Origin of the sequence: Rhodococcus sp. 21391, from assembly GCF_016772255.1 — a bacterium.
Taxonomy (GTDB): Bacteria; Actinomycetota; Actinomycetes; order Mycobacteriales; family Mycobacteriaceae; genus Rhodococcus_F; species Rhodococcus_F opacus.
Window position 1 is genome coordinate 3,210,051 of record NZ_CP063781.1, and the last position, 922,746, is coordinate 4,132,796.

814 protein-coding genes, 10 tRNA genes, 1 other RNA gene, 23 pseudogenes and 1 riboswitch (2 of these 849 running past the window's edge) are annotated in these 922,746 nt (G+C 67.5%); of the genes and pseudogenes, 302 read left to right on the plus strand and 546 right to left on the minus strand.

Annotation, left to right across the window (positions count from 1 at the left end):
- Together GO592_RS15025 and GO592_RS15030 are read left to right on the plus strand one after the other, a co-directional pair.
- Nucleotides 1–577: the 3' portion of an MFS transporter gene (locus GO592_RS15025; RefSeq protein ID WP_007297033.1), read on the plus strand. The gene continues 590 nt to the left of window position 1, outside the view; only the last 577 of its 1,167 coding nucleotides appear in the window; its start codon lies beyond the left edge, outside the window; it ends in the stop codon at nucleotides 575–577.
- 125 nt (nucleotides 578–702) lie between these two features.
- Nucleotides 703–840, plus strand: coding sequence for a hypothetical protein (locus GO592_RS15030; RefSeq protein WP_157234210.1), 138 nt, complete (start codon nucleotides 703–705; stop codon nucleotides 838–840).
- 53 nt (nucleotides 841–893) lie between these two features.
- Here the strand turns inward: GO592_RS15030 and GO592_RS15035 are convergent, their stop codons facing one another.
- The 11 genes from GO592_RS15035 to GO592_RS15085 form a co-directional block, all read right to left on the minus strand.
- Entirely contained in the window at nucleotides 894–2,021 is a 1,128-nt protein-coding gene (locus GO592_RS15035) for an acyl-CoA dehydrogenase family protein (RefSeq protein ID WP_007297034.1), read from the minus strand.
- A gap of 94 nt (nucleotides 2,022–2,115) precedes the next feature.
- Entirely contained in the window at nucleotides 2,116–3,960 is a 1,845-nt protein-coding gene (fadD11, locus tag GO592_RS15040) for a fatty acid--CoA ligase FadD11 (protein ID WP_007297035.1), read from the minus strand.
- A complete protein-coding gene (locus GO592_RS15045; RefSeq protein WP_007297036.1) occupies nucleotides 3,957–4,928 on the minus strand; it encodes an SDR family oxidoreductase in 972 nt (323 codons plus the stop codon). The genes fadD11 and GO592_RS15045 overlap by 4 nt, the downstream gene beginning before the upstream one ends.
- Nucleotides 4,928–6,412, minus strand: coding sequence for an aldehyde dehydrogenase family protein (locus tag GO592_RS15050; protein ID WP_007297037.1), 1,485 nt, complete (start codon nucleotides 6,410–6,412; stop codon nucleotides 4,928–4,930). The genes GO592_RS15045 and GO592_RS15050 overlap by 1 nt, the downstream gene beginning before the upstream one ends.
- On the minus strand, nucleotides 6,409–6,921 hold the full coding sequence (locus tag GO592_RS15055) for an SRPBCC family protein (RefSeq protein WP_007297038.1): 513 nt from the start codon (nucleotides 6,919–6,921) through the stop codon (nucleotides 6,409–6,411). Before GO592_RS15055 ends, GO592_RS15050 begins: the two co-directional genes overlap by 4 nt.
- A complete protein-coding gene (locus tag GO592_RS15060) occupies nucleotides 6,918–8,021 on the minus strand; it encodes a PDR/VanB family oxidoreductase (protein ID WP_039951073.1) in 1,104 nt (367 codons plus the stop codon). The genes GO592_RS15055 and GO592_RS15060 overlap by 4 nt, the downstream gene beginning before the upstream one ends.
- Nucleotides 8,018–8,950 carry a metal-dependent hydrolase gene (locus GO592_RS15065; protein ID WP_007297040.1) on the minus strand — a complete coding sequence of 311 codons (933 nt, stop codon included), beginning with the start codon at nucleotides 8,948–8,950 and terminating at the stop codon, nucleotides 8,018–8,020. Before GO592_RS15065 ends, GO592_RS15060 begins: the two co-directional genes overlap by 4 nt.
- Nucleotides 8,947–10,491: a flavin-containing monooxygenase gene (locus GO592_RS15070; RefSeq protein WP_007297041.1), complete on the minus strand. Its 1,545-nt coding sequence runs from the start codon at nucleotides 10,489–10,491 to the stop codon at nucleotides 8,947–8,949. Before GO592_RS15070 ends, GO592_RS15065 begins: the two co-directional genes overlap by 4 nt.
- A 139-nt stretch (nucleotides 10,492–10,630) precedes the next feature.
- Entirely contained in the window at nucleotides 10,631–10,798 is a 168-nt protein-coding gene (locus tag GO592_RS15075) for a hypothetical protein (RefSeq protein WP_237737229.1), read from the minus strand.
- Between the two features lie 292 nt (nucleotides 10,799–11,090).
- Complete coding sequence (locus tag GO592_RS15080; protein ID WP_007297042.1) at nucleotides 11,091–11,528, minus strand: carboxymuconolactone decarboxylase family protein; 438 nt, start codon at nucleotides 11,526–11,528, stop codon at nucleotides 11,091–11,093.
- 110 nt (nucleotides 11,529–11,638) lie between these two features.
- Nucleotides 11,639–12,277 carry an HD domain-containing protein gene (locus GO592_RS15085; protein ID WP_007297043.1) on the minus strand — a complete coding sequence of 213 codons (639 nt, stop codon included), beginning with the start codon at nucleotides 12,275–12,277 and terminating at the stop codon, nucleotides 11,639–11,641.
- 59 nt (nucleotides 12,278–12,336) lie between these two features.
- On the opposite strand from GO592_RS15085, the gene GO592_RS15090 reads away from it, so the two are divergent.
- The 5 genes from GO592_RS15090 (at nucleotide 12,337) to GO592_RS15110 (ending at nucleotide 18,326) form a co-directional block, all read left to right on the plus strand.
- A complete protein-coding gene (locus GO592_RS15090; RefSeq protein WP_007297044.1) occupies nucleotides 12,337–13,389 on the plus strand; it encodes a GlxA family transcriptional regulator in 1,053 nt (350 codons plus the stop codon).
- A gap of 608 nt (nucleotides 13,390–13,997) precedes the next feature.
- Complete coding sequence (gene mmsB, locus GO592_RS15095) at nucleotides 13,998–14,903, plus strand: 3-hydroxyisobutyrate dehydrogenase (RefSeq protein WP_007297045.1); 906 nt, start codon at nucleotides 13,998–14,000, stop codon at nucleotides 14,901–14,903.
- A gap of 68 nt (nucleotides 14,904–14,971) precedes the next feature.
- Entirely contained in the window at nucleotides 14,972–15,541 is a 570-nt protein-coding gene (locus GO592_RS15100; RefSeq protein WP_007297046.1) for an adenylate kinase, read from the plus strand.
- Between the two features lie 53 nt (nucleotides 15,542–15,594).
- On the plus strand, nucleotides 15,595–17,097 hold the full coding sequence (locus GO592_RS15105) for an aldehyde dehydrogenase family protein (protein ID WP_007297047.1): 1,503 nt from the start codon (nucleotides 15,595–15,597) through the stop codon (nucleotides 17,095–17,097).
- Between the two features lie 14 nt (nucleotides 17,098–17,111).
- Entirely contained in the window at nucleotides 17,112–18,326 is a 1,215-nt protein-coding gene (locus tag GO592_RS15110; RefSeq protein WP_007297048.1) for a CaiB/BaiF CoA transferase family protein, read from the plus strand.
- 83 nt (nucleotides 18,327–18,409) lie between these two features.
- Here the strand turns inward: GO592_RS15110 and GO592_RS15115 are convergent, their stop codons facing one another.
- Both GO592_RS15115 and GO592_RS15120 read right to left on the minus strand, forming a co-directional pair.
- A complete protein-coding gene (locus GO592_RS15115) occupies nucleotides 18,410–19,321 on the minus strand; it encodes a LysR family transcriptional regulator (RefSeq protein WP_005568041.1) in 912 nt (303 codons plus the stop codon).
- Complete coding sequence (locus GO592_RS15120) at nucleotides 19,318–19,836, minus strand: MarR family winged helix-turn-helix transcriptional regulator (protein WP_050998603.1); 519 nt, start codon at nucleotides 19,834–19,836, stop codon at nucleotides 19,318–19,320. The genes GO592_RS15115 and GO592_RS15120 overlap by 4 nt, the downstream gene beginning before the upstream one ends.
- Before the next feature lie 204 nt (nucleotides 19,837–20,040).
- Between GO592_RS15120 and GO592_RS15125 the strand changes: the two genes are divergently transcribed.
- The 5 genes from GO592_RS15125 to GO592_RS15145 all read left to right on the plus strand — a co-directional run bounded on the left by GO592_RS15125 (nucleotide 20,041) and on the right by GO592_RS15145 (nucleotide 25,655).
- Nucleotides 20,041–21,189: an isobutyryl-CoA dehydrogenase gene (locus tag GO592_RS15125; protein ID WP_202715102.1), complete on the plus strand. Its 1,149-nt coding sequence runs from the start codon at nucleotides 20,041–20,043 to the stop codon at nucleotides 21,187–21,189.
- Nucleotides 21,186–22,265 (plus strand): enoyl-CoA hydratase/isomerase family protein, encoded by a 1,080-nt coding sequence (locus tag GO592_RS15130; protein ID WP_172650594.1) that lies wholly within the window; start codon nucleotides 21,186–21,188, stop codon nucleotides 22,263–22,265. The genes GO592_RS15125 and GO592_RS15130 overlap by 4 nt, the downstream gene beginning before the upstream one ends.
- The gene (locus GO592_RS15135; RefSeq protein WP_007299017.1) at nucleotides 22,262–23,038 is read left to right on the plus strand and encodes an enoyl-CoA hydratase; all 777 of its coding nucleotides are present in this window, start codon (nucleotides 22,262–22,264) and stop codon (nucleotides 23,036–23,038) included. Before GO592_RS15130 ends, GO592_RS15135 begins: the two co-directional genes overlap by 4 nt.
- A 1,057-nt stretch (nucleotides 23,039–24,095) precedes the next feature.
- Nucleotides 24,096–25,013: an alpha/beta hydrolase fold domain-containing protein gene (locus tag GO592_RS15140; RefSeq protein WP_237720516.1), complete on the plus strand. Its 918-nt coding sequence runs from the start codon at nucleotides 24,096–24,098 to the stop codon at nucleotides 25,011–25,013.
- 444 nt (nucleotides 25,014–25,457) lie between these two features.
- A complete protein-coding gene (locus GO592_RS15145) occupies nucleotides 25,458–25,655 on the plus strand; it encodes a hypothetical protein (RefSeq protein WP_007299015.1) in 198 nt (65 codons plus the stop codon).
- Between the two features lie 107 nt (nucleotides 25,656–25,762).
- On the opposite strand, the gene GO592_RS15150 is transcribed toward GO592_RS15145, so the two are convergent.
- The 5 genes from GO592_RS15150 to GO592_RS15165 all read right to left on the minus strand — a co-directional run bounded on the left by GO592_RS15150 (nucleotide 25,763) and on the right by GO592_RS15165 (nucleotide 28,913).
- The gene (locus tag GO592_RS15150; RefSeq protein ID WP_007299014.1) at nucleotides 25,763–26,764 is read right to left on the minus strand and encodes a heme-dependent oxidative N-demethylase family protein; all 1,002 of its coding nucleotides are present in this window, start codon (nucleotides 26,762–26,764) and stop codon (nucleotides 25,763–25,765) included.
- Between the two features lie 59 nt (nucleotides 26,765–26,823).
- Nucleotides 26,824–27,321 (minus strand): dimethylamine monooxygenase subunit DmmA family protein, encoded by a 498-nt coding sequence (locus tag GO592_RS15155; protein WP_005564361.1) that lies wholly within the window; start codon nucleotides 27,319–27,321, stop codon nucleotides 26,824–26,826.
- 32 nt (nucleotides 27,322–27,353) lie between these two features.
- Complete coding sequence (locus GO592_RS15160) at nucleotides 27,354–28,334, minus strand: PDR/VanB family oxidoreductase (protein ID WP_007299013.1); 981 nt, start codon at nucleotides 28,332–28,334, stop codon at nucleotides 27,354–27,356.
- Nucleotides 28,331–28,453: a hypothetical protein gene (locus GO592_RS46540; protein ID WP_420228110.1), complete on the minus strand. Its 123-nt coding sequence runs from the start codon at nucleotides 28,451–28,453 to the stop codon at nucleotides 28,331–28,333. The genes GO592_RS15160 and GO592_RS46540 overlap by 4 nt, the downstream gene beginning before the upstream one ends.
- Nucleotides 28,454–28,517: 64 nt before the next feature.
- Nucleotides 28,518–28,913, minus strand: a complete 396-nt coding sequence (locus tag GO592_RS15165) for a cupin domain-containing protein (RefSeq protein ID WP_007299012.1) — start codon at nucleotides 28,911–28,913, stop codon at nucleotides 28,518–28,520.
- A 412-nt stretch (nucleotides 28,914–29,325) separates the two neighbouring features.
- On the opposite strand from GO592_RS15165, the gene GO592_RS15170 reads away from it, so the two are divergent.
- The gene (locus GO592_RS15170) at nucleotides 29,326–48,177 is read left to right on the plus strand and encodes a non-ribosomal peptide synthetase (protein ID WP_202715197.1); all 18,852 of its coding nucleotides are present in this window, start codon (nucleotides 29,326–29,328) and stop codon (nucleotides 48,175–48,177) included.
- Here the strand turns inward: GO592_RS15170 and GO592_RS15175 are convergent.
- The 3 genes from GO592_RS15175 to GO592_RS15185 form a co-directional block, all read right to left on the minus strand.
- Complete coding sequence (locus tag GO592_RS15175) at nucleotides 48,153–50,957, minus strand: non-ribosomal peptide synthetase (protein WP_007298723.1); 2,805 nt, start codon at nucleotides 50,955–50,957, stop codon at nucleotides 48,153–48,155. The two genes, GO592_RS15170 and GO592_RS15175, sit on opposite strands and share 25 nt — an antisense overlap.
- A gap of 105 nt (nucleotides 50,958–51,062) precedes the next feature.
- Nucleotides 51,063–51,893 carry an SDR family oxidoreductase gene (locus GO592_RS15180; RefSeq protein ID WP_005260922.1) on the minus strand — a complete coding sequence of 277 codons (831 nt, stop codon included), beginning with the start codon at nucleotides 51,891–51,893 and terminating at the stop codon, nucleotides 51,063–51,065.
- Nucleotides 51,890–52,600 carry a thioesterase II family protein gene (locus GO592_RS15185; RefSeq protein WP_007298722.1) on the minus strand — a complete coding sequence of 237 codons (711 nt, stop codon included), beginning with the start codon at nucleotides 52,598–52,600 and terminating at the stop codon, nucleotides 51,890–51,892. Before GO592_RS15185 ends, GO592_RS15180 begins: the two co-directional genes overlap by 4 nt.
- Before the next feature lie 327 nt (nucleotides 52,601–52,927).
- Between GO592_RS15185 and GO592_RS15190 the strand changes: the two genes are divergently transcribed.
- From GO592_RS15190 to GO592_RS15210, 6 genes are all read left to right on the plus strand, one after another.
- On the plus strand, nucleotides 52,928–53,683 hold the full coding sequence (locus GO592_RS15190) for an arsenate reductase/protein-tyrosine-phosphatase family protein (RefSeq protein WP_007298721.1): 756 nt from the start codon (nucleotides 52,928–52,930) through the stop codon (nucleotides 53,681–53,683).
- A 13-nt stretch (nucleotides 53,684–53,696) separates the two neighbouring features.
- Nucleotides 53,697–54,083, plus strand: a complete 387-nt coding sequence (locus tag GO592_RS15195) for a VOC family protein (protein ID WP_007298720.1) — start codon at nucleotides 53,697–53,699, stop codon at nucleotides 54,081–54,083.
- A gap of 226 nt (nucleotides 54,084–54,309) precedes the next feature.
- A complete protein-coding gene (locus GO592_RS15200) occupies nucleotides 54,310–54,546 on the plus strand; it encodes a YdeI/OmpD-associated family protein (RefSeq protein WP_007298718.1) in 237 nt (78 codons plus the stop codon).
- A 329-nt stretch (nucleotides 54,547–54,875) separates the two neighbouring features.
- Nucleotides 54,876–55,184, plus strand: coding sequence for a hypothetical protein (locus GO592_RS46545; RefSeq protein ID WP_005562484.1), 309 nt, complete (start codon nucleotides 54,876–54,878; stop codon nucleotides 55,182–55,184).
- Nucleotides 55,185–55,339: 155 nt separating this feature from the next.
- On the plus strand, nucleotides 55,340–56,713 hold the full coding sequence (locus tag GO592_RS15205; RefSeq protein WP_007298716.1) for a wax ester/triacylglycerol synthase family O-acyltransferase: 1,374 nt from the start codon (nucleotides 55,340–55,342) through the stop codon (nucleotides 56,711–56,713).
- A 197-nt stretch (nucleotides 56,714–56,910) separates the two neighbouring features.
- A complete protein-coding gene (locus GO592_RS15210; protein ID WP_007298715.1) occupies nucleotides 56,911–57,540 on the plus strand; it encodes an antibiotic biosynthesis monooxygenase in 630 nt (209 codons plus the stop codon).
- Nucleotides 57,541–57,741: 201 nt separating this feature from the next.
- Here the strand turns inward: GO592_RS15210 and GO592_RS45860 are convergent, their stop codons facing one another.
- Nucleotides 57,742–57,867, minus strand: coding sequence for a hypothetical protein (locus GO592_RS45860; protein WP_257237409.1), 126 nt, complete (start codon nucleotides 57,865–57,867; stop codon nucleotides 57,742–57,744).
- A 531-nt stretch (nucleotides 57,868–58,398) separates the two neighbouring features.
- Between GO592_RS45860 and GO592_RS15220 the strand changes: the two genes are divergently transcribed.
- Nucleotides 58,399–58,809 carry a PAS domain-containing protein gene (locus GO592_RS15220; RefSeq protein WP_007298713.1) on the plus strand — a complete coding sequence of 137 codons (411 nt, stop codon included), beginning with the start codon at nucleotides 58,399–58,401 and terminating at the stop codon, nucleotides 58,807–58,809.
- Between the two features lie 52 nt (nucleotides 58,810–58,861).
- On the opposite strand, the gene GO592_RS15225 is transcribed toward GO592_RS15220, so the two are convergent.
- Nucleotides 58,862–59,686: an alpha/beta hydrolase gene (locus tag GO592_RS15225; protein WP_237737230.1), complete on the minus strand. Its 825-nt coding sequence runs from the start codon at nucleotides 59,684–59,686 to the stop codon at nucleotides 58,862–58,864.
- 834 nt (nucleotides 59,687–60,520) lie between these two features.
- Here GO592_RS15225 and GO592_RS15230 point away from each other — a divergent pair.
- Nucleotides 60,521–61,174, plus strand: coding sequence for a ScbR family autoregulator-binding transcription factor (locus GO592_RS15230; RefSeq protein WP_039951945.1), 654 nt, complete (start codon nucleotides 60,521–60,523; stop codon nucleotides 61,172–61,174).
- 334 nt (nucleotides 61,175–61,508) lie between these two features.
- Here the strand turns inward: GO592_RS15230 and GO592_RS15235 are convergent, their stop codons facing one another.
- Together GO592_RS15235 and GO592_RS15240 are read right to left on the minus strand one after the other, a co-directional pair.
- On the minus strand, nucleotides 61,509–61,856 hold the full coding sequence (locus tag GO592_RS15235; protein ID WP_007298709.1) for a hypothetical protein: 348 nt from the start codon (nucleotides 61,854–61,856) through the stop codon (nucleotides 61,509–61,511).
- Nucleotides 61,857–62,899: 1,043 nt separating this feature from the next.
- Nucleotides 62,900–64,024 (minus strand): serine hydrolase domain-containing protein, encoded by a 1,125-nt coding sequence (locus tag GO592_RS15240; RefSeq protein ID WP_172650587.1) that lies wholly within the window; start codon nucleotides 64,022–64,024, stop codon nucleotides 62,900–62,902.
- 137 nt (nucleotides 64,025–64,161) lie between these two features.
- Here GO592_RS15240 and GO592_RS15245 point away from each other — a divergent pair, with 137 nt between their 5' ends.
- On the plus strand, nucleotides 64,162–65,898 hold the full coding sequence (locus GO592_RS15245) for an ABC transporter ATP-binding protein/permease (RefSeq protein ID WP_420228109.1): 1,737 nt from the start codon (nucleotides 64,162–64,164) through the stop codon (nucleotides 65,896–65,898).
- Between the two features lie 38 nt (nucleotides 65,899–65,936).
- Here GO592_RS15245 and GO592_RS15250 read toward each other — a convergent pair whose 3' ends face one another.
- Nucleotides 65,937–67,529: an HD domain-containing phosphohydrolase gene (locus tag GO592_RS15250; RefSeq protein WP_007298706.1), complete on the minus strand. Its 1,593-nt coding sequence runs from the start codon at nucleotides 67,527–67,529 to the stop codon at nucleotides 65,937–65,939.
- A gap of 451 nt (nucleotides 67,530–67,980) precedes the next feature.
- On the opposite strand from GO592_RS15250, the gene GO592_RS15255 reads away from it, so the two are divergent.
- From GO592_RS15255 to GO592_RS15270, 4 genes are all read left to right on the plus strand, one after another.
- The gene (locus tag GO592_RS15255; RefSeq protein ID WP_007298705.1) at nucleotides 67,981–69,066 is read left to right on the plus strand and encodes an NAD(P)H-dependent amine dehydrogenase family protein; all 1,086 of its coding nucleotides are present in this window, start codon (nucleotides 67,981–67,983) and stop codon (nucleotides 69,064–69,066) included.
- A gap of 79 nt (nucleotides 69,067–69,145) precedes the next feature.
- Nucleotides 69,146–69,502, plus strand: a complete 357-nt coding sequence (locus GO592_RS15260; RefSeq protein WP_007298704.1) for an ArsR/SmtB family transcription factor — start codon at nucleotides 69,146–69,148, stop codon at nucleotides 69,500–69,502.
- Entirely contained in the window at nucleotides 69,499–69,975 is a 477-nt protein-coding gene (locus GO592_RS15265; RefSeq protein WP_007298703.1) for an SRPBCC family protein, read from the plus strand. The genes GO592_RS15260 and GO592_RS15265 overlap by 4 nt, the downstream gene beginning before the upstream one ends.
- Nucleotides 69,976–70,004: 29 nt before the next feature.
- On the plus strand, nucleotides 70,005–70,316 hold the full coding sequence (locus GO592_RS15270) for a dihydrofolate reductase family protein (protein WP_007298702.1): 312 nt from the start codon (nucleotides 70,005–70,007) through the stop codon (nucleotides 70,314–70,316).
- 6 nt (nucleotides 70,317–70,322) lie between these two features.
- On the opposite strand, the gene GO592_RS15275 is transcribed toward GO592_RS15270, so the two are convergent.
- From GO592_RS15275 to GO592_RS15290, 4 genes are read right to left on the minus strand one after another with little or no spacing between them, the layout of a single operon-like run.
- A complete protein-coding gene (locus GO592_RS15275; RefSeq protein WP_007298701.1) occupies nucleotides 70,323–72,308 on the minus strand; it encodes a 5-oxoprolinase/urea amidolyase family protein in 1,986 nt (661 codons plus the stop codon).
- A complete protein-coding gene (locus tag GO592_RS15280; protein ID WP_007298700.1) occupies nucleotides 72,305–72,961 on the minus strand; it encodes an urea amidolyase associated protein UAAP2 in 657 nt (218 codons plus the stop codon). The genes GO592_RS15275 and GO592_RS15280 overlap by 4 nt, the downstream gene beginning before the upstream one ends.
- Nucleotides 72,958–73,803: an urea amidolyase associated protein UAAP1 gene (locus GO592_RS15285; RefSeq protein WP_039951940.1), complete on the minus strand. Its 846-nt coding sequence runs from the start codon at nucleotides 73,801–73,803 to the stop codon at nucleotides 72,958–72,960. The genes GO592_RS15280 and GO592_RS15285 overlap by 4 nt, the downstream gene beginning before the upstream one ends.
- Nucleotide 73,804: 1 nt before the next feature.
- Entirely contained in the window at nucleotides 73,805–75,349 is a 1,545-nt protein-coding gene (locus GO592_RS15290; RefSeq protein WP_007298698.1) for an amino acid permease, read from the minus strand.
- A gap of 221 nt (nucleotides 75,350–75,570) precedes the next feature.
- Between GO592_RS15290 and GO592_RS15295 the strand changes: the two genes are divergently transcribed.
- The 3 genes from GO592_RS15295 to GO592_RS15305 are packed head-to-tail and all read left to right on the plus strand — an operon-like array spanning nucleotide 75,571 to nucleotide 78,070.
- Nucleotides 75,571–76,278: a TetR/AcrR family transcriptional regulator gene (locus tag GO592_RS15295; protein ID WP_039951938.1), complete on the plus strand. Its 708-nt coding sequence runs from the start codon at nucleotides 75,571–75,573 to the stop codon at nucleotides 76,276–76,278.
- Nucleotides 76,279–76,337: 59 nt separating this feature from the next.
- The gene (locus GO592_RS15300; protein WP_005260896.1) at nucleotides 76,338–76,667 is read left to right on the plus strand and encodes a type VII secretion target; all 330 of its coding nucleotides are present in this window, start codon (nucleotides 76,338–76,340) and stop codon (nucleotides 76,665–76,667) included.
- Nucleotides 76,664–78,070 (plus strand): hypothetical protein, encoded by a 1,407-nt coding sequence (locus GO592_RS15305; RefSeq protein ID WP_202715198.1) that lies wholly within the window; start codon nucleotides 76,664–76,666, stop codon nucleotides 78,068–78,070. The genes GO592_RS15300 and GO592_RS15305 overlap by 4 nt, the downstream gene beginning before the upstream one ends.
- A gap of 4 nt (nucleotides 78,071–78,074) precedes the next feature.
- Here GO592_RS15305 and GO592_RS15310 read toward each other — a convergent pair whose 3' ends face one another.
- From GO592_RS15310 to GO592_RS15320, 3 genes are read right to left on the minus strand one after another with little or no spacing between them, the layout of a single operon-like run.
- Nucleotides 78,075–78,734, minus strand: coding sequence for a hypothetical protein (locus GO592_RS15310; RefSeq protein WP_007298695.1), 660 nt, complete (start codon nucleotides 78,732–78,734; stop codon nucleotides 78,075–78,077).
- Nucleotides 78,697–79,968: a histidine--tRNA ligase gene (gene hisS / locus GO592_RS15315; protein ID WP_005260893.1), complete on the minus strand. Its 1,272-nt coding sequence runs from the start codon at nucleotides 79,966–79,968 to the stop codon at nucleotides 78,697–78,699. The genes GO592_RS15310 and hisS overlap by 38 nt, the downstream gene beginning before the upstream one ends.
- Nucleotides 79,969–79,983: 15 nt before the next feature.
- A complete protein-coding gene (locus tag GO592_RS15320) occupies nucleotides 79,984–80,664 on the minus strand; it encodes an MBL fold metallo-hydrolase (RefSeq protein WP_007298694.1) in 681 nt (226 codons plus the stop codon).
- Nucleotides 80,665–80,845: 181 nt separating this feature from the next.
- Here GO592_RS15320 and GO592_RS15325 point away from each other — a divergent pair, with 181 nt between their 5' ends.
- Both GO592_RS15325 and GO592_RS15330 read left to right on the plus strand, forming a co-directional pair.
- A complete protein-coding gene (locus GO592_RS15325; RefSeq protein WP_007298693.1) occupies nucleotides 80,846–81,724 on the plus strand; it encodes a peptidylprolyl isomerase in 879 nt (292 codons plus the stop codon).
- A 21-nt stretch (nucleotides 81,725–81,745) separates the two neighbouring features.
- Nucleotides 81,746–82,540: a peptidylprolyl isomerase gene (locus tag GO592_RS15330; protein ID WP_005566973.1), complete on the plus strand. Its 795-nt coding sequence runs from the start codon at nucleotides 81,746–81,748 to the stop codon at nucleotides 82,538–82,540.
- Nucleotides 82,541–82,610: 70 nt separating this feature from the next.
- Here the strand turns inward: GO592_RS15330 and GO592_RS15335 are convergent, their stop codons facing one another.
- The 10 genes from GO592_RS15335 to GO592_RS15380 form a co-directional block, all read right to left on the minus strand.
- On the minus strand, nucleotides 82,611–84,986 hold the full coding sequence (locus GO592_RS15335) for a RelA/SpoT family protein (protein ID WP_005241006.1): 2,376 nt from the start codon (nucleotides 84,984–84,986) through the stop codon (nucleotides 82,611–82,613).
- A 103-nt stretch (nucleotides 84,987–85,089) separates the two neighbouring features.
- Nucleotides 85,090–85,623 (minus strand): adenine phosphoribosyltransferase, encoded by a 534-nt coding sequence (locus GO592_RS15340; RefSeq protein ID WP_007298692.1) that lies wholly within the window; start codon nucleotides 85,621–85,623, stop codon nucleotides 85,090–85,092.
- Entirely contained in the window at nucleotides 85,620–87,356 is a 1,737-nt protein-coding gene (locus tag GO592_RS15345) for an ABC transporter substrate-binding protein (protein ID WP_007298691.1), read from the minus strand. The genes GO592_RS15340 and GO592_RS15345 overlap by 4 nt, the downstream gene beginning before the upstream one ends.
- Before the next feature lies 1 nt (nucleotide 87,357).
- Nucleotides 87,358–88,590, minus strand: a complete 1,233-nt coding sequence (gene secF, locus GO592_RS15350; RefSeq protein WP_007298690.1) for a protein translocase subunit SecF — start codon at nucleotides 88,588–88,590, stop codon at nucleotides 87,358–87,360.
- Nucleotides 88,587–90,248 (minus strand): protein translocase subunit SecD, encoded by a 1,662-nt coding sequence (secD, locus tag GO592_RS15355; RefSeq protein ID WP_007298689.1) that lies wholly within the window; start codon nucleotides 90,246–90,248, stop codon nucleotides 88,587–88,589. Before secD ends, secF begins: the two co-directional genes overlap by 4 nt.
- Nucleotides 90,249–90,392: 144 nt before the next feature.
- Nucleotides 90,393–90,770 (minus strand): preprotein translocase subunit YajC, encoded by a 378-nt coding sequence (gene yajC / locus GO592_RS15360; protein ID WP_007298688.1) that lies wholly within the window; start codon nucleotides 90,768–90,770, stop codon nucleotides 90,393–90,395.
- 136 nt (nucleotides 90,771–90,906) lie between these two features.
- Nucleotides 90,907–92,004, minus strand: a complete 1,098-nt coding sequence (ruvB, locus tag GO592_RS15365) for a Holliday junction branch migration DNA helicase RuvB (protein ID WP_005260884.1) — start codon at nucleotides 92,002–92,004, stop codon at nucleotides 90,907–90,909.
- The gene (gene ruvA, locus GO592_RS15370) at nucleotides 92,001–92,603 is read right to left on the minus strand and encodes a Holliday junction branch migration protein RuvA (protein ID WP_007298687.1); all 603 of its coding nucleotides are present in this window, start codon (nucleotides 92,601–92,603) and stop codon (nucleotides 92,001–92,003) included. The genes ruvB and ruvA overlap by 4 nt, the downstream gene beginning before the upstream one ends.
- Entirely contained in the window at nucleotides 92,600–93,169 is a 570-nt protein-coding gene (gene ruvC / locus GO592_RS15375) for a crossover junction endodeoxyribonuclease RuvC (protein ID WP_039951927.1), read from the minus strand. The genes ruvA and ruvC overlap by 4 nt, the downstream gene beginning before the upstream one ends.
- A 130-nt stretch (nucleotides 93,170–93,299) precedes the next feature.
- Nucleotides 93,300–94,052 carry a YebC/PmpR family DNA-binding transcriptional regulator gene (locus GO592_RS15380; RefSeq protein ID WP_005260882.1) on the minus strand — a complete coding sequence of 251 codons (753 nt, stop codon included), beginning with the start codon at nucleotides 94,050–94,052 and terminating at the stop codon, nucleotides 93,300–93,302.
- Between the two features lie 144 nt (nucleotides 94,053–94,196).
- Here GO592_RS15380 and GO592_RS15385 point away from each other — a divergent pair, with 144 nt between their 5' ends.
- Together GO592_RS15385 and GO592_RS15390 are read left to right on the plus strand one after the other, a co-directional pair.
- Nucleotides 94,197–94,553 (plus strand): GntR family transcriptional regulator, encoded by a 357-nt coding sequence (locus GO592_RS15385; protein WP_005240987.1) that lies wholly within the window; start codon nucleotides 94,197–94,199, stop codon nucleotides 94,551–94,553.
- The gene (locus GO592_RS15390; RefSeq protein WP_007298685.1) at nucleotides 94,550–95,470 is read left to right on the plus strand and encodes a hypothetical protein; all 921 of its coding nucleotides are present in this window, start codon (nucleotides 94,550–94,552) and stop codon (nucleotides 95,468–95,470) included. Before GO592_RS15385 ends, GO592_RS15390 begins: the two co-directional genes overlap by 4 nt.
- On the opposite strand, the gene pdxT is transcribed toward GO592_RS15390, so the two are convergent.
- Together pdxT and tesB are read right to left on the minus strand one after the other, a co-directional pair.
- Nucleotides 95,467–96,075 carry a pyridoxal 5'-phosphate synthase glutaminase subunit PdxT gene (gene pdxT, locus GO592_RS15395; RefSeq protein WP_005240983.1) on the minus strand — a complete coding sequence of 203 codons (609 nt, stop codon included), beginning with the start codon at nucleotides 96,073–96,075 and terminating at the stop codon, nucleotides 95,467–95,469. The genes GO592_RS15390 and pdxT overlap by 4 nt on opposite strands.
- Complete coding sequence (gene tesB / locus GO592_RS15400) at nucleotides 96,072–96,926, minus strand: acyl-CoA thioesterase II (protein ID WP_005260880.1); 855 nt, start codon at nucleotides 96,924–96,926, stop codon at nucleotides 96,072–96,074. The genes pdxT and tesB overlap by 4 nt, the downstream gene beginning before the upstream one ends.
- A gap of 56 nt (nucleotides 96,927–96,982) precedes the next feature.
- On the opposite strand from tesB, the gene GO592_RS15405 reads away from it, so the two are divergent.
- Nucleotides 96,983–97,606 (plus strand): hypothetical protein, encoded by a 624-nt coding sequence (locus GO592_RS15405; RefSeq protein WP_039951924.1) that lies wholly within the window; start codon nucleotides 96,983–96,985, stop codon nucleotides 97,604–97,606.
- Between the two features lie 6 nt (nucleotides 97,607–97,612).
- On the opposite strand, the gene GO592_RS15410 is transcribed toward GO592_RS15405, so the two are convergent.
- The 11 genes from GO592_RS15410 to GO592_RS15460 all read right to left on the minus strand — a co-directional run bounded on the left by GO592_RS15410 (nucleotide 97,613) and on the right by GO592_RS15460 (nucleotide 108,143).
- Nucleotides 97,613–98,434: an acyl-CoA thioesterase gene (locus tag GO592_RS15410; RefSeq protein ID WP_007298683.1), complete on the minus strand. Its 822-nt coding sequence runs from the start codon at nucleotides 98,432–98,434 to the stop codon at nucleotides 97,613–97,615.
- A gap of 159 nt (nucleotides 98,435–98,593) precedes the next feature.
- Nucleotides 98,594–99,496 carry a pyridoxal 5'-phosphate synthase lyase subunit PdxS gene (gene pdxS, locus GO592_RS15415; protein WP_005565691.1) on the minus strand — a complete coding sequence of 301 codons (903 nt, stop codon included), beginning with the start codon at nucleotides 99,494–99,496 and terminating at the stop codon, nucleotides 98,594–98,596.
- A 150-nt stretch (nucleotides 99,497–99,646) separates the two neighbouring features.
- On the minus strand, nucleotides 99,647–100,669 hold the full coding sequence (locus GO592_RS15420) for an NUDIX hydrolase (RefSeq protein ID WP_005265459.1): 1,023 nt from the start codon (nucleotides 100,667–100,669) through the stop codon (nucleotides 99,647–99,649).
- The gene (locus GO592_RS15425) at nucleotides 100,666–101,793 is read right to left on the minus strand and encodes a glycosyltransferase family 4 protein (RefSeq protein ID WP_007296298.1); all 1,128 of its coding nucleotides are present in this window, start codon (nucleotides 101,791–101,793) and stop codon (nucleotides 100,666–100,668) included. Before GO592_RS15425 ends, GO592_RS15420 begins: the two co-directional genes overlap by 4 nt.
- Nucleotides 101,790–102,695: a phosphatidylinositol mannoside acyltransferase gene (locus GO592_RS15430; RefSeq protein ID WP_007296299.1), complete on the minus strand. Its 906-nt coding sequence runs from the start codon at nucleotides 102,693–102,695 to the stop codon at nucleotides 101,790–101,792. Before GO592_RS15430 ends, GO592_RS15425 begins: the two co-directional genes overlap by 4 nt.
- The gene (pgsA, locus tag GO592_RS15435) at nucleotides 102,692–103,357 is read right to left on the minus strand and encodes a phosphatidylinositol phosphate synthase (protein ID WP_005565703.1); all 666 of its coding nucleotides are present in this window, start codon (nucleotides 103,355–103,357) and stop codon (nucleotides 102,692–102,694) included. Before pgsA (GO592_RS15435) ends, GO592_RS15430 begins: the two co-directional genes overlap by 4 nt.
- A 79-nt stretch (nucleotides 103,358–103,436) precedes the next feature.
- Nucleotides 103,437–104,012 (minus strand): HIT family protein, encoded by a 576-nt coding sequence (locus GO592_RS15440; protein ID WP_005240964.1) that lies wholly within the window; start codon nucleotides 104,010–104,012, stop codon nucleotides 103,437–103,439.
- Between the two features lie 5 nt (nucleotides 104,013–104,017).
- The gene (gene thrS / locus GO592_RS15445) at nucleotides 104,018–106,075 is read right to left on the minus strand and encodes a threonine--tRNA ligase (RefSeq protein ID WP_005265466.1); all 2,058 of its coding nucleotides are present in this window, start codon (nucleotides 106,073–106,075) and stop codon (nucleotides 104,018–104,020) included.
- A 95-nt stretch (nucleotides 106,076–106,170) separates the two neighbouring features.
- Nucleotides 106,171–106,596 carry a TIGR02611 family protein gene (locus GO592_RS15450; protein WP_005265467.1) on the minus strand — a complete coding sequence of 142 codons (426 nt, stop codon included), beginning with the start codon at nucleotides 106,594–106,596 and terminating at the stop codon, nucleotides 106,171–106,173.
- A 106-nt stretch (nucleotides 106,597–106,702) separates the two neighbouring features.
- Nucleotides 106,703–107,908, minus strand: coding sequence for an RtcB family protein (locus GO592_RS15455; RefSeq protein WP_007296300.1), 1,206 nt, complete (start codon nucleotides 107,906–107,908; stop codon nucleotides 106,703–106,705).
- 163 nt (nucleotides 107,909–108,071) lie between these two features.
- A tRNA-Val gene (locus GO592_RS15460) sits at nucleotides 108,072–108,143 on the minus strand.
- 242 nt (nucleotides 108,144–108,385) lie between these two features.
- Between GO592_RS15460 and GO592_RS15465 the strand changes: the two genes are divergently transcribed.
- From GO592_RS15465 to GO592_RS15485, 5 genes are all read left to right on the plus strand, one after another.
- A tRNA-Gly gene (locus GO592_RS15465) sits at nucleotides 108,386–108,458 on the plus strand.
- A 24-nt stretch (nucleotides 108,459–108,482) separates the two neighbouring features.
- Nucleotides 108,483–108,553, plus strand: a tRNA-Cys gene (locus tag GO592_RS15470).
- 1 nt (nucleotide 108,554) lies between these two features.
- Nucleotides 108,555–108,626 (plus strand) — tRNA-Val (locus tag GO592_RS15475).
- 77 nt (nucleotides 108,627–108,703) lie between these two features.
- Nucleotides 108,704–108,776: transfer RNA gene (locus GO592_RS15480), tRNA-Gly, on the plus strand.
- Between the two features lie 16 nt (nucleotides 108,777–108,792).
- Nucleotides 108,793–108,867: transfer RNA gene (locus GO592_RS15485), tRNA-Val, on the plus strand.
- Nucleotides 108,868–108,939: 72 nt separating this feature from the next.
- Here GO592_RS15485 and GO592_RS15490 read toward each other — a convergent pair.
- A complete protein-coding gene (locus GO592_RS15490) occupies nucleotides 108,940–109,428 on the minus strand; it encodes an alpha-isopropylmalate synthase regulatory domain-containing protein (RefSeq protein WP_007296301.1) in 489 nt (162 codons plus the stop codon).
- A gap of 447 nt (nucleotides 109,429–109,875) precedes the next feature.
- Between GO592_RS15490 and GO592_RS15495 the strand changes: the two genes are divergently transcribed.
- The 3 genes from GO592_RS15495 to GO592_RS15505 are packed head-to-tail and all read left to right on the plus strand — an operon-like array spanning nucleotide 109,876 to nucleotide 112,080.
- Nucleotides 109,876–111,096 (plus strand): MFS transporter, encoded by a 1,221-nt coding sequence (locus GO592_RS15495; RefSeq protein WP_007296302.1) that lies wholly within the window; start codon nucleotides 109,876–109,878, stop codon nucleotides 111,094–111,096.
- A 22-nt stretch (nucleotides 111,097–111,118) separates the two neighbouring features.
- Nucleotides 111,119–111,553 carry a hypothetical protein gene (locus GO592_RS15500; RefSeq protein ID WP_007296303.1) on the plus strand — a complete coding sequence of 145 codons (435 nt, stop codon included), beginning with the start codon at nucleotides 111,119–111,121 and terminating at the stop codon, nucleotides 111,551–111,553.
- A complete protein-coding gene (locus tag GO592_RS15505) occupies nucleotides 111,550–112,080 on the plus strand; it encodes a GNAT family N-acetyltransferase (protein ID WP_005240947.1) in 531 nt (176 codons plus the stop codon). The genes GO592_RS15500 and GO592_RS15505 overlap by 4 nt, the downstream gene beginning before the upstream one ends.
- Before the next feature lie 9 nt (nucleotides 112,081–112,089).
- Here GO592_RS15505 and zapE read toward each other — a convergent pair whose 3' ends face one another.
- A complete protein-coding gene (zapE, locus tag GO592_RS15510) occupies nucleotides 112,090–113,106 on the minus strand; it encodes a cell division protein ZapE (protein ID WP_039950688.1) in 1,017 nt (338 codons plus the stop codon).
- Nucleotides 113,107–113,140: 34 nt separating this feature from the next.
- Here zapE and GO592_RS15515 point away from each other — a divergent pair, with 34 nt between their 5' ends.
- From GO592_RS15515 to msrB, 4 genes are read left to right on the plus strand one after another with little or no spacing between them, the layout of a single operon-like run.
- Entirely contained in the window at nucleotides 113,141–113,929 is a 789-nt protein-coding gene (locus tag GO592_RS15515; protein WP_037207100.1) for a pyrimidine reductase family protein, read from the plus strand.
- Nucleotides 113,930–113,952: 23 nt separating this feature from the next.
- Nucleotides 113,953–115,509: an alpha/beta fold hydrolase gene (locus GO592_RS15520; protein ID WP_039950735.1), complete on the plus strand. Its 1,557-nt coding sequence runs from the start codon at nucleotides 113,953–113,955 to the stop codon at nucleotides 115,507–115,509.
- A gap of 34 nt (nucleotides 115,510–115,543) precedes the next feature.
- Nucleotides 115,544–116,884: a glycosyltransferase family 87 protein gene (locus GO592_RS15525; protein ID WP_007296305.1), complete on the plus strand. Its 1,341-nt coding sequence runs from the start codon at nucleotides 115,544–115,546 to the stop codon at nucleotides 116,882–116,884.
- A gap of 58 nt (nucleotides 116,885–116,942) precedes the next feature.
- Nucleotides 116,943–117,380 (plus strand): peptide-methionine (R)-S-oxide reductase MsrB, encoded by a 438-nt coding sequence (msrB, locus tag GO592_RS15530; protein ID WP_007296306.1) that lies wholly within the window; start codon nucleotides 116,943–116,945, stop codon nucleotides 117,378–117,380.
- Here msrB and GO592_RS15535 read toward each other — a convergent pair.
- Genes GO592_RS15535 through hemE form a run of 4 tightly spaced genes read right to left on the minus strand, consistent with a single transcriptional unit; the run spans nucleotide 117,340 to nucleotide 122,829 of the window.
- Nucleotides 117,340–119,688, minus strand: coding sequence for a molybdopterin-dependent oxidoreductase (locus GO592_RS15535; protein WP_007296307.1), 2,349 nt, complete (start codon nucleotides 119,686–119,688; stop codon nucleotides 117,340–117,342). The genes msrB and GO592_RS15535 overlap by 41 nt on opposite strands.
- A 15-nt stretch (nucleotides 119,689–119,703) precedes the next feature.
- Complete coding sequence (gene hemQ / locus GO592_RS15540) at nucleotides 119,704–120,399, minus strand: hydrogen peroxide-dependent heme synthase (protein WP_005565724.1); 696 nt, start codon at nucleotides 120,397–120,399, stop codon at nucleotides 119,704–119,706.
- A gap of 4 nt (nucleotides 120,400–120,403) precedes the next feature.
- On the minus strand, nucleotides 120,404–121,765 hold the full coding sequence (locus GO592_RS15545; RefSeq protein ID WP_007296308.1) for a protoporphyrinogen oxidase: 1,362 nt from the start codon (nucleotides 121,763–121,765) through the stop codon (nucleotides 120,404–120,406).
- A complete protein-coding gene (gene hemE, locus GO592_RS15550; protein WP_007296309.1) occupies nucleotides 121,762–122,829 on the minus strand; it encodes a uroporphyrinogen decarboxylase in 1,068 nt (355 codons plus the stop codon). The genes GO592_RS15545 and hemE overlap by 4 nt, the downstream gene beginning before the upstream one ends.
- A 161-nt stretch (nucleotides 122,830–122,990) precedes the next feature.
- On the opposite strand from hemE, the gene GO592_RS15555 reads away from it, so the two are divergent.
- A complete protein-coding gene (locus GO592_RS15555) occupies nucleotides 122,991–123,584 on the plus strand; it encodes a DUF3000 domain-containing protein (protein WP_005263992.1) in 594 nt (197 codons plus the stop codon).
- Here the strand turns inward: GO592_RS15555 and GO592_RS15560 are convergent, their stop codons facing one another.
- Nucleotides 123,585–124,835, minus strand: coding sequence for an alpha/beta hydrolase (locus GO592_RS15560; RefSeq protein ID WP_007296310.1), 1,251 nt, complete (start codon nucleotides 124,833–124,835; stop codon nucleotides 123,585–123,587).
- A 165-nt stretch (nucleotides 124,836–125,000) separates the two neighbouring features.
- On the opposite strand from GO592_RS15560, the gene GO592_RS15565 reads away from it, so the two are divergent.
- The 4 genes from GO592_RS15565 (at nucleotide 125,001) to GO592_RS15580 (ending at nucleotide 131,201) form a co-directional block, all read left to right on the plus strand.
- Complete coding sequence (locus GO592_RS15565; RefSeq protein ID WP_007296311.1) at nucleotides 125,001–126,395, plus strand: WS/DGAT/MGAT family O-acyltransferase; 1,395 nt, start codon at nucleotides 125,001–125,003, stop codon at nucleotides 126,393–126,395.
- Nucleotides 126,396–126,444: 49 nt separating this feature from the next.
- Entirely contained in the window at nucleotides 126,445–127,734 is a 1,290-nt protein-coding gene (locus GO592_RS15570; protein ID WP_007296312.1) for a ribonuclease D, read from the plus strand.
- Between the two features lie 149 nt (nucleotides 127,735–127,883).
- Nucleotides 127,884–129,092: a thiolase family protein gene (locus GO592_RS15575; RefSeq protein ID WP_007296313.1), complete on the plus strand. Its 1,209-nt coding sequence runs from the start codon at nucleotides 127,884–127,886 to the stop codon at nucleotides 129,090–129,092.
- Nucleotides 129,093–131,201: a 3-hydroxyacyl-CoA dehydrogenase NAD-binding domain-containing protein gene (locus tag GO592_RS15580; RefSeq protein WP_007296314.1), complete on the plus strand. Its 2,109-nt coding sequence runs from the start codon at nucleotides 129,093–129,095 to the stop codon at nucleotides 131,199–131,201.
- Between the two features lie 51 nt (nucleotides 131,202–131,252).
- Here GO592_RS15580 and GO592_RS15585 read toward each other — a convergent pair whose 3' ends face one another.
- Genes GO592_RS15585 through GO592_RS15610 form a run of 6 tightly spaced genes read right to left on the minus strand, consistent with a single transcriptional unit; the run spans nucleotide 131,253 to nucleotide 138,050 of the window.
- Nucleotides 131,253–133,952 (minus strand): fumarate reductase/succinate dehydrogenase flavoprotein subunit, encoded by a 2,700-nt coding sequence (locus GO592_RS15585; protein ID WP_007296315.1) that lies wholly within the window; start codon nucleotides 133,950–133,952, stop codon nucleotides 131,253–131,255.
- A complete protein-coding gene (locus GO592_RS15590) occupies nucleotides 133,952–134,731 on the minus strand; it encodes an ABC transporter ATP-binding protein (RefSeq protein WP_007296316.1) in 780 nt (259 codons plus the stop codon). The genes GO592_RS15585 and GO592_RS15590 overlap by 1 nt, the downstream gene beginning before the upstream one ends.
- A complete protein-coding gene (locus tag GO592_RS15595; protein ID WP_007296317.1) occupies nucleotides 134,728–135,588 on the minus strand; it encodes an ABC transporter permease in 861 nt (286 codons plus the stop codon). Before GO592_RS15595 ends, GO592_RS15590 begins: the two co-directional genes overlap by 4 nt.
- A complete protein-coding gene (locus tag GO592_RS15600) occupies nucleotides 135,585–137,018 on the minus strand; it encodes an ABC transporter substrate-binding protein (protein WP_007296318.1) in 1,434 nt (477 codons plus the stop codon). The genes GO592_RS15595 and GO592_RS15600 overlap by 4 nt, the downstream gene beginning before the upstream one ends.
- A 16-nt stretch (nucleotides 137,019–137,034) precedes the next feature.
- Nucleotides 137,035–137,262 (minus strand): 4Fe-4S dicluster domain-containing protein, encoded by a 228-nt coding sequence (locus tag GO592_RS15605; protein ID WP_005240903.1) that lies wholly within the window; start codon nucleotides 137,260–137,262, stop codon nucleotides 137,035–137,037.
- Nucleotides 137,259–138,050: a GntR family transcriptional regulator gene (locus tag GO592_RS15610; protein WP_050998576.1), complete on the minus strand. Its 792-nt coding sequence runs from the start codon at nucleotides 138,048–138,050 to the stop codon at nucleotides 137,259–137,261. The genes GO592_RS15605 and GO592_RS15610 overlap by 4 nt, the downstream gene beginning before the upstream one ends.
- 282 nt (nucleotides 138,051–138,332) lie before the next feature.
- Between GO592_RS15610 and GO592_RS15615 the strand changes: the two genes are divergently transcribed.
- Entirely contained in the window at nucleotides 138,333–139,349 is a 1,017-nt protein-coding gene (locus tag GO592_RS15615; protein ID WP_007296320.1) for an iron-siderophore ABC transporter substrate-binding protein, read from the plus strand.
- Nucleotides 139,350–139,445: 96 nt separating this feature from the next.
- Nucleotides 139,446–140,843 (plus strand): sugar porter family MFS transporter, encoded by a 1,398-nt coding sequence (locus tag GO592_RS15620; protein ID WP_007296321.1) that lies wholly within the window; start codon nucleotides 139,446–139,448, stop codon nucleotides 140,841–140,843.
- Between the two features lie 69 nt (nucleotides 140,844–140,912).
- Here GO592_RS15620 and dxs read toward each other — a convergent pair whose 3' ends face one another.
- The gene (gene dxs, locus GO592_RS15625) at nucleotides 140,913–142,862 is read right to left on the minus strand and encodes a 1-deoxy-D-xylulose-5-phosphate synthase (RefSeq protein ID WP_039950694.1); all 1,950 of its coding nucleotides are present in this window, start codon (nucleotides 142,860–142,862) and stop codon (nucleotides 140,913–140,915) included.
- A gap of 250 nt (nucleotides 142,863–143,112) precedes the next feature.
- Here dxs and glsA point away from each other — a divergent pair, with 250 nt between their 5' ends.
- The 4 genes from glsA to GO592_RS15645 all read left to right on the plus strand — a co-directional run bounded on the left by glsA (nucleotide 143,113) and on the right by GO592_RS15645 (nucleotide 147,477).
- Entirely contained in the window at nucleotides 143,113–144,921 is a 1,809-nt protein-coding gene (gene glsA, locus GO592_RS15630) for a glutaminase A (protein WP_005573447.1), read from the plus strand.
- Between the two features lie 98 nt (nucleotides 144,922–145,019).
- Entirely contained in the window at nucleotides 145,020–145,979 is a 960-nt protein-coding gene (locus GO592_RS15635) for a daunorubicin resistance protein DrrA family ABC transporter ATP-binding protein (protein ID WP_007296323.1), read from the plus strand.
- The gene (locus tag GO592_RS15640) at nucleotides 145,979–146,818 is read left to right on the plus strand and encodes an ABC transporter permease (protein ID WP_007296324.1); all 840 of its coding nucleotides are present in this window, start codon (nucleotides 145,979–145,981) and stop codon (nucleotides 146,816–146,818) included. The genes GO592_RS15635 and GO592_RS15640 overlap by 1 nt, the downstream gene beginning before the upstream one ends.
- On the plus strand, nucleotides 146,815–147,477 hold the full coding sequence (locus tag GO592_RS15645) for an SIMPL domain-containing protein (RefSeq protein ID WP_007296325.1): 663 nt from the start codon (nucleotides 146,815–146,817) through the stop codon (nucleotides 147,475–147,477). The genes GO592_RS15640 and GO592_RS15645 overlap by 4 nt, the downstream gene beginning before the upstream one ends.
- Here the strand turns inward: GO592_RS15645 and GO592_RS15650 are convergent.
- From GO592_RS15650 to GO592_RS15660, 3 genes are all read right to left on the minus strand, one after another.
- Nucleotides 147,474–147,932, minus strand: a complete 459-nt coding sequence (locus tag GO592_RS15650) for a MarR family winged helix-turn-helix transcriptional regulator (protein WP_039950736.1) — start codon at nucleotides 147,930–147,932, stop codon at nucleotides 147,474–147,476. The two genes, GO592_RS15645 and GO592_RS15650, sit on opposite strands and share 4 nt — an antisense overlap.
- A 77-nt stretch (nucleotides 147,933–148,009) precedes the next feature.
- Nucleotides 148,010–149,278 carry a class I SAM-dependent RNA methyltransferase gene (locus tag GO592_RS15655; RefSeq protein WP_007296327.1) on the minus strand — a complete coding sequence of 423 codons (1,269 nt, stop codon included), beginning with the start codon at nucleotides 149,276–149,278 and terminating at the stop codon, nucleotides 148,010–148,012.
- Between the two features lie 13 nt (nucleotides 149,279–149,291).
- Nucleotides 149,292–151,286, minus strand: coding sequence for an APC family permease (locus GO592_RS15660; RefSeq protein ID WP_005263969.1), 1,995 nt, complete (start codon nucleotides 151,284–151,286; stop codon nucleotides 149,292–149,294).
- Between the two features lie 162 nt (nucleotides 151,287–151,448).
- On the opposite strand from GO592_RS15660, the gene GO592_RS15665 reads away from it, so the two are divergent.
- From GO592_RS15665 to GO592_RS15675, 3 genes are read left to right on the plus strand one after another with little or no spacing between them, the layout of a single operon-like run.
- The gene (locus GO592_RS15665; RefSeq protein ID WP_005263967.1) at nucleotides 151,449–152,114 is read left to right on the plus strand and encodes a potassium channel family protein; all 666 of its coding nucleotides are present in this window, start codon (nucleotides 151,449–151,451) and stop codon (nucleotides 152,112–152,114) included.
- Between the two features lie 48 nt (nucleotides 152,115–152,162).
- Entirely contained in the window at nucleotides 152,163–152,822 is a 660-nt protein-coding gene (locus GO592_RS15670) for a potassium channel family protein (RefSeq protein ID WP_005240868.1), read from the plus strand.
- A 35-nt stretch (nucleotides 152,823–152,857) separates the two neighbouring features.
- Nucleotides 152,858–153,157, plus strand: a complete 300-nt coding sequence (locus tag GO592_RS15675; protein WP_007296328.1) for a GNAT family N-acetyltransferase — start codon at nucleotides 152,858–152,860, stop codon at nucleotides 153,155–153,157.
- Between the two features lie 69 nt (nucleotides 153,158–153,226).
- Here the strand turns inward: GO592_RS15675 and GO592_RS15680 are convergent, their stop codons facing one another.
- Both GO592_RS15680 and GO592_RS15685 read right to left on the minus strand, forming a co-directional pair.
- Nucleotides 153,227–153,907: a DUF3159 domain-containing protein gene (locus GO592_RS15680; protein ID WP_007296329.1), complete on the minus strand. Its 681-nt coding sequence runs from the start codon at nucleotides 153,905–153,907 to the stop codon at nucleotides 153,227–153,229.
- Nucleotides 153,908–153,935: 28 nt separating this feature from the next.
- Nucleotides 153,936–154,313 (minus strand): OB-fold nucleic acid binding domain-containing protein, encoded by a 378-nt coding sequence (locus tag GO592_RS15685; protein WP_005240856.1) that lies wholly within the window; start codon nucleotides 154,311–154,313, stop codon nucleotides 153,936–153,938.
- Nucleotides 154,314–154,449: 136 nt separating this feature from the next.
- Here GO592_RS15685 and GO592_RS15690 point away from each other — a divergent pair, with 136 nt between their 5' ends.
- Nucleotides 154,450–155,163 (plus strand): alpha/beta fold hydrolase, encoded by a 714-nt coding sequence (locus tag GO592_RS15690; protein WP_007296330.1) that lies wholly within the window; start codon nucleotides 154,450–154,452, stop codon nucleotides 155,161–155,163.
- Nucleotides 155,164–155,186: 23 nt separating this feature from the next.
- Here GO592_RS15690 and GO592_RS15695 read toward each other — a convergent pair whose 3' ends face one another.
- Nucleotides 155,187–156,041 (minus strand): DUF3710 domain-containing protein, encoded by an 855-nt coding sequence (locus GO592_RS15695; protein ID WP_007296331.1) that lies wholly within the window; start codon nucleotides 156,039–156,041, stop codon nucleotides 155,187–155,189.
- A gap of 2 nt (nucleotides 156,042–156,043) precedes the next feature.
- Complete coding sequence (dut, locus tag GO592_RS15700; protein WP_007296332.1) at nucleotides 156,044–156,565, minus strand: dUTP diphosphatase; 522 nt, start codon at nucleotides 156,563–156,565, stop codon at nucleotides 156,044–156,046.
- Between the two features lie 86 nt (nucleotides 156,566–156,651).
- Between dut and GO592_RS15705 the strand changes: the two genes are divergently transcribed.
- Nucleotides 156,652–157,122, plus strand: a complete 471-nt coding sequence (locus tag GO592_RS15705; protein WP_005240851.1) for a DUF3093 domain-containing protein — start codon at nucleotides 156,652–156,654, stop codon at nucleotides 157,120–157,122.
- 45 nt (nucleotides 157,123–157,167) lie between these two features.
- Here GO592_RS15705 and GO592_RS15710 read toward each other — a convergent pair whose 3' ends face one another.
- The gene (locus GO592_RS15710; protein ID WP_005240850.1) at nucleotides 157,168–157,470 is read right to left on the minus strand and encodes a DUF4193 domain-containing protein; all 303 of its coding nucleotides are present in this window, start codon (nucleotides 157,468–157,470) and stop codon (nucleotides 157,168–157,170) included.
- Nucleotides 157,471–157,948: 478 nt separating this feature from the next.
- Between GO592_RS15710 and cei the strand changes: the two genes are divergently transcribed.
- Nucleotides 157,949–158,638: an envelope integrity protein Cei gene (cei, locus tag GO592_RS15715; protein ID WP_005240849.1), complete on the plus strand. Its 690-nt coding sequence runs from the start codon at nucleotides 157,949–157,951 to the stop codon at nucleotides 158,636–158,638.
- A gap of 7 nt (nucleotides 158,639–158,645) precedes the next feature.
- Here cei and GO592_RS15720 read toward each other — a convergent pair whose 3' ends face one another.
- Nucleotides 158,646–159,548 carry an inositol monophosphatase family protein gene (locus tag GO592_RS15720; RefSeq protein ID WP_050998577.1) on the minus strand — a complete coding sequence of 301 codons (903 nt, stop codon included), beginning with the start codon at nucleotides 159,546–159,548 and terminating at the stop codon, nucleotides 158,646–158,648.
- Between the two features lie 156 nt (nucleotides 159,549–159,704).
- Between GO592_RS15720 and ppgK the strand changes: the two genes are divergently transcribed.
- Nucleotides 159,705–160,457 (plus strand): polyphosphate--glucose phosphotransferase, encoded by a 753-nt coding sequence (gene ppgK, locus GO592_RS15725; protein ID WP_007296333.1) that lies wholly within the window; start codon nucleotides 159,705–159,707, stop codon nucleotides 160,455–160,457.
- A gap of 121 nt (nucleotides 160,458–160,578) precedes the next feature.
- A complete protein-coding gene (locus GO592_RS15730; protein ID WP_007296334.1) occupies nucleotides 160,579–161,952 on the plus strand; it encodes an RNA polymerase sigma factor in 1,374 nt (457 codons plus the stop codon).
- A gap of 62 nt (nucleotides 161,953–162,014) precedes the next feature.
- Here the strand turns inward: GO592_RS15730 and GO592_RS15735 are convergent, their stop codons facing one another.
- The 3 genes from GO592_RS15735 to GO592_RS15745 are packed head-to-tail and all read right to left on the minus strand — an operon-like array spanning nucleotide 162,015 to nucleotide 164,078.
- Nucleotides 162,015–163,187: a cation:proton antiporter gene (locus GO592_RS15735; protein WP_005261095.1), complete on the minus strand. Its 1,173-nt coding sequence runs from the start codon at nucleotides 163,185–163,187 to the stop codon at nucleotides 162,015–162,017.
- A 7-nt stretch (nucleotides 163,188–163,194) separates the two neighbouring features.
- The gene (locus GO592_RS15740) at nucleotides 163,195–163,677 is read right to left on the minus strand and encodes a cation:proton antiporter regulatory subunit (RefSeq protein ID WP_039950701.1); all 483 of its coding nucleotides are present in this window, start codon (nucleotides 163,675–163,677) and stop codon (nucleotides 163,195–163,197) included.
- A gap of 47 nt (nucleotides 163,678–163,724) precedes the next feature.
- Nucleotides 163,725–164,078 carry a DUF952 domain-containing protein gene (locus GO592_RS15745; RefSeq protein ID WP_005261097.1) on the minus strand — a complete coding sequence of 118 codons (354 nt, stop codon included), beginning with the start codon at nucleotides 164,076–164,078 and terminating at the stop codon, nucleotides 163,725–163,727.
- 260 nt (nucleotides 164,079–164,338) lie between these two features.
- Between GO592_RS15745 and GO592_RS44455 the strand changes: the two genes are divergently transcribed.
- On the plus strand, nucleotides 164,339–164,533 hold the full coding sequence (locus GO592_RS44455) for a DUF7455 domain-containing protein (protein WP_005240831.1): 195 nt from the start codon (nucleotides 164,339–164,341) through the stop codon (nucleotides 164,531–164,533).
- A 108-nt stretch (nucleotides 164,534–164,641) separates the two neighbouring features.
- Here the strand turns inward: GO592_RS44455 and GO592_RS15750 are convergent, their stop codons facing one another.
- Nucleotides 164,642–166,390 (minus strand): DEAD/DEAH box helicase, encoded by a 1,749-nt coding sequence (locus GO592_RS15750; RefSeq protein WP_007296336.1) that lies wholly within the window; start codon nucleotides 166,388–166,390, stop codon nucleotides 164,642–164,644.
- A 255-nt stretch (nucleotides 166,391–166,645) separates the two neighbouring features.
- Here GO592_RS15750 and GO592_RS15755 point away from each other — a divergent pair, with 255 nt between their 5' ends.
- Complete coding sequence (locus GO592_RS15755; RefSeq protein WP_039950704.1) at nucleotides 166,646–167,818, plus strand: YihY/virulence factor BrkB family protein; 1,173 nt, start codon at nucleotides 166,646–166,648, stop codon at nucleotides 167,816–167,818.
- Here GO592_RS15755 and GO592_RS15760 read toward each other — a convergent pair.
- Complete coding sequence (locus GO592_RS15760; protein WP_005240826.1) at nucleotides 167,791–168,027, minus strand: DUF3039 domain-containing protein; 237 nt, start codon at nucleotides 168,025–168,027, stop codon at nucleotides 167,791–167,793. The two genes, GO592_RS15755 and GO592_RS15760, sit on opposite strands and share 28 nt — an antisense overlap.
- 76 nt (nucleotides 168,028–168,103) lie before the next feature.
- Between GO592_RS15760 and GO592_RS15765 the strand changes: the two genes are divergently transcribed.
- From GO592_RS15765 to GO592_RS15775, 3 genes are all read left to right on the plus strand, one after another.
- Nucleotides 168,104–168,463: a DUF3099 domain-containing protein gene (locus GO592_RS15765; protein ID WP_005261100.1), complete on the plus strand. Its 360-nt coding sequence runs from the start codon at nucleotides 168,104–168,106 to the stop codon at nucleotides 168,461–168,463.
- 30 nt (nucleotides 168,464–168,493) lie between these two features.
- Nucleotides 168,494–169,972, plus strand: a complete 1,479-nt coding sequence (locus GO592_RS15770) for a DUF7782 domain-containing protein (RefSeq protein WP_007296338.1) — start codon at nucleotides 168,494–168,496, stop codon at nucleotides 169,970–169,972.
- Between the two features lie 166 nt (nucleotides 169,973–170,138).
- On the plus strand, nucleotides 170,139–171,110 hold the full coding sequence (locus GO592_RS15775) for a sigma-70 family RNA polymerase sigma factor (RefSeq protein ID WP_005261102.1): 972 nt from the start codon (nucleotides 170,139–170,141) through the stop codon (nucleotides 171,108–171,110).
- A gap of 85 nt (nucleotides 171,111–171,195) precedes the next feature.
- On the opposite strand, the gene GO592_RS15780 is transcribed toward GO592_RS15775, so the two are convergent.
- Nucleotides 171,196–173,958 carry a bifunctional acetate--CoA ligase family protein/GNAT family N-acetyltransferase gene (locus GO592_RS15780; RefSeq protein ID WP_007296339.1) on the minus strand — a complete coding sequence of 921 codons (2,763 nt, stop codon included), beginning with the start codon at nucleotides 173,956–173,958 and terminating at the stop codon, nucleotides 171,196–171,198.
- Nucleotides 173,951–175,222, minus strand: coding sequence for an acetoin utilization protein AcuC (locus tag GO592_RS15785; RefSeq protein WP_005261104.1), 1,272 nt, complete (start codon nucleotides 175,220–175,222; stop codon nucleotides 173,951–173,953). Before GO592_RS15785 ends, GO592_RS15780 begins: the two co-directional genes overlap by 8 nt.
- Before the next feature lie 134 nt (nucleotides 175,223–175,356).
- Here GO592_RS15785 and GO592_RS15790 point away from each other — a divergent pair, with 134 nt between their 5' ends.
- Nucleotides 175,357–176,049 carry a metal-dependent transcriptional regulator gene (locus tag GO592_RS15790; protein ID WP_005240804.1) on the plus strand — a complete coding sequence of 231 codons (693 nt, stop codon included), beginning with the start codon at nucleotides 175,357–175,359 and terminating at the stop codon, nucleotides 176,047–176,049.
- Between the two features lie 3 nt (nucleotides 176,050–176,052).
- Nucleotides 176,053–177,045, plus strand: coding sequence for a UDP-glucose 4-epimerase GalE (gene galE / locus GO592_RS15795; RefSeq protein WP_007296340.1), 993 nt, complete (start codon nucleotides 176,053–176,055; stop codon nucleotides 177,043–177,045).
- A 19-nt stretch (nucleotides 177,046–177,064) separates the two neighbouring features.
- On the opposite strand, the gene GO592_RS15800 is transcribed toward galE, so the two are convergent.
- The 3 genes from GO592_RS15800 to GO592_RS15810 all read right to left on the minus strand — a co-directional run bounded on the left by GO592_RS15800 (nucleotide 177,065) and on the right by GO592_RS15810 (nucleotide 179,797).
- Nucleotides 177,065–178,204 carry a DUF4192 domain-containing protein gene (locus GO592_RS15800; RefSeq protein ID WP_005261106.1) on the minus strand — a complete coding sequence of 380 codons (1,140 nt, stop codon included), beginning with the start codon at nucleotides 178,202–178,204 and terminating at the stop codon, nucleotides 177,065–177,067.
- 160 nt (nucleotides 178,205–178,364) lie between these two features.
- Complete coding sequence (locus GO592_RS15805) at nucleotides 178,365–179,030, minus strand: DUF5642 family protein (protein WP_005568504.1); 666 nt, start codon at nucleotides 179,028–179,030, stop codon at nucleotides 178,365–178,367.
- A 140-nt stretch (nucleotides 179,031–179,170) separates the two neighbouring features.
- The gene (locus tag GO592_RS15810) at nucleotides 179,171–179,797 is read right to left on the minus strand and encodes an MBL fold metallo-hydrolase (RefSeq protein WP_007296341.1); all 627 of its coding nucleotides are present in this window, start codon (nucleotides 179,795–179,797) and stop codon (nucleotides 179,171–179,173) included.
- A gap of 285 nt (nucleotides 179,798–180,082) precedes the next feature.
- On the opposite strand from GO592_RS15810, the gene GO592_RS15815 reads away from it, so the two are divergent.
- The 3 genes from GO592_RS15815 (at nucleotide 180,083) to GO592_RS15825 (ending at nucleotide 184,778) form a co-directional block, all read left to right on the plus strand.
- A complete protein-coding gene (locus GO592_RS15815) occupies nucleotides 180,083–181,051 on the plus strand; it encodes a proteasome assembly chaperone family protein (RefSeq protein WP_005568502.1) in 969 nt (322 codons plus the stop codon).
- Nucleotides 181,052–181,195: 144 nt separating this feature from the next.
- A complete protein-coding gene (locus GO592_RS15820) occupies nucleotides 181,196–182,233 on the plus strand; it encodes an alpha/beta fold hydrolase (protein ID WP_005240793.1) in 1,038 nt (345 codons plus the stop codon).
- Nucleotides 182,234–182,273: 40 nt separating this feature from the next.
- On the plus strand, nucleotides 182,274–184,778 hold the full coding sequence (locus GO592_RS15825) for a DEAD/DEAH box helicase (protein WP_007296342.1): 2,505 nt from the start codon (nucleotides 182,274–182,276) through the stop codon (nucleotides 184,776–184,778).
- A gap of 3 nt (nucleotides 184,779–184,781) precedes the next feature.
- On the opposite strand, the gene GO592_RS15830 is transcribed toward GO592_RS15825, so the two are convergent.
- Nucleotides 184,782–185,186 carry a DUF5997 family protein gene (locus tag GO592_RS15830; protein WP_005240786.1) on the minus strand — a complete coding sequence of 135 codons (405 nt, stop codon included), beginning with the start codon at nucleotides 185,184–185,186 and terminating at the stop codon, nucleotides 184,782–184,784.
- Nucleotides 185,187–185,244: 58 nt separating this feature from the next.
- Between GO592_RS15830 and GO592_RS15835 the strand changes: the two genes are divergently transcribed.
- Nucleotides 185,245–185,994 carry a LysR family substrate-binding domain-containing protein gene (locus GO592_RS15835; protein ID WP_007296343.1) on the plus strand — a complete coding sequence of 250 codons (750 nt, stop codon included), beginning with the start codon at nucleotides 185,245–185,247 and terminating at the stop codon, nucleotides 185,992–185,994.
- A gap of 9 nt (nucleotides 185,995–186,003) precedes the next feature.
- Here GO592_RS15835 and GO592_RS15840 read toward each other — a convergent pair whose 3' ends face one another.
- A complete protein-coding gene (locus GO592_RS15840) occupies nucleotides 186,004–186,927 on the minus strand; it encodes a hydrogen peroxide-inducible genes activator (RefSeq protein ID WP_007296344.1) in 924 nt (307 codons plus the stop codon).
- Nucleotides 186,928–187,037: 110 nt separating this feature from the next.
- Here GO592_RS15840 and GO592_RS15845 point away from each other — a divergent pair, with 110 nt between their 5' ends.
- Nucleotides 187,038–187,718: a PhzF family phenazine biosynthesis protein gene (locus tag GO592_RS15845; RefSeq protein WP_007296345.1), complete on the plus strand. Its 681-nt coding sequence runs from the start codon at nucleotides 187,038–187,040 to the stop codon at nucleotides 187,716–187,718.
- Here the strand turns inward: GO592_RS15845 and GO592_RS15850 are convergent.
- Nucleotides 187,704–188,420 (minus strand): hypothetical protein, encoded by a 717-nt coding sequence (locus GO592_RS15850; protein WP_007296346.1) that lies wholly within the window; start codon nucleotides 188,418–188,420, stop codon nucleotides 187,704–187,706. The two genes, GO592_RS15845 and GO592_RS15850, sit on opposite strands and share 15 nt — an antisense overlap.
- A 66-nt stretch (nucleotides 188,421–188,486) precedes the next feature.
- Between GO592_RS15850 and GO592_RS15855 the strand changes: the two genes are divergently transcribed.
- On the plus strand, nucleotides 188,487–188,741 hold the full coding sequence (locus tag GO592_RS15855; protein WP_007296347.1) for a hypothetical protein: 255 nt from the start codon (nucleotides 188,487–188,489) through the stop codon (nucleotides 188,739–188,741).
- Here the strand turns inward: GO592_RS15855 and GO592_RS15860 are convergent.
- The gene (locus tag GO592_RS15860) at nucleotides 188,705–189,937 is read right to left on the minus strand and encodes an aminotransferase family protein (protein ID WP_039950712.1); all 1,233 of its coding nucleotides are present in this window, start codon (nucleotides 189,935–189,937) and stop codon (nucleotides 188,705–188,707) included. The two genes, GO592_RS15855 and GO592_RS15860, sit on opposite strands and share 37 nt — an antisense overlap.
- Before the next feature lie 223 nt (nucleotides 189,938–190,160).
- On the opposite strand from GO592_RS15860, the gene GO592_RS15865 reads away from it, so the two are divergent.
- Nucleotides 190,161–191,297 carry a cation:proton antiporter gene (locus GO592_RS15865; RefSeq protein WP_039950741.1) on the plus strand — a complete coding sequence of 379 codons (1,137 nt, stop codon included), beginning with the start codon at nucleotides 190,161–190,163 and terminating at the stop codon, nucleotides 191,295–191,297.
- A gap of 52 nt (nucleotides 191,298–191,349) precedes the next feature.
- Here GO592_RS15865 and GO592_RS15870 read toward each other — a convergent pair whose 3' ends face one another.
- Nucleotides 191,350–192,714, minus strand: a complete 1,365-nt coding sequence (locus tag GO592_RS15870) for an MFS transporter (RefSeq protein WP_007296350.1) — start codon at nucleotides 192,712–192,714, stop codon at nucleotides 191,350–191,352.
- Between the two features lie 158 nt (nucleotides 192,715–192,872).
- Here GO592_RS15870 and GO592_RS15875 point away from each other — a divergent pair, with 158 nt between their 5' ends.
- Nucleotides 192,873–193,256 carry a VOC family protein gene (locus GO592_RS15875; RefSeq protein WP_007296351.1) on the plus strand — a complete coding sequence of 128 codons (384 nt, stop codon included), beginning with the start codon at nucleotides 192,873–192,875 and terminating at the stop codon, nucleotides 193,254–193,256.
- On the opposite strand, the gene GO592_RS15880 is transcribed toward GO592_RS15875, so the two are convergent.
- Together GO592_RS15880 and GO592_RS15885 are read right to left on the minus strand one after the other, a co-directional pair.
- Nucleotides 193,218–194,297, minus strand: coding sequence for an alpha/beta fold hydrolase (locus tag GO592_RS15880; RefSeq protein ID WP_039950742.1), 1,080 nt, complete (start codon nucleotides 194,295–194,297; stop codon nucleotides 193,218–193,220). The genes GO592_RS15875 and GO592_RS15880 overlap by 39 nt on opposite strands.
- Before the next feature lie 97 nt (nucleotides 194,298–194,394).
- Complete coding sequence (locus GO592_RS15885; RefSeq protein ID WP_007296353.1) at nucleotides 194,395–195,039, minus strand: Pr6Pr family membrane protein; 645 nt, start codon at nucleotides 195,037–195,039, stop codon at nucleotides 194,395–194,397.
- Between the two features lie 69 nt (nucleotides 195,040–195,108).
- Between GO592_RS15885 and hrpA the strand changes: the two genes are divergently transcribed.
- Nucleotides 195,109–198,996 (plus strand): ATP-dependent RNA helicase HrpA, encoded by a 3,888-nt coding sequence (hrpA, locus tag GO592_RS15890; RefSeq protein ID WP_007296354.1) that lies wholly within the window; start codon nucleotides 195,109–195,111, stop codon nucleotides 198,994–198,996.
- A 96-nt stretch (nucleotides 198,997–199,092) separates the two neighbouring features.
- Here the strand turns inward: hrpA and nrdR are convergent, their stop codons facing one another.
- Both nrdR and GO592_RS15900 read right to left on the minus strand, forming a co-directional pair.
- Complete coding sequence (gene nrdR, locus GO592_RS15895; protein ID WP_007296355.1) at nucleotides 199,093–199,557, minus strand: transcriptional regulator NrdR; 465 nt, start codon at nucleotides 199,555–199,557, stop codon at nucleotides 199,093–199,095.
- Between the two features lie 180 nt (nucleotides 199,558–199,737).
- Nucleotides 199,738–200,235, minus strand: coding sequence for a LysM peptidoglycan-binding domain-containing protein (locus GO592_RS15900; RefSeq protein WP_007296356.1), 498 nt, complete (start codon nucleotides 200,233–200,235; stop codon nucleotides 199,738–199,740).
- 276 nt (nucleotides 200,236–200,511) lie between these two features.
- On the opposite strand from GO592_RS15900, the gene lexA reads away from it, so the two are divergent.
- Nucleotides 200,512–201,243, plus strand: a complete 732-nt coding sequence (gene lexA, locus GO592_RS15905; RefSeq protein WP_005567360.1) for a transcriptional repressor LexA — start codon at nucleotides 200,512–200,514, stop codon at nucleotides 201,241–201,243.
- 79 nt (nucleotides 201,244–201,322) lie between these two features.
- On the opposite strand, the gene GO592_RS15910 is transcribed toward lexA, so the two are convergent.
- From GO592_RS15910 to ptsP, 3 genes are all read right to left on the minus strand, one after another.
- Nucleotides 201,323–202,465, minus strand: coding sequence for an acyl-CoA dehydrogenase family protein (locus tag GO592_RS15910; RefSeq protein ID WP_007296357.1), 1,143 nt, complete (start codon nucleotides 202,463–202,465; stop codon nucleotides 201,323–201,325).
- A gap of 111 nt (nucleotides 202,466–202,576) precedes the next feature.
- Nucleotides 202,577–203,818 carry a uracil-xanthine permease family protein gene (locus GO592_RS15915; protein WP_007296358.1) on the minus strand — a complete coding sequence of 414 codons (1,242 nt, stop codon included), beginning with the start codon at nucleotides 203,816–203,818 and terminating at the stop codon, nucleotides 202,577–202,579.
- Between the two features lie 156 nt (nucleotides 203,819–203,974).
- Nucleotides 203,975–205,645: a phosphoenolpyruvate--protein phosphotransferase gene (gene ptsP / locus GO592_RS15920; RefSeq protein WP_007296359.1), complete on the minus strand. Its 1,671-nt coding sequence runs from the start codon at nucleotides 205,643–205,645 to the stop codon at nucleotides 203,975–203,977.
- Between the two features lie 197 nt (nucleotides 205,646–205,842).
- Here ptsP and GO592_RS15925 point away from each other — a divergent pair, with 197 nt between their 5' ends.
- The 4 genes from GO592_RS15925 to GO592_RS15940 are packed head-to-tail and all read left to right on the plus strand — an operon-like array spanning nucleotide 205,843 to nucleotide 210,034.
- On the plus strand, nucleotides 205,843–206,610 hold the full coding sequence (locus GO592_RS15925; protein WP_007296360.1) for a DeoR/GlpR family DNA-binding transcription regulator: 768 nt from the start codon (nucleotides 205,843–205,845) through the stop codon (nucleotides 206,608–206,610).
- Complete coding sequence (pfkB, locus tag GO592_RS15930) at nucleotides 206,607–207,587, plus strand: 1-phosphofructokinase (protein WP_007296361.1); 981 nt, start codon at nucleotides 206,607–206,609, stop codon at nucleotides 207,585–207,587. Before GO592_RS15925 ends, pfkB begins: the two co-directional genes overlap by 4 nt.
- Nucleotides 207,588–207,603: 16 nt before the next feature.
- Entirely contained in the window at nucleotides 207,604–209,718 is a 2,115-nt protein-coding gene (locus GO592_RS15935) for a PTS fructose transporter subunit IIABC (protein ID WP_007296362.1), read from the plus strand.
- Nucleotides 209,719–209,776: 58 nt separating this feature from the next.
- Nucleotides 209,777–210,034 (plus strand): HPr family phosphocarrier protein, encoded by a 258-nt coding sequence (locus GO592_RS15940; RefSeq protein WP_005261132.1) that lies wholly within the window; start codon nucleotides 209,777–209,779, stop codon nucleotides 210,032–210,034.
- Between the two features lie 14 nt (nucleotides 210,035–210,048).
- Here the strand turns inward: GO592_RS15940 and GO592_RS15945 are convergent, their stop codons facing one another.
- The 7 genes from GO592_RS15945 to GO592_RS15980 all read right to left on the minus strand — a co-directional run bounded on the left by GO592_RS15945 (nucleotide 210,049) and on the right by GO592_RS15980 (nucleotide 217,595).
- Nucleotides 210,049–211,371: an alpha/beta hydrolase gene (locus GO592_RS15945; protein WP_007296363.1), complete on the minus strand. Its 1,323-nt coding sequence runs from the start codon at nucleotides 211,369–211,371 to the stop codon at nucleotides 210,049–210,051.
- A gap of 68 nt (nucleotides 211,372–211,439) precedes the next feature.
- The gene (locus GO592_RS15950) at nucleotides 211,440–212,555 is read right to left on the minus strand and encodes a hypothetical protein (RefSeq protein ID WP_007296364.1); all 1,116 of its coding nucleotides are present in this window, start codon (nucleotides 212,553–212,555) and stop codon (nucleotides 211,440–211,442) included.
- On the minus strand, nucleotides 212,548–214,002 hold the full coding sequence (gene hflX, locus GO592_RS15955; protein ID WP_005240762.1) for a GTPase HflX: 1,455 nt from the start codon (nucleotides 214,000–214,002) through the stop codon (nucleotides 212,548–212,550). Before hflX ends, GO592_RS15950 begins: the two co-directional genes overlap by 8 nt.
- A gap of 58 nt (nucleotides 214,003–214,060) precedes the next feature.
- Nucleotides 214,061–214,930: a diaminopimelate epimerase gene (gene dapF, locus GO592_RS15960; RefSeq protein WP_007296365.1), complete on the minus strand. Its 870-nt coding sequence runs from the start codon at nucleotides 214,928–214,930 to the stop codon at nucleotides 214,061–214,063.
- A gap of 180 nt (nucleotides 214,931–215,110) precedes the next feature.
- On the minus strand, nucleotides 215,111–215,959 hold the full coding sequence (locus GO592_RS15970) for a TrmH family RNA methyltransferase (protein WP_007296366.1): 849 nt from the start codon (nucleotides 215,957–215,959) through the stop codon (nucleotides 215,111–215,113).
- The gene (gene miaA / locus GO592_RS15975; protein ID WP_193385474.1) at nucleotides 215,956–216,882 is read right to left on the minus strand and encodes a tRNA (adenosine(37)-N6)-dimethylallyltransferase MiaA; all 927 of its coding nucleotides are present in this window, start codon (nucleotides 216,880–216,882) and stop codon (nucleotides 215,956–215,958) included. Before miaA ends, GO592_RS15970 begins: the two co-directional genes overlap by 4 nt.
- Nucleotides 216,879–217,595 (minus strand): class III extradiol dioxygenase subunit B-like domain-containing protein, encoded by a 717-nt coding sequence (locus tag GO592_RS15980; protein ID WP_007296368.1) that lies wholly within the window; start codon nucleotides 217,593–217,595, stop codon nucleotides 216,879–216,881. The genes miaA and GO592_RS15980 overlap by 4 nt, the downstream gene beginning before the upstream one ends.
- 202 nt (nucleotides 217,596–217,797) lie before the next feature.
- Between GO592_RS15980 and GO592_RS15985 the strand changes: the two genes are divergently transcribed.
- Nucleotides 217,798–219,183 (plus strand): DUF349 domain-containing protein, encoded by a 1,386-nt coding sequence (locus tag GO592_RS15985; protein WP_007296369.1) that lies wholly within the window; start codon nucleotides 217,798–217,800, stop codon nucleotides 219,181–219,183.
- Between the two features lie 6 nt (nucleotides 219,184–219,189).
- Here GO592_RS15985 and GO592_RS15990 read toward each other — a convergent pair whose 3' ends face one another.
- Together GO592_RS15990 and miaB are read right to left on the minus strand one after the other, a co-directional pair.
- Nucleotides 219,190–219,810, minus strand: coding sequence for an Rv2732c family membrane protein (locus tag GO592_RS15990; protein WP_005261140.1), 621 nt, complete (start codon nucleotides 219,808–219,810; stop codon nucleotides 219,190–219,192).
- A complete protein-coding gene (gene miaB, locus GO592_RS15995) occupies nucleotides 219,807–221,324 on the minus strand; it encodes a tRNA (N6-isopentenyl adenosine(37)-C2)-methylthiotransferase MiaB (RefSeq protein ID WP_007296370.1) in 1,518 nt (505 codons plus the stop codon). Before miaB ends, GO592_RS15990 begins: the two co-directional genes overlap by 4 nt.
- Before the next feature lie 210 nt (nucleotides 221,325–221,534).
- On the opposite strand from miaB, the gene GO592_RS16000 reads away from it, so the two are divergent.
- From GO592_RS16000 to GO592_RS16015, 4 genes are all read left to right on the plus strand, one after another.
- Nucleotides 221,535–222,263: an amino acid ABC transporter ATP-binding protein gene (locus GO592_RS16000; protein WP_005261142.1), complete on the plus strand. Its 729-nt coding sequence runs from the start codon at nucleotides 221,535–221,537 to the stop codon at nucleotides 222,261–222,263.
- A gap of 79 nt (nucleotides 222,264–222,342) precedes the next feature.
- Nucleotides 222,343–223,176 carry a glutamate ABC transporter substrate-binding protein gene (locus GO592_RS16005; RefSeq protein ID WP_007296371.1) on the plus strand — a complete coding sequence of 278 codons (834 nt, stop codon included), beginning with the start codon at nucleotides 222,343–222,345 and terminating at the stop codon, nucleotides 223,174–223,176.
- Between the two features lie 92 nt (nucleotides 223,177–223,268).
- Nucleotides 223,269–223,949, plus strand: a complete 681-nt coding sequence (locus GO592_RS16010) for an amino acid ABC transporter permease (RefSeq protein ID WP_005261143.1) — start codon at nucleotides 223,269–223,271, stop codon at nucleotides 223,947–223,949.
- Complete coding sequence (locus GO592_RS16015) at nucleotides 223,946–224,845, plus strand: amino acid ABC transporter permease (protein ID WP_005261144.1); 900 nt, start codon at nucleotides 223,946–223,948, stop codon at nucleotides 224,843–224,845. The genes GO592_RS16010 and GO592_RS16015 overlap by 4 nt, the downstream gene beginning before the upstream one ends.
- A 141-nt stretch (nucleotides 224,846–224,986) precedes the next feature.
- On the opposite strand, the gene recX is transcribed toward GO592_RS16015, so the two are convergent.
- The 13 genes from recX to pgsA (GO592_RS16080) form a co-directional block, all read right to left on the minus strand.
- Complete coding sequence (recX, locus tag GO592_RS16020; protein ID WP_039950719.1) at nucleotides 224,987–225,502, minus strand: recombination regulator RecX; 516 nt, start codon at nucleotides 225,500–225,502, stop codon at nucleotides 224,987–224,989.
- Nucleotides 225,503–225,511: 9 nt separating this feature from the next.
- Nucleotides 225,512–226,555 (minus strand): recombinase RecA, encoded by a 1,044-nt coding sequence (gene recA / locus GO592_RS16025; protein ID WP_005240749.1) that lies wholly within the window; start codon nucleotides 226,553–226,555, stop codon nucleotides 225,512–225,514.
- A gap of 145 nt (nucleotides 226,556–226,700) precedes the next feature.
- Complete coding sequence (locus GO592_RS16030; RefSeq protein WP_007296373.1) at nucleotides 226,701–226,895, minus strand: DUF3046 domain-containing protein; 195 nt, start codon at nucleotides 226,893–226,895, stop codon at nucleotides 226,701–226,703.
- Nucleotides 226,896–226,928: 33 nt separating this feature from the next.
- Nucleotides 226,929–228,077, minus strand: a complete 1,149-nt coding sequence (locus GO592_RS16035; RefSeq protein WP_039950722.1) for a glycosyltransferase — start codon at nucleotides 228,075–228,077, stop codon at nucleotides 226,929–226,931.
- Nucleotides 228,078–228,104: 27 nt separating this feature from the next.
- Nucleotides 228,105–229,649 carry a glycerol-3-phosphate dehydrogenase/oxidase gene (locus tag GO592_RS16040; RefSeq protein ID WP_007296375.1) on the minus strand — a complete coding sequence of 515 codons (1,545 nt, stop codon included), beginning with the start codon at nucleotides 229,647–229,649 and terminating at the stop codon, nucleotides 228,105–228,107.
- Nucleotides 229,646–230,278 (minus strand): TetR/AcrR family transcriptional regulator, encoded by a 633-nt coding sequence (locus tag GO592_RS16045; RefSeq protein ID WP_005563809.1) that lies wholly within the window; start codon nucleotides 230,276–230,278, stop codon nucleotides 229,646–229,648. The genes GO592_RS16040 and GO592_RS16045 overlap by 4 nt, the downstream gene beginning before the upstream one ends.
- A 271-nt stretch (nucleotides 230,279–230,549) precedes the next feature.
- On the minus strand, nucleotides 230,550–231,266 hold the full coding sequence (locus tag GO592_RS16050) for a PIG-L deacetylase family protein (protein WP_007296376.1): 717 nt from the start codon (nucleotides 231,264–231,266) through the stop codon (nucleotides 230,550–230,552).
- A gap of 16 nt (nucleotides 231,267–231,282) precedes the next feature.
- Nucleotides 231,283–231,459 carry a hypothetical protein gene (locus GO592_RS16055; RefSeq protein WP_007296377.1) on the minus strand — a complete coding sequence of 59 codons (177 nt, stop codon included), beginning with the start codon at nucleotides 231,457–231,459 and terminating at the stop codon, nucleotides 231,283–231,285.
- 191 nt (nucleotides 231,460–231,650) lie between these two features.
- Nucleotides 231,651–232,481 (minus strand): phage shock envelope stress response protein PspM, encoded by an 831-nt coding sequence (pspM, locus tag GO592_RS16060; protein ID WP_237720369.1) that lies wholly within the window; start codon nucleotides 232,479–232,481, stop codon nucleotides 231,651–231,653.
- A gap of 18 nt (nucleotides 232,482–232,499) precedes the next feature.
- Nucleotides 232,500–233,327, minus strand: a complete 828-nt coding sequence (locus GO592_RS16065; RefSeq protein WP_007296379.1) for a PspA/IM30 family protein — start codon at nucleotides 233,325–233,327, stop codon at nucleotides 232,500–232,502.
- 157 nt (nucleotides 233,328–233,484) lie between these two features.
- Nucleotides 233,485–233,871 carry a helix-turn-helix domain-containing protein gene (locus GO592_RS16070; RefSeq protein WP_007296380.1) on the minus strand — a complete coding sequence of 129 codons (387 nt, stop codon included), beginning with the start codon at nucleotides 233,869–233,871 and terminating at the stop codon, nucleotides 233,485–233,487.
- Nucleotides 233,872–233,942: 71 nt separating this feature from the next.
- Complete coding sequence (locus GO592_RS16075; protein ID WP_007296381.1) at nucleotides 233,943–234,443, minus strand: CinA family protein; 501 nt, start codon at nucleotides 234,441–234,443, stop codon at nucleotides 233,943–233,945.
- The gene (gene pgsA, locus GO592_RS16080; protein ID WP_007296382.1) at nucleotides 234,440–235,102 is read right to left on the minus strand and encodes a CDP-diacylglycerol--glycerol-3-phosphate 3-phosphatidyltransferase; all 663 of its coding nucleotides are present in this window, start codon (nucleotides 235,100–235,102) and stop codon (nucleotides 234,440–234,442) included. The genes GO592_RS16075 and pgsA (GO592_RS16080) overlap by 4 nt, the downstream gene beginning before the upstream one ends.
- Nucleotides 235,103–235,219: 117 nt before the next feature.
- On the opposite strand from pgsA (GO592_RS16080), the gene GO592_RS16085 reads away from it, so the two are divergent.
- A complete protein-coding gene (locus tag GO592_RS16085; RefSeq protein ID WP_005240737.1) occupies nucleotides 235,220–235,744 on the plus strand; it encodes an amino-acid N-acetyltransferase in 525 nt (174 codons plus the stop codon).
- A 73-nt stretch (nucleotides 235,745–235,817) separates the two neighbouring features.
- Nucleotides 235,818–236,102 (plus strand): YciI family protein, encoded by a 285-nt coding sequence (locus tag GO592_RS16090; RefSeq protein WP_005240736.1) that lies wholly within the window; start codon nucleotides 235,818–235,820, stop codon nucleotides 236,100–236,102.
- 43 nt (nucleotides 236,103–236,145) lie between these two features.
- On the opposite strand, the gene GO592_RS16095 is transcribed toward GO592_RS16090, so the two are convergent.
- The 6 genes from GO592_RS16095 to thyX all read right to left on the minus strand — a co-directional run bounded on the left by GO592_RS16095 (nucleotide 236,146) and on the right by thyX (nucleotide 244,400).
- Nucleotides 236,146–237,129, minus strand: a complete 984-nt coding sequence (locus tag GO592_RS16095) for a TerC family protein (RefSeq protein WP_007296384.1) — start codon at nucleotides 237,127–237,129, stop codon at nucleotides 236,146–236,148.
- A 209-nt stretch (nucleotides 237,130–237,338) separates the two neighbouring features.
- Nucleotides 237,339–239,963 (minus strand): DNA translocase FtsK, encoded by a 2,625-nt coding sequence (locus tag GO592_RS16100; RefSeq protein ID WP_082324885.1) that lies wholly within the window; start codon nucleotides 239,961–239,963, stop codon nucleotides 237,339–237,341.
- A gap of 80 nt (nucleotides 239,964–240,043) precedes the next feature.
- Nucleotides 240,044–240,667: a TIGR03085 family metal-binding protein gene (locus GO592_RS16105; protein WP_007296387.1), complete on the minus strand. Its 624-nt coding sequence runs from the start codon at nucleotides 240,665–240,667 to the stop codon at nucleotides 240,044–240,046.
- A gap of 25 nt (nucleotides 240,668–240,692) precedes the next feature.
- Nucleotides 240,693–242,699 (minus strand): ribonuclease J, encoded by a 2,007-nt coding sequence (locus tag GO592_RS16110; protein ID WP_039950730.1) that lies wholly within the window; start codon nucleotides 242,697–242,699, stop codon nucleotides 240,693–240,695.
- Nucleotides 242,696–243,604, minus strand: a complete 909-nt coding sequence (gene dapA / locus GO592_RS16115; RefSeq protein WP_005261164.1) for a 4-hydroxy-tetrahydrodipicolinate synthase — start codon at nucleotides 243,602–243,604, stop codon at nucleotides 242,696–242,698. The genes GO592_RS16110 and dapA overlap by 4 nt, the downstream gene beginning before the upstream one ends.
- Before the next feature lie 43 nt (nucleotides 243,605–243,647).
- Nucleotides 243,648–244,400, minus strand: coding sequence for an FAD-dependent thymidylate synthase (thyX, locus tag GO592_RS16120; protein ID WP_007296389.1), 753 nt, complete (start codon nucleotides 244,398–244,400; stop codon nucleotides 243,648–243,650).
- Nucleotides 244,401–244,812: 412 nt separating this feature from the next.
- On the opposite strand from thyX, the gene GO592_RS16125 reads away from it, so the two are divergent.
- Nucleotides 244,813–245,289, plus strand: coding sequence for a toxin-antitoxin system HicB family antitoxin (locus GO592_RS16125; protein ID WP_005261166.1), 477 nt, complete (start codon nucleotides 244,813–244,815; stop codon nucleotides 245,287–245,289).
- Nucleotides 245,290–245,391: 102 nt separating this feature from the next.
- Nucleotides 245,392–245,826, plus strand: a complete 435-nt coding sequence (locus GO592_RS16130) for an SRPBCC family protein (protein ID WP_005261167.1) — start codon at nucleotides 245,392–245,394, stop codon at nucleotides 245,824–245,826.
- A gap of 3 nt (nucleotides 245,827–245,829) precedes the next feature.
- On the opposite strand, the gene GO592_RS16135 is transcribed toward GO592_RS16130, so the two are convergent.
- The 5 genes from GO592_RS16135 to GO592_RS16155 form a co-directional block, all read right to left on the minus strand.
- Nucleotides 245,830–247,062, minus strand: a complete 1,233-nt coding sequence (locus GO592_RS16135; RefSeq protein WP_007296390.1) for a winged helix-turn-helix domain-containing protein — start codon at nucleotides 247,060–247,062, stop codon at nucleotides 245,830–245,832.
- 43 nt (nucleotides 247,063–247,105) lie between these two features.
- Nucleotides 247,106–247,564: a flavodoxin family protein gene (locus tag GO592_RS16140; RefSeq protein ID WP_005261169.1), complete on the minus strand. Its 459-nt coding sequence runs from the start codon at nucleotides 247,562–247,564 to the stop codon at nucleotides 247,106–247,108.
- 29 nt (nucleotides 247,565–247,593) lie between these two features.
- On the minus strand, nucleotides 247,594–248,073 hold the full coding sequence (locus GO592_RS16145; RefSeq protein ID WP_007296391.1) for a hypothetical protein: 480 nt from the start codon (nucleotides 248,071–248,073) through the stop codon (nucleotides 247,594–247,596).
- Nucleotides 248,070–248,828 carry a 4-hydroxy-tetrahydrodipicolinate reductase gene (dapB, locus tag GO592_RS16150; protein WP_005261171.1) on the minus strand — a complete coding sequence of 253 codons (759 nt, stop codon included), beginning with the start codon at nucleotides 248,826–248,828 and terminating at the stop codon, nucleotides 248,070–248,072. The genes GO592_RS16145 and dapB overlap by 4 nt, the downstream gene beginning before the upstream one ends.
- 103 nt (nucleotides 248,829–248,931) lie before the next feature.
- Nucleotides 248,932–249,549: a TIGR03086 family metal-binding protein gene (locus GO592_RS16155; RefSeq protein WP_007296392.1), complete on the minus strand. Its 618-nt coding sequence runs from the start codon at nucleotides 249,547–249,549 to the stop codon at nucleotides 248,932–248,934.
- Nucleotides 249,550–249,639: 90 nt separating this feature from the next.
- Here GO592_RS16155 and GO592_RS16160 point away from each other — a divergent pair, with 90 nt between their 5' ends.
- Entirely contained in the window at nucleotides 249,640–250,125 is a 486-nt protein-coding gene (locus GO592_RS16160) for a MarR family winged helix-turn-helix transcriptional regulator (RefSeq protein WP_005563883.1), read from the plus strand.
- Between the two features lie 22 nt (nucleotides 250,126–250,147).
- On the opposite strand, the gene GO592_RS16165 is transcribed toward GO592_RS16160, so the two are convergent.
- The 4 genes from GO592_RS16165 to GO592_RS16180 all read right to left on the minus strand — a co-directional run bounded on the left by GO592_RS16165 (nucleotide 250,148) and on the right by GO592_RS16180 (nucleotide 253,900).
- The gene (locus GO592_RS16165) at nucleotides 250,148–250,465 is read right to left on the minus strand and encodes a YdeI/OmpD-associated family protein (RefSeq protein WP_007296393.1); all 318 of its coding nucleotides are present in this window, start codon (nucleotides 250,463–250,465) and stop codon (nucleotides 250,148–250,150) included.
- Nucleotides 250,466–250,498: 33 nt separating this feature from the next.
- A complete protein-coding gene (locus GO592_RS16170; protein WP_007296394.1) occupies nucleotides 250,499–251,605 on the minus strand; it encodes an alcohol dehydrogenase catalytic domain-containing protein in 1,107 nt (368 codons plus the stop codon).
- Nucleotides 251,606–251,640: 35 nt separating this feature from the next.
- On the minus strand, nucleotides 251,641–252,987 hold the full coding sequence (locus GO592_RS16175) for a M16 family metallopeptidase (RefSeq protein ID WP_007296395.1): 1,347 nt from the start codon (nucleotides 252,985–252,987) through the stop codon (nucleotides 251,641–251,643).
- A gap of 229 nt (nucleotides 252,988–253,216) precedes the next feature.
- Nucleotides 253,217–253,900, minus strand: coding sequence for a HemK2/MTQ2 family protein methyltransferase (locus tag GO592_RS16180; protein ID WP_007296396.1), 684 nt, complete (start codon nucleotides 253,898–253,900; stop codon nucleotides 253,217–253,219).
- Nucleotides 253,901–254,056: 156 nt separating this feature from the next.
- On the opposite strand from GO592_RS16180, the gene GO592_RS16185 reads away from it, so the two are divergent.
- A complete protein-coding gene (locus GO592_RS16185; protein WP_007296397.1) occupies nucleotides 254,057–254,452 on the plus strand; it encodes an SRPBCC family protein in 396 nt (131 codons plus the stop codon).
- On the opposite strand, the gene GO592_RS16190 is transcribed toward GO592_RS16185, so the two are convergent.
- The 4 genes and pseudogenes from GO592_RS16190 to GO592_RS16205 form a co-directional block, all read right to left on the minus strand.
- On the minus strand, nucleotides 254,449–255,705 hold the full coding sequence (locus tag GO592_RS16190) for a serine hydrolase domain-containing protein (RefSeq protein WP_007296398.1): 1,257 nt from the start codon (nucleotides 255,703–255,705) through the stop codon (nucleotides 254,449–254,451). The genes GO592_RS16185 and GO592_RS16190 overlap by 4 nt on opposite strands.
- A 65-nt stretch (nucleotides 255,706–255,770) precedes the next feature.
- Nucleotides 255,771–256,328 carry a DinB family protein gene (locus GO592_RS16195; RefSeq protein WP_007296399.1) on the minus strand — a complete coding sequence of 186 codons (558 nt, stop codon included), beginning with the start codon at nucleotides 256,326–256,328 and terminating at the stop codon, nucleotides 255,771–255,773.
- Between the two features lie 50 nt (nucleotides 256,329–256,378).
- Complete coding sequence (locus tag GO592_RS44460; RefSeq protein WP_007296400.1) at nucleotides 256,379–256,723, minus strand: YdeI/OmpD-associated family protein; 345 nt, start codon at nucleotides 256,721–256,723, stop codon at nucleotides 256,379–256,381.
- A gap of 259 nt (nucleotides 256,724–256,982) precedes the next feature.
- Nucleotides 256,983–257,398 (minus strand): annotated as a pseudogene (locus GO592_RS16205) (VOC family protein).
- 90 nt (nucleotides 257,399–257,488) lie between these two features.
- Here GO592_RS16205 and GO592_RS16210 point away from each other — a divergent pair.
- Nucleotides 257,489–258,450: pseudogene (locus GO592_RS16210) on the plus strand (helix-turn-helix transcriptional regulator).
- Nucleotides 258,451–258,457: 7 nt separating this feature from the next.
- On the opposite strand, the gene GO592_RS16215 reads toward GO592_RS16210, so the two are convergent.
- The 3 genes from GO592_RS16215 to GO592_RS16225 form a co-directional block, all read right to left on the minus strand.
- Nucleotides 258,458–258,754 (minus strand): MTH1187 family thiamine-binding protein, encoded by a 297-nt coding sequence (locus GO592_RS16215; RefSeq protein ID WP_007296403.1) that lies wholly within the window; start codon nucleotides 258,752–258,754, stop codon nucleotides 258,458–258,460.
- A 753-nt stretch (nucleotides 258,755–259,507) separates the two neighbouring features.
- Complete coding sequence (locus tag GO592_RS16220) at nucleotides 259,508–260,701, minus strand: hemerythrin domain-containing protein (RefSeq protein ID WP_007296404.1); 1,194 nt, start codon at nucleotides 260,699–260,701, stop codon at nucleotides 259,508–259,510.
- 29 nt (nucleotides 260,702–260,730) lie between these two features.
- Nucleotides 260,731–261,390, minus strand: a complete 660-nt coding sequence (locus GO592_RS16225) for a TetR/AcrR family transcriptional regulator (protein WP_007296405.1) — start codon at nucleotides 261,388–261,390, stop codon at nucleotides 260,731–260,733.
- Nucleotides 261,391–261,516: 126 nt separating this feature from the next.
- On the opposite strand from GO592_RS16225, the gene GO592_RS16230 reads away from it, so the two are divergent.
- Together GO592_RS16230 and GO592_RS16235 are read left to right on the plus strand one after the other, a co-directional pair.
- A complete protein-coding gene (locus tag GO592_RS16230; RefSeq protein WP_193385475.1) occupies nucleotides 261,517–261,864 on the plus strand; it encodes a hypothetical protein in 348 nt (115 codons plus the stop codon).
- A 23-nt stretch (nucleotides 261,865–261,887) separates the two neighbouring features.
- Nucleotides 261,888–262,613, plus strand: a complete 726-nt coding sequence (locus GO592_RS16235) for a class I SAM-dependent methyltransferase (protein ID WP_007296407.1) — start codon at nucleotides 261,888–261,890, stop codon at nucleotides 262,611–262,613.
- On the opposite strand, the gene GO592_RS16240 is transcribed toward GO592_RS16235, so the two are convergent.
- Nucleotides 262,579–262,758: a hypothetical protein gene (locus tag GO592_RS16240; RefSeq protein WP_005261194.1), complete on the minus strand. Its 180-nt coding sequence runs from the start codon at nucleotides 262,756–262,758 to the stop codon at nucleotides 262,579–262,581. The genes GO592_RS16235 and GO592_RS16240 overlap by 35 nt on opposite strands.
- Nucleotides 262,759–264,020: 1,262 nt before the next feature.
- Between GO592_RS16240 and GO592_RS16245 the strand changes: the two are divergent.
- The 5 genes and pseudogenes from GO592_RS16245 to GO592_RS44470 all read left to right on the plus strand — a co-directional run.
- Nucleotides 264,021–264,770, plus strand: a pseudogene (locus GO592_RS16245) (anti-sigma-D factor RsdA); the annotation flags it as partial.
- A 7-nt stretch (nucleotides 264,771–264,777) separates the two neighbouring features.
- Complete coding sequence (locus GO592_RS16250) at nucleotides 264,778–264,960, plus strand: hypothetical protein (RefSeq protein ID WP_005264887.1); 183 nt, start codon at nucleotides 264,778–264,780, stop codon at nucleotides 264,958–264,960.
- Between the two features lie 1,032 nt (nucleotides 264,961–265,992).
- Nucleotides 265,993–268,875, plus strand: a complete 2,883-nt coding sequence (gene pabB, locus GO592_RS16255) for an aminodeoxychorismate synthase component I (RefSeq protein WP_039950734.1) — start codon at nucleotides 265,993–265,995, stop codon at nucleotides 268,873–268,875.
- Between the two features lies 1 nt (nucleotide 268,876).
- Nucleotides 268,877–280,693, plus strand: coding sequence for an amino acid adenylation domain-containing protein (locus GO592_RS16260; RefSeq protein WP_202715199.1), 11,817 nt, complete (start codon nucleotides 268,877–268,879; stop codon nucleotides 280,691–280,693).
- A 60-nt stretch (nucleotides 280,694–280,753) separates the two neighbouring features.
- Nucleotides 280,754–280,903: pseudogene (locus tag GO592_RS44470) on the plus strand (MCE family protein); the annotation flags it as partial.
- Nucleotides 280,904–281,029: 126 nt separating this feature from the next.
- Here GO592_RS44470 and GO592_RS16265 read toward each other — a convergent pair.
- Both GO592_RS16265 and GO592_RS16270 read right to left on the minus strand, forming a co-directional pair.
- On the minus strand, nucleotides 281,030–281,653 hold the full coding sequence (locus GO592_RS16265) for a maleylpyruvate isomerase family mycothiol-dependent enzyme (protein ID WP_007296960.1): 624 nt from the start codon (nucleotides 281,651–281,653) through the stop codon (nucleotides 281,030–281,032).
- 105 nt (nucleotides 281,654–281,758) lie between these two features.
- Complete coding sequence (locus GO592_RS16270) at nucleotides 281,759–282,214, minus strand: SRPBCC family protein (protein ID WP_005240690.1); 456 nt, start codon at nucleotides 282,212–282,214, stop codon at nucleotides 281,759–281,761.
- Nucleotides 282,215–282,429: 215 nt separating this feature from the next.
- On the opposite strand from GO592_RS16270, the gene GO592_RS16275 reads away from it, so the two are divergent.
- Nucleotides 282,430–283,230, plus strand: a complete 801-nt coding sequence (locus tag GO592_RS16275) for a class I SAM-dependent methyltransferase (RefSeq protein WP_007296958.1) — start codon at nucleotides 282,430–282,432, stop codon at nucleotides 283,228–283,230.
- A 290-nt stretch (nucleotides 283,231–283,520) separates the two neighbouring features.
- Here GO592_RS16275 and GO592_RS16280 read toward each other — a convergent pair whose 3' ends face one another.
- Nucleotides 283,521–284,822: an MFS transporter gene (locus tag GO592_RS16280; RefSeq protein WP_007296957.1), complete on the minus strand. Its 1,302-nt coding sequence runs from the start codon at nucleotides 284,820–284,822 to the stop codon at nucleotides 283,521–283,523.
- A gap of 11 nt (nucleotides 284,823–284,833) precedes the next feature.
- Here GO592_RS16280 and GO592_RS16285 point away from each other — a divergent pair, with 11 nt between their 5' ends.
- Nucleotides 284,834–285,748 (plus strand): LysR family transcriptional regulator, encoded by a 915-nt coding sequence (locus GO592_RS16285; RefSeq protein ID WP_007296956.1) that lies wholly within the window; start codon nucleotides 284,834–284,836, stop codon nucleotides 285,746–285,748.
- 22 nt (nucleotides 285,749–285,770) lie between these two features.
- Here the strand turns inward: GO592_RS16285 and GO592_RS46550 are convergent, their stop codons facing one another.
- A complete protein-coding gene (locus GO592_RS46550; RefSeq protein WP_193385477.1) occupies nucleotides 285,771–285,959 on the minus strand; it encodes a hypothetical protein in 189 nt (62 codons plus the stop codon).
- 390 nt (nucleotides 285,960–286,349) lie between these two features.
- Here GO592_RS46550 and GO592_RS16295 point away from each other — a divergent pair, with 390 nt between their 5' ends.
- Nucleotides 286,350–286,793, plus strand: coding sequence for a protein-tyrosine phosphatase family protein (locus GO592_RS16295; protein ID WP_007296954.1), 444 nt, complete (start codon nucleotides 286,350–286,352; stop codon nucleotides 286,791–286,793).
- Nucleotides 286,794–286,878: 85 nt separating this feature from the next.
- On the opposite strand, the gene GO592_RS16300 is transcribed toward GO592_RS16295, so the two are convergent.
- From GO592_RS16300 to GO592_RS16310, 3 genes are all read right to left on the minus strand, one after another.
- Nucleotides 286,879–289,152, minus strand: a complete 2,274-nt coding sequence (locus GO592_RS16300; RefSeq protein ID WP_007296953.1) for a polyribonucleotide nucleotidyltransferase — start codon at nucleotides 289,150–289,152, stop codon at nucleotides 286,879–286,881.
- Nucleotides 289,153–289,464: 312 nt separating this feature from the next.
- The gene (gene rpsO / locus GO592_RS16305) at nucleotides 289,465–289,734 is read right to left on the minus strand and encodes a 30S ribosomal protein S15 (RefSeq protein ID WP_005240682.1); all 270 of its coding nucleotides are present in this window, start codon (nucleotides 289,732–289,734) and stop codon (nucleotides 289,465–289,467) included.
- A gap of 110 nt (nucleotides 289,735–289,844) precedes the next feature.
- Entirely contained in the window at nucleotides 289,845–290,819 is a 975-nt protein-coding gene (locus GO592_RS16310) for a bifunctional riboflavin kinase/FAD synthetase (RefSeq protein WP_037205628.1), read from the minus strand.
- Between the two features lie 176 nt (nucleotides 290,820–290,995).
- Here GO592_RS16310 and GO592_RS16315 point away from each other — a divergent pair, with 176 nt between their 5' ends.
- Entirely contained in the window at nucleotides 290,996–291,709 is a 714-nt protein-coding gene (locus tag GO592_RS16315; protein ID WP_005261420.1) for a metal-dependent transcriptional regulator, read from the plus strand.
- Nucleotides 291,710–291,713: 4 nt separating this feature from the next.
- On the opposite strand, the gene truB is transcribed toward GO592_RS16315, so the two are convergent.
- The 11 genes from truB to rimP form a co-directional block, all read right to left on the minus strand.
- Nucleotides 291,714–292,631: a tRNA pseudouridine(55) synthase TruB gene (truB, locus tag GO592_RS16320; protein WP_007296951.1), complete on the minus strand. Its 918-nt coding sequence runs from the start codon at nucleotides 292,629–292,631 to the stop codon at nucleotides 291,714–291,716.
- 62 nt (nucleotides 292,632–292,693) lie between these two features.
- The gene (gene npt / locus GO592_RS16325) at nucleotides 292,694–293,377 is read right to left on the minus strand and encodes a 4'-phosphopantetheinyl transferase Npt (protein ID WP_007296950.1); all 684 of its coding nucleotides are present in this window, start codon (nucleotides 293,375–293,377) and stop codon (nucleotides 292,694–292,696) included.
- Entirely contained in the window at nucleotides 293,374–294,303 is a 930-nt protein-coding gene (locus GO592_RS16330; RefSeq protein WP_025432371.1) for a metallophosphoesterase family protein, read from the minus strand. The genes npt and GO592_RS16330 overlap by 4 nt, the downstream gene beginning before the upstream one ends.
- Before the next feature lies 1 nt (nucleotide 294,304).
- On the minus strand, nucleotides 294,305–295,693 hold the full coding sequence (locus GO592_RS16335) for an MATE family efflux transporter (protein WP_007296948.1): 1,389 nt from the start codon (nucleotides 295,691–295,693) through the stop codon (nucleotides 294,305–294,307).
- Nucleotides 295,694–295,705: 12 nt separating this feature from the next.
- On the minus strand, nucleotides 295,706–296,707 hold the full coding sequence (locus tag GO592_RS16340; RefSeq protein ID WP_005261415.1) for a DHH family phosphoesterase: 1,002 nt from the start codon (nucleotides 296,705–296,707) through the stop codon (nucleotides 295,706–295,708).
- An 11-nt stretch (nucleotides 296,708–296,718) separates the two neighbouring features.
- Entirely contained in the window at nucleotides 296,719–297,207 is a 489-nt protein-coding gene (gene rbfA / locus GO592_RS16345) for a 30S ribosome-binding factor RbfA (protein WP_005261414.1), read from the minus strand.
- Between the two features lie 114 nt (nucleotides 297,208–297,321).
- The gene (locus GO592_RS16350; RefSeq protein ID WP_005240674.1) at nucleotides 297,322–297,612 is read right to left on the minus strand and encodes a DUF503 domain-containing protein; all 291 of its coding nucleotides are present in this window, start codon (nucleotides 297,610–297,612) and stop codon (nucleotides 297,322–297,324) included.
- Nucleotides 297,613–297,713: 101 nt separating this feature from the next.
- Entirely contained in the window at nucleotides 297,714–300,662 is a 2,949-nt protein-coding gene (gene infB, locus GO592_RS16355) for a translation initiation factor IF-2 (RefSeq protein WP_082324901.1), read from the minus strand.
- 105 nt (nucleotides 300,663–300,767) lie between these two features.
- Nucleotides 300,768–301,121 (minus strand): YlxR family protein, encoded by a 354-nt coding sequence (locus GO592_RS16360; protein ID WP_005240671.1) that lies wholly within the window; start codon nucleotides 301,119–301,121, stop codon nucleotides 300,768–300,770.
- A gap of 44 nt (nucleotides 301,122–301,165) precedes the next feature.
- Nucleotides 301,166–302,197 carry a transcription termination factor NusA gene (gene nusA / locus GO592_RS16365; RefSeq protein WP_005240670.1) on the minus strand — a complete coding sequence of 344 codons (1,032 nt, stop codon included), beginning with the start codon at nucleotides 302,195–302,197 and terminating at the stop codon, nucleotides 301,166–301,168.
- Nucleotides 302,194–302,766 carry a ribosome maturation factor RimP gene (rimP, locus tag GO592_RS16370; RefSeq protein WP_005240669.1) on the minus strand — a complete coding sequence of 191 codons (573 nt, stop codon included), beginning with the start codon at nucleotides 302,764–302,766 and terminating at the stop codon, nucleotides 302,194–302,196. Before rimP ends, nusA begins: the two co-directional genes overlap by 4 nt.
- 197 nt (nucleotides 302,767–302,963) lie before the next feature.
- Between rimP and GO592_RS16375 the strand changes: the two genes are divergently transcribed.
- The 4 genes from GO592_RS16375 to GO592_RS16390 all read left to right on the plus strand — a co-directional run bounded on the left by GO592_RS16375 (nucleotide 302,964) and on the right by GO592_RS16390 (nucleotide 305,342).
- Nucleotides 302,964–303,491 (plus strand): hypothetical protein, encoded by a 528-nt coding sequence (locus GO592_RS16375; RefSeq protein WP_007296946.1) that lies wholly within the window; start codon nucleotides 302,964–302,966, stop codon nucleotides 303,489–303,491.
- On the plus strand, nucleotides 303,488–303,931 hold the full coding sequence (locus GO592_RS16380; protein WP_007296945.1) for a ferritin-like domain-containing protein: 444 nt from the start codon (nucleotides 303,488–303,490) through the stop codon (nucleotides 303,929–303,931). The genes GO592_RS16375 and GO592_RS16380 overlap by 4 nt, the downstream gene beginning before the upstream one ends.
- A 101-nt stretch (nucleotides 303,932–304,032) precedes the next feature.
- Nucleotides 304,033–304,518 carry a nuclear transport factor 2 family protein gene (locus tag GO592_RS16385; RefSeq protein WP_007296944.1) on the plus strand — a complete coding sequence of 162 codons (486 nt, stop codon included), beginning with the start codon at nucleotides 304,033–304,035 and terminating at the stop codon, nucleotides 304,516–304,518.
- The gene (locus GO592_RS16390; RefSeq protein WP_007296943.1) at nucleotides 304,515–305,342 is read left to right on the plus strand and encodes an SDR family NAD(P)-dependent oxidoreductase; all 828 of its coding nucleotides are present in this window, start codon (nucleotides 304,515–304,517) and stop codon (nucleotides 305,340–305,342) included. The genes GO592_RS16385 and GO592_RS16390 overlap by 4 nt, the downstream gene beginning before the upstream one ends.
- Before the next feature lie 118 nt (nucleotides 305,343–305,460).
- Here the strand turns inward: GO592_RS16390 and GO592_RS16395 are convergent, their stop codons facing one another.
- Both GO592_RS16395 and GO592_RS16400 read right to left on the minus strand, forming a co-directional pair.
- On the minus strand, nucleotides 305,461–306,093 hold the full coding sequence (locus GO592_RS16395; protein WP_007296942.1) for an ABC transporter permease subunit: 633 nt from the start codon (nucleotides 306,091–306,093) through the stop codon (nucleotides 305,461–305,463).
- Nucleotides 306,090–307,330: pseudogene (locus tag GO592_RS16400) on the minus strand (RNA-guided endonuclease InsQ/TnpB family protein). The gene GO592_RS16395 and the pseudogene GO592_RS16400 overlap by 4 nt, the downstream one beginning before the upstream one ends.
- Nucleotides 307,331–307,470: 140 nt before the next feature.
- On the opposite strand from GO592_RS16400, the gene GO592_RS16405 reads away from it, so the two are divergent.
- Nucleotides 307,471–307,668: a hypothetical protein gene (locus tag GO592_RS16405; protein WP_157234208.1), complete on the plus strand. Its 198-nt coding sequence runs from the start codon at nucleotides 307,471–307,473 to the stop codon at nucleotides 307,666–307,668.
- Between the two features lie 676 nt (nucleotides 307,669–308,344).
- Here GO592_RS16405 and GO592_RS16410 read toward each other — a convergent pair.
- Nucleotides 308,345–309,790 carry a DHA2 family efflux MFS transporter permease subunit gene (locus GO592_RS16410; protein ID WP_007296940.1) on the minus strand — a complete coding sequence of 482 codons (1,446 nt, stop codon included), beginning with the start codon at nucleotides 309,788–309,790 and terminating at the stop codon, nucleotides 308,345–308,347.
- Between the two features lie 102 nt (nucleotides 309,791–309,892).
- Between GO592_RS16410 and GO592_RS16415 the strand changes: the two genes are divergently transcribed.
- Both GO592_RS16415 and GO592_RS16420 read left to right on the plus strand, forming a co-directional pair.
- A complete protein-coding gene (locus tag GO592_RS16415) occupies nucleotides 309,893–310,519 on the plus strand; it encodes a TetR/AcrR family transcriptional regulator (RefSeq protein ID WP_007296939.1) in 627 nt (208 codons plus the stop codon).
- A gap of 30 nt (nucleotides 310,520–310,549) precedes the next feature.
- Nucleotides 310,550–311,197, plus strand: a complete 648-nt coding sequence (locus GO592_RS16420; protein ID WP_043943784.1) for an FHA domain-containing protein — start codon at nucleotides 310,550–310,552, stop codon at nucleotides 311,195–311,197.
- Here GO592_RS16420 and GO592_RS16425 read toward each other — a convergent pair whose 3' ends face one another.
- The 6 genes from GO592_RS16425 to GO592_RS16450 all read right to left on the minus strand — a co-directional run bounded on the left by GO592_RS16425 (nucleotide 311,198) and on the right by GO592_RS16450 (nucleotide 317,604).
- Nucleotides 311,198–312,160 (minus strand): alpha/beta fold hydrolase, encoded by a 963-nt coding sequence (locus GO592_RS16425; RefSeq protein WP_007296938.1) that lies wholly within the window; start codon nucleotides 312,158–312,160, stop codon nucleotides 311,198–311,200.
- A 217-nt stretch (nucleotides 312,161–312,377) separates the two neighbouring features.
- Nucleotides 312,378–312,836 carry an Hsp20/alpha crystallin family protein gene (locus GO592_RS16430; protein WP_005261399.1) on the minus strand — a complete coding sequence of 153 codons (459 nt, stop codon included), beginning with the start codon at nucleotides 312,834–312,836 and terminating at the stop codon, nucleotides 312,378–312,380.
- 267 nt (nucleotides 312,837–313,103) lie between these two features.
- A complete protein-coding gene (locus tag GO592_RS16435) occupies nucleotides 313,104–313,400 on the minus strand; it encodes a hypothetical protein (protein WP_007296937.1) in 297 nt (98 codons plus the stop codon).
- A gap of 121 nt (nucleotides 313,401–313,521) precedes the next feature.
- A complete protein-coding gene (locus GO592_RS16440) occupies nucleotides 313,522–313,923 on the minus strand; it encodes a hypothetical protein (protein ID WP_007296936.1) in 402 nt (133 codons plus the stop codon).
- Between the two features lie 136 nt (nucleotides 313,924–314,059).
- On the minus strand, nucleotides 314,060–315,790 hold the full coding sequence (locus GO592_RS16445; protein WP_007296935.1) for an acyl-CoA dehydrogenase family protein: 1,731 nt from the start codon (nucleotides 315,788–315,790) through the stop codon (nucleotides 314,060–314,062).
- Nucleotides 315,791–315,858: 68 nt separating this feature from the next.
- Nucleotides 315,859–317,604 carry a proline--tRNA ligase gene (locus GO592_RS16450; RefSeq protein ID WP_007296934.1) on the minus strand — a complete coding sequence of 582 codons (1,746 nt, stop codon included), beginning with the start codon at nucleotides 317,602–317,604 and terminating at the stop codon, nucleotides 315,859–315,861.
- Nucleotides 317,605–317,660: 56 nt separating this feature from the next.
- Between GO592_RS16450 and yaaA the strand changes: the two genes are divergently transcribed.
- Complete coding sequence (gene yaaA, locus GO592_RS16455; protein WP_005565339.1) at nucleotides 317,661–318,404, plus strand: peroxide stress protein YaaA; 744 nt, start codon at nucleotides 317,661–317,663, stop codon at nucleotides 318,402–318,404.
- Nucleotides 318,405–318,454: 50 nt separating this feature from the next.
- On the opposite strand, the gene GO592_RS16460 is transcribed toward yaaA, so the two are convergent.
- Genes GO592_RS16460 through GO592_RS16475 form a run of 4 tightly spaced genes read right to left on the minus strand, consistent with a single transcriptional unit; the run spans nucleotide 318,455 to nucleotide 321,924 of the window.
- Nucleotides 318,455–318,841, minus strand: a complete 387-nt coding sequence (locus tag GO592_RS16460) for a universal stress protein (protein WP_005240634.1) — start codon at nucleotides 318,839–318,841, stop codon at nucleotides 318,455–318,457.
- Entirely contained in the window at nucleotides 318,838–320,397 is a 1,560-nt protein-coding gene (locus tag GO592_RS16465; protein ID WP_005240632.1) for a tripartite tricarboxylate transporter permease, read from the minus strand. Before GO592_RS16465 ends, GO592_RS16460 begins: the two co-directional genes overlap by 4 nt.
- A gap of 1 nt (nucleotide 320,398) precedes the next feature.
- Complete coding sequence (locus tag GO592_RS16470) at nucleotides 320,399–320,938, minus strand: tripartite tricarboxylate transporter TctB family protein (protein ID WP_007296933.1); 540 nt, start codon at nucleotides 320,936–320,938, stop codon at nucleotides 320,399–320,401.
- Complete coding sequence (locus GO592_RS16475; RefSeq protein ID WP_007296932.1) at nucleotides 320,935–321,924, minus strand: Bug family tripartite tricarboxylate transporter substrate binding protein; 990 nt, start codon at nucleotides 321,922–321,924, stop codon at nucleotides 320,935–320,937. The genes GO592_RS16470 and GO592_RS16475 overlap by 4 nt, the downstream gene beginning before the upstream one ends.
- Before the next feature lie 67 nt (nucleotides 321,925–321,991).
- On the opposite strand from GO592_RS16475, the gene GO592_RS16480 reads away from it, so the two are divergent.
- Nucleotides 321,992–323,608, plus strand: a complete 1,617-nt coding sequence (locus tag GO592_RS16480) for a sensor histidine kinase (protein ID WP_050998595.1) — start codon at nucleotides 321,992–321,994, stop codon at nucleotides 323,606–323,608.
- 30 nt (nucleotides 323,609–323,638) lie between these two features.
- Entirely contained in the window at nucleotides 323,639–324,313 is a 675-nt protein-coding gene (locus tag GO592_RS16485) for a response regulator (protein ID WP_007296930.1), read from the plus strand.
- A 9-nt stretch (nucleotides 324,314–324,322) separates the two neighbouring features.
- On the opposite strand, the gene GO592_RS16490 is transcribed toward GO592_RS16485, so the two are convergent.
- The 10 genes from GO592_RS16490 to mqo form a co-directional block, all read right to left on the minus strand.
- Nucleotides 324,323–325,090, minus strand: coding sequence for a trypsin-like serine peptidase (locus GO592_RS16490; protein WP_007296929.1), 768 nt, complete (start codon nucleotides 325,088–325,090; stop codon nucleotides 324,323–324,325).
- Nucleotides 325,091–325,151: 61 nt separating this feature from the next.
- Nucleotides 325,152–325,523: a glyoxalase superfamily protein gene (locus GO592_RS16495; protein WP_005259260.1), complete on the minus strand. Its 372-nt coding sequence runs from the start codon at nucleotides 325,521–325,523 to the stop codon at nucleotides 325,152–325,154.
- Nucleotides 325,524–325,579: 56 nt separating this feature from the next.
- Nucleotides 325,580–327,013: an MFS transporter gene (locus tag GO592_RS16500; protein ID WP_050998602.1), complete on the minus strand. Its 1,434-nt coding sequence runs from the start codon at nucleotides 327,011–327,013 to the stop codon at nucleotides 325,580–325,582.
- A gap of 101 nt (nucleotides 327,014–327,114) precedes the next feature.
- Nucleotides 327,115–328,341, minus strand: coding sequence for a uroporphyrinogen-III C-methyltransferase (gene cobA / locus GO592_RS16505; RefSeq protein WP_007296927.1), 1,227 nt, complete (start codon nucleotides 328,339–328,341; stop codon nucleotides 327,115–327,117).
- 47 nt (nucleotides 328,342–328,388) lie between these two features.
- Nucleotides 328,389–328,769 carry a cobalamin biosynthesis protein gene (locus GO592_RS16510; RefSeq protein ID WP_007296926.1) on the minus strand — a complete coding sequence of 127 codons (381 nt, stop codon included), beginning with the start codon at nucleotides 328,767–328,769 and terminating at the stop codon, nucleotides 328,389–328,391.
- A complete protein-coding gene (locus tag GO592_RS16515; RefSeq protein WP_007296925.1) occupies nucleotides 328,762–330,162 on the minus strand; it encodes a cobyrinate a,c-diamide synthase in 1,401 nt (466 codons plus the stop codon). The genes GO592_RS16510 and GO592_RS16515 overlap by 8 nt, the downstream gene beginning before the upstream one ends.
- On the minus strand, nucleotides 330,156–330,770 hold the full coding sequence (gene cobO, locus GO592_RS16520) for a cob(I)yrinic acid a,c-diamide adenosyltransferase (protein ID WP_007296924.1): 615 nt from the start codon (nucleotides 330,768–330,770) through the stop codon (nucleotides 330,156–330,158). Before cobO ends, GO592_RS16515 begins: the two co-directional genes overlap by 7 nt.
- Before the next feature lie 36 nt (nucleotides 330,771–330,806).
- Complete coding sequence (locus tag GO592_RS16525) at nucleotides 330,807–332,720, minus strand: magnesium chelatase subunit D family protein (protein WP_039951033.1); 1,914 nt, start codon at nucleotides 332,718–332,720, stop codon at nucleotides 330,807–330,809.
- A 210-nt stretch (nucleotides 332,721–332,930) separates the two neighbouring features.
- Nucleotides 332,931–333,503: a GNAT family N-acetyltransferase gene (locus GO592_RS16530; protein WP_007296922.1), complete on the minus strand. Its 573-nt coding sequence runs from the start codon at nucleotides 333,501–333,503 to the stop codon at nucleotides 332,931–332,933.
- 64 nt (nucleotides 333,504–333,567) lie between these two features.
- Nucleotides 333,568–335,112, minus strand: a complete 1,545-nt coding sequence (mqo, locus tag GO592_RS16535) for a malate dehydrogenase (quinone) (protein WP_037204597.1) — start codon at nucleotides 335,110–335,112, stop codon at nucleotides 333,568–333,570.
- Nucleotides 335,113–335,233: 121 nt separating this feature from the next.
- Here mqo and GO592_RS16540 point away from each other — a divergent pair, with 121 nt between their 5' ends.
- From GO592_RS16540 to GO592_RS16550, 3 genes and pseudogenes are all read left to right on the plus strand, one after another.
- Complete coding sequence (locus GO592_RS16540) at nucleotides 335,234–336,244, plus strand: alpha/beta hydrolase (RefSeq protein WP_005259280.1); 1,011 nt, start codon at nucleotides 335,234–335,236, stop codon at nucleotides 336,242–336,244.
- A complete protein-coding gene (gene mtr / locus GO592_RS16545; protein ID WP_007296921.1) occupies nucleotides 336,241–337,626 on the plus strand; it encodes a mycothione reductase in 1,386 nt (461 codons plus the stop codon). The genes GO592_RS16540 and mtr overlap by 4 nt, the downstream gene beginning before the upstream one ends.
- Nucleotides 337,623–337,951: pseudogene (locus GO592_RS16550) on the plus strand (YnfA family protein). Before mtr ends, GO592_RS16550 begins: the two are co-directional and overlap by 4 nt.
- Before the next feature lie 30 nt (nucleotides 337,952–337,981).
- Here GO592_RS16550 and GO592_RS16555 read toward each other — a convergent pair.
- On the minus strand, nucleotides 337,982–338,548 hold the full coding sequence (locus tag GO592_RS16555) for an alpha/beta fold hydrolase (RefSeq protein ID WP_005259286.1): 567 nt from the start codon (nucleotides 338,546–338,548) through the stop codon (nucleotides 337,982–337,984).
- Nucleotides 338,549–338,651: 103 nt separating this feature from the next.
- Here GO592_RS16555 and GO592_RS16560 point away from each other — a divergent pair, with 103 nt between their 5' ends.
- From GO592_RS16560 to GO592_RS16570, 3 genes are read left to right on the plus strand one after another with little or no spacing between them, the layout of a single operon-like run.
- Nucleotides 338,652–339,014 carry a GntR family transcriptional regulator gene (locus GO592_RS16560; protein ID WP_005259287.1) on the plus strand — a complete coding sequence of 121 codons (363 nt, stop codon included), beginning with the start codon at nucleotides 338,652–338,654 and terminating at the stop codon, nucleotides 339,012–339,014.
- Complete coding sequence (locus GO592_RS16565; protein WP_007296919.1) at nucleotides 339,011–339,916, plus strand: ABC transporter ATP-binding protein; 906 nt, start codon at nucleotides 339,011–339,013, stop codon at nucleotides 339,914–339,916. Before GO592_RS16560 ends, GO592_RS16565 begins: the two co-directional genes overlap by 4 nt.
- On the plus strand, nucleotides 339,913–340,611 hold the full coding sequence (locus tag GO592_RS16570) for a hypothetical protein (RefSeq protein WP_007296918.1): 699 nt from the start codon (nucleotides 339,913–339,915) through the stop codon (nucleotides 340,609–340,611). Before GO592_RS16565 ends, GO592_RS16570 begins: the two co-directional genes overlap by 4 nt.
- On the opposite strand, the gene GO592_RS16575 is transcribed toward GO592_RS16570, so the two are convergent.
- The 4 genes from GO592_RS16575 to GO592_RS16590 form a co-directional block, all read right to left on the minus strand.
- Complete coding sequence (locus GO592_RS16575; protein WP_007296917.1) at nucleotides 340,608–342,146, minus strand: cobyric acid synthase; 1,539 nt, start codon at nucleotides 342,144–342,146, stop codon at nucleotides 340,608–340,610. The genes GO592_RS16570 and GO592_RS16575 overlap by 4 nt on opposite strands.
- Nucleotides 342,143–343,000, minus strand: coding sequence for a type I methionyl aminopeptidase (map, locus tag GO592_RS16580; RefSeq protein ID WP_005259297.1), 858 nt, complete (start codon nucleotides 342,998–343,000; stop codon nucleotides 342,143–342,145). Before map (GO592_RS16580) ends, GO592_RS16575 begins: the two co-directional genes overlap by 4 nt.
- 61 nt (nucleotides 343,001–343,061) lie before the next feature.
- Entirely contained in the window at nucleotides 343,062–343,769 is a 708-nt protein-coding gene (locus tag GO592_RS16585) for a GntR family transcriptional regulator (protein WP_007296916.1), read from the minus strand.
- The gene (locus GO592_RS16590) at nucleotides 343,766–344,167 is read right to left on the minus strand and encodes a hypothetical protein (protein ID WP_007296915.1); all 402 of its coding nucleotides are present in this window, start codon (nucleotides 344,165–344,167) and stop codon (nucleotides 343,766–343,768) included. Before GO592_RS16590 ends, GO592_RS16585 begins: the two co-directional genes overlap by 4 nt.
- 127 nt (nucleotides 344,168–344,294) lie before the next feature.
- On the opposite strand from GO592_RS16590, the gene GO592_RS16595 reads away from it, so the two are divergent.
- Genes GO592_RS16595 through GO592_RS16610 form a run of 4 tightly spaced genes read left to right on the plus strand, consistent with a single transcriptional unit; the run spans nucleotide 344,295 to nucleotide 348,166 of the window.
- Nucleotides 344,295–345,332 carry a 2-aminoethylphosphonate ABC transporter substrate-binding protein gene (locus tag GO592_RS16595; RefSeq protein WP_007296914.1) on the plus strand — a complete coding sequence of 346 codons (1,038 nt, stop codon included), beginning with the start codon at nucleotides 344,295–344,297 and terminating at the stop codon, nucleotides 345,330–345,332.
- Nucleotides 345,333–345,334: 2 nt separating this feature from the next.
- Nucleotides 345,335–346,504, plus strand: coding sequence for an ABC transporter ATP-binding protein (locus GO592_RS16600; protein ID WP_007296913.1), 1,170 nt, complete (start codon nucleotides 345,335–345,337; stop codon nucleotides 346,502–346,504).
- Nucleotides 346,501–347,406: a 2-aminoethylphosphonate ABC transporter permease subunit gene (locus GO592_RS16605; RefSeq protein ID WP_007296912.1), complete on the plus strand. Its 906-nt coding sequence runs from the start codon at nucleotides 346,501–346,503 to the stop codon at nucleotides 347,404–347,406. Before GO592_RS16600 ends, GO592_RS16605 begins: the two co-directional genes overlap by 4 nt.
- On the plus strand, nucleotides 347,381–348,166 hold the full coding sequence (locus GO592_RS16610) for an ABC transporter permease (protein ID WP_039951032.1): 786 nt from the start codon (nucleotides 347,381–347,383) through the stop codon (nucleotides 348,164–348,166). The genes GO592_RS16605 and GO592_RS16610 overlap by 26 nt, the downstream gene beginning before the upstream one ends.
- Nucleotides 348,167–348,226: 60 nt before the next feature.
- Here the strand turns inward: GO592_RS16610 and GO592_RS16615 are convergent, their stop codons facing one another.
- Complete coding sequence (locus GO592_RS16615) at nucleotides 348,227–349,849, minus strand: AMP-binding protein (RefSeq protein WP_007296910.1); 1,623 nt, start codon at nucleotides 349,847–349,849, stop codon at nucleotides 348,227–348,229.
- 109 nt (nucleotides 349,850–349,958) lie between these two features.
- Here GO592_RS16615 and GO592_RS16620 point away from each other — a divergent pair, with 109 nt between their 5' ends.
- Nucleotides 349,959–350,834 carry a helix-turn-helix transcriptional regulator gene (locus tag GO592_RS16620; RefSeq protein WP_007296909.1) on the plus strand — a complete coding sequence of 292 codons (876 nt, stop codon included), beginning with the start codon at nucleotides 349,959–349,961 and terminating at the stop codon, nucleotides 350,832–350,834.
- Between the two features lie 54 nt (nucleotides 350,835–350,888).
- Entirely contained in the window at nucleotides 350,889–352,310 is a 1,422-nt protein-coding gene (locus tag GO592_RS16625; RefSeq protein WP_007296908.1) for an APC family permease, read from the plus strand.
- A gap of 16 nt (nucleotides 352,311–352,326) precedes the next feature.
- On the opposite strand, the gene GO592_RS16630 is transcribed toward GO592_RS16625, so the two are convergent.
- The 8 genes from GO592_RS16630 to dxr form a co-directional block, all read right to left on the minus strand.
- Nucleotides 352,327–352,755 carry a GyrI-like domain-containing protein gene (locus tag GO592_RS16630; RefSeq protein ID WP_007296907.1) on the minus strand — a complete coding sequence of 143 codons (429 nt, stop codon included), beginning with the start codon at nucleotides 352,753–352,755 and terminating at the stop codon, nucleotides 352,327–352,329.
- On the minus strand, nucleotides 352,752–353,234 hold the full coding sequence (locus GO592_RS16635; RefSeq protein ID WP_005573725.1) for a GyrI-like domain-containing protein: 483 nt from the start codon (nucleotides 353,232–353,234) through the stop codon (nucleotides 352,752–352,754). The genes GO592_RS16630 and GO592_RS16635 overlap by 4 nt, the downstream gene beginning before the upstream one ends.
- A 1-nt stretch (nucleotide 353,235) precedes the next feature.
- Nucleotides 353,236–353,541 carry a hypothetical protein gene (locus tag GO592_RS16640; protein WP_007296906.1) on the minus strand — a complete coding sequence of 102 codons (306 nt, stop codon included), beginning with the start codon at nucleotides 353,539–353,541 and terminating at the stop codon, nucleotides 353,236–353,238.
- Between the two features lie 158 nt (nucleotides 353,542–353,699).
- Complete coding sequence (locus tag GO592_RS16645; RefSeq protein WP_172650528.1) at nucleotides 353,700–355,514, minus strand: penicillin-binding transpeptidase domain-containing protein; 1,815 nt, start codon at nucleotides 355,512–355,514, stop codon at nucleotides 353,700–353,702.
- A gap of 53 nt (nucleotides 355,515–355,567) precedes the next feature.
- Nucleotides 355,568–356,404, minus strand: a complete 837-nt coding sequence (locus tag GO592_RS16650) for a GNAT family N-acetyltransferase (RefSeq protein ID WP_005240559.1) — start codon at nucleotides 356,402–356,404, stop codon at nucleotides 355,568–355,570.
- A 94-nt stretch (nucleotides 356,405–356,498) separates the two neighbouring features.
- Nucleotides 356,499–357,656, minus strand: coding sequence for a flavodoxin-dependent (E)-4-hydroxy-3-methylbut-2-enyl-diphosphate synthase (gene ispG / locus GO592_RS16655; protein ID WP_005259330.1), 1,158 nt, complete (start codon nucleotides 357,654–357,656; stop codon nucleotides 356,499–356,501).
- A gap of 41 nt (nucleotides 357,657–357,697) precedes the next feature.
- On the minus strand, nucleotides 357,698–358,918 hold the full coding sequence (locus GO592_RS16660) for a M50 family metallopeptidase (RefSeq protein WP_007296904.1): 1,221 nt from the start codon (nucleotides 358,916–358,918) through the stop codon (nucleotides 357,698–357,700).
- A 6-nt stretch (nucleotides 358,919–358,924) separates the two neighbouring features.
- The gene (dxr, locus tag GO592_RS16665) at nucleotides 358,925–360,082 is read right to left on the minus strand and encodes a 1-deoxy-D-xylulose-5-phosphate reductoisomerase (protein ID WP_007296903.1); all 1,158 of its coding nucleotides are present in this window, start codon (nucleotides 360,080–360,082) and stop codon (nucleotides 358,925–358,927) included.
- A gap of 120 nt (nucleotides 360,083–360,202) precedes the next feature.
- On the opposite strand from dxr, the gene GO592_RS16670 reads away from it, so the two are divergent.
- Entirely contained in the window at nucleotides 360,203–360,472 is a 270-nt protein-coding gene (locus GO592_RS16670) for a DUF2631 domain-containing protein (protein ID WP_007296902.1), read from the plus strand.
- A 75-nt stretch (nucleotides 360,473–360,547) separates the two neighbouring features.
- Here GO592_RS16670 and rlmN read toward each other — a convergent pair whose 3' ends face one another.
- A complete protein-coding gene (gene rlmN / locus GO592_RS16675) occupies nucleotides 360,548–361,657 on the minus strand; it encodes a 23S rRNA (adenine(2503)-C(2))-methyltransferase RlmN (protein ID WP_005240549.1) in 1,110 nt (369 codons plus the stop codon).
- Between the two features lie 114 nt (nucleotides 361,658–361,771).
- On the opposite strand from rlmN, the gene GO592_RS16680 reads away from it, so the two are divergent.
- Both GO592_RS16680 and GO592_RS16685 read left to right on the plus strand, forming a co-directional pair.
- On the plus strand, nucleotides 361,772–362,185 hold the full coding sequence (locus GO592_RS16680) for a LapA family protein (protein ID WP_007296901.1): 414 nt from the start codon (nucleotides 361,772–361,774) through the stop codon (nucleotides 362,183–362,185).
- 83 nt (nucleotides 362,186–362,268) lie between these two features.
- Nucleotides 362,269–363,120 carry an HpcH/HpaI aldolase/citrate lyase family protein gene (locus tag GO592_RS16685; protein ID WP_007296900.1) on the plus strand — a complete coding sequence of 284 codons (852 nt, stop codon included), beginning with the start codon at nucleotides 362,269–362,271 and terminating at the stop codon, nucleotides 363,118–363,120.
- 10 nt (nucleotides 363,121–363,130) lie between these two features.
- On the opposite strand, the gene GO592_RS16690 is transcribed toward GO592_RS16685, so the two are convergent.
- The 6 genes from GO592_RS16690 to rpsB form a co-directional block, all read right to left on the minus strand.
- Complete coding sequence (locus tag GO592_RS16690) at nucleotides 363,131–363,832, minus strand: class I SAM-dependent methyltransferase (protein WP_007296899.1); 702 nt, start codon at nucleotides 363,830–363,832, stop codon at nucleotides 363,131–363,133.
- 10 nt (nucleotides 363,833–363,842) lie between these two features.
- The gene (locus GO592_RS16695) at nucleotides 363,843–364,769 is read right to left on the minus strand and encodes a phosphatidate cytidylyltransferase (RefSeq protein ID WP_007296898.1); all 927 of its coding nucleotides are present in this window, start codon (nucleotides 364,767–364,769) and stop codon (nucleotides 363,843–363,845) included.
- A gap of 28 nt (nucleotides 364,770–364,797) precedes the next feature.
- Complete coding sequence (gene frr / locus GO592_RS16700) at nucleotides 364,798–365,355, minus strand: ribosome recycling factor (RefSeq protein ID WP_005240537.1); 558 nt, start codon at nucleotides 365,353–365,355, stop codon at nucleotides 364,798–364,800.
- 81 nt (nucleotides 365,356–365,436) lie between these two features.
- The gene (gene pyrH / locus GO592_RS16705; RefSeq protein WP_005240535.1) at nucleotides 365,437–366,165 is read right to left on the minus strand and encodes a UMP kinase; all 729 of its coding nucleotides are present in this window, start codon (nucleotides 366,163–366,165) and stop codon (nucleotides 365,437–365,439) included.
- A gap of 174 nt (nucleotides 366,166–366,339) precedes the next feature.
- Nucleotides 366,340–367,167: a translation elongation factor Ts gene (tsf, locus tag GO592_RS16710; protein ID WP_005259342.1), complete on the minus strand. Its 828-nt coding sequence runs from the start codon at nucleotides 367,165–367,167 to the stop codon at nucleotides 366,340–366,342.
- A 112-nt stretch (nucleotides 367,168–367,279) separates the two neighbouring features.
- The gene (gene rpsB, locus GO592_RS16715; RefSeq protein WP_005259344.1) at nucleotides 367,280–368,164 is read right to left on the minus strand and encodes a 30S ribosomal protein S2; all 885 of its coding nucleotides are present in this window, start codon (nucleotides 368,162–368,164) and stop codon (nucleotides 367,280–367,282) included.
- 243 nt (nucleotides 368,165–368,407) lie between these two features.
- Here rpsB and GO592_RS16720 point away from each other — a divergent pair, with 243 nt between their 5' ends.
- Nucleotides 368,408–369,010 carry a M23 family metallopeptidase gene (locus GO592_RS16720; protein ID WP_007296897.1) on the plus strand — a complete coding sequence of 201 codons (603 nt, stop codon included), beginning with the start codon at nucleotides 368,408–368,410 and terminating at the stop codon, nucleotides 369,008–369,010.
- Here the strand turns inward: GO592_RS16720 and GO592_RS16725 are convergent.
- Together GO592_RS16725 and GO592_RS16730 are read right to left on the minus strand one after the other, a co-directional pair.
- Complete coding sequence (locus GO592_RS16725; RefSeq protein ID WP_007296896.1) at nucleotides 369,007–370,032, minus strand: MinD/ParA family ATP-binding protein; 1,026 nt, start codon at nucleotides 370,030–370,032, stop codon at nucleotides 369,007–369,009. The two genes, GO592_RS16720 and GO592_RS16725, sit on opposite strands and share 4 nt — an antisense overlap.
- Nucleotides 370,033–370,157: 125 nt before the next feature.
- Nucleotides 370,158–371,084, minus strand: coding sequence for a tyrosine recombinase XerC (locus tag GO592_RS16730; protein ID WP_037204602.1), 927 nt, complete (start codon nucleotides 371,082–371,084; stop codon nucleotides 370,158–370,160).
- Between the two features lie 85 nt (nucleotides 371,085–371,169).
- Between GO592_RS16730 and GO592_RS16735 the strand changes: the two genes are divergently transcribed.
- Entirely contained in the window at nucleotides 371,170–372,339 is a 1,170-nt protein-coding gene (locus GO592_RS16735) for a multidrug effflux MFS transporter (RefSeq protein WP_007296895.1), read from the plus strand.
- Nucleotides 372,340–372,357: 18 nt separating this feature from the next.
- Here GO592_RS16735 and GO592_RS16740 read toward each other — a convergent pair whose 3' ends face one another.
- The 8 genes from GO592_RS16740 to GO592_RS16770 form a co-directional block, all read right to left on the minus strand.
- Nucleotides 372,358–373,137, minus strand: coding sequence for a siderophore-interacting protein (locus GO592_RS16740; protein ID WP_007296894.1), 780 nt, complete (start codon nucleotides 373,135–373,137; stop codon nucleotides 372,358–372,360).
- A gap of 72 nt (nucleotides 373,138–373,209) precedes the next feature.
- On the minus strand, nucleotides 373,210–373,509 hold the full coding sequence (locus GO592_RS44475; protein WP_007296893.1) for a carboxyl transferase domain-containing protein: 300 nt from the start codon (nucleotides 373,507–373,509) through the stop codon (nucleotides 373,210–373,212).
- Nucleotides 373,467–374,006 (minus strand): carboxyl transferase domain-containing protein, encoded by a 540-nt coding sequence (locus GO592_RS44480; protein WP_237720387.1) that lies wholly within the window; start codon nucleotides 374,004–374,006, stop codon nucleotides 373,467–373,469. The genes GO592_RS44475 and GO592_RS44480 overlap by 43 nt, the downstream gene beginning before the upstream one ends.
- Before the next feature lie 264 nt (nucleotides 374,007–374,270).
- Complete coding sequence (gene dprA / locus GO592_RS16750) at nucleotides 374,271–375,365, minus strand: DNA-processing protein DprA (protein WP_007296891.1); 1,095 nt, start codon at nucleotides 375,363–375,365, stop codon at nucleotides 374,271–374,273.
- A gap of 56 nt (nucleotides 375,366–375,421) precedes the next feature.
- Nucleotides 375,422–376,930: a YifB family Mg chelatase-like AAA ATPase gene (locus tag GO592_RS16755; RefSeq protein WP_007296890.1), complete on the minus strand. Its 1,509-nt coding sequence runs from the start codon at nucleotides 376,928–376,930 to the stop codon at nucleotides 375,422–375,424.
- Entirely contained in the window at nucleotides 376,930–377,286 is a 357-nt protein-coding gene (locus GO592_RS16760; protein ID WP_005259362.1) for a YraN family protein, read from the minus strand. The genes GO592_RS16755 and GO592_RS16760 overlap by 1 nt, the downstream gene beginning before the upstream one ends.
- 209 nt (nucleotides 377,287–377,495) lie before the next feature.
- Entirely contained in the window at nucleotides 377,496–378,368 is an 873-nt protein-coding gene (locus GO592_RS16765; RefSeq protein WP_007296889.1) for an LLM class F420-dependent oxidoreductase, read from the minus strand.
- A 53-nt stretch (nucleotides 378,369–378,421) separates the two neighbouring features.
- Nucleotides 378,422–379,324 (minus strand): Lrp/AsnC family transcriptional regulator, encoded by a 903-nt coding sequence (locus GO592_RS16770; RefSeq protein ID WP_007296888.1) that lies wholly within the window; start codon nucleotides 379,322–379,324, stop codon nucleotides 378,422–378,424.
- 222 nt (nucleotides 379,325–379,546) lie between these two features.
- Between GO592_RS16770 and GO592_RS16775 the strand changes: the two genes are divergently transcribed.
- Both GO592_RS16775 and GO592_RS16780 read left to right on the plus strand, forming a co-directional pair.
- Nucleotides 379,547–381,265: an amidohydrolase gene (locus GO592_RS16775; protein WP_007296887.1), complete on the plus strand. Its 1,719-nt coding sequence runs from the start codon at nucleotides 379,547–379,549 to the stop codon at nucleotides 381,263–381,265.
- Entirely contained in the window at nucleotides 381,262–382,596 is a 1,335-nt protein-coding gene (locus GO592_RS16780; protein WP_007296886.1) for an MFS transporter, read from the plus strand. The genes GO592_RS16775 and GO592_RS16780 overlap by 4 nt, the downstream gene beginning before the upstream one ends.
- A 57-nt stretch (nucleotides 382,597–382,653) precedes the next feature.
- On the opposite strand, the gene GO592_RS16785 is transcribed toward GO592_RS16780, so the two are convergent.
- From GO592_RS16785 to GO592_RS16815, 7 genes are all read right to left on the minus strand, one after another.
- Nucleotides 382,654–383,697, minus strand: coding sequence for a patatin-like phospholipase family protein (locus tag GO592_RS16785; protein ID WP_005571198.1), 1,044 nt, complete (start codon nucleotides 383,695–383,697; stop codon nucleotides 382,654–382,656).
- A 33-nt stretch (nucleotides 383,698–383,730) separates the two neighbouring features.
- A complete protein-coding gene (locus tag GO592_RS16790) occupies nucleotides 383,731–384,048 on the minus strand; it encodes a DUF2469 domain-containing protein (protein ID WP_005240496.1) in 318 nt (105 codons plus the stop codon).
- Between the two features lie 37 nt (nucleotides 384,049–384,085).
- Nucleotides 384,086–384,766: a ribonuclease HII gene (locus GO592_RS16795; protein WP_082324899.1), complete on the minus strand. Its 681-nt coding sequence runs from the start codon at nucleotides 384,764–384,766 to the stop codon at nucleotides 384,086–384,088.
- Complete coding sequence (gene lepB / locus GO592_RS16800) at nucleotides 384,763–385,545, minus strand: signal peptidase I (protein ID WP_007296884.1); 783 nt, start codon at nucleotides 385,543–385,545, stop codon at nucleotides 384,763–384,765. Before lepB ends, GO592_RS16795 begins: the two co-directional genes overlap by 4 nt.
- A gap of 81 nt (nucleotides 385,546–385,626) precedes the next feature.
- A complete protein-coding gene (gene rplS / locus GO592_RS16805) occupies nucleotides 385,627–385,968 on the minus strand; it encodes a 50S ribosomal protein L19 (RefSeq protein ID WP_005240490.1) in 342 nt (113 codons plus the stop codon).
- A gap of 94 nt (nucleotides 385,969–386,062) precedes the next feature.
- On the minus strand, nucleotides 386,063–386,968 hold the full coding sequence (locus tag GO592_RS16810; protein ID WP_005571203.1) for a hypothetical protein: 906 nt from the start codon (nucleotides 386,966–386,968) through the stop codon (nucleotides 386,063–386,065).
- Nucleotides 386,969–387,042: 74 nt separating this feature from the next.
- A complete protein-coding gene (locus GO592_RS16815) occupies nucleotides 387,043–389,406 on the minus strand; it encodes a Tex family protein (protein WP_007296883.1) in 2,364 nt (787 codons plus the stop codon).
- Nucleotides 389,407–389,481: 75 nt separating this feature from the next.
- Here GO592_RS16815 and GO592_RS16820 point away from each other — a divergent pair, with 75 nt between their 5' ends.
- Nucleotides 389,482–390,519 (plus strand): serine hydrolase, encoded by a 1,038-nt coding sequence (locus GO592_RS16820; protein WP_007296882.1) that lies wholly within the window; start codon nucleotides 389,482–389,484, stop codon nucleotides 390,517–390,519.
- Nucleotides 390,520–390,544: 25 nt separating this feature from the next.
- Here the strand turns inward: GO592_RS16820 and trmD are convergent, their stop codons facing one another.
- The 14 genes from trmD to GO592_RS16890 form a co-directional block, all read right to left on the minus strand.
- Nucleotides 390,545–391,237 carry a tRNA (guanosine(37)-N1)-methyltransferase TrmD gene (gene trmD, locus GO592_RS16825; protein ID WP_005259386.1) on the minus strand — a complete coding sequence of 231 codons (693 nt, stop codon included), beginning with the start codon at nucleotides 391,235–391,237 and terminating at the stop codon, nucleotides 390,545–390,547.
- 10 nt (nucleotides 391,238–391,247) lie between these two features.
- A complete protein-coding gene (gene rimM / locus GO592_RS16830; protein ID WP_005564862.1) occupies nucleotides 391,248–391,799 on the minus strand; it encodes a ribosome maturation factor RimM in 552 nt (183 codons plus the stop codon).
- A gap of 13 nt (nucleotides 391,800–391,812) precedes the next feature.
- Nucleotides 391,813–392,055, minus strand: a complete 243-nt coding sequence (locus GO592_RS16835) for an RNA-binding protein (RefSeq protein ID WP_005240479.1) — start codon at nucleotides 392,053–392,055, stop codon at nucleotides 391,813–391,815.
- Nucleotides 392,052–392,513, minus strand: a complete 462-nt coding sequence (gene rpsP / locus GO592_RS16840) for a 30S ribosomal protein S16 (RefSeq protein WP_005240477.1) — start codon at nucleotides 392,511–392,513, stop codon at nucleotides 392,052–392,054. The genes GO592_RS16835 and rpsP overlap by 4 nt, the downstream gene beginning before the upstream one ends.
- A 179-nt stretch (nucleotides 392,514–392,692) precedes the next feature.
- Nucleotides 392,693–393,778 (minus strand): amidohydrolase family protein, encoded by a 1,086-nt coding sequence (locus GO592_RS16845; protein WP_007296881.1) that lies wholly within the window; start codon nucleotides 393,776–393,778, stop codon nucleotides 392,693–392,695.
- Nucleotides 393,779–393,781: 3 nt separating this feature from the next.
- On the minus strand, nucleotides 393,782–395,368 hold the full coding sequence (gene ffh / locus GO592_RS16850) for a signal recognition particle protein (protein ID WP_005564859.1): 1,587 nt from the start codon (nucleotides 395,366–395,368) through the stop codon (nucleotides 393,782–393,784).
- Nucleotides 395,369–395,444: 76 nt separating this feature from the next.
- Complete coding sequence (locus GO592_RS16855; RefSeq protein WP_007296880.1) at nucleotides 395,445–397,997, minus strand: [protein-PII] uridylyltransferase; 2,553 nt, start codon at nucleotides 397,995–397,997, stop codon at nucleotides 395,445–395,447.
- Nucleotides 397,987–398,325, minus strand: coding sequence for a P-II family nitrogen regulator (locus tag GO592_RS16860; protein ID WP_005240467.1), 339 nt, complete (start codon nucleotides 398,323–398,325; stop codon nucleotides 397,987–397,989). Before GO592_RS16860 ends, GO592_RS16855 begins: the two co-directional genes overlap by 11 nt.
- A 4-nt stretch (nucleotides 398,326–398,329) precedes the next feature.
- A complete protein-coding gene (locus GO592_RS16865; protein ID WP_210752954.1) occupies nucleotides 398,330–399,649 on the minus strand; it encodes an ammonium transporter in 1,320 nt (439 codons plus the stop codon).
- Nucleotides 399,650–399,908: 259 nt separating this feature from the next.
- The gene (gene ftsY / locus GO592_RS16870) at nucleotides 399,909–401,312 is read right to left on the minus strand and encodes a signal recognition particle-docking protein FtsY (RefSeq protein ID WP_007296879.1); all 1,404 of its coding nucleotides are present in this window, start codon (nucleotides 401,310–401,312) and stop codon (nucleotides 399,909–399,911) included.
- A gap of 66 nt (nucleotides 401,313–401,378) precedes the next feature.
- Nucleotides 401,379–404,984: a chromosome segregation protein SMC gene (gene smc, locus GO592_RS16875; RefSeq protein ID WP_007296878.1), complete on the minus strand. Its 3,606-nt coding sequence runs from the start codon at nucleotides 404,982–404,984 to the stop codon at nucleotides 401,379–401,381.
- A 22-nt stretch (nucleotides 404,985–405,006) separates the two neighbouring features.
- On the minus strand, nucleotides 405,007–405,276 hold the full coding sequence (locus tag GO592_RS16880) for an acylphosphatase (protein ID WP_272943272.1): 270 nt from the start codon (nucleotides 405,274–405,276) through the stop codon (nucleotides 405,007–405,009).
- A 5-nt stretch (nucleotides 405,277–405,281) separates the two neighbouring features.
- The gene (locus GO592_RS16885; protein ID WP_007296876.1) at nucleotides 405,282–406,211 is read right to left on the minus strand and encodes a hypothetical protein; all 930 of its coding nucleotides are present in this window, start codon (nucleotides 406,209–406,211) and stop codon (nucleotides 405,282–405,284) included.
- Nucleotides 406,211–406,651 carry an OsmC family protein gene (locus GO592_RS16890; RefSeq protein WP_007296875.1) on the minus strand — a complete coding sequence of 147 codons (441 nt, stop codon included), beginning with the start codon at nucleotides 406,649–406,651 and terminating at the stop codon, nucleotides 406,211–406,213. Before GO592_RS16890 ends, GO592_RS16885 begins: the two co-directional genes overlap by 1 nt.
- Nucleotides 406,652–406,798: 147 nt before the next feature.
- Here GO592_RS16890 and GO592_RS16895 point away from each other — a divergent pair, with 147 nt between their 5' ends.
- Nucleotides 406,799–407,503 carry a pyridoxamine 5'-phosphate oxidase family protein gene (locus tag GO592_RS16895; RefSeq protein WP_007296874.1) on the plus strand — a complete coding sequence of 235 codons (705 nt, stop codon included), beginning with the start codon at nucleotides 406,799–406,801 and terminating at the stop codon, nucleotides 407,501–407,503.
- On the opposite strand, the gene mutM is transcribed toward GO592_RS16895, so the two are convergent.
- The 11 genes and pseudogenes from mutM to GO592_RS46560 all read right to left on the minus strand — a co-directional run.
- The gene (gene mutM, locus GO592_RS16900; protein ID WP_007296873.1) at nucleotides 407,445–408,323 is read right to left on the minus strand and encodes a bifunctional DNA-formamidopyrimidine glycosylase/DNA-(apurinic or apyrimidinic site) lyase; all 879 of its coding nucleotides are present in this window, start codon (nucleotides 408,321–408,323) and stop codon (nucleotides 407,445–407,447) included. The two genes, GO592_RS16895 and mutM, sit on opposite strands and share 59 nt — an antisense overlap.
- Nucleotides 408,316–409,074, minus strand: a complete 759-nt coding sequence (gene rnc / locus GO592_RS16905; protein WP_007296872.1) for a ribonuclease III — start codon at nucleotides 409,072–409,074, stop codon at nucleotides 408,316–408,318. The genes mutM and rnc overlap by 8 nt, the downstream gene beginning before the upstream one ends.
- A gap of 19 nt (nucleotides 409,075–409,093) precedes the next feature.
- Nucleotides 409,094–409,276 carry a 50S ribosomal protein L32 gene (rpmF, locus tag GO592_RS16910; protein WP_005240446.1) on the minus strand — a complete coding sequence of 61 codons (183 nt, stop codon included), beginning with the start codon at nucleotides 409,274–409,276 and terminating at the stop codon, nucleotides 409,094–409,096.
- A gap of 2 nt (nucleotides 409,277–409,278) precedes the next feature.
- On the minus strand, nucleotides 409,279–409,839 hold the full coding sequence (locus tag GO592_RS16915) for a YceD family protein (protein ID WP_007296871.1): 561 nt from the start codon (nucleotides 409,837–409,839) through the stop codon (nucleotides 409,279–409,281).
- 158 nt (nucleotides 409,840–409,997) lie between these two features.
- Nucleotides 409,998–410,771, minus strand: a complete 774-nt coding sequence (locus tag GO592_RS16920; RefSeq protein ID WP_005566190.1) for a DivIVA domain-containing protein — start codon at nucleotides 410,769–410,771, stop codon at nucleotides 409,998–410,000.
- 108 nt (nucleotides 410,772–410,879) lie between these two features.
- Nucleotides 410,880–411,374 carry a pantetheine-phosphate adenylyltransferase gene (gene coaD / locus GO592_RS16925; RefSeq protein WP_005240440.1) on the minus strand — a complete coding sequence of 165 codons (495 nt, stop codon included), beginning with the start codon at nucleotides 411,372–411,374 and terminating at the stop codon, nucleotides 410,880–410,882.
- On the minus strand, nucleotides 411,371–411,937 hold the full coding sequence (gene rsmD / locus GO592_RS16930) for a 16S rRNA (guanine(966)-N(2))-methyltransferase RsmD (protein ID WP_007296870.1): 567 nt from the start codon (nucleotides 411,935–411,937) through the stop codon (nucleotides 411,371–411,373). The genes coaD and rsmD overlap by 4 nt, the downstream gene beginning before the upstream one ends.
- Nucleotides 411,934–415,338, minus strand: coding sequence for a pyruvate carboxylase (locus tag GO592_RS16935; RefSeq protein WP_007296869.1), 3,405 nt, complete (start codon nucleotides 415,336–415,338; stop codon nucleotides 411,934–411,936). The genes rsmD and GO592_RS16935 overlap by 4 nt, the downstream gene beginning before the upstream one ends.
- Nucleotides 415,339–415,493: 155 nt before the next feature.
- Nucleotides 415,494–417,752 carry an ATP-dependent DNA helicase RecG gene (recG, locus tag GO592_RS16940; protein WP_007296868.1) on the minus strand — a complete coding sequence of 753 codons (2,259 nt, stop codon included), beginning with the start codon at nucleotides 417,750–417,752 and terminating at the stop codon, nucleotides 415,494–415,496.
- Between the two features lie 8 nt (nucleotides 417,753–417,760).
- A complete protein-coding gene (locus GO592_RS46555) occupies nucleotides 417,761–418,549 on the minus strand; it encodes a hypothetical protein (RefSeq protein WP_443218438.1) in 789 nt (262 codons plus the stop codon).
- Nucleotides 418,542–419,456, minus strand: a pseudogene (locus GO592_RS46560) (DAK2 domain-containing protein); the annotation flags it as partial. The gene GO592_RS46555 and the pseudogene GO592_RS46560, both read right to left, overlap by 8 nt.
- A 236-nt stretch (nucleotides 419,457–419,692) precedes the next feature.
- On the opposite strand from GO592_RS46560, the gene rpmB reads away from it, so the two are divergent.
- Nucleotides 419,693–419,884 carry a 50S ribosomal protein L28 gene (gene rpmB, locus GO592_RS16950; protein WP_005240429.1) on the plus strand — a complete coding sequence of 64 codons (192 nt, stop codon included), beginning with the start codon at nucleotides 419,693–419,695 and terminating at the stop codon, nucleotides 419,882–419,884.
- A 148-nt stretch (nucleotides 419,885–420,032) separates the two neighbouring features.
- Nucleotides 420,033–420,821 carry an enoyl-CoA hydratase/isomerase family protein gene (locus GO592_RS16955; protein WP_007296866.1) on the plus strand — a complete coding sequence of 263 codons (789 nt, stop codon included), beginning with the start codon at nucleotides 420,033–420,035 and terminating at the stop codon, nucleotides 420,819–420,821.
- A 13-nt stretch (nucleotides 420,822–420,834) separates the two neighbouring features.
- Here the strand turns inward: GO592_RS16955 and GO592_RS16960 are convergent, their stop codons facing one another.
- Genes GO592_RS16960 through GO592_RS16970 form a run of 3 tightly spaced genes read right to left on the minus strand, consistent with a single transcriptional unit; the run spans nucleotide 420,835 to nucleotide 422,951 of the window.
- Nucleotides 420,835–421,512, minus strand: a complete 678-nt coding sequence (locus tag GO592_RS16960; RefSeq protein WP_085990368.1) for a uracil-DNA glycosylase — start codon at nucleotides 421,510–421,512, stop codon at nucleotides 420,835–420,837.
- Nucleotides 421,509–422,030, minus strand: coding sequence for a gamma carbonic anhydrase family protein (locus GO592_RS16965; protein WP_005561411.1), 522 nt, complete (start codon nucleotides 422,028–422,030; stop codon nucleotides 421,509–421,511). Before GO592_RS16965 ends, GO592_RS16960 begins: the two co-directional genes overlap by 4 nt.
- Before the next feature lie 9 nt (nucleotides 422,031–422,039).
- A complete protein-coding gene (locus GO592_RS16970) occupies nucleotides 422,040–422,951 on the minus strand; it encodes a thiamine-phosphate kinase (RefSeq protein ID WP_039951021.1) in 912 nt (303 codons plus the stop codon).
- Nucleotides 422,952–423,197: 246 nt separating this feature from the next.
- Here GO592_RS16970 and GO592_RS16975 point away from each other — a divergent pair, with 246 nt between their 5' ends.
- Both GO592_RS16975 and GO592_RS16980 read left to right on the plus strand, forming a co-directional pair.
- A complete protein-coding gene (locus tag GO592_RS16975; protein WP_005240420.1) occupies nucleotides 423,198–423,431 on the plus strand; it encodes an Lrp/AsnC ligand binding domain-containing protein in 234 nt (77 codons plus the stop codon).
- A 2-nt stretch (nucleotides 423,432–423,433) separates the two neighbouring features.
- Nucleotides 423,434–424,030 carry a DUF3515 domain-containing protein gene (locus GO592_RS16980; protein WP_007296863.1) on the plus strand — a complete coding sequence of 199 codons (597 nt, stop codon included), beginning with the start codon at nucleotides 423,434–423,436 and terminating at the stop codon, nucleotides 424,028–424,030.
- Nucleotides 424,031–424,049: 19 nt separating this feature from the next.
- On the opposite strand, the gene GO592_RS16985 is transcribed toward GO592_RS16980, so the two are convergent.
- From GO592_RS16985 to GO592_RS16995, 3 genes are all read right to left on the minus strand, one after another.
- Complete coding sequence (locus GO592_RS16985) at nucleotides 424,050–425,156, minus strand: D-alanine--D-alanine ligase family protein (RefSeq protein WP_039951018.1); 1,107 nt, start codon at nucleotides 425,154–425,156, stop codon at nucleotides 424,050–424,052.
- 92 nt (nucleotides 425,157–425,248) lie between these two features.
- Entirely contained in the window at nucleotides 425,249–426,373 is a 1,125-nt protein-coding gene (locus GO592_RS16990) for a cystathionine gamma-lyase (RefSeq protein ID WP_039951016.1), read from the minus strand.
- Nucleotides 426,374–426,377: 4 nt separating this feature from the next.
- The gene (locus GO592_RS16995) at nucleotides 426,378–427,376 is read right to left on the minus strand and encodes an NAD(P)H-dependent glycerol-3-phosphate dehydrogenase (protein WP_005561650.1); all 999 of its coding nucleotides are present in this window, start codon (nucleotides 427,374–427,376) and stop codon (nucleotides 426,378–426,380) included.
- Between the two features lie 149 nt (nucleotides 427,377–427,525).
- Here GO592_RS16995 and cofC point away from each other — a divergent pair, with 149 nt between their 5' ends.
- From cofC to GO592_RS17010, 3 genes are all read left to right on the plus strand, one after another.
- The gene (gene cofC / locus GO592_RS17000) at nucleotides 427,526–428,248 is read left to right on the plus strand and encodes a 2-phospho-L-lactate guanylyltransferase (protein ID WP_007296860.1); all 723 of its coding nucleotides are present in this window, start codon (nucleotides 427,526–427,528) and stop codon (nucleotides 428,246–428,248) included.
- 68 nt (nucleotides 428,249–428,316) lie between these two features.
- The gene (locus tag GO592_RS17005) at nucleotides 428,317–430,521 is read left to right on the plus strand and encodes an RNA degradosome polyphosphate kinase (RefSeq protein WP_007296859.1); all 2,205 of its coding nucleotides are present in this window, start codon (nucleotides 428,317–428,319) and stop codon (nucleotides 430,519–430,521) included.
- 34 nt (nucleotides 430,522–430,555) lie between these two features.
- A complete protein-coding gene (locus GO592_RS17010) occupies nucleotides 430,556–431,491 on the plus strand; it encodes an NUDIX hydrolase (protein WP_007296858.1) in 936 nt (311 codons plus the stop codon).
- A gap of 103 nt (nucleotides 431,492–431,594) precedes the next feature.
- Here the strand turns inward: GO592_RS17010 and GO592_RS17015 are convergent, their stop codons facing one another.
- The 3 genes from GO592_RS17015 to leuC form a co-directional block, all read right to left on the minus strand.
- Nucleotides 431,595–432,272, minus strand: a complete 678-nt coding sequence (locus GO592_RS17015; protein ID WP_007296857.1) for an HU family DNA-binding protein — start codon at nucleotides 432,270–432,272, stop codon at nucleotides 431,595–431,597.
- Between the two features lie 158 nt (nucleotides 432,273–432,430).
- Nucleotides 432,431–433,039, minus strand: a complete 609-nt coding sequence (leuD, locus tag GO592_RS17020; RefSeq protein WP_005240402.1) for a 3-isopropylmalate dehydratase small subunit — start codon at nucleotides 433,037–433,039, stop codon at nucleotides 432,431–432,433.
- Nucleotides 433,040–433,066: 27 nt separating this feature from the next.
- A complete protein-coding gene (leuC, locus tag GO592_RS17025; RefSeq protein WP_005264750.1) occupies nucleotides 433,067–434,488 on the minus strand; it encodes a 3-isopropylmalate dehydratase large subunit in 1,422 nt (473 codons plus the stop codon).
- Between the two features lie 138 nt (nucleotides 434,489–434,626).
- Between leuC and GO592_RS17030 the strand changes: the two genes are divergently transcribed.
- The 3 genes from GO592_RS17030 to GO592_RS17040 all read left to right on the plus strand — a co-directional run bounded on the left by GO592_RS17030 (nucleotide 434,627) and on the right by GO592_RS17040 (nucleotide 436,134).
- On the plus strand, nucleotides 434,627–435,328 hold the full coding sequence (locus GO592_RS17030; RefSeq protein ID WP_005240398.1) for an IclR family transcriptional regulator: 702 nt from the start codon (nucleotides 434,627–434,629) through the stop codon (nucleotides 435,326–435,328).
- Between the two features lie 38 nt (nucleotides 435,329–435,366).
- Nucleotides 435,367–435,885 (plus strand): pyridoxamine 5'-phosphate oxidase family protein, encoded by a 519-nt coding sequence (locus tag GO592_RS17035; RefSeq protein WP_005240396.1) that lies wholly within the window; start codon nucleotides 435,367–435,369, stop codon nucleotides 435,883–435,885.
- Between the two features lie 81 nt (nucleotides 435,886–435,966).
- On the plus strand, nucleotides 435,967–436,134 hold the full coding sequence (locus GO592_RS17040; protein WP_005240394.1) for a DUF5302 domain-containing protein: 168 nt from the start codon (nucleotides 435,967–435,969) through the stop codon (nucleotides 436,132–436,134).
- Between the two features lie 61 nt (nucleotides 436,135–436,195).
- Here GO592_RS17040 and GO592_RS17045 read toward each other — a convergent pair.
- From GO592_RS17045 to GO592_RS17060, 4 genes are all read right to left on the minus strand, one after another.
- Nucleotides 436,196–436,268, minus strand: a tRNA-Glu gene (locus GO592_RS17045).
- Between the two features lie 76 nt (nucleotides 436,269–436,344).
- Nucleotides 436,345–436,416 (minus strand) — tRNA-Gln (locus tag GO592_RS17050).
- Between the two features lie 142 nt (nucleotides 436,417–436,558).
- Nucleotides 436,559–438,034 (minus strand): glutamate--tRNA ligase, encoded by a 1,476-nt coding sequence (gene gltX / locus GO592_RS17055; RefSeq protein WP_007296856.1) that lies wholly within the window; start codon nucleotides 438,032–438,034, stop codon nucleotides 436,559–436,561.
- A gap of 73 nt (nucleotides 438,035–438,107) precedes the next feature.
- A complete protein-coding gene (locus GO592_RS17060; protein ID WP_007296855.1) occupies nucleotides 438,108–438,881 on the minus strand; it encodes a fumarylacetoacetate hydrolase family protein in 774 nt (257 codons plus the stop codon).
- A 115-nt stretch (nucleotides 438,882–438,996) separates the two neighbouring features.
- Between GO592_RS17060 and GO592_RS17065 the strand changes: the two genes are divergently transcribed.
- The gene (locus GO592_RS17065; RefSeq protein WP_007296854.1) at nucleotides 438,997–440,241 is read left to right on the plus strand and encodes an MFS transporter; all 1,245 of its coding nucleotides are present in this window, start codon (nucleotides 438,997–438,999) and stop codon (nucleotides 440,239–440,241) included.
- Here the strand turns inward: GO592_RS17065 and GO592_RS17070 are convergent.
- The 5 genes from GO592_RS17070 to GO592_RS17090 form a co-directional block, all read right to left on the minus strand.
- The gene (locus GO592_RS17070) at nucleotides 440,238–441,248 is read right to left on the minus strand and encodes a 3-isopropylmalate dehydrogenase (protein ID WP_007296853.1); all 1,011 of its coding nucleotides are present in this window, start codon (nucleotides 441,246–441,248) and stop codon (nucleotides 440,238–440,240) included. The genes GO592_RS17065 and GO592_RS17070 overlap by 4 nt on opposite strands.
- 71 nt (nucleotides 441,249–441,319) lie before the next feature.
- On the minus strand, nucleotides 441,320–442,915 hold the full coding sequence (gene serA / locus GO592_RS17075; protein WP_005240386.1) for a phosphoglycerate dehydrogenase: 1,596 nt from the start codon (nucleotides 442,913–442,915) through the stop codon (nucleotides 441,320–441,322).
- A gap of 224 nt (nucleotides 442,916–443,139) precedes the next feature.
- Nucleotides 443,140–444,141, minus strand: coding sequence for a ketol-acid reductoisomerase (gene ilvC / locus GO592_RS17080; RefSeq protein ID WP_172652251.1), 1,002 nt, complete (start codon nucleotides 444,139–444,141; stop codon nucleotides 443,140–443,142).
- A gap of 49 nt (nucleotides 444,142–444,190) precedes the next feature.
- A complete protein-coding gene (gene ilvN / locus GO592_RS17085; protein WP_005259476.1) occupies nucleotides 444,191–444,694 on the minus strand; it encodes an acetolactate synthase small subunit in 504 nt (167 codons plus the stop codon).
- Nucleotides 444,691–446,634, minus strand: a complete 1,944-nt coding sequence (locus tag GO592_RS17090; protein WP_007296851.1) for an acetolactate synthase large subunit — start codon at nucleotides 446,632–446,634, stop codon at nucleotides 444,691–444,693. The genes ilvN and GO592_RS17090 overlap by 4 nt, the downstream gene beginning before the upstream one ends.
- A gap of 267 nt (nucleotides 446,635–446,901) precedes the next feature.
- Between GO592_RS17090 and GO592_RS17095 the strand changes: the two genes are divergently transcribed.
- From GO592_RS17095 to GO592_RS17105, 3 genes are all read left to right on the plus strand, one after another.
- On the plus strand, nucleotides 446,902–447,399 hold the full coding sequence (locus GO592_RS17095; RefSeq protein WP_005259492.1) for a PH domain-containing protein: 498 nt from the start codon (nucleotides 446,902–446,904) through the stop codon (nucleotides 447,397–447,399).
- Nucleotides 447,400–447,451: 52 nt separating this feature from the next.
- Nucleotides 447,452–449,296: a dihydroxy-acid dehydratase gene (gene ilvD / locus GO592_RS17100; RefSeq protein WP_005259494.1), complete on the plus strand. Its 1,845-nt coding sequence runs from the start codon at nucleotides 447,452–447,454 to the stop codon at nucleotides 449,294–449,296.
- A 321-nt stretch (nucleotides 449,297–449,617) separates the two neighbouring features.
- Complete coding sequence (locus GO592_RS17105) at nucleotides 449,618–451,153, plus strand: amino acid permease (protein ID WP_005259496.1); 1,536 nt, start codon at nucleotides 449,618–449,620, stop codon at nucleotides 451,151–451,153.
- A gap of 69 nt (nucleotides 451,154–451,222) precedes the next feature.
- Here GO592_RS17105 and GO592_RS17110 read toward each other — a convergent pair whose 3' ends face one another.
- Entirely contained in the window at nucleotides 451,223–452,092 is an 870-nt protein-coding gene (locus GO592_RS17110) for a DoxX family protein (RefSeq protein ID WP_007296850.1), read from the minus strand.
- Nucleotides 452,093–452,190: 98 nt separating this feature from the next.
- Here GO592_RS17110 and GO592_RS17115 point away from each other — a divergent pair, with 98 nt between their 5' ends.
- Nucleotides 452,191–453,339, plus strand: a complete 1,149-nt coding sequence (locus GO592_RS17115; RefSeq protein ID WP_007296849.1) for a PQQ-dependent sugar dehydrogenase — start codon at nucleotides 452,191–452,193, stop codon at nucleotides 453,337–453,339.
- 76 nt (nucleotides 453,340–453,415) lie between these two features.
- Here the strand turns inward: GO592_RS17115 and gatB are convergent, their stop codons facing one another.
- The 4 genes from gatB to GO592_RS17135 form a co-directional block, all read right to left on the minus strand.
- Entirely contained in the window at nucleotides 453,416–454,927 is a 1,512-nt protein-coding gene (gene gatB, locus GO592_RS17120) for an Asp-tRNA(Asn)/Glu-tRNA(Gln) amidotransferase subunit GatB (RefSeq protein ID WP_005566378.1), read from the minus strand.
- Between the two features lie 42 nt (nucleotides 454,928–454,969).
- On the minus strand, nucleotides 454,970–456,001 hold the full coding sequence (locus tag GO592_RS17125) for an ATP-dependent 6-phosphofructokinase (RefSeq protein WP_005240365.1): 1,032 nt from the start codon (nucleotides 455,999–456,001) through the stop codon (nucleotides 454,970–454,972).
- Between the two features lie 96 nt (nucleotides 456,002–456,097).
- Entirely contained in the window at nucleotides 456,098–456,760 is a 663-nt protein-coding gene (locus GO592_RS17130; protein WP_005240363.1) for a response regulator, read from the minus strand.
- Nucleotides 456,761–456,769: 9 nt separating this feature from the next.
- Nucleotides 456,770–457,966 (minus strand): sensor histidine kinase, encoded by a 1,197-nt coding sequence (locus tag GO592_RS17135; protein WP_007296848.1) that lies wholly within the window; start codon nucleotides 457,964–457,966, stop codon nucleotides 456,770–456,772.
- 139 nt (nucleotides 457,967–458,105) lie between these two features.
- On the opposite strand from GO592_RS17135, the gene GO592_RS17140 reads away from it, so the two are divergent.
- Together GO592_RS17140 and GO592_RS17145 are read left to right on the plus strand one after the other, a co-directional pair.
- On the plus strand, nucleotides 458,106–458,747 hold the full coding sequence (locus tag GO592_RS17140; protein WP_050998594.1) for a hypothetical protein: 642 nt from the start codon (nucleotides 458,106–458,108) through the stop codon (nucleotides 458,745–458,747).
- Entirely contained in the window at nucleotides 458,744–460,195 is a 1,452-nt protein-coding gene (locus GO592_RS17145; protein WP_007296846.1) for an alpha/beta-hydrolase family protein, read from the plus strand. Before GO592_RS17140 ends, GO592_RS17145 begins: the two co-directional genes overlap by 4 nt.
- Here the strand turns inward: GO592_RS17145 and gatA are convergent.
- The 3 genes from gatA to GO592_RS17160 are packed head-to-tail and all read right to left on the minus strand — an operon-like array spanning nucleotide 460,192 to nucleotide 462,587.
- Complete coding sequence (gene gatA, locus GO592_RS17150; protein ID WP_005259511.1) at nucleotides 460,192–461,673, minus strand: Asp-tRNA(Asn)/Glu-tRNA(Gln) amidotransferase subunit GatA; 1,482 nt, start codon at nucleotides 461,671–461,673, stop codon at nucleotides 460,192–460,194. The two genes, GO592_RS17145 and gatA, sit on opposite strands and share 4 nt — an antisense overlap.
- Nucleotides 461,670–461,969: an Asp-tRNA(Asn)/Glu-tRNA(Gln) amidotransferase subunit GatC gene (gene gatC, locus GO592_RS17155; protein WP_005259514.1), complete on the minus strand. Its 300-nt coding sequence runs from the start codon at nucleotides 461,967–461,969 to the stop codon at nucleotides 461,670–461,672. The genes gatA and gatC overlap by 4 nt, the downstream gene beginning before the upstream one ends.
- 60 nt (nucleotides 461,970–462,029) lie before the next feature.
- A complete protein-coding gene (locus GO592_RS17160; RefSeq protein ID WP_039951009.1) occupies nucleotides 462,030–462,587 on the minus strand; it encodes an antibiotic biosynthesis monooxygenase in 558 nt (185 codons plus the stop codon).
- A 204-nt stretch (nucleotides 462,588–462,791) separates the two neighbouring features.
- On the opposite strand from GO592_RS17160, the gene GO592_RS17165 reads away from it, so the two are divergent.
- Nucleotides 462,792–463,442 carry an amino acid-binding protein gene (locus tag GO592_RS17165; RefSeq protein WP_025432327.1) on the plus strand — a complete coding sequence of 217 codons (651 nt, stop codon included), beginning with the start codon at nucleotides 462,792–462,794 and terminating at the stop codon, nucleotides 463,440–463,442.
- A gap of 37 nt (nucleotides 463,443–463,479) precedes the next feature.
- On the opposite strand, the gene GO592_RS17170 is transcribed toward GO592_RS17165, so the two are convergent.
- From GO592_RS17170 to GO592_RS17210, 9 genes are all read right to left on the minus strand, one after another.
- Nucleotides 463,480–463,968: a GNAT family N-acetyltransferase gene (locus GO592_RS17170; RefSeq protein ID WP_007296844.1), complete on the minus strand. Its 489-nt coding sequence runs from the start codon at nucleotides 463,966–463,968 to the stop codon at nucleotides 463,480–463,482.
- Nucleotides 463,969–464,025: 57 nt separating this feature from the next.
- A complete protein-coding gene (gene ligA, locus GO592_RS17175) occupies nucleotides 464,026–466,116 on the minus strand; it encodes an NAD-dependent DNA ligase LigA (protein WP_007296843.1) in 2,091 nt (696 codons plus the stop codon).
- 41 nt (nucleotides 466,117–466,157) lie between these two features.
- Nucleotides 466,158–467,180, minus strand: a complete 1,023-nt coding sequence (locus GO592_RS17180) for a methionine synthase (RefSeq protein WP_007296842.1) — start codon at nucleotides 467,178–467,180, stop codon at nucleotides 466,158–466,160.
- On the minus strand, nucleotides 467,177–468,271 hold the full coding sequence (mnmA, locus tag GO592_RS17185) for a tRNA 2-thiouridine(34) synthase MnmA (protein ID WP_007296841.1): 1,095 nt from the start codon (nucleotides 468,269–468,271) through the stop codon (nucleotides 467,177–467,179). The genes GO592_RS17180 and mnmA overlap by 4 nt, the downstream gene beginning before the upstream one ends.
- Nucleotides 468,271–469,491, minus strand: a complete 1,221-nt coding sequence (locus tag GO592_RS17190) for a cysteine desulfurase family protein (RefSeq protein ID WP_005566003.1) — start codon at nucleotides 469,489–469,491, stop codon at nucleotides 468,271–468,273. Before GO592_RS17190 ends, mnmA begins: the two co-directional genes overlap by 1 nt.
- 17 nt (nucleotides 469,492–469,508) lie before the next feature.
- Nucleotides 469,509–470,432, minus strand: a complete 924-nt coding sequence (locus GO592_RS17195) for a lysophospholipid acyltransferase family protein (protein ID WP_007296840.1) — start codon at nucleotides 470,430–470,432, stop codon at nucleotides 469,509–469,511.
- On the minus strand, nucleotides 470,429–471,262 hold the full coding sequence (locus tag GO592_RS17200) for a GNAT family N-acetyltransferase (RefSeq protein ID WP_007296839.1): 834 nt from the start codon (nucleotides 471,260–471,262) through the stop codon (nucleotides 470,429–470,431). Before GO592_RS17200 ends, GO592_RS17195 begins: the two co-directional genes overlap by 4 nt.
- Before the next feature lie 134 nt (nucleotides 471,263–471,396).
- Nucleotides 471,397–472,353: an electron transfer flavoprotein subunit alpha/FixB family protein gene (locus GO592_RS17205; RefSeq protein ID WP_005259533.1), complete on the minus strand. Its 957-nt coding sequence runs from the start codon at nucleotides 472,351–472,353 to the stop codon at nucleotides 471,397–471,399.
- 46 nt (nucleotides 472,354–472,399) lie between these two features.
- On the minus strand, nucleotides 472,400–473,200 hold the full coding sequence (locus tag GO592_RS17210; RefSeq protein ID WP_005259535.1) for an electron transfer flavoprotein subunit beta/FixA family protein: 801 nt from the start codon (nucleotides 473,198–473,200) through the stop codon (nucleotides 472,400–472,402).
- Between the two features lie 241 nt (nucleotides 473,201–473,441).
- Here GO592_RS17210 and GO592_RS17215 point away from each other — a divergent pair, with 241 nt between their 5' ends.
- Genes GO592_RS17215 through GO592_RS17225 form a run of 3 tightly spaced genes read left to right on the plus strand, consistent with a single transcriptional unit; the run spans nucleotide 473,442 to nucleotide 477,105 of the window.
- A complete protein-coding gene (locus tag GO592_RS17215; protein ID WP_005259537.1) occupies nucleotides 473,442–474,269 on the plus strand; it encodes a class I SAM-dependent methyltransferase in 828 nt (275 codons plus the stop codon).
- Nucleotides 474,266–475,864, plus strand: coding sequence for a 1,4-alpha-glucan branching protein domain-containing protein (locus GO592_RS17220; RefSeq protein ID WP_007296838.1), 1,599 nt, complete (start codon nucleotides 474,266–474,268; stop codon nucleotides 475,862–475,864). Before GO592_RS17215 ends, GO592_RS17220 begins: the two co-directional genes overlap by 4 nt.
- Entirely contained in the window at nucleotides 475,861–477,105 is a 1,245-nt protein-coding gene (locus tag GO592_RS17225; protein ID WP_007296837.1) for a glycosyltransferase family 4 protein, read from the plus strand. The genes GO592_RS17220 and GO592_RS17225 overlap by 4 nt, the downstream gene beginning before the upstream one ends.
- A gap of 8 nt (nucleotides 477,106–477,113) precedes the next feature.
- Here the strand turns inward: GO592_RS17225 and GO592_RS17230 are convergent, their stop codons facing one another.
- Both GO592_RS17230 and GO592_RS17235 read right to left on the minus strand, forming a co-directional pair.
- On the minus strand, nucleotides 477,114–477,371 hold the full coding sequence (locus tag GO592_RS17230; protein ID WP_007296836.1) for a DUF3253 domain-containing protein: 258 nt from the start codon (nucleotides 477,369–477,371) through the stop codon (nucleotides 477,114–477,116).
- Nucleotides 477,372–477,396: 25 nt separating this feature from the next.
- Entirely contained in the window at nucleotides 477,397–478,140 is a 744-nt protein-coding gene (locus GO592_RS17235) for an acyltransferase (RefSeq protein ID WP_005240319.1), read from the minus strand.
- 139 nt (nucleotides 478,141–478,279) lie between these two features.
- On the opposite strand from GO592_RS17235, the gene GO592_RS17240 reads away from it, so the two are divergent.
- Complete coding sequence (locus tag GO592_RS17240; RefSeq protein WP_007296835.1) at nucleotides 478,280–479,587, plus strand: outer membrane protein assembly factor BamB family protein; 1,308 nt, start codon at nucleotides 478,280–478,282, stop codon at nucleotides 479,585–479,587.
- Nucleotides 479,588–479,626: 39 nt separating this feature from the next.
- Here the strand turns inward: GO592_RS17240 and GO592_RS17245 are convergent, their stop codons facing one another.
- The 5 genes from GO592_RS17245 to GO592_RS17265 all read right to left on the minus strand — a co-directional run bounded on the left by GO592_RS17245 (nucleotide 479,627) and on the right by GO592_RS17265 (nucleotide 484,382).
- Nucleotides 479,627–480,784, minus strand: a complete 1,158-nt coding sequence (locus tag GO592_RS17245) for a THUMP-like domain-containing protein (RefSeq protein ID WP_007296834.1) — start codon at nucleotides 480,782–480,784, stop codon at nucleotides 479,627–479,629.
- A gap of 1 nt (nucleotide 480,785) precedes the next feature.
- A complete protein-coding gene (locus GO592_RS17250) occupies nucleotides 480,786–481,757 on the minus strand; it encodes a class I SAM-dependent methyltransferase (protein WP_007296833.1) in 972 nt (323 codons plus the stop codon).
- Nucleotides 481,758–481,812: 55 nt separating this feature from the next.
- Nucleotides 481,813–482,592, minus strand: coding sequence for an enoyl-CoA hydratase/isomerase family protein (locus GO592_RS17255; RefSeq protein ID WP_005566345.1), 780 nt, complete (start codon nucleotides 482,590–482,592; stop codon nucleotides 481,813–481,815).
- 57 nt (nucleotides 482,593–482,649) lie between these two features.
- Nucleotides 482,650–483,492, minus strand: a complete 843-nt coding sequence (locus GO592_RS17260; RefSeq protein WP_007296832.1) for an NUDIX hydrolase — start codon at nucleotides 483,490–483,492, stop codon at nucleotides 482,650–482,652.
- A 65-nt stretch (nucleotides 483,493–483,557) separates the two neighbouring features.
- The gene (locus tag GO592_RS17265; RefSeq protein ID WP_007296831.1) at nucleotides 483,558–484,382 is read right to left on the minus strand and encodes an ABC transporter ATP-binding protein; all 825 of its coding nucleotides are present in this window, start codon (nucleotides 484,380–484,382) and stop codon (nucleotides 483,558–483,560) included.
- Nucleotides 484,383–484,465: 83 nt separating this feature from the next.
- Between GO592_RS17265 and glgX the strand changes: the two are divergent.
- Nucleotides 484,466–486,433: pseudogene (gene glgX, locus GO592_RS17270) on the plus strand (glycogen debranching protein GlgX); the annotation flags it as partial.
- Between the two features lie 14 nt (nucleotides 486,434–486,447).
- Here glgX and yczE read toward each other — a convergent pair.
- The 4 genes from yczE to ctaD form a co-directional block, all read right to left on the minus strand.
- On the minus strand, nucleotides 486,448–487,149 hold the full coding sequence (gene yczE / locus GO592_RS46565) for a membrane protein YczE (RefSeq protein ID WP_007296829.1): 702 nt from the start codon (nucleotides 487,147–487,149) through the stop codon (nucleotides 486,448–486,450).
- Between the two features lie 82 nt (nucleotides 487,150–487,231).
- A complete protein-coding gene (locus tag GO592_RS17280; protein ID WP_005259562.1) occupies nucleotides 487,232–488,011 on the minus strand; it encodes an aminoacyl-tRNA hydrolase in 780 nt (259 codons plus the stop codon).
- Entirely contained in the window at nucleotides 488,008–489,228 is a 1,221-nt protein-coding gene (gene serB, locus GO592_RS17285; RefSeq protein WP_005240300.1) for a phosphoserine phosphatase SerB, read from the minus strand. The genes GO592_RS17280 and serB overlap by 4 nt, the downstream gene beginning before the upstream one ends.
- A gap of 104 nt (nucleotides 489,229–489,332) precedes the next feature.
- Complete coding sequence (gene ctaD, locus GO592_RS17290) at nucleotides 489,333–491,123, minus strand: aa3-type cytochrome oxidase subunit I (RefSeq protein WP_011598346.1); 1,791 nt, start codon at nucleotides 491,121–491,123, stop codon at nucleotides 489,333–489,335.
- A 301-nt stretch (nucleotides 491,124–491,424) separates the two neighbouring features.
- On the opposite strand from ctaD, the gene GO592_RS17295 reads away from it, so the two are divergent.
- Genes GO592_RS17295 through GO592_RS17305 form a run of 3 tightly spaced genes read left to right on the plus strand, consistent with a single transcriptional unit; the run spans nucleotide 491,425 to nucleotide 494,017 of the window.
- Nucleotides 491,425–492,432, plus strand: coding sequence for an ABC transporter substrate-binding protein (locus GO592_RS17295; protein ID WP_007296828.1), 1,008 nt, complete (start codon nucleotides 491,425–491,427; stop codon nucleotides 492,430–492,432).
- A gap of 35 nt (nucleotides 492,433–492,467) precedes the next feature.
- A complete protein-coding gene (locus tag GO592_RS17300) occupies nucleotides 492,468–493,535 on the plus strand; it encodes an iron-siderophore ABC transporter substrate-binding protein (protein ID WP_007296827.1) in 1,068 nt (355 codons plus the stop codon).
- Between the two features lie 8 nt (nucleotides 493,536–493,543).
- Nucleotides 493,544–494,017: an NUDIX hydrolase gene (locus tag GO592_RS17305; protein WP_007296826.1), complete on the plus strand. Its 474-nt coding sequence runs from the start codon at nucleotides 493,544–493,546 to the stop codon at nucleotides 494,015–494,017.
- A gap of 84 nt (nucleotides 494,018–494,101) precedes the next feature.
- Here GO592_RS17305 and nrdF read toward each other — a convergent pair whose 3' ends face one another.
- From nrdF to GO592_RS17325, 4 genes are all read right to left on the minus strand, one after another.
- Entirely contained in the window at nucleotides 494,102–495,067 is a 966-nt protein-coding gene (nrdF, locus tag GO592_RS17310) for a class 1b ribonucleoside-diphosphate reductase subunit beta (protein ID WP_005240291.1), read from the minus strand.
- A gap of 77 nt (nucleotides 495,068–495,144) precedes the next feature.
- A complete protein-coding gene (nrdE, locus tag GO592_RS17315; protein ID WP_039951003.1) occupies nucleotides 495,145–497,328 on the minus strand; it encodes a class 1b ribonucleoside-diphosphate reductase subunit alpha in 2,184 nt (727 codons plus the stop codon).
- Nucleotides 497,286–497,762: a class Ib ribonucleoside-diphosphate reductase assembly flavoprotein NrdI gene (nrdI, locus tag GO592_RS17320; RefSeq protein ID WP_007296824.1), complete on the minus strand. Its 477-nt coding sequence runs from the start codon at nucleotides 497,760–497,762 to the stop codon at nucleotides 497,286–497,288. The genes nrdE and nrdI overlap by 43 nt, the downstream gene beginning before the upstream one ends.
- A gap of 88 nt (nucleotides 497,763–497,850) precedes the next feature.
- The gene (locus GO592_RS17325) at nucleotides 497,851–498,084 is read right to left on the minus strand and encodes a redoxin NrdH (RefSeq protein ID WP_005240286.1); all 234 of its coding nucleotides are present in this window, start codon (nucleotides 498,082–498,084) and stop codon (nucleotides 497,851–497,853) included.
- A gap of 563 nt (nucleotides 498,085–498,647) precedes the next feature.
- Between GO592_RS17325 and GO592_RS17330 the strand changes: the two genes are divergently transcribed.
- Nucleotides 498,648–499,481 carry a siderophore-interacting protein gene (locus tag GO592_RS17330; RefSeq protein ID WP_007296823.1) on the plus strand — a complete coding sequence of 278 codons (834 nt, stop codon included), beginning with the start codon at nucleotides 498,648–498,650 and terminating at the stop codon, nucleotides 499,479–499,481.
- Nucleotides 499,482–499,511: 30 nt separating this feature from the next.
- Here the strand turns inward: GO592_RS17330 and GO592_RS17335 are convergent, their stop codons facing one another.
- A complete protein-coding gene (locus GO592_RS17335; protein WP_005240282.1) occupies nucleotides 499,512–500,075 on the minus strand; it encodes an NAD(P)H-dependent oxidoreductase in 564 nt (187 codons plus the stop codon).
- A 101-nt stretch (nucleotides 500,076–500,176) separates the two neighbouring features.
- On the opposite strand from GO592_RS17335, the gene GO592_RS17340 reads away from it, so the two are divergent.
- Together GO592_RS17340 and GO592_RS17345 are read left to right on the plus strand one after the other, a co-directional pair.
- Complete coding sequence (locus GO592_RS17340) at nucleotides 500,177–500,776, plus strand: TetR/AcrR family transcriptional regulator (protein ID WP_005240279.1); 600 nt, start codon at nucleotides 500,177–500,179, stop codon at nucleotides 500,774–500,776.
- A 34-nt stretch (nucleotides 500,777–500,810) separates the two neighbouring features.
- Nucleotides 500,811–501,581: an META domain-containing protein gene (locus GO592_RS17345; RefSeq protein ID WP_007296822.1), complete on the plus strand. Its 771-nt coding sequence runs from the start codon at nucleotides 500,811–500,813 to the stop codon at nucleotides 501,579–501,581.
- Here the strand turns inward: GO592_RS17345 and GO592_RS17350 are convergent.
- Complete coding sequence (locus GO592_RS17350; protein WP_007296821.1) at nucleotides 501,578–502,129, minus strand: nucleosidase; 552 nt, start codon at nucleotides 502,127–502,129, stop codon at nucleotides 501,578–501,580. The two genes, GO592_RS17345 and GO592_RS17350, sit on opposite strands and share 4 nt — an antisense overlap.
- A gap of 50 nt (nucleotides 502,130–502,179) precedes the next feature.
- On the opposite strand from GO592_RS17350, the gene nadE reads away from it, so the two are divergent.
- Together nadE and GO592_RS17360 are read left to right on the plus strand one after the other, a co-directional pair.
- Nucleotides 502,180–503,019, plus strand: coding sequence for an ammonia-dependent NAD(+) synthetase (gene nadE, locus GO592_RS17355; protein WP_005566362.1), 840 nt, complete (start codon nucleotides 502,180–502,182; stop codon nucleotides 503,017–503,019).
- A 4-nt stretch (nucleotides 503,020–503,023) separates the two neighbouring features.
- Complete coding sequence (locus GO592_RS17360; protein WP_007296820.1) at nucleotides 503,024–503,809, plus strand: SDR family oxidoreductase; 786 nt, start codon at nucleotides 503,024–503,026, stop codon at nucleotides 503,807–503,809.
- On the opposite strand, the gene GO592_RS17365 is transcribed toward GO592_RS17360, so the two are convergent.
- Both GO592_RS17365 and moaA read right to left on the minus strand, forming a co-directional pair.
- A complete protein-coding gene (locus GO592_RS17365) occupies nucleotides 503,806–504,063 on the minus strand; it encodes a MoaD/ThiS family protein (protein WP_005259586.1) in 258 nt (85 codons plus the stop codon). The genes GO592_RS17360 and GO592_RS17365 overlap by 4 nt on opposite strands.
- Nucleotides 504,056–505,111, minus strand: a complete 1,056-nt coding sequence (gene moaA / locus GO592_RS17370) for a GTP 3',8-cyclase MoaA (RefSeq protein WP_005259589.1) — start codon at nucleotides 505,109–505,111, stop codon at nucleotides 504,056–504,058. Before moaA ends, GO592_RS17365 begins: the two co-directional genes overlap by 8 nt.
- 122 nt (nucleotides 505,112–505,233) lie before the next feature.
- Between moaA and GO592_RS17375 the strand changes: the two genes are divergently transcribed.
- The 4 genes from GO592_RS17375 to GO592_RS17390 all read left to right on the plus strand — a co-directional run bounded on the left by GO592_RS17375 (nucleotide 505,234) and on the right by GO592_RS17390 (nucleotide 509,472).
- A complete protein-coding gene (locus GO592_RS17375; RefSeq protein ID WP_039951000.1) occupies nucleotides 505,234–506,418 on the plus strand; it encodes a molybdopterin molybdotransferase MoeA in 1,185 nt (394 codons plus the stop codon).
- Nucleotides 506,415–507,389: a bifunctional molybdenum cofactor biosynthesis protein MoaC/MoaB gene (gene moaCB / locus GO592_RS17380; RefSeq protein ID WP_005259593.1), complete on the plus strand. Its 975-nt coding sequence runs from the start codon at nucleotides 506,415–506,417 to the stop codon at nucleotides 507,387–507,389. Before GO592_RS17375 ends, moaCB begins: the two co-directional genes overlap by 4 nt.
- The gene (locus GO592_RS17385; RefSeq protein WP_007296818.1) at nucleotides 507,382–507,795 is read left to right on the plus strand and encodes a molybdenum cofactor biosynthesis protein MoaE; all 414 of its coding nucleotides are present in this window, start codon (nucleotides 507,382–507,384) and stop codon (nucleotides 507,793–507,795) included. The genes moaCB and GO592_RS17385 overlap by 8 nt, the downstream gene beginning before the upstream one ends.
- Before the next feature lie 252 nt (nucleotides 507,796–508,047).
- Nucleotides 508,048–509,472, plus strand: coding sequence for a DEAD/DEAH box helicase (locus GO592_RS17390; RefSeq protein ID WP_172650505.1), 1,425 nt, complete (start codon nucleotides 508,048–508,050; stop codon nucleotides 509,470–509,472).
- On the opposite strand, the gene bluB is transcribed toward GO592_RS17390, so the two are convergent.
- From bluB to GO592_RS17405, 3 genes are read right to left on the minus strand one after another with little or no spacing between them, the layout of a single operon-like run.
- On the minus strand, nucleotides 509,469–510,128 hold the full coding sequence (gene bluB, locus GO592_RS17395) for a 5,6-dimethylbenzimidazole synthase (protein WP_050998593.1): 660 nt from the start codon (nucleotides 510,126–510,128) through the stop codon (nucleotides 509,469–509,471). The two genes, GO592_RS17390 and bluB, sit on opposite strands and share 4 nt — an antisense overlap.
- A complete protein-coding gene (locus GO592_RS17400) occupies nucleotides 510,125–511,162 on the minus strand; it encodes a CobW family GTP-binding protein (RefSeq protein WP_007296815.1) in 1,038 nt (345 codons plus the stop codon). The genes bluB and GO592_RS17400 overlap by 4 nt, the downstream gene beginning before the upstream one ends.
- Before the next feature lie 45 nt (nucleotides 511,163–511,207).
- The gene (locus GO592_RS17405; protein WP_007296814.1) at nucleotides 511,208–512,056 is read right to left on the minus strand and encodes an alpha/beta fold hydrolase; all 849 of its coding nucleotides are present in this window, start codon (nucleotides 512,054–512,056) and stop codon (nucleotides 511,208–511,210) included.
- A 64-nt stretch (nucleotides 512,057–512,120) separates the two neighbouring features.
- Here GO592_RS17405 and GO592_RS17410 point away from each other — a divergent pair, with 64 nt between their 5' ends.
- The gene (locus GO592_RS17410) at nucleotides 512,121–512,645 is read left to right on the plus strand and encodes a MarR family winged helix-turn-helix transcriptional regulator (protein WP_007296813.1); all 525 of its coding nucleotides are present in this window, start codon (nucleotides 512,121–512,123) and stop codon (nucleotides 512,643–512,645) included.
- Here GO592_RS17410 and GO592_RS17415 read toward each other — a convergent pair.
- Nucleotides 512,585–513,070 (minus strand): acyltransferase, encoded by a 486-nt coding sequence (locus tag GO592_RS17415; protein WP_007296812.1) that lies wholly within the window; start codon nucleotides 513,068–513,070, stop codon nucleotides 512,585–512,587. The two genes, GO592_RS17410 and GO592_RS17415, sit on opposite strands and share 61 nt — an antisense overlap.
- Before the next feature lie 127 nt (nucleotides 513,071–513,197).
- On the opposite strand from GO592_RS17415, the gene GO592_RS17420 reads away from it, so the two are divergent.
- Nucleotides 513,198–513,599: a PAS domain S-box protein gene (locus tag GO592_RS17420; protein WP_039950998.1), complete on the plus strand. Its 402-nt coding sequence runs from the start codon at nucleotides 513,198–513,200 to the stop codon at nucleotides 513,597–513,599.
- A 281-nt stretch (nucleotides 513,600–513,880) separates the two neighbouring features.
- Here the strand turns inward: GO592_RS17420 and GO592_RS17425 are convergent, their stop codons facing one another.
- The 3 genes from GO592_RS17425 to GO592_RS17435 all read right to left on the minus strand — a co-directional run bounded on the left by GO592_RS17425 (nucleotide 513,881) and on the right by GO592_RS17435 (nucleotide 515,878).
- A complete protein-coding gene (locus GO592_RS17425) occupies nucleotides 513,881–514,090 on the minus strand; it encodes a hypothetical protein (RefSeq protein ID WP_011598322.1) in 210 nt (69 codons plus the stop codon).
- 283 nt (nucleotides 514,091–514,373) lie between these two features.
- Nucleotides 514,374–515,543, minus strand: coding sequence for a tyrosine-type recombinase/integrase (locus GO592_RS17430; RefSeq protein ID WP_007296809.1), 1,170 nt, complete (start codon nucleotides 515,541–515,543; stop codon nucleotides 514,374–514,376).
- A complete protein-coding gene (locus GO592_RS17435; protein ID WP_007296808.1) occupies nucleotides 515,540–515,878 on the minus strand; it encodes a helix-turn-helix domain-containing protein in 339 nt (112 codons plus the stop codon). Before GO592_RS17435 ends, GO592_RS17430 begins: the two co-directional genes overlap by 4 nt.
- Before the next feature lie 117 nt (nucleotides 515,879–515,995).
- On the opposite strand from GO592_RS17435, the gene GO592_RS17440 reads away from it, so the two are divergent.
- From GO592_RS17440 to GO592_RS17470, 7 genes are all read left to right on the plus strand, one after another.
- Nucleotides 515,996–516,238 carry a helix-turn-helix domain-containing protein gene (locus tag GO592_RS17440; protein ID WP_039950995.1) on the plus strand — a complete coding sequence of 81 codons (243 nt, stop codon included), beginning with the start codon at nucleotides 515,996–515,998 and terminating at the stop codon, nucleotides 516,236–516,238.
- Nucleotides 516,235–516,882 (plus strand): hypothetical protein, encoded by a 648-nt coding sequence (locus tag GO592_RS17445; protein ID WP_007296806.1) that lies wholly within the window; start codon nucleotides 516,235–516,237, stop codon nucleotides 516,880–516,882. The genes GO592_RS17440 and GO592_RS17445 overlap by 4 nt, the downstream gene beginning before the upstream one ends.
- 1,033 nt (nucleotides 516,883–517,915) lie before the next feature.
- Complete coding sequence (locus GO592_RS17450) at nucleotides 517,916–518,170, plus strand: hypothetical protein (protein ID WP_007296804.1); 255 nt, start codon at nucleotides 517,916–517,918, stop codon at nucleotides 518,168–518,170.
- A 592-nt stretch (nucleotides 518,171–518,762) separates the two neighbouring features.
- The gene (locus GO592_RS17455; protein ID WP_007296803.1) at nucleotides 518,763–519,023 is read left to right on the plus strand and encodes an excisionase family DNA-binding protein; all 261 of its coding nucleotides are present in this window, start codon (nucleotides 518,763–518,765) and stop codon (nucleotides 519,021–519,023) included.
- A complete protein-coding gene (locus GO592_RS17460; RefSeq protein WP_007296802.1) occupies nucleotides 519,020–519,247 on the plus strand; it encodes a hypothetical protein in 228 nt (75 codons plus the stop codon). Before GO592_RS17455 ends, GO592_RS17460 begins: the two co-directional genes overlap by 4 nt.
- A gap of 310 nt (nucleotides 519,248–519,557) precedes the next feature.
- Nucleotides 519,558–520,025, plus strand: a complete 468-nt coding sequence (locus GO592_RS17465) for a hypothetical protein (RefSeq protein ID WP_007296801.1) — start codon at nucleotides 519,558–519,560, stop codon at nucleotides 520,023–520,025.
- Between the two features lie 9 nt (nucleotides 520,026–520,034).
- A complete protein-coding gene (locus tag GO592_RS17470) occupies nucleotides 520,035–520,427 on the plus strand; it encodes a sigma-70 region 4 domain-containing protein (RefSeq protein ID WP_007296800.1) in 393 nt (130 codons plus the stop codon).
- Nucleotides 520,428–520,645: 218 nt separating this feature from the next.
- On the opposite strand, the gene GO592_RS17475 is transcribed toward GO592_RS17470, so the two are convergent.
- The 25 genes and pseudogenes from GO592_RS17475 to prfB all read right to left on the minus strand — a co-directional run bounded on the left by GO592_RS17475 (nucleotide 520,646) and on the right by prfB (nucleotide 545,940).
- Nucleotides 520,646–520,822 carry a hypothetical protein gene (locus tag GO592_RS17475; RefSeq protein ID WP_157234207.1) on the minus strand — a complete coding sequence of 59 codons (177 nt, stop codon included), beginning with the start codon at nucleotides 520,820–520,822 and terminating at the stop codon, nucleotides 520,646–520,648.
- 292 nt (nucleotides 520,823–521,114) lie between these two features.
- Nucleotides 521,115–521,711, minus strand: coding sequence for a hypothetical protein (locus GO592_RS17480; RefSeq protein WP_007296799.1), 597 nt, complete (start codon nucleotides 521,709–521,711; stop codon nucleotides 521,115–521,117).
- A 45-nt stretch (nucleotides 521,712–521,756) separates the two neighbouring features.
- Complete coding sequence (locus tag GO592_RS17485) at nucleotides 521,757–522,782, minus strand: hypothetical protein (RefSeq protein WP_007296798.1); 1,026 nt, start codon at nucleotides 522,780–522,782, stop codon at nucleotides 521,757–521,759.
- Between the two features lie 415 nt (nucleotides 522,783–523,197).
- Nucleotides 523,198–524,079, minus strand: a pseudogene (locus GO592_RS17490) (IS5 family transposase).
- A 100-nt stretch (nucleotides 524,080–524,179) separates the two neighbouring features.
- Nucleotides 524,180–524,887 carry a M48 family metallopeptidase gene (locus GO592_RS17495; RefSeq protein ID WP_007296795.1) on the minus strand — a complete coding sequence of 236 codons (708 nt, stop codon included), beginning with the start codon at nucleotides 524,885–524,887 and terminating at the stop codon, nucleotides 524,180–524,182.
- 3 nt (nucleotides 524,888–524,890) lie between these two features.
- Complete coding sequence (locus GO592_RS17500; RefSeq protein WP_039950992.1) at nucleotides 524,891–528,175, minus strand: type I restriction endonuclease subunit R; 3,285 nt, start codon at nucleotides 528,173–528,175, stop codon at nucleotides 524,891–524,893.
- A complete protein-coding gene (locus GO592_RS17505) occupies nucleotides 528,172–529,335 on the minus strand; it encodes a restriction endonuclease subunit S (protein WP_007296793.1) in 1,164 nt (387 codons plus the stop codon). The genes GO592_RS17500 and GO592_RS17505 overlap by 4 nt, the downstream gene beginning before the upstream one ends.
- Complete coding sequence (locus GO592_RS17510; RefSeq protein WP_007296792.1) at nucleotides 529,328–531,775, minus strand: type I restriction-modification system subunit M; 2,448 nt, start codon at nucleotides 531,773–531,775, stop codon at nucleotides 529,328–529,330. The genes GO592_RS17505 and GO592_RS17510 overlap by 8 nt, the downstream gene beginning before the upstream one ends.
- Before the next feature lie 1,353 nt (nucleotides 531,776–533,128).
- Nucleotides 533,129–533,590 (minus strand): NINE protein, encoded by a 462-nt coding sequence (locus GO592_RS17515; RefSeq protein WP_237720385.1) that lies wholly within the window; start codon nucleotides 533,588–533,590, stop codon nucleotides 533,129–533,131.
- Between the two features lie 273 nt (nucleotides 533,591–533,863).
- Complete coding sequence (locus tag GO592_RS45875; RefSeq protein ID WP_272943271.1) at nucleotides 533,864–533,998, minus strand: hypothetical protein; 135 nt, start codon at nucleotides 533,996–533,998, stop codon at nucleotides 533,864–533,866.
- Between the two features lie 560 nt (nucleotides 533,999–534,558).
- A tRNA-Ala gene (locus tag GO592_RS17520) sits at nucleotides 534,559–534,631 on the minus strand.
- Between the two features lie 162 nt (nucleotides 534,632–534,793).
- Entirely contained in the window at nucleotides 534,794–535,525 is a 732-nt protein-coding gene (locus GO592_RS17525) for a DsbA family protein (protein WP_007296789.1), read from the minus strand.
- 41 nt (nucleotides 535,526–535,566) lie between these two features.
- On the minus strand, nucleotides 535,567–536,055 hold the full coding sequence (locus GO592_RS17530) for a MauE/DoxX family redox-associated membrane protein (RefSeq protein ID WP_007296788.1): 489 nt from the start codon (nucleotides 536,053–536,055) through the stop codon (nucleotides 535,567–535,569).
- Nucleotides 536,056–536,081: 26 nt separating this feature from the next.
- Nucleotides 536,082–537,308 carry an MFS transporter gene (locus GO592_RS17535; RefSeq protein ID WP_005259609.1) on the minus strand — a complete coding sequence of 409 codons (1,227 nt, stop codon included), beginning with the start codon at nucleotides 537,306–537,308 and terminating at the stop codon, nucleotides 536,082–536,084.
- A gap of 60 nt (nucleotides 537,309–537,368) precedes the next feature.
- Nucleotides 537,369–539,000 (minus strand): phosphoglucomutase (alpha-D-glucose-1,6-bisphosphate-dependent), encoded by a 1,632-nt coding sequence (gene pgm, locus GO592_RS17540; RefSeq protein ID WP_007296787.1) that lies wholly within the window; start codon nucleotides 538,998–539,000, stop codon nucleotides 537,369–537,371.
- A gap of 74 nt (nucleotides 539,001–539,074) precedes the next feature.
- Nucleotides 539,075–539,419 carry a fluoride efflux transporter CrcB gene (gene crcB / locus GO592_RS17545; RefSeq protein WP_007296786.1) on the minus strand — a complete coding sequence of 115 codons (345 nt, stop codon included), beginning with the start codon at nucleotides 539,417–539,419 and terminating at the stop codon, nucleotides 539,075–539,077.
- A complete protein-coding gene (locus GO592_RS17550) occupies nucleotides 539,416–539,790 on the minus strand; it encodes a fluoride efflux transporter FluC (protein ID WP_039950989.1) in 375 nt (124 codons plus the stop codon). The genes crcB and GO592_RS17550 overlap by 4 nt, the downstream gene beginning before the upstream one ends.
- 86 nt (nucleotides 539,791–539,876) lie before the next feature.
- Nucleotides 539,877–540,248, minus strand: a transfer-messenger RNA (tmRNA) gene (ssrA, locus tag GO592_RS17555).
- 95 nt (nucleotides 540,249–540,343) lie between these two features.
- Nucleotides 540,344–541,198 carry a DMT family transporter gene (locus GO592_RS17560; protein WP_082324896.1) on the minus strand — a complete coding sequence of 285 codons (855 nt, stop codon included), beginning with the start codon at nucleotides 541,196–541,198 and terminating at the stop codon, nucleotides 540,344–540,346.
- Nucleotides 541,199–541,206: 8 nt separating this feature from the next.
- Nucleotides 541,207–541,680 (minus strand): SsrA-binding protein SmpB, encoded by a 474-nt coding sequence (gene smpB / locus GO592_RS17565; RefSeq protein ID WP_005240226.1) that lies wholly within the window; start codon nucleotides 541,678–541,680, stop codon nucleotides 541,207–541,209.
- A gap of 76 nt (nucleotides 541,681–541,756) precedes the next feature.
- Nucleotides 541,757–542,662 carry a permease-like cell division protein FtsX gene (gene ftsX, locus GO592_RS17570; protein WP_005240225.1) on the minus strand — a complete coding sequence of 302 codons (906 nt, stop codon included), beginning with the start codon at nucleotides 542,660–542,662 and terminating at the stop codon, nucleotides 541,757–541,759.
- 66 nt (nucleotides 542,663–542,728) lie between these two features.
- The gene (gene ftsE / locus GO592_RS17575) at nucleotides 542,729–543,418 is read right to left on the minus strand and encodes a cell division ATP-binding protein FtsE (protein WP_005240222.1); all 690 of its coding nucleotides are present in this window, start codon (nucleotides 543,416–543,418) and stop codon (nucleotides 542,729–542,731) included.
- A 55-nt stretch (nucleotides 543,419–543,473) separates the two neighbouring features.
- Nucleotides 543,474–543,935: a hypothetical protein gene (locus GO592_RS17580; RefSeq protein WP_005572214.1), complete on the minus strand. Its 462-nt coding sequence runs from the start codon at nucleotides 543,933–543,935 to the stop codon at nucleotides 543,474–543,476.
- The gene (locus GO592_RS17585; RefSeq protein WP_005240218.1) at nucleotides 543,932–544,828 is read right to left on the minus strand and encodes a mechanosensitive ion channel family protein; all 897 of its coding nucleotides are present in this window, start codon (nucleotides 544,826–544,828) and stop codon (nucleotides 543,932–543,934) included. The genes GO592_RS17580 and GO592_RS17585 overlap by 4 nt, the downstream gene beginning before the upstream one ends.
- 5 nt (nucleotides 544,829–544,833) lie before the next feature.
- Nucleotides 544,834–545,940, minus strand: a complete 1,107-nt coding sequence (gene prfB / locus GO592_RS17590; protein ID WP_005259617.1) for a peptide chain release factor 2 — start codon at nucleotides 545,938–545,940, stop codon at nucleotides 544,834–544,836.
- Nucleotides 545,941–546,106: 166 nt separating this feature from the next.
- On the opposite strand from prfB, the gene GO592_RS17595 reads away from it, so the two are divergent.
- From GO592_RS17595 to GO592_RS17615, 5 genes are all read left to right on the plus strand, one after another.
- A complete protein-coding gene (locus GO592_RS17595; RefSeq protein WP_007296783.1) occupies nucleotides 546,107–546,601 on the plus strand; it encodes a beta-class carbonic anhydrase in 495 nt (164 codons plus the stop codon).
- A 49-nt stretch (nucleotides 546,602–546,650) separates the two neighbouring features.
- The gene (gene hisN, locus GO592_RS17600; protein WP_005259619.1) at nucleotides 546,651–547,439 is read left to right on the plus strand and encodes a histidinol-phosphatase; all 789 of its coding nucleotides are present in this window, start codon (nucleotides 546,651–546,653) and stop codon (nucleotides 547,437–547,439) included.
- Between the two features lie 489 nt (nucleotides 547,440–547,928).
- Complete coding sequence (locus GO592_RS17605; RefSeq protein WP_007296782.1) at nucleotides 547,929–549,341, plus strand: acyl-CoA dehydrogenase family protein; 1,413 nt, start codon at nucleotides 547,929–547,931, stop codon at nucleotides 549,339–549,341.
- 29 nt (nucleotides 549,342–549,370) lie between these two features.
- Entirely contained in the window at nucleotides 549,371–550,576 is a 1,206-nt protein-coding gene (locus tag GO592_RS17610) for an acyl-CoA dehydrogenase family protein (RefSeq protein ID WP_005572206.1), read from the plus strand.
- A 164-nt stretch (nucleotides 550,577–550,740) separates the two neighbouring features.
- Nucleotides 550,741–552,375, plus strand: a complete 1,635-nt coding sequence (locus tag GO592_RS17615; RefSeq protein WP_007296781.1) for an acyl-CoA synthetase — start codon at nucleotides 550,741–550,743, stop codon at nucleotides 552,373–552,375.
- Here GO592_RS17615 and GO592_RS17620 read toward each other — a convergent pair.
- Nucleotides 552,362–552,781: pseudogene (locus GO592_RS17620) on the minus strand (nitrate ABC transporter substrate-binding protein); the annotation flags it as partial. The gene GO592_RS17615 and the pseudogene GO592_RS17620 overlap by 14 nt on opposite strands.
- Nucleotides 552,782–552,855: 74 nt before the next feature.
- On the opposite strand from GO592_RS17620, the pseudogene GO592_RS17625 reads away from it, so the two are divergent.
- From GO592_RS17625 to GO592_RS17635, 3 genes and pseudogenes are all read left to right on the plus strand, one after another.
- Nucleotides 552,856–553,493: pseudogene (locus tag GO592_RS17625) on the plus strand (ABC transporter permease).
- Nucleotides 553,494–553,516: 23 nt separating this feature from the next.
- Nucleotides 553,517–554,074 carry a 2-oxoglutarate and iron-dependent oxygenase domain-containing protein gene (locus GO592_RS46570; RefSeq protein ID WP_007296779.1) on the plus strand — a complete coding sequence of 186 codons (558 nt, stop codon included), beginning with the start codon at nucleotides 553,517–553,519 and terminating at the stop codon, nucleotides 554,072–554,074.
- Nucleotides 554,071–554,715 carry a GntR family transcriptional regulator gene (locus GO592_RS17635; RefSeq protein WP_007296778.1) on the plus strand — a complete coding sequence of 215 codons (645 nt, stop codon included), beginning with the start codon at nucleotides 554,071–554,073 and terminating at the stop codon, nucleotides 554,713–554,715. Before GO592_RS46570 ends, GO592_RS17635 begins: the two co-directional genes overlap by 4 nt.
- Before the next feature lie 72 nt (nucleotides 554,716–554,787).
- Here the strand turns inward: GO592_RS17635 and GO592_RS17640 are convergent.
- A tRNA-Met gene (locus GO592_RS17640) sits at nucleotides 554,788–554,864 on the minus strand.
- Nucleotides 554,865–555,307: 443 nt separating this feature from the next.
- Here GO592_RS17640 and GO592_RS17645 point away from each other — a divergent pair.
- Together GO592_RS17645 and GO592_RS17650 are read left to right on the plus strand one after the other, a co-directional pair.
- Nucleotides 555,308–555,637: pseudogene (locus tag GO592_RS17645) on the plus strand (transglycosylase family protein); the annotation flags it as partial.
- A gap of 475 nt (nucleotides 555,638–556,112) precedes the next feature.
- Entirely contained in the window at nucleotides 556,113–556,667 is a 555-nt protein-coding gene (locus tag GO592_RS17650; protein WP_005240188.1) for a transglycosylase family protein, read from the plus strand.
- A 77-nt stretch (nucleotides 556,668–556,744) separates the two neighbouring features.
- Here GO592_RS17650 and GO592_RS17655 read toward each other — a convergent pair whose 3' ends face one another.
- On the minus strand, nucleotides 556,745–559,723 hold the full coding sequence (locus GO592_RS17655) for a UPF0182 family protein (protein WP_202714882.1): 2,979 nt from the start codon (nucleotides 559,721–559,723) through the stop codon (nucleotides 556,745–556,747).
- Nucleotides 559,724–559,877: 154 nt separating this feature from the next.
- Between GO592_RS17655 and GO592_RS17660 the strand changes: the two genes are divergently transcribed.
- On the plus strand, nucleotides 559,878–560,489 hold the full coding sequence (locus tag GO592_RS17660; protein ID WP_005240184.1) for a PPA1309 family protein: 612 nt from the start codon (nucleotides 559,878–559,880) through the stop codon (nucleotides 560,487–560,489).
- Between the two features lie 4 nt (nucleotides 560,490–560,493).
- Here GO592_RS17660 and GO592_RS17665 read toward each other — a convergent pair whose 3' ends face one another.
- On the minus strand, nucleotides 560,494–561,516 hold the full coding sequence (locus GO592_RS17665) for a YlbL family protein (RefSeq protein WP_186301284.1): 1,023 nt from the start codon (nucleotides 561,514–561,516) through the stop codon (nucleotides 560,494–560,496).
- Nucleotides 561,517–561,629: 113 nt separating this feature from the next.
- Between GO592_RS17665 and GO592_RS17670 the strand changes: the two genes are divergently transcribed.
- From GO592_RS17670 to GO592_RS17680, 3 genes are all read left to right on the plus strand, one after another.
- Nucleotides 561,630–563,057, plus strand: coding sequence for a zinc-dependent metalloprotease (locus tag GO592_RS17670; RefSeq protein WP_202714883.1), 1,428 nt, complete (start codon nucleotides 561,630–561,632; stop codon nucleotides 563,055–563,057).
- 119 nt (nucleotides 563,058–563,176) lie between these two features.
- On the plus strand, nucleotides 563,177–564,070 hold the full coding sequence (locus GO592_RS17675) for a hypothetical protein (RefSeq protein ID WP_202714884.1): 894 nt from the start codon (nucleotides 563,177–563,179) through the stop codon (nucleotides 564,068–564,070).
- A complete protein-coding gene (locus GO592_RS17680) occupies nucleotides 564,067–565,422 on the plus strand; it encodes an ABC1 kinase family protein (protein WP_167121084.1) in 1,356 nt (451 codons plus the stop codon). The genes GO592_RS17675 and GO592_RS17680 overlap by 4 nt, the downstream gene beginning before the upstream one ends.
- An 86-nt stretch (nucleotides 565,423–565,508) precedes the next feature.
- Here GO592_RS17680 and GO592_RS17685 read toward each other — a convergent pair whose 3' ends face one another.
- Together GO592_RS17685 and GO592_RS17690 are read right to left on the minus strand one after the other, a co-directional pair.
- A complete protein-coding gene (locus tag GO592_RS17685) occupies nucleotides 565,509–565,850 on the minus strand; it encodes a WhiB family transcriptional regulator (protein WP_016883149.1) in 342 nt (113 codons plus the stop codon).
- A gap of 450 nt (nucleotides 565,851–566,300) precedes the next feature.
- Nucleotides 566,301–568,439 carry an ATP-dependent DNA helicase UvrD2 gene (locus tag GO592_RS17690; RefSeq protein ID WP_005564831.1) on the minus strand — a complete coding sequence of 713 codons (2,139 nt, stop codon included), beginning with the start codon at nucleotides 568,437–568,439 and terminating at the stop codon, nucleotides 566,301–566,303.
- A gap of 80 nt (nucleotides 568,440–568,519) precedes the next feature.
- Between GO592_RS17690 and GO592_RS17695 the strand changes: the two genes are divergently transcribed.
- On the plus strand, nucleotides 568,520–568,774 hold the full coding sequence (locus GO592_RS17695) for a mycoredoxin (RefSeq protein WP_037245224.1): 255 nt from the start codon (nucleotides 568,520–568,522) through the stop codon (nucleotides 568,772–568,774).
- Here GO592_RS17695 and nudC read toward each other — a convergent pair.
- Complete coding sequence (gene nudC, locus GO592_RS17700) at nucleotides 568,771–569,682, minus strand: NAD(+) diphosphatase (RefSeq protein ID WP_172650498.1); 912 nt, start codon at nucleotides 569,680–569,682, stop codon at nucleotides 568,771–568,773. The genes GO592_RS17695 and nudC overlap by 4 nt on opposite strands.
- A gap of 20 nt (nucleotides 569,683–569,702) precedes the next feature.
- On the minus strand, nucleotides 569,703–570,770 hold the full coding sequence (locus tag GO592_RS17705) for a potassium channel family protein (protein ID WP_005259666.1): 1,068 nt from the start codon (nucleotides 570,768–570,770) through the stop codon (nucleotides 569,703–569,705).
- 121 nt (nucleotides 570,771–570,891) lie between these two features.
- On the opposite strand from GO592_RS17705, the gene GO592_RS17710 reads away from it, so the two are divergent.
- Complete coding sequence (locus GO592_RS17710) at nucleotides 570,892–571,290, plus strand: DoxX family protein (RefSeq protein WP_144286182.1); 399 nt, start codon at nucleotides 570,892–570,894, stop codon at nucleotides 571,288–571,290.
- Here the strand turns inward: GO592_RS17710 and GO592_RS17715 are convergent.
- Nucleotides 571,256–574,603, minus strand: coding sequence for an ATP-dependent helicase (locus tag GO592_RS17715; protein ID WP_202714885.1), 3,348 nt, complete (start codon nucleotides 574,601–574,603; stop codon nucleotides 571,256–571,258). The two genes, GO592_RS17710 and GO592_RS17715, sit on opposite strands and share 35 nt — an antisense overlap.
- Nucleotides 574,600–577,896, minus strand: a complete 3,297-nt coding sequence (locus GO592_RS17720) for an ATP-dependent helicase (RefSeq protein WP_202714886.1) — start codon at nucleotides 577,894–577,896, stop codon at nucleotides 574,600–574,602. The genes GO592_RS17715 and GO592_RS17720 overlap by 4 nt, the downstream gene beginning before the upstream one ends.
- A gap of 56 nt (nucleotides 577,897–577,952) precedes the next feature.
- On the opposite strand from GO592_RS17720, the gene GO592_RS17725 reads away from it, so the two are divergent.
- Entirely contained in the window at nucleotides 577,953–578,738 is a 786-nt protein-coding gene (locus tag GO592_RS17725) for an alpha/beta fold hydrolase (protein WP_202714887.1), read from the plus strand.
- 10 nt (nucleotides 578,739–578,748) lie between these two features.
- Nucleotides 578,749–579,057, plus strand: coding sequence for an MGMT family protein (locus GO592_RS17730; RefSeq protein WP_202714888.1), 309 nt, complete (start codon nucleotides 578,749–578,751; stop codon nucleotides 579,055–579,057).
- 13 nt (nucleotides 579,058–579,070) lie between these two features.
- Here GO592_RS17730 and GO592_RS17735 read toward each other — a convergent pair whose 3' ends face one another.
- Both GO592_RS17735 and yczR read right to left on the minus strand, forming a co-directional pair.
- Nucleotides 579,071–580,336 (minus strand): lipase family protein, encoded by a 1,266-nt coding sequence (locus GO592_RS17735; protein WP_005564816.1) that lies wholly within the window; start codon nucleotides 580,334–580,336, stop codon nucleotides 579,071–579,073.
- A gap of 141 nt (nucleotides 580,337–580,477) precedes the next feature.
- A complete protein-coding gene (yczR, locus tag GO592_RS17740) occupies nucleotides 580,478–581,923 on the minus strand; it encodes a MocR-like transcription factor YczR (protein ID WP_202714889.1) in 1,446 nt (481 codons plus the stop codon).
- Nucleotides 581,924–581,984: 61 nt separating this feature from the next.
- On the opposite strand from yczR, the gene GO592_RS45880 reads away from it, so the two are divergent.
- Together GO592_RS45880 and GO592_RS17745 are read left to right on the plus strand one after the other, a co-directional pair.
- Nucleotides 581,985–582,110, plus strand: coding sequence for a hypothetical protein (locus GO592_RS45880; RefSeq protein ID WP_257226324.1), 126 nt, complete (start codon nucleotides 581,985–581,987; stop codon nucleotides 582,108–582,110).
- Between the two features lie 22 nt (nucleotides 582,111–582,132).
- Nucleotides 582,133–583,881 (plus strand): NTP transferase domain-containing protein, encoded by a 1,749-nt coding sequence (locus GO592_RS17745; protein WP_172650492.1) that lies wholly within the window; start codon nucleotides 582,133–582,135, stop codon nucleotides 583,879–583,881.
- Between the two features lie 4 nt (nucleotides 583,882–583,885).
- Here GO592_RS17745 and GO592_RS17750 read toward each other — a convergent pair whose 3' ends face one another.
- The 6 genes from GO592_RS17750 to GO592_RS17775 all read right to left on the minus strand — a co-directional run bounded on the left by GO592_RS17750 (nucleotide 583,886) and on the right by GO592_RS17775 (nucleotide 591,581).
- Nucleotides 583,886–584,590 (minus strand): sirohydrochlorin chelatase, encoded by a 705-nt coding sequence (locus tag GO592_RS17750; protein WP_172650491.1) that lies wholly within the window; start codon nucleotides 584,588–584,590, stop codon nucleotides 583,886–583,888.
- Nucleotides 584,587–585,744 (minus strand): uroporphyrinogen-III synthase, encoded by a 1,158-nt coding sequence (locus GO592_RS17755; RefSeq protein WP_172650490.1) that lies wholly within the window; start codon nucleotides 585,742–585,744, stop codon nucleotides 584,587–584,589. The genes GO592_RS17750 and GO592_RS17755 overlap by 4 nt, the downstream gene beginning before the upstream one ends.
- A complete protein-coding gene (nirD, locus tag GO592_RS17760) occupies nucleotides 585,741–586,142 on the minus strand; it encodes a nitrite reductase small subunit NirD (protein WP_202714890.1) in 402 nt (133 codons plus the stop codon). The genes GO592_RS17755 and nirD overlap by 4 nt, the downstream gene beginning before the upstream one ends.
- Nucleotides 586,143–586,223: 81 nt before the next feature.
- Complete coding sequence (gene nirB / locus GO592_RS17765; RefSeq protein ID WP_065490441.1) at nucleotides 586,224–588,734, minus strand: nitrite reductase large subunit NirB; 2,511 nt, start codon at nucleotides 588,732–588,734, stop codon at nucleotides 586,224–586,226.
- Nucleotides 588,735–588,786: 52 nt separating this feature from the next.
- Nucleotides 588,787–590,199 (minus strand): MFS transporter, encoded by a 1,413-nt coding sequence (locus GO592_RS17770; protein WP_005259694.1) that lies wholly within the window; start codon nucleotides 590,197–590,199, stop codon nucleotides 588,787–588,789.
- 131 nt (nucleotides 590,200–590,330) lie between these two features.
- On the minus strand, nucleotides 590,331–591,581 hold the full coding sequence (locus tag GO592_RS17775) for a CynX/NimT family MFS transporter (protein WP_120659291.1): 1,251 nt from the start codon (nucleotides 591,579–591,581) through the stop codon (nucleotides 590,331–590,333).
- 11 nt (nucleotides 591,582–591,592) lie between these two features.
- On the opposite strand from GO592_RS17775, the gene GO592_RS17780 reads away from it, so the two are divergent.
- Nucleotides 591,593–592,258 (plus strand): FadR/GntR family transcriptional regulator, encoded by a 666-nt coding sequence (locus GO592_RS17780; RefSeq protein WP_172650486.1) that lies wholly within the window; start codon nucleotides 591,593–591,595, stop codon nucleotides 592,256–592,258.
- On the opposite strand, the gene GO592_RS17785 is transcribed toward GO592_RS17780, so the two are convergent.
- From GO592_RS17785 to GO592_RS17795, 3 genes are all read right to left on the minus strand, one after another.
- Entirely contained in the window at nucleotides 592,255–593,109 is an 855-nt protein-coding gene (locus GO592_RS17785; RefSeq protein ID WP_005562508.1) for a TIGR02569 family protein, read from the minus strand. The two genes, GO592_RS17780 and GO592_RS17785, sit on opposite strands and share 4 nt — an antisense overlap.
- 82 nt (nucleotides 593,110–593,191) lie before the next feature.
- The gene (moeZ, locus tag GO592_RS17790; RefSeq protein WP_202715212.1) at nucleotides 593,192–594,376 is read right to left on the minus strand and encodes an adenylyltransferase/sulfurtransferase MoeZ; all 1,185 of its coding nucleotides are present in this window, start codon (nucleotides 594,374–594,376) and stop codon (nucleotides 593,192–593,194) included.
- 134 nt (nucleotides 594,377–594,510) lie between these two features.
- Complete coding sequence (locus GO592_RS17795) at nucleotides 594,511–595,650, minus strand: DUF3152 domain-containing protein (protein ID WP_202714891.1); 1,140 nt, start codon at nucleotides 595,648–595,650, stop codon at nucleotides 594,511–594,513.
- A 224-nt stretch (nucleotides 595,651–595,874) separates the two neighbouring features.
- Between GO592_RS17795 and GO592_RS17800 the strand changes: the two genes are divergently transcribed.
- Nucleotides 595,875–596,546 (plus strand): TetR/AcrR family transcriptional regulator, encoded by a 672-nt coding sequence (locus tag GO592_RS17800; RefSeq protein WP_005259707.1) that lies wholly within the window; start codon nucleotides 595,875–595,877, stop codon nucleotides 596,544–596,546.
- A gap of 57 nt (nucleotides 596,547–596,603) precedes the next feature.
- Here the strand turns inward: GO592_RS17800 and GO592_RS17805 are convergent, their stop codons facing one another.
- Nucleotides 596,604–596,834, minus strand: coding sequence for a DUF3107 domain-containing protein (locus GO592_RS17805; RefSeq protein ID WP_005259708.1), 231 nt, complete (start codon nucleotides 596,832–596,834; stop codon nucleotides 596,604–596,606).
- A gap of 112 nt (nucleotides 596,835–596,946) precedes the next feature.
- Nucleotides 596,947–597,627, minus strand: coding sequence for a ferritin-like fold-containing protein (locus tag GO592_RS17810; protein ID WP_172650484.1), 681 nt, complete (start codon nucleotides 597,625–597,627; stop codon nucleotides 596,947–596,949).
- 322 nt (nucleotides 597,628–597,949) lie between these two features.
- Between GO592_RS17810 and GO592_RS17815 the strand changes: the two genes are divergently transcribed.
- Nucleotides 597,950–599,584 (plus strand): DEAD/DEAH box helicase, encoded by a 1,635-nt coding sequence (locus GO592_RS17815; RefSeq protein WP_005259710.1) that lies wholly within the window; start codon nucleotides 597,950–597,952, stop codon nucleotides 599,582–599,584.
- A gap of 9 nt (nucleotides 599,585–599,593) precedes the next feature.
- Entirely contained in the window at nucleotides 599,594–600,808 is a 1,215-nt protein-coding gene (locus tag GO592_RS17820; protein WP_172650483.1) for an Rv3212 family protein, read from the plus strand.
- A gap of 9 nt (nucleotides 600,809–600,817) precedes the next feature.
- On the opposite strand, the gene GO592_RS17825 is transcribed toward GO592_RS17820, so the two are convergent.
- Both GO592_RS17825 and GO592_RS17830 read right to left on the minus strand, forming a co-directional pair.
- Complete coding sequence (locus tag GO592_RS17825) at nucleotides 600,818–601,231, minus strand: VOC family protein (protein ID WP_202714892.1); 414 nt, start codon at nucleotides 601,229–601,231, stop codon at nucleotides 600,818–600,820.
- A gap of 54 nt (nucleotides 601,232–601,285) precedes the next feature.
- Nucleotides 601,286–602,263: a GlxA family transcriptional regulator gene (locus GO592_RS17830; RefSeq protein WP_202714893.1), complete on the minus strand. Its 978-nt coding sequence runs from the start codon at nucleotides 602,261–602,263 to the stop codon at nucleotides 601,286–601,288.
- Nucleotides 602,264–602,361: 98 nt separating this feature from the next.
- On the opposite strand from GO592_RS17830, the gene GO592_RS17835 reads away from it, so the two are divergent.
- Both GO592_RS17835 and GO592_RS17840 read left to right on the plus strand, forming a co-directional pair.
- Entirely contained in the window at nucleotides 602,362–603,192 is an 831-nt protein-coding gene (locus GO592_RS17835; protein WP_202714894.1) for an NAD(P)H-dependent oxidoreductase, read from the plus strand.
- A gap of 8 nt (nucleotides 603,193–603,200) precedes the next feature.
- Nucleotides 603,201–604,031 (plus strand): SDR family oxidoreductase, encoded by an 831-nt coding sequence (locus GO592_RS17840; protein WP_005259719.1) that lies wholly within the window; start codon nucleotides 603,201–603,203, stop codon nucleotides 604,029–604,031.
- Here GO592_RS17840 and GO592_RS17845 read toward each other — a convergent pair.
- Complete coding sequence (locus tag GO592_RS17845; protein WP_005562521.1) at nucleotides 604,003–604,800, minus strand: ParA family protein; 798 nt, start codon at nucleotides 604,798–604,800, stop codon at nucleotides 604,003–604,005. The two genes, GO592_RS17840 and GO592_RS17845, sit on opposite strands and share 29 nt — an antisense overlap.
- A gap of 69 nt (nucleotides 604,801–604,869) precedes the next feature.
- On the opposite strand from GO592_RS17845, the gene GO592_RS17850 reads away from it, so the two are divergent.
- Together GO592_RS17850 and GO592_RS17855 are read left to right on the plus strand one after the other, a co-directional pair.
- Nucleotides 604,870–605,484 (plus strand): acid phosphatase, encoded by a 615-nt coding sequence (locus GO592_RS17850; RefSeq protein WP_005562524.1) that lies wholly within the window; start codon nucleotides 604,870–604,872, stop codon nucleotides 605,482–605,484.
- A complete protein-coding gene (locus tag GO592_RS17855) occupies nucleotides 605,481–605,960 on the plus strand; it encodes a GNAT family N-acetyltransferase (protein WP_172650479.1) in 480 nt (159 codons plus the stop codon). The genes GO592_RS17850 and GO592_RS17855 overlap by 4 nt, the downstream gene beginning before the upstream one ends.
- Here the strand turns inward: GO592_RS17855 and GO592_RS17860 are convergent.
- A complete protein-coding gene (locus GO592_RS17860) occupies nucleotides 605,957–606,394 on the minus strand; it encodes a hypothetical protein (protein ID WP_005259725.1) in 438 nt (145 codons plus the stop codon). The two genes, GO592_RS17855 and GO592_RS17860, sit on opposite strands and share 4 nt — an antisense overlap.
- Before the next feature lie 76 nt (nucleotides 606,395–606,470).
- Between GO592_RS17860 and GO592_RS17865 the strand changes: the two genes are divergently transcribed.
- On the plus strand, nucleotides 606,471–607,427 hold the full coding sequence (locus GO592_RS17865; protein ID WP_005259726.1) for a diacylglycerol/lipid kinase family protein: 957 nt from the start codon (nucleotides 606,471–606,473) through the stop codon (nucleotides 607,425–607,427).
- 239 nt (nucleotides 607,428–607,666) lie between these two features.
- Nucleotides 607,667–607,921: a WhiB family transcriptional regulator gene (locus GO592_RS17870; protein WP_005240099.1), complete on the plus strand. Its 255-nt coding sequence runs from the start codon at nucleotides 607,667–607,669 to the stop codon at nucleotides 607,919–607,921.
- A 60-nt stretch (nucleotides 607,922–607,981) separates the two neighbouring features.
- Here GO592_RS17870 and GO592_RS17875 read toward each other — a convergent pair whose 3' ends face one another.
- Together GO592_RS17875 and GO592_RS17880 are read right to left on the minus strand one after the other, a co-directional pair.
- A complete protein-coding gene (locus tag GO592_RS17875; protein WP_005259727.1) occupies nucleotides 607,982–609,484 on the minus strand; it encodes a sensor histidine kinase in 1,503 nt (500 codons plus the stop codon).
- A 17-nt stretch (nucleotides 609,485–609,501) separates the two neighbouring features.
- Nucleotides 609,502–609,717 carry a biotin/lipoyl-binding carrier protein gene (locus tag GO592_RS17880; protein WP_005240095.1) on the minus strand — a complete coding sequence of 72 codons (216 nt, stop codon included), beginning with the start codon at nucleotides 609,715–609,717 and terminating at the stop codon, nucleotides 609,502–609,504.
- A 94-nt stretch (nucleotides 609,718–609,811) separates the two neighbouring features.
- Between GO592_RS17880 and GO592_RS46575 the strand changes: the two genes are divergently transcribed.
- Nucleotides 609,812–609,886, plus strand: a complete 75-nt coding sequence (locus tag GO592_RS46575; protein ID WP_022597109.1) for a 50S ribosomal protein bL37 — start codon at nucleotides 609,812–609,814, stop codon at nucleotides 609,884–609,886.
- 70 nt (nucleotides 609,887–609,956) lie between these two features.
- On the opposite strand, the gene rsrA is transcribed toward GO592_RS46575, so the two are convergent.
- Both rsrA and GO592_RS17890 read right to left on the minus strand, forming a co-directional pair.
- A complete protein-coding gene (gene rsrA / locus GO592_RS17885) occupies nucleotides 609,957–610,238 on the minus strand; it encodes a mycothiol system anti-sigma-R factor (protein WP_005240092.1) in 282 nt (93 codons plus the stop codon).
- Nucleotides 610,235–610,894, minus strand: coding sequence for a sigma-70 family RNA polymerase sigma factor (locus tag GO592_RS17890; RefSeq protein WP_371737077.1), 660 nt, complete (start codon nucleotides 610,892–610,894; stop codon nucleotides 610,235–610,237). Before GO592_RS17890 ends, rsrA begins: the two co-directional genes overlap by 4 nt.
- A gap of 176 nt (nucleotides 610,895–611,070) precedes the next feature.
- On the opposite strand from GO592_RS17890, the gene ybaK reads away from it, so the two are divergent.
- On the plus strand, nucleotides 611,071–611,565 hold the full coding sequence (gene ybaK, locus GO592_RS17895) for a Cys-tRNA(Pro) deacylase (RefSeq protein WP_065490421.1): 495 nt from the start codon (nucleotides 611,071–611,073) through the stop codon (nucleotides 611,563–611,565).
- On the opposite strand, the gene GO592_RS17900 is transcribed toward ybaK, so the two are convergent.
- On the minus strand, nucleotides 611,552–612,310 hold the full coding sequence (locus GO592_RS17900; protein WP_202714895.1) for an SOS response-associated peptidase: 759 nt from the start codon (nucleotides 612,308–612,310) through the stop codon (nucleotides 611,552–611,554). The genes ybaK and GO592_RS17900 overlap by 14 nt on opposite strands.
- Before the next feature lie 78 nt (nucleotides 612,311–612,388).
- Here GO592_RS17900 and aroA point away from each other — a divergent pair, with 78 nt between their 5' ends.
- The gene (aroA, locus tag GO592_RS17905; protein ID WP_202714896.1) at nucleotides 612,389–613,705 is read left to right on the plus strand and encodes a 3-phosphoshikimate 1-carboxyvinyltransferase; all 1,317 of its coding nucleotides are present in this window, start codon (nucleotides 612,389–612,391) and stop codon (nucleotides 613,703–613,705) included.
- A complete protein-coding gene (gene rsgA, locus GO592_RS17910; protein WP_005259734.1) occupies nucleotides 613,651–614,691 on the plus strand; it encodes a ribosome small subunit-dependent GTPase A in 1,041 nt (346 codons plus the stop codon). The genes aroA and rsgA overlap by 55 nt, the downstream gene beginning before the upstream one ends.
- Before the next feature lie 29 nt (nucleotides 614,692–614,720).
- Here rsgA and GO592_RS17915 read toward each other — a convergent pair whose 3' ends face one another.
- The 6 genes from GO592_RS17915 to GO592_RS17940 form a co-directional block, all read right to left on the minus strand.
- A complete protein-coding gene (locus GO592_RS17915; RefSeq protein ID WP_005240079.1) occupies nucleotides 614,721–615,959 on the minus strand; it encodes a fatty acid desaturase family protein in 1,239 nt (412 codons plus the stop codon).
- 112 nt (nucleotides 615,960–616,071) lie between these two features.
- Complete coding sequence (locus GO592_RS17920; protein ID WP_202714897.1) at nucleotides 616,072–617,328, minus strand: fatty acid desaturase family protein; 1,257 nt, start codon at nucleotides 617,326–617,328, stop codon at nucleotides 616,072–616,074.
- Between the two features lie 62 nt (nucleotides 617,329–617,390).
- Entirely contained in the window at nucleotides 617,391–618,506 is a 1,116-nt protein-coding gene (locus GO592_RS17925) for a ferredoxin reductase (protein ID WP_172650477.1), read from the minus strand.
- Nucleotides 618,507–618,597: 91 nt separating this feature from the next.
- Complete coding sequence (locus tag GO592_RS17930) at nucleotides 618,598–619,110, minus strand: DUF6912 family protein (RefSeq protein ID WP_202714898.1); 513 nt, start codon at nucleotides 619,108–619,110, stop codon at nucleotides 618,598–618,600.
- A 30-nt stretch (nucleotides 619,111–619,140) separates the two neighbouring features.
- Nucleotides 619,141–620,565 (minus strand): WS/DGAT/MGAT family O-acyltransferase, encoded by a 1,425-nt coding sequence (locus tag GO592_RS17935; protein WP_005259739.1) that lies wholly within the window; start codon nucleotides 620,563–620,565, stop codon nucleotides 619,141–619,143.
- Nucleotides 620,559–620,996 carry an HAD-IA family hydrolase gene (locus GO592_RS17940; protein ID WP_037204691.1) on the minus strand — a complete coding sequence of 146 codons (438 nt, stop codon included), beginning with the start codon at nucleotides 620,994–620,996 and terminating at the stop codon, nucleotides 620,559–620,561. The genes GO592_RS17935 and GO592_RS17940 overlap by 7 nt, the downstream gene beginning before the upstream one ends.
- A 105-nt stretch (nucleotides 620,997–621,101) precedes the next feature.
- Between GO592_RS17940 and GO592_RS17945 the strand changes: the two genes are divergently transcribed.
- On the plus strand, nucleotides 621,102–621,626 hold the full coding sequence (locus GO592_RS17945) for an Rv3235 family protein (protein WP_005259741.1): 525 nt from the start codon (nucleotides 621,102–621,104) through the stop codon (nucleotides 621,624–621,626).
- Nucleotides 621,627–621,642: 16 nt separating this feature from the next.
- On the opposite strand, the gene secA is transcribed toward GO592_RS17945, so the two are convergent.
- The 15 genes from secA to GO592_RS18020 all read right to left on the minus strand — a co-directional run bounded on the left by secA (nucleotide 621,643) and on the right by GO592_RS18020 (nucleotide 640,343).
- Nucleotides 621,643–624,513 carry a preprotein translocase subunit SecA gene (secA, locus tag GO592_RS17950; protein ID WP_064080335.1) on the minus strand — a complete coding sequence of 957 codons (2,871 nt, stop codon included), beginning with the start codon at nucleotides 624,511–624,513 and terminating at the stop codon, nucleotides 621,643–621,645.
- A gap of 151 nt (nucleotides 624,514–624,664) precedes the next feature.
- Entirely contained in the window at nucleotides 624,665–625,342 is a 678-nt protein-coding gene (gene hpf, locus GO592_RS17955; protein WP_005259747.1) for a ribosome hibernation-promoting factor, HPF/YfiA family, read from the minus strand.
- A gap of 171 nt (nucleotides 625,343–625,513) precedes the next feature.
- Entirely contained in the window at nucleotides 625,514–626,212 is a 699-nt protein-coding gene (locus tag GO592_RS17960; protein WP_005259749.1) for a ComF family protein, read from the minus strand.
- Between the two features lie 31 nt (nucleotides 626,213–626,243).
- On the minus strand, nucleotides 626,244–628,037 hold the full coding sequence (lpqB, locus tag GO592_RS17965) for an MtrAB system accessory lipoprotein LpqB (RefSeq protein ID WP_005259751.1): 1,794 nt from the start codon (nucleotides 628,035–628,037) through the stop codon (nucleotides 626,244–626,246).
- On the minus strand, nucleotides 628,034–629,806 hold the full coding sequence (gene mtrB, locus GO592_RS17970) for an MtrAB system histidine kinase MtrB (RefSeq protein ID WP_172650475.1): 1,773 nt from the start codon (nucleotides 629,804–629,806) through the stop codon (nucleotides 628,034–628,036). The genes lpqB and mtrB overlap by 4 nt, the downstream gene beginning before the upstream one ends.
- Nucleotides 629,803–630,480, minus strand: coding sequence for an MtrAB system response regulator MtrA (gene mtrA / locus GO592_RS17975; protein ID WP_005240059.1), 678 nt, complete (start codon nucleotides 630,478–630,480; stop codon nucleotides 629,803–629,805). The genes mtrB and mtrA overlap by 4 nt, the downstream gene beginning before the upstream one ends.
- A gap of 45 nt (nucleotides 630,481–630,525) precedes the next feature.
- On the minus strand, nucleotides 630,526–631,209 hold the full coding sequence (locus tag GO592_RS17980; protein WP_172650474.1) for a dTMP kinase: 684 nt from the start codon (nucleotides 631,207–631,209) through the stop codon (nucleotides 630,526–630,528).
- A 56-nt stretch (nucleotides 631,210–631,265) separates the two neighbouring features.
- Nucleotides 631,266–632,750, minus strand: coding sequence for an adenosylhomocysteinase (gene ahcY / locus GO592_RS17985; RefSeq protein WP_172650473.1), 1,485 nt, complete (start codon nucleotides 632,748–632,750; stop codon nucleotides 631,266–631,268).
- A gap of 90 nt (nucleotides 632,751–632,840) precedes the next feature.
- Nucleotides 632,841–633,461, minus strand: a complete 621-nt coding sequence (locus GO592_RS17990; protein ID WP_202714899.1) for a TetR/AcrR family transcriptional regulator — start codon at nucleotides 633,459–633,461, stop codon at nucleotides 632,841–632,843.
- 84 nt (nucleotides 633,462–633,545) lie between these two features.
- Complete coding sequence (locus GO592_RS17995) at nucleotides 633,546–635,054, minus strand: amino acid permease (protein WP_144286161.1); 1,509 nt, start codon at nucleotides 635,052–635,054, stop codon at nucleotides 633,546–633,548.
- Between the two features lie 28 nt (nucleotides 635,055–635,082).
- The gene (locus GO592_RS18000; protein ID WP_172650471.1) at nucleotides 635,083–636,009 is read right to left on the minus strand and encodes a cation diffusion facilitator family transporter; all 927 of its coding nucleotides are present in this window, start codon (nucleotides 636,007–636,009) and stop codon (nucleotides 635,083–635,085) included.
- Nucleotides 636,010–636,087: 78 nt separating this feature from the next.
- Nucleotides 636,088–637,320, minus strand: a complete 1,233-nt coding sequence (manA, locus tag GO592_RS18005) for a mannose-6-phosphate isomerase, class I (protein ID WP_005240047.1) — start codon at nucleotides 637,318–637,320, stop codon at nucleotides 636,088–636,090.
- Nucleotides 637,320–638,399: a tobH protein gene (locus GO592_RS18010; RefSeq protein WP_172650470.1), complete on the minus strand. Its 1,080-nt coding sequence runs from the start codon at nucleotides 638,397–638,399 to the stop codon at nucleotides 637,320–637,322. Before GO592_RS18010 ends, manA begins: the two co-directional genes overlap by 1 nt.
- A gap of 77 nt (nucleotides 638,400–638,476) precedes the next feature.
- Nucleotides 638,477–639,844, minus strand: coding sequence for a phosphomannomutase/phosphoglucomutase (locus GO592_RS18015; RefSeq protein ID WP_202714900.1), 1,368 nt, complete (start codon nucleotides 639,842–639,844; stop codon nucleotides 638,477–638,479).
- A gap of 103 nt (nucleotides 639,845–639,947) precedes the next feature.
- Complete coding sequence (locus GO592_RS18020; RefSeq protein WP_005259770.1) at nucleotides 639,948–640,343, minus strand: DUF3499 domain-containing protein; 396 nt, start codon at nucleotides 640,341–640,343, stop codon at nucleotides 639,948–639,950.
- A gap of 80 nt (nucleotides 640,344–640,423) precedes the next feature.
- On the opposite strand from GO592_RS18020, the gene GO592_RS18025 reads away from it, so the two are divergent.
- Nucleotides 640,424–640,915: a metallopeptidase family protein gene (locus tag GO592_RS18025; protein WP_029539455.1), complete on the plus strand. Its 492-nt coding sequence runs from the start codon at nucleotides 640,424–640,426 to the stop codon at nucleotides 640,913–640,915.
- Between the two features lies 1 nt (nucleotide 640,916).
- Here GO592_RS18025 and GO592_RS18030 read toward each other — a convergent pair whose 3' ends face one another.
- Entirely contained in the window at nucleotides 640,917–641,177 is a 261-nt protein-coding gene (locus GO592_RS18030; RefSeq protein ID WP_166680705.1) for a WhiB family transcriptional regulator, read from the minus strand.
- A 467-nt stretch (nucleotides 641,178–641,644) separates the two neighbouring features.
- On the opposite strand from GO592_RS18030, the gene cofD reads away from it, so the two are divergent.
- The 4 genes and pseudogenes from cofD to GO592_RS18050 all read left to right on the plus strand — a co-directional run.
- Nucleotides 641,645–642,634: a 2-phospho-L-lactate transferase gene (gene cofD / locus GO592_RS18035; protein WP_202714901.1), complete on the plus strand. Its 990-nt coding sequence runs from the start codon at nucleotides 641,645–641,647 to the stop codon at nucleotides 642,632–642,634.
- Nucleotides 642,631–643,995 (plus strand): coenzyme F420-0:L-glutamate ligase, encoded by a 1,365-nt coding sequence (locus GO592_RS18040; protein WP_172650467.1) that lies wholly within the window; start codon nucleotides 642,631–642,633, stop codon nucleotides 643,993–643,995. Before cofD ends, GO592_RS18040 begins: the two co-directional genes overlap by 4 nt.
- A 10-nt stretch (nucleotides 643,996–644,005) precedes the next feature.
- On the plus strand, nucleotides 644,006–644,554 hold the full coding sequence (locus GO592_RS18045) for an NUDIX hydrolase (RefSeq protein ID WP_005240029.1): 549 nt from the start codon (nucleotides 644,006–644,008) through the stop codon (nucleotides 644,552–644,554).
- Between the two features lie 474 nt (nucleotides 644,555–645,028).
- Nucleotides 645,029–645,781, plus strand: a pseudogene (locus GO592_RS18050) (RNA-guided endonuclease InsQ/TnpB family protein); the annotation flags it as partial.
- Nucleotides 645,782–645,871: 90 nt separating this feature from the next.
- On the opposite strand, the gene GO592_RS18055 reads toward GO592_RS18050, so the two are convergent.
- The 3 genes from GO592_RS18055 to rfbD are packed head-to-tail and all read right to left on the minus strand — an operon-like array spanning nucleotide 645,872 to nucleotide 648,723.
- Complete coding sequence (locus tag GO592_RS18055) at nucleotides 645,872–646,951, minus strand: sugar phosphate nucleotidyltransferase (RefSeq protein WP_172650466.1); 1,080 nt, start codon at nucleotides 646,949–646,951, stop codon at nucleotides 645,872–645,874.
- The gene (locus GO592_RS18060; protein WP_172650465.1) at nucleotides 646,941–647,840 is read right to left on the minus strand and encodes a glycosyltransferase family 2 protein; all 900 of its coding nucleotides are present in this window, start codon (nucleotides 647,838–647,840) and stop codon (nucleotides 646,941–646,943) included. The genes GO592_RS18055 and GO592_RS18060 overlap by 11 nt, the downstream gene beginning before the upstream one ends.
- Before the next feature lie 34 nt (nucleotides 647,841–647,874).
- Entirely contained in the window at nucleotides 647,875–648,723 is an 849-nt protein-coding gene (rfbD, locus tag GO592_RS18065) for a dTDP-4-dehydrorhamnose reductase (protein WP_202714902.1), read from the minus strand.
- Nucleotides 648,724–648,791: 68 nt separating this feature from the next.
- Between rfbD and GO592_RS18070 the strand changes: the two genes are divergently transcribed.
- Nucleotides 648,792–650,321, plus strand: coding sequence for an LCP family protein (locus GO592_RS18070; RefSeq protein ID WP_443218430.1), 1,530 nt, complete (start codon nucleotides 648,792–648,794; stop codon nucleotides 650,319–650,321).
- A 23-nt stretch (nucleotides 650,322–650,344) separates the two neighbouring features.
- A complete protein-coding gene (locus GO592_RS18075) occupies nucleotides 650,345–651,064 on the plus strand; it encodes a TIGR03089 family protein (RefSeq protein WP_202714903.1) in 720 nt (239 codons plus the stop codon).
- Here the strand turns inward: GO592_RS18075 and GO592_RS18080 are convergent.
- Genes GO592_RS18080 through GO592_RS18090 form a run of 3 tightly spaced genes read right to left on the minus strand, consistent with a single transcriptional unit; the run spans nucleotide 651,049 to nucleotide 653,213 of the window.
- Entirely contained in the window at nucleotides 651,049–651,405 is a 357-nt protein-coding gene (locus GO592_RS18080) for a hypothetical protein (RefSeq protein ID WP_172652246.1), read from the minus strand. The genes GO592_RS18075 and GO592_RS18080 overlap by 16 nt on opposite strands.
- A gap of 37 nt (nucleotides 651,406–651,442) precedes the next feature.
- Nucleotides 651,443–651,970, minus strand: coding sequence for a 5-(carboxyamino)imidazole ribonucleotide mutase (purE, locus tag GO592_RS18085; protein WP_005563291.1), 528 nt, complete (start codon nucleotides 651,968–651,970; stop codon nucleotides 651,443–651,445).
- Entirely contained in the window at nucleotides 651,954–653,213 is a 1,260-nt protein-coding gene (locus tag GO592_RS18090) for a 5-(carboxyamino)imidazole ribonucleotide synthase (protein WP_202714904.1), read from the minus strand. Before GO592_RS18090 ends, purE begins: the two co-directional genes overlap by 17 nt.
- A 130-nt stretch (nucleotides 653,214–653,343) precedes the next feature.
- Between GO592_RS18090 and GO592_RS18095 the strand changes: the two genes are divergently transcribed.
- A complete protein-coding gene (locus tag GO592_RS18095; protein WP_037179117.1) occupies nucleotides 653,344–653,889 on the plus strand; it encodes a GtrA family protein in 546 nt (181 codons plus the stop codon).
- Between the two features lie 3 nt (nucleotides 653,890–653,892).
- On the opposite strand, the gene GO592_RS18100 is transcribed toward GO592_RS18095, so the two are convergent.
- From GO592_RS18100 to GO592_RS18120, 5 genes are read right to left on the minus strand one after another with little or no spacing between them, the layout of a single operon-like run.
- On the minus strand, nucleotides 653,893–655,227 hold the full coding sequence (locus GO592_RS18100; RefSeq protein WP_005264680.1) for a sensor histidine kinase: 1,335 nt from the start codon (nucleotides 655,225–655,227) through the stop codon (nucleotides 653,893–653,895).
- Nucleotides 655,228–655,235: 8 nt separating this feature from the next.
- On the minus strand, nucleotides 655,236–655,916 hold the full coding sequence (locus GO592_RS18105) for a response regulator transcription factor (protein ID WP_025432276.1): 681 nt from the start codon (nucleotides 655,914–655,916) through the stop codon (nucleotides 655,236–655,238).
- Nucleotides 655,917–655,955: 39 nt separating this feature from the next.
- Nucleotides 655,956–656,513, minus strand: coding sequence for a PH domain-containing protein (locus GO592_RS18110; RefSeq protein ID WP_005264682.1), 558 nt, complete (start codon nucleotides 656,511–656,513; stop codon nucleotides 655,956–655,958).
- Nucleotides 656,514–656,528: 15 nt separating this feature from the next.
- The gene (locus tag GO592_RS18115; RefSeq protein ID WP_005264683.1) at nucleotides 656,529–657,086 is read right to left on the minus strand and encodes an HdeD family acid-resistance protein; all 558 of its coding nucleotides are present in this window, start codon (nucleotides 657,084–657,086) and stop codon (nucleotides 656,529–656,531) included.
- Between the two features lie 16 nt (nucleotides 657,087–657,102).
- Nucleotides 657,103–657,951 (minus strand): biotin--[acetyl-CoA-carboxylase] ligase, encoded by an 849-nt coding sequence (locus GO592_RS18120; protein ID WP_202714905.1) that lies wholly within the window; start codon nucleotides 657,949–657,951, stop codon nucleotides 657,103–657,105.
- 116 nt (nucleotides 657,952–658,067) lie between these two features.
- On the opposite strand from GO592_RS18120, the gene GO592_RS18125 reads away from it, so the two are divergent.
- From GO592_RS18125 to GO592_RS18135, 3 genes are read left to right on the plus strand one after another with little or no spacing between them, the layout of a single operon-like run.
- Complete coding sequence (locus tag GO592_RS18125; RefSeq protein WP_172650460.1) at nucleotides 658,068–659,708, plus strand: acyl-CoA carboxylase subunit beta; 1,641 nt, start codon at nucleotides 658,068–658,070, stop codon at nucleotides 659,706–659,708.
- A complete protein-coding gene (locus GO592_RS18130) occupies nucleotides 659,705–660,067 on the plus strand; it encodes an acyl-CoA carboxylase subunit epsilon (RefSeq protein ID WP_054248581.1) in 363 nt (120 codons plus the stop codon). Before GO592_RS18125 ends, GO592_RS18130 begins: the two co-directional genes overlap by 4 nt.
- A gap of 10 nt (nucleotides 660,068–660,077) precedes the next feature.
- Entirely contained in the window at nucleotides 660,078–660,722 is a 645-nt protein-coding gene (locus tag GO592_RS18135) for a Maf family protein (protein ID WP_005265287.1), read from the plus strand.
- Here GO592_RS18135 and GO592_RS18140 read toward each other — a convergent pair.
- Nucleotides 660,705–662,423 carry an MFS transporter gene (locus tag GO592_RS18140; RefSeq protein WP_144286146.1) on the minus strand — a complete coding sequence of 573 codons (1,719 nt, stop codon included), beginning with the start codon at nucleotides 662,421–662,423 and terminating at the stop codon, nucleotides 660,705–660,707. The two genes, GO592_RS18135 and GO592_RS18140, sit on opposite strands and share 18 nt — an antisense overlap.
- 249 nt (nucleotides 662,424–662,672) lie before the next feature.
- On the opposite strand from GO592_RS18140, the gene GO592_RS18145 reads away from it, so the two are divergent.
- Both GO592_RS18145 and GO592_RS18150 read left to right on the plus strand, forming a co-directional pair.
- Nucleotides 662,673–664,190, plus strand: coding sequence for a condensation domain-containing protein (locus tag GO592_RS18145; protein ID WP_202714906.1), 1,518 nt, complete (start codon nucleotides 662,673–662,675; stop codon nucleotides 664,188–664,190).
- Nucleotides 664,190–665,632, plus strand: a complete 1,443-nt coding sequence (locus GO592_RS18150; RefSeq protein WP_172650457.1) for a condensation domain-containing protein — start codon at nucleotides 664,190–664,192, stop codon at nucleotides 665,630–665,632. Before GO592_RS18145 ends, GO592_RS18150 begins: the two co-directional genes overlap by 1 nt.
- Here GO592_RS18150 and GO592_RS18155 read toward each other — a convergent pair.
- Nucleotides 665,599–666,009, minus strand: a complete 411-nt coding sequence (locus GO592_RS18155; RefSeq protein WP_172650456.1) for a group III truncated hemoglobin — start codon at nucleotides 666,007–666,009, stop codon at nucleotides 665,599–665,601. The two genes, GO592_RS18150 and GO592_RS18155, sit on opposite strands and share 34 nt — an antisense overlap.
- Before the next feature lie 147 nt (nucleotides 666,010–666,156).
- Here GO592_RS18155 and GO592_RS18160 point away from each other — a divergent pair, with 147 nt between their 5' ends.
- From GO592_RS18160 to GO592_RS18190, 7 genes are all read left to right on the plus strand, one after another.
- The gene (locus tag GO592_RS18160; protein WP_005239980.1) at nucleotides 666,157–667,056 is read left to right on the plus strand and encodes a sulfurtransferase; all 900 of its coding nucleotides are present in this window, start codon (nucleotides 666,157–666,159) and stop codon (nucleotides 667,054–667,056) included.
- Complete coding sequence (locus tag GO592_RS18165; protein ID WP_005239978.1) at nucleotides 667,053–667,469, plus strand: SufE family protein; 417 nt, start codon at nucleotides 667,053–667,055, stop codon at nucleotides 667,467–667,469. The genes GO592_RS18160 and GO592_RS18165 overlap by 4 nt, the downstream gene beginning before the upstream one ends.
- Before the next feature lie 21 nt (nucleotides 667,470–667,490).
- Nucleotides 667,491–668,867 carry a condensation domain-containing protein gene (locus tag GO592_RS18170; protein ID WP_005563271.1) on the plus strand — a complete coding sequence of 459 codons (1,377 nt, stop codon included), beginning with the start codon at nucleotides 667,491–667,493 and terminating at the stop codon, nucleotides 668,865–668,867.
- A 131-nt stretch (nucleotides 668,868–668,998) separates the two neighbouring features.
- Entirely contained in the window at nucleotides 668,999–670,792 is a 1,794-nt protein-coding gene (locus GO592_RS18175) for an acetyl/propionyl/methylcrotonyl-CoA carboxylase subunit alpha (protein WP_172650454.1), read from the plus strand.
- A gap of 69 nt (nucleotides 670,793–670,861) precedes the next feature.
- A complete protein-coding gene (locus GO592_RS18180; protein WP_172650453.1) occupies nucleotides 670,862–671,272 on the plus strand; it encodes a DUF1707 SHOCT-like domain-containing protein in 411 nt (136 codons plus the stop codon).
- Nucleotide 671,273: 1 nt separating this feature from the next.
- On the plus strand, nucleotides 671,274–671,612 hold the full coding sequence (locus GO592_RS18185; protein ID WP_005563268.1) for a hypothetical protein: 339 nt from the start codon (nucleotides 671,274–671,276) through the stop codon (nucleotides 671,610–671,612).
- 2 nt (nucleotides 671,613–671,614) lie between these two features.
- A complete protein-coding gene (locus GO592_RS18190; RefSeq protein ID WP_172652244.1) occupies nucleotides 671,615–671,947 on the plus strand; it encodes a VanZ family protein in 333 nt (110 codons plus the stop codon).
- Here GO592_RS18190 and GO592_RS18195 read toward each other — a convergent pair.
- The 3 genes from GO592_RS18195 to GO592_RS18205 all read right to left on the minus strand — a co-directional run bounded on the left by GO592_RS18195 (nucleotide 671,911) and on the right by GO592_RS18205 (nucleotide 674,569).
- Nucleotides 671,911–672,699 carry a tyrosine-protein phosphatase gene (locus GO592_RS18195; RefSeq protein WP_172650452.1) on the minus strand — a complete coding sequence of 263 codons (789 nt, stop codon included), beginning with the start codon at nucleotides 672,697–672,699 and terminating at the stop codon, nucleotides 671,911–671,913. The two genes, GO592_RS18190 and GO592_RS18195, sit on opposite strands and share 37 nt — an antisense overlap.
- A complete protein-coding gene (gene lat / locus GO592_RS18200) occupies nucleotides 672,696–674,039 on the minus strand; it encodes an L-lysine 6-transaminase (RefSeq protein ID WP_054248898.1) in 1,344 nt (447 codons plus the stop codon). Before lat ends, GO592_RS18195 begins: the two co-directional genes overlap by 4 nt.
- Nucleotides 674,040–674,104: 65 nt before the next feature.
- Nucleotides 674,105–674,569, minus strand: a complete 465-nt coding sequence (locus tag GO592_RS18205) for an Lrp/AsnC family transcriptional regulator (protein ID WP_037208656.1) — start codon at nucleotides 674,567–674,569, stop codon at nucleotides 674,105–674,107.
- Nucleotides 674,570–674,599: 30 nt separating this feature from the next.
- On the opposite strand from GO592_RS18205, the gene GO592_RS18210 reads away from it, so the two are divergent.
- The 3 genes from GO592_RS18210 to GO592_RS18220 are packed head-to-tail and all read left to right on the plus strand — an operon-like array spanning nucleotide 674,600 to nucleotide 678,303.
- Entirely contained in the window at nucleotides 674,600–675,754 is a 1,155-nt protein-coding gene (locus tag GO592_RS18210; protein ID WP_172650450.1) for a 2-oxoadipate dioxygenase/decarboxylase family protein, read from the plus strand.
- Entirely contained in the window at nucleotides 675,751–677,268 is a 1,518-nt protein-coding gene (gene amaB / locus GO592_RS18215) for an L-piperidine-6-carboxylate dehydrogenase (protein WP_005265525.1), read from the plus strand. The genes GO592_RS18210 and amaB overlap by 4 nt, the downstream gene beginning before the upstream one ends.
- A gap of 30 nt (nucleotides 677,269–677,298) precedes the next feature.
- Nucleotides 677,299–678,303, plus strand: a complete 1,005-nt coding sequence (locus tag GO592_RS18220; protein WP_172650448.1) for an acyl-CoA dehydrogenase family protein — start codon at nucleotides 677,299–677,301, stop codon at nucleotides 678,301–678,303.
- Here the strand turns inward: GO592_RS18220 and GO592_RS18225 are convergent.
- Nucleotides 678,300–678,836, minus strand: a complete 537-nt coding sequence (locus GO592_RS18225; protein WP_202714907.1) for a LiaF domain-containing protein — start codon at nucleotides 678,834–678,836, stop codon at nucleotides 678,300–678,302. The two genes, GO592_RS18220 and GO592_RS18225, sit on opposite strands and share 4 nt — an antisense overlap.
- Before the next feature lie 74 nt (nucleotides 678,837–678,910).
- On the opposite strand from GO592_RS18225, the gene GO592_RS18230 reads away from it, so the two are divergent.
- Nucleotides 678,911–679,063: a hypothetical protein gene (locus GO592_RS18230; RefSeq protein ID WP_202714908.1), complete on the plus strand. Its 153-nt coding sequence runs from the start codon at nucleotides 678,911–678,913 to the stop codon at nucleotides 679,061–679,063.
- A gap of 14 nt (nucleotides 679,064–679,077) precedes the next feature.
- On the opposite strand, the gene GO592_RS18235 is transcribed toward GO592_RS18230, so the two are convergent.
- Nucleotides 679,078–680,415: an HNH endonuclease signature motif containing protein gene (locus GO592_RS18235; RefSeq protein WP_337952688.1), complete on the minus strand. Its 1,338-nt coding sequence runs from the start codon at nucleotides 680,413–680,415 to the stop codon at nucleotides 679,078–679,080.
- 187 nt (nucleotides 680,416–680,602) lie between these two features.
- On the opposite strand from GO592_RS18235, the gene GO592_RS18240 reads away from it, so the two are divergent.
- Both GO592_RS18240 and GO592_RS18245 read left to right on the plus strand, forming a co-directional pair.
- Complete coding sequence (locus tag GO592_RS18240; RefSeq protein ID WP_443218431.1) at nucleotides 680,603–685,153, plus strand: ATP-dependent helicase; 4,551 nt, start codon at nucleotides 680,603–680,605, stop codon at nucleotides 685,151–685,153.
- 1 nt (nucleotide 685,154) lies between these two features.
- Nucleotides 685,155–685,904 (plus strand): Fpg/Nei family DNA glycosylase, encoded by a 750-nt coding sequence (locus tag GO592_RS18245; RefSeq protein WP_172650445.1) that lies wholly within the window; start codon nucleotides 685,155–685,157, stop codon nucleotides 685,902–685,904.
- Here GO592_RS18245 and GO592_RS18250 read toward each other — a convergent pair.
- Together GO592_RS18250 and GO592_RS18255 are read right to left on the minus strand one after the other, a co-directional pair.
- The gene (locus GO592_RS18250; protein WP_172650444.1) at nucleotides 685,901–686,632 is read right to left on the minus strand and encodes a DUF1353 domain-containing protein; all 732 of its coding nucleotides are present in this window, start codon (nucleotides 686,630–686,632) and stop codon (nucleotides 685,901–685,903) included. The genes GO592_RS18245 and GO592_RS18250 overlap by 4 nt on opposite strands.
- A 7-nt stretch (nucleotides 686,633–686,639) precedes the next feature.
- Nucleotides 686,640–687,218, minus strand: a complete 579-nt coding sequence (locus GO592_RS18255; RefSeq protein WP_005573314.1) for a TetR/AcrR family transcriptional regulator — start codon at nucleotides 687,216–687,218, stop codon at nucleotides 686,640–686,642.
- 53 nt (nucleotides 687,219–687,271) lie between these two features.
- On the opposite strand from GO592_RS18255, the gene GO592_RS18260 reads away from it, so the two are divergent.
- Together GO592_RS18260 and GO592_RS18265 are read left to right on the plus strand one after the other, a co-directional pair.
- On the plus strand, nucleotides 687,272–688,231 hold the full coding sequence (locus tag GO592_RS18260) for an oxygenase MpaB family protein (RefSeq protein ID WP_202714911.1): 960 nt from the start codon (nucleotides 687,272–687,274) through the stop codon (nucleotides 688,229–688,231).
- A 184-nt stretch (nucleotides 688,232–688,415) separates the two neighbouring features.
- Entirely contained in the window at nucleotides 688,416–688,952 is a 537-nt protein-coding gene (locus GO592_RS18265) for a hypothetical protein (protein ID WP_172650442.1), read from the plus strand.
- On the opposite strand, the gene glpD is transcribed toward GO592_RS18265, so the two are convergent.
- On the minus strand, nucleotides 688,930–690,672 hold the full coding sequence (glpD, locus tag GO592_RS18270) for a glycerol-3-phosphate dehydrogenase (protein WP_005239930.1): 1,743 nt from the start codon (nucleotides 690,670–690,672) through the stop codon (nucleotides 688,930–688,932). The two genes, GO592_RS18265 and glpD, sit on opposite strands and share 23 nt — an antisense overlap.
- Nucleotides 690,673–690,722: 50 nt before the next feature.
- Here glpD and glpK point away from each other — a divergent pair, with 50 nt between their 5' ends.
- Nucleotides 690,723–692,216, plus strand: a complete 1,494-nt coding sequence (glpK, locus tag GO592_RS18275; protein ID WP_172650441.1) for a glycerol kinase GlpK — start codon at nucleotides 690,723–690,725, stop codon at nucleotides 692,214–692,216.
- Here glpK and GO592_RS18280 read toward each other — a convergent pair.
- Both GO592_RS18280 and GO592_RS18285 read right to left on the minus strand, forming a co-directional pair.
- On the minus strand, nucleotides 692,201–693,385 hold the full coding sequence (locus GO592_RS18280; RefSeq protein WP_202714912.1) for an aminotransferase-like domain-containing protein: 1,185 nt from the start codon (nucleotides 693,383–693,385) through the stop codon (nucleotides 692,201–692,203). The genes glpK and GO592_RS18280 overlap by 16 nt on opposite strands.
- A 169-nt stretch (nucleotides 693,386–693,554) precedes the next feature.
- Nucleotides 693,555–694,958, minus strand: a complete 1,404-nt coding sequence (locus GO592_RS18285) for an NAD(P)H-quinone dehydrogenase (protein WP_172650439.1) — start codon at nucleotides 694,956–694,958, stop codon at nucleotides 693,555–693,557.
- A 116-nt stretch (nucleotides 694,959–695,074) separates the two neighbouring features.
- Between GO592_RS18285 and GO592_RS18290 the strand changes: the two genes are divergently transcribed.
- Entirely contained in the window at nucleotides 695,075–695,536 is a 462-nt protein-coding gene (locus GO592_RS18290; protein WP_005256966.1) for a gamma-glutamylcyclotransferase, read from the plus strand.
- A gap of 19 nt (nucleotides 695,537–695,555) precedes the next feature.
- Here the strand turns inward: GO592_RS18290 and GO592_RS18295 are convergent, their stop codons facing one another.
- The 3 genes from GO592_RS18295 to GO592_RS18305 are packed head-to-tail and all read right to left on the minus strand — an operon-like array spanning nucleotide 695,556 to nucleotide 698,575.
- The gene (locus GO592_RS18295) at nucleotides 695,556–696,707 is read right to left on the minus strand and encodes a M20 family metallopeptidase (RefSeq protein WP_202714913.1); all 1,152 of its coding nucleotides are present in this window, start codon (nucleotides 696,705–696,707) and stop codon (nucleotides 695,556–695,558) included.
- Nucleotides 696,704–697,864: a M20 family metallopeptidase gene (locus GO592_RS18300; RefSeq protein ID WP_202714914.1), complete on the minus strand. Its 1,161-nt coding sequence runs from the start codon at nucleotides 697,862–697,864 to the stop codon at nucleotides 696,704–696,706. Before GO592_RS18300 ends, GO592_RS18295 begins: the two co-directional genes overlap by 4 nt.
- A gap of 12 nt (nucleotides 697,865–697,876) precedes the next feature.
- Nucleotides 697,877–698,575, minus strand: a complete 699-nt coding sequence (locus GO592_RS18305) for an enoyl-CoA hydratase-related protein (protein WP_202714915.1) — start codon at nucleotides 698,573–698,575, stop codon at nucleotides 697,877–697,879.
- A 20-nt stretch (nucleotides 698,576–698,595) separates the two neighbouring features.
- Here GO592_RS18305 and GO592_RS18310 point away from each other — a divergent pair, with 20 nt between their 5' ends.
- Nucleotides 698,596–699,378 (plus strand): purine-nucleoside phosphorylase, encoded by a 783-nt coding sequence (locus GO592_RS18310; RefSeq protein ID WP_172650436.1) that lies wholly within the window; start codon nucleotides 698,596–698,598, stop codon nucleotides 699,376–699,378.
- Nucleotides 699,375–700,964 carry a phospho-sugar mutase gene (locus tag GO592_RS18315; RefSeq protein ID WP_202714916.1) on the plus strand — a complete coding sequence of 530 codons (1,590 nt, stop codon included), beginning with the start codon at nucleotides 699,375–699,377 and terminating at the stop codon, nucleotides 700,962–700,964. Before GO592_RS18310 ends, GO592_RS18315 begins: the two co-directional genes overlap by 4 nt.
- Before the next feature lie 8 nt (nucleotides 700,965–700,972).
- Here the strand turns inward: GO592_RS18315 and upp are convergent, their stop codons facing one another.
- Nucleotides 700,973–701,596, minus strand: coding sequence for a uracil phosphoribosyltransferase (gene upp / locus GO592_RS18320; RefSeq protein ID WP_202714917.1), 624 nt, complete (start codon nucleotides 701,594–701,596; stop codon nucleotides 700,973–700,975).
- A 131-nt stretch (nucleotides 701,597–701,727) separates the two neighbouring features.
- Here upp and GO592_RS18325 point away from each other — a divergent pair, with 131 nt between their 5' ends.
- Genes GO592_RS18325 through GO592_RS18340 form a run of 4 tightly spaced genes read left to right on the plus strand, consistent with a single transcriptional unit; the run spans nucleotide 701,728 to nucleotide 703,899 of the window.
- Nucleotides 701,728–702,051, plus strand: coding sequence for a type VII secretion target (locus GO592_RS18325; RefSeq protein ID WP_172650433.1), 324 nt, complete (start codon nucleotides 701,728–701,730; stop codon nucleotides 702,049–702,051).
- Nucleotides 702,052–702,053: 2 nt separating this feature from the next.
- Nucleotides 702,054–703,244 (plus strand): C40 family peptidase, encoded by a 1,191-nt coding sequence (locus GO592_RS18330; protein ID WP_172650432.1) that lies wholly within the window; start codon nucleotides 702,054–702,056, stop codon nucleotides 703,242–703,244.
- An 8-nt stretch (nucleotides 703,245–703,252) separates the two neighbouring features.
- Nucleotides 703,253–703,597 carry a hypothetical protein gene (locus GO592_RS18335; protein ID WP_172650431.1) on the plus strand — a complete coding sequence of 115 codons (345 nt, stop codon included), beginning with the start codon at nucleotides 703,253–703,255 and terminating at the stop codon, nucleotides 703,595–703,597.
- Nucleotides 703,594–703,899 (plus strand): YbaB/EbfC family nucleoid-associated protein, encoded by a 306-nt coding sequence (locus GO592_RS18340; RefSeq protein WP_172650430.1) that lies wholly within the window; start codon nucleotides 703,594–703,596, stop codon nucleotides 703,897–703,899. Before GO592_RS18335 ends, GO592_RS18340 begins: the two co-directional genes overlap by 4 nt.
- A gap of 3 nt (nucleotides 703,900–703,902) precedes the next feature.
- On the opposite strand, the gene GO592_RS18345 is transcribed toward GO592_RS18340, so the two are convergent.
- Complete coding sequence (locus GO592_RS18345; protein ID WP_172650429.1) at nucleotides 703,903–704,049, minus strand: hypothetical protein; 147 nt, start codon at nucleotides 704,047–704,049, stop codon at nucleotides 703,903–703,905.
- A 296-nt stretch (nucleotides 704,050–704,345) separates the two neighbouring features.
- Between GO592_RS18345 and GO592_RS44490 the strand changes: the two are divergent.
- The 3 genes and pseudogenes from GO592_RS44490 to GO592_RS45885 form a co-directional block, all read left to right on the plus strand.
- Nucleotides 704,346–704,699: pseudogene (locus GO592_RS44490) on the plus strand (DUF4158 domain-containing protein); the annotation flags it as partial.
- A gap of 77 nt (nucleotides 704,700–704,776) precedes the next feature.
- The gene (locus GO592_RS18350) at nucleotides 704,777–707,392 is read left to right on the plus strand and encodes a Tn3 family transposase (protein ID WP_237737143.1); all 2,616 of its coding nucleotides are present in this window, start codon (nucleotides 704,777–704,779) and stop codon (nucleotides 707,390–707,392) included.
- 53 nt (nucleotides 707,393–707,445) lie between these two features.
- Nucleotides 707,446–707,577 carry a hypothetical protein gene (locus GO592_RS45885; RefSeq protein ID WP_257226303.1) on the plus strand — a complete coding sequence of 44 codons (132 nt, stop codon included), beginning with the start codon at nucleotides 707,446–707,448 and terminating at the stop codon, nucleotides 707,575–707,577.
- 528 nt (nucleotides 707,578–708,105) lie between these two features.
- Here GO592_RS45885 and GO592_RS18355 read toward each other — a convergent pair.
- From GO592_RS18355 to GO592_RS18370, 4 genes are all read right to left on the minus strand, one after another.
- On the minus strand, nucleotides 708,106–709,440 hold the full coding sequence (locus GO592_RS18355) for a PucR family transcriptional regulator (protein ID WP_172650428.1): 1,335 nt from the start codon (nucleotides 709,438–709,440) through the stop codon (nucleotides 708,106–708,108).
- Nucleotides 709,437–710,852 (minus strand): phytoene desaturase family protein, encoded by a 1,416-nt coding sequence (locus GO592_RS18360; RefSeq protein ID WP_054248039.1) that lies wholly within the window; start codon nucleotides 710,850–710,852, stop codon nucleotides 709,437–709,439. The genes GO592_RS18355 and GO592_RS18360 overlap by 4 nt, the downstream gene beginning before the upstream one ends.
- A gap of 4 nt (nucleotides 710,853–710,856) precedes the next feature.
- Nucleotides 710,857–712,668, minus strand: a complete 1,812-nt coding sequence (locus GO592_RS18365; protein WP_007296664.1) for a DUF3556 domain-containing protein — start codon at nucleotides 712,666–712,668, stop codon at nucleotides 710,857–710,859.
- Nucleotides 712,669–712,814: 146 nt separating this feature from the next.
- The gene (locus GO592_RS18370) at nucleotides 712,815–714,272 is read right to left on the minus strand and encodes a class I adenylate-forming enzyme family protein (protein ID WP_007296663.1); all 1,458 of its coding nucleotides are present in this window, start codon (nucleotides 714,270–714,272) and stop codon (nucleotides 712,815–712,817) included.
- Nucleotides 714,273–715,051: 779 nt separating this feature from the next.
- Here GO592_RS18370 and GO592_RS18375 point away from each other — a divergent pair.
- Nucleotides 715,052–715,606: a recombinase family protein gene (locus GO592_RS18375; protein ID WP_039950918.1), complete on the plus strand. Its 555-nt coding sequence runs from the start codon at nucleotides 715,052–715,054 to the stop codon at nucleotides 715,604–715,606.
- Between the two features lie 467 nt (nucleotides 715,607–716,073).
- Nucleotides 716,074–717,318, plus strand: coding sequence for a hypothetical protein (locus GO592_RS18380; RefSeq protein WP_007296661.1), 1,245 nt, complete (start codon nucleotides 716,074–716,076; stop codon nucleotides 717,316–717,318).
- 19 nt (nucleotides 717,319–717,337) lie between these two features.
- Here GO592_RS18380 and GO592_RS18385 read toward each other — a convergent pair whose 3' ends face one another.
- From GO592_RS18385 to GO592_RS18395, 3 genes are read right to left on the minus strand one after another with little or no spacing between them, the layout of a single operon-like run.
- Nucleotides 717,338–718,423, minus strand: coding sequence for an adenosine deaminase (locus GO592_RS18385; RefSeq protein ID WP_007296660.1), 1,086 nt, complete (start codon nucleotides 718,421–718,423; stop codon nucleotides 717,338–717,340).
- A gap of 9 nt (nucleotides 718,424–718,432) precedes the next feature.
- Nucleotides 718,433–719,728 (minus strand): thymidine phosphorylase, encoded by a 1,296-nt coding sequence (locus GO592_RS18390; RefSeq protein ID WP_007296659.1) that lies wholly within the window; start codon nucleotides 719,726–719,728, stop codon nucleotides 718,433–718,435.
- Nucleotides 719,721–720,125, minus strand: coding sequence for a cytidine deaminase (locus GO592_RS18395; protein WP_005239890.1), 405 nt, complete (start codon nucleotides 720,123–720,125; stop codon nucleotides 719,721–719,723). Before GO592_RS18395 ends, GO592_RS18390 begins: the two co-directional genes overlap by 8 nt.
- A gap of 255 nt (nucleotides 720,126–720,380) precedes the next feature.
- Here GO592_RS18395 and sdhC point away from each other — a divergent pair, with 255 nt between their 5' ends.
- The 6 genes from sdhC to GO592_RS18425 all read left to right on the plus strand — a co-directional run bounded on the left by sdhC (nucleotide 720,381) and on the right by GO592_RS18425 (nucleotide 726,326).
- Nucleotides 720,381–720,785 (plus strand): succinate dehydrogenase, cytochrome b556 subunit, encoded by a 405-nt coding sequence (gene sdhC, locus GO592_RS18400; RefSeq protein ID WP_005239889.1) that lies wholly within the window; start codon nucleotides 720,381–720,383, stop codon nucleotides 720,783–720,785.
- Nucleotide 720,786: 1 nt separating this feature from the next.
- Nucleotides 720,787–721,230: a succinate dehydrogenase hydrophobic membrane anchor subunit gene (locus GO592_RS18405; protein WP_005239887.1), complete on the plus strand. Its 444-nt coding sequence runs from the start codon at nucleotides 720,787–720,789 to the stop codon at nucleotides 721,228–721,230.
- 15 nt (nucleotides 721,231–721,245) lie between these two features.
- Nucleotides 721,246–722,997 (plus strand): succinate dehydrogenase flavoprotein subunit, encoded by a 1,752-nt coding sequence (gene sdhA, locus GO592_RS18410; protein ID WP_005256984.1) that lies wholly within the window; start codon nucleotides 721,246–721,248, stop codon nucleotides 722,995–722,997.
- A complete protein-coding gene (locus tag GO592_RS18415) occupies nucleotides 722,997–723,776 on the plus strand; it encodes a succinate dehydrogenase iron-sulfur subunit (protein WP_005256985.1) in 780 nt (259 codons plus the stop codon). Before sdhA ends, GO592_RS18415 begins: the two co-directional genes overlap by 1 nt.
- A 155-nt stretch (nucleotides 723,777–723,931) precedes the next feature.
- Complete coding sequence (locus GO592_RS18420; RefSeq protein WP_007296658.1) at nucleotides 723,932–724,927, plus strand: malate dehydrogenase; 996 nt, start codon at nucleotides 723,932–723,934, stop codon at nucleotides 724,925–724,927.
- Between the two features lie 118 nt (nucleotides 724,928–725,045).
- Nucleotides 725,046–726,326, plus strand: coding sequence for a D-alanyl-D-alanine carboxypeptidase family protein (locus GO592_RS18425; RefSeq protein WP_007296657.1), 1,281 nt, complete (start codon nucleotides 725,046–725,048; stop codon nucleotides 726,324–726,326).
- 18 nt (nucleotides 726,327–726,344) lie between these two features.
- Here GO592_RS18425 and yhjD read toward each other — a convergent pair whose 3' ends face one another.
- From yhjD to GO592_RS18450, 5 genes are all read right to left on the minus strand, one after another.
- On the minus strand, nucleotides 726,345–727,376 hold the full coding sequence (yhjD, locus tag GO592_RS18430; RefSeq protein WP_005564170.1) for an inner membrane protein YhjD: 1,032 nt from the start codon (nucleotides 727,374–727,376) through the stop codon (nucleotides 726,345–726,347).
- Nucleotides 727,373–728,407: a tryptophan--tRNA ligase gene (trpS, locus tag GO592_RS18435; protein ID WP_005256998.1), complete on the minus strand. Its 1,035-nt coding sequence runs from the start codon at nucleotides 728,405–728,407 to the stop codon at nucleotides 727,373–727,375. Before trpS ends, yhjD begins: the two co-directional genes overlap by 4 nt.
- A gap of 52 nt (nucleotides 728,408–728,459) precedes the next feature.
- Complete coding sequence (locus GO592_RS18440) at nucleotides 728,460–729,266, minus strand: exodeoxyribonuclease III (RefSeq protein WP_007296656.1); 807 nt, start codon at nucleotides 729,264–729,266, stop codon at nucleotides 728,460–728,462.
- 35 nt (nucleotides 729,267–729,301) lie between these two features.
- On the minus strand, nucleotides 729,302–730,525 hold the full coding sequence (locus GO592_RS18445; RefSeq protein WP_007296655.1) for an MFS transporter: 1,224 nt from the start codon (nucleotides 730,523–730,525) through the stop codon (nucleotides 729,302–729,304).
- Nucleotides 730,526–730,725: 200 nt separating this feature from the next.
- Nucleotides 730,726–731,949: an NADP-dependent isocitrate dehydrogenase gene (locus GO592_RS18450; RefSeq protein ID WP_005560536.1), complete on the minus strand. Its 1,224-nt coding sequence runs from the start codon at nucleotides 731,947–731,949 to the stop codon at nucleotides 730,726–730,728.
- A gap of 274 nt (nucleotides 731,950–732,223) precedes the next feature.
- Nucleotides 732,224–732,344, plus strand: a riboswitch (SAM riboswitch).
- A gap of 113 nt (nucleotides 732,345–732,457) precedes the next feature.
- On the opposite strand from GO592_RS18450, the gene GO592_RS18455 reads away from it, so the two are divergent.
- Complete coding sequence (locus tag GO592_RS18455) at nucleotides 732,458–733,741, plus strand: bifunctional o-acetylhomoserine/o-acetylserine sulfhydrylase (RefSeq protein ID WP_005257028.1); 1,284 nt, start codon at nucleotides 732,458–732,460, stop codon at nucleotides 733,739–733,741.
- Nucleotides 733,738–734,862 (plus strand): homoserine O-acetyltransferase MetX, encoded by a 1,125-nt coding sequence (metX, locus tag GO592_RS18460; protein ID WP_005560178.1) that lies wholly within the window; start codon nucleotides 733,738–733,740, stop codon nucleotides 734,860–734,862. The genes GO592_RS18455 and metX overlap by 4 nt, the downstream gene beginning before the upstream one ends.
- Nucleotides 734,863–734,893: 31 nt before the next feature.
- Here the strand turns inward: metX and GO592_RS18465 are convergent, their stop codons facing one another.
- From GO592_RS18465 to GO592_RS18475, 3 genes are read right to left on the minus strand one after another with little or no spacing between them, the layout of a single operon-like run.
- Entirely contained in the window at nucleotides 734,894–735,178 is a 285-nt protein-coding gene (locus tag GO592_RS18465) for a DUF3017 domain-containing protein (RefSeq protein ID WP_005239865.1), read from the minus strand.
- A gap of 1 nt (nucleotide 735,179) precedes the next feature.
- The gene (locus GO592_RS18470; RefSeq protein ID WP_007296654.1) at nucleotides 735,180–736,040 is read right to left on the minus strand and encodes a bifunctional methylenetetrahydrofolate dehydrogenase/methenyltetrahydrofolate cyclohydrolase; all 861 of its coding nucleotides are present in this window, start codon (nucleotides 736,038–736,040) and stop codon (nucleotides 735,180–735,182) included.
- Nucleotides 736,041–736,073: 33 nt separating this feature from the next.
- Nucleotides 736,074–736,679 carry a pentapeptide repeat-containing protein gene (locus tag GO592_RS18475; protein ID WP_007296653.1) on the minus strand — a complete coding sequence of 202 codons (606 nt, stop codon included), beginning with the start codon at nucleotides 736,677–736,679 and terminating at the stop codon, nucleotides 736,074–736,076.
- Nucleotides 736,680–736,722: 43 nt separating this feature from the next.
- Between GO592_RS18475 and GO592_RS18480 the strand changes: the two genes are divergently transcribed.
- Nucleotides 736,723–737,190, plus strand: coding sequence for a tRNA (cytidine(34)-2'-O)-methyltransferase (locus tag GO592_RS18480; RefSeq protein ID WP_005560181.1), 468 nt, complete (start codon nucleotides 736,723–736,725; stop codon nucleotides 737,188–737,190).
- Here GO592_RS18480 and GO592_RS18485 read toward each other — a convergent pair.
- A complete protein-coding gene (locus GO592_RS18485) occupies nucleotides 737,171–738,115 on the minus strand; it encodes a LysR family transcriptional regulator (protein ID WP_005560184.1) in 945 nt (314 codons plus the stop codon). The two genes, GO592_RS18480 and GO592_RS18485, sit on opposite strands and share 20 nt — an antisense overlap.
- Nucleotides 738,116–738,204: 89 nt before the next feature.
- On the opposite strand from GO592_RS18485, the gene GO592_RS18490 reads away from it, so the two are divergent.
- Complete coding sequence (locus tag GO592_RS18490) at nucleotides 738,205–739,254, plus strand: TDT family transporter (RefSeq protein ID WP_007296652.1); 1,050 nt, start codon at nucleotides 738,205–738,207, stop codon at nucleotides 739,252–739,254.
- Nucleotides 739,255–739,275: 21 nt separating this feature from the next.
- Here GO592_RS18490 and GO592_RS18495 read toward each other — a convergent pair whose 3' ends face one another.
- From GO592_RS18495 to GO592_RS18525, 7 genes are all read right to left on the minus strand, one after another.
- Entirely contained in the window at nucleotides 739,276–739,584 is a 309-nt protein-coding gene (locus GO592_RS18495; protein WP_007296651.1) for a rhodanese-like domain-containing protein, read from the minus strand.
- Nucleotides 739,581–740,474: a DUF4349 domain-containing protein gene (locus tag GO592_RS18500; RefSeq protein ID WP_037203749.1), complete on the minus strand. Its 894-nt coding sequence runs from the start codon at nucleotides 740,472–740,474 to the stop codon at nucleotides 739,581–739,583. The genes GO592_RS18495 and GO592_RS18500 overlap by 4 nt, the downstream gene beginning before the upstream one ends.
- Nucleotides 740,475–740,497: 23 nt before the next feature.
- The gene (locus GO592_RS18505) at nucleotides 740,498–743,752 is read right to left on the minus strand and encodes an error-prone DNA polymerase (protein ID WP_007296649.1); all 3,255 of its coding nucleotides are present in this window, start codon (nucleotides 743,750–743,752) and stop codon (nucleotides 740,498–740,500) included.
- 143 nt (nucleotides 743,753–743,895) lie between these two features.
- The gene (locus GO592_RS18510; protein ID WP_007296648.1) at nucleotides 743,896–744,639 is read right to left on the minus strand and encodes a (2Fe-2S)-binding protein; all 744 of its coding nucleotides are present in this window, start codon (nucleotides 744,637–744,639) and stop codon (nucleotides 743,896–743,898) included.
- Nucleotides 744,632–745,408 (minus strand): ABC transporter ATP-binding protein, encoded by a 777-nt coding sequence (locus GO592_RS18515; protein ID WP_007296647.1) that lies wholly within the window; start codon nucleotides 745,406–745,408, stop codon nucleotides 744,632–744,634. Before GO592_RS18515 ends, GO592_RS18510 begins: the two co-directional genes overlap by 8 nt.
- Entirely contained in the window at nucleotides 745,405–746,493 is a 1,089-nt protein-coding gene (locus tag GO592_RS18520; RefSeq protein WP_007296646.1) for a FecCD family ABC transporter permease, read from the minus strand. Before GO592_RS18520 ends, GO592_RS18515 begins: the two co-directional genes overlap by 4 nt.
- Nucleotides 746,490–747,485, minus strand: coding sequence for an ABC transporter substrate-binding protein (locus tag GO592_RS18525; RefSeq protein ID WP_007296645.1), 996 nt, complete (start codon nucleotides 747,483–747,485; stop codon nucleotides 746,490–746,492). The genes GO592_RS18520 and GO592_RS18525 overlap by 4 nt, the downstream gene beginning before the upstream one ends.
- A 329-nt stretch (nucleotides 747,486–747,814) precedes the next feature.
- On the opposite strand from GO592_RS18525, the gene GO592_RS18530 reads away from it, so the two are divergent.
- Both GO592_RS18530 and GO592_RS18535 read left to right on the plus strand, forming a co-directional pair.
- Complete coding sequence (locus GO592_RS18530) at nucleotides 747,815–749,935, plus strand: MMPL family transporter (RefSeq protein WP_007296644.1); 2,121 nt, start codon at nucleotides 747,815–747,817, stop codon at nucleotides 749,933–749,935.
- Between the two features lie 32 nt (nucleotides 749,936–749,967).
- Nucleotides 749,968–751,962 (plus strand): SDR family oxidoreductase, encoded by a 1,995-nt coding sequence (locus GO592_RS18535; protein ID WP_007296643.1) that lies wholly within the window; start codon nucleotides 749,968–749,970, stop codon nucleotides 751,960–751,962.
- Nucleotides 751,963–751,967: 5 nt separating this feature from the next.
- Here GO592_RS18535 and GO592_RS18540 read toward each other — a convergent pair whose 3' ends face one another.
- The 9 genes from GO592_RS18540 to GO592_RS18580 form a co-directional block, all read right to left on the minus strand.
- Nucleotides 751,968–752,846 (minus strand): sucrase ferredoxin, encoded by an 879-nt coding sequence (locus GO592_RS18540; RefSeq protein ID WP_007296642.1) that lies wholly within the window; start codon nucleotides 752,844–752,846, stop codon nucleotides 751,968–751,970.
- A 29-nt stretch (nucleotides 752,847–752,875) separates the two neighbouring features.
- The gene (locus GO592_RS18545) at nucleotides 752,876–753,454 is read right to left on the minus strand and encodes a YdeI/OmpD-associated family protein (protein WP_007296641.1); all 579 of its coding nucleotides are present in this window, start codon (nucleotides 753,452–753,454) and stop codon (nucleotides 752,876–752,878) included.
- A gap of 10 nt (nucleotides 753,455–753,464) precedes the next feature.
- Nucleotides 753,465–753,977, minus strand: a complete 513-nt coding sequence (locus GO592_RS18550; protein ID WP_007296640.1) for a hypothetical protein — start codon at nucleotides 753,975–753,977, stop codon at nucleotides 753,465–753,467.
- Between the two features lie 36 nt (nucleotides 753,978–754,013).
- Nucleotides 754,014–754,988: a R2-like ligand-binding oxidase gene (locus GO592_RS18555; RefSeq protein WP_005257095.1), complete on the minus strand. Its 975-nt coding sequence runs from the start codon at nucleotides 754,986–754,988 to the stop codon at nucleotides 754,014–754,016.
- A gap of 152 nt (nucleotides 754,989–755,140) precedes the next feature.
- Nucleotides 755,141–755,926: an alpha/beta fold hydrolase gene (locus tag GO592_RS18560; protein WP_005257096.1), complete on the minus strand. Its 786-nt coding sequence runs from the start codon at nucleotides 755,924–755,926 to the stop codon at nucleotides 755,141–755,143.
- Nucleotides 755,927–755,966: 40 nt separating this feature from the next.
- Nucleotides 755,967–756,350 (minus strand): VOC family protein, encoded by a 384-nt coding sequence (locus tag GO592_RS18565; protein ID WP_007296639.1) that lies wholly within the window; start codon nucleotides 756,348–756,350, stop codon nucleotides 755,967–755,969.
- Between the two features lie 217 nt (nucleotides 756,351–756,567).
- Entirely contained in the window at nucleotides 756,568–757,098 is a 531-nt protein-coding gene (locus GO592_RS18570) for a dihydrofolate reductase family protein (protein ID WP_007296637.1), read from the minus strand.
- Nucleotides 757,091–758,644, minus strand: a complete 1,554-nt coding sequence (locus GO592_RS18575; RefSeq protein ID WP_007296636.1) for a DNA polymerase Y family protein — start codon at nucleotides 758,642–758,644, stop codon at nucleotides 757,091–757,093. Before GO592_RS18575 ends, GO592_RS18570 begins: the two co-directional genes overlap by 8 nt.
- On the minus strand, nucleotides 758,641–759,480 hold the full coding sequence (locus GO592_RS18580) for a hypothetical protein (RefSeq protein ID WP_007296635.1): 840 nt from the start codon (nucleotides 759,478–759,480) through the stop codon (nucleotides 758,641–758,643). The genes GO592_RS18575 and GO592_RS18580 overlap by 4 nt, the downstream gene beginning before the upstream one ends.
- A gap of 211 nt (nucleotides 759,481–759,691) precedes the next feature.
- On the opposite strand from GO592_RS18580, the gene GO592_RS18585 reads away from it, so the two are divergent.
- Nucleotides 759,692–760,903, plus strand: a complete 1,212-nt coding sequence (locus tag GO592_RS18585; protein ID WP_005257120.1) for a serine/threonine-protein kinase — start codon at nucleotides 759,692–759,694, stop codon at nucleotides 760,901–760,903.
- A 12-nt stretch (nucleotides 760,904–760,915) separates the two neighbouring features.
- Here the strand turns inward: GO592_RS18585 and GO592_RS18590 are convergent, their stop codons facing one another.
- The 6 genes from GO592_RS18590 to GO592_RS18615 all read right to left on the minus strand — a co-directional run bounded on the left by GO592_RS18590 (nucleotide 760,916) and on the right by GO592_RS18615 (nucleotide 765,347).
- Nucleotides 760,916–761,575, minus strand: a complete 660-nt coding sequence (locus tag GO592_RS18590; protein ID WP_005257121.1) for a response regulator — start codon at nucleotides 761,573–761,575, stop codon at nucleotides 760,916–760,918.
- Between the two features lie 40 nt (nucleotides 761,576–761,615).
- Nucleotides 761,616–762,083, minus strand: coding sequence for an RDD family protein (locus tag GO592_RS18595; RefSeq protein ID WP_005570983.1), 468 nt, complete (start codon nucleotides 762,081–762,083; stop codon nucleotides 761,616–761,618).
- Nucleotides 762,084–762,135: 52 nt separating this feature from the next.
- Complete coding sequence (locus tag GO592_RS18600; protein WP_007296633.1) at nucleotides 762,136–762,993, minus strand: WXG100-like domain-containing protein; 858 nt, start codon at nucleotides 762,991–762,993, stop codon at nucleotides 762,136–762,138.
- A complete protein-coding gene (locus tag GO592_RS18605; protein ID WP_039950892.1) occupies nucleotides 762,993–763,307 on the minus strand; it encodes a WXG100 family type VII secretion target in 315 nt (104 codons plus the stop codon). Before GO592_RS18605 ends, GO592_RS18600 begins: the two co-directional genes overlap by 1 nt.
- Nucleotides 763,304–763,807: a YbaB/EbfC family nucleoid-associated protein gene (locus tag GO592_RS18610; RefSeq protein WP_007296631.1), complete on the minus strand. Its 504-nt coding sequence runs from the start codon at nucleotides 763,805–763,807 to the stop codon at nucleotides 763,304–763,306. The genes GO592_RS18605 and GO592_RS18610 overlap by 4 nt, the downstream gene beginning before the upstream one ends.
- Before the next feature lie 157 nt (nucleotides 763,808–763,964).
- On the minus strand, nucleotides 763,965–765,347 hold the full coding sequence (locus GO592_RS18615) for a PspC domain-containing protein (protein ID WP_420228093.1): 1,383 nt from the start codon (nucleotides 765,345–765,347) through the stop codon (nucleotides 763,965–763,967).
- A 68-nt stretch (nucleotides 765,348–765,415) separates the two neighbouring features.
- On the opposite strand from GO592_RS18615, the gene GO592_RS18620 reads away from it, so the two are divergent.
- Nucleotides 765,416–766,918, plus strand: coding sequence for a PspC domain-containing protein (locus GO592_RS18620; RefSeq protein WP_082324890.1), 1,503 nt, complete (start codon nucleotides 765,416–765,418; stop codon nucleotides 766,916–766,918).
- The gene (locus tag GO592_RS18625; RefSeq protein ID WP_007296628.1) at nucleotides 766,911–767,138 is read left to right on the plus strand and encodes a hypothetical protein; all 228 of its coding nucleotides are present in this window, start codon (nucleotides 766,911–766,913) and stop codon (nucleotides 767,136–767,138) included. The genes GO592_RS18620 and GO592_RS18625 overlap by 8 nt, the downstream gene beginning before the upstream one ends.
- Before the next feature lie 60 nt (nucleotides 767,139–767,198).
- On the opposite strand, the gene guaA is transcribed toward GO592_RS18625, so the two are convergent.
- The 4 genes from guaA to guaB all read right to left on the minus strand — a co-directional run bounded on the left by guaA (nucleotide 767,199) and on the right by guaB (nucleotide 773,484).
- Complete coding sequence (gene guaA, locus GO592_RS18630; RefSeq protein ID WP_005570997.1) at nucleotides 767,199–768,770, minus strand: glutamine-hydrolyzing GMP synthase; 1,572 nt, start codon at nucleotides 768,768–768,770, stop codon at nucleotides 767,199–767,201.
- A 64-nt stretch (nucleotides 768,771–768,834) separates the two neighbouring features.
- Nucleotides 768,835–770,577 (minus strand): GMC family oxidoreductase N-terminal domain-containing protein, encoded by a 1,743-nt coding sequence (locus GO592_RS18635; protein ID WP_005257140.1) that lies wholly within the window; start codon nucleotides 770,575–770,577, stop codon nucleotides 768,835–768,837.
- A gap of 210 nt (nucleotides 770,578–770,787) precedes the next feature.
- Complete coding sequence (locus GO592_RS18640) at nucleotides 770,788–771,927, minus strand: GuaB3 family IMP dehydrogenase-related protein (RefSeq protein WP_005257142.1); 1,140 nt, start codon at nucleotides 771,925–771,927, stop codon at nucleotides 770,788–770,790.
- 33 nt (nucleotides 771,928–771,960) lie between these two features.
- A complete protein-coding gene (guaB, locus tag GO592_RS18645) occupies nucleotides 771,961–773,484 on the minus strand; it encodes an IMP dehydrogenase (RefSeq protein WP_005570999.1) in 1,524 nt (507 codons plus the stop codon).
- 243 nt (nucleotides 773,485–773,727) lie between these two features.
- Between guaB and GO592_RS18650 the strand changes: the two genes are divergently transcribed.
- A complete protein-coding gene (locus tag GO592_RS18650; RefSeq protein WP_005239778.1) occupies nucleotides 773,728–774,132 on the plus strand; it encodes a DUF5319 domain-containing protein in 405 nt (134 codons plus the stop codon).
- 85 nt (nucleotides 774,133–774,217) lie between these two features.
- Here the strand turns inward: GO592_RS18650 and GO592_RS18655 are convergent, their stop codons facing one another.
- The 5 genes and pseudogenes from GO592_RS18655 to GO592_RS45890 all read right to left on the minus strand — a co-directional run.
- A complete protein-coding gene (locus GO592_RS18655; RefSeq protein ID WP_172650415.1) occupies nucleotides 774,218–775,222 on the minus strand; it encodes an anti-sigma-D factor RsdA in 1,005 nt (334 codons plus the stop codon).
- Nucleotides 775,206–775,784, minus strand: a complete 579-nt coding sequence (locus GO592_RS18660; protein ID WP_005239770.1) for a sigma-70 family RNA polymerase sigma factor — start codon at nucleotides 775,782–775,784, stop codon at nucleotides 775,206–775,208. The genes GO592_RS18655 and GO592_RS18660 overlap by 17 nt, the downstream gene beginning before the upstream one ends.
- Before the next feature lie 160 nt (nucleotides 775,785–775,944).
- Complete coding sequence (locus tag GO592_RS18665) at nucleotides 775,945–776,778, minus strand: hypothetical protein (protein WP_007301244.1); 834 nt, start codon at nucleotides 776,776–776,778, stop codon at nucleotides 775,945–775,947.
- Between the two features lie 34 nt (nucleotides 776,779–776,812).
- On the minus strand, nucleotides 776,813–777,484 hold the full coding sequence (locus tag GO592_RS18670) for a hypothetical protein (RefSeq protein WP_039953051.1): 672 nt from the start codon (nucleotides 777,482–777,484) through the stop codon (nucleotides 776,813–776,815).
- Nucleotides 777,485–777,580: 96 nt separating this feature from the next.
- A pseudogene (locus tag GO592_RS45890) lies at nucleotides 777,581–777,880 on the minus strand (MerR family transcriptional regulator); the annotation flags it as partial.
- Between the two features lie 197 nt (nucleotides 777,881–778,077).
- On the opposite strand from GO592_RS45890, the gene GO592_RS18675 reads away from it, so the two are divergent.
- From GO592_RS18675 to GO592_RS18685, 3 genes are all read left to right on the plus strand, one after another.
- Nucleotides 778,078–778,371 (plus strand): WhiB family transcriptional regulator, encoded by a 294-nt coding sequence (locus tag GO592_RS18675; protein WP_005239766.1) that lies wholly within the window; start codon nucleotides 778,078–778,080, stop codon nucleotides 778,369–778,371.
- 165 nt (nucleotides 778,372–778,536) lie between these two features.
- A complete protein-coding gene (locus GO592_RS18680) occupies nucleotides 778,537–779,169 on the plus strand; it encodes a sigma-70 family RNA polymerase sigma factor (protein WP_007301246.1) in 633 nt (210 codons plus the stop codon).
- 1 nt (nucleotide 779,170) lies between these two features.
- Complete coding sequence (locus tag GO592_RS18685) at nucleotides 779,171–779,890, plus strand: anti-sigma factor (RefSeq protein ID WP_007301247.1); 720 nt, start codon at nucleotides 779,171–779,173, stop codon at nucleotides 779,888–779,890.
- 86 nt (nucleotides 779,891–779,976) lie between these two features.
- Here GO592_RS18685 and groL read toward each other — a convergent pair whose 3' ends face one another.
- Together groL and groES are read right to left on the minus strand one after the other, a co-directional pair.
- Nucleotides 779,977–781,590, minus strand: coding sequence for a chaperonin GroEL (gene groL, locus GO592_RS18690; RefSeq protein WP_005253893.1), 1,614 nt, complete (start codon nucleotides 781,588–781,590; stop codon nucleotides 779,977–779,979).
- Nucleotides 781,591–781,682: 92 nt separating this feature from the next.
- Nucleotides 781,683–781,982 carry a co-chaperone GroES gene (gene groES / locus GO592_RS18695; RefSeq protein WP_003940763.1) on the minus strand — a complete coding sequence of 100 codons (300 nt, stop codon included), beginning with the start codon at nucleotides 781,980–781,982 and terminating at the stop codon, nucleotides 781,683–781,685.
- Nucleotides 781,983–782,211: 229 nt separating this feature from the next.
- Here groES and GO592_RS18700 point away from each other — a divergent pair, with 229 nt between their 5' ends.
- Nucleotides 782,212–783,930, plus strand: coding sequence for a TIGR03767 family metallophosphoesterase (locus GO592_RS18700; RefSeq protein ID WP_007301248.1), 1,719 nt, complete (start codon nucleotides 782,212–782,214; stop codon nucleotides 783,928–783,930).
- Here GO592_RS18700 and GO592_RS18705 read toward each other — a convergent pair.
- Nucleotides 783,927–784,463 (minus strand): potassium channel family protein, encoded by a 537-nt coding sequence (locus tag GO592_RS18705; protein WP_007301249.1) that lies wholly within the window; start codon nucleotides 784,461–784,463, stop codon nucleotides 783,927–783,929. The two genes, GO592_RS18700 and GO592_RS18705, sit on opposite strands and share 4 nt — an antisense overlap.
- A 207-nt stretch (nucleotides 784,464–784,670) precedes the next feature.
- On the opposite strand from GO592_RS18705, the gene GO592_RS18710 reads away from it, so the two are divergent.
- The gene (locus GO592_RS18710; protein WP_039953021.1) at nucleotides 784,671–786,275 is read left to right on the plus strand and encodes an Hsp70 family protein; all 1,605 of its coding nucleotides are present in this window, start codon (nucleotides 784,671–784,673) and stop codon (nucleotides 786,273–786,275) included.
- Here GO592_RS18710 and tsaD read toward each other — a convergent pair.
- The 7 genes from tsaD to GO592_RS18745 are packed head-to-tail and all read right to left on the minus strand — an operon-like array spanning nucleotide 786,268 to nucleotide 792,740.
- Nucleotides 786,268–787,305: a tRNA (adenosine(37)-N6)-threonylcarbamoyltransferase complex transferase subunit TsaD gene (gene tsaD / locus GO592_RS18715; RefSeq protein ID WP_007301251.1), complete on the minus strand. Its 1,038-nt coding sequence runs from the start codon at nucleotides 787,303–787,305 to the stop codon at nucleotides 786,268–786,270. The two genes, GO592_RS18710 and tsaD, sit on opposite strands and share 8 nt — an antisense overlap.
- Complete coding sequence (gene rimI, locus GO592_RS18720) at nucleotides 787,302–787,781, minus strand: ribosomal protein S18-alanine N-acetyltransferase (RefSeq protein ID WP_005566598.1); 480 nt, start codon at nucleotides 787,779–787,781, stop codon at nucleotides 787,302–787,304. Before rimI ends, tsaD begins: the two co-directional genes overlap by 4 nt.
- On the minus strand, nucleotides 787,778–788,437 hold the full coding sequence (tsaB, locus tag GO592_RS18725; RefSeq protein WP_007301252.1) for a tRNA (adenosine(37)-N6)-threonylcarbamoyltransferase complex dimerization subunit type 1 TsaB: 660 nt from the start codon (nucleotides 788,435–788,437) through the stop codon (nucleotides 787,778–787,780). The genes rimI and tsaB overlap by 4 nt, the downstream gene beginning before the upstream one ends.
- Nucleotides 788,438–788,486: 49 nt before the next feature.
- Nucleotides 788,487–788,975 carry a tRNA (adenosine(37)-N6)-threonylcarbamoyltransferase complex ATPase subunit type 1 TsaE gene (gene tsaE, locus GO592_RS18730; protein ID WP_005569292.1) on the minus strand — a complete coding sequence of 163 codons (489 nt, stop codon included), beginning with the start codon at nucleotides 788,973–788,975 and terminating at the stop codon, nucleotides 788,487–788,489.
- Entirely contained in the window at nucleotides 788,965–790,029 is a 1,065-nt protein-coding gene (locus GO592_RS18735) for an alpha/beta fold hydrolase (protein ID WP_005569290.1), read from the minus strand. Before GO592_RS18735 ends, tsaE begins: the two co-directional genes overlap by 11 nt.
- A gap of 3 nt (nucleotides 790,030–790,032) precedes the next feature.
- Nucleotides 790,033–791,238, minus strand: coding sequence for an alanine racemase (alr, locus tag GO592_RS18740; RefSeq protein ID WP_007301253.1), 1,206 nt, complete (start codon nucleotides 791,236–791,238; stop codon nucleotides 790,033–790,035).
- 17 nt (nucleotides 791,239–791,255) lie between these two features.
- A complete protein-coding gene (locus tag GO592_RS18745) occupies nucleotides 791,256–792,740 on the minus strand; it encodes a bifunctional ADP-dependent NAD(P)H-hydrate dehydratase/NAD(P)H-hydrate epimerase (protein WP_007301254.1) in 1,485 nt (494 codons plus the stop codon).
- Nucleotides 792,741–792,792: 52 nt separating this feature from the next.
- Between GO592_RS18745 and GO592_RS18750 the strand changes: the two genes are divergently transcribed.
- The gene (locus GO592_RS18750) at nucleotides 792,793–793,167 is read left to right on the plus strand and encodes a cupredoxin domain-containing protein (protein ID WP_005562368.1); all 375 of its coding nucleotides are present in this window, start codon (nucleotides 792,793–792,795) and stop codon (nucleotides 793,165–793,167) included.
- 33 nt (nucleotides 793,168–793,200) lie between these two features.
- Here GO592_RS18750 and glmS read toward each other — a convergent pair whose 3' ends face one another.
- A complete protein-coding gene (gene glmS / locus GO592_RS18755) occupies nucleotides 793,201–795,063 on the minus strand; it encodes a glutamine--fructose-6-phosphate transaminase (isomerizing) (protein ID WP_007301256.1) in 1,863 nt (620 codons plus the stop codon).
- 97 nt (nucleotides 795,064–795,160) lie between these two features.
- Here glmS and GO592_RS18760 point away from each other — a divergent pair, with 97 nt between their 5' ends.
- Nucleotides 795,161–795,997 (plus strand): dienelactone hydrolase family protein, encoded by an 837-nt coding sequence (locus GO592_RS18760; RefSeq protein WP_039953024.1) that lies wholly within the window; start codon nucleotides 795,161–795,163, stop codon nucleotides 795,995–795,997.
- A 9-nt stretch (nucleotides 795,998–796,006) separates the two neighbouring features.
- Here the strand turns inward: GO592_RS18760 and GO592_RS18765 are convergent, their stop codons facing one another.
- The 8 genes from GO592_RS18765 to ddaH form a co-directional block, all read right to left on the minus strand.
- Nucleotides 796,007–796,189: a hypothetical protein gene (locus GO592_RS18765; protein WP_007301258.1), complete on the minus strand. Its 183-nt coding sequence runs from the start codon at nucleotides 796,187–796,189 to the stop codon at nucleotides 796,007–796,009.
- Nucleotides 796,190–796,227: 38 nt separating this feature from the next.
- Nucleotides 796,228–798,342 (minus strand): hypothetical protein, encoded by a 2,115-nt coding sequence (locus tag GO592_RS18770; protein WP_172650405.1) that lies wholly within the window; start codon nucleotides 798,340–798,342, stop codon nucleotides 796,228–796,230.
- Nucleotides 798,336–798,644 (minus strand): hypothetical protein, encoded by a 309-nt coding sequence (locus tag GO592_RS18775; RefSeq protein ID WP_005253878.1) that lies wholly within the window; start codon nucleotides 798,642–798,644, stop codon nucleotides 798,336–798,338. The genes GO592_RS18770 and GO592_RS18775 overlap by 7 nt, the downstream gene beginning before the upstream one ends.
- Before the next feature lie 86 nt (nucleotides 798,645–798,730).
- Nucleotides 798,731–800,068 carry a phosphoglucosamine mutase gene (gene glmM / locus GO592_RS18780; RefSeq protein ID WP_007301260.1) on the minus strand — a complete coding sequence of 446 codons (1,338 nt, stop codon included), beginning with the start codon at nucleotides 800,066–800,068 and terminating at the stop codon, nucleotides 798,731–798,733.
- A gap of 137 nt (nucleotides 800,069–800,205) precedes the next feature.
- Entirely contained in the window at nucleotides 800,206–800,742 is a 537-nt protein-coding gene (gene rpsI / locus GO592_RS18785) for a 30S ribosomal protein S9 (RefSeq protein ID WP_005239729.1), read from the minus strand.
- Nucleotides 800,739–801,182: a 50S ribosomal protein L13 gene (rplM, locus tag GO592_RS18790; protein ID WP_005239728.1), complete on the minus strand. Its 444-nt coding sequence runs from the start codon at nucleotides 801,180–801,182 to the stop codon at nucleotides 800,739–800,741. Before rplM ends, rpsI begins: the two co-directional genes overlap by 4 nt.
- A gap of 168 nt (nucleotides 801,183–801,350) precedes the next feature.
- Complete coding sequence (rocD, locus tag GO592_RS44500) at nucleotides 801,351–802,577, minus strand: ornithine--oxo-acid transaminase (RefSeq protein ID WP_007301261.1); 1,227 nt, start codon at nucleotides 802,575–802,577, stop codon at nucleotides 801,351–801,353.
- Nucleotides 802,578–802,583: 6 nt separating this feature from the next.
- Nucleotides 802,584–803,501 carry a dimethylargininase gene (gene ddaH, locus GO592_RS44505; RefSeq protein WP_063709751.1) on the minus strand — a complete coding sequence of 306 codons (918 nt, stop codon included), beginning with the start codon at nucleotides 803,499–803,501 and terminating at the stop codon, nucleotides 802,584–802,586.
- Nucleotides 803,502–803,582: 81 nt separating this feature from the next.
- On the opposite strand from ddaH, the gene GO592_RS18800 reads away from it, so the two are divergent.
- Nucleotides 803,583–804,035 (plus strand): Lrp/AsnC family transcriptional regulator, encoded by a 453-nt coding sequence (locus GO592_RS18800; protein WP_005253874.1) that lies wholly within the window; start codon nucleotides 803,583–803,585, stop codon nucleotides 804,033–804,035.
- A gap of 78 nt (nucleotides 804,036–804,113) precedes the next feature.
- Here the strand turns inward: GO592_RS18800 and GO592_RS18805 are convergent, their stop codons facing one another.
- The 4 genes from GO592_RS18805 to GO592_RS18820 all read right to left on the minus strand — a co-directional run bounded on the left by GO592_RS18805 (nucleotide 804,114) and on the right by GO592_RS18820 (nucleotide 810,289).
- Nucleotides 804,114–804,401: a WXG100 family type VII secretion target gene (locus tag GO592_RS18805; RefSeq protein ID WP_039953027.1), complete on the minus strand. Its 288-nt coding sequence runs from the start codon at nucleotides 804,399–804,401 to the stop codon at nucleotides 804,114–804,116.
- A gap of 43 nt (nucleotides 804,402–804,444) precedes the next feature.
- Complete coding sequence (locus tag GO592_RS18810; protein ID WP_005253872.1) at nucleotides 804,445–804,762, minus strand: WXG100 family type VII secretion target; 318 nt, start codon at nucleotides 804,760–804,762, stop codon at nucleotides 804,445–804,447.
- A gap of 131 nt (nucleotides 804,763–804,893) precedes the next feature.
- Complete coding sequence (locus tag GO592_RS18815) at nucleotides 804,894–806,231, minus strand: type VII secretion-associated protein (protein ID WP_237720643.1); 1,338 nt, start codon at nucleotides 806,229–806,231, stop codon at nucleotides 804,894–804,896.
- A 56-nt stretch (nucleotides 806,232–806,287) separates the two neighbouring features.
- Nucleotides 806,288–810,289: a type VII secretion protein EccC gene (locus GO592_RS18820; protein ID WP_039953029.1), complete on the minus strand. Its 4,002-nt coding sequence runs from the start codon at nucleotides 810,287–810,289 to the stop codon at nucleotides 806,288–806,290.
- A gap of 283 nt (nucleotides 810,290–810,572) precedes the next feature.
- Between GO592_RS18820 and eccD the strand changes: the two genes are divergently transcribed.
- Nucleotides 810,573–812,045 carry a type VII secretion integral membrane protein EccD gene (gene eccD, locus GO592_RS18825; protein ID WP_007301267.1) on the plus strand — a complete coding sequence of 491 codons (1,473 nt, stop codon included), beginning with the start codon at nucleotides 810,573–810,575 and terminating at the stop codon, nucleotides 812,043–812,045.
- Nucleotides 812,042–813,433: a type VII secretion-associated serine protease mycosin gene (mycP, locus tag GO592_RS18830; RefSeq protein ID WP_007301268.1), complete on the plus strand. Its 1,392-nt coding sequence runs from the start codon at nucleotides 812,042–812,044 to the stop codon at nucleotides 813,431–813,433. Before eccD ends, mycP begins: the two co-directional genes overlap by 4 nt.
- 10 nt (nucleotides 813,434–813,443) lie before the next feature.
- Here the strand turns inward: mycP and eccB are convergent, their stop codons facing one another.
- Entirely contained in the window at nucleotides 813,444–814,922 is a 1,479-nt protein-coding gene (eccB, locus tag GO592_RS18835; protein WP_039953031.1) for a type VII secretion protein EccB, read from the minus strand.
- A gap of 112 nt (nucleotides 814,923–815,034) precedes the next feature.
- Between eccB and eccE the strand changes: the two genes are divergently transcribed.
- Nucleotides 815,035–816,684, plus strand: coding sequence for a type VII secretion protein EccE (gene eccE / locus GO592_RS18840; RefSeq protein ID WP_007301270.1), 1,650 nt, complete (start codon nucleotides 815,035–815,037; stop codon nucleotides 816,682–816,684).
- Here eccE and GO592_RS18845 read toward each other — a convergent pair.
- The 9 genes from GO592_RS18845 to infA all read right to left on the minus strand — a co-directional run bounded on the left by GO592_RS18845 (nucleotide 816,681) and on the right by infA (nucleotide 822,061).
- Nucleotides 816,681–817,247, minus strand: a complete 567-nt coding sequence (locus GO592_RS18845) for an NADPH-dependent FMN reductase (protein ID WP_007301271.1) — start codon at nucleotides 817,245–817,247, stop codon at nucleotides 816,681–816,683. The two genes, eccE and GO592_RS18845, sit on opposite strands and share 4 nt — an antisense overlap.
- Before the next feature lie 82 nt (nucleotides 817,248–817,329).
- The gene (gene truA / locus GO592_RS18850) at nucleotides 817,330–818,223 is read right to left on the minus strand and encodes a tRNA pseudouridine(38-40) synthase TruA (RefSeq protein WP_193385512.1); all 894 of its coding nucleotides are present in this window, start codon (nucleotides 818,221–818,223) and stop codon (nucleotides 817,330–817,332) included.
- Nucleotides 818,224–818,228: 5 nt separating this feature from the next.
- On the minus strand, nucleotides 818,229–818,798 hold the full coding sequence (gene rplQ, locus GO592_RS18855) for a 50S ribosomal protein L17 (protein WP_005239685.1): 570 nt from the start codon (nucleotides 818,796–818,798) through the stop codon (nucleotides 818,229–818,231).
- A 27-nt stretch (nucleotides 818,799–818,825) separates the two neighbouring features.
- Nucleotides 818,826–819,887 (minus strand): DNA-directed RNA polymerase subunit alpha, encoded by a 1,062-nt coding sequence (locus GO592_RS18860; RefSeq protein ID WP_005239684.1) that lies wholly within the window; start codon nucleotides 819,885–819,887, stop codon nucleotides 818,826–818,828.
- Between the two features lie 116 nt (nucleotides 819,888–820,003).
- Nucleotides 820,004–820,609: a 30S ribosomal protein S4 gene (gene rpsD, locus GO592_RS18865; RefSeq protein ID WP_005253863.1), complete on the minus strand. Its 606-nt coding sequence runs from the start codon at nucleotides 820,607–820,609 to the stop codon at nucleotides 820,004–820,006.
- A gap of 22 nt (nucleotides 820,610–820,631) precedes the next feature.
- On the minus strand, nucleotides 820,632–821,045 hold the full coding sequence (rpsK, locus tag GO592_RS18870; RefSeq protein WP_005239680.1) for a 30S ribosomal protein S11: 414 nt from the start codon (nucleotides 821,043–821,045) through the stop codon (nucleotides 820,632–820,634).
- Nucleotides 821,045–821,419: a 30S ribosomal protein S13 gene (gene rpsM, locus GO592_RS18875; protein ID WP_005239677.1), complete on the minus strand. Its 375-nt coding sequence runs from the start codon at nucleotides 821,417–821,419 to the stop codon at nucleotides 821,045–821,047. The genes rpsK and rpsM overlap by 1 nt, the downstream gene beginning before the upstream one ends.
- Before the next feature lie 220 nt (nucleotides 821,420–821,639).
- Nucleotides 821,640–821,753: a 50S ribosomal protein L36 gene (gene rpmJ / locus GO592_RS18880; protein WP_003938068.1), complete on the minus strand. Its 114-nt coding sequence runs from the start codon at nucleotides 821,751–821,753 to the stop codon at nucleotides 821,640–821,642.
- Nucleotides 821,754–821,839: 86 nt separating this feature from the next.
- Nucleotides 821,840–822,061: a translation initiation factor IF-1 gene (gene infA, locus GO592_RS18885; RefSeq protein WP_003418601.1), complete on the minus strand. Its 222-nt coding sequence runs from the start codon at nucleotides 822,059–822,061 to the stop codon at nucleotides 821,840–821,842.
- A 265-nt stretch (nucleotides 822,062–822,326) separates the two neighbouring features.
- On the opposite strand from infA, the gene dtd reads away from it, so the two are divergent.
- On the plus strand, nucleotides 822,327–822,764 hold the full coding sequence (dtd, locus tag GO592_RS18890) for a D-aminoacyl-tRNA deacylase (RefSeq protein ID WP_007301273.1): 438 nt from the start codon (nucleotides 822,327–822,329) through the stop codon (nucleotides 822,762–822,764).
- A gap of 21 nt (nucleotides 822,765–822,785) precedes the next feature.
- On the opposite strand, the gene map (GO592_RS18895) is transcribed toward dtd, so the two are convergent.
- The 24 genes from map (GO592_RS18895) to rpsJ form a co-directional block, all read right to left on the minus strand.
- The gene (map, locus tag GO592_RS18895; RefSeq protein ID WP_007301274.1) at nucleotides 822,786–823,583 is read right to left on the minus strand and encodes a type I methionyl aminopeptidase; all 798 of its coding nucleotides are present in this window, start codon (nucleotides 823,581–823,583) and stop codon (nucleotides 822,786–822,788) included.
- Nucleotides 823,583–824,128 (minus strand): adenylate kinase, encoded by a 546-nt coding sequence (locus GO592_RS18900; RefSeq protein ID WP_005253860.1) that lies wholly within the window; start codon nucleotides 824,126–824,128, stop codon nucleotides 823,583–823,585. The genes map (GO592_RS18895) and GO592_RS18900 overlap by 1 nt, the downstream gene beginning before the upstream one ends.
- Nucleotides 824,125–825,438, minus strand: a complete 1,314-nt coding sequence (gene secY / locus GO592_RS18905) for a preprotein translocase subunit SecY (protein ID WP_005239668.1) — start codon at nucleotides 825,436–825,438, stop codon at nucleotides 824,125–824,127. Before secY ends, GO592_RS18900 begins: the two co-directional genes overlap by 4 nt.
- A gap of 190 nt (nucleotides 825,439–825,628) precedes the next feature.
- Nucleotides 825,629–826,072, minus strand: a complete 444-nt coding sequence (gene rplO / locus GO592_RS18910) for a 50S ribosomal protein L15 (protein ID WP_005239667.1) — start codon at nucleotides 826,070–826,072, stop codon at nucleotides 825,629–825,631.
- Nucleotides 826,073–826,074: 2 nt separating this feature from the next.
- Nucleotides 826,075–826,254: a 50S ribosomal protein L30 gene (rpmD, locus tag GO592_RS18915; RefSeq protein WP_005253859.1), complete on the minus strand. Its 180-nt coding sequence runs from the start codon at nucleotides 826,252–826,254 to the stop codon at nucleotides 826,075–826,077.
- Nucleotides 826,254–826,910 carry a 30S ribosomal protein S5 gene (rpsE, locus tag GO592_RS18920; RefSeq protein ID WP_005253858.1) on the minus strand — a complete coding sequence of 219 codons (657 nt, stop codon included), beginning with the start codon at nucleotides 826,908–826,910 and terminating at the stop codon, nucleotides 826,254–826,256. The genes rpmD and rpsE overlap by 1 nt, the downstream gene beginning before the upstream one ends.
- 37 nt (nucleotides 826,911–826,947) lie before the next feature.
- Nucleotides 826,948–827,355, minus strand: a complete 408-nt coding sequence (gene rplR, locus GO592_RS18925) for a 50S ribosomal protein L18 (RefSeq protein ID WP_005239660.1) — start codon at nucleotides 827,353–827,355, stop codon at nucleotides 826,948–826,950.
- 1 nt (nucleotide 827,356) lies between these two features.
- Nucleotides 827,357–827,896: a 50S ribosomal protein L6 gene (rplF, locus tag GO592_RS18930; RefSeq protein ID WP_005239658.1), complete on the minus strand. Its 540-nt coding sequence runs from the start codon at nucleotides 827,894–827,896 to the stop codon at nucleotides 827,357–827,359.
- 14 nt (nucleotides 827,897–827,910) lie between these two features.
- A complete protein-coding gene (gene rpsH, locus GO592_RS18935; protein WP_005239657.1) occupies nucleotides 827,911–828,309 on the minus strand; it encodes a 30S ribosomal protein S8 in 399 nt (132 codons plus the stop codon).
- Nucleotides 828,310–828,462: 153 nt separating this feature from the next.
- Nucleotides 828,463–828,648: a type Z 30S ribosomal protein S14 gene (locus GO592_RS18940; protein ID WP_005239644.1), complete on the minus strand. Its 186-nt coding sequence runs from the start codon at nucleotides 828,646–828,648 to the stop codon at nucleotides 828,463–828,465.
- A gap of 4 nt (nucleotides 828,649–828,652) precedes the next feature.
- Entirely contained in the window at nucleotides 828,653–829,219 is a 567-nt protein-coding gene (gene rplE, locus GO592_RS18945) for a 50S ribosomal protein L5 (protein ID WP_005239642.1), read from the minus strand.
- A 1-nt stretch (nucleotide 829,220) separates the two neighbouring features.
- Entirely contained in the window at nucleotides 829,221–829,538 is a 318-nt protein-coding gene (gene rplX / locus GO592_RS18950; RefSeq protein ID WP_005239640.1) for a 50S ribosomal protein L24, read from the minus strand.
- Nucleotides 829,538–829,906: a 50S ribosomal protein L14 gene (gene rplN, locus GO592_RS18955; RefSeq protein ID WP_005239639.1), complete on the minus strand. Its 369-nt coding sequence runs from the start codon at nucleotides 829,904–829,906 to the stop codon at nucleotides 829,538–829,540. The genes rplX and rplN overlap by 1 nt, the downstream gene beginning before the upstream one ends.
- Nucleotides 829,907–830,076: 170 nt before the next feature.
- Nucleotides 830,077–830,358 (minus strand): 30S ribosomal protein S17, encoded by a 282-nt coding sequence (gene rpsQ, locus GO592_RS18960; RefSeq protein ID WP_005239638.1) that lies wholly within the window; start codon nucleotides 830,356–830,358, stop codon nucleotides 830,077–830,079.
- Entirely contained in the window at nucleotides 830,355–830,591 is a 237-nt protein-coding gene (rpmC, locus tag GO592_RS18965; protein ID WP_005239637.1) for a 50S ribosomal protein L29, read from the minus strand. Before rpmC ends, rpsQ begins: the two co-directional genes overlap by 4 nt.
- Entirely contained in the window at nucleotides 830,591–831,007 is a 417-nt protein-coding gene (rplP, locus tag GO592_RS18970; protein WP_005239636.1) for a 50S ribosomal protein L16, read from the minus strand. Before rplP ends, rpmC begins: the two co-directional genes overlap by 1 nt.
- Nucleotides 831,008–831,010: 3 nt before the next feature.
- A complete protein-coding gene (rpsC, locus tag GO592_RS18975; RefSeq protein ID WP_007301276.1) occupies nucleotides 831,011–831,817 on the minus strand; it encodes a 30S ribosomal protein S3 in 807 nt (268 codons plus the stop codon).
- Nucleotides 831,817–832,221 carry a 50S ribosomal protein L22 gene (gene rplV / locus GO592_RS18980; protein ID WP_005239634.1) on the minus strand — a complete coding sequence of 135 codons (405 nt, stop codon included), beginning with the start codon at nucleotides 832,219–832,221 and terminating at the stop codon, nucleotides 831,817–831,819. The genes rpsC and rplV overlap by 1 nt, the downstream gene beginning before the upstream one ends.
- A complete protein-coding gene (rpsS, locus tag GO592_RS18985; protein ID WP_003940820.1) occupies nucleotides 832,218–832,499 on the minus strand; it encodes a 30S ribosomal protein S19 in 282 nt (93 codons plus the stop codon). The genes rplV and rpsS overlap by 4 nt, the downstream gene beginning before the upstream one ends.
- Nucleotides 832,500–832,512: 13 nt before the next feature.
- A complete protein-coding gene (rplB, locus tag GO592_RS18990) occupies nucleotides 832,513–833,349 on the minus strand; it encodes a 50S ribosomal protein L2 (protein WP_005239633.1) in 837 nt (278 codons plus the stop codon).
- A gap of 40 nt (nucleotides 833,350–833,389) precedes the next feature.
- Entirely contained in the window at nucleotides 833,390–833,695 is a 306-nt protein-coding gene (gene rplW, locus GO592_RS18995) for a 50S ribosomal protein L23 (protein ID WP_005239632.1), read from the minus strand.
- The gene (gene rplD / locus GO592_RS19000) at nucleotides 833,692–834,381 is read right to left on the minus strand and encodes a 50S ribosomal protein L4 (RefSeq protein WP_007301277.1); all 690 of its coding nucleotides are present in this window, start codon (nucleotides 834,379–834,381) and stop codon (nucleotides 833,692–833,694) included. Before rplD ends, rplW begins: the two co-directional genes overlap by 4 nt.
- Complete coding sequence (gene rplC / locus GO592_RS19005; RefSeq protein ID WP_005239628.1) at nucleotides 834,378–835,034, minus strand: 50S ribosomal protein L3; 657 nt, start codon at nucleotides 835,032–835,034, stop codon at nucleotides 834,378–834,380. Before rplC ends, rplD begins: the two co-directional genes overlap by 4 nt.
- Nucleotides 835,035–835,054: 20 nt before the next feature.
- Nucleotides 835,055–835,360 carry a 30S ribosomal protein S10 gene (rpsJ, locus tag GO592_RS19010; protein WP_003938093.1) on the minus strand — a complete coding sequence of 102 codons (306 nt, stop codon included), beginning with the start codon at nucleotides 835,358–835,360 and terminating at the stop codon, nucleotides 835,055–835,057.
- Nucleotides 835,361–835,825: 465 nt separating this feature from the next.
- Between rpsJ and GO592_RS19015 the strand changes: the two genes are divergently transcribed.
- Nucleotides 835,826–836,302 (plus strand): hotdog fold domain-containing protein, encoded by a 477-nt coding sequence (locus tag GO592_RS19015; protein ID WP_007301278.1) that lies wholly within the window; start codon nucleotides 835,826–835,828, stop codon nucleotides 836,300–836,302.
- A gap of 146 nt (nucleotides 836,303–836,448) precedes the next feature.
- Here GO592_RS19015 and GO592_RS19020 read toward each other — a convergent pair whose 3' ends face one another.
- The gene (locus tag GO592_RS19020; protein WP_007301279.1) at nucleotides 836,449–836,676 is read right to left on the minus strand and encodes an MbtH family protein; all 228 of its coding nucleotides are present in this window, start codon (nucleotides 836,674–836,676) and stop codon (nucleotides 836,449–836,451) included.
- 248 nt (nucleotides 836,677–836,924) lie between these two features.
- Here GO592_RS19020 and GO592_RS19025 point away from each other — a divergent pair, with 248 nt between their 5' ends.
- The 4 genes from GO592_RS19025 to GO592_RS19040 all read left to right on the plus strand — a co-directional run bounded on the left by GO592_RS19025 (nucleotide 836,925) and on the right by GO592_RS19040 (nucleotide 840,660).
- Nucleotides 836,925–837,896, plus strand: coding sequence for an ATP-binding cassette domain-containing protein (locus GO592_RS19025; protein ID WP_039953043.1), 972 nt, complete (start codon nucleotides 836,925–836,927; stop codon nucleotides 837,894–837,896).
- Nucleotides 837,893–838,741 (plus strand): ABC transporter permease, encoded by an 849-nt coding sequence (locus tag GO592_RS19030; protein ID WP_039953045.1) that lies wholly within the window; start codon nucleotides 837,893–837,895, stop codon nucleotides 838,739–838,741. The genes GO592_RS19025 and GO592_RS19030 overlap by 4 nt, the downstream gene beginning before the upstream one ends.
- Nucleotides 838,738–839,598 (plus strand): ABC transporter permease, encoded by an 861-nt coding sequence (locus GO592_RS19035; protein ID WP_039953046.1) that lies wholly within the window; start codon nucleotides 838,738–838,740, stop codon nucleotides 839,596–839,598. The genes GO592_RS19030 and GO592_RS19035 overlap by 4 nt, the downstream gene beginning before the upstream one ends.
- A 147-nt stretch (nucleotides 839,599–839,745) precedes the next feature.
- On the plus strand, nucleotides 839,746–840,660 hold the full coding sequence (locus GO592_RS19040) for an esterase/lipase family protein (RefSeq protein ID WP_272943301.1): 915 nt from the start codon (nucleotides 839,746–839,748) through the stop codon (nucleotides 840,658–840,660).
- A gap of 64 nt (nucleotides 840,661–840,724) precedes the next feature.
- On the opposite strand, the gene GO592_RS19045 is transcribed toward GO592_RS19040, so the two are convergent.
- Nucleotides 840,725–841,621: a glycosyltransferase gene (locus GO592_RS19045; RefSeq protein ID WP_007301284.1), complete on the minus strand. Its 897-nt coding sequence runs from the start codon at nucleotides 841,619–841,621 to the stop codon at nucleotides 840,725–840,727.
- 607 nt (nucleotides 841,622–842,228) lie between these two features.
- Here GO592_RS19045 and GO592_RS44510 point away from each other — a divergent pair.
- The 3 genes from GO592_RS44510 to GO592_RS44520 all read left to right on the plus strand — a co-directional run bounded on the left by GO592_RS44510 (nucleotide 842,229) and on the right by GO592_RS44520 (nucleotide 843,269).
- Nucleotides 842,229–842,405 (plus strand): hypothetical protein, encoded by a 177-nt coding sequence (locus GO592_RS44510; RefSeq protein WP_237720648.1) that lies wholly within the window; start codon nucleotides 842,229–842,231, stop codon nucleotides 842,403–842,405.
- Nucleotides 842,406–842,447: 42 nt separating this feature from the next.
- On the plus strand, nucleotides 842,448–842,579 hold the full coding sequence (locus GO592_RS44515) for a hypothetical protein (protein WP_237720646.1): 132 nt from the start codon (nucleotides 842,448–842,450) through the stop codon (nucleotides 842,577–842,579).
- Nucleotides 842,580–842,840: 261 nt separating this feature from the next.
- Nucleotides 842,841–843,269: an integrase core domain-containing protein gene (locus GO592_RS44520; RefSeq protein WP_237720647.1), complete on the plus strand. Its 429-nt coding sequence runs from the start codon at nucleotides 842,841–842,843 to the stop codon at nucleotides 843,267–843,269.
- Nucleotides 843,270–843,384: 115 nt separating this feature from the next.
- On the opposite strand, the pseudogene GO592_RS19055 reads toward GO592_RS44520, so the two are convergent.
- From GO592_RS19055 to GO592_RS19080, 6 genes and pseudogenes are all read right to left on the minus strand, one after another.
- Nucleotides 843,385–843,606, minus strand: a pseudogene (locus GO592_RS19055) (transposase); the annotation flags it as partial.
- 546 nt (nucleotides 843,607–844,152) lie between these two features.
- Nucleotides 844,153–845,201, minus strand: a pseudogene (locus GO592_RS19060) (tyrosine-type recombinase/integrase); the annotation flags it as partial.
- 112 nt (nucleotides 845,202–845,313) lie between these two features.
- Nucleotides 845,314–846,424, minus strand: a pseudogene (locus GO592_RS19065) (IS256 family transposase); the annotation flags it as partial.
- 144 nt (nucleotides 846,425–846,568) lie between these two features.
- Entirely contained in the window at nucleotides 846,569–847,027 is a 459-nt protein-coding gene (locus GO592_RS19070) for a transposase (protein WP_237737144.1), read from the minus strand.
- Nucleotides 847,028–847,191: 164 nt separating this feature from the next.
- Nucleotides 847,192–847,275 (minus strand): annotated as a pseudogene (locus tag GO592_RS46580) (hypothetical protein); the annotation flags it as partial.
- Nucleotides 847,276–847,280: 5 nt separating this feature from the next.
- Nucleotides 847,281–847,601, minus strand: a complete 321-nt coding sequence (locus GO592_RS19080; protein WP_202714919.1) for a hypothetical protein — start codon at nucleotides 847,599–847,601, stop codon at nucleotides 847,281–847,283.
- A 328-nt stretch (nucleotides 847,602–847,929) separates the two neighbouring features.
- Between GO592_RS19080 and GO592_RS44525 the strand changes: the two are divergent.
- The 3 genes and pseudogenes from GO592_RS44525 to GO592_RS44535 all read left to right on the plus strand — a co-directional run.
- Nucleotides 847,930–848,259: pseudogene (locus tag GO592_RS44525) on the plus strand (IS110 family transposase); the annotation flags it as partial.
- Nucleotides 848,260–848,368: 109 nt separating this feature from the next.
- Entirely contained in the window at nucleotides 848,369–848,974 is a 606-nt protein-coding gene (locus GO592_RS44530; RefSeq protein WP_237720645.1) for a transposase, read from the plus strand.
- Nucleotides 848,967–849,179: a hypothetical protein gene (locus GO592_RS44535; protein ID WP_007301288.1), complete on the plus strand. Its 213-nt coding sequence runs from the start codon at nucleotides 848,967–848,969 to the stop codon at nucleotides 849,177–849,179. Before GO592_RS44530 ends, GO592_RS44535 begins: the two co-directional genes overlap by 8 nt.
- Nucleotides 849,180–849,233: 54 nt before the next feature.
- On the opposite strand, the gene GO592_RS19090 is transcribed toward GO592_RS44535, so the two are convergent.
- Entirely contained in the window at nucleotides 849,234–849,761 is a 528-nt protein-coding gene (locus tag GO592_RS19090) for an IS30 family transposase (RefSeq protein ID WP_007301289.1), read from the minus strand.
- A gap of 239 nt (nucleotides 849,762–850,000) precedes the next feature.
- On the opposite strand from GO592_RS19090, the gene GO592_RS19095 reads away from it, so the two are divergent.
- Nucleotides 850,001–850,546 carry a hypothetical protein gene (locus GO592_RS19095; protein WP_050998717.1) on the plus strand — a complete coding sequence of 182 codons (546 nt, stop codon included), beginning with the start codon at nucleotides 850,001–850,003 and terminating at the stop codon, nucleotides 850,544–850,546.
- 483 nt (nucleotides 850,547–851,029) lie between these two features.
- On the opposite strand, the gene GO592_RS19100 is transcribed toward GO592_RS19095, so the two are convergent.
- From GO592_RS19100 to GO592_RS19140, 9 genes and pseudogenes are all read right to left on the minus strand, one after another.
- Nucleotides 851,030–864,652, minus strand: a complete 13,623-nt coding sequence (locus tag GO592_RS19100) for a non-ribosomal peptide synthetase (RefSeq protein ID WP_202714920.1) — start codon at nucleotides 864,650–864,652, stop codon at nucleotides 851,030–851,032.
- 263 nt (nucleotides 864,653–864,915) lie between these two features.
- A pseudogene (locus tag GO592_RS19105) lies at nucleotides 864,916–881,391 on the minus strand (amino acid adenylation domain-containing protein); the annotation flags it as partial.
- Nucleotides 881,392–881,687: 296 nt separating this feature from the next.
- Entirely contained in the window at nucleotides 881,688–906,059 is a 24,372-nt protein-coding gene (locus tag GO592_RS19110) for a non-ribosomal peptide synthase/polyketide synthase (protein WP_337952676.1), read from the minus strand.
- Between the two features lie 1,177 nt (nucleotides 906,060–907,236).
- Complete coding sequence (locus GO592_RS19115; protein WP_202714923.1) at nucleotides 907,237–909,180, minus strand: acetoacetate--CoA ligase; 1,944 nt, start codon at nucleotides 909,178–909,180, stop codon at nucleotides 907,237–907,239.
- A 48-nt stretch (nucleotides 909,181–909,228) separates the two neighbouring features.
- Nucleotides 909,229–910,074: an HpcH/HpaI aldolase/citrate lyase family protein gene (locus GO592_RS19120; protein ID WP_172650381.1), complete on the minus strand. Its 846-nt coding sequence runs from the start codon at nucleotides 910,072–910,074 to the stop codon at nucleotides 909,229–909,231.
- Nucleotides 910,071–910,556 carry a MaoC family dehydratase gene (locus GO592_RS19125; protein WP_172650380.1) on the minus strand — a complete coding sequence of 162 codons (486 nt, stop codon included), beginning with the start codon at nucleotides 910,554–910,556 and terminating at the stop codon, nucleotides 910,071–910,073. Before GO592_RS19125 ends, GO592_RS19120 begins: the two co-directional genes overlap by 4 nt.
- Complete coding sequence (locus tag GO592_RS19130; RefSeq protein ID WP_144286037.1) at nucleotides 910,553–911,713, minus strand: acyl-CoA dehydrogenase family protein; 1,161 nt, start codon at nucleotides 911,711–911,713, stop codon at nucleotides 910,553–910,555. Before GO592_RS19130 ends, GO592_RS19125 begins: the two co-directional genes overlap by 4 nt.
- Nucleotides 911,710–913,719 (minus strand): acetyl/propionyl/methylcrotonyl-CoA carboxylase subunit alpha, encoded by a 2,010-nt coding sequence (locus GO592_RS19135; RefSeq protein ID WP_172652238.1) that lies wholly within the window; start codon nucleotides 913,717–913,719, stop codon nucleotides 911,710–911,712. Before GO592_RS19135 ends, GO592_RS19130 begins: the two co-directional genes overlap by 4 nt.
- Before the next feature lie 14 nt (nucleotides 913,720–913,733).
- Complete coding sequence (locus GO592_RS19140; protein WP_172650379.1) at nucleotides 913,734–915,323, minus strand: carboxyl transferase domain-containing protein; 1,590 nt, start codon at nucleotides 915,321–915,323, stop codon at nucleotides 913,734–913,736.
- A gap of 115 nt (nucleotides 915,324–915,438) precedes the next feature.
- Here GO592_RS19140 and GO592_RS19145 point away from each other — a divergent pair, with 115 nt between their 5' ends.
- On the plus strand, nucleotides 915,439–916,044 hold the full coding sequence (locus tag GO592_RS19145; protein WP_005253821.1) for an SACE_7040 family transcriptional regulator: 606 nt from the start codon (nucleotides 915,439–915,441) through the stop codon (nucleotides 916,042–916,044).
- A gap of 109 nt (nucleotides 916,045–916,153) precedes the next feature.
- Here the strand turns inward: GO592_RS19145 and GO592_RS19150 are convergent, their stop codons facing one another.
- From GO592_RS19150 to GO592_RS19160, 3 genes and pseudogenes are all read right to left on the minus strand, one after another.
- On the minus strand, nucleotides 916,154–916,423 hold the full coding sequence (locus GO592_RS19150; protein ID WP_172650378.1) for a GlsB/YeaQ/YmgE family stress response membrane protein: 270 nt from the start codon (nucleotides 916,421–916,423) through the stop codon (nucleotides 916,154–916,156).
- A gap of 148 nt (nucleotides 916,424–916,571) precedes the next feature.
- Nucleotides 916,572–917,199: pseudogene (locus tag GO592_RS19155) on the minus strand (response regulator).
- Nucleotides 917,196–918,398 (minus strand): annotated as a pseudogene (locus GO592_RS19160) (sensor histidine kinase). The pseudogenes GO592_RS19155 and GO592_RS19160 overlap by 4 nt, the downstream one beginning before the upstream one ends.
- Before the next feature lie 163 nt (nucleotides 918,399–918,561).
- On the opposite strand from GO592_RS19160, the gene GO592_RS19165 reads away from it, so the two are divergent.
- Complete coding sequence (locus GO592_RS19165; RefSeq protein WP_202714924.1) at nucleotides 918,562–919,146, plus strand: GlcG/HbpS family heme-binding protein; 585 nt, start codon at nucleotides 918,562–918,564, stop codon at nucleotides 919,144–919,146.
- A gap of 110 nt (nucleotides 919,147–919,256) precedes the next feature.
- Here GO592_RS19165 and GO592_RS19170 read toward each other — a convergent pair whose 3' ends face one another.
- The 3 genes from GO592_RS19170 to GO592_RS19180 all read right to left on the minus strand — a co-directional run.
- Nucleotides 919,257–920,894 (minus strand): AMP-binding protein, encoded by a 1,638-nt coding sequence (locus GO592_RS19170; protein WP_172650376.1) that lies wholly within the window; start codon nucleotides 920,892–920,894, stop codon nucleotides 919,257–919,259.
- A gap of 161 nt (nucleotides 920,895–921,055) precedes the next feature.
- Nucleotides 921,056–922,396 (minus strand): MFS transporter, encoded by a 1,341-nt coding sequence (locus tag GO592_RS19175; protein WP_443218432.1) that lies wholly within the window; start codon nucleotides 922,394–922,396, stop codon nucleotides 921,056–921,058.
- A gap of 120 nt (nucleotides 922,397–922,516) precedes the next feature.
- Nucleotides 922,517–922,746, minus strand: partial view of a hypothetical protein gene (locus GO592_RS19180; RefSeq protein ID WP_202714925.1) — the end only. The gene runs 316 nt beyond the window's last position; 230 of the gene's 546 nt are visible here — the last part of the coding sequence; its start codon lies beyond the right edge, outside the window; it ends in the stop codon at nucleotides 922,517–922,519.

Sequence of the window (922,746 nt, forward strand, 5' to 3'; positions counted from 1 at the left end):
TCCCGTACGCCAGTCGACGATGGCGATACTGTCCACCTCCGGCATGCGCCCCGCCGTCTTCAGCAGCCTGATCGTGCTGACCTCGATGGACCTGACCACCGCCTACCTGCCGGTCCTCGGGGAGCAGTACGGATTTTCCGTACTGACGGTCACCGCGATCCTGACAGCCCGCTCGATCGCCGCGATCGTTTCTCGTGTGTTCTTGACCAGCCTTCTACAATTGGCACCGCGCCGGTGGCTCCTGATCTCCGGCACATTGTGCTCGGCACTGCCAGTCGCCCTGATACCGGCTGTGCCTCAACCGATCATCGTCGGCATCCTCATGGCAGTTGCCGGCTTCTTCTGGGGCCTCGCACAGCCCCTCACCATGACCTGGGTTGCGGGACTGGTACCTCCCTCGAACCGTGCGTCGGCGCTCTCACTTCGCCTGACCGGCAATCGGCTCGGACAAGTCTTCATCCCGCTCACCGCAGGCGCAATCGCAGGCTCCACCGGGACCGACGCCGTCTTCGTGCTGACCGGTGGGCTCCTCGCCGGCGCAGCATTCTCGACATGGAGGGCTCTCACCCGCGAATAGCCACCGCCGGCAGCGGTAACGGTCCCGCTGATCCGGTATCGCACACCGTTCGATCCACATCTCCGCTGCGCACGGCACCTTCGACGAAGAGGGGTTCCCATGGACCCAGATGTTCGCGGCGCACTGTGCCGCCGCCGACCGGTCACGTCGGGCGGGCGGCCGACGTCGCGGAAGTTCTCACACTCCTCGGCGATCCCACAGTCACGATCGTGCCCGTCGTCGCCCCCGCCGAGGTGGGAAAGCCGCCGTCGCCGCCGCCGTGACCCAGGAACTGGTGGCATCGGCCACTACGCGAAGATGCTGAGCGGACTGCTTGCTACAGCGCTCTCGAGATCAATTCCTTCATGACCTCGTTGGATCCGGCGTAGATGCGCTGGATGCGGGCGTCGGCGTACATCTGGGCGATGGGGTATTCGAGGATGTAGCCGTATCCTCCGAACAGTTGTAGACAGCGGTCGATCACGGCGCACTGTTGATCTGTCAACCAGTACTTCGCCATCGCGGCGGTGGTGACGTCGAGTTCGCCGCGAAGGTGTTTGCCGATGCAGTCGTCGATAAAGGTGCGCGATACCCTTGCGAGGGAAGCGCATTCGGCAAGTTCGAAGCGCGTGTTCTGGAGATCGAACAGTGTCTTCCCGAACATTGTCCGCGATTTGGTGTACTCGATGGTGAGGGCTACCGCGCGTTCGATCGCGGCGACGGCAGCGACGCCGCAGATCAGTCTTTCCTGTGGTAGTTGCTGCATCAGCTGGACGAATCCGGCACCCTCGCGTTCTCCGAGCAGGTTGTCCACGGGGACGCGAAGACCGTCGAAGAACAGTTCAGTGGTGTCCTGCCCCTTCTGGCCCAGCTTGTCGAAGATCTGTCCGCGCGAGAATCCGGGAGTGTCGTCGTTCACCTCGGCGACGATGAGAGACACCCCCTTCGCCCCGAGCGTGGCATCGGTCTTGGCCGCGATGATGACGAGGTCACAGTTGCGACCGTTCGAGATGAAGGTCTTGGCGCCGGTGATGACATAGTCGCCCCCGTCGCGCACGGCCTTGGTAGTGATGTTTTGCAGATCTGAGCCGGTTCCCGGTTCGGTCATGGCGATGGCACCGACCCATTCACCGCTTGTGAGCTTGGGAAGCCATCGCGATTTCTGCTCGTGGCTTCCGTACGCGTTCAGGTAGTGCGGAACGATTCCCGAGTGCACACCGAGTTGCAACGAGTGGTCACCTGCCATCACCTGTTCGTGAAAGAGCACGGCATCGTGGGCGAAAGTTCCTCCCCCTCCACCGAACTCCGTAGGAATCGACATACCCGACAAGCCCAGCTTACCCAGGGTGCCGTAGACCTCCTTGTCCGGAAAGCCCTGTTCGGTGAACCGGCGTTGGTGGGGGGTGACCTCTTTGGCGAAGAAGTTGCGTGCGAGTTCGGCAACTGCGTCGAGCTCGTCGTCCATCCATGGGGATGCGCCGCTTTCCGTGGTGACAGTGGAAGAAGTCAAGGGTTCGTCTCCAAAGTTGTTGCGATTAAGTCACGATGGGTTAGCGATGTCAGGTCCCGACCGGGACCTCCGACGTCCGGTCGGCGGCGGGCTCATACACACCTTGGGCGAGGAGTTCGCGGTAGAGCAGCTCGATCTCCGATGCATACTTCTCGGCGATCGGTTTACGGCGCAGCTTCATCGTCAGGGTGAGTTCGTCACCGCCCGGCTCCCAGAAGGTGGGGAGGATCCGGAAGCGTTTGATCTGCTCCACGCGAGAGAGGCCGGTGTTGGCCATCGCGACCGCGGCGGCGATCATCGTGATCATGTCGCGGTCCGCTGCCAGGGAAGCGGCATCGACCCGGATGTCCTTCGCCGCGGCGAAATTAGCCGCGGCCTCGGGGTCGAGCGAGATCAGGGCCGTGTTGTACGGCCGCGCATCTCCGATAGTGGCCACGCCGCCGATGAGCGAGGAGGTGGCCTTGATTGCGTTCTCGATGGTGGCTGGGGACATATTCTTCCCCGAGGAGTTGATGATCAGTTCCTTCTTCCGATCGACGACGGTGAGGTATCCGTCCCGGTCGATGGACACCACGTCACCGGTGGCCAGCCATCCGTCGGCGTCGACGGCGTCGGCAGTTTTGGCAGGCTCTCCCCGGTACCCCTTCATGACGAGGGGACCACGAACGAAAAGCTCACCGTCGTTCGCGACCCGCATGTCCATGCCGGGCACGATCTTGCCGACCGTTCCCAGTTTGGCGGGATCGGCCGGGGCCGCACTGGCGATGCAGGTCAGTTCCGACATCCCCCAGATCTCGGAGATCTGCAGCCCGAGTCCCGCGAAGAACGCCAGCGTGTCGGCGGGTATCGGTGCCGCTCCTGACACGGCCCATCTGAGCTTGTCGAATCCGAGTTCGGCGCGCATCGGCGCCAACACCATCGATTCTGCCTTGACGAACTCGTGTTCCAGTTCTTCCGGTACGGGGAGACCTACCCGGAGCAACTCGATCCGGCGCGCGCCGACCTCGAGGCCCCACTGCAACGCGCGCCGTCGTGCGTCGTCCGGCTCGTTCGCCACCGCCCGTTCGACCGCGATTTTCAGCTTCTCCCAGACCCGCGGTACCGCGCCCCAGATGGTCGGCCGGCAGTCGGGAAGTGCGGCAGCGATCTGCCGTACGTCCGCGACCACGGTGACTTGCGTTCCGAACACCATCTGGAAGTACAGAGCCGTCATCCGATCGGCGATGTGTGCCGACGGCATGAAAGAGGTGATGCGGTCCCCGAACTCGATCGGGAGGATCCAGCACACCGCGCCGGCCTCGAACAGCAATGCGGCATGAGTCGACTCCACCCCTTTCGGGTTGCCGGTAGTGCCGGAGGTGTAGATCAGGGTTGCAACATCGTCGGGCCGCACCGAGCGCCACGCGGCGTCGAAGTCGAACTCCGGTGAGCCGAGAGCCTTCATCTGGTCCAAGGTGAGCGTCCCGGCCGGGGCAATTCCTGCCTCCGCATCGATCACGACGATCTGCTCCAGCAGTGCGCCGGATTCCCTGATTCGCTCCACGTACTGGGCCTCGCACACCACGACCTTGGCTTCGGCGTTGCCGAGAACGTATGCGATGGCAGATGGAGGAAGCGTGTTGTAGATCGAGAACGACGTCGCCCCGACGTGTAGCGCTCCGACGTCGACGGGGTAGAAGTCCACGCGATTGGCCATCATCAAGGCGACGGTGTCGCCGCGGCGGACTCCGAGTGCGGCGAATCCGGCCGCCACTTCGCGGACCTGGCTCGAGTATTGCCGCCAGGTCAACGTCTGTGAATCGCCGACCGTTCGCAGTGCGATGGCGTCCGGGTCGATGGCGGCGGTGCGTTGAAATGCTGCGCACAGGGTGTGGGGCGCTTCATCGATGGTCATGGCGTTCTCCTCGGTTCAGGACCGGCTGCTGTGGATCCACTCGGATATGTGGTGACGGGGCGTTCTTCGAGCTCGCGGATCAGTTGGTGGCATTCGGCATCGGCCGCCAGGTAACCGTCGGCGAGCACGTTCACCAGTCCTCGTCCCAGTGCCCACGGTTGCCATGCCGCCGGAGCGAGGGTGCGTCCGGCGCGGCGAGCGATGGCATCCGCGATCACAGTCGCGGCATCCTCCGGACTGATGCGGCGGCGCAGCGGACGAGGAAGACGCGCATCGAGCCTTCTGCCGATCTCGTCGTCGTCCAGCGTTGCCCGAGCCAGTTGTGTGTCGACCATCCCGAAGTACGCGACACCCGCGGAGGCGCCGTAGCCGGCGAGTTCGAGACGGAGTGCCCGGCCGAGTTGTTCGACGGCGGCCTTGCTGATCATGTAGGACGCACCACCGAGACCGGGTGCGAAGGCCGCCGCAGACGACACCACCACGATGTGGCCGTGTCGCGCAATCACTTCGTCGATCGCAGGATGGACGGTGTTGAAGACGCCTGTGAGGTTGATGTCGATCACGCGGTCGAAGCCCGCCGGATCTATCTGGCGGAGGGTGGACGGGGGCGGGGTCACTCCGGCGTTCGCGATCACCACATCGAGCCGCCCATACCGCTCGATCACCCGGTGTACGGCTGCATCCATGCCGCGACGGTCGCGGACGTCAGCGATCAGGGTGAGGACCCGCCGTCGTCCGAGCGCGAATTCGGCTGCCGTCAGCGCGGATTGGTTGACATCGATCAGCGCGACGGTCGCGCCGCGGGCATGCAGTGCTCGCGCCGATGCCAGTCCGATACCGTCGCCACCGCCGGTAATCAGGACCACCTTTCCGGCAACGTTGTACTCGGCGCCTCGACCTGGAAGTGGGAGTCCCAGGTCTCTCAGGGTGCGAGCGATCGTCGATCGGGTTCTGAACGTGGCCATCATCAATGCCTTCCGTGGAGCAGTCTGACGAGAACGCGCACCAGAGTGTCGATCCGCGGTGTGCGCCGAAACGTGGTGAGCGGAAGAATCGACGGGAATCGCTGCCTTGTCATCGCACGGGGAAACGTGAACTCCCTCAACCCGTCAGCGCCGTGGACCCGGCCGAATCCGGAATCACCGACACCACCCAGCGGCAGGCTGGGGACGGCGGCGTACATGACGTACGAATTGACCGACACTGCGCCGGTGCGGATTCTCGTCGCGATCTCCTCGCCGCGTCGGCGGGAGAAGATGCTCAGCCCCAATCCGTATCGGCTCGCATTGGTTCGGTCGACCGCGTCGTCCATATCCCGCACCCTGGTCACGGTCATGGTCGGCCCGAATGTCTCCTCGGTGACCGCGACACTGTCCTCCGGCACGTCCACCAGAATGGTCGGCTGCACGAGGTTGCCCTCGATGGCGTCCGACCCTCCGAGTACAGCGCGGCCACCCCTCCCGATCGCGTCGTCGATGTGGCGACGGATGACGTCGATGTGCGTGGGCATGGTGATGGGACCGATCTGGGCGTTCCCGCCGGAACCGGCCCGGATCGCGCGTGCACGAGTGACCACCCGATCGACGAACGCGTCGAATACCTTTTCGTGCACGTACACCCGCTCCACCCCGAGGCAGGTCTGACCGGCGTTGGAGAACCCACCCCACACGGCCGCGTCGGCTGCCGCGTCGAGGTCGCCGTCAGCATCGACGATCAAGGCGTCCTTTCCGCCGCACTCCATCAGAACCGGGGTGAGTGTCTCCGCGCACGCGGTCATCACCTGCTTTCCGGTCGCGGTGGAACCGGTGAACCCGATCTTGTCCACGCCCGATCGGCAGAGCGCGGCTCCGGTGGAGCCGTCACCCGTGACCACCTGTAGAACAGGGTGTTCCGGCACGACCTCGGACAATGTCTGGGCCAACCACACACCGACGCCCGGGGTGTACTCGCTGGGCTTGTAGACAACGGTGTTCCCGGCTGCGAGCGCGAAGGACAAAGAACCGAGCGGGGTGAAAATCGGGTAGTTCCACGGTCCGATCACCCCCACGACTCCGACGGGGAGATATTCGACGCTCGCCGATTGGTTGGCGGTGAGCAGGCTGGAGCGGACCGGGCGCCGACCCAGTACGCGGGCGGCGTTTTTTGCCGCCCACGCCAGGTGTTCCGAGGCCATCGCAATTTCGAGCATCGCGTCTGCGCGCGGCTTACCCATCTCGATGTGGGTGAGCTCCGCGAGTTCCGGTGCCCGACGGGCGATGATGCCCCGCCACGCGTCGAGTCGCCGGGCCCGTTCGTCGAATCCCAACGACCCCCACCAGCCGGCGACCTCGCGCGCTCGGCGCACCGCGTCGTCGATGTCGTCGGCCGACCCACGTGGGTGGGTTCCGACCAACCGCCCGGTCGCCGGACTGATCACATCGAACATGTCGGCCGCAGCCGTGGTGGTGATCATCGGCGGGTTCCCTTCGGTTCGTCGAGCGTCTTGTCGGCGAGCGCGCGCGCCCATCCCCGTGTCACCCGACGGAGGATTGGCAGGGACAGTACGAGGAATGGGGCGAACCCGGGCGTGGTGTCCATCGCAAAGGTCCAGGTGAGCCGGGTTCCGTCGGACGTCGGTTCCAGGGTGATGTCCTCGGCGAACCGGCGGAATCCGGGTCTGCTGGCGGACTCGGCGGTGAAGGTCATCCGTCTGCCCTCGTCCCAGCGGTAGAAGCGTTCCCTCAGCGCCGCGGCGCCGTGACCGAGCGTCACGGTTCTGGTGGTACCGACACCGAAGGGCCGGGACGACGTCCACTCGCTTGCCGTGATCAGCCGCGCCCACGACACCAGTGCGTCGTGTGCGGTCAACACACTCCACACGTGGTCGGTGTCCGTCGACACGTTCACGATGTGCACGAGCCGGAATCGGGCGGTCTGCAGGAACTCGTCGTCGGTGGCGGCGAGTGGGTACCAGCGCGTCACAGGTCGATCACCAGCGATCCACCGGCCGAGCGGGACAGACAGACCAGCATCGAATTCTCCCGTTCGTTGTGCGTCAGGATCTTGTCGCGGTGATCGACCTCGCCGGCCAGGACGCGCACGCGGCAGGTGCCGCAAAAGCCCTGCCGGCACGAGTAGGCGACACCCGGGACCTCCCGGCGGATCGCCGCGAGCGCGGTCTCGTCCGGCCCGACCGACACAGTCGTCCCTCGGCGGGCGAGTCGTATCTCGAACTCACGGCCACCGACCACCGGAAGTGGTGAGAAGCGTTCGGTGTGAAGCGATCCGGTCGGGTCGATCTCGGACATCAGCCGACGCGCGGTGGTCATCAACGGTGTCGGGCCGCACATGTAGACGGCGGCACCAGGGGAAGCCGTGGCGACGATGCCGGCGACATCAGGAGGACCGAATTCGTCGTCCGGCCGGATCTCGACCTGGCCACGGGGGTACCGGGCGAGTTCGTCGAGGAACGGCATGGTTTCTCGGGAGCGTCCGAGATAGACCAACCTCCATGGCAACTCACGGTCGTGGCATCTCTTCACCATCGGCAGGATCGGAGTGATTCCGATTCCGCCCGCGACGAACAGATACGATTCCGCGGCAACCAGTGGGAAGGCATTGCGAGGCCCCCGCACGGTGATCGGGGTCCCGGTCCGCACGGAGTCGTGGACCTCCCGCGAACCACCCAGGCCGGTGTCGATCCGACGCACCGCGATGCGGTAGGACGACAGATCGTCGGGGTCGCCGCACAGTGAGTACTGCCGTTGCTTTCCCGACGGGAGGATCAGGTCGAGGTGCGCGCCTGGGATCCAGGACGGGAGGTCGCGCCCGTCCGGCGACACCACTGTCAGGCTGACGACATCAGCCGCCTCGGTCCGCACCTCCGCAACAATCAGATTCATATCGAAGCCCCAGTGACGCACGGGCTTCGGCCTCGACAGCCACGGAGCAGCGCGACTGGCGGCGAACACGTGCCGGTACGTGACCGTCGCCCGCGCAGCCAGCCGGAGAACCCTGGAGGGTTCGAAGTCGGGCGTATCCGAGTCCGAGCCTGCGGAACTGTCCGACGTCGTCATTGTCATGAGTCGCTTTCTCGGTAGGAACGGTTGGCGGCAGGCGACTGTGCGAGGTAGCGCATCGCCACATCCATGTCACCGATCTGCGAGGGATGGAAGCTGGGACGGAGGTACGGCGGGATTTCCGTGATCAGGAATTTGATGTTGGGCACGAGCCCCCGCCTTGTTGCACGGATCAATTGCAGTGGCCAGAAGTGCCCCTTGTCCGCCGACGGATCGGTGCGGAAGAGGTAGTTCATCGATGTCAGGAACAGCAGGATGAGGGTAAGGCTGGCGATCAGTGCCGTTCGTACGCGGCGGGCATAGCTGCCGTCGACGTACATGTAGGCGTCGAAGGCGACGTTGCGGTGCTCGACCTCCTCGGCGCCGTGCCACCGGACCATGTCGAGCATCATCGGGTGCATGCCCGCCTTCTCCAGTGCGGGGTCCGTCAGCAGCCACTCCCCCACCACGGCGGTGTAGTGCTCCATGGCGGCGAACAAACCCAGCCGCTCACACAGCCAAGCCCGTTTCGCACGGCCGGACAGCCCTCGATCTCCCAGAATCCGGTCTACGAGCCAGTCCATCTTCTTCGACATCGGTTCGATGTCCATGCCCAGTTCCGCGAGGTGTTCACGGGCCCCCTTGTGCGACGCGGCGTGAGTCGCCTCCTGGCCGACGAACCCGACGACCTCCTCGTGGAGCCGCTCGTCCTCGATCAGTGGCAGCGCCTCGGCCAACGTCGCGGACATCGCGCGCTCGCCTTCGGGAAGTACCAAGTGCATGAAGTTGATGACATGCGTGGCCATCGGCTCGCCGGGAACATAGTGCAACGGCACTCCGTCCCAGGAGAACTCGACGTCACGAGCGGTGATCGCGTGCGCTTCGTCCGTGTATCGCCGCGCACCGACCGGATCGACCACAGGGTTTCGGCCTATCCGGGGAAACGACATCATCCTGCTGTCCTCACTGTCGATTTTGCCGAGGCTCCGACCCCGCTGAGGATGTATTGGTCGAGGTCCGCCCGCCGGGTCCGCGCGCGGAAGCGGCGGTTGAACCCCGGGTAGAAGGTGAAGTTGCGGCCCTCGCCGCTGAGGTAATAGCTGGTGCACCCACCGGTGTTCCACACCGAGGTCTGTAGCCTCTTGTCGACCTCGTCGACGAATGCCTGCTGAACCTCGGGGCGGACGTCGATACTCGCCGCCCCCTGCGCTTTCATTTCCTGCAGGCAACTGAGGATGTACGCAATCTGAGCTTCGATGGTCACCACCTGCGAGGTGTAGACGACGGAATTGGGGCCGAGCAACATGAAGAAGTTGGGGAATCCACTGATTGTGGTGCCGAGATAGGCTCGGGCATTGCCGTTCCACGCCTCGGCCAGGGTACGACCGTCGCGCCCTCGCACCACATCGAACGCGGGATTGTCGGTCAGCCGGAAGCCCGTTCCCATCACGATCGTGTCGACCTCGTGGAGAGCGCCGTCCTCGGTGACGATCCCGTTCGATCGCACTTCACGAATTCCGTCGGTGACCACGTCCACATTCGGCTGCGCGAGCGCCGGATAGAACGAGTTGGAAAACGTCGGTCGCTTACAACCGAACGCATAGGTGGGCGTGAGTTTTGTCCGCAGCTCCGCGTTGCGGACCTGGCGGCGCAGGTGGGCGCGGCCGAGCGCCGCCAGCCCTTTCAGCAGCGCCGGCTTGTACACGAAACCCGGAACCATCGCCTCTTGGACCAGATCGAGACCGGCCCGCGCCAGCCGCTGGGCAACAGGTACCCGCGCGAACAATCTCTGTGGCCATCCGGTCATCGGTTGGTCGGGGTGCGGAAGTATCCACGTCGGGGTCCGCTGGAACACCGTCATCGAACCGACGCTCGGCTGAATTCGGGGGATGATCTGCACCGCAGAGGCACCGGTTCCAATCACCGCGACCCTTTCCCCGGCGAGATCGTGCTCGTGGTCCCAGGCGGCGGAGTGAAAGACAGCGCCCTGGAAGCTCGCCAGTCCGGGAAGGTTCGGTACCGCCGGTTCACTGAACGGGCCCATCGCCCCGACCAGAATCCGCGCCTCCCAGTTTCCATGACTGGTGGTCACGTGCCACACCTGCGAGTCGTCTTCCCAGGTCGCGTCTTGCACGTCATGACCCATCCGCAGGTGCGGGACGACGCCGAAGTTCTCAGCGCAGGCGCGCAGATAGTCGTGGATCTCCTGCTGCAGCGGGTAGAGCCTGGTCCAGTTCGGGTTGGGAGCAAAAGAGAATGAATAGAGGATCGAGGGGATGTCGCATTGCGCTCCCGGGTAGGTATTGACCCGCCACGTTCCGCCGATGTCCTCCGCACGGTCGAGCACGACGAAGTCGTCGATGCCGGCTTGTTTCAGTCTGATCGCAGTTCCCAGCCCACCGAATCCCGCGCCGACGATGAGTACGTCGACCCTTTCGGGTGCCTGATCGACGTTGTCGACCGGAAGCTCCACCGGTATTGCAGACCTGACCATTCGGGCGCCCTCCTCGTTGATGCCGCGCATGCCGAAGACACTAGAACTGACATCAAACGCTGTCAACAGCGGTCGATGTCAACATTCACAAGACGCCGCACGCAGCCACACGATCTGATTCGGCACGTCGTCCGCGCCTTCACCGACTACATCGCACGATCGGCGTCGCGGAAAGAACATGTTCGTCGAGTCGCAGACCGTCCCGGAGCTCGCGCAGCGGGGCGAGCAACTCGTCAAGGAAGGCACGGCCCGTCGCGGCATCGCTCGGCAGGCCGAGCGGCGACGAAGCACGCGACAAGGTCACCACTCAACTCCACTCGACAGCGATCTTCGACGCTCTCTCCTTCCTTCGCCAGCACTGGCTCACCGGAAACTCTCGAATCTCCAAAAGCTCCGTCGTAGAGCATATTTCGTTGGTTATCGATCCCAGGTCGACCTCAACAGCGCGTCGGATCCAACCACAAATGGTTTCCCATCCGCTTTGGATGAGGGTGCGGCAGCGCTTTCGGTGGATTTCGTTCAGAGGGCGAGCTGGTCGTCGCAGGCCCTTCCGAGAGCCGGCCCTCGGCGACAGCGCCGAGGGCCGAGGGCCGAGAACTTTACGGCGCAACCGGGTAGTGACTGGTGATCGCGACCCGATTCCAGGCGTTCATCACGGTTGCCAGCCAGCTGATCGCGGACATCTGCTCATCTGTGAGGGAGCCGTCATCCCAGGTTCGCCCTTCCGGAACGGCGAGAGCGGTGACCTGTTCGGCGAGAGCGAGAGCCGCGCGCTCCTGGTCGCTGAAATACTGCGACTCCCACCACGCTGCGACGACGGCCAGTCGATCCGTCGTCTCTCCCTTGGCGAGGGCGTCGCGGGTGTGCAAGCGAAGGCAGAAGGCGCAGCCGTTGAGTTGGGAGACGCGGATCTTCACCAACTCCACCAGGAGCGGGTCCACTCCCGCCGTTTCCAGAGCAGCTTTCACTTCCGCGTCCAGCGTCGTCAGGCTCCGATAGACGGACGGGTGCTGCTTGCCGAGATTCACGCTGGTCATGACGTTCCTTACTGAGTAGGTTGTCGAATGGTTGTGGGTCCGGGCGCCCGCACCGATGGTGCTGAACGAGGTTGCCTGAAGATCGCGCGCTGTCTTCCGGTGCGTCCCGGTCATGCAGACCACGGCGACCCCGTGATGCGATCAACCATGCTCATGCTGCGGAAGCCGGGAACGAAGTGGTCCAGTACGTCGGCATTGACGGTGCCGTAGGTGGTGTCCGGCCGGTGGCTGAGCCCGTCGACGAAGGCACGCAGAAATTCGTTCTTGAAGTCACCCCGCGGATGGACAGCGGTGATCTCCTCGACCCGGTCCGGGTTCAGTCCGGCCAGACCCAGCCCGACTACATCGGTGAGGACGCCGAAGTGGGTGGCGGCGACTTCGTCCCCCATCCGGCCGGGGATCCCGGGTGTGGTGTGCAGCGCGATCGCCGTCCAGACCACCTCGGCGGCGGCAGCGGAGAAACCGCGGTCGAGCAGAAACTTGCGAGCATGATCGGCCCCATCGAGCTCGAACCGCTGCTCGACATTCGAGAAGGGCGTGAGCAGGCCAGTGTCGTGGAAGAGGGCAGCGAGGTAGAGCAGCTCAGGGTCTGGCTGCAGGCCGAGCTCGCGAGCCTGGAGTGTGCTGAAGAGGAACACGCGCCGAGAGTGATGGAAGATCAGGGGGCTCGTCGCATCCTGGACGAGGCGAGTGGCTTCGGCTGCCGCCTGTGTCTCGGGAATCTCTACTCCTGCGATGATCTCGGTCATGAGCCCTGCACTTTCAGGTTTCGATGTTGTAGAACAGACGATGTGTCCGTCCCTCTACGGTGCCGAACATCGAGCGTCCGGCGCCGCCTCGGTCCGGCCATGAATCACCCGAATTCGGACAGGCGGTGAGCGTGCGTACGAGCCCCCACCCGCATCGGGTCGCGGTCCTGGTCTACGACGGGGTGAAGCTGCTCGATGTCGCCGGCCCCGCCGAGGTGTTCGCGGAGGCGAATCGATGCGGCGCCGACTACCAGATCGTGTTGTTGTCGCCGACCGGTGCCGGTGTTGCGTCGTCTATCGGGATAAAGATCTCCGTCGACGGCGACGCAGGATCGGAGCCGGCACCCGACACCTTCCTCGTGGCCGGCGGCGACATCTACCCTCGAACCGCCATCTCCCGCGACCTCGTCGAGGCAACGGGCACGCTCGCAACGCGATCTGCTCGGGTCGGTTCCATCTGCACAGGCGCGTTCATCCTCGCGGCGGCCGGCCTCCTGGAGGGCAAACGCGCGACCACGCACTGGAAAGTCGCACACGAACTTGCCGCCCGGCACCCGACAACCCTCGTCGAACCCGACTCGATCTATGTTCGCGACGGCACCACGTACACGTCCGCGGGCGTGAGCGCCGGCATCGACCTGGCGCTGGCGCTGGTCGAGGAAGACCATGGCCCCGATCTGACGCGCGACGTCGCCCGACGCCTGGTGGTCTACTTGCAGCGCGCGGGCGGACAATCGCAGTTCTCTGCCCCACTCCAAGGCCCACCGCCGCGCACACCAGCCCTCCGCCGAATTGTGGATCTGGTGACGGCGGACCCCGCCGGGAAGCATTCGCTCGCCGAACTCGCCGGACACCTCAACGTGAGCCCTCGACACCTCACGCGACTCTTTCGAACCGAGCTGTCCACCACACCTGCCCGGTATGTCGAGCTGGTCCGATTCGACATGGCAAAGGCGCTGCTCGACCAGGGACACAACGCAACACAGGCAGCATCACTCGCCGGCTTCCCGAGCTACGAGAGCCTACGAAGAGTCTTCGTGCGGGAGCTGTCGATGTCACCGGCTGCCTACCAACGCCGCTTCGGCACCGCGCACCGCGCCGACGCGGGGTAGTCCGACCGGGGGTGTGCGATTGCCGTACCCGGTGATTCCTGTCGTTGTGCAACGCGCGAAGAGCCGGCGCCGATACACCGACCAGAGGTGAGGACCGTGGTCGAGCACATCGCCGCCCGGCAGGACGTACGCGAGTTCCGGCGGGCCCTGGACGAGCTGTTCGCGTTCCTGCTCGACAACGACGACCTACACGCCGGAATGGGACCGCGCCCGGCTTCACCGGCTGACTACCCAGGTACAGGAAGCGACCGCCACGCTGAGGCTGGGCGGGCTGCGAGTGGATTACCTCGGATTCGGGAGCGTGGAATTCTCCGTCGACCTCGGCCCACCGCCCAACGGTCCCAGGTGATCGCCCCCTTCCGACGAAGATGGCGGTTTCGGGTCTGCTGTCGGCGCGCGGTGATGCAATATTGCACAACCCCATTGCAGGTTAGGTGATTCCCCCGGCCTCCATACCCGGGCACACTTGTATTCGTCCCCGCCGGAAACTGCGCGAAGCGAAGAGATTCCCGGGGTCCATCCCATCGGCTCGTCCGAGTCGACGTCGCCTGCCGGCATCGACTCGGACCGCGCGTTGAACGTCGGTTACCACACCGCTAGGAGTACAGATGAGCAAGATCGCTTTCCTCGGCCTCGGAAACATGGGCTTGGGTATGGCCACGAATCTGGTGCGCAACGGCCACACAGTCATCGGATTCGACCCCTCCCCAGCGGCATCCGAGAAGGCGTCATCACACGGAATCGACTCTGCTGCATCTCCTGTCGATGCAGCGGAGCGTGCCGACGTGATCATCACCATGCTGCCCAGCGGCAAGCACGTGCTCGACGTCTACGCCGACCTGGTCCCGGCCACATCGCAGGGAACCCTCTTCCTCGACTGCTCGACGATCGATGTCGGCGACGCGCGAGCCGCCGCTGAACTGGCTGTCGGCGCCGGGCATCAGGCGGTGGACGCCCCGGTGTCCGGAGGCACGGTCGCCGCGGACGGCGGAACGCTCACCTTCATGGTCGGCGGCCCGGCCGAGGCGGTGGACCGAGCAAGCTCACTGCTCGACGCCATGGGGTCCCGTATCGTCCGATGCGGCGACTCCGGAGCAGGTCAGGCTGCGAAGATCTGCAACAACATGGTCCTGGGGATCTCCATGATCGCCGTCAGCGAAGCCTTCGCGCTTGGCGCAAAGCTGGGCCTGACCGACCAGGCACTGTTCGACGTCTCGTCGACCGCGTCCGGTCAGTGCTGGGCGTTGACCACGAACTGCCCGGTTCCCGGACCGGTACCGACCAGCCCCGCCAACCGCGACTATGCCGGCGGGTTCGCGAGTGCATTGATGCTCAAGGACCTCCGACTCGCGCAGTCCGCAGCGACGGACAACGGTGTCGAAACGACGCTCGGACGGCGCGCCACCGAACTCTACGAACAGTTCGTCGCCCAGGACGGCCCAGGCCGTGACTTCTCTGCGATCGTGACGGCAATCCGTGCCGGTGCATATGACGTGCAGGCACAACAGTCGTAGCCCCTCCCACGTAGACCTCGCCCCGTGCCGCGGGAGTGAGACGCTGCTCGATGTGAAAGGAATTCGTTGTGCGCATCATTCTGACAGGGCCGCCGGGAGCGGGCAAAGGTACACAGGGGCAGTCGCTTTCGACGGCGCTGCAGCTCCCCCACATCTCGACCGGCGATCTGTTCCGCAGCCACATCGCACAGAGCACGGAACTGGGGCGGACGGCGAAATCGTTCCTCGATGCCGGCGAACTGGTCCCGGACGAGGTCACCATCGGGATGGTCGCGGAGCGCCTCGCGGCCGACGACACGGCCACAGGATTCATTCTGGACGGCTTCCCCCGCACCGTGGTTCAGGCGATCGCCCTCGATGAGTTCCTTGGCCGACAGCTGAGCCAGATCGACGCCGTCCTGGACTTTTCGATAGCGGACGATGCAGTCGTCGAACGGATGCTGGCCCGTGGCCGCGCCGACGACACCGAGGACGTCATTCGTCGACGTCTGCGGGTCTATCACGACGAGACCCGACCGCTGCTCGACTACTACTCGCCGCTTCTGCTGGCCGTCGATGCGGAAGGTGAGGTCGACGAGGTCTACGCCCTCGCGATCGGCGCGCTGTCCGAGCGCGGAAGCGTCGCTCCGTCCATCTGAACGCTGTTCCCTGCACCCCAGCAGAGCCATCCGTATATCAAGGAGATTCCGACATGACCTCCACGCAAACCTCACTCGCTGAGCTCCATATTCCCGAGGCCCGCGACTACCCCATGTTCGTCGACGGGGCCTGGGTGGACGCCAGTTCCGGTCAGTGGAGTGAGGTGACCACCCCGATTCTTCGTGAGCACGTGATCGGCCGTGTCCCGTCCTCGGGCACCGAGGACGTCGATCGCGCGGTGCGTGCTGCGCAGAAAGCCTTCCCTCGGTGGCGGTCTCAGCATTTCACGGCGCGAGGCCGGATCCTGAGCCAGATCGCCGACGCCATCGACGCGCGCGCCGAGGAACTGGCCCGTCTCACCGCCCTCGACACCGGAAACGCGCTGCGCACCCAGGCACGCCCCGAGGTCGCCACCCTGGCGAACCTGTTCCGGTACTTCGCCGGTGTCGCCGGCGAGATCAAGGGCACGGTTCTGCCCGCCGGCGACGATCAGCTCCAGTATTCCCGCCAGGAGCCCCTCGGCGTCATCGGATGCATCCTGCCCTGGAACTCCCCGCTGATGATCGCCGGATTCAAGATCCCCGCCGCCCTCGTCGCGGGAAACACCGTCGTGGTCAAGGCGGCCGAGGCGGCTCCGCTGAGCGTGTTGCTGCTCGCCGAGATCTGCGCCGAACACCTGCCGGCCGGTGTGCTCAACGTCCTCACCGGATCCGGCAGGGTGGCCGGTGAAGCACTGGTCCAGCACCCGGACGTCGACAAGATCTCCTTCACCGGCTCGACCGAAGTGGGACGTCATGTTGCCCGTGAGGCCGGTGGCCGGTTGGCACACGTCTCCCTCGAACTCGGCGGCAAGAACCCCTCGATCGTATTCCCCGACGTGGACATCGACGACGACTTCATCAATCAACTGCTGCTCTCGACCCGGGTACACCGGCAGGGACAGAGCTGCACCGCCGGTTCCCGGTTGTTCCTGCACCAGGACGTCTACGACGAGGTCCTCGACCGGCTGGTGAACACCCTGGCCGGGCTGAAGGTCGGGAATCCGCTCGCCGAGTCCACGGACATGGGCGCCATCATCAACGAGACACAGTTCGCCTCCGTGTGCGGATTCCTCGACGACGGCCTGAGCTCGACCAAGGTTGCCACCGTCCTCGACGGCTCACCGGACAAGCTCGGCAACCCCGACGGCTACTACATGGGACCGACCGTGTTCTCCGGCGCCGACAACTCCTGGCGCCTGTCCCGTGAGGAAATCTTTGGGCCCGCGCTCGTCGCGATCCCCTGGAACGACCACTCCGACGTCATCCACATGGCCAACGACTCGCACTACGGTCTGGCCGCATACGTGTGGACACACAACCTCGATCTGGCGCTGTCCACCGCCCATGCCCTCGAAACCGGGTGGGTGCAGGTCAACCAGGGCGGCGGCCAGATGGTCGGCCAGTCGTACGGCGGATACAAGCAGAGTGGCCTCGGCCGCGAAGTGTCGCTCGAGGGCATGATCGCCGGATTCACCCAGACCAAGCAGGTCAACGTGCGCCTGCGCACACTCTGAGAAGGGAGCGCACCATGACTGTCGGACCCTTGGGCGACATCCTCGTGCTCGACCTCTCGCGGGCGCTGGCGGGGCCCATCGCCGCGATGATGCTCGGTGACCTCGGTGCCCGGGTGATCAAGGTCGAAGCCCCGGGCACCGGCGACGACTCCCGCACGTGGGGGCCGCCGTTCGTCGGGCCGGCCGACGACCCGCAGTCGTCGTACTTCATGTCGGCGAACCGGAACAAGGAATCGATCGTGCTCGACCTCAAATCCGAGCACGGCAAGGATGCACTCCGTCGCCTGATCCGGCGGGCGGACGTGCTGATCGAGAATCTGCGGCCGGGCGCGTTCGACCGGCTGGGCTTTCCGGCCGACGTCCTCGAAGAGCTCAACCCGCGGCTGATCACGTTGTCGATCACCGGCTTCGGGCACGACGGCCCGGAGGGATCCCGCGCCGGCTACGACCAGATCGCCCAGGGCGAGGCCGGGCTGATGTCGGTGACCGGTGACCCCGACGGGGAGCCGACGCGGATCGGAGTCCCGGTCGCCGACGTCCTCGCCGGTGTCCACGGCGCCACGGGAGTCTCGGCCGCACTGGCCTCGAGGGAAAAGACCGGCAAGGGCATGGTCGTCCGGACGTCCCTGTTGGCCGCCGCGATCAGCGCCCACACCTTCCAGGGCACCAAGTGGACGGTCGGTGAGCAGGTCGCGCAGCGGTCCGGTAACCACCACCCGCAGATCGCGCCGTACGGAAGCTTCCGCTGCGCGGACGGATACGTTCAGATCGCGGTCGGCAGCGAGGCGATCTGGGCGAAATTCGCCCCGGTGGCCGGGCTGTCAGCCAGGGATCCGCGGTTCGCCGTCAACCGGGACCGGGTCGCGGCGCGGGAGGCGTTGATCGCCGCGATCGAAGCCGATTTCGCCCGACGTCCTCGGGCTGACGTCCTCGCCGCGCTCGAGGCCGCGGGTGTTCCCGCCGGGTCGATCCGCACGATCGACGAGGTCTACGAGTGGCAGCAGACCCGCAGTCAGGGCCTGCTCCTCGAGGTCGAGCACCCTGTGGTGGGGCCGGTGCAGTTGCCGGGTCCGTCCCTGCGGATGGAAACGGCAGGCGGTGAGTCGCTGGTGCGGTCCGCGCATGTTGCCCCGCCGGTGCTCGGACAGCACACCGAACAGATTCTCGACTGGCTCGACTCGGTCGACGCCACCGATCCGCTCGATGCGATGGAGCCCGCGCAGGCGTGAACTCGGTGAGAGTCCGACTGGCACACCGGGGCGGTGTTGCAGGAGTCTGCCTCCTGCAACACCGCCCCGGGTGCGCCGGGAACCTACACAGTGGGGACCAGTTCGTCTCGCCGACTGCGCGCCTCTTCCTGAATCGCTTGCCGGACGGCCTGGACCGCCGGATTGGTGAGGCTTTCGCGGCGCGCGGCCAGGGAGAAGGCAAGGCGAACATCGACGGCCTCCGGCAAGATCCTGCGCAGATCGGTGTGCTGGTCCGCCATGAACGCCGGCAACAGCCCGATGCCACCGCCGGAACGCGTGGCAGCAACATGAGCGAAGATGTTGGTGGACATGAACTTTGCCGCGACACCGGGCAGATGCCGGCTCAGGTCGAGATCCCCGACCTGCAGCAAGGAGTCGACGAAGAAGACCAGCGGGTGCGCTGTCAGCTCGTCCAGGCTGCCGGGTTCACCGTGCTCGCGGAAGTATCCTTCGCTGCCGTACAACCCCAGCGAGTACTGGCAAACACGTTCGGAGACCAGCCGACTGGTGATCGGTGTGCCCACCGCGACAGCGAGGTCGAATCCTGATTGGTACAGATTCAGTTGCCTTGTATCCGTGATCAACTCGACGACAAGGTGCGGGTGACTCATCCGCAGCTTCGCCAATGCGGGAGCGACGAACAACGACCCGAATCCGTCCGGAGCGGTGATCCGGATGGTTCCCCGGAGTGGATTCTCACTGATACCGAGGACCACGTCGGCGGTTTCCTGAACGGCTTCCTCGATCAGTCGCGCCTTCTCCGCGATCGATCGGCCGACATCGGTCAGCTCCCATCCGTCGGCACTGCGCTGCAGCAGACGGACACCCAGGACCTTCTCCAGCGCACGCACACGCCTCGAGACGGTGGTGTGGTCGACGCCCAGGTCCAGCGCCGCGGATTGGCGGCGTCCGGTTCGCGCGACGGCGAGCAGGTACCGAAGGTCATCCGAGCGGATGTTGCGGACGTCGATCACGGCCGGCCTCCCGGTAGGTCGGCCGTGATGGTGTGGTGTCCGCCCCGTGCGGCGGTCGATGCACGCCGGGTTGCGGAGAGTAGCTGCTGCAGGTCCTCGTGGAGACGGCGCATGACCTTCGGGTCCGCGAGGGCGACGGCATCGAGGGCGCGCGTCGCCGAGGTTGCCACCTCGCGACCCTTGTCGGTGATCGTGACGAGGGTCGAACGGCGATCGGACCGATTGATCGTCCGAAAGGCCAATCCGGAACCTTCCAGTCCGTCGATCAACGTTCCGATGGTGGTGGGATGCCTGTCCAGAGCACGGACGATTCGCACCATGGGCAGTGGAGCGTGCGCGGCGACCATCATGGCCAAAACCTCGTAGCGGGCGAACGACAGTCCGAGTGGTCGCAACGTGGAGTTGAGGTGATGGGTGATCAGCTTCTGCGTCTGCAGTACGGCGGCGATCAGCGATGTATACGGCGGCACAGATTCGGCAGCCGGCACCGAATGGGGTGGTTGCGCAGTGGCCACCGGAAGCCTCCTAGTTGTCCGGAATGGGCATCGAATGAACGTCCTGAGTGTGTATTTCGCGAAACTCGCGTTCGGCGACGGGGCTGTGTCGGCACTTCCCGTGTCGAAGTGTTTCGGTTTGGAGTCGGTCACACCCATTGGCAATTTACCTGGATATCCAACTATAGTACTTCCAACTTCTCCGATCTGAAAGGGTCGATTCATATGTTCACCTTGACCGATGACGAGCGGGCGATCAGCGACACTGCCCGCGACTTCGCGGCCGAGCATCTCGCGCCGCATGCCGTGGAGTGGGATCAGGCCAAGCATTTCCCGGTGGATGTCCTGCGGAAGGCGGCGTCGCTGGGGATGGGTGGGATCTACATCCGCGAGGACGTGGGTGGATCCGAGCTGACTCGTGTCGACGCGGCCCGGATCTTCGAGCAGCTCGCGAAGGGGTGCCCGTCGATCGCCGCCTACATCTCCATCCACAACATGGTCACCTGGATGATCGACCGGTTCGGCACCGACGAGCAGCGGCGTGCGTGGGTGCCGGGGCTGTGTTCGATGGATCAGCTCGGCAGTTATTGCCTGACCGAGCCGGGTGCCGGTTCGGATGCGGCGGCGTTGAGCACGAGGGCGGTCCGGGACGGCGACGACTACGTGCTGACCGGGGTCAAGCAGTTCATCTCCGGTGCGGGCACCTCGGATGTGTACGTGGTGATGGCCCGCACCGGGGAGAGCGGGCCGCGGGGGATTTCGGCGTTCATCGTCCCGAAGGGGTCGCCGGGTCTGTCGTTCGGGCCGAACGAGGTGAAGATGGGCTGGAACGCCCAGCCCACCCGGCAGGTGATCTTCGAGGACGTGCGGGTGCCGGCGGCGAATCTGCTCGGGTCCGAGGGTGGTGGTTTCCGGATCGCGATGGCGGGCCTGAACGGTGGCCGGCTCAACATCGCGGCGTGCTCGGTGGGCGGCGCGCAGACCGCGCTGGAGCGGGCCGTCGCCTACCTGACGGACCGGAAGGCGTTCGGGTCGCCGCTGATCGACTCGCAGGCGCTGCAGTTCCAGCTCGCCGACATGCGCACCGAACTGGAGGCGGCCCGCACCCTGCTGTGGCGGGCGGCGGCGGCGCTCGAGGACGGCGCCCCCGATGTCGTCGAACTGTGTGCGATGGCGAAGCGGTTCGCCACCGACACCGGTTTCGAGGTCGCCAACCGGGCGCTGCAACTGCACGGTGGGTACGGCTATCTTGCCGAGTACGGAATCGAGAAGATCGTCCGCGACCTGCGGGTGCATCAGATCCTCGAGGGCAGCAACGAGATCATGCGGGTGGTCATCGCCCGCAGCGTCATCGGAAACAGAGGAGCGGCATGACCGACGCGGTACCCACGGAACCGGACGTTCTGATCGAGAAGCGGGGCGGGCTGGGCCGGATCGTGCTCAATCGGCCCCGGGCGATCAACGCCCTCAATCACGGCATGGTCCGGCAGATCGCGGCGGCCCTGGCCGAATGGTCCGGCGACGACACGGTCCGGGCGGTGGTGATCACCGGTGCCGGGGAGCGGGGCCTGTGCGCGGGCGGCGACATCGTGTCGATCTATCACGACGCGAAGGACGGGGGCACCGGTTCGCGGGAGTTCTGGCGCGAGGAGTACCTCCTCAACGCGGCCATCGCGCGCTACGGCAAGCCGTACGTGGCGATCATGGACGGCATCGTGATGGGCGGCGGGGTCGGGGTGTCGGCGCACGGCAGCGTGCGGATCGTCACCGAGCGGTCGATGATCGGGATGCCCGAGACCGGGATCGGGTTCGTCCCCGACGTCGGCGGCACCTACCTGCTCGCCCGCACCCCGGGCGAGTTGGGCACCCATATCGCCCTGACCACCGCCCGGCTCAGTGCCGGCGACGCGATCGCGTGCGGGTTCGCCGACCACTTCATTCCGTCGGAGAAGATCGAGCAGTTCATCGAGGCGTTGTCGACGACGTCCGTTCAGGAGGCGCTCGGCGCGTTCACCGAACCGGCACCGGCATCGGAGTTGCTGGGCCAGCAGGGCTGGATCGACGCCGCGTACTCCGCCGACAGTGTCGCCGACATCGTCGCCCGCCTGCGCGGCAGTGGGGTGCCCGAGGCTCAGAAGGCGGCCGAGCAGGTGCGCTCGAAGTCGCCGACCGCGTGCGCGGTCACCCTGCAATCGCTGCGCCGCGCCCGGCAGGCCGGCAGTCTCGAGGAAGTCCTCAACGACGAGTTCCGGGTGTCCGTCGCCTGCCTGAACTCGCCCGACCTCGTCGAGGGCATCCGGGCGCAGGTCGTGGACAAGGACCGCAACCCGCAATGGTCGCCCGCCACCATCGAGGAGGTCGACCCAGCGCAGGTCGACGCGTTCTTCGCACCACTCGGCGACCTCGAACTCGGGCTCACCCCACCCACCACCACCGGAGACAACCAGTGACCGACTACGACACCATCCTCCTCGACCGCAAAGGCCGGGTCGGGATCATCACCCTCAACCGCCCGAAAGCACTCAACGCGTTGAACACCCAGCTTCTACGCGAAATCGTCTCCGCCGTCGAAGAACTCGACTCCGACAGCGATGTCGGCGCCATCCTCGTCACCGGCTCCGACCGCGCGTTCGCCGCCGGCGCCGATATCAAGGAAATGCACACCAAGTCGTACATGGACGTCTACTTGGGGGACTTCTTTTCCATCGGCGACCGCATCGCCGCCGCACGCACACCCATCATCGCCGCAGTGGCGGGATACGCCCTCGGCGGCGGCTGCGAGTTGGCGATGATGTGCGACATCCTCCTCGCCGCCGATACCGCCAAGTTCGGTCAGCCCGAGATCAAACTCGGCGTCATCCCTGGCATCGGCGGCTCACAACGCCTCACCCGCGCCATCGGCAAGGCGAAGGCCATGGAACTGTGCCTGACCGGCCGCACCATGGACGCCGAGGAAGCCGAACGCGCCGGACTCGTGTCCCGCATCGTCCCTGCCGCCGACCTGTTCGACGAAGCACTGCAGACCGCCACCACCGTCGCCGAGATGTCACTGCCCGTCGCGATGATGGCGAAGGAAGCAGTCAACCGGGCATTCGAGACCACCCTCACCGAAGGGATCCGCTTCGAACGGCGGGTCTTCCACTCCACCTTCGCCACCGAGGACCAGAAGGAAGGCATGGCCGCATTCGTGGAGAAGCGCGCGCCGGAGTTCACACACCGCTAGACCCCGACGCTCGCCCCGCACCGGGCTCCGGTGCGGGGCGATGGTCGGAATGCCGGTGTCACACCAACCAGCTTCACCGAATTCGATCTAGTTCCGCCATCTCACCCTGGATCGGCCGATCGGATCACTTCGGCTGACCGACTTCGGCAGGGAGAACGTCTGCGAGGTGAATACCGTGGTATCCCCCACCAGGGCCGCTGGGCGTCTGGATATCGTCGTCGTCAGTGGCCGGCCCGCGCCGTCACCGCAGGATGAGTACCTGAACGAGATCAATCGCATCACCACCACGTCGCCGGACGGATCCACCGTCACCCGCGCGAACTACCCGCCAACGGCGGCAGCGCCTACTTCTCGATCACCCTCCCCTCCACCCAACAGGTCATCATCAGCACCACCCCCATCAGGGGTTCCACCGTCCCGGTGACGTTGGAGCAGATCGAATACCTGGCCACCGCACCCGAACTCGACCTGAGCTGAATTCGTCTGACTGATCGCGCGAGCCGCGGCCGGTCCAGGCGGGTTATAGCCAGGACGTCGTCCTCACGTCGTCGCGGCAGCACCAGATCGAGTTGGCCGCGAGGTTGTCGCCCGGCCCGCGTGGTCGACATGGATGTTCTGCGGTCACCCCGGCGCGGCGCGGCGCATCGACCTGATGGTCAGGGTTCTGGTCTGCGCTGGACCAGTGAACGACACCGCAAGCGTCGAGGCTCGAGCAAGGCTCACGACGGTGTCAGGGCGTATCGGGCGATCACGTCGGGCAACCAGTCGGGTTCGCCGAAGTGCAGACCGTAGCGCTCGGCAACTGCGGCGATCTAGGTGACATCTGCTCCACCGGCGGCGATCAGTTCGGACATTTCCAGGAAGCAATGTTCGAAGCCGTGACATGCACGATCGAGTTTTGCTGTGCAGCATGTGTCTCTGGACGAGTTCGAAACGCTCCCGGCATTCCTGCGTCGAGTGTGTCGTCGAACGCAACTCCGCCTAGTTGTAGCCGCATCGGGAACGCAATACGCGCCCGTCGCAGCAAACCAACCCGAATCCGTCAAACCCAGTCACAATGAGTGGCGTGAACATTCCCGACATCCGCCCCGCAATCGTCCACACGGGAGTACGGATACTGATGGGCCGCACCAAACTCCGCACCGCCGAGGACACACGCCGCGACGTCCACGCGACATCGTTGCGGCCGGCATCGTTCAACCCGCCACCATCTCCACTCTTGCCCGGGGTGCGGCTCTCCGCCGACCGCACGCGCGGGTTTCCCGTCTTCACCATCGAACCGGACAGCGGGCGATACGGAAAGACTGTGATCGACTTCCACGGTGGTGCCTATGTCCGCGAAATAGTGTCCTTCCACTGGCTGTTCGCGCGAACCATTACCGCTGCGGCATCGGTCCGGCTCCTGCTGCCGATCTACCCCCTAGCCCCGCACCGGACCGCCGCCCGCACCGTCGCCGATGCCGCCGACATCGTCGAATCGGCAATCTCCACCCAAGGCGCCGATAACGTTGCGGTGATCGGCGATTCCGCCGGAGGCGGAATCGCGCTCGCCGCGGCACAAGAACTCAAACGTAGGGGCGCACCACAGCCATCGCGGCTGATCCTTCTCTCCCCCTGGCTGGACGTCACCATGAGTGACCCCGCCCAAGCCACCATCGAGAAGCGCGACATCCTCCTCGCGCGCGGAGGACTGAAAGAAGCCGGCCGACTCTACGCCGGCGACCTCGAGGTTACCGACTGGCGCGTCAGCCCCCTCTTCGGCGACCTCACCGGCCTCGCGCCCATGAGCGTCTACACCGGTACCCACGACATCCTCGTCACCGACTCCCGCGCCCTCACTCAGCGAGCACGCGATGCCGGCGCTACCGTCGATTACACCGAGGAAATCGGGATGCAGCACGACTACGCCCTCTTCCCCCTGATCCGCCAAGCACGCACCGCCCGCGAAGACATCGCCCGCCTACTTCGGGCGTAGCCACCGGCGGCTACACGCTCCCCGATGGGTACGCGCTCAGCCGCAGACCGCCCGAGGCGCTATCGGTGGTGTTGGTGTTTGGTGTGCTCGGAGTTTCCGCGAACCTCGCCTTTCACGGTGCTCACCCAGGTTCTCGGCGCCGAAGCGGTGGAGTGCGCCGACCCGGTCTGGGTACGCGTCACAGCGAGGCCGAATCCGACGACTGACCGTTGGGCTCGGGGACTATCCTGGACAAACACCCACGTCGAGCGGTGCCTGCGAGGGACCGCCATCACCGTTCTCCTCGGTCAACAGTCGGCGGAGACGACCGCGGCCGCCTGCATCTGGGCCGGGGAATGGGTACACAGGATCCAAGGCCGAGGACGGCACCGGGCACTACTGCATGCCAATCGACTGCTCGTCAGCTGCCTTGCGGCCGCAGGCCGAAACGACGAAGCGAAACAGGTGCTGGCGTCGATCGCGGCGCAGTGCGCGGATCGCGACATGATCCGGTACCTCCTCGACGGAGGACCGTATGTCGTGTCGACCCTGCGCGGCCTCCGCGACGATCAACTGCACGGGCTGTGGCGGCCGGAGTGGGCGCCGGTCCCGAGCGCCTTTCTCGACGCGCTGTCAGCGACCAAGGGCCCGACCCTGATCTGAGGGCGCTGAGCCGCGACCTCACGGCGTCGAACTCCGCGGTGATATCGGGGATCACTGGCAGACGGTGCCGAATCGACGGACGCGGTGTTCCTGAGACCTCGGTTGTCTCAGGTGGAGGCGGAAGCCGACGACTGTGTCCGCAGCCAGCGGGCGGCGTGGTGGCGGTAACTGTCGATTCCTTTATATGTGGCGATGTCGGCGGGAAGTTCGGTGATGATGTCGGCGAGTTGCTCGGCCCACGCGGGGATGGTGGCGATGTCCGACAGTGGCGCCATGTAGGTGTGGATGTTGAAGACGAGTGCTCCGGTGAGGGGCAGGCGGATGAGGTGTTCGAGTTCGATGCGCAGTTGCACGCGTCCGTAGTCTCCGTCGGCGATGAGATTCGGAATGTCGTCTTCCCATTCGGGCCGGGTTTCGAGGCTGGTGTCGCGGTGCGGTGAGCCGACGGCGGAGAAGGTCCAGTTGGCGCGGCGGAAGATGCGGTCGGTGGTGAGATGACGCATGAACTGCTGCGCACGGCTGGTGATGCCGCCGCTGGTCAGCCCGGGTACGGGGCGGTGAATTTCGTTGAAGTTCATCCCGACGTCGAACTTGATCGACCAGTCGGCGGCGAAGGTGACGATGGCCGCGTCGAACCAGAGTTGGTCGTGGCGCTCGGTGAGCAGGAGGATGTCGTCAGGCACCTGGCAACCGATGAAGGTCAGCGGGTCCTCCGGCAGCGTGGCCAGATCACCCATTTCGAAGTGTTGGTCGATGTCGAGCAATGCGTTGCGCCAGTGGTGGTGGTTGCCCTGGCCGGTCAGCTGCATGGTCTCCGGGTAGGAGTCGGCCATCTGCCGCATGAGATAGAGCATGACGTCCCAACACGCAGGGATCATGTGCGGCAAAATCTGCACTCGCCCTGGATCTTTCGCCAGGATCTCCCGTTTGAGCTGCATCATCGGCACGTATTCGAGTCCGAGGTCGACGACGTGTCGGCCCCAACCCCCGGCGAGGGTGGGGGTATATCGGGGTGCAGGCTCGACATTGACCGCGTAGCGGAAGGTTTCGTCCCCTGCCGGGAAAGGCCAGGGCAAACAGGTCAGGTCGCTTGTGAGCAGTTCGGTCACGGTACTTCGCTCCAGAGTCGGGACGGAATGGAAGTGCAGGGGTGATCTCCAGTCGGTCGTCAGGCAACCGATGCCAGATACATCGCACGATGCGAGGAGGTGTGCGGGCGCACGAGGAGGTCGCGGGCGCAGCCCGAGCACTCGATGGTGTGGTCTGGGCGCGCGAGGGCCCGGGTGGCGGTGTCGCAGTGCGGGCAGAAAACGTTGATCACGTCCACGTGTGAGATGTGGATGAACAATTCGCACGGCAGAATTCCCGCGGCCCGCGCTACCGCAACGGCCCTCATCACCTCGGCCTCCGCCCCGGAAATCATGATGCGGACCCCGACTGTGCTGGCGTCGATCAGGTCCTCGACACCCGCACCGTCGGGCAGGCTGTACAACGCCACTGCCTGGTGGGCGGAGGCGAGATCCCGCGCCCACTTGTCGACCTTGGCGGTGGTGCCGGGGGCATCACCGATCGCGATCAGGAGGTACTGCCGGCCGGATAGGTCCATGCTGGCGGCGGTAACGCCGACCTGCGCGGTGTTGCTGTCGGAGTCGTCGATGCTTGTCATGACATTCCCTCTGGTGTCTGATGCCGCGGAGGTCATAGGTCCAGCTCCAGATCCGCGCCAACGGCCCGGGACACGCACGGCATCATCACGTCACCGGTGGACTTCTCCTCATCGGTGAGATAAAGGTCGCGGTGCTCGATCTGACCGCCGCGCACCGGGAGCTTGCATTCGCCGCACACGCCCTGCCGGCACAGATTCGGCACGTCGAAGCCGCTGTCCAGCAGCGCGTCGAGCAAGCTGGTGTCGGGTCCGACCGTCACGGCGGTACCGGTGCGACCCAGCGTCGCAGTGAAGGGTTCACCCCCGGCGGAGATGCCGGAGGAGAACGGCTCCGAGTGCACACGCTGGAGCGGCCAGCCCTGGGCGAGTGCAGCTTCGGTGACGGCGTCGATCATTGGCGTCGGCCCGCAGGTGTAGAGGTGGGTGCCGATCGGCTGGCGGGTCAAAGTTGGTGTCACGTGGTCCCAGAACTGTTCCGGGGTTTCCACCATCGTCAACCGGTCCCCGCACAGTTCCATCAGGTCGTCGACGTGTGCGCCGAAGCCGGAGCGGAAGGAATAGATCACCTCGAACGAGCGACGCCACTGCACCGCCGCACGCACGTGCGACAGAATGGGGGTGACCCCGATGCCGCCGGCGACGAGGACATGGTGGCGTGCGTTCGGAACCGGAGCGAACGCACTGCGCGGACGGGACGCGGTCACCTGGTCGCCGACGGCGAGGTTGTGCACCCATCGCGACCCGCCGGCACCGGCCCGGTCCAGTCGAACAGAGATCGAGTAGTGGTCCGGTTCGATCGCCGGGCCGGTCAGGGAGTAGGAATTGCGTGTCCCCGGCTTCCAGGTGACCGCGATGTGACTGCCCGGGGTGAAGGACGGCAACGCTCCGCCACCGACTGGCGCCAGGACGACCTGACAGATGTCCTCACACAGCATCGTGGTGTCGGCAACGACGACGGAAAGGTCGCTCCCTGCCCCGGCGCTGGTTGTCGCGGCCTCGACTACTTCGGTCACGTGAGGTCCTCCGAATCTGCTCGACAGCCAAGATAGGCATGGTGACGGCGGGAGAAGTGGTGGTAGACGGTCAGCGTTTCTCGGCAACCGCCACAACGGAATTCGCTGTCGATCACCATCGCGTTGTAGCGACGCGGTCGTCCAGCGACGCACGCTGGTTGTCATGCTCATTGCCATCGCTGATCACGGTGCGAAGGAGCGGTGACCGACGTAGAACGCCAACGCACCCTCAGGGGTGCTGAATCGGATCCGCGATCCCTTCGGGAAGAAAATCACATCCTTCGCCTTGGCGACCTCCTTCTGTCCGGTGTCGAGGTTCTCGAGAACGAACTCGCCCTCGAGCACAACCTTCATTTCGTCGTACTCGTAGAGGTAGTCAAGGGGATCGTCGGTGCGCCGGAGTTCGAAGTAGCCGGCCGACATCTCGGACCCGTCCGGGTTTGCGTAGACGTCATCGATGAAGCCTTCGGTGCCCGGGTATTCCGCAACCGGCATCTGCGGCAGAGACTTCCAGAAATCTGCGGTGACGCGGAACGGTGCGACGGTCTGTCCGATCGCACTCGAATCGGCAACGGTCATTGGGGTCCTCCTGGGGATGGGATTGCGCGATCGGTAGTCGATCACCATGTGATGAAACTGAAGATAATGCCAGGAAACCATGGCGTGGGTTACGTGCCCGTAAACGCGCGTGACAAGGAGGTTTAGTTGTAGGAAGCGCGCGCAAGTTCGCACGGGCCTATGCCAATTCGCCGATTGCGACTCGCGACCGTCGTCACCGTTTCCTGACCGTGACCGCCTACGCACGGGTCGATCGCGGGCACCGGGCGAGTCCCGAACGACGGCACACAGCGCGGCGGACGGGGCATCGCCGCAGGTGACAGCACATACTGGTAGTAACGGACCTGGTTGCGGCCGCGATATAGATCAGCTAAGCCGAAAACATCCGACCCCAGGGGCCATCTTCTTGATTGCCGTCGGGAGGTGTGAACAAGTGGATACCACGAACAGGAGCGACGCGACCGCTCGCAGTCGTCCCGATGCCTTCCCACTGACGTGCGCGCAGCGCGGAATCTGGCTGGCCCAGCGCCTCGCTCCCGACGTCCCGACGTGCATTGCGCAGTACGTCGAGGTGCACGGCGCCCTGGACCTCGCCGTCCTCGACGACGCGTCGGTGACCGCCGGCCGCGAGTTACAGTCGGCGTTCCTCCGGGTGTTCGAGATCGACGGGGAGCCGTTCCAGACCGTCGACCCGACCATCGACCTGTCGACCGGATTTGTCGACCTCGGTGGCGAGGACGATCCCACTGCGGCCGCTCACGCGTGGATGACGCGGGATTACACCGCGCCGCTCGATCCCACCCGGGACCAGCTGGCTACGTCGACGGTGTTACGAGTCGGTAACGATCACTACTTGTGGTACAGCAGAATTCACCATATCGCGTTGGACGGGTACGGGGCGATGACGCTCGTGAACCGGATCGCCGCGCTGTACACCGCCCGTATGGAGGCCCGGACGCCGGAACCCGCCGGTGCCGCAGATCTGCGCACCCTTCACCGCCTCGACGAGGCGTACCGGTCGTCGACGCGCTACGAGTCCGATCGCGCCTACTGGCGGGAGCACCTCACCGGCCGCCGTTCGAACTCGAGCCTGTCCCCGACGGTGGCACCCGCCGTCGCGGAAAGCATCCTCGAGACGGCCACCTTGTCTGCGTCCGCGACGGAGCGACTCGACAGTTCCGGCGAACGGCTCGGTGTGCCGCCGGCGACCGTCGTGATCGCCACCTTCGGCACGTATCTGGCCCGCATGACCGGACGGGACGACGTGCTCGTCGACCTCCCGGTGTCGGGCCGCACGACCGTGCTGCTGCAGCGATCGGGCGGGATGCTCGTCGGACTCGCTCCATTGCAGGTTTCCACCGCACCCGACGACACGGTGGCCACTCTCACCCGCCGGGTCCACCACGAAATTCTGGGCGCTCTCCGTCATCAGCGGTTCACCCTGGAGGATATCCGGCGCGATGCCGACGCGGCGGACTCGCTGTCCGGGCCGCTGGTCAACGTCATGCTCTTCCGCCCCCGGATCCTGTTCGGACCGCTCACCGGAGACTTTCACGTGGTCACCTCGGGGCCGGTGGAGGATCTGCTGGTCAATGTGTACCGCACCGCCGCTGCCGGGCGGATGGTCGTCGAGTTCCGCGGGAACCCCCACCGCTACTCCCGGGACGAACTGGCTCGTCACCATCGGTCCTTCGTGAGCCTCCTCGAGGAGTTCCTCGCGGCAGATCCCGGCGATCCCATGGCAGGGGTGCACGCGGAGACCGCACACGAAGGTTTGCGGAGTCGCAGGCGCACAGCAGATCTGGACTACTGGCGGACGATGCTCGCCGACCTTCCTCACGACACGCCTCTTGCCCGCGACTACACCCGCCGCGAAGGTACCGTCGACCGCCGGCGCGAGCACGTCGAGGCGCACGTGACCGCGGAACTGCATCACCGGATCGAGACCCTCGGACGGGACTGCCCGTTCGCCGCGTACACCGTCACGCATGCGGCGCTCGGGGCACTGCTCGCTCATCTCGGCGGGATCCGCGACGTCGTCCTCGGGACACCCGCGGGCTCAGGCGGATCGCCTCTGCTTCTGCGTATCCGGGTCGACGGCACCGAATCGTTCACCGAGCTCGTCGAGCGCGCGCGTACGGCCGAACTCGGCGCGTTCACACACGCCGACGTGACCTTCGACGAGGTCGCCGCGGCACTCGGGTTTCCAGCACCCTCCCGCGGCCGGCACCCGTTCCAGGTCGGGTTCGACGTGCAGACCATCGACCACTCGCGCGAGCCGGATGGGCGGTCCGACGAGGGCCCCGACCTCTGGGTCCACATCGTCGAACACCCCGATCGTGCCGGACTCGACCTCCGGCTGGCCTTCGCGCGGGAGTTCTTCGAGCCGTCGACTATCCAGGGATTCGCCGACCGTCTGGTCCGAGTGTTCGCCCAGGTCACGGCGCACCCCGACATCGCGGTCGCCGATCTCGACCTGCTGAGTTCCGCCGAACGGCGCCGGCTCGTGCCCGCGCGCGGTGATCCGGGAGTTCCGCCGCGCACGCTGCCGGACCTGCTGACGGACGCGGCACACCGTGACCCGGACGCGATCGCCGTCGTCGACGCTGCCGGCGGTGCCGACCGTACCGGCATCGCGTACCGTCGGCTGGACGACGACTCCACCCGGCTCGCCCGACTGCTCCTCTCCCGGGGCGCCGGCCCGGAAACCGTGGTCGCCCTGGCTCTCCCGAGATCCGCGGATTTCGTCCGCGCCGTGTGGGCGGTCGCGAAGTCGGGGGCCGCCTTCCTGCCCGTCGATCCCGGATACCCCGAAGCCCGCATCGCGCACCTGCTCACCGATTCCGCGGCGACTCTCGGGGTCACGGTCGGCCGCCACCGGGACGCCCTGCCCGGCGACGTCGAGTGGATCGAACTCGACGACCGCGACGTCGAGGGCGCTCTGTCCGACCGGATCACCACACCGGTCGGCGACGCCGACCGCCCCCGACCGCTGCGGTCGGACCATCCGGCCTATCTCATCTACACCTCGGGATCGACCGGCGCCCCCAAAGGGGTGGTCGTGACCCACCGCGGGATCGCGAATCTGATTGCCGCACAGAGTGAAGGATTCGACGTGCCGCCGACCGGGCGGGTGGCCCAGTTCGCGTCGCCGAGCTTCGACGCCTCCCTGTTCGAACTGCTCGCAGCTTTCGGATCCGGAGCGCGCGTGGTGATCGTCCCGCCCGAAGTGGTCGGGGGCGTGGAACTGGAGCGAGTACTCACCGAGCATCGGGTGACCCACGCCGTACTCACCCCGACCACCCTCGCCACGCTCGATCCCCTTGGCGTGCCGACCCTGTCGCATCTCACCGTCGCCGGCGAAGCCTGCCCGCCAGAAGTCGCGTCGACATGGGCGAGGGGGCGCCGCCTCCTCAACGCCTACGGGCCCACCGAGGCGACGATCATGTCGACCCTCAGCACACCGCTCGTGCCGGATGAGCCGGTCACCCTCGGTGCGCCGGTGTGCGGGTTCGAGGTCGTCGTGCTCGACGACCGGCTACACCCGGTTCCACCGGGCACCGTCGGCGAGCTGTACCTCGCCGGCCCAGGCCTTGCGCGCGGGTACCGAGACCGTGCCGGACTCGATGCCGTCCGTTTCGTGGCCGCCCCCTTCGGCTCACCGGGGACGCGAATGTACCGGACCGGCGATCTGGTGCGATGGCGCGGCCGGCACGAAGAGGACACACCCGCCGCCCTCGACCTCGTCTACGTCGGGCGCAGCGATTTCCAGGTAAAGGTCCGCGGGTTCCGCATCGAACTCGGGGAGATCGAGGCACTCCTGCGTGCCGATCCCAATGTGACGTACGCCGTCGCGACGGCCGCGACCGACCCGCACACGGGAGATGCCGCGGTGATCGCCTACATTCACCCGGCCGAGGGGTGGCGCGTCGATGCCGAGGAAGTGCGCCGTCGGCTGGCGCGCACGCTGCCCGCGCACATGCTCCCGGCCGCGGTCGTCGCCCTCGACGTCATTCCGCGTACCCCGAGCGGCAAGCTGGACCGTGCCGCGCTCCCCGCGCCGACGTTCGAACCGCGGAGCGGCACCGGCCACCGGCCGCGCACGCCGACGGAAGACACGGTGGCGTCGGTGTTCGAGACCGTGCTCGGTGTCACCGGCGTCGGTGTGGACGACGACTACGTCGATCTCGGCGGAGGTTCCCTGGCGGCGACCCGGGTGGTGGCACGGCTGAATTCCGCCCTGGGAACGTCGCTGGACGTCCGTGATCTCTTCGAGCATCCGACGGTCGCCGCACTCGCCGGTGTTGTCGACAGCCGACGCGGTGGCGGCTCCGGGCGGCCTCCACTCCGCCGGTTCCCGCGTCCCGCCAGGATTGCGCTCTCCCCGGCCCAGGAACGCATGTGGTTCGTCAACCAGTACGACCCACACTCCCCCGCCTACGACATTCCGCTGATCGTCCGGCTCACCGGGCACCTCGACGTCGTCGCCCTCGCCGCAGCGATCGGCGACGTCGTCGAACGGCACGAGTCGCTTCGCACGGTGTACCCGGCCTCGGACAACGGACCACATCAGGTGATCCTGCCCGCCGAGCGGGCGCTGCCCCGGGTCGAGATCGTGCACGTCGACGGTCCGTCCGACCTCGACGAGCACGTCGCCCGGGCCGCGGCCGCGCCGTTCGACGTCACCGTCGACGCGCCGCTGCGCGCGTCTCTGTTCGCGATGAGCGACACCGACCACGTACTGGCGCTGGTGATCCATCACATCGCGGCCGACGGTGCGTCGGCCGGTCCGCTGGCCCGTGACCTCTCCGCCGCCTATCGAGCCCGGGTCGGCGGACGCGCCCCGGCCTGGGAACCGCCGGCCGTGCAGTACGTCGACTACGCCTTGTGGCAACACGCCTTGCTGGGTCAGCCCACCGATCCCGACAGCCTCACGTCGCGGCAACTCGACTATTGGAGTGAGTCGCTCCGTGGATCGCCGCCCCTTGTCGCGCTGCCGACCGACCGTCCCCGCCCGCAGCGGCTGTCCCTGCACGGCGGCCGAGTGGAATTCCACCTGCCTCCGGACCTGCACGCCGGCATGCGGGCACTGTCCCGAACCTGCACATCGACACTCTTCATGACGTGTCACGCGGCGCTGGCCGTCGTGCTCGCCAGGCTCGCCGGCACCGACGATGTCAGCATCGGCACCCCTGTCGCGGGCCGCGGGGAGCCCGCACTCGACGACGTGGTGGGCATGTTCGTCAACACCCTCGTGCTGCGCACCCGCATCGATCCCGCGGCGGGCTTCGCGGACACCGTACGCACCGTGCGGGATGTCGACCTGGGCGCCTTCGCACACGCCGACTATCCGTTCGAGAAACTGGTGGACGCCCTCGAACCCGAACGCACGGACAGCCGTTCACCGTTGTTCCAGGTTCTCCTCGAGTTCCAGCACATCCTTCCGGCCGGACACGAGGCGCGTGAGCTCGACCTGCCCGGTCTGCACGTCTCGGCCGTCGCCTACGACCCGAAGATCTGTAAGTTCGACCTGCAGGTGTGGCTCAGTGAACGCGTCGATGACGACGGGGCGCCGCAGGGAATCGACGGCGGAATCGTGTACGCCACCGATCTGTTCGACGAAGCGACGGTGCGTGGAATTGCCGACCGACTCGTCCGCGTCCTGGGCGTCGTGACCACCGAGCCGGACGCCGTGGTCGGGAACATCGATCTGCTCTCCGACGGGGAACGCGACATCGCCCTCCGTTCGTGGGCCGCCCCGGACGAACCGGACCCCGGGACGACTCTGCCCGAGGAGTTTGCGCGTATGGCGGCCAGGAAACCGGACGCCGTCGCGCTGTCGTTCGCGGGTGACACGCTGTCGTACGGTGAGCTCGCCGAACGGGTGAATCGAATCGCCCGGCTTCTCGTCGAGCACGGAGTGGAACCGGAACGCCTCGTCGCCGTGGTGATGCCCCGCTCCGTGGACTACGTCGCCGTCACACTGGGCGTACTCGCGGCAGGAGGTGTATGCCTCCCGCTCGATCCCGGATGGGCGTCGCCCGCGCGACTCTCCCGGCTGATCACCGACGTCCATGCCGCCGTCCTCGTGACGACGTCCGCTCTGGCGGAACGGCTTCCCCACGGGCACTTGCGCACCCTCGTCCTCGACGCGCCGGGCACCGTCGCCGCCCTCGCAGGCAGGTCGGGTCTCCCGCTGACCGCCGTCGACGGTGGCGCCGGCCCCACCCCCGACGCGGCCGCGTACGTCCTGCTCACGCGCGGATCGACGACGCCGCCGAAACCGGTGTCGGTGAGTCACCGCGCAGTACTCTCCGCACTGGCGCGTCCCGCGCACGCCGTGACGACCGAGGATGTCTGGGCAATGGTCCCGGCCTTCACGGCCGGCGTCACCGTCCTGACTCCGTGGAGCGCATTCCTCCACGGAGGCCGGCTCGAGGTGGTCGACGACACCACCGCCTCGTCACCGGCCGCCCTCGCCGACCTGCTGTACCGGCGCGGCGTGACCATGCTCTCCCAGAGTCCGGCCGCGTACGAGTACCTTTCCCGCGCAGGGGAATCCGCGCCGGGGGCGGACGAACGTCGATCGGTCCTGCTCACCGGTGACCCCGTCGACGCCGCGGTCGTGGCTGCCCCCGGAGTCGTTGCCGTGTACGCGTCCGTCGAGACCGTATGGTTCGCCGTTGCCGGGGATCGTGCACCGGAATCCGGTGCCGACCGGATGGAGTACCGGCCCGGGCGGGGACGCAGATTCGCGGTTCTCGACGACCGCCTTCAGCCTGTCCCGCCCAACGTCGTCGGCGAGTTGTACGTCGGTGGCCCCGCACTGGCTCGTGGCTACCACGGCCGGGCCGCCGCGACGAGCACCCACTTCGTGGCGAGTCCCTTCGGCCCGCCCGGCGGACGCATGCTCCGCACCGGCGACGCCGCTCGCCTCACGCCGACCGGAAACCTGAACATTCTCTGGCGCCGCGACTTCCAGGCCGCACTGCGCGGCTACCGCATGCCGCTCGGCGACATCGATGCCGTCCTCACCGCGCATCCGCACGTTGCGAACGCAGTCACCGTCGACCACACCCCGCGCTCCGGAAAGCCCGCGCTCGTGTCGTATGTCGTGCCGGCCGACGGAGCCGCGCCGGCCATCTCCGACGTCCGCGTTCACGCCGCCATGATCCTGCCTCCGCCCTGGGTCCCGGGCACGGTCGTCGTCCTCGACCGGCTGCCCGTCACGGAGACCGGAAACGTCGACCTCGATGCCCTTCCCGTTCCCGAGGAACTGCGGCACTCGCCCGTCTACCGTGCCCCCGCCACTCCGGCCGAGGAGACGGTGTCGAGGGTGATCGGGCGAGTTCTCGGTGTCGGTGGCGTCGGTGTCGACGACAACTTCTTCGAACTGGGTGGCACGTCGCTCGACGCGGCGAAGGTGGTCGCCCGAATCGATTCGGCGTTCGGAACCCGGATCGGGATCCGCTCCCTGTTCGAGGCGCCCACGGTACGCGGACTGGCCGCCGTCCTCGACGCGAGCGATGTACACCCGGATCGACCTGCCCTGGGACCCCGGGTGCATACCGAACCTGCACCGGTGTCGTTCGCGCAGCAGCGGATGTGGTTCGTCAATCAGTTCGACGTGACGTCGGCCGTCTACAACGTTCCGATGGTGGTCCGGCTCACCGGACTCCTCGACGTCACCGCGCTGCGCGCTGCCCTTCTCGACGTTCTCGTCCGGCACGAACCGTTGCGAACCCTCTATCCCTTGACCGACACCGGACCGGTGCAGGTCGTCGTCCCCGCCGAGAGTGTTTCGGTCGATCTGGCGCCGTCCCCGGTGGCCGACGCAGCGCATGTCTCCGGCCTCGTCGAGGAGGCCGTCGCCGAGGGGTTCGACGTGACCGTCCGTCCGCCGGTTCGAGTCCGACTGTGGCAACTCGACGAAAGCCACCACGTCCTGGCTGTCGTCGTGCACCACATCGTCGCCGACGGGTCCTCGCTGGCTCCCCTGGCCCGCGACCTCTCCACCGCCTACACCGCGCGCCGCGCCGGCCGTGCACCCGCGTGGGACCCGTTGCCCGTGCAGTTCTCGGATTTCACGGTGTGGCAGCGGGAGATCCTCGGGTCCGTCACCAACCCGGCGTCCCGGGTGGCACGGCAACTCGACTTCTGGCGGACGGCGCTCGCGGATCTCCCCGAACGGTTGGAGTTGCCGCTGGATCGGCCGCGCCCCGCCACCGCATCGTACCGGGCCGCAGCGGTTCCGTTCGTTCTGCCCGCGACGACGCATCGCCGACTCGTCGACTTCGCCCGAGCCCACGACACGACGACATTCGTCGTCATCCACGCGGCCCTGGCCGTGTTGCTGTCCCGGCTCACCGCCACCACGGACGTCGTCGTCGGGTCGCCGACCGCCGGCCGCGGCGAACAGGAACTCGACCCCCTCGTCGGCATGTTCGTCGGCACACTCGTTCTGCGCACGACAATCGATCCCGCGGCCCCGTTCGGTGACGTCCTGGCGGCGGTGCGGGGAGCAGACCTGGCGGCGTTCGCGCACGCCGACATTCCGTTCGAAACCCTCGTGGACGAACTCCACCCACCGCGTTCGGCGGGGAGCCATCCGTTGTTCCAGGTGATGCTGACGTTCCAGAACATCGAGCCGCCACGCCTCGCACTGCCCGGCCTCGAGGTAGTTGTCGCGGACCTCGACCCCCGGGTGTCGCCGTTCGACCTGAATGTGGTGTTGCACGAACAACCGGCCGAGGACGATTCGGGGTCGGGGATGAGCGGGCAGATCGTCTATGCCACCGACCTGTTCGACGCCGACACGATCAGTGCATTCGCCGGCCGGCTCCTTCGGGTGATCACTGCGGGCCTGACCGACCCCGACGCCGTGGTCGGCGACATCGACATCCTCGACGACGCCGAGCGCGGGCTCGTCCTCGACCGCTGGAACGCCACGGCCCACGACCTTCCGGCGGCGACGATCGTGGACCTGTTCGAGGCACGGGTGGCGACGACACCCGACGCGCCTGCCGTCCGCTGTGAGGCTCGAACCCTCACCTACGCCGAACTCGATACCTGGTCGACCCGGCTGGCGCGCTCCTTCCTCGTCCGCGGGATCGGCGCCGAATCTGTCGTGGCCCTGGTGATCCCGCGCTCCTTCGAGATGCTCGCGGCGATGTATGCGGTGGTCAAGTCCGGTGCGGCGGTGCTCGCCCTCGATCCCGGCCACCCCGCCGACCGCATCGAATCGCTGATTCAATCCTCGTCGGCTGCTCTCGTCGTCACGACCGCCGACGCCGATCCACCCGTTCCGACCGGGGTTCCGGTGGCGCGGTTCGACGACATCGACCTCTCGGCCCGAGACACCGCACCGGTCACCGACGTGGACCGCGGCGCACCGCTGCGCCCCGACAACCTGGCCTACGTGGTCTACACGTCCGGCTCGACCGGCACGCCCAAAGGGGTGGCGGTATCCCACGCGGCGATCGCGAACCAGCTGGCCTGGTCGCAGGCACTGCTGCCACTGCGCGAGGGTGACCGGACGGTACAGAAGGCGCCGATCGCGTTCGACGTCGCCATCTGGGAGTGCTTCGCGGCTCTGTGCTCGGGAAGCGTCCTGGTTCTCCTGCCCCCGGAACGGCAGCTCGACCTCGACTACCTGTCCGGCCTCCTCGACGACATGCAGATCACGCTGGTGGAGTTCGTGCCCTCCCTGCTCGACGTGTTCGTCAACGATCACCGGCACGCCTTCCCCGGGTCGATGCGACGGGTCCTGACCGGGGGTGAGGCGATCACTGCACGGACGGCGAGCAGCGTGCTCGCGCAGGGCGTCCGTCTCGGCAACATGTACGGTCCCGCAGAGGCGGCCGTGACAGCGACGTACCAGGACATCGCGACCGACCACGCCGACACCACGGCGCCCATCGGGACGCCGGTGTGGAACACACAGGTCTACGTCGTCGACGATCGTCTGCACCCCGTCGTCCCCGGGGTGACCGGCGAAATGTACCTCGGCGGTGCCCAGTTGGCCCGGGGATATCTCGGCAGGCCCGCGCTCACCGCCGGCCGGTTCGTCGCGAATCCGTTCGGCGCCCCCGGCTCCCGCATGTACCGAACCGGAGACCTAGCCCGCTGGAACGCCGACGGGCGGCTGGAGTACCACGGCCGCACAGACTTCCAGGTACAGCTGCACGGCTACCGCGTCGAGCCAGGCGAGGTCGAGTCCGTCCTCCTACGTCACCCCGCGGTCGCGCAGGCCGTCGTCGTGCTGCGGGCCGATCGAAACGGCGCAGACCACCTCGTCGGATATGTCGTACCGGTCCCCGGCACCGAAGTGGCCGAGCAGGAACTGATCGACCACACAAGGTCCCTTCTCCCCTCGCACATGGTTCCGTCCGCAGTGATCCCCCTGTCCACGCTGCCGCTCACGTCCCACGGAAAGATCGACCGGAACGCGCTCCCGGCTCTCGACTTCACGACCCGCGCCGCGGAATTCCGCGCTGCCGGAACAGCTGTCGAGGACGCGCTGGTGTCGCTGGTCGGCGACGTGCTCGGCCTCGAGTCCGTAGGCGTCGACGACTCCTTCTTCGCACTCGGTGGCGACAGCATCATGGCCATCCAGTTGGTGGCTCGCGCGAAGACCGCCGGACTCGCACTCACTCCTCGGGATGTGTTCGAGCACAGGACGATCGCCCGGCTCGCGCGCGTGATCTCGACACGACCGGAGCCGAGGGCGGCCCTCCCCGAACTACCCGGCGGCGGGATCGGCTCCTTCCCGCTGCCACCGGCCGCGCGGTGGTTGCTCGAACGCGGCGGCAACCTCGACACGTACTGCCAAGCGGTTCTGCTCACCGCACCACCCGACCTGGACACCGACACCCTCACCGCCACCGTGCAGACGGTCCTCGACCACCACGACATGCTCCGAGCCCGCCTCCGGCGCGGCACAACGGACGAAGACACGGCGTTGGAGGTCCTGGCCGCCGACCAGGCTCCACGGGTCGAGTCGCTGATCCGCCGGGTCGCACTCGATGATGCGGCCGACCTGAGGGGCCGGGCCGAGGTCGAGTCCCGTGCTGCCGCAGCACGTTTGGATCCCGAGAACGGGATCATGCTCCAACTCGTCTGGCTCGACCCCCGCACCCAACCCGGACACCTCCTCATCACCATCCACCACCTCGCCACCGACGGCATCTCCTGGCGCATCCTCATCCCCGACCTCGCCACCGCCCACCACGCCCACACCACCGGCACCACCCCCACACTCCCACCCGTCACCACCACCGCACGCCGCTACGCCCACGCCCTCACCGACACCACCCCACACCGCGAACACGAACTCCCCCACTGGCGCAACATCCTCACCACCCCCGACCCCCCACTCGGCACCAGACCCCTCGACCCCACCCACGACACCGAAAACACCACCACACACACCACCATCGAACTCCCACCCCACACCACCCACACCCTCCTCACCACCCTCCCCACCACCTACCACTGCGGCATCGACGACGCCCTCCTCACCGCCCTCGCCCTCGCCATCACCACCTGGCGCCACCGCCACCACACCCCCACCCACACACTGCTCGTCAACATCGAAGGCCACGGCCGCACCGACCCCCTCATCCCCGGCGCCGACCTCACCCGAACAATCGGCTGGTTCACCACCATCCACCCAACCCTCCTCGACCTCACCGACATCGACCTCGACAACGCACTCACCGGCGGACCCGCCACCGGACACGCCCTCACCACCATCAAAGAACAACTCCACAACACCCCCGACCACGGCACCGGATACGGCCCCCTCCGCTACCTCAACCCCCACACCGCAACCCAACTCCGCAACCTCCCCCAACCCCAAACCACCCTCAACTACCTCGGCCGCTTCGACTACCCGCCGTCAGGTGCGGACGCGGGCTGGACGCCCGTGACGGATGTGGATCTCGGCCGACACCCCGACTCGGACCTTGCGGCTGCCGCGGTCCTGACGATCGATGCCGCGACGGTCGTCACGGAGGGCACTGCACGGCTGACGGCGACGTGGTCCTACGCCTCCGGTGTGCTCGCCGCGACCGATGTCGACGACCTCACCGAGCTGTGGACCGAGGCCCTCACCGCCCTCGCCGACCACATCAGCCGACCCGGCGCCGGCCGGCTCACCCCCAGCGACCTCGACCTCGTCCACCTCGACCGAACCACCCTCGACGCACTCCACCACCACTACCCCACCCTCACCGACGTCTGGCCCCTCACCCCCTTGCAGGCCGGTCTGCTGTTCCACGCCGAACTCGGCGGGCCCGCCGCCGACGCCTACGTCGTGCAATTCGTCCTCGACATCAGCGGACCCCTCGACCACGACCGCCTGCGCGACGCCGTGGCAGCCCTGCTCGGCCGTCACCCGAACCTGGGCGCGGCCTTCACCCACACGCCGGACGGCACACCGGTACAGGTCGTGACAACCACTGCTCTCGCCTGGGCGTACCACGACGTCACCACCGCACACCGTCCCGCCGCAGAGCTCGACGACATCCTCACCGCGGACCGCGCCGCGCCGTTCGACCCGGCCGAGCCTCCTCTCCTGCGATTCACCCTTGTCACGACCGGTCCCGACGACCACCACCTGGTGCTCACCAACCACCATCTGGTACTCGACGGCTGGTCCACCCCGCTACTGCTGCACGAACTCCTCCAGCTCTACGAGCACCACGCCGATCCCGATGCGCTTGCGCCGGTGCGGCCGTACCGTGATTTCCTCGAATGGCTGGGCACGCGCGATGTCTCGGCGTCCGTCGCCGCGTGGGATCGTGCGCTCGAGGGTGTCGAGGACGCGACGCGGCTCGCACCGGGTCTCGATCCTCACCGGGACGCGGGTCCCTGCGCGGAGCGCGTGGTGACACTGACGACCGCCCAGACGGATGCGTTGCGGACCGTGGCCCGCACCCACGACCTCACCCTCCACACCATCCTCGACACCGCCTGGGCCCTCGTCCTCGCCACCCACACCGGCACCACCGACATCACCTTCGGCACCACCGTCTCCGGACGCCCACCCCACATCCCCGGCATCGAAACCATGATCGGACTCTTCATCAACACCATCCCCGTCCGCATCACCCTCCACCCCACCGACACCCTCACCACCCTCCTCCACCACACCCACACCACCCACACACAACTCCTCGACCACCACCACCTCCCCCTCACCCACATCCCCAACCCCCACGCCACCACCTTCGACACCATCACCGTCCACGAGAACTACCCCCACCACACCACCACCCCACCCACCGACCTCACCATCACCACCACCTCCGCCACCGACGCCACCCACTACCCCCTCGCACTCGCCGCCACCACCACCGACACCACACTCCACCTGCGGTGCATCTACCAGCTGTCGGCATTCGATGCCGATAGCGTCGACGCGATCCTCGGGCAACTGGCACGTGTGCTCGTCGCCATGGGATCCGACGCGTCCCTGCCGATCGCCCGCCTGAACCTGCTGGACGCCGCGGAGCACCGAGCGGTGGTGCCGGCCCGGGGCGAGGCAGCCGACGAGCCGCGGACTCTGGGCGCGATCCTCGCGGACGCCGCTGAGCGCTCGCCCGACGCCATCGCCGTAGACGACGGGGCCCGCCGGCTGACGTACGCCGAGCTGCAGGCCCGCGCATTGATCCTTGCCGACCGCCTCGTCGAGACGGGCGTCGGTCCGGAAAGTGTGGTCGCCATCGCGATACCGCGGTCCCTCGAATCAGTCCTCGCCGTCTGGGCCGTCGCCGGAACCGGCGCCGCGTTCCTGCCCGTCGACCCGACGTATCCACAGATCCGCATCCAGCACATGCTCACCGATTCCGGAGTCCTCGTCGGCCTCACCACGAGCAGTCGTCGCGACGCGCTGCCGGACACCGTCACGTGGATCGACATCGAGGGCACGGATGCCGGCCGGACACCGCACACCGGTGACACGGGGGCTCGTCAGGCGCCCACGATCCGCCCCGACAATGCGGCGTACCTGATCTATACGTCCGGGTCCACCGGGGTTCCGAAAGGCGTGGTGGTCGGTCACCGTGGATTGAACTCTCTCGCAACCACGTTGCGCGGACGTACCGGGGTGACCGCAGCGTCCCGGGTGGCGCATTTCGCGTCTCCCAGCTTCGACGCGTCGGTACTCGAGTATCTGCTCACGTGGTCTGCGGGAGCCACGGCGGTGATCGTGCCCACCACGATCTACGGCGGGGATGAACTGCGTCGGCATCTCGCCGACAGCCGGGTGACCCATGCTTTCCTGACCCCCACGACTCTCGCCACCCTGGACCCCGGGGGCCTCGACGACCTCGAGTGCGTCGTGACCGGCGGGGAGAAGTGCACCCCCGACGTGATCCGCCGGTGGTCTCCGCACCGTCGACTCATCAACGCGTACGGACCGACGGAAAGTACCGTGGCGGCAGATATCTCGGACGATCCGGCCACCGACGGTGCGAATGTGATCGGCGGCCCGATCCACGGCGTCACCGAGGTCGTGCTCGACGCCCGGATGCAACCGGTCCCGATCCGGGCCCGGGGGGAGTTGTACATCGCGGGCGATGCGATCGCCCGCGGCTACCACGGCAAGCCCGCACTCACCGCCACCCGATTCGTGGCCGATCCGTTCGGCCCACCGGGCGGTCGCATGTATCGCAGCGGTGATGTCGTCCGCTGGAACACCGGGAGCGAGCGGTGTGCCGTCCTCGAATACCTGGGTCGCAGTGACTCGCAGGTGAAAGTGCGTGGGTACCGGATCGAACCCGGCGAGATCGACGCCGCGCTGTCCGGTCATCCGGCGGTCACGTTCAGCGTGACGCTCCCCTCGACGGGCGGCCCGGACACGAGCGGACAGGACGCGACACTGGTCTCCTACGTGACGACCACCGGCGCGACCGGACCCCGCGAACTCCGCGACTACCTGACGAGTCGGCTTCCCGCACAGCTCGTTCCGTCCGCGGTCGTCGAGATCGACGACATTCCGCGGACGCCGTCGGGAAAGCTCGACCGCGACGCGCTCCGCACCCTCCGATCCACCCCGCTTCCCGCGCAGCTTTCGGCGGCCACCCCACTCGAACAGACCGTCGCGGAAATCCTCGCCGCGTCACTCGACCTGTCGAGTCTGGGGGTGGACGACGACTTCTTCGCAGCAGGTGGAGACTCACTGACGGCGACCCGGGCAGTCGCCCGCGTGAACGCGACCCTGCACACGGACCTCGCCGTGCGCAGTCTGTTCGATGCCCCCACCCCGCGTGCTCTGGCGCGACTGCTCCTGGACGACACCGAATCGGAGCCGCGCCCCTCGCTGACCGCCGCCGCGAGGGAGCCGGAGTTCGCACCGTTGTCGCCCGCCCAGCAACGCATCTGGTTCCTCAACCAATACGACACCACCACCCCCACCTACAACATCCCCCTCACCCTCCACCTCACCGGACACCTCGACACCACTGCCCTCCACCACGCCCTCACCGACCTCATCCACCGCCACCAACCCCTCCACACCACCTACCCCCTCCACCACGGACACCCCACCCAACACATCCACCCCCACCCCACCACACCACCACTCACACCCACCCCCACCACCGAAACCCAACTCCCCCACCACATCAACGCAGACACCACCCACCCCTTCGACCTCACCACCGACACCCCCCTCCACACCCACCTCTACCAACTCGACACCACCCACCACACCCTCACCCTCGTCCTCCACCACATCGCCGCCGACGGCCACTCCCTCACCCCACTCACCCACGACCTCACCACCGCCTACACCGCCTACACCGCCCACCACCAACCACCCCACCCCACACCCCCACCCCTCACCTACACCGACTACACCCACTGGCAACACCAACTCCTCGGCACACCCGACCACCCCACCCCCACCACCCAAACCCAAACCACCTACTGGACCACCACACTCACCAACCTCCCCGACACCCTCCCCCTCCCCACCGACCGACCCCGACCCACCCACCGCACCCACCACGGGGACCGGGTCGCGTTCCGCATCGGACGGGACCTGCACCGGTCACTATCGACGCTCGCGCGGCAGAACAACTCGACGCTCTTCATGGCGATCCACGCGCTATTCGCTGTCCTCCTCGCCCGCCTCAGCGGCAGTTCCGACATCGTGATCGGCACCCCCGTCGCCGGCCGCCCCGATCCCCGGCTGGACCAACTCGTCGGCATGTTCGTCAACACACTCGTCCTGCGCACACCTGTCGACGGCTCCCGGTCGTTCACCGAGGTACTCGACCGCACCAGGGACGTCGACCTCGGTGCCTTCCTCCACGCCGACCTGCCTTTCGAGCGCGTCGTCGAGGCCGTGGACCCGCCGCGGTCGACCTCCCGCTCACCGCTGTTCCAGGTGTCCCTCGAATTCGAGAGCGTCCTACGACCCGAGATCACGCTGCCGGACCTGACCGTCACGGTCGCGGAGTACACGCCGCCCGTCGCCAAGGTCGATCTCGAACTGGTGGTCGCCGAGACGTTCGACGAGTCCGGTGCCCCGGACGGGATCGCCGCCGGATTCACCTACGCCACCGACATCTTCGACGCCGCGACCGTGCAGGGCTTCGCCGATCGTCTGACCCGTCTCGTCGCGGCGGTCGTCTCCGACCCCGACGACCCGGTCGGGGATCTGACGCTCGGCGACGAGGACGAGGACGCATCGGTCTCCGGACCGCCCGGCCTCCCGGCGCGGGTGTGGCCCGACCTGCTGGCCGGGGCGGCGGAGCGGCACTCCGACCGGGTGGCCGTGTGCGACGCCGGTCGCACGCTCACCTATCGCCAACTCGACGCCGACTCCGCGCAGTTCGCCCGGCTGCTCATCGCTCGGGGTGCCGCACCGGAAAGGTTCGTCGCCCTCGCATTGCCGCGATCCCTCGCGTGGGTCCGCGCCGTGTGGGCGGTCGCCCGCTCGGGTTCGGCGTCGGTACCCGTCGACCCGACGTATCCGCCCACCCGGATCACCCACATGCTCGACGACTGCGGAGCGGTACTCGGCGTCACCGTCGCCCGGTACCGCACACAGTTGCCGGACACGGTCGAGTGGCTGGTGCTCGACGATCCCGACCTCGAGACGCAGATGCGGCACCTTCCTGCCACCCCGGTGACCGACGTCGACCGCGCGGGTCCGCTGCACCCGGACAACCCCGCCTATCTGATCTACACGTCCGGATCGACCGGCACTCCGAAGGGGGTTGTGGTGTCGCATCGGGGTCTTTCGAACCTGTTCGAGCAAGAACGTCACCACCTGCAGGTCACCCCCGATGCGAGGGTCTCGCATCTCGCGTCCCCCAGTTTCGACGCGGCGCTGTTCGAGTTGACGATGGCGTTCTGCGCGGGGGCGCGGGTGGTGCTCGTCCCCCCGCTGACGTATGGCGGTGCGGCGCTGGCGGATATCCTGGCCGGCGAGCGGATCACCCACGCGTTCATCACCCCGACCGCGCTGGCATCGCTCGATCCGACGGGGCTCGACTCGCTGCAGGTCCTCACCGTCGCCGGTGAACCATGCCCGGCGGACCTGGTCCGGCGATGGGCGTCCGCCCGGCGCATGCTCGATGCGTACGGTCCCACCGAGACGACGATCTGGTCGCATGTCAGTGAACCGCTGGCACCGGCGGAACCTGTCACCATCGGGCGCCCCGTCCGCGGGTTCACCGCCGCCGTCCTCGACGCCCGGCTGCATCCCGTTCCCCCGGGCACCCCGGGTGAGCTGTACCTGGCAGGGCCCGGCCTGGCCCGCGGCTACCACGCCCGCCCGGCCACGACGGCGACCCATTTCGTCGCCTGCCCGTTCGCCGCCCCCGGGTCGCGAATGTACCGCACCGGTGACCTGGTACGCACCCGGCCTGACCTCACGCTCGAACACCTCGGGCGCACCGACTTCCAGATCAAGGTGCGCGGATTCCGGGTCGAGCCGGGCGAGGTCGATTCGATCCTCGCGGCGCGCGCGGACATCGGTTTCGCGGCCACCGCCGGGCGAACCGGACCAGACGGGGAAACGATACTCGTCACCTACGCCCGCGGTGCGACCGGCGCGGACGTCGACGCGAGTGCGGTGCGCACGGCGTTGTCCGCGCAGCTTCCGCCGTACCTGGTTCCCGCCGCGGTCGTCGTACTCGACGAGGTGCCGCTCACCCCGGCCGGCAAGCTCGACCGCTCGGCCCTCCCCGAACCCGAGTTCGGCTCCCGGCCCGAACGATTCCGGGCCCCGTCCACGGCAGTGGAGCGAGCCGTCGTCGAGGCTTTCGCGGAAGTCGTCGACACCGGCGAGGACCGCGCGATCGGAGTGGACGACGACTTCTTCACGCTCGGCGGCACGTCACTGTCCGCGGTCCGCGTCGCCGCGGACCTGCAGCGGCGACTCGGCCGGCCGGTGCCGCTTCCCGCCCTCTTCCTCGACCCCACTCCCGCAGGTCTGGCGGCCCGCCTCACGACCGAAGCGCTGCCTGCGTCGGTCGAGGACGCGCTCCGGGTTGTCGTGCCGCTGCGCCGTGGTGGTCGGCTCGCACCACTGTTCTGTGTCCATGCCGGAATGGGCCTGGCCTGGGCGTACACCGGCATGGTCCGCCATCTCTCACCGGACCGGCCCGTGTGGGGACTGCAACTGCCCTCCCTGGGCGGCGGTCCCGAGTACGACTCCATCGAGGAACTGGCACACCGATACCTCGACGAGGTCCGTACCGTCCAGCCGGCGGGACCGTATCATCTGCTCGGCTGGTCGCTCGGCGGGCTGATCGCGCATGCCATGGCCACCGAGCTGCAGGACCGGGGTGAGGAGGTCGGGTCCCTCGTGCTCCTGGACAGTTACCCTGGCGGCGCGACAGCCGATCCCGAAGCCTTGGACGCCGGCGACCTTCTGCGTGGTCTGGGAGTCGACGGCAGCCCCGACGAGGACGCCCGGTCTCTCACGTACGCGGACGTCGGCCGCCGTCTCGGCGAGTCCTACGGTCCCGCCGCGGCTCTGACGGCAGACCAGCTGCGGCGAATCGCCGAGGGATATGCCCGGTCGACCCGGCTGTCGACGAGATTCGCCCCGAGAGTCTTCCGCGGTGACGCGCTCCTGCTCACCGCAGCGGACAGTTCCCGCGCCGTCGGTGCGCCGTCCGTCAACGCCGGATTGGGCCACTCGATCACCGGCACCGTGCAGGACGAACGCGTCGATTGCGCACACAACGACATGATGCAACCGGGTCCGGCACGGGCGATCGGCGTACTCGTCGAAACCTACGTATCCGGTCGGGGCGGATAGAGCCGCGCGAGAGTGCCGCAGATTCCGCGAATGCTCGGATGCCGGTACAGCTCCCGCATTGGGACAGCCGGAAGGCCGAGCCGCCGCATCATGCCGTCGGCCTTGATCGCGCACAGCGAGTTACCTCCGAGCTCGAAGAGGTTGTCGTCCAGCGACACCGGGACCCCCAGCACCGACTCCCAGATGTCGGTGAGCGTCTGCGCCGTTCCCACCTCGGCGAGCGGGCCGTCCTGCGGTTCGACGGCAGTGTGCGACACGGACCGCGGGACCGGCGCGGGAAGCCTTGTCACGTCGAGTTTTCCGTTGAGGGTGAGCGGCAACGCGTCGACCACCGTGATCGTGCGGGGCACCATATGCTCGGGTAGGAATCGGGCGACGCGTTCCCGTATCGCCGCGACCGTCTCCGTCTCGGTCTCCGTCGCCGGCCCGGCCGCAACGACGTAGGCGTCGATCGCGATTCCGGCCGGGTCCTCCGGCCTCCCCGACGGCACCACGGCCGCTGCCGCGACGACGGGGTCGTCGAGTAGCACGGACCGCACCTCGCCGAGTTCTACACGGAATCCGCGAATCTGGACCTGGAAGTCCAGTCGACCGAGATGCTCGAGACGGCCGTCGTCACGGATCCTTCCGCGATCGCCCGTGCGATACCACCGGGCCCCGCCGGGTGCCGCGACGAAGCGGCCGGCCGTCAATCCGGGACGGTCGAGGTACCCCAGCGCGACACCGGCTCCGCCGACGTAGATCTCGCCGGCCACTCCGGGCGGCAGCGGATGACCGTTCTCGTCCGCGACCACCACCTCCCAGCCGGGTAGTGGAAGCCCCACCGTTGGTGTTCCGGTCAGGCCGTCGCGCCGTGTCACGGTGTGCGCGGTGACGTGCACGGTGGTTTCCGTCGTCCCGAACATGTTCACCAGCCGGCATCGCGATTCCGGATACCGATCGAGCCACGGCAGTACCACACGAGGATCGAGGGTCTCGCCGCCGAAGACGACCAGGCGGAGCGCGGACAGCGGCTCGAGATCCCGGTCGGCCGCGGCCAGGTGCACGAACGCCGACGGCGTCTGACTGAGGACCGTGACGTGTTCGTCGGCGAGCACCGTGTGGAACTCCACCGGGGACCGCGAGATCCAGTACGGCACGATCACGAGGCGGCCACCGGACGACAACGCGCCCCAGATCTCCCACACCGAGAAGTCGAAGGCGGGCGAATGGAACATCGACCAGGTGTCGCCGGGTGTCGGCGCGAATTCGGTTGCGGTGGACGCCATCAGTGCCGGAAGGGCGCGATGCGGAATCACCACGCCTTTCGGCCGGCCGGTCGACCCGGACGTGTAGACCACGTAGGCCGGGGCGCCGTCGCCGCCTACGGCCCAATCCACGTCACCCGGCACCGATGCCGACACCGACAGCTCCGCCGGCGTCACCACCGGTACGCCGTCCCACCCGCCTCCAATCTCGAGTTCGGTGACGACCAATCGGACATCGGCGTCACGCGCCGTGTACACGAGACGATCCGGAGGATGCCGCACATCCATCGGAACGAACGCCGCACCGCCGCGCAACACCGCAAGCATCATCACGACGAGATCGACCGACCGATCCAGGCAGATTCCGACCCGGTCTCCCGGCCCGACTCCGCGATCGTGAAGACCCCGTGCCGCCCAGATCGACTGTTCGTCGAGTGCACCGTAGGTCAGTGTGCGCCGGCCGTGGGTCACCGCGACCGCATCGGGACGCTCGTGCGCGTGCCGGGCGACGAGGTGCTCGATCCGCCCACCGGAGACAGGCGCTCGCACACCGGCACCCAGCGGCGCCACCGCCTCGCCGAACACACCACGTCGTCGGGGGGACGGGTCGCAAAGTCCGTTCACCACACGGACGACCCACTGCCCGAACCGCCTGGCGGTATCGGCGTCCACAGATGCGGGGTCGGCGTAGACCTCCAGGGTGGTGTGCCCGCCGGTCTCGACTATCGGCACGAGTGTCAGCGGGAACGGCGCCGACTGGCAGGGGAGGTACGTATGTCCGGGGTCACGCAGAACCGTCTCCAGCACACCGGTAGTCGCATTGCTCATCTCGTCGATCTCCGCGGAATACCGGGGCACTTCCTGTCGCCGTGCGCTTTCCACCTCGTCGATCAGCTCGGCGGGTGAACGGTTCCCGGAGGTGTCGAACGTCAGGTCGACCCAGTTCTCGAACCCGCCGAGCACTCGGGGTGGCCGCGTCCGGTCGCCCCGCCACACCGGGATCGTCACCGAGCGGAGGCCGTGGCATCTGCCGGTGACGACCGCGGCGGCGGCGGCCACCGTCGCTGTCACGTCCTCGCGGGCCCGGCTCAGCGGGTGAGTGGAATGCAATACTGCCGCCCTCCATCCACGCAGTGTCCGACCGTGCCGATGACGGCGAACGGGATTCGCGATCACCGTGTCGGCGCCGATCGCACCAACGAGCACGTCGCACAGGAGCGTGAGCGAGGCCGTGTCGAGATCACGCCGGTCGGCGACCACGACCAGATCGGCTACCTGGTCGGTGTACCGCACCAGGACTGCACGCACCACCGGACCGTCGACCGCGACGGGCCGCCGGCACTCGGCGACGAGCCGGCGCCGTGCCTCCTCCGAAGCCGAGACGGCGGGCACGTCCTCCACCCATAAACGAGTCGGCCGGGTCGCGGGCTCCCACCAGCGACGGGACGCCGTGTCCCACCGCGCCGCGAGAGTCTCCGACCGCACCCCGCTGGGCAGGCGCACCGTCATCGCATGGCCGAACGACGTGCGCACCGGCCCGGACCTCCCCCAACGGGATTGGTGCATAGAGCAATCCTAGTCGAGAAACGCGCGGCGACCGGAGCTTGTGCCTCCACCGCGAACGCGCGCGAGTCACCCTCAGCGTGCCGTGAAACCGCCGTCCACCGTCACCACGGCACCCGTGACTCCACGCGCATCGTCGGACGCGAGCCACCGCGCCGCTGCCGCGACCTCACCGGGTTCGACGAGCTTGTTGGTCGGCTGGGCCTGCACGAAGACCGACTCGTGCTCGTCGACGCCGACTCCCAGGGAGCGCGCGATCTCTGCGAGCATCCGCCCTTCGTACTCACTGCTGTCCCGCACCGATCCCGGGCACAGTGCATTCACCCGGACCCCGTTCGGCGCGTAGTCGAGGGCGACGGCCTTGGTGAGTCCGACGAGGCCGTGTTTGGCCGCGACGTACCCGGCGAAGTGGCGATACCCGACGAGCCCGGCCGTCGAGGCGACATTGACGATGCTTCCGCTTCGCTGGGTCACCATGATCCGGCCGACCGTCGCGATCGTCCGCCACGCCCCGGAGAGGTCGACGTCGAGCATCAGACGCCACTCCGATTCGGCGATGTCGTGCGCCACCTTCCCGGACGGTGCGGCGATGCCCGCATTGTTGAGCAGCACGTCGAGACGACCGAATCGTTCGTGGGCCACCTGCACCGCGGCCCTGATCTCCGTGAGCTCACGGACATCCACCGCCTGGGTCACCACCGTCGCACCGTGCTCGCGGCACAACTCGGCGGTGTAGTCGAGCTGACTCTGCGAACCGAGTGGGTACGGCACCCCGGGCAAGTTCCGGGTGATGTCGACGAGCATGAGATCAGCCCCGGCCGCTGCGAACTCGACGGCGCACGCACGGCCGATCCCCCGCGCCGCGCCGGTCACGAAGGCCGTCTTCCCGGCGAGGTCGGCGCTCACCGAGCGCCCTCGCCGAGTTGCGCGGCAAGCAGTCGTACCAGCGCGTGCGGGTGCTCGGCAAGATACATGTGCCCGCCGTCCACCTCGAGCACCGAAGTCCCGGCGGCCGTCGCCGTCGCCCACTCCGCCACCTGAGCGACACCGACGAGGTGATCGCTACGCCCGCGCAGAGCCGTGATCGGGACGTCCAGCGGCGGATGCGGTGGCGGCCGATAGTTTTCGTGCATCTCGACGTCGGCGCGGACGACGGGCAACAGCAGCTCCCGCAGTTCCGGGTTCGCCAGCGCGGGATGGGAGTACCCGGCCAGATCACCAACCTGGGCGAGGAACTCCGCATCCGCCAACGACGACGCCCGGATTTCCCGCACGGTCGCCGGTCCGGGCGATCCACTCACGAACAGGCGGGTCAACGCGACGCCCCCGTCGGCGGTCAGGCGGTGCGCCAGCTCGTAGGCCAGGACCGCACCCAAGCTGTGCCCGAACACAGCCACCCCGGCAGACTCCCGGACGACCGGCAGCACGCGCGGCGCGATGTCGTCGACGGCGGCATCGACCGTCGTGAGCAGGTCCTCACCGAAGCGTTCCTCACGGCCGGGGAGCTGCACCGGGAGGATGTCCAGCCCCCGTGGCGCATAACCCTGCCAATCGCGGAAGAAGGAGGCGCCCGCGCCCGCGTACGGCAGGCACACCAGTGTCGCAGGTACCATTGTCGCCTCCTTCCACGACGCCGAGGAAGACCGGTTACCTTCGACCCTAGGCCGCGGCTCCCTCCCGGTGTGGGGATTCGTGTGCACCCCCCCGGTGCTGCGTCGCGACTGTGGGACAATCCGAATTTCGGTAAATTATCTCTGGCGCACGAGTTCAGATGACGTTCGGCCCCAATGCCGCACTCCCCCATCATTTCGGAGCAGAGCGTTGCCCGTCGTCATGTGCGCAGCGAAGCACCTGGAGAACTGGTCGGACACTCTCCCGATCCAGCCCGGTCGGCAAATTGAATCAAACTGATTTGATACATCTGGTGTTACCCTCGTGAGGTGGTGCTGTTGCGTCAACCCGTCCCGTCATTCGTGCAGCTGGCCGCTCATCCGCTGCGGTGGCAGCTGTTGGCGGTGCTGTCCGGCAGCGACTACCGGGTCCGCGAGATGGTCACGCTGGTGGGTGAGTCGCAGAACCTGATCTCCTACCACCTGCGCCTGCTGCGCGACGGTGGGCTGGTGACGGCCACACGCAGCACCTTTGACGGCCGCGACAGCTATTACCACCTGGATCTGGATCGCTGCACCGAGATGCTGGCCGGTACCGGCACCGCACTACACCCGACACTCGGCCGGACCTCCACACCCCCGCCGTTCGACCCGAAGACACCCCTCGCCGTGCTGTTCGTGTGCAGCGGCAACAGTGCCCGCTCCGCGATCGCGGAAGCTCTGATGCGCGAGCACACCAGCGGCCGAGTCGACGCAATCAGCGCCGGCACCTGCCCCAAACCGGGCATGCATCCCAATACGGTTCGGGTGCTGCGAGAAGAGTTCGGGATCGACATCTCCGACCAGCATCCCCGCCACCTCGACACACTCGCCGACCGCCGGTTCCAAGCGGTAGTCACCCTGTGCGACAAGGCCCGCGAAGTCTGCCCGGAGTTCGGCGACGACACGCACTGGATCCACTGGAGCATCCCCGACCCGACCCAATGCGGCGCCGGCGAGGACACCTACCCGACCTTCCAGGCCACCGCAGCCGAGATCGACACCCGCATCCGGTACCTGCTTCCGACCCTCACCACCGAACCGTGAAAAGGAGTGCCCGATGACCCCACCCGACGAATACGCCAGCGTCCGCTACCTCGTCGACGACGTGCCCGCAGCCATCGACTTCTACACCAGCCACCTCGGCTTCACCCTGCACACCAACCCCGCCCCCGCCTTCGCCGACGTGATCCGCGGCCCCTTGCGACTACTGCTGTCCGGCCCAGCCAGTTCGGGTGCGCGCGCCACCCCCACCGACGTGACCGGGCCGGGCGGCAACCGTATCCACCTCGTCGTCAGCGACCTCGACGCCGAGATCACCCGACTGCGCGCTGCCGGTGTCGCCTTCCGTAGTGATGTGTTCAGCGGGCCGGGTGGTCGCCAGATCCTGCTCGCCGACCCCGCCGGCAATCTGATCGAACTGTTCCAGCCCACCGCCCATCGGTAGGCCTCCACACCATCGTCAACCGAATCGTCACGCACAACCGCTTCCAGAGGACAGCGCGTCACACGACCTGACATCCTTGCCCGACTCGGCGTCGATGCCTCTGCGGCGGGTCACCACGGCCGAGATCAGGCCGGATGCGACCACAACCTGCCCCAACATCAACGACGCCGGCAGTATCAACAACTCCCACCCCGTCGAACCATAGGCCTCGGTCCCGAGCGGCACGGTGCACAGAGTGCCGGCGGATCTACGAAAGGCGTTGGCCGACGACGGCCCGGCGCTGGCCGCGTGGAATGACATCACACCACTGGCACGCAATGAGTGGATCTGCTGGGTCGAGGATGCCAAGCTCGATGAAGCCAGAGCGCGTCGCATCAGAAGGACGCACACCGAACTGGCTGAAGGCAAGCGGCGCCCGTGCTGCTGGCCTGGATGCAGCCACCGGGAAAAGACCGGTAGGTAGAACCGTGATCGACCGTTTCCCGTGGTCGATCCCGTTGATCTGTCGCGGTGGAACGCCGATGCGTGTGGCGAGGCGGCTCTGTGTGACGCCGAGTGGCAATCTCCAGAACCACTATCGACTCGCCATCGCCGACATCACCCCGCTGACAGCATGACAAACGCTCGCACTGAATCCACGGCTCGCCGAAGTGGGAATGCCCTGCCCTCGGCGGTGTCTGCGGTTTGGCTGACAGGGCGAGCCGGGTCGGATACAACTGAGAGGGCATCGACAGTGACGCGGGCAGATCACCCTCGCGATGGGACCGGCAGACACCACATGCCCGGTGGCCGATGCGTTCAGCGAAGGAGCAAACGTTCGTGCTCGAGAACGAAATCCACCCAGTGGTCCGCATCCCGTCCCCGCCCGCCGATCCGCCGCCGATCCGACAAGCGACTCGCCCGGACCGGTCACCGACCGTTGCGACTGGCCAGTGCGGGGCCGTGCGGCGACCCCTGGCCGACGCCGATCCGGATCGACAACCAGTGGACACGGACCCGAGCACATCCTCGTCGATACCCGACGATCCGATCATCTGGCCCGACCCCAGCCCGCTCGCCGACTGGTGGGACCAGGTACTCGGCCGGCCCTCGACCACCTGAGAGCCCGCGGACCTACTCGAAGGTGTGGAATCCCGGCCGCCAAGTGTCGTCGTCTCTGCGGAAAGCACGGTCATCGCGGGTGCGGTGTGCTCTGCTGAGACCACACGGAAGCGGGGAGGTGCGGTGTGCGAGCTGGGGTCGGTGGACTGGTGCCGATGGGCCCGACCGAGGCGATGTTCGTGCTCTTCGAATCCCCATCGCACCCGATGCACGTGGCTACCCTGACCCTGTTCGATCCCCCACGCGGCACCGCACCCGGTGCCCACGCCGCCGAGATGGTCGAGCGCTTGCGCGCCCACGCCGAGGTGGCGGAATTGTTCCGCAAACGTCCCTCCCGTCCGCTGCACGGGTATCCGTGGTGGCGGCTCGAGAAGCACATCGATCTCGGATATCACGTGCGGCACACTGCCGTTCCCGGTGAGGGCACGATGGCCGAGCTGCTGTCGCTCGTCTCGCAGATGCATTCGATGCCGCTCGATCCCCAACACCCGATGTGGGAGATGCACGTCATCGAGGGCCTGACAGACGGGCGCACCGCGGTGTATACGAAGTTCCACCTGTCGCTGACCGACGGAGCCTCCGGGATGCGGCTGCTGCACCGCGCACTCACAGTCGAACCGGACCTCCAGAACTGCCCGGCGCCGTGGAGCCCGTCGGTCGCGGCCCCCACTCGCCATCCCTCCCGCGACCCCCGCGGGGTGCTGCGGTCCGGCCTGGTCACCACGCGGGAGCTGACGGCAACCGTCCCCACTCTGATCTGCGCCGGCTACCACGGCCTGACCGAAGAACACCTGACGTTGCCACTGCAGTCCCCGCCGACGATCTTCAACGCCCCGACCGGCCGCGCCCGCAAGGTCGCCGCCCGATCCTGGCCTCTGAACCAACTGCGCCGCCTCGCCGCCTGCACCGGTGCCCCATTGGATGTGGTCGTGTTGACGATGTGCGCGGGAGCCCTCCGCGCATATCTGCTCGAGCAGTACGCCCTCCCCGAGGCGCCGTTGACCGCGATGCTCCCCGTCCCGCTCGACCTCGGTGAGTCGCCCAGCATCGGGCCTGGCGGCAACCGAGGGATCGGCGCAATGGTGGTGTCCCTGGCCACCGACGAAGACGACCCACTCACCCGCCTGGCGCGGATCGCCGACTCCGTGGCCCATACCAGTGGCATTGTCGCCGCCCTGAGCCGAACCCAATTCCAACTGGTCAGTGCCCTGATGTTGAGTCCGATCATGCTCGACCCGGTCCGCCGGGTCCTCGACGACATCCCGCCGCCGTTCAACGTGATGATCTCCTACACCCCGGGACCGACCCGCCCGCGGTACTGGAACGGTGCCCATCTCGACGCCGTCTACCCGATCCCGACCCTCGCGCGCGGCCAGGCGTTGAGCATCACCCTCACCAGCCGGTCCGGGCAACTGCACGTCACGGTCGTCGGCGACCGCACCGCGGTCCCTCACCTGCATCGGATCATCGGTCACCTCGACACCGCCCTGACCGACCTCGACATCGCGGCCCGCACCGCCTCCCCCTGACACCAGGATCGTTCGCGGGGGCACGAATTCGTTTCAGGCTCAATCGCGACCTCATGTCAGGGGTCGGAACCGCACAGCTGCGGCGGATCCTCGCCGCCGACATCGGCCACCCCATTGCCTCCGACGGACAGGGGGAGCAGTGTGAAACACGGGGAAATGACCGGCGACGCCGCGTCGGCGCCGCCCAGACGAGAAGGGTGCCGATCGTGTTCGCACGCTCAACCACAATTCAAGCGCATCCGTCGTACATCGACGCCGGGATCAAGCACGTACGTGACACCGTGATGCCGGCGCTGGCGGACACCGAGGGCTGCCTCGGAATGTCCCTGCTGGTCGATCGCGACTCGGGCCGGTGCATCGCGACCAGTTCGTGGCGGGACGAGGAATCGCTACGCGCCAGCGAGGGACCGGTGCTGAAACTGCGTGACGACGCAGCCAAGGTCTTCCACGGCACCACGGAAGTGTCGCGGTGGGACATCGCTGTCATGCATCGCGACCACCATTCGGATCGCGGAGCCTGTTGCCGGGTCACGTGGATCAAGACCGAGCCGGCCCACATGGACCGCGCCGTCGACGTGTGGAAGATGGCCGCACTACCCAAGATGGAAGAACTCGACGGCTTCTGCAGCGCCAGCCTGATGCTCGACCACGCCGCGGGTCGCGGGGTGTCGTCGCTGACATTCGACAGCGCCGAGGCGATGGAACGCAATAGGGACCGCATCGACCGCATCCGGGACGAAGGAGTTCGCGAGGCGAACTCCGAGGTGCTCGATACTTGCGAGTTCGAGCTGGCCATCGCGCATCTGCACGTCCCCGAAATGGCGTGAAACTGTCGAACTGCCGAACTGTCGAGAAGGACAACCCCATCCTGTTCTTGCGGCTGCCGCACCGGTGGCCGTCATTCGAGACGGACACCGACGACGAGAAGCTTCAGGGCACAGGACGGGGCACGCGCGCCCTTACTGCCCGGTCGGTCCAGCGGATCGGCGACGGCTCGTACCGCCGCCGGTCCCCGACTGGGCACACAGCTAGAAGTCGACCCCGTGGCCCTCGAGCCACCGCGCGGGGGTGAACCACGGTGTATCGAGGTGGTACTCCTTGTCGAGGGCGTCCAAGATCGCATGCGCGTCAGCCCCGCGGTAGCTCTCGTACATTCGAACATGAAGTCCTGAACGCTTTTTCACTGCATCGAACAAAATGCCGTGACGGAACAGAACCGTCGAGGAAGGGCGCACCACGATGTTCCCGCCGCGGTGGGCCGCACCTCCGTCCACAACCTCCAGACACAACACCATGCGGGGATCTGTCGAGAGCACGACAAGCAGCAAGTCCATATCGTGAGGTTGCGTCACCCCGTGCCATGGCCTTTTCCCCTCCGTACCTCCGACTGCAACACAGTCGAGCGCCCGACGCCAGGGCCGACCTTCGACGATGTGCAACCGGCCACCGGACCTCAGCGGCGGAAGCGGACAATCCCCCGCCGACCCGGATGCGGAGGCATGCGTAGTTCCGTGTTCGGTCGTCATACTCCCGGCGTGCCCGTCGCCATCCGTCCCGAAACATCGGACTGCCCCCGCACACGCCGGATCCGCGAACGCCTCCACCGAGTCTCCCGTCCACCGCCCTCATCGCGTGCCTGCGGAGGGTCGGCGTAACAGGGAGGTTCTGCGCTCGATAGATCGAGTATGGACAGACGACGCCCGAATCCCGACACCACGCTGGGTTACCTCGAGCAGCTCCCCGTCCTCGTGCTTCTGGACAGGCTGCCGGTGCCGGTCCTGGCTGTGGCTCAGGACGGTCTCGTCATCTACATGAATCGGGCTTTCGAACACATGCTGGGGTATCCGCAGGGCGCGCTCCGCGAGTGTGTGATCGGAGACCTGGTCCACACGGTGTCTCCGCCTCGATCGGCCGTGACGGAACTGCACGAGTCGGCCGGCAAGATCGTCGCGCTCACGCATCGGGACGGTTCCACCGTGCGCGCCGCACTCAGTCGGTCAACGCTCGAGCGACACGACGACCCGGTCATGCTCGTCTGCTTCCAGGATGTGACCGAACAACTGTGGGGCGGCGGCAGCGCCCCGCACTTCGAGTGATGTGCCAGCGCCACGCTGTCGGCCGGCCCTCGAAGTCTTTACCCGAGATGTCTCACTGGCATTCGTACGGGCGTGGTGCGCATGACGTGGCGGGCGCGGATATTTCGCAATGCCACCATTCGTCGGCGCGATCGCGGTGAAGGGTACGTGCGGTGGTTGCCGTGCGGATGAAGTTGCCGATCTGCCGGATCGCATGGTCCGCCTCGGGAATGAGGTCGGCGGCCGCCTGAAATACATGGACCTGGCGGTCCCACACCTCGAGGGTGACCGGCACCCCGGCGGCCGCGAGGCGCTCGGCCATCAGCTCCGCATCCGGGTAGAGCATCTCGGTGGACCCGACCTGGATCAACACCGGCGGCAGGCCGGCCAGGATGCAGTCAACCGGCGAGATGCGCGGTTTACCGGTAGTGCGGCGGCGAGCGCCCTGATCGGGCAAGCCGGCGAACGTGATGAGGACCGAACGCGGAAAGACCGGACACCGGTCGGCGCCCGGGTGTGCAAGCTTCCCCGCGGGATCCATGTCCGTCAGCGGTGACAGCGCGACCAGGCCCGCCGGACACGGCAGGTCCAAGTCGGCAAGCGTCAACGCCGTCATGAAGGTCAGGTAGCCGCCGGCGGAATCACCGGCAATCACGATCTTCTCCGCGTCGAACCCCTGCCCGAGCAGCCAGCGGTATCCGTCGACCCCGTCGGCAATAGCATCACGGATCGGATGTCTGGGCATCATCCGGTAGCCGACACTGAGCACCGCTGCCCCGGCGGACGCGGAGATCCGTGAAACCAGCCGGCGGTGGGTATTCAACCCGCAGGTCAGGAAGCCGCCACCATGCAGGTACAACACCACTGTCGCTGTTCCCGTGTTGCCGGCGTCGATCAATTCGGCGTCGCAGTTCTCGAGGCGCACTGATTGGCGGCCGACCCCACGGAGGGGCGGGACGATTCGGGCGGCGGGGTCTATCAGTCCGGCCGGCCACAGGGGACTCGGACACTGGGCCCACACCGCGAGCAGCGGTTTGACCGTCATCCGCAGTGCGTGCGCCAAAACCTGTGAGCGGAGGCTGGCCCCGGGGAAGAAGTCAGGCTTCGGGCCCGAGAGCGCGGGAGTCCGGGCCGCCACGCCTTCGACTACTGCGTCGAACGTCGCCGGGACCTCGTCCCCGCACTCCTGCACCGACGCGAAATGCGCTAGGACGGAATGAAACAACGCATCACCATACATGGGCGGGCCCACCGTCTACTGTGTCAGGCGCGTGCAAGCCGCAACGCTCCCCCGGGCATCAGGAAATCCGTGCCGTGACGCGCCGACCTGGTGCCAGGCCCGTCGCGACCACTGTGCGTCGGGGATGCAATGCCTCGATCCCGTGGACCTGACACTGAAACAAACTGCTTGTCTGTATCTTCGCGATGTTACATACCGTAAGATTGTTTGTAAAGCAATCGTGAAGCCACACAGGACCGTGGAGTCATCAGATGTCAGCGATCAGGCAGAGTGCAGCTGGGCCAAAGATCTGCCATTGGGCTACAGGCAGATCCGGGATCGAGAGGTATCGGATGAATCCCAGGATGACACCGCCATCAGAACAGGACCGCCGCGCGTTCCGCCGGAATCAGCACCTCCGCGGCCCGGGCCGCGATGCCCTTGTGCCGGTATTGCTCATGATGCAAGGGGACGCAGGTCGCATCGAGGGGCGGGCCGATGGAGTCTGAGAGAATGACACAACAGTCCCGCGCCGAGGCGACACGCCGCGCGACCATCGAGGCGGCCGCGGAGGTGTTCGCGGCGAACGGATACGCGAACACCAACCTCGCCGACATCATCAGCCACCCGGGAATCTCCAAAGGCGCAGTCTACTTCCACTTCGCCTCCAAGGAGACGCTCGCGCGGGCGACGATCGACGAACAACACGCGATGTCGATGGCGGCGTGCCGGAACCTGTTGGACACCGCTCTTCCGCCACTCGAATCGCTGATCAGCATGTCGCTCCTTTGGGTCGACCAACTGCTGACGAGTCCCCTGATACGGGCCGGAGTGAGACTCACTGGCGAGATAGGTGATGCGCGCGGGACGGTAGCCGATCCCCATCGGGAGTGGGTGGAGCTGGTGGCGACGATCGCCGATCGAGCGATCGATGACGGAGACCTCCTCCCGGACACCGATTCCGAAGATTTCGCCAACTTCCTCGTCGCCGCGTTCGATGGCGTCCGAATGTGGTCCACCCACGGGAACACAACTCGAGATCTCCCGATCCGTACCGAGCGACTGTGGACATTCGTCCTACCCGGGATCGTCGACGCCCCCCACGTCGAATACTTTCGCGAATATGTCCACCGCAGGTGGCTCCACGCATCACTCGACACCGAGTGAGACATCGAGAACGATCGACACCGCAGCCGACCTGACCACCCCCGCGACCCGTCCGCGTGATCGGCCACCCTTGGGAACTTCTCTGCTCTGTGAGCCCAACGGTCGAGAGGACGTCGTAGATCGCCGACCACCACCGATTCGGGTGCGACTGTGACAGTTGTTATATTCCAGTAACTTTGGTTGATCGCACTTCATCCGCCTTCCACTCCCGTACCGCGTTCCGCTCCGGCGACCCGCCGTACGCTCCACCCTGCCCAAAACCACCATCAACGCCACTTTTCTCGCACCACCGAGAGGTGGACCGATGGTCAGTGATCGACGGACGTCATGCACGTCATGTCGGCGGACCCGCGTCCTGCTGACGGCGTTGATGAAACCGCTCGCGCTGCTCATCGAGCAAGATCACACCACGACACTGGACGCGGTGATGTTCACAGGCAATCAGCAGTCGTACCGACGTGGTCCGCCGTTCCAGCTCGGCCGCGCGCCTGGCCGCGTTCTCATCGTCGAGCAGGTACGCCGCGGCACGGTCGCAGTCGATCAGGATCTGCTCGTAGGCGAGCCGGACCGGCTCCCGTTGGTCGAGGCGAGACACCGCCACGTCTTCGATCAGTTGCAGCGGAAGCCGCGCAAGGCGGTAGTTCACGCGTAGAAGGGCCAAGGACAGGGAGCCGAGTGTCACACGCGGAATCGTAAGCTCGGCGAAAGCACTTGCGGATAGGGTCTTTAGTCCCGTTGTTGATATCCGCGTCACAGCACCCCGTCAACGCCGAGAAACTCCCGCTCGCGGTCGATGTCGGTTACCGCGAGTCACACCGGACGGTTTCGGGACTTTCCCGAACATGGACGGTTGCCTAGTGGCGCTCCCGACAGGAATGCGGTACAAACGAGCCCTGCAACTCAATTGTGACCCAAATCACTCATAATCGTTACCGGAGGAGACAGACAAACCTCGCAAGCGGCCCCGCCGATCCGACCCGACATCGCCTGCACCTACCCCTTGCGAAAGGAGCATGGAATGCATCCCTCGCTACCCACGAACCAGTGGATACCCGGCGGTACAGAACGCCTCACACAGCCAGTCATCGGTGCCGGTGCCTCATTATCCGTAGCCATGCCCGCGTGGATGGTCACCAACTCACTGTGGGCCACCGCGGCGATCGTCGCCGCGACATTCGCCGGCCTCATCGCGGCAGCTGTGATGCTCCGACCTTCTCCATGACCCACGCCCCGAAGACGCCGCCCGCGCGGCGTCCCATTCCACGTCGACGGATGACGGCGACCGGAAACAGGCCGACGTCGACCGCATCCCGCCGATATCCCAGGAATCGTAAAGGCCCGGTACAAATATGCCTTGGACTGTTGTGGTCATCGCCGTGACGTTGATCGTGGTGGTCGCCTCTCTCAGCGCAGCGCTCGCCGCGGATGCGATGTCGCACCGTCACGGATATGAACCCGAACCGTCGAGTGTCGGTGGACGAGGCTCTGCCCCCGGGCCGACCACCCAGCTCCGCCATCCCCGCTGGCGCCGGACCGCTGTGCGGGCCTGGACAATCTGTGGTGCCGCCTCGGCGATTGCGATTGCACTCGTCGGATTGCTGATGTCAGCTGGTTGAAGGCAGGTCCGCCGTCCGCGCCACCACTGCCTGCCACCTGTCGGAGAGCCCGACTTCGAATGCGAAGACGTATCTGATCTGCGCGGCTGCAATCCTTTTCATCCGACCTCTACGACGGAGGCGCCGGCCAGGGATGGTTGGGGCTGATGATCTTCACGATCTCAGCGAAGAAGTTCCACACGCCCAGCGGGTCGACGTTCGTATTGACCAGCATTACCACCGTCTTGCCCTCGGGCGGAAGGTAATAGGCGTAGGTCTGGTAGCCCGCGATATTTCCGTTGTGGCCGATCCAGCCGTTCTGGTACTCGACCCCCAGTCCGTACATCGAACCCGTACCTTCCGACGGTGCCGGCTGAAACTGCTCCCGCTCGCGCTGAGTTGCCGGCGAGAGCAACGTTCCGGTGGCCAAGTCGCGCACCCACATACGCAGGTCGTCGAGGGTGGAAATCATGTTTCCCGCACCGAATCCCCAGGACGGGTTCCAGTCGGTCGCGTCCACCGTTTCGCCGTCAGGTGTTTTCGTGTATCCGTGAGCGTGCGGTGACGGAAAGGCCGCATCGGTCGGGACCGATGTGTGGCCGAGATTCTCGGGTCGCGCGATGTACTCGTCGATATACGCGTTCAGCGGCTGGCCGGAGACCTTCTCGACCAGGAGACCCAGGAGCGCGGTATTGGTGTTGGAGTAGTCGAACTCGGTGCCTGGTGCGAACAGCGGTGGACGGCTGAAACTGATCTCGAGCAGTTCCTGAGGCGTCCATTGGCGCTGCGGCTGACTCGGGAGCGCCGGGATCACCACGTCCGAGTAGTCGGGAAGCCCACTGCGCATGGCCGCCAACTGGCGGATGGTGATCGTGTCTCCGTTGGGGACGTCGGGCACATATCTGTCGATCGGATCGTCGAGGCCGACCTTTCCCTGATCGACTAGCTGCAGCACGGCGGTGGTGGTGAAGGTCTTGGTCACGCTGCCGATGCGCATGAACAGGTCGGGCGCCATGGGGTCGCCGGTGGCCGTTTCGCGCACCCCGAACGCCTGGACGTAGGGCTCGGCGCCGTCCTGCCAGACACCGACGATGGCCCCGGGAATCGAGGCGTGCTCCATCGCCCCCGGAATCGTCTCGGTGAGCTGTGCACCAGGTCCGGCTGGTTGAACTGCCGACTCACCGCATCCCGCCAGTCCTGTCATCGAGAGCGCCAAGATGGCGACGATCTGCCGCCCCGAGAATGTTCGTGCCACCCCTCTCCCCAATCCGTGCGTTCGGTATCGATCTCTTGAAGCTTGCCTCATCGGCTCCGCCTTGGATCGGTTTCGGGAGTCCGATTTGAGGCAAACGCCCCATGCGGCCACGGAACCGGCGGGCCGATGATCAGGGCATGACAAAGCGAGTTCAGGAATCACTGAGATCACCCGACACGACCGCATCGACATTGGAACCACCGACCGTGGGGCGGGTCGATGCAGTCGACGTGAGCCGGCAGGTCGGGGCGCGGCGGATCCTCCAGGAGCTGTCGCTGTCGGTCGAACCCGGCGAGTTGGTCGCCATTGCCGGCGGCAGTGGAGCAGGAAAGAGCACGTTGCTGGAAATCCTCGCGGGACTGCAACCACCGTCCGCCGGGCAGGTTCGACACGACGGCGTCGTTCGCGGTGCCCGAGTCAGCGCCGATTCCCGTATCGGCTACGTGCCCCAGGACGACATCATCCACCTCGAAATGCCCCTGCGCCGCACGCTGCGGTATGCGGCGCGGCTCCGGCTCCCCGCGGGCACATCGGCGGCCGAAGCGGACCGGATAGTCGAGGAGACCATGCAGGACCTCGACCTGGCCGATCGGGCCGAGGTGCCGGTCCGTGCGCTGTCCGGCGGCCAGCGCAAGCGGGCCAGTATCGCCGTGGAGCTACTGACCCGGCCACACCTCTTCTTCCTCGACGAACCCACCTCCGGGCTCGACCCGTCCACCGCAGCCGACGTGATGCGCCTGCTGCGCCGACTCAGCCGGCGCGGGGTCACGGTCGTCCTCACGACGCATGAACCGGCCGGCATCGACCGGTGCGACCGGGTTGTGTTCCTGGCTCGCGACGGCCACCTGGCCTTCACCGGCAGCCCGACCGAGGCTCGGCGCTACTTCGGTGTGGAGGATCTCGCCGAGGTGTACGACCGGCTGGCTCGTGAGCACACCCCTCAGATCTGGGCCGAGCGATTCGCGGACAGTGCTGGAACGTCGGAAGCCCCGCCCGGATCGGCGCTACCGTCTGTCCCGCCCATCGCGGCCACCCGATCAGACCTCAACCGCACAGGCATGATGCGGCAATGGTGGCTACTCACACGACGCAATGTTGATGTCCTCCTTCGCAACCGGTTGACCCTGGCCGTCCTGCTCGGCTCTCCGGTGCTGGTCACGGCGATGATGGCGACGCTGTTCCAGCGCGGCGCGTTCGACCCGCGTAGCGCAGCCGACCTCGGCCCGGCCCAGATCGTGTTCTGGATAGCATTCGCAGGCTTCTTCTTCGGCCTCACGTACGGCCTGCTCCAGATCGTCGGGGAGATGGCCGTCTTCCGGCAGGAACGACTGGCCGGGCTCAGCGTGGGCGCCTACGTGGCATCCAAGGTGACAGCGCTGCTTCCGGTGCTGGCTGGAGTGAGCGCGCTGCTGCTCGGTGTTCTGCGGGCGCTCGGTCGGCTCCCCGCCGTCGGATGGGACGTGTCCGCCTTCCTGTTCGTGACGATTGTGATCGAGGCGACCTCGGCGCTGGCCCTCGGCTTGCTCGCCTCGGCCGCGGTGTCCAACGCCGCGCAGGCCGCCCTCGCCCTGCCGATGCTCTGCTTTCCTCAGGTTTTGTTCGGTGGCGCCATCGTCCCCGTCGACGAGATGGCCGTCCCGGGCCGCCTGATGAGCCTCGGCCTATCCAACCGCCACGCATTCGAAGCATTGGGTCGCGACCTGGATCTCGACCGGTACAGCGCCACGCTTCCGGCGATGTCCGCATACGGCGACACCTTCCACGGAGGCACCGGCGCCAGCCTCATCGCGCTCGCCTCGTTTGCCGTCGCCCTCACGCTCGCCACGGTGTGGGTCCTGGACCGGCGGTCCCGGCCCGGCGCATCCCGGCGATGACGACCCCGCACGGCCGGTCCCACCAGATGGCGGATGCGTCACTTCCCCACGGCCGCGTTGACCGGGAAGCCCACCAGACCCCGATCGATCGCGGCGAGACTGGCCTGCGTGCGGTTGTTCACCCCGAGCTTGGTGTAGACACGTTCGACGTGGTTGCGTGCCGTTTTCTCGGCGATGAACAGTTCGGCCGCGATCTCTCGGTTCGACCGGCCCTGCGCGACCAGTCGCAGGATCTCGACCTCGCGGTCGGTCAGCCCGGCAGGCCAGGGCGTCCGCCGCGACAGCCGCTGCCCGGCCGCCGACAGCACGGCTGCCACCGACGCGGCGTCGAGGCGTCCGGCGCGCGCCTCCTCTCTCAACCGATCGGCAGCGCCGCGAGGATCGAGCGCCGGCCGGTGTGGACGTGGCTCGAGCAGTCCCTGATAAGCCTCCGCCGCGGCAAGCAGCCGGTCCTGCGCGGTCAGCTCCGCGCCGGCGATCCCCCGGGGAAAGCCGGACCCGTCGATCCGTTCCCGGTGCTTCATCGCGACGGACACCACCGACTCCAAGCCGTTGACCCGGCTCAGTATCCGGCCGGTCAGATCCGGATACATCCGCACCCGTTCCCATTCAGCCGTGGTGAGCGGCCCCTTCTTCTCCCAGATCTGGTTGGACACTCCCATTTTACCGAGGCAGTGCACGAGGCCGGCACGGTAGAGATGCGTGATGTCCGACGGCGACATGCCCAGGTGGCGGGCCGCCCCGGCCACCAGGTTCGCGACACCACGCGAATGCCCCAGAGTGAACGGAGATTTGAGATCGACGAAATCGGCCATGGCCCTGAGCAACTCGTCGCTCTCGTCGGCCTTCAGGGTTCGATCACGATCGGGTGCTCGAGCCAACGCCGCAACCCAGACGTCTATTTCGAGCAATCCGTCCACGATCGCCGCCGCGTCACGTTCGAATACGTCCGCCACGGCCGGGCTGAACTGACTGCCGCGCCGGGAACGGAGAACGCCCTTCGCGTGCTCGAGCCCACCCGTCCGCAGATGCACCTCGACGACATCTGCAACGTGAGCGATGTGGATCTCGACCGGGATACCCTCTCCGCGACAACCGTTGGGCAACCCCCGGCCGTCCCAGCGCTCGAAGACGTAGGCCAGCGCCTTTCCGACCTGCCCGTCCAAGCCCATCCGATCCGAAAGGACCCCGGCGGAACTGCAATGCGAATGGATCAGTGTGGCAACCTGGCTGCGAGCCGCGACCAGAAGGCCGGCGGCACGGATGCCGCGTTCCCAGCCCGGCAATCCGCGTCCCACGTGACTCATCATCAGGCGCAGAAACGGCAGGCCGGTCATGTCGACCGCGTAGGTGTCGGCCCGGAAGGCAATGTCGTCGCCGAAGAGCGCCGAGAGTTCGTGGGAGTCGGCGTGACAACCGATCCACCCGACCAGATTGGCGTAGTACACGGTAGCTCGCTGTTGCGGGCCGAGTCCCATCCGCTCCGCGATCCGTGTCGCGATCAACGACGACCGAAGCATGTGTTCCATCGGTTGACCCAGACCGAGGTCGATCGCCAGCGATACCGCGGCCAGCAGTTCGGCTCTGCTCAGACCTGTTTCCGAACCGGGCAGCGTCCCGTGCGGGTGCATCTCCCCATTGTCCACCTGAACCTGAACACGGCCACACCTGGAAGCAACGCGAAAGACAGGTACCCACATCCGCCGAACGACCCATGTGAAAGCGCGCAGGTCAACCCACAATTGTGACCAACCGAGACACCGAACCACAGCAAGGAGGCCGCCGGACAAAGCTTCCGACCCACAACTTCACTCGCAGTCACGCAGGCAGCACACCCGCGCAGACAGGCAACATGCGCCCCCTTATGAGGGATCAGTGCTGCACCCAAGGACGCACCGCCGACCGGTGCGTGTCGGGGAAAGGCCGGCCCGTGCGAAGCACCCCCACGGGCGGGCCCACTCCGTGTCTGCCGCCTCGGCAAGCCCGAAGCTCACCCTCCAGCCTTTTCGTACAGTTCCAGGGGACCCGATGTTGCCCCATTCGGGCAATGCCCACCTCGCAAACTGGGTAGGGTCCGATTCCATGGCTGACCAGGGGAAGATCCGGACCGTGGTGTGGGGCACCGGGAATGCGGGACGGGCCGCGATCCGCGCGATCGACGCACACCCCGGACTCGAGCTGACGGCGGTGATCGTCGCCAACCCGGAGAAGGTTGGACGCGATGCCGGCGACCTCGCCCGCTTGGGCCGCTCGGTGGGGGTGGCAGCAACCGACGATGCCGATGCCGTGCTCGCGACGTCCCCCGCCGCTGTCGTCTACGCCGCGTCGGGTGACATCCGCCCGGACGGTGCGGCGGCGGACATCACCCGCGCACTCTCCGCCGGGGCCGTCGTCGTGACCCCGTCGATCTATGCGCTCTACGACCAGCGCAACGCGCCGGCCGAGTTGCGCGACCCGATCGAGGCGGCCGCGAAGTCCGGCGGCGGCGCCCTGTTCGTGTCGGGCGTCGATCCGGGATGGGGCAACGACATCCTGCCGATCCTGCTGACAGGCCTGGCCGGCACGATCGATCAGATCCGTTGCCAGGAGATCTTCGACTACACCACGTACGACCAGCACGATTCCGTGCGGTACCTCGTCGGCATGGGCCAGCCGATGGACTACGAACCGCCGATGGTCGCGGCGACGGTACCGACGATGGTGTGGGGCGGCCAGATTCGGCTCATCGCCCGGGCCCTCGGTGTGGAGCTCGACGAGATCCGGGAGACCCTGCTGCGCCGGCCGCTGGACGAGACGATCACCACCGATCTCATGGGCGAGTTCGAGGCCGGCACCCAGGGGGCGCTGCGTTTCGAAGTCCAGGGCATCGTGGACGGCGAGGCTCTGATCGTCATCGAGCACGTCACGCGGATCCACCCCTCGTGCGCCCCGGACTGGCCCGTGCCGCCCGACGGCGGGGACGGCGCTCACAAGGTGATCATCGAGGGACGACCGCGCATCGAGATGAACGTGGAGGCCACCGACGAGGGCGGCAACCGAGCGGCCGGTGGCAACGCCACCGCGGTGGGGCGCCTGGTCAACGCGATCCCGTGGCTGCGGACGGCCGCGCCGGGGCTCTACGACGCCCTGGACGTCCCGCTCACCCCCGGTCACGGCAAGCTCGGCTGACACCACCCAGAGGGGACACCACCCAGAGGGCCACACTTAGCCCTTGTGCTAACCATTGTCGCGGTGGATACTTTGCCTTATGGCTCAGTATCCGGAGCAGCTGAACGGCATCTTCCAAGCGCTCGCCGACCCCACCCGGCGGGCCGTGCTGGGCCGTCTGAGCCGGGGCCCGGCGACGGTCAGCGAATTGGCGAAACCGTTCGACATGGCCCTGCCCTCCTTCATGAAGCACATCCACTTCCTCGAGGACAGCGGATGGATCCGGACGCACAAGGAGGGCCGCGTACGGGCGTGCGCGATCGAGAAGGAACCGTTCACGGCCGTCGAGGCGTGGCTCGCGGAGCAACAGGAACTGTGGGAGAGCCGCACCGACCGACTCGAACAATTCGTCACCGAACACACCGTCACGACACCCGCAAAGGACACACCGCGATGACCGACACTGCGAGACCCGATCTCGACCTCACGATTTCGCGCATCATCCGGGCACCCCGTCCGGTCGTGTGGCGCGCCTGGACCGACCCCGCCAGCTTCGAGCAATGGTGGGTCCCCGCGCCGTCGCGGTGCCGGGTCGTCGACATGGAACTACGCCCGGGCGGGGCGTTCACGACCCAGATCAGTGAGGACGGTGGAGAATTCGTGCCGCACATCAGTGGCTGCTTCCTCGCCGTCGACGAACTCGAACGCATCGTGTTCACCAACTCGCTGGTCGGTGGCTGGCGACCCGCCGAACAGCCGTTCATGACCGCGATCATCACGTTGAACGACCATCCGACGGGCACGGAGTACGTCTCCCACGTGATGCACAAGAACAACGCCGACCGCAACACCCACGAGGAAATGGGCTTCTACGACGGCTGGGGCACCGTCACGGAGCAGCTCGCCGAACTGGCCGAGCGACAGGCGTAACGGAGGAGGCCGACAACGAACAGGCCGTCGTGGCCAACGACGACGAGCTGGCGGCGTACCTCGAGGATCTGAAGAGCCGGCCGGGCAAGGACATTCACCTGTCCGGCGGATCGTCCTTCGCGCGATCGGTCCTCGCGCTGGGGCTGGTGGACGAGTTCTACTTCTTCGTCTATCCGGTAGCGTCGCCCGGCGTTCCCTGGTTCTCGGAGATATCCGACCAGCGTGACCTCCGACTAGTGGGCTCCGAGTCGTACGGCAACGGGGTAGTCGAACTGCATTACGTGCCCAGGGAACGCGCGGACGCACCCAGGCCGGACAGCTTCACCGACACGCTCACGTAACGCGGATCAGCCCACCGTCGCGAACTCCCCTGCCGCGGACCATCGTTGCCGCTCGGCGGCGAACGCGACGGTCTGCTCGGCTCGGAAGTCGCCGATCGATTCGGCGTTCGCCGTGAGGAACTGCTGGTGCTCGGCGAGCGAGAACGTGCCCTCGGTGATCTCGATACCGCCGCCGCGACCAGCTGCGACGTCGGATCGCAGGTCCATCAACTCGTCCGGTTCCACGGGGTACCAGGAGATCCGGTCGAAGAAGCGCAGCAGCCAGGGGGTACCGTCCTCGAACGGGCCCGACTTCTCGGGATGCCGATGGTTCCACACCTGGGTGGTTCGGCCGACGAACTGGTAGCCGCCCGGACCCTCCATTCCGTAGATGCACAGGTATGCCCCGCCGATACCGACCGCGTTCTCCGGCGTCCACGTGCGGGCCGGGTTGTACTTCGTGGTAACCAGCCGATGCCGCGGGTCGAGTGGTGTCGCGACGGGTGCGCCGAGGTAGACGTCACCGAGCCCGAGCACCATGTACTCCGCTCCGAAGACGGTGTCGAAGACGTCGTCGACGCTGCCGAGCCCGTTCATGCGGCGGATGAACTCGATGTTCCACGGGCACCACGGTGCGTCGGAACGGACACCGTGCATGTAACGCTGGATCGCCTCACGCGTCGAGGGGTCGTCCCACGACAGCGGCATCCGCACGGACCGGCTCGGCACCACGAGTTCGTTCGCCGCGGGCAGGGCGTCCTCCGCCTCGCCGAGCAGCCCCATGAGCTTCGGGATCGGCAGCACGTCGGGGTCGACCCGGACCTGCAGCGAGCGGATGCCCGGCGTCAGGTCGAGGAGCCCGGCCGGCTTCTCGACTTCGAGACGCTGGTGTAGCGCGTGCGCGCGGGCCCGCAGTGCGAGGTCGAGGGTCATGTCGCCGTACTCGACCAGGACGTTGTCGTCGCCGGACCGCCGGTACGTCACGGCGGTCTCGCCGTCGCGCCGGGCGATCACGCCGTCGTCGCGGTCACCGGTGGTGGAGAAGACCGTCGAGTGCGCCGCCCGCCGTGCGGGCCCCAGCGTCCGGGCGGACGCGGCCCGGTCGGCCTTGATCGGCACGAAACGCACCGTATCGCCGGGGGCCAGTTGTCCGAGCTTCCAGCGTTCCGCGGAGACGACCGTGACAGGGCAGACGAACCCACCGAGGCTCGGTCCGTCCGGGCCCAGGAGGATCGGGGTGTCCCCCGTGAAGTCCAGGGCGCCGACCGAATACGCGTTGTCGTGGATGTTGGACGGATGCAGTCCCGCCTCGCCGCCGTCCGTGCGGGCCCAGTCGGGCTTGGGTCCGATCAGCCGCACCCCGGTGCGGTCCGAGTTGAAGTGCACCTCGTAGTCGGTCCGGTACAGCGTGTCGATGTCGGTGCGGGTGAAGAACTCGGGCGCGCCGTGCGGGCCCTCGGTGACCGCGATCTCCCAGCGACTGCACAGGGCCGGAACGTATTCGGCGGGAACGGCGGCCGCGCGGGCGCCGGTGTGCTCGCCGACCGCGAGAACATCGCCCTGCCGCAGCGTGCGGCCCTGATGTCCGCCGAACTTGCCGAGCGTGAACGTCGAGGCGCTGCCGAGGAAGTCGTCGACGTCGAGCCCGCCCTGGACGAGTACGTAGATGCGGAGACCGGGTCCTGCCACCGCGCCGACGTCCAGGACTGCGCCTGCCGGAACCCGCACCGGACGCCACTGCGCCTGCAGCACTCCGTCGACGGTGACCGGGGCGGGCGCGCCCGTCACACACACCACCGTGTCCTCGTCGAACTGCAGTGCGGGACCGGACATGGCGCATTCGATTCCGGCGGCGCCCTCGTCATTGCCCAGTGCGGTATTGCCGAGCCGGAACGACAGGTCGTCCATCGGCCCCGACGGCGGCACACCGACGTGCCAGTACCCGGTCCGTCCGGGGAAGTCCTGCACCGTGGTGAGCATGCCGGGCCGGTGCACGGTGATCTTGGCGCTCATGCCTGCGCTCCCGTCGGCCGGGTCACGATCATCCGCACCGGGGTCGGGTCGAAACCGTTGCAGGGGTTGTTGATCTGCGGGCAATTGGACACCAGTACCAGAACGTCACGCTCCGCGCGGAGTGCCAGACGGCGGCCGGGTGCGGAGAGGCCGTCGACGATTCCGAGCGTGCCGTCGGCGTCGACGGGAACGTTCATGAAGAAGTTGATGTTCGACACCAGGTCCCGCTTGCCGATCCCCCACCGAGATCCTTCGGCGAGGAAGTTCTCGACGCAGGCGTGCTGATGCTTGGTGTGGTGGCCGTACCGCAGGGTGTTCGACTCCTGCGAGCAGGCGCCGCCCACCGTGTCGTGGGAACCGACCTCGTCGGCGACGAGCGTCATCAGCGCGTCGTGATCGTCGGTGCGGAGCACACTTCCCGTGGTCAAGAACAGATTTCGCTGCGCCGACACCGTCGCGGCGGCCGAGTAGCGTTGCCGGTGATCGTCGGCCGCATAGATCAGGGTGTCCACGGCCTGGTTGCCGCACAGATCCACGATGGTCAGGACGTCACCGGCCACGACGACGGTGGACCAGGGTCCGCGGGCGCCGACTTCCTCGTCCAGGATCACCGTTCCCGGTACCAGCGGTGCGGTCTCGATGGTGGTGGTCATGCCTGCTCCCGTCCCTGGCGCTGCGCTGCAGCCCAGACGTCTTCGGTGTTGAGGAAGGCGCGTCGGTACTCCGGATCGGCGTCGACGGGCTCGGCCACGTCGGCGCCGGTCCAGGCGAGCACTTCGAGCGCGGTCGTGTCGTACGTCGGGGAAGGATCGAGCGGGTGCGCCGTGTTGGCGATCAGGACGATCACCGGGAGGTGGATCACGAGGTCGATCGCGGTGTCCGCGCCGGCGGATCCGATGCTGCTCAGCGACCCGTCCTCCCCCACCCGCACCCCGTGGAAGAACGACAGCGAGGGCGGGAGGTCGCGCCGCTCGAGTCCGTGCTTCGCCGCCGCCACGGTGAAGAGTTCACGGCCGGCCGGGGACGCCGAATGCAGGCTGCCGTCACCGTATCTCGCGGTGTTCGAGGCGAGCGACGTGGTGCCGCACAGGGCGTCGTGCCGCCCGGACCCGTCCGACACGAGCGTCGCGAGCACGCGCCCCTGATCGGAGAGCAACGGATGCCCCGCCCCCAGGTACGCCTGCCATGGCACCTTCACGGTGTCGGCGACGTTGAGTCGCTCCCACGGCGCGTCCGCCCGGTACAGCAGCAGGTGGGCGCAGGCCCGGCCGTCGAGGTCACGCAGTCGCAGTCGTGTGCCACGGCCCAGCACCTTCGTGGTGTACCGGCCACCGGGCACCGTCTCCGCCCACGTGAGCAGTGCCGGATCGATGTCGGACGGTGGAGTGGGCCAGGACGACGCCGGGACCACCGGCATCGAGTCGGTGACCACTCCCGACTGGGCACGCGCGTGTTCCTTCGCGGCGCTGGTGGTCGAGGTGTCCACTGAGGTCATGTCAGGCTCCGATCGTGACGGGGTTGGGGGTCGTGCGGCCGCGCGGGAAGCACGCGATTCCGAGCGCGACCACGGCGGCGACGGTGACGGGGGCGGCCCACCGCAGGAGGGGGTAGTCCCCGCTGGGGTCGAAGATCTCGGCGCGCGGCCAGGACAGGTTGACGACCATCAGCGCGCCGTAGCCGACCGCCAGAATGTTGACGGGCAGTCCGAACCGTCCGAGCGAGAACAGCGTCCGGCCGTCCGCATCGACCTGCGGTCCACCGTGCGGCCAGCCCTTCAGCCTGCGCAGCAGGAGCGGCACGGTGACCATCAGGTAGGCGAGATAGATCAGGATGATGCAGACGCTCGACAGCGTCGCGAAGATCGCGGAGTTCCCGACGTTGACCGCGAGGATGCCGATGCAGACCAGGCCGATCAGAACAGACGGCGCGATGGGCGTTCCGGTGCGGGCATTCACCGTCGACAGGATCTGCGAGGCGGGCAGCCGTCCGTCGCGGGCCATCGAGAACACCAGCCTGGACGCCGCCGTCTGGATGGCGAGCGTGCAGACGAACACGGCGATCGCGACGTCGACGAGGAGGAGGGTGCCCCAGGGCGAGCTGAGGATCGACGAGAGTACGTACGGCAGGCCCTCGGCGGCGAGCCGGCCGTCGGTCAGGCTCGGCGCGGCCATCAGCGCGCCGATGATCATCAGTCCACCGCCGAGCGCAGACACGGACAGCGCGAGGCGGATCGTGCGCGGCGCCACCCGGCGCGGATTCCGCGTCTCCTCGGCGAGTTCGCCCGCGGAACCGAATCCGACCATGACGTAGGCCGCCATCAGACCCGACACGATCCACGCCCATCCGTACCCGGGTGACGCCCCGGCCGTGCCCGTGTCGAACACGACCTCCGGTCCGCGCTGGGCGTGGGTGAGGAACATGCCGATCACCGCGATGACCCCGACGATCTCGCAGGTCACACCGATGTTGTTGATCCTGGACATCCAGTTGACGCCGATGCAGTTGATGAATGTGGTCAGCACGAGGAGGACCGAGCCCAGCAGCACCGCGTTGGCGGCGCCACTCGCGGACGTCAACGTGCTGTCCTCACCGATGATCTGGAATCCGCTCCACACGTTCGGGAGCACGACCTGCAGGGCGATGGCCGCGGCGGAGGCCGTCACCATCTGCGCGAGGATCATGAACCATCCGGCGAACCAGCCGACCACCTCACCGCCCATCCGGCGTGACCATTGGTAGATCGCCCCCGAGATGGGGTACCGGGCGGCCAGTTCGGCGAAATTGAGCGCAACCATGAACTGGCCGACGAACACCACCGGCCACGTCCAGAAGAAGGCGGGGCCGGCGAATCCGAATCCGAGCCCGAAGAGCTGAAAGATGGTGGTGAGGATGGAGACGAATGAGAAGCCGGCGGCGAACGACGCGAACTTGCCGAGGGAACGGTGAAGTTGCTGTTCGTAGCCGAATTCGCCGAGGTCGCCCGTGTCGTCGACGCCGGTTCCGCCGGACGGGCGGGGAGGTGCGGCAGGCGCGGTCAGCACTTGCGCAGTCCTTGTGGGTGTACTCAAGTGCTTACTCCTTCGGCGAGAGCAATATCTGTCGCTCGATAGTTTTCTCGCGGAGAGGCCTCGATGGGTGACGCCCGCGTATCCAGATCGCGGCCGGCCGTAACAGCATCGTTGCCTACGTTTCGGGAGCATGACGAAACCCTCACGGCGGGTGGAGACCGCCGGTCCCGAGAGCGACCTGACATCATGGAGCGGTGACCACAGGGCCGGGACGACCCCGACTGACCAGTCAGCGCAGACCAGGGCAGACCACGCCCGAGGAGATACTCGACGCCGCCGGAGAGTTGTTCACCACCAAGGGTTTCGCAGCCACGTCCACTCGGCAGATCGCCGAGATGGTCGGCATCCGGCAGGCATCGCTCTACCACCACTTCCCCAACAAGGAGGAGATCCTGGTGGCCCTCCTCGAGGAGACGGTGTCCCCAGCGCTCGCCGCCGCCGGACGGCTCGCAGACGCCGCGGCGCCCGCCACGGTGCGCCTGCACGCGCTGGCCACCTACGACGTCACGCAACTCACCACCACCAAATGGAATCTCGGTGCGCTGTATCTTCTTCCGGAACTGCTGACCGATCGGTTCGAGCCGTTCCGTGCCCAGCGAACCCTGCTGCGGCGGCACTACCGGCAGCTGGCGGACCGGGCCCTCACGGAAATCACCGACGATTCCGGCGACACCTCCCCCGCCCTGACCGACCTGCCGTTCCGAATAGTCGAGAGCGCCATCGCAACCCGCGCCGACATCGAACGCGGACTGCTCCCCGGACCCGAGAACGAGGGCGCCGCCGGACTCCTCGCCGACACCTGCCTCCGCGCTCTCGGATGGACGAAGCCGATGGACGAAATCCGGGCGAAGTCGCGGGCACTGCTCGCCGAGGCGGCAGGCGGAACACCCGTTCGCCTCTAGCCGTGCACGTCGGTCCCGTGAGATAAAGTCTGGCGAACGCTTATCACTGGGGGGTTATCTTGAGCGATGTCTTTGTCGTCACGGACGGCATCAGGAACTACGGCGCCACCGCTGCACAGGCCGCCGAACAGATCAGCGGGGCCGCCGCACTCGACCTCGGCGCGAATCTCGCGGCACTCGCGCCCGTGTTCGGCCCGATCGGCGCCGACTTTCTCGCATCCTTCGCCGCCGCACAGGCGAATCACGCCAAGTCGGTCGCCGAACTCGCGTCTCACTACGCGCAGACCGCGGTCGCGGCCCATGCCACCGCCGATTCCTACGACTCCGTCGACGGCGCCAACGGCGCTGCGCTCGGCGGCGTCGGCGACGGGATCGGAGGTCTCGCATGACGTCCCCCGAATCCACCGGAAATCCTGGGGAGCACGGGTCGATCCTCGACCTGATCCAGGGAACGCCCGTCGGCGACGCGCTCGCCACGCCACTGCCGAGCACTCCACTCGAGGCCCTGCAGAACTCACCGCTCGGTCCGTTCCTCGATACGCCGCTCGGTGACCTGCCGCCGCTGCCTGCCCTTCCGCCGCTACCTCCACTGCCGCCGTTGCCGCCGAACCCCGTGGAGGCGCTGCTGCAGGGTCACGGGCTGCCCGGACTGCCGGGCGTGGACGAGTTGTTCAAGCCGCTCACCGATCTCGCCGGGAGTTTCGGCACCGGCACGTTCGGCTCGTTCGATCCGACCTCCCTCCTCGACATGTCCTCGGACATGATCGACCAGGCGATGTCGATGAGCATGTCGGGGCTGAAGGTGCTCGACCAGATCTGGCAGAGCCAGGCAGCACAGGCGGCGCAGTCGCAGGGCCTGCAGGCTCAGTCCAGCGGCACGGAACTGAGCGAACGCGGCACGGAGATCTCCACGACGACGCAGACCGCCGCCGCGTCCGTGGCGCGGGGCAACGCGAACCTCATGACGATTTCGGAGTCGTTCGCGGCCACCGCGGTCGCCGCCGCGCCGATGGTGATGACGCCGCCCGGGCAGGCGATGCTGCTCGCGTCCGCGGCCGAGCACCTCAAGGCTGCTATCGGGGTCGTGACGCAGACGCGCACCGAACTCAACGAACAGACCCTCACGATGAACGGTCTGGCCGCCCCGGTTCCGGTACCGTCGCCCCCGGCGCCCGGAGCCGTGGCGGCAGCCGCACCGACGTCACCGTTCGCCATCGCCTCCACCGTGATCGAGGGTGTGGGCAAACCGATGATCTCCACCGTCACCGACAGTGTCGGCGACCTGGTGTCGGCGAGCACCCAGGCGGCGAGCGTCTCCTCGTCGGACCTGCCTGCCGACGCCCGGTCGGCGAAATCCGCGGTCACCCCCGCACACGGGGCAGCAGGCGGAGTTCCGGGTGCTGTGGGCATCGCCGGCGGCGCGGGCATCGGCATGTACGGCGGCGGCGGCGCGGGCGGAAGCGTCTCCGCGGGCAGCGGTTCCGTACCCGGCGGAACGATCACCGGGCCGGTTGTGCCCCCGGCGACACCGGGGACCGCTCCCGCACCCGGCGCCGCTCCGGCCGCCGACTCGTCCCCTCTCGCACCCGGCGGAGCCACGGGCGGGATGGGCGGGGCGGGGATGGCGGGCGCCGGGCGCGGCGGCGACGACCAGCTGAGCGGGCGGTCCACACCGAGCTACCTCGTCAACGCCGGCGAGAACAACGCGTTCGTCGGCGACCTCCCCATGGTCGCGCCCGCCGTGATCGGCGGCGAAGACCTGGACGACACTCCGTTCGGCGACCAGAGCTGATCGCTCAGTCGAGGAGCGCTGCCACCTCGTGATCGGTGAGCGTGGTGGTGGGCACGCGGCCTTCCGAACGCACCAGTTCCACGGCCCGGAACAGGGGGCGTTCGGGAAGGCCCGCGCCGCGCGCCTCCGCACGGAGCTGCTCGATGAGCACCGACGCGATCGCGGCGGCCGGCACCAGTTCGCTCGTCGTCAGGGCGTCGGCCAGCCTGCGGAGCCCGAGGATCTCGAGTTCACGGCCGCCGTCGGTCGTGTAGAGGGCGAGCGGTATCGCGAGGCTCCCGTCGGGGTCCGTGATCCGCACGCTCACCTCGCTGACCCGAGCCGAACGGACCACCAGTTCCGCCGCGACCGCCCTCGTGACGTCGACGTGCCGGCTGCGCAGTCCCCCGGTCGACCGGATTCGCCCGGTCTGCAGTGTGACTCGACGCCGCAACGTGAGGAGCGCGGAGGCGGCGGTCGGGACCGCAATCACGGCCCCGACCGTCACACCGACCCACACGGGCCCGAAGAACCCGACGATGACGCCGACCACCACACCGATCAGCACGGCGATCGCCGCGACCCGCTTGAGTCGCGGCGCGATCAACTCGATCGGAACGAGGTCGAGTGACACCGGCGCGGTGTCATCACGCGCCAAGGATGGCTCCGACGCGTGCGACGACATCCGCCGAGGAGACCGATTCCTGATCTCCGGTGGCGAGATTCTTGATTCCCACCGTCCCGTCGGCGATGTCGCGGTCGCCGAGCACGAGTGCCAGCGCGGCGCCGGATCGGTCGGCGGCCTTCATCGCGCCCTTCACCCCGCGGTTGCCGTACGCGAGATCGACTCGAATCCCCTGGGCGCGCAACTGCTGTGCGATCACCACCAGCTTCGCCTTCGCTTCCTCGCCCAGCGGGACGCCGAAGACCTCACAGCGGGCGGTCGAGCCTGCGGTCTTGCCCTCGGCAGCAAGCGCCAGGACGGTCCGGTCGACACCGAGCCCGAAACCGATGCCGGACAGCGGCTGACCGCCGAGCTGAGCCATCAGACCGTCGTACCGTCCGCCGCCACCGATACCCGACTGCGCGCCGAGACCGTCGTGGACGAATTCGAACGTCGTCTTCGTGTAGTAGTCGAGGCCGCGGACCATTCGCGGGTTCACCACGTACGGCACACCCAGCGCGTCGAGGTGTGCGAGCACCTCGTCGAAGTGCGCCTTCGCCGTGTCCGAGAGGTGATCGAGCATGAGCGGTGCGTCCGCCGTCATCTCGCGCACCTCCTTGCGCTTGTCGTCGAGCACGCGCAGCGGGTTGATCTCCGCCCGCCGACGCGTCTCCTCGTCGAGGGGAAGCGCGAACAGGAACTCCTGCAACCGTTCCCGGTACTGCGGCCGGCACGTGTCGTCACCGAGGGAGGTGATCTCCAACCGGAACCCGTCGAGGCCGAGGCCGCGGAAACCGGCGTCGGCGATGGCGATGACCTCGGCGTCGAGGGCGGGGTCGTCGACACCGATGGCCTCCACCCCGACCTGCTGCAACTGGCGGTAACGACCGGCCTGCGGGCGCTCGTAACGGAAGAACGGTCCGGCGTAGCTCAGTTTCACCGGCAACTGGCCGCGGTCCAGGCCGTGTTCGATCACGGCCCGCATGACGCCCGCCGTGCCCTCCGGCCGCAGGGTCACCGAACGATCACCGCGGTCGGCGAACGTGTACATCTCCTTGCTGACGACGTCGGTGGACTCGCCGACGCCGCGGGCGAACAACCCGGTGTCCTCGAAGATGGGAAGTTCGATGTGGCCGTATCCGGCCAGTCGCGCAGCGCGCGTGAGTCCGTCACGGACCGCGACGAACTCGGACGACTGCGGCGGGACGTAATCGGGGACGCCCTTGGGGGCGGAGAAGGTGCTGGCTTTGCTCACTGTCGTTACTTTTCCTTATTTCGATCCCGAGAGTCCAACGAGAAAGGGGTTCGACCCACGTTCGGCGCCGACGGTGCTCGACCCGCCGTGCCCGGGCAGGACCGCGGTGTCGTCGGCGAGGATCAGAAGCTTGTCGGCGATGGACTGCAACAACTGTTCGTGGTTGCCGCCGGGCAGGTCGCTACGACCGATCGACCCCTGGAACAGCGTGTCACCGGTGAGGGCGATCTCGACGGGGCCGTTCTCGGTGGCCAAGCGGGTCCGGAAGACCACGGACCCCTGCGTGTGCCCCGGGGTGTGGTCCACAGCGAACGACATCCCGGCCTGCTCGATCACGTCGCCGTCGGCAAGCGCGATCACCTCGCCGGGCTCGACGAACGTCATGCCCTCGATGAACGGCTTCATCGTCGGTCCGATGCCGCGGCCGGGGTCCGACAGCATGTACCGGTCCTCGGGATGGATGTACGCGGGGATCCCGAACTTCTCGCAGACGTCGTAGGCGTTCCAGACGTGGTCGAGGTGACCGTGGGTCAGGAGGACCGCGGTCGGCGTGAGATTCGACTGGTCCAGGAACTCGAACAGCGGTTCGGCGGCGTCCTGTCCTGGGTCGACGACGACGCATTCCTGGGCATCGTCCTGCGCGAGGATGTAGCAGTTGGTCTGAAACATCCCGGCCGGGAATCCTGTGACGAGCACCTGTGAGGCTCCTGTTCGAGTGGACATTGCAGTCGCTACAGCCTAAGCCGCCGCCCCGGCAGGATGTTCTCAGGTTCGGATGGCAGACTCTGGAGGTCGTGTGCCGGGGGTAGTTCGCACCGACCAACTGCTATATCGATCGACCGACTGCCAGACAGACCGATACGGGAGGACCACCGCAGTGCCGAGCAACGAGCAGCGCCGGGAAGCAGCCAAACGAAAGCTCGAGCGTCAGCTCGAACGCCGCGCCGACAGAGCACGCAAGCGTAAGCAGCTGACCATCGCCGGTTCGGTGCTCGGTGTCGTGCTCGTGGTGGCGGCGGGCGCCGTCGTCTTCGCCCTCACCAGAAGCGACGACGACGCGACGGAAGCGTCGGCGGCCGAGTCGGTGTCGGCGTCGCCGCAGTCGCCCGGTGTGATGCCGGCGGGCCGGTCCGAACCGCTGCCCGAGAAGGTGTCCTGCACGTACACCCCCGGCACTCAGCCGCCGGCGAAGCAGGTGAACCCGCCGCGCACCGACGACATCGACACCACCCTCCAGGAAGTCAGCGTCAGCATGCAGACGACGCAGGGCAACATCGGCCTGATCCTGGACAACGCCGACTCCCCGTGCACCGTCAACAACTTTCTGAGCCTGGCGAGCCAGAACTACTTCGACAACACCCCGTGCCACCGGCTCGTCACGTCCGAGGGACTGAAGGTCCTGCAGTGCGGTGATCCCACGGGCGCAGGCACCGGCGGTCCCGGTTACGGCTTCGCCAACGAATTCCCCACCGACCAGTACGAGGCATCGGATCCGTCCCTGCAGGTGCCGGTGACGTACCCGCGCGGCACCATCGCGATGGCCAACAGCGGTCAGCCCGACAGCAACGGCAGCCAGTTCTTCCTCGTCTACGCCGACTCGCAACTGCCCCCGCAGTACACCGCGTTCGGGAAGGTCGACGAGACCGGTCTCGCGACCATCGAGAAGGTGGCGGCGGCCGGTGACGACGGATCGATGCAGGCCGGCGGCGGCAAGCCGAACCTGCCTATCGACATCACGTCCGTCCGGATGGACTGAGTCTCGTGTGAGGATGGACCGATGAAACGCACCTCGATCCTCGTCGCAGGCGTGAGCCTCGCGGTCCTCCTCGCCGGCTGTTCGGATTCGTCGGACTCCGGCGGCACGTCGACCGGCACCTCGTCGAAGGCGGCCCCCACGAGCGCGGCGGAACAGTCGCTCGATCTGTCCAAGTTCGGCACGCTGCCGCCGGTCCCGGCGCCGGCCGCGGCCACCGTGGACTGCACGTATCCGGCCGGGCAGCCCGCCGCCAAGGACGTCACCCCGCCGCCCACTTCCGGGGTCTCCACCGAAGGCACCGTCCCGGTCGACCTCCAGACCAGCGCCGGACCGATCGGCCTGGTCCTCGACCGCGCCGAAGCCCCGTGCACGGTCAACAGCTTCACGAGCCTGGCCCAGCAGGGCTACTTCGACGACACGCCCTGTCACCGGCTGACCACGGAGCTCGGCCTGCAGGTCCTGCAGTGCGGCGATCCCAGCGGGAAGGGCACCGGCGGACCGGGCTACGGATTCACCACCGAGTACCCGGAGACGGCGTTCGCGCCGAACGATCCGGCACTCGCGAATCCGGTGGTCTATCCGCGCGGCACCGTCGCGATGGCGAACAGCGGAACACCCGGCAGCAACGGCAGCCAGTTCTTCCTCGTCTACGCCGACTCGGTGCTCCCGCCCAACTACACCGTGTTCGGGACGATCTCCGAGGAGGGCCTCGCGACCGTCGAAAAGATCGCGGCGGACGGCGACGACGGATCCATGTCCGCAGGCGGCGGCAAGCCCAACACCCCGGTCCAGATCGAGACCGTGAAGGTCGGCTGACCCTCTCCCCCCGGCTACACGAACGGGACGGTCGTTCGATCAGATCGAACGACCGTCCCGTTCGTCATTGCTACGCGGCGGACGTCACCCGGTACACGTCGTACACGCCCTCGACGTTGCGGACCACGTTCAGCACGTGCCCGAGGTGCTTCGGGTCGCCCATCTCGAACGTGAACTTGCTGATCGCCACCCGGTCGCCGGACGTCGTCACGGACGCGGACAGGATGTTGACCTTCTCGTCCGCGAGCGCCTTCGTCACGTCCGACAGCAGCCGGTGCCGATCGAGCGCCTCGATCTGGATGGCCACCAGGAATACCGACGACGGCGACGGCGCCCACTTGACCTCGATGATGCGCTCGGACTGCTCCTGCAGAGAGCCCGCGTTGGTGCAGTCGGTGCGGTGAACACTGACCGCGCCGCCCCGGGTCACGAAACCCATGATCTCGTCGCCGGGAACCGGTGTGCAGCACTTGGCCAACTTGGCGACCGTACCCTCCGCGCCGGGAACGAGCACGCCCGCGTCGCCGGTGCTCCGAGGGCGCATCGGCATTGTGGACGGAGTCGACCGCTCGGCCAGCTCCTCCTCGACGTCGCCGACACCGCCCAGGTGGGCCACCAGACGCTGGACGACGTGCTGCGCCGACACGTGGCTCTCACCGACGGCCGTGTACAGCATCGACACGTCGGTGTAGTGCAGTTCGTGCGCGATGGACGCCATCGATTCGGCGTTCATCAGGCGCTGCAGCGGCAGCCCGACCCGCCGCACCTCCTTCGCGATGGCGTCCTTGCCCGCCTCGAGCGCCTCTTCACGACGTTCCTTGGCGAACCATTGCCGGATCTTCGTCTTGGCGCGCGGGGAGACGACGAACGTCTGCCAGTCGCGGCTCGGGCCTGCGTTGACGGCCTTCGACGTGAAGACCTCCACAACCTCGCCGTTCTCGAGCTTGCGTTCGAGCGCCACCAGCCTGCCGTTGACCCGGGCGCCGATACACCGGTGCCCGACCTCCGTGTGCACGGCGTACGCGAAGTCGACGGGTGTCGACCCGGCGGGCAGGGTCACCACGTCGCCCTTGGGGGTGAAGACGAAGATCTCCTTGACCGCGAGGTCGTAGCGGAGCGACTCGAGGAACTCCCCCGGGTCGGCGGCCTCACGCTGCCAGTCGAGGAGCTGACGCATCCACGCCATGTCGTCGACCTCGGCGACGTCACCGGAGTGCCTGCCCTTGGTCTCCTTGTACCGCCAGTGCGCGGCGATACCGAACTCGGCGGTCCGGTGCATGTCGTGGGTGCGGATCTGCACCTCGAGGGGTTTGCCCTCCGGCCCGACCACGGTGGTGTGCAGCGACTGGTAGACGCCGTAGCGCGGCTGCGCGATGTAGTCCTTGAACCGGCCCGCCATCGGCTGCCACAGCGAGTGGACGACGCCGACGGCCGCATAGCAGTCGCGGACCTCGTCGCACAGGATTCGCACGCCGACCAGGTCGTGGATGTCGTCGAAGTCGCGGCCCTTGACGATCATCTTCTGGTAGATCGACCAGTAGTGCTTGGGCCTGCCCTCGACGACGGCGTTGATGCGCGACGCCGTCAGCGTCGCGTTGATCTCCGCGCGAACCTTCGCGAGGTAGGTGTCGCGGGACGGCGCACGGTCTGCGACGAGCCGCACGATCTCGTCGTACTTCTTGGGATGCAGGATCGCGAAGGACAGGTCCTCGAGTTCCCACTTCACTGTCGCCATGCCCAGCCGGTGGGCCAGGGGGGCGATCACCTCGAGCGTTTCGCGGGCCTTGCGGGCCTGCTTCTCGGGCGGCAGGAACCGCATGGTCCGCATGTTGTGGAGCCGGTCGGCCACCTTGATCACCAGCACGCGGGGGTCGCGGGCCATCGCGATGATCATCTTGCGGATGGTCTCGCCCTCGGCGGCGTTGCCGAGCACCACCTTGTCGAGTTTGGTGACGCCGTCGACGAGGTGGGCGACCTCTTCGCCGAACTCGTCGGTCAACTGCTCGAGGGAGTAGCCGGTGTCTTCGACGGTGTCGTGGAGCAGGGCCGCGACCAGCGTGGTCGTGTCCATCCCCAGTTCGGCGAGGATGCTGGCTACGGCGAGCGGATGCGTGATGTACGGGTCGCCCGACTTGCGGCGCTGGCTGGCGTGCCGCTCCTCCGCGACGTCGTAGGCGCGTTGCAGGAGCGCCAGGTCCGCCTTCGGATAGAGCTCGCGATGCAGGCTGACGAGCGGTTCGAGAACCGGCCGGATGGTCGTGTTCCGCTGACCCGTGATGCGCCGGGCGAGTCGCGCTCGTACCCGGCGCGATGCGGACGCCGGAACCGCGAATCCCTGTGCTCCACGGTTGTTACCGGAAGCCGGGTTCGCTGCAGGTGACTCGGCATCGGATTGCGCAGACGAGGTTGATCCCGTGTTCTGCGACCGATCAAGATTCGAAGTCATGCCGTCACCTCCTACCACTGAAATGGCTCGGGCCGTGCGGCCCTGGTTGGTCTCGGGCATGCGCCCCGGTGGCCGTGACGACCACCAGGCACAACTTTAGTACTCAGACCGTGACGAGGGACGTGAGCGGGTACTTTCCGAGCCGCTCCCGGCCACCCAGCGCGGCGATCTCCAGGACCACGGCGACACCGATCACCCGGGCACCTGCGGATTCCACCAGTCGTGCCGTGGCGTCGAGGGTTCCGCCGGTGGCCAGGACGTCGTCGACGACGAGCACCGAGCGCCCGTCCAGACCGATCGATCCGCTCGGAATCTCCAGCGTGGCCGTTCCGTATTCGAGGGTGTACGACTGCGACAGCACGGGCGGCGGCAGTTTGCCCGACTTCCGCACGGCCACCACACCGGAGCCCAGTTCCCGGGCGACGCCGCCGCCGAGGAGGAACCCCCGTGCGTCGACAGCGGCAATCACGTCCGCCTCCGGGGCGCAGGCGGCGAGCGCGTCGACGACGACGCGGAAACCGTCCGCGTCGGAGAAGACCGGCGTCAGATCGGCGAACCGCACCCCGGGTTGCGGAAAGTCGTCGGCCCACCGGGTGAGCCGGTTGACGGCGTCACGCGCCGAATTATGGTCGATCACCTGCGCAAGACCCACCTGTCCATGTTCCAGCCGGCGCCCGAACGCGTCGGATTGATTGCTCCTGCCTGCAAACCTGTTGCGAACGCGACGGTCCGCGGCTGGTCGAACAGCGGCACCGTGGGCACGTCCGACCACAGGATGTTCTCCGCCTCCGTCGACAACGACAGCTGGGTGGCGGTGGAGCTGTCGACCGCGAGTTGATCGACGATCTGATCGACGCGGCCGTTGCTGTAGTCCCCGAAGTTCGATCGAATTCCGCTGCGGAGGGCGTACATCGCGGTAGTGGCCGCCGCTGTGCCCGCGGCGCCGGGAGCGGCGGCCGTGCCGGCGAGCACCACGTCCACCTGCCCGTCGCGCAGCATCGTCGGCGTGAACTCGGGCGACGCGACGTCCTGCACGGTGATACCGGCCGGGGCGCACGCCGCTGCCACGGCCGACACGATCTCGGCGCGGCGCGGGTTCGGTCCCAGATATCCGACACGGACGGTCGCCGACGTGTTGCCGGTATCGGCCAGTGCGTCCGCCGCCGCTGCGGTGTCCGGCGTCTCGTACCGCCCGCCGACGGCACCGGCCACCGACTCGTGAACGAGACTGTCGGGTGCGGTGACCCGGGTGTCGACCGGGCCCCCGGCCGCGGCACCGGCCTCGTCCGACTCCGTGGCGATCCCGAACTTCGACGCCAGCTCCTCGCGGGGCAGGCACGCCGCGAACGCCCGCCGTCCGACTGCGTTCTCGAACAGGCCCGAGGTGGACAGGACGAACTGCTCGACGCTGCGCGACGGCACCTCCGTCACGTCGAACCCGCCGAGATCCAGGTCCGGCGCAGATCCGGCGGCGACGTCGACCACCTCGACCGAGCCGTCACCGATCCGCGCGCTCACGTCGGAAGACTTGGGCCACACCACGATCCGGGACGTGGCGGGACGGTTCCCCCACCAGCGGTCGTTGGCCACCAGCACGAGGCCCTCGTCCTCGGAGAACGATTCGACCTTGTAGGGGCCGGACGCGGGGAACTTGGCGAGGTCGAGGTCGCCGGGTGCCATCGTCCATCCGTCGTTCCAGAAGTCCGCGACGCGCGTCAGTGCGTCCGCGTCCGAATTCTGCACGGCGGCAACGATGTCGGGCACGCCGGCAGCGCTGGCGACCACGTGCGCCGGCATCATCGACGTCGCGCCGAACAGCGACTTCCAGTCGGTGAAATTGCGTCCCGCCTTGAACCTGACGACGGCATCCTTCGCGCCCGTCTGGCAGTCGACGCGGTCGATGTCCGAGTAGCCGGCGGTGCTCGCCGCATCGAACATCGGGAAACGGCCACTGTTCGCCGCCCACGTCAGCACCAGATCGTCGCAGGACATCGGCACGCCGTCGGAGTAGACGGAGTTGGGATTGAGCTTGTACTGGATGGTGAGGGCGTCCCCGGGCATCGCGTTGGCGGTGCCGATGTCCGTGTCGGCCACCGGTCCGCCTTCCGGCCCCGTGTAGTTGAACCCGGGCAGCACCCGCGCGAACGCCTGACGCGCCCCCGACACCGCACCCGCGACGCTGTTGGCGTTGTAGGTGGTGACGGTGTTGTCGATGACGTAGCCGATCGACGGGATCTGCTCGCCCTCCTCGGAACATCCGACGAGCGATCCGGCGAGGACCACGGTCGCGAGGAGGCCGGCACCCGACACGGCCGTAATCCGGCCGCGTCGGGTGTGCGCACCGCGCCGGGTGCTGTGCGATGCGGGCATGTCAGTGCCTCTTCTTGTTGCGCTTCCCGGTGGGACGTGAGCCCGGAGTGGGTGCGGTCGCCGCCGACCGGCGGCGCGGGACGGCGGCGTCGGCCGCGGATGCTGCGACCTCGGCGGCCGGGGTACCGGCCTTCTGGGCACCGCCCTGTGCCAGGGTCGCTCGGCGAGCGAGGACCTTGCGCGTGTGCGCGGCCACCGGACCCCACCGCTCCTTCAGCGTGACCAGCAGGGGTGTCGCGAAGAAGATCGACGAGTAGGCGCCGACGATGATGCCGACGAGCTGCACCAGCGCCAGGTCCTTCAGCGTTCCGACACCGAGCATCCAGACCGCGACCACCATCAGCGCGAGCACCGGCAACACGCTGATCAGGGTGGTGTTGATGGACCGCATCAGCGTCTGATTGATCGCCAGGTTCGCCTGCTCGGCGTAGGTGCGACGGGTCAGGTGCAGAATCCCGCGCGTGTTCTCCTCGACCTTGTCGAACACCACCACCGAGTCGTAGAGCGAGAAACCGAGAATCGTCAGCAGACCGATGACGGTCGCCGGGGTCACCTCGAAGCCGACGAGCGAATACACACCGGCGGTCACGGCGATGTCGAAGAACAGCGCGACGATCGCGGCGATCGCCATGTCGCGCTCGAACCGGACGGCGATGTACACGCTCACGATCACCAGGAACACAAGCAGCGCGATCAGCGCCTTCTGGGTGATCTGCCCGCCCCACGTCTCGCTGACGTCGGCGATGCTGATCACGTTCTTGCTGACGTTGCCGTCACTGTCCTTCGGCTGGAACTTGTCGTACAACGCGTCCTGAAGCGTCACCACCTGCGCCGCGTCGAGTGCCTCGGAGCGGATCTGCACGGTCGCGCTCGAACCCGAGCCCACCGTCTGCACCGAGACGGGATCCATGCCCAGCGCCTCGGAGTAGACCTCCTCCACCTGCGCGGTCTCCACCCCGCCGCCGGCGGGGAACTGGATCCGCGATCCACCCTCGAAATCGATACCCAGGGTGAACCCGCGGACGAGGATGCTCAGCAACGAGATCAACACGATCGTGCCGGTCAGGATGTAGTAGAAGCGCCGACGCCCGACCACCTCGAAGGCGCCGGTTCCGGTGTAGAGCCGCGACAGCAGGCTGTGCTGGGGCATCGACGACTGGTTGACGCCCGAATCGGACAGCGAAGACTCGGGGTCCGTCTGCGACGCAGACTGGGACTTGGTCGATTCGCTCATACTCGTGACTCCTTCGCCGACGCTGCGGCAGCCTTGCGTTCCTTGGCGATCTGCTGCACGGCACCCAGCCCGTTGACACCGGGCTTCGACCAGAACGGCGACTTCGAGGCCAGGTGGACCAGCGGCCACGTCACCAGGAACACCACGACGACATCGAGGACGGTGGTCAGGCCGAGGGTGAACGCGAAGCCGCGCACCTGGCCGATTGCGAGGACATACAGCACCGCGGCGGCGATGAAGCTGACCGCGTTACCGGACAGGATGGTCCGGCGTGCACGGGCCCAGCCGCGCGGAACCGCGGACCGGAAACTGCGTCCCTCCCGCATCTCGTCCTTGATTCTCTCGAAGAACACCACGAACGAGTCGGCGGTCATACCGATTCCGATGATCAGACCGGCGATGCCCGCGAGGTCGAGGGTGAAATTGATGTACCGGCCGAGCAGCACCATGATCGCGTAGACCATCACACCCGACAGCACCAGGGACAGCGCCGTCAGCACCCCGAGCATGCGGTAGTAGAGCAGGCAGTAGAGCAGCACCAGGACCAGACCCACCAGACCGGCGATGAGACCGGCCTCCAGCGAGGCGAGACCCAGCGTCGCGGACACGGTCTCCGCCTCCGACGCCGCGAACGACAGCGGCAGCGAGCCGTACTTCAGGGTGTTCGCGAGTTCTTTCGCGCTTTCCGCGGTGAACGAGCCGGTGATCGACGTCGAGCTGCCTGCGGGTGTCGCGCCCTGGACGACCGGTGCGCTCACCACCTTGGAGTCGAGCGTGAACGCGGCCTGCTTGCCGATGTTCTGCGACGTGAACGTGGCCCAGGTGTTGCTGCCCTCGGACTTGAACGTCAGGCTCACCTCGTGCCGCGACTGCTGGGAGTTGTAGCCGGACGTCGCGTCGGCGATCTCCTGTCCGTCGATGATCGCCGGTTCGAGCAGGTACACGGCCTGGCCGTCGGTGGAGCACGCGACGAGCGGCAGGGCCGGGTCGTCGTTGCCGCGCAGCGGGTCGGGCACGCTGCAGTCGAGTGTCGCCATGGCCTGCTGCTGCACGGCCGGGTCGGTGCTCTGACGTGTGGCCCGCGCTGCCGCGATCTCGTCGGCCGCCTCGGTACCGGACGCGTCGGCGGGCGCCGGTTCCGCCGTCTGAGCCGGCTCGGGAGAGGTGGACGGATCCTGAGCCGGGAACGGCCGGTTCTGGGGCGCGGGAGTCTCGGTTCCGGCGGGAGTCTGGGCGGGCGTCTCACCGGCGGCGGGTGCCTGTGTGCCGGCAGGAGCCGCGGCCTGCGACGTCTGGACGGGACGGACGTACAACCGCGCCGTCTGGCCGAGCGAACGCGCCTGTGCGCTGTCGTCGCCGGGGACGGTGATGACGAGGTTGTCGCCGTCGATGACCACCTCGGAGCCGGACACGCCGAGTCCGTTCACACGGGTCTCGATGATCTCCTGGGCCTGCCGCAGGCTGTCCGGCGTCGGCTTGCTGCCGTCCGGGGTGCGTGCGGTGAGGGTGACTCGGGTCCCACCTTGCAGGTCGATGCCCAGCTTGGGTGTCGCGGACTTGTCGCCGGTGAAGAACACCAGGGCATACAGAACCGCCACGAGCACCGCGAAAACGGTGAGGTAGCGGACGGGATGCACCGATCCTGTGGAAGGTGCCACGATCTCTATGTCTCCTCAGTACGTGCAGTTCGGGTGGGAACGTTCACAGCGCACCAGGCCGGCAGACGCAGGGCTGTGCCCCGGTTGCCGCGCGCGGGGCGCCTGCGACGCGACGGCTGCGCAATTACGCCGCGGAAGCGTCGATCAATCCTTGTTCAGCCGCGGCGTGCTGTCGCCGCCGTTCTCGCGATCCTCGCGCACGATGTCGGTGGCGGGGGCCTCGGCGTCGATCGATTCGTGGTCGATGGAACCGTCACCCTGCAGCGGAGCGTCGACGATCTGCTCGCGGACGACGAGACGCGACCATGTGGTGACCACGCCGGGAGCGATCTCGAGGTCGATCGTCTCGTCACCAATTGCGACGACGGTGCCGTGCAGACCGGCAGTCGTGAGGACGCGGTCGCCGACCGAGAGCGAGTCCTGCAGAGCGGTCACCTTGGCCGCCTCCTTCTTCTGTCGGCGGATCCCCAGGAACATGGGGACGAGCAGCGCCAGAATCAGGAGCGGGAAGAGAAAATCCATCTGTAAGTCAACCTCGAGGTATGTCGCACGGTCCGAAGCACTGGTCCCGGTTGGACCGATGCAATACACCAGTGTGCCATCACCGGCCCGGACACCGGTTCGCTCGGCACGACGCGGGCGTTTCTCCGGGGGTCGATCAGGGATCTTCCGGATCGAACAGGGAGGCCTGCGGCTCGTTGACGCGGACCTCGATTCCGCCGGTCACAGCGTCAGGCGGCGGGGTCAGGCCCAGTTGCGTCCACGCGGCGGCCGTGGCGACACGGCCGCGGGGTGTCCTGGCGATCATTCCGGCGCGGACGAGGAAGGGCTCACACACCTCCTCGACGGTGGCGGGCTCCTCACCCACCGCGACGGCCAGGGTGGACACCCCGACCGGGCCGCCGCCGAAGCTGCGCACGAGGGCACTGAGAACGGACCGGTCGAGGCGGTCGAGTCCCAGCTGGTCGACGTCGTAGACGGCGAGAGCCGCATGGGCGATCTCGCGGGTGACGACGCCGTCCGCCCGGACCTCGGCGTAGTCGCGGACACGGCGGAGGAGGCGGTTCGCGATGCGGGGAGTGCCCCGGGACCGGCTCGCGATCTCGGCGCCGGCCTCCTCGCCGAGTTGCACCCCGAGAATGCCCGCCGACCGCATGAGGATCTGCTGCAGCTCCGCGGGTTCGTAGAAGTCCATGTGGGCGGTGAAGCCGAACCGGTCGCGCAGCGGTCCGGTGAGTGCCCCGGAGCGGGTGGTGGCCCCGACCAGGGTGAACGGCGCGACCTCGAGGGGAATGGACGTGGCGCCGGGCCCCTTGCCGACCACGACGTCGACCCGGAAGTCCTCCATCGCGAGGTAGAGCATCTCTTCGGCAGGCCGGGCGATGCGGTGGATCTCGTCGATGAACAGCACGTCGCCCTCGACGAGATTGCTCAGCATGGCGGCCAGGTCGCCCGCCCGTTCCAGCGCCGGACCCGACGTCAGCCTCAGCGAGGAGCCGAGTTCGGCGGCGATGATCATCGCCATGCTGGTCTTCCCCAGCCCGGGCGGGCCCGAGAGGAGGATGTGGTCGGGGGTGCCGCCGCGCATCTTGGCGCCGGTCAGGACGAGTTGCAACTGCTCCCGGACCCGCGGTTGCCCGATGAAGTCGTGGAGGTTCTTCGGCCGCAGGCTGGCCTCGATGTCTCCGTCGCCGGCGACGAGATCGGCCGAGACCGGGGACTCCTCGTCGTAGTCGCCGCCGGGTTCGGGATTCATCTGGTCTTCCCGAGCAGGGAGAGGGCGGAGCGCAGTGCGGTCGAGGTGGTCGACTCGGGCGCCTCGGCGAGGACGGCGTCGGTGGACTGTTCGGCCTGCTTGGCGGGGAATCCGAGCCCGACGAGGGCTTCGACGATCTGGTCGCGGACCGATCCGCCGCCGCCCACACCGACCGGCGCCGCCCCGGCCGTGGACGCGACGGCGTCGACCTTGTCGCGCAGTTCGACGACCATCCGCTCCGCCCCGCGCTTGCCGATGCCCGGCACCCGCGTGAGCGCCGTGACGTTGCCCTCGGCCAGCGCTGCCCGCAACGCGTCGGGTTCGAGGACGGCGAGGGTCGCCATCGCCAGGCGCGGGCCGACTCCGGACACGGTCTGGAGCAGCCCGAACAACTCCTTGGACTCCGAGTCGGGGAACCCGTACAGCGTCATCGAGTCCTCGCGGACGATCATCGCCGTGACCAGCCTGGCCTCGGTTCCTCGCTGCAGTCCGCCGAGGGTGGCCGGCGTCGCGTTCACGCGGTATCCCACTCCGGCGGATTCGATCACCGCATGGTCGAGGGCGATCTCGAGCACCTCTCCGCGGACGGACGCGATCATCGTGTACCTGCCTTCTTCACTTCGGCCAGTCGGGCCTGGTAGCGACGTTTCTGTTCGGCGGCGGCGGCTTCGGCGCGGGCCATGCGTTCGATCATCGGAGCCCGCCAGCAATGGCAGATCGCCAGTGCCAGCGCGTCCGCCGCGTCGGCCGGTTTGGGTGCGGCCGTCAGTTTGAGGATGCGCGTCACCATCGCCGTCACCTGAGCTTTGTCTGCCGAGCCGCTCCCGGTGACGGCGGCCTTGACCTCACTGGGGGTATGGAAACACACGGGGATGCCGCGGCGCGCGGCGGCGAGGGCGACGACTCCACCCGCCTGCGCGGTGCCCATCGCGGTGCGCACGTTGTGCTGGGAGAACACCCGCTCGATCGCCACGACCTCGGGCCGGTGCAGATCGATCCACGATTCGGCCGCTTCGGAGATGCGCAGCAGCCTGGACGCCAACTCGAGGTCGGCCGGGGTCCGGACCACGTCGACGGCGATCGGGGTGACGGTGCGGCCGCTCCCGCCGTCCACCACTCCGAATCCGCACCGGGTCAGACCGGGATCCACACCCAGCACACGCACGCAAAGCCACCTCTCCCACGCCGAACAGCTGTTCGATAGCTTAGCCGTGGGGTCGGACGAGTCGGCGCATCAACACGCAGGACGGGGAGGGGCGGGCGAGCACCGCTCCCCCGCCCCGTGCGTCGTGCGATCAGTCGTCGAGTTCCGCGAGCACCTCGTCGGACAGGTCGACGTTGGTGTAGACGTTCTGAACGTCGTCGGACTCCTCGAGCGCGTCGACGAGCTTGAACACCTTGCGGGCTCCGTCCGCGTCGACCGGGACCTCGACGGACGCGCGGAAGTCTGCCTCGGCGGAGTCGTAGTCGATTCCCGCCTCCTGCAGTGCGCTCCGGACGGCGACGAGGTCGGTGGGCTCGCTCACGATCTCGAACGTGTCGCCGAGGTCGGTGACCTCTTCGGCACCCGCATCGAGGACCGCCATCAGCACGTCGTCCTCGGTCTGGTCACCCTTCTCCAGAGTGACGACGCCCTTGCGCGTGAACAGGTAGGACACGGAACCGGGGTCGGCCATGTTGCCGCCGTTGCGGGTCATCGCGGTACGTACCTCGCCGGCCGCACGGTTGCGATTGTCGGTCAGGCACTCGATGAGGACGGCGACACCGTTGGGTCCGTAGCCCTCGTACATGATGGTCTGCCAGTCGGCGCCGCCCGCTTCTTCACCGGCACCGCGCTTGCGGGCGCGCTCGATGTTGTCGTTGGGGACCGACGTCTTCTTGGCCTTCTGGATGGCGTCGTACAGGGTGGGGTTTCCCGCAGGATCGCCACCGCCGGTACGGGCCGCCACCTCGATGTTCTTGATCAGCTTCGCGAAGGCTTTGCCACGCTTGGCATCGATCACAGCCTTCTTGTGCTTGGTGGTGGCCCATTTGGAGTGGCCGCTCATGCGATTCAAGCCCCTTTCCTGCTGCCTTTGGCACGCCGAATGCGCGGTTTCAGCTTTGACGATGTTACCCGCAGCCCGGCCACCCCTGCGCGTTCCCGGGGTAACAACTCGCATAAGTCGGCATTGTTTGCATAGAATGCAAACATGTTGATGCGGGTCGATCACAGCTCCACCACCCCACTGGGTGAACAGATCGCCGCCAATGTGCGCGGCGCGTTCCTGCGCGGCGAGATCGGCGCGGGCGATCGGCTCCCCTCCGCCCGGGCGCTGGCCGAGTCCATCGACGTCAACCTCCACACCGTGCTGCGCGCGTACGCCGCGCTGCGCGACGAGGGCCTGATCGACCTCCGCCGGGGCCGGGGCGCGGTCGTCCGCGCCGACACGGACCCGGTACACACCGGATTGACCGAAGCCGCACGCACTTTCGTGTCCGAGGCACGACGCCTCGGACTCGACACCGAACAGATGCTCGACGTGATCAAGGAGACCACCAGACAATGACGACCTCCCGAACGCGCCTCCTCGCCGCAACCTCGGCGGTGCCCCTCCTCGCGCTCGTGATCGCGAGACTCGCCTGGAGCGGGCAACTGCCGCCGGTGGTGGCCAGCCACTGGTCCGGCACCGAACCCGACCGATTCAGCGACACGACCACCTACTTCTGGATCGCTGCCGCCGTCTGCGCGGCCGCCACCGCGATCGCCGGCGCCGTGGCGGCGCGGGCCCGCACCGACGCCGCGCTCTGGCTTCCCGCCACCGTTCTCATCGGGTGGACGGTGGCCACGGCCTGGATCGTCAGCGTCGCCGCCACGATCGAGGCGGGCTCGCCCGAAGCGGCGACGCTGGGCTGGTGGATCATCGTTCCCCTCTTGGGAATCGTGTGGGCGATCGCCACGTTCGCCCTGCTCCCCCGGACGTCGCACTCCGCAGAGAACGGTGCAGCGCCGACGCTGCCCGTCCCCCTGGCGCCCGGCGAGCGGGCAGCCTGGACCGGATATGCCCGCGGACGGTGGGCGGGCGTGCTCGCTCTCGCCATGGCCGTGGCCGCCGTCGTCTCCGCGCTGGTGGGAGCGCTCTGGCTCGCCGTCCTGTTCCTCGTCCTGACGATCGCCGGCGGCGGCTTCGCCTCGGTGACCGTGCAGATCGACCGCACGGGACTGACCCTCTCGTCGTGGAACGTCCGCTGGCGGAAGATCCCGCTCGACTCGATCGACGAGGCCCGGGTCACCGAGATCCGCCCCGCGGAATGGGGCGGCTGGGGCTACCGCTTCACGCCGCGAGGGACCGCGGTCGTGATCCGCGCCGGCGAGGGCATCGTGGTGACCCGCACCGGCGGCCGCCCGTTCGCGGTCACCGTGGACGGCGCCGCGCAGGGTGCGGCGCTCCTCAACACACTCGTCGCGCCCCGTCCGGCGAGTTAGACCCCGCGGACGATGTCGACGAACAACTCGTGCACCCGCCGGTCGCCCGTCACTTCCGGGTGGAACGACGTGGCCACCACGGAACCCTGCCGGACGGCCACGATCCGTCCGGCGGCCGCGCCACCCGACTCGGGCACGCGGGCGAGGACCTGCACGTCGTCGCCGACGCGCTCCACCCACGGTGCCCGGATGAACACGGCCCGCATCGGGTCGCCGACGATGCCCTCGAATTCGAGGTCGGACTCGAAGGAGTCGACCTGACGACCGAAGGCGTTGCGGCGCACCGTCATGTCGATCGCACCGAGGTGCTGCGCGTCGGGCCTCGTGTCGAGGATCTCGCTCGCGAGGAGGATCATCCCGGCGCAGGACCCGTAGGCAGGCAACCCGTCGTGCAGGCGCGCCTTCAGCGGTTCGAGCAGTTCGAAGATCTGCAGCAGCTTGCTCATCGTCGTCGACTCGCCGCCCGGAATGACGAGCCCGTCGATCTTCTCGAGCTCCTCCGGGCGCCGGATGCCGACGGCGTCGGCACCCGAATCGTTCAGTGCAGCAAGGTGTTCACGGACGTCGCCCTGCAGGGCGAGTACTCCGACGAGGGGACGGGTCATGCCATGTTTCCTGTCTCGATGTCGCGCTTGTCCTGATCGCGCTGGATGCGGGTCAACCCCTCCTGGACTACGGCGGCGACCATGGTGCCGTTCCGGTCGAACATGCGGCCCTGGGTGAGGGCGCGGCCGAAGCCGGCGGAGGGTGAGGTCTGGTCGTAGAGCAGCCACTCGTCGGCGCGGAACGGGCGCAGGAACCACATGGCGTGATCGAGCGACGCCGTCTGCGTGACCACTCCCGGGTGCGGGACCTTCGACGCGCCGAGGAGCGTCATGTCACTGAGGTAGGCGAGGGTGCAGATGTGGAAGACCTGATCGTCCGGCAGCTTGCTGCGGTACCGCATCCACACCCGTTGCTGCGCGGCGATTCCGGGCGTCTTCCCGGTGGAGTCGGCCGGAACGATGCGGACGTCCCATTCCTTCCACTCCCGGTAGAGATCGGTGGCGGCGAACTCCTCGAGGGTCTGTGCGTCGACGAGCTCTTCGGGGGCGGGGACGGACGGCATCGTGTCCTGATGCTCGATGCCCTCGTCCTCGCTGTGGAACGACGCCGACATGGTGAAGATCGCCTTGCCGTCCTGGATTCCGGTGACGCGCCGCGTACAAAAGGATCTGCCGTCCCGGATCCGGTCGACCAGGTACACGGTGGGTTTCGCGGGATTTCCGGGGCGCAGAAAGTACCCGTGCAGGGAGTGGACCTTGAACGCCTCGTCGACGGTACGGACCGCGGACACCAGCGACTGACCCGCGACCTGCCCGCCGAACGTCCTCTTCAGAACAGACGGATGAACCGCGCCGCGGAAGATGTCCTTCTCCAGCGCTTCGAGTTCGAGAACGTCCTCGATGCTCGCCATGAGCCCTCCTTCTGTGCCTGGTCAAGGTTATCCGCCCGGTTCGGGCTCGAGGCACGATGGGTGCCATGACGATGTTCACACCGACGAGCCCGGACGGTCTCGTCGCCCTCGTCACCGAACGCTGCCTCGCCGTTCACGGCACCGCCGTCGTCGCGATCGACGCGCCCGACGGCGCGCAGCCCCTGCCCCTCGCGGACGCGGTGTGCGCGTCGCTGCGGGAGCAGGGCCGCCCCTGTGACGTCGTATCCCTCCACGACTACGTCCGTCCCGCCTCCCTGCGGTTCGAGCACGGACGCGACGACGAACTCAGCTACCGCACCCTCTGGTTCGACTACGACGCCCTGAACCGCGAGGTGGTGCGGTCGGTCCGCACCGACCGCCGGTGGTTGCCGCGCCTGTGGGACGAGAACGAGGATCGCTCCGCCCGCTGCGCCCGCGTTCCCGCGGCCGACGGTCAGGTGCTTCTCGTCGCCGGCCCGATGCTGCTCGGCCGGGACCTCGACTTCGACGTCACGGTGCAACTCCATCTGGGCGAGGGAGCCCTGATGCGCCGCACCCCGGCCGATCAACGATGGACCGTGCCCGCCCTGCTGCGCCGTGCGGCCGACGTCACGGTCGAACCCGACCTGCTGGTGCGGTACGACCATCCGCCGAGGCCCGCGGTCCGGGCGGGCAGCTGAGTCCGCTCACGTCGTGCGCAGGAACCGGGTCAGCCCTTCCTGCACGACGGCAGCGACCAGGTTGCCCTTCCGGTCGAAGATCCGGCCCTGCGCGAGCGCCCGACCGAAACCGGCGGACGGTGACGTCTGGTCGTACAGCAGCCACTCGTCGGCCCGGAACGGTCGCAGGAACCACAGCGCGTGATCGAGTGAGGCACCGTTGATCTCGACACCGGGGTGCGGGGTCATGGCGGAACCGATCAGCGTCATGTCGCTCATGTAGGCCAGTGCGCAGACGTGGAAGACGGGGTCGTCGGGCAGCGTCTTGCGGGACCGGAACCACGCCTGCTGCTGAGCGGCCGCACCGCGCCGGCGGTCGACCTCCCCGTGGCCGACCATCCGGATGTCCCAGTCGGACCACTCCTGGGCGAGCCAGGCGATTTCCGGGTCGTCGGAGTCACTGGCGAACGGCAGGGTATCGGGCGGCGGCACCACGGGCATCTCGTCCTGGTGCTCGATGCCCTCGTCCTCGACCTGGAACGACGCCGACATCGTGAAGATCGCCTGACCGTCCTGGACGGCGCTGACCCGCCGGGTGACGAACGACCGACCGTCCCGGATGCGGTCCACGAGGTACACGATCGGCATCGTGGGGTTTCCGGGGCGGAGGAAGTATCCGTGCAGCGAATGCACCATGAAGCGGGGGTCGACGGTGCGGACCGCCGCCACCAGCGCCTGACCGGCCACCTGCCCGCCGAACGTCCGGGGAAGCATGGTATCGCTCGCTATGCCTCGGAAGATGTTCTCCTCGAGGCGTTCCACTTCCAGGATCTCTTCGATCGTCGCCATCCACGGCCCCTTCCGATGCTCGTCCGCTGACACTCTCACACGGGTCCCGGGCACCGGCGCACCGCACCGCACGAGGCCCCTGTGAGGGCCTCGTGCGGTGCGAACGGAAGCAGTGCGGCGCCGGGAGCGCCGCGATCGATCACAGGTCGATCGTGGGGATCACCAGCCGCGTTCGGCGAGCCGGTGCGGGACCGGGATGTCGTCGACGTTGATGCCGACCATCGCCTCACCCAGCCCGCGGGAGACCTTCGCCAGCACGTCCGGGTCGTCGAAGAACGTGGTCGCCTTCACGATCGCCGCGGCCCGCTCCGCCGGATTACCGGATTTGAAGATGCCCGACCCGACGAACACACCCTCCGCACCGAGCTGCATCATCATCGCCGCATCCGCCGGAGTGGCGATGCCACCGGCGGTGAACATCGTCACCGGCAACTTCCCGGCCTTGGCCACCTCGACGACCAGGTCGTACGGCGCCTGCAGCTCCTTCGCCGCCACATACAGCTCGTCCTCACTCAGCGAGGTCAACCGGCGGATCTCCCCACCGATCGTCCGCATGTGCGTGGTCGCGTTCGACACGTCACCGGTACCGGCCTCACCCTTGGACCGGATCATCGCCGCACCCTCGGTGATCCGCCGCAACGCCTCACCCAGATTGGTGGCACCACACACGAACGGGACGGTGAACTTCCACTTGTCGATGTGGTTGGCGTAGTCGGCCGGGGTCAGCACCTCGGACTCGTCGACGTAGTCGACCCCGAGGGACTGCAGGATCTGCGCCTCAACGAAGTGCCCGATCCGGGCCTTGGCCATCACCGGGATCGACACCGCGGAGATGATGCCGTCGATCATGTCCGGATCACTCATCCGGGACACCCCACCCTGCGCCCGGATGTCCGCGGGCACCCGCTCGAGCGCCATGACCGCCACCGCACCGGCGTCCTCGGCGATCTTCGCCTGATCGGGGGTGACGACGTCCATGATGACCCCGCCCTTCAACATCTCGGCCATGCCACGCTTGACGCGCGCCGTACCGGTGGTGGGGGTGGTGTCGGGGGTGCTCACAGCGAACTCCTGGGTTGTGGCGTGGATTGATTCGATAGCGGCACGCGTGAACGACGACGTTCACGCTGCAGTACCCGATTCTAGGACGAGCGGCAGTCCACATCCGTAGCCAGTCCGCGATTGCTGGCTTTCTTCGGACTCCCGGGCGGCTCAGGTGATCGCGCGCACCTCGGGTTCGTCCGCGGCCGAGGCGACCGCGCCGGCTTCGTCGAGGAGATCCGCGAGATCGTGCGGGTACACGGCTTCACCTGCCGCCGCCAGTTGACGAACCGTGTCCGCGGTGCACCACCGGTGACCGGTGATGGTGCGGTTCTCGAGTTCGGTGAAGCCCCCGTGGTGCGGCTCGAACCCGTCGGTGCGCAGCGCGAAGAACAGCTCCTCGGAGCGGATGAGCTGCCCGTTCCACGAGAAGATGGCCACCCGACGCCACATGGGTCCGCGCAGCTGTTCGGGCGACGCGGTGTGCCCGGTCTCCTCGGCGATCTCCCGGACAGCGGCCGCCCGCAGGTTCTCCCCCTTCTCGACGGCGCCGCCGATCGTGAACCAGTAGTAGACGTCGGGGACGGTGGGGTCGTGACCCCGGAGCAGCAGGACCCGGCCCTGGCCGTCGAGCAGCACCACCCGGGCCGAGGTCCGGACGGAGTCGAGTGACAGACCCTCGGTGACCGCCGCGGCGGACGAGCGTTCGGTGATCTCGAAGTAGGTCGGCAGCGGGGCCGTGCCCCCGAGGTGCAGCCATCGGACGGGTCGCCGGGTGCGGAGTGCGAGGGTGTCGCGGACGGCGTCGTTGTGGAATCGGCGGGCGATCAGTACCCGCGCCTCCGCATCGGCGAGTTCCGCCACCAGCTGGGGGCGCAGGGTGTCCGGGTCGAGGGAGGAGAGCGCACTGGACAGTGCGTTCTCGGCGATCTCGCGGTCTGCCCGGTCCGACCGTTCCGCCCGGGCCGACAGCGCGGCCAGCGACCTGCCCTCGGGTGGGTCCATCGCCGCGGCGGCCGCCCGCACGACCACCGCCCGGCGCGCGAGGGCCGCGTCGAGGGCCTGCCAGGACAGATCGGAGCGGACGTGCAGTCGGTCGAGGCGGTTGGCCGTCCCGTACGCCCACAGGCCGATCGCCAGGACGACGGCTGCGACCAGGGCGAGAACCAGGATCGTGAGGGCGGAGAACGTCACGAGCCGACCTCCCGGACGCCGTCGCGGCCGACGGTGACCGTCTCGTAGACGCGCAGGATCTGTTCGGCCACCACCGGCCAGTCGTATTCGGTGACCACCGTCCGAGAGAAGTCGGTGAGCGCAGCGCTCCGCTCGGGGTCACCGAGCACCGAGTCGATCCCGGCGGCCAGCGCCGCCGCATCCCCGACCGGCACCAGGACGCCCGCCTGCCCGTCCCGCAGGACGCGGCGGAACGCGTCCAGTTCGCTCGCCACGACGGCGGCACCCGCGGCCATCGCCTCGACCAGCACGATGCCGAAGCTCTCACCGCCGAGGTTGGGTGCGCAGTACACGTCGGCGCTCCGCAGCGCCGACGCCTTCTCGGCGTCGTCGACCTGGCCGAGCAGACGCAGGTGCCCGAAGACCGGGCCGGCCTCCCGGCGCAGCTTGTCCTCGTCGCCGCGGCCGACCACCAGCACCTCGAGGTCGGGATACTTCTCCACCAGGGTGGGCAGCGCCTTGAGTAGCACCGCCATGCCCTTGCGGGGCTCGTCGTAGCGTCCGAGGAAGAGGATGGTCTTTCCGGGACGCGGGTAGCCGGGCAGCGGCTCGGCGTTCGCGAACGCCGAGACGTCGACGCCGTTGGGGATTTCGACCGCATCGGAGCCGAGTGATTCCACCTGCCAGCGTCGCGCGAGTTCCGACACCGCGATGCGGCCGCTGATCTTCTCCAGGTAGGGCTGGAGCACACCCTGAAACGTGCTCAGCACCAACGACTTCGTGGTCGACGTGTGGAAGGTGGCCACGATGGGCCCCTCGGCCACGCGCATGGCGAGCATCGACAGGCTCGGCGCGTTGGGCTCGTGGATGTGCAGGACGTCGAAGTTGTTGTCCGAGATCCAGCGCCGCACGCGGGCGCTCGCGGCGGGGCCGAAACTCAGCCGGGCCACCGAGCCGTTGTAGGGAATGGCGAGGGCGCGGCCCGCGGAGACGACGAAGTCGGGCAGGTCGATGTCGTCGGAGGCCGGCGCCAGGACGCTCACCTTGTGCCCGCGCTCGATCAGGACCTCCGCGAGGTCGACGACGTGAGCCTGCACTCCGCCCGGGACGTCGAACGAGTACGGGCAGACCATCCCGATCTTCACGAGTTCTCCATGCGGGAGAGCCTTGCCTGGGACAGGTCGGAGAGCCACAGCGGCTGAAGCATGTGCCAGTCCTCCGGATGTGCCGCGATGTTGGCCTCGAACCGGTCCGCCAGTGTCTGGGTCGCCGCGGCCACCCCCGCGGTGGTGTCGATCGGCGGGTCGATGCGGAAACCCCACCCGCCGTCCGTGAACCAGCAGTGCACCGGCAGCAGCGGCGCGCCGGTGTCGATCGCCAGCTTGGCGGGACCGGCGGGCATCCGCGTCGGTTCCCCGAAGAACGTCACGGGGACACCCTTCTTCGCCAGGTCTCGTTCACCGAGGAGGCACACGATCCCGTTGTCCCGCAGTCGGGCCGACAGTTCCACGAACGGTGGGTGCTCTCCCCCGCTGAGCGGAAAGATCTCGAAACCGAGCCCTTCGCGGTAGTCGACGAACCGCTGGTACAGCGACTCGGGCTTCAACCGCTCGGCGACCGTGGACAGACCGCCCCAGTGCTGGGCGCACCACACACCCGCCATGTCCCAGTTTCCGCTGTGCGGCAGCGCCAGAATCGCGCCCCGGCCGGCTTCTTTCGCGGCATCGAGGTGCTTCTGCCCTTCGATCAGCTCGTCGAGGGCCGCGCCGGTCTTCACGAGGTCCATCGAAGGCAGCCGGAAAGCTTCCCGCCAGTAGCGCGCGTAGGACCGCATCGAGGCCTGCATCAGGGTGTCCGGCACCTCCGCGGCTGGCACACCCAGCACACGGGCTAGATTGCGGCGCAGCTGCTCCGGTCCGCCGTTCCGGACGGCGAAGTCGGCTCCCCTGTCGAACAGGGCGACCGCGACCTTCTCCGGCAGCGCGCGAACCAGCCGCCAGCCGATCGCGTACCCCAGGTCACTGATGCGTTCCGACACGCCGCTCACTGCTCGCTCGCCTGTCCGTCTGCCGGCGTCGTGTCCGTCGGCGGCAGGGGCAGCACGTCGCGCGCGCCCGGCGACCGGCGGACCGCCAATACCCGCTGGAACACGGTGATGATGCTGCCCACCGACAGCAACCACATCGCGACATGAATGGCCCACGGGACTCCGAGCCCCGTGACGCCGGCGCCGACCAGCACGATGATCAGCCGATCGGGTCGTTCGATGAGTCCGCCGTCGGCGGACAATCCACTCGCCTCGGCGCGCGCCTTCGCGTACGAGATCACCTGCGAGGTGACGAGGCACAGCAGGGTCGCGATCAGCAGCGGCTTGCTGTTCTCGTGATACACCGCCCACCAGGCGAGACCGGCGAAGATCGCACCGTCGGCCACCCGGTCGCAGGTGGCGTCGAGAACGGCGCCGTACCGGGTGCCACCGCCGCGGGCGCGGGCCATGGCACCGTCGAGCATGTCGAACATGACGAACAGCCAGATGAACATCGCTCCCCAGAACAGATGTCCGCTGGGAAACAGCGTGACCGCGCCGGCCACGGTCGCCACGGTGCCGATGACGGTGACGGAATCGGGAGTGAGCCCGGTCTTCACCAGGGCCTTCCCCAATGGCGCCGTCACCTTGGACACGGATGCCCGTCCGAAGAAGCTCAGCACCTCTCCACCCCGTTCTTCACTTCCTGCCAGGAACCCCGAACGCGTGAGTCAGCGACTCGCGCGTCATTCATCTATCGAGTCATTCATTCCAGGCCTTCGCCAGCAGCCCCCGGGTCTCGCGCAGCAACTGCGGCATGACCTTGACCCCGGCGAGGACCGTGATGAAGTTCGCGTCCCCGCCCCAGCGCGGAACGATGTGCTGATGCAGGTGCTCGGCAAGCGAACCGCCCGCCGCCGCACCGAGATTGAGGCCGACGTTGAAACCGTCCGGTCGCGACACCCGCTTGATCACGCGCAGAGCCTGCTGCGTGAACGACATCAACTCGGCGCTCTCCTCTTCCGTCAGGTCTTCGAGCGCCGCGACCTTGCGATAGGGAACGACCATGAGGTGCCCCGGGTTGTACGGGTACAGGTTGAGCACGGCGTAGACGTGCTCACCCCGGGCGACGATCAACCCGTCCTCGTCGTCCATCTTCGGGATGTCGATGAACGGCTCGTTCGGGGTGTCCCGCGACTTCGGCGCCTCGGCGATGTACGACATGCGGTGCGGCGACCAGATCCGCTGAAGGTGATCGGGTTCGCCGGGGCCACGGTCGACGAGGCGGCCGGGGCCGCCGAGCATCTCGTCGGCCGTCACGTCGTCACCTCCGGTCATGTGCGTCACCCTTCCTTACCGGGTTGCAGCAGTTCCGCCGTCGGCGAGGCGTTCTCGCGGCGACTGATCCAGTCGGTGACGATGCGCACGGCGTCGTCCACGGGTACCCCGTTGACCTGGGTGCCGTCGCGGAATCGGAAGCTGACGGCGCCCGCCTCGACATCGCGCGCACCCGCCAGCAACATGAACGGCACCTTCTGCGCCGTGTTGTTGAAGATCTTTTTCTGCATGCGGTCGTCGCTCGCGTCGACCTCGGCGCGGATACCGGCCGCCTTCAGCCGCTTCACCACGTCGAAGAGGTGGTCGGCGAACGTCTCCGCCACCGGGATACCGACCACCTGGACGGGCGCCAGCCACGCCGGGAACGCACCCGCGTAGTGCTCGGTGAGCACGCCGAAGAACCGTTCGATGGAACCGAACAGGGCGCGGTGGATCATGACCGGACGCTGCTTGGTGCCGTCGTTGGCCGTGTACTCGAGGTCGAAACGCTCGGGCAGGTTGAAGTCGAGCTGAATGGTCGACATCTGCCAGGTGCGGCCCAGGGCGTCCTGCACCTGCACCGAGATCTTCGGTCCGTAGAACGCGGCGCCGCCCGGATCGGGGACGAGGTTCAGCCCCGACGACTCCGCGACCTCGGCGAGCGTCGCCGTCGCTTCCTCCCACACGGCGTCGTCGCCGACGAACTTGTCCGGGTTCTTGGTGGACAGCTCGAGGTAGAAGTCGTCGAGACCGTAGTCCTTCAGCAGGCCGAGGACGAACTGCAGGGTGGTCGCCAGTTCGTCGCGCATCTGCTCGCGGGTGCAGTAGATGTGCGCGTCGTCCTGCGTCATGCCGCGTACGCGGGTGAGTCCGTGGACGACACCGGACTTCTCGTACCGGTAGACCGAGCCGAACTCGAAGAGCCGCAACGGCAGTTCGCGGTACGACCGGCCGCGGGAGCGGAAGATCAGGTTGTGCATCGGGCAGTTCATCGGCTTGAGGTAGTAGTCCTGGCCCGGCTTGCGCACGGTGCCGTCCTCGTTCAGCTCCTCGTCGATGTGCATCGCCGGGAACATGCCGTCGCGGTACCAGTCCAGGTGACCCGACACCTCGTAGAGATGCCCCTTGGTGATGTGGGGGGTGTTGACGAACTCGTACCCCTCCTCGACGTGCCGCTTGCGGGAGTAATCCTCCATCTCGGTGCGGATGATCCCGCCCCGCGGATGGAACACGGGCAGTCCGGAGCCGAGTTCGTCGGGGAAGCTGAACAGGTCGAGTTCCGACCCCAGCTTGCGGTGGTCGCGGCGCTCCGCCTCGGCGAGCAGTTCCAGGTGCTGCTCCTGCGCCTCCGACGACTCCCACGCGGTGCCGTAGATGCGCTGGAGATCGGCGTTGTCCTGGTTACCGCGCCAGTATGCCGCCGAGCTGCGGGTGAGCTTGAACGCCGGGATGTGCTTGGTGGTGGGGATGTGCGGGCCGCGGCACAGGTCTCCCCACACCTTCTCGCCGGTCCGCGGGTCCAGGTTGTCGTAGATGGTGAGCTCGTTGCCGCCCACCTCCATGATCTCCGGATCGTCGATTCCCGACTTGTCGTCGATCAGTTCGAGCTTGAAGGGCTCCTTCGCCAGCTCGGCGCGCGCCTCCTCGAGCGACTCGACGACCCGGCGGGAGAACCGCTGCGACCCCTTGATGATCTTCTTCATCCGCTTCTCGAGGCTCGCGAGGTCGTCGGGGGTGAACGGGCGATCGACGGCGAAGTCGTAGTAGAAGCCGTCCTTGATCGGCGGACCGATGCCCAGCTTCGCCTCGGGGAATTCCTGTTGGACGGCCTGCGCGAGCACGTGGGCCGCCGAGTGGCGGATGACGCTGCGGCCGTCGTCGGTGTTCGACGCGACCGGCTCGACCTCGACGTCGGTGTCGGGCACCCAGGACAGGTCCTTGAGCTGGCCCTCCGCGTCACGGACCACGACGACGACGTCCGGGCCCTTGCTCGGGTAGCCGGCCTCCCGAACCGCGGTACCGGCCGTAGTCCCCGCGGGCACCCGGACGAGGGCGGCTGGGGCGGCGGATGCGGGGGTGCTCACGGCGATGTTCTCCTAGGTGAGGTGTGCGGTGCAGACATGGTGAATGTGCCAGCCCATGTTATCGGCCCAGCAGTCACACCCAACCACGCGTCCGGCTAGAGCGGGCTCTCCAGCCACGGGTAGTCGAGGCCGATCCACGTTCCGACGAGACCGAACGTGCCGAGCAACCACAGCGTGGCGAGGACGACGGCACACGTCAGCAGCGCACCCGCCCCCTTGACCACCAGCGACTGCCGCGAGAACCAGTCCATGAACTTGTCGTATCGCCGGCGCGCATAGTGCAGCAGCCGGTGGGCCCACGCGAACTCGGATGCGAGAATCCCGAGCCCCGCGAACACGATCAGCCAGCCGGGGCCGGGATAGGGAATCGCGACGATCCCGGCGGCCAGCACGAGAGCGCCGATCACCCCCACCGCGATGCGGTAGGCCAGGTTGAGGCTCGGCCGCGCGGCGATGTGTGCTCGCCACCGGTGCCAGCGGCTCTCCACTTCCTGGAACGGGGACAGATCCGAGTCGTCCACGTTCTCGGGCGCGGGTCCCGGCCGAGCTTCTCCGCTAGTCACCAGTCCACCCTACCGACCGCGACCTGCGGCGGCGCGTCGTCGCACCGCCACACACGCTCGCGGGTCATCCCTTCACACAGACGACCTGCCGCAGGTGGGCCACGACCTCGACGAGATCGGCCTGGGCTTCGATCACCTGCTCGATGTCCTTGTAGGCGCCGGGGATCTCGTCGATCACGCCCGAGTCCTTGCGCGATTCGACTCCGGACGTCTGCCGCACGAGGTCGTCGACGGTGAAACGCTTCTTCGCCTTCGTGCGGCTCATCGTCCGTCCCGCCCCGTGTGACGCCGAATTGAAGGACAGCTCGGAGCCCAGGCCCCGCACCACGTAGGAACCGGTGCCCATGGAGCCGGGGATGAGTCCGAGATCACCCCGGCCGGCCCGGATCGCGCCCTTCCGGGTGACGAGCATCGGCTCGCCGTCGATGATCTCCTCCGACACGTAGTTGTGGTGGCAGGAGATCGGCTCGTCGAACCGCACCGTCCTGCCGGGCAGGGCCTGCCGGAACGCCTGCATCACCAAGGTGAGCATGACGGCACGGTTGCGGGCCGCGTACTCCTGCGCCCATGTCAGGTCGTGGCGGTATGCGTCCATCTCCTTGCTGCCGACGAGGAACACCGCGAGATCGCGATCGACCAGCCGCTGGTTGTGCGGCAACGCCCGCGCCACCGCGATGTGCCGCTCCGCCAGTTCCTTACCGATGTTGCGCGACCCGGAGTGGAGCATCAGCCAGACCTCGTCGGCGTCGGACAGGCACACCTCGATGAAGTGATTGCCGCCGCCGAGCGTGCCGATCTGCTTCATCGCCTTGGATTCGCGGGACTGGACGCCGGAATGCAGGTCACCGAATTCCTGCCAGAAGCGGTGCCATCCCTTCTTCACTCCCCCGGCGTCCGTGACATCGAGGGCGCCGACATTCACCGAACGCTCGTGCATGGCGAACCCGACCGGCACCGCACGCTCGATGCGCGACCGCATCGACCGGAGGCTGTCGGGCAGATCGTTCGCGGTCACATCCGTCCGGACCGCCGTCATTCCGCACCCGATGTCGACGCCGACCGCCGCCGGGGCGACCGCCGCCCGCATCGCGATGACCGAACCGACCGTCGCACCCTTGCCGACATGGACGTCGGGCATGACCCGCACCCCGTGGACCCATGGCAGGTCGGCCATGTTCCGCAGCTGCTGCAACGCAGCCTGCTCGATGGTCCACTCTTCCGCCCACATCAAGGTGGGCGCGGTGGTGCCTTCCAGCCTCACGGGGAACATGGGACTCAGTCCTTCGATAGCGGATCACCCGGGAAATTTCGGCCGGCTGAGTTCATTGTCCGCCGCCCCGATGAGCCGGAACAACCGATTATCGGGGTGGGCACACGAAAAAGAAGAGGGCGTTTCCGCCTTCGGAAACGCCCTCTTCTTGTCTTCTTGTCTGTGGTCCCGGCTGGGATCGAACCAGCGACCTCCCCGGTGTGAACGGGACGCTCTTCCACTGAGCCACGGGACCGAAGCGCGCCAAACACTCGCGCTCGAACGAGTTGGAACATTAACACGACCGAGCGGCCGAACGAAAATCACGTCGTTGGGATTCGTGTCGACCCCCGCCCGCGGCACGTCCGCGGTGCGGCGTCGTTCATGCATAGTTCACTGTCTGATGCCTTGACCTGCAGATTTGTAACTATCGCGGATGGTCGGCTAATGTTCTCAACCGCACCACGGAGAACATTCTCCGCGAGTTACACGGTGCATGCGGACGTGGCGCAGCTGGTAGCGCACAACCTTGCCAAGGTTGGGGTCGCGGGTTCGAATCCCGTCGTCCGCTCGAGAGGTTGGACTCAACCTTCACGGTGGAGTGGCCGAGTGGTGAGGCAACGGCCTGCAAAGCCGTGCACACGGGTTCGATTCCCGTCTCCACCTCGCGCGATTAGCTCAGCGGGAGAGCGCTTCCCTGACACGGAAGAGGTCACTGGTTCAATCCCAGTATCGCGCACCGAGATAGATGATAGATGCACGACTGTTTTACTTGCTCGACCAGTGACGGCCCCCAGCCCGGGGGCTTTCACGAATGCGGACGTGGCGCAGCTGGTAGCGCACAACCTTGCCAAGGTTGGGGTCGCGGGTTCGAATCCCGTCGTCCGCTCTCTTTTCTCCATCCCGCGCGATTAGCTCAGCGGGAGAGCGCTTCCCTGACACGGAAGAGGTCACTGGTTCAATCCCAGTATCGCGCACCAGTTCACTTCAACCGAACAGTTCACGACAGTGCGGCCCCGGTCATCGACCGGGGCCGCACTGTCGTTCCGGTGTCAGGCGGGCTGGAGCCGGTTGGCGCCGGAGATCATCGCGCGCAGAGTCGATTCCGTGTGGGATTCACCGATTCCCATCGCCCAGAGCCGGATGCCGTCGCGCTCGCAGAGCAGGAATGTCGCGGTTCGGTGCCCGATCTCGTGCTGATGAAAAGACAGGATCTCCATCGCACACCCCGCGCCGTACAGCATCGAGGTCATGGCGGCCACCGGGCCGGGCGCGCTCGCGGCGGTCTTGCGGATCGATTCGCCGATACCGAGTGTCGCTTCGAAATCCCACATTCCGGGGCCCGTCTTCGTTTCCGACCAACTGCCCAGACGGAACGGTCCGCTGGACGGCGCGTAGACGGCCTCGAACGCGGACCACGCCATTCCGGCGGATTCGGTGCGGAGTTCCCGCGGCAGCGGCTTGCCGTGGCGCGCGGCGAAGGGATCGGCGGCCGGTGTCGCCGAGGGAAAGGGTGAAGCGAAAGAAGGGTTGGTACTCATTCTCGTGGTCTTCCTGAAAGAAGGGAGGACCAACGCGTAGCTCAACGACCCGCAGCGAGGGGTCGGTCCGTATCAGACCCCGCTACGGCGGAGAACTACGAGAATGCGCTGCATGGATGACACTGTAAGCGACAACCGTCCGCAGAGACAACCCCGTTCACGCTGTCGCGCCGGCCACCCGGTGACGGGCGGGTGACGAAATCGTTACCACCGCATCTGGAACGTGAGGAAATCCTCATGTATCGTCGAACGTGCCATCCACCCCCCCGATGGCAATGAGCCCCAGCCATGACCCCCCATCCAAGGCTGGGGCTCAGTCTTGCTCCGGGACCTCACGCGTCCCGTGCTTTCAGGACATTTCGTCCGTCGAATCGGAGAACGCTGCACATCCCCGCAAAGTATTGGACACTCGTCCAATCGGATGTTCCCGACCGAAGGCCGATACCCATGACGGATTCACCAGGGGCAGATGCGTCCGCGGACCACCGCTCGGCACAGATCGCCGCAGCGGGCGCATTCGGCCTGCAGGGTTTTCTCCTCGCGGCCGTCCTCACGCAACTGCCGCAGTACCAGGACCGATTCGGTTTCGACGACACGGTCATCGTGGTCGCCGTCGTGACGGTGTCTCTCATCGCCGGGGCGGGAAGCGTCCTCGCCGAGCACCTGGCCCGCCGATTCTCCAGCAGGTCGGCCCTGCAATTCGGGCTCGCGACCATCGCGACAGCCGGTGGCGCGCTCGGTTTCGGCCCGAATACCACGGCCTTCTTCGTCTGCCTGTCCGTGTACGGCGCCGGACTGGGCATCGTCGACGCCGCCGCCAACATGCAGGCGGTGTCGATCCAGCACGCGTACGGCCGCTTCATCCTGTCGTCGTTCCACGCGGTGTGGAGCGTCGGCGCGATTGCGGGTGCACTCTTCGTTGCCGCCGCCTCGGCCCTCGGCGTGAGCGTCGCCGCCGCGCAACTGGTGGCGGCGCTCGTCGTGGCCGTCGGTCTCGCCGTCTGCAGCCCCCGGCTCCTCGTCCGTCAGCAGTCGGCGGGCACCGCCGTGCCGGCGACCGGCCCTGCGCCCGTGCCGGTTCCGATTCGAGCACTGCTCGCGCTCGGTACCGCGATGGCGTTGTTCTACGCCATCGATTTCGGTGTCGGCAACTGGTCTGCGCTGTACGTCCGGAACGTTCTGCTCGCGGATGCCGGCACGGCCGCCCTGGCATTGGCCGCATACCAGTGTGCGGCTCTGGTGTCGCGACTGACCGGCGACTTCTGGGTGGCGAAGTACGGCGAGATTGCCGTCCTCCGTGTGGGTTCGGCGGTCGGTGTCGCCGGATTGACGGTCGTCGTCCTCGCCCCGTCGCCGGTCGTCGCGATTGCCGGATTCCTCGTCGTGGGCCTCGGCGTGCCGGTCGTCGCTCCCCTGTGTTTCAGTGCCGCCGGGCGGCTGGCACCCTCCGGCCAGGTGGACGACGTCGTGGCGCGGATCAACCTGTTCAACTACGTGGGAACCCTCGTGGGCGGCGCGATCGTCGGCGGCGTCGCCGCGGCGACCAGCCTGCGGATCGGGTTCGTGGTCCCGCTCCTGTTCGCGGTGGGGCTCGTCCTGCTTGCCCCCGCGTTCGCCCCGGACCGGGACCGGGACAAGCAATCCGAGTGGGTCCCGGATCGCGACTGACGGCAGATGTTCTACTTAGGACATGCCGACTTGGGGATGGTTCGTGATCGCCGTGGCGATCGTCTACGTCGCAGTTCTGGTCTCGTCACGATCCGCTCGTGGCGGCTCACACACCCCACACGACCTGCATCCCGCATCGACGTGGCGTCACCTCGACGACGCCGCCCGGGACGAGGTGACGTGTCTGCTCGACCGGGGCCGGACGATCGAGGCGATCAAGATTCTCGTCGCGCGGGACGGGATCGGCGTGCGGCACGCGAAGGCCACGGTCGAGTACGGCCGGCTCCAGGCCCGGCCGGTCCCCGCCGGAATCCGCTCCTGCGGAGAAACGTCGCCGATCGAGGGCAGGCTCCGCGACCTCGAGAGTGAGGGCAAGACCATTGCGGCGATCACCCTGCTGCGGGACAGTACGGGAATGACACTTCGGGAAGCGAAGGACGCGGTGGACCAGCTGTGACAGTCGAAATAGACCCGGCGGGGATCTGGGATTCCGAGGCGATCGCCGACGTCGCCGCGGCAACGTTCCCGCTCGCGTGCCCGCCCGGGGCGACACAGGACGACATCGCCGCCTTCATCGACGACGTGCTGTCGGCCGAACGGTTCTCGGAATACCTCACCGACCCGAACCGCACCGTCCTGAAGGTCACGCACGGCGGGGCGATCGTCGGCTACGCGATGCTGATCGACGGTGAACCCGCCGACCCGGACGTCGGCAGGGCCGTGACACTCCGGCCGACCACCGAGATCAGCAAGCTGTACGTGCTGCCCGGCAACCACGGGACCGGCGTCGCGTCCGCCCTGATGGACGCCATCGTCGAACGCGCCGTCGCCGCGGGGTGCGCCGGGTTGTGGCTCGGCGTCAACCAGGAGAATGTGCGCGCTCAGCGCTTCTACGCGAAGCACGGATTCACGCAGGTCGGAACGAAGACCTTCCTCGTCGGCACCCAGCTGCACCACGACTTCGTGATGCAGCGGGCACTGTGACGGGCTGCGTCAGCTCGCGGCGACCTCGAAGCGCGACAGCGCCAGCAGGCGCGACGTGGCACGCAGGTACTTCTTCCGGTACCCGCCGGACAGCATCTCGGGAGTGAAGATCGCGTCGAGCTTGGCCCCTGCCACGGTGACCGGGATGCTCGCGTCGTACAGGCGGTCGGCGAGGACAACCAGGCGCAGCGCGACCGACTGGTCCTCGGCGGGGTGGACTCCGTCCAGGAACACGGCCGGAATGCCCTCGACCAGCTTGTTGTAGCGGGACGGGTGCAGCGTGCTGAGGTGCTTGCACAGCGCGTCGAAGTCGTCGAGCGTGGCGCCGGGGACGCTGTCGGCGCGCTCGGCGAGCTCCTCCGAGGAGATCGGGTCCGGGGCCGGCGGCAGGTCGCGGTGCCGGTAGTCGGGTCCGTCGACGCGGATCGTCTCGAAGATCGAGCCCAGCTTCTTGATCTCCCGCAGGAAGTCCTGCGCGGCGAATCGGCCTTCGCCGAGCTGGCCGGGCAGCGTGTTCGACGTCGCCACGATCGACACGCCGCGCGCCGACAATTCCGACAGCAGGCGGGACACCAGCATGGTGTCGCCCGGGTCGTCGAGTTCGAATTCGTCGATGCAGAGGACGCTGTGGTCGGACAGCTGCTCGACGGCCTTGTTGAACCCGAGGGCACCGACGACGTGCGTCAGCTCCACGAACGTGCCGAACGCCTTGGGCGACGCGACGCTGTGGAAGATCGAGGCCAGAAGGTGGGTCTTACCGACGCCGAAACCGCCGTCGAGGTAGAGACCGGCACCGGTGGCCTGCGTCTTCTTCCCGAACAGGCCGCGTCGCCCGCCACTGCGGATCTTCACGACCTTCTTCGCGAACTCCTCCGCCGTCTGGACCGCGGCGGCCTGGCTGGGTTCGGCGGGATCGGGGATGTACGACGCGAAGCTCACCTCGTCGAACATGGCCGGGGGCACCATCTGAGCTACCAACTGATCAGCCGGTACCACGGGGCTGCGATCGACAAGACGTGCATGCATACAAGCAGGGTATCCACGTGTTGTGATCACCAACATGCACCGCGTACATATTGCGACATTTTTCACACCGGACAGTCCGCCCGCTCGGGAGGAGCCCAGTGAATCGACCGCGAACGCGCTGCGCGAGCTGTATGCCTACCCGGCGGAGACGGCGCGGCCGTGGGTGCGCGTCAACTTCGTGAGCAGTATCGACGGCGCCATCTCCGTCGACGGCGTCAGCGGGGCGCTCGGCACACCCGCGGACAGGCTGGTGTTCGAGACCCTGCGGGAGCTGGCCGACGTCGTGCTGGTCGGGGCCGGAACCGTCCGGGCGGAGAACTACGGCGGGGCGCGCGTCGGCGCGGAGGGCAGGCGACGCCGGGTGGCGTCGGGAATGCCGGAAGTCCCGCCGATCGCCGTCGTGTCTGCTCGCGCCCACCTCGACCCGCAGTCACGCCTGTTCACCGACACCGAGGTGGCCCCGATCGTCGTCACCTGCACGGACGCCGACCCGGCGCGGGTCCGGGCTCTCGCCGACGCGGGTGCGCGGATCGTGACGGCCGGCGAGGGGCAGATCACCGGCGACGGGCTGATCGCCGCCCTCGAGGATCTCAGACTGCGCCGCGTGCTCTGCGAGGGCGGCCCGAGCCTGTTCGGGCAGCTGACCGCGGACGACGCCGTCGACGAGGTCTGCCTGACCACGGCGCCCGTGCTCGTCGGCGGGACCGCGGGTCGCGTCGCCACCTCGCCGGGTGCCCGGATCACCGCGATGACTCCCGCGCACATCCTCACCGACACCGACGGCACCGTCCTCACCCGATGGGTGCGGCTGCCCCGCCCGTAGAAGAACCTGGCAGGGTGGTCGCCATGCGCAGATCGGTGTTGCTCGCAATGGTTCTCGTGGTGTGCAGCGCGTGCGGAGCCGGACCGTCCAACCGGCCGCACGTGGCGGTCGAACGCGAGGGCGGCGGCAGCGAACCCACCGCGACCGAGACCGAGAACCCCGACGCTCCCCCGCCCGTGTTGCAGACCCCGAAGAACGATCTGGCGTGGACCGACTGCACGCAGAGCACGCTCGGCGCCCTGGGCCCGGGAACGACACCGCCGGCCGGGCTCGTCTTCGAATGCGGCTCGTACGAGTCGGCCGTCGACGAGAGCGGCACCCTGCCCGGCTCCTTCACGATGGGTGCGATGCGGGCACGACTCGCCGACACCCCCGAGAACGCGGCCCCGCTGGTGCTCACGTCGGGATCGGACCGCTCGTCGACCGCGACGCTCGCAGCGCTGAGCACCGGCGGTCTGACATCGCTGCTGTCGACGCGACCGGTGGTCGCGGTGGACCGCCGCGGGATCGCCTCCTCGCAGGAGATCGAATGCCTCACCCCGGAGCTCCGCAGCAGCCTGGCGAATCTCGGGCAGTTCGACCCGGGGACGGGTGACCAGATCGACAAGGTGACCGCGCTGGGCCGCGACGCCACCATCGCGTGCACCGACTACCTGCAGCCGCAGGAACTCGCGTTCGACAGCACCCACGCCGCCGACGACATCGAGGAACTGCGCCGCACCTGGGACGTCGATGCGCTCGGGATCCTCGCTACCGGCAACGGCAGTGCCGTCGCGCTCAGCTACGCCGCCAAGTACCCCGATCGGGTCGGCCGGCTCGTCCTCGACTCTCCCGCCGTCACCACGGTGGATGCCGCGACCGTCACCGAGCAGCAGGTCGCGGGTCAGGAGGCGGCGTTCGACTCGTTCGCCCGCCAGTGCACCGCCCTGAACTGCTCCCTGGGCGCCGATCCCCGCGCCGCGATGACCGACGCCGTCACCCGCGCCGCGAACGGCCAGATCCCGCGGGTCTCCGCGAACGCCCTCCTCACCGCGGTGTCCGGGTCGCTCGCCGCGGCGGGCGGCGACCAGCAGGGCCGCGTCCGCGCCCTGTCCGATGCGGTGTCAGCCGCCCTCGCCGGAAACACGGCACCGATCCTCGCGGCGGTCGCGCAGGCCGAGGCGGCCTACGAGAGCGACGGCCAGTTCATCACCCGCTGCACGGACGGCCAGCAGTGGCCCGCACCCGACCGGGTCCGCGAACTGCAGAAGCTGTGGGGCGAGCGGTTCCCGCTGTTCGGCCCGAACGCCGCCGTCGGACTGCTCGCGTGCACCTCCTGGCCCGCGACCGCGCCGCCCGCCCTGCCCGGCGAGCTGACGCTGCCGGTCCTGGTGCTGAGCGGCACCGCCGACCCGGTCGTCGGGAACGCCGGGGTGGGAACGGTGACCGGGGCCGTGTCGAGCGCGGGCGCCGCGACGGCGACGGTGACGTGGCACGGCAGCGGCCACCCCGCCACCCATTCGGACTGCGCGCAGAAGTCGATCGTCACCTACGTCGCGGACGGCGTGCTGCCCCCGGACGGCAGCGCCTGCCCCGCCTAGCCGAGGTGGCCCGCCCGACACCCACAGGGGGTGCGTGACCGCACGTCAGAGCTTCTCGGTGTACCGTGCCGTGGTGTTCCTTCGACAACTCGAACCGCGCACCGGGCGGACTGCCAACGAGGTCATCAACTTCGCGCTGTGGCCGATCGCCGTCATGACAGTGCTGCATCGAGTGGTCGTCAAGGCGGTCAACGGGTACATCACCGACGACTTCCGCCCGGTCTACAACGCTGCGCTGGCCTTCCTCAACGGGCGGCCCGTCTACACCGCCAACTTCAACTGGGTCGATCCGCATTACCTGTATCCGCCGTCCGGCACGCTGCTGATGGCGCCTATCGCGGTGATCGACCCCGAGAAGTCCCGGTGGTTGTTCATCATCGCCAACGCGATCGCCATCGTGATCGCGTTGTACCTGCTCCTGCGGCTGTTCGGCCTGGGATTGAACTCCATCGCGGCCCCGATCCTGCTGCTCGCCACGTTCTCCTCCGAGACCGTCACCAACACCCTCGTCTTCACCAACATCAACGGCCTGGTCCTGCTCGGCGAGATCGCGTTCCTCGTGTTGCTGATGAAGCGCAAGGACATGTGGTCCGGTGTCGCCATCGGACTGACGTTCGCGGTGAAACCGATCCTCGCCCCACTCCTGCTGCTGCCTCTGGTGCGCGGCCAGTGGAAGGTGTTCGTCACCGCGATCGGCATCCCGCTGATCCTCACCGCCGTCGCGTGGCCGCTGTCCGCTGACCCGATGGACTTCGTGCGCCACACGGTGCCGTATCTGATGGAGTCGCGCGACTACTTCAACAGCGCGATCGTCGGCAACGGCAAGTACTACGGCCTCCCCACCGCCCTGATCTGGGCCCTGCGCGGTGTCTTCACCGCCATCGTGCTCAGCTCCCTGTGGCTGCTCTACCGCTACTACCGCCACGACGAGCTGTTCTTCGTCGTCACCACGTCGGGGGTTCTGCTGACGGCGTCGTGGCTGCTCGGCTCGCTGGGCCAGATGTACTACTCGATGATGCTGTTCCCGCTCCTGATGTCCGTGGTGCTGAAGAATTCGGTGATGCGGAACTGGCCGGCGTGGCTGGCTGTGTACGGGTTCATGAGTTACGACAGCTGGCTGTCGAGCCGGTTCATCGAGGCCGGCCGGACCGCCGAGTACATGAAGACCACGCTGGGGTGGAGCCTGATGCTGCTCGTGGTCTTCGGTGTGCTGACCGTCCGCTACGTCTCGGCGCGGCGCGAGGGGCGACTCGACCGGGGCATCGACCCGGCGTTCCTCCTCGAACCGCGCGAGAAGGCCGCCCCCGACATCTCGCCGCGGGAACCGGAACCGGACGAGCAGCCGCAGGTCGAGTCGGCCACCGCCAAAACGTAGGCCCCCTCACGCGCCGGGCGTCGCGGCCGGAATCGACGAAACGTATTAGCGTGGAGCCATGAGTTCGCAGCAGCAGGATCCCACGCAATCCGCCCCGAAGGTTGCTCTCTCCGACAGCGAGTGGCGCGAGAAACTGACTCCCGAGGAGTACGCGGTGCTGCGCCAGGCCGGTACCGAGCGCCCCTTCATCGGCGAGTACACCGACACGAAGACGGAAGGCGTCTACCACTGCCGGGCCTGTGGCGCCGAGCTGTTCCGCAGCACGGAGAAGTTCGAATCGCACTGCGGGTGGCCCTCGTTCTTCGATCCGGCCGACTCGGACGCCGTCGTCCTCCGCGAGGACACGTCGCTGGGTATGCGTCGCGTCGAGGTGGTGTGCGGGACGTGCCACAGCCACCTGGGCCACGTCTTCGAGGGCGAGGGCTACCCGACCCCCACCGATCAGCGGTACTGCATCAATTCGATCTCGCTGACCCTGGAACCGACCGGCGAATGATCGTCGGTGGATCGAACGCCCGGATCGGCGGTAGCTCGCCCTCGTAGCGTTCGATCTCGACGAGCACGTGCTGGCCCGTGCAGCCGTGGGCGAGTGACGACGTGCCCACGTCCGGGGTCAGCACGTTGGGGTTCCCGTGCACGCAGAGGGAATCCGGGTCGGTGGCGTCGAGAGGGTCGTACCACGCTCCCGTCGACAGCTGGACCACACCGCGGCGGACGCCGTCGTCCACCACCACACCGGCGAGGCAGGCGCCGCGGTCGTTGAACACGCGGACGATGTCGCCGGCGGTGAGTCTGCGGTCGGTGGCGTCGTCCGGATGGATTCGCAGCGGTTCGCGGCCCCGGATCTTCGACTTCTGGCTGGTGCCGCCGTGGTCGAGTTGGCTGTGCAGGCGGGTGCGCGGCTGGTTGGCGATCAGATGCAGAGGGAACTGCCGTGCCCGGCGGCCGCCCAGCCATTCCTCGGGCTCGTACCAGCGTGGGTGCCCGGCGCAGTCGTCGTAGCCGAATCCGTCGATGTCGGCGGAGAAGATCTCGATCCGCCCGCTCGGGGTCGCGAGGGGGAATTTCACCGGATCGGCCCGGAAGTCGCCGAACAGGATCAGGTCGTCCTCGGTCCGCATCCGCACATGGCCCTGCGTCCAGAAGTCGTCGAAACTCGGGGCGGCACCGCCGTCCGCGCGGACGAAGTCCCGCCACTGCCCGTACAGATGCTCGAGCCACTGCTCGGACGAGCGGCCCTCGGTGAACTTCTCCCCGACACCCAGTTTCCGGGCGACCGCGGCGAACGTGTCGTAGTCGTCCTGCGCGTCGGCGTACGGCCCGACGGCGGCGTGCATGGCGACGAGCAACGGGTCGTTGCGGGTGCAACTGAGATCGGCCCGCTCGAGCGACGTGGTGGACGGGACGACGATGTCCGCGTGCCGGGCCATCGGCGTCCAGTAGGGGTCGTGGACCACGATCGTGTCGGGACGGGCCAGCGCCCGGCGCAGCCGGGGAATGTCCTGATGGTGGTGGAACGGGTTGCCGCCCGCCCAGTACAGCATCCTGATGTCCGGGAACGTCAGCCGCTGACCGTCGTAGTCGAACGGTGCGCCCGGGTTCAGGAGCATGTCCGAGATCGCGGCCACGGGGATGAAGTCGCGGACGGGGTTCAGCCCCTGGGGAAGCGTGGGCAGCGGGTACGGGACGGGGGCGAGCCCGGGCTCGTTCATGGAGCCGTAGCCGTGGCCGAAACCACCACCGGGAAGGCCGACCTGGCCGAGCATCGCGGCGAGGGTGACCCCCATCCACGGGGCCTGCTCACCGTGCCGGACCCGCTGCAGCGACCACGTGACGGTCACCATCGTCCTGCCCGCCGCCATCCGCCGGGCGAGGGTCACCAGGTCCGCGGCGGCGATGCCGGAGATCTGCTCGGCCCACGCGGGCGACTTCGGCACGCCGTCGGAACGCCCGAGGAGGTAGTCCTCGAAGCGGTCGTAGCCGACGCAGTGGCTGCCCAGGAATGCCCTGTCGTGCAGGTCTTCCGTCGCGAGGACGTACGCGAGGGCGAGCATGATCGCGACATCGGTGCCGGGCACCGGGGCGTGCCGTTCGGCGGCGCCGTGCACGTCGTCGCGCAGCGGACTGAACGACACGACGGACCCGCCGCGCCGCCGGAGGTCGTCGAGTGCGTCGCGGGTGGGGTGGTCGCTGGTCCCGCCGTGATTGACGCCGGTGTTCTTGAGGGGGACGCCGCCGAAGCACACCATGAGATCGGTGTGCTCGGCGATGATCTTCCAGGACGTGGAGCGGGCGAACATCTTCCAGTGGGTGCCCACCACCCGGGGCATGATGACGCCCGTCGCGCCCAGCGAGTAGCTGTGCACCGAACGGGTGTAGCCACCGAGGGTGTTCAGGAACCGGTGGACCTGACTCTGGGCGTGGTGGAACCGTCCCGCACTGGCCCAGCCGTACGAACCGCCGTAGATCGCGCTGTTGCCGTGCGTGTCGACGACCCTGCGCAGTTCGTTCGCGAGCCGCTGGGTCAGCTCTTCCCAGTCGACCGACACGAACTCGTCGGACCCTCGGGAACTGTCGGGGCCCGGGCCGTTCTCGAGCCACCCGCGGCGCACCACCGGGCCGGTGATCCTCGCCTTGCTGCGGACCGACCCGGCGATGTTGCCCAGCACCGGTGACGGGTGCGCGTCACCGGTGTACGGGTGGGCGGCGACGACGTCTCCGTCGGCGACCTCGGCCTCGAACATGCCCCAGTGCGACATGTGCTGGTAGCGGGGCGCGGTGCGAGCCCCGTCGGCGTCATTCATCGGTGCTGCGTCAGATCACGGCAGAGCGGCGATCAGCTTCTCCACATCCACCCGCGGGCCGGTGAAGAACGGCACCTCCTCGCGGACGTGCAGACGGGCCTCGGTGGCGCGCAGGTCGCGCATGAGGTCGACGATGCGGTACAGCTCCGGCGCCTCGAACGCGAGAATCCACTCGTAGTCACCGAGCGCGAACGAGGGCACGGTGTTGGCGCGGACGTCCTTGTACGTGCGGGCCGCCATGCCGTGGTCGGCGAGCATCTTGCGTCGCTCGTCGTCGGGCAGAAGGTACCACTCGTAGGACCGGACGAACGGGTACACGCAGATGTAGTTGCCCGGGTCCTCACCGGCCAGGAACGCCGGAATGTGGCTCTTGTTGAACTCGGCGGGACGGTGGCACGCGACGTTGCTCCACACCGGCTTGCTCGCGCGGCCCAGGGCGGTGGTGCGGCGGAAGTCGGCGTAGGTGGCCTGGAGGGCTTCGATGCTCGCCGAGTGCGTCCAGATCATGAAGTCGGCGTCGGCACGCAGGCCGGCCACGTCGTAGAGCCCGCGCACCACGACGCCCTTGTCGGCCTGACCTTCGAAGAAGATCCGCGCCTCCTTGATCACAGCTTCCCGGTCGTCCCCGAGTACACCGGGTTCCACCTGGAACACCGAGAACATGAGGTAGCGGATTTCAGAGTTCAATGCGTCGAAGTCGAGGCGTGCCATGGGTCTATCGTGCCACTCGCCCCGCGAGCCGTGTAGCCGCCGTCGTCGCAGCGGCCACGCACGCGGGAACACCCACCCCGTGCAGCAGCGCCCCGGACACCTCCACACCGTCCAGACCTGCGACTTCCTGCTCGATCACCGCCACCCGCCCCAGATGACCGGGACCGTACTGCGGCAGGCCGCCGTGCCAGCGCTGGACGTGCACCGCGACGGGTTCCGCGGACACCCCGGTGACGGTCGCGAGGTCCCGCCGGGCCGCGGCGATCAGCTCGTCGTCGGGTGCGTCGACGACGGCGGCGTCGCCGAACCGCCCGAACGACGCCCGCACGAGGGTCACCTCCCGCTCGGCGAGGTGCGGCCACTTGCGACTCGACAGGGTGAATGCCTTCGCGCCGAGCGCGGCGTCGGTGGCGACGAGGATCCCGGAGTTCTGCGGGAGGTCGACCCGGACCGGCAGCGCCAGCGCGACGACCGCCGACGAAGCCAGCGGGATGTCCGCGGCGGCCGCCGACGCGCGGGGGGCGATGCCCGCGAGCAGGTCGGCAAGCTGCGGGGCGGGCACGGCGAGCACGACCCCGTCGACGGCGCCCACCGGGTCCGCCGACCATCCGTCGCCGTCCCGGGCGAGCGTCCGGATCCGCTCGTGCACGATCTCCGCCGACGCGGCCTCCGTCAGGGCGCGCAGCAGGACCCCGTAGCCGTCGCGCAGCGCCCCGAACACCGGCCCGGGGGTCGGGGCGGGGAGGGCGTCCGCCACCGCCGCGGACAGGCTCGTGGCGCCGCGGTCGAGCGCCGCCGCGAGCGCGGGGAGCGCGGCGCGGACGCCGATCGTGTCCGCCAGACCCGAATAGACCCCTCCGAGAAGCGGATCCACCGACCGCTGGACCACCTGCGTGCCGAACCGGTCGCCGACCAGTGCACCGACGGCGATGTCCGCGCCCGATGTCCAGTCGAGGGGCACCGTCCGCTCCCCCGCCACCCGCGCGAGTGTCCGGTCGTCGACGAGACCGCGCAGACTGTTCTCGTCCGCGGGTATCCCCATGAGGGTGCCGGCCGGCAGCGGGTGCAGCGCGTCCTCGGACCAGATGAGCGGCCGCAGACCCGCCGGATGCACCAGTTGGTCGGAGAGGCCGAGTTCGCCGAGCAGGGCGGGCAGTTCCGGGCGCCGCGCGATGAAGGCTTCCGCCCCGACGTCGACGGGTTCCCCTGCCAGGTCCACCGTGCGCAGCTTGCCGCCGAGCCGGTCCGCGCCGTCGGCGAGGACGATCCGGGCCGCGGGGCCGAGCCGTTGCCGCAGGCGGTACGCGGCAACGAGCCCGGAGATGCCGCCGCCGACGACGAGAACGTTCGGCGACGACCCGGTCACAGTGAGTGCACCAGCTCGACCAGCGCGGTCAGCGCGCCCGGGTCGGTGTCGGGCAGGACGCCGTGCCCGAGGTTGAAGATGTGTCCCGTGGCGCCGGCGGCGAGGGCGGCATCCGCTTCCGCGGTGATGCGGCGAACCTGCTTCTCGACGGCCGCCGGTCCCGCGAACAGCACCGCGGGGTCGAGGTTGCCCTGGAGCGCCTTGCCCGGGCCGACCCGGCGCGCCGCCACGTCCAGGGGGATGCGCCAGTCGACGCCCACCACATCGGCGCCGGCTTCGCCCATCGCGCCGAGCAGTTCGCCGGTTCCGACACCGAAGTGGATGCGCGGCACCTTCGCGCTCTCCACCTCGGCGAACACCCGCTCGGAGTGGGGCAGCACGAACTCCCGGTATTCGGCGAGGGACAGCGCGCCGGCCCACGAGTCGAACAGCTGGATCGCGTCGACGCCGGCGTGCAACTGGGTCTGCAGGAAGGTGATGGTGGTGTCGGCCAGGGTGCCGAGCAGCGCGTGCCACGTCCGGGGGTCGGAATGCATCAGCGCCTTCGTGCGCTCGTGATTGCGGCTCGGACCGCCCTCGACCAGGTACGAGGCGAGGGTGAACGGGGCTCCGGCGAAGCCGATCAGCGGCGTCGAGCCGAGTTCCGCGGTGAGCAGCTGCACTGCCTGGGCGACGGCGCCGACTTCCTCGGGTACGAGACGGGGCAGGGCGGCGACGTCCGCGATCGACCGGACCGGGTTCGCGACGACGGGACCGGTGCCGGCGACGACGTCGAGATCGATCCCGGCGGCCTTGAGCGGTACCACGATGTCGGAGAACAGGATCGCCGCGTCGACGCCGTGTCTGCGCACGGGCTGCATAGTGATCTCGCAGACGAGTGCCGGATCGAAGCACGACTCGAGCATGCCGATCCCCGACCGGATCTCGCGGTACTCGGGAAGCGAGCGACCGGCCTGCCGCATGAACCACACCGGGCGACGGCCGGGGGTGCGGCCTTCCGCGGCCGCCAGGAGGGGTGCGTCGGGGAGCACCCGCCTCGCGGCGTACGTCGCCCGTTCGCTCATGCCTGCATTGGTGCTTTCCAACCCGCTCATCGGTCCTCGCGCTCTCTGCCTGCTCGAATTTCGGCAGCTCTCATGCTGCCATGCCGGGACTCCGCCGCCGATCGGCCCTGCTCGGCGCGCCTCCGACGAGATGTGTGGGTCCGGGTCTAACGTCCCGAGCTGTGACGACTTCGGGATCGCCCGCCGAACCGGCCGAGTTCCGCGCCGCGGTCGAAGCGATGAATTCCGCGCAGGTTCGCGCGGACATCGAGCTGGGCCCCATCCGGCCCCCGCAACGGCTGGCGCCGTACAGCTACGCCGTCGGCGCAGAGGTCGTGCACGAGGACACCGGGGTCGTCGCCGAACAGAGCGAGGGTGACGCGTTCGGCAGATTGATCCTCCTGTTCGACCCGGAGGGCGACGAGGCCTGGAACGGCACGATGCGGCTGGTCGCTTACATTCAGGCCGATCTCGACGCCGCCGTGGCGTCCGACCCCCTCCTTCCCGAGGTGGCGTGGAGCTGGCTCGTCGACGCACTCGAGTCGCGCCACGAACCGCTCAACGCGCTCGGTGGGACGGTGACCGCGACGACGTCGGTGCGCTACGGCGACATCGCCGGCCCCCCGCATGCACACCAGCTGGAACTGCGCGCGTCGTGGACGGCGACGTCGGTGGAACTGGCTACGCACGTCGAGGCGTTCTGCGAGGTACTGGCGTACGCGGCCGGTCTGCCGCCCGCCGGGGTGTCGCAGTTGCGGACGCTGGGCGGCGAGTAGTCAGGCCGATTCCGTGCCCGCCGCGGGCAAGTCGGTGGTGGCACTGCGTGACCATTCCAGGAAACGCCCGACCGCGTGGGTGACGGAGATGCTGCGGATCGAGGGGAACACGTCGAACGCGTGCTGCGCACCCTTCAGTTCCGCGTAGACGACGGGGTTGTCCGACACCTGCCGGAGTTCGTCGACGAAGATCCGCGCCTCGGCGACGGGGACCAGCGAATCGCTCGTGCCGTGGATCACGAAGAATGGCGGTGCGTCCGCCCGCAGGTGCGCGAGCGGCGACGCGGCCCGGTAGTCGTCGGGGAACGTGGCGTGCTTGCCGAGCACCATCGGCATCAGTCCGGAGTGCACGCGCTGGAGGACGGCCTTGAGTCCGGTGTCGCCGGCGAAGTCGTAGACGCCGTAGTACGGGACACACGCCTGAACCGACGTGTCGGCGTCCTCGAACCCCGGCTGCAGTCGACTGTCGTTCGCGGTGAGTCCCACCATGGCGGCGAGGTGGCCACCCGCGGAACCACCTGTGACGGCGATGAAGTCGGGGTTGCCGCCGTACTCCTCGACGTGCTCCCGGAGCCAGGCCAGGGCCTGCTTGATCGCGATCAGGTGTTCGGGCCACTTCGCCTTCGGCGACAGCGGGTAATTGACGGCCACGCACACCCAACCCCGCGAGGCCATCTCGAGCATGAGCGGCAGACCTTGTTGATCCTTGTTCCCGATCACCCATCCCCCGCCGTGGATCTGCAGGAGGACCGGGCTCTTCGACGGCAGGTCGTGCCGGTGGTAGATGTCAAGGCGGGCGCGGCGCCCGCCCGGCGCGTACGCGAGGTTGCGGACCCGGGTGACCGCCTCGTTCCGCATCCAGAACGGGTTCAGGAGTTGCCGCCACACGGGTTGCCCCGAATGTTCGATGGCGCTGTCGCGGTCGGTGTAGTTCTCACCGAGCGCTTCGATGAGCGCGGATTCGGCTTCTGCTCCGGCTCCCCGGCCGGCGGCGATCACGGCCGCGAGCCCGGCGGCGGAGGCCGCGGCCAGCGCGAGGCCGATGCGGTCGCTTCGGGTCCGTGTTCCGTGACGCGCGGCGTGCTGGGCAGCGTCGGCAGCGGTCACGGCGAGGAGGTGCGGCGCGAGTTCGGTGGTGAGCCACCCCGAGAAGAACGCGACCACCGAGGTGGGCGCACCGGGCAGGGGACGCAGGGCGTTGGCGGCGAGTGCGGCGCCGACGGCCTGCCGGAGAACGAAGCCTCGGGTCATACCTCCAACCGTAGAACATGTTCTAATCGATCGGTTGCCCACCCGGCCCGCGGGCGCCGGGTCGAGAACGAGGCGGCGTGCCGCCTCCCGGGGTGGGGCATGCGCCGACCTCGCAGTTCCACGATTCGATGGACCACATTCTAGAACGTGTTCTAGTATCGGATCATGCAGCGACTCAGCGGTCTCGACGCGTCCTTCCTCTATCTCGAAACGTCGACGCAACTCCTCCACGTCTGCGGAGTCATCATCCTCGACGTCTCGACGGTTCCGGGCGGCTACACGTTCGCCCAGCTCAAGGCGGAGCTCGGCGCGCGCACCGAGGCGATTCCCTCGTTCCGGCGCAAGCTGCAGGACTCGAAATTCAACCTCGACCACCCCGTGTGGGTCGAGGACACCGACTTCGACATCGACCGGCACTGCCATCGTGTCGCACTCCCCGCTCCCGGCGGCCGCGACGAGCTGGCCGAGCTGTGCGGCGACATCGCAGGCATTCCCCTCGACCGCGCCCGGCCGCTGTGGGAAATGTGGGTGATCGAGGGCCTCGAGGACGGTTCCGTCGCCGTGATGTCGAAGATGCACCACGCCGGGGTCGACGGCATCACCGGCGCCAACATGATGGCCCAGCTGTGCGGACTCGAACCGGACGCACCACGCCCAGACCCCGACGACTCCGCCGAGAGCGCGGGGCAGGCGAGCACACTCGACATCGCCGTCGGCGGGCTGCTCGCGGTCGCGTCCCGGCCCGCGAAACTGCTGAGGATCGTCCCGCAGAGCCTGACTCTGCTACCCCGCTGGATCGGCCGGGCCCGCCGCGGCGAGGCGATGCCCGCACCGTTCACCGCGCCGCGCACGTCCCTGAACGGCACGTTGACCAGTCACCGCAATCTCGCGTTCACCCAGCTCGACCTCGAGAAGGTCAAGACGGTCAAGGACGCGTTCGACGTCAAGGTCAACGACGTGGTGCTCGCGCTGTGCTCGGGCGCGCTGCGGAAGTACCTGCAGCACCGCCGGGAGCTGCCCGACAAGTCGCTGGTCGCCATCGTCCCGGTGTCGGTCCACGGAAAGTCTGACCGGCCGGGCACCAACCAGGTGTCGGGCATGTTCACCGAGCTCGGCACCCAGATCGAGGATCCGGCCGAACGCCTGCTCGCGATCGGCGAGCACAACTCGACCTCGAAGGAACACAACGAGACCCTCGGCGCGAGCCTGCTGCAGGACTGGTCCCAGTTCGCCGGGCAGGCCGTGTTCGGCACCGCCATGCGCCTCTACTCGACCCTCGGCCTGGCGGAGCGGCATCCGGTGGTCCACAACCTGGTCATCTCCAACGTGCCCGGACCGTCGGTCCCGCTGTACTTCCTGGGCGCCCTGATCAAGGCGATGTATCCGCTGGGACCGATCTTCCACGGCGCGGGACTCAACGTGACGGTGATGTCGCTGAACGGTCAGCTCGACGTCGGCCTGATGAGCTGCCCGGAACTGGCACCCCACCTCTGGGACCTCGTCGACGCGTTTCCCGCGGCGTTGGACGAGCTCGTCGAGGCAGCGGGGAAACGGTCGTGAACCCGCCGGTGCGCTGCGGGAATCCCGAAGCGACGTAGAGTCAGCTGTCATGTCCGAAGTCACCGACGACGCCTCGTCACCCGGCCCCGCCGAAGAGTCCGGCCGGCAGATCGTTCCCCTGCTCGCACCCCGGGACGGCGTGCCCGACGTCGTGACCACGGCGGAGGGTGTCGCGAAGGCCGCGGCCGCACTGAGCGAGGGCACCGGGCCGCTGGCGGTCGACGCCGAGCGGGCGTCCGGCTTCCGCTATTCGGCGCGGGCGTATCTCGTGCAGCTGCGCCGGGAGGGTGCGGGGACGGTGCTCCTCGACCCGATCCCCACCGCCGCCGATCTCGCCCCGCTGGCGGAGGTGATCAATCCGCTGGAGTGGATCCTGCACTCCGCCGACCAGGATCTGCCGGGGCTCGCCGAGATCGGCCTGGCGCCGGCGACACTGTTCGACACCGAACTGGCGGGGCGCCTCGCCGGGTTCGAACGGGTCGGTCTCGCCGCGATCGTCGAGCGGACGCTGGGCCTCGAACTCCGAAAGGGCCACGGCGCCGCCGACTGGTCGAAGCGGCCGCTGCCCGATTCCTGGCTGAACTACGCAGCCCTCGACGTCGAGGTTCTGGTCGAGTTGCGGAACGTGATGGCCGCGGAACTCGACGAGCAGGGCAAGAGCGAGTGGGCAGCACAGGAGTTCGAGCACATCCGGCTCGCGGGGCCACCGAAGCCCAAGGCCGACCGCTGGCGGCGGACATCGCACATCACGTCGCTGAAGACGCAGCGGCAACTCGCCGCGGCACGGTCCCTGTGGCAGGCCCGCGAGGACCTCGCCCGCAAACGCGACGTCTCCCCCAGCCGGGTCCTGCCGGATTCGGCGATCATCGACGCCGCGACGAAGGACCCCCGGGGTATCGAAGCACTCCGGGCGCTGCCGGTGTTCGGCGGTCCCCGCCAGCGGCGGCACTCCCGGCTCTGGCTGCAGGCGCTCGAGGATGCCCGGGCACTGCCGGACACCGAGCTTCCTCCGAAGACCCCGCCGTTCACGGGACCGCCGCCGGCGAGCCGGTGGGCGCGGCACGACCCCGAGGCCGCCGAGCGGCTGACCGCGGCCCGCGCCGCGCTGGCCGCCCTCGGCACGGAGGTGTCGGTGCCGGTGGAGAACCTGGTGACCCCGGAACTCGTCCGCAGGTTGTGCTGGGACTGGACGGACCCTGAGGACGGCGAAGTCGAGGCGGCGATCGACCGGGTGCTCGGCGAGGGCGGGGCCCGCCCCTGGCAGCGGATGCTGACCGTGCCCGCGCTGGCGAGCGCACTGCTCTCCGCGGCCGAGCGGAAGGGCTCCGGCGGCGACTGACCGACAGCAGCGACACGCGGGGTGAGCGCGTGAATTCCCGATGAGGTACCCATTAAGTTACCCGCGAGTAACGGTAGGGGTACGCTGGTCTGGAGGCCGGACGCCTGGCCGTGATCCGGAACCAAACTGCTCCATCAGGAGGAATTCGCGTGGCTCCATCCACCACAACTCAACGCAACGTCGTGTTCGTCGACGGCATCCGCACTCCGTTCGGCAAGGCCGGCCCCAAGGGCATCTACGCGGAGACCCGCGCGGACGACCTCGTCGTCAAGACCATCCGCGAGCTGCTTCGCCGTAATCCGCAGCTCGACCCCGCGCGCATCGACGAGGTCGCCATTGCCGCGACCACACAGACGGGCGATCAGGGTCTCACCATCGGCCGCACCTCCGCGATCCTGGCCGGGCTTCCCGAGACCGTCCCCGGTTTCGCCATCGACCGCATGTGCGCCGGTGCCATGACGTCCGTCACCACCACCGCGTCGGGCATCGGCTTCGGCCAGTACGACGTGGTGATCGCCGGCGGCGTCGAGCACATGGGCCGCCACCCGATGGGCGAGGGCGCAGACCCGAACCCCCGGTTCCTCGCCGATCGCCTCGTCGATCCCAGCGCGCTCGTGATGGGCAACACGGCCGAGAACCTGCACGACCGGTTCCCGACCATCACCAAGGACCGCACCGACGCGTACGCCGTCGCGAGCCAGAACAAGTACGAGGCCGCCCGCAAGGCCGGCTTCATCGCCGACACCCTCGTGCCCGTCGCCATCCGCTCCGCCGCGGGCTGGGGTCTGGCCACCGAGGACGAGCCGCCGCGTCCGGGCACCACACTCGAGGACCTCGGCAAGCTGAAGACGCCGTTCCGTCCCGCGGGCCGCATCACCGCGGGTAACGCCGCCGGTCTGAACGACGGCGCGACCGCCGCCCTCCTCGCCGGTGAGGACACCGCGCTCGAACTCGGACTGCCTATCGGCATGCGCATGGTCGGATTCGCGTTCCAGGGCGTCGACCCCGCCGTCATGGGCATCGGCCCGGTGCCGGCCACCGAGAAGTTGCTGGCCCGTACCGGCCTGAAGATCGAGGACATCGGTCTGTTCGAGATCAACGAGGCCTTCGCCGTTCAGGTCCTCGCGTTCCTCGAGCACTACGGCATCGCCGACGACGATCCGCGAGTCAACCAGTGGGGCGGCGCCATCGCGTGCGGCCACCCCCTCGCGTCCTCCGGTGTCCGCCTGATGACCCAGCTGTCCCGCCAATTCGCCCAGCGCCCCGACGTCCGCTACGGCCTGACCACCATGTGCATCGGTCTGGGCATGGGCGGAACCGTGATCTGGGAGAACCCGAACTTCGATGGAGCCAAGTAGATGACCGACATTGCAACGGCATTCGCCGACGAGGTCGTGACCAACGCGTACACCAAGATCGTCGCCGTACCCGGCATCGAGGGCCCGGTCGCGCTGATCACCCTCGACAACGGTTTCGACCACACCAAGCCGTCGTCGTTCGGCCCGGGCGGCCTGAAGGCCCTCGACGCCGCACTGGACGAGGCGTTCGCCGCCCATCCCGTCGCGATCGCGATCACCGGCAAGCCCTTCATCTTCGCCGCCGGCGCGGACCTCAAGGGTGTTCCGAGCATCACGAACCGTGACCAGGCGCTCGAACTCGGCCGGCTCGGGCACACGGTGTTCCGCCGGCTGCGCGAATCGTCCGTGCCGACGTTCGCGTTCGTCAACGGCGTCGCACTCGGCGGCGGGCTCGAGGTCGCGTTGCACAGCCACTACCGCACCGTATCCGAGAGCGCGGGCGCCCTGGGTCTGCCCGAGACGTTCCTCGGACTGGTGCCGGGCTGGGGCGGAACGCAGTTGCTGCCCAACCTCATCGGCCCCTCGAACGCCGTCACCGTCGTCCTCGAGAACGCGCTGAACCAGAACAAGACGCTCAACCCGAAGAAGGCCCTCGAGCTCGGCGTCGTCGACGCAGTATTCGGTTCGGCCGACTTCCTCGAGCAGTCGTTCGCCTGGGCCGCGCAGGTCCTGGCCGGCAAGATCACCCCCGCGCGTCCCGAGATCGACCGGGGCAAGGGCTGGGACGACGCGATCGCCCGCGCGAAGGCCGTCGTCGAGGGCAAGACCAAGAACAACGCCCCCGGACCGGTCAAGGCCGTCGAACTCCTCGAGCTGGCCCGGACCACCGATCTCACCGATCCCACGTCGCTCGACAAGGGCTTCGCCGCCGAGGACGAGGCGCTCGCCGACCTGCTGCTCGCCGACGAGCTCCGCGCAGGTCTGTACGCGTTCGACCTGGTGAACAAGCGTGCCAAGCGTCCCGCCGGTGCACCGGACAAGTCCCTCGCCCGCAAGGTCACCGGTGTCGGCATCGTCGGTGCCGGTCTGATGGCCAGCCAGCTCGCGATGCTGTTCGTCCGTCAGCTCAAGGTGCCGGTGATCCTCACCGACATCGACCAGGAGCGCATCGACAAGGGTGTCGGCTACGTGCACGGCGAGATCGACAAGCTCCAGGGCAAGGGCCGGTTGTCGCCGGACGCAGCGAACCGCCTCAAGGGTCTCGTGTCCGGCTCGCTGGACAAGGCCGCGTTCGCGAAGACCGACTTCGTGATCGAGGCCGTGTTCGAGAACCTCGATCTGAAGAAGAAGATCTTCGCGGAACTCGAGGAGCACATCGCCCCCGAGACCATCCTGGCGACGAACACGTCCTCGCTGTCGATCACCAAGATGGCCGCGGACCTGAAGCACCCCGAGCGGGTGGTCGGCTTCCACTTCTTCAACCCGGTCGCCGTGCTGCCCCTGCTCGAGGTCATCAAGGGCGAGAAGACCGACGACGCCACGCTGGCAACGGCATTCGCCACCGCCAGGGCGCTCAAGAAGTCGGCCGTCGGTTCCGCCGACCTGCCCGGGTTCGTCTTCAACCGGCTCCTGATCCGCACCCTCGGTGAGGTCATGAACGCGGTCGACGAGGGGACCCCGTTCGAGGTGGCCGACAACGCCATCGCCGAACTCGGCATGCCGATGACCCCGTTCACCCTGCTGGCCCTCGTCGGGCCGGCGGTCGCGCTGCACACCGGTGAGACCCTCGCCGAGGCGTACCCCGAGCGCTTCCACAACTCCCCCGGACTCGAGGCGCTGGTCGAGGCCAAGAAGTCGGCGGTGTGGAGCTACGGCGCCGACGGCAAGCAGGTCGTCGACCCCGAGGTCGCCGAACTGTGGAAGCAGGGCGACAAGGCGTCCACGTCCGAAGAGGTTCTGGATCGCACGCGTCGCGCGTTCGCCGAAGAGATCCAGATCATGCTCGACGAGGGTGTCGTCGCCGCGGCCGAGGACATCGACCTCTGCCTGATCCTGGGCGGCGGGTTCGGTTTCTGGAACGGTGGCATCACGCCGTACCTGGACCGCACCGGCACGTCCGAGGCCGTCAACGGCAAGCGGTTCCTGGCGCCGGGCGTCGCGAGCGTCTGACCCGGAGGTGAGTGGCGACGTGTGCCCCGGCACACGTCGCCACTCACCTGCTCAGGGGACGGGTATGTGATCGGCGGCGGTGAGCGCCTGGCGGGCGTACGCCCGCACGTCGGCGTCCGTGTCCTCGAGGGCAGTGGTGAGCGCGCCGACGGCGGCCCGGTCGCCCGGCCACCGGCCGAGTGCGAGGACGGCGGCCTTGCGCACGTCGAGGTGCGCATCCGTCAGGGCGTCCGCCAGCGCGGCCACCGCGACTTCGGGATCCGCTCCGGCGAGTGCCCGCGCGGCGCCCTGCCGGATCTGCCAGACCGACTCCCGCAGCGCCGCCGCCGCAAGGGTCACGTCGTCGCCGGCGCAGCCCAGACTCGCGAACGCCGTAAGCGCGGCGGCGCGCACGAGCGGATCGCGGTCGCCGGCCAGCGAGCGCACGGTGTCGACACCGCCGAGCCCGATGGTGGCCAGGCCGTGTGCGACGGTGATCCGCACTTCCCGGTTCTCGTCGTGCGCGCCCGCCGCCACCGACTCCCACCGGTCCAGCGACACCAGCGCCCGCACCGCTTCGATCCGGACGTGGTGATCGCCGTCGGACAGCGCCGTCAGGAACTGCTCCGCCGAACCGGCGTGCAACGCGCGCAGAACGTCGACCACGGCGGCGCGGACCACGGCGTCACCCGACCCCAGGTGGTCGGCCAGTCCGTCGGCGGACGGCAGCACCTCGACGAGTTCGCGCAGGCCGTCGGCGGCAGCGCGGCGCACCGTCACCGCACTGTCGCCGAGGGCGTCGACGAGGGCCGCCCCGAATCCGTCCGGGGTTCCTTCCGTCAGCACCGAGAGTGCCGTGACGCGGACCTGCGGGTCGGCGTCGCCCAGATACGGTGCAAGCTCGGCGACGCTCGGCGCGTCGAGTCCGAGGACCGCGACGATGGCCGGTGACGACGGCTCCTGCCGGACCGGCGCCGCGATGCGCGAGCGCTCCTCCACCGGGGCACGCCCCCCGACCAGCGGCGGCTGCGCGACGGGTACGACCGTCCGGTCCACCGGCGGAAGGGAATCGAGACCGGGCACCGGCACGAAGTACGGCTCGACGGGGCGCTTGAGGAATTCCATGTCGCCGTTCTCGCCGCGCCGCAGATTCAGGTGGTATCCCCATTCGTCGTCCCGCTGCTCCGGGAGATCCGCCCGTTCGTGGTAGAGCCCCCAGCGACTTTCGGTCCTGGTGAGGGAACTGCGGGACGCCATTTCCGCGCAGTCCCGGATGAACGTGACCTCCGCGCAGCGCATCAGTTCGTGCGGGGTGGTCGCGCCCATCCCGGCGATCTCCCCAGCCATCCGTTCGAACGTCTCGACGGCGATCGACAGCTTCGTCGCCGTCTTCGGCGGCGCGACGTAGTCGTTGACGAAGCGGCGCAGCTTGTACTCGACCTGCGGCTGCGGCGGCCCGTCCGGGTTGCGCAGCGGCCGGTAGATCAGCTCGTGCGCGGCGGCCAGCTGCTCCGCGGGCAGCGCGGCCGGCGCCTCGACGTCGGGCAGGGTGCCGGTGGCGTGCGATCCGGCGAGGTCGCCGTACACGAAGGCGCCGATCATGTAGTTGTGGGGGACGCAGGCGAGGTCGCCTGCCGCGTACAAGCCGGGAACGGTGGTCGCGCCGTGCTCGTCCACCCACACCCCGGACGCGGAATGCCCGCTGCACAAGCCGATCTCGGAGATGTGCATCTCGATGTCGTGGCTGCGGTAGTCGTGGCCGCGGTTCGCGTGGAACGTGCCGCGGGTGGGGCGTTCGGTGGTGTGCAGGATCGACTCGAGCGTGTCGAGCGTTTCCTCCGGGAGGTGGCTGACCTTGAGATAGATGGGCCCGCGAGCGGATTCGATCTCGCTCTTGACCTCGCTCATCATCTGCCCCGACCAGTAGTCGGAGTCGACGAACCGCTCCCCCTCGGCGTTCACCTGGTAGCCGCCGAACGGGTTCGCGACGTACGCGCACGCCGGGCCGTTGTAGTCCTTGATCAGCGGGTTGATCTGGAAGCATTCGATACCGCTCAGCTCGGCTCCCGCGTGATAGGCCATCGAGTAACCGTCACCGGCGTTGGTCGGGTTCTCGTACGTGCCGTAGAGGTACCCCGATGCCGGGAGCCCGAGCCGGCCACACGGACCGGTCGCGAGGATCACCGCCTTCGCCCCGACCGCGACGAACTCACCGGTGCGGGTGTTCAGCGCCGCGGCCCCGACGGCGCGGCCGTCCTCCGTCAGCACCCGGACGGGCATCAGGCGGTTCTCGATGCGGATCTTCTCCCGCATCTTCCGCTGCCGCAGCACCCGGTAGAGAGCCTTCTTCACGTCCTTGCCCTCGGGCATCGGCAGCACGTACGAGCCGGAGCGGTGCACCCGGCGGACCGCGTATTCGCCGTACTCGTCCTTCTCGAACTTCACGCCGTACTTCTCGAGGCGCTGCACCATCGCGAAACCGCGGGTCGCCGTCTGGTACACGGTGCGCTGGTTGACGATCCCGTCGTTGGCTCTGGTGATCTCGGCGACGTAGTCCTCGGGTTCGGCCTTGCCGGGGATGACGGCGTTGTTGACGCCGTCCATTCCCATTGCGAGCGCGCCGGAATGGCGCACGTGCGCCTTCTCGAGCAGGAGCACGTTCGCGCCGTTCTCGGCGGCGGTCAGTGCCGCCATCGTGCCGGCGGTGCCGCCACCGATGACGAGCACGTCGCAATCGAGACGGACGGTGTCCGCGAGGTCGGGGATGTCCATCAGGTCTCCGAAGTGTGGTTCAGTGCGGCGAGCACGTCGGCGCGCGCGGCACGGGTGTCGGGGTGGTCGAGGTGGTCGCGGTCCCGGGGGTGCGGGATGTCGACGAGCGCCCGCAGCGGCTCGCCGGCCCGGCCGAGCACCGCGACGCGATCACCGAGCAGCACCGCCTCGTCCACGTCGTGGGTCACGAACACCACGGTGGTCGGGTGAGTACTCCACGTGTCGACGAGCAGTCGCTGCATGACGCCGCGGGTCGGCGTGTCGAGGGCGCCGAACGGCTCGTCCATCATCACGGCCCGCGGCGCCCCGGCGAGTCCGCGCGCCAACTGCACTCGTTGCCGCATGCCGCCGGACAGGTTCTTGGGCAGGAAGTCGCCGAACCCGGTCAGACCCACCTCCGCGATCCAGCGATCGGCGGTCTCACGGCGTCCCTTGCGGGGTTCGCCGCGGAGCGCGAGAGCCAGCTCGATGTTCGAGCGCACCGTGCGCCACGGGAGGAGCGCGTTGTCCTGGAAGACGACGGCCCGGTCCCGGGACGTCGACTCCACCGCCGCGCCGTCGGCGACGACGCGGCCCGAATCGGGCGGCAGCAGACCGGCCAGTGCGCGCAGCACGGTGGACTTGCCGCACCCCGAAGGTCCGGTGAGCACGAGGATCTCGCCGGGGACCACGGTCAGCGACAGCGAACGGATGACGGGGTTCCCGGTGTAGGACAGGGTGACGTCGTCGAGGACCAGCGACATGCCGGCAGTCACGGACGCCCCGGCGGTGGCGGTCATGCGCGCTCCCCTCGTGGCAGCCAGCGGGTGACGCGCCTGCCGAGCAGTTCGACTGCGCCGGACGTCGCGAATCCAAGGATGCCGATGGTGATCATGCCGACGAAGACGCCGGGATAGTCGACGATCGTGTACGCCTGCCAGGTGCGGTAGCCGACACCGAGCCTGCCGGAGATCATCTCGGCGGAGATCACGCAGATCCACGCCACCCCGATCCCGACCGACAGTCCACCGAACACGCCGGGCAGGATTCCGGGCAGCACCACCCGGGACAGCACTTCCCAGCGTCCGCCGCCGAGCGTGCGCACCGAGTCCTCCCACAATATCGGGAGGGCCCGGACGGCGTGCCGGGTGCTCACCATGATCGGGAAGAACGCGGCAACGAACGTGATGAACACGATGCCGGCCTCGTCGCTGGGGAACAGCAGGATCGCGACGGGCACCACCGCGATGGCGGGGATCGGCCGCGCGAGTTCCGTCAGCGGACCGAGGACGTCGGCGAACAGTTCCGATCTGCCGAGGGCGATTCCGGTGGCCACACCGACCACGGTCGCGAGTCCGAATCCGCTGAGGATGCGGATCAGCGACTGCCCGAGGTCGAGGTAGAACAGGTCGCTCTGCAGGTGGGTACCGAACGCGGACACGACGTCGGTGACGGTGGGGAGCGTGTCGAACCGCAACCACACCCGCACGTCGTTGGCGGTCAGCAACTGCCACGCGACGATTGCCGCGATCACGGACGTGATCCGTACGAGGCGTGACCGCCACGGCGAGGTTCGCCGGCGCGTCGATGCCGAATCGTGTTCTTCGACAGCGGCTTCGGTGTCGACCAGGACCGTCGACCGTTGCAGGGTGGTCACTGGCGCACCTCCTCGACCGCGCGGTCGTACGTGACGACCACGCCACCCGTGGGATGCGCGCGCAGGTAGCGGTCTGCCGCGGCGCCGGTGGTGAAGGGCAGGAAGTTGTCGCCGTCGCGCACCCACACCGATTTGTCCGCGAACCATCGGGTGCCCAGTTCGGCGTCGGGAACGTAGGCGGCGCGCACGGCGCGTCCCTCGGCCTGGGCCTGCTTCACCGCCCGGAGCAGGCACGTCGGGTTCGCGGCCGGCTGCGTCCCGGTGGCGCCGTCGAACCAGACCTCGCCGGCCAGTGCCGGATCGCTCGGGGCGGTGGCGCACACGGGATCAGTGCCGATGACCGACGTCGGGTTGGCCGTGGACGCGAGCGTGGCGTCGTAGTCCTGCCCGTCGGCCTCGAACGCGGACCGGAGCGGAGCGTCGTTCACGAAACCGTCGACGTCGAGGTCGGCGAAGTCGCCGATCGACTTCAGGTACGGCACATCGTTCTTCAGCGCGCCGATCAGGTCCGGCTTGAGCGTCGTGTCGAACGACGTGCCGCCCGGGCCGTTGTACAGGTACACGACCTCCTGCGGCAGGCCGCTCGCGTCGGCCACGATCCGCGACGCCTCGAGCGGTTGCGTCTGGACGAACCGCGTGGCGTCGAGCTGCGCCCGGAGGAATGCGTCGAGAACTTCGGGGTGTTCGTCCGCGTACGCCTCACGGGCCACCACACCGTGCAGGGTCGGGGTTCGGAGTTCGGCGCCGTCGTACAGCAGCTTGGCCCTGTCCTGGAAGACGAGAAGCCCGGGCCAGGCGACGAACTGGGACAGCGCCGCCACCTGACCGGATTCCAGGGCCGAGGATCCGACCTGCGGCTGCTGGTTGAGCACTTCGACGCCGGTACCCGGGTCGATTCCGGCGCGGTCGAGTGCCTGGACGAGGGTGCCGTGGCCTGCGGAGCCGACGCTCGCGGACACCTTCTTGCCGGCCAGGTCGCCGAGTGTGGTCGCCGGTGAATTCGGTGGCACCACCACCATGTTCAGTGCGCCCTCGGGGTTGTAGCCGGTGACCGAGACGATCTCCGTCTTCGAGCGCAGGTTCGCCTGGGTGCGGGAGCCGTTGATCAGCATGGGGTAGTCGCCCATCGATCCGATGTCGATCTTCTCGGCCACCATCTGGGCGGTGATCGGCGCCCCGGTGTCGTAGTCCTGCCACTCGACGGAGTACTTCGTCCCGGTCTGCTCGGTCACGTCCTGCAGGCGCTGTTCGAGGTATCCCTGTGCGCGCAGCAGCGTTCCGGCGGTGACGGTGTTGATCGTCTTGGACTGGTACCCGATCACGAGCGTGACCGCGTCACCGTTGTCGGCCGAGGGTCCGAGGGAGCAACTGGTCGCCACGAGTGTCAGTGCCGTGGCGGCGATCGCGAAGGTGGAAGAGCGTCGCTTCATCTGTGTGGTCTTTCGCTCAGCGGAGGAGGTACGGCATGTTCACGGTGACCGCGCCGGTCGGGCAGCGAGCCGCGCAGGGCCCGCAGTACCAGCATTCGTCGACGTGCATGAAGGCCTTGCCGTTCTCCGGGTTGATGGCCAGCGAATCGAGCGGGCAGATCTCGACGCACAGGGTGCAGCCCTCGATGCACAGCGACTCGTCGATGGTGACGGGTACGTCGGCTCGTTGATTGACCAAGGTCATGAGATGAGCTCCCAGTTCGTGATGTCGGGTCGGCGGACGAGGCTGCTGCGCATGGTGATTCGGTCACCGCGCATGCGGATGTATTCGAGGTCGACGGGACGTCCGTCGACGAGCCGGGTGAGGCGTTCGAGCAACAGGAGCGCCGCACCCTCGGGCGTCTGGAGGTTCGCGGCGGAATGGGCGTCGGCGTTCACGGATTCGATCGCCAGATCGGCGGAGCCGAGGGGCTGACCGCAGACCTCCTCGATCAGCGCGAACACGTCGTTGGTTTCGAGGTCGTGGCCGAGGATCTCGGCTCCGATGTCGGGAACGAGGTACGTGAGGTCCAGGCTGAGCGGCAGGTCGCCGAGATAGCGCACCCGCTCGATGTAGACGGCAGGTTCGCCCGGCTCCAGCTGCAGGCGGCGGGCAACGGCGGGCGGCGGGCTGATCTCCAGGGCGGCGCGGACGTCGTTGCGGACCTCGCCGTGCCCCTTCAGCGTCTCCTTCAACCCGAGCAGGGCGTCGAGACCGTGGTCGTACTTGCGCTGCGCCACGTGCGTTCCCACGCGCGGGACCCGGTCGATGAGCCCCTCCTGCTTCAGCAGCGCCAGCCCGTCGCGTACCGCATTGCGCGACACGCCGAACTCGGCGGCCAACTCCGATTCCGACGGCAATCCGCGCTCGGCGAAGGAGTCCGCGTGGATCTGCTGACGGAGCAGGTCGGCGAATCTGCGCGCATGGTCCGCGCGGGAACTGCGCGACGCCGTCTGGAGGGGAGTCGGATTCACCACCGTGGTTTCCTTCATCGATAGTGTGTGTGAGCTGGACGAAGACAAACGCTAACGGCACTCGGCGGGACACGGAGTCGCCGCGAACAGCCGCTCGGGGCGCCCCCGCGAATCGGCCGGGTCCGCGCCGGGACCGGAACGCCTCACCAGCGGAAACACGGCAACGACCCGGCAATGCGCCAGGCCGGGCCGGGTCGGGAACTTTCAATCAGGGTGATTCGAAGTCGCGACGTCCGCCCGTCGAGCGATCAAGTCTAGGTTAGGCTTACCTTCTTTCTTTGTCCCGAAGGAGTCGTTGCCGTGTTCGCACCCACCGCTAGACGTCAGCTCGCCGTCGCACTCGCCGTGGCCAGTTCGTCCCTATTCCTCGCCGCGTGCTCGTCCGGCGACAGCGGAGGCAGCACGGCAGCGTCCGGTGAGGGGTTCCCCGTCACGATCGAGAACACGTTCGGATCGACCACCCTCGACGCGGCGCCCGAACGCATCGTCACGCTCGGATGGAACGCCCAGGACGTCGTCTACGCGCTCGGCGAGACACCGGTCGGGATGCCGAAGTACACGTACGGCGCCGAGGCGAACGGTGTGATGCCCTGGCTGCAGGACCGATTCGATCCGTTCCGGACCACGTTGCTCGACACGGCCACGTCCACCCCCATCGAGGGCGTCGCCTCGCTGGCGCCCGATGCCGTCCTCGCCCCGTACGAGGGATTCGACCAGGCGACGTACGAGAAGCTGTCGGGGATCGCCCCCACGGTGGCGTACCCGGACAAGGCGTGGCAGACCACGTGGCAGGACCAGACCACGCTGGTCGGACAGGCACTCGGCAAGAGCGCCGAGGCGGAGCAGCTGGTGGCCGGTCTCGACGACACCCTCGCCCAGACCGCCGCCGCACATCCCGAGTTCGCCGGCAAGTCGATCTCGGTGATCAACTTCGACACCGACGCCGCGACGGTCAACGTCTACATGCCCTCCGATCCCCGCGTCCAGGTGCTGACCCAGCTCGGGTTCACCGTGTCACCCGGCGTCCAGAAGCTGGCTGCGGCCAATGATCCGGACAAGTTCTTCGCCGACATCTCCGTGGAGAACATCTCCGATGTGGACGCCGACGTCGTGGTCGCGTTCGTCCCGGAGAACACCACCGTCGCCGCGAACCCGGCGTACGCGAATCTCGGTGCCATCGGGCGTGGAACCGCGGTCGCGCTGTCGGACACGAAGATCATCTCGGGGCTCAGCCAGACCAGCGTCCTCGCGACACCGTGGGTTCTGGACAAGCTGACACCTCAGCTGAGCGAGGCCGCGAAGAAAGCGGGTGCCTGAACTCCCGCCTGACAGGCGGTGTCGGGCGTAGCGTAATCCGAGACACCAATTTCCGCTGTGCCCGCATCAGGAACGCTCGCCGAAAGCAGGTATGCGATGACGCAGATGTCCGAAAGACACACCGCGAAGGTCATCGGCGTCACCGTCGCCGCCGCGGTAGGTGGATTTCTCTTCGGTTTCGACAGCTCGGTCATCAACGGTGCCGTCGACTCCATCCAGGGCCATTTCGAACTCGGGTCGTTCTTCACGGGCTTCGCCGTGGCGATCGCCCTGCTCGGATGTGCTGTGGGCGCATGGTTTGCAGGCCGCCTCGCGGACCGCTGGGGCCGCAAGAAAGTGATGCTGCTCGGTTCGGTGCTGTTCGTCGTGTCCTCGCTCGGAGCGGGTCTCGCGTTCAGCGTCCCCGACCTGATGCTGTGGCGCGTCCTCGGCGGTCTTGGCATCGGTATCGCGTCGGTCATTGCGCCCACGTACATCTCGGAGATCGCGCCGGCCCGCTACCGCGGCGCGTTGGCGTCGCTGCAGCAGTTGGCCATTACTCTCGGCATCTTCGCCGCGCTGCTGTCGGACGCGGTGCTGCAGAACGCCGCGGGCGGCGCCTCCAACGAGTTGTGGCTGAACCTCGAAGCCTGGCGCTGGATGTTCATCGTCGGTGTGGTCCCCGCGGTCGTGTACGGCATTCTCGCCCTGCTCATTCCCGAGTCACCCCGCTACCTGGTCGGCAAGCACCTCGATCAGGAAGCGGCCGACATCCTCGCGAACATCACCGGTGAAGTCGACCCGCACGAGCGCGTCACCGAGATCCGGCTGACCCTCCGCCACGAATCCACGGCGTCGTTCGACGACATTCGCGGCCCGAAGTTCGGGCTGCAGCCAATCGTCTGGGTCGGCATCTTCATGGCCATCTTCCAGCAGTTCGTGGGCATCAACGCAATCTTCTACTACTCCACCACGCTCTGGAAGTCGGTGGGCTTCACCGAGAACGAGTCGTTCACCACGTCGGTGATCACCGCGATCATCAATGTGGGCATGACGTTCGTCGCCATCCTGTTCGTCGACCGGATCGGCAGGCGAATCCTGCTCATGGTCGGCTCGCTCGGCATGTTCGCGAGCCTGCTCATGGCCGCAATCGCCTTCTCCCAGGCGACGGGCAGCGGCGACGACGTCGTGCTCCCCAGCCCGTGGGGGGCGGTCGCGCTGATCGGCGCCAACCTGTTCGTGATCTTCTTCGCCTCCACCTGGGGCCCGGTCATGTGGGTGATGCTGGGTGAGATGTTCCCCAACAACATGCGCGCCTACGCACTCGGCATCAGCACGGCGGCGAACTGGATCGCGAACTTCACGGTCACGCTGTCGTTCCCGCCGCTCACCCGCTCGGTGGGGCTGTGGTTCCTGTACGGGCTGTTCGCGTTCTTCGCATTGCTGTCCTTCTTCTTCGTCCGGTCGAAGGTCCGGGAGACGAAGGGGATGGAACTCGAGGAGATGCACACCTGACCCAGGCACGAACGGATCCGGCCGAATCACAGTGTGATTCGGCCGGATCTCTGTGTGGGGCGCCCGGTACTACTGTCCGCTTTTCTCCGCGCGCTGCGCATCGAGGTCGGCGACGACACCGTTCTGCTGCCCGGGGCGCAGGTTCCCGAGGCCGGCGAACCATCCGGTGATCTGCCGGGCGACGTCCTGCGCGGTGAGGCCCAGTTCGGCGTGGATCTGCGCGCGCGACGCGTGGTCGAGGAACCGTTGCGGAACACCGAGGTCACGACAGGGGACGTCGACCCCGGCCGACCGCAGCGCGGCGGACACGGTGGAACCGACACCGCCGTGCAGCCCACTGTCCTCGACGGTGACGACCATCGTGTAGTCCTCGGCGAGCTTCACCAGCGACTCCGGGACTGGCAGGACCCACCGCGGGTCGATGACGGTCGTCGAGATGCCCTGCTGTTCCAGGCGTTCCGCCGCGGCGAGCGCGAGACCGGCGAACGCGCCGACCGACACGATGAGCACGTCGTTCCGCCCGGAGGGGGCGCGAAGGATGTCGACGACACCGTCCACGCGGCTCAGCGCGGGGACGTCGTCGCAGACCGTGCCCTTCGGGAACCGGAGCGCGGTCGGGCCGTCGTCGACGGCCAGCGCTTCGTCCAGTTCCTCCCGCAGGGTGGCGGTGTCGCGGGGAGCCGCGACCTTCATACCGGGGACGATGCCGAGCAGCGACATGTCCCACATGCCGTTGTGGCTGGCGCCGTCGTTGCCGGTGATACCCGCGCGGTCGAGAACGAGGGTGACGGGAAGCTTCAGCAACGCCACGTCCATCAGCAGCTGATCGAACGCGCGGTTGAGGAACGTCGAATAGACCGCGACCACCGGGTGCAGACCCCCCAGGGCGAGGCCGGCCGCCGACGTCACGGCGTGCTGCTCGGCGATCCCGACGTCGAACATCCGGTCGGGATACTTCTCGCCGAACGCGGCGAGACCGGTCGGGCCCGCCATCGCCGCGGTGATCGCCACGATGTCCTGCCGGTGGCTCGCCTGATCGATCAGCTCGGCCGAGAACACCGACGTCCAGTCGGCGGACGCCGAGCCGGCCGACTTACCCGTGATCGGGTCGATCACGCCGGTCGAGTGCATCTGATCGGCCACGTGGTTCTCGGCGGGCGCGTACCCCATGCCCTTGCGGGTGACGGCGTGGACGATGACCGGGCCACCGAATGCCTTCGCGCGGCGCAGCGCGGATTCGAGCGCGGCCTCGTCGTGTCCGTCGACCGGCCCGAGGTACTTGATGCCGAGGTCCGTGAACATCACCTGCGGGGCCACGGCGTCTTTGAGGCCCGCCTTCATGCCGTGCAGGACCGAGTAGGCGGTACGGCCCACCCACGGAAGTTTCTTCACCATCCGGCGGCCGCTGTCGAGGATGCGCTCGTATCCCGGCTGGAGGCGGAGAGCCGCGAGGTGGTCGGCGAGACCACCGATGGTCGGCGCGTACGAGCGGCCGTTGTCGTTGACGACGATGACCACCGAGCGGTCCTTGCCTGCCGCGATGTTGTTCAGGGCCTCCCAGCACATGCCGCCGGTCAGTGCGCCGTCACCCACGACGGCCACGACGTGGCGGTCCTGACCGGTCAGTTCGAAGGCCTTCGCGAGGCCGTCCGCGTACGACAGCGACGCCGATGCGTGCGAGGACTCGACCCAGTCGTGGTCGCTCTCCGCCCGGCACGGGTATCCGGACAGGCCTCCCTGCTTGCGGAGCGAGTCGAAATCGTCCTTGCGGCCGGTGAGGATCTTGTGGACGTACGCCTGGTGGCCCGTGTCGAAGATGATCGGGTCGGCGGGCGACTCGAAGATGCGGTGCAACGCGAGGGTCAGTTCGACGACGCCCAGGTTGGGGCCGAGATGCCCACCGGTCGCCGCGACCTTCTGCACGAGGAACTCACGAATCTCCGCGGCGAGCTGCTTCATCTCCGCCGAATTCAGCTGACGAAGATCGTCAGGCGTCTGGATACGGGCAAGAACACCCAACGAGATCGCTCCCTCCGTGATGCACGCCGCCTTGCGTGCCTCTGCCGTGGCTTCGTGTCACGTCACAGTGGAACCCAGTCTACGGAGCCGCCGGAGCGCGGGACACACGGTATGGGCCGGTGCGGCCCCGTATCGTGGGCTCGTCCTCGGGCATCCCGGCCACGGCCGTGACCGGCTTCACACAATTGTGCCGCCGGACGGGCCCGTCGGAACACCCGACAGCGTCGTGAACAGCCTCTAGGGTCGACTCATGAGCACCGTCGTGGACGCGCTGATCGGGAAAGTCTTCGCCGCGACCCGGGAGAACCGCAGCGGCGAGCTCGCCGACTACATTCCCGAACTCGCCGCGGTCGCCCCCGACTCGTTCGGAATCTGCATCGCCACCGTGGACGGCTTCGTGTACGAGGTCGGCGACACCCGCCTGCCGTTCACGATCCAGTCCATCTCGAAACCGTTCACGTATGCCCTGGCGCTCGCCGATCGCGGGTCCGGCGCCGTCGCCGAGAAGATCGACGTCGAACCGTCCGGGGAACCGTTCAACGAGATCAGCCTCGACCCCCGGACGGAGCGACCGCGCAATCCCATGATCAACGCCGGGGCGATCACCGCGGCGTCGCTGGTGGCCGGACCGGACCTGGACACCCGGTTCGAACGAATCCGGGCCGCGTACTCCCGCTACGCTGGACGGGACCTGACGTTCAACCGGTCGGTGTACGAGTCCGAGTCACGGACCGGGCACCGCAACCGGGCCATCGGCCACATGCTGCGCTCGTTCGACATCATCACCGGCGACCCCGACGAGGCCGTCGACCTCTACTTCCGCCAGTGCTCCGTCGACGTGACGTGCCGGGACCTGAGCGTGATGGCTGCGACGATGGCGAACAACGGCGTCAACCCCGTCACCCGGGAGACCGTTCTCGACCCGGCCCTCGTCGAGCGGGTTCTGAGCGTGATGTCGACATGCGGCATGTACGACGCCGCGGGCAAGTGGGTGTACGAGGTGGGTTTGCCGGCCAAGAGCGGCGTCGGCGGCGGCATCATCGCGGTCCTGCCGGGGCAGATCGGCATCGCCGTCTACTCGCCGCGCCTCGACGAGCACGGCAACAGCGTGCGCGGGGTGGAGGCGTGCCGGGCCTTGTCGGCCGAGTTGGAGTTGCATTTCCTCCATGTCACCCGTGCCGCCCGTTCGGCGATCCGTGCCAGTTACTCCGTCGTCGACGGTCCGTCGCGGATGCGGCGCACTCCCGCCGAGCGGGCCGCCCTCGACGACGTCGGCAAGCGCAGCAGGATCTACGAGCTGCACGGCGACCTCCTCTTCGCCGGCGCGGAGTCCGCGGTGCGCGAGATCGGGGGGGTCGAGACCGAGCTCGAGGTCGTGGTGATCGACGTCCGGCGGGTCGACGACGTCGGCGGCATCGCGCGCCGCATGCTCGACAGTCTGCGCGACGAACTCACCCGTCGCGGCTGCGCAGTCGCCCTCGTCGATCCGGCGGGGCTGCTGGGCTACACGCGGTCGGATCTCACCGGAACGAGCGGGCGGGTGTTCGCCGACCTCGACGCCGCACTGCAGTGGTCCGAGGACACCCTCCTCGACCTGCACTGCGCCGCCCTCCGCCAGCCGGCATCGATCGACGTCACGCAACATCCGGTGCTGGCCGGACTTCCACCGGAGCAGCTGCGGCGACTCGCCCGCGACCTCGATATCCGCACGTTCACGCGCGACGAGCAGATCATCCACCGGGGCGACCGGGCGTGCGGGCTGTTTCTGATCCTGTCGGGCCGGGTCAGCATGAGAGTCACCGATTCCGGGGGTGCCGTGTACCGGATCATGACGCTGTCGACGGGCATGACCTTCGGCGAGATGACGATGCTGCTCGACTTGCACTTCCTCAACGACGTGTGCGCCGACTCCGACGTCACCGTCGCCGTACTCCCCGCGGAACGGTACGCCGACATGGCTGCCCACGAGCCCGGCCTCAAACTCGCTCTCCTCGAACGGCTTGCTGCCGGTGCCTACGAGCAACTCGACGTGGTGCTCCGGTCGCTGCTGCGGCCCTGATCCAGGACCGCCCACAGGAAATGCGATTGCCCGAATCGGAAAAATCGGACAGGCTTGGGGCTCGGAATCGACGACGCTCGAATCGAAAGCAGGGTGCAATGCTCTCAGCGACAAAGCTGGCCATCGAGACGACGGGACTCGTCAAGACGTTCGGATCCACCCACGCGGTCGACGGCCTGGATCTGGCCGTCCCCCTCGGGGGCGTGTACGGCGTCCTCGGACCGAACGGCGCGGGCAAGACCACCGCGATCCGGATGCTGGCCACGCTCCTGCCCCTCGACGGTGGAACGGCCACCGTGCTGGGGCACGACGTCGCGAGCGAACCGGACGCCGTGCGCAGCAAGGTTTCCCTCACGGGACAGTTCGCCTCGCTCGACGAGGATCTGACGGGCAGCGAGAACCTGCTGCTGCTCGGCCGGCTGTACGGGTACTCCCGCGCGGCGGCCCGCACCCGGTCCGAACAGTTGCTGACCGCGTTCGGGCTCGACGAGGCGGGCAACCGGCAGGTGAAGAACTACTCCGGCGGTATGCGCCGCAGACTCGACATCGCGGCGAGCATCATCGTCACTCCGGAGATGATCTTCCTGGACGAGCCCACGACCGGTCTCGACCCGCGCAGTCGCAATCAGGTGTGGGAGATCGTCCGCGCGCTGGTGGCCGGCGGAACGACGGTGCTGCTGACCACGCAGTACCTCGACGAGGCCGATCAACTCGCCGACCGGGTGGCCGTCATCGACCACGGCAAGGTGATCGCCGAGGGCACCACCGGTGAACTGAAGGCCTCCGTCGGGTCGGGGGCCCTGCACGTGCGGGTCACCGACACCGCAACCCGTCCCGCGGCGGCAGCGCTGCTGAGGAACGTACTCGAGGTGCCGATCGTCGAAGAAGCCGATCCGGCCGCCCTCACCGCCCGTATCGACGACCCGGCCCGGGTCTCGCGGGCGCTGCCCGCACTCGACGACGCCGGAATCGCCGTCAGCACATTCGCATTGGGGCAACCGAGCCTCGACGAAGTCTTTCTCTCCCTCACCGGTCGACCCACCGAGGAGCATGCGTGATGACCTCCACCACCGACCGGACCGCCGACACCGCCACCGCTGTCGCCGACGTCCTGAAGATGCCCGGCCCGAGGCCCGCGAGACCCACCGCGTGGTCCACCTCGCTCTCGTTCGGCTGGCGAGCCCTGCTCAAGATCAAGCACGTGCCCGAGCAACTGTTCGACGTGACGATGTTCCCGATCATGTTCACGTTGATGTTCACGTACCTCTTCGGCGGCGCGCTGGCCGGTTCGACCAGTGCCTACGTGCAATTCCTTCTGCCGGGCATCCTCGTGCAGACGGTCGTCATGATCACCATGTACACCGGGCTGACGCTCAACAAGGACATCGAGAAGGGTGTGTTCGACCGGTTCCGGTCGCTCCCGATCTGGCGTCCGTCCCCACTCGTCGGCGCGCTGCTCGGTGACGTCGTCCGCTACACGATCGCCTCGATCATCGTTCTGATCCTCGGGCTCGTCCTGGGATTCCGTCCGGACGGCGGTCTCGTCGGTGTGGTGGCGTCGATCGGCCTGCTGCTGCTGTTCTCGTTCAGCCTGTCCTGGATCTGGACGATGTTCGCGATGCTCATGCGCACCGAGCAGACGGTCATGGGTGTGTCGATGTTCATCCTGTTTCCGCTGACATTCGCCAGCAACATCTTCGTCGACCCCGCGACCATGCCGGGCTGGCTGCAGGCGTTCGTCGGCGTCAACCCGATCAGCAAGCTGGTGACGTCCATCCGCGGGCTCATGGCCGGGACGGTGGAGATGGCGGATCTCGCCGTCGTGTTCGGGTGGTGCGCCGGGTTCGTCGTGATCTTCGGACCGCTGACGATGCGCCTGTACAACCGTAAGTCGTGACGGTGGCGGCCACCGATCACGCCGAGAGATCGGTGACGGTGCGGGGATCCGGAATCGTGTCGGCGGTTCCGGATCTCGTCCGCGCCACCGTCACCGTGACCGCGACACGTCCCGCGGTGGCCGACGCGTTCGAGGCCGTCGCCCGGTCCACCACCGCCGTCACGGACACCCTGCGCGGGTACGGCGTCTCGGGGCCCGACCTCGCGACCACCGGGCTCTCCGTGCACTCCGAGACCACCTGGACCGAGGGCCGGGGCAGCGAGGTGACCGGCTACACCGCCGCGACGACGCTGCAGATCACCGTCCGCGAGGCCGGGGCGGCCGCATCGTCACCGGCGCAGGTGGTGGCCGCCTGCGTCGGCGCGGGTGGCGACGACATCCGTCTCGGCGGACTCGAATTCGACTTCGCCGATCCTGCCGCGCTGACGGCGACAGCCCGGGACCGGGCCTGGGCCGATGCTCTCGCCAAGGCGGAGCAGTACGCCTCGCTGTCGCGTCGTGTGCTGGGCGAGGTGCTCGACATCGCGGAAGTCGACATCGGTGACGTGTCCCCGCGGCCGGTCGCGAAGGCGTTCGCGGCGGCCGACTCCCCGATCGCCGTCGAACGCGGCGAGAAACCGACGCGGGTCGACGTCCGCGTGCGGTGGCGTCTCGTCTAGGCCCGGGGGGCCCGCTGCTGGACCGACGCGGCGAACGTGTCGTTGAGCTGCGTCAGCGACGTCACCGCCGCGAGCGCCTGTTCCTGGGACCAGCCTTCGAGCATGCCGCGCAGCCGTTCGGCCCGGCGCTCGGTCGTCTCGCGCAGAATGTCCATCCCGTTCGGCGACACCCGAATGCGGGAGGCACGCTTGTCGTCGGGATCGGCGGCGCGCGACACGTATCCCGCGTCGACCAATTCGGAAATCTGCCTGCTCAGCGAGGACTGACTGACGCACAGGTCGGCGGCCAGTTCGTTCTGGCGGCACTCCCCGCGCGCGGCGAGCACGAAGAGCACGCTCGTCAGCGCCGGCGGGATAGGGGTCTCGCCGCTCGCGGAGACCACCGCCCGCAGCGACCGCCCGAGTGCGAACACCGCATCGACGAGCGCTTGCGCAGTATCTGCCTGTACCGACATCCAGTCCCCGTCCCACACACCCACTACTTGCGGGCCGACTATAACGTTTTGTTGCGTTCGGTAACGATGCGCCGCTGTCAGCGCGTCAGCAACGCGATGCACTCCACGTGGTGGGTGAGAGGGAACGCATCGAACGCGCGCAGCTCGTCGACATGATATCCCTGCGCGAGATACAGACCGATGTCGCGAGCGAACGACGCCGGGTCGCATCCCACGTGCACGACCCGTTCGGCGCCCGCGGCGGCGACCGCACCGATCACGTCACGTCCGGCACCCGCACGCGGCGGATCGAGCACCACGACCTGCGGCGGCGAGGCGAGCCCGGAGATGGCGCGCTCTACCCGGTCGGGGTGGAAACGCACCTGCGGCAGGTCGGAGAGTGCCGTCTTCCCGTCCGCGACGGCCTGGCGCGAGGACTCGACGGAATCCACGTGCCCGGACGGCCCGGCGCCGCCGGCGAGGGCGGCGGCGAACACACCCACTCCCCCATACAGGTCCCATGCGGTCTCACCCGCGGACATCCCGGCCCATTCGGAGACCACGGCCGAATACGTTTCCGCGGCCCCGCGATGCGCCTGCCAGAACCCGGTGGCGGCCAGCGCCCATTCCCGGTCGCGCACCCGCTCCACCGGGCGACCCGATCCGACGACCACCCGCTCGGCGCGCGGCGCACCGCTGGCGGCGCGGCGTGCCATGGCACCGCGGCGCCCTCGACTCGTACGGCCGGTCCGCGACACCTTCGGCGGAGCGATCTCGACCACGTGCCGCTCCCCCGCGCCGTCGAGAACGATTTGCACCTCGCTGCCGGGCTTCCAATCGTGTTCGCTCACACCGTCGTAGGCGGCCGACTCGATCTGCGGGCACGCCAGATCCGTGACGATCCCGGAACTGCGGTGCCGGTGATAGCCGGGGCGGCCGTCCGGGTCGACGGCGAGCCGCACCCGCGTGCGCCAGCCGGTGCCGTCTCCGGTGCCGGGCAGTTCCTCGACGTCCACGTCCCGCTGCACCCGCGCGAGCCGCGCCAACTGCTCGGCCACGACCTGCGCCTTCATGTCCCGCTGCACGTGCAGGCTCGCGTGCGAGAAGTCGCAACACCCCGCGCCGCCCGGACCCGACACCGGGCACACCGGGGTGACCCGTTCCGGGGACGCGTCGAGGATCTCGATCGCGTCGGCCCGGCAGTAGGACCCGCCGCGGTCCTCGGTGACGAGGGCGATCACCCGCTCGCCGGGCAGTCCGTGCCGGACGAAGACCACGCGGCCCTCATGGCGGGCGACGACGAAACCGCCGTGCCCGGGATTTCCCAGCCGCAGTTCGAGGCGGCGGTCCGACCAGTTCTCACTCAACGCTTCTCGCCCGTCACTTGTCGTCGGGTTCGTAGCCGCGGCGTGACGCCCCGGCCGTGTATTCGATGTTCAGTGTCTTCGCCTTCTCGGACGAGTTCAGTTGCCACGGAACGCTGGTGACCATCACACCCGGCTGGAACAGCAGGCGGCTCTTGAGCCGCAGCGCACTCTGGTTGTGCAGGATCTGCTCCCACCAGTGCCCCACCACGTACTCCGGGATGAACACGGTGACGACGTCCCGCGGCGAGTCCTTCCGGACGCGCCGCACGTAGTCGAGCACGGGTTTGGTGATCTCGCGGTACGGCGACTCGATCACCTTGAGCGGCACCGCGATGTCGGTCTTCTCCCACTGGCGCACGAGCGCCCGGGTGTCGGGTTCGTCGACGTTCACCGTGATCGCCTCGAGGGTGTCCGGCCGTGTGGCCCGGGCATAGGCGAGCGCGCGCATCGTCGGCATGTGCAGCTTGGAGACGAGGACGATGGAGTGAGTCCGGCTGGGCAGCACCCCGTCCCATTCCTGTTCCTCGAGCTCCCGCGCGACGCTGTCATAGTGCTTCCGGATCATCTTCATCACCACGAAGATGGCGACCATGGCCACGATCGCGATCCAGGCGCCTGCCGCGAACTTCGTGATGAGCACGATGATCAGGACGGCGCCGGTCATGGCGAGGCCGATGGAGTTGATCACCCGGGAGCGGTGCATCCGCCGGCGCTGAGCCGGGTCGTTCTCGGTCTTCAGGTGCCGGGTCCAGTGCCGGATCATGCCCGTCTGGCTCAGCACGAACGAGACGAACACGCCGACGATGTACAGCTGGATCAGCTTGGTCACCTCGGCGCCGAACAGGACGACGAACGCGATCGCCGCCCCGGACAGGAACAGGATGCCGTTGCTGAACGCCAGGCGGTCGCCGCGGGTGTGCAACTGCCGGGGCAGGTAGCGGTCCTGCGCGAGGATCGAGCCGAGCACGGGGAACCCGTTGAAGGCCGTGTTGGCGGCGAGCACGAGGATCAGGGCCGTCACGATCGCGATGAAATAGAAGCCGATGGGGAAACCACCGAACACCGTCTCCGCGATCTGCGCGATCAGAGTCTTCTGGTGATACCCGGCGGGGGCGCCGATCAGCTGGTCGGCCGGGCTGTGCGCGTACACGATCCCGATCTTCTGGGCCAGGATGATGATGCCCATCAGCAGCACGATGGCAATCGATCCCAGCAGCAGCAGCGTGGTGGCCGCGTTGCGGGACTTGGGCTTCTGGAAGGCGGGAACACCGTTACTGATCGCCTCCACACCGGTCAGTGCCGCACAGCCGGAGGAGAAGGCCCGCGCGATCAGGAACGCGAACGCGATCCCGTACAGGTGGGAGTCCTCGGCCTCGAGTTCGAATCCGGACGATTCGGCGCGCAGGTCGTCACCGAGGACGAAGATCTGGAAGAACCCCCACAGCAGCATCAGGGCCATGCCGGCGATGAACGCATATGTCGGGATCGCGAAGGCGGCACCGGATTCACGGATGCCACGCAGGTTGATGGCAGTCAGCAGCACGATGGCCGCGACCGCGAACAGCACCTTGTGCTGGGCCACGAACGGCACCGCCGAACCGATGTTGGACGCGGCCGACGAGATGGAGACCGCGACCGTGAGGACGTAGTCCACCAGCAGGGCGCTGCCCACGGTCAGACCCGCGTTGGGACCGAGATTGACGGTCGCGACCTCGTAGTCGCCGCCGCCCGACGGATAGGCGTGCACGTTCTGCCGGTAACTGGCGACCACCACCGCCATCACCGCGGCGACGGCAAGTCCGATCCAGGGGGTGTAGGCGTAGGCGGAGATGCCCGCCACCGACAGCACCAGGAAGATTTCCTCGGGGGCGTAGGCCACCGACGACATCGCATCGGAGGCGAAGACCGGGAGGGCGATCCTCTTGGGAAGCAGCGTGTGCCCGAGCTTGTCGCTCCGGAAGGGTCTGCCTAGCAGTAGCCGCTTTGTGGCGGTCGAGAGCTTTGACACTGCCAAAGCGTAAGCCGTCCGCAGAAAACCTGGACCCTCACCCACCAATGTGTCCGGATTGCGATCTCTGTCTCGGTTGCTCTTCCGCCTGGGCACTGTACGGTTCGATTCGGTACGCACGTACTCGAGACGTGACGCCAGAGCCCATGAACGGAGTACAAGGTGTATGTGGTCATCATGGGATGCGGCCGGGTCGGCTCATCCCTCGCTGGCTCGCTGACCCGGATCGGCCACGAGGTCGCGGTCATCGATCGCGACCCTGCCGCATTCCTACGTCTCGAACCCGACTTCCCCGGACGCACCGTCGTCGGCATGGGATTCGACCGTGACGTGCTGGTCAAGTCCGGTATCGAGCGTGCAGAGGCATTCGCCGCCGTGTCGTCCGGAGACAACTCCAACATCATTTCCGCACGCGTGGCCCGGGAGACTTTCGGCGTGGAGCGCGTCGTCGCCCGGATCTACGACGCCAAGCGTGCCGCCGTGTACGAGCGGCTCGGGATCCCCACCGTCGCCACCGTCCCGTGGTCGACGGACCGCTTCCTGCACACCCTCACCCGCGACAGCCAGACCGCCAAGTGGCGCGATCCCTCCGGGACCGTCGCGGTCACCGAGTTGTCCCTGCACGAGGATTGGATCGGCAGGCCCGTCGCCGAACTCGAGGCGGCGACGAATTCGCGTGTCGCGTTCATCATCCGCTTCGGCACCGGCGTCCTTCCCGACCGCAAGACGGTCTTCCAGGCCGACGACCAGGTGTACATCGCGGCCGTGTCGGGAACGGTGGCCGAGGCCGTCGCGCTCGCGGGCAATCCCCCGCCTTCGGACGACTGAGACGGCAGTGAGAATGTTCACGATCGACCACCCGAACGGAAGCAATCGATGAGAGTCGCAATCGCAGGAGCCGGCGCAGTCGGACGCTCGATCGCCCGCGAACTGGTCCGCAGCGAACACGACGTCATGCTGATCGAACGCAAGCTCGAGCACGTCGAGCAGGAGTCGGTGCCCGAGGCGACCTGGGTCCACGCCGACGCGTGCGAGCTGAGCAGCCTCGAAACGGCGTCCCTCGAAACCTACGAGGTGGTGATCGCGGCCACCGGTGACGACAAGGCCAACCTGGTCCTCAGCCTCCTCGCGAAGACCGAGTTCGGGGTCAGCCGAGTGGTGGCCCGCGTCAACGATCCCCGCAACGAGTGGTTGTTCGACGAGTCCTGGGGAGTCGACGTCGCCGTCTCCACCCCCCGGATGCTCGCCTCGCTGGTGGAGGAGGCGGTGTCGGTCGGCGATCTCGTGCGGCTGATGACGCTGCGCCAGGGGCAGGCCAACCTCGTCGAGGTCACGCTGCCCGACAACACCCCGCTCGCCGGGAAACCCGTCCGCAAGCTGCAATTGCCCCGCGACGCCGCCCTGGTCACCATCCTCCGCGGCGGACGGGTCATCGTGCCGCAGCAGGACGATCCGCTCGAGGGCGGCGACGAACTGCTGTTCGTCGCGTCCGTGGACGTCGAGGACGACCTTCGAGCGGCCGTCGGGCTCTCCTGACCCAGCGGGGACCGATCGACACCCGGGAGGATCCGTTGAGTACCACCGAAACACCCGAGAGCACAGTCGTCACCGACAGCCCGCAGCAGAGCCGGTACGAGATCCACGCCGACGGTGAACTCGCGGGAATCGAGCAATACGAAGTCGACGGGGACGTACGCGTTTTCGTTCACACCGAGATCTATCCGCGGTACGAGGGACTCGGACTCGCCCGGACGCTCGTCGGTGCGGCTCTGGACGATCTGCGCCGCCGTGGACTGCGGGTGCACCCGGTGTGCCCGTACGTCGTGAACTTCGTGTCGAAGCATCCGGAGTACCAGGACCTCGTGGCCTGATCGATTCGGCGACTTCGTCTCCGGCACAACCGGTCAGCGCCCCCGCGGCCCCTACGAGGGGCGCCGTGCTCAGGCGCGGCCGGGCTCGTCCCGGGGGCCGCCTGCTTCCGTGTCGTCCGTCGGTTCGCCGGCCTCGTCGGAGGGTCCCGGTTCGACGATCCGGTCAGCCCGGCGCACAGCCCAGATCGTCACCAGGAGCGCCAATCCCGCCAACGGCCAGCCCATCGCGATGCGCGCGAACGCGAGCCACCCGGTCTGGTCCGAATCGTAAAGTTGCGACTGCACGAGGTAGCGGGCCGCGAACACCAGCGCCCAGGCGCCAGTGGCCACGTCGTAGGCCCGTACCGCGCCACGATGGCGCCGCCAGAGGTTGCCGTGGCCGTTGAGGAATCCCCAGATCAGGCCGACGAGCGGCCAGCGCACCAGAATCGAGAGCAGGAACACCGCTCCGTACGCGAGGCTCGTGTAGATCCCGAACAGGAAGTATCCCTTGGCATCGCCCGTGCGGTAGGCGATGAACGCGGAGATGCCGACGCCGAAGAACCCGGACACCGCGGGCTGGATGGGGCTGTGGCGGACGAGGCGCCAGACGAGAATGGCGACGGCGACACCGAGGGCCGCCCAGATCGCCGGACCCAGGCCCCACACACCGTTGACCGGAACGAAGACCAGGATGGGCAGGGTCGAATAGATCAGCCCGCTGATCCCACCGAGCTGTTCGAGTATGGATTGCTGCTTCGTTTCGGTCACTCAACGAGAGTGCCACATGGGGCGGCCCCTATGATTCGCCGCGCAACTCGTAATACGGGTTGAAGATCACCTTCTGGCCGTCGCGTTCGCCGACACGTCCACGAACCAGCAGAGTCTTGCCCGGCTCGATACCCGGAATCCTCCGCCGGCCGATCCACACCAACTTGATCTGTTCCGTGCCGTCGAAGAATTCGGCTTCGATGCTGGCGTTCCCGGACTTCGGACAGGCTTCGACACTACGGAGCCGTCCCAGCATGGTGACCTCTTCGCCGCGGCTGCAGTCGCAGGCACGTTGTGCGCCGGACGCCTGAGACGTCTCGGCCATTTCCTCGGCGTCCAGCTGCTCGAGGTCCTCGGTGAGCCTGCGAGTCAGCCGACGAAAATATCCTGCCGTGGCGGGTGCCATTGCGCGCTCCTGGAGCATGTGCGACGCGAGATCTTCGCGCCGCTCGTAGGGCTGTGTATTCGCCACTGTAGACCCATTGGTTCCCGGCAACCACACCACCGGAGGCGCACCGTGAGGGACGAGGCAGGATCGTCACATGCCCTCTGATGACCGGCCGTCCGTGGCCGTTGTGCTCCCGGGTACGGGATCCGACGCGGACTTCGTGGCCCGCGCCTTCACCGAGCCCCTGACCTGCCGTGGAGTGCGCACGGCCGCAGTCGAACCCGACCCCCGGCGAGTCGTCGGAAGCTACGTCGACGCGCTCGACGCCGCGGCCGCGCGACATGGGCGCATCCTCGTCGGAGGGGTCTCCATCGGGGCCGCCGTGGCACTGCAGTGGGCAGGATCACACCCGGATCGCGTCGCGGGCGTCCTCGCGGCACTGCCCGCGTGGACCGGGACCGCCGCGGACGCTCCCGCCGCCGCCAGCGCCCGGTTCACCGCGGCCCGGCTGCGGGCGGACGGCCTCGAACAGGTCACTGCCGAGATGATCGCCTCCAGCCCGCCCTGGCTGGGCCGGGAACTGGCGAAATCGTGGCGATCGCAGTGGCCGCACCTTCCCGCCGCACTGGACGAGGCGTCCCAGTACCACGCCCCCGGTGTCGGCGACCTCGAGCGCATCACGGTGCCGGTGGGGATCGCCGCCGCCACCGACGACGCCGTGCATCCCCTCGAGGTCGCCCGCGAGTGGTCCGAACGACTACCGCACGCGGGCCTCGTCACGATGTCGCTGGACGAGATCGGCGCCGACCCGGCGATTCTCGGCTACGCCAGCCTCGATGCACTCGACTCGGTCCTGCACAGGACCTGAGCGTCGAATCTCCGGCACCGGGATCAGCGACCGAGTTGCTGCATCGCCGAACCCGATTCGCCGCGACGCTGCTGCGGCTGCGGCGGTGCCTCCGCGGGGGGCGCCTGCTGCTCGCCCTCCGGACCCGCCGGAGCCGGCTGCGGCGCGGGCTGCTGCGGAGCGGCACCCTGCTGCTGCGCCAGCTGCTGCTGGTGAGCGGCGGCCAGCTGCTGGGCGAGGGCCTCGGGCAGGACCACCGGCAGCGGCGTCCGCACCGGGTTCGGCTCGTTGCCCCGCTTCACGACGGTGTCGCGCAGGATCGCCCTGGCGGTCGCGACGAGCTCCGAGTCGGCCGTGTTGCCACCGCTCGGTCCCGCGACCACGCAGCGCACCATCCACCGGTAGCCATCGACGCCGATGAAGCGCAGGTCGGCGTTCGGGGTGACGGCGAAGACCTCGCGTCCCCACGGTCCGCTCTCGACGCTCACCGTCGCGTTGTCGTTGCGCAGCGATTCTGCGAGGTCGCCCGCGACTTCCCGCCACTGGCCCGGAGACTTCGGGGCGGCGTACGCGGCCACCGTGATGCGCCCGTGCTGGGTGACGAGATGCACGGCCTGCGGCGACCCGTCAGGCGCCATCTCGACCTGCAACTGGGCGCCCTGCGGCATCGGGACGAGTACGGAACCGAGGTCGAGGCGGGTTCCCACCTCACCGACGGTGAGGTCGGCGCCCGACTCGAGGTCGTCGGCGTCGTACGGACCGCCGTCCACCTCGGTCACGGCGTCGTAGTCGTCCTCGTAGTCCGCCTCGGCGTCGCCGGCCTCGGCGTCCGTCTCGGCGTCCTCGAAGAAACCGGGCCGGTCGTCCTCGGCTTCCTTCTTCTTACGACGTCCGAACATGATCAGGCTCCTTCACTGGCATTGCCGACGAGGCTCGCGTGGCCTCCGCTCGACCCGTGTCCGTCACTGCCGCGGGTGGTGCCGTCGAGCGACGGGACCTCGACGAACGACACCAGTTCGACCCGCTGGACGAGCAGTTGGGCGATCCGGTCGCCCCGGCGGATCTCGATCGGGGTCTCGAGGTCGTGATTGATCAGGCACACCTTGATCTCGCCGCGGTACCCGGCATCGATGGTGCCGGGGGTGTTGACCACCGACAGACCCGATCTTGCGGCCAGCCCGGAGCGGGGATGGATCAGCCCGACCGTGCCCTGCGGCAGCGCGATCGCGATGCCGGTTCCGACGAGGACGCGGCGCCCCGGCTCGATGGTCACATCGATGGTGCTGCACAGGTCGACACCGGCGTCGCCGTCGTGCGCACGCTGCGGTACCGGAATGTCGGGGTCCAGCCGCTGGAGGGCGACGGGCGGAAGGGCGGGGGTCGCGGCGGGAGAAAGGCCGGGAGATAGGTCGCTCACGTGCACCGAGCCTACTCTCAGACACCGACTATCCTGGTCGGGTGTCACAAACGTCCCGGCCCGAAGTCGCGCCCACCGATAACACCTCGCCCGTGCTGTACTCCGAGCGCCTGTGGGTGCCCGTCTGGTGGTGGGCAGTGGGCTTGTTCGTCGCCGGTCTGCTCGCCGCGGAGGTGCACATGGGTGCGCCGGGTCTGCGTGCCTGGCTGCCGTACGTACTTCTGCTTCCCCTGCCCGTGTGGGGACTCGTCTGGCTCAGCCGACTCCGCGTCGAGGTCGTCGAGGAACCGAACGGTGTCCACCTGAGGGTCGGCCAGGCGCATCTGCCGCTGGACGTCATCGCGCGGGTCGCCGAAGTGCCCGGTTCGGCGAAGAGCGCGGCTCTCGGTCGCCAGCTCGACCCCGCCGCGTTCGTGCAACACCGGGTGTGGGTCAAGCCGATGGCACTGATCGTGCTCGACGACCCCGAGGACCCGACCCCCTACTGGTTGATCAGTACACGACGGCCGGCCGAGCTGCTGGCCGCCGTCAACCGTGCCCGCCCGCAGGCGGACGGAGACTGATCGGACGGTGGCCTCCCACCGTCCGCCTCTCGTACTCGCCGCCGCTCAGGCCGCGCAGTCCCTGCACACCAGCACTCCACCCGCGTCGCTGGCGAGCCGGCTGCGGTGGTGCACCAGGAAACAGCTCGAACACGTGAATTCGTCGGCCTGCTTCGGCACGACCCGCACCGAGAGCTCTTCACCGGACAGATCCGCGCCGGGCAGTTCGAACGATTCCGCGGTGTCGGACTCGTCGACGTCGACAACAGCCGACTGAGCCTCGTTGCGTCGCGCCTTCAGTTCCTCCAGCGAATCCTCCGAAACCTCGTCGGACTCTGTTCGCCGCGGTGCGTCGTAGTCAGTTGCCATGTCGCCTTCCCCTCATCCTCTTCGGTGTATCCCGGCCCGTGCGGTACGTCGAACCGATCGTTGGTCGACCGCCCACACGAAAACCGCCTCGGCGCAGATCACACCCTGCGGCTGCACAACGCTGCAGCGGATGGGTTCGTGCCCGGAACCAGGCCCCGGAAACATGATCTACGCCTCTTTTGTCATCTTCTGCCGACCCTCGTTCTGCACGCTTTGAACGACTGGGGCCGCCAGACAGTAGCCGAAGGAAGTACAAAAGTCGTAACCGAATCGACCGATCGCGCAAATTGTCTGCTAATCGTCACCAACACCACAGCAAGCTGTGACATTCCACAACGGGGACGGGTTCGGGGTTATGACGTGCCAGGGATCTAAGGTAGGTGCCGAACCTGCGCCACGACGTGTGGCCGGGCCCTGTATCGGTGCGCTGCACGGGTGCAACGTACGAAGCGCAGTTCGTAGGAGGTCGAGGCACACTGTGGTTTCACTGATCACCGAAGGCAGCCCGCTCGACGACAAGGGTCGTCCGTTCCGGCGGCGGCGGGCGATGCCGATCCTCGTGGTGTTCGCGGTCCTCGCCCTGCTCGGCGCCGTCGTGTGGATCGGCGTCCTCGGCGACGACGAGGATCTGGCCACCACGGTCGACTGCAACCCTCCCCAGCCCGCCGCGCAACCCGTCGACCCCGCCGCCCCGCCGCAGCAGGCACTGGGTGAGAAGGTCGACGGTTCGACCCTGCGGGACGTGGAGCCTGCCGCGCTGTCGGCCACGAAGGTCCGCGTGTTCAACGCCAACGGCGAGCACGGCCAGGCGGCGCAGGTGGCCGCACAGCTCAGCGACTACGGGTTCGCGAGCGCGCCCGACGTCCAGGCGGGCAACGACCCGGTCTACGTCGACCAGAACATGCAGTGCCAGGGGCAGCTGCGATTCGGACCCAACGGCGCCGCCGCCGCGAGCGCACTCTGGCTGGTGGCCCCGTGTGCCGAACTCATCCAGGACACCCGGACCGACGACACGGTCGACCTCGCGCTCGGCACCTACTTCCGCAAGATCTCGCCGAACACCGACGCCGAAGAGGTCCTGCGGTCCCTGAAGGATCCGCCGCCCGGAAGCCAGCCCGCCCCCCTCGACATCGACCTGTTGAAGGCGGCGCGCACCGCCCGCTGCTGACCGGCGGTCACCGTTCCGGGATCGGGGCGTCCACCCCGATCCCGGCGAACAGCGCGTCCAGGGCGTCGGCGATGCCGGGGGCCGCGGCCACCACCACTTCGCCGTCCGCGCTCGACGTCTGCGGGGAAGGGATGCGTACGCGGGCCCCCGCCTCGGTCGCGATCAGCGACCCCGCGGCCCAGTCCCACGGGCTCAGCCCGTGTTCGAAATGAGCGTCGACACGACCGGCCGCAACCATGCACAGATCAAGGGCCGCCGAACCGATCCGGCGGATGTCGCGCACTCTCGGCAGGATGTCCGCGATGAGGGCGCCCTGTGCCTTGCGCCGCGCCGCGCCGTACCCGAATCCTGTGGCGAGCAACGCCATCGACACGTCGGTGACCGGGTTGCACCGGAGGTCGCTCACCCGCCCGTCCGCGTCGGTGAGGGTCGCCCCGCCGCCACGTGCCGCCGCGTAGGTCGATCGGGCCGCCACGTCGACCACGGCCCCGGCGACGGACACGCCGTCGATCTGAGCGGCCACGGAGACCGCGTACGCGGGGACGCCGTACAGAAAGTTCACGGTGCCGTCGATCGGATCCACGATCCACCGCACCTCGGCGACGGAATCCTCCTCTCCCCCACCTTCTTCGCCGAGGATCGCGTCGTCGGGGCGAAGCTCCGCGAGCCGGTCGCGGATGACCTGCTCGCTCTCGGTGTCGACCACCGTGACCGGGTCGGTCGGGGTGCTCTTCGACGCGACGGAATCGCCGGATCCCGCTCGCTTGCCGACGATTCCGAAGACCTCGGGCCGTCGCGCCCGGACGTGGGCGGCGGCCTCCTCGGCCACCGCCACGGCGACCTCGAGTAGTCGCCTGGGATCGGTGCCGACGTGGCCTGGTGCGGACTCTGAACTCTGGGGTGCATGCACCCACCCATCGGAACACACTTTCGCTGCCTCACACCACCGCTGACGTTTCGCACAACTGGTGTCATCACCCACCGAACACGCGTCGACACACTAGTGTGACGAGCAGCAGAAGAGCGCCGGAGAACACGTCGTCGTCGACACGAAGGAGCACACGCCATGACCAAAACGGGGTTCGGTGTCGACGTCGGAGGCAGTGGCGTCAAGGGTGGCGTCGTAGATCTCGAGACGGGCCAGCTGGTCGGGGACCGCATCAAACTCCTCACTCCCCAGCCGTCCACTCCGGAGGCGGTCGCGGAGACCGTCGCCGAGATCATCCGCCAAGCAGAATGGGACGGACCGGTCGGTATCACCCTGCCGAGCGTCGTCACCGGCGGTGTGGCGCGATCCGCCGCCAACATCGACAAGAAGTGGATCGGGACGGACGCCCGCAAGCTGTTCTCCGACGCACTCGGCGGCCGGCTCGTCACCGTCCTCAACGACGCGGATGCGGCGGGGATCGCCGAGGACGCGCTCGGCGCCGGCAAGGACGCGAAAGGGGTCGTCATCCTCCTCACGTTCGGCACCGGCATCGGCTCGGCGATCCTCCACGACGGCGTCCTGCTTCCCAACACCGAGTTCGGGCACATGGAGGTGGACGGCAAGGAAGCCGAGCACCGGGCGGCGTCCTCGGTCAAGGAGAAGAAGGACCTGTCGTACAAGGAATGGGCCGGCGAAGTGAGCCGTGTCCTCACCCGGTTCGAGAACCTCATGTGTCCGGACCTGTTCATCGCCGGCGGCGGAATCAGCCGGAAGAACGAGAAGTGGATCCCGCATCTGACCAACAGGACACCCGTCGTACCTGCTGCGCTGCTGAATACGGCGGGCATCGTCGGTGCGGCGCTCGCAGTGGAAACGGGCATCGCTCCGTAACTAATTCGGATGGGTCGTTACAATGGAAGAGCCCGGCTGCGCGCCGGCGAAACCAGTAGACCTCTCCGCCGGATGACCACTCTGGCGTGACGCCGCACGACACCGTCACGAAAGGGCGTACGTGGCAGCCACCGATACACGTCAGACTGCTGATTCGACTTCGGAGTCAGGACCGGAAGCACCAGTCGGGGCGGCAGCCACCGGCACCGCTCCGGCAGCCGAGGAAACTCCCGCGAAGAAGCCGGCGGCCAAGAAGGCTCCCGCCAAGAAGGCAGCAGCGAAGAAGGCCCCCGCCAAGAAGGCGGCGGCCAAGAAGGCGGGCGGCAAGAAGGCCACGGCCGCTAAGGGTGCGGACGGCGAAGACCTCGACGAAGACTCTGCCGACATGGAGGACATCGACATCACCGAGGGCGATCTCGCCGAGGTCGAGTCCGATGTCGTCGAGGTCGTCGCAGTCGGCGAGGACGAGGAGACCGAGGAGCCGTCCGAGAAGGACAAGGCCTCCGGCGACTTCGTGTGGGACGAGGAGGAGTCCGAAGCGCTCCGCCAGGCCCGCAAGGACGCCGAACTGACCGCGTCCGCCGACTCGGTCCGTGCCTACCTCAAGCAGATCGGCAAGGTCGCCCTCCTCAACGCCGAAGAGGAGGTCGAGCTCGCCAAGCGGATCGAGGCCGGGCTCTACGCGACCCAGATCATGCAGGAGCTGTCCGATTCCGGCGAGAAGCTCCCCGCCGCCCAGCGCCGGGACATGAGCTGGATCTGCCGCGACGGAAACCGCGCCAAGAACCACCTCCTCGAGGCGAACCTCCGCCTCGTCGTGTCGCTCGCCAAGCGCTACACCGGCCGCGGCATGGCGTTCCTCGACCTGATCCAGGAAGGAAACCTGGGCCTCATCCGTGCCGTCGAGAAGTTCGACTACACCAAGGGCTACAAGTTCTCGACCTACGCCACGTGGTGGATCCGTCAGGCCATCACCCGCGCGATGGCCGACCAGGCCCGCACCATCCGCATCCCGGTGCACATGGTGGAGGTCATCAACAAGCTCGGCCGCATCCAGCGTGAACTCCTGCAGGACCTGGGCCGTGAGCCCACTCCCGAAGAGCTCGCCAAGGAAATGGACATCACGCCCGAGAAGGTGCTGGAGATCCAGCAGTACGCTCGTGAGCCCATCTCCCTCGACCAGACGATCGGCGACGAGGGCGACAGCCAGCTCGGCGACTTCATCGAGGACTCCGAGGCCGTCGTCGCCGTCGACGCCGTGTCGTTCACCCTGCTGCAGGATCAGCTGCAGTCGGTGCTGGAGACGCTGTCCGAGCGTGAGGCGGGCGTCGTGCGCCTGCGCTTCGGCCTGACCGACGGACAGCCCCGCACCCTCGACGAGATCGGACAGGTCTACGGGGTCACGCGTGAGCGCATCCGTCAGATCGAATCCAAGACCATGTCGAAGCTGCGCCACCCGTCCCGGTCGCAGGTGCTGCGCGACTACCTGGACTGACGTACACACCTCGATGCCCCCGGACTCCGAGCGAGTCCGGGGGCATCGTCGTCTGGGTCTCGCTACGCGCTGGTGCGCACCCGGATCCAGGCACCCGCCACCGGTTCGACCACCCGTGCCGCCACCGGGCCGATGACGGCCATCAGAAGGACATACGCGGTGGCGAGTGCCACGAGTTCGCTCTCCACCGCTCCGGCCGACAATGCCAGGCCTGCGATGACGATGGAGAACTCGCCGCGCGCGATCAGCGCGACTCCCGCCCGGGCCCGGCCCAGCCGCCCGACGCCCTGCTGTTTCGCCGCCCAGGCGCCGGTGACCATCTTCGTCAGCGCGGTGACGACGGCGAGTAGGACGGCCCAGCCGAGAACCGGTGGAATCGCCCGAGGGTCGGTGTTGAGTCCGAACACCACAAAGAACATCGCGGCGAACAGATCGCGGAGCGGTTCGAGGACGCGGCTCGCGTTGTGGGCGGTCGTACCGGAGATCGCGATTCCCAGGAGGAACGCCCCCACGGCGGCCGAGACCTGCATCGCCGAGCTGATCCCCGCGACGAGGAGCGCGGCGCCGAGCAGTTTCAGCAGCAGCGTCTCGCTGTCCGGGCTGTCCAGCAGGGCGGACACGTAGCGGCCGTACCGCAGGGCGATCACGAGGACGACCGAGATGACGACGAGGGAGATGCCCACCGCCTCGAGTCCACCGGCGAAACTGACGCCGGCGAGCAGTGCCGTCAGAATGGGCAGGTACACGGCCATCGCGAGATCCTCGAATACGAGAATCGAGAGCACGACCGGCGTTTCGCGGTTACCGAGCCGACCCAGGTCGCTCAGCACCTTCGCAATGATGCCCGACGACGAGATGTAGGTGACGCCGGCCATCACGACCGCGCCGGTGGGTCCCCACCCCAGCATCAGTGCTACGACCGCTCCTGGCGCGGCGTTGAGGACGGCGTCCACGACCCCGGCCATCCACGACCGTCGCAACCCGGTGACGAGTTCCGACGCCGTGTATTCCAGCCCCAGCAGAAGCAGGAGAAGAACCACGCCGATCTCGGCCGCCAGGTGGCTGAACTCGCTGATGTCGCCGAGATTGACGAATCCGCCGCTGCCGAAGCAGAGTCCGCCGAGGAGATAGAACGGGATCGGCGACATGCCGAACTGAGCTGCCAGACGGCCCAGCAATCCGAGCGCGAAGAACACCGCGCCCAATTCGATGAGCGCGAGCGTCGTGGTGTTCACGGGACCGTCAGCCGTTGGCCAGGAGCTTGGCTGACGCGTCCAGTCCGTCTGTGGTTCCGACGGCGACCAGGAGGTCGCCGGAGGTGAGCAGGAAGTCGGGCTTCGGTGACGGGTACACCTGACCGGCCCGCATGACCGCGACGATCGAGACTCCGGTGCGGGTGCGCATCGCCGTGTCGCCGAGCGGGCGGCCGTCGAACCGGGAGTCCTCCTTGATGTAGAGCTGCTTGGTGCGGATTCCGGGCAGGTCCCGGTGCTCCTCCTCCAGCTGCGCCACCAGTTGCGGTGCTCCCAGCAGGTTGCTGAGGACTGCCGCCTCCTCGGTGGTGAGCGGCACGGACGCAACGCACGCATCGGGATCGTCGGCCTTCGAGACGATCAGATCGGTGCGACCGTCGCGGTGGGTGATGACACCGATGCGGCGACCGGCGGCGAGTTCGAAGTCCTTACGCACCCCGATACCCGGTAGTGGCGTCACTTCAACGTTCATGCCTCCACGGTAGACCGATCGGTGTGACCAACCGCGGAAGGCTCGCGTCAGTGCCGGGCCGGGAACATTCCGTCGGCGTCGGGGCGGTAATCCTCGACCGCGGTGACCGCCGTGACGGGCAGCGTCCCGTACAGGTGTGGAAACAGCATCGACGCCGGATCCGCCGGCACGCCCGGCTCCCACCTCACCGGCGCACCGAGCGCGGCGGGGTCGAGCCTCAGCAGGACGAGGTCCGTACGCCCGGCGAACAACCTGTTGGCGGGCAGATGCACCTGGGCCGGCGTCGAGAGGTGCACGAAACCGTCCGCGGCGAACGTCGCGGGCACTCGACTGCCTTCGCGTTCCGCGGTGCGCCATTCCTCGCGGCTGCAGATGTGGACCAGCTGGTCTTCGGATTTCACACGGTGAGACTAGCGTCACGCTCCGGAACGAATCAGCTGTCAGCGAACTCGGACCGCGCGGTCTGTTCACATCTGCGCTCGTCACGCACCTGACTGGGCGTTTCCGGCGGGTTTCGTGTGTGATGCAACACTGAGAAACGCCGATGGGAACAACGCGTAAACCCCAAACGTCTGACAGAGTAGATCCACCGCGCCACCCCCGACGCGGCGGACCAAGGCCCCAGGCACTCGGCGTCAGTCGAAGCCAGTACGGAGGAGTCATGCCCGGAACACTGACCAGCCCCCCGTTGACCGCAGCCGACCGGTGCGACCGGTGCGGTGCGGGAGCCCGCGTTCGCGCGGTACTTCCGACTGGAGGAGAGTTGCTCTTCTGCGGTCACCACGCCAACGAGCACGCAGACCGCCTTCGCGAGATGAACGCCACGATCGTGTCCGAAGCCGAAGCTGCAATCTGATACGTCAGCCCGGGTGACCCGTCCCAGGCTCACCTATTCAGCAAAGAGACCGGCGAGTGCAATGCACTCGCCGGTCTCTCTTTACGTCCACTCACCGGGTGACGGCGGTCACCACTGTCGCAGGGTGGAGATCCGCTCGGTGAGCTGCTCGACGGTGGCGATCGCCGTGGGCGGGCCCCCGCAGACGCGACGCAGTTCGCCGTGGATGGTGCCGTGCGGCTTGCCGGTCCGGTGGTGGTGCATCGCGACGAGACTGTTCAGTTCCCGGCGCAGCTGCGCGAGCTGTCCGGCGGCGGCCACCCGGTCCGCGACCTGGGGCACGGGCGTGTGCACGGGCTCCTGCTTGTCCAGCTGCTCCGACTGACGCTGACGGAGCAGCGCGCGCATCTGATCGGCGTCGAGCAGTCCGGGCAGACCCAGGTAGTCGGCCTCCTCGTCGGAGCCCGAGAACGTGGCCGTCCCGAAGGACGACCCGTCGTAGATCACCTGGTCGAGCTCGGCGTCCGCGCCGAGCGAGGTGAACGCCTTCTCCTCCTCGCCGAGCTCGTCCTTCTGCTTGTTCGCGTCGGCGAGAAGATCGTCGTCGAAGCCGTCCTTCTCCCGATGGGGCTTGCCGAGCACGTGGTCGCGCTGCGCCTCGAGCTGGCTGGCCAGGTCGAGCAGCACCGGAACCGACGGGAGGAACACGCTCGCGGTCTCGCCCTTGCGACGGGACCGCACGAAACGCCCGATCGCCTGCGCGAAATAGAGCGGGGTGGACGCACTGGTGGCGTACACACCGACGGCCAGGCGGGGAACGTCGACGCCTTCCGACACCATGCGGACGGCGACCATCCACTTCTGGGTGCTCGCCCCGAACTCGGCGATCCGCTTGGACGCCGTGGGGTCGTCGGAGAGCACCACGACCGGGTCTTCCCCGGTGACCGCCTTCAGGGTCTGCGCGTACGCACGGGCCACGGTCTGGTCGGTGGCGATCACGAGACCTCCGGCGTCGGGCATGCCGCCCGTGCGCAGCTGGCCGAGCCGGGTGTCTGCGGCGTGCAGGACCGCGGGAATCCAGTCGCCCGACGGGTCCAGGGCCGTTCGCCACGCCCGGGCCGTCTGCTCCGCGCTGAGCGGCTCACCGAGTCGCGCGGAGAACTCCTCGCCCGCGTTGTTCCGCCAGCGTGCCTCGCCGGAGTAGGCGAGGAACACGACGGGCCGGACGACGCCGTCCGCGAGGGCGTCCGAGTACCCGTAGGAGTGATCCGCCTTCGAGCGCATCAGACCCTCGCGATCGGGTTCGTATGTCACGAACGGGATCGCACTGTCGTCGCTGCGGAACGGCGTACCGGTCAGGGCGAGGCGGCGGGTGGCGTCACCGAACGCCTCCCGGATGGCGTCACCCCAGCTCTTGGCGTCGCCACCGTGGTGGATCTCGTCGAGGATGACCAGCGTGCGGCGGCTCTCGGTGCGGACCCGGTGCTTGAACGGGTGGGAGGCGACCTGCGCGTACGTCACCACGACACCCTGGTAGTCGCTGGAGGTCTGCCCGGTCGAGTTCGAGAAGTACGAGTCCAGCGCGATGCCGTTGCGCGCAGCGGACTCGGCCCACTGGTGCTTGAGGTGCTCGGTCGGTGCGACCACGGTCACCTGATCGACGGTGCGGTCGCGCAGCAACTCCGACGCGACCCGCAGCGCGAACGTGGTCTTACCGGCGCCCGGCGTCGCGACCGCGAGGAAGTCCTGCGGTCCGGTCGACAGATACTTCGTCAGCGCACGACGCTGCCAGGCGCGCAGTGATCCTGCGGGTCTGGCAGGTTCGGTCTGTGCGAGGTAGGCCTCGGTGCCCACGATCTGCGCTGCCTCGGTCTCCATTCTCGGCGCCGACTGGGAGCCCACTGTCTCAGCACTCACGGGCTGCCCTCCGCTGGCATGGCACTGTTTGCTCGCACTCCTCGGTATTCGATCGACATGTCCGGGTCCAGACCCGAAGGCGCTGTCCGTCAAGGAGCCTAGCGTCCGGATCCGACGCGGACCGCATTCGCGAGTTCCGATAGTGACAGATTTGTCGCGACACGAGGACAGCAGCGGTGGGCAACCGGGCGTGTCGTCAGGGATGCTGGAAACATCATGACCGAAACACCCTCGACAACGCCGCAGAGTGGCGGTGACCCACCCCGGTCCGGGTGGCATCCGCTACGTCGTGCACTGAGCGTGATCGGTCGCACAGCGAGCAAGGCCTGGGATGATTCGATCTTCGGAAAGGCGGCCACGGCGGCGTTCTGGCAGACACTGTCGCTGCCTCCGCTCCTGCTGGGGCTCCTCGGAATGCTCGGCTACGTCGGCGGCTGGTTCGGGCCCGACACCGTCGACATCATCCAGTCGAAGATCATCAACTTCAGCGGGACGGTGTTCAGCGACAGCGTCGTCGAACAGATCATCCGCCCCACCGTCGGCGACGTACTCGAACGTGGGCGCCCCGAGATCGTGTCACTGAGCTTCCTGCTGTCCCTGTGGGCCGGCTCCTCCGCCATTTCCACGTTCGTGGACTCGATCGTCGAGGCCCACGGCCAGCAGGAGGCGCGGCACCCGGTGTGGCAGCGCGTGTTCGCGTTGCTGCTCTACGTGATGTTCCTGATCCTCGCCGTGTTCACCCTGCCGCTGGTCGCGCTGGGGCCGACGCTCGTCGGCAGGGTGCTCCCGGAGGCGTGGCGCACGATCGGGACGGAGATCGTCGACACGTTCTACTACCCCGGCGTGGGCCTGTTGCTCATCGTGGGCCTGACGACGCTGTACAAGGTGGCACTGCCCCGGTCGCTGCCCTGGCACCGGCTGCTCGGCGGCGCGCTCGTGGCGGGGGTCTTCTTCCTCGGCGCGAGCACCTGCCTGCGCCGCTACCTCTCCTGGGTGGCCGGAACCGGATACACGTACGGGGCGCTGGCCACGCCGATCGCGTTCCTGCTGTTCACGTTCTTCCTGGGTTTCGCGGTGGTGCTCGGCGCCGAGTTCAACGCCACCGTCCAGGAGTTCTGGCCCGCCCGTGCCACCCGCATCGACCAGATGCGGGATTGGATCGCCGCACAGGCCGAGAGTTCGCCGTCGACAGGTCCGGTGACCAGCCTCACACGTCGCATCGCCACCGGTCCGATCAAGGTCGTCGGCGACCGTGCCCGTCCGGATGCGGGCGAGCCGGAGCCCGGGAACGACGACGAGCCCGACGGCCCGGTACGAGAACCTCCCGAGCCGCCGGGTGTGCGACGAGCGCCGGTGAAGCCTCAGTCGCCCTTGCGTAATCCTTCGTAGATCTTCTTGCAGTCGGGGCAGACCGGCGATCCCGGCTTCGCGGACTTCGTCACCGGAAACACTTCGCCGCACAACGCGACGACGTGAGTGCCCATGACGGCGCTCTCCGCGATCTTGTTCTTCTTGACGTAGTGGAAGAATTTGGGAGTGTCGTCATCGGTCGACTCGTCGGTGGTGACGTCGGGCCGTTCCTTGGTTTGAGTGCTCACCCCTCAATAATGCCGCAACCGGCCGACGAACCCACCCCTGTGTGCATTTGCCGCCCGACAGTGGAACAGTGGAGTCATGGCACGAAGTGCAGGGTTCGGTGGGTCCCACGACGCCGGCTCCCCGAGCAATCCGGTTCTCATCACCGAGGCGGCGCGATCCATCGAGGATCAACATCGCGCCCGTGTCCGCAAGTACCTGCTCATCATGTCCTTCCGGTTCCCCGCGCTGATTTTCGCGGCGGTGGCGTACGGCATCTGGGAGAACCCGTGGATCTCGATGGCGATCATCGGTGTGTCGATCCCGCTGCCGTGGATCGCGGTTCTCATCGCCAACGACCGCCCGCCGCGCACCAAGGACGAGCCCAGCCGGTACGACCACCGCGAGTCGCCGTCCACCGCGCTGCCCGCGCCGCCGCACCACACGATCGAGGGCTGACACAGTCGGGCGTGCTGCAACAATGCACGGGTGAACCGTGACGAGCTGCTGTCGATCTGCCCCTCTCTGCGTTCGGCCCTCCGCCGCAACCGGTACGACACGGACACCCTGCTCGATGCGCTGGGCCCCGAGGTCCATGCGGCGCTGAGCCGCAACGAGCCGGTCCCGGTACGCCGGGCCAGCGCGGCCTGCGGCGAACTCGGCACCCTGATCCGCCTGTTCCTTCTCACCGACGACTGTCCCGTCGGTGAGGTGGCCGCGGCGCTGTCCCCGCTGCCGGTCGAGGACGCCGTGGCGGCCGGCCTGCTCGAATCCGACGGCGACGTCGTCCGGGCGGCCCTCGATCTCCGTCCGATGGACATCGGCGGGGGCAACCGCTGGGTGCTCTCCGACCTCGACGGCTCACTCCGCCCCCGCGAGACCCCCGTCGACCACGTCATCGGCGTCGGGCACGCGTCGCTGTCGCTGCTGCAGGCCACCCCGACCGCGCCGGTCGGGACGCTGCTCGACGTCGGGACCGGTTGCGGCATTCAGGCCCTGCACGGCGCGTCCTACGCCGACTCGGTCACGGCCACGGACCTGAACGTCCGTGCCGTCGATCTGGCGGCCGTCACGGCGGCACTCAACGAGGAAGAGATGGAACTGCTCGCCGGGTCGTGGTTCGATCCGGTCGAGGGCCGCACGTTCGATCAGGTCGTGGCCAATCCGCCGTTCGTCGTCAGCCGCGCCCGGGTGGGTCACACCTACCGCGACTCCGGACTCGACCTCGACGGCGCGAGTGAGCTGATGATCTCCCGCGTGGCCGACTATCTCGCGCCCGGCGGCACCGCGGCGCTGCTGGCGTCCTGGATCCACGTCGAGGGCGAGGACTGGCGCGCCCGGGTGGCCTCCTGGCTTCCCGCCCACGGGATCGACGCGTGGGTGGTGCAGCGGGATGTCGCGGACCCGGCCCTGTACGTCGGCACCTGGATGCGGGACGGCGGCCTCGACACTCGGGACCCGGCCACCGCGACCATTGCCGAGGACTGGCTGGATCACCTCGCGAGCGCCAACGTCGAGGGGGTCGGCTTCGGGTTCGTCTACCTGCGCCGGACCGACGCACCCACCGATCTGATGGCGGAGGATCTCACCCACGGCTTCAGCGACCCCTTGGGCGCGGAGGCGCTCGCGTACTTCGAGCGGGTGGCGTGGCTGCGCGACCACGACGTGCTCACCGCGCGTTTCCGTGTGGAGGAGAGCACCGCCCTGGAGCGGGTGTTCCTGCCCGGCGACGAGGGATGGAACCAGGTGGTCGCCCGGCTGCACCGGGGGAACGGCCCGGCGTGGCAGCACGAGGTCGACGATCTCGTCGCCTCGCTCGTCGCGGGCATGCGCGGTGACGGCCTCGTGCTGGGCGAACTGATCGAGCTTCTCGCCGCCGCCCACGGCGTCGACGCCGAGGAACTCGCGCAGTCGGCCGTGCCGCTCGTGCACGCTCTCGTCCGGCACGGACTCGTGCTTCCCGCGTAGCCGCCGGGTTCCCGATCCGTGCCCCTTATACGTGTTCTCAGCAACTTCTCAGGACTGAATCGAGGAACCCGCAGGTCACAGCGCCTTCGCAAATTACCGGCCGGGAACTTTCCCAGGCCTTCGGTGCGTTGATCCATATGAGACACCACCGATGAGGAGGCAAGTCATGACAAGCCCCAGCACCACTACTCGCATTCGCCCCAGCGCTGCCGATCTGGACGCCCAGAGCCCCGCTGCCGACCTGGTCCGGGTCTACCTGAACGGAATCGGCCGCACAGCTCTGCTGACGGCCGCAGACGAGGTAGAACTGTCCAAGCGAATCGAGGCTGGGCTGTACGCCGCGCACATCCTGGAGACCGGGAAGCGACTCTCTCCCGCCAAGAAGCGCGACCTCGCGACGGTCGTCCGTGAAGGACAGTCAGCCCGCGCACACCTCCTCGAGGCCAACCTGCGGCTCGTCGTCTCGCTCGCCAAGCGGTACACCGGACGCGGCATGCCCCTGCTGGACCTCATCCAGGAGGGCAACCTGGGTCTGATCCGCGCGATGGAGAAGTTCGACTACGCGAAGGGGTTCAAGTTCTCGACGTACGCCACCTGGTGGATTCGTCAGGCGATCACCCGCGGCATGGCCGACCAGAGCCGGACGATCCGGCTCCCAGTGCACCTCGTGGAGCAGGTCAACAAGCTGGCCCGTATCAAGCGTGAGCTGCATCAGCAGCTCGGGCGTGAGGCGACGGACGACGAGCTGGCCGAGGAGTCGGGCATCCCGGCGCACAAGATCGCGGATCTCCTCGACCACAGCCGCGACCCGGTGAGCCTCGACATGCCGGTCGGCAACGACGAGGAAGCGCCCCTGGGCGACTTCATCGAGGATTCCGAGGCCACGTCGGCGGAGAACGCCGTCATCGCCGGTCTCCTGCACAGCGACGTGCGTAGCGTGCTGGCCACCCTCGACGAGCGTGAGCAGCAGGTCATCCGGCTGCGTTACGGTCTCGACGACGGTCAGCCGCGCACTCTCGACCAGATCGGCAAGCTCTTCGGGCTCTCCCGCGAGCGGGTCCGCCAGATCGAGCGCGAAGTGATGGGCAAGCTGCGTCAGGGCGACCGCGCCGAGCGGTTGCGCTCCTACGCCAGCTGACGAGAACCTCCACCGGAATCAGCGCCGGTGCCGGTCGTACGCGACCGGCACCGGCGTTGCGCTGTCTGCGAGGCCGGGTGACCGGTCAGCGAAGGCGGCGGGGCCCGAGGTCGGCGACGCTGGGCTCCGGGCCGATCCGAACACGCGAATCGGTGATCTGCGCGCCCTCGGCCGATGCGAGCACGGGTTCGCAGGCCAGTTCCCGCACCTCCGGGAGGTCGTCCGCGAGAGCCGAGATCCGCTGCACGAGGTCGACGAGAGCCGATTTGTTCACTGGGACCGCGCTGCGGTAGCCGGACAGCAGCGGTGCGGCTTTCGGTGCGTCGATCAGTTCCGTTGCGGCGTCCTCGGTGAGGGGCAGGACCCGGTAGGCGCGGTCGCCGAGGAGGTCGGAGATCACGCCGGCGAGCCCGAACGAGATGAGCGAGCCGAACGACGGGTCGTCCTGGACGCCCACCACACAGCCGATTCCCTTCGTGGCCATCCGCTGCACGTGGAGTAGCGGTTCACCGGACGCGGCGGCGAGGTCGCGGTAGGCCCAGCGGACCGAATCGGGCCCGACCAGATCGAGGCGGACGCCACCGAGGTCCGGCCGGTGCCGCCACTGCTCCCCCGTCGCCTTCACCGCGACCGGGTACCCCAACTCCTCGGCGGCCTGCACGGCCTCGTCTTCGGTGGTGGCGGAACGGAATTCCACGACATTCACGCCGTAGCACGCGAGGAGTTGCGATGCCTCGAAGTCTGACAGCCAGCGTCCGGACGACGTCCCCAGCCAGCCGTCGACCATCGTCTTCGCCCGCTCCGGATCGATCCCATTGGGGCGCACCACTTTCGAGGACGGTTTGCTCTTCCACGCCGAGTACCGCCAGGCGCGTGCCAGTGCCAGCGCCGCGCGTTCCGGACCGGGATAGGAGGGAACCGAACCGCGCGTCGGGTGCCCGTCCTCACCCCGGACCGCCAGGACGTCGGGCACACCCTCCGCCGCAAGGAACGTCGTGAGGACGGGTTTGTCGGCGTCCCGCACCGCCTCCCGCAGCGCCTGGGCATAGGGTTCGACGGGAACGGCGACCGGTGGTACGAACACGGCGATCACCGAATCGACGTCGAAGGACGTGAGCGCTGTCCGCACGGCCGCCGCGAACTCCTCGGGACCGGCCTGCGGACCGAGGTCGACGGGGTCGCCGACCTGCAGACCCTCACTGCGTGCCGCATCCGCGGCGAGCACACCGAGGGCGGTGGAGTTCCCGACCACTGCGAGCCGGGGTCCCGCGGGCAGCGGCTGATATCCGAACAGCAGCGCACAGTCGAACAGCTGGGAGATCGACCCGACCTGCACGACACCGGCCTGCTCGAAGAGGGCGCGGACGATCGAATCGTCCATCTCGCCACCGCTGGCCGCCAATGCGGGCGGGACGGCGTGCCTGCCGCTCTTGACCGCGACGATCGGCTTGTTCCGCGCCACTCGGCGCGCGATGCGCGAGAACTTGCGGGGGTTGCCGAAGCTCTCCAGGTACAGCAGCACCACCTCGGTGGCCGGATCCGAATCCCAGTACTGCAGGAGGTCGTTGCCGGAGACGTCGGCGCGGTTTCCCGCGGAGACGAAGGCGGACAATCCGATTCGGCTCCGCGCGGCCTCGTCGAGGATCGCGATGCCGAGTGCGCCGGACTGGCAGAAGAATCCGACGTTGCCCGGGCTGGGCAGCACCGGTGCGAGGGTGGCGTTCAACGAGACCTCGCTGTCGTTGTTGGCCACACCAAGCGCGTTGGGACCGATCAGCCGCATCCCGTGCGCTCGGGCGGCGTGGACGAGGCGACGTTCGGACTGCCGTCCGTCCAGCCCGGTTTCGCTGAATCCCGACGACACCACGACGAGTGCCTTGACCCCCTTGTCCAGGCAGTCGTCGAGGACGGCGTTGATCGACTCGGCGGGTACCGCGACGACGGCGAGATCCACCTCGTCGGGGATGTCGCGGACCGACGGGTACGCCCGCACTCCGTGGACCGAACGGTGCTCGGCGTTGACCGGGTACACCGGGCCGGTGAATCCCGCCCGCAGCAGGTTGGTCAGCACGGCGTTGCCGACCTTCGCCCGGTCGGTGGACGCACCGATCACCGCGACCGACCGCGGACTGAGCACGTTGCGCATGCTGCGCGCCTCGGCGGCCCGCTCGCGGGAATTGCGCACGGACACCATCGCTTCGGTGGGGTCGATCGCGAACTCGAGCTTGAGTACTCCGCCCTCGAAGCTGCGGCTCACCTGATATCCCGCCTCGCGGAACACCGTCACCATGTTCCGGTTCTCGGCGAGAACCTCGGCGACGAACATCGTCAGGCCGTTCTCCGCGGCCGCCGCGGCGAGATGCTCGAGCAGGATGGGCCCGAGTCCGCGGCCCTGATGCGCGTCGGCGACGACGAACGCCACCTCCGCGGACTTGCCGTCCCCCTCGCCGATGAGCCGCTCGTACCGGCCGACGGCGATGATCTCGTCCCCGAGCAGCACCACGAACGCCACCCGGTCGTGGTGATCGACCGTGGTGAAATGAACGATGTCCCGTTGCGACATGGTCGGGTAGGGGCCGAAATACCGCAGATAGCGGGTGCGTTCGGAAAGCTTCGAGTGGAACGCGACGAGTTTGTCCGCGTCCTCCGGCACGATCGGCCGTAACGCCACCGCTCCGCCGTCCGCCGCCAGCACGTCGGCGACCCAGTGCCGCGGGTAGTTGTGCGCGGCATCGGGTTTCCCCTTCGCCTCGGTCGTGACCGCCGCCCCGGCGCCGCCCGACGTCTCCGCGCTCTCCGACGTCTGGATGCCGTCGGTGGTCTCGCTGCCGTCCGTCGGCTCAGTCACGGGGATCCTCCGGGTCGAGTCCGAGTAGCGGGAAGCAGGCGCGGCGAGTGGCGATGACGGCCGAGTCGATCCGCGTCAGGGCGCGATCGACCGAGGGGATCCCGGTTTCCGGTGTGCCACCGGGACCGTCCCAGGGCCGGTAGTCGACCTCGCCGCCGTCGCCCATCGTGTCCGGCAGGTCCACGCTGGGTGCGAGCGCGTGCGCCCGCTCCTGCCAGGCCTCGGGTACGGCACGGCGCGTGTCGATCTCGCGGTCGAGCGCGGCGGCGATGAGGTGGGTCCACGCGCGCGGGACGACGCGGACGAGGCCGTAACCGCCGCCGCCGACGGCGAGCCAGCGTCCTTCGGCGTAGCGGTCGGCGAGATCACGCATCGCGAGGAACGCGGCCCGCTGGCCGTCGACCGTCAGGGCGAGGTCGGCCAGCGGATCCTCGCGGTGGCTGTCGACACCGCACTGGCTGATCACGATCTGGGGCCGGAACGACGCGAGTGCGCCCGGGACGACGGCGTGGAAACCGCGCAGCCACAACGCATCGACGGTGCCGGGCAGCACGGGGAGGTTGACGGCGGTGCCCTCCCCCGATCCCTCACCGACCTCGCTCGACCACCCTGTGTTGGGCCAGAGCGTCGCCGGATGCTGGTGGAGCGAGATCGTCAGGACGCGGGGATCGTGCGCGAACGCGTGCTGCACCCCGTCCCCGTGGTGCGCGTCGACGTCGATGTAGGCGATCCGGTCGAAACCGTGGTCCAGCAGCCAGGAGATCGCAATGGCGACATCGTTGTACACACAGAAGCCGGAGGCCCAGTCGGGCATCGCGTGGTGCATGCCACCGCCGATGCTCACCGCCCGGCGTGTGCGTCCCGCTGCGATCTCCTGCGCCGCGGCGAGGGAACCGCCGGCGAGGATCGCACTCGCCTCGTGCATCTGGGGGAAGACCGGATTGTCCTCGGTGCCGAGCCCGTGCGGGGCGTCCGCACCGAGCACACCCGACGTCGCCGAGTGCCCGGCCTGCTTGACTGCTTCCACGTACGCGGGAGTGTGGATCCGCAACAGGTCTGCGTCCGAGGCGGCGTCGGGCCGCAACAGTTCGACCCCTTCGAGAATCCCGAGGCTGCGGGCGAGCGACATGGTCAGCTCGAGCCGGGTGGGATTCATCGGGTGGTCCGCACTCCACCGATAACTGAGATAGTCCGGACTCCACACGACTGCACGGTGCGATACCAGTGCAGCCGAATCCTCCCCGGAACTGAACGACGCGGTCATGAACTCACGCTACTGGTCCCCCGCGGAGGGTGCGAGCAGACCCCGGCACGACCGGCACCGACGCGCTGCGGGGACGGACGGCGCCGGTGGCGGGCAATCACCGGTAGAATCAACCGAGACGAAGGGGTGTGAGTGTGAAGGATCTGGTCGACACCACGGAGATGTACCTCCGGACGATCTATGACTTGGAAGAAGAGGGCGTCGTCCCACTTCGAGCACGTATTGCCGAACGACTCGAGCAGAGCGGTCCCACGGTCAGCCAGACCGTTGCCCGGATGGAGCGTGACGGTCTCCTCCTGGTCGCCGGTGACCGCCACCTGGAACTGACGGAGAAGGGCCGCGAACTCGCGGTGTCGGTGATGCGCAAGCACCGCCTCGCCGAACGACTGCTGGTCGACGTCATCGGCCTCAAGTGGGAAGAGGTCCATGCGGAGGCGTGCCGCTGGGAGCACGTCATGAGCGAGGAAGTCGAGCGGCGTCTCGTGGAGGTGCTCAACAACCCCACTACTTCGCCGTACGGCAACCCTATTCCCGGGCTCGCGCTGCTCGGGCTGGACCGCCCGGTCGACGCCCCCGAGACGCTCATCCGGCTCACGGACGTGCCGCCCGGCAAGCCGACCGCTGTCGTCGTCCGGCGCCTCGCGGAGCACGTGCAGTCGGATCCGGACGTCATCGGGCAGCTGCGCGAGGCGGGCGTCGTTCCGGACGCGCGCGTCACCGTCGAGACCAAGCCCGGTTCGGTCACCATCACGGTGCCCGGCCACAGCGGGTTCGATCTGTCCGAGGAGATGGCACACGCCGTCCAGGTGAAGCAGGTACAGGGATAGTCGATGAAACTTCTGGTCACCGGCGGCGCCGGCTACGTCGGCAGCGTCTGCAGCACGGTCCTGCTCGAACGCGGACACGAGGTCGTCATCATCGACGACCTGTCCACGGGTAACGCCGACGCGGTGCCGCTCGGTGCCGAGTTCGTCGAGGGCGACGTCGCGGAGGTGGTGTCGGACTTGCTCGGCACGAGCGGCACACCCCGCTTCGACGGCGTCCTGCATTTCGCGGCGCAGTCGCTCGTCGGCGAGTCCGTCCAGTACCCGGAGAAGTACTGGCGCGGCAACGTCGTCACCACGCTCGAGCTTCTCGAGGCCATGCGGCATTCGGGGACACGGAAACTCGTGTTCTCGTCGACCGCCGCGACGTACGGCGAGCCGGAGCACTCGCCGATCACGGAGGCCGATCCGACCCGTCCCACCAATCCGTACGGGGCGACGAAACTCGCGATCGACCATGCCATCACGTCGTACTCGGTGGCCCATTCGCTCGCGGCGACCAGCCTGCGGTACTTCAACGTCGCGGGAGCGTACAAGTCGGCCGGCGAGAACCGGGTCGTCGAAACGCATTTGATTCCTCTCGTGCTCCAGGTGGCGCTCGGTCAGCGGGAGAAGATCTCGATCTTCGGCACCGACTGGCCGACTCCGGACGGAACGGCGATCCGCGACTACATCCATGTGCTCGACCTCGCCGAGGCGCACGTGCTGGCACTGGAGTCGTCGATCGAGGGCAGGCACCGCATCTACAATCTCGGCAGCGGTGCGGGTTTCAGTGTGCGCGAAGTCATCTCGGCGTGCGCGCGGGTCACCGGTCTCCCCATTGCGGTCGAGGACGCACCGCGCCGGGCAGGCGATCCCGCCGTGCTGGTGGCGTCGAGTGATCGTGCAATCGCGGAGCTCGGGTGGCGGCCGGAGCACACCGACCTCGACGAGATCGTCGCCGACGCGTGGGCCTACCTGCAGGAGCTGGGCGACCGGTCGCACGCGGCACGCCGGTGACGCCGGCTCAGGCCGCGATTCAGCGGGGCAGCACGACGCCGATCGCTTCGGCTCGCTCGTAACCGACGTCGGCCAGGCCCCGCACCTCGGTCGGCCGGAGTCCGGAGTGCAGTGCACCGTCGAGCAGGGTGGCCAGTACGTGCCCCGGCTCCGAGTCCAGGGCGGCGGCCAGCGCGATGCCGGCGAACGGCCCGTCGCCACGAAGGTAGGCGCTGTATCCGAGCAGCGCCGCCGGGTTCGCGCGTTCCGGATCCGGGAGGTTGCGGGCGAGGAGAATCCACAGTTGCTCCGCGTCGTCGGCGTACGGGCCGACGGCCAGAGCGAGCGCGCTGTCCCGGACGGTGACGTTCTCTAGTGCGAGCGCGAGTTCCGCGTACTCCGGCGCGAGGAGCCGCTCCCCGGACGACACCCGCGCGACGTGTGTCAGCACGAGCTCGAGTTCGAGACGGTGACCACGCTCTGGCGTGGCCGATCGTCCTGCCAATTCCCTTCGCAGAAGCGATGATTGACGGCCACGTTCGATGAGGGCGGCGATCTGCATCCGTTCGAGCACCGGGCCCACCTCGATGGTGGCTTCCAGCTCCTCGCGCGAAGAACGGATGGCCCTGCCCTCGACGACCCGCGCGAGCGCGACCCGGGACGACGTCGGGTCGGACTGGGCTCCGCACTCACCGCCGCCGAGGAGGCTGAACCATTCGCGGCCGGCCGCGATCTCCGCCGTGACGAACACGTCGAGAAGTTCGGTCGGTGTGAAGTCGAGGAGCTCTTCGAATTCTTCGACGATCGCGGACAGCTCGTCCAGGGCGATCGCGGCCGGGTCGGTGAAGCGGTCGTCGACGAGCACCAGGAGCACCCCGGTGGCCTGCTCCCTCTCACAGACGGTGGCAAACTGACCCAACGCCGCGTACATCGGCGGGGTCGGCACGTCGCCGCCGCTGAGGACCAAGTCGTGTCTCATGACGGCTCCGACCGACGGGTTGCGCTCCCCGGACAGACACACCGCCACGATCGAGCGGGCGGGCCGGAATCCGAGCAGTGCGGGAACCGAGGCGAGTAGGTCGCCCGGGGCGGACAACGTGACGGTGTGCTGGTGCGGGGGCGGTCCCCCGCCGGGATCGTCGGAGAAACCGGAACCGTGCGGGAATGCGGGTGTCGTCATGCATCAGACTTTGACGGGTCGACGCGTCGCCGCACGGCGGGCGAACTGGGAAAATCCAGAGGGCTGTGGATGGGCCGTCGGTTGTGGACAACCGGGCCGCCGCGCCGCGCAGACGCGCCGATCGACCGAGAAGTCGTCGGAGCCCTGTGCTAGGGCCCGCTCAGCTGTTCTGCACCTTCTGCACCGCGGCGGTGAACAACTCGTCGAGCGCGACCGTGTCGGCCTTCGCGTCGCCGAAAGACATGAAGGTCGCGGACACCCGCACGTCTCCCACCTGCGCGATCAACGTGACCATCGACTGGGTGACCTTGTCGCTCTCATTGCCGGACTTGACGGTCCGCCGCAGCGCGAGGGTGTCGTCGGCCCGGACCGGAGGGGCCGGCGTGACCGCGGTGGTGACGGTGGACTCGGCCCCACTGTCCGTCACGGTGACCTCGCCGCACTTCTTCGTCTGTGCCGCCAGTTCGTCGAGGGGTGTATCGGTTCTGGTGAGCTCGACCGAGATCGTCGAACGGCTCGCGTTGTCCGTGCCCACCGCCATGACGGTGCCGGTCGGTCCGTAGTCCTGCGCAGGCGGCGCACAGTCCGCAGGGTCGACCACCGCGCCCTGCGGTACTCCCGTCAGGTCGGGTGCCGCCATCGACACGGCCTGGGCGGGCAGCACGATCGCCTCGTACCGGGCCGGGAAGTCGGCCGGATCGACCAGAAGCTTCGACAGTCCCTTTCCGGACGGCGAACCGGCCGCGATGGTCGTGCTCGGCTGCGCGACACCGGAGACCGTCGAGGAACACCCGGAGAGAATCGTCACCGCGGCCAGCGAGACCACCGGGACAACGATGGCCGTCCGTACCGCTGTGCGCCGAGACCTCACCGTCGACCTCCCGTGTCGGATGTGTGGTGCCCCCGCCCGGGGAGCCTTTCCGCCACTCTGCCACGCCGGCGCACCGACAGCGGGGAGGCTGCGGCTCAGTTGCCGCGGGCGATCCACTCCTCCAGATGCGGGGATTCGGTCCCGATGGTGGTTCCGTCGCCGTGCCCGGTGCGGACCGTCGTCGACGGCGGTAGCGCGAACAGACGATCGCGGATGGACCCGATGATCGTCGGGAAGTCCGAGTAGGAGCGCCCGGTGGCTCCCGGTCCGCCCGAGAACAGGGTGTCACCACTGAACAACTCCCCCGCCTCCGGCAGATACAGACAGCCGGAGCCGGGCGAGTGCCCGGGCGTGTGGAGCACGCGGAGGTCGGTCCCGGCCACGGCGATCTCCTGCCCGTCCTCGATCGGCGTGTAGACGACCGCGGGGTGAGTCTGTCGCCACAACACGTCGTCGGCCGCATGGAGGTAGAGAGGGGCGTCCAGCGCCGTGGACAGTTCCGGCGCCACCGTGACGTGGTCGTTGTGGCCGTGCGTGCAGACGATGGCCCGCACGTGCCTGCCGCCGACAGCCTCGACGATCGGGGCGGCGGTGTGCGCGGCGTCGATCACCACCACCTCGGAGTCGTCGCCGACGATCCACACGTTGTTGTCGACGTCCCAGGTACCCCCGTCGAGACTGAAGGTGCCGGAGGTGACCACTCGGTCGATGCGCACGCTCACGACTCGACCGCCGATCGCCGAACCCGGTGCGCAATTCTTCGTACCCGTGCAGACATCGTGCACCTCCAGGATCTCGTCCGTCTCGGCCCATGCCGTTCCTCACATTGCCACAGACCGTGCGCGGGATCTCGCTGTGGGCGAACACCGGAAGGCCCCGGACGGGAATTATCGGTCGCCCGCGCCGTGTTCCCCCAGAGCGGGACCTCCGAGAGCAAAGTCCGACGTATCGATGCCGGAGACGATAGGGGACACTGGAGGCCAGGCACGAAGGAGAAGAGGTCTGTAATGGACGAACAGTCGAAGATGTACGAGCTGGAGTTCCCGGCACCGCAGCTGTCCTCCGCGGACGGCCAGGGACCTGTACTGATCCACGGACTCGAGGGCTTCTCCGACGCAGGCCACGCTGTCAAACTCGCCACGACGCATCTCCGAGAGAGCCTCGAGAGCGAGCTGGTCGCCTCCTTCGCGGTCGACGAACTCGTCGATTACCGCTCCCGTCGGCCCACCATGACGTTCAAGGCCGACCACTTCTCGGACTACGACCAGCCCGAGCTGAACCTGTATGCGCTGAAGGACACGGCGGGTACCCCGTTCCTGCTGCTGGCCGGCATGGAACCCGATCTCCGCTGGGAGCGGTTCACGACGGCGGTGCGCCTGCTGGCCGAGCAGCTCGGTGTACGCCGGACCGTGGGCATCAATGCCATTCCGATGGCCATCCCGCACACCCGCCCGCTCGGGGTGACCGCGCATTCGACGAACAAGGACCTGATCAAGGACCACCAGCGCTGGTCCGGCGAACTGCAGGTTCCCGGCAGCGCGTCCTCGCTGATCGAGTTGCGGATGGCGCAGCACGGGCACGAGTCGGTCGGGTTCTCGGTTCACGTCCCTCATTACCTGGCGCAGACGGACTACCCGGGCGCCGCCGAGACCCTCCTCGAGAATGTGAGTGACGTCACCGACCTGGACCTGCCGCTGGCCGCGCTCGGCGAGGCCGCCGCACGCGTCCGCGAACAGGTCGACGAGCACATCGCAGGTAACGAGGAGGTACAAACCGTCGTCCACGCCCTGGAACGCCAGTACGATGCGTACGTAACAGCTCAAGAACAGCAGTCCACGCTCCTGGCCAGCGAAGAAGACCTGCCGAGTGGTGACGAACTCGGTGCAGAATTCGAGCGTTTCCTCGCCGAACAGGCCCTGCAGGACGGCGAGGACGGCGGTTCCGAGGAGGAGGGGGGATCACGGGGCGGGGCGTGACCGAGGAGCTGTTGTGCGGTCGCCACTCGGACACTGTGCGACCGCACGGTCCAGTTGTTCGGCCGAGAGCGGTGCAATAGCGTCGAGACCAAGCGGATGATTGAGCTGTCAACATTCGGGAGTGCACCCAGTTCAGGAGGCGACATGAGCGACACTCGCATTCGTAAGCTCAGGCCCGTTCCGAACGCCGAAACCCGCATGATGTTCCGCACGATCCACGGCTACCGCCGCGCGTTCCGCATGGCAGGTGAGGGTCCCGCGCTGCTGCTGATCCACGGCATCGGCGACAACTCGTCCACCTGGACCGAGATCATCCCGCACCTCGCCAAGAACTACACCGTCATCGCCCCCGATCTGCTGGGTCACGGACGCTCCGACAAGCCGCGGGCCGACTACTCGGTCGCGGCGTACGCCAACGGCATGCGCGACCTGCTGTCCACCCTGGGGATCGACAAAGTCACCGTCGTCGGTCACTCCCTCGGTGGCGGTGTCGCAATGCAGTTCTCCTACCAGTTCCCGCAGATGGTCGACCGGCTCGTCCTGGTCTCGGCCGGCGGCGTCACCAAGGACGTTCACCCGCTGCTGCGGCTCGCGTCGGTGCCGGTGGTCAACGAAGCGCTGAAACTGCTGCGCATTCCCGGCGCGATGCCCACCGTGCGTCTGGTGGGCAACGTGTTGAGCCAGCTGAACGGGACGCGACTGCGTCCCGGTGCGATGCTGCACGACACACCCGACCTGGTGCGCGTACTGGCGGAGCTGTACGACCCCACGGCCTACGAGGCATATCTGCGCACCCTGCGCGCGGTGGTCGACTGGCGCGGCCAGGTCGTCACCATGCTCGACCGATGTTATCTGACCGAGAATCTCCCGGTGCAGCTCATCTGGGGCGATCAGGACGCCGTCATTCCGGTGAGCCACGCCCACCTCGCGCACGCGGCGATGCCCGGCTCTCATCTCGAGATCTTCCGCGGCGCAGGCCATTTCCCGTTCCGCGACGACCCGATGCGGTTCCTGCGCACCATCGAGAAGTTCCTGTCCGTGACTCATCCCCTGCAGTTCGACGAAGCGAAGTGGCGGCAGATGCTCGTCACCGGCGTCGGTGAGAGCACCATCACCGGCAGCGCGTCCACCCGCATGGCGGTCCTCGACGCGATGGGATCGGACGAACGCAGCGCGACATAGGCCCGGCAGCGGTGCACCGCCTTCCGGCTAGCCTGTAGCAGTGCTTCTCTCCGACCTGCTCCCCGAGAACGCGGATTCCGATTCCGTTTTCGACGCCTTCACCTCCTGGACCGAAGAACGGGGTCTGACGCTCTACCCCGCCCAGGAAGAATCCGTGATGGAGCTGGTGTCGGGGGCCAACGTGATCCTGGCGACGCCCACCGGATCCGGCAAGTCGATGGTGGCGGTCGGCGCCCACTTCTACGCCATGGCCACCGGCAAGCGCACCTTCTACACCGCCCCGATCAAAGCCCTTGTCAGCGAGAAGTTCTTCGCCCTGTGCGAGGTGTTCGGCGCGGAGAACGTCGGCATGATGACCGGCGACGCCGCCGTCAACTCGCGGGCACCGATCATCTGCGCGACCGCCGAGATCGTCGCGAACCTCGCACTGCGCGAGGGCCCCGAGTCCGACATCGGTCAGGTCGTGATGGACGAGTTCCACTTCTACTCCGAACCCGACCGGGGCTGGGCGTGGCAGGTCCCCCTCGTCGAACTCCCCCACGCCCAATTTCTGGTCATGTCGGCCACCCTCGGGGAGGTCGACTTCTTCTCGTCCGACCTCACCCGCCGGACCGGCCGCCCCACCACCGTGGTGGCGGGCACCGAGCGTCCCGTTCCCCTCATGTTCTCGTACGCCACGACACCGGTGAGCGAGACGATCGAGGAACTGGTGACCACCAATCAGGCCCCCGTCTACGTGGTTCACTTCACCCAGGCCGCAGCCCTCGAACGCGCACAGGCCCTGACCAGCGTCAACTTCTGCTCGCGCGAGGAGAAGGACGCCATTGCCGAAGCGCTGGGCGGCTTCCGGTTCACCACCGGATTCGGCAAGACGCTCTCGCGTCTCGTCCGGCACGGTATCGGCGTCCACCACGCGGGCATGCTGCCGAAATACCGCCGTCTCATCGAGAAGCTGGCGCAGGACGGTCTGCTGAAGGTCATCTGCGGTACCGACACCCTCGGTGTGGGGATCAACGTCCCCATCCGCACCGTGCTCCTCACAGGGCTGACCAAGTTCGACGGCACCCGCACGCGGCACCTCCGCGCCCGCGAGTTCCACCAGATCGCGGGACGCGCCGGACGCGCCGGCTACGACACCCTGGGCACCGTGGTCGTGCAGGCCCCCGAACACGAGGTCGAGAATCTGCGTGCACTCGCCAAAGCGGGCGACGACCCGAAGAAGCGCCGGAAGGTGCAGCGCAAGAAGGCGCCGGACGGCTTCGTGTCGTGGAGCGAGGCCACGTTCGATCGGCTCGTCGCCGCGTCACCCGAACCGCTCGTCTCACGGTTCTCCGTGTCGAACTCCATGCTGCTCAACGTAATCGCGCGACCGGGCAACTGCTTCGAGTCCATGCGGCACCTCCTCGAGGACAACCACGAGTCGCGACCCGCGCAGCGCAAGCACATCCTCAAAGCGTTGTCGTTGTACCGCGGGCTGATCGACGCCGGCGTGGTGCAGAGACTCGACGAACCCGACGCCGACGGCCGCATGGCCCGGCTCACCATGGAACTCCAGCGGGACTTCGCACTCAACCAGCCGCTGTCCCCGTTCGCCCTGGCCGCCCTCGAACTCCTGGACGTCGAATCCGATTCCTATGCACTGGATGTGGTGTCGGTGATCGAGTCGACCCTTGACGACCCGCGGCAGGTCCTCATGGCGCAGCAGCACTTCGCCCGCGGTGAGGCGGTCGCGCAGATGAAGGCCGACGGGATCGAGTACGAGGAACGAATGGAACTGCTCGAGGAGGTCACCTGGCCCAAGCCTCTCGCGGACCTGCTGTTCCCGGCGTTCGAGATGTACCGCGGTGGGCATCCGTGGATCACGGAGTTCGCGCTGTCGCCCAAGTCGGTAGTGCGCGACATGGTCGAGCGGGCCATGACGTTCGCCGAAATGGTCAGCCACTACGGTCTGGCCCGTTCGGAGGGGCTCGTGCTGCGGTATCTCGCGGACGCGTATCGCGCACTGCGCCAGACCGTTCCGACCGAGGCCCGGACGGAGGAGCTGGACGACCTCATCGAGTGGCTGGGCGAGCTGATCCGCCAGGTGGATTCGAGCCTGCTCGACGAATGGGAATCTCTCACCGACCCCGGCGCGGAGGGAGACGACCAGCAGGTCGCGTTCGGCGCCGATGTGCCGCGCCCGATCTCGGCGAACACGCGGGCATTCCGGGTGATGGTGCGCAACGCCATGTTCCGGCGTATCGAACTCGCGTCGCGGCGGCGGTGGGCCGAACTGGAGGGACTCGACGACGGCATCGACGCCGAGGAGTGGGAGGACCAGCTCCAGCCGTACTTCGACGAATACGACTCCCTCGGCACCGGCCCCTCGGCGCGCGGCCCCCAACTGTTCCAGGTGGAGACCGCGCCCGAGCTGTGGCGGGTGCGGCAGGTCCTCGAGGACCCGCAGGGCGATCACGGGTGGGCGTTGACGGCGGTCGTCGACCTTCCCGAGTCCGACGCGGCCGGCGAAGTGATCTTCGACGAGCTCAGCATCGTCGAGGGTTAGCGGTCAGGAACGCGGCCGGCGGGGCTGATCACGCCGCGCCGCGTTCTTCTCCTTGATGCGGACGGTCTCTTTGCGGACCTCGGCCTGGGTGGCACGTTCCTGCTGCAGCCATTCGGGTCGATCGGCCATGAGCGCGTCGATCTGCTCGGTGGTGAGCGCCTCGGTGACGCCGCCTCGGGCGAGGCCCGCGATGGACACCCCCAGCTTCGCCGCGACCACCGGCCGCGGGTGCGGGCCGTTGCGGCGCAGCTCCAGCAACCACTCCGGCGGATCGCTCTGCAGTGCACTCAGCTCGTCGCGGGAGACGAGACCCTCCTGGAACTCCGCGGGGGTGGCCTCGAGGTACACACCCAGCTTCTTCGCCGCGGTGGCGGGCTTCATAGTCTGAGGGCTCTTGTGCGACGTCATGGTGTCAAGAGTAACGAGCGTGTGCGGCGTCGTTGACCAAGGCCGGTAGCCTGACGGAGTGACAGACGCGGATGCATCCCCTTCGTTCCGGCTCGCGTATGTCCCGGGCGTGACCCCCACCAAGTGGGTGCGGATCTGGAACGAACGGCTGCCCGACGTCCCGCTCACCCTCGTCCCGGCAGCGGCCGCGGCCGCACCCGACCAATTGCGCGGCGGCGGCGCGGACGCGGGCCTGGTGCGGCTGCCGATCGACCGGACCGGTCTCAGCGCCATCCCCCTGTACACCGAGATCCCCGTGGTCGTGGCGCCGAAGGACCACGTGGTGGCGGCGGTGGACGAGGTGTCGATCGCGGATCTGGCCGACGAGATCGTGCTGCACCCGCTCGACGACGTCCTCGTCTGGGACAGCGTGCCGGGACTGCCGGCGCAGGACCGCCCCGCCACGACGGCCGACGCAATCGAACTGGTCGCTGCAGGGATCGGGTTGCTCGTCGTCCCGCAGTCGCTCGCTCGGCTCCACCACCGCAAGGACCTCGTCTACCGGACGGTGTCGGACGGCCCGGAGTCACGGATCGCGCTGTCGTGGCCCGAGGACGAGACCACCGAACTGGTGGAGGAGTTCATCGGCATCGTCCGAGGCCGGACCGTCAATAGTTCCCGGGGCCGCACCCCGACGCCGGCGCAGCCGAAGAAGAAGCGTCCCGCCGCGGCGACTGCACGCCAGAAACCGGCCACGGGAGCCAGGACGTCCCGGTCGGGCTCCGGAGCGAAGGGTGGCAAGAAGGGCAAACCGCGGCGGCGGTCCTAGGTCCGACCGTCAGGCGGGCGCGCCGACCGACGCCGTCTTCGTGATGAGGGCGGCGAGTTGCCCGTAGCCATCCGCACGTGCACTGGACGAGCGGAACACGAGGCCGATCGTGCGGCCGGGCGCCGGAGCCGCGAAGCGGGCGGTCGCGAGCGGTCCCCGTCCGGTCTCCACCTGGACGGCGGATTCCGGCACCAGGGTGACGCCGAGCCCGCCGGCGACGCACTGCACCACCGTCGACAGAGACGTGGCGCGGGTGTCGCCCGCAACCGGGTGCGCGTCGACCGAGCGGCACAGGTCGAGGGTCTGGTCGCGCAGGCAGTGCCCCTCGTCGAGCAGCAGGAGAGGAAGCGCGTCCAGCATCTGCGGCGAGACGTCGGTGCGACCCGCGAGTGCGTGTCCCTCCGGGACGACCATCACGAAATCTTCTGTGTACAAAGGAATATCGACGAGACCGCTGACACCACTCGGCAACGCCAGCACCGCGACGTCGAGCGCACCCACACGCAACGCCTCCAGAAGTCGCGCCGTCTGGTCCTCGATGACCTGCGGCTCGAGGGCGGGCATCTCCTCGCGCAGCGCCGGCAACAGGGCTGGCAGTACGTACGGGGCCACGGTGGGGATCAGCCCGATACGCAGCGGTCCGGCCAACCGGTCGCCGACACCCGCGGCCGTCGCGACGAAACCGTCCGCGGCCTCGAGGATGACCTTGGCCTGACCGAGGAGCCGCTCCCCCGCCGTGGTGACGAGGACGCGTCGGGTGCTGCGCTCGATGAGCTGCACGCCGAGCCCGTTCTCCAGGGCGGCGAGCGACTGCGACAGTGTGGGTTGACTCACACTCAATCGCGCTGCCGCCGTGCCGAAATGGCGGTATTCCGCGACTGCCACGAACGCACGCAGCTGCGACAGTGTGGGTTGATAACTCTGATCAGCCATGCCTATCAGCCTAGCGTTATCCATCACCTCTGCCTTTTGACCCGGGGCCGGTGGCGAACTCTCCACCGTCGAGGCACTGCCTCGAGGTCGACGAGCGATAGGGTGCGTCAATGCCCATCCACGTAGATGTCGTCCGGGTGTTCACCGACGACAAAGGACGCCACGGCAATCCGCTCGGCATCGTCGACTCCTCAGCCGTCCCGCCCGAAAACCGGCAGTCCATCGCTGCCGCACTCGGATACAGCGAGACGATCTTCGTCGACATACCCGGACCCGGCGACGAGCACGCGCGCGCCCAGATCTTCACCCCCACCACCGAATTGCCCTTCGCCGGACACCCCACGGTCGGACTGTCCTGGTGGCTGCACGAGCGCGGCGCCGCGGTCACCACACTCGACGTGCCCGCGGGCCCGGTCGCCACCCGCCGTTCCGGCGCCTTCACCTGGGTGCGGGCCCGGCCGGAGTGGGCGCCCGAGTTCTCGCTGTACCCCATGAACAGCGTGCGCGAGGTTCAGTCTGCGGACCCGAAGAAGTTCGGTGCCGGACACCATTATCTGTGGGCCTGGACCGACAAGGTCGAGCATTCGATCCGGTCGCGAATGTTCGCCCCGGACATGGGCATCACCGAGGACGAGGCCACCGGTGCCGCGGCCGTCCGGATCACCGCGCACCTCCGGCACGCCCTCCTGATCACCCAGGGCAAGGGATCCGAACTGCGCACCACCTACGATCCCGCGGGCTGGATCGAGGTCGGCGGACGAGTCCACCCCGAGAAGTCACGCACCCTCTGACGACGGCCGCCGGCCTCGCCCCGCGGTGAGGTCGGCTTCGCTCAGAGTCACCTCGATCTCCCGGCCCAGCGTCACACCGGGAGCGAGAGGAAGCCTGTCGCCGCTCCAGAACTTGCCGGGGTCGTACCAGTTGGTGCGCCTGCGCCCACTGATCAGTCCCATCTTCTCGTACGTCTGCGCAACCACCTCGGCGCAATAGGCACTTTCGAGACCGCCCGACTTCTCCCGCCGGCGCCCCGCCCCGGGCAGGCGCCCGCCGAACCACCGTGACGCGAGTTTCGCGGTGGACGGGAACGGGGTTCCGTCGAGCCGGGCGATCGTCCGCAGCAACGCGTCCTCCTGCTGCGACGTCGCGGGTTCGGCGAGCTGGCGCAGCCATCCCCGCTGCCCGTACCGCGCACCCCACACCTGGACCGCGCCGCGCAGGTCGTGGAGTTGCACACCGCGCTGGAAGCGTCCCGTCCACATGTCCTGAAGCGAATGTCCCAGCTCGGCGTGCCACATCAGCGGCGGCAGGTCCTCGAGGACCACCGACATGCCGACGTGGTTGACCGGACTGTTCGTCAGCGTCTGAATGGCCCTGTCTGCCGGAGACTCTCCCCGGAAGATCCAGATGTCGCCGGTGCGGGTGACCTCGACCGCGGTGTCGAGGTCGATGGTGGAGCCGTGTCGTCGTGCGTCCGTGTGCGGTGGCGCGTCCATGGGCCCTAGCCTAGAAGCATGCGACCCCGTGGCAGGCAATGGTGGAAACTTCTCGGACTCGCCGGTGTGGTGGGTGTCGCCGCGACCGGGGTCGTCGCGGTGCGCGCAGATCGGCAACGAAAGGCGTACACGCCGGACGAGGTCCGGGCGCGTCTCCATGAGCGCTACACCCGCGCGTATGCGGTGCACGACGGGCAGAAGGAGATCGACCTGACCCCGCCCACCTGGCGGGACCAGGTCACCGGTGCCCTGCGTCGCCTCCGCAGGCGGGGCACCTGGACCGATCAGCCCAGGGCCCGGCGGATTCCGTCCGCGAGCTGAGCGACCTGCTCGTCCGTCATCACGAATGCCGGCGAGATCTGCATGGCACCCTGACCGGCGGCGCGCCCCGAGATCCCGTGTTCGCGCAGCGTGTTCACGAACGGGAGCGCTTCCGCCGGATCGGCCAGCTGCACCGCCGCGACCGCACCGAGACCGCTGCGCACTTCGTCGACCCGCGGGTGGTCGGTGAGGGGCGCGAGGTGCTCGTGCAGTGACGACTCGAGCCGCTTCGACTCTGCCAGCAGGTTCTCGCGCTCGATGATGTCGAGGTTGGCGAGAGCCGCCGCGGCGGCACCCGCGTGCCCACCGTAGGTGTAGCCGTGCCGCCACCAGATCCCGCCAGCGTAGAACGGCTCGGCCACACGCGGGGCGATGAACACCGCCCCCATCGGGACGTATCCGGAGGTGAGACCCTTTGCCGTCGTCATCATGTCGGGCTGCAGGTCGAATCGCGTCGACGCGAACCATTCGCCGCCGATGCGACCGAATCCCGTGACCACTTCGTCGACGACGAACAGGATGTCGTGCTCGCGGCAGATGTCGCGGACCTCCGCGAGGTAGCCCTCCGGCGGCAGGTAGACGCCGCCCGCACCGATGACGGGTTCGCAGAAGAACGCGGCGATCGTGTCGGCGCCGATCTTCTCGATCAACTCGAGCAGGCCCTTCGCGTCGTTCCAGGCGACCGTGGCGGCGTCGGCCATCAACTCGCCGTAACCCTCACGGTTGGCGGGAATTCCCGCCAGGGCGGTGCCCGCCACGTGCATCCCGTGATAGGCCTTTTGGCGGCCGACCACGATCGTCTTGGACGGCTTGCCCATCTCGTGCCAGTAGCGGCGGGCGAGCTTGGCCGCCGTGTCCACGGAATCCGAACCACCGGACGTGAAGAAGATCTTGCTGCCCGGCACCGGCGCGATGGTCGCGAGACGATCGGCCAGGGTCGCGGTGGTCTCGGGAACGAAGTCGCCGAAGTTCGAGAAATGAGCCACGGTCCGCAACTGCTGCGCGACGGCGTCCGCGATCTCCGCACGGCCGTGCCCCACGTTGGTGAACCACAGCCCGGCCGTCGCGTCGAGGTAACGGTTGCCGCGGTCGTCCCAGATGTAGGCGCCCTCGCCGCGGGACACCACGAAGGGCCCCTTCTGTTCCACCGCGCCCATGTCCGCGAATCCGTGCCACAGTGCCGACGCCATGCTCATCCCTTCGTGAAACCCGCCCCGAGCCGACTATGCCATGCGGCCTGGGAATCCCCTCGCCCGACTCACGCGTCCCTCGACTGGTCGGCCCAACCTCCTTGCCTCGGTCGGAGTCGGACCGCGGGCTTCGGCAGGCACAATCTCTCCATGCCTGGAGTGAGATGTCGCGAGAACTGGAAGACCCCGTGCCGGCCGTCGAGCTCGACTGCACCGAACTGACATGCGCATGTCCTTCGAAGTACTCGCGCTGATCTCCGCCGCAGCCTTGGCCGGCCCCGTGCTCGCGAGTCGCCGGACCTGGCATCTACCGGTCGTTCTCGGCGAGTTGCTTGCCGGAATCTTCCTCGGCTTTACGGGTTTGCGCATACTCGATCCCGGCGATCCCACCTTCACATTCCTCGCGGACATCGGCTTCGCACTCGTCATGTTCGTGGCCGGCACACATGTGCCGATCCGGGACGCACGCATCCGGCCTGCGCTCGCGAACGGCGTGGTTCGGGCTGTTCTCGTCGGTGTCGGTGCCACCCTGGCAGGGTTCGGGATCGCTCAGGCATTCGGTACCGGCCACGCCGCTCTGTACGCGGTCCTCATCGCGTCGTCGTCCGCAGCGCTCGTCCTACCCCTGATCGACTCGCTCGGCCTCGCGGGCACACCGATCGTGCAGACCGTAGCCCAGGTCGCGGTTGCCGACATCGCGTGCATCGTCGCTCTGCCGCTCGTGATCGATCCGGCGCAGGCCCCACGCGCCGCAGCAGGCGCGGTAGCCGTGACGGGGGCGACCGCCGTCTTCTACGCGGTCCTCCGTGCGAGTGACAAACGCGGCTGGCTTCACAGCTTGCATCACGAGTCCAAGGAACGCGGCTTCGCACTGGAACTGCGGATCAATCTCGGGGTCCTGTGTCTCCTGGCGGCGTTGGCCGTTCACTCCCACGTGTCGATCATGCTCGCCGGTTTCGCACTCGGACTGGTGATCGCGGCAGTGGGCGAGCCGCGACGCCTGGCCAAGCAGCTGTTCTCGATCACCGAAGGATTCTTCGGGCCGTTGTTCTTCGTCTGGCTCGGCGCATCATTGAATGTCCGGGACCTCGGGGCGGACCCCTCCTTGATACTGCTCGGCGTTGCGCTCGGCCTCGCTGCCGTTCTCGTCCACTGCCTGACACGGCTGGTCGGTGTGCCGCTGCCCCTCGGCGTATTGGCCGCCGCTCAACTCGGCGTGCCCGTGGCCGCCGCGGCGATCGGTACGCAATCGCATCTCCTGGGCCCAGGCGAGCCTTCGGCACTGATCCTCGGCGCGCTGGTCACCATCGCTTCCACCACATTCGCCGGCGCGATGGCGGCACGTCGGGGGTTCGCCGCGCCCTGAGAGGCGTCAGGGCGCCGCGCCCTGACAGGCGTCAGGGGCACACCCACACGCGTTACTTCTCCGCCAGGGCGGTGGGGTGTGGCTCCGTGTCGATTCCCGGTATCCCGCGACCACGGATGGACGCGCCCGCCGTCTCGGCCACGAAGTACAGCGCAACGAGGCCGATCGCGCACGCGGCCATCATGTAGAACGCCGGCATCAGCGTGTTGCCGGTCCATTCGATGAGCAGTTCGTTGACCGCGGGTGCGGTGCCACCGAACAACGACGTCGACACGTTGTACGCGATGGCGAAACCCGCGAACCGCACGTGCGTCGGGAACATGGCCGGGAACGTCGCCGAAATCGTGGACAACTGCAGGACGTACAGCAACCCGAGCACCGCGAACGCGAGGATCGCCCATCCGAAACCCTGACGCATCAGCAGGTACATCGGGACGGCGAGCACGATTAACCCCACGAGCGAGCCGTACCACAACGGTTTTCGGCCCACCCGGTCCGACAACCCGCCGGCGAACGGAATGACGGCCATCATCACGAGCTGCCCGACGATGAACAGGGACAGCGACGCGGTGGACGTCAGGCCGATCTGTGTCTCCAGATATGTCGGCATGTAACTGAGCAGGGTGTAATTGGTGACGTTCAACGCGATGACGAGGCCGCCGAGCAGCAGCAACGGCTTCCAGTACTCGGTCACCAGATCCTTGAACTCGTGGGTCGGCGTCGACTCCACCTCGCCCTCCGCGTCCAGTTCCCGGAACACGGGTGTCTCCTCGAGCTTGGTCCGCAGGTAGAGGCCGATCAGACCCATCGGTCCGGCGATCAGGAACGGGATACGCCAGCCCCAGGTGGACATGAACGGATCGCTGGAGAACAACTCCACCGCCAGGACTACGATCGCACCCAGCGCATACCCGCCGAGCGTGCCGAACTCGAGAAAACTTCCGCAGAAACCGCGCTTGCGGTCCGGCGAGTACTCGGCCATGAACGTTGCCGCGCCGCCGTATTCGCCGCCCGTCGAGAAGCCCTGGATCATGCGCAGCAGCACCAGCAGCAGGGGCGCCCAGAAACCGATGACGTCGTATCCCGGCACGAGGCCCACGCAGAACGTCGCACCCGCCATCAGGATGATCGTCAGTGCCAGAACCTGGCGGCGTCCGAGCCGGTCACCCAGCGGACCCCACACGAGGCCGCCGAGCGGTCGCACGACGAACGACACCGCGAACACGAGCAGGGCGTACAAGGTGGCCGAACCGGTGTCGCCGGGAAAGAACGTGGCCGAGATGTACGACACGGTGAACGCGTAGACGCCGTAGTCGAACCATTCGGTGGCGTTACCCATCGCCGACGCCGCGATCGCGCGACGGAGAACACCTGGTGGGAGGGTTTCCTGCTCGGCTGACGAACTCGCAGATGCCATGGTGATCCCGTCTCCTCGGGGCCGGTTTCGCGTTCACTCATTGTGGCCCGAGTGGCACGTGTTGTCGCGCGTTTGCCTGTTACAGACACGCCACGGAGGCGCGCCCGAGCCGTCCCCGTGACAGTGTGCGACCACCGTCGCGCGGGTATCCGCAACCCATGACCAGCCGAATCATCGCCATCGCCGTCGACTGCCGTGACGCGGAATCACTGTCACGATTCTGGTGCGACGCCCTGGGCTATCCGTCGACCCGCCGCTGGAAGGACTCGTACGGGCTCGAGTACGTCGAATCGAACGCACCGGGGTCCCCGTCACTGGTGTTCCAGCCCGTCGACGACCCGAAGTCCGGGAAGAACCGCCTGCACCTCGACATCGCGCCGTCGTCCGGTACCCGCGACGAGGAGGTCCGGCGGCTCCTCTCGCTCGGCGCATGCCGGCTGAGCGACGACCCGAATGTTCCCTGGGTGGTCCTCGCAGACCCCGAGGGCAACGAATTCTGCGTGTTACCGGAACGTGGGGCCGACGACGGGACGACCACGTAGCCCTCGCCACCAGGCGGCGGGCCCGCCGTGGGCGACCCAGTGCCGTGCGTGGTCCACGTAATCCGTCGCCACCCGGACCCACTCACTCCAGGCACTCGGCGTGGGAAGGGTTTCGACCGAACGGGTCAGGAGACGATCGATCGCGTCCGAGACGAGCTCTGCGCGCTCCAACTGCACCATGTGCCCCGCACCGGGGACCTTCACCAGTTCCGCGTCGGGCAGATGCCCGGCGATCGCCTTCGAATACCGGAAGGGGGTCAGGAGGTCGCGGTCGCCGCACACCACCAGCGTCTCGATGGGTGCGAGCAACGGCACCGCCGCCGTCTCGTCGTGATTCTTGAACGACGGCAGGAAGTCGACGAGCGTCTTGAGGGACGTGTCGTTGATCATCTGCTCGGAGTGCCACACGATCGCCGGGCTGATGCTGCGGTCACCGAACGACGCCGACCTCAGGATCGGCGCCAGCACCCTCTTGCTCGCGCCGCGACCGCTCTGGACGACCCGGGGCAGGTGGCGGGCCGCGGTGCTGAATCCGGCAACCACCGGCGTGTTGAGGGTCCGCGCGAGCCCCACGTCACCCAGCTTCTCCGCCGCGGTGGCGATCAGGCCCACCCCGACGATGCGGGACCCGATCAGATCGGGATGCTGTCCGACGTACGACAGGACCGCCATACCGCCCATCGAATGGCCGACCAGCACGATCGGCCCCTCGGGCACGAGCGCACGGATCACGGCGTCGACGTCCTGCGCGAGATGCGGAATGGTGCAGGTGGCGCGCCGCGGCACCCCGGAGTCGCCGTGCCCCCGCAGGTCGAAGAACACCATGCGAATCGTCGAGCCCCACGCCTCCTCGAGCTGAACCCGCTGGAAGTGCCACCCGGTCATCCTGTTGCAGAAGCCGTGGACGAACACCACCGTCAAGGGCGCGAACGCCGGACCCACCTCGCGCACCGCGAGCGGCACACCGTCGTCGGCGGCCACGACACTGCCGCGGTCGCGGCCGAGCAGGTCGAAGGTCTCGCCTGCGAACTCGTCGAACATAGTCTCCCAGCCGTTGCCGAAGTCACGGTTGATCGCGCGGACGCCTGTCGTGTGGAGGATAGCGCGGTCCGCGAATCGTCCGCGCGCACCTTCGCCGCTACCGATCCTCGTCGTACCGCCGGCGTGCACCGAGACGTCCCACCGCGTTGACGGCGAACGCCATCAACGCCATCGCCAGCAACAACACGACCGCCGTGACGGCGAGCTGAAGGTACCCCTGCTGCCGGGGGTCCAGGAACGGGTACGGATACCAGTCGACGATCGGACCCCGTATCAGGGAATAGGCGCCGTACACGGCCGGGAACACCAGCCAGCTCAGGCTCTGCGCCTCGGAGATCCGCACCCGGGACGGGGCCACCACCCAGTCCAGCAGCAGGACGAGCGGCAGCAGACGGTGCAGGGCCGTGTTGATCCAGGCGTCCTGCAGCATGACGTCGATGTTCGCCAGCAGCACCGCGTACACGATTCCGGTGATGACCATGTACAGCGTGGTCGCACCCCGGAACAGCTGCCAGCCCCGTGACTGCGGATCCCGGATCGCGCCGACGAACAGGACGACGACGGCGAGGATGTTGCTCTCGATGGTGAAGTAGCTGAGGAAATCGGCCAGTGAGAAGTCGCCGCTGCCGGCGCTGCGGAGGGGAATCCACAGCAACGCGATCAGCCCGTAGGCGGCGAAGACCGCCCGCAGAACCCGAACGATCCTCTGACCTCGCAGGTCCGTGACGACGGCAGCGTCCATCCGCCGATATTCGCACACGGGCGGGCGCGGCACAGGGCGATCCACCGGTTGGCTAGGCTGGGGTCCAGCATGTCCACCACAGCACCCAGCCGGCGGGAACTGAAGAACAGCCTCGGCGAACTCACACTGCGCGACGAACACCGGCTCCGCCGGCGACTCGACCGTGCGCGCACACCCGACGCACTCGCATCCCTGTCCGACGAGATCGCCGCCGCCCGCGGACGCATCACACGAAGACTCGACAGCGTCCCCGCCATCGACTACCCCGACACGCTGCCGGTCAGCCAGCGCCGCGACGACATCGCGAAGGCGATCTCCGAGAACCAGGTCGTCATCGTCGCCGGCGAGACGGGATCCGGCAAGACGACGCAGATCCCGAAGATCTGCCTCGAACTCGGCCGCGGCGTCCGCGGCCTCATCGGACACACCCAGCCCCGCCGTCTCGCGGCGCGGACCGTCGCCGAACGGATCGCCGAGGAACTTCGCAGCGAACTCGGTGAGACCGTCGGCTACACCGTGCGATTCACCGACCAGGTGTCGGACGGCACGCTGGTGAAACTGATGACCGACGGAATCCTGCTCGCCGAGATCCAACGCGATCGGATGCTGCGCCGGTACGACACGCTGATCATCGACGAGGCCCACGAACGCAGCCTCAACATCGACTTCATCCTCGGGTACCTGCGACAGCTACTCCCCCGCCGGCCCGATCTGAAAGTGATCATCACGTCGGCCACGATCGATCCGGAACGCTTCGCGCAGCACTTCGCCACCGACGGCCTGCCCGCGCCGATCGTCGAAGTGTCCGGGCGCACATTCCCCGTCGAGATGCGGTACCGCCCACTCACGGTGGAAGTGGGCGACCAGACGTTCGACCGCGACCCCGTCGACGCGGTGTGCGAGGCGGTCGAGGAGCTCTCCGGCGAGGGCGACGGCGACATCCTGGTCTTCCTCTCCGGCGAACGGGAGATCCGCGACACCGCCGACGCGCTCCGAGACCGCAGACTGCGCGGCACCGAGATCGTGCCCCTCTACGCCCGGCTGTCGGCGGCGGAACAGCACAAGGTGTTCACGCCCCACACCGGGCGGAGGGTGGTGCTGTCGACGAACGTCGCGGAAACGTCGCTCACCGTGCCCGGCATCCGGTACGTCGTGGACCCGGGAACCGCCCGCATCTCCCGCTACTCGGTGCGCACCAAGGTGCAGCGCCTGCCCATCGAACCGATCTCACAGGCATCCGCCCGCCAGCGTTCCGGGCGTTGCGGCCGTGTGGCCGAAGGCATCTGCATCCGCCTCTACTCGGAAGAGGACTTCGAGGCGCGGCCCGCCTTCACCGAACCGGAGATCCTGCGCACCAACCTCGCGTCCGTCATCCTGCAGATGACGGCGCTCGGCCTCGGCGACATCGCCGCGTTCCCGTTCGTCCAGCCGCCCGACCCCCGGGCGGTCCGCGACGGCATCGGCCTGCTCGAGGAACTCGGGGCCATCGAACGGAAAGCCCAGAACGAGCAGCCCGTCCTCACCGCGGTCGGACGCGAACTCGCGCAGATCCCCGTCGATCCGCGCATGGCCCGGATGCTCGTCGAGGCGCACCGCAACGGCTGCCTGTCCGAGGTGCTGGTCATCGTCTCCGCCCTCTCGATCCAGGACGTGCGGGAACGTCCCGCCGAATTCCAGCAGGCAGCGGACGAGAAGCACGCCCGGTTCACTGTGGAGAACTCCGACTTCCTCGCCTTCCTCGAACTGTGGAAGTACCTGCGCGAGCAGCGGAACGAGTTGTCGTCCAACCAGTTCCGGAAGATGTGCCGAAACGAATTCCTGCACTGGCTGCGCATCCGCGAATGGCAGGACCTGCACGGTCAGCTCCGTCAGATCACCCGTGGGCTGGGCTGGGACACCACCGACACCCCGGCCGGTGAGGCGGCGATCCACCAGTCCCTGCTCGCGGGGCTGCTGTCGCACATCGGGCTCCGCGAGGGTGACAAACGAGACTTCCTCGGGGCCCGCGGAAGCCGATTCGCGGTCTTCCCCGGCTCGAGCCTGTTCAAGAAGCCCCCGCGATGGGTCATGGCCGCCGAGCTGGTCGAGACGTCCCGGCTGTGGGCGCGGATGTCGGCCGGAATCGAACCCGAGTGGGCCGAGAAGCTGGCGCCGCACCTCGTGAAACGCACCTACTCCGAACCGCACTGGTCGTCGAAGCGTGGCGCCGCCATGGCCTACGAACGCGTCACGTTGTACGGCATCCCGCTCGTCGCCCGGCGTGCCGTCACCTACAGCACCATCGACCCCGAAACGTCCCGGGACCTGTTCATCCGCCACGCCCTGGTGCAGGGTGAATGGCAGACACAGCACAAGTTCTTCCACGCCAACCGCGCACTCCTCGAAGACGTCGAAGAACTCGAACATCGCGCCCGCAGGCGCGACATCCTCGTGGACGACGACACCCTCTACGACTTCTACGACCAGCGCGTCGGCCCGGAAGCTGTCTCGGCCCGGCATTTCGACTCCTGGTGGAAGGTCGCCCGCCGCAAGAATCCCGACCTGCTCACGTTCACCCAGGCGACGGTCGTCAACGCCGAATCGGCCGCAGTACTCGGCGGCGAATACCCCGACGCCTGGCGCCAGGGCGACATGCAGTTCCCCCTCACCTACCAGTTCGAGCCCGGCACCGAGGACGACGGCGTCACCGCCCGCATCCCGATCGCGCTACTGGCGGGCCTGCGCCCGGTCGGCTTCGACTGGCTGGTCCCCGGCATGCGCGTCGAACTGGTCACCGCCCTGATCAAGACGCTCCCGAAGACCCTTCGCCGACAGGTGGTTCCGGCACCGGATTTCGCGGCCGCCGCGCTGGCCGCCGTGAAGCCCCGCTCCGAACCTCTCACCACGGCGATGGCACGCGAACTGTCGAGGCTCGGCGCCTGTCGCATCGATCCCAAGGACTTCGACCTCACCGCGCTCCCCGAACATCTGCGCATGACGTTCGCTGCCGTGGACGAGAAGGGTGCCGTCCTCGGCCGGAACAAGGACCTCGTGTCGCTGCGCAAGTCGCTCGCTCCCCGCGTCCAGGTGGAAGTGGCGAAGGCGGCCTCGAACTCGGAGCGGCCGCCCGCACTCACGTGGACACCCGCCACCCTCGGTTCGCTCGAGGCCACCGTGACCCGCGAACTCGGCGGCCAGAAGGTAACCGGCTACCCCGCCCTGGTCCCGGAGGGCGACGGTGTCGCCGTCCGCGTGCTCAGCACCGCCGCGGCACAACGAACCGCGATGCGCGCCGGAACGCGCCGGCTGCTCCTCGCTGCCGTTCCCACCCAGGCGAAGACGGTCACGTCCGGCCTGAGCAACGCACAGCGACTGGCGCTCGGGCAGAACCCCGACGGCAGCCTCGACGCCCTGATCGACGACTGCCGCAACGCCGCCGCGAACCAATTGATCGCCGCACACGGCGCGCCGGTGCGCACACCGCAGGAATTCGACGCCCTCATGGCGACGGCGCGCGCGGAGATGGCCCGGAACGTGGCGGTGCTCCTACGACTGGTGTCGCCCGTGCTCGAAGCGGACCACCGGCTCGCCGTCGTGCTGGAACGCGCCACCGGTGAAGCCGCCGACGACGTGCGGGAACAACGGCAGTCGCTGCTGTTTCCCGGATTCGTCGCCGACATCGGTACCACTCGCCTCCGCGAACTCCCCCGCTACCTCGCCGCCGCGGCGGCACGTCTCGAAGCCCTTCCGGGGAGCGCACCGCGCGACCAGAAGGGGATGGACGTTCTCGACCGGGTGTACGCCGGATACGAACGCATGCTCGCGGGCCTGCCGGAAGAACGACAGCACTCACCCGAGGTCGACGCGATTCACTGGATGATCGAGGAGTTGCGCGTCAGCCTGTTCGCTCAAACACTCGGGACACCGATCCCGGTCTCGGAGAAACGCGTGCTCAGTGCCATGGAGAAGGTGCGCTGACGCGCAAGGCCATGGAGAAGGTGCGCTGACGCGCAAGGCCATGGAGAAGGTGCGCTGACGCGCAAGGCCATGGAGAAGGTGCGCTGACGCGCAGGCTCAGACGTCGTCTCGGGATTCGCGGTGTTCGCGTAGCTCTTTGATCTCGCGGGCGAAGTCCTCGGCGGAGCTGAAAGACCGGTACACCGACGCGAAGCGCAGGTACGCCACCTCGTCGAGATCACGAAGCGGACCGAGAATGGCGAGGCCGACCTCGTTGCTCGGGATCTCCGCCGAGCCCGACGCCCGGACCGCGTCCTCGACCTGCTGGGCAAGAAGATTGAGTGCGTCGTTGTCTACCTGCCGGCCCTGGCAGGCGCGGCGCACACCCCGCACCACCTTCTCCCGGCTGAACGGTTCGGTGACACCACTGCGCTTGACCACCGACAACACGGCGGTCTCGACGGTGGTGAATCGGCGACCACACTCGGGGCACGAACGGCGGCGACGGATGGCCTGTCCTTCGTCGGCTTCTCGCGAATCGACCACACGTGAATCGGGGTGCCGGCAGAACGGGCAGTGCATGGCGATTCCTTCGTTGTAGCCGTCGTGGCCGCAACTGTTCGCCTCCCCCGATGGCGAACCGTCGAAAACGGATTCACGCAGCGGATGCACGATCTCGACGCGACCACACGAAGTGGTGGGACTGACAGCATCCGAGACTACTCGGCCGCCCGATGGGACAGACATGCAGAGCCACCCCTGTCACCGGGTAGAGGACGACGGGACGATCAGACTCTGGCCCGGGTGGAGCGCCGAATTGGACATAGCGTTCAGCTCCATGATCCGCTCGACCACCTGCGCCACCGGCAATTCCGGGGAGATCCGTGCCGCGAGCGCTGCCAGACTCTCCCCCTGCTGCACCTGCACGACCTCCGTGGCCGCCGAGTCGCTCACACCATCGGTGGTGGCCAGCTGAGCCACCCCGACGAGCCCGCACAACACACCCGCCGTGATCACGACACTCGCGAGCACCATCCGCCAGCCGACGTCGTTCGCCCCGCGCGCGTGATCGGCACGGGAGACACCGGTGTGGGTGGGCCGGTACGCGACGGCACCGGACGAGGGACGCCGAAGCTCGCCGTCGGTGCGCCGGCGGCGCGGCTCGGTCCGGTACGACCGTGCGGCCCCGGAACGGACGACACCCCGTTCGAGGGCCTGCCGGTTCAGCACTGCCTGCCGATGGAGAACTGCGTTGCTCATCGGTACCTCCGCTGCTCGTATCCGTTGTCGTATCCGTTGTCGTATCCGCTACCGACCCTGTCGGTGTCCGATCGCTCCGGGTGTTCGATCACGCGTTCGAAAGAACACATGTTCGATTTCTACCACGACCCTCCGACAATGTCTCTACTTCTCGCGACACGTGTCGAACAGATGTTTGAAACTCCGAGGAAAGCGGGATAGATTCGTGTCACGCGGCACAGCAGTCACATGCGACCCATACCGAGAAGATCCACATACAGACGGAGGCACCTCGCCATGAAGGACGACAGCTCGACCGACGGTTCGACTCCACGTGTGAGCGGTGGCTCCGCCGCCGGGTTGACCGACCGGCAGCGCCGTGTCCTCGAGGTGATTCGCACGTCCGTGAACGAGCGCGGATATCCGCCGAGCATCCGCGAGATCGGCGACGCCGTGGGGCTCACCTCCACGTCGTCCGTCGCTCATCAGCTGCGCACGCTGGAGCGGAAGGGCTTCCTCCGCCGGGATCCCAATCGTCCGCGCGCCGTGGACGTGCGCGGCCTCGACGAGGTGGCGGCGGGAGCCGCGGCGAACGCCAGCGCCGCCGTCGGGTTGGCCGCGGTCAAGTCCGGCGCCGACGGCGCACCCCTGCCGGAACCCACGTTCGTCCCGGTCCTCGGCCGGATCGCGGCCGGTGGCCCGATCCTCGCCGAGGAAGCAGTGGAGGACGTCTTCCCGCTTCCCCGCGAACTGGTGGGCCAGGGCTCGCTGTTCCTGCTCAAGGTCGTCGGCGAATCGATGATCGATGCCGCGATCTGCGACGGCGACTGGGTGGTGGTCCGTCAGCAGAACGTGGCGGAGAACGGAGACATCGTGGCAGCGATGATCGACGGCGAAGCCACCGTCAAGACGTTCAAGCGCACCGAGAACGAGGTGTGGCTGATGCCGCACAATCCGCTGTTCGATCCGATCCCCGGCAACGACGCGGTCGTTCTGGGCAAGGTCGTCACGGTCATGCGCAAGATCTAGTCCCGGCACAAGGAGGGCCCCACGGCGATTGCCGTGGGGCCCTCCTCGCATCCACCCCGGATACGCAGGCCGTGCCTCGTCAGAGATTGAGGCCGCGACCGATGATTTCCTTCATGATCTCGGTGGTACCGCCGTAGATGGTCTGGACACGAGAATCCATGTACGCCTTGGCGATCGGGTACTCCTTCATATATCCGTAGCCGCCGTGCAGCTGCAGGCACCGGTCGATCAGCCGGACCTGCGCCTCGGTGGTCCACCACTTGGCCATCGCCGCTTCCTGCACCGACAGCTTCTCGTCGTTGAGCAGTTCGATGAACTTGTCGACGAGGACTCGGACGGCCGTTGCCTCGGTGGCGAGTTCGGCGAGGACGAAGCGGGTGTTCTGGAAGCTGCCGATCGACTTGCCGAAAGCCTTCCGGTCGCGGCAGTACTGGATCGTCATGTCCAGTGCCGATTCCATTGCGGCGGCGGCCACCACGGCAATCGACAGCCGCTCCTGGGGAAGGTTCTTCATCAGGTAGAGGAAGCCCATCCCCTCCTCGCCGAGGAGGTTGGCGGCGGGAACGCGGACATCGGTGAAGCTGAGTTCCGCGGTATCCTGCGCCTTCATACCGATCTTGTCGAGGTTGCGGCCACGTTCGAAGCCCGGCATGTCCCGTTCGACGACCAGGAGGCTGAATCCCTGCGCCCCCTTATCGGGATCGGTACACGCGACGACGATCACGAGGTCGGCGTTGATGCCGTTCGTGATGAAGGTCTTCGAACCGTTGAGAACCCAGTCGTCGCCGTCGCGCACGGCACGGGTCTTGATGCCCTGCAGGTCGCTGCCCGTGCCCGGCTCGGTCATCGCGATGGCTGTGATCAGTTCACCCGACGCGAAGCCGGGCAGCCAGCGCTGCTTCTGCTCCTCGTTGCTCAGTTCGAGCAGGTAGGGCGCGACGACGTCGTTGTGCAGGGTGAAGCCGATGCCGCTGTACCCGCCCCGGGTGGTCTCCTCGGTGACGATCGCGTTGTACCGGAAGTCGCGCACGCCGCCGCCACCGAATTCCTCCGGCACGGCCATGCCGAGGAAGCCCTGCTTGCCGGCCTCGACCCACAGGCTGCGGTCGACGATGTTCCGCTCTTCCCACTTGGCGTGGTTCGGCTCGGCGTGCTGTGCGAGAAACTTGCGGTACGACTCCCGGAACAGTTCGTGCTCCGGTTCGAACAGGGTGCGCTCCACGCCGACTCCTCGTATCAACTATCTGGGTACGTCTCGTTCGACGGTAGAGGCGAGGAACTACGTGGTGAATGACCCAGGTGATCGGGATTCGTGACCCATCCGGTCACGGTCTCAGGGCTTGCGGAACCGCGCGAGCGAGCGCATCACCGGGTAGGCGACGAGGATGCCCACCGAACCCCACGCGATGCCACCGAGTTCCACGGATCCGATCGTCAGCGTCAGGTCGCCGATGCCGGCGACGAGCGCCGCGGCGACCACGGTGAGGTTCACGGGGTCGGTGAAATCCACCTCGGCGTCCATCCAGATGCGCACACCGAGGACACCGATCAGTCCGTACAGCACGAGGGTGGCGCCGCCGATGACACCGTTCGGCACAGTGAACACGAGGGCACCGAACTTAGGTGAGAACGCGAGGACCACGGCGGTGGCGGCCGCGACCCAGTAGGCGGCGGTGGAATAGACCCGCGTCGCGGCCATGACTCCGATGTTCTCGGCGTACGTGGTGGTCCCGGAGCCGCCGCCGAATCCGGCGAGGGTGGTGGCCAGTCCGTCCGCGACGAGGGCGTCGCCGGCGACGTCGTCGAGCGACCGACCCGTCATGGCCGACACCGCCTTGACGTGGCCGACGTTCTCGGCGATCAGGACGATGACCACCGGCAGGGTCAGCGCGATCACGGACCATTCGAACGTCGGCCCCCGTAATTCGGGCACACCGAACCAGGCCGCCTCCCGCAGCGCTGTGACCCGCTCCTCGGCGAGCCCGCCGATCACGGCGGCGAACACCCAGCCGACGACGACACCGACGAGGATTCCGAGACGGCCCAGCAGTCCCGGACCGAGCACTGTCACGAGCAGGATCGCCAGCAGGGTCACCCCTGCGATCAGCGGTTGCGATTCGAACGAATCCACCGCGGTGGGTGCGAGATTGAGCCCGATCAGGGCGACCACGGCGCCGGTGACGACGGGTGGCATGACGGCGTCGATGACCCGCGATCCGGCCAGCTTCACCGCGATGCCCACCACGAGCAGCAACAGACCCGCGGCGGCGACGCCGCCGAGTTGCGCGGCGGGACCCGAACTCTGCGACGCCGTCAGCGGCGCGATGAACGCGAACGACGACCCGAGATAGCTGGGGATGCGGCCGCGGGTGATGAGCAGGAACAGGGCCGTACCGATACCCGAGAACAGCAGTGTCGTGGTGACCGGAAACCCGGTGATGGTCGGCACCAGGAGGGTGGCGCCGAACATCGCGATGACGTGCTGCATCCCGATTCCGACCGTGCGCGGCCAGGTGAGGCGCTCGCCGGGAGCGACCACCTCACCCTCACCGATCCGCCTGCCGTCGCCGTGCATCGTCCACCCGAACGCCCGCGTGGGGGTGGACGGGCCGGCAGAGCCGCCGGCCGGACCGTCGGGGGCGTCGGTTTCTCTTTTCGTCACAGTTCGCCAATAGTAGGCACGATCTAGGAGTTTCGCGTCTTCGGGACCGGATCCCGCGGCAAACCGGGACTACGCGCCCAGCACCCGTACCGCCGCGGCCCGCGCCTCCGCCGGATCACTCGTGGCGAGCACGTCCTCGGCGGCACGACGGCAGTCGTCCAGCGAGACCGATCCCACCTTCGCCCCGACACCGGACACGGCGGCACCGGCGCAGGACAGCGACGTGACCCCGAGTCCGATCAGCACGCAGGCGAGTAGCGGGTCGGCGGCCGCCTCGCCGCAGACGCCGACCGGTTTGCCCGCCGCGATGCCCGCCTCGGCCGTGCGGGCGACGAGCGCGAGGACCGCCGGTTGCCAGGGATCGGTGAGCGATGCCAGGTCGGAGGACATCCGGTCGGCGGCCATCGTGTACTGCGCGAGGTCGTTTGTGCCGATGGACAGGAAGTCGACGTGGCGCAGGAGGCGGTCGGCCAGAAGCGCGGCGGCCGGTACCTCGACCATCACGCCGGGCACGAGTCCGCGGGCGCGGACCTCCGTCGCGAAGGATTCGGCCTCGGCGGGAGTCGAGATCATCGGCGCCATCACCCACGGCTGCGACTGTGTCTGCTTCGCCGCGGCGGCGACGGCGTCGAGTTGCCTGCTGAGGATTCCCGGGTTCTGTTCGGCGATCCGGATTCCGCGGACCCCGAGCGCCGGGTTCGCCTCTTCTGCGTGGTTGGCGAAGCGCAGCGGCTTGTCCGATCCCGCGTCGAGGGTCCGGATCACCACCTTCCGGCCGGCGAACGCGTCGAGCACCTCTCCGTAGATCTCGGCCTGCTCGTCGACACCGGGCTCGGAATCGCGGTCCAGGAAGCACAACTCGGTGCGGAACAGTCCGACGCCCTCGGCGGCGGTCGTGGCCGCCGAGCGCGCACCGGCCCCGTCCTGGACGTTGGCCAGAATCGACACGGAATGCCCGTCGCTCGTGCGGCCGGGCCCCTCCCACGACTGGATGCGGATCCGTTCGGCGCGGCCGTGTTCCACGGCGGCACGGGCCTCCACGGGGTCCGGTTCAACCACGAGTTCGCCCGCCGACCCGTCGAGGAGGACGGGGGTGCCCGCGACGACGGATTCGAGGTCACGCACCGCGACCACACACGGTATGCCCAGCTGCCGCGAGATGATCGCGGTGTGGCTCGTCGGGCCGCCGAGGACGGTCACGAGTCCGACGATCAATTCGGGATCGAGACCGGCGGTGTCGGCGGGCGCGAGGTCCTGGGCACACAGGATCGACGGTGTCGTGGGCACGGGGATGCCGGGTTCGGGCAGGCCGAGGAGTTCGGACACGACGCGGTCCCGGATGTCGCGCAGGTCGGTCACCCGTTCGGCCATCAGCCCGCCCATCTTGGTGAACAGGGTGGCGAACTGCTCGGTGGCTTCGGCCGCCGCTTCCTCGGCCGGGGCTCCACCGGCGATCAGCTTCTGCGCGGCACCGAGCCAGCCGCGGTCGGCAGCCATCGCCGCGTTCGCCTGCAGCACCTCTGCCGCGGCCCCGGAGACGCTCGCCGCGCGGTCGCGGAGTCGCTCTGACACGACGGCGGCAGCTTCCTCGAAGCGGACCTTCTCCGCGTCGCGCGACGCCTCGTCGATCCGGGCCGATCCGGGTGCGACCTCCGGCCGCGGAGCCGGCCAGATCACCGGCGCGTAGGCAATGCCGGGTACCACTGGCGTACCTCGCACGATTTCACGGTCTTCGGTCATCGGGTCCTCCTGGCCGGCTCGTTCTGTCTTCACACAGTCGGAAATGCGAATCGACTATGTGACGGAGATTACTCTCAACTCTTGACATGTCAACACACTCGGGCGTAAAACAACATGACACAACATTTCGTGTGATGCAGACCATAACGGATCACATCACCGAACACTTCACCGACGAGAACAGGAACGGGGTCACGGTGTATCCGGAAGAACGCCAGCAAGCGGTCACCACGCTGATCTCGCAGCGGGGACGCATGTCGGTCGCGGACCTCTCCGACACATTCGGCGTCACCACCGAGACCGTGCGCCGTGACCTCGCTCTTCTCGAGCGTCTCGGCCACGTCCGCCGCGTGCACGGCGGCGCGGTGCCTGCGGGGTCCCTCACGGTCACCGAGCCCGGCATGACGGAGCGCGATCACACCCGCGCCGAGCAGAAGGACCGGATCGCCAAGCGCGCCGCCGCCTACCTGCCTCCGTCCGGTGGCAGCGTGCTGTTCGACGCGGGAACCACGACGGGGCGCATCATCCCGGAACTCCCGTCCGATCTGGACCTCACCGTGATCACCAACTCCGTGCCGATCGCAGCCCGGCTCGCGGGACTCAATTCGGTGACGCTCCACATGCTGGGCGGCCGGGTGCGCGGCATCACGCAGGCCGCCGTCGGCGAGGAGGCGCTGCGCATCCTCGACGTCCTCCGCGTCGACGTCGCGTTCATCGGCACCAACGCGCTCAGCGTCGGCCACGGCCTGTCCACACCGGACACCGAGGAGGCCGCGGTCAAGCGCGCGATGGTCCGGTGCGCCAACCACGTCGTCGTGGTCGCCGACTCGTCGAAGGTCGGGAGGGAACACCTCGTGAGCTTCGCCCCCATCCACAGCGTCGACATCCTCGTCACCGACGCCGACATCAGTACCGCAGACCGAGCCCACTTCCACGACCAGGGAATCGAGGTGGTGATCGCATGATCGTCACGCTGACCGCCAATCCGAGCATCGACCGCACCGTCAACCTGGTGGGGCGCCTCGAACGAGGAACCGTTCTGCGCGCGGCCGCCACCCACAGCGACCCAGGAGGCAAGGGCGTCAACGTCGCCCGCGCGCTCACGTCGGCCGGTGTCGCCGCTGTCGCAATACTCCCGGGCAACGAGGGTGATCCCCTGCTCACCGCCCTGTCCGAGCACGGGATCGAGCACGTGACCGTGGCGACGTCCGGTCCGGCGCGCACCAACATCACCATCACCGAACCCGACGGCACCACCACCAAGGTCAACGAACCCGGCGTCGTCATGTCGGCCGAGTCCCTCGCCGATCTGCAGTCGAAGATCATCGAACGCGGGTCCCGGGCCGAGTGGGTCGTGCTGTCCGGTTCCCTTCCCCCGGGCATTCCCACCGACTGGTACGCCACGCTCGTCGAGGCACTCCGCTCGGCACCATGCCGAGTCGCCGTCGACACGTCGGACGCCCCGCTGCTCGCGCTCGCGGAACGGTTCCCCGCGGCCGCCCCCGACCTCGTGAAACCGAACAGCGAGGAACTCGCTCAGCTCACCGGCGCCGACGGGCAGTTGCTCGAGGAGTCCGCGCTGCGCGGGGACCCGACGGCCACCGCCCATGCCGGCAGGCAACTCGTGGACCGCGGGGTCGAAGCCGTCCTCGCCACGCTCGGTGCCGCGGGTGCGGTTCTCGTGACGGAGGCCGGCGCCTGGTGGGCCACGCCACCACCGATCGTTGCCCGCAGCACCGTCGGCGCCGGCGACTCGTCGCTGGCTGGCTACCTGGCAGCGCAGATGTCCGGCGCGACCCCCGCGGACTGCCTCCGATCCGCCGTCGCCTACGGCAGCGCGGCGGCAGCCCTTCCCGGCACCACCCTGCCGACCCCCGAACACGTCGACATCGACGCCGTCACTGTCACCGCCCTCATCTCCCCCGCCCCCGATCCGGCCTGAACCAGAAGGAAACACCATGTCTCACTCGACACCCGACCGCGATTCGGGGCCGCAGATCATCAGCGAAGATCTGATCTCCCTGGACACCGACCTCGGAGCCTCCAAGGAGGACGTGATCTCCGCGCTCTCCCGGCGTCTGGCCGACGCCGGTCGCGCCACCGAAGCGGACGCTCTCCGCGACGCCGCACTGGCGCGTGAATCACAATCGGCGACGGGACTTCCCGGTGGGATCGCGATCCCCCACTGCCGTTCCGAAGCCGTTGTGGCGGCGTCCCTCGGATTCGCCCGGCTCGCCCCGAAGGTCGACTTCGGTGCCCCCGACGGACCTGCAGATCTCGTGTTCCTCATCGCCGCGCCCGAAGGTGCGGGCACGGAGCACATGAAGCTGCTCTCCTCGCTCGCGCGGGCGCTGGTTCGCCCCGCCTTCGTCGGAGCGCTCCGTGATGCGAAGTCCCCCGCCGAGATCGTCACCCTGGTGAACGACGTCCTGGCACCCGCACCCGCCGCCACACCGGCTGCCGCGGCCCCCGCAGCAGCCCCAGCACCCGCAGCACCCGCAGCACCCGCAGCGGCCGCCGCGGCCCCGGCTCCGACGCCCGAACCGGTCACCCCGGAGAAGGAACCCGAGCCCGAAGAGGGACCGAAGCACATCGTCGCGGTCACGGCCTGCCCGACCGGCATCGCCCACACGTACATGGCCGCCGACTCCCTCGTCGCCGCCGGCGAACGCGCAGGCGTGGTCGTCCACGTGGAGACTCAGGGTTCGAGCGGAAGCACACCGCTGGCACCGGGAGTGATCGCGGGCGCATCCGCCGTCATCTTCGCCACCGATGTCGGGGTGAAGGGCAAGGAACGCTTCGCAGGCAAGCCGGTGGTGGCGTCGGGCGTCAAGCGCGCCATCAACGAGCCCGACACCATGATCACCGAGGCACTGCGCGCGGGCATGAACCCGTCCGCGGCCACCGTGGACGCCGGTAGCGCCGGCAGCGCGGCGGACGAGCCGGCCGGATCGATCGGCTGGGGCACCCACCTGCGCCAGGTGCTGCTCACCGGTGTCAGTTACATGATCCCGTTCGTCGCCGCCGGCGGTCTGCTGATCGCCCTCGGCTTCCTGCTCGGCGGGTACGAGATCTCCGGTCCCGCGGAGGACATCGTCCTCAGCAACTCCCTCGGCCAACTCCCCGAGGGTGGCCTGGCGACGTACCTGGGCGCGGTGCTGTTCCAACTGGGTTCGCTGGCGTTCAGCTTCCTCGTACCCGCTCTGGCCGGTTACATCGCCTTCGCCATCGCCGACCGGCCCGGTCTGGCGCCGGGCTTCACCGCGGGCGCCGTGGCTGTCTTCGTCGGCGCCGGATTCATCGGAGGCCTCGTCGGTGGTCTGATCGCCGGCGTGGTCGCGCTGTGGATCAGCCGGATCCCGGTTCCCCAGTGGTTGCGCGGCCTGATGCCGGTGGTGATCATCCCGCTGTTCGCGACGCTGATCGTCGGCGCACTCATGTTCCTGGTCCTGGGCCGTCCGCTCGCCTCGATCACGTCGGGACTGACGAACTGGCTCAACGGTCTGTCCGGCAGCTCCGTCATCTTCCTCGGCATCATCCTCGGCCTGATGATGTGCTTCGACCTCGGTGGCCCGGTGAACAAGGCCGCCTACGCGTTCGCGGTGGCCGGCCTCAACGTCAACGATCCCGCCTCGCTGCGGATCATGGCGGCCGTGATGGCTGCGGGCATGGTCCCGCCGCTGGCGATGGCTCTCGCGTCGACCGTCCTGCGTCCCAGCCTGTTCAGCGAGGCGGAACGCGAAAACGGCAAGGCGGCCTGGCTTCTCGGCTCGGCGTTCATCTCCGAAGGTGCCATTCCGTTCGCCGCCGCCGACCCGCTGCGCGTCATTCCCTCGATGATGGCCGGCGGCGCCGTCACCGGCGCCCTGATCATGGCGTTCAACGTCACCCTCAGCGCACCGCACGGCGGAATCTTCGTCTTCTTCGCCATCGGCAACCTGCTGTGGTTCCTGGTGGCGCTGGCCGCCGGTGTCGTCGTCGCCGCACTGTGCGTCGTCGGCGCCAAGGAATTCATCAAGCCCGGCGCGTCCGACGCCGAACTCGACCCCGACGTTGCGACAGTCGCAGCGTAAGAGAAACAGATCGACCCGCTCGTCCCGCACCACCCCCCACCGACAGAGGAGAGAGTCCATGCCCAGCACCACAGTCGCCGTCGGTTCGTCCATCGGCCTGCACGCCCGTCCCGCCGCCGTCATCGCCGAAGCGGTTGCCGCCGCCGGTGTGCCCGTCACGCTGGCCGTGGCGGACGGCGAACCCGTGGACGCCGGTTCCGCACTGCTCATCATGACGCTCGGCGCCACCAAGGGCACCGACGTCACGGTCACCAGCGACGACGCCGACGCCGTCGAGAAGGTGGCCCAGCTGGTGGCGGCCGACCTCGACGCCTGACCGCTATCCGGCGGTCAGCTGGTGAGACCCAGCTGACGGCCGGTCCAGTCCATCTCCCGCTCGAGCGCCGCACCCCAGGTTGCGCCCTCGTGGCCACCGGGGAGCTCGTAGTACCGCACGTTCAGACCGGCCGCCCGCGCGGCAGCGAACATCCGCTGCTGCTGCGGGCGGTACTCGTCGTCCGCCGCCCCGGCGACGAACACCCCGGTCAGTTCCGGGAACTGCCGCGTCCTCAGCACGTCGACCGGATTGACCGCCGCGAACGCACGCTCGTCGCCGGCGAACGTCGCCGCAACCGTCCCCGCGTGATCGCCCAGCGAGGGCTCGTCCTGACCGAGGAAGTCGAGAAACGTCGGGTAGACCGCCGGATAGTTCACGGCCAGCTGGATCGAACAGGTTCCCCCGTACGAGAAGCCGCCGATCGCCCACTGCGCAGGGTCGCGCGACACCTGCAGGGACTTCTCGATCCACACGGGCACGTCGCGGGCCACATAGGTGGCAGCATTGCCCAGCGCCGAATCCAGGCACAGCGGATTCGCGTCCTGCGAACCCAGTGCGTCGACCACCACGACGACCGGCGCGAGGCCGTCATGCCGCGCGGCATACGCGTCCACCGTGGACCCCAGTCGTCCGCTGGCGAACCAGTCCTGGGGGCGCCCCGGCTGTCCCGCGATCATCACCATGACGGGGAGCACGGCGCGGGGCGACGTCAGGTACGCCGGCGGCAGATACAACACGGCCGGCCGGGCCGGGAATCCGGATTCGGTGCCGGGGATCTCCACTTCCGTCACCACACCGGAGCCGGGTGTGCGCACCGGGCGTGTCCACACCGAGTCCATCGGGATCCCGGATTGCACGGCGCTCTCGAACCCGGGGACGGCACCGAACGACACCGGCTCGACTACCGTCGGCGGGCGGTGCCCGGCCAGCGAACCGACGGTCGGGAAGACGCCGACCTCCGCATTGACCTGCCCGACCGCCGCGGCCGCGACCATGGCACCTGCCGTCCCGATCACCACTGCGCGCCGGACGCCGGGCTTCCGGAGCAGGAGAGCCGCTGCGAGTACGAGGGTGCCGACGGCGAGCCAGATCCACGCGTATCCCGCCGGCGGTATCTGATTGGGAAGCGGCCGGTACGTCGCCCACACGGCACCCCCGATCACCACGGTCACGGGCACCGCGACCGCCGCGGCGCGGAGGATCGGCGGCCGGGCGGAACGCGACGCCGCGAGCATCACGACGGTGCCCGCCACCACGGCGACGGTCGATGCGGTCTGGGCGCGACCGTGCTCGAGTGACAGGTGGGCGATACGCGACAACAACTCGTGGGCCTGCACCCCACCAGTATTCACACCGTGCCGGCCACCGAAAGAATCAGGCTCGCAACATTTCTCGCAAAACAGACCTATCGGACACGGCGGCGGACCAAGAAGCCGGCGCCGACCACGAGCACGACCGCGCAACCGGAGATGCCAATCCCCCACAACGTTCCCGACGAATGCGCCGACGCCTCGTCCGCGACTGTCTCCGTGCGGGCCTGCTGCTGCACCCTCGACACCGCCCCGGGCAGCGCTTGAATCGGCGGAACGGGACCCTCCCGCGCCTCGGAGGCGACCAGCAGGTCGCCGTTCTCGGTGAACGCGATCGACTCCCCCTGCGGCTGCTGCGGCACGTGTGCGCGCACCACCGGACCCGCAGCGAACGCGGCGGCCAGGTCGCCGTCCGGCGCCGAGAACAGGAACACGTCGGAGTAGCTGCGGACGGCGGCCACGGTTCCTTCGGCCGACACGGCGCCGCCGGTGAACATCGTCGAATGCAGGGCCGGGGCCGTGGTGCCGCTCCCGGTAGTGGCGTCGTCGGCGCCGTTCGTCTCGGCGACGTCCAGCGTCCCCACTTTCTCGAGCGGGGTCGGGCCGGGGCTCGCGAGGCCGCCCACACCGGCGCCCTCCGCAGGCCGGTACACGTTGCCCGCCCCGAACACTTCCTTCGTGACGATCAGCGGGGTGCCGTCGTTTTGGACGAGAACGGTCTCGGCGTCGTGCGGGCCGTCCGGATACGTCAGCCGATGCAGTTCCCCTGCGCCGGTGTCGCGGTCCATCGCGATCAGTGCCACCGTGTCGCGTCGGCGTCCGTTGTCCCCGGTGTCGGCGAGCCACAGCCGGCCGTCGGGGCCGGAGGCCATGTCCTCGACGTCGTACGGATCGACCGGCAGCGGAAGCCACCGCTGCACGGCGCAGTTCCCGTCCATCACCGCGACCGCGCGATCGGACCCGCTGTCACCGACCGCGTAGAGCAGTCTCCCCGCCGACACGAGCCCCGACAGCTCTTCCAGCGAGGCCTCGTCCGGGGTGCCGACCCCCGAATCGTCGGGAGTGCAGAGCGGACCGAATTCCGACGCGTCGACGGCGGTCTGATCGCGGAAGAACGGCTCTGCGGACCCGGCGCCCGCCGCCGCGAGCGGTGTGCACGCAGCGAGAACTGCGACCGCGACACGGGCCGACCACCGTGAGCGGTCAGGCACTGCCGCTGTACTGAACCAGTGCCGACGCCAGCGCTTCGGGCACCCGCGCATGGACGCGCGTGCCGTCCTCTTCGTGGGACGAGTCGAGGATCTGACCGTCCGAGTGGATCCGGGCCATCAGATCTCCCCTGTTGTACGGGAGGAGAACGCTGACCTCGATCTCCGGGCGGACCAGGACATCGCTGAGATGCGCGCGCAACTCGGCGATGCCTTCCCCGGTCCGGGCCGAGACGAACGCCGCACCGGGCAGCAGGCCACGCAACTGGGTCAGCGTGACCGGGTCGGCCGCGTCGATCTTGTTCACCACGATGAGTTCCGGCGGCGCTGCGGCGTCGTTCTCCCGGATCACCTCGGTGATCACCTCGTGGACGGCCCTGATCTGGTCCGTGGGCAGCGGATCGGAACCGTCTACGACGTGGAGCAGCAGATCCGCGTCCGTGACTTCCTCGAGCGTCGAGCGGAACGCCTCGATCAGCTGCGTCGGCAGGTGCCGGACGAAGCCGACGGTGTCGGTGAGGACGTACTCGCGGCCGTCGTCCAGCGCCGCCCGCCGGGTGGTGGGATCGAGGGTCGCGAACAGCGCGTTCTGCACCAGCACCCCGGATCCGGTCAGCGCGTTGAGCAGGCTCGACTTGCCGGCGTTCGTGTATCCGACGATCGCGATGGACGGGGTCTCGCTCCGCAGACGCCTGGTGCGTTTGGTGTCGCGGGCGGCCTTCATGCCCTTGATCTCACGCCGCAGCTTCGCCATCCGCTCACGGATTCGCCGGCGGTCCGTCTCGATCTTGGTCTCACCGGGACCACGCAGGCCCACGCCGCCGTTGCTGCCGGCGCGACCACCCGCCTGCCGGGACATCGATTCACCCCAGCCACGCAGTCGCGGCAGCATGTATTCCATCTGGGCCAGTGCAACCTGCGCCTTGCCCTCCCTGGACGTCGCGTGCTGAGCGAAGATGTCGAGGATGAGGGCCGTCCGGTCGATGACCTTGACCTTGACGACCTTCTCCAGCGCGGTCAGCTGCGCGGGAGTGAGTTCACCGTCGCAGATGACGGTGTCGGCGCCGGTCGAGAGGACGACCTCACGGAGTTCCTCGGCCTTGCCGGAACCGATGTAGGTGGCAGCGTCGGGTTTGTCCCGCCGCTGGACGAGGCCCTCGAGGACCTCGGACCCGGCGGTCTCGGCCAGAGCCGCGAGCTCGGCCATGCTGGATTCGGCTTGTGCCGCGGTTCCCTGCGTCCAGACACCGACGAGCACCACGCGTTCGAGGCGCAGCTGTCGGTATTCGACCTCGGTGACGTCTGTGAGCTCGGTGGAGAGCCCGGCAACTCGGCGCAGCGCGCTGCGGTCCTCGAGTTGCATCTCGCCGACCGACGGGCGCCCGTCGTCGTAGGCGAACTCAGTGGAGTCGGAGATCGGCGATTCTTCTGTGCGATGTGTTTTCGTCATACACCCTCATGATCCCACGGAATGTCGAGGGTGCGCACGTGCATTTCGCGCAGGGCGATCAGGCGAGGCCGTTCCACCAGCCGTCGTCGAGGGTTCCGGACGCCACCAGGACGGACGGTCCGCGCAACGTCGCCCGGCCGTCGGACACCGCAACGGTGACCTGACCACCGGGAATACGGACATTCACCTCACCGGAGTCGGCCCCGTCGAAGCGCAGAGCGGCGGTGGCCGCGGCCACCGTCCCGGTGCCGCACGACCGTGTTTCGCCGACCCCGCGCTCGTGTACCCGCATGTTCACGGCACCGGAATCGATGCGGGTGAGGATCTCCACGTTCACGCCGTGCGGGAAGAAGCCGGGATCGAACCCGGGTGCGGCCGTCAGGTCGAGGGCCGACAGGGACGCCGCCGTGAGGTGCGCATCGACACACGCCAGGTGCGGGTTGCCGACGTCGATGCCGATCCCGTTGAACACCTTGCCGTCGATGGTCGCGGCACTGGTTCCCAGATCCCGCACCACACCCATGTCGACGGTGACCTCGCCGAAGGCGCCGTCGGCCGAGTGCACGATCACCGGTTTGCCGCCGGCCCGGCTGCCGACCACGAACTCGTCGCGTGTCTCGAGCCCCGCCGCGCGGAGGTAGTGCGCGAAGACACGGACGCCGTTGCCGCACATCTCCGCGATCGAGCCGTCGGCGTTGCGGTAGTCCATGAACCAGTCGTCCTCGGACGTGCCGTCGGGGAGTTCGGCGAGCACACCGGCTGCGGCCAGCGCACCGGCCTTCGCGACGCGCAGGATTCCGTCGGCGCCGAGCCCACGCCTGCGGTCGCACAGCGCCGCTACCCGCGGGGCCGACAGGTCGATGCGGACATCGGGATCCGGGAGGACCACGAAGTCGTTCTCGGTGCCATGTCCCTTGCTGAAATCCATGCGCACCACTCTAACCAACGGTCGAGCAGGTGCTGTTCATCTGCGCGACCGCGGTGCGGTTCATTTACGCGACCGCGGTGCGGTTCATTTACGCGACCGCGGTGCGGTTCATTTACGCGACCGCGGTGCGGTTCATGTACGCGACCGCGGTGCGGTTCATTTACGCGACCGCGGTGCGGTTCATTTACGCTGCCGGGCGATTTCGTAGAGGGCGACGGCGCCGGCGGAGGGGGCGCCGAGTGAACTCGCGGCGCCTCCGATCGGGATGTTGACCACCGTGTCGCAGGCGTCGCGCCAGGCAGCGCTCATCCCGCGGGTCTCGTTGCCGATGACGAGCACGGTGCCGCCGCCGAAGTCGTGGGCGTCGATGATGACGGAGCCGGTCTCGTCGGTGCCGACGATGTGCAGGTCGGTTCCGGACGCCCGCCGGGCGTCGCGGAAGGCGAGGATCTCGTCGACGGACGACACCGTCACGACGGGCATCGCGAAGAGGGATCCGGTGGAGGCACGGACACTCCGGGGGTCGAACGGATCTGCGCCGTGGCCGACGACGACGACCGCGTCGGCGCCGAACGCGTTGGCGGAACGGACGAGGGTGCCCAGATTTCCGGGTGAGGCGGGCCGGTCGAACACGACGATCAGTGGGACGGCCTGCAGTCTCAGGTCCTTCAGTCGCGGGGTTCGTGTCTTCGCGACGGCGATGAGTTCCGGCGCGGTGGTGGTCTTCTCACCCAGTTCGGCCATCAGTTCGGCACTGACACCGATCTGTTCGACGGATCGGGTGTCGAGCAGTTCCCGTGCCCAGTCGGACAGTGGCGGGCCGTCGATGCGGTGCAGCAGCGATTCGATCGGCCAGTCGTGTTCCAGAGCGAGGTTGAGGGGACGGACGCCCTGGATCAGGAAGCGTCCCGCCTTCGTTCGCTTGGCGCGGTTGGTGAGGTACGACTGCCACTGCTGGAAGCGGGCGTTGCGGGTGGTCACCAGCAGGGACGGGGCCGGACGGTTGCGTCCGGACGGTGCGCGGCTCATCGTTCTCCCAGTGTTCGGGTCGCGAGGGTGCGGATCGTGGTGTCCGCGAGGTCGGGGTCGCTTCCGTCGACCCAGTGGATGCGGGTGTCGCGGCGGAACCACGACCGTTGCCTGCGCACGTAGCGCCGGGTGCCGATGAATGTGCGTTCCTGCGCCTCGTCGAGGTCGTATTCGCCGTCGAGCCAGGCGAGGACCTGTGCATAGCCGATGGCCCGGGGTGCGGTGACCCCGTCGCGCAGTCCCAGCTCGATCAGCCCGTTCACCTCGTCGACGAGTCCCCGTTCGAACATCAGCCGGGTGCGGAGCCGGATCCGGTCGTCGAGTTCGGCGGTATCCCGGTCGACACCGACGATGTGTGTGCCCCAGCGCGGTTCGCCGATCCGCGGGGCCGACGCCGCGAACGGCTTCCCGGTGATCTCCACGACTTCGAGGGCCCGGACCAGGCGCCTGCCATCGGTGGGGAGGATCGACGCGGCGGCGTCGGGGTCCACCCGGCAGAGTTCGGCGTGGACGGCCGCGACGCCCTTCTCGGCGAGGACGGCTTCCCACCGCGCCCGCACGGACGCATCGGTGGCGGGGAAGCTCCACTCGTCGAGCAGCGACTGCACGTACATCATCGATCCGCCGACGATGACCGGCACTGCGCCGCGTGCGGCGATCGCCTCGACGTCGCGGACCGCCGCCTTCTGATAGTTCGCGACGGTGGCCGTCTCTGTCACGTCGAGCACGTCGAGTTGGTGGTGCGGGATTCCGCGGCGTTCGGCCGGGGCGAGTTTGGCGGTGCCGATGTCCATTCCCCGGTACAGCTGCATCGCGTCGATGTTGATGATCTCGCCGCCGAGACGTTCGGCCAGGTCCAGTGCAAGATCCGACTTTCCGGTTGCGGTCGGTCCGACGACGGCGATCGGCACGGGTGACGTCACGGACGCCACTCCCCCACGTGGTAACCGACTCCATAGGGTGCCGCGCTGTACAGCGTCCGGCAGGAAGCGGGTGGAGCGTCGAACACGCCGGCGAGAACCTGCCACGGGACGCGTCCGCCGATGCCGAGGGAATCGCACTCCGCGGGTTCGAGGGCCAGCAGCGCGTCGCAGTCGCCGGTATCGAGCGCGGCGTCGATCCTGGCCTGCACGCCCTCCGCACGCGGGTCGAACGCGCCCGGCGCCTTCGCCGTGAGAGTGTTCGCCCCGTCCGCAACGATCACCAGACCCCGCGGCTCCGGATCCCGGTCGAGAAGGGCGCGCAGTTCCGCGCCGTACTCGGCGCACTGGTGCGGCGACAGGTCGGCGGCGAGGATCCGCGCGTCGACGACGGCGTCCGGCGCGCACGTCCCCCGGATCCACCCGGCCGTCAGCGCCGCGAGCGGCAGGTCCGGGTCGGGATCGCCTGCCGGACCGGGCCGCAACGCGACCCGCACGTCGATGCCGTAGCCGCGATAGGTGCCCTGGGCGTCGGAACGTACCTCCACCGCGGCGGGCGCCGCTCCGACCGCCACCCACTCGGTGGCGAGCGCGGACAACGCCTTCGCCGCCGTCTGGACCGCATCCCGCAACGGCGCCGTCTCCGCAGCGGCCGCCCCGGTCAGTTCGGGTACCAGTAGCGGTGGAGACGGCACGAGGATTGCGGCGGTGAACACACAGTCACGCTAGTCGACCGTCCGTGCGGACCCGACATCCGATTCGGGCGGTGCCGTCAATCGGTACCAACGCGGACCGTCCGACCTGATTCAATAGTCCACAGGGCCCGTACCGGGTTGAATGGAGCCAGCACCCGTCCCGGGTCGTATGGAGCCAATATGCGTTCAGGCAGCCGTGACGCGCGGCAGAGATGAGGAACCGATGACCGACAGCAGCGACGCGAAGCCCGCCGTGGAGCCTGCCGCTCAGCAGCACGACACACCGAAGCCCAGCGTCCCGAAGCCCGGTGCCGCCGCGAAACCGGGTGCACCCAAGCCCCACCCCACACCGACACACGCCCTCTCCGCCCCCGCCGTCGCCGCCCCCGCCCACAGTGACCCGAGCAAGTTCGGCCGCGTGGACGACGACGGCACCGCCTGGGTAAAGACCGCGGACGGCGAACGGCAGATCGGGTCGTGGCAGGCCGGGGACGCGGCGGAAGGTCTGGCGCACTTCGGTCGGCGCTTCGACGATCTGGCAACGGAAGTGGCACTCCTCGAGGCCCGGCTCAGTTCCGGCGCTGGCGACGCGAAGAAGACCAAGGCGGCCGCGCTAGCACTCGCCGAATCCCTCCCGACCGCCGCGGTGATCGGTGACATCGATTCTCTCGCTGCGCGGCTCGACGTCATCATCGCCGGATCCGACGAGGCTGCGGCCCATGCCAAGCACGAGAAGGAACTGTCGCGGCAGGCGCACACCGAACGCAAGGAAGCGTTGGCCGCGGAGGCGGAACAGATCGGTGCCGAATCCACGCAGTGGAAGGCCGCCGGCGACCGGCTGCGCGAGATCCTGGACGAGTGGAAGACCATCCGCGGTATCGACCGGAAGGTCGACGACGCCCTGTGGAAGCGGTATTCGAAGGCGCGGGAGGCGTTCAACCGGCGTCGCGGCGCCCATTTCGCCGAACTCGACCGCGAGCGCGCCGCCGCCAAGACCAAGAAGGAAGAGCTCGTCGAACGGGCCGAGGCACTGTCCGACTCCACCGACTGGGGTCCGACGGCCGGAGCGTTCCGTGATCTGCTCGCCGAGTGGAAGGCCGCGGGCCGCGCACCGAGGGAAGCCGACGACAACCTGTGGAGGCGGTTCAAGGGCGCTCAGGACGTGTTCTTCGCCGCCCGCAACGCCGCGTCCTCCGAACGCGACGCCGAGTTCGAGGAGAACGCCGTCGCCAAGGAAGAGTTGCTGAAGAACGCCGGCCACATCGATCCGGCCAAGGACATCGACGCGGCGAGGGCCGCGCTCCGCGACCTGCAGGAGAAGTGGGACGCCATCGGCAAGGTGCCCCGCGAGCGGATGCACGACCTCGAGGGCAAGCTGCGCGCCATCGAGAAGCGTGTTCGCGACGCCGCCGACGAGGAATGGCGCCGCACCGACCCGGAGGCCCTCGCCCGGGCCGCGCAGTTCCGGGAGCGGGTCACGCAGTTCGAGGAGCAGGCCGCCAAGGCGACCGCCGCGGGCAAGACGAAGGACGCCGAGAGCGCCCTCGCGCAGGCCCAGCAGTGGCGCGAATGGGCTGAGGCGGCCGAGGGCGCCGTCAGCGGCCCGTAGGCACGATCAGCCGACGTTCCAGTCGCCGCGTCGCTCCGCTTCGGCGGCAGCGGCGCGGCGTTCTTCTTCCGCGGCCAGCTGCAGGGCGGTGCGGCTCCAGACCACCTTCAACCAGTGGAACGTGAGCACGATGACGGTGAGCCAGCCGATGATCAGACCGATCCCCGGTCCGGCCGCCTCGACGCCGGGCGCCGGGGTCTGCCGCGACCAGATGGCGAGCATGCCGAACACGATGGACACGGCGGTTCCGGCGAGGGCCACCCAGGCGAGCGCCCAGCGGCGGGTGACGAGCGCGAGCATCGACACGACGACCCCGAACACCACCTCGAACCACACGAACAGCCGCGACGGCAGCGCGATCGTCTCCGCGCGGGCGTCGTCCCCGTACACCAGCACCTCCCAGCCGTTGGCGATGCCGGAGTGCGGCAACGTCAGCGAACCGAGGAGTACGACCACCGCGACCGCGACGACGAGGGCACGCGCGCCGGGATCGATCTCGCCGGCCACCTTCTTCTCGGCGGCGTCGAAATCCTTCAGGTAACTCTCGATCGGCTCGCTCTCGGAACCCGAACCGTTGTCGCCGGTCCGGTTTCCGTCGTGCCGCTTGTCGTCGAACGGGGTGGTCATGCGTTGCATCCCATCTGGGCGGGTAGTGGTGCGGGCGGACCGATCTGCGGCAGTCCGAGTCCCACGCCGATCGGCGGGGTCTTCGGGGTGACGCCCTTCTCGAAGAAGTCGCCCGCGCGGGTGCGGCGGTGGGTCAGGACCGGGGTGTCGGCGACGAGGTGGTGCGGGGCGGCGGCACTGACGACGACGGTGACGACGTCGCCGGGCCGGACATTCCCGTCGAGGTTGCCCGCGGGCCGGAAGTGGACGAGGCGGCCGTCGCGGGCGCGCCCGCTCATCCGGGCGGTCTCCGCGTTCTTGCGGCCCTCCCCGGCGGCGACGAGCAGTTCCACCTCGGCGCCGACGAGCTTCTGGTTCTCCTCGAGGGTGATCTGTTCCTGCAACGCGATGAGACGCTCGTACCGTTCCTGGACGACGGCCTTGGGCAGCTGCTCGTCCATCTCCGCTGCCGGGGTGCCCGGACGCTTGGAGTACTGGAAGGTGTAGGCGCTGGTGAAGCGTGCCTGCCGGACCACGTCGAGGGTGTCCTGGAAGTCTTCCTCGGTCTCACCCGGGAAGCCCACGATGATGTCGGTGGTGATGGCCGCGTGCGGCATCGCGGTGCGGACCTTGTCGATGATCCCCAGGAACCGCGACTTCCGGTAGGAGCGGCGCATCGCCTTCAGCACACGGTCCGAGCCGGACTGCAACGGCATGTGCAGCTGGGGACACACGTTGGGGGTCTGGGCCATCGCCTCGATGACGTCGTCGGTGAATTCGGCCGGGTGCGGAGACGTGAACCGCACCCGCTCGAGCCCGTCGATCTCTCCGCACGCGCGCAGCAGCGCGGCGAACGCGCCGCGGTCGCGGGGCTGGTCGGGATCGGCGAAGGACACGCCGTACGCGTTGACGTTCTGCCCGAGCAGGGTGACCTCGACGACGCCCTCGTTCACCAGTGCCTGCACCTCGGCCAGGATGTCGCCGGGGCGCCGGTCGACCTCCTTGCCGCGCAGCGCGGGCACGATGCAGAACGTGCAGGTGTTGTTGCATCCCACCGAGATGGACACCCAGCCCGCGTATGCCGACTCCCGCTTGGCGGGCAACGTCGACGGGAACGCCTCCAACGCCTCGAGGATCTCGACCTCGGCCCGCTGGTTGTGGCGGGCCCGGTCCAGCAACGCGGGGAGCGAACCGATGTTGTGGGTGCCGAACACGACGTCCACCCACGGCGCCTTCTTCACGACGACGTCGCGGTCCTTCTGCGCCAGGCACCCGCCGACCGCGATCTGCATGTCGGGGTTCTGTTCCTTCGCAGGCGCGAGGTGGCTCAGGTTGCCGTACAACTTGTTGTCGGCGTTCTCCCGCACCGCGCAGGTGTTGAAGACGACGAGGTCGGGCGCCTGCCCCGCGGCCGCTTTCGTGTAGCCGGCGTCCTCGAGGAGCCCCGACAGCCGCTCGGAGTCGTGCACGTTCATCTGGCAGCCGTACGTGCGCACCTCGTAGCTGCGGTGAGGGGTCTGGTCGATCGTGTCCACGTATGCCAGGGTACGGCCCGCGCCAGATCGCCTCGTCGCGGCCGGTGTGCGCCCGGACACACACCCGAAGCCGGACAGTAAAGTTTCCGTGACATCCCGAGGATTCTCGGGGCAAATGGCAGGTGCTCCCGCTCCCAACACATAGGGTCATCGACTATGACGCAAGCCGACGACGCGACGCCGACACCCTCCACGGGCGCGGCCCCGTCCATGATCTCGATGAAATCGGTGAACAAACACTTCGGCGCCCTCCACGTCCTCCGGGAGATCGACCTCGAAGTCCCTCGCGGACAGGTCGTGATCGTCCTCGGACCGTCCGGCTCGGGTAAGTCGACGCTGTGCCGCACCATCAACCGCCTCGAGCCCATCGACTCCGGTGAGATCGCGGTGGACGGGAAGGTACTACCGGCCGAGGGCAAGGCCCTGGCGGCGCTGCGCGCCGACGTGGGCATGGTGTTCCAGTCGTTCAACCTGTTCGCCCACAAGACGATCCTCGAGAACGTGATGCTCGCACCGGTCAAGGTGCGGAAGAAGAGCAGCGCCGACGCGAAGGCGAGGGCCTACGAGCTTCTCGAGCGGGTCGGCATAGCCAACCAGGCGGACAAGTACCCGGCGCAGTTGTCGGGCGGTCAGCAGCAGCGAGTCGCAATCGCACGCGCACTCGCCATGAACCCCAAGGTCATGCTGTTCGACGAGCCGACGTCCGCACTCGACCCGGAAATGGTCAACGAGGTCCTGGACGTCATGACCTCACTCGCCAAGGACGGCATGACCATGCTCGTGGTGACCCACGAGATGGGCTTCGCCCGCAAGGTCGGCCACCGTGTTCTCTTCATGGCCGACGGCCAGATCGTCGAGGACGCCGAGCCCACCACGTTCTTCACCGCTCCCAAATCCGAGCGCGCGAAGGACTTTCTCGGCAAGATTCTCAGCCACTGACCCGAAGGAGCGCCGCTGCGGTGCTCTCGGTCGACCGTGCTCCACACGCAACACCCGTCACTTCAATTGGAGGAACTCGATGAGAATCAATCGCGCGATTCGCGTGGGAATCGGCGTCATGGCGCTCGCCGTCGTCGCATCTGCCTGTGGCGGAGGTGAAGAGAAGAGCGCATCCCAGAGCGCGTCGGAGGGCAAGCTCACGGTCGGAATCAAGTACGACCAGCCCGGCCTCGGATTGCGCAACCCCGACGGTTCCTTCAGCGGCTTCGACGTCGAGGTGGCCGAATACGTGGCCGGCAAGCTGGGTGTCGCGCCCGAGAACATCGAGTTCAAGGAGTCCCCGTCGGCTCAGCGCGAGACGTTGATCCAGAACGGTGAGGTCGACTACATCGTCGCCACCTACTCGATCACCGACGCCCGCAAGGAGAAGGTCGACTTCGCCGGGCCGTACTTCATCGCCGGACAGTCGCTCCTGGTGAAGTCCGACAACACCGACATCACCGGCCCCGATTCGCTCAACGGCGGAAAGAAGCTGTGCTCCGTCACCGGGTCCACCCCGGCGCAGAAGGTCAAGGACACGTACGCGCAGGACGTGCAACTGCAGGAATTCGACACGTACTCGGCGTGCGTCGAGGCACTGCGTAACGGTGCGGTGGACGCCGTCACCACCGACGACATCATCCTCGCCGGCTACGCGGCGCAGTACCCAGGCGAGCTGAAGGTGGTCGGCGCGCCGTTCACCGAAGAGCGCTACGGCATCGGCCTGGCCAAGGGCGACGACGAGACCCGCGCCAAGATCAACGACGCCATCACCGCCATGATCGCGGACGGCTCGTGGGAGCGCGCGTTCAACGAGACCGTCGGCGCGTCGGGTTACCCGATCCCCGCCCCGCCGACCGTCGATCGGTACTGAGCAACTCACTCATCCGGGTCGGACGACTCCCCATTCGCGGAATCGTCCGGCCCGGTTCGACACCAACCACCGGTCACCTGGGGAGACGGTAAGTGGACCTACTGAGCAAATACAGCGATCAGCTGATCGACGCATTCTGGACGACGGTGCAACTCACCGCGTTCTCGGCTGTCGGTGCTCTGATACTCGGCACCATCCTCGCGGCGATGCGGGTGTCACCGATCCCGGTCGCGCGTGGTGTCGGCACGGCGTACGTGACGATCTTCCGCAACACTCCCCTGACGCTCATCATCATCTTCTGCTCCTTCGGGCTCTTCCAGACGATGGGCGTCAAGCTCGCCCCCGAGCAGTCGCCGACGTTCTTCGAGGAGAACAACTTCCGGCTCGCCGTGCTCGGCCTCAGCGTCTACACCGCAGCGTTCGTCTGCGAGTCCCTGCGGTCCGGTATCAACACGGTGCACGTCGGACAGGCGGAGGCGGGCCGGTCGCTCGGCCTCACGTTCTCCCAGAATCTGCGGTTGATCGTGCTGCCGCAGGCTTTCCGCGCGGTCACCGCCCCACTCGGTAGTGTGCTGATCGCCTTGACCAAGAACACGACGATCGCCTCGGTGATCGGCGTGGCGGAGGCGTCGCTCCTGATGAAGGAAATGATCGAGAACGAGGCCGCCATCTTCGTCGTCGGTGGCATCTTCGCGCTCGGCTTCGTGATCCTGACCCTGCCGATGGGGCTTCTCTTCGGATACCTGAGCAAGCGATTCGAGGTTGCACGATGAGCAATGCCGCCACCGTCCTCTACGACGCACCGGGTCCGAAGGCGAAGAACATCTATCGCCTGATCTCGGTCGTGGTCGCTGTCGCGCTACTGGGAATCGGCTACCTCGTCTACGCCGCGCTCGACGACAAAGGTCAGCTGACGGCGGCGAAATGGGATCCGTTCCTCGAATCGACGTCGTGGACGACATATCTGATCCCCGGTATCCGCGGCACCCTCGTGGCAGCCGCCGTATCGATCCTGTTCGCGTTGATCCTCGGCGCGATCCTCGGCATCGGACGCCTGTCGAACCACCGGCCGGTGCGATGGGTCGCCGGCGGGATCGTCGAATTGTTCCGCGCCATCCCGGTACTGATCCTGATGATCTTCTCGTACCAGCTGTTCGCCGAGTACGAGGTCTTCAAGTCGAAATACCTTGCGCTCGCCGCGGTCATCGTGGGCCTCACGCTTTACAACGGCTCGGTGATCGCCGAAATCGTCAGGGCAGGCATCAATTCGCTCCCCAAGGGGCAAAGCGAGGCCGCCATGGCGCTGGGTATGCGCAAGGGCCAGGTCATGGGCACCATCCTGCTTCCGCAGGCCGTCACGGCGATGCTCCCGGCGATCATCTCGCAGATGGTGGTGGCCTTGAAGGACTCCGCGCTCGGTTACCTCATCGGCTACGTCGAAGTGGTGCGGTCCGGTCAGCAGCTCGGTGCGTTCTACGGCAACTACCTTCCCGCCCTGATCGTGGTGGCGATCATCATGATCGTCCTCAATTACACGCTCACCGTGGTGGCGACCAAGGTGGAGAAGCGACTCCGGGCCAGCCGCAAGGGCGGAGGCCCCAAGGGGGCCGTTCCCGAGCTTCCGGCGGTGTCGGTTCCGGGTATGGACATCACCGACAAGCGGTTGTGATGTGACATTCGCCCCGAAATAGCACTGCGGTCGGACGGGAACTCTGTTCCGTCCGACCGCAGTGTTGTCGTCTCGTTGGTGTTGTCGACGTCTCGTCAGTGTTGTCGACGTCTCGTCAGTGTTGTTGTCGTCTCGTCGTAATCAAGTCCCGTCGAACAGGCCGTCGGTTTCCGCACCCGCGCGATCGAGTTGTTCCTTGACCACCTCGAACGCCATGCCCTGGGGGAATCCGCGGCGCGCGAGCATCGACACCAGTCGGCGGACCGCCCGGTCCCGATCGTCCGCGGACACCGTCCGCAGTTTCTTCTCGACCAGTTCGGTGGCTCGCGCTCGTTCGTCTTCACTGTCGATCTGAGCGAGCGCCTCGGTGGCGTCTTCCTGACCGATGCCCTTGCGGCGCAGTTCCAGTGCGAGCGCACGTTTCCCCTTGCCGGAGTACGTGTGCCGCGAATGCACCCATTGCTGGGCGAAGTCGGCGTCGTTGACGAGTCCGACCTCGGTGAGGCGATCCAGCACACGCTCAGCGATCTCGGGCGAGTAGCCCTTTTTCGCCAGACGCTCGGCCAATTCCGCTCGGCTCCGGGCACGGTCCGTCAAGAGACGCAGGCACAAATCCTTGGCCTGCGTCTCCGTCCCACCTTCGCCCGTCGGACGCACGGCGGCGCCTTAGAATTCGACCGGGGCGGCGTCATCCGTAGCAGCAGTGACGTCGGCGCCGATTCCGAGCTTTTCCTTGATCTTCTTCTCGATCTCGTCCCGGATGTCGGTGTTCTCCAACAGGAACTTGCGGGCGTTTTCCTTGCCCTGTCCCAGCTGGTCGCCTTCGTAGGTGTACCAGGAACCCGACTTGCGGATGAACCCGTGCTCGACACCCATGTCGATCAGCGAGCCTTCCTTGCTGATTCCCAGGCCGTAGAGAATGTCGAACTCTGCCTGCTTGAACGGCGGCGCAACCTTGTTCTTGACCACCTTGACGCGGGTACGGTTACCCACCGCGTCGGTGCCGTCCTTCAGGGTCTCGATCCGCCGCACGTCGAGGCGCACCGACGAGTAGAACTTCAATGCCTTACCACCGGTGGTGGTTTCGGGGGAACCGAACATGACGCCGATCTTCTCGCGCAGCTGGTTGATGAAGATCGCGGTGGTGCCGGAATTGCTGAGCGCACCGGTCATCTTACGGAGCGCCTGGCTCATCAGACGCGCCTGCAGACCCACGTGGCTGTCGCCCATCTCACCCTCGATCTCGGCGCGCGGGACCAGAGCGGCCACGGAGTCGACCACGAGGATGTCGAGGGCGCCGGAGCGGATCAGCATGTCTGCGATCTCCAGCGCCTGCTCACCGGTGTCGGGCTGCGACACCAGCAGCGCGTCGGTGTCGACGCCGAGCTTCTGGGCGTAGTCGGGGTCGAGCGCGTGCTCGGCGTCGATGAACGCGGCGATGCCGCCGGCAGCCTGGGCGTTGGCGACCGCGTGCAGAGCCACGGTGGTCTTACCCGAGGACTCCGGGCCGTAGATCTCGACGACACGGCCGCGGGGCAGCCCGCCGATGCCGAGGGCGACGTCCAGCGCGATGGAGCCGGTCGGGATGACGGCGATGGGCTGACGGACACCTTCGCCCAGGCGCATCACCGAGCCCTTGCCGAAGTTCTTGTCGATCTGCGCCAGCGCGAGGTCGAGCGCCTTGTCTCGATCGTGTGCCTGTGGTGCCATCGTCGTCCCCATTCCTCGAGTCTCATCAGTGATCTGCGGTCAGGTTAGATCCAGGTACCGACAAGAACCGTGACCACCGAACATCCCCAGCATAGGGGAACGTGTGTTCGATATGTGCGGTCGGTCCGTTCGACACGCCGGATTTCTACCGGCGCTGCGGCGGGACGTCGAACTCGACGCAAAGCTCACGCCACACCTCGCGGGGTTCCCGGCCGTCCTCGATGGCTTCGGCGGCGGTCTTGCCCCCGAGACCGAGCAGCACGTGGTCGACGAGCAGCGCGTCGCCGCGCATCTGCCCGAACTCTTCGCGGACGAGTTGGTGAAATTCGGTCAGTCGCACACGTCCACGCTAGCCGAACCGCGTGCCGGGCCCTCACCGCAGCGCGGCGCGGCACACCTCCACCGGATCGGCGACATCCGCGATACTCCGCGCCGCCCGTTGCGCGGCGTCCGCGTGGGCACCGTTCGAGAGCACCTGTTCGACTGCCGCGCGGAGGGCTTCCGCGCTCGGGGGACGCACCACGACGGCGCTCCCCTGCCGCGCGGCCCGGTTCGCGAGTTCCCACTGATCGCCGCCGCCGGGAACCACCACCGCCGGAACCCCTGCGAGCAGGGCCTTGGCCAGCATTCCGTGTCCGCCGCCGCAGACGACGGCCGAGGCCTCGCGCAGCATCGCGTCCTGACGGCCGAGACCAGCTCGCGCCCAGGGCGGAACCGTGGCCGGCGATCCGTCGAGTATCGACGCGATCACACGAACACCTGCCCCGTCGAGCCCCGCGAGCGTCGTCTCGAGCATGCCCTCGGCGCCGGTGAATGCAGTCGACGGAGCCACCATGACCAGAGGATCGGCGCCGTCCGGCGGTTCGAGCACCTCGTTCGTCGGTTCCCACAGCAGCGGCCCGACCACGTGCGCCTCGGCGGGCCAGTCCGGTCGCGGCACCTCGAGCGCGGGGAGTGTCGCGATCAGCCGCCGAACGGGCCCCGGGTCCTTCGCAGGCAGTCCGACGCCGACCCGGGCCTCGGAGCGTTGCCGCTCACCCTGCCGGATCGACCGCGCCGTCGCGGTACGCATGACCGTGTCGCGGAGCCTGCCCCGAATTCCCACACCCGGGGCCAAACCGCTTCCGATGGGCGGCAACCCCTTGGACGCGGCGTAGAGCGGGTGCGGGGACAGCTCGACCCACGGGATCCCCAGCCGCTCCGCGGCCATGCCCCCGCCGGCGGTGAGGATGTCCGAGACGACGAGGTCGGGTCCCATCGCGCGCAGGTCGGGGAGCAACTCGGTGGAGATGTGCGCGGCGCGGGCGTGAATGCGCGCGCCCGCATCGAGGTCGTCGTCCGTCGGGCGGGGCGCGAGACCTTTCAGCAACTCGGCAGGCACACCGGCCGCCCGTGCGGGCTCGACCCACCGTGTACCTGTGAACAGGACCGGATCGTCTCCGGCCTCGATGAAGGCGAGGCACAACGCAAGGGCAGGGAAGGCATGTCCGGGATCAGGCCCGGCGACCACGGCGACTCGCACGAATCACAGAGTGTCACACGGTCGGCGTCACCGTTTCTCGAACACGGCTTCGGCGGCGGCGAGGGACCGCGCACGGTCGGCGGGGACGAGTCCGATCCGGGTGCGCCGGTCGAGTAGGTCGTCGACGTCGAGTGCCCCCTCGTGAGTCACCGCGAACTCGAGCTCGGCGCGGCTCACGTCCACACCCTCGGCGATCGGCGCCAGCAGTTCGGGGTCGGCGGCGGCGATCAGCGCCGCCTCCGTTCCGTAGCGGGCGAGCAGCGCCGGCGGGGCCGAGACCTTCCGCAGCGCTTCGGGTGTCGCGGCACCGACGAGCGGCAGGGCCCGCGTCCGGCACGGGCCCGCGTCGAGTCCTGCCACCTCGACCGCGGCGTCGACGGCGTCCTCCGCCATCTTGCGATAGGTGGTGAGCTTGCCGCCGACCACGCTGACGAGACCCGTGTCCGAACGCAGGATGGCGTGATTGCGCGAGAGGTCCGCGGTGGATCCGTCCCCGGTGTCGAGCAGAGGTCGCAGCCCGGCGAAGGTCCCGACAACGTCCGAGCGCTGCAACGGAACCTCGAGCGCGGTGTTGACCGTGTCGAGAAGGAAGTCGATCTCCTGCTCCGACGCCACCGGGACGTCCGGAACGGGTCCCGGCGCCGCCTCGTCGGTCAAGCCGAGGTACACGCGGCCGAGCTGTGCGGGCAGCGCGAACACGAAGCGATTGGTCTCACCGGGGATCGGAACCGTGAGCGCCGCGGTCGGGTTCCCGAGCCGCTCGGCCGGGAGCACCAGATGTGTGCCGCGACTGGGCCGCAGCGTGATCCCGGGATCGATCTCACCCGACCACACGCCCGCCGCGTTGACCACGACGCGCGCCGTGATCGGCAGTTCCGAGCCGGTCAGCTCGTCGCGCAGGGTCGCGGACGTCCCGGTCACGTCGTACGCGCCCGTCCGGGTGAGCACCTTCGCACCGTGGAGCGCGGCGGTGCGCGCGAGGGACACCACGAGTCTGGCGTCGTCGATGAGCTGGCCGTCGAATGCCATCAGACCGCCGCGCAGGCCTTCCCGCCGCACCGCGGGGGCGAGTTCGACCACCCGGTCGGCTCGGACCGACCGGGATCGCGGCAGCACCGACGATGGTGTGCGAGCACTTGCACGCAGCAGATCACCGGCCAGGAAGCCCGTGCGGACGAGGGACTTGCCGAACAGCGTCGTCGAATCGAGAACGGGGACGAGCTGCGGGAGCGCCCGGACGAGATGGGGGGCGGTGCGGGTCATGAGGATTCCGCGTTCGACCGCGCTCTCGCGGGCGATGCCGACGTTGCCCGATGCCAGATACCGCAGCCCGCCGTGGGCGAGTTTCGAACTCCACCGGCTGGTCCCGAACGCGAGATCCCGCTTCTCCACGAGCACGACGTCGAGGCCGCGTGACGCCGCGTCGAGCGCGACACCGACACCGGTCACTCCGCCGCCGATCACCAGGACGTCGACGACTGCACCGTCCGACAGCCGGTCGAGTTCGCGCGCCCTTCGCGCGGCGTTCAGAGCCGACGAGCGGCTCGCGGGCGGCGTGTTCGGGTGGTTCACCGGTCTCCTCGTTCTGTCGGGTGGTTGCCGGCGGCGTCCGGTGCCAGGTAGGCGCCGACAGCGTGCCGGAGTTGCTCCGTCAGGGCGTCGCCGGGAAGTTCCTCGGCCACCATCACGGCCGATTGGACCGCGGACTGCGCGATGAGCAGGACCATCGTGGCGATCTGACGGCTGTCCCCGGCGCGGATCGAGCCTTGGTCCTGACCCGTCGACACCGCGAACGCAACCTGGTCGATGATCGCCCGCTGGCTCGTACCCAGCCGCTCGAGGATGTAGGTGGTGAACAGTTCCTGATCCGAACGCAGGATCTTCACGAACAGCGGATGGTCGCGCACCTCGGTGGACACGTGGACCACGGCGTCGACCAGCTGGCGGTGGACCGATTCCTCGGCGGAGAATTCGGGCATCACGGCAGCGATCTCGCGGGTCATCAGATCGGCGACGACGGCCCTGGTGTCGGACCAGCGCCGGTAGACGGTCGGCCTGCTGACGCCTGCGCGCCGGGCGACCTCCGCCAGTGTGGTGCGGCGCAGTCCGAAATCGAGGATGCACGAGCGTGCGGCGTCGAGAATGGAGTCCTCGACGCTCGCTGAGGTGTCGTCACGCGACGGAGAATTACGGATAGACATTGTGTGTAACACCGTAACGCATGAATCCCCTGCGGCACCGAATCGGTACTCGAAGCACATCGCCAGGCTCGCACGATGCCGTCCCCACTCCTTCGACCTCGGGGATGTGAGCAGCGCAGACGCGATCAGAGGGCGAGTCGACAGCAAGATTCCGCGCGTCGGAGAAAAGCAGAAGGCAACCACTCAATTATTCGGATAATTCTTGTGTTCCGTCCGGGTCGGATTTTTTTGCCAGACCGGAGCGTCGCCACGTTCGTTCTCGGTCGCGACCTCAGCCGAAGAAGTAGAGCTCGAATCCCACCGCGCGTTCGGCGTCGAATCCCGGTTGCGGCCCGGTCACCATCTCGACCTGGGCCCTCGCCTGCTGCCCCACCGGGACGTCGCTCAGCGCTTCGAGATAGCGGGTGTGCTCGGCCAGCGAGAGCACCGCCCGATCCACGGTGTGGGTGACATCCACCGCGTGGGTGGGGGTCATCGTGTTGACGGCGACCCAGCGGACACCGCGCCACGGCGGTAGCCCCGACTCCCCCAGCTCGGGAAAGATCCATTCGTTCGCGGCGTCCGCGGTGGCGTCGAGAACGGAACGGCCGAGTGCGCGGTGGTCCGCGCTGTTCAGCTGGCCGGGCCCCCACGTGTCCGCGAAGTTCGCCGTCACCACGAGATCCGGGCGATGACGACGGATCGCCTTCGCAAGGTCGCGGCGGAGCGCGAGACTCTCCACGAGAGTGCCGTCGGGGTACCCGAGGAACTCGACGTCGGTCACTCCCACCACGGCTGCGGAACGCCGCTCCTCCGCCTCCCGGAGCGGGCCCGACTCCGCGGGGTGCAGGCCCGCGATCCCCGCTTCCCCGCTGGTGGCGAGCACGTAGCGGATGTCCTTGCCCTGCTCGGTCCAGCGCGCCACGGCCGCCGCTGCGCCGTATTCGATGTCGTCGGGGTGCGCGACGACGACGAGCCCACGATGCCAGTCCTCGGGTACCGGTTCCATGGGTAGAGCATGCCTGTCAGCTCCGCGTGATGTCCGATTTCTCGCCGGATCCGGACATCGCCTTGATCAACAGGTACACGCCGAACACCACGGCGCTGACCACGAGAATCCAGAACAGACCCTTGACGAGGGCACCGACGACCGCCAATGCGATCCAGATCGCCGCGACCGCCAGAACAATCTTCCAGAACATGATTTCCTCCACTCACGTCTCCCCGATCGATTTCTGCGCCCGACATCTGGTCGACCCCACTTATCGGGTTCGCACACCAGCGTGGCACGGCGGAGCGGGGTAATCACCAGGTCAGCCTAAAGATCAGGGAAAGATCAGGGTTCTCCCCCACACGATGTACCGAAAGTCACCGGACCGGTCGATCGACGACATCAGCGGTAGCGGCGAACGATGTCGTCGATCTCACCGAGAGCCGCCGCGAGGCCGGCGAGCTTTTCCGTCGCAGACACCAGTTCTGCACGTTCGTACGCCAGTTCGCCGACGGCACTCGGGGTTCCGGGAACGGCGACCTCGGCGGCAGCGGCCACCAGTTCTTCGAACTGGTCGACGCCGTCGTCTAGTTGCGCGGCTGCGGAGGTGATCGCCCGGTGGAGCGGTGCGGCCGCGGCACGGCTGCCCTGGGCGGCGTCCTCCATGGACGTGATGTCGAGGGCGACCGCCTGCAGGGCGGCTGCCGCGGAGCGGGCCGTGGCGTGGGTGTCCTCGATGTCCTCACCGCTGATCGTCCCGGACCGGGACAGCACACCGAGGATGCCGTGCAGTGCGCGCTCGCCGTGCACGAGTCGTTCCATCGGCTCGCGGGCGGCCGAGGACGGCGCCGGAAGGACCCGGCGGGCAGGCAGGCCCGGTGGCAACGTCACGGCGTCGAGCTTGCGGTATCGGCTGACGGCCAGCACGGCGGGGACCGCGAACACGACGGCGCCGCCGCCGGCCATCAGCATCGACCACTCCGGCGCGGCCATCAGAGCGAGACCGGCGGCACCGGTGGCAGAGGACCCGGACACGATGCCGTAACGCTTCGCGCGACGCCTGGCCCGCCGCTTCTTCCGCAGCAGACGTTCCCGGGGGTCGCGCCACTTCTGCGCTGCGTCCGCGACGGACTCACCGGCGTCACGCAGCGCGCCCTGGATCCCGGCGAGTCCGGACACGACAGTGGCCGACCGGACTGCGCGTCCAGGTCGGCCACGTCGGGTGGAACTCATGCGAATACTGTTCGGCTACTACGCAGAGCCGGCCTGGCCCGCTGCCGGCGGCTGCTTGTCGAGGTTCGGGTTTGCTGCCGGGGTCGCAGGCGCGTTGGCGGCACCGCCGGACGGCAGGGCGTCGCCCTTCATCGAGGCCCGGATCTGCTCGAGCCTGCTGTGTCCGGCCATCTGGATGCTCGCCTGCTGCACCTCCATCATGCGGCCCGACACCGAGTTCTGTGCCAGCTCGGCGGAACCGAGGGCGTCGGCGTAGCGGCGCTCGATCTTGTCGCGCACGGCATCGAGACTGGGCGTGTTGCCGGGAGCCGAGAGGGTGCTGTCCATGGAGCGCAGCGACTCGCTGACCCGTTCCTGCATCTTGGCCTGCTCGAGCTGGCTGAGCAGCTTGGTGCGCTCCGCGACCTTGGCCTGCAGAGCCATCGCGTTCTGCTCCACGGCCTTCTTCGCCTGTGCGGCCGCCTGCAGCGACTGGTCGTGCAGCGCCTTGAGGTCTTCGACGCCCTGCTCGGCGGTGACGAGCTGCGCGGCGAACGCCTCGGCGGCGTTGGTGTACTGGATGGCCTTCTCGGTGTCGCCCGCGGCGTGGGCCTGGTCGGCCAGGTTGACGGCCTGACGGGCGTTGACGTTGAGCTTCTCCACCTCGTCGAGCTGCCGGCTGAGCTTCATCTCGAGCTGGCGCTGGTTGCCGATGACCGACGCGGCCTGCTGCGATAGGGCCTGGTGCTGGCGCTGCGCATCCTCGATCGCCTGCTGAATCTGAACCTTGGGGTCAGCCTTCTCATCGATCTTGGAATTGAAGAGCGCCATCAGGTACTTCCATCCCTTGACGAAAGGATTAGCCATGGGTTTGATCCTGCCTCCATCTGTTGCGCCGCGCGATGCGCGACCCGATACGCGACCGTCACGCACCGGAACAAGGGCTGCGCCCCGACTGCCTGTCTGCCCCGCCGACAACGAGCCCGGCGGTTAACTGAAATCTATCGGTTCGGCACGTGTGTTGCTACGCCGCAGCCAGCGCCTGCGCGGGTGCAGGGATGACCACCCGGGTGTCGCGGGCGATGGTCGTCGAACCCGGTCGTGCGCTCGCGGCGGGGGCCTCGGCGGGCGCGGATTCGACGGCGTGCCGGTCGGTGTCCGCACGCTTGGCCGAAGAACCGTCGGACAGCGATTCGCTGACGTCGACGAGCACATCGGAGAGTGGGACCTCCAGCGCGTCGCAGATCGCCGCCAGGAGCTCACTCGAGGCTTCCTTGCGCCCTCGTTCGACCTCGGACAAGTATCCGAGGCTCACACGAGCACTGTTGGAGACCTCACGCAGGGTCCGGCTCTGCGAAACGCGCGTACGCCGAAGACTGTCACCGATTGCCTCACGCAATAGCAGCGCCATCTCGCTCCTCCTTCATCCGTCACCTGTCTCGCCTATCTCAACGCGCGAACAGGACCGATTGGTTCCCGACCTTAGCTTGCGGATGTTTCCTGCACACGATCGAGGAGTCCCGACACGGCGGCGGACACCGCAGATTTACGGATCTGCCACCGGTCCCCGGTCAATCCGAGCTCGCGGACGACCGTTCCGGATGCCCCGGAAATGCTCAGGAACACGGTGCCGACCGGGTGTCCGTCCTGCATGTCGGGGCCGGCGACACCGGTCAGTCCGACGCCCCAGTCGGCGCCGCAGCGGGCGCGGGCCCCGTCCGCGAGTGCGCGTGCCGTGGATGCCGCCACGGGCCCGTCCGCGGCCAGTCGGGTGGGATCGACCCCGGCGAGGGTGGCCTTCAGGTCGGTGGCGTAGACGACGAGCCCGCCGCGGAGCACGTTGCTGGCGCCGGGCACTCCGGCGATGGTCGCGGTGAGCAGTCCCGCGGTGAGCGATTCCGCGGTGGCCACCGTCTCGCCGCGGTCGGTGAGCACGGCAACCAGGTCACCGGCCCGCGTGCCGTCCACCAGTGGGTCGGTCATGCCCCGGTGCTCGCGTTCGCCTCGACCTTGTGCACGCCGGCTCGCAGGCGGACCGCCTGCACGACGTAGTCCAGCCCGGTCACCACCGTCAGCAGCACGGCGGCGCCCATCAGAATCCAGCCGGCGACCTCGAACCCGTCGGGCAGCGGCAGCAGGTAGTAGCCGATCGCGATCGTCTGCACGAGAGTCTTGAGCTTGCCGCCCCGGCCCGCGGGAATGACGGCGTGTCGCAGGACCGCAAATCGGAGCAGCGTGATGCCCAGCTCCCGGACCGCGATCACCACCGTCACCCACCAGGGCAGGTCTCCGAGGATCGACAGCCCCACGAGGGCCGCTCCGATCAGCGCCTTGTCCGCGATGGGATCGGCGAGTTTGCCGAAATCGGTGACGAGGCCGTACTTGCGGGCGAGTTGCCCGTCGATCCGGTCGGTGATGGCCGCGACGGCGAACACGCCGGTGGCGATCAGGCGCCACGTCGTCGAGTGTCCGTCGCCGACGAACAGCACGACCAGGAAGACCGGAACCAGCAGGATCCGGAGAATCGTCAGGATGTTCGCGATGTTCAGAAGGGGTACGACCGTCTCACTCGCAGGCTCCACCGACGGGTCCGGGGCCGCCGGTTGGCCGGCGGCCGTCCAATCCTCGCGCTGCGTGCTCATCGGAGCACCGCAGCGGAGAACTGCACCCCGGGACGCAGCGGGGAGTGGGGAGGAATCGTAGGTCGTACCGGCACGTGCCTAAGAATATCGGTACGGCCGTTGGCTAATGTTCACGACATGACTTCTCGGACGCCGGACACTGCCGACAATCAGCTGATCGTGCGGCGAGCACGAACCTCCGACGTTCCCGAGATCAAGCGCCTGATCGACATCTACTCCGGCAAGATCCTGCTCGAGAAGAACCTCGTGACCCTGTACGAATCCGTCCAGGAGTTCTGGGTGGCCGAACGCGACGGCAACGTGATCGGTTGTGGCGCAATGCACGTGCTCTGGGCCGACCTCGGCGAGGTACGCACGATCGCGGTCGATCCGTCGGCCAAGGGCCAGGGTGCGGGACACCACGTGGTGGCCAAGTTGATCGAGGTCGCGCGGGAACTCGAACTCGAGCGTCTCTTCGTTCTCACGTTCGAGGTCGACTTCTTCGGCAAGCACGGATTCGTCGAAATCGACGGCACACCCGTGACCGCCGAGGTCTACGCCGAGATGTGCCGCTCGTACGACACCGGTGTCGCCGAATTCCTCGATCTGAGCTATGTCAAGCCGAACACCCTCGGCAATACCCGAATGCTTCTCACCCTCTGAAATCCCAGTGCGTGAGACAGAAGTGCCCTGATCCCATTTTTGTTCGACGAACCCGTCCCGAGAGAGCGAGAACATGTCCCTGTTCGTAGTGGAGTACACGTATTCGGCCGACACCGTCGCAGGACGCGACGAGCATCGCCCCGCCCACCGCGAGTGGCTCGGTGAGCTCGCCGAGCGGAAGACCGTCGTGTCGTCCGGCCCGTTCGCCGACGGCAGCGGCGCATTCATCATCGTCGACGCCGCCGACGCGGAGACCGTGGAACTGCTCTTCACCCACGACCCGTTCGCCCGCAACGGACTCGTGGCGGCCTCGCGGATCGTGGAATGGGTTCCGGTACTCGGCGAATTCAGTTCCTGACTCGCCGAGCACCGGACACCCTCGAGCACGACGTCCGGCGGACCTACTTCACCGGCGTCGTGTTCCGCGTCTTGAGAAGGCTGGCGACGGTGGTCACTGCCAGCACACCGATGATGACGGCGAGCGAGAACACCGTGGACACCTCCGGTACGGCCACGTGCTCGCCGCCGTTGATGAAGCCCAGCGTGTTCTCGTGCAGGGCGTGCAGCACGAGCTTGACACCGATGAACGCGAGAATGATCGACAGGCCGTACGACAGGTACACCAGGCGGTCCAGCAGGCCGCCGATGAGGAAGTACAGCTGACGCAGACCCATCAACGCGAACGCGTTGGCCGTGAAGACCAGGTACGGCTCCTGGGTGAGTCCGTAGATCGCGGGAATCGAGTCGAGTGCGAACAGCACGTCGGTGAAGCCGATGGCGACCAGCGCGAGCAGTAGCGGCGTCACGACGCGCTTGCCGTTGATCCGCGTGACGAGCTTGTCGCCGTCGTAGGTGTCCGTGGTGGGGAGGATCTTCTTCGCGACGGCGACGATCTTGCTGTCGCGCTCCTCCTCCACCTCTTTCTCGTGCCCGTGATCACGTACCAGCGTGTACGCGGTGTAGATGAGGAACGCACCGAACAGGTAGAACACCCAGCTGTAGGCGTTGATCGCCGCGGCACCGACCCCGATGAAGATGCCGCGCATCACCAGTGCCATCACGATGCCGATCAGCAGTACCTTCTGCTGGTACTCCCGCGGCACCGCGAATGTTCCCATGATGATGACGAACACGAAGAGGTTGTCGACCGACAACGCCTTCTCGGTGACGTAACCGGCGAAATACTCGCCGCCGTACTGACTTCCCCACAACCACATCACGACCAGGCCGAACAGGATCGCGACACCGATGTAGACCGACGACCAGAACGCCGACTCACGGAAGGTGGGGGCGTGCGGGGTGCGCACGTGCGCGAAGAAGTCGAAGACGAACAGTCCGAGAATCACCACACAGGTGATGACCCAGACCAGCGGTGACACATGCATGAACACAGACCTCCGGTAGACCTAGCGGGTACCGGAGGTCTCTCCCGCCGCGCCGGAACCTCTTGTCCGCGCGACTGACAGCACCGGATCGGCAATGGTGCCGATCGTGTTGACGATGCAGTCACAGAGGTGGGGATACTCCCCTCCAATTCGGTGACCATTCAACCACACTGCGCGAGAATCGCCCATTTCGGACACGCGCACGGGGGTTACTCCTGGTCGGACGGGGCCACGTTCGGATCGCCGCCGCGGATCGACCACAACAGACCGTCGAGTTCCTCGGGCTTGATGAGCACCTCACGGGCTTTCGAGCCCTCGCTGGGACCCACCACTCCCCTGGTCTCCATCAAGTCCATCAGGCGGCCTGCCTTCGCGAACCCGACACGCAGTTTGCGCTGCAGCATCGACGTGGACCCGAACTGGCTGGAGACGACGAGTTCCACCGCCTGCAACAGCACGTCCATGTCGTCGCCGATGTCGGGATCGACGTCCTTCTTCTCCCCGACCTTGGCGGCGGTGACGCCGTCGGTGTACTCCGGCTCCGCCTGGTTCTTGCTGAAATCGACGACCGCGGAGATCTCCTCGTCGGTGATGAACGCACCCTGCAGGCGTGTCGGCTTGCCTGCGCCCATCGGCAGGAACAGCCCGTCACCCATACCGATCAGCTTCTCGGCGCCGGGCTGGTCCAGGATGACCCGCGAGTCGGTCAGCGACGACGTCGCGAAGGCGAGCCGTGACGGCACGTTGGTCTTGATCAGACCGGTCACGACATCCACCGACGGCCTCTGTGTGGCCAGCACGAGGTGGATACCGGCGGCGCGCGCCTTCTGGGTGATCCGCACGATCGCGTCCTCGACGTCACGCGGCGCGGTCATCATGAGGTCCGCGAGTTCGTCGACGATGGCGAGGATGTACGGGTACGGCCGGTAGACCCGTTCGCTGCCGAGCGGCGCGGTGATCTCCCCCGACTTCACCTTGGCATTGAAGTCGTCGATGTGGCGCACGCGGTTGGCCTGCATGTCCTGGTAGCGCTGTTCCATCTCCTCCACCAGCCAGGCCAGCGCGGCTGCGGCCTTCTTCGGCTGGGTGATGATCGGCGTGATGAGGTGCGGTATGCCCTCGTAGGGCGTCAACTCCACCATCTTGGGGTCGATGAGGATCATCCGCACTTCGTCGGGTGTCGCACGGGACAGCAGCGACACCAGCATCGAGTTCACGAAGCTCGACTTACCGGAACCGGTGGAACCCGCCACGAGCAGGTGCGGCATCTTCGCGAGGTTGGCGCTGACGAAGTTGCCCTCGATGTCCTTGCCGAGACCGATCACCAGCGGGTGGTGGTCCTTGCGGGTGCTCGGGGCCGTGAGCACGTCGGCGAGGCGCACCATCTCGCGGTCGGAGTTGGGGACCTCGATGCCGACCGCGGACTTGCCGGGGATCGGTGCCAGCAGGCGGACGTTGTCGGTGGCGACGGCGTACGCGATGTTGCGGGCGAGCGCGGTGATCTTCTCGACCTTCACGCCCGGTCCGAGTTCCACCTCGTAGCGGGTGACGGTCGGGCCGCGGGTGAATCCGGTGACGGCCGCGTCGATCTTGAACTGCTCGAGGACCTCGGTGATGGCCTCGATCATCGCGTCGTTGGCGGAACTGCGCTTCTTCGGCGGATCGCCCTCGATGAGCAGCGACGTCGGGGGCAGCGTGTAGTCGCCCTCGACGACCCGGTCGGTCACGAACTTGTCGACGTCGGGCAGCGGTTCCGGTTCGGGTTCCGGCTTGGGGGCGACGACCGGCTTGGCCTTGGCACGCGCCGGTTTCGGCGCCGGCGCCGGCACGGGTTCCGTGGCGGGCTCGGTCTCCCACAGACCGAGCACCTCCGTCTTCGCGGTATCGCTGACGTCGTACTCGTCGGTGGGATAGTTGTCGGCCGGTGCACCCCGAGTCCCGGTCTTGTAGTCGTCGACCGGGTAGCCGTCGGCGTCGAACAGTGTGGGGTCGTATTCGCCGTCCTCGTAGTACTCGCTGTCGTAGTCGGCGTAGTGGTCGCGGCCGAACGACGTCCCGAAGTACGACTGCAGCTTGCCGGGCACCTCGCGGACCGTGGTTCCGGTCAGCAACAGGACACCGAACAGTGCCGCCATCAGCAACAGCGGCGCGGCGAGCCACACGGTCAGGCCGTCCGTCAGTGGACCTCCCGCCGCGTACCCGACGAAACCGGCGCCGCGTGCCCTGCCCTCGGCGTCGGTAGGCGAACCGGTCGCGATGTGCCAGAGACCGAGAGCGGGCAGACCGACCAGCAGCGACCCCAGGACCAGCCTCGGCCGGATCTCGGGTTTCGGCTCGGTCCTCATCAGGATCACCGCGACGGCGACACCGATCAGGGGCAGGACGCCGGACGCCCCACCGAACACGGCACGGACTCCGGTCTCGATCCACTCGCCCACCGGACCGCCCGCGGAGAACCAGATTCCGCCGGCGACCACGACGCTGATCGCGATCAACCCGAGCGCGATGCCGTCGCGCCGGTGACCCTGTTCGATCTCGGCAGCCTTGCCGACGGTGCGGGTGGTGGCCCCGACGCCCTTGGCCATCAGCGACCAGCCGGCACCGATCCCCCGGCCCACCGACTTCAGGGGGCCGGACGCGGACGACTTCTTCGCGGCGGGCCTCCGGGCGCCGCCGCGGGAGCTGCCGCCGCGCGGCGAGGTGGACTTACGCGGAGTACTGACCGTCCGGGTCGTGCGGGACTTGGGCTTGGACGGGGTCGAGCCGCCTCGCACGCCCGTCCTCGCCGTGGACGTCGTCGTGCTCGAACCGCGGGCGCTCGCCTTACCTGCCATGGTTCTCAGATTAGTCGCTACGGCACCTTCCGGACCATCCGCAACACCCGTAACACGGCGGGACCTGCGGTGAAATGCCCTCAGAACCCCCGGTCGAGGGAGGTCACGGCGTCGATGTCGGCAGCCTCACCGTCGGTCTCGATGCGCACCTGGTCCCGGCCGAACGCGTGCAGGGCGAGTTCCGACGGTTCGCCGCGCAGGATCACCCGGCCGGCACCGGCCTTGCGGACGGTGGCCTGCTCCCCGGACGGCCGCTCGAGCACGACCGTCACCGGGGCGTGCCGGTAGCCGAGCTTTCCGACCTTGCGTGCGAGACCCCACAGCGCGTCCTGGCGCTCGTCGGGCAGGACCCGCGGCTCCCAGCCGTCGTGGGCGCGGCGCACATCCTCGTGGTGGACGAACATCTCCCCCAGGTTCACCTGTGCGTCCACCCAGTACACCGGCGACCACATCGGCGGACCCGACCGGACCTCGTCCAGCAGTCGGCTCCACGGACGCGTCGCCGTGTCGTTCTGGACGCGCTCCGTGTAGCCGGCGAGCCGACCCACGACGATGCCGGGGGCAGCGTCGAGGCGTCGTTCGCGCACGATCAGGTGGGCGGCCAGGTCCCGGTTGGTCCACGTCCCGCAGAGGGTCGGGGCGTCGGGACCGAATTCGGCCATCGAGTCGACGAGGGCGAGGCGTTCATCTCGGGCGAAGGTCACCCGTCCGAATCTACCTGCCGGAGAACTACTTGCCCTCGGCCGACGGAACCGCGATGACGGTCGGGACGATCATCGGCCGGCGACGGTACTTGTCCGCCACCCATTTGCCGACGACGCGCCGGATCGCCTGGGCGATGCGGTGGGCGTCGTTGATGCCCTCGGTGGCCAGGCGCAGGAGTTCCGCCTCGACCAGCTGCGCCGCGTCCTTGAGGGCCGTGGGGTCGTCGGAGAATCCGCGTCCGGACACCTCGGGGGTGCTGACCGCGCGTCCTGTGTGGTCGTCGATGACGACGTTGATGGCGATGAACCCGCCCTCGCCGAGGACCAGCCGGTCCGACAGCGTGGAGTCACCGACGTCGCCGACGGACAGTCCGTCGACGTAGACGTGTCCGACGGGAACCTGCCCGACGATCTCGGCGAGACCGTCGACCATGTCGACCACCACCCCGTCCTCGGCGAGCACGATCCGGTCCTCCGGCACGCCGGTGGCCTTCGCGAGGGCGGCATTGGCGCGCAGGTGACGCCATTCGCCGTGGACCGGCATGGCATTGGTGGGCCGGACCGCGTTGTACAGATACAGGAGCTCGCCCGCCGACGCGTGACCGGAGACGTGCACCTTCGCGCTCTGCTGGGTGACGACGGTGGCGCCGCGCTTGGCGAGTCCGTTGACGACGGCGAACACGGAGTTCTCGTTGCCGGGGATCAGCGAGGACGCCAGCACGACGAGGTCGTTGGCCCGGATGTTGATCTGCCGGTGCTCACCGCGGGCCATCCGCGACAACGCCGACAGCGGTTCGCCCTGCGAGCCGGTGGAGATCAGGACGAGCCGGTCGTCGGGCAGGTTGGCCGCGGTGTCGATGTCGACCACCAGGCCGTCCGGCACGCTCAGATATCCGAGATCCTGCGCGATCTGCATGTTGCGGACCATCGACCGGCCCACGAACGCGACCCGCCGGTTGTACCGGTGGGCGACGTCGACCACCTGCTGGATGCGGTGCACGTGGCTGGCGAAGGACGCCACGATCACGCGCTGCTTCGCCTTGCCGATCACGTTGTCGAGCACTCCCCCGATCTCACGTTCGGGGGTGACGAAGCCTGGCACTTCGGCGTTGGTGGAGTCGACGAGGAACAGGTCGACACCCTCGTCGCCGAGACGGGAGAAGCCGGCGAGGTCGGTGAGCCTGCCGTCGAGCGGCAGCTGGTCGAGCTTGATGTCACCGGTGTGCAGCACGACTCCGGCGTCGGTCCGGATCGCGACGGCGATGGCGTCGGGGATCGAGTGGTTGACGGCGAAGTATTCGCACTCGAACGGACCGTGATCGGTGCGCTGCCCCTCGACGACCTCGACGAGGTTGGGGCGCTGGCGGTGCTCACGGCACTTGGCCGCGACGAGTGCGAGCGTGAACCGCGAACCCACCACGGGCAGATCCGGCCGCAGGCGCAGCAGGAACGGGATGGCGCCGATGTGGTCCTCGTGGCCGTGCGTGAGGACCACGGCCTCGACGTCGTCCATCCGGTCCTCGATGTGCCGGAAGTCCGGGAGGATCAGGTCGACACCCGGCTGCTGGTCTTCCGGGAACAGCACACCGCAGTCGACGATGAGCAGCTTGCCCTGGTGCTCGAAGACGGTCATGTTGCGACCGATCTCGCCGATACCGCCGAGCGCCACCACCCGCAGACCCTTGAACGGAGCCTTCGGCGGGGCGCCGAGCCGGGCCGTCGGATCGACCGAAGCCGGCCGGGCGTCCTGACGCTTGTTGCCGCCGCCGCGCCTGCCGGACCGGGACGACGACTTGTTGGCGGCGCCGCCCTTCGTGGAGGAGGTCTTCACCGGCGCGGACTTCGCCTGCGCTGACTTCGGAGCCGACGGCGGGTCTGCGACGACGGGCGCCGACTTCGGCGGCTCTGCGACGACCGGCGCCGACTTCGGCGGCTCTGCGGCCACGGGCGCCGCCTTGGTCGGCTCGCTCGCGGTGGGAGAAGGGGGACCGGCCTGACGGCTGGCGCTGCGACGACGAGGCGGTCGGGTCACGCGAGCACCCCCGCAGCGTGCAGATCGGCGGCCAGGAGGTCGAGTTGATCGTGGGTGGGCGCCACCTGCGGCAACCGGGGTTCGCCGACGTCCAGGCCGATCAGGCGCAGACCCGCCTTCGACGCGCTGACGCCGCCGAGACGCGCCACCGAGCGGATGACCGGGATCAGGCTGAGGTTGATCGCGCGGGCGCGGGCGATGTCACCGGCCGCGAATGCCGTGTGCAGTTCACGCAACCGGCCGGGCACGAGGTGCCCGATGACGCTGACGAATCCCGTCGCGCCCACCGACAGCCACGGCAGATTGAGCGGATCGTCACCCGAGTAGAACTGGAGGTCTGTGGTGCCGATCAGCTCGGCGCCCGCGTTGAGGTCGCCCTTGGCGTCCTTGACCGCGACGATGCGCGGGTTCTCGGCGAGGCGCCGGATGGTCTCCGTCTCGATGGGGACCACGGAGCGGGGTGGAATGTCGTAGAGCATGACCGGAAGGTCGGTGGCGTTGGCGACGGCGGTGAAATGCGCGAACAGTCCGGCCTGCGGCGGACGCGAGTAGTAGGGGGTGACGACGAGGAGGCCCTGCGCGCCCGCGCGGGCGGCGTCACGGGCGAGTTCGACGCTGTGCGCGGTGTCGTTGCTGCCTGCGCCGGCGATGATCTTCGCGCGGTTGCCCACCGCGTCGATCACTGCCCGGAGCAGCTCGAGCTTCTCGTTCTCGGTGGTCGTCGGCGACTCACCGGTCGTACCGGCGAGGACGAGGGAGTCGCATCCGTTGTCGACGAGGTACGCCGCGAGGCGGACACCGGCGTCGACGTCCAGCTTTCCGTCCGAGGTGAACGGCGTCACCATCGCTGTGGACACGGTGCCGAACGGACGCTCGACGGGAGAAGCGGAATCACCGTAGGTCATGGTCAGAAGGCTACCCGGTGACCCAGGTACTTTTGCACACCAGTCATGCGTCGGCGGAAAACGTGCTCCGCGCCACCTCCGTGCCGTCGCCCCAGTCCAGTACCTCGAAGTCGCCGAAGACATTCGGCGCGGCCGCCTGCAGCTGCCTCAGGCACTCGACCGCGACGCGGCGAATCTCCACGTCGGCGTGCTCGGTGGCCCGCATCGAGACGAAGTGCCGCCACGCCCGGTAATTGCCGGTGACCACCACGCGGGTCTCCGTAGCGTTGGGCAGGACGGCCCTCGCGGCCTGCCTCGCCTGCTTGTTGCGCAGCGGCACGCTGGAGGTGTCCGCCAGTTTCGTTTCGAGGGCCTCGAGGAGTGCGCCGTACGCCGCCCGGCTCGCGTCGGTGGCCTTCGCGAAGAGTTCCTCGAGTTCGGGGTCGCCGGCGATCGCGGGCGGAACGACGACATTGCCGTCGTTCTCACGCACGAAGCGCTGCGACAGCTGCGAGTAGGAGAAGTGGCGGTGCCGGATCAACTCGTGGGTGCAGGACCGGGAGATGCCGGTGATGTAGAAGCTGACGGTGCCGTGTTCGAGGACCGACTCGTGCCCGACCTCGAGCAGATGGCGCAGATATCCGGCGTTGGTTGCGGTGCGGGGGTTGGGCTTGGACCAGCTCTGGTAGCACGCCCGGCCCGCGAACTCCGCCAGCGCTTCGCCGCCGTCGGCGTCGGTCTCCCACGGAATGTCCGCCGGCGGAAAGAACTCCGTCTTCGCGACGAGTTGCACCCTGAGCGGCACGGTCTGCGGCACTGCGCTGTTCCTCCTACCGAACTCCCTGGTCGGGAGTCCCTCCTGAATGCATCGACCCTAGTCGCAGCGGTGATCGGGGTCTCGGCGTGCCCCGTTCCGGCAGCGGCCTGGTTGCCGTGAGTTCACCCGCGGTGTTCACCCGCGCGTGTCAGTCTCGTCTCGCCCACACTTTCGGTGACACCGCAGATTCGCCGGGAGACTTCCTGTGCAGTACCGGACAGGCCGCGCACGCGCCGTCGTGATCGCAGTTCTCGGGACAGCGGTTCTCGGGGCCGCTCCCCCGGCGTTCGCCGGACCGCGCGCGGCGGTCCGGCGAACGCCGAGAGTCCGGCACAGCGCGCGGCAGGGCGACATCGCCCATCTGAAGTCACGCCTACTTGACTGACGTCACTGATGACGCCATGCTGGCGTCATGGACCTCGGCATCTACGTCTCCCGGCTGCGAGACGACCTGAACGCAGCAGCCGCGCTCGGCGACGAGCAGACGCGGGCGACGGCAGCGGCGCTCGCCGCCGCGGTCGAACCCGCCGCCCGGCTGCTCCTGCTCTCGGCGCTCACCGATTTTGCAGGTGAGGTGACGTCCGAACTCGGCAATCGCACCGTCGGTGTGCGACTGGACGGCAGCGAGGTGGCGGTCGACGTGCATCGCACCCCCACCGCGCCCGGACCGGAGGGGGAAGGAACCACGACAGCCGAGGACCTCGGTGCCGCCTTCGATGACGTCACCGGTGACATCAGCCGCGTCACTCTGCGTCTGATGGATCAGATCAAGTCGAAGGCCGAGGAAGCCGCCTCCCAGAACGGGGTGTCGCTCAATTCCTGGGTGTCGCAGGCGGTCCAGGGCGCACTCAAGGACCAGATGCGCCGCAACGGGAGAGACAATTTCTGAGCACCGGCGCACTCACTCCACGCCTCCGTCGGCGGCGGTGATGTAATTACGTCGCATCAGCCACACGGTGAGAGTCGCCACGGGCTCGAAGGAGCGAAGAACATGGCCGTTTCCGGCGTCAAGGAATTCGAGATCAAGGCCGATCCGGCCACGGTGATGGCCGCGATCGCTGCGGTGGATCGCCTGCCCGAGTGGTCCTCGGCCCACAAGTCGGTCACCATCGAGAGCACACACGACGACGGCCGCCCCCATCGTGTCCGAATGAGCGTCTCCATCCTCGGGATCAACGACGAGCAGGTCGTCGACTACACGTTCGAGGGCGACGACACCGTGTCATGGCACCTCGTCGAGAGCGGCCAGCAAAACGCCCAGGACGGCTCGTACGTCCTCACCGAGTCCGGCGCAGGCACCAAGGTCACGTTCGAGTTGACGGTCGACCCGAAGATTCCGCTGCCCGGGTTCCTCGTGAAGAAGGCGCAGAAGACGGCACTCGAGACGGCGAGCAAGGGCCTGACGAAGTTCGTCGAGAGCCTGTAGTCCTCACTCTCCTCGCGGCCGCGCCGTCGCGGCCGCGAGGAGGGCACCGAGGTTGCCGCGATCGTCCACCCGGATGTCGTCCAGACCCAACCACGTTGCCATTCTTCGCAGTTCCGGGAGCAGCGCCTCCACCACACGCCCCGGATTCCGGTCGGGTTCCACGAACGCGGATCGCACCGCGAGCGTTCCCGACGCGCGGTCGGCCTTGAGATCGACCCTCGCGACCAGTTCACCGTTCAGCAGGAACGGAAAGACGTAGTACCCGTGGACACGTTTGTGCGCGGGGGTGTAGATCTCGAGGCGGTACCGGAAGTCGAATATCCGCTCGGTCCGGGGACGGCAGAAGACCAGCGGATCGAACGGGCACAACAGCGCCGCCCCCTCCACCTTCCGGGGAACCCGGACGTCGCGGTGGACGAATGCCGGCGCATCCCAGCCGCGGACCCCCACCCGTTCGAGCACCCCGTCCTCGACGAGTTCCTCGATGGCCGAGGCGGTCTGCGCCGGCGACAGTCGGTAGTAGTCACGCAGATCGGGTTCGGTGGCCACACCGAGGGCCCGCGCGGACCGCTGGACGAGGCCACGGACAGCATCCTCCTCCGAGACTTCCTCGGCGAGTATCGCTTTCGGCAGCACACGTTCGCTCAGGTCGTAGTGACGGGTGAAGGCGACCCGTTTGTCCACCGCCAGCGCGCCGGACGCGAACAGTTGCTCGCACACCACTTTGGTGTCGCTGCGATCCCACCACGGCCCCTTGCGGTCCGGCCGGTCGACCTCGAGGTGTTTCTCCACATCGCTCGCGCTGCACGCACCGACGGCGCCGATCACGTCGAGCACGTCGGCGGCGAGCGTGGGATTGCGATCGAGTACGCGGGATTCGCCGGACCAGCGACCGTGCCGGTACCGGTGCATCCGCCAGCGCAGCAGCGGCCAGTCCTCCACGGGGATGAACGCCGCCTCGTGCGCCCAGTACTCCGCCAGCATCCGGGGTGCGCGGGCCGAATGTGACCACGCCGCCGAATCGACCAGCCCGCGGTCGTAGACGCCGAGACGGCTGAACAGCGGGACGTAGTGGGCGCGCACGGCCACCGACACCGAGTCGATCTGGAACAGCCGTACCCGGTCGAGAACCGAACGGACGTGCCGGCGCGTCGGCGCCCCGGCCGGTTTCCGGTCGGCGAACCCCTGCGCCCAGAGCGCCGATCTCCGGGCCGCGGCAGCGGTCATCTCACGCATGCCCGCAGCCTGCCATCAACCACCGACACGTTCCACCGCGACGTCAGACGTCCTCGGCCAGCGTCACGGCGACCGTCGCACCGAGTTCGTAACACCGCTCCCGCGCGCTCGCGTCGAGCGATCCGGTCAGTTCCAGGATCTCGGCCACCTGGGTGAGCGCCAGCCCGGTCACGATCTTCTGCACCGATTTCACGGCCCCGGCGGTGTCGTTGTTGCCGTGCACCCAGAGCCCGTAGGGGCGGCCCGCGACCGCGTCGAGGCACGGGTAGTAGACGGTGTCGAAGAAGTGCTTCAGCGCACCGGACATGTAGCCGAAGTTGGCGGACGTCCCGAACAGGAACCCATCGGCTGCCAGGACGTCGGGCACGGTCGCGCCGAGAGCGGGAATCGACTTCACGTCGACCCCGTCGATGTCGGGGTCCCGCGCGCCTTTCAGCACGGCTTCGAGGCACTCACGAGTCACCGGCGACGGCGTGTGGTGGACGACGAGTAGTGACTTCACAGTCGTCAGCGTACGACCGGGCCCGCTTCCTATCGGCCGGGCTCGCCTTCCCGTTCGACGCGTTCGAGTTCCACGGCCCGTTTCATCGTCTCCCGGGCCCTGCCGCGGTCGCCGGCGTAGTCGTAGGCGCGGGCGAGGCGGTACGAGTTCCGCCAATTGTCCGGTTCTGCTTCCCATTCGGATTTGACCTGCTGGAACAGTGCGTCCGCGGCGTCCCGGTCGATGCGGCCCGAGGGGCGCTTCGGCAGATCGCTGACGTCCAGTTCGAGCCCCTCGTCGGCGATGCGGCGGGACAGATGCTGATGCTGGAATCCGGCACGCAGCGTGGCGTAGACGATCCAGGCGCCCAGGAACGGCAGGATCAGGACGCCGACACCCAGGCCGATCGCGGCCGCTCCGTCGGCCTGGATCAGCTCGATCCCGCGTCGACCGAGAAGGACGAAGTAGAACACCAGCGCCGCGACCAGCAGTCCGATCGTGACGACGGTCTTGGTCGAGCCGTCCTTCACAGGTCGAGAAGGGGGTCGATACCGACGGTCAGGCCGGGACGGGAGCCGATCTCCCGCACCCCGAGCAGGACGCCGGGGGCGAAGGAATTGCGGTCGATCGAATCGTGCCGGATGGTCAGCGTCTCCCCCTGTGTGCCGAGGATGACCTCCTGATGGGCGACGAGCCCTGCCAGCCGCACGGAATGCACCCGCACGCCGTCCACGTCGGCGCCGCGCGCACCGTCCAGTTCGGTGGTCGTGGCGTCGGGGCTCGGTCCGACGCCCGCCTTGCGGCGTGCCTCCGAGATGAGGGCGGCGGTCCGGTAGGCGGTGCCGGACGGCGCGTCCGCCTTGTTGGGGTGATGCAACTCGATGACCTCGACGGAATCGAAGAATCGTGCTGCCGCCTCGGCGAAGCGCATGGAGAGGACGGCACCGATCGCGAAGTTCGGGGCGATCAGCACACCGACCTCGGGCCGCTCCGACACCCACGACCGCACCGTGTCGAGCCGGGCGTCGTCGAATCCCGTCGTGCCCACGACCGCGTGAATACCGTTGGACACGAGGAACTTCAGGTTGTCCATCACCACGTCCGGGTGAGTGAAGTCGACGACGACCTGCGTGCCGGCCTCGACGAATGTCTCCAGCCGGTCGCCGTGATCGACCTCCGCGACGAGTTCGAGGTCCGGTGCCTGCTCCACCGCCTCGCAGATCGCTCGGCCGACCTTGCCCTTCGCTCCGAGAACCCCGACCTTGATGGGTGCTGCTGCGCTCACTTCTCCACGCTCCGTCCAGTCACAACGATTCGCCCGAAAGCCTACGCAACCGACGGGTGCCGGCCGGTGCGCAGGGGCGGGGCGGGAGACCTACGTCTCGCCGTCAGACGCGGCCGGCCTCGTACTCGGGGTGCCAGCGCGGTGATCGGCCGAGCAGCGACAGCACCGCGCCGAAATCGGCGGCGTCGGGGTCGGTCGGCAGGCCGGGCGCGAACGCGGCCCCCTCGCGCAACCGGTCCGCCCCGTCCGGGACGAGTCGTGCGATCGGGAGAACCGCGGCCACCATGCCGGATTCGGGCGCGAAGTCGAGCCCGAGCGACCGGGCGACGTCCCACGAATGGACCACGTAGTCGAGGAAGTGGAACCCGACGGCGATGGCTGCGGGGAACGGGAACTCGGTGCTGATCTCCGGCAACCAGAACTGCCGCTCCCCGACGCCATCCCGGGTGAAGGCCTCGATGACGGTGTCGGCCGCCGAGCGGTACGCGGCGACGGGATCCGCCGACGCGTGCGGCCGCCAGTTCGACGGGTCGGGACCTCCGCCCGCTGCCGCTGCGGCGAATCCCCGGTGCTGCACGATCATGTGGTCCAGCAGTTCCCCGAGAGTCCACTGCGCACACGGTGTCGCGCGCTTCAGATCGTCGCGCGTCACCTGCGACACGAACTCCACACTCGATTGCACGGCGCGGATATCCCAGCGCCGGACCTCGTCCACATCCATCGTCGACACCTCGTCACTCGAATCGATTTGATACGCGTTCGCTTATCATCTACCTCAGTAGATGATCGGTCAAGGTGTATTTTCTGCGGTATGCCCAGCCGCGACCCGACGCACGGACAGCACGAACGCACCCGCCCCGATCTCGCGGCGATGACGACCGCCCTGAACCGCTCGCTGGTGGCGGCGGAACTTCCCGTGCTCGCGGAGCACGGGCTGACCATGTGGGGATACGTCGTGCTCCTGGCACTCGACGAGCACCCGCTGCGCACCCAGGCCGCGCTGGCGGAGGCAATCGGCGCCGACAAGACCCGGATCATCGGCGTGCTCGACGACCTGCAGGACCGTGGCCTGATCGACCGTCAGCGCGATCCCGCGGACCGCCGAGCCCGCCTGCTGTCGCTGACCCCGGACGGGCACGACGTGCGCGACTCGGCGCAGGCGGCGATCCGGCAGGGCGAGGAGCGACTCTTGGCCAGGTTGCCGGAGCGCGACCGCGAGGGTTTCGTGTCCGCCCTGATCGCGCTGTCGGCACTGCCGGTCGAAGACGTCACCGGGCGCCCGGGCGACTCCACCTGACGGAGTTCGCGCCGGCTCCCCTTCAGCCGTGCCGCAGCGCGTCCACGGCCTTACCGATCCGACGCTGCCGCGTCTCGTCCGTCTTGGCCCCCTCGACCGACAGCAGGTGCCGGCGCTGGTTGCTGTATGACAGTGCGTCGAACGCCTTTCGCGCGTCCGGCTGCCGGTCGAGCGCCTCGGCGAAGTCGGGCGGAACCGTGACGAACCTGGGTTCGGTGTCGAGCTCGACGTCGACGTCCACCTCGTCGCCTGCCGCGACCCCCGCACCTGCCCGGTTCTCGGGGATCCGGAAACCGGTCGCGGTCTTGCCGCCCAGCTCGATGGTGGTGCGGAACCTCATGGGCAGAGTTCTGCCCATGACCGGCCCGCCGGGTCAGTCGAACACGATGATCTGCCGGATCGCCCTGCCGTCGGCGAGTTCGTCCATGCCGCGGTTGATGTCGTCGAGGGTGATGCGGGAGGAGATGAGTTTCTCCACGGGAAGCTTCCCGGCGCGCCAGAGGTCCTCGTAGATCGGGATGTCCCGGGACGGCACCGCCGACCCGAGGTAGCTGCCGATGATCGTGCGGGCCTCGGCCACCAGGATGAGCGGGGAGATCGACGACCGCGCGTCGGGCGACGGCAAGCCGACGGTGATCGTCTTACCACCGGGAGCGGTTGCGCGAACAGCCGATTCGAATGCGCGCGCGTTCCCCGCGGCCTCGATGACGATGGGCGCCCGGATACCGGCTTCCTCCAGCTCCGCGGGGGTGTAGACGGCCGTCGCGCCGAGTTCGCGTGCGATCTGCAGTTTCTCGGGTACGGCGTCGACGCCGATCACCTCGCCGGCACCCCGGGAGACCGCCGTCAAGATGGCGGCCATCCCCACTCCACCGAGCCCGACGACCATCACGGCCTGGCCGGGTTGCGGATCGCCCGCGTTGAGGACGGCACCGCCGCCGGTGAGGACGGCGCATCCGAGCACGGCCGCCACATCGGCGGGGACGTCGTCGCCGACGGGAACGACCGAGCGGCGGTTGACCACCGCGTGCGTCGCGAATCCGGACACCCCGAGGTGGTGGTGCACGGGGTCGCCGCCGCGGTGCAGTCGCGCTCCCCCGTCGAGCAAGGTTCCGTCGTTGTTCGCACTGGTCCCCGGCACGCACGGCATGCGGCCGTCGGTGGCGCAGCCCTCACACTCACCGCAGCGAGGAAGGAACGTCATGACCACACGCTGTCCGACCGCGACGTCGTCGACCCCGGCTCCGAGCCGGGTGATCCGCCCCGCGGCCTCGTGCCCGAGCAGCATCGGGACCGGGCGCACCCGGTTCCCGTCGACGACGGACAGGTCGGAATGGCACAGGCCCGCCGCTTCGATCCGGACGAGGATCTCGCCCTCGCCGGGCGGGTCGAGGTCGAGTTCGGAGATCGAGATCGGTGCCGACTCGGCGAACGGGCGCGTTCTCCCGATCTCCTCGAGTACCGCTCCACGGATCTTCATCTCGGGCTTCTCCTCTTGTTGTCGGCGAATCCTCGTTACCGGACGATGCCGCGCACCGAGGCCGGCAGGTCACGCTTGCGACGATACGGTCCGACGACGGCGGCACCGAACGGGCGCTGCAGCAGAACTCGCGCGACGTCGCGCACCTCGTCGGTGGTGACCGCGTCGATCTTGCTCAAGGTTTCGGTGATGCTGCGGTGATTGCCGTAGTTGAGCTCGCTGCGACCGATGCGATGCATCCGGGAACCCGAATCCTCCAGTCCCAGAACCAGTCCGCCCCGCAGCGATCCCTTGGCGCGGGCGCACTCGGCGTCGGTGATGCCTTCGGCGGCCACGTTCGACAGCACCTCTCGGATCACCGTGGTGACCTCGCCGAGGTTCTCGGGCTGGCACCCGGCGTAGATCGAGAAGGCACCCGTGTCGGAGAACGTGTCGATGCCCGAGTACACGGAATACGCGAGGCCCCGGATCTCCCGCACTTCCTGGAAGAGCCGGGAACTGAGTCCGCCACCGACCGCGGCGTTGAGCACCGACAGCGCCCAGCGGTGCGACTCGTGCCGCCCGAACGCGCGCACCCCGAGGGAGAGGTGGACCTGTTCGCTGTCCCTGTTGGTCAGGCTGAGTGTCGGCTCCGTCCGCAGGCGCAGGGTGCCTGCGCGTCGGGGGGCAGGTTCGGACGCCGATTCGAGGTGCCCGGCGAACGCGCGCCGGACCAGCTCGACCGTCGGTTCGTGCTCCACGTTGCCGGCGACGGCCACCACCATGCGCGGCGGCGTGTAGCGCCGCACGTGGAACGAGTGGAGTTGGGTGCGGGTCATCGATTCGATCGATTCGACGCTGCCGATGACGGGCCTGCCGACGGGATGGTCGCCGTACAGCGCGGTCAGGAACGCGTCGCCGAGGAGGTCTTCCGGGTCGTCGTCGCGCATCGAGATCTCTTCGAGGACCACCTGGCGTTCCACGTCGACGTCGGCGGACCGGCAACGGCCCCGCAGGACGACGTCGCTGACGAGATCGATGGCGAGGGGCAGGTCGTCGTCGAGCACGTGCGCGTAGAAACAGGTGTGTTCCTTGGACGTGAACGCGTTGAGCTCGCCGCCGACGCCATCCATCACCTGCGCGATGTCGAGGGCGCTGCGCGACGGCGTGGCCTTGAACAGGAGGTGCTCGAGGAAGTGCGCGGCCCCGGCTACCGTGGGCTGCTCGTCGCGTGATCCGACACCCACCCAGACGCCCACGGACGCGGATCGGACACCGGGAACGTATTCGGTGACCACCCGGAGTCCGCCGGGGAGCACGGAGCGCCGGACGCCGGCATCCGGCTCGTGGAGGGTCGGCGCTTGGGTCAGTGCGGCAGTGCGGCTGCGATCGATCTTGGCCATGTAGTGGTTCAGCAGTCCTCGAAAGCTGGGCGTCGTCGAACGGCAAACTTTACACGCGGCATCCAGCCGTCGTTCACCAGCGTCGACGATGTGGTTGCGAACCCGATCAGTCGCTGTTCCCGAGGACGGCCACAGCGCGAACAACATCCTGGGCATCGTGTCCCGGGTTGCGGCGAGGCACTCGAACCACTCACCAGCGCGCCGTGGCGAGAACAGTTCGACGCCGCAGTCAGTGTCCGGGTCGGCGTGGGGCGTCGCCGGACCGGAGGTCGGTCGCGGCCAGCACCGCGATGCGCTCGGTGCGCTGGCCCGGCCGGATCATCTCCCTCGCCTCCAGCATCCTCGCGCGGGACGAGAGGGCGGGACCGAACGGCACGTCCGCCGACGCGACCACGTCCACCCGAAGTCCCCGTTCCTCCAGCATCGCCCGTGTCTTGTCCACCCCGTTGAGCGTCGACTGGACGAGGAGCAGGATACCGCCGGGAGCGAGAAGGTCGGGGGTTTCGCTGCAGATCCGATCGAGCACGGCCCGCCCGTCGACGCCGGCATCCCAGGCCCGCGCGAGTATCCGGCCCGGCCTGCCGTCGTCCGTCGCCGGCGCGTAGGGCGGATTGGCCACGACCACGTCGAAGCGAAGGGTCCGGACGGAGTCCACCAGGTCGCCCCGCACGACGCGGATCGTCCGGCGGTTCAGTTTGGCGTTGAGCCAGGTACTGATCGCGGCCCGGCGCGACACATCGACCGCAGTCACCCACCCCGCCCCCGCAGCGCACGCCTCGACGCTCAACGCCCCTGTGCCACAGCAGAGATCGAGCACACGGGTGCCCGGTCCGAGATCTCGGGCCGCCAGCACCTCGGCGAGCAGCCAGGTGTCACGCTGGGGACGATACACCCCGGGCAGACGAACGAGCATGATCGGCTCCCTCCCTCGCCGTTCCCTACAAGCGTGGCCAGTACCCCGAGTTACATGCAACTCGACACGGGCCAATTCACCCGGTGTTCACGTCCGACCCCTCCCCGAGCCGCGTCTGCGGTGTCTGCCGGGGTCGAAAACGGGTATTCGTTCGCAGTGCCGCATTCCTTCTCGGCTGATTCCGACGCCGCGGTGGGCGTCGCGTGGGCCCTCGTCGCTCGGCCCTCGCGCTGGTCCGAGTGGGCGCCGCACGTGCGCGGCGCGTGGGGTCTCGGGTCCCCCGAGGTTCAGGCCGGCCGGCGTGGAGCGGCGCGACTGCTCTGGATCGTGCCTGTTCCCGCGTCGATCTCGGCCAAGACACCGGGCCGTTCCTGGGCCTGGCGGGTGGGACCGATGACGCTCGATCACGCCGTCGAGGCCCACGGTGCCGGCTCGCGGATCACGATGACCATGTCCGCTCCCGGTCCCCTCGACTCGGTGCTCGCCGCCACCTACGGCCCGGTGGTGCGAACTCTCGTCCGTCGACTCGCCCGCGTCGCGGGCGAACGCTAGCCGACGGCCATCGGCGGCGCGTCGTCCGGAGCGAGTTGAGCGCCGATCTTCCGGAACAGCCTGTCGGCCTCGTTCTTGTAGGCCCCCGTGTCGTCGAAGGCGGCCGCCTCGTAGGTGACGGCGACGGCGATGGCGATCTTCTGCGAGGGCAGATAGGCCTCCACCGCCGCGGATCCGCTGAACAGCGGATTCTGCATCAGCCAGTTGCCCACGATCGGCAGTCCGAGCCCGTAGGTGTAGTCCTCCGATTGCGGAAAACACGTGGTGCAGCCGGGCAGGGTGGTCGTCTTGCCGCGCAGGTCGGTCGACACCATGGCCTCGTAGGACTCGGACGAGAGAAGTTCGCCCGTGCCGATGGCGACGGCCGTGTCGTGGAGGTCGTAGATGTTCGTGGTCTGGATGGCTCCGTGGGTGATGGTCCAGGACGGGTTCCAGTACGTGGATTCCTCGTAGAACGGCGCACCGGCTGGGATCTGCAGGGCCTCGCGCCGCTCGGACGAGAACGCGTGCAGGACGGGTTCGGTGATCGCCGCCGTCCCCGGGTCCGTGGTGTCGTCGAGGCCGAGCGGACCGAGCACCTTGTCCTGCATGAGTTCCGTCATCGGCTGACCGGTGATCTTCTCGAGAGCCAACCCGAGGATGACGTAGTTGGTGTGAGCGTAGTTCCAATTGGTCCCGGGTTCGTAGAGAAGCGGCTTCGACGTCGCGAACGCCAGGAGTTCCTCAGGCGTCCAGTTGCGGAACGGCGCCGCGTAGAGGGCCTCGGCGAATTCGGTGTTGCCGATGACGTAGTCGACGTAGCCCGAGGTCATCTGGGCGAGCTGACGGAGCGTCACGCGGTCGGCGTGCGGAATGTCGGGCAGCCACTTCGACACCGTGTCGTCGAGGCTCACCTCCTTCTCGTCGACGAGCTGGAGCAGCAGCGTGGAGACGTAGGAGATGGCGACGGCTCCGTTGCGGAAGTGCATGTCGGTGGTGGCGGGCACCCCGGTCATCGACTCCCCGAGCGCCTGGGTGACGATCTCCTTGCCGTCGACCGTGACACGCACGATCACCGCCTTCAGGTGGCTCTCCGCCATGGTGTCGCGCACGATCTTCATCACCGCATCGGCCTGCGCCGGGTCGGCCGACGAGACGGCAGAACCGTTGCTCGCGTCCGAGGAGGAAGAATCGGAGGACGAGGTGTTCGACGTGCACGCGGCCAGGAGAGCGAGGACGCACGTCAACAGGAGAACCCGCCGGTTCGGTGTCATACCCGAGCTTGGCAGATGCGGGCGGCCACTGGGTGTGAAAACCGTGGAGCGGGCCAGGATTCCGGTCAGATTACCGGCCGGCGCAGATAGAGATCGCGGAGCAGCGCCACCTCGGCGCCGTGATGGATGACCTCCCGGTTGATGTGCAACACCAGCGCCGCCATCGGATAATCCGCGAACGGTCCCTCGCTGGGGCCGCACGGCCGGGCGAACCCCTCGACTCCGAGGTTCCGGACACCCGCAGACCAGGCCGCATAGTTCTCGTCGAGTTGCGCGAGCGCCTCGGCCGCGGTGCCGGCGTACTCGAACGTCTGATAGTCGAGCGGCGGCCCGCCGAAGTGACTGGCGATCCGCACCCCGAAGACGCCGACGATCACATGCCCGAGCCGCCACGCGATGGTGGTGACCGGTGGCGGGTCCGGTTCGGGGAAGGCGAAGTCGATGGTGAACACACCACTCCCGGCCTGGACTGGCGCCGGCGACTCGCCGCGCGGGCGCACACTCCAGCCATCGGGCGCGGGTTCCCAGAAATACTCCTCGTCGGTCAACCCCTCCAGCCGGGGACGCAACTGATGCTGCCAGTGCCAGCTGAGCTGATCGGCAAGTTCGTGCGGCCAGTCCATGTCCTGACTCCCCTCTCCTTGTCGCCGATCGGACGTCGATCTCGAGACGGCTACCGCACACCGTCCGGGACCCGGACCCCCGGATGATTTGCCCGGAGGTTCATCGCCGCCAGCGCGACCGTCCGCTCGATCCGCCGCTGCCTCGTGTCCGGCTTCCTGGCTGACGCTATCCATTCCAGGATCAGCCATGTCGAAGACGGCGGAAACTTGTCGAAGTTCGCGCGTGCAGCGTCGTTTCGCCCGAACGCTGCCCGCAGATCGCCGGGGACGACCGAGCTGTCCCCGTCGGCCGTGTTCTCCCAGGTCCCCTTGGCCTTGGCCAGATCGATGGCGGCGTAACCGTGCTCGGTCATCAGTCCCTGCTCGATCATGTCCGCCGCGCGCCGTCGGTTCACCCGGCTCCAGGTGCTGCGCGGGGTGCGCGGCGTGAAACGCAGTTGAGAACTGTCGGCGTCCCGTCTGCGGTGCAGGCCGTCGATCCACCCGAAGCACAGGGCCTGCTCGATCGCCTCGTGGTAGCGGACGCTCGGCGTTCCGCTGTCCTTGTGGTGGATGATCAGCCAGACCTCTGTCTCGGTCCGGCAGTTCTCCGAAAGCCAGGCACGCCATCGCGCGTCGTGCGAGCGACGACGGTGTTCACGTCGTGGGTGTCCATCACGCGCTAGCCTTCGCAGCCAGAGTGTCCAGGTAGTGCTGGTTGAACATGACGCCGAGGATGTTCCCGAACGGGTCGGCCACGGATGCGGTGACGAATCCCGGCCCGTGTTCGACCGGCTCTCCGTGCAGGGTGGCCCCCAGGGACAGCAGCCGCTCGACGCTCGCCTCCAGATCGTCGACGTGCCAGTAGGTCATCGTGTTCTCGGCTTCGCGTGACCGGTCGGGCGTCGCGAATCGGCTGTCGATGATGCCGAGTTCGTGCTGGCAGTCGCCGATCCGGAATTCGATGTAGGCGGGTGCCCCCGCCACCGAGCGCACGAAATACGGCTCGATTCCGAGCAGTCGGTGTACCAGGCCCGGGCGGCGGTGAGGTCGTCGGCGTAGAAGTTGACGGTGGTGAGTCCTCGCAACATGGGTGAGTACCCTTCCTCGGTCGGTGACAACATTCATCCTCCGACTCAAAGTGCTCACCAATTGAGCACTTTTCGAGGGAAACTGAGGACATGCGCGCTGACCGACTCGTCGCCACCTTCTGCTGATGCAGTCCCGGGGTCGAGTGACCGCCGCCGAGGTGGCGGACGAACTCGAGGTGTCCGTCGCGACCGCTCGCCGCGACCTGGAAGCGTTGTCCGCTGCGGGGATCCCGGTATACCCACAGTCCGGGCGCGGCGGCGGGTGGTCGCTGGTGGGCGGCGCCCGCACCGACCTCAGCGGGTTGTCCGCGACGGAGGCGCAGGCGCTGTTCCTTCTGGTCGGCCCGGCGGCCGCCGTCTCGGGCGAGGCCAAGGCCGCGCTGCGCAAACTGGTGCGGGCGCTGCCGCAGACCTTCCGGGCCGACGCCGAGGCCGCCGCCAGTGCCACCATGATCGATCCCACCCGGTGGGGCGAACGCGATCGCCGCAGGCCCGAGATGGTCGACCTGCTGCAGGCCGCCGTGATTCGGCGCCGGAAAGTGCGCCTGACGTACACGAACAGCGCCCGGCAACGGTCCGAGCGACTGGTCGACCCGTGGGGTCTCGTCGACAAGGACGACATCTGGTATCTCCTGGCCGGGACCGAACGGGGACAGCGGACCTTCCGGGTCGACCGGATCGTCCACGCCGAATCGACGGAGCAGCCCGCCGAGCGCCCCGACGACTTCACACTCGCCGCGGCGTGGGACGAAGTGGTCGGCGAGGTGGAACAGCGGCGCTCGACGACGTGGGCGACCGTGCTCATCGACGCCAGGTTCGTGCCGATCCTGCGCGATCACTTCGGGCGGCACTGCCACCCCGACGGTGCGGACGACGACGGTCGCGCCCGGATCCGTCTCGCCGCACCGACCCCGTTGGACATCGCCCGGAACCTCGCCGGCTGGGGGTCGATGGTCGAGGTGCTCGAACCTCGATCGGTCCGGGCCGAGCTCGCCCGGATCGGCACGGAACTCGCCCACCAGTATGCCGGCGAGCATGGTGCGGGCGGATGACCGAGCGTCAGTCGGCCAGGTAGCGCTCGACCGTCTCGACCTTCGCTCGCAGCTGATCGCTCCGCCCCGGCCGGATATCCGCTTTGAGAACCAGACTGACCCGCGGAAACTGTTCCAGCAGAACGTCCGTTGCACGCTTCACGACGGCCATCACCTCGTCCCACTCACCCTCGATGGTGGTGAACATCGACGTGGTCTCGTTGGACAGCCCGGATTCGCGGACCACCCGCACGGCCGCGGCGACCGCGGCACCGACGCTGTCGGAATCCCCGCCCATCGGGCTGACGCTGAATGCCACCAGCATGTGCTCTCCTTCTCTGGGCATCGAAGACTTCGCGGCGTTCCACAGACACACGTCGGACGGCGCCCCTGATCAAGGGGACGCCGCCCGCGAGCACGAACGTCTGGTTACCAAGCTGCATTGTTGCGCGGGGTGAAATGTGGCCTCGGCGTCAGACATCCCCCCGCCTGACGCAAGCCCACCGCGCTGAGCCCAGTTAGTGGGCCGTGCTTGTGCGTGGGTGCCTACAACTCGTGCTGGGCGCCACGACCGAGAGGTGGAATCTTCTCTTCCGGTCCAACCTTGGTCTGCCGTGGATCCGTACCTCAGGTCTACCCCGCATATCCGGATAAGGCAACGAACCTGGGCTCGAGCGCTCCCGGCCGACGCTTCCCACTCGCCCGGTAACCGCGGTGCACAGGCCACCGACCCGGCCCGCTGGGCACGACAGACCTCACTGCTGAGGCGTACAAAGGAAAGACACCCATGAGGCTCGGCAATGACGGGACAAGCGCCGACCCGCGCGATCTACGTGACAGGAAGAGCGATCTCCCCCAGCCACACGCACAGAGAGGACTTCGCATGGGAGTTCCGTGGGCACCACGGGCACGATCGGATGCGTACTGGGAGCAACAAGTCTCCGGCGAAACGCGCGGCTGCGACAGTCGCGAGGCGCGAAAATCCGCACCCGCCGACACACGCCCGACCCTGGCCGACCACAGCATGACTCACCGCAACACTGACGCCCCACCTGCAGATGACAGCGAGTAACGGGCGCTAGGCCGTTCGGGGCAGGGACGACCCTCCAGGCGTGCCGGCGTGCGCCTGCCGCCGCAGCGCCTCCAGATTCTGCCGCATCTGCGGCCGCATGTCCCGGTGCTGCGGCTGCAGGCGTGAGTAGACCGAGAGCAGCGGGCGATACGGCAATACGTCGATCCGATACGAGTGCGTCACCCGGGTCCCGTAGCCGTCCGCTCGGAAGGTGTATGACCAGGTGGTCGAGTCGTGGTACAGCGGATTGCGCCGATCCGACACCGTGTGGAATTCGAACGTCCTTCCCGGATCGGCGGCGGTCACCTCACAGACCCGGGACCAGCGCATGTGATGTGCGCGGTTGTGCCCCCGGAATCGGGCGCCCACGGTCCCCGGCGACCGTCCCGGTAGCCACGCGCAGCTGCGGCACTCGGGGCTGCGTTCGCTGATGCGGGTGACGTCGGCGACCGCGTCGTACAACTGCCGGGCCGGGAAGTCGATCCACAGTTCTGCCGAACCCTCGGTGCGGAGTGGCTGGTGGAGCCGGGGACTCACGTCGAGGTCGGCGCCCCACCGTGCGGCGCATGCCCGCCGATATGGTCGTTTGAACGTATGGAGCAGCATGAACCGGGTGGCGGGATCGACTTTGCGGACGGTGACGTCGTAGTCGTCCCGATCGACACCGTCGACGATCCAGTGAGCTTCGATCCCCAGCTCCCGCTTGGTCTTCGAGGCGATGAACACCTGCTGCTCGACGTCATCCCACTGCCGACAGGTCAGGGTGCGGGCGACGACCGGCATCATCTCGTCCTCTTCGCGCTGCAGATGCGGCAGCAGAACGTGCTCGAGGGCGGCGAGGGAACGCGAAAGGTCTTCTCGGGCCGCCGGATCCGCATGGTATTGCGTTGCCGCAACGGTGACCCGCTCGATCTCGGAGCCGATTCGCGCGTGGTCGGCGTCCATCACGTCGAGCAGCGCTCCGGCAGCCGGGTTCACCTCACGAACCAGCGGCCACAGCCCACGGTCCTCGCCGCTGTGGTGCAGGTGCAGGAAATGCATCATCCACACGAGATGATCGGCGAGGGCGACCCGCTGAGTCCGCGCGGGCGGAGGTGACGTGTGCAGCACCTGCGCGGCGCGAGCAATGTCGCGGCGCAGCGCGCTGTGGACGATGCGCATGATACGAGTGTCGGCGGGAGACAGAGTGTCGGTTGTCATGACCTACTCCAGACGATGGCGCCCGTGTGTCACACCGGGCGGTCGAGGATTTCTTCGATGCGGTCGATCAACCATGACTCGTAGCGAACGCGACTCCAACCGCATTCGTCCACGAACAGGGCATAGACCTGGTCGCCGGTCTGAACCCACAGTTCGTCGACCTGACCAGGATCGGCGTCGTGGCCCGTGATCAAATATGCGACGTCGGCGACCGAGCGCCTGCGCTGCCCCTCCAGGTCGGCGGCCGCCGCTGCAAGTGTGGCATCCGCCGTCGCACCCTGGCGGATTGCCACGGCCAGGCGGTAGATGCGTTCGTTGATCACGGCGATCATGCGCGCACCCACCTCGATGCGATCGCCAGTCGTCCGCCCCGTACCGATCGCCGTGTAGACGGGCCGGTCGGCCAACGGCACCTGAGCATCATCGCCGACGATGGCGACCTCCAGCGCCGACCTCAACAGGTCCGCCTTGGAGCCGAACGTCGTGTAGACGGTTTCGACGGAAACCGCCGCGGCCCGCGCGACATCCCTCATGCCGGTGCCGACCCAACCGTGCTCGGCGAACAGCCGGGTGGCGGCCTCCAGTACGACCGCCCGCGTCTGAGCTGCCTGCATCCGACGCAGCGGAGAGCGGTACCGGCGGGTCCCAGATCCGCCCGGCTCCGCCGAGCCGTACTCGACCGTCGCCATACCCCAATCCTAGAACGCACAAGTTTTCAATACAATACTGTTCAAGCGATTTCGGGCAGGCCCCTCCGGACGCTTCACTCCTCCGACGAAGCGGCCATCCGTGCATGCCACGATGCGCGCGTCGAAGTGCATTCGTTGCCGATGGCCACCCCGATGACGGCATGGATGGCACGGCGGCGGCATTCGTGGCCGGCGATCGCCGAGATGGGGGTGGCGATGTATCTCGCGTTCGTCGTGCTGTTCCCGCCGCTCTGGCTCGGCCTGCTCGCCGGCGACGGCCTGATGCTCGCCGGCCATGTGCTGATGCCCCGCAATGGCAGCGGCCATGCTGCACCGCAGGGAGGAATACGTCGGGGCGCGTTGACTCCCCCACCGGGGCGCTCTGCCAGTCGGCACCGGGTGGTGAGTCCGGTCGAATTGCAGGATGACCCGGGCGGCACCAGGGCTGCCGCGGCGGCCGGGGCACGACGGTAGCGCCGATCCGCAATGATCACACCGTGGCAACGTTCAACGACTACGACACGTACGCGTCGGCGTATGACGCCGACACCGAGAACAACGTGTACAACGCGTTGTACGAGCGACCTGCGACCTTGGCGCTGGTCGGCGACGTCGCAGGCCGGAAAGTGCTGGATGCGGGCTGCGGCAGCGGTGCGCTGTCGCGTGCACTCGTCGCCGCCGGTGCCGCCGTCACCGGCGTCGATCTCAGCACGGGTCTGCTCGCGATCGCCCGAACGCGCCTGGGTCTCGACGTGTCGTTGATCCGGGCCGATCTCAACCAGCAGTTACCCATCCGGTCATCGATCTTCGATGTCGTCGTCGCGTCGTTGGTGATGCACTACGTCCACGATTGGTCGAGACCGTTGACCGAGTTCCGCCGGGTACTCGCGCCAGGCGGGTACGTAGTCATCTCGACCCATCACCCGTTCGTGGACTTCAGGCTTGCCGGGCAGGGCGATTATCTCGGAACGTACGAGTTCACCGAGGAATGGGTGAAGTCCGGAGAGACGTTCCACATGAAGTTCTGGCACAGGCCGTTGCACGCCATGTTCGACGCATTCACCGCAGCGGGATTCACCGTCGAACGTATTTCGGAGCCGCGGCCCGGTGCGGCGGTGCACGATCGCTCCCCCGAACACTTCGAGCGGCTCAGCCGTGAGGCACCGTTCATCTTCTTCACACTGCGCGTCAGGGAAGATGCATCAGCTTCCTGGCGAGGGTGAAGAGGCGGCGCGCCAGCCTCACCACGGGGAGGCCCAGAGGAAGCAGGATGACTGTCACGCAGAGCACCCCACCGACAAGCCATACCACCGCCGCGACAATGCCCAGCACCGTGCCGAGAATGGCCGTGAGGATGCCCAGCACCACGTCGAGCAGGCCCCGTGTAATCGCATGACGACCTCCTGACCTCCCGGTTCCAGTTTGCGCGCCGCCTGGCCGAAGCGCACCACTGAAAGCTGCCCACCGGGGAAGGAATACCGCTGCCCCGCGAACCGTTGACACACTCGACGGTGTTCGACCCAATGCCCCGGGTACCACATTGAGAATTGTCGCTTCGAGCGACCACTTGCCGAGAGGCGCACTGGCGGGCACCGTCACCACCCGCCCGGGTCAGACCTACATTGCGTAGCGTGCCTGGGAAGGAAGCGAAGCCGCTGACACCGTAAGGTGCCGGCGGCTTCTTGCGTGCGCAGACGAATGTGGGCACCACGAGCGTGACTGCATGGCACTCATCGGGATCGAACGGCTGCGCCAGACCACCCGCTCCAGCGCGCGCACGTCGGCATCGAGCTTCCGGTACGTCGGCGCAACCCGCGAAGAACGACGGTGTCGTGCGTAGTCGTGAGGCCGTGGCGCAGATAGATGGGATAGACACAGCGAACGACGTAGAACGTCGACAGACGGAACGTGTAAGCGACGGAGATGGTGCCCGCCACCAGCACAGTCGTCGCCGCATGGACCCATCAGCCAGGCCGGGAGGTCAGTGAACCAGCGAAGAAACATGACCCCTGCCACGGATGCGCAGACCGCGAACACGAAAGTGTTCAGCGCACAGATATCGCCCCAGACCAGTGTTCGCGACCGCACCCGCGCGAGGACGGGAGTGGGCGATTTGGTCGCGATGTCAAGATTGGTGGACCTTCGCCGCGCGAGTCGGTCAACCCGGTCCGAAACAGATCTTTCTCGTCGCCAGCGTCGACCTCGTCGGCGACCATGCCGAGTCCCATATTGCCCACACACTGCGAAAACCCGAACGCGAGCTCAAACGCAACCCGCATATCGTCGACGTCGTCCTCACAGTCGCAGAATCGGACCAACGAGACGTCGACACCGACGACCACGACCGACCGTGAGGCATCAACCGACAACAACCCGGTGACAACACAGCGGCACCACGGCTCGACGCACTGATCGATTGCATCGCGGTGGCTCGCAAGGCCGGTGTCGACGAACTGGCCACGCTGGACGACGCGACCGCGCTTGCCGAAGCGCATGAGGTGTGGCAGCTGCTGAGCCTCGCCGAGTACCGGCCGCTGGTGGGATAATCCACCTAGGAGGATCTTCCACCCCGAAGAAGCAATGCCCTCGCAAGAACGTCGACCCCGGCCCAGGGCCTCAGGACCGCCCGAGTGCGCCGCGACGACGCTGTGATCGACGCGATCGCCGGTGGCGGTCCTGTCGCGACGGATTCGCCGGAGCAGTACGAGCTCGCGCTTCTGCTGACCAATTGGCGCGCCGACATCGTGGCGACGCCGATGCCGACCGGGCCGCTGCTCGACGACGTGATCGCGGCGATCGACGCCTCGGACGCCCGTTCCGCACGCAGCGCTGCCCGCGGCAAGCTCCGCTTGTTGCGACCCATCGCCGGCCCTGCCGCCGCGATCGCGGTCGTCATAGGTGGCGCCACCATCTTCTCGTACAACGCCGCACCCGGCGATCCGCTGTGGAGCGTCAAGTCGGTCGTGTTCAGCCAGCAGGCCGATTCGACCGTCGCGCAGATCGACACCACGTCGCAGCTGCAGGAGGCCGAGCGGCTGATCGCCGCGGGCGACGCGGAGGCGGCGAAGAACCTGCTCGAGGGCGCCGCAGACCGTTCCGGCGGGGTGCTCGACGCCGACCTGCGCAACGAACTCGACGTGTGGCGTGCGAAGCTCGCCGCGGAGGACGAGAAGATCGCTCCCACCACGCCGCCCGCGGCGACGACGCCGGGAACCACCACCACGACGCGCCGACACAGACCACCGAACTGCCGGCCACGGTGCCGGGGACACCCGGTTCCACGACCGCGCCGGGAGTCGAGCTGTTGCCGGGAACCCTGCCGGCGGATCTGCAGCTTCCCGGACTGCCGCCCACTTCACTGCCGCCGCTACCCACGACGACGCTGACGTGCCAGCCGCAGCCCATGTTCTGCTCGACGAGCTCACCGTCTGGGGCACACCCGACACCGCTCGAGACCAGCTCCAGCACTGGTACACGGCAGGCGCCGAGATGCCCATCCTCACCCTCCCACCCCACCGCACCATCGCCGAACTCGACTACATGCTCGAAACCATGCGCCCACACCCCTGACATTCCCGCCTGCTCGCGCAACACCGAGAACGGAAGCTGTTGGGACAGTTCGCGTTCAGATAGGTAGTTGACGTACCAATTGTTATCGGCAAATTGTGGGAGACTCGACATCTCGCCTCTCAACGGTCCCGAGGGTTGCGCGGTCTCTTCGCTCACTTCCGCCTCGACGACGTGGCTGTTGCGGATCTCGCCCGACCTCCGCCTGGTGCCCGCAACCTCGCCCACTCCCCCACCAGGTCCTCGCCGCTCGACTGGAGCGGGCGAAGACCGCGTGCACCGTCCCGGCCGGGGGAACTCGATCGGCATTGCCGCCAGGCGATACCACCGCGCACGAGGTACAGAAAGCTTCATGCCGATGCAATCCCGGCTGCGCCGTCCCCAACCGGCGAAACGGGGAAACGCGCCCGCCATCGTCGCGGTCGGCCGTTCCATCCTCGTGATCAATACAGCAGACACATCACCCCTGAGGTCAAGAGACGCAATCACTTTCGTGCGCCAGAGGCCCCAGGTCACACCGTCGCCCTCCGCGAATGGAACCGACCATTTGCTCTGTGGTTTACCCGGTTGGGTGCCCTTGTATCCACAGACTTTCGTGACTTAAGGTGGAGTGCGCGCCTCGCGCGGCGTGTCGGGGTCTGGGCGGGTTGCGTTGATAGACAGGCTAAATAGCCCTCCTAAGGATTGATCATGTCCATCAGGCCCACCGTATCGACGGTACAAGGACCCAGTTGTCCCCCGGCCGGCTCGTCCCCAAGAATGCACGAGCGGGCATCGCCGGCACTCAGGCGCAGCCGGTCAGTTTTCCTCAGGTCGGCGGAGCCTCCCAACGGGGCCGACACGTCGAGAGGTCTTGGTGGCAACGCCCCCAGTCAATGAATCACACGAGCTTTCCCCGTGCTGGAGGAGGGCGCCACGGGTGGTGCGCGCTCAGACGAAAGCTCCTGCAATAAGTCGAGGGACCTCTTCACATCGGTGCACCGGCGAGTGACACCGCAGTGTCGCATCCCTCACACGCCGAGAACCGGGCGAACGATGTTTACCAAGACGTTGTTGATCGACAACTACGACTCCTTCACATACAACCTCTACAGCTTTCTCAGCGAGGTCAACGGGTGCCCGCCGACGGTGGTGCGCAACGACGTCGACTGGCGTGCGATCGAACTGACCGAGTTCGACAATATCGTGATCTCTCCGGGGCCCGGTCGTCCCGCAAGCGAACGCGACTTCGGCATCAGCTCGCGGGCCATTCTGCAGGGTGGGCTTCCAACGCTAGGAGTGTGCCTCGGCCATCAGGGTTTATGCCAACTGTTCGGTGCGCATGTCGTCTTGGCACCAGAGCCGAGGCACGGTCGCAACTCAGAGGTATTCCACGACGGAAGAGAATTGTTCGCGGGCCTCCCCTCGCCCCTGTCGGTCGTCCGGTACCACTCTCTCGCCGTCGAAGATCTCCCTGATGCGCTGGAGCCAACTGCGTGGACATCCGACGGGATCCTCATGGGGGTAAGGCACCGCGAGCGCCCGCTGTGGGGGGTGCAATTTCATCCGGAGTCGGTCTGCACCGCTCATGGACGTCAACTCCTCGCCAACTTCCGTGACCTCACCCCGACCCGCCGGAACGGATCCGCCCCGAAGCCTCGGCGTCGGCCGCGGACCTTATCGCCATACGTGGTGGAAACACGACGGATAGATCGGCGAGTCGACCCACAGACGGTGTATGAGCGCCTGTTCGCAGACGGCCCCAACAGTTTTTGGCTCGATGGCAGCTCCACAGTGGAGTCGGACGCCCGCTTCACCATCATGGGCGACGCATCTGGCCCACGCGCCGAGTACATCACGTACGACGTCGCGGACGGCACCGTCCTGGTGCACCGTTCCGGCGTTCCGGCCGGCAGACGACGCGTGCGATTCTTCGACTATCTCGACGAACAGTTGCGGGCCCGCGCTGTGCCGGCATCGCCGGACCTGCCGTTCTCGTTCAATCTGGGTTACGTGGGCTACCTGGGCTACGAGTTGAAGGCCGAAGCCGACGGCAATGCGCAACACTCCGCGGACACACCGGACGCTGCCCTGGTCTTCGCCGACCGCGCAGTCGTGATCGACCACGTCGACGGCAGCTGCTACCTGCTGGCGCTCAGCGAGCACGCCCACGAACCCGAAACCCGCGACTGGATGCGCCGTACGGCCCAGGTAATCAACCGATTGCCCGTCACGACCGACGATGCGCTTCCCGCGCGGCCGCTCATCAGGTCCGCGGCAGACCCGCGCATGACGCTGCGCCACAACCGTGAAACCTACCTCGACAAGATCCGTACCTGTTTGGAGAACATTCGGGTCGGCGAAACCTACGAAGTGTGCTTGACGAACCACGCCCAGATCGATGTCGAGATAGACCCCGTCGAAACCTTCGCCTACCTCCGATCGATCACTCCAGTGCCCTACGCAGCACTCCTGAGGTTCGAGGCAGCGGACATACTCAGCGCCTCCCCCGAGAGGTTTCTGCGCGTGGACGCCGACCGGGTAGTGGAGTCCAAGCCGATCAAGGGCACCCGGCCGCGAGGAGCAACCGCTGCGACGGACGACGCGCTCCGCCAGGACCTGCTGACGAGCGAGAAGGACCGGGCCGAGAACCTCATGATCGTCGACCTCGTGCGCAACGATCTCTCACGGGTCTGCACTCCCGGTTCGGTGCATGTACCGCGATTGTTCGACGTCGAAACCTACGCACCGGTCCACCAACTCGTGTCGACGGTGCGTGGGACGCTGCGCAGCGACGCGACTGCAGTCGGGTGCGTGCGCGCCTGCTTCCCGGGTGGCTCGATGACCGGAGCACCGAAGATACGCACCATGGAAATCATCGATCGGCTGGAGGAGGGGCCGCGAGGCGTGTACTCGGGCGCCCTCGGCTGGCTGTCCATCAACGGCACCGCCGACCTCAGCATCGTCATCCGAACCATGGTGTCCCGGCACGGGACAGTGAGCTTCGGGATCGGGGGCGCCATCGTCGCATTATCCGACCCCGACGAAGAGTTCACCGAGACCCTGGTGAAGGCGGCCGCCATGCGCAGGGCCCTCACGATCAGCGCCGGCAGATCCCCCGCCCTCGCCCACAGCGTTGGTCCGCAGACCTCGAGTGACGCCATCGATCGAGCTAGGCGACGACTCTCGCGGGCCGAACTGGGCGGTATAGAAGTGTGGGTCTACCCCGGTGTGCCAGCACCCAGGGCCAACACCGAACTTGTACTTGCCGAGGCCCTCGCCGATATTTCACATGTCACGACTCCAGTGGTCGTGGATCTGTGCACCGGTTCGGGAGCAATCGCCCTGGCAATCGCGCATGCCCGAGCCGATGCCGGTGTACATGCCGTGGATGCGGATCCGACAGCCCTGAACGTGGCGCGACGCAACATCGAACGTCAGATCCGCCTCGGCGAGAGGCCGATCGTGCTTCACGAAAGCGCCGTCAGCACGCCCAATCTATTGTCCGGCCTTGCCGGAACGGCCGATCTGGTCCTCGCCCGTCCACCGTGCATTCCCGACGACGAAGACCTTCCCTCACAGTGCGGCGAGTACCGCCGACCGGCCTTGGTCAGCGGCACGGATGGGCTGAAGCTCGCCCGGCAAACGATTGTTGCGGCGGCACGGCTCCTGCACGCGGGCGGCAGCCTCGTCGTCGAGCACCGTCCCGACCGCTACACGACAGTGCTCGCACTACTCAACGAGAACAAGTTCTTCGCCAACGTGGCAACACATTTCGATCAGGCGGGAGAAGCGGCCTACACCACGTGCGCGCGGACATCCATGCAACTCCAGCACGCCGAGGTCGGGCCCGAGCCCAACCCTTGCACGCCTCCTGGTGCGAAGAGCAGATCGGAGAAGAGTCGTGGACGCCGTCCCGCCACCGATTCCAGGAATTGAAATGTGCTCGGGAGCCCTTCCGTCCGAGGCATGCCGTTTATCGGCCGCGCAAAAGGGAATCTGGTTCGCCCAGCAACTGGCCGGCGAGCTCCCGATCACGATCGCGCAGTACGTCGAGGTCTTCGGCGAGTTGGATATCGATTTGCTCGAGGCGACCAGTCGCGTCGCGGCCAGGGAGTTCGGTTCCGGGTTCTTACGCCTGGTCGATCACGACGGTGAGCTTTATCAACTGGTCGACGACTCTTCCGACAGCGGGGTCCGGCGAATCGACTTTCGCGCGGAGGACGACCCGAGCGTCGTCGCGCAGCAGTGGATGCGCAGCGAGTTCAGCACCCCGATAGACCTCCTCCACGATGCGCTCGCAGTCTCGGCGATCCTCCGAGTCGACGACCGGCACTACTACTGGTACTCACGCGTTCACCACATCGCCCTCGACGGCTACGGCGCCATGACGCTGATGCAGCGTATTGCCGAGTTGTATACGGCCGCAGTTGCCGGTGTCGAGGCCCCGCCGCTCCGCGTGCTGGACCTCGCACAGATCGTTGAAATCGATGCTGCCTACCGGAACTCGGATCGCTTCGAGGCGGATCGGCGGTACTGGGCGGAACGGACCTCGGGACTGCCGGAACCTGCGAGCCTGGCCGGGCGGTCGGCGCCCGTCGAGGCGCATCCGCGAGTGGCCAGCGCGGCCTTGTCACACGACGTAGCCTCATTGCTCGATTCGGTCGCAACGAAGCACAACTCGAGTGCAGCAACGGTCTTGGTCGCTGCTCTTGCCGGCTTCCTGTGCCGGATGACAGGCAGATCGGACATCGTACTCAGTCTGCCGGTTTCGGCCCGAACGACCGCACCGCTGCGACGCTCAGGTGGGATGGTGGCCAATGTCGTGCCGCTGCAGCTCGACGTGGGCGCGGACGTGACGATCGGGACACTGATCCACTCCGCCCAGCTCGAGTTGACCGGGGCGCTGCGGCGGCAGCGGTACCGCCGTGAGGACATCTGCCGTGATCTCGGCACGGACATCAGCCGCAATCGCTCGTTTGGTCCGACTCTCAACATCATGCCGGCCGACCGAGAGATCCGGCTGGGCCCGCACCTCGGCCGACTGCACGTGTTGACCTCCGGGCTCGTCGACGATCTTTTCGTCAACATCTACCCGAGCGTGGGCGGCACCACGACGCACATCGACTTCCAAGCCAACCCAAGCCTGTACGACGACGACGTTCTCAAATGTCATCACGACCGCTTGTTGTCCTTTCTCGACCGCTTCCTTTCTGCCGATGCGGGGAGTCGGGTCGGCGACCTCGACCTCCTCGACGCCGACGAACGACGGAACCTGCTCGACCGCACCGGCGGCCCCGAACACCCCGCAACGACACTGCCACAACTGCTCACCACCGCCGCAGCACACAACCGCACCGCACCGGCGGTGACATACGAAGACCACCACCTGTCCTACGAACAACTCGACACCGCATCCTCCCAACTGGCACGGATCCTGATCGCCGAAGGCATCGGCACCGAAGACACCGTCGCCATCGCACTCCCCCGCTCCCCCGAAGCGATCCTCGCAGTCTGGGCGACCACCAAAACCGGCGCCGCGTTCCTCCCGATCGACCCGAACTACCCGAAAGACCGCATCACCCACATGCTCTCGGACTCCCGAGCCGCACTCGGAGTGACCACCACCGAGCACGCCACCACCCTGCCCGAACCACTGCCCTGGCTCGTCATCGACACCCCCGACCTCGAAACCCGCTGCAACACCATGGATTCAGGTCCGATCACCGACACCGACCGACTCCGACCCCTGCACACCACCAACACCGCCTACCTGCTCTACACCTCCGGCTCCACCGGCACCCCCAAAGGCGTCGTCGTCACCCACCAAGGGCTGGCCAACCTCGCCGCCGAACAACGCGAACGATTCACCATCACCCCCGACTCCCGCACCCTGGCCGTGGCATCCCCGAGCTTCGACGCCTCGGTCTTCGAACTGCTCCTCGCCGCCGGATCCAGCGCCACCATGGTCATCGCCCCACCCACCGTCTTCGGCGGCGACGAACTCACCCAACTCCTCCACACCAACCACGTCACCCACGCCGTGATCACACCGGCCGCACTGGCCACGATGGACCCCACCCACCTCCACACCCTGCACACCGTCCTCTCGGCCGGCGAGGCCTGCACCCCCGACCTGCTCACCCGCTGGGCCACACACACCGACACCTCCCCCACCCACGCACCCCGCCGCTTCTTCAACGGCTACGGCCCCACCGAAACAACCGTGATGAGCAACTGCAGCGGACCACTGCCACCCGGCGGCCCGGTCACCATCGGCGGCCCGATCCGCGGCACCCATGCCTACGTCCTCGACGACCGACTCCGGCCCGTCCCCACCGGCGTGACCGCAGAACTGCACCTGGCCGGGATCCAGCTGGCCCGCGGATACCACAACCGGCCCGCACTGACCGCCGAACGGTTCGTCGCCAACCCCTACGGCCCACCCGGCGAACGCATGTACCGCACCGGCGACCTCGTCCGCTGGCACCCCGACGGCAACCTCGAATACCTCGGCCGCCGCGACCTCCAAGTCAAAATCCGCGGCCACCGCATCGAACTCGGCGAAATCGAAGCAACCCTCACCACCCACCCCGACATCACCCACGCCGCAGTGACAGTCCACCACGACCACCACACCGGCGACCGACTCGTCGGCTACGTCGTCCCCCGCAACCACACCCCCCTCGACCCCACCACGATCCACACCTTCGCCGCCGACCACCTCCCCGACTACATGGTGCCCACCCCCATCACCATCCTCGACGCACTACCCCTGACCACCAACGGCAAGATCGACCGGCGAGCACTCCCCGCACCAACACCGTTGAACCGGCAGTTCCGACCACCGGTCACCCCCACCGAACAGACCATCGCCGACGTCTTCGCCGACGTCCTCGGCATCGACCGCGTCGGGGTTGACGAGTCGTTCTTCGCTCTCGGTGGCGACAGCATCGTCGCGATTCAGTTGGTCTCGCGCGCGAAAGCCCGGGGCGTGGTGTTCTCCTCACGCGATGTTTTCGAGCGCAGGACTGTCGGCGGCTTGGCTGAAGTCGCGCAGCGTCCCGAGGACTCCGGACTGCCGGTGGCGCTCGAGGAGTTGCCGGGCGGCGGTATCGGGTGGATGCCGCTGACCCCGGTCGCGCGGGCGCTGATCGAGCGGGGCGGTGGCTTCGGTCGATTCTCGCAACACATGTTGGTGGAGTTGCCGCCCGGAATTGAGCGCGGTGAGCTGGTGGCGACGGTCGAGGCCGTCCTCGATCACCACGACATTTTCCGTTCGCGACTTGTCGGCGACGAACGCGGGTGGGGTCTGGAAGTCGGTGGGTTGGATGCCATCGATGTGGACGGCCTTGTTCGTCGGGTGGAGGTCACCGCCGATCTCGACGAGGAAGCCGCGGCGGCGTTGGCGGCGGCGCAATTGGATGCGGCGTTGGGGCGGTTGGCGCCGACGACGGGCGTGATGGTGCAGTTCGTGTGGCTCGATTTCCGGTCGGGATGCAGCACCGCGCAGCGGCCGGGCCGGCTGCTGATCGTCGCGCACCACCTGGTGATCGACGGGGTGTCGTGGCGGATAATCCTGCCGGACTTGGCCTCCGCGTGGGCGCAGGTGTCCGCTGGGCACACTCCGGTGTTGGATCCCGCCGGAACGTCGATGCGTCGGTGGGCGCACGCGTTGGTCGAGGAGTCGTCGGCCCCGGCGCGGCTGGCGGAGTTGCCGATGTGGCAGGCGCTGCTGCAGGCGCCCGACCCGGTATTGGGCCTCCGCCCGTTCAACGCGGCTATCGATGTGGGATCCACCCTCGACCGGGTCGAGGTGAGCGTACCGGCGCCGGTGACGGCATCACTCCTGACGACCTTGCCGACACTGTTCCACGGCGGCGTCGAGGATGGACTGTTGGCGGCATTGGCATTAGCCGTCTGCCGGTGGCGGCGCGCGCGAAAGGTCTCCGAATCCTCGACGCTGATCCAACTCGAGGGACACGGCCGTCAGGAGCAGATTGCCGCGGGAGCGGATCTGTCTCGGACGGTGGGATGGTTCACCACAGTGTTGCCGGTCCGTCTGGATATCGGGGCCGCCGACCTCGACGAGGCCTTCACCGGTGGCGCCGCGGCCGGTGTGGTGGTCAAGTCGATCAAGGAGCAGCTGAGGTCTATACCGGACAGGGGAATCGGCTACGGGCTGCTGCGCTACCTGAATCGGGAAACAGCCGAGCAGCTGCGGTCGCTGCCGGTCGGCCAGATCAGCTTCAACTACCTCGGCCGGGTGTCCGGCGGTGGTGTTCCGAACGAGATGCCGGGGGCGCAGTGGGCACCGTGCGGCCATCTCGGCGACATCGCCGCCCCGGGAGATGCCGACATGCCGGCGAACGGCGTCGTCGACATCAATGCGATCGTCACCGACGGCAGCGAGGGTCCGGTGCTGGGCGCCACGTTCACGTTCCCGACGGGGGCAATCGGGCGGACCGATGTGCAGGACTTGGCGGAGAAATGGTGTGCTGCGCTCGCCGCGCTCGCCACCCATGCGCAGACCCCCGACGCCGGCGGGCTGACACCGTCGGATCTACCGTTGGTCACCACACGTCAATCGGACATCGACCGCTGGGAAGCGGCGTATCCGGCGGTCACGGACGTGTGGCCCCTGACGCCGCTGCAGTCGGGTCTGCTGTTCCACGCTCTGTTGGCCGCGTCGTCGGTCGACGTGTACTCGATGCAGGTCGTGTTCACCCTCACAGGCCGGGTGGACGCCACCCGGTTGCATAGGGCGGCACAGGCGGTACTGAATCGGCACCCGAACTTGCGGGTGGCGTTCGTCGAGGGAGCCGACGGCATACCCGTGCAGCTGGTCCTCGACAAGGTGCCGGTGCCATGGCGCGAGGTCGATCTCCGCGACGTCGACGACACCACTCGCCCGGACGCGTTGACGCGACTGCTGGCCGACGACCAGGCCACACACTTCGACATGACCGCACCGCCGTTGATCCGGTTCACACTGGTCACCGTCGCCGAGGACCGGTACGAGCTGGTCGTCGCCAACCACCACATCCTGCTCGACGGATGGTCCATGCCACTGCTGATGACGGACATGCTCGCACTCTATGCCGCCGGCGACCAGGCGTCGGCGTTGCCTCCCGCCCGTCCGTATCGCAGTTATCTCGAGTGGCGCGCCGAACAGGACGAGGCGACGTCGCGGCGGGTCTGGGCGGCGGCACTCGAGGGTGTCGAGGGCCCGACTCTGCTCGCCCCCGCCGACCCGGGCCGAGAGATCTCCTCGCGGGCGGGTGAAGTAACCGCCGATCTCGGCGAGCACAAAACACGTGCCCTGTCCGAGTTGGCCGCCCGGCTCGATGTCACCGTCAACACGGTGATGCAGGCTGCCTGGGGAATTCTGACGATGCGGATGACCGGCCGCGACGACACAGTCTTCGGCAGCACCGTGTCAGGACGGCCACCCCAGCTCGCAGGCGTGGAATCGATGATCGGACTGTTCATCAACACGGTGCCGGTCAGGGTGCGGGCGGACCCGGACGAGTCGATCACCCAACTACTGACGCGGATGCACCGTGAACAGGCCGACCTGCTCGACCACCTCTATCTCGGGCTCACCGACATTCAGCAAGCCGCCGGGACAACCGACGCCCTGTTCGACACGCTGACGGTGTTCGAATCATATCCCGTCGAGCAGACCACACTTACCGAACAGGCCGACGCACCCGACGGCATAACCCTCGCCGGCGTCAGAGCCAACGACAACACCCACTACCCCCTCGCCCTGAAAATCACCGACGACACCCAAATCCGACTAACCCTGACATACCTCCACGACCTGTTCGACGAACCATACGTCCAAGCCCTGCTGGACCGATACCTGCGTGTCCTCGGAACCATGATTGCCGATGCGGGGAGTCGGGTCGGCGACATCGACCTCCTCGACCCCACCGAAAAACAGCTGATCCTCGAGGACTGGAACCACACCGATCAGGCGACAACCACCGACACACTGGTGTCGATGTTCGGTGCGCAGGTGACGCGCACACCCGACGCGCCCGCGGTGGTGGACGGAAACCGAACACTGACCTACGCCGAGTTCGATGCACGCGTCAATCGCCTCGCCCGACACCTGATCACCCAGAGTGTGGGCCCGGAAACCATCGTGGCACTACGAATGCGCCGCTCCATCGACTTCGTCGTCGGCGTCTACGCGACCCTCACCGCCGGTGCAGCTTACCTGCCCATCGACCCCGACCACCCGGCCGAACGCACACACTTCATACTCGCAGTGGCACAACCCACCTGCATGCTGACCACCACCCACGACGACCAAGACGATCCGCCCGACCCGGTACCGGTCCTCCACCTCGACACCATCGATCTGTCACCGCTGTCCGGGGCGCCGGTGACCGACGCGGACCGTCGTGCACCACTACGCCCGCAGAACACGGCCTACGTGATGTTCACCTCGGGATCGACCGGCCGCCCAAAGGGAGTGACCGTGGCGCACAGCGCGATCGTCAACGAGGTGCAGTGGGTTGCGTTCGACTACGGCTTGGGTGACCGTCTTCTGCAGAGCAACGCGGTGACCTTCGACGCATCGACCCCCGACCTCTTCGCACCGCTGCAGGTCGGGGGCTGCGTGGTCTTGGCAGGGCCCGACGGCCAACGCGACCCCGACTACCTCGCCGAACTCATCCGCACCCGAGCGATTACCCACATGTCGTCGGTGCCGACGGTACTGACCGCCCTGATGGCCAGCCGATCACCCGACGTCCTCCGCGGCGTGCGGGTGGTCTACCTCGGCGGTGAAACGCTGTCCGGGCAGACTGTCGCACGGTTGGCGGAGTTCGGTCCGGCGACGGTATGGAACCAGTACGGGCCCACCGAAACCACCGTCAGCGTCATCTGCCACCGCTGCACCCAGCACGAAGAGAGCGTGGTGCCCATCGGCACACCCCAGATCAACTGCCACGCCTACGTGCTGGACCACCGCCTGCATCCGGTACCGGTGGCGGTGGTGGGCGAGTTGTATGTGGCCGGGATCCAGCTGGCCCGCGGATACCACAACCGGCCCGCACTGACCGCCGAACGGTTCGTCGCCAACCCCTACGGCCCACCCGGCGAACGCATGTACCGCACCGGCGACCTCGTCCGCTGGCACCCCGACGGCAACCTCGAATACCTCGGCCGCCGCGACCTCCAAGTCAAAATCCGCGGCCACCGCATCGAACTCGGCGAAATCGAAGCAACCCTCACCACCCACCCCGACATCACCCACGCCGCAGTGACAGTCCACCACGACCACCACACCGGCGACCGACTCGTCGGCTACGTCGTCCCCCGCAACCACACCCCCCTCGACCCCACCACGATCCACACCTTCGCCGCCGACCACCTCCCCGACTACATGGTGCCCTCACCGATTACCGTGCTGGATCGTTTGCCGTTGACGGCCAGTGGGAAGGTGGATCGGCGGGCGTTGCCGGCACCGGTGTTTCCGGTGCCGCAGTACCGGGCGCCGGTGACGGTGGCAGAGGGGGTCGTTGCCGGCGTGTTCGCAGATGTCCTCGATCGCGAGCGGGTCGGGCTCGACGACGACTTCTTCACCCTGGGCGGCAACTCGCTGCTCGCGACGCAGGTGGTGTCCCGGCTGGGTGCAGCAATGGATGCGCGGGTACCGATGCGGGTGCTGTTCGAGGCGTCGTCGGTGCAGGCACTGTCGACGTGGCTCGAGTCCCGGGCGACGGCGGGTGCACACCCACCCCTGGTTCCGCGGACCCGACCCGAACACATCCCGCTATCGTATGCGCAGCAACGCATCTGGTTCCTCAACCGGTTCGACCCACACTCACCGGTCTACAACATTCCATTCGCCGTGCGCCTGTCGGGAACCATGGACACGGCCGCACTACTGGCAGCGATCGCAGACGTCGTGGACCGGCACGAGACCCTCCGGACGATCTACCCCGAATCCGAGACCGGCCCGCACCAAGTGGTCGTCCCGGCGGCCGAGGTCAGCGGGGCGGTCGAATCGGCCGCGGTGACCGAGAACGAGCTCGCCACGCGACTGCTGTCGATGGCCTCCGCCGAGTTCGACGTCACCACCTCGGTGCCGGTGCGGGCCGCCTTGTTCGAGACGGCCGACAACGAGCACGTGCTCGCCGTGGTGCTGCACCACATCTGCGCCGACGGCTCCTCGATCGCCCCGCTGGCCCGGGATCTCATGACCGCCTACACGGCGCGCACCCACGGGAACCCACCCGCCTGGAGCGCACCGACTGTGCAGTACGCCGACTACACCCTGTGGCAACGCGAACTACTCGGCTCCGACGACGACCCCGATTCGTTGCTCGCGCAGCAACTGACCTACTGGCGTTCCACACTCGACGGGCTGCCCGAACAGCTCGAACTGCCCGGGAACCGAACGCCGCCCGCCGTCACCCATAGTGGACGAACACACACGTTCACCATCGACACGCCCACCCACCGCGCGGCAGCCGAACTCGCACGACAACACACCGCGACCGTGTTCATGGTGCTGCACACCGCATTCGCGATATTCCTGGCCCGAACATCGGGCACCGCGGATATCGCGATCGGCACCCCCGTCGCCGGCCGCGGCGACCCGGCCCTCGACGACCTGGTCGGCATGTTCGTCAACACCCTCGCACTGCGAACCCCGGTCGATGCTGCCAGCAGCTTCACCCAACTGCTCACGACGGTGCGAGAAACCGACCTGGCCGCATTCGAGCACGCCGACGTGCCGTTCGAACGGGTGGTACAAGCCCTCAACCCGACACGATCGACCACCCGACACCCACTGTTCCAGGTCATGCTCGTCTTCCAGAACCAAGAGCACCCGAACCTCGAACTGGCGGGACTGACCGCCCGTATCGAGGACATCGACCACACCGCCACCCAGTTCGACCTCACGCTGGTGGTGAGCGAACGCGTCGATCGCGATGGTGCCGCTCGAGGTTTGACCGCCGCACTGACTTACGCGCAGGACCTGTTCGACGAGGACACCGTCCACGGATTCGCCGACCGATTCACCCGACTCCTCGAGGCAGCGGTGGCCGATCCCGACAGCCCAGTCGGCGACCTCGACCTCCTCGACCCCACCGAAAAACAGCTGATCCTCGAGGACTGGAACCACACCGATCAGGCGACAACCACCGACACACTGGTGTCGATGTTCGGTGCGCAGGTGACGCGCACACCCGACGCGCCCGCGGTGGTGGACGGAAACCGAACACTGACCTACGCCGAGTTCGATGCACGCGTCAATCGCCTCGCCCGACACCTGATCACCCAGAGTGTGGGCCCGGAAACCATCGTGGCACTACGAATGCGCCGCTCCATCGACTTCGTCGTCGGCGTCTACGCGACCCTCACCGCCGGTGCAGCTTACCTGCCCATCGACCCCGACCACCCGGCCGAACGCACACACTTCATACTCGCAGTGGCACAACCCACCTGCATGCTGACCACCACCCACGACGACCAAGACGATCCGCCCGACCCGGTACCGGTCCTCCACCTCGACACCATCGATCTGTCACCGCTGTCCGGGGCGCCGGTGACCGACGCGGACCGTCGTGCACCACTACGCCCGCAGAACACGGCCTACGTGATGTTCACCTCGGGATCGACCGGCCGCCCAAAGGGAGTGACCGTGGCGCACAGCGCGATCGTCAACGAGGTGCAGTGGGTGGTCGAGGCGTTCGATCACCGTGCCGGTGATCGTCTTCTGCAGAGCAACGCGGTGACCTTCGACGCATCGACCCCCGACCTCTTCGCACCGCTGCAGGTCGGTGGCTGCGTGGTCTTGGCAGGGCCCGACGGCCAACACGACCCCGACTACCTCGCCGAACTCATCCGGGCACAGAAGGTCACTCACGTGGCGTCGGTGCCGACGGTACTGACCGCCCTGATGGCCAGCCGATCACCCGACGTCCTCCGCGGCGTGCGGGTGGTCTACCTCGGCGGTGAAACGCTGTCCGGGCAGACGGTCGCACGGTTGGCGGAGTTCGGTCCGGCGACGGTATGGAACCAGTACGGGCCCACCGAAACCACCGTCAGCGTCATCTGCCACCGCTGCACCCAGCACGAAGAGAGCGTGGTGCCCATCGGCACACCCCAGATCAACTGCCACGCCTACGTGCTGGACCACCGCCTGCATCCGGTACCGGTGGCGGTGGTGGGCGAGTTGTATGTGGCCGGGATCCAGCTGGCCCGCGGATACCACAACCGCCCCGCACTGACCGCCGAACGGTTCGTCGCCAACCCCTACGGCCCACCCGGCGAACGCATGTACCGCACCGGCGACCTCGTCCGCTGGCACCCCGACGGCAACCTCGAATACCTCGGCCGCCGCGACCTCCAAGTCAAAATCCGCGGCCACCGCATCGAACTCGGCGAAATCGAAGCAACCCTCACCACCCACCCCGACATCACCCACGCCGCAGTGACAGTCCACCACGACCACCACACCGGCGACCGACTCGTCGGCTACGTCGTCCCCCGCAACCACACCCCCCTCGACCCCACCACGATCCACACCTTCGCCGCCGACCACCTCCCCGACTACATGGTGCCCACCCCCATCACCATCCTCGACGCACTACCCCTGACCACCAACGGCAAGATCGACCGGCGAGCACTCCCCGCACCAACACCGTTGAAGCGGCAGTTCCGACCACCGGTCACCCCCACCGAACAGACCATCGCCGACGTCTTCACCGACGTCCTCGGCCACGACCGAATCGGACTCGACGACGACTTCTTCACCCTGGGCGGCAACTCGCTGCTCGCCACAAAGGTCAGTGCGCGGCTGCGCGAGGCTCTCGACGTCGAGATGCAAGTAACATGGCTCTTCAGTGACTCCACGGTGGAAGCGATCGCCAGTAGAGTCGAGGCGGTCTCCGACGGGTCGACACCTATTGTGCCGACCGGACCTTCGGCATTCGATGTCCTGTTCCCGATCACATCAGCTGGCGATTCCGACCCGATCTTTTGCATACACCCGGCTAGCGGATTGGCTTGGTGCTACGCAGGTTTGGCTCGATACACCGAACCGAGACGGCGAATCTACGGGCTGCAATCCCCCGAACTCGTCGAAGACGACCCGCATCCCCGTTCGATCGAACAGTTGGCGGAGCACTACGTCCGGGAGATCCAGGCCGTGCAACCAGATGGGCCATATCACCTGCTCGGCTGGTCCTTGGGCGGAGTTATTGCCCACGCCGTAGCCACACGACTTCGCCTTCTCGGGAAACAGGTCTCGATGCTGGCGATGCTGGACAGCCGGTTCCGCGAAGCGGAATCGACTGCAAACCAGGAATTCACTGTTGAAGACATCCTGGTCGAGCTAGCCGATCTGTTTGGATTCGGTGCCGAAGACTTCGATGCCGCGGGGGAAACCATGTCGGCTGAACAAGCGACCGAACTGATTCATCTGCGAACCGGAGCATTCGAGTTTCTCCAGCCATCACACGTGAAGCGGATCGTCGAATCCTTCAATGACGCGCCACGGTTGGTCGCCGACTACCACCCCGCCGTGTTCGACGGAGACATGCTTTTCTTCGCCGCCGCACCTGGCGAGATGACCCAGGAGGTTGCCGAAAGTTGCTGGCAACCATATATAACTGGTTCAATCGACTATTATCCCATCGATGCCACGCATATTCGTATGACCACGCCGCGAGCGTTGGCGGACATTGCACGAGTTCTCAACACCTACCTCGTCGACGCTGTCAGTTAGCGGTGCCTCCCTGTGTCAAACGAACTACTCGATGGTGCAACGAACGCATGAAATCGCCATCTCGCGATCCAGCCGGACAAGGCGCAGCTGTTTCCGTCCACCGCGACGGCGCGGTTGCTGCCCGCGACGCTATTCGGCGAACGCTATGTGTCGCTGATCGTTCCCGAGGGCGACACGGCTCCGCCGATCCAGGCCGGCGACACGAGCCGCGCCTGCTCGACAATCGCGGACCGGCTTGCTACGACGACGTCACCGGGTCCCCGATCAGGTCCCGGGATACGGAGCCCAGATCACGCCCGCCAGTGGACCGTCGCCCGGTTTCCGGACGGTGGATCGTCAGATCGCCGCCGCGAGGACCTCCACGCCCGGTCCGTCGAGGTCGTCGAGCGCCACTCTCCGACCGGAGACTGCCAGGAGAAGCGAAAGGGCGGTGCCGCTCACCTCGGGGCCGTCGCCTATCGACACGTCGGCGTCCGCTGCCGTCAGCCGGACACGGGACACAAGCTCTTTGGCGCCGCCGAAGGACGCCGGGGTGCGCGTCTGGAGGCGGAGCGATCTGTCCACGGCCTCCGCCGGGTAGGAGCGGGTGAGTCCCAAGGGCCGACGGATGTCCTCACCGTGGACGATCTCCTCGACGAGCCTGCTGTCGAGGGGTGCCGGAGGCGTCGACGTGCGCGACGCTGCCCGACGAAGCCGCTCCAATGTCTCCTGCGGTGAGGCGCCACGCTCGCGTTCCACGCCGCGTGCGTTCTGGCGGTCGAAGTCGAATCGCGCCCGGGCGAGGCCGAGCATGAAACCGAGGCGCGTCGTCCGAGCCGTGTCGACCAGGTGTGCGACCACGTCGTGCACGGTCCACTCGCCGCAGAGCGAGGGCTCGTCCCACCGCGCGGCGTCGAGATTCCCGAGGTCGTCGATCAGCGCCGCACGCTCCGCGTGCACCATCGACCAGACATCTTCCACAGCTCGCTCCTTCGGTCGGCCACATCGTATGCAAGGTACGACTCGTCGAGACACGGAAACTCATCGCTGCTCGAGGAACGACCGAATGAGAGCCGACCCGCATGGTCAGCTGTCGATGGTGAGCAGGTCTGCGAGGTTGTCCAGGCTTGCTCGCACCGTGCGTGAGTACGCCTTCGCGACTATCGGGTCAGCCAGCTTGCCGAAGATTCCTCCGAGGCCACTTTCGCTGTCGGTCCGATAGGTGAACAGGGTGCCGCCGTCGACTTCCTCGAGCCTTGTCGTCGCGGTGAAGGCGATCTTGCTCTCCACCGACCTGGACGCAGCCACCTTCAACGGCTCGTACTCGACGAATTCGGTGACCCAGTCGAGCCGCCTACCCAGAATGCGGGTTACCCCGCGCCACCGGGTGCCCACCCCGAGTTCCCCGTCGGTGAGCTGCTCGCATTCAACGGTGGACGCCTCCCACGACGGCCAGTTCTCCGCAACGGTGACAAAACTCCACACTTCCGACGCAGGACGGGCAATGACGACGGACTGCTCGACAACCGGCATGGTGATCATCCCTTTGGTGGTGGCTGGATCGGATTCGACCGACCTCTTCACGCTCCTCAGGCGACGTTCAGCCAGAAGACTGGAGACCGGTCTGTTTGATCTTCCTCTCTGTGCGGGTCGCTGTCACTGATGGTTAGCGCATCAAAGCGCTGGTAGACGGCGATAAGCCCACGAATCGCCGATAGAACTGGATCGATCTGCAGAGGAGCAGAGATGATCGAATCATGACAACGGATCGCCGTACGCTTCGGAGCACCTTCGAGTTGGCCGCCGGGAAGTACCACGCCGCACGGCCCGGCTATCCGTCAGCGCTCTACGACGAACTCGTCCTCACGTCCGGGCTGCGCCCAGGTGACTCGCTACTGGAGATCGGAGGAGGTACGGGCAAGGCCACCGTCGAGCTCGCGCGGCGGGGCTTCACCGTCACGTCGGTCGAACTCGGGCATGACCTGGCAGCGATCGCGCGTGCGAATGTAGCGCCGTTCCCTCACGCCGAGGTGGTCTGCGCCGATTTCGAGCAATGGAGGCCTGCGCCAGGCGTGACCTACGACCTCGTGTTCGCGGCAACCTCCTGGCACTGGATCGATCCCTCGACGCGATACATCAAGGCGGCCAGCCTCATTCGCCCCGAAGGACATCTGGCTTTCTGGGGTGCACAACACGTGTTCCCGGAAGGTGGGGACCCGATCTTTCGTGACATTCAGCCCGTCTACGAGGAGATCGGCGAAGGTCTCCCAGATGCCGCGACGTGGCCGCGCCCGGGTGAACTCGCCGATCATCGGGCCGAAATGTGGGAGTGCGGACTATTCGACAATGTCGTGGTCCGTCACTTCGACTGGGAAGTCAGCTACGACGTGGACGGCTACCTCGACCTTCTCGACACCTTCTCCGGTCACATCGCCATGGCGAAGTGGCAACGGGAACGGCTCTACAGCGAGATTCGTCGCCGAATCGCCGAGCGGCCCGATCACCGCATCCGGCGGCACTTCGGCGCGGTCCTGCACATTGCCCGCCGTCGCAGCTGATCTTCACGCATTTCGCGCCAGACGGCCGACGACCCGACCGACTCTCGGGTCAAGCCCGAGGCGCATCACAGGCTTCGGTGTGGCCGTCCAACGCACATAGGCGAAGGCGGCTTGGTTCCGCACCTCCGAACAGTGCGACTGCCAACCCCAGAACACCTCCACTGCCGGCCAACACCGCACCGAGTAGGAACATTCCACTCATCAGACCCTCCCCTCTGTCCTGGCCCCATTACAGCAGGCCCCCACCCGGACACGGGCTCCGGCCTGCCGGACAGATCCCAACTCCCGCTTCAGCAGGACTCGACGGCGACGACGCGACGTGCGGTTGTCGATGGGAGGAGCGCGAGGATGAGGGCCAGCGCCGTCAGCACGAGGACCAGGACGGCCACGTAGAGCCATTGTCCGCTCGCCCAGGCGATTCCTCCGACCCAGCCGAACAGGCTGGATCCGGCGTAGTACGAGACGTTGTACAGCGCCGTTGCCTGTGCGCGACCCGTTTTCGCGTGGGCGCCGACCATGCCGGATGCGACGGCATGGCCGACGAAGAGCCCGGCGGTGATCGCGGCCACGCCGAGGAGGATCAGGACCAGCGGTCCGGCGACGCTGAGCACCGTCCCGCCTGCCATGAAAGTGCAGGCCAGCATGAGCACGGTTCGGTGACCGAGCCGGCCCACCATCCAGCCGGCGGCGCGAGAACCCGCCGTGCCCGCCAGGTAGGCGAGAAAGATCAGCGACACCACTGTCGGCGCGAGGTGGTACGGAGCGGCCTCGAGGCGGAAGGGGAGGTAGTTGAAGACGGCCACCATGCCACCGACGAGTAGCGCGCCGATGCCGAACAATGCCAGCAGGCGGGTATCCCGCAGGTGGATGGCAAGGATCCCTGCGGACGGGACGAGCGCTCGCCGGCCCCGCCCGGTGGGTAGCAGCACGATCAGGATGGTCATCAGGATCGCCAGACCGACGCCGAGGATCGCCAGTGCCGGGCGCCACCCGAGGTGATCGGCGACCGGGACGACCAGAAGGCGACCACTCAAACCACCCAACGATGTTGCTGCCACATAGGAACCGGCCAATGCTGTGGTCCGGGCCGGCGCCGCGACCTCGTGGAGCAGTGTCATCGCGAGCGCTGGTAGTCCACCGAGCGCCACGCCTTGGACGAATCGTCCCGCCACCAGCGCGTCGAACGTCGGGAGCCAGGGGACGGCCACGGCGAGCAGTCCCGCGGTTGCCGCCGCGTACCGCATCGCGGTGGGGCGCCCCACTCGATCCGAGAACCGGGCCCACGGCAGAACCGACAACGCCAGCCCGAGCGTGGCTGCGGAGACCAGAAGTGAAGCCTGAGCCGGGCTCACGGAGGCGTCGTGCCCGATTTGCGTGAGGAGACCTTGAGGCGCGTACATCAGGGCAAAGGTCGCCACGCCGGCACACCACAGGGCCGCCGAGAGTCTGCGGTCCGGATTTCCCGTCGGCAGCGTGTTCTGCAGGGCAGCCGCTGCGCGGGTGTCCTTCTCCGTGAGGTGGGTGGCCGACATGAAGTCGACGGTAGATCCGAAGAACTGATGAATCCAATGCAGATCAATCCACGGACTCATACAGTTGAGTTATGAATAGCGAGTCCGTCAAGGCGCTGTTGCCGCATCTTCCCGTGCTCGTCGCGCTCGGCGAAGTCGAACACGTCACTGTCGCTGCCGCGATGCTCGGGATGCCCCAGCCCACGGTCAGCCGGATAGTCCGCCGACTCGAAAGGCAACTCGACATCCCGCTCCTGGAACCGGACGGCCGCGGCGTGCGCCTGACCGATGCCGGGCGGACACTGGTGCCCTACGCGCAACGCGCACTCGAAGCGGTGGTGGACGGCCTCGACGCCGTGCAGTCCGAAGACCGACACGCGCGGGCCACCGTTCGCGTCGCCTTTCAGACGTCGCTCGGCGAGCACCTCGTGCCCGAGTTGATTCGCACCGTCCGCGCGACGGATCCGACGATCCGGTTCGTCCTCAGTCAGGGCGCGCGCCGCACGTGCCTGGACTCCCTCCTCAACCGTGAGGCCGATATCGCGCTCGCCTCCCGTCTCACCCCACCGCCCGAGGGCCTCACGGTCACGCCGCTGTTCGAACAGCCGCTCGTCGTCCTGGTGCCCTCCGAGCACCCGCGGGCCACCTCGACCTCGACGACGATCCGCGACCTCGCCTCAGAGCCGATCGTCACCCTCAAGCCGGGCTACGGGCTGCGGGGATCGCTCGACGACCTGTTCGCGCGAGCCGGTGCCCTACCTACGATCGCGTTCGAAGGAGAGGACGTGCACACCGTGCACGGCCTGGTCGCATCCGGCTTGGGTGTGGGCATCGTGCCGGCCACGGACACTCCCCCACCCGGGTGCGCGCAGATTCGCCTCGACGATCCCCGGGCCTTCCGCGACATCGGTGCCGCGCGCCTACCCGGTCCCCCGAGCGTCGCGGTCACCACGGTTATCGCTGCCCTCATAACGCTCACCTCGACGGAGAGCGGGGAGACCCCGTGAACCGCGAACATCTCCAACACGATTACGGCCTCCGTTTCGACTGGGGCCTGCCGGGGGCGAAAGCCGTCGGACGCAGCCGGGTGACGAACGGGCAGATCAGCTTGTCGCCGAATACGATTCGACGGACCGCGGCTCCGCGCAGGTTGGTGCTTCCCTCGCCGAACGGATCGACCATCAGCTTCGAGCTCGGCACCGGAACCGGCGTGTGCATCGGGGCGTCCCTACGGAATGCGACCGCTGTTGCAGACTGGATCGCCCGGCACTGCACGTCGACGTCGGTGGTGTCGGTGATCGCCGCCGGGGAGAAATGGCCGGGCGGCGAACTCCGGCCGGCGATCGAGGATCTGTGGGGCGCGGGCGCCGTGCTGTCCGCCCTGTCGGCGACCTGGGTGGGGCGCAGACTCTTCGCCGGAAGCTCTGGCGGCCATGATCGCCTGGCAGACCCTCCCGCAGTCCCTCGCGGCGTGTGCGTCGGGACGGGAGTTGCGTGCCTCGGGATACCCGCAGGACGTCGCAATCGCCGCCGAGGTGGACCGGAGCACCGCAGTCCCGGTCCTCGAAGATCGGGTCTTCCGAACGGCTTCGCAATAAAGTGGGCGCCATGTTCGATACCTGGGACGCCGACGCGCCTGGAGTCCTCCGCCTGCCGTCCGGGCGCCTGGTCCGCGGCCGGGGGCTGAGGCGACCGCTCCCCGAGGGTCCCCTCCCCGATTTCGCCGTATACCTGCTGGGGCGAACGCCGCCGCCGGTGCAGTGGGACTCGCGGTGGGTCCGCTGGCCCGATTTCGCGTTGCCGCGGGACCGCGACGACACCCTCGATGCGCTCGGTGAGGTGTGGCGCCGCGCCGCGACGGAGCGGGTGGAGGTGGCGTGCGGGGGCGGTCACGGCCGGACGGGCACAGCCCTCGCCTGCATTGCCGTGCTCGACGGGATCCCGGCGCGGGACGCCGTCGCGTACGTCCGGCAGCACTACCACCGTCACGCGGTCGAGACACCGTGGCAGCGTCGGTATGTCGGACGGTTCACCGCGGCACCGACCTCCTGACACGCGCACCGGCACCGGACAGGAAGACGCCGACGGCCCCGCACGAGATCCGTGCGGGGCCGCCGGCGTGATGACCGGGAGAAGACTACTTCTCGGCAGCCGCCTCTTCGCTCTGCTCGGCCGGAGCCGCGGCGCCGTCGTCTTCGACGGGGATCAGCGAGATCTTGCCACGGTTGTCGATGTCGGCGATCTCGACACGCAACTTCGAGCCGACGCTCACGACGTCCTCGACCTTGGCAATGCGCTTACCGCTGCCCAGCTTCGAGATGTGCACCAATCCGTCGCGGCCGGGGAGGAGCGACACGAACGCACCGAAGGCGGTGGTCTTGACGACCGTGCCCAGGAAGCGCTCGCCGACCTTCGGCAGCTGCGGGTTGGCAATGGCGTTGATCATGTCGATCGCGGCCTGCGCGGACGGGCCGTCCGTCGCACCGACGAACACGGTGCCGTCATCTTCGATGGAGATGTTGGCGCCGGTCTGCTCGGTGATGGAGTTGATCATCTTGCCCTTGGGACCGATGACCTCACCGATCTTGTCGACCGGGACCTTGATGGCCGTGACGCGCGGGGCGAACGGGCTCATCTCGTCGGGGGTGTCGATGGCCTCGGCCATGACCTCGAGGATCGTCGCACGCGCGTCCTTGGCCTGCGACAACGCGCCGGCGAGGACCTTCGACGGGATGCCGTCGAGCTTCGTGTCGAGCTGCAGGGCCGTGACGAAGTCCTTCGTGCCCGCGACCTTGAAGTCCATGTCGCCGAACGCGTCCTCGGCACCGAGGATGTCGGTGAGCGCGACGTAACGGGTCTCACCGTCGACCTGGTCGGAGACGAGGCCCATGGCGATACCGGCGACCGGAGCCTTCAGCGGCACACCGGCGTTGAGCAGTGCGAGCGTCGACGCGCACACGGAGCCCATCGAGGTGGAGCCGTTGGAGCTGAGAGCTTCCGAGACCTGGCGGATGGCGTACGGGAATTCCTCGACGCTGGGCAGCACGGGCATGAGTGCCCGCTCCGCCAGCGCGCCGTGACCGATCTCGCGGCGCTTCGGCGAACCGACGCGTCCCGTCTCACCGGTGGAGTACGGCGGGAAGTTGTAGTGGTGCATGTACCGCTTGGTCGTCTCGGGTCCGAGCGAATCGACCTGCTGCGCCATCTTCACCATGTCGAGGGTGGTGACACCCAGGATCTGGGTCTCGCCGCGCTCGAACAGAGCGGAACCGTGTGCACGCGGAACGATGGCAACCTCGGCCGACAGCGAACGGATGTCCGTGATGCCACGGCCGTCGATGCGGAACTGGTCGCGCAGAATGCGCTGACGGACCAGCTTCTTCGTCAACGAGCGGAACGCCGCGCCCAGTTCCTTCTCGCGACCCTCGAAATTCGGGGCAACCTGCTCGAGGACCTCGACCTTGACCTCGTCGGTCTTGTCGTCGCGCTCCTGCTTGCCCGCGATGGTCAGTGCCGCGCTGAGCTTCTCCGCAGCGGCGGCCTCGACGGCTGCGAACACGTCGTCCTGGTACGCCGGGAAGACGGGGAAGTCACCGGTCGGCTTGGACGCCTTGGCCGCGAGCTGCTGCTGCGCGGTGCAGAGGCGGGCGATGAACGGCTTGGCGGCCTCGAGGCCCTCGGCCACGATCGCCTCGGTGGGAGCCTGTGCGCCACCGTCGATCAGGGAGATCACGTTGTCGGTGGCCTCGGCCTCGACCATCATGATCGCGACGTCGGCGTCGTCACCGCTACCGGAGACGATGCGGCCCGCGACGACCATGTCGAAGACGGCGTTCTCGAGCTGCTCGACGGTGGGGAATGCAACCCACTGGCCGGCCTTGTTCTCGTCCGACGTGATGAGCGCGACGCGCACACCGCCGACGGGTCCGGAGAACGGCAGTCCCGCGATCTGGGTGGAGGCGGACGCGGCGTTGATCGCGACCACGTCGTACAGGTCCTGCGGGTTCAGGCTCATCACCGTGACGACGACCTGGATCTCGTTGCGCAGACCGTCGACGAACGACGGGCGCAGCGGGCGGTCGATCAGGCGGCAGGTCAGGATCGCGTCCGTGGAGGGACGGCCCTCACGACGGAAGAACGAGCCGGGGATACGGCCCGCCGCGTACATGCGCTCCTCGACGTCCACCGTCAGCGGGAAGAAGTCGAAGTGCTCCTTGGGGTGCTTGCTGGCGCTCGTCGCGGACAGCAGCATCGTCTCGTCGTCCAGGTAGGCGACGACGGCGCCGGCGGCCTGCTGCGCGAGGCGACCGGTCTCGAAACGAATGGTGCGGGTTCCGAAGGACCCGTTGTCGATCACGGCGGTGGATTCGAACACGCCCTCATCGACCTCTACTGCGGAATTCTCTGTCATCTCTTCTTTTCACTTCCCTCTCGTCTTCGCCGTACCCGCGGGGGCGTTCTCACCCTCCTGGCGAGAACTGCGCACCTGAGGGACATCCCCCTCTCGAGTTCTCGGGATGTCGCTGTGCGGAGGCGGCCGTCGATCGAAGTCCCCCGGACCGTGTCCGGAAGACCACTACCGAAGACCGACACCACATTCTCGGGTGCATACGGTAGTGCTGCCCTCGGCAGCTAACGCCGATAGCCAGCGAGGCCCAGTCTAAGCAAGGCCCGGCCGGCTACCGGAGTGATTTGCGATCGAAATGACCGCTGTGTGCGAAACTCAGCGACGCAGACCGAGACGCTCGATCAGCGAGCGGTAACGCTCGATGTCGACCTTCTGGACGTACTTGAGCAGACGACGACGGCGTCCGACCAGCAGCAGGAGGCCGCGGCGGGAGTGGTGGTCGTGCTTGTGCATCTTGAGGTGTTCGGTGAGATCGACGATGCGCTTGGTGAGCATGGCCACCTGCGCCTCCGGCGAACCGGTGTCGGTCTCGTGCAGGCCGTACTCGCTCAGAACCTGCTTCTTCTCTTCGGTGGTCAATGCCACTGGTTCACTCCTGGTGATGACGTTCGCGTGCAAGGATCGAAACTCGGCGCGGCCGCCGCGAACCGCAGCGCACGCCAGCGGTCTACTTTACCAGCTGAAATGGGACGGCTTTACCGCACGTCCTCCGACGCCGCCAGGATCGCACGCGCACGCTCGGCGTCCTTGCCCATCGCGACGATCAGGTCGTCGACCGAATCGAATTTTTCCATCCCGCGGAGGCGCTCCACCAGATCGACGGCCACGTGCTGGCCGTACAGGTCGGCTTCCCGGTCCAGGACGAAGGCCTCCACGGTGCGCGTCCGCCCGGAGAACGTGGGATTGGTGCCCACCGAGACGGCGGCCATGTACCGCTCGCCGGAGGTGACCGTGCCCAGGTCGACCCCGTGTCCGAGCACGGTGAACCAGGCGGCGTACACGCCGTCCGCGGGAATCGCGGCATACATGGGCGGCGCGACGTTCGCGGTCGGATAGCCGAGCTGCCGTCCACGCCCGTCGCCGTGGACGACGACACCCTCCACGCGGTGCGGGCGGCCGAGGGCCTCCGTCGCGGCGGCCATGTCGCCGGCGTCCACGCACGAACGGATGTAGGTGGACGAGAATGTGACCGCGTGCTCGGCGAGCAACGTCACACCGTCGACCGCGAACCCGAACCGCTCGCCGATCTGACGCAGCAGGTCGACGTTGCCCGCAGCCTTCTTGCCGAACGTGAAGTTCTCTCCGACGACGACATCCGCCACGTGCAGGCGCTCCACGAGGATCTCGTGGGCGTACCGCTCCGGCGTCAGCTTCATGAATTCGGCGGTGAACGGCATGACGCAGAACACGTCGATGCCCAGCTCCTCCGCGAGCTCCGCCCTGCGGGCGAGCGTCGTGAGCTGGGCGGGATGACTGCCCGGACGAACCACTTCCATCGGATGAGGATCGAAAGTCATGAGCACGCTGGGTATTCCACGCGTGCGGGCAGCCGCCACCGCTCGACTGATCAGTTGGGCGTGACCTCGGTGCACGCCATCGAATACGCCGATCGTGAGAACACAACGACCCCAGTCGGCAGGAACCTCGTCGAGACCACGCCATCTCAGCACGAGTGGCAGCCTACGGTGCCGCGCGCCGATGTTCATCTCCGGACCGGGTGTCCGGCCGCCCCGCGCGCCGGGGAAGCGCCACGACCTCGCGGTTCGCGGTCGCCCGGGCCGTCCCCCGGCGGCGGATCAGGTGTGTCGATGTGTCTCGCCGGTAAGACTTGCCTAAGCTCGTTGGCGTGGCCGTGAACAAGAATGACCAGAGCGTGACCGAGGATTCGACCTCCGAGACCGGGGCTCTCTCGGCAGTGGCGCAGGACTACCTCAAGGTCATCTGGACCGTTCAGGAGTGGTCGCAGGAGCGGGTGTCCACGAAATTGCTCTCCGAGAAGATCGGGGTGTCGGCGTCCACCGTGTCGGAGGCCATCCGGAAACTGTCCGACCAGGGTCTCGTCGATCACGCCCGGTACGGGTCGATCGCCCTCACCGAGGCGGGGCGCGTCGCCGCCGTCGGAATGGTCCGCAGGCACCGCCTCATCGAGACGTATCTGGTGCACGAACTGGGGTACGGCTGGGACGAGGTGCACGACGAGGCGGAGGTACTCGAACACGCCGTCTCGGATCTGATGATCTCCCGGATGGACGCCAAGCTCGGCCATCCCGAACGCGATCCGCACGGCGATCCGATTCCCGCGGTCGACGGCTCGGTGCCCACTCCCCCGGCACGACAGCTCAGCGACTTCGTCAACGGCGAGAGCGGGCGCATCGCCCGGATCTCGGACTCCGATCCGGCGATGCTGCGGTACTTCGACTCGGTCGGTGTGGCACTGGACGTCACGGTCACAGTGCTGGAGCGACGCGACTACGCCGGAACCGTGTCGATCCGGCTCGGCGCCCACGACGACTCCATAGAGCTCGGAAACCCCGCAGCCCAGGCCATCTGGCTGGTGTGAACCGCTATCTCAGGGTCGCGGGGCGGACCACCATCACCGAGCTGGCCCGCCGTCCACGTTCCTGGAGCAGCGCGATCGTGTGCCCGCTCGGATCGATGGCGGCGTAGACACCCTTGATTCCGATCGGCTCGAGCCACCGGCCCTGACTGATCGATTCGGCCTCGGCCGCGTCGATCTGCCGGTGCGGGAACGCGGTCTGCGCAGCGGCGTCGATGTCGAGGCTGACCCCCGGCTCCTCGGCAAGCTGCTCCAGCGTGCGCGCGTGCTCGAGCGTGAACGGTCCCACCCGGGTCCGTCGCAGCGAGGTGAGATGCCCGCCGACGCCGATCAGCGCGATCCCCAGATCACGCGCGAGCGCCCGGACATAGGTGCCGGAGGAACACTCCACCTCGACGTCGAGGTCGACGAACGTGCCCTCGGTTCGCCTCGCGACGACCTCGAACCGAGACACCGTGACCGACCGGGCAGCGAGTTCGAACTCCTCGCCCGCACGGATCAGTGCGTGCGCCCGCCGGCCGTCGACCTTGATGGCGCTGACGCTCGACGGGATCTGCTGGATGTCTCCGGTGAGGGTGTGCACCTGCGCGGCGATCTCCTCGTCCGTCACGCCGGACGCATCGGCCGACGCGACGACCTCGCCCTCGGCGTCGTCGGTGGTGGTGGCCTGACCCAGCCGGATCGTGGCCGTGTACGCCTTGGTGGTCAGCGCGAGGAGCCCCAGCAGCTTCGTCGCCCGCTCCACCCCGAGCACCAGCACCCCGGTGGCCATCGGGTCGAGAGTGCCCGCGTGCCCGACCTTCCGGGTGCCGAGCAGCTTCCGGCACCGGGCCACCACGTCGTGGCTGGTGACGCCCGCGTCCTTGTCGACGATGAGCAGTCCGGCGCCGACGAGACCGGAAGAAGGCTTTTCACGTGCAGACACGAGGCCCGATTCTGCCAGCCGTCGTCACCGCACCGAAATCAGTGCACCGCACAGTACCGAAATCACTGCACCGCAATGGCGGTGATGATCAGGCCGTCGGACACCATCCACCGTCCGTCGAACGACGCCAGGGGTGGACCGTCGACGGTCTCGCCCGAGATCAGGAGATCCGAATGGAACGTGCCCGTGCCGTCTCCGAACGCCTCGAACGTGATGTGCGCGTCCTCGAACCCGAGCCACCGGGCGGTGAGCGGGAACCACGCCTTGTACGTAGCCTCCTTGGCACAGAACAGCAGCCTGTCCCGGTGCACCGGACCGCCGGTGGCGGAGCGCCACTGCCCGGAGTCCGCCGTGCCCGACAGCCAGTCGCGTTCGGCGGGCAGGCTCACCGCGTCCAGCACACCGTCGGGCAGCGCCTCGTGCGGTTCGGCGTCGATCCCCACGGACCGCACCTGCATGGCGTAGCCGAGCACCGCGCCGCGGTAACCGTCGCAGTGGGTGAGGCTCCCGACCACGCCGCGCGGCCACACGGGGGAACCCTTGTCGCCCCGCAGAACAGGGGCCTGGTCCACGCCCAGCTTCGTCATCGCCAGGCGGGCGCAGTGCCGTGCGGTGGTGAATTCGCGGCGCCGCTTCTCCACGGCCCTGCCGATCAGCGCCTCCTCCTGCGGGTGCGGACGCAGGCCGGGCGGATCCTCGAACAGTTCCGACGACACCACTCCGGCAGGCAGAATTCTCTCGATCACAGGGCCCCCCTCGCCCGCATCTTCTCCACTTCGGCTTCCTGTTCGGGAGTGACCTTGAAGTGGCCACCCCACTTGTTCAGGGTTCCCGGCGGGTACTCCGGCACCGGGAGGATCTGCCGCAGGAGGCGGTCCGGGAGTCCCCGCCGCTGCCACTCCCGCGGGTAGCCCAGCGACACCTCTTCGAACCGCACCCCGTCGTAGTAGGTGGTCCGCGGAATGTGCAGATGCCCGTACACGGCGCAGACGGCGTTGTACCGGGTGTGCCAGTCCGCGGTCAGTTCGGTGCCGCACCACAAGGAGAACTCCGGGTACCACAGCACCTGCGTCGGTTGACGCACCAACGGGAAGTGGTTGATCAGGACGGTGCGGGTTCCGGCGGGCAGGGCGTCCAACCGGGCCTTCGTCGTCTCGACGCGGTTGCGACACCAGGCATCCCGGGTTCCGTACGGTTCACTCGACAGCAGGAACTCGTCCGTGGCCACCACGTTCTTCTCGCGCGCGATCGCGAGACCTTCCTCCTTGGTGGTGGCGCCGTCGGGGAGGAACGTGTAGTCGTACAGCAGGAACATCGGGACCAGGGTGATCGGGCCGTCCTCGGCCTCCCACACCGGGAACGGGTCCTCGGGGGTGATGACGCCGATCTCGCGGCACATGGTGACCAGGTAGTCGTAGCGGGCGGCGCCGTGGATCTGCACCGGATCCTTCGCCGTCGTCCACAGTTCGTGGTTGCCGGGCACCCAGATGACCTCGGCGAAACGACTGCGCAGGAGTTTCAGCGCCCACCGGATGTCGTCGGTCTTCTCCGAGACGTCGCCCGCGACGATCAGCCAGTCTTCGGGCGAGTCGGGATAGATGTCCTCGGTGATCGGGCGGTTGCCCCGGTGCCCCACATGGACGTCGCTCACCGCCATCAGCTTGGGTGCCACGTCAACCACCTTTCCGATCGTGTTCCGCCGCGGGATCGCTGTCCGATCCGTGCCGTGTCTGCAGGTCGGCCCCGACCACTGCCCAGCGGCCCGTTCCGACGCGCCACACGACCGCGAGCATCCGAAGAATTATGAACACCGTGAGTCCCGTCCAGATTCCCGCCAGGCCCCAGTCGTGCAGCATCGCCAGCCAGATCAGTGGCAGGAATCCGACCAACGCGCAGAACAGTGTGGCATTCCGGAGGAAGGCGACGTCGCCGGCACCGAGCAGTACCCCGTCGAGGGCGAACACCACTCCGGCGACCGGCATGATCGCGACGAAGAACCACCAGGCCACCGCCATCTCGTCGAGCACGGCCTGGTCGGAGGTGAACAGCTCGGGGATCACCCCGTGGCCGAGGGCGAAGATCAGGGCGAGCCCTGTCGCGAAGATCGTCGACCATCGGGTGATGCGCCACGACAGTCGCGTGGCGCCCTTGGCGTGTCCGGCGCCCAGCGCGGCACCGACCAGCGCCTGTGCGGCGATCGCCAGGGAGTCGAGGGTGAGGGCGACGAGGTTCCACAGCTGCAGCACCACCTGGTGGGCGGCGACCGCGGCGGCACCGAACCGGGACGCGACGGCGGCGGCCGACAGGAAGCACGCCTGGAAGGCCAGGCTCCGCAGGATCAGGTCCCGGCCGAGCACCATCTGGGCGCGCATGACGTGCCACCGCGGACGCAACGGCACCCGCTCGACCACCAGCGCTCCGATGAACAGGCTCGCGGAGACCGCCTGCCCGATCACGTTCGCGACCGCCGATCCCTCGAGTTCCAGCCGCGGCGCACCCCACAATCCGTGCACCAGAACCGGGCAAGCCACGGCCGACAGGACGAGACCGGCGATCACGAACCGCAGCGGTCGCACCGTGTTCTGCACACCACGCATCCACCCGTTGCCCGCCATCGCGACGAGGATCAGCGGGGCCCCGAACACCGCGATCCGCAGCCAGCTCTCGGCGGCCGCCGCGATGTCGGAGCCGCCCGCGATCGCCGACGTGACCGGCCGCGCGAACAAGTGGGCCAGCGCGATCACGAGCGCGCCGATCCCCAGCGCCAGCCACGTGGCCTGCACGCCCTCCCGGACCGCGCCGCGCTCGTCGCCGGCCCCGTGCATGCGGGACGCGCGCGCCGTCGTACCGTAGGACAGGAATGTCAGCTGCGTGCTGACCTGGGCGAGGATGAGACCGCCGACGGCGAGGCCCGCGAGCGCCAAAGCGCCCAGCCGACCGACGACGGCGATGTCGAAGAGCAGATAGATCGGTTCGGCAGCGAGGACGCCCAGCGCGGGCAACGCCAGCCCGAACACCGTCCGGGCGGTCGCGTTTCCCGTGACTTCCGAGACTTCAGCCAACGAATTCGGACCTCAGCCGAGCGATTCGACGAGCGAGGTCACGATCTCGTCCGCCGAGTTCTCGGCCGTGTAGCCGGCGGCGAACCGATGACCGCCGCCGCCGAGATATCCGGCGACGACCGACACGTCCACGTCGGACTTCGATCGCAGCGATACCGACCAGGTGCCGTCCACGGCCTCCTTGAGGACTGCGGCGACCTCGGCCTCGGACGTCGTCCGGACGATGTCGATGACGCTTTCGATCTCCTCCGAGCGGAGGTCTCCGACGTAGGCCTGCCGAATGACGGCGTAGACCAGTCCACGCCCTCCCGCTGCGTCGGGGACGAGGGTCGCCGACCCGAGCACCGAGGACAGCATGGGCAACCAGCCGAACGGGTGGGTGTCGAGCAGGCGCCGCGCGATGCGGGCCCCGTCGATTCCGGTGGCGAGCAGCCTCTCGGCGAGCGTGTGAGTGCCGGGCTGCACCCAGCGGAACGAACCGGTGTCGGTCACGAGTCCCGCATACAGGCAGTGCGCGAGGTCGGCGTCGATGTCCACACCCCACAGGTCGAACATCTGCGCCACGACCGCGGTCGTCGACTCCGCGGACTCGTCGATCAGGTTCATGCGACCGAAGCGGGTATTGGACCGGTGGTGGTCGATGACGAGGGTCTCCCCCGCGTGCGCGAGCCGGTCGGCGAGCTTCCCGAGCCGCCCGGCGCTGCCGCAGTCGACGGTCACGAGCAGATCGACGTTGCGGCGCACCTGATCCGCAGGCACCAGCAGGTGGGTGCCCGGCAGTTCACGCATCGACTCCGGCAGTTCGTCGGGCGCGCCGAACGCGACCTGCACCGGAATTCCCTTGCGCTCGAGCACCAACGCCAGGGCGAGCCCACTGCCGATCGTGTCGGCATCGGGTTGGACGTGACACAGAACCGTCACCGACGTCGCGTTCTCGAGAACAGCGACCGCCTGCGGCAGGAACACCTCGTGACGATCGAGATCAGACAGGGACGTCTCCTGAGTGTGGGTCATATCGGTTCGTATCAGTCCGCCTGGCGGGAACCGGAGGGCTCGTCGACGTCGGCGTCGTCCGCGTCCTCGGCTCGGGGCTCCTTGTACGGGTCGGGGTCGCCGGCCGGGGACGCACCGGCCGCGACACGCGCGACCTCGTCGTCGGCGGCGCGAGCGCGGGCGAGGAGTTCCTCCATGTGCCGTGCCGTGTCGGGGACCGTGTCCGCGACGAACGTGAGCGTCGGCGTGAACCGGACTCCGGTGCCTGCACCCACCTTCGAGCGCAGAACGCCCTTCGCCTTCTCGAGCCCTGCGGCTGCGGAGGCGAGGTCGGGTTCGGACTCGAGGTCGGCGCCCATCACGGTGTAGTACACGGTGGCGTCGTGGAGGTCGGCCGTCACCTTGGTATCGGTGATCGTGACGAACGCCAGGCGAGGGTCCTTGATTTCGTGGTCGATCGCTGTCGCGACGATCGTGCCGATGCGCTTGGCGAGTTTGCGTGCCCGGGCGGGATCCACCATGACAATCAGACTCCTCTCCCTGGCCGCTGGATAAGTTGTGAAGTTGCGTGTGTAGCTGTAGTTCATTCTGCACGCCGGGCCGCAGATGCGGCGGGGCGGGCAGGGCACTCCGAGTCAGTCCTCGGGGCCGAAAATCCTTCGCCGGACCGCAAGGAGTTGCAGTTCCGGCAGCTCGGCGACGTGCCGTTCGCACGTGTCGAGTACCTCGTGTACGTGATCGACCGCCGAACTCGCCATCGTGACGCCGAGCATCGACCGGCGATACCGATCCTGTTCTCCGGTCTCCGCCGCCGAGACGCCGTAGCGTCGCAGTTCCGCCAGAACCGGTTTGACCATTGCACGCTTCTCTTTCAGAGATCGCACGTCACCGAGCAAGATGTCGAGCTCGAGCGCACCGACGTACAAACTTTCCTCCTTCGGGGAGACGTGCGCTCCCCCGGCCGATCGAGTCGGCCGGAGAAGCGCACGCCGGATGACGCTGCTGCGTCACCCCAAACGGATGGCGACTAGTCGCGCGGCTTTTCCCGAAGCTCGTAGGCCTCGATGACGTCACCGACCTTGATGTCGGAGTAGGTGAGCGTCAAACCGCACTCGTAACCCTCGCGTACCTCGACAACGTCCTCCTTCTCCCGCTTCAGCGAGGAGATGGTGACGGTCTCGGCGACAACCGTGTTGTCACGCAGCAGCCGGGCCTTCGCATTGCGACGGATGGTACCCGAGGTGACGAGGCAACCGGCAATGTTGCCGACCTTGGACGAACGGAACATCGCGCGGATCTCCGCCTTGCCCAGCTCGACCTCTTCGTAGATCGGCTTGAGCATGCCCTTGAGAGCCTTCTCGACCTCGTCGATGGCCTGGTAGATCACCGAGTAGTACCGGATGTCGACGCCCTCGCGGTTCGCCAACTCGGTCGCCTTGCCCTCGGCGCGGACGTTGAACCCGATGATGATCGCGTTCGACGCAGCCGCCAGGTTGACGTTGGTCTCGGTGACGCCACCGACACCACGGTCGATGACCCGCAACTGCACCTCGTCGTCGATCTCGATGCCGTGCAGGGCCTCTTCCAAGGCCTCCACGGTTCCCGAGTTGTCGCCCTTGAGGATGAGGTTGAGCTGCGACGTCTCCTTGAGAGCCGAATCCAGGTCCTCGAGGCTGATGCGCTTGCGGCTCTTCGCGGCCAGTGCGTTGCGCTTACGCGCATTGCGCCGGTCGGCGATCTGACGGGCGATGCGGTCCTCGTCGACCACGAGCAGGTTGTCGCCTGCACCGGGGACCGACGTGAAGCCGACCACCTGGACGGGACGCGAAGGCAGGGCCTCGAGCACGTCGTCGCCGTGCTCGTCGACCATGCGGCGCACACGTCCGTATGCGTCGCCGGCCACGATCGAGTCGCCGACCCGCAGCGTTCCGCGCTGGATGAGCACGGTCGCGACGGGGCCGCGTCCGCGGTCGAGGTGCGCCTCGATGGCGACACCCTGAGCGTCCATGTCCGGGTTGGCCCGCAGGTCCAGGGCAGCGTCCGCCGTCAACAGCACGGCTTCGAGCAGTGCGTCGATGTTGGTGCCCTGCTTCGCCGAGATGTCGACGAACATGGTGTCTCCGCCGTATTCCTCGGCGACCAGTCCGTACTCGGTGAGCTGCTGCCGGATCTTGTCCGGGTTCGCGCCTTCCTTGTCGATCTTGTTCACCGCGACCACGATCGGCACGTCGGCCGCCTGGGCGTGGTTGATCGCTTCCACCGTCTGCGGCATGACGCCGTCGTCGGCGGCGACGACCAGGATCGCGAGGTCGGTGGCCTTGGCACCACGGGCACGCATGGCCGTGAAGGCCTCGTGACCGGGGGTGTCGATGAACGTCACGAGACGCTCGTTGCCGTCGAGTTCGGTCAGCACCTGGTAGGCACCGATGTGCTGAGTGATGCCGCCGGCCTCGCCCTCGCGGACGTTGGCCTTACGGATCGTGTCGAGCAGTCGGGTCTTACCGTGGTCGACGTGGCCCATGACGGTGACCACCGGCGGACGGGACTCGAGGTCCTCTTCGCCACCTTCGTCTTCGCCGTAGGTGAGGTCGAAGCTGTCGAGCAGCTCGCGGTCCTCGTCCTCCGGGCTGACGACCTGGACGACGTAGTTCATCTCGCCGCCGAGCAGTTCCAGCGTCTCGTCGTTGACCGACTGGGTCGCCGTCACCATCTCGCCGAGGTTGAACAGTGCCTGCACCAACGCTGCGGGGTTCGCGTCGATCTTCTCCGCGAAGTCCGACAGGGATGCACCGCGGGCGAGGCGAATGGTCTCGCCGTTGCCACGGGGCAACCGGACGCCGCCGACGGCGGGCGCCTGCATCGAATCGTATTCCTGGCGCTTCTGACGCTTCGACTTGCGACCACGACGCGGGGCACCACCGGGGCGACCGAACGCACCTGCTGCCGCACCGCGCTGACCGGGGCGTCCACCGCCACCGGGACGACCGCGGAAACCACCTGCGGGTGCTCCGCCACCGGGCGCACCTGCACCGGCACCGGGAGCTCCGCCACCGCGGTATCCACCGCCGCCGCCACCGGGACGACCGCCGGGGGCTCCGCCGGGACGGCCGGGACGACCGCCGGGAGCGGGACGTGCCGAACGAGCGGGCATCGCGCCCGGGTTCGGGCGAGGAGGCATCGAGCCGGGGCTGGGACGGGGTCCGCCCTGACCGGGAGCCGGACGGGGACCGCCCTGACCCGGTGCCGGACGAGGTCCACCCTGACCGGGAGCCGGACGGGGACCGCCCTGACCGGGAGCCGGACGAGGTCCACCCTGACCGGGAGCCGGACGGGGTGCACCCGGACGCGGTGCGCCGGGAGCCGGGCGGGGCGCCGGACGCTCGGCGGGAGCCGAGGAGTACGGGTTGTTACCGACACGCGGGGGCTTCGGGCCGGGACGGGGTCCGCCGGGCTTGGCGCCCGTGGACGGAGCCGCGGGGGCACTGGCAGCCGGGGCTGCGGGTGCGGCCGGAGCCGGGGCTGCGGGTGCGGCCGGAGCCGGGGCAGCCGGGGTGGGGCGGCCGGGCTTGGGAGCGTTGGTCGCCGGTGCAGCCGGGAGGGCTGCGCTTGCTGCGGGTGCGGCCGGAGCCGGGGCCTGCGCCTCGGGGGTGGCCGCAGGGGCTGCCGCTACGGGTGCGGCCGGAGCCGGAGCCGGAGCCGGGGCTGCCGGCTTCGGGCCGGGACGGGGACCGCCCGGCTTTGCTGCGGTCGCCGGGGTGCTCGGCGCGGGCGCGCCGGGCTTCGCAGCCGGACGGGCTGCGGAATCGGCGGACTTCGCCGACGGGAAGGATTCCCGCAGACGCCTGGCGACGGGCGCCTCCACCGTGGAGGACGCCGACTTCACGAACTCGCCCTGCTCCTTGAGCGTTGCGAGTAGTTCTTTACTTGTGACACCGAGTTCTTTAGCCAACTCGTGCACGCGGGCCTTGCCTGCCACTGCTCTCCTCACTGATGAGGTCGAGCAGGAGGCTCCCCTGAGAGGGGCCCGCACGACCTCGGGTTATCTCCGATGGACGATCATCGCTGGTGCTTCACGGTGTGCTCATGAGTGCTTGTGCCTGTTCTGTTCGAGAGGTACTGCTCTGGGTGGGTGCCCTGCTCGTACCCAGTGGTCGACTTCTGACGCGTCAACACTTCCGGACACTCGCAACGCTCTGCCGAATGCTCGGCGTCGTTCCGCGAGACTCAGGCAAGCCTCGGCGGGGTGCAGCCACGCACCTCGACCGGGAAGCCTGCGCCTCGGGTCCGGGGCGAGAACATGACCTTGCGGCCCGCTCTCACTAACCACAACCCTGAGCAGATCGACAGCCAGCGCGCGCTCCCTACATCCTATGCATGTTCGCACCGGTGAACCGGTAGGAACGCGCGCGGAATCGGGATGCTCATGCTGAACCATTGACCACTGTACCGCCGACTCGCCCCGATCTCCGCATTCCCGGCTCAACGACTGGTCGCGGCGGGTCCGCCTGCCGACTCGGGGGCGGGTGCGGCGTCACTGCGGATGTCGATCCGCCACCCGGTCAAGCGCGCAGCAAGACGGGCATTTTGCCCTTCCTTGCCGATGGCGAGCGACAGCTGGAAGTCGGGGACGACGACACGCGCGGCGCGCGCCTCGGGATCCACGACAGTGACGGAGACCACTTTCGACGGTGACAGCGCGTTGCCGACGAACCGGGCCGGGTCCTCGTCGAAGTCGATGATGTCGATCTTCTCGCCGGCGAGTTCGCTCATCACGTTGCGCACCCGCTGGCCCATCGGCCCGATACACGCACCCTTGGCGTTCAGTCCCTGCACCCGCGACTGGACGGCGATCTTCGACCGGTGCCCGGCCTCCCGGGCGACGGCGATGATCTCGACCGAACCGTCCGCGATTTCCGGAACCTCGAGCGCGAACAGCTTGCGGACGAGGTTCGGGTGAGTGCGCGACAGCGTGATCTGCGGTCCGCGCTGTCCACGGGCCACACCGACGACGTAGCACTTGAGCCGCTCGCCGTGCTCGTAGTTCTCGCCGGGCACCTGCTCGGCGGGCGGGATCAGACCCTCGGCGCCGCTGGCCTCGCTGCCGATCCGCACCACGACCATGCCGCGCGAGTTCGCGCGGGTGTCGCGCTGGATCACGCCGCCGACGATCTCACCCTCGTGGGTGGCGTACTCACCGAAGCTCCGCTCGTGCTCGGCGTCGCGCAGCCGCTGGAGGATGACCTGGCGGGCGGTGGTCGCGGCGATCCGGCCGAAGCCTTCCGGGGTGTCGTCCCATTCCTCGCCGACCATGTTGCCGTCGGCGTCGACGTCGTGCGCCATCACCCGCACGATGCCGCTCTTGGTGTCGACGTCGATCCGTGCGTGCTGCTGATGCCCCTCGGTGTGCCGGTAGGCGGTGAGCAACGCGGTCTGAATGGTCGAGATGACGGTCTCGATCGAGATGCCCTTGTCGGCCTCGATGGCGCGCAACGCCGCAATGTCGATATTCACTTGTCCAACCCCTCTACTACTTCTTCATCTTCCGACGCGTCTGCGTCCGCGGGTGCCACACGACCCTCGGGAATCCCGCCCGCGAGTTCCAGCTCTCTCGGGTCGGGTTTCGAGAATTCCACCTGCACAACAGCTTTCTGAATGTCCGGGAGCGCGACGCGCCGAACCTCCGGGCCCGTGCGCGAGCCGATCACCACCGCGACCGAGTCGCCGTCGAGGACGCCGATCCGACCCACGACGGTTTCGTTGGCGAGGTCGATACGCGCCTTGCGGCCGCGGGCCCGGCGCCAGTGCCGCTCGTGCGTGAGCGGCCGGTCGATACCGGGAGACGTGACCTCGAGTGTGTACGGCGATTCCCCGAAATCGGACACCGAATCGAAGACCTCGGAGATCTCGTGGCTCAGGTTCGCAACCGCGTCGAGTTCGAGTCCGGCGTCGCTGTCCACCATGATCCGGACTGCGCTGTGCCGACCCGCGAGGGTGACCGCAACGCCCTCCAAGTCGTAGCCCTGGCGTTGCACCAGATCGGAGATGAGCTCCGTCACCCTCTCCTTGGATGGAACCGGCATCGGGGAAGCTCCTCGTTTCAGTTGTCGCTCGTCGTATGTCGTGGTCTGGCAGGTCATCGTGCCGCGCACGCAGCACCGCGAACCCGCCGGGACGGGTTCGAGCATCTAAGAGTAACGCCGATTCGAGGCGCCCGTGACCAGCCCCGGTGCTCGATTCCCGGGATCGCGGCCCGACCTGGCACCATGGACCGGTGCTCATGCCCACCGTCTCCCGGCCCCCGACATCCGGTCCGGCCGTGTCCCGGCGCACCGCTCTCCGGTTCGCAGCAGCCTCGGCCTTCGGCGTCGCGAGCGTCCCCCTGCTGGCGGGGTGCGCCGACGACGCGGACTCCGACACCGAGGTCGATTCACTCGTCGCGCAGTCGCGTCTGGCTCGTCGCGACGCCGCCGGTGCGGCGGCCACGATCGCGCTGCTGCCGGATCGCGGCGCGGCACTCGAACTCGTCCGCGCCCAGCGCACCGCGCACGCCGACGCGTTGGATGCCGAAATCGCCAGGGCTGCAGGAACTTACCCTGACGGCACCGCACCGACCACGTCCGCTCCCCCGTCGCCGACTCCGACCGCACCGGCGCCGCCGCCCGGTCTCGATCAATTGCGCGCCGACCTGGCCGAGTCGCAGCGCAGCGCAGCCGATTCGGCGCGCGCGCTGACCGCCCACCGGGCGGGGCTGTGCGCGTCGATCAGCGCCGCGTGCGGAACGTACCTGGCGGTGGTGCTGCCGTGACGACACCCACGGAAGCCGAGGGGAAGAGCCTCGCCGACGCGCTGACCGCCGAACATTCCGCGGTGTTCGCCTACGGAGTGGTCGCCGCCTTCTCGAATCCCACCCGGGCCACCCAGGTGGCCACCGCCGCCGCAGCCCACCGGGCTCGCCGGGACGGACTCCTGGACACGCTGACCGCGGCAGGACTGACGGCCCCGGCCGCCGAGGCGGGCTACACCCTGCCCTTCCCGGTCACCGACCCGATCACGGCCGCGCAGCTGGCGGCCCAGGTCGAGACCGACACCGCCGTCGCGTGGCGGGCGGTCGTCGAACACGGCGAAACGGAGGACACCCGCACGCTCGGCGTCACCGCGCTGACCGAGGCGGCCGTCCGGGAAGCCTCCTGGCGCGTGGCTCTCGGGACCGATCCGGTGACCGACCCGTTCCCCGGCCAGCCCTGACGACGCGCAGGTTCCCGCCCACCGGGATTCTGCACCCACCCGGCGCGTTCCCGGCCTAGCGTCTCTCCCGACACGGTGAACGGCAACGGGAGGACGGCGGCGTGGACGAACGCTCGGTGGAGCAGCGTCTGGCGGACCTGGAGCGGATCGACGCGATCAAGGCGCTCAAGTACCGCTACTGGCGAGCGTGCGACGGCAAGGATCCGGACGCGTTCCGTGCCTGCTTCGTCTCGTCCGGTGCGTCGATAGACTTCGGCCCGCTCGGCCGGTTCGACGACGCCGACCGGCTCACGGACATCTTCCGCAGGATCGCGCTCCACGAAGTGGACGGCAAGCACGTGATCCTTGACATGCACCACGGCTTCCATCCGGACATCGTGCTGCACAGCGACACCGAGGCGTCGGGCGCGTGGACGCTGAAGTTCCGCCAGGTCGATCTGCTGAAGCGGACGGAGACCGTGTCCTCCGGCGAGTACGACGACGCCTACCGTCTCGAGGACGGCGGCTGGCGAATGTCGCGATGCCACTTCACCACTCGATGGTCGATCACCCGTCCGCTCACCCAGGACACGGTGGTGGTCCAGTGAGCGCCGGGGTAGCTCTGGTCACCGGTGGGAGCCGCGGCGTCGGCAAGGGCGTGGCGACGGCGCTGGGCGCCGCCGGGTGGACCGTCTACGTCACGGGGCGCGGCCCGGTGACGGAGGGCGGCCCGCTGTCGGCGTCGGCGCGAAGGGTCACCGGCGCCGGTGGGACCGGCATCGCGGTGGCCTGCGATCACCGCGACGACGAGGACGTGCACTGCCTGTTCGCCCGAATCTCGGACGAGCAGGCCGGCCGACTCGACCTGCTGGTCAACAACGTGTGGGCGGCCCCCAAGGGATTCGGCGGGTTCAGCACCCCGTTCTGGGAGCGCCCACTGGACGACTGGGACTCGCTGATCGGCGTCGGACTGCGCGCCCATTACGTCGCGTCCGTGGAGGCTGCGCGGTTGATGGTGCCCCGCCGCTCCGGGTTGATCGCGAACATCTCGTCGTTCGGGACCCGCGGGCATCTGCACTCGGTGCTGTACGGCATGTCCAAGGCCGGGCTGGACAAGATGGCCAGCGACATGGCGGCGGAGCTGGCTCCGCACGACGTGCGTGCGGTCTCGCTGTGGCCGGGCATCGTCCGGACGGAGATGATCGTCGCCAGCGGCCTCGAGACCATCGCCGGGTTCCCCGTCGCGGACGCCGAGTCCCCCGAGTTCATCGGCGAGGTGATCTGCGCCCTGCACTCGGACCCGACCCTCCCACAGCGCAGCGGCCACACCTTCGTCACGGCGGAGCTGGCCGTCGAATACGGCATCACCGACACACAGGGCCGGACCCCGCCGTCACACCGCGAACCGTTCGGCGGCGGCCCCCTGTTCTGAGCCGCTACCTCGCGCGGTCAGTTCACGTCGCGCCGGCGGACGAGCCAGACCGTTCCCAGCGCGAACGCGGCGACGTACCCGGCCAGGAATAGCACCGACGTGCCGCCGTCGAGGATGTTCAGGACGCCGGGGTGGTGTCACCGCCGAAGTCGCGGAGCGATCCGGCGAGCGAGCCCGCGGCGGTGCCGGGCAGGAAGTCCGTCACCACCGACACGGGGTCGAGGACGGCCGCGACCCCGCGGAGGAGGTTTTCGACCACCAGCACCCACACGAGTCCGAGACCGACCGACAATGCCGGCCCCCGTGCGAGAGCGCCGACGAGGACACCGGCGGCGGTCCACATCCCGAGGATGAGCACCCCGGAGGCGAGCGCCTTCAGCATCGCCTCCGCGGCAGGAAGACTCGCCGACTCCGATTCGACCACGGCGATGACCGAGGCCACCTCCAGATCGACGGCCGCCACCGTGAGAACGAGTCCGATCACCACGGTCAGCAGAGCGAGCAGGGTTCCGGTGAGCGCGGCCGATCGTGGAGGTCCCTGGGTGAACACGGTCTTCCACGTCCCCCACCCGTAGCCGCTGCCGATGGTGAGGGCGCCGAGGATGAGCATCAGCGCGCCCCCGAACATGGCCATGCCCTGGGTGAACACCTGGGGCAGCGCCGAGGGCAGCATCTGCGCGAGCAGCACGTCCGGGGGTGCGGACGACGCCATGTCGGTGGTGCCGCCGGTCGTGAAAGTGATGTAGATCAACTACTCGGCCCTGAAGGGCCGGGTTTGCTGCTCACGTTCCCACTGGCTGCGGGAGGGGTGGCTGCTATGGGCGCGGTTGATCGGGCGGCCCTGTACGTGCGATGTCCGAGTGCGGCGATGTTGCGGGCCGCATTGTGGTCGGCGTGACCGGTCCACTGGCAGTGTCGACATCGGAACGTTGCTTGCGAGACCCGGTTCGCTTTGTCGCAGTACCCGCACTGTGAGCAGGTTCGCGAGGTGTTCCGGGGGTCGACGACAGCGACGGGCACCCCAGACCTCTCAGCCTTGTAGGTGATCTGCGCTCGCAGCTGAGCGTATGCCCAGGAGTGGAGTTGGGTCCGCTGCTGCCGGGCTAGCCGTACCCGGTCGCGGATACCCGACAGATCTTCCACCGCAATCCCACGACCGGTGCGTTGCGCCTTGGCAACAATAATCTTCGACAGTTGATGGTTGATATCGGTGGCGAACCGCTGTTCCTTTCGTCACGGCGCCTTCAATTTCCGTTTCGCCGATTTCGTGCCGACCCGCTGCAAACTCGCGCGCATCGCGGCGTTCTTCGTCCTGCGCGCCGTCACCGCCCCGGCGGACCACCGCACGTCGAGGGTGGCCGGATCGTCGTCGGTGGTGACGGCGAGGTTCACGATCCCCAGATCCACACCCGACCAGCCTTCGGCGGTGTCCGGCGGCGGGGCCGGTTCCGGTGACGGTTCGTCGACGGTGGCATACAGGTAGAAGTGCCCGTCGCGGTAGACGAGGTCCGTTTCCCCCTACGGGCGGCGAGGAGTGTGCGTTGCTACGGCGCACACACGAACCGCACACCCCGCATCCGCCCAGCCGTGGTCCAGATCGACACGGTCGATACGTCCATTTGCCACAACAGGCACCTGTCGTCGAACGGTTGGGCAGCATAGGGCCGGAATGCGACCGCGGTACCGGCCACTGCCGTATACCGGGTCGGCCCCGGCCGACCGCAGTTTCCGTGGGTCAGGGTCGCCTGCCGGGTGGCGTACGCGTCGGCAACTTTCCGCAGAACATTCAACGCCGGCTGCGCCGACAGCCCCCGCGTCTTCACCATCGGATACAGCGCGACCTGCAACGCCCGCCGCGACCGCAGTCCCCTCGACTGAGCCACCCCGGCAACCTCGTTGGCAACCTCATTGCACAACACCAATGTCGACTCCAGCGCCGCAAACTGATCAGCAGTGGGTACGAGCTTGACCACCACAATCCGTTTCACCTCGCACCCACCGCCTCCCCTAGCCGACCACTTCTGTTCGCCCGCAAGCACATCGACGGCCGACCCGCCGCGAGCGACGCACACGGCGCCGGCTTCCCGTCACGGTCTTGCTCGTCGTGCTGGCCGTCACGATGCTTTACGTGACCCGGGGTTACAGGTACGGTCCGGTGTTCCTCTCGCTCGTGGTCGCGCTTCTCTGCACCATGACTGCCGGGTCCCGATGGCGCACCTACCCGGTCCTTGCGATCGGCTACGTCCGGATCGTCTTCGCCGTGCCGGCTGCGCAGTCTGCCGAGTCGCCGTCGCTGTGCGTCCTCACGGGTATCGCGGCTGGCTGATGCTCCCTCCCCGCCGCCGCGATCATCCGGCAGCTGCGCGGGACACTCGACGCCCGCCGGCAACGTGCCGAGGCGGCGGAATGCAGCGCCCTGGACGAGCAGTGTCGATGCGCCAGCAGGGAGCGCCTCGCGATCGCCCGCAAACTGCACGATGTTCTCGCACACAGCCTCTAACTGATCACGTGCAGGCCTCGGTCTCACTCGAGCTGTGGGACAGCAGACCCGAAAGGTCCCAGGAAGAGCTGTCCACGATCAAGTTCGCGAGCCGCGACGCGATCGGCAACGTCCACGCGCTGTTGTCGTCACTGCGGGTTTCGGCGAGGACAGCCCGTCGATCGCGCCCACCGCACGGATCGGTGACCTGGACGGTGTGGTCGAATGCACCCGTGTCGCGGGTCTAGCGGTGACGAAGCCCTTCGGCCGATCGGCCGATTCGGCTCACCGAGTCGCTGATCGGCTTCGGCGAACAAACCGCCCTGGTACTCGCGGTCGAGTATGGGCGTGACCAAGCTCGTCGGGGCGGTGACGTCGGATTTCCGGCGTGGGACACCCGCCAGGTCGCGCAGGTGCGGCGAGCACGCCGTTCCCGGCGAACTCTCCGAATGCGTTCCTCCCTGCCCTGGAACTGATGCGGGCCCGGACCTCACGGTCCGGGCCCGCCCGCATTCCGGCAGGGTCACGTCGACGCCAGGACCGCCTTCGATCGTCCCGGCATGAGGGCGGCGGCGACGACCGCGACCGCCACGAATCCGGCTCCCACGTACAGGGCGGGCGCGAGGGCGTCGATGTATCCCGTCGGCGTCAGACTGCCGCCCGCACCGAGGAACACCGCGGTCAGGAGCGCGATCCCCAGCGCGACGCCGATCTCACGGAGCGTTGCGTTGGTCGAACTGGCCGTGCCGTGGTCGGCGTCGGGCATGTCGGCGAGGACGGCGGTCGCGTTGGGGGCGAACGTCAAACCCATCCCTGCGCCCGCCATCACGAACGCCGGAATCATGCTGCCGTACGTGGCGCCGGGGACGATGAGCGACGCCATCCAGAGCAGCGACAACCCCTGCAGGACCAGTCCGGTGACGAGGAGGGTCCGGACTCCCAGCCGCGGCGCGAGCAGGCCTGCGATCGGCGCCACCAGCATGGGTGCGGCCGTCCACGGCAAGGTCCGCAGGCCGGCTTCGAACGGCGAGTACCCCATGACGATCTGGAGGTACTGCGACAGGAGGAAGACGGCGCCCATCATTCCCAGCGTGAACGTCAGCCCGATCACGTTGGCCAGGGAGAACTGCCGGGACCGGAACAGCCGCAGCGGCATCACGGGGAAGGGGGTGCGCAACTCGCGCACCACGAACGCCGCGAGCAGCACCGCCGATGCGACGAGAGCACCGAGCACCGTGGCGCTGGTCCAGCCGTCGTCGTTGCCGTGCACGATGCCCCAGACTCCGAGGAACACGGCGGCTCCGGCCAGGACGACGCCGAGCGGATCCAGCGGCTGCCGCTTTCCCTTCGACTCGCCGAGCGCATAGAGCGCCAACGGGATCGCGACCGCTGCGACGGGGACGTTGATCCAGAACACGGCTTGCCAGGACACCCCGTCGACGACGGCGCCGCCGACCACGGGGCCGAGGGCAACGCCCAGTCCGGAGACGCCGCCCCAGATCCCGATGGCGAGCGCGCGTTTGGCGAGCGGCACGGCACCGGCGAGGAGGGTGAGGGAGAGCGGCATGATCGCTGCCGCGCCGACGCCCTGGACGGCGCGCGCGGCGATCAGCATCTCGGAGGTGGTCGACAGGGCCGACGCGATCGACGCCAGCGCGAAGAGCACTATGCCCCACAGAAATACACGGCGACGGCCGAGGCGGTCGCCCAGCGCGGACAGCGTCAGCATCAACGTCGCGAAGGCGAGCGTGTAGGCGTTCATGAACCACTGCAACTGCCCCACCGACGCGCCGAGGTCGCGCTGGATCACCGGGAGGGCGCTGGTCATCACCAGATTGTCGAGTGTGGCCATGAACATCGGTATCGAGGCGGCGACGATCGCCAGCCATACCGGCACCCGCCGGCCGCGGCCCCACCCGGGGGGAGGCGCCGCCGATTCGTGTTCCAGGCGTTCGGAGAGTGTCGTCATGACGGGTCCTCGCATCCGGGTCGTGAGCACGGGAAGAAGAAGTTGTAAGCATCAGATGATTACTTATTTCGAAGACTAGTAATCGACTGATAACATGTCAACATGGCATCGCCCGTGAAACAGACCCGCATGAGCGCGACCGAACGTCGCGAACTCGTACTGGCCGCAGCCTCCCGCGCGTTCGCCAGGGACGGCTATCACGGCACCAGCACCGACGCCGTCGCACGCGAGGCCGGGGTGTCCCAGCCCTACGTGGTGCGCATGTTCGGTTCGAAGTCCCGGCTGTTCGCCGACGTCTTCGACCGCGCGATGCGTCGGATCATGGACACCTTCGAGCCGTACTTCGACGATGTCGCCGCAGACCCGGAGAACGACGAGTCGTGGCTCCCGATGGGCATCGCGTACACCGAACTGCTCGAGGACCGTGACCTCCTGCTCGTGATGATGCACGGCTTCACGTCCGGCGCGAACCCGGAGATCGGCGCGCTGGCCCGCAACTGGATGTCCCGGCTCTACACGCAGATCCGAACGCGCACCGGGTGCTGCCCCGAACAGGCCCGCACCTTCATCGCCAACGGAATGCTGCTCAACACCCTGCTCGCCATGCAGGTACCCGAGCACGCCGGGCAGGATCCGGCGCTCGAGGAGCTCGCCGTGTGCGCGTTCGGCAACGCCCTGGACGCCGCGGGCTCCGAGAACGCATCCGAGATCGGCGATTTCCGCTCTTGATCTTGCTCATCGGACACACGGCGGGGCACGATGGAAGCGTGCGGAAGGGGCGTCGCCGTGGACCGAGCCGTTGAGTCTCGACTGAGCTATTCCGACCGGGAGGGTCACCACCACACCGTGGACCTCTCCCCCGCTTCCGCGCGCGTCACGATCGGACGGTCGCCCGGTTCCGATCTGCTCCTCACCGAGGACGACGAGGTCTCGCGGCTCCATGCCGTCCTCGAATGCGTCGGCTCGCACTGGACCATCCTCGACGACGGGCTCTCCCGCAACGGCACGTTCGTCAACGGCGAACGGCTGGCGGGGCGCCGACGGCTCCGCCAGGGCGACAGCATCCGCATCGGCGGGACGAAGATCCGGTACCTGGAATTCGGCGGTTCTCTCGACGAGGCCACCCGGATGGGAACCGACATGCCCGAGGTCCGGTCCCTCACCGACACCCAGCGCGCGGTCCTCACGGCGCTGTGCCGGCCGTACAAGCACGGCGCCGCATTCGCGAATCCCGCGTCGAATCAGCAGATCGCCCAGGAACTGTTCCTCAGCGTCGACGCGATCAAGACTCACCTCCGGGCGTTGTTCGCGAAATTCGGCGTCGGCGATCTCCCGCAGAATCAGAAGCGGGTCAGCCTGGCCGAGCGGGCCATGCGCAGCGGCATCATCAACGAGCGCGATCTCTGATCAGCCGACGGCCATCAGTTCGCGGTCGAAAGCGGCGGTCTCACCGTGCGCGACGCGCTCGACGAGGCCGATGATCGCGAGGGCGACGTCGGCGGCGCGCTCGAGGATTACCGAGTGCCCGGCTCCGTCGACGCTCACGAGTTCCGAAGCGGGGAGCTTCGAGGCCATGGCGACCGAATGCTGGAACGGGGTGAGCATGTCCACCGAGCCGCACAGGATCAGCGACGGAATGTGAGCGAGTGCGGCCAGGGAGTGCCGCTCGTCGAACCCGAGCAGGGATTCGAGGAAACTCGACATGGTGACGACGGACGTCGTGTTGACCATGGCCGAGACCAGAGCGGCAAGCCTCGGATCGACGGCCCGATTGCGGGCGCTCGCCGCGCGGGCAATCGCCGTGCAGACGGTGCGTCCCACTCGCTTCGATCCGTGCACGACCCGGGGTGCCCGGCGCACCGCGGTGCGGAACAGCGACACCGCGGGGCTACGCAGGTGACGACCGAGACCGGCCTCGGCGAGATCGAACGCCGCAGTGGAGATCAGGGCCATGCCGACGATCCGCGAACCGATCGTGTGCGGGTTCTGCCGCGTGTACGACAGCGCGGTCATCCCGCCCATCGAGTGCCCGATGAGGACGACCGGACCATGCGGTGCGACGGCGTCGAGCACGGAGCCGAGGTCGCGGCCGAGCTGATCGATCGTGTAGGTGGCGGCCGGCGCCTCCCCCGACTCTCCGTGTCCGCGGTGATCGTAGAAGACCATACGAACATCGTTGCGCCAGAAACGAACCAGCTGTTCACGCAGTGCCCACCAGGATTCGGTGCGCAGGCAGTGACCGTGAACGAACACCACGGTGGTGGCTGCGTCGGGCGAACCGAACTCGCGAACCGCCAGCGCGATCCCGTCGTCGGTCCGAACCGTGAGGCGACGGCCCTCGTGCTCGTGTGCAACCGGGGTGTTCGTCATGATGGCCTCCTCGGTTTCTTCGCTCGCGGCTGGTAAAGCGTTACGTTCTTGCTTGTCCTCTACTGTGCCGCGCACGGTCCGACCCGACCAGGACCCCCAGTGGTGGCCGGTGCACCCGGAGGTGTTGTGCTTTCCACCCCTGGGGTGGGTGGACGCGGGCACGCCGAAGCCCCCTCGGCGAGGGGGCTTCCGCACAGCAGATGTTCCCGCCGCAGCGTCAGGTCGTCTCGCTCGCGGGACCCGCCTCGATCGTGCGATGCTCACCGGTTCCGAGGCTGGAGACCTCGATCCGCCGCGGCTTCGCCCGTTCGGCGAGCGGGATTGTCACGCTCAGGACACCGTTCTCGTAGGACGCCGAAATGCGGTCGGGGTCGACGCCGTCGCCGAGCGACAGCTGGCGCCGGAACGTTCCGCTGAACCGCTCGGAGGCGATCCATTGCACGTTCTCCTCGGACGGCGCGCTGCGATGAGCCGTCAAGGTGAGCGTGCCGTTGTCGACACTGACGTCGACGGAACCGGGATCGACGCCCGGCAGGTCGGCGTGCAGGACGTAGTGGTCGTCGACCTTGTACAGATCCATCGGCATGAATCGTGGTACCCGCGCGGTTCCGGATTCCGTGCCGAGGAGACTCTTGGTCATGGATTCGAGGTCATTGAAAGGATCGAAGCGAAGCACAGCAACACACCTCCTGCATCACTCGAGGCGCCCGCCACCCCGACGGGCAGCCAGATTCACTGTGCATCGCCAATTTAGCACTCGACACCCGAGAGTGCCAGTTCGGGAGGACCCTGGAATCTTCGCGTTGTGAGGTCCGGTTCCGGGGTCCTCGCCGCGACGTACCGACCGGTCGGGGCCGCTCGCGACTGGAGGGTATTCTCTACTGCCACTTCAGAATGCGGTGCACGGACCGGCGCGACCAGGCACCCTGGGGTGCGAATCCCGTCACCCCCAGGGTTGCCCCTGGCCGCCGCCGAAGTCGTAGCCGCCGACGCTCGCTCCGTCCGGACCGGCGTTGATGCCGTCGATCGCGATCACGGTGCCGACAGCCGCTCCGCCGATCGTCACGGTGCCGCCCTGAGGGTTCTGTCCGGGCGCGAGGTTGCTCACGGACGGGTCGTCGGCGGGGGCGTCGGGTGCCGCCGACGCGATGCCGGCGCCTGCGGCGAGGACGAAGAATGCGGCGGCGACGGTGGCACCCGTGCGCGTCAGAGCAGTGGGAAAGTCGAAGGACATCGACATGAAAGAACCTTTCACAGTGTGTGGTGCCGGGGAGGCGGGGTGGGCAGTACTGACGCCGAGGGGCGGCACCCGCGGGTGGCGGCCCCTCGAACTTCAGGAAGATCGCGCAGTCACGACGCGGTCAGATGCAGAAGATGAACGAGCAGTTTTCGGTGCTGTCCCCGGCGCCCGCGCCGCCGGCGCCACCCGCACCACCGGTGGCAGGACCACCGTTTCCACCGTTGCCGCCGTTGGCGTTGCCGCCGTTGGCGTTGCCGCCGTTGCCGACGTTCGTGTTGACCGTTGCACCGTCTCCGACCGCTGCGCCACCGATGATGACGCCGCCGGAGTTGTCGACGTTGCCATTTGCGGAGCCGCCGTTGGCGCTACCGCCTGCGCCGCCGGCGCCGCCCTGCGAACTACCCGGAGCCCCGGCACCGCCGGCTCCACCAGCGGGGTCGGCCGAGGCGATTCCTGCTCCGACAGTGAGGGCGAAGCCCGCGATGGCGAGAGCGGAAAGGGTGCGCTTGAGGGTGTGTGTCATGTGTGGATCTTTCTGTGGGGGTGGGGTTTTGCTTGCCACATAAGAATGCGCCGATCGGACCCACCCGACCAGGTACCCCAGGGGGCGCAACCGGCACCCCGAGGGATGACGCCACCCCACCCCCGTAGAGCCGTGTCTACGGCCGCATTTCGTAGGCGCCGTCGTAGTTCTCCACCTGCGCCCACACCCGCGAGAACCGCTCCGCGTCGACCACCGGGCGGCGTATCGCGCCGAGCGCCCACTTCTGCTGCGCCTCGGTGGCAGACGATTTTCCGTGCAGCGCAACGGCATAACCGGAGAAATCGCGGATCTGGAAATCGAAGATCTGGTCGATCAGATCGCGGTCGACGCCGGTGATCGCGGCCTGCTCGAGAATCAGGTGCCCGTAGACCACGAGCGAGAACAAGTGCCCGAGGTCGAGCAGGAAGTCGAGATCCTTCTGCTGGGCCGCGTCGGGCGGGGCGGTGGTGAGCAGTTCCCTCAGCGCGGTCGCCTGCTCGTGGAAGCGAGCGACGTTGGGGACGTCCGAGTGCGCCTCGTAGGTCTTCGTCCAGTCGTGGAACTGAATCTTGCCGGCACCGCGGGTCGGGCCCTGGGCCCAGAAGAACGCATCGTCGGCGGCGTCGAGCCGGGTGCCGATCACCGGGTACTCCGCCGGGTTGAGCAGGTAGTTCGGCATGAACTTGAGGATCAGGCCGACGTTGACGTGCACGGTGCCCTCGAGCTTCGGCAGAGTGCCGATCAGCTGGGCGGCCTCGCGGAAGTAGGTGTTCTTCTCGTAGCCCTTCGCCGCGATCACGTCGTGCAGCAGCGCGATCACCTTCTCCCCTTCGGAGGTGACCTTCGCCTTCGTCATCGGGTTGAACAGCAGGTACCGGCGGTCGTCGAGACTCGCGCTGCGGAAGTAGTCGACCGAGCGTGCGCTGAACAGCTTCATCGCGATCAGCCGGCTGTAGGCGTCGACGAAGTTTCCGCGCACGTGCGCGAAGTCGGTGACGGGGTTGCCGTACAGAATCCTGTTGTGCGCGTGCGTGATCGACTCGTAGAACGCGTGCTCGGAGATCCCGATGGATCCTGTGCACAGGTTGAACTTGCCGACGTTGACCGTGTTGAGCGCCGCCTCGAACGCGGCAACCCCCGTGTGGAGAATGTCCTCTTCCCGCACCGGGTAGTCCTCGAGCCGGAACGTGCTGACGTACATCTGGCCGTGCACCACATTGCCCTGCAGGTGGTAGGCCGGGTGGCGGCTGTCCGCGACGAAGAAGACGTACCCGTCGCTGCCCTCCACATCGGTGCGCCTGCCGAACACCGACACCATGCCCGCGACGTTGCCGTTGCCGATGTAGTACTTGTCGCCGCTCGCGGTGAACGCCAGATCCGGGTCGTTGTCGGCGGGGGTCAGCAGCATGTCCGTCGAGTAGACGTCCGCGCCGTGCTCTTTCTCCGACAGACCGAACGCCAGCACCCCGCCGTCGTCGAGGAGCGTCGCTGCCCGTTCCTTCGCGGCGCGGTTCCCGCTCATCCAGATGGGGCCGAGACCCAGGATGGTCACCTGCCACGCGTACCAGTACGCGAGACCGTAGAAACCGAATATCTCACTGAGGGCGGCGTTGCGTGCGGCATCCCAGCGCTTGTCCGGATCGCCGCCAGCCAGGTCGGCGGGGGTGAGGAACTTCGCGAACAGCTTCTCCCGTTTCACGAACTCCAGGAAGTCGTCGGGCCACACGGCCTCGAGATCGTCCTCGAGCAACCGCTTCTTGCCCCGCGACTCGAACCACTCGATCAGCGCCCGCAGCAGTCTGCGCGTCTCCGGATCGAAATGCTCGGGATCGTAGGAGGTCGGATCGAACAGCAGGGAATTCGTCACAGCAGGCCTTTCGTCCGGACGTGTCAGGCCAAGCTAACAGTCCGGACGAAAGGCGTGGGGCGGTTTGATCAGCCCCTGACGGTCTCGACGATCTCGCTCAGCGCGGACTCGGCGGCAACCTCGCGGCTCTCGCCGGTGAAGCGGTCGCGGACCTCCACCTTGCCCTCGCCCCAGCCGCGGCCGACGACCACGACGAGCGGGACACCGAGCAGTTCGGAGTCCTTGAACTTCACGCCGGGCGACGCCTTGCGATCGTCGAGGATCACCTCGAGACCGGCCTTGTCGAGTTCGGCGGCGAGTCCCTCGGCGCCTTCCCGGGCGGTCTCGTCCTTGTTGGCGATCACCACGTGCACGTCGGCGGGCGACACCTCGGCCGGCCAGCGGAGGCCCTTCTCGTCGTGGTGCTGTTCCGCGATCACGGCGACGAGGCGGGAGACGCCCACGCCGTAGGAGCCCATGGTCGGGCGGACGGGCTTGCCGTTCTCGCCGAGCACGTCCACGGAGAACACGTCGGTGTACTTGCGGCCGAGCTGGAAGACGTGACCGATCTCGATGCCCCGCGCCGCGACGAGCGCACCGGCGCCGTCGGGGGACGGGTCGCCGTCGCGGACCTCGGCGGCCTCGAGGGTGCCGTCCGGGGTGAAGTCGCGGCCCGCGACGAGCCCCACCACGTGCTTGCCCTTCTCGTCGGCTCCGGTGATCCAGCTGGTGCCGTCCACGATTCGGGGGTCGACGAGGTAGCGAACTCCGTTGGCCTGCAGCGCCTTCGGTCCGACGTATCCCTTGATCAGGAAGGGGTTGGCCGCGAAGTCGGCCTCGGTGAGCAGTTCGAACTCCGCGGGCTCGAGGGAGGCGCCGAGACGCTTGTCGTCCACCTCGCGGTCGCCGGGAACGCCGATGCCGAGCAGTTCCCACTTGCCACCGGGCTGCCGGGTCTTGACGAGGATGTTCTTCAGCGTGTCCGCGGCGGTGACGGTCCTGCCCAGGTCGGCGCCGTTGGCCCACTCGACGAGCGTCGCGATCGTGGGGGTGTCCGGGGTGTCGTACACCTTCGCGGCGGGCAGTCCGTCGAACGGCACCGGCTCGGGAGCCAGCGTCTTCACCGCCTCGACGTTGGCGGCATAACCCGACTCGAGGCAGCGGACGTAGGTGTCCTCACCGATCTCGCTCTCCGCGAGGAACTCCTCCGATGCGCTGCCGCCCATCGCACCGGACGTCGCCGACACGATCACGTACTTGACGCCGAGCCGGCTGAAGATCCGCTCGTAGGCGTCGCGATGCGCCCGGTACGACTCGGTGAGTCCTTCGTCGGTGAGGTCGAAGGAGTACGAGTCCTTCATGACGAACTCGCGGCCGCGGAGAATGCCTGCCCGCGGGCGCTCCTCGTCGCGGTACTTGGTCTGCACCTGGTACAGGGTGACCGGGAAATCCTTGTACGAGTTGTACTCGCCCTTGACGGTGAGCGCGAACAGTTCCTCGTGGGTGGGGCCGAGCAGGTAGTCGCCGCCCTTGCGGTCCTTCAGCCGGAACAGTCCGTCGCCGTACTCGGTCCAGCGGTTGGACGCCTCGTACGGTTCGCGCGGCAGGAGCGCGGGCAGGGAGATCTCCTGGGCACCGATGCCGTTCATCTCTTCCCGCACCACCCGCTCGACCTCACGCAGCACGCGCAGACCCAGCGGCAACCACGAGTAGACGCCGGGCGCGATGCGACGCACATAACCGGCGCGGACCAGCAGCTTGTGGCTGGGGACCTCGGCGTCGGCGGGGTCGTCGCGCAGAGTGCGGAGGAACAGGTGGGACAGGCGGGTAATCACGGGATACCAGAATAGTCGGCTGGGACGGGGAGGGGCGCGTCGGTAGGGTTTCGTGCGTGCTGGTGCTACTTCCTCCCTCCGAAACCAAGTCCGACGGCGGCGCCGACGCGCCCCTCGACCTGGCCGAGCTGTCGATGCCGCAGCTCACCGAAACCCGCGAAGTGCTGGTCCAGGCGCTGGTCGCGCTGGCGGCAGACGGGGAGGCGTCGCAGCTCGCGCTCGGCCTCGGCCCCACCCAGGCCGACGAGATCGAGCGCAACGCCAAACTATGGGTCTCCCCCACCCGGCCCGCACTCGAGCGCTACACCGGTGTGCTGTTCGACGCGCTCGACGCGAAGTCGTTCACCAAGGCGCAGAAGTCCAAGGCGCTGTCGCGGCTGGCAATGGGGTCCGCGCTGTTCGGTGCGGTGCGCGCGGGTGACCTGATCCCCGCCTACCGATTGTCGGGCGGATCGAAGCTCCCGGGGCTGGGCACTCTCCGCGCGTTGTGGAAACCGGAACTGAGCCGGGCGATCGCCGCGGAAGCGGACGGCCTCGTCGTCGACCTGCGGTCGGGGACGTACCAGCAACTCGGACCGATCCCCGAGGCCGTGATCGCCACCGTCCTCACCGAGAAGCCGGACGGCACCCGCACCGTCGTCAGTCATTTCAACAAACACCACAAGGGTCTGCTGGCGCGTGCGCTCACCGTCTCCCGCGCCGAACCCCAGGACGTGCGCGGGGTGGCGCGGGTGGCGTCGAAGGCGGGCCTGCGCGTCGAGGTGGCGTCGGACCGCGAGCTGATCATCCTCACCGACTGACCTGTGAGTACTTATCAACCGCCGGCGGTTGATAAGTACTCACAGGGGCTTCATTCGGGCTTGACTGCCAGGACCGGTTTGCGGCAGGACAGCAGCAGGCGCTGGGCGGTGCTGCCCATCAGGAGCTTCCCGACCGGGGTGCGGTCGCGGATGCCGATTACGAGCAGTTCCGCGCTGGGCGCCGTCATGGCCTCGAGAATCACGTCGACGGTCTCGTCTCCCACGATCTGCCGGACCTCGTGGTCGACCCCGCTCGCGGCCAGCTTGCCTTCGAGTTCCTCCAGGTGGGCGTTGTCGGCGAACGACTGGTCGGCGAGGGAATCGCCCTTCGACGTGTTGATCACGAGCAGCGACGTACCGCGCAGCTGCGCCTCCGCGACGCCGTGTTCGAGGGCCGCCCCTCCGAACTGGTCAGGGGTGTATCCGACGACGATCATGCGTGTGCCTTCTCTCTGGTGTCGGTGGAGTCGCCACCGGCCGGTCCGTCGGGGAAATCGGGTGCCGCGACGGGGTAGTGGGCGCGGACGACCTTGGCGACGAGGGGTGCGATGAGGAGCACTGCGATCACGATATAGACGATGATCGCGACGGGCTCGGTGAACAAGCTGCCCCAGTCACCCCCACCGAGCTGCAGGCTCTGCCGCAGTTGCCGTTCGATGCGCGGTCCGAGGATGACGCCGATGATCAACGGCAGCACCGGCAGCCCGAACCTCCGCATCATCAGACCCATCAGCCCGAACGTCAGCAGCAGTGCGAGGTCGAGCCACTGGAGGTTGACGGCGAACGCGCCCAGCGCGGCGAAGAACAGGATGCCCGCGTAGAGGTAGGGGCGCGGCGTGCGGAGCAGCTTCGCCCACAACGGTGCGAGCGGAAGGTTGAGCACCAGGAGCAGGAAGTTGCCGATGAACAGGCTCGCGATCAGCGTCCAGATCAGCAGCGGCTCCTTCTCGAACAGCGTCGGTCCCGGCTGGATTCCGTACGACACGAATGCCGTCAGCATGACCGCGGCCGTGGCGTTGGTCGGCAGGCCCAGCGACAGCATCGGCACGAGTGTGCCCGCCGCGGACGCGTTGTTGGCGGCCTCGGGACCGGCGACACCTTCGATGGCGCCCTTGCCGAATTCGTCCTTGTGCTTCGACAGCTTCTTCTCGGTGATGTAGGAGAGGAAGGTGGGCAGTTCGGCGCCGCCTGCGGGAAGTGCGCCGAACGGGAACCCGTAGGCGGTGCCCCGCAACCACGGCTTCCACGAACGCTTCCAGTCGCTCTTGCCCATCCACGGCCTGCCGACGGGAATGACCTCGGCCGGCTTGCGGCGGAGGTGAGCGGCCACCCAGAGGGCCTCACCGAGTGCGAACACGGCGACCGCGACGACGACGATGTCGATCCCGTCGGACAGCTGCGGGATGCCGAACGTGGCACGCGGCTGGCCGGTGAGGAAGTCGATGCCGACCAACCCGATCGCGAGACCGAGCAGCAGGGAGATGCATCCGCGGAGCTTCGAGGTTCCGAGGACGGCCGTGACGGCCACGAGGGCGAGCAGCATGATCGCGAGGTAGGACGGGGCTCCGAGGGTGACCGCGAAACTCGACACCATGGGCGCGAACAGCACCAGGAGCATCGTGCCGATCGACCCGGCGACGAACGACCCGATCGCGGCGGTCGCCAGGGCCTGCGCGGCCCTGCCGGCTTTCGCCATCTTGTTGCCCTCGATCGCCGTGATCACCGACGACGACTCCCCCGGCGTGTTCAGCAGGATCGACGTCGTCGACCCGCCGTACATGCCGCCGTAGTAGATGCCGGCGAACATGATGAACGCTGCGCTCGGGCTGACGTTGTAGGTGACGGGAAGCAGGAGTGCCACGGTCATGGCTGGTCCGATGCCCGGGAGGACGCCGACCGCCGTGCCGAGAAGGACGCCGATGCACGCGTAGAGCAGATTCATGGGGGTGGCTGCTTGCTCGAACCCCTGCAGCAGCCAGTTCAGATTGTCCATGTCAGAGAATTCCGTCCAGAATGCCTGCGGGCAGCGGTATTCCGAGCCCGACGTAGAACGCGTAGAAGCTGCCGAATCCGAGCACGGCCCCGATGGCGATGTTCCGCACCCAGTGCCGGCTGCCCAGAATGGTTGCGGCCCCGGCGAACAGGATGGTGCCGATGATCGCCCAGCCCAGGAAGTCGACGAGTGCGATGGTCACCACGAACAACCCGACGAGCAGGCCCACCGTCTTCCAGTCGCCCGGGGATTCCGGATCGACGTCTTCGCCGCCGTCGGCTTCCCCGGTGGACCCCCTCGTGATCGCGACGGCGAGCAGCACGGCGAAGACCAGCAGTCCCCCACCGATGACGAGCGGGAACAGTCGCGGACCCACCGGGTCGACCTTCGCGAAGCCGTCGCTGAGCGACAGTGCGTCGACGATGAGGAACACCCCGATCACGGCCATCACCGCGCAGACGATGAACTGTGCGTAGTCCCTCCGCTTCGGCGCCGGCGCCGTGTCCGCGGAAACGGCGGACGGTTCGGCGGGCGCGGTCATGCCAGCCCCAATTCGGCCAGGGTGGACGAGACCCGCTCGTCCTGGTCCCGGAGGAACTGCTCGAACTCCGGTCCCGTCGTGAAGGCGTCACTCCAACCGTTCTTCACCAGGGCCTCCTTCCATTCCGGTGTGTCGTGCAACTTTTCGAGCGCCTCGACCATGTCGGCCTTGGCACCGTCGGACAGTCCGGGCGGCGCCAGGATTCCCCGCCAGTTGGTGAAGGTGAGGTCCACCCCGGCCTCCGTAAGTGTCGGCGCGTCGATACCTTCGACCCGCTCGTTCCCCGACACCGCGAGGACCCGGACCTGGCCTGCCTCGATCTGGTCGACGTACTCGCCGAGTCCCGACGTGCCCGCGGTGATCTTCTGGCCGAGCAGCGCCGTCAGCAGATCGCCACCGCCGTCGTAGGACACGTAGTTCACCGCGTTCGGGTCCACTCCGACCGCGCGCGCCGTCTCCATCGGGAACAGGTGATCCGGCCCGCCGGGCGAGGAACCGCCGCCGATGGTGATCGACGCCGGGTCGGCGCGCCATGCGGCCACGAAGTCGTCGATGGTCTGCAACGGTGAATCCGCGGGCACGAGGATGCCCTCCTGCTCCTCGACCACCTTGGCCAGCGCGGTGGCCTCGGACACGCGTGCGGTGGATCCGTTGGTGTAGCCGGCGCCGACGACGCCCAGGCCCATCATCATCATGAGATCGTCGTTGCCGGCCTCGTTCATCAGCCTGGCCATCGCGACCGTTCCACCTGCGCCGATCACGTTGAAGACCTCGACGCGGCCGGTGATGCCCTCGTCTTCCATGATCTTCACCGCAGTGCGCGCCGTGAGGTCGTAGCCGCCGCCCGGACTGTTCGGAACCATCATCCGCACCCTGTGCAGGCCCTCGTCCTCGCCGCGGGTGACCCCGCAGCCGGCCACGAGGAGGCCTACGAGCGCGAGCAGGAGCAGCGCGCGTACCCTGCTCCCGCTACCTGTTCTCGACATCGTTCCTCATTTCGCCATGAATGTGATCTTCCGCAATACTGAACCCCAGGGGTGATGCACGTCACCTATGCGAACGAAACGGAACTTAAGTTCATTGTGGTCACCACTTCATCCCCGCGTGCGTAGCCTCGCGGGCCAGGTCCTGCTCCTCCAGCTCGTCGTCGTCGGCGTCGTGCTGCTCGCGGTGGCCGCCGTGTCGGTGCACCAGTCGACCGTGGAGTTCCGTGACCTCCAGGGGCAGCGCATGATCGCGGTCGCCGAGAACGTGGCGTCGACGCCGGTGGTGCGCGACCAGCTGTCGGACCGCTCGGTCGAGCGCGTGCTGGCGCCCGAGGTCGATCGCGCCGTCAACCTGTCGGGCGCCACACTCGCCGAGATCGTCGCGCCGAGCGGGGCGGTAACCGTGTCGTCCGATCCGACGCGGCTCGGGGTGCCCGCGGAACTCGGCGCCAGCGATGTGATGACCGGGCGGGCTTGGTCGGGCGACGTCGACGTCGACGGACGCCGCGCCATCGTCGGACACGTCCCGATCCTGTCCGCCACCGGGGACGTCCTCGCGGTCGTCTCGGTCAGCGACGACTACCCGTCGGTCTGGGATCTGCTCAGCAGCGCCGGGGCGCGCCTGCTCCTGTATCTCGGAATCGGTGCCGGTCTCGGGCTTCTCGGCTCGTGGCTGCTGTCGCGCCGGATCAAGACCCACACCCGTGGACTCGAAATCGCCGAGATCGCAAGCCTTGCCGACCATCGCGAGGCCCTGTTGCACAGCATTCGCGAGGGTGTGGTCGCGGTGAACCCCGACGGGGTGATCACCGTGCTCAACGACAGCGCCCAGGAACTTCTCGACCTCACCGACGACGCCGTCGGCCGTCACGTCGACGACGTCGCGCTCGACCCCGCCGTCCGGCAGTACCTCCTCAACGGGGAGGACGGCCGCGACGTGGTGCTGTCGACGTCGTCGCGCATGCTCGCGCTGAGCCGGCGAGCAGCCACCAGCCAGGGGCACAAGATCGGCACCGTCACCACGATGCGCGACAGCACCGAACTGGCGTCCATGCAGAGCCAGCTGTCTTCGCACAAGAGTGTCACCGACACCCTGCGCGCGCAGACGCACGAGTTCGCCAACCAGCTGCACACGATCTCGGGTCTGACGCAGCTCGGCGACTACGACGCCGTCACCGAATTCGTCGGCACCCTCACCCGCCGTCGAGCGGAGATCAGCGACGCTGTCACGCAACGCATCTCGGATCCGGCCGTCGCCGCACTGCTGATCGCGAAGACGTCGCTCGCCGCCGAGACCGGGGTGTCGCTGACATTGGAACCCGACTCGCACCTGCACGCCCTCGACCCCGAGCTCGCCACCGACGTGATCACCGTCCTCGGCAACCTCATCGACAACGCCGTCGACGTGTCCGAGGGCAGCCGGGACGCGCGGATCTCGATCCGGATCACCGACGACGACGGCATTCTCATCGAGGTCGCCGATTCCGGCCCCGGCGTTCCCGAGACGATGCGGGAGGAGATCTTCTCGCGCGGTGTCACGTCGAAGCCGGGCACACCCGGTGGCCGCGGAATCGGGCTCGCCCTGGTCCGTCTCGTCAGCTCCCAGCACGGCGGCTCCGCGGCCGTCTCGGACGCACCCGGCACCGGTGGTGCCTTGTTCACCGTCCACGTGCCGCGTAGCTAGACTCTCCGATCATGACGGGACGGCGTGGCGATGTATGAGGTCCTGGTCGTCGACGACGACTTCATGGTCGCGGAGATCCACCGCCGATTCGTTGACAAGACACCGGGGTTCACCACCGTCGGGGTGGCGCGTACCGCCGCCGAGGCCCTCGAATCGGTGCGCACCGCACACCCCGACCTCGTGCTCCTCGACGTGTACCTGCCGGACATGTCCGGCCTCGACGTCCTGCAACGACTGCGTGCGGAGGGCAACGCGGTCGGCGTCATCATGATCACCGCCGCCCGGGAGATCGACACCGTCAGCCGCGCACTACACGGCGGCGCCTCCGATTATCTGGTCAAACCGTTCGACTACACGCAGCTGCAGGAGAAACTCGAGAACTTTCGCCGCCGGGCCCGCGCCCTCGAATCACAGTCCGGCGCAGACCAATCCCTGATCGACTCCCTGTTCGGGGGGAAGGGAAAGAATCCGGAACCGAGCCGGCTCCCCAAGGGGCTCAGCGCCGAAACCGGGCGCCTGGTGCTCGACATCGTGCGGTCGAAGGGCGAGCTGTCGTCGACCGAATGCGCCGAACTCGCCGGACTGTCCCGGGTCAGCGTGCGCCGTTACCTCGAGCACTACCTGTCCGAGGGTCTCCTGGAGGTCCGGCTCGAATACGGGGGCGCCGGCAGGCCCGTCCGCCGGTACCGGCCTGCCCCACGCTGACACGGTCGGTCAGGATCGGGTGCAGGCGCCGGCGAGGGCGAACGGTGTCGAGTCGCCGGCACCGCGGCGCTCCGCGCGGTCGAGCAGGGCGAGCGTTCCGGAACCGAACGTCGGCGAATAGGACACCGAGTCGGTGCACCCGCCGTGGTCGAGGCCGCCGACGAGGGCGACGACCCGCGAACCCGTGATCCACGGGCCGCCGCTCGTTCCCTCGCCCAGCCCGTCGCAGACCACCGTGGGGTAGCTGTCCGTCGATGTGGTCGCGGCGGTGCACGACACCGGACCGTCACCGAGGGTCGGATAGCCGGTCACGGCCACGGTTGTCGCGGGTTCGGGCGCGGACGCCAACTCGAATCCCCCACCGACCACCGATTCGACGGACGCCGGCACAGTGGTTCCGCTCGGGGCCACCCGGAGAACGGCGTAGTCGTGCTGAGGGTCCTGCGACTCCAGCCAGGCGGGGTCGACGTAGATCTGGGACACCGTCCACAGTCCGAACGGGGACACGCCACGATCGAATCCGGGTGCGAACGACAGCGCACCCCCGGACCCCGCGATGCAGTGAGCGGCAGTGAGCACGAGGTCGCCGTCCGCGCTGTCCAGAACCGATCCGGTGCAGACGTGGAGCGGTGTGCCGGCCAGGAACAGCGGGCCGACGCGAGGATCCGGTGCGTCGGGCGCAGGCGCGGCGGCAGCCGAACCCCCGGCTACGCAGGAAGCCAGGAGCAGGACCACCGCGGCTGCCCCCGTGACGGACGGGCGGGAGGGCGTGACCACAGGATCATCATGCTCCGCTCGTCGCGCTCGGGTAGGCGGATTTCTGCTACCGGCCGCCGGGTCAGCTGCGTGGCGGAAGCTGCTGCAGCGCCCACTCGTTGCCGTCGGGATCGGCGAAGTACACGAAGCGCCCCCACGCCAGGTCCTGCACCTCGCTGACGGGAACGCCGCGGGCCGACAGCTCGGCGTGGGCGGCATCGGCGTCGTCGATGACGATCTGCAACCCGTGCACCGAGCCGGGCGGGGTGTCGACCAGGCCCTCACCGACGGCGATCGAGCACGCCGACCCGGGCGGTGTGAGCTGGACGAAACGCACGTTCTCGTTCACGCGGTGGTCGTGGTCGACGACGAAGCCGACCTGGTCGGCGTAAAACGTCTTGGCCCGGTCCACGTCGGACACCGGCAAGATGATCAGCTCGATTTTGTAATCCATGACCGGATGCTATCGACGGCGTCCGACAACCGGGCCGAAACCGGACCGGACCGCGTTCACGCCTGTTGCGCGGCCTTCTCGGCGGCCTGCGCCTGCGCGACCTGTTGCGGGGTGAAGCGGATGAACATCGCGGCCAGTCCCGCGATGAGGGCGCAGCCTGCGCTGCCGACGAGGGCGAAGGTGTACCCGTTGCCGAGCGCCTCGAGTTGCGTCGGATTCATGTCGGCGACCTTGCCGGAGATGCCGCCGAGGGACAGCGTGCGTGAGGTGGCCATCGCCCCGATGACAGCCAGGGCGAGGGGTCCGCCGAGGGTTTGCGCCACCTGGGCGATGGCGGCGAGCGGACCGATCTCCGTCTCCGACACTCCGGCGATGGCGCACAGCGGGAGGGGGACGACGGCAAGTCCGACACCGAATCCGATCCCGATGACCGGCACGAACAGGTTGCCGAGGTAGGTGGCGGAACTGTCGAGGGTCGAGCCGTAGAGCAGCCCGACCACCATGATCGCCGCACCGGCGACCACGAGCCACCGGGGCTGGATCCGCACGGCGAGCTTGGACGCCACCGCGGCCGCGCCGCCGAGGCCGAACGCGAACGGGATGAACGCGAGGCCCGCCTCGAGGGGGCTGTAGCCGAGGATGTCCTGGACGAACAACGCGACGAAGGCGGCGACGGTGAACATGACGGCACCGGCGAAGAAGATCGCGACGAGCGTCGCCACCCGATTCTTGTCGCGGAACAGGGAGAACGGCAGCAGCGGGTTGTCGGCGGTCCGTTCGACGTACAGGAACGCGGAGAACAGCAGCAGTCCGGCGACGAGCGCCCCGATCACGTAGGGACTCCCCCAGCCGAGTTCCGGACCCTCGGTCAGCGCGAATACGACGCCCGTCGCCGCGACCGTGGCGAGAACCGCCCCGGGAACGTCGAGGGCCAGGCGCTCGCCCGCGGTCTCCTTCAATGCCACGAACGCGCACCCCACGATGACGACACCGATGGGCACGTTGATGAGGAAGATCAGTCGCCACGACACCTCGGTGAGCGCGCCGCCGATGATCAAGCCCGCGATCGATCCGATGCCCGTCATGGCCGCGAAGATCGCGATGGCCTGGTTACGCGCAGGTCCGGCCGCGAACGTGGTCGCGACCAGGGCCAGCGCCGTCGGGGACGCCACCGCGGCGCCGACACCCTGCAGGAACCGGGCGGCGATCAGCATGAACTCGCCCACCGCGAGACCGCACAGCAGCGAGGCGACGGTGAACAGGGCGACACCGCCGACGAACATCTTCTTCCGGCCGAACGCGTCGCCGAGCCGTCCGCCGAGGAGCATGAGGCCACCGAACGCCAGCGCGTAGGACGTCAGCACCCAGTTGCGGCCGCTGTCGCTGAGACCGAGATCGGCTTGCAGCGGCGCGAGCGCCAGGTTGGCGACGGTGCCGTCGAGGACCACCATCATCTGCAGCCCGCTCAGCACGATGATCGCAAGCCCCATCACACGGGTGGCGGCGGGCGGATTCACCGTGGCTCTCGCCGCAGACTTGTTCGACGCGGATGCGCCTTCGGGCACTCGGGATTCAGACACGAGGGTTCACGTTACCCAGCGTCCACAGAAAACCCGGCCACGGGCCCGATGACCACGATGGCGGGCGGCCGGATCTGCTCTTCCTTCACCCGGGCGGCGACGGTCTGGAGATCGGCGCGCACGGTGCGCTGCGTGCGCAGCGTGCCCTCCTGGATGACCGTGACCGGGGTGTCCACCGGACGTCCGCCCTCCATAAGGACCGTCGCGAACGCCTCGATGCGCTCGACGGCCATCAGCAGCACGATCGTGCCCTTCAACCGGGCCAGCGCCGACCAGTCGACGAGGGAATCCGGATGGTCGGGGGCGACGTGACCGCTGACGACGACGAACTCGTGGGTGATGCCCCGGTGAGTGACCGGGATGCCGGCGGCCGACGGCACCGAGATGGCACTGGTGATTCCGGGGACGACCGTGACGGGCACGCCCGCCGCGGCGCACGCCTCGAGTTCCTCGTAGCCGCGCCCGAACACGTACGGGTCGCCGCCCTTGAGCCGCACCACGAACTTGCCGGCCTTCGCGCCCTCGATGAGGGCGGCGTTGATCGCCTCCTGCGCCATCGCACGGCCGTAGGGAATCTTCGCGGCGTCGATGACCTCGACGTCGGAGCCCAGTTCGGCGAGCAGTTCCGGCGGGGCGAGGCGGTCGGCGACCACCACGTCGGCCCGGGCCAGCAGTCGCCGGCCGCGCACGGTGATGAGATCGGGGTCGCCCGGACCGCCGCCCACCAGTGCGACACCGGCCGCCGGTGCCTCGGCGGTGTCTGCGACCACACCGGATTGCAGGCCCTCGACGAGGGCGGTGCGCACTGCGGCGGACCGCCGGTGGTCACCGCCGGCCAGCACGCCGATGCTCATCCCGTCGTAGCTCGCGCTCGCCGGAGTGACGGCGGTGCCGAAGCGGGCGTTGTCGGCGCGGACGCAGAACACACGATTCCGCTCCGCCTCGGCGACGATCGCCGCGTTGGTGTCCGGTTCGTCCGTGCACGCAATGGCGTACCAGGCGTCGGCGAGGTCGCCGTCCCGGTATTCGCGAAGTTCCACTGTGATCTGTCCCGCCGTGGCCATACCCTCGACCGCCGGCGTGACCGCGCGGCTGATCAGGTGCACCCGCGCCCCCGATGCGATCAGGAGCCCGAGCCTGCGCTGTGCCACTGTTCCGCCACCGACCACGACCACACGACGATCGGCCAAATTGAGTCCGACCAGGTAGTTGGTCTCGTCTCCGGTGGCAGCAGTCACGCGCTCTCCCCGTTTCTCCAGAAAATCCTGCACGTCTCGTCTCGAACCTACGAAACTTTACGGGCTGCCGCGACGACGACGCCATTCGCGGACCACTTGGTCATGATCAGGGGCCCTCCGCCCGCGCCGAGCACCGCCGCCGCTTCCGCGACGCTCGGCGATCCCGTCGCCGAGTGCACCCGGTCCGACGGGTTCGCCACCTCGACGGCGGCCAGTTCCCCCGCGGCGAATCCGCGGACGGGGACACCCAACGCCGCTGCCGCATCGCGGACAGCCGGATCCGCGGCCTTGCGGTCGAGGGTGCACAGGCAGTCCAGTGTCGCGTCCGGACCCAGGTTCGTGGACGTCAGCACGTGCCGGACGGCGGCCAGGATGTCCGCGCTGCCCGCTGCCGCACGGAACCCGACGCCGACGCTGACGTCACCCATGCGCGGCGAAGGTCCGGGCCGCGGCCACGAAACGGGTGATCGCCTCCGGGTGACCCGCGGGGTGCGTGTGCAGGTACGACGCGTGCACGCCGCCGCGCACGAAACCCTCACGCGCAGGGTCGCCGTCCCAGGGTCGCCAACCCCAGGCCGGTGCGAAGCCGTCCGCCTCGGCCGCGGCGAGCGACGTGCGATGGAACTCGTGGCCGACCACCCGCTCACCTGCCGCGAAGAGTGTGGAGTCCGTGACCGCCACCGCCTCGCGGTACCCGAGGGTGAGACGGGACCCGAACGAGGCGTCGACCCCGACCACGGAGGCCATCGCGTGCCCGTCGAGGCTTCGGGCGAGGTAGAGCAGACCGGCGCATTCCGCATGGATCGGCGCCCCCGCTGTCGCGAGTGCGCGTATCAGTGTCAGGAGCGCGGAGTTCTCCGCGAGGGCGACGGCGTGCTCCTCGGGGAAACCACCGGGCAGCACCACGCCGCTCGTGCCGGACGGCAACGCGTCGTGCAGGGGATCGAAGGTGATCACGTCGGCACCGGCGGCACCCAGGAGTTCGCGGTGTTCGGCGTACCCGAACGTGAACGCCCGGCCACCGGCGATCGCCACGGTCGGGCGCGGACCGGGCGGAATCGGCCCGACCTCGGCGGCGGGGTCCCACACCGGCCCGTCGACCGCCGAGGCCGCGAGCGCGCGGATGGCGGGCAGGTCGAGGTGCCGGGCGGCCAATCGGGTCATCGCGTCGACGGCATCGACCGCGTCGGCTCCGTGCTCCGCCGCCGGGATCAGCCCGAGGTGCCGGGACGGGACCTCCAGTTCGGCCATCCGCGGCACGGCGCCGAGCACGGGAAGTCCGACGCGCTCGCATGCCTGCCGCAGCACCTGTTCGTGCCGCGGGCTTCCCACCCGGTTGAGGATCACCCCGCCGATGCGGACCCCGGAGTCGTAGGTGGAGAAGCCGTGCAGGACCGCGGCCAGGCTCTGACTGTGTCCGCGGGCGTCGACCACGAGCACGACCGGGGCGCCGAGCAGAGCCGCCACCTGGGCCGTCGATCCCTCGGCCGACGGCTCCTGCGACGCGGCGTCGATCTTGCCGTCGAACAGGCCCATGACGCCCTCGACGACCGCGAGGTCGCATCCCGAACTGCCGTGCCGGTACAGCGGGGCGATCCGCTGCGCGCCCACCATGACCGGGTCGAGATTGCGTCCCGGCCGTCCAGCCGCGAGCCCGTGGTATCCGGGGTCGATGTAGTCGGGGCCGACCTTGAACGGTGCCACCGCGCAGCCCGACTCACGCAGCGCTCCCATCAGACCGGTTGCGACGGTGGTCTTTCCGCTACCCGATGCGGGGGCTGCGATGACCACCGCGGGCGCCGCGGAGAGCGTGGTCACCACTCGATGCCCCGCTGGCCCTTCCGGCCGGCGTCCATCGGATGCTTGATCTTGGTCATCTCCGTCACCAGATCCGCGGCGTCGATCAGCGCCGGCGGGGCGTCGCGGCCCGTGATCACCACGTGCTGGTTGCCCGGCCGGTTCCGCAGGACCTCGACCACCTCGTCGACATCCACCCACCCCCACTTCAGGGGATACGTGAACTCGTCCAGCACGTAGAACCGGTGTTCCTCGGCTCCCAGCCGGCGGGCGATCTCGCGCCATCCCTCGGCGGCCGCGGCGGCGTGGTCTTCCTCGCTGCCGTGCTTGCGCGTCCACGACCAGCCTTCGCCCATCTTGTGCCACTGCACCGCGCCACCGACGCCGGTGTCCTCGTGCAGTTTGCCGAGGGCGCGGAAGGCTGCTTCCTCCCCCACCTTCCACTTGGCGCTCTTGACGAACTGGAACACGCCGACATCGAATCCCTGATTCCAGGCACGCAGCGCCATGCCGAACGCGGCCGTCGACTTCCCCTTGCCCGGTCCGGTGTGCACCGCGAGCACCGGAGCGTTGCGTCGTTGACGTGTGGTGAGGCCGTCGTTCGGAACGTTCTCGGGAACACCCTTGGGCATGTGTCTTCTCTCTCCCCTACCGAATCCGCGTCCGGATCACGCTGCGGCGCGGACGACGCCCGCGACGTGCTGCGCGGACAATTCACCGAGGCGGACGTAGCCGCCCTGCAGCCGGCGGGCCAGCTCCGCGGCCAGCCCGAGCCGGACCATGCCGGTCTCGCAGTCGACGACCACCGACGCGACCGAGCTGTCGGCGAGCAGCCCCGCGGCCACCTTGGCCCGGTGCAGTGCGTCCTTGCCGCCCGTCGCCCGCCCGTCCGTCAGTGCGACGACGAGCGCGCGACGCTGCGGATCGCGGAGACGTTCCCGCAACACGACCTCACGCGCACGCAGAAATCCTTCTGCCAGTGGGGATTTGCCTCCAGTCTTCATTCCTCGGAGGCGGCGGACGGCGATGTCCACCGAAGACGTGGGCGGCAGGACCAGTTCCGCGGCTCGTCCGCGAACCGTGATCACCGCCACCTTGTCGCGGCGCTGGTAGGCGTCGCGCAGCAGTGAGACGACGGCACCGGTGACAGCCGACAATCGGTCACGGGCCGCCATCGACCCGGACGCGTCCACGACGAACACCACGAGGTTGCCCTCGCGGCCCTCGCGAATCGCCCCGCGCAGATCGGCGGAGTCGAGGATCATCCGACCGGCGCTCCGGCCGCGGGCCACCTGCCGCTCGGCGGCGGCGAAGAGCGTGCCCACCAGGTGGAGTCCGTGCCCCTGTTCGGCGGTCGAGCGCACCGCGCGACCGCGGGAGGAGCGCGAACGGGAACGCCGGCCCGGCGCGCCCTCGCCGACTCCGGGTACCTCGAGGAGTTTGGTGGTGAACTGGGTGCCGGTCGGCCCGGCCGGGCGTTCGGGGGGTGCCGGAGCCCCGCCTCCGGGACCGTCTGGATCGTCGGGCCCCTCGGGGTCGGTGTCCCCGCCGTCCGGTCCGGGCCGGGTCCCGGGCGGAGGTCCCGGCTCCTGCTCCGGCGGTTCCTCGGCACCGGACCTGGCGTCCTCGTCGGCCTGACGGAGAGCGTCGTCGAGCTGCTGTTCATCGAGGCCGGGTTCGTCGAACGGATCCCGGCGGCGGCGGTGCGGCAAAGTCAGCTCGGCGGCGACCCGCACGTCCTCCGCCGTGACGGCGCCGGCGCCCCGCCATGCTGCGTGCGCGGTCGCGGTCCGGGCGAGGACGAGGTCGGCGCGCATGCCGTCCACGTCGAACGACGCACAGAGAGAAGAGATTCGGCGCAACTCGACGTCGTCGAGCTCGACGGAGTCGAGCCGGTCGCGGGCCTCGAGGATGGCGGCGGCCAAGGCGGCGTCCTGCTCGGCGTAGCGCTCGGCGAACCGTGCGGGGTCACGCTCGAAGTCCAGTCGACGCCGGACCACCTCCATGCGCACGTCCACCTCCCGCGACGCGGCGACGTCGACGGCCAGCCCGAACCGGTCGAGGAGCTGCGGCCGGAGCTCGCCCTCCTCAGGATTCATCGTGCCGACCAGCACGAACCGCGCGGCGTGCGAGTGCGAGATGCCGTCACGCTCGATGTGGACGCGGCCCATCGCCGCCGCGTCGAGGAGCACGTCGACCAGATGGTCGTGCAGAAGATTGACCTCGTCGACATAGAGAACACCCTGATGGGCGGCCGACAGCAGTCCGGGTTGGAACGCGCGCTCACCGTCGCGCAGGACCTTCTCGAGGTCGAGGGAACCGACGACGCGGTCTTCCGTGGCTCCGACCGGCAGTTCGATCAGTCGCGCCGGGCGGGTCCCGTGCTCGTCGTGCACCGCCGGCAGCAGCGCGGTGAGAGCACGGACCACCGTCGATTTGGCCGTCCCCTTCTCACCGCGGACGAGGACGCCGCCGATACCGGGATGGACCGCGCAGAGGATGAGGGCCAGCCGCAACCGGTCCTGACCGACCACCGCGCTGAACGGGAATCCCCACGAAAAGTCGGGTCGAACCTGGTCCACTTCACGATCCGTACGCACGCTGCATCCCTTCACGTCCCGGTTTCCTCGCCGAGAGCTTTGGCCGGTACGAACGCCGCGGCAATCTGGCTGGGAGACCGATCGGCAACCAGGGTGGTGGCAGCCGGTCAGAGATCCGTCACAGTGGCGGGACCGCGCCTGATTCGAACAGGACTTCCCCGCGGACATTCACCTGACGACCCTAGTCGGGGCCTACTGCCCGGCGCTCGACGGGGCCGCCTCCGCCACCTCGTACGCGACACCGCCGCCGACACCATGGGCGGCACCGCCGCCGACACCATGGGCGGCACCGCCGCCGACACCATGGGCGGCACCGCCGCCGCGCCGCATGGGGACGTGCGGGATGCCGTCCTCGACGAACTCCTCGCCGTCCGGCTTGAAACCGTGCTTGGCGTACATGTCCACCAGATACGTCTGCGCGTTGATGCGGCACGGCGCGTCGCCGACCTCGGCGAGCGCGGCGCGCAGCAGACGCGTCGTGTGTCCCTGACCGCGCGCCGGCCGCGACGTGCACAGCCGACCGATGCGGAACGACGTGGTGCCGTCGGCGTGCTCCTCGAGGAGCCGGAGGGTGCAGACCACCTGACCGTCCTGTTCCAGCCAGAAGTGGCGGGTCTCGACCAGCAGATCACGGCCGTCGAGTTCCGGGTACGGGCACGCCTGCTCGACGACGAAGACCTCTACGCGGAGCTTGAGCAACTCGTAGAGCGTCTTGTTGTCGAGATCGAGTGCCCACGAACGCTTGAGTGCTGCAGTTGCCGTCATGACAGGCAACTATCGCACAGCACCGGCAAGTGTGCGCGCCCGTGGACCCGGGCCGGGCGGTGCATCAGACCGCGACCGACGCGTCCTCCACCTTGCTGGTGTCGAGCTGGAGCACCTTCGACGTCCAGTCCCACACCTGCGAGAACAGTGCCGTGTCGTCGGAGAGCTTGATGCCCAGCGACGGAACCATTTCCTGGAGCTTCGGCTTCCACGACTCGTACTGGGTCGGGAAGCAGCGCTGCAGCACGTCGAGCATGGCGGGCACCGCGGTGGACGCACCCGGCGACGCGCCGAGCAGTCCGGCGATGCTGCCGTCGGCGGCGTTGACGACCGCGGTGCCGAACTCGAGGACACCGCCCTTGCCCTTGGCTCGACGGATGACCTGGACGCGCTGGCCCGCGGTGATCAGCTCCCAGTCCTTGCCGAGCGCCTTCGGGACGAACTCCCGCAGGGTCTCGATCCGGCCGGCCTCGGACATCGCGAGCTCACTGATCAGGTACTTGACGAGACCGAGTTCGCTGACGCCGACCCCGAGCATCGACAGCAGGTTGTTCGGCTTGACCGAACTGGGCAGATCGGTGACGCGGCCCTGCTTGAGGAACTTGGGCGACCAGCCGGCGTAGGGGCCGAACAGCAGTCCGGGCTTGTTGCCGATCACGCGAGTGTCGAGGTGCGGAACCGACATCGGCGGCGCGCCGACGGCGGCCTTGCCATAGACCTTGGCGCGGTGCTGGTCGATGAGCTCCGGGTTGGTGCAGCGCAGGAACGCGCCGCTCACGGGGAACCCGCCGAAGCCCTTGGCCTCCTCGATGCCGGACTTCTGCAGCAGGTGCAGCGCACCGCCACCGGCGCCGACGAACACGAACTTGGCGCGCACGACCTTCTTCACACCGTTGCGGCGGTTGGTGACCTTGACCACCCAGGTGCCGTCGGACTGCTTGGTGAGGTCGGTGACCTCGTGCCCGAAGTGGACGACGCCGCCGGACGCGCCGACGTAACCGAGGAGCTGCTTGGTCAGGGCGCCGAAGTCGACGTCGGTGCCGTCCTGGGTCCAGTTGAGAGCGACGGGATCGCTGAAGTCGCGGCCCTTCGCCATCAACGGCAGGCGACGGGTGAACTCGTCGGGGGCGTCGATGTACTCCATGCCCGCGAACAGGGGGTGACCGGCGAGGGCGTCGTAGCGGGCCCGCAGGTACTTCGCGTTGGCTTCGCCGTGCACGAAGCTCACGTGCGGGATGGGGTTGATGAACTCCTTGGGCTGCGTCAGCACACCGCTCTCGACGCCGTGCGCCCAGAACTGCCGCGACACCTGGAACTGCTCGTTCACGTTGACGGCCTTCGTGATGTCCACGGTGCCGTCGGCGTTCTGCGGGGTGTAATTGAGCTCACACAGCGCGGAGTGGCCGGTGCCCGCGTTGTTCCACGGGTCGCTGCTCTCGGCGGCTACTGCGTCGAGCCGCTCGAATGTGGTGATCGACCAATCGGGCTGCACCTGACGCAGGATCGCCCCCAGCGTCGCGCTCATGATGCCCGCGCCCACCAGCACTACATCCGTTTTCGTCTCTACCGCATTCTGATCTGACACTGGAGTATCGACTTCCTTGTCCATAGCCGTACGCGCATACGCCTGCCGTGTTCGCCGGATAGGTTACCCGCGCGTATGAGCGAGAATCACCTGCCCCAATTGTGCGCCTCCCCGCGCCCCCGAATCGCACATTAGATTGTGATCTGTGACTACATGGGCTCCCGACGTTCTCGGCGACGGTTATCAACAGCTGACCATCCCTCTCGGCACCGACCCCGACGGCGAGGGCGAGGTGAAGGCGACGCTGATCCGCTACCAGCCCGCGCAGGAGACGAGGAAGACCGGCCGCGCCGTGCTCTACGTCCACGGATTCACCGACTACTTCTTCCAGAAGCACCTGGCCGAGCACTTCGCCGAACAGGGTTACGCGTTCTTCGCACTCGATCTGCGCAAGTGCGGGCGCTCGCTCGAACCGGGCCAGACGCCGCACTTCGTCTCCGATCTGACACTGTACGACGCCGAATTGAACGAGGCGTTGCGCCAGGTCCGGGAACAGACCGGTGACGGCGAGGTCCTGCTGGTCGCGCATTCGACGGGCGGTCTGGTTCTGCCGCTGTGGCTGCACCGCCTGCAGCGCAAGCCGGGCGGCACCGCCGCACTCGGCATCAGCGGGGTCATCCTCAACAGCCCGTGGTTCGACCTGCAGGGTCCGTCGTACCTGCGGAACGTGGGGACGGTGGCCGTCGATGCGCTCGGGCGCGTCAAACGTAAGTCGATCATCCCGAAGACTGGGCTCGACACGTACGGCGTGAGCCTGCACGTGGAGGGCAACGGCATCTGGAACTACAACCTCGACTGGAAGCCGCTGAGCGGTTTCCCGGTCACGTTCGGGTGGCTGCGCGCAGTACGCCGCGGCCATGCCCAACTGCACCGGGGTCTCGACATCGGGGTTCCCGCCCTGATCCTCCGATCCAAGGCGTCGTATTTCGCGCCGCGGTACGACCCCAGGGTCGACACGGCCGACGCCGTCCTCGACGTCCGGCAGATCGCCCGCTGGGCGGGGTGCCTCGGCGATCGCACCACGATCGTGCCCATCGCGGGCGCCCGGCACGACGTGTTCCTGTCCGCCGACCAGCCCCGGGCGGAGGCGTTCGCCGAAGTGGACCTCTGGCTCGACTGGCTGCACGGCCACAACGCCGCGGAGGCCAACCGATGACACATTTCGATCTGGCGATCATCGGTTCGGGGTCCGGCAACTCGCTGCCCGACGATCGGTTCGCGGACAAGACGGTCGCGATCCTGGAGGAGGGCACGTTCGGCGGGACGTGCCTGAACGTGGGTTGCATCCCGACGAAGATGTTCGTCTACGCCGCGGAGGTGGCCCGCACCGTCGGCAATTCCGCGAAGTACGGCGTCGACGCGGAGCTCGAGGGGGTGCGCTGGCCGGACATCGTCAAACGGGTCTTCGGCCGCATCGAACCGATCTCGGCCGGCGGGGAGCGCTACCGCGCCGAGGACAGCCCGAACACCACACTGTTCCGCGGGCACGCGACGTTCGTGGGCCCACGAACCCTCGACACCGGAACCGGGGAGGTCATCACCGCCGATCAGGTGGTGATCGCGGCCGGATCCCGCCCGATCATTCCCGACGTGGTCCGGGAATCCGACGTGCGGTACTACACGAACGACGACATCATGCGGTTGCCGGAGCTGCCCGAGCGCATGGTGATCATCGGTGCGGGATACATCGCCGCCGAGTTCGCACACGTGTTCTCCGCGCTGGGCACCCGGGTGTCGCTGATCGCGCGTAGCTCTCACCTGCTGCGGCACCTCGACGAGGACGTCTCCCGCCGGTTCACGGATCTCGCCCAGAAGAAATGGGACGTGCACCGCGGCAGCGCCGTCGCAGCCGTGCGCAGCGACGGTGACGGCGTCGCGGTCGAACTCGAGGACGGCACCGTCGTCTCGGGTGACGTTCTCCTGGTGGCGACCGGGCGGCAGTCGAACGGGGACGCCATCGGGGCCGCCGCAGGTGGCATCGACCTCGACGACGAGGGACGCGTCGTGGTCGACGATTACCAACGGACCAGTGCCGAAGGCGTGTTCGCGCTCGGTGACGTCTCCTCGCCGTACCAGCTCAAGCACGTCGCCAATCACGAGGCGCGAGTCGTTCAGCACAATCTCCTGCAGGGCGCGTGGAAGGACACGTCGGGCCTGCGCGCCGCGGACCACCGGTTCGTTCCCGCCGCCGTGTTCACCGACCCGCAGATCGCGCACGTCGGGCTGACCGAGGCCGAGGCCCGGGAGGCGGGCCGGGACATCACGGTGAAGGTGCAGGCGTACGGCGACGTCGCCTACGGGTGGGCGATGGAGGACGACGAGGGCCTGTGCAAGGTGATCGCCGAACGCGGCACCGGGCGGCTGCTCGGTGCGCACGTGATCGGCGCCCAGGCGCCCACGGTGATCCAGCCGCTGATCCAGGCAATGAGCTTCGGGCTGACGGCGCAGCAGATGGCGCGGGGGCAGTACTGGATCCACCCGGCGCTGCCCGAGGTCGTCGAGAACGCTCTCCTCGGCCTCGACCTACCGGCCGAGTGACGGTCGCCAAGTCCGTCGCACTGTTCGCCGTCGCGGCGCTGTTCGAGATCGGCGGCGCCTGGCTGGTGTGGCAGGGCGTCCGCGAGCATCGGGGCCGGATCTGGTCGGCGCCGGTGTCGCGGCGCTCGGGGCGTACGGGTTCGTCGCGACGATGCAGCCGGACGCCCACTTCGGCCGCATCCTCGCCGCGTACGGCGGGGTGTTCGTCGCGGGCTCGCTGATCTGGGGCATGGTGGCCGACGGTTTCCGCCCGGACCGCTGGGACGTCTCGGGCGCCCTGATCTGCCTGCTGGGCATGGCCGTCATCATGTACGCCCCACGCTGAGCACGGTCGTGCTCGGCGTGGGGCCGGGATCTACCAGGGGCTGGTGCGGAGAACGATCTCGGTGGCCAGCTCGGCCGCCGCGGCCGCCGGGACGTTGGTGACGTCGTCGAGTTGAACGACGCGGAAGTCGGAGTAGACGAAGCGTCCGCTCGCGTCCGCCTCGGCACGCCGGTCGGGGCTGCCGATCATCACGGTCGTGGGGAGTTCGACGGGCGGGCAGTCGGATCCGCGAACCGCACCGGCGCCGTCGGGTGCGGCCGGATGCCCCCGGTCGGCGACCACGAGGCTGGCGAAGCGTCCGAACTGGCGAGCCGCCAGCGACCACGCCAGTTCGGCTCCTTCCCGGCTGCCGACGAGGTTGACCCACCCGACCTTCAGTTCGTCGAGCAGCGCCATGATCGTCGTCTCGTCGAGACCGGTGATGTCCTCGGGCACGATCGTGCGCAGATCGGAATTGTGCAGGCGCTCGCAGACGCCGTCGTAGACATCCGGTCCGTCGCCGGCCCCCGGTAGCAGGAGAACGGTGTGTTTGCTCTCCGGTCCGTCGATGCGGACCGTGCAGGTTCCATTTCCCACCGCCACGTGCGTCAGTTCCATGGGCTAAAAACTACGCGATCGGGGACGTCTTGCGCTCGGACCTCCCAGGTTCTATGGTTCATTACATGAGTAATGAACCGATCAACCGGCGGGGCGGGCGTCGATGATCGACAACGGCAGACCGCTGTTCCAGCAGATCGCCGAGCTCATCGAGAACTCGATCATCGACGGAACCCTTCCCGAGGAAGGCCAGGTGCCGTCCACCAACGAGCTCGCCGCCTTTCACCGGATCAACCCGGCGACCGCAGCCAAGGGACTGAATCAGCTCGTCGCCGACGGGATCCTCTACAAGAAGAGGGGAATCGGAATGTTCGTCACCTCCGGCGCCCGGAACGCGCTGCGCTTCCGGCGACGCGAGCGGTTCGCGCGCCAGTTCATCGATCCGCTCGTCACCGAGGCGGACAAACTCGGCGTCAGCATCGCCGAACTCAAGACCATGCTCGACCAACGGGAGGGAGCACGATGATCGGCACAGCGTTCGACACGAAGACGGTCGCCTCGGCGCGGGGCCTCGGCAAGAGATTCGGCGACTTCGTCGCACTCGACGGGATCGACTTCCCCCTGCAGGAGAACAAGATCTACGGTCTCCTCGGCCGAACCGGGGCCGGCAAGACCACGCTCATGCAGATCCTCACCGGGCAGGAGTTCCAGACTTCGGGTGTGGTCGAGATCTTCGGTCAGGCCCCGCACGAGAATTCCCGGGTACTCACCGATGTCTGCTTCGTCAAGGAGAGCCAGAAGTACCCGGACGACTTCAGGGTCGGGCACGTCCTCGCGACCGCACGGCACCTACTCCCCCACTGGAACGAGGAACTCGCACAGACACTGCTGGAGGATTTCGATCTTCCGTTGTGCCGCAAGGTGAAGAAGTTGTCGCGGGGCATGACGTCCGCGCTCGGTGTGACGGTCGGTCTGGCCTCCCGCGCACCGCTCACCCTGTTCGACGAGCCGTATCTCGGCCTCGACGCGGTGGCACGGCACCTCTTCTACGACCGGCTTCTCGCCGACTACGCCGAACACCCGCGCACGGTCGTGCTCTCCACACACCTCATCGACGAGATCGGCGACCTGATCGAACACGTGATCCTGATCGACAAGGGACGAATCGTCCTCGATGAGGACACCGACGCGCTTCGGGAAGGCGCCGTCGTCGTCTCCGGCCTGGCCTCGCTCGTCGCCGACTTCACCTCGAACAAGACCGTCCTGCACCGTGAATCGCTGGGGAATCACGAACGGGCGACCGTGCAGGCCAGCCTGTCGGACTCCGAACGGGACCGGGCGGTGGACCACGGCCTGCATTTCGAGCCGCTCAGCCTTCAACAACTCGTGGTCCGCAGCACCACGGCCACCAAGGAGGAGGCACGATGACAACCCGGGTCCTGACCGTCTCCCGCATCCACACCGTCGCCTGGCCCCTGCTCGTCGCGTGGCCACTGGGCGTGCTGGTCGCGTCGTTCACGATCGCGGCGGCCATCTTCGCGATGGTCGGCGACACCGGCAGCGATACCAACTTCACCGGCGGCGTCTTCTCCCTGTTCGGGATCGCCCTCGCGTTCTACCTGCAGGCCATGACACAGACGTTCCCGTTCGCACTGGGGATGAGCGTCACCCGGCGCGACTATTTCGCGGCCACCCTGATCGTCACCGCCGTCCAGGTTCTCGTGTTCGGGGTGATGCTCTACGGACTGTCGCTGATCGAGGAGGCCACGGGCGGCTGGGGTGTGGGGATGCGGATGTTCGCGATACCCAACTACTTCACGTCCGACCCGGCGATTCAGCTGGGCGCCGACTTCGCCTTCCTGTCGCTGACCGCGGCGGCGGGAATGTTCCTGGGCGCACTGCATCACCGGTGGCGGGTGGTGGGGCTCTTCACGCTCGGCGTCGGCACTCTCCTCGCCGCGGGCGCCGCCGCGTTCGTGATCACGTGGCAGCAGTCGTGGCCGGACATCGGCCACTGGTTCGCCGACGTACCCCGATCGGTGCCGCTGGTGTGGCTTCCGGCACTGGTCGCGGCGGCAGGGATCGTCGCGGCGTGGGCGCTCGTCCGCCGCGCGACGGCCTAGCGCACCAGGGTCGACGCGATGGCCGGGAGACCTTCCGGGGCGCCCGCCCCGAGGAGGTCCCCGAGGGCGCGGAGATCGAGATTCTGCTCCACCAGGTCCGCCAGCAGATCGAGTTGAGCCGCCCGGATCGCGGCGACATCCGTGTCCGGCGCGGTGACGAAACCGGTTCTCCCCGCGTGTTCGGCCACGTCGTCCAGCAGAAGCCGACGGAAACGGTCGGTCTCGAGCAGTCCGTGCCAGTGCGTGCCGTAGACGGCGCCGCGGATACTGCCTTCCGCGGCGCCGCTGCCCGCGTGGAGCAGCGGCTGGTCGCCGTTGCGCCGCACCCGGCCGTGATGAATCTCGTACCCGGACACCGGAACTCCGTGGGCGTCGCCGCGCACCTGCGCGAGCACCTTGTCCGGGGCGAACTCGACCTCGAGGTCGAGCAGTCCGAGGCCCGGCACCGCGCCCCGGCCGGATTCGACGTCGTCGACGATCACGGAACCGAGCATCTGGTAACCGCCACACACGCCGAGCACCGGACCGCCGCGTTTCGCGTGCACGGCGATCGCATCCGCGATGCCGTTGCGGCGCAACCACTCCAGATCCGACACGGTCGACTTGCTTCCGGGCAGGACGATCAGGTCGGTGTCCTCCAGCCGCGACGGGTCGGTGACCCAGCGCACCGACACCCCGGGTTCACACGCGAGCGCCTCGACGTCCGTCGAATTGGAGATGCGGGGCAGGCGGATCGCGGCCACCCGCAGCCAGTCGTCGCCGATCGGTGGTGCCGGACGTCCGACCGGGGCGTCCCCCACCACACCGAGCGAATCCTCCGCGTCGAGCCACAGGTCCTCGGCGAAGGGAATCACCCCGAGCGTCGGGCGTCCCGTCATGGCCGTCAACTGCTCGAGGCCCGGCGCCAGCAACGACACGTCGCCGCGGAACTTGTTGATCACGAATCCCGCGATCAGCGCCTGGTCTTCCGGTGCGAGTACGGCCACGGTGCCGAACAGGTGGGCGAGCACTCCACCGCGGTCGATGTCGCCGACGACGACCACCGGCAGGTCGGCGGCCCGGGCGAGTCCCATGTTCGCGAGGTCCGTCGCTCGCAGGTTGATCTCGGCGGGTGAGCCCGCTCCCTCGCAGATCACCACGTCGTACTCGGCGCGCAGCGACGCCAGTTCCTCGGCCACCACCGCGCGCAGGTGCTGCCGGTGCTCGATGTAGTCGCGGGCTCCGACGGACGTCACCGCGCGGCCGCGCACCACCAGTTGCGACGTGCGGTCGCTACCCGGTTTCAGCAGCACGGGGTTGAAGCGGACGCTCGGCTCGAGTCCGCAGGCCGCGGCCTGCAGGGCCTGCGCCCGGCCGATCTCGCCGCCGTCCAGCGTGACGACGGAGTTGTTCGACATGTTCTGCGCCTTGAACGGCGCCACCCGGACACCTCGCCGCGCGAGCATCCGGCACAGTCCCGCGACGAGCACACTCTTGCCCGCGTCGGACGTGGTGCCGGCGACGAGCAGGGCGCCCTTCCACCGGCTCTCGCTCAAGGCAGGGTGAGGATCTCGTTGCCGGTCTCGGTGACCACGATGGTGTGCTCGAACTGAGCCGTCCACTTGCGATCCTTGGTGACGACGGTCCAGTCGTCGTCCCAGATCTCCCAGCCGATGTCGCCGAGGTTGATCATCGGTTCGATCGTGAACACCATGCCGGGTTCGATGACCGTGTCCACGGACGGCTCGTCGTAGTGGAGGATGACGAGTCCGTTGTGGAAGGTGGTGCCGATGCCGTGCCCGGTGAAGTCGCGGACCACGCCGTAGCCGAAGCGGTGCGCGTACGACTCGATGACGCGGCCGATGACGTTGAGCGCGCGGCCCGGCTTGACGGCCTTGATGGCGCGCATCGTCGCCTCGTGGGTCCGCTCCACCAGCAACCGGTTCTCCTCGGCAACGTCCCCGGCGAGGAACGTGGCGTTGGTGTCTCCGTGCACGCCGCCGATGTAGGCGGTGACGTCGATGTTGACGATGTCGCCGTCCTGGATCACCGTCGAGTCGGGGATGCCGTGGCAGATCACCTCGTTCAGCGACGTGCAGCACGACTTGGGGAAACTCTTGTAGCCGAGCGTCGACGGATAGGCGCCGTGATCGATCATGTACTCGTGCGCGATGCGGTCGAGCTCATCGGTGGTGACACCCGGCGCCACCGCCTTACCGGCCTCCTGCAGGGCCTGGGCGGCGATCTTGCTCGCCACCCGCATGGCCTCGATGGTCTCCGGGGTCTGAACCCACGGCTCGTTGCCTTCCTTCGCCGTGGGCTTCCACGCGTACTCGGGACGCTCGATCCCCGCCGGTACGGCGAGGACGGGAGACACGGTTCCGGGGCTCAGTGCTGTGCGGACAGACATGGGTACCAGGTTAGCCCCGTGCGCGGCCCGGGCGCCTCCGGACCCGTCGGGCGCGTCGACGTCACTCCCGCAGTGTGGTGAGGAAGGCGATCCGGTCGCCGCGGTAGAGGGAACGCACCCGTTCGATCGGCACGCGGTCGGTGTCGAGCGAGACGCGGTGGAGCCGCAGCATCGGCATCGCGGTGGTCGAGTCGAGCAGCGCGGCCTCCCGCGGGGAGGCCAGCACGGTCTCGATCCGCTCGGTCGCCGACGCGAACACCACGCCGGTCTCGCGGATCGCCGCGTACAGCGAGGTACCCGGATCGAATCGGCGCGCCATCTCCCCGAACCGGCCGGCGGGCAGATGGGTGCTCTCGAGCCCGATCTTCTCGTCGTCCGCGAGCAGGACGCGTTCGAGGTGGATGACCGGCGCTCCGAACGCGAGACCGAGCGCCTCGGCGAGATCCGCGTCGGCGCCGTGTTCCTCGAACGTCACCAGTTCGCGTCCGGGCACCCGGCCCTGGCTGACCGCACCCTCGGTGTAGGACCGCAACGACAGCGGTTGCACGAGCTTCGGGCTGGCGACGACGGTGCCGCGGCCGCGACGCTCGACGCGACCCTCGACCAGCAGTTCGTGGATGGCCTGCCGCACCGTCTCGCGGGACACCGTGAACCGGACGGCCAGTTCCCGCTCCGCAGGGATCGCGTCCCCCACCTCGAGCTCGGCGAGGATCGACTCGAGTTCGGTGCGGACCCGGTAGTACTTGGGGACGTTCGGCGTTTCCGTCATGGCGTGGGTATCACCGCGAGCCGCACCCTGTGCGCGACGGCGATCACGTCGTGGACGCTCGGGGCCTGCGCCCCGGGGATTTTCGCGGCGTCGTCGTAACGCCGGAGCCGGACGGCGTCGGGCCAGTAGGAATGCTTGGTGAACTCGGCGTCGACGACGGCGCCGCCCTGCTTTTCCAGCGTGGCCACCGATTGCGCGGAGAGGGTTGCCGCGTAACCGGATTCGGTGGCCACCAGATAGCGCTTGGCCGCGACGTGCGCCCCGGCGAGCCACCCGACGCGTTCCCCGAATCGCGGCGTGAGCCAGTCACGTGCCTCGCAGACGCCGCGCAGCGACCACAGCGCCCCGGCAGTATCGATCAGCACAGACTCTCCGGACGCGCTGCCGTCGTCGTTCATGCGGCCGAGCGTACCCGAAAAATGGTCTATACCAATTGTTCACCTGTCGTTCTCCACGCGGTGGCCCAATGGTCTAGACCAAACGGCAATCTCCTTTTCACAGTCCCCTCATCGTTAGGAACACCCCATGCGTCTTCGTCCCCGGATCGTCGCGGCCGCGCTGGCCGCGGCCCTCCTCACCCTCGGAACCGCCTGCGGCGGAACCGGCACCGCCGCCGATTCGGGCACCGACACGGTCACCGTGTACAGCGCCGACGGGTTATCCGGTTGGTACCAGTCGCGTTTCGACGCCTTCACCGCACAGACCGGAATCGCGGTGAACCTCGTCGAGGCCGGATCCGGCGAAGTCGTCTCCCGTCTCGAGAAGGAACAGTCGAACCCACAGGCCGACGTCGTCGTCACGCTGCCGCCGTTCATCCAGAAGGCCGACTCCCAGGGACTCCTCGTTCCGAGCGGTGTCGACACCTCCGCGGTTCCCGCGGCGGAGAAGGACGCGGCCGGTCACTACGTTCCCGTCGTCGAGAACTACCTGTCCTTCATCGCCAACCCGGCGGCCTCACCTGCTCCCCGGACCTGGGACGACCTGCTGTCCGACCAGTTCGAGGGCAAGATACAATACTCCAGCCCCGGCCAGGCCGGTGACGGCACCGCGGTGCTACTGCTCCTCCAGCATCTGAGGGGCAAGGAGGGCGCGCTCGACTATCTCGCGAAGCTGCAGGCCAACAACGTGGGACCGTCGTCCTCGACCGGCAAGCTGCAGCCGAAGGTCAGCAACGGCGAACTGCTCGTGGCCAACGGTGACGTGCAGATGAACCTCACGTCGATCGCCGACGACGGCTCGAAATTCGAGCTCTTCTTCCCCGCTGCCGCCGACGGCACCCGCACCACCGTCGCCCTGCCGTACGTGATGGGTCTGGCGAAGGGGGCGCCCCGCAGCGAGCAAGGCAGGCAGCTGATGGAGTTCCTGCTCTCCGAGGAGTCGCAGAAGACGGTCGCCGACGAGGCGCTCGGCATGCCGGTCCGCGAGGACGTGCGCGCCGCGGCGGGCGAGAGCGCCCCGGCACGGGCACTGCAGGGGGTCCAGGTGTGGTCGCCGAACTGGAACGACGTACTCACCGAACTCGATTCGGACGTCTCCGCATACCAGAAGGCCACCGGGAGCTGATCGTGTCGGGACTTCCAGCCAGGCGGGCACACCCGTCGCACACCACCGCGGTCCGCGGAGCCACCGACTTCTCCGCGCCGGCTATCACGTTCGACCGCGTCACCGTGGGCTACGGCCGCGGCAAGGGCGTCACCCACGCCCTGATCGACTTCAACCTGCGCGTCGGCCGCGGTGAGACGGTGGCCCTGCTCGGCCCGAGCGGTTCCGGGAAGTCGACCGCGCTCGCGGCGCTCGCGGGATTCGTCCGCCCCACTTCGGGTTCCGTGCGGCTCGGATCCCGCGACGTCACCGACCTACCGCCCGCGAAACGGGGAATCGGCGTCGTCGTGCAGTCCTATGCGCTGTTCCCGCACATGCGGGTGGCCGACAACGTCGCGTTCGGCCTCCGCTGCCAACGCGTGCCACGCGCGGAGATCGGCGCGCGGGTGGCCGAGGCCCTCGACATGGTCGGCATGGCCGCCTACGGCAAACGCCTGCCCCGCGAATTGTCGGGCGGACAGCAGCAGCGGATCGCGATCGCGCGGGCCCTCGCGATCCGGCCCGCAGTCCTGCTGCTCGACGAACCACTCGCCGCGCTGGACGCACAACTACGCGAGAACATGCTCGGTGAGCTCTCGCGACTGCGTGCGGCCCTGCCCGACACCGCGATGCTCTACGTCACGCACGATCAGAGCGAGGCGCTGGCGCTGGCCGACCGGATCGCCGTCATGCGGAACTCCCGGCTCGCCGACATCGACACCGCCGAGAACCTCTGGAAGCGGCCACCGAGCAGTTTCACCGCGGAATTCCTCGGCGGTGCCAACCTGCTGCCGTGCACCGTCACCCGGGTGATCGGGACGTCGGCGCTCGTGTCGATCGGCGGGGTGCCCGTCACTGCCACCGCCCCTCAACCCGACATCGGGCACGTGGAATGGGAGTCGGACCTGCCCGCGTTCCTGTGTGTCCGCCCGCATGCGGTGACGCTGACGGCGCCCGGCGCGCGGGGTTCGTTCTCGGCACGGATCGTCTCGACGGTGTGGCGGGGATCGACCACGCGGATCACGCTCGCCGTCGACGACTTCGAGGGAGTGCAGGTGGACGCGGACGTGCCCGGTCACGACCAGCGCGCTCTGGGCACCGTCGTCGGCGTGCAGTTCCCGTCCGACGGCAGCGTCCTGGTGCCGGCGACATGACCGCGACACTCGAGCGTCCGTCCGCCGCGGCGGCCCCGCCCCGCCCCGAGCCGGTCCGGTGGCGGGGCATCGCGTGGACGCTCCCACCCCTGCTGCTCGTGCTCGGATTCGCCGCCTACCCGATGGCCCGGGTACTCACCGAATCCCTCGACTCCGAAACCGGTTCGGGTCTGGACAACTGGTCCGGCGTCCTCCGGTCGGAACTGTTCCGCACCGCGCTGTGGCGGACGGTGCAGATCGCCGGCCTCTCCACCGTCGGCTGCCTGATCCTCGGCACGTTCCTGGCGCTCGTGCTGGCGTTCGTCCCGTTCACGGGATCGAAGGTCGTGGGACGGCTGATCGACGCGGTGCTGTCGCTGCCGTCGTTCCTGATCACGCTGGCGTTCACGTTCCTCTACGGCACGGCCGGGGCAGTGAACGCGCTGATCGCGCGGATCACCGGCGACGCCGACGGACCGCTGAACTTCCTCGGCACCCCACTGGGGGTGATCGCCGCGGAGATCACGTTCTTCACGCCGTTCGTCGTCCGCCCCCTGCTCGCCGCGTTCACCCAGATCCCCCGCGAACAATTCGACGTCGCCGCCAGTCTCGGGGCGTCGCCGCTGCGGGTACTCCGGACCGTGGTGATGCCCGAGGCATGGCCCGCACTGCTGGCGGGTGGATCGCTGGTGCTGCTGCTCACCCTCAACGAGTTCGGCATCGTCCTGTTCACGGGCGCCAAGGACGTGGTGACGCTGCCCGTCCTGATCTACACGCGCGGCATCGTCACGTTCGACCTGCCGGGCGCCGCCGTGATCGCCACCGTCCAGGTGGCGCTGTCGCTGACCCTGTACTGCACGTACCGATTCGTGTTCGCCAAGCTGACGGGAGGCAGCCGTGCTGCTGTGGACGACAAGATCTAGGGCGCTGACCCTGAGCCTGTTCGCCCTGGTGGTGACCGTCGTGTTCGCGGCACCGATCGTCACCGTGATCGCTGCCGCGCTGGCCGGATCCTGGACGGGCCCACTGCCCTCGAACCTCGGCGGCCGGAACTTCGCGGCGGCGCTGTCCGACGAGAATCTCGCCAGCCTCACCGTCAGCCTGCAGACGGCGTTCGTCGCGGGCGCACTGGCGCTGGCGGTCGGGACGTGGGCGGCACTCGCTACGAGGCAGGCGCCGACGTGGTTGCGCCGCACCACCGACGCCGTCTTTCACCTGCCGATCGCGATCCCGTCCGTGGCGATCGGTCTGGGCCTGCTGATCACGTTCAACTCGCGACCGCTCCTGCTCGGCGGAACCAAGTGGATCGTGATCCTGGCACACACGATCCTCATGCTGGCCTTCACGTTCAGTGCCGTGTCGGCGGCACTGGACCGGCTCGACCCGGCCTACCGGCAGGCGGCCGAATCCCTCGGCGCCGGGCCCACTCGCGTCCTGCTGCGGATCACGCTGCCGCTCCTGCTTCCAGCGCTCGGCGCCGCCGCGGGCTTGTCGATCGCGCTGTCGATGGGCGAACTGGGCGCCACCGTGATGGTGTACCCCGCGACCTGGAAGACGTTGCCGGTGAGCATCTTCGGGCTCACCGACCGCGGTCAGGTGTTCCTCGCCGCCGCCGACACCACCCTGCTACTGGCGGTCACCCTCCTCGCCCTGCTGGTCGTCGGCCGCCTCCGCAGGCGCTGACGCACCCGTGCGCCTTTCTGGTAGCTGGAGCTACCGGAAAGGCGCACGGGCCCGGAGGGCCTACTTCTGGCGGAGCAGGTAGCGCTGCACCTTGCCGCTGGGGGTCTTCGGCAGGTTGGGGACGAAGTGCACGGTGCGCGGGTAGGCGTGCGCCGCGAACTTCTTCTTCACCAGCGTCTGCAGCTCGACCTCCAGTTCGTCGGTCCCGTCGACGCCGTCGCGCAGGACCACGAACGCCTCGAGCACCTCACCCCGCAACTCGTCGGGCATCCCGACGACCGCAGCCTCGACGACCTCGTCGTGCATCACGAGCACACTCTCGACGTCGAAGGGCCCGATCCGGTAGCCGGCCATGATGATCACGTCGTCGTCGCGGGCGGAGAAGAAGAAGAAGCCGTCCTCGTCGGTCTGCCCGGCATCGCCCGTGAGGTACCAGCGGCCGTCGGCGGTGAACCGCTGCGCGGTCTTCTCCGGGGCGTCGACATAGCCGGTGAACCACATCAGCGGGCTGCCCAGGGTGTCGATCGCCACCCGACCGGGAGTCCGCGGCGGGGCGATCGCGTCGGAGTCGTCCTCGAGCACGGCGCACGCCCACCCCGGCAGTGGTTTGCCCATGGACCCGTCGCGCACCTCTTCCCGCAGTCCGTCGGCCCAGGAGTTGGCGATGAACATGCCGTGCTCGGTCTGGCCGTAGTGGTCGCGCACGAACACGTTCAGGTTGGCCTCGGCCCACGAGATCACATCGGGAGTGAGCGGTTCACCCGCCGACGACGCGCGTCGCAGTGTCACCGTCTCGGGGATCGGCGTGGGGTCGGCCCGCAGGCTGCGGTAGACCGTCGGCGCGGCGGCGAAGTTGGTGACGCCGAAGCGTTCCATCACCTGCCAGGTGAGGGGCGCGGAGAATCCGGCGTGCAGCAGGATGCTGCGGGTGCCCGCGGCGAGGGGTCCGAGCAGGGCGTAGTAGAGGCCGTAGGCCCAGCCGGGGTCGGCGGCGTTCCAGAACACGTCGTCCTTGCGGACGTCGAGGCCGAACTCCAGGTAGGCGTGGAAGGACGCCAGGGCCCGCAGCCGCACCGGCACCCCCTTCGGTGTGCCGGTCGTGCCGCTGGTGAACAACTGGACGAGGGGTCCGTCACCGCCGACCGTGACGGCCGCACCCCTCGCATCCGCGGCGTCGTGCGACTCCACGAGCGTCGCGAAGTCGAGCGCGTCGGCGCCGGCCCCGCCCACGACGACGACCTGCCAGGACGCGTCCGCGGGGATGTCCTCCCCGGGAGTCAGCTTGTCCAGCTGGTTGGCGTCGGAGACCACGACCTTCGCCCCGCTCGCACCCAGCCGGAACGCGATCGCGGGCGGCGCGAACGCGGTGAACAGGGGAACGTGGACGGCACCCCGCCGCCAGATGCCGAGCAGCGCGACGACCAGTTCGGCCGACTTGCCCATCAGCGTCGCGACGTGGTCACCCGGCTCGACGCCGAGGTCCGCGAGTGCGGCGGCGAATCGCGTGGACTGCTCGCGCAGGTAGCCGTAGGTGAGGTCCGTCGACGACAGATCCGATTCGACGACGGTGAATGCCACGTCGTCGGCGGGGTGTCGATCACACAGCAGTTCCGCGGCGGACGCCGTCGGCGTGTCGTACTGGTCCAGCAGCTCACGCACGCGTGCGGTGGGATCGGTGGTCATGCGGTACTCCTTGTGCTCTCATGGCCCGTGACAGATGGTCGGGCCGTCGCCCGAACTCACTACGGTTATGATCTAGCTCACAGACCGCTGTGACTACCCCCGGAAAGGGGTGACCGACTTGGTTGCTCGTGCACCGTCGCTGCTGCGCCCTCGGGACGGGGACGCACTTCGGGGTGAGCTGCGCTCCATCGCAGCTCACGGCCTCGCGCCGGTCCTGTTCGGCGGCGAGGTCCAGGACGGCACACTGCACCTCAGCGAGTTCGTCGGCACGCGCACCAACAACCTCAAGGGCCTCGCGATCCCCTCGCGTTCCGGTCTCGGTGGCCGCGTGGTCGCCCAGCGCACACCGGTGGCGGTCAACGACTACGGCCGCTCCTCGACCATTACCCACCACTACGACCGGCCCGTCCTCAGTGAGGGACTCCGGTCCATCCTCGCTGTGCCGGTCATGGTGCGGGGCAGCTCGCGCGCCGTGCTCTACGCCGCCATCCGCGACTGCGCACCGATCGGCGACCGCACCGCCGACATCGTCGTCGCGGCATCCCGGCGCCTCGGCACCGAGATCGCCATCCGGGACGAGGTCGATCGCCGCGTCGAGATGATGAAGACGCTCGACGTGGGCGGTGCCGGAGGCGCCACCACCGAGGAGCTCCGCGACATTCACGCGGAGCTGCGGAGTGTGGCGCAGACCGTCGCCGACACGTCGTTGCAGGCCCGTCTCCGCGGGCTGTCGCAGCGACTGGCGGGCATTCTGCGTCCGGACGCCGACGGCGGCGACGAGGACCCCGGCGTCCACCTCACTCCACGTGAGATCGACGTCCTGTCCCACGTGGCCCTGGGATGCACCAACAGCGAAGCAGCACAGCGCCTCTCGGTGGGACCCGAGACGGTCAAGAGTTACCTGCGCAGTGCCATGAGCAAACTCGACGCACGGTCGCGACACGAGGCGGTTGTCACCGCGCGCAGGCTCGGGCTGCTCCCCTAGCGAACACAGTCTTCTCGAACGAGGGACGCAGGCGGTAGCGAAAGGCGGTGGATCATGGGATCGACAGCGGACGCCACGAGTTCGAATGCACCAGATTCGAATTCGCCCGAACAGCCGAGCCTCAAGCGGGTGATGGGCCCGGGGCTGCTCCTGCTGTTCATCGTCGGAGACATCCTCGGCACCGGTATCTACGCGCTCACCGGAAAGGTGGCCAATCAGGTCGGGGGCGCGGTGTGGCTGCCGTTCCTGGTGGCGTTCGTCGTCGCGATCATCACCGCATTCAGCTATCTGGAGCTGGTCACCAAGTTCCCGAAGGCCGCGGGCGCCGCGCTGTACACGCACAAGGCGTTCGGGGTGCACTTCCTCACGTACATGGTGGCGTTCGCGGTGATGTGCTCGGGAATCACGTCCGCATCGACGGCGTCGCGGGCGTTCGCCGCCAATTTCGTCGAGGCGTTCGACCTCGACTTCTCCACCGGGATCGGCATCACCCTGCTCGGTCTCGGCTTCATGACGCTGGTGGGTCTCGTCAACTTCCGCGGGGTCAGCGAGAGCGTCAAGACCAACGTCGTACTCACCTGCGTCGAGCTGTCCGGTCTCCTGATCATCATCATGATCGGGCTGTGGGCCCTCGGCGTCGGCGACGGCGACTTCTCCCGGGTGGCCACGTTCGACACCGGCGACCGATCCGCACTCGGCGCGGTCGTCGCGGGAACCGCCCTGGCGTTCTTCGCGATGGTCGGGTTCGAGGACTCGGTCAACATGGCCGAGGAATGCAAGGAACCGAGCCGCATCTTCCCCAAGGTCCTACTGACCGGCCTGATCATCACCGGCTGCATCTACGTGTTCGTGTCGATCACCGCGATCGCCCTCGTACCCGTGAGCGAGCTCGGCGAGGGTGACACTCCGCTGCTGAAGGTCGTTCAGGCCGGGGCGCCCGCGTTCCCGATCGGAATCTTCGCGTTCATCACCATGTTCGCCGTCGCCAACACGGCACTGATCAACATGCTGATGGCGAGCCGGTTGCTGTACGGCATGAGCCGCGAGGGCATCCTGCCTCCCCCGCTCGGCAAGGTTCACGCCACGCGGCGCACACCGTACGTTGCCATCGTCTTCACGACGATCCTCGCGTTCGGCCTCATCACGTTCGTCGGTGAGGTCCCCGAACTCGGCGGCACCACCGCGCTGCTGCTGCTGGGCGTGTTCACCATCGTCAACATCACCGTGCTCGTTTTGCGCAAACAACCGGTGGAGCACAAGCATTTCCGGGTGCCGACCATCTTTCCGATCATCGGCGCCCTCACGTGTGGCTTCCTCGTCACTCCTTTCGCCGACCGTCCCGCGGTGCAGTACCAGATCGCGGGCGTTCTCCTCGGAATCGGTGTCGTGCTGTGGTCCGGGACCGTCCTCGTGAACAAGAGGCTCGGCAAGGGCGGGCCCCGGATCGACCCCGAGAAACTCGCCGAGCACGAGTGACCCGCCCGGTTGCCGCTCAGTGCAGTGAGAGGAACAAATCGACCGACCCGTCCGGATGATGCACCTCGAGGTCCTCGGTGAAGGCACGTTCGATTCGGCCGCGCGCCGCCGCGTAGTCGGCGACGCTCCACGTCTCGGCGAGCGCATCCGGTTCCGATTCGTCCTCGCAACAGAATCGGGCGAAATAGCCGGCACGTACGCCGACCAGGACGTCGCCGGGCTCCATCTTGTCGGGCGAATCGCACGGATATCCGACGACCACCGTGAACGTGCGCGGCGGCGGGGACGCCGCGTAGATGACGAAGATCTCGGAGATCCCCCGATCCCTGATCCGTTCCACCGTGTAGTCGACGAGTTCCCGGCCCGGCCCGGGACGCCCGGGTTTGCCTTCGGGAATGGTCAGGCCCACAAACGTTTCGGCCTGCCGCTTGACGATCTCGATCATCGCTTCTCACCCATCGCACTCGACGGCGCCCCGGACTCGTCCACGCGGATCGGAATGTACAGGTCCACGGCGTAGGCGTGGGGATACGCTTCGAGGTCACCGGTGTACGTCCGCTCGATGTCGCCGTTCGTCTCCGCCTCGCTGACCTGCGCCCACAGCCGCAGCATCACGTCGGGAAACATTCCCCGCGAGGAGAACTTGGCGTACGTGCCGGGCGGGATCCGCGAAATGACGTGACCCCGCGTGGCGTCGTCCACCGTCGCACACTCGTACCCGACGATCTGGGTGTAATACGACTCGACGTCGGGAGCGAAGTCGATGTAGGTGGAGGCGAGCGGCCCCCCGACCTCGTGGTGGAGCACTCTCGTCCATGCGCGGTCCAGGCGAGGGTCGCTCAGCTTCCCCAACGCGCGCTGGGGGCTTCGCACGGGCAGACCGGCCACCAGGGTCTCGCCGCGCTCGATGATCTCGAAGCCCATGTCAGATCGCATCCTCGAGAACATGTGCGTCGCGAACGCCGACGCAGGGCACCCCTCGAGCCCGCGCCAGCTGCATCGCCATCGCATCGGACGGCGAGCAGAGTCCGTCCAGGACGTCCTCTGTCACGATCGCGCAGACGACGTCACCCTCGCAATCGCTGATCGATTCGATTCCGCGGTCGGAAGCCCACTGCCGCAACGCAACCCACCGCGTCAGCTCGGTGCCGGCGCCCGGGCGCCCGACGAACAACACCCTCCGGGTGCCGTTCACTGTCTCCAGGCCGTTCACTTCTGCACTGATGGTCATGGTCCGACTTCCTGTCCACGTTGGCTTTTCGATCCCGACTGTGCGGGTTCTTCCGTCTGCAACCAACTATGGACCGCACCGGCGGCAGCGTCTGTCCACTGATCAGCCCCTGACCAGGATGAATTCCGCGTCCCCCGATCGGTGGACAGCGGCCCGCGTCAGTACCCCTCGGGCAGCGCGGCGAACATGTCGCGGGTGACGGCGACGGCGTTGTCGGAACTGCCGCCGCGCACCACCAGCGTCGCGAACGCGAGGTCGCCGCGGTAGCCGACGAACCAGGCGTGCGAACCGCCCTCGACCTCGGCCTCACCCGTCTTGCCGTACACCTCGCCCTGGTCTTCGATCCGCTCCGCGGTACCGCTCGTCACCACGAGACGCATCATTCCGCGCAGCCCGTCGACCATCTCCGGGCTGATCTGCGGATGCTCGCCGTCGATCGTGGTTTCCCGTCCGGCGATCAACCGCGGCACGGGCGTCGAACCGTGTGCGATGGTCGCGGCGGCCAACGCCATCCCGAACGGGCTCACCACCACCTTGCCCTGACCGAATCCGTCCTCGGTTCGCTGCACCAGATCCTCGGCCGGCGGCACCGAACCCGAGTCGGTCGGCAGGCCCACCACTTCGTAGTCGGGGCCGATTCCGTACTGCGACGCAGCGACCGTCAGTGCGTCGGGACGCATCTCGCTGGCAAGTTTCGCGAACGACGTATTGCAGGAGCGGGCGAACGCCGTGGCCATCGGCACGGTGCCGAGCGCGAATTCGTTGTAGTTCGGAACGCTGCGCTCACCGATCTCGATGCGTCCCGGACACGGCACCATCGTGTCGGGTGTCGCGATCCCCGACGAGATCGCGGCGCCCGCGGTGATGATCTTGAACGTCGAACCGGGCGGATACAGGCCGGTGAGCGCGACCGGACCGTCCCTGTCCGCGGCCTTGTTCTGCGCGACGGCCAGGACGTCGCCGGTCGACGGCTGGATGACGACCATCATCGTCTGGTCGGTGCGAGCATTGACGGCGTTCTGCGCGGCGATTTGGATGGGACGGTCGAGGCTGATCGAGAACGACGGGGAAGTCTGCGGCGCCGTCTCGGTGAGCACGTCCGTGTCCACACCGTTCTGGTTCACCGTCACCACACTCCAGCCGGCCTTGCCGTCGACCTCGTCGATCACGGTCTTCTTCACCTGACCGACCAGATCGGGTGCGAAGTTCCGGTCGGTGGCCACGAGATCCGCCTCGTCGGACACGCTCACACCGGGAATGGCGCCGAGCACGCCGGCGACCTGTTCGTAGTCGTCCGACCGCAGCCTCGTGACGAGGTAGTCGCCCTTGACCGCCGTCGCCGATTCGGCGATCGACTGCGCGGTGAGCGTGTTGTCGAACGTGGCGAGCGCCGATGAGAGGGACTGGGCGCTGCCGATCACGTTGCCCGACTGCGCCGCATCGAACTTCACGCGGTACACCACGCCGGGGACGAGGACGTCCGACCCCGAATGCTCATTGACCCGCGCCCGCGGGGCAGCCGTGGAACGAAGCGACATCGTCTGCCGGTCCCCCAGCCGGGGATGGACGTTGGTGGAACTCCAGCGCACGGCCCAGTCGCCGCCGCGCCGCCCCATCTGAAGTTCACCCGAATACGTCCACACCCGGTCCTTCGGCAGATGCCACTCGTACGTGTACCCGACGGTGGCCGTGTCACCGCTGACGTGAACGTCCGTCGTCCGGGCGTCGAGAGACTCGGCCTGCAGCGACGTCCACGCGGACTCGAGGGCCTGGCGGGCGACGTCGGGACGATCCGACAGATCGGCGGCCTGCTCCGAATCCTGCTCGGCGAAGGCCGTCAGAAACGCCTGCGCCGCCGGTTCCGGACCGTCCGGTCTCGGCGTGCACGCCGTGAGACCCACCGTCAGCACAGCGGCGCCGCACAGGGCGATCGACTGGACGACGCGTAAGCGAAAATATGGCCGCAGGTTCATCGCCGCCCATGCTATGTCGGCGGACGCCGCCGACCCGGTAAGCGGACAGCGAGTCAGTCCAGAAGAATTGTGGCGAACGTCGCGACCTGGCTGAAGCCGATGCGCGCGTACGCGCTGCGGGCCACCGTGTTGAAACTGTTGACGTAGAGGCTGGCGATGCGGCCCTCCGCGATGACGGCCTCCGCGACCGTCGCGGTACCCGCCGCCCCGAACCCGTGCCCGCGATACATCGGATGCACCCAAACACCCTGGATCTGCCCCACCCGCGAGGACACCGAGCCGACCTCGGCCTTGAACACCACCTGACCGTCGTCGAATCTGGCCCACGCCCGGCCTGCGGCGATGAGATTGGCGACGCGGCGCCGGTACCCTCGTCCGCCGTCGTTGGCGCGGGGATCGATGCCGACCTCTTCGATGAACATCGCGACCGCGGCAGGCAGGTACTGCTCGAGTTCGTGCATCCGCACCTGCCGGACCAGGGGGTCCGGGCGGCACTGCGGAGTACTCGCCAGCGCCAGCAGCGGCTGGTCGGGCCGGACCTCGCGGGCAGGCCCCCAATCCATCTCGAGCATCTCCCACAGCGGCAGTGTCAGTTCGGCCCGGCCGACCAGCGACGAACACATGCGCGGGGTGCGACAGGCGCGGTCGGCGAACGCCCGCATGTCGTCGATGCTGCCGCGCAGCGGCACGAAATTCGCGCCCGAGAAGCACAACGACTCGAGCGGCCCACCCCGACTCCACAACTCTCCGTGGATCATCCGGGGATCGATGCCGCCCTCTTCTACGCGAGCGGCAACCATGCAGGCGGCGACAGGATCGGCGTCGAGAACGCGGAGCACGTGTGCTGCGTCCCGACTGCTCAACTGTTTGGCACCGAGGAGCTTGAGCATCTACCCAACCTTGTCAGCTAGTGGACCTGCCCACCAGATTGCCATGAACTCGCCGGAAACGGGAGACGTTTCGTTGCCCGCTGCCTGCGCCGACTCAGCTGACCGTCACGACGGGTGATCCGGACGTCGCATCACCCTCCATCTCCTCGGCGATCCGCATCGCTTCCTCGATGAGGGTTTCGACGATCTGCGCCTCCGGCACCGTCTTGATGACCTTGCCCTTGACGAAGATCTGCCCCTTGCCGTTACCGGACGCGACCCCCAGGTCGGCCTCGCGGGCCTCACCGGGACCGTTGACGACGCACCCCATGACGGCCACGCGCAGCGGGATCTCCATGCCCTCGAGACCGGCGGTGACCTCGTCGGCGAGCGTGTACACGTCTACCTGGGCGCGCCCGCACGACGGGCAGGACACGATCTCGAGCTTCCGGGGTCGCAAGTTCAGCGACTGCAGGATCTGCGTGCCGACCTTGATCTCCTCGGCGGGCGGGGCGGACAGCGACACCCGGATGGTGTCGCCGATGCCGTCCGCCAGCAGCGCACCGAACGCCACCGCCGACTTGATCGTGCCCTGAAACGCCGGACCGGCCTCGGTCACCCCGAGGTGCAGCGGGTAGTTGCACTGCGCCGCCAGCTGCCGGTACGCCTCGACCATGATCACCGGGTCGTTGTGCTTCACCGAGATCTTGATGTCGCCGAACCCGTGTTCCTCGAACAGTCCCGCCTCCCACAGCGCGGACTCGACGAGCGCCTCCGGCGTCGCCTTGCCGTACTTCTGCATCAGCCGCGGGTCGAGGGAACCGGCGTTGACGCCGATGCGGATCGGGATGCCTGCGTCGCCCGCGGCCTTCGCGACCTCCTTGACGCGTCCGTCGAACTCCTTGATGTTGCCGGGGTTCACACGGACGGCCGCGCAGCCGGCCTCGATGGCGGCGAAGATGTACCGGGGCTGGAAATGGATGTCGGCGATGACCGGGATCTGGCTCTTCTTCGCGATGGTCGCGAGCGCGTCGGCGTCCTCCTGCCGCGGGCAGGCGACACGGACGATGTCGCAGCCCGACGCCGTGAGTTCGGCGATCTGCTGCAGGGTGGCGTTGACGTCGTGGGTCTTGGTGGTGCACATCGACTGCACGGATACCGGGAAGTCGCTGCCGACTCCGACAGTTCCGACCTGGAGCTGGCGAGTCTTGCGGCGGGGTGCGAGAACGGCGGCCGGGCCTTCGGGCATACCCAATCCGACAGGGCTGGTCACGTGGGTGCCTTCTTTCGTAGCTTCAAGTCCGAGTTTAGCGATCACTGGAAGAGCTTGATCGGGTTGACGATGTCGGCGGTCAGGGTGAGGAGCATGTATGCGCCGCCTATGACGATCACCACATAGGTGACGGGCAGAAGTTTCATGTAGTCGACGGGCCCCCCGCTGGGAAGGCCGCGCCTGCTGCGGAACCAGTCCCGGACCCGCTCGTACACGGTGACCGCCATGTGCCCGCCGTCGAGCGGCAGCAGCGGCAGGAGGTTGAACATCCCGAGGAAGAAATTCAGGCTCGCGAGCAGCAGCACGAACGCTTCCCAGATGCCCTGTTCGGCGATCTGACCGCCGATGACGCTGGCGCCGTACACGGAGATCGGGGTCTCCGGGTCGCGTTCGCCGCCCGTCACCGCGTGCCACAGGTCGACGGCCTTGCTCGGCATCTGCACCAGCCGCTCGGCGGTCATCACGAACATGTCGCCGGTGAAGTCGAACGAGGCGGGCACCGCCGAGAGGGCCGAGTGCTCGACGACGCTCGGGGTCGCGCCGATGCCGATCGCGCCGACCGTCGCCTCGTGAGGTTCGCTCTCCCCCTCCTCCTGCACCCAGCGCTGCACCTGCTGGACCGGGACGACGATCGTCTGCTCTTCGCCGTCCCGCTCGATGGTGAAGTCCACCGGACCGGACAGCGAACGCGTGGCGGCGGCGACGTCGGCGAACGAGGGCGTGTCCTTGCCGTCGACCGCGGTGATGACGTCGCCGGTCCTGATGCCCGCCTGCTCGGCGGGGCCCGGTCCGGTGCACTCGGACAGGGCGTAGTCGGGGCCGGGACCCTGGGTCGGCGCCGCGCACCCGACCGAGCCGACGACCGCGTCGGTGGACCGGTTGAGGTCGGGCAGCCCCCACCCGACGGCGAGGACGTAGACCAGCACGAGCCCGAGGACGAAGTTCATGCCGATGCCGCCGGACATCACCGCGAGGCGCTTCCAGGTCGGCTTCTTGTACATGGCCCGGTCTTCTTCGCCCGGTTCGAGTTCGTCCAGCGCCGTCATCCCGGCGATGTCGCAGAACCCGCCGAGCGGGAGCGCCTTGAGCCCGTACTCGGTCTCACCGCGGCGGAAGGAGAAGATCTTGGGTCCGAAACCGATGAAATACCGGCGGACCTTCATGCCGGTGGCCTGCGCCACCCACATGTGCCCCGCTTCGTGAAGTGCGATCGACAGCGCGATCCCGAGGGCGAAGAGAACAACGCCCACTGCGAACACCATGCAGTTCTAGCCTTCCTGCTTCACGAGCTGACGTGCTCGATCACGTGCCCAGCCGTCGGCGGCCAGTACGTCTTCCACGGTAGCCGGTGGCGCCGACCACTCGTCCGCCTCGGACAGCACGGAGGCGACGGTGCGGACGATGCGCGGGAACCGGATGATCCCGTCCAAGAATGCCTGAGCCGCGACCTCGTTCGCAGCGTTGTAGACCGCGGTGAGGCATCCTCCACCCTTGCCCGCCTCGCGGGCGAGGTCGACGGCAGGGAAAACCTGCGAGTCGAGTGGCTCGAATTCCCAGGTGGACGCCGTGCTGAAGTCGCTGGCCGCGGCGGCGCCGGCCACCCGGTGCGGCCAGCCGAGCGCCAGGGCGATCGGGAGTTTCATGTCGGGTGGGCTGGCCTGCGCCAGCGTCGACCCGTCGGTGAACGTGACCATCGAGTGCACGATGGACTGCGGGTGAACGGTAACGTCGATCCGGTCGTAGTCGACGCCGAACAACAGGTGGGTCTCGATCAGTTCGAGGCCCTTGTTGACGAGTGTCGCGGAGTTCAGCGTGTTCATCGGCCCCATCGACCACGTGGGGTGGGCACCGGCCTGCTCGGGTGTGACCGATTCGAGCCGATCGGCCGTCCAGCCGCGGAACGGTCCGCCCGAGGCGGTGAGAACCAGCCGATCCACTTCGTCCGCGCTGCCGCCCCGCAGGCACTGGGCCAGCGCGGAGTGCTCGGAGTCGACCGGCACGATCTGTCCCGGGGCCGCCGCTGCGGTGACGAGGGGGCCGCCGGCGACGAGCGACTCCTTGTTGGCCAGGGCGAGCCGCGCACCGGACTCGAGCGCGGCCAGGGTCGGCTCCAGTCCCAGCGAACCGACGAGCGCGTTGAGCACGACGTCCGCTTCCGTGGTCCGCACGAGTTCGGTGACGGCGTCCGGTCCGCTCAGCACGCCGGGCCGATCCAGCGATGCGGCCGCCCGCGGATCCGCGACTGCGACGGAGGACACACCCGTCTCACGAATCTGCCGGTTCAGCAGTTCGACGTTTCCGCCGCCGGCCGCGAGTCCCACCACCGTGAACTTGTCCGGATTGGCGGCCACCACCTCCAACGCCTGGGTACCGATCGAACCTGTGCTGCCGAGCAGCAGGACGCGAGTGGGCCTGTTTTCATCCACCCACCCATTGTTCCTGATGAAATGCGGACCGCCCGCCACGGATGGCCCCGCTACATACGACGGGCAGTCGTATGTCACGATATGTCGAGTAGCGCAACCGAATCTGCAGGAGGATCGATCGTGGCCGGTACCCAGTTGGAGCCCTCGTCCAGCGACCCCATCGTGGCCGCACACATCGACACCGCGGAGGTCCCGTCGGCGGCATGGGGCTGGAGCGGTGAGGCGCCGAAGACGTTCCGGTTCTTCGGATGGTTCTTCGCCGTCTTCCTGCTGCTCATGATCATCGGAAACCACAGGGGCCTGGTCGAGGACCTGTGGCTGATCGGCTGCGCGGCCCTGATGGTCCTGATCCTCGTTCGCGACATCGTCCTGCGGCGCAAGCCCCGGTAACACGAACCACGAGCGAACCCCTCGCCCCGATCACTCGGGCGAGGGGTTCGTCGTTTCTGCCTGTTCGGCAGACGCTCAGTTCTCGGCGGCGAGCTGCCCGCAGGCGGCCGCGATCTCCTGGCCGCGGGTGTCCCGCACGGTGCAGGACACACCCTGCGCCAGCACGCGCCGGACGAATTCCTTCTCCACCGGCTTCGGGCTCGCGTCCCACTCACTGCCCGGTGTGGGGTTCAGCGGAATGAGATTCACGTGCACCAACGGTCCGAGCGCCTTGCGCAGCTTCTTGCCCAGCAGGTCGGCGCGCCACGGCTGATCGTTCACGTCCCGGATCAACGCGTACTCGATCGAGACGCGCCGGCCGGACTTGTCCGCGTAGTAGCGGGCGGCGTCGAGGACCTCCGCCACCGACCAGCGGTTGTTCACGGGCACGAGGGTGTCGCGCAGTTCGTCGTCCGGGGTGTGCAGCGACACGGCCAACGTCACGCTGAGGTCCTCGTCGGCGAGCTTGCGGATCGCGGGCGCCAGACCCACCGTCGACACCGTCACGGAGCGTTGCGACAACCCGAGACCGTCGGGGGCGGGTGACGTGATTCGACGGACGGCGGCGACCACTCGCTTGTAGTTGGCGAGCGGCTCCCCCATCCCCATGAAGACGACGTTCGACAACCGGCCCGGACCGCCGTGGACGTCACCGTCGCGGAGTGCGGCCGCGGCCGCACGCACCTGGTCGACGATCTCGGCGGTCGACAGGTTGCGTTGCAGCCCGCCCTGACCGGTCGCGCAGAACGGGCACGCCATTCCGCATCCCGCCTGACTGGAGATGCACAGCGTTGCGCGGTCGGGGTAGCGCATGAGGACGCTTTCGAGCAGCGTCCCGTCGTTCGCCTTCCAGAGCGTCTTGCGGGTGTCTCCGCCGTCGCAGGCCAGGTGCTTCACGGGGGTGAGCAGCGTCGGGAACAGGGCCGCGCCCACCTGCTCGCGCACGGCGGCGGGGAGATCGGTCATCTTTTCCGGATCCGCCTCGAGCCGCGCGTAGTACTGCCGGGCCAGCTGGTCAGCCCGGAACCCGGGCAGACCCAGCTCCTTGACCGCCTCCCGCCGCTCGGCGGAGTCGAGGTCCGCGAGATGCTTGGGCGGCATCCCACGCCGGGGCGCGGTGAAAACGAGGGGAAGCGAGACAGCCATAGTTTCTCCATTGTCCCATTGATTCGGGGGTCGTTGTCGTGCGGATGCCTGATCGACGTCGTTTCGCCGCCCGATGCGCATGCGGAACCCGCCGAGGTGGGTGAAGATCAACTTATGTCGACAACACCGGACGACCCCTCGAACTTCCCTCCGGACGTTCCGGCACACCGTGGTCCGAGCACCGGTCCGGTGCCCACCCACCCGCCGCACTCCGACACGACACCGGCCGGCGCCGAGCATCCCGACGTCGCACGCCGCAAGGGCATCAAGCACACCCGGGTGGGCGCCACGTGGACCGGTCTGGTGATCGGAATCGTCGTTCTGGTACTGCTTCTCGTGTTCATCCTGCAGAACCTCGACAGCGTGACCCTCGAAATGTTCGCCTGGGAATTCACCCTCCCGCTGGGCGTCACACTGTTGTTCGCGGCGATCGCAGGCGCGGTGATCATGGCCCTCGCGGGCGGGGTCCGCATCATCCAGATCCGTCGGGCAGCGAACCGGCAGCGGCGCCTGAACAGTAATTTCTAACTGAACATTAGTTACGCAAGTGGATTGCGCAGACACTGAGCGAGCAGAATTACTGTCGTGGATATCACCGGAACGGCACGACTGTGAAGGCCGACATGGAGACGACTGTGGCACCGCGTATCGCGGCTGAACAAGCACGATCCTGGCTGCTGGTTCCCGCCGGCAAACCCGAGGGTTTCGAGGCGGCCCATGCCAGCGCCGCCGACGCCGTGATCCTCGACCTCGAGGACGCTGTCACCCCCGACCGCAAACCCCGGGCGCGCGCCGATGTCGTCGCCTGGCTCGGCGAGAACCGCCGCGCGTGGGTGCGGATCAACGACGCCACCACCCCCTACTGGGCGGACGATCTGGCAGCCCTGAACGGTGTTCCCGGGCTCGAGGGCGTCATGCTCGCCAAGACCGAGAGTGGAATGCAGGTCGACGCCACCGCCGAGCGGCTCCCCGAGGGCACGAAGGTGCTCGCCCTCGTCGAATCCGCGATGGGACTCGAGGCGGCACCCGAGATCGCCCGGACGGAGGCCACGTTCCGGCTCGCGTTCGGCAGCGGCGACTTCCGTCGCGACACCGGGATGGACGATTCGCCGCTGGCGATGGCCTATCCCCGCTCCCGGCTGACGGTCGCCAGCCGGGCCGCCCGGATCGCACCGCCGATCGACGGCCCCACCCTCGGCACGGACGTCGACGCCCTGGTCCGCGCGTCGGCGCTGACCCTGTCGATGGGCATGACCGGGAAGCTGTGCATGACCATCGCGCAGACGGCCCCGGTCAACGACGCACTGAGCCCGTCCCCGGCCGAGGCCGAATGGGCGCGCGACGTGATCGCGGACCTCGGCGAGGACGGCTCCGGCGTGCGGGACGGCAGCGACCTCCCCAAGCTGGCGAAGGCCAAGAAGATCAACGCGCTCGCGAAGCTCTTCCACATCGCACCGCGGTAGACGACGCCGGTCAGCGAATCTGCAGCCCGGCGGGCTTTCGGCGGACGTGGACGCGATAGCGCACGTCGAGAGCCACGCCGGGGGTCTGCGCGAACGCCCTCGATGCCGTCTTCTCGGTGAATTCGATACCGAGGACCCCGCGCAGCGATTCCCGATCCGGGAATCGCCACTGCGTCTCCACGCGCACCATGTCGAACCCCTGCGCCGCGAAGAAGGCTTCGACGGCCGCCGGGTTGTACTGCGGCAGGTCGGCCCGCATCCATTCGCCATAAGGATGTGCCGTCGCGTCGAGATCGACCACCACGAGCGCGCCGCCGGGGCGCAGCACGCGCATCGCCTCGCAGATTCCGCGGCCGCAGCCGGGGCCGAAGAAATAGGCGGTCCGCGCGTGCACGACGTCCACGCTCGCGTCACCCAGGGGCATGCCCTCGGCCGACCCCTCGGCCACGCGGACGTTCGGCAGATGCCTCACGCGTGCGCGGGCACGCTCCAGTAGCGGCGGATGCGGTTCGATTCCGTAGACCGCGGCAGCGGCCTCGGCGAAGACCGGGAGGTGGAAGCCGGAGCCGCAGCCCACGTCGGCGACGGCGCCGCCCGTCCAGTCCACGGCCCCGCGCAGGTGCCGGAAGATCGCCTCGTCCACGTCCTGGGCGCGATTCTCGACCTCATACCACTCCGGCCAGTGCCAGATGTTCGGGCTGGGGATCGTCACGGCAGGGCGGTCAGACGAGGACCGTGAGCACCAGCCACGTCACGAACGCCGACGGCAGCAGGGAATCGAGACGGTCCATGATCCCGCCGTGGCCGGGAAGCAGCGTGCCCATGTCCTTGATGCGAAGCTCTCGCTTGACCTGGGATTCGATCAGATCGCCGAGGGTGGCGGTGACAACCAGGACCACGCCGAGGAGAACGCCGATCATCGAGTTCTCGTCGAGGATCAGGGTGACCGTGAGCAGGCTGCCGATCACGCAGAACAGCAGCGAACCGAAGAACCCTTCCCACGACTTCTTGGGGCTGATCGCCGGCACCATCGGATGCTTGCCGAACAACACACCCGCCGCGTAGCCGCCCACATCGGAGCAGACCACACCGATCATCAGGCACAGCACCCGCCCGGCGCCGTCGTCCTGCAACACCATCAGCACGGCGAACGACGCCAGCAGCGGGATCCAGGAGGCGACGAACACGGTGATCGCGGTGTCCCGGAGAAAATTCTGCGGTGTCGCCTTCAGCCCGTGGTCGAACAGCCGCCAGACCATGCAGACCAGCACGGTCCCCGCAAAGGCGCTGAGCACCCCGACCGGGCCGAACGGCCACCCGAGCCACAGAATCGCCTGACCGCCCGCGAGCAGCGGGATCCGGGGGGCGCTGATCCCGGTCTCCCGCAGGCGCTTGGTGACCTCCCAGGTGGCGACCGCCATCGCGACGGCCACCACGCCGATCCACACCAGCGGCACGTAGACGAGGATCAGGATCAGCGCGACGCCGAGACCGACGCCCACGCCGATCGCGGCGGGGAGGTTACGCCCGGCCTTCGACTTCGCGGCCGGGGCCGCCTCCGGCGCGGGCGCACCCTCGGAGACCGGTTCCGAGGGGTCGCCCTCGGAGATGGGTCCCCCTGGGGTCCCGTGTTCTGCTGGCACGGTCACTGTCCCCGATCCACTCCTCGTCTCGTGACTAAACTTCCAGTAACTCGGCTTCCTTGTGCTTCACCAGTTCGTCGACCTGCGCGACGTACCGGGCAGTCGTCTTGTCGAGTTCCTTCTCGGCCCGACCGACCTCGTCCTCGCCCGCCTCGCCGTCCTTCTGGATCCGGGACAGCTCGTCCATCGCCTTGCGGCGCACGTTCCGCACGGACACCTTCGCGTCCTCGCCCTTGGACTTGGCCTGCTTGACCAGTTCGCGGCGGCGTTCCTCGGTGAGCTGGGGGACGGAGATGCGGATCAGGTTTCCGTCGTTGGACGGGTTCACGCCCAGGTCGGAGTTCCGGATCGCCGTCTCGATGGCGCCGAGCTGCGAGGCCTCGTACGGCTTGACGACGACCAGTCGCGCTTCCGGCACGTTGATGCTGGCGAGCTGCGTGATCGGGGTGAACGCGCCGTAGTAGTCGATTCCGATGCGATTGAACATGCCAGGATTCGCGCGGCCCGTGCGGATCGATCCGAGATCGTCCTTGGCCACCGTGACAGCCTTCTCCATCTTCTCCTCGGCTTCGAAGAGAGCTTCATCAATCACGGCTGTTCCTCCATGTCGTTCTGCATCGATTCGTCACTGCCTCTGTTTCGAGAAAACCCTGTGTCGAGCGTGTCACTCGCGTCATGACTTGACGAGCGTTCCGATCTTCTCACCGGATACTGCCCGAGCGATATTCCCCTCGGTCAGCAGATTGAACACCATGATCGGCATCTCGTTGTCCATACAGAGGCTGAAGGCCGTCGCGTCGGCCACCTTGAGCCCCTGTTCGATGACCTCACGGTGCGTGATCTGCGTGTACATCGTCGCGGTCGGGTCGAGGTTCGGGTCCGCGGTGAATACGCCGTCGACGGCCTTGGCCATCAGGACGACCTCGGCGCCGATCTCGAGTGCGCGCTGCGCCGCGGTCGTGTCGGTCGAGAAGTAGGGCATGCCCATGCCGGCGCCGAAGATCACGACGCGGCCCTTCTCGAGGTGACGCTGAGCGCGCAGCGGAATGTAGGGCTCCGCCACCTGTCCCATGGTGATCGCCGTCTGCACGCGGCTGTCGATGCCCTCTTTCTCCAGGAAGTCCTGCAGAGCAAGGCAATTCATCACGGTGCCGAGCATGCCCATGTAGTCGGAACGCGCGCGGTCCAAACCTCGCTGCTGCAGTTCCGCACCACGGAAGAAGTTGCCGCCGCCGATGACCACCGCCACCTGCACCCCGGACCGCACGACCTCGGCGATCTGTTCCGCGACCTTGGTCACCACGTCGGGGTCGAGACCGACCTTGCCACCACCGAACATTTCTCCGCCGAGTTTGAGAAGGACTCGATGGAATCCTGTACGTTCGTTGGCTGGTTCGGACATTGCTCTCCTCAGTTCCACAGCACTCGTCGATTTCGACAGCGGCCGAGCGCACCCACGCGCCTACTCGACCCATTCAGACGGCCATCTTCATCCTGCCTCATCAGGACGGTGGCGGTATACGTAGGCCCCGCCGGGCGAGCGCACTCGTCCGACGGGGCCATACGACTCACACGACTAGCTCGAAGCACCGACCTCGAAGCGAACGAAGCGCTTGATGGTGACGCCGGCCTCGTCGAGGATCGCCTTCACGGACTTCTTGGAGTCCTGCACCGAGGACTGCTCGGTCAGCACGACGTCCTTGAAGTAACCGTTGACGCGGCCTTCGATGATCTTCGGCAGAGCCTGCTCCGGCTTGCCCTCGGCGCGAGCGGTTTCCTCGGCGATGTGACGCTCGTTGGCGACGATGTCCTCGGGGACCTCGTCACGCGTGACGTACTTGGCCTTGAGCGCCGCGACCTGCATGGCGGCACCGCGAGCGGCCTCCGCAGCAGCGTCGCCCTCACCGGTGTACTCGACGAGGACGCCGACGGCGGGCGGCAGGTCGGCGCTGCGCTTGTGCAGGTAGACCGCGACCGGTCCGTCGAACGAGGCGATCTTGCTCAGGACGAGCTTCTCGCCGATCTTCGCGGACTGCTCCTGGATGACGGTGTCGACCGTCTTGCCGTCGAGTTCGAGCGCCTTGAGCGCGTCGACGTCGGCGGGCTTCGCTGCCGCGGCGACCGTGACGATCGACTCGGCGAGCTTCAGGAAGTCCTCGTTCTTCGCGACGAAGTCCGTCTCGCAGTCGAGCTCGAGCAGGACGCCGTCCTTGGAAACGACCAGGCCCTCGGCCGTGGTGCGCTCGGCACGCTTGCCCACGTCCTTGGCGCCCTTGATGCGCAGCTGCTCCACAGCCTTGTCGAAGTCACCCTCGGCCTCAGCGAGAGCGTTCTTGCAGGCCATCATTCCGGAGCCGGTGAGCTCGCGGAGCCGCTTGACGTCAGCGGCGGTGTAGTTCGCCATGGTGAGCGAGCCTCCTCATATGTCTGTCGGGACGTAAGTCAGGGTAGTACTCGGACCAGACCGTGAAACGGCCCTGACCAAAAGATCTCTGGTCAGGGCCGTGTGCATCGGATCAGGCCTCGGTGGAGGGTGCCTCTGCTGCGGGGGCCTCGGCAGCCGGAGCCGCCTGTGCCTCAGCTGCGGGAGCGGCCTCTGCGGCGGGCGCAGCCTCAGCGGCGGGCGCTGCCTGCGAGAGCAGTTCCTGCTCCCACTCGGCGAGGGGTTCGCCGGCGCCGGCCTCGGGCTTCGCGTCCTTGTCGGCGCTCAGTCCGGCACGGGCCTGCACGCCCTCGGCCACTGCGGAAGCAACAACCTTGGTCAGCAGGGCGGCGCTGCGGATGGCGTCGTCGTTGCCCGGGATCGGGTAGTCGACGAGGTCGGGGTCGCAGTTGGTGTCCAGGATCGCGATGACCGGGATGTTCAGCTTGCGAGCCTCGGCGACGGCCAGGTGCTCCTTGTTGGTGTCGACGACCCACACCGCGGAGGGGACCTTGGCCATGTCGCGGATACCACCGAGAGTGCGGTCCAGCTTGGTCATCTCACGCGTGAGCATGAGGATTTCCTTCTTGGTGCGACCCTCGAAGCCACCGGTCTGCTCCATGGCCTCGAGCTCCTTGAGGCGGAGAAGACGCTTGTGGACGGTGGTGAAGTTGGTGAGCATGCCGCCGAGCCAACGCTGGTTGACGTAGGGCATCCCGACGCGAGTGGCCTCGGCCGCGATGGACTCCTGGGCCTGCTTCTTGGTGCCGACGAACAGGACGGTGCCGCCGTGGGCAACGGTCTCCTTGACGAATTCGTACGCCTTGTCGATGTACGTCAGCGTCTGCTGCAAGTCGATGATGTAGATGCCGTTGCGGTCGGTGAAGATGAATCGCTTCATCTTCGGGTTCCAACGACGGGTCTGGTGACCGAAGTGCGTGCCGCTGTCGAGCAGCTGCTTCATTGTTACGACAGCCATGGCTGTGTATCTCTCTTTCATTGCCGGTTGATGCAGAGCGTCTCGAGACGCTCCACCCTGGCGCCCGCAGACCATCGGACTCACACCGAGATGCGAGACCAGCCGATGGCCGATAACCTGCGCGGGCGCGCGAAGTCGGACTGTGGGAGCACAGACCGCTCGATCAGTGTACGGCCTCCACGCCGAACGCCCTAACCGCCCCTGCCACACCGCGGCCGCGCGTGCAAGGGTTTTGCGGGATCTGTGGACAAAGCGCATTCGATCCACATTCTCGTCCACTGCCCGTTCATCGACCCGGACGTGCGGGATCGTTCGTCCATGACGAAGTTCGGGGCGATTCTGCGGGCGCTCACGGCGACGGCCACGGCGTCCACACTGCTGACCGCCGCGGCGCTCGTCGCCCCGCCCGCCGATGCCGCGCCGAGCGGCGACTTCGACTGGCCGCTGCACCCACGACCGCGGGTGGTCCGGGCGTTCGACAACCCCGAGCACGACTGGCTTCCCGGCCATCGCGGCGTAGATCTGGGTGGCGTGCCCGACGAGGCCGTCCTGTCCGCAGGTGCGGGTGTGGTGGTATTCGCCGGCACGGTGGCCGGCAAGCCCGTCGTCTCCGTCGACCACCCGGGTGGGCTCCGCACCACGTACGAACCGGTGACCGCCCGGGTCACCCCCGGACAGCGCGTGGGTCGCGGCACCGTCCTCGGCACGCTCGAACCCGGACACCCGGGCTGCATCGCACCCGTCGCCGCGTGCCTGCACTGGGGTCTTCGCCGCGACCGCGAATACCTCGACCCGCTCGGACTCGTCCGAGTGACTCCGGTACGGCTCGAACCCGTCGGCGGCTAGCGCCACTCTGCGACGGCGTGCCTGCCTGCCGACTCCGGGAAGTCGTCCGCGACCATCGCCGCGAGTTCGACGAACGCCTTCCGCGTCGCTGGGCGCAGCAGATCCAGATCCACCACCGAACCCTCGGCGAGGTGCTCGTCGAACGGCACCACCTTCACGGCCCGGCACCGGAGCAGGAAGTGATTGGTCAGTTCCGTCATGTCGATCGTGCTCGAGCCGGGCCGGGCGGCGCTGATCACGACGACCGTCCGCGAGACCAGGTGCCCGTAACCGTGGTGCTGCAACCAGTCCAGTGTGGCGGCGGCACTGCGGGCGCCGTCTATTGCCGGCGAGCTCACCAGCACCAGGGAATTGGCGAGTTGCAGAACACCGTTCATCGCCGAATGCATGATGCCGGTGCCGCAGTCGGTGAGGATGATGTTGTAGTACACCTGCAGGATGTCGATCACCCGCCGGTAGTCGTCCTCGCTGAACGCCTCGGAGATCGCCGGGTCCTGTTCGCTCGCGAGCACCTCGAGACGGCTCGGCGCCTGCGACGTGTGGGCCCGTACATCCGAGTAACGCCGGATGGTCGACTCCGCCGCGATGAGATCGCGGACGGTCGAATGCGTCTGCAGCGGCACGCGTTGCGCGAGTGTCCCGAAATCGGGGTTGGCGTCGACGGCGATCACACAGTCGCCGCGCAGTGACGCGAACGTCGATCCCAGCCCGATCGTGGTCGTCGTCTTGCCGACGCCGCCCTTCAAGGACAGGAATGCAATTCGATAGTCCCCCTGGATCGGCTGCCGGATGCGGTCGAGCAGTGCCGCGTCGCGCGCCTCACCTGCCGACTCTCCCGGATTCACCGATCCCCCGGTGAGCCGGTGCAGTCCGCGCCGCCACCCTCGGCTCGGCGCCCTGCGTGCCCGTTCGAGGAGAGCATCCGCCACCAGATCCTGACTGGTCACCTGATGCCGGCTCGGCTCCGGGGCGGGACCGTCCCAGGATTGCTGCCCCCACGGATCTGCCGCGGTGTCGCCCACCGGGGCGCCGCCACCATCGTTCAGCCAGGACGGCTGCGGTCGAGTCAAGTCTTCGCGGTCCACTACTTCCCCCGGGATAGTGCAGAAACAACTGCAGATTCGTGGCGCGACGCTACCAAACCGGGTCAGGCCCGGGGATGCGCCTGATCGTGCACCGCGCGGAGCCTCGCGACGGACACGTGCGTGTAGAGCTGGGTGGTCGCGAGGCTCGCGTGCCCGAGGAGTTCCTGCACGACGCGCAGGTCCGCTCCGCCTTCGAGGAGGTGTGTCGCGGCCGTGTGGCGCAGGCCGTGCGGGCTCAGGTTCGGTGCGCCGGGGACCGCGGACAGGACCTCGTGGACGACGCTGCGCGCCTGCCGCTGGTCCAGACGCTTACCTCGTTTGCCCAGGAGTAGCGCCTGCCCGGAACTGTCCGTCGCGACAGCGGGCCTGCCGACGTGCAACCAGAGGTCCACGGCGTCCGCGGCCGGTTTCCCATACGGCACGGAGCGCTCCTTGTCTCCCTTGCCGATCACACGCAGCAGCCACCGCTCGCGATCCACCGAACCGAGGTCGAGGCCGCACAGCTCCCCCACCCGTATTCCCGTCGCATAGAGCAGTTCCACGATGAGACGGTCGCGCAAGGCGATCGGATCGTTCTGCTGCGCGCCCGATTCGGCGGCATCCATCACATCGGCCGCCTGCGACTGCCGCAGCACCGGGGGCAGCGTGCGGTGGGCCTTCGCGGCACCCAGCCGGGCGCCTGGATCGGTGGCGATACGCCGGGTCCGCAGCAGCCAGGCTGTGAAGTTGCGCACCGACGACGTCCGCCGGGCGAGGGTCGTCCGGGCGATGCCGGCCGCGGACTGGCCCGCGAGCCACGACCGCAGCACCTGGATGTCGAGCTCGCCGAGGTGTGCCTCCGGTGACGTCGACAACCAGTGCTGCAGCAGCGACTTCGCGTCCGCGACGTACGCCTTCACGGTGTGCTGCGATCGGCCGCGTTCGAGCCCGAGATGCCGCGCGTACTCCTCGAGTACCAGCTCCAACGGTGCCGGCAGGTCGCTGCTCATAAAGGCAACAGTCGACTCGGGCGGGAGATAAATCAAGCAGCCGCGCCGCTAGAGTTCTTTTGTGCCGCGAACGATCTCCATCCCGATGTTGTGTGTCCTGGCGTTACTGTCCGCGATCGCTCCCCTGGCCACCGACATGTATCTCCCCGGTCTCCCCCTGATGACGGAGAGCCTGAACACGTCCGCGCCGAGCGTGCAGCTGACGTTGACCACATTCATGGCCGGGCTCGGCATCGGTCAGCTCGTCGTGGGACCGCTGTCGGACGGCCTCGGGCGCCGGCGCCTGCTGATCGGCGCCACCGTCGTCACGACCCTCGCCGCGATGGCGTGCGCTCTCGCACCGACCGTCGAAACCCTCATCGCTGCACGCCTTTTCCAGGGTCTGAGTGGTGGCGCGGCGATCGTGCTCGCACGCGCCTGCATTGCCGACCGGGCCCGCGGAGACAGCGCTGCCCGGCTCTTCAGCATCATGATGATCATCGGTGGGGTCGCGCCGGTCGTCGCGCCGCTGATGGGCGGCGCCCTGCTCGGGCCGGTCGGCTGGCGAGGGATCTTCTGGGTTCTCACCGCCGCCGGTGTGGTGATGTTCGCGGGGGTGCTGATCCTGGTCCCGGAGACGCTTCCCGTGGAGAACCGGCACGGCGGCGGGCTCACTGCACTGGTCCGGAACCTGCGCTACGTCGTCGGCAACCGTGTCTATCTGGGTTACGCGTTCACGTTCATGTTCGGGTTCGTCGCGCTCTTCTCGTACATCTCCGCGTCCCCGTTCGTCGTGCAGAACGTCCTCGGGCTCAGCCCGGGGCAGTTCTCCGTGGTGTTCGCGGTGAACGCGGCGGGCATGGTGGGCGCCGCGATCGTCAACACGCGGCTCGTGGGCACATTCCATGCGCGGCAGCTGCTGGGTTTCGGGGTCACGCTGCTCCTGGCAGCGGGCCTCGTGCTGCTGCTCGCCGCGACGCTGATCGATTCGCCGCCCTGGTGGGCGATCCTGATTCCGCTGTTCGTCTCGGTGTCGAGCATCGGTTTCGTGATGGGCAACGCGACGGCGCTGGCTCAGGGCGAGGTGACCAGGGCGTCCGGCACCGGGTCTGCGCTCCTCGGTGCCGGCCAGTTCGGCCTCGCCGCGGTGGTCTCGCCGCTCGTCGGCATCGCCGGCCCCGACACCGCGATTCCGATGGCCGTCGCGATCCCGTCGGCGGGCGCCGTGGCGATGCTGTCACTGCTGGTGCTGACGCGGCGGACGCACATCTCGTAGCGCGTCCGCCGCAGTGAGTCAGCGCGAGGCACCTTCGCTCGCGGCGAGCTCGGACTTCCACACCCGGAAGCCCTCCTCGGTGCGACCGCGACGCCAGTAACCGGAGATCGACGCGGCCGACGCGGGAACGCCCCGTTCCTTGCGCACGTAGGAGCGCAGGTTGTGCATCACGGCCTGCGCCTCACCGTGAATGAACACCTGCGCCGTTCCGGGCAGCCATGCGGTGTCGCGCACTGCCGCGACGAGGGGTGCGTTGTCCCCCGACGCCTCTTCCCCGATCCGGTCCGACGTGTCGCCGCGGTGGATCCACGTGACGTCAACGCCCGCGGGCGAGTCGAAGGCGATTTCGTCCTCGGGGCCGGCGACCTCGATGATCACCCGTCCGACCGCCGACGGGTCCAGCTTCTCGACGGACGCCGAGATGGCGGGGATTGCGGTCTCGTCGCCCGCGAGCAGGTACCAGTCGGCTGCCGGGTCCGGCGCGAACGCGCCTCCGGGGCCGCGCAGCCGGAGGACGTCGCCGGCCGTCGCGGACGCCGCCCACGGCCCGGCGACACCGGCGTCGCCGTGCACCACGAAGTCGATGGCGATCTCACGCTTCACCGGATCCACCGACCGGATCGTGTACGTGCGTAGGACGGGCTCTTCGGGACTTCCGAATTCGAGTTTCGCGTACGCATCGGTGAAGGCATTGGGAACGAAGCTGTCGAATCCCGGGTCGCCGAGGAATACCCGCACCATGTGCGGGGTCAGCCATTCGGTCCGGAGCACGGTCAGTGTCGCAGTTGGCTTTGCCACAGGCATCTCTCCAATGAACTCAAGTTGGTTAGTGTTACCTAACTACGGTACAGGAGTGACTGCCGACGGCAGTCAGAGCGGAATCAGGTGGTGCTTCTGCTCGCCGCGGGCGGAGCGCTTGTCGCGGAGCAACGTCAGCGCCCGCCGGATCTCGAGCCGGGTGGCGGACGGTTCGATCACCGCGTCGATGTAGCCGCGCTCGGCGGCCGAATACGGTGTCACGACGTTCTCGTTGTAGGCGTCGACGAGTTGCTGCCGCATCGCGTCCTGTTCCTCGCCGGCGGCTTCGAGCTCGCGGTGGTAGAGGAGACTGATCGCCGCCTCGGCGCCTATGACCGCGATGCGTGCGGTCGGTGTGTCGACGACGAACACGAGGGGAATCTCGTAGGCATCGCAGATCCGCACGAAGCGGGCCGCTTTGTCTGCGCCGACCTGATCCAGTGCCCACTGAGGAATTGCGGCTGGTTGGCGACGACTCCGACGGATCGCCCGTCCACTCGGGAGAATCCGGTGATCACGTTCGGTGCCGTCTGCGCGGCGAGTTCGTGAAAGTCGCCGTCGTCGAAAATGTTCAGCAGCAGGTCGTGCATGTCGTAGGCGGCGTTGTCGGCGTCCGGCATGAACTCGTTCAACGCCAGATCGTTGTCGGTGATCTCGGGTTCGAGGCCCGGGTTCACGATCGGCGCTTCTTCGTGCCTGCTGGCCGGGAGGAAGCCGAGATACCCCGCACCCACGCGAACGCCGCCTCTTCGCTCGGCGCGACGTGGTGGACGTTCCCTCCTCGAGACGCACCCTCGAGCGGACTGCACTCGCGGCGCGCCGGTAGTTGCCTCACCGGAGACCGTACGTGCACCGACCCGGCGCTGCATCGGAGAACCGACTGGAGGCGCTGTGAGGAGGTAGTAGCTCCGCTACGAGCCGGAAGCAATCAACAGGCTCAACACCTGCGCGACGAAGTTCCGCCACAAGTCCTCGGCTGACCCCATATCTCGCTCCTTCGTGTGGTTGTGAGGTGCGTTCTACGAAAGTTTCTACCCCAACCTGTCGTCGATGGGTCGCTTCGACTCGCACTTCGGACTTCCGAGCACGATGAAGTGCGCCGAGCGGACTCTCGACGGGCTCGGCCTCAGGTGTCACCTCTGCCGTGACCATCCGGTGTCGTCTGATCCGACGAAGCCCTCCATCTCCAATAACGGCAGCACGGCCCGAACCTGCTCCACCGCGACGCCGGACAGTTCGGACAACTCCCGGACCCCACGCGGCCCGACCGCAGGCAACGCCTCGTACACCAGCAGGGCAGCACCGGACAGCGCATCGAGATCGCGGACCACGTCGAGGCCTTCCGGCAGCCCGATCGGTCCGGCTTCCTCCACCACGTCACCGGCATTCGCGACCAACCGCGCCTCCCCTTCCCGAATCATCCGATTGCATCCCATCGACGACGCCGACGTCACCGGCCCCGGTACCGCCATCACCGGACGCCCCAGTTTGCGGGCCCAACTCGCCGTGTTCCGCGCGCCACTGCGCCACCCCGCCTCCACCACGACCAGCCCGTCGGACAGGCTCGCAACCAAACGATTCCTCGCCAGAAACCGATGCTTCGCCGGTGTCGTGCCCGGCGCGTACTCACTGATCACCGCACCGTTCTGCGCGATCTGGCGCAGCATGCGCGCATGCCCCGCCGGGTACGCACGATCCACACCACACGCCATCACCGCGACCGTCAGCCCCCCGACACCCAACGCCGCACGATGCGCGGCACCATCGACCCCGAACGCCGCACCCGACACGATCGTCCACCCGTCGACGGCGAGATCACCGGAAATCTCCGCAGTCACGTGCTCGCCGTATCCACTCGCCGCCCGCGTCCCCACGATCGAGATCGCCCGATCGGTCAATTCGGCCACCGGCCGCGAACCGAGCACCCACAACGCCAACGGCGGGCCCTCGTCCCGCGACCGGGACAGATTCCCGAAACCGAGAAACCGCCACTGCGGCCACTCGTCGTCGTCCGGCGTCACGAGCCGGCCACCCATCCCCGCCACCAGTTCGAGATCGTGTGCGGCGGTATCGACATGTGCCCGGGCAATCGTGCGCTCCCCCAGCATCTCCGACAAGTCCCGCTCCCGCACGGCGCGCGCAGCCTCCTCCGGACCAACCTCCTCCACGAGCCGCGACAGCGCCGGGCACGGCCCCTGAACCACCTTCGACAGATACGCCCACGCCAACCGCCGCGGATCCTGAACCCCACTCGGATCGCTTGCACCACTACGACTTTCCACCGTCACTGAAAGCTCCGATCACGAAATCCCAACGCGGTGACCACCTGCTCCGGGCCCGGCATGTCGAGCCCCGCCAGATCGCCCACCGTCCAGGCCACACGCAACGCCCGATCGGCGCCTCGGGCCGTGATCAGTCCCTTCCGCAGCGCTCGCTCCACCGGCGCCAGCGCGGGCCGCGCCAACCGGAACTTCTGCCGCAGGGCCGGTCCGGGCACCTCCGCGTTGGTGCGCCACCCGTAGTCGCTCCACCGCTCGCAGGCGGCGGCCCGCGCCTCGGCCACCCGCTGCCGGACGTCCTCGGTGCTCTCACCGACCTCGTCGATGAACGCCCCGGTCGCGACGGCCTGCATCCGCACCCGCAGATCCACCCGATCCATCAACGGTCCCGACAGCTTCCCGAGGTAGCGTCGCCGGGCGGTCGGCGCGCACACGCAGTCGGCCTCCCGCGCGGGCGCGCACGGGCAGGGATTGGCCGCGAGGATCAGCTGGAAGCGCGCCGGATAGCGGGCGACCCCGTCCCGGCGCGCGATACGCACCTCCCCGTCCTCGAGCGGGGTCCGCAGTGCTTCGAGGACCTTGGTTCCGATCTCGGCGCACTCGTCGAGAAACAGCACCCCACGGTGGGCGCGACTGACGGCGCCGGGCTTCGCGACACCGCTTCCGCCGCCGACGAGCGCGCTCACGGACGCGGTGTGGTGCGGTGCGATGAACGGCGGCACGTCGATGAGGGGACGCTCGGGCGGCAGGAGCCCGGCCACGGAGTGGATGGCAGTCACCTCGAGCGATTCACTCTCGGTCAGCGGGGGCAGAACCCCGGGAAGTCGTTGCGCCAGCATCGTCTTCCCCACGCCGGGTGGGCCGGTGAGCATCAGGTGGTGCGCTCCCGCCGCCGCCACCTCGATGGCCCAGCGCGCCTCGGCCTGACCCACCACCTCACTCAGATCGGCGCGCACCGGTTGCGCGACCCACTGGGCCGGCTCCGGGTACTCGAGATCGCGCTCCTCCCGCAGCCACGCGATCGCCGCCCTCAGATCGTGCGCGCCGAGCACCTCGACACCACCGACCAGTCCCGCCTCGGGCAGCGACTGCACCGGGACCACCACCGTCGCCCACCCCGCATTCTTCGCCGCGAGCACCGCGGGCAGGATCCCGCGCACCGACCGGAGCCGCCCGTCCAGCGCCAGTTCTCCGAGCAGAACGGTCTCGCGCAGCCGCTGCCGCTTCACCTGCTTGGCCGCGTCCAGCACGGCAGCGACGAGCGCGAGATCGTAGACCGACCCGACCTTCGGCAGCGTCGCCGGCGACAACGCGAGGATCACCTTCGAATCCGGCCACTCCTCGCCCGAATTCGCCACGGCAGCCCTGATCCGGTCCCGAGCCTCCTGCAGCGCAGCGTCCGGCAGCCCGACCAGATGCACCGCGGGGAGCCCGCGGCCGATATCGGCCTCGATCTCGACCAGTTGACCGTCGACCCCGGTCACCGCCACCGAATGTGCTCGCCCCAGTGCCATCAGAACGCATCCCGGACGTGTTCGATCTGGGGCTGCGGACCGTGCCCGATCATGATCGCGACCACGTCGAACCGCACCCGCGACCAGTGCCGGCCCGAGTCCCGCAGCCACTCCACGGCCAACAGGCGGATCCTGCGCTGTTTCGAGAACGTCACCGCTTCGGCCGGGCTGCCGTATCCCAGGCCGCGCCGTGTCTTCACCTCCACGAACACGAGCCAGTCTCCCTCTGCTGCAATGAGATCGACTTCTCCGTATCGGGACCGCCAGTTTCGGTCGACGATCTCCATGCCCGCCTCGGTGAGATACCGGGCGGCCAGATCCTCCCCATGTGCTCCAAGCGCGAGATTGTGCGCCACAGCAGCCTCCACCCCGTCCCCCGGCGGCCCACCGATGCGAACCGCGCCTCTCGCACCACCGTGCCCGACCTGATTCCGGGAAGAGGCACTCAAACTGGGCGAACGAACTGGGCTGTGGATGAAGTGCACGTTGTGGACAACTCGGCACTCCGCGGCCCGGGATCACTCCATAGGCGCAGGCCAGGGCTGTCAAGCCTGCAATCGGACGGTCAGCCGAGCGCAGGCATCCATCGGCGCGCGAGAGCCGCCACCCAGTCGGCGGCCTCACCGGGATCCCCGGGTGGCGACTCGACGAGGACGAGTTCGTCGACTCCCGCATCGACCAGCGACTCGACCTCGGAGGGGTCCACCTCCCGCAGGGCGACGGCGAGGCGCAACTCCTCGCCGTCGCGCCCCGCGTCCCGGCACAGTGCGTGGATCGTCCGGATCCGTTCGGTGACGGCGTCGACGCCGTCCAGGTTGAACCCGTACCAGCCGTCGCCCCACGCCGCGACCCGGCGGAGCGCGGCGTCGCTGTTGCCCCCGAGCACGACCGGAATCCGGCGATCGCGCACGGGTTTCGGATTGACCCGCACCGAGTCGACACGGACGAACTCACCCTCGAACGTCGCGACGTCGTCACGCCACAGCGTGCGCATCGCCGCGACGTACTCGGCCGCCCGCGCGCCACGGCCCTCGAACGGAATGCCGAGCGCAGCGAATTCTTCCCTGGACCAGCCGATCCCCACGCCGAGCGTCAGCCGGCCACCACTCATCAGATCCAACGTGGCCGCCTGCTTGGCCATGAGGACGGGATTGTGTTCGGGCAGCAGCAGCACACCGGTGGCGACGCCGATCGTGTGGGTGGCAGCGGCGGCGAAGCTCAGCCCGATCATCGGGTCGAGCCAATCCGCGACGGCGGGGACCGCGATCCGGCCGTCGTCCGCGTACGGATACCGCGACTCCGACCGGTCCACCATCACGACGTGCTCGCCGGCCCACAGCGTGGCGAATCCGTTGTTCTCGGCGCCAACCGCGACCGAGTCGATCACCGCGCGACGAGCGCCGGTGCCGATCCCGAGTGCGTGCAACCCGAGGCGCATCGGCTGATCGTCTCACAGTTGCCCGGCCCAAGTGACTCGCTTCCGGCACGCTCCTATCCGCGGACGTCGAGGCTGCGGGCGTAGTGCTCCTTGAACACCTCGAGATGCGTCCAGACCTCCAGGGCCCTCACTCCGTCGATCGTCCGGATGTGCTCGGCGAGAGAGTAGAGGTCACCCGATGAATCGGCGGCGACCGTTCCGATCAGGTCGAATCGGCCGAGTGTGCGCGCCAGGAACTCGATACCCGGCAGAGCCTCGATCTGCGCGCACGCCTCCCGGTCCCGCGATCCGAGGCCGACGCCGATGCCCATGGCGAGTGTTCTGCCGCCGCCGCGGCGCTTCACGACGGCTCCGACGCGCAACGCGGTGCTGTCGATCAGATGGTTCACTCGATTCCGCGCCGCACTGGGCGAGAGCCCGGTGCGTTCGGCCAGTTCCAGAAACGGCATCCGCCCGTTCCTTTCCAGCAACTCGATGAGCGCGACGTCTTTCGCGTCCAGTCGAACATCGGCGCGCAATGCGCTCTTGGGCATGAAGATTCCCTTGATGACATCGGCGTAGAACAGCGTGTTGACGGTGCGGACACCGGGTTCCGCACGGATCGCGGCGATGGCGTCGTAGAGGTCCTGCTGGCTGGGGACGCGCAGCTCGGCAATGATGTTGTACTGCCCGCTCACCGCGGAAATGTAGACGGCCGCCTCCGACGCGCAGAGCGCCTCGGCCACGGGACCCACCGGACCCGACACGGCGACGGACACGTGAGCCATCGCCTTGAGGCCCAGCAACTCGGGATGGGCGACGGCAACGACGCTCACCGTGCCGGTGTCGAGCAGCGTCTGCACGCGCGTGGACACCGCGGCACGGGGTGCGCCCACGGTCGCGGCGAGCTCCCGATAAGTCGCGCGACCATTCGACTGCAACGCCGCGATGAGCTTGGAATCCAGTTCGACACTCATGATGCCCCGAGATTTCTCGATTTCTTTCTGCACTCCCGACAGAGAAGAAGAATCGCACACATCGCCAGATTCTGCGAATCAGTGCAAATCTGCTCGGAAAGCTGAACACATTTGTCGTGTACCGCTTGGTCCGGAACTTTGATGTATTGCGCAGCCGCTGGTCAGGGCGTAATTTTGCCTCCCAGCCGAACGTGACCCACACCACCATCGTGAAGGATCCCCATGCGCACGCTGTTTCACCACGAGGCGTCCCCCCTCGACGCCACCGCCACCGTCTTCACCGGTGGCACGCTCCGCACCGTGGACGCAGACACCGAGGGCGCCGAGGCCTTCCTCGTCTTCGGTAACCGGTTCGCCGCCGTCGGCACCGTTGCGGAATGCCGTGAGGAAGCGCGGAAGATCGGCAACCGGACCACGGACGTCATCGATCTCGCCGGGGCGACCGTCGTGCCCGGGTTCGTCGATCCGCACGCTCACCCCCTGATGTACGGCCAGATGCTCAGCTGGGTGGACTGCGGCCCCGGGAAGGCGCGCACCATCCCCGAGATCGTCGCTCTGCTGCAGGAAGCGGCCCGGAACCAGCCTTCCGGGATCCCGGTGCGCGGGTACGGCTACGAGCACCGCAACCTCGTCGAGGGCCGTCATCCCACGAAGGAAGAACTCGATCAGGTCGGTACCGACCGCGAGGTGTACCTGATGAACGCGAGCGGCCACGGCGGCGTCGTCAACACATTCACCCTCGAATTCCACGGCGTCACCCGCGACACCCCGAATCCGCCCGGCGGCGAGTTCTTCCGCGACGCGGACGGTGAACTGACCGGCGAACTGTCCGACGCCGCCTGCAACATCCTCACCGGTGTGAACGGCGTCAAGGTCGGTCACCACGGCCCGAACTTCCACCTCGAGGACGAACCGGAGGAACATCTGCGGCAGCTCTCCGTGGCGCAGGAGAAGTTCCTCGAGGGCGGCGTCACCACGATCGGCGACTGCCAGGTGACGCGGCGCGAGTTCGACATGTACCTGCGCCTGGCGGAGCAGGGCCGGCTCGAGACCCGGGTAAGCATGTACCTGCTCAGCCACTTGCTCGATCACGCGCTCGACACTGGATTGCACGGTGCGTTCGGCAACTCACGTCTCGCGTTCGGCGGGATCAAGTTCTACGCCGACGGCACTCTCGGCGGCTGGACCGCGTATTTCCCGGACGGGTACGTGGGCGACCCGTGCCGGACCGGACAGCTCTATCACGAGCCCGCCGACTATGCGGCGCTGATCGCGAAGGCGCACGCCGTCGGACTGCAGACTGCGACACACGCGCAGTCGCCGACCGCGATCGACATGGTCCTCGACGCGATCGACGCCGCGCAGAAGGCGCATCCCGACGCCGACGCCCGTCACCGCATCGAGCACTGCGGGTTGCCGACCCCCGAGCAGATCAGTCGGATGCACTCACTCGGGGTGTACCCCGTCAACCAGCCGCAGCACTACTACAACTGGGGCGAGGGCGTCACCGCGGCCATCGGCACCCCGGGTGAGCGGTTCAATCCCCTGGGCGAATTCGTCGAAGCCGACGTGCCGGTCACGATCAGTTCCGACGCGCCGGTCGCCGAGCCGAAGCCTCTCGAGGCCATTCAGGCCGCGGTCACCCGCATCACCCGGCAGGGACATCAACTCGGCTCGAACGCGTTGCGACTGACAGCAGCCCAGGCCCTCACCGCGCACACGCTGAACGGGGCCCGCGCGCTCGGGCGCGAATCCGAACTCGGCAGCATCTCCCCCGGCAAGCGCGCCGATTTCGTGGTCCTCGGCGCCGACCCTCTCACCGTCGACCCGCACACCATCGCCGAAATCGAGGTCCGTGAAACCTGGATCGACGGCGAATTGGCGCATTCCACTCGCAGCGACCTATTCTCGACCACCGCAACCACCGAGGATCAGTCATGAGTCACGACACTCAGATCGCGAAGGCCCGCAAGGCGGGTTTCGCGGCCTTCGTCGGCACCACCATCGAGTGGTACGACTTCTACGTGTACGCCACGGCGGCGGCCCTGGTGTTCGGGGAGATCTTCTTCCCGTCCGACACCGACCGCCTGACGGGCATCGCCGCTGCGTTCGCCACCTACGCGGTGGGCTTCTTCGCCCGCCCACTCGGTGGCATCGTCTTCGGACACGTCGGCGACCGGATCGGCAGGCGGACGGCACTCGTCGTGACGCTCACCCTGATGGGCGCGGGCACGTTCCTGATCGGTGCGCTGCCGACGTACGCGCAGATCGGATTCTGGGCGCCGCTGCTGCTGGTCATTCTGCGGTTCGTGCAGGGCTTCGCGGTGGGCGGCGAGTGGGGCGGGGCCGTGCTGATGGCCGTCGAACACGCGCCCGAGGACAAGAAGACCTTCTACGGCGGATTCGCACAGTTGGGTAACCCCGCGGGCGCGCTGCTCGCCACCGGGTTCTTCAGCGTCCTCTCGACCTTCGGCGACGACGCCCTGCGGGACTGGGCGTGGCGCCTGCCGTTCCTGTGCTCGGCGCTGCTGATCGGCGTGGGGCTGCTGGTGCGTCTGAAGGTGGAGGAATCCCCCGTCTTCGAATCCGAGGTACAGACGGCAACCGTCCCCGAAGCGCTGCCACTGAAGTACGCCATAGTCACGAACTGGCGCCTGATTCTGCTCGGCATGGGCATCCTGCCCGTCGCGGTGGGTGGCTACTACCTGGTGACGACGTTCATCACGGCCTACGCCACCGACCCGGACGTCGGACTGTCCGAGACCCTCGTCCTCAACGCGCTCAGCGTCGCCGCCGTGGTGGAGTTGATCGCCACCCTCGCAGTCGCGTGGCTCGGTGACAGGATCGGCCGGATCCGCGTGGTGATCTACGGGCTGCTGGCCGTCGCGGTGCTCGCGGCACCACAGTTCCTGGTCCTGACATCCGGCTCGGTGGTCCTGATCTTCCTGACCTTCGCCGTCATGCGACTCGTCCTGGCCGCGACATACGGTCCGATCGCCGCAGTGTTGTCGCAGATGTTCCGGCCGCAGGCCCGGTACACCAGCATCTCCCTCGCCTACCAGGGGGCGGGTGCACTCTTCGGTGGGCTGTCGCCGTTGGTCTCGACCCTCATGTACCAGGCCACCGGCAGCGTGTGGCCGGTGATCGGGCTCCTGATCGGAATGTGCGCGGTCAGCATCCTCTGCCTGCTCGCGGCACCACAGCACGTCGATCACGTGGACGGCGAGTCCGTGAGCGACCTCGGCGCCGCCCGGACACCGGCCTCGAACTGAACACCCCATGACTCGGAGGGGCCGGTGCAGCATGGGCAGCACCGGCCCCTTCTCCTGTCAGGTGGGTTCGCCGTCCGAATCTGCCGGAGAGACGGCGACGGTCGTCGAGGTGAGTCCGGCGTCGTCGAGGGCGCGCTCGGTGAGCGCACGACCCAGTTCGATCATCTCGGCGGCGCGATGGAAATCGAGACTGCGGCAGGCGTTCCGAGGCACGCGAACCTGCACGTCCGGCGGGTACGCGGCGAGCTGGTATCGAGCCAACGTCGCCTGCATCACGTCGAGCGAGCGGTTCATCACCGCGAACCGGCTGAACTTCGGGACAGCCACCGCATCGTCCTCGACCACCGTCTGACCGTCGATCGCCTGGCCGTCCGGCTCGTCCGACGGATCCGGATCGGTCTGCGCGGCGCCGAACCGTCCGACGACCGACCGCACGATGTCCAGGTCGCGCAGCTGCGCAGCGCTCCGGCGGAAACGTGTCATCCACTCGTCCACGGGCCGCGAGTCCGCGCTGACGTTCTCCGGTGCCAGAGAGCGACCGTCCCGATCCTCGGCGCCCAGGCTGATCCCGACGGTCAGGTCGGCGCTCACCGAGACGAGCGGGGCCATCGGCAGCGGGTCGAGCACCCCGCCGTCGGCGAGGACGCGGCCGTTGAGTACATACGGCGTGATGACGCCGGGAATCGCGATCGACGCACGGATGGCCGCGTCGACGGGTCCTCGCTGGAACCACACCGACCGGCCTGCAGCGAGATCCGTGGCCACCGCCGTATACGGAATGGGAAGGTCTTCGATGCGGATCTCGCCGAGAATCTCCCTGACCCGTTGCAGGATCTTCTCGGCATGGATGGCACCGGGCGCGGACACGGACAGATCGAGAAGCCGCACGACGTCGAGCTGGGTCAGGCTGATCGCCCACCGGGTGAAATCGTCGAGCTTTCCCGCGGCGTGGAGGCCACCCACGAGGGCGCCCATCGACGAGCCCGCGACACCGACGATCTCGAATCCGCGCTCCTCGAGTACCTGGATCGCCCCGATGTGGGCGTACCCTCGTGCGCCGCCGCTACCCAGAGCCAGCGCGACGCGCCTCCGTCCGGTCATCGAACGATCCTACGCGGACGAGGACTTCGCCCGTCAGGACAGACCGTTGTCCGGGAGCCGCAGGTCCGGCTTGTCGAGCTCCTCGATGTTCACGTCCTTGAACGTGATGACGCGGACATACTTCACGAAGCGCGCGGGACGGTACATGTCCCACACCCATGCATCGGACATGCGCAGTTCGAAATAGATCTCCCCGTCCGCGTTGTGGGGCAGCAACTCCACCGAGTTGGCCAGATAGAACCGGCGCTCGGTCTCCACGACATAGGAGAACTGACCGACGATGTCCCGATACTCGCGGTAGAGCGACAGCTCCATCTCGGTTTCGTACTTCTCGAGATCCTCGGCACTCATCGGTCTCGGAGTCCTCCTGCTCTGGTGTGAATTGTCATCATCTCGCACTTCCGGAACTGTTATCCACCCGGTGTATCAACGCCGCGACGTTCGACCACGAGCGGCGGTGCTCCGGGCACGGGCCCAGCTCCTCGAGTGCCGCAAGGTGCGCGGGCGTGTTGTAGCCCTTGTGGATCGCGAAACCGTAACCGGGATGTGTCTCGTCCATCGCGACCATCACCCGGTCACGAGACACCTTGGCCAGCACACTCGCCGCCGCGATGCATGCCGCCGCGGCGTCGCCGCCGATCACCGGCAGCGACGGGGCCGGGAGCCCCGGGACGCGGAAGCCGTCGGTGAGAACGTAACCCGGGGTGGTCGAGAGGCCGGCGACGGCACGTCGCATGCCCTCGATGTTGGCCACGTGGACACCCATGCGGTCGACTTCCTCGGCCGGGAAAGACACGACGCTCCACGCCACTGCCAGCCGGGTGATGGCCGGGAACAGCTCTTCACGCGTGCGTTCGGTGAGTTTCTTCGAATCGTCGAGGCGCGCCAGTGCCGGATACGGCTTCGGTGCGAGCACGCAGGCCGCCACGACGAGCGGGCCTGCACACGCACCCCGGCCCGCCTCGTCGACACCGGCCACCGGCCCGAGGCCGCTCCGGACCAGGGCCGACTCCATCGTCCGCAGACCGGACGACCTGCGAATGACGATGCGTGGAGGCCAGGAAGTCACTTGCCCTGGATATCGGGTGAGCTGATCGTGCCCATCCGCGCCGGCGGCAACGCGATGAAGACCGCCTTACCGATCACGTTGTCGAGCGGGATGGTGCCTTGCATGTCGTCGCCCACGTGGTACCGCGAGTCCGCGGAGTTGCTGCGGTTGTCGCCCATCACCCACAGGTGGCCCTCGGGGACGGTGACCGGACCGAAGCAGCGTGCCGACTTCAACGCGGTGTCGCAGGCCTGCGAGCCGGGGACGAACGGGAAGTCCATGACGACGTAGGGCTCGGCGAGCGGTGTGCCGTCGACCAGGATGCGGCCCTGGTCGTCGCAGCATTCGACGGTCTGACCGCCGGTGGCGATCACCCGCTTGACGAGGTCGTTCTCGTCCGGGGGGACGAGTCCGACGAGGGAACCGAGTTCCTGCGCACCGCGGATCACCACGTTGGAGGACCGGGTGGAGACGAAATCCTGCGACCACGAATCGGGGCCTCGGAACACGATGACGTCACCCGGTTGCGGTTCACCGAAGCGGTAACCGATCTTCTCGACCACGATGCGGTCGCCGGTGCAGCCCGCGCACCCGTGCAGCGTCGGTTCCATCGATTCGGACGGAATGAGATACACCCGGGCGACGAACGTCTGCAACAGGAAACTCAGAACGAGCGCGACCAGAATCAGGATCGGCAACTCGCGGAAGAAGGAGCGGGGCTTCTTCTCGGGCTCCGCCGTACCGCCGTTCACGGCGGAGGTGGCGGCCGAATCGCCGGTGGTCTCGGATTCCGACGACAATGCCCGCTCCTTCGAAGAATCTGTCACGAAGTCAGATTAGCCCGGCACTGCGAGTACGCAGTGCCGGGCTCATCGGAAAGGTCAGCGCTTTTCCTTGATCTTGGCGGCCTTGCCACGCAGATCGCGGAGGTAGTACAGCTTGGCGCGCCGGACGTCACCGCGGGTGACGACCTCGATCTGCGCCAGGTTCGGGCTGTGGACCGGGAAGGTGCGCTCGACGCCGACACCGAAGGAGACCTTGCGGACGGTGAAGGTCTCGCGGACGCCGCCGCCCTGACGGCGGATCACGACGCCCTTGAAGACCTGCACGCGCTCCTTCGAGCCTTCGATGACCTTGACGTGCACGTTGAGGGTGTCGCCGGGACGGAACTCGGGAATGTCGTCGCGGAGGGACTTCTTGTCCAGGAAATCGAGAGTGTTCATCGGTGTTCCATCCTTGCGTTTTCGCAGGAGCAGAGGAACCGAGCGGCACCCGGACGTTCGGAGAACACCGGTGCTCGTCTGGTTCGTGCCCAGATCAAGTATTGCTGCCTGGTCCAGGCAACCCGTCCATTGTGCCAGACGCCACCGGGTGAAGAGAAATCGGCGGTGGCGCCGCATGCACCACATGGTCGAGTTCCACCTCCGCCGCCACCCTGGCATGCTCCGCGGCTTCCTTCACGTGCTCCGCGCTAGGCGTCCCCGCGATGAAGTCCTGCACGAAGATCTTGGCCCGGATGACCGGCCGACGCCATTTTCGCTCCCGTTCGAGTGCGCGGAGCATCCGCTTCGGCTTGGAGGTGTACCGCCACCGCGCCCACGGCGCGCTCGGCCGGCTCAATCGGAGCGCCCCGATCAGCAGGATCGGGAAGATGAACAGGCCGAGCAGCCCGGTCCAGATCTTCCCCTTCAGCAGCACCACCGCCGCGATGAGCAGGTTGATGACGGACGACACCCCGATCGCGACCCGCACCCACGGATCGGGCGAATCCCGGAAGTCGGTGACGTTGATCAGTTCGAGCGGCCGGAGTCCGAGGAGCAGCAGACCCGTCACCGCGATCGCCACGAACACGGCATCGACCGAAGTCCGGCCCTCATCCGCCCAGTACACGTCCTGCAGGTAGAAGATCAGCGCGAATTCGTCCAGCACCAGCGCGGCGCCGATCCCGAAGAACGTGGCGAGGACGGCGCCGGTGGTCTGGGTGCCGTCCTCGTACACGGCGATGAGGGAAACGCCCGACACGAGCATCGTGACGACGCCGAACACCACGTGGTGGACGTGGTGCCCGCCGGGTTTCACGTTGCCCGGCCACCACGACACCTCGGCGCGGATCATCCGCACGCTCAACCGGATGAACAGGAAAGCCGCGAGAAACCCGAGCAGGAAAAAGAGCAGAGGCAGCCGCCCGTGCCCGACGATTTCCCGATCCAGCCATTCGTACATCGGCATCCACTATCCCAGTAAAGAACTGGTCACTCCATCGAAAAGTGGTGGCTCGTGTCGGGATGGTGACATGTTTACTTTCCGAATCCCGCCTTCCGCAGCGCGTCGGCCATCGAACCGCCGGGCGCCGTGCGGGAGTCACGCCCGCGATCGCGTCCACCCTGCTGCTGCGGCTTGCCGCCGCGCCGATCCTGCTGCTGCGGCTTGCCGCCGCGCCGATCCTGCGGCTGCCCGCCACCGCGTCGGTCCGGCCGCTGCCCGCCGCCGCGGGGACCGTCGTTCTTGCGGCCGGCCCCGACCTCGTCGTCGAGCCGCAGCGTCAGCCCGATGCGCTGACGGGCCTCGTCCACCTCGAGGACCTTCACCTTCACGACGTCGCCCGACTTCACCACGTCCCGCGGGTCCTTGACGAAGTTGTGGGACATCGCGGACACGTGAACGAGGCCGTCCTGGTGGACGCCGACGTCGACGAACGCGCCGAACGCCGCCACGTTGGTGACGACACCCTCCAGCGTCATCCCCGGCTTCAGGTGTGACACCTTCTCGATGCCGGCCGCGAACGTGGCCGTCTTGAACTCCGGGCGGGGGTCGCGGCCGGGCTTCTCGAGCTCACCGATGATGTCGGTGACCGTGGGCAGGCCGAACCGGTCGTCGACGAAGTCTGCCGGGTTCAGGCTGCGGAGCGCGGACGTGTTGCCGATGATCTCGCGCACGTCGGTGCCGCTGGCGCCGACGATCTTGCGCACCACCGGGTAGGCCTCGGGGTGAACGCTGGACGCGTCGAGCGGGTCGTCCCCGTTCGGGATGCGCAGGAAGCCGGCGCACTGCTCGAACGCCTTCGGACCGAGTCTCGCGACATCCTTGAGCCCCTTGCGGCTGCGGAACGGGCCGTTCTGGTCCCGGTGCGCGACGATGCTCTCGGCCAGCGAACCTGCGATACCGGACACGCGGGACAGCAGCGGCACCGACGCGGTGTTCACGTCGACGCCGACCGCGTTCACCGCGTCCTCGACGACCGCGCCGAGCGACCGTGCGAGCAGCGTCTCCGATACGTCGTGCTGGTACTGCCCGACGCCGATCGACTTCGGGTCGATCTTCACCAGTTCGGCGAGAGGATCCTGCAGTCGGCGCGCGATGGAGACCGCTCCACGGATCGACACGTCGAGGTCGGGCAACTCCGCCGAGGCGTACGCGGACGCCGAGTACACGGACGCGCCGGCCTCGGACACCACGATCTTCGTCAGGTTGGTGGTGCCCGACTTGGCGATCAGCTCGGTCGCGAGTGCATCCGTCTCGCGGGAGGCGGTGCCGTTCCCGATGGCGATGAGCTCCACGCCGTGCTTGGCGACGAGACCGGCGAGGGTGGCCAGGGAGGCGTCCCACTTGTTCTGCGGCTGATGCGGGTAGATCGTGTCGTGGGCAACCACCTTGCCGGTGGCGTCCACGACCGCGACCTTCGTACCGGTCCGGAAACCGGGGTCGAGGCCCATCGTGGCGCGGGTACCGGCAGGCGCTGCCAGCAACAGGTCGCGCAGGTTGTTGGCGAACACGTCGACGGCGTCCTTCTCCGCCGACTGCCTCAGGCGCATCCGGGTGTCGATGCCCAGCGTGACGATCATCTTGGTGCGCCACGCCCACCGCACGGTGTCGAGCAGCCACCGGTCGGCCGGCCTGCCGCGGTCGGCGATGCCGAACCGGCCGGCGATCCGGCCCTCGTAGACGGTGGGCTCGCCGGGGACGGGCTCCTCCGTGTCGGGTGCCAGGGTGAGCGTGAGCACCTCTTCCTTCTCGCCGCGCAGCACCGCCAGGATGCGGTGGGACGGGAGCTTGCCGAACGGCTCGGAGAACTCGAAGTAGTCGGCGAACTTCGCGCCCTCGGTCTCCTTGCCCTTGCGGACCGCGGACACCAGCTGCCCACGGGTCCACATCAGCTCGCGGAGCTCACCCACCAGGTCTGCGTCTTCGGCGAAACGCTCGACGAGGATCGCGCGCGCACCCTCGAGCTGTTCGGCCGTGTAGGACGCCGGATCGGTGGAGGGATCGGTGATCAGCGCGTCGGCGACGGGCTCGTGCCCGGCTTCGCGGGCGATCTGCGCCTTCGTGCGGCGCTTCGGCTTGAACGGCAGGTAGATGTCCTCGAGGCGCGCCTTCGTGTCGGCGGTCATGATCTGCCCACGCAACTGGTCGTCGAGCTTGCCCTGCGAGTCGATCGACTCGAGCACGGCAACCCGGCGCTCGTCCAGTTCCCGCAGGTAACGCAGGCGTTCCTCGAGCTGGCGGAGCTGAGCGTCGTCGAGCGTTCCGGTGACTTCCTTGCGGTACCGGGCGATGAAGGGCACGGTGGCTCCACCGTCGAGGAGGTCCACGGCGGCCGCGACCTGTCCCTCCCGGACGTCGAGCTCCTCGGCAATGCGCTGGTTCACGGTCTTGAGAGTCACGGAAATGGACCCTACCGCTACCCTGAGACAATATCGTCGGCGGTGAGGCCGTCACGGAAATCTCGGGAGAATTTCATGTCCAGGCTGATCCGTTGCCTGACGGTCCTGGTCTTCCTGCTGGCTGCGCCGCCGGCCTGCACCATCCCGACCGAGACGAACTCCGTGGTCGACATCCCGGCGACGTCACCCGCCGTCGCGACCCCCGACCTCCTCCCGGCCGACGAACCGCCGGCGGGTGACGGCGTGACCGTGAGCCCCGAGCCGTTCCCGTCCGCGCGAGTCCCCGTCACCGCACCCCTCGCCGAACGCATCTCGGCGGCGGTCGCGACGGCGGCCACCGAGCGCGGCGCCGACGTGTCTATCGCCGTTCTGGACCGCGCCGCCGGCAGCTATCTGGAGGGCGCCGCCGCCGAACCGGTCGAAACGGCGTCGTTGGCCAAGCTGTTCATCGCCGCCCAGATGTACCACCTCGACGCGGTCGGTGAGCGGACACTGTCCGACTGCGACCGCCTCCTCCTGAAGCGGATGCTCGAGGCGTCCGACGACGACGCGGCCAACACTCTCTGGGACGATCTGGGCGGCTCGGACGTCGTCGTCGACGTCGCCGGGCGATACGGACTCGCCGCCACCACACCGCCCTGGGACGGGTTGTGGTGGAACACCGAGACGACCGCCGCCGACCTCGTGACGTTCTATGCCGGGCTTCTCGACGACCGCGACGGCCTGGGCCCGGGTCGCATCGCCGAGTTCGTCGACTACCTGCGCTCGTCGACACCCGAGGGCATCGACGGTTACGACCAGCGGTTCGGCATACCCGACGGGTTGCCCGGCGAGAACACCGTCGGGGTGAAGCAGGGTTGGATGTGCTGTGTGGGCGATCGGTGGATCCACGTGTCGACGGGCCTGATCGGTGACGACAACCGCTACATCGTGGCCGTCGCGTCCCGCGAGGACATCCGGTACGAGGACGACGAGGAGTCGTACCCGGACACCGCGACCACGGATGTCACCGAGGATTCCAGCGCCCGGCATGCACGGGACACGATGACCGGATTCGTGAAGTCCCTGTTCCCCACCGGTGTCGTCGACGACTGGGCACATCCCCAGGGCTAGCGCCCGGGCAGGACCGGAAATCGGTTCAGGGCAACAGGTCCGGACGGCGTTCGGCGGTGCGTTGCAGCGACTGCTCGTGTCGCCACGCAGCCACCTTCGCGTGATCGCCCGACAGCAGGACGGGCGGGACGTCGAGTCCGCGCCACGTCGCCGGCCGCGTGTAGCTGGGTCCTTCGAGGAGGCCGTCGGAAAACGAATCCTCTTGGTGCGACTGCTGATTGCCGAGCACTCCGGGGATCAGCCGAACGAACGCCTCGGTCATCACCAGCACGGCCGCCTCGCCCCCGATGAGGACGTAGTCGCCGATGCTCACCTCTTCGACGCGCACCCGGCGGGCGGCGTCGTCGAACACGCGCTGATCGATGCCTTCGTAACGTCCGCAGGCGAAGACGATGTGCTTCTCCCCTGCCCAGCGCTCGGCGGTGGCCTGCGTGAAAGGAACACCGGCCGGTGTGGGGACGACCAGCAGCGTGTCCGAGTCGCCGTCGCCCGCGGCGAGGACATCGTCCAGCGCGGGCCCCCACACGGTGGGTTTCATGACCATCCCCGGCCCGCCGCCGTACGGAGAATCGTCGACGGCCTTGTGGACGTCGTGCGTCCAGTCCCGCAGATCGTGCACGTCGACGGAGATGAGGCCCTTGTCGATGGCCTTGCCGAGCAACGCCGCTCGAAGCGGTTCGAGGTACTCGGGAAAGATGGTGACCACGTCGAGACGCATGGCTACCGACTCACTTCCCGTCGGCGGATTCACCGAAGTCGGGATCGAGCAACCCTTCCGGCGGATCGATCTCGACGACGCCGTCGGCGACGGACACCGACGTGACGATCGCGGCCACGAACGGGACGAGAAGTTCGCCGGACTGTTCGCCGGCCCGGCGGATCGAGAGCAATTCGCCTGCCGCGGAATGCAATACCTCGATGACGGTTCCCACCTCGGTGCCGTCCGCGAGGCGCACCGACAGTCCCTCGAGTTCGTGATCGTAGAATTCGTCAGGGTCGTCGGACGGCTCGAGTTCGGCGCTGTCGATGACGAACAGCGTGCCCCGCAGGGCATCCGCCGCGGTGCGGTCCGACACCCCTTCGAGGCGCAGCAGAAGCCGCCCGGAATGGTCCCGGGCGGCTTCCACCGTGTATGTGCTCACAGTCTGCTCGCGCGGCTTGTGCCCCCGCAGCACGGCACCGACGGCGAATCGATCCTCGGGTTCGTCGGTGCGAACCTCGACCACGACCTCACCCTTGATGCCGTGCGACTTGGCGACACGGCCGACGACGAGCTCCACTGCTGTAAGGCCTCTACTGATCGGTGTCGACGACGTCGACACGGATCCCGCGGCCACCGATACCGGAGACCAGCGTCCGCAGAGCGGTCGCGGTGCGGCCACCGCGACCGATGACCTTGCCGAGATCGTCAGGGTTGACGTGCACCTCGACAGTGCGCCCCCGACGCCCGGTGATCAGCTCGACACGAACGTCGTCGGGGTTGGCGACGATGCCACGAACGAGGTGCTCCACGGCATCGGCGACGACGGCACTCACTTGTCAGCAGCCTCGGACTCTGCAGCAGCCTCGGCGGGAGCGTCGGCAGCAGCCTCGGCGTCCTCGGCCTTCGCCTTCTTCTTCTTGGGCGTGATGGCCTCGCCGACAGGCTCGTTCTCGGCCTGCGCGAGCGCAGCCTGGAACAGCTCCAGCTTGGAGGGCTTGGCTTCCTTGACGCGGAGGGTGCCCTCGGCGCCCGGCAGGCCCTTGAACTTCTGCCAGTCACCGGTGATCTTGAGGATGGCCTCAACGGGCTCGGTGGGCTGGGCGCCGACGCCGAGCCAGTACTGAGCACGCTCGGAATCGACCTCGATCAGCGAGGGCTCTTCCTTGGGGTGGTACTTGCCGATGGTCTCGATCGCACGGCCGTTGCGGCGGGTGCGGGAGTCGGCGACGACGATGCGGTACTGCGGGTTCCGGATCTTGCCGAGCCGGGTGAGCTTGATCTTGACAGCCACTGCTGTACTTCTCCTTCAGTGCGCACACGAGTGTGCCCACGTGTCACGTGCAATTCGGCGACGCGCAGGAATAGCGCGCCCGGTTTTGCCTCTAACCTGTGACCGCCGCGCGGTGCGTGACCGGATGCGACGAACAGCGGTTCATTCTGCCAGACGAACACCGTCAGGGGGAAACCAGGTCATCGGGTCTTGACGACGGTGCCCCGCATCACCACGACATCGGGCGCGGCGAGGGCGTCGCTGCTCGCGCGCGGGTCGTTCCGGAATACCAGCAGATCCGCGGGCGCACCCGCTTCCACTCCCGGATGTCCGAGCCACGCGCGCGCGTCCCAGCATGCGGCGCCGAGCGCCTCGGACGGGGTCAGTCCGACCGCCTTCAGTTCCTCGACCTCGTCGGCGATGCGTCCGTGGACGATCGATCCGCCGGCGTCGGTGCCGGCGTAGATCGGGATCCCCGCGTCGTGCGCGGCACCGATGGTGTCCTTCACCCGCGAGTGCAGGTCACGCATGTGCGCGGCGTAGATCGGGAACCGCGAGGCGGACTCGGCGATGTCCGGGAACGTCGCGATGTTGATCAACGTCGGGACGAGGGCGGTTCCGTGCGAGACCATCAGCTCGATCGTCTCGTCGGTGAGCCCGGTGCCGTGCTCGATGCAGTCGATTCCGGCGTTGATCAGGCCCGGAAGCGCATCCTCGGCGAAGACGTGCGCGGTGACACGAGCCCCTTCGCGGTGCGCGGCCGCGATCGCCTCGACGAGGATGTCGTCGCTCCACAAGGGCGCCAGGTCGCCCGAGGAGCGGTCGATCCAGTCGCCGACGAGCTTGACCCATCCGTCGCCGGCCCGGGCCTGGCGCACCACCTCGTCCGGCAGTTGCGACTCGTCCTCCAGATCGACCGGGAGTCCGCGGATGTACCGCTTGGGCGCGGCGATGTGCTGCCCGGCGCGGATGATCCTCGGCAGGTCGGGGCGGTCGTCGACGAACCGGGTGTCGACCGGCGAACCCGCGTCACGGATCAGCAGGACCCCACAGTCGCGCTCGGTCTCCGCCTGCGCGATCAACCCTTCGACGCTCTCGCCGCCCCCACCGCCGAACCGGATGCCCACGTGGCAGTGAGCGTCGACGAGACCGGGCACGATCCATCCCGATTCGCAGACGGTCTCGGCGCCGGGAACCGGTTCCGTCGAGATCACACCGCCGTCGACCCAGAACTCGACCGGCTGTTCGTCGGGCAGACCGGTCCCCCGGAAGTGCAGTGCAGCCATCGGCTACTTCTTCGGCAGCTTCAGCTGGGACAGGTCGATGCCCTCGAGTCCTGGCGGCAATTCGTCCAGGCCCTTCGGCATGTTCGACAAATCCGGCATCCCCGCGGGAAGACCGCCGGGCGGCATTCCAGGGAACCCGCCGGGCAGACCGCCGGGGAATCCTCCGCGCACCTTCGGCGGCGTCGGTCCCTTGCCACCCTTCTTGCCCTTCTTGCCCTTCTTGCTGCGCTGCTGCTTCCGTGAACCGGGCATGCCCATCCGCCCGGCCATCGCGGCCATCATCTTGCGGGCCTCGAAGAAACGGTCGACGAGCTGGTTGACGTCGGAGACCTTGACGCCCGAACCGTTGGCGATCCGCAGCCTGCGGGAGGCGTTGATGATCTTGGGATCGTCGCGCTCGGCGGGGGTCATGCCGCGGATGATGGCCTGCACCCGGTCGAGCTGCTTCTCGTCGACGTTCGCGAGAGCGTCCTTCATCTGTCCGGCACCCGGGAGCATGCCCAGGAGGTTGCCGATGGGGCCCATCTTGCGGACGGCCATCATCTGCTCGAGGAAGTCCTCCAGCGTGAGCTGGCCCGAGCCGATCTTCTGTGCGGTGGCCTCGGCCTGCTCGGCGTCGAAGTGCTGCTCGGCCGCCTCGATCAGGCTGAGGACGTCACCCATGCCGAGGATGCGGCTGGCCATGCGATCGGGGTGGAAGACGTCGAAGTCCTCGAGCTTCTCACCCGTGGACGCGAACAGGATGGGCTGCCCGGTGACCTCGCGGACGCTGAGCGCCGCACCACCGCGGGCGTCGCCGTCGAGCTTCGTGAGCACGACACCGGTGAATCCGACACCCTCACGGAACGCCTCAGCCGTGCTGACCGCGTCCTGACCGATCATCGCGTCGAGAACGAAGATCGTCTCGTCCGGGTTCACGGCGTCGCGGATACCCGCCGCCTGCGCCATCAGATCGGCGTCGATACCCAGGCGGCCCGCGGTGTCGACGATGACCACGTCGAACTGCTTGTTGCGGGCTTCCTCGACACCTGCCCGGGCCACCTCGATCGGGTCGGCCGCGGTGATGCCCAGCTCGTTGTCGCCGCCGCCGATGGACGTACCGGGGTGCGGAGCGAACACCGTGGCGCCCGCCCTCTCGCCGACGATCTGCAGCTGGGTGACGGCGCCGGGACGCTGCAGGTCACAGGCGACGAGCAGCGGGGTGTGCCCCTGGTCGCGCAGCCACTTCGCGAGCTTGCCGGCGAGCGTCGTCTTACCGGAACCCTGCAGACCGGCGAGCATGATGACCGTCGGCGGCGTCTTGGCGAACACCAGACGGCGGGTCTCGCCACCGAGGATCCCGACGAGTTCCTCGTTGACGATCTTGACGACCTGCTGCGCCGGGTTCAGCGCCGCCGACACCTCGACGCCCTTGGCGCGTTCCTTGATCTTGGCGATGAACGCGCGGACGACGGGCAGCGCGACGTCTGCCTCGAGCAGGGCCAACCGGATCTCACGGCAGGTGGCATCGATGTCGGCTCCGGAAAGTCGACCCTTGCCACGCAGATCCTTGAGGGTTCCGGTCAACCTGTCGGAAAGGGATTCGAACACCGAGTGCGCTCCTGAAGTCATACGAGTGTGCGGTGGATATTCTCGGGCACCAGCCTAGCCGCTCACGTCCTGCCGTTCATTCTCCCCCGCTGCCCTCCTGCTTCTTCGGCTTCGTCAGCGGAACGACGCCGAGGATCGCGCTCTCGACCTGTTCCCGGCTCGCCCGGGTGTCCCCGCCGCCGAGATCGAGGCAGAACGAGTCGATCACCGACGAACCCAGGGTGGTCACCCGCGCCCAGCGGACGTCGGCCCCGCACGAGTCGAACGCGTCGGCCAGCCTGGACAGCAGCCCGAGCCGATCCTCGGCCCTGAGCTCGAGGATGACCTCGCCGGGCGACGCGGTGTCGAACCAGATGACCCGCGGCGGCGCCTGCGCGTACTGCACCGGAACCGCGGCTTCGCCCCGTTCCTCCACGGCGGCCACGCGCTGGCTCTCGCGAGCCTCCTCTTCCTTGGCCGTGAGCATCTCCAGCAGATTCAGCTCTCCCGCCAGCGCGCGGATCAGTTCCTGCCGCAGCAGACCCGCCTGCGGCGGCGCCCCGAATCTCGGAGACACGACGAATGAATTGACAGCCGACCCCTCGGCACTGCCCAGCGACGCGGAGTGGACCCGCAGCGAATGAAGCGCGAGCACACCTGCCGCTTTCGACAGCAGACCACGCTGGTCGGGGGCGATGACCGTCACCACGTACGTGTGGGGACTGTCGGCGGGGACCAGCGCGACGTGCACGCCACCCGACGCCGCAAGCGCGACGTGTTCCGGATCGAGCGGATCGGGTGCGGGAAGAACCTCGCCCGCCATGACCATGCGGCAGCGCCGCACGAGTTCCCCGATCAGCGAGGACTTCCAGTCGCCCCACACACCGGGACCCGTCGCCAGTGAATCCGCCTCCGCCAGCGCGTGCAGCAACTCCAGCAGAACGCCGTCACCGCCGAGTGCCTCCACGACCTTCTCGACCGTCTCGGGATCGTCGAGGTCACGCCGCGTCGCGGTGTGCGGCAGCAGCAGATGGTGGCGCACGATCGCCGTCAGCAGCGCGACGTCCGAAGGCCACAATCCGAGACGCTTACCGATCTGGGTGGCCAGTTCCGCGCCGACCACACTGTGGTCGCCGCCGCGGCCCTTGCCGATGTCGTGCAGCAACGCACCGAGCATCAGCAGGTCCGGGCGCGCGACGCGGGTGGTGAACCCACTGGCGTAGGCGGCGGTCTCGACGAGATGACGATCGACGGTCCACGTGTGCACCGCGTCCCGCGGCGGCAGATCCCGGACGGCACCCCACTCGGGAAGAAGCCTGCCCCACAGCCCGGTCCGATCGAGAGCCTCGATCGCCGCGACGGCACGGCTACCCGAGCCGAGCATCACCAGCAGATCGTTCAGCGCCTCCTTCGACCACGGCTCGCGCAGCTCGGGGGCGTTGTCGGCCAAGCGATTCAGAGTGGACGCCGACATCGGCATCCCCGTCGTCGCCGACGCCGACGCGACCCGCAGCACGAGGCCGGGGTCCTTCGCCGGCCGGGCGTCGCGCGCCAGCACCACTTCCCCGGCGTGCTCGACGACACCCTCGTCGAGGGGCCGTCGCACCGGTGGTCGGCGCAACCGCGCCAGACCGCGCCGCGGCAGGGCGTGTCCGGCCGTCCGCACACCGACCTCGACGGAATAGCTGATGGTGCGCGCGGCGTCGCTGAGCATGCGCGCGAGGTCGAATCGATCGCCGATCCGCAGTGCGGCGCCGATCTCGTCGGCGTCCTGCGCTCGCAACTGATCCCGGGAGCGGCCTGCGACCCGGTGCAGTTCGGTGCGGACGTCGAGGAGCCGGCGATGTGCGAGTGCCAGTCCCCCGCCGGGTGACTCGGGACCGAGCCCGGGCATGCCGTCGGTGAGCTGCGCGATGGACAGCGCGTTGAGCAACTGTACGTCCCGCAGTCCACCGCGACCGCTCTTCAGGTCGGGCTCTGCGCGGTGGGCGATCTCGCCGCTGCGTTCCCAGCGCGACCGGGTCTGCTCGATGAGGCCGTCGAAACGGTTGCGGATGTCGGTGCGCCACTGCCGGCGCACCCCGCTGATGAGCAGATTGGTCAGCTCGACGTCGCCGACGATGTGACGGGCCTCGAGCATTCCCAGCGCCGCGGTGATGTCCGTGTCCGCCACCTGCAGGGCCTGAGGGATGGTGCGGACGCTGTGGTCGAGCTTGATGTGCGCGTCCCACAACGGATACCAGAGCTGGTCGGCCACCTGCGAGACGACCGTCGGATCCATGTCGTCGTGAAGCAGAAGGAGGTCGAGATCCGAATACGGCAGGAGTTCCCGGCGACCGAGCCCACCGACCGCGACGAGCGCGAAGCCGCTGTCGGGTTTGATGCCCAGCTCGGCACCCTTTGTGGTCAACCAGAACTCGTGCAGGTCGACGAGCGCGTGACGGAGCGCGGCTGCGTCGAGTCGACGCCCGTGACCTGCGGAATTCCTTGCGCCGGGGCTGGTCTCGGAGCCACCGGTGAGCAGTTGCCTACGTGCGCGGGCCAGGTCCGCTGCTTGGTCCGATCCGCCTGACGCAACCGGCCCTGGTTCCGTCGCCTTGGCGACGGGACCAGGGCCGGTCTTACCGGACCCGTTGGGGTCAGAGCGCATCGGCGCCGCGTTCCCCGGTACGCACCCGGATCACCGACTCGACCGGTGAGACCCAGACCTTGCCGTCACCGATCTTGCCGGTGCGTGCCGCCTCGACGATCACCTCGACGACCTTGTCCACAGCAGCGTCGTCCACGACGACCTCGACTCGGACCTTCGGAACGAAATCGACCGAGTACTCGGCACCTCGGTAGACTTCGGTGTGGCCCTTCTGCCGGCCGTACCCTTGAACCTCGCTGACGGTCATCCCGAGGACGCCCGCCTGCTCGAGGCCCGTCTTCACGTCCTCCAGAGTGAACGGCTTGACAATTGCTGTGATCAGCTTCATTTCCTCATCCCTCCTTGCCGGATACACGAGCAGTTGCCGAGTTTCCGCCGAGAGCGGCGAAATCGTAGCCAGTTTCTGCGTGTTCCGACTCGTCCACTCCAAGTGATTCACCCTCGTCGCTGAGCCGCAGACCGATCGTGAACTTCACGATCAACGCGACGACGGCTGTACCGACGAGCGAGTAAAGCAGTACTGCTCCGGCGCCCACTGCCTGACGCCAGAGTTGGTCGAGGCCTCCACCATAGAACAGTCCGACAACACCCGCGGGCGCCTCAGCCGTTGCGACCAGGCCCACCATCAGCGTTCCGACGATGCCGCCGACGAGGTGGACACCGACGACATCGAGCGAGTCGTCGAATCCGAAGCGGAACTTGAGTCCGACCGCGAGCGCGCAGAGTGCGCCTGCCACGACGCCGATGGCGAGTGCGCCGAGGACGTTCACCGAGGAGCAGGAAGGCGTGATGGCAACCAGGCCGGCCACGATTCCGGACGCCGCGCCGAGTGTGGTGGCGTGGCCGTCGCGAATCCGCTCGACCAGGAGCCAGGCGAGCATGGCCGCGCACGTTCCGATGACGGTGGTGATGAAGGTTGCTCCGGCGATGCCGTTGGACCCGACGGCCGAACCGGCGTTGAAACCGAACCAGCCGAACCAGAGGAGGCCGGCGCCGAGCATCACGAAGGGCAGGTTGTGCGGGCGGAACGGGGTTCCCGGCCATCCCTTGCGCTTGCCGAGAATGATCGCGAGGACGAGGCCGGCGGCGCCGGCGTTGATGTGGACGGCGGTACCACCCGCGAAGTCGACCGCGGCGAGCTTGTTGGCGATCCAGCCACCGGTCTCGGCGGTGACACCGTCGAAGGCGAACACCCAGTGCGCCACGGGGAAGTACACGACCGTCGCCCAGAGGCCGGCGAACAGCAGCCAGGGCCCGAAGCGCAGGCGATCCGCCACGGCACCCGAAATGAGGGCGACGGTGATGATCGCGAACATGGCCTGGAACGCGACGAACACCGTCGCGGGGATGGTGCCGACGAGCGGGATCGCGGAATCGGCGATGACCGAACCTGCGTCGTCGGTCTCGGCGAGGTAGGACCCGCCGAACAGTCCCTTGAGTCCGAAGTACTGAAACGGATCACCGACAAGGTTTCCCTTGTCCTCACCGAAGGCCATGGAGTAGCCGTAGAGAACCCACAGGATGCCGACGACACCCATCGCGCTGATGCTCATCATGAGCATGTTCAGCACGCTCTTGGCCCGCACCATGCCGCCGTAGAAGAACGCAAGACCCGGAGTCATGAGCAACACGAGCGCGGCGCTGGTCAGCATCCACGCTGTGTCCCCGGTGTCCGGTGCACCGATAGTGGGGAAATCCACCTTGAGCCTCCTCCTTCTCTGCCCAGCCGGTAGCGGCTGACGACCTGAGAAGAAGGGTGCTCAGTTGGTGTTTCGGCTATGCCACTGCACTGTTTCGCGCTCGTGAACGCATCGGCCTATTTTGTTGCGTCCAGGTTTCGCCAGGCGATTTGCGGTCGGTTTCATCGCCCCGGAGCGGTCCGGGACCCCGCGACGACCCCGAATCGCTGCGTCAGCCGAGCAACGCGTCGACGAAGGCGCCCGGCTCGAACGGCGCCAGATCGTCGGCGCCCTCACCGAGCCCGACGAGCTTCACGGGAACCCCCAGTTCGTGCTGAACCTGGAACACGATGCCGCCCTTGGCGGTGCCGTCGAGCTTGGTGAGGACCACACCGGTGATGTCGACGACCTCGGCGAACACCCGCGCCTGCGCGAGGCCGTTCTGGCCGATGGTCGCGTCGAGGACGAGGAGCACGTCGTCGACCGAGGCCTTCTTCTCGATGACCCGCTTCACCTTGCCGAGCTCGTCCATCAGTCCCGTCTTCGTGTGGAGCCGGCCGGCGGTATCGATCAGCACGACGTCGACGCCGGTATCGATTCCCTTGGACACGGCGTCGAACGCGACGGCCGCCGGATCTGCGGCTTCCTTCCCGCGCACCACCTCGGCGCCCACTCGCTCGGCCCACGTCTGCAATTGGTCCGCGGCGGCGGCACGGAACGTGTCGGCGGCACCGAGCAGGACGCGCCTGCCGTCGGCCACGAGCACCCGTGCGAGCTTGCCGGTGGTGGTGGTCTTGCCGGTGCCGTTCACACCGACGACCAGCAGGACCGCCGGGTGGTCGTCGTGCGGCAGGGCACGGATCGAGCGATCGAGTTCCGGCCGGAGTTCGGCGACCAGGACTTCACGCAGCAGCGCGCGGGCATCGGCCTCGGTGCGGACGCTGCGCGATGCCATCTGCTCACGCAGCGACGTGACGATCTTCGTGGTGGTCGCCGAGCCGAGGTCGGCGATGAGGAGCGTGTCCTCCACCTCTTCCCAGGAGTCCTCGTCGAGATCACCACCGCCGAGCAGTCCGAGCAGGCTCTTGCCCACCGCGGACTGGGAACGGGACAGCCGCCCCCGCAAGCGGTCGAGCCGTCCTTCGGTGGGGGCGATGACGTCGAGCACCGGCACGGCGGCAGCCGGTTCGGGTTCGGGTGCGGGCGCGACCTCGGGTTCCGCTTCGACCTCCGGCGCGACGACCGGTTCGTAGGTGACCGGCTCCGCCGGGGCCGTCGGCTTCTCCGGGGCCTTCTCAGGGGCCTTCTCAGGGGCCTTCTCCGGCGCCGGGGGCGCGACGACCTCGGGTTCGGGCGCGGCCACCTCGGGTTCGGGCGCCGGTTTCGGCAGAACCGGCTCGGGCGCAGGCGGACGCGGCGGTGCCGTCGCCGTCGACCCCTGGCTGAAGTTGAACCCGCCGTCCGCCCGGTAACTGCCCGAACGGTCCTTCTCCGCCGTGGTGACCTGCGGGGTGTCCGGCGCCTTCAGGGAAATCCGGCGACGCCGATACAGCAGGGACCCGACGACGAGAACGACGAGAAGTACGGCCAGTGCGGCCGCGATGGCAATCCAAGCTCCGGTAGTCACGCCGCCCATTGTTTCAGGCTCCGGATTTCGTCGCGCACTGCCTTCCCGCCCGCGCCGTCCCGGAGCGGGTCGAAATCACGCGTCCGCGGCCGCCATGTCCTGGCCACGGAGCCGCTGCGAGATGACGGTGGTGATGCCGTCGCCGCGCATGCTGACGCCGTAGAGCGCGTCGGCCACCTCCATCGTCGGCTTCTGGTGGGTGATGACGATCAGCTGCGACTTCTCCCGCAACTGCTCGAACAACCCGATGAGACGACGCAGGTTCGTGTCGTCCAGCGCGGCCTCCACCTCGTCCATCACATAGAAAGGGGAGGGCCTGGCCCGGAAGATCGCCACGAGCATCGCCACCGCCGTCAAAGACTTCTCGCCACCGGACAGCAGCGACAGCCGCTTGACCTTCTTGCCGGGCGGGCGGGCCTCCACCTCGATGCCGGTCGTCAGCATGTTCGACGGATCGGTGAGCACCAGCCTGCCCTCACCACCGGGGAACAGCTTCGCGAACACCTGCACGAATTCGCGTTCGACGTCCGAATAGGCCTCGGTGAACACCTGCAGGATGCGGGCATCGACGTCGGCCACCACACCGAGAAGATCCTTGCGCGCGGTCTTCACGTCCTCGAGTTGAGTCGAGAGGAAGTTGTATCGCTCCTCGAGTGCGGCGAACTCCTCGAGTGCCAGGGGGTTGACCTTGCCGAGCGTCGCCAGGTCCTTCTCGGCACGTTTCGCGCGACGTTCCTGCGTCGCGCGGTCGTACGGAATCGGTGCGGGCATCGTGACCTGCTCGCCGCGCTCCTTCGCCTGCTCGTACTCCTCCATCTCGAGTGCGGACGGCGGCAGCGCGACATCGGGGCCGTATTCGGCGATCAGATCGTCCAGGCCGATCCCGTGCTGTTCGAGGATCGCCTCCTCGAGCTGCTCGATGCGCAGCGCGGCCTGGGCGCGAGCCACCTCGTCGCGGTGCACGGCATCGGTGAGCGACGCCAGCTGTCCGGTCAGCTGACGCACCTTTTCCTTCACCTGTTCGAGTTGGGTCGTCCGCTCGGTGCGGGCCCGGGCGAGTCCGTCACGGTGCGCCATCGCGGCGTCGACGACGTCACCGAGGTGCTCGGCGACCCGCTGTCCCGACTCGGCGACCGCCGCCGCGACGGCGGCCGCGTTCTGGCGGGCCTTCATCGCGCGTTCGGCGCGGGCGCGCGCGTCGCGTTCCACCTGTGCGGCGCGGCGCAGGGAGTCGGCCTTGCCGCGCACCGACTCGGCGCGCTCCTCGGCCGTGCGCACGGACAGCCGGGCTTCCACTTCCACGGCCCGCACTTCGGCCAGTGCGGCGGCCGCCATCTCACGATCGATGCTCGTCGTGTCGGAACCGCCCGTGTCGGCGCCGGCGGACGACCCGTCCTGTTCCGCCAGGCGCAGCCGTTCCTCGAGTTCGGCGAGCGCGGTCAGCGTGTCCTCGCGACCGCTCTCGGCCTTGTCGCGCTGCGCCATGAGCCGATCGGATTCGGCGCGCGCGGCCCGCGCGGCCTGGCCGAGGCGGCCGAGGCGCTCGTAGATGGCGGACATCGCGGCGTCGGACTCGTTCAGCGCGGCCAGTGCCTGCTCGGCGTTCTCCTGGCGGTCGGCTTGTTCCGCGACCGCGCCGGACAGTGCCGCGGACAGTTCCTCGGCGCGACGTTCGGCGAGGGCGAGATCCTGCACCGAGTTGTCGATGGCGGCCTGGACCTCGAGGGTGCTCGGCTGACGGTCCGACCCGCCGCTCATCCAGCCCGCTCCGAGGAGATCTCCGTCGCGGGTGACGGCGCGCACGTCGGGCCTGCGCCGGACGGTTTCGACGGCGTCGTCGAGGGAATCGACCACGACCACTCCACCCAGGAGCGCCGCGAGTCCGGTCCGCAGTTCGGCCGGGCAGTCGATGACGTCGACGGCCCACCGGGCGCCGGAGTCCAGGTGTCCGCCGTTCGGCGCCGCCAGATCGGTTCCGATGACCAGGGACGCCCGACCGCTGTCCGTCTCCTTCAGCGCACCGACTGCGCTACGGGCGGCGTCGAGGGATTCGGCGACGACAGCGTCGGCGGCGGGGCCCATGGCGGCCGCGACGGCGCCCTCGTACCCCTTCTCGACGGTGATGAGGCCACCGATCGGTCCGCGGATGCCGTGTTCGCCGCGATTCTCGACGAGCCAGCCGGCGCCGTCCTTGCGTTCGAGGCCCATCGACAGTGCGTCGATCCGGGCACGCAGGGATGCCACTTCCTGCCCGGCTGCGCGCTCCTCGGCCTGGAGTTCGGTGACGCGTTCGGTGATCAGACGCAGTGCCTCGACGGCACGCTCGTGGTGGGAATCCAGTCCGAGCTCGCCGGCGTCGAGGTCACCGATCTCGTCCTGGACGACCTCGAACTCTGACTGTGCCGCGTCGCCGCGCTGGCGGGCCTCCTCGATCGCGACGGTCAGCCGGGACACTTCAGCGTCGACGGAGTCGGCGCGGGTGCGCAGCGTGTCGACCTGGCCGGACAGCCGGGCCAGGCCTTCACGGCGGTCGGCGATCGCCCGGACCGCTGCCATGTGGGCTCGTTCCGCCTCGGCGGCGGTCTCCTCCCCCAGTGCCAGCTGCTCCTTGGCCGCGTCCAGCGCCGCGCGCGCCATCTCGACGGCTTCGACGAGCTCCATTTCCTCCGCGGCGATCCGGTCGGCGCGGGCCTCCATCTCGTCGGGATCCTGACCGCGGTTCGCGGAGGGCTCGGCGTCGAGGTGACGCGCCCGCTCGCGGGCGATGCGGATGGTCGCGTTGACGCGCTCGGCGAGTGCCGACAGCTGGAACCAGGTCTGCGCGGCCGCTTCCGCACCCGGTGTGAGCCTCGACAGTTCCTGTTCGTGCCGTCCCAGCTCGAGATTGGCTTCGTCGAGTGCCTCGGTGACCTGGTCGTGCTGCTCTCGCGCGACCTTCTCGTCCTGAGCCTGGTTGGCCAGGTCCTCGCGTCGCGTGACCAGGTCGTCCGCGGCGAGCCGCAGCTTCGCGTCGCGGAGGTCGGCCTGCACGGTCTGGGCGCGGCGTGCCACCTCGGCCTGCCGTCCGAGTGGTTTGAGCTGGCGCCGCAGTTCCGCCGTGAGGTCGTTCAGGCGCGCCAGGTTGGCCTGCATCGCGTCGAGTTTGCGGACCGCCTTTTCCTTGCGTTTGCGGTGCTTGAGGACGCCGGCTGCTTCCTCGATGAACGCGCGGCGGTCCTCCGGACGGGATTCGAGGATGGCGGCGAGGCGGCCCTGACCGACGATCACGTGCATCTCCCGGCCGATGCCGGAGTCGCTGAGCAGTTCCTGCACGTCCATCAGCCGGCACGAGCTGCCGTTGATCTCGTATTCGCCGGCTCCGTCGCGGAACATGCGCCGGGTGATCGACACCTCGGAGTAGTCGATCGGCAGGGCGCCGTCGGAGTTGTCGATGGTCAGCGTGACCTCGGCGCGTCCGAGGGGCGCCCGCCCGGCGGTGCCGGCGAAGATGACGTCTTCCATCTTGCCGCCGCGCAGCGCCTTCGCCCCCTGCTCGCCCATCACCCAGGTGAGCGCGTCGACGACGTTGGACTTACCCGACCCGTTGGGCCCCACGACACAGGTGATTCCCGGCTCGAATCGCAGAGTCGTTGCGGACGCAAAGGATTTGAATCCCTTCAGCGTCAGACTCTTCAGATGCATGACGGAGAACTTTACCTGCGGTTCACCGTTCCACGAACCCGGTGAGGTCGCCGCGGGCGGGATCCCATTGCTCCACGACGAGATCCACCGCGCCCGGCGTGTCTCCCGACCGCAGCAGCGTCAGGAGGGTCTCCAGCTTCTCGCGAGGCCCCTCGGCGATGACGAGCACGCGGCCGTCCTTCTGGTTGGCCGCGTATCCGACGAGGCCGAGTTCCAGCGCGCGGGCGCGGGTCCACCACCGGAATCCCACACCCTGCACGAATCCGTGCACCCACGCGGTCATTCTCTCCATGTCCGTCACAACCGTTCGAGTTTGTAGATCTTCCCGGTGAAGCTGGTGGCGTAGAGCGCGTCCGGATCCCAGCCCGGCCCGGCGCCGAACCGCACCGACGACACCAGCGGCAGCCCGGACGCGAGGGCGCAACTCTCCCCCGTCGTGGGATCGACCCGCACCACTTTGCCGCCGCCGTTGTAGGCGACGTAGACGATGCCGTCCGGTCCGACGGTGAGATCGTCGGCCGCGTTGAGGGGCCCGGAGCCGGGCAGTTCGACCGACACGACGGGACCGCTCAGGTCGTCTTCGCGGAGGATGCGCAGCGCGGTGGTCGTGTCGAACGTCGTCACCGTGTAGACGTTGCCGTCGTGCGCGGCGAGACCGTCGACCGTTCCCAGATCGGTGCGCACGACCTCCGGCGTGTGGGGATCCGCGGCCGGAACGCGGGTCAGTCCCGCCCCGGAGCCCAGATTCCGGGCGGTGAGAATGTCTCCGTTACTCAGCCGGACCAGCCCGTTCGGCATGACCAGCCCCTCGGCCACGGTTCGTGTGTCACCCGTGGCGAGGTTCACGACGTCGACCGTGCCGCTCGCCGAGCCCGTGACCCCGGCGGCGAAGGAGTTCCCCGTGGCGAAGTACGCGTCGGCACCGTCCACGGCGATTCCGCCGGGCGACTCGACCTCGGGCACGATCGGGGTGACGGTGCCGTCGGGGGCGACCCCGTCGAGGGCTCCACCGCCGACCAGGCCTGTTCGCGACACCAGCATGGTGCCCGCCCCGTCGAAGGCCAGGTTCTCGAGAACCCCCGCCCCGGACGTCACCTCCGACACCGACCACGGGGTGCACGCGCCGCCGGGCGGCGAGAACGCGGGCCCGGCGGCCGCGGGCGCGACCACGAGCAGACCCCCGCAGAGCGCCGCCCCGCCCGCGAGCGCGGCCAGCTCTCGCCGCATCATGCTTCTCTCTCGACGGTCAGCGTCACTTTCGTCCCGGCCTTCAGCGTCCGCCCGACCGTGCAGACCTTGTCGACCGACCGTTCCACGAGCGCCACCAGACGCTCCTGCGCATCGGCGTCGAGTTCGCTGAGGTCCAGCTCCATGACCTCGTCCAGCTGCGGGTACACCTCGTTCTCCCGGTCCGCGGCACCGGACACCAAGATGGTGGCGTCGTAGTTGTCGCCCAGCCGCCACGACAGCGGGAAGTCCGAGCTCATTCCGCTGCACGCGGCGAGTGCGATCTTCAGGAGTTCCCCGGGGGTGAACACACCCTCCACGCCCTCGGAGCCGATCAGGACCTCGGCGCCGCGCGAGCTGCGGCCGGTGTACCGCCGGGTGCCCGTTCGCTCGACCCACAGTGAGGTGGGCGCCGTCGTGTCGGAAGTCTGTTCTGCCATGCGCTCAATCCTGCCACCGATCGACGCACCACCAGGTAGGTGGGTGGGCGGCAGTGGTTTCCGCGCAATTGTGAACGAGGATTCTCAGCAGAGGGAACCGGTGGGCCGTAAGGTGAACCGACCAATGACGCCGAGACGTAGCGGGGAATGCAGATGGGCCAGATCGGTAGTGCCGGAGAGCGCCAACTTCAGTCCGAGTACGGGACCGAGGATCGTGCCGCCAAGTTCTACGCGGATCAGATGCTGGACCATCTCAATCCGACGATGATCGAGTTCATCGGACGCCAGGAGATCGCCTTCATCGCCACCGCCGACGCGTCCGGCGAATGCGACAACAGTCTGCGCGCCGGGACACCCGGATTCATGCACGTCATCGACTCGAAGACCCTCGCGTACCCGGAGTACCGCGGCAACGGCGTGATGGCGAGCCTCGGCAACATCCGGGAAAACCCGCACGTCGGAATCATTCTCGTGGACTTCGTGCAGGACCTCATCGGACTGCACGTGAACGGTTCGGCCCGGATCGTCGAAGACCCGGTCCTCCGCTCCGACATCGCGGATCTGCCTGCGGACCACACGAACGGCCGGATCCCGGAACGCTGGGTGGTGGTGGAGGTGGAGGAGGCATACATCCACTGCCGAAAGCACATTCCGAGAATGGCACCGGTCCCCCGCCACCGCGAATGGGGCACCGACGACGTGAAACGCAAGGGCGGCGACTACTTCGACGCCAAGGCGACACCGCGCCACGACACCGACGGACAGTTCGCCGACGAGCCCGTGACCGCCGAACTCACACAGACGATTTCGCCGGGCTTCTCCGTGGTGCCGGCTGGCACTTCGGGCAACTGAACGACGAGCGGTTCATGAATTTCTCCCGCCGGATCGCGGTGCCGCACCGCGGGCACGGGCGATCCTCCTGACCGTAGGCGGACAGCGAACGGTCGAAATAGCCCGACTCGCCGTTGACGTTCACGTAGAGCGCGTCGAAGGACGTGCCGCCCTGCGTGAGTGCCTCACGCATGACCTCCCGGGCGGCCGTGAGCAGTTCACGGACCTTGGGACCACTCACCCTGTCAGTGAGCCGATTTCCGTGGATCTGTGCGCGCCACAGCGCCTCGTCCGCGTAGATGTTGCCGATGCCGGAGACGACGGTCTGGTCGAGAAGCGCACGCTTGATCTCGGTGTGCTTGCCGCGCACGACCTTCACGGTCGCCGCGAGGTCGAACCGCGGATCCAGTGGGTCACGGGCGATGTGCGCCACCGAGTCCGGCACGAGCGAGCCGTCGACGTCGACGAGCGGTGCCAGCGCCCAGCCCCCGAACGTCCGCTGGTCGACGAACCGGAGGTCGAGACCGGAATCGAGCCGGGCACGGATGCGCAGATGCTTCTCGGTCGGCAATTCCGGTGGCTGCACGAGCATTTGACCACTCATGCCGAGATGCACCACGAGAGCGACCGTGCTGGGTTCGAGGACCAGCCACAGATACTTTCCACGACGGTCGGCGCTCGCGATGCGTTCGCCGGTGAGCTGTCCGGCGAGGTCGGCGGCGCCGGGCAGATGACGCCGGATCGCCCGCGGGTGCAGGATGTCGACGGAATCGATCGACGCCCCCACGATGTGGCGTTCGAGTCCGCGCCGGACCACCTCGACTTCGGGTAGTTCAGGCACTGACGTCGTCGGCCGCTACGTCGGGGCCTGCGTCGGACAACGCATTCCACGCCGTGCTCGCAGCCTTCTGCTCGGCCTCTTTCTTGGAGCGGCCGATACCGACGCCGAGGGGCTTGCCGCCGACGATCACGGTGGCGGTGAATTCCTTGTCGTGGTCCGGGCCGGTCGCGGTGATCTCGTACGCCGGGACGCCGACGCCACGCTCCGCGGTCAACTCCTGCAGACTCGTCTTCCAGTCGAGACCCGCACCGAGACGGGGGGCCCGCTGGAGGAGGTCGCTGAAGAGGTCGAGTACGACGCGTCGCGCCGTGTCGATGCCGTGCTCGAGGTGGATGGCGCCGAGAATCGACTCCATGCCGTCGGCCAGGATGCTCGGCTTGTCACGGCCACCGGTCATCTCCTCGCCTTTACCGAGCAGGAGATGGGCACCGAGGCCGCCTTCACCGAGACTGCGGGCCACCTCCGCGAGCGCGTGCATGTTGACGATGCTCGCCCGGATCTTCGCGAGGTCGCCCTCGGACTTGTCCGGATGCGCAAGGTAGAGCTTCTCGGTGACGGTGACTCCGAGCACGGAGTCGCCGAGAAATTCGAGACGCTCGTTGGTGGGGAGACCACCGTTCTCGTACGCATACGAGCGGTGCGTCAACGCCAAGGTGAGCAGCGAAGGCTCGATTTCTACGCCGAGGGCGGCGAGGAGGGATGTATGATCCTCCTCGCCGCCGGCGGGTGTATTACTGATGTCGCTCGTCACAACGCCTCTCCGCGGAGAACTAGACGGCGGCAGTGACCTGGCGGCCCTTGTATGTGCCACACGACGGGCACGCGACGTGGGGCAGCGTCTTCTCGCCGCAGCCACGGTTGGGGCAGGTGACGAGGGTAGGCACAGTGGTCTTCCACTGGCTGCGACGCGACCTCGTGTTGGATCGCGACATTCTGCGCTTGGGGACAGCCACTTCTACTTCTCCTCGGCTTCGGTGTTCACAAGATTCTTGCTGGGTTCTGATTCCACGCCAAATTTGGCTGCAAGACCAGCCCAGCGAGGATCAAGTATGGCATGCCCATGGCCAGATTCGGCAATCGCCAGGCGAACGCCACATTCTGGGCACAATCCTTGGCAGTCGTCACTGCAGAGCGGCTGCAATGGCAGTGCGAGGCCGACGGCGTCGATCACGACGGGTTCGAGGTCGATCTCGTCGTCCACGACGTGATAGACCTCCCCCTCCTCCGTGGTCTCTTCTGTAGTGCTGTCCGGGTATGCGAACAGCTCCGTGAGAGTCAGGTCCACCGTGTCGGAGAACGGCTCGAGACATCTCGAGCACTCCCCCACGGTGTCGGCTCGCAACGAACCGGTGACCAGGACGCCCTCGGATACGGCCTCCAACCGGAGATCGAGATGGATCTCCGATCCTTCCTCGATGGCGATCAGGTCGAGACCGATGCGCTGTGGCGCCGTCACCACCCGTTCCACGGTGCGCATCGAACCGGGACGACGGCCGAGTTTGACCGTGTCCAGCACGAAGTCCGCGTCCCGTCGGGAACGCGATGAGCTGTGGCGATGGGATGACAACAAACTTCACTTTCGAGAAAAGGGAAACGACAAAGGGCAACCACCCCACGATACGCAATCTACGCGGTGGAGCCAAATTCGATCGAGTGCGGCGACCCGACCGTCGCTCAGCGGCGACGCTCGGCGCGGCGGTCGTCGACGTCGTAGTCCGAGGCGTAGTCGGGAACACCCGAACCGGTCCGCAACTGCTGACGTCCCCGGCCGACGGACCGGACGGTGCCGTTCAGGAAGTCCTCGAATTCCGCGAGCTTCGTGTCGACGTACAGATCGCAGTCCGAGCGGAGACGATCGGATTCGGCGTGCGCGGAGTCGATCACCCGGGCCGACTCGGCGTGCGCCTCCTGGACGACCTCCGTCTGCGAGACGAGGCGCGCCTGCTCCGCCGTGCCCTCCGCAACGGACCTCTCGTACGAGGCCTTGCCCGACTCGATCATGCGATCGGCCTCGGCCCGCGCGCGACCCGTGAGTGCGTCGTACTCCCGCTGGCCTTCCGCGACCGAGGACTCGGCCTCGGCGCGCGCGTCGGTGACCAACTGCTCGGCGTGCGCGCGGGCCTCGGCGACCATCCGATCGGCCTGCGCCTTCGCGTCCGCCAGAATGCGGTCGGCGTCGTCTCGCGCGTTCTCGATGGTGGAGTTCGCCTCGGCGTTGGCGCTGGAAATCGTCTTCTCCGCGTTGGACCGCGCGTCCCCCACCAGTTTGTCCTTGTGGTCCAGGACGTCCTGGGCGTCGTCGAGTTCACCGGGAATCGCATCGCGCACGTCGTCGAGCAGTTCGAGGACGTCACCGCGTGGAACCACGCAGCCGGCGGTCATCGGTACGCCGCGTGCCTCTTCGACAATCGCGACAAGTTCGTCGAGCGCCTCGAATACCCGGTACACAAGCAACCCCAATCATCCATGACCCTCAGCAGGTCGGCGCAGCCTTCTCCGTGCAAGTCTGCCCGACCGGACGCCGAGGGTGTGTCGTGGCAGCCGGTGTGTCGGGTATCAGCTGCTCTCGGCGGCGCGCTCGGCGATCCTCGCCAGAAGACGGGCGTGGACCTTCTCGGGCAGCATGTCGGAGACGTCGCCACCGAACGTGGCCACTTCCTTCACGAGCGAACTCGACAGGTAGCTGTACGTGGGATTGGTCGGGATGAAGAGGGTGTCGACACCACTGAGCTTCTGGTTCATCTGCGCCATCTGCAGCTCGTAGTCGAAGTCGTTGGCGCCGCGCAGGCCCTTGACGATCGCTGTGATCCCTTGCTGCTTGGCGTAATCCACCAGCAGGCCGTGCCAGGACGAGACCCGCACGTTGGGCAGCTCACTGGTCGAGTCTTCGAGCATCTCGATGCGCTCTTCGACGGTGAACAGGCCACGCTTGCTCTTGTTGACCATGACCGTCACGATGACCTCGTCGAACTGCGCGGCAGCTCTGCCGATCACGTCAAGGTGGCCATTGGTCACGGGGTCGAAGGATCCGGGGCAGACAGCGCCAGTCATGAGTCCAGACCGTAGCAGGTCGCCAATTCGATTCTCGCCTCGCCGTACTTCTTCGCCTTGACGGGTGCGAAGCCTTCGGGCCAGGCCGTCTCGGGTGACCTCGACGACCGCTCGAGCACCACGATCGAGCCGTCGCCGACCCAGCCGTTGACCCGCAGGTGGCCGAGCACCGTCTGCACCGCCTGGTCGTCGACGGCGTACGGCGGATCCGCCAACACCAGGTCGTACGGCCGGTCGGCGGCGCCCGCGAGCACCGCCGCCACCGGAGCGCCGCGCACTTCCGCGCCCGGTAGACCGACGGTCGTCACGTTGTGTTTGATGATGCCCGCCGCTTTCGCGTCGGACTCGACGAGGACGACGCGGTCCGCACCCCGGGAGAGCGCTTCCAGGCCGAGCGCCCCCGATCCCGCGTAGAGATCGAGGACGGACGCGCCCTCGAGGTCCATCCGGCTGTGCAGTGCGCTGAACAATGCCTCGCGGACCCGGTCCGAGGTGGGCCGGGTCCCGCTCGGCGGGACCCGCAGGCGTCGACCGCCCGCGAGTCCCGCGATGATCCGAGTCACTCGCTCGCGGACTCCCCTGTCGCCACGACGGCGAGCAGGTCGCCGCCCTCCACCTGCTGGACCGATCCGATGGCCAGCCGGGAGACCGTGCCACTCCGCGGGGCGGTGATGGCCGCTTCCATCTTCATGGCCTCGATGGTCGCGATCGTGTCGCCCGCGGAGATGTGCTGGCCCTCGGTCACGGCGAGGGTCACCACACCGGCGAACGGCGCCGGCACGTGGCCGGGGTTGTTCTTGTCCGCCTTCTCCGCGGCGGGCATCTCACTGGAGATGGACCGGTCGCGCACCGACACCGGACGCAGCTGCCCGTTGAGGATGCACATGACGGTGCGGTATCCCCGCTCGTCGGGTTCGGAGATGGCCTCGAGCCCGATGATCAGCTCGACACCCTGCGCGAGGCGGACCCGGTGCTCGTCGCCGCGGCGCAGGCCGTAGAAGAATTGGTTGGCCGAGAGCTGCGACGTGTCGCCGTACTTGTCGCGGTGCTCGAGGAATTCCTTCGTCGGGCCAGGGAACAGCAGCCGGTTGAGCGTCGCGCGGCGTTCCGCGGACGTGCCGGAGAGGGCCTTCTCGTCCTCCGCGGACAGCGGCACCTCCGGCTTCGCTTCGCCGCGGCCTTCGAGTGCCCGGGTGCGGAACGGTTCGGGCCAGCCACCGGGCGGGGTGCCCAGTTCGCCGCGCAAGAATCCGACCACCGAGTCGGGGATGTCGAACTTCGCCGGGTTGTCCTTGAATTCCTCGGTGGAGGCACCGGATCCGACGAGGTGCAGGGCGAGGTCGCCGACGACCTTCGACGACGGGGTAACCTTCACGAGGCGGCCGAGCATGCGGTCGGCGGCCGCGTACTTGGCCTCGACCTCCTCGAACTTGTCGCCGAGACCGAGGGCCACGGCCTGGGTGCGCAGGTTCGACAGCTGACCGCCCGGGATCTCGTGCGTGTAGACCCGTCCGGTCGGGGCCGGCAGCCCCGACTCGAAGGGCTTGTAGACCTTGCGCAGCGCCTCCCAGTACGGCTCGAGGTCGCACACGGCCTGCAGGTCCAGGCCGGTGTCGTACTCCGAATGCGCGGCGGCCGCCACGATCGCCGACAACGCCGGCTGACTGGTGGTGCCCGCCAGCGCGGCCGAGGCCCCGTCGACCGCGTCCGCGCCTGCCTGCCACGCGGCCAGGTAGGTCGCGAGCTGACCACCCGGGGTGTCGTGGGTGTGCACGTGCACGGGCAGGTCGAGGTTCTTGCGCAGCGCCGTCACCAGGGTGGTGGCGGCCGGGGCGCGAAGCAGTCCGGCCATGTCCTTGATCGCGATGACGTGCGCACCGGCCTCGACGATTTCCTCCGCCAGGCGCAGGTAGTAGTCGAGGGTGTACAGGTTCTCGTTCGGGTTCGACAGGTCGCCCGTGTACGACAGCGCGACCTCGGCGAGCGCGGTGCCGGTCTCGCGGACGGCGTCGATGGCCGGCCGCATCTGGTCGACGTTGTTGAGGGCGTCGAAGATGCGGAAGATGTCGATGCCGCTGTTCGTGGCTTCCTCGACGAACGCCCGCGTCACCTTCTCCGGGTACGGGGTGTACCCGACGGTGTTCCGGCCACGCAGCAGCATCTGCAGGCAGATGTTCGGCACGGCCTCACGCAGCGCCGACAGCCGGTACCAGGGATCCTCGTGCAGGAACCGCAGAGCCACGTCGTAGGTGGCACCACCCCACGCCTCGATGGAGAGCAGTTCCGGGGTCAGCCGGGCGACGTGTCCGGCGACGTCGAGCAGACCGCTGGTGCGCACGCGGGTCGCGAGCAGCGACTGGTGTGCGTCGCGGAACGTGGTCTCCGTGACGGCGAGGGCCTTCTGCTCCCGCAGTGCCTTGGCGAATCCTTCCGGGCCGAGGGCGAGGAGCTTCTGGCGACTGCCGTCCGGCGGCGGGGTGGACAGGTCGATCTGGGGCAGCTTGTCGCGCGGGTACACAGCCGACGGCCGCTCGCCGTGCGGCTTGTTGACGGTCACGTCGGCGAGGTAGGTGAGGATTTTGGTGCCACGGTCCGCGGAGCTGCGCAGCGTGAGCAGCTGGGGGCGCTCCTCGATGAAGGACGTGGTGACCCGGCCGGCCTTGAAATCGGGGTCGTCGAGCACCGCCTGCAGGAACGGGATGTTCGTCGACACGCCGCGGATGCGGAACTCGGTGACCGCGCGGCGCGCCCGGGCGACGGCGGTTTCGAAGTCGCGGCCGCGGCAGGTGAGCTTGACGAGCATCGAATCGAAGTACGCGGAGACCTCTGCGCCGACCGACGTTCCGCCGTCGAGGCGGATACCGGCACCACCCGGGGTGCGGTAGCCGGTGATCCGACCGGTGTCCGGGCGGAACCCGTTGGCGGGGTCTTCGGTGGTGATGCGGCACTGCAGCGCCGCACCGCGCAGCGTGATCTTGTCCTGGCTCAGGCCCAGATCCGCGAGGGTCTCCCCCGACGCGATCCGCAACTGCGATTGCACGAGGTCGACGTCCGTGACCTCTTCGGTGACGGTGTGCTCGACCTGGATGCGGGGGTTCATCTCGATGAAGACGTGGTTGCCGCGGGTGTCGAGGAGGAATTCGACGGTGCCGGCACAGGAGTAGTTGATCTCCTTCGCGAACGCGACGGCGTCCGCGCAGATCTTCGCCCGCAGCTCTTCCGAGAGGTTCGGGGCGGGCGCGAGCTCGATCACCTTCTGGTGACGGCGCTGTAGCGAGCAGTCGCGCTCGAACAGGTGGATGACGTTGCCCTGACCGTCGGCCAGGATCTGGACCTCGATGTGACGCGGGTCGACGACGGCCTGCTCGAGGAACACCGTCGGGTCGCCGAACGCCGACTCGGCCTCACGCGCGGCGGCCTCGATGGACTCCTTGAGCTGAGCCCGCTCGGCGACGCGCCGCATGCCGCGGCCACCGCCGCCGGCGACGGCCTTCACGAACAGCGGGAACTGCATGGTCTCGGCCGCGGCCAGCAACTCGTCCACGTCGGCGGACGGCTCCGACGACGCCAGCACCGGCAGACCGGCGGCCTTCGCCGCGGCGATCGCGCGCGCCTTGTTGCCGGTGAGCTCGAGTACCTCGGCGGACGGACCCACGAACGTGATGCCCGCCTCGGCGCACGCGGCGGCGAGATCCGGGTTCTCGGAAAGGAAGCCGTAGCCGGGGTAGATGGCGTCGGCGCCTGCCTGCTTGGCCGCGGAGACGATCTCGTCGACGGAGAGGTACGCCCGAACCGGGTGTCCCTCCTCGCCGATCTGATAACTCTCATCAGCCTTCAGACGGTGGATCGAGTTCCGATCCTCGTACGGGAACACCGCGACCGTTCCAGCACCTAGTTCGTAGGCGGCACGGAAAGCGCGGATCGCAATTTCGCCACGGTTGGCGACCAGGACTTTGGAGAACATTGGAGCAAACTACCCCGCCGTCGACGGCCGCGGATAAATGGCATCCCACATTTCAGGATCGTCCACAAACTTCACAAAGACCCCCCTGACGTGTGCGAATTCTGCAACAGACCCGAAACAGACGAGCAAAGATTTACGTGAAGCGAAGTAAGTTCTCACGTTTTCTCCAGATATTCGATGCGGTCCGCGTCGAGCGCCGACGTCACCATCGCCGACAGTCCGGGATGGTTCTCGAGGCGCGGGTCGTCCGCGATCACCGAACGCGCGAATTCGGACGCCGCGGCGATGACGTCCTCGTGGCCGAGCAGCGACAACAGCCGCAACGTGGACGTCGTGCCCGACTGCGCCGCACCGAGAATGTCGCCCTCGCGGCGCGTGGCGAGGTCGAGTTGCGCGAGTTCGAAGCCGTCGTTGGTCGACGCCACGCTCGACAATCGCTCGTAGGCGGGACCGCCCGGATTCATCTTCGTGACGAGAATGCACAGGCCCTGGTGTTTGCCACGGCCGACGCGTCCGCGCAGCTGGTGCAGCTGGCTCACACCGAAACGGTCCGCGTCGACGATCACCATGATCGTCGCGTTCGGGACGTCTACACCGACCTCCACGACCGTGGTGCACACGAGGACGTCGATGTCGCCGGCCGTGAAGTCGCGCATCACCGCGTCCTTCTCGTCCGCGGGAAGCCGGCCGTGCAGCAGACCGACCCGCAGGTCCGGCATGACGCTGCCGCTCAACTCCTCGAACACCTCGACGGCGGACTTCGTCTCGGGCGCCTTCTCGTCGAACGCGTCCTCACCGTCACCCTTCTCGCCGTCTCCGATGCGCGAGCACACGACGTACGCCTGCCGCCCCTCGGCCACGTCCTCGCGGATCCGTTCCCACGCGCGCGCGACCCACTGCGGCTTCTGGGACGCGGGTACCACACTGCTCTTGATCGGTGACCGCCCCTTCGGCAGCTGGCGCAGCGTCGACACCTCGAGATCGCCGAGCACCGTCATCGCGATGGTGCGGGGAATCGGCGTCGCCGTCATCACCAGCAGATGCGGGCTCAGGCCCTCCCGCGCCCTCGACCGCAGCCGGTCGCGCTGCTCGACACCGAACCGGTGCTGCTCGTCGACCACCACCATCCCGAGATTGAAGAATTCGACGCTGTCCTGGATCAGGGCGTGCGTGCCGATGACGATCCCGGCGTCGCCGGTGATCGCCTCGTTCAGAGCCGTGCGTTTGGCGGCGACCGGCATCGACCCCGTCAGCAGCGCCACCCGTGTGGCCTTCTCGTGCGCCCCGAGCTCCCCCGCGGTCGCGAGGGAGCCGAGCATCGCCCGCAGCGACCGGGCGTGCTGCGTCGCGAGGACCTCGGTCGGCGCGAGCAGGGCGCACTGGTAGCCGGCGTCGACCACCTGGAGCATGGCGCGCAGGGCCACGATCGTCTTACCCGAACCCACCTCACCCTGCAGCAGCCTGCTCATCGGGTGCGGCTGCGCCAGATCGGCCGAGATCTCGTCGGCGACCGCGTGCTGACCGTCGGTGAGCTGGAACGGAAGCATTTTCTCGAACACGTCGGCGATCCCGCCGGGCACCGGCGGGCACTCGGGCGCGACTCGCTCGGCGTTGTCGTGGCGGCGACGGGCGAGAACCAGCTGCAGCGCCGTCGCCTCGTCGAACCGCAGACGGTCGTGGGCGTTCTCCACGTCCTCGCGGGTGTCGGGCAGGTGGACCGACCGGAGGGCTTCGTCGAGACCGATCAGGTCGCGTTCGGCCCGGATGTTTTCCGGCAGGGGGTCGTCGACGTGATCGAGCTGGTCCAGGATCTGGCGGACGCACTTCATGATCGTCCAGCTTTCCACGTCCCGGGTGGCCGGATAGAGCGGGATCAGCGCCCGGTCGAACACGGACAGGTCGACCCCCGCACCGGGTTCCTGCGACGCCCGGGCGATTCCCGCGAGATCCCCGGCACCGCGGATCCTGTCGACGTTCACGACGGGGTCCTCGCTGCCGGCACGCGGCTCGGGAAGGATGAGGTAGCTCGGATGGGTGAGGCTCCACTTCTGGCGGAAGTACTTGACCGTTCCCGAGAACATCGCGCGCACACCCGGCTTGATCACGTGCTTGACCTTCTGCGGGCTGAAGAACGTGACGTCCACGTTCTGGGTGTCGGTCGACAGGACCACCTTGAGCATGCTGCCCGGCCGGTTCTTCATCTTCACGACGGCCGCGGACGTGACCCGGGCGATGATCGTGATGTGCTCGCCCTCCGGCGGATCCTTCTCCGCGAGCTCGCGGCCCTGCGAGGCGTACCGGTGCGGGTAGTGCCGCAGCAGGTCCTCGACAGTGCGAATGTCGAACGCCTCCTCGAGCGCGTCGGCGGTCTTCTTCCCCAGCAGATGATCGAGCCGGTCGGACAATGTGGCCATCGAATTCCTCATTCCACCCCGAGTTGCAACAGATCTCCAGGTTGTCCACCGTGGTAGATCATCACCTCGACGCCGGGGTGCCGCTGCGAGATGTGATCGGCCAGTTCCGTGTCCAGCCCCTCCGGTGCCTCCGACCCCATCAGGAGCGTCACCAGTTCGCCACCCGCGCCGAGGACGAGGTCGACGAGTCGCCGTCCGGCCGCGACCGCGTCCGGTTCGATGACGATCACTTCGTGACCCATCAGTCCGATGCCGTCGCCCGGTTCGCACGTGCCCACATAGGTGAGAGCCCGCTCCCGGGCGATGCGCAGCGATCCCCAGCGGGTGGCCGCGGCCGCCTCCGACATCGCGAACGCGTCGTCCACCGCCTCACGCTCGGGGTCGTGCACTGCCAGGGACGCGAGTCCCTGCACCATCGCGGACGTCGCGAGCAGCAGCACCTCGTGGCGGGCGTCCCTCGCCGCGGCACTGACCGCGACGAGTTCCTGGGCCGTCAGCGCGCCGTTGGGGAGGACGAGCACCTCGGTGCGTCCCATCTGTCTGATGATGCCGAGGAGCTGGGCCCGGGTGACGGGGGCGTCGTCGCACCGGAGGACGGTCGCGCCCTCGCTGGCGAACAGTTCGGCGGCGCCGTCCCCGGCCACGACGGCGACGATTCCCCGCCCCCCCCTGATCCGGCCGGGTCCGGACCGGTGGAACGAGCAACCCCTCGTCCCGCGCATCCACGAGGAAGCTGCTGACCCGGATTCCGTGGATGCGTCCCGCCGACAGTCCGGCCTCCACGGCGGCGCCCGCATCCGTGCAGTGCACGTGCACCGACCAGCCTCCGCCGCCGTCGCCGACGATCACGATCGAGTCCCCGAGGGCGTTCAGCGTGGTGCGCAACTCCCCCATGCGGGCCTCGTCGGACTCCGCGACCAGGTACATCACCTCGAAGTCCTGATCCGAGCCCTCGTCGCAGTCGGGTCCGGGTCCCGGATGCGCATGCGGGCCCTGCGGCGCGGGCGGCGCGACAACGGGGACGGGCTCTGCGCGATGCGTGGACGGAGTGCGGCGCGGAACGTGGAGCGCGATCGGTGCGCGATCCGGCGGCGCACCCGTCACGGCCGTGACGAGAGCGTCGAGGATCACTACGAGGCCGAGCCCTCCCGCATCGACGACGCCCGCGGTGCCCAGCACGTCGAGTTGCGACGGCGTCCTGGTGAGCGCGGACGCCGCCGCATCCGCGGCTGCGCGTGCCGTGACCGCGATCGGCGCCTCGTCCGGGAACTCCGCCGCCGCGTCGGCCGCGCAGCGCAGCACGGTGACGATGGTGCCCTCCACCAGGTAGCTCACCGCGTCCGTCACCAGATTGGTGGCCATCAGCAGTCCGGTCCGGACCGTCCGGGTGTCGACGGCGGAGGTGACGGCCGCTTCCGCGACCCCTCGCAGCACCTGGGACAGGATCACTCCGGAATTCCCGCGCGCGCCTGCTACCGCGCCCCGAGCCAGGGCGATGGCAACCTGCCGGACGTCCTTGGTGCCGCTTGCAGTGCCCGCGTACTCGTCGATCGCACCCAGCGCCGCCCGCATGGTGAACAGCAGGTTGGTACCCGTGTCGGAGTCCGGGATCGGAAAGACGTTGAGGCTGTTGATCTCCTCGCACCGCTTTTCCAGACCCGCGACGGCGGTCCGCGCCCACGATTCGAGGACTCGACCGTCCATCGGGAGCTCAGGGGCCACTGTCGTCCTCTCCGGCCAGGGGAATGGGAAGGTGCCGTCAGACTAGTCGGGGGACGATGATCGGGCCCGCGGTCCGAGCCCTTCGGGACCGGGTTTGGCCAATCCGCCCTCGAGCGGCTACTCTTGCACGGTTGCCTCGTACAGGGCGCGCTTGCTGTGCCCTGTCTCCACGAGGCCAGCAAATTTCACAGTTCACTATCTTGAAGGAGTTCGCGACTATGGCTGCCGTCTGCGACGTATGCGCCAAGGGGCCCGGCTTCGGTAAGTCGGTCTCGCACTCGCACCGGCGTACCAACCGTCGCTGGAACCCGAACATTCAGACTGTTCGTGCCGAGGTTGCCCCCGGAAACACCCGGAAGGTCAACGTCTGCACCTCCTGCCTGAAGGCTGGAAAGGTTGCTCGGGGCTGACCCGACGCTGCGTGCGATGTCACTGCGCCCCCGACACTTCGGTGTCGGGGGCGCAGTTTTTTATGCCGCCGCACCTTGTCCGATTCGGCATCGTCGCAGCGCATCGGGGCACGTCGGGCACCGGCAGGGGCCCGCGTAAGGTGCAACGGTGACTTCTCTCGATGGACTCAGCAAAGTACAGCTCGAAGATGGCGTCCTTCGCATCACGATCGCGACGGCGGAGAACGGCACCTCGCTGGACGGCGAGGGCATGGTGCAGGGTGCCCGGGCACTCGAAGCGGTCGGTGACCGAATCGGCAGCGTCCTCCTCGTCGGGGAGGGCCCGAACTTCTGCGCGGGCGGCAACGTCCACGCCTTCGCGTCCGCACCCGTGCGAAGCGAATACGTCGCCGAGGTGGCGCGCGTGTTCCACGAATTCGTTCGTGCGCTCGACGCCGTGACCGTTCCGGTGATTGCCGGTGTTCACGGGTGGGCTGCGGGCGCCGGTATGAGCCTTGTCTGCCTCACGGACGTCGCCATCGGCGGCCCGGGCACCAAGCTGCGCCCGGCCTACCCGTCCATCGGCTTCACCCCGGACGGCGGCATGTCCTGGACCCTTCCGCGCATCGTCGGCGACGCTCGCGCGCGCGAGATCCTGATCACCGACGCCGTTCTCAGCGGTGACGAGGCCGTCCGCCTGGGCATCCTCAGCCGCCTCGTCGGCGACGACGTCGTTCAGGACGAGGCACTCCGGCTCGCCCGCACGCTCGCTGCCGGCCCGACGCCGTCCTTCTCGGGGATCAAGACGCTCGTCCGCGCCTCCCGATATCGCACGCTCGCCGAGCAACTCGACGCGGAGGCCGCGTCGATCGCCACCGCGGCCGACAGCCCGGTGGGACGCGAGGGCGTCGACGCCTTCGTCGAGAAGCGGCGTGCCGACTTCTCGTCTGTGCAGTAGGGAAATTCGCCGATTACGGCAGCTGCCAGTTCACCGGCTCGGCACCCAGTCCGTCGAGGAGTTCGTTCGCCCGGCTGAACGGCCGCGATCCGAAGAATCCGCGCGACGCGGACAACGGTGAGGGGTGGGCCGACTCGATGGTCGGCACGTCGCCGAGCATCGGTTTCAACGTGGACGCGTCCCGGCCCCACAGAATTGCGACGAGGGGTTCGGGGCGCGCCACGAGAGCGCGAATGGCCTGCTCGGTCACCGCTTCCCAGCCCTTCTTCCGGTGTGAGGCCGGGAGTCCGGGCTGCACGGTGAGAACCCTGTTCAGCAGAAGCACTCCCTGGCGCGACCACGGGGTGAGGTCCCCGGTGGTGGGTGTCTCGTAGCCGAGGTCCTTGCTGTACTCGGTGAAGATGTTGCCGAGGCTGCGCGGCACCGGGCGCACGTCCGGGGCCACCGAGAAACTGAGACCGACCGCGTGCCCGGGTGTGGGGTACGGGTCCTGACCCACGATCAGGACCTTGACCTCGGAGAACGGGTGGGTGAACGCCCGCAGGACGTTCTCTCCCGTGGGGAGGTACTCACGCCCGTCGGCGATTTCCGCGCGCAGGAACTCGCCCATCTCCGCGATCCGCCCGGACACGGGTTCGAGTGCGTCTGCCCATCCGGCCTCGACGAGGTCCGACAGCGGCGCCGCCATCAGTCGAGCCTGCGCAGCGAGTCGCGGTAGTAGGCCGCGTTCGCGGCGTACATCTTCACGTTCATCGCGAGGTGCCCCTCGGGAACCTCGTAACCCTGCCGGATCTTCGCGGGGACGCCGAGTGCCATGCTTCGCGGTGGAACCTCGAACTTGAACGGAACGACGGCGCCGGCTCCGACGACCGAACCGGCACCGATGACCGAACCGTTGAGCACGATCGATCCGGACGCGATCAGGCAGTGGTCGCCGATCGTGGATCCTTCGATGTGCGCGGCGTGACCGACGACGCACCCCGAGCCGATGACGGTGGGATCGACCATCGTGCAATGGATCACGGTGCCGTCCTGGATGTTCGTGTCGGCGCCGACGGTGATGGTGCCGTAGTCGGCGCGGAGCACGGCCTGTGGCCACACCGAGGTTCCTGCCGCCAGGGTCACGTTCCCGATCACCACGGCGTCGGGATGGACGTAGGCGTCCGGATGGATGTCGGGTTCGCGGTCCCCGAGCGCGTAGATAGCCATGCGTGCAACCTATACCGAGAAGCTCTGCCAGCCGCCGGCCCCCGGCCAGGTCTCGCCGTCGACCGAGATGCCGGACCCCTCGTGCACCGCGCCGATCGTCGTCCACCCCGCGGGGAGCGGGACGTCGGCAGGAAAGCTGGCGGCGAAGCCATGGTCCTCTCCCCCGGTGAGCACCCATTCCCAGTGGTCGGCGCCGAGAAGCTTCGCCGCCGCCACCAGTTCGGGTGAGACGGCCATGTGGGATCGGGTGAGGGACATTCCGACGCCGGAGGCGTCGCAGATGTGACCGAGATCGGCGAGCAGCCCGTCGGAGATGTCGGTCATGGCGTGGGCACCCCCGTCCGCGGCGGCCCAGGCGGCGGAATACGGTGGAGTGGGGACACGATGTGCGGCGAGAAGATCCGGGAAATCCGAGGACCCGCCGAGCAGCAGCGCGAGTCCGGCCGCCGACCGGCCGAGTTCGCCGGCCACCGCGACGACGTCGCCCGGCAGCGCGCCAGACCGCCGGATCGGGCTCCTGCCACCCAGATCACCGAGGACGGTGACGGAAATCACGACCTGCCCGGCCTGCACGAGATCACCGCCCACGACGCCGGCCCCGAGTTCCTCGGCGCTCTCCCCGATTGCCGCCGAGATGCCGTCCGCCACGTCGATCGACGTGTCCGGCGGCAGGCCGAGGGAAACCAGGAAAGCGGTGGGGCGCGCCCCCATCGCCGCGACGTCGGCTGCGTTCTGTGCCACCGCCTTGCGGCCCACGTCTCGCGGGGACGACCAGTCGAGCCGAAAATGCCTGTCCTGCACCAGCATGTCGGCGGACACCGCCACCCGGCCGTCGGCCGCCCGGACGAGGGCGGCGTCGTCGCCGGGGCCGATCAGGGTGGACAGGGGCTGCACCCGTCCCTCCACCGCTCGGCCGATCACGGCGAACTCGCCGACGTCGGCGACGGTGAGGGGCGGGTTCGGGTCCGGGGAATCCGTCGGTGTGATGGTGTGCCTCCAGTGTCGGGTGGCCCGGGCAGCGGCCGTGGGTCCGGTCGACGGAATGTGCGACTGCGGTACCTTTTAGCTGTTGCCGGGACTTCTCGGCACGTGACCGATCAGCGCGCCGAAGCACCCGCGACTCTACCGAGATCATGCGGCGCGGAGCAGGGAAGGGCCGGAGCGAGAGTGCAAGCGTTCATCCTGATCCAGACCGAAGTCGGCAAGGCCGCGGCGATCGCGACCGAGATCGCGAAGATCACCGGAGTCCGGACCGCCGAGGACGTGGTCGGACCGTACGACGTCATCGTGCGGGTGTCCGCTGACGATGTCGCCCCCGTCGTCAAGGAGATCCGTCAGGTCTCCGGCATCACTCGCACCCTCACCTGCGACGTCCCCGAAAAGTCTGCGAACAAGAATTGAGCATGTCCGACCTCGAACCCGAACAGAACACACCCGCCTGCAACTCCGACCTGGTTCCCGGGGAGCGGCGCAATCCCGCACTCATCGCGACGGCCGTTGCGCTCCCCGTGGCCCTGGTCATCGGCATCGTCGTCGCGGCGGTGTTCGCCGGCCGGAACCCGGTGAAGGAACCCGTGTCGCTGGGCCCCGTGCCCGCGCCCGCATCCGGCTCCGCGGAGTGCGCCACCCTGATGGCGGGCCTGCCCGAGGCTCTGGGCGACTACACGCGCGCCGAACTCACCGAACCCGCTCCCGAGGCGACCGCCGCGTGGCAACCGGCCGAGGGCGAACCACTCGTCCTGCGTTGTGGTCTGGACCGCCCCGCGGAGTTCGATCAGGCTTCGCCGCTGCAGGTCATCGACGGAGTTCAGTGGTTCGAGATCTCGGGCGCGAGCGCCGGAATCGACGCGAGCAGCTATTTCGCCGTCGACCGCGGCGTGTACATCGGACTCACGGTTCCCACCGGGGTGGGACCGACGCCGCTTCAGGACATTTCCGGTGCGGTGTCGCAGGCGTTGCCGCAGCAACCCCTCGATCCGGCGCCCGTGGCGAATCCCTGAGCGCCGGACCGCGGTTTCTCTAGCGGAGACCGACGCCGCGCGCAAGGGCGGTGTCGACCAGGGTCGAGACGAGGGCGCCGTAGTCGACGCCCACCGCACCCCACATGCGCGGGTACATCGAGATCGACGTGAATCCGGGCATCGTGTTGATCTCGTTGATCACCGGGCCGTCTGCGGTCACGAAGAAGTCGACCCGCGCGAGTCCCTGGCAGTCGAGCGCGGAGAACGCGCGCACCGCGAGTTCACGGATCTCTTCGCTGACCGATTCGTCGAGTTTCGCGGGCACGTCGAACTCGCACACGTCGTCGAGGTACTTGCTGTCGAAGTCGTAGAACGCCTCGTCGTCGCCTGCGCCTTCCGGCATCCGGATCTCGGCGATGACACTGGCCCGCACGTCGCCGTCCGGGAACTCGAGGACTCCGCACTCGACCTCGCGGCCGACGATCCCGGATTCGACGATCACCTTCGGGTCGTGCAGACGGGCGTGGGTGATGGCGTCGTCGAGCGCGGCCCACTCGGCCACCCGGGTGATGCCGATCGAGGATCCGCCGCGGGCCGGCTTCACGAATACCGGGAGGTGGAGGCGGGACTTCTGTTCGTCGGTCAGCGTGGCGGTGCCGGGGCGCAGGACGACCTGGTACCCGATGGGCAGGCCTTCCGCGGCGAGCAGCTTCTTCGTGAATTCCTTGTCCATACCGGCAGCGCTGGCGAGCACGCCGGGACCGACGTACGGGACACCTGCGAGTTCGAGCAGGCCCTGGATCGTGCCGTCCTCGCCGTAGGCACCGTGCAGGACGGGGAAGACGACGTCGACCGAGGCCAGGATCTTGCCCGCTTCGCCGTCGTCGAGGGCGACGAGGTCACCGGACCGCGTCGGGTCGGCGGTGAGGGCCAGTGCGGACCCGTCGGCATCGACGCTGGGCAGTGCCCGGCCGCGGATGGCCAGTGTCTCGGGGTCGGTGGAGCCGAGAACCCACGAGCCCTCGGTGGTGATGCCGATCGGCACCACCTCGTACCGTTCCGGGTCGAGGTTCCTCAGGACGCTTCCGGCCGACACACAGGACACGGAATGCTCGTTGCTGCGGCCACCGAAGATGACGGCTACCCGGGTACGCGGTTTACTCACGACACAAACCGTACCGTCGCCGGGACCCGCTCACCGCACCCACCTCTCCTCACATTTCCTTCGCCGACCTCACGACACGTCGGGTGCCGCACTCACAATGCGGACAGGGCACGCTCGAGATCGGCGACGAGGTCTTCGGTGTCCTCAATTCCACACGAGATCCGCACGAACCCGTCGGGCACGGGGTCACCCCACCGGGCCCGGCGGTCGGCGCTGGTGTGGATGCCGCCGAAGCTCGTCGCAGGCACGAGGAGCTCACTTCCGGCCACGAGTCGGTGGAACTGTTCGGCGGAGTCCACCTCGAAGCTCACCAGCCCGCCGAATCTACGCATCTGACCGGCGGCGACGGCGTGCGCAGGATCTTCGGGCAGCCCCGGGTACCGAACACGGTGAGCCGCCGGGTGCGACTCGAGCAGGGCCGCGAGGGCCAGGGCGTTGGCGCACTGCCGCTCGAATCGCAGACCGGCCGTCCCGAGACTCCGGTGGGCGAGCCACGTCTCGAACGGCCCCAGCACCGTGCCCGACAGCGCCCTCTCGCGTTCCATTCCGGCCAGGAAGTCGGCGTCCGACGCGGCGATGTACCCCATGAGGAGATCACTGTGACCGCTCAAAGTCTTTGTGCCGCTGGCGACTACCACGTCGGCGCCGAGTTCGAGCGGCTGCTGGCCGAGTGGGGTGGCGGTCGTGTTGTCCACCACGAGAACGGCGCCCGCGTTGGCGCACTGCTCGGACACGGCGCGCAGATCCACCACGTCGAGGGACGGGTTGGCCGGAGTCTCGGCCACCACCACCGTCGTCCCCTCGGCGGAGGCCAGCAGTGCGGCGGCCGCCTCGCCGGCCATGTCGGCGGTCCGCAGTTCGTGCACGGTGATGCCCATCGGCTCCAGGCGCTCCCGCGCGTACGCACGCACCTGGTAGTAACCGTCGGACGGAACGACCACGGTGTCACCGGCGGTGAGCAGACTCCGCAGCACGACGGTGACCGCCGACATCCCGGAGCCGACGACGAGTGCGCCCGCGGCGCCCTCGAGCGTCGCCAGCGCCGATTCGAGGTCGCGCCAGCCCGGATTGGAGGCACGCGCGTAGGTGTCGGACTCGGTTCCCTCGTCCGCGCTCAGCTGATAGGGGGCAGCGAAAACCGGCCCCCTCTGCATCGGTGAGCCGGGAACATTCTCTGCGGCAACGGCTTTGACGCAGCGGGTGGAATCACCACTCACGAGTTCACTCCGGCTTCGTGCGGCGACCGAGCAGCTGACCGATCGCGTCCTGCACCACGAGGCCCTCGTGGCACACCCGGTGCACGGCATCGGTCAACGGCATCTCGACGTCGTAACTGGCGGCGAGAGCCCGCACCGACGAGCACGATTTGACGCCCTCGGCGACCTGACCGTGAGTGGCCGCCTGGGCACTCTCGATCGAACCACCCTGGCCGAGGCGTTCACCGAACGACCGGTTGCGCGACAGGGGCGACGTGCACGTCGCAACCAGATCGCCCACTCCCGCGAGACCCGCGAGGGTGGCAGGTTTCGCACCGAGCGCTACTCCCAGCCGGATGATCTCGGCCAGACCTCGAGTGATGATGCTCGCAATCGTGTTCTCTCCCAAACCGATTCCCGATGCCATACCGCAGGCGAGGGCGATGACGTTCTTGCAGGCGCCGCCGACCTCGCACCCGATGACGTCCGAATTCGTGTACGGACGGAAGTATCCGGTGGCCGAAGCCTTCTGCAGTTCCAGCGCCCGCGTCGAATCCGTGCACGCAACAACCGTCGCCGCCGGCTGACCGATCGCGATCTCCCGGGCCAGATTGGGCCCGGACAGGACGGCGACCCGCCCCGGGTCTGCGCCGGTGACCTGGATGATCACCTGACTCATCCGCATGAGGGTGCCGGTCTCGATGCCCTTGGCGAGGCTCAGGAGGGTGGCGTTCTCGGGGATCATCGGACTCCAGACCTGCAAATTGTCGCGCAGGGACTGCGACGGCACCGCAAGAACGACGATGTCCGCGCCGTCGAGTGCGGCCCGCGCGTCGTCGGTGGCGGTCAACGACGGAGGCAGGGCGATGCCCGGCAGGTAGTCCGTGTTCTCGTGCCGCGACACGATCGACTCGGCGACCTCACCGCGTCGCGCCCACATGGTGACATCGGTCCCGGCGTCGGCCAGGACCTTCGCAAATGCAGTCCCCCATGAACCCGCTCCCAGTACCGCAGCCTTGCTCACACAGCCCCCTCGTCGTTCGTTACCCGATGCGTCGTCCACAGTATTGCCGATGCCGAGGCCGAGCGCCGCCCCGCTACCGAACTCGTTCGCTGCTCAGCGGCGACCGGGCGTCCGGAGCACCACCCCGCGCGGGCTGGCAAGATATCCGCATGAGCACAGCGACCCGATCCGTGGCGCCGCGCGCGCACGTACTCGTCGCCGTGAAGGAACTCCACGCGGCCAAGACGCGGCTGTCGGGTGTCTTCGACACGGACGACCGCACCGGACTGGTGCTGTCGATGCTGCGCGACACCCTCGCCGTCGTCAGCGATGTCGCGACGGTCGTCGGTGTCACCGTGGTCACGCCGGACCCCGCGGTGGCGCGGCTCGCACGCAGCGTCGGCGCGCATGTCTACGCCGACCCCGCACCCGTTTCCACCGAAGACCGGCCGGACGAGGCCGGCACCGAGCACGGTCTCAATGCGGCGCTGTCGGCGGCGGCCGAGCACGTCCGCAGCAACGAGCGCGGAGTCGACGTCGTCGCACTCCAGGCCGATCTTCCGTCTCTGCGCGGAGGCGAATTCGGTGAAGCACTCGCCGCGGCGAGAACCGGCGGCAGGTCGGTGGTCGTCGATCATCACGGCACCGGAACCGCCGCACTGTTCTCCTGCGACCCGGAAGTTCCGCTCGATCCCCGGTTCGGACCCGGATCGGCGAAGCGGCATCTCGAATCCGGGGCCCGTCCCCTCGACGGGCACTGGCCGGGTCTGCGGACCGACGTCGACACCGCCGACGATCTCGATGCCGCGCAGGCTCTCGGCGTCGGACCTGCGACGCGTGCCGCACTCGACGCGCTCGAACACACCGCCCCCTCGCGCTGCGGAAACGAGTAGGCAACGCACCCCGCGTGAATTTGCCCCATCGATTGTCCGCGGCCGAATTCTCGAGGGATGATCGTGGGGTGAGTAACCGAGAAGCACTCGACCAGCAGACCGACGTCGACGGAAAGAACGGAACCCGCGACGGCATCGTCACGGCGAATCCCACGAACGTTCCCATGGCGCCCCCCGCTGCCACGAGTGCCCTCACGAGCGCTCTGACCGACGGGCTCCCCGAAGATCGTTACCTGAACCGCGAACTCAGTTGGCTCGATTTCAATGCCCGGGTTCTCGCCCTCGCCGAGGACACGTCGCTGCCGCTGCTCGAACGCGCCAAGTTCCTCGCCATCTTCGCGTCCAATCTGGACGAGTTCTTCATGGTCCGTGTCGCCGGACTCAAGCGCCGCGACGAGACCGGGCTGTCCGTGCGGTCCGCCGACGGTCTCTCCCCCCGTGAACAGCTCTCGCTGATCGCGATCCGGACCCAGGAGATCTCGGAGAAGGCCGCCCGGGTCTTCCTCGACTCCGTTCGTCCCGCGCTTGCCGCCGAAGGGATCTCCATCATCGGATGGGACGATCTCACCGAGGACGACCGCGAGCGCCTGTCGGTGCATTTCCAGGACCAGATCTTCCCCGTACTCACTCCGCTTGCCGTCGACCATGCCCACCCGTTCCCGTACATCAGCGGCCTGAGTCTCAACCTCGCGGTGACGGTGAAGGATGCGGTCACGGGTGGCGAACACTTTGCGAGGGTCAAGGTTCCGGACAACGTGGGCCGGTTCGTCCGCGTCCGCCGTGACGAGACTCCCTCCTCCATCGACGCGTTCCTGCCCCTGGAAGATCTGATCTCCGCACACCTCGACATGCTGTTCCCGGGCATGGAGATCGTGGAGCACCATGCATTCCGGATTACACGCAACGCCGATTTCGAGGTCGAGGAAGACCGCGACGAAGATCTCCTGCAGGCGCTCGAGCGTGAGTTGGCCCGCCGCCGCTTCGGTTCACCGGTGCGACTCGAGGTCGCGGACGACATGACCGAGCACATGCTCGAACTCCTCCTGCGCGAACTCGACGTCGATCCCGGCGACGTCATCCAGGTACCCGGACTGCTGGATCTGTCGTGCCTCTGGCAGGTGTACGCGGTCGACCGGCCGGCCCTCAAGGACGCACCGTTCGTCCCGGCAACGCATCCGGCGTTCGGCGAGCGAGAAACGCCCAAGAGCGTCTTCTCCACCCTCCGCGACGGCGACGTCCTGGTCCACCACCCGTACGACTCGTTCTCCACGAGTGTTCAGCGCTTCATCGAACAGGCTGCGGCCGACCCCCAGGTTCTGGCGATCAAGCAGACTCTCTACCGCACTTCGGGCGACTCCCCCATCGTCGACGCGTTGATCACCGCCGCCGAGGCGGGCAAACAGGTTGTGGCACTGGTCGAGATCAAGGCGCGATTCGACGAGCAGGCGAACATCAAATGGGCCCGCAAGCTCGAACACGCGGGGGTGCACGTGGTGTACGGACTGGTCGGGCTCAAGACCCACTGCAAGACGTGCCTCGTCGTCCGCCGCGAAGGGTCCACCATCCGGCGTTACTGCCACATCGGTACCGGCAACTACAACCCGAAGACCGCCCGGCTGTACGAAGACATCGGCCTGCTCACCGCGGCACCCGAGATCGGCGCAGACCTTACCGACCTGTTCAATTCCCTCACCGGCTACTCGCGGAAGACGCAGTACCGCAACCTCCTCGTCGCGCCGTACGGCGTCCGCCGGGGAATCATCGAGCGGATCGACGGTGAGATCGCGCACAAGCTGCGGGGCGAGGACGCCGGAATCCTGCTGAAGGCCAACGCCTTGGTCGACGAACAGGTGATCGACTCGCTCTATCGCGCATCCAAGGCCGGTGTGCCCGTCGAGATCGTCGTGCGTGGCATCTGCGCCCTCAAACCCGGAGTTCCCGGCCTGAGCGAGAACATCCACGTCCGGTCGATTCTCGGACGTTTCCTCGAGCATTCCCGCGTCTTCCATTTCCGCGGCGCCGACGAATTCTGGATCGGCAGCGCAGACATGATGCACCGCAACCTCGACCGACGTGTCGAGGTCATGGCGCAGGTGAAAGATCCTCGACTCACTGCTCAGATAGGCGAGATCATCGATTCCGCGCTCGATCCCGTCACGCGGTGCTGGGTGCTCGGGGCCGACGGCCGGTGGGTTCCGTCGCCTGCCCACGGCGAGGAGGTTCGCGACCACCAGGAGGCCATGATGCGCAAACGAATGGGCACCGGATCCTGATCGCGGCGAATCCGCGGAAGAAGGAAGGAACTCGGTGAGCAGTTCACCCGGCAAACCGGTCAAAGCCAATATCTTCGCCGCGGGCGCCGTGCTGTGGCGAAAATCTCCCGGTAATCCCGACGAGATCGAGATCGCGCTCATTCACCGGCCCAAATACGAGGACTGGTCATTTCCCAAGGGAAAGCTCGACCCCGGCGAGACTGCCGTGGTGGCCGCACTGCGTGAGGTGGAAGAAGAGACGGGAATTCGCGGGCGTCTCGGCCGGCATCTCGGCGCGTTGACGTATCCGATTCCGGGCCACCGCCGATTGAAACGTGTCGAATACTGGGCGGCAGAAGCCCGTGCCGGCGAATTCGTCTCCAACAGCGAAGTGGACGAAATGCGGTGGCTTCCCGTATCCGAGGTCGCCGATCAGCTGTCGTACCCCATGGATCGCAAGATGCTCCGTCGATTCACGGCTCAGCCACCCGACACCGCGACCGTGCTACTGGTCCGGCACGCCAAGGCTGGAAGCCGGAAACGGTACAAGGGTGACGACACAACCCGGCCCCTGGATGCGAACGGCCAACTCCAGGCCGAAGCGCTCGTCGCGCAGCTCGAGGCGTTCGGAGCCACGGACATCACGTCGGCCGACCGGACGCGGTGCACTCAGACGGTCGAGCCGCTGGCAAGCGCGTTGGACACGACCGTCCGGTTGGATCCGCTGCTGTCCGAGGAGAGTTACACCGCCGACCCGGCGGCCACTCGCACACGGGTCCGCAAGATCGCCGCTCTCGGCGGAGTGCAGGTGATCTGCAGTCAGGGTGGCGTCATTCCCGATCTGCTCGACTGGTGGGCGGAGGTCGACGGTATCGCGCTTCCCCCGGCGCGGAACAGAAAGGCGAGCACCTGGGTGCTCTCGCTGTCCGGTGGCAAACTCATCGCCGCGGACCACATCGACAGTCCGCTGCCTCCCACCCGGAAGGACTGAGACCCGCAGGCCGGAGTTCACCGGGACGGCAGGAGAACACAGACAGGCGCCAACCCCCAGGGTCGGCGCCTGTCTGTGTTCGGGCAGTCCCGTGTGCGCTGTATTACTTGGCGCGCTTCGCGGGAGCCTTCTTTGCTGCGGTCTTCTTGGCTGCCGTCTTGGCCGGAGCCTTCTTCGCCGCGGTCTTCTTCGCGGCCGTGGTCTTGGCCGGAGCCTTCTTCGCCGCGGTCTTCTTCGCGGCCGTGGTCTTGGCCGGAGCCACCTTCTTCGCCACGGTCTTCTTCGCGGCCGTGGTCTTGGCCGGAGCCTTCTTCGCCGCGGTCTTCTTCGCGGCCGTGGTCTTGGCCGGAGCCTTCTTGGCTGCCGTCTTCTTGACGGGAGCTGCCTTCTTGGCGGCGGCCTTCTTGGCAGCCGTCTTCTTGGCAGCAGCCTTCTTGGCGGCGGCCTTGGTGGCGGGTGCCGCTGCACCGCGCTTGACTGCCGGGCCGGTGGCCGGAAGCTTCTGGCCGCCAGCGATAACCGCCTTGAACTGAGCGCCCGGACGGAACGCCGGCACCGACGTCGGCTTGACCTTGACGGTCTCACCCGTGCGCGGGTTACGTGCGACACGTGCCGCGCGACGACGCTGCTCGAAGACACCGAAACCGGTGATGGTCACGCTGTCGCCGCGGTGCACTGCCCGGACGATCGTGTCCACGACATGCTCGACAGCTTCCGTTGCCGTGCGCCTGTCCGTGCCCAGTTTCTCGGTCAGAACATCGATGAGCTCTGCCTTATTCATTGAAATTCCTCCGCGAACTAATGGTCCATCATCGGACCGACTACGAACTACGGTAAACCTGAATACCGCAGGAGTCTATGTGCCACGCCAATTCTCATACAACGCGGCACCATTCTCAGGAACTTATTATCTGGCAGACAGGGCTCCGATTCCAACTTTCAGTCGGCCGGAGTGGGCTCCGGAAGAGTCGCAGGTTTCCAAGAAGGCCTTGACTTTTCGAACTCGGAAATGGCTTCTACCTGCCGTAATGTCAATCCGATGTCGTCCAGACCCTCGATCAGACGCCACCGTGTGTAGTCATCAATCGCAAAGGGCACCACGGTGGTTCCGGCGGTCACTGTCTTGTTCTCGAGGTCGACAATCAATTCGAGACCGGGTTGCTCGTCGAGCAACTTCCAGAGAAGTTCGACGTCCGACTGGGCCACCTGAGCGGCCAGCAGACCGGCCTTGCCGGCGTTGCCCCGGAAGATGTCGGCGAAGCGAGACGCGATCACGACCCGAAATCCGAAGTCGGATAGCGCCCACACGGCGTGCTCCCGGGAGGAGCCCGTGCCGAAATCGGGCCCGGCCACCAGAACGCTGCCCTTGTCGTACGGGGCGACGTTCAGAACGAAGTTCGGATCGTTCCGCCATGCGGCGAACAGACCGTCCTCGAAACCGGTGCGGGTCACTCGTTTCAGGTAGACCGCCGGAATGATCTGGTCCGTGTCCACGTTGGATCGCCGCAGCGGAACGCCGATACCTTTGTGTGTGCTAAAGGATTCCATCGAAAAATCTCCTAAATTCCTTGGGTCCTAGGCCAGATCTGTCGGCGCGGACAGTGTTCCCCGGACTGCGGTCGCGGCGGCGACCAGCGGCGAAACCAGGTGAGTCCGGCCACCCTTGCCTTGACGGCCTTCGAAATTGCGGTTGGACGTGGAGGCCGAACGCTCCCCGGGCGCGAGCTGATCCGGGTTCATCCCGAGGCACATCGAGCACCCCGCCTGCCGCCATTCGGCGCCCGCGGCGGTGAAGATCTCGCCGAGGCCCTCCTTTTCGGCCTGCGCGCGAACGCGCATCGAGCCCGGCACGATCAGCATCCGGACCCCGTCGGCGACGTGGCGGCCGCGCAACACGTCGGCCACGGCCCTCAGATCCTCGATCCGGCCGTTGGTGCACGAACCCACGAAAACTGTGTCGATCGCAACCTCACGCAACGGAGTTCCGGCTTCGAGACCCATGTAGGTCAACGCCTTTTCCGCGGCGTGACGCTCGCTCTCGTCCACGATCTCGGCCGGATTCGGCACGGCCTCGCCGAGCGGCAGGCCCTGCCCCGGGTTGGTGCCCCAGGTCACGAACGGCGTCAGCGAGCTCGCGTCGATGTGGACCTCGTTGTCGAAAACCGCGCCCTCGTCGGTCTTCAACTGCTCCCAGGCCTCCACCGCGGCGTCCCAGTCGGCACCCTTCGGTGCGTGGGGTCGTCCCTTGATGAATTCGTAGGTGATCTCGTCGGGGGCGATCATGCCTGCTCGCGCACCCGCCTCGATGGACATGTTGCAGACGGTCATCCGCGCTTCCATCGACATCTTCCGGATCGCTTCGCCGCGGTACTCCAGGACGTAGCCCTGGCCTCCGCCCGTTCCGATCTTCGCGATGACAGCCAGAATGAGATCTTTACTCGTCACGCCTTCGGGCAATTCGCCGTCGACGGTGATCGCCATCGTCCGGAAAGGACGCAACGACAGCGTCTGCGTCGCCATGACGTGTTCGACCTCACTGGTCCCGATACCCATCGCGAGCGCGCCGAACGCGCCGTGGGTGGACGTGTGGCTGTCACCGCACACCACGGTCATACCGGGCTGGGTGAGCCCCAGCTGGGGTCCGACGACGTGAACGATGCCCTGATCGATGTTTCCCATCGGGTGCAGCCGGACACCGAATTCCTCACAATTGCGCCGCAGCGTGTCCACCTGAGTCTTGGAGACGGGGTCTGCGATCGGCTTGTCGATGTCGATGGTGGGGACGTTGTGGTCCTCGGTGGCGATCGTCAGGTCGGGCCGGCGCAGTGGGCGCCCCGCCAGCCGGAGTCCGTCGAAGGCCTGCGGACTCGTCACTTCGTGAACGAGATGCAGGTCGATGTAGATGAGGTCGGGGTTGTCTCCCTCACCCCGGACCACGACGTGGTCTTCCCACACCTTCTCTGCCAGGGTGCGTGCTTTCTCCGCCATCTTCTCCACCTCTGTGTGTCTTCTCGCACCGCGGGCTTCGGGCCGGTCCGCCGTGCGCCTGATGTCGTTACCCTCTTCCCGGACACGCACTCGACGTGAGGCGAAGGTGCGCTATGATCCCAGAATGCGAGAAAGTGGTATCGACCTATGAGACAGCATAGCGGCATCGGGGTCCTTGACAAAGCGGTGGGCGTGCTTCATGCCGTGGCCGAGAAGCCCTGCAGCCTCACCGAACTGTGCTCGCGCACCGGACTCCCCCGCGCCACCGCCCACCGGCTGGCCGTCGGGCTCGAGGTTCACCGCCTCCTGACCCGCGACTCCGACGGGCTGTGGTGCCCTGGACCCGGCCTCGCCGAACTCGCTGCAACGGCTAACGATCCGCTCGTCTCGGCGGCGGCGCTCGTCCTTCCACGACTGCGCGAGATCACCGGTGAGAGCGTGCAGCTGTACCGCCGGGAAGGCACGCAGCGCATCTGTGTGGCGGCGATGGAGCCGCCCACGGGCCTCCGCGACACCGTTCTCGTCGGGGCACGACTGCCGATGAGCGCCGGCTCGGGTGCCAAGGTCCTTCTCGCCTGGGCCGACCCACAGACCCAGCGCGCGATTCTTCCCGACGCGGCGTTCGGCGAACGCGTGCTGCTCGAGGTCCGCAGACGCGGCTGGGCGCAGAGCGCCGCCGAGCGGGAACCCGGTGTCGCCAGTGTCGCCGCACCCGTACGGGATGCCGGCGGCGCTGTCATCGCAGCGATTTCGGTGTCCGGACCCATCGACAGAATGGGCAGGCGCCCCGGCGCCCGGTGGGCGGCCGACCTGCTCGCCGCAGCGGAGGCGTTGCACAAGAGACTCTGACCACTCACGACCGCCGTTCACCGCGACAGGAGAAGCCGATGGGGAAGAACCAACGATCGCAGATCACGATGACGGATTCGGAGATCGCCGAATTCGTGGATCGGAGCCGGATCGCCACGCTCGCAACGGTGGCAGCGGACGGCAGACCTCATCTGGTCGCCATGTGGTACGCCGTGATCGACGGCGAGATCTGGTTCGAGACGAAGTCGAAATCGCAGAAGGCGGTCAACCTGCGCCGTGACGATCGGGTCACCGTCCTGATCGAGGACGGCCAGACGTACGACACCCTGCGCGGAATTTCCATCGAGGGCCGGGCGGAGATCGTGGAGGACCCGGACGCGATGTTCGCGGTCGGGGTCAGCGTCTGGGAACGCTACACCGGCCCCTACACCGACGATCTGCGTCCCGCCATCGATCAGCTGCTGTACAAGCGGGTTGTCGTGCGGATCGTTCCCGAGCGCATCAGGAGCTGGGATCACGCCAAGCTCGGCATGCCCGCGATGCCGGTGGGCGGGACCACGGCCGCGTACCTGGAGACGGCCGACCGCCGCGCCTGACCCCGGGCAGAAAAACGGGAGCATTCTCGGTGCCCTCGGCGTAGCTTCACAGAGTGAACCGACTACCCGAGGGAGTTCACCATGACTGACGCCAGTAACGAGGACACGAAAAAGAAATTCCGCGAAGCACTCGAGCGGAAGAATCATCAGGCCGGGCTGTCCACCGATCACAAGGACGGACATTCCAAGGCGCACGAGGCCCACGGGCCTGCCGACCACAAACGCGAATTTCGCCGCAAGACCGGATAAACGACACATCGTCCGGATAAAGAGAAACACCCTCCAATTTCTTGGAGGGTGTTTCTTTTTGTAGCCCCGACGGGATTCGAACCCGCGCTACCGCCTTGAGAGGGCGGCGTCCTAGGCCGCTAGACGACGGGGCCAGGAACTTTGTCTTGCCTTGGAAGCTCAGCAAGCATAGCTTCCAGAAGTTCGGAGTCAAAATCGGCCGAACTTCCGCTGGGGTACCAGGACTCGAACCTAGAATGGCGGTACCAGAAACCGCTGTGTTGCCAATTACACCATACCCCAATGGCCGTTCTCGAACCGCTGAGCTTCTGGGCTCTGCGGCCCGCCTCGGGCCGAAGAAGAGATTACCAGCCTACTGCCGGGATTTACCAAATCGTATGGTCAGAGGCTGTTTTTGCACCCTTTTCGGCCCGAAAGCGGCGTTCTAGCCAGCGATGCCGGCCCGCGCAGAGCGCAGCCGGGACAACGAAACGTCGCGTCCGAGCAGTTCCATCGATTCATAGAGCGGCGGGCTGATGTGCGAGCCCGTGACGGCCACCCGCACCGGAGCGAACGCCTTACGTGGCTTGAGGCCCAGTTCGTCCACGAGAGCGGTCTTGAGGGCCTCTTCCAGTGAGGCCGCATCCCACGCCTCGACTGCGTCCAGCGACGCGAGGGCGGCGTCCAGTACGGGTACGGCGTCGGCGCCCAGGTTCTTGGCAGCGGCGGCAGGATCGATCGCGAAGTCGGCCTCGTCGACGAACAGGAACTTCAGCAGATCCCAGGCGTCGGACAGGACGACGATGCGCGTCTGAACCAGTTCGGCAGCGGTCGCGAAGACGGACTCGTCCACGGTCTCCCCGAGATGGCCGTGGAGCGTCAGGAACGCGCGCAGCCGCGCGGCGAAATCAGCGGGCTCGAGCAGCCGGATGTGCTCGGCGTTGATCGCGTCGGCCTTTTTCTGGTCGAACCGGGCCGGATTGGAATTGACCGTGGAGATATCGAAGGCGGCGACCATCTCGTCCAGCGAGAACACGTCGTGGTCGTCGGAAATACCCCAGCCCAGCAGCGCCAGGTAATTCAACAGTCCCTCGGGGACGAAACCGCGATCGCGATGGATGAAGAGATTCGACTCGGGGTCGCGCTTGGACAGTTTCTTGTTGCCCTGCCCCATCACGAACGGCAGATGCCCGAACTTCGGAGTGAACTCGGCCACGCCGATCCGCTGCATCGCCTCGTAGAGGGCGAGCTGCCGCGGCGTCGACGACAGCAGGTCCTCGCCGCGCAGGACGTGTGTGATCTTCATCAACGCGTCGTCGACGGGGTTGACCAACGTGTACAGCGGAATCCCGTTGCCGCGGGTGAGGGCGAAGTCGGGAACGGTTCCGGCCTTGAACGTCGTCTCGCCGCGCACGAGGTCGTCCCACGTCAGGTCGTGATCCGGCATCCGGAGGCGGACCACGGGTTTGCGGCCTTCGTCGAGGAACGCCTGCCGCTGCTCCGGTGTCAGATCACGATCGAAGTTGTCGTAGCCGAGCTTGGGATCGCGGCCGGCCGCTTTGTGCCGCTCCTCGACCTCCTCGGGTGTCGAGAACGACTCGTACGCCTCGCCCGCCGCGAGCAACTTCGCGACGACATCCAGATGCAGGTCCCGTCGCTGGGACTGGCGGTAGGGCTCGTACGGTCCCCCGACCTCCGGGCCCTCGTCCCAGTTCAATCCGAGCCAGCGCAGCGCGTCCAGGATCGCCTGGTACGACTCCTCGCTGTCACGGGCAGCATCGGTGTCCTCGATGCGGAACACGAACGACCCACCGTTGTGTCGGGCGAACGCCCAGTTGAACAGGGCGGTTCGGACGAGCCCCACGTGCGGGGTTCCGGTGGGCGACGGGCAGAAACGGACGCGAACTTCGCTTGTGGTCATGGCTCACTTGGGTCGACGCTGGGAAAACGGACTCCTACAGGCTAGTCCGCTCCCGATTTCGACACGAGAGCCGTCAGCGCTTGGCAGTCACCGGGTTGGTGAGGGTGCCGATGCCACCGATGGTCACGCTCACGCTCTGGCCGTCGACGATCGGACCGACACCTTCGGGGGTGCCCGTGAGTATGACGTCGCCCGGGAGCAGCGTCATGACAGCCGACACCCATTCGATGATCTTCGGAATATCGTGCAGCAGAAGCGAAGTGTTGCTCCGCTGCTTCACCACTCCGTCCACCTCGGTGGTGATGTCGACGTCGGAGGCGTCGAGCTGGGTCTCGATCCACGGTCCCAGCGGACAGAACGTGTCATGACCCTTCGCCCGCGTCCACTGCCCGTCGTGGCGCTGGTGGTCGCGGGCCGACACGTCGTTGGCGGCCGTGTACCCGAGCACCACGTCGAGAGCCTTGGCGGCGGGCACGTCCTTGCAGGGGCGTCCGATGACGACCGCGAGTTCTCCTTCGTAATGAACTTCATTGGAGGACTTCGGCAGGACGATTGCGGCGTCGGGGCCCACGATCGAGGTGTTGGGCTTGAGGAAGATCACAGGATCGGCAGGCGCCTCTCCCCCCATCTCGGCGGCGTGGGCGGCGTAGTTCTTTCCGATCGCGACGACCTTGCTCGCGAGGATCGGGGCCAGCAGTCGCACATCGGCGAGCGGCCAGCTCCGGCCGGTGAAAGTGGGGGTGCCGAACGGGTGCTCGGCAATCTCCTTCGCGATCCGGGACTCCTCGTCCCCCTCGATACTGACGAACGCAACACCATCGGGACTTGCCACTCGACCAAGACGCATGGCGCCAAGTCTATCGGGCCCGGTTCACCGCCGTACCGGGACGCCGGGGGACGCGAGGTATAGACTCCGCATGTTCCCCAATATATGAGACTTAAATCCTAGATATTGAGATGACATGACTGCATCGATCGACACGCCGTCCGCCGTCGGAACTGCCCGCAGATGGTGGATGCTCGCCCTCGGGATGTTCGCCCAGGCCGCACAGGCGGTCTTCGTCAACGGCGTCGCCTTCCTGATCCCCGAACTCCAGGAGAACCACGGGCTCAGCCTCGCCCGCACCGGACTCCTCGTCGCCGCACCCACCCTCGGAGTCATGCTGACGCTGATCGCGTGGGGCGCCCTGGCCGACCGCTACGGCGAACGCCGAGTGCTGGCCGCCGGAATGGCGTCCACGGCGGCCGCGGGAATCGGCGCGGCCCTGTCCGGATCGCTCACGGCCACCGCAGCCTTCCTTCTGTTCGGCGGCATGGCCGCGGCCTCGGCGAATGCCGCGAGCGGGCGCGTCGTAGTCGGATGGTTCCCGCCCGAGCGCCGCGGACTCGCGATGGGTATCCGGCAGATGTCGCTGCCGCTGGGCATTGCCTGCGCTGCGCTGACGCTCCCCTCGGTCGCACACGACCACGGCATCGGATGGGCGCTCGCGCTGCCCGCCGCCCTGTGCGCGACTGCCGCGCTGGCCTGTGCACTCTGGGTGGTCGATCCGCCCAGGCCGAGCCGAAGCGCCGCGAAGGATCTCGGCATGCTCGCGAATCCGTATCGCGACAGCGGAACACTGTGGCGCATCCACGCCGTCTCGGTGCTGCTCGTCGTGCCCCAGTACACGGTATGGACGTACGCGCTCGTGTGGCTGATCTCCGAAAGGCATTGGGAAGCAACGGCGGCAGGCCTGGTCGTGACCGTCGCCCAGATCCTCGGCGCATTCGGCCGAATGGGAGTCGGTTTCTGGTCCGACGTGGTGGGCAGTCGCATGCGTCCGCTTCGCTGGGTCGCCGTCGCAGGCGGAGTGTCGATGGCGGCGCTCGCCGTGACGGATGCGATGGACTCGCCGCTGGCGATCGCGGCGCTGTTGGCAGCGTCCGTCGCGACCGTGGCACCGAACGGCCTCGCCTTCACCGCCGTCGCCGAGATCGCGGGTCCGTTCTGGGGCGGGCGCGCGCTCGGCGTCCAGAACACCGGTCAGTTCGTCGCGGCCTCGATCGTCCCCCCGGTGTTCGGCGCACTGATCGGAATCGTCGGCTTCCCGGTGACTTTCGCCATAGCTGCGGGATTTCCGGCCGCCTCGATACCACTGATCCCCGTGGCCCGGCCCGAAGACCGGGCCACGGGGATCGAGGGAGAAAAGATCGAATCGCGGTCCTAGAGGGCGGCGGCGATCCGGTCGCCGACCTCCGACGTGACGACCTTCGAGTCACCACGGGACGCCAGATCGGCCTCGACGGCAGCTTCGATGCGCGCGGCATCGCCGTCCCGGCCGAGGTGACGCAGCAGCAGCGCCGCAGACAGGATGGCCGCCGTGGGATCCGCGATCCCCTGGCCGGCGATATCCGGGGCGCTGCCGTGCACCGGCTCGAACATCGACGGGTTGGTCCCCGACGCGTCGATGTTCCCCGACGCCGCCAGTCCGATGCCTCCCGTGACCGCACCCGCGAGGTCGGTGATGATGTCGCCGAACAGGTTGTCCGTGACGATCACGTCGAAGCGCGACGGATCGGTGACCATGTAGATGGTGGCCGCGTCGATGTGGCAGTACGCCGTCTCCACGTCCGGGTATTCGGCCGACACCGTCTCCACGGCACGCGTCCAGATCGCACCGGCGTTGGAGAGGACGTTCGTCTTGTGGATCAGGGTGAGGTGCTTACGCCGGGTCTGCGCGAGCGCGAACGCGTAACGCACCACCCGCTCGGCACCGAACCACGTGTTGATCGACACCTCGGTCGCGATCTCGTGCGGGGTGCCGACGCGGATCGCGCCACCGTTGCCGGTGTACGGACCCTCGGTGCCCTCGCGCACGACCACGAAATCGATGTCCGGCTGCGCCGCGAGCGGCGACTTCGATCCCGGATAGAGCTGCGACGGACGCAGATTCACGTGATGATCCAACGCGAATCGCATGTTCAGCAGCAGACCCCGCTCGAGCACACCCGGCGTCACCGACGGGTCGCCGATGGCGCCCAGCAGGATCGCGTCGTGCTCGCGGATCGCCGCGAGATCGGCGTCCGGGAGGAGTTCCCCGGTGGCGTTGTATCGACGGGCACCGAGGTCGTACTCGGTGGTCTCGAGATCGGGTACGAGCTTCCGCAGCACCTTCAGCGCCTCGGCCGTGACCTCGACACCGATGCCGTCACCCGGAATGACCGCAAGCTTCATGAACGCCTCACTTCACATAGAGCTGTGCGCGTGCCACGACAAGGGGGGTCGTGACACGCGCACAGTGGGGATTAGGCCAGGTTGACGAGCTCGATCTTGGTGGCGCCGACGGCAGTGGAGATCGCGTCCCGCACCTCGCTCGGCACCTCCCGGTCGACGCGGAGGAGGATGGTCGCACCCTCGCCTTCGGCGTCCTGACTGAGCTGCGCAGCCTGGATGTCGATGCCGGCGTTGCCGAGCTGCGTGCCGATCTTGCCGAGCGCGCCGGGCTGATCGGTGTAGTTGACCACGAGGTTGAGACCCTCGGCGCGCAGTTCGAAGTTGCGGCCGTTGATGTTGACGATCTTCTCGACCTGCTGGGGGCCGGTCAGCGTGCCCGAGACGTTGATGACACTGCCGTCGCCGAACACGGCGCGCAGGTCCACCACGCTGCGGTGGTTGGGGCTCTCGGCGGCCTTGGTGACCTCGGCCGTGACGCCGCGCTCTTCCGCGAGTGCGGGAGCGTTGACGAACGTGACCGCGTCCTCGATGACGGCGGAGAACACACCGCGCAGAGCCGAGAGCGCGAGCACCTCGACGTCCTCGGAGGCGAGCTCGCCGCGCACGTCGACGGAGAGGTTGACGGGCAGTTCACCCGACAGGGCGCCGATGAGCACACCCTGCTTGCGGACGATCTCGAGCCACGGGGCAACTTCCTCGCCCACCGCGCCACCGGACACGTTGACGGCGTCGGGAACGAAATCGCCTGCGAGAGCGAGCAGTACAGACTTAGCGACGTCGGTTCCGGCGCGGTCCTGAGCCTCGCTCGTGGACGCACCGAGGTGCGGCGTCACGACGACCTCGGGCAGGTCGAACAACGGGCTGTCGGTGCAGGGCTCGGTCTCGAACACGTCGAGGCCCGCGGCGCGCACGTGACCCGACTTGATGGCCTCGGCCAGCGCGGCCTCGTCGATCAGGCCGCCACGGGCAGCGTTGACGATGACGACGCCCTTCTTGGTCTTCGCCAGGTTCTCCGTGCCGAGCAGTCCCTTGGTCTCGGGAGTCTTGGGGAGGTGCACGGAGATGAGGTCGGCGCGCTCGAGCAGTTCGTCGAGGGTGACGAGCTCGATGCCGAGCTGCGCGGCACGGGCGGCCGACACGTAGGGGTCGTACGCGATGACGTGCGTCTCGAACGCGGCGAGACGCTGCGCGAACAGCTGGCCGATGCGGCCGAGGCCGACGACGCCGACGGTCTTGCCGAAGATTTCGACACCGTTGAACTTGCTGCGCTTCCATTCGCGGTCGCGCAGGGTGGCGTCGGCAGCGGGGATCTGGCGGGCGGTGGCGAGCATCAGCGCGACGGCGTGCTCGGCGGCCGTGTGGATGTTGGACGTCGGGGCGTTGACGACCATGACACCACGCTCGGTGGCGGCGGGTACGTCGACGTTGTCGAGACCGACGCCGGCGCGGGCGACGATCTTGAGCTTGGTACCGGCCGCCAGGACCTCGGCGTCCACGGTGGTGGCGGAACGGACGAGGATCGCGTCGGCCTCGGGCACCGCCGCGAGCAGGGCCGGTCGATCAGGTCCGTCGACCCATCGCACCTCCACACCGTCGCCCAATGCCTCGACGGTGGACGGCGCGAGCTTGTCGGCGATCAGAACTACAGGACGGCCTGGCTGGCTCACGTGCAAACTCCCTGAGTAGGTGGGTGTGGGGGTGTTTTAATCACACACAGCTTAGTCCGCCCTCACAGGGAAACCGCATCCTGGTCTGCGATACCACATAGTGGACGCCTGCAACAACGGAATCGGACACGAAACAACACCGGCCCAATGTCACATCGGGGGCCTCTGACGAGACCGATGCGACATCGGGCCGGTGGTTCGGTGGAACTGTAAAGCAGTGAAACCTAGGCGGTTTCGGTGATCGGGCGGTCGACCCAGCTCATCAGGTCGCGCAGCTTCTTGCCGGTGACCTCGATGGGGTGCTCGGCGTTGGCCTTGCGCAGGCCCTCGAGCTCGGTATTGCCGTTCTCGACGTTGGCGACGAGGCGGCGGGTGAACTCACCCGACTGGATGTCGGCCAGGATCGCCTTCATGCGCTCCTTGGTGCCGGCGTCGATGACGCGCGGGCCGGAGAGGTAGCCACCGAACTCCGCGGTGTCGGACACCGAGTAGTTCATGCGGGCGATGCCACCCTCGTACATGAGGTCGACGATGAGCTTGAGCTCGTGCAGCACCTCGAAGTACGCCATCTCGGGCGCGTAGCCGGCCTCGACCATGACCTCGAAACCGGTCTTGACCAGTTCCTCGGTGCCGCCGCAGAGCACGGCCTGCTCGCCGAAGAGGTCCGTCTCGGTCTCTTCCTTGAACGTGGTCTTGATGACGCCGGCGCGGGTGCCGCCGATGGCCTTGGCGTAGGACAGCGCGAGGGCCTGGCCCTCACCCTTCGGGTCCTGGTCGATCGCGATGAGCGCGGGAACACCCTTGCCGTCGACGAACTGACGACGCACCAGGTGGCCGGGGCCCTTGGGGGCGACCATGCCGACGGTGACGAACTCCGGAGCCTTGATCAGGTCGAAGTGGATGTTGAGGCCGTGTCCGAAGAACAGCGCGTCGCCGTCCTTCAGGTTCGGCTCGATGTCATTGGTGAAGATCGACGCCTGCGCGGTGTCGGGTGCGAGCACCATGATCACGTCGGCCCACTCGGAGACCTCGGCGGGGGTGCCGACGGTCAGGCCCTGCTCCTCGGCCTTCGCGCGGGACTTCGAGCCTTCCTTGAGGCCGATACGCACATCGACGCCCGAGTCGCGCAGACTCAGCGAGTGCGCGTGGCCCTGGCTTCCGTAACCGATCACAGCGACCTTGCGGCCCTGGATGATCGACAGATCGGCATCGTCGTCGTAGAACATCTCGACTGCCACAGTTCAACCTCTTTCTTGGATTTGCGTATCTAAAGTACTAGCGAGTGGCCGTGATGGACTTCGGCCCCCGTCCCACGGCCACGACCCCGGACTGCACGATCTCCCGGATACCGTACGGATCGAGCATCCGCAGCAGCGCATCCAGCTTGGATCGCGTTCCAGTCGCCTCGATCGTGACCGACTCCGGGGAGACGTCGATCACCTTGGCGCGGAACAGATTCACCGTCTCGATCACCTGCGTGCGCACGCTGGCGTCGGCTCGCACCTTGATGAGCAGCAGCTCGCGGGCGACGGAGGCCTCACCGTCCTGCTCGACGATCTTGATGACGTTGATGAGCTTGTTGAGCTGCTTGGTCACCTGCTCGAGCGGGAACTCGTCGACGGTCACGACGATGGTCATGCGGGAGATCTCGGGAAGCTCGGTGCCACCGACGGCGAGCGACTCGATGTTGAACCCACGACGGGAGAACAGCGCGGCCACCCTGGCCAGCACGCCCGGCTTGTCCTCGACGAGAACACTGAGGGTGTGGCTCGTACTCACTGATCTTCCTCCCCGGCCGCTGCGGCCATGCCCGAACGCTGCTCGCGCTCCATGGCCTCGTGAATGACGGCCGGCTCGGCGGCCGCCTCGTCGTCGTCGAACAGCGGGCGGATGCCCCGCGCCGCCATGATCTCGTCGTTGCTCGTGCCCGCCGCGACCATCGGCCACACCTGAGCGTCGGCGCCGACGATGAAGTCGATCACCACAGGCTTGTCGTTGATCGCCTGCGCCTCACGGATCGCCGCCTCGACGTCCTCTTCTCGCTCGACGCGAATCCCGTGGCAGCCCAACGCCTCCGCCAGCTTGACGAAGTCGGGGATGCGGATCGCGCCGTGCGTGCCGAGATTGGTGTTGGAGTAGCGCTCGTCGTAGAACAGCGTCTGCCACTGGCGCACCATGCCGAGGTTTCCGTTGTTGATGAGCGCAACCTTGATCGGGATGCCCTCGAGCGCGCAGGTGGCGAGTTCCTGATTGGTCATCTGGAAGCAGCCGTCACCGTCGATGGCCCACACCTCGGTGTCGGGCATGCCCATCTTTGCACCCATCGCGGCGGGGACGGCGTAACCCATCGTGCCGAGACCGCCGGAGTTCAGCCAGGTGCGCGGCTTCTCGTAGTTGACGAACTGCGCGGCCCACATCTGGTGCTGGCCGACGCCGGCGCAGTAGATCGCGTCGGGACCGGCGAGCTTGCCGACCGACTGGATCACGTACTCCGGGGACAACGCGCCGTCGGAGGGACGGTCGTAACTGAGGGGGTACGTGCGACGGATGCCGTCGAGGTACGCCCACCACTCGGTGAGGTCCAGCGTGGTTCCGGTGGCAAGGTCGGCCTTGATCGCCTCGATCAGTTCGACGATGACCTCTTTGCAGTCGCCCACGATCGGGACGTCCGCGTACCGGTTCTTGCCGATCTCCGCCGGGTCGATGTCGGCGTGGATGACCTTGGCGTCGGGGGCGAACGAATCGAGCTGACCGGTGACCCGGTCGTCGAAACGCGCGCCGAGCGTGATCAGCAGGTCGCTGCGCTGCAGTGCCGCCACCGCCGCGACCGTGCCGTGCATGCCGGGCATGCCGCAGTTCAGCGTGTGACTGTCCGGGAATGCGCCGCGCGCCATCAGCGTGGTGACCACCGGAATGCCGGTGAGCTCGGCCAGTTCGAGCAGTTCCGGAGACGATTCCGACTTGATGACGCCGCCACCGACGTACAGCACCGGGTGCTTCGCGTCGGCGATCAGGCGGGCCGCCTCGCGGACCTGCTTGCCGTGCGGCTTGGTGACGGGACGGTAGCCGGGCAACCGCATCTCCGGCGGCCACGAGAACGTGGTCTGCGCCTGGAGAACGTCTTTCGGGATGTCGACGAGCACCGCGCCGGGACGACCGCTGGAGGCGAGGTAGAACGCCTCCGCGATGATCCGGGGAATGTCGACGCCGTCGGTGATGAGGAAGTTGTGCTTGGTGATCGGCATCGTGATGCCGGAGATGTCGGCTTCCTGGAACGCGTCCGTGCCGATGAGCGCGCGGCCGACCTGTCCGGTGATGGCCACGACCGGAACGGAGTCCATCTGCGCGTCGGCGAGCGGCGTCACGAGGTTGGTCGCACCGGGACCGGACGTCGCCATACAGACGCCCACCTTGCCGGTCGCCTGGGCGTACCCGGTGGCGGCGTGGCCTGCACCCTGCTCGTGACGGACGAGCACGTGCCGGACCTTCTTCGAGTCGAAGAGCGGGTCGTAGACAGGCAGAACGGCACCACCCGGAATGCCGAATACCGTGTCGACCTCGAGCTCCTCAAGGGCTCGGACCACGGACTGGGCGCCGCTGACCCGCTCGGGGGCGAGTTGGCGGCGGCTACCGGTCTGAGTCGCGGCGGCCGCGGTCGTCGGGCTTGCTGCCCCCGACTTGCGCGGCGTGGGTTGAGGCCGTGCGGTTGGTGCGCTCACTGGGAAATCCTCTGATTCTGGCTCCGGGCAACAAAAAACCCCCGTCAGCTGATGCTGTACGAGGGTGGCGCGTCGTTATCTGGCGAGTTGAAGGAATCGACTCAGGCGACGACGCGCCGGCCGATTACGAGCAACTCATTCTGTTTCACGCGCTCGACGGTAGGCGCGCTAATAGTGAACAGTCAACTTGGTGAGTCGGCCGTCCCAGAATATGAGATACATCGGCTGCGGTGCGAAGATGTAGAGGTGTCAACTCCGCAGCAGCCCGTGCCACCAGAATCATCATCCCACACGACGAACCCACCCAAGCAGGTCATCCGGATTTCTCCCCTGGCCTATCTGGGATGCGCCTTCCTCCTGTTCGCCGTGTCGTTCCCCATCTTCGGTTGGCCGGCCGCCTTCGGCTGGCTCGTGATCGCCCCGATCGTCGCGGTGGCGTGGGTCGCGCGGGTGCGGACCACGGTCACGCCCGACGGACTCGAGGTGCGCCGGCTGTTCGGCGGCCGGTCGCTGGCGTGGTCCGAGATCACGGGATTCCGCTTCCCGGGGCGCGGCTGGGCCCGGGCCACGCTGACGGACGGGGGCGAGGTGACCCTTCCCGTCGTCACATTCGACCGGCTTCCCGATATCGCCAAGGCGAGCGGCGGCCGCATCACCGACCCCTACGCGGCGGCCGCCGCGGCGGACGAAGCGGCCCACCACGCCGACACCGAATCGAACGGCGAGCAGCCGGTGAAGAACCGGCCGGACACAGACGGCGAATAGTGCGCGAGTAGCGTTTGTCAGTACTTCCGTACGCTGACTAAGGAATACGCTCATGCCCCCGCTGAGGTCCCGAACCACCACCGCAGGACGAAATGCCGCAGGCGCCCGCGCACTGTGGCGCGCCACCGGAATGACCGACTCCGACTTCGGGAAGCCGATCGTCGCGATCGCGAACTCGTACACGCAGTTCGTTCCCGGGCACGTCCACCTCAAGAACGTCGGCGACATCGTCGCCGACGCCGTCCGCGCCGCCGGTGGTGTACCTCGCGAGTTCCACACGATCGCTGTCGACGACGGAATCGCGATGGGGCACGGCGGCATGCTGTATTCCCTTCCCAGCCGCGAGATCATCGCCGACTCCGTCGAGTACATGGTCAACGCGCACACCGCCGACGCCCTCGTCTGCATCTCCAACTGCGACAAGATCACCCCGGGAATGCTCAATGCCGCACTGCGTTTGAACGTTCCCACGGTGTTCGTGTCCGGCGGACCGATGGAGGCCGGCAAGGCGGTGGTGGTGAACGGTGTCGCCCAGGCACCGACCGACCTCATCACGGCGATCTCGGCGAGCGCCAACGACCAGGTCGACGAGGAAGGATTGTCCGAGGTCGAGCGCAGCGCCTGCCCGACGTGCGGGTCGTGCTCGGGCATGTTCACCGCGAACTCCATGAACTGCCTCACCGAGGCGCTCGGTCTGGCGTTGCCGGGCAACGGTTCCACGCTGGCCACCCACGAGGCCCGTCGCGCGCTGTTCACCCGCGCGGGAACCACCGTCGTCGAAGCCGCGCTGCGGTACTACCGGGACGAGGACGACTCCGTCCTCCCCCGCAACATCGCGACGCCTGCCGCGTTCCGCAACGCGATGGCGCTGGACGTCGCGATGGGCGGCTCCACCAACACGGTGCTGCACACCCTCGCGGCCGCGCAGGAGGGTGAGGTCTACGACTTCGACCTCGACAAGATCGACGAGATCAGCCGCAAGGTGCCGTGTCTGTCGAAGGTCTCGCCCAACTCGGACTACCACATGGAGGACGTGCACCGGGCGGGCGGAATCCCCGCCATCCTCGGCGAACTCCGCCGGGCCGGACTGCTCGAGAGCGACGTCTCGACCGTGCACACCGAGAGCTTCGACGAGTGGCTCGACACGTGGGACATCCGGTCCGGCAAGGCATCCGACGAAGCCGTCGAACTCTTCCACGCCGCGCCCGGCGGCGTCCGCACCACCGAGCCGTTCTCGACGAACAACCGCTGGTCGTCGCTCGACACGGACGCCGCCAACGGCTGCATCCGCGACTTCGAGCACAAGCACACGGTCGAGGGCGGCCTGGCCGTGCTGCGCGGCAACATCGCCGTCGACGGCGCGGTCATCAAGACGGCGGGCATCGACGAAGACCTGTTCCACTTCCAGGGACCCGCGCGCGTCGTGGAGTCGCAGGAAGAGGCGGTGTCGGTGATCCTCGGCAAGAAGATCCAGCCCGGTGAAGTCCTCGTCGTGCGCTACGAGGGTCCCGCAGGCGGCCCGGGCATGCAGGAGATGCTGCACCCCACCGCATTCCTCAAGGGCTCCGGCCTCGGAAAGAAGTGCGCGCTGATCACCGACGGCCGATTCTCCGGCGGTTCCTCGGGACTGTCCATCGGCCACATCTCCCCCGAGGCCGCCAGCGGCGGCGCCATCGGCCTGGTGGAGGACGGCGACCAGATCCTCATCGACATCGCGACCCGCACGCTGAAGCTCCTCGTCGACGACGCGGTGCTCGCCGAGCGCCGGGCGAAGATGGAGTCGTCCGAGCGTCCGTGGCAGCCGGTGAACCGCGAACGCACCGTCACCACGGCCCTGCGCGCGTACGCCGCGCTGGCCACGTCCGCCGACAAGGGCGCGGTCCGTCAGGTCCCCTGACGCACCCCGCACCGGGCACACCGACACGAAGCCGGGTGCCGCAGCAGGAGCTTCCTGCCGCGGCACCCGGCTTCCATCGTCGGGGCGCTCACGGATTCCGCCTCGAATGTGACCGCGCTCACGGATGATCAACTCGCTCAGACGGCAACACCCCAGAACACGTTCTACTGATCGAATTGATCAGTTGAGCCCGCGCTTCTTGCACACGGCGCTCAGTAGTGGTTCCCTCAGTTGGCCGTTGAGACCTACATCACAATCGGCAGCACCACCGGAACATCTCCGGCCCACGAGGCCATCGGGAACACAACCTAGGAGCGACACATGCCAGGAGTCGGCATTTGGCGAACGAAATCCGTTGAGCAATCGATAGCGGACACCGACGAACCCGACACCCGGCTGCGGAGGGAACTCACCGCGAAGGACCTCACCGTCTTCGGTGTCGCCGTCGTGATCGGCGCCGGTATCTTCACGCTCACCGCCCGGACTGCAGGCAACGTCGCCGGGCCGTCCATCTCGCTCGCCTTCGTCCTCGCCGCCATCGCGTGCGGCCTGGCCGCCCTCTGCTACGCCGAGTTCGCATCCACCGTCCCCGTCGCGGGCAGTGCGTACACGTTCTCCTACGCCACCTTCGGCGAGTTCGTCGCCTGGATCATCGGCTGGGACCTCATCCTCGAATTCGCCCTCGCGGCGGCCGTCGTCTCCAAGGGCTGGTCGCTGTATCTGGGTAACGTCCTCGGGTTCAGCGGATCCACCACAGCCCACCTCGGTCCCGTCGACTTCGACTGGGGCTCGCTGATCATCGTCGGCGGCATCACGATCGTGCTCGCCATCGGGACCAAGGTGTCCTCACGCGTGTCCGCCGTCATCACGGCCATCAAGATCGCCGTCGTCCTCCTCGTCATCGCCGTCGGCGTGTTCTACATCAAGAAGGAGAACTACGCCCCGTACATCCCGCCGGCCGAGAGCAACGAGAGCGCCGCGCAGGGTGTGCACCAGACCCTCTTCTCCTTCCTCTCCGGAGCCGACGGCAGCAGCTACGGCTGGTACGGCCTCCTCGCCGCAGCAAGCCTGGTCTTCTTCGCCTTCATCGGATTCGACGTCGTCGCCACCACCGCCGAAGAGACCAAGAACCCGCAGAAAGCGCTCCCCCGCGGCATTCTCGGCTCGCTCGCGATCGTCACCGTGCTCTACGTCGCCGTCACCCTCGTGCTCACCGGCATGGTGAAGTACACCGACCTCAAGACCGGTAGCCCGCTCGTCGGCGACAGCAGCGCCACCCTCGCGACCGCCTTCGAGGCACACGGCATCACCTGGGCCCAGACCGCGATCAACTTCGGCGGGCTCGCGGGCCTCACCACCGTCGTGATGGTGATGATGCTCGGCCAGACCCGCGTCCTGTTCGCCATGTCCCGCGACGGACTCGTGCCCCGCGGTCTCGCCAAGACCGGCAAGAACGGCAGCCCGGTCCGCATCACCCTGTTCGTCGGCGCCGTGGTCGCACTCCTCGCCGCCTTCTTCCCGATGGGCACGCTGGAGGAGATGGTGAACATCGGCACCCTCTTCGCGTTCGTCCTCGTCTGCATCGGCGTCATCATCCTCCGCCGCACGCGTCCCGACCTGCCCCGCGGATTCCGCGTTCCGCTGGTCCCGCTGGTTCCCATCCTCGCCGTCCTGGCCTGCGGGTGGCTGATGCTGAACCTCTCGGTCGAGACCTGGATCCGATTCCTCGTGTGGATGGCGCTCGGCGTCGTCGTGTACCTCGCCTACGGCCGGCGCAAGTCGGTCCTCGGACAGAAGCTGGCCGCACAGGCCGGTCCGCCCGAGGAGGAGAACATCCCGGAACTCGTCCAGCGCTGATCTGACGAAAACGACTGTGCCGCACTCCCGATCCGGGAGTGCGGCACAGTCGTGGAATGTACGAAACGATCAGATGAGCGGGTTGGCGCCGTTCAGGAAAATCCACACGCACACACCGGCGCCGATACCCAGGATCAGTGCCGCGAACGACCCGATGAACGGGCGCGTCGCCCAGCCGCGACGGCCGTCGAGCGAGATACGCCCCGGCCCAGTGAGAATGATCACGCCGGCGCACACACCCAGCAGCGTCTCGTACTCGGTGCCTCCGGGTGCGAAGTACTCGAGCCCCGGTTCCGCGATCTGCCGGAACGCCCACGCATTGATCATCACGGCCAGCACCGAGGCGGCGGCCAGCGGGGTGACGAGACCGAGGATCAGCAGCGCACCGCCCGCGACCTCACCGATGGCACCCAGGATCGCGAGCAGTTTCGCCTGCTGGAACCCCGAGTTCACGAGCACCTCTTCGAACCCGTCGAGTCCCGGACCGTTCCACATCCCCGTCAGCTTCTGCAGACCGTGCACGAGTGCCGTTCCGCCGACCGCGAGTCGCAGGGCCAGCAGTCCGAGGTCCAGGGTGCCGCGGCCGATCTTCACGTCGCCCTCGCCGATCCGGTCGGTCGACGGATCGCCAGCCGTGGCCCCGAGGGACGCGCCGGAACCCGCGCCGATCACCTGCGTCGGCTGGTCCGGCATGTCGGACGCCCCCGACTGCCGGTACGCGGGGATCTGCTCGGTGGGGAGGCCCGCGCCGCGCGCGTCGCCGTAGTCGAGTTCGTCGTCGGTGTGCGGCAGGCCCTGCCCCCTGGATCCGGACGTCGGCGTGGCCGACGGAAAGCGCTCGGTGGGAAGGTCGTAAGGGCTCGAGACCTTGCCGTAGCCGGGTGAGGGGCTCTGGTCCGCAGCACCCTGGTCCGACGACTCGCTGGGGTCTTTCCGCATGTCAGTCACACCGTCAAGCCTAGGTCGATCGGCCGGACATCGCTCGTAGGCGGAACCGGCGTGGCGGCGACCTCGCACTCTTCCGTAACGTCTCCATCATGATGGTGGGTGGGCGGCGCCGCACGGCGTCCCGCAAGATGGCGATGTCCGCGCTGTGCGTGACGGCGGTCCTCGCCGCCGGGTGCGCGAAATTCGACGACTCCGCGTCCTCACCCTTCACACCCGAGCCGACGGGTGCGTCGGGCGCCGAGGTGGAGCCGGAGAATCCGCCGCCGTCCACGACCACCACCCCACCGCCGAGCGGGCCGCTCGGACCGTGCCAGGACCCGGACCCCAGCGTGATCGCCACCTGTCTCGACACCACCGGCGGACTCGTCGTCCTCCCCGACGGGGCCACCGCCCTGGTCGCGGAGCGGCGGACCGGACGCATCCTGCAGGTCGCTCAGGGGCAGACCCCCAAGGAGATCGCGCACGTCGACGTCGACGGCACCACCGACGGTGGACTCCTCGACATCGCGCTGTCGCCGAGTTTCGTCGAGGACAACCTCATCTACGCGTACGTCACGACCCCGACCGACAACCGGGTGGTGCGGATCGCACCGGGAGACTCCGCCAAGGAGGTTCTCGGCGGGATTCCGCGCGGCGACGCGGGCAATGCGGGTTCGCTCGAATTCTCGGGCGACGAACTGATGGTCCTGACCGGCAACGCGGGCAACGCCGCCGCGGCCGCCGATCCGGCGTCCCTCGCCGGGAAACTGCTGAAGGTCACCGCCCTGTCGCCCGCACCGACTCCGGCGCAGCCCCGCCCTCAGGTGGTGCTGTCGGGCATCGGGACCGCCGGAGGGGTGTGCGTCGACCCGGGTGTCGCCGTGTGGGTCACCGACCGCACCCCGCTGGAGGATCGGCTGCTGCGGGTCAGCGCCGACGGAGCGGTGTCGTCTCCGGTGTGGACGTGGCCGGAGCGGCCCGGCGTCGGCGGCTGCGTCGCCGCCGGTGACGTCGTAGCGGTGTCACTGAGCACCACGAAGGCGATGTCCGCACTCGCTGCCGACCCCGGCACGGGAGCCGTCACCACCGCCCCCGGTGTCATCGTCCAGGACCGGTACGGCCAACTCGGCGGCGCCGCACTCGGACCCGACGGTCTCATCTGGGTGAGCACGGTCAACAAGACCGGCGGTCAGCCCGGACCCAACGACGACCGCGTGATCAAGATGCCCCTGCCGTCCGGTGGCGGCGGATTCGACTGACGGCCCACCCCCGTCGAAACGAACGGGACGCTCGTTCGGTTGATCCGAACGAACGTCCCGTTGGTGCAGAAGGGGTTCAGCCGCAGGCCTCGATGACCAGTTCCTTGACGCGGGCCGGGTCGGCCTGACCGCGCGTGGCCTTCATCACGTCGCCGACGATCTTGCCCGCGGCCGCGACCTTGCCGCCGCGAATCTTCTCGGCGATGTCGGGGTTCGCGGCCAGAGCCTCGTCGACGGCCGCCTTCAGCTTCGTGTCGTCGCGTTCGACGACCAGCTCGGGATGGTTCGCGACGACCTGCTCGGGGTCGCCCTCACCCTCGAGGACGTGGTCGACCACCTGGCGGGCCACCTTGTTGTTGAGCTTCCCGCTGTCGATCAGCGCGACCACCTGCGCGACCTGAGCCGGCGTGATCGGCAGCTCGGCGAGTTCCACGCCGCGGGTGTTCGCCTGCTGCGCCAGGTACGACACCCACCAGGATCGTGCGGCCTCCGGGGAGGCGCCGGCCTCGACGGTGGCGATGACGAGGTCGAGGGCCCCCGCGTTGACGAGGTCGCGCATGACCTCGTCGGAGACACCCCAGTCGGCCTGGATCCGGGCGCGGCGGACCCACGGCAGCTCGGGCAGGGTGCCACGCAGCTCCTCGATCCATTCCGCGCTGGGCGCGACCGGCTCGAGATCGGGCTCCGGGAAGTAGCGGTAGTCCTCGGCGGTTTCCTTGCGGCGGCCCGGTGACGTGGTCCCGTCGGCCTCCTGGAAGTGCCGGGTCTCCTGGATCACCTCACCACCGGCCTCCAGCACCGCGGCCTGCCGGCGCATCTCGTACCGGACCGCCACCTCGACACTCTTGAGGGAGTTGACGTTCTTCGTCTCGGTACGGGTGCCGAGTTCGGTCGCCCCGATCGGCATCAGCGACACATTGGCGTCGCAGCGCATCGAACCCTGGTCCATGCGGACGTCGGAGACGTTCAGCGACTTCAGCAGGTCGCGGAGCGCGGTGACGTATGCGCGGGCCACCTCGGGGGCGCGGGCACCGGCGCCGCTGATGGTCTTGGTGACGATCTCGACGAGCGGGACCCCGGCGCGGTTGTAGTCGAGCAGCGAGTGGCTGGCGCCGTGGATGCGCCCGGTCGCACCGCCGACGTGCAGCGACTTTCCGGTGTCCTCTTCCATGTGCGCACGCTCGATCTCCACGCGCCACGTGGTGCCGTCGTCGAGGACGACGTCGAGGTAGCCGTCGGTGGCGATCGGCTCGTCGTACTGGGAGATCTGGTAGTTCTTCGGCTGATCCGGGTAGAAGTAGTTCTTCCGCGCGAATCGGCCCCACGGGGTGATCGAACAGTTCAGTGCCAGTCCGATCCGGATCGCGGACTCGACCGCCGCCTCGTTCACGACGGGCAGCGACCCGGGCAGACCGAGGCACACCGGGCACACCTGCGTGTTCGGCTCGGCGCCGAACTCGGTGGGGCACGGGCAGAACATCTTCGTTTCGGTGCCGAGCTCGACGTGCACCTCCATGCCGAGAACAGGCTCGTACTTGGCGAGCACTTCGTCGTAGTCGAGGAGGTCCGGAGCGTCGACAGCAGTCATGCCACAGAGTTTATGCGTCCGGCCGTTCGCCGAAAAACGCGGTCAGCCGAAAAATGCGGCCGCCTCCTCGTAGCGCTCCCGCGGCACCGTCTTGAGGCGCCGGGTCGCCTCCTGGAGGGGCACGAGGTCGATCGACGTGCCGTGCAGAGCCACCATGTTTCCGAAGTCGCCGCGGTGGACGGCGTCGGTGGCGTGCACCCCGAAGCGGGTGGCGAGCACCCGGTCGTACGGCGTCGGGGTGCCGCCCCGCTGCACGTGCCCGAGCACCGTCGTCCGCACCTCCTTGCCGATACGGCGGACGATCTCGTCGCCGAGCTGCTGTGCGACGCCGGTGAATCGTTTGTGACCGAACTCGTCGATACCGCCCTCACGCAGACTCATCGACTCCGGGGTCGGAGTGGCACCCTCGGCGACGACGCAGATGAAATGCGAATCGCCGCGCTGGAATCGCTTCTTCACGAGGGAGCAGACTTCGCCGACGTCGAACGGGACCTCGGGAACGAGAGTGAGATGCGCACCGGTCGCGAGCCCGGAGTGCAACGCGATCCAGCCCGCATGCCGGCCCATCACCTCGACGAGCATCACCCGCTGGTGGGATTCGGCGGTGGTGTGCAGGCGGTCGATCGCATCGGTCGCGATGGACAGAGCGGTGTCGAAACCGAACGTCACGTCGGTGCAGTCGATGTCGTTGTCGATCGTCTTCGGAACCCCGATCACCGGCACCCCACTCTCGGCGAGCCAGCTCGCGGCGGTGAGCGTGCCCTCCCCGCCGATCGGGATGAGCGCGTCGATCCCGTTGTCGTCGAGAGTCTGCCGGATCTGGTCGAGGCCGGCCTTCAACTTGTCGGGGTTGACCCGCGCGGTACCGAGGATGGTGCCGCCCCGGGTGAGGATTCGATCGATCCGGTCGTCGTTGGACAGCACGACCTTGCGATCCTCGAGCAGGCCGCGCCAGCCGTCACGGAATCCCACCACCGAGCTGCCGTATCGGCCGGCGGCGGTGCGAACCACCGCCCTGATCACCGCATTCAGTCCGGGGCAGTCTCCGCCTCCGGTGAGCATTCCGATCCGCATCCAAGCACCCCTCGTCGTCTCGTGTGGTGATGGTGGTTCTCATCACCCATCTTGCCGCTCGAACCGTGTTCGGGCACCTCGGACCGGCAGGTTCACTCAGCCCGGCGTGACGAGACCGCTCTCGTACGCCAGGACCACTGCCTGTGCGCGGTCGCGCAGATCCAGCTTGGACAGCACCTTGCCGACGTGCGTCTTGACGGTCTGCTCGGCGACGAACAGGCGCTCCGCGATCTCGGTGTTGGACATGCCGCGGGCGATGAGTTCGAGTACCTCGCGTTCGCGGGGCGTCAGCGCCGACAGCGCGGCCGGTTTGCGGCGCGCCGTGCTGCGGCGGCTGGTCACGTCGGCGATGAGACGCCGGGTGACGGTCGGCGCGAGAAGCGCCTCGCCGTCCGCGACCACCCGCACCGCGCGGATGAGTTCCTCCGCGGGCGCGTCCTTGAGCATGAAGCCGCTGGCCCCGATGCTCAGCGCCTCGTACACGTAGTCGTCGACGTCGAACGTCGTGAGCATGAGTACGCGCACCGGCGGATCGAAACCGGCCGACAGGATGACGCGGGCAGCGTCGAGTCCGTTCATCTCCGGCATGCGGACGTCCATCAGGACCACGTCGGGTCGCAGACGCCGGACCTCGCTCACCGCCACGGCCCCGTCCGGAGCGTCACCGATGACACTGATGTCGGGCTGTGAGGCGAGCAGGGCTCCGAAGCCCTGCCGGACCATAGCCTGGTCGTCGGCGATGAATACGGTGATGGCCACCCAGCCAGCCTAGGCGGAGGCGACCGGGAACTCGGCGTGGACGTCGAATCCGCCGTTGTCGTGCAGGTGGGTGGTGAGTACGCCCCCGACTGCCTGCGCACGCTCACGCATGCCGATGATGCCGTTGCCGCCGGTCGACTCGTGCCTGGTCAGGGCGGAGACGAGGCTCCGCCTCGGCGGCCCGTTGACGATCGACACGGACGCGATCGGCGACTCGTACGCAATCTTCACCTCGACTGCGGCGCCCGCCGCGTGGCGGGCCGTGTTGGCGAGGGATTCCTGCAGGATGCGGTACATCACGAGCCCGACCGACTCCGACACGAGCGTCGGGTCGCCGTCGACGTGCCAGGAGACGGGAATGCCTGCCCTGCGGCTGCCCTCGAGCAGCTCGCTGATCTGCTGAACCCCCGGCTGGGGCGCATGCTCGGCCAGCTGGCCGTCGCTGCGCAGCACTCCGAGCAGTCCGCGCACCTCGTTCAACGCGGCGCGGCCGGCGGCTCCGATCGACTCGAACTCGGCCCGCGTCTCGTCCGACATGTCGGCGATGCGGTACGGCGCGCTCTGCGCCTGCACCACGACCATCGACATGTGGTGCGCGACGACGTCGTGCAGGTCCCGGGCGATGCGCGCCTTCTCCTCGAGGACCGTCCGGCGAGTGCGCTCGAGCTCACTCAGCTCCTCCTGCTGCGCGAGTTGCCGGCGGGAGAGCACCAGCCACCGGATCAGCAGGCCGAAGACGACGATCGCGGTCAGGCCCACCGCCCACCCGCGGCCGTTGGTGCCCGGGGTGTCGGCGAGGAACAGCAGGACGGTCGAGATCCATGCCACACCCACGACCGGAATCGCGGCCCGCATGCTGACGGCGGCCAGCAGGGCGAGCATCACCAGGATGTGGACCACCTGCCAGGGGTAGTCGTAGCCGTCCTGCAGTGCGAAGACACGCGGAATCACCAGCGCCGAGACCGCGGAGACGGCCCAGGCCAGCGCCGGATTCGAGCGGATGAGCAGGAACGGGAACGTCGCGAGCGCCGCCACGAACGGTTGGATGGGGGGACTGACCTGGTGGGTCAGCTGCAGGGTCGGCCACGCCACGGCGAACAAAATCGCCGTGACCACGACGATTGCCACGTTCAGCCACTGGCCTTCGGCGGCTCTCCGGATGCGCGTCTTCGTCTTCACACTGTCGACAGTAGAAACCGTGGTCACGGAGTGTCCTCATACCCCGGGCTCATGTCGGCGTAGCCCCGGAGTATGAGATCGGGGCCCCCTCGCACCACGAGACCAGGGATCGAACCGGACTCCGGGGTGATGTGGCTGCGCAACACGAATTCATAACGTTCTCGTCATGCGAAAGACGGGGACACGGAGAACGACTTGGGCCGCTGTGGCATGCGCCGCAACCGCACTACTGACCACGACAGGATTCGCAGGCACCGGCTCGGCGAGCACGCCCCGGCACGAGAACGTCGCCGCCTCCGCCGCGGTGCACACCCTCACGGCACCGGCCGAGCTCACCGAGGACTCCGTTCCCGCGGACTTCGCTTCCGTGATGGGGTACACGCCGGTGCGGATCGACGGAATGCTCGCCAATCCCGGCGGGGACTGCTCGTCGCCCGTGCCGCTGCCACTCGAGTTCGACACGTCGTGCAAGGCCCACGACCTCGGTTACGACCTTCTGCGGTACGCGTCCCGGTCCGGCGAGGACCTGGGTCCCTGGGCGCGGCAGAGCCTCGACGCGCAGCTGGATCAGCGCATGCACGCGGCGTGCGACACCCGCGCCGACGAACAGGCACGGGCGCAGTGCTTCGTCATGGCGAACGTCGCGGCTACCTTCGTCACCGGAAACAGCTGGCGCCAAAGCTATTCGGCACCGGTCACCGAATCCGGGCTCCCGTACGTACTGGCCGGCGGTGTCGGTGTCGCGCTCCTCGCCGGCGCGGCCTGGTCGATCCGCCGCCGCCCGCATCCGGTCGGAGCCGTCGCATGACCATCACCGCTCTGTCCGGTCCCGGACGGAGCACGGTGCACAGTCGCTCGCGAACGAAGCCGAATGCCCTGCGCCGCACACTGGTCACGACGATCCCGGTCTCCGCCCTCCCCCGCCTCTCCTCCACGATCGTCGTCACCGCCGTCACACTCGCGTCTCTCGCTCCCTCACTGCTCCCCCGGAGTGCGCTGACGCAGGCTCTGTTCACCGGTGTCCTCGCCGCATGCGGTTTCGGGTTCGTCGTCCTCGTCCGTCGACTGTGGCACCTCGTCACGCGTTCACGCAGCCACCACCCTCCGCGGGACTCGGTCCGTCTGCTGGCCCTGATCGGCGCCATGATCGTCGTGACCTGGGCGATCGTGCTCGCCGACCACTGGCAGGATTCACTGCGTGCCGCCATGGGCATGCCGGGCATCGGGCCGGACCACTGGATGCAGGCGATCATCGGGGCAGCGCTGACGTTCCTGCTGTTCGCCGGCATCGGCAACGTCGTCGGCACCGTCGCCCGCCGTCTCGGCTGGATCGGCAGCGCCACCACCGCCGTCGTTCTCGCGACCGGGTTGCAACTGGTCGCCGGACCCGCGTTGTGGGGAATGATGTCCCGTTCCTACAGCGACTCCAACGCGCTCGTCGACGTGTCCCTGCACCGACCGATGTCCGCCGAACTGTCCGGCAGCCCGGACTCCGCGATCAGCTGGGAGTCGCTCGGGCGCCAGGGACGACGGTTCGTGGCGGCGGGCGAGCAGTCGGCCGGCATCCGCACATATGTGGGGATGGATTCGGCGCCGGACGTCGAATCGCGTGCGGCACTGACGGTCTCGGAGCTCGAGCGGGCAGGCGGATTCACCCGGTCCGCCATCGTCGTCACCGTGCCCACCGGCTCGGGGTGGATCGACGAGAACGCCGCCGAAGGATTCGAGGAACGCTTCGCCGACGACGTCGCCATCGTCGGCATGCAGTACTCGTACCTGCCGAGCTGGATCACGTTCGTGTTCGGACGTTCCGCCGCCGACGAATCGGCGGCCGCGTTGTTCGATGCCGTCGCCGAGCGGATCGCCGACCTGCCCGACCTCCTGCGCCCGGCTCTCTACGTGTACGGCCAGAGCCTCGGATCCGTGGGCGGCAGTGCACTTTTCACCGACGCCGATCAACTCCGCGAGCGTGTCTGCGGCGCACTGTGGGCGGGCCCGCCCGCCGGCTCCGTCCTGACGGACGGGGCGACGGTGCTGGCGAACACGTCCGACCCGGTGGTGTGGTGGTCCCCCGACCTGATCGTGCGCCGACCCGACCTCTCGCTCGCAGTACGCGATGCGCCGGTACCCCAATGGATTCCGGGCATCACGTTCCTGCAGACGAGTGTCGACCTGGTGTCCGCGCTGAACTTCGCGGCCGGGCACGGACACCGCTACGGCAGCGAGCAGGGCACCGCCCTGCCCGACTGCTCCTAGTTCGGCGAGCCGATCGGACCGCGTGCGGCCTCGTACGCGGCACCGACGCGGTACAGCCGCTCGTCAGCCAGTGCGGGAGCCATGATCTGCAGCCCCACCGGCAGACCGTCGTCCGCGGACAGTCCCGACGGAACCGACATCGCGCAGTGCCCGGCCAGGTTGGTCGGCAGCGTGCACAGGTCCGAAAGGTACATCGCGAGCGGGTCGCCGACCTTCTCGCCCAGCTTCCACGGGGTGAACGGGCTGGTGGGCGACACCAGGACGTCCACCTTCTCGTAGGCCTTCTCGAAGTCCCTCGCGATGAGCGTCCGCACCTTGAGCGCCTGACCGTAGTAGGCGTCGTAGTAGCCGGAGGACAGCGCGTAGGTACCGATCATGATGCGGCGCTTGACCTCCGGGCCGAAGCCGGCGGCACGCGTCGCGGCCATCACCTGGTCGGCGCTCATGTCGCCCTCGTCGATGCGCAGTCCATAGCGCATCGCGTCGAAGCGCGCGAGGTTCGACGACACCTCGCTCGGCAGGATCAAGTAGTACGACGCGAGCGCGTATTCGAAGTTGGGGCACGACACCTCGACGACCTCGGCACCGAGTTCGGTGAGTTGCGCGACGGCGGCGTCGAACGAGGAGATGACCCCGGGCTGGTAGCTGTCGGAGTGCAGTTCCTTGACCACACCCACTTTCACGCCCTTCAGGTTGCCACCGGCACCCTCACGCGCAGCCGCTACCACGGGGCGCACGGGCGCGTCGATCGACGTGGAGTCGCGCGGGTCGTGCCCGGCGATGACCTCGTGCAGGAGCGCCGTGTCGAGGACCGTGCGGCCACAGGGACCACCCTGGTCGAGCGAGGACGCGCACGCTACGAGGCCGAAACGGGAGACCGTGCCGTACGTCGGCTTGGTGCCGACCGTCGCCGTGACGGCGGCGGGCTGACGGATCGAGCCGCCGGTGTCGGTGCCGATCGCGAGCGGGGCCTGCCGGGACGCGAGGGCCGCGGCACTGCCGCCGCCCGAGCCGCCCGGGATGCGCGTGGTGTCCCACGGGTTGCGGGTGGGGCCGTAGGCGGAGTTCTCGGTGGACGACCCCATCGCGAACTCGTCGAGGTTGGTCTTACCCAGGATCGGGATGCCGGCGTCGCGCAGTTTCTTCGTGAGCGTGGCGTCGTACGGTGCGATCCAGCCTTCGAGAATCTTCGACGCGCACGTGGTGGGCATGTCGGTGGTGGTGAAGATATCCTTGAGCGCCAACGGAACTCCCGCGAGCGGGGAGGCGGGCGCATTGCCCGCGGCGAGGCTGCTGTCCACTTCCTTCGCCGACACGAGGGCCTGCTCGCCTGCCACGTGCAGGAAGGCGTTCAGTTCCCCGTCGACTGCGGCGATGCGGTCGAGATGCGCCTGGGTGACCTCGACGGACGACACCTCACGGCTGTGGATCTTCGACGCGAGATCTGCGGCGTCGAGGGTGGTCAGTTCGGCGCTCATTCGCCCTCTCCAAGGATCTGCGGGACGGCGAAGCGATTCTGCTCGACAGCGGGTGCGCCGGACAGCGCCTGCTCGGGAGTCAGGCCGGGAACGATCACGTCGGGACGGGTCACGTTGGTGACCGCGTTCGGGTTCGCCATCGGCGGAACATCCTCGGCGGGCACCTCGGTGACCACCTTCACGTGGCTGAGAATCGAGTCCAGCTGACCGGCGAACTCGTCGAGCTCGGCATCGGTCAGGGCGAGTCGAGACAGCCGCGCGAGGTGCGCGACCTCGTCACGGGAGATGGCAGGCACCGCGGGGCCCCTTTCGGTTCGGACGTACACAAGTAGGTCCCAGCCTAGAGCGTGGCCCGATCAGCCGTGCAGCCAGCGCCGCAACCTGCCCGTCAGGAACGGCAGAACCACGAAGACCATCACCGGAGTCGTGACCACCGACGCCACCAGGGTGCGGGTCACGACGTCCAGGGCCGTGAGCCGAGGTGTGACGAACAACGCGATGACGAGTGAGATCGGGAAGAAGCCGAGCCAGATGGTGACCGCCTGCTTCCACCTCGGCGGTGGCGGCGTGACCCGCACGGCGTGCGTGAGCGTCGACTGCGGTTCGAACCAGCCCTCCACCCCGGTCAGCCGGTGCGTGACCGTGTCCTGCGCGAGACCCGTCCCCCGTCCCACCCACACCTTCCTGGCGGGCGACGTCGTCCACGCGTCGAGAGTGTTCTCGTCCGCGAACCGGTACACCACGTGGTACTGCTCGGGATCGGACGCCGCGCGCAGCCAGCCCCCGCCGAGGAACCCCGGGAACGTGCCCGCCATCGCCATCCCGGCGTCCGTCCAGCGCAGGAATTCCTGTTCCCGGCCCGCCGCCACCCGCCGCGAGACGGACGTCGTCACTCCCGTTTCCGTGGTGTTCATGCACCCATGTTTGGGCTGGCGTGTTTCGCGGACGAGGCGAATTCGTATCCGCAGTGTCACGAATCGAGCGCGACCTGCGAGTCCCCGTCCCGTCCCCGGCGAAGCCGCAGGGGGGACCGCATACTCGGGAACGAAAGTGCAAGGATGGTGAGCGACGGGGGTCGCAGGTACTCCCGCGTCTATCTCGTGGTGAAAGGGACGCACGTGTCGTATCTGCTTCGCGTCCAGCTTCCCGACCGTCCCGGTAGCCTCGGCTCTCTCGCCGTCGCCCTGGGGTCGGTGGGTGCTGACATTCTGTCGCTCGACGTGGTGGAACGGGGTGCCGGATTCGCCATCGACGACCTCGTGGTCGATGTCGAGCCGGGATCGCTCCCCGACACCCTCATCACGGCGGCCGAGAACCTGCCCGGCGTCACCGTCGACTCCATCCGGCCGTACGCCGGTATCCTCGACACCCACCGTGAGCTCGAGCTCATCGACCAGGTCGCCACCGCGGCGGACGATCGACTGCAGGTCCTCGTGGACGGAGCGCCGCGCGTGCTCCGGGTCGGCTGGTCCGTGGTCGCCGACCTCGGTCCGCACGGCGCATACCGGGTGGTCGGCAGCTCGGGAGCTCCCGAGACCCATGCCACCGAGATCCCGTGGATGCCGCTGGAGAAGCCCACGGCGCTCGACGGCGAGGGCGACTGGGTGCCGCAGGTGTGGCGTGACATGAACACCACACTCGCGGCGGCTCCCCTCGGGACCACCGGCCGCGTGCTGATGCTCGGCCGCCCCGGCGGCCCGGAGTTCCGTCCGTCCGAGATCGCCCGGCTGGGTTACCTCGCCGGCATCATCGCGACGGTTCTGAGCTGACCACCGTCCCGGGCCGGGAGGTCCGGTGGTGGTCGCCTCAGACGAGCTCGCGGACCAGGACGGTGAGCTCGACGCCCGGCACGGGCACCCAGTTCCGTTCGGGCACAGGCACGAAACCGTTGCGGTCGTAGATCCGGCGGGCATCTTCCATGTCCGGCTGGGTGGACATCACGACCGCGCGGTCCCCGCGGTCGTATGCCGTGTCCAGCACGTGCCGCACGAGCGCCGACCCGACCCCGGAACCGCGGGCGTCGGGTGACACGGCGAGCATCCGGAATTCGAGTTCACCCGGCCGCGCGACGTCGGCGTACGGGGAAGCCGGTTCCGCGATCGTGACGGAACCGACGATCCGGCCCTCCATCACGGCAACCCGGACATCCGCCTTCTCCGCCCGCTCGGCGGTGTCGCGCAACCGGTTCGTGTACGGATCGTGCGCCTCGACGAATCCGCCGCCCACGTAGGCGATCACCGTGAGGTCACTGACGGCCTCGTACTCGTCCGGCGTCGCATTCCGAATCTCGATCATGTCCAGAACTATGACAGGACTGCTCACGCCGCCCAAAATGCGGGAGTGAGGTTCCGATCACACTCCGGAATCCGCGACCGCGTCCGGTCCGCCCTCCAGCAGTCGACGGAACCCGTCCTCGTCGAGGACCGGCACTCCGAGTTCGACGGCCTTGTCGTGCTTCGAACCCGGCGATTCGCCGACCACCACGTATGCAGTCTTCTTCGACACCGAACCCGCGGCCTTACCGCCTCGGACGAGGATCGCCTCCTTCGCCTGGTCGCGCGAGAACGTCTCGAGCGAACCCGTGACGACGATCGACAGTCCCTCGAGATTGCGCGGAATCGATTCGTCGCGTTCGTCTTCCATGCGAACCCCGGCCGCGGACCACTTCTCCACGATCTGCTGGTGCCAGTCGACACCGAACCACTCGGCGACGGCCGCGGCGATGGTGCCGCCGACCCCGTCCACAGCGGCGAGTTCCTCGACGGAGCTCTGCCGGATCCGCTCGAGCGACCCGAATTCACCGGCCAGCGCACGCGCCGCCGTGGGTCCGACATGACGGATGGACAGCGCGACCAGCACCCGCCACAGCGGCTTGTCCTTGGCGGAATCGAGATTGTCGAGCAGCCGGCGGCCGTTGGCCGACAGCCCGCCGGCCTTAGTCCGGAAGAGCGACGTCTTGAGCAGATCGTCCTCGGTGAGCGAGAACAGGTCTCCCTCGTCGCCGATCGCCTTGGCCTCGAGCAGGCTCGTTGCGGCCTCGTAGCCGAGGACCTCGATGTCGAACGCGCCGCGGCCCGCGACGTGGAACACGCGTTCCCGGAGCTGCGCGGGGCAGTACTGCTGGTTGGGGCAGCGAATGTCCGCGTCACCCTCCTTGGCAGGGGCCAGCGGCGTGTCGCACTCCGGGCAGTGGGTGGGCATCACGAACTCGTACTCGTCGCCCGTCCGGGCGTCGACCACGGGCCCGAGGACCTCGGGGATGACGTCACCGGCCTTGCGCAGCACGACCGTGTCGCCGATGAGCACGCCCTTGCGTTTGACCTCGGAGCCGTTGTGCAGGGTGGCGAGTGAGACGGTGGAGCCGGCGACCGTGACCGGTTCCATGTAGGCGAACGGGGTTACCCGGCCGGTGCGACCGACGTTGACCCGGATGTCGAGGAGCTTGGTGGTTGCCTCTTCCGGCGGGTACTTGTAGGCGATCGCCCAGCGCGGCGCCCGGGAGGTGGACCCGAGCCGGCGTTGCAGCGACGTCTCGTCGACCTTGACCACCAGACCGTCGATCTCGTGCTCCACGTCGTGCCGGTGCTCGCCCCAGTACTGCACCCGGTCCACGACGGCGTCCGCGCCCGTGACACGCGCGGTGTGAGTCGACACCGGCAGGCCCCACGCCGCCAGTGCCTTGTACGCGTCGTACTGGGAGACCGGCTCGAATCCTTCACTGCGGCCGAGTCCGTGGCAGATCATTCCGAGGCGCCTGCGGGCCGTGACGGCCGGATTCTTCTGCCGCAGCGACCCGGCCGCGGAGTTCCGGGGATTCGCGAACGGCGCCTTGCCTTCCTCGACGAGCGCCGCGTTGAGTGCCGCGAAGTCCTCGAGCCGGAAGAACACCTCGCCACGCACCTCGAGGAGCGCGGGGACCGGGTATTCATCTGTGCCGGTGAGCTTTTCCGGGATGTCGTCGATGGTTCGCGCGTTCAGAGTGACTTCTTCACCGGTTCGGCCGTCGCCGCGCGTGGCGGCCCGGACGAGCCGGCCGTTCTCGTAGACCAGGTTCAGCGCGACTCCGTCGATCTTCACCTCGCACAGGTAGTGCAGGTCTGGGCCGGTCTCCTGCTCCACCCGGCTGATCCAGGTGCGCAGTTCGTCGGTGGCGAAGACGTTGTCGAGACTCAGCATCCGCTCGAGATGATCGGCGGAGGCGAAGTCGGTGGCGAAACCGCCGCCGACGAGTTGTGTCGGCGAATCGGGCGTCCGCAGGTCGGGGTACTGGTTCTCGAGGTCGTTCAGCTCGCCCAGCAGCACGTCGAACTCTCCGTCGGAGATGATGGGCGCGTCGCGGACGTAATAGCGGAACTGGTGCTGCCGCACTTCCTCGGCCAGCTCGTTCCAGTGCTCCCGAATGTGTCCGGGGGCCGGTGTCGGGGCTTCGGTCGATTCACTCACTACCGAAGATTAACCGGTCCAGCCGACACCGAACGCCGGACTCAGAGCGATTCGGGGTCGTCGGTGAACGCGCTGCTCACCTCGGCGCACAACTTCAGCGCGTCCCGGCTCCAGGACGCGCTTGCGCCCGCGAGTCCGCAGGCGGGAGTCACGGCGACCTGGGTCCGCAGCGTCGTGCGCGGAAATCCGAGCCGGTCGATCAGCGTCACCGCAGGTCGGGCCAGGTCGCGCCACGTGGCAGGCACCGCGGGAGCGTCAGTCGGGACGAGGCCGAGTGCGAGCTCCTTGCCCGAGTCGAGCAACTCGCCGATGCCGTCCAGGTCCGCGGACGCCAGCTGAGACACGTCCAGACCCACCGCACGGGCACTGCTGCGCCGCAGAAGGTCGGTGGGCAGGTCGGCGGAGCAGCAATGCACCATGGTCACCGCGCCGCAGCCGGCGAGGGCGGCCTCGAGCACGGCGAGAGCCTCCGGTTCCGGCATCGCCCGCACGGTCTCGAGCCGCGACCGACCGGACAGTGTGCCCGCCAGCACGGCGGGCAGTCGCGGCTCGTCGAATTGGACCAGCACCTGCGCGCCAAGACGTCGCGTGACTTCCGCGGCGTGCCGCGCGAGCCCCTCGCCCAGCGATTCGGCGAAGTCGCGCACCGCGCCGGGATCGGTGAGCACGCGCCGGCCGGTGCCGAGTTCCACCTCGGCCGCCAGCGTGAGTGGACCCACCGACTGCACCTTCACCACGTGGTCGGCGCCGACGAGGCCCGCACTCTCCCACGCCTCCTCGAGCGCGTCGAGATCCTGGTTCAGAAGGTCGGTCGCCCGCTTGGCGACCGAGCCGCGACGCTGCACCACGCGGTAGGCCGTCGTGGACACGTCCAGCTGCAGATCCACGAGCAGAGCGCTGGCGCGGCCGATCATGTCGGCGCCGAGCCCGCGGGCGGGCAACTCGACGAGGTGCGGGAGCCGGCCGAGTTCACCGAGAACGATCGTGGCGGCTTCACGCGGATCCGTGCCCGGCCACGAGCCGACGCCGGTGACGGCTCCGGCCAGTGAGATACCCTGCGTCACTGCGTGTTCGGACGCGCGTCGGTACCCGAGATGGTTCCGCTGCCCAGCACGATGTCGCCTGCCGGGTCGGTCCGGTACAGCACGACGGCCTGCCCCTTCGCGACGCCGGTGAGCGGCTCCCGAAGGGAGATGGCGATGCCGCCGTCGACCGCTTCGGCGACGGCGTCGGCGAGCCCGCCGTGGGCCCGGACCTGGACGGTGCATTCGAGGGGCCCGGTCGGCGTGCTCCCGGACGTCCACACGGCGCGGTCCGCCGTGATCGCGTGCACCTCGAGGTCGCGTGCGGAACCGACGCGGACGGTGCCGGTGTCGGGTTCGATGGACGTCACGTACCGCGGTTGCCCGTCGGCTGCGGGACCCTGGACGCCGAGGCCCTTCCGCTGGCCGATCGTGAAACCGTGCACGCCCTCGTGTTCCGCGAGCACCTCACCCGAATCGGCGTCGACCACACTGCCCGGGCGAACACCGATGCGGGCACCGAGGAATGCGCGGGTGTCGCCGGACGGGATGAAGCAGATGTCGTGGCTGTCGGGCTTGTTCGCCACGGCGAGGCCGCGTTCGGCGGCCTCCTCCCGGATCTGGCCCTTCGGGGTGTCCCCCACCGGGAACATCGCCCGCGACAACTGCTCGGCGGTGAGCACACCGAGCACGTACGACTGATCCTTGTCCGCGTCGACGGCGCGGCGCAGCACGCCGTTCTCGAGTTGCGCGTAGTGGCCGGTGGCCACCGCGTCGAACCCGAGGGCGATCGCACGGTCGGCGAGCGCCGCGAACTTGATCTTCTCGTTGCACCGCAGGCACGGGTTGGGGGTCTCCCCCGCGGCGTACGACGCCACGAAGTCGTCGATCACGTCTTCCTTGAAGCGGTCGGCGAAATCCCAGACGTAGAACGGGATTCCGAGCACGTCCGCGGCACGCCGGGCATCACCGGCGTCCTCCTTGGAGCAGCAGCCCCGGGATCCGGTCCGCAGCGTGCCCGGCTCGGCAGACAGCGCGAGATGCACGCCCACCACGTCGTGCCCGGCAGCGACCGCCCGTGCCGCCGCCACCGCGGAATCCACGCCGCCACTCATGGCCGCCAGTACTCGCATCAACGATCCCCTCCACGCGCTCCGACACCGGCGAGCCCGGCGGCGCGGGCCCGCTCCACAACTTGCGGCAGTGCCGCGATGACTGCATCCACGTCCGCGACCGTCGACGTGTGCCCGAACGAGAAGCGCAACGATCCCCGCGCGGTCGCGGAATCAACGCCCATCGCGGTCAGGACGTGGCTCGGACGAGCGACTCCGGCGGTACACGCCGACCCGGTCGAACACTCGATCCCGGCGGCGTCGAGCAACATCAGCAGCGAATCGCCCTCGCAGCCGGGGAACGTGAAGTGGGCGTTGCCCGGCAGCCGCGCGCTGCCCACCGGCCCGTTCAGCACGGCATCGGGAACGGTCTCGCCGACGCGCTCGATCAAGCGGTCGCGCAGGACGGTCAGTTCCGTCGCGCGGGAGTCGAGGTCGGCGGTCGTGTCACGCAGCGCCGCCGCCATACCGACGACGCCCGCCGTGTCCGGGGTACCCGAACGCAGGTCGCGCTCGTGTCCCCCGCCGTGCAGCAGCGGCACACACGGCACCTGCCGTCCCAGCAGCAGCGCACCGACGCCCTGCGGTCCGCCGACCTTGTGCGCGGCGATGCTCAGCGCGGACAGCCCGCTCGCAGCGAAGTCCACGGGGATGTGCGTGACGGCCTGGACGGCGTCGCTGTGCATCGGCACACCGAACTCGGCCGCCACGGCGGCGAGTTCGGTGATCGGCATGATCGTGCCGACCTCGTTGTTGGCCCACATGATCGTGACCAGGGCCGTCTCGTCCGCGTTGACGGCGAGTTCGTCGCGCAGCGCCTGCGGGGACACCCGGCCCAGTTCGTCGACGGGCAGCCACGTGACCTGGGCACCCTCGTGCTTCTCGAGCCACTCCACCGCGTCGAGAACCGCATGGTGCTCCACGGAACTGGCGAGAATCCGCACCCGGTCGGGGTCGGCGTCCCGCCGGGCCCAGAAGATGCCCTTGACCGCGAGATTGTCGCTCTCGGTGCCGCCGGAGGTGAAGATGACCTCGGACGGCCTGGCACCGAGGTCGGCGGCGATGGATTCGCGGGCCTCCTCGATGCGACGGCGGGCGGCGCGTCCGGAACCGTGCAGCGAGGACGCATTGCCCACGGTCGTGAAGATGTCGGTCATCGCCCGGACGGCAGCGGGCACCATGGGAGTGGTGGCTGCGTGGTCCAGGTAGACGGGGTGATCGGCACTGCGGGCAGAGGTCATGACGTGACCAGGATAGCTCAGGCGACGAGACGCTCCGCCGCCTCGATGCCCACGGCCGCCGTCCCGACCACACCCTGCAGCGGATCGACGATGTCGTGCGCTGCGAGATCGATCCGTTCGTCGCCCCGCGCGGCGCGCTCACACCGGGTCGCCAGATCGCGGCGGCAGTCCCCCGGGTACTCGATCGGCGCCAGCCGGACCTCCGCGGTGACTCCCTTCTGGCGGATGATGCGCCGGATCGACTGACCGATCGTCTCCTCGCCGACGAAGCACGGCCCGGTCGTCAGGTCCCCGCCCCGGCCGGTGTACCGCAGCGAGATCGGCTGGACCGGACATTCCGCGTCGATCGCCGCCTGGAACAGCGCAGGCCGGAAACCGCCGTACGCCCGTCCGCACCACGTGGTGCCCTCCGGGAACGCCACGACTCGTTCGCCGTCGCGCAGCCTGCCCGCCGTCGTCGCCACCGTGTCCGGGAGTGCGCGCAGGTTCTGCCGCTCGATCGGGACGACCCTCATCCGCTGCGCGAGCGACCCCAGAACCGGCCAGTCCAGCAGATCCCCGCGGGCGACGAAGTTCGCCGGGGCGAGCGCGCTGAGCACCAGCACATCGGTCCACGACACGTGGCCGGCCACCACCAGGATCCCGCCGGTGTGACGGCGCTTTCCACGATGATCGACGACGACGAGGCGAATTCCCACGCAGCGCAACAGGATCGCTGCGTACCGCCGCTGCAGACCGGTCCGCCACGACCGCGGCAGCAGCCATCCCGCGGTCAGGAGCGGCGCCGTCGCCAGTGCCGACACGACGAGGCACCAGCGAACGACCACGGTCGGGATCGACACTCCGTTCGCCTCCGCGGGCAGACATCCCACGCCGCACGGACTCGCCGGCATCCACGAGTGCACGGTCACCTCGGGCGACTCGGACACCGCCGTGCTCATGCTCGTGCTCCCGCCTCGAGAGTGGCCGATGCCGAACGCAGGCGTTCGAGGTAGCGCTCGTTGGCGCCGTGCAGTCCCTGCAGTGCGACGAAATCGGCGACACCGAACTCCGGATCGTGCGCGGGCTCACCGCACACCTTGGCGCCGAGGCGCAGGTAGCCCCGGAGCAGCGGCGGCAGGGTCGGCCGGGCGGGCGGCTCGATCTCGTCGAGCGACCGCCCGTCGACGCGCACCGGGTTCCTGGGCACGGCCCGCGCGGCCGGGTCGTTGCCGTACTTGCGGAGCAGCAGGTCGCGCACCCCTCGGACGTTGGATCCGGCCACCGCGTCCGGATGCTCGCGCATCGGCACGGAGACGCATCCCATGACCCATTCGTATCCGGTGAGCTGCAGGTAGTGGAGGATGCCTGCCCACATCAGGCTCAGCACCGAACCGGAGCGGTGGTCGGGGTCGACGCACGCCCGGCCCATCTCGACGATGCGGTTGCCGACGGGGTCGAGCGCGGAGATGTCGAATTCGGTGGCGGTGTAATAGCCACCGGCCTGGGCAGCGGCGTCGGGCGGGAGCATGCGGTAGCAACCGACGAACTCGCCGGTCTCCTCGTGGCGGACGAGGAGGTGGTCACAGAAGTCGTCGAACCGGTCGGCGTCGAGGGCGTCCACGTGCGCGGGGACGGAGAATCCGGGTTCGGAGGCGAACACGCGGTAGCGCAGCCGCTGGGCGGAAACGCGGTGTTCGCGGTCGGACGAGACGACCAGGGAGTATCGGGGCGCGGTTACAACAGAATCGGCGGTCTCACTCGGTGCGCGGAGAACTGACGAAGTTGTCATGGCGCAGGTTTACCGAGCAGGGGCGGCGTGAGGGCATCGCCCGGGTGTCGTGTCGATGCAGCCCGGATGAACGACGGAAGATACGACGGCGGCCCCGCTCCCGGTAAGGGAACGGGGCCGCCGTCGGCCGAGAATCAGCCCTTGTGGGCCTTGACTGCCTCGGTGAGCTGCGGAGCGACGTTGAACAGGTCGCCGACGATGCCGTAGTCCGCGATCTCGAAGATCGGGGCTTCCTCGTCCTTGTTCACGGCGACGATGGTCTTCGACGTCTGCATACCGGCGCGGTGCTGGATGGCACCGGAGATGCCGAGCGCGATGTACAGCTGCGGGGAGACCGTCTTGCCGGTTTGACCGACCTGGAACTGTCCCGGGTAGTAGCCCGAGTCGACCGCGGCACGCGAGGCACCGACAGCGGCACCCAGCGAGTCGGCGAGTTCCTCGACGACGGTGAACTTGTCGGCGCTGCCGACACCGCGGCCACCGGAGACGACGACGGTCGCCTCGGTGAGCTCGGGGCGGTCGCCACCGACGATCGGATCACGCGAGGTGATCTTGACGGCGCCCTCTTCCTGGGCCGGGACCTCGACGGAGACCTTCTCGCCTGCGCCGGCTTCGGGCTTCGCCTCGATGGCACCCGGGCGGACCGAGATGACCGGGACGTCGCCGTTGGCCTTGGCGTCGACGGTGAATGCGCCACCGAAGATGGAGTGCACGGCACTGCCGTCGGACTTCACGTCGACGACGTCGACGAGCAGACCGGAGCCGATGCGGGCAGCAAGACGTCCGGAGACCTCCTTGCCCTCGACGCTGGCGGCGGTGATGACCGCAGCCGGCGCGGCCGACTCGACGAGCGACGCGAGCACGTCGACCTTCGGGGTGACCAGGTAGCCGTCGATGTCGTCCGACTCGGCGACGTAGATCTTGGCCGCGCCTGCGGCGGCGAGGCCCTCGGCCAGCTTGTCGGCGGTACCGGCGGGACCGGTGACCACTGCGGCCGGCTCACCGAGCGCGCGAGCGGCGGTGATGAGTTCGGTGCTGACCTTCTTCAGCGCACCCTCTGCGTGCTCGACGAGCACCAGTACTTCTGCCATGTCTAACTCTCCCTGTATGTGTCTGCTGGTCTGTAGAGGGGCGAGATCAGATGATCTTCTGGCCCACGAGGTAGGCAGCGATCTTGCTGCCGCCGTCGCCCTCGTCGACGATGCGCTCACCAGCGGTACGCGGGGGCTTGGGGGTGGAGGCGGTGACGGTGGTGCCCGCGTTGGCGACACCGACGGTCTCCGGGTCGACACCGAGGTCGGCCAACGTGTAGACGAGAACTTCCTTCTTCTTCGCGGCCATGATGCCCTTGAAGGAGGGGAAGCGGGGCTCGTTGATCTTCTCGGTGACGCTGACGATGGCCGGCAGGCTCGCTTCGAGGCCGAAGACGCCCTCGTCGGTCTCGCGCTCTCCGGTGACGGTGCCGTCGGCGACCGTGAGCTTGCGCAGCTGCGTGAGCTGCGGGATGCCCAGGTACTCAGCGATGATGGCCGGAACGGCGCCGACGCGGCCGTCGGTGGCCTCGTTACCGGCGATGATCAGGTCGGCAGGCTCTTCGTTCTCGAACGTGATCTGTCCGAGCGCCGCGGCCAGGGTCCACGCGGTCTGCACCGCGTCGGAGCCGTGGAGGGCCGGGTCGTTGATGTGCACTGCCTTGTCGGCACCCATGGACAGGGCCTTGCGGATGGCGTCGGTGGCGCGGTCCGGACCTGCGGAGAGGACGGTCACCTCGCCGCCCTGAGCCTCCTTGATCAGGAGCGCTTCTTCGACGGCGCGCTCGTTGATCTCGTCGAGCACTGCATCGGCGGCCTCGCGGTCAAGCGTGTAGTCACCGTCGGTCAGCTTGCGCTCGGACCACGTGTCGGGGACCTGCTTGATCAAAACAACGATGTTCGTCATGGGTCTTCGTCGACCTCCTGTGTGTTCTTGCGTGGTTATCGTGAGTTGCTCCGCGTGGGCCGAGCTCTCGTTGTCGATATTTCGTCGCACGATGGCTCTGCGACAGATTACCCCACGTTAAGTTACCGGTCGGTAACTTGCGTGAAAGTCTCGTTCACCATAACGGCCGAATGCGCATTTCATCCCTGTGATGTAGACCACCTGGACGAGCGACCTTGCCGGTGGCACTAACCTCGCAGCGGTGAGCGAATCATTTGTCGGCGACCGCGAGGACGCACCGCTACCCCCGCTCGGTCACGAGCAATTGCCATCGACCGGCGACGAGCAACTGCCCCTCACGGGCGAGCGGACCGTGCCCGGGATCCCCGAGGAGAACTACTGGTTCCGGCGGCACGAGGTGGTCTACCGCGACCTCCTCCCCCGCTGCACGGGACGCCGGGTACTCGAGGCCGGATCCGGAGAAGGCTACGGCGCCAACATGATTGCCGACGTGGCACAGAGCGTCACCGGACTCGACTACGACATCTCCGCGGTCGAACACGTCCGTGCGCGCTACCCCCGCGTCGAGATGCTGCACGGCAACCTCGCGGAGCTTCCCCTCGACGACGAATCCGTAGACACCGTCGTCAATTTCCAGGTGATCGAACACCTGTGGGACCAGGCGCAATTCCTGCGCGAATGCTTCCGGGTGCTGACGCCCGGCGGGGAACTGCTCGTCAGCACCCCCAACCGCATCACGTTCTCGCCGGGCCGCGACACGCCCCTCAATCCGTTCCACACCCGCGAACTCGACGCGGCCGAGCTGACCGAACTGCTCGAGGAGGCCGGATTCAGGGTCGCCCTCATGACCGGCGTCCATCACGGCGACCGGCTGAAGTCCCTCGACGCGAAGCACGGCGGCTCGTTCATCGGCGCGCAGATCGACCGCGCACTCGCCGGCGAACCCTGGCCCGACGAACTGACCCGCGACGTCGAGGGCATCACCGTCGACGATTTCGCCCTGCACGAGGGCGACATCGACGACAGCCTCGACCTGGTGGCCGTCGCGGTGAAAGATCCTGTTCGGTGACCGAATCCGACAACCGCACCGGAGCGGGCGACGCGACGGAACCGGGCATGTTCTGCCTGGTTCTGCACTCCCACCTGCCCTGGCTCGCCAACCACGGCCGGTGGCCGGTGGGCGAGGAGTGGCTGTACCAGTCGTGGGCGGCGTCGTACCTCCCTCTCACCGCGATGTTGCGGCGGCTGTCCGATGAGGGTCGCTCACACCTGCTGACCCTCGGCATCACCCCCGTTCTCGCAGCTCAGCTCGACGATCCGCACTGTCTGGCGGGGATGCACCACTGGCTCGGGAACTGGCAGATCCGCGCACACGAGGCGGCAGGCATGCCCGACGACGCGCACCGCGATCTCGGTGCCCGCGAGCACCGCGCGTCCGCCGCCGCACTCGCCGACTTCGAACTGCGCTGGCGGCACGGCGGCTCACCGGTACTGCGCGACCTTCTCGACCGCGGGGCGTTCGAACTGCTCGGCGGGCCGCTTGCCCACCCGTTCCAGCCGCTGCTCGACCCGCGGTTGCGCGCCTTCTCCCTCAGCGAGGGGCTCGCCGACGCCGCCGCGCGGTGGAGCTGCACGCCGACAGGTATCTGGGGGCCCGAATGCGGGTACACCCCCGGCATGGAGACCGGATACGCCGAGGCGGGTGTCACTCATTTCATGGTCGACGGTCCCGCCCTGCGCGGCGACACGTCGCTCGGCAGACCGGTCCGTGAGTCCGACGTGGTCGCGTTCGGACGCGACCTGCAGGTGAGTTACCGGGTGTGGTCGCCGAAGTCGGGCTACCCCGGGCACGGCGCCTACCGCGACTTCCACACGTACGACCACGACACCGGCCTCAAACCGGCCCGGGTGACCGGCCGCACGGTCGACTCGGCCGACAAGGCGCCATACGACCCCGCCCTGGCTACGGCCGCGGTCGACCGGCACGTGGCCGACTTCGTTGCCACCGTCCGCAGGCGCCTGCGCGACGAGTCGGAGCGCATCGGACGGCCCGCGCTCGTCGTCGCCGCGTTCGACACGGAGCTGTTCGGGCACTGGTGGCACGAGGGCCCCGAGTGGCTCGAGAAGGTGCTGCGGGCGCTGCCCGAGGCCGGAATCCGGGTCGGCACCCTCGATGACGCCCGGCGGCAGGGCTACGTGGGCGAACCCGTCCAGCTCGAGAAATCGTCGTGGGGATCCGGCAAGGATTGGCGGGTGTGGGCCGGCGATCAGGTCTCGGACCTGGTGCAACTCAACTCCGAGGTGGTCGCGACCGCCCTCGACACCGTGGACAAGACCCGCGACACCGATGCTGCCCCCGGACGTCCCGCGCTCCGGAACCGCGTGAACGATCAGATACTGCGGGAGGCACTCATGACGGTGTCGAGCGACTGGGCGTTCATGGTCAGCAAGGATTCCGCGGCCGGATATGCCCGCGACCGGGCACACAAGCACGCACATGCCACCCGCGAAATCGCGGCCGCGGTGTCGGCGGGCAAGGACGCGGCCGCGAACCGGCTCGCAGAGGGATGGAACCGCGCCGACGGCCTGTTCCCCGGGCTCGACGCGCGGCGTCTGCCCGGCAGGGAGCACCGGCGGACGGGCACCGAGGGAGGGGCGTCGTGAAGATCCTGATCGTGTCGTGGGAGTACCCACCCGTCGTGGTCGGCGGTCTCGGCCGCCACGTCCACCACCTGGCCACCGAACTCGCGGCGGCCGGACACGAAGTGGTGGTGTTGTCGCGGCGGCCGTCGGGCACCGACGCCTCCACCCATCCCACCGTCACCCACATCGAAGACGGCGTGCTGGTCGTCGCCGTCGCCGAGGACCCCGCGCACTTCGTCTTCGGCGAGGACATGCTGGCGTGGACACTCGCGATGGGGCACGCGATGGTGCGGGCCGGCGTCGCCCTGCACAAGCCCGGTGTCGGGGAGGGCTGGCAGCCGGACGTGGTGCACGCACACGACTGGCTCGTGGCCCACCCCGCCATCGCGTTGGCCGAATTCTACGACGTCCCTTTGGTTTCCACACTCCACGCCACCGAGGCCGGACGGCACAGCGGCTGGGTGTCCGGCCGGATCAACCGGCAGGTGCATTCGGTGGAATGGTGGCTGGCCAACGAATCCGATGCGCTCATCACCTGTTCCGCGTCGATGCAGGACGAAGTGACCACACTCTACGGTCCGCAGCTCCCACCGATCACGGTGATCCGCAACGGAATCGACCTCACCACCTGGAGCTTCCGCGAGCGCGCGCCACGGTCCGGACCGCCGAAACTACTGTTCGTCGGCCGCCTCGAATACGAGAAGGGCGTGCAGGACGCCATCGCCGCGCTCCCCCGCATCCGCCGCAGCCACCCCGGGACCACGCTGTCGATCGCCGGTGAAGGCACCCAGTTCACCTGGCTCTACCAGCAGGCCCGCACCCATCGCGTCGCCCGTGCCGTGAACTTCCTCGGCAACCTCGACCACATCGAACTGCTCGGGTGGCTGCACGGCGCCGACGCCATCGTCCTGCCCAGCCGGTACGAGCCGTTCGGCATCATCGCACTCGAAGCCGCCGCCTCCGGCACCCCGCTCGTGGCGTCCACCGCCGGCGGCCTCGGTGAAGCGGTCGTCGACGGCGAGACCGGCATGTCGTTCCAGCCGGGCGACGTCACCGGGCTCACGTCCGCGGTCCGGGAGGTCCTCGACGACCCGGCAGGCGCCCAGCAGCGCGCGTTGGCCGCCCGTGACCGTCTCACCGCGGATTTCGACTGGCACAAGGTGGCCGAGGACACCGTCCACGTCTACGCGGGCGCCAAGCGCCGCGTGCGGCACCCGTTGGCGAGGCCGGAGATTCCCGAGCGTCCGCTGCCCGGTCGCTGACGTGGCCCTCAGTCCGCGCGGGCCCGCCGGATCCGGATCGGACCCCGTGCCGATCGCGGATCCACCACGGCACCTTTCTGAGTGACCTCGACCTCGCCGGCGTCGACCAGGCGCCGGGCGGCCTCCCGGACCGGTTCCATGAGGGGTCGCCAGTCGTCCGGTGCGACGGCCCGCGCGACATCCGACGGGCAAATGCTCGAACTCGCGGACCGCGCGTCGAGGAGCGCCCGGATGCGCTCCTCGAGTTCACTGTCCGACGCGGTCATGCTGCCGACTATGCCACCGCGCCGGTCAGTTCTCCTGCGCCGCCTTCTTCCGGGCGATGTCCTCGAGGGCCGCGATGTACTTCGCGCGTTCGGACGCACCCGCCTCCCACTCGGCCTTGCGGTTCTTCACGGGCTTGGCCGGCGAGCCGACGGCGATGCTGAAGTCCGGGATGTCACCCTTGACGACGGCATGCGCGCCGAGAACACAGCCTCGCCCCACCCGCGTGTTGCGGAGAACCGTGACCTTGGCCGCCACCCACGTGTCGGGTCCGATGCGGACCGGGCCCTTCACGATGCCCTGATCCTTGATCGGGACGTTCACATCGTCCATGCGGTGATCGAAGTCGGTGATGTAGCACCAGTCGGCCACGAGCGTCGACGCGCCGATCTCGATGTCGAGGTACGTGTTGACGACGTTGTCCTTGCCGAAGACCACCTTGTCGCCGATGCGCAGCGACCCCTCGTGGCAGCGGATCGCATTGCCGTCGCCGATGTGCACCCAGCGGCCGATCTCGAGCCGCGACAGGTCGGGGGTCGAATGGATCTCCACCCGCTTGCCGAGGAACACCATGCCACGCAGGATCACGTGCGGGTTGGCCAGCTTGAACTTCGCGAGCCGGTAGTACCGCACGAGGTACCACGGCGTGTACGCCTTGTTCGCCAGCACCCATCGCAGCGAGTCGCGTGTCAGGAAGCGGGCCTGCTCGCTGTCGCTCCGCCGGGATCCTCGCCACCTCGTACGCAACGGTGCGCCCCACATGCTCGTCATAGCCTGTCAGCCTACGTTCACAGCTCGGGCCCCCGGTCGGGTGCGTCCGGACTCCGACACCGGCATCGGGGTGTGCCGATCGGCGCAGCCTCGGCGGGATAGTCTCTGGGCCGAGCGTTATCGAAGACGAGGAGAAGTAATGCGGCGGGTCCTACGTTCGTCAGTACTGGCGCTGGCGACGATCTCGGCTGTCGTCCTCAGCGGCTGCAGCAGCGGAACGCAGGTCGACGACATCTTCTCCGCGGGCGGGTGGCCCGGCATGCACGCCGACGCCCGCAACAGCGACACCAGCCCCGTCACCGGTTCCCGCGAACTCTCCTTCGCCTGGTCGCGGCCGCTCGGCGGTCCGGTGGCGAATTACGCGTCGGTGGCCGCCAGCGGCCAGATCTTCATCACGGCCCGCACCGAGAAGGGCTGCAACCTCTTCTCCTACCAGATGGACAGCGGCCGCAAACGCTGGTGCCGTCAGCTCGCGCCGGGTGCCGTGGCCTCCACGCCCATCGTCGACGGCGCCGCCAACGTGTACGTGGGTGAGAACGGCGCCATCAACTCGTTCAACGAGTACGGCCAGCTGCGTTGGCGCACACCGGTGGTCGGGACGCCGCTGTCGGCGCAGTTCACCGGCGACGGCAATCTCCTCTTCATCACCCAGCTCGGCCAGATCAACGTCGTGGACACGCAGACCGGTCAGAAGGTCGTGGCGCCGTACGATCTCGTCCCGCCGCCGTCCGTCGCCGAGGGCGCGAACGTCGACATCCTGCCCGACGACAAGGGCCTCAGCGGCTGCTTCTTCGGCGCACCCGACTGCCCGGTGGCGAACATGCCGGCCATCGACCTCGAGTCCGGCAAGTTCTACTTCACGTTCTTCGCCCCAGGAGCACCCGCGGCGGAACTCGTCGCAATGAAGTACTCCGGCGGCGACAACCCCGCGATCACCCAGGAATGGTCCAGCGATGCACTGCCGGGCGGCAGCGCGTCCAGTCCCGATCTGTCGGCCGACGGCTCCGTCGTCTACACCAACGACAACTGGGGCACGTTGTGGGCGATCGATTCCGCGACCGGCGATCCGAAGTGGAGTTACGACATCGGGTATGCCGCCGCCGGCAGCCCGTCGACGTCCGCGGACGGTCTGATCATCCCCGCGGGCGGACTCGACGGCCACCTGCTGGCGTTGCAGGACAAGGGCGATCACGCCGAACTTGTCTGGGAGCGGAAGGATCTGCTGCAGCTGGGCGTCCCGGCCCAGACGGCCGGGTCCACCGGTTACGCGGTGGTCCGCGAGCGTACGGACGGACTGGCGATGCTCACGTTCGACACCGGGACCGGCGAAACCCTCGACCAGGACACCCTGCCCGGGGCGAAGGGCTTCACGGTCGGCACGTCCGTCGGGCCGAAGGGTGAAGTTCTCACGCCGACACTGCTCGGAGAGCTGTTCGTCCTCCGCTGACCCGTGAGTACTTATTAACGTCCGGCGGTTGAGAAGTACTCACGGGCGCGAAGCGCAGATGAAGGCGACGCCGGCTCGGCCGATCCGCGTGATCACCACACTGAGCGAACGACTTCCGCGCAGCTTCAGCTTGGGACGCAGGACCGCGGGATCGACGTCGACGCCGCGCACGAGGATTTCCGCCACCCCGCAGTCGTGCCGCGCCAGCTCCTGTCGCAGCGACTTCTCCGAATACTTCACCTGTTCGAGAATGCGGAAGCCCCGCACGCCGTCGGGGACCGAATCGCCGGTGAGATAGGCGATCCGGGGATCCAGCTGCCACAGCCCGTGCCGGGCGGCGTAGTGCCGCACCAGGCCCGCACGCACGACGGCGCCGTCGGGGTCGATGATCCACTCGCCCGGCGCGCGTTCGGGGATGTCGTCGTCCTCGGCGTCCGTCACCGTCCACGCGGTGCCGTCGGAGCCGAGGACGCTCGCTCGCCGGGTGACACCGGCTCCGGACAGTCCCGGCGACCACAGGCACGCCTCGCGCACGCCGCCGTCGAGCGACACCACCTCCACCTCGCCGTCCCAGCCGAGCCGGTCGAAATCGAGTCCGGGGGCGCACTTCACCGCGAGATCCCGTCCACGGTATGCGTCGATCAGATCGGGCAGCGGCGGCTCCAGCGCGGCGGGGTCGTGTGTGCGCCTGCCGCCGGACCGTCGCGCCGGATCCGCGAGCACGACGGTGCCGCGGGTGCACGGGACGAGCGCGTCGGCGCGGAGAACGGCCGCCCCGGGAACGTTGTGCTGCGCCATCAGGAGCCGGACCGAGTCGAGGTCGCTGCCGATCACGGTTGCGGCCGTCCCGGCCACCGCGTCCAGTTCGGCGCCGATGGAGCACGTGACGTCGTGGACGTGCCGGTCCTTCAGCCGCGTCGCACGGTGTGCGGCGACCGCCCGTGGTGTCGCCTGTTGCAGGGCGTCGTCGGTGAAAAACCAGTTTTCGGTGCCGGGAAGTTTGGCGGCCGCCTTCCGCCGCAACAGCACGGTCTCCACCAGCAACGCCACGTGTGAGCCGAAACGCGTACGCGCCCGGCCGATGTCGGCCAGGCGCGTAGACGTGGTCAATGCGAAGCCGTCCACCTCCGCGAGAGCGGCTGCCCCGTCCGGGCTCTGCAGGAACTCCACGTCCCCGGCAGTGAACGCATAGCCCAATTCAGTTGCCGGGCTTCACGCCGGTGATCATGACGTTGTAGAAGAATCCCCGTGGAACCACGTGCCGGAGAACCTTCTCGTCGACCCAGCTGAGCGTCTTCCATCCGGTGAACGCGAAACGCCCCCAGCCCCAGCCCAGCTTCTCCGGGGGCACAGCCGCCTCGAACGTGCGGACGGGCCACCCGAGCAGAGCGGCGGCGAATTCTTCGGTGGCCGCGTGAACCTGCTCGGCGCCTGCCGACTTCGCGATCTTCTCGAGGTCGCTCGGATCGAACGTGTGGAGGTCGACGACGGCCTCGAGCGCGGCCGCGCGGGAGGACTCGTCCAATTCCGCCTGCGGGCGACGCCAGTCCGCGAGGAACGGCAACTTGGTGACCCGGGTGGTGACCTCCCACGTCGCGCGACCCAGCCAGCGGGCGTAGAAGTTGCCGATCGTGGTCGGCTCACCGGCGAACACGAAACGCCCGCCCGGCTTCAGGACGCGCAGAACCTCGCGCAGCGACTGCTCGACATCCGGGATGTGATGCAGGACAGCGTGTCCCACGACGAGGTCGAACGTGTCGTCCTCGTACGGGATGGTTTCGGCGTCGGCGACGCGGCCGTCGACGGACAATCCCAGGCCCTCGGCGTTGCGGAGGGCGACCTTCACCATGCCGGGCGACAGGTCCGTGACCGAACCGGTCTTCGCGACCCCGCCCTGCATCAGGTTGAGGAGGAAGAATCCGGTGCCGCAGCCCAGTTCGAGCGCCCGCTCGTAGGGCAGCGGCTGATCGCCCGCGACGGCGTCGAAACGTCCGCGCGCGTAGTCGATGCACCGCTCGTCGTACGAGATCGACCACTTCTCGTCGTACGTCTCGGCTTCCCAGTCGTGGTACAGCACCTGGGCGAGTTTGGTGTCCTTCAGCGCAGCCTCTACCTCTTCGGCGGTGGCGTGCGGATGAGGAGCTGGGTCGTCATGGGCGCTTGCAGTCATGCGGCAAATCCTACTCGCTGGTAAGAGTGAACAGGTTCTAGTTTCGGGCTCCAGACTACTCGCCCGTGAACTGAGCCTTACCTGGGCCGTTCTCGATGAACGATTCCATCCCGATCTTGCGGTCCTGGGTGGCGAACAACGAGGTGAACAGCTGACGCTCCACCGCGAGCCCTGTCCCCAGGTCGACGTCCAGCCCACGGTCCACGGCGGCCTTCGCCGCAGCCAGGGCGCGGCCCGCTCCCTTCGTGAACTGCGACGCCCACGTGCGGGCCGCCTCGTACACGTCGTCCGGCGCCACGACCTCGTCGACCAGACCGATCGCGAGAGCCTCCTCGGCGTCGACGAACCGGCCGGTGAACAGTAGATCCTTGGCCTTGGACGGTCCGATCAGCCGGGCGAGACGCTGAGTGCCGCCGCCGCCGGGGATGATGCCGAGCAGGATCTCCGGCACGCCGAGCTTGGCGTTGTCGCCCGCGATGCGCCGGTCCGCCGACAGCGCGACCTCCAGGCCGCCGCCGAGCGCGTACCCCGTGATGGCGGCGACGGTGGGCTTCGGGATCTCGGAGACCGCCGCGAGGTCGGACTGCAGGTCGCCGATCACGTCGGACATCTGCCCGAAGTCCATCTCGGACATTTCCTTCACGTCCGCGCCCGCGGCGAAGACCTTCTCGCCGCCGTAGACGATGACGGCCTTCACGTCGGCGTTGACGGTCGCCTCCCGCGCCGCTGCCCGCAACTCCTGCTGAACCTGGCGGTTCAGGGCGTTCATCGGGGGGCGCGCGAGCCGGATCGTGCCGATGCCTTCGGATACCTCGAGAGTGACAAACTCAGCCATGAGGCAAAAGGCTACTTGTCTGCCTCCGACCCGGTTTCGCGGCCCGCCGCATCGCGATCAGTCGCGGGACGCCCACGGATGCGGACCGGCTTCGTAGTAGCCGTCCTGCCCCGGGAACTCGACGCGGAGCTGCTCCTCGTCCGTGATCAGAGTCGGCAGGATCACCGGGATCTCCGGCTCCGCGGCCAGCACCTCCGCGACCGAACCGAACGCGCTGAGCGCCGTGAGCTGACTCCACGTCGGCGGCAGCAGAATGCTTCCGCCGCCCTGCCAGTGCGCGAGCGCCGCGGCGGGACTCTGCCACTGCACCTCCTCGGCCTCGGACGTCGCGCCGTCCGCGATCTGGCCGTGCGGTGCGGCGGCGACGAAGAAACGCGTGTCGTAGCGGCGGCCCTCGCCGACCGGGGTGATCCAGTTGGCCCAGGGCCGCAGCAGGTCGGCCCGCAGGACGAGGTTCTCGCGCTTCAGGAAGTCGCTGAACGACAGTTCCCGCTTCTCGAGCTGTGTTCGGGACTGCGCGTAGCGGGACGTGTCCGCCACGACCGTGTCCGCGCTCGGTCCCGCGAGGAGCACGCCGCATTCCTCGAATGTCTCACGCACCGCCGCACATACGAGGGCCTTCGCGCGCGCCGCATCGGTGGAGAACCGCCCGGCCCACCAGTCGACGGACGGTCCCGCCCAGTCGACCTCGGCTTCGGCGTCGGACGGGTCGACCCCGCCGCCGGGGAATACGGTCATGCCGCCGGCGAACGCCATCCCCTTCACCCGGCGGAGGAGGAACACCTCGATACCGGACGCCGCGACGTCTGCCGCGGCGTCACGGATGAGGATGACCGTGGACGCGTCCTTGGGTGCCACGTCGGTACTGTCGCGGGGCGCCTGCTCTTGCTTCGAGACCATGTCTCGGAACCTACGCCGCCGGGTGACGCGGGTCGCAGTCGGTCCCCCGGTGTGACCGCCGGTCCTCAGCCTCGCCGGTGCGCGCCGGGGACGCGGGTCCGCCGCGCGAAGAACCGGCCGTCGACCTTGTCCAGGCTGATGGACTGGCTGAACGCCTCGCTGAGGTTCTCGGCCGTGATGACCTGATCCAGGAGCCCCTGCGAGACGACCTCCCCCTCTTTGAGGAGCAGTGCATGAGTGAAGCCCGGCGGGATCTCCTCGACGTGGTGGGTGATGAGGACCGTCGCGGGGGCGTCGGGGTCGGCGGCGAGATCGGTGAGGCGCGCGACGAGTTCCTCGCGCCCACCGAGGTCGAGACCGGCGGCGGGCTCGTCGAGCAGCAGCAGTTCCGGGTCGGTCATCAGCGCACGGGCGATGAGGACGCGCTTGCGCTCACCCTCGGACAGGGTGCCGTACGTGCGTCTGGCGAGGTGCTCGGCACCGAGACTCTCGAGCATCTCGACGGCACGGTCGGTGTCCATGTCGTCGTAGCGCTCACGCCAGCGTCCGAGGACCGCGTAGCCGGCGGAGACGACGAGATCGGTCACGATCTCCTCGGACGGCACCCGGTTGGCGAGCGCCGAGGAGGACAGTCCGATCCGCGGACGCAGTTCGTTGATGTCGACGCGGCCGAGCCGCTCGCCGAGAAGGTAGGCGCTTCCGCTCGTGGGATGCAGTTCTGCGGCCGCGATCCGGAGCAACGACGTCTTCCCTGCCCCGTTCGGTCCGAGGACGACCCACCGCTCGTCGAGTTCCACCTTCCAGGTGACCGGGCCCACCAGAGTGTTGCCCCCGCGGCGGAGGAGAACGTCGTCGAATTCGATGAGGAGATCAGGATCAGGTTCATGCACGGACCCATCTTCCCGCACATCTTCCGAGCATTCACGGCAGGATCAGTTGCGTGTCGCCTCACATCGATTCGCACCCCGGCGAGATGTCGTCGCTCCCGCCGAGTCTGCGGCTGCCCGGATCACCGTTTCCCCTGGGAGCGAATGTGCGTGGCACCGGAACGCAGTTCGCGGTCCACGCTCCCGACGCCGAACTCGTACAGGTGTGCCTGATTTCCGGGGACGGCGACGAGACGCGGATCGACCTGGTCCAGCGGACGTACGGCATCTGGCACGGCATCGTCGAGGGCGTCGGTGCGGGACAGCGCTACGGCTACCGCGCGCACGGACGCTGGGACCCCGCACGCGGCGTGCGCCTCAACCCCGCCAAGCTGCTTCTGGATCCGTGGGCGACCGGCATCACGGGCGAACTCGGCGACCACGACGCACTCGTCTCCCACGACGGCGACCCGTTCGGCGGCCCGTCGCGCGTCGACAGCCTGGGCCACACCCCGCTGTCGGTGGTGACGGCCGACCACGCCCGCACGAGCGGACCGCGGATCGAAAGGCCGTGGGAGGAAACCGTTGTCTACGAACTTCACGTGGGATCGTTCACCGCACGGCACCCCGACGTGCCGCCGCAGTACCGCGGAACGTATCTGGGTCTCGCGGAACCCGCCGTCGTCGGTCATCTCGTCCGTCTCGGGGTGACCGCGGTCGAACTGCTTCCCGTCCAGGCGTACGTCTCCGAAGCCACCGTGCGTTCGCGGGGCATGCGCAACCACTGGGGGTACGCCACCGCGGCGTTCTTCGCCCCTCACCCGGGTTATGCGGTGGTGCCCGGTGAGGAGATCACCGAATTCCACACGATGGTCGACGCGCTGCACGCCGCGGGGATCGAGGTCGTCCTCGACGTGGTGTACAACCACACCTGCGAACAGGGCGTCGACGGCATCAGCCTCAGCTGGCGCGGCCTCGACGCCCCCGGCTACTACCTGCTCGACTCCGACGGTCGCGACATCGATCTCACCGGCTGCGGGAACACCGTCGACGCACAGTCGCCCGTCGCCGTCCGGATGATCGGCGACGGCCTGCGCTACTGGGCGCACGAGATGGGGGTCGACGGCTTCCGGTTCGACCTCGCGTCCGCTCTCGGCCGGCCCGGTGGCGGCCGATTCGATTCCCGCGCTTCGATCTTCTCCGCGATCACGGCGGATCCCGTTCTCTCCCGGTGCAAACTGATCGCCGAACCGTGGGACGCCACGTCGGACGGATATCGGGTCGGGCACTTCGGCGTTCAGTGGTCGGAATGGAACGACAAGTACCGCAACACCGTTCGACGGTTCTGGAACGGCGGCACCGGGGTACGCGATCTCGCCTCCCGGGTGGCGGGTTCCGAGGACGTGTTCGGAAACCGGCGCCCGTGGGCGTCCGTCAATTTCGTGACCGCGCACGACGGTTTCACCGCCGCGGACCTCGTGTCGTACCGCCGCAAACACAACGAGGCGAACGGCGAGGACAACCGGGACGGCGCCGATCACAACGACTCCGTCGACCACGGCGTCGAAGGCCCCACCGACGATCCGTCGATCATCGAGGCGCGGTCCCGGCACGTCCGCGCGCTCCTGGCCACGCTCGCACTGTCGACCGGCACGCCGATGTTCACCGCAGGCGACGAGTTCGGTCACACCCTCGGCGGCAACAACAACGCGTACTGCGTCCCCGAAGACACCCCGCGTGAAGACTCCTGGCCACTCGACTGGAGTACCGGGGACACGACTCTCACCGCATTCGTCACCCGGGCCCTCGACCTCCGACGCGCCTCCCCCGCGCTGCGCCAGCCGGAATTCTTCGAAGGCAGGCGCACCCCCACCGGCCATCCCGACCTCGTGTGGTTCGGCGCCGACGGCGCGGAGATGGACGACCGCGCGTGGTACGACGACTCCAGGCGCACCCTCCAGGCGTGGATCGACGGTTCCGACATCCGCTCCCACACCGAAGACGGGCACCAGCTCACCGACGACAGCTGGCTTCTCGTCTTCCACTCGGGCGGACCCACCGTGATCACCCTTGGCTGTCCCGAATGGTTCTACGGCACGGTGCTCGCCGAATTCGACTCGGCGTCCCCCGACGGCGCACCCGCGCCGGGCGGCCCGATCTCCGGAGACTCCACGATCGCACTGTCCGGTCCGACGCTGCTCGTCTTTCGTGCGGTCGGATAGATGCCACCGAAGCGCATCATCAGCTGGATGAGCGGGCCGATGCCCAGCGCGTAGACGACGGTGCCCACCCCCACGGTGCCGCCGAGCAACCAGCCGGTGGCCAGCACCGTCACCTCGATCGACGTGCGGATCACCCGCACCGACAGCCCGGTGCGCGCGACCAGACCGGTCATGAGACCGTCCCTCGGGCCGGGACCCATCCCCGCACCGATGTACAGCACGGTGGCGAGCGCGTTGAGGACCACGCCACCGAGCATCACCACGACGCGCACGAGAAGGGAGTCGGCGGGTTCGAGGAACGCGAGCGAGGTGTCCACCGAGACGGCAATGACCACGACGTTGGCGATCGTCCCGAATCCCGGTTTCTGGCGGATCGGGATCCACAGCGCCAGCACCACGACACCGGTCAGCGCGGTCACCACACCGAAACTGAGTGGCGTGCGATCCGCGACCCCCTGATGGAACACATCCCAGGGGTCGAGACCGAGGCCGGCGGTGATCATCATGGCCATCGAGAAGCCGTACAGCCACAGTCCGGCGAAAAGAGCGATCAGGCGTCGAGCGAGCATGCCCGTCAGTGTTCCGGGAAATCCTGCCGCACCCCATAGCCACGACGCAGGCACTGGACTGTCGATGCGTCGGCCACCACGCTCAGGGGCAGGCGATCACGGTCATCGATCCGGGAGCCACTTCGGTGAAGCCGGCGTCGCGCACTGCGATCGCCCGGCCCCGCACCACCTCGATGGTCAACTCTTCCCACAGTCCGACGTCGGCGTCCCGCACGGTGCAGCGGTAGCCGGTGGCCGCCCACGCGCGGGCCTGCTCGGTGGTCATCGCACCGGCGAGCAGCATCGACGCGTGGCCCACCTGGGCCGCGGCCTTCCCCACCGTCATGTCCAGAGCGGAGTTGATCCACAGCACCGGATCCCCGTCCGGGATCTCTCCGGGGTCGTCGTGGTCGAGATCGGTCCCGCCGATCTGCAACTTCCGGATGCGGGGATCGAGCGCACCGACGGCGACGGGCACGAGCGCGCGGGCCTGCGCACCGTCGACGTCGACGGTGATCCCATCGACCTCCTGCGCCGCACGCCACCCGGCTCCCCGTGCCCGCCGCGTCACCTTGCGGATCCGGGACCCGATCCAGGCGAGGTAATCCTCCTGCCACGGTCCGGGCGCGCCCGTCTCATCGGGGCCGACGCGGGGGTCGAGGCACAACGCCACGGCCGCGGTGGCTGCAGCTTCGAGCAGAGCACTACGGGGCGGGGGGTCGGCCTTCGGAATGTGCAGCACGATCGGCATCGCGAGGACCTGTGCCGGGTCGTCCGGATCCGGCCGGCCGCCGTATCCGGCCGCGAGGACGGCGTGACGCGCCGCCCACAGGGTGTCGTCACCGGTCTCCCCGGTGACCGCACCGCGGCACGATTCCGTCACGACAGCGGGACTCGTCGCACCACGCCGTCCACCGCGTCGGCGGCCTCGACCTCGTCGCGGGTGACCCCGAGGATGAACAGCACGGCGTCGAGGAAGGGGTGCGACAGTGCGGTGTCCGCGACCTCGCGCAGAGCGGGCTTGGCGTTGAACGCGATTCCGAGCCCGGCGGCGTTGAGCATGTCGATGTCGTTGGCGCCGTCGCCGACCGCCACCGTCTGTTCCATCGGGACGCCGACCTGAGCGGCGAACTTGCGCAGTGCGGTCGCCTTCGCGGCCCGGTCGACGATGTCGCCGATCACCCGGCCGGTGAGCTTGCCGTCCACGATCTCGAGCGTGTTGGCCTGCACGAAGTCCAGTTCCAGTTCGTGGGCCAGGCCCTCGATGACCTGCCGGAAACCGCCGGACACCACACCGCAGTGGAAGCCGAGCCTGCGCAGCGTCCGGATGGTGGTGCGGGCGCCCGGTGTCAGTTCCAAGTTTTCCGCGACGTCGTCGATCACGGACGCGTCGAGGCCGGCGAGGGTTGCGACCCGCTGGTGCAGGGATTCGGTGAAGTCGATCTCGCCGCGCATCGCCGATTCGGTGACGGCGCGCACCTCGTCCTCGACGCCCGCCCGCGCGGCGAGCATCTCGATGACCTCGCCCTGGACGAGGGTCGAGTCGACGTCGAACACGATGAGCCGTTTGGCCCGACGGGCCAGTCCCCCGCGTTCGACCGCGATGTCGACGTTCTCGCGCACAGCCACTTCTGCCAGTACGGTGCGCAGACTCTTGTCCGCCTCCGCCGTGCCGGGAGCGCTCACGAGAAGTTCGAGGCCCGTCACCGGGTAATCGGCGACACCCCGGATCGAGTCGATGTTGACCCCGAGGGTCGCCATCTCCCGGGCCACCGAGCGCAGCGCGCGAGCGGACACCGGGCTACCGAGGACGACCACGGCGTGGGTGGACAGCGACTGCCTGCCGGGATCGGCACCGATCTCGACGTCCACCGACATCCCGACGGTGGCCATCGCCTCTTCGAGTTCCTCCTGCAGCGCTTCCCCGTTCTCGGGGCAGGCCACCAGGACACCGAGGGTCAGTCGCCCACGAATCACCACCTGCTCCACGTCGAGAAGGCTCACGTCGTGGCGGGAGAGCGACCCGAAGAGCACCGAGGTGACGCCGGGTCGGTCGGGGCCCGTCACGGTCACCAGAACAGTGGTGTCTGCTGCACCCACCGATGTACTCCGATCATGTTGCTCGCGCGGCTTGTCCGGCACCCATTGTGCCAACTGAAAGGCCCCGCCCGGTGTGGGGGCGGGGCCTTTCCGAAACTGATGTGTCAGCGGCCGGTGTCGGTTCCGGGGTCGCCTTCGTCGCCGACGGTCAGCGGCTCGTGGCGTTCCTTCTCGAGCACGGTGCTGGCGTGCTTGCCACCGTGGCCCGGTCCGACGTGCGCCTCTGCCTTCATCCGCTCGACCATGTGCGGGTAGTGCAGCTCGAACGCGGGACGCTCGGAGCGGATGCGCGGCAGCTCGGTGAAGTTGTGCCGCGGCGGCGGGCAGCTGGTGGCCCACTCGAGCGAATTGCCGTAACCCCACGGGTCGTCGACGGTCACGACTTCGCCGTATCGGTAACTCTTGAAGACGTTCCAGATGAACGGCAGCGTCGAGGCACCGAGGACGAACGCGAAGATCGTCGAGAAGGTGTTCAGGAACGTGAAGCCGTCCGAGGGCAGGTAGTCGGCGTAGCGACGCGGCATACCTTCGTTACCCAGCCAGTGCTGGACGAGGAACGTGCCGTGGAAGCCGATGAACGTGGTCCAGAAGTGCCACTTGCCGAGACGCTCGTCCATCATGCGTCCGGTCATCTTCGGGAACCAGAAGTAGATGCCGGCGTAGGTAGCGAACACGACGGTGCCGAAGACCACGTAGTGGAAGTGGGCGACCACGAAGTAGGTGTCCGTGACGTGGAAGTCCAGGGGCGGGCTCGCGAGGATGACGCCGGACAGACCACCGAAGAGGAACGTGATGAGGAAGCCGATGGAGAACAGCATCGGCGACTCGAACGTCAACTGCCCCTTCCACATGGTTCCGATCCAGTTGAAGATCTTCACACCCGTCGGGACGGCGATCAGGAACGTCATGAACGAGAAGTACGGGAGCAGCACGGCGCCCGTGGCGTACATGTGGTGCGCCCACACCGCGATGGAGAGGGCGGCGATCGCCAGGGTCGCGTAGACCAGGCCGCTGTAACCGAACACGGGCTTACGGCTGAAGACCGGGAAGATCTCCGAGACGATGCCGAAGAACGGCAGCGCGATGATGTACACCTCGGGGTGACCGAAGAACCAGAACAGGTGCTGCCACAGCAGCACACCGCCGGTGGCCGGGTCGAAGATGTGGCCACCGAGGTGACGGTCCACGAACAGGCCCATGAAGGCAGCGGTCAGCAGCGGGAACGCCAGCAGAATCAGGATGCTGGTGATGAAGATGTTCCACGTGAAGATCGGCATGCGGAACATGGTCATGCCGGGGGCACGCAGGCAGATGACGGTGGTGATCATGTTGACACCACCGAGGATGGTGCCGAGGCCGGCGACCGCGAGGCCCATGACCCAGAGGTCGGCGCCGACGCCCGGGGAGTGCAGCGCACTCGTCAGGGGCGTGTAGGCGGTCCAGCCGAAGTCCGCGGCACCGCCGGGGGTGATGAAGCCGGCGGTCGTGATGATCGCGCCGAACACGTACAGCCAGTAGCTGAACGCGTTGAGTCGCGGGAACGCCACGTCGGGGGCGCCGATCTGCAGCGGCAGGATGTAGTTGGCGAACCCGAACACGATCGGCGTCGCGTACAGCAGCAGCATGATCGTGCCGTGCATCGTGAACAGCTGGTTGAACTGTTCGTTCGACAAGAACTGCATACCGGGCACAGCGAGCTCGGCGCGCATCATCAGGGCCATGAGACCACCGATGAGGAAGAACGCGATCGAGGTCGTCAAGTACATGATTCCGAGCACCTTGGGGTCGGTGGTCGTAATCATTTTGAAGATGAACGAGCCCTTGGGTCCCTGCCGCGGCGGGTAAGGCCTGGCTGCAGCTATCGCGGGGACTGGCTGGGGCGCTACGGCAGTCACTGATCCTCCTGAATGCGCGTCCGTCCCCGGGCTGCGAGGCGAACGGTCTCTGGCTTGCGCTCATCGAATCGTAGACCGTGCCCTGAGCGGCCTCCGACTGGGTCCTACCCACTGTCGTACTTACCCGGACTCAGAGCAAATTGTGGCGCACGCGACCTGCGGTTTGTGGCCCCGGGGAGTGCTCACTGTCACGCGGTCCGGCGTGTCGCACGCGACCGGTCGACACGGACCCCGGACGGTCCGACACGCCGAAACCCCGGTGCTAAGGTTTCGCTCACCTAACTTCTACCAGGAGCTCCATGTGAACGTTCTCTCCCGACGCCGGGTCGTCGCCGGCGCGGTCGCACTGGCCGCTGCAGCCACTTTCTCGATCGCGTCCTGCTCCAGCAGCGACGACTTCGCCGCCGCGTCCAGCACCACCTCGTCGACCGGGCAGTTCCCCCGCACCGTCGACCACTTCCGCGGCAGCACCGAGATCCCGGCCGCGCCGCAGCGCATCGTGGCACTCGACAACAGCTTCACCGACGCCGTCCTCCTCCTCGAGGCGCCGCTCGTCGGATACGTCGACTACCGCGAACCCGGCCTGCCCGACTACCTCGGCTCCTCGCGGGACGAGTTCGCGGCGGAAGCCGAATCGGTGGGCAAGGTCAGCAACGCGAGCCTCGAGCAGATCGCCGCGCTGCAACCCGACCTGATCATCTCCGCCGAAGTGCGCGACGCGAAGAACTACGAGCAACTGTCCGCGATCGCGCCGACCATCTTCACCGAGACGACCGGGCCCACGTGGAAGGACAACATCCGGCTCGTCGGCACGGCACTGGGCAAGGAGGAACTCGCGGAGCAGGAGATCGGCGCCTACGAGGAGCGGGCCGCCGCCGTCGGCGCGGAGATCAACGACACGGCGTCGAATCCGGTGATCTCGGTCGTCCGGTTCGCGGGCGAGCCGACGGCGCGCCTCTACCGCACGACCTCGTTCAGCGGGATCGTCCTCTCGGACGCCGGGCTCGCCCGTCCGCAGAGCCAGGGCCCCGATCCGGCTGATCCGGACAACATCATGCAAGCGATCAGCCCCGAGCTGATCAGTGAGGCCGAGGGCGACGCCATCTTCGTCAGCACCTGGCAGGACCCGGCCGGCAAGAGCGCCGAAGCGGCCAAGCCGTTCCTGGAGAGCCCGCTGTGGCAGACGCTGAAGGGACGCAAGATCGACGTCGACGACGCCCGGTGGATGTCGCCGGTCAGCATCCAAGGCGCGCATCTCATCCTCGACGACCTGTCGGACACGTTCGGGGTGGACAAGCACAGCGGCTAACCTGAACGCGCCCGCACACACAGGAAGTCGCCGAATTGTCCCCTCGTAGGTTTTCCGCCCGCCGCGCGTCCACCGGTCTCGTCGCCGCCGTCGCTGCGCTCGCAGTCGCCGGCTGCTCTCAACCGTCCGACGACGATCCCGCGGCGTCCATCGTCCGGACCACCACGCAGATCGCCGGAGCCGGCGTGGTCGGCATCGAGAGGGACACCACGACCGTCTGCGCCGAGCCGGCCCCGGTCGACGCCGCACTCGCGGCCGGCTCGACGCACCGGGTGGTCCACACGAAGGGCGAGAGCGAGGTTCCGTCCGATCCGCAGCGGATCGTGGTACTCGACAGCGCCGCGCTGGACGCGGTGTGCGCACTCGGTTTGTGGGAGAACGTGGTCGGCGCGGCGACCGTCGACGGGGACTCGCCGCAACCCGGATACCTCGGCACGGGCATCTCCGAGATCCCGAGCGTCGGATCCGTCGACGCCCCGGACGTGAACAAGATCGCTCAGGCGGACCCGGACCTGATCCTCGGATCGAGTCCGGCGTCCGACCAGCTGGACGGCGCGCTCTCCCCCATCGCGCCCACCGTGTTCGTCGGCTCCGACCCCGTGTACTGGAAGGCGCAGTTCCTCCTCGCCGGCAACGCCCTGGGCCGGGCCGACGCGGCGACGGCCGCACTGGAGCTGTACCAGCAGGACGCGAAGCAACTCGGCGTCGACATCGATGCCGCGCAGACGCAGGCCTCCGTCGTCCGCTTCGGCGCCGACAGCATGGAGGTCGAGGGTCCGGCCACGTTCGCCGGCCAGGTCCTCACCGACGCCGGTGTGCGGCGACCTGCGTATCAGAACCTCGACGGCGCAGTCACCGAACCGATCTCCGAATCCGACATCGATCAGGCCGAGGGGGACCTCATCTACGCCGTCCTGGACGGCGAGGAGGGCACCGCGCACGCGGAGGACGTCATGTCCGGCGAGGCCTGGGAAGACCTCGAGGCGGCCTCCGACAAGCGAGTCTTCGCCGTGGAGGGTGACGTGTGGGGCGGAAACGGTGTCGTCGCCGCGCGCGCGATGCTCACCGACCTGCGGAACACGCTGAACGGTTACGTCGGCTAGGAGGCCCGGTGCCCGTCCCCGAGTTCGTCACCGCCCTGCGCGGCCACGTCGGCACTGGGCCGCTGTGGCTGTCCGGGGTGAGTGTCGTCGTGCGTGACGCCGACGGCCGGGTGCTGCTGACCCGGCGCGTCGACAACGGCAAATGGGCCGTCGTGTCCGGCATCCTCGAACCCGGGGAGGAACCCGGACCCGCCGCCCTGCGTGAGGTGCGCGAGGAAACCGGCGTCGACGCGGAACTGGTCCGGATCACGAGCGTCGACGTCACCGACCCGATCACCTACCCGAACGGCGACGTCGCGCAGTATCTCGACGTGTGCTTCCTCGCGCGGTACCTGAGCGGGGAGGCTGCCGTGTCGGACGACGAGAACCACGACGTCGCCTGGTTCTTCCCCGACGCGCTGCCGCCGGACCTCACCCCGTCGTCGCGGCTGCGGCTCGACAAGGCGCTGCAGGACGAGCCCGAGGCGTGGTTCCGCCGCTGAACGCAGTTCGCCCAATGCCACACCGGTGCAATCGAACTGAACCGGTGTGACATTGGGCGACAGCTCTGGAAGTCGCGAGCTGATCTAGAAGTCCCAGTCCTCGTCTTCTGTGTTGACGGCCTTGCCGATGACGTAGGAGCTGCCCGAGCCGGAGAAGAAGTCGTGGTTCTCGTCCGCGTTGGGTGAGAGCGCCGACAGGATCGCCGGGTTGACGTCCGTCTCGTCCTTGGGGAACAGACCCTCGTAGCCGAGATTCATCAGTGCCTTGTTCGCGTTGTACCGCAGGAACTTCTTGACGTCTTCGGTGAGGCCCACCTCGTCGTAGAGGTCCTGGGTGTAGTCGACCTCGTTGTCGTAGAGCTCGAAGAGCAACTCGAACGTGTAGTTCTTGAGGTCGTCGCGCTCGGCCTCGGTGAGCTGCTCGAGCCCCTTCTGGTACTTGTAGCCGATGTAGTACCCGTGCACGGCCTCGTCGCGGATGATGAGGCGGATGAGGTCGGCGGTGTTGGTGAGCTTCGCCCGCGACGACCAGTACATCGGCAGATAGAAGCCCGAGTAGAACAGGAAGCTCTCGAGCAGGGTGGATGCCACCTTGCGCTTGAGCGGCTCGTCGCCCTGGTAGTAGTCCATGACGATCTCGGCCTTGCGCTGCAGGTTCGGGTTCTCCTCGGACCAGCGGAAGGCGTCGTCGATGTCGCGGGTGGAGCACAGTGTCGAGAAGATCGAGCTGTAGCTCTTGGCGTGCACCGACTCCATGAACGCGATGTTGGTGTACACCGCCTCTTCGTGCGGGGTGATGGCGTCGGGGATGAGGCTGACGGCGCCCACGGTGCCCTGAATGGTGTCGAGGAGCGTCAGCCCCGTGAACACCCGCATCGTGAGCTGCTTCTCTTGCGGCGTGAGCGTCCCCCACGACGGGATGTCGTTGGACACCGGCACCTTTTCGGGCAGCCAGAAGTTGCCGACGAGACGGTCCCACACCTCGGCGTCCTTCTCGTCCTGGACGCGGTTCCAGTTGATCGCGGATACGCGACTCACCAGCTTGACCATTGATTCCTCACTTCGTTCGGCTGTGAGTACTTGTCAACCGCCGGCGGTTGACAAGTACTCACGGGCGGCGGAGCCGCCTACAGCATGCAGGAAACGCAACCTTCGACCTCGGTACCCTCCAGAGCCATCTGACGCAGCCGGATGTAGTACAGCGTCTTGATGCCCTTGCGCCACGCGTAGATCTGCGCCTTGTTGATGTCGCGGGTGGTGGCGGTGTCCTTGAAGAACAGCGTCAGCGACAGCCCCTGGTCGACGTGCTGCGTCGCCGCGGCATAGGTGTCGACGATCTTCTCGTACCCGATCTCGTAGGCATCCTGGTAGTACTCCAGGTTGTCGTTGGTCAGGTAGGGCGCCGGGTAGTAGACGCGGCCGATCTTGCCTTCCTTGCGGATCTCGATCTTCGACGCCACCGGGTGGATGGAGCTGGTGGAGTAGTTGATGTACGAGATCGACCCCGTCGGCGGGACGGCCTGCAGGTTCTGGTTGTAGATGCCGTACTTCTGCACGGACGCCTTCAGCTCGCGCCAGTCGTCCTGCGTCGGGATGTGCACACCGGACTCGGCGAACAGCTGCCGCACCCGCTCCGTCTTCGGCTCCCACACCTGATCGGTGTACTTGTCGAAGTACTCGCCGGACGCGTACTTGGACTGCGGGAAGCCCTTGAAGTGGGTGCCCCGCTCGATGGCGATCCGGTTGGACGCCCGCACCGCGTGGAACACGACGGTATAGAAGTAGATGTTCGTGAAGTCGATGCCCTCGTCGGAGCCGTAGAAGATCCGCTCACGGGCCAGGTACCCGTGCAGGTTCATCTGCCCGAGGCCGATGGCGTGGGAGTCGTTGTTGCCCTGCTCGATCGACGGCACCGAGTAGATGTGCGTCTGATCGGACACCGCGGTGAGGGCGCGGATCGACACCTCGATGGTGCGTGCGAAGTCGGGCGAGTCCATGGTCTTCGCGATGTTCAGCGAGCCGAGGTTGCAGGAGATGTCCTTGCCGACCTCGCTGTACGAGAGGTCGTCGTTGAACAGCGACGGCGTCGAGACCTGCAGGATCTCCGAGCACAGGTTGGAGTGGGTGATCTTGCCCTCGATGGGGTTGGCCCGGTTCACCGTGTCCTCGAACATGATGTACGGGTAGCCCGACTCGAACTGCAGCTCGGCGATGGTCTGGAAGAACTCGCGCGCCTTGATCTTCGACTTGCGGATCCGCTTGTCGTCGACCATCTCGTAGTACTTCTCGGTGACATTGACGTCCGCGAACGGGACACCGTAGATGCGCTCGACGTCGTACGGCGAGAACAGGTACATGTCCTCGTTCTTCTTCGCCAGCTCGAACGTGATGTCCGGGATGACCACACCCAGCGACAGCGTCTTGATGCGGATCTTCTCGTCGGCGTTCTCCCGCTTGGTGTCGAGGAAGCGGTAGATGTCCGGGTGGTGCGCGTGCAGGTACACCGCGCCTGCGCCCTGACGCGCGCCGAGCTGGTTGGCGTACGAGAAGGAGTCCTCGAGCAGCTTCATGATCGGGATGACACCGGAGCTCTGGTTCTCGATCTTCTTGATCGGGGCACCGTGCTCGCGAACATTGCTGAGCAGCAACGCAACTCCGCCGCCGCGCTTGGACAGCTGCAGCGCCGAGTTGATGGAGCGGCCGATGGACTCCATGTTGTCCTCGATGCGAAGCAGGAAGCAGGACACGGGCTCGCCGCGCTGCTTCTTGCCGGAGTTGAGGAACGTGGGGGTGGCGGGCTGGAACCGGCCGGCAATGATCTCGTCGACGAGCTTGGTCGCCAGTTCCTCGTCGCCGGCGGCGAGCGTGAGGGCGACCATGCAGACGCGGTCCTCGAATCGCTCCAGGTAACGCTTGCCGTCGAACGTCTTCAGCGTGTACGAGGTGTAGTACTTGAACGCGCCCAGGAACGTCGGGAAGCGGAACTTCTTCGAGTAGGCGTGCTCGATCAGCGACTTCACGAACGCGCGCGAGTACTGGTCGAGGACCTCGGGCTCGTAGTAGTTCTCCTCCACGAGGTAGTCGAGCTTCTCGTCCAGGTTGTGGAAGAAGACGGTGTTCTGGTTGACGTGCTGCAGGAAGTACTGGCGGGCGGCGGCGACGTCCTTGTCGAACTGGATCTCGCCGTTGGGGCCGTACAGGTTGAGCATTGCGTTGAGTGCGTGGTAATCGAGACCGTTCGTCGAGTCTCCACCGCGCGCGTCGCGCTCTACGCTCCCCGCGTCGATGGTGTCTGTGATGGTCGGCGCCACTTCTCGTGCTCCTCGTCGTCTAAGTGATCCCAGAATTCACCCAGACCGGCCCTGACCCGCTCGACGTCCTCGGCTGTGCCCATGAGTTCGAAGCGGTAGAGGTAGGGAACGTGGCATTTCTGAGAAATGATGTTTCCTGCAAAGCAATAGGACTCACCGAAATTGGTGTTTCCTGCCGCGATCACTGCTCGGATCAGCGACCTGTTGTGTGTGTTGTTGAGAAATCGGATGACCGGCTTCGGGACGTAACTGGTGTCGCGGCCCGTGGCCGTCGTTCCCCCGCCATACGTGGGGACGATCAGCACGTAGGGTTCGCGAACCTCGAAGGTGCCCTCGCGGTCGTGAATGGGTATGCGCGTCGCAGGCAGCCCGAGCCGCTGGACGAATCGGTGCGTGTTCTCCGAGGCGCTGGAGAAGTACACCAGCGATGTCATCGGTTTCCACCATCCGGACTAGTACTACCGTTTACTGCCGCCCGGGAATCGGATCGAATTCTGCCTCGGGCGGTGCGATCGCCTCGCTTCAAGCAGCGTTTGCCGAGAGGGTCTTGATGCGGTCGGGGCGGAAGCCCGACCAGTGCTCGTCACCGGCCACGATCACGGGCGCCTGCAGGTATCCCAGTGCCATGACGTAGTCCCGGGCCTCGGGGTCTTCGGTGATGTCGACGACGGAGTATTCGATACCCGCCTTGTCGAGGGCCCGGTAGGTGGCATTGCACTGAACGCAAGCGGGCTTGGTGTAGACGGTGATGCTCATGAAGTCCCTCTTTCCACTGCCGAATGGAGCTGACGAAGTGTGTGTTCAGCGCACTGAGACTTCCCCTGATCGAGATGGCGGTGACCCCCGATGGAGATGCTCACCGAGTCGGTTCTCGTTGTGGTCTCTCAGTGCTCAAGACACTACACCTAGTGGCCGACAGAAACACTTAACCCGAGATGTTGTGAGTCACATTGATGAAATTCCCAGGTCGTCATCCCGCGGACCATAAATTTCGTGCTCGCTCCGGCGTGTCACACATCACATTTTCGGCGTGACGCGGAACACCCCTCGCATCGCGCTCGTGCACTGGAGGCTCCGGGAGCTTACGTCACCTCCGAGGACACGCCCGCATCCGCGGCGCAGGCCCCGGGAGAGCACCGTCCGGACCGGCCGCAGAGGACTCCGCCGGCCCACGGCGGCGTCCTCCGAGCGGCGTACTCGTCACACCCGGAGGCGCCGCTTCCCGGCCGCCTGCGGCCGGGCACACCGGGGGTCGCGTACGACGCGCCCCCCACGCTTGCCGACCGGTAACTGCCGGGCCGTCCCGCTACCGTGAGCGCATGTCCGACGACTCCCTGGACCACCTCGACTGGTCGGCACCCGTGGCGCGCACGCGGCGGGTGACGCCGAACATGCAGAGGATCACCCTCGCGGGCGGAGATCTCGGTCGATTCGAGTCCAGCGGAAGGCCGGACGAGCGCCTGCTCCTCGCCTTCCCGCCCGACGGCGAAGAGAAGCGCAGCTACACCGTGCGTCGCTGGGACCCGGACGCACTGGAGATGGACATCGATTTCGCCGTCCATGCGGGCGGGACCGCAGCACACTGGGCCGCGGGCGCGCACCCGGGCGAGACGCTCGGGTTCTCGACCGCCTCGGGGTGGTACGCGCCGCCCGCCGACACCGAGTGGCAGCTCCTCGTCGCCGACATGACGGCACTGCCCGCGGTGGGCCGGATCGTCGAGGAGCTACCCGGCTCGGCGCGGGTACACGTGATCGCGGAGGTCACCACCCCCGAGGACCGGCAGCAGTTCGCCACCGATGCCGCGCTGACCGTGACGTGGCTGGACGGGAGCGGAAACGGCGCCGGCAACAGTCTGCTCGCCGAGGCGGCCCGCGACTGGCCGCGACCGGATGCACCGGGATACGTGTGGTTCGCGGGCGAGGCAAGGGTGTCGCGGGCGGTGCGACGCTGGTTGCGCCACGACCTGCGCTGGCATGCGGACCGCTACGACGTCATCGGTTACTGGCGCGACAACAAGGAGGAGTGGGTCGCGCGGTACGAGACGGTGCGCGAAAAGATAGAAGCCGCCAGGGACTCTGCCCTGGCGGCCGGTGAAGACTTCGACTCGGTGCGCGACGCCGTCGACGCAGCCCTGGATCGGACCGGGCTGTAGCGACGGCGGCGCCGCGCGCGAGCGGAATCGTCAGGCGTCGACGAGCTGCTTCGTGGCGTCGACGAGGCTGGCGACGACGTCGGCAACCTGCTGCGCGACCTCCGCGTTCTCGCGCGGGTGCCGGTCGCCGAACTTGTCGATCGTGCCGCCGATGGCGAGGGTGACGTCCTCGAGGACCTTGCCACCTGCGATGCGGACGGCCTTGCGGGTGTCCTCGTGCGCCCACTGGGCACCGTTGCCGCTGGGCGAGGCGCTGATGACGGCGACGGGCTTGTCCTTCACGGCACCGGTGCCGTACGGCCGGGAGATCCAGTCGATGGCGTTCTTGAGGACGGCGGGGATGGTGCCGTTGTACTCGGGCGTGAGGAGCAGGAGCGCGTCGGCCCGGCCGGCGGCGTCGCGCAGCGCCTCGACGGCGGGGATGGAACCGGCGACGTCGATGTCCTCGTTGTAGAAGGGGACGTCTCCGAGGCCGTCGAACACGGTCACCTCGGCACCCTCGGGCGCCACGGCGATCGCGGTCTCCGCGAGCTGACGGTTGACCGAGGCGGCGCGCAGGCTGCCGACGAGAACGAGAACGTTGGTCTGTGACATGTCAATAATCCTTCGATGGTGCGTAGGGCGACTCGTGAACATGTATAGCAACTAAACGGACCGCGGTCCACTTATGTTCCCGTCACGGTAGGATGCGAGGCGTGACCAGTCCCCTCCTGCCCCAGATCGGGGTCGATCCCCCCGAACGCGGAGACGCCGCACGTAATCGGCGTCTTCTGCTCGACGCGGCCGCGCTGCTGGTCGCGGAGCGCGGCGTCGACGCCGTCACGATGGACGCGGTCGCCTGCAAGGCCGGTGTGGGCAAGGGCACAGTGTTCCGCCGGTTCGGCAGCCGGTCGGGCCTCATGCACGCACTCCTCGACCACACCGAACGGGAACTCCAGCAGTCCTTCATGTTCGGTCCACCGCCGCTCGGTCCGGGCGCCGACCCGATCGACCGGCTGATCGCCTTCGGGCACGCCCGCATCGCGATCGTCGAGGTACAGGGTGAGGTCCAGCGCGCGGCCGAGAATTCCCTCGAGTTCCGTTTCGCCGCACCCGCCCGGGCGGTGTCCGTGCGCCACGTCGTGTCCCTGCTCCGCGCGGCCGGGGTGCACGGCGACCACGAACTGCTCGCCTGCTCCCTGCTCGCACCGCTCGAGGCCACGCTGGTACTGCACGAACTGCGCGACCTCGGGATGTCCGTGGAACGTCTCGGCGACGCGTGGGAGGACCTGATCCGGCGCGTCACCCGATGTTGATCCCGAATCCGGACAATTTGTCTAACCTCGGGGAATGCGCACCACCGCCACCGTTCTCGGCCTCCTGACGTTCGCCTCGCTCACCGCCTGCGACGGGGACGCGCAGACCACGCCGCCGGATCCCGCGGGCCGCACCTACATCTCCACCTCCGTCGAGGGCGATCCCATTCCCGGCGGTGGGCCGCTCGTGCTCGGCTTCACCGACCCCGGACGCCTCTCCGTCGAGGCCGGATGCAATCAGGGCAGCGCCGACGTCGACCTGTCCGGCGGGAAGGTCGTGGCAGGTCCGCTCGCGATGACGCTGATGGCGTGTCCGGGAGAGGCCGCCGGCGCGGACGCCTGGGTGGCGGCGCTGCTCGACGCGCAGCCGAACTGGACCCTCGGCGGCGACACGCTCACCCTCACCACGCCCACCGGTTCGGTGACGCTGACGGACGAGAAGGTCGTCCGGCCGGATCGGCCCGTCGTCGGGACCACCTGGACGGTCACCGCGCTGATCAGCCCGGACGCGGTCACGACGACGGCGGCACTGGAGAGAACGGCACCCCAGTTGTTGATCGCCGGCGACGGTTCGGCGTCCGGCTTCACCGGCTGCAACCGCATGACCGGGACCGCGGACGTGCAGCAGAGTTCGATCTTGTTCAGCCCCTGGGCCACCACCCGGATGGCGTGCCCCCCGGACGTCTCGGAGGTCGAGCGTGCCGTACTCGCGGCGTTGACCGGGGAGACCGGTTACAGCGTCCATTCGGACTCGCTGCGACTGGTCAACAGCGACGGGATCGGGCTGACACTGCGGGCGGCCTAGAGAGCCGCGAGCCAGCGCCCGAGTTCCCGGGCGCTCGCATCGATCCGGGCGGGCCAGTCCAGTGCCGAGTCGTCGGCCGTGTCACTGACGTGCTTGACCAGTCGGCACCGGGCGCCGCCGCGAGCGCTGGCATAGGCGACCGCGAAGCCCTCCATGTCGACGAGGTCGGCTCTGCGGGCGAGCACGTCGCGCACACCGGCGTCGGACACGAACAGGTCGCCGGTCGCGAGCACGGAGCCGTCACCGTCCGGCAGGGCGAGGAGATCGGCCACCTCGTGCCCGAGCGCCCGGATGGCGTCGCCACTGATGTCGTGGTTGAGGACGGTCGACGGCGTGAACAGGCCGCTGTGGTGCTCGTGCAACGCACCGGCGGTGCCGATGTTGACGACGAGCGGTTTGTCCGTTCGCGGGTAGTCGGCGAGTGCGGACGCCACGGCCACGGCGGCGCTCACCTTGCCGATCCCGGTGATCAGGACCTCGAACTCGGACGGGACGTGCACCGCCTCCGCCTTGGTCGCGCTGACCACCAGAACGCCCGATCTACTCATGCGCGGAACCGTACCCTGCACTCGTCAGGGGCACTCGCTAGAGTTCTGTCATGGCGAATCTACGTGCGCAGATCCTCGAGGAACTCGGTGCCCAGCCCACCATCGATGCGGCTGACGAGATCCGCAAACGTGTTCAGTTCTTGAAGGACTACCTGCTGTCGACCCCGGCCAGGGGATTCGTCCTCGGCATCAGCGGCGGTCAGGACAGCACCCTCACCGGACGCCTCGCCCAGCTCGCGGCGAGCGAATTGCGCGACGAGGGCCACGACGCCGAGTTCGTCGCCGTGCGGCTGCCCTACGGCACCCAGGCCGACGAGTCCGACGCGCAGATCGCCCTCGACTTCATCAAGCCCGACCGGTCGGTGGTCGTCAACGTGAAGCCCGGCGCGGACGCCACCGCGAAGGAGTCGTCCGAGGCGCTGCGCGACATCATCGGCGACGGCGGCGAACTCCGCGACTTCGTCCGCGGAAACATCAAGGCCCGCGAACGCATGGTGATCCAGTACTCGATCGCCGGCCAGCTCGGATACCTCGTGGTCGGCACCGACCATGCCGCCGAGGCGATCACCGGCTTCTTCACCAAGTTCGGCGACGGCGGCGTGGACGTCACCCCGTTGACCGGGTTGTCCAAGCGTCAGGGCGCCGAACTCCTGCGCGAACTCGGCGCACCGGAGAGCACGTGGAAGAAGGTCCCCACCGCCGACCTCGAGGACGATCGCCCCGCCCTCCCCGACGAGGAAGCGCTCGGCGTCACGTACGCACAGATCGACGACTACCTCGAGGGCAAGGACGTGCCGGACGCCGTCGCCCAGAAGCTCGAGACCATGTTCCTGAATACCCGCCACAAGCGCACGGTCCCGGTGACCCCGCTCGACACGTGGTGGCGGTGACCCGATGGTCCAGGCGCTGGTCGCGGGCGGTACCGGCACTGCAGGCCGGCAGGTGGTCAAGGAGTTCCTCGCGCGTGGTCACTCCGTCCGGGTCCTGACCCGGCACGGCGGCGCGCCGGGCAGCGAGATCGCCCATTTCCACGGTGATCTCGTCACCGGTGACGGCCTCGCGGAGGCCCTCGACGGTGTCGACGTCGTGGTGGACACCACCGACGGCAAGACCCGCGGAACCCGGGCCGTGCTCGAGAAGGGGGCCGAGAACCTCCTCGCCACCGCGGACGGCGCGGGAGTCGGACGCGCCGTCCTGCTCTCCATCGTCAACGTCGACCGAAGCGAATTCCCTTACTACCGGGCGAAGCGGAAGCAGGAACGGGTCTACGAGAGTGCCGCGATGGAGACGTCGATCGTCCGGGCGACCCAGTTCCACGACTTCATTCCTATGATCGCGAAGCCGGCGAGCCGGACCGGGTTGATCCCCGCCTTCTCCAAGACGAGCTTCCAGACCATCGACACCAGAGACGTCGCGACCGCGCTGGTCGACGCCGCCCTGGCCGCCGAACCGGCGCCGGAGGAGCCGATCACGATCGGTGGCCCGGAGGTTCGCACCGCCCGCGATCTGACGGCGGCGTGGAAGAAGGCCACCGGGACGCACGGGTTCGTCGTGAACGTGCCTCTTCCCGGCGCGATGGGTCAGTTCTTTCGGGACGGGTCGAACCTGGTGCCCGACAATCGGTTCGGAACGATCACGTTCGACCGGTGGCTGGCCGACTCCGTGAACGCGGCCCGCTAGCCGCCGGCGAACGGCGGCAGCACGTCCACCTGTGTGCCGGCGGTGCGGGTCAGATCGCGCGTCAGCTCGGAGTCCACCAGGAAGGCGGAGACCGACAGCACCTGCTGCATGTCGGGACCGTACTTGGCGAGGAGAAGTGCCTTCACCTGGCCGAGATCCGCGCCGGCCGGGAGGTCGAGCGTTTCCTTGGTGCAGCCCGCCGCGTCGGCGGCGGCCGCGAAATACCGAACCGAGATGCCCGTCACGTCAACCACCGATTGCTCCCATGCTGCGTTGCGGCGGCGCGAAGCCGTCCGCGTTGATTCCGTGGCCCGCCCACTTGTTCCACATCGCGCCGCGCCACAACTGCGCCAGCTCCTCGTCGCCCGCACCCGACCGCAGGGCCGCCCGCAGGTCGATCTCCTGGTCACTGAACAGGCACGACCGTACCGTTCCCTCGGCCGTGAGGCGGGTGCGGTCGCAGTCGGAGCAGAACGAGCGGGTGACGGACGCGATGATCCCGACCGTGGCCGGTCCGCCGTCGACGAGCCACTCCTCGGCGGGCGCCGACGGATCTTCCCTCCCGTGTTCGGTGAGGGTGAACCGCTCGCCGAGGACGGCCAGCAACCGGTCGGCGGCGACCATGTTCTCGCGTGCCCACTCGTGGTCGGCGTCCAGCGGCATCTCCTCGATGAACCGCAGTGCGACGCCCTCGCTCAAGCACCACTCCAGGAGATCGGCCGCTCCACTGAGCGTTTCGGGCATCAGCACCGCATTGATCTTCAGCGGCGCCAGCCCGGCTCGGGCGGCGGCGCGGATACCGGCGATCACCGACGGCAGCCGGTCGCGCCGTGTCAGTCTCGCGAAGTGCTCACGATCGACCGAGTCGAGGGAGACGTTGACCCGCGTCAGTCCGGCGCGGGCGAGCCCGGCCGCGCGGTGCTCGAGACCTACCGCGTTGGTGGTCATCGCGAGCGGGATCCCCGGCGCGCGCTCGGCGCACCCGGCGATCATCTGCTCGAGATCCACGCGCATCAGCGGCTCGCCCCCGGTGAACCGCACCTCGCGCACACCGAGCCGGTGGACGGCGATGTCGACGAGCCGGACGATCTCGTCCGCGGTGAGGAGGTTCTCCGCCGGGATGGCGGGCAGGCCTTCCTCGGGCATGCAATACGTGCAGCGCAGCGAACACTTCTCGGTGATGGACACCCGCAGGTCACGCGCGACCCGGCCGAACCGGTCGACCAGCTGGTCGACGTCGGGCCTGCCCGCAAGCGAGACCGACGACCGGACGGTCGGGATTCCCATCGCCACCGCCGTCATCGAGTTGCCTTTCGCTGCATCTGTCCAGTATGCCGCGAGGGGGTGACCGTTGTCCGGCGCGGTGCCCTCGTCGCCCTCTCGGAGGGATGCCTAGGATTGGTGACCATGGCCGGAGGAACATCGTGACCGCACGCTCTGTGGAGCAGCACATCCAGCACGTCGCCGAACTCCTCGCGACGCTCCATGAGCGCCCGGCCGAGGAGATTCCGCTCGGCGAGGCACTGGGGCGCGCCCTCGCCGCCGACGTCCACTCCCCCGTCGACCTGCCGTTGTTCCGGAATTCGCAGATGGACGGATACGCGATCGACGCCGCATCCGTCACGTCGGTGCCGGCTGTGCTGCCGGTGCTGGGCGTGATCGCCGCGGGACCGGCCGGCGCCACCACCCACACTCCCGGGACCGCCTACCGGATCATGACCGGGGCCCCGATCCCCGACGGCGCCGACGCCGTCGTCCCGGTCGAGGACACGGAGGCCACGGACGGGCAGGTCCGCATCGAACGCTCGCGCGCCGCGGGCGAATTCGTGCGCGAGCGCGGCAGCGACGTCCGGGAGGGCACGCTCCTGCTGCCCGCAGGCAGTGTTCTCGCCGCCCGGCACATCGCCGTCCTCGCCGCCGTCGGCCTGCAGCGAGTCCCGGTGCGTCCGCGTCCCCGCGTCGCCGTGATCACCACGGGGGCCGAACTGGTGGACGCCGGGACCACACTGCACCCCGGCGAGATCTACGACTCCAACGGCATCGCCCTCGCGTCGAGCGCCAGGGCCAACGGCGCCGAGGTCGTCTCGATCACCCGCAGCGGCGACGACCCCGCCGAGTTCCGGACCCTGCTCGCGGAGGCGACCACCACCGCCGATCTCGTCCTCACCTCCGGCGGGGTGTCGATGGGCGACTTCGAGGTGGTCAAGGAGACGCTCTCACCGCTCGGCGCACAGTTCGGTCACGTCGCGATGCAACCGGGCGGCCCGCAGGGCACCGCCGTCGTGGACGGCACGCCCGTCCTCAACTTTCCCGGGAATCCGGTGAGCACGCTCGTCTCGTTCGAGGTGTTCGCGCGTCCCGAGATCCGGCGCGCGGCCGGGCTCCCCGCGACGGAACCCGAGGAGCTGCCGCTCGCCGCGGCCGTCACCTCCATTCCCGGCAAGCGGCAGTTCCTCCGCGCACGCCGCACCGATGCCGGAGTCGAACTCGTGTCCGGCCCCGGTTCCCATCTCGTCGCCGCGATGGCATGGGCGGACGTCCTCGTCGACGTTCCCGCCGACGTCACCGCGCTCGACGCCGGCCAACTCGTGAAGGTGATACCCCTATGAGCGACCTGACGCACCTCGACAGTGAGGGCCGCGCCCGCATGGTCGATGTGAGCGCGAAAGCGGACACGACCCGAATCGCGGTGGCCGCGGGGCAATTGGTCACCACACCCGCGGTGATCGAGCTGGTCCGGGCCGACGATCTACCCAAGGCGGACGTTCTCGCGACGGCCAGGATCGCCGGGATCTCGGGGGCGAAGAAGACGTCCGAGCTGATTCCGTTGTGCCATCAGCTCGCACTGTCCTCGGTGAAGCTGGAGTTCGGTTTCACCGACGATGCCATCACGATCGAGGCCACCGCGAAGACGAAGGGCCCGACGGGTGTCGAGATGGAGGCCCTCACCGCCGTGGCGGTGGCCGGATTGACGTTGCACGACATGGTGAAAGCCGTCGACCCTGCCGCGACCCTGGACGGTGTCCGGTTGCTCACCAAGGACGGCGGCAAACGCGGACACTGGACGCGTGAGCAGCAGAGCACCGGAATCCCCACGGTGACATCGCGATCCGCGGCCGTTCTGGTCGCCTCGACCGGCGGCGCGAAGGGCACTCGGGAAGACACGACCGGCCCGGTGATCGCCGCGTGGCTCGAGGACCGTGGCTTCACCACCCGGGGTCCGCTGGTCTACGCGGACGCCGACATCGCGGCCGGCCTCGCCGACGCACTGTCCGGCAATCCGGCGCTGATCATCAGCACCGGCGGCACCGGCGTCTCCCCCACGGATGCGACCCCGGAGGCCACCCGCGCGGTGCTCGACCGCGAACTGCCCGGTGTGGCCGACGCCATCCGGAGTCGCGGGACGGAGGTCACCCCGCACGCCTCGCTGAGCCGCGGACTCGCGGGTGTGGCGAACGGCACAGTCGTGGTGAATCTGCCCGGTTCGCCGGGCGGCGTCAAGGACGGATTGTCCGTCCTCGACCCCATCGTCGACCATCTCCTCGCTCAGGTCGCCGGCGGAGGTGCGCACGATGCCTGACATCCTCGCCCAGATCTCGGATCAACCCCTCGATCCCGCCGTCGTCGACGCCGCCGTGGCCGGGCCCGAGCACGGCGCCGTCGTGGTGTTCACCGGCGTCGTGCGCAATCACGATGGCGGACAATCCGTTTCGGCCCTCGAATACCAGTCGCACCCGGACGCCGAACGCTTCCTCCGTACCGTGTGCGAGGAGGTCGCGGCGTCCACCGGACTGCCCGTGGCGGCCATCCACCGGGTCGGATCCCTCACCGTCGGCGACCTCGCGGTGGTCGCCGCGGTCGCCGCACCCCACCGCGCCGAGGCGTTCGCCGCGTGCGCCGAACTGGTGGAGCGCATCAAGCACGAGGTACCCATCTGGAAGCGGCAGAAATTCGCCGACGGGGCCTCGGAATGGGTCGGTTTGTGACTCCTCGGTCGGACCGTCCGGCTGCCACCGGGTAGAGTGGCGATCACTAGGTGACCACGACGGTCATCCAGCGTCGTAGAACGCATTCAGTTCGGTCACCCGAATCCTGTTGGATGTGCACCACCGCATCCGCTCTTCTTACGGCGAAGAAGCTTGCCGACCGGCAACGCCGCCAACCTGTGCTCGAGCTCCGACGGAGACCTTCCGTATCGGCCCTCCGGGCACAACCCTGTGCCCGAAAGGCCTGACCACTTGTCTGATACACATACTCCCGACACCACGTTCGCCGCGCTCGGTGTCCGTGAACCACTGGTGAAAGCACTCGCCGACAAGGGGATCACCTCCCCGTTCCCCATCCAGGTCGACACCCTCCCCGACACGCTGTCGGGCCGCGACGTGCTCGGCCGGGGCAAGACGGGCAGCGGTAAGACGCTGGCCTTCTCCATCCCGATGGTGTCCCGCCTCGCGGGTGAACTGTCGGGCGGAAAGCGGCGCCCGGGCCGCCCGGTGGGCCTGATCCTGGCCCCCACCCGCGAGCTCGCCACGCAGATCACCGCAACCCTCGAGCCCCTCGCAGCCGCCTACGACCTGCGGGTCACCACGATCTTCGGTGGTGTCTCCCAGAACCGTCAGGTGAGCGCTCTCAAGGCCGGCGTCGACATCGTCGTCGCGTGCCCCGGACGGCTCGAAGACCTGATGAAGCAGAAGTTCGTGAGCCTCGACGCCGTCGAGATCACCGTGCTCGACGAGGCCGATCACATGGCCGACCTCGGCTTCCTGCCCGTCGTCACCCGCATCCTCACCGCGACTCCCCAGCAGGGGCAGCGGCTGCTGTTCTCCGCCACCCTGGACAACGGCGTCGACAAGCTGGTGAAGCGGTTCCTGAAGAACGAGGTCCTGCACTCGGTCGACGAGGCGAACTCGCCTGTCGCGGCCATGACGCACCACGTGTTCGACGTGGACGGCGTCGAAGCCAAGCGGAAGCTGGTCGAGCGGCTGGCGTCCGGAACCGGACGCCGGATCCTGTTCATGCGCACCAAGCACCAGGCCCGCAAGCTGGCCCGTCAGCTCACCGAGGCGGGAATCCCCTCGGTCGACCTGCACGGCAACCTGTCGCAGGCGGCCCGTGACCGCAACCTCGCGTCGTTCTCCGCCGGTGAGGCACGCGTGCTGGTGGCCACCGACGTCGCCGCGCGCGGCGTCCACGTCGACGACGTGCAGTTGGTCGTCCACGTCGATCCGCCCGCCGAGCACAAGGCATACCTGCACCGTTCCGGTCGCACCGCACGCGCGGGCAGCGCCGGCGACGTCGTGACGGTTGTGCTGCCCGAGCAGCGTAAGGACCTCGCCGTCCTGATGCGTAAGGCCGCGATCAAGGTGACGCCCGTCCGCAGCACCGCGGAGTCCGCACACGTGCTCGACCTGGTCGGCGACATCGCGCCGCACGTCACCCCCGCCCCCAAGGCGGCGGCGCCGGCGTCCAACGGTGGCGGACGCAACCAGCGACCGGGCGGCGCCCAGGGCGGACGCGGCGGTCAGGGCGGTCGCGCACACGGCCAGGGCGGCGGGGCGCGTCGCTCCCGCTCGGGTGCGGCCGGACGCCCGCGCGCCGCTGCGTCCACGGGCGGCGGCACCCGCACGGCGTCCGCCGGTGGCTCACGCCGCCGTCAGGGCTAGAACTTCTCGAGGTGGACGGCGTCGGCCAGTGGCCGGCGCCCCCGCCACCCGAAGCGCTCGAGGTCCGGTACCTGCTGGAACTCGGCAACCTTCCCCACGCACAGCCAGGCGATGGGGCGCACCGGGTCGGGGATTCCCAGCAATTCGGTGAGATAGGGCTCGTCGTAGAACGACACCCAGCCGACGCCGACGTTCTCGGCGGCCGCGGCGAGCCACAGATTCTGGATCGCAAGCACGGCGGAGAACAGACCGGTGTCGTCGACCGTGTGCCTGCCGAGGATGTGTTCGCCGCCGCGGCTCCGGTCGTAGGTGACGACGATGCCCATACCGCTCTCGCAGATCCCTTCGATCTTGATGGGATCGAACGTCTTCTTTCGGTCTTCGGGCAGCGAGTCCGCGAAACGCCGCCGCGCGCCCGCCACGTGGTCGGCGAACGTGCTCAATGTCTCGGTGTCGCGCACGACGACGAAATCCCAGGGCTGAGTGTTGCCGACGCTGGGGGCGCAGTGCGCCGCGCCCAGGATGCGGTCGAGCACGTCGGCCGCGATCGGCTCTCCGGTGAATTCGGCCCGCACGTCGCGGCGACGACGGATCGCGTCGTACACGGACAGCGCGGGCTCGGGATTCGTTTCAGGACTACACACAGACTCGGTCACGCGGTCACGGTATAGCGGTGCACGCCCAGCATCGCGCCGGGGTCCGCCTCTTCTCCCTCCGCCACGACACAGTCCGCGAGCCGGGTCCGCACCTGCTCGGCCTCGATGTCGGCGCCGATGAGCACCAGCTGGGTCGCCCGCTCCTCGCCGGATTCCCAGCGCGTCGACGTGAATCTGATGTGCGGACCGACCGTCTGCACCTCGAACTTCCGCGACTGCCCGGGCACCGCAAAGTGCACGAATCCCTTGATCCGGTAGATCCCGACCGGTCGCTTCTCGAGGAACTCGACGAGCCGCCGCGGATCGATCGGGTCGTCCGAGGCGAAATCCAGTGCCTCGTAGGACGAGTGGAGGTGATCGTGGTCCTCGCAGTGGTCGTGCTGGTCCAGCAGGAGCTGGTCGAGGGTGAGTTGCTCCCCCGCCGCCGGTTCACGCCCGGGTTCCCGGTCGAACAACAGGGTGGGCTCGATCCGGCCGTGGTCGGTCGTCAGGACGGGCGCGCGGTCGTTGTAGTCGCGGACCATCGCCTGCACGGCGGCGCGCCGGCCGTCGTCGATGCGGTCCGTCTTGTTCAGGATCACGAGGTCGGCGAGTGTGACGTGCTTGCCGAGGTCCGGGTGCTGCGCCGACATGTCCTCGAACTGCTCACCGTCCACCATCACGACCAGACCGCCGTACACGACGTACGGGTTGGTGCTGCCGAGAACGAGCCGAATCATGTTGCGCGGCTCGGCAAGTCCGCTCGCCTCGACGATGATCACGTCGATCTGCGACGTGGGATGCGCCAGGCGGTCCAGCATCTCGTCCATGTCGCTGACGTCCACGGCGCAGCACATGCAGCCGTTGCTCAGCGACACCATGGAATCGACCTGACCGGCCACCATCATCGAATCGATGTTCACGGCGCCGAAGTCGTTGACGATGACGCCGACCCGGACCCCGCGGTTGTTGCGCAGCACGTGGTTGAGCAGGGTGGTCTTTCCCGAACCGAGGAATCCGGCGACGATGACGACGGGAATCCGCTTCTTCGCCAACGCTGCGACCTCCGTGGGACCTCGACGATCTACCGGGCGCCCATCCTAGCGCCCCACCCCCGCGGAGAGGATCGCCGCGTCGACGACGGCAGCGGGTGACATCGGCAGCGCATGATGCGTGGCTCCGGGAATCGTCGTGACCGTGGCTGACGGGAGCAACCGGCGAACGTTCGCCGCCACCCTCCCCGGATCGTGCGCCCGGCTCGCCCCGGCCAGCACCACCGACGTGTGGGCGGTCAGCCGCGCCAGCGCGTCCCGCTTCGGGCGTGGGGGCACCACGAGCGTGGTGCGGCCGAAGGCGGCCGTCCCGAGCGCGGTGACGCCGAGCCACCGGGGGTCGACCCCGGCGCCTGCGGTCTCCCAGCCGATCAGGCTCCGCTGCCGCTTCTCCGTCGGCCTGATCAGCACCGGCACCGCACGGAGCAGGTATCTCGGGCTCATGCCCGCAAAGCAGGACGTCGGGTCGAGCAGCACCAGGCTGTCGACGCGACGGGAACCGTGCAGCGCGTAGGCGAGGGCGATCATCGCGCCGTACGAATGGCCGACCACTGCGGACGCGTTCACCTCGAGATGGTCGAGCACGGCGTCCAGCCACTCGAACAGGTTCAGGGCCGTGCGCAGCGGTGCACCGTCGTTCACGCTGCGCCCCACGTCGCCCATGACGTCCACCGCGAGCACCCGGTGACTGCGGGCGAGCGCCGCGACGTTCGCGATCCACACGGTCGACGTCGCCCCGCCTCCGGGAAGCAGGAGAAGCGGCGCCCCCGACGCGGGTCCGCACACGTTGACCCGGGTGGACCCGAACGGTGTGGGGACGTCGACGGGGGTGACGTTCACCGGCCAGTCGTCCAGCAGCGCGTCGTAGGCGGCAACGAAGTCGTCGACTACCGACATCAGCCCTCCTCGAATTATCTCGATGATCGAGATACTAGACAATCGAACGAAAAGTCGCAGTAGATTGCAGGGCGTGAACCCGGACGACGGCGCACAGACCGTGCACCGACTGCGTGCACTCGCAGTCGAGCTGAACCTGCTCGGTGCCGAATTCGCGCAACTGCACGGACTGCACACCACCGATCTGCGCGCCCTGATCTGCATCCTCGACGCCGACCGGGCGGGCCTCGCCGCCACACCCGGATGGCTCGGAGGTCAGCTCGGCATCAACTCCGCCTCGGTCACCGCCCTCCTCGACCGCATGGAAAAATCCGGCCTGATCCGGCGCGACCGGGACGCCGACGACCGTCGCAGGTCGCTGCTCGCCGTCACACCCCGCGCCGTCGACCTCGGTCAGACGTTCTTCGGACCGCTCATCGACCGGACGGCCTCCGTCCTCCGCGACTTCGACGCTGTCGAAAGAGCTACCATTTCACGGTTTCTCGACGGCGTGAACCGAGCGGTCGCCGTCGAACGCCGGGCCGGTGCTCAGCGGACGGATGGCGACGAGTCGAGGTCGCGGACACGACGCGCGGGCGACCCGGCGTAGAGCCCGTTCGGCTCGCAGTCGCGGGTGACCACCGTGCCCGCCCCGATGACACATCCGTCCCCCACCGTCACTCCGGGGAGGATGATCGCGCCTGCGCCGATCCAGCATCCGTCGCCGATTACGATCGGACGGTCGACCACCCGCCCGCCCCGGCCGGAGCTCGGACCGATCTCGTGCGTGCTCGTGATGAATTGGGCCCGGTGCCCGACAGCAACCTGCCTGCCGAGCGTGATGGGCGCGGTGCCGTCGAACAGCACTCCGCGGTTGACGAACGTCCCCAGCCCCATCGTGACGTCCTTGCTGCCGAAGTGGCAGCCGGAACAGATGCCGGCCCCCCACACTTTCGCGCCTGCCGCCATCAGCAGGAGAACCCGCAGCCACACGGGGACGAACGCGGAGGCCTGGACGATGGTGACGAACCGCATCCCGTCACCCTATCCCCAAGCGTCAGGTCCACTACCGGACGTTGCTCGTCGTTAACTGCGACACCGCCCGAAGATCCGAGACGCGGCGTACTATGTGGGCGCCATCGAAGATGCCCGAGGGGGGACAGTGAGACAACTGGATAGCGACGGATTCGCTGCACTGATGGAATCCATCCCCCACGCGATCAGCGTTCACGACCGGGAACGAAACCTCGTGTTCAGCAACCCCGCCTGTGCGGCCCTGATCGGCTACGACACCGAAGAATTCGCAGACCTCGAGCACGAGCAGCTGTTCCACCCCGACGACGCCGAACTGTGGGGAACCATGCTCGCCCGGGTCCTGGGCACGGAAAGAACCAGCGCGACAGCACATCTGCGAATCCGCCACCGGGAAGGCCACTGGATCTGGGTGCGCGTCGCGGCGTCCACGTTCACGGCAGGCACCGAGAGGTTGGTCGCCCTCGTGCTCCAGGACGAATCCGACACGATCTGGGGCAACCCCACGGCCGCGAGGCAACCGATCCGATAGCCCCGCGCTTCACCGACCGTCGCCGGACGCCGCGCCACTGCACGGCGGAGTCCGGACGGTCGCGCCGCACCGCCGACAGAAATGGGTGCGGTGCCCACCGTTGTTCGACGTCGCGCACCCACACACCTCCCATCCCACCAGGCACGTGTTGGCGGCCAGCGTGTGCCCGTTCGGACAGCGCCCCGGCGCGGTTTCGGTTCTGGCGGCCACAACGTCGAATCTACCCGGTTATCGAACGTATGTACGAGTTCGACCTCGAGTACCGTCGCTGCGCTGGTCGGTCACATGTAGTTACCGGGCGAACCGTCCTCCTGCCCGTCCTCCCGCTCCACCAGGAACCAGCTCCCGGGGGCGTAGATCAGCTCCCGGGCGGCACGGACGATGACGAGCGCCCCGGACTCGTGGATGCTGTAGCTGTCGTCGTCGCCGAAGTCGGTGACGGCGAACTCCGCCAATTGGTCGAATGATCGATGCGTCACAGTGAATGTCATGACGCCAGTGTCCCACCGGGACAAGGGGGGAATGAGGAAAGCCTCTCACCCGCATTGTCTGCGGATGAGAGGCTTCTCCCGAAAGTGGAGCTAAGGGGACTCGAACCCCTGACCCCCACACTGCCAGTGTGGTCGAGGGGGTTTCGGTGTGTTTCATAGTGTTCCATCTTCCCTGGTAGTAAAGGCATTTGACGTTTCAGGCGGTTTCATTCGTTGCCTGGCGTTTCATCAATCTAAGGCAATCCGTAGGCAATACGGTCTCTTGCAGGACACGAACAGGCCGCTATTCGTGCGCCACGACGCGCATGGTCTGTGCCATCGCCGCCAAGTCGTCACGATGCACGTTCGTGTAGGTGTCCTTCATCAGCGTCTCGGAATGTCCATGCCACGCCGCGATCAGATGCGCTGGGTACTCCGACCGCATAAGCGACACCGACACCGACCGGAGGTCACGCAGGGTGATCGGCGGCAACCCGGCGCGCTTCACAATCCTCGCGAATGTCTGCGAGTAGGACCGGACCCGCATCGGCTCCCCCGTCTCCACACTCATGAGATAGCTGTCGTCCGCCCACGACACCCCGAGACCGAGACGTTCCTCTTGTTGCCGCCGCTTCATCACCCGCAGCACACCCGCCAGGTCCTCGGGCAGAGGCAGGGTGCGGTCGGAACGTTCGGTTTTCGTGGGCACCTCTTCGTCGGTTCCCGGCGCGATCTCCACCCGCGCCCGTTCGATCGCGATCGTGTTCGCATCGAAATCGATATCGGTCCACCGCAGGCCGGCCACCTCCCCGCGGCGCAACCCGAGCGTCGAGAGCAAGAACAAACCGTGCAACCGGTGATCAGCCGCGGCGGCACGGAACAGATCACGCTCCGCCACGGTCCACCCCCTCCACTGCTTCTGCTTCTTCTGCTGCTGCTTCTGCGGGGTGCGTTTCTGCGACGGTGTCGGGACAGGGGCGGCAGGGTCGCGGCTGATCCACCCCGCGGTGTGCGCGAACTCGAACACCATCTTCGCCGTGTTCACTGCCAACCTGACCGTTTCCGACGAGAGTGCTTGCCCGCGTGACCCCCCGGACTTACGTAGCTCCTCGACCCAGCCGATCAGGTTGGTGGTGCCGACCGCCGTCAGTTTCGACGAGCCCATGTCACGACGCAGATAGCCGATAGCGTCGCGGTAGTTGCGGAGCGTGTTCGGGTGCTTGTCTGCGATCGCGAGAGACTTCAGCCAATTGTCCACGGCGTCGGAGACGGTCATCTTCGCGTAGGCGACAGAGCTGTCGGTACTCACGGAGTTTTCGCGAAACCACTTGAGTGCCTCACGTTTATGGTTCGCCGGAAAGGTTCGCATCTTGCGGATCTGCTTGCCTGTGACGGGGTGGTAGCCGATCGTGGCGCGGGTGCGCCACCGCCCGTCGGGCAGCTTCCGGACAGGTTCCGTTGCATCGCGGGTCATCGGGTGCCCCCGAGGATGCGATGGACGGTGGACCTTGGAACCCCGGTCTTGGCCGCTATGGTTCGCACGGACTGGCCGCGTGAATGAAGCGCCTGAATGTGGGCGACCAGGACGGCGCCGCTGCTGAGTTGCTCTTTGAGTTGCTCTTCGCCCGCGTGGAACTCGTGTCCACACTCGGGACATGTAACCGTCTCGTCCGAGTCGTATTCCGAATCGGCGTACTTGTGGACGGTCGCGACCGCGTGGCCGGTCACATCGGAGATGGCGCGAATCGACTTGCCATCCCTGCGTAGCTCCTGAATCTTCTCGACCTCACCCCACGTCAACCTTGCCATGTGTCCCAGTGTACTAGAACAGCTGGAACGGTCACGCCCCGCGAAGCTCCAGGGCCGCCTGAATCGGCGTCTGACCTGCAAAGGAAGGCGTGCACCCTGATTTGCGACAGTCTGCGTATGACAGAAACCACACAACACCGCGTGAGACCGCTCACCCGTGCTGATCTGGACAACCGACTCGCGATTTCCGTGCCAGAGTCGGCACCTCTGCTCGGCATCAGCCGCTCCACTGCATGGCGCCGCGCCAACAGCGGCGACATCCCCACAGTGCATTTCGGCGGCACCCGCATGGTGCCGGTCAAGGCGCTGCTGCGACTGATCGAGGCTGACGAATCCGAGATCGGTGGTGGTGACCGGTGAACACCAACACCACCACCGTCGAGGCCCTCCTCGGCGTCCTCAAGCGCCGCACCTGGTGGACCAGCGAACCGGAATTGTTGCCGCTGCCGCCCGCCTGTACCGGCAGCGTCAATGGACGACCGTATGTCCGCGCTGCCGCCGACCTCGAGCAGCTCCTGCACACCGCACACGGTCCCGAGGTCGCTGTCATGCGCAGGTTCCGGGCGACGTCGAAGTGCGGTGGTGGCGATATCGGCGACCAGACCGATCAACGGAGGCGGGAAGTGACTGAAAAAGATGAAGCGTCCGGCCGTGCTGGATCGGCCGGACCGCCACGAAACACCACATCGAACAGCAGTAATCATCCTACCGGGCCGGTACGACAGGGACTCGAGGCGGCGGTCGAGAACGGCGACCCCTGGTGGGCGAGTCGGGCGCGGGCTGTGATCGACGCCCTCGCCGCGACAGACCGCGTCTTCTCCGCCGACGACCTGCGCGACGAACCGTACAGCCTCGGCGAGCCAGATCGGCCGTGCCGGTGGGGGGCAGCGTTCCAGGTGGCCCACCGGGAGGGTGTGATCACGCCGTGCGGGTTCGCGGTCAGCCGCCGCCCGCAGCGTCAGGGCGGGGTCCTCAGGACGTGGCGAGGGGTGCGGACGACATGACCGACCGAGCGTTGAGATCCAAGTATGTCGACCTCGTCCGCGACGGTGTAGCACCCAAGAACCTGACCGAGAGAGGGCGGAAGGCCACCTTCGGCCCCCTCGTCTCGAGCGCAATGAGCGCCTATCAACGGGGCTGGGGTTATCCGGAGTGGGCGGATTTCGTGACCGAGCCGGCGAGTGAGCTCGGTCGACAGGTCCGCCTCGGGAGCAGGAGTTCGAAGGCCGCCGTGGAGAAAACCTTGATCAAAGCGTGGGACATGGCAGTCAGCAACGCCGACTCTAGCCCCGCCTGGACGCGGGAGCAGATCTCCGAGATGGCGAGGACCCGCGCCCGCGGTGCCCGCGAACTGATGGGCAAACCCCGCGCCGACCTCACGGCCAACGAGCGGCAGATCCTCAGACACGTGATCGCGTTGACCGACGAAAGGGCGAGGTGTAGGCACACGCTTCCCCGGCGGGCCGTCATGGAAGCGACCGGGCTCAAGGAGCGAAGTGTCAGGACCGCACTCGATGGACTGGTCGGCAAGGGGATGCTTGCCTTGGTCGAGAGGGGCCGACCCCGGGGACCTCGGTCTCGGCGGTCGAGGTCCAACATCTACGAGCTGACCGTGCCTACCCTCAGTCCGGCACCCCCAAGTCCTATACCCGTAAACGGGTATGTGGGACCCCCTGCACAGGCCTGTGGGACCCCCCGAACCCATAGGCCTGGGGCCCCTGCACAGGCCTGTGGGACCCCTGCCCGCCTTCGCTGCCCCCAGTGCGGGCAAGAGCACGACGATCAGCGCCCGTACAGAATCTGCCTGGAATGCGTGGCCGCGAAAAGGTGGCCGACCGTATGCGCCCAGTGCGGGCGAACGTTGACGGCCAAGTATCGGACGGTTGTATGTCTCAGTCATATTTACGCCGAAGAGAAGGAGCTCAAGCAGCAGCAAGCATCAACGCAGAAAGCTGCAGCGCAGACAGATTCCGAAGTAACACAGAGCGATAGGGCCGTCTGGCGGGGTACGACGGTTCCCACCCAGAGGAGGATTTCATGAAGCGGCAGGGTGACCTGATTGTTGCGGACGTCCTGCCCGGGATCGTCGTCGAGGCTGACTGTGTGTTCTCGGTCAACGGGAATTGCGTGAGCCCGCTGCACCTGTGTGAGTGGTCGGACGATGGCCGACCACTCACCTATGCCCAGTTCGTTCACCGCTTACTGGACGACCTCGCGGCGAACCTCGACGACCCAGACAACCCCTTACGCAAGCGATTCGATGAACTCACCAAAAGAAGGGAAACACAATGACTACCGGTCGGGCACTATCAATTCTGGAGGATGCACTGGCCCCCATGGCCGGATTCTCCCGGCACAACGTATCGAGGCTTCACAAGCCCTGAGTTGGCGTCGACGCGGCGTTGACGTCGCCCATCGATTCGCGGACCTGGGGTCAGGACATCGCCCATCGCCGCGCCGCCATGACGGAGCGGATCACTTTGGATTGGAAATCCGAACCGTCGACGGTAATCGGAATGCGAAACTCTGTGGCCGCAGGCCGTCACGCTAAGGAGGCAGGGTGCATCTCCCGCGCCGCTGCGCCGCTGCGCCGCTGCCAGTATGCACCCCGTACTCGATACGTTCAGTACCTCCGACCTGCGCGTATGGGGGCATCTCGACCTCCCTTGCCCGTTCGATACTGTTCGGACTCCGGCCGGTCGCCCTCGCCGCTGCTTCCCATCCATGCTTCGGCCAATCATGTTGTAGCGCAATGGTTTTGTCACACATGGCCGGTTTCTGCCGCCCCATGCCGCAGGACAAGGTAGCGCCGGGCAGAACAAGACGTGCACCCCCGCGCATTAGCGTGCCAAACACGGAAGATTGAACCAGAAAGGCCCCACGCATGACACCGCTGAAAAGGACAAACACCCGCGACCGCTCGAAGGCCGGCAACCATGCCACACCTCGCGGTGTGCGCCTGTTGTCGGTGCAGGAGCTGGCAGTCAGGTGGGGTGTCGCCGACCAAACCGTCAGGGAACGAATCGCCCGCGGCGAACTGCGGGCCTACCGCGTCGGCCGCCTTATCCGCATCGACCCCCGCGACGCCGAGAGATCGGTACACCCCGTGGTCCCGAGCGACCTCTACGACGAGAACGTCCAATGAGCCGCACCGTGATCAAGTGCGGTCGCTGCCACCGGCGGATGCGGAACGTGGGCGAGTGGAACGTCGTGATGCGCGAAGGTCACATCGAGTCGTATCTCTGCCCTCGATGTCAGACGCCGGAGGAGAACGCGGGGGCCGAGGTCAACCTCGCCACCCTCGACTATCTCGGTCCCGGCCCTGACGGATGTTTCCGCGGCCGGCCAAAAGGGCTGATCGGCACGTAGCTATGCCAGAAGGACAAAACCTGGGGACAGCCGTAATCGAAGGGAACGGCAGTGATTGAAAGAGATGCGCCCCCGGCCGTGCTGGAGCGGCCGGGCAACACTACAACAGATCGAACATCAGCAACGACAACGAGTCTAAGCGGCGAGGGCGACAAGGACTTGCCGCGGCATCCGACAACTGTGACTCGTGGTGGGCGAGCCGCGCTCAGTCGGCACTCCTGGCCGAAGCCGCAGGCGGGGCCGCACCATCTACGTCGTCGCCGCCGTGCGAGGCGTCGCACATCTTCGCCGGAAGTGGAGGGAACGCCCCATGACAACCGCTTACGAACCCGCCGATTTTTGCGACGACATCGAATACCTCGGCGGGTTCTTGCACGACACACGGCGAACGCTCGCGGACCTGGTGCACGACTACGGCCTCCTCGACGTCGGCAGGCTCCGCGTCGACACCCTCGGAGACCCTCTCGCACCGGCCGAGGCGCTCTCCGCTGTCGGGGCTGCCCTGGGCCGTCTCGGTGCCGCGTTCGACACGGCCGAGACCGCCCTCGACGAGGCCCGCAGGTCCGCTTCGCGGCTCGCCCTGGTTGGCATGAGCGGGGCCGAACGAGCCGCGCAGGCCGAACAAGAATGGGTGCCCAAGGAAAACCGGCGCAGGAAGCTGGCAGCGTCCGCGAAAGACGAGGAAGAACGACAGTGGGCACTCATCGACGGGCTCCCGGACCCATTCTCCGACCTACCAGACCTGCCCGACGACGACTTTCCATCGTTGCCCGACTAGGCACGCACAATGTCCGAAACGCCGCACAACTATCACCCGCACCGGCCACTGTTCAACCGACCGCAGAATCCGGCTCTACCGACCCCCGCCGAGCTGGCCCGCGACCTAGAGGCAGCCGAGCTGCACGCCGCAGGCTGCACGTATCAGCAGATCGCCGACCGGCTCGGGTGGAAGACCCGCAGCGGCGCCTACCGGGCTGTGTGGAGGGGGTGGGACCGTAACCCGCCGTGCGCACCGGCACCGGCCCAGGAGCGGCAGGAGGACGCTTTGATGATGCGCGTACAGGAAGGTTCGACGTACCAGGAGATCGCCGAGGCTCTCGGCTATGCGAGCAGGGGCAATGCGTGGCGTGCGGTCCGTCGCGCCTTGGACCGCGCCAATGCGCGTGACACAGCAGGCTGACCGCCCGCACCCGGCGAAGACTCGGTCGCTGAATACCGCAACCGACAGCCACCGACAAACGGCTTCTCGGACCATTGGTCGCACACGCCCCGCGAAGCCTCAGCCCGCGAAGTGTTGGTACGCCCCAACGCGGTACGGAGACCCGCCACGACCCGCGGCGCATACATCTGCTCCTCGTTCAGGCAGCATCCCGCCCCGGTGGCGGTCGATCTACATGTTCACTCGTCGATTCCGTATGCGCGGCGCACCTTCGTCACTGCGTCGACAAGGAGCTGGTTGATGACGTCAGGTTCGTTGTCGGACAGTTGACGCATTTCAGGCTGGACTTCGACTGTGATGTCACCTTCAGATGATCGGACAATGATTCGGACGGTCGTCGTGGGGAAGCTGGCCATCGGATTATCTCCATTCAGTGTGTCGATCAGGGCGTTCCGGCCTGAGGCATCACCACCGCTCCGCTCCGGAATTGCAGTGGTGGTGTCCCGACCTATTGGGGTCGCCTAACGCACAAGGTCCCGACCTCGTATTCAACCAGTCGCGGTGATTTTGTATGACGATGCGACCTGAAGACACATGCATCGACGACCTGGCACCTTGACACTTTGGGTCTCAACGCCAGGGCACGCTGTCGACGTGTACTGCGACGCGCCCCATCATTCGGCAAGGGGACACATGGCGCGGCAGGTATCAGTGCCCATCCAACCGCCGCATCGGCTTTTCGGTGCGATCGACGAACCTTCCGTTCAGATTGTCCTCGATGTCGTTGACCGACACGTAGGCGCCGTACAACCGCGGTATGAGCATGATCAAGAGCAGGAGCACATACGTGATCAAAGCGATGACGACGGCCGCCACTATTCCTTGCAGAACTGGCGACTGACTGTCTTCCAAAACAATGCCAGCGACTGTGACAACAGTTGCTACTAGAGAGAGAAGCGCCGCTACAAGTACGTGCGCCACGCTCTCGTCTATCGCATCTTTGTCACCTCGCGAGCCGACATCGTCTTTCTCGAACCATTCTGTGAGTTTGAGGCGAAGCGTCGACAACTGCGCGAACACCGTAAGGAGTGTGCCCGTCAGGAGAGAGAGCGCGGCCACGAGCGTTCCTGGGGAGGACAGCTTGACACCAAGCCCGAAAGTGGCAATTCCGGTCAACAACGGTACCAGCGCGAGCACCAACCTAGCGATGCGATCAGGTTCTGGTCGGTGGCCTTCCTCGCTGGGCTTAGAGAGCCCCTTCCAGTGCGCTCTCAGCACGCTCGTTACGGAGAACCGGTCTGTCATCGCGAGCCTCCTTCCCATCGCAGACTTGGTTGGCGGGCTTCCCCGTCACCATCCCGACAGGTCGACAGTTGCTCCCAGCGATCGATGTAGCCGCAGTATCTCACGCTTGGTCTCGGCCCGGAATAGCTTGTCGGTGGGCTGCGCATTGTCGATCGGGTAGACGAAAATCTCGGGAACGCGACTGGGGCTGATGCTCTGCTTCCCCGAAGCTGTCTCGATGACGACCCAGCCGTCGTCCAATTCGAGCTCGGACAGATCAGCGCCGAGAATGTCGGCAAGCTCGTCGGCATAGGCCGAGTCTGCGTCTTCCTCCCCTGTTTCGCTGGCGATTGCCTGTGAAACTAAATCCATCACAGCCTGCGATTGATTACCGTAAACGGCGGCCTCGATTCGGAAGCGCTCGTCGCGGCGAAGTCGTGAAGGGCCAGAGCTGCGTTGGACGAGCACTACCTTGTCCGCGGAAGCCTGCCTGACGTACTTCTGAAGAAGATCGGGATCCATTGAGGGGTATGCGGCGAGCTTGTACCACTCGTCGGACGTCTTGCCTGCCGCATCGGTCACAGAGTCAAGCATCCACCGACGGAACCACTTGATGAAGTATCGACTTGGGCACGCACCCGCGATGCTCTCAACGACCAACAATCCGGTTTTCCCGCTCGACGGGGCGATAATACCGACTCGATAAGACCTCGTTGGGGCGATCTCCGTGAGGTCGACCTCGCCTGTTATCCCTTCAGAGGCCGGCAACCCCTTGTCCTCGTCTTTGTGGCGACCATATCGCAGGTGAACCAGAATGCAGTGCTGCCCTTGCCGAGTTACATCCTCGACCTGGAAGACAGGCCTCTGTTTCTGCTCACGTGGTGACAGCGGTCTTGCGTCGGGGCCAAGAGGAAGACCCCGCTCGGGTGCATGAAGGTGACCGGCCAACAACTTCTCGACTGTATCCAGGAAGAACTCTTCACTTGAGGGCGCGCCTTCGGCGCGTTCTGGTGTCCACCGCCACTCTTTGGATGTGCGCCCGTCACGCTTCCTCAACTCAAGCTTGAATAGCTTGAAGCCGTAGCCTGTCATTCCCGACTCACCCTCCTCTGGAGCAGCTACCGCACGCTGCACTCAACGAATCGGGCATACTGCTCGGTCCGTTACAGGCGATACCGCTTGGTCGACAGCAATTCCCGAATGCCGCTGCCTGCGGCGAAATTCCTGGCCAGCAGCGTGACGGTTACCAGTTCGACGCGAAGCGCTGCCGGTATTCTGCCCGGCGCGTACCGCCAGGCCCGAGCCGGGCAGCTCGACCCTGGAGGGACCAACACAGTTTGCTCAATGCCATCATGTGCACGCTGTTGTGGACAGCCCGTGACGTGGTTGCGCCGCCCATAGACGCAACGCCCCGCCGCGCCGGTTGTCTATGTCGATGGGTCTCGGTACCCAACTGGTAAGGCCAAGCCAGGGGTGGTCTCCTGACCCGCCGACTAGAGCGTGTCTGCTATTTGCGGACACGGTGATGAATAACAGTCGCGCCGAGGAGTACGCCACCGAGGAAGGTGGTGGCGTACTTGTCGTAACGCGTGGCGATGCCACGCCATTGCTTGAGTCGCCCGAAACCGCGCTCGACAGTGTTGCGTTCACGGTAGAGGTCCTTGTCGAATGCCGGCGGTCGACCTCCATCCGGTCCCTTGGCCTTGCGGCGCCGGATCTGATCACTGCGTTCGGGAATGGTGTGCGAGATTCGGCGTTCCCGCAGATGCTTTCGAGTGCTCGGGTGCGAGTACGCCTTGTCGGCCAGCAGCCGGAACCTTTCGGTGTCGTGAGCGCGGTGCGCGTCGAGCAGCGGTGCCAGGTAGGGGTTGTCGCCTGCCTGCCCCGGCGAGAGCAGCAGCGTCAGCGGGCAGCAGAACGTGTCGGTCAGGGCGTGGATCTTGGTGCTCAGCCCACCGCGGGAGCGGCCGAGTGCGTGGTCGGCGGGTTCGCCTGCCAGATTCTTGTCATTCGACCGAGCCCCCTGTGTGGGCATCGGTCAGCGCACCGGCCGAATGCTGGTGGGCGCGGACAACGGTCGAATCGATCGACAGCAGACGTTCGAGCTGTTCCTCTCGTTCGGGGGCCGCGGCCCGTACCGCGGCACGGCGAACATCCGCACGTACGTGCCGTCGTCGGACCAGCGGCGATGACGTTCCCAGATCGACTGCCACGGGCCGAAGCATTCGGGCAGATCGCGCCACGGTGACCCGGTACGGAATCGCCAGATGATTCCCTCCAGCGTCAACCGATGATCGTTCCACGGACGTCCCCTCCGTCCCGCCAGAGAAGGAAGGACGGGTTCGATCACAGCCCACAGGGCATCGGAAATCTCGTTGGCACGCAACACGGGGACAGTCTCGAGCATCCAACTGCCAATATCTGGCAGACACGCTCTAGGTGAGCAGGCGGGGAGACGCCGATTTTCTCCAGCCCACTAACTGCGGCCCTCAGACAGCTCCCTGCCATACAGTTGGTCCAGCAGAGGCCAGCTCAGACTTACGCTGGTCGAAGTCCGGCATCGCCCTACTGAGCAGTTGCCAGAACGCCGGCCCATGGTGGGCCTCGCGAAAATGTGCAAGCTCATGCGCCAGAACGTACTCCACAAGCGCAGGGCGTAGTTGCATCGTGGCCCAATGGATGCGCAGGCGACCACTGGGCAGCGCCGATCCCCACTTGTTGCCGAGGTCGGCAACTTCGATTGTCCGAGGATCAACCCGCAACCGACAGGCCCAATCCTTCTCACGCGGTTTAAGCCACGCCAAACCGGTAACGCAATACCAATTGACGATCTGTTCGAAGCCCGAATTGACGAGTGATCGCGGAAGTATCAGCTTTCCACGCTGCAATCGGACGCGCCGATCATCCGTTTCAACGATGCGGAGCTGGTAGCTTCGGCCCAGGTAGAGGTAGCCCTCCCCGTTCACGAGTTCCTTGATGACCGGATCACAAGTAAGTGTTTCCTTTTCGGCGAGCTTGCGGTAGATCCAATCTCGCTTGGACGCCAGGAACTGCTCGAGTTCACATTGCGCGACGTCGGGAGCGGCCTTGAGCTGCAGGCTACCGTCTCGCTCGATGGTCAGCTTCGCGTTGCGACTCTTGCCACCAGTAACAACGGGAACAATCATCTCGTCGAACCGAAGCGTCATCGTATCCATACGTCACCGCCTCCTTGAGGTGATCAACACCTGATTCGCCCTGGCCAGCTCCATCAGCTTGTCAGCGAGCGGCGCTTGCTCCTCGAACGGGATCACGTCGTGGTCGTCAAGTATGTGGATCAATTGTTTACGCAAAGTCTCCTGCGCATGGGGGTTGTGCCAGAACCGCACAATGCTGGCATTCGTCGCGACGGCCACAACGACTTCCTCGGCCAGGCGAACGACGTCGATCTGCACTTGCTGAGGGAGAGACGCATCCGTCGACAATTCGGCCTCCAGGAGCCCGTAGAACCGCGCAACGAGCGGATCGGCATGATTGGCGCGGTCGTCCTCGTCGTTCTGCGCCTCACCAAGCAGTTCGGTCAGCGCCATGGCCAACTGATCCCACTGTCCGCTCAGATTCTTGAGAATGTTGTCGAGCCGCTCCGACAGCTTCGTATAGCGAGCAGGATCCTCATCGAAGTTTTTGCGGATATGGAAGCGCAGGGCGTGCTCCATCTCGGATGCTTTGGCTTGATCAGAGGTGAGGCCCTGCATCTTGGCGACGAAGTCTGGGTCGGTGATCGACACCGGCGGAATCTTGGTTGCAATATCGAGGGCGATGACGTGCTCGTCGATCAGTTTGCGGACCTTCTCGCCGTAGAGGGAGCTGTCGAAGTCGGCCAGCCCGGCGTCGCGGTAGCGCCGCTTGGCAGCCAGGGAGATCAGACCCAGCCGTTTGGCGTCCTGGACGAACGGCAGGGCCTCAGGGCGCGGCATGACGGTGTCCATGGTGGTGAGGAACTGTTTGAGTAGGGCACCAAACCGGGCACGAAGCGCTTCGTCCGCCAGGAACTGCACACATGCTTCGACGTCTTCATCGGTGTCGAAGTTGTCGATACCGGCCTGGGCGAATATAGCGATCACTCGTGCGTGGCGGTCACGCAGTTTCGGCAGCTCTTCTTTGATCGATGCCAGCGCGCCGATGGCATCCTCCGCATCTTCCGGGGCATAGGCCTTAAGGGCTTTTTGCAGGTGCGCCCCGACCCCGTAGTAGTCGACCAGCAGGCCAGCGGATTTGCCGGTAGCGGTTCGGTTCACCCGGGCAATCGCCTGCAGTAGCTCGGCGTCCTGAATCGAGCGGTCGAGGTAAAGCACCTGTTCGAGCGGTGCATCGAAGCCGGTCAGGAGCATGGTGCGCACTATCAGGAACGCCACCGGGCTGGTCTTCTCGCCAGGTACCCCGAGCTTCTTCTTGAAGTTCTCGATCGCCGAGTCCTGTTGTGCTTTATCAGTCCACTTCACCCACGTCGGGTCATCGTTGTTGCTGCCAGAGATCACCGGCACGAATTCGATTGCCTTGAGAAGTTCGAGCTGGTCGGCAGTGCGAACGAGTACCTGGGTTTTACGGTCGAGTCGATCGATGTCTGCAGCAGTCTCGGGGTCGATGCTACGTAGGCGCGTGGGCAGTGCGTCGATCTGGGCGACCAGTTCGTCACGCGCAACCAGCAACGCTTCGCGGTATCTCACGGTCGCCAACCGACTCGACGCCGTGATCTGGGCCTTGAATCCGTTGGGCATGACGGCCGAGACGTAGTGCCAGAGCATCGATTTGGCCTTGGCGGCGATCAACTGGGGTGCTTCCATCACCGACCCGGTCGTCGCGTAGCGGGTCTTGAGCTTTTCGATCTCGGCGTCGCTGTGATCCGCGAACATGTCCTCGAAGAGCTCATCGAGGTCACTGCCACCTACAACCGCCCCTTTTGCGGTGCGGCCTTCGTAGAGGATGGACACCACCGCACCGTCTGCTTCCGCCTGGCGGATGGTGTATCTGTCGATGAATTCGCCGAAGATGGACTCCGTACGTTTCTTGCCCTGACGCATGATGGGTGTGCCGGTGAAACCGATCTTGGCGGCGTTCGGCAGTGCCGCCATGAGATTGGCGTGCAACGTCGAGGTCTGCGAGCGGTGAGCTTCGTCGACTAGAATCAGGATCGACTCATCGGTGTTGAGCACGCCAAAAGCCTCAACGCCCTCCTCACCCGCCAGCCCTTGGTCGGTGGCCTTGCCGGTATCGGTGTCGCGGTACTTGTGGATCATGGCGAATACCAGGGCGGGCCCGTGCTCGGCCAGCATGGTGCGGAGCTTGGCTGCCTTTCGGGCTCGTTGCACAGTTTCACCGGAAAGATTCGCGGTCGCTGCCAGCTGCTTTTCGAGATCGGTGCGGTCAGTGATCACGACGACCTTGAATGCGCGGAGCACTGGGTCCGAACGCATGGCGCGGACGAGGAACACCATCGTCAGCGACTTACCTGATCCCTGAGTGTGCCAGACCAGACCACCCCGGCGGTCGTGTTCACCGTCGACTTTGCGGGTATTACCGGTGCGGAGTCGCGTGAGTGCTTTGAGAACGGCGCGGTACTGCTGATATCGGGCGACGATCTTAATGCGCCGGCCGCCGGACTCGGTGAACAGCGTGTAATGCCGGACGATGTCGAGAAGGTTCGCCGGGGCGAGCATGCCGGCCACCAACAGCTCTTGCCCGGTGAGCGCTACGGCAGGCTTGCCGAGCTGCTCGGCAAGCTGATCGCGGCTCAGCGGTGCGGAATCCTTCCATTCCAAAAAGTGCTCGGCCTCGGAGGTGAACGTGCCGGCGCGGGCCTTGTCCCCGAAGGTGGAAACGACGAACTGATTTGTCCAGAACAGTCGCTCGTTGCCTTCTTGAGAACCCAGTTCACGTTGGTTGGCGTAGCGGCGCAGCTGATTGATGCCCTCGACCATCGGGTCCGTGACATACGGGCTCTTGCACTCGATCACCACCAGCGGGATGCCGTTGACGAACAGCACCACATCTGGCACGACGAACTTCTTCGCCTGTCCACCGGGTTCATCCATCCGGAACTGGTTGATCGCCAGGAAGTCGTTGCGTTCCGGGTGGTCGAAGTCGATGAACCTGATCGTCTGGCTGCGGCCCTGGTCCCAGCCCGGAAGCCCGGCAACTGACACGCCTTCGAGGAGCCTCTCGGACATGTGCTCGTTGATCTCAATCAGCTTGCCGGCCTCTGTGCGAGTCAGCGAGGACACGGCTTCCGACAACCGCGAACTATCTAACCACGGTTGTCCATCGGGTCCGGGGTTGATCTTTCGCAACATGGTCCGAAGCCGCGTCTCGATGAGCGGCTGACGGAACGACTCGCGACCCGTAACGCTAGGATCAAAGGTCGAACCCTCGGCATGTGACCAGCCAAGACCTACCAGCTGATCCAGCAGTGGTTTTTCAGACTCTGAATACTCGGTCCTTGTACTCATGAGGGACCCTCCGTCGGAACGCGAACGCGGCCAGTTAAGAGGTCACTCATCAGACCTTGCTTCTGTCGCTTCAGCTTTTGCATTTCGCGTTGAGAAAGGGCGATGCGGGAGTCCACCGCGTCCAGAACCGCAACAACCTTGCGCTGCTCCGCTACCGGTCTCAGTGGAATTTCCAAATTTGCGACCGTTGGAAGATTGAGGCCAGCCTTTGCACCCTGGTCATTCAGACGCACGAACTGCGCTTGCCCAAGGGTAGAACTCAGGAAGTGACCGACCCATCTAGAATCTACCTCCGCACTGTCGAATCGCACCAAAGCAATATGCTGATTGATATATGAACTGCCGAGATCGCGCGGAACAACACCAATTATCCCAAGGTCAGCCGTGATCGAAATAAGGAGATCCCCTTCTCTCAGATCGGTCCGACTCCCCTCTCCGCCAGACGGAATGCTGACATGGACCAAAGAGTCGAATCGAAGATTGATGTGATCACGCGTTAGATTGCCTATCCGAATGAATTTTGCGCCCTCATCGGAGTAGTAGCGTGCCCATCCTCGGGAACCCGATGTAATCATACTGGCTAGGCCTCCAAGGCGAACAGTAGACCCGCCGCCCGATAGTAGATCATTGACAAGCCCCTTCTTGGTTAGTCTGAGTTTTTCAACGATCTGCTCGGTGGCGCGGATCTGGTCGTCCAAGGTGTCCAGAATCTCCGCAATTTTCTGCTGTTCAGATAGAGAAAACTCGGGGAACTCAATCCCATACAAAGCGCCTGTCGATAAGTGACGTACAGTAGTTTGCGGGGTTCGCCGATGAATTAAGTCGAGTTGCGGTTGCAGGAAGTGAAAGAGGAATCCCTGATCTATGGACTTTCCGTCAGCGACAATCTTGCAGACTCGCTGGTTCAATAATGCTGGACCACCAGTCCACCTCACGGCATTGAAGTCGCCGTCCATTCCAACAATCAAATCACCATCAGTTAGCAAATAAATTCTATCGAACGGGCCCTTAAAGTTAACCTCGGTGGATCCGGACTTGATATCACGGATGCGGACGAGTGGAATACCCTCATCATGTCCGCAAAAATAGCTCGAGGGGAAGGCGAATCCGCTGAGCACCTTCAGCGGTGATTGAGCGCCAGTATTCGACGCGCTACTCATAACCGAGCTCCACGAGGAATTCGGCGAGTTTCCTGGCCGCTGAATCACGTTCGGTCTCCAGTTCGGCGAGCGTCACATAGTACTTGTCCCACCAGGTCTCGAAACATTCGATGATGAGTCGCCGATGCCTTGTGACACGCCGGTTGGCGACTTCGAGGAGATCGAACCGGAAAAGGTCGAGCACGAGTGCCCGCGCCGTGGTGTCATCGAGCGCTTCACTTGCAACGCGCAAATTCTCTTCGAAGGCAGCTTTGTCAGCTTTGAGTCGCTTCTTGGTGCCGGTGAGTCTCGACTTCAGCTTTTTGAGCTCGGCGGGGGACAGTTCTACTTCGGCTTCACCCGCGTCGTCGTCTTCCGGATTCGCGGTTGCCGCTTTGACCGTTGCACCGAGTTCGGCTGCCTCGGCCTCAAGTGCTGCCAGGCCTTCGAGGTACTCGGGTAGGAGTGCTCGTGCGACCTTGTGGTCGAGGGGATCGATCTTCGATTTCTCTTCTTCGAGGGCATCGAGGACGGTGGTGACCCACGCGTCGATCAGGCCCTTGAATCCGATGTTGGCGAGGGTCTTGAGGTCGGCCTGGTTGTCACCCCACCAGCTGGCGATGATGCCGCTGATTTGGAATCGGTCGAGCATGCCGATCGGCGCGAGCGCTGTCTGGAAGGTGCCGACCAGCTCCTGGCGCAGGTCCACTAGATCAGCGGTCGACCGTAGTTGCGCGAAGCGGTCCTGCTCTGCTTTCCACCAACTCTCAATCGCTTGCGTGACCGCAGCCTCGGATTCGGTGACCCCAGTGTTTGATTCAATCAGTCCCTTGAGCTGGCGTTTGGAGTCGATGTCAGCGGCGAATCTGAGGTAGTCGGTGCTGGAAGTGAATTCGAGATTGTCGACGTCGGGGGTAAAATCGATGTAGTCGGTGTCAAGCAGATCGTTAATGTCGAGTGCGTGGGCGGTGAACAATTCAGTTTTCGCGTCCACCTCGAACCTCGGGATGCCGCCACGAAGGTGTGCGCGCACGTCTTGGGGTTCGGGTGGCGGGGTGGTGTCGACGTAGCGACGGATGTTGAGGTTGTCGTCGTTGCCGGCGAGTTCTTCGCGGCTGACGACTTTGGCGAACGCGGGGATGTCGCCGAACTCGCGGTACGCCGAGACGATCTTCTCAATGTGCTCGGGCTCGAGGAAGTTCTGGGCACGACCCTCTCGGTACTCGCGGTCGGCATTGATGAACAACACCTTGCCACGGCGGTCGGCTGGCTTGGAGCCCTTGTGACGCAGGATCAGGATGCACGCGGGAATGCCCGTGCCGTAAAACAGCTGTGGGCCCAGGCCGACGACTGCGTCGATGATGTCATCGTTGAGGAGCCCACTGCGGATACGCCCCTCGTCACCGCCGCGAAAAAGCACACCGTGGGGCATGACGGTGGCGACCATGCCATCGGTGCGGGTGACCGCGAGCATGTGCTGGACGAACATGAGGTCGGCCTTCTTGCCGGACTCGGGGGTGTAGCCGTAACGGAACCGCTCGGGGAACGGGATGGCGTTCTTACTGTAGTTCAGCGAGAACGGCGGGTTGGTGATGACGCGGTCGAAGCGCATCAGTTCGCCGCCTTGGATGTGAGCGGGGTCTTCGAGGGTGCCGTCGTCGTTGTTGCGCAGGTCGGTGTCGGGGATGCCATGCAGCAGCAGGTTCATCTTGCAGATGGCCCATACACTGCCATCTTTTTCCTGGCCGGCGAGTGCGAGATTGCGACTGTTTCCGCCGGTTTCCTCGACATAGTCCTTGGACAGGATCAGCATGCCGCCCGACCCGCTACACGGGTCGTACACGCTCATGCCTTCCCTTGGGTCGGCGATCTGCACCATCAGTCGAACCACCGGGCGGGGCGTATAGAACTCGCCGCCCTTCTTGCCGGCGGAATCGGCGAAGTCGGCGATCAGGTACTCGTACGCGGAACCAAGAAGGTCCGGGAACTCGAATCGGTCCCGACGAAAGGTCTCCTTGTTGAAGTGCATGATGAGCTCACGCAACTTCTTGTCCGACATCTGCGACTGCCCGACCTTTCGGGTGAAGTCGATGTGCTGCAGTACGCCCTCGAGCGACGGATTGCGTTCTTCGAGTGCCGTCAAGGCCTTGTTGAGCTCGTTTCCGACCTGCTTGTGTGCGTGGTCGCGCAGATAGGGCCAGCGGGCGCGTTCGGGCACGTAAAAGGTGTCATAGAAGGCGGGGTTTTCAGCGCGTTTCTCGGCGTCCGCCTGGCCGCGGCCCTTGCCGATCTGGTCGGCGATCACCTTCTCGCGTTCGGCGTCGAACTGGTCCGAGGCGTACTTCAGGAACAGCATCCCGAAGATGTACTCCTTGTACGCCGAGGCCTCCATCGAGCCGCGAAGGACGTCGGCGGCGGAGAAGAGATGGCGTTCGAGCTGAGGAAGGGTGAGGCGAGCCATGTGACGACCTTATCTTTATCCGGGTGGGCCATTAGCCACACTCTGATCCTCGCTGGAGGCCGCGTCTGCGTTACCCGCAAGAAAGAAGCCGCCGGGGAGACATTCAAGGGGATGAAGTAGATCTGACTGCGCTGTAACGTATTCCAGGACCGCCATTGGGTCTCGCAGAGCGGCTTGCACGTAGCTTCCGTCCTCGGTCAGCGATCCCCCATCGGCTCAGCCGTCACGCTCACGGAACGAGACTTGGAGCAATGATCATGCCCAGACACAAACCCGTACCGAGAACAGAAGAAGATTGGCAACGAAAGATGGACAGGTGGTTGCGAAATTTTGAACGGCAGGACCGCCGCCGAGTACGGGAATTGAACAAGACAGCCGAGGTTATCTCGAGTTAGCGGGTGCTCTGAGCTTGTGACCTGTGTTGTTGCGCACTGCACGCCTCCGCTACCGAACGGGCCTACCGCGAAGGCGCTCGAGCCACGCTGACCGCTCTGGTCTCAACGCCAACATAAGTTGAGTGCGCTCTCCCAAGCCCTGGAGAGCAATACCGATCGGTATCCCCAGCATCCTCCACACCTCTGCATAACCCCAGCTCCGCGACTGGTCGGCGTCCGCTTTTCGGTTCGTCAAGGATGGCTCGCGAACCCCGCAGAGTGGCCCGACCGGCTGAGCATTCACTAGCAAAGGCCGGGACGCGGGTGTGTCGACATCGGAGACGTCATGCCGGCGTCGGAGCAGCAAATGGGAGGTCGGGTTAACCTCACGGCCACGCTCCCAGTGAAGAAGAAGGGGACACGTTGCCGAAAGCAGAAGGCGGTTACGTTGCCCGCCGTGAAGCCGCTCAGCTTTTCCGACACCAGGTCTTGAAGTTGAAGCCAGAGTCGAATGCGAAGCAGTTCCAGCTCTCCTTGTCCGGGCACTTAATCGTGACCTCATCTGACCGGGTCGCGCCGGTGTGTCGGTACCGCTGTGTCGGTACCGCCTGCGAAGACCATTGCGGGTCGAGGACATCGCGGTCGCGCAGTTCGACGAGCAGGCCCTCTCGCCGCCTGCGCCGATGACGCACAGACCCGGCCCTTGGCACGCTCGGCCACGATACGGGCGGCGACCTCGCCGGTCCGGCACCGACGGGCGACCCAGCCGCACGCCAGACCCCCGATGCGCTGCTGTTCACGACGAACGCCAGCCACGTCTTGATCGCGTCCGGCGGGTAGCGGACCAGGGAACATGGCCATCACCGGGCTTCAACCACCGCCGGGCCGCGTCCCCCTGGTGGCGCCACTTCTCCGTCATCCGCCTGGTGGGCGTGGCCTTTCTTTAGCTCGGCCGCCGTAGGCGTTCTTGGTTTGATCCCTAGCGCAGCGGCAGCCCATTCTTGTCCTTCGGTTCGCCAGCGAGTAGACAGATGCCGTCGATTAGCGGCCAGATCCACGCAAGAGCCAGCCAGAATCCGAGCGTGGCGGCAGTAAGGACGATGTTCACGATGAGCATCGCGAAACCGAGGCCGGTGTGCCCGGCGTAGAAACGGCCGGCGCCGAAGAACCCGAAGAAGATACTCAGCAGTCCGGCAGTGGTCTTCGACTTGTGGGAGTACGGAAGACCTGTGACGGGGTGATACCCATATGCGGCCGGCCGGTTCAGGCCCTGCGCCTGTACGTAGTTCAGCGACGGCTGCGGATAGTTGCCGTATTGCGAAGGAGGGCCGGCGGGTCCATGCCACGGGGGTTCTTGTGGAGGCTGCTGCTGTGGCCACTCACCTTGGGGACGCTGCTGTGGCCGCTCGGGATCGCCCCAGCCCATCTCTGAATTCGTCATGTCATGCCCAATCGCAACTGTGATTTAACTCACTACTTCTGATATCGGAATGAGAGAACAGATCGCTACAGACTCGCGGTTTGGGTTCAGGGGAGCTCGTCGAGGAGTAACGGCAACCTTCCGCCTCGCTGACGCGGCTTCCCCCATCGAGGCCCTCAATCGGATGTACAAACGGCGGTACGTGCGGGTGCGGCGCGTCCGACGTTGCGACGGAGCATCGACGCGTCGGACGATGGATGATGCGGTCTGTGCAGAACAGCCACGGCATTTTCATCAGGCGAGCCAGCCGAGGATGGGAACGAAGAGAAGGTCCATGACGATCTCCATGATCAAGAGCCGGACCCCGATATCTGTTTCGTCGCCCCATCCGGGCGTTGGTGTGTTGCCACCACGCAGGGTCGTAGTCACGGCCTCCCCCACTATGGCTGCCGTGACTACGGTGGGGACTATCGAGCTATGCCACAGCGCTGGACACGAGGCGTAGCAACGACCCTCCCCCGATCGGCGCGTTCTTCGGCGCAAACTACGTGTCTGGCATGGTCGGGCCCGTCCGCGTCCGCGAGGAGCAACATCGCTGCCGTTGTGAGGTCGGTGGCGAGTTGGAGCGCTCCTGCAGCGGTGAGCATGTATGCGTCGCCGTTGGGGTTCGAGTCGCGGTCCAGACTCTCGACGGTGATGTAGCGATCGGTGCCGTCCGGGTCGACGTCGACGTAGCGCCAGAGGCCGACGCTGAGGGCTTCGGCGTGGTTGCTTTGGTGCCAGTCGGCGAGGGGAATTGCTTGGCCGTTGGTGGTGGCTAGGTCGATCCCGTGCTTGTCCAGCTGTACCGGGCGGAGCGGTGTGATTGAGGTTCCCGTTGCCTCCGCGGCTTGGTTTCGCCGAGATTCAAGGCAATCTGTAGGCAACGGGCCCTCAGAGATGGATCGGGTCGATACCCCGTGAGGGTGTGTGACCTGCGTTTTCGTGGGTGGAGCTAAGGGGACTCGAACCCCTGACCCCCACACTGCCAGTGTGGTGCGCTACCAGCTGCGCCATAGCCCCGTATTCGGTTATTCTCCGCACTCGGAATGACTTCCTCCGTGCTCGAAGAAAGTTACACCATTGCCGACCGGGCCAACAAATCGCCTGGTCAGAGGCGCTTCGCGCCCGTGCGCCTTTCTGGTTGTTCCAGCTACAAAAAAGGCGCACGGGCGGCGGAGCCACCTACAGCTGCGACACCCAGTTCTCGTTGGAGAGTGCATCGATCACGGTGCCGTCCTCGACCACGGCAGGGGTGCCGGTAGCGCCGCTCGCGGCGAGGGCCTGACGGCCCGCCTCGGCGTGCGCACGGGCCTGCTCGACCTTCGCGCCGGCGGTGATGCACTGGACGGCCTCGTCGGACGCTCCGGCGTCGCCGGCGATCTGCGCGAGCTCCTCGTTGGTGTGATCGGAGCTGCCGTTCTCCTTCGGCTGGTTCGACGGGGAGAACAGCGCCGCGTGGAACGCCGAATACGCCACTGCGTCACCGGTTTCTGCGACGCACTCGGATGCCGCGACGGCGCGGGTGGAGTAGTCACCGCTGGCCGAGAGCTGGTCGAGGAAGTTCAGGACGTGATACCGGACGGCCACCTTGCCGTCGTCGATGGCCTGCGCGAGTTCCTGGCCGTTCTTGTTCTCGAGCTCGGCGCAGTACGGGCACATGGGATCTTCGAACAGGTCGACCGTGGTGGCCGCGTCGGGGCGGCCGAGAAGTACGACACCGTCGTCCTGCAGCGCCACCTGGACCTCGGAGTTCTGGACCCCGCCGTAACCGTCGTTGCGCGGCTTGCTGCGGTTGCTCTGCCAGATCACACCACCGATGACCAGTACGGCGATGACCAGTACCGCGAGCCCACCGAGAATGTAGGTGGACCGGCTGGATTCCGGCTGCGGGTTGTACTTGTTCTTCGAGCTCACGTGGATGCAGTCCTTCGACGTCGGATCGATTTACCGAATGCTTACTCTGCCACCGCCTGCTGAGGGGTCACTGAGAATGTGGCGCTGGAGCCGAGCCCCAGCGCGAACAGGGAACGGGGGAACACGATCAGCCACACGGCCAGTGCGAGGAAGCCCCCATCCCGGAGGATCTCCTTGGTGTAGTCCCAGCCGTTCACGTCGGCCGCACCACCGCCGCCGAAGCATCCGCAGTCGATGGACAGCCCGCGGGCCCACACCGAGACGATCACGGCGATGAGCACGAGCAGGAGCGCGGCGGACACCGCGGCCGTGGCGCGGACGGCGAGCCCGATCAGCAGGAGCAGCCCGAGCGCGATCTCGAGGAACGGCAACGTGTTGGCGACGGGCCGGACGAGGTCCTCGGGAAGCAGTTGGTAGGCGCGCACCGCGATGATCGTCTGGGCGGGGTCGGCGACTTTGAGTGCGCCGGAGACCAGCCAGACGGCAGCGAGAGACAGCCGGGCGAGAAGGGAGACGACCTTGATCCACACTCGAACGAGCGTACCGAAGGCGTCGGTCAGACCGCCTCGACCGACACCTTGGGCGCCGGCTTGTTCGGCACGAGCAGCCAGCCCACTGCGGCGAGAAGCATGACCCCGCCGGTGACGCCGAATGCGACCGCGTAGGACAGGTGCTGGGCGAGCAGACCCGCGCCGACCGGGCCGAGGACTCCGCCGACGTCGGCGACCATCTGGAAGGTCGCCAGCACGGGACCACCCCGGGACTTCGCGCCCACGACGTCGGCGACCGCGGCCTGCTGCGCGGGACTCATCACTCCGGATCCGATGCCCGCGATGCCGGACAGCACCAGGAATACCAGCAGGTTCTCGCTGAGTCCCATCCCGACGGTGCTGGCGCCACACACCAGCAGTCCGAGCAGGACGAACAGCTTCCGGCCGTAGACGTCGGACAACCGCCCGGACACGATGAGGACGAGTGCATTGCCGACGGCGAAGACGGTGAGGGCGATGCCGGCGAGGGCGGCGTCGCGGTGCAGCGCCTCGACGACGAACAGCGGGACCATCGCGACCCGCACGCCGAAGATCACCCCGCCGAACGCGAAATTGGAGCCGAGCGCGGCGCGGTAGACGGGCTGCCCGAGAGCCTCCCGGAGCGTCATGGCGGCTCCGGCGGCGGTGGCGTCCGGCGCCGTCAGGTGCGAACCGCGCAGACTCACGAAGACGACCGCGGCCGCGATGACGAGGGCGATCGCGTAGATGACGAACGGAACCCGCAGTCCGAATCCGACGAGCAGCCCGCCGACGAGGGGTCCGGAGATCGACCCCATCAAGAAGCTCGTCGCGTAGAGCCCGGATACTCGACCGCGGCTGTCCACCGGTGCGATGCGGATCACCAGGCCCATCGCCGACACCGTGAACATCGTCGAGCCGATGCCCCCGAGCGCGCGGAAGACGAGCAACTGCCAGTAGTCCCCCGCGACCGCGCAGGCGGCGGTCGAGGCGGCGACGATCAGGAGTCCGGTGATGTAGACCGGCCGCTCCCCCAGTTTCTGCACGAGCCGGCCGCTGACCGGGGCGAAGACCAGGCGCATGAACGCGAACGACGAGATCACCACCGTCGCCGCCGTCACGCTCACGTCGAAACTGCGGGCGAACTGTGGGAGGGCGGGTGCGACGATCCCGAATCCGAGTGCGATGACGAAGCTGGCCGAGACCAGCACCCAGATTTCCGAAGGGAGCCGCGGGCTGCGCCCGGCGGGCAGCCCGGCTGCGCGAGTGTTCATAGTTGAGTCCGATGGTAGGTGCCCCCGCAGCGGCGGCGGCACCTACCCCCGGCCGAACACCTACTTCAGGACGTCGGCCACCAGTTCCTTGGCCGCCGCCTGCACCTCCGCGAGATGGTCCGGGCCCTTGAATGATTCGGCGTAGATCTTGTAGACGTCCTCGGTGCCCGACGGCCGCGCCGCGAACCACGCCGACTCGGTGGTGACCTTCAGCCCGCCGAGGGCCGCCCCGTTACCCGGGGCACTCGTCAGTGTCGCGGTGATCGGCTCCCCCGCCAGTTCGGTGGCCGACACCTGCTCGGGCGACAGCTTCGCCAGTACCGCCTTCTGCTCGCGGGTGGCGGGGGCATCGATGCGCGCGTAGGCGGGGCTGCCGAACTGCTCTGCCAGTTCCCCGTACCGGACCGACGGTGTCTTGCCGGTCACCGCCGTCATCTCCGAGGCGAGCAGGGCCAGGATGATCCCGTCCTTGTCGGTGGTCCACACCCCGCCGTCGTGGCGCAGGAACGACGCACCCGCACTCTCCTCGCCACCGAAGCCGAGCGAGCCCTCGAGAAGTCCGGGGACGAACCACTTGAAACCCACCGGCACCTCCAGCAGTTCGCGGCCGAGGCTCCCGACCACCCGGTCGATCATCGACGAACTGACGAGTGTCTTGCCCACCTTCACCGTCGAACCCCACCCCCTGCGGTGCGAGAACAGGTAGTCGATGGCAACCGCGAGATAGTGATTGGGATTCATCAGTCCCCCATCGGGAGTGACGATCCCGTGCCGGTCCGCGTCGGCGTCGTTTCCGGTGGAGATGTCGAACCGGTCCCGGGCTCCGATCAGCGACGCCATGGCGTCCGGCGACGAGCAGTCCATGCGGATCTTGCCGTCGGTGTCGAGCGTCATGAACCGCCACGTGGCATCGACGAGCGGGTTGACGACCTCGAGATCGAGTCGATGGGTGTCGGCGATCGCACCCCAGTAGTCGACGCTCGCTCCGCCCAGCGGGTCGGCGCCGATCCGCACTCCGGCGGTCCGGATGGCGTCGAGATCGAGGACGCTCGGCAGGTCGTCGATGTAGAAGCGGAGGAAGTCGTACCGCTCGGCCCGCTGGATCGCCCGCTCCGCGGAAGTTCTCCGCACCCCCGAGAGGTCCCGGCGGAGTAACTCGTTGGCACGATCGGCGATGATCGTCGTCGCCTCCGAGCCGGCGGGGCCTCCGTGCGGCGGGTTGTACTTGAAGCCGCCGTCGCGGGGTGGGTTGTGGGACGGCGTCACGACGATGCCATCGGCCTGCGATTCCGGGCCGCTGCGGTTGTAGCGGAGAATCGCGTGACTGACCGCGGGAGTCGGGGTGTATCGGTTCCGCGAATCGATCAGCACCGTCACGTCGTTCGCGGCCAGCACTTCGAGAGCCGACGTCCACGCCGGCTCCGACAGGGCGTGGGTGTCGCGCCCGACGAACAGCGGCCCGTCGATGCCCTGGGACGCCCGGTACTCGACGATGGCCTGGGTAGTGGCCAGGATGTGTGCCTCGTTGAATGCGTTGTCCAGGCTCGACCCGCGGTGCCCGGATGTCCCGAACACCACCTGCTGCAAGGGATTCTCGGGGTCGGGCACGCCGCTGTAGTACGCGGTAACCAGGTGCGCGATGTCTACGAGATCCTCCGGCAGTGCCACCTGACCCGCTCTGTCGTGCGCCACGAGACCTCCTGGAAACTCATCGGGATCGAACTCGACTACCCACCCATCCTGCACCCTCGCACCGGAGTCTGCCCTCAAGACGTCAATCGGAATCCCAGCCAGGCGGCGGCCAGTCCGGCCGCCACACTCGCGACCACGTAGACGACGGACGGGAGCGCCCGCCGGATCCGCAGCAGTCCCACCGATTCCACCGCGAACGTCGAGTACGTGGTCAGTCCGCCGCAGAAACCCGTGCCCAGCAAGGCGAATGTCTGCACGGACATCGACGCCCCCGACAGCAGTCCGAGGATCAGGCACCCGGCGACGTTCACCAGGAAGGTGGCCACCGGAAAGCTGCGGTACGAGTCGACGTACCGGCCGGTGAGGTACCGCGTCGTCGCACCGAGCGCGGCGCCGAGGGCTACGAGGAGGACGGTCATGCCGCCGCCTGTCGCGCCAGCCGGTGCCGGTGACCGACGAGCATCCCCAGCCGCGCCGCGAGTAGGGCCGGTATCAGGGTGGCCACTACGTAGAGCGTCGCGGTGACGGCGTCCTCCCGCACCGCGTCGACCGCGAACGTCGAGAACGTGGTGAAGCCGCCGAGGACGCCGACTCCGAGGAACAGTCGCCACAACCGGTCCGGCCCGACCGTCTCGGCGAGGTAACCGAGCAAGAGCGACCCGACCACGTTGATCAGAAGGACGGTCCAGATGCCCGGCCACAGGGCGGCCAGCAGGAATCTCGCGGACGCACCGAGCGCACCGCCCAGGGCGACCACGGCCACCGGTTTCGTCAGGGACACGGCACACATCGTGTCACGGCTGAGGGGCGGGGCCGTTCGAACTCGCAGGGCACAAAAAATCCGGGCCGGACACCTGGTGGTGTCCGGCCCGGACTCGGTGGAGCTGCCGGGAATTGAACCCGGGTCCTCCGCAGCAAAGCTAGGGCTTCTCCGTGTGCAGTTTGCTATGTCTCTACTTGGATCTCCCAGTCTCGCAAACAAGCCAGGATGACGATCCCAGTCGCTGTTGGTTGTCCCATTCGACTCCGCGACCGAGTCGAACGGTAAAGCCCTCTAGCTGATGCCAGTACCCGGGCCGAGGGCGAACCCGGACTGACAGACACGCAGTCGCTACTTAGGCAGCGAGTGCGTAGTCGCGCTGATTGGAATCGGCGCTTATATGTTTGCAGCGACGCTTACGGTGGTCTCTTGCCTGCACCGACACGCTTCCCCTACCTCAACGTACGCAGTCGAAACCGTTCAGCCCCGTACGTGCCCCACGAGTCTCGCGGGGCCACCTAGTGTAACGCGAACCCGGTCCGGATTCATCCCGGTTTTCCTCCCGAGTGTCGGCGACCGTATTTCAGCTGGCCACGGCGATCATTCCGACGGCCGCGAGGGCGAGGAGCATTCCCGCCTGCTGCATTCTGCTCACCCGTTCACCGAGCATCACCATCGCCAGCAGCACGGTGGCGGCGGGGTACAGCGATCCGATCACGCTGACGAGCGACAGCAGACCGCCCTGGAACGCGTACATCATGGCCGCATTGGCCAGGACGTCGAGGAAACTCACGTACACGGCGAGCTTGAGGGGTTCGCCGTGCGGCAGCACGAAGTGGCCGGCGGACAATGCGACGAGCCACACCACCGCGGTCGCCGCGGCACGGGACACGGCGAGCGCCCACATCCCGCCGTCGTCACCGATCTGATGCAGCGAGACGAAGGAGAGCGCGAACGCGATGCCAGATCCGACGGTGAGCAGCGCCACGGTGCGGGTGAAGCGCAGCACCCTGCCCCCGGCGACCTCTCCCGCGGTCTCGTCGGGAGATTCCCTGCTGACGAGGACGACGGCGACGAGGGCCACGGCGATCCCGATGTACGCGATGGGCCCGGGTCGCTCACCGAACGCGAGCCCGATCAGTACCGGAATGCCCGCGACCAGCACGGCCGTCAGCGGCGACACCACCGACATCGGTCCCGAGGCCAGCGCGAGGTAGAACCACCAGACCGCTACGCCACCGGCCACTCCCGCCACGGCGCCCCAGACGAGGGACGACGAGGTGAGTGTGCCGCCGGCGAACGGGGCGATCACGAGCACGATCAGCAGCGACAGCGGGTACGACACGATGACGACGCGTAGCGCCGCGATCCTGCGGGACGCGACTCCCCCGATGAAATCGCTCACGCCGTAACCGATCGCGGCCACGAGCGCGAGCAGGATGGACGTCAGCGCATGCCCTTGACTCGGCGGCCGAGTTCGCGGGTCACCTCGCGCTCGGCGGTCCGCCTGGCCAGATCCTGGCGCTTGTCGTAGTCCTGCTTACCCTTCGCGAGCGCGAGCTCCACCTTGACCTTGCCGTCGGAGAAGTACATCGACAGGGGAACCAGAGTCTGGTTTCCCTCCCGCGTCTTGCCGACGAGGTGTTCGATCTCCCGCTTGTGCAGCAGCAACTTCCGGGTACGGCGCGGCGCGTGGTTGGTCCACGTGCCCTGCGTGTATTCGGGAATGTGCAGTGAGCGCAACCAGACCTCACCGTCGTCGACGGTGGCGAACGCGTCGACCAGCGACGCCTTGCCCTCGCGCAGACTCTTCACCTCGGTACCGACGAGGGCGATCCCCGCCTCGTAGACGTCGAGGATGGTGTAGTTGTGACGCGCCTTGCGATTGGTCGCAATGACCTTGCGGCCCTTTTCCTTCACGTTCCGGGCCTTTCAGTCCGCGATGTCCGAGGTGAACAGTTCGTACCCTCCAGCATAGGAGAGGAGGCAAACCGAATTATTCGCGGACGTACAAGCGCAGGGTCACGTACGCGGTGACCGCCGCCATTCCGACGCCCACGAGGATCAGCACCGGTGAGACGAACAGCACGTCACTGTTGGAGATCCGGGCCACGATGTTGGCCTCGTACACGTCCGCGAGCACGTCGTCGATGAACATGTTCTTCGCGGTGAACAGGCCCACGATGGCGAGAACGGCACCCACCAGTGCGGCGACCACCGCCTCGAGCAGGAACGGCAACTGTGTGTACCAGCGGGTGGCGCCGACCAGCCTCATGATGCCGACCTCGGTGCGCCGGGTGAACGCCGCGATCTGAACCATGTTCGCGATCAGCAGGATTGCCGCGACGGCCTGCACGATCGCGATCGCGAACGCGGCGTTGCGCACGCCGTTGAGGACGCTGAAGAGCCGCTCCACCAGCTCGCGCTGGTTGAGAACGCTCTCGACTCCCGGGCGGGTGCCGAACTTCTCGTTGATCACGCCGAACCGCTCGGGGTCGCTGAGCTTGACCTTGAACGAGGCCGGGAAGCTGTCGGGGCTGACGAGTGCGGCGAGCTCGGGTTGATCCTTGAAGACCCGCTCCGTCGCGTCCTTCACGGCGTCGTCCCGGTTGAGATACTCCACCGACACCACCGACGGCGTCTCCTCCAGCTCGGTGCGCAGCGTCTTGCAGATCTCCCCCTCACACCCCGGGTCCGACGTGGAGATGTCGTCGGTGAGAAAGATCTGCACCTCGACGCGGTCCAGGAAGATCTGCTGGGTTTTGCCGGCCATCTGCACCACCAGCAACCCGCTGCCGAACAGGCCGAGGGAGATCGCGGTGGTGAGGATCATCGCGATGGTCATGGTGACGTTGCGACGGAGTCCTGTCAGAACCTCACTGAAAATGAAACTGGCACGCATCGGGGAATCAGAGTCCTTCGTAGGAGACTTGGGGACAATACTGAAGCTGGAGTGCAGGGAGGGCGGCTAACGCCCCACGCCGTACACACCCCGAGCCTCGTCGCGCACCACTCTGCCGAGGTCCAGCTCCACCACCCGACGGCGCATCGAGTCGACGATGTGGTGGTCGTGGGTGGCCATCACCACCGTCGTTCCGGTGCGGTTGATCCGTTCGAGCAGCAGCATGATGTCCTGGCTCGTCTCCGGGTCCAGGTTTCCGGTGGGCTCGTCGCACAGCAGCACCAGCGGCCGGTTCACGAACGCCCGCGCGATGGCGACACGCTGCTGCTCACCGCCCGACAGTTCGGTGGGGAGACGATCCGCCTTCCCGGACAACCCGACCATCTCGAGCACCTCGGGCACGGTCCGGGAGATCATCGCGCGCGGCTTCCCGATCACCTCGAGCGCGAACGCGACGTTCTCGGACACGGTCTTCTTCTGCAGGAGCCGGAAGTCCTGGAAGACGACGCCCATGCTCTGCCGCAGCTTCGGCACGCGCCGGGCGGAAAGCTTGTTGACGTGGAAGTCCGCGATGTGAATGTCACCCGACGTCGGCGACTCCTCCTTGAGGAGCAGGCGCATGAAGGTCGACTTTCCCGAGCCCGACGGGCCGATGAGGAAGACGAACTCGCCCTTGTCCACCTCGACGCTCACCTTGTCCAGGGCGGGCCTCGTGGAGGTCTTGTACGACTTCGACACATTCTCGACGCTGATCACGAGGAGCCAGTCTAGACGTTATCGAACAGTGACCAAATGGAGCGACGCGCGGACCTCATCGCCCACTCGGCGGTGTCGCCGACGTCGTCGGGACGGAAGACGTGGTCGGCGGGGTGCCCGTGGGCGGAGGCGGAAACGGGTTGGGAATCCCGAACGGCAACGTCGGGGTCGACGTCACCTGGCTGGTCCCCGTGGGCGCCGTCTCCTGCGGGGTCGGCTCGGGCGTCGCCTCGGTGGTCGTGACCGTCTCCGACGTCGACTCGGTCGTCGTCTCGATCTCCGATGTCGGCAGCGTCGTCTCCTGAAGGGGCGCTTCCCGGGTGGGCACGACAGCCGGCGCGACGGGTCCCTGGACCACTTCTTCGACGGGGTTCAGGTACGTGTACAGCGTGTACAGCACCACCCAGAGGATGCACAGCACCAGCGTCGACGTCCGCACCCGTCCGCCGAAGATCTTCGCGGGAAGGAACGACGAGTGCAGAATCCGGTCCAGTCCGCGCCGCGGTTCGTCGGTCATCCCTCGCCCTCCGCTGCCCGGACCGTCTGGAGGTCCGGTTCGACAGTGATCCCCTGCCGTCTCATCGCGGTGGCGATCCGCACGCGCAGTGCGCGCCCCACCTGGAACTGCTTACCCGGCAGGGTTCGCGCCACTACGCGAACGCTGACCTCGTCGACCGTCAGACTCTCCACTCCCATCACCGTCGGTTCGTCGAGCAGTAGTTTCTTCAGTCCGCGATCCGCGAAGGCCTCGACACCGACCTGGTGCAGCACCTCGTTGACCCGGTTGATGTCCGACGTCGCCGGGACGGGAACGTCGATCACGGCACGCGCCCAGTCCTTGGACAGGTTGATCGCCTTCACGATCTGGCCGTTGGGAACGGTGATGACCTCACCGTCCGAGTTCCGCATCCGGGTGACCCGGAGCGTGACGTCCTCGATCACACCCTCGGCGTCTTCCGACGACCCCGTCACCGCGAGCTGCACGGTGTCGCCGAACCCGTACTGCCGTTCGGTGATGATGAAGAAGCCGGCGAGGATGTCCTGCACCACGCGCTGCGCGCCGAAACCGAGCGCCGCACCGAGCACGGTGGCCGGGGCCACCAGGCTGCCGATCGGCAGACTCAGCTGGTCCAGCACCTTCATCGTCGCGATGACGTAGATGATGGTGATGATCACCCAGGTGATCACCTGCGCCACCGAATGCCGGTGCTTGGTCGCCTCGGACCGCACGAGGGCGTCGCCCTGCATGTAGTTGCTGTCGATCCGGTCGGTGACCTTGCTGCCGCCCCAATTGACGAATCGCGCCATCAGGATCGCTCCGAGGACGGTGAGCGACACCGCAAGCCCCGTCGACGAGAGCCAGTCGAGCAGGTTCTGGGTGGGAGCGAACATTGCCGCCGTCGCTTCCATAGGTATCAGGACGCCTGATTCTCGCGCATCCGCCAGCGGATGCCCGATTCGAGGAATCCGTCGATGTCACCGTCGAGCACCGCCGACGGGTTGTTGACCTCGTACTCGGTGCGCAGATCCTTGACCATCTGGTACGGGTGCAGCACGTACGACCGCATCTGGTTGCCCCAGGAACTGCCGCCGTCGCCCTTGAGCGCGTCCATCTCGGCACGCTCCTCCTTGCGCTTGACCTCGAGCAGCTTGGCCTGCAGGACGCGCATCGCCGACACCTTGTTCTGTAGCTGCGACTTCTCGTTCTGACAGGTCACGACGATGCCGGTCGGGATGTGCGTCAACCGGACCGCGGAGTCGGTGGTGTTGACGGACTGCCCACCGGGGCCCGAGGAGCGGTACACGTCGACGCGGACGTCGTTCTCGTTGACGTCGATGTGGTCGGTGGTCTCGACCACGGGCAGGACCTCGACCTCGGCGAACGACGTCTGGCGGCGACCCTGGTTGTCGAACGGGCTGATCCGGACCAGCCGGTGCGTGCCCATCTCGACGGACAGGGTTCCGTAGCTGTACGGCGCCTTGACCGCGAACGTCGCGCTCTTGATGCCGGCCTCTTCCGCGTAGGACGTGTCGTAGACCTCGACGCCGTAGCCGTGCTTCTCCGCCCAGCGGACGTACATGCGCATCAGCATCTCGGCCCAGTCGGCGGCGTCGACGCCACCGGCGCCGGAGCGGATGTTGACCAGCGCATCACGCTCGTCGTACTCGCCGGAGAGCATCGTCTTGACTTCCATCGCGGCGATGTCTTCACGCAGGCTGTGCCGCTCGGCGTCGACGTCCGCGATGGCCTCCGCGCCCTCGTCCTCGGCGAGTTCGTAGAGCACCGGCATGTCGTCGAGCCTCGACCGCAGTTCCTCGACGCGGCGCAGTTCGGCCTGCGAATGCGAGAGCTGGCTGGTGACCTGCTGGGCGTGCTCCTGGTCGTTCCACAGCTCCGGATCGGCGGCCTGGTGTTCGAGCTCGTCGATGCGGCGGCGCAACTCCTCCACGTCCAGCACCGATTCGACGGTACGGAGGGTGGTGTCGAGCTCGCTGAGGTCTGCGGATACGTCGGGATGCACGGTTCCCAAGGTTACCGGGTGCGCGCGCGGACCCTCTCACCCCTGCTTCCCAGCCGAAGTCACCCCTTCCGATCGCGCCGAGTCGAACCCTTGCGCACCCCGGGCACTCCTTGTTGCATGCACGAGTACGCACTTGTTTGTGCCGCCATTCCGGACGGAGTCGACGATGACCGTGACCGACCAGTACCTGAAGAACAACGAGGAGTACGCCGCCCGATTCACCGGGCCGCTCCCCCTTCCCCCGAGCAAGCACGTCGCGGTCCTCGCCTGCATGGACGCGCGTCTGGACGTCTACCGGGTCCTCGGCATCCAGGAGGGTGAGTCGCACGTCATCCGCAATGCCGGCGGTGTGGTGACGGACGACGAGATCCGGTCGCTCGCGATCAGCCAGCGACTGCTCGGCACCACCGAGATCATCCTCATCCACCACACGGACTGCGGGATGCTCACGTTCACGGACGACGACTTCAAGAAGTCCATCCAGGACGAGGTCGGTATCGAACCGGCCTGGTCGGCCGAGGCGTTCTCCGACCTCGACGAGGACGTCCGGCAGTCGCTGCGCCGCATCCGGTCCAGCCCGTTCATCACGGCGACCACGTCCCTTCGCGGGTTCGTCTTCGACGTCGCCACGGGAAAGCTCGCCGAAGTGAAGTTCGACTGAGTTCGCGCCGGCGCGGTACGAATAAGCACTACGAGTAATCTGTGCGACCGTGACCGACCTCCACGCCGACCTGCAGCTCGCCCTCCGAATCGCCGACGAAGCGGACGCGATCACCAGGGCGCGATTCGGGGCGCTCGACCTGTCGGTCGACGACAAGCCCGACCTCACACCGGTCACCGACGCCGACCTGGCCGTGGAACGGGCAGTGCGCGCGACGCTGGAAGCCGAGCGGCCCGCCGACGCCGTCCTGGGTGAGGAGTTCGGCGGCAACGCTCAGTTCACGGGACGCCAGTGGGTGGTCGACCCGATCGACGGGACCAAGAACTTCGTCCGCGGCGTCCCGATCTGGGCCACCCTGATCGCGTTGCTCGAGGACGGCGTTCCCACCGTCGGCGTGGTGAGCGCCCCGGCACTCGCGCGCCGCTGGTGGGCCGCTTCGGGCGCGGGCGCCTGGTCGACGTTCGACAGGTCGGAGCCCACTCGCCTCGCCGTCTCCGCTGTCGACCGACTCGGATCGGCCAGCCTCACGTTCTCGAGCCTGTCGGGATGGAAGGAACTGGGCATCCGCGAACAGTTCCTCTCCCTCACCGACGACGTGTGGCGGGTCCGCGGCTTCGGTGACTTCTTCTCCTACTGCCTGCTCGCCGAGGGCGCCGTCGACATCGCCGCCGAACCCGAGGTGTCGCTGTGGGACCTCGCGCCCCTCGACGTCCTGGTGCGCGAGGCCGGCGGCCGCTTCACCAACCTCGCCGGCGCCGACGGCCCGCACGGAGGCAGCGCACTGGCCACCAACACGCTGCTGCACGACGAGGCGCTGTCCCGTCTGCGCTCGAACTGACGTCGGAGTCAATTCGAACTGACGTCGGAGTCAATTCAGACAGCGGGTTCTGACAGGACTCCGGCGGAGGAGTCCGCCTCCGCCCTCCTCGGCCCCGAGACTCCCCGATTCCGCGGTTGGCCGCGTCCACCGTCGACGATTCCGGGGCCGCTACTTCACGCCCACCGCACGCGCGGGCACGTCCGGGATCCTGCCTGGTCGCTGGACCCCACCTGGGGTTACGGCGAAACCGCTGCTCGGTCCGAGCCGACTTCGCCCTCGCTCGCGCCGCCCCTCGACTCGACCCGGCGGTGACGGAGCCGACGAATCCGGGGATATCGATCATCGTGTCGCCCTAGGTGAGCGGACTCGCCGCCACCTCCTCCCCGAACATGCGCCGGGACGCTTCCGCGGACGGTCGCAGGCACTCGAACTTACTCAATAGTAGACACCCACCTTACTCCTGAGTAAGATAGATCGTGTCCACGCCCGAACACCGAGAAACAGCTGGTGATCATGAGCAAGCAAGACACTGTTGCCCCCAACGACAGCGCGAAGCGGAAGCCCCGCGACACGTCCGCCGTCGGACTGAATCCGGTCAAGCGCGACGCCATGGGTGCCGCGATGCGCGTGCTGACCAAGATCACCGGTTCCGATCTGGCCGAGAAGTACAACCTTCGCCAGACGATCGACCGGGTGACCTACGAAGGCACGAAGACCGGCTTCAAGACGCTCGGCGCCGCGACCCGCGGGTTCCAGAAGGTGTCCGGCGGCGGTGCGCCGAAACGCCTCCCCGACAACCCGACCGCCAAGGCCGGCTACTTCGACCTCACCCCGAGCGACGAGCAGCAGATGATAGTCGAGACCGTGCGCGAGTTCGCGGCCGAGATCCTGCGCCCCGCGGGCCACGACGCCGACGCTGCTGCCGCTGCCCCTGCGGATCTCGTGAAGCGCGCCGCCGAACTCGGCATCACCCTGATCAATGTTCCCGAGGAACTCGACGGGGCCGCCAGTGAGCGCGGGGCCGTCACCAACTCCCTCGTCGCCGAGGCTCTCGCCCACGGCGACATGGGACTCGCCCTGCCGATCCTCGCGCCGAGCGGCGTCGCCGTCGCCCTCACCCAGTGGGGCACCGACTCCCAGCAGAAGACCTACCTGCCCTCGTTCACGGGCGAGCAGGTTCCGAACGCCGCCGTGGTCGTCTCCGAGCCCCGCGCACTGTTCGATCCGTTCGCGTTGCAGACCAAGGCGGTTCGCTCGCCCAGCGGTTACAAACTCAACGGCGTCAAGAGCCTCGTTCCCGCCGCCGCCTCGTCGGAGCTGTTCATCGTGGCAGCCGAACTCGACGGCAAGCCCTCCTTCTTCATCGTCGAGGCCGACACGAAGGGACTCGTCGTCGAGGCGGACCCGAGCATGGGTCTGCGCGCCGCGGGCCTCGGCCGGCTCAACCTCACCGACGTCGCCGTGCCCGAGTCGGGGCTGCTCGGCGACGCCGACGCCGACGTGCGGAAGGCCGAATACGCCGACGCCATCCGGCTGGCCCGCCTGGGCTGGGCGTCGCTCGCGGTCGGAACCGGACAGGCCGTCCTCGACTACGTGATCCCGTACGTCAACGAGCGGGTCGCGTTCGGCGAACCGATCAGCAACCGTCAGGCGGTCGCGTTCATGGTCGCGAACATCGGCATCGAGCTCGACGGCCTGCGTCTGGTGACGTTGCGCGGCGCCTCGCGCGCCGAGCAGGGGCTCTCCTTCGCCCGCGAGTCGGCCCTCGCCCGAAAGCTGGCGTCCGAGAAGGGCATGCAGATCGGCCTCGACGGCGTTCAGCTGCTCGGTGGCCACGGTTACACCAAGGAACATCCCGTGGAGCGCTGGTACCGCGATCTGCGCGCCATCGGCGTCGCCGAGGGCATCGTCCTGATCTGAGCGGCCGGATTCGAACTAAGGAAACTGTCATGATCAACCTCGAACTTCCCAAGAAGCTCAAAGCCTCCGCGAATCAGGCGCACCAGGTCGCCGCGGAAATCTTCCGGCCGATCTCCCGCAAGTACGATCTCGCCGAGCACGCCTACCCCAAGGAACTCGACACCATGGCCGCCATGGTTGAGGGACTCAACGACTCCGGTAAGGGCGCGGCGGGCGCCGCCCTCGGACGGGGCGACGAGCCGAAGGTCATCGGGAACGTGAACGGCGGCAACATGTCGTCGCTGATGAACGTCATCGAAACCTGCTGGGGCGACGTGGGTCTCACACTGGCGATCCCGTACCAGGGCCTCGGCAACTCGGCCATCGCCGCCGTCGCCACCGACGAGCAGCTCGAGCGTTTCGGCAAGGTGTGGGCCTCGATGGCCATCACCGAACCCGGTTTCGGTTCCGACTCCGCCGCCGTCACCACCACCGCGGTGCTCGACGGCGACGAGTACGTGCTCAACGGCGAGAAGATCTTCGTCACGGCCGGCGAGCGCTCCACGCACATCGTCGTGTGGGCCACCGTCGACAAGACGAAGGGCCGCGCCGCGATCAAGTCGTTCGTCGTCCCGCGCGACGCCCCGGGCCTGAGCGTCGCCCGCCTCGAGCACAAGCTGGGCATCAAGGCGTCCGACACCGCGGTCCTGCTGCTGCAGGACTGCCGGATCCCCAGGGACAACCTGCTCGGCACGCCGGAGGTCAACGTCGAGAAGGGCTTCGCCGGCGTCATGCAGACGTTCGACAACACCCGTCCGATCGTCGCCGGCATGGCGGTCGGCCTCGGCCGCGCCGCGCTCGAGGAACTGCGCAGCATCCTCTCCGACGCCGGTGTCGAGATCTCCTACGACACTCCCGCGTACAACCAGCACGCGGCCGCCGCCGAGTTCCTGCAGCTCGAGGCCGACTGGGAAGCCGCCTACCTGCTCGCGCTGCGCGCAACGTGGATGGCGGACAACAAGAAGCCGAACTCTCTCGAAGCATCCATGTCGAAAGCGAAGGCCGGTCGCACCGGAACCGCCATCTCCCTCAAGGCCGTCGAACTTGCCGGCACCTTGGGCTACTCGGAGCGCCCGCTGCTCGAGAAGTGGGCGCGCGATTCCAAGATCCTCGACATCTTCGAGGGAACGCAGCAGATCCAGCAGCTGATCGTCGCTCGCCGTCTGCTCGGAAAGTCGTCCGCTGAGCTGAAGTAGCAGTTCGAGGGGGACTTTCATCGAGGGGTGCAGCCCCCGCCGCACTCACCTGCGGCGGGGGCTTCTTCGTGCTGAGCGACCGGCTTCACCGGACCGGGCGGCCGGACCCCTCACGTCATCTACGCTGGACGGGAAATCCGTCACTGCAGCCGGAGGGGTTCTCCATGCCAGCTCAGCACTTCCTCACCAAGATCACGGACACCGTGGGAGCTGTGCGGGTGATGAACCGCGCAGGCCTCGTTCCCTTTCCCCGCGTCGACCAGGGCGTCCGATCGATCCTGGCCGTGCGGAAGTACGGTCCGTTCGCCGGGCCCGTCCACGCGAATGCCGAGGCCGGACTGGATGCGGTGGCCCTGATCGACGAGCGCGGCCCGCTCACCTACACCGACATCGAGGAGCAGTCCAACGCCCTGGTGCGGGCGTGGCAGGCCGACGGCATCACTCCCGGTTCCGTCATGGGATGCATGTGCCGCAATCATCGCGGCCTGGTCCTGACGATGCTCGCCGCCGCCAAGAACGGCACCAAGCTGGTGCTGATGAACACCGGGTTCGCCCGGCCCCAACTCGTCGACGTCGCCGCCCGCGAGCAGGTTCAGGCGTTCGTGTACGACGACGAGTTCCACGCGGTCGCCGAGGCCCTCCCGGACGAGGTCATCGCCTATCGCTCCTGGGCGGAGGACGATTCGACGTCCCAGGTCCGCACACTCGACGACGTGATGGAGGGCAGAGACCGCAGTTCGCTGCCCGCGCCGTCCACGCAGGGCGGTTTCGTCCTCCTCACCAGCGGCACCACGGGTACACCGAAGGGCGCTCCCCGCGGACACACGTCGCCGCTCGCGTCGGCCCAGTTCCTCGACCGGGTTCCGCTGCGACGCGGGCAGACGATGATGATGGCGGCCCCCGCGTTCCACGGAACGGGAGTCTCCCAGTTCGCACTCGCACTGGCACTGGGCCAGACCGTGGTGATGCATCGCAAGTTCGATCCGGAGAACACGATCCGCCTGGTCGAGAAGCACCGCTGCGACACACTGGTCGTCGTTCCCACCATGCTGCAGCGCATCATCGACCTCGGGCCGGAGACCCTGGCCAAGTACGACACGTCGAGCCTGAAGATCATCTTCGCGGCCGGGTCCGCCCTCTCCCCCGACCTCTGCAAACGCACCACCGCCGCTTTCGGCGACGTGCTCCACAACCTGTACGGCTCCACCGAAGTCGCCGTCGCCACCGTCGCGACTCCGGCCGACCTTGCGCTGGCGCCGGGCACCGCGGGGCGGGCACCCGTCACCTGTCACGTGGAACTCTATGACGAGTCGGGTCAGCGGATCACCGAACCCGAGACCGTCGGACGGATCTTCGTCGCCAGCGGTCTCAGCTTCTCCGGATACACCGACGGTCGCGACAAGGAGCGCATCAACGGTCTGCTGTCCACCGGCGACGTCGGCCACTTCGACCGCAACGGCCTCCTCTTCGTGGACGGCCGGGACGACGACATGATCGTGTCCGGCGGCGAGAACGTCTACCCTCTCGAGGTCGAGAACCTGCTCGCCGACCGGGAGGACGTGCTCGAGGCCGCTGTGATCGGTGTCGAGGACTCCGAATTCGGCCATCGACTCCGAGCTTTCGTGGTAGCCGGCCCGGGATCCGCAAAGGACGCCGACGAGTTGAAGGCCCACGTCAAGTCGAACCTGGCGCGGTACAAGGTGCCCCGCGAGGTCATCTTCATCGAAGAACTTCCCCGCAACGCGACGGGCAAGTTGCTGCGTCGCGTCCTGATCGAGATGGACGTCACGGAGAGCTGATCCCGATCGCGGGATCGGTGAACCGGTTCGTGTAGATCTGTTCCGCGGTCGGCGGATCCGGGATCGCGGCACCCCCGGCGACGAGAATCGGTTTCAGTTCGTCGACCGTCCCCTGCACTCGCGCCATGTCGTACGTTCCGACCGATCCGTCGGCCTCGTTCGCGATCAGCCCTTCGTCCTTCAGCAGTGTCGCACTGAACTCCGCCTCACCCTCGGTATAAGGCGAGAACGAGGAGTCCTGGGACACGACGTCCACGATGGCCTCGTTGGTGGACTCGGGAGCGGTGACGTAGTCGGCGGTGGACTGCTGGATGATCGGCACCAGCTTCTGCAGGCACGGCGTCAGCGATTCCACCTTGTCCGCGCGGACGGAGACGATGGACGCGTAGATGTAGCCCGAGTCCTCCCGTCGCGAGCGCGCGAACCCCGGCCGTCACGGCCACGAGCGGCCCCTCGGCGCGGCGGCCGCGAACGGTCAGGATGGCCGCGGGCCTGCAGTTTCCCGTGCTGTCGCCGGCGGGAGCACTCGCCCTGTGGTCCGCGGTGAGCTGGTTCGTCCTCTCCCCCGAACGGCAGTTCCTCCTTCCTCCGCCGAATCGCGTTCTCACGCAGTCGCTCCTGGACTGAAAGCACCCGTCCCCGATGCTCGAGGCCCTCGCCGTCACTGCCCGCGTCCCGCTGATCGGCCTGTGCTTCGGTTACGGGATGGCGGCCCGCACACTCGTGTGCGTCCTTATCGCCGCCTTTCCCATCATCACCAACACTCACTTCGGACTCCAGTCCGTCGACCGCGGCCTCCACGACCTGTTCACACTCGGCCGGGCATCCCGATGAGATCGCCTGGTGAAGCTGGAACTTCGACGGCACTGCCCGCCGTTCTCACCGGCATTCGCATCGCGTCCGGCCTCGTCGTGGTCGGCACGATCATCGGAGACCTGTTCTTCGCCAAGGGCGAGCCCGGCATCGGCACGCTTCTCGACGTGTTCCGCAGCCGGCTCCAATCCGAGGATCTCGTCGCCGCGATCGTGATCGCGTCCGGTGTCGCCGTGTTCTCCGCGTTCGGCATCCTGTCCCGACTGCTCGTCGGCAGCTGGCACTCGTGCGGCCACAAATCCTGAGCACACCTTCACGAAAGGCCGTCATGCCCACTTCCCCGTTCACCGCCCCGACCGTCGACATCACGCCGTATCTCGCCGAGGGAGCCCGCGCCCACAACAGTGCCGAATGCGCACGTGTGGCGGCGGAACTCGACACCGCCTGCCGTGAGGTCGGTTTCGTCCAGATCGTCGGTCACCGGATTCCCGGAGCGACGGTCGACCGGCTGGCCAGTGCACTCGACCCCGCGTCCGAGTCCCTGAGCATGAGTCTCGAATCGGATGAACGACTTCTACGAAGCCTTCGTCGTGGGAGCCGAGACCACGACGCCGTGATCGAACCGCTCCCGGGACTCTCGTCGACGGGGCGCCGGGATATCCGCCGATCACGGTCGCGGAGAACATCGCGCCAAGGTCGCCGGCTTGAAGCGGGCGTCAAACCGACTGCGGCACTTCGCGAAGCCGCGCGGGTCCTGTCCACCCGCTGGCAGCATCAGTCGGTGGGGCGCCCTCCCGCCGGCGATCGAATAGAGTTCGACGCAGGAGCCGGGCCGGGCGGCGAAGGCACGACCCGCCTCGAGGAAAGGGTTCGGAAGGATCGATGACACACACGGAACGAGCCCTGCTCACCGAATCCGTTCACGACACTCTTCGTGAACAGATCTTCTCCGGCGAACTGCCTCCTGGTACGCCACTCAGCGTTCCGTCGCTGGCCGCGAAACTGAACGTCAGCCGTACCCCTGTCCGGGAGGCCGTGCAGCAACTCATCTACGAGGGCATCGCGGTCTACACCCGCAATGCGGGCGCCAAGGTCGATTCTCTCGACGCGGACTCGATCCGCGCCGTCTTCGAGGTCCGCGAGGTGCTCGACGGACTGGCCGCATTTCATGCGACTGCCGCCGCCACCCACAAGACGGTGCAGCAGTTGAAGAAGATGGTGCAGGTCCAACGTGAGCTGCTGGACGGTCCCGCCGATCAGCGCCGCGATTCACGGCTCGACCTCGAATTCCACACCCTCATCCGGGAAACCGCGCGCAACAAGCCACTGAGCGAAGCCCTCCTGCGGTTGGACGGGCAATCGCATCTGTACCGGTCGGACATGTGGAGTGCGGATCTGAATCGGAGACTGGCCGTCACCGAGCACGAGCGGATCGTCGGCGCCATCGAGTCCGGTGACGCGGTCGGAGCGCGGGCTGCAGCATGCGCCCATGTGGCGGGATTGCTGGTACGAACGACGCGGATGTGAGAGCCGCCCTCGACGGGGGCGAGCAGACAAAAAAGAACCGGCGTCCTGGATTCCAGGACGCCGGTTCTTCAGTGGTAGCGGGGACAGGATTTGAACCTGCGACCTCTGGGTTATGAGCCCAGCGAGCTACCGAGCTGCTCCACCCCGCGTTGCATGAACGAAGTTACACGAGCGAACGAACGGATTGCAAATCGCCCGGAAAGCATCCGAATAGCAACCTTTCAGCACCACTCGAGTCACATCCGTTACCTGAATGTTATGACGCTCGTCACATTTCGGGCGAAATCTGTAACGCTGCCGAGACCTGAAACTTCGGGGACGACCTGGGAAAACAGCGGTCGTTCGTCCCAGTATTTGGACGCCCGTCACAGAAAATCGACCCGTGACCATTCCGTGATCACCGCGTACGTTCGTTGCCAGCCCGAAACTACCGGGCAACGCCGACCCGCCGCAGCTCGACCTGCCCCCGCGGGATTCGGAATCCCGACACCTCGAGGGGCAGGGACGAGGACAGATCGACCACCGGGTCGGCACACCAGCCGTTACCGCACCACCAACACCTCGTCAGCAGGCGCGGAGAGGAAACAACCACATGACCAATTCCAGCATCGTCAAGCGGACCATGGGCGCAATCGCACTCACCGGAGCAGTCATCGGAGTGCCGCTCGGCCTGAGCACCGGCACCGCATCGGCCGCTTCCGGAGACTGGGACGCCGTCGCAGCGTGCGAGAGCAGCGGCAACTGGGGCGCCGACACCGGAAACGGCTTCTCGGGCGGTCTGCAGTTCACCGACAGCACCTGGGCAGCGAACGGCGGCTCCGGCTCGCCGGCCAACGCATCGCGCGAGGAGCAGATCCGCGTCGCCGAGAACGTCCTGGCAACCCAGGGACCCGGCGCCTGGCCGGTCTGCGGACAGTACCTCTGATCCGCACCTTGCTCGAAGTGCCCCGCGCGCAGCACGACTGCGCGCGGGGCACTTCTGAATAGCGAGTCCTCGTCTTACACCACCGGGACCCGCTTTCCTGCCATTTCGACGTGAGCCGCTGCACAAAATCGTGGTGATCCCCACCACATAACAGCGGGGTAACGAATAGACGCCGAAACGATATCGAGACGCTCTGACCTGCAAAGACAGCGATACTTCGCCGTCGCCGCCGGACAGCTGTCCACCATTTTCGCCAGGTGAAGTGCGGGCAAAGCTCCCGTACGGTCGCTCTCGGCCCGAAACAACCGGGCGAAAGCCGGCCCGCCGCTGCTAGCTCTGCCCCGCGGGTTCGGAATCCCCGAAACCTTCGAGGGGCAGGGACGCGGCACAGAATCGCAGCCCGGCGTGACGACGCGAACGTCGTCGCCCGCAGGCCGGCCACGCCAGCAAGCGCGGAGAGGATTGACCCCGCATGACCAATCACAGCATCAGCAAGCGTGCCCTCGGCTGGATCGCCGTCACCGGAGCCGTCGTCGCCGTCCCGCTCGGACTGAGCACCGGCACCGCCTCCGCCGCTTCCCACAACTGGGACGGCGTCGCCCAGTGCGAGAGCGGCGGCAACTGGGGAATCAACACCGGAAACGGCTACTACGGCGGCCTGCAGTTCTCGCAGAGCACCTGGGAGGCCAACGGCGGCACCGGCTCGGCATCGAACGCCAGCAAGGCCGAGCAGGTCCGCGTCGCCGAGAATGTTCTCGCGACCCAGGGCCAGGGTGCATGGCCGGTGTGCGGGCAGTACCTGTCCACCGGTGGCGGCGACGTCGCCGAGGCTCCGGCCCCCGCCCCGGAGCCCACCCCGGCCCCCGCCCCCGCCGCTCCGGCTCAGGTTCAGGCACCCGCCCCGGTCCAGCCCGCCGCACAGCAGGCGCTCGACGCCGCGCGTCAGGTCGCCGAGCAGAACGGCTACGGACAGCAGTTCCAGCAGCTGGTGGACACCAACCCGCAGTTGGTCGACGCACTGCGCTGATCTTCCGCTCGTACGACGAGGCCCTGTCATCCGGTTCCGGATGACAGGGCCTCGTTCTGTCTGCGGCTGAAGCGCCTCTACTTCGGGATCGCCTCGTACGCGGCGACCGCCTTCTGGACGCGAGCAAGCGCTGCGCCGTAGGCCGCGAAGTCACCACTGCGCTGCGCCGACGTCAACGCGTTGAGCGACGCGTCCAACTCCGCCACGGCCGCCGAGACATCCGTGCCGGGAGGCGGTGTCGCCGGGGCAGTCGGCGCCGGTGCTGCACCCTGATCGACCGGCGGCGTGGTGCCGGACTCCGGGGGCGTCCCTTCTTCCGCACTGGGTGCCGTCGCCACCGAGCCCGTGCCGGCACCGAACACCTGGTCGAGCGCCTGCGCCAATGTCGGGGCGTACCCGACACGCACACTGTTACTCGGCGGTGGCTCGCGGTAGCTCACCAGCACTCGGGACAGCTGCGGGAACGTCGACGTGTTCGGGCCCGTCGAACTTCGCTCCGTATACATCGGTTCGACATAGAGGATGCCGCCGTCCGCGATCGGCAAGGTCAGCAGGTTGCCGTACTGAATCTTGTTCGATCTCTCGAGCAGGGTTCGCTCCGACGCCACCCGGGGATCCGAGATCATCGAGTTCTGCGTCTGCTGCGGGCCCTGGGTCTGCGTGTCCGTCGGCAACTGAAGCACCGTGAACTTGCCGTAATTCTCCGGATCCGACTTCACCGACAGATATGCGGACAGGAACTCGCGACTGTAACCCACCATCGCACTGGTCAGATTGAACGACGGTTTCCCGGTCTCGGGATCACCGACCAGCACGTAGTACGGCGGCTGGTTCGCGCTCGTGTCGATCGTGGGATCGCTCGGCACCGACCAGAACGCGTTGTTGGTGAAGAACTCCTTCGGATCGTCCACGTGGTACTTGGCGAGCATCTCGCGCTGCACCTTGAACAGGTCCTCGGGATAGCGGAAGTGCGCACGCAGTTCGTCGGGAATCGAATCCGCCGGCTGAACCGCATCCGGGAAGACACCCATCCACGCATCGAGCACCGGATCGTTCTGGTCCACCTGGTAGAGCTTCACGGTGCCGTCGTACGCGTCGACGGTGGCCTTCACCGAGTTGCGGATGTAGGACACCTCCTTACGGGGCAGCAGGCGGCCGGTGTTCTGGTCGATGCTGTCCTCGACGAGTCCGTCGAGCGAACTTCGCTGGGCGTACGGGTAGTCCTGCAGGGTGGTGTAGGCGTCCACGATCCACACGACCTTGCCGTCGACGACGGCCGGGTACGAGTCGCCGTCCGCGGTCAGCCACGGGGCGACGTGCGTGACACGGTCCCGCGGGTCCCGGTTGTAGATGATCTTGGAATCCGAACCGATGGCACCGGAGAACAGGATGTTGCGCTCGGTGTACTTGGCCGCGAACGCCAGCCGGTTGAACCAGTTGCCGATCGGCACACCACCCGAACCGGTGTACGTGTATCGCGAGGTGTCCGTGTCGTACTCCCGCGGATCCGCCCCTTGGGATCCGCCGACGATCGCGTAGTCGGCGTCCGTGTCGGCGATGACCTCGCCGTAGTAGATGCGCGGCTGCTCGACCGGGATGACCTGGGTACCCGCCTCCTGCGAGGCGATGTCACTGACCATATAGACGGGGTAACCGCTGTTGCTGTTCGCGGCTTCCTCGGCGGACTCGCCGGCAGCGGCGTTCACCCGGTTCGCGGGGGCCGCGACCAGTCCATTGCCGTGCGTGTAGACGGTGTGCTTGTTGATCCAGTCCGTCTGGTTACCCGTCAGGCTCTTGGACGACAACTCGCGGGCCGCGACGATGTAATCACGCAACTGCCCGTCGATGTCGTACCGGTCGATGTCGAGCGTCGGCGGGAAGCCGTAGAAGTTCTTCAACTGCTGCTGCTGGGTGAACGTCCGCGACAGGATGTTCGGATCGAGCAGTCGCGTGTTCTCGATGGTCGTGACGTCGGCGGGCACGTCCCGCGGCGGCTTCGTTCCGTACCCCTGATAGTCCTGGTACTCGACCTTGTCATCGGTGATGCCGTACGCCTGCCGCGTGGCGGCGATGTTCCGCTCGATGTACGCGCTCTCCTTGTCGGCGGCGTTGGGACGCACCGAGAACTGCTCGACCACGAGCGGCCACACCGCGCCGACCAGGATCGAGGAGAGCACGAGAAGCGCTGTCGCCATTGCGGGAATCCGCAGATCACGGAGGAAGATCGCCGCGAAGAACGCGCCCGCGCAGATGACCGCGATGGCCAGCAGGATCAGCTTCGCCTGCAGCACCGCATTCATGTCGGTGTAGCTACCACCGGTGAACGTGGGTTCCTTGCGGCTGCTCGACAGCAGCGAATAACGGTCGAACCAGTACGCGACGGCCTTGAGAAGAATGAATGTTCCCGCGAGTACCGCCAACTGGACTCGCGCCGCATTGGTCAGTGCCCCGCCCCGGCCCGCCAGCTTCAGCCCGCCGAAGATGTAGTGCGTCACCAGGCTCGCGAAGAACGCCAGCAGAACCGCGACGAACAGCCAGTTGAGGACGAAACGGTAGAACGGCAGATCGAACGTGTAGAAGCCGACGTCGAGGCCGAATTCGGGATCGGCGACGCCGAACGCGCCGCCGTTGACGAACAACTGCACCGTCACCCAGCTGGACTGGGCGATCAGCCCGGCGAGCAGTCCCACCGCGATCGGAATGGCCAGGCCGAACAAGCGCAGCCGAGTCATCACCGTGGTCCGGTACCGCGCCACCGGATCGTTGGGACCCGACACCGGGACGAACACCGGCCGCGAACGGTAGGCGAGCAGTAGTGCCAGCCAGACGATTCCGCCGACCACGACCCCGACTACGAGGAAGAGGAGCAGACGGGTGACGAGGACCGTGGTGAACACACCACGGAATCCGACCTCACCGAACCACAACCAGTCCGTGTAGGTACTGATGAGCCGAGGGCCCACCAGCAACAGGGCGGCGACGACAAGCGCCAGCACCAGCAGCACTCGGCTGCGTTTGGACAACGACGGTAAACCTGCGGGGGGCCGCATGCCCACGTGCCACACTCCAAGAACTCGGCGACGCTGTCGCGCCGCGATCAACTGCACCGTTCGTTCGTCCACGCCCGAACAGCAAGGGCGTGACCGTTTCGTCCCACTCTACGTAACAACCGAGAGATGCGGCCGTCGGTCGTGTTCCGGGGGTGCGAAGATGGGTCTCGTGAGTGAAGAGAATGTGAACCGAGAGACGGACGCCCTCGCCCGCTGTGTGCGCGAGGTGGTCGAATTCGTCGATGCCGGAGGGTGGGATCAGCCGCCCCAGATGTTCGCACTCGTCCCGACCGAACTGCTCGCGGCCGCCGAGCCGAGCCTGCTCGACCAACTCGCCGACGGCGCGGAATTGACCCCGGTGGAACAGGATCCGTTCCCCGACGACATCGACGGCGGGTCGCGCGCACTCGACGAGTTCCTCGCCACCACCAGCTGGCCGGAGTCCGTGGTGGGGTGCGCACTCGTTCAGGAGATCGTCGTTCTGCCACCCGAGGCGGAGTCCGATCTCGACGACGCGCTCGTCCCCCTGCTGTCTGATCGCGACGCCGCCGACGACGCCGCGCGGGCCGCGGCCGAGTCGCATCCCGACCGCCGGTCCGCCCGGTTGATCGCCGCCGTGCTGCGCGACGGACCGTCGTTGTGCCTGATGCAGTTGCGCCCCGACGAGGACGCCGACCCGTACGCCGGGATCGAACTACTCACCTACGAGGATCTGGCACCGAATCTCATCAGCGCGTTGTACGCCACCCTCGACGCGACCGAGGAGGACTGACCGCTCAGCAGTGCGGCGCGTCGGCTCCGGTATCGATGGCCTCGAGCGCATCGACGGCACCGTCGAGGTTCTCGACCTTCACCAGCCGCAGCCCGTCGGGCGCACCCTGGCGTGCCTCGTCGCAGTTCTTCGCCGGCACGAGGAACGTCTCGGCGCCCGCCTCCTCCGCGGCGATCAACTTGTACTTGATGCCGCCGATGGGCCCGACGTCGCCGTCGGAGTCGATCGTGCCGGTGCCGGCGACGAACTTGCCGCCGTTGAGTTCGCCCGGGCTGAGTTTGTCGATCACGGCGAGGGTGAACATGAGCCCTGCCGAGGGGCCGCCCACGTCGGCGAGGTTGAAGTCGATCGTGAACGGGACGTCCGGGATCTCCTCGGGAGTGATCCCCAGGTAGCCCTTGGACTCGTCGTCCGGGCGTGCGCCGAGCACCACCCGCACCGTCGTTTCGGCGCCGTCGCGGCGGATCACGATCGGCACCTCCGTGTTCGGGGGCACATCGGCCACGGCCGCCTGCACGCCACCGACCGTCGACACCGGCTTTCCGTCGACACTCACCAACACGTCGCCCTCGCGCAGCAGTCCCTGGGAGGGGCCGTCCTCACCGACTTTGGCGATCCGCAGGTCCACCGGCTTGCCCAGGAAGTGGAGTGCCGCGAGTTCCGCGCTGTCCTCCGACTGCTGGAAGTCGGCGTCGTTCTCCTGCTTGACCTCGTCCTTCGACTTGTCTGGCGGGTAGACCTCCTCGCGGGGGACGATGCCCTGGCGCCCACTGGCCCACAATCCGAACGCTTCGAACACGTTGAGGTCGTCGCGCACCGCGACCGTCGTCATGTTGAGGTGGCCGGTGGTGTCGTCGACCTCCGTTCCCTCGATGGCGACGACTTCCTCACCACCTACTTCGCCGAGTGTGTTGAACGTGGGTCCCGGCCCGAGGGCCACGTACGGCACCGTGATCACCGTGCCGAGAATTCCGAGTACCACGATCGGGGCCAGCGCAGCCAGAAGCGTCACGATCCGTCGATTCACCTGGACCAGCGTAGAGCGCGAACCCGCGGACACGACTGTCGGCCGTCCGCGTGTTCGCCGTCAGCGTGACGAGGTGGACAGCCACCGAACCATGCGCCTTGTACCGTTGAGTCATGAGCAATCCGCCCTTCGGCTTCTCCAAACCCGACGACGATCCCGATCGTGACAAGAACACGGGGGATCAGAACGGGCCCGACCGCGACAAGAACGCGGGCGGTTCCGGCGACTTCGGTTTCGGGGCGGGTGGTTTCCCCGCCGGGGGCTTCGACCCGGCCTCCCTCGGCCAGATGCTGACCCAGTTCGGCCAGATGCTGAGCGGGATGGGCACGTCGATGGGGTCCGGTGAGCAGAGCGGCCCGGTCAACTACGAGATCGCGAAGAAACTCGCGCGCCAGCAGATGGGGTCGGTCGCGCCCATCACCCAGGGCAACTCCGAGGCGATCGCCGATGCCTCACGGCTCGCGGAACTGTGGCTCGACGCCGCGACGACGCTGCCGGCGGGCGCGACGAAGACCGTCGCGTGGACGCCCAACGACTGGCTCGACAACACCCTCGACACCTGGAAACGGCTGTGCGACCCGGTCGCGGAGAAGGTGTCCGGCATGTGGGTGCAGGGGCTGCCCGAGGAAGCGCAGCAGATGGCCGGCCCGATGATCGGCATGATGAGCCAGATGGGTGGCCTCGCGTTCGGCTCCCAGCTCGGCCAGGCCCTGGGCCAGTTGTCGAAGGAGGTGCTCACCTCCACCGACATCGGTCTCCCCCTCGGTCCGGCAGGCACGGGCGCACTGCTTCCCGCCGCGGTGGAGCGGTTCAGCAAGGGGCTCGAACAGCCCGACCGCGAGATCCTCGTGTTCCTCGCCGCGCGGGAGGCCGCCTACCAGCGCCTGTACAGCCACGTCCCGTGGCTGCGTCAGCGTCTCCTCGCCACCGTCGAGGAATACGCCCGCGGCATCACGATGGATTTCTCGGCCATCGAGGACATGGCGAAGGGACTCGACCCGTCCGCGCTGACCGATCCGTCGCAGCTCGAGAACATCCTGCAGCAGGGCGCATTCGAACCCCAGACCACACCCGAGCAGAAGCAGGCCCTCGAGCGACTCGAGACACTGCTCGCCCTCGTCGAGGGCTGGGTCGAGGTCGTCGTCGCGTCGGCACTGAACGACCGACTCCCCGGCGTCGCCGCCCTCAGCGAGACGCTGCGCCGCAGGCGTGCGACCGGCGGACCCGCCGAACAGACGTTCGCGACGCTCGTCGGACTCGAACTGCGTCCCCGCAAGGTCCGGGAGGCCGCGCAGCTGTGGACTCGCCTCACGTCCGAGTCGACCATCGACGCCCGTGACGGCGTATGGGCCCACCCCGACCTGCTGCCCGACTCGTCCGATCTCGACAGCCCGGATGCGTTCGTCGAACGTGTGCTCGGAGGCGGCGACGGCGGCGATTTCGACAATCCGATGGCACAACTGGAGGCAACCGAGGCCCGCGAGCGGGCCGAGGAGGCCGAGCGCGGCAAGTCCGGCAAGGACGACGACCCCGAGTCCTGACCTTCTGACCCCACCAACTTTTCGATAGCGGGAAATCCACAGGTCGAAGCACGTTTCGGCCTGTGGACAACCCGCGTTTTCGGCGCTGATGCCGGGTCGTGGCCTGCGATCCTCAGCGTGTGACCATCCAGCCCACGCGACACGTCGGTGTCACTCTCGATCCCAGGATCGCCGTACTCGTCCGCCCCGACGGGCGCCTGCAGTTCGGCTGGGATCCCGAGCGCGCTCTCGTACTCGCCCCGCCTCCCGGGGTCCGGACCGAGCAACTCCTCGCCGTCGTCCGACTGCTCGACGGCAAGAACTCGCGGCCGCACATCCTGTGGACTGCCGTCGGGTACGGCATTGCGCCCACGGACATGTCGAAACTTCTCGGCGACCTCGACCGGGCAGGTCTGATCGATGTCGCCGGGACATCCCCCGTCGCGGACACGATCACGATCCGCGTGCACGGGCGCGGCCCGCTGTCGGATGCGGTGTCGGCCGGGCTCACGGACGGCGGCATCCGGGTATCCCGCTCCTTCCGCTATTCCGCCGACAGCGACGTCCGGCGGTGGAACGCCCTGTGCGTCGTGCTCGCGGACGATCTGGTGGCGGAACCTCGGCTCGTCGCGGATCTGGTCCAGAACGCGATACCGCACCTGCAGGTCCGGCTGCGTGACGGCCGCGGTGTCGTCGGCCCTCTCGTGCTCCCGGGCAACACCAGTTGCCTGCGGTGCGCCGATCTCCTCCGCGCCGCGTACGACGAGGACTGGCCGCACCTGTCCGCTCAGCTCCTAGGGACGGTCGGGCACGCGAGCCCCGCCGTGATCATGGCCACGGCCGCAGTCGCCCTCGGCCAGCTCGAGGCCGTCTTGGCCGCGCCGCGAGGCGCGCCGCCCAGCAGCCTCGACGCGACGCTCGAGATCGATCTCGGGGCGCACCGGCTGGTGACCCGGCGCTGGCCGCGGCAGGCGAGCTGCAGCTGCACGTATCTGGCACCCGCTGCGGGCGAATCGAACCGCCTTCGGTCATGATGCATGATGGTGGGGTGTCCGACATCCCCCGCAGGAGTTCCACCCGCACCGCCAAACTCGCGAGCATCCCGTTGGGGATCGCGGGGCGTGCTGCGATGGGCTTCGGCCGGAAGCTGACCGGCGGCGACAAGGACGAGATCGACGCCCAGCTGAGCGCCAAGGCCGCCGAGCAATTGTTCGCGGTCCTCGGCGAACTCAAGGGCGGCGCCATGAAACTCGGGCAGGCGCTCAGCGTCATGGAGGCGGCGATCCCCGAGGAGTTCGCGGAGCCCTACCGTGAATCGCTGAACAAGCTGCAGGCGCAGGCGCCTCCCCTGCCCGCGCGGGCCGTCCACAGAATGCTCGACCAGCAGCTGGGCACCAAGTGGCGTGACCGGTTCCAGTCGTTCGACGACACCCCGACCGCATCGGCCAGCATCGGCCAGGTACACCGCGCGGTCTGGGCCGACGGTCGCGACGTGGCCGTCAAGGTTCAGTACCCCGGCGCCGACGAAGCGCTGCGCGCCGACCTGAAGACGCTCGGCCGATTCGCGGGACTGTTCGCCTCGGTCATGCCCGGCGTCGACGTGCGCCCGGTCATCGACGAGTTCACGGCCCGCACCGAGGAAGAACTCGACTACCGGATCGAGGCGAACAATCAGCGCCGCTTCGCCAAGGTGTACGACGGGGATCCGCAGTTCGCGATTCCGCACGTGGTCGCCAGTGCCCCCAAGGTCGTGGTCACCGAATGGATGTCGGCGAAGCCGCTGTCGGCCATCATCGCCGACGGCACCCCCGAGGAACGCAACACCGCGGGTGCACTGCTCGCGGAGTTCCACTTCGCCTCCCCCACCCGCGTCGGCCTGCTTCACTGCGACCCGCACCCGGGTAACTTCATGCTGCACAGCGACGGCCGCCTCGGTGTCATCGATTTCGGTGCCGCCGCACCGTTTCCGCACGGGCTTCCCCCGGTGCTCGGGTCCATGGTCCGGCTGGCACTCCACGAGCAGTTCGACGAACTGACGGAGTTGCTGCACGCCAACGGATTCGTCCTGCCCGGCCGAACGGTCACCGACAAAGAGATCGCGGACTACCTGCGTCCCGTCACCGACCCGATCCGCACCGAATCGTTCCACTTCACCCGCGCCTGGCTGCAGAAGGCCGCGGGTTCCGCGACCGACTTCAACAGTGCGCAGTTCCGGACGGCCCGGGCACTGAATCTGCCCGCGGAGTATCTGATGATCTTCCGGGTTCTCGTCGGCTCGGTGGGAATCTGCGCTCAGCTGGACGCATACGCGCCGTACATGGAGATCCTCACGCGGTGGCTCCCCGGGTTCGCCGACCCCGCCCCCGAGGACGAAGACACCGTCTGAGCCCGTAAACACAGAACGGGCGTTCGCCCGGCCACTCATGTGAGTGGCCGGGCGAACGCCCGAATTCTCCCGCCCCGTACCGGTTTCTACGCACAGACCAGAGTCTGCGTCTTGCGCGGACGTCCCCGGGGACGCTTGCGGGCGATCACGACGCCCTGGTCGAAGATCTCCCCACCCCACACGCCCCACGGCTCACCCCGATCGAGGGCCGCGTCGAGGCAGCGGGAGCGGATCGGGCAGGACGCGCACAGCGCCTTCGCCTGTTCCAGCTCGGTGGGAGAGTCCGCAAACCACAGGTCGGGATCATCGACCCGGCAGGGCAGGTCACCACGCGCGGACACTATCTGAACAAATCCGCTTGTGGCGGTTGAGGTTTCGGATACCCCTCGGCATGTCACGGTAGACACGTCCTTCTCCTCTGCTCTCATTGCGACGGTCAATCTCTTCGGTTCGATGAAGTGGGTGCGAACCAGAGCCGAGGCTGCGAGCGGGAAAAGAGCTCGAACTACAAAGGCCACGGTCCGCGATGCGGGTCCGTGGCCTTGAAAAGACGGTGGGAGTTGATCTACCGAGGAATTCCTCGACAACTCCGATACACGGACTCGACTGCTGCTGCGGGACGACGACGGGCTGCCGACCAGACAATCGCCGGTGCCGTTTCCGCCGCGTTCATGCCGAACAGCGCGGAGGCAGCAGCGACTGCCGTCTCATGTGCTTGGAACTTCGTCATTTCACTGCCACCTCCATTTCTTCTCGATCCGATGTGAACCACACGGGTCTCCCCGCGCACTGAAACCACAGTAGGCAATTCTCCAGAACCGCACAACCTATTTTTGACCTGCAGTTATGCGCGCTACCCCCTGCTGCGTGAGAGTCGTTCAGGGACTACCGCTTCCCTTGATCACACCGAGGACGTCCTCGCCGAACTGCTCGAGCTTCTTCGCACCGATCCCGGGGATCGCGACGAGCCCGCGATCGTCCTGCGGCCGCTGCTCGGCGAGAGCCGTCAACGTGTTGTCGCTGAACACCACGTACGCCGGGACCTTCAGCTCCCGCGACTTCTCGAGCCGCCACGACCGCAGCGATTCGAGCAGCTCAACGTCGACATTGGACGGGCAGCCCTCGCAACGACCGAGCATGGTCGCGGTCGTCCCGATCAGCTGTTTTCCGCACAGCCGGCACCGTGGACGCTTCTTGTTGCTCTTGACGGGCGCCGCGATCCGCGAGGCAGGTGAATCTTCGGGGATGAGTCCGTGCAGGAACCGCGAACGGCGCCGCGACTTGCGGCCCCCCTCGTTCCGGGACAGTGCCCACGACATCTGCAGGTGCTCCCGGGCGCGGGTCACGCCGACGTACAGCAACCGGCGCTCCTCCTCGACGGCCGCCTCGTCCGGTGCCGAGTTGGAGTCGCCGAGCACGTGCTGGATGGGCAGCGTTCCGTCGGTGAGCCCGACGAGGAACACGGCGTCCCACTCGAGCCCCTTGGCGGCGTGCAGGGACGCGAGTGTCACACCCTGCACGACGGGTGGATGCCGCGCCTCGGCCCGCAGGCTCAGTTCGCGTAACAGCGCGTCGAGGGTCAACTCCGGATCCTGGGTCAGCTGTTCCTCGGTGAGCGCGACCAGCGCCGACAGCGACGACCACCGTTCGCGAGCCTGCGCACCCGCCGGTTCCGCGTCGGTCAGCCCCAGCGGAGCGAGGACGGCGCGGACGAGCGTGACCAGGTCGGCGCCGACCGCATCCGGCAGGTCGTCGCGACCTGCGGCCTGGCGCAGCGCCGCGACGGCCTGGCGCACCTCGGTGCGCGTGAAGAATCCCTCACCGCCCCGGACCTGATACGGGATGTCGAGTTTCGTCAGCGCCTGCTCATGTACCTCGGACTGGGCGTTGATCCGGTACAGGACCGCGATCTCCGCGGCCGGAGTGCCGGACGCGATGAGCCGCTTGATCGTGCGCGCCACCCCGGCGGCCTCGGCCGGCTCGTCGTCGAACTCGACGAAACTCGGCTCCGGCCCGGAGTCGCGTTGCCCGATCAGCTGCAGGCGGGTGCCCGCGATCCTGCCGCGGGCCGCTCCGATCACGCGGTTCGCCATCGACACGACCTCGGGAGTGGAACGGTAGTCGCGCTCGAGGCGGACGACGGTGGCCTCCGGGAACCGGCGCGAGAAGTCGAGCAGGTAGTTGGGTGTGGCGCCGGTGAACGAGTAGATGGTCTGGTTGGCGTCGCCGACGACGGTGAGGTCGTCCCGCTCCCCGAGCCAGGCGTCGAGGACCCGCTGCTGCAGCGGAGTGACGTCCTGGTACTCGTCCACGACGAAGCACCGGTACCGGTCGCGGAACTCCTCGGCGACAGCCGAATGCTCCTCGAGTGCCGCCGCCGTGTGGAGCAGGAGATCGTCGAAGTCGAGGAGCATCCCGTCCTGGCCGCGGGCCTTGAGCTGCTCGTAGCCGTGATACACCTCGGCGACCTTCGCGGCGTCGACCGGCGCCTCCCGGCGTAACTTCGCCACCGCGCGCGGGTAGTCCTCCGGCGCGATCAGCGACGCCTTGGCCCATTCGATCTCGCTCGCCAGGTCGCGGACGCTCTCCGTGCTGGTGGACAGTCCGACCCGTCCGGCGGCGGACGACACGACCGCGAACTTGCGGTCCAGCAGCCGCCACTCGGTGTCGCCGATCACCTGCGGCCAGAAGTACCTCAGCTGCCGCAGCGCGGCGGCGTGGAACGTGCGCGCCTGAACCTGCGCTCCCCCGTCGCCGATCCCCAGGCTGCGCAGCCGGCCGCGCATCTCGCCTGCCGCGCGAGCCGTGAACGTCACCGCCAGCACCTGCCCCGCGGCGACGTGCCCACTGGCCACGAGGTGCGCGATACGCCGGGTGATGGTCCGGGTCTTCCCTGTTCCGGCCCCCGCCAGCACACACACCGGACCCCGGGGAGCGAGTACCGCTGCGGACTGTTCGGGATCGAGACCGGTACTCGTCACCTCTGCTGCGCCGGCTGCTGACATGGCGTCCATCATGACAGGGGCGACCGACACGGCGCGAAGCGGACGAACACCGCAGTGGGAACACACGACGGAGTCGTGGTGTTATATCCGCCGTGACTGCTACCGACACCCCCGCCCTGACCATCTACTCCACCACCTGGTGCGGCTACTGCCGGCGCCTGAAGACGCAGCTGGACGAATCCGGCATCGGCTACGTGGAGATCGACATCGAGGACGATCCGGCATCGGCGGAGTTCGTCGGCAGCGTCAACGGCGGCAACCACGTCGTCCCCACCGTCAAGTTCGCCGACGGCAGCACCGCGACCAACCCGTCGTTGTCGCAGGTCAAGAAACTCCTCGGCGTCTAGGACTCCGTCGCTGCTCCCGCCCAGGACTCGATGATCCCGCGAGCGATGGAAATCGAGCCGGGGAGCAGCAGCGGGGCGTCGGTGTCCGACGCCCAGTCGCCGAGTTCGAGTGCCGTGCGCACCTCGTCCCGAGTGAACCACCGGGCCTCGGCGATCTCGCCGTCCGCGAACGTCAGCGGGGCGTCGGGATCGCCGACGGCCGCGAAACCGATCATCACCGAACGGGGAAACGGCCACGGCTGGCTGCCGAGGTAGCGCACGTCACGGACGTCGACACCCACTTCTTCCTTGATCTCCCGGACGACGCACGTTTCGAGCGATTCACCGGCCTCGACGAATCCGGCCAGGATCGAGAACCGCCGCGCCGGCCACGTGGGCTGCCGGGCCAGCAGGACGCGATCTCCGCCGTCGTGCACGAGGCAGATGACCGCCGGATCGGTGCGGGGAAATTCCTCGTGCCCGGTGCTCGTCGAGATCCGCGACCATCCCGACATCGTCGGCTCCGACGGCGCGCCGTCGAGCGCACTGAAGCCTGCGCTGTCGTGCCAGTTGAGCATCGCGAGCGCCCCGGTGAGTACCCCGGCGTCCGCGTCGTCCAGCGTCCCGCCCAGCATCCGGAGATCGGCCAGCTCGCCGGTCAGCGCCTGCACCCGCACCGCCCACACGTGCCGATCCTTGCGGATGCCGAGGAAGACCGCGCCCCGTTGCGGTTCGGGGCCGAGTTCGGTGGCGTCCGCGAACACCAGCCCGTCGTCGCCCACCCGCACCTGTCCGCGGTGATTGACGCGCAGTAGCAGCGCATCCTGCCAGCCCGCTCGCAGCGCGTCCGTGTCCGAACGCAATTCCTCGGCCCGCCCCACGGCGGAGCGGGACAGGAGCGGGGTGTCGTTCAGCCGGAATGCAGTCACGCCGTCGACACTACTGCCGATCAGTTGGCGACCCGACGGATGTACAGCAGTCGGTCGTTCTCCTCGATCGAATCGACCTCCGGCGAGCCGACCCGGATCAACCGCCCTTCCCGCACCACACCGAGCACGATGTCCGCGAGGTGACGCGGGGAGCCGCCGATCTCGTCCCGCTCCACGGGGCGTTCCGCGATCGCGAAACCGGCCTCCGGAGTCAGGAGGTCCTCCATCATCTCGACGACGCTGGGCGTCTTCGTGGCGATGCCGAGGAGCCGGCCGGCGGTCTCGGAGGACACGACGACCGAATCGGCGCCGGACTGCCGGAGCAGATGCGTGTTCTCGGATTCGCGGATCGCCGCGACGATCTTCGCCTTCGGTGCGATCTCGCGGGCCGTCAGCGTCACCAGCACCGCGGTGTCGTCTCGGTTGGCCGCGACGATGATCGCCGACGCGTTCTGCGCGCCCGCCAACCGCAGCACGTCCGATTTGGTGGCGGACCCGTGGACCGTGACGAGGCCCTTGCTGGCCGCCGAGTCGAGCACCGCGTGGTCGGTGTCGACCACCACGATCTCCGACGGCGGAACGTCGTCGCCGAGCATCGCGTCGATTGCGGTGCGTCCTTTGGTTCCGTAGCCGATCACCACGGTGTGATTGCGCACGTGCTGCCTCCAACGCTGAATTTTGAACGCCTGCCGGGAGCTCTGCGTGAGCGCGGAGAGAGTCGTACCGACCAGGACGATGAGGAAGAAGATTCGAAGAGGCGTGATCAGGAGAACGTTGACGAGCCTCGCGGACGGTGTGAACGGCGTGATGTCGCCGTAGCCCGTCGTCGACAACGACACCGTCGCGTAGTAGATGCAGTCGAGCAGCGACAATTCGTTGTCCTGCGCGTCGCGGTAGCCCGCCCGGTCGATGTACACGATGAGAACCGCCAACGCCAACGCCGCCAGGGCGATACCCACGCGACGGTAAATCGCCCGCGCCGGACTGGTCTGCAGCTCCGGAATCCGGAGTACACCCACCAACGCGAAGTCGGGCCGGTCGGTCAGGGTGTCCGACCTGCTCAATCTCTCACGCAGCCTACCGGCCATATGTTCGTCTCCACGTTGCACTGAACTCCGACATCGGCAGGCAGCCTAACCCCGATTGCCCCGTCGGTGACACGTCGGAGCCTCGTTGTCGCGAACCGAGTTGTTCGGGCAAGCTGACGTCATGCAACGAGAGAGCCACACACCACGACCGAGCCAGAAGCCCGCACTCCGCCTTGCCGCGCTTCTGCTCGGCGCGGGCACGATGCACTTCGTCGCCCCCAAGTTCTTCGACTCCACGGTCCCCACCCAGCTTCCGGGCGATGCCCGCACCTACACGTACGTGTCGGGGATCGCCGAGTTCGCCATCGGCACGGCGCTCGCCGTGCCGCGAACCCGCCGGCTCGGTGGCGGCCTCGCTGCTCTCCTGTTCGTCGCCGTCTTCCCCGCCAACGTCAACATGGCAGTGGACTGGCTGAAGAGCTCCAAGACGACGAACGTGCAGAAAGCCGGAGTGCTGCTGCGTCTTCCGTTGCAGATCCCGTTGGTCACCGAGTCGCTGAAGGCTCGGCGTCGGGCCTGATCTCCTCTTCGGGAGAACCGGCGGAACGGAGCAGACGGGCGAGCGCGTCGGCGTCGGGCAGGTGATCCGGCGCAATTGTCCGCCCGGTCCGCACGTAGTGGAAGGCGGCGCGCACCCGCTCGATCGGAACGTCCATCAGTTCGGCCCACGCCAGCCGGTACGCGGCCAGCTGCATCACGACGGCCTTCTCGTTGGCCGCGCTCGGCTCGGCGCCGGTCTTCCAGTCGATCACCGTCCACCCGCCGTCGGGATCGGTGAACACCGCGTCGATCCGGCCGCGCAGCACCGTCCCCGCCACCGACGTCTCGAACGGCACCTCGACCTCGGTCGGGTTGCGGTCGGCCCAGGGCGAGCGCAGGAACGCGTCCTGCAGGGTCGCGAGGTCGGTGTCGGGGCCCGCACCGATGTCGGCGGCACCGGGCAGCTCGTCGAGGTCGAGCAGCCGGGTGGCCCCGAAGCGGCGCTCCACCCAGGCGTGGAACGCGGTACCGCGCCGCGCGAGCGGATTCGGCGGGTACGGCAGCGGACGCCTCAGCCGGGCGGCCAGGGCGTCCGGGTCGGCTTCGAGTTCGACGAGCTGGCTCACCGACAACTGACCGGGTAACACCACCTCGGTGCGGGCGTTCGCCCGCGCCTCCCGCTCGGCGAGAAGGGCGTCGACGTCGGCTGCCCAGTTCTCGGGATCGTCGTCCCCGCCTGCCGGTGCCGTCTCGCCTGCACTCTTGAGCGCCGCCACGACCAACGCCGCGCCGCGCTCGACCGACTCCCGGCGGAGCCCGAGCGGATCCCGCGGCCACGCAGCCGACTTGGGGGTACTGGTCAGCGGGTTCTGCTCTTCGGGTTCGGGTGCGGGCGCCCAGATGTCGACGATCCCGATTCCCTCGTGCTCCTCGTCGGTCACCGTGTCGCGCAGTTCGGTGAGGAACTCCGACGGACCCTTGGGCTCCGTTCCGGATTCTGCCCAGTGGTGACCCGACGCGAACAGCACCCGTTCGGTGCGGGTGAGTGCGACGTAGAACAGCCGGCGGTCCTCGTCGAGTTTGCGGGCCGCCAGCGCCGCCTTGTGCGTCTTCACGGCCTCCTCGAGGTCTTTCCGGTCGTACAGGTTCTCGAGCTCGAGAACGGGCACGCCGTCGGCCGACTCCCCCGGCCGCGCACGGTCTCCGCGCAGCGAGGGCGGCAGTTCACCGACGGCACCGAGCCAGGACCCGGACGCCGTCCGCGAGGGAAAGACGCCGGCCGTCAGGTGCGGTACCGCCACCACTTCCCACTCCAGCCCCTTGGCCGAGTGCACCGTCAGCACCTGGACGCGGTGCGGGTCCACCTCGACTTCGCCCGGAGCCAAACCCTTTTCGACCGATTCCGCGGCCGACAGAAAGGCGAGCAGTCCGGTGACGGTGGCCGACGTGCGGCTCGCGTACCCGGCGACGACGTCGGCGAAGGCGTCGAGATGTTCGCGGCCCGCACTCCCCCGCGCCGACCGACGCGTCCGGGCCTGTGCTTCGATGCCGATACCCAACACCCGTTCGACCTCGGCCACCAGCTCGGTGAGTGGCTGCCCGATCCGCTCACGCAGAGACGCCAACTCCGCCGCGACGGCGGTGATCCGTGCGTAACCGACCTGCGAATAGCGTTCGGCGGGACCGGGATCCGCCAGTGCATCCGCCAGCCCGGCCTGCTCCGCGTGCTCACCGGGCAGCGCCTCGCCGACGGCGTCGGCCAGAGCGGACGAATCGGTGACGGCGCCGGTGGTGCCGTAGCCGGTTCCGATGGCCAGTTCGGAGGCTCGCCGCGACAGCGCCGTCAGGTCGGCGGCCCCGATCTGCCATCTCGCCCCGGTCAGCATTCGCACGGCGGCACTGCCCGCCATCGGGTCGGCGACCACCCGGAGCATCGCGATCACGTCGGCCACCTCGGGGGTGTGGAGCAGTCCACCGAGACCGACCACTTCGACCGGCAGACCGCGGGACCGCAGCACCTCCGCGATCGGTGCGGCGTCGGCGTTGCGACGGATCAGCACCGCGGCGGTCGGCGGGTTCTCGCCCCGGCTCGTGGCGTCCGCGTACTGTTCGGCGATGCGGTCGGCCACCCATTCGCGTTCCTGCACGACGTCACCGGTGAGGGCCAGCCGCACATCACCCGGGACGGCCTGCGGTCGCGCCCGCAGAGTGCTGACCGACACGCCCCGCTCACGCAGGGACGCCGACGCCATGTTGGCCAGCGCCAGTGCCTCCGGCGGGTTGCGCCAGCTCGTGAGCAGTTCCAGGGTCGGCGCCGGATCTCCGTTCGTCAGCGGGAAGTCCGTTGCGAAGCGGGGCAGGTTGGCCGCCGAGGCACCCCGCCACCCGTAGATCGACTGCATGGGGTCGCCCACCGCGGTGAGCGCGAGTTCACCGTCGAGACCGCCGCCGAACAGGGACGACAGCAGCACCCGCTGCGAGTGTCCCGTGTCCTGGTACTCGTCGAGCAGCACCACCCGGAAGCGGGTGCGCTCGGCGAGTCCGACTTCGGGGTGGTCCGCGGCGACGCGTGCCGCGAGCGACATCTGGCTGCCGAAGTCGAGCGCACCTTCGCGGCGCAGCGTGTCCGCGAGACGCTGCACCAGGGGAAGGAGATCCACCCGCCGGTGCTGGGTGTCGAGGATGTCGAGCAGTTCCTTGCCGGGGCCGCCGCGCTGTCTCGGTCCGGCGGGCAGGGTGTGGACGAGCTTGTCGAGCTCGGTGTGCGCCTCCCGCAGATCGTCCGGTTCGACGAGGTGCTCGGCCAGCTGCCCGGACAACGCGAGCACGGCTTCGGTGACGGACGCCGGATTCCGGTCGGTGTCGAGGTCGCCGTCCCACGAGCTGACCACCCGGTGCGCCAGCTGCCACAGTTCCGTCTCCGACAGGAGCGTCGCCGAGGGTTCGATGGGCAGCAGGAGCCCGTGCTCGGACAGCAGTCGCCCGGCGTAGGAGTGGTAGGTGCTGACTTCCGGTTCGCCCGCGAGGATCCGCGACCGCAGGTCGCCGCTCGGGTCGACCCTGCGGAGCAGGTCCGAACCCGCCAGCCGGGCGAGGCGTTTCCTGATCCGGGCGGTCAGCTGCTGCGCCGCCTTCCGGGTGAACGTCAGCCCCAGCACCGCCTCGGGGTCGACGACACCGTTGGCCACCAGCCACACGACGCGGGCCGCCATCGTCTCGGTCTTGCCTGCGCCCGCCCCCGCGACGACGAGGGTCGGGCCGAGGGGGGCCGCGATGACGGCGGCCTGCTCCGGGGTGGGTGGATGCTGCCCCAGGCCGATGGCGAGTTCCACCGGGTCGATACGGACGGTCATTCCGACGTCACCTGCCGTCCCTCGTCGTGCGCGGGGCAACTCGTGCGCACCGGGCAGTGCCGGCAACCGTCGTTGACGCGGGCGAGGAACTCCGGTCCCTTGGTGGCCGCCGCTGCCGCGTGGATCACCGCGAGCCACGTCTCGAGGTCCTCGTCCGACAGCGGTGCCTGCACCCGCTGGGTGGCGCCTTCCTTCTTGTGCGGTTTGGCGACGAAGACCAGCCGCGCCCCACCGGGTTTCGACGCCGGCTCCCCGTCGATCGCGCCGGTCGCCGCCGCCACCTGGTACGCCGCCAGCTGGGCGTGCTGCTGGGCGTCGTCCTTGGTGACCGGTGAGCGGGCGGTCTTCACGTCGACGATGACGGGCCTGCCCTCGGCATCGCGTTCGAGCCGGTCGATCCGCCCCCGCAACCGGATCGTCGGGGAACCCTCTTCCTGCGGTTCCAGGACACCGTCGACTGCCACCTCGACACCGACCTCGGTGAGTTCGGATCGGGTGTTCCCGAGCCAGGCGGTGAACGTGGCAAGCATGTCCCGGGTGCGGTCGAGTTCACGCCGCGAGTACCACTGAGATCCCAGATCGATCGAATCCCAGGCGTTCTCGAGTGCGCGTTCCACCTGATCGGGCGGGATGCGGCCGGCGAGCGCCTGCACCAGCGTGTGCACGAGCGTTCCGGCGATGGCGTGGGTGTTGTCGCCGTCCGTCCCGCCGTGGCGTTCGAGCAGCCACCGCAACGGGCACGTGTTGAGCAGGTCGATGGTGGACGGCGACAACGACACCGGTCCGTCCTCCTCGTTCCACAACGCCACGCCGGTGCTCGGTTCGGCGGTGCCGTACCACTGGTCCGGGTGTGCGCCGCGCACTCCGGCGTCGGCGAGCCGGGCGAGTTGCCGCGCCGCGCGGTCCTGCCGGGCGGGATCGGATTCCGCGACGTCCGGATCGCAGACCACGCTGCGCAATTCGGCGACGAGGGCAGGCAGGGCCAGGACCCGGGTCGCCGGATCCTCCGCCTGCACGACCGCCTCCTCGACGTCCGAATCCTGGTCTCCGGCGAGCAACTCGTCGACGAAACGGGAGTGAACGAGATCGGCGTCGCCGCTGGCCGAGTCGACCGCGGTGACGAGCAGGCTCCGCCTCGCCCGGCTGCACGCCACCAGGAACAGCCTGCGTTCCTCGGCGAGGAGCGGTGCGGTGCGCGACATCCGGTCGGCGGCCGTCTCGCTGCCGTCGGACACTCCCGCGGTCAGGTCGATCAGCGCCTCGGTGCCGAGTAGGCTGCCGCGCGCCCGCAGGCTCGGCCACAGCCCTTCCTGCACACCCGCGACCGCGACGACGTCCCATTCGCGGCCGGCAGCCGAGTGGGCGCTGAGCACCGAGACGGCATCGACCGGGACGGCGGAGACGTTCCGCGTGGTGGGAATGGCTTGCCCGGTGAGGTAGTCGACGAACCCGGCGAGCTGTGCACGCGGGAGGCGGTCGACGTAACTCGCCGCGGCGTCGAACAGGGCGACCACGGCGTCGAGGTCGCGGTCGGCCTGTGCCCCGATCGGACCTCCGCGGGCGGAAGCCGCCGACCAGCGGCGTTCGAGTCCGGTGGCCTGCCATGTCGCCCACAGCACGTCCTCGATGCCGCGCCCACGGTCCAGGGGCACCTTCGCCTTGCGCAGCACGGACAGCACCCGGTTCAGGGATGCCGCTTCGACGTCGGTCAGCTTGGCCGTGACCCTGCGGGTGCTGTCGGTCTCGCCCACCAGCACGAGACGGAGGAGCTCGGCCGAGTCGCGGTCGCCGCCGGACGCCAGCTCGGCGCGCCGCAGTCCCCGGCGAAGACGCCGGAGCGCCACGGGTTCTGCGCCGCCGACGGGGCCGGCGAGCAGGGCGAGTGCGTCCTCGCCCGTGAATTCCTGCCCCGACAGTGCCCGCAGCACCAGCATCAGTCCCGACACCCCGTGCTGACGGGCCAGCGGCAACTCGGACGCCGCGGTGGTGACGGGCACACCTGCACCCAGCAGGGCACGACGCAGCGGCGCCAGGGCGCGCGGCACCGAGCGCACGATCACCGCCATCTCCGACCACGGCACCTCGTCGAGGAGGTGGGCGCGACGCAGGGTGTCGGCGATGAGCGCAGCCTCCTTCGCCGCCGTGCTCAGGACCCGGACCGACGTCCGTCCGCCGTCCCGCGCCGGGCTCCAGATCCGATGCGGCAGATGCCCCGGAAGCCGGGACGTGATCCGGGCTGCCGTGGTCGCGACCTCCGCCTTACTGCGAAAGTTGACCGGCAGCAACACCTGCCGGGGATCACCCTTGTCGGCCAGTTCGGCGAGGAATGTCGGGTCGGCCCCGCGGAAGCCGTAGATCGACTGGTCCGGGTCGCCGGCGACGACCGTGGTGCGGGTACCGGTGCCGACGAGCCGGACGAGTTCCGCGGCCTGCGGATCGAGGTGCTGAGCGTCGTCGACGAGCAGGTGCCGCACCCGGGCCCGCTCCGTGCGCAGCAGGTCCGGGTCGGTGGCGAACGCGGTGAGGGCCGCACCGATCAGTTCGGCGGCGTCCAGCGCAGGCGCGGTGGCCTCGGGGGCCTCGACACCGACGGCTCCGCGTAGCAGCATGCCGTGCTCGTACCGGGCGGCGAACATTCCCGCCGCCACCCACTCGGGACGGGTGTGCCGCCGACCCAGTTTGATCAGGTCTTCGGGGCCGAGGCCGCGCTCGCTCGAGCGCAGCATGAGGTCGCGCAGTTCGACGGCGAAGCCGCCCAGTGCCAGTGCGGGACGCAGACGTTCGGGCCACATCTCGCCGCCGTCCGCGATGTCTCCGTGCAGCATCTCGCGCAGCACGGCGTCCTGCTCGGCGCCGGTGATGAGGCGCGGGGGCGGGTTTCCGTGGGCGGCGGCCTGCAGCCTCAGTACCGCGAAGGCGTAGGAGTGGACGGTGCGTACGAGCGGTTCGCGCGTGGCACGGGGGCCGTGGTGTTCGTCGTGGCCGATGAGCGCGGCGGTGACCTCTTCGCGCACCCGGCCGGCCGCTCGCTTCGACTGCGTCAGCACCAGCACCGACTCCGGGTCTTCGCCACCGGCGATCCGGTCGACCGCGACGTCCACGAGAAGCGACGTCTTGCCCGTTCCCGGGCCGCCGAGCACCTGCCAGGGATTCCAGCCCATTCCGAGGGGCGACGCGGTGAGGACCCGCTGCGTGGCGTCGTCCCACACCCGGGCCTCGCGGACCGGGTTCTGACGGTGCACGAGCCGGGCACGGGGAACCGACGTCCTGGTGCGCACCGCCGATTCCGTCATGGGTGGCATTCCACCAGAACGGTCCGACATCTCGTGCGGCGACCCGATCCGGCATCATGGGTCACGTGTCAGCACTGCATACGTACCTGTTCGGCGCCGAGGACGGCACGGAGATCCTCGCCCTGCACGGACTCACCGGTCACGGCAGACGGTGGGAGGCGCTGGCCACCGACCAACTGCCGCACGCCCGCTGGATATCCCCGGACCTGCTCGGGCACGGCCGTTCCACGTGGGCGCCGCCGTGGAACCTCGAATCCCACGTCGCGAGCCTCGTCGACACACTCGACGCGTATGCGCGGGGACCCGTCCTGGTGGTGGCCCACTCGTTCGGGTGCGCCCTGGCACTGCACCTGTCGCGCGCCGTCCCCGACCGCGTCCGGGGACTCGTGTTGCTCGATCCCGCGATCGGGCTCGATCCCGAGGTGATGCAGTCGGTGGCGGATCTCACCATCTCGTCCCCCGACTACACCGACGTCGCGGAGGCTCGATCCGAGAAGGTGCACGGCTCGTGGGGTGAAGTGGCCCGCGACGTCCTCGAGAACGAGATCGCCGAACACCTGGTGCCGCTGGCGAACGGCCGGGTCATCTGGCGGCTGTCCACCCCCGCCGTCGTCACGGCGTGGGGCGAACTCGCACGCGAGGCCGTCCTGCCGCCCGCGCACCTGCCGACCGTCCTCGTGCAGGCGTCGAAGGTGCAGCCGCCGTATGTCACACCCGAATTCCGCAAGGCTCTCACCGACCATCTGGGCGACAATCTGACCGCCGTCGACCTCGACTGCGATCACATGGTGCCGCAGGCCCGGCCCGACGAGGTCGCCGCGCTCGTCCGCACGCTCCTCTGATGGTCGCGTGATGGTCGCGACGACGGAGGAACAGGTCGAGGCGGTCCGCGCACTGGTCGCGTCGATTCCGCCCGGACGGGTGGCCACGTACGGCGACATCGCCTCGGCGGCAGGGCTGTCCAGTGCGCGGACGGTCGGCTGGATCATGCGCACCGACTCCGCCGATATCCCCTGGCACCGGGTGCTGGGCGCGTCGGGACGACCGGCGCCGCATCTCGCGCACCGGCAGATCGCGAAGCTCGAACTCGAGGGTGTTCCCATCCGGGACGGCCGCGTGGATCTCGCGGCGGCCCGGCACCGGCTCGATCAGTCCGGCTGACGCCCCGCCCGCCTCAGCACGTGCTCGGCGCGGGATCACCGCGGAACCGGGCGTCCATCCAGTCCAGCCCCTGCGGCAGCCCCAGCGCCGCCGCCGACAGGTGGTCGGGGGTCGGAGTGAGCAGCGTCTGCACCGGAGTGCCCGCGTCGCAGTACCGCCGCAGGGTGGTGTCGATCGAATCGACCGGGATCAGTGCGTCCGTCGGGCTGTGCCATTCGAAGATCGGCGTGGTGGGCACGCCCGGATACAGCTCCAGGCTGTTCTCCTCCATCACCTTCCACGCTTCCGGATCGTCCATGAAATTCTTGTTGTCGGTCATCTGTGATGCGCTGCGCCCGATTCCGAACAGCATGATCTCGTTGGTGCATCCGTTGCCGATCATCTGCTTCATCCAGCGGCCCTGATCGTTGAGCTGGCCGCTGACGTCGATGCGGTCCGGGTATTCGCGCTCCAGCCCCAGCGCGGCGGCCATCGCGAGACCGAACGCGGGGTGCGGGTTGGTGCCCAGGGCCTCCGCCATCTTCACCAGGTTCATCGGGGTTCCGCCCTCGGCGGCGCCGACGATGTTCAGTTCGGGGGCGTAGCTCGGTGCCAGCGCCGCCGCCCAGGCCGTGGCCATGCCGCCGCCGGAATATCCGCCCAGTCCGACCTTGCTGTTCTGCACCTGCAGTTCGGGGACTCGCTGGACGGCGCGGATGCCGTCGAGGGTGATCTGGCCACCGAGCTTCGCCGCGCCGTACGCCATCCTCGGTCCCAGATGGTCGGGCAGCGCCACTGCCCACCCGCGCGCGAGTGCGATGTTGAGTCCGGCGGCCTCGCGGATCTGGTGCAGGGGGTCGGTGGTGTAGAGCTCGGTGACGATCTTGCACTTGTTGCCGAGCGAATTGATGATGTGCTGGTACGACACCAGCGGGCCGTCCGGGACGTGGTTCGGGGGCAGCACGTACGTGGTGTTCGCCGCGATCGGCTTGCCCTCGGAGTCGGTGGTCCGGAACAGCAGCTCCCACATCGCGCTACCGGGGAAGTAGTACGACGGCGGCAGCTGGCGGATCTTCAGGACTTCGCCCGGAGCATGGTCGGCGACGTCCGCGGGCTGGATGTAGAAGGGGTCCGGGTCGGCGACGGGGAAGATGGCGTCGGCGGCGGGTGGGGACAGCAAGGGGGGCACCAGCAATGGTGGTTGTGCCGCGGAGGTACCTGCGCCCACGAGGGCGGCAGTCAGCGCGAGGACCGAGCCGAGTACAGCGGTGCCGAAGGATCTGCGGAACAACGAGCCCATGACTTACCCCACAATTCAGCGAGCGGGTCGACGGCATCACTATGCCAGAGCCTCGATAAAGATCAGCCGCTTTCCCGGTACCGAAGTGATCTCTGACCGATACTTCGATTCACAGGTACTTTCGCGCCGAACACCCGCATGTCACACGACGAGCGTCGGCGTCGCGGACATCGAGGCGTCGCCGGACACGACCAGGGTGGCAAGGATATTCACGGCCGCAGTCAGCTCGGACACCGGCCGCGTGAAGGGTAACCGCTGGTGGTCGTCGAAAAGATGGCCGGTGCCGAATCGGGGCCCGGGAGCCAGCAGCAAGCCCCTCGACCGTGCTGCAGCGCCGAGTTCCGTCGAACTCGTTCCGCCGGGGAGCGTGCACCACAGGGACAGACCCCCGGCGGGCAGCACGTAGTCCCACCCGGGCAACTGCTCGTCGACGGCCGCCGCGAGCGCGTCCCGCTGCACCAGGAGGTCGCGGCGGCGCTGCGCGACCAGACGGTCGTGCCAGGCGAACAAGCGCACGGCAGCAAGCTGATCCAGCACCGAGACCGACAATTGCCTGCGCGCCATGATCTTGGCCATCTGCGCGGTGCGGGCGGCCTCGGCGCGCACCCAGCCGATGCGGATACCTCCCCACACGGTCTTGCTGAGGCTGCCGATCGCCACGGTCGCCGATTCCGGGACCGGGACGCCGAACGGCTCGAGGTCGTCCGAGCCGTCCAGCACGAGTTCCGCCGCCACCTCGTCGACGACGGTCACCACGCCGTGGCGGACCAGGGTCGCGGCCAGCCGCCGCCTGCCGTCGGGAGTCGCCCTGGCTCCCGACGGATTGGAGAAGTCCGGCATCAGGTACGCCACCGTCGGGGCGCTCTGCCGCGCAGCCCGGTCCGTCTCGGCGACGAACGCGTCCGGGTCGGTCGCATCGATCGGCACCGGAACAGGCCTGCCGCCGGCGGCCTGCACGGACTCGACCGCGCCGGGATAGGTCGGATGTTCGACCAGGACCCGGTCGCCCGCCTCGACCAGAGCCTCGAACACCACTTCGGTGGCATCGCCCGCGCCGCCGGTGACGAGGATCTGGTCCGCGGTGGTCGGGCGACCCCGGCTCCTGTAATGGCCTGCTATCGCCGCGCGGAGCGTCGCCAGCCCGCCGGGGTGGTATCCGTGCTGGGGCATGAAATGGGGCAGCTCGTCGACGGCGTCCAGATAGGCCTCCCTGAGTTCGGGGGCGGCGGCCGGCGCGGCGTTGACGAGGTCGACGACACCGTCCACCGGCGCACCCACCATGCTCCCCCACGCCGGCGGACCCGACGGCATCGCCACGAATGTGCCCGATCCGTGTCGCGCCGACGCCCAACCGGCCTCGCGCAGTTCCCGATACGCGGCACTGACGGTCACCCGGCTGAGCCGGAGTTCCTCCGCAAGGGCCCGTTCGGCGGGCAGCCGGACTCCCACGGCCATCGATCCGTCGGCGACCTTCTCGCGGAGGGCGTCGGCGAGCCCGCGGTACAGCGGTTGCCCGCCGGTGGGCGCCGCACCGAGCAGCACCGCCAACTCGGCTGCCGAGACGGTTCGGACTGGTTCCACACTCATACAGGCCACTTTCCCACAGAGGACTGGAAATCGCGGTCCACTTTGCACCGACAATCGATACATGCTGGTAATTGGAATCCTCTTGACCCTCAGCCTGGCGTCGGTGGCCTGGCTCTGTGTCAGCACGGCGCACGGCGGACGGTCCGGGCTCGCCGGACCCCCGCGCAGCCACCTGCACAGCGACTGAGGATGTGCGGCAGCATGAGGGAATGAACTATGCCGCACCCGTTCACGCGATCGTCCTCGCCGGTGGACGAGCCACTCGGATGGGCGGCGTCGACAAGCCGGCCGTGGTGGTCGGCGGACGCCGGATGCTCGACACCGCGCTCGACGCCGTCGACGACTGTGAACGCATCGTTGTCGTGGGACCTCGGCGCGCCGACCTCGATTCGACGGTGCTCCAGACGCAGGAGACGCCACCGGGCGCCGGGCCGGTCGCGGGGGTGGCCGCCGGACTGGCGGTGCTCGACGCCGAACCGGGAGACCGGGTGATACTGCTCGCGTCGGACCTGCCGTTCGCGGAACCCGCGATGGTGGAGGCCCTCGCCGCCGCCGTGCAGGACGCCGACACCGTGTTCGCGGTCGACGAGTCGGGCCGCCTGCAGTTCCTGTTGTCCGCGTGGCGTGTCGGCGCGTTGACCGACCGCGTGCGCTCGCTCGGGTCGGCGGTCAATCAGCCCATGAAGGCGCTCGTTCCGGACACGTTCGACACGGTCCTCTTCCGCGGGGTCACCGACTGCGACACACCGGCGGACGTCGAGCGGGCCCGGAGCAGGGCCGCGGCGGCGCCGGTCACGATCGCCGAGGCCAGGGACGCGATCCTGACCGCGGTCCCCCCGCTCCCACCGCGGTCCGCGGCGCTCGGCACGTCGCTCGGCGCCACCCTCGCCGAGCCGCTGCTCGCCGCCGAGGCTCTGCCGCGCATCGCCGTCTCCGCCATGGACGGATACGCCGTCGCGGGCGACGGTCCGTGGCTGCTGCGCGGTGACATCCGGTACGCGGGAAGCTCCGAGGAACTCGAGCTGGCGGAGGGCGAGGCGGCCCGGATCGCAACGGGTGCGCACCTCCCCAGCGGCGCCACCGCCGTCGTGCGGGACGAATTCGCCGTGGCGACAGACACTTCCGAGGGACCGCGACTGTCCCGCAGCCAGGACGCCCCTGTGCGCGACGACGCGCGGCGGCGCGGCGAGGACTGGCACGAGGGGTACCGGCTCGCCGTGGAAGGCACGGCCGTCACGCCCGCACTCGTCTCCGCCGCCGCGAGCGCGGAGGTGACCACCGCGGGGGTCCGCGGCCCCGTCCGCGCGCACGTGGTGGTGACGGGAGACGAGATCCGGCGGGAAGGTCCGCTGCGACGAGGGCAGACGCGGGACGCTCTGGGACCCGTTCTCCCCCAGTTCCTCTTGTGGTGCGGCATCCGGACGGTCGCGGACACGCACCTACGGGACACGTCCGACAGCTTCGACGAACTGTTCCGGGAAGTCCGCCGGCCCGACCTGATCGTGATCGTCGGGGCGACCGGCGGCGGCGCGGCCGACCAGTTGCGTGCGGCGCTCGACCGGGCGGAGGCCCGGATCGTGGTGGGGAGGGTGCGGTGCCGCCCCGGCGGTTCGCAGGTGACCGCCCTTTTGCCGGACGGACGGGTGGTGCTCGGGCTGCCCGGAAACCCGTACGCCGCGGTCGCGACGCTCCTGACCACGGTTCCGTCCATCGCGGCCGCGCTCACGGGTCGCACTCCGGCACCGCGTCAGCTGGCGCGTATCGCGAATGCGTCCGAGGTCAGTGGCGACGCCACCCGGATCCTGCCCGCCGTCCCGCAACCGGACGGCACGTGGCGCGTCGACCCCGGAGTCCGGACCGCGCATCTCGCGGGCCTCATCGACCGCGAAGCGCTGGCGCTGGTCCCGGCGGGCGCGGCCGACGGGGATCTGGCCGAGCTGGTGCCGCTCCCGCGCTGACGGGTCAGCGCTGGAACGACAGGGTGCGCTGTGCGGCCGGAATTCCGCTGCGGTAGCGCTCCGCCACGAGGCCGACGATGGCCGGATCGACACCGAGCGGCTCGGCCACTCCGTCCGCACCGGCATCAGCGAGACGCGCGTGGAACAGTCCGTGGGCCAGGAGATACGACGCGACGAACACGCGCTTCTCGCCGTCCGCACGCAATCCGGCCACCACGTCGGGGACGCGCGGCTGCGCCGTCGCCACGTAGCCGATCCGGACCCGCGACGCCACGAGTTCCGACAGCAGCGCCGCGGCGCGCCGGACCTCGCGCAGGGCCCGCGGGTCGGACGAGCCGGCCGCGGCGAGCACGACCGCGTCGCCGGGCCGCCAGCCCGCGTCGACGAGGCGCCGCAGCAGGACCTCGGCGAGAACGGGGTCCGGTCCCAGCGCCCGGGTCACGGCCACCGAGGGGTGACCGCTGTCCGCGACTTCCCGCGGAACATCGGTGTGGACGTGGTAGCCCGACGCGAGGAACGCCGGGACCACGACGGCGGGCCCGGTGATGTCGCGGAGTACCTCGGCCGGCGACGGCCCGAGAACGTCCACGAAGGAGACCCGGGTGGGTCCGACCTGCTCGGCGACGGCGTCGGCGAGCGCGGCGATCATCTCCACGCCCCGGGGACTCCGCGTGCCGTGTGCCACCAGTACCAGTGCTGTCTCGTTCATTGCTGTCCCTCCTCACGTGAATCGACGCAGTCGACGGGGTCGAGAGCGAGGCGGTATCCCCGCTTGACCACCGTCTGGACGGCTTTCGGTGCACCCAGGGACGCCCGCAGCCTGGCCACGGCCGTCTCGACGGCGTGGGTATCGCCGCCGCCACCGGGCAGCGCCGCCAGCAGTTCGTCGCGGGGGACGACCCGGCCGGGCCGGGCGCCGAGCGTGCGCATCAGCGACATCGCAGCGGGGGGCAGCTGCCGCACCTCGCCGTCGACGACGACGCAGCCGCCCCGGATGCTCAATTCGTGCCCGGCGGTCTGGATCTTGTTCGCCCGCCTCGGCAGCTCGTCGGCGATGTGCCGGGCGAGTGCCCCCAGCCGCGAGCGCGCCGGCATCGTCGTCGGCACCTCGAGTTCGCGCATCGGTCCCGCGGTCACCGGTCCCACGCAGGCCGCGAGAACTCGGTGCCGGAACGAGTGCAGCACCATCTCGATCATTCCGGTCTCCTTGGCGCGGGTCAGCAGTGAGGCCACCGCCGGTGCGCTGGTGAAGCTGACCGCGTCGAGCCCGCCGGAGGCGATCAGTTCGATCATCCGGTCCATCGGGGCCTGGTCCTCGAGCGGCGTCCACCGGTAGACGGGGACGGCGATCACGTCGGCGCCCGCACAGCGGAGCACCTCGCAGAAGTCCGCGACCGGCTCCCATTCCGTGGTGGCACCGTGCAACTGGACCGCGATGCGCTTGCCTTCGACGCCCTCACCGAGCAGGTGATCGAGCACCTCCGCCGACGACTCCGAGGCGGGTGACCACTCTTCCCGCAGGTCCGCGGCCCGGATCGCGCCCTTCGCCTTGGGTCCGCGGGCCAGCAGGCGGCTCGAGGCCAGTGCCCGGCCCAGCTCCTCCGCTTCGCCCCAGCCGTCCGCGGCCTCCATCCAGCCGCGGAAGCCGATCCCCGTCGTCGCGACGACGATCTCCGGCGGGTTGTCGATGATCTGGCGCGTGACGCGCTCGAGTTCCGTGTCGTCGGCCAGCGGGATGATGCGGATGGCCGGGGCGTGCACCACGGTGGCACCGCGCCGCGTCAGCAGCGTGGCGAACTCTTCTGCACGCCGGGACGCCGTGATTCCGATCGTGAACCCGCACAGCGGCGTGTCGTCGTTCACGCGTTCGTGCTGTGAACCTGGACGACGCCGGCCCACACCCGCACGTCGTACACGGGCAGCCGCACCGACTCGTCGTCGAGGCAGCGTCCGTCGACCAGCGAGAACACCTGCTTGAGCAGCGGCGACGCCACGGTGGGCTCGCCGGCCCGGTCACCCGCGAGGCCGCGGGACATCACGGCCGCGCGCCCGAACGGGTCGATGTTGCCCACGGCGCGCAGCGATCCGTCCTCGAGGAGAAACAGTGCCACCTGCTCCCCGCCCCGCAGTAGCACCGCCACCCCGAGACCGGGAATCAGCTGGCTGAGCGGGCACGCGGACGTCCATTCGAGACGGCCTGACTGGACGCTTTCACGCCTGGTTCCACTGGCACTGTGCACGTTCATGTCGACGACGGTCATCACAGTCCTCCTTCGGGCTGGTGTGTATCCGTGCTTGGATACATCGTTCGGGGTCGGTGTTTCCGCAGCGTTAAGCGGGGATTACTCCGGTGTAGAAGCTGCGAATTTCGGCATTCCCATCAACACCGGGACCTTCCGGACGCCCGTGTCGTCGAACGAGACGGTCGGATCGGCCTCCTCGGGCGCGTTGACGAACGACACGAACCGCGACAGCTTCTCCGGGTCCTCGAGCACGCCCGCCCACTCGTCCTTGTATCCCAGAACGTGCTTGGCCATGGCCGCCTCGAGATCGGCGGCGATGCCCAGACTGTCCTCGCACACCACGGCCTTGAGGTGGTCGAGCCCGCCCTCGAGGGAATCGACCCACGGCGCGGTCCGCTGGAGACGATCCGCGGTGCGGATGTAGAACATGAGGTACCGGTCGATGTAGCGGACCAGGGTCTCGTCGTCGAGCCCGCCGGCGAGCAACTGGGCGTGCTTCGGAGACTGGCCGCCGTTGCCGCCGACGTACAGGTTCCAGCCGTTTTCGGTGGCGATGACGCCGACGTCCTTGCCGCGCGCCTCGGCGCATTCGCGGGCGCAGCCCGAGACACCGAACTTGATCTTGTGCGGGGACCGCAGGCCGCGGTATCGGTTCTCCAGGTCGACCGCCATACCGACGGAGTCCTGCACGCCGTATCGGCACCAGGTGGATCCGACGCAGCTCTTCACGGTGCGCAGCGACTTGCCGTAGGCCTGACCGGACTCCATGCCCGCGTCGACGAGACGCTTCCAGATCGCGGGCAGCTGCTCGACGCGGGCGCCGAACAGGTCGATGCGCTGACCGCCGGTGACCTTCGTGTAGAGGCCGAAGTCGCGGGCCACCTCGCCGATGACGATGAGCTGTTCGGGGGTGCATTCGCCGCCGGGCATCCGCGGCACCACGGAGTAGGTGCCGTTCTTCTGGATGTTGGCCAGGAAGTGGTCGTTCGTGTCCTGCAGACCCGCCTGGTTGCGGTGCAGGATGTGGTCCGAGTCGGTGGACGCGAGGATCGATGCGACGACGGGCTTGCAGATGTCGCAGCCCGAACCCTTCCCGTACTTCGAGATCAGCGCGGAGAACGTGCGCGTGTCCGTGGCCTGCACGATCTCGAACAGCTCGGCGCGGGACTGCTCGAAGTGCTCGCACAGCGCCTTGGACATCACCACGCCGGACGACGCGAGGAGCTGCTTGATGGTCGGCAGGCAGCCGCCGCACGTCGTTCCCGCGTTGGTGCAGCTCTTGACTTGCGCGATGTCGCAGGCACCGTCGGCGATGGCCCCGCAGATCGAACCCTTGGTGACGCCGTTGCAGGAGCACACCTCGGCGTCGTCGGGCAGGGACCCGGCGCCGGGCTTCTCCCCCGCCGGCGAGATCAGCGAGGCCGGATCGCCGGGCAGCTCACGTCCGACGAGCGGGCGCAGCGACGCATAGGCGGAGGCGTCGCCGACGAGGATGCCGCCGAGCAGCGTCTTCGCGTCGTCGGACACGACCAGCTTGGCGTAGGTGCCCTTGGCGGCGTCGCTCAGGACCACCTCCAGGGCTCCGGGCGTCTGCGCGTGCGCGTCGCCGAAGCTGGCGACGTCCACACCCATCAGCTTGAGCTTGGTGGACAGGTCCGCGCCCGGGAACTCCGCCGCTCCGCCCAGCAACCGGTCCGCGACGATCTCCGCGGTGGTGTAACCGGGAGCGACGAGGCCGTAGCACCGTCCCTCCACCGCGGCGCACTCGCCGACCGCGTAGATGTTCTCGTCCGACGTGCGGCAGCCGAGGTCCGTGATGATCCCGCCCCGCTCGCCGACCTCGAGTCCGGCATCGCGGGCCAGCTGGTCCTGCGGCCGCACACCCGCGGAGAACACCAGCAGCGCGGCCTCGATCACCGAACCGTCGGACAGTTCGACGCTGATCCCGTCCGGACCCTCGGTGATGCCCGCGGTGCCGACACCCGTGTGGACGGTGAGACCCAGGTCGGTGACCAGGTTGGCGAGCAGCGCTCCGCCGCCCTCGTCCACCTGCAGCGGCATCAGCCGGGGCGCGAACTCGACGACGTGCGGTGTCATGCCCATCAACTTGAGGGCGTTCGCGGCCTCGAGTCCGAGCAGGCCACCGCCGACGACGACACCGACGGCGCCGGGTCCGGCCGCGTCGGCACGCTTCCGGATGCCGTCGAGGTCGTCGAGCGTGCGGTAGACGAAGCACTCCGGCCGGTCGTGCCCGGGGATCGGCGGCACGAACGGGTACGAACCGGTGGCCATCACGAGAGCGTCGTACGCCACGACCTCACCCGAATCGGTGGTGACCTTGCGGGACTCCCGATCGATGGTCGCGGCCCGGCGGCCGATCCGGAGATCGACGAGAGCGTCGTCCGGGTAGTCGTTACCCGCGAGCGCAAGCTCCTTGGGGTCCCACGCCCCCACATAGGAGGACAGTCCCACCCGGTCGTACGCGGGGAGTGGCTCCTCGCAGAGCACCGTCACCGACCAGTCGTCCGACTCGTCGCGCGCACGCAACGCCTCGACGAATCGATGTCCGACCATTCCGTGCCCGATGACCACTGCTGACTTGCGGCTCATACCGTCGCTCCTTCTAGCTGAATTACTCGAGTTCATGCGGTACTGCGTGAGGTCACGCCGAGACCGACACCTTTTCGTCGTCGCCGTCGGAGACGGTGAGCCCACGAGTGACGGACGGGCGGCGCAGGAAGACGAACCAGGTGACGAAGATGCAGGCGATGTAGAAGGCGAGGAACACCCAGAACGCCATGGTCGCCGACTTCGCGGTGCCGCCGTAGGACGCGCGCAGCACCAGGTTGATGCCGACGCCGCCGAGGCCGCCGATGGCGCCCGCGAACCCGATGAGGGCGCCGGACATCGCGCGCGACCACGCCGCCTTGGCGTCCCGGCTCAGTCCCTCGAGTCCCTGCGCCTTGGCCTCGAAGATCGACGGAATCATCTTGTAGACCGAGCCGTTGCCGATGCCCGCCAGCAGGATGAGCGTGATGAAGCCGAACACGAACGCCACCAGCACTCCGGCCGTGGCCGCGCCGGGCGTGCCGTCGTCGACGGTGCCCGCGGTGACCAGCACTGCGGCGGCGAGCGCCATCGCGACGAACGTGTACAGCGTGATCTTGCCGCCGCCGATGCGGTCGGCGAGCTTGCCGCCCATCGGCCGCGCGATGGAGCCGAGCAGCGGTCCGATGAAGGCGATCTGCGCGGCGTGCAGCGCGGCCGCGGCGGGGGTGGCGCCACCGGCGAGGAAGTTGATCTGCAGGACCTGGCCGAACGCGAAGCTGAAGCCGATGAACGATCCGAACGTGCCGATGTAGAGGAAGCTGATGACCCACGAGTCGGAGAACTTCAACGCCTTGGCCATCGACCGGAGATCGGACTTCTGGTTGCCGAGGTTGTCCATGAACAGGGCGGCGCCGACCGCGGCGACGGCGATGAAGACCAGGTAGACGGCGCAGACGATCCAGGGCTCCGTGTTACCCAGGGTGGCGATCACGAGCAGGCCGATCACCTGGATCATCGGGACGCCGATGTTGCCGCCGCCGGCGTTGAGGCCGAGTGCCCAGCCCTTGAGTCGCTGCGGGTAGAACGCGTTGATGTTGGTCATCGACGAGGCGAAGTTGCCGCCGCCGACGCCGGCGAGTGCGGCCACGAGGATGAACGTCGTGTAGGACGCGCCGGGGTTCATCATCAGGTACAGGGTGAACAGCGTCGGCACGAGCAGGACGAGGGCACTGAAGACGGTCCAGTTGCGGCCGCCGAAGCGGGCCGTCGCCACCGTGTACGGGATGCGCAGAATCGAGCCGACGAGGGTCGGGACTGCGACGAGGAAGAACTTGCCCGCCGCGTCGATCCCGTAGATGTCGGTCGGCATGAACAGCACCATGACGGACCAGATCGACCAGACGGAGAAGCCGACGTGCTCAGCGACCACCGACCAGATCAGGTTCCGCTTGGCGATGTCCTTGCCGCCCGCCTCCCAGGCGTCGACGTCTTCCGCGTCCCAGTGCTCGATGTAGTGCTTCTTCACCCGGGCCTCCTCGTTGTGTGGGAGACCCAAAGGTAGAAAACCGGTGTTGCGGCGGTGCTGCGGTCGGTGACCGCAACGTCAACTGATCCTCACTTTTCAGCCAGGCTGATGTGAGGTTTCCTGCATGTTTCCTAGGCGTGTCGGAGAGCGTCCTCAGGCTCGGAATCGACGTGCCAGCTGTCCTCGAGCATGCGCGGCTTGCACGCCTGGAACGCTGCGATGAGGAGGATCACCACACCGAACGTCAAGAATCCGAACGACAGGGTCCACCCGCCGGAGGCATCGTGGAACACCCCGAACAGTAACGGCCCGAGGCACGCGACGGCGTAACCCACTCCCTGGGTGAAACCGGACAGCGTCGCCGAGCCGATGTGGCTGCGCGTGCGGAGATTGATCAGCGTCAGCGACATCGGGAACGTGCTGGGCCCGAGTCCGAGCAGCACGATCCACAGGATCGGCGCGCTCATCGGGGCGAGCAGCAGTCCACTGAAGGCCACGAGGTAACAGACCGCACACCCGATCACGATCGGGAACGGGTTGCGCATCCGGGCACACAGCGTGGGGGCCCCGAACGCCGCGACGAGACCCATGAACGAGAACAGACCCACCATGGCTCCCCCGAACGCCTCGCTCGCGCCGGCGTCGGACAGGATGTCGGGGATCCAGGTGAACATCGAGTACGTGATCATCGACGTCATCCCGAACATGCCGGCCATTCCCCAGCCGACGGGCGATCGCCAGGCCTTCCCGTGGGGACGGTCGGCCGGCACGTCCGCGGGCGGTTGCGCGGTCACGACCACGGCGCGACGTCGTTCGCGGGTGAGAAGGAGAATCCACGGGACCGCCGCGGCGAAGCCGAGGAGCGCCCAGACGCCGATCGACAATCGCCAGCCGAAGGCCTCGGCGAGCGGGACGGCCACGAAGGCGGGCGCGATGGTGCCGATCTGCACGCCGACGATGTACACCGAGCTCATCACGGCCAGCCGGTCGGAGAAGTAACGCTTGACGAGCGGCGGAATCACCACGTTGCCGATGCCCATGCCGGCCAGCGCGAGCGCCGACAGTGCCAGCAACGACCAGGTGTCGCTCATCAGGGCTCTCGTGAGCATGCCGACCGCGGCCATCAGCATCGCGACGAGGGCGGTCCGTTCCAGGCCCCACCGCTTGGCGATGAGCGGCGTTCCCAGTCCGAACAGCGCGAACATGGCCGTCGGCACCATCCCGAACACCCCGACGACGGTCGGTGAGAACCCGATGTCCTCCCGGATCTGCGAGGCCAGCGGGGTGAACGAGGTGACCGCCAGCCTCAGCACGAGGGCAGACATGGCGATCGCACAGAAGACGAGGAGGCGGCCGCGTAGAAGAGTCACGAGATAAATCATAGGATGACAGGATGACCTTTGGAAAACCCGTGCGCCGTTCGAGTCTGATCTCACAGGTCACCGAGCAGCTGCGCGACGAGATCTGCAGTGGTCGGTGGGCGGTCGGCGAGAAGATCCCCACCGAGACCGCGCTGTCCGACCTCACTGGAACCGGACGCAACACCGTCCGCGAGGCAGTGCAGGCGCTCGTCCACACCGGGCTGCTCGAACGGCGGCAGGGATCCGGCACGTACGTCGTCGCCACCTCCGATGTCGGGGGCACACTCGGCAAGTACTTCGCCGGCGCGCACGAGCGCGACGTCACGGAACTGCGGCAGGCGCTCGACGTCACTGCCGCCGCCCTCGCCGCCCGGCGCCGCACCCCGGGCGACGTCGCTCGCCTGCAGAACCTCCTCGACGAACGCTCCCGGTGTTGGGCCGAATCCGACACGGAGGCCGCCGTCGCGGCGGACATCAGCCTGCACCGCGCGATCGTCGAAGCGAGTCACAACGCCGTGTATCTGGAGTTCTACGACTCGCTACTGCCCTCGATCGCCCAGACCGTCGACCGGCACGTGCACGCGACCGGCGCGGGGTTCCACGACGAGCACGGGCGTCTGATCCAGGCGGTGATCGACGGGGACGAGTCCGCCGCGACCACGGCCGCCCGCGATCTGTTCGCGGAGCTGCTCACCTAGAGGAGGAGGCGCACCACGTCGGCCGTGCGGGCGAGTCCGGGAAACGCTTCTGCGGTCGAGCGGGGGTGCAGCACGTGGACGGCGAGCCTGAACAGCACCGCACGCAGAAGCATCTGCGGCCATTCGGGCAGATCTTCCCAACGGCCGATGAGGGCCTCGTCGGCTCCACCCCAGGAAATCGCATCCACCACGGCCACCGCCGCCGCCCACGACGCGGGACGCCAGTACGGGGTGATGTCGGTGATGCCGGGTGCGAGGGCACCGGCGAACAGGACGGTGCCGAACAGGTCTCCGTGTACCAACTGGTCCGGGCTGGTGACGGGCTTGCGCAGCGTCGCGAGCCCGGTGATCAGTTCCAGGCTCTTGCGACCGTCGGGGGACGGCGTCTCGAGCTGTTCGGCACCCTTCGCGCTGCGCAGCGGGATCTTCTCCCAGGCGGCCCGGTCCGCCGCCACGAATACGTCGACCTCCGCCCACGGCGCGACCGGGGGTTGGACGAGGAACCGGGGACGGTCGAGCTGCGAGGTCGCGGCGTGGAGCCGCCCCGACATCGACACGACCTCGTCGTGACGCGGCTCGGGTGTGCCCTCGATGAACGTGTCGGCGCGCCACCCTGACACCACATACCTGCCATCGGTGGACCGCACGGGACGCGCAAGCCGCACCCCGTCCACCTCGAGCGTCTCGCGGACCTTGGCGGACCACGCGGCGCGCGCGTGGTCGGCGACGGCTGACAGGACTACGTCTCCACAGAGCCACCCGCCGTCCCAGTCCGCACCGAGTGGGATGGGCTCGACTTCCCGGAGGCCGAACGTGGAGCACACGTGTTGAGGGGGTTGGCCTGTGCTCACGGACTCAACGCTACCGCCGGGTGGGCCGGGGACAGCGCAAGGCGCGCTGGCCCGGGGACGGGCAATCACGCCACGGCGAAGGTCAGTAGACAGGCAGGCTGGTGTCGACCTGTTTCGCCCACGCGATCACGCCGCCCTGCAGATGTGTGGCGTCGGAGAAGCCGGCCTTCTTCAGCGCGGCCAGCGCCTCCGCCGACCGGACCCCGGTCTTGCAGTGCAGCACGATCGGCTTGTTCTGCGGAAGCTCCGACAGCGCCTCGCCCGACAGGATGCGGTCCTTCGGGATCAGCACCGCACCGGGCAGGTGCACGATGTCCCACTCGACCGGCTCGCGCACGTCGATCAGTTCGATGTCCTTGCCTGAGTCGAGGAGATCGCGCAGCTCCGTGGCCGTGATGGTCGAACCGGCCGCCGCCGCCTGCCCCTCGTCGGAGACCACGCCGCAGAACGCGTCGTAGTCGATCAGTTCGGTGACGGGGGTCCGCGCCGGATCCCGGCGCAGCGTGATGGTGCGGTAGGTCATGTCGAGTGCGTCGTAGACCATCAGTCGCCCGAGCAGCGACTCCCCGATGCCGGTGATCAACTTGACCGCCTCGGTCGCCATGATCGAACCGATCGACGCGCAGAGCACACCCAGCACCCCGCCCTCGGCGCACGACGGGACCATGCCCGGCGGGGGCGCCTCCGGGTACAGGTCGCGATAGTTGAGTCCGCGACCGTTCGGCGCGTCCTCCCAGAACACGGACGCCTGGCCCTCGAATCGGTAGATCGAGCCCCACACGTACGGCTTGTGCGCGAGGACGGCGGCATCGTTGACGAGGTACCGGGTGGCGAAGTTGTCGGTGCCGTCGAGGATCAGGTCGTACTGCTCGAACAATGCGACGGCGTTGTCGGGCTCGAGCCGGAACTCGTGCAACCGGACGTCGACGTTGTCGTTGATCTCACGGATCGAGTCGCGCGCACTCTCGGCCTTGGGACGGCCCACGTCGGACCGGCCATGGATCACCTGTCGCTGCAGATTCGACATGTCGACCTCGTCGAACTCGACGATGCCGAGTGTCCCGACACCGGCCGCCGCAAGATAGAGCAAAGCGGGTGACCCGAGGCCGCCCGCGCCGATGACGAGGACCTTCGCGTTCTTCAAACGCTTCTGCCCCGCCATGCCGACGTCCGGGATGATCAGGTGCCTGCTGTACCGCGCCACCTCGTCGCGGGAAAGTTCGGCGTCCGGTTCCACCAGCGGCGGCAGTGCCTCGGTGGTCTTCACAGAACGGTCAAGCGACACGGTCCACTCCTGACGATTGCGCGACAGCTTCCGATGTGTCGGACAGCATTGACTTCAACGTTCCGACGGGGTCCATTCTTCCCCTCCCGCCGGCAGTCGCGCGGGGCGGGCCCGGCTCACGCCCTCGGGAACGGCCACGGATTGAAATGGCAGGTCAGACCGTTCATCGGGACGATTCCCTCGGGGTCGAGTTGCGCGATGTCGTTGTTGGCCGTCCCGAACGTCTGCTGCATCATCACCGGCGCGAGGCCGCCTTCGGTCTCGCACGGCTGGTGGTCCTGGTAGCCGATGGCGTGCCCGACCTCGTGATTGATCTGGTACTGCCGGTACGACCCGATGTCGCCCTGGAACGCGATGGCGCCGCGCACCCAGCGCGGCTCGTTGAGGACGACGCGATCGATGCCGGGGTTGTAGCAGGACACCTCCAGCTGGATGTCGTAGCCGCACGCCTCGCGGATGGTCATCTGCGACGTCAGCGACACCCGGAAGTCGGGGTCGCCCTGGTCGACGCGGCGGAACGCGAACCGCGGGTCCTTCGTCCAGCTCTTCGGATTCGACAGCGTCTGGTCGACCATCCGGCCGAACGACTCGTCGCCGCCGAATCCGGACGTGTCGACCCCGTCCTCGATCTCGACGCTGTACGTGAATTCGCGTTCGGTGCCCTGCCCGACCTTGGTCCCGCTTCCGGGAACCACGTGCCAGGTGCCAGCGCCGGCCGCCGTGAACGGACCTCCCTCGGGCAGCGCGCCCGCGGGAAGTTCGGCGGCGAAGTTACCGTCGGCCTCCGGCGGGATCCCGATGACGCTCGAACCGTCGGTGTCCCGGGACAGGGTGCCGAATCCGGGGGTGTCGGTCTCGGCCGTCGTCTCGCTGCCACCGCCGGTGTCCCGGACCGCGTCGACCACGACGAGAACCGTGACCACCAGTAGGATCGGGATCGCGTAGGCCCGCCAACCGTAGGTGGAGACGAACCGGCCGATGCGACTCTGCTTCCTCGCCTGCCGCTCGGGGCGCGGGTTCCGGGGCCTGCCGACGTCGCGGCTGGTCGGGTCCCATTGCGCGCGGAGCGGTTGATGCGACTGCGCCTTCGGTGCCGACTGCGAAGCGCGGGGACGGACGTCACGCTGGTCGATGCTGCGCGATCGTCGCTCCCCGTCCTCGGAGCTCTGGGGAGCCCGGCCGCGAACACTCGGTCCTCCTCGGTCAGTCACGCAGCCCAGAATCTCACAGTCCGGCACCGCCTCGTCCCAGCGCACCGTCCGCAGGTCATTCGGCGTGTCACGCGGATGCGATCCGCAACGTCGTGGCTACCCGGATCACCTGGCGCCCCCGCCCCCTACCTGGTCCCAGTTACCGGTCAGGCAATATGCTTGACCGGGCGAGTCCAGCGAGTCCACCATGAACGGTTCGCTACGCGCGGGTATCGTTCACACAGTTACACAGAATGTGACGCGGAATACTTGTGCAGATTGGAAGCGCTATGACTGAACTCGCGGATCGGACGAACTCCGATCGCGATGCCACCCCCGGAAAGGGCACCGGGGCCCGTCGCAGCACGCGACTCCCCCGTGACGCCCGGCGACTGCAGCTACTCGCCGCAGCCAGCGAGGTCTTCGTCACACGCGGATACCACGCTGCCGGTATGGACGAGATCGCCGAGTGCGCCGGTGTGAGCAAGCCCGTCCTCTACCAGCACTTCCCCGGCAAGCTGGAGCTGTACGTGGCGGTGCTGCAGAGCTATGTCGACAGCCTGATCTCCGGCGTCCGGCAGGCACTGCGCTCGACCACGGACAACAAGCAGCGTGTCCGCGCCGCGGTGCAGGCGTTCTTCGACTTCGTCGACAACGACTCGCAGGGATTCCGGCTCGTGTTCGAGTCGGACCTCATGGGTGAACCGCAGGTGCAGAGCCGCGTCGAGCAGGCCACCGAGGCGTGCGTGGACGCCGTGTTCGACCTCGTCAGCCACGACTCCGGTCTCGACCCCTACCGCGCCCGCATCCTCGCTGTCGGCCTGGTCGGCGCCAGCCAGTTCACCGCGCGGTACTGGCTCGAGGCGGCGCGCCCGATCCCGAAGGAAGAAGCGGTCGACACGACGGTCACGCTCGCGTGGGGCGGTCTGTCCCGCGTGCCGCTGCATCCCGAACAGCGCTAGCACCGTGCACGAGAAAGGGCCCGCAGTCGAGTCGACTGCGGGCCCTTTCTCGTGTGTTCACTTGGTCGGCGCGAATCCGACCTTGCGGATATCGGACGGGCCGATCTCCACGTAGGCGATCTTGCTGGACTGCACGAGGTACTTGCGTCCCTTGTCGTCCTGCAGAGACAGGATCCCGTCGCCACCGGTGAGGGCGTCCGAGACCAATGTCTCGACCTCGTCCGGGGTCTGCTCGCTGCTGACGATGAGCTCACGCGGGCTGTCGATTACACCGATCTTGACCTCCACGGTCAACCTCCGAACTCTCCGAGAAACATCAGCTGTCCTGGCAAGGCTAATGCAGCGGCCGCCGCCGGTGCGCGTCTGCGGGCTGTGCCCTGAGCGAACATGCCGTCACACCTCACACGAGCCCGAGCACGGCCATGCGTTCGGCGTGCATCTCTTGCATGCGATCGAAGAGTGCGACGACGCCGTTGAGGTCGCCGGACGCGGAGATGACGAGTTCGGTCAGCGCCTCCCGCTGCGCCAGGACGAACTGTGCCTGGGTGATGGCCTCGCCGAGCAGTCGCCTGCCCCACAGCATGAGGCGGTCCTTGTCGCGGTTGCTGGCCTTGATCGCCTGCTGCACCTCGTGGACGACGAATTCCGAGTGGCCGGTCTGCGAGAGCACCTCCTCGACCGTCCGCGAGACCTCGGCGGGCAGCGAGTGCCCGATCTCGCGGTAGAAGTCGGCGGCGATCCCGTCACCGACGTACGCCTTCACCAGTGCCTCGAGCCACGTCGACGGGGTGGTGGACGCGTGGTAGTTGTCCAGGGCGCGGACGAACGGATCCATCGCCTCGAAGATGTCGAACCCACGCGCGGTCAGCGCCTTCTCGAGCATCTCGAAGTGGCCCATCTCGGCGGCCGCCATGCTGGCGAGCGCCACTTTGCCCTGCAGGGTCCGCGCCATCTGCGCGTCCTCGGACAGCCGGTAGAACGCGGAGATCTCGCCGTACGCGAGGACCGCGAAGAGTTCACTGACGCCGGGATGATCAGGGGGAATGGTGGAATCAGAGGATGCAGGCGTGTTGGGCTCCATGGCGCCACAGCCTAGTGTGTCGGCCAGTGATGTTTGCCATGCGTAACCGGTTCTGGGGCGTTCTCCGGCTACAATGATCATGGGCAACCGCTCGTCACCACGTTCGCCTCCACGGAGAACGCGGTTTGAGTGATGATCGATCACGATCCGATCAGCGGTTCCCACCGATAATGTGCGCGCACCTGATCGACGGTCCCAGCCGCGCCTCGCCGAAATCTTCGATTTCTGCGCTGAGGCAGAGGCAGGATCGACTCGGAAGAGGACATCGACGAGCGTCGACTGGGAAATCGGGCCGACCAGCGGCCTGGCCCTTACCTCGTGCGTGCGTGCAGCTACGAGGAAGGCCAGTCCCCTGAGCAAGATCACCGTCGACCATGAAGACGACGCAACCGAGACCACGCTGTCGGCGCAACTCGACTCCACGCACGTCGCCCCTACCTTCGCCGAGCTCGGAGTTCGTGACGAGATCGTCCGCGCTCTCGACGAGATCGGCATCGAGCGCACGTTCGCGATCCAGGAGCTGACGCTCCCCCTCGCCCTCGCCGGCGACGACCTGATCGGTCAGGCCCGCACGGGCATGGGCAAGACGTTCGGTTTCGGCGTCCCGCTGCTCCACCGCATCTCCAGTGGCACCACCGGGACGGCCGCACTCGACGGCACCCCCCGCGCGCTGGTCATCGTCCCCACCCGCGAGCTGTGCATTCAGGTCACGAAGGACCTCGAGGGCGCCGCGAAGTACCTGAAGGGCGAGAAGAACAAGCTCGAGGTCCTCGCCATCTACGGTGGCCGCCCCTACGAGACGCAGATCGCGACGCTCCAGAAGGGCGCCGACGTCGTCGTGGGCACCCCGGGCCGTCTGCTCGACCTCGCCAACCAGGGTCATCTGATCCTGGGCAAGGTCGAGGTCCTCGTCCTCGACGAGGCCGACGAGATGCTCGACCTGGGCTTCCTGCCCGACATCGAGCGCATCCTCGGAATGGTGCCGGACAAGCGCCAGACGATGCTGTTCTCGGCGACCATGCCGGGTCCGATCATCACGCTCGCCCGCACGTTCCTCACCCAGCCGACGCACATCCGCGCCGAGCAGGCCGACGACTCGGCGGTGCACGACCGGACCAGCCAGCACATCTACCGGGCGCACGCGCTCGACAAGGCGGAGATGGTGGCCCGCGTGCTGCAGGCCGACGGCCGCGGTGCGACGATGATCTTCACCCGCACCAAGCGCACCGCCCAGAAGGTCGCCGACGATCTCGCCGAGCGCGGTTTCTCCGTCGGCTCGGTCCACGGCGACCTCAATCAGGTCGCTCGCGAGAAGGCGCTGAAGGCGTTCCGCACGGGCAAGATCGACGTGCTGGTCGCAACGGACGTCGCGGCCCGCGGTATCGACATCGACGACGTCACCCACGTGATCAACTACCAGTGCCCGGAGGACGAGAAGACGTACGTCCACCGGATCGGCCGCACCGGCCGGGCGGGCCGCACGGGCATCGCCGTGACGCTGGTGGACTGGGACGACATCCCCCGCTGGCAGCTCATCGACAAGGCTCTCGGCCTCGGCATCCCCGATCCCGCGGAGACGTACTCCAGCTCCCCGCACCTGTTCGAGGAGCTGTCGATCCCTGCCGGCGCGACCGGCACGATCAAGCGCCCCCGGGTGGAGAAGGTCGCATCCGAGCCGAGCGAGAAGACGGGCACGGAGCAGAGCGAGAACACCGATTCCGAGCGGGGCGAGAAGGCCGAGCGCACGGAGCGTCCGGCCCGCACCCGCACCCGCCGCCGCACCCGTGGTGGCCGCCCCGCGGACTCCGTGGGACCCAAGTCCGTGTCGCCGGAGCCGACGGCACCCGAATCCGCCGCTTCGAGCGGGGACACCGACGGCGAGGGTGCCTCCAAGCCCCGCCGGCGTCGTCGCCGCCGGACCACGAAGGTCGGCGCCGCCGCGACGAACGCGGAGTAAACAGCCACCGTGCTGGCACCTGAGCGGCGCTCGCGCGCCGATCTCGTCGTCGCTGCCGGAATCGCCGTTGCGGTCGTGGTCGCCCTCACCGTGGTGTGGTTCCGCAGCGATGCCCGGGGCACCACCTCGGTCACCGCCGCCGAACCGCCGCCTGCGCTCGTCACAGCCCTGACGGTTCCGGAGACGCTGAACCCGATCTGGGATTCCGCCAGTTCCGCCACCACCGCACCCCTCGTCGTCGGTGGTGCGGTCGTCACCGCGGACGGCGGGGACGTCGTGGGACGGGACCGGATCTCGGGTACCGAGCTGTGGCGGTACGAGCGTGATCTCGACCTGTGCGGTGTGACGGCGTCGTGGGAGAAGGTCGTGGCCGTCTACCGCGACGACCGCGGTTGCTCCCAGGTCACCGAACTCGACGGGGGTACCGGCGAGCGCCTGGCCCAGCGGAGCAGCGACGCCGATTCCGAGGTGACGCTGAAGGCCGACGGAACGTATGTGGCGTCCCTCGGCGACCGCAGGCTGGAATTGTGGCGCTCCGACCTCGTCCGCACCGTCGAATACGGACGGGTGGACGCGCCCGTGAATCCCAAGAAGCAGCCACGCGCCGGATGCACGCTGATCGACGTCGGTTCGAGCAGCAGCAGGCTGTCCGTTCTCGAGCGCTGCCCCGGCGAGGTGGCCGATCGTCTGACGGTCATGAACCCGTCGCCGAAGGACAATCAGGAGCCCGAGGAGTACGGGTCGAGCGTCCTGGCGGGGGTGGATGCCGGTGTCGAGGGTGCGCGCATCCTCGGGGTGTCGGGCGAGACCACGGCCGTCTACCTCCCCGCGGGCACGTCGTACGGACCGCGGATCGGCCTGTTCGACGGCACCGGCAACGCCGTGTCCGAATACGCGCTCTCCCAGCGAGTCGGACCGGATCCCGTCACGTCGACGAGCAGTTCGGTGGTCACCTGGTGGACCGGTACGGACGTGGTGTCGCTCGGCGCATCCGATCTCGCACCGCGCTGGATCTTCCCCGGCGCTCTCGGCCCGGGAGCTGTGATGGCCGGAAACCTGCTGGTCCCGGTGGAATCCGGCATCGCCGTGCTCGACCTGTCGACCGGCGCGTTGCTTCGCACGATCCCGGTGACGCGTGACGCCGCGGCGGGGCCGATCATCACGACGGTGGCCGGCGACGTCGTGCTCGAACAGCGCGGAGATGATGTCGTGGCGCTGCGCTGAGGTCGCCCCTCACGCGGGTTCGGCGAACACCACCAGATAGCCGTCGAGGTCGCGGATCCAGATCTCGCGATGTCCCGCATTGGGATTGACGTGCACGTCCGTGACCACGTCGGCACCTGCCTCCCGCGCCCGCGCGACGGTGCCGTCGAAGTCGGGGGTCTCGAACCAGATCGCCACCCCGTTTCCCCGCGGGAGCGCAGGGTCGCCGAGGGTGCCGTGGTGGTGGCCCTCGTCGAGCCGGTGCAGTTGCAGGATCATGTGCCCGTCGACGAGGAGTTGCTCGTAGTCCCGTCCGCCGTGGCCGCTGCGCGCGTCCAGGACCTTCCGGTACCACTCGCCTGCGCGTTCGACGTCGTCGACGGCGAGGAGCGGCTGCGCCCGCATCGTCAGGGTGTTGCTTCGAGGCGTATCCGAGACTGTCATGGCCCCGACGTTAGCGCCGTGCACTCCCCCGCACTTGGACGAATGAGCATGCCGTCAACGGAAAGTTGCGCGGTACGCGGACGGCGAGACGCCGACCGTGCGCGAGAGGTGCTGTCGCAGCGACGTCGCGGTGCCGAATCCCGCAGCCGCGGCCACGCCGTCCACCGGCAGGTCGGTGTTCTCCAGCAGTTCGCGGGCACGGATGATCCGCTGTTCGAGAATCCACTGAGTCGGCGACATCCCGGTCTCGGCCCGGAATCGCCGGGTGAACGTGCGCACGCTCATCGACTCCCACGCGGCCAGCTCCCGCAGCGACAGCGGTTGATCGAGATGCGACAGCGCCCGGGCCCGCGCTCGCGCCGTGGACGCACCGTCGGCCTCCGGGACGGGCTCGGTGATGAACTGCGCCTGACCGCCGCTGCGATGAGGGGGCACGACCGTTCCCCGTGCCACCTCGTTGGCCACCGACGCACCGTGGTCGAGACGAATCATGTACAGGCACAGATCGATTCCGGATGCGACGCCGGCGGCGGTGAGCACGCTGCCGTCGTGTGTGTAGAGCACGCCGGGGTCCAGGTGCACGTGGGGGTACAGCCGCCGGAACGCGTCCGCCGACTTCCAGTGCGTCGTGGCACGCCGTTTCCCGAGCAGGCCGGCCGCCGCGAGGACGAACGAGCCCGTGCAGATCGATGCCACCCGCGTGTCCGGGCGAATGTGCGCGAGGGCGTCCGCGAGGCGACGGGGCAGGCGTCCGCCCTCCGGAGGGTCGTAGTCCTGATCGGATGCCGGGATCACGACGGTGTCGGCCGTGCCGAGCAGCGCCGGACCGTGCTCGACCGAGAGCGTCACGTCGGTGTCGGTCCGGACCTCGCCGGGGGTGAGGGCGCACGTGAGGACCTCGTACAGCGGCTCGCCGTCCCGCGACCGCGCCTCACCGAACAGTCGGTGGACGATCCCGAACTCGATCGGGAGCAGACCGTCGCGCACGAACACGACCACGCGATGACGGCGCCCGCCTCTCGATTCGGACATGGCCCGATTATTTCACATATCGTCTCATCGGCCACTGTCGCGACCGCAGCCCCGCGTCCATGATCGGAGGGTCAGGACGACCGAGCGGAAGGTGAACCATGAAGATCCTGTGGGTATCGGCACATCCCGAGCCGAAGTCCCTGAACGCGGCTCTCCGCGGCGACGCCCTCGCGGCCCTGCGCGGTGCCGGCCACGACGTCCGGACATCGGACCTGTACGAGATGCGATGGAACCCGGTGGTGACGGCTGGCGATTTCGGACACGACCCCCACCACCGCCTCCTCGTCGGCGCGCGGTCGGGCCGGGCCCTGACCGAGGGCACCCTGGCCCCCGACATCCGCGCCGAGCAGCGCAAGCTCGCGTGGGCCGACGCGGTGATCGTGCAGTTCCCGCTGTGGTGGTACGGCATGCCCGCGATCCTCAAGGGCTGGTTCGACCGGGTCTTCGTCGAGGGTTACGGCTACGGACTGCGCAGCGGGGACGGCTCGACCCGGCGGTACGGCGACGGCACCCTGGCCGGCAAGCGGGCGATGACGGTCGTCAGTTTCGGCGGCAGCGCCGACAGTGCGGGCCCGCGCGGGATCAACGGACAGATGGACGAACTCCTGTTCCCGATCCACCACGGAATCTTCTGGTACACGGGGATGTCGGTGGTGCCCCCGGTTCTGATCGACAGTGCGGACCGGTTGCCCGCCGAGCACTACCCCGGCGTCGCGGCGCGGCTGATCGATCGCCTGTCCGGCCTGTTCACCGACGCGCCGTTGCCTTTCCGCACACAGAACGGCGGCGACTACGACGCTCGGTTCGTGCTGCACGAGGACCGGGCGCCCGGGGTCACGGGCCTGCGCGCCCACTATGCCGACGCGGATTCCGGCTCCGCTGAATCGGGGGCCGAAGTCCGCACCACCGCGATCTGTAACGTGTTCTAATTCACGGCATGGCAACCTACGTGATCACCGGCGCCGCCTCGGGCATCGGGGCGGCGAGCCGCCGCACACTCGAATCCGCCGGTCATACCGTCATCGGAGTCGACCTCGCGCACACCGACGTGACCGCCGACCTGTCGACCCCCGGCGGACGGGCCGCGGCGGCCGACGCCGTGTCCGAGGCGAGCGGCGGCGTCGTGGACGGTCTCGTCTGCTGCGCCGGGCTCGGGTCGCTGTCGCACGTCCCGGGCGGCAAACTCGTCGCCGTCAACTACTTCGGGGCCGTGGAACTCGTGACGGCGCTGAAGCCCGCCCTCGAGCGCGCTGGCGGAGCCTCGGTGGTGGTGATCTCGTCGAGCAGCACCACCACGCAGCCGGGAATTCCCGAGAATCTGGTGACCGCGTGCCTCGACGGCGACGAGGCGGAGGCGGTGCGCATCGGCGACGACGTGACCGCCATCCCGGCGTACCCGGCGTCCAAGCTCGCGCTGGCCTGGTGGATTCGGCGTGAAGCGGTACGGCCGGAGTGGATCGGCAACGGCATACGACTCAACGCGATCGCGCCGGGCATGATCGACACGCCGATGACCAGCGGCGACGACCTCGACCCCGAACTGGCGAAGGCGCTGGACTTCTATCCGGTGCCGCTGGGCAGGCGCGGACGTCCGGACGAGATCGCCGCGCTCGTCGAGTTCCTGCTCGGACCGGGCTCGACACTGTTCTGCGGCAGCGTCGTCTTCGCCGACGGGGGCACGGACGCCCAGTTACGCCAACAGGATTGGCCCGCCGCGTGGAATCCGACGCCGGAAGAACTTACTCGGCACTTCCAGGCGAAAACGTAGCGAGCTCGGATCCCGCCCAGTGCTTGGCGAGGTTCTCGGCCAGGTCCCGGTACGCCTGGGCACCCTTGTTCTTGCGCCCCGCCAGCACGGTGGCACCCGACGCCGTGGCCTCCGCGAATCGCACCGTCCGCGGGATCGGCGGAGCGAGAACCGGCAGGTTGTAGCGGTCGGACACGTCGGAGAGCACGTCCCGGCTGTGCGTCGTGCGTGCGTCGTACAGCGTCGGCAGTGCTCCGAGCAGCACCAGGTCGGGGTTGGTGATCTGCTGTACCTCGGTGACCGTCCGCAGCAATTGCCCCACACCGCGGTGGGCGAGCGTCTCACACTGCAGCGGTACCAGTACCGACTGCGCCGCCGTGAGCCCGTTGAGCGTGAGCACACCGAGAGACGGCGGGCAGTCGATGATGATCGTGTCGTAGTCGTCCAGCAGCGGCGCCAGAGCGCGCTTGAGGGCGAACTCGCGACCGGGACGCATGAGCAGCAACGCTTCCGCACCCGCGAGGTCGATCGTCGCAGGCAGGAGGGCGACACCGTCCTCGGTGTCGATCACGGCCTCCTGCGCCGCCAGATCACCTGTCAGCACCTCGTGGACGGAGGCGTCCAGGCGGTCCGGGTTGTGCCCGAGGGAGAACGTCAGGCATCCCTGCGGGTCGAGATCCACCACCAGAACCTTCTGGCCCAGCCCCACGAGGGCTGCGCCGAGAGAAGCGACCGTGGTGGTCTTCGCGACCCCACCCTTCTGATTTGCCACTGCAAGAACCGTTGTCACGGCTCGATCCTTACCTACTTCGTCCCCGGAGGCGAGCCATACACGCAGATTGACTGCCATGATGGATGGATGCCACCCAGTGATTCGCCGCGCGGCCGTCGGATCGTCCTCCTCCGACACGGCGAAACGGAATGGGCCCGTTGGGGTAAACACACCGGTCGAACCGACGTCCACCTCACCGAACTGGGTGAAGCCCAGGCGCGGCGGATAGGTCCGGCGATGGACGCCCTCGAACTGCGCGACCCCCTCGTCATCGTCAGTCCGCGGCAACGCGCCCGGGAGACGGCGGAGCTGGCGGGATTGAAGATTCAGCGCACCTGGGACGCGCTCGCCGAATGGGATTACGGGATCTACGAGGGCATGACGACCCCCGAGATCAGGCAGCAGGTGCCGGACTGGACCGTGTGGACGCACCCGTGCCCTCGCGGTGAGCAGGCCGAGCAGGTGCACACCCGGTGCGACCTCGTCCTGTCCGTCGCGCATTCGCAACTCGTGGACCGTGACGTGATCCTCGTCGGGCACGGACACTTCTCGCGCGCGCTCATCGCCCGCTGGGCGGAGCTTCCGATCAGCGAGGGACGCCGGTTCGCGATGTCGCCGGGTGCGTACTCCGTCCTCGGCTTCGAGCACGGGGCACAACAGGTGGTCAGCCACAACGTCACGAGCGAGGAAGGTGCCCGATGATCAGACGCGCAGTACCCGAGGACGTCACCGCGATCACCGCGATGATCTACGAACTCGCCGAACACCAGCGGGCCCGTGACGAGTGCACCGTCACCGCCGACCAGATCGACGACGCCCTGTTCGGTCCGCAGCCGTCGACCTTCGCCCACGTCGCGGCGAACGACGACGACCGGGTCGTCGGGATCGCGGTGTGGTTCCGGAATTTCTCCACCTGGGACGGAACGCACGGCATCTACCTCGAGGACCTGTTCGTCAGCCCGTCGGAGCGCGGTTCCGGGCACGGCAAGGCCCTGCTCGCCACACTCGCGAAGGAGTGCGTCGACAACGGCTACACGCGACTGTCGTGGTCGGTGGTCAACTGGAACAAGCCGTCGATCGCGTTCTACGAGTCGCTGGACGCGCACCCGCAGGACGAATGGACCACGTACCGGCTCACCGGGGATCCGCTCGCCCGCCTCGCGTCCGAGGTGAGTTAGCGGTCCGACGGGTTGTCGGCGTCGGCCTCCTGGCCGTACTCGGCAGCCATCCACTTCGACGTGGGACTGCTGAACAGGCACCCGAGGGCCGCCACGACCACGACTCCGAGCAGCACACCGAAGAACGGCTGGTGCGAATCGGTGAGCAGCGACCACGCCACCGGTAGCAGGAGGAGTTGGGCGACGATCGCGATCGCCCGCCCCCAGCGCCGGCCGAAGATCAGGGCGAGCCCGGCGGCGAACACCGCGCCGCCGAGAATCGCGAACCAGGCCGCGGTGCCGTATCCACTGCTGACGCTCTGGTCGTGCCCGAGGAGTCCCCGGATCACCAGCACCACGGCGACGCCGACCGCCACCGCGCCCTCGAGCGACACCAGGGCGCCCGCCGCGCGGACCGTGGTGGGCGTGGACTTGCTGAGAGACGGCTTCGGCACGTCGGCCAGCCTAGAACACCCCGTCGCCGGCGGCCTCGGACGGTGACACGTGCCGCCCCCGCTAGGCTTGGGCCCCGTGCGCGCGCTGCTGATCGTCAACCCCAATGCCACATCGACGACCCCGGCCGGGCGTGATCTCCTCGCCCATGCACTGTCGAGCCGGGTGCGGTTGACGGTCGCGCACACGGCACACCGCGGCCACGCCGCCGAACTGGCGCAGCAGGCCTGCGTGGACGGGATGGGTCTGATCATCGTCCACGGCGGCGACGGCACCGTGAACGAGGTGGTCAACGGACTGCTCGGCACCCCGGTACCGAAGTCGATGAGCGCGGTGACGGTGGGGCCGATTCCCCCGATCGCCGTCGTCCCCGGCGGGTCGGCGAACGTGTTCGCCCGCTCGCTCGGCATCGCGCCGGACCCGGTGGACGCCACCAACCAGCTCATCGATCTGCTCGCCCGCAGGCAGCGGCGCAGGATCGGGCTCGCGCACTGCGACAACCGCTGGTTCACGTTCAACGCCGGCCTCGGCTGGGACGCCCAGGTATGTGAGGCGGTCGACATGCACCGCAAGAACGGGCGCCCGGCCACACCGGCGCAATATGTCCGCGCGGCGGTGCGCGTGTTCTTCCGGTCGAAATATGCGGAGCCGACGCTCACCGTCGAGGTTCCCGATCACGACCCGGTCGAGGGTGTCCACTACGCATTCGTGTCGAACGCGAGTCCCTGGACGTATCTGAACAAGCGGGAAGTGCACACGAATCCCGACACCACCTACGACACGGGCCTCGGTGTCTTCGCGATGCGGTCCACCGCGATCCTCACCACGCTGCGGGTGGCCCGCCAGCTGCTGACTCCCGGAACCCGTCCGAAGGCGAAGAAGCTGGTCCGGGTCGACGACGTGCCGTCCGTGCGGATCTCCGCGTCGGAGCCCATCGGACTGCAGATGGACGGCGACTACATCGGACTGCGCAATGTCGTCGAGTTCGTGTCGGTGCCCGAGGCGCTGGATGTGGTCGCCCCGGCGCGACCCTGAGCAATTCTCGAGAATCTCCGTTTTCACCTAGCGGGAAGTGCCTGCACGGGGTACAAAGGACGGCGCGCCTCGAAGGGCAGCCTAAGTACGTGAGCTCCCCCACGGTGCGGCGGTTTTCTATTGACATCCCGCCAGTTCGTGAAAGCATTCACAAGCAACAGTGCGGAAACATTCTCTACGCACACATGAACTCATGAAGACGAAACGGTGCATTTCGCACCCAGTTAAGGAGCAGAAGGATGGACTGGCGCCACAAGGCAATCTGTCGCGACGAAGACCCCGAGTTGTTCTTCCCTGTGGGCAACAGCGGTCCGGCCCTCGCGCAGATTGCTGATGCCAAGGTTGTCTGCAACCGCTGCCCGGTGACCGCCGAATGCCTCTCGTGGGCACTCGAGTCGGGCCAGGACGCCGGTGTGTGGGGCGGCATGAGCGAAGACGAGCGACGCGCACTCAAGCGCCGCAACGCTCGGACGCGTGCCCGCACCACCGTCTGACACTTCAGAAGGAGACGGGCCCGGCACCACATGGTGCCGGGCCTTTTGCTTGCCCGCCGGTCAGTACCGGGGCCCACGACGGCCCAGCGGTACGCGTAACACGGCATCCGTGCCACCGTCCGCCCCGGGATGCAGCCCGAGGGAACCGTTCAGCTCGGCGGCCACCAGGGTCCGGACGATCTGCAGACCGAGACGGTCGGACCGCTCGAGGCTGAAACCGGGTGGTAATCCCCTGCCGTCGTCGTGGATCACGACGTCCAGCCACCGCGCGGAGCGTTCGGCCCTCATGGTGACCGTCCCCGGCGCGCCGGGTTCGAAGGCGTGCTCGATCGCGTTCTGCACGAGTTCGGTCAGCACCATCACCAGTGGCGTGGCCCGCTCCGCGGAGAACACCCCGAAGCTGCCCTCCCGGCGGACCTTGATCGGCGTGCTCACCGTCGCCACGTCCGACAGGATCGGCACGAGGCGGTCGACGACCTCGTCGAGGTTCACTTCCTCGTCCACCGACATCGACAGTGTGTCGTGCACCAGGGCGATCGAGGTGACGCGGCGCACCGATTCGCTCAGCGCCTGCCGGGCTTCCTCGTTGTTGGTGCGCCGGGCCTGCAGTCGCAGGAGCGCCGCCACGGTCTGCAGATTGTTCTTCACCCGGTGATGGATCTCGCGGATCGTCGCGTCCTTGCTGAGCAGGGCGCGATCCCGCCTCTTCACCTCGGTGACGTCCCGCACGACGACAGCGGCGCCCACCCGCTTCCCGCCGGGTTTGAGGACCAGCGCCCGGAGCAGCACGGTCGCTCCCCTGGCTTCGATCTCCATGCGACGACCCGGCTTGTCGGCGATGGTGTCGCGGATGTACCCGGCGACCTCCTGCGACTCGAACGGGTCCGTCACGAGCGAGCGCGTGGTGGCGGCGAGGTTCTGACCGATCAGGTCCGAGCTCAGACCCATCCGGTGGTAGGCCGACAGCGCATTGGGACTCGCGTAGACCACGCTGCCGTCGGTGTCGAGACGGATGAAGCCGTCGCCGGCACGGGGACTCGAGTTGGTGTCCGACCGGGCCTCCCGGATCGGGAAGGTGCCGTCGCTGATCATCTGGCACAGATCCTCGGCGCAGTCGAGATAAGCGACCTCGAGCGGGCTCTGCGCCCGCTGGTGCGACAGGTTGGTGTCCCGGCTCAGGACCGCGATCACCTCGCCGTTCCACCGCACCGGGACCGCCTCTCCGCGCGGCGGCAGACCCTCGTGCCCGCCGCCGTCCTCGGGGCGCACGACGCGGCCCTCGAGCAGCGCCTGCAGCACCTGCGGGTGTTCCGACTCCGACACGACGGTCCCGACGACGTCCTCCGGGAACGCGGTCGACGCGGTGGTGGGTCTGCAGTGCGCGACGCAGATCACGGTGCCCGTGGGGTTGGTGGCCGCGGAATCCGTTCCGACCCAGAGCAGAACGTCCGCGAAGGAGAGGTCGGCGAGCAACTGCCATTCACCGACGACGCGCTGGAGATGATCGACGGCCTCGCCGGGCAGGTCGGTGTGTTCGGCGAGCAGGTCACTCAGTGTGGACATCGTCGGTGGGTGTCAGCTCAGGAGATGACAGCGATCAGATCGCCCTGCTGGATCACGTCGCCGACCTTGACGTCCACGGAGGTGACCGTGCCGGGCTCTTCGGCGATGACGGGGATCTCCATCTTCATCGACTCCAGGATGACGAGGGTGTCACCCTCCTTCACCTCGTCACCCGCGCTCACCACAACCTGATACACCGTCGAAACCATTTCGGCGCGCACGTCTTCTGCCATTGTGATCCTTCACTCCCGGGTGTCGAGAAAGCCCTGTTGCAAGGACACCCAACCACACGTGGAAGACTGTGGTGAAAAGAAGGGAGATCTACTCATGGGTAAGCGTGGTCGTAAGAAGCGCAGTCGCAAGGGCAACGCCGCAAACCACGGCAAGCGTCCCAACGCCTGACGCGCCGTAGAACGCACCAGGGGCCGGAAAGCAGCGATGCTTTCCGGCCCCTGATTGCTGTTCTGACGAGTTATGCGTCTGGTTCGGTGTTCGTGATCAGGATTGTCCGCCGCAACTCGATGGAGAGCCTCTGACGCAGACTTTCCGGCGCGTGCTCCCCACCGCACTTGCGGTTCACGAGGCTCTTCACCTTCTCCTCGATCCCGTACGCCTCGAGGCACGACCCGCACTCGTCGAGGTGCCTCTGCAGCCGCGCCCTCGACGCCTCGTCGCATTCACGGTCCAGCATCAGCCAGACGTCCGCGATGACGGCGGAGCAGTCGAGCTGCTCGAATTCGTCCTGCTCGCTCACCGAGAAACCTCCTGCTCCGTGCTCACTACACTGTCGCCGGGCACCTCGTCGGTGCCCCCACGGTTGAATCCACGTTCGCGTGCGACATCGGCGAGCAGACCCCGGAGCTGCTTGCGGCCGCGGTGCAGTCGCGACATCACGGTCCCGATCGGGGTGCCCATGATCTCGGCGATCTCCTTGTAGGGGAATCCCTCGACGTCCGCGTAGTAGACGGCCATCCGGAACTCCTCCGGCAGGGCCTGGAGTGCTTCCTTGATGTCGTCGTCGGGGAGCGCGTCCAGGGCCTCGACCTCGGCGGACCGCAGACCGGTCGACGAATGTTCCGCCGTCGCCGCCAGCTGCCAGTCGGTGATCTCGTCGGTGGGGTACTGCGCGGGCTGGCGCTGCTTCTTGCGGTACGAGTTGATGTACGTGTTCGTGAGGATCCGGTACAGCCACGCCTTGAGGTTGGTGCCCTCGCGGAACGAACGGAACGCCGTGTAGGCCTTCACGTACGTTTCCTGCACGAGGTCCTCGGCGTCCGCCGGGTTCCTGGTCATCCTCAGAGCAGCGCCGTACAGCTGATCCAGAAGTGGGAGCGCATCCCTTTCGAAACGCGCGATCAACTCGTCCTGTGGCTCGGCCTGGTCTGCCGTCGGACGGTCATGTTCCTGCACGCTGATCCCTTCGGTCGCCGTGGGCGTCAACGTTACCGCCAACTGCAAACGCGACGTGGGCTCCATCACCGAGGACATCACGATACGGACCACTCCCTTCGATGCACTGTTCTTCTGCAGGTACCAACACGCCTCCCGTCCGCTGTGTTCCCGACCGCGTGGCAGAGTGTCTGTCCATGGCCGGAACTGCCACTCCCGCGACGAAGCTGCTCGTCGAACATCGCATCGATCACAGCGTGCACAGCTACGCGCACGATGCGCGGGCGGAATCGTACGGTTCGGAAGCCGTCGACGCCCTGGGCGAGACGGTCGGCGTCACCGCCCACCAGGTGTTCAAGACGCTGGTGATCAAACTCGACACCGGCAAGCTGGCGGTGGCGGTCGTGCCGGTGCCGGAGAAACTGTCGCTGAAGGCGGCGGCCGCGGCGCTGGGCGCGGGCAAGGCCGTGATGGCGGAACGCACCGAGGCGGAGCGCTCCACCGGGTACGTCTTCGGCGGCATCTCACCGCTCGGCCAGCGCAAGGCACTCCCGACGGTCGTCGACGCGTCGGCTCTCGACTGGGACCGGGTGCTGTGCAGCGCCGGCAGGCGCGGACTCGAGATCGAACTCGCGCCCGCCGACCTGGTGCGGCTCAGCGGCGCCGTCACCGCCGCGGTCACAGCAGGCTGATCTGCTCCCCCACCTGTGCCTCGTCAGGACCGGCCGCGTCCGGGTCGAGGAGTTCCGGTCCGTTGTTCTTCACACTGTTCACCAGCGTGGACACCCGCCGGACGGTGATATCGGCGATGGCGTCGGGTGACACCTCGAGCAGATCCGTCGACGCGGGATGCTCGGGATCGAGCCATGCGGTCCAGCGGTCGCGGGGCATCACCAGCGGCATCCGGTCGTGCACGTTCTCGAGTTGGGCGGCTGAGTCGACCGTGATGATGCTGCAGCTCAGAACCGGGGGCGACTCCGCGACCGCGGGATCGTGCCAGACCGACCACAGCCCGGCCATGTACAGGCGCGAGCCGTCCTCCGGCGACATGTAGTACGGGATCTTCTTCGCCTTGCCCGACTTCTTCCCGGCGGCCGCCGCATCGACCTCGGTCTGCCACTCGTACCAGCCGTCCATCGGAACGAGGCAGCGCTTGTACTTGAACGCGTTCCGGAAGGCCGGTTTGTTGTCGACCGAATCCGCTCGCGCGTTGAACAGCACCGGCCCCTTGCCGAGCTCCTTCGTCCACGACGGCACGAGCCCCCACCGCATCCGCCGGATCCGCCGGGCGTCGTGGCGGTCGACGACCGTCAGGACCTGCGTGGTGGGCGCCACGTTGTAGTCGGGCGGACTCTCCTCCTCGCCCGCCTCGTTGATCGCATCGAGGTCGGCCGCGAGTGTCGCCGGATTCGCAGTGGTCGCATACCTGCCGCACATGCCCACCAGAGTGGCACGAACCACCGACACCCGCGACACGCCGCCCACCCCGCCCCACGACCCGCCCGATAGGCGAAGATGGAGACCGTGAGCCTGAGCCTGTGGAACGCCCCCCGTGCCGAAGCGCCCGTCGTCGCGACGGTCGCCCTCCCCGGATCGAAGTCGATCACCAATCGCGCGCTGATCCTCGCCGCACTCGCGGACGGTCCGTCCACCCTCACCGGGGCACTGCGCAGCCGGGACACCGACCTCATGATCGGCGCGCTCCGCACGCTCGGCATCAGTATCGAGACGGTCGACGCCGACACGACGCTGCGGGTCACCCCCGGACGACTCCGGGGCGGTGCCGTCGACTGCGGACTGGCGGGCACCGTCATGCGGTTCCTTCCGCCGGTCGCGGCGCTCGCGAGCGGAACGGTTCACTTCGACGGGGACGAGCAGGCGCGCACCCGGCCCCTCGACACGATCCTGGATGCGCTGCGCGGTCTCGGCGCGGACATCGACGGCGATTCCCTCCCGTTCACGGTCCGCGGTGCGGGCTCGCTGCGCGGTGGACGGGTCACCATCGACGCGTCCGGCTCGTCACAGTTCGTCTCCGGGCTGCTGCTGTCGGCGGCCGCGTTCGACGAGGGTGTCACGGTCCATCACGACGGCAAGACGGTCCCATCCATGCCGCACATCGACATGACCGTCGAGATGCTGCGCGAGTCGGGTGTCGAGGTCACGACCCCGGCGACGGGCGGGGAGGCCGACACGTGGCGGGTGAGCCCCGGTGTCGTCCGGGCCGTCGACCGAGCGATCGAGCCCGATCTGTCGAATGCCACCGCCTTCCTGGCCGCCGCCGCCGTCACCGGCGGTGAGGTGACCGTTCCCCTGTGGCCGAGCAGGACGACGCAACCAGGCGACGCGATCCGGGAAATCCTCCTGGCGATGGGCGCGGACGTCCGGCTGGACGGCGCGAACCTCACCGTCCGTGGTCCGCAGCAGCTGACCGGCATCGACATCGACCTGCACGACGTGGGCGAACTCACCCCGACCGTGGCGGCGCTCGCCACACTCGCGGACGGCCCGTCGCACCTGCGGGGCATCGCGCACCTGCGCGGTCACGAGACCGACCGGCTGGCCGCGCTCGCACACGAGATCAACTCGCTGGGCGGGAACGTCACCGAGACCGAGGACGGCCTCACGATCGTCCCGGCGGACCTGCACGGTGGGACGTGGCACTCCTACGCCGACCACCGGATGGCGACCGCGGGCGCCATCGTCGGGCTGCGGGTCGACGGCATCGAGATCGAGGACGTCGGTACCACGGCCAAGACCCTGCCCGGTTTCGAGAACCTGTGGGCCACAATGCTGTCCGCAGCCGCGGGCACCGAACGGAAGGCGAGCTTCTGAGTCGCAGGCAGTACGACGAGTCCGACGTCCGGGTACGCCCGGGCCGAGGAACGCGCCCGCGCACGAAGACCCGGCCGGAGCACCTCGCCGCGGAGTCGGCGATGGTCGTCTCGGTCGACCGCGGCCGGTGGGGTTGCGTGCTGGGCGGCGACCCCGAGCGTCCCCTCGTCACCATGCGCGCCCGGGAACTGGGCCGCACCCCCATCGTGGTCGGCGACGAGGTGAGTGTCGTCGGTGATCTGTCCGGCAAGCCCGACACCCTGGCGCGGATCGTGCGGGTCGCCGAACGCTCCACTGTGCTGCGACGCACCGCCGACGACACCGATCCGTACGAGCGGATCGTCGTGGCCAACGCCCAGCAGCTGCTGATCGTCGTGGCGCTCGCCGACCCGCCGCCCCGGACGGGATTCGTCGAACGTGCGCTCGTCGCCGCGTACGCGGGCGGATTGAGTCCCATCGTGTGCCTCACGAAGAGCGATCTCGAGCCGCCCGAGGAGTTCGCGAGCGCGTTCGCCGACCTCGACGTCCCCGTCGTCGTGGCCGGTCGCGACGATCCGGTCGACGAGGTCCTGTCGATGCTGTCGGGCCGGCTCACCGCGCTGATCGGCCACTCGGGGGTCGGGAAGTCGACTCTCGTCAACCGCCTCGTGCCCGACGCCGACCGGGCCGTCGGCGTGGTCTCCGGCGTCGGCAAGGGCAGGCATACGTCCACGCAATCGGTGGCGCTGCCGCTTCCGACGGGCGGCTGGGCGATCGACACCCCCGGCATCCGGTCGTTCGGACTGGCCCACATTTCCCCGGAGAACGTGGTGGCCGCGTTCTCCGATCTGGCCGCGGCCATCGAGGACTGCCCGAGGGGGTGCACCCACCTCGGGCCGCCCGCAGACCCAGAATGCGCGCTCGACCGGCTGGAGGGCAAGGCCGCCAAACGCGTCGACGCGGTCCGTCACCTCCTCACGGCCATCGCGTCCAACGAAGCCTGGTGAGGGACGAACCGCGTCGATAGCGGTACTTTCTAGCGGGACAGCAGCGCGCGAAGACCGCGGCGCTTGCGGGTGCGCTTAATCGCGGTACTCAATCCCTGACGGCGACCGGTTACGGGATCGATTGTCGCCGTGGTGTTTCCACCGAACTTGCGCTCCGACGCCGTCTCCGGCGCGTCGTCCGCGGTCGCCTTGAGGTACTTGTTCGGCAACGACAGCTTGGCGATGGTGCGCCACGACTTCGCGTACTGCACGAGGAAGGGCCCGGTCGTGTACGGCAGGTCGTACTTGTCGCACAGTTCCCGCACCCGCACGGCAATCTCCGAGTAGCGGTTGCTGGGCAGGTCGGGGAACAGGTGGTGCTCGATCTGGTAGCTGAGATTGCCGGACATGAAGTCCATCAGCTTGCCACCCTCGATGTTCGCGCTACCGAGCATCTGCCGCAGGTACCACTGGGCCGGCGTTTCCTTGTCGATGTCCGCCTTGGTGAACTTCTCGGCGCCGTCCGGGAAGTGTCCACAGAAGATGATCGCGTTGGTCCACACGTTGCGGATCATGTTCGCGGCGATGTTTGCGGTGAGCGTGCTCTTCCACGCGGGACCCGTGACCGCGGGGTGCACGACATAGTCCTTGAGGATCTGCTTGCCGACCTTCTCGCCGACCTCACGGAGCTTGCGCTGGGTCTCCTCGCTCGGCACGCGCCCCTTGGCGACCTTGCCGAGTTCGAGATGCTGCGCCGCGATTCCGTACTCGAAGAACAGCGCGAGCAGCGTGTTGTACAGGAGATTGCCGGTGTTGAACGGCTTCCACCGCTGGTCACGCGTGACGCGCAGCAGTCCGTATCCCACGTCGTCGTCCATGCCGAGGACGTTGGTGTACTTGTGGTGAATGTAGTTGTGTGTCTGCTTCCAGTGAGCGGACGGTCCCGTCACGTCCCACTCCCACGAGGTGGAGTGGATCTCGGGATCGTTCATCCAGTCCCACTGGCCGTGCATGACGTTGTGGCCGAGTTCCATGTTCTCGATGATCTTCGAGAGAGACAGCATGGCCGTACCCGCCAGCCAGGCGGGACGACGCTTGCTCGCGAAGAGGACGGCTCGGCCACCGATTTCGAGGGAACGCTGCAGTCTGATCGTGTTTCGCACGTACCGCGCGTCACGCTCCCCGCGGGACTCTTCGATATCGCGCCGGATCGCATCGAGCTCGCGTCCGAGCGACTCGATGTCGGCTTCGGTGAGATGTGCGTATTCCTTGACGTCTGCAATCGCCATGGGGGACCTCCTCCTGGCTGGGTCGACAGTTCACACCCGAAAGGCGCTGACTCGACCTACCGTACCGTAAGTTACGACACCGTAGGTTACCTGAGTGTAGGTGTGAGTGAAATCACCGTCGACGTCGAGGAATCTTGGCCTCCGCGCGGGCGCGCAACGCCGACAGCAGACCCCGCCGCTGCCCTGTGACGGGATCCGTGCGCAACGTCTCGACCATGGCGGCACCCGCATCACGGGCGTCGCGGAACTTGCGTTCCGAGGACGTCTCCGGGGCGTCGTCCGCCGTCGCCCGCAGGAACCGGTCGGGCAGGGCGAGCTTGTGGATCGTGCGCAGAGCTAGCAGGTACTGCTTGGCGAGCGAACCCGTGGTGTACGGCAGGTCGTACTTCTCGCACAGCGCCCGCACCTTCACGGCGATCTCCGGGTACCGGTTGCTCGGCAGGTCCGGGAACAGGTGATGCTCGATCTGGTAGCTGAGATTGCCGCTCATGAAACCCATGACCTTGCCGGAATCGAAATTGGCACTGCCGAGCATCTGCCGGAGATACCACTCGTGCCGGGTCTCGTTCTCGTACTCGTCCACCGTGAACTTCTCGGCACCGTCCGGGAAGTGCCCGCAGAAGATCACCACATAGGCCCACAGATTCCGCACGAGATTGGCGGTGGCGTTGGCCGTCAGCGTCGACTTCCACGCCGGCCCCGCGAGCACCGGGAACAGTAGGAAGTCCTTGCCGACCTGACGGAAGATCTTGCGACCGAAATCCTTGTTGGCCTGGGAATTGAGCTGACCCTTCTCCGCACCCTCGAGCTCGGCCGCGAAGGTGAGGTCGTGGAGCGCGATCCCCCACTCGAACGTGGCGGCCAGGATGATGTTGGCGAACGGCTGCAGCAGATTGATCGGCCGCCACTCCTCGTCGCGGGTCATCCGGAGGATGCCGAACCCCACATCGGAATCCATTCCCACGATGTTGGTGAACGTGTGGTGGGAGTAGTTGTGCGCCCGCTTCCAATGCTCCGAGGGGCCCGTCTGATCCCACTCCCACGACATGGAGTGGATCTCCGGATCGTTCATCCAGTCCCACTGGCCGTGCATCACATTGTGGCCGAGTTCCATGTTCTCGATGATCTTCGAGAGGGACAGCATCGCGGTGCCCGCGAGCCAGGCCGGGCGGTAGCGGCTTCCGAACAACGCAACCCGGCCACTGAGCTCCAGCAGCCGTTGCGCCCTGATGGCCCGGCGGATGTAGCGGGCGTCGCGAACGCCCCGCGAATCCTCCACGTCGAGCCGGATCGCATCCAACTCACGCCCGAGCGATTCGATGTCCGCTTCGGTCAGATGCGCGAACTCTTTGATGTCGGTGATCGCCACCGTGCTCCTCCGTCTGGTGAGAGTCCGAGAATAGCGGAGTCAGGTGAACAACACGCCCACGCTCACGCGTCGAGCGTGCAGTCCCCTGCCGCCGCGGAGATACAAGTCTGGACTCGGTCACCTTCGGCGTGCTGCTTGCCGGACCTCAGGTCGATGGCGTGCCCGGCGAGGATCGGCACGACACACGTCTGGCAGATACCCATCCGGCAGCCGAACGGCATCAGTGCCCCGACCTGCTCACCTGCCTCGAGGAGAGTGGTGGCACCGTCGATCGTCACGGTCTTGTCGGCCTTGGCGAACGTGACGGTCCCGCCCTCGCCGGACGTGTCCGCGCGGGAGACGGCGAACCGCTCGAGGTGCAACTTGTCCTCGATGCCCTCGTTACGCCACAGCGTCTCGATCTCGTCGAGCATCGGCAGCGGCCCGCACGCCCACGTCTGCCGTTCGCGCCAATCGGGACACACCTCGTCGAGCGAGGACAGCGCGAACTTGCCCTGGCTGCGGGTGAGCTGGATCTTGCACCGGAAGTCGTCGTGCTCCTCGTGAAGCCGGGTGAGCTCGTCGGCGAACATCACGTCGGCGTCGGTGGGGGCCGAGTGGACGTGGAAGACGTCGGGGAGCTGACCGCGCCGGTTCATCGTGCGCAGCATCGCCATGACGGGAGTGATGCCGCTGCCCGCGGTGAGGAACAGGATCCGCTGCGGCGGCGGGTCGGGCAGCGCGAAGTTGCCCGTGGGGGTCGCGAGCCGCACGATCGTCCCCGAGGGCACACCGTTGACGAGGTGACTCGACAGGAACCCCTCGGGCATCGCCTTGACGGCGATGGAGATGAGCTTGTCGTCCCAGTTCGGCGGCGAGGTGAGGGAGTACGAGCGCCAGTGCCAGCGTCCGTCGATGTGCAGACCGATGCCGATGTACTGGCCGGGCTCGTAGTCGAAGTCGAATCCCCAGCCCGGCTTGATGACGATCGTGGCCGAGTCCGCGGTCTCCGCGCGCACCTCCACGATCTGTCCGCGCAGTTCGCGAGCCGACCACAGTGGGTTGGCGAGATGCAGGTAGTCGTCGGGCAGCAACGGCGTCGTCAGCCGTGCCGCCGCACCTCGCAACCAATTGAGCTTGGACCGCTTGGCGGGCACAACCGCTGCTGCGGGCGCCTCGATCCAATCCTTCAGACCCATCCGACCTCCACCTTTTCCGTCATGACCTACGCTACCGTAGGTTATCAAGTTACGGTACCGTAGGTTACCCCAAGGTAAGGGGACGTACCGGTCAGAGCAGTTCGAGAAGGAACGGAAGCTCCTGAGTGGCGTACCACGCCAGGACATGATCCTCCGCGTCACCGAGAACGAACTCGGCGTCGGGGTCCCCGAGATCCGCCTCGTCGATCGCCGACACGGCCCGTTCGATGTCCGGCTCCGCCTCCGCGAGATCCACGTGCACCGACGCGACCGTGCCGATCGTCACCGGACCGGGCAACCGGACCACGGCGTCGTCGAGATCCGGCCGCGGCGTCACCTCGTCCACGTCCGCGGCGACCACGGCGCGACGGAAGCGAACCCCGTCGCTTCCGCTCTCCCCCACCCGGCCCGCGATCAGTCGCAGCGAGGCGCGGGCGGCCTCGGCCATCGCGACCTCGGCCAGTTCCTCGTCGTCGCCCGACGAGTACGCCTCGCGGAGCGTGGGGGTGACGGCGAAGGCGGTACGGCTCATCGGATCGAACTCCCGGTCGGCGACGAGCTGCTGGAGGATCTCGATCGTCGCGGGAACGTACACCCTCGTCATGCGTCACCCGTCATTCGCACCGCGGACTTCTCACCGGCTGGCATCCAACAACTCCTCGAGAGATTCGTACAGCAGCGCCGCCACCACGTCCACGTCGGCCATGGCGTCACGGTCTGCATTCAAACCGTAGTAGACGTTGCCGTCGTAGGACGTCAGGCCGATGCTCAAAGTCTGGTTTTTCAGCAGCGGCGACACCGGATACATCTCGAGCATCCGCGCTCCCCCGACGTACAGCGGCAGCTGCGGTCCCGGCGCGTTGGTGATCATCAGGTTGAACATCCGCTGCGAGAAGCTGCTCGCGACACGGGCACTCATCGCGTGCAGCGTGGCGGGCGCGAATCCCGACAAACGCACCAGGGTCTCCGCGGTGACCCGCTGGCTCTGCTTGGCGTGCGCCTCCATGGCGTGCGCCACGTGCGACAGCCGCACCACGGCATTCGGTTCCCCGACCGGCAGGTCGATGAGGAATGACGACACCATGCTTCGCGGATCCGCCCATTCGCCGCGGCGTGACTCCTCGTCGTCGGTCTCGGGGTCCGTCGCGTACACGGACATCGGGACCATGGCCCGGACCGTGGTCGACTCGGCCACCGGCTCGCCGCGGGAGAGCAGCCAGTACCGCATCGCACCCGACACGACGGCGAGGATGACGTCGTTGACCTCGCACCCGTACTGCGCGCGGATCTTCCGGTAGTCACCCAGCTCGGTCTTGACCACCGCGAAGCGCCGATTGCGTGAAATGGTCGCGTTCAGCGGACTCGCCGGCGCCACCTGCGTGGCGGTGCGCACGACGGCGGCGACCTTGCCGACGGCGCGTACGGTCTCACCGAGCGCGGACGCCATGTCACCCAACGTCATCCGCAGCGCCGCCAGCCCTTCGCCCGGCCGCGCCACCATCTCCGCCAGCGCCCCGGCGATCAGTGTGGACTCACTGGGGGCGGGGCTCGGCATCCACAGCTCCTCGGCCATGGGACGCCGGGTCTTCGCCGGGTCGAGGATCACCTGACCGATCTCGAGTGCCGTCTCACCGTCGACCAGCGACGAATGGGACTTCGTGAAGATGGCGAAGCGATTGTTCGACAACCCCTCCACCAGGTACATCTCCCACAGCGGTCGCGTGTTGTCGAGCGGCCGGGACGTGAGCCGTGCGACCAGATCGTGCAACTGGGCATCCGATCCGGGCTTCGGCAGCGCCGACCGCCGGACGTGGTACTCGATGTCGAAGTCCTGGTCGTCCACCCAGACCGGCCGCGACAGTCCCAGCGCCACCTCCCGCACCTTCTGCCGGTAGCGCGGGACCAGACTCAGTCGTTCCTCGACGAGGCTCAGTAATTCCTCGTAGGACAACCCGTTTCGCGGCTTGCGGAAGATCGCGAGCGAACCCACGTGCATCGGCGTACTGCTCGCCTCGAGAAAATAGAACGACGCGTCCTGCGTAGTCAGTCTCGTCACCATGTCGGCGCCTGTCCCCCTTGCATCCCGTCTCGATCGACCTCGAGAAGTATCGCTATCTCGTCCGCGGTGGCGCCGCCGTCGACGTGGTGGATACCCACCATCCCGACGGCCACCGCACCCCGGACATTGACCGACAGGTCGTCGACGAAGATACAGTCCCCCGGGGCCAGACCGAGCGCGTCGGCCGTCAGCCGGTAGATCCGCGGATCAGGTTTGGCGACACCGACATCCCCGGACAGCACGACCTGATCGACCAGCCGGCCGTCACCGAGTTCCCGCAGCCACTGCGCGCCGGGACCACCGGGATCGTTGCTGAGGATCGCGGTCCGCACCCCACGAGTCCGGGCACCGGCGAGGACGGACGACAGGCCGTCCATGTCCGAACCGGGACCCGCGAGAACTCCTCCGAAGTCCAATATCAATCCCCGCACGTCCCCACCCTAGGGTCCGCTCCCCGGTTCGGCGACACGACGACGGGATCCGTGCGAGTATGACCGCTACGACGGCCGTCTCATGCCGAAACCGGGGGGTAAGAAATGAGTGAGTCCTACACGTTCCTGTCACGGGTGCCGCGCTTCGAGCCGGCGGCCGGTGACGTTCCCGCACCGCCTCTGCCGGGGCGTTCGGCGGCGCCGTCGGGCGGGCGGCACGCGTCCGGGCGCGGCAGGCACCGCTCGTCGCCCCACTCGGGGGCGTCGCCACGCACCGCCGCGACGCAGCCGGGAACGCTGCCTCTTCCCTCGCCGGACGTCCAGCGGTTCACGGAGCAGGCGTTCCGGCTCGTCCTCGAAGTGCTGGATCGGCGCCGCAACGTACGGCAATTGCGGCCGCTGGTGACGCCGTCGCTCGTCGACGTCGTGCGCACGCTCGCGCTGTCGGAGTCGCCCGCCCGGCGACTCGGTGTCGCGACGCTCGTCCGCGTGCACCTGCGCGCGGTGGAGCCCTGCGCGTTCGAGGCCTTCGGCACCTACGGCCGGGGACCGCGGATCTTCGTGATCGCAGCCCGTGTCGAACAGCAGTCCGACACGGGCTGGACCGTCACCTCGTTGGTGATCGGCTGATCGTCCTCTTCTGCGGTCAGCGCTTGCGCTTGGTCCGCGGGGCCTTCTTGCTCTTCGACTGCGACCGCGCGGCCTCACGGCGCTGACGACGGGTTCCGGCATCGGCGGCATCGTCCGATTCGGCGGCTCCGCGGCGGCTGAGCTGGGCGTTGCCGTCCTCGGCAGGCCCGGAGTACGTGAGCCCGCGGGGCTCGCCGTCGTCCAGGCCCTTCGCGCGGAGGGCGGACGGTGCCGCCGTGCCCTGCGCCTGCTGCGCCGCCTCCTGGGTGGGCAGTGGCCGCGGCGGTGCCGGAGCGGGCGAGGCCGACGCCGTCGCCGCTGCGGAAGCCGCGGTGACGCTCACGCCCGGGGCCTGTGCCGCCGTCGGGGCGGCCGCCTCGACCTGAAGGTTGAACAGGAATCCGACCGACTCCTCCTTCAGACCCTCGAGCATGCCGCCGAACATGTCGAAACCTTCGCGCTGGTACTCGACGAGCGGATCACGCTGGGCCATCGCCCGCAGGCCGATGCCCTCCTTGAGGTAGTCCATCTCGTAGAGGTGTTCGCGCCACTTGCGGTCGAGCACGCTCAGCAGGACGCGACGCTCCAGTTCGCGCATCGATCCCTCGCCGGCGACGCCGTCGATCTCGGCCTCGCGCCGGGCGTAGGCGTCGTGTGCGTCCTTCAGCAGGGTCTCGCGCAGCTCGTCGGCGGTGATGTCGTTGGTCTCACCGTCGTCGCCGTCGCCGACCAGTTCCTTGTAGTCGAGGCCGACCGGGTACAGCGTCTTGAGGGCCGTCCACAGTTGTTCGAGATCCCAGTCCTCGACGTATCCCTCGGCGGTGGCACCGTCGACGTAGGCGGTGACCACGTCGGTGATCATCTTCTCGACCTGGCCCTCCATGTCCTTGCCTTCGAGGATCTGGCGGCGCTCGTTGTAGATGACCGTGCGCTGCTGGTTCATCACCTCGTCGTACTTGAGGACGTTCTTGCGGATCTCGAAGTTCTGCTGCTCGACCTGCGTCTGAGCGCTCTTGATGGCCTTCGAGACCATCTTCGCCTCGATGGGAACGTCGTCGGGCAGGTTGAGCCGGGTCATGATCGACTCGAGGGCCGCGCCGTTGAACCGTCGCATCAACTCGTCGCCGAGCGACAGGTAGAACCGCGACTCACCCGGATCGCCCTGACGGCCGGAGCGGCCGCGCAACTGGTTGTCGATACGCCGGGACTCGTGCCGCTCGGTGCCGAGGACGTACAGTCCGCCCGCCTCCCGAACCTTGTCCGCGTCGGCTTTCACCTCGGCCTTGACCTGGTCGAGGACGTCGTCCCACGCCGCCTCGTAGTCGTCGGGCGTGTGGACGGGGTCGAGTCCCTGCTTGCGGAGCGCGATGTCCGCGATGATGTCGGGGTTGCCGCCGAGCACGACGTCGGTACCACGACCGGCCATGTTGGTCGCCACGGTGACGGCGCCCGACCTGCCGGCCTCCGCGATGATCTGGGCTTCCTGCTCGTGGAACTTCGCGTTCAGCACGTTGTGCGCCACGCCGCGCTTGGTGAACTGCTTCGACAGGTACTCGGACCGCTCGACGCTGGTGGTGCCGATCAGGACCGGTTGGCCCTTCTCGTGCCGCTCCACCACGTCGTCGACGACGGCGTCGAACTTGGCTTCCTCGGTCTTGTAGATCAGGTCGCCGTTGTCGACGCGGACCATCGGCCGGTTGGTGGGGATCGGGATGACGCCGAGGTTGTAGATCTGGTGCAGCTCGGCGGCCTCGGTCTCGGCGGTACCCGTCATGCCCGACAGCTTGTCGTAGAGACGGAAGTAGTTCTGGAGCGTGATCGTGGCGAGGGTCTGGTTCTCGGCCTTGATCTCGACCTTCTCCTTGGCCTCGATCGCCTGGTGCATGCCCTCGTTGTACCGGCGGCCGACGAGGACGCGGCCGGTGAACTCGTCGACGATGATCACTTCGCCGTCGCGGACGATGTAGTCCTTGTCCTTGGTGTAGAGCTCCTTGGCCTTGATGGCGTTGTTCAGGTAGCTCACGAGCGGCGAGTTGGCGGCCTCGTACAGGTTGTCGATGCCGAGCTGGTCCTCGACGAGCTCGACGCCGGCCTCGTGGACGCCGATGGTGCGCTTGCGGATGTCGACCTCGTAGTGCACGTCCCGCTTGAGCAGCGGCGCGATGCGGGCGAATTCTGCGTACCACTTGCTCGAGGCGTCGGCGGGACCGGAGATGATGAGGGGGGTCCGGGCCTCGTCGATCAGGATGGAGTCGACCTCGTCGACGACGGCGAAGCTGTGACCGCGCTGGACGAGATCGTCCAGGGAGTGCGTCATGTTGTCGCGCAGGTAGTCGAACCCGAACTCGTTGTTGGTGCCGTATGTGATGTCGGCCGCATAGGCTGCGCGACGTTCGGCGGGCGACATGCCGGACAGGATCACGCTGGTGTCGAGTCCGAGGAAGCGGTGGACGCGGCCCATCCACTCGGAGTCGCGCTTGGCGAGGTAGTCGTTGACCGTGACGACGTGCACGCCGTCTCCGGCGATCGCATTGAGGTATGCGGGCAACACGCAGGTCAGGGTCTTGCCCTCACCCGTCTTCATCTCGGCGATGTTGCCGAAGTGGAGGGCGGCACCGCCCATGATCTGCACGTGGAAGTGCCGCTGGTCGATCACGCGCCAGGACGCCTCGCGGGCGACCGCGAACGCCTCGGGCAGCAGTTCGTCGAGCGTCTCGCCGTCGCGGTAGCGGGCGCGGAACTCCTCGGTCTTCGCGCGGAGTTGCTCGTCGGTCAGGTCTTCGACCTCGGGCGACAGCGAGGAAACGTGGTCGGCGATGTGCTTGAGCCGCTTGACCATGCGACCTTCACCAACACGGAGCAGCTTCGATAGCGACAGCGACGGCACAGTCTTGTTCGTCCTCAATCTTCGGCAGTGGATGGGTGACACACAAAATCCGGCCGGAGGTCCGAGAACCCCGGCCGGATTCCATGGTAGGCGCTTCCGCGATCGGACGAGTAGACCGACCGCTCGGATCGTCAGGCGGAACGGGAGTACATCACGCCAGACGGATCAATCCGTAGTCGAACGCGTGCCGCCGGTAGACGACGGTCGCCTTGTCCGACTCCTTGTCGTGGAACAGGAAGAAATCGTGTCCTACCAGCTCCATCTCGTACAAAGCATCGTCGACGGTCATCGGCGTGGCCTTGTGTTCCTTGGTACGCACGACATGACCCGGTGTGTGCTCGTCCGGCATCTGACCGTCCAGGGAGATGTCGGGACTGATGCCGAGACTGTCGTCCTCGGCGAGTGCGGCGGTGGCTTCCGCCACCGACACCGGGGTCTTTTCCCCGTAGTGGACCTTTTTGCGGTCCTTGGTGCGGCGGAGCCTGCTCTCGAGCTTGGCGGTCACCGACTCGAATGCTGCATAGAAGCTGTCGGCGCATGCCTCGGCTCGGGCTACCGGCCCCTTGCCTCGGGCAGTGATCTCGACGCGCTGGCAGTTTTTCCTCTGGCGTCGATTGGGTTCGTGGTGAAGTTCGACATCGAACAGAAATATGGAGGGATCGAAGCGCTCGAGGCGCGACAGCTTCTCGGAGACGTACACGCGGAAGTGGTCGGGTACCTCGACGTTGCGTCCCTTGACGACGATCTCGGCGTTGGGGGTATCCGTCTTCTCTTGTGCATCCGTTGTGCGGTCGTCGACGAAAACCGAGGCTTGCGAAGGGGTCGTCACTCGTACCTCCCGATTACGGCCCCGCCCCTTGATGGGCGGCGGCGAGTTTGAGCAATGCCGGAAGGGGGTCCGCCCGGCACCAGGTTCGAAGTTCCACCTCCTACCTGTGTTTTCGGGTGTGTCCGCGACGCTAGTACGTAACGCGCGCGAGTGCCACTGTTCGGCAGAATTTCATCTGACACCCGCCACGACGACCACCGCACTCACTCGGATACCCACTCGCGACAGCACCCGGACCGACTCTGCGGCGGTCGCCCCGGTGGTCGACACGTCGTCCAGTAGTACCACCGAGATGCGTTGGAGTGCAGCCGGTTCCGACGCGAGATGCCGCGCGAATACTTGACCGCTGCGCGTCAACCGGACGCCACCCTCGAGGTTTACTCGACGTTGATCTGCGCTCAGTCCGACCGAATCGCGTACGGCGCGTCGCATCACGAGCGCGGGACACACGCGTCTGCCTCCCACCGCGGCGACGGCGATCCGGGTGACGGGGTCGCCGCCGCGTGCACGGGCGGCCCGGGGACGCGTCGGAGCCGGCACCAGAACCACCGGGGCGACGTCCGGCGGGTCGAGTTCTCCCCACTGCTGCAGACGGCCCAGGGCGCCCGCGACGGCGGATCCGAGGGGCGCAGCGAGATCACGCCGCCCGCGTTCCTTCGCGGCGATCACGGCGCGACGGCGGGCACCCGAGTACGGTCCGAGTGCCCACACCCCGACCCCGGGATCCACGCGGGGCCGGAGCAGCACGGGATCGTCGGCCAACTCCGTGGCGCAGCGGGCACACCACTGCGTGCCCGGCACGCCGCACCCGCCGCATTCGGCGGGCAGGATCAGGTCGAGCAGGCTCCGGAGGCCGGGCAGGGCGCGCATGCGGGCAGTATCGGCGACCGCACCGACAGCCTCAGCCCGGCAGGACCGGGATCGCCTTCACACCCGTCAACCCGGGAACCTCCCGCCAGTACCGGTCGCCCGCCGGATCGTTGTTGTTCAACTGGAACACCGCCCGGGAGTCGGCGACGAACTCCGTGGTCGTCGACGCGTCCACGGCCACCACCGGCGCGGTCAGATTACGGCTCGGCAGCGCGTCCATCCGTGATCCGTCGACGGCCACCTGCACCACCGGGATGTCCGAGGCCGCGCGCGCGACGACGATCGTGTCGCTCGTGCTCCAGTCCAGGGACAGCGCCGGGCTGCCCAGACCGATCGCGACCGCACGGGGATTCGTCAAAGCGTACTCACCACCGGGCATCTGGGTGACGATCGCGAGGTAGACCTTGCCGTCGACGATCAGTGCCGCGCGCACCCCGTCGCGGGACAGCCGCAACTCGGTGATCGTGGCACCCAGCGCGGTGACGGCGCCGGCGTCGACGTTGACCACCGACGTCCGGCCGGTGCCGGGCTCGCGCAACACCCGAATCACCGTGTTGCCGTTGACCGCTGCCCAGATCGCCGAATTGTCGGGTGCCCATGTCGGGCGGGTGATCGCGCCGCCTTCGAGCACCGACGCGGCACCGTCCTCGTACGCGCCGACCATCAGCGAACTCGCGGGTTCCGGGGCGGGACGCCCCGTGTCCGCGACCGCGGCGACCAGCTTTCCGTCCTGCGACAGCGCGAGCGAACGCATGTTGCGGGCCGAACCGAAGTACCCGGGCACCGGGGTGACGCCGGTCTCGGTGACGCTCACCATCGACCCCTCGCGCAGCGCGTGCAGCCCCACGGTGGCGCTCGAGGTCGCGAACGGATTCATCGACGCGACGTCGGCGGTGGTCCACCCGTTCGGGAACCGCTCGTCGAAGGGCTCGCCGTCGGCGAGCAGCACATAGGGCCCCGAGATCTCCGCGTTGGCCAGCGTCCAGATCACCTGCGCCGCGAACAGCTGCTTCGCCTGCGCGTCCATGGGCGGCACGCCGGCGAAATCGATCCGGATGCCGCCGAGCCCCACCCCCACCTGCGCGGTGCGGCCGTCGGCCTTCGTGATCGGGCCCCGCACCGACACGCCGTCGCCGAGCTCGTTGCGCACGGCCGGGGCCAGGGCGGCCTTCGGCCCGTCGATCAGCAAGCCGATCAACTGCGACGCCATCTGGTCCTGGGCGCCCGACACCCAGCGCGGATCCGGCACGACCGTCGTCCCGGCCGGATCGAGGAAGTACAGCGATTTGCGCTGATAGGTGTTCAGGAACTGTGCCCGGTCCAGGATCACGCCGGCGGGGAGCTCGGAGATCCGCCACTCCCCGTCGAGTAGCTCGAGGCTGATCTTCGTCTCGAAGCTGCCCTCCTCCGCCACGTACAGTCCGCCGGGCTCGAGCTGCCCCACCTTGTTGGCGCGGATCGTGTACGTCGCCTTGTCGGCCGACCGCGTCTCCGGGAGGACGTCGACCTTGTCGACGATGGTCGCGCTGGCCGCGTCGTCCCACCTACCGGTCACACCGGGGGTGAGGAACTGACGGGCCGCGAGGTGCCGGTTGGACGGATCGGTACTGGCCTTGAAGAAGTCGCGGAGCAGCAGGTCGGGTTCACGCCCCGGCGCGGGGGCCGCGACGCTCGATCCGGGCGAGTCACGGTTGATCGTGCCGATCGCCTGCGGTGTGGAGGAGTCCGGGAGGCTCGCGCACCCGCTGACCGTCACGAGCACCGCAAGGACGATCGCTCCGCATACCGACCGCGACAGCAGGGCGGATCGCCGCCGGGGCGTCACAGGTCCTGCTCCGGAAGGTGCGAACCGTCTCGGTCACCGACGTGCGCGCGCTCGCGCTTCTGCGGAACCGTGCGGGATTCGTCGGCCACCGTCTCCGGGCTCTCGTTGCGCACCGGCAACGTGGTGTCGCCCGGGACAGGCTGACCCTGAACGTATTTCGCGGTTCCCGGTTTCAGCGGCAGCGGGCTCGACACGACCTTGCGGCCCCGCACCCGCGGCAGCGTCAACCGGAAGCAGGCGCCTTGGCCGGGTTCGCCCCACGCCTCGAGCCTGCCGTCGTGGAGATTCGCGTCCTCCACACTGATCGCGAGTCCGAGGCCGGTACCGCCCGACCGCCGCACCCGCGACGGGTCGGACCGCCAGAACCTGTTGAACACCAGCTTCTCCTCGCCCGGCCGCAGACCCACGCCCTGGTCGCGCACGATGAACGCCACAGCGCTGTCGTCGGCGCGCAGGCGCAGCAGCACCGGTTTGCCTTCTCCGTGATCGATCGCGTTCGCGAGGAGGTTCCGCAGAATGCGTTCCACGCGACGCGGGTCCACCTCGGCCATGACTGCCTGATCGGGCAGGTCCACGATCAGTTCGGTCCCGCTCTCGCGCGCGAGGTGACGGACCGTCGAGACCGCCGCACGCGCACACATCCGGACGTCGAGTTGCTCGGCGGCCAGTTCCGCGACACCGGCGTCGTGCCTGCTGATCTCGAGGAGGTCGGCCAGCAGCCCCTCGAACCGGTCGAGTTCGGCGACCAGCAACTCCGACGACCGCCGGAGCACAGGGTCGAGATCGTCGCTGCCGTCGTGGATGAGATCGGCCGCCATGCGCACCGTCGTCAGCGGTGTCCGCAGCTCGTGGCTCACGTCGGAGGTGAATCTCTTCTGGAGATTTCCGAACTCCTCGAGCTGGGTGATCTGTTTGGACAGGCTCTCCGCCATCTCGTTGAACGACATCGCCAGCCGGGCCATGTCGTCCTCGCCGCGCACGGGCATGCGTTCCTTCAGCCGGCCGTCGGCGAAGCGCACCGCGATCCGGGACGCCGACCGGATCGGCAGAACCACCTGCCGGGCGACGAGGAGCGCGATGGCCGCGAGCAGCACGGCCAGCACCGCACCACCCACCAGCAGCGTGCCGCGGACCAGCGACAGACTGCGGTCCTCACTGGCCAGCGGGAACACCAGGTACAACTCGAGCGTGGAGATCGCGGATGCGGTCGGGCTCCCGACGATCAGCGCCGGCCCCGAATAGCCTTCGGGATCGTTGACCGTGGCGAACTGGTAGGCCACCTGACCGGCCTGGACGAACGCCCGCAGTGATTCCGGAATCTGGTCCGCCGGGCCGCTGGACGTCGGGGCGCGGGGGCCGTCACCGGGCACGATCAGCACAGGATCGAACGTTCCCGCCGACCCCGACGCCTGACCGGCGTCGGGCTCCCGGTTCGTCAGCGCAGCCCGGGCACCGTCGAGCTGGGTGGTGGGCGAACTACTGTCGTCCGCCCCCGCCAGCTGCCCCTCGACCGTGCTGCGGGCACGGTCCATCTCCTCGGTCGCCGCGTTGATCTTCGTTTCGAGCAGACGGTCGGTGATCTGGCTCGTCAGCACGACGCCGAGCACGATGATGACGATGAGCGACAACGTCAACGTCGAGACGACGACCCTCAGCTGCAGCGAACGACGCCATGTGTGCGCGAGGGTATTGCTCAGTGAGTGACCCCACCGAAGGATCGGCGAAACGCGTCGGTTGACACGACGCCGCCATCGGGAAACACCTGTCACGGCGGTCCGGCCTTGTAGCCGACCCCCCTGACCGTCAAAACCACTTCGGGATTCTCGGGATCAGTCTCGACCTTGGCCCGCAGACGCTGAACGTGCACGTTGACCAGTCGGGTGTCGGCTGCATGTCGGTAACCCCACACCTGCTCGAGCAGGACCTCACGGGTGAACACCTGTCGCGGTTTGCGCGCCAGAGCCACCAGGAGGTCGAACTCGAGGGGGGTGAGGGAGATCAGTTCTTCGCCCCGGCTCACCTTGTGGGCGGGGACGTCGATGACGATGTCTGCGATGCTGAGCAGTTCGGCCGGCTCGTCCTCGGTCCGGCGAAGCCGTGCCCGGACCCGCGCCACCAGCTCCTTCGGCTTGAACGGCTTCATGATGTAGTCGTCCGCGCCGGATTCCAATCCGAGGACCACGTCGACGGTGTCCGTCTTCGCGGTCAGCATCACGATGGGGACACCGGAGTCGGCGCGCAGGACCCGGCACACGTCGATGCCGTTCATGCCGGGCAGCATCAGGTCGAGCAGCACCAGGTCCGGGCGTGTCTCCCGGACGGCGGTGAGCGCCTGGGTCCCGTCCCCCACCACATACGGATCGAATCCTTCGCCGCGGAGGACGATCGTGAGCATCTCCGCGAGCGCAGTGTCGTCGTCGACAACCAGAATCCTTGGCTTCATGTCCCTATCGTTGCATCTTCGGAGGCCGTAACAGCCCGTTCGCCGTTACGGCGTGCCGTGTTCTTTCTCGTCACGGCGTGCCGTGTCGTCACTCAAGAGTGCCAGGTTTTCGGCGAGCGTGACCGGATCGGTGTCCGGGGTGAGCACCCACCACGGCGAAATCCAGTCCTTCCCGGCCAGCTCCCGGTACACCACGCCGGTGCGTTCCTGCAGTCCACGGTCGCGCTCGTAGGCGTCCAGCGAGCGGCTCGCATCCGCCGATTCACGGCCGCGGGCGCGTTGCTCGGCGAGTGCCACGGGAACGTCCAGATACAGCTGCAGGTCGGGCCGGGGCAGCCCAAGCCGCTCGAATTCGAGGTTCCCCACCCAGCTGACGAACTCCCCGTCCGCCCCCTGATGCAACCGGGCCGCACCGTACGCGGCGTTGGACGCCACGTAGCGGTCGAGAATCACCAGGTCGTGTTCGGCGAGCAGCGCCGACAGCTCCCCGACGGCACCGGACCGGTCCAGCGCGAACATCACCGCCATCGCGTGCACGGAGTCGCTGAGGTCACCGTGCGCGCCCTTGAGGGCCTCGGACGCCAGATCGGCGTGCACGGACCTGCCGTACCGCGGAAAGTCGAGGGTGCCGACCGTCAGGCCCTGCTCGGTGAGGCGTGTCACCACTGCGCCGACGAGTGTTCGCTTCCCCGCGCCGTCCAAGCCTTCCAACGCAATCAGTTTTCCCACGAGGAAGAAGGCTATCCCCCGGCCCGTGCGCGACGGACCGGGGGACGCCGCGGCCCCTAGTACCGGTAGTGCTCGGGCTTGAACGGGCCCTCGACGTCGACGCCGATGTACTCCGCCTGCTCCTTCGTGAGCTTGGTGAGCGTGCCACCGAGCGCTTCGACGTGGATCTTCGCGACCTTCTCGTCGAGGTGCTTCGGGAGGCGGTACACCTCGTTGTCGTACTCCTCCGGCTTCGTCCACAGTTCGATCTGCGCGATCACCTGGTTGGAGAAGCTGTTGCTCATCACGAACGAGGGGTGGCCGGTGGCGTTGCCGAGGTTCAGCAGGCGGCCCTCGGACAGCACGATGATCGAGTGGCCGTCGTTGAACCGGAACTCGTCCACCTGCGGCTTGATGTTGATGCGGGTGACGTCGCCGGACCGCTCGAGGCCGGCCATGTCGATCTCGTTGTCGAAGTGGCCGATGTTGCCCAGGATGGCCTGGTGCTTCATCTGCTTCATGTGCTCGAACGTGATGATGTCCTTGTTGCCCGTGGACGTGATGACGATGTCGGCCCAGCCGATGGCCTGCTCGACCGTCTTCACCTCGAAGCCGTCCATCAGCGCCTGGAGAGCGTTGATGGGGTCGACCTCGGTGACCGCGACGCGGGCACCCTGTCCGCGCAGAGCCTCCGCGCAACCCTTGCCGACGTCGCCGTAACCGCAGACGAGCGCGGCCTTGCCGCCGATCAGGACGTCGGTGCCGCGGTTGATGCCGTCGAGCAGCGAGTGCCGGGTGCCGTACTTGTTGTCGAACTTGCTCTTGGTGACCGAGTCGTTGACGTTGATGGCCGGGAACGTGAGTTCACCGGCGGCCGCGACCTGGTAGAGACGCAGGACACCGGTCGTGGTCTCCTCGGTGACGCCCTGGACCGACTCCGCAACCGTGGTCCACTTGGTCTTGTCCGCTTCGAGGGACTGACGCAGCAGGGCGAGGAACACCTTGTACTCGTCGGAATCCTGCTCGTCGTCGGTGGGCGGCACGACGCCGGCCTTCTCGAACTGCGCGCCCTTGAGAACGAGCATCGTGGCGTCGCCGCCGTCGTCGAGGATCATGTTCGCGGGCTTGTCGGCGTCCGGCCAGGTGAGCATCTTCTCGGCGGCCCACCAGTACTCCTCGAGCGTCTCGCCCTTCCACGCGAAGACCGGGGTGCCCTGCGGCTCCTCGGGCGTGCCGTGCGGGCCGACGACGATGGCGGCGGCGGCGTGATCCTGCGTCGAGAAGATGTTGCACGAGGCCCAGCGGACCTCGGCGCCCAGTGCGGTGAGCGTCTCGATGAGGACGGCCGTCTGGATGGTCATGTGCAGCGAACCGGAAATGCGAGCACCCTTGAGCGGCAGCACCTCTGCGTACTCGCGGCGAAGCGCCATCAGTCCCGGCATCTCGTGCTCGGCGAGCCGGATCTCCTTGCGGCCGAACTCGGCGAGCGAAAGGTCCGCCACCTTGAAATCGATCCCGTTTCGGCTCTCGGCCACGGGCGTGGTTGAAACTGAGGTCGTCATCTGCCTCTCCTGGTTGACTGCTGTTTCGGTCAAGGCTATCGGTACTGCGGCCCGAGGGTCACACTCACGTGAGGCTCCGCCGCGGGGCGGTCACTCCCGATCGGCCCCGTCGACCGCCTCGTCCACGGAAGGCCCCAGAAGAGCACCCAGATCCTCGGCGACGTTGGCCTCGGATTCGGGTGGCATCGAGATGTAACTCATAGCGAGGCGCACGATGGCGCGGCTGAGAATCCCCGCGTCCGACGGGTTCGCCCGCACCCAGCCCCGCTGGAAGACGTCGGCGAGCCGCGTCGACGCCCGCTCGATGATCGGCGCGCTCTCGGTCGTGATCAGACGCAGCAGATCGGGCTTGGTCTCGCCACGCAGAAGTGACTGCACGAGCGGGTCGGACAGGCTGGCTGCGAAGAACGCGGTGAATCCGGAAAGCAGCGCGGCGCGGCCTTCCCCGACGTTCGCCGCCAGCGCCTCGTCGACCGCGTCGACCAGTTCGTCGGCCAACCGGAGGGCGTACGCCTCCGCCAGCCCCTGCCGCGACTTGAACTCGTTGTAGAGCGTCTGCCTGCTCACCCCGGCGCCGACCGCGACATCCGACATCGTGATGTCCGACCAGTCCTTCTCGAACAGGAGATCCCGCATCGCATCGAGCACCGACTGACGCAGCAGCAGCCGCGCAGCCTCCTGATAGGGCACCCGGACACGCGACGAAGTCATGGCGAAGACATTAGTGCCCGCCACCTCCGGGGTACTCGCCCGGTACTGCCGCTCCGACCCCCGCACGCCGAATCCCGTTGCGTGTCAGACCTCGCCGCGGCTTCTTCTCTCCATCATCGAATGGCGGCGGCTGTAGGCGAAGTAGATGATCACGCCGAGCGCCATCCACACGATGAACCGGATCCACGTCTCGACCGACAGATTCACCATCAGCCACAGGCAGGCGAGGACGGCGAGGACAGGCACCCACGGAACCAGTGGGACACGGAATCCGCGGGGCAGGTCCGGTCGCGTCCGGCGCAGCACGATCACGCCGACCGACACGAGGACGAACGCGAACAGCGTACCGATGTTGACCATTTCCTCGAGGGTGCCGATCGGGAAGATGCCCGCGAGCACGGCCACCACGACACCGACGAGCACGGTGATCCGAACGGGTGTGCCGTGCTTGCCGGTCGGCGCCAGGCGCCTCGGCATCAGTCCGTCCCGGCACATGGCGAACAGAACCCGGGTCTGCCCGAGCATCAGCACCATCACCACGGTGGTGAGACCGGCGAGCGCACCGAACGAGATCAGGTTCTTCGCCCACGTGACCCCGTGGATGCCGAACGCTGTGGCCAGATTGGAACTGTCCCCGGCCAATTCGTGGTAGTCGACCATGCCGGTGAGCACCAGCGTCACCGCCACGTACAGGATCGTCACGATCAGCAGCGATCCCAGAATTCCGCGGGGCAACGCCTTCTGCGGATCCTTCGTCTCCTCGGCGGTAGTGGCGACGATGTCGAAACCGATGAACGCGAAGAACACCAGGCTCGCCGCCGCCAGCAGGCCGTACCAGCCGAACGTGCTGCCGCCGGCACCGGTGACGTAGGAGAACAGGGACTGGTGGATGCCCTCGCCCGTGCTGCCCGCCTCGGACGGGGGAATGTACGGGGAGTAGTTGTCGGTGTCGATGTAGAACGCGCCGACCACCACCACGACGAGCACCACGGCCACCTTGATCGAGGTGATTACGAGTGAGACCCGCGACGACAGCTTGGTGCCCGTCGCCAGCACGACGGTGATGATCGCGACGATGAGTACCGCACCCCAGTCGAACGTGACCGAGCCGAGCTGCGCCACCGGTGTGTGGTTGCCGATCACCTCACCGAGATAGAGCGACCAGCCCTTCGCCACGACCGACGCGGCGAGCGCGAATTCGAGGATGAGGTCCCAGCCGATGATCCACGCGATCAGTTCACCGAACGTCGCGTACGAGAACGTGTACGCGCTGCCCGCGACCGGAACGGTCGAGGCGAACTCGGCGTAGCAGAGCGCGGCGAGCCCGCACGCGATGGCGGCGATCACGAACGCCGCCGACACGGACGGACCGGCGACGTTGCCTGCGGTGCGCGCGGTGAGCGTGAAGATGCCGGCGCCGATGACGACGGCGACACCGAAGACGGTCAGGTCCCACGCCGTCAGATCCTTGCGGAGCTTGGTTTCCGGTTCGTCCGTGTCTCGGATCGACTGCTCGATCGACTTGGTGCGGAACAATCCGGTCGGCCTGCCGCTCAGGTGCGGTTCTCCGCTGCCTTTGTCCTGGATGGCCACATCAGCCTCCTCAATCGAAAGTTGCCGTTCAGCCTATGCCTTCGGTTGCCCGGAACAGATCGGGTTCGATGTAGATGCGGCGAGCCGCGGGGACTGCGCCGCGCACACGCGCCTCGGCCTCGTCGATGGCTTCGGCGACGGCGCTGATGTCCGATCCGGCGGCCACGGCCACTTTCGCGGCCACGAGGATTTCCTCGGGTCCGAGGTACTGCGTCTTGCAGTGGATGACGCGCTCGATCTTCTCACCGTCGACGAGGGCGGCGAGAATCCGCGCCTCCTCGTCTGCGGTGGCTCCCTCACCGATCAGCAGGCTCTGCATCTCGACGATGAGGATGATCGCGATGATTCCGAGCAGGGCGCCGATGCAGAGGGTGCCGACACCGTCCCACACCGGATCGCCGGTGAGCATCGTCAGTCCGACACCACCGAGAGCGAGGACCAGACCGACCAGTGCGCCGGTGTCCTCGAGCAGCACGACGGGAAGCTCCGGGCTGCGCGACGTGCGAATGAATCCCCACCAGCTCGCCTTCCCCTTGAGGGGACGCGACTCCCGCGCGGCGGTGAGGAAGCTGAACGTCTCGAGCCCGATGGCGATCACCAGGATGACCACCGCCACGAGGGGCGACGTGAGTTCCTCGGGGTGCTGGATCTTGTGGATGCCCTCGTAGATCGCGAACAGCGAACCGAGGCTGAACAACACGAGCGCGACGACGAACGAGTAGAAGTAGCGGCTACGCCCGTAACCGAACTGGTGCAGATCGTCGGCGGCGCGTTCGGCCTTCTTCTGGCCGAGCAGGAGCAGGCCCTGGTTGGAGGTGTCGGCCACCGAGTGCACGGATTCCGCCAGCATGGACGACGAGCCGGTGATCAGGAAGCCGGCGAACTTGGCTACCGCGATACCGGCATTGGCGCCGAGCGCGGCGAGAATCGCCTTCTTTCCCCCATGAGCCGACAACTGACTTCTCCTCTCGGTCGCACACGACCCTCACGACGGGCCGCGGAGCCCTTCTCGGATCGCAAGGCGGGTCACAGGCTACGCGATCGGCGGGCCGACCCTCGCACTGAACAACTGGGCAGACTCGGTGCCCGCGGTCACCACGACTTCGGGGTCCTCGGCCGCGATCCAGACGGCGTTGCCCTGGGACAGGTCGAGGGCATCGGTTCCGCACCGCAACTCCACCGAACCCGAGGTGCACAGCAGAATGTGCGGCCCCTCCGAGTCGAGCCGGTGCTCCGTGGGGCCGTCCGGCGACAGATCGATCCGCGCGAGGACGAATTCCGGCGCCGGTGTGGAGTACACGAATTCGCCACGGCCCGGGCGTTCTTCCGCTTCCAGTATCGGAATGTCGACGGTGTCGAAGTCGAGGACGCGCAGCAACTCCGGAACGTCCACGTGCTTGGGCGTGAGTCCCCCGCGCAGCACGTTGTCGGAGTTGGCCATGATCTCGACGGCCATCCCGTGCAGGTAGGCGTGGAGGTTGCCCGCGTCGAGGTACAGGCCCTGCCCTGGTTCGAGGGTGACCCGGTTCAGGAGGAGCGCGGCCAGCACCCCCGCATCCCCTGGGTACACCTCACTCAATTCGAGGGCGGTGCGGATCTCCGCCGCGAACTCACCGTCCTTGGTGTTCGACAGATAGGCGACGCATCCGTCGAGCACTCTCGGCATCAGCGCGCCGAGCACCGGCTGCGGCAACGTGATCCATGTGGTGAACAACGCGCGGAGACCGTCCGAGTCGGGTTGCCCGGCGATCAGGCCGGCGTAGGGCTGCAGCTCCGGAACCGCAATCGCCTCGAGCAGTTTGACCGTCCGCTGAGGGTCCCGGAAACCGGCGAGCGCGTGGAACCGGCTGAGGGCCACGACGAGTTCGGGTTTGTGGCTGGCGTCCTTGTAGTTGCGCACCGAGGATTCGAGGGGTATTCCCGCCTCGTTCTCCCGGGCGAACCCCTCCCACGCCTGCTCGGCGCTCGGATGGGCCTGCAACGACAGTGGTTCCTCCGACGCGAGCAACTTCAGCAGGAACGGGAGACGTTCTCCGAACGTCTCCACACTCCGCTTGCCGAGCTGGCGTTCGGGTTCCGAGTGCACCAGGTCCAGAAGGGACCGGGGCCCCTCCTCGGTGAGGACGCGGGCGGGATCACCCGGGTGCGCGCCCAACCACAGTTCTGCCTCCGGATGCGCCGTGGGAACCGGAAGTCCACGCAGCTGTGCGATGGCTGTGCGCGATCCCCACGCGTAGGACCGGAGCGCACCTTCGAGTCGGTGCACTAGATACCGCCCATCAACTGGAGGTACGCGGCAGTCATGTCGAGCCTGCCGACGAGAACCGCCGCCTGTTCCAGCTCGGGACGCTGCGACGGAACCTGACCCTCGTCCGAGGACGCGACGACGAGATCGACGTCGCCCAGGGCGGCGATCCTGCGTTCGACGAGCATCCGATCGGCGTCTGCCGACAGCACGAACGTGCGCACCGGGCTCGCCGACGGTGGACCGTCCAACTCGGGATCGTGGAATATCGAGTCGTGCGCGGAGAGCGCCTGGTCGACACGGAACGTGCCCGCCGCGCTCAGAACGTCCGGAAGCTCCGACGCGGTCGCCACCCGGCCCGCGTGCAGCAGCGCCTCGGCGCCGTGCCGGGCCAGTTCCACCGTGCTCTCCGTATCGCCCGTGAGCACGATTCGGCGTCCCTGCATGCGGGAGGCCAACGATTTCGCGGGATTGTGGAACACCTCGCTGTTCGGCCTGTCGCGCAGCGCCTCACCGTCGACGGCGTCGGCGATCTGCTCGAGGTCGGGAACCTCGTCACCCCAGCGTTCCGAACCGACCACCCGGAGGACGGCCAGCAGAACGGCGAAGTACCGCAGCAGACCGTGCCGGGTGAGAGCCCGGACCCGCGGCGCGAACATGACGACGCGTCCGGCCGCCGCGGCCTGCAAGGGTCCCTCGTCCGGTGCCGCCACCACCACTTCGGCGCCGCGGCGCACCGCCGCATCGATGGCCTGCACGAGCCGTGGGTCGCCTGCGTCGTCGCCGGCCACCACGACCACGTCGAGCGGGCCCACCCACACGGGGGTCCGGGTGGCGCGCACCAGCGGGAAACCGATCCGTTCGGCGAGGACCGCCGTCAGGATCGCCGCCCCGCGGCTGGCACGCCCCGCACCGGTCACCACCACCACGCTGCGCGGACGCAGCCCCTGCAGTCGTTCGAGAGCCCCCTCCTCGACCGCGGACCGGGTCGCCCGGATCTGGGCACCCCCCATGGCGGCGGATCGCAACACACCCTCGGTGTCCGCCGCAATCAGTGCGTCCCCGTCGTCCAGATCGACCAGGGGCGTCGGCGCTGTCATGACACCGCACCCCCTTTCTTCATCGGTGCAAGCCACATTCGCAGCACGAGCAGAACCTGTACTTCCAACTATGGCAGTCAGGCTCGGACGATGCCCAGTATCTCGGTAACGAGTGCATCTACCTCGGCCGCCGTCGCCGCCTCCACGTTGAGTCGCAGGAGCGGTTCGGTGTTGGAGGCCCGCAAGTTGAACCACGCGCCGTCCGCCAGCGCGACCGTGACACCGTCGAGCCGATCCACGTCCGTGGTGCGCTCGGCGAACTCCGACAGCACCGCGGCGGTCCGTTCGGCGGCGTCCGCGACGGTCGAGTTGATCTCGCCCGACGCCGCGTACCGCTCGTACTTCGCCATCAGCTCGGACAGCGGACGATCCTGCTCCCCCAGTGCCGCGAGGACGTGCAGTCCGGCGAGCATGCCGGAGTCGGCGCCCCAGAAGTCGCGGAAGTAGTAGTGCGCGGAGTGCTCGCCGCCGAAGATCGCGCCCGTCTCGGCCATCTGCTGCTTGATGAACGAATGCCCCACCCGGGTGCGGACCGGGTGTCCGCCCAGCTCGGTCACCAGCTCCGGCACCGCGTGGGACGTGATGAGGTTGTGGATGACGGTCGCGCCGGGCTCCTTGGCCAGCTCCCGCTCGGCGACCAGGGCCGTGACGGCGGACGGCGACACCGGGTTGCCGAGTTCGTCGACCACGAAGCAGCGGTCGGCGTCGCCGTCGAAGGCCAGACCGATGTCGGCCCCGGTCTCACGGACGTACCGCTGTAGGTCCACGAGGTTCGCCGGGTCGAGCGGGTTCGCCTCGTGGTTCGGGAACGTGCCGTCGAGTTCGAAGTACAGCGGTTCCAGCTTCACCGGCATCGGCTCGAACACGGCGGGGACGGTGTGCCCGCCCATGCCGTTGCCCGCGTCGACGGCCACCGTCAGCGGGCGGAGGTCGGAGAGGTTCACCAGTCCGCGGACGAAACTCGCGTACTGCTCGAGCACGTCCTCCTCGGACACCGTGCCGGGAGCACCGTCGAACGCGGGAACCCCGTCGACGACCTCGGCTGCAATGGTGGCGAGGCCCGTCTCCTGCCCCACCGGCTTCGCGCCTGCGCGGCACAGCTTGATGCCGTTGTACTTCGCCGGGTTGTGGCTCGCCGTGAACATCGCACCCGGGCAGTCGAACAGCCCCGAAGCGAAATACAGCTGATCGGTGGACGCGAGTCCGATGAGGACGACGTCCAGACCCTGGGCGGTGACGCCGTCGGCGAACGCGCGGGCCAGATCGGGGGAAGACGCGCGCATGTCGTAGCCGATCACGACCTTCGTGGCGCTTTCCTCGCGAACGAGCCGTGCGAATGCGCCACCCACGTCCTGCACGAACGCGGCGTCGATGTGTTCACCGACGACACCCCGCACGTCGTAAGCCTTGATCACGGCATGTACGGACTCGGCTGATCGCGCCACTTCTTGTTTCTCCTTTACGAGCACCAGTGCTGGCGCAAGCCTAATGCCTGCCCGTCGCGGACACGGCACGCCGCGGACCGCAGGCCCGGAAACAGGCTGGACGTCAGTTGGAAGGGTCGGGAAGTACCCGCAGGTGGCCGCGACGACCGGTGCGCGCCGGGCTGGGCTGGGTGCCGGTCTCCGCGCGATCCTCGGTGGACAGGGCCCGTTCGGACCGCCCGCGATCGCCGAGGCCCGCCTCCCGCACGGCCTCCGCCAGCGCGGTCAGGTCGTCCTCGTCCGGGGTGCTCGACGAGAACCCACCCTCGTACCGAACCAGTTCCCAGCCCTTGGGTGCGGTGATCCTCGACGCGTGCGTTTCGCACAGATCCCACGAGTGCGGCTCGTCGACCGTGGCAAGCGGGCCGACGACGGCGGTGGAGTCGGAGTAGACGTACGTGAGCGTCGCGACAGCGGGGTTCTTGCACCCGGGGCGGCAGCATCGACGCAGAGATCTCACAGCTAGGAAGCCTAGCCCCACGAAGGCCCGACACCTACTCGGACACACCGAGAGTGTGCGGCTGTCGTAATGTCCACACCATGTCCAGAGCACGACGCAGGCGTCCCGTGACCACCCGATCCGTCGACCGACGGGGACGGGGAATCCGCGGGTCCGTCTTCCCTCCGGACGCGCCGGCACGACGGAGCCGCGCAGAGAAGTTCGATCTGGTGGTGCTCGAGGCATTCGCGCCGATCGACGCGCGCTGGCGCGAACGCCTGACGAAGCTGGACATCGCTGTCGACGAGGTCCCGAAGATTCATGCGCTCGACCCGGATTCGGTCAACTGGCCCGCCGAGGTCGTGGCGGACGGGCCCGTGCCACTGTCCCGACTGATCCCGGCCGGCATCGACCGGCACGGATCCACGACGCGGGCGCGAGTCGTCCTGTTCCGACGACCGCTCGAACAGCGCGCCAAGGACCCGGACGACCTCACCGACCTGGTGCACGACGTGCTCGTACAGCAGGTGAGTACTTACCTCGGAGTCGAACCCGAGGTCATCGACCCGGATCTGCCGGGCGACGAAGACTGAACTAGACGATCCCCCGCTTCAGGCGCCGGCGCTCACGCTCCGACAGGCCACCCCAGATACCGAACCGCTCGTCATTGGCCAGTGCGTAGTCGAGGCACTCGTCCCGCACCTCGCAGCCCAGGCAGATGCGCTTCGCTTCCCTGGTGGAGCCTCCCTTTTCAGGGAAAAAGGCCTCCGGGTCGGTCTGCGCACAGAGCGCGCGTTCCTGCCACTGGTCCTCGATGGTCTCGAACAGTTCGTCGAAACCGGTCACCAGACTCAACGCCGGGCGGGGGCCCGTCGTCTCGACTTCCTGTGCGACGAGTTCCGGCACAGGAATTTCTTTCACACTGCCTTCTTGCACACAGACTTCTTGAACACAGACGCCGTCCGCTGCGCCTGCTTCGGAATTGGTCTGCGGTTCGTCGCTTACTGTGCTCCAGCGAGTCTCCGACTCGATCTGCTCATTGGGCATCGTTCCGCCTCCTCACCTGTGATAGCGCAGAAAATTTCGATCGATCATGTACCCCGAACCGAACACCCCTGCCACCCGTTCGAACAACTGTTCGAATTGATCCCCGCTGCAAGTGATTCCACGCCCACAACGTCGGAATGACATATTTGTGATTAGACACGCCCAGCGTGTCGCGGTCAAGCTAACCGTCGAAAGTCGATTACTATTTCGCGCTCTCGATTCGCTTCGGGGAAGCAGCTCACAGGAGGCGGTCGGCCACCGCCTAGGCTTGCACCGTGAACGTGACTGTATTGGTTGGCGGGGTGGGCGGGGCCCGGTTCCTGCAAGGTGTGCGGAGGTTGCTCGGGGCCGATGCGCCCGGTCGTGCGGGCGCCGATTCCGGCCATTCCATCACCGCTGTCGTCAATGTCGGCGACGACGTGTGGATGCACGGACTTCGGATCTGCCCGGACCTGGACACCTGCATGTACACCCTCGGCGACGGCATCGACACCGAGCGTGGGTGGGGGCATGCCGGTGAAACCTGGAACGCCAAGGCCGAACTCGCCGCCTATGGTGCGAAACCGGATTGGTTCGGGCTCGGTGACCGGGACATCGCCACGCATCTGATCCGCACGCAGATGCTGCGGACGGGGTATCCGTTGTCGGCGGTGACCGAGGCGTTGTGCAACCGGTGGCAGCCGGGTGTGACGCTGCTGCCGGTGACCGACGATCGTAGTGAAACTCACGTCGTGATCACCGATCCCGAGGACGGGGAGCAGCGGGCGATCCACTTCCAGGAGTGGTGGGTGCGGTACCGCGCCCAGGTCCCGACGCACAGCTTCGCGCACATCGGCGCCGAGCAGGCCGCCCCGGCGCCGGGGGTGCTCGAGGCGATCGAGACGGCCGACATCGTGCTGCTGGCACCGTCGAATCCGGTGGTCAGTGTGGGGGCGATCCTGGCGGTGCCGGGGATCCGCGGTGCGTTGCGCACCACCGCGGCGAAGGTGGTCGGGATCTCGCCGATCATCGGCGGAAAACCGTTGCGGGGCATGGCCGACGAATGCCTCGACGTGATCGGCGTGGACACCTCCGCGGAGGCGATCGGCCGCTGGTACGGGGCCCGGTCCGGGACCGGGATCCTCGACGGCTGGCTGGTCCACGACACCGACACCGCCGAGGTTCCCGGGGTGGAGGTGGCCCGGGTGCCGCTGATCATGTCCGACCCCGACGCCACCGCCGCGATGGTGCGGGCGGCGCTGGACGTGGCGGGGGTGGCGCTGTGAGCGACGCCACCGGTTCCGCCCGGCTCGATCACGCCCCGGGCGGTGCGCTCGAGATCCGCCCGGTGATCGGTCTGCCCGAGTTCCGGCCCGGCGACGACCTGGCGGCGGCGATCGTTGCGGCCGCGCCGTGGCTCGCCGAAGGGGACGTGCTGGTGGTCACCAGCAAGGTGTTCTCGAAGGTCGAGGGCCGGATCGTGTCCTCCCCGACCGACCCGGAGGAACGCGATGCCGCCCGGCGGCGGCTGGTCGAGCAGGAAGCGGTCCGGATCGTGGCCCGCAAGGGCCGGACCCTGATCACCGAGAACCGGCTCGGGATCGTGCAGGCCGCGTCGGGCATCGACGGCTCGAACGTGGCGGGCTCCGAACTGGCGTTGCTGCCGGAGGATCCCGATGCCAGCGCCCGTACCCTGCGGGATGCGATCGAGGTGGCGCTCGGGGTGCGGGTGGCGGTGGTGGTCACCGACACCATGGGCCGGGCGTGGCGCAACGGCCAGATCGACGCCGCGATCGGCGCGGTCGGGCTACCGGTGTTGCACGGGTACGCCGGGTCCCGCGACAGTCAGGGCAACGAACTGGTGGTGACGGAGGTGGCGGTCGCCGACGAGATCGCCGCGGCGGGGGATCTGGTGAAGGGCAAACTCGGCGGGGTACCGGTCGCGGTCATGCGTGGTCTGGATCTGGTCGACGACGGTTCGCGGGCACAGGATCTGATCCGGCGTGGCGCCGAGGACCTGTTCTGGCTCGGCACCGCCGAATCGGTCGAGCTGGGCCGGGCGGAGGCGTTGCTGCTGCGCCGCTCGGTCCGCCAGTTCTCGACCGACCCGGTCGATCCGGATGCGGTGCGGGCGTCGATCGCGGACGCCCTGACCGCGCCCGCACCGCACCACACCCGACCGGTCCGGTTCGTGTGGGTCCGCACCCGCACCCTCCGAGACGCCCTGCTGACCCGGATGCGGGAGCAGTGGCGCACCGACCTGGCCGCCGACGGGATGGGCGCGGACGCGGTGGCGGCGCGGGTGGCCCGCGGCAACATTTTGTTCGACGCACCGGAGGTGATCATCCCGTTCTGCGTCCCCGACGGCGCCCACACCTACCCCGACAAGCGCCGGCAGGCGGCGGAGTCGACGATGTTCACCGTCGCGGTCGGCGCCGCGGTGCAGGGGCTGCTGGTGTCGTTGGCCACCAAGGGAATCGGCAGTTGCTGGATCGGGTCGACGATCTTCGCCGCCGACATCGTCCGCAGCACCCTCGACCTCCCCGCCGACTGGCAACCGCTCGGAGCGGTCGCCGTCGGCCACCCCCTTCAACCACTCACACCCCGACACGCCGCCGACCCCGGCGACGCCCTGATCGAGAGATGACCCACGCGCAATGAGCGCCGAATCACTACACCGCACCGCGACCGCCGCGCTCGAGGGCTGGAAAACGCTCGACGAGAACGACGAATCGTTGCGCCACACCATGCTCGCGTTCCTCGCGTCGGCGCCGCTCGGGTGCCTGCGGGAGCACGCACCCGGACACATCACGGCGTCGTCCCTCGTCCTGGACGAGGGAGGATGTCACGTGCTTCTGACCCTGCATCCCCGGGTCGGCCGGTGGATCCAATTGGGCGGGCACTGCGAGCCTTCCGACGAGACCGTCGTCGACGCCGCGCTGCGGGAGGCGTGCGAGGAATCGGGAATTCCCGACCTCCGGATCGATCCCGACCTGCTGTCGGCGCACACCCACCCGATCACGTGCTCACTCGGACAACCCACCCGGCACCTGGATCTCCGGTTCCTCGTCCGCGCGCGTCCCGACGCCCACATCGTGCGCAGCTCCGAATCCACGGATCTCCGCTGGTGGCCGGTGGACGCACTGCCGCCGAACGCGGAGAAGTCCACGATCGACCAGCTCGTGCACCTGGCCGGACTGCGCTAGGGGCGCTGTTCCGACGTCGGGCGTTTCGCCGAGATACGGTCGCCGGAGGATGTTCCCCAGTTCGCCGGGTCGGCGTAGCCGAGATCCCCCGAACGGGCCGCAAGTTGCTCGGCAACCCGATCCGATCATCCGCGTAATCCGTTGGGACGACTCGTGTCCGGATCGCCGATCCCTCCGTAAACGAATCGTCCAGCGCCACTTAGCGTGTGAGAACCGTGCGTCACTTCACCAGCGCTACGGCGGAAGCCGGGCTCTTCATGGCCGGAGGTGCCGATCAGAGTTGCGTGGTAAAGCCGGGACTGCACGACTCCCCCGGGATCAGGGCTGTTTCTGGTTGGTGATGTATGGGGCGACGTTTGATAGCGGGGTCTCTCCGGCGGAGGCAGCGAAATATGATGGTGGCGAAGAGTGACTGCAGAGGTTTGCCCTGGTGTGGTCGGGGAATTGCTGTCGCGGATGCCGTGCCGAGACACCCGACTCAAAGCGGTGCGGTACGTGTGCGCGCCGTGGCAGCGTGCACTCCTGGAACACCGTTGTGGTGAGACAGATCTCGTGTTCCGCGACAACATGTGGTTCCTCCACGCGACTGTCGACGTCCCGGCACCCGAACCGGTAGTGGTCGAGGAGTTCCTCGGCGTGGACCTGGGGATCGTGAACCTCGCGGTCACCTCCGATGACACCGCTGCGTCGGCGGACTGGTCCGGTGGGGCGGTCACCGCACGCCGCGGCAAGTACACGCGGACACGGCGGACCTTGCAGAAGGTCGGGTCGAAGTCGGCGAAGCGGAAGCTGCGACGGCGTCGCGAGAAGGAGCATCGGTACGCCACCGATATCAACCATCAGATTTCGAAGACCATTGTTGCTCAGGCGCAACGCACCGGTCGCGGAATCGTCCTGGAAGACCTTTCTGGGATCCGCAAGCGGGTACGGCTGGCCAAGGCACAGCGGCAACAACTGCACTCGTGGGCGTATGCACAGTTGCGGGACTTCGTCACCTACAAAGCCGCGTCGGTGGGTGTCCCTGTGGAGGTCATTAACCCGCGGAACACCTCGCGGACGTGCTACCCGTGCGGGCACGTCGACAAGGCGAACCGGATCACACAGGATCGGTTTGTGTGCCGGGTGTGTGGACATGTCGATCAGGCAGATCACAATGCCGCGTTGAACATCGCCTACCTGGGGTACGTGAAGTACATGACCACGACGCACGGCTATTGGGCCGCCTAATCAACCGGCCTACAGTCGGCGCGCACCTGACAGCCAGTCGGGGACGCGACTGGCAAACCCGGCCCTTCAGGGCTGGGGTACGTTGATCTCTCACACGTCCGTGCTGAACCGGACCCCGCCGTCGGGCAACGTCACTCCCGGCCACACCCGGGCGCCGCGCAGGAGTTCGCATCGGGCGCCGATGTCGGCCCCGTCACCGATCACCGCGTCACGCACCAGAGCCCGCGGCCCGATGCGTGCGCCGAAACCGATGATGGACCGTTCGACGGTCGCTCCGGCCTCGACCACGGCGCCGTCGAACAGCACCGCGCCGTCGAGTCGTGCGCCCGCACCCACCTCGGCGCCGCGACCGACGACGGTTCCGCCGATCAGCAGCGCACCCGGGGCGACACCCGCACCCGGGTGGACGAGCGATTCGCCGCGGGGCCCGTCGAGCGCAGGCGACGGTGCGATGCCGCGCACCAGGTCCGCGGAACCGCGCACGAAGTCCTCGGGGGTGCCCATATCGCGCCAGTACGAGGAGTCGACGTGTCCGTAGACGCGGGCGTCCTCGGCCAGCAGCGACGGGAACACCTCGCGCTCCACCGACACCGCGCGTCCCTCGGGGATCCGTTCGATGATCTCGCGCTTGAAGACGTAGCAGCCGGCGTTGATCTGGTCGGTCGGCGGGTCCTGCGTCTTCTCGAGGAACGCGGTCACCCGGCCGTCCGCGTCGGTCGGCACGCAGCCGAACGCCCGCGGATCCCCCACCCGCACGAGGTGCAGGGTGACGTCGGCGTCCCGGTTCCGGTGGGTGTCGAGGATCGCGCCCAGGTCGGTGCCGCCGAGGACGTCGCCGTTGAAGACCATGGCGTGGTCACCACGCAGCTTCGGCAGAACGTTGCGGATGCCGCCACCGGTACCGAGCGGCTCGGTCTCGGTGACGTAGTCGATCTCGAGTCCCAGCTTCGAGCCGTCGCCGAAGTACTCCTCGAAGACCTCCGCCTTGAAGGATGTGCCGAGGACCACGTGCTTGATCCCGGCCGCCCCGATCCGCGCGAGCAGATGCTGGAGGAACGGCAGACCCGCCGTGGGCAGCATGGGCTTGGGCGCCGACAACGTCAGCGGGCGAAGCCTCGTTCCCTTACCGCCGACCAGCACCACTGCATCGGTCGTCTTCTCAATTGCCATGAGTCGTTCCCCCCTCATTCTGGTTCGTGCGTCGTTCCCGGACTGCGGCAGCCACGGCGATCTTCGACCGCACTGCCAATCCTCCCCGAAGTGCCCACCGCAGCGGCGCCTGCCACCAGTGGGGATGACGATCGGCCTGGAACCGGTACGCGCTCTGATGGTGAGCGGGCAGCATCAGTTCCGGATGCTTGCCCGCGGCGTGCCCCTTCGCGTGGGTGACCTCGGCGGAGGGCACGTACACGTTGAGCCACCCGGCCTTGCCCAGACGGTCGCCGAGGTCGACGTCCTCCATGTACATGAAGTAGCGGGAATCGAAGCCGTTGATCGAGTCGAAGGCCGCTCGCCGCATCAGCAGGCACGAACCGGACAACCATCCGACCGACCGCTCGCTGACCGTCTCGTTCTCCTGGCGGTAGCCGGCAGTCCACGGGTTGGACGGCCACACGGTGCCCAGAATCGCGTGCCCTGCCCCCGACACGAGGTCGGGCACCTGGCGCGCCGACGGGTAGATGCTCCCGTCGGGTTCCAGAACGAGAGGTCCGAGCGCCCCCGCTCGCGGCCAGCGCTCGGCGGCCGCGAGGAGTACGTCGATCGATCCGGGCGCCCAGCGAACATCCGGATTGGCGATGACGACGAATTCGATCTCTTCGTCGATCTCCGCCACAGCCCTGTTGATGGCACCGCCGTAGCCGATGTTCCCGCCGGTGCGCAGCAGGCGCACGTGGTCGTGCGCCGCGTCCGCGGCCTCGGGGGCGCCGTCCGTCGATCCGTTGTCGGCCATCACGACCTGCGGATCTTCTTTCGTCGCCTCGGCGAGAGTGCCCAGGAATTGCTCCAGATGCTCACCTGGCGAAAAGGTCACCGTCACCACGGCCAGCTTCGAACTCACGCGGGCAAGCGTAGCCGTTGAGAGAGGGTCCGCCTCACACAGCTGCATGCAGGGCGGCATGCAACGCGTCTCGCCACGGCCGCAATGGGGTCAGCCCTGCGTCGGCCCAGGCGCGACCGGACAGCACCGAGAACGCCGGTCGAGGGGCGGGCCGCACGAACTGGGCACTCGTGCACGGCCGCACTCGCTGCGGGTCCGCGCCTGCTTCCTCGAACACGGCGCGCGCGAGGTCGAACCAACTCGCCCGGCCCGAATTGGTGGCGTGCAGCACCGGCGCGTCGACGTCGCTGCGACCGGCGAGTTCGAGCAGCGCGCCGGCCAGGTCGCCGGCGAATGTGGGCGAGCCCACCTGATCGTCCACGACGTCGACCGTGTCACGTGCGCGCTCGAGCCGGAGCATGGTGGAGACGAAGTCGGAGCCGACCCCGGTGTAGACCCATGCGGTGCGCACGACATGGGCGGACGGAAGCGCCGCGTGGACGGCGCGTTCGCCGGCGAGCTTGGTGCGTCCGTAGGCAGTCGCCGGACCGGTCGGGGCGTCCACCTCGTACGGCGTGTCACCCTGCCCGGCAAAGACGTAGTCGGTGGAGACGTGGATCAGCCGGGCACCCACCCGGGCGCACGCCGCCGCCAGGTTGGCAGGCCCCAGCTCGTTCACCGCCAAGGCGGTGTCCTCATCCGACTCCGCAGCGTCGACCGCCGTGTACGCGGCACAGTTGATCACCACTGATCCACCCTCGACGTGCGCATTCACCGCGGCGGCGTCGGTGATGTCGAGCTCGTCCGACCCCACACCCCGGGCCGGGATTCCGGTCGCCTCGGCTCGCCGGAGAAGGTGCCTGCCCAGCTGTCCCCGGGCGCCGGTCACAAGGATGTTCGTCACGGGGGTCAGTCTGGCACGCCGATCGACGCCTCCCTGCTCCCGGCGCGTCGACCAGTAGCCTGGTTTCCGTGTCACACGAGCAACCCGCACCAGACGCACCCCCGAGCACGGCTCGGCGGCCGATTCACATCGCTGTGGCGGTGCTGTCGGTGCTCGCCCTCGTCGTGACTGGATTCGCCTGGCGGAGCATCGACTCGCTGCGCAACAATCTGGCAACCGCGGGCGGTCTGGGACTCGGCGGAAGCGCCGACGGCGCCGTCGACATCCTCATGGTCGGAACCGACAGCCGTACCGACGCCCACGGCAACCCCCTGTCCCAGGACGAACTCGACTCGCTGCGGGCCGGCGAAGAAGTGGCGTCCAACACCGACACCATCGTCCTCATCCGCGTTCCTAACGACGGAAGCTCCGCCACCGCCATCTCCATCCCCCGCGACTCCTACGTCGACGTGCCGGGCATCGGCATGTCGAAGATCAACGCCGCGTACGGCGCCACCAAGGAGACCGAGCGGCTCCAACTCGTCGAGGACGGAGCCACCGACGAGGAAGCCGAGGAGGAGTCGACGAAGGCCGGCCGTGAGGCGCTCATCCGATCGGTGGCCGATCTCACCGGGATCACCGTCGACCACTACGCCGAGGTCGGGCTGCTCGGGTTCGTCCTCCTCACCAACGCCGTCGGCGGCGTCGACGTCTGCCTCAACGAACCGGTGGACGAGGACATGTCCGGCGCGCACTTCCCCGCCGGTGAGCAGACGTTGAAGGGTGCGGACGCACTGAGCTTCGTGCGTCAGCGCCACGACCTCCCGCGCGGCGACCTCGACCGCATCGTGCGTCAGCAGGTGTTCATGGCATCGCTCGTCGGCAAGGTGCTGTCCGCGAAGACTCTCAGCGACCCGGGCAAACTGAACGAACTCAGCGGCGCCGTGCAACGCTCGGTCGTGCTCGACGACGACTGGGACATCATCGAATTCGCCACCCAACTGCAGGACCTCGCCGGCGGCAAGGTGCAGTTCGAGACGATTCCGGTCGCGGATCTCAACGGCATGACCGACTACGGCGAGTCCATCGTCGAGGTCAAGCCGAAGGACGTGAAGAAGTACGTGGCCGGTCTCGTCGGCGAGGAACCCACCGACTCGGAAGACACCACCACGTCCGAGACCCCGAAGATCGACGCCTCGACCGTCACCGTCGACGTCGCGAATGCCAGCGACGTCGGGGGCCTCGCGAACGGCGTCGCCGACGCCCTGACGTCGCTCGGCTACGGCCAGGGTGAGGTCGGCAACTACACGGGCGCGTCGGTGAGCGAGACCACCGTCTTCGCGCACTCCGCGGACGACGACAGCGCCAAGGCGGTCGCCGCAGCACTCGGCGGACTCCCCACCGACACCGACGCGACACTGCCCGAAGGCTCGGTGCGGGTGGTGCTGTCGAGTGACTACCAGGGCCCGACGTCCGCCGAGACAACCAGCACCACCACGTCATCCGAGTCGTCGGAGACAGGCCTCGAGCCCGCGTCCACGGCCGGGACGCCCCCCACCCCGGCACCGCCCGGCCCGCCCATCGATGCCGGCTCGTCGGGCCCGCGTTGTGTGAACTAGAAAACGAGAGACGGATCGTGTCCATGAACCATGCGTCCCGCACGCTGACCGACGCCCTGCTCGACCCCATCCTGAAGAACGACCCGGCCGGACCCCGCGTCACGTTCTACGACGACGCCACCGGCGAACGGGTCGAACTCTCGGCCCTCACGCTCGCCAACTGGGCGGCCAAGACCGCCAACCTGCTGCGTGACGAATTCGGCGTCGAGCCCGGCGCCCGCGTCGCGGTGCTCCTTCCCGCGCACTGGCAGACCGCCGCGGTTCTGCTCGGCACATGGTGGGCAGGCGCCGAAGTCGTCCTCGAAGCCGATGCGGACGCCGAAATCGCACTCGTCTCGGCCCAGCACCTGGGCGACGTCGAGGACGTCCCCGAGGTAGCGGCGCTGTCGCTGGACGCGTTCGGCAGGCCCGTCCCCGACCTCCCCGTCGGCATCACCGACTACGCCACGTCCGTGCGCGTCCACGGCGACCAGTTCCGGCCGACGGTCGCCGGACCCGCACTGGCGGGCAAGAGCGTCGACGACGTTCTCGCCGCAGCGCTCGTCTCCGCCGAATCGCAGGGGATCACCGGTACCGACCGGGTGCTGTCCGAAGAGGCGTGGGACTCCCCCGACGCCCTGATCGACGGTCTGGTGGCCGTCTTCGCGGCCGGAGCGTCACTCGTGCAGGTCACCAACGCCGACGACGCAGCCCGGTCGAGGCGCATGGACACCGAGAAGATCACCCGTCAGCTCTCCCGGTAGCCGCCGTCCGCGAGGCCCGCGGCGATCTCGAACCTGTTCCGGGAACCGCGGTGCCGCAACTCCTCGAACAGGTACCGCAGCGCGAAGGTCCACCCGTACGCAGCCCACTGGTCGGCGTGGACCGCTTCGTGTCGCACGAGCGCTCTCGCCGGATCCCGGCCGGTGAGAAATGCGCCGCCGATCGTCGTCCCGCTGCGCGCGTACCCACCCCGCATCCGGCTGCACACGAAGATGCCGTACTCGGCGTCGAACGTGATGCGGGCGCCCCACAGCCGGGCATACATCAACGCGAGCCGTGTGATCGCCGCGGACTGGGGGTTCCCCCGCGACGCGCGGATCATCGGCACACCGCGGCTGCGTTTCACGGGCGCAGGATACTCAGCCCAGCAGCTTGTCGCGCAGTGCCTTGTCCTTGTCCAGGACCATCTTCTCGAGCCCGTCCTGGAACGCGACCATCTGCTGCTGCAGGGCGGGGTCGGAGGCGCCGAGGATGCGGACGGCGAGCAGACCGGCGTTGCGGGCGCCGCCGATGGACACGGTCGCGACGGGGACGCCTGCGGGCATCTGCACGATCGAGAGCAGCGAGTCCATGCCGTCGAGGTATTTCAGCGGGACGGGCACACCGATGACGGGCAGTGGGGTGGCCGACGCGACCATGCCCGGTAGGTGGGCGGCGCCCCCGGCGCCGGCGATGATCACCTGGATGCCACGGCCGGCCGCGTCCTTCGCGTAGTCGAGCATGCGCTGCGGTGTGCGGTGCGCGGAGACGACACCGACCTCGAAGCGCACACCGAACTCGGCGAGCGCCTCCGCGGCGGCCTCCATGGTGGGCCAGTCGGAGTCGCTGCCCATGATGAGCCCGACCTGTGCGCCCTGCCGTGCTGCCGTGTCACTCACCGTGTACATCCCATCCGTCGGTCCATTCAGCGTGCGAGAGCCAGTGCGCGGCGCGCTCGGCGCGCTCGCGCACCCGCGCCACGTATTCGGGGTCGTCGATCGAGCCGGGTCCGCCGACGATGTTCACGTGGCCGATCTTCCGGTCCTCGCGTTCACCCTTGCCGTACAGGTGAATCTTCGCGTCGGGCATCCGGGCGAAGAGGTGGTGGACGCGTTCGTCCATGCTCATCTCGGGGGCGGTCGGCGCACCGAGCACGTTCGCCATCACCGTGATCGGCGCGAGCGGTGCGGTGTCGCCGAGCGGGTAGTCGAGGACGGCGCGCAGGTGCTGCTCGAACTGGGAGGTGCGGGCACCGTCCATGGTCCAGTGGCCGGAGTTGTGCGGGCGCATCGCGAGTTCGTTGACGACGAGCGCGCCGTCGGTGGTTTCGAACAGTTCGACGGCCATCGCGCCGACCACACCGAGTTCGGAAGCGATGCGGAGCGCCAGTTCCTCGGCAGCCTCGGCGACCGAGTCGGGCAGTGCGGGGGCGGGGGCGAGGACGACGGCGCACTGCCCGTGGCGTTGCACCGTCTCCACGACGGGCCACGTGGCGCCCTGGCCGAACGGCGACCGCGCCACCATCGCGGAGAGCTCCCGCCGCATCTCGACCTTCTCCTCGACGATGAGGGAGACACCCTTGTCGAGTTGCTGGGTGACGATGCGCTCGGCTTCGTCGGAATCGTCGGTGATCCACACGCCGCGACCGTCGTATCCGCCGCGGACGGCCTTGATCACGACCGGCCATCCGTGTTCGACGCCGAACTTGACGACGTCCTCGGCCCAGGTCACCTCGGCGTACGCCGGAACGGGTGCGCCGAGTTCCGCGAGCTTTCGGCGCATCGCCAGCTTGTCCTGCGCGTAGATGAGCGCGGTCGGCGGCGGTTGCACGTTGACACCCTCGGCGACCAGCATGTCGAGATGCTCGGTCGGCACGTGCTCGTGGTCGAAGGTCAGCGCGTGCGACCCGACCGCGGCCCTGCGGAGCGCGTCGAGGTCGGTGTGGCTGCCGAGGACGACGTCGGGGCTCACCTGCGCCGCGGGTTCGTCGGCGGTGCCGGAGAGCACCCGCAGGGTCTGGCCGAGCGCAATCGCGGCCTGGTGGGTCATCCGCGCGAGTTGGCCGCCACCGATCATCGTCACGACGGGTTGCCCGGCGGTCAGATCGCGGGGTGTCGTGGGACGCGGTGTGGAGTCAGAGTTGCCGGTCACGGGTCACTAGTTTGTCACGTCCGGCGCGAGGTTCCGCCGCCGAGGTGCCGGACCGCAGTTTCTGTGATTCTCCTGATGATCTCGCCGCCAATTGGTGGTATTCGGTCGGACTTTCGTAAACTCATCCGTTGTGTCATTTGTCGACGGCGTCCTAGCACGCGTTCCCCAGCCTTTTCGGGCTCTCGCGTTGCGGCATCACGAACTGATCAAGTTCGCGATTGTGGGCGGCACCACCATGATCTTCGACCTCGCGATCTTCTATTCACTGAGCCTGACGATCCTCGAAGAGAAGCCCGTAGTCGCAAAAGTTCTGTCCGGAATTCTCGCGACCGTCCTGAGCTACATTCTCAACCGCGAATGGTCGTTCAAGAACCGTGGTGGGCGTGAACGACACCACGAGGCCCTGCTGTTCTTCACGATCAGCGGGATCGGCGTGCTCCTCGCCGCCGCGCCCCTCTGGATCGCCAACAACGTGTTCGACATCCGTGCCAGCCAGGAGAACCTGACCACGCTGGTGGTCGTCGACTTCGTGCTCAACTACATCATCGGAAACCTGCTGCAGATGGTGTTCCGCTTCTGGGCACTCCGCCGGTTCGCCTTCCCCGACGAGAACGTGCACATCATCGATCCGGATCTCGTCGACGAGGCCGTCGAGGAAGAGTTCGGCCACTCCTGATCGTCAGCGCGGTTCCCGGATCCCGGTGACCCGCGTCGGCACGTGTTCGCGCGCGAGGGGAACGAAGATCGCGAACAGGGCCGGGCGGCGACGCTGCAGTTCCAGCCGGCCGCCGTCCGCCTCGATGAGTGCACGGGCCAGCGCCAGGCCCACACCGGTCGAACCGGCCCCCGAGAACCCGCGGTCGAAGATGTGTGGCGCGAGGTCGTTGCTGACCCCGACCCCCTCGTCCGACACCTCGACGCACACCATCGTCTCGCGGGGCGACGTCTCCTCGCCGGGCGTCCTGAGATTCTGACCCTGGATCAGGCGCACCGCGACGGTGCACGTCCCCGCCCCGTGCATGAGCGCGTTGTCGACGAGCACCGCGACGGCCTCGCGGAGCCGGGAACCGGTGGTCGACGCCATCACGTTCGTGTCTCCCCGCAGTACCAGCTCGCGGTCCGCGTCTTCGAACGGCCGTTTCCAGTCCGCGATGACCACGCTGAGCTCCCGGATCACCGACACGTGGGTCTCGGTGCCGTTGCTGCGTGACGAGCGGACCAGTTCGTCGATCGCGACGGTCAGACGGTCCACCTGCGCCATCGCCTCGTCGGCCTCGACCACGACCGCGGGATCCGAGTGCACGGACAGCTCGTCGAGCCGGAGACGGACAGCTGTGAGGCGGCTGCGGAGCTGATGGGAGACGTCCGCGACGAGCGCGTGTTCGCGCTGCAGCCGGCCCGCGATCTCGACGGTCGCGGAGTCCAGGACGTCGGAGACACGGTCGAGTTCGGGGATGCCGTGACGTCGCACGTCGGGCCGGAAGTCACCCTCCGCGAGCCGGGCCGCCCGGTTGGCGACGTCCCGCAGCGGATCGGCGAGCCGCTTCGCCGTGACGTAGGCGACCACGGTGCCTGCGGCGATGGACACGAGCACCAGCAGCGCGACGGCACCGACCGCCTGTCGTTGCTGGGTGCGCATCTCGTCGGACGGCACCTCGAGGCGGAGCGAACCGGACGTGCCCATGGCGAGAGATTCCACGAGAGGCGACGGCACGGACGATTCGCCGATGTCCACCCGCGCGGCGCCGTCGTCGGTGGTCGGATAGACCACCACCAGGCGGCCCCCGGCGGGCGTCAGCAGACGCAGCGAGTTCGTGTCGAGATCGCCCTCGACGACGCCGTTGATGCCCTCCTGGGTAATGATCTCCGTCGCCATCCGATCGAGCCGGACCTGAAGATCACTCCGATTGAAATCTTCGACCCACAACCACGCCGTGTAGATGAGCGGCACACCGAGCAGCAGCGCTGTCAGGATCACGACTGCGAGGATCGACTGGAGAATTCTGCGGCGCACTACCCCGCCTAGTCGGTGTTGATGCGGAAACCGACGCCGCGAACCGTCGCGATGCGACGCTCGGCGGCGGGGCCCTCGTCACCGATCTTCCGGCGAAGCCACGACATGTGCATGTCGAGTGTCTTCGAGCCGCGCAGTTCCACGTCGCCCCACACCTCCGCGAGGATGGTGTCGCGGGACACCACCTGCCCCGCGTGTTCGAGCAGCACCCGGAGAAGCTCGTACTCCTTGTTGGCGAGGGCGATCTCGGTTCCGTTCACGAGCACCCGCCGGGCCGCCGGTTCGAGCCGGATGCCACCGACCTCGACGACGGAATCCTCGCCGCCGCCGCGACGGCGCAGCAGGGCGCGCACCCGCGCCATCAGTTCCGCCAACCGGAACGGCTTGCCCACGTAGTCGTCGGCGCCCGCGTCGAGCCCGACGACGAAGTCGACCTCGTCGGTGCGCGCAGTGAGCATGAGCACCGCCAGTTCCGAACTGTGGGCGCGCACTTGCCTGCAGACCTCGAGTCCGTCCATCCCGGGGAGCCCGAGGTCCAGGATCAACAGGTCGTACGCTCCGTCGAGCGCCTGCTCCAGCGCTGCCGGGCCGGTCTGCTCGATGGTGACGTCGTATCCCTCCCGGCCCAGTGCCCGCGACAGCGGGGCGGCGATGGCTTCGTCATCTTCGGCAAGCAATACAGCAGTCACCTCCACAGCGTACGGAGGTGCGCAGACGGCTGTGACCGGTTACCAGCCTTTGCCGGTGTCGGCGTCGCCGCGCGGGTCGTCTCGCTCCCGTTCGCGGTGGAGATCCATCGCGTCGAATACCTGGTGATAGAGCAGCGAGTGGACGCGCTGGACGTCGGGGATGTCGTCGAATTCCAGTGGATCGTCGGAGGACGACACGATGACCAGCGTTCCGGTGCGGAGCATCCGGTCCAGGAGGCCGTGCCGGAACTGGACGTTGCTGATGCGCCCCATCGGAATGTCGATCCCGGTGTGCGTCATCACACCCTGGCGGATGAGGACTCGACGATCGGTGACGATGAAGTGGGTGAACTTCCAGCTGAGAAACGGCGCGACACAGCGCCATACGACGAGGCCCAGCCACACCGCGAGGACGACGACGAGCACGATGTTCAGCGCGGAGCCGTCCAGTTTGTTCTCGGCGAAACCCGCCGCGAAACCCGCCACGGCCGTTGCCAGCAGAAAGGTGACGGCGGGGAGCAGCAGCATCTTCCAGTGTGGATGACGGTGAAGCAGCAGTTCCTCGTCCTCGGCGAGGGCGTCCTCCGGATATCCCATGCGAAGAGTGTGCCTCTACCGCATGCGGCTGAGCACTATCGGGGTGATGACGATGATGATGCCGTACAGCACCATCCACACTCCGACCACGATCACGAACACCTCGAGCGACAGCTCGGGCTGCAGGAGCACGAAGCCCCCGGCGACGACGCTGATCACGCCGAGCACGATGGTCAGCCCGCGATCCGCGACCGAACCCGAGGCGCCTTCCACGATTTCGAGGACACCCCGGAACACCCACCACGCACCGACGACCAGCGCGATGATCACGACGGTCTGGAGGGGGCTCCTCAGCACGAGGAACGCCAGAAGTATTGCCAGGGCGCCGGATACGCCCACGAGGGTCCGTGCGGCTCCCCCGGCCTCGACGTCGGCGAACGCCCGGATGATCTGGACGATCCCGAAGCCGAAGAACTGGATGGCGATCAGGACGGCCAGCACCGTGAGCGTCACGTGCGGCCAGACGAGCACCGCGATGCCGAGACCCAGCGTGAGCAGACCGAGCACCACTGTGAGACCGGTCAACGTGCGCCGGGCGGCGGTGACGGAGGACTCCGGAATCGAGGTACTCATGTACCACAGTGTGGCACTACTCGGTGCGCACCGGGCGTAAATGTGTGATGTCACCTGCGGCGACGGCGATCGTGCCGGGCTGGCCGTCGGGGGCGATCACGACTCGGCCCTCCGCGTCGACGTCTGTCGCGATGCCGATCAGTTCACGCCCGCCGGGTAGTTCGGCGCGCACTCGCTGGCCGAGCGTGCCGCAGCTGGCACGGTAGGCCTCGGCGAGTTCCGTGACGTCCCAGTCGGAGTCGTGCCATTGCTGCCAGCGATCGGCGATGGCGCGCAGCACCGCCCGCACCAGGGTGTCGCGGTCGCTGACCTCGGCGCCCTCGAGGACGAGCGACGTCGCATGCTCGACGGGCAGCTCGTCTCTCGTGAGGCTCACGTTGAGACCGATCCCGACGACCACCGCCGGATCCGGTGCCGTGGCGGACACCTCGGCGAGGATGCCGGCGACCTTGCGGCCGTCGATGAGCACATCGTTGGGCCACTTGAGTTCCGCGGGAACCTTGGCGGCGGCGCGGAGCGCGTCGACGACGGCCACACCGGTCAGCAGCGGCAGCCACCCCATGTCCTGGACGCTCATCCCCGGCATCGTCAGCAACACGGAGACCGCGATCTGCGCCTGCGGCGGACTCACCCAGGCGCGGGAGTGGCGGCCCCGGCCGCTGCCCTGGAATTCGGCGAGCAGCACGTGCCGGTCGCAGGTCGACGCCGCGGCCCGCGCGAGAAGATCGGCGTTGGTGGACCCGGTCTCCTGCACCACGTCGAGCCGCGCCCAGAACCTGCGGGTGTCGCTGTCGTCGTCACCGCGGACGAGCGCCGCCCGCAGATTGTCGGCGTTGAGAGGAGGTCGGTTCAGGTCGGTCCACATCACCACAGCCTAGGACGAGCAGGAAAAGGTACTGGTCAGTAGCCGGGTCCGGGCAACCCGCCGCCTGACCACCTCCCTTGGCAGAAGCTCGCCGGCTCTCGTTAAGCTGACCTGTCATGACCACTGTTCAGGAGCCGAGCGCGGCGGAGTCGGCGAGTACGCCCGATATTCACACGACGGCGGGAAAGCTCGCCGACCTGCGTAATCGTCAGGCCGAGGCGCAGCACCCGAGCGGTGAAGCCGCGGTCGAGAAGGTCCACGCCAAGGGCAAGCTCACCGCCCGCGAACGCATCACCGCCCTGCTCGACGACGGCAGCTTCGTCGAACTCGACGCCCTCGCCCGGCACCGCTCGGTGAACTTCGGCCTCGCCGACAACCGCCCCGTCGGCGACGGCGTCGTCACCGGCTACGGCACCGTCGACGGCCGCGACGTCTGCGTGTTCTCCCAGGACGCCACCGTCTTCGGCGGCTCCCTCGGCGAAATCTACGGCGAAAAAATCGTCAAGGTCATGGACCTCGCCCTCAAAACCGGGCGCCCCCTGATCGGCATCAACGAAGGCGCCGGCGCCCGCATCCAGGAAGGCGTCGTCTCCCTCGGCCTCTACGGCGAAATCTTCCACCGCAACGTCCAGGCCTCCGGCGTCATCCCGCAGATCTCCCTGATCATGGGCCCCGCCGCCGGCGGCCACGTCTACTCCCCCGCCCTGACCGACTTCGTCGTCATGGTCGACCAGACCTCCCAGATGTTCGTCACCGGCCCCGACGTCATCAAAACCGTCACCGGCGAAGACGTCACCATGGAAGACCTGGGCGGGGCGCACACCCACATGGTCAAATCCGGCGTCGCCCACTACGTCGCCTCCGGCGAACAAGACGCCCTCGACTACGTCAAGGACCTGCTGTCCTACCTGCCCAGCAACAACCAGGCCGCGGCCCCCCGGATGCTGCCCACCGACCCGATCACCGGATCCATCGACGACTCCCTCACCGCCGAGGACCTCGAACTCGACACCCTCATCCCGGACTCGGCGAACCAGCCCTACGACATGCACGAAGTCATCCGCCGCATCCTCGACGACGACGAATTCCTCGAGGTCCAGGCCGAACGCGCCGGCAACATCGTCGTCGGCTTCGGCCGCGTCGACGGCCGCTCCGTCGGGATCGTCGCGAACCAGCCCACCGTGTTCGCCGGCTGCCTCGACATCGACGCCTCCGAAAAAGCCGCCCGCTTCGTGCGCACCTGCGACGCGTTCAACGTCCCCATCATCACCCTCGTCGACGTCCCCGGCTTCCTGCCCGGCACCGACCAGGAATACAACGGCATCATCCGCCGCGGCGCGAAACTCCTCTACGCCTACGGGGAGGCCACCGTCGGGAAGATCACCGTCATCACCCGCAAGGCCTACGGCGGCGCCTACGACGTGATGGGCTCCAAGCACATGGGCGCCGACGTCAACCTGGCCTGGCCCACCGCCCAGATCGCCGTCATGGGCGCCTCCGGCGCCGTCGGCTTCGTCTACCGCAAACGCCTCCTCGAAGCCGCCAAGAACGGCGACGACGTCGACGCGCTGCGCCTGAAACTGCAACAGGAATACGAGGACACCCTCGTCAACCCGTACGTCGCCGCCGAACGCGGCTACGTCGACGCCGTCATCCCCCCGTCCCACACCCGCGGACAGATCGTGGCCGCCCTGCGCCTGCTCGAACGCAAAATGGTCACCCTCCCGCCCAAGAAGCATGGGAACATCCCCCTATGACCGCTATCACCGAGGACGACGTGCGCACCGAGACCGGTTCCGACGCGACGTCGTCAGTCAACGGTTCCGCAGCGGACACCACGCTCGCCGAGGGTGCGGCCACCGACCTGCCGGGTGACACGGACGGCGCAGCCGCCGATGCGGCCCGTGAGCCTTTCCTGAAGGTGGTCAAGGGCTCACCGTCCGACGAGGAGATCGCGGCGCTCGTCGCGGTGCTGTCCGCGGTCGCCGCCGCAGGCAGCGGTGATCCGGATGCGCACCTCCCACCCGAGTCCTGGGGTGCTCCCACGCGGATGCACCGGAGCGTCGCCCCGTTCTCGCCGTACGCGTTCCCGAACGTGTCGGAGTACCGGCGTTGATCAGGATCCGGTGACGTCCTTCGTTCTCGCCTCGGCTTCCCCGGCGCGGCTGGCTGTCCTGCGCAGCGCCGGGGTGGAGCCGGTCGTGCGAGTCTCCGGAGTCGACGAGGACGCCGTCATCGCAGCACTCGGTGCCGACGCCGCCCCCGAGCACGTCGTCACCGAACTGGCCCGAGCCAAGGCCAACGACGTCCTCCCCGTTCTCGCACGGGACGGGATCTCGGACGCCGTCGTCGTCGGATGCGACTCCATGCTGCTGATCGACGGGTCCCTGCAGGGCAAACCCGGAACCGTCGACGTCGCCCGCGCGCGGTGGTCGGCGATGGCCGGCCGTAGCGCGACCCTGCTCACCGGGCACAGCGTCCTGCGGATCGCGGAGGGTGCGGTGGTGAGTGACGCACACGATCACAGCGCCACCGTCGTCCATTTCGGGAGCCCGCCGGACGCCGATCTGGAGGCCTACCTCGCGACCGGGGAGCCGCTGCAGGTCGCGGGCGCGTTCACCCTGGACAGCCTCGGGGGTTGGTTCGTGGACCGCATCGAGGGCGATCCGTCCAGCGTGATCGGGATCGGCCTGCCGCTCGTCCGGAGGTTGCTCGCGGAGGTCGGGGTCGGCGTCGCCGAGTTGTGGGCGTCGTCAGGCCGCGTCGGCTGACCGTTCGTCGACCTGCTGGTTCCGGCGCGGGAGCGTCAGCGACGCCACACCGATAGCCGCCGCCACCGCCGCAATGATCCAGAGGATGCGGCGTTCTGCCTGGAGAAACGCCTCGCCCGCTGCATTACGGGTCGATTCCCGTGCGGCCACCACCGCGGAGTCGGCGATCTGCTGCTGAGCGGCGCCGAGCGCCGCACCGCCGGACGCCGGCGAACGGCATTCGTCGGGCACCTTCATCGGGGACGTGGACCCGAGTTGCTCCGTCGCGCACCGTACGAACGTCTCCTCGGCACGCGGGATCAGCGCCGACGGCACCCCGGCCTCGGCGAGCTGCGCGGTCAGCGCAGGCCGCTCGGCCTGAACCGCGTCCGCCGATTGCGTCGCGACGAGGTTGAAGAACACGACACCGATCACCGCGAGCCCGATCGAACTACCCACCTGCTGCACGGTCGGGAGCAGCCCCGACACCGACCCCGCGTTCTGCGGTTGCACGGTCGCGAGGATCGCCGTCTGGAGCGGCGCCACGAACAGTCCGAGTCCGGCTCCCCCGATGAACAGTGGCCCGGCCAGCGCCGACCACCGCGGATCGGTGCCCTCGTGCTGCAGTTGCGCCGCCAGCACGACGAGGGAGCCGGCGAAGAGCAGCATCCCGAGAGGCAGGACGAGGTTGCCGATGCGCCGGTACACGGCAGCGGAGGCCAGCGCGGCGAGACCGGTCCCCAATGCCCACGGCAGCGTCATCACCCCGGCCCTGAGCGGGGAGAACCCGAACCCGAACTGCAGGGTGAGGGAGATGGTGAAGATCAGCGACGTGAGCGTCCCGAAGAACACGAACGCGATGGCCGCGCCGAGCGAGAACGCGCGGTCGGTGAACAACTCGAGGCGCAGCACCGGGTCGCCGCCGCGGCGCCCCAGCCGCCACTCGTAGACGACGAACGCGATCAGGACCGGCACCGAACACAGCAGCATCACCACGAGCGAGGTCGGCCAGCCGCGTTCGCGGCCCTCCGCGAGCGGAAAGATCAGGAGGAACAGCCCGGCCGCCGACAGCACAGCGCCGCCCACGTCGAGTCGGCGGATGCCGTCGGGCTTCGCGTCGACGAGATAGAAGTAGCCGAGGACCAGGGCCGCGAGCCCGATCGGGAGGTTGACGAAGAAGATCAGCCGCCAACCCCAGTCGAAGAGATCCCACTGGATGAGAAGTCCGCCGACGAGCGGACCGCAGATGGTGGCGAGCCCGATGGTCGCGCCGTAGATGCCGAACACCCGCGGATGCGAGCGTTTCGGAAAGAGTCCCGAGATGATCGCGAACGTCTGAGCCGACATCGACCCCGCCGCGAGACCCTGCAACGCCCGCGACACCACGAGAGCGGTCGGCGACTGGGCCAGTCCGCAGAGCAGTGAGGCAACGATGAAGACGGCCAGCGCGGTGAGGAAGACCCGTCGTCGGCCGAGGAGATCCCCCAGTCGTGCCGCTGTGATCAGCGAACATGCGAATGACAGCGTGTAGACGCTCACCATCAGCAGCTGCGCCGACACCGAAGCACCCAGATCGACCGCGATGCTCGGGAGCGCGACGTTGACGATGGTCGCGTCCAGGAGTTGCATGAACACGGCGGCGAGGCTGGTGGCCAGTCCCAGCCACGGGACCCACCGACCGAGTTCGCCTCGATAAAGTGCGTCACGCTGCGTCACAGGCATCCGGACAGGCTAGCGGCTCGAAGCTCACAGAACGCTGTGAGGTCGTTCAGCGGTTGCTGCATGCTACGCGAGGAACTTGCAGCGTAGAACCCTTTTGCCCGACACTTGACTAGACCGGGACCGACCTGTAATCACTCTCATACTTCTTTACCTCTCGCGGTAAGGCACTCGGTGCCGCATCCTGTTGCGAGAAGTCCGTGCCACACCCGACCGAACTCGCAACCGATTCGACACACCAGGAGCCGCTCGATGGACTTGAACTTGATCACCCACTGGAAGCCAGAGCCTGGGCGGGTCGTCGAGTGGAAAGTCACGGACGCGAGTGCACGTGCGGCTGTCGAAGCGCCGGTGGATCCGGCGCTGCCGACCACCATGCAGGAGCGGCACCTGCGGCGGGCCCGGTTGGCGGCGAACAACGGCGAGACGCAGTCCCCCTGGATCGGCATCGCCTTCGACTTCCCGGGCAGGCTCGACCGCGCCGCGATGACCCGCACTCTCGAGCGCTACATCCTGCGGCACGACACCCTGCACAGCTGGTTCTCGTTCGAGAACGCGGATGCCGACCCCACGGACACCGCGAACGCGGTACAGCGGCACGTCGTGCCCGCCGACTCCATCGCCCTGATCGCACACGAGGGCGAGACCCTCACCACCCCTGAACAGGTCCGCGACCACGTCGCCGCGCGCTTCGCGAACGACACGAGCGCGCTGGCCTGGCCTGCTTTCGTGTTCGGCGTCGTGGAACATCACGACGCCGGCGCTCCCGGGCCCGAGGACAGCTTCACCCTGTTCCACGCCGTCGATCACGCGCACACCGACATGCAGTCGATGATTCTCACGTTCGCCGAGACGCGGATCATCTATCAGGCCGAACTCGACGGCGTGGAGCCCGAACTACCCGATCCGGGGAGCTACGTGGAGTACAGCCGCCGGGAGCGGGAGAAAGCGGTGACACTGACCCTCGCCTCCCCCGAGGTGCACGGCTGGATCGGTCACCTCACCCGCAACGGCGGCACCTTCCCGAGCTTCCCGCTCGACCTCGGGGCGTCCGACGAACCGAAGCCGGCCATCGGCAGCCGATTCGACCTCGCCGACGCTGACGAGTGCGAGCAGTTCGGCGCCGTGTGCAAGGCCCACGGTTCCAACTTCATCGGCGGCGTGTTCGCGGCTCTCGCGATCACCGAACACGAACTGGTCGGGCGCGACCGCTACATGGCGCTGTCCCCCCTCACCACCCGCAACGACCCGCAGTTCTACTGGTCCCAGGGGTGGTTCATCAATCTCATTCCGGTCGGGTTCGCCCTCGAGGACGCCACGACGTTCACGGGACTGGCCCAGCGCGCGCAGGACGCCTACCGGTCCGGCAAGGCGCTCGGCGAGGTGTCCGTGCAGCAAGTGATCGACACCGTGCTCGCTCAGGCCGGCCCCGAGGCGATGTCGCAACACGCCACCACGCTCGCACCGCCTCCGATCGTGTCGTACATCGACGGCCGGCGGTTGCCGCAGACCGAGAGCTTCGTGTCGACCCGGGCGACCGGCATCGTGGGTGGCAAGGACACTCAGATCGCGTCGATCTGGGTCAACCGCATGCTCGAGGGCACGTGGATGGCCGTCTCGCACCCCGACACCGACGAGGCCCACCGGTCTGTGATCGCATATGCGGAACGGTTGTCGAACATCATGAAAACCGTTGCCCGCGAGGGCGATTATACGGTGACATCGTTCGCGCCGACAGCGGACTCCGCGACTGCCGCAGGGGTGGAGTAGTGCACGTCACGTCGATCGACCGGTACATGCTCGAACCCGGCCTGGTGACGGAATGGTCCGTCGCGCCGGGCAAGGTCTCCCCGTCCGCGGTGCCGCCTTCGTACAACCAGCAATTCCATCTCGACACCGCCCGCACCCACGGCGTCGGCCGAAGCGTCTGGATGGCAGCAGCTTTCGACCTTCCCGGGCGACTCGACCGGGATGCTCTCACGCAGGCGCTGGTGCACTTCATCCGGCGTCACGACACGCTGCAAACCGGCTTCGACGTGAGCCCGGATGCGATGGCGCGCGTGGATCTCGACCCCGAAGACATCACCGTCGTCGCGTCCGAGTCCTCGGCGACGACGTCACCGCACGAACTCCGCGACCACCTGCGGTACCGGTTCACCGAGGCGTGCGACCCGCTGACGTTCCCCGCGTACCTGTTCGCCACCATCGAGCGCGACTCGCACTACACCGTGGTCAGTGCGTTCGATCACACTCTCGTCGACGGATACTCGCTCGTCATCGCGTTGGGCGAACTCCGGCAGATCTATCAGCGACTCATCGGACTCGGCGGCACGGCCGCGCTCACCGAAGCGGACCTGACGAAAGAACTCGGCGATCCCGGGAGCTTCCTGCGGTACTGCGAACTCGAGGCCGAGACGCCCGTCACCGAGATCGGCGACCCCCGGGTGCGCGAATGGGCACGCTTCTACGAACGCTGCGGCGGCACCGCGCCCAGTTTCCCGCTCGATCTGGGTGTCGAGGCGGGCAGGCCCGCACCACAGGGAGCGGACGTGCGCCCCCTTCTCGGCGCCGCCGACACCGAGCGGTTCGAGGAAATCTGCCTGGACTCGGGGGGAAGCCTGTTCTCCGGGGCGCTCACCGCGATGGGCATGGCAGTGCACTCGATCAACGGCATTTCCCGGATGCCGTTGCAGTTTCCGCTGCATATTCGCCAGGACCCGCAGTGGGCCAATGCGATCGGGTGGCTCACGACGAGTGCGCCGCTGACGGTCGAACTGACACCCGACTGCGACTTCCAGTCCTCCCTGGCGCACACCCACGCCTCGTTCCGCACGGCTCTCACGCTCAAGGGCGTGACGATGGCCCAGGTGCGGGAGGCGCTCGGTGACGGATACCGCCGCACCCGCACGGATGTGTTCATGGTCTCGTACATCGACTACCGCAAACTGCCCGGCACCGACGATCACGACGAGCTGAACGCCCACCACATCAGCAACGTGACGGTCGCGGACGACGCGCAATTCTGGATCTCCCGCACCCAGCGCGGTCTCGCGCTGCGGTCGCGGTTCCCCGAGACGCCGACGGCACGCCGCGCGGTCACCGAGTTCCTGGTGCGGCTGCGCGAAATCATGCACGACATCTGCGAGAACGGCGTCACTCCCATCGCGGAGCTGACCAGTCAGCTGAACCTGGAAGGCACTCCGGTCGTCTGACCGCCGGAGGGCTCGAACAGTCGTCGCCGTATAGCGTCGGCGAACTTGACTGCCTCGACCTTGGCCCGCCCCGCGACGTCGCCGGCGAACAACTCGTCGACGCTGGACGTCCACAGTTCGACCCAGCGGTCGAAGTGCCGGTCGGTGAATCCGTGCCGGCCGTGCAGCGCCCGGTGCACGGCGAACGCGCTGCCTCGGTAGACGCCTGTGCGCAGCAGGACCGTCTCCCAGAAGTCGCACATGACGGGCAGGTGGTCGTCCAGGCCGATCACCGCGAGCGTCTCGAAGGCCGGTTCGAGGACCGGATCGGCGAATGTCCGGCCGTAGAAGTGCCGGAGCAGCAGTTCCAGGTCGGCGCGCGTCGAGATGTCGGGCATGAGGCCTCCGTTCGGGTGCGAATCTACGCGCCTGGGCGGGCTCCCTCGCCATCCACGGCCGGTAAGTGTGAACGCCGGTCGGAAGAACTTCCGGCGTCCGCCTAGAATTGACGCCGTCCCCGTCGCATCTGCCCCAGGAGCCCACCCGTGCCCGTAGCGCCAGATCCCACCCAGTCCTTCGCCGAGTACGCCAACCCCGGTCGGCTCGTGTCGACGGAGTGGCTGTCCGCGAATCTGGGCACACCCGGCCTCAAGGTCGTGGAGTCGGACGAGGACGTGCTCCTCTACGACGTCGGCCACATCCCCGGAGCCGTCAAGGTCGACTGGCACCTCGATCTCAACGATCCGGTGACCCGTGACTACATCAACGGCGAGCAGTTCGCCGACCTGATGAGCCGCAAGGGCATCAGCCGCGACGACACCGTCGTGATCTACGGCGACAAGAGCAACTGGTGGGCGGCGTACGCCCTCTGGGTGTTCACGCTGTTCGGACACGAGGACGTCCGTCTCCTCGACGGCGGCCGCGACGCGTGGATCGCCGAGAACCGGGACACTGCGTTCGACGTCCCCGAGACCTCCCCCACCGACTACCCGGTGGTCGAGCGCAACGACGCCCCGATCCGCGCGTTCAAGGACGACGTGCTCGATCACCTCGGCAAGGGGCCGCTGATCGACGTGCGTTCGCCCCAGGAGTACACCGGCGAACGCACCCACATGCCCGACTACCCCGAAGAGGGGGCGCTGCGCGGCGGCCACATCCCGAGCGCGCTGAGCATTCCGTGGGCCAAGGCCGCAGCCCCCGACAGCCGGTTCCGCTCACGCGGTGAACTGAACGAGATCTACGGCGGTGTGTCCGCCGACGACGACATCGTGGCGTACTGCCGCATCGGGGAGCGTTCCAGCCACACCTGGTTCGTCCTCACCCACCTGCTCGGTTACCCCACCGTCCGCAACTACGACGGTTCGTGGACGGAGTGGGGCAACATGGTTCGCGTTCCGATCGTCAGGGGTGAAGAGCCGGGCGACGTTCCCGGCGCATCGTCATGACCGAACTACCCGATTCGCTTGCCGAGATCGTCGACGACTTCGCTGCCGTCGACGGCTCGGACAAGCTGCAGTTGCTGCTGGAGTTCAGCCGCGAACTGGCGCCTCTGCCTGCCGAACTCGAGCAGGACGCCATGGAACCGGTGCCCGAGTGCCAGTCTCCGTTGTTCCTGTCGGTCGACGACTCCGATCCCGACCACGTGCGGCTGCATTTCAGCGCGCCCGCGGAAGCGCCGACGACGCGGGGTTTCGCGTCGATCCTGCACCAGGGCCTGGACGGGCACAGTGCTGCCACCATCCTCGGCATTCCGGACGATTTCTATTCCGCGCTCGGGCTCGCCGACGCCGTCAGTCCCCTGCGGCTGCGCGGCATGTCCGCGATGCTCGCGCGAATCAAGCGGCATCTTCGCGGCTAGGCAGGGTCTGAACACTTACTGATGGAATTCACCGAACTTGCCGACTATCCCGTTCCGGTGGGCGCGCTCACCGAATGGTTACCGTGCGCCCGCTCGGAATGGGTGGACGATCCCCGCCCCGCCTCGTACATCCACGAGGCGCACCTGCGCCGGTGCTCCGACTCCGGTGGTCGCGAATCCTGGCTGGGCACCGCGTTCGAGATCCACGGCACGCTGAACGTCACCGCTTTCCGGTCGGCACTGGAGAAGTGGACCGATCGTCACGAGGTGCTGCGCTCGCACACGACGTTCGACGCGGAGACCGAGCGCGTGCACCGGCGCACCGTGCCGCAGGGCGGGCTGCACGTGGGGGTCGTCAGCCACGGGTACGACGCCGCCGGCGGCGACAACTTCGCGCACCTGCAGCAACTGTTCGACGAGTACGCGTCGCCGCACAGTTGGCCGTCGTACGTCTTCGCGACGCTCGAAACAGTCCAACGCGACCGATTCACGGTGTTCTTCGCGGCCGATCACTCGATCATCGACGGGTTCTCCATCGTGCTCGTCGCCCACGAGTTGACTGCCCTGTACGAGGAAGCACTGTCCGGACGCACGGCCAACCTGTTTCCCGTCGGCAGCTACATCGACTTCGGCCGTGAGGAGCGTGAGACCTCCACCGACGCCGAGGTGAAACGTGAGGCGCTCGACGTGTGGCGCTCGGCGCTCGAGGGACCGGGACTCCCCGAGTTCCCGCTCGAGGTCGGTCCGCGCACGTCGTACGCCCAGCAGAACCTGTCTGCCTGGATTCTCGATGCCGACCAGGCTGCGGCGTTCAACTCGGTGTGCCGCGAGGCGGATGTGGGGTTCTTCCCCGGCCTGCTCGCGTGCCTGGGTATGGCCGGGGCGGAAGTGGCCGGGCATCAACGCTTTCGGACGGTCACTCCGGTCCATACCCGGCACTCCCCGCAGTGGGCGTCCGCGCTCGGATGGTTCGTGGGTCTCAGCCCGATCGACTTCGAGGTGACGTCGGACGAGTTCGCCGCCGTCGCCCGCGACGCCGCCGAGAGCGTGGCCCGGACGAAACCGATCTCGGTGGTCCCGTTCGACCGCATCGAGAAGGAACTCGACATCCCCATCCGGCCTCGCTTCGTCGTCTCCTACATGGACGTCCGGTTCGTGCCCGATGCGGGCCGCTGGCACGAGCGCAACGCCCGGGCGCTGAGGAGCCGGCAGTACACCCACGACGTGTACGCCTGGATCAATCGCACCCCCCGAGGTGTCAATCTGGCGGTCCGCTATCCGGGCAACGACATCGCTGCCGCGAGCGTCCACACGTGGGTCGGGAGCCTCCGCCGGCAACTGGAACAGGTTTCAACCAGCTACCCCTCGGTAGGGTTGCGGAGCGTCGGACAGCCTTGACGGGAAATTTCGGTCCGGTGACAACACGGATCGGTTCGGTGCTTAGACTCCGAAGTGATGCCGTAAACGACCGCTGGTGACACCCACGGGAGCCACCGCGGAGACAGACCATGCGAACCACAGGAGGCTCAGTGCCCAGTCATGCCAGCGCGCACATCACGAAGGTGCTCGTCGCGAACCGCGGTGAGATTGCAGTGCGGGTGATCCGGGCCGCAGCCGATGCCGGCCTGGCCAGCGTCGCCGTCTACGCCGAACCCGACGCCGACGCCCCGTTCGTGCGCCTGGCCGACGAAGCATTCGCCCTCGGCGGGCAGACCTCCGCCGAGTCCTACCTGGTGTTCGACAAAATCCTCGACGCCGCCCGCAAGTCCGGCGCCGACGCCATCCACCCCGGCTACGGCTTCCTCTCCGAAAACGCCGACTTCGCCCAGGCCGTGATCGACGCCGGCCTGATCTGGATCGGCCCCTCCCCGCAATCGATCCGCGACCTCGGCGACAAGGTCACCGCCCGGCACATCGCCGAAAAAGCCAAGGCCCCGATGGCCGCCGGCACCAAGGACCCGGTCCGCAACGCCGACGAGGTCGTCGCCTTCGCCAAGGAATACGGTGTCCCCGTCGCCATCAAGGCCGCGTTCGGCGGCGGCGGCCGCGGCATGAAGGTCGCCCACACCATCGAGGAAATCCCCGAACTGTTCGACTCCGCCACCCGCGAGGCCGTCGCCGCGTTCGGCCGCGGCGAATGCTTCGTCGAACAGTATCTGGACAAGGCCCGCCACGTCGAAGCCCAGGTCATCGCCGACCAGCACGGCAACGTCATCGTCGCCGGCACCCGCGACTGCTCCCTGCAACGCCGCTTCCAGAAACTCGTCGAGGAGGCCCCCGCCCCGTTCCTCACCGACGACCAACGCAACCGCATCCACACCTCCGCCAAGGCCATCTGCAAAGAGGCCGGCTACTACGGCGCCGGCACCGTCGAATACCTGGTCCAGGGCGACACCGTCTCCTTCCTCGAGGTCAACACCCGCCTGCAGGTCGAACACCCCGTCACCGAGGAAACCGCCGGCCTCGACCTGGTCCTGCAACAGTTCAAGATCGCCAACGGCGAACACCTCGACCTCACCGAGGACCCCACCCCCCGCGGGCACTCCTTCGAATTCCGCATCAACGGTGAGGACGCCGGCCGCGGCTTCCTGCCCGCCCCCGGCCCGGTCACCAAGTTCGTCCCGCCCACCGGCCCCGGCGTGCGGATGGACTCCGGCGTCGAAACCGGCAGCGTGATCGGCGGCCAGTTCGACTCCATGCTCGCCAAGCTCATCGTCACCGGCGCCACCCGCGACGAGGCCCTGGCCCGCGCCCGCCGCGCCCTCGCCGAATTCCAGGTCGAAGGACTGGCCACGGTCATCCCGTTCCACCGGGCCATCGTCTCCGACCCCGCCTTCATCGGCGACGGCACCACCTTCGACGTCTACACCAAGTGGATCGAAACCGAATGGGACAACCAGATCGAACCGTTCACCGGTAACCAGCCGATCGACGAGGACGAGTCCGGGCCCCGGCAGAACGTCGTCGTCGAGGTCGGCGGCCGCCGCGTCGAGGTGTCCCTGCCCGGACAGTTCACCCTCGGCACCGGCGGTGGCGGTGCCGCGGCCGGGGCGGTCCGCAAGAAGCCCAAGGCCCGCACCCGCGGCGGCGCCCACGGCGGCGCCGCCTCCGGTGACGCCGTCACCGCCCCCATGCAGGGCACCGTCGTCAAGGTCGCCGTCGAAGAAGGACAACAAGTCGCCGAGGGCGACCTCATCGCCGTCCTCGAGGCCATGAAAATGGAAAACCCCGTCAACGCCCACAAGGCCGGCACCGTCACCGGCCTCGCCGTCGAACCCGGCGCCGCCATCACCCAGGGCACCGTCCTCGCCGAACTGAAATAGGCACCTGCACCCACTCGTGAGTCCTTCTCGGCCCCCGGGGTCGAGAAGGACTCACAGTAGTCTGTACGCATGTCTGACGTTCCCGAGATCCGTATCGGCACTGCCGAACGTGAGCAGGCCCTGAACTTGCTGAGCGAACATTTCGCGGCGGGCCGTTTGACGGTCCCCGAGTTCGACGAGCGCAGTCTCGCGGTCACGAATGCCACCACTCGCGGCGAGCTCGACCGAGTGTTCACCGACCTCCCCGCGACCACGGTCGGCGCGCCCGCCAAGGCCGAAGCGGCCGGCACCGACAACGACCAGAACTGGCGTCGCATCGTGATGTCGGTGATCCCGCTCGTCGCCCTCGTGCTGTTCTTCGTCGTCCCGGTCGACAACAGCTGGTTGTTCTTCCTGATGATCCCTGCCGCCGGCGCCATCCTGTTCGGCACCCGCGACGACCGCCACGGTCGCGATCGCCGCCGCGACCGGGACCGCTGACGTGGAACCTGTCGAGGTCAATGCGGGTGGCTGGTACCTGCGCGCGCTGCGCGCCGACGAACGGGTCGACGATCGCCCGGCGCTCGCGGACGGTGGAATCGCCGAACCCGAGTACGTCGCCCGCCGTACGGCGCAGTGGCTGAGCGACGAGCACTATTCGTGGGCGATCTGCCAGCCCAACACCGGCGAACTGCTCGCCGAGGTGGGCCTCACCCCGTCCGGGGAGTCCGCGACCCTCACCGGCTGGGCGCGGACCGGCCACGAGGACGCGCTGGCGAGCGGATCGGATGCGGTGCAACGGTTTGCCGAGGGCGCACTGGGGTTCACGGTCCGGCGGTGACTATGCGATCCGTTCCGGTGGCGGCCCTCACCGTGCTGGCACTGGTCATGCTCCTGTCCCCTGGGTCCGCGACGCCGTCGGGTCCCGAACATGCCGACAAGGTGGTGCACGCCCTGCTGTTCGCGGCGCTGGCCGCCGCCTCCCGGTACGCGCTCCTGACACCACGGATCACCGTGCTCTGGCTCGCGGCGTTCGCGGTGATCACCGAGATACTGCAGGGCGTGCTGCCGATCGGCCGGCACGGATCGGTCTGGGATCTCTGCGCCGACATGGTGGGTGTGGCGATCGGGTTGGCCGCTCAGTCCGCGATCATGCGCTCCCGCAGCAGAGTCTGAACGCCGGCGTCGAGGCCGAGTCCGTCGGAGAAGTACCGTTCGACGGTCCCGTACTGCTCGCGCATGGTGGCCAGGGACACCTCCAGGTACTGCTGACGGACTCCGAGCACGGGCTCGAGCAGCGCCGGATCTCCACCCGCGTCGACGAATTTCTCGAACACGCCCGCGAACGACGGAAGCAGGAGTTCGTTGGTCAGCAGGTAGTCGTGGAACACCTCGTCCTCACCGACTCCGAGGAGAAGCAGTAGCGCGGCTGTGGCCCATCCCGTCCGGTCCTTGCCGGTGGTGCAGTGCACGAGGGCAGGCATGTTGCCGTTCGAGGCCAGGTCGCCGAACAACTCCCGGTACGACGACACCGCGCTCGGCATCACGACGAAGTCGCGGTAGCTGCCCTCGAAGTACTCGATCGCGCGTCCGCCGCCGAGTTCCCGTTCGGCGATCATCGGATCGGCGATCACCTGGAGCATCTGCGCGGGGATAGACCGGATCCCCTTGTCGGCGAGCACGTCCAACACCACCGCGCGAGCGCCGTCCGGGAGTTTGTCGGGCGCCGCGTCGCGCTCGTCCGCGGTGCGCAGGTCGTACACCGTCCGGATCCCGAGGCCGTCGAGCAGCGGCATGTCCGTGTCCGCGATACGGCTGAGATCGGTCGAACGGAAGTACACGCCGGTGCGCACTTTCGCGCCGTCCCGGGTTCGGTAGCCACCGACGTCTCGCAGATTGGGCACGGACGTGAGCGGTATCGGCGTCATGCGTCGACGGTACCGCCCAGCACTCGGGCCAGTGCATCCACGGCGGCGTCGAGTTCCGCGGTCGTCACCGTCAGGGGTGGGCGGAACCTGATCCCGCGCTTGCCGGTCGGCAGGATCAGCACCCGCTCCCGGTCCCTGAGGTCGGCGACGACGCGGTCCCGCCGCTGCGGAGTGGGGAGGGTGATCGCGCACATGAGGCCGCGTCCCCGCGGCTCGGTCACGTCGGGATTCGCGCGTGCGAGTTCCCGCAGTCGTTCGAGGAGATGCGCCCCGGTCATCCGAGCCCGGTCGACGAGCCGGTCCTCCTCGATGATCTCGAGGATCCGGCGGGACCGCACCATGTCGGTGAGGTTGCCACCCCAGGTGGAGTTGATCCGCGAGCTGACGGCGAACACGTTGTCGGGGATGTCGTCCACCCGGCCGCCGGCCATGATGCCGCAGACCTGAGTCTTCTTGCCGAACGCGACGACGTCCGGATGCACTCCCAATTGCTGGTACGCCCAGGCAGTGCCGGTGAGACCGCACCCGGTCTGCACCTCGTCGAGAATGAAGAGCGCGTCGTTCTCACGGCAGAGCGCCTCCATCGCCCGGAAGAATTCCGGGCGGAAGTGGTGGTCTCCCCCCTCTCCCTGGATCGGCTCGGCGATGAAACACGCCACATCCGAGGGGTTCTCGGCGAACGCGCGCCGCGCCTGGTCCAGTGCGTGACGCTCGGCCTCGACGACGTCTCGCCCGTCCGCGAGGTACGGGGAGTCGATGCGCGGCCAGTCGAACTTGGGGTACCTCGCCACCTTGCCGGGCTCGGTATTGGTGAGCGACATCGTGTATCCACTGCGCCCGTGGAACGCCTCGGTCAGATGGAGCACCTTCGTGCCGAGCGCCGGGTCGAGGCCGCGGCTCTCGTTGAGCCTGCTCTTCCAGTCGAACGCCACCTTCAGAGCATTCTCGACGGCGAGTGCGCCCCCGTCGATGAAGAAGAGATGCGGCAGTGCGGGATCGCCCAGCACCCGGGCGAACGTCTCGACGAACCGTGCCATCGGGACGGTGTAGATGTCGGAATTGCTCGGCTTGTTGATCGCCGCCGCCGCCAGTTCCCGGCGAAAGGCGTCGTCGTCCGCCAGTTCCGGGTGGTTCATCCCCAGCGCGGACGAGGCGAAGAATCCGAACATGTCCAGGTAGCTGGTGCCATCGCGCTGGTCGACGAGATGCGTACCGCGTGAGTGTTCCAGGTCGAGCACCAGGTCGAAACCGTCGACCAGAATGCGCTCGCGCAGCACGTCGTGCACCTGGCTCGCCGGCAGCTCGCCCCCATCTCCGGTAAATCGAATTGCTGTGCTCATACCGAGAGATTACGTCAAAATTCCTGTGAACCGGCGACGATTCGGCAACATATCCGAAACAGAGCTCATCTGTCGTAAAATGTTTGCAAGATGATGGTGCTGCGCGTGTGTACGTTGGCGGTGGCACGGATCTCCTGCAGCAGGTGTTCCAGCTCCCGTGGGGAAGCGACGCGCACCAGCAGCACGTAGCTCTCCTCCCCCGCGACCGAGTGGCACGCTTCGATTGCGGGGAGGTTCCGCAACCGGGCGGGTGCATCGTCGGGCTGCGACGGATCGAGAGGAGTGATCGCGACGAATGCGGACAGACCGTGCCCGAGCGCATCCGGATCGATCTTCGCGGTGTACCCGCGGATCACTTTGCGGGCCTCGAGCCTGCGCACCCTGGACTGCACGGCAGAGATCGACAGCCCCGCCTTCTCGGCGAGTGTCGCCAGAGTCGCCCGGCCGTCGGCCACCAACTCCTGCATCAGTACCCGATCGATGTCGTCGAGAGGAGTATGGGGTGCGTCGCTACGAAAAGATTCCACCACCAGCGCAGGCTAGCCCAGCGGAGGTGCATCATGGTTGAAACGTGGGAGCTCCGCGCCCGCTTTGCCCGGGCACTGGCCGCGACGTACGGCCGGGAGGTGCCCGCATACGACACACTGGCCGAGGTGGCCGGTGCGGTCAACGCGGACTTCGCGGCGCGACACCCTGCCGACGCCGAACGCCGTGGCGGCCTGGCCCGGATCACATCCGAACGCCGCGGCGCGATCAGGCTCGGTGGACCCACGGAGCTGCGCCAGGCGGCCATCCTGTTCGCGGGCTTCGGAATGCACCCCGTCGGCTGCTACGACCTGCGCGACGCGCCCGCACCCGCGCCCGTTGTCTCGACGGCGTTTCGTCCCGTCGATCCGATCGAACTGGCCCGCAACCCGTTCGGGATGTTCACGTCGATGCTCACCACCGCCGATCGCCGGTTCTTCGACTGCGACCGGCAGCGCCGCCTCGAGAACGTTCTCGCCGCGCGCACGGTGTTTCCCACGGAGGTGCTGCACCTGGCCGCGCTCGCGACCGAGGAAGGCGGGCTGACGGCGCCGACGGCGGAGCGGTTCGTCGCACTGGCGGCCACGGCCTTCGCATCGCCGGACACCGCGGCCGACCGGTCCTGGCACGCCGAGTTCGAACGTATCTCCCCCGTCGCCGCCGACATCGGTGGGCGCACGAGCGTCCGCGTCGTCCATCTGGCGCCACGGGTCTTCGACCTCGACGACCTGTGCCTGCGTGCGGCGCGCCGCGGCCTCACGATGATCGGCCGCATCCAGGGACCGCCCGCATGGGGCGGCCCGGACGTACTTCAGCGGCAGGCGTCGTTCCGCGCCGCCGGCGAACCACGCGGAGTCGTCGTTGCGGAGTCGCGCGGCATCGCACTGACACCCGAGGGACGGGAACTGTGCGACCGTCTGGCGGACGCCGACTCCGCCCGCTGGGAACGCGAGTTTCCGCGGACTGAAGCCGATTTCGAGGCGAGCGGGCTGGCGTACTTCAGCCACCGACTCTCCGGCGAGGAAGACGTCGCGGAGCCCATTCTCTACGAGGACTACCTCCCGGTGGCGGTGGACTCCGGCCCCGACCACCTACCGTGGCTCGCCGAGACCCTCAGCCGGCCCGTGCACGACCCGTTCACGCTCTACCGACAGCAGCAGGATCGAACCCGAGAGAGGACAGCATCGTGAACCTTCCCGCCCCCGAGGAGTTGTGCCGACGCGCCGAGGAAGCACTGATCCGGTGCGGCGCCGAGATCACCGACGCCGGTGGACCGCTCGTCGCGCGAACCCCGATCACCGGGACCGAACTGCGCACGGTGACCGCGAGCAGCACGGACGACGTGGACCGGGCGATCACCGCAGCGCACGACGCCTTCCTCGAGTGGCGTACCGTTCCCGCCCCCCAACGCGGCGCGGTGGTGCGCCGCCTGGGTCAGCTTCTGACGGAACACAAGACGGACCTGGCGGAACTGGTCACCCTCGAGGCGGGCAAGATTCCGTCCGAGGCGCAGGGCGAAGTGCAAGAGATGATCGACATCTGCGAATTCGCGGTCGGTCTGTCACGCCAGTTGTACGGCAGGACGATGGCCTCGGAACGTCCGGGACACCGGCTGATGGAGACGTGGCACCCACTGGGAGTCGTCGGGGTGATCTCGGCGTTCAATTTCCCCGTGGCGGTGTGGTCGTGGAATACCGCCGTCGCGCTGGTCTGCGGCGACACGGTGGTGTGGAAGCCGTCGGATCGGACTCCGCTCACCGCGATCGCCTGTGATGCGCTGCTGGCGCGCGCTGCCCGCGACGTCGGTGCACCCGCCGGGATCCACGCCCTGGTCCAGGGCGCGGGGGACGTCGGCGAGCGTCTCGTCGACGACGCACGCGTGGCCCTGGTCAGCGCCACCGGGTCGGTGCGGATGGGTCGCGCCGTGGGTCCGCGCGTCGCCGCGCGCTTCGGCAAATGCCTACTCGAGCTGGGCGGCAACAACGCAGCGGTGGTGGCCCCGTCCGCCGATCTCGATCTGGCCGTGCGGGGAATCGTCTTCTCCGCCGCGGGCACCGCGGGCCAGCGCTGCACGTCCCTGCGGCGGCTGATCGTGCACTCCTCCGTCGCCGACGAGCTGGTGCAGCGCATCTCTTCGGCGTACGGCCAGTTGAAGGTCGGGAACCCGTTCGACGACGGTGTCCTCGTCGGTCCGTTGGTGAACCGCTCCGCGTTCGAGGCCATGCAGACCGCGTTGGACAAGGCCCGCGCCGACGGCGGGACCGTTGTCTGCGGCGGCGAACGCAGCGGTGGCAGCGACTCCGCCTACTACGTCTCGCCCGCCCTCGTCCGGATGCCCGCGCAGACGTCGGTGGTGCAGGAGGAGACGTTCGCACCGATCCTCTACGTCCTCACCTACGACGACTTCGACCAGGCGATCGCGTTGCACAACGAAGTGCCCCAAGGGCTTTCGTCGTCGATCTTCACCACCGATCAGCGTGAGGCCGAGAGGTTCCTCGCGGCAGACGGTTCCGACTGTGGCATCGCGAACGTCAACATCGGCACGTCGGGTGCGGAGATCGGCGGGGCGTTCGGCGGCGAGAAGGAGACGGGCGGCGGACGCGAGTCCGGATCCGACGCATGGAAGGCCTACATGCGCCGCGCGACGAACACCGTCAACTACTCCGATCGACTCCCGCTCGCGCAGGGGGTGGAGTTCACCTGATCGGCGGCGTCGACCGGCTACTCTCGGGGCGTGAGCAACTGGACCGAGATGGCGCGTGAGATTGCCGAGAACGTGTTGTTCCCGGTGGCCGACAGCGTCGATGCCGACGGCGAGATTCCCGACAGTCACTTCGAGACTCTCGCCGCCGACGGCTTCTACGGACTCGCGGCACCGGGCGAAGAAGGTGTGACGCCGTCGGTGCTGGTCGACGTGATCGAGACGTTGTGCGGCGGCTGCCTCGCGACGGCGTTCACGTGGATGCAGCATCACGGCGTCGTCGCCGGTCTCGCCGATTCGCCGAACACGTCCCTGCAGGGTCGCTACCTCGACGGGCTCATCGACGGCACCGTCCGGGCCGGTGTCGCCCTGGCCGGAGCGATTCCCGTCCCGCCCACTCTGTGGGCACGCAGCGTCGACGACGGCTACGTGCTCGACGGGGTGTCGCCGTTCGTCACCGGCTGGGGCATCGTCGATCTGCTCCAGGTGTCGGCGCGCGACGAATTCGACGACTCCATCGTGCACGTCATCATTCCCGCGCAACCGCTTCGGGGACTCACCGCCGAGGAACTCCCGCTGATCGCGGCCCGCGGGTCCAACACGGTCCGGTTGACATTCGACGGGCTCGCCGTGCCACGCGATCTGGTAAGTGCCGTCGTCTCCCCCGACGACTTCGCGAAGAGCCAGCTGTTCGGGTCGTGGATCAACGGGTGCATGGCGATGGGAATCACCCGCCGGGCGATCAGCGAACTGGAGGCTCTCGGCGTCGACGCGGACCCGTTCGAAGAGCAGGCCGCACGCGCACGACTCGACCTGAACGCGGCGCTCGAAGGCCGCGCCGAGATCGCCGAAGCACGGGCCCGCGCTTCGGAACTCGCCATCCGCACCGCCACCGCCCTCGTCACGGCGAAGGGCAGCTCGTCGCTGCTCGCCGGGAACACCGCCGAACGCCTCATGCGTGAAGCCACCTTCACGCTCGTCGCAGCGGGACGTCCGGCGATCAAGTCGGCGTTGCTGGAGCGCCTCAGCCGCGACTAGCGGGTGCGGACCCTCAGGTCACCGAACAGCGAGTACGACACGATGCGGATCGTCGGGGCTGCGGGCCCGGGATCCTGTGCACCGGCGTCGAGTTCGCGGTCGCCGAAGAGGTCGAAACCACCCACCTCGACGTGCACGCCCTCCGGAACGGTGATCGTGCTGTCGCCGAACAGTGTGACGAGCGTGATCGTCGACGTGCGGGCGCCGATCACGGCCGACCGGAGGTCGAGCTTCACGTCCCCGAACACGAGCAGGGCCAGTGTCTTGCCGGCGAGCGACCAGCGGCCGGAACGCATGGTGTCGCCGAAGATTCCGACGATGGTGGACTGAGGTCGCGACACCGGCGCCGCCGGAGCTTCGACGGGGACCAGCCGCCGAAGACCTTCGACGTCGACGTCGCGGGACCAGACGATCGCGGCTTGCTCCGAATACTCCTCCAATGTCAGCTTTCCGTCCCCCACCCCCTTCTCGAGGCGGGCTTGTGCGGCCTCCCGGAGTCGGTCGAGTTCGCGGCTGTCCCCTGCAGCAGTCATTACTCCACCGTAGCTGTCGGTGCCCTCGTCTACTGTCTGACGGCTACACCCGTGACGCACCGCCCCTTCGACCGATGCGAGACAACGTGTTCAAGTTGATCCGCGCAGTTGCTCTGGCGCTACTCGCTGTGGGCGCCTACGTGGTGGTCTCCGAGCACGAGCCCGCAACCGTCGAGTTGCCGTCGCCGTCGTTCGCTCCGGCGACGGCGAAACTCACGACAGTGTGAGGGGCGGCGCACAGCTAGGGCACACCGTCCTCGGCACATGCCCGGTCGCGGGCTTTCCGGCGAGCGCGGGCGATCAGCTCACCGGCGTGATGTCGGTGATTGATTCGCGGGTTTCTGTCCGGGTCGATGTGCGGTGGTGGAATCCATTCGGTGCGCCCCGCATACGTGTCACCGGCGGGCGCGCTGGTGGTCGCCCAGCCTGTAGGCCCGTCGTGGACCTGGGCGTGGCAGGCATCGCGCACGAGCATCAGTGAGTCGATGTCGGTGTATCCGCCGTTGCGCCACTCCTGCAGGGGGTGCACCGCGCACATGCTGGCCGGGGCCGCGCAACCAGGCCGTGTGCATCCGCCTTCGGCGGCGATGAGAGCGAGGCGTTGGTCCGCGCTCGCCACTCGTCGGCGCCGTCCCAGATGCAGGGGCCGGCCGTCGTGGTCGAACACGACGAGCACCGGGTGGGCGCGTTCGGCGAGCTTCAGCGCTTCGCCGAGGGGAAGGAGTCCGCCGGTGGCCGTGGTGGTCACGCCGCCTGCCGCATTCTCGAGTTGGTCGAGAATCATGGTGATGATCACCGTGACGGGCAGACCCCGATGCCGGCCAAGGATCCCGGATTCCAGCATGACCCGGAATATCGCGCTGAGGGCGTCGTGGTTTCTCTGCGCAGCAGTGCGAGTGTCACGCGCTGCCGCCGCCACCAGTGCTTCACGGTCGATCGACGGATTGTCGGCGTCGCCAGACGGTGACTCCGGGTCGTCCGGGTTGTTCATGCCGGGGCGAGCCCATTTCGCGAGGATCGGGTCGAGCAGAGCGCGCGCTGTGGGGTCGAGCTCACCGCAGATCTTCGACATCAGTTCGGAATCTTGACGGCCCAGCGAAACACCACGCCGCCGGGAGCGATCACGATCGTCACCCAGGTTTCCGTCGGGATCGAGATGAGCGAGGAGGCGGTGGCCGGCACTCTCGACATTTTCGGGTGTACCTTCTCTCGCACACTGCGCCAGGATCGACTCCGCCAATGCGACGTCGGCGTTGGTGACCGCATGCGGGATCTTTCGCATGATCTCCCGGATTACGCGTGCATGGTCGGCACCGATGTCGCCATCCCGTTGCGCGGAGGCGGTTTCCGGCAGCGCTGCCTCCATCTGCTCGCCCGAAGCTGTATGAAACAGACCGAGGTCGCGGGCGGCCGCCACCCGTGCCGACGCGTCTGCTGCCGACACGCGCAGCACCTCGACCAGGAGCTGGTTCGGTGAGTTGCAACCGAGCGCCGCGGGTAACGAGCGTTCGACACTCTCGACGATCAGCCGCAGCGAGACTGCACCGGCGCGGCGGAGGGACTTCTCGAGCTGCTGCATGATCAGCACCACATCAGAATCCGACACAGCACTGAGGTCTGCGTCGAGCAGGTCTGATACGGCATCGTCCAACGCACCAGCTGTTCCCTCACCTGATCTGCCGCCCAACCCCTGATCGAACTCATGTGCGAGTAATACTGCGCCCCACCGACACGTTCGCCGAACTGGATTCCAGAGACCGCACGGTATGTTCCCGCTGCCTGTCACACCCCCGGTGCACTATGGAACGGTGAGCGACGTCCTGGGCAGGTTTTCCGCTGCCACCCGCGAGTGGTTCGACGGCGCCTTCCCGGCGCCGACGGCCGCGCAGCTCGGTGCGTGGGAGTCGATCGCCAGCCGCGCGCACACGCTCGTCGTGGCCCCGACCGGTTCGGGCAAGACGCTGTCCGCGTTCCTGTGGTCCCTCGACCAACTCGCCGCCACAGACGGAACGGACCGCAAGACCAGGGTCCTCTACATCTCCCCGCTCAAGGCCCTGGGTGTCGACGTCGAACGCAACCTGCGCGCCCCGCTCGTCGGGATCACGCAGACAGCCAAGCGGCTCGGGCTCTCCCCGCCGGAGATCTCGGTGGGCGTCCGCTCCGGCGACACACCGGCAGGTGACCGGCGCGCCCTGATCAAGAATCCGCCCGACATCCTCATCACCACCCCCGAGTCGCTGTTCCTCATGCTCACGTCCGCCGCGCGTGAGACGCTGACCCAGGTCGACACCGTCATCGTCGACGAGGTGCACGCGGTGGCAGGCACCAAGCGCGGCGCCCACCTGGCCCTGTCGCTCGAACGTCTCGACCAGCTTCTCGCCACCCCGGCGCAGCGCATCGGGCTGTCGGCGACGGTGCGCCCGCACGAGGAAGTGGGCCGGTTCCTGTCCGGTTCGGCCCCCATCCGGATCGTCGCGCCGCCGTCGCCGAAGACGTTCGACCTCACCGTGCAGGTGCCGGTCGAGGACATGACCGAACTCGGCCTCGCCGAACCCGCCGAGGGTTCGGCGTCGGCGACCCCGCAGGCGGGGTCGATCTGGCCGCACGTCGAGGAACAGATCGTCGACCTCGTCCTGGCGCACCGGTCGTCCATCGTGTTCGCCAACTCGCGGCGCCTCGCCGAGCGCCTGACGGCTCGGCTCAACGAGATCTACGCCGAACGCGCCGGGACCGCCGTCGACAAGAGCCCGAAACCGGCCTCGCAGATCGGCACGCCATCCGCGGTCAATTTCGGCGCGGACCCCCTCCTCGCCCGCGCCCACCACGGGTCGGTCAGCAAGGACCAGCGGGCCCTGATCGAGGACGACCTGAAGTCGGGGCGACTGCGGTGCGTGGTCGCGACGAGCAGCCTCGAACTCGGAATCGACATGGGCGCGGTCGATCTGGTGATCCAGGTCGAGGCACCACCGTCGGTGGCGAACGGTCTGCAGCGAGTCGGCCGCGCCGGACACCAGGTCGGGGAGATCTCGCGGGGTGTCGTGTTCCCGAAGCACCGCACCGATCTCGTGCACTGCGCGGTCACCGTCGAGCGCATGGTCACCGGGAAGATCGAGGCGCTCGCCGTCCCCGCCAACCCGCTCGACATCCTCGCCCAGCACACGGTGGCGGCCACCGCGCTCGAGCCGCTCGACGTGGACGACTGGTTCGAGACGGTCCGGCGTAGCGGTTCCTTCGCAACGCTGCCCCGCTCGGCGTACGAGTCCACCCTCGACCTTCTCGCCGGCCTCTACCCGTCCGACGAGTTCGCCGAGCTCAGGCCCCGCCTCGTCTGGGACCGCGAGGCCAATACGCTCACCGGACGCCCCGGCGCGCAGCGGCTGGCGGTCACCTCGGGTGGCGCCATCCCCGACCGCGGTCTGTTCACGGTCTACATGGTCGGTGAGAAGGCGTCCCGCGTCGGCGAACTCGACGAGGAGATGGTGTACGAATCGCGGGTCGGCGACGTCTTCGCGCTCGGGGCCACCAGCTGGCGGATCGAGGAGATCACGTTCGACCGGGTGCTGGTCAGCCCCGCCTACGGGCAGCCGGGGCGGCTGCCGTTCTGGCACGGTGACGGCCTGGGCCGGCCGGCGGAACTGGGCGAGGCGCTGGGGCAGTTCCTTCGGGAGATCTCTCTCGGGCACGAGATCGAGGTGCAGGAACGCTGCCGCACCGGCGGGCTCGACGAGAACGCCACGAACAATCTCGTTCAGCTCGTCGCCGAGCAGAAGACCGCCACCGGGCAGGTCCCCACCGACCGCACCCTGGTGGTCGAACGATTCCGTGACGAGCTCGGCGACTGGCGACTGATCCTGCATTCGCCGTACGGCCAGCGTGTTCACGCTCCGTGGGCGCTGGCCGTGAGTGCGCGGCTGAGCGAGCGGTACGGCCTCGACTCGAACGCGACGGCCTCCGACGACGGCATCATCGTGCGTCTTCCCGACACCGAGGACACCCCGCCCGGCGCCGACCTGTTCGTCTTCGACACCGACGAGATCGAGGACATCGTCACCGAACAGGTCGGCGGTTCGGCACTGTTCGCGTCCCGGTTCCGTGAGTGCGCGGCCCGGGCGCTGCTGCTGCCGCGCCGCAACCCCGGAAAGCGCGCACCGCTCTGGCAGCAGCGGCAGCGGTCCGCCCAGCTGCTCGACGTGGCCCGCCGGTATCCGACGTTCCCGATCCTGCTCGAGACCGTCCGCGAGTGCCTGCAGGACGTGTACGACCTACCGGCGCTGAAGGACCTGCTCCGCAGGCTCGCGCGTCGCCAGATCCGCATCGTCGAGGTGGAGACGCAGTCGCCGTCGCCGTTCGCCGGCGCCCTGCTGTTCAACTACGTCGGCGAGTTCATGTACGAGGGCGACAGCCCGCTCGCCGAACGCCGGGCGGCGGCGCTGTCCCTGGACTCGACGCTGCTCGCGGAACTGCTCGGCAGGGTGGAACTGCGCGAACTGCTCGACGCCGACGTCATCGCCCACGCCGAACTCGAACTCCAGCGCCTGCTTCCCGACCGCAAGGCGAAAGATCTCGAAGGCGTCGCCGACCTGCTGCGCCTCCTGGGTCCGCTCACCTCCGACGAGGTCGCCGCACGGTCGACCAGCGATCCCACCCCCTGGCTCGACGAACTCGTCCGCGCGAAGCGGGCGCTCGCCGTCTCCTTCGCCGGTCACGAATGGTGGACGGCCATCGAGGATGCTGCCCGCCTGCGCGACGGGCTCGGGGTGCCGCTACCCATCGGTGTTCCCGCCGCGTTCATCGAACCCGTCGACGATCCGCTGGCCGACCTGATCAGCCGGTACGCCCGCACCCACGGTCCGTTCACGATCACCGACGCCGCCGCCCGTTTCGGGCTCGGTTCCGCGGTGGCCCGTGACGTGCTGCAGCGACTCGCGCAGGGCAAGCGGGTGGTCGAGGGCGAGTTCCGCCCCGGCGCGACGGGAAGCGAATGGTGCGACGCCGAGGTTCTCCGCCGACTCCGCAGGCGCTCGCTGGCCGCGGCGCGGCAGGAGGTAGAACCGGTCAGCACCGCGACGCTCGGCCGCTTCCTCCCGGGCTGGCAGCACGTGGGGGGCACGCTGCGCGGCATCGACGGCGTCGCGACCGTGGTGGAACAGCTTGCCGGCGTCCCGGTGCCCGCCTCGGCACTCGAGTCACTGATCCTGCCGTCCCGGGTGGCCGACTACTCCCCCGCCATGCTCGACGAACTCACCTCCACCGGCGAGGTCCTGTGGTCGGGCGCGGGCAGCATCTCCGGCAAGGACGGGTGGGTGTGCCTCCACCCCGCCGACACCGCACCGCTCACGCTGACCCCGCCCGCGGAATCGGATCTGTCCGATGTCCAGCGCCGGGTGCTCGACACGCTGTCCGGCGGCGGCGCGTACTTCTTCCGGCAACTCGCGGACACCCTCGAGATGTCCGACGACACCGCGCTGGCCACCGCATTGTGGGATCTGGTGTGGCTGGGCCACATCGGCAACGACACGCTCGCCCCGGTGCGTGCCCTGCTGTCGGACACGTCCAGGACCACCACGAGCCACCGGTCGCCCCGACGACCCCCACGCGCCCGCGCGTACCGCAGCCTGACGGTCCCGGTGCGCACCGCACCGCCCACGGTCGGGGGAAGGTGGTCGATCCTCCCCGCCGCCGAATCCGATGCCACGCTGCGTGCCAGCGCCACGGCCGAACTGCTTCTGGAGCGGTACGGGGTGGTGACGCGCGGGTCCGTGATGACCGAGAACGTTCCCGGCGGGTTCGCGCTGATGTACAAGGTGCTGGGCACGTTCGAGGACAACGGCCGCTGCCGGCGAGGACATTTCGTCGAGTCGCTCGGCGGTGCACAGTTCTCCACCCCGCCCGTGGTGGACCGACTCCGGAGCTACGCCGACTCGCTCGAGGGCAGGCACACCACCCTGCCCGCTGTGACTCTCGCCGCCAGCGATCCCGCCAACCCATACGGTGCGGCTCTCCCCTGGCCGAAGCGCGGCGATAACGCGCCCGCGCACCGGCCGGGACGCAAGGCCGGCGGTCTGGTGGTGCTCGTGGAGGGTGAACTGATCCTGTTCGTCGAACGCGGCGGGCGCACGATCCTCACCTTCACCGACGACCCCGGCGTTCTCCGCACCGCGGCGGTCACGCTCGCCGGTGTGGTCAAGCGCGGCGGGATCGACAAGATCGTCGTCGAGAAGGTCGACGGCGACACCATCCACGGCAGCGACTTCGCGCCGATCCTGACCGAGGCCGGTTTCTCGCCCACCCCTCGCGGATTCCGGTTGCGAGCCTGAGATGCCCGAAGGCGACACCGTCTGGCGCACCGCCAACTCGCTTCGCGACGCCCTCGCGGGCAAGGTGCTGATCCGCTGCGACGTGCGGGTCCCCCGGTACGCCACCGTCGACCTGTCCGGCCAGCTCGTCGACGAGGTGGTCAGCCGCGGGAAGCACCTTCTCATCCGTGTCGGCGACTACTCGATCCACACGCATCTGAAGATGGAAGGCGCGTGGCACGTCTACGCGCCCGACACGAAGTGGCGCCGTCCCACGCACCAGGCCCGGATCGTGCTCGCCACCGATGACAGGGTGGCGGTCGGATTCTCGCTCGGCATCACCGAGATCCTGGGGCGTGACGACGAGGAGTCCGCGGTCGGCCACCTCGGCCCGGATCTGCTGGGACCGGACTGGGACGCCGACACGGCGATCCGCAACCTGCGGGCGGCCGGTGACCAGCCCATCGGTCTCGCCCTGGTCGACCAGCGCAACCTGGCCGGTCTCGGCAACGTGTACCGCAACGAGGTCTGCTTCCTCCGCGGCGTCCATCCCTACACTCCGTCGAGCGGCGTGGCCGACCTGCCCGCGCTGGTCACGCTCGCGCATCGCATGATTCACATCGACAAGAACAACTCCGTCCGCCATCGGCCGTGGGTGTACGGGCGTGCCGGAAAGCGTTGCCGCCGTTGCGGGACGGTGATCGAAGGCCACGACCTCGGTCAGCAGCAGATCTTCTTCTGCACGTACTGTCAGCCGCCGATGGTGGATTAGCGGAGGACGATGGTCGGCGGCCCGAGCGGCGGCGGTCTGCGAGTCCGTCTGCGGCCGAACAACCACGCGGCACCGTCCGGCACCCACAGCACCGCGGCCGTGGCGATCGTCAGCAGATACGTCGGCGCGATGACGGGCAGGAGAAGGCACCCGAGCAGGGCGACGGGAAAGTCTCTGCGCCACAACAGCGACAGCACGACCGGAAGCACGAGAAAGAGCGCGGCCAGGCCGAAGTGCGCGGTCGCCAACGCCCACGGCACGCCCACTACCCAGCACAGCATGCCGAGCACCTGGTGCGCGATGAGCAGGAACCGGGCGACGTCGGTGAACGTCCAGAACCGGCCGACCTCGACGCCGACCCAGAAGATGCGGCTGCGGAACGGTCCGACGCCCTCGTCGAGCAGGGCGAGCCGGAACAGTTCGTCCGCGTGCCGTCGCAGAGTGTTTCCCGCCGGTCCCTGCGCGCTCGCACGTTTGCAGAGGTCGTCGTGCATGATCGCCGGAAGCAGCTGCCGGCCGTACGGGGTGAGCAGGCCTTGCAGCGGCGCGGGGATCGATGCCAGATCCGTGCGGAGAAGGCACGGCATCGGGGCGCAACCGGGCACCGTCACCACCGTGTCGCCGTGGACGTAGACGAACTCGCCGACGAGTTGGAAGAACTTGCGGTCGAGTACCCGAAGCTCGGGTTGCGGGCGAGTCGGATCGTCCACGGATACCTGGAACGGCATGCACACCTCACTCGTGGCCGGCCTTGTTTGCCTCCACCACCAGAGTGACGCAATGAGCGACGAATTGCTCGCGCGACGCGGCAACAGTTCCGTCGAGATATCCGATGAACAGCGTCGTGAGCGCGCCCACCACACCGACCGCGACGAGCTGTTTCTCCACCTCGTCGTCGACGGCGGACAGCTGGTCGTGCACGAGTGCGACGAAGCCGGGCATCAGGTCGATGCCCCGCCTGCTCAGCGCGGGTTCCGACAGCGGTGCGAGCAGCAGCACGCGGCCCATGGCGGGATCGTCGACCATGAGTTTCACGAACGCGTCCACGGCGGCCTCGGCGCGCTCCCGCGCGGTCTCGGTGGACGCGACCGCCTCCACGAGAGCGGCCTGCGCCTCGTCACCCACTGCGGTGTAGACCGAGCGCACGAATTCGTCCCGGTCCTGGAACGACTCGTAGAAGTACCGTTCGGTCAGCGACGCGGCGCGGCAGACCGCGCGCACGCTCACCGCGGGCCCGTCCGGGGCTCCGAGCAGCGCGACGCCCGCGCGGAGTAGCGAATTCCGCCGTGCTTCCCGCCGGTCCTCCAGCGTCACTTTTCTCGCTCCGATCCTTGACTACGTGTGTTGTCAGATCCTAGTCTGACAACGTGCGTAGTCACTTGAACCCGGACGGTACGCCCGTCCCGGCCTCCGCTCCCGTCCCCCTCGGCCCCGACTCGTTGACCTGGAAGTATTTCGGCGACTGGCGCGGAATGCTGCAGGGCGTCTGGGCCGGGTCGATGCAGAACATGCATCCCGGACTCGGCGCGGGCGTCGAGGAACATTCCCGCTTCTTCGACGAGCGATGGGAGCGGCTCTACCGGTCGCTGTACCCGATCGGCGGCGTCGTCTTCGACGGCGACCGTGCTCACCAGACCGCCGAGCAGGTGCGGGGGTATCACGACAACATCAAGGGAATCGACAAACACGGCCGCAGGTACCACGCCCTCGACCCCGACACGTTCTACTGGGCGCACGCCACGTTCTTCATGGGCACCATCCTCACGGGCGACCACTTCATGGGTGGCCTCATCGAAGACCAGAAGAGCCGGCTGTTCACCGAGCACATCCAGTGGTACCGCCTGTACGGAATGAGCATGCGCCCCGTCCCGGAAACCTGGGAGGCGTTCCAGGAGTACTGGGATCACATGTGCCGCAACGTCCTCGAGGACAACAAGGCCACCCGCGACGTCCTCGACCTGTCCGGTCTCGGCGTTCCCCCGTTCCTGTCGTGGCTACCCGACCCGATCTGGGCGATCCTCCGTATCCCGGTGGCGAAGGGCTTCGTGTGGCTGACGGTCGGCATGTACGACCAACCGGTCCGCGACCTCCTCGGCTACCGCTGGACCACACGCGACGAGCGCCTGCACACCCTCGCCGGCCGCGCCGTGGGCGCCGTCTTCCGGCTCGTGCCCTGGCGCTACCGCTACCACCCGCGCGCCCGCGCAGGCTGGGACCGCGAGACCGGACGCGCCCCCGCGCACGCTCCGCTCGTCCACACACCCCGACGCAATCTTCCACCGCTCGGCCGGCGCGACGACCCCCAGCACTACAGCCCGAAGGTCTGAGTTCCCAGGGAGCTCACAGACAACGCCCACACCGCTCACGGGTTCCGGGACGATGCTCGGTCACATGGACTACATCGCTGTCGCAGCCCTCGTCGTCATGGCTCTGTCGGGAGTCATCGCCGCCCACGCCCCGAAATCGCTCGTCCACACCCGCTGACCGACGAGATCGTGGAATGCTCGAAGGATGGACTGGGACCTTCCGAGGCTCTTGAACCGCCCGCCGCTGATCAGCGACGAGCCGCTGTCGCCCGACCATGCGGCGAGCCGCATCAGCGCCTACATCTACGGCAACATCCTGGTGCTCGCCGCGCTCATCCCGGTCACCAAATCCCAGGAGACCCTGGGCATCGCCATCGTCGTCGGTGCCGCGCTGTCCACGTTTCTCGCCCACGTGTTCGCCGAGTCGGTAGGCCAGACGCTCCGGCTGGGCAGATCACTGTCCAGCACCGAACGCGTACGGGAACTACGGGACAGTGTCCCCGTCCTGACGTCCGCGGTGGTGCCTGCCGTGATCCTCGGCACGGCCCTGCTGGGCTGGCTGGAACCGAGAACCGCGCAATTGACCGCCGAGATCGTGATGATCGCCCGTATCGGGTCGATCAGTTACGTGATCAGCCGCCTCCGCCGCGAAAGGGTCACGAACGGCACGCACCTCGCCGCGTTCGGCGTCGCCGTGATCGCGACGATCATCGTGGTCATCAAGGTATTTCTGACACACTGACCGGTGGTTCGAGCAGTTCGACCCGCGACTCGGGCGCCGCCGCCCGCAACGCGTCGGCCGACAGGTCGTCCGGCTGGGCCTGCGACTGCACCTCCGCCTCCACCCGCGCCTGATACGTCTTCACCTCACGGTCGACGGCGTCGGCGTCCCAGCCGAGGACGGGGGCCACCAGTTGCGCCACCTGCTCGGCGCAGTTCACACCCCGATGCGAGTACTCGATGGCGATGCGCGTGCGCCGGGCGAGGATGTCATCGAGATGGAGGGCGCCCTCGGCCGCCGCCGCATACACGACCTCGACCTGCAGGTAGGCCGGTGCGTCCGTGATCGGCTGGAGTAGTTCCGGTTTCCCGCTCGCCTGATCGAGCACCTCGTCGATCAGCGAACCGTACCGGTCCAGCAGATGCTTCACGCGGTACGGGTGAAGGCCGTACATCTGGCCGAGGTGAACGGTCTGATTGACCAGCGCGAAATAACCGTCCGCGCCGACGAGCGGCACCTTCTCCGTGATGGACGGCGCCATCCGCGCGGGAATGTCGTCGGCGGCGAGATCCACGGCGTCCTCTGCCATCACCCGGTAGGTGGTGTACTTGCCGCCCGCGATGGCGACCAGGCCCGGCGCCACCCGCGCGACGGCGTGTTCCCGCGAGAGTTTCGACGTCTCGTCGCTCTCCCCCGCGAGCAGCGGACGCAGGCCCGCGTAGACGCCGTCGATGTCGTCGTGGGTCAGCGACGTCACCAGCACCTTGTTGACGTGACCGAGGATGTAGTCGATGTCGGCCTTCGTGGCCGCCGGGTGCGCGAGGTCGAGATTCCAGTCCGTGTCGGTGGTGCCGATGATCCAGTGGCTGCCCCACGGGATCACGAACAGCACCGACTTCTCGGTGCGGAGGATGATCGCGGCGTCGCTGACGATCCGATCGCGCGGCACCACGATGTGGACGCCCTTGGACGCGCGGACGCGGAACCGGCCGCGTTGCCGCGACAGCGCCTGGATCTCGTCGGTCCACACCCCCGTGGCGTTGATGACGACGTGCGCCTTCACGTCCGCGGTGCGGCCGTCCTCGCAGTCCCGGACGCGCACTCCGGAGACCCGGTCCGCCTCCCGGAGGAATCCGACCACCTGCGTGGACGTGCGCACGACCGCCCCGTAGTGAGCGGCGGTGCGGGCGACGGTCATGGTGTGACGGGCGTCGTCGACGACGGTGTCGTAGTACTGGATGCCGCCGGTCAGCGAGTTGCGCTTGAGCCCCGGCGCCATCCGCAGCGCACCCGCGCGCGTCAGATGTTTCTGCGCCGGAACCGATTTGGCGCCGCCCATCCGGTCGTAGAGGAAGATGCCCGCCGCCATGTACGGCCGCTCCCACACGCGGTGGGTGATCGGGAACAGGAACTTGAGCGGCTTCACCAGGTGCGGCGCGAGGGTGGTCAGCGACAGCTCACGCTCCCGGAGTGCCTCCCGGACCAGTCCGAACTCGAGTTGCTCGAGATAGCGCAGACCGCCGTGGAACATCTTCGACGAGCGACTCGACGTCCCGGACGCGTAATCGCGTGCCTCGACCAGCGCCACCTTCAGCCCGCGGGTGGCCGCATCGAGGGCCGCACCGGCTCCCACCACACCACCGCCGATCACGACGACGTCGAACTGTTCGGTCTGCAGCTTGTCCCATGCGGCATCACGCTGCCGGGGACCGAGGAACTGCACACCTGGCTGACTACTCAACTCGGGCTCCTGTGAGATGACGACGGATTCTCTGCCAGGCTAGTAGCTTCATGCGTGTGATTCAGTACATCGCCGCGATAGACCAGGGCACCACCTCCAGCCGCTGCATGATCTTCGATCACGACGGCGCCGTGGTCAGCGTCGCCCAGAAGGAACACGAGCAGTTCTTTCCGCGCGCAGGCTGGGTGGAGCACGATCCGACCCAGCTGTGGATCAACACCCGTGAAGTGGTGGCGTCCGCGCTCGCGAAGGCCGATCTCACCAAACGCGACATCGCCGCGATCGGCATCACCAATCAGCGGGAGACGACGGTCGTGTGGGACCGGAACACCGGAGAACCCGTGTACAACGCCATCGTCTGGCAGGACACGCGCACCGACGAACTGTGCACGCAACTCGGCGGCGACGAGGGCCCGGGCCGGTACCGGAAGCGCACCGGCCTGCCGCTGTCCACGTATTTCTCGGGGCCGAAGGTCCGGTGGATTCTCGACAACGTCGACGGCGCACGGGAGAAGGCGGACGCGGGCGAGCTCTGCTTCGGCACCATCGACAGCTGGATTCTGTGGCACATCACCGAGGGCACCCACGTGACGGATGTCACCAACGCCTCCCGCACCTTGTTGATGAATCTCGAGACCCTCGACTGGGATCCGGAGATCTGTGCCGATTTCGGCATCCCGATGTCGATGCTGCCCGAGATCCGCAGTTCGTCGGAGGTCTACGGCGTCGGACGCCCGCACGGGACGCTGCCCGGCGTGCCGGTGGCCGGAATCCTCGGCGACCAGCAGGCCGCCACGTTCGGGCAGGCCTGCCTGTCGGAGGGCGAAGCGAAGAACACGTACGGAACGGGGAACTTCCTGCTGCTCAACACGGGGACCGCACCCGTGCACAGCAAGCACGGACTCCTCACCACTGTCTGCTACAAGATCGGTGACGCGCCGGCCGTCTACGCCCTCGAGGGGTCGGTGGCCGTCACCGGCTCACTGGTGCAGTGGCTGCGCGACAATCTGGGAATCATCGAGTCCGCCAAGGACATCGAGGATCTGGCCAAGTCGGTCGACGACAACGGCGGCGCCTACTTCGTGCCCGCGTTCTCCGGACTGTTCGCACCGCGCTGGCGGCCAGACGCCCGCGGGGCCATCGTCGGCCTCACCCGGTTCGTGAACAAGGGCCATCTCGCCAGGGCCGCCCTGGAGGCCACCGCATATCAGACCCGCGAGGTGATCGAGGCGATGCGCGCCGATTCGGGCGTCGAACTCGCCTCCCTCAAGGTGGACGGCGGCATGGTCGTCAACGAGACCCTCATGCAGTTCCAGTCGGACATTCTCGCCGTGCCCGTCATCCGTCCCGTCGTCAACGAGACGACGGCTCTGGGCGCCGCGTACGCCGCCGGGCTGGCCGTCGGCTTCTGGGAGAGTGAGGACGACATCCGCGCGAACTGGGCCGTCGACAAGACGTGGGAACCCGCGATGGACGAGGCCGAGTCCACCCGGCTCTACGCCGAGTGGAACAAGGCGGTCGAACGGACCTACGACTGGGCGTGATCGGCGTACGCGTCGCCGAGTCTCGCCGCAGCACCCGTCAGCACGTCCTCCGAACAGGTCGCGAAGCACAGCCGCAGAGCGCTCCGGTGCTCCGAGGCGACGCCGAAAGCCGATCCGGGGACGAAGGCGACACCGTGGTCCACGGCGGTCTGCAGCAGTGCCGCCGTGTCGATGTCCGCGTCCGTGAGCTCGGTCCAGCAGAACATCCCGCCCGCCGCCGACGACACGCGGGCGCGGTCGCCGAACGTCGAGGTGACGCCGTCCGCGAGCGCCCGGGCCCGGGACCCGTAGCGGGCGCGCAGCATCTCCAGATGCAGGCCCAGCCACGGCTCGTCCGACAGCAGTCCGGCGGCGATCTCGTGCGTCAGCGACGAACCGCAGAGGTCCGCGCCCTGCTTGAGCAGCTCGACGGCCTCGCACACCCGCCGGTCGCCGTGCAGCCACCCGACCCGCAGTGCAGGCGCCAGGATCTTCGACGCACTGGACAGCCGGATCACCCGGTCCGACAACGCGGCGACGGGTGCGGGCGGTGGCCCGTCGAAGAAGAGTTCGCCGTACGGGTCGTCCTCGATCACCCAGAAGCCGTAACGGTCCGCCAGTGCGGCCAGGTGTTCCCGGCGGCCGGGCGCCAGGACGACGCCGCGAGGGTTGTGGAAGTTGCTCACCGTGTGGACCACGGTCGGCCGCAGTCCGTCCTCGAGCATGCCCTGCAGGGCGGCGGTGTCCATCCCGTCGGCGTCGAGTGCGACGGACCGGACGTCGGCCTCCGCGGCCCGGAACACCTGTAGCGCTCCGGTGTAGGCGGGTTCCTCGACGATCACGACGTCGCCGGGATCGAGCAGCACCTGCGCGAGAAGGCTCAGCGCCTGCTGCGAGCCGTGGGTGACGACGACGTCGGCGGCGCCGAGCGGCCGGCCGATCTTCGCGCCCTCCCGGGCGGCGAGCACGTCGCGGAGCCGGCGCAACCCGGTGGTCTCGCCGTACTGGACGGAGGCCGGGTCCGCGAGCGCGAGTTCGGCTTCCTTCCGGATCCGTTCGCGCGGAATGAATTCGGGGTCGGGCAGCCCGCCTGCGAGGCTGACCACGTCGGGCCGGGCGGCGAGGGTGAGAAGATCACGGATGGCGGAGCTGTGCAAACCATCCATGCGGCGGGCAAGTGATTGCGGCATGTCGACTCCCAGGAGGCACGTCAAAGCAGGGGTCAGGTGAGGAACACCCTGTCCGTCCTGGGTCTGCGGGGCGGGAGAGCGCCGAGGCACGGGTCGATGATTTCGAACCGTGCCCCGACTATCTCACCGGAGGAGCCACTATGTGAAATGCATATCCCACACTTCGGGATCAGTCCAGGTCGTCGTGCCGCATCAGCTGGCGTGCCGCCTCGGTGATCGAACCCGTCAGCGACGGGTACACCGAGAACGTTGCGGCAAGATCGTTGACGGTGAGGTTGTTCTGCACGGCGATCGCGATCGGCAGGATCAGTTCCGAGCCGTTGGGGGCCACCACGACGCCGCCGATGACCACACCGGTGGCCGGACGGCAGAAGATCTTCACGAAGCCCCGGCGCAGTCCGGACATCTTGGCGCGCGGGTTGGTGTTGAGCGGGAGCATGACGGTGCGCGCCGGCACCTCGCCGTCGTCGATCGCGGCCTGGCTGACGCCCACGGTGGCGATCTCGGGGCGGGTGAACACGGCCGAGGCCACGGTCTTCAGCTTGATGGGGCTGACGCCCTCCCCGAGCGCGTGGTACATCGCGATGCGGCCCTGCATGGCGGCGACGGACGCCAGCGGCAGCAGGCCGGTGCAGTCGCCCGCCGCGTAGATCCCGGACACCGGCGTCCGCGACACCCGGTCCACGCGCAGGTATCCGCCCTTGTCGAGATCGATGCCGACCTTCTCCAGTCCGAGCCCCTGGGTGTTGGGAACCGAACCGACGGTCATCAGGGCGTGGCTGCCCTCGACCGTCCGACCGTCGGCGAGCACGACGACGATGCCGTCCTCGGTGCGCTTCACGACATCGGCCCTGGCGTGCTTGACCAGGGTGACGCCACGCTCGGCGAGGACGTCCTCGAGCACGAGGGCGGCGTCGGCGTCCTCACCGGGCAGGACGCGGTCGCGGCTGGACACCAGCGTGACCTTGACGCCCATCTCGGTGTAGGCGGACACGAACTCGGCGCCGGTCACACCGGAACCGACGACGACGAGGTGCGTGGGCAGCTCCTCGAGGTCGTAGAGGTCGCGCCACGTCAGGATGCGCTCGCCGTCCGGCTCCGCCCCGGGGATCACCCGGGGGCTCGCGCCCGTGGCGATCAGGACGACGTCCGCATCGAGTGTCTTCTTCTCGCCGTTCTCGAGGGTGGCACACACCTGGTGGGACGCCATGCCCAGTCGCGGGTCGGCGATCTCGGCGGTGCCCGACAGCAGTTCGACACCCACCGTCTGCAGGCGGGTGCGGATGTCGGAGGACTGCGCCTGCGCGAGGCTCTTCACGCGGGCGTGGATCTGCGGCAGCGCGACCGTGGCCTGCTCGGGATCGAGCGCAATGCCCAGGTCGGTGGCGCGCCGCATGTCGGTGCGCACGCCGGTGGAGGCAATGAACGTCTTGGACGGCACACAGTCGAACAGAACGCAGGCGCCGCCCACCCCGTCCGAATCGATCAAGGAGACGGAGGCGCCGTGCTGTGCGGCCACCAGCGCTGCCTCGTATCCGGCAGGCCCGCCACCAATGATCACGATTCGGGTCATCTGTCCTCCAATTCAACTGTCGACCGGGGTCTCCGGCCGGCTCTTCCTGCGATCGCAGCGCGTCGTGTCGTGCACTGCATGCAACAGATTACTAGCCACCGTTTAGGCTTGCCGCCGTGTCGATCTATGCCGCCTACGGGTCCAACATGCATCCCGAGCAGATGTTGCAGCGCTGCCCACACTCGCCGATGGCGGGGACGGGCTGGCTGCACGGCTGGCGACTGACGTTCAGTGGCGGGGACATCGGCTGGGAGGGCGCACTCGCCACCGTGGTCGAGGACCCCGATTCCAAGGTGTTCGTCGTGCTCTACGACGTCCCCGAGGAGGACGAGGTCAGCCTCGACCGATGGGAGGGCTCCGAACTCGGCATCCACCGCAAGATCCGCGTCCGCGTGGACACTGATGGCGAACCCGTTCTCGCCTGGTTGTACGTGCTCGACGCGTATGAGGGCGGCCTGCCGTCCGCTCGCTACCTCGGGGTGATGGCCGACGCCGCAGAGATCGCCGGGGCCCCCTCCGACTATGTGCGCGACCTGCGCACCCGCAACAGCCGCAACGTCGGACCGGGCACCGAATAGACCCGCCTGACGCCGCGCCTCAGCCCAGCACGAGGCTCGACAGCACCCGGACCCCCACGCCCAGCGCTCGCTCGTCCAGATCGAACGTGGGCTGGTGGATGTCGAGTTGCTCGCCGACGCCCGACCAGACGCCGAGCCGGGCCATCGCGCCGGGAACCTCTTCGAGATACCAGGAGAAGTCCTCGCCGCCGCCGGACTGCGGCGTGTCGGCGAGGGCGTCCGGGCCGACCGTGCGGATGGCGTCCTCGAACATGCGCGTCGACACCTCGTCGTTGACGACGGGCGGGACGCCGCGGCGGTAGTTGAGCTGGTACCGCACCCCGGTGGGCGCGAGCAGACCGTGGACGATCTCCCGGACCAGCGGCTCGAGCATCTCCCACGTCTCGTGATCGCCGGTCCGCACGGTGCCGGTCATCATGCCGGTCTGCGGAATGGCGTTGGGCGCCCGGCCTGCGCTCACGGCACCCCACACCATCACGGTGCCGGTGCGGGGGTCGATCCGCCTGCTGAGCATGCCCGGCAACCCGGTCACGACGGTGCCCAGCGCGAACACGAGGTCGGTCGTCAGGTGCGGACGCGAGGTGTGGCCGCCCGGTGAGTCGAGCACGACCTCGATGGTGTCGGCCGCGGACGTGATCGCGCCGAGCCGCACCCCGACCCGCCCGGCCGCGAGCCGCGGATCGCAATGGAGGGCGAAGATTCGCGACACCCCCTCGAGCCGTCCGGCAGCGACGACGTCGAGCGCACCGCCGGGCATGACCTCCTCGGCGGGCTGGAAGATCAGTCGGACACCCACAGGGAGGTCGGGGATCTCGCTGAGCGCCAGACCGGTTCCCAGCAGGATCGTGGTGTGGGCGTCGTGTCCGCACGCGTGCGACACGCCCGGCACCGTCGACGAGTACGTGGCGCCGGTGAGTTCCTGGAGCGGAAGGGCGTCGATGTCGGCGCGCAACGCGATGCGGGGACCGTTCGACGGTCCGAGATCACACGTGAGGCCCGTTCCGCCGGGCAGCAGTTCGGGCGACAGACCGGCCGCGGCCAGCCGGGTCGCCACGAATTCCGTCGTCGCGTATTCGTGTCGCGCGAGTTCGGGATTGGCGTGGATGTGTCGACGCCACTGGGAGAGTTCGTCGGTGTGAGCGAGAATCCATTTGTCGACTGCCGCGTTCACCGGCGATCAACTCCTTCCAACAACCGCACCCGCTGTGTGTCGTCCGTTGCCGCGCGAACTGCCGTGCGAGCCAGCGCAATCGCTCCGTCGATCACAGCGCGGTCGGCGGACTCGGTGATGCACGCCGCCGCGAACCGAGGCTGATGCGTCACCGCGCCGCCCGAATCGAGGCCGATGACGGGATGAATTCCGGGCAGGACGTTGGTGACGTTGCCCATGTCGGTGCTGCCCAGCGGACGGACGCCCTCCCACTCGAGCGGCAACGGTGTCCGTCCCATGTCGATGATCTGCTCCCGGTACGTCGCGACCAGCCACGGGTCCGGCGTCAGTTCCGTGTACGTGGGCGACACCGTCCGGATCTCGTGCGTGCACCCGGTGGCGAGTGCGCCGGCCGCGAAACACGCCTCCGCGCGTGTCGTCAGCTCGGACAGCGCCCACGCCGTCTCGGCGCGCAGGTAGTAGAGCATTTCGGAGCGTGCGGGAACGATGTTGGGCGCGGTGCCGCCGTCGGAGACGATCCCGTGGATCTGCTGCCCCGGCGAGAGGTGTTGGCGCAGCAGGCCGATCCCGACCTGGGCGACGGTCGCGGCGTCGGCGGCGTTGCGCCCGAACTCCGGTGCGGCCGACGCGTGCGCTTCGCGGCCGGTGAACGTGACCGCGATGTCGGCCAGCGCGAGGGACGTCGCTCCCGTGATGTCGATCGGACCCGGATGCACCATCAGGGCGGCCGCGACATCGTCGAATACGCCTTTCTCGAGCATGGCGATCTTTCCGCCGCCGCTCTCCTCGGCGGGCGTCCCGATGACCCGCACCGTGATCCCGAGCCGGTCGGCGACCGTGGCGAGCGCGACGCCGGCTCCGACCGCGGACGCCGCGATGATGTTGTGCCCGCACGCGTGACCGATCTCCGGGAGCGCGTCGTACTCGGCGCAGATTCCGATGACGAGGTCGCCGCTGCCGAAGGTGGCGTCGAACGCCGTGGGCAGGTCCGCGATGCCCGACTGCACGTCGAACCCGCTGCGTGTGAGCAGTTCGGTGATCTTCGCGACGCTCCGGAACTCCTCGAACGCCAGTTCGGGTTCGCTGTGGATCGAATGGGACAGCGCGATCAGATCGGTCTCGATTGACCTGACCGCCGCCTCGACATCCGCATTCACGTGCTCATTCTCTCACCCGAAGCTGAAGTTGCTCTTGTCCGTCACCGTGGCGAGCGCGGCGAGGGCGTCGTGATGGATTCCGCGCTTGATCCCGGCGAGGTTGGCGCCGCGGGTGGCGGTCAGTGCGGCGGCCCGTGTCACCGCGGCCGCGAGGACGCCGTCGCCGTCCGCGATCTCGTCGACGATGCCCGCGGCGAGCGCGTCGGAACCGCCGTAGCGGCGGCCCGTCGTCATCGCCTCGACCGCGGTCTGCTTGGGCAGACGGGTGTTCAGGAGCGCCGACATCCCCACGGTGAAGGGCATGTTCAGCGACACCTCGGGGAGGCAGTAGAACCCGCGGTCGGCGCGCATCACCCGGAAGTCGTGCGACGTGGCGAGCATCGCGCCGGCACCGAAACTGTGCCCCTGTACGGCGGCGACGGTGGCCATCGGGAACGCGAGGAGGCGGCTGTAGATCGTGTGCACCCGGTCGAGGTATTCCGGGAGTTTGTCCGTGTTGGCGAAGATCCACGTGGTGTCCAGACCGTTCGTGAAGAACTTGCCCGTCGCGGTCGTGACCAGTGCGGCGGGACCCTCGTGGGCTTCCACCTCGTCCAGCGCGGCGTGGGTGGCGTCGATCCAGTCCGGATGGAAGCGGTTCTCGTCGTCCGTCTCGCCCTCGCTGCCGAGGTACAGGATGAATACGTCGCCGTCGCGATCGAGATAGGGCATGAGTGGAAGACTATCGCCTCATGGGAACGCCAGACGCCGCGGCCGCCGCGCTCGCCGCGCACACGAACTGCGCCGAACACTCGATCGCCGTCGTCCTCGGATCGGGGTGGAATGCCGCCGCCGACCGGTTCGGCGAATCACTCTGCACCGTCCCGATGGCCGATCTACCTGGGTTCACACCACCGTCCGCCGCGGGGCACGCCGGAACGATCCGCTCCGTCGAGGTGGGCGGCAAGCGGATCCTCGTCCTGCTCGGCCGCACCCACGCCTACGAGGGCCATCCCCTGTCGTCCGTCGTCCACCCGGTGCGGACGGCCATTGCCGCCGGAGCGACGACCGTCATCCTGACGAACGCGGCCGGCGGAATCCGCGAGGACTTCACCGTCGGACAACCCGTGCTGATCAGCGATCACCTCAACCTCACGGCCCGGTCACCTCTCGTGGGCGCGGAGTTCGTGGACCTCGTCGACGCGTACGACCCCGAACTGCGGGCCCTCGCCCACGACATCGACGGGTCGCTGACCGAAGGCGTCTACGCCGGGCTGCCGGGTCCGCACTACGAGACCCCCGCCGAGATCCGCATGCTGCGGACGATCGGCGCGGACCTCGTCGGCATGTCCACCGTCCACGAGACGATCGCGGCGCGGGCGCTCGGCGCCCGCGTCCTCGGGATCTCGATGGTGACGAATCTCGCGGCCGGAATCACCGGCGAGCACCTGAACCACGAGGAGGTCCTCGCCGCGGGCCGGGCGTCCGCCGACCGCATGGGCGGTCTCCTGCGAGAACTGGTGGAACGCTTGTGAACGATGCGATCGCGGACTGGATCGACGCCGATCCCGACCCCGAAACCCGGGCGGAACTCGCGAATCTCTCCGCAGACGAGCTCGCCGACCGTTTCGCCGCTCCGCTGAGTTTCGGGACCGCAGGTCTGCGCGGGCCGGTGCGGGCAGGCCCGAACGGCATGAACCTCGCCGTAGTGATCCGCACGACGGCCGGGCTGAGCGCCTGGCTGAAAGACCGATGTCTGGGCGGCTCCACCGTCGTCGTCGGGCGCGACGCGCGGCACGGATCCGAGAAGTTCGCGGTCGCCGCGGCGGAAGTACTGGCGGCCGCGGGTTTCTCGGTCGTCCTCCTCCCCCGCCCGCTCCCCACGCCGATCGTCGCGTTCGCGGTCCGCCGCCTCCGCGCCGCGGCCGGCGTGCAGATCACCGCCTCCCACAACCCCGCCGCCGACAACGGGTACAAGGTCTACCTCGACGGCGGCGCCCAGTTGATCTCGCCGTCCGACCGGGAGATCGAAGCATCGATCACCCGGGTCGGGCCGGCGAACCTCGTGCCGCGCACCCCGGTGACACCGGCGTCCGAGGAACTCCTCGACCGCTACGTCGACCGGGTCGCGTCCCTGCCGACGGGACGGTCACGGACACTGCGCATCGCGCTCACCGCCATGCACGGTGTCGGCGGCGAGACCGCGGTCGCCGCACTGAAATCCGCCGGATTCACCGACGTCCACACCGTCGCGGCGCAGTTCGACCCGGACCCGGACTTCCCGACCGTCCAGTTCCCCAATCCCGAGGAGCCGGGGGCCGCGGACGCCGTCCTCGCTCTCGCCGCGGAGGTCGGCGCCGACATTGCGCTGGCCCTCGACCCGGACGCCGACCGGTGCGCGGTCGGCGTGCGCGGGCCGGACGGCTGGCGGATGCTCCGCGGCGACGAGACGGGGGTCCTGCTCGGCGAGCACGTCCTCGCGGCCGCCCCGGCCGATTCGCTCGTCGCGACGACGATCGTCTCGTCCGCCCTCCTCGGAAAGCTCGCCGAGGCCCGCGGCGCCCGCTTCGCCCGCACCCTCACCGGTTTCAAGTGGCTCGTGCGGGCCGGCGAGGGTCTCGTGTACGCGTACGAGGAAGCGATCGGTCACTGCGTCGACCCGGAGTCGGTGCGCGACAAGGACGGTATCTCCGCCGCGGTGGTGGCCGCCGACCTCGCCGCGACGCTGCGGGCAGACGGGTCGACACTCCTCGACAGGCTGGACGACTACGCGCTCGAATTCGGATTGCACGCCGGAGACCAGGTGTCGCGACGTGTCACCGACCTCGCGGACATCACCGCGATGATGCGACGCCTGCGCTCGGAACTGCCTGCCGAACTGGCCGGCGAACCCGTCGAGGCCACGGATCTGGCGGAACTGCGGGGGCAGTCCCGCACCGACGCGGTCGTACTCGCGGGGTCCACCGTCCGGATGGTCGTGCGGCCCTCGGGAACCGAACCCAAGCTCAAGTGCTACCTGGAGGTCGTTGTCCCGGTGCCCGATCGATCGGCGCTACCCGCAGCCCGCGAGAGGGCCGCGACCCGGTTGAACCTGTTGCGCGAGTTCGCCGAAGCCCTGTAGCCGAGGCGTCAGCGCGGTCCGAACTGACGGTCCCCGGCGTCGCCGAGGCCGGGGACGATGAACGCGTCCTCGTTGAGCCCCTCGTCGACCGCGGCGGTGACGAGTCGCACGGGATGACCCGACGCCGAGAGGGCGGCAACACCTTCGGGCGCGGCGACGACACACACGGCGGTGACGTCCGTGGCGCCGCGGGCGACGAGCAACTCGATCGTGTACACCATCGAACCGCCGGTCGCGAGCATCGGGTCGAGAACGTACACCGGGATGCCTGACAGGTCCGCGGGGAGCGACTCGAGGTACGGCACCGGCAGATGCGTCTCCTCGTCCCGGGCCATGCCGACGAAACCGACTCGGGCCTGCGGGATCAGGCTGCTGGCCTGCTCGACCATGCCCAGTCCGGCGCGCAGGACGGGAACGAGCAACGGCGGATGGGTGAGCCGCACCCCGTCGGTCGTGGCGATGGGCGTGACCACGTCGAACGTCTCGACCGGAGCCTCGCGCATCGCCTCGTACACCAACATGTGTGTCAGCTTTCGCAAGACAGCGCGAAATGTGGCATTGTCGCTGCGCGCATCGCGCATCGTTGTCAGGAGGACCGCTGCGAGCGGATGGTCGACGACGTGCGTGTTCATGTTCGAAGAATAAGGGGGCGCGGGGCGAGATTTCGCAGGAGAGCGATTCTCGGCGTATCGGGGTGGAACCGATTCCGTCTCACCTGCGTCCAATATGGTGACCGGTATCAAATCCGACTGGGGGGATGACGATGAACGACTTGAGGGCGGATACCGCGAGTATCGCCGAGTTCGCGGCCACGGCCGCGACCATGTCAGCGGAGATGCAGGCCGCGGGTCTCGGGGCAGCCGCCGCGGGGCCGCTCCTGCTCGGACCGGTCTTCGGCGTGATCGGCGGAGACTTCGTCGCCGCGTTCGCCACGGCGCACGCCGCGCACCTGGCTTCCATCGAGAAACTGTCCGGCGTGCTCGGCGGGATCAGCGCGACCGCCCTCGCGAACGCCGCCACCTACGAGGGCACCGAGGCCGCCACCACGGCTGCTCTCGCCGCGGATGCGGTCGAGCTGGAGGCTTGACCGTGATCCCCATCGATCTCCTCACCCGCCCGATCCTCGATCTGCTCGGGGCGTTCGGCAGCGGCGTCCTCCCCGCCGGCGGACCGGCCGACGCCCTGCGCGCGTCCTCGGTCGCCATCGACGCCGTCCACGACACCGGACGCACCGGCATCAGCTCCGTCTACGGCGACTGGCAGGGCAGGGGTGGCACGGGTGCGCTCGTGAAGACCGAAGAGGCGCAGCGGGCGACGGTCGCGGTCTCCGATCGCGGCAACGACATGGCTGCCGTCGTCGCCGAGGCCTCCGAGATCGTCCGGGCCGGAATGCTCCAACTGGAGGAGATCCTGCAGTCGTTCATCTCCCTCGCGGTCGCGGCCGGACCCGCCCTGGCCACCCCGCCCGGTCAGGCGATGATCATCGCGGCGGCACTCGACCACCTCGGCAGGGCCACCGCGGTCGTCGCGAAGGTGCGGGCCGAACTCGGCGAACAGACCGGCCGGATGGTCGCCCTCACACCGGCCGAAGACATCCCGGCCGCGCCCGCCGCCACCGCCCCCGCGAGCACGTCCGCGGCGAGCACGGTGCCCGCCTCCGCGGCCCCCGTCGCACCCGCGGGCTCCGAGGCGGTCAGCCCCGCGGCCTCCGGGTTCGCGAGTTCCTCGGGCGCGTCGCCGATGTCAGGCCTGACCAGCATCGCCGCCCCGGCCGCGCGCTCGTCGGGCGGACGCGGCTCGGGCGGATCCCGCGCGGATTCCCTCACCGGCAGGTCCGGAGATACCGGCCACGGGCCGTCCACCTCGGACTCCGCACACGGCGGCGAGGGCGTGGAGGTGGTCCTGCCCGACGGCAGCACCGCCGTCGCCCCCAACAAGGAGGCGGCGGACGCCGTCCGCAACGCCCTGTCGCAGCAGGGTGTCCCGTATGTCTGGGGCGGGACGTCGCCGGGCGAGGGCCTCGACTGCAGCGGGCTGACACAGTGGGCGTACGGCGAAGCGGGCGTGGGTCTTCCGCGTCTGGCGCAGGAGCAGAACGTCGGCACCGCGGTCGACCCGGGCGACCTCATGCCCGGCGACCTCGCCGTCTGGGACGGCCACGTGGCGATGGTGATCGGCAACGGCCAGCTCGTCGAGGCCGGCGATCCCGTGCAGGTCGGTCCGATTCGAACCAGCAACAGCGGCATGGGCTTCTACGGCTTCTACCGACCCACGGAATGACAGGAATCATGTTTCCCCCCACCCCACCCCCGGCCGGCACCACGGCCGCAGTGAGCAACCGCTCCGGCACCGTCTCGGTCCGGACCACCGAGCAGGGCCTGCCGCTCGAACTCCGCATCGATCCGCGCGAACTCCGGTACGGCGGTCAGCGGCTCGCGGACGAGATCCTGACGCTCTGCAGGCGCTCGGCCATGGAGGCCGGGGCGCGGCGACGCGACGAACTCGCCCGTGACGGCATGCCTGCCGAGATCCTCGACAAGCTCGGTCTGCCCACGCGCGCCGACGTCGCCGCCACGCAGGCGATCGAGGACGAGGAAGAACCCACCCCGACGAGCTGGATGCGACCACTGTGAGCGAACACGACATGGATGCGATCGTCGGGCGGGCCACCGAACAGGTGAATCTACTCGAGGAGGCCCTCGCCGGGCTTCAGGCGATCAAGGCGCGCGCGTCGAGCGAGTCCGGTCAGGTCACGGCCGAGGTCGACGGGAACGGCACACTGACCGGTCTCCGGATGGACGACTCCATCTCGACGCTCGACGCCCGCACACTCGCGACGATGATCACGAGCACCACCCAGGAGGCCGCCCGGCTCGCCACCGAACAGCGCGCCCGGGTCATGACGACGCTGCAGGACGGGTTCGGAAAGGTGTGACCGTCACTCCCCGGCGAAGTCGACGACCGTCTGGCTGAGCGGCATCTCGTCGGTACGGGGTTCCGGAGTGGGCAGATACGTGACGTCCTCGAGCGTCGTGTGCCCTGCCAGGTCGAACGCGTCGAATTCGAACGGCACGCTCTCGGCCAACGCCGGATTCGTCGACCATGCCCGCGAGGCCGGGAATCGGCCGCGGTGTTCGTCACGTGGACCCCGGCCGTCAGATGGTGGCGACCGTCCGTCGCAGCGACGGGGGACGGGGCGTACGGGGGGTAGGAACCGAATACGCCGGAAAGGGGCCGCGGCCCGCTGTAGGTCCTGGTCAGGTGCGGTCTGCTGTGGCCGCTTCGGGTGTGGATAAGGTTTGGCGGTCCGGGTGGTGATCTTGCTGGGGTGTCGGGTTGGCGTCGATCGATCGGACCGCTTATCCGCGGTTCAAGCGGGTGGTGTCCGCGCAGGAGCTGGCAGAGGCGTTCACGCCGACTCCTGGCGAGCGCGGGTGGGCACACGAGAAGACGCAGAGCGATCCTCACCTGCTTGCCCTGGCGGTGCGGCTGAAGGCGTATCAGCGGCTCGGGTACTTCCCGAAGCTCGATGACATCCCGGCCGTGGTCGTCGACACCGTGCGCGGCGTGCTGGACCTGCCCGGCGGTGTGAGCCCGGAGACGGACGCGGACCGCACCGCGAAACAGCACCGTAAGTTCGTCCGCGAGTACCTGGGCGTGAGATACGAGGCGGCGAAGGTGCGGGCGGTCGCCGAACAGGCGATCCGGGCGGCGGCGGCGACCAAGGACAACCCGGCCGACCTGATCAACGTGGCACTGGAGGAACTGGTCCGGGCCCGCTGCGAACTACCGGTTACACGACGCTCGATGCAATGGCAGCGACAATCCGCGCGGAAGTCAACGGCGAGTTCTTCGCGCTGGTGTCGGGACGCCCGGTATGGGCCGAGCGGGCCAGACTGGACCGGCTGCTGGTGGTGGACCCGGCAACGCGGCGCAGCGAATTCGACCGGATCAAGACCCCGGCGCAAGCGGCGACGGTGGGCAAGTTCAAGGCGCGCCTGGCGCATTTGCAGGCCCTGGACGCGATCGGGCCGACCGAGGCGTGGCTCGACGGTGTTCCGCCGGGCAAGGTCGCCCACTTCGCCGGTGAGGCGCGGGTCGCGGGCGTCGATGACATGCGCAAGACCGGCGAGGCCAAGCGGGTGACGTTGCTGGTCGCCCTGGTGCACCAGCAGCGGGTGGAGGCCCGCGACGAGGTGGTGACCATGTTCTGCAAACGCATGGCCGCCCTGCACAAGAAGGGCCGCGAGCGCCTGGAGGAGCTGCGCGAGGCGCACCGCGCGGAGACGGAGCGGCTGATCGGCGTGCTCGGCGATGTTCTTGCCGGCGCCCGCGAGGCGACCACCCCACCCGATCCGGACCCCGGCGACGACGGCCCACCGCCCGCAGCAGGCGCTGGGGCGGAGGTCGACGTCGCCGAGCGTGCCGGGCGGCTGCTGCTCAAGACGCTCAACGCCGCCGGTGGGCTGGAGCAGCTGTCCGCGGCGCACGAGGCGGTGTCGGCACATCACGGCAACAACTACGTGCCGCTGCTGGAGCGGTTTTACCGCTCACACCGCCCGGCGCTGTTCACACTGGCCGACGCCCTGGACATGGTGCCCACGACCGCGGACCGCAGCGTGCTGGACGCGGTGGAGTTCATTCGCGCCAACCGCCACCGGCGCGGCGACTGGATCGAGGAGACGACCACCCACAGCCGTGACGGACAGCAGCACACGGTCACCGTGGACGTCGACACGTTCGCGAGCGTGATGTGGCGCAAGGTGCTGCGAGACGGGAAGAACCGGCCGGGGATGCTGTCGCGGCGGCACCTGGAGGTGTGCGTGTTCTCCCACCTGGCCGCCGAACTGCGCTCCGGCGATGTCGCCGTGGTCGGGTCGGATTCCTACGCCGACCTGGGCGCGCAGCTGATGAGCTGGGACGAGTGCGCGCCGCTGGCCGCGCAATTCTGCGAGCAGGCCGGCATCCCGGCCGAGGCCCCGGCGCTGGTCGACTTCTACCGCCGCCAGCTCACCGGCACCGCGGCCGCGGTCGACGCGGGCTACCCCGCCAACACCGATCTGGTCCTCGAGGACGGCAAACCGACGCTCAAGCGCCGCAAGGGAGCCGACCGGCGCCCGTCCGCGCTGGCACTGGAGCAGGCGGTGCACCAGCGGCTGCCCGAGCGCAGCCTGCTCGACATCCTCACCCGCGCCGCCTATTTGACCGGGTGGCCGCGGCACCTGGGACCGGCGTCCGGGTCGGACCCGAAGATCCGCGGCGATGTTCTGGGCCGGTACGTGCTCACCGCCTACGCCTACGGCGCGAACCTCGGTGCGACCGAGGTGGCCCGGCACATGCGCGGCCAGATCTCCGCCCACGAGCTCTACACCGCGGGCAACAAGCACTCCACCGCCGACAAGGTGCACCGGTGCTCGGCCGACGTGATCAGTGCGTTCACCACCCTGGACGTGGCCGGGATGTGGGGCGACGGGCAGATCGTCGCCGTCGACGGCTCGCAGATCGACACCTGGGAGAACAACCTGCTCGCCGAGTCCCACATCCGCTACGGCGGCTACGGCGGGCTGGCGATGCGGTTCGTGTCCGACTCCTACATCGCGCTGTTCTCCCATTTCGTGCCGTGCGGCGCGTGGGAAGCCGTCTACATCGTCGATGGGTTGCTGCGCAACGAGTCCGACGTCCAACCGGACACCATCCACGCCGACACCCAGGGCCAGTCGCTGCCGGTGTTCGGCCTCGCCGCGCTGCTCGGGTTCGAGCTGCTGCCGCGCATCCGCAACTGGCACGATCTCAACTTCTACCGGCCTACGGCTGCGACCCGCTACGGGCACATCGACAGCCTGTTCGGTGACAACGCCATCGACTGGGGCCTGATCGAGAAGCACTGGACCGACTTGCTGCGGACCAGCATCTCCATCCGCGAAGGGCGAGTGTCGTCGGTGACGCTGCTGCGGAGGCTCGGGAACCACTCGCACAAGAACCGCCTGTACCGGGCGCTGCGCGAACTGGGCCGTGTCATCAGGACCGTGACGCTGCTGCGCTACCTCTCCGAACCCGGGCTGCGGGAGCAAATCACGGCGGTCACGAACAAGGCCGAGGCGTTCCACGGCTACTCGGAATGGCTGATGATCGGCGGTAAGCTGATCGGCCACAACGACCCCGACCACCAGGAGCGGGTAGTCAAGTTCAACGAGTTGCTGGCCAACTGTGCGATCTACTCGACCGCATTGGACATCACCGACGTCGCCAACGGCCTCGCCGCCGAGGGCTATCCCGTCGACACCGACGATCTGGCCACCATCACCCCGTACATCCAGCACACCATCCGCCGCATGGGCGACCTAGTGCTCAACCTGTCCCCACCCCAACAAGCGCCGGTCACCCGGCTCGACCTGGAACCGCGAGTGCTGTTCGGATCACGCGCGTGATCGGCCCCAGCGTCTGTATATAGGCCGGCACGGGCGAGGAGTACCCGCACGGCATGGGTTCGATGCTCTTCGCCGTGCTCGGCGTCGCCGCCCAGCTCGACGGCGACTACATCCGAGAGAAGACCCTGAAGTCCAGCAGGCCGCTGCCGACTGCGGCAACCACGGCCGACCGGATACTTGCCTGATAATCAGCGCTCGAGCCACATCTAAATGACGTAAAGCTTTGCATAACAATCTATCTCCCGGTTTCGCCGACACGCCGGAGATGGGAATGGTGGGTGAACCTCCGGCTGAACATACAGGTCATCGATGTTCGAGAATCAACTCGCTATCTGTTACTTGAGGGGCAAATGATTCCTGTGAGGTTCCTGAGCATCATGAGTTAGGTTACAAGAAGCGAGCGGGCCCGCCGCTGACCGAAGCAGAGACAGGTGTCAGATGGCCAGAACCACGAAGTACCTGAAATTGTCACGCCCGAAACGTGCTTCACCAGCAAGAACGTTCCGCTCAAGATGCCGCAAACCCTCGCCGCTCTCGCACTCCAGGCGCTGGGCATGCCGGCGGACCAGGCCGCGGGGAATCGTCAACTCGATCTGACCGGCGGTACTCAGGCTCGACTGACCTCCCTGACCTGGGATGTCCTGCAATCCCGCCGCAGGGCATCGCAGGTCAAGCCCCATCCCCTTCCGGACATGCGCTATAGCCGGTGGCTCTCATTCCCGCGCGGGAGATGATGCGCCGGTTGTCCCGGGCCGGCTCTCAGGCACGAGTACGACTGAGCCGAGGACGCGGCACAGGGCCAGCGCGAGTTGCGTGTCGAGTGGCTTGTCGGCGACGCCGCGGCCCAGTTGCAGCGAGGCTTTCTCCAGCCGGTAGCGGATCGAGTTGCGGTGGAGCATGAGCTGCGACGCCGTCGCTGAGTAGCTGAACGCGGACTCGAGGAACACGCGTACGGTGTCACGCTGACGAGCGGCGGCGTCGGAGTCGACCGCCAACTCCCCCAGCACATCGTGAACCCAGGCGCGGGTGGCGGGGAGGTCGTCGATGAGTCGGGAGATCACCGGGATCCCCTCGTCCGCATAGGAGGTCACGCGCGCGGTCGGGTCACTTGCGACGTGCGCGATCCGCGACGCCTGGTGCGCCTGGGACCGGCTTGCGCGGAATCCGTCCGGTCCGAACCCAGGTGAACCGAATGCGAGGCGGTACCCACCTGCAGAAGCTACCACCGAGTCAAAAGCACGGGTGTCGACGCGGTGCACGCCACCAAACCACACGTCCGCCTCGCGCCGACCGGTCACTACCACGAGTGGATCGTCGCGACCTCCAAGCATCGCGCGGACCTGGTCGATGAGAGGGGCGAGCGCGGGGGTATGCGCGGGCTGGTCGGCGCGATCGTCGACCCACACTCGGCATGCCACGTGTACCTGGTCGAGCCGGTATTTGGTGGCAGCGGAGAACTCTCTAGGGGACACGTCCTCGGCCTCGAGGACACGATTGACCCAGGTGAAAGTGGTGCGCGCAGCCCGCTCGTGGGAGGACCGCTGCTCCTCCTGATATGTGGCAATCACCTGGCGCGTGATCGCGTCGATGTATTGGTACAGCCAGCCCGCCAGGTGACGGTAGAGCGGCGGCTGCTCGTGAGGCGGACAGTCAATCTCCTGCACCTGGTCGAAGATGCGAGCCAGCAAATAGTGGGATCCCACGTGATAGGCACGACGCAATGAAGACTCGGGAACGTCCTGCCGCGCGAGCTCCTCGGCGTACCGGTGCGCATGCGGCAACGAAGGCAGGTCGGACACCTCTTTGGAGTGCGCAAGCTGATCGATCATGACCTCGACATTGTCCGTAACGCTGGAGTGGAGAGCGTCACGCATCGCCCGGTCGTCGAGCTCACCGACCGCAGCCGCGATCTCGGCGGTCATCCCGTGACTGATCGCATTGGTCTCTCGCTGGAGGCGCTCCCCGATCTTCCTGGTGAGTTCACGGAGCCGCTCGAGATTCTGCGGATCCACGCTGAGCTTGCCTGGAAGGCTCCAAGACTCAGTCATCGCGCCAGGTCTGCCAGCGCGGCGCGGGCGGCGTTCCAGCCGGCCATGCCGTGCGCGCCTGCTCCGGGTGGGGCGGCGGCCGAGCAGAGGTAGGCGCCGGGGACGCCGGTGGCATACGGCTGCAGAGTCACGCGCGGACGGAACACCAACTGCCGGGCCGTATTCGCACCGGTGATAATGTCGCCGCCCACGTAGTTGGGATTGGCTTGCTCGATCTGCGCCACCGACCGCGAACGCGTCGACAGGATCCGCGCTCGGAAGCCCGGAGCGTACCGCTCGATCTGCGCGGTGATGATCTCGGTGGCGTCGCCGCTCCAACCCGACGGCACGTGGGCGTAGACGTCGACGGGATGCACCCCGTCCGATGCACGCCCAGTGTCCGCGACGGACTGCTGCCCCACCAACACGAATGGCCGATCGGGCATCACGCCGCGCACCACGTCGCGTTCGGCGGCGGCGATCTCTTCGAAGTTCCCGCCCACGTGCACGGTCCCCGCACGCCGGGAGGGTTCGTACTCCCATGGGATGCCGCCCTCGACGGCATACGACACCTGGAACGCGCCGGGCCCGTGCCGGAACCGGCTGTAGGCGCGGGCGATCCGCGGGGGCTGCGCAGAGCCCAACACCGATGCAGCTGCGGCGGGCGCGGTGTTGAGCATGAGGATGTCGGGCCGGCCCAGCTCGCGGTGGTCGCGCACCAGGGCTCCGGTCTCCACCCGTCCGCCGTACGACTCGAGCGCCGAGACCATCGCCCGCGAGATCGCAGCCGAGCCCCCGCGCGCGACCGGCCAACCGTAGCGGTGCGCCGCGGTCCCCAGCGCCACGCCGATCGCCGACGACATCACCGAACCGAACGGCCGGAACGCGTGCGCTGCCACCCCGCCGAACAGGGCCCGCGCCCCATCGGTCCGCCAGCGCCGCGCGAGCACGGTGGCCGGCAACGCTGCATGGACACCGAACCAGCCCAGGGCGAAGGGGTGGCGGGGCACGTGCACCATCGGTTGGAGGAATTCGCCCACGATGTCGTGGAAATGCGCGGAGAGGGGGCCGAACATCCGGCGGTACGAGGAACCGTCACCGCCGAGCCCCGCGGCGGTCTCTTCGACGGACCGCACCACCGCGGCCCCCCGCCCGCCGTGGAGCGGGTGCGCGTACTGGACCTCGGGCCACAGCCACTCGAGACCGTGCGCGGCGAGGTCGAACTGTCGGCTGAATCCGGTATCCAACGCGAGCGGGTGGAAGCCGGAGCAGTGGTCGTGGAGGAGTCCGGGCAACGTCACCTCGCCGGACCGGGTGCCGCCGCCGGGGGAGTCGGACGCTTCCAGAACGGTCACGTCCACTCCCTCGGCGGCGAGTGTCAGGGCGGCGGCTAGGCCGTTGGGCCCGCTGCCGACGACGAGGGCGGTGGTCATCAGTTCAGCCTGCCACCTCTGGTATGGGATCCCTACTGGCCCCTGCGGGAACATAGTCGGGATCGCGCCAGGTGACGGTGTAGTTGATCGGCCCGTTGGGCAGCCACGGCTGCTCTGCGAGCGCGTCCTTCACCACGTAGTAGCCGGTCTCGACCACACCGAGCGCCGCGTCGATCACCTTGTACTCGAGGGTTTTCTTGTGCAGTGGCTGCGACTCGGTCCAGACGGTGATGAACTCGCCGGGCTCGAAGTGGCACCGCTTCTGGATGGCGGCGATGGTGAAGGGGTTGAACAGGTGCCCGTCGCCGAACTGCCAGCCCACGAAGAACGTGCACATCATCTCGCCCTCGCGAAACCGGTAATTGTCCAGGTCGTCGAGGTGATCCATCATCAGCGACATATGGCCCCGTCCTTGAGAATTCAAGAGCCGGAAGGCGGCGGTCTTCTGGAGGAAGATCTCGGCGGCTTCAGGCCCGAACAGGCTGGACAGCTGGTGCTTGTGCGAGGTGATCTCGGTGATGAAGTCGGGGCTGTCCAGCTTGGCCTCGCAGCCGTTGTTCCGGAACGCCATGGTGGCGGACGACCAGTTGCCGGCGTACTGACGCATGGACAGCAGGAACGAGATCAGGTCGGGTCGGAAGTTGCCTACGATCGGCAGGGTGAGGGTCAAGACCGCGGCCGCCACCACGATCCAGGGATTGCTCGCGTCCCACACGGCGTAGCCGTCGCCGGCGAAGAAGCCGAGGAACACGAACGGGGAGAGGAAGCCGAAGTAGAGGTTCCATTCCTGCGGCATGGCCACGGCGAACATCGAGTAGATGAAGGCGTGGAAGCACGTCATGAACGCTGCGGCGAGCACTGCCACCACCCAGTTGGTGGTGAAGAGCAGGATTATCGGCACCAGGAACTCGACGACCGTGCCGAGGACGTGTGCGCAGAACCAGGCGAGACGGGAGGGCAGCAGGTCCTCGGGCACGTTGCGGTAGAGCGCGCGGCGCAGGGTCTTGGACTTGTTGATCGGCGAATTGGTGAGCATAGTCTGCACGGTGGGCGTGAAGTGATGCCCGATCTTGGACAGGAACGCGCCCCACCAGACGGCGAAGATCGCGATCTTGGCTACCACGATCATGTCCACGTGCCCGGCGGCGTAGTTGGTCAGGACACCAAAGGCGAGCAGCATCACGGAGTACTGCTCGGGGCGGGAGGCCAGGAAGGCAACCTTGTCCCGCAGTCCCATGACCAGCTGAAAGGCGATAAAGGCGATGAAGGGCCACATCGGCAGGAGGCCGGGCTCACTGTAGGCGGCGGCGGTCTGCTGGCCGGGCAACACCAGGCCCGCGACGAGGGAGGCGAGCATCCCGAGGTACAGCCACACGTCGATGGCCTTGCGCTCGTCACCGCCGGTCAGCGGGATCTTGCCGGGCCAGGGCGGGAGCCGCAGGGTACCGGTGCGGATCCAGTAGCGGTACCCGGCAGTGTTGGGTGTGAACTTGAACGCCAGCGGGCCCCACGATTCGTTGAAGCCGGTGGCAGACCAGAGCACCACCCACAGCATGGACTTCTGTAGGACGATCATCTCGCCCCACCAGGCGCCCAGGTCGAGCAGCGGCAAGCCGGGAGTGGTGAGGCCGATGAGAAGCCAGCCGGCGATGATGAAGAACAGGCCCTTGACCAGGTACAACGAGTGCATGATCTTGGGGGCGCCGAAGCCATAGTCCACCCAGTGCAGGCAGAGCAGCTTCATCCGCTCCATGGTCGGTATCTTTTCGAATTCTGCCGGGTCCACGTCGGGAACGTCGGCTTGGCGAAAACCCATGACTCCTCCTGGGGCGAGTTGAGTGGTGCGTTTGGGCACGAAGAAACGAAAATCGACGATCGTCGACTGTCGATATGAGAAAAGAAGGGACGGAAGGGACACGGGGAGGTCGTACGACGACGGAGTGGCCTCGCCCTCGCGCGAGGTCAGCCGACGAGCGCCTTGCGCAGTCCGGGCTTGTCGATCTTCCCCACGGGGTTCTTGGGGAGTTCGGTCACGATGTCCACGGCGACGGGCACCTTGACCCGTGTGAGCAGGTTGCGACAGTGCTCGATCACGGTCTCGGGAGTCAGTGAGGCGTCCGGGTACGGGACCACAAACGCGACAGGCACTTCTCCCATCACGTCGTCAGGTCTGCCGATCACGGCCACTTCGAGCACACCGGGCAGACTGCCGATCGCGTTCTCGATCTCCTTGGGGTAGAGGTTCTCTCCCCCGCGGATGATCATGTCCTTGATGCGGTCCACCAGGGTCAGGTAGCCGTCGGAGTCGAGCACGCCCACGTCGCCGGTGCGGACCCAGCCGTCGACGATGGTCTTCTCGGTAGCCTCGGGGTTCCCGAGGTAGCCGGCCATCACGACGGGTCCGGTGATCAGCACCTCGCCGGTCTCGCCGGTGGGCACGTCGCGCAGCTCGTCGTCGACCACCCGGATGCTTTGACCGGGAAGGGATGGGCCGACCGTGCCGATCTTGCGGAGGCCGACGAGGGGGTTGATGGCGGACGCGCAGGTGGCTTCGGTGAGGCCGTAGCCCTCCAGCAGCGGGGCTCCGAGCATCTCCTCGGAGGCCTGGAGCAGTTCGCGGGTGGCGGGGGCGGCGCCGCAGATGGCGAAGCGCAGCGAGGACAGGTCGGTGTCGCGTTCGGCGGCCTTGGTCACCAGGAGCGCGAAGATGGTGGGGACGCCCGAGAAGTAGGAGGGGCGGTGCTTCTCGACGGCGTGGAAGAAGGTGTCTGGAGAAAACTTGCCCACCACGGTCAGTTGGGCGCCCACGCGCAGGGACGCGAGGAGGCTCACCATGAGCGCATTTGCGTGGAACAGCGGGAGGATGAGAAGGCAGTGGTCACTGGTGGTGAGCGCCATCACCTCGACGATCGAAGCCGTCATGGCGTCGGCGTTGCCATGTGTGATCATGACGCCCTTGGGTCGGCCGGTGGAGCCGCTCGTGTAGATCACCAGGGCCATGTCGCTGTCTGCGAGTTCGACCGGTGCAGGCACCTCCCCGGTGGAATGTTCGGCGAGGTCGTCCACGGCGATTGTTGGCTTGCCGCCGGTGGGGGCGCCGGGACCGGCGTTCACGACCAGCGTGGCGCCGGCATCGGCGATCTGATGGGTGGCCTCCTGTTCGGTGAAACTTGGGTTGACCGGAGTCACGGCGGCGCCAAGGCGCCAGGCGGCAAAGATGGCGACGACAAGCTCGCTGCGGTTGGGCAGCATCACGGCCACAACGTCGCCACGACCCACATCTCGTCCGGCGAACTGGGCGGCAACGGCGGCCACCCTCGCGTCGAGTTGCTCGAATGAGAACTCGCGGAGGTCGTCTCGGATCGCGGGTGCAGACCCGAACGGCTCAGCCAGCAGCCAAGGGAGGTAAGCCGGTGCCATGTGCACTCCTGTGCAGTAGATGGATGTATGTGACTTGGAACACTACGGCGGGCTACTGCGCAATACATTGGCTGCGATGACGAACTTCATAGGAGCAGTAGTGCACGGTGCACAATTAAGGCGAGACCCCCGAACGCCTCCGCCCCGCCGGTGTGCACCTGTGGTCGTGATAGCAGCCATTACTGCCCTGGCGGCTCGCCGGCATCCATAGTTCGTCGCAACCACGGCGAACCTCGTCGCACTCAGCGCGAAAAAGCCGGCCCCGCGCCGCAGTATCTACGACGAACTCCTAGGTCCGACGGGGGGCGTTTGCAGGTTGCGGTTCGTTTTGCAGGTTTGCAGGGTGCCTGCATGGGCGGGTGTGGAGGTGGTGGGCGTCCCGTCGGCTGGGTGCGTCTGGACCGTGCCGGGTCCGGGGGTGCTGCAAACACGTCTTTTCGTTTGCGACCCCGGGGTCGGGGCGGTAGCTCCCTGCGGTTGTCGACCGGGACGGGTGCCGCCGGGTCGGTCTTCCCTATCGGGGTGGTCGTTGCGCCGGTTGTGGTCGATCCTGGAGGCTGCCTGGGGTGTGGGAGAGCGAAACAAATTGGGGGAGGCTATGCGGCGACCGGTACGTCCGGCGGTCCGCCCGGTGTGTCGGGTTGGGGTGCACCCCAACACCACGCCGAACCCGCCGGAGAACTGCGTCAGAAAAGAGTCTGATCGCGTATTGATTGACACCTGTTAGTCAGGGTCACAAATTCCAACCTGACATGTTCGTCCGTCCGAAGGAGTCGGTGATGCGCGTCGGGTACATCCGGGTCAGCGCTGTCGACCAACACACCGACCGCCAGCTCAATGGCATCCAGGTCGATCGCGAGTTCACCGACCAAGCCTCGGGCAAGGACGTCGCCCGCCCCCAGCTCGACGAACTGCTCCGATTCGTCCGCGCCGGCGACACCGTACTCGTGCATTCGATGGACCGACTCGCCCGCAACCTCGACGACCTGCGGCGAATCGTGCGCAGCCTGACCGACAAGGGCGTACGGGTCGAGTTCATCACCGAGCAGCTCACGTTCACCGGCGACGATTCACCGATGGCGAACCTCCTGCTGTCGGTGATGGGCGCGTTCGCCGAATTCGAGCGCGCGCTGATCCGGGAACGCCAGGCCGAAGGCATTGCCAAGGCGAAGGATCGCGGGGTGTACAAGGGCCGCAAGAAGTCCCTCAACCCCGACCAGGTGCTCGCCCTGGTCGACCGCGCCGCCAGCGGGGAAAGAAAGACCGTGCTAGCCAAGGAATTCGGGATCAGCCGCGAAACCGTCTACGCCTACCTGCGGGCCGCGCCCACGTAGTCCCTCATCCCGCCTGACCAGCACCTACACCCGGCCGCGGCCCCTTTCCGGCGTATTCGGTTCCTACCCCTACGGGATGGACAGCGCGACGGGGAGGGACCGTCGAGCTGAGCGGTCGACGACGGCCGTTCGGCGCTGGACCACTCGGTCCCCACTCCGGCGAATCCGACCCGGAGGCCTCCGACGTGCCGCACGCGATGGTCGCCGCGCACATCCCCGGCACTGCGATCGAGGAGACGAACGACCGTCGCCGTCGGGGTCGTCGAGTTACCTCGCCGGTCCGGAACATGCTCCCTGCTCGACGACTCGACGCATTGCGAAAGTCATGGTAGGGCTCCGATACGCGCCGCTCGCCCCGTTGGGCCGACTCGGTCGCGGCTGCTGCGACACGGCGGCGGCGGGCATCGGAAACGGTCCGCACACAGCCCGGGTATAACTTTGGCCGCGGGGTCGATAGGCTTCGCGCCATGGCTGGAGACATCGTCCCGATCGAACTCGGTCTCACCGACGGCGACCTCGTGACACTGTGGGCACCACGGTGGCGTGAGGGCGACGACGAGTGGGAAGCATTCCTTGGTCACGAGGAAGACCTCTACGGGTTCGAATCAGTGGCAGAACTCGCTGCCTTCATCCGCACGAACACCGACAACGATCTCGTCGAGCACCCCGCCTGGAGTGTGGTGTCCGGACTGTCCGCCGCCGAACTCGAGCCCGATGAGAACTTCTGCTTCGATCTGATCGGTGTTCCGGAGCTGGCGGCGAGCGACCCCGAGGCCCTCGTCGTGAGCGAACTCGAAGACACGCTCAACATGGTGCGCAACATCGGTGAGGTCTGCGAGCTGGACGCGGTCACCAAGTTCTTCAACGCGAACCCCATCCTCGGCGCGCTGCCCGCAGGCGCCAGCGCATTCGAGGGCCGCGAGGGCGAGGAGCTGTGGGCCCAGATCGGCACCGCCATCGCGAAGGGCTGGGATGACGTCCTCGACGCCGTCGACAACATCGTCGCCACCCCCGAGGTGGACGCCGAGGCGGTAGCCGTCGCCGAGGCCGAACTGGTGGCCGCCGACGAGAACACCGTCGACGTGGACGACGTGGCCGAAGAGGCGGAGGAAGACGAAGAGTTCGTCGCGCTCGACCTCGATACCGAGGACGAGGAGGAGGACGACTCGTTCTGGGGGGCGGTGGGTGTCGACCCCGTCAAGATCATCACGTCCGGGGAGACCTACTTCACGCTCCGCTGCTACCTCGACGACGACGCGATCTTCCTCGGGCGTGACGGCGCGATCTTCGTCTTCACGTCCGAACGCGCGCTGGCTCGGTATCTCGCCGACAACCACGAGCACGCCCTCGCGCAGGTGAGCACGTACGAGGAGATCCAGGTGGCGGCGGTCGACGGATCGCTCGAGGTCGAGGTCACCGACGAGAATGTGTACGTCCTGCCCGGTCTCGCCGACGACCTGGCCGCGGGCCCGGAGTCCGTCGATGCCGATCAGCTCGACCTCGCCGTCGAATTGTTCACCGATGCAGCCGATTTCGCCGACGACGATTCGGTGGAAACCGCACTCGCGACGTCCGAGCCGCTGGGCTGGTACGTCTCGTTCGTCCTCAACCCGGATCCGACGCGGATGGCGCCCAGCGCACCGTTCGACGCCGAGGCCGAGGCGTGGCGGACGCTCGAGCGGGAGTTCGAGGCCCGCTTGCGGACGGTGTGAGCGTCCGCCCTCGGGGCGCTCAGCCCACCAGCACGGCGAATCCCGGCTTGATCACCTCGTCGATCAACTGCAGCCGCTGATCGAACGGGATGAAGGCCGATTTCATGGCGTTGATGGTGTAGCGCTCGAGATCTGTCCAGCCGTAACCGAACGTCTCGACGAGGCGGAGCATCTCCTGACTCATGCTGGTATCGCTCATCAGCCGGTTGTCGGTGTTGACGGTCACCCGGAACCGCAGCCGGGCGAGCAGGTCGAACGGATGATTCTCGAGTGCGTCCACGGCCCCGGTCTGGACGTTGGAACTGGGACACAGTTCCAAGGGAATCCTTTTGTCCCGCACATAGTTCGCGAGCCTTCCCAGCACCGGGACGCCGTCGTCGCCGATCGTGATGTCGTCGGTGATCCGGACCCCGTGTCCGAGCCGGTCCGTCCCGCAGAACGCGATGGCCTCGTGAATGGACGGCAGACCGAACGCCTCACCCGCGTGAATGGTGAAGTGTGCATTGCTGCCCCGCATGTACTCGAAGGCGTCGAGGTGGCGGCTGGGCGGATTCCCGGCCTCGGCGCCGGCGATGTCGAAACCGACGACACCGCGGTCCCGGAACCGGATCGCCAGTTCCGCGATCTCCCGGGACCGCGCCGCGTGCCGCATCGCGGTGAGCAGGACGCCGATCCGGATGTTCTGACCGCGCACCTCTGCCGCCGACTCCCCGGCCTCGAATCCCAGCAGGACCTGCTCCACCACCTCGTCCAGGGTCAACCCGTCCTCGAGGTGCTGCTCCGGGGCGAACCTGACCTCGGCGTAGACCACCCCGTCGCCGGCGAGGTCCTCGGCGCATTCGCGGGCGACGCGTTCGAGCCCGGTGGGTGTCTGCATGACCGCGACCGTGTGGGCGAACGTCTCGAGGTATCTCTCGAGCGAACCGCTGTCGGCGGCCTCCCGGAACCACGTGGCGAGCGCGGGCGCGGTGTCGGCGGGCAGCGCGTCGTAGCCGCAGTCGCGGGCGAGTTCGAGGACCGTCTCGGGCCGGAGACCTCCGTCGAGATGGTCGTGCAGCAACACCTTCGGCGCTCGGCGCAGGGCCGACAGATCCAGTGCGGTCATGCGTCGACGTTAGCGTGAGGGATCCTCTATCCGCTCGATGACGAGCGGCGTGGCCACCGACGGCGCGTCGGCCACGACGGTCCAGGCTTCGGAAAGTGCGGCTTTCGCCGCGGCGAACCGTTCGGGCGTGTCGGTGTGCAGCGTGACGAGCGGGGTGCCCACCGACACCGTCTCCCCCGGCTTCGCGTGCAACTCGATGCCCGCCCCGGCCTGCACCGGCTCGCCCTGTCGCGCCCGACCCGCGCCGAGCCGCCATGCGGCGAGCCCGACCGCCATGGCGTCGAGACCGCACACCACCCCGTCCGACTCGGACAGCAGCACCTCGGTGTGCCGGGCCGTCGGCAGCGGCGCGTCGGGGTCGCCGCCCTGGGCGGCGATCATCCTCCGCCAGCGGTTCATGGCGGACCCGTCCCGCAGTTTGTCGGCCGGGTCGACACCGTCGATTCCGGCTGCCTTCAACATTTCTCGCGCGAGCTCGAGAGTGAGTTCCACGACGTCGGACGGGCCGCCCCCGGCGAGCACCTCCAGCGATTCCCGCACCTCCAGCGCATTGCCCGCCGTGTGGCCGAGTGGCGCGTCCATCGCCGTGAGCAACGCCATCGTCCGCACTCCGGCGTCGTTTCCGAGGTCGACCATCGTCTGGGCGAGTTCGCGCGCGTCGTCGAGCTTCTTCATGAACGCGCCCGACCCGACCTTGACGTCGAGCACGAGCGCGCCGGTGCCCTCGGCGATCTTCTTGCTCATGATCGAGCTGGCGATCAGGGGAATCGACTCGACCGTCCCGGTGACGTCGCGGAGCGCGTACAACCGCCGGTCCGCCGGTGCCAGATCCGAGCCCGCGGCGCACACGACGGCTCCGACGGCGGGATCGGACAGGATCTCGGCCATCTCGGAGGTGTCGAGGTCGGCGCGCCAGCCGGGGATCGACTCGAGCTTGTCGAGGGTTCCGCCGGTGTGACCCAGCCCGCGTCCCGACAGTTGCGGAACCGCGGCGCCGCACGCGGCGACCAGCGGCGCGAGCGGAAGCGTGATCTTGTCGCCGACACCACCCGTCGAGTGCTTGTCCACGGTGGGGCGGCCGAGGTGGGTGAAGTCGAGGCGGCGACCGGACGAGATCATCGCCGTGGTCCAGCGGCTCACCTCCTCGCGCGTCATCCCGCGGAAGTAGATCGCCATGGCCAGCGCCGACATCTGCTCGTCGGCCACGACCCCCCGGGTGAATGCCTCGACCACCCAGTCGATCTCTGCACCGGACAGTTCCCTGCCGTCGCGCTTGGCGGCGATGATCGACGAGGCGTCATGCATGGCTGATTCTCCCCTTCTCCTCCGGACCGAAAGCGTCCGGCAGCAGCTGTTCCAATGGGCGCACGCCGGCCCGGTGGTCGACGAGCAGTGCGGGGCCGCCGTGCTCGAAGAGAATCTGCCGGCAGCGTCCGCACGGCATGAGTATGTCGCCACTCGCGTCACAGCAGGTGAAGGCGATTAATCGCCCGCCACCGCCGGCAAATAAGTTACCGACCAGTACGCACTCGGCGCAGAGCCCCAACCCGTATGAGACATTTTCCACATTGCATCCGACGACGATTCGCCCATCGTCCACCAGCGCCGCCGCTCCCACCGCGAAGCCCGAGTAGGGCGCGTAGGCCCTGCCCATCACCTCATGCGCGTTGGCGCGCAACAGTTTCCAATCGATCTCGACCATAGTTTCCCATCCAATCACGTGGGCTGAATGGATGCAGAGATTCGCCCGGGACGGCCCAATTCGCATTGGAGAGGCAAACCTAACTTCATTTGCGGGGGGCGTACGAACCCCGACTCGAATTAGTTCCCCCGTTTCCGTTGGGTTTAGAGTTCAGAGAAGTCGGTTCAGGATCACGTCGGGTCCCTAGTTGTGGTATATCCGCAACGCTGCGCAGACTCGACACGTCCACCAATGACGTTGGAGGCACAGCACTCGATGAGTACTACGACTGAAGCCGCTCCGGCCAAGGAGCGCACACGGTCGCTTTACCGGGGCGACCCCGGAATGTGGTCCTGGGTTTTGCACCGGATCACAGGCGTAATGACGTTCTTCTTCCTATTCGTGCACGTGCTGGATACCGCGCTGGTGCGCGTGAATCCCGACACGTACGACAGTGTCATCGAGACCTACAAGAACCCGATCGTCGGGCTCATGGAGCTCGCGCTCGTCGCCGCGGTGCTGTACCACGCACTGAACGGTGTCCGGGTGATGCTGGTGGATTTCTGGTCCAAGGGACCGCAGTACCAGCGCCTGATGCTCTGGGTAATCCTCGCGATCTGGTTCCTGGTGATGATCCCGGGCGCCGGGCGCATCTTCTACAACATGTTTGCGGGGCACTGACATGACGACAGAAGCCAAGAGTCTCGGCAAGACCTACGACCGTCCCGCCAGCCTGGACAACCCGCGCTCTCCACGCCGGACGTCGAAGAACAACTTCGAGCTGTACGCCTGGCTGTTCATGCGGTTCTCCGGACTCGCACTGATCTTCCTCGTGCTCGGCCACCTCTTCATCATGCTGATGCTCGACGACGGTGTGCACCGCATCAACTTCGCGTTCGTCGCAGGCCGCTGGTCCAGCCCGTTCTGGCAGTTCTGGGACCTCACCATGCTGTGGCTTGCCCAGCTGCACGGCGGAAACGGACTCCGCACGGTCATCGCGGACTACTCCCGCAAGGACTCCACGCGCTTCTGGCTGACCACGATCCTCGTTCTCTCGATGATCCTGATCATGGGCCTCGGCACGTACGTCATCTTCACCTTCGACCCCAATATCTCGGCGAGCTAGGGGAGCACAGACTTCATGCAGGAACACCGTTATGACGTGGTCATCGTCGGCGCCGGCGGCGCCGGCATGCGCGCAGCGATCGAGGCCGGTCCCCGCGCCCGCACCGCGGTACTGACCAAGCTCTACCCCACCCGCAGCCACACCGGCGCGGCCCAGGGCGGCATGTGCGCCGCGCTGGCGAATGTGGAGGAAGACAACTGGGAGTGGCACACCTTCGACACGGTCAAGGGCGGCGACTACCTCGCCGACCAGGACGCCGTCGAGATCATGGCCAAGGAGGCCATCGACGCGGTGCTCGACCTCGAGAAGATGGGTCTGCCGTTCAACCGCACGCCCGAGGGCAAGATCGACCAGCGTCGTTTCGGTGGTCACACCCGCGATCACGGTAAGGCCCCCGTGCGCCGCGCATGTTATGCCGCGGACCGCACCGGTCACATGATCCTGCAGACGCTCTACCAGAACTGCGTCAAGCACGACGTCGAGTTCTTCAACGAGTTCTACGCCCTCGACATCGCGATCACCGAGACGGAGAACGGCCCGGTCGCCACCGGCGTCATCGCCTACGAGCTGGCCACCGGCGAGATCCACGTCTTCCACGCGAAGTCCATCGTGTTCGCCACCGGCGGCTCGGGACGCATGTACAAGACGACGTCCAACGCGCACACCCTCACCGGTGACGGCATGGGCATCATCTTCCGCAAGGGCCTTCCGCTGGAGGACATGGAATTCCACCAGTTCCATCCGACAGGCCTGGCCGGGCTCGGCATCCTCATCTCCGAGGCCGTGCGCGGTGAGGGCGGCATCCTCCGCAACGCCGACGGCGAACGGTTCATGGAGCGCTACGCCCCCACCATCAAGGACCTCGCCCCCCGTGACATCGTCGCGCGGTCGATGGTTCTCGAGGTCCTCGAGGGACGCGGCGCGGGACCGAACAAGGATTACGTCTACATCGACGTGACCCACATCCCCGAGGAAGTTCTCGACGAGAAGCTCCCCGACATCATGGAGTTCTCCCGCACCTACCTCGGTGTGGACCCGGTCAAGGAACCGGTGCCGGTGTACCCCACCTGCCACTACGTCATGGGCGGCATCCCCACCCGGATCAACGGTGAGGTCCTGCGCAACAACGACGAGATCGTCCAGGGCCTGTACGCCGCCGGCGAGTGCGCCTGCGTCTCCGTCCACGGCGCGAACCGTCTCGGCACCAACTCGCTGCTCGACATCAACGTCTTCGGACGCCGCGCCGGCATCGCCGCCGCCGAGCACGCCAACAACAGCGAGTTCGTCGACATGCCCGAGGCGCCCGAGAAGATGGTCGACGACTGGATGGCCACCATCCTGTCGGACCACGGTCACGAGCGTGTCGCGGACATCCGCAGCGAGCTGCAGCAGTCCATGGACAACAACGCCTCGGTGTTCCGTACCGAAGAGCGCCTCACCCAGGCCCTCAAGGACGTGCGCGCCCTCAAGGAGCGCTACAACCACATCACGGTGCAGGACAAGGGCAAGCGCTACAACAGCGACCTGCTCGAGGCCGTCGAGCTCGGTTTCCTCCTCGAAATGGCGGAGGTCACCGTCGTGGGCGCGCTGAACCGCAAGGAATCGCGCGGCGGCCACGCCCGCGAGGACTACCCGGACCGCAACGACGCCGAGTACATGAAGCACACGATGGCATACAAGGAGGGCGACGGCCTGCTCTCCGACATTCGTCTCGACTACAAGCCGGTAGTCCAGACCCGCTACGAGCCGATGGAGCGGAAGTACTGATGAGCGCACCTGCAGTCGACAAGAGCGAGAACAAGTCGGATCTCCCTCCCGTGCCCGAGGGCGCCGTCATGGTCACCCTCAAGATCGCGCGAATGAACCCGGAGTCCGGCGAGGGCCAGCACTGGGACAGCTTCCAGGTTCCGGCTCTGCCGACGGACCGCATGCTGAACCTGCTCCTGTACGTGAAGGGCTACCTCGACGGCACCCTGACGTTCCGCCGCAGCTGCGCCCACGGCGTGTGCGGTTCGGACGCGATGCGGATCAACGGCGTCAACCGTCTGGCCTGCAAGCTCCTCATGAAGGACATGCTGCCCAAGGACGGCAAGCCGGTCACGATCACCGTCGAGCCCATCAAGGGCCTGCCGGTGGAGAAGGACCTCGTGGTCGACATGGAGCCCTTCTTCGACGCGTTCCGCGCCGTGAAGCCGTTCCTCATCACCACCGGCAACGAGCCCACCCGTGAGCGCATCCAGTCGCAGCACGACCGGGCACGCTTCGACGACACCACCAAGTGCATCCTGTGTGCCTGCTGCACCACATCGTGCCCGGTGTACTGGAGCGACGGCAGCTACTTCGGTCCCGCCGCCATCGTCAACGCTCACCGGTTCATCTTCGACAGCCGTGACGAGGGTGCGTCGGAGCGTCTCGACATCCTCAACGACAAGGACGGTGTCTGGCGTTGCCGGACCACGTTCAACTGCACCGACGCGTGCCCCCGTGGCATCCAGGTGACGAAGGCGATCCAGGAAGTCAAGCGCGCGCTGCTCTTCGCACGCTGACCCCAGGTCTGCCGAGCACGTTCCCGGGCGCCCCCGACCACACCGGTCGGGGGCGCCCTGCGTCGTGTCCAACCTCACTGCCCGCGCGGTCCCACGGTGAAATCTCCGCGCTAGTGTCGAAAGCAGATGCTCCCGACGGACAGTGAGGTTCACCCATGGCGCAGTCGCCCAGTCCCGCAGTGGTCACGGTCACCGGAGCGGCAGGCAGCATCGGCTACGCGGCGCTGTTCCGGATCGCCGCAGGCGAGATGCTCGGCCCCGACACCCCGATTCGGCTGCGGCTCTTGGAGATTCCGTCCGCCGTGTCCGCTGCCGAAGGTACCGCGATGGAACTCGACGACAGCGCCTTCCCCCTGCTCCGCGACATCGAGGTCCACGACGACCCGAAGCGGGGCTTCGACGGCACCGACGTGGCTCTCCTCATCGGATCACGTCCCCGGTCCAAGGGTATGGAGCGTGGCGACCTGCTGGCCGCGAACGGGCAGATCTTCACCGTGCAGGGTCGGGCGATCAACCAGGTTGCCGCGGACGGAGTCCGGGTGCTGGTCGTCGGCAACCCCGCCAACACGAACGCGCTGGTCGCCGCGAACAACGCCCCCGACGTCCCTGCGGACCGGTTCACGGCGCTGACCCGGCTCGACCACAACCGCGCGATCGCCCAGCTGGCACGGCACTCCGGCGCCGCGGTGAAGGACATCAGCCGCGTCGCGATCTGGGGCAACCACTCGAGCACCCAGTACCCCGACATCTTCCATGCGAGGGTCGGTGACCGGTCCGGTGCCGAGTTCGCCGCCGACCGCGAATGGCTCACCGGCGACTTCATTCCCACGGTCGCGAACCGTGGCAGCGCGATCATCGAGGCTCGCGGCGCATCCTCCGCGGCCTCCGCCGCCAACGCCGCGATCGACCACGTGCACGACTGGGTGCTCGGCACCCCCGAGGACGACTGGACGTCCGTGGCGCTGCCCTCCCCCGGGGCCTACGGCGTGCCGGAGGGTCTGGTGAGCTCGTTCCCGGTTCGCTCGGTCGGCGGGGCGTGGCAGATCGTGGACGGGCTGGAGATCGACGACTTCTCGCGGAAGCGGATCGGCGCGTCTGTCGCGGAACTCGAATCCGAACGCGACGCCGTCCGGGGCATGGGTTTCATCTGATCCGGCGTCCGTCTTCCGGAACGGTCGCGCCGACATCACGAAATCGTGTCGACACGCGTCCGTTTTCGGAAGTCGACCTGTCGTCGCATACGCTGCCTCTTCGATGATGTGGCGTCGAGTGTGTACCGCGGTCGTGTCCGGAACCCTGCTGGCCGGACTCTCGGTGAGTGCTGCCGGGGCGATTCCGCCCACAGTGCCCTCCTCCCCCACCTCCGCACCGTTCACCACCCCGAACACCGACAACTGCCCCAACCGGTCGGCCCCCGCGCCTGCGATCGACCTGTCCGAGGTACCCCAGCCGGGTGATCCGACACCGAGCGCGGTGTCGGTGCCCGACGAGCCGGTGGGCGGGCCGAAGCTGGCCGGGTGCGGGGTGATCCTTCCCGACGACGCGCCCGCGCTGCCCGCCGACATCGCGGCGTCCGGCTGGGTGGTCGCGGACATCGACACCGGCGACGTGCTCGCGGCGAAGGACCCGCACGGCCGCTACCGGCCGGCGAGCACCATCAAGATGCTGCTGGCTCTCGTGGCGCTCGACGAACTGGATCTCGACAAGACCGTGACGGCCACCGCCGAGGACGCCGCGGTGGAGGGCAGCGCGGTCGGGATCGGTAAGAACGGTCAGTACACGAACCGGCAGTTGATGCAGGGCCTGGTGATGGCATCGGGGAACGACGCGGCCCACCTCCTCGCCCGGCAACTCGGCGGCGACGCCGCCACGGTCGACAAGATGAACCACCTCGCCGACACCCTCGGCGCGCACGACACGCGGACCGCGACGCCGTCGGGGCTCGACGGCCCCGGCATGAGCAGCTCGCCGTTCGACCTCGCGCTCATCTTCCACACCGCGATGAAGAACCCGACGTTCGCGGAGCTGATCTCCACCGAGACGGTGCAGTTCCCGGGTTTCCCGAAGGACCCGGCGATCCCGGACGATCAGGACCGGCCCCCGTTCGCACTGGCCAACGACAATCAGCTGCTCTACAACTACGACGGCGCACTGGGCGGCAAGACCGGATTCACCGACGACGCCCGCCACACCTATGTCGGCGGCGCCGATCACGACGGTCGCCGCCTGATGGTGACGTTGATGGGCGCCGAGGCCCAGCCGATCCGGCCGTGGGAGCAGGCGGCACGACTGCTGGATTACGGTTTCGCCCTCGACCGCGATGCCCGGGTGGGGTCACTCGAGGACCTGTATCCGGCCGACGAGGGCACTGCGGCGGTGCTTGCCGCACCGCCGCAACAGGATTCGGCCGCTGCGACGAGTTCCGTCGTCGCGTCGGGTTCCGACCACCCCGACAACACGCTGGCCCTGCGGGCGGGTGTGGGGATCGTCGGGGCGGCCGTCGTCCTCGTGCTGGTGCTCTGCGCACGCCGGCTGTCGCGCAGACGCTGACGGGCAGCGGCACCCGCCTCAGCGCTTGTTGCGGGTGAACAGTCCGGACAACCCGAGCGCCGCGACGGCGCCCACACCGACCAGGGCGAGTCCCCCACGCACGCCCGGCCCCTCGTGCACCTCGATCCGGGGGTTGATGACGGCCGGATCCGGCGGCGGCACATAGGCGAGCGCGAGGCTGGCGCGGGTGGTCGCGGCCCACGCCGTCGAGAAGAGCAGCATCCGGCACGTCAGGTAGATGAATACGAGCAGACCGATGATCGGGCCGAACGCCACACCGGCGGGACCCGCGGTCACCGCCGAGAGGTAGATGGCACCGACCTGCTTGAAGATCTCGAACACCACGGCCGCGAGCAGGGCTGCCTTGAGCGCACTGCGGAACGTGACGGGCTCTCGCGGCAGTCGGGCGATCACCCAGGCGAACACCGCCCACGTCGCGACCAGCGATACCACCGTCGACAGTGCGCGTAACCCGGCGTCGATCCCGGTCACGTCTTCGAGGTTGAGCACCTCGACGACGGTGCGCGCCACGGGACCGCTACTCAGCGCGGAGGATCCGAGAGAGACCACCATCGCCAGACCCAGCCCGAGCAGCGCGGCCGCGTCGCCCAGCTTGGTCCGGACGAATCCCTTCGACTCGCGCTGGCTCTCCCACATCGCCGTCAGCGCGTCGCGCAGGTTCGCCATCCACCCGAGTCCCGCGTACGCGGCACCGAGCAGACCGAGAACACCCACGCTGGCACGGGACGCGATCGCCGAATCGATGACCGTGTTGAGCGTGTCACCCAGACTTCCGGGAACGTTCTTGGTGATGCTGTCCTGCAGTTCCTGCAGCAACTCCGGCTGCCCGGCGAGGACGAAACCCGCGATGGCGAACGCGACCATCAGGATCGGAATCAGTGCGAGCACACTGAAATACGTGATCCCCGCCGCGTAATAGTCACCCTTCTGCTGCTGATACCGCTGTCCGGCCCGCATCAGATGGTCGAACCAGGGGCGCGCTGCCCGCTGCCTGTCGAGAAAACTCGGTTCGTCAGCCACAGTGCTCATCCCTTCGGTGTCAGAAACCCAACCTTCTCGTACACGGCCGCCAGAGTCTGCGACGACACCTCACGGGCGCGGTGAGCACCGGCGGCGATGATCCGATCGAGTTCTGCCTCGTCCGAGAGGTACCCTTCCACCTTCGCTTTCAACGGTGTCACGAACTCGGCGAGGACATCTGCCGTATCGGTTTTCAGGTCGCCGTACCCCTTGCCCTCGTACCCGGCCACCAACGTCTCGACCGGAGTCCCGGACAGCGCGGACTGGATGGTGAGCAGATTGCTCACACCGGGTTTGGCCTGCGGGTCGTAGCGGATCTCCCGCTCGTTGTCGGTGACCGCGGACTTGATCTTCTTCGCCGACACCTTGGGGTCGTCGAGGAGGTTGATCAGGCCGGCGGGGCTCGGACCGGACTTGCTCATCTTCGACGTCGGATCCTGCAGGTCGTAGATCTTGGCGGTGCCCTTGATGATCTGGGCCTCGGGAATCACGAACGCCTTCCCGAACCGGGTGTTGAACCGCTGAGCGAGATCGCGGGCCAGTTCGAGATGCTGACGCTGGTCCTCGCCGACAGGGACCCGCTGCGGGCGGTAGAGCAAGATGTCGGCAGCCATCAGCACCGGATACGTGAACAGGCCGACGCTCGCGTTCTCACTGCCCTGTTTTGCCGACTTGTCCTTGAACTGCGTCATCCGGCTCGCTTCACCGAAACCGGTGATGCAGTTGAGGACCCACGCCAGCTGCGCGTGCTCGGGCACCTGGCTCTGCACGAACAGCGTGGCACGGTCGGGGTCGATTCCGAGCGCCAGCAGCTGCGCCACCGCAATCTTCGTACGACGGCGCAGTTCCTTCGGGTCCTGCGCCACCGTGATCGCGTGCAGGTCCGGGATGAAGTAGAACGCGTCGAAGTCGTCCTGCAGAGGCACCCACTGTTGCAGGGCACCCAGGAAGTTGCCGAGGTGGAACGAGTCGGCGGTGGGCTGGATGCCGGAGAGCACCCGCGGTTTCACGGTGGGCTTCTGAGCTGCAGGGGTCGACATGAGTACTGATCTTTTCACGTGCGCCGTGACGACACGAATCAGATACCGGCCGTCACCGGTACTGGACGGTGACCGGCGCGTGGTCGGACCACCGCTGGTCGTAGGTTTCGGCGCGCTCGACGACGGCCTGCTTGGCCCGCTCCGCCAGTTCCCGGGTGGCGATCTGGTAGTCGATGCGCCAGCCGGAGTCGTTGTCGAACGCCTTCCCGCGGTACGACCACCACGAGTACGGTCCGGCGACGTCGGGATTCAGCTGCCGGACCACGTCGGCCCAGTGCGCGTCTTCGGCGAACAGGGCCCCGAGCCACTCCCGCTCGTTCGGGAGAAAACCGGAGTTCTTCTTGTTGGTCTTCCAGTTCTTCAGGTCGAGTTCGGTGTGGGCGATGTTCCAGTCGCCGCAGACCACGACGTGCCGGCCCGCCGCGACGGCAGCCGCTGCGGTGTCGGTGAGGTACCGGGCGAAGGAGTCCATGAACCGCTCCTTCTCCTCCTGCCGGGGTGTCTGAGCCTCCCCGGAGGGCAGGTACAGGCTCGCCACGGTCAGGTCGTCGAAGTCGGCCTCGAGGTAGCGGCCCGCGGTCGCGAACTCGTCGTCACCGTGGCCGACGCGGAAGGCGTCGGCAGGTTTCCGGGACAGGATCGCGACGCCGTTGCGCCCCTTCGACGACGGCTCCGCGGACACCAGGTTCCATCCGCCCTCCAGGGCGGGCGCGAGCGTCTCGGCCAGTTGCTCGTCGGACGCCCGCGTCTCCTGCAGGCAGACGACGTCGGCCTCCGTGCGCTCGATCCACTCGGTGAGCCCCTTGCGGGCGGCGGCGCGCACGCCGTTGACATTGACGGTGGTGATGATGTGTGGCACGGCAAGCACCGTAGCGGACGCGTACGACACCGCGGCTACCGAGACGAACGGGCGCTGCGGCGTTCCATCGCGACCGCCACGGTGAGGACCACGAGTCCCGCCACGGCGAGCAGCGCACCGACCGCGGCGGGCGCCGTGTAGCCGTAGCCGGCCGCGATCACGACACCACCGATCCACGCCCCGAACGCGTTCGCGATGTTGAGTGCCGCGTGGTTGAGCGAGGCGGCGAGGGTCTGGGCGTCGGCGGCGACGTCCATCAGCCGGGTCTGCAGTCCTGGCACCATCGACGCACCTGCCGCACCGACGAAGAACACCAGCAGCAGCGCCGTGTACGGGTTGTGGGAGGCGATCACGAAGATGCCGAGCAACACCCCGAGTGCCGTCATCGATACGAACAGACCGGGAATCAGCGCCCGGTCGGCGAGCCGGCCGCCGATCAGATTGCCCGCGACCATGCCCAGTCCGTAGATCATCAGGGCCAGCGGCACCAGCGACCGCGACAGCCCGGCGACGTCGGTGAGCGTCGTGCTGATGTAGGTGTAGACGGCGAACATGCCACCGAATCCGATCATGCCGATGATCAGCGTCATCCACACCTGCGCGCGGCGCAGGGCACCGAGTTCGGTGAGGGGATTCGACATCCGCATTGCGGCGAGCGCGGGCACCCACGACCAGATCGCGCCCAGTGTCACCACACCGATCACCGCCACGAGCGCGAAGGCGCTGCGCCAGCCGAGCGTCTGACCCAGCCACGAGGCGACCGGAACGCCGACGACGTTGGCCACCGACAGCCCCATCATGACGAGAGCGACCGCCCTGGCCCGCTGGCCGCGGTCCGCGAGGTGCGCCGCCACGAGGGCCGCGACACCGAAGTAGGCGCCGTGCGGGAGGCCTGCCACGAACCGCGCGGCCATCAGCACGCCGTAGTTCGGCGCGAACACGGTGGCGGCGTTGCCGATCGTGAACGCCGCCATCAACGCGATCAACAGCCTCTTCCGGGGCACCCGTGCGGTCAGCGCCGCGATGAGAGGCGCGCCCACGACCACACCCAGCGCGTACGCCGAGATGACGTGCCCGGCCGTCGGCTCGGTGATCCCGAGACTCGACGCCATCTCGGGCAGCAGCCCCATCGCCACGAACTCGGTGGTCCCGATCCCGAAGCCACCGAGCGCGAGCGCGACCATGGCGAGCTTGCGGACGGACGGATGTTGCGCGATGACACCGAGGTGCTCGGGGCGGACAGGGGTGGAAGTGCTCACAGAAGAACTTTCGACTAGGCGGAGATACGGCTTCGCGGCGCACGGCGCCTCGTTGCGCAACGACCCACATCGAAATTCTCTTCCCCGGATTCCGCCTTTCGCGCCTCGAACGACCGTGAGATGACTCACCCGGGACCCGGAGACTGCGAACGGGACGCCCCCGTGAGGGACGTCCCGTTCGTAGCGCTGCGGCTCGGTGCCTACTGCTCGGCGATGGCCTTCTGGAGGTTGATGTCCAGCGCACCGAGGAACTCCTCGGTGGTCAGGTAGCCCTGGTCGCCGCCGACCAGCATCGCGAGGTCCTTCGTCATCTGACCACCCTCGACGGTCTTGATGACCACGTCTTCGAGCTTCTGGGCGAAGCCGATGACGTCGGGGGTGTTGTCGAGCTTGCCGCGGTGCTCGAGTCCACGGGTCCACGCGAAGATCGACGCGATGGGGTTGGTGGACGTCGGCTTGCCCTGCTGGTGCTGACGGAAGTGACGCGTCACGGTGCCGTGTGCGGCCTCGGCCTCACACGTCTTTCCGTCCGGGGTCAGCAGCACGGAGGTCATGAGGCCGAGCGATCCGAAGCCCTGCGCGACGGTGTCGGACTGGACGTCGCCGTCGTAGTTCTTGCAGGCCCAGACGTAGCCGCCCTCCCACTTGAGCGCCGACGCGACCATGTCGTCGATGAGACGGTGCTCGTAGGTGAGTCCGGCCGCGTCGAACTCCGGCTTGAACTCGGTCTCGTAGACGTGCTGGAAGATGTCCTTGAATGCGCCGTCGTACGCCTTGAGGATGGTGTTCTTGGTCGACAGGTACACCGGGTAGTTCTGCTGCAGGCCGTAGTTGAGCGAGGCGCGCGCGAAGTCCTCGATGGACTTGGTGAAGTTGTACTGACCCTGGACGACGCCGCCGCCCTCGGGGAAGTTCACCAGCTCGTGCTCGATCGGCTCGCTGCCGTCCTCGGGCGTGTAGGTGATCATCACCTTGCCGGGGCCGGGGACCTTGAAGTCGGTGGCGCGGTACTGGTCACCGAAGGCGTGACGGCCGATGATGATCGGCTTGGTCCAGCCCGGAACCAGTCGCGGAACGTTGGAGATGATGATCGGCGCGCGGAAGATCGTCCCACCGAGGATGTTGCGGATGGTGCCGTTGGGCGACCGCCACATCTTCTTGAGACCGAACTCCTCGACGCGTGCCTCGTCCGGGGTGATGGTCGCGCACTTGACGCCGACGCCGTGCTTCTTGATGGCGTTGGCCGCGTCGACGGTCACCTGGTCGTCGGTCTCATCCCGGTACTCGATGCCGAGGTCGTAGTACTCGAGGTTCACATCCAGGTAAGGATGGATCAGTTTGTCTTTGATGAACTGCCAGATAATGCGTGTCATCTCGTCGCCGTCGAGTTCGACGACGGTGCCCTCAACCTTGATTTTGGACATGGGTGCTTCGCGTCCTCCTAGGAAGTTTCCCTGGTTACACGGTTGCGGGCGCACTTTGTGAGTGGGTCCGCGAACGGTTCGCTTATCAAACGTAGACGGTCACGGCGGCCCCTGGGGAGACCGCACCTAAACAAGACAAGCGTACTGCTATGCGAGCGGCTCGCAACAGGTGGGGCGCACAACCCACCCCTACTCGCGGGTAACTTTTCCCTGCTAGCGGCCCTGATCGGTGCCGTTTCCGGTCGTTCCACCTCAGCGGCTAAGATTCACTCCAGGTCATGAGTGCCAGCAACGAGCCCCGGCTAGCTGGCCGGCAACCCTCCACCGCGGTGGGGTGCCCCGGGTGATGACCTGGTTCCCTGATTCATACAACAGTCGGGTGACAAGCGCGGGTCCGACATCGGAGGTTCATGATGTGTTGTTGTCGTAGATAGACCCCAGACAAGCCCTGCGCGCGAACGAACCAGCACTCCGTCCGCGCCTCGTCAGACCACTGGAGTAACAGCACATGACCGAGAACTGGTCGTTCGAGACCAAGCAGATCCATGCCGGGCAGACGTCCGACGCGACCACCAAGGCGCGGGCGCTGCCGATCTACCAGACCACCTCGTACACGTTCGACAGCACCGATCACGCTGCCGCGCTGTTCGGTCTGGCAGAGCCGGGCAACATCTACACCCGCATCATGAACCCCACGCAGGACGCGGTCGAGCAGCGCATTGCCGCGCTCGAGGGCGGCGTCGCCGCCCTGCTGCTGTCCTCCGGACAGGCCGCGGAGACGATCGCGATCCTGAATCTCGCCGAGGCAGGTGACCACATCGTCTCCAGCCCGCGGCTGTACGGGGGCACCTACAACCTCTTCCACTACACGCTGCCCAAGCTCGGCATCGAAGTCTCGTTCGTCGAGGACCCCGACGACCTCGAGCAGTGGAAGGACGCGGTCCGGGACAACACGAAGGCGTTCTACGGCGAGACCATCTCCAATCCCCGCAACGACGTCCTCGACTTGCCCGGCATCTCCGGGATCGCGCATCAGCACGGACTCCCGCTGATCGTCGACAACACGGTGGCCACTCCCTACCTGATCCGCCCCCTCGAGCACGGCGCGGACATCGTGGTGCATTCGGCCACCAAGTACCTCGGCGGTCACGGCACGGCGATCGCCGGTGTCATCGTCGACGGCGGCACGTTCGACTGGACCCAGGGCCGCCACGGCAACTTCACCACGCCGGACCCGAGCTACCACGGCGTCGTCTACTCCGAGCTCGGACCGCCTGCGTTCGCCCTCAAGGCTCGCGTGCAGCTGCTTCGCGACCTCGGTTCGGCGATCTCCCCGTTCAATGCGTTCCTCATCGCGCAGGGCCTCGAGACTCTGAGCCTTCGCATGGAACGACACGTGTCCAACGCGACCGCCGTCGCGCAGTACCTGGAGGCCCGCCCGGAGGTCGTGTCCGTCGGATACGCCGGGCTCCCGTCGTCGCCCTGGCACGACCGGGCGAAACAGATCGCGCCGAGGGGTGCGGGTGCCATCGTGACGTTCGAACTCGCCGGCGGCATCGACGCGGGCAAGAAGTTCGTCAACGCGCTCACCCTGCACAGCCACGTCGCGAACATCGGCGACGTCCGCTCGCTGGTGATCCACCCGGCGTCCACCACACACTCCCAGCTGACCCCCGAGGAGCAGGCCGCCAGCGGCGTCACCCCCGGACTGGTCCGCCTGGCTGTCGGCATCGAAGGGATCGACGACATCATCGCCGATATCGAGACCGGACTTACGGCGGCGGCATCTTGACCGTGAGCGCTGTACAGAACCTGCCCGTGGCGGACGGACGGCTCGGCACCATCGACATCGGATCGCTCGAGCTCGAGAGCGGAACAGTGATCCCGTCGGTGTCCCTTGCCGTGCAGCGATGGGGTGAGCTGTCCCCCAACCGGGACAACGTCGTGCTCGTCGAGCACGCCCTCACCGGTGACTCCCACGTCACCGGACCCGTCACCGACGAGCACCCCTCCCCCGGATGGTGGACCGGAATGGTCGGTCCGGGTGCGCCGATCGACACCGACGAGTGGTGCGTCGTCGCGACCAACGTCCTCGGTGGCTGCCGCGGCACCACCGGTCCCGGTTCGATCGCCGAGGACGGGCGCCCGTGGGGCAGCCGCTTCCCGGAGATCTCCATCCGCGACCAGATCGCGGCCGAGAAGAAGTTCACCGACCTGCTGGGCATCGACAAGCTGGCGTCCGTCGTCGGTGGTTCGATGGGCGGAATGCGCGCGCTCGAGTGGGCCGTCACCTACCCGGACCAGGTGGCGTCGGCGCTCGTTCTTGCGGTCGGCGCCCGCGCGACCGCCGACCAGATCGGCACGCAGACCACCCAGATCGCGGCCATCACCAGCGACCCCGACTGGCAGGGCGGCGACTATCACGGCACCGGCCGGATCCCCCTGGCGGGTCTGCGCATCGCCCGCCGGATCGCGCACCTGACGTACCGCACCGAGAGCGAACTCGACTCCCGGTTCGCGAACTCGCCGCAGGACGGCGAGGACCCGTGGCGCGGCGGACGGTACTCCGTCGAGAGCTACCTCCAGCACCAGGCCGACAAGCTGGTCGGCAGGTTCGACCCGAGCACGTATGTGCTGCTGTCCGAGGCCATGAACCGGCATGACGTGGGCCGCGGTCGCGGTGGCATCGCCGCGGCGCTGGGGACGATCACCGCCCCCGTCATCGTGGGCGGCGTCGACTCCGACCGCCTGTACCCGATCCGCCTGCAGGAGGATCTGGCCAACGACATCCCCACCTGCGACGGTCTGCGGGTGCTCAACTCGCGGGACGGCCACGACGGGTTCCTCACCGAGGCCGCCGCCGTCGCGAAGCTGCTCTCCGAGACGATGCAACTGGCACGCGCCGGACGCTGACACCGGCGCCGGACGACGCCCGCTCGGACCGCTAGTCGGTTCCGAGCGGGTCGATCGACACGGCCAGCCACACGATCGCGCCCCCGACGGCCACGAGCGCGCCCACGTCGAAAGGCTTGCTGCGCACCGCGAGCAGTCCGACGCGCTCCGACGGCATCATCAACCGGAAGACCGCCGCGAGCAGCGTGGCGACACCGAACACGAACGCGCCTCGTCGCCACCGATCCGCGAGCACGAACACGACGGCCACGACGATGACGACGAGGACTGCGAGCATCGGCAGATTCTTCTTCGCGAACTGCCCCCAGTCGGCCATGTCAGCCGAGAGACGCTGCGACACGCTCGGCCCGCTCCACGACGTTGGTCAGCAGGAAGGCGCGGGTGAGCGGCCCGACGCCACCGGGGTTCGGGGACAGGAAGCCGGCGACCTCGGCAACGTCCGCCGCCACGTCGCCGCGCAGTCCGCCCTCGGTGCGGCTCACACCCACGTCGAGCACCGCGGCACCGGGCTTGACCATGTCGGCCGTGACCAGCCCGGGTACACCCGCCGCGGCGATGACTATGTCGGCGCGGCGGACCTCGGCGCCGAGGTCCCGCGTACGGGTGTGGCAGAGGGTGACGGTGGCGTTCTCGCTGCGCCGGGTGAACAGCAGACCGATCGGGCGACCCACGGTGACACCGCGACCGACGACGACGACGTGGGCACCCTCGATCGGCACCTCGTACCGGCGCAGCAGGTGCAGGATTCCGCGCGGCGTGCACGGCAGCGGCGCTTCCTTGCCCAGCACCAGCCGGCCCAGGTTGACCGGGTGCAGGCCGTCGGCGTCCTTGTCGGGGTCGATGCGCTCGAGGGCGGTGTTCTCGTCGAGCTGCTTCGGCAGCGGGAGCTGCACGATGTAGCCGGTGCAGTCCGGGTTGGCGTTGAGCTCGTCGATGGTGGCGTCGAGCTTCTCCTGCGTGATGTCGCCGGGCAGGTCGCGGCGGATGGAGGTGATCCCGACCTTCGCGCAGTCGTTGTGCTTCCCGCGCACGTAGGCGGCCGACCCCGGGTCGTCGCCCACCAGAACGGTGCCGAGACCGGGCGTGATGCCCTTGTCCTTCAGGGCGCTCACCCGCACCTTCAGGTCTTCGAAAATCTCGTCGCGGGTCGCCTTGCCATCGAGGATCGTTGCAGTCACGTGCCCCATTCTCTCAGGTTCGCCACACGCGCGTCAGGTCGGTTCCACCACGAGCCCGTTGGCCGTCGCGTACGCGATGGCCTGGGTGAGTTCGATCTGCGCCTTGTCCAGCGAGACCGCCGTCCACAGGTTCGCGTCGACGTGGGCGCCGCGCAGGTCCGCGCCGTCGAATTTCGCGCCGCCGGTGCGGGCGCCGAACAGGTCCGCCGAGCGGAGCACGGCGCGGCGGAGGTCCGTGCGGACGAGGTTGGCCTCCCGGAACCGGCAGTCCGTGAAATCGAGTCCGCGCAGGTCCGCGCCGCCCAGCGACGCGAGCGTGAAATCACATTCGTCGAAGACCATCGGGCGCAGTCGGCAGTTGTCGAATTCCGATCCGAGGAAGCTGCAGTTGCGGAACTCGCTGTGCCACAGCGTCGGTCTGGTGAACGAGCACGAGCGGAACGCCGTCCCCACATGACGCGACTCGGCGAGGTCGGCGCCCGTGAAATCGCAGTCGGTGAAGATCACCGACTCGGTGCAGAGTTCACTCAGGTCGGCGTCGCGGAAGTTGCATTTCGTGTAGTGCCGCCGCTGCCAGTTCTGCGCGGGGAGTCGTGCGTCGCCGTAGTCCTCACCCACCACCTCTTCTACCGGATCCATGCGTCCATCATGCCGCCTCGCGGTGTGCCCCTAAGCTGTGCGGGTGTTCCGAGTGATGTTCCACGAACCCCGAATCCCACCCAATACCGGCAACGCCATCCGCATGGTGGCGGGCACCGGCTGCGAACTGCACCTCGTGGGTCCACTCGGATTCGACCTGTCCGAGCCGAAACTCAAACGCGCCGGGCTCGACTACCACGACCTGGCGTCGGTGACCGTGCACGAGAACCTGGAGGCGGCCTGGGCCGCGGTGGAGCCTGCGCGGGTGTACGCCTTCACCGCGCACGCCACCGTGTCGTACGCCGACATCGCTTACCGGCCCGGCGACGTTCTGCTGTTCGGTCCCGAACCCACCGGACTGTCGGAGGAAGTGCTGGCGGATCCACACGTGACGGAGCGACTCCGCATCCCCATGCTGCCCGGCCGGCGGTCGCTGAACCTGTCGAACGCCGCCGCCCTCGTCACGTACGAGGCGTGGCGGCAGCACGGATTCAAAGGGGCTGCGCTGTAGCTCCGACGGCTGCGGCCCCGATACCCGCGGCCGCGCCGGCACCGAGGGCGATGTCGAGGAAATCGCGCGCCGCACCCTGAACGCCGCGCACCGGGTCCCAGACGGCGGAGAGCCGCCGCGGAAGCGTCAACCCCTCCACCTGAACGGAGGCGAGGCGGCCGTCCGTCAGGTCGGCCGCCACCGCCAGCGACGACAGCACTGCCGGAGCGTTACCCGCCACGACGGCCGCCTTCACCGCCGTGCACGACGTCAACTCGAGCAATGGCGGGACGCACTGCGGCACCGCGTTCTCCAGAGTGGTGCGCGTCCCGGAACCGGACTCCCGCTGGATCATCGGCGTCGCGGCGAGTTCCGACACGGGAATCGGCGACCGTCGGACCCATTCGTGCTCCGGCGGCACCACGACCACCAGATGGTCGCGGCCGATCTCCCGCACCTGCAGTCCCGCCGGAATGTCCGGGCCCTCGACGAACCCGAGATCCGCCTCACCGGACAGCACCCGGGCGGTCACCTCGGACGAGTTGAGCAGCCGCACGTTGGTGACCACGTTCGGGTACTTGCGCCGCATCGCGACGGTCCACCCGGGGACCAGGTACTCGGCGATCGTCATGCTGGCCGCCACCGTCAGCCCGGCCTGCCGCTCGCCGCGCAGCGCCGCGACTCCCGACGCCAGCTCCTCGGCCGTGGCGAGGATGTGACTCGCCCATTCGAGGATGAGCGCACCCTCCGATGTGGGGCGTACCCCGCTGGCGCCGCGGCTGAACACCTTGATACCGAACTGCCGCTCGGCCGAACGCACCCGGGCGCTGACGGCCTGCTGACTGAGCCCGTGTTCGCGCCCCGCCGCGCCCATGCTTCCGAGCCGCTCGACGGACAGCAGGACGTCGAGGGCACTGAGTTCGGGTACTCGGGGAGACAGCGGCACAACCCTAGGCTAGTCCCACAAACGCGATTTGTGGGTATTCAACCACAAGCCTTCTACCGGCCACGACGATGCGTCGGCAAGCTCTAGGTATGACCCCGAATTGGTTCGCAGCAGTGATGGGCACCGGCATCCTCGCAGTCGTCGCCGCGGCATTTCCGGCCGGCCTTCCGGTCGCCCGGACGGCCGCCGAGATCTTCTGGCTGATCGCCGTGACGCTGCTCGTCGTGCTGACGACCGCACTGGTGCGGCACTGGATCCGTCGCCGCGACGACGCACTCGCGGACGCGCGCAGCCACACGATGTTCCCGTTCTACGGTGCCGTGTCGATGGCGGTGCTGACGGTCGGCGCCGGCACCGGATCCGCCGGTCGCGAACTTCTCGGCGGTGTCGCCGTCCCCGCGTCGGCCGCCCTGTGGACGGTCGGGACCGTCATCGGACTCTTCACCTACGTCGTGATGGCGCGCCGGCTGACCCGGCCCCACCAGGTGACCCCGGTGCCGTCCTGGCTCATGCCCGTCGTGCCGCCCATGGTGTCGGCCGCCACCGGTGCCGCACTGGTCAAGCACCTCCCGGACGGCGCGCCGCAGATCGCGATGCTGGCGGTCTGCTACACCCTGTTTGCGCTGGCGCTGGGCGCCGCGCTGACCGTCGCCGTCGTCGTCGGACGCCATCTGCTGAGCAACGGGCTCCCCGACACCCCGCTCGTGCCCACGCTCTGGATTCCGCTCGGCGTGATCGGACAGTCGGTGGCGGCGATCAATCTGCTCGGCGGGGCATCCGGCCACACCTGGCTGCACTCGGTGGGCGTGGTCTACGGGACCACGGTCGGCGCGCTCGGCATCCTCGCCCTCGTGACCCTGGTCACGGTGACCGCCAGGGCCTTTCGCCGCGGGTTGACGTTCACGCCCAGCTGGTGGAGTTTCACGTTCCCCGTCGGCACCTGCGCGCTGGGCGCGAACTCGCTGGGCGTCGCGCTGGACTCGGTCGTGATCGTCGGCGCAGGCGTGACCCTGTGGTGCGCGCTCGTGCTGATCTGGAGCACCGTCGCGGTCCGCACACTGCGGCACGCCGCCGGGCAACGGGGTGGGCGCGTGGTCCGCGACGACCCCGCGGCCCACGCCCTCAGCGCGGTCCGCTGACCGCGAACCGTGATTCGGGTGTCAGGCGCCCGACTCGACGGGACGTCCGGACTGCATCCACGCGGACGTGCCGCCCGCGACCGACACGGCGTTGATCCCCCGTGCGTTCAGATACTCCGCCGCCTGCAGGCTCCGGCCGCCCACCCCGCAGATCACGTAGACGACCTCGGCTTCCGGGATCTCGTCCACGCGCACGACGAACTCACTGAGCGGAATCAGCGTCACACCCGGCACCCGCACCTGGGCGTACTCGTCGGCCTCGCGCACATCGATGACGGGGGCGCCCGACGCCAATGCGCCGTCCAGGGCATTCAGGTCGACTTCGATCATTGCGTCTTCGCCTCTTCTCGTTCCGGCGCCGGGCCCGATGGTGGGCCGGGCGGCCTGTTGTACATCCGGCGCAGACGGTACGCGCCGTACACGACCAGTGCGATGACGGCCACGAATCCGAACCAGGGAATCAGCGCCCCCACGACCACCGCGCCGCCCTTGATCGCCGACAGCAGGGCGTGCCAGCCCGCGACGAGCCCTTCCCAGAAGTTGTCCGGACCGGGACTGGGCTGCTCGGCATCCGTGGAGGTGACGTCGATCATGAGCGTGGCCAGTGCCACCTGGTCGCTCAGCGACCGCTTCTGGGCGGTGAGGCTGTCCAGTTCGCCCTGACGCTCCGACAACGCCCTCTCGGCTTCGATCAGATCCGCGGTGTTCGCCGCCGACGTGATGAGCCCCTGCAGCCGGGTGACGGATGCCGTCAACGCGCCGATCCGGGCGTCGAGATCCTGCGACTGCATCGTCACGTCGCTCTTCGTGACGCTGACGCTGGTGACCTTGCCCAGTTCCCGCAGATCGTCCAGCGTCCGGGTGAGCGAGTCGGCGGGCACCCGGATGGTCAGGGAACTGCTCGCGTCCTGATCGTCGGAGCCGGGCTGTTCGGTGAGCTGGTCGACACGCCCGCCCAGATCGTCGACCTTGTCCACGATCTGCCTGCCGACGGCCACCGGGTCGTCCGCCGTGAGCGCGACCTGACCGGTGATGATCTCCTGGCGGTCGGTGGGCGCCTGGTCTTTCGCGGGTTGCTGTACTGCGCCACCGATTTCCATCTGGCTCGAGTCCCCCGGTGTCGGGGCGGGCGACGGTTGGGAGGAATCACTGCCGGGACCACCACACCCCGCGAGCGCCAGCGAAGCCACGACGATCGCCGACAAGACGTATCTCCTCATGTCCGAATGCTATCGGTGCCGGCTCACCTGAAGTCCCTGGATTTGGCGGACACCCGCAAATCCATCAGCTGCAGCCGATCCGCCACCACCGTCACCGCCCCCTCCGCGTTCTGCACCTTGCCGCGGACCAGCAGTGCGGGCGCCGTGTTGGCGAGCTTGCGGTATTTCGCCCACAACCCCACCGAACACACCACGTTGACCATCCCGGTCTCGTCCTCGAGGTTGATGAAGGTGACCCCCGCGGCCGTCGCCGGGCGCTGCCGGTGGGTCACCGCCCCACCCACCAGAACCCGGTCGCCGTCGGGGACATCGAGCAGGTGCGCCGCCGGGACCACCCCGAGCGCGTCGAGTTGCGGGCGCAGGAACTGGGTGGGGTACGTGTCCGGGGACACCCCGGTGGCCCACACGTCCGCCGCGGCCAGTTCGAGATCACTCATCCCCGGCAGGGTCGGCGCGCGGGTGGACGCCCCGATCCCCGGCAGCCGGTCGCGGCGCTCCCCCGCCGCGGCGCCCGCCGCCCACAACGCCTCCCGGCGGGACAACCCGAAACTGTCGAGAGCACCTGCGGTGGCCAGCGATTCGGCTTGCGCCGTGCTCAGTTCCACCCGGCCGGTGAGGTCGAGGAACGACGTGTACGTCCCTCCGTCGCCGCGGGATTCGACGATCCGCTCGGCCAGCGCGGTCCCGATGTGCCGCACCTCCCCGAGCCCGAGACGCACCTCCGTCCCACCCGCCTCGACGGTGGCGTGGGCGAGACTCGCATTGATGTCTGCGCCGTGCACCTGCACCCCGTGCCTGCGGGCGTCGGCCACCAGCGACTGCGGCGAGTAGAACCCCATCGGCTGCGCCCGCAGCAGACCGGCGCAGAACGCCGCCGGGTGATGCAACTTGAACCACGACGAATAGAACACCAGGGCGGCGAAACTCTGCGAATGGCTTTCGGGGAAACCGAAATTCGCGAAAGCGTACAGCTTCTCGTAGATCCGGTCGGCCACATCGTCGCCGATACCGTGCATCTCCCGCATGCCCTGGTAGAGCCGCCCCCTCAGCCGTTCCATCTTCTCGGGCGACCGTTTGGAACCCATGGCCCGGCGGAGCTGGTCGGCCTCGGCCGGGCTGAAACCCGCCACGTCGACCGCCATCTGCATCAACTGCTCCTGGAACAGCGGCACACCCAACGTCCGCTTCAGCGCCTTCTCCAGGGACGGGTGGTCGTAGGTCACCGGTTCGAGCTTGTTGCGGCGGCGAATGTACGGGTGCACCGATCCGCCCTGGATCGGACCGGGGCGGATGAGCGCCACCTCCACCACCAGGTCGTAGAAGTTCCGTGGTTTCAGCCTCGGCAGGGTGGCCATCTGGGCCCGTGACTCCACCTGGAACACCCCCACCGAGTCCGCCCGCTGCAACATCTCGTAGACGGCCTCCTCGGAAAGGTCCAGCTGCGCCAGATCCACCTCGATCCCCTTGTGCTCGGCCACGAGGTCGATCATGTAGTGCAGCGCGGACAGCATGCCGAGGCCCAGCATGTCGAACTTCACCAGACCCACCGCCGCGCAATCGTCCTTGTCCCACTGCAGAACGCTGCGGTTCTCCATGCGCGCCCACTCCACCGGGCACACGTCGGCGATCGGCCGGTCACAGATCACCATGCCGCCCGAGTGGATGCCGAGGTGCCGCGGAAACCCCTCGATCTGAGCGGCCAGTTCGAGGACGGCGGGCGGAATGTCGGTGCCGACCTCCTTCCCGATGCCACCCCAGCGGCTGACCTGTTTGCTCCACGCGTCCTGCTGCCCCTGCGAGAAACCCAGCGCCCGGGCCATGTCCCGCACCGAGGACTTTCCGCGGTACGTGATGACGTTCGCCACCTGCGCCGCGTACTGGCGTCCGTACTTGGCGTAGACGTGCTGGATGGCCTCCTCCCGGCGATCGGATTCGATGTCGACGTCGATGTCCGGGGGGCCGTCGCGTTCGGGCGAGAGGAACCGTTCGAACAGCAGTTTGTTGCGGACGGGATCCACGTTGGTGATGCCGATGGCGTAGCAGACGGCGGAGTTGGCCGCCGAACCCCTTCCCTGGCAGAGGATGTCGTTGTTCTTGCAGAACGACACGATGTCGTGGACCACCAGGAAGTAGCCCGGGAAGTTCAGCGCGGTGATGATGTCCAGTTCGTGCTCGATCTGCCGGTAGGCCTCCGGCCGGTCCACCGGCGCACCGTACCGGCGGCGCGCCCCGTCCATCGTGAGCTGCCGCAACCAGCTCGCCTCGGTGTGCCCGTCGGGCACGTCGAACGGTGGCAGTTGCGGCGCGATGAGCCGCAGGTCGAACGCGCACTCCAGCCCGAGGTCCGCGGCACCGCGCACGGCTTCCGGGTACGCGGCGAAGAGGTGCGCCATCTCCTCACCGGACCGCAGGTGCGCTCCCCCGGCAGGCGCCAGGTGCCCAGCCGCGTCGTCGAGGCTCTGCCGCGCCCGGACGGCGGCCATCGCCATGGCCAGCCTCCGGCGCGGCGGTCCCGCGAAGTGCGCCGCCGTGGACGCGATCACCCGAAGTCCGTGCTGCTGTGCGAGTTCGGCGAGGTCGGCGTTGCGCTCACCGTCCTCCGCGATGCCGTGATGGGTGAGTTCCACCGTGACCCGGTCGGCCCCGAACCGGTCGATCAGCTCCCGCAGCCGGGCGACCGCGGCGTCCGGGCCACCGTCGGCCAGGGCCTGACGCACATGCCCCTTCCGGCACCCGGTCAGGATCTGCCAGTGCCCCCCGGCCGCGTCGGTGAGACGGTCGAGGTCGTAGCGCAGCTTGCCCTTCTCCCCGCCCGCGAGATGCGCCGCCGCGATTTCCCGGGAGAGCCGCCGGTACCCCTCCTGACCTCGCGCCAGTACCAGCAGATGGGCGTCGTCCAATGTCAGTTCGGACCCGAACACGGTGCGCATGTTCAGTTCCTTCGCCGCCTCCGCGAACCGGACCACACCGTAGAACCCGTCGTGGTCGGTGAGTGCGATGGCCTCGAGACCGAGCCGGACGGCCTCCTCCACCAACTCTTCCGGCGGGGAGGCGCCGTCGAGGAAACTGAACGCCGAATGCGCGTGGAGTTCGGCGTACGGAACGGTGGAGCCGGTGCGCTCCTGACGGCCCGCCCGGTACTCCCCCCGCTTGCGGGACCACGCGGGACTGTCGCCGCCGTCGCCTGGATACAGCGACTCCGGGCTGACCCGCCCCGGCCTGCCCGACAGGACGCGCTCCATCTCGGACCACGTCGGCGGACCGTTTCCCCAACCCATCTGGCACACCTCTTCATGTCACGCACGTGCCGTGCCGAAACCATGGAAGATGCCGCTGGGGAAGACGCATCATTCGAACGGGAGTTCGAATGCCTTCAGTGTGCCATCACACGCGCGGACCGGTCAACGCGGGCCACCCGGATTCACGTCACGAGCGCGGCCAGGCCCCTCAGACGGTCCTCGGCCGGCCTCCTCGGGCAGCTCACACACTTGCCCGACCCGGGGGTCTCGTAGATCAGGCAGCACGACGCCCGCTGTGTGAACCGGCGCGACGATGCCCCGGCCCGGACGTCGACGAACCGCGGGTCCGGCATCACCACACCGACGCGGCGGAGTGCGTCCACCAGCCCCCGCGCGAAGATGCTGCCGCGTGCGCGATCGCCGCACGCCGTTCCCGCGTCGAGTGCCCGGTTGGCGATCGAATCCGTCGTGATCGCCCACATCGCGGCCTGCCGCACCCCGGACGCCGCGGCGAGAGCGTCGATGATCGGCGTCAGCGCGGCGGCCATGTCGGACGCCAGCTCGGACAGCCCCTCGGTGACCGGCAGTGCCGACGACGCGGTCAGGCCGCCCAGGTACCCGTCGTCACGCAGGAATGCCACGGCGTCGCCGAGCCGCGGCCGCGCGGCGACACCCGTGACGAGCGCGGTCGCGATCGGAATCCCGGTCAGTGTCGAGCTGGCCGAATACCACCACAGGGTCCCGTTGACCCGGGGGTCGTCGCTGCCCCACCGCCTCGCCGTGTCCGCGACCCGGTCCGCGAGCCAGCCCGGATCGGTCAGGCGCACAGCCGGGAACGAGGAGGCGCCGGAGCACTCGATCTGGTCGGCGATCATCGGGACGCGGCGGGCGGTCAGCTCGTACACACGCCGCAGTTGCTCATCCATCGGCCAACCCCAGGATCTCCATCGACAAGCGCGGCGTCGACCGCACGATCGCGCGGATGCCGAAGACCCCGCCGAGCACGGCGTCGTCCAGCACGTCGGCGGGCGGACCGGTGCTGATCACCCGTCCATCGTGCATCACGGCCAGCGTGTCGCAGTACTCGACGGCCAGCCGGAGGTCGTGCATGGTCACGACGATCGCCAGACCGTCGCACGCGAGGTCACGCAGCAGGTTCATCACCGTCAGCTGATGCCGCAGGTCTAGGTGGTTGGTGGGTTCGTCGAGCAGCAGCACCCTCGGCTGCTGCGCGAGAGCCCGGGCGATCGACACCCGCTGACGCTCCCCGCCCGACAGTGCCTGGACGTCGCGACCGGCGAGTTCGGCCAGCCCCACCTGACGGACGCACGTCTCGACGATCTCGCCGTCGGCGCCGTTCGCCCGTTCGACCCAGCCCCGGTGCGGGACGCGTCCGAGCGAAACGGATTCGCGCACAGTCAGTCCCGCGGACACCCGCGGTTCCTGGGTGCTCGCCCCGATGGTGCGGGCCAGTGCCCGCCGGCCCAGATCGGCTGTGTCCGCTCCGTCGACGACGACGGCGCCCCCGGTCGGGGTGAGCGCGCGGTAGCAGCAGCGCAGCGCGGTGGTCTTCCCGGAACCGTTCGGCCCGACCAACGCCAGCACCTCACCGGGACGCACGGAGAAGTCGACGCCGTGCAGCACTTCCCGCGACCCGAGTTCGGCGCGGACCCGTTGCAGACTCAGCGCGGTCACTGTTCGGCCCTCCGGTACTGCCGGTAGAGCATCCAGACGAAGATCGGCGCTCCCACCAACGCGGTGACGACGCCGACCGGGATCTCGATGCTCCGTGCGACAGACCGCGCGGCCGTGTCCGCAGCGACCATCGCGATCGCGCCGAGGAATGCGGCGACGGGCAGCAGCCTCACCGCCCGCGCACCGACGACGTACCCGGCCAGGTGCGGCACCAGCAGACCGATGAAGCCGATGCCGCCCGCGACGGACACGGCGGCCCCGGCCAGCATCGACACACCGAGCAACTGCACCACGCGGAAGCGCCGCACGTTCATGCCGAGGGCGGCGGCGCCGTCGTCTCCCGCCTGCAGCAGGTCGATACGGCTCGCGCTCAGCATCATCGCGGCCCCCACCGTCGCGAGTGCCACGGCCGGGAAGATCGCCGTCGACCAGCGGGAGTCGCCGAACCCGCCAGCCAGCCAGTGCATCACCGAACTCAGTTGATGCTCGTCGGCGACGACCAGGATCGAGAACGTGATGAGCGCCGAGAACACCTGCGCCGACGCCACGCCCACGAGGATGACGGCCGTCGGCTGCGGATACCGTCCGCCGATCGCCAGCGACAGGAACAGCGGCACCATCGCGCCCAGGAACGCCGCGACGGGAACGGTGAACGCGCCGAGCGCTCCCACCCCGAGCCCGAGCACCGTCACCACCACCACGCCGAACCCCGCCCCCGAGGACACGCCGAGCAGATAGGGATCGGCCAATGGATTGCGGGTCACCGCCTGCGCCACGGCGCCTGCCAGGCCCAGCGCCGCACCGACTGCCGCCGCGGTCAGCGCCCGCGGCAGCCGGGAGTCGAGGACAATCGACTCCCGCGCCTGCGACCACCAGGACTCGAATGCGCCGGGGGCCACCCGGTGCGCGACGATCGCCCAGACGTCGCCGACCGGGATGCGCACCGAACCGAACGACACCGCGAGGCCGACGACGAACAGGGTCGTCAGTGCGAGCAGCACCATCAGGCCCACGAAGCCGAGGCGTGCGCGGGCCGGGTGCGGCGCCTGCGCCGGTGGTGCCGCACGTTCGACGGTGACGGTCATCGCGCGCCGACGGCGTCCGGATGCAGTGCCCGCGCGATCGTCTCCACCGACCGCACCAGGCGCGGGCTCTCGAAGAAGTCGTCGAGCGGCACCACGACGAACCGGCCGGCCTTCACGGCGGGTGTCGTCGACATGATCGGGTGCGATTTCAGGAAGTCGATCTTCGCCTGCGCACTCGTCGTACCGTAGTCGAGGACGACGATCGCCTCCGGGGCGCGTTCACCGATGATCTCCCAGGTGGACTTCGAATACGGCTTCTCCCCCTCGGCGAAGAGGTTGGCCGCACCCGCGTGGTCCGCGATGAGCTGGCCGACTCCCACACCGCCGATCGTCAGCGGGACGTCCTCGCCGGAATCGTAGAAGAACGTCGGAACCGGTGCGGTGCCTGCGATCTCGTCACGCACTGCCTGCAATCCGGACGTCACCCGGTCGGTGATCGCCCGCGCCTGGTCCGGGACTCCGAGGATCTCGCCGAGCTGCGTGTAGTCGCTGCGCAGCAGACCGATGTCGGGGAAACCCTGCCCGCAGTACTCGGAGAACAGGAAGGTGGGAATGCCCTGGTCGCCGAGGGATTCGCGCGACCGCCCCTCCTTCTCGTCGAACGCGCTCCGCATTCCACCGACCACCAGGTCGGGGTCGAGGTCGAGGATCTGCTCCCGGGTCGGGTATTCCTTCGCGAGTTTCGGGATCGTCGCGAAGGCGTCCGCGAACTCCGGCAGCGGGGTCGCGTCGCCGTACCCCGTGCCGACGATGCGGTCGCCGGCCCCCATCTCGATCAGCACCTCGGTGACGTGATCGTTCATGCTGACGATGCGCTGGGGCGGGCCGTCGAACGTCTCCGTTCGATCGCAGTTCGTGACGGACACCGGCTCGGCGAAGGATTCGGCGGAAGCGGTCTGCCCCACGGACTCCCCGCGCGAACACCCGGCGACCACCAGCGCGGTCACAGCGAGCGTGACCAGACCGGTACTTCTGAACAACTGACCGTGCATGTAAACCTCATTGCGGCTCAGAGCCACGAATGAGAAGTCAGCAGACGCCCTGTGCGGCGCCTGCAGGACTCCGCTTCGTAGACCACGACGAAAAGGATGTCGCACACCCCACGCCGGGCAATCGGGCTCGCCACCGAAATGATCTGGTGGCCTACCGTTGCGGGTCAGCGCCGGATTCGGACCGGCTTCCCCCGTGCGTGTGGCTGCAAGTGCGATGCCGAGTATGCACGATTTGCCGGGAGCCGCATCACACCCCCGTCGGTGACACACCGATCCGCACTACAGTCGGCAGTCGCAGCTGCCCGCCCCAGACAAGCCGGAGATGACGCATGACACGTTGGGCCTCGACCGTTGTTACACGCAAATGGTGGGTCCTGAGCCTCGCCGTCGTCGCCGTCCTGGTGAGCGGCGCGTGGGGCACCGGTGTCTTCGCGAAACTCAGCTCGGGCGGGTTCACCGATCCCGGTAGCGAATCCGCCGAAGTGGCCCGGATCGTCCAGGACAACCTGGGTCCGCAGACACCGGACATCATCGCCATCTACACGGCACCCGACGGGAAGACCCTGGACGACATCGGCCCCGAGGTCACCGCGAGTCTCGACCGGTTCGCCGCCGAGGTGCCGACGTACTCGGTGACGTCGTACTGGACCGCGGACGCGGCGAGGAAGCAGCTGATGGTGTCGGAGGACGGCACCAAGGCATCGGCCGCGATCACCGTCGACCCCGACGCCGGAATCACCGCCGCCACGTTCGACGACCTGCTGCCGAAGCTCGAGGTGGAGGGCATCGACACCGAGTTCGCGGGCAATTCGGTGGTGGGTGTGGCGTTCAACAACCGGCTGCAACAGGACCTGGTGCTGGCCGAAGCGATCGCGCTCCCGATCACTCTCGTGTTGCTGGTCTTCATCTTCGGCGGACTGGTGGCCGCGGCCGTTCCGGTGTTCGTCGGGCTGCTCTCGATCTTCAGCGCCCTGGCCACCCTGCGCCTGCTGACCCTGTTCACCGACGTCAGTTCGTTCGCGATCAACGTGGCGTCCCTGCTCGGACTGGGGCTCGCGATCGACTACGGCCTGTTCATCGTCGGACGTTTCCGCGAGGAACTGGAGTCCGGCGCCGACGTCGCGGAGGCGACCCGGCGCACCGTCCTGACCGCGGGCCGCACCGTGCTGTTCTCCGGTCTGCTTCTCGTGTGCGCGTTCTCGGGCATGCTCGTATTTCCGCAGGACGTGATCAAGTCGCTCGGGTTCGGTGCGATGGCCGCGGTCGCGAGCGCGGCGCTGCTGTCACTCACCGCGGTCCCGGCGCTGCTCGCGATCCTGGGTCATCGTATCAACGCACTGACCTGGCGCAAGGATGCGGCGCAGCGTGGGGAGGTTCGCGCCCGCACGTTCTGGGGCTCCGTCGTCACGTGGGTGATGCGGCGGCCGGTCGCCATCGCGGTCGGCATCGTCGCGGGGTTGATGGTCCTCGCCTCGCCCCTGCTCAGCGCGTCACTCGGCGAGGTCACGTACACGGTGCTGCCGGAGAACGACCCCGCCCGCATCGCCACGAACACTCTCACCACCGAATTTCCCACCACCGGAAACGGCGCCACCCTCATTCTCCGGGGCACCGACGGCACGGCCCCGACCGCCGCCGACGGCGCCGCGGTCGCCCAGGCCGCAGGCCGGGTGGAGGGCATCGGGGCGGCCACCGTCGTCGCGTCCGGCAACGAGTTGGTCGCGGTCCAGGCCGTCTACTCCGAAGGCGTCACCACCGACGACCAGAGCGCCGCAGTGGACGGACTCCGTGCCATCACGCCGCCGGAGGGAACCGAACTCCTCGTCGGCGGCGGTCAGGCGACCGTCGACGACGGGAACGCGGCGATCGTGCACTGGATGCCGGTGATGATCGCGATCATGGTGGGTTCGACGCTCGTGCTGTTGTTCCTGGCGTTCGGCTCGGTGGTGCTGCCGATCAAGGCGGTCGCGATGGCGGGGCTGAGCCTCGCCGCCACGTTCGGTGTACTCACCTGGATCTTCGAGCTGGGCCACGGCGCGAGTCTGCTCGGGGTCAGTCCGGCACCGCTCGAGGCGACGTTCGTGGTCCTCATCCTCGCCGTGGTCTTCGGCCTGTCGACCGACTACGAGGTGTTCCTGATGTCACGCATGGTCGAGGCGCACGAGGCCGGCGCGACCACGGAGGAGGCGGTGCGCTTCGGCACCGAGCGCACGGGCCGCATCGTGACGGCCGCGGCGCTGCTGCTCGTGGTGGTGACCGGAGCGTTCACCATCTCCGGTCTGTCGATCATGCGGTTTCTCGGTGTGGGCATGATCGTCGCACTCGTCGTCGACGCGACGGTGGTCCGCATGCTCCTCGTTCCATCCCTCGTGAAGCTGATGGGCGAGGCCAACTGGTGGGCCCCGGCCTGGATGAAGAAGGTGCACGCCAAGGTGGGTCTGGGCCACTAGTGCATTATCTTACTTTGGAGTAAGTTCGGGTCATGGCCACCTACCTCGTCACCGGCGGAACCGGATTCTTGGGACGGCACGTGCTGCCCCTCATCCTCGACCGCGATGCATCAGCCGAGATCCACGTCCTCGTCCGGCGCGCGTCCGTCGCGCGCTGGGAGGCGCTCGTCGACGGCATGTCGGGCGGCGAACGGGTGCATCCGCTGATCGGCGACCTGACCGAGCCCGGCCTCGGACTCGCCGCGGCGCCGGCAGCCGATCACATCCTGCACCTCGGCGCGATCTACGACCTCACGGCGGGCGACGAACAGGCAACCACGAACGTCGACGGCACCCGCTCGGTGATCGCGCTGGCCCGGGAACTGGATGCGACTCTGCATCACGTCTCGTCCATCGCCGTCGCGGGGGATCACGAAGGTCCGTTCAGGGAAACGGATTTCGATCTCGGGCAGGGATTCCCCACCCCGTATCACCGCACCAAGTTCGAGGCGGAGAAGCTGGTGCGGGAAGCCGAGGGCCTGCGATGGCGCATCTACCGGCCCTCCGCGGTGGTCGGCAGTTCGGTCACCGGCGAGATGGACAAGATCGACGGCCCGTACTACCTCTTCCCCGCCATCGCGGCGCTCGCAAAACTCCCCGCGGCCCTCCCCGTGGCCGTCCCCCGGATCGGATCGACCAACGTCGTACCCGTCGACTACGTGGCCACGGCCATCGTGGAGTTGGTGTCCGCACCCGGAAGGGACGGCCAGACGTTCCATCTCGTCAATCCACGTCCGCAGCCGGTCCGCGAGATCTACGCGGCGCTCGCCAAGGCTGCCGGGGCGCCGCATCCCGCGGCCGGACTGCCCGGCGGACTCGTCCGCCCCTTCCTCAGTCCCACCCCCGACTCGGCCCTCGACACGGGCCGCAAGGCGGTGCTCGGCGCGCTCGGCATCCCTCCGGTACTCGTCGAGAACATGACGCTGCCCACAGTGTTCGTGAACGACGACACCCGGGAGGCGCTGCGCGGCACAGGCATCGACGTCCCGCGGTTCGCGTCGTACGCCGACCGGCTGTGGTCGTACTGGCGCGAGAACCTCGATCCCGATCGGGCGCGCCGGCCCCATCCGGCCGGACCGCTCGTGGGCAGACACGTGGTGATCACCGGGGCGTCGTCCGGGATCGGCCGGAGTTCCGCGATCGCGACGGCCCGCAAGGGCGCGAAGGTCATTCTCCTCGCCCGGCGCACCGAGGAACTCGACGCCGTGGTGGCCGAGATCCGCGCGACGGGCGGCGACGCCTACGGCTACCCCTGCGACATCACCGACGACGAGTCGGTCGAGCACACCGTCAAAGCCGTTCTCGCCGAGCACGATCACGTCGACATGCTCGTCAACAACGCCGGCCGGTCGATCCGTCGGGGCCTCTACCACTCCACGGACCGGCTCCACGATTTCGAGCGGACCATGGCCGTCAACTACTTCGGCGCGGTCCGGCTCGTCCTCGCCTTCCTCCCGCAGATGCGCGAGCGGCGGTTCGGGCACATCGTCAACATCAGCAGCGCCGGGGTCCAGGGCGCGACGCCGCGGTTCGCCGCCTATGTCGCCAGCAAATCGGCCCTCGACGGCTTCACCGACGTCGCGGCGTCCGAAACCCTCTCGGACGGAATCACGTTCACCACCATCCACATGCCACTGGTCGAGACGCCGATGATCGCGCCCACCGGCCGGTACAACGTCGGACCGATCACCTCTCCGGAGAAGGCGGCCGCGATGGTCGTCCGGGCGCTGATCGAACGCCCAAAGCGCATCGACGTCCCGACCGGCACGCTCGGGGAACTCGGCCACGTCTTCGCACCCGCCGTCAAGGATCGCGCGATGCACCAGATGTATCGCATGTTCCCCGATTCCCCGGCGGCGAAGGGGCAGAGCACGGACGACGCGGGGCCGGCCCCTCAGCACCCGCCGGAACCCCGGCACCACACGTCGTCGGTGCTCGGCCGCGCCGCCCGGAAGGTCGGAAGGCTGGTGCCCGGCACCCACTGGTGACCGCCTCAGGGGGCGAAAGGGCGGACTCCGGTGGCGACGACGGGTCGCACCGGCTTCGGCGCCGCCCCGCAACTCGCCGGCCGGGGCGGCAGTTCCCGCTCCTCCAGGTCGACGACCCAGCAGCGCCCGTCACGATGCGCGACAACCGAATTCGCGTCCACCGTGAGCTCGTCCGCGGCCGCGTCCACGAGATCGCGGACGGCGAGTTCCGCCACCTGCCCCGGCGCGTCCCAGCAACTGCGGCCGCGCAGCCCGGTCGGGTACACCTCGCCCCGAGCGGCGGCGCGGACCGCGTCGACACTCTCCTGCGTCGACAGCCGGCCGTACGTGTAACCCGTCGGCAGCAGGATCAGCGAGGGCGCGAACCGATGCCCACCCGTGTGCGAGCACTCCCACACCGCGTCGCCGAACTCCGCGGCCAGACCCGCCGCGACCGGCCGTCCGAGGACGGCGCAGCACTGGTCCCTCTTCCCGTGCGCGCACACCAGGACGACCGGGTCCGTCACCGGCGTGCCCAGCCCGGGTGCGTTTCCCGCGATCAGCCCGAGGTCCAGGTCGAGCAGGTCTTCCGGGAAGGCGATCTCGAGCCGCTCGCACCACGACCGCGCGGGATGCGACTGCGCCAGCAGCACCGTCCGCCGATCCGGGGCCGCGGTGCTGCGGCCCGGCCGGCGGATGAACATGACCCGCACCCCGGCGGCGTCGGCGCGGGCGTCCAGCTCACGGGCCAGGTCCGGTCCGAGCGCGGTGCCGTCGAGCACGTCCCGGCCCCACGCGCCGGGGAACTCGAGGCACACCCAGCCCGTGACGTGCGCAGCGGTGCCTGCGAGGGGTTCGTCGGTCGCGGACAGGGCGGAGCAGGTGGCGGTGATCGTGTCAGGCACGGTGCCATTGTGTCAGTCGCGACAATCGGTCAGTCATGGAACTTCCGGCGCTCCGACAACTGCTGGACGAACTTCTCGATACGGCGGGCACGCGTCTCCGGGCGGGTGGCGTCCTGCAGGCGGTAGTAGACGGCGTACCGGTTGTGGCTGTCGAGTGTCGCGTAGAAGGCCTCGGCCTCGGGGTTCTGTACGAGGGCGTCCAGGAAGTCCTGCGGTATCTCCGCCGCCTTCTGTCCCGCGTACGCGCGGTCCCAGCGGCCGTCGGCCCTGGCCCGCTCCACCTCCGCCACGCCCGCAGGCTCGAGGAGACCGGCCTCGGCGAGTTTCTCCGCGAACTCCCGGTTCCGCTTCGACCACGGACTTCGTGACGAGCGCGGGGTGAACCGCTGCACGAAGAAGTCGTCGTCGACGCGGCGGACCTGGCTGTCGATCCAGCCGTAGCACAGCGCGACCTCGAGAGCCTGGTCGTAGTTGATCGACGAATGCGCCGACCCCTTCTTGGCCATCTTCAGCCAGATGCCGGGTGAGGAGTCGTGATGAGCGCCGAGCCATTCCCGGAACTCGGCCTGTCCGGAGAAGTACTCGACACTGAGCTCGGCGGCACACATGTGGCCGAATCTAGCGGTAGAACAGCTGTCCCGCCCAGACCCGGACGAATCCCTGGGAGAGATATCCGAGCGTCCCGAGCGCCAGCACCCATTTGGTGACGCTGACCGCACTGGTGGTGCGCACAGTCGCATCGGTGATGTGCTCGCGATGAGACAGCAGATACAGCCCGACGACGTTCTCGGCGTAGTCGCCCACCGCGGAGATCACCGGGGCCGCCGCCAGCACCCTCTGCGTTCTCGCCGAGAGTGGTGTCAGCTCCGCCAGACGTCGTGCGCCTGTGCGCAACGCGACCGCGTAGATCACGGGATGGACGAAGTCCGGGTAGTAGTGGCTGCGGTAGCGTGCCGTGTCGGCGGCGGACATTGCGTCGAGGATCGCCGTGTAGGACCGGGCGGACCGGGCCGTCTGGATGTCGGCGAGCCGGGGTGCCACCGGACCGAGAAGCCGGACGATTTTCGCCTGCGAGATCACGAATGCTGCAGACCAGCCGATGAGTCTGCGGTCGAGTGCGGTGAGCGCCATGAGCCGATCCTGCCATCTGCCACCGCGACGCGTGCCTCAGCCTGCGGCCTCGGACATCGCCTTGGCATCCTCCTCGCCGAACTTCTCCTCGAGGGCCTCGGGTGAGTAATCCAGATCGATCTCCTCGACCGGGCGTCCGCGCGCAGACTCGATCGCCCCCAGCCGGCGCTGCGCCCGGTCTGCGGCGTACGCGATGAACTCCTGGTCGTCGAGCCCGTACGGCTGGACCTCGAATTGCTTGTTGACCCAGTCGATCATGCCCAGGGCCAACGGCATCAGCTCCGCCATCCGCTCCTGGACGACGTCCCAGTTGCTGTCGTCGGCGGCGACGTGCCGGCGACAGGTGAACGTCCCCCACGCCATGTGGCGTCGTTCGTCGTCGCCGATCCTGCGGACGAGTTCCTGCATCCCCGGCAGGATCCCGCGCGTGGTGCACACCTTCTGCCAGGCGTAGTACCCGGTGAGTGCGAGACTGCCCTCGATGACGTGGTTGTAGGTGACGCTGGCCCGCACCTGATTGGCGGGGCTGGGATCGCTCTCGAGCACTTTCAGTGATCCCGGCAGCTCCTCGTAGAACAACTGCCGGTAGTACGGGTTCTCGGCGACGAAGGGATGCAGGTCGCGTGTCAGGCCCACCGCGTCCATCCACAACCGGAACACCTGGGTGTGCTTGGCCTCCTCGAAACAGAACTGCGTCAGGTACATCTCGTCCCCGAAGCGCCCCTCGGCGGCCATCGCCTTCATGAACGGCTGGATGTCCTCGGTGACCGCTTCCTCACCGGCGATGAACTGTGCGACCAGATACGTGGAGTTGCGCTGCTGCTCCGAGTTCAGCCCCTCCCAGTCCTCCGCGTCCCGGCCGAAGTCGAGGTCCGTGGGGTTCCAGAACTTGGCGTTGCCCTTCGTGAACAGCCGCAGCGGGAACGCGTCCCAGTTGAGGCCCCCCGCGCGGAGCGAGCTGAACCCTTGCCTGCCGGGCGCGTAGGGGCGTCCGGGCGTGAGTGTCGACATCGTTGGCCTTCTTCCGGACGTGCGGAGGACGTCGTCGGACGCCCCGCAGCTTCGGGTCGCTCGTCGTGACTACCGTCTCGTTCCGAGCCCCCGCTTCGGTTCCCACGCTAGTCCTGCCGAAGCCGTCACGGTTTACATTTTCGGACTTTTTGTCAGCTCTTCTCGGGCTTCATCAGGAACGGCAGGACCGCCGCCGCGAAGTCGTCGTAGCGGTCGCGATGAATGCTGTGGCCGCTGCGGAACACCACCACCCGGCAGTTCGGTATCGCCGCCACCGCGGACTCGAGTCTGCGCGGATCCACCATTCCGCCCGTACCGCCCCGCAGAATCAGCGTGTCGGCCTCGATGTCCGGCAATCTGTCCCACCACAACGGATCCGGGCGGCGGAACTGCTCGAGCGCCGAACCCGTCATCGACCGATCGAAGGCGAACACCGCCCGCGGATGCCGGATCAGGCTCGTCGTTGCGTGCCACAGTTCCGGCAGCGACGGCAGCCGATTCGCGAAGACCTGTTCCGGGTCACCGGGACGCAACGGGAGCGGTGCCTCCTCGATCACCAGCCGGCGAACCAGCCCGGGAGAGGCCTGAGCCGCGAGCGACGCCGCATGACCACCGAGCGAATGCCCGATGAGATCCACCCGCGTCAGGCCGAGGTTGTCGCACACCTCCACCACGTCGGCACCGAACTCCTCGAACAGATACGACCCGGCGCGGGCACTGCGACCGTGCCCCCGCAGATCCAGGACGAGGACGCGTCGCCCGCGGGCGACGAGTGCGCGGGCGAATCGGTCCCAGGTACCGCCGTCACCGCCCATCCCGTGCACCAGAACCACCGGCACGGGATGGACGTCCGATGACCCCGGCACCGAGGACTCGCCACTGTCTCGGTAGGCGATCTCGATACCGGCGCGCGTCGGGGTAGTCCTGCTCGTCTCCACGAGAATCCAGACTAGCGAGTACGGACACCCTGGCCGCGAACTACCGACCCGACCCGTACGGGCGGGTGATGATCTCCAGATAATGACCGGACGGGTCGAGGAAGTAGACGCCTCGCCCGCCGTCGTTGGTGTTGATGGTGCCCGGCAGCGTCTGCCGCGGATCCGCCCAGTGATCGAGACCCCACTCGACGATCAGGCCGTAGATCCGGTCGAAGTCGTCCTCGCCGACGAGGAACGCATAGTGCTGCGGCTGGAATTCGATCGGCGGTTCCGCGAAGTCGAGAGACACCCCGTTGTCGAGGGCGACCGCCAGGAAATGGCCGGCGGGCACGGCGTCCGGCAGTCCGAACAACGTGGTGAAGAAGGACGCCGACTCCTGCTTGTTCTTGGCGGCGACGATCGTGTGGTTGAAAGAAATGGGCACAGTCGACCCCTTCGAGGTATGCCACGAGCCCGACGATGCAGCCGTGGCCAGCCTCCATGCCTGACGCTGTCCGCCACCGGCACGCGACCCTCTGCACAGCAAAGCATTTCGAACGGTCGGTTCGCAAGGGAGGTCGGCTGGGCGGGTTACGCCGCCCGCCCCACCCGATAGCGCAACGTGACGACCCCGGAGTCGTAGCCCTTCGACTCCAGCAACGTCAGCGCATGCATCCGGTGTCCTCGTCGAGGAGCCTGCGTCCCTGTCCCAGCAGGATCGGCACCACGTGCAACTGGATTTCGTCGACCAGTTCGGCGGCGAGCAGCGATCGCGCGAGGGTGATGCTTCCCCACACGATCAGGCCGCCCCCCGGCTCCTGCCGGAGTTGCTGCACCCTCTCGACGGCGTCGCCCGGCCACAGCTGCGCCGGCCCCCGATCCCCCCACGGGGCACTGTCCAGCGTCGAGGAGAACACGAGTTTCGGAATCGCGTTGACGGTCTCGGCCACGACCTCGCCCTGAGCCTGTTCGGTGGGCCAGTAGTCCGAGAACATCTGATACGTCTTGCGCCCCAGCAGGGCGAGGTCCGTGTCGGCGAGCAGACGGAGGTTGTACCGGTCCACCTCACCGTAATCCGGCACCGCATCGAAGAAGTCCAGCTCGCCGGACCGCCCGGCGACGAACCCGTCGAGGCTCGTCAATTCCTGGACGACGACCCTGCGGTGCAGCGTGTCCCGCTCCGTGTCACTCATAGATTCCCTCCACCGACCAACGGCCTGCCGTGCAGATCACCAGCAGCGCCCGCGACTCTTCCAGCAGTACCTGGGCCCGGGCCGCCGTCCGGGCGGCCGGAGGGTCCCACCACCGCTCGTCCACCGGCCACGGTCCGGCCCATCCGCACACCGCCCACTCTCGGCTCCCCCACCGCAACCGCGCGGGAGGCGCGCTGAACACACCCCGTTCCGTGACCGTCACAGCCATACCCCGCTCGTCCGACATCCACACCTCCGGATACGCGGTCAGCACCGCGGCAGGCGCCGGTTCCGGCAACGTGCCCGGCCACGGCTCCGACGGATCGTTGCGCGGAATCAGCTCGTCACCCAACGGCAGCAACGTGATGCGCTCCGCCGGGCCCCGCCCACCGCTGAGGACCCCCACCTGCACGGCTTCCCCACCGAGCAGTCCCTGCACGCGCACCAGAGCCCGCCGGGCCCGCTCGTCCTGGTCGCCGACCCCACCCCACAGCCCCAGCTGCAGGGCGCCGGCGGCCACCACTTCCACCGGTTCGAGCCGCAGGACGGCGATACCGGCGGTGGGCCGCTTCTCACTGCGCCCGGTCAGCCACCCGTCCAGCTGCCACCGCACCCGGTCCGCCGTCGCCTCCGGCGTCAACGGTTCCGCACATCTCCAGATCCGGGACAGTTGCTCACCGTTGCCGGTACTCGCCGAGATCGACAGCCGGGTGCAGGCCACCGCGGCGTCCGACAGTGTGCGATGAAGCTTCTCCGCCAGCGCACGACCCGCGAAGGCGGCGGCGTCGACCCGTTCGATGACGGGATCGCACCGTTCCTCGACCTCCAGGTCGGGAGGCAGCGACCGCCCCGACGGGGGACGCTCCGGTTCACTCCGCGCGGCCCGGTGTGCCAGCACTGCATCGGTTCCGAACCGTGACGCCACATCGCCCGCCGACAGCGCGGCGAAACTGCCGATCGTGCGCAACCCGAGCCGGTGCAGCAGATCGACCAGCTCACCGCGGTGGGGTGCCGCGAGGCTCGGCTCGGCGGCCAGTTCCCGCATCGGGAGCGGCGCCAGGAAGGCGGCCCCCTCACCGGGTGGCACGAGAGTTGCTCTGCGCGCGGCGATCACGGCCGTGGACAGCTGATCGGCGATGCCGACCTGACACTCCACCCCCACCGCCGACACCTGGTCCACTAATCGTTCCGCGGCGGCTTCCTCCGAACCGAAGTACCGGGCGACGCCCCGAGCGGACAGCACCACGAGCCCGGGTCGCAGCACCTCGACACCGGGCGCCACCGCGTCGACGGCCGAGGCGACCGGCTCGAACAGCCGCGCATCGCGGTCGGGATCGGCTGCCACCACGTGCAACCGGGGGCACCGGGCCTGGGACTCGCGGCGGCGCAGCCCTCTGCGCACCCCGTCCGCGCGGGCCGGCGCCGAGCAGGCGATCACCCGATTGCCCGACGTCACCGCCACCGGATGCGTCGGCGGGAGGTCCGCGGAGGCGGCCGCCGCGACCGCGGGCCAGTCGGGGCACCACAACGCCAGCACCCGGCTCACAGACTCACCACCTCCACCGACTCCGGGAAGGGGGCGGCCTCGAGGGACGCCACCGGTTCCGGAGTGCTCACCCATTCCACCCGGCCCTGCGCCGACCGCACGTCCAGCCGGGTGGTGCGCGGCTGGAACGACCGCCCCTGGGCGCACACCGCCAGGCTGAGAGAACGCAACCGCCCGCATTCCCGGTCCTGAGATCCGTTGCCCAGTCCGGCGTAACCGTGCACCCGGGCTTCCAGCCGCATCTCCGCGCCGTCCCAGTGCCCGTCCGTGACGACCAGGGTCGACCCCTTGCTCCGGGCCCGGGCCACCACCGCACGCGCCCGGGACGGCGCCACCGACGCCCCTCCCAGTCCGAGCACCACCAGATCCATTCCGTCCAGCAGCACCGCGGCGATCTCCACCGGATCAGCGCCCGGGTCGGGGATCAGGGCCAGCCGTTCCAGCTGCGCCCCCATCTCGACCGCTGCCAGCACCCCGAGCCGGGGATGCCCGATCACCGCGACGTGTCCGCCGCCCGCGGTCACGGACGCGACCAACCCCAGCAGCAGCGACGTGGCACCCGACACCGACACCACCGAACCGCGCACCAGCCCGCCTCGGGGAAGGAGTTCGGCCAGCGCAGCCGGAACCGGGAGTACCCCGGCAGCATGGGAATCGGGTGCTGCGGAAGTACCCGTCGCGGGGAACGCATTCTCCACCGGGGCGCGGCTCGCCACCGATTCACCGCGCGCGGGAACAGCGGCCATCCGTCGTCGGAGGTAGTCCAGACGCTCCTGCCGGGACAGCCCGGACAACTCGGGAGACCCCGGCACCGGAAACCCCGGCTCGCCGGCCACTTCAGCCAACTCGACACCCCTGACACTCGGCACCAACAGCGGTCGGCAACCACGGGGAAGACGCGGCTCGAACAGACGCTTTGTTCGAACGTATTTTCGAACTCATTTCAAGTAAAGCCGGTCGGTGGTGACCCGTCAAGTGGACCCCGAATGGCCAGGTCAGGACCGTCGCACATCTCGTGTCCGCACAATCCTCTAACCTGAACGCGTGATGGAGCAGGAGCAGAGCGAAAGGGGCATCGGACCCGAATACCTGGTGGCCGGAAGATACCGCCTGCGGTCCAAACTGGGCGGCGGTGGAATGGGCGCGGTCTGGCTCGCCCGGGACACCCTGCTGCACCGCGACGTCGCCATCAAACAGGTCACCACGACGGCCGGACTCGACCCCGACGAGGCCCGCCGTGTCCGCGAACGCACCATGCGGGAAGGTCGCAACGCCGCCAAACTCGCCCACCGCCATTCCATCGCGATGTACGACGTCGCACTCGAGGCAGGCGAGCCCTGGCTGGTCATGGAGTACCTGCCGTCCCGCAGCCTCGCCCAGGCGATGAACATCGCCGACACACTGCCCCCGCTCGAGGTCGCCCAGATCGGCGCGCAGGTGGCCGACGCACTCACGGCCGCCCATGCCGCCGGGATCGTGCACCGGGACATCAAGCCGGGCAACATCCTCGTCGCCGACCGCGGCCGGGAACTCGGCACCGTCAAGATCAGCGACTTCGGCATCGCCCGCGCCAAGGGAGACTCCGCCGACACCACGAACGGGGTCATCACCGGCACACCCGCGTACTTCTCCCCCGAGGTCGCCCGCGGTCAGGACCCCACCGAGGCGAGCGACGTCTTCTCGCTCGGTTCCACGCTGTACACCGTCGTCGAGGGCCAGCCGCCGTTCGGGATCGACTCCGATTCCATCGCACTCCTGCACCGGGTCGCGAAGGCCGAGATCTACCGTCCCAGTAAGGCCGGGCCGCTCACCGACACGCTGCTGCACCTGCTCGAGCCCGACCCGGCGCGTCGTCCGACGATGGCCGAGGCCCGCGACGCCCTGGCCCGGGTGGCCATGGCCGGGGACGGAAACGTCGCGCACCTCGTCGGCTCGCCCGTCTATTCCGCAGACGGCACCATCCCGGCGTGGGCACACCGCTCGACGCCGTTGCCCGACTCACGCCGGCGCAGCAAACTGGTGAGTTCCACCCAGGCCGGTCTGCCCGCGGTGCATCAGAGCACACCGCTCAAGAACGTGCCGCGTCCGCTCGGCCGGTTGCAGTGGCCGCCGCGCCCGACGAAACCCGCTCCCGGTTCGCCGGCCCCCACTGTCCGCGATCAGGTGGTGGCGTGGGCGCCGATCGCCATGGGTGTCATGGTCGCGATCCTGATCCTGGCCGTGCTCGTGGCCGTGATCGTCCTCCTCGCCCAGCCCTGACACCCCGGGAGGTCAGTCGATCCGCCGGCGGTGCGCCCACCTCGTGAGCGCATTCCGGTTGGACTGCTGTGTCTTCCGCAGCACGTTCGACGCGTGCGTTTCGACCGTCTTCACCGAGATCACCAGTTCCTCGGCGATCTCCCGGTACGTGTAACCGCGTGCGAGCAGCCGCAGCACTTCCAGCTCCCGCGGCGTCAGCGAATCCAGCTCCGGATCCAGCTGCGGCTCAGGAGCATTGGAACGTCCGGTGAAGGAGTCCAGCACGAATCCCGCGAGCCTCGGGCTGAACACGGCGTCACCGCCGGCGACCCGGCGCACGCCGTCGGCCAGTTCCGCGCCCGAGATCGTCTTGGTGACGTACCCGCGGGCGCCCGCGCGGATCACGGCGATCACGTCCTCGGCAGCGTCGGACACGCTCAGCGCCAGGCACACCGGACCCGACTCGATACCCCGCAGCACCGCGACACCGCCGCCGTCGGGCATATGGACGTCGAGCAGCACGACGTGCGGTGACGTGGCGTTGATGCCGGACACCGCCTCCGCGACACCGCCCGCCTCGCCCACCACCTCCATGTCCGGTTCCCGGCCGAGCTCGGCGCGGACACCGGAACGGAAAACGGCATGATCATCGACGAGAAAGACACGGTACGGGGGTGTTTCAGGCAAAGTCACTGCGGCTGTTCCTCGCGTGGACGGGTAGTGTCACCCCACTCTAGGTGACGTGCAGGCGCCGGACGTCTCGGAGCCGAACGACCGGAGGAAACCAGTCGTCCTCCTCGTCACTGTCGCCACCCGCGCCGGAAAAGGCGACGAGAACGGTCGAGAATGCACCGATCACCCACCATTTCGTGAGGAAGCCGAACCTTGGCCACGATCCGTCGGACTTCAGGATGCACAGTCCACACAGTGCTTTCCCCGCCGTTGTATGGAACACCGATTGAAGAACGGTTCGGTGCACGAACGACACTGCAATCCAGGAGGACACTGCCGCAGCGAAAGACCACGGCGTGAGTTCCGGAAATGCCTCGCACACCGCCGACACCCCGATCGCCACGCCGATATGGAGGAGCCAGTCGATCGCGAAGGCGGTCGCCCGCCGCAGCCTGCGGGGCGAGGGGTAGCGGGGGTCACCGTGCACGCCGTGCCTGCTCGGTACGCCCCGGCGTGAATCCACCGTCATGTCGGTCTCACCGTCATGTCGGTCTCCCGGCGGAAGCTATGGCTGTCCCCGTTCACGGCAGACGCCCGTCGATCTCGTCGCGGGCACGCCGGACGTCGTCATCGAGTCCGGTCCGGTCCAGCATCTCGTCGACGACGGCGTCGCTGAACCTCGGTTTGCCGACGGTGTCCTCCTGCACGTAGGAGCCGAGCATGCCCCCGAACTGAGAACGAGGGTCGGTGAGCTTCAACCCGAACGCACCGTTGACCGCCCCCTTCACGCCTCCCTCAACCGCACCCTTGCCGCCCGCTTCGGCGACGTTGCCCCAGTCCATGCTGTCGCGCCGCCCGTGTTCCTTCTCGTACCACTGCAGGCCGGCTTCCAACGTCGCCTGCATGGCCGCCGTCCCTGCCGCGCCCTTCAGAGCGCCCACGGCGGCGCGGGTGAGGATCGAGGTGATCAGCTGCCGGATGATCATTCGGACGGTGACCTGTGTGGCCGCTTCCGCCGCGAATGCGGCCGGGCTCGCCGCACCGAACGTCATCGCGCTGGCCGCGGCTACCGCGACGAGTTCGGCCGCGAGCGCCACCAGCGCCGCGATGATCGACAGTTTCGCGACCCGGACGTCGTCGGCCGACCAGTCGAGGGTGTCGCCGAGTTCGTGGAGCAACCCCGACAACTCGCGTAGCGCCCCGTCCGCACCGATCCGCGCCCATTGCTGCGCCATCGCGGTGTCGACGTCACCACTGACCCCGGACATCGCCGACCGCATGGCGGCGTCGGCCTCCTCGATGATGTCGTCGAGCGAGGCTCCGGCGTCCTTCCACCCCTGCCCGAGCCGCTCCATCGCCGTTTCGTCCGCGTCGGGCCAGTCCGCCCCGACCACCTTCTCCGCCAGCCACCGGACACTGCCCGGAACCTCGATGCCCATCAGAACAGCCCGGCGAGGCTGGATGCGGTGCCGCGGTCGGTGTCGTCGAACGAGTCGGCGGTGCTCCTGAGCCTGGATCCGAGCGCGGCGAGCGCCCCGGCCGCGAACCCCAGCGACCGCCCGGCCACGTCCGCCGACGCCTGATACCCGCTCGCGAACGTCGTCCCGGTCTCGTCGCCGCCCCAGCACTCCCCCTCGGCCTCGAGGGTCGAATGCAGTGCGGCGGCGACCTCCGCCATCCGCTGCGAGAGCGCCTCGAATCGGGGCGCGACGCTGCGCAGATGCGCCGGGTCCACCCACAGTTGCGCGCTCACTGCCATCCGTCCCGCAGGACCGGCCGATTCCACCGCGGGTCGTCGGGATTATCCGGGTCCGGTTCCCGATCGGACGGGACGCCGCCGACGTCGGGTTCGAGGCGCGGGAGGAAGTCCCGCACGCTCGGAGCACCGGGAACGAGGTCCGGCAGATCCGGCAGGGTCTCGGTCGCGGACACGATCGATCCCATGATGCGCATCGACTCGGTGTGCGCGGCCTCCCCCGCCCGCCGGGCGGCTTCGGTCATCGCACGCCCCAGCGACTCGGGAGTCGACCGCCGGAACGCGTCGGGGGCGAGGTGCACGTCCACTACGCCGCCCACCGAGTTCACCACCACCTGCACCAGTCCGTCGGCCGACGCCCCACTCACCCGCAGCTGCGCCACCTGCTGCTGAGCGGCATGCAGATCCTGCGTCTGCCGGTCGAGCGTGGCCAGCATCGAATCGATCTGATTCTGCAACTCGTGCTCGCGCACGCACAGACCCTCACGGTCGAACATGAAATCCCCCCTTGACATCTCGCGCGTCTCACCCCGCCACAGCAGGATGCGACAACACGACCCCCACAGTCGTGTCGCCGGCGAACATTACCCCCTCACCGGGACAGCATGCGAGCAGACACCGCGCACCAGTGCGCCGACACGGCGAAAGTGGTGCTCACGCACCCTGACTGAACGGCACGTCCTCGACGCCGGCAGCATCCGAGTCCTCGGAAGCGCCCGCTGCCGCCCACGTCCGGCCGTTCCGCGGCATGTGGATTCGCACCTCGGTGCCCTTGCCGGGTGCGGACCGCACGTCGACGTGCCCGCCTCGCCGCTCGATCCGTCCACGGATCGACTTCGCGAGGCCCTGACGGTCCGGGGACACCTCGTCGACGTCGAATCCGACGCCGCGGTCCCGGACGAACACGCTGACCTGTTCGCGCTCCGCTTCGGCGAACAGGTTGATGTCCGTCTCCCCGGAATGCTTGGCCGCGTTGACCAGAGCCTCCCGCGTCGCACCCAGCACCGCCGTGAAACTCTCCTTCGACAGACCCTCGCCCGTGTCGTCGACGTCGAGCGCCACATCGCCGACCGTCACCGGCCGCACCGTGACGCCGTGGTGGTCCTCCACCTCGCCCGCGATGATGCGCAACGCCTCCGCGAGACTCGAATGGTCGGCGTCTCCCCCACCGAACAACCACTTCCGCAGTTCCCGTTCCTGCCCCCGGGCCAGCCGCGCGACCTCCTGCGGATGGTCGGCCTGCTTCTGGATCAGCGCCAGGGTCTGCAGGACGGAGTCGTGCAGGTGGGACGCGATCTCCTCACGCTCGTCATTGCGGATCCTGGCGGCACGCTCCGCGCCCAGCGCGCGCCACAGTCGCAACCACAGGGGCACGGTCAGCAACCCGGCGCCGACCAGGGTGACCACCACCGCCAGCAACGACGAACGCAGCGCAGCGAGATCGACCTGCGCGAGGATCACCACACCGAGACCCGACACGATCAACGTCACGCCGCCGAGGACCCGCGCCCAGGTGAGGACGGTGGGACGCTGCGGTAGCCCGATGACGGTGCGCGGGCCCTCCGAATCGAATTCGCGCCACACCAGGGCCGCGCCGACCGCCACCACGATGATCGGCGCGATCACCGAACCGACGCGGCCACTGAACAACCACGACAGCGCGGACGCACCGGCCAGGCCGATCGCGATCAGTCCGTACGCTCTCCGTCGCTCGGACGCACTGGGCTTCTCGGTGTCGGAACCTGCGGCCGTGAAGATCCACAACAGTCCGTAGGCGACGATGCCCGCACCGGCGAGCGCGGCGAGACAGGCGAACGCCACCCGCACCTTCATCACGTCGACACCCAGCTGATCGGCGATACCACCCGCGACGCCGCCGACGATGCGACCACCGGTCCGGCGTTCGAGCCGCGGCAGGGGGATGCCGCCGGACGGGACAGGCGCGGTCACGGCGCCCGCGTACTGGGCGCCGCCCGCGGACGTGTTCGACACAGGGTGCACATCTTCGATACTGGCACGATCCCCGGGCTGCGGCATCAGGGTCCAACCCTGACTTCGGCACGCGTTCCAGCCCACCCCGGCCGGAAAGATCAGGGTAGTTCCCGATGTACGCGCGCCGCGCCGACCGGAACGATGGTCGTATGAGCAATGGGAGCTTCCAAGAGCAGATACAGGATCTGTGGCGGACCCGACCGGTGCGGTTGCCGGGCCGTGGTCACGTCGCCGGTGTCTGTGCGGGAATCGGCTACCGCTACGGCGTCGATCCCGTACTGATACGAGTCGCCTTCGTCGTGTCCACCATCTTCGGTGGCGCCGGTGTGCTCCTCTACCTGGCGTGCTGGCTCGCCCTCACGAAGTCGGGCGACCCGGCATCACCCGCGGAGTCGCTGGTGGGACGCGGTCACAGCTCCGACTCGGGCACCAAGACCATCGTCCTTCTCGTCGCACTGGCCATCGCACTGACCACCGTCGGCCCGTTCGGTGTCGGCCTCGGCGGCTCCGGGCTGATCAGCATGGCGCTGATGCTCGGCGGCCTGTGGTTGCTGTACCAGCGGCAGCCGATACCACCGCCGTTGCCCGCCGGAGCAGTTGCCCCGGGTGTCGGGACCGGTTATCCCGGGACGAGTTTCGCGCCAGGTCAGTTCGGCGCCAACCCGTTCGGCCCGGGCACGTACGGTCCGAGTGCCTACGGTCCGGGTGCGTACGGTCCGGGTGCGTACGGTCCGGGTGCGTACGGTCCGTACACGAAGCTTCCCGACTCCTACACGCCGAGCACACCTCCCACCTCGGACGACAAGCCGGCCGACGCGCCCACCGAGGCACTGAATCCCGAAACCGCTGCCGCCAAATCCGATCCGGTGTCGTTCGAGAAGTCCCCGACCCCCGGTCCGCAGGTCGACGCACCCTCGGCCCCGTTCGCGCCGCTCGAACCGCGACCGCCGGCGTGGGATCCGCTCGGTGTCGCCCCGTTCGCGTGGGACCTGCCCGAGCCGGCCAGGACCACCACTCCCGCAGTCCAACCGGAGCGCACCCACTCCCGTCTGACCACCATGGTGATCGGGTTGGCCATCCTGGCGGCCGCGGCGGCGACGGCATTGTCGGTCGCCACCGGATCCGACTGGCTGAACCCCGGTCGCATCGGCGCCGTCGCGCTGGCCGTCATCGGAGTGGGGCTGCTGATCGGCGGATTCCTGCGCAAGGGCTACGGCCTTCTCGTCGTCGCAGGTCCCCTGATCGGTTTCGTGATCCTCGCCTCGATCGTCGGGTCCCTCGACCTGAACAGCGAGAACATGGGCGACCGGACCTGGAACCCGACGACAGCGGCCGCCATCGAGCCCGCCTACTCCGGTGGATTCGGCAGCTTCACGCTCGACCTCCGGAACGTCACTCTCACCGAGGACAAGACGGTCGACGTCAGCGGGCAGTTCGGTGAGGTCGTGGTGCTCCTGCCGCCCGGCATGAACGTCGAGAACCACTGCACCGCCCAGTTCGGCGACGTGCAGTGCCTCCCCGACGGTCTCGACGGTGGCGTCGACGGCACGGACGGCCCCGTCCTGAACCTCAATGCAGATGTCCAGTTCGGAAGTGTGGAGGTGCGCCGTGGATGACATCGACGACACTCAGGACAGCGCGCAGACCGGGACGCGCAAGCGCCCGTCGCCGCTCCTACTCCTCGCAGGATTGGCAGCACTCCTGGTGAGCGGCTGGGCGCTCACGGGGCCGTTCTCGCTGGAACCGCTCGCGAACGTCGAGTTCCGCTGGCTGTTCGTGGTGGTCGCGGTGCTGGTAGGCGTGGTGCTCGTGTTCGCCCCGAACCGGCGGCGATAGGGGCGCAAGCGCATGTGCGCGGTGAGCGAGTCCTCGGACTCGCTCACCGCGCACAGTGCGTCACTCCCACTCGATGGTGCCCGGCGGCTTGCTCGTGATGTCCAGGACGACACGGTTGACGTCGTGCACCTCGTTGGTGATCCGGGTGGAGATCCGCTCGAGAACGTCGTAGGGCAGTCGCGTCCAGTCCGCCGTCATCGCGTCCTCGCTGGACACCGGGCGGAGCACGATCGGGTGACCGTAGGTGCGTCCGTCACCCTGCACGCCGACGCTGCGGACGTCGGCGAGCAGCACCACCGGGCACTGCCAGATCTGACCGTCGAGCCCGGCGGCCGTCAGCTCTTCGCGCGCAATGGAATCCGCGTGACGCAGGATATCGAGCCGCTCCTGGGTGACCTCGCCGATGATGCGGATGCCGAGCCCGGGACCGGGGAACGGCTGGCGTCCCACGATTTCCTCGGGCAGACCCAGCTCGCGTCCCACCGCCCGGACCTCGTCCTTGAACAGTAGGCGGAGTGGTTCCACGAGCGTGAACTGCAGGTCTTCCGGCAGTCCGCCGACGTTGTGGTGGCTCTTGATGTTGGCCGTGCCGGTACCGCCGCCGGATTCCACGACGTCCGGGTACAGCGTGCCCTGCACAAGGAATTCGACCGTGTCGCCGTGTGCGGCGTTCTCGCCCAGCACGTCACTGACCGCACCCTCGAAGCTGCGGATGAACTCGCGGCCGATGATCTTGCGCTTGGTCTCCGGGTCGGACACCCCGGCCAGCTCACCGATGAAGGTGTCGGCGGCGTCGACCGTGATCAGCTTGGCGCCGGTGGCGGCAACGAAATCCTGTTCGACCTGGGCACGCTCCCCCGCACGCATCAGACCGTGGTCGACGAACACACACGTGAGGTTGTCGCCGATCGCGCGCTGCACGAGCGCCGCCGCGACAGCGGAGTCGACACCGCCCGAAAGTCCGCAGATCGCCTTGCCGTCGCCGACCTGCTCGCGGACCTGCTCGACGAGGGCGTCGGCGATGTTCGCGGCCGTCCATGCGGGAGGAATGCCTGCGATCTCGTGGAGGAACCGGCTGAGCACCTGCTGGCCGTGCGGCGAGTGCAGCACCTCCGGGTGGTACTGCACACCGGCGAGCTTGCGGGCCCGGTCCTCGAACGCGGCGACGGGTGCGCCCTCGCTGGTGGCCGTCACCTCGAAGCCCGCCGGGGCCTCGGTGACCGCGTCGCCGTGACTCATCCACACGGGCTGGCTGGACGGAAGCCCCTCGTGCAGCAGACCACCCTGCACCTTCAGGTCGGTGCGCCCGTACTCACGGGTGCCGGTGTGCGCCACCGTCCCGCCGAGCGCGCCGGCCATGGCCTGGAATCCGTAGCAGATGCCGAACACCGGAATGTCCAGATCGAACAGTGCCGGATCGAGCTGGGGCGCCCCGTCTGCGTAGACACTCGACGGCCCGCCCGACAGCACCACGGCGAGGGGATTCTTGGCCGCGATCTCCTCGACGGTCGCGGTGTGCGGAACCACCTCGGAATAGACCTTGGCCTCACGCACCCGTCGGGCAATCAGCTGCGCGTACTGCGCGCCGAAGTCGACGACGAGGACCGGTCTCTGTTGCTCGATATCTGCCACCGGGTCAGTCTAATCGGCGCAGCTCTGTGGTCTGCGCGACCCCATGACCCGGCCCTCTCGGGTCCTATGCAACGCCGTGCTTCTGCGTGTCGGGCACCACAGAGCTGTTGCGGATCTCGACGATCGGCAGCACCAGTGCGGCGGGCGCCCCCTCCGGGACGACCGGGGCGACCGGAGCGACCGGGTTCAGGCGCCGGTATCCCTCGCCCTGCGCCGGCCGCTGATCCTTCTCGCCCTTGTTCGGCCACAGCGAAGCCGCACGCTCGGCCTGCGCCGAGATCGTCAGCGACGGGTTGACGCCCAGGTTCGCGGACACGGCCGAACCGTCGACCACGCTCAGCGTCGGGTAACCCCACACGCGGTGGTAGGGGTCGATGACGCCCTTCGACGGTTCCGACGCGATCGTGCAGCCGCCGAGGAAGTGCGCGGTGAGCGGGATGTTGAACACGTCTCCCCAGGTGCCGCCCGCGCGGCCGTCGATCTTCTCCGCGATCCGGCGGGTCGCCTCGTTACCCGCCGGGATCCAGCTGGGGTTCGGCTGGCCGTGGCCCTGCTTGCTGGTGACCTTGCGCCGACCGAACAGGCCCTTCTTCGTGTACGTGGTGATGGAGTTGTCAAGGTTCTGCATCACGAGGGCGATGATGGTGCGCTCGCTCCACTTGTACGGGGTGAGGACCTTCAGAGCCGTCGGATCCTTCGCCAGTTCCTTGAGGAACGTCACCCACCTCCTGCCGCCGCCGTCGGTCAGCAGCGTCTGCAGCAGGGCCATCGAGTTCGACCCCTTGCCGTAGCGCACCGGCTCGACGTGGGTGTCAGACGTCGGGTGGAAGGACGACGTGATGGCGACGCCCTTCGTGAGCTCGAGCGCGGGGTCCACCTTGTTCTTGGCGGCGCCGAGGATCGACTCCGAATTGGTGCGGGTGAGTACCCCCAGGCGGTCGGAGATCTTGGGCAGCGCGCCCGTCTCCTTCTGGTCGAACAGCAGATGCTGAGTGCCCCACGTGCCCGCGGCCAGGACGACGTTCGCGGCCGTGTACGTCTTGCGGTTCCGGTTCTTGCGCGGCCCGCTGCGCCGGGTGAAGACGTCCCAGGTGCCGTCGGATGCCTCGCGCAGACCGGTGACCGTCGTCATCGGGATGATCTCGGCACCGGCCTTCTCTGCGAGGCCCAGGTAGTTCTTGAGCAGGGTGTTCTTGGCGCCGTGCCGGCATCCGGTCATGCATTCGCCGCATTCGATGCACCCGGTGCGGTCGGGGCCGACGCCACCGAAGTACGGGTCGGGCACGGTCTTTCCCGCTTCACCGAAGAAGACACCGACCGGGGTCTGGATGAACGTGTCGCCCACGCCCATGTCCTCCGCGACCGACTTGATGATCTCGTCGGCGGGGGTCATGTGCGGGTTCTGGACCACGCCCAGCATCTTGCGGGCCTGCTCGTAGTACGGCGTGAGCTCGTCGTGCCAGTCGGTGATGTGCGACCACTGCTTGTCCTGGAAGAAGGAGGCAGGGGGCTTGTAGAGCGTGTTCGCGTAGTTGAGCGAACCGCCACCGACGCCGGCCCCGGCGAGAATGAGGCAGTCGCGCAGCAGGTGGACGCGCTGGATGCCGAAGAAACCGAGAGCGGGCGCCCACAGGAACTTCTTGAGATCCCAGCTGGTCTTCGCGAAGTCCGCGTCGGCGTAGCGACGGCCCGCCTCGAGGATGCCGACCTTGTAGCCCTTCTCGACCAATCGGAGCGCGGTGACACTGCCACCGAATCCGGAACCGACGATGAGGACGTCGTACTCCGTTGCGCGCTGCTTGCTCATCACTCGACCTCCAACGACACCTGAGTTATTACTCGCCAGTATGCACCCCGCGGCTGTGACAGCTGCCACAAGGGTCACCTAACTGTAACGAGAGGTATCAGGAACGGTCGCGATACCCGCAAACGCACGTCGCCCGATGCCTCACCAGTGCAGTTGAACTGCACCGATGTGACATCGGGCGACGGGAGAAAGCAGTGACGGACGGACGCCTCAGGCGCGGACCGTCAGGCCCACCTTCTGGAATTCCTTCAGATCCGAGTACCCCGATTTCGCCATCGAGCGGCGCAGCCCGCCGACGAAGTTCAGCGAACCGAACGGGTCGTCGGACGGACCCGTGAGGACCCGGTCGAGCGACGGACGGTCACCGAACGAGACCGGCAGCATCGTGCCGCGCGGAACCGAGGGGTGCGCCGCGGCCGACGGCCAGTACCAGCCGCCGCCGGGAGCTTCCGCGGCAACGGCCAGCGGTGCGCCCAGGACTGCGGCGTCCGCGCCACAGGCAATCGCCTTGGCGAGGTCGCCCGAGGACGTGATGTCGCCGTCCGCAATCACGTGGACGTAGCGTCCACCCGTCTCGTCGAGGTAGTCGCGGCGGGCAGCAGCGGCGTCGGCGATGGCCGTCGCCATCGGAAGACCGATGCCCAGCACCTCACCGGTGGTCGTGGCACCCTCGGTGGAGCCGTATCCGACGATCACACCGGCCGCGCCCGTGCGCATCAGGTGCAGTGCGGTGCGGTGATCGCTCACCCCACCGGCCACCACGGGGACGTCGAGCTCGGAGATGAACGTCTTGAGGTTCAGCGGCTCGCTGTCGCCGTGCGCGACGTGCTCGGCGGAGATGATCGTGCCGTGCACGACCAGCAGGTCGATGCCCGCCTCCAGCAACTGCGGGGTCAGCGCCCGGGCGTTCTGCGGGCTGACCCGCACCGCGGTCGTGACACCTGCATCGCGGACCTGGGCCACGGCAGCGGCCAGAAGTCCCGGCTGCAACGGCGCCGCGTGCAGTTCCTGCAGCTTCTTGATCGGCGCCTCGACGTCGACGTCCGACTCGGCCAGTGCGACGAGTTCGGCGAGCTTCGCCTCGACGTCCGCGTGCCGGCCCCACAGACCCTCACCGTTGATGACCCCGAGGCCACCACGCTTGCCGAGTTCGATCGCGAACGACGGCGAGACCAGCGCGTCGGTCGGATGCGCCAGCACCGGAATGTCGAACCGGTATGCGTCGAGCTGCCAGGACGTCGACACCTCCTTGGAGGAGCGGGTCCGGCGGGAGGGGACGATGTCGATGTCGTCCAGCTCATAGGTTCGTCGGGCTGTTCGGCCCATGCCGATCTCAACGAGGTCGCGCACGCGCGCCCCTTTCTCGTGAATCGTGACTGGTTGCTAGCGAGCGGTGTAGTTGGGAGCTTCGACCGTCATCGTGATGTCGTGCGGGTGGCTCTCCTTCAGACCCGCAGCCGTGATCTGCACGAACTGCGCGTTCTGCAGCTCCTCGATCGACGACGCTCCCGTGTAACCCATGGCGGCCCGCAGACCGCCCGTGAGCTGATGGGTGACCTGGGACAGCGGACCGCGGAACGCGACCCGGCCCTCGATCCCCTCCGGAACCAGCTTGTCCTCGGACAGCACGTCGTCCTGGAAGTAGCGGTCCTTGGAATACGACTTCGCGGCGCCACGGCTCTGCATCGCGCCGAGGGAACCCATGCCGCGGTAGCTCTTGTACTGCTTACCGTTGACCAGGATCAGCTCGCCCGGCGACTCCGCGGTGCCTGCGAGCAGCGAACCGAGCATGGCCGTCGACGCGCCTGCCGCCAGGGCCTTCGCGATGTCGCCGGAGAACTGCAGTCCACCGTCGGCGATCACCGGCACACCGTGCGGCTTGGCCGCGGCGACCGCTTCGAGGATCGCCGTGATCTGCGGGGCGCCGACACCGGCGATGACACGGGTGGTGCAGATGGAGCCGGGGCCCACACCGACCTTCACCGCGTCCACACCGGCTTCGATGAGAGCGGCCGCACCACTGCGGGTGGCGACGTTGCCGCCGATGATCTGCACACGCTCGTCGACCTCTGCCTTGAGCTTCGAGATCATGTCCAGCACGCCGGCCGAGTGACCGTGGGCGCTGTCGACGACGAGCACGTCCACCCCGGCGTCGGTGAGGGCCATTGCGCGGCTCCACGCCTCGTCGCCCACACCCACGGCGGCGCCGACGAGGAGCCGGCCGTCGCGGTCCTTGGTGGCGTCCGGGTGCTGCTCGGTCTTCACGAAGTCCTTGACCGTGATGAGGCCCGTGAGCTTGCCCTGACCGTCCACGATCGGCAGCTTCTCGATCTTGTGGCGGCGGAGCAGGCCCAGCGCCACCTCCGCGGTCACACCCTCCTGGGCGGTGATCAGCGGGGCCTTCGTCATGACCTCGGACACGGCGCGGTTCTGATCGACCTCGAAGCGCATGTCGCGGTTGGTGATGATGCCGACAAGCTGCCCGGCCTCGTCGGTCACCGGAAGTCCGGAAATCCGGAAGCGGGCGCACTTGGCGTCGACCTCGGCGAGGGTGTCCGACGGCTTGCAGGTGACCGGGTCGGTGACCATTCCTGCCTCGGACCGCTTGACCGTCTCCACCTGCCCGGCCTGCGCCTCGACCGACAGGTTGCGATGCAGGACGCCCATCCCACCGGCGCGGGCCATGGCGATGGCCATCCGCGCCTCGGTGACGGTGTCCATCGCGGAGCTGACGAGCGGCACTCGCAGCCGGATGTCCCTGGTCAGCTGGCTGGACGTGTCGACCTGGCCGGGGATGACATTCGACGCCGCCGGCAAGAGCAGGACGTCGTCGTACGTAAGACCCAGCATCGCGACCTTGTTCGGGTCGTCACCGCCGGTGTGTACATGCCCTGCTGAACTTGTCATGCGGTTCGGGCCCTCCATGGAACATAGGTGCGGCGCCGGTGGCGCCGTCTGTGGACATTCAGATCTTCGATCTGGTGGAAACTTTCGGGAACACGGATACAAGAAAAAGGCCGGAGCGACGATCGATATTCCCAGCTCCACAAACCATGATATCGGCTCGACGCGATCACCACGGAGCCCACCCACGCTGGGCGTACGCCGAACGGCTGGCGCAGACCGGGCTGACCTGCGTACCGTGGTGCTGTGCGCGATCAACTGCCTCCAGGTCTGCCCCCGGACCCCTTCGCCGGCGACCCCGCCGACCCGTCCGCAGCTCTCGATGCGATCGAACCGGGCCAGCCACTCGACCCCCACGAGCGTCTCGCCGTGGAGGAAGATCTGGCCGACCTCGCCGTGTACGAGGCGCTGCTGGCGCATCGCGGGATCCGCGGTCTCGTCGTCTGCTGCGAAGACTGCCAGCAAGATCACTACCACGATTGGGACATGCTCCGTGCCAATCTCCTCCAGCTTCTGGTCGACGGCACCGTGCGCCCGCACGAGCCCGCCTACGACCCGACACCCGAGGCATACGTCACCTGGGATTACTGCCGCGGCTACGCGGACGCCTCGATGAACGACGCTCTGCACGGCGACGGTTTCGACGCCTGATCCGGCACAACCCGGTACAGACCACTGTGGCCCGACACGCGAAGTGTCGGGCCACAGTGGTCTGTGCGGAAGGTCCGCCGAACCGCTAGCTGGTGGGCGGCGGCACCGGGACCGGGGTCGTGGTGGTGGGTAGCGGCACCGTCGAAGGCTGCTGGGTGGATGGCTCCGTCGCCGGAATGTCCGAGGGCAGCGTCGGAACCAACATGATCGTGGGATCCGGGCTCGTGGACGGCAACGTCTCGGGCGGAGGCGGCAGCGTGGGCAGCTGCGGCAGCGGAATGGGCGGCAGTCCCGGAATCTGCAGATCCGTGGGCAGGGTTCCCGGCAACTGCTCGACTCCCGGCGCGGTCGTGGAACCGGGTGTCCCCGGCACCGTGGCCGGCAGTTCGGTGGTCTGTGTCGGCGCGTCGGTGGTGGTGGTACCGGGCGTCGTCGCCGCGGGCGGCGTGGTGGGAGCGATCTTCTCGACCTCCGCGGCGAGCTTCGCACGCCACACGTCGAGTTCGTTGCGCAGGTCGGCGTCGAGCACCCCGCCGGAACGGCCTGCGGCGCCCTCGAGCAGGTTCTTCGCCGCCTCCGCGTCGCCCGCGGCGATCAGCCGCTCGGCCTCCTGCAGCTGCGACGTGGTGTCGATCTGCGCGACGGTCGAATCGGCCTGCTGGCTGAACACGACCGACTTGACACTCCACAGCGGATCGCCGGGTGCGGCGTTGTACGAGAAGATGGTGGCGCCACCCATGACGACCGCGATCGCGGCGGCAGCGCCGGCGATGGGTCGCAACAAGCGGAGCTTGCCGCGGGCAGCGCTGCGTGCGGAACGGGCGTCCGAGGCGTCGATCGCCGCGATCACGTCGTCGAGCAGCGGCCCGGTCGGCATCGGCGTCGCCACGATGTCGGCGCGCCAATTGGTCAGCAGAAGCGCGAGCTCGTACTGCTCCGGCGAATCCGTCGCGACAGGACCGCCACCGGCGATCGCGTCGATCAAAGCGTCGTCGCGGCGCACTGCCGCGACGTCCACCGGTGCGTCGTCTCCTGGGAGATCGGCATCGGGATTGCCGTTGCGCTTGATGCCCCTAGCCAAACCTCTCACCTGCCCTCGTCACTTCTTTTTTCAGTTTCGCGATGGCTCGGTGTTGAGCCACGCGGACAGCTCCCGCAGTACTACCCACGGCCGCGGCCGTCTCCTCGGCTGACATACCGACCACGAGGCGGAGGATCAAGATCTCCCGGTGCTTTTCCGGCAGCGTGCTCAGCAGTTCGTTCATCTGCCTGCTCGCTTCCGAGTCCAGCGCCCTCTGTTCGGGTCCGTCATCGTTAGCTACGACATCCGGTACTTCGGCGACGGGCTCCGACTTGTTACGGGCGGAGTTCCGATGCGCGTCGGCAACCTTGTGCGCGGCGATCCCGTAGACGAATGCCATGAACGGGCGGCCTTGATCCTCGTAGCGAGGTAAGGCCGTCATCACGGCGAGGCACACTTCTTGTGCCACGTCGTCCGCGGAGAGTTGTCCCCTCTCCGCAGCACCGACCCTGGCTCTGCAGTAACGCACAACCAAGGGCCGAATGTTTTCCAGGACCAGAGCTAAAGCGGCCCGGTCACCCTGCGTTGCAGCGGCGACGGCGGAGTCCAACTCCTCGCTCGTATTAGTCATCGTTGCTGAATATCCTGGCGTTACAGTGGCACCTCCCCCGATGGGTGTGCTCCCGCTCTCAGCGGAACACTCCAAGAGTAACGGTGCGGACCGAACGGTATTCGCCCGGATTCGCAGCGATTCGCGCGCAACCCGCCGGGACGGGTCCCGACCAGCGGAGTCAGATTCGGAAGCGCCCACCTCGCGCCCTGATGACGGCTTCGCACTCCGCACGCACGGTCTCCGCACGTGAGTCGGATGTCACACCACTCAGCAACATCGCAGCTGCCCACTTCAGAGGTATCAAGCCGTGCCGATCGCACCGGTCGAGCACATCCGCGGCAAGCCGTGCCGCCGGACCCGAATCGGGCTCCCCTGTCATCGACGCGCTCCGCAGCAGATCCGATTTGACGTGGTGCCGCACAGATCCGGCAGCCTCCGAAATTTCCGCTGCGGTCTCGGCGTGGCGGCGCGCCGAGGCGAAGTCTCCGCCCGCGAGAAACAACTCGGCGCTCACCCAGTGCCTGCGGACGCGCTGTCGCCACAGTTCGCCGGGAGCACGCTCGTCGAGGTATTCGGAGCACCTGTCGAGCAGCCGCCGGCCCAGTGCCAGCCGGCCGCACCCCAACGCGTCGGCCGCCAGCCCCGTCATCGCGTCGCACCGCGCTTCGTGAACGAGGACGTCGTCGCCGTCGCCGGGACCCGTCCCGACGACGGCGAGAGCCCGGCCGTCGAACCCGGACGCCACACCGTGCCAGCCGAGCTGCCTCAGCAACGACGCCTGCGTGCTCCAGGCGAGTGAGGCGACCGCGGGTTCGGCCACCTCTCCGCGCGTCAGTGCGTCCAGCTCAGCGCGGGATCGGGCGTAGTGCCCCCGGGCGCCCCACGCCACCGCTCGCATCCAGCGCTCGACGGGAACGTCGGACACCGATAGCGGGCACGCGCCCGGATCGGCGCCGAAAGCCGCGCGGATCCACGAATTCGTGGGGTCGGACCGGAGAGTGGAGTCGGGCACGCCCAGATCATCGCATCGTCCGGCCGCTCTGCGGTCAGGTGACCGCGGTGACGGCGTCCACGGCCTCGTCCAGCATGCCCAGCACCGCTATCGACCGTGGAAGTGACTGCGTCCGGCATCCGGGGCCGCCCGCGAGCATCGTCAGCCCGGTGCGCCGCCGGCGGATCGCCCGCAGGAGAGACGGGAGGGCGCATCCGGCGGCGGGCAACCACAGGACGATCACGTCCGGCTCGGCGTTGGTCACGGAGGCGAGGAGCGCCGACCGGCACAGTGGCAGCGCCATCCGCGTGTCCACCGAGGCAGTGGCCAGGGCGGCGCCAAGTGCCCGGAATTCGAGGCCGTACGGATCGGCGGGAACCGTGTCCTGCGAGTCCGCAGGCACGTGCACGAGCAGGACACGGCCACCGCCACCGATCGGCGCGTCCAGCGTCATCGTGGACAGAATCCCTGCGACGCATTCGGCGAAGACGCGGACACTCGCAGCGGCGGCGTCCGAATTCCTGCCCTCGTCCGCCCATTCGAGCACCGGAACGACCAGGGTCGTCCACATGGAGCTGAATCCCCGCTCCGCGACGGCCCGCACGATGATCCGCCGGATGGTCACGACGTCTCGCGCCAGCAGCGCACCCGATAAATTCCGGACGGACGCCTCGGCGCCACCGAGGCCGGAAAAAGGTGACAAAAGGTTCGACGGGTCTGTTTTCATCCCGTTCACCGAGTTGTCACCCAGATTTTTCACACCCGGTCGGCGGTCGCTTTCTGACGAATACGTAGCCATTGCGTTAATCGCATATCTCGCGGCCTCCGCGGAGTTTGCACCACCGTCCAGCGCATGTTGCATGCATTCGAGCCGGGCGACGTCGCGCGGCGTGTACCGCCGGTGACTTCCCTGCACGTGAACGGAGGGCCCGATGCCGTATCTGCGGTCCCAGGTGCGGAGCGTCGACGGAGCCACCCCGAGCTTTCTGGCCAGGGCCGATACCGAGATCGTGGGTCCCTCGTCCGGGGATCCGGAAGAAGGCTGGGTTTCTGGCTCCGCGGGCTGGGGCACCCGGACATCGTTACCCGCGACCCGGGGTCTTTCAACCCGAAACGGAATCACGGAACCGCGGGAAAGTAAATATTTTCCAGGTTAACTTTCAGTTCGTGGGATATGTAAATCGCCACTGTGAACAACTATTGACGCGATTTCACAACCGACTCTACGGTTAGCGACGTGAATGATTCAGTGGCTTGAACGTACCTACGAGCCCACGGTCCGCTCGTCGCCCGAGGCGAGCTTGCAGCTAAGGAGTCCACATGCCTGCACCCAACCACCTGCCCGGCCCGAACGCCGATATCTGGGATTGGCAGATGCACGGACTGTGCCGCGGGGTCGACTCCTCGATGTTCTTCCATCCCGACGGAGAGCGTGGCCGAGCTCGTGCGCAGCGAGAGACCCGGGCCAAGGAAATGTGCAGACGCTGCCCGGTCCTCGCCCAGTGCCGCAATCACGCCCTGAGCGTGTCCGAACCGTACGGGATCTGGGGCGGAATGTCCGAGACGGAACGCGAGATGCACGCCCGGCACAGACGCGGCCGGATAGCGGTCTGACCGCTCGACCACACTCACTGGGGAACCCTCGTCGCCGCACGGGGGTTCCTCTCGTCACATCGGCACCCTCCCACCCATCCACCGCGACGCGGTCTCCGAATGCCTACCGGCTGGAGGAGATGAGTGGATGTGCACGCTACCGTGGTTCTCGATGAACCGAGACGAGTGCCGGTGACGAACCCCGAGGGCAACACTCCGGCAGAAGACGTGTGTTCGGCGGACGCAGCCGGGGCACACGGGGCCCGGACCACCGAATCCGCGGAACTGTACGAGACCATGGCCCGCGTCGCGAACGGGGACGCCGACGCTTTCGCCGAACTCTACGACCGGACGAGCGCCCGGGTCCACGGCATGGCCCTGCGGGTCCTGCGGGATCCCGGGTACGCAGAGGAGACGACGCAGGAAGTCTTCCTCCAGGCGTGGCGCACCGCGTCCAACTTCGATCCGGCCCGCGGTTCCGTCCTGTCCTGGCTGATGACGCTCGCGCACCGCCGTGCGGTCGACCGCGTGCGGTCCGAGCAGGCCGGCACCGACCGCGAGGCGCTCTACGAGACCACCAACATCGCAGGGCCGTTCGACCACGTCACCGAGGAGGTGACCCGCCGGCTCGAGCATCAATCGGTGCTCGCCTGCCTCGACTCGCTCACGGACACCCAACGTGAGTCCGTCGCGATGGCGTACTACGACGGCCGCACCTATCGAGAGGTCGCCTCCCAGCTGGGGGTCGCCCTGTCCACGGTGAAGACGCGCATCCGTGACGGATTGACGCGTCTTCGCGGGTGCCTGGGAGGTCTGTGACATGAACGACGAACTCGTGGGCATGGCGTACCCGTACGCACTCGATGCGCTCGACGACAGGGAGCGCCGCGAACTCGACACCGATCTCGCCACCACCGACGAGGACACCCGCTCCACCTTCACCGACGAGGTCCGGCGGATCCGGGAAGCTTTCGCGGTGGTGAGCGCGGTGGGAGCCGTAGAACCCCCGCCCCGGGTGCGGACTCGAGTCCTCGACGAAGTCCGGCACTCCGCCGCCGGGCCGACGTCGCTGACCGAACGCCGCTCCCGCCGGCGCCGCTGGCAGATCGCCGTCGCCGCTGCCGCGGCAGTCGGGGTGCTCGCCGGCGGGACGGTGATCGTTCGGCAGCTCACGGAAGGTCCGTCGCCGACTGTGGCGGAGCAGGTTCTCGACGCCTCCGACGTGCACTCGTCGACGAGTGCGATTGCCGCCGGCGGGTCCGCGACCGCCAACTACTCGAAGTCGCAGGACGCCGTGGTGTTCGTGCTGGACGGTGTCGCCCCGCCCAGCGCCCAAACCGTGTACCAGCTGTGGTTGATGCCCGCATCCGGGGACGCGCCCGTGCCCGCGGGAACCATCTCTCCCGGAGAGATGCAGCCGACCACGACGGTCGTCCTCGACGACGTGGGGTCGATGTCGAAGCTGGCCGTCACCGTCGAACCGCCCGGAGGATCTCCCCAGCCGACGTCGGAACCGTTCGCGGTGCTGCAACTGAGCTGATCCGGCGCCTGCAGGCAGAAGAAACCCCCGCGCGGTGATCCGCACGGGGGTGTCTTCGCTCGAACGATCGGTCGCGACGGTAGAGCCTAGTGGCTGTGCCCGTGACCGGTCTGCTGCTCGTCCTCTTCCGCAGGCTTCTCGACCACGGCGCTCTCCGTGGTGAGGATCATCCGCGCGACCGAGGCCGCGTTGACGACCGCGGAGCGGGTGACCTTCACGGGGTCGACGACACCGTCGGCGAGCAGGTCGCCGTAGGTCAGGGTCGCGGCGTTGAAACCGTGGCCCTTGGGCTGCTCGGCAACCTTGCTGGTGACGACGGAACCGTCGAGACCGGCATTGCTGGCGATCCAGAACAGCGGCGCCTGCAGTGCTTCGCGCACGACCTTGACGCCCGTGGCCTCGTCACCGGTCAGACCGAGGTTGTCGGCCAGCTCGGTGCTCGCCTGGACGAGAGCGGAACCGCCGCCGGGGACGATGCCCTCGGCGACAGCAGCCTTCGCGGCGTTGACGGCGTCCTCGACGCGGAACTTGCGCTCCTTGAGGTCCGTCTCCGTGGCCGCGCCGACCTTGATGACGGCGACGCCACCGGCCAGCTTCGCCAGACGCTCTTCGAGCTTCTCGCGATCCCAGTCGGAGTCGGTGTTCTCGATTTCGCGACGCAGCTGCGCGACGCGACCCTTGATGTCGTCGTCGGTTCCGGCGCCGTCGACGATCGTGGTCTCGTCCTTGCTGACCACGACGCGGCGTGCGCTGCCGAGCAGGTCCAGCCCGGCGTCCTTCAGCGTGAGGCCGACGTCGGAGTTGATGACCGTGCCACCGGTGACGACGGCGAGGTCGTCGAGGAACGCCTTCCGGCGGTCACCGAAGAACGGCGCCTTGACGGCGACGGCCTTGATGGTCTTCCGGATGGAGTTGACCACGAGCGTCGAGAGAACCTCGCCCTCGACGTCCTCCGCGATGATGAGGAGGGGCTTGCCGCTCTCGGCAACCTTCTCCAGCAGCGGCAGGAAGTCGGGCAGGGACGTGATCTTCTCGCGGTACAGCAACACGAGCGCGTCCTCGTACACGGCCTTCTGTGCATCGAGGTCCGTGACGAAGTACGGCGACAGGTAGCCCTTGTCGAACTGGACGCCCTCGGTGATCACGAGCTCGGTCGCCAGGGTCGAGGATTCCTCGACCGTCACGACGCCGTCGGTGCCGACGCGGGTGAGCGCCTCGCCCACCATTTCGCCGATCTCCTCGTCACGCGAGGACACGGTCGCGACCTGGGCGATGGACGTCTTGCCCTCGACCGGCTTCGCGGCGGCGAGCAGTGCCTCGACGACCTTGTCGGCCGCGGCGTTGATGCCGATGCCGAGTGCCATCGGGTTCGCACCCGCGGCGATGTTCTTCAAACCGCCCCGCACGATGGCCTGAGCCAGCACGGTGGCGGTGGTGGTGCCGTCGCCGGCGACGTCGTTGGTCTTGGTGGCGACGCTCTTGACGAGCTGCGCGCCGAGGTTCTCGAACGGGTCCTCGAGCTCGATTTCCCGGGCGATGCTGACACCGTCGTTGGTGACGGTCGGGCCGCCGAAGGCCTTCGCCAGCACTACGTGGCGGCCACGCGGACCCAAGGTCACCTTGACCGCGTCGGCAAGCTTGTCGACTCCACGCTCGAGAGACCGGCGTGCGACCTCGTTGAACTCAATCTGCTTGGACATGTGTTCTGTCTTCTCCTGGATCTCAGGGTTACGCGCGTGAACGCACTCCGCCCCGGGATCCTGTGGGGACTCCGGGGCGGATCACGTATGGCTTACTTGGAGACGACAGCCAGCACGTCGCGTGCCGACAGGATCAGGTACTCCTGGCCGGCGTACTTGATCTCGGTTCCGCCGTACTTGGAGTAGATGACCGTGTCACCCTCCTTGACGTCGACCGGGATGCGGTTGCCCTGCTCGTTGACGCGGCCTTCGCCGACTGCGACGACGGTGCCCTCCTGGGGCTTCTCCTTGGCCGTGTCGGGAATGACCAGGCCGGAGGCAGTCGTCGTCTCAGCCTCGTTGGCCTGGACGAGGATCTTGTCCTCGAGCGGCTTGATGTTGACGCTCGCCACGATGAGCCCTCCACTTGGGGTATGCGGATCCGGAGACTTCTCCGGACTCCTGTTTGAGTGTTCCGTTTACGGCACTTCACACAGCCCCGTCGTCGCGGGTGCCGGAGCTCGATCGGCGCCACTTGGCACTCTATACGTGAGAGTGCCAACGCTCAAGGAGAAGGGGGTGGTAGACCGCGCCGAGCCGAATATCGGCTTGTCTCACGGGTCGTCACCTAAGGTTCCTCTGGTGTCTGACATCACTCGGCGTAAGTTCCTGACATTTGCCGGACTCGGGGCGATCGGGGCAGTGGGATTCGAAGCACGCCCGTGGGGGTTGCAGTACGCGGGCGCGGCGCCGCTTCCCACGTCCGGGGCCGGCACCACCCTCGAAGCGGTGGCCGTCCCCCTCGGCGACTCCGGATACCGCAGGCTCGGCGCGGGACCGGGGTGGCCGACCATCGTTCGCACGGAACTCGCCGAGGCCCGCAGCGGGCGCGAGGACCGGCGCACCGCCCTCGCCTCCCTCGTCCAGCTCACGGACGTCCACCTGGTCGACGCCCAGTCCCCGATGCGTTTCGAATACGTGCACCCCTTCACGGGGTCCGCGTTCCGCCCGCACGAGACACTCACCGCCCAGGGTCTCGTCGCCCTCGTCGCACGGGTCAACGCGCTCGCATCCGGCCCGCATACCCAGCGCCCGTTCGACGCGGTCGTGAGCACCGGCGACAACACCGACAACAAGGAATTCGCCGAACTCGGCTGGTTCCTCACCGCGCTCAACGGCGGCACCATCGTCCCCAACACGGGCGCACCCGACCGCTACGAAGGCGTGCAGAACTCGGGCGCCGATCTGTACTGGAACCCGGAGTCGTCCATCCAGGACATGTACAAGAAGGCCGGGTTCCCCGAGATACCCGGCCTGCTCGGCGCGGCGATCTCTCCCGTCACGAGCCCCGGCCTCCGCACCCCCTGGTATTGCGTCTTCGGCAATCACGACGACTCGGTGCAGGGCACCGTCCCGAGCGGCATCCCACCGCTCGAAGCCATGTACACCGGTTCGCTGAAGTTCGAGGTCCCGGGATCGCCGGAAGAGGCGAAGACGGTCGACGTCGCCACCAGGTTCGATCCCGGCGCCATTCCCGCCGCCCTGTCCGCGATCACGACCCCCGCACGGGTCGTCACACCCGACCCCGCACGCGCGCCGTTCACTCCCCGCCAGTTCATCGCCGCACACCTGGACCCGGCCAACACCGGCCCCGGACCGGTCGGTCACGGCTTCGCACCTGATGCCGGCGAGACCGGGATCGGCTACTACTCGTTCGAGATCGCACCCGGCGTGGTCGGCATCAGCATGGATTCCACCAACCGGGCGGGGTTCGTCGACGGCTCGCTCGGTGCTGCGCAGTTCCGGTGGATCGAGGACACCCTGGTGGCCGGCAGCAGCCGGTACTTCGACACGGCGGGCAACCCGGTGTCCCAGGTACGCAACGACACCTGGTTCGTCCTGTTCAGTCACCACACCAGCGGCAGCATGGACAACGTCGTCCCCGACCCCTCCGCCCCGGCGGAACCCCGGATCCGGGGTTCGCGACTGGTGGATCTGCTGCACCGATTCCCGAACGTCCTCGCCTGGGTCAACGGGCACACCCACGAGAACCGGATCACACCGTGGCCCGGATCGACTCCGGAGCAGTCGTTCTGGGAGATCAACACGGCCTCGCACATCGACTTCCCCCAGCACGGGCGGATCATCGAGGTGGTCGACAACGTCGACGGAACCGTGTCGCTGCTCACGACGCTGTTCGAGGCCGACAGCCCCTACTCCGTCGACCACACCGATCTCTCACCGCTCGGGTTGGCGTCGCTGTACCGGGAGTTGTCGTTCAACGACATTCACGCGGACCCCGACCTGCTCGGCGGGACACCCGACCGGAACGTCGAACTGGTACTGGCGTCGGGTCGCTAGACCCGGCGCCTGCGGGCCCAGCCGACGGCCGCGACGACCGCGCGGATGCCGACGCCGAGAAGGATCAGATTTCCGATGATCTGCACACTCACGACGGCTCGCGACGGATCGGTCGTCGCGGCGATGTCGCCGAACCCGACGGTCGAGAAGACGGTGAGCGAGAAGTACAACGCACCCATCCGCGTGAGGGGCTCGGTGAAGTAACCCGGATCACTTTCGGACATCAGGCAATATCCTGCCGAGAACCCGAGCAGGTAGAGCGGCAGGATCAGGGCCAGCGCCTCGATCGCCTGGAGCGCCGGTACGTCGGACGTGACGATCCGCCAGATCTGCCAGCCCGCGACGAGCGCGACCACGAGCAAGCCGCCCGCCAGGAAGAACAGGGCGGACACTTCCCCGAGGGACGTCCACGGCAGGGCGAAGTAGACCACCGTGCACAGGAAGACGGTGACCAGCGGGCGCAGAACTGCACGCAGCAGAAGCCGTCGGCGCTCACGTCTCGTGAGGTTGCGAAAATCGCTGGCGCGTCGCATCAGATTCCTTTGGACAACTGTGCAGGTGAGACCGGATATCGAGCGCCATCCTCGTCTTCCACGGCCGAAAGTCGGGAGCGAAATCCGTTTGTTTTCTGTAACGTTCAGATAACAGTCGCCGATTCAACGGGCAGGGATTCCCCGCTGAACAGGGCGTTCCGACAGAGACAGCAGGTCACGCGTCGAAAACGTGAGGGGGTGTGTGAGATGGGTATGTCCTTGGGGATGTCGACCGGTGCGGCCGGTGTCGGGTCCGCCCTCGTCACCACCGCCTCCAACGGTACGCAGAACGTCGAGTTCCGTTACCTGTCCGCCGATCAGGCGCACACCGACCTCGGCGACCTGGTCCGTTCCTCCATCTCGCTGATGACCACCCAGGTTCCTGCCGACCCCACCACACCCGACGCGTTCGCTGTCGCGTACCGGACGGCGGAGCAGGCGCATTCGATCCGCAGCGCCGTCAGCAGGCAGCGGCACCGCGTGCATCTCGTGCCCGAGACCGCCGCCACCCTCACCTATCTTCGGCACACCGGCGAGGTCGCCCAGCATGCCACGGTCGCGATCGTCGACTTCGGCGAGTCCGGACTGTCCGTCGCCGTCGTCGACCAGGTCGACGGCACCGTCCTGCACGCCGACCGCACGAGCCACGTGAGCGGCACCGGAATCGACGACCTCGTCTTCCACCACGTCGTCGGCAGCCTCGCCACCCCGCATCCCCTGCGGCACCTGGACCGCGACCTGCTCTCGGCGCGGTGCCGCGTCGCCAAGGAGCAGTTGTCCTCGGAGCCGAATGCGCACGTCGACATCGACCTGCACGGCATCCGCCCGATCGAGATCAGCCGCACCAGGTTCGACGAGATCGCCGCACCGACCGTCCGGGTCGCGGTGGAGTTCATCCGTGCCACCGTCGCCGACTCCCCGCGTCGACCGGACGCCCTGGCCCTGGTCGGTGGCGGCGCGAACATACCCGCGATCACCGCCGCCGTCGCCGACGCGTTCACCGCACGGGTCATCGCTGTGCCCGAACCCGACACGGCGACCGCGAAAGGTGCGGCGTTGCTCGCCGTCTCCTCCGCCATCCGCGACTACCCGGCCACCGAGTCGACCCGTCCCGGTTCGGCCGCCAAGGTGTCGGGGGCACTCGTCGGCGCCCTCGTGGTCGGAGGGCTCGTTCTCGGCTACGGCGTGAAGGAACTCGCGCCCGCACCCGACCCCAACGTCTCCCCCGCGGGGACGGACATGTTCCAGACCACCGAGCAGGTCACGACCACGACGTCGGACGAACCGCCCGCGACGCGGATTCCGTCGTACGATCCGACGCCGACGTCGGCGTACTACCCGAATCAGGTTGCCCCGCCCACCTCCGAACCGCAGACGGACCGGTCCCCTGAGCAGACGCCCGATTCGACGAGCGAGACCACGACGCCGCGCACCACCACCCCGGTGCCGACACCCACGGCTCCCCCGCGTCCGACGCTGCCCGGAACGAACCCGTCGCAGCCGTCGTGGCCGCACATCGAATGGCCCGCGATTCCGCCGCTGTGGCCGCAGGTTCCGGGAGAATCCACGCCGAACGAACCGCGCCCGGGTACGCCCGCACCCGACGTTCCGGAAGTAGCACCGCCGCCCACCGAGACGCCCGCCGCGCCCGCGGAATCCACTGCCCCCGCGGCGCCCGAAGGGCTCTTCCCGATGATCCCGGCCCCGGGCACGGTTGCTCCGAGTCCCGATGCGGCGCAACCGAGTGGTGCTCAGCCCGGCGAGACGCTCACTCCCCCGGCCACGCAGACCGTCACGATTCCGGTCAGCTGAACACCTGACTGGTCGCCACCGACAGTCCGGGGTCGCTGGCCACGGTCAGCAGGGACGGCGCGGCGCCGCCGGCGATCAGATGCGCGCCGAGCGAGGCGATCATCACCCCGTTGTCGGTGCACAGGCGCGGTTTCGGCACCCGCAGGGTAAGTCCGGCTTCGGCGCAGCGTTCCTCGGCGAGTGCGCGGATGCGCGAGTTGGCCGTGGCGCCGCCCCCGAGAACGAGTGTGTCCACGCCGACGTCGCGGGCCGCGCGCACCGCTTTCATCGTCAGCACGTCCGCCACGGCTTCCTGGAAACTCGCGGCGATATCCGGCACCGAACAAGCCTCCCCTGCCCGCTCCTTGGACTCCACGTACCGTGCGACAGCCGTCTTCAGCCCGGAGAACGAGAAGTCGTGCCGGGCGTCCCGGGGCCCGGTCATTCCGCGCGGGAAGGGAATGGCGTCTCGGTCGCCGACCTGCGCCGCGGCGTCGAGGGCCGGGCCACCGGGGAATCCGAGGCCGAGGAGGCGGGCCACCTTGTCGAAGGCTTCGCCGGCCGCGTCGTCCACGGTGGTGCCGAGTTCGACGATGGGCTTCGCGAGATCCTCGACGTGCAGGAGGTGGGTGTGCCCACCGGACACGAGCAGCGCCACGCACGGTGGCATCGGTCCATGTTCGAGGGTGTCGACCGAGACGTGGCCGCCGAGGTGGTTCACCGCGTAGAACGGGACGTCCCAGGCCGCCGCATAGGCTTTCGCGGCCGCGACACCGACGAGCAGGGCGCCGGCCAGACCGGGTCCGATGGTGACGGCGAGAGCGTCCGGCTTGGCGATGCCGGCCGCGGCGAGGGCGCGCCGCATCGTCGGGACGATCGCCTCGAGGTGCGCGCGGGACGCGACCTCGGGCACCACCCCGCCGTACCGGGCATGCTCTTCGACGCTGGATGCGACCTCGTCCGCGAGGAGTTCGCACGTCCCGTCACCGTTCCACCGGACGATGCCGACTCCGGTCTCGTCACAAGAGCTTTCGATCCCCATGACGATCATTGCACCGGCTCCTCACCCGATCCGGGGCGACGCATCGTGAAGGCGTCCGCACCGCTCGGTTGGTAGTACTTCTTACGGGTTCCCACGATCTCGAATCCTTCACGTCTGTACAGGGCGATCGCCGCGTCGTTGTCGGTGCGCACTTCGAGGAACACCGGGCCACCCCGCGCGTCGGCGACGCGCAGGAGTTCGTCGAGGAGTGCCCCGCCGATCCCCCGGCGCTGACACGCCGGGTCCGTTCCGATCGTGTGTATCTCGGATTCGGGATGCGAACCGTTGCCCAGCAGAGCGATTCCGGCGTACCCGACGACGTGGCCGGTGTCGTCCCGCGCCACGGTGTAGTGCACGTGCGGTGCGGCGAGTTCCGCCCTGAATGCGCCGGCGCTCCAGGGCCCGTCACCGGCGAAGAGGAGTGTTTCGAGCTCCGCGCACCGGTCGGCATCCGTGGCCGCCATCGGTTCGATGCGGAATGTCATTTCTTCCGGTCCGCCAGTTCGACCGCGTCCGGGCGCCGCAGGTAGAGCGGTACGAGCGCCGCCGGTGCCGCACCGCTGAACAGGGCATCCGCGGCCACCGTGACCAGCCCTGCGGGCGACGGTGTTTCCACGGGTTCGACCGGCAGATCGAAGAAGTCGACGTGTGACGGCGATCCCGCCACCACCTCGGACGGCATCGGCTCGAGCTCGCGCGGCTTCACCACGGCGGGGCCTTCCACCCGCACCCCTGCCGAGTAGCGCGCCCAGTACACCTCACGTCGGCGTGCGTCCGTGACGACCAGCAGATTCCGGTCACCGTCCACCTGTGCGGCGATGGCGTCGAGGCTGCACACGCCGTGGGCCGGAATACCGAGGGCGTCGGCGAACGCGGCGGCGGTGGCCATCCCCACGCGCAGTCCCGTGAACGGCCCCGGTCCGGCGCCGACCACCACCGCGTCGAGGTCCGCGGCGACGTGACCCGACTCGGTGAGGCACTCGAGGATGTGCGGGGTGAGCACTTCCGCGTGGGCGCGCGGGTTGACCGTCACGCGCACCGCGAGGGTGTCCACCGCCTCCACCGATGCGGAATCGGCCGAAACCCGGACGACTCCGGCGGTCACGGCAGGCGTGGACGTGTCGATGGCGAGAACAAGCACGGTAACTGAGGGTACTCGCACGTCAGAACCGCTCCCGACACCCGACCCGTCAGGAAATCCACTCCCAGTGGGCGGTGCGGACGTCCGTCTCCGGTTCGCGGCGCAGGCGTACCCGCAGGTGACGATCGGCCAGCTGCTCGGCAATGCCCGCGCCCCATTCGACGACGACAACCGCTGCAGCCAGGTCGGTGTCGAGGTCGAGCGCGTCGAGTTCGTCCAGCGCGTGCGGGCCGCTTCCGCCCAGTCGGTACGCGTCCACGTGCACCATTCCGACCGGCGCGCCCCCGTCGGGTCGCGTGCCCGCCCGGTGCTCCCGCGCGATCACGAATGTGGGCGAAGTCACTCGCCCCTGCACGCCGAGCCCGGCTCCGATTCCCTTCGTCAGTGCGGTCTTCCCCGCACCGAGGGGTCCGTCGAGGACCACGAGATCACCGGCGACGAGTCCCCGGGCGAGGTCCCGCCCGAACTGCTCGGTGTCCTCCGCCGTCGGCAACACCACGGTCCCGCTCACGGGCAACACTCCCTCTTCAGCCGACATCGGACTGCTCACGCGATTCGTACGTCGCCAGGCCACGATGCAGCACCCGGTCGACGGCGTCCGATACCACGGACGGGAACTCGAGCTGCACCAGATGGCCGGCACCGCGCACCCGCACCAGTTCGGACTCCGGAAGGTCCGCCGCCAGTTTCCGGGAACTGCCGAACGGGATGATCATGTCGCTGTCGCCGCACACCACGACGGACGGGATGTGCTCGATCGCCTCGAGTGAGGCGGACTCGTCGTGCAATTCGAGTGTGCGCAGAAAGTTCACGACGGTGACCACCGACGTCCGGTCCAGCATGGAGTCGGAGAACCTGTGCAGCCGCGGGCTCACATCCGTGCCGTACGACGCTGCCCGCAGGATCGGGGTGATCAGCACGCGGGCCGCGCCGCGCGCGTGCTGGACGAGTTCGGGCGACGTCCGGACGGCCAGCCGGAAGCCGTCGATGACCGGGTTCTGCAGGTTCCGCGTCAATCCGGTCTCGCTGAGACCCGCAGCGGCCGTGGCAACCAGGCCCACACCGACCACCCGCGACGCCACCAGTTCGGGTCGCTGCCCGGCGAAGGCGAGCACCGTCATCCCGCCCATCGAATGCCCCACGAGCACAACCGGTCCGGTGGGGGCCTTCGCTGCGATCACGGTCGCGAGATCGGCGCCCAGCTGAGCGATGGTGCAGCTCGCCGTGGACGGCACACCCGAATCGCCGTGCCCGCGTTGGTCGTAGAACACCATCCGCACGTCGTCGCCCCACCGCTCGGCGAGCTGGCGGCGCTGGAAATGCCACGACGTCATGTCCAGGCAGTAGCCGTGCACGAACACCGCCGTCACGGGCGCGTCCTCGGGACCGACCTCGCGGACCGCGAGCGCGACGCCGTCCTCGGTGACCACGACGCTGCGCCGGTCCCGCGACATCAGCGTGAAGTCCTCGTCACGATAGATCTCGCGACCCGGCCGGGTCGCGCTGCGCAGCGCGTTGGCCCCGGCGACCGAACCGAGCGCCAGCGCGCTCAGCACGCCGCCGACGAGCCCCAGACGCTTCGACACACCCATGTCCTACGTACCCGTTCCGCCGACGTAACTGCGCACCGTGCGTCCGCGTACCCCCGTCACCACCTCGTAGTGGATGGTGTCGAGTTCGTCGGCCCACGCCTGCGCGATGGGCTCGCCGAGGTCTCCGTTGCCGAAGAACACCGCGGTGTCCCCCTCCCGGACTCCCCCGCCGTCCGGCCCGAGATCCACGACCACCTGGTCCATGCACACCCGCCCGATCCCCGGCCGTCGTTCCGCGCCCAGCTGGACCTCGAAACGGCCACTGAGCGAGCGCGGGAGCCCGTCGGCGTACCCGAACGGCAGCAGCGCCACCGTCGTATCCCGTGGGGCCACCCACTGGTGCCCGTAGGACACGCCTTCACCTGCCGCCACCTTCTTCACCAGAGCCACCCTCGATCGCAGTGTCATCGCCGGGCGCAACCCGAACTGACCGAGTTCGGGTACAGGCGACAACCCATATATCGCGATTCCCGGGCGAACCATGTCAAACCGCAGGTCGGGACGGGTCAGGGTGGCCGCGGAATTGGACAGGTGCACCACTTCGGGGACCAGTCCCTGACGCTTGGCATCCGCGATCGCGCTGACCAGTCGGTCGCGCTGGGAATCGATCCAGGCGTGGTGCGGCTCGTCGGCGTGGGCGAGATGCGAGAAGATGCCGCGCAGCCGCACCGAGCCCTCGGCCTGTGCGCGCGCCAGATCGACGAGGACCTGCGCCAGCTCGTCGGGTGCCACCCCGTTGCGGTTCAGTCCGGTGTCGACCTTGATCGTGACGATCGCCGGGGTGCCGACGCTCCGGGCGGCAGCGACCACCGCGGCGAGGTGGCGGGGCGAGGACACGCCGAGTTCGACACCGGCCGCGATCGCGGGGGCGAAATCGGCGTCGACGGTGTGCAGCCACGCGAGGACGGGTGCGTCGATGCCCGCGCGGCGCAGCGTCAGCGCCTCCGCCACCGTCGTCACGCCCAGTTCCGACGCTCCGGCGGCCAGCGCTGCGCGTGCCACGGGCACCGCGCCGTGGTTGTAGCCGTCCGCCTTCACGACGGCCATCATCGCCGCGTCCCGGGCGCTGTCGCGCAGGATGCGGACGTTGTGGGCAATCGCGTCCAGATCGACCACGGCCTCGGCCTGCGGTGCCGGCGCGGCCTGTGCGGGCGCTGCGGGTTCGCTGTGTCCGTGGTCGTCGGCCGGTACTGCTTCAGCAAGCGTCATATGTTCGATCCTGCCATTCACGAGGAGGCCGGCATTTCTCCGGGTGACACCCCCGCACGGAGGACTCTGATCGACTCCCTGAGGTGTGCGAGCAGCGTCCCGGCGGAGATCGGTGCTGTTCCGCGCCCTGCGGAGAGGTCCGCGCCACCGCCACGGGCAGCCAGGTTCGCGGCCAGCGAGTGAGCTCGCGCACCCACCGCGGCGGCCCGCGCCGGGGTGATGCCCGCCGCCATGAGCGAGCCGATGATCCCGGCGAGCACGTCCCCCGCACCCGCGGTGGCGGACCACGATCCGCCCGCCTCGTTGACGAAGATCCGGCCCCCGGGTTCCGCGATCACGGTGGCACGCCCCTTGAGCAGCAGGTGAACATTCCAGTCGGCCGCGAGAGCGCGTGCCGACGCCACCCGGTCCGGACCCGGATCCGTCCCCGTCAGCCGGGCGAACTCCCCGGCGTGCGGGGTCAGCAGTGTCGCTGCGGTCCGCGAACGCACCAGGTCCGGGTCCTCGGCGAGCAGCGTCAGACCGTCCGCGTCGACGAGCACGGGCACGTCGGACTCGAGCACCGTCCGCAGCGTGCGACGGGCGGCGTCGTCGGTTCCCATGCCCGGCCCGACCACCCACGACTGGACGCGTCCCGCCTTCGCGAGATCGGCGGTCGCGATCACCTCCGGCGAGTGCGCGAGCACTTCGTTCGTGCACGGCCCGGCGTAGCGGACGAGCCCCGACGTGGCCGTGACCGCGGCGCTCGTGCACAGCACACCGGCGCCCGGGTAGCCGTCGCTGCCCGCGACCACCCCCACCACGCCCTGCGAGTACTTGTCGTCGCCGGCCCCCGGCACCGGCCACGCGGCACCCACGTCGGCGGCGTCGAGGGCAGTGATCCCGGCAGCGCCGAGCGACAGTCCGATGTCCACGAGCTCGACCCGGCCGCAGTGCGCTGCACCGAGCGCGTGGACCGGTTTGAGGGCGCCGAATGCGACGGTGACGGCGGCGCTCACGGCGGGGCCGTCGACCGCTCCCGTGTCCGGGTCCACACCGCTCGGCAGGTCCGCCGACACGATCGGAGCAGCCTCGATCCGGTCGACCAGCGCCGCAGCATCGGGTCGCAGCGGCCCCCTGCCGGAGATTCCGACGATTCCGTCGATCACCAGATCGGGCAGGCCCAGCTCGTCCGACGGGGCGGCCACCCGGCCGCCGGCCGCGGTGAACGCCGCCAGCCCGGCCGCGTGCGCCTTCTCCGGTTTCAGCAGCACCGCGGTGGCCGCGGCACCGCGCTTGCGCAGCATCGACGCCGCCCACAGCGCGTCCCCGCCGTTGTCCCCGGACCCCACCAGCACCGTGATCGTTCGACCGGCGACGCCCCCGGTCCGCGCCCGCAGCTCCGCCGCCACCACCGTGGCGAGTCCATGCGCTGCGCGTCGCATCAGCGCGCCGTCGGGAAGAGACGCCAGCAACGGCGCCTCCGCGGCTCGAACCTCGTCAGCGGTGTAGTAGCCCCGCATGGGAACTCCTCGTCGAGAAGGGTCGGTACCGGGTCAGACTACGCTCGACGTCATGCGTGGACGTGGAAGCTCGTGGATCGCCGGAGTGGCTCTCGCCGCAAGCATTTCGATGGCGGGCGTCGTGTCCGGATGCGGTTCGCCGGACAGCGCGGCGCCCGAGGCGCCGACCGGACCCGTCGTGCAGGTCGCGAACATGGCGTATGCGCCGGCGACGCTCACCGTCACGGCCGGAGACACCGTCACCTGGAATTTCGACGACCGGGGTGTCACCCACGACGTGGTGGGTGTCGGCGCCGCGAAGAGTGTGCTGCGGAGCCGGTTGATGCAGACCGGCACCTTTACGTACACGTTCACCGAACCGGGGACCTACGAATACACGTGTTCGCTGCACCCCGAGATGACGGGCACCGTCGTGGTCACCCCGTAGGGGCGCGGCCCTGCCACGCCCCTACGGTCGCCGCTATTCGACGGTGACGGACTTGGCGAGGTTACGCGGCTTGTCGACGTCGTAGCCCCGTGTCTGCGCGACCTCCGCCGCGAACACCTGCAATGGCACCGTCGACAGCAGCGGCTGCAGCAGCGTCGGTGCCGCCGGGATCTCGATCAGGTGGTCGGCGAACGGGCGCACGGCCTCGTCGCCCTCCTCCGCGATCACGACGGTCCGCGCCCCGCGGGCCTGGATCTCCCGGATGTTGCTCAGCAGCTTCGAGTGCAGCACCGCGCGCCCCTTCGGGGACGGCATCACGATGATCACCGGCAGCCCGTCCTCGATCAGCGCGATCGGCCCGTGCTTGAGCTCGCCGGCCGCGAAGCCCTCGGCGTGCATGTACGCCAGCTCCTTGAGCTTGAGCGCACCCTCGAGCGCCACGGGGTAGCCCACGTGGCGGCCCAGGAACAGCACCGTCGACGACGACGCCAGCTCCCGCGCCAGCGCCCGCACCGGCTCGACCGTCTCGAGCACCCGGCTCACCAGGTTGGGCATCGCCTCGAGGTCGGCATACTCGCGTGCGACCTCGTCCGGGTACTTGGTGCCGCGGGCCTGGGCGAGGGCCAGGCCGACCAGATAGTTCGCCGTGACCTGCGCGAGGAACGCCTTGGTCGACGCGACACCGATCTCCGGACCTGCCCGGGTGTAGAGGACGGCGTCGGCCTCGCGCGGAATCTGGGCGCCGTTCGTGTTGCACACCGCCAGGACCCGCGCCTTCTGGTCCTTGGCGTGGCGCACGGCCTCGAGGGTGTCGGCCGTCTCACCGGACTGCGAGATGGCCACGACCAGCGTCGACCGGTCGAGAACCGGGTCGCGGTAGCGGAATTCGCTGGCGAGCTCGACCTCCACGGGCAGGCGGGTCCAGTGCTCGATGGCGTACTTCGCGAGCAGCCCCGAGTGGTAGGCGCTGCCGCAGGCGACGACGAAGACCTTGTCGACGTCGCGCAGCTCCTGATCCGACAGTCGCTGCTCGTCGAGAACGATCTTCCCGTCCTGGAAGTGACCGAGCAGGGTGTCCGCGACGGCGGCCGGCTGCTCCTCGATCTCCTTGAGCATGAAGTAGTCGTGGCCGCCCTTCTCGGCGGCGGCGAGATCCCAGTCGATGCGGAACGGGCGGCCCTGCGCCTCGGATCCGTCGAAGTTCAGAATCGAGTACCCGTCCGCGGTGATCACCACGACCTGGTCCTGCCCCAGCTCGACCGCGTCACGAGTGTGCTCGATGAACGCCGCGACATCGGACCCGAGGAACGTCTCTCCCTCGCCGACACCGATGACGAGGGGCGTCGAGCGGCGCGCCGCGACGATGGTGTCCGGGTGGTCCGAGTGCGTAAAGACGAGCGTGAACGCGCCCTCGAGCCTGCGCAGCACGCTCAGCGCGCTCGCGACGAAGTCACCGGCCGTCTCGCCCGAGGCGTAGGCGCGGGCGACCAGGTGCACAGCGACCTCGGTGTCGGTGTCGCTGGCGAAGTCGATTCCGTCGTGCTCGAGTTCGGCCCGCAGCGGGGCGAAGTTCTCGATGATGCCGTTGTGCACGACGGCAACCGTGTTGCCCGCGTCACGGTGCGGATGCGCGTTGCGGTCGGTCGGCCTGCCGTGCGTGGCCCACCGCGTGTGACCGATCCCGGTGCTCCCGGTGAAGTGCTCGGCCCCGACCTCGTCGAGTTCGGCCTCGAGATTCGCGAGACGACCCGCTTTCCGCTCGACCGCCATGCCGCCGTGTCCGTCGAGCACGGCGATGCCGGCAGAGTCGTATCCGCGGTATTCCATTCGCCGCAAGGCCTCCACCACAACAGTCAGAGCCTGCCGGTGGCCGACGTATCCCACGATTCCGCACATGGTTCATCAGGGTACTTGGACCGGGCGACGCGGCGAAGTCGGAGTGTGTGCCGCATCGGCTCTCTCGCCGGCCCGCGAATCGGATAACGTTCTCCCCGTGGCGCCGAAACCGAAGACCCTGGCCCGTGAACTATCCAAGCGAGGACCGCACCGCGTGCTGCGGGGTGACCTCGCACTCGCCGGACAGCCGGGCGTCGTATACACGCCCGAATCAGGCTTCAACCTGCCCGCCGTCGCGTTCGCGCACAGCTGGATGGCAGGTGCCGACCACTACCGGAAGACGCTCGAGCATCTGGCTTCGTGGGGAATCGTCGTGGCAGCCCCCAACAGCGAGCGGGGTCCCGTGCCCTCTCACCTGGGCCTCGCCACCGACCTCCGGGCCACCCTCGACATCTGTGTGGGCGTGCGACTCGGTCCCGGCCAGATCAGCGTGCAGCCCGACCGCGTCGCGTTCGCAGGACACGGGATGGGTGCGGGTGTGGCAGTGCTCGCCGCCGCGCAGCGGGACGTGTCGGCGGTCGCCGCCCTGTTCCCGGCGCCGACCGCACCGAAGGCCGAGAAGTATGCGTCCAAGATCACAGCGCCGGGTCTGATCGTGGCCGGTGCCGACATCGACACCATGAACAGCAACGCCAAGGCGCTGGCCGAGGCATGGGGCGGGGAACACGTCCTGCGCGCCGTCAACGGGGCGAAGGAGTCGGGGCTCACCGAAGGACGCCGCCTCCTGGGAGCACTCGGCATCGGCGGTTCCGAGCGGAAGACCCAGCAGATCACGCGCGCGCTGCTCACCGGCTTCCTGCTGTATCACCTCACCGAGGACAAGAAGTACGAGGTGTTCGCGAAGGCGGATGCCGAACTTCCGCACACCACGCTCGTCGATCCGCACGAGGAGCACACCGACGCCGGCTTCGAGGGCGTGCTCCCGCACATCTGACGTCTCCGGTCACACCAGCCAGCTGCGCGGCCGATAGAACTCGTCGTCGTCGAGTGTGCTCGGTTGCGCAGCCGCAGGCGGTGCCGCTGCAGATTCGGTCCGGCCGCGGCCGGACCGGTTTGCCGCGGCTTCCTCGTCTCTGGCTCTGCGCTCGTCGATCCGCTCCCGGAACATTTCCAGGTCGGCTCGCATCTGTGCCCGTTGTGCACGCAACCGTGCGGCTCGGTGGCTCACAGCGGCCCGGCCTCGGCCAACTCGGCGCCGCTGTCGAATCCGGCCACGGGACCTGTCGCCAGTTCGGGTGCGGACCGCGGCTCCTGTAGCGGCGGGACCTCGACGGGTGTCTCGGGAGCCAGCTCCTGCTGCACTGACACCACCTGTGGTTGTGGGACGGCTGCGGCGTCTCCGGCCGGCGCAAGGGCCGGTGTGTTCTCGTGGTCCGAGACGTTGTCCGAGGCAGCCCCACCGGGCGTCGGCTCTTCCTCGGTTGTCGCGTCCGGGGCGTCCTCGGCACCAGCGCTGACCTGCGATTCCGGGGTCGGCGCGGCGGGTGCGCAGTCGGCGTCGCCGGAGTCTCCGTCCCCGGCAGCGGTTTCCGCTGTGATCTGCGGCAGACCGTTGGGGCCGATCTCGACTCCGAACCTGGCCGTCCCACCCTGTCCGTCGCTCATCTCGAGATGAATCCCCTGACCGTCGGCATCGACGGCGAGCGTCCATGACTGTCCGTCGAGGCTCAGTTCGAGGCTCGTGTCGTGTGGGATGCCGTCGGCCGGCTCGCCGTCGTCCTCCCGCGGATCGGCGTGTTCGTCGCCGAGGTCCTCGGTGTTCCGTTCCTCGTCGTCCCTGTGGGTGAGGGCCGAGACGGTGTCCTCGATCAACGGGCGAAGGATCGAACCGAGATCCGCCAGACCTCCTGCGAGACCCGGACGCACCAGATCACCGGGGCCGGGAATGCTCCCGAGGCCCGGGGCAGTAGTCGTCGGAGGCACGGCGACCACCGGCGGTGCGGTTGTCGGTGGCGCCGCGGCCATCGGAGGTGCAGTTGTCGGTAGCGCCGCGGCCATCGGACTGGTGACCGCGTCCCCACCACCGGATCGAGGCGGGACGTACGCCGGTCCGCCCGTTGCAGGGGCCGCGGCGGGCGCCGTCGGCGCTGCAGGTGCGGGGGCGGGGGCGGGGGCGGGCGCCGCCGCAGCGGCGGGGACGGTGTCGGCGTGTGGCACCTCGGGCACCCTCGGCGCGGGTGCCGGATCGGGAGTGTCCTCGGGACGAAAACCGGGCTTCACCTCGATCGACCGCGCCTCGGCGATGACGGCGTCGTAGGCGGCGTGCACCGCTTCGGCGCAGTCCGCACAAGCAGCGGTGAACTCCTGCTGCTTCTCCTCGTACACGTGGCGGAAGTTCACGTCGAGCCAGTCCTTGGCGATTCCGGCGGCCCGCCGCACCACGTCGTCACGGTCGAGTCGGCGGAGCGCACCAGCGCCCCCGTCCTTGTACAGGCCGTTGACGTGCCGGTAGTCGTCGTCGGCGAGTTCGGGGAACCAGTAGGACGCGTCTTCCATGCAGTCCTTCGCGGCGGAGTTGTCGCCGTCCTTGCCGTCGGCGTAGATCTGGGCGAGAACGTCGATCTGGGCCGCGCTGTACCCCGCGACCGTCGGCTGGTGCAGAGACACCACCTTGTACGCCTTGTTCGTCACCGCGGCGCTCAGCGTGAGGTTCGCCTCGAACAGCACTTCGGCGAGTCCGTGGAGCCGACCAATGGTGGCGTCCGCCTGGATGTTCTGTCGGTCGACGGCGTCGATCGCCGCCGCGGCGGCGACTCCGCTCCACCCGGTTCGCACTGCGGCGACGCATCTCTCGTTCTCGTCGAGTTCGGTGCGGGCCGTGTCGAGACTGCGTCCGAGGGTGTCGACGTCGCGGGCGAGCACGTTCAATCGCATCCCCCGCTCGGCGTCGAACCTCGCGTAGTAGTCGGTGAGTTCGCGAGACTCGTATCCCAGTTTCTTCGCCGCGGGGAGGAACAACTCGAAGAATTCGAGGCCCTGCGCGCCGAGATCGAGCATGTCGTCGGGAACGTTGAGACCATTCGGGCGCAGGTGCTCCCCCAGCGCGTTCCGGGATGCGTTCGCGGTCTGGGCGTCGCTGCCGTGCTCCAACAATGCGGCGTAGCGCTGGTCGGCGGACGGAGTCCGGTCACGCTTGTCGAGCCCGTACTCGTCGAAGTACGGCTGCCACGACGCCTCGTCCTCCTCGCGGGAGGCGGCCCAGGCCTGGAGGAGTTGCTCCTTGTATTCGCGGCTCAGGTTCGGGTCGTCGATCAGCGTTCTCGGATCCGTGGTCACCATTGCACCCCGTTCACGTCGGCGGTGACGTTCGCGTCCGTTCCCGAGTAGCGCGCCGCGGCGGCCCGGAACGCGTGGCCGAACGATTCCGCGTCCGCGGCCCACTGGCCGAGCGCGACCCCGACGATGCCGAGGGCGTCATGCACCGCGTCACCTTTCGCGGCGTAGTCGCGGCCCGCGTGCGCCCCACCGAATTCCAGCCGGGCGGTCTCGGCGGCCTGCTGTCTCAGGACCTCCGCCGACCGCAGCAGTCTCGCGCCCGCGTCCGTCACCACCGCGACGTCCACCTCGAGCCCATCGCTCATTGCCCCACCCTCTCTTCGCGACCTACTGCATTAGACGCGACAGCGCACCGATCGGTTCCCCCGGCCGATCGGTGCGCTGTGTCCGCTCACACGGAGGCGACAGTGCCCGCCAGTTCGTCGGCGAGCTTCCTGGCCACTTCGATGTCCGAAGCCTCGACCATCACGCGTACGAGTTGTTCGGTGCCCGACGGTCGCAGCAGTACCCTGCCGTTGTCGCCCAGGCTGCGCTCGGCCGCCAGGACCGCGTCCAGCACGACCGGAGACGCGGCGACGGCGCGCTTGTCGGCGACCCTCACGTTGACCAGAATCTGCGGGAGTGTCGTCATCGCCGCCGCCAGGTCCGCGATCGGCTGTCCGGTCTCCGCCATCCGGCCCATCAGCCGCAGTCCCGTCAGCACTCCGTCGCCGGTGGTGCCGAAAGCGGGGAACACGACGTGTCCGGACTGTTCGCCGCCCAGGCTGAAGCCGCCGGACCGGAGCCCTTCGAGGACGTAGCGATCACCGACAGCAGTGGTGACCAGTGAGATCCCGGCCTCGCGCATCGCGATGTGCAAACCGAGATTGCTCATGACTGTCGCGACGAGGGTGTTGTCCACCAGTTCACCGGCATCGCGCATGCCCAGAGCGAGGACGGTCATGATGGCGTCACCGTCGATGAGGGAACCGGCGGCGTCGACGGCGAGGCACCGATCCGCATCGCCGTCGTGCGCGAGCCCCAGATCGGCACCGTGCTGCACGACTGCCTTCTGCAGGCTCTCGAGGTGCGTCGACCCGCAGTTCTCGTTGATGTTGAGTCCGTCGGGTTCGGCGTTGATCGCGACGACGGTGGCGCCGGCGGCCCGGTAGGCGGCGGGAGCGACGCCCGATGCCGCGCCGTGCGCACAGTCCACCACCACGGTCAGCCCGTCGAGGCTGTTCGGGAGCGCGGTGGCCAGGTGCTGCAGATACCGTTCCGCGGCGTCGGGCACCGTGCGAACGCGTCCGATCCCCGCGCCGGTCGGCGCCCGCCGTGTCGTGGTTCCGGCGGCGACGGCCTCGATGCGGTCTTCCACCTCGTCGTCGAGTTTGTGCCCGCCGGCCGCGAAGATCTTGATGCCGTTGTCGGGCATGGGATTGTGCGAGGCGGAGATCATGACACCGAGAGCTGCGTCCAGCTCCGCGGTCAGGTAGGCCACCGCGGGTGTCGGCAGCACCCCGACGTTCAGAACGTCGACGCCGGCAGACGTCAGGCCCGCGACGACCGCCGCCTCGAGCATTTCACCGCTGGCTCTCGGGTCACGGCCGACCACGGCCGTCTTGCGTCCCCCCGAACCCGGCGACGCCAGCACCGTCGCGGCGGCGGACGCCACCTGCAACGCCAACTCGGCGGTCAGCTCGGTATTCGCGAGACCACGAACCCCATCCGTCCCGAACAATCGACCCATAGACCAGACCCCTCGCACCTAGGAAACCCACTACATCTCGGATAAAGCACGAGAGCAGGCGTCCGGTAACGATGGACGCCTGCTCTCGGGAAGAACAGGTGCCGAAGCCGACCCCGGAGGGCGGCTTCGGCGACACATCAGCGCTTCGAGTACTGAGATGCCTTGCGGGCCTTCTTCAGGCCGTACTTCTTGCGCTCGACGGCGCGGGCGTCACGCGTGAGGAAGCCGGCGCTCTTGAGAGCCGGACGGTCCTCGGGGGTGACCTCGATGAGCGCGCGGGCGATGGCGAGGCGCAGTGCGCCGGCCTGTCCGGACGGTCCGCCACCGTGCAGCAGTGCCACGATGTCGAAGGACTCGGCACGCTCGACCGTGACGAGCGGAGCCTTGATCAGCTGCTGGTGCACCTTGTTCGGGAAGTAGTCCTCGATGGTGCGGCCGTTGAGCTTGAAGTCGCCCGAACCGGGGGTCAGACGGACGCGGACAACCGCTTCCTTACGACGACCGACGGTCTGGATGGGGCGATCGATCACGATCGGGGCCTGCGGCGCAGCAGCGGCCTCGATGTCCTCGGCGACCTCGGGCTCCTCGACGGACACGTACTCGTCCGCCGCGACCTCGACAGCCTCGGTGATCTCTTCGGGGTTGGACACGTTCTGCTCCTCCGGCGCCGTCACTGGGCCACCTGCTTGATCTCGAATGGCACCGGCTGCTGCGCGGCGTGGGGGTGGTTCGGGCCCGCGTAGACCTTCAGCTTGCTGCTGATGGCGCGACCCAGCTTGTTCTTGGGGAGCATGCCGACGATGGCCTTCTCCACGAGGCGGTCGGGGTTCTTGTCGAGAACCTCACCGACGGAGCGGGACTTCAGACCACCGGGGTGTCCGGAGTGGTGGTAGAGGAACTTGCCCTCACGCTTGTTGCCGCTGATGGCAACCTTCTCGGCGTTGATGATGACGACGAAGTCGCCGCCGTCAACGTGCGGTGCAAAGGTGGGCTTGTGCTTGCCGCGCAGCAAGTTGGCTGCCTGGACGGCAAGGCGGCCGAGCACCACGTCAGTGGCGTCGATGACGTGCCACGTGCGGGTCACATCTCCGGCCTTCGGGGTGTACGTAGACACAGAACTTCCTCGTCTTGTTCAATCCGCTGCTGGCCATTGCGTATCGTCGAGCGATTCTCGGCGGCCAGTTGAGACCCGAGAACCGCCAGCCACTGCGACACGAGGACGCAGCGGCGCACGGCACGCCAACGGAGAACAATACCGGTCGGTGAGGCCCAGGGTCAAAATTCACTCGGCGAGCGCATCGGCGAGCTGTTCGACCGCCCAGGTCAGCTCGTCCCGTTCGATCACCAGCGGCGGGGCGATGCGGATCGTTCCTTCGTGCGCGTCCTTCGCGAGGACCCTGCGCGCCAGGAGTCTTTCACAGATCGTTCGCGCGGACGGCATACCGTCGGCCAGCTGCACACCGGCCCACAGTCCGCGCCCACGCACCTCCGACACGTGGTCGGGGGGCAGTTGCGACAACATGCTGTGCAGGTAGGCGCCCAGCTCACGGCTTCGCTGCTGATATTCGCCGGTCTCGAGCAGGTCGACGACCGCGCTCCCGACCGCGCAGGCGAGGGGGTTGCCCCCGAACGTGCTCCCGTGCTGCCCGGGGCCGATCACCGCCATCACCGGCCAGTCGGCGACGACGGCGGAGACCGGCATCAAGCCACCCCCGAGCGCCTTGCCCAGGACGTACACGTCGGGGGTCACGTTCTCGTGGTCGCACGCGAACGTGTCGCCGGTCCGCCCGAGCCCGCTCTGGATCTCGTCGGCGATCATCAGGATCCCGCGCCGGGTGCAGATGTCCCGGACCGCCGTGAGGTAGCCGGGCGGTGGCACCAGCACTCCGGCCTCCCCCTGGATCGGTTCGAGGAGCACCGCCACGGTGTTCTCGGTGATCGCGGCCTCGAACGCGTCCGCGTTCCCGTATTCGACGGACGCGAAGCCCGGCGGGAACGGACCGAATCCGGTGTACGCGTCCGGATCGGACGAGAACCCGACGATCGAGATGGTGCGGCCGTGGAAGTTCCCGGCACACGTGATCACCTCGGCATGTCCCGGTGGCACTCCCTTGACGTCGTAACCCCATTTGCGGGCCAGTTTCAGCGCGGTCTCCACGGCTTCGGCGCCCGTGTTCATCGGCAGAACGGCTTCTTTCCGGCACAGCCGGCTCAGGTCCTCGCAGAAGGACGCGAACCGATCGTGCTGGAAGGCGCGGCTGGTCAGGGTGAGCCGGCCGAGTTGTTCGCTCGCCACCCGGACGAGGGTGGGGTGTGCGTGGCCGAAGTTGAGCGCCGAGTATCCGGCGAGGACGTCGAGGTAGTCGACGCCGTCGATTCCCTTCACCCACGAGCCCGCGCCCGACTCGATCACGACCGGCAGCGGCGAGTAGTTGTGTGCGCTGTGTTCGTCGGCCCTGCTCAGCTGCTCACGCGTGGCATCCGACACGGAAACGACACCATCCGACATTGCTGGTCACCCCTGATCTTCCGCGATCCGGAGCCTGCGGAAGCCGCGGAGCTCCATAGTGCTGCATTTGATTCCACCACCGGATTTGAGGAATTCCGAGTAGTCGACCGGTACGGGCTCGTACCCGCGGGCGGACAACTGGTCGGCAAGGTGTGAAGCCTGGACGGGTAGCACCACATTGGCGCCGTCGCTGACCAGGTTCAGTCCGAGCCAATCGGTGTCCGTCTCGGCCGCGATCACCGCGTCGGGATACATCTGCTCGAGCAGAGCGCGACTGTCCGGCGAGAACGCCGCGGGCAGGTAGGCGATGGTCGAGTCGTCGAGCACACCCAGGGCGGTGTTGAGGTGGTAGTAGCGGGGATTCACCAGGTTCAACGTGATCACCGGGCGGCCGAGGTGCGCCGAGGCCTCGGCGTGCGACCGCGGGTCGGACCGAAATCCGGTTCCGGCGAGGATCACGTCGCCGACGACGAGGAAGTCGCCCTCCCCCTCGTTGACGTACCGCGGCAGGGTGGGCCTGATCAGCCCGTTGTCCGAGAACCACCGGAACACGTGTTCGGCCTCGGCCCGCCGCTCGGCGGAGCGGTAGCGGGCGCCGAGCGCCACACCGTCGACGACGAGTCCGCTGTCGGTGACGAACACCATGTCCGGAAGTCCCTCGACCGGGTCGATCGTGAGGACCTCGTGCCCGAGTCGCCGGTAGGTGTCCGCGAGCGCCGACCACTGCGACATCGCACGATCCCGGTCCACGGGTTCCTCGGGCCGCATCCAGTCGTTGATGGCATAGACGACGTCGAAATACGTGGGCGGGCACATCAGGTAGCTCCGCGAGTGAGCATGCCGCGGGACGCGGGCGGCGGCGCCCGGCACCTCCGCCGTCTCCTCGTACGGGTTCTCGGACTCGATACCAGCAGTGGGCGCCATCTCCACTCCCCCTCGATCGGTGTCGGTGAAATCAGTATCCACCCACCAAAAGGCCTGATCAATGCGCTAGCGTTCCATCACATGGATGATTCGTTGCGTCTGGACGGGCTCGATCGGCGGATCGTTGCGCGACTGGAGCGCAACGCACGGTCCAGCTTCGCCACCATCGGCGCCGAGGTCGGCCTGTCCGCACCCGCCGTGAAGCGTCGGGTCGATCGACTGGTCGAGTCCGGGGTGATCACCGGATTCCATGCGGCGCTCGATCCGCGTGCTCTCGGCCACGGCGTCGAGGTGTTCGTCGAGTTGTACTGCAGCGGTCGCACCTCGGCCGTCGAGATCGCACGGATCGTGTCCCGTCACGCCGAGGTTCAGGAGGCGTACACCGTCACCGGCGATGCCAACGCCCTCCTCCGCGTCCGCACCACCGACACGGCACACCTCGAACGCACGCTGGAGAATCTGCGGTCGGAGCCGGCCGTCCTTCAGACCAAGAGCAGCGTCGTCCTCAGCCGGCTGATACCGCCCGCCGACTGATCCACTCGCTCCACCGTCGGAGACGACAGTGCCCCAGCAACCGTGGATTGCTGGGGCACTCGACGTGTCACGCGAAGATCAGAGCCACGCCGTGGCGTTCCGGTCTTCCGCAGTCTGCATGTCGACGGCGCCGTCCTGGACGACCTTCGAGATCGTCTGCAGAACCTGGAGCAGATCCTCGTGGGAGCCGTCCCACTTCGCCTGCACAGCTTGGTAGTTCTCCCGCGCACCGCTCTCCCACTGCGCGACGAGCCCGTTGACGTAGCCCCGGAGCTCGTCATGCGTCTGGCGCAGCTTCGCCTCGTTCGACTTGATGTCGCTCGCCAGCGCCTGCAACTCGGCAAATCCGTACTTCAATGAAGACATTCGGTGCTCCCCTCGAGCGTGGTAATTGTTGTCGGCGCCGGCGTCAGATGTCGAGCGATCCCGAAGCTCCGGCCGCATGAATCGCGTCCTGGTTGGCCTGCTCGGCGGCGTCGTATCCCTTGCCGTTCTCGCGGATCTTCACCGCAATCTCGTCCAGCGAGTCCTGCATACGGCGCGCAGCGTCTCCGTACCGCGCCATCAGCTCCATGAACGCCACCTGGGCTCCACCCTGCCAGGCCGAAGACGACTCCTCGCAACGGCCCTTGAGGCTGTTGATCGTGCCCTGCAGCTGGCTGTTCACCGTCTGCACGTGATTGGCCGCGACTTCCATCTGGCCGACATCGGTAACAACTCCCGCCATTGTGACTCCTTCTGTTCTCGGTGCGGCGGCCCCCTCTGGACTGCCCGCATTCACCCCTACACAAGATTGGACGCATCAACCGCCCAATCGGTTCCACCACGGTGGAAGTTTTTTCGGCGACGAGAAAGGGGTCACCGAACTATCACCAGCGACCGCACGACCTCTTCGCACACGCTCTCGATCGACTCCCACTCCTCCGCCAGGAACTGACAGCCGACGCTCACCTGGAGGTCGCGCTCGACGAGTACGTGCCACCGCACCACGGAGCTCGCGTCGGGAAACTCGCTGTACGCGATGCCGGGTCGACCTCCGAAGACGACATCGCGCTCCAGTTCGCCGAACAGCTCGGGACGGCCGCGCTGCGCAATCTTCGCCGCGAGCGTCACCGCCACTTCGTCGTAACCGGAATCCTCTCGAACCGCGTTCTGCGTGATGATGATTCGCCTGTCGGCTCCACCCGCAGGCACCAACTCCACTCGCGATCCGGAAGAAGCCGACGCGGCGGGCGCCCGCTCCTTCCACCCACTCGGCAGTGTCACGCGAATTCCGCCCACCTCGAGGTCCGCCGCCGCGGTGGCGGTCGTGGTGGCCGGCACCGCGGATCGGGTGGTCGTCGTGACCGGAGCCGCCGGTGCCGCACTCGCGTCCAGAGCACGGACGGATTCGGTGCCGGTACCGGGCTCCCGAAGAGTGAACACGAGAACAGCTCCGACGACGACAGCCAGCACCGCGACCACGGCGAAGAACGTCGGCCGGGTGCTCCGTCGGCCACCGCGCTCCGATCCCTGCAGCGCCGGTTCGAGCCAGTTCGCCTGCGGCACAGCCATCGTGGTCAGCTCGTCCGAAGAGTCGACCAGGCTGGACGCGAGTGCGCGCGCGATCTCTTCACCGGTGACGATCCGGACGTCGGCGTTCGGGGACGCGTGGGCGATCACGGCGTCACGCATCGTTGTGCGCTCCTGCGACTCTCCGCCGCCGGTCAGGAGTATTCCGTCGACCGGCCGATCACCGCGGGCTCGCGCACCGAGTTCCACTATCGCTGTCGCCCACTCCTCGATCCCCTCGTCGGGGCAGAGCGACGGATCGTGCTCGCATTCGACGACCCGGTATCCGCCGACCTCGCCGACCACGTAGCTGGCCGTTGCACCCACGGTCCGGCCTTCGAGCACCACCCATTGGCCACCCGACACCGCAGCACCCTCGGCCGCCGCCACGGCAACGGGAACCAGCACCGTGTCGGCGGCAACGCGCGACCCCGCGTCGGACAGCGCGTTCCGCCTCGCAGAACCCCATTCCGTCGGGTGTGACATCACTGCCGTCGCGATCGGCGCCACCTCCCCCGCACCGTCGATCACAGACCGGAACATCGTTGCCAGGGCTTCGGACACCGCGAGAACTCCGCCATCGACGTCGACGTACTCGTCGTCGACGAAGCACAGCGGCGTCATCTCGTGAGCTGCCGTCGTCACGCCCTGAGCGCAGGACCACATGCCGGATTCAGTGAGATGAATCGCGACCGACGACATCACAGCGGCGGCATCCACGCGAGCTGGATCAGGCCGGTACCTGCACGGTTGACCAGCGTTCCGCGCCCGGGAGGCATCGCACTCGGACGAACGGTGCCGATGAGATTGCCCTCCTCCCTGTTGCCACTCATCACGAGGCCCGTCGACTGCAGATCGCGCAAGCGTGCGATGACCGGTTCGTACATTGCCCGTGCGGCACCGCCGGAGCGGCGCGCGATGATCAGGTGGAATCCGATGTCGCGGGCGTGCGGCAGGAATTCGACGATCGCGGCGACCGGGTTGCCGCTCGAGGTCACGACGAGGTCGTAGTCGTCGATGACGACGAAGACCTCGGGTCCCGACCACCAGGACCGGTCGCGCTGCTGCTGGCGATTGAAGCCGGGGCCTGGCATGCGTCCCTTCAGCAGGATCGCGAGGTCCCTCATGTTCGTCGTCAGCACGTTCTCGGACGGCGCGTACGAAGCCAGGTGCTCCGTCTCGACGACGCCGAGCATCGTGCGCCGATAGTCGCCGAGAATGATCTTCGCCTGTTTGCTCGTGTTCGATGCCATGATGCCCTCGCAGATGTTCCGCAGGAGGGTCGTCTTTCCGCATTCGGTGTCGCCGAACACCAGGAAGTGGGGCTGCTCGGCGAAGTTCAGGAACGTGGGAGCCAACTCCGCCTCGTCGAGACCGATCGGAATCTGCAGACAGGCCTGCGCCGGGTCGAGGTAGGACGGCCACCCCCCGGCCGCATGGAGCACGTCGTCGCGGGCGATCTGTGCAGGCAGCATTCGCACTGCCGGCGCGGGCCGGCCGTGTGTCGCGGCGGCGATGGACGACACCGCTTGCGCCACACCGGATGCCAGGTCGGTCGGATCCGAGCTCCCGTCGATCCTCGGCAACCCGACGAGCAGATGCAGGCTGTCGCGGGTCATGCCGCGTCCGGGTCGGCCTTCGGGAACGAGTGCCGCGGTCTTCCGACCGAGGTCGGAATCCGAGGGATCACCGAGGCGCAGCTCGATCCGAGTGCCGAGCTGATCCTTGAGCGCCGGCCGGACCTCGCCCCACCGTGAGGCGGTGAGCACGACGTGCACACCGTACGACAACCCCTGGGACGCAAGGTTGGTGATTTGCTGTTCGAGAGCCTCGAAGTCCTGACGAACGCTGCCGAAACCGTCGATCACCAGGAAGACGTCCCCGAACGGATCCTGCGCGACCCCGGCCGCCGCGCCGCCGCTGCCGGGATCGGTGGCGCGCAGTCGCCGGAACTCGGCCATCGACTCGACTCCGAGTTCGCGGAAACGCTCCTCGCGCTGACGTACGATGGTGTTCATCTCCGCGATGGTGCGACGCACCCGATCGACGTCGAGGCGGTTGGCGACCGAGCCGACGTGCGGCAGTCCCGACAGTCCGGCGAGCGTGCCACCACCGAAGTCGAGGCAGTAGAACTGCACCTGCTCCGCGGAATGGGTGGCAGCCAACGACGTGATGAGCGTGCGGATCGCAGTCGACTTGCCCGACTGCGGCCCACCCACCACCGCCATGTTGCCGGTGGACCCGGACAGATCCACGACCAGGGGGTCGCGCCTCTGGTCGTACGGCCTGTCGATGATCCCGATCGGTGTACGCAGCGAGCTCAGCGCGGGAACCGGTTCGGTGAGAACCGACCTCGGCAGCATCTGGTCGAGGCTCGGCGCGGCGTCGAGCGGCCGGAGCCACACCTCATGGGCTCGCGGTCCGCGACCCGTGATCCGTTCGACCACGACGTCCATGGTGGTGCGGATCTCCGTCGGCTCCTCGGCCAGGTGGAGCGACTGTGGTTCGTCGTGGATCTCGACGACGTCGAGCGCGACCGGTGCAGCCGTGAAGATCTTGGGCCGCAGCTCGACAGCCGCCTCACCCGGCCGTCGGACACTGTCTTCCCGGCTGCCCTCGTAGGTACCGGACACGTACGAGGCCTGGAAGCGGACGATCTCCGCCGAATCGCATTTGAGGTATCCGGCACCCGGGGTCGCGGGCAGGTGGTAGGCATCCGGAACGCCGAGCACCGTGCGCGATTCGTTGGCCGAGAACGTCTTGAGACCGATGCGGTACGACAGGTGGCTGTCGAGTCCCCGCAGTTTGCCCTCCTCGAGCCTCTGACTCGCCAACAGTAGGTGGATGTGCAGCGACCGGCCGAGCCTGCCTATCGCGACGAAGAGGTCCGCGAACTCGGGCTGCTGACTGAGCAGTTCGGAGAATTCGTCGACGACGATGAACAATGCGGGCAGCGGGTCGAGGTCGGCGCCCGCCTGGCGGGCCTTCTCGTATTCGGTGACGTTCGCGAAGTTCCCGGAGGAGCGCAGGAGTTCCTGACGCCGATTCATCTCCCCGGCGAGTGCGTCCCGCATCCGGTCGACCATCGCGAGTTCCTCGGCCAGGTTGGTGATCACCGCGGCGACGTGCGGAGCCTCCTCGAGTCCGAGGAACGTGGCGCCGCCCTTGAAATCGACGAGGACGAGGTTGAGCGCGTCGGGCGAATGCGTCGCGATCAGGCCGAGCACCAACGTCCGCAGGAACTCCGACTTACCCGAACCGGTGGCCCCGATGCACAGACCGTGTGGCCCCATGCCGTTCTCGGCCGACTCCTTGAGGTCGATCTCGACCGGGTGGCCGTCCACTCCGACACCGATCGGGACCCGCAACCGGTCGCGGCCCTGGCGGGGCAGCCACGTGTGATCCGGGTTGAGACGGCCGACGTCGCCGATCCCCAGCATCTGGCTCCACGTCTGCACCGGCTGATCGTCGTCGCCCGCGTCCACTGCCGTCTGCGACGCCGTCCGGTACGGGGCGAGTCGCCGGGCCAGCGTTTCGGCTTGATGAGCGCTGACGAGGTCTGCTGTTGCGAACATCTCCACGCCGGCTCCGCTGCGGGCGCCGAGGGATCCGTCCTGCGCCACCAGCTGGAGTCCTCGTGTGGCCGTCAGTCGCGGGCAGAAGCCACTGATGTCGAGAACGGAGACCGAGTCGACCCCGCAGTCGGTGATCATCCCCGATTCGCCCTCGAGAATCCCACCGTCGACGACGATGACGAACTGCGGGACACCAGGGGCCGCGGGAGCATTGCGCGAGAATCGGTTTCGCATCGACAGCTGGGGGCCGAGCGAAGATTCGAGTTCGAGGATCGACCCGTAGATCATGCGGGACGAACCGACACCGTCGGACGCATCCGGATGCTGCGCGTGCGGCAGCCACTTGGCCCAGTCCCACTCGTCCTCGGTGTCGGGACCGCACACGACGGCGACGAGGAGGTTGTCCGGGCCGTGGAATGCGCACAACTGCATGAGCATCGACCGCACCAGGGACCGTGCCGTACCGCGTTCCCCATCCACGGAGATGGCCGCGAAGCCGCGCAGCGACACTGCAGTGGGCAGATCCTGAACGACGGAGTGTGCGCGGACGAAACGACGAAGCGACACCGCGGCAACCGGTTCCAGATCCTCCACCGGTCCGGTCTCCGGTGCGATCAGGCGGGTTGCGAGGCGCTGGCTTCCCCGGCCGACGCGCACGTGGCAGTAGTCGGGGTCGGTGATGCGGCGCTCCCACATGCGCGCTGTGCCTGCGATGGTCCACAGCAGACCGGGTTCGGGGTGACTCCAGTCGAGCGCCTTTCGCTGCTGCTCGGCGGTCTCGTCGACGTCGCGGCGCAACTGATCGAGGTAGCGCAGGTAGTCTTTGCGGTCTTCGTTGGCCTCCGCCGCTTTCGGGCCGCCACGGCCACCACCGGCGAGCATGCCGAGCATCGACACCATCATCATGACGGGAAAGAGCATCGACATCGGATTGCGGGCCATGCCCGACGAGAACATCAGGGCCATCATCCCGACCATGGCGACGACCATGACCACGGGAAGGAGCTTGGTCAGAAGGTTTCCCGGTACCAGGCGTGGAATCTCGGGCGGAGCCTGCAGACTCACTTCGCCGCCCGGGATACGCGGTACTTCCCGTCGCGCCTTGCGCACGAACCGAATAGTGCTCACTACTCGCCCCCCATGACTACAACCGCCCCGAAAAAACCGTGCAGCCGATCCGATCCCGGAACTCCGGGTCGCCCCCCTGGGCTCGATCCGCGAAGTCAGACACTAACCCATGAATGGCGATCGGGCATATAGGAGGTCCGCGCCCCTGCCGGACACTGGAGGCGGCGCCCGCGGTGTCGTAAGGTCACCGGTGATCAAATCGGATGACGATCTGTGACCGGTCGTCGATCGGTGTCGTAACGGCGCAGATGGGGTTGTGCGTCGCAGAGTTGGGGGAATCGCAGTGTCCATCACCCATGACGAATCGCGGGGATCCGCCTCGTCCACCCGTCCCGGTGCCGCAGCAGATCTCTGCCGGATCACTGTCCTGTCGACGCATTCGCAGGTCGACATGGCCGTGCCGTTCGGTGTGCCGCTGGCCATCCTCGTTCCGGGCATCGTCGACACCATCCGCACCCATCGCAGTACCAACGACTTCGACGACTCGCTCGAACAGTACGAACCCAGCGAGTGGGTTCTCGCGAAGATCGGGCACTCGCCGCTCTCGACCACGTTGACGTTGCACGAACACGGAATCCGCGACGGTGACCTCCTCGTACTGCAGAGCGTGCACACCAGCGCGCCACCGCCGCTGTTCGACGACATCATGTACAACGTGGCGATCGCCGACGCCGAGGGCGACCGTGAGTGGACCCGGGGTTCCGCACGGGTCGTGGGTTCCGTCGCCGCGGTGCTCGGCACCGTCGTCGGATCGTTCGCGCTGCTGTGGTCCGGAGCGGGGACCGAAGGATTCCTGGGGGCGGGGTGTGCACTCGCGGCGGCCCTACTGTTCCTGATCGCCGGCGCGGTCACCGGTCGAATCTACGGCGACGCGGCAAGCTCCGTCGTCCTCAGCGGATGCGCCGTTCCCCTCTCGTTCGCCGCGGGGATGCTGTTCGTGCCCGGCGGTCTCGGCGCTCCGCACCTGCTCCTCGGACTCGTGCTGGCGGGAACCACCGCCGTTCTTGCGCTGCGGCTGGGCGGTGTCGGACTGCGATTGTTCACGGCCCTGTCGGTGACGTCCCTGTTCGGTTCGCTCGCCGCCCTCGTGGCGACCCTGTTCGGCAATCCGGTTTCCGCTGTCGGCGCAGGTGTCGTGGCGGCGGCGCTGATCGGACTCGCCTTCTCGGCACGGGTATCGATCCTGCTGGCGAAGCTTCCACTGCCTCCCGTCCCGGCGCCGGGCACCTCGGTCGATCCGTCCGAGGACGACCCGGACGACGAGGTGACGATGCCGTCGTTCGATTCTCTGGCACAGCGTGCGGCACGCGCCCGCAAGTACCTCACCGGTCTGGTCGGCGCGATGACGGCACTCGCCGTTTCCGGCGCCCTCATCGCGGCGCAACCCGGTGTGTCCGACGGAATCTTCTGGCCCGGGCTCTCTCTCGCCGTCGCCACCGCCGCCGTCCTGATGTTCCGGGGACGCACGTACAGCAGCGCCGAGCAGGCGGTACCGCTGATCGCGGGCGGGGTGACGATACTGGTTCTGCTGCTCACCACCGCGGCCGTTGCCGTGCCCGACTTCGCCATCGCCTCGTTCGCCGTCGCGATCCTGTTCGCCGTCGGTGGGCTGGTACTGGGAATCCTCGCCCCCCGCCAGACGTTCTCACCCGTGATGCGACGGGTAGCTGAGCTCATCGATCTGGCGGTGATCGCGTCGATCGTTCCGCTGGTGTGCTGGGTGACCGGTCTCTACTCGCTGATGCGTGGACTGTGAGGCGCCGGCTCATCCGCGTAGTCCTGGCCACCGCGGTCGTGGCAGTCACCGCCGCCGTGGGTCAGGGCGGCGCCTCTGCTGTCGTGCCCGCTCCCGTGGACGCCGGGCTCATTCCGCCGAAGGACAGCACGAAGGTCGAGAAACGCCGGCCGTGCAAAGACGCTGTGCGCGTGCCGGACGGCACCGACGTTCCGGTTGCCCAGCGCGATCTCGACTTTCAATCGGTCTGGCCGATCACCCGGGGCGCCGGTCAGATCGTCGCGGTGATCGACACCGGCGTCTCCCCGCATCCGCGACTTCCCGGCCTCATGGACGGCGGCGACCTCGTGGGGACGGAGACCGGCACAGTCGACTGCGACGCGCACGGCACGCTCGTCGCCGGGCTGATCGGCGCCGCTCAGGTTCCCGGTTCCGGATTCTCCGGTGGTGCACCGGATTCCCGGATCCTGTCCATCCGGCAGACGAGTAGCGCGTACAACGCCGCAGGCCAGGCCGATCAGGTCGACAACGCGGGCAACTCGGTCGGCGGATACGGGAACGTTGCGACAATGGCGACGGCGATCCGGCGTGCAGCCGACTCGGGCGCCACGGTCATCAACATCTCCGAGGTCGCGTGCAAGACCGCCGCCGAGGGAATCGGCGATGGCGACCGGTACCTGGGGTCGGCCGTGAAATACGCCGTCACGGTGCACAACGCCGTGGTGGTCGCGGCGGCAGGGAACTTCGGTTCGGGAGAATGCAAGCTTCAGAATCCGGCACACGATCCCCTCCGTCCCGGCGCCGATCTGTGGGACTCCGTCAGCACCATCGCCAGTCCCGCCTGGTACGACGACTACGTGCTGACCGTCGGCTCCGTCGAGGCGAACGGATCACCGAGCGAGTTCAGCCTGGCCGGCCCGTGGGTCGACGTGGCAGCTCCGGGATCCGGTCTGACATCACTGCATCCGAGCACGGGCGACCTGACGAATACGACGTACGGCGTGCAAGGCAACGCGGAGCCGGTGAAGGGCACGAGTTTCGCCGCGCCGTACGTCTCGGCGACCGTCGCACTGGTCCGCTCGCGGTTCCCGCAACTGTCCGCACAACAGGTCATGGCCCGGATCGAGGCCACGGCGCATGCGCCGGCGGAGGGGTGGAATACGTCTGTCGGGCACGGGATCATCGATCCGCTGGCCGCAGTCACCGCCGACGTTCCCCTCGAGGGTGCGACCGTCGATCAGTCGACTTCCGTCGCGGTCGAGGCGCTCCCGGCCGCTGCTCCCCCGGATCATCGACCGCGCAACGTCGCTGTCGCGGCAACAGCGACGCTGGGCGCGCTGCTCGTGCTCGGCGTCCTGGCGTCGTTCCCACTCCGCCGCCGGTTCCAGTCGGCGACCGATCGGCGCTGACCGAACCCGCTCAGTTGGACCCTGCCGCGACAGCGGCCGGGGCGGCGTCCGGTGCGACCCCGTCGTGCGCGACGAGCGCCGACGACTTCCCGAGCGCCGGGCCCTGCGCCAGGAGGCCGAGAATTTGCCAGGGCGCAAGGGGACGGGCGCCCTCCAGTCCCAACGCCTTGGCGGAGTCGCCATCCGGGATACCGAACCGGACTCCCGTGTCCGCGACGAAGAAGATGCTGTCGCGTCGCGTGCTCGTAGGCTCGATGCCGGTCGACTGCACGAAACCGCTCGTACCCGGTTGCACGTACACCGAATCCGCGTTGTCGCCCGCGTCGTCCGCCTGGGCCAACTCGACCGCGCGAGCATTGCCGGGAATCGGAAGGGTGCGACCCGCTACCAAGGACAGCTCGGCCGCCGGACCGCTCGCGCTCGTGTAGTCCGCTGCACGGAGTGGTTGCCAGGACAGGCAGCTGACGGGACTTTCGGCGGCGTCGACGATTTTCGGTGCCGACTCCGGGAAGCTGTTCACCGCAATCTGTTCCACGGAAGGGATTCGCTTGGTGGCGTCGGGCATGATGCTCGACATCTCGGTGTCGCCGTGCGAGTCCGACAGGAAAATCAGGTTCGCGACGGCCGAGCTGATCTTCTGGATTCCGTCGCGGAGTACCACGTAGTGCGTGGTCTCGGAGCCGATCAGTACTTGGAAGACCGATCCCACGACCTTGTCCTGCAACGGATAGCGTGGGCTGCTCCCGGCCCCCGGGATGACGGGCGCGGCGAGCGGCGGTACTTCGGGGATGGCATTGACGAAACCCTTGCTCACCGGGCGTGGTCGAGCGCCTTCGAGGTCCAGCGCGCGGGTGACCGCCGGATCGTCCAGATCGATCTTGGCACGCTTCCCGCCATAGATCAGGTACGACGCGTCGGGGGTCGACGCCAGCAACGCCTGATCTCCTGTAAGAGTCCCCCCGCCCTCGGAGCTCTCCGTCTCGCCGACGATGACCGATGTTGTGACGGAGCGATTTCCGTCGGCTGCGATCGAGTCGCAGACCGTCCACGGTGACTTCGCCGAGGGGTCCCCGGCCGGCAGCGCGGACGGCGCGCCGGGGATCCCGACGAGGGCACCGCGGGGTCGGGTGTCGAGTTCGGATTCCTTGACGATCACCGGATTCTCGGACTTTCCGACTATGAGCCGCGCGGACGCGAGATTCAGGACGGGACGAAGTGTGTCGCCCATGACCACGAACATCGCGCCCGAATCCTTTCCGACGACGATCGACGCGTCGCCGATCTTGTCCTGCGGACGGAACAGCGCCAGCGCGGCGCAGCCGGCGAGTCCGAGCGACGCGATCACGACCCCCACCGCCAGTGCGCGCGACTGCGACCGCATGGGGTCGTGCAACATTCGGACGTCGCGACGCACCAGGGCGTGCTCCATCCGTCTGACCAGAAATCGATACCCGTTGACCTGCCACCGGGTGGTGGGTGTTACAGCCATTGTTCCTCCCCCGTGCTGCACAGCGCTCGGGGTGACACAGTACAGTTCCATCGACAATCTTCACGGCGGACGGGTACGGGTCTGCTGGGTTCAGGTATTCGGGGGAGGAACCATGGACCGTTCGCGCGTCACACGTCTGCCGTCGTCTCTTCGGTTTTCGGCGACCGAGATGATCGTTGCGCAACTACTGGGGGTGACCGGCGGCGTCGTGGCCTCGCTGTGCGGGTTGGTGTGGTGGGGCGCCGTCGTCGTCGCGTTCGTCCTCGTTCTCGCCGCGCTCGTCCGCGTGGGCGGCTGGTCGAGCCTGGACTGGGCCCGGGCGTGCTGGCGATATTGCACCAAACCCGTTCGGACGCAGTCCCGCACCGTCGGCTTCCAGGCACCGACAGGTCAGTCCGTCGGGCTCCGGTGGGACGGTGGCAACGTGGTCGCCGTCGTCGAAGTACTTCCTCCCGCGGGGAGCCTCACGCAGATCACCCGGGACGGCTTCCAGACGACGCACGAACTCCCGACCGACGCGCTCGCCGCGTGTCTCGTCCAGCACGACATCTCGCTGAGCGGAATCGACATCGTCAGCCACGGTTATCGCGCCGCGGCCGGCTCCCCCGCAACCGATGTGTACGACAGGCTGGTCGGCCCGCTGCCGGCGACGGCGACCCGGATGGTCTGGCTCGCGCTGCGATTCGACGCCACGGAGAGCGTCGCTGCCGTGGCGCGGCGTGGCGGCGGCGAGGAAGGTGCGTCGCGCGCGATCACGATCGCGGCAAGTCGCGTCGTGCGTGCACTGGCCGATTCAGGGTGCCGCGCGCGCATTCTCACGACCCCGGAGATCGAATCCGCCGCGCTGCAGATCAGTCGGGGCGTCGATCCGAAGACCTTCACGGAGACGTGGAAGCATGCACCTCTGCCCGGAGTGTGCAACACCGGCTACGGCGTCGACCCGCGCTACCTGACGCGAGATCTGCTCGCGAAGCTCTGGGTTCCGTCGAGCCTCGGCACGACCGTGACGATCCGGCTGCGCCCCAGCGGACACGACGGGCAGGTGAAGGTCGGTGCGGCCTGCCGGGTGACCACCCGCACGATGCCCGAACCGCTCACGATCCCCGGGCTCGTCTCGATGCAGGGCAGGCACCGGGACGGGCTGCTGTCCAATCTTCCCGTCGCGGTGTCGGACCTCGACGACGTGATGCCGTTGACCGACATGTCCGTCGAGGACCTGCGTGCGCTGCAGTTACCCCCAGCGGGGTGCGGCCAACTCATCGGCTCCGACGACTACGGTCACGGAATCACCGCTCGCATCGCGGGTCCCGGCGTCGGCATGGTCTACGTGGCGGGCGAGCTGTATCTCGCCCAGCAACTGGTGTTCCGCGCCGTCGCCACCGGCGCCCGCGTGCTCATTCACACCGATCGGCCGGACGCGTGGTCGTCATTGATCGACTCCATCGCCACGCCCGACCGGTTGCGCATCGCCGGCCACAATCCGCAGTCCGACAACAGGTTCAACACCGTCGTGTTCGACGGCGTCAACGCGCTGCCGCCCCGCGCCGGGGTCACCGCGATCTACCTCTACGGCGAACCGAGCCAGTGGCCCGGTGCCGAACCGGACCTGTCGATCGTCCAACCGAATGCGCTGGGCGACCGCATTCTTCTGTCGACCGGAGGGACGAGCATCGAACTGATGCTGGTCACGATCTCGTCCGAGACGGCGTTCATCGGTCGGCCTCGCGCGGTGGACGAGTACGTGCCGGTGCACCAGTTCTAGCCGGGGTACGGGGTGGTCCCGCGCTGAACACGGACCGCGTCGGCCCACCATACGAGCTGTGCCAGCATGCGGTCAGCCGAGTCGATGGCGGCGCCGTCGGTCGTCTGCCCCTGGTCGTCGAATCTCTTGCGCACCCGGTGGAAACTCACGCTCTGCCGCACCGACACCATGTGCAATTCGGCCACAACCTGGCGCAGCTGTTCGGTTGCCCGGAGTCCGCCTGCCAACCCGCCGTACGACACGAAACCGATGGGCTTCGAGCGCCATTCGTGTTTGACGCTGTCGAACGCGGTCTTCAGCGCCGCAGGGTAGCCGTGGTTGTACTCGGAGGTGACGGCCACGAACCCGTCGGCTCTGCCCACTCGCTCCCGGAATTCGTCCGTCACCGCGGATGCGCCGAGATCCTGCGGCAACGGCGTGTCGGCGAGATCGATGATGCCCACGTCCAGTCCTGGGTAGGCACGAGCGCGTTCGGCGAACCAGCCGGCGACGACGGGAGCGATCCGACCCACTCTGACGGATCCGATGATGATCTCGATCCGGACGGGTGCGACTGCGGTCATGAACAGGCTCCTTCTCTTCCGGAGCCATCGTAGGTGCTGGCGCCGCCGCAACCGCGGCGGCGATCGACGCCGCGGGTTCCGGTCAGTCGCCGCAGCAGCCGCCCGGCACGGTCCTGACGTCCCGGGTGATCTCGTTGCGTGCCGCCAGATCCGCGTCGTCCGGGTAGTCGACGCGCACCAGAGACAGTCCGTGCGCCGGGGCCACCAGGATCGAACTCGACCGCGACTTCTCGCGGAGGAGTTCTGCGATCCAGTCGAGGTCGCGACGTCCCTCCCCCACTGCGAGAACCGCACCGACGAGACTGCGCACCATCGACCAGCAGAAGGCGTCGGCGCTGACGAAGGCCGTGAACACGTCGCCGTCGCGCTCCCAGTCGAAACGTTGGAGATCGCGGACAGTCGTGGCGCCTTCCCGGCGTTTGCAGAACGCCGCGAAGTCGTGCAACCCCAGCAGCGTCGCGGACGCCGCGCGCATGAGTTCGAGATCCAGGACCTTCGGATACGACACGGTGTCCCGGGCTCGGAGCGGATCGGCGCCGTAGGCTGCCGACGTCAGGCGGTACTCGTAGTGCCTGCGCATCGCGGAGAACCGCGCATCGAAGTGTTCGGGTGCGAAGGCGATCTGTTTGATCCGCACGTCCTTCGGCAGGAACCGCGCGAGCCGGCGGACGAGCCGGGACGGGTCGTCCGGCACGGTGTCGAGCGGAACGTCGACGTGCGCCACCTGTCCGGTGGCGTGGACCCCGGCGTCGGTACGCCCCGCCACCGTGAGCTGCAACGGTGTGCGCAGGACGGCGCCGAGCTTCTGCTCGATCTCCCCGCACACCGTGCGCAGCCCGTTCTGGCGGGCCCACCCGGAGAAATCCGTTCCGTCGTACGCGATGTCCAGGCGCAAGCGACGGGTCCCATACGAAACGGGCCCGCCGTCCCCCGGGGGGACGACGGGCTCGTTCGATTCAGCGTGTGCCGAAACCAAGTGGACTAGTCCTTCTTGGCCTCTTCGGCCTCGGGGGCGTCGGCCGCGGTGGCGGTCTCGTCCTCGATGGCCTCGACGACGGCGTCAGCGTTCTCGACCTCGGCGTCGGTTGCCTCGGCCTCGACGGCCTCGACGACGTTCTCCTCGGCGGGAGCAGCAGCCGGCGCATCCTTCGATGCCTTCACGCGACGAGCGCGGTCGGCCTCGGAGGTGACGGTCTTCTCCTTGACGAGCTCGATGATTGCCATCGGCGCGTTGTCGCCCTTGCGGGGGACCGTCTTGATGATGCGGGTGTAGCCGCCGTCACGATCGGCGTAGAACGGGCCGATCTCCGCGAACAGGGTGTGCACGACATCCTTGTTGCGGATGACCTTCAGAACCTCACGACGGTGAGCCAGGGTTCCGGCCTTGGCATGCGTGACGAGCTTCTCGGCGTACGGGCGCAGGGCCTTGGCCTTGGACTCCGTGGTGGTGATGCGGCCGTGCTCGAAGAGCGCGGTAGCCAGATTGGCGAAGATCGCCTTCTGGTGCGAAGCCGACCCGCCGAAGCGGGCACCCTTCTTGGGCTTGGGCATGATGATCTCCTAGTAAAGGACCGTGAGCTACAGCTGTTCGGTCTCGGCGTAGTCCTCGGTGCCCTCGGCATCACCGAAGGAACCGGCGTCCGTGTCGCTCCACGTTCCGGTGGCGGCGTCGTAGCCGGCAACGGTGGTGGGATCGAAGGACGCGGGGCTGTCCTTGAGGGCCAGGCCGAGCGAATGCAGCTTGACCTTCACCTCGTCGATGGACTTCTGTCCGAAGTTGCGGATGTCGAGCAGATCGGACTCGGTACGGCCGACAAGCTCACCGACGGTGTGAACACCTTCGCGCTTGAGGCAGTTGTAGGAACGGACCGTCAGGTCCAGGTCCTCGATGGGCAGTCCGAACGAAGCGATGTGATCGGCCTCGGCGGGCGAGGGTCCGATCTCGATGCCTTCTGCTTCGACGTTCAGCTCACGGGCCAGGCCGAAGAGCTCAACCAGGGTCTTGCCCGCCGAAGCGAGCGCGTCCCGAGCGGTGATGGAGTTCTTGGTTTCCACATCGAGCACGAGCCGATCGAAGTCGGTGCGCTGCTCGACGCGGGTGGCCTCCACCTTGTAGGTGACCTTGAGCACCGGCGAGTAGATCGAGTCGACCGGGATACGGCCGATCTCGGCGCCGGACGCCTTGTTCTGGACGGCGGGGACGTAGCCGCGACCGCGCTCGACGACGAGCTCGATCTCCAGCTTTCCCTTGTCGTTCAGGGTGGCGATGTGCAGATCCGGGTTGTTCACGGTGACGCCGGCCGGGGGCACGATGTCGCCTGCAGTCACGGCACCGGGGCCCTGCTTGCGGACGTACATGGTGACCGGCTCGTCCTCTTCGGAGCTCACGACGAGGCCCTTGAGGTTCAAGATGATGTCGGTGACATCTTCCTTCACACCGGGAACTGTGGTGAACTCGTGCAGAACGCCGTCGATGCGGATGCTGGTGACAGCAGCGCCGGGAATCGACGAGAGCAGCGTGCGGCGGAGCGAGTTGCCGAGGGTGTACCCGAAGCCTGGCTCGAGGGGCTCGATGACGAACTTCGAGCGGTTGTCAGCGATGACCTCTTCGGTCAGCGTGGGTCGCTGAGAAATGAGCATTGGATTTCCTCCTGTACGGGCGTCCGCTATTTGACGCCCACGATGGGAAAGGCACTTCGTGCCCGTGCGCCTTTCCGGTAGTCGGAACTACTGGAAGGGCGCACGAGCCGTCAGGCCTACTTCGAGTAGTACTCGACGATGAGCTGTTCCTGCAGAGGAACGTCGATCTGCGCACGCTCGGGAAGCTGGTGAACCAGAACCCGGAGACGTCCACCGACAACCTGCAGCCAACCCGGGATCGGGCGGTCGCCCTGGGTCTCGCGCGCAACCTGGAAGGGAAGCGTGGACAGCGACTTCTCCTTGACATCGATAATGTCGTACTGGGAGACGCGGTAGCTGGGGATGTCGACCTTCTTGTTGTTCACAAGGAGGTGGCCGTGGGTAACCAGCTGACGGGCCTGGCGGCGGGTGCGAGCCAGTCCGGCGCGGTACACGACGTTGTCGAGACGCGACTCCAGGATGCGGAGCAGGTTCTCACCGGTCTTACCGGGGCGGTTGTTCGCCTCCTTGTAGTACAGGCGGAACTGCTTCTCCATGACGCCGTAGGTGAAGCGAGCCTTCTGCTTCTCCTGCAGCTGGAGCAGGTACTCGCTCTCCTTGATCCGCGCGCGGCCGTGCTGGCCCGGCGGGTAGGGACGACGCTCGAACGCCTGGTCGCCTCCAACGAGGTCGACGCGCAGACGACGCGACTTGCGGGTGATGGGTCCGGTATAACGTGCCATTTTCTTCTACCTATCCTTCCCGCTAGACCCGACGCCGCTTGGGCGGACGGCAGCCGTTGTGCGGCTGAGGGGTGACATCGGAGATGGTGCCGACCTCGAGGCCTGCGGCCTGAAGCGAGCGGATCGCGGTCTCACGGCCGGAGCCGGGGCCCTTGACGAAGACGTCGACCTTCTTGACACCGTGCTCCTGCGCCTTGCGGGCTGCGTTCTCGGCGGCCAGCTGAGCGGCGAACGGGGTCGACTTACGCGAACCCTTGAAGCCGACGTGTCCCGAGGACGCCCAGGAAATCACGTTTCCGGCGGGGTCCGTGATGGACACGATGGTGTTGTTGAACGTGCTCTTGATGTGAGCGGCGCCGTGCGGGACGTTCTTCTTGTCCCTGCGACGCGCCTTCTGGGTCTTCTTCGGACCGGTGCTACGTGACTTGGGGGGCATTACTTCGCCTTCTTCTTGCCTGCAATGGTGCGCTTCGGACCCTTACGGGTGCGGGCGTTGGTCTTGGTGCGCTGACCACGCACGGGCAGACCACGACGGTGGCGCAGGCCCTGGTAGCAGCCGATCTCGATCTTGCGTCGGATGTCGGCCTGGACCTCGCGGCGAAGGTCACCCTCGACCTTCAGCGACTCCTCGATGTACTCGCGGAGCTTGGCCAGATCCTCGTCCGAGAGATCCTTGCTCCGCAGATCCGGGCTGACGCCGGTGGCGTCCAGGATCTCCTTGGAGCGGGTACGGCCGATGCCGTAGATGTAAGTAAGTGCGATCTCCATCCGCTTTTCACGGGGAAGATCGACACCTGCGAGACGTGCCATGTCGGCATTCCTATCGGTGTGCGGAGGTCTGCTCCCAGTCCATCCCCTGTGCCTCTTCAAACGTCGGCGGTCTCGCGACCGACAATGCTTCAACTAACTCAGTGGGGCCCCGGCCTCCGTGCCGGGGGTGAACCAGTACCTGCTCGAGAGCCGTAAGTACTGGCTGGTGCTGGGAGGTCATCTTTGCTTGTTGCCAAGCAGATCCTCGAAAAGCGGAGATCTAGCCCTGACGCTGCTTGTGGCGCAGGTTCTCGCAGATCACCATGACCCGGCCGTTACGACGGATCACCTTGCACTTTTCGCAGATCTTCTTGACGCTCGGCTGAACCTTCACGTCTTCTGATCTCCTGTTTTGTGGCAGCCCACTACGCAGATCCGCAGCGGACGTACTTCTCCCCGACCTGGTCGGCGGGGAAGCTTTTATTTGTACCGGTAAACGATGCGTCCGCGCGACAAGTCGTAGGGCGAGAGCTCTACGACAACGCGATCTTCCGGGAGGATGCGAATGTAGTGCTGACGCATCTTTCCGCTGATGTGGGCGAGAACCTTGTGGCCGTTCTCGAGCTCAATGCGGAACATCGCATTGGGCAGCGGCTCGACTACTCGTCCCTCGACCTCGATGGCCCCGTCCTTCTTAGCCATATCCTCCGCGATCCATGTGGTTTGGCGTGCTTATTGCATCTGTTTCCGTTACCGTGGCGCCCAATGGGATCTTCACCGGCCGAAACATGAACAATCCGGATCGAATCCGGCACTGGGCACGCAGACAACCGGCACGCATAGCGCACCGTTGATCCATGTTACGGGAAATTGCTCACCAGGCCAAATGCGGTCCCTGACGGACCCGCCCGCCCGGCGAGAATTCGACTTCCGAGACCCACCGGCAACGATGCGAAGGATGGTGTGCGTGCGCGCCCTGGTACAGCGAGTGACGTCCGCGTCGGTCCGCGTCGACGGCGACGAGGTCGGGCGGATCACTCCCGCGGCCGGCGGCCACGGGCTGCTCGTCCTGGTCGGCGTCACCCATACGGACGACGAGGCGAAGGCGGCTCTGCTCGCGAAGAAGGTGTGGACCATGCGCATCCTGGAGAACGAACAGTCCGCGTCCGACCTCGACGCCCCAGTACTCGTCGCCAGTCAGTTCACGCTCATGGCGGACACCCGCCGGGGCCGGCGCCCGTCCTGGTCCGCCGCGGCGCCGAGGCCGGTGGCGGAACCACTGGTGGACGAGTTCACCGGCGCCCTGCGCGAGCTGGGAGCGACCGTCGAGACCGGCGTGTTCGGCGAACACATGGAGATCAGCCTCGTCAACGACGGCCCGGTGACTCTGCTGATCGACGTGTAGGCCCCTACCTGCAGGAGGCCGCTACTCCGGACGCAGGGTCAGGATGCGCGGCCCGTCCTCGGTGACGGCGACCGTGTGCTCCCAGTGCGCTGCACGGGTTCCGTCGGAGGTGACAACCGTCCAATCGTCCTCGAGGACAACGGTATCGGTGGTGCCGAGGGTCAGCATCGGCTCGATCGCCAGAACGGAACCGACCACCAGTTGCGGCCCCTTGCCCGGAGCTCCTTCATTGGCGAGGAACGGCTCCATGTGCATTTCCCGGCCGATGCCGTGACCGCCGTAGCCGTCGACGATGCCGTACTTGCGGTCGTGCGCGACCTCGGCGGCGCGGGTGCCGAGTTCGATGGCGTGGGAAATGTCGGTGAGGCGGTTGCCGGGCAGCATCGCCGCGATCCCCGCCTCCATGGACAGCCGGGTGGCCTCGCTGAGCTGCTGGTCCGCTTCGATGATGTCTCCGACACCGAAGGTCCACGCAGAGTCGCCGTGCCAGCCGTCGAGAATGGCGCCGCAGTCGATGGAGACGAGGTCTCCCTCGACGAGAATGTCTTCCGCCGAGGGAATCCCGTGCACCACGCGATCGTTCACGGACGAACAGATCGATCCGCTGAACCCGTGGTAGCCCTTGAACGACGGCACGGCGCCGGCGTCGCGGATGACCGATTCGGCCACCTCGTCGAGTTCGAGCGTGCTCACACCCGGCTTCGCCGCTTCGCGGACCGCCACCAGAGCCGCACCGACGATGGCACCGGCGGCCGCCATTGCGTCGAGCTCGCCTGCGGTCCGGAACGGAACGACCTTGCGCTTACGCCCGAAGCCCATTACTTACCCAACGCTGCCAGTGCGCGAGCGTTGACCTCGTCGACCTCGCCCAGGGCGTCGACGGTCACCAGCTGGTCCTTGTAGTAGTCCAGCAGCGGCGCGGTCTCCTCGCGGTACACCCGGAGCCGGTTGCGGATGACGTCTTCCTTGTCGTCCGCGCGGCCACGGGCCAGCATCCGCTCGACCACGACGTCCTCGTCGACGATGAAGGACAGCACTGCGTCGAGCTTCGTGTTCAGCTCGGCGAGGATCGCCTCGAGCGCCTGAGCCTGGTCGACGGTCCGGGGGAAGCCGTCCAGGAGGAATCCGTTGGCCGCGTCCGGCTCGGCGACGCGGGCCTTCACCATGTTGTTGGTGATCTCGCTGGGAACCAGGTCTCCGGCGTCCAGGTACTTCTTCGCCTCGAGGCCGAGGGGCGTGGCCTGGCCGATGTTCGCGCGGAACAGGTCGCCCGTGGAGATGTGGGGGACGCCGAGCTTCTCGGACAGAATCGCGGCCTGGGTGCCCTTGCCTGCACCGGGAGGACCAAGGAGGACAAGTCTCACTTGAGGAACCCTTCGTAGTTACGTTGCATCAATTGACTTTCGATCTGCTTGACCGTGTCCAGGGCGACGCTGACGAGGATCAGCACGGCCGCACCACCGAAGATGCTGCTGGAGGTCTGGCTTCCGGACAGGAAGAAGTGGGGCAGCACCGCGATCAGGCCGAGGTAGATCGAGCCGGGAACGGTGATGCGGTTGAGCACGTAATTCAGGTAGTCCGCGGTGGGGCGACCCGGGCGGATACCGGGAATGAAGCCGCCGAACTTCTTCATCTCGTCCGCCCGCTCTTCCGGATTGAACGTGATCGCGACGTAGAAGAACACGAAGAACACGATCAGCGCGAAGTAGATGACGATGTACACCGGGTTGTTCGGATTCACCAGGTACTCGTTGATGATCCGCTGCCACCAGCTGGGATCGGCGGACGACGTGGCGCCGGTGAGCTGCGCGATGAGGTTCGGCAGGTACAGCAGCGACGACGCGAAGATGACCGGGATGATGCCGGCCTGGTTGACCTTGAGCGGCAGATACGTCGACGAGCCGCCGTACATCTTGCGGCCGACCATGCGCTTGGCGTACTGGACCGGGATCCGCCGCTGGCCCTGCTCGACGAACACGACGCCGGCGATGATGGCGAGGGCCGCGACGCAGATGATCGCGAAGATCAGTCCCCCGCGGCTGTCCAGGATGGCCTTGCCCTCGGACGGCAGGCGGGACGCGATACCCGAGAAGATCAGCAGGGACATGCCGTTACCGACACCGCGTTCGGTGATGACCTCACCGAACCACATGACGAGCGCTGCGCCCGCGGTCATGACCAGCACGATGATCACGAGGCCGAAGATGCTCTTGTCGGCGATGATCTCTTCCTGGCATCCCTGCAGCAGCTGGCCGCGCGATGCGAGCGCCACGATGCCGGTGGCCTGCAGGATCGCCAGGGCGATCGACAGATAACGCGTGTACTGCGTCATCTTCGCCTGGCCGGACTGGCCTTCCTTCCGGAGTTCCTCGAACTTCGGGATGACGACCGTCAACAGCTGGACGATGATGCTGGCCGTGATGTACGGCATGATGCCGATCGCGAAAATGGACAGCTGGAGTAGCGCGCCGCCGGAGAACAGGTTGATCAGCGAGTAGATACCCGCGGAGTCACCGCCCGACAGCTGATCGACGCAGGCTCGGACGTTCCCGTAGTCGACGCCCGGCGACGGAATCACGGCACCGATGCGATAGAGCGCAACGAGACCGAGCGCGATGAGGATCTTCCGCCTCAGGTCCGGGGTCCTGAGGGCCGAGACGAAGGCGGAAAGCAAAGATCCTCCTGGCACGACGGTGGGGAGACGAGTCGAAAGCAGACTTGTCCGTGAATGAACTCTAGAACTCTAACAGTGGCAACTGAACGCGCAGTTGGGAGACCTGCGGCAGCGCTGCGCGTACAGCCGCAAATGGCCGCAGTACAGCGCGAGGCTGTACTGCGGCCATCTACTGGCTAGCGGTGATAGCTCACAGCTCGGTGGCGGTACCACCGGCAGCAGCGATCTTCTCCTTGGCGGAGCCGGTGAACTTGTCGACCGTCACCTGGACGGCGACAGTCAGGTCGCCGTCGCCGAGAACCTTGACGAGCTGGTTCTTGCGAACGGCACCCTTGGCAACGAGGTCCTCGACCGTGACCTGTCCACCCTCGGGGAACAGACGGGCGATGTCGCCGACGTTGACGACCTGGTACTCGGTGCGGAACGGATTGGTGAAACCCTTGAGCTTGGGCAGACGCATGTGCAGCGGCATCTGTCCGCCCTCGAAGGCGGCGGGCACGTTCTTGCGGGCCTTGGTGCCCTTCGTGCCGCGACCGGCGGTCTTGCCGCGCTTGCCGCCTTCACCGCGACCGACACGAATCTTGTCGGACTTGGCTCCGGGTGCGGGGCGCAGGTGATGCAGTTTGATGGTCATGGTTAGACCTCCTCAACTGTGACGAGGTGGCGCACCACGTTGATCAGACCGCGGTTCTGGGCATTGTCCTCGCGGACAACCGTCTGACGGATGCCCTTCAAGCCGAGGGTGCGCAGCGAGTTCCGCTGGTTCTGCTTGGTACCGATGGTGCTCTTGATCTGAGTGACCTTGAGTTCGGCCATTACTTCACGCTCCCAGCCTGTGCGCGCGCACGCAGCATGCCGGCGGGGGCAACGTCCTCGAGGGCGAGACCGCGGCGAGCGGCAACTTCCTCGGGGCGCTGCAGGCCCTTGAGCGCAGCAACGGTCGCATGCACAACATTGATGGCGTTGTCGCTACCGAGCGACTTCGACAGAATGTCGTGGATGCCGGCGCATTCCAGCACGGCACGCACCGCGCCACCGGCGATGACACCGGTACCGGGGCTTGCCGGACGCAGCATGACGACGCCCGCTGCGGCCTCACCCTGAACCGGGTGCGTGATGGTGCTGCCGATCATCGGAACACGGAAGAAGCTCTTGCGAGCCTCCTCGACGCCCTTCTGGATGGCCGCGGGAACTTCCTTGGCCTTGCCGTAGCCGACGCCGACCAGTCCGTTGCCGTCGCCCACGATCACCAGAGCGGTGAAGCTGAAGCGACGACCACCCTTGACGACCTTCGACACGCGGTTGATCGTGACGACGCGCTCGATGTGGTTCGACTTCTCGGCCGACTGTCCGCCGCGACGATCGTCGCGACCGCCACCACGACGGTCGCCGCCGCCGCGGTTGTCCCCCGTGTTGGGGCCATTCTGTCCGGCGGGTCCGCTTCCGCCGTCACGCCTCTGACGTCCCGGCATCAGGCTGTCCTTCCGTTCATGTACTCGGTCTTGGTCATCAGAACTTCAACCCGCCTTCGCGAGCTGCGTCCGCAAGGGCCGCGATGCGACCGTGGTAGCCGTGTCCACCGTGGTCGAACACGACGGCCTCGACACCGGCTGCCTTCGCGCGCTCGGCGATCAGCTGACCGACCTTCGCACTGAGGGCCTTCTTGTCGCCGTCCGCTGCACGCACGTCGGCCTCGGTGGTCGACGCAGCGGCCAGGGTGTGGCCTGCGAGGTCGTCCACGAGCTGGACGTGGATGTGGCGCGAGGACCGGTTGACGACCAGGCGGGGACGCTCGGGCGTGCCGGAGACCTTCTTGCGGAGACGGAAGTGACGACGCACCTTCGACAGGCGACGCTTCGTGGACGCATCCTTGCCGAGCGGAATCCGCTTGGCTTTCTGGTTTGCAGTCTGGCTCATATCACTTACCCGTCTTTCCGACCTTGCGGCGGATCTGCTCACCCTCGTAACGCACGCCCTTGCCCTTGTACGGGTCCGGACGACGGAGACGACGGATGTTGGCCGAGATCTGCCCGACCTTCTGCTTGTCGATGCCCGACACCGAGAACTTGGTGGGCGACTCGACCGCGAAGGTGATGCCTTCCGGAGCCTCGATCGGGACCGGGTGGCTGTAGCCGAGTGCGAACTCGAGGTCCTTGCCCTTGAGAGCGACGCGGTAACCGACGCCGTGAATCTCCATCTTGGTGGTGTAACCGTCGGTGACACCGGTGATGAGGTTCTGCACCAGGGTGCGAGACAGACCGTGCAGCGCGCGGCTGCGACGCTCGTCGTCCGGACGCGTCACGCTGAGCGTGCCGTCGTCGTTCTTCGCAATGGCAATCGGCTCGGAGATCGTCAGGGCCAGCGTGCCCTTGGGACCCTTGACCGTGACGTCCTGGCCGTCGATCGAGACGTCGACGCCGCCGGGGACGGTGACGGGAATCTTTCCAATACGCGACATTGTGGTGGCCTCCCTTACCAGACGTAGGCGAGGACTTCCCCGCCCACTCCTTGATTGGCCGCCTGGCGATCGGTGAGCAGGCCGGTGGACGTGGAAATGATCGCCACGCCGAGGCCGCCCAGAACCTTGGGCAGGTTGGTGGACTTCGCGTACACACGCAGACCGGGCTTGGAGACGCGACGCACGCCGGCAAGGCTGCGCTCACGGCTCGGGCCGTACTTCAGGTCGACGATGAGGGTCTTGCCCACCTCGGCGTCTTCGGTGCGGTAGTCGGCGATGTAACCCTCGCGCTTGAGGATCTCGGCGATGTTCGCCTTGATCTTCGAGTGGGGCAACTTCACCTCATCGTGGTACGCCGTGTTGGCGTTGCGCAGACGCGTCAAGAAGTCTGCGATGGGGTCGGTCATGGTCATGAGGTTGACCTCTACCTTTCTCACAACGGTTCCCTCTGCCGTTTCCGGCGCAGGCCTATCGCGAAGTAGGTCTTACGTTTCCCGGTCCGAGGTTACGAACCGGAAGTCTGTGGGGGTGACGCCGCCGCCGGAGAGGGCGACGGCGTCACCGGCTCACCAGGAGCTCTTGTGAACGCCGGGCAGCTCGCCGGCGTGCGCCATCTCACGGACGCAGATTCGGCACAGGCCGAACTTGCGGAACACCGAGTGCGGACGGCCGCAGCGCTGGCAGCGGGTGTAGGCGCGCACCGCGAACTTGGGCTTCTTGTTGGCCTTGTTGACCAATGCCTTCTTAGCCATTAGCTCAGTTCTCCTTGAACGGGAAGCCGAGGTGCTTCAGCAGGGCACGGCCTTCTTCGTTGTTGGTCGCGGTGGTCACCACGGTGATGTCCATGCCGCGCGGGCGGTCGATCTTGTCCACGTCGATCTCGTGGAACATCGACTGCTCGTTCAGGCCGAACGTGTAGTTGCCGTTGCCGTCGAACTGGTTGCCCGACAGGCCGCGGAAGTCCCTGATGCGGGGAAGCGCGACGGACACGAGACGGTCCAGGAACTCCCACATGCGGTCGCCACGCAGCGTGACGCGGGCACCGATCGGCATTCCCTCGCGAAGCTTGAACTGCGCGATGGACTTGCGTGCCTTGCGGATCTCAGGCTTCTGACCGGTGATCAGAGCGAGATCGTTGACGGCACCGTTGATCAGCTTGGCGTCGCGCGCGGCGTCGCCGACACCCATGTTGACGACGACCTTGACGACGCCGGGGATCTGCATCACGTTGGCGTAGTCGAACTCGGTGTTCAGCGCAGCCTTGATCTCCTCGCGGTAGCGAGTCTTCAGGCGCGGCTGGATCTTGTTCTCAGTGGAGGTCATGTCAGATGTCCTTCCCGTTCTTCCGGGAAATCCGAACGCGCTTGCCGGACTCTTCGTCGGTCCGGTAGCCCACGCGAGTGGGGTTGCCGTCCGAGTCGACGACTGCGACGTTGGAAACGTGGATCGGGGCTTCCTGCGTGACGATGCCGCCGGAGGAAGCTCCGCGCTCGTTCGCGGAAACCGCGGTGTGCTTCTTGATGCGGTTCACGCCTTCGACGAGGACCTTGTTGGTCGCGGGGTAGGCCTGGATGACCTTGCCCTTCGCGCCCTTGTCCTTGCCGGCGATGACCAGCACGGTGTCACCCTTGTGCACCTTCATCACAGCACCTCCGGGGCGAGCGAGACGATCTTCATGAACTTCTTCTCACGCAGCTCGCGGCCGACGGGGCCGAAGATGCGGGTGCCACGGGGATCGTTGTCCGGCTTGATGAGGACGGCGGCGTTCTCGTCGAACTTGATGTACGACCCGTCCGGACGGCGACGTTCCTTGGTGGTGCGGACGATGACGGCCTTGACGACCTCGCCCTTCTTGATGTTTCCACCCGGGATGGCGTCCTTGACGGTGGCGACGATGATGTCACCGATCCCGGCGTAGCGGCGAGACGAACCACCGAGAACGCGGATGCAGAGAATCTCCTTGGCACCCGTGTTGTCGGCGACGCGCAGCCGCGACTCCTGCTGAATCACTTACTTCTCCTTGACCTGGACTGTTGCACGGCAGATTTCCGACCCGACGTGCGCGGTCTGTACCCGTGCCCTGCGAGAGGGGCCGCCCGGGTGGGCGGCACAACGGTGGGGTTGCCGTGCGTCTGCCGCAAGGCAACCCCACCATCGTACTGGATACATTATTCGGTTTCTTACTTGGCCTTCTCGAGGACCTCGACGAGACGCCAGTGCTTGGTCGCGGACAGCGGACGGGTCTCCATCAGCTGCACGCGGTCACCGATGCCTGCGACGCCGTTCTCGTCGTGCGCCTTCACCTTGCTGGTGCGCCGGATGATCTTGCCGTAGAGCGGGTGCTTGACCCGGTCTTCGAGCTCGACCACGATCGTCTTCTCCATCTTGTCGGAGACGACGTATCCGGTGCGGACCTTGCGGCTGCCGCGCTCTTCAGTGCTCACTGCTTTTTCCTCACTCATGCCGCGTCACCTGCGTCCGGACCAACGGCCAGCCCGAGCTCACGCTCACGCAGAACGGTGTAGATACGCGCGATCTCGTGACGAACGGTACGAAGTCGACGGTTGTTGTCCATCTGACCCGTTGCCATCTGGAAACGAAGGTTGAACAGCTCTTCCTTCGACTCACGAAGCCGGGTGACCAGCTCTTCTTCGGTGAGCTCGCGGAGCTCTGCGGCTGGGGTTCCAGTAGCCATCAGAACTGCTCCTCCCTTGTCACGATCCGGCACTTGCACGGGAGCTTGTGCATCGCGCGGCGCAGGGCCTCACGAGCGATCTCCTCATTGGGGTAGCTCATCTCGAACATCACGCGACCGGGCTTGACGTTCGCGATCCACCACTCGGGCGAACCCTTACCGGAACCCATGCGGGTTTCGGCCGGCTTCTTGGTGAGGGGGCGATCCGGGAAGATGTTGATCCAGATCTTGCCGCCACGCTTGATGTGCCGGGTCATGGCGATACGAGCGGACTCGATCTGCCGGTTGGTGATGTAGGCCGGCTCGAGAGCCTGGATGCCGTAGTCACCGAAGGTCACCTGGGTTCCACCCTTGGCGGCACCCGAACGGCTCGGATGGTGCTGCTTGCGGTGCTTGACCCGCCGTGGGATCAACATGCGTCAGCCCTCCTTCTGTTCAGTCGTAGCGGGTGCATCGGCAGTGGCGGTCGCTGCGCGGCCGGCCTCGGTGCTGGTCGCGGTGGTGCCGGTGGCACCGGAACGACGGGGACGGCTCGGACGCTCACGGCGCGGGCGGTCGCCTGCGGGAGCTGCCACGCTGGCGGCGAGCTCACGCTTGCCACCCACGATGTCGCCCTTGTAGATCCAGACCTTCACGCCGATGCGGCCGAAGGTGGTCTTGGCCTCGTAGAGGCCGTAGTCGATGTCCGCACGAAGCGTGTGCAGCGGCACACGGCCTTCGCGGTAGAACTCCGACCGGGACATCTCGGCGCCGCCGAGACGACCGGAGCACTGAACGCGGATGCCCTTGACGTTGGGCTGACGCATGGCCGACTGGATGGCCTTGCGCATGGCGCGACGGAAGGCGACTCGGTTCGAGAGCTGCTCGGCCACACCCTGTGCGACGAGCTGAGCCTCGGCCTCGGCGTTCTTGACCTCGAGGATGTTCAGCTGGACCTGCTTGCCGGTCAGCTTCTCGAGCTCGGAACGGATGCGATCGGCTTCGGCGCCGCGGCGGCCGATGACGATGCCCGGGCGAGCGGTGTGGATGTCCACACGCACACGGTCACGGGTGCGCTCGATCTCGACCTTCGCGATGCCCGCGCGCTCCATGCCGGTGGCGAGGAGCTTACGGATCGCGACGTCTTCCTTGACGTACTCCGCGTACTGCTTGTCTGCGTACCAGCGAGACTTCCAGTCGGTGGTGATGCCGAGGCGGAAGCCGTGCGGGTTGATTTTCTGGCCCACTACTGAGCACTTCCCTTCCGGCGATTACGGGTCGATGTTCCGGTCTTCGGCAGGCTCTCCACGATCACGGTGATGTGACTGGTGCGCTTGCGGATACGGAACGCACGTCCCTGTGCACGCGGTTGGAACCGCTTGAGGGTCGCGCCCTCGTCCACGAACGCCGTGGCGACGACAAGCGTGCTCGGGTCGAGGTCGAGGTTGTTCTCGGCGTTGGCTGCTGCGGAGGCGATCACCTTGGCGACCGGCTCGCTCGCTGCCTGCGGCGCGAACTTCAGGATGTTCAGGGCGTCTTCAACCGAACGCCCGCGGACCAGGTCCACAACACGACGCGCCTTCATCGGCGTGACGCGCACGTGGCGCGCTACAGCCTTGGCGGTCGGGTTGGCGGTTTCGGTGTTGCTCATCGCCTCTTCGCCTTCCGATCATCCTTGATGTGACCCTTGAACGTGCGGGTCGGTGCAAACTCTCCGAGCTTGTGTCCGACCATCGAGTCGGAAACGAACACGGGGACGTGCTTGCGGCCGTCGTGAACCGCAAACGTGTGGCCGATGAAGTCCGGGATGATCGTGGAACGACGGGACCAGGTCTTGATGACCTGCTTGGTTCCCTTTTCGTTCTGCACGTCCACCTTCGCGAGGAGGTGGTCATCGACGAACGGGCCCTTCTTGAGGCTGCGTGGCATCCTTCACTCCCTCCTAGCGCTTGTTCTTGCCGGTACGGCGACGACGGACAATGAGCTTGTCGCTCGCCTTGTTCTTGCGGGTGCGGCCCTCGGGCTTGCCCCACGGGCTGACCGGGTGGCGACCACCGGAGGTCTTACCCTCACCACCACCGTGCGGGTGGTCGACCGGGTTCATCACGACACCACGGACGGTTGGGCGCTTGCCCTTCCAGCGCATACGGCCGGCCTTGCCCCAGTTGATGTTCGACTGTTCGGCGTTGCCGACCTCACCGATCGAGGCGCGGCAGCGAACGTCGACACGACGGATTTCGCCGGACGGCATACGCAGCGTGGCGTAGGTGCCTTCCTTACCGAGCAGCTGGATGCTGGATCCGGCCGAGCGGGCCATCTTGGCGCCGCCACCCGGGCGGAGTTCCACCGCGTGGATGGTGGTACCCGTCGGGATGTTGCGCAGGGGCAGGTTGTTGCCGGGCTTGATGTCGGCGCCTGCGCCGGATTCGACCGGAGCACCCTGGACCAGGCCCTTGGGGGCGATGATGTAGCGCTTCTCGCCGTCCGCGTAGTGCAGCAGGGCGATACGCGCGGTGCGGTTGGGGTCGTACTCGATGTGAGCGACCTTGGCCGGCACGCCGTCCTTGTCGTTGCGACGGAAATCGATCAGCCGGTAGGCACGCTTGTGTCCGCCGCCCTTGTGCCGGGTGGTGATACGACCGTGTGCGTTACGTCCACCGCGTCCGTGGAGCGGGCGAACCAGCGACTTCTCGGGGGTCGACCGAGTGATCTCGGCGAAGTCCGAGACGCTCGAGCCACGACGGCCCGGGGTAGTCGGCTTGTACTTACGGATTGCCATGAGTCTTCTCGTCCTCTATGTCTCGTCAAGTCCCGGGCGCTTACGCGACCGGTCCTCCGAAGATCTCGATGGGCTTGCTGTCGGCCGAGAGGGTCACGAGCGCGCGCTTGGTGTCCTTGCGCTTGCCGTAACCGAACCGGGTCCGCTTGCGCTTGCCCTGACGGTTGGCGGTGTTGACGCTGGTCACGGTGACGCCGAAGATCTTCTCGACGGCAATCTTGATCTGCGTCTTGTTCGAGTCCGGGTGCACCAGGAAGGTGTAGGTGCCTTCCTCGATCAGTCCGTAGGACTTCTCGGAGATGACCGGGGCGAGCAGGATGTCGCGGGGATCGGCGATGGTGCTCACTTGCCCTCCTCCTTGTTCTCTTCCTGGGCGGTCTCGGCGGGCCCGTGGATGAACGCGTTGAGCGCCTCGACGCTGAACACAACGTCATCGCTGTTGAGCACGTCGTAGGTGTTGAGCTGATCGGGTGCAATGGGGTGCACGCCGTCCAGGTTCTGCACGCTCTTCCAGGCCGCGATGTCCTCGCGTCCGACGACGAGCAGGACCTTCTTGCGGTCCGAGATCTCGCCGAGGAAGGTGCGGGCGGACTTCGTGGACGGAGTCTGACCGGCAACCAGTTCGGTGATCACGTGGATGCGCTCGTTGCGGGCCCGGTCGGAGAGGGCTCCGCGCAGGGCGGCGGCCTTCATCTTCTTGGGGGTCCGCTGGCTGTAGTCGCGCGGCTGCGGGCCGTGGACGGTGCCACCACCGGCGAACTGCGGTGCACGGGTCGAGCCCTGACGAGCGCGGCCGGTGCCCTTCTGGCGGTACGGCTTCTTGCCACCGCCGCGAACCTCGCCGCGGGTCTTGGTGGCGTGGGTGCCCTGACGTGCAGCAGCGAGCTGCGCGACGACAACCTGGTGGAGAAGCGCGATGTTGGCAGGCGCGTCGAAGATCTCCGGGGGGAGGTCGACGGTGCCGTTGGTCTTGCCGCCGGCGACCTTGACGTCCAGCGTCAGCTTGGTCGTCGATGTCTCGGTGCTGGTCATGCTCGTGCACCACCCTTCACTGCACTCTTGACGATCACGAGGCCGCCCTTGCGGCCGGGAATCGCACCCTTGATCAGCAGCAGGCCGTTCTCGGCGTCCACCTTATGAACGGAGAGGTTCTGCGTCGTGATGCGGTCGCTACCCATGCGGCCGGACATGCGCATGCCCTTGAACACGCGGCCCGGAGTGGCGCAACCACCGATGGAACCGGGGCGACGGTGAACGGCCTGCGCACCATGCGATGCACCCTGACCGGCGAAGCCGTGGCGCTTCATGGTTCCGGCGAATCCCTTACCCTTGCTGGTTCCGGTGACGTCGACATAGGCGCCGTCCTCGAAGACCTCGGCGGTAAGTTCCTGGCCGACCTCGTACTCCGAGGTGTCGGCAACGCGGAGCTCCACAACGTGGCGGCGCGGGGTGACGCCGGCCTTGGTGAACTGGCCGGAAGTCGGCTTGTTCACCTTGCGCGGGTCGATGGCGCCGAACGCGAGCTGCACGGCGCTGTAGCCGTCACGCTCTTCGGTACGAATCTGGGTCACGACGTTCGGTCCGGCCTTCACGACGGTGACCGGAACGACCCGGTTGTTCTCGTCGAAGACCTGGGTCATGCCGAGCTTGGTGCCCAGGATTCCCTTGATCTTGGTATCAGTCATTGTTTTTGTCTCCGCCGCGCTCACTGAATGTTGACGTCGACGCTGGCCGGAAGGTCGATGCGCATGAGCGCGTCAACCGTCTTGGGCGTCGGGTCGAGGATGTCGATAAGCCGCTTGTGAGTACGCATCTCGAAGTGCTCGCGCGAGTCCTTGTACTTGTGCGGCGAGCGGATGACGCAGTACACGTTCTTTTCGGTCGGCAACGGCACGGGTCCAACGACGCGGGCCCCGGTACGGGTCACCGTCTCGACGATCTTGCGCGCTGACGCGTCGATCGCCTCATGGTCGTAGGCCTTGAGCCTGATGCGGATCTTCTGTCCCGCCACGCTTAGTGTCCTTTTCTTGCCGCGTTTCGTAGTCCCACCCGAGTCGGGCCGAACTACCTCGTCTGCACAGTCCCTTACCTGGGCCGCAACTTCCGAACGCTAGGCGACCGGGACACACCCGATCCGCTGCCGCTGTTCATCTGTCATGGTTCTCCGGTACACGCGGTCGGGCGTGTCGCCCTCCCGCTCATTCTCCGACCCGGAACTTTTCAGCTTTTCGGGCCGGGAACACGCACCGGATGCACTCGAATTCGAGTGCCAGTAGGTACTGCTTCCGTCTTGCATGTGGCCGCGAGCAGGTCATGTGATCTACACCGCGACGTTTCACCCCACCTGTTTCGGGCCGCAAACGATCGCGTCCCAGACAAGGCAACCCGACCAGTATGCCGTACCGGGCGGGAGACTTCAAACCGGGCTCGATCCCGCCCGCCATCGCCCGAACTTACTCTCAAGTAAGATGCGTGGATGACGAACTCGAGTCCCACGTACGCCGCGTGGCAGAAACTCCCCGACAACGCGCTGGGACACGCCCTCTTCTCCGTCGGCATGTGTCTCCGCGTCCCCTACTTCGGCTCGGTCCTCCCCCGCGTCGTCGAGATGCGGCCCGGCCGCTGCGAGGTCCGCGCCCCGAAATGGTGGGGCGTCCGCAACCACCTGGGCACGTTCCACGCGATCGCGGCGTGCAACCTCGCCGAGGCCGCCATGGGCATGCTGTCCGAGGCGACCGTTCCCTCTACCCACCGGTGGATCCCGAAGTCGATGACGGTCCACTACCTCGCCAAGGCGAACGGAACGCTGCGCGCCGTCGCGGAACTGCCGGAGCTGCCGGACTTCACCGCGATCACTGCGGGCACCGACGTCGTCGTGCCGGTGGGCATTTTCGACGGACAAGGGGTAGAGGTGGTTCACGCCGACATCACGACGTGGGTCACGCCGCGATGACACGCGCGGCAGCCGCGGCGGATTTGGCAAATGTCGACGTTCCAGCCGACCCGAAATCCGCCAACCCGAGGGATTACTCAACTCCCGAGTACACGAGTATCCCACGGCTCACCGCGGGATACTCGTGTGAAGTGGTGCGGGTTCCCTCAGGAAAGCTGCTTGACGTCGCCTTCCATCGCCTCCACGAGACTCTTGGGACGCATGTCGGTCCAGTTGGTCTCGACGTAGGAAAGACATGACTGTCGCGCGTCTTCTCCGAAGACCACCGCCCAACCGGCCGGCACCTCGGCGAAGGTCGGCCACAGCGAGTGCTGACCCTCGTCATTCACCAGCACGTAGAACCTGCCGTCCTCGTCGTCGAACGGATTAGTCACGAATGCTCCTTTGGCAACGGCCCCGCGCGTACGGGGCTGCGGTTTCGAACGTCATCGAATATCGGAGCCCGACCGATCAGCGTTACGTGACGAGACGCACGCCACGTCTGGTCACCCACTGTCTCGCTCAACGCGAGGTTCCGTGCAGGACCTCCGGTAACATCCAGTCTGAGTTCTGAGATTTACGACAAGGACCGAGGCGCGACATGCGAATCGGAGGTTCAGCCCAAGCCGACAGCGGAGTATTGATGCAAAACAATTCGGACGCCACAGTACTCGTGGACAACGTCCACAAGTCGTTCGGTGACGTCCACGCTCTGCAAGGCATCAGCTTCACAGCCGAGAAGGGAACAGTCCTCGGAGTTCTCGGACCGAACGGAGCGGGAAAAACCACAATCGTCAAGATCCTCGCGACTCTCATGCGACCGGATCTGGGCCGGGCGTTCGTCGCCGGACACGACGTTGTAAAAGATGCCCCCGCGGTCCGTCGCTCGATCATGATGACCGGGCAGTACGCGGCGCTCGACGAGACGCTGACGGGGAAGGAGAATCTCGAGCTGTTCGGTCGCCTGATGGGTCTTGACAAGGCAACGGCGCGGCAACGCGCCGATGAGCTACTGGACGAGTTCGAGCTGGCCGCTGCCGGACGCCGGGCTGTCAGGAACTATTCCGGGGGTATGCGGCGCCGGATCGATATCGCGTGTGGGTTGGTCGTACGGCCGCAGGTTGTGTTCCTCGACGAGCCCACCACCGGTTTGGACCCGCGCAGTCGCCAGGGAGTCTGGCGACTGGTGGAGAGACTCAAGACACAGGGGATCACCACACTCCTGACCACCCAATACCTGGAAGAAGCGGACCTTCTCAGCGACAACATCATCGTCATCGACAAGGGCACCGTTATTGCCGAAGGGACCGCGGACCAGCTCAAGGCCAGGACGGGCGGCACCTACTGCGAAGTTGTTCCGCTCGACCCCCAGCAATTGGCCCAGGCAGTAGAGGCACTGGGAGATCTCGTTCCCCGCGAGATCGCCGCCGAATTGGCGAGCGGAGACGACAAGCTGTCGATTCCAGCACCGACCGGAGCCGCCACACTCACCGAGGCTCTTCGTCGACTCGATTGCGCGGAGATCGAATTGGCCGATATCGCGCTGCGAAAGCCTTCGCTCGACGACGTCTTCCTCGCCCTTACCGGTCACGCGCATGCCGGAGACGACAGATGACTGCTACGGCGAGCGCCGACGGAGAGCGTGGGTCGATTTCGAGTGCCACGACCGCCCCCGCCAAGCATGTCGGTTCACATCGGCAGCCGCAGCCGAGCGGTATTCAACAGTGGCTCGCGTTGACGAAGCGAATGGTCCGTGCGATGGCCACCAATGGGGGCCTCGCTGTCGCCCTTGTCGCTCCGCTCGTGTTCACTGTCGGATTCTATCTACCGCTGAAGTTCGTCATGCAGCTCCAAGGTATCGACTACGCACAGTTCCTGATGCCGATCATCGTTCTACAGGCGATGGCCTTCACCGCCATTTCGGCCGCTCAGATTTCGGCAACCGAGGCCATCACCGGGTTGACCGACAGGTTGCAGACGATGCCCGTCGCTGCGCTGGCACCTCTGGCCGCCCGTATGACCGCCGGCCTGGTTCGGTCGCTTGTGTCACTCGTCGCTGCGCTCGGCTACGGATATGCGATTGGGTTTCGATTCAGTGCAGGGCCGCAACAGGCGCTACTTTTCTGCCTCGTCGCGCTGGCCGTCAGTACAACATTGGCCTTGGGAGCGGATGCGATCGGGTCTCTCTCGAAGAGTCCCGAAGCAACTAGCCAGGCACTCACACTGCCGATGCTCATCTTCGGGATGCTCTCGTGTGGGTTCGTGCCCGAAACCGGATTTCCTGAATGGGTGAGACCTTTTGTGCGTAACCAGCCGATCTCGCAGTTTTCCTTCGCGATGCGTGACATGGCGGCGGACGGCGTGCAGCCCTCCGTCCTCTGGCCGGCTCTGTCGTGGATTGTCGGACTCTCGATCGTGTTCGTTCCTCTGGCTGTGTGGGCGAGCGTGAGAAGGAAATGAGCAACCCGGCTGACCTTTCGACAAGTGCCGACTTGTCGCGAGACCTCGACTTCCCGCTTGCGCCCCGTCCGCGATCAGAAAAGTCTATCGTCGCCCTCTGGTCGCAGAGTGTCCTTCAATGCAAACGTCTGCTGATGCGATGGACCCGTGATCCATCGACGATGATCCAATCCCTGTTGTATCCAGCTCTGACCCTGCTGATGTTTCGAATCGTTCTCGGGGACTCGATCTCGGCCGCATCGGGACAGCCGAGCATCTACGGTACGGTTCCGATGGTCGCCCTGGTCGGGGCAATGGTGGGTTCCATTGTCAGCGCTGTGGGGCTGAAGGCCGAGAAAGAGAATGGCCTCCTCGGCCGATTCTGGACGTTGCCGGTTCATCGAGCATCGGGACTGGTGGGCCGTATGCTTGCCGAGGCGGTCCGCGTACTAGCGACCACGTTGGTCATCGTGACGGTCGGATTCGGCCTCGGCTTCCGTTTCAGCCAGGGAGTCCTCGCCGGTATAGTCCTTCTCCTCCTGCCTATTCTGTTCGGCATGGGGTTCGCCGTGATGGTAACCGCCCTGGCGACGATCTCGGGTAACGCTCCGCTTGTTGAAATCGTGTCGATTTCAACAACACTCTTGATGTTCTTCAATTCAGGTTTCGTTCCAGTGATGGCGTATCCCCCCTGGCTGCAACCCATCGTTGCCGCCCAGCCGTTGTCATGCGCGGTAGATGCGATGCGGGGTCTGTCATTAGGCGGCCCGGTGATTGAACCCGTGCTGAAAACACTCGCATGGTCGCTCGGGATAATCGCCCTATTCCTATATCCAGCAATCAGAGGGTACCGACGCGCCGCCGCAACAGGGGCTTGACGTTGTTCACCGGCCCCACAACACAGATTGACGGGTTCACGGCCGGAAAGCTCTGAAAGCCGTAGCATTTGCAAGAAAGAACAGGGAAAGATGACGCGCAAGCGCCGACACAGACAATTCGCTTCGAGCTTCGCGGCGGTTGTCGTTATGGTTCTGTCGTTTCTGAGTGTTCGTTCCGTCGCTTGGGCCGACCCAGGTTCCGATATCAATCCACCCATCCCAGCCGAAGACCTCAGTCTCGCTCCTCCTGGGGCGAATGATTGGAATTGCAGGCCAAGCGACGCCCATCCCCGCCCCGTAATCCTGGTCCATGGAACAGCTGCGGACATGGCCACGACGTGGAGGGTGCTGTCCCCCGAACTCAAAGCCGAGGGGTATTGCGTGTTTTCCCTGAACTACGGCGGCGCCAAGATGGTGATCCCACCCTTCAAGACTGTGTACGGCGTCACTGACATCCGATTGTCTGCCCGCCAACTAGCCCAATTCGTCGACACAGTGCTGTCACGGACTGGCTCAAGCCAGGTCGACATCGTAGGCCACTCGCAGGGTGGAACCCTCGCGAGGCAGTATCTAAAATTCGAGGGAGGTGCGAACAGCGCCGATCCCGCTTCGAATAAAGTTCGAACCTTGGTCACTCTCGGCGCAACCAACCACGGGACGACGTGGGCTGGCGACATCTTGCAGCGACTTTACGAGCTCGCGGCGTCACTCGGTTTCGGCAGCGAAGCTGCTTACCAGTTCCTCTTCGGTATGGCGATGAGCCAGCAGACAGTAGGATCGCCGCTACTGCAGGATCTCAACGCCGACGGTGATACCGAGGCAGGAGTCATGTACACGGTGATCGCATCGCGTGCTGACAACATGGTGACCCCGCCCGAGCGCACCTTCCTGTCAACAAACGGCCGCGCGGCCGACGTTAACAACATCTGGGTTCAAGACGGCTGCCCGTCCGATCAGACGGCGCATACCTCCCTCACCTTCGATGCGCGGTCACTGCACTTGGTCAAGGTCGGACTCGATCCAAGCTATGCGGACCGGCATCCGGCGCCCTGCGGGTCCTGACGCTCGGACGACACCAGCTGGCGAATCACTACCAGCCGCACATTGATGCCGCGTGGAGTCGAAATCACCATAATGTGAGCACCTTGAATTTAATTCCGCCGTGCAGCATTCCTAGATCGACGGCGAGCAAAAGCCCCCACCTTGCGCGAGGCATTCTGGTCAACATGACGGGAAGCAGAGGATTCTGCACGACGAGAACAGCGAGATGGCGAAGAAATGTGGTCAGAGCGATCCCTGGAGCACCAACTCCTCGATGGAGCGAGAGCAACTGGGCACTGCCGTAACCCAACGCTCGTCCCTGTTTCCAAAGATCACGACCGGTCTGGCGCAGCCGAACTCCAACAAGAGCCTCTCTCAGGAAACCGAAGGAATAACCTTCCAGTTGGGCACGCCAAACGAAATCGACGTCTTCGCTTCCGCGAAGATCTTCGTTCATTCCGCCCAACGCTCGAAAAACCGCGGCGCGGCACCCGAGATTGCCGCCTCCCGTATAGGGCATGAAAGCTTTCCCCTGCTCTTCTGGCGAGGGACAGGGGACCCAACTTTGAATCTTGGGCGAGTTCAACGAATGCGTTTCGAACGCACCCCCGACCACGTCGAATTCCTCGGCTAGCTCCCGCAGCCGAGCTATCCAATCGGGGTGCACGCGGTCGTCCGCATCGCAGAACGCTAGGAAATTGCCGGAAGCGCACTTCGCTCCTTCGTTGCGCGCATGCGCCGGCCCTTGGCGTGCTGAGGAGTCAACATAGACAATCCGCAATTCGTCGCGTAGTGGATGTTCATGAATATGCTGCGCAAGTCCATCAGTAGAACCATTGTCGCTGACAATAACCTCTAACTCACCCTTATAACTTTGCGCTGCAATTGCTTCAAGTTGAACGTCGATGAGGTCTCGACAATTACGAACTGGTATCACGACCGATACGCGATCGGACGTTTTCTGCGACTTCCGCTTATCCACCACCCTTTTGCAACCTTTCAGTTCGTTGATCGTGAAGGAGCCAGTCCCACCATACCCAACGTCGGAGAATCACTTTATTCGGGTCGAATCACCCGTCCGGCTACGTGACGTTGAAGAAAACCTACGACCGGACATCCCCCTTCATTGCGGGATCCGTCTTTGCTTTCGATCCGATTCCGTACCATATGTGCGGCAATTGACCACTCTCGCGTCTGCAGGCTTAAGGTCCGGCTGCGTGGTGCGGAGACGGAATGGCACCTCGAACGCGAGATTTCGCGCCGGACAGCCGCGTATTTCGTGGAGGAGGTAAAGCAAAGACCCGCCGTTGAGAAATCGCCTTTGCTCCTCGCCCCGAGTTCGTTATTCGGCGCCTGCGACCGGTGCTGGACGATCCCGTTTGTCGGCGGAGAATGACTAGCTCCGCAGGCCGACATGAAATTCTCACAGAAGGCCACGAAAGTGCCCACCGGCGGACATGACTCTGCCCAGACCGATCTCAACCGTGCGGCGCGTCAACGCCGCCGCAACCTCGCCCGCAGTTTCGATGTCGATGCTTATCGAACCGAAATCCCCGGGAGAGACCATTGTGAAGTCTGACGGAGAACTCATGGAGATACTCAATGCTTACAAGCTCACGGGGTCGTCCCGCGCCGCCGCCGAACTCTCGGACCGCTCGCACCACACGGTGAAGAAGGCCGCCCAAGACCGGAACCTGCGTCACGGTGCACCCATCGTCGACGTTGCCGAACGATTCGGGGTCACCCGGCAAACGGTCACCACATGACGTAAACGATACGAAACCTCAGGCCTCGACGGACCGTCCGATATCTCGCGCCGACCCCATTCGAGCCCGAGACGCATCTCGCCCGACGTCGAAGCCCTGATCTGTGAGATGCGCCGTCGCCACCGACGGTGGAGCGCGGCGCATCGCCTACGAACTTCACCGGGAAATCGGTGATCGTGCACCATCCCGCTCGACGATCCGCCGAGTCCCATTGCGCGCAACGGACTCGTCAATCCGCAACAACAGCAACATAAACGAGCCTACAAGCGGTGGGAGCGAGAATCGCTGGTGCACCTGTGGCAGCTGGACCTGGTGGGCGGAATTCCTCGCCGCGGCCGCGAATGCAAGATGCTCACCGGTATCGACTGCCACTCCAGATTCGTAGTCGTTGCCGCGGGCCCTCCGGCACGGCGGTGTGAGGCGTTCATCGCCGCCATGCAGCGCTGGGGAGTGCCCTTCGAGGTCCCCCCACCGACAACGGGAAGCAGTTCACCGGCAAGTTCACCCGACCGTTGCCGTCGAGGTGCTCTTCGAGCGCACCTGCCGCGAGTACGGCATTCCCGCGCGCCTGACCAAACGGCGGTCACCGTCCCCCGCACGCGGGGGTACCCCCACACCACCAGCAAGATCGAGCGGTTCCACCGGACGCTGCGACGCGAACTTCTCGACGAGGGCGGAGCGTTCGCCAGGATCGAAGCAGCTCAAGCGGCAGTCGACGAATGGATCCATACTTGCAACACCCACTGCCCCATCAGTCGTTGGACATGGCCACCCCAGCGGGTTTGTTGCGCGCACGACAGGACGACGAACCGCCCCCTGCCCCACCCCGATTGTCGGTGTGTGTCGACGGAACGTGAAAACTGATGGCGGTGTACGCGACCGTCTGGCGCCTACGTGAAAATCGGAGTCGAACTCCCCAGTTCAGGGTCAAGTCCCGTGAGGTGGTGTACGAAGTGTCGCGTGACTCCTCGTGGGGTGGTTATGCGGTCCGCGCCGCCGGTGTCACCTCCTCGGTGGGTTCGGATGGTGCGTGGGTTCCGCGGGAGCGGGCAATGACGTCGAGTCCGAGGTAGCGGCGGGCTTCGATCCATTCGTCGTGCTGTTCGGCCAGGACTGCGCCGACGAGCCGAATGAGGGCCGTGCGGTCGGGGAAGATCCCGACCACATCGGTCCGCCGCCGGATCTCCTTGTTTAGCCTCTCCTTTAACCGGCCTTCGCGTGTGGGTCAATCGCAGATTGGTGATCTGGAGTCAGCGGTTGAGTCGGTGGAGGTGGTCGGTCAGGGCGTCTTCGACTCGGTGGTGGCGAGCAGCTTCGTCGGGCCAGCCGCGGTCGCGGGCGTCGGCCTCGAGGGCCTGGATGTCGGTGCGTTGCGCCTCGAGCGCGCCGCGGAACTCGCCGGGCCGCGGCGAACCCGTCCGGGTCGCGGGCCTCGACCGCACTCCCGAGTCCGGTGAGGTTCTTGACGGCGGCGAACTCGAGGTCCAGTCGCAGCTCGTCTCGCCGCCCGATGAGGTGACACAACAGCGGCCAAGCCCCGGCACTGCGGAGTTCGGTGAGCCGGTCCGAGGCAGGCCGGGCCATCCATTCCCGCAGATCCGGGTGCGCGGCCAGGAATGCGGTTGCGATGCGAGTGCGGCCGCGGACGGCTCTTCCTCCCAGCCCGAGGGTGGCGACGTGGTCGAGATAGTCGGCCAGCACCGTATCCGGGTCCACCACGGTCGGGCATGCGGTGGTCATCGCCGTGCCCGGCGAGACTGGCCCGGGCGGCGCCGTATTCGGCGGCGAACTGCTCTATGGACAGGTGCACGTATCCGGCGGTGGTCTCCGGGGACACGTGCCCCATCAACTCCCGCAGCACCATCAAATCGATTCCTGCGGAGGCGAGTTCGGTTCCGTAGGTGTGTCGCAGCCGGTGCGGACGCACCCGACCGGCGCCGGACAGATCTCGGTGCCGCCGGAACAACGATCGCAACCCGGCCTCGGTCACCGGCGCCCCCACGGTGGGACCGCGCAGCACCACGAAGCACTCCGGTGTGACCACCCCGGGTGGCCGCTCGAGGCGCAGATAGGCCGATAGTTCGGTGAAAAACACCGCATCGACCGGCACCACACGCTCCTTCGAACCCTTGCCGAGCACCCGCAGCCGGCGTCGACCGAAATCCACGTCCGCCAACCGAAGCGATCGCACCTCGGCACTGCGCAGCCCGCCGAGCAGCATCGCCCACACCATCGCCCGATCCCGATGGGTGCGCAGCGACGAGACGAACACGTCCACCGCGTCGGCGTCGAGGGATTCGGGCAGCAACCGCGGCTGGCGCACCAGTCGGCCTCCGGCCCGGGGCCGGCCGGGCCCGAGATGCCCGAGCAGTCCCCGAGCCGACGGCCGGAGTCCCTGCCCACGCCGGGGCGAGGGCACCGGATTGTCGGCGCGCACCCCGCTTATCACCAGGTACTCGAACAACGCCCGCACCGCCGCAACCCGCCGATTGATCGTCGACGCCGCCGCCGTGCGCTGCCGGCCGTTCCTCGTCGTTGCGCCGGGTCGGGGATCACGGCGCACACCCTGCCAGTCGATCCACTCGAACACGGTCACCGGCGTCACCGCCGCCAATCCGAGATCGCGGTCGATCAGGAACCGCGCCAGGTTCAGCACATCGAACGCATACGCCCGCACCGTCGCCACGCTGAACGCCCGCCCGGCCAGATGTTGAGGAACGCGTTCGCCGCCGCGCAACCCTCCCACTCGCCGTCGACCACAAAGCCGTCGTCCGCCGCGTGCACCCGAACAGCCATCGTCTGCCCCGCTCCTATCGAGCCGCCACCGTCAGCATGCGCCCCATCCAGCCGTCGGCCCCGGACCTCACGCCGCGGACAGAATCGTGTCGCCCGAGAGCCGGTTAACCGATCGCGGATTGTTGCTCCAGATCTGACGCCAGATCTGCTTGGGAAATGTGGTGAACGCCAACAGGTCCGGCCGTGCTGCCGCGAGGTGATCGGCGACCCTCGGGAGTTTCTCCGACAATGCATCAATCACCCGATCATATTGAGCATGAACAGAATCGGAGTCCGGTTGGTCGTAGACCGAGTGCAGCAACGTCTTCACCCAAGGCCACGATGCCTTGGGGGTCACCGCCGTCAGGTTCGTCGAGTAATGGGTTCGACACCTCTGCCACGCCGCGCCCGGCAGGGTCGCGCCGATCGCCGCCACCAACCCGGCGTGCGCATCGGAGGTCACCAGGCGCACCCCGGACAGCCCGCGGGCGACCAGCGATCGGAAGAACGCCAACCAGCCGGCACCGTCCTCGCTGGAGATCACGTCCAGGCCCAGGATCTCCCGGTAGCCCGCGGCATTGACGCCGACCGCCACGAGGGCGTGCACGTTGACCACCCGCCCGTTCTCCCGGACCTTCAACACGAGGACGTCGGCGGCGACGAACGTGTACGGCCCGGCATCGAGCGGGCGGCTGCGGAACGCCTCCACCTGGGTGTCGAGGTCCTTGGCCATCACGGACACCTGCGACTTGGCTCCCCCAAGCACTTCGTGCAGGGAGGTTACCCCCCCGGCTGGTGATGCCCAACGTGTCGACGAGCCGGTCCATCCGCCGGGTGGAGACACCGAGCAGGTAGCAGGTGGCAACCACGGTAGTCAGGGCCTTTTCGGCGCGTTTGCGACGCTCGAGCAACCAATCGGGGAAGTACGAACCGGACCGCAGCTTCGGGATCGCCACGTCGAGGGTGCCGACGCGGGTGGCGAAGTCGCGGTGCCGGTATCCGTTACGAGAGTTGGTGCGCTCCTCGGAGCGTTGTCCGTAGCCGGCGCCGCACAGTGCGTCCGCCTCGGCGCCCATCAGGGTGTGAATAAACATCTTCAGTAGCTCGCGCAGCAGGTCGGGGCTTGCCCCGGTGAGGCGATCGGTCAAGAACTGGTGCAGGTCGATATCTCGAGGAATCACGCGATGACCGCCTACTTTCCGGCTACGACACGCCGGTGACGTCCTGATCCGGCTCGTACACATAGATGATGGATACGGCCGCGGGGTGACGTGATCCGGTCGTACACCGACGCCCCGATGTGGGGACTGTCTTCCGATGGATCTGTCCGTCACCTCGTGGCTGCGCGCACCGACCGGGCAGGCATGACTTGATAGCGCCTCTGTGTGTCAAGCAGCCGTAGGTGGTGCGTGCTGTTGGTCCCCGCGCATCCGGCGATAGAGGACGTTCGCGAGGCGGCGTTTGAGTGCTCGCCGGGCTTCAGCCCGTGTCTTGCCCTCGTCGAGTTTGCGCTGGTAATAGACGCGGCCGGGCCCCGGGTCGCGGGCTTGGCAGACGGCGATGGTGTGCAGCACGGAATTGAGTTGACGATTACCACCGGTGTTGAGCCGGTGGCGTGTGTTCTCGCCGCTCGACGCGGCGAGAGGAGCGGTGCCGGTGTAGCCGGCAAAGTGGTCGGCAGAGGGAAATCGGGTGATGTCCCCGATGTGGCCGAGGAGTTTGGCGGCAAGGACGGTGTTGATTCCGTGGACTTCCTGCAGAGTCGTCGTCGTGGCGGCGACGGCGTCGCGCATCTGAGCTTCGTTGGCTTTGATGTTCGAATCGATGCGCCGGAGGTCGGCAAGCACGTCCTTGGCCAAGTCCCGGCGGCAGGCGTCGGTGGCGGTTACCGGTTGATCCGTCGCATCGCAGCGCCGCCCTTGTCCGCCGACAGCACGGTCGGAACGCCGCCTGGAATCAGTTCCCGCAGCAGCTGGTGCAACCGGTTGAGCACACGCGTCCTCTCACGTGTGAGGTCATCGCGGCGCTCGGACAGCAGCCGCAGGATCGTGCTCTGGTCTTCGCGGTGAACTTGATGTAGGCCGCGGTGGTACAACGCTGTCAGCGCGACGGCCCGGGCATCGTCGGGATCGGTTTGCGTCCGCCGCCGGTGCTCAGGACCCGGACTTTCATTGCGAGGGTGGAAGGAACGTCAACGACGTCCTCACCACGCGCGACCAGAATCTGCGCTATGCCACGGCCGAGTCCCTTTGCTCCCTCGATCGCGTATTGCCGTTCTGGCCATCGCTGACACCATTTCACCAACGCGGTGGCGGTGCCGGCATTGACCACAAACCGACGGGACCCGACGGTGGCGCCGCTGCGGCTGACGGCAACTGCGGTGAATGACGACTTGTGTGGGTCGATTCCGATGATGCCCACCTGGCAGTACTCCTTCGGTAGGCGAAGTCGAACGTGCCTGCGGTGGGCATCCTGACTTGAAGATCTCGTTCACGCCTCTGTCGAGCCACACCGCAGGGCGGGTGTCGACCGGCATGGCACGCTATCAGTGAGCCAACCTCCGAAGATGGTGGCAAGGAGCCTGCGACCCTGCGCCGATCGACACCCTGGACGCTACGAGACTGCAGATCCCGATCACATCCACCGATGATTCAACAAGTCAAGAGCTTGACTTCTGCAGTCTCGTTTATGTGCTGTCTGCCCGCCTGGTTGGTGCGTGTCCACACCGGTCGAGGGAAGGGCATCATCTGTGGGCACCGACCACGAGAGCAAGATCAGCGTCTACGGGGGAATCGACACCCACAAGGACACCCATCACGTCGCGGTCATCGACGAACACGGACGGCCACTCGGTGACCGCGAGTTCGGGGCCACCGGCGCCGGCTACCGGAAGGTCATCGATTATCTTCGCGGATTCGGCGTCGTCGTCGCGGTCGCAGTGGAGGGCACCGGCAGCTACGGCGCCGAACTGGCGCGCGTACTACGCCGTGCCGGGATGACCGTTCTCGAGGTCCCCCGGCCCGACCGCCGGGCACGCCGCCTGCACGGCAAGTCCGACCCGCTCGACGCGCTCCAGGCGGCCGTCACTGCACTGTCCGGGCGCGGGCTGGCGACCCCGAAAGACCGCGACGGGCTGGTCGAATCGATGCACCGAACGGTCCTCGGCTCGCAAGGCGCGAGGCGCGGCGATGAACCAGATCCATGCTCTGCTGGTGACCGCACCGGAACAGATACGCGCTACCTACCGAATTCTCGGCGGTGTGAAACTCGTTGCCGCAGTGTCTCGATCACGGCCGACTCCCGGTCACGGCCCGGAGCAAACCCTCCGCGGCTCTTTGAAACGACTGGCCGTGCGCCATCAGCAGCACACGTCCGACATCGATGGCATCGACACCCGGCTCGGTGAGCTGGCCGCCCAGGTCAACCCGGCCCTATTCCAGCTGCCCGGCGTCGGTCCTCTCGTCGCCAGCCAGCTTCTGGTCGCCTGCGGTGACAACCCCGAACGACTGAGCAGCGAGCAGCAGTTCGCCGCACTGTGCGGAACTGCACCCATCCCCGCCTCGTCGGGTAAGCATCAGCGGCACCGGCTCTCCCGGGGCGGTGACCGCACCGCCAACTCCGCGATCCATCGCATCGTGCTCGTACGGATGTCCGCCGGTGACACACGCACCGTCGACTACATTGCGCGACGCACCGCGGTGGGCAAGTCCGAGCGCGAGATCATCCGCTGCCTCAAACGCTTCGTCGCGCGCGAGGTTTTCAAGATCATCGAAGAATCCGCTGCCCGTGAATAACGGCACAGGCCGACTTCGCCAACGTCGCCGAACACTGGCCATCCCGATCACCACGGTGGCAACCGCACTCGCGGTTCCCTACCAGCGCATACGACGTCTCGAGATCGGGCAACGCCTCGACCCCGATCTCGCCCTCACCTACTCGCGGTGGCTCACCGACCGTGAGCAGAAATCCAGCTCCCTCTGCCTGGCCGACACGGCTTGACAGCAATAGGAGCATCCATCGTCATGGACGCAACCCCGGTACGCAGGTTCTTCGTCAATGTTCGTGATAGTCCACCATGTCCGCCGTATACAGGCCTTGATAGATCGTTTCGTGGCAGAGGTGCCAGTCCGGTCGATCTGGGTAGGTGGTTCGCAGCCATCCAGCGATCTGCTCGGGACTCCACTGCAGCTTGAGCTTGTCCTGCACCAGCGTCCGCAGCGCACTGTCTCGAGCGAAGATGCTGCGCCGACGCCGACGCGTCTGCTCTCGAGCTCGCGAGTGCGCCAGACCGGCGTCGTAATTCCCGTCGTCGCCGGCGCGCATGTTCCGGCGCAACTCCCGTGAGATCGTCGACGGCGCCCGATTCAGGCGTCGAGCGATCTCACGAACACTGCACTGCTGAGCGTGCAGGACGGCGATGCGCTCGCGCTCGAGCAATGACAGGTAGCGTCCGGATCGAGAATCCTGGGGCAGCACCGTCCGAAGCAGCCCACCTCGCTGGGCGCGCCACAAATAGCCGGTGGTGCGCGCGATCCCCAGCCGCCGGCAGGCCTCGCCGGTGCCGATCCCCGCGGCCATCATCTTCCAGTACTCGTCCTCCAGCGCAAGGCGGCGCTTGGCGTCCCGGTCGTCCCATCTCCACCCGATTCTTTTACCAAGAGGGTGTTGCGACGAATACTCGAACCCAAGGCCGGAAAGGGGTCAGTTTTCAGGTGCCGTTGACAGTGTGGGCGCATCGGCCGCCCCGCAACCGATCGTGAGCATCCCGACGGAGACGAACCCCCTCGAGATCGGCCTACGTGTGCCACCCCTCCGAACTCGTGGACCTCGTTGGTGCACAGCAGATATGGGTCGGCAAGAGCGATGCCGGGCGCACAGTGACGCTGTGGGCGGATCTCGCCAGCGTCCACGTCGTACTCGACGATGACGTCGTCAAGACGACGGTCTCCCGGCTGACGACCGCCGATCTCGACCGGCTGGCCATGCGAGATTCACGACCAGGTCGGTCGGCGCCCGCGCTACCCGCATTCGATCCCGCTGCACCCGCGGCCGAGCGAGTGCCGGTGGAAGCCGACCGCACCGCCACTCGGGACGGGATCGTGGTCCTTCTTGGCCACCAACTCGCGCTCGGACCGGACACCGCCGGAACCCGAGTAACGCTGCAGATCGATGGCGGTCTCATTCATGCCGTCGCCGGAAGCCACCTGATTAAGGCGCTGCCGAATCCGCTGGTCGCCGCCGACCTGGGCCCCGGCTCACCCAGCGTTCGCCAGGCAACGGCGCCCCTGCCTCCGCCTCCGCCGGCGGAGCCGCAACGCCTGCACCGACGGAGTGCCGAAGACGGCGTCGTGATGGTGGCCGGGTAGCGGTTGCGAGTCGGACACATCCATGCCGGAACGATTGTCATTGTGATGGTCGAAGACCATCACTTCCGCGTCCTCGACGGCGGGGCCGAACTCGCTACACGCCAGAACGACCACCAAACCAATCCGAAACTTCAACGCCCACCGACCCATGAATCGCTAAGCATGTCCCGACTACATTTCGTCAACCCTGTCCTGAGACCACACACGTCACTGTATCGATCTCCGGTCCTGCGGGTGCACTGTCCGCCGACGGCTGTCGTTATTAGTGCCTCCCGTTATCGAATAAAGAGAGGACATGGCTGGCCGAAGGTCGCTGAAGCGACCTCAATTCCGACGACCACTCGCTGCAATCGCAGAGATCAGCCGGAGACGCCGACCTCATCTATTGAGCAGATCCGGTCCGAGCGACTACGACGCCGCCCGCGGGATCGAGGACTACAACGGGAGAGTCGCTTGTTGCCACGAACACCATGCCCTCACGTCCTACCCGATGTGCCGCCTAAGGAGGGGGCCAATCGATTCAAGCGATTCGGGCGTCATCATGTCACCATGAGTGACATCGATCGGGTGCTCGTGGATATCACCGTCCACGTACTGCGCCCACGTCTTCGTCAGGTCCCCGTTCGTTTCCCGATCGAGCGCTGCGCTGAAGAACAACACATCCCCCTCATACGTCGGCGGCGTGTACCCGCGTATCATCTCCGGTCCCTCGATTGCGTTTGTGAAGAGAGATTGAACACGATCCACGGTTAGCGAGATCGCCGAACCTTGAACCGCTTCGAGAAGCTCACAAGCCCGCTCACTGGTTAGGCTCAACTTCTCGTCGTCGCGAATGTCGATCCCGAGGATGCGCAAGCTCTTGCGGATCTCATCGTGAAAAGCCGACTCGTCGGGTATCTCCAACACCGCGTCCAACATCACCAAGCTTTCCACCGTCAAGCCTTCGGATTGTAATTGCGCAGCAACAGCGTGCGCGAGTACGCCACCCAACGACCAACCGAGCACTCGATAGGGCCCAAGTGGTTGAACCTGACGGATCTCCGACGCATACCGGAGCGCCACCTTCTCGATTGATTCCGGCGTGAAATCGTGTTCCAGGATCGACGGCGTCTGGAGGCCGTAAACCGGAACGTCATCGAGACCTTGGACCAGCCCGCCATAGCACCAGGCGAGACCCACCATCGGGTGAATGCAGAACAGCGGAAGGGAATTACCATTCCCACGCGAGATCGGGACGACCGCACGGAGCGCGGCGTCACGGTCGAAGTCGTCGCCTGCGCTCAGAGCGTGGTCGATTCTCTCCGCCAGTTCGTCGACTGTGGGATAGGAGAAGAGCCAGCGCACCGGAACCTGGGTATCCAGCGCCGCGCCGAGCCGCGCCACCACCTGAGTCGCGATCAACGAATTACCGCCCAGTGCGAAGAAGTCGTCATCCGCACCGACCCGCTCCACCCCGAGCACCTCGGCGAACACCCCAGCAACGATCTCCTCCACCGGCGTCGACGGCGCCCGAAACACCCGCGCCTCGAACACCGGCGCCGGCAACGCCTTCCGATCCAACTTCCCACTCGTATTCAACGGGAACTCATCGAGCACCACCAACGCGGACGGCACCATATAAGCCGGCAACACCCCCGCAACAGCATCCTTCAACTCCGCCGCATCAACCGTGCACCCCGCAGCAGCGACCACATAACCGACAAGCTGATCACCCGCCGCAGTCTCCGCGACCACGGCAACCGCCTGCGACACCGACGGCTGCACCAACAACGCCGTCTCGATCTCCCCCAACTCGATCCGCTGACCACGGAACTTCACCTGGAAATCCGTACGCCCGATGTACTCCAACTCACCCGACGCACTCCACCGCACCAGATCACCGGTGCGATACAACCGCTCCCCCACCACACCGAACGGATTCGCCACGAACCGCTCCGACGTCAGATCCGCACGACCCACATACCCGCGCGCCAACTGCACACCCGCCAGATACAACTCACCCGGCACCCCCACCGACACCGGACGCAGCCGCGCATCCAACACGAACACCTGCGAATTCCACTCCGGCACACCGATCGGCACCCCCACCGACTCCGAACCATCCACCCGACGATAAGTGATACTCACCGTCGCCTCGGTAGGGCCGTACAGGTTGTGCAACCCGGCATCGCTGATCGCCCCGAACGCACGCGCCGTCTCCACCGGCAACGCCTCACCGATCACGAACACATGCCGCAACGAACCCAACGACTCCGCCGACACCGACGACGCGAACACCGTCAACATCGACGGCACGAAATCAGTGACCGTCACCGAGTGCTCGCCCACCATCCGCGCCAGGTACACCGGATCACGATGCCCGTCCGGGTCGGCCACCACCAACCGTGCACCCGCGATCAACGGAACAAAGAACCCCCACAACGACACATCGAAGGTCGTCGCGGTCTTCTGCAAGTACACATCCGACTCGTCAATTCCGTACTCGTGCTGCATCCACAACACCTGGTTGACGATCGCCCGATGCGACACCGCCACACCCTTCGGCCGACCCGTCGACCCCGAGGTGAAGATGACGTACGCAGGACTGTCCACCCGCAACGGCGACACACGCTCCGCATCGGTCACCGGCGCCGCCCCAAAATCCGACAGATCGAGAATGTCGATCAATACAGAGTCCTGCCCCGCCGCCTCGAAACCATCCCGCGAGGTCGTCAAAACCGCCACCGGTGACGCAGTCTCGAGGATGTGGTCGATCCGGTCCGCGGGATGATCCGGGTCCATCGGCACATACGCGCCACCCGCCCTGACCACCGCATACATCCCGACAACCAGATCCACCGACCTCGCCATCGCCAACGCCACCAACGACTCCGGACCCACACCCACCGAAATCAAATACCGCGCAAGCCGGTTCACCCGCGCATCGAACTCCGCATACGACAACGACTCACCAGCGAACACCACCGCAACAGCATCCGGAGTCCGCGCCACCTGCGCATCGAACAAATCCACCAACGTCAACGAACCACCAACCACATGATCCGTCGCATTCCACCCCGACACCACCAACTCACGCTCACCAGCGTCGAGCAACTCCACATCACCGACAACCACACCCGGATCAGCCGCAACCACCTTGAGCAACCGCACCAACCGATCCGCGAACCCCGCCACCGTAGACGCATCGAACAAATCAGTCGCATACGTGACCTCGGCCGCAAGACCCGCAGGCACACCATCCACACCTACAGACTCAGCGAAACCGAACTGCAGATCGAACTTCGCGACCGCCGCATCGAACTCGATACCACCGACAGAAATACCTGCCAGGTCGAGCTCTGGCACCGGCAAGTTCTGGAATGACAGCGCGACCTGGAACAACGGATGCCGGGCCTGCGACCGCGCCGGGTTCAGCACCTCCACCAACCGCTCGAACGGCACATCCGCATGCCCGAACGCCTGCAGATCCGCCTCCCGCACCCCGGACAGCACATCCGCGAACGACGCCCCACCATCGACCTCGGTCCGCAACACCAACGTGTTCACGAACATACCCACCAGATCGTCGAGCACCTGCTCACCACGACCAGCAACCGGCGTACCAATCGCCACATCAGACGAACCCGACAACCGCGCCAACAACACCGCCAACGCCGACTGCACCACCATGAACAACGTCGAATTATGCGATGCAGCAACCGCAACCAATCGGGCGTGCAAGCCCGGATCGACGGCGAACCGGTACTGCGCACCACGGTTGGATGCCACCACAGGCCTCGCGCGGTCGGTGGGCAGATCGAGTTGATCCGGCAAACCCGACAACGCGGCCTTCCAGAAGGCTTCCTGTCGCGAAATCAGTGACGCGGGGTCACCTTCGGAACCGAGAACGTGCCGCTGCCAAATCGCGAAATCCGCGTACTGCACCAGGAGCGGAGACCAAGAGGGCGATTCGTTACTCGACCGGGCCGCATAGGCGATCATCAGGTCGCGAGCCAGCGGCCCCATTGAGAATCCGTCGGCGGCGATATGATGGACGACGAACACCAGTACGAACTCCGACTCCGTTAGTTCGAAGAGTCGAGCCCGTAGCGGAACCTCCACGCTCACATCGAAACCTGCCGACATGAATTCGGCGACCGACGCCAGCAGTTGGTCCTCAGGCACGATCGTCGGCGACAGATCCGGAAGGGGTTGGTGCGCCGGCAGGATCTGCTGAAATCCGACCCCGTCGACCTCCGGATACACCGTCCGCAACACCTCGTGACGACCCACCAGATCGGCCACCGCCGCCTGCAACGCCGCCACATCCAGATCACCGGTCAACCGAATCGCCACCGGAATGTTGTTGACCGCCGAGTCCGTGTCGAACCGGTTCAAGAACCACATCCGCTGCTGCGCCAACGACAACGGCACCCGCCCCGGACGCTCCTGCACCACCAACGGCACCCGACCACCCACACCAGAACGCTGCTCGACCCGAGCAGCCAACCCCGCCACCGACGGCGCCTCGAACAACACCCGCACCGGAACCGACGTCTCGAGCGCCGCACCCACCCGCGCCACCAACTGCGTCGCGATCAACGAATTACCACCCAGCGCGAAGAAATCATCATCCGCACCGACCCGCTCCACCCCGAGCAGATCCGCGAACACTCCGGCGACAATCTCCTCCACCGGCGTCGACGGCGCCCGAAACACCCGCGCCTCGAACACCGGCGCCGGCAACGCCTTCCGATCCAACTTCCCCGACGCATTCAACGGCAACGCCTCGAGCACCACAAACACATCCGGCACCATGTACGACGGCAACGACCGCCCGACGGTCTCCGCCAATGCCCGCGTATCGAGTGCAGCACCATCGACCGCAACCACATACGCCACCAACTGCTCCCCCGCCGCAGCCGCACGCACCACCACAACCGCCTGCCGAACCGACGCCTCGGACGACAACACCGCCTCGATCTCACCCAACTCGATCCGCAGCCCGCGCACCTTGACCTGGAAATCAGTCCGCCCGTGGTAGACAAGCTCACCATCCGCTGACCACGACACCAAATCACCCGTGCGATACAGACGACCGCCACCGCCAAACGGATCGGCCACGAACCGCTCCGCACTCAGATCCGGACGCGCCACATACCCACGTGCACTCTGAACGCCCCCGAGGTACAACTCACCCGCCACACCGATCGGCACAGGACGCAACCGCGCATCAAGCACGTACGCCTTCGTGTTCCACACCGGTGACCCCATCGGAACACTCACCCCCACAGCACCGTCCACCGAGCGGGCAGTGGCATGGACCGCGAACTCCGTCGGCCCATACAGATTGTGCAACTGCGCCGAGCACACCGACGCAAATCCATCGACCACCGCGGTCGGCAACGCCTCACCCGCCACCAGAACAGCACGCAGCGACGCTGCACTCCGCGCCCCGAGCGCCGAGGCGAACGCCGGCAGCATCGACGGCACGAACGAGGTCATCGTGACCGACTCATCCTCGATCACCCCAGCCAGATACTCCGGATCGCGGTGCCCGTCCGGCCGCGCAATCACAAGTCGAGCACCCACCAACAACGTGCCGAACAACTCCCACACCGACACATCGAAAGTCGCAGGCGTCTTCTGCAACACAACATCAGCCGCACCCATCCCATAGCGGTCGGTCAGCCACAACACCTGGTTGACCACCGCCGCATGACTGACCGCCACACCCTTCGGGCGACCCGTCGACCCCGACGTGAAGATCACATACGCCGCATTCTCCGGACGCAACCGCACCAACCGGTCCCCATCCGTAATCGGAGCATCCGAGAACCCCGACACATCCAGCGTGTCGATGCAACACACCGACCCCGCGACCCCCACACCGTCGCGCTGGGTCGCCAACACACACACCGGCGCCGCCGTCTCGACGATATAAGCGTTGCGCTCGACAGGCTGATCAGGATCCACCGGCACATACCCGCCACCGGCCTTGAGCACCGCGTACACACCCACCAACAGATCCACCGACCGACGCAACGCCACCGCCACCGTCGACTCCGGACCCACACCCACCGAAATCAAATACCGGGCAAGACGATTCACCCGAGAATCGAACTCCGCATACGACAACGACTCACCAGCGAACACCACCGCAACAGCATCCGGAGTCCGCGCCACCTGCGCATCGAACAACGACACCAACGTCGCCCCCGCATCCACCGGATACGACGACTCGTTCCACCCCGCCAACACCAACTCACGCTCGGCAGAATCGAGAACCTCGATATCGTCTATCTGGGTGCCGTCATCGGCCGCGACCGCCTCGAGCACCCGCACCAGACGACCCGCCAACGCCTCGACCTCACCGGCCGTGAACGCATCCTGCAAGTACTTCCACGTGAACCCGATCGAGGACCCCGCCGCGATCTGCAACGTCAACGGGTAATGGGTGTTGTCGCTACCCTGCACCCCGTCGACGGTCATCTCGTCGATCGCCTGCGCCTGCTCGACCAGACCCGCCTGGTCGACCGGATACGACTCGAACGCGGTCAACGTGTCGAACAACGCCCCCGCCCCGGCCGCCCGCTGAATCTCCGTCAAACCCAGATAGTGATGATCGAGCAGATCCGCCTGCTCACCCTGCACCCGAACCAACAACTCACGCACCGACTCGTTCGGCCGCAACCGGATCCGCACCGGCAGCGTGTTGATGAACAACCCGACCATCGACTCCACACCCGCAAGAGCGGCCGGCCGACCCGACACCGTCGCACCGAAGACCACATCCTCACGACCGGTCAAGCGCGACAACACAACTCCCCACGCAGCCTGGGTGATCGTGTTCAACGTGACACCGAGCCTCACAGCGAGCGCCGACAACGCCGCCGTCGTCTCGACACCCACCTCGGTACGCACCTCACCCGACCGCGTCGAAATCACCCGACCCGGGACCTCCGGCGCCAGCAACGTCGGCTCGTCGACACCCTCGAGCGCTGCCGCCCACCGCTGCGCCGACACCCGCGGATCCTGCTCCCCGAGCCAGGCCAGGAAGCTGCGATACGACCGCACCCGCGGCAGCACCGACGCATCACCACGCGTGGCATACAGCACCAGCAGATCCTTCATCAGCAACGGCATCGACCACCCGTCGAGCACGATGTGATGATTCGCCATCACCAACGTGTACCGACCCTCGGCAACGGTGACCAACGTGAACCGCACCAACGGCGGCGCCGCCAGATCGAACGACCGCGCCACATCCTCCGCGAGCACCCGGCCCAACGCCGCGTCCCGCTCCGACTCCGGCACCCCGCGCAGATCGACCTCCGACCACGGCACCTCCACACGGTCGAGGACCACCTGCACCGAACCACCCTCGGAATCGGTGACGAACGCCGTCCGCAAATTCGGATACCGATCCAGCACCGCCTGCGCCGCCGACCGCAACCGGTCCCCGTCCACCCGACCACCGAGGTCGAGCCGCACCTGCACCGTGTACACATCCAACGACGCCTCGGCCAACAACGCATGGAACAACAAACCGGACTGCAACGGCGCCAACGGCCACACATCCACCACAGCCGGGAACCGCGCCTCCCACCGCTCGATATCCCGCTGCCCCACCGACACCAACGACACATCCGACGGCGTCAACCCACCGGCACCCGCACCACGCACATGCGACGAAAGCGCGGTCAACGCCTCCACCCACAGATCCGCCAACGCCTGCACATCCGACCGCGAAATCGCCCCGGACGGGAACGCAAACGACGCACCCAACTGGGCGTCACCGTCAACACCATCGGTGACAATGGCGTTGATATCGACGGTCTTGTTCGCCGGCATGTCCGCATCACCCGGCGCCGAGTACTCACCCAGATCACCCGGCAACCACCCCAGATCCCCGAGGCCGTCCGGAATATCACCGGCCGACACCCGACCCAGATAATTGAAACTGATCTGCCCAGTCGGCAAATGCGCCAACCGAGCAGCGGTGTCCTCGTTCAGATACCGCAACAACCCGAATCCGACACCCTTGTCCGGCACCGCCAACAACCGCTCCTTGACGGCCTTGATCACCGACCCCGCCGCAGCCCCACCGGCGAACGCCTCGTCGAGATCGATCCCGTCGACGCCCAGCCGCACCGGGAACGAGCTGGTGAACCACCCCACCGTCCGCGACAAATCCGCACCCGGCACAACGGCCTCTTCACGCCCATGCCCCTCGAGCTGAATCAACGTCGACGACGCGACCACACCCCGGTCACGACGGAACCGAGCCACCGCCAACACCAAACCAGCCAGCAACCCGTCATTGACACCGCCCCGGAACAACTTCGGCACCGACGTCAACAACGACGCCGTCACCTCCGCCGGCACCGTCACCGAAATCTTCTCCACCGTGGACTCCACGTCCACCGCAGGATCGAACGGGCGAGACCCCAGAACCGGGTCCTCACCCTCCACAATCCCTTGCCACAACGGCAGTTCCGCCACCCGCGACTCCGAACGGGACTCCTCGGCCAACGCATGCGCCCACCGCCGCGCCGACGTCCCCACCGCCGACAACACCGGTTCCTGACCGGCCACACGCTGAGCCCACGCCGACACGAAGTCCGGCACCAGAATCCGCCACGACACCCCATCAACAACCAGATGATGCGCCACGACCAGCAACTTCCCCGGCCGCGGCACCTCACCCACCGCAACCTCGAAATCGAACCACACGAACTGGCTCATCACCCCCGCCGCCGGAGCCAACCGACCCAACGCCGCATCGAACTCAGCCGACACCAACTCACTCAACGCCGCACCGGACACCCCCGCCGCAACCGGCACCCGATGCACCAACGCATCGACATCCACCGAACCCGGCGCACCGACCTCGAGCCCCCACACCCCCGACTCATCCCGCACCAACCGGGACCGCAACACATCATGATGATCGACAACCGCACCGATCGTTGCCACCACACCCGAACGATCGATCCCGACCGGCAACTCCAACGCCATCGTCTGCGTGAACCGATCGAACCCACCACCACGCTCGACCATGAACCGCCCGATCGGCAGCAACGGCATCCACCCCACACCACCACCGGGCAACTCCGCGAGCACCACCGCCTCGGCGTCCCCCGACACCACAGCGACCTCAGCCAAACCCGCAACAGTCTTGCGCTCGAACACATCCCGCGGCGAAAACACCACACCCCGCGACTTCGCCCGCGACACCAACTGAATCGACACAATACTGTCGCCACCCAAAGCGAAGAACGAATCGTCCAACCCGACCCGCTCCACCCCCAACACATCCGCAAACACCGACGCCACGATCTCCTCGACCGGCGACGAGGGCGCCCGGAACTCCACACCCGACACAAACTCCGGCGCCGGCAACGCCTTCCGATCCAACTTCCCATTCACCGTCAACGGCAACGCCTCGAGCACCATCACCACATCCGGCACCATGTGCACAGGCAAGGACCGACGGACAAACTCCGTCAACTCGTCCGTATCGACGACAGCCTCGGGAGACGCCACCACATACGACACCAATACCGTTGCACCCGAATCCATCTTCCGGGCCACTGTCGCCGCGACATCGACGGTCGGGTGCGCAGTCAGTGCCGCATCGACCTCACCGAGCTCGATGCGGAATCCGCGGACCTTGACCTGGAAGTCGGACCGCCCCACGTACTCGAGCTGACCCTCGGCGTTCCACCGCACCACATCCCCGGTCCGATACATCACCGCACCCGACCCACCGAACGGATCAGCCACAAACCGGCTCGACGTCAACCCCGAACGCCCGTGATACCCCCGCGCAAGTGCGCCGCCCGCTAGATAGAGCTCACCCACCGCACCCGGGACAACCGGATGCAACCGCGAATCGAGCACCAACGCCGAGACCCCACAAACCGGGCGGCCGATCGTAATCGGTTCCCCCACCACAAGTTCGGCGAACGATGAAATGATCGTCGTCTCCGTCGGACCGTAACCGTTGAAATACTTCCGACCCGGAGCCCACTTCGCGAGCAAATCCGCCGTCGTGACATCCCCGCCGACCGACACCACCTCGAGATCCTCCAGTCCCGAAGGATCGACAGTGCCCAACACGGCCGGAGTAATGATCGTGTGCGTCACACGCTCGGACCGCAGCAGTTCCGCGAGGTCGGCCCCACCGGCAATCGCCGGCGGAACGATCACCAACGTGCCACCCACCGAGAACGCCGCCATCCACTCGAGCACCGACGGGTCGAAACTCGGCGAACAGACATGAAGAAAACGCGTCGACGACGTCACACCGTAAAGAGCAGTAGCCGTCTCGAGCACCCCCGCCAAACTCGCATGAGTCACACTCACACCCTTCGGCAGACCCGTCGACCCCGACGTGTAAATCACGTACGCCCGCTGCCCCGGCAGCACTCGCGCCACACGATCGGCATCGGTCACAGGAGCCGACGAGAACCGCGCACAGTCCTCCTCGAACTCCGCGTCATCGACCACCAGCCACGACACACCCTCGGCCAAACCCTCACGATACGGACCCGCCGTCATCCCCAGCAGCGCACCCGAATCACCCACCAGGTACTCGATTCGATCAACCGGATAGCTCGGATCAACCGGAACATACGCAGCACCAGTCTTCGCGACCGCCCACACCGCACACACCATCTCCAGCGAACGCGGAAAAGCCAACGCCACCACAGTTTCCGGACCCGCACCACGAGCGATCAACAACCGTGCAACACGCGACGACCGCTCGTCCAACTCCCGATACGACACCGACCGGCCCTCGAACCGGATCGCCACCGCATCCGGATCCACACCCACAGAGGACGTCAAAATCTCCGGCAACGTCCGAATTTCAGAGACACCACCCCCACGCACCGACGTGAGGGTTTCAGACTCCTCACACGACAGCACCGCGACGTCACCCACCAACACGGAGGGATCGGTCGCGACCACCTCGAGAATCCGCAGAAAACGGTCGGCAAACGACCGCACCCTCGACTCGTCGAACAAATCTGTGGCAAACACGAACTGCGCCGACATACCAGCCGGCGCACCCGACTCGTCGAAATGCTCCTGCACATTCAACGACAAATCGAACTTGGCCACCTGCACATCAGCTTCGACGCCGGAAACAGTCAAACCTGGCAACTCGAACGTCGTCGAACCGAAATTCTCAAACGCCAACGCAACCTGGAACAAAGGATGCCGCGCAGTGGACCGCTCCGGAGACAACACCTCCACCAGACGCTCGAACGGAACATCCGCATGCTCGAACGCCGCCAAGTCGGTACCACGCACCTGCCCAACGAGCTCACCGAACGTACTGGAGCCATCGACCTGAGACCGCAACACCAACGTGTTGACAAACATCCCAATCACATCATCGAGAGCTTCCTCACCACGCCCCGCCACAGGAGTACCCACAGCAATGTCGGAAGTTCCACTCAAACGAGACAGCAACACCACGAACGCAGCATGAACAACCATGAACAACGACGCGCCGTTCTCATGCGCCAATTCAAGGAGTCTCGCGTGTGAACCCGGTTCGGTCTCGAAGCCGTAGCTCGCTCCACGATTCGACATAACCGAAGGCCGTGACCGGTCAGCCGGGAGCTCAAGCTGAGCCGGCAACCCCGAGAGAACATCTTTCCAGTAGCTGAGCTGAGTGGACATTACCGACTGTGGATCGTGCTCAGATCCCAGAACCTCCCTCTGCCACAGGGAGTAGTCCGCGTACTGGACGTCCAGAGGCCGCCACGATGGTGCTTCACCGGACCTGCGAGCGACATATGCCGACACCAGGTCACGCGTGAAGGGACCAATCGAGAAGCCATCAGCCGCAATATGGTGGATGACGACGACGAGGATGAAGTCGGACGTAGAAGTCTTCAGCACCCGAGCCCTGAATGGGACTTCCGTGGTCACATCGAAGGTGCTGGCAACAATGTCGCGAACTCGGTCGAAGACCTCACCATCACTGCACTCGAAGGGTGTCAGGTCTGGAACGACCTCTGCGGCAGGAACTATCACCTGGTAGCCGACCCCATCGACCTCCGGGTACACCGTGCGCAACGACTCGTGGCGGCCGATCACATCGTCAACCGCCGACTGAAGCGCGGTGACATCCAGGTCGCCGGAAAGCCGGATTGCAACCGGAATATTGTTCAGCGCGGAGTCGATGTCGAATTGATTCAAGAACCACATGCGCTGTTGGGCCAACGACAGCGGCACCCGGTCCGGACGTTCCCGCGCCACCAAGGCAATACGAGGCCGATCGTCGACACCCAGCGCGATTCGCACCGCGAGTGCCGCCACTGTCGACGCATCAAAGACAGTCGCGACGGGAACCCTCACATCGAATGCTGCACCCAACCGTGCTGCGGCCCTGGCTGCGAGCAACGAGTTCCCGCCGAGGTCGAAGAAGTCGTCGTCGGCACCGACGCTGTCGCGTCCAAGAAGATCCGCGAATACTTTCGCGACGGTTTCTTCCTCAGGAGTGGACGGTTCCCGATACGGGCGTGCCTCGAAGACCGGTTCCGGCAGCGCGTCGCGATCGAGTTTGCCCACCGGAGTCAGCGGGATTTCGTCGAGCACCATGATCGTTGACGGGACCATGTGCGCTGGCAGAATCCGGCGTGCAGCCCGTTCGACGTCGTCGACGTCGAAAGACGTGCCGGGAAGCGGAAGGACATGGGACACCAAGGCGATGTCACCTGTCGGGAGGCGACGCGCGGCAGTGGTGGCGAATTTGACGTCGGGATGACCAGCGAGAGCGGCATCGATCTCACCTAGCTCGATCCGGAAACCGCGGATTTTCACCTGAGCGTCGGAGCGTCCAACGTATTCGATGGTTTTTCCTGCGCGCCACCGAACGATGTCGCCCGTGCGGTACATCCGCTCACCCGGCTCACCGAATGGATTTGCGACAAATCGATCTGCAGTGAGGCCGCTGCGGCCGTGATACGCGCGCGCGATCCCGTGGCCTGAAACGTATAGTTCGCCCGCTACCCCGCTGGGAACTGCACGCAAACGGTCATCGAGCACAAAGACGGACTCCCCTCTGACGGGGCTACCGATGGTAACCGGCTCCCCGGGCTGCAGAGGTTCGCTGATAGTACTCACGATGGTCGTTTCGGTGGGCCCATAGCCGTTGAAGAACTTGCGACCCGGCGCCCACTGCTCCACCAATTCAGGCGGGCACGCCTCGCCACCTACAACGACAACCTGCAGTTCGTCGAGGTCTGCAGAATGCATCGACGCCAGCGCGGAGGGCGTCAGCACCGCATGGGTTACCCGCTCCTGCCGTAGGAGGCCTGTTAGTTCCTCGCCGGCGCCGTACATCGACGCTGGCGCAATCACCATCGTCGAACTGGCGCCGATCGTGAGGAGTAGTTCGAACAGCGACTGGTCGAAGCTCGGCGATGCAACGTGGAGGACCCGCGACTCCGCCGAGAGCGCGCATGTGGCTTGCTGGGTGGCCATCAGACCACCCAGTCCGTTGTGTGTTACGACTACGCCTTTGGGGCGTCCGGTAGAACCAGATGTGTAGATCACGTACGCGGGGTGGTCGGCGCCCAATGGCCGAACGCGGTCGCTGTATGAGATCGGTTCTGCGGCCGCGACCGAGTATTGCGCTACAAACTCGGGGCTGTCCAGGATGAGCCACTCCACCCCGTCGGGAAGGTGGCCGCGTTGGGCACCGACCGTCACACCGATCACCGGACGTGAGTCATCGAGCATGTATGAAATTCGTTCACTTGGATACGACGGGTCCATCGGAACGAATGCGGCCCCTGCTTTCGCAATCGCCCACACAGCAAGTACCGACTCGATGGACCGCGGGACGGACACCGCGACGCGGTCCTCGGGCCCGACGCCCCGCTCGATCAAGACACGCGCTATCTGCGAGGACAGTTCGTCCATCTCACCGTATGTGAGATGGACGCCCTCGCACGTAACCGCAAGCGCAGAGGGATGTCGTTCGACGGCGGCAGCGAGCAGCTGAGCAAGGGTGGGCGACGCCTTCCCACGCCGACGTCGGGCGGGTCTGGGTGTGCGGGTGCCATGCGTAGGCCGATCTGATTGCGAACTGTGCGCACTCATGCTGCGAACCCCACAAGCCGGCGGAGAACGGACGGGGTTGGACGACGCATCGAAATGACACACCCTTCATTCGAGGTTGGAGCTAGCACAGACTTCTTGACCGGCACTTCTAATACCTCATGTTACGAACCCGACCACTCGGCGTATTCATCGATCACACGAAGCCGCACGTCGTCGGGCCATTCGCGGGACAATCGAGGATGCGTCATGCTGACTATCACGGTTGTGAGGTCAGGCAATTCCTCGGGGTTCAAGCGCTCAGCCACGTCCGCAGTCACGAATGGGTGAGTGATCCACTCGGCCTCAACCACCGCGACCGGGTTGTCCGCGGCCGACCTATGGACCAGCGCCGCTCCGGACGTGCCAGCGAGTAGCGCCACCAGCGCGGATGGCGAGGGTCCGTCGAGACCGATCTGCAGTAGTCGCGATTCGTAGGTCACGGCGTAGTCGTCGCGCTTTCGAGCCACCAACGCCGCTAGTCGGCGATGATTGACGACGGCGAACTCGGTCGCACCGGCCGACGTCACCTTATAGACGACACAGGCCGGATCCTCTGCCGTCAACTGACGGGGGCGGTCGGCGTAGGTCACAGAGCGAGCCGACCGTGCAGCAACGCGCTCCCTGACCTCGTTCTCGTCCAAGACGACCCGGACGAGACCCTGCGGCACGCTGCCTCGGATTTCGCGGGTGATCAGTGCAATCGTGGCACCTGACTTCGCAACCACATCGGTGAGGTGATCGGTGGCTTCGTTCCCCTCTACAAGTACGAATCCTGCACCGGACTTGGCCACCGCCCAGAGCGCGACAACCGACTCAACCGGTTCCGCTACCGATACCGCAACAATCGATCCCGGTCCTGCACCTCGGTCGATCAACTCCCGTGCCAGCCGCGATGAACGCTCGTCGAGTTCGCGATATTGGAGCTCGACGCCGTCGACTACGAGGGCGGGTGCCTCCGGATCCTCTTCCACGGCAGCACTGAGCAACTGCGGCAGCGTTGCCTGTGCCGTCGTAGTGTCGCCGTCCGCCGACCGACTATCCTCGGCCGGCATCGATGCTTGCGCTCGCTCCGCATCGTCGAGGATGTCGATGTCACCGACGGTGACCGTCGGGTCGAGGCTGACCGCGTCGAAAACCCGCACCAGACGGCGTGCGAAGGATTCGACCGTAGTCTCGTCGAACAGGTCTTTTGCATACGTCCATCCGCCGAGCAGCTCGGCGACCTCACCGGACTCATCGACACGGCGATCCACGTTGAGCTGCAGGTCGAACTTCGATGACGTCTCGCCTGCCCTCACCACGCTGATGTCGAGGTCAGGAAGCGAGAACTTGGCGTCACCGAGCGGCTCCATCGAGATCGCCACCTGGAAGAGGGGGTTGTCCGCCGAGCGGACCGCACCTGTGACCTCCACGACCCGCTCGAAAGGGACATCGGCGTGGGCGAATGCCTGCAGATCGGTGTCCCTGGTTCGGTCGAGAAGATCAGAGAACGTCATATCGGGCTGAACCTGCGTCCGCAATGCGAGCGTATTTACGAACATGCCGACCAGATCGTCGAGCGCTTGCTCGCCCCGCCCCGCGACGGCGGTACCGATAGCGAAGTCGCGGGCACCACTGAGTCGTGACAAGAGGATCGCCGTAGCCGCGTGTACCACCATGAAAAGCGTTGCATTGTGGTCCCGCGCGATGTCGGCAAGCCGCGCGTGCGTGTCGGCCTCGACGGTGAACTGGACATCACCGCCACGCATCGATGGCACTACCGGCCGCGGACGATCAGTCGGCAGGTCGATCTGGTGCACCATTCCGGCTAGTGACTCGGACCAGAATTTCAGCTGTCGTTTGACCATGGAGTCGGCATCGTGTTCCGAACCCAGCACGTTGTGCTGCCAGACAGCGAAGTCCGCATACTGAACCGGCTGAGGTGAGAACTGCGGTGCCACACCGTTCGTTCGTGCGGCGTATGCCGTCATCATGTCACGGGCGAGCGGTGCCATCGACGCGCCGTCGGCAGAGATGTGGTGCACGACCAACGCGAAGATGTAGTCGCCGTCTCCGACCTTGATGAGCTGCGCACGCAGCGGAGCCTGGTCGGTCACGTCGAATCCGGCGCTGAGGAACCTCGCCGCATATTCGAGGAGATCGTTCTCTCCCGCAAGCACTACTGGTTCGAGATCAAGCTTCACCTCGTCTGCACCTACCACGATCTGAATCGGCCCGTCCGTGTCCTCCGGGTAGTACGTCCGAAGTGCTTCGTGCCGTTCGATCACGTCGACCACCGCACCCTGAAGCGCGGCCACATCCAACGCACCTGACAACCGCAGTGCCAACGGGACGTTGTAGGTGTTGGAACTTGTGTCCAGCTGATTCAGGAACCACATCCGCTGCTGTGCCAACGACAACGGCACCCGGGCCGGACGCGGCTGTGCCACCAACGGCGGCCGAGCCCCCGCACCGGCGTGCTCCTCGACGCGAGCAGCCAAGCCCGCGACTGTCGGCGCCTCGAACAACAGCCGCACCGGAACCTGGGCATCCAACGCTGCACCGAGCCGAGCCATCACCCGTGTCGCGATCAACGAGTTCCCGCCGAGCGTGAAGAACGAATCGTCCAACCCGACCCGCTCCACCCCCAACACATCCGCGAACACCGACGCCACGATCTCCTCGACCGGCGACGAGGGCGCCCGGAACTCCACACCCGACACAAACTCCGGCGCCGGCAACGCCTTCCGATCCAACTTCCCATTCACCGTCAACGGCAACGCCTCGAGCACCATCACCACATCCGGCACCATGTACGAGGTCAAGAAACCCGCCACCGTCTGCGACACCACACCCGGGTCCACGAGCGAACCGGACTCGGCCACCACGTATCCGACCAACCGGTCCCCGGTCGTGCCGTCACTACGCACGACCGCCACCGCCGACGCCACACCCGCACAGCGAATCAATGCGGCCTCGACCTCACCGAGTTCGATCCGGAATCCACGCAACTGCACCTGTGAATCCGACCGGCCCGCGTACTCGAGCTGACCCTCGGCGTTCCACCGCGCTACATCCCCGGTCCGATACATCACCGCACCCGACCCACCGAACGGATCAGCCACAAACCGGCTCGACGTCAACCCCGACCGGCCCAGATATCCCCGCGCCAGCTGTCCGCCGGAGACATACATCTCCCCCGGCGCCCCCACCGGCACCGGCCGCAACCGGCCGTCGAGCACGTACACCGACAGCCCGGACAGCGCACGACCGATCGCACTCGCCGCACCCGGGACCGCCATCGACGCATCCAACCCGAGGAACGACACATGCACCGTCGTCTCGGTGATCCCGTACATGTTCACCAACCGCGGAGAGTCCTCACCGTGCCGGTCATACCACCGCGACAGCTGTCCCAGATCCAGGGCCTCGCCACCGAAAATCACGTACCGCAACGACAACCCGGCACCACCGGACACCCGGTCCGCCTCCGCGAACTGGTAGAACGCCGACGGCGTCTGATTGAGCACCGTCACCCGCTCCCTCACCACCAAGTCCCGGAACGCCTCCGGCGACCGCGACGTGAAGTAATCGACCACGACCAACGCGCCACCGTGCAGCAGCGGACCCCACAACTCCCACACCGAGAAATCGAACGCATAACTGTGGAACATCGTCCACACATCCGACCCGTCGAACCCGAACTTGGGCTGCGCGTTCGCGAGCAACCGCACCACATTCTCGTGCGGCACCACCACGCCCTTCGGGCGACCCGTCGACCCCGACGTGTAAATCACATACGCAGGATTATCGGCACGCAACGGCGCAACCCGCTCCGCATCCGACACCGGGGCATCAGCGAACCCGGAGACATCGACCGCACCGAGATCGACCACCGCCACCGACGACGGAACCGCCACCGTGAACCCGGACGACGCCAGCACCACCGACGGCGCAGCATCGGCCAACATGAACTCGATCCGCTCGACCGGATAATCAGGATCCACCGGCACATACCCGCCACCGGCCTTGATCACCGCCACCAATGCCACCAGCAGATCCACCGACCGACGCAACGCCACCGCCACCGTCGACTCCGGACCCACACCCACCGAAATCAAATACCGGGCAAGACGATTCACCCGAGAATCGAACTCCGCATACGACAACGACTCACCAGCGAACACCACCGCAACAGCATCCGGAGTCCGCGCCACCTGCGCATCGAACAACGACACCAACGTCGCCCCCGCATCCACCGGATACGACGACTCGTTCCACCCCGCCAACACCAACTCACGCTCGGCAGAATCGAGAACCTCGATATCGTCTATCTGGGTGCCGTCATCGGCCGCGACCGCCTCGAGCACCCGCACCAGACGACCCGCCAACGCCTCGACCTCACCGGCCGTGAACGCATCCTGCAAGTACTTCCACGTGAACCCGATCGAGGACCCCGCCGCGATCTGCAACGTCAACGGGTAATGGGTGTTGTCGCTACCCTGCACCCCGTCGACGGTCATCTCGTCGATCGCCTGCGCCTGCTCGACCAGACCCGCCTGGTCGACCGGATACGACTCGAACGCGGTCAACGTGTCGAACAACGCCCCCGCCCCGGCCGCCCGCTGAATCTCCGTCAAACCCAGATAGTGATGATCGAGCAGATCCGCCTGCTCACCCTGCACCCGAACCAACAACTCACGCACCGACTCGTTCGGCCGCAACCGGATCCGCACCGGCAGCGTGTTGATGAACAACCCGACCATCGACTCCACACCCGCAAGAGCGGCCGGCCGACCCGACACCGTCGCACCGAAGACCACATCCTCACGACCGGTCAAGCGCGACAACACAACTCCCCACGCAGCCTGGGTGATCGTGTTCAACGTGACACCGAGCCTCACAGCGAGCGCCGACAACGCCGCCGTCGTCTCGACACCCACCTCGGTACGCACCTCACCCGACCGCGTCGAAATCACCCGACCCGGGACCTCCGGCGCCAGCAACGTCGGCTCGTCGACACCCTCGAGCGCTGCCGCCCACCGCTGCGCCGACACCCGCGGATCCTGCTCCCCGAGCCAGGCCAGGAAGCTGCGATACGACCGCACCCGCGGCAGCACCGACGCATCACCACGCGTGGCATACAGCACCAGCAGATCCTTCATCAGCAACGGCATCGACCACCCGTCGAGCACGATGTGATGATTCGCCATCACCAACGTGTACCGACCCTCGGCAACGGTGACCAACGTGAACCGCACCAACGGCGGCGCCGCCAGATCGAACGACCGCGCCACATCCTCCGCGAGCACCCGGCCCAACGCCGCGTCCCGCTCCGACTCCGGCACCCCGCGCAGATCGACCTCCGACCACGGCACCTCCACACGGTCGAGGACCACCTGCACCGAACCACCCTCGGAATCGGTGACGAACGCCGTCCGCAAATTCGGATACCGATCCAGCACCGCCTGCGCCGCCGACCGCAACCGGTCCCCGTCCACCCGACCACCGAGGTCGAGCCGCACCTGCACCGTGTACACATCCAACGACGCCTCGGCCAACAACGCATGGAACAACAAACCGGACTGCAACGGCGCCAACGGCCACACATCCACCACAGCCGGGAACCGCGCCTCCCACCGCTCGATATCCCGCTGCCCCACCGACACCAACGACACATCCGACGGCGTCAACCCACCGGCACCCGCACCACGCACATGCGACGAAAGCGCGGTCAACGCCTCCACCCACAGATCCGCCAACGCCTGCACATCCGACCGCGAAATCGCCCCGGACGGGAACGCAAACGACGCACCCAACTGGGCGTCACCGTCAACACCATCGGTGACAATGGCGTTGATATCGACGGTCTTGTTCGCCGGCATGTCCGCATCACCCGGCGCCGAGTACTCACCCAGATCACCCGGCAACCACCCCAGATCCCCGAGGCCGTCCGGAATATCACCGGCCGACACCCGACCCAGATAATTGAAACTGATCTGCCCAGTCGGCAAATGCGCCAACCGAGCAGCGGTGTCCTCGTTCAGATACCGCAACAACCCGAATCCGACACCCTTGTCCGGCACCGCCAACAACCGCTCCTTGACGGCCTTGATCACCGACCCCGCCGCAGCCCCACCGGCGAACGCCTCGTCGAGATCGATCCCGTCGACGCCCAGCCGCACCGGGAACGAGCTGGTGAACCACCCCACCGTCCGCGACAAATCCGCACCCGGCACAACGGCCTCTTCACGCCCATGCCCCTCGAGCTGAATCAACGTCGACGACGCGACCACACCCCGGTCACGACGGAACCGAGCCACCGCCAACACCAAACCAGCCAGCAACCCGTCATTGACACCGCCCCGGAACAACTTCGGCACCGACGTCAACAACGACGCCGTCACCTCCGCCGGCACCGTCACCGAAATCTTCTCCACCGTGGACTCCACGTCCACCGCAGGATCGAACGGGCGAGACCCCAGAACCGGGTCCTCACCCTCCACAATCCCTTGCCACAACGGCAGTTCCGCCACCCGCGACTCCGAACGGGACTCCTCGGCCAACGCATGCGCCCACCGCCGCGCCGACGTCCCCACCGCCGACAACACCGGTTCCTGACCGGCCACACGCTGAGCCCACGCCGACACGAAGTCCGGCACCAGAATCCGCCACGACACCCCATCAACAACCAGATGATGCGCCACGACCAGCAACTTCCCCGGCCGCGGCACCTCACCCACCGCAACCTCGAAATCGAACCACACGAACTGGCTCATCACCCCCGCCGCCGGAGCCAACCGACCCAACGCCGCATCGAACTCAGCCGACACCAACTCACTCAACGCCGCACCGGACACCCCCGCCGCAACCGGCACCCGATGCACCAACGCATCGACATCCACCGAACCCGGCGCACCGACCTCGAGCCCCCACACCCCCGACTCATCCCGCACCAACCGGGACCGCAACACATCATGATGATCGACAACCGCACCGATCGTTGCCACCACACCCGAACGATCGATCCCGACCGGCAACTCCAACGCCATCGTCTGCGTGAACCGATCGAACCCACCACCACGCTCGACCATGAACCGCCCGATCGGCAGCAACGGCATCCACCCCACACCACCACCGGGCAACTCCGCGAGCACCACCGCCTCGGCGTCCCCCGACACCACAGCGACCTCAGCCAAACCCGCAACAGTCTTGCGCTCGAACACATCCCGCGGCGAAAACACCACACCCCGCGACTTCGCCCGCGACACCAACTGAATCGACACAATACTGTCGCCACCCAAAGCGAAGAACGAATCGTCCAACCCGACCCGCTCCACCCCCAACACATCCGCAAACACCGACGCCACGATCTCCTCGACCGGCGACGAGGGCGCCCGGAACTCCACACCCGACACAAACTCCGGCGCCGGCAACGCCTTCCGATCCAACTTCCCATTCACCGTCAACGGCAACGCCTCGAGCACCATCACCACATCCGGCACCATGTACGAGGTCAAGAAACCCGCCACCGTCTGCGACACCACACCCGGGTCCACGAGCGAACCGGACTCGGCCACCACGTATCCGACCAACCGGTCCCCGGTCGTGCCGTCACTACGCACGACCGCCACCGCCGACGCCACACCCGCACAGCGAATCAATGCGGCCTCGACCTCACCGAGTTCGATCCGGAATCCACGCAACTGCACCTGTGAATCCGACCGGCCCGCGTACTCGAGCTGACCCTCGGCGTTCCACCGCGCCACATCCCCGGTCCGATACATCACCGCACCCGACCCACCGAACGGATCAGCCACAAACCGGCTCGACGTCAACCCCGACCGGCCCAGATATCCCCGCGCCAGCTGTCCGCCGGAGACATACATCTCCCCCGGCGCCCCCACCGGCACCGGCCGCAACCGGCCGTCGAGCACGTACACCGACAGCCCGGACAGCGCACGACCGATCGCACTCGCCGCACCCGGGACCGCCATCGACGCATCCAACCCGAGGAACGACACATGCACCGTCGTCTCGGTGATCCCGTACATGTTCACCAACCGCGGAGAGTCCTCACCGTGCCGGTCATACCACCGCGACAGCTGTCCCAGATCCAGGGCCTCGCCACCGAAAATCACGTACCGCAACGACAACCCGGCACCACCGGACACCCGGTCCGCCTCCGCGAACTGGTAGAACGCCGACGGCGTCTGATTGAGCACCGTCACCCGCTCCCTCACCACCAAGTCCCGGAACGCCTCCGGCGACCGCGACGTGAAGTAATCGACCACGACCAACGCGCCACCGTGCAGCAGCGGACCCCACAACTCCCACACCGAGAAATCGAACGCATAACTGTGGAACATCGTCCACACATCCGACCCGTCGAACCCGAACTTGGGCTGCGCGTTCGCGAGCAACCGCACCACATTCTCGTGCGGCACCACCACGCCCTTCGGGCGACCCGTCGACCCCGACGTGTAAATCACATACGCAGGATTATCGGCACGCAACGGCGCAACCCGCTCCGCATCCGACACCGGGGCATCAGCGAACCCGGAGACATCGACCGCACCGAGATCGACCACCGCCACCGACGACGGAACCGCCACCGTGAACCCGGACGACGCCAGCACCACCGACGGCGCAGCATCGGCCAACATGAACTCGATCCGCTCGACCGGATAATCAGGATCCACCGGCACATACCCGCCACCGGCCTTGATCACCGCCACCAATGCCACCAGCAGATCCACCGACCGACGCAACGCCACCGCCACCGTCGACTCCGGACCCACACCCACCGAAATCAAATACCGGGCAAGACGATTCACCCGAGAATCGAACTCCGCATACGACAACGACTCACCAGCGAACACCACCGCAACAGCATCCGGAGTCCGCGCCACCTGCGCATCGAACAACGACACCAACGTCGCCCCCGCATCCACCGGATACGACGACTCGTTCCACCCCGCCAACACCAACTCACGCTCGGCAGAATCGAGAACCTCGATATCGTCTATCTGGGTGCCGTCATCGGCCGCGACCGCCTCGAGCACCCGCACCAGACGACCCGCCAACGCCTCGACCTCACCGGCCGTGAACGCATCCTGCAAGTACTTCCACGTGAACCCGATCGAGGACCCCGCCGCGATCTGCAACGTCAACGGGTAATGGGTGTTGTCGCTACCCTGCACCCCGTCGACGGTCATCTCGTCGATCGCCTGCGCCTGCTCGACCAGACCCGCCTGGTCGACCGGATACGACTCGAACGCGGTCAACGTGTCGAACAACGCCCCCGCCCCGGCCGCCCGCTGAATCTCCGTCAAACCCAGATAGTGATGATCGAGCAGATCCGCCTGCTCACCCTGCACCCGAACCAACAACTCACGCACCGACTCGTTCGGCCGCAACCGGATCCGCACCGGCAGCGTGTTGATGAACAACCCGACCATCGACTCCACACCCGCAAGAGCGGCCGGCCGACCCGACACCGTCGCACCGAAGACCACATCCTCACGACCGGTCAAGCGCGACAACACAACTCCCCACGCAGCCTGGGTGATCGTGTTCAACGTGACACCGAGCCTCACAGCGAGCGCCGACAACGCCGCCGTCGTCTCGACACCCACCTCGGTACGCACCTCACCCGACCGCGTCGAAATCACCCGACCCGGGACCTCCGGCGCCAGCAACGTCGGCTCGTCGACACCCTCGAGCGCTGCCGCCCACCGCTGCGCCGACACCCGCGGATCCTGCTCCCCGAGCCAGGCCAGGAAGCTGCGATACGACCGCACCCGCGGCAGCACCGACGCATCACCACGCGTGGCATACAGCACCAGCAGATCCTTCATCAGCAACGGCATCGACCACCCGTCGAGCACGATGTGATGATTCGCCATCACCAACGTGTACCGACCCTCGGCAACGGTGACCAACGTGAACCGCACCAACGGCGGCGCCGCCAGATCGAACGACCGCGCCACATCCTCCGCGAGCACCCGGCCCAACGCCGCGTCCCGCTCCGACTCCGGCACCCCGCGCAGATCGACCTCCGACCACGGCACCTCCACACGGTCGAGGACCACCTGCACCGAACCACCCTCGGAATCGGTGACGAACGCCGTCCGCAAATTCGGATACCGATCCAGCACCGCCTGCGCCGCCGACCGCAACCGGTCCCCGTCCACCCGACCACCGAGGTCGAGCCGCACCTGCACCGTGTACACATCCAACGACGCCTCGGCCAACAACGCATGGAACAACAAACCGGACTGCAACGGCGCCAACGGCCACACATCCACCACAGCCGGGAACCGCGCCTCCCACCGCTCGATATCCCGCTGCCCCACCGACACCAACGACACATCCGACGGCGTCAACCCACCGGCACCCGCACCACGCACATGCGACGAAAGCGCGGTCAACGCCTCCACCCACAGATCCGCCAACGCCTGCACATCCGACCGCGAAATCGCCCCGGACGGGAACGCAAACGACGCACCCAACTGGGCGTCACCGTCAACACCATCGGTGACAATGGCGTTGATATCGACGGTCTTGTTCGCCGGCATGTCCGCATCACCCGGCGCCGAGTACTCACCCAGATCACCCGGCAACCACCCCAGATCCCCGAGGCCGTCCGGAATATCACCGGCCGACACCCGACCCAGATAATTGAAACTGATCTGCCCAGTCGGCAAATGCGCCAACCGAGCAGCGGTGTCCTCGTTCAGATACCGCAACAACCCGAATCCGACACCCTTGTCCGGCACCGCCAACAACCGCTCCTTGACGGCCTTGATCACCGACCCCGCCGCAGCCCCACCGGCGAACGCCTCGTCGAGATCGATCCCGTCGACGCCCAGCCGCACCGGGAACGAGCTGGTGAACCACCCCACCGTCCGCGACAAATCCGCACCCGGCACAACGGCCTCTTCACGCCCATGCCCCTCGAGCTGAATCAACGTCGACGACGCGACCACACCCCGGTCACGACGGAACCGAGCCACCGCCAACACCAAACCAGCCAGCAACCCGTCATTGACACCGCCCCGGAACAACTTCGGCACCGACGTCAACAACGACGCCGTCACCTCCGCCGGCACCGTCACCGAAATCTTCTCCACCGTGGACTCCACGTCCACCGCAGGATCGAACGGGCGAGACCCCAGAACCGGGTCCTCACCCTCCACAATCCCTTGCCACAACGGCAGTTCCGCCACCCGCGACTCCGAACGGGACTCCTCGGCCAACGCATGCGCCCACCGCCGCGCCGACGTCCCCACCGCCGACAACACCGGTTCCTGACCGGCCACACGCTGAGCCCACGCCGACACGAAGTCCGGCACCAGAATCCGCCACGACACCCCATCAACAACCAGATGATGCGCCACGACCAGCAACTTCCCCGGCCGCGGCACCTCACCCACCGCAACCTCGAAATCGAACCACACGAACTGGCTCATCACCCCCGCCGCCGGAGCCAACCGACCCAACGCCGCATCGAACTCAGCCGACACCAACTCACTCAACGCCGCACCGGACACCCCCGCCGCAACCGGCACCCGATGCACCAACGCATCGACATCCACCGAACCCGGCGCACCGACCTCGAGCCCCCACACCCCCGACTCATCCCGCACCAACCGGGACCGCAACACATCATGATGATCGACAACCGCACCGATCGTTGCCACCACACCCGAACGATCGATCCCGACCGGCAACTCCAACGCCATCGTCTGCGTGAACCGATCGAACCCACCACCACGCTCGACCATGAACCGCCCGATCGGCAGCAACGGCATCCACCCCACACCACCACCGGGCAACTCCGCGAGCACCACCGCCTCGGCGTCCCCCGACACCACAGCGACCTCAGCCAAACCCGCAACAGTCTTGCGCTCGAACACATCCCGCGGCGAAAACACCACACCCCGCGACTTCGCCCGCGACACCAACTGAATCGACACAATACTGTCGCCACCCAAAGCGAAGAACGAATCGTCCAACCCGACCCGCTCCACCCCCAACACATCCGCAAACACCGACGCCACGATCTCCTCGACCGGCGACGAGGGCGCCCGGAACTCCACACCCGACACAAACTCCGGCGCCGGCAACGCCTTCCGATCCAACTTCCCATTCACCGTCAACGGCAACGCCTCGAGCACCATCACCACATCCGGCACCATGTGCACAGGCAAGGACCGACGGACAAACTCCGTCAACTCGTCCGTATCGACGACAGCCTCGGGAGACGCCACCACATACGACACCAATACCGTTGCACCCGAATCCATCTTCCGGGCCACTGTCGCCGCGACATCGACGGTCGGGTGCGCAGTCAGTGCCGCATCGACCTCACCGAGCTCGATGCGGAATCCGCGGACCTTGACCTGGAAGTCGGACCGCCCCACGTACTCGAGCTGACCCTCGGCGTTCCACCGCACCACATCCCCGGTCCGATACATCACCGCACCCGACCCACCGAACGGATCAGCCACAAACCGGCTCGACGTCAACCCCGAACGCCCGTGATACCCCCGCGCAAGTGCGCCGCCCGCTAGATAGAGCTCACCCACCGCACCCGGGACAACCGGATGCAACCGCGAATCGAGCACCAACGCCGAGACCCCACAAACCGGGCGGCCGATCGTAATCGGTTCCCCCACCACAAGTTCGGCGAACGATGAAATGATCGTCGTCTCCGTCGGACCGTAACCGTTGAAATACTTCCGACCCGGAGCCCACTTCGCGAGCAAATCCGCCGTCGTGACATCCCCGCCGACCGACACCACCTCGAGATCCTCCAGTCCCGAAGGATCGACAGTGCCCAACACGGCCGGAGTAATGATCGTGTGCGTCACACGCTCGGACCGCAGCAGTTCCGCGAGGTCGGCCCCACCGGCAATCGCCGGCGGAACGATCACCAACGTGCCACCCACCGAGAACGCCGCCATCCACTCGAGCACCGACGGGTCGAAACTCGGCGAACAGACATGAAGAAAACGCGTCGACGACGTCACACCGTAAAGAGCAGTAGCCGTCTCGAGCACCCCCGCCAAACTCGCATGAGTCACACTCACACCCTTCGGCAGACCCGTCGACCCCGACGTGTAAATCACGTACGCCCGCTGCCCCGGCAGCACTCGCGCCACACGATCGGCATCGGTCACAGGAGCCGACGAGAACCGCGCACAGTCCTCCTCGAACTCCGCGTCATCGACCACCAGCCACGACACACCCTCGGCCAAACCCTCACGATACGGACCCGCCGTCATCCCCAGCAGCGCACCCGAATCACCCACCAGGTACTCGATTCGATCAACCGGATAGCTCGGATCAACCGGAACATACGCAGCACCAGTCTTCGCGACCGCCCACACCGCACACACCATCTCCAGCGAACGCGGAAAAGCCAACGCCACCACAGTTTCCGGACCCGCACCACGAGCGATCAACAACCGTGCAACACGCGACGACCGCTCGTCCAACTCCCGATACGACACCGACCGGCCCTCGAACCGGATCGCCACCGCATCCGGATCCACACCCACAGAGGACGTCAAAATCTCCGGCAACGTCCGAATTTCAGAGACACCACCCCCACGCACCGACGTGAGGGTTTCAGACTCCTCACACGACAGCACCGCGACGTCACCCACCAACACGGAGGGATCGGTCGCGACCACCTCGAGAATCCGCAGAAAACGGTCGGCAAACGACCGCACCCTCGACTCGTCGAACAAATCTGTGGCAAACACGAACTGCGCCGACATACCAGCCGGCGCACCCGACTCGTCGAAATGCTCCTGCACATTCAACGACAAATCGAACTTGGCCACCTGCACATCAGCTTCGACGCCGGAAACAGTCAAACCTGGCAACTCGAACGTCGTCGAACCGAAATTCTCAAACGCCAACGCAACCTGGAACAAAGGATGCCGCGCAGTGGACCGCTCCGGAGACAACACCTCCACCAGACGCTCGAACGGAACATCCGCATGCTCGAACGCCGCCAAGTCGGTACCACGCACCTGCCCAACGAGCTCACCGAACGTACTGGAGCCATCGACCTGAGACCGCAACACCAACGTGTTGACAAACATCCCAATCACATCATCGAGAGCTTCCTCACCACGCCCCGCCACAGGAGTACCCACAGCAATGTCGGAAGTTCCACTCAAACGAGACAGCAACACCACGAACGCAGCATGAACAACCATGAACAACGACGAACTTTGGGACCGCGCCAACTCCACGAGATGACCATGTGTGGTCGCGTCAATCTGGAACGGCGCGCTACCGCCAACATAAGACGGCACGTTCGGACGCCGACGATCGGTGGGCAGATCGAGTTGGTCCGGAAGTCCGTCGAGCGCGTTCGACCAGTAATCGAGTTGCCGGGCGATCAACGAATCCGGATCACCCTCCGCACCAAGAACTTCCCGCTGCCACAAGGAGTAGTCCGCGTATTGGACCGGCAGCTCAGGCCAACTCGGGCCACTGCCAAGCGTCCGAGCCACATACGCTGCCATGATGTCCCGGGTCAGCGGTCGCATCGAGAAGCCGTCGGCCGCGATATGGTGAACCACGACAACGAGGACATGATCGGTCGGAGAGAGCTCAAAGAGTCTTACTCGCAACGGAACTTGCGAAGTAACGTCGAAACCTTTCGCGACCGTCGTCACGATGTTGTTCGTGATCTCACTTTCGGCCACCTCGACTGGTGTGAGATCCGGTAGCGCGGCGGTGAGGGGGACGCTAACTTGATAGCCGATCCCGTCGATCTCCGGGTACACCGTGCGCAACGACTCGTGGCGGCCGATCACGTCAGCGACCGCCGCGCGCAATGCATCAACGTCGAGGAGCCCCGAAAGCCGAACAGCGACGGGGATATTGTCGACCGCGGAATCGGGTTCGAATCGGTTCAAGAACCACATGCGCTGTTGGGCCAACGACAGCGGCACCCGCTCCGGACGATGATACGCTACCAACACTTTCCGCCCACCAGCGCCCGCGTGCGATTCCACCGCTGCGGCAAGCGCAACCACGGTCGAGGACTCGAACAAGGTCGGTAGCGGAATTTGCGCATCAAGGGCAGTTCCTAGGCGAGCCGCGACTTGTGTTGCTATCAGCGAGTTTCCACCGAGGGCGAAGAAGTCGTCGTCGAGCCCGACGCGCTCGAGCCCGAGCACGTCCGCGAACACCTCCGCGACGATCTCCTCGACTGGTGTGGTCGGGGCGCGGAACTCGGTTACTTCGAAGACGGGTGCAGGCAGCGCCGCCCGGTCGAGTTTGCCCACAGGGGTCAGCGGAACCTCGTCGATGACAACAACGACGGTGGGGATCATGTGGGTTGGCAGCGAACGCGCGACGAACTCGAGAAGTTCGGACGTGTCGATTTCGGCGTCGGCAGCAGGCAGCACGTATGACACCAGAGAGGTCGAACCGGCAGCAAGTTCGCGACCCACCGTGGCCGAGAAGTCTACGGCGGGATGCGCAGCGAGCGCGGCGTCGATCTCGCCCAACTCGATGCGGAATCCACGTATCTTAACTTGGAAGTCGGATCGCCCGAGGTACTCGATTGGCCCGTCCTCGCGTCGGCGGACGACGTCGCCCGTGCGGTACAGGCGTTCACCCGGCTCACCGAACGGGCTTGCGACGAATCGTTCGGAGGTCAGCGCGGGCCGACGGTGGTAGCCCTGCGCGAGCTGCACGCCAGACAGATACAGCTCACCCGTGACACCAGCAGGAACAGGACGAAGTCGACTGTCGAGGACGAACGCGCCCACTCCCGAGACTGGCGTTCCGATGGAAATCTGTTCACCCGGAATGAGCGGCGTACTCGTCGTGGCCAAGATCGTGGCCTCTGTCGGCCCGTACCCATTGAAGAACGAGCGGCCGGCGGTTGCCCACTTCGCGACCAACTCTGGACCAAACGCGTCACCGGCGACGACAACTACGTCGAGTTCGTCGAGACCCTCAGGATCGGCCGACCCGAGCGCGGCCGGCGTGATCAGCATGTGACTTACCCGCTCGGCGGCGAGCAAGTCAGACAAATCACGACCACCGAACACGGTCGGCGGCGCGATCACCAAGGTCGCACCCGCGTTGAACGCAAGAAGTAGTTCCAACACCGAAACGTCGAAGCTTGGCGAGCAGATGTGCAGCATCCGCGACTCCGCCGTGACGAGGAAGTGCTCCCGCTCGGCTGCGATGAGCCCAGCTAGGCCGGTGTGGCTGACGACGACGCCCTTCGGACGGCCCGTCGAACCCGACGTATAGATGACATAGGCCGGGTGCAGCTCATTGAGAGGTCGGACACGTTCGGCATAGGACACCGGCCGATCCGGCAGCGAGGATACGTGAGCGATCTGGTCGGCATCGTCGATCACCACCCAGTCGACCGAGCTAGGCAGAGTCGGACGATGCGCGACCGTTGTGATACCCGACATCACGCCGGAGTCACTGATCATGTACTCGATCCGATCACTCGGATAGGTCGGGTCGAGCGGGACGAACGCGGCCCCGGCCTTCACAATCGCCCACATGCCGACAATCGATTCGACAGAGCGCGTGACTCCGAGTGCCACGAACGAACCGGGGCCCACGCCGCGGTCGATCAGAAACCTCGCGAGCTGCGACGACCTGCTGTCCAATTCCCTGTACGACAGAGTCGCGCCCCGAAAGGAGACGGCGGCATCCTTCGCCTTCGCCTCGACTGCAGCGGTCAGAAGCTGAGGAAGGAGCACTGCACGCGAACGCCGCCCCCTGCTCGGGCGAGCAGAGGAACGACTCCGCGATCGGTCACGTGGCGCGGTGCCCGCGGTGCCGAACAGCGAACTCGCATCGCCGCCGGTTCCCTTGCGGCCGTCCTCGCCAACTGCGAATTCGCGGGAATGCATAAAGATCGCTCACCTCTGTCGTCGTGTGCTGGCAAAGCGCCAAAACGAGCAGCGTAGTCGACGTCGTGACGACACTGGACCACTGCCCTGTACCTCATCCGCAGAATCCCTGGATCTGTTACAGGACGAGCCCAAGGTCACACAATGCTGCGTGGATCGGCAGTCGCAACAGTCGGATCGTCGGTCGTGAACACCTCCCTTCCGTCCGCCCACCGATCGATCTGGGGAAGATTACGGTTCCCGCCGAGTATCACGACAACCTTCAGATCGTCGAGCCCATCCGGATCGGCGCTGGTCAGGACGTCCAATGGCACGAAAGCATGGGTTACCCACTCCGTCTCGAGCAGCGAGGCGACTTCCTCGGGAGAGTCGCCGTCCGTTCCGATCACCATTGCCGCACCAGCGGTTGCGGCCAGCAGGAATTCGAGTACCCCTACACCCGCCGACGGGGGTCCCGCGAGGACCGTTCGCGACTCGTAGGTCACGGAGTACCGATCGCGCTCGGACTCCAGGAAGGCCGCCAGGCCGCCCTGCTGGACAACCATACCGATGTCCGCACCCGGCTCGAACAGCGCGTACGCCGGATGATCGGCGCGCAACGGGTTCACCCGGTCGAAATACGAGACCGGGTGTGCCTGCTCATTCGCGACGCTGCTCACAACCTCGGGGTCGTCGACGGCGAGCCAGTCGATGTGCCCTGGCAGCCCTTGTCGATTCTCGCGCATGGTGAGCCCGAGGGTAGCCCCCGACAAGCCGACGATCCGATCCGACTCCTCGGCCGACGCGTTCGGATCGAGTGGCACGAAGGCGGCTCCTGTTTTCGCCACAGCCCACCTGGCGAGAACCGACTCGACGGTTCGCCCCATAGCGACGCAGACGAAGTCCCCCGGCCCGAGCCGTCGACGGATCAGGAGGCGGGCGAGCTGCGAGGACAGCCCGTCGAGTTCCGCGTACGAAACCTCCCGGCCGGCGAACACCAGAGCAGGGGCTTCCGGGTCATCCTCCACCGCATCTGCAAGGAGTTGCGCCAGATTCTCGGACGTTCCTTGCTTGACATGGGTGTCGCCGATTGCAGCTTGCGTCGGTGCCGTATGTGCAGCCGAAGCTGCGAGGATCTCCTCACGCTCTTGCCGCGTGAGGATGTCGATGTTCCCGACCAGTGACGTCGTCTCGGCGACCAATGCGTCCAGCACGCGGACGAAGCGGTCACTCAGCGTCTCCACCTCCGAGGCACCAAACAGCCTCAGTTGATACTTGAAGGTGAATTCCACCGACTCCTCGGCGGCCACCAACAATGTCATCGGGTAGTGCGTGGCGTCCTCGACGCCGACCCCGATGACCTCGAGACCATCGACCGAACTCGCTGCGGTCAACGCATCCCGGTCGACCGGATACGACTCGAACACCAGCAGCGTGTCGAACAGCCCACCAAGGGCCGCCGACTGCTGAATCTCGGTCAATCCGACGTAGTGGTGGTCGAGCAGGTCAGCTTGCTGTCCCTGCAGGGAGGTGAGTAAGCGCTGAGCCGACTCACCATCGTCGATCTGCACTCGCACGGGCACGGTGTTGATGAACAGGCCCACCATGGACTCGACGCCCACGAGATCGGCCGGCCGGCCGGACACTGTCGCGCCGAAGGCCACGTCGGCGCGTCCGGTCATTCGACCCAGCAAGAGCGCCCACGCTGCCTGCACGATGGTGTTGACGGTAACGCCCAGCCGCGCCGCGGTCGCTGTGACGGCGTCCGTCTGATGCTTCGACAGCACCGCAGTGTGTTTGCCGTTACCGTCGCCGTCTCCCGAGGCTCCCGACGCGAGAATCGTCGGCTCGGTGAACCCGGCCATGGCCTTCGCCCACGTCTCCAACGACTTCTGCCGGTCGCGCGCTCCGAGCCAGACGAGAAAATTGCGGAAAGGTCGGACTCGCGGCAAAAGCGATTGATCTGCCTTGACTGCATAGAGCACCAGCAGGTCCTGCATCAGGAGCGGCATCGACCACCCGTCGAGCAGGATGTGGTGAGTAGTTACAGCAAATGTCCACCGGTCGGACGCCGTCCTGACCAACGTGAACCGCATCATGGGAGGTGCAGCCAGGTCGAACCGAGTGGTCTGGTCCTCGGCGAGGAGCCGCTCGATCTCGGCACTCCGCTCGTCGGTCGCCCACGAACTGAGGTCGACCTCCCGCCAGGGGATATCGACGGAATCGAGCACGACCTGGACTGTCTTTCCCAGCGAGTCGCTGACAAACGCGGTTCGAAGGTTCGCGTGCCGATTGAGTATCGCCTCGGCCGCGGAACGCAACCGATCCGCGGCGACCACGCCGCCGAGTTCCAGCACGGTCTGAATTGTGTACAGGTCGACCGACGACTCGGACATCATCGAGTGGAAGAACAGGCCCTCTTGCAACGGAGACAGCGGCCATACGTCGGCGACCGAGGAGAACCGCGACTCGAACGCGTCGATGTCCTTCTGGGTCGCGGACACGAGCGGGAGATCGGAGGGTGTCAGTCCACCGGCCTCCGGCTGATCTACGTGCCGCGCCAACGCGGCCAGTGCCTCCGACCAGAGCTCGGCCAGGCGGGACACTGTGCCACGGGTGATCGCTCCCACCGGGAAGCCGAAGTGCGCAGCAAGACGCGGCCCGTCCACGCCGTCCTTCACCATCGCGTTGATGTCGATGACTGCGTTGGCCGGCATGGTGGCATCCGTCACCGCCGAAATCTCGCCGAGTTCTTCCGTCGGGGCCCAGCCCATCTCGGCAAGCGCTTCCGGCACGTCGCCGGCGGTGACGCGGCCGAGGTAGTTGAAGCTGATTTCGCCGGTATCCGTGCCCGACAGCTCGGTCGCCGTCGCGCCATTGAGATAGCGAAGGAGCCCGTAACCCAATCCCTTGTCAGGAATGGCGACCAACTGTTCCTTGACTGCCTTGATCGCAGCGCCGGCACTCCTTCCACCGGCGAATGCGTCGTCGAGGTCGATCCCCACGACGTCGAGCCGTACCGGGAATACGGTGGTGAACCAGCCCACGGTCCGGGATAAGTCCGCACCCGGCACCACTTCTTCTTCGCGGCCGTGACCCTCGAGTCGAATGAGCGCGGACGTGCGCTCGACACCCTGCTCGCGTCGCAACCGTGCCGTAGCCATTGCCAGGGCGGTCAGAAGCCCGTCGTTAACCCCACCGTGGAACCGTGCCGGAATCGTGCGCAGCAGGGTCTCGGTCACATCGGTCGGGAGATCTACCTCGATCTGTTCGACGGTGGGCATCGTGTCCGCTGCCGGGTCGAATGCCCGAATTCCGATGTGGGGCTCGTCTCCGGTCCCGAGTATCCTCTGCCACACGTCCACTTCGGCGATGCGCGACGGCGCGGTCGCCTCGTCGGCGAGTCGCGTGGTCCATAGCCTCATCGACGTCCCGACGGGTGCCAACTCGGCAGTGCTACCGGACACGATCTGCGACCAGGCAGTGGCGAGGTCCGGGATGATGATACGCCACGACACTCCATCGACAGCAAAGTGGTGCGCGACGATCAACAACACACCCGGCCGGCTGCTGCCGTCGTCCGAGGGCTCGAAATCGAACCAGACGAACTGGACCATCACACCAGACGCCGTATCGAGTCTTCCGAGGGCATCGTCCAACGCCGCGGAAGCGAGTGCGGTAAGACCCGATTCCGTCGTACGTGCGTCGACCGGGACGCGCCGGAGAAGCCGATCGGCATCGACCGCTCCCACGGCGAGCGTCTCGAAGGTCCACTCGCCCGCGTCGTTCCGGCAAACGCGTGCACGCAGCACGTCGTGGTGATCGACCACTGCCTGGAGCGTGGTGCTCAGGACTGCACGATCGATACCCTCGGGCAGTCTCACGGAAAGCGACTGCGAGAAGCGCTCGAAGTCGGCTGTCGAATCGACGAACGACCGCATCAGTGGCGTCATCGGAAGCGAACCAACACCGCCACCGGGCAGTTCCTCGAGGGTCGCGTCGGCGCCCGCCTCGGCTAGTGTCGCGACCTCGGCAAGGCCCGAAACACTCTTGCGTTCGAACACATCCCGTGGCGTGAACACGACCCCCCGCGCCTTGGCACGAGATACCAGCTGAATCGAGACGATGCTGTCACCGCCGAGGGCGAAGAACGAATCCTCGACGCCCACTCGGTCGAGCCCCAGCACCTCCGCGAACACTTCAGCGATGACCTGTTCCACGTAGGTCTCCGCCGATCGCGACTCGGTGGCCTCGAACACAGGCGTCGGCAATGCATCTCGGTCGAGTTTTCCGACCGCGGTCAGGGGCACGGTGTCGAGCACGATGACAGTCGACGGCACCATGTGCGACGGCAGAGTGCGGCTGACGAACTTGGTCAACTCGGCCGGGTCGACTGTGGTCCCCGGAACCGGCAGCACGTAAGCCACCAGAACAGTCGTGCCCGAAGGGGTCTCGCGGCCGAGGGTCGCCGCAAACTCGACTGTCGAATGACCACTCAAGACCGTGTCGATCTCCCCGAGCTCGACACGGAAACCGCGGACCTTCACCTGGAAATCGGATCGGCCCACGTACTCGAGCTCACCAGCGACATCGCCTGGTGCGCCACCAACTGTGGGCGGTAGCCAGCGCACGACGTCACCGGTCCGGTACATTCGCGACCCCGGCTCGCCGTAGGGATTGGCCACGAAACGATCGGCGCTCAATCCCGGACGCTGGTGGTATCCCCGGGCCAACGCGGCACCGGCGAAGTACAGCTCGCCAGATGCACCGACCGGGACCGGATGCAGCCGCGAGTCGAGCACAAGCGCAGACATGCCGGCGATCGGACGTCCGATAGTCACCCTCTCGCCCGCTACCAGCTCCGCGAAAGTGGAGATGATAGTGGTTTCGGTAGGGCCGTAACCATTGAAGTACTTGCGCCCGGGCTGCCACTTCGCGACGAGCTCAGGCCGCGTCACATCGCCACCCACCGACACGGACTCGAGCTGATCGAGCCCCTCCGGGTCAACCGTACCCAGCACCGCCGGAGTGATGATCGTGTGTGTCACGCCTTCGCTACGCAGAAGGTCCGCAAGTTCCGTTCCGCCAGCCACCGACGACGGCACGATCACCAGCGTCGCACCCTGTGAGAACGCGGCCATCCATTCGAGCACCGACGGATCGAAGCTTGGCGAACAGATGTGCAGGAATCGCGACCGTGTGGTCACGCCGTACCGCCGGACCGCGTCGTCCAGCACACCGGCAAGACCGCGGTGCGTGCCACTCACTCCCTTGGGCAGACCAGTCGACCCGGACGTGTAGATCACGTAGGCAACGTGTTCCGGACGGATCGGTACCAAACGATCGTCGTCTGTCACCATATCCGCCGATTGTGCGGCGATCTCCGCATCGAAGGAGGTATCGTCCACGATCATCCAGAGCACGTCGTCCGGCAAACCGCTCGCGAATACAGTCGACGTCAGGCCGAAGAGCGAACCCGAATCCGAAAGCATATGGCGCACTCTGTCTTCCGGATAATTCGGATCGACAGGAACGTACGCGGCACCCGACTTGGCCACCGCCCAGACCGCGAGAACCATCTCGTAAGACCGGCCGAACGCTAGAGCTACTACGTTCTCCGGACCCGCACCTCGTGAGATCAGAACTCGCGCCAACCGGCTCGAACGTTCGTCTAGGTCACGGTAAGTGTATGACGTTCCCTCATAACGGACGGCAACTGCTTCTGGATTCGCGGCGCACGAACCGGTCAAGATGTCGACAAGGGTTCGCAACGGCATCGCGTCCACCGTGTCGACGGCGGTCAGTGCAGCGCCCTCACTGTCCGAGAGCACGTCGAGGTCACCTACGGGCCGGTCCGGGCTGGAAACGACCCCGGCGACGATCCGCTGGAAGCGGGCGACGAACGAATCCATGGTCGCCGCGTCGAACAGATCGGATGCGTACGCAAATTCAGCGGTGATACCCGCAGTCCGACCTGATTCCTCAATGCGCTCACGCATCGTCAACGAGAGATCGAACTTCGCTGTCTTGGAATCGAACTCGACCTCAGCCACTGACAGACCCTCAAGCTCGAGCTCCGGCACCGCCACATTCTGGAACGACAATGCCACCTGGAACAACGGATGACGCGCGTTCGACCGCTCCGGGTTGAGCACTTCCACCAGCCGCTCGAACGGCAGATCTGCATGCGCGAACGCCTGAAGGTCGTTCTCCCGGACAGTGGCCAACAACTCAGCGAACGACGCACCAGAGTCGACCTGCGTACGCAACACCAGTGTGTTGACGAACATCCCGATTACGTCGTCGAGGACCTGCTCACCACGGCCGGCAATGGGGGTACCGACAGCGATATCAGAAGCACCCGAGAGGCGCGAGAGGAAAACGGCCAGAACCGAGTGCACCACCATGAACAACGTCGTGTTGTGAGTACGAGCCAGCTCAACGAGCGCGCCGTGTGTGTCAGCATCGATGTCGAACATAGTGCTGCTACCCACGAACGACTGGCGGGCCGGTCGCGGGCGGTCGGCGGGAAGGTCGAGCTGCTCCGGCATCCCGGCTAGCGTGGTCGACCAGTAGTCGATCTGCTGTGCGATTACCGACTCCGGGTCGTCCTCCGAACCGAGCACACTCCGCTGCCACAATGTGTAGTCAGCGTACTGCACCGCCAGCGGCTCCCACCCAGGAGCCTGGCCCCGAGTACGCGCCGAGTAGGCCACCATCACGTCACGGGTCAGCGGACCCATCGAGAACCCGTCGCCGGCGATGTGGTGCACAACGAAAACCAGCACGTGTTCGTTGTCGTCGATCTCGAACAGCGCGGCCCGCAACGGAACTTCAGAGGTTACATCGAACCCCGCGGACACCACGTCGATCACCTGAGAACTAACGTCCTCGACCCGCACCGGAACTGGAATCACGTCCGGAACAACCTGCACCGCAGGCATAATCACCTGCGACGCCACACCATCAGTTTCCGGATACACCGTCCGCAACGACTCGTGGCGGCCGATCAGATCAGCCACCGCAGCCCGCAACGCCGACACATCCAATGCACCCGACAACCGGATCGCCACCGGAATGTTGTTCACCGCGGACCCGGGATCGAACCGGTTCAAGAACCACATCCGCTGCTGCGCCAGCGACAGCGGAATCTGCTCAGGGCGTTCCTGTGCCACCAGCGGCACCCCTCCACCCGCACCGACGTGTTCCTCGACCCTCGCAGCCAACGCCGCCACCGACGGCGCCTCGAACACCACCCGCACCGAAACCCGGGCATCCAACGCCGCACCGATCCGCGACACCAACTGTGTCGCGATCAACGAGTTACCACCGAGGGCGAAGAAATCGTCATCCGCACCGACCCGCTCCACCCCGAGCAGATCTGCGAACACCGACGCCACGATCTCCTCCACCGGCGTTGCCGGCGCGCGAAACACCGTCGCCTCGAAGACTGGATCCGGCAAGGCCTTCCGATCCAACTTCCCGTTCACTGTCAACGGCAACGCATCGAGGACAACGAACGCGTCCGGAACCATGTATGACGGCAACCGCCGACCCAACTCACCACGCAGGTCGTCAACCACCACCGACGAACCCGCTGACGCGACCACATACGCGACCAAACGGTCCCCCACCCGCGCGTCGTGGCGTGCAACTACCGCTACCTGCGACACCGCGGGATCTGCCGCTGCGGCCGCCTCGATCTCGGCTAACTCGATGCGGAAACCACGCACCTTAACCTGGAAGTCCGCACGACCGACGTACTCGAGCTCACCGTCCTCGCTCCACGTCACCAGATCACCTGTGCGATACATCCGTTCCCCGGAAGCACGGAATGGATTCGCCACAAAGCGCTCCGCAGTCAACTCCGCGCGACCGTGGTACCCGCGGGCCAACTGCGCGCCCGCCAGATACAACTCACCCGTCACACCCGGCGCCGTCGGCATGAGACGCTCATCGAGAACGAACACCCGCGTATTCCACTGCGGCCGACCGATCGGCACCGAAACAACGTCCCGATCCGACACCGCATGCGCCGTCACCGACACTGCCGCCTCCGTCGGGCCATAAAGATTGACCAACGCTGCGGTGTTGTTCGTCACGAACGCCCGTACCGTCGCCGCCGGTAGCGCCTCACCAATCGCCAGCACACGCCGCAACGAGGCCGACAATGGCCCACCGGACGCGGCCGACATCAGCATCTCGAGCATCGACGGAACCGTGTGCAACGTGGTGACCTTCTGCTCACGCAACACCAGCAACAGATAGTCCGGATCCTTGTGCCCGTCCGGCGCGGCGATCACCAGTCGCGCACCTGACATCAACGCCGACCAGAACTCCCACACTGACAAATCGAACGTCGCCGCAGTCTTCAGCAACACCGCATCCGACCCATCGATCGAATACGCGTCTCGCTTCCACAACAACTGATTCGCAACCGCCCGATGCGTCACTGCCACACCCTTCGGCCGACCCGTCGACCCCGAAGTGAAGATGACGTAGGCCGTATTCGACGACCGCAACGGCGACAACCGCTCCTCATCAGTCACCCGCGCATCCGACACGCCCTCAAGGTCGAGAGAATCGATCTCCGTCACCCGGACACCCGCAGGCGCAACGAACCGATCGACCGACGATGTCAAGACGGCTACCGGCGCCGCCGTCTCGAGGATGTAGCCAGTCCGATCAGCAGGGTGGCTCGGGTCGACCGGCACATACCCGCCCCCAGCCTTGACCACCGCATACATCCCGACAACCAGATCCACCGACCTCGCCATCGCCAACGCCACCAACGACTCCGGACCCACACCCACCGAAATCAAATACCGCGCAAGCCGGTTCACCCGCGCATCGAACTCCGCATACGACAACGACTCACCAGCGAACACCACCGCAACAGCATCAGGAGTCCGCGCCACCTGCGCATCGAACAAATCCACCAACGTCAACGAACCATCAACCACGTGATCCGTCGCATTCCACCCCGACACCACCAACTCACGCTCACCGGCATCGAGAACCTCGATATCCCCCACCGGCGCAACCGGATCGGCCGCAACAGCCAGCAGGATTCTCGACAAGCGGTCGGCAAATCCTTCGGCGGTCGAATGGTCGAAGAGATCCTTTGCATAGGTGAGTGTTCCGACGACTCCGGCGGCACGGCCATCGTCCTGATAACGATCGGTGACGATGAGATGCAAATCGAACTGAGAGATCTGTGTATCCGCATCCAACGCCGAAACTGACAGACCCGGCAACTCGAACGTCGTCTGCTCCAAATTCTGGAACGACAAACCCACCTGGAACAACGGATGCCGCGCCGTCGACCGCGCCGGATTGAGCACCTCCACCAACCGCTCGAAAGGCACATCCGCATGCGCGAACGCCTGCAAATCCGTCTCCCGCGCGCGCGCGAGCACAACCTCGAACCCAGCCCCGGCATCAACCTGAGTGCGGAACACCAGCGTGTTGACGAACATGCCGACCAGATCGTCGAGCACTTGCTCACCGCGGCCGGCGATCGGCGTACCAATCGCAATATCCGACGTACCCGACAACCGTGCCAACAACACCGCCAATGCCGAATGCATCACCATGAACAGCGTGGAATTGGTGTCGCGTGCGAGCCTCACAAGGGCTTCGTGAGTCGCGGCGTCGATGGCGATCGGCACGCGGCCGCCCTGGAACGACTGCGCAGCCGGCCGCGGCCGATCAGTGGGCAGTTCCAGCTGATCCGGCAGCCCCGCCAAAGCAGACTTCCAATACGCGACCTGCTGCGCTGCAATAGAACTCGGATCATCATCCGATCCCAACACCTGCCGCTGCCACAACGCGTAATCCGCGTACTGCACCGCCAGCGGAGTCCAACCGGGGACTTCACCCCGCGACCGCGCCGCATACGCCACCATCACATCCCGCGCCAACGGACCCATCGAAGAACCGTCCGCCGACACATGATGCACCACGAAAGCCAGTACGAACTCGTCATCCGCCAATGCGAACAACCCCACCCGCACAGGCACCGAAGCCGTCACATCGAACCCTGCCGAGACCAACCCAGTCACTCGACCACTGATCTCGTCCTCGGACACCCAAACCGGGGTCAGGTCCGGCACTGCCTCTGGCACCGGCACTACCACCTGGATCGGACCGTCCGCGGTCTCCGGGTACACCGTTCGCAACACCTCGTGACGTCCGAACACATCCGCCACTGCTGCCTGGAGAGCTGGCACGTCCAAACCACCCGACAATCGGATTGCCAACGGAACGTTGTACGCCGCGGACTCCATGTCGAACCGGTTCAGGAACCACATCCGTTGCTGCGCCAACGACAACGGCACCCGCTCCGGACGCTCCTGTGCCACCAACGGCGCCCGACCACCCACACCAGCATGCTGCTCGACCCGCGCAGCCAACCCTGCCACCGACGGCGCCTCGAACACCATTCGCACCGGAACCTGGGTATCCAGCGCCGCGCCGAGCCGCGCCACCACCTGAGTCGCGATCAACGAATTACCGCCCAGTGCGAAGAAGTCGTCATCCGCACCGACCCGCTCCACCCCGAGCACCTCGGCGAACACCCCAGCAACGATCTCCTCCACCGGCGTCGACGGCGCCCGAAACACCCGCGCCTCGAACACCGGCGCCGGCAACGCCTTCCGATCCAACTTCCCACTCGTATTCAACGGGAACTCATCGAGCACCACCAACGCGGACGGCACCATATAAGCCGGCAACACCCCCGCAACAGCATCCTTCAACTCCGCCGCATCAACCGTGCACCCCGCAGCAGCGACCACATAACCGACAAGCTGATCACCCGCCGCAGTCTCCGCGACCACGGCAACCGCCTGCGACACCGACGGCTGCACCAACAACGCCGTCTCGATCTCCCCCAACTCGATCCGCTGACCACGGAACTTCACCTGGAAATCCGTACGCCCGATGTACTCCAACTCACCCGACGCACTCCACCGCACCAGATCACCGGTGCGATACAACCGCTCCCCCACCACACCGAACGGATTCGCCACGAACCGCTCCGACGTCAGATCCGCACGACCCACATACCCGCGCGCCAACTGCACACCCGCCAGATACAACTCACCCGGCACCCCCACCGACACCGGACGCAGCCGCGCATCCAACACGAACACCTGCGAATTCCACTCCGGCACACCGATCGGCACCCCCACCGACTCCGAACCATCCACCCGACGATAGGTGATACTCACCGTCGCCTCGGTAGGGCCGTACAGGTTGTGCAACCCGGCATCGCTGATCGCCCCGAACGCACGCGCCGTCTCCACCGGCAACGCCTCACCGATCACGAACACATGCCGCAACGAACCCAACGACTCCGCCGACACCGACGACGCGAACACCGTCAACATCGACGGCACGAAATCAGTGACCGTCACCGAGTGCTCGCCCACCATCCGCGCCAGGTACACCGGATCACGATGCCCGTCCGGGTCGGCCACCACCAACCGTGCACCCGCGATCAACGGAACAAAGAACCCCCACAACGACACATCGAAGGTCGTCGCGGTCTTCTGCAAGTACACATCCGACTCGTCAATTCCGTACTCGTGCTGCATCCACAACACCTGGTTGACGATCGCCCGATGCGACACCGCCACACCCTTCGGCCGACCCGTCGACCCCGAGGTGAAGATGACGTACGCAGGACTGTCCACCCGCAACGGCGACACACGCTCCGCATCGGTCACCGGCGCCGCCCCAAAATCCGACAGATCGAGAATGTCGATCAATACAGAGTCCTGCCCCGCCGCCTCGAAACCATCCCGCGAGGTCGTCAAAACCGCCACCGGTGACGCAGTCTCGAGGATGTGGTCGATCCGGTCCGCGGGATGATCCGGGTCCATCGGCACATACGCGCCACCCGCCCTGACCACCGCATACATCCCGACAACCAGATCCACCGACCTCGCCATCGCCAACGCCACCAACGACTCCGGACCCACACCCACCGAAATCAAATACCGCGCAAGCCGGTTCACCCGCGCATCGAACTCCGCATACGACAACGACTCACCAGCGAACACCACCGCAACAGCATCCGGAGTCCGCGCCACCTGCGCATCGAACAAATCCACCAACGTCAACGAACCACCAACCACATGATCCGTCGCATTCCACCCCGACACCACCAACTCACGCTCACCAGCGTCGAGCAACTCCACATCACCGACAACCACACCCGGATCAGCCGCAACCACCTTGAGCAACCGCACCAACCGATCCGCGAACCCCGCCACCGTAGACGCATCGAACAAATCAGTCGCATACGTGACCTCGGCCGCAAGACCCGCAGGCACACCATCCACACCTACAGACTCAGCGAAACCGAACTGCAGATCGAACTTCGCGACCGCCGCATCGAACTCGATACCACCGACAGAAATACCTGCCAGGTCGAGCTCTGGCACCGGCAAGTTCTGGAATGACAGCGCGACCTGGAACAACGGATGCCGGGCCTGCGACCGCGCCGGGTTCAGCACCTCCACCAACCGCTCGAACGGCACATCCGCATGCCCGAACGCCTGCAGATCCGCCTCCCGCACCCCGGACAGCACATCCGCGAACGACGCCCCACCATCGACCTCGGTCCGCAACACCAACGTGTTCACGAACATACCCACCAGATCGTCGAGCACCTGCTCACCACGACCAGCAACCGGCGTACCAATCGCCACATCAGACGAACCCGACAACCGCGCCAACAACACCGCCAACGCCGACTGCACCACCATGAACAACGTCGAATTATGCGATGCAGCAACCGCATTCAGATCCGAGACAACATCGCCATCAACCACGTACCGATACGTCGCACCACGCCCGGACGCCACCACAGGCCTCGCGCGGTCGGTGGGCAGATCAAGTTGATCCGGCAAACCCGACAACGCGGCCTTCCAGAAGGCTTCCTGTCGCGAAATCAGTGACGCGGGGTCGTCTGCCGATCCCAGGACATGACGCTGCCACAGGCTGAAATCCGCGTACTGCACCGACAGTCGATCCCAGCCCGGCATCTCACCGCGGGACCTCGCCTCGTATGCGACCATCACGTCGCGTACAAGCGGACCGAATGAGTAACCATCAGCAGCAATGTGGTGGATCACCAGCACCAGCACAAACTGATCATCTGAGAGCTGTAACAGCCGAACCTGAAGTGGCGTTTGGGAGGCCAGGTCGAAGGTGGTCATTGCCAACTCCGTAAGCACCTGCGGTAGATCCGACTCCGAGACCGCGATCGGGTTGACGGTACGCGCAGCCTCTTCGGCATGCTGGACTTGTTGATATCCGGTACCAGCGCATTCCGGATAGATGGTGCGCAGTGATTCGTGTCGCGCGATCACATCGTTCAGAGCCGTCTGGAGGGCATTCGTGTCCAACGATCCGGTGAGTCGAATCGCCATCGGGATGTTGTAAGCGAACGACTCCGGTTCGAAGCGGTTCAAGAACCACATCCGCTGCTGCGCCAACGACAACGGCACCCGCCCCGGACGCTCCTGCGCCACCAACGGCACCCGACCACCCACACCAGAACGCTGCTCGACCCGAGCAGCCAACCCCGCCACCGACGGCGCCTCGAACAACACCCGCACCGGAACCGACGTCTCGAGCGCCGCACCCACCCGCGCCACCAACTGCGTCGCGATCAACGAATTACCACCCAGCGCGAAGAAATCATCATCCGCACCGACCCGCTCCACCCCGAGCAGATCCGCGAACACTCCGGCGACAATCTCCTCCACCGGCGTCGACGGCGCCCGAAACACCCGCGCCTCGAACACCGGCGCCGGCAACGCCTTCCGATCCAACTTCCCCGCAGGCGTCAACGGAACCGAATCGAGGACGACTGTGGCAGACGGTACCATGTATGACGGCAATGACCTGGCGGCCAGATCCATCAACTCGACCGACTCGATGGTTTCGCCGGCCACGGGCACCACATACGATACGAGGACTGTCGCCCCCGACGGCCCCGAGCGCCCAATCGTCGCAACGAATTTCACAGCGTTGTGCGCCGACAGCACGGCGTCGATCTCACCCAGTTCGATCCGGAAGCCACGTATCTTCACCTGGAAGTCGGCTCGCCCTACATACTCGAGATCGAGATCCGGCGTCCACCGGACGACGTCGCCCGTACGATACAACCGCGAACCGGCGTCACCGAAAGGATTGGCCACGAAGCGCTCCGCGGTCAAACCGGACCGGTTGTGGTATCCGCGGGCCAGAGAATCACCGGACAGATACAACTCGCCCGCGACTCCCGTCGGCACGGGCCGCAGGCGGGCATCCAACACCAACGCCGACATTCCCCGGATCGGGCGACCGATTGTCACTCCTGCATCCGGCGCCAACGCGGCACTGATGTTTGACATGATCGTCGTCTCGGTCGGTCCGTACGCATTGAACATCCGCCGGCCCGGCGCCCATCGCGCTACAAGTTCCGGCGTGCACGGTTCACCGGCCACTACCAGAGTCCGCAGCGACTCGAATCCGAGAGGATCCATCGTCGCGAGCGCCGTGGGGGTGACGAATCCATGCGACACTTGCTCGTCTCGCAGTAGCCGAGCGAGGTCTTCTCCACCGTAGATCGTTGGCGGCACGATCACCAGTGACGCTCCAGCACAGAGCGCCATCACGAGCTCGAACACCGATGCGTCGAAACTTGGCGACGCGAAGTGCAGTACTCGTGAGTCGGAAGTGACGGCGAGACGGTAACGTTCCTCGGCTGCCAGGTTCGCCAGGCCCTGGTGAGTCACGGTGACGCCCTTGGGTTTGCCCGTCGAACCCGACGTGTAGATCACGTAGGCCGGATGCGCATATTGCAGGGAGCGCACGCGCTCGTCGTCGACAACCACGCCACCCTGGACACCCTCGATGTCCGACTCGTCGTCGAGTACGAGCCACGGCACCTCGCCTGGCAAATCCGCGAGGACAGGACGTGTAGCGAACCCCACGACCGCCCCGGAATCGGTGACCATGTGCAGCACCCGGTCAACCGGATAGCTCGGATCGACCGGAACGAAAGCGGCACCCGCCTTCGCGACCGCCCATATCGCGACCACCGATTCGATCGACCGTGGCACTGCAATCGCCACCACGTCGTCTGGGCCAACACCGCGCCCGATCAGTACCCTCGCCCAGCGCGACGACAAATCGTCGAGCTCCCGATAGGTCACCGACCTACCTTCGAAGCGCAGCGCCTCCGCATCGCCGTCAACCGCTGCGGCCTCGCTGAGAATCTGCGCCAACGTCGCGTTACGGGTGGCAGTAGAACCACATACCGCTGTCAATGCGCGTTGTTCGCCGGTACCGAGGATGTCGATGTCCCCCACCACGACCGCTGGATCCGACGTCACCGCATCCACGATCCGTATCAACCTAGCCGCGAATCCAGCCACCGTCGCCTCATCGAACAAATCAGTCGCATACGTAATCTCGGCCGCCAAACCCGCCGTGCGGCCTTCCTCCCCGACAACCTCCGCGAACGTGAACTGCAGATCGAACTTCGCTATCGCAACATCGGCATCCATCGAGGTCACACTCAGACCCGGCAACTCCAAGGACGTCTGCCCCAAGTTCTGGAACCCCAACGCCACCTGGAAGAGCGGATGCCGGGCCTGCGACCGCGCCGGGTTCAGCACCTCCACCAACCGCTCGAACGGCACATCCGCGTGCCCGAACGCCTGCAAATCCGTCTCCCGCACCCGCGACAGCACATCCGTGAACCGCGCACCACCATCGACCTCGGTGCGCAACACCAACGTGTTCACGAACATGCCCACCAGATCGTCGAGCGCCTGTTCGCCGCGACCGGCGACCGGCGTGCCCACGACGATGTCGGACGTACCGGACAACCTCGTCAGCAACACCGCCAACGCTGAATGCACCACCATGAACAGCGTCGACCCATTCGACGCCGCCAACTCATTAAGCTTCGCAAACAGGGGCGCCGGAAATTCGAACGAATACGTCGCTCCGCGATGGGACGCCACAGCAGGGCGGGGCCGGTCCACCGGTAGATCCAGCTGGTCCGGCGAGTCGGCAAGTGCGTCTTTCCAGAACGCCTCCTGCTGCGAAATCAGCGACGCCGGATCATCTTCCGATCCCAACACCTGCCGCTGCCATAACGCGAAATCCGCGTACTGCACTGGGAGCGGAGACCACCCCGGCCCCTCACCCCGCATCCGTGCCTCGTACGCCACCATCACATCCCGCGTCAACGGGCGGATTGAAAAACCATCGGACGCAATGTGGTGGACCACCAACACCAGCACATGCTCCGAGCCAGACACAGCGAACAACCCGGCCCGAACCGGCACCTGCGACGTCACATCGAACCCACGAGACACTACCTCCCCGACGCGCCGGACAATCTCTGATTCCGAAACGACAACAGGTTCCAGATTCGGGACGGCCCGGTGCGCCGGCAGGATCTGCTGAAATCCGACCCCGTCGACCTCCGGATACACCGTCCGCAACACCTCGTGACGACCCACCAGATCGGCCACCGCCGCCTGCAACGCCGCCACATCCAGATCACCGGTCAACCGAATCGCCACCGCGATGTTGTTGACCGCCGAGTCCGTGTCGAACCGGTTCAAGAACCACATCCGCTGCTGCGCCAACGACAACGGCACCCGCCCCGGACGCTCCTGCACCACCAACGGCACCCGACCACCCACACCAGAACGCTGCTCGACCCGAGCAGCCAACCCCGCCACCGACGGCGCCTCGAACAACACCCGCACCGGAACCGACGTCTCGAGCGCCGCACCCACCCGCGCCACCAACTGCGTCGCGATCAACGAATTACCACCCAGCGCGAAGAAATCATCATCCGCACCGACCCGCTCCACCCCGAGCAGATCCGCGAACACTCCGGCGACAATCTCCTCCACCGGCGTCGACGGCGCCCGAAACACCCGCGCCTCGAACACCGGCGCCGGCAACGCCTTCCGATCCAACTTCCCCGACGCATTCAACGGCAACGCCTCGAGCACCACAAACACATCCGGCACCATGTACGACGGCAACGACCGCCCGACGGTCTCCGCCAATGCCCGCGTATCGAGTGCAGCACCATCGACCGCAACCACATACGCCACCAACTGCTCCCCCGCCGCAGCCGCACGCACCACCACAACCGCCTGCCGAACCGACGCCTCGGACGACAACACCGCCTCGATCTCACCCAACTCGATCCGCAGCCCGCGCACCTTGACCTGGAAATCAGTCCGCCCGTGGTAGACAAGCTCACCATCCGCTGACCACGACACCAAATCACCCGTGCGATACAGACGACCGCCACCGCCAAACGGATCGGCCACGAACCGCTCCGCACTCAGATCCGGACGCGCCACATACCCACGTGCACTCTGAACGCCCCCGAGGTACAACTCACCCGCCACACCGATCGGCACAGGACGCAACCGCGCATCAAGCACGTACGCCTTCGTGTTCCACACCGGTGACCCCATCGGAACACTCACCCCCACAGCACCGTCCACCGAGCGGGCAGTGGCATGGACCGCGAACTCCGTCGGCCCATACAGATTGTGCAACTGCGCCGAGCACACCGACGCAAATCCATCGACCACCGCGGTCGGCAACGCCTCACCCGCCACCAGAACAGCACGCAGCGACGCTGCACTCCGCGCCCCGAGCGCCGAGGCGAACGCCGGCAGCATCGACGGCACGAACGAGGTCATCGTGACCGACTCATCCTCGATCACCCCAGCCAGATACTCCGGATCGCGGTGCCCGTCCGGCCGCGCAATCACAAGTCGAGCACCCACCAACAACGTGCCGAACAACTCCCACACCGACACATCGAAAGTCGCAGGCGTCTTCTGCAACACAACATCAGCCGCACCCATCCCATAGCGGTCGGTCAGCCACAACACCTGGTTGACCACCGCCGCATGACTGACCGCCACACCCTTCGGGCGACCCGTCGACCCCGACGTGAAGATCACATACGCCGCATTCTCCGGACGCAACCGCACCAACCGGTCCCCATCCGTAATCGGAGCATCCGAGAACCCCGACACATCCAGCGTGTCGATGCAACACACCGACCCCGCGACCTCCACACCGTCGCGCTGGGTCGCCAACACACACACCGGCGCCGCCGTCTCGACGATATAAGCGTTGCGCTCGACAGGCTGATCAGGATCCACCGGCACATACCCGCCACCGGCCTTGAGCACCGCGTACACACCCACCAACAGATCCACCGACCGACGCAACGCCACCGCCACCGTCGACTCCGGACCCACACCCACCGAAATCAAATACCGGGCAAGACGATTCACCCGAGAATCGAACTCCGCATACGACAACGACTCACCAGCGAACACCACCGCAACAGCATCCGGAGTCCGCGCCACCTGCGCATCGAACAACGACACCAACGTCGCCCCCGCATCCACCGGATACGACGACTCGTTCCACCCCGCCAACACCAACTCACGCTCGGCGGCACCGAGAACCTCGATATCGTCTATCTGGGTGCTGTCGTCGGCCGATAGGGCTTCGAGGACACGGATCACCCGAGCCATGATCTCCTCGACCGTGGCAGCAGTGAGTAGGTCGGGAAGGTATTTAGCGTTCAGGTGCAGTTGGGGGTCCGTCATCGCGATGATCGCCAGCGGATAGTGCGTGGCGTCGTTGGACTTGACATCGAGAACCTGCAAACCCTCGATGTCGGAGTTTCGGGTGAGCGCTTCACGGTCGAGTGGGTACGACTCGAAGACCATGAGTGTGTCGAACAGCGACTTGAGTCCGATTTCCTGCTGAATCTCCGACAGTCCTACATGGTGATGCTCGAGCAGGCGCGACTGCTCGAGCTGGATGCGTTGCAGCAACGCACGCACGTCGTCGCCTGGCCGGACCTGCACCCGCACCGGCAGGGTGTTGATGAAGAGTCCCAGCATCGACTCGACGCCCGGTACCTGCGGAGGGCGGCCCGAGACGGTGGTGCCGAATACCACGTCGTCCTTGCCGGTGAGCCTGCCGAGTACGATTCCCCACGCGGCCTGTACGAGAGTATTCAAGGTGATACCGAGGTCGCGTGAGAGTTCTGTCATCGCGGCGAGAAGTTCGTCCGACAGATCAACGACGAGTTCGGCGGGCGCCGATGTCGGCGCTGCGTTGTGCGCAACTAGCAGTGTCGGCTCGTCGACGCCCGAGAGCGCCTGTACCCACGCGGCCACCGAATTCCGCGAGTCCTCCTCACCAAGCCACTCGAGGTAACTGCGGTACGGACGTGGCTGTGGAAGCGCGAACACGTCACTGTCCACCGCATAAAGCGTAAGCAGGTCCTGGATGAGAATCGGCAGCGACCAGCCGTCGAGCAGTATGTGGTGATTAGTGACGGCAAAACGGTAACGATCCTCTGCCGTGCGCACGAGCATGAATCGCACGAGAGGCGGCGCAGCCATGTCGAACCGATCCGTCCGATTGGCGAGCGTCAGCGCGGCAAGCTCAGCCTTGTAGGCAGCTTCGGGCATTCCTCTGAGATCGACGGCTTTCCATGGCACTTCCACGGAATCGACAACCAACTGCAGGCCGGTACCTTCCTCGTCGTAGACGAAGGCCGTGCGCAGAGTGGGATGCCGGGCGATGAGTGCCTCCGCGGCGCGGCGCAACCGCTCCGCATCGACCGAGCCGCCAAGGTCCATGACCAGTTGGGTCGTGTACACATCCGTTGCCCCGACCGCGAGGGCGGAGTGGAAGAGAAGTCCGGCCTGCAGTGGAGCGAGCGACCACACGTCCGCCAGTGCAGGGTAGTTTTCCTCGAGAGTCTCGATCCGCCGCTGGCTCAGCGTCACCAGATCGAGGTCAGACGGCGTTCGCCCGCCGGCGCCCGGCCTCGACGCGTGTTCGACCACGCCTTCCAAAGCCCGCTGCCAGAGTCCCACGAAGTGCTCGACGTCCGACGTACTCAGCACGCCTTCCGGGAAGTCGACGGTCGCCGAGAGTCGTTGCTCGCCTTCGACATCCACAATCATTGCGTTGATATCCAACGCGAAGTGGACTGGCATACCACTATTGCGGGTGCCGGTAAACTCCATCGATTCGGTGTCAGGAATCCATCCCGATGCCCGCAGCACCTCCGGGATGTCGCCCACCGTAGTCCGACCGAGGTAGTTGAAGCTGATCTGCGGGTTCGGAAGCGCCGCAAGAATCGTGCGCGTGTCGGGATTGAGGTAGCGCAGCAGCCCATAGCCGATACCATTCTCGGGCACCGAGGCTAGTTGTTCCTTGACCCACTTGATTGCCGTGCCTGCCGCTAATCCGCCGGAGAGGGCGTCGTCGAGGTCCAGGCCGGGAGTCGACAGTCGGACTGGGAACATACTCGTGAACCAGCCCACCGTCCGCGACAAGTCGGCACCGGGCAGCACGAACTCCTCACGCCCGTGCCCCTCGAGGTGCACGAGGGTCGATGCGTCCAAAATACCTTGCCCGGCCCGCCATTTCCCGATGGCGAGCGCGAGAGCCGTGAGCAGACCGTCGTTAACGCCACCGCGGAAGACTCGAGGCAGAGTGGTCACGAGTCCGTTCGTGACATCGGCCGACATCTCCAGGCTTACCCGACGCGTCGTCGACACCACATCTCTACCGTCGAGTGCACGCGAGCCGATGAGCGGGTCGGAACCCTGGAGGGTGCCCTTCCAGAAATCTAGTTCCTCAACGCGTCTCGTGCTCCGAGCGTTGTCGGCGAGCCCGTGAGCCCATCGACGCACCGAGGTACCCACAGCTGGCAGCAGGGGATCCGCACCGGTTGCGGCCTGTCCCCACGCCGCGATGAAATCGGGGACAAGAATTCGCCAGGAGACCCCGTCAACAGCGAGATGGTGAATAACCACCAGGAGTCGGCCCGTGGGCGGCAGGGCATCGGACTCGTCATGAGCTGGGTCCTCCGCGGGGGCGAACCAGACGAAACGCACCACAGAACCCGCGGCAGGATCCAACAGGTCGACGGCGCGTCCGCAAGCGTGGGCCACTAGGGACTCGAACGTGGCGGTACCCGGGCCCTCACGGAACTCTACGCGATCCAGCAGTCGGGCAACGTCGACCGAACCGACCGGTCCGACCTCGAATCGCCAGCCGGCCGGCGAGTTGTCGCTCCGCAATGTCGACCGCAGAGCGTCGTGGCGATCAACGACGGCTTCTAGCGTACGTACCATTCGTTCACGATCCACCCCCAGTGGCAGCGTCAACAGCATCGATTGGGAGAAGCGGTTGAAGTCACCTCCCAGTTCAGTCATCCACTGCACGACCGGCATCAACGGCATCGAGCCGATGCCCGCTCCGGGAAGCTCCTCGAGAACGTGGATGGCCGCCGAATCCATGGCGGACGCAGCGACTTCGGCGAGGGAGGCCACGGTCTTCCGTTCGAAGACGTCGCGGGCGGTGAAGTGGACGCCAGCTTCCTTTGCACGGGAAACAAGCTGGATCGCGACGATACTGTCGCCGCCAAGCGCAAAGAACGACTCTCCGACGCTCACGCGTGAGGTCCCGAGAACCTCCGCGAAAAGATCGGCGATCGACTCTTCCATCGGGCTTCGTGGCGCGATGTACTCGCTCGCATCCGGTGCGAATACCGGCGTTGGGAGGGCGTTCCGGTCGACCTTACCGCTCGCACTCAAAGGCACTTCGGCGATGACCATGAGAACGTCTGGAACCATGTACGCAGGCACGGAGTGGGACACGTGTGCGGTGACGCCGGCGACGTCAACGTCGAAACCGTGTTCGGGGACAACGTAACCTACCAGCCGTCGACCCAGCGTGCCGTCGTGCGCGACGACGACGGCCTGCGCGACATGGGGATACGAGGAGATAGCAGCCTCGATCTCACCCAATTCGATGCGGAGACCTCGCACCTTCACCTGGAAGTCGGTGCGTCCGACGTATTCGAGGCTGCCGTCGACGCGCCACTTGACCAGGTCGCCGGTTCGGTACAATCTCGACCCTGCGGGGTCGAACTTGTTGGCCACGAAGCGTTCCGCGGTGAGATCCGGCCTGCCCCCATACCCACGCGCGATCTGCAACCCAGCGAGGTACAACTCACCAGTGGTCCCCACCGGAGCGGGACGCAAGTGTCCGTCGAGTACGTATGCTTGGGTGTTCCACACCGGGGTACCGATCGCTACCGGGCCCTGCCAGTCCGGCTGGACCGCACCCGCAGTCGCGTGCACCGTGAACTCGGTCGGTCCATACAGGTTGTGCAGTTCAGCATTGCACACCGTACGGAAGGCTGATGCGAGCGAAGAGGGAAAGGCCTCGCCCGCAACGAGCACAACCCGGAGGCTTGCGAGTCGCTCCTGTGACGCTTCGGCGACGAACACCGTCAGCATCGAAGGAACGAACGACGTGGCGGTCACCTCTTCGCGGGCAATCACGTCTGCGAGGTAGCTCGGATCGCGATGCCCGTCCGGCGCTGCCACAACGAGCCGCGCTCCCACCGTGAGCGGGGCGAACAGTTCCCACACCGACACGTCGAACGTCGTCGGCGTCTTCTGGAGCACGACGTCGGACGGCCCGAACCCGTACCGGTCGGTGATCCAGGCGATTTGATTGAGCAAAGAGGCGTGGCTGACTACGACACCCTTGGGCCGACCCGTCGATCCCGACGTGTAGATGAGGTAGGCGGAGTTCGTGGGCAGAAGCCGCGAGATGCGCTCCTCGTCCCGGATCTGGTCCGCGGGAACGTCCTGCAGAGCGACGTTGTCGACGTCGATGACATCATAACCGGCGGGTATAGTCAGTCCGTCCCGTGACACCGTCAGAATGCAGAGCGGCCGCGCGCTTTCGAGGATGTACGCCGTGCGGTCTGCCGGATGGTCTGGATCAAGCGGCACGTAGGCACCGCCCGCCTTGACGACTGCGTACAACGCGATCATCAATTCGAACGATCGTCGGATGGAAAGTCCCACCGTCGATTCGGGCCCCACACCGCGTTCGATCAGGACACGTGCAAGACGATTGGCCCGCGCGTCGAACTCGGAATATGTCAGCTTCTCGTTTTCGAATACGAGCGCGGTAGCGTCCGGAGTACGGGTTACCTGAGCGTCGAACAGATCGATAACCGTGCCCGCATGGGTTCCGACATCGATTCCGTTCCAGCCTGCAACCACCTGCGCGGATTCGACGTCGCCCATAACAGAGATCTGCGACGCCGGCACGTCGTCACCGGCGGTCAGGAAACGCTCGAAGAAGTCGAAGAACCGCTCGTGATGGCGGTCGAGTTCGGCTTGTGAGTATAGGTTCGGGTTCGCCTCGAAATCGATATGCGTCCCACCCCCAGACGCTCCCTGGTAGATATTGAGTGAGAGATCCTCGATAGGACCGGTCGTGAGGACGTTCTGTTGCCCTATCACCGTGCCCAACTTGATCTCGCTGGTGAACATCATGATGTTGATCGAGGGGCCGAAGGAGCCGCGTTGACCCTGTGCTGCACCGGCGTCGCGCCGGATGTCCTCGTGGCGGTATCTCTGGCGCCGCAGCGCCCCGGTCAGCGCGAGTTGAACGCTCTTGACCAATTCGGGAACGGTCATCTCCGGTGTGATCCGCAATCGCAGCGGGACGATGTTCGAAACCATGCCCCCGGATCGGCGGAGGGCTGCCGTGGTGCGAGCTGAGACGGGCAGGCTCAACACGACGTCGTCGCGGTCGGTCATGCGTGCGAGGTAAGCGGCGAATGCGGCAACCACGACCGGGGTGGAGCCGGCACCGCCACCGGACACCACCTCGAGGAGTTCAGCGGTGGAATCAGGCAACGCTTCTGAGGCAACGCGGGAGAAGCTCCCCACCGGCGCGGCGCGGCCGGCAAGGCTCGGTGCCTCGGGGAGATGTGCGGCGCGCTCAGCCCAGTACTCACGGTCCTTCAGGAACCGGTCTGAGACGCGGTACCGCTGCTCGTCCTGGACGATCTGCGCGAGGTCCTCGGCGCGGGATGCCGGCGGTTCCGTCCCTTCGAGCAGGGCGGAATAGATCTCGGCGGTTCGTGCGCCGAGCGCCATCATGCCGAATCCGTCGAGCGCTAGATGGTGGATGCGGCAGTACCAGTAAAAATGACTATCGCCCAGATGCAGAAGGTAGACGACGACGAGACGGTCCGCCAGCATGTCGATCGAAGCGCTGTAGTTGTCGCGCATCCAGGTTTCGGCAACCGCTGCGGGATCGTCCTCGCTACGCAGATCTACATAGGTGATGGTGTCGTCGAGCGACTTGTCCACGTACTGGTACGGGACTCCATCGATCTCGACGAGGTGAAGGAACCCGGACCCGAATTCCCGCCCAGTGCGTTTGCTGGCCTCGGTCAGCAGGTCGAGATCGATGTCACCCTGGAGCTCGATGTACTGCGCGATTGTGAAGGGAACGTCACCCATCGCATGCTGAGCGAACCAGATACCGCGCTGCGCAGCTGACAGCTCGAATACCCCTTCTGGAGCACCGTTGCTACCCACTGCAGATACCGACCCCACGGGTTACTCCATTCTCGAACAACTGGCATTGTCGCCTGTGTCATCTTTTCTTCGTCGCCTCACCACTGACACGCGGTTTAGGCCTGTTTTCCGCTGAGTGCCATCACATGCTGGATGCCATCACCTAGGGCCGGCCTGCGGAGTCCGGACGTACGTTGAGGGCTGCGACCTGCATTGATCGGCGATTTCCACCAACCGCGGAGTCGATGTCAGACGAATGTCCGAAACCCTATAGCCTGCGAGGCCGAACCCTTGAAGGTCCTGGCATCCCGAACTGCAGAGGGTGAGCGGGTTCATCTGTGGCTCCGTTCTCTCATCGATCCGACAAGCCGCCACCCAATCGGTGCTCGCCACCGTGCAAATCGGCAGCCAAGTATACGGCTGGGGCGGAGGTTCGAAGCTCCGTCGCGATCACGACCTCGGACCTCCTCTCGTTCGTCGGTGGTTCGTGCGGTTCTGAAGCGACACCGGGCTCTATATCGACGTCCCACGTGCCACCGTTACCGGCGACGGTGTGAGCTACCCAACCCTCGATACTTCCAGAACCACGCTTAAATTCGACGTGTGACGCGCACATGTTTAACAGGGCCAACCACATTCCAGGGTTGGGGTACAAATGAAGCCCAGATACCATACCGAGAGTCGGATTTTTGCCAGGTGTACAACTGACGCACCCAGATTCATTGCCCACCTCCGACTGCCTTCCGTGCACGATGCATACCGGCCCAGCGGCCGATCGCGGTCGTTGAACGATCACTGCCCCGTGACCACAGTTTTCACCAACCACTGTGTCTACCAAAGCCCGATGCGAGTCTCAAAACGACACTGTCACCCACGTGGGAAAACTACTCGTCGAGGGCCTACATTCCGACGGCTATCATTAATGGCCAGGCGGCTATCATTAATAGCCAAGCTGGACGGCCGACGACAAGCCCCCGATGCGTCCACACCCCTTGAACGCCTCTGACCTGCAGAGAGAGGGATCAATACGGCCAACCCAGGACATCGCGACCCCAGGACCGTCGGCGATCCGTCCCAACATTCGGCACCCTCCGCCCGGTTGCTCCATTGTTCAACGCCGGGTTTGGCCAGCCGGGCAGGCAACAAAAGCCTCTCGACAGCGGGAGATTTCTCACACAACGAAAACAGACTGCAGTAGTGCAGCCTAACCTAATATTCAGCGTCCGTGTCTCGCGAACCAGTCGAGCAGATCGGGGTCGTCCACGGCGCTGCGGTCCACCGTGCGGTCCGCATCCGCACCCTGAAAAATGCGCTTGAGAGGCACCTCGAGTTTCTTGCCGGTCCGGGTGTGGGGGATGCCGGGCGCCTCGATGATGTCGTCGGGCACATGCCGCGGAGAGGCCTGCTCGCGAATCGCGGCACGGATACGCTGCCTCAGCGCGTCGTCGAGTTCCGCCCCCTCCGACAGGACCACGAACAGCGGCATCCAGTATCCGCCGTCCGCCAGATCGACACCGACGACGAGCGCCTCGGCGACCTCGGGGAGCTTTTCCACCACCTGGTAGATGTCGGCGCTACCCATCCGAATTCCATTGCGGTTCAATGTGGAATCGGACCTTCCGTGCATCAGTACGGTCCCGCGATCGGTGATCGTGATCCAGTCCCCGTGCCGCCACACTCCCGGAAACACATCGAAATACGCTTCGCGGTAACGCTTTCCGTCCGGATCGTTCCAGAACGACACCGGCATGGACGGCATCGGCGCCGTCACGACCAGTTCACCGACCTCGCCTCGCACCGGTTGCCCCGACTCGTCGAACGCGTCGACGGCGACACCCAGGCACGGGGCGGACAGCTCCCCCGGCCAGACCGGGACATTCCGCGCTCCCCCGACGAACGCCGACACCACGTCGGTCCCACCGGTGATCGACACGACGGGAACGCGGCGACCGACGTTCTCGGACAACCACAGTGACGACGCCGCGGGCAGCGTAGACCCGGTCACCCCCACCGCCCGGAGTGCGCTCAGATCATGCTCGCGCACAGGGACCACACCTGCCTTGTCGCACGCGAGAACATAGCCGGGACTGGTGCCGACCACGGTCACACCCAGCCGTGACACCAAGGCCCACAACGCATCCGGCGTCGGATAGGACGGACTTCCGTCGTAGCAGACGATGGTGGCCCCCACCAGCAGTCCCGCCGTCTGGAAGTTCCACATCATCCAACTGGGACTGGTGTACCAGAAGAGGGTGTCGTCGCGGCCGACGTCGAGTTGGAGCGCGAGCGACTTCACGTGTTCGAGGAGAACACCACCGTGACCGTGCACGATGCCCTTCGGCAGGCCCGTGGTTCCCGAGGAGAACACCACCCACAACGGGTGGTCGAACGGGACGGCGACGGACTCGAGTGCGGCGTCCCGGCCGGTGGCCTCCGCCCAGGTGAGAGTGCCGTCGACGACGGCGTCCGGATCGAGGTGCGGCACGACCACCGTGAGAGCCGGCGACGACAATCCGCTGCGCAGGTCGGCCGACGCCGCGAGCCGATCGTGTTCCTTGCCCCCGAACCGGTAGCCGTCCGCGGTGATCAGCGCTTTCGGTTCCAGTTGACCCAGTCGATCGAGCGCGGCCGGCGCGGAGTAGTCCTGTCCGCACGCAGCCCACACGGCACCGAGCGACGCCGTCGCGAGGAACGCGACGACGGCCTCGGGAATGTTGGGGAGATAACCGACGACCCGGTCACCGACCCCGACTCCGTGCTCGCGGAGAGTCGCGGCAAGGCCCGCCACCGCGGACCGCAACTCGTCCCACCCGACGGAGATGTCGGTAGCGCCCTCACCCGCGTACAGGATCGCCGGTGTTCCGGGGCGGGCGTTCCGGAAGACGTGGTCGACGTAGTTGAGCGTCGCCCCGGGGAACCAGACGGCGCCCGGCATCGCACCGTCCACGAGGGCGGGTCCGGGGTCGGTGGCGGACCGGATCTCGAAGTAGTCCCACACGTCCTGCCAGAACGCCGCCGGATCGGCGACCGACCAACGCCACAGCGCCCGGTAGTCGTCGACTCGGACGCTGTGACGCCGTGAGACGAACCGGGCGAAATCGGTGACGACCGCGTCGCGCACGTCGGACTCGGTGGGCACCCATTGCGGATCGGCAGTCATGGGCACCATCTTCCCCGAGAGCGCGTCCGTTCCGCGCTCTTTCGCCGCCTACTGCGGGGACTCGGACGTGCTCTTCCCCATCGAACCGACCTGGGAGCGGCGCAGGATCGCCGCGGCGTGACGCAGGACCGGCGCGTCCACCATCTTTCCCTCGAACGCGAAGACTCCCCGTTCGTCGGCGACGGCGGCGAGAACCCGCGTCGCCCAGTCGACGTCCTTGTCGGACGGCGCGTACGCCTCCCGGATCACCGCGACCTGGCTGGGATGGATGCCGACCTTGATGTCGAATCCGACGGCGACGGCGTCGACTGCTTCGGTGCGCAACCCGTCGAGGTCCTTGATGTCGAGATAGACGGAATCCAGGGCGAGCCGGTGATACGCCTTGGCGGCCAGCAGTGTCGACGACCGCACGTGGGTGGCGACGTCACGGTAGCTGCCGTCCTCGCGGCGACTGGAGTTGCCGCCCATCGCCGCCACGAGATCCTCGGCGCCCCACATCACGCCGATCGTGCTCGCCGCCAGCGCGATCTCGCTCACCGCGAGCGCACCGAGCGGCGACTCGACGAGGGCGATCACCTCACGCGGCGCCAGCGACAGCACCTGGTCGGCGGACTCGCACTTGGCCAGCATCAGCCTCGTGTAGCGGGTGCCGTCGAGTGCCAGCAGATCGCGCTCGTGGTCCTCGGTCCCGACCGGATTGACCCGCACCACCGTGCGATCCGGATCCAGCGGGGTGTCGATCAGGGCGACCCGCGCCGCTTCCTTGTCCGCGGGCGCCACCCCGTCCTCGAGGTCGAGGATCACGACGTCGGCTGCCGCAGCCGCCTTCGCATACCGTTCGGGCCGGTCGGCCGGGCAGAACAGCCAGGCGGGCCCGGGCAGTTCCCAGCTCATGACGGCCTCTTCTGGACGAGGGTCTTGCGGACCGCGATCGCCACCACGTCGCCGTTCTGGTTGCGGCCGGTGTGCTCGAGGGTGACGATGCCCTCGCCGGGCCTGCTCTTCGACTCGCGCTTGTCCGCGATCTTCGTCTCCGCGTACAGCGTGTCGCCGTGGAACAACGGCTTCGGGAAACTGATCTCCGAGAACCCCAGGTTCGCGACGATGGTCCCCTGCGTCAGTTGCGCCACCGACAACCCGACCAGCGTCGAGAGGGTGAACATCGAGTTGACGAGGCGCTCACCGAATTGGGTGTTCTCGCTGTACGCGGCGTCCAGGTGCAGTGCCTGGGTGTTCATCGTCTGCGTCGTGAAGAGCACGTTGTCGGCCTCGGTGACGGTCCGGCCGGGCCGGTGCTCGTACACCGCTCCCAGCTCGAACTCCTCGAACCACAGACCCCGCTGAACGATTCGCTTCGGTTCGGTCGTGGCGGTCACAGGCCTGCCTCCCGCGCGATCAGCATCAGCTGCACCTCGGTGGTGCCCTCGCCGATCTCCAGGATCTTGCTGTCGCGGTAGTGCCGGGCCACGGTGTACTCGTTCATGAATCCGTAGCCGCCGTGGATCTGGGTGGCGTCGCGGGCGTTGTCCATCGCGGCCTCGGAGGCGACGAGCTTCGCGATGGCGGCCTGCTTCTTGAACGGCTTGCCGGACAACATCCGGGCGGCGGCGTCGTAGTACGCCGTGCGCGCGGTGTGGGCGCGCGCCTCCATGCGGGCGATCTTGAACGCGATGGCCTGGTTGTGTCCGATGGGCCGTCCGAACGCCTCCCGTTCCTTGGCGTACTTGACCGACTCGTCGACGCATCCCTGGGCGGCGCCGACGCTGAGCGCGGCGATGGCGATGCGTCCCTCGTCGAGGATCCGCAGGAAGTTCGCGTACCCGCGGCCACGCTCGCCGAGCAGATTCTCCTCGGGAACGCGCACGTCCGAGAACGTGAGCGGGTGGGTGTCGGAGGCGTTCCAGCCGACCTTGTTGTACGCCGGCTCGGCAGTGAAGCCCGGCGTCGATGTCGGCACGAGGATGGTGGAGATCTCCTTCTTGCCGTCCTTCGTACCGGTCACCGCGGTGACGGTGACGAGCTTGGTGATGTCGGTGCCGGAGTTGGTGATGAACTGCTTGTTGCCGTTGATGATCCATTCACCGCTGTCGAACTTCGCGGTGGTCTTCGTCCCGCCGGCATCGCTTCCGGCGCCCGGCTCGGTGAGCCCGAACGCGGCCAGGCTCCTGCCGCTCGTCAGCTGCGGCAGCCACTCCTGCTTCTGCTCCTCGTTGCCGAACCGGTAGATCGGCATCGCACCCAGCGACACGCCGGCTTCCAGGGTGATCGCGACACTCTGGTCGACCTTGCCCAGTTCTTCGAGTGCCAGGCAGAGGGCGAAGTAGTCGCCGCCCATCCCGCCGTACTCCTCGGGGAACGGCAGGCCGAACAGGCCCATGTCGGCCATCCCCGACACCACCTCGTACGGGAAGGTGTGGTTGGCGTCGTGTTCCGCCGCGACCGGTGCCACCACGTTCTTGGCGAAATCTGCGACGGTCTTCGCCAACTGCTGGTACTCGTCGGGAAGCTGGCCGGTGGCAAGGAATTCGGTCATGACGGATCTTCTTTCGTGTCGGTGGTGTCAATGTGCGGGGTGACTCGTGCGAGCAGCTGGTCGACCATCACCTGGTCACCGGGTGCGACGAGGATGTCGACGACGCCGTCGACGGGGGCGGTGAGCGAGTGCTCCATCTTCATCGCCTCGACCACGACGAGCGTCTGGCCTGCGGTGACGTGGGCGCCCGCCTCGGCGCCGACGGCGATGACGGATCCGGGCATGGGGCTGGTGATCTCGGCCTCGCCGGCATGGACGTCGCCGGTGCGGACACTGAGTTCACGGACCTCACGCAGCATCGTCGTGCCGTCGGAACCGGCGAGCCAGATGTGCCCGTCGGTCTGGGCGACCCGGTAGGTTTCGCGTCTGCCGTCGATCACCACGGAGAGGGTGGTTCCGTCGAGCGCCGCCGTCAGGGACAGGGTGTCGCCGTCCTCGACCTGCGCGGTGGCCTCGACCGGACTGCCGGTGATCCGCACGTGGTCGGTGCGGGTGGCAGAGGACAACCGAATGCTGGTGGGTGCGGGAACCCCGACCCGCCAGCCGCTGGGAACGTCCCACGGATCGGCCTGTGCCCGCTCGGGCCAGCGCTGCAACCAGCGGAAAGCAGCAGCGGCGATCAGGGCGGCATCGGTGGCCTCCGCCGCGGCGAAGTCCTCGAGCCGTCGGTCGAGCAGACCGGTGTCGAGGTTGCCGGCCACCACGTCGGGATCGGCGAGCAGGAAGCGCGCGAACTCGATGTTGGTGACCACTCCCAGCACACCGGTGCCGGCCAGCGCCCGGTCCAGCTTCCGCAGCGCGCCGGCGCGGTCGTCGGCGTGGGCGATGACCTTCGCCAGCATCGGGTCGTAATCGCTGCCGACCACCGTGCCGGGCTGCAGCCCGGAGTCGACGCGGACACCGGGGCCGGCGGGTTCGACAACGTCAGCCACGAGTCCACCGGTGGGGAGGAATCCGCGACTCGGGTCCTCGGCGTAGACGCGGGCTTCGATGGCGTGACCAGTGAGGGTGATGTCGTCCTGGGTGAAGCCGAGACGCTCACCGGCGGCCACTCGCACCTGCCACTCGACGAGGTCCAGGCCCGTCACGAGTTCGGTGACCGGGTGCTCGACCTGCAGCCGGGTGTTCATCTCCATGAAGAAGAACTCGTCGGGCTTGTCGGCGGAGACGATGAACTCGACCGTTCCCGCTCCGGAGTAGTCGACGCTGCGCGCCGTGTTGCAGGCGGCCTCGCCGATCCGGGCGCGTGTCGCCTCGTCCAGCAGCGGCGACGGCGCTTCCTCGATGACCTTCTGGTGGCGACGCTGCAGGCTGCATTCGCGCTCGCCGAGGTGGACGACGTTCCCGTGTCCGTCCGCGAGGATCTGCACCTCGATGTGCCGGGGTCGCAGCACGAATCGCTCGAGGAAGAGTGTGTCGTCACCGAACGCCGACGCCGCTTCACGCCGCGCGCTGCGCAGTGCCTCGGCGAGTGCGCCCGGCTCCTCCACCAGACGCATGCCCTTGCCGCCGCCGCCTGCCGACGGCTTGACGAGGACGGGGTACCCGATGTCCTCGGCGGCCGCGATCAGTTCGTCGTCGGACAGGCCGGGGCGGGCGATGCCGGGGACGACGGGCACGTCGAACTTCGCCACCGCGTTCTTGGCGGTGATCTTGTCGCCCATCACCTCGATGGCGTGAGCGGACGGACCGAGGAACGCGATCCCCGCGTCCGCGCAGGCCCCGGCGAACTTGGAGTTCTCCGAGAGGAACCCGTAACCGGGATGGATCGCCTGCGCGCCGGTGGCCTGCGCAGCCGCGATCACTTTCTCGATGACGAGGTAACTCTCCCGCGCCGCGGCGGGACCGAGCAGCACCGCGGTGTCGGCCTCGCGGACGTGCCGCGCGTCGCGGTCCGCCTCGCTGAACACGGCGACGGAGCGGATTCCCATGGCCCGCAGTGTGCGGATCACGCGCACCGCGATCTCGCCGCGGTTGGCTACCAGGACGGTATCTATCCGAGTCATTTCAGTCATTCCACTCACATCCGGAAAACGCCGTAGGAGACCGGCTCGACCGGTGCGTTCGCACACACCGAGAGCGCCAGTCCGAGAACAGTTCTGGTATCGGCGGGGTCGATGATGCCGTCGTCCCACAGCCTGGCCGTCGAGTAGTACGGATTGCCCTGCGCCTCGTACTGTTCGCGGATCGGTGCCTTGAACGCTTCTTCGTCCTCGGCCGACCACGGGTTGCCCGCGCTGTCGAGTTGCTCGCTGCGCACCGTCGACAGCACCGACGCCGCCTGCTCTCCGCCCATCACGGAAATCCGGGCGTTCGGCCACATCCACAGGAACCGCGGCGAGTACGCCCGCCCGCACATCGAGTAGTTGCCCGCACCGTAGGAGCCGCCGATCACGACGGTCAGCTTGGGAACCCGGGCGCACGCCACCGCGGTCACCATCTTGGCGCCGTGCTTGGCGATGCCGCCCGCCTCGTAGTCGCGACCGACCATGAAACCGGCGATGTTCTGCAGGAACAGAAGCGGAATCTTGCGCTTGTCGCACAGTTCGATGAAATGCGCGCCTTTCATCGCGGACTCGGCGAACAGCACGCCGTTGTTGGCGACGATGCCGACCGGGTGGCCCTCGACGTGCGCGAAACCGGTGACCAGGGTCTTGCCGTACTCCGCCTTGAACTCCTGAAACTCGGCGCCATCCACGATCCGGTCGATGACCTCGTGGACGTCGTACGGGGTGCGCGGGTCGGTGGGGACCACGTCGTAGAGGTCGGTCTGCGGCGACGACGCGGGGACGGCGCTGATCACATCCCACGGCCGCTCGGCACGCGGGCCGAGGGTCGCGACGATGTTCCGCACGATCCGCAACGCGTCCTGGTCGTCCTCCGCGAGGTGGTCGGTGACGCCGGAGACCTTCGAGTGCAGGTCGCCGCCGCCGAGTTCCTCCGCTGTCACGACCTCACCGGTGGCAGCCTTCACCAGCGGCGGACCGCCCAGGAAGATGGTGCCCTGGTTGCGGACGATGACGGCCTCGTCGCTCATCGCGGGCACATAGGCGCCGCCGGCGGTGCAGGAGCCGAGGACCGCCGCGATCTGCGGGATGCCCTGCGCGCTCATCGTTGCCTGGTTGTAGAAGATGCGGCCGAAGTGCTCGCGGTCCGGGAACACCTCGTCCTGCCGCGGCAGGAACGCGCCGCCGGAGTCGACGAGGTAGATGCACGGCAGCTGGTTCTGCAGCGCGATCTCCTGCGCCCGCAGGTGCTTCTTCACCGTCATCGGGTAGTAGGTGCCGCCCTTGACGGTCGCGTCGTTGGCGACGATCACGCATTCCCGGCCGGACACCCGGCCGATGCCGGCGATGACGCCCGCTCCGGGGCACTCGTCGCCGTACAGGCCGTTCGCCGCGAGCGGGGAGATCTCGAGAAACGGGCTGCCGGGGTCGAGCAGCGTGTCCACTCGATCGCGGGGCAGGAGCTTGCCTCGGCTGACGTGCCGCTCGCGCGACTTCTCGCTGCCGCCGAGCGCGGCCACGGCCAGCCTCGACTTCAGCTCGTCCACCAATTTCGTGTGCCCTGCCCGGTAGCCCTCCCGTGCAGTGGTTCCGCTCAGTGCCATCCTGCCGCCTTCTCGTCTTGACGCCCGTGCCGAGTGAGTTAATACTCGATAACTGAATCTAAGATAACTGTGATTAACTGAGTTGTCCAGACCACATCCGAGAAAGAGCAAGGCGATGACCACAGACGTCGACGGCGCCGAAGCGCCGATCACGCGCCGCGAGCAGATGAAAGCGGATCGTCGCCGCCAACTGCTCGAGGCCGCCGCCCGCCTCATCGCCGAACGGGGCTTCCTCGGCGTCCGCCTCGAGGACCTCGGTTCCGCAGCGGGAATCAGCGGCCCCGCCGTCTACCGGCACTTCCCCAACAAGGACGCCGTGCTCGTCGAACTGCTCGTCGGGATCAGCACGCGACTACTCGAGGGCGGGTCGCTCGTCGTCGCGGAGGCCGCCTCCCCGGAAGCGGCCCTGGAGGGTCTGATCGACTTCCACCTGGACTTCGCGCTCGGGGAACCCGACCTCATTCGCATCCAGGACCGAGACCTGGAGAGCCTGCCCGCCGAGGCCCGCCGGGAGGTCCGGCAGACGCAGCGGCGCTACGTGGAGATCTGGGTGAAGGTGCTTCTGCAAGTGGACACGTCACTGGACGAGACGGACGCCCGCACCAAGGCGCACGCCACGTTCGGGCTCATCAACTCGACCCCGCACAGCGCCGATCCCACCACCCCCTCGCGCACCCGGAAAGTGCTGCGCGACATGACGCTTCTCTGCCTGCGCCCGTGAGTACTTGTTAACCGCCCGCGGTTAACAAGTACTCACGGGCGGCGAAGCCGCAGAAGGGCCCCGCCCTGACCGGACGGGGCCCTTCTCGCGACGGTGCGATTTGGCGCGCCTACACCCTGTTCTTGCTCGTCATCGAGGTGTATCCCAGGGTCAGCACGGCCGCTACGGCGATGCTGATGATCCACCGGACCCAGTCGATTCCGCCGGTGTCCCCCTTGTCGAGGAGCCCCTCCCACACCCAGTACCCGATCAGCGCGCCGATGATGCCGAGCACGACGGTGATGACCCACCCCATCGCCTGCTTTCCCGGAATCACGAGACGCGCCAGAACGCCGATGACCGCACCGAAGATGATGGTGCCGATGATGTTGCCGACCATGGCCCTTGTCCTCTCAACACGCAATTCATGGTGCGAGCGGAAGGTCACCGCTCATTTCGAACATAACCACCTGGACACCCGTTCGACAGGGCTTCGGCAAATCGTTGCCAAAAGGTTCATGCGGCGTACCGCTGTGAACCCCCTCGGTTCAGCGAATGCCCTGTCGTCGCAGGGCAACGGACACCGCCGCGGCGCGGGTGTCGACACCTGAGTTTCGCGTAGATGTGGGCGAGATGGGTCTTGACCGTCGCCTCGCTGATGAAGAGGGCTTTTCCGAGTTCCTTGTTGGTCATGCCCTTGGCCAGCAGAGTCAGCAGTTCGGCCTCCCGCGGCGTGAGAGCTTCCTCGGGGCGCTGCATCTGCTGCAGTAGCCGTGACGCGACGGGCGGCGACAGCACACTCTGCCCGGCGGCCGCGCCGCGCACGGCCGCGAAGATCTCCTGGGGTGTCGAATCCTTCAGGAGGTATCCGATGGCACCGGCGTCGATGGCGCGCACCACGTCGGCATCCGTGTCGTAGGTCGTGAACACCAGCACCGGCAGGGCCGGATCGACCTGCCGGATGCGGCGAATGGCCTCGACCCCGTCGATACCGGCGCCCAGGGCGAGATCCATCGTCACGAATTGCGGGCGGCAAGTACTCACGGCGTCGACCGCCTCCTCCCCCGTGCCCGCCTCGGCGATCACCTCGATGTCCGGCTGCGAGTCGAGAAGCGCTCGCAGCCCGGCACGAACGACCACATGGTCGTCGACCAACAGCACGGTCACTCTCGTCATGCCGCGGTTCCTCTCGCGCACGGTATCTGAGCGGCCACCACGGTGCCCTCGCCCAGTGCGCTCTCGACGGTGAACGTGCCGCCCAATTGCTCGACGCGACTGCGCATCGCGCGCAGGCCGTATCCGCCGCGCGCCGAGGGAGATCCGGCGGGCGCGGGGTCGAAACCGGCGCCGTCGTCGAAGATGTCGAGGGCGACGGCGTCCGGAAGGTACGTCAACGTGACACCCACCGTCTCGGCGTGGGCGTGCCGCGCGATGTTGGACACCGCGCTCTGGGTGATCCGCAGCAGAGCGTGCGTCACCTCCGCCGGAATCGCGATCGGAGTGCCCACGATCCGGAGCTCCGCCCGCGGGTGGTGGGTACGCGCGGCGGCGAGCAGTGCGGCGTCGAGTGGCTGGGATTCCAGATTGGGCGCCGCGAGATGGTGCACGAGACTGCGGGTTTCCGCCAGGTTCTCGCGCAACGTTCCGGTCGCCACGCGGACGTCCTCACGTGCCCGTTCCTCCGTCCGCGGATCTGCCTGCGCCCAGATCTGCTCGGCCGCCTCGAGCCGGAGCAGGCTGCTGGTCAGCCCCTGCGTCACGGTGTCGTGGATCTCGCGGGCCAGTCGTTCACGTTCGGCGAGCACCCCCGCCTCCCGCTCGGTTTCCGCGAGCCGGGACCGGGTCTCCGCCACCTGGCGGAGCAGTCGCACCCGTTCCCGGCCGTCCCGCTCGATCTGGCTGTACGCCATGACGATCAGCGCCCCGGTGCACAGCGGTCCCACCAGCACGGCCCACTCGGTGCGGCCGGAGAAGGTGAAAAACGCCACCGAGGTGGGGACGGCGAGAACCCCGACGACCGGGTACGCGATCCGGCTCGGGTACGCCCGCGTGCACAGGAAGAAAAGGGGAAACGCGCACCAGGCGAAACTCGGCGCGAGCCAGACGAGCACTGCCCACGTCGTCAGGACCGGCCATACCCACGGTTCCCACACGCCTCCCCGCCGTGCGACAACGGCGGTGACCGTGTACAACGCGGCAAGCGCCGCGATCAACGCGACCACCACGATGAACCGTCCGCTCACTCCGTGGTAGGTCAGATATCACGCCGTCGACGTCGCGAGAAGGACGTAGAACGACACATGGATGGCGGTAGCGAGCGGGCCGCGCAGACCCGCGCCGTCCGGCCTGTCCACTCCGTCCACAGGTGTCGTCACGTCGAGTGATCCTACGGATGTGCCGTAGTTCGCGGATCCACCGTTCGGATGATCTGCCGGGACCGGACGGATGAGTTCGGGAGCGCCGTCGGCCCGATGCGGTCACCGGCACCGCCGGGCCAGGCTGGTCACGTCAGCTCGTCACTTCCCGAAAGGCCTTCCGATGCGCACCTTCCACCGCCTGCCCCGCGTTCTGGCGATCACCGTCCCGCTCGCCGCGATCGTCGCCACCTCGGCGTGCGGCACGTCCGCGTCCGACGAGGCGAGTCCGACGTCCACTCCGCTCGCGACCGCCGCCGCGCCTGCCCCGATCGACGGTGCGGACGGCGTGGTGAGCCAGAACCGTCTCGGTATCGGCACAGCGCAGGCCGCCGCGCAGGCGGCGCTCGCGAAGTGCCAGGCCGACGGGCTCGGCTTCGTCACCGTGTCGGTGGTCGATCGTGCCGGCAACGTGCGGGCCATGTTGCGCGGGGACAATGCCGCTCAGCACACCGTGGAGGCGGCCCACCAGAAGGCGTACACCGCTGCCGCGTTCGGCGCGAACACCAGCGATCTGAGCGAACGGGCCAAGGGCGACGGCGCGACGGCCGCCGACCTTCCCGGCACCTTGTTCCTCGCCGGCGGGGTGAGCGTGAAGTCGGCCGGCGGGTCGATCGCGGGTATCGGCGTGGGCGGCGCGCCCGACGGAATGCGGGATCAGGCGTGCGCGGCCGCCGGGCTCGACGCGATCGCCGGGGCGCTGGGGTGAAGAGCCGCCCCGTGTCGACGCCCGGACTGGAACGCGCGCTGTAGGGACTGAACGAGATTCTCGCGCTCACCCCCGTCGCGACGTTGTTGCGGACCAGGTGACGAGGCGGGTCAGGTGCGCCCGATCAGGTCGAGGGACTGCTCGCGCATCTCGACCTTGCGCACCTTGCCCGTCACCGTCATCGGGAACTCGTCGACGACGTGCACGTACTTCGGGATCTTGTAGTGGGCGAGCTTCCCGGTGCAGAATTCGCGCACCTTCGCCGCGTCCAGGGGTTCGGTACCGTGCTTCATCCGCACCCACACCATCAGTTCCTCGCCGTACTTCGCGTCCGGCACCCCGATGACCTGGGCGTCGAGGATGTCCGGATGCGTGTACAGGAACTCCTCGATCTCGCGGGGATAGACGTTCTCGCCGCCGCGGATGACCATGTCCTTGATCCGCCCGGTGATCGCGACGTAGCCGTCGGAATCCATCACACCGATGTCGCCGGTGTGCATCCATCGCCCGGCGTCGATCGCTTCGGCGGTCTTCTCCGGGTTGTTCCAGTACCCGAGCATCACCGAGTATCCCCGGGTGCAGAGTTCACCCGGCGTGCCCCGCGGAACGGTCAACCCCGTTGCCGGATCGACGATCTTGACCTCGAGGTGCGGGCCGACCCGGCCGACCGTCGACACGCGCTGATCGATCGTGTCGTCCGACCGGGTCTGCAACGACACCGGCGACGTCTCGGTCATGCCGTAACAGATGGAGACCTCGGCCATCCCCATCTGTTCGATGACCTGCTTCATCACCTCCACCGGGCAGGGTGATCCGGCCATGATTCCGGTCCGCAGGCTCGACAGGTCGAACGATGCGAAGTCCGGTTCGGCGAGTTCGGCGATGAACATCGTCGGCACCCCGTACAGCGACGTGCACTTCTCCGCTTCGACGGCCTGCAGCGTGGCTTTCGGGTCGAAGGAGGGCCCCGGAATGACCATGGTCGCGCCGTGACTCGTGCACGCCAGGTTGCCCATCACCATGCCGAAGCAGTGGTAGAACGGCACCGGGATGCAGACGCGGTCGTTCTCCGTGTAGTGGCACAGCTCGCCGACGAAGTATCCGTTGTTCAGGATGTTGTGGTGGCTGAGCGTCGCGCCCTTGGGGAATCCGGTTGTCCCCGAGGTGTATTGGATATTGATCGGGTCGTCGGAGGACAGGGCCGCCTGCGCGGCAGGCAGCAGAGACGGGTCGGCGGCCTGCGCAGCCATGCCGTCCGACGCCAGCCGGCTCCACTCGGCACTGCCGAGGAGCACCACCATCTCGAGGTCGGGGCACTGCGGCCGGACCTCCTCGATCATGGCCGCGTAGTCGGAGAACTTGAATTCGGGCGCCGACACCAGCAGGCGGATACCGGCCTGATCGAGCACATACTTCAACTCGTGCGCCCGGTAGGCGGGGTTGATATTGACGAGCACGGCGCCGATCTTGGCCGTCGCGAACTGGATCAGGGTCCACTCCGGGCAGTTCGGCGCCCAGATCCCCACCCGGTCGCCCTTCCCGATACCCCGCTTCAGCAACCCCACCGCCACGGCGTCGACGTCCCGCCTCAGCTCCGCGTACGTCCACCGCCGCCCCGAGGGCCGGTCGACCAGGGCGTCACGATCGGCGTGGGCTGCCACCGTCCTGTCGAAGTTGTCTCCGATGGTGTCGCCGAGCATCGGGGCGTCCCACACGCCGTTGGTATAGCTGGGAAGCGGGGTTGTCATCACTCTTCCTCTCCAGGAGCCCGTTCGGGCACCTACGGGACGGGCGGACCCGAAGGCCCTTCCGCGGTCGAACTTACTCTTGGTTGATGTGATCCAGGGCATACTGCACGGCGAGGGGCGCCGGTATCTGTGCAAAGTCCGGACACCCCTCGCCGGCTCTGTCAGAGCGCGTCGTCTTTCGTTTCCACCAGGGCCTTCGTGCACAGCAGGCTGACCACGCCGAGGACCGCGAGCATGACGCCGATCGCGGCGCTGCCGTACGCGGACGCCAGGGGTGCGGCGATCAGCGGCGGCACGGCGCCGCCGAGCACGCCGGCGAGGTTGTAGCCGAGGCCGGCGCCGGTGTAGCGGTAGCGCGTCTGGAACATTTCCGGAAGCAGAGCCCCGCAGGGGCCGTAGGCGATTCCGAAGATGGCGAGCGTGACCATCACGCCGATCGTGAACGCCACAGGTGAACCGGTGTCGAGCAGCGGGAACAGCGCGAGCGCCCACACGACGGCCAGTCCGCAGGAGATCATGATGACCCGCCGACGCCCGATCCGGTCCGAGTACAGAGCGGAGACGACGATCGTGAGTCCGAAGACCACGGCCGAGACGATCCCGACCGTCAGCACGAACGGGCGGCTGAACCCGAGGGTCTTGGTGCCGTAGCTGGTGAGAAACGCTGTGCCCATGTAGAAGAACGCGAACAGTGTGGCGAGAGCGCCGGCCGAGAGGAGGATCTCCTTGGTCTGGTACCGCCAGGCGTCCATCAGCGGGAGGGTCCGCGGGGTCGCGTCGGCACGGTCGGCCTGCTGGGCCGCGCGGAACACCGGCGTCTCCTCGATCGCCAGCCGCATGTAGAGGCCGATGCCGACCAGGACGGCACTGAACAGGAAGGGGATCCGCCACCCGTATTCGAGGAAAACCTCGTTGGTGTCGCCGAGCAGGGTGCCGGTGACGAGGAACGTGGCGCTGGAGAGGATGAAGGCCACTGCGGGGCCGAGTTGCGGGAACATCGCGTAGAGGCCGCGCTTGCCCGGGGGTGCGTATTCCGCCGTCAGCAGCGTGGCGCCCGCCCACTCGCCGCCGACCGCGAATCCCTGACCGAAACGCAGCAGCACCAGCAGGATCGGGGCCGCGACCCCGATCGTCTCGGCACCGGGCAGCAGGCCGATCAGGAACGTCGAGACACCCATCAGGATGAGCGTGGAGATCAGAGTCTTCTTACGTCCGATCCGGTCACCGTAGTGGCCGAACAGCATGGCACCCACGGGCCTGGCGACGAACGCGACGGCGAAGGTCGCGAAGGAGGCGACGGTGCCGGCGGTGGAGCCGAGCGCGGGAAAGAACACCTTGGGGAACACCAGGGCTGCGGCGGTGCCGTAGATGAAGAAGTCGTAGAACTCGATGGTCGTGCCGATGCCGCTGGCGACGGCCACCTTGCGGACGCTGGTACCGCCCTGGCGCACCGGTGTGGGGGCGTGGGGGGCGCCCGCACCCGAGTTGGAGACTGTGGTCACTCGATTCCTCCGTGGTCCGTGGGGAACACCCTGGTGGGCGTATCCCGGATGAGAGGAAAAGTAGTGATCCGGCTCACTGTGCCACCACCCCCGGATAGGGGGGTGGTGACGCGTGTCACGTCACTCGGCGGTGCCGGACGCGCCGAGCAGCTCCTTGCGGAGTTCGGTCCACACGGTGGCGTACGAGTCGATCACGGGTTCCGAGATCCACTTCGACTCCCCCGCCGCGACTTTCGCGAGAGCGTCGGCGAACAGGTCCTGGTAGCGGGACAACCGGGGTACGAACGCCGACAGGTCGTCGAACACGACCGCCGCCCGGCGGTCCAAGTCGGCCAGCTGATCGGCGTCGG

Excerpts from the sequence above, each read along its gene's own strand:
- GO592_RS15035 (WP_007297034.1), bottom strand. The coding sequence starts at position 2,021 with ATGGACGACGAGCTCGACGCAGTTGCCGAACTCGCACGCAACTTCTTC.
- fadD11 (WP_007297035.1), bottom strand. The coding sequence starts at position 3,960 with ATGACCATCGATGAAGCGCCCCACACCCTGTGCGCAGCATTTCAACGC.
- GO592_RS15045 (WP_007297036.1), bottom strand. The coding sequence starts at position 4,928 with ATGATGGCCACGTTCAGAACCCGATCGACGATCGCTCGCACCCTGAGA.
- GO592_RS15050 (WP_007297037.1), bottom strand. The coding sequence starts at position 6,412 with ATGATCACCACCACGGCTGCGGCCGACATGTTCGATGTGATCAGTCCG.
- GO592_RS15060 (WP_039951073.1), bottom strand. The coding sequence starts at position 8,021 with ATGACAATGACGACGTCGGACAGTTCCGCAGGCTCGGACTCGGATACG.
- GO592_RS15065 (WP_007297040.1), bottom strand. The coding sequence starts at position 8,950 with ATGATGTCGTTTCCCCGGATAGGCCGAAACCCTGTGGTCGATCCGGTC.
- GO592_RS15070 (WP_007297041.1), bottom strand. The coding sequence starts at position 10,491 with ATGGTCAGGTCTGCAATACCGGTGGAGCTTCCGGTCGACAACGTCGAT.
- GO592_RS15080 (WP_007297042.1), bottom strand. The coding sequence starts at position 11,528 with ATGACCAGCGTGAATCTCGGCAAGCAGCACCCGTCCGTCTATCGGAGC.
- GO592_RS15085 (WP_007297043.1), bottom strand. The coding sequence starts at position 12,277 with ATGACCGAGATCATCGCAGGAGTAGAGATTCCCGAGACACAGGCGGCA.
- mmsB (WP_007297045.1), top strand. The coding sequence starts at position 13,998 with ATGAGCAAGATCGCTTTCCTCGGCCTCGGAAACATGGGCTTGGGTATG.
- GO592_RS15105 (WP_007297047.1), top strand. The coding sequence starts at position 15,595 with ATGACCTCCACGCAAACCTCACTCGCTGAGCTCCATATTCCCGAGGCC.
- GO592_RS15110 (WP_007297048.1), top strand. The coding sequence starts at position 17,112 with ATGACTGTCGGACCCTTGGGCGACATCCTCGTGCTCGACCTCTCGCGG.
- GO592_RS15125 (WP_202715102.1), top strand. The coding sequence starts at position 20,041 with ATGTTCACCTTGACCGATGACGAGCGGGCGATCAGCGACACTGCCCGC.
- GO592_RS15130 (WP_172650594.1), top strand. The coding sequence starts at position 21,186 with ATGACCGACGCGGTACCCACGGAACCGGACGTTCTGATCGAGAAGCGG.
- GO592_RS15140 (WP_237720516.1), top strand. The coding sequence starts at position 24,096 with ATGAGTGGCGTGAACATTCCCGACATCCGCCCCGCAATCGTCCACACG.
- GO592_RS15155 (WP_005564361.1), bottom strand. The coding sequence starts at position 27,321 with ATGACAAGCATCGACGACTCCGACAGCAACACCGCGCAGGTCGGCGTT.
- GO592_RS46540 (WP_420228110.1), bottom strand. The coding sequence starts at position 28,453 with ATGGTGATCGACAGCGAATTCCGTTGTGGCGGTTGCCGAGAAACGCTG.
- GO592_RS15165 (WP_007299012.1), bottom strand. The coding sequence starts at position 28,913 with ATGACCGTTGCCGATTCGAGTGCGATCGGACAGACCGTCGCACCGTTC.
- GO592_RS15185 (WP_007298722.1), bottom strand. The coding sequence starts at position 52,600 with ATGGTACCTGCGACACTGGTGTGCCTGCCGTACGCGGGCGCGGGCGCC.
- GO592_RS15195 (WP_007298720.1), top strand. The coding sequence starts at position 53,697 with ATGACCCCACCCGACGAATACGCCAGCGTCCGCTACCTCGTCGACGAC.
- GO592_RS46545 (WP_005562484.1), top strand. The coding sequence starts at position 54,876 with ATGCGTTCAGCGAAGGAGCAAACGTTCGTGCTCGAGAACGAAATCCAC.
- GO592_RS15205 (WP_007298716.1), top strand. The coding sequence starts at position 55,340 with ATGGGCCCGACCGAGGCGATGTTCGTGCTCTTCGAATCCCCATCGCAC.
- GO592_RS45860 (WP_257237409.1), bottom strand. The coding sequence starts at position 57,867 with ATGTACGAGAGCTACCGCGGGGCTGACGCGCATGCGATCTTGGACGCC.
- GO592_RS15220 (WP_007298713.1), top strand. The coding sequence starts at position 58,399 with ATGGACAGACGACGCCCGAATCCCGACACCACGCTGGGTTACCTCGAG.
- GO592_RS15230 (WP_039951945.1), top strand. The coding sequence starts at position 60,521 with ATGACACAACAGTCCCGCGCCGAGGCGACACGCCGCGCGACCATCGAG.
- GO592_RS15245 (WP_420228109.1), top strand. The coding sequence starts at position 64,162 with ATGACAAAGCGAGTTCAGGAATCACTGAGATCACCCGACACGACCGCA.
- GO592_RS15250 (WP_007298706.1), bottom strand. The coding sequence starts at position 67,529 with ATGCACCCGCACGGGACGCTGCCCGGTTCGGAAACAGGTCTGAGCAGA.
- GO592_RS15255 (WP_007298705.1), top strand. The coding sequence starts at position 67,981 with ATGGCTGACCAGGGGAAGATCCGGACCGTGGTGTGGGGCACCGGGAAT.
- GO592_RS15260 (WP_007298704.1), top strand. The coding sequence starts at position 69,146 with ATGGCTCAGTATCCGGAGCAGCTGAACGGCATCTTCCAAGCGCTCGCC.
- GO592_RS15265 (WP_007298703.1), top strand. The coding sequence starts at position 69,499 with ATGACCGACACTGCGAGACCCGATCTCGACCTCACGATTTCGCGCATC.
- GO592_RS15275 (WP_007298701.1), bottom strand. The coding sequence starts at position 72,308 with ATGAGCGCCAAGATCACCGTGCACCGGCCCGGCATGCTCACCACGGTG.
- GO592_RS15280 (WP_007298700.1), bottom strand. The coding sequence starts at position 72,961 with ATGACCACCACCATCGAGACCGCACCGCTGGTACCGGGAACGGTGATC.
- GO592_RS15285 (WP_039951940.1), bottom strand. The coding sequence starts at position 73,803 with ATGACCTCAGTGGACACCTCGACCACCAGCGCCGCGAAGGAACACGCG.
- GO592_RS15305 (WP_202715198.1), top strand. The coding sequence starts at position 76,664 with ATGACGTCCCCCGAATCCACCGGAAATCCTGGGGAGCACGGGTCGATC.
- GO592_RS15310 (WP_007298695.1), bottom strand. The coding sequence starts at position 78,734 with ATGTCGTCGCACGCGTCGGAGCCATCCTTGGCGCGTGATGACACCGCG.
- GO592_RS15330 (WP_005566973.1), top strand. The coding sequence starts at position 81,746 with ATGAAACGCACCTCGATCCTCGTCGCAGGCGTGAGCCTCGCGGTCCTC.
- GO592_RS15335 (WP_005241006.1), bottom strand. The coding sequence starts at position 84,986 with ATGACTTCGAATCTTGATCGGTCGCAGAACACGGGATCAACCTCGTCT.
- GO592_RS15345 (WP_007298691.1), bottom strand. The coding sequence starts at position 87,356 with ATGCCCGCATCGCACAGCACCCGGCGCGGTGCGCACACCCGACGCGGC.
- secF (WP_007298690.1), bottom strand. The coding sequence starts at position 88,590 with ATGAGCGAATCGACCAAGTCCCAGTCTGCGTCGCAGACGGACCCCGAG.
- yajC (WP_007298688.1), bottom strand. The coding sequence starts at position 90,770 with ATGGATTTTCTCTTCCCGCTCCTGATTCTGGCGCTGCTCGTCCCCATG.
- ruvB (WP_005260884.1), bottom strand. The coding sequence starts at position 92,004 with ATGAATCCCGAACCCGGCGGCGACTACGACGAGGAGTCCCCGGTCTCG.
- ruvA (WP_007298687.1), bottom strand. The coding sequence starts at position 92,603 with ATGATCGCGTCCGTCCGCGGAGAGGTGCTCGAGATCGCCCTCGACCAT.
- GO592_RS15380 (WP_005260882.1), bottom strand. The coding sequence starts at position 94,052 with ATGAGCGGCCACTCCAAATGGGCCACCACCAAGCACAAGAAGGCTGTG.
- GO592_RS15385 (WP_005240987.1), top strand. The coding sequence starts at position 94,197 with ATGTTGATGCGGGTCGATCACAGCTCCACCACCCCACTGGGTGAACAG.
- GO592_RS15390 (WP_007298685.1), top strand. The coding sequence starts at position 94,550 with ATGACGACCTCCCGAACGCGCCTCCTCGCCGCAACCTCGGCGGTGCCC.
- pdxT (WP_005240983.1), bottom strand. The coding sequence starts at position 96,075 with ATGACCCGTCCCCTCGTCGGAGTACTCGCCCTGCAGGGCGACGTCCGT.
- tesB (WP_005260880.1), bottom strand. The coding sequence starts at position 96,926 with ATGGCGAGCATCGAGGACGTTCTCGAACTCGAAGCGCTGGAGAAGGAC.
- GO592_RS15405 (WP_039951924.1), top strand. The coding sequence starts at position 96,983 with ATGGGTGCCATGACGATGTTCACACCGACGAGCCCGGACGGTCTCGTC.
- GO592_RS15410 (WP_007298683.1), bottom strand. The coding sequence starts at position 98,434 with ATGGCGACGATCGAAGAGATCCTGGAAGTGGAACGCCTCGAGGAGAAC.
- GO592_RS15440 (WP_005240964.1), bottom strand. The coding sequence starts at position 104,012 with ATGACCGGAGGTGACGACGTGACGGCCGACGAGATGCTCGGCGGCCCC.
- GO592_RS15455 (WP_007296300.1), bottom strand. The coding sequence starts at position 107,908 with ATGTTCCCCGTGAGGCTGGAAGGCACCACCGCGCCCACCTTGATGTGG.
- GO592_RS15490 (WP_007296301.1), bottom strand. The coding sequence starts at position 109,428 with ATGAGTACCAACCCTTCTTTCGCTTCACCCTTTCCCTCGGCGACACCG.
- GO592_RS15495 (WP_007296302.1), top strand. The coding sequence starts at position 109,876 with ATGACGGATTCACCAGGGGCAGATGCGTCCGCGGACCACCGCTCGGCA.
- GO592_RS15500 (WP_007296303.1), top strand. The coding sequence starts at position 111,119 with ATGCCGACTTGGGGATGGTTCGTGATCGCCGTGGCGATCGTCTACGTC.
- zapE (WP_039950688.1), bottom strand. The coding sequence starts at position 113,106 with ATGCATGCACGTCTTGTCGATCGCAGCCCCGTGGTACCGGCTGATCAG.
- GO592_RS15515 (WP_037207100.1), top strand. The coding sequence starts at position 113,141 with ATGCACCGCGTACATATTGCGACATTTTTCACACCGGACAGTCCGCCC.
- GO592_RS15520 (WP_039950735.1), top strand. The coding sequence starts at position 113,953 with ATGCGCAGATCGGTGTTGCTCGCAATGGTTCTCGTGGTGTGCAGCGCG.
- msrB (WP_007296306.1), top strand. The coding sequence starts at position 116,943 with ATGAGTTCGCAGCAGCAGGATCCCACGCAATCCGCCCCGAAGGTTGCT.
- GO592_RS15535 (WP_007296307.1), bottom strand. The coding sequence starts at position 119,688 with ATGAATGACGCCGACGGGGCTCGCACCGCGCCCCGCTACCAGCACATG.
- hemQ (WP_005565724.1), bottom strand. The coding sequence starts at position 120,399 with ATGGCACGCCTCGACTTCGACGCATTGAACTCTGAAATCCGCTACCTC.
- hemE (WP_007296309.1), bottom strand. The coding sequence starts at position 122,829 with ATGAGCGAACGGGCGACGTACGCCGCGAGGCGGGTGCTCCCCGACGCA.
- GO592_RS15560 (WP_007296310.1), bottom strand. The coding sequence starts at position 124,835 with ATGACCCGAGGCTTCGTTCTCCGGCAGGCCGTCGGCGCCGCACTCGCC.
- GO592_RS15565 (WP_007296311.1), top strand. The coding sequence starts at position 125,001 with ATGCAGCGACTCAGCGGTCTCGACGCGTCCTTCCTCTATCTCGAAACG.
- GO592_RS15570 (WP_007296312.1), top strand. The coding sequence starts at position 126,445 with ATGTCCGAAGTCACCGACGACGCCTCGTCACCCGGCCCCGCCGAAGAG.
- GO592_RS15580 (WP_007296314.1), top strand. The coding sequence starts at position 129,093 with ATGACCGACATTGCAACGGCATTCGCCGACGAGGTCGTGACCAACGCG.
- GO592_RS15585 (WP_007296315.1), bottom strand. The coding sequence starts at position 133,952 with ATGGACATCCCCGACCTCGCGGACACCGTCCGTCTCGATTGCGACGTG.
- GO592_RS15590 (WP_007296316.1), bottom strand. The coding sequence starts at position 134,731 with ATGACCGCCACCGCCGGGGCGTCCGTGACTGCCGGCATGTCGCTGGTC.
- GO592_RS15600 (WP_007296318.1), bottom strand. The coding sequence starts at position 137,018 with ATGAAGCGACGCTCTTCCACCTTCGCGATCGCCGCCACGGCACTGACA.
- GO592_RS15605 (WP_005240903.1), bottom strand. The coding sequence starts at position 137,262 with ATGACCTTGGTCAATCAACGAGCCGACGTACCCGTCACCATCGACGAG.
- GO592_RS15610 (WP_050998576.1), bottom strand. The coding sequence starts at position 138,050 with ATGAAGGAAACCACGGTGGTGAATCCGACTCCCCTCCAGACGGCGTCG.
- GO592_RS15620 (WP_007296321.1), top strand. The coding sequence starts at position 139,446 with ATGACGCAGATGTCCGAAAGACACACCGCGAAGGTCATCGGCGTCACC.
- glsA (WP_005573447.1), top strand. The coding sequence starts at position 143,113 with ATGAGCACCGTCGTGGACGCGCTGATCGGGAAAGTCTTCGCCGCGACC.
- GO592_RS15635 (WP_007296323.1), top strand. The coding sequence starts at position 145,020 with ATGCTCTCAGCGACAAAGCTGGCCATCGAGACGACGGGACTCGTCAAG.
- GO592_RS15640 (WP_007296324.1), top strand. The coding sequence starts at position 145,979 with ATGACCTCCACCACCGACCGGACCGCCGACACCGCCACCGCTGTCGCC.
- GO592_RS15650 (WP_039950736.1), bottom strand. The coding sequence starts at position 147,932 with ATGTCGGTACAGGCAGATACTGCGCAAGCGCTCGTCGATGCGGTGTTC.
- GO592_RS15670 (WP_005240868.1), top strand. The coding sequence starts at position 152,163 with ATGAGAGTCGCAATCGCAGGAGCCGGCGCAGTCGGACGCTCGATCGCC.
- GO592_RS15685 (WP_005240856.1), bottom strand. The coding sequence starts at position 154,313 with ATGGCACCCGCCACGGCAGGATATTTTCGTCGGCTGACTCGCAGGCTC.
- GO592_RS15690 (WP_007296330.1), top strand. The coding sequence starts at position 154,450 with ATGCCCTCTGATGACCGGCCGTCCGTGGCCGTTGTGCTCCCGGGTACG.
- GO592_RS15695 (WP_007296331.1), bottom strand. The coding sequence starts at position 156,041 with ATGTTCGGACGTCGTAAGAAGAAGGAAGCCGAGGACGACCGGCCCGGT.
- GO592_RS15710 (WP_005240850.1), bottom strand. The coding sequence starts at position 157,470 with ATGGCAACTGACTACGACGCACCGCGGCGAACAGAGTCCGACGAGGTT.
- ppgK (WP_007296333.1), top strand. The coding sequence starts at position 159,705 with ATGACCAAAACGGGGTTCGGTGTCGACGTCGGAGGCAGTGGCGTCAAG.
- GO592_RS15740 (WP_039950701.1), bottom strand. The coding sequence starts at position 163,677 with ATGAACGTTGAAGTGACGCCACTACCGGGTATCGGGGTGCGTAAGGAC.
- GO592_RS44455 (WP_005240831.1), top strand. The coding sequence starts at position 164,339 with ATGCCCGGAACACTGACCAGCCCCCCGTTGACCGCAGCCGACCGGTGC.
- GO592_RS15750 (WP_007296336.1), bottom strand. The coding sequence starts at position 166,390 with ATGGAGACCGAGGCAGCGCAGATCGTGGGCACCGAGGCCTACCTCGCA.
- GO592_RS15755 (WP_039950704.1), top strand. The coding sequence starts at position 166,646 with ATGACCGAAACACCCTCGACAACGCCGCAGAGTGGCGGTGACCCACCC.
- GO592_RS15765 (WP_005261100.1), top strand. The coding sequence starts at position 168,104 with ATGGCACGAAGTGCAGGGTTCGGTGGGTCCCACGACGCCGGCTCCCCG.
- GO592_RS15775 (WP_005261102.1), top strand. The coding sequence starts at position 170,139 with ATGACAAGCCCCAGCACCACTACTCGCATTCGCCCCAGCGCTGCCGAT.
- GO592_RS15785 (WP_005261104.1), bottom strand. The coding sequence starts at position 175,222 with ATGACCGCGTCGTTCAGTTCCGGGGAGGATTCGGCTGCACTGGTATCG.
- galE (WP_007296340.1), top strand. The coding sequence starts at position 176,053 with ATGAAACTTCTGGTCACCGGCGGCGCCGGCTACGTCGGCAGCGTCTGC.
- GO592_RS15800 (WP_005261106.1), bottom strand. The coding sequence starts at position 178,204 with ATGACGACACCCGCATTCCCGCACGGTTCCGGTTTCTCCGACGATCCC.
- GO592_RS15815 (WP_005568502.1), top strand. The coding sequence starts at position 180,083 with ATGGACGAACAGTCGAAGATGTACGAGCTGGAGTTCCCGGCACCGCAG.
- GO592_RS15820 (WP_005240793.1), top strand. The coding sequence starts at position 181,196 with ATGAGCGACACTCGCATTCGTAAGCTCAGGCCCGTTCCGAACGCCGAA.
- GO592_RS15830 (WP_005240786.1), bottom strand. The coding sequence starts at position 185,186 with ATGACGTCGCACAAGAGCCCTCAGACTATGAAGCCCGCCACCGCGGCG.
- GO592_RS15840 (WP_007296344.1), bottom strand. The coding sequence starts at position 186,927 with ATGGCTGATCAGAGTTATCAACCCACACTGTCGCAGCTGCGTGCGTTC.
- GO592_RS15845 (WP_007296345.1), top strand. The coding sequence starts at position 187,038 with ATGCCCATCCACGTAGATGTCGTCCGGGTGTTCACCGACGACAAAGGA.
- GO592_RS15850 (WP_007296346.1), bottom strand. The coding sequence starts at position 188,420 with ATGGACGCGCCACCGCACACGGACGCACGACGACACGGCTCCACCATC.
- GO592_RS15860 (WP_039950712.1), bottom strand. The coding sequence starts at position 189,937 with ATGAGCATGGCGTCGGCACTGTGGCACGGATTCGCGGACATGGGCGCG.
- GO592_RS15865 (WP_039950741.1), top strand. The coding sequence starts at position 190,161 with ATGTCCTTCGAAGTACTCGCGCTGATCTCCGCCGCAGCCTTGGCCGGC.
- GO592_RS15870 (WP_007296350.1), bottom strand. The coding sequence starts at position 192,714 with ATGGCATCTGCGAGTTCGTCAGCCGAGCAGGAAACCCTCCCACCAGGT.
- GO592_RS15875 (WP_007296351.1), top strand. The coding sequence starts at position 192,873 with ATGACCAGCCGAATCATCGCCATCGCCGTCGACTGCCGTGACGCGGAA.
- GO592_RS15880 (WP_039950742.1), bottom strand. The coding sequence starts at position 194,297 with ATGTTCGACGAGTTCGCAGGCGAGACCTTCGACCTGCTCGGCCGCGAC.
- GO592_RS15885 (WP_007296353.1), bottom strand. The coding sequence starts at position 195,039 with ATGGACGCTGCCGTCGTCACGGACCTGCGAGGTCAGAGGATCGTTCGG.
- hrpA (WP_007296354.1), top strand. The coding sequence starts at position 195,109 with ATGTCCACCACAGCACCCAGCCGGCGGGAACTGAAGAACAGCCTCGGC.
- nrdR (WP_007296355.1), bottom strand. The coding sequence starts at position 199,557 with ATGCACTGCCCGTTCTGCCGGCACCCCGATTCACGTGTGGTCGATTCG.
- GO592_RS15900 (WP_007296356.1), bottom strand. The coding sequence starts at position 200,235 with ATGAGCAACGCAGTTCTCCATCGGCAGGCAGTGCTGAACCGGCAGGCC.
- lexA (WP_005567360.1), top strand. The coding sequence starts at position 200,512 with ATGAAGGACGACAGCTCGACCGACGGTTCGACTCCACGTGTGAGCGGT.
- GO592_RS15915 (WP_007296358.1), bottom strand. The coding sequence starts at position 203,818 with ATGCACGGCGACGGCAGGCGGATCGGTGAGGGTGAGGTGGTCGCTCCC.
- ptsP (WP_007296359.1), bottom strand. The coding sequence starts at position 205,645 with ATGACCGAAGACCGTGAAATCGTGCGAGGTACGCCAGTGGTACCCGGC.
- pfkB (WP_007296361.1), top strand. The coding sequence starts at position 206,607 with ATGATCGTCACGCTGACCGCCAATCCGAGCATCGACCGCACCGTCAAC.
- GO592_RS15935 (WP_007296362.1), top strand. The coding sequence starts at position 207,604 with ATGTCTCACTCGACACCCGACCGCGATTCGGGGCCGCAGATCATCAGC.
- GO592_RS15940 (WP_005261132.1), top strand. The coding sequence starts at position 209,777 with ATGCCCAGCACCACAGTCGCCGTCGGTTCGTCCATCGGCCTGCACGCC.
- hflX (WP_005240762.1), bottom strand. The coding sequence starts at position 214,002 with ATGACGAAAACACATCGCACAGAAGAATCGCCGATCTCCGACTCCACT.
- dapF (WP_007296365.1), bottom strand. The coding sequence starts at position 214,930 with ATGGATTTCAGCAAGGGACATGGCACCGAGAACGACTTCGTGGTCCTC.
- GO592_RS15970 (WP_007296366.1), bottom strand. The coding sequence starts at position 215,959 with ATGAGCCGCGCACCGTCCGGACGCAACCGTCCGGCCCCGTCCCTGCTG.
- GO592_RS15985 (WP_007296369.1), top strand. The coding sequence starts at position 217,798 with ATGACCGACAGCAGCGACGCGAAGCCCGCCGTGGAGCCTGCCGCTCAG.
- GO592_RS15990 (WP_005261140.1), bottom strand. The coding sequence starts at position 219,810 with ATGACCACCCCGTTCGACGACAAGCGGCACGACGGAAACCGGACCGGC.
- GO592_RS16000 (WP_005261142.1), top strand. The coding sequence starts at position 221,535 with ATGATCTCGATGAAATCGGTGAACAAACACTTCGGCGCCCTCCACGTC.
- GO592_RS16005 (WP_007296371.1), top strand. The coding sequence starts at position 222,343 with ATGAGAATCAATCGCGCGATTCGCGTGGGAATCGGCGTCATGGCGCTC.
- GO592_RS16015 (WP_005261144.1), top strand. The coding sequence starts at position 223,946 with ATGAGCAATGCCGCCACCGTCCTCTACGACGCACCGGGTCCGAAGGCG.
- recA (WP_005240749.1), bottom strand. The coding sequence starts at position 226,555 with ATGGCACCACAGGCACACGATCGAGACAAGGCGCTCGACCTCGCGCTG.
- GO592_RS16045 (WP_005563809.1), bottom strand. The coding sequence starts at position 230,278 with ATGTCTATCCGTAATTCTCCGTCGCGTGACGACACCTCAGCGAGCGTC.
- GO592_RS16050 (WP_007296376.1), bottom strand. The coding sequence starts at position 231,266 with ATGGAACCGGTACCCGAGGACTGGCATCGTGGGCTCGTCGTCGTCGCG.
- GO592_RS16055 (WP_007296377.1), bottom strand. The coding sequence starts at position 231,459 with ATGTTCTGGAAGATTGTTCTGGCGGTCGCGGCGATCTGGATCGCATTG.
- pspM (WP_237720369.1), bottom strand. The coding sequence starts at position 232,481 with ATGAGTTCCACCCGACGTGGCCGACCTGGACGCGCAGTCCGGTCGGCC.
- GO592_RS16065 (WP_007296379.1), bottom strand. The coding sequence starts at position 233,327 with ATGGCTAATCCTTTCGTCAAGGGATGGAAGTACCTGATGGCGCTCTTC.
- GO592_RS16070 (WP_007296380.1), bottom strand. The coding sequence starts at position 233,871 with ATGGCGCTGCTATTGCGTGAGGCAATCGGTGACAGTCTTCGGCGTACG.
- GO592_RS16075 (WP_007296381.1), bottom strand. The coding sequence starts at position 234,443 with ATGACCGACCCACTGGTGGACGGCACGCGGGCCGGTGACCTGGTTGCC.
- pgsA (WP_007296382.1), bottom strand. The coding sequence starts at position 235,102 with ATGAGCACGCAGCGCGAGGATTGGACGGCCGCCGGCCAACCGGCGGCC.
- GO592_RS16085 (WP_005240737.1), top strand. The coding sequence starts at position 235,220 with ATGACTTCTCGGACGCCGGACACTGCCGACAATCAGCTGATCGTGCGG.
- GO592_RS16090 (WP_005240736.1), top strand. The coding sequence starts at position 235,818 with ATGTCCCTGTTCGTAGTGGAGTACACGTATTCGGCCGACACCGTCGCA.
- GO592_RS16095 (WP_007296384.1), bottom strand. The coding sequence starts at position 237,129 with ATGCATGTGTCACCGCTGGTCTGGGTCATCACCTGTGTGGTGATTCTC.
- GO592_RS16100 (WP_082324885.1), bottom strand. The coding sequence starts at position 239,963 with ATGGCAGGTAAGGCGAGCGCCCGCGGTTCGAGCACGACGACGTCCACG.
- dapA (WP_005261164.1), bottom strand. The coding sequence starts at position 243,604 with ATGACCTACGGTGATTCCGCTTCTCCCGTCGAGCGTCCGTTCGGCACC.
- GO592_RS16125 (WP_005261166.1), top strand. The coding sequence starts at position 244,813 with ATGGACCTCGGCATCTACGTCTCCCGGCTGCGAGACGACCTGAACGCA.
- GO592_RS16130 (WP_005261167.1), top strand. The coding sequence starts at position 245,392 with ATGGCCGTTTCCGGCGTCAAGGAATTCGAGATCAAGGCCGATCCGGCC.
- GO592_RS16135 (WP_007296390.1), bottom strand. The coding sequence starts at position 247,062 with ATGCGTGAGATGACCGCTGCCGCGGCCCGGAGATCGGCGCTCTGGGCG.
- GO592_RS16155 (WP_007296392.1), bottom strand. The coding sequence starts at position 249,549 with ATGGATGTGGACGAGGTCCGGCGCTGGGATATCCGCGCCGTGCAATCG.
- GO592_RS16160 (WP_005563883.1), top strand. The coding sequence starts at position 249,640 with ATGCCCAGCCGCGACCCGACGCACGGACAGCACGAACGCACCCGCCCC.
- GO592_RS16165 (WP_007296393.1), bottom strand. The coding sequence starts at position 250,465 with ATGAGGTTCCGCACCACCATCGAGCTGGGCGGCAAGACCGCGACCGGT.
- GO592_RS16170 (WP_007296394.1), bottom strand. The coding sequence starts at position 251,605 with ATGAAGATCCGTGGAGCGGTACTCGAGGAGATCGGGAGAACGCGCCCG.
- GO592_RS16175 (WP_007296395.1), bottom strand. The coding sequence starts at position 252,987 with ATGGCCAAGATCGATCGCAGCCGCACTGCCGCACTGACCCAAGCGCCG.
- GO592_RS16180 (WP_007296396.1), bottom strand. The coding sequence starts at position 253,900 with ATGCTCGTTCGTCTGCCCGGGGTGTATCGTCCCCAGCGTGACACCTGG.
- GO592_RS16190 (WP_007296398.1), bottom strand. The coding sequence starts at position 255,705 with ATGACACCGAACCGGCGGGTTCTCCTGTTGACGTGCGTCCTCGCTCTC.
- GO592_RS16195 (WP_007296399.1), bottom strand. The coding sequence starts at position 256,328 with ATGGACTGGCCGCACGAACTTGCCGATCAGCTCAGCTGGCACTGGCAG.
- GO592_RS16215 (WP_007296403.1), bottom strand. The coding sequence starts at position 258,754 with ATGCTGGTGGCATTCAGCGTCAGCCCGATGGGCGGGGATTCCGACAGC.
- GO592_RS16220 (WP_007296404.1), bottom strand. The coding sequence starts at position 260,701 with ATGACAACCGACACTCTGTCTCCCGCCGACACTCGTATCATGCGCATC.
- GO592_RS16225 (WP_007296405.1), bottom strand. The coding sequence starts at position 261,390 with ATGGCGACGGTCGAGTACGGCTCGGCGGAGCCGGGCGGATCTGGGACC.
- pabB (WP_039950734.1), top strand. The coding sequence starts at position 265,993 with ATGTTTACCAAGACGTTGTTGATCGACAACTACGACTCCTTCACATAC.
- GO592_RS16260 (WP_202715199.1), top strand. The coding sequence starts at position 268,877 with ATGTGCTCGGGAGCCCTTCCGTCCGAGGCATGCCGTTTATCGGCCGCG.
- GO592_RS16270 (WP_005240690.1), bottom strand. The coding sequence starts at position 282,214 with ATGATCACCATGCCGGTTGTCGAGCAGTCCGTCGTCATTGCCCGTCCT.
- GO592_RS16275 (WP_007296958.1), top strand. The coding sequence starts at position 282,430 with ATGACAACGGATCGCCGTACGCTTCGGAGCACCTTCGAGTTGGCCGCC.
- GO592_RS16280 (WP_007296957.1), bottom strand. The coding sequence starts at position 284,822 with ATGAGTCCGTGGATTGATCTGCATTGGATTCATCAGTTCTTCGGATCT.
- GO592_RS16285 (WP_007296956.1), top strand. The coding sequence starts at position 284,834 with ATGAATAGCGAGTCCGTCAAGGCGCTGTTGCCGCATCTTCCCGTGCTC.
- GO592_RS46550 (WP_193385477.1), bottom strand. The coding sequence starts at position 285,959 with ATGCACACGCCGGTTCCGGTGCCGAGCTCGAAGCTGATGGTCGATCCG.
- GO592_RS16295 (WP_007296954.1), top strand. The coding sequence starts at position 286,350 with ATGTTCGATACCTGGGACGCCGACGCGCCTGGAGTCCTCCGCCTGCCG.
- GO592_RS16300 (WP_007296953.1), bottom strand. The coding sequence starts at position 289,152 with ATGACAGAGAATTCCGCAGTAGAGGTCGATGAGGGCGTGTTCGAATCC.
- GO592_RS16340 (WP_005261415.1), bottom strand. The coding sequence starts at position 296,707 with ATGACCCACACTCAGGAGACGTCCCTGTCTGATCTCGATCGTCACGAG.
- rbfA (WP_005261414.1), bottom strand. The coding sequence starts at position 297,207 with ATGGTGGATCCCGCCCGGGCACGCAAACTCGCCAAGCGCATCGGCACG.
- GO592_RS16360 (WP_005240671.1), bottom strand. The coding sequence starts at position 301,121 with ATGGTTCAGCATGAGCATCCCGATTCCGCGCGCGTTCCTACCGGTTCA.
- rimP (WP_005240669.1), bottom strand. The coding sequence starts at position 302,766 with ATGCCGGTTCCATCCAAGGAGAGGGTGACGGAGCTCATCTCCGATCTG.
- GO592_RS16375 (WP_007296946.1), top strand. The coding sequence starts at position 302,964 with ATGCCCACCGTCTCCCGGCCCCCGACATCCGGTCCGGCCGTGTCCCGG.
- GO592_RS16410 (WP_007296940.1), bottom strand. The coding sequence starts at position 309,790 with ATGACGACACTCTCCGAACGCCTGGAACACGAATCGGCGGCGCCTCCC.
- GO592_RS16415 (WP_007296939.1), top strand. The coding sequence starts at position 309,893 with ATGGCATCGCCCGTGAAACAGACCCGCATGAGCGCGACCGAACGTCGC.
- GO592_RS16420 (WP_043943784.1), top strand. The coding sequence starts at position 310,550 with ATGGAAGCGTGCGGAAGGGGCGTCGCCGTGGACCGAGCCGTTGAGTCT.
- GO592_RS16425 (WP_007296938.1), bottom strand. The coding sequence starts at position 312,160 with ATGACGAACACCCCGGTTGCACACGAGCACGAGGGCCGTCGCCTCACG.
- GO592_RS16435 (WP_007296937.1), bottom strand. The coding sequence starts at position 313,400 with ATGTCGATGTCCTTCGACTTTCCCACTGCTCTGACGCGCACGGGTGCC.
- GO592_RS16440 (WP_007296936.1), bottom strand. The coding sequence starts at position 313,923 with ATGACACACACCCTCAAGCGCACCCTTTCCGCTCTCGCCATCGCGGGC.
- GO592_RS16460 (WP_005240634.1), bottom strand. The coding sequence starts at position 318,841 with ATGATCGTCGTCGGATACACCCCTGACCAGTTCGGAGGGGCGGCCCTC.
- GO592_RS16465 (WP_005240632.1), bottom strand. The coding sequence starts at position 320,397 with ATGGACAATCTGAACTGGCTGCTGCAGGGGTTCGAGCAAGCAGCCACC.
- GO592_RS16470 (WP_007296933.1), bottom strand. The coding sequence starts at position 320,938 with ATGACCGCGCCCGCCGAACCGTCCGCCGTTTCCGCGGACACGGCGCCG.
- GO592_RS16475 (WP_007296932.1), bottom strand. The coding sequence starts at position 321,924 with ATGTCGAGAACAGGTAGCGGGAGCAGGGTACGCGCGCTGCTCCTGCTC.
- GO592_RS16480 (WP_050998595.1), top strand. The coding sequence starts at position 321,992 with ATGCGAACGAAACGGAACTTAAGTTCATTGTGGTCACCACTTCATCCC.
- GO592_RS16485 (WP_007296930.1), top strand. The coding sequence starts at position 323,639 with ATGTATGAGGTCCTGGTCGTCGACGACGACTTCATGGTCGCGGAGATC.
- GO592_RS16495 (WP_005259260.1), bottom strand. The coding sequence starts at position 325,523 with ATGGATTACAAAATCGAGCTGATCATCTTGCCGGTGTCCGACGTGGAC.
- GO592_RS16500 (WP_050998602.1), bottom strand. The coding sequence starts at position 327,013 with ATGGGGCTTGCGATCATCGTGCTGAGCGGGCTGCAGATGATGGTGGTC.
- GO592_RS16510 (WP_007296926.1), bottom strand. The coding sequence starts at position 328,769 with ATGGGTGACGTCAGCGTCGGCGTCGGGTTCCGTGCGGCAGCGGGCAGC.
- cobO (WP_007296924.1), bottom strand. The coding sequence starts at position 330,770 with ATGCCCAAGGGTGTTCCCGAGAACGTTCCGAACGACGGCCTCACCACA.
- GO592_RS16530 (WP_007296922.1), bottom strand. The coding sequence starts at position 333,503 with ATGACGGCAACTGCAGCACTCAAGCGTTCGTGGGCACTCGATCTCGAC.
- mqo (WP_037204597.1), bottom strand. The coding sequence starts at position 335,112 with ATGGACAAGGAAGTCGATACTCCAGTGTCAGATCAGAATGCGGTAGAG.
- mtr (WP_007296921.1), top strand. The coding sequence starts at position 336,241 with ATGACACATTTCGATCTGGCGATCATCGGTTCGGGGTCCGGCAACTCG.
- GO592_RS16555 (WP_005259286.1), bottom strand. The coding sequence starts at position 338,548 with ATGGAACTGACGCACGTGGCGGTGGGAAATGGAACCTGCACGGTCCGC.
- GO592_RS16560 (WP_005259287.1), top strand. The coding sequence starts at position 338,652 with ATGATCGACAACGGCAGACCGCTGTTCCAGCAGATCGCCGAGCTCATC.
- GO592_RS16565 (WP_007296919.1), top strand. The coding sequence starts at position 339,011 with ATGATCGGCACAGCGTTCGACACGAAGACGGTCGCCTCGGCGCGGGGC.
- GO592_RS16570 (WP_007296918.1), top strand. The coding sequence starts at position 339,913 with ATGACAACCCGGGTCCTGACCGTCTCCCGCATCCACACCGTCGCCTGG.
- map (WP_005259297.1), bottom strand. The coding sequence starts at position 343,000 with ATGTCTGTCCGCACAGCACTGAGCCCCGGAACCGTGTCTCCCGTCCTC.
- GO592_RS16585 (WP_007296916.1), bottom strand. The coding sequence starts at position 343,769 with ATGACGGAAACGCCGAACGTCCCCAAGTACTACCGGGTCCGCACCGAA.
- GO592_RS16590 (WP_007296915.1), bottom strand. The coding sequence starts at position 344,167 with ATGAACGACGACGGCAGCGCGTCCGGAGAGTCTGTGCTGATCGATACT.
- GO592_RS16595 (WP_007296914.1), top strand. The coding sequence starts at position 344,295 with ATGCGTCTTCGTCCCCGGATCGTCGCGGCCGCGCTGGCCGCGGCCCTC.
- GO592_RS16605 (WP_007296912.1), top strand. The coding sequence starts at position 346,501 with ATGACCGCGACACTCGAGCGTCCGTCCGCCGCGGCGGCCCCGCCCCGC.
- GO592_RS16615 (WP_007296910.1), bottom strand. The coding sequence starts at position 349,849 with ATGACCACCGATCCCACCGCACGCGTGCGTGAGCTGCTGGACCAGTAC.
- GO592_RS16625 (WP_007296908.1), top strand. The coding sequence starts at position 350,889 with ATGGGATCGACAGCGGACGCCACGAGTTCGAATGCACCAGATTCGAAT.
- GO592_RS16630 (WP_007296907.1), bottom strand. The coding sequence starts at position 352,755 with ATGATCGAGATCGTCAAGCGGCAGGCCGAAACGTTTGTGGGCCTGACC.
- GO592_RS16635 (WP_005573725.1), bottom strand. The coding sequence starts at position 353,234 with ATGGGCTTCGAGATCATCGAGCGCGGCGAGACCCTGGTGGCCGGTCTG.
- GO592_RS16640 (WP_007296906.1), bottom strand. The coding sequence starts at position 353,541 with ATGACCATCAGTGCAGAAGTGAACGGCCTGGAGACAGTGAACGGCACC.
- GO592_RS16645 (WP_172650528.1), bottom strand. The coding sequence starts at position 355,514 with ATGAACCTGCGGCCATATTTTCGCTTACGCGTCGTCCAGTCGATCGCC.
- GO592_RS16650 (WP_005240559.1), bottom strand. The coding sequence starts at position 356,404 with ATGCTCAAGCTCCTCGGTGCCAAACAGTTGAGCAGTCGGGACGCAGCA.
- GO592_RS16660 (WP_007296904.1), bottom strand. The coding sequence starts at position 358,918 with ATGGTGTTCGCAGTGGGCGTTGTTCTCTTCGCCCTCGGGATCGCGCTG.
- rlmN (WP_005240549.1), bottom strand. The coding sequence starts at position 361,657 with ATGGCTGTCTCGCTTCCCCTCGTTTTCACCGCGCCCCGGCGTGGGATG.
- GO592_RS16680 (WP_007296901.1), top strand. The coding sequence starts at position 361,772 with ATGTCGACAACACCGGACGACCCCTCGAACTTCCCTCCGGACGTTCCG.
- pyrH (WP_005240535.1), bottom strand. The coding sequence starts at position 366,165 with ATGTCCGAACCAGCCAACGAACGTACAGGATTCCATCGAGTCCTTCTC.
- tsf (WP_005259342.1), bottom strand. The coding sequence starts at position 367,167 with ATGGCGAACTACACCGCCGCTGACGTCAAGCGGCTCCGCGAGCTCACC.
- rpsB (WP_005259344.1), bottom strand. The coding sequence starts at position 368,164 with ATGGCTGTCGTAACAATGAAGCAGCTGCTCGACAGCGGCACGCACTTC.
- GO592_RS16730 (WP_037204602.1), bottom strand. The coding sequence starts at position 371,084 with ATGAGCAGCGACCTGCCGGCACCGTTGGAGCTGGTACTCGAGGAGTAC.
- GO592_RS16735 (WP_007296895.1), top strand. The coding sequence starts at position 371,170 with ATGTTGTGTGTCCTGGCGTTACTGTCCGCGATCGCTCCCCTGGCCACC.
- GO592_RS44480 (WP_237720387.1), bottom strand. The coding sequence starts at position 374,006 with ATGCAGCGCCGGGTCGGTGCACGTACGGTCTCCGGTGAGGCAACTACC.
- GO592_RS16755 (WP_007296890.1), bottom strand. The coding sequence starts at position 376,930 with ATGGCACTGGGGCGAGCACATTCGGTGGCGGTGACCGGGGTCGACGGT.
- GO592_RS16765 (WP_007296889.1), bottom strand. The coding sequence starts at position 378,368 with ATGCGCCTCGGGTTGCACGCACTCGGGATCGGCACCGGCGCTCGTCGC.
- GO592_RS16770 (WP_007296888.1), bottom strand. The coding sequence starts at position 379,324 with ATGAGTGTCGAACTGGATTCCAAGCTCATCGCGGCGTTGCAGTCGAAT.
- GO592_RS16775 (WP_007296887.1), top strand. The coding sequence starts at position 379,547 with ATGCGCACGCTGTTTCACCACGAGGCGTCCCCCCTCGACGCCACCGCC.
- GO592_RS16780 (WP_007296886.1), top strand. The coding sequence starts at position 381,262 with ATGAGTCACGACACTCAGATCGCGAAGGCCCGCAAGGCGGGTTTCGCG.
- GO592_RS16785 (WP_005571198.1), bottom strand. The coding sequence starts at position 383,697 with ATGACCGGACGGAGGCGCGTCGCGCTGGCTCTGGGTAGCGGCGGCGCA.
- GO592_RS16790 (WP_005240496.1), bottom strand. The coding sequence starts at position 384,048 with ATGAGTGCCGAGGATCTCGAGAAGTACGAAACCGAGATGGAGCTGTCG.
- rplS (WP_005240490.1), bottom strand. The coding sequence starts at position 385,968 with ATGAACACTCTCGATTTCCTGGACAAGAAGTCCCTCCGCGACGACATT.
- GO592_RS16810 (WP_005571203.1), bottom strand. The coding sequence starts at position 386,968 with ATGTACGAATGGCTGGATCGGGAAATCGTCGGGCACGGGCGGCTGCCT.
- GO592_RS16820 (WP_007296882.1), top strand. The coding sequence starts at position 389,482 with ATGTCCAGGCTGATCCGTTGCCTGACGGTCCTGGTCTTCCTGCTGGCT.
- trmD (WP_005259386.1), bottom strand. The coding sequence starts at position 391,237 with ATGCGTCTCGACGTGGTCACCATCTTTCCCGAGTACCTCGAACCGCTT.
- GO592_RS16845 (WP_007296881.1), bottom strand. The coding sequence starts at position 393,778 with ATGGCTGCACTGCACTTCCGGGGGACCGGTCTGCCCGACGAACAGCCG.
- GO592_RS16855 (WP_007296880.1), bottom strand. The coding sequence starts at position 397,997 with ATGCGCTCTGACCCCAACGGGTCCGGTAAGACCGGCCCTGGTCCCGTC.
- GO592_RS16860 (WP_005240467.1), bottom strand. The coding sequence starts at position 398,325 with ATGAAGCTGATCACAGCAATTGTCAAGCCGTTCACTCTGGAGGACGTG.
- GO592_RS16865 (WP_210752954.1), bottom strand. The coding sequence starts at position 399,649 with ATGCTGACCAGCGCCGCGCTCGTGTTGCTCATGACTCCGGGTCTTGCG.
- ftsY (WP_007296879.1), bottom strand. The coding sequence starts at position 401,312 with ATGGGCGGCGTGACTACCGGAGCTTGGATTGCCATCGCGGCCGCACTG.
- smc (WP_007296878.1), bottom strand. The coding sequence starts at position 404,984 with ATGCATCTGAAGAGTCTGACGCTGAAGGGATTCAAATCCTTTGCGTCC.
- GO592_RS16880 (WP_272943272.1), bottom strand. The coding sequence starts at position 405,276 with ATGGAGAGAATGACCGCGTGGGTGCACGGATTCGTGCAGGGTGTGGGA.
- GO592_RS16885 (WP_007296876.1), bottom strand. The coding sequence starts at position 406,211 with ATGCGGCGAGAGCTGGCCGCGCTCGCGGGCGGGGCGGCGCTCTGCGGG.
- GO592_RS16890 (WP_007296875.1), bottom strand. The coding sequence starts at position 406,651 with ATGGCAGAACAGACTTCCGACACGACGGCGCCCACCTCACTGTGGGTC.
- GO592_RS16895 (WP_007296874.1), top strand. The coding sequence starts at position 406,799 with ATGCAGATGGGCCAGATCGGTAGTGCCGGAGAGCGCCAACTTCAGTCC.
- coaD (WP_005240440.1), bottom strand. The coding sequence starts at position 411,374 with ATGACTGGCGCTGTCTGCCCCGGATCCTTCGACCCCGTGACCAATGGC.
- GO592_RS16935 (WP_007296869.1), bottom strand. The coding sequence starts at position 415,338 with ATGTTCTCCAAAGTCCTGGTCGCCAACCGTGGCGAAATTGCGATCCGC.
- recG (WP_007296868.1), bottom strand. The coding sequence starts at position 417,752 with ATGGCCACATTGTCCGACCGGCTCGATCATCTGCTGGGGAAGAAGACC.
- GO592_RS46555 (WP_443218438.1), bottom strand. The coding sequence starts at position 418,549 with ATGCGGGCGCCGCCGTGGAGGCCGGACTGTCGGCGGGACGCATCCACG.
- rpmB (WP_005240429.1), top strand. The coding sequence starts at position 419,693 with ATGGCTGCCGTCTGCGACGTATGCGCCAAGGGGCCCGGCTTCGGTAAG.
- GO592_RS16965 (WP_005561411.1), bottom strand. The coding sequence starts at position 422,030 with ATGGCTATCTACGCGCTCGGGGACCGCGAACCCGACATCCATCCGGAC.
- GO592_RS16980 (WP_007296863.1), top strand. The coding sequence starts at position 423,434 with ATGTCCGACCTCGAACCCGAACAGAACACACCCGCCTGCAACTCCGAC.
- cofC (WP_007296860.1), top strand. The coding sequence starts at position 427,526 with ATGAGCACAGCGACCCGATCCGTGGCGCCGCGCGCGCACGTACTCGTC.
- GO592_RS17015 (WP_007296857.1), bottom strand. The coding sequence starts at position 432,272 with ATGAATAAGGCAGAGCTCATCGATGTTCTGACCGAGAAACTGGGCACG.
- leuD (WP_005240402.1), bottom strand. The coding sequence starts at position 433,039 with ATGGAATCCTTTAGCACACACAAAGGTATCGGCGTTCCGCTGCGGCGA.
- GO592_RS17030 (WP_005240398.1), top strand. The coding sequence starts at position 434,627 with ATGAGACAGCATAGCGGCATCGGGGTCCTTGACAAAGCGGTGGGCGTG.
- GO592_RS17035 (WP_005240396.1), top strand. The coding sequence starts at position 435,367 with ATGGGGAAGAACCAACGATCGCAGATCACGATGACGGATTCGGAGATC.
- GO592_RS17040 (WP_005240394.1), top strand. The coding sequence starts at position 435,967 with ATGACTGACGCCAGTAACGAGGACACGAAAAAGAAATTCCGCGAAGCA.
- gltX (WP_007296856.1), bottom strand. The coding sequence starts at position 438,034 with ATGACCACAAGCGAAGTTCGCGTCCGTTTCTGCCCGTCGCCCACCGGA.
- GO592_RS17060 (WP_007296855.1), bottom strand. The coding sequence starts at position 438,881 with ATGCGTCTTGGTCGAGTGGCAAGTCCCGATGGTGTTGCGTTCGTCAGT.
- GO592_RS17065 (WP_007296854.1), top strand. The coding sequence starts at position 438,997 with ATGACTGCATCGATCGACACGCCGTCCGCCGTCGGAACTGCCCGCAGA.
- GO592_RS17070 (WP_007296853.1), bottom strand. The coding sequence starts at position 441,248 with ATGAAGCTTGCGGTCATTCCGGGTGACGGCATCGGTGTCGAGGTCACG.
- ilvC (WP_172652251.1), bottom strand. The coding sequence starts at position 444,141 with ATGTTCTACGACGACGATGCCGATCTGTCGATCATCCAGGGCCGCAAG.
- ilvD (WP_005259494.1), top strand. The coding sequence starts at position 447,452 with ATGCCCCCGCTGAGGTCCCGAACCACCACCGCAGGACGAAATGCCGCA.
- GO592_RS17105 (WP_005259496.1), top strand. The coding sequence starts at position 449,618 with ATGCCAGGAGTCGGCATTTGGCGAACGAAATCCGTTGAGCAATCGATA.
- GO592_RS17110 (WP_007296850.1), bottom strand. The coding sequence starts at position 452,092 with ATGCGGAAAGACCCCAGCGAGTCGTCGGACCAGGGTGCTGCGGACCAG.
- GO592_RS17115 (WP_007296849.1), top strand. The coding sequence starts at position 452,191 with ATGATGGTGGGTGGGCGGCGCCGCACGGCGTCCCGCAAGATGGCGATG.
- gatB (WP_005566378.1), bottom strand. The coding sequence starts at position 454,927 with ATGACTGCTGTCGACGCTCCGGACCTCCTCGACTACGACGAAGTGCTC.
- GO592_RS17125 (WP_005240365.1), bottom strand. The coding sequence starts at position 456,001 with ATGCGGATCGGAATGCTCACCGGAGGCGGAGACTGCCCCGGACTGAAT.
- GO592_RS17140 (WP_050998594.1), top strand. The coding sequence starts at position 458,106 with ATGCGAAAGACGGGGACACGGAGAACGACTTGGGCCGCTGTGGCATGC.
- GO592_RS17145 (WP_007296846.1), top strand. The coding sequence starts at position 458,744 with ATGACCATCACCGCTCTGTCCGGTCCCGGACGGAGCACGGTGCACAGT.
- gatA (WP_005259511.1), bottom strand. The coding sequence starts at position 461,673 with ATGAGCGCCGAACTGACCACCCTCGACGCCGCAGATCTCGCGTCGAAG.
- GO592_RS17160 (WP_039951009.1), bottom strand. The coding sequence starts at position 462,587 with ATGAACACCACGGAAACGGGAGTGACGACGTCCGTCTCGCGGCGGGTG.
- GO592_RS17170 (WP_007296844.1), bottom strand. The coding sequence starts at position 463,968 with ATGATCGAGATTCGGAATGCGACGCCGGACGAGTACGAGGCCGTCAGT.
- mnmA (WP_007296841.1), bottom strand. The coding sequence starts at position 468,271 with ATGCGAGTACTGGCGGCCATGAGTGGCGGCGTGGATTCCGCGGTGGCG.
- GO592_RS17190 (WP_005566003.1), bottom strand. The coding sequence starts at position 469,491 with ATGACCTCTGCCCGCAGTGCCGATCACCCCGTCTACCTGGACCACGCA.
- GO592_RS17195 (WP_007296840.1), bottom strand. The coding sequence starts at position 470,432 with ATGAGCACGGCGGTGTCCGAGTCGCCCGAGGTGACCGTGCACTCGTGG.
- GO592_RS17200 (WP_007296839.1), bottom strand. The coding sequence starts at position 471,262 with ATGACAACTTCGTCAGTTCTCCGCGCACCGAGTGAGACCGCCGATTCT.
- GO592_RS17205 (WP_005259533.1), bottom strand. The coding sequence starts at position 472,353 with ATGGCAGAAGTACTGGTGCTCGTCGAGCACGCAGAGGGTGCGCTGAAG.
- GO592_RS17210 (WP_005259535.1), bottom strand. The coding sequence starts at position 473,200 with ATGACGAACATCGTTGTTTTGATCAAGCAGGTCCCCGACACGTGGTCC.
- GO592_RS17230 (WP_007296836.1), bottom strand. The coding sequence starts at position 477,371 with ATGACCGCGTCGGACAGTGAACTCGAGGAGCGCATCCGGGCGCTCCTC.
- GO592_RS17235 (WP_005240319.1), bottom strand. The coding sequence starts at position 478,140 with ATGACGAGCATGTGGGGCGCACCGTTGCGTACGAGGTGGCGAGGATCC.
- GO592_RS17240 (WP_007296835.1), top strand. The coding sequence starts at position 478,280 with ATGCGGCGGGTCCTACGTTCGTCAGTACTGGCGCTGGCGACGATCTCG.
- GO592_RS17250 (WP_007296833.1), bottom strand. The coding sequence starts at position 481,757 with ATGACTGCAAGCGCCCATGACGACCCAGCTCCTCATCCGCACGCCACC.
- GO592_RS17255 (WP_005566345.1), bottom strand. The coding sequence starts at position 482,592 with ATGGCTGAGTTTGTCACTCTCGAGGTATCCGAAGGCATCGGCACGATC.
- GO592_RS17260 (WP_007296832.1), bottom strand. The coding sequence starts at position 483,492 with ATGGTCTCGAAGCAAGAGCAGGCGCCCCGCGACAGTACCGACGTGGCA.
- yczE (WP_007296829.1), bottom strand. The coding sequence starts at position 487,149 with ATGCTCGCTCGACGCCTGATCGCTCTTTTCGCCGGACTGTGGCTGTAC.
- nrdF (WP_005240291.1), bottom strand. The coding sequence starts at position 495,067 with ATGGTCAAGCTGGTGAGTCGCGTATCCGCGATCAACTGGAACCGCGTC.
- nrdI (WP_007296824.1), bottom strand. The coding sequence starts at position 497,762 with ATGACATCGCTGGTGTACTTCTCCAGCGCCTCGGAGAACACGCACCGA.
- GO592_RS17325 (WP_005240286.1), bottom strand. The coding sequence starts at position 498,084 with ATGAGCATCACCGTCTACACCAAGCCCGCTTGCGTTCAGTGCAATGCC.
- GO592_RS17330 (WP_007296823.1), top strand. The coding sequence starts at position 498,648 with ATGTCCGACGACTCCCTGGACCACCTCGACTGGTCGGCACCCGTGGCG.
- GO592_RS17335 (WP_005240282.1), bottom strand. The coding sequence starts at position 500,075 with ATGTCACAGACCAACGTTCTCGTTCTCGTCGGCAGCCTGCGCGCCGCC.
- GO592_RS17345 (WP_007296822.1), top strand. The coding sequence starts at position 500,811 with ATGCGCACCACCGCCACCGTTCTCGGCCTCCTGACGTTCGCCTCGCTC.
- GO592_RS17350 (WP_007296821.1), bottom strand. The coding sequence starts at position 502,129 with ATGAGTAGATCGGGCGTTCTGGTGGTCAGCGCGACCAAGGCGGAGGCG.
- nadE (WP_005566362.1), top strand. The coding sequence starts at position 502,180 with ATGGCGAATCTACGTGCGCAGATCCTCGAGGAACTCGGTGCCCAGCCC.
- GO592_RS17360 (WP_007296820.1), top strand. The coding sequence starts at position 503,024 with ATGGTCCAGGCGCTGGTCGCGGGCGGTACCGGCACTGCAGGCCGGCAG.
- moaA (WP_005259589.1), bottom strand. The coding sequence starts at position 505,111 with ATGACGGCGGTGGCGATGGGAATCCCGACCGTCCGGTCGTCGGTCTCG.
- moaCB (WP_005259593.1), top strand. The coding sequence starts at position 506,415 with ATGAGCGACCTGACGCACCTCGACAGTGAGGGCCGCGCCCGCATGGTC.
- GO592_RS17385 (WP_007296818.1), top strand. The coding sequence starts at position 507,382 with ATGCCTGACATCCTCGCCCAGATCTCGGATCAACCCCTCGATCCCGCC.
- GO592_RS17405 (WP_007296814.1), bottom strand. The coding sequence starts at position 512,056 with ATGTCGGTAGTCGACGACTTCGTTGCCGCCTACGACGCGCTGCTGGAC.
- GO592_RS17415 (WP_007296812.1), bottom strand. The coding sequence starts at position 513,070 with ATGCGGTTCGTCACCATCGTCCAGGCCTCCGCGTTCGTCCCCGTGTGG.
- GO592_RS17425 (WP_011598322.1), bottom strand. The coding sequence starts at position 514,090 with ATGACATTCACTGTGACGCATCGATCATTCGACCAATTGGCGGAGTTC.
- GO592_RS17430 (WP_007296809.1), bottom strand. The coding sequence starts at position 515,543 with ATGACCCGCGATGCAACGGAACCTGTCCGGAAGCTGCCCGACGGGCGG.
- GO592_RS17435 (WP_007296808.1), bottom strand. The coding sequence starts at position 515,878 with ATGGCAAGGTTGACGTGGGGTGAGGTCGAGAAGATTCAGGAGCTACGC.
- GO592_RS17440 (WP_039950995.1), top strand. The coding sequence starts at position 515,996 with ATGACAGAAACCACACAACACCGCGTGAGACCGCTCACCCGTGCTGAT.
- GO592_RS17450 (WP_007296804.1), top strand. The coding sequence starts at position 517,916 with ATGAAGCGGCAGGGTGACCTGATTGTTGCGGACGTCCTGCCCGGGATC.
- GO592_RS17455 (WP_007296803.1), top strand. The coding sequence starts at position 518,763 with ATGACACCGCTGAAAAGGACAAACACCCGCGACCGCTCGAAGGCCGGC.
- GO592_RS17460 (WP_007296802.1), top strand. The coding sequence starts at position 519,020 with ATGAGCCGCACCGTGATCAAGTGCGGTCGCTGCCACCGGCGGATGCGG.
- GO592_RS17465 (WP_007296801.1), top strand. The coding sequence starts at position 519,558 with ATGACAACCGCTTACGAACCCGCCGATTTTTGCGACGACATCGAATAC.
- GO592_RS17470 (WP_007296800.1), top strand. The coding sequence starts at position 520,035 with ATGTCCGAAACGCCGCACAACTATCACCCGCACCGGCCACTGTTCAAC.
- GO592_RS17475 (WP_157234207.1), bottom strand. The coding sequence starts at position 520,822 with ATGGCCAGCTTCCCCACGACGACCGTCCGAATCATTGTCCGATCATCT.
- GO592_RS17480 (WP_007296799.1), bottom strand. The coding sequence starts at position 521,711 with ATGACAGACCGGTTCTCCGTAACGAGCGTGCTGAGAGCGCACTGGAAG.
- GO592_RS17485 (WP_007296798.1), bottom strand. The coding sequence starts at position 522,782 with ATGACAGGCTACGGCTTCAAGCTATTCAAGCTTGAGTTGAGGAAGCGT.
- GO592_RS17495 (WP_007296795.1), bottom strand. The coding sequence starts at position 524,887 with ATGGATACGATGACGCTTCGGTTCGACGAGATGATTGTTCCCGTTGTT.
- GO592_RS17500 (WP_039950992.1), bottom strand. The coding sequence starts at position 528,175 with ATGAGTACAAGGACCGAGTATTCAGAGTCTGAAAAACCACTGCTGGAT.
- GO592_RS17505 (WP_007296793.1), bottom strand. The coding sequence starts at position 529,335 with ATGAGTAGCGCGTCGAATACTGGCGCTCAATCACCGCTGAAGGTGCTC.
- GO592_RS17510 (WP_007296792.1), bottom strand. The coding sequence starts at position 531,775 with ATGGCTCGCCTCACCCTTCCTCAGCTCGAACGCCATCTCTTCTCCGCC.
- GO592_RS17515 (WP_237720385.1), bottom strand. The coding sequence starts at position 533,590 with ATGACGAATTCAGAGATGGGCTGGGGCGATCCCGAGCGGCCACAGCAG.
- GO592_RS17535 (WP_005259609.1), bottom strand. The coding sequence starts at position 537,308 with ATGAACACTCGCGCAGCCGGGCTGCCCGCCGGGCGCAGCCCGCGGCTC.
- crcB (WP_007296786.1), bottom strand. The coding sequence starts at position 539,419 with ATGACCGTCCTCCTCGTAGCCCTCGGCGCCGCGCTCGGTGCGACGACG.
- GO592_RS17550 (WP_039950989.1), bottom strand. The coding sequence starts at position 539,790 with ATGTGTGCCGTGTCCCTGACGAAACCGGTGGCCGTGGTCGCCCTGGGC.
- ftsX (WP_005240225.1), bottom strand. The coding sequence starts at position 542,662 with ATGCGTGCCAGTTTCATTTTCAGTGAGGTTCTGACAGGACTCCGTCGC.
- GO592_RS17580 (WP_005572214.1), bottom strand. The coding sequence starts at position 543,935 with ATGACCGACGAACCGCGGCGCGGACTGGACCGGATTCTGCACTCGTCG.
- GO592_RS17585 (WP_005240218.1), bottom strand. The coding sequence starts at position 544,828 with ATGGAAGCGACGGCGGCAATGTTCGCTCCCACCCAGAACCTGCTCGAC.
- GO592_RS17595 (WP_007296783.1), top strand. The coding sequence starts at position 546,107 with ATGACCGTGACCGACCAGTACCTGAAGAACAACGAGGAGTACGCCGCC.
- GO592_RS17610 (WP_005572206.1), top strand. The coding sequence starts at position 549,371 with ATGATCAACCTCGAACTTCCCAAGAAGCTCAAAGCCTCCGCGAATCAG.
- GO592_RS17615 (WP_007296781.1), top strand. The coding sequence starts at position 550,741 with ATGCCAGCTCAGCACTTCCTCACCAAGATCACGGACACCGTGGGAGCT.
- GO592_RS46570 (WP_007296779.1), top strand. The coding sequence starts at position 553,517 with ATGCCCACTTCCCCGTTCACCGCCCCGACCGTCGACATCACGCCGTAT.
- GO592_RS17635 (WP_007296778.1), top strand. The coding sequence starts at position 554,071 with ATGACACACACGGAACGAGCCCTGCTCACCGAATCCGTTCACGACACT.
- GO592_RS17650 (WP_005240188.1), top strand. The coding sequence starts at position 556,113 with ATGACCAATCACAGCATCAGCAAGCGTGCCCTCGGCTGGATCGCCGTC.
- GO592_RS17660 (WP_005240184.1), top strand. The coding sequence starts at position 559,878 with ATGGGTCTCGTGAGTGAAGAGAATGTGAACCGAGAGACGGACGCCCTC.
- GO592_RS17670 (WP_202714883.1), top strand. The coding sequence starts at position 561,630 with ATGAGCAATCCGCCCTTCGGCTTCTCCAAACCCGACGACGATCCCGAT.
- GO592_RS17680 (WP_167121084.1), top strand. The coding sequence starts at position 564,067 with ATGATGCATGATGGTGGGGTGTCCGACATCCCCCGCAGGAGTTCCACC.
- GO592_RS17685 (WP_016883149.1), bottom strand. The coding sequence starts at position 565,850 with ATGAGAGCAGAGGAGAAGGACGTGTCTACCGTGACATGCCGAGGGGTA.
- GO592_RS17690 (WP_005564831.1), bottom strand. The coding sequence starts at position 568,439 with ATGATGGACGCCATGTCAGCAGCCGGCGCAGCAGAGGTGACGAGTACC.
- GO592_RS17705 (WP_005259666.1), bottom strand. The coding sequence starts at position 570,770 with ATGGCCGGTAGGCTGCGTGAGAGATTGAGCAGGTCGGACACCCTGACC.
- GO592_RS17710 (WP_144286182.1), top strand. The coding sequence starts at position 570,892 with ATGCAACGAGAGAGCCACACACCACGACCGAGCCAGAAGCCCGCACTC.
- GO592_RS17715 (WP_202714885.1), bottom strand. The coding sequence starts at position 574,603 with ATGACCGTCCGTATCGACCCGGTGGAACTCGCCATCGGCCTGGGGCAG.
- GO592_RS17720 (WP_202714886.1), bottom strand. The coding sequence starts at position 577,896 with ATGACGGAATCGGCGGTGCGCACCAGGACGTCGGTTCCCCGTGCCCGG.
- GO592_RS17725 (WP_202714887.1), top strand. The coding sequence starts at position 577,953 with ATGGGTCACGTGTCAGCACTGCATACGTACCTGTTCGGCGCCGAGGAC.
- GO592_RS17730 (WP_202714888.1), top strand. The coding sequence starts at position 578,749 with ATGGTCGCGACGACGGAGGAACAGGTCGAGGCGGTCCGCGCACTGGTC.
- GO592_RS17735 (WP_005564816.1), bottom strand. The coding sequence starts at position 580,336 with ATGGGCTCGTTGTTCCGCAGATCCTTCGGCACCGCTGTACTCGGCTCG.
- yczR (WP_202714889.1), bottom strand. The coding sequence starts at position 581,923 with ATGAGTGTGGAACCAGTCCGAACCGTCTCGGCAGCCGAGTTGGCGGTG.
- GO592_RS45880 (WP_257226324.1), top strand. The coding sequence starts at position 581,985 with ATGCTGGTAATTGGAATCCTCTTGACCCTCAGCCTGGCGTCGGTGGCC.
- GO592_RS17745 (WP_172650492.1), top strand. The coding sequence starts at position 582,133 with ATGAACTATGCCGCACCCGTTCACGCGATCGTCCTCGCCGGTGGACGA.
- GO592_RS17750 (WP_172650491.1), bottom strand. The coding sequence starts at position 584,590 with ATGAACGAGACAGCACTGGTACTGGTGGCACACGGCACGCGGAGTCCC.
- nirD (WP_202714890.1), bottom strand. The coding sequence starts at position 586,142 with ATGACCGTCGTCGACATGAACGTGCACAGTGCCAGTGGAACCAGGCGT.
- nirB (WP_065490441.1), bottom strand. The coding sequence starts at position 588,734 with ATGAGCCGCAAGTCAGCAGTGGTCATCGGGCACGGAATGGTCGGACAT.
- GO592_RS17775 (WP_120659291.1), bottom strand. The coding sequence starts at position 591,581 with ATGATTTATCTCGTGACTCTTCTACGCGGCCGCCTCCTCGTCTTCTGT.
- GO592_RS17780 (WP_172650486.1), top strand. The coding sequence starts at position 591,593 with ATGACCTTTGGAAAACCCGTGCGCCGTTCGAGTCTGATCTCACAGGTC.
- GO592_RS17800 (WP_005259707.1), top strand. The coding sequence starts at position 595,875 with ATGACTGAACTCGCGGATCGGACGAACTCCGATCGCGATGCCACCCCC.
- GO592_RS17810 (WP_172650484.1), bottom strand. The coding sequence starts at position 597,627 with ATGGAGCCCAACACGCCTGCATCCTCTGATTCCACCATTCCCCCTGAT.
- GO592_RS17825 (WP_202714892.1), bottom strand. The coding sequence starts at position 601,231 with ATGACAGTCTCGGATACGCCTCGAAGCAACACCCTGACGATGCGGGCG.
- GO592_RS17830 (WP_202714893.1), bottom strand. The coding sequence starts at position 602,263 with ATGTCCGAATCGAGAGGCGGGCGCCGTCATCGCGTGGTCGTGTTCGTG.
- GO592_RS17835 (WP_202714894.1), top strand. The coding sequence starts at position 602,362 with ATGAAGATCCTGTGGGTATCGGCACATCCCGAGCCGAAGTCCCTGAAC.
- GO592_RS17840 (WP_005259719.1), top strand. The coding sequence starts at position 603,201 with ATGGCAACCTACGTGATCACCGGCGCCGCCTCGGGCATCGGGGCGGCG.
- GO592_RS17850 (WP_005562524.1), top strand. The coding sequence starts at position 604,870 with ATGCCACCCAGTGATTCGCCGCGCGGCCGTCGGATCGTCCTCCTCCGA.
- GO592_RS17855 (WP_172650479.1), top strand. The coding sequence starts at position 605,481 with ATGATCAGACGCGCAGTACCCGAGGACGTCACCGCGATCACCGCGATG.
- GO592_RS17870 (WP_005240099.1), top strand. The coding sequence starts at position 607,667 with ATGGACTGGCGCCACAAGGCAATCTGTCGCGACGAAGACCCCGAGTTG.
- GO592_RS17875 (WP_005259727.1), bottom strand. The coding sequence starts at position 609,484 with ATGTCCACACTGAGTGACCTGCTCGCCGAACACACCGACCTGCCCGGC.
- GO592_RS17880 (WP_005240095.1), bottom strand. The coding sequence starts at position 609,717 with ATGGCAGAAGACGTGCGCGCCGAAATGGTTTCGACGGTGTATCAGGTT.
- ybaK (WP_065490421.1), top strand. The coding sequence starts at position 611,071 with ATGGCCGGAACTGCCACTCCCGCGACGAAGCTGCTCGTCGAACATCGC.
- GO592_RS17900 (WP_202714895.1), bottom strand. The coding sequence starts at position 612,310 with ATGTGCGGCAGGTATGCGACCACTGCGAATCCGGCGACACTCGCGGCC.
- aroA (WP_202714896.1), top strand. The coding sequence starts at position 612,389 with ATGGAGACCGTGAGCCTGAGCCTGTGGAACGCCCCCCGTGCCGAAGCG.
- GO592_RS17915 (WP_005240079.1), bottom strand. The coding sequence starts at position 615,959 with ATGGCGATTGCAGACGTCAAGGAATACGCACATCTCACCGAAGCCGAC.
- GO592_RS17925 (WP_172650477.1), bottom strand. The coding sequence starts at position 618,506 with ATGGGTCTGAAGGATTGGATCGAGGCGCCCGCAGCAGCGGTTGTGCCC.
- GO592_RS17930 (WP_202714898.1), bottom strand. The coding sequence starts at position 619,110 with ATGACGAGGGTGTACGTTCCCGCGACGATCGAGATCCTCCAGCAGCTC.
- GO592_RS17935 (WP_005259739.1), bottom strand. The coding sequence starts at position 620,565 with ATGGTGACGAGACTGACTACGCAGGACGCGTCGTTCTATTTTCTCGAG.
- GO592_RS17945 (WP_005259741.1), top strand. The coding sequence starts at position 621,102 with ATGAGTGAGTCCTACACGTTCCTGTCACGGGTGCCGCGCTTCGAGCCG.
- GO592_RS17960 (WP_005259749.1), bottom strand. The coding sequence starts at position 626,212 with ATGCGCGCCCTGCCCGGCCTCCGGAGCCTGCTCGACCTGATCCTGCCC.
- mtrA (WP_005240059.1), bottom strand. The coding sequence starts at position 630,480 with ATGAAGCCAAGGATTCTGGTTGTCGACGACGACACTGCGCTCGCGGAG.
- ahcY (WP_172650473.1), bottom strand. The coding sequence starts at position 632,750 with ATGACGACCTCAGTTTCAACCACGCCCGTGGCCGAGAGCCGAAACGGG.
- GO592_RS17990 (WP_202714899.1), bottom strand. The coding sequence starts at position 633,461 with ATGACTTCGTCGCGTGTCCGGGTGCCCTATCAGGAGGCTGCGCGGCTG.
- GO592_RS18010 (WP_172650470.1), bottom strand. The coding sequence starts at position 638,399 with ATGACAGCGCCGACGCCCCTGGTCGATCTGGACGACGGGGACGCACTG.
- GO592_RS18025 (WP_029539455.1), top strand. The coding sequence starts at position 640,424 with ATGTCCAGAGCACGACGCAGGCGTCCCGTGACCACCCGATCCGTCGAC.
- GO592_RS18045 (WP_005240029.1), top strand. The coding sequence starts at position 644,006 with ATGAGCGCCGAATCACTACACCGCACCGCGACCGCCGCGCTCGAGGGC.
- GO592_RS18055 (WP_172650466.1), bottom strand. The coding sequence starts at position 646,951 with ATGGCAATTGAGAAGACGACCGATGCAGTGGTGCTGGTCGGCGGTAAG.
- GO592_RS18075 (WP_202714903.1), top strand. The coding sequence starts at position 650,345 with ATGAACCATGCGTCCCGCACGCTGACCGACGCCCTGCTCGACCCCATC.
- GO592_RS18080 (WP_172652246.1), bottom strand. The coding sequence starts at position 651,405 with ATGATCCGCGCGTCGCGGGGGAACCCCCAGTCCGCGGCGATCACACGG.
- purE (WP_005563291.1), bottom strand. The coding sequence starts at position 651,970 with ATGTACACGGTGAGTGACACGGCAGCACGGCAGGGCGCACAGGTCGGG.
- GO592_RS18110 (WP_005264682.1), bottom strand. The coding sequence starts at position 656,513 with ATGGGATATCCGGAGGACGCCCTCGCCGAGGACGAGGAACTGCTGCTT.
- GO592_RS18115 (WP_005264683.1), bottom strand. The coding sequence starts at position 657,086 with ATGAGTACCTCGATTCCGGAGTCCTCCGTCACCGCCGCCCGGCGCACG.
- GO592_RS18120 (WP_202714905.1), bottom strand. The coding sequence starts at position 657,951 with ATGTGGACCGACCTGAACCGACCTCCTCTCAACGCCGACAATCTGCGG.
- GO592_RS18125 (WP_172650460.1), top strand. The coding sequence starts at position 658,068 with ATGACCACTGTTCAGGAGCCGAGCGCGGCGGAGTCGGCGAGTACGCCC.
- GO592_RS18130 (WP_054248581.1), top strand. The coding sequence starts at position 659,705 with ATGACCGCTATCACCGAGGACGACGTGCGCACCGAGACCGGTTCCGAC.
- GO592_RS18140 (WP_144286146.1), bottom strand. The coding sequence starts at position 662,423 with ATGCCTGTGACGCAGCGTGACGCACTTTATCGAGGCGAACTCGGTCGG.
- GO592_RS18145 (WP_202714906.1), top strand. The coding sequence starts at position 662,673 with ATGGACTTGAACTTGATCACCCACTGGAAGCCAGAGCCTGGGCGGGTC.
- GO592_RS18155 (WP_172650456.1), bottom strand. The coding sequence starts at position 666,009 with ATGCCCGACATCTCGACGCGCGCCGACCTGGAACTGCTGCTCCGGCAC.
- GO592_RS18165 (WP_005239978.1), top strand. The coding sequence starts at position 667,053 with ATGACCGAACTACCCGATTCGCTTGCCGAGATCGTCGACGACTTCGCT.
- GO592_RS18170 (WP_005563271.1), top strand. The coding sequence starts at position 667,491 with ATGGAATTCACCGAACTTGCCGACTATCCCGTTCCGGTGGGCGCGCTC.
- GO592_RS18180 (WP_172650453.1), top strand. The coding sequence starts at position 670,862 with ATGTCTGACGTTCCCGAGATCCGTATCGGCACTGCCGAACGTGAGCAG.
- GO592_RS18190 (WP_172652244.1), top strand. The coding sequence starts at position 671,615 with ATGCGATCCGTTCCGGTGGCGGCCCTCACCGTGCTGGCACTGGTCATG.
- GO592_RS18195 (WP_172650452.1), bottom strand. The coding sequence starts at position 672,699 with ATGACGCCGATACCGCTCACGTCCGTGCCCAATCTGCGAGACGTCGGT.
- lat (WP_054248898.1), bottom strand. The coding sequence starts at position 674,039 with ATGAGCACAGCAATTCGATTTACCGGAGATGGGGGCGAGCTGCCGGCG.
- GO592_RS18210 (WP_172650450.1), top strand. The coding sequence starts at position 674,600 with ATGGTTGAAACGTGGGAGCTCCGCGCCCGCTTTGCCCGGGCACTGGCC.
- GO592_RS18225 (WP_202714907.1), bottom strand. The coding sequence starts at position 678,836 with ATGACTGCTGCAGGGGACAGCCGCGAACTCGACCGACTCCGGGAGGCC.
- GO592_RS18230 (WP_202714908.1), top strand. The coding sequence starts at position 678,911 with ATGCGAGACAACGTGTTCAAGTTGATCCGCGCAGTTGCTCTGGCGCTA.
- GO592_RS18235 (WP_337952688.1), bottom strand. The coding sequence starts at position 680,415 with ATGCAGCAGCTCGAGAAGTCCCTCCGCCGCGCCGGTGCAGTCTCGCTG.
- GO592_RS18240 (WP_443218431.1), top strand. The coding sequence starts at position 680,603 with ATGTTCCCGCTGCCTGTCACACCCCCGGTGCACTATGGAACGGTGAGC.
- GO592_RS18245 (WP_172650445.1), top strand. The coding sequence starts at position 685,155 with ATGCCCGAAGGCGACACCGTCTGGCGCACCGCCAACTCGCTTCGCGAC.
- GO592_RS18250 (WP_172650444.1), bottom strand. The coding sequence starts at position 686,632 with ATGCCGTTCCAGGTATCCGTGGACGATCCGACTCGCCCGCAACCCGAG.
- GO592_RS18265 (WP_172650442.1), top strand. The coding sequence starts at position 688,416 with ATGGACTGGGACCTTCCGAGGCTCTTGAACCGCCCGCCGCTGATCAGC.
- glpK (WP_172650441.1), top strand. The coding sequence starts at position 690,723 with ATGCGTGTGATTCAGTACATCGCCGCGATAGACCAGGGCACCACCTCC.
- GO592_RS18280 (WP_202714912.1), bottom strand. The coding sequence starts at position 693,385 with ATGCCGCAATCACTTGCCCGCCGCATGGATGGTTTGCACAGCTCCGCC.
- GO592_RS18285 (WP_172650439.1), bottom strand. The coding sequence starts at position 694,958 with ATGACCCGAATCGTGATCATTGGTGGCGGGCCTGCCGGATACGAGGCA.
- GO592_RS18305 (WP_202714915.1), bottom strand. The coding sequence starts at position 698,575 with ATGCCCTATCTCGATCGCGACGGCGACGTATTCATCCTGTACCTCGGC.
- GO592_RS18310 (WP_172650436.1), top strand. The coding sequence starts at position 698,596 with ATGGGAACGCCAGACGCCGCGGCCGCCGCGCTCGCCGCGCACACGAAC.
- upp (WP_202714917.1), bottom strand. The coding sequence starts at position 701,596 with ATGAACACGCACGTCGTCGACCATCCGCTCGCAGCGGTCCTCCTGACA.
- GO592_RS18325 (WP_172650433.1), top strand. The coding sequence starts at position 701,728 with ATGAACGACTTGAGGGCGGATACCGCGAGTATCGCCGAGTTCGCGGCC.
- GO592_RS18335 (WP_172650431.1), top strand. The coding sequence starts at position 703,253 with ATGTTTCCCCCCACCCCACCCCCGGCCGGCACCACGGCCGCAGTGAGC.
- GO592_RS18350 (WP_237737143.1), top strand. The coding sequence starts at position 704,777 with ATGGCAGCGACAATCCGCGCGGAAGTCAACGGCGAGTTCTTCGCGCTG.
- GO592_RS45885 (WP_257226303.1), top strand. The coding sequence starts at position 707,446 with ATGGGTTCGATGCTCTTCGCCGTGCTCGGCGTCGCCGCCCAGCTCGAC.
- GO592_RS18355 (WP_172650428.1), bottom strand. The coding sequence starts at position 709,440 with ATGACTGAGTCTTGGAGCCTTCCAGGCAAGCTCAGCGTGGATCCGCAG.
- GO592_RS18360 (WP_054248039.1), bottom strand. The coding sequence starts at position 710,852 with ATGACCACCGCCCTCGTCGTCGGCAGCGGGCCCAACGGCCTAGCCGCC.
- GO592_RS18365 (WP_007296664.1), bottom strand. The coding sequence starts at position 712,668 with ATGGGTTTTCGCCAAGCCGACGTTCCCGACGTGGACCCGGCAGAATTC.
- GO592_RS18370 (WP_007296663.1), bottom strand. The coding sequence starts at position 714,272 with ATGGCACCGGCTTACCTCCCTTGGCTGCTGGCTGAGCCGTTCGGGTCT.
- GO592_RS18375 (WP_039950918.1), top strand. The coding sequence starts at position 715,052 with ATGCGCGTCGGGTACATCCGGGTCAGCGCTGTCGACCAACACACCGAC.
- GO592_RS18380 (WP_007296661.1), top strand. The coding sequence starts at position 716,074 with ATGGCTGGAGACATCGTCCCGATCGAACTCGGTCTCACCGACGGCGAC.
- GO592_RS18385 (WP_007296660.1), bottom strand. The coding sequence starts at position 718,423 with ATGACCGCACTGGATCTGTCGGCCCTGCGCCGAGCGCCGAAGGTGTTG.
- GO592_RS18390 (WP_007296659.1), bottom strand. The coding sequence starts at position 719,728 with ATGCATGACGCCTCGTCGATCATCGCCGCCAAGCGCGACGGCAGGGAA.
- GO592_RS18395 (WP_005239890.1), bottom strand. The coding sequence starts at position 720,125 with ATGGTCGAGATCGATTGGAAACTGTTGCGCGCCAACGCGCATGAGGTG.
- sdhC (WP_005239889.1), top strand. The coding sequence starts at position 720,381 with ATGAGTACTACGACTGAAGCCGCTCCGGCCAAGGAGCGCACACGGTCG.
- GO592_RS18405 (WP_005239887.1), top strand. The coding sequence starts at position 720,787 with ATGACGACAGAAGCCAAGAGTCTCGGCAAGACCTACGACCGTCCCGCC.
- sdhA (WP_005256984.1), top strand. The coding sequence starts at position 721,246 with ATGCAGGAACACCGTTATGACGTGGTCATCGTCGGCGCCGGCGGCGCC.
- GO592_RS18415 (WP_005256985.1), top strand. The coding sequence starts at position 722,997 with ATGAGCGCACCTGCAGTCGACAAGAGCGAGAACAAGTCGGATCTCCCT.
- GO592_RS18420 (WP_007296658.1), top strand. The coding sequence starts at position 723,932 with ATGGCGCAGTCGCCCAGTCCCGCAGTGGTCACGGTCACCGGAGCGGCA.
- yhjD (WP_005564170.1), bottom strand. The coding sequence starts at position 727,376 with ATGAGCACTGTGGCTGACGAACCGAGTTTTCTCGACAGGCAGCGGGCA.
- trpS (WP_005256998.1), bottom strand. The coding sequence starts at position 728,407 with ATGTCGACCCCTGCAGCTCAGAAGCCCACCGTGAAACCGCGGGTGCTC.
- GO592_RS18450 (WP_005560536.1), bottom strand. The coding sequence starts at position 731,949 with ATGTCCAAAATCAAGGTTGAGGGCACCGTCGTCGAACTCGACGGCGAC.
- GO592_RS18455 (WP_005257028.1), top strand. The coding sequence starts at position 732,458 with ATGACCGAGAACTGGTCGTTCGAGACCAAGCAGATCCATGCCGGGCAG.
- GO592_RS18465 (WP_005239865.1), bottom strand. The coding sequence starts at position 735,178 with ATGGCCGACTGGGGGCAGTTCGCGAAGAAGAATCTGCCGATGCTCGCA.
- GO592_RS18475 (WP_007296653.1), bottom strand. The coding sequence starts at position 736,679 with ATGGATCCGGTAGAAGAGGTGGTGGGTGAGGACTACGGCGACGCACGA.
- GO592_RS18490 (WP_007296652.1), top strand. The coding sequence starts at position 738,205 with ATGACCCCGAATTGGTTCGCAGCAGTGATGGGCACCGGCATCCTCGCA.
- GO592_RS18495 (WP_007296651.1), bottom strand. The coding sequence starts at position 739,584 with ATGATCGAAGTCGACCTGAATGCCCTGGACGGCGCATTGGCGTCGGGC.
- GO592_RS18500 (WP_037203749.1), bottom strand. The coding sequence starts at position 740,474 with ATGAGGAGATACGTCTTGTCGGCGATCGTCGTGGCTTCGCTGGCGCTC.
- GO592_RS18505 (WP_007296649.1), bottom strand. The coding sequence starts at position 743,752 with ATGGGTTGGGGAAACGGTCCGCCGACGTGGTCCGAGATGGAGCGCGTC.
- GO592_RS18510 (WP_007296648.1), bottom strand. The coding sequence starts at position 744,639 with ATGGATGAGCAACTGCGGCGTGTGTACGAGCTGACCGCCCGCCGCGTC.
- GO592_RS18520 (WP_007296646.1), bottom strand. The coding sequence starts at position 746,493 with ATGACCGTCACCGTCGAACGTGCGGCACCACCGGCGCAGGCGCCGCAC.
- GO592_RS18525 (WP_007296645.1), bottom strand. The coding sequence starts at position 747,485 with ATGCACGGTCAGTTGTTCAGAAGTACCGGTCTGGTCACGCTCGCTGTG.
- GO592_RS18530 (WP_007296644.1), top strand. The coding sequence starts at position 747,815 with ATGACACGTTGGGCCTCGACCGTTGTTACACGCAAATGGTGGGTCCTG.
- GO592_RS18535 (WP_007296643.1), top strand. The coding sequence starts at position 749,968 with ATGGCCACCTACCTCGTCACCGGCGGAACCGGATTCTTGGGACGGCAC.
- GO592_RS18545 (WP_007296641.1), bottom strand. The coding sequence starts at position 753,454 with ATGTGTGCCGCCGAGCTCAGTGTCGAGTACTTCTCCGGACAGGCCGAG.
- GO592_RS18550 (WP_007296640.1), bottom strand. The coding sequence starts at position 753,977 with ATGGCGCTCACCGCACTCGACCGCAGACTCATCGGCTGGTCTGCAGCA.
- GO592_RS18555 (WP_005257095.1), bottom strand. The coding sequence starts at position 754,988 with ATGTCGACACTCACGCCCGGACGCCCCTACGCGCCCGGCAGGCAAGGG.
- GO592_RS18570 (WP_007296637.1), bottom strand. The coding sequence starts at position 757,098 with ATGAGTGACACGGAGCGGGACACGCTGCACCGCAGGGTCGTCGTCCAG.
- GO592_RS18585 (WP_005257120.1), top strand. The coding sequence starts at position 759,692 with ATGGAGCAGGAGCAGAGCGAAAGGGGCATCGGACCCGAATACCTGGTG.
- GO592_RS18595 (WP_005570983.1), bottom strand. The coding sequence starts at position 762,083 with ATGACGGTGGATTCACGCCGGGGCGTACCGAGCAGGCACGGCGTGCAC.
- GO592_RS18600 (WP_007296633.1), bottom strand. The coding sequence starts at position 762,993 with ATGGGCATCGAGGTTCCGGGCAGTGTCCGGTGGCTGGCGGAGAAGGTG.
- GO592_RS18610 (WP_007296631.1), bottom strand. The coding sequence starts at position 763,807 with ATGTTCGACCGTGAGGGTCTGTGCGTGCGCGAGCACGAGTTGCAGAAT.
- GO592_RS18615 (WP_420228093.1), bottom strand. The coding sequence starts at position 765,347 with ATGCCGCAGCCCGGGGATCGTGCCAGTATCGAAGATGTGCACCCTGTG.
- GO592_RS18620 (WP_082324890.1), top strand. The coding sequence starts at position 765,416 with ATGTACGCGCGCCGCGCCGACCGGAACGATGGTCGTATGAGCAATGGG.
- GO592_RS18635 (WP_005257140.1), bottom strand. The coding sequence starts at position 770,577 with ATGAGCAAGCAGCGCGCAACGGAGTACGACGTCCTCATCGTCGGTTCC.
- guaB (WP_005570999.1), bottom strand. The coding sequence starts at position 773,484 with ATGACAAGTTCAGCAGGGCATGTACACACCGGCGGTGACGACCCGAAC.
- GO592_RS18660 (WP_005239770.1), bottom strand. The coding sequence starts at position 775,784 with ATGACTAATACGAGCGAGGAGTTGGACTCCGCCGTCGCCGCTGCAACG.
- GO592_RS18670 (WP_039953051.1), bottom strand. The coding sequence starts at position 777,484 with ATGAAAACAGACCCGTCGAACCTTTTGTCACCTTTTTCCGGCCTCGGT.
- GO592_RS18675 (WP_005239766.1), top strand. The coding sequence starts at position 778,078 with ATGCCTGCACCCAACCACCTGCCCGGCCCGAACGCCGATATCTGGGAT.
- GO592_RS18685 (WP_007301247.1), top strand. The coding sequence starts at position 779,171 with ATGAACGACGAACTCGTGGGCATGGCGTACCCGTACGCACTCGATGCG.
- groL (WP_005253893.1), bottom strand. The coding sequence starts at position 781,590 with ATGTCCAAGCAGATTGAGTTCAACGAGGTCGCACGCCGGTCTCTCGAG.
- GO592_RS18705 (WP_007301249.1), bottom strand. The coding sequence starts at position 784,463 with ATGCGACGCGCCAGCGATTTTCGCAACCTCACGAGACGTGAGCGCCGA.
- GO592_RS18710 (WP_039953021.1), top strand. The coding sequence starts at position 784,671 with ATGGGTATGTCCTTGGGGATGTCGACCGGTGCGGCCGGTGTCGGGTCC.
- tsaD (WP_007301251.1), bottom strand. The coding sequence starts at position 787,305 with ATGATCGTCATGGGGATCGAAAGCTCTTGTGACGAGACCGGAGTCGGC.
- rimI (WP_005566598.1), bottom strand. The coding sequence starts at position 787,781 with ATGACATTCCGCATCGAACCGATGGCGGCCACGGATGCCGACCGGTGC.
- tsaE (WP_005569292.1), bottom strand. The coding sequence starts at position 788,975 with ATGTCGGCTGAAGAGGGAGTGTTGCCCGTGAGCGGGACCGTGGTGTTG.
- GO592_RS18735 (WP_005569290.1), bottom strand. The coding sequence starts at position 790,029 with ATGGGTGTGTCGAAGCGTCTGGGGCTCGTCGGCGGCGTGCTGAGCGCG.
- alr (WP_007301253.1), bottom strand. The coding sequence starts at position 791,238 with ATGACGCTTGCTGAAGCAGTACCGGCCGACGACCACGGACACAGCGAA.
- GO592_RS18745 (WP_007301254.1), bottom strand. The coding sequence starts at position 792,740 with ATGCGGGGCTACTACACCGCTGACGAGGTTCGAGCCGCGGAGGCGCCG.
- GO592_RS18750 (WP_005562368.1), top strand. The coding sequence starts at position 792,793 with ATGCGTGGACGTGGAAGCTCGTGGATCGCCGGAGTGGCTCTCGCCGCA.
- glmS (WP_007301256.1), bottom strand. The coding sequence starts at position 795,063 with ATGTGCGGAATCGTGGGATACGTCGGCCACCGGCAGGCTCTGACTGTT.
- GO592_RS18765 (WP_007301258.1), bottom strand. The coding sequence starts at position 796,189 with ATGCGAGCCGACCTGGAAATGTTCCGGGAGCGGATCGACGAGCGCAGA.
- GO592_RS18770 (WP_172650405.1), bottom strand. The coding sequence starts at position 798,342 with ATGGTGACCACGGATCCGAGAACGCTGATCGACGACCCGAACCTGAGC.
- GO592_RS18775 (WP_005253878.1), bottom strand. The coding sequence starts at position 798,644 with ATGAGCGATGGGCTCGAGGTGGACGTCGCGGTGGTGACGGACGCGGGC.
- glmM (WP_007301260.1), bottom strand. The coding sequence starts at position 800,068 with ATGGGTCGATTGTTCGGGACGGATGGGGTTCGTGGTCTCGCGAATACC.
- rocD (WP_007301261.1), bottom strand. The coding sequence starts at position 802,577 with ATGTCGGATGGTGTCGTTTCCGTGTCGGATGCCACGCGTGAGCAGCTG.
- ddaH (WP_063709751.1), bottom strand. The coding sequence starts at position 803,501 with ATGGCGCCCACTGCTGGTATCGAGTCCGAGAACCCGTACGAGGAGACG.
- GO592_RS18800 (WP_005253874.1), top strand. The coding sequence starts at position 803,583 with ATGGATGATTCGTTGCGTCTGGACGGGCTCGATCGGCGGATCGTTGCG.
- GO592_RS18805 (WP_039953027.1), bottom strand. The coding sequence starts at position 804,401 with ATGTCTTCATTGAAGTACGGATTTGCCGAGTTGCAGGCGCTGGCGAGC.
- GO592_RS18810 (WP_005253872.1), bottom strand. The coding sequence starts at position 804,762 with ATGGCGGGAGTTGTTACCGATGTCGGCCAGATGGAAGTCGCGGCCAAT.
- eccB (WP_039953031.1), bottom strand. The coding sequence starts at position 814,922 with ATGGCTGTAACACCCACCACCCGGTGGCAGGTCAACGGGTATCGATTT.
- eccE (WP_007301270.1), top strand. The coding sequence starts at position 815,035 with ATGGACCGTTCGCGCGTCACACGTCTGCCGTCGTCTCTTCGGTTTTCG.
- GO592_RS18845 (WP_007301271.1), bottom strand. The coding sequence starts at position 817,247 with ATGACCGCAGTCGCACCCGTCCGGATCGAGATCATCATCGGATCCGTC.
- rplQ (WP_005239685.1), bottom strand. The coding sequence starts at position 818,798 with ATGCCCAAGCCCAAGAAGGGTGCCCGCTTCGGCGGGTCGGCTTCGCAC.
- GO592_RS18860 (WP_005239684.1), bottom strand. The coding sequence starts at position 819,887 with ATGCTCATTTCTCAGCGACCCACGCTGACCGAAGAGGTCATCGCTGAC.
- rpsD (WP_005253863.1), bottom strand. The coding sequence starts at position 820,609 with ATGGCACGTTATACCGGACCCATCACCCGCAAGTCGCGTCGTCTGCGC.
- rpsK (WP_005239680.1), bottom strand. The coding sequence starts at position 821,045 with ATGCCCCCCAAGTCACGTAGCACCGGTCCGAAGAAGACCCAGAAGGCG.
- rpsM (WP_005239677.1), bottom strand. The coding sequence starts at position 821,419 with ATGGCACGTCTCGCAGGTGTCGATCTTCCCCGTGAAAAGCGGATGGAG.
- infA (WP_003418601.1), bottom strand. The coding sequence starts at position 822,061 with ATGGCTAAGAAGGACGGGGCCATCGAGGTCGAGGGACGAGTAGTCGAG.
- map (WP_007301274.1), bottom strand. The coding sequence starts at position 823,583 with ATGGGCTTCGGGCGTAAGCGCAAGGTCGTTCCGTTCCGGACCGCAGGC.
- rplO (WP_005239667.1), bottom strand. The coding sequence starts at position 826,072 with ATGACCATCAAACTGCATCACCTGCGCCCCGCACCCGGAGCCAAGTCC.
- rpmD (WP_005253859.1), bottom strand. The coding sequence starts at position 826,254 with ATGGCCGAACTCAAGGTCACTCAGATCAAGAGCACCATCGGTACCAAG.
- rpsE (WP_005253858.1), bottom strand. The coding sequence starts at position 826,910 with ATGCCGGGACGTCAGAGGCGTGACGGCGGAAGCGGACCCGCCGGACAG.
- rplR (WP_005239660.1), bottom strand. The coding sequence starts at position 827,355 with ATGAGCCAGACTGCAAACCAGAAAGCCAAGCGGATTCCGCTCGGCAAG.
- rplF (WP_005239658.1), bottom strand. The coding sequence starts at position 827,896 with ATGTCGCGTATTGGAAAGATTCCCGTCACCGTCCCCGGCGGCGTCGAC.
- rpsH (WP_005239657.1), bottom strand. The coding sequence starts at position 828,309 with ATGACCATGACCGACCCCATCGCAGACTTCTTGACGCGTCTGCGCAAC.
- GO592_RS18940 (WP_005239644.1), bottom strand. The coding sequence starts at position 828,648 with ATGGCTAAGAAGGCATTGGTCAACAAGGCCAACAAGAAGCCCAAGTTC.
- rplE (WP_005239642.1), bottom strand. The coding sequence starts at position 829,219 with ATGACCTCCACTGAGAACAAGATCCAGCCGCGCCTGAAGACTCGCTAC.
- rplX (WP_005239640.1), bottom strand. The coding sequence starts at position 829,538 with ATGAAGGTGCACAAGGGTGACACCGTGCTGGTCATCGCCGGCAAGGAC.
- rpsQ (WP_005239638.1), bottom strand. The coding sequence starts at position 830,358 with ATGAGTGAGGAAAAAGCAGTGAGCACTGAAGAGCGCGGCAGCCGCAAG.
- rpmC (WP_005239637.1), bottom strand. The coding sequence starts at position 830,591 with ATGGCTACTGGAACCCCAGCCGCAGAGCTCCGCGAGCTCACCGAAGAA.
- rplP (WP_005239636.1), bottom strand. The coding sequence starts at position 831,007 with ATGTTGATCCCACGGCGGGTCAAGCACCGCAAGCAGCACCATCCGAGC.
- rplV (WP_005239634.1), bottom strand. The coding sequence starts at position 832,221 with ATGAGCAACACCGAAACCGCCAACCCGACCGCCAAGGCTGTAGCGCGC.
- rpsS (WP_003940820.1), bottom strand. The coding sequence starts at position 832,499 with ATGCCACGCAGCCTCAAGAAGGGCCCGTTCGTCGATGACCACCTCCTC.
- rplB (WP_005239633.1), bottom strand. The coding sequence starts at position 833,349 with ATGGCAATCCGTAAGTACAAGCCGACTACCCCGGGCCGTCGTGGCTCG.
- rplD (WP_007301277.1), bottom strand. The coding sequence starts at position 834,381 with ATGACCAGCACCGAGACATCGACGACCAAGCTGACGCTGGACGTCAAG.
- rplC (WP_005239628.1), bottom strand. The coding sequence starts at position 835,034 with ATGACTGATACCAAGATCAAGGGAATCCTGGGCACCAAGCTCGGCATG.
- GO592_RS19015 (WP_007301278.1), top strand. The coding sequence starts at position 835,826 with ATGACGAACTCGAGTCCCACGTACGCCGCGTGGCAGAAACTCCCCGAC.
- GO592_RS19025 (WP_039953043.1), top strand. The coding sequence starts at position 836,925 with ATGCAAAACAATTCGGACGCCACAGTACTCGTGGACAACGTCCACAAG.
- GO592_RS19030 (WP_039953045.1), top strand. The coding sequence starts at position 837,893 with ATGACTGCTACGGCGAGCGCCGACGGAGAGCGTGGGTCGATTTCGAGT.
- GO592_RS19035 (WP_039953046.1), top strand. The coding sequence starts at position 838,738 with ATGAGCAACCCGGCTGACCTTTCGACAAGTGCCGACTTGTCGCGAGAC.
- GO592_RS19040 (WP_272943301.1), top strand. The coding sequence starts at position 839,746 with ATGGTTCTGTCGTTTCTGAGTGTTCGTTCCGTCGCTTGGGCCGACCCA.
- GO592_RS44510 (WP_237720648.1), top strand. The coding sequence starts at position 842,229 with ATGGAGATACTCAATGCTTACAAGCTCACGGGGTCGTCCCGCGCCGCC.
- GO592_RS44520 (WP_237720647.1), top strand. The coding sequence starts at position 842,841 with ATGCAGCGCTGGGGAGTGCCCTTCGAGGTCCCCCCACCGACAACGGGA.
- GO592_RS44530 (WP_237720645.1), top strand. The coding sequence starts at position 848,369 with ATGAACCAGATCCATGCTCTGCTGGTGACCGCACCGGAACAGATACGC.
- GO592_RS19090 (WP_007301289.1), bottom strand. The coding sequence starts at position 849,761 with ATGATGGCCGCGGGGATCGGCACCGGCGAGGCCTGCCGGCGGCTGGGG.
- GO592_RS19100 (WP_202714920.1), bottom strand. The coding sequence starts at position 864,652 with ATGAGTGCGCACAGTTCGCAATCAGATCGGCCTACGCATGGCACCCGC.
- GO592_RS19115 (WP_202714923.1), bottom strand. The coding sequence starts at position 909,180 with ATGACTGCCGATCCGCAATGGGTGCCCACCGAGTCCGACGTGCGCGAC.
- GO592_RS19120 (WP_172650381.1), bottom strand. The coding sequence starts at position 910,074 with ATGAGCTGGGAACTGCCCGGGCCCGCCTGGCTGTTCTGCCCGGCCGAC.
- GO592_RS19130 (WP_144286037.1), bottom strand. The coding sequence starts at position 911,713 with ATGACCGAATTCCTTGCCACCGGCCAGCTTCCCGACGAGTACCAGCAG.
- GO592_RS19135 (WP_172652238.1), bottom strand. The coding sequence starts at position 913,719 with ATGACTCGGATAGATACCGTCCTGGTAGCCAACCGCGGCGAGATCGCG.
- GO592_RS19140 (WP_172650379.1), bottom strand. The coding sequence starts at position 915,323 with ATGGCACTGAGCGGAACCACTGCACGGGAGGGCTACCGGGCAGGGCAC.
- GO592_RS19145 (WP_005253821.1), top strand. The coding sequence starts at position 915,439 with ATGACCACAGACGTCGACGGCGCCGAAGCGCCGATCACGCGCCGCGAG.
- GO592_RS19150 (WP_172650378.1), bottom strand. The coding sequence starts at position 916,423 with ATGGTCGGCAACATCATCGGCACCATCATCTTCGGTGCGGTCATCGGC.
- GO592_RS19165 (WP_202714924.1), top strand. The coding sequence starts at position 918,562 with ATGCGCACCTTCCACCGCCTGCCCCGCGTTCTGGCGATCACCGTCCCG.
- GO592_RS19170 (WP_172650376.1), bottom strand. The coding sequence starts at position 920,894 with ATGACAACCCCGCTTCCCAGCTATACCAACGGCGTGTGGGACGCCCCG.